Here is an 885240-nt window from a genome sequence, read left to right as displayed (position 1 = left end):
GCCAATCCAAAGCTGTCCGATTTCAGCGATGATTTCGGCGTGGAGAACTTGATCGGCAAGTCGCTGGCCGTCATTTCCGATGCACGAGGACAGGGGCGCTCTAACCCTCATGCGGCGGTCGAAAACATCCTCGCAATCACAGGTGAGGACCCACAGTCCATCAGCCGCAAATACAAATCGCGTTGGAACGGTGTCCTGAGCACGCGTATCATTTTGATGGCGAACACGGTGCCAAAGTTGAAAGACCCTTCTGGCGTGATCGTGTCGCGGTTCATTGTGATAGAGTTCCGCCAGTCATTCTACCTTCATGAGAACACCAATCTCACAGACGAACTGATCGCTGAGTTACCCGGCATCATCAATGTCTGGATCGAAGGGTTGAAGCGTCTGCGAGCGCGCGGGCGCTTTGAGCAGCCAGAATCGGGCCGCGAGTTGCTTGCCCTGATGGACGAGAACACAGGCCCGGTGAAGCGCTTTGTTGATGAAATGTGTGTCGTTGGACCCGACCATGACATCAGCAAGAAGCTGTTCAACATGGAGCTGAACCAGTGGCTACGGGATCACGGGCACTACCCGATGTCCGATGAAACTATCGGCTCCGATCTCTACGCGCTGCAACTTGGCATCAAGCACGTCCGGCATCGACAGGATGGAAAGTTCGTTCCTCACTATGCGGGAGTGACCTTGGCCGAGATGGCGAGCAACGGCGGCAAGCTGACGCCCAATCAAGCAGCGATGCTTGAGAGAGACGCGGGGGTGAGGACCCCTGCCAACATGATTGATCCTGAGATTCCGTTCTAAGGAGTGCTGGGCTGTGCCGGGCGTGCAGCGGTGCTACCCAAAAACTGTTGCTACTAAGCGCTGCCGCGCAAAAAGGAAAAAGTGTCCCTATGCCGTAAGAAGATGGAAGCACTCCCTACACCCCCGGCACGGGGGAAAAGCGCCACCCCTGCTACTTCGGCTGAAAAGCCAGACGATGACGAATTCCGAGGAGAGGCCGCCGTTTTAACTTTCCAGCACCGCTTGATACCTGCCTTGCTGGAACAACAGTTTAAGCAACGGATTTTGTATCCGTGGGTCGCGAAAATAACGCAACAATTACAACCGTATAAAGGTTCCTGTTGCGCGCATGCGGCCCGCAGCCCTAAGCAATACAACGCCAAGCAAGGCGCGAAAACACTTAGCGGATACACAGCAGATCCATGGATGGCCCCGTTTATCCCGTCCCCCGCAAGCTAAAGGCTAGGAGCGGGGTCACAAACGGCACCGAGCTCCTGCCCGGCCTTGACGGGCGCTCCAAGTGGGCGCGCCGGCTGCATGATCTAGTGGCCAACCACGTGCAGGACCTCGGCGGACCAAGGCACGTAACGCAGAGCCAGTTCGCTTTGATCAGGGCCGCCGCCACGACGACCATCATCTTGGAAAAGTGGGAACTTCAGTTCGCCACAGAGGGCACCCTGAGTGTGGCTGACCTACTGGGCTACCAGACGACGCTCAACAGTCTGCGGCGGGTGCTTGAGACGCTTGGCCTCAACCGCGTCGAACCCCCACCCGACACACGGCCAGTCTTGGACATGACCAAGCTCACCGACACCGAACAGCAACGCTTCCGCACCCTGAGCTTCAAGATGGACGAGGTCGGAGTGCACGGCATGGCGGAAGTCCAAGTCAATGAGCTGTACCAGCTCACGGCGAAGGCGAGCGGCAGGGGTGTCGGTCCGTCCGCTACCGACATCACACCTCGCGAACGCCCCTTCCAAGAGATTGACTGGTCAAGAAAATGAAAGACATGCGAGCAGGCGACATCATCAAGTCACGGCGCGGGCACACCTGGATCGTCGGCTGCGTGATCGAGAACGGCGCTCCTCTTGAGCTTGGTCCCGGCCGCCACCTGCTGCTCGTCCGCGACAATGACACCAGCGACGGCACCGAATTGTTGATGACGCTGCGCCCCGAATGCGATCTGCGTCGAGGGCATAAGCGCAACTTCTTTGATCCCGGATACACGTCGGCACGCTACGGGTCCGACAGCAGCGTAACCCTGTTCAAAGAGGACGCGCTCTACGTGGCAGTGCGCGCCCCTGATCCCTGCCACCCGTTCATCGAGCAGATCGAAGGCGGCAAGATGCTCGCAAAAGCGCCAAGCTGGATGGCTGAGCAGTTCGTCACCCTGCAGCGCGATTTCGATGAAGGTCATTCGGAGCATTTGACGGTGCCACGCTGGCAATTCGCGGTTGCTGTCCAGCGCGACCGCGAGGGCAAACCGCCCATCGACCTTTCCGCCGTGGAACAGCGCCTCGCTCGCCCGGAGGAAATCTGATGACCGCACAGCCCGGTGATATCGTCCTGACGGAAAGCGGCTTGCGATGGGTTGTCCTCGAACTGACACCCGGCGAAAACGCTTGGCTCATCCGCCCATCTGACGACGGTCGTTCCACCGGGCTGCTCAAGGGGAGCGGCCTGACTGTGGTGGAGAGCCCATCATTTCAGAATGGCGATCGCTGCACGGTCAATGGGTTTCCTGGCGCTTATCAGGGCACAGAAGATGGCGTCGTCAGCGTGCTTTTGGACGCACGGTCGATGCCGACCAAAAAACCTGGCGTGAACATCGGCCTCGACCCCTCCGTTGCACGCATAAACGTCGGTTGGTTCGTCTTGGAGAACCGCTTCTGATGTCGATGCAGGTTGGCGACATCGTGGACGCGCCGTACAACGGGCGAGCGAGGGTCCGCTGGGTCGTACGCGGGTTCACGGCCGACCGCTATGGCATCGACTGCGCGCAGATGATCCGCAGCTACGGGTCAGGCTACTCCCACTACACGAAACCCCTGGACATCCTGACTCCGGTTTTGAGGCCGGTCTTCAAATCGGGCGAAGCCGTGGTGGTAGGGGGCATGAAGGCCGTATTCATGAGCCGAGACGGCGACAAAGCGCGCGTCATGCTGGCCCCGCAGCGCTGGGTAATCGCGGACAATGAAATCATGGATATCCGCCCGGCAGTGGCCGCATTCAGCTACGTGACCCTCGTCTTAGAAAATCGTTGGAAAGAGCCCGAAGGAGACTGAACATGGCAATCATCAGCAATGGCACTGAACGGAAACTGGAAGTTTCACCGAGCATCGACGAGCGGGCAATCGACCATCACGCCGAAAGGCAGATTGGCAACGCTACGCCCGCGCCTGACCTTGAGCACTTGGCTCTTTCGGGAGCACTGAAGACGGCGCGGGAGGAAGCCCACGCACTGGTCAACCTCGCCAATGCTGTGTTCGCGGACAGGTCGCAGACGCCCGAAGCCGCCGCCATCCAAGTGGCAACCACGGCGCAAAAGGTCGGCGAGAAGGTTGCGGCGCGCATAATCGCAGCCAACGCGAAAGCCGACGCGACGATTGCCGGCATTGAAAAGGCCACGTTTGCTCCGGAAGGGCTGTCTCAGTACGACCAAGAAATCCGTTCTAAACTAGCGACAATGACGCCCGGCGAGCGCACCAAGGAGATCGCCGACGCTTTTGCCACCAACGATATGACTCTTCTTGGTGCAGTACTGCGGGCGCCGCGCCTCCTGACCGGCTTGACCACGATCGAATTGGAAGCCCTTCGACACAGGTTCCGCGAGCAGCATTTCCCGGTCGAGATGCGGCGCTTGGAGCGCTTGAAGAAAATGCGTGCCGCGTCGGACGTTGGCGGCAAGGCCTTCGTGGCTCTTGTGACGCAGGCAAGCGACACAACTTTCGCCAATGGCGCAATCGCAGCACGGTCGAAGCGCGAAAGCGCCGTTGCTGCACATCAACAGGGAGCATGAACCATGGCAGGCAACGCTGAGACGCATACCTACTTCCTCAATGTACAGGGTCAACCCAACGGTCAGTTGCGGTTGCCGCGCCGCATCGCGGCGGATCGCTTGGAGTTGATTCCGAATCCTATCGCGTCGCCTACATCGAGGAGGACGACGGCGCGGGCTACTTCCTGTCCACGCGGACCGCAGACGCCATTCGCGATGCCGAGGCTGAGATTGCGTCGCTCAGCGCGCAGTTGGAAAAGCTCCAGGTCGAGGGACCGGCAAAAGTCGCAGCCGTGAAGCAGCAGATGCGCGACGATGCGGTCAATACAACCCTGCAATCAGCGCTCACAAAAGCCGGAGTGAAGGACGGGCTGCTTGAAGGCGCGATGGCGCTGCTGAAAAAGCAGAATGCGTTCGAGGCGGAGAAGTCTGACGACGGCCGCTATGCCGTGCTCGCTCGGACAAAGTTTGGCCTCGCTGAGGTCGATGCCGTCGTCCAGCAGTTCGTGGAAAGCGACGAGGGAGCAGTTTATCGCGGCAAGCGCGCTGCTCCCCCATCTGGCAGCGCCTTCAGTCAGTTGTCGGGGCAGAAGGAGCAGCGGCACTGACGGTCGTCCCCTTGCCGAAGGCAGCGGTCTTTGCCTTGGGCTTCTTGGGAACGTCCACGCTGTAGTGCATCGTGCCGTCCTTGAGGGCACCGGTAACGGCGACACCCCCGCGCTTCACATCGCCGATGAGCGAGTAAGCTGCCTGTTTGCTAATTGAAAGCTTCTCAGCGATTGCTGCGACGGACACGCCGCCCCCGCGCAGCATTTCCTCGACCTGGCTCTTCTTGGTGGCGGGCTTGGCGGCGGGTGTCGTTTTGCTCTTGCTCATTGCTGTTCTCCTGTCTGGTTGCGTCCTTGTTCGGACGAAAACAGCAGTAGGACAACATTCCTAGTTGGTAGAGCGACTGGCAGTTGCCAGCAAAAAGCTTTCAACTCTCTTCCAAGGTCTTTTCAAGAAAGAAGCCGATTCGACGAGGCTCTTCAGTTTTTGCTTTCGTAGCCACGAGCATAACGTTGACCTGTGAAACGTGCTGGATCAACTCTACGATCTCGCCTCTCGAATTCTTGCAGTGAAACTTGACAAGTTCCATACCCATAAAGCTGACGTTCGAAATGTTAAATGTCTCGCCGCCAAAATTTACCCAGCTCGCGCCGATTTCCTCATCCACGTTCAGCCGTTGTTCGAACGCGATGATAGATTTCACAATATTCTGAATCGTAGATTCAGCTGGGTTACGAACCGTAAGCTCTGGGATCCTGCTGCGAATCATGTCCGGCATTTTTATCTCCAATGGTCAGAACTAATAATCATCCGCTCAAAAGCTGGACTTTGCTAGACCATTGAGGCTGATTTCCACGGCCTTGACAGGGTACGGCACGGGCCGCCCACACAGTTGGGGCGGCACGCATGCTTGTCGCGCTACAGGCGACGGCTTTGGCCGTCCTCAAAGCAAAAGGGCACCCCGTTGCCGGGGTGCCCTTCTGTTCAGAACAGTCGGGTCATGAGTAGGAAGACCGAAGCCCACCTAGGATGCAAATAGCATCCGAACTCAAGTCGGTAGCGAAAGCTACCTCCTGACTGGCTGGCCTCGATTGCGATGAAGGTGCCCACGGCAGCTCCGTTGCGATCGTGTGTGGGGACCCTTGTAGTAGCCGCCACCACACAGTTGGCCATCGTCTTGAGGGTTCGCTCTTTTAAGCTCTAAGGAAACCCACAACCCGTGCGGCTATTTCGTAGTTACGTTGGAAGTGGTGATGCGCAGGATAGGCGTCAAGCCTAGCTTGAAAATAAACGCGTCGCAGTAAGTGGGGCGGCGTGCATGCGCAACGCGGCAGGACGCGCTGCAAAGCTGCGCAGCTATGTGGAAAAGCTGCGCAGCAAAGTGCAAAGGCGGACTAAAACGGGCTGAGGGTGGTGAAGTCCAGAAATCCTATGCCATCGACCAGCTTGAACGGGACGGCTGCCGTTGGTCCATTGAGCTTGCGCTTCACATACGACCGCGTGGTCATGAAGCGTGCTTGGCCGCTGTCATCATTCTGCTCGAGATGATAGACGCCCTTGCCCTCGAAGTCGGATGCGACTGGCTTCAGCGCTAACAAGCCGGGGGTCTCGTTGGCGAGAAGAAGCTGAACCTTCTTGTGTTTGATCGCCACTCCTTTCCATTCGGCAGGCTTCCAAGCCTGCATGAACTCCACAGGGATGGTGACGCGAAGGTCCCTCTCGTTGGACGGGGGCTGGCGCAGTAGCACGTGACCCGCCGGAATGTCGGCGGACGTGCGACTGTTGACCCGTGCCGCTTCGTTTGGAGCGAAGAGGATGTTGAAGCTGGCGGTTTCGATCGTGGAGATGCTTTCAAGAATTGTCATAAGGTCGTTCTCCTAGTTGGCGCGTCGGGGACGAGGACCGCAGCACGACGCACCGCAGCGGACCTGCAGGCTTTGGGCACCTGCTCTTCCGCCCCAGTGTGTCTAAACCGAAGAACTGGAGAACGAGCTTGAAAGCTCGCCATCATCATCAGACTGCGGCCACGGTCCGGAGTCAAGATGGCTTTGTTGCTGACCAACAGATTTTATGCAACATAATATCTCTTGAGACAGGAGATACAGCTATGTCTGTTCGTAAGCGTAAGTGGACCACGTCCAAAGGGGTCCAGAAGGAAGCGTGGTTAGTCGACTATGTGGATCAGCACGGCGAGCGCCGCGCCAAGACCTTCGATAAGAAAAAAGATGCCGATGCCTACGCGTTGAGAGCCGGCTCGGAGGTGCGTGACGGCCTGCATGTCGTGGACAGCACTTCAAAGACGGTCAACGATGTAGGGCAGCTATGGCTGACCCGCGCGCAGAATGACTTGGAGCATGGCACCTACCTCCAATACAAACAGCACCTCAATCTACACATCAAACCGTTCATCGGGAACGAAAAGCTGTCGAGGATGGGGATGCCGCGCATTCGCAAGTACCTCGATGATTTGGCAGCAGGCGATCCAAGCCTACCTGAGGATGATCTGCGCCGCGCACCTCGCTCGCCTGCAATGGTCAGCGCAGTGCGCACCAGCCTCAGTTCCATTTTCTCGGAAGCCAAGGAAAGCGGACACATGGTGCAAAACCCGCTTCAGGGAATGCGCAGCAAGCGCAAGAAGGGCGAAAAGCGGCGCAAGACGAAGCTTCAAGTTGGCGTGGACATTCCCACGTTGGGTGAAATCAACAAACTGATCGCCGCTGCGACTGGCCGCTTCCGCCCGCTGCTGATAACCGCAGTCTTCACCGGCCTGCGCTCATCGGAATTGCGCGGCTTGCGGTGGGCGGATGTGGACCTAGCAAAAAGCAAGCTCACCGTGACGCAGCGCGCCGACAACTTCCATGTCATCGGGATGCCAAAGTCGGAGACGAGCCAGCGCACCATTCCCCTGCCCGCCGTCGTGGTGAACGCGCTCAAGGAATGGAAGCTGCAATGCCCGAAGGGTGAAAAGAAGCTGGATCTCGTTTTCCCGAACACGCTTGGCAACATTGAGGCCCACGGCAACATCATTCGCAGCGGGTTGATCCCGACAATGTTCGCAGCTGGCGTCACTATCGAGACCAGCGAGAAGGACGAGCAGGGGAAGCCTGTCCTGGCGCCCAAGTACACCGGCCTCCATGCCTTCCGCCATTGGTTCGCGTCTTGGTGCTTGAACCGCGAGAAGGATGGAGGACGTGGCTTGCTGCCTGCCCGCGTTCAACAGCTCCTAGGCCATTCAACTATCGGCTTAACGATGGACACCTATGGCCACCTGTTTGAGCACAAAGAGGATAAGGCCGAGCTTGACGACGCTGTGAGTTCCCTGCTTGCGCCCGTTGTGAGCGCAACATAAACGCAACATAGCGACTCAAACCCGTGCAAATGCTCGGATCAACGCAGATTCCTAATCTGTAGGTCACAGGTTCGATTCCGTCGGGATCACCAATTGGTGGCTCAGCCCTACACTGCCGGCCGCCGCCCCATCGCCACGCCACCCATCCGCACCACCGTCACCTTCCGCTCCGCAGCGTATAGCGACCCCAGCGCGTCCTGCGAGACGCCCTCATCCGTGATCACCTCGTCGATCTCGGAAATATCCGAGAGCGTGCAGAAGCCGGGTGCGGTGAATTTGGAGCTGTCGACGAGCAGGATAGTCTTGCGGGCCGACGAGATCATCGCGCGTTTCAGCGAGGCGACTTCCAGCGTTGTCTCCGTCAACAGCGTGCCGGTGACGGCTGAGGCGCCGGTCATGCAGATGTCGGCATGCAGCGTCTTGATGAAGCTCTCGCCCGGCTCGCCGGCGAGGTGCCGATAACCCGGACGCACAGTGCCGCCAGGCAGGATGATGCGCCAGGATTTGATGTCGGCGGCGAAATCGGCGATCTCCAGGCTGTTGGTCACCACGGTCAGCGGCAGGTCGCGTTCGGCGGTGGCGCGCACCGCTTCCATCACGGTCGAGGAACTGTCGAAGATGACGCTGTCGCGCGCGCTGAGGCGCTGCGCCGCCTCGCGGCCGATCGCCACCTTCTCGGCATGCTGCAATTCGGCGTTGACCGTGGTCTCGCGCTCGAAAGTCGCGCGCATCGGCTGCAACAGATGCGCGCCACCATGCGTGCGTTCGAGATAGCCTTTCTCCACCAGATGCTCGAGGTCGCGCCGCACCGTCGACTGCGACCCGGCGATCGTGTCGGCAAGCTCCTGGATCGAGGCCGCGCCGTTGACGCGCAGATGCTCAAGGATGAGCGCCTGGCGCTTGGCGGAAACCATTTCGACGCGTTTGCTGGGCGTATCCATGCTCTATTTTGCTCTGACGGTCGACGGGCCAAATCGAGCAATTCCAGGAAAAGTGTGACCGGTTAAGTTCGGCGACTTCGCCGTAACCCTCCGTTAGGAATTGCGTTAGGACAGGATAACCCCTACCAAATCGTATAGCCGCAATCCACAACCACCACCGTGCCGGTCATGGCGCTGGCCGCATCCGAGGCGAGGAAGAGGATGGGCGCGGCGATTTCGTCCGGTCCGGCGACGCGCCGCATCGGCGTCATATCCATCCAGATCGGCATCAGCGTGTCATCGCTGAAGCCGCCGCGCGACATCACCGTATCGACATAGGTCGGCGCGACGCAGTTGACCCGCACCCCGCGTTCGGCCCATTCGCCGGCGAGCGAGCGCGTCATGTGGTGCACTGCGGCCTTCGCGGCGTTGTAATGCGCCTGGCGCTGCGGCTTGTTGGAGATCAGGCCGGACATCGAGCCGAGCGTCACGATCGCTCCGCGGCCGCGTTCGAGCATCGGTCTCGCGAACTCACGGCAGGACCAGTAGGCGCCATTCAAATCGACATCGACTACCTTCAGCCACACGTCGTCGCTCATCTCTTCGCCGGGCGTGTCAGGCCAGGCAATGCCGGCATTGGCGATCAGGATATCGACCGCGCCATGGCGCTCATTGGCCGCCCGCGCGGCGGCGGCGACCGCCTTGGAATCAGTAACGTCAAGCTGCACCGCATCGACCTCGTAGCCCTTCTGCTTCAGCTCGTCGCGCCCGGCAGTCAGCACCTTGCTGTCGAGATCGGATATGATGACCTTGGCGCCGGCTTCGGCCAGCGCCTCGGCCGTCGACAGGCCGATGCCGCGACCGCCTCCGGTGATGAAAGCCGTTTTTCCGTCGAGGCGGAAGCGTTCGAGATACATCGATTAAGTCCTTCAGGCGTGTTGCAGGTTCGGGCCGGTGGCGGCGTGACGGGTCCGCCCCAGGATGAGCAGACAGCCGGCGGTGAAACTGTCGCCGAGGCCAAGCGTCGTTGCCGGCTTGTCCAGATAGGGAGACGCGCAGGCAACAAAAGTCCAGCGTCCTCGGCGTACCGGCGTTTCAAAAGGCAGCGGATGGAATTCGGCGGACGGTGCGATTGCTATATCTCGTGCCGGCGCACCGATAGCCGCCCTGGCGCTGGCGATCGCGCAGCCCGCCATCAGCGCCAGCTCTTCTTCCCCTGGATCGTTGAGCGTCACGGCGGCCGCCCAGGTGTCGGCATGCACGCACACCCGCTCGAGGCCAAGCCGTTCGCCGAGCGCGATCAGGGCCTCCATCGGATGATGCGCCGACGGGTTCATGGCGAGCAGTTCGGAATGGCTCATGCCGAGCGAAGTGATGGCGCCGGTGGTGTGGGAAAGCAGTTTCTCGACAGCCTGTTGCGATACGTAGCCCGCCAGCTCGAAATGGATTGTCTTGAGACCGGCGGCTTTCCAATCGCGGCCCAGTGCAAAGACATGCCGGCTGGCAGCGCCGACATTTTCCGCCGCTTCATCGTTCAGCCCCGAAAGCAGCCCGGCGGCGGCCGAGGGCGCCAGCCGGCGCGACAAGGCCTCGAACTCCCCGTCATGCTGGATGCCGCGGTCGCGGAAGCGCACGACAACGCGTGAGGAACGGGTCGGCATGACAGCGCCGATTGCGCGGCCGGCGGTGAATTCAAAGATGAAGATCTCGGGAATGTGCGGGCCTGAAGCCTGCACCTTGTCCGCCGGCTTGAGCTCACCCTTGTCGGCCAGGAACACACTCGGCGGTATCTGCCGCAGCATCAAGGCGTGGCGATCCTCGAGCGCGACCAGGGAACGGACGCCCAACTGGCCGAGCACCCACGCCGCTTGCGGCCCGGTCCCACCCAGCGCATAGCGTGGCTGCAGGCGCTCGCGCAGCCATGCCGGGCCTTCCAGCCAGTCGAACCGCACCTCGCCGCCTATGCCGCGCGCGGCGCGCGAAAGCAGCATGGCGGCAAGCCGCGCCGCCTGCGTCTCGGCCGGCGCGTCCAGCAGCGGTTGGATATCGCTCATCTCGACCCGTGCATCGACGCAGGCGCTGATGCCGCACAGGAAAAGGCCGGCCGAGGACAACGCGTCCGCGCCAAGCGGACCTGATTGTGGATCGACCAGCGCTGCATAGCGCTGCGCGACCGATCCGGTGAACCCGTCATACATTCCAGCGCTTCTCCTCGCCTGGCGCGCTGCCAATTGCTATCATTATCTTTCAAATCGTCAATGCGGTTTTCGCCTTTCACCGCCTGAGGCAGAAAGAGGCAATGCTTAAAAGGCCGGCCTCTGATGCAGGCAACGAGCGATCTCTACAAAATTCTCAAATTCCATTCCGCATTCGCGCTTTTTGAGAAAGCCATTATAAAACAGCAAGTTAATACCAAATACCGCTCGCACGTTGGTTGCCATTCGCAATACGATCCCGCCTTAATGCGCGCGCCATCCTTCAAATTAGAGAGTTTAGATAGCTATTGACAGATTATGAGAAATGTCTGCAAATGACCGCAGGCTTGATGCGGCGAAGGCGAGGCGCCCGCCCCAAACCCCCGAAAACAGATCTACCGAGGAAGATTATGGTCACGAGACTGGACAGGAAGCTGGCGAACATCCGCGCGGGCCGTTACACGCGGGCCGATTTCGTCATTGCCGACGCCAAGGACAGCGACGTCGGCGCCGGCGTCACCGCGACCGGCTTCGACTATTCGGTCAGGCCGCCGCGCCGCCGCAGCCGCCAGGAATTCATCGCCCAGATCGAGGCGATCATCAAACAGGACATCGTCGACATCATGCTGGTGTCGCAGTCCAATCTCGAGCTTCTCGACGAGCGCGCCGCTTTCTTCGGCAGCGAGATGAAGCCCGCCATCCGCGGCAATCTGGAAACAATGTGCTGGGGCGCCGTGCGCCATGGCACCTATACGCAGACCGCGTCGGTGCCCTTCCGCGACACCAATCTGGCGCGCGCCATCGCCAACTATCCGACGCATGGCACCGACCTTGCGCTCTACTCGGTCTCGTTCAGCAACGATGTCGGGCTCGATGTCAGCGCCCTGAACGCCTTTGCCGAATTCCGCGCCGAGGCTACCCGCACCGGCTTCAGATATTTCTACGAGGTCTTCAATCCGAGCGTGGATCTCGGCCTTAGCCGCGAGCAGATCGGCGAGTTCGTCAACGACAACATCATCAAGTCGCTGGCCAGCGTGCCGAAGGCCGAGCGGCCGCTGTTCCTGAAGACGGCCTACAACGGGCCGAAAGCCCTGGAGGAGCTTGCAAGCTTCGACAGCGAGCTCATCGTCGGCGTGCTTGGCGGCGGCGCCGGCACCACGCGCGACACGTTGGAACTGGTCGCTCAGTCGGAGCGCTACGGCGCCCGTCTTGCCCTCTTCGGCCGCAAGATCAACCTCGCCGAGGCGCCGCTGCAGCTGATCGTGCTGATGCGGGCCGTTGCCGACGGCACGGTTTCTCCGGAAGAGGCGGTGCGCGCCTACCATGGCGAATTGCAGAAGCTCGGCCTGACCCCGAACCGGCCGCTCGCCGACGACCGGACAATCACTGAGGAGGTGCTGACATCGGCGGCTGCGAAAGCAGCCTGACGCCGGACCAAAGCGCGTGGCGATAGCAGCCACGTCTGACGATCCGGCAACGGGTCGCCACGCCCGCGAGATGGAGGCTCGCGTCGCGCATTATCTGGGAACTAAGAAAGGGAGGAATGTAATGAGAAAAATGCTGTTCTTGGCGACGACCATCCTCGCCACCGCGCTTTATTCCGCTTCAGCCTATGCCGATCAGAAAGAGGTCACCGTCTGGTCGTGGTTCGTGCAGAGCACGATGGAAAAGTCGATCGCGGCCTTCGAAAAGGCCCATCCGGACGTGAAGGTCAAATACACCTATTACAACTATTCGCCTGAATACATCACCGCGCTGAAGGCTGCGGCAGCCTCGGGCAGTCTGCCCGACGTGATCGGCCTGCAACCCGGCTCGCTCACCCAGCAATATCGCGAAAACCTCGAGGCGGTGAACGAGCGCGCTGCCAAGCAGTGGGGCGACAAATGGGCGGACAAGGTCTTCCCCGTCAACCGCAAGCAGATGCTGATGGGCAATCCGAAGGGCGACGAGAATTTCTACATCATCCCGCAGGAATCGCAGGTGCTGTGCATCTGGTACAACCGCAAGATCTTCGAGAAGCTCAATCTTTCGCCGCCGAAGACCTATGCCGACCTGAAGGCGGCGGCCAAGGCGCTGACGGACGGCGGCTATATCCCGATGTTCCAGGGTGCGGCCGACGGCTGGCAAAACGAGAACGTCTTCCTGATGCTCGCCAACCAGTTCTCAGCCGGCATCGTCGACAAGGCGCAGGCCGGCGAGACGCCATGGACGGCGCCGGAGCTGGTCGCCGCCATGAAAGCCTGGAAGGGCCTGTTCGACGACGGCATCTTCCAGCAAGGCGCGCTTGGCGCTCATGCTTATCCGACCGGTGCGCAGCTCTTCGCGCAGGGCAAGGTGGGCATGATGGCGCTGGGCTCATGGTGGATGCAGGAAAGCAAGTTCCCGCCGCCGCTGTCGGAATTCGTCCAGAACATGGACGGCTTCGATTTCTTCTATCTGCCCCCGGTCAAGGACGGAAACCCCGCCAGCCCGCCGGTCGGCGGCATCGACATCGGCTATGGCCTGACCAAGAACGGCGGCAAGAACCCGGAGGCCTGGAGCTTCCTTGCCGAGCTGACCAACGGCGTCGGCCTGCAGGAGGCGCTGAACGACCTCAACGACCTTCCGGCCTTCGACGGCAATTCGCCGAAGGGCGATATCACCGACCATGTGAAGGACATGTCGGCCCGCTTCATGGCCGATTTGCCGAAGGCTGAGAACCAGCGCTTCGCCTCGCCGGCGATCGCCGAGGCGCTCGACAATGCGCTGGCCGGCGTTGCGGCTGGCAGCATCGAGCCGGAAGCAGCCCTGGCCGCCGTCCAAGCGGCGACAGAGAAGGCTCTCGCGGCAAAATAATCCACGACCAACTGCCGGGCGCGGAGACGCGCCCGGACTTTTTCAGTCTTGAGATGGCAAGCATCAATGAGCGCAGAGGCCATGCGAGCCGGAGCCGCCAACGCGGCGGTGAAAGGGCGATCGGCATCGAGAACTTCGACGCTCTACCTCTTTGCGCTGCCGGCAACACTGCTCTTCGTCGTCTTCATCGCCTATCCGATCCTCTGGGTTGCCGAGCAAAGCTTCTACGCCGGCCGGACGGATGGCGGATCGGTCTTTGCCGGCTTCGCCAACTACACCACCATTCTCGCCGATCCGACCTTCTGGATCGTGGTGCGCAACATGCTTCTGTGGGGCGCGATCACCATACCCGTGCAGATGCTGATCGGCGGGCTGCTCGCCTACTTCATCGAGCGCCACACGCACGCCTTGCGCGGCTTCTTCCGCACCATGTTCTTCCTGCCGGTGGTGACGTCGGTCTCGGTCATCAGCCTGGTCTGGGTGCAGATCTACGCCCCCTATTACGGCATCGCCCAGGAATATCTGAAGCATCTCGGCATCGTCATGATGACATCGCCGATCGGCGACCCGAAGACCGCGATCTACGCGCTGATCGTCGTCAACATCTGGCAATGGACCGGGTTTTCGATGCTGATGTACATCGCCGGCATCGCCAACCTGCCGACCGAGGTGCTCGACGCCGCCCGCATCGACGGCGCCAGGGGCTGGCGGCTTGCCGTCCATATCATCGTGCCGATGCTGGCGCCAGCGACGAAATCGCTGCTGCTGCTCGGCGTCATCGGAACGCTGCAGACCTTCCCGATCGTGCATCTGATGACCGGCGGCGGCCCGAACCGCGCCAGCGAGGTCTTCGGCACCTTCATCTTCAAGCAGAGCTTCGTGCTCGGCGACACCGGAAGCGGCGCGGCACTTTCCGTCATCGTGCTGGTCATCGCCCTGGTGCTGTCGCTGATCCAGATCGCGCTGCTCGGCGCCCGCCTGTCGCCGGCGGGGAAGGACGAGTCTTGATGGCGCCGCTCGCCCGCAACCGCATCCGCGGCGTGGTCATCCATGCCATCCTCTTCATCGTGCTCGGCTTCTGGATGGTGCCGCAGGTCTACATGCTGTCGATCGGCCTGCGCACGCCGGCGCAGGCTTTTGACGCGGCGCTCTTCACCTGGCCGGTGACCTTCGACAACTTCGTCACCGTGATCCGCGACAATCCGCTGGGTGGTATTTTCTTGAACAGCCTGATCATCACCGTCGCGACGGTGGCGATCGTGGTCGCCGTCTCATCGCTGTTTGCCTTCGCCTGCGCGATCCTGCGGCTGAAAGGCTCGATGCTGCTCTACGCGACGCTGCTTACCACTCTGATGGTGCCGCTCGCCTCAATGGTGCTGCCTCTTGCCATCCTGCTCAAGAATTTCGGCTGGGTGAACACCTATATCGGCCTCATCCTGCCCTACGCCGCGCTCGGCGTGCCGTTCGCCATGGTCATCCTCAAGGCGTTCATGGAAGACGCGCCGCGCGAGCTTTTCGAGGCTGCGCGGGTGGATGGCTGCAACGCCTGGCAGACTTACTGGCATGTCGCGCTGCCGCTGGTCCGGCCGGCGCTGGTCTTCGTCACCATCTGGCAGTTCATCGTCACCTGGAACGAATTCTTCCTCGCTTTGATCGTGCTGACCAGGAGCGAGATGAAGACGCTCACCATCGTGCCGATGCAGTATTCCGGCCTCTACATGGCCAATCCCGGCGCGCTCTTCGCGATCCTGACGCTGATCGCGCTTCCCTTGATCCTCCTCTATGTGCTGGTGCAGCGCGCCTTCGTGCGCGGCCTGCTGGCCGGCGCGGTGAAAGGCTAGGCCCATGGCGACGCTCATCATCGACAAGGTCACCAAGGCCTTCGGTCACACCACGGTCATCCCGGAACTGTCGCTGACCATCGAGGACGGCGAGTTCTGCGTCTTAGTCGGGCCGTCTGGATGCGGCAAGTCGACTTTGCTGCGCATCATCGCCGGGCTGGAGCCGATCAGCTCGGGCCGCATCCTGGTCGACGGCGTCGACATGAGCGGTGCCGAGCCGCCGGAACGGGGCGTGGCGATGGTGTTCCAGTCCTACGCGCTCTATCCGCATATGAATGTCGACCGCAACATCGGCTTCGGCCTGAAGATCGCCCGCACGCCGTTGGCCGAGATCGTCGAGCGCGTCGGCCGTGCCGCCGAAAAACTGCGGCTCGGCTCGTACCTGAAACGCAAGCCGCGTGAGCTTTCCGGCGGCCAGCGTCAGCGCGTCGCCATCGGCCGCGCCATGACGCGCAAGCCGAAGCTGTTCCTGCTCGACGAGCCGCTGTCCAATCTGGATGCCGCGCTGCGTGTCGGCATGCGCGTCGAGATCGCGCGGCTGAAGGCGGAGCTTGCTTCGACCATGGTCTATGTCACGCACGACCAGGTCGAGGCGATGACGCTCGCCGACCGCATCGTGGTGATGAACGGCGGGCGCATCGAGCAGGTCGGCGCGCCGCTCGACCTTTACCACCGGCCGGCCAATCTCTTCGTCGCCGGCTTCATCGGTTCGCCGGCGATGAATTTCCTGAAGGGCTCGGTCACTTCGGTTCGAAGCAATCTGGCGACGATTCTGCTCAATCTAGGGCTTTCGCTCGAATTGCCCGTTTCCGAGCCCCTGAAGCCCGGAGCCGAGGTAACCATCGGCATCCGGCCGGAACACATCGTGCGGTCCACCGAGGGCGATGCGTTCGTCGTCAAGGCGAGCGTGGTCGAACTTCTGGGCAGCGACACCTTCATCCATGTGCGCGAAGGCGAGGAGAACCTGGTCATCCGCGACAGCAGCGGCCGCATGGCCCGCGCCGGCGATCGCATCGCCATCTCCCTGCCGCCCCACGCCTGCCATCTCTTCAATGAAGCGGGCCAAAGAATTTCCGATGCGGCGGCAGCCACCGAGCTCGCCTGACACCAACTTGAAGACCACTACGAAGAGGAAACCATGACGGATTTTCACGGACGCAACATTCTGGTGACGGGTGGCAGCGGCGGCATTGGCGGCACCACCGTGCGGCATCTGGTCAAGGCCAACGCCAATGTAATCGCCGCCGGTCGCTCGCAAGAGGCGCTCGCGGCAATCGCCAAGGAGACCGGTTGCCGCACGGTGAGCTTCGACCTTGGCTCCGAGGACGATATCCGCGATGCGCTCGAAGGCCTCGATCTTTGGGGGTCGTCAATTGCGGCGGCTTCGGCGGCGAGATCGCGACGCCGATGGACACCGACATTGCCATTTTCGACAAGGTGATCACCGTCAATGCGCGCGGCGCGCTTTTGGTCACCAAATATGCGACGCGGCAGATGGTGGCGCTCGGCAAGGGCGGCGCGATCGTCAACGTCTCCAGCCAGGCGGCGCTGGTCGCGCTTGACGGGCACATTTCCTACGGCTCGTCCAAGGCGGCACTCGAAAACATCACCCGCTGCTCGGCGCTGGAGCTCGGCAAATACAACATACGCGTCAACAGCGTGAACCCGACCGTGGTGATGACACCGATCTCGTCCGGCCACTGGAGCCAGCCGCATGTCGCCGAGCCGTTCCTCAAGCAGATGCCGCTTGGACGCTGGGCGACCGAGGACGAAGTGGCCGGCCCTATCGTGTTCCTGCTCAGCGACGCCGCCTCGATGATCACCGGCATCCATTTGCCGATCGACGGCGGCTACACCTGCCGGTGAGATCGGGCGCATAGCGAGCATTCGAGCGGCCCGCCTGCGCCAGCGGCGGCTCGACCTCGCGGACAGAAGCAATCAGATGCCCCGGCCGGGTCAGCCTGAGACAATTTCGTAGTGAAGTATCTGGGCGTCGCCGAGGGACGATCTGCGTCCAGGCGAGATGACGCCGGCGCCGAAGAGGAGAATATCTTCGCGGCGCACGAATACTTCGTGACCGGGTCCCATCGACACAAATGTGCCCGACGAGCTTCGCTCGACAAGCCGGGCCTTGCCATTCGAGATGGTAAAGGTCGCGTGGTGCCTCGAGACCCAGGGCCGCTGGACGACGATATCGCATTCCGGAGATCGGCCGATGGTCACCAATTCGTTGTTTCGGCAGGATCTCGACTGATCTCCATAGCGGATGACCAGATTGATCTGCCGCGGCGGGGCGGAGCGCCTATCGACAATGGTGCCCCCGCGGGCGACGTGGGTACTGACGGCCCCATCGTCGCTCCTCAGGGTATAGACATCGAAGAGTTCCTGCTTTCCCTTGAAGGCCATTTTGTCGAGGAGCCGCAAGGTACTGCGGCTGCCCGCGGAAAGGGCTTCGAAGAAGCTCTGGCTGATCAGGACCTCCCCAGGGTTGGCCGTAGTGGACAACCTTGCGGTGACGTTGACAACGTCGCCGAACACCGCGCCCCGCGCGCGAATGACCGCCCCGAAATGCAATCCGATACGGGCGCTCAACGCCCCTTCCGTCAGTTGGTGGCTGATTTGGCAGACGGCCCTCAGCGCCGCCTCCGGGCTCTCGAACAGGCTGAGCACGTCATCGCCTTTCGAGTGAATGAAATCGCCGCCGTGCTGGGCGGCGATCTCGCGTATCGCGTCCAACCAACCCGAAACCTGCCGCAGGGCGGCATCGTCTCCTATGCGCTCATAGAGCGGCGTGCTGCCCACGACATCAGCCAAGAGGACTGCTGTTAGAAGTCTTTCCTGATCCATCGATCTCGTATCCGCCGCGAGAACGCAGCGTATATAACATACCAAAGCTGACCTTGGCTTATCTACCTGTGCACCCTGCGCCGGCGCAACGGGGCAAGTGCTTTGGGCGATTATCTCGGACCGACAGGCATCTGCCTTCACTCATCCCGTCAAACAGGTTATCGGCCCTCAAAAATAGCGGCGATAAAGACGTTTCGTTTCCCTAACCCGGGCTGCCCGCCGCCGGATTGGCGAGGACGGCCGCGCGGAACCGGGCGACGAAATCGTCAAGCGCCGGGCGCTCGGCGTCCGAGATCGCCCAGTAGGAGAAGGCGTCGTCGGTCCAGTGCACGAGAAGGAAGCCGCCGGCCGACAGATCGTCCGCCACGGGCATTGACTTGGCCTCGTTCTGGCGCGGCGCCGCCACCAGCGTGATCAGGTGCTCGTGATGGCGGTAGACCAGCGCCGGCATCGGCCGGTCGCCGATCACCTCGACACGGCCACCAAGCAGCGCGAAGCCATCCTTGGCCATGTCGGGCGCCGCCGGCGAGACGCCGATGCGGCCATCGAGCCACGGCTTCACCGTGTGGCGATCCGACGAGACGATGTCGACCGGGGTTGCGGCGAGCAGGCTGCGGCGATGGCCGTTGGCGACGGCGACCGCAAAGCTCTCCGGGGCATTGTCGACCATCAGCCACTGCGTCGCGCCGCTGGCGAGAAACGCCGTCAGCACGATCGAGGCCGCCATCTGGCGCCAGTCGAAAGAGGCGAAGCGGCGCGCGGCGCGTGGCCGCATCTCGATGACTTTGCCCTGTTGTTGCTGTGCTGGCGCTTCCACGGCCTCGGCCTGCGCGGTTTCGGCTTCGTCGGCACCCTTCACCGCGGCAATGGCCGCGATGCGCGCCAGGAAGTCGTCGCTGACGGCGGGACGCTGCACATTGGCGAGCGCGCCACGCAGCGCGACCAGCCGTGCATGCTCGGCGGCAAGGTCCGGATCGGCGGCCATGCGACGCTCGACGGCAAGGGCTGCCGCGGCGTCTAGCTCGCCATCGACAAGGGCGTGGATCATCAGTTTCATATCCTGCGGGTCTTGCGGCAATCCATCCTCACGCGGGCGATTTTCATGCGGGCTCATGGTGACGCCCTCCAAGTTCCGTCATCAACAGACCGCGGGCCCGCGCCAGCCGCGACATCACCGTGCCTTGCGGCACGCCGAGCATGGTGGCGATCTCGCGGTAGCTGAGACCGTTAATGTCACGCAGCACCACCGTCTCGCGAAACGCTTCCGGCAACCCTGCGATCGCGGCCTCTACAGCCGCTGTATTCGCCTTGGCGATCAGCACCGCTTCCGGGCTGTCTGAATTGTCGGGCAGCGGCGAGACATCCTCGAGGTCGGCGAGATCGCCGACGGAGACAACGGCGCGCGGACGGTTGCGCGCCATCCAGGTGTAGGAGGCGTTGCGCACGATTGTCAGCAGCCAGGCGCGGGCGTTGCCGCCGGAAAAGCCGGCAATGCCGGCATGCGCCTTGAGGCAGGCTTCCTGTACCACATCCTCGGCATCGGCCGTGTTGCCGGTCAGCCAACGGGCGAGCGACAGCGCGTCGCCGAGATGCGGCAGCACCACTTCGGCAAAACGCGCGGCCAGGATCTTTTCGCTCAACACCGTTCCACCGTCAGGCGCTCCCGCCAAGGGCTTGCCGCCATCCTCAGATGGCGCTGACCTGTCCCTGCTCGTGCGGGTGAAGATCGCGACTGCAGGCGAAGGCGCCTGCTTCGGGGGAGGTGAAGGCATTGGGGTCACCGGAGTCAAGGGTCTCGGAAGCAAGGGGCGCCTCGAAGAGAACGGCGCATCGCTGGCTGCAATGAGATGCTGGCCGTCATGGACGTAAATCTCGATGGTTGTGATCGGCACGGATCAGGGCCGGCGACGGGGCGGTATGGCACGGAAGAGATGCGCCCAGCTCATGCGCTCCAAAGGACGGCGATGGCTGACGCCCTCGCCCGCTTCGGTCGCAATCCTTTTGTCTTCATGCCGCTTCATGTTGGTCTCCTGCTGCTGCGCGCACATCCGGCGCATGCCCTGAAGACCAGCGGACCAGGCTATTTATTCCCTGCCGTCCGGTTTTTTCGCTCACGCTAATGTGATCGTTTTCATTGGGATTGAGTTCGGCAGTGGCGGCTTTGTTATCCGGCTCACGCCTGGCCGGCGGCCCGCATGATATCGATCCATCCGGCTTTCAGCGGAGGGGACCGTGCCGGATATCAGTTCAGGCAAGCCATTGCCGTGGACGACATTCAGGGTGATTGCGGCCCTTTTGATCGCCACCTTCGTCTATCGGCTTTGCATCCCAGGCGGCGAATATACCAGCCGGGGTGTCGCGATGCTCGACATTGTCTTGAACATCGGACTACTTGTTGGACTCTATGGCACCAAGCGCACGCTCAGCCAGCAAGCGCCCGGCGACGATCGCTGGAAAGTCGGCACGCCGCTCTACTGGGCGGCGCTGATCTCCGGCATCGGCCTGCTGGTGATCCGCTTCACCGGCAGTTCGGCCTGGTGGACCGGGCATCTGATGCAGGGTTAGTTATTCCTTAGCCGGGACCAGGCTGTCCCGGCGCCCATGTCACGCGTGCAAGTCCGGCGCCTTACTGTGCCGTCCAGCCGCCATCCATCGGCAGCGTCGTCCCGGTGATCTGCCTGGCGGCGTCCGAGCACAGGAACAGCGTCAGTGCGGCAAGCTCGTCGACAGTGACGAATTCCTTGGTCGGCTGCGCGGCCAGAAGCACGTCGTGCTTGACCTGCTCCTCGGTCATGCCGCGCGCCTTCATCGTGTCGGGGATCTGCTTCTCGACCAGCGGTGTCCAGACATAGCCGGGCGCGATCGCGTTCACGGTGATGCCGTTCTGCGCCACTTCCAGCGCCACCGTCTTGGTCAGGCCGGCAATGCCGTGCTTGGCAGAGACATAGGCCGACTTGAACGGCGAGGCGACCAGCGCATGCGCCGAAGCGGTGTTGATGATGCGGCCCCACTTGCGGCTCTTCATGCCGGGCACCACCGCCTTGATGGCATAGAAGGCGGCCAAAAGGTTGATGCGGATGATCGCTTCCCACTTGTCGTCGGGAAACTCCTCGATCGGCGCGACATGCTGGATGCCGGCATTGTTGACCAGGATGTCGAGGCTGCCGAAGGCGGCTTCGGCGTCGTGGACCATCGCAGTCACCGCCGCGCCATCCATCATGTTGGCGTCCGAGTAGCGGCACTTGACGCCGAAATCCTTCTCGATGCCGGCCCGCTCCTGCTCGATCGCCGCGGCGTCGCCGAGCCCGTTGATGGTGACATTGGCGCCCTCGGCGGCAAAAGCGCGGGCGATGGCCAGGCCGATGCCGCTGGTCGAGCCGGTGACGAGCGCATTCTTCGAAGACAGGGAACCCATGGGAGATCTCGCGACAGGAGGGAAGGACTATCAAAGGCACATAGTTTGTGCGCCGCAGCATGACAATGCCACAGCCATATGTCGGCGCTATTACAGTCCAGCAAAGGCTTTGCCGGCTTTCGAACGTGCCTGTCGCGGCGCTGACACGGCACTGTCATGCTGCCGTGCAACATATTTGCCAGCGCGTTCGCGCGGGGTCATTTCAAACTTTTTGGGGGCACCGGAATGGAAATCGCCGACGTCGTGAAGCGCGCCTATGCGATGCCGCTCACCAATCCGTCCTTCCCGCCAGGCCCTTATCGCTTCTTCGACCGCGAATACGTCATCATCACCTACCGCACGACGCGCGAAGCCCTTGAGGCCGTGGTGCCGGCGCCGCTCGAAATCGACGAGCCGCTGGTCAAATACGAGTTCATCCGCATGCCGGATTCGACCGGCTTCGGCGACTACACCGAGACCGGCCAGGTCATCCCGGTGCGCTACCGTGGACAGCATGGCGGCTTCGTCCATTCCATGTATCTCGACGACGACGCGCCGATCGCCGGCGGCCGCGAGCTGTGGGGTTTCCCCAAGAAGCTCGCCAGCCCCAAGATCGTGCATGAGGGCGAAGTGGTGGTGGGCACGCTGCACTATGGCAGCGTGCTGTGCGCCACCGGCACGATGGGCTACAAGCACCGCGAGGCCGACCACGACCAGGTGCTGGCCTCACTCGCCGCACCCAATTTCCTGATCAAGATCATCCCGCATGTCGACGGTAGCCCACGCATCTGCGAACTGGTCCGCTACTACCTCACCGACATCACCTTGAAAGAGGCGTGGACGGCGCCGGCCGCGCTCGATCTCAGGCCGCATGTCATGGCCGACGTGGCGAAACTGCCTGTGCTCGACATCGTTTCGGCCGTTCATTTCAAAGCCGATCTGACGCTGGGCCTCGGCGAAGTCGTGCATGATTACCTCGCTGACCACAGCCAATCCGCTGCCGGCGCGACGAAGCTGGAGAAAGTCAGTGCTTGAACGCAACCGCAGCAAGGCAGCCACAGCCACCATCGAGGAAATCACGGCCCAATATGACCGCATCGCGCTGGTGTTCCAGGGCGGCGGCGCGCTTGGCGCTTATCAGGCCGGCGTCTATCAGGCGCTGGCCGACGCCGGTTGCGAGCCGACCTGGCTCTCCGGTGTTTCGATCGGCGCAATCAACGCGTCGATCATCGCCGGCAACGAGCCAAGCCGGCGCCTGCAGCGGCTGGAACAGTTCTGGCTGACGATCTCGGGCCGCAAGATCTGGCCCTATACGCCCGAAGGCGACATCTATCGCGATATCCGCAACCAGACCTCGTCTTTGATGACGATGACGATGGGCCAGCCCGGTTTCTTCAAGCCGCGCAATCCCAATCCCTGGCTCCAATTGTCGGGAGCCGACGGCGCCACCAGCTTCTACGACACGGCCGAGTTGAAGGACACGCTGGAGAGCCTGATCGACTTCGACGTGTTGAACGATGGCAAGAAGCGCCTCAGCGTCGGCGCGGTCAACGTCAGGACCGGCAATTTCGTTTATTTCGACACCGACAAGGTGCGCATCGGGCCGGAGCACATCATGGCCAGCGGCGCGCTGCCGCCCGCCTTTCCGTCGATCCGCATCGAGGGCGAGTATTATTGGGATGGCGGCATCGTTTCCAACACGCCGCTGCAATATCTGCTCGACCAGGAGGAGGACCGCTCCTCGCTGGTGTTCCAGGTCGATCTGTTCAGCGCCCGCGGCGTGCTGCCGCGCGGCATGGCCGACGTGCTGTCGCGCCACAAGGACATCATGTATTCGAGCCGCACGCGGCAGAACACCGACAATTTCGAGCGCATCCATGCGCTGAAGATGAAGCTGCTCGACGCCCTGAAGCGTGTGCCGCCGGAACAGCTCAAGGACGGCGAGAAGGAACTGATCGCCGACTATTCCGACGCCGGCGTCGTCAACATCGTGCACCTGATCTACCAGCACAAAGGCTATGAAGGCCACGCCAAGGACTATGAGTTCTCCGGCACCTCGATGCGCGAGCATTGGGAAATGGGCCAGGAAGACACCGAGCGCACGCTGCGCCATAAGAAATGGCTGATGCTGCCCAAAAATGTCGAGGGCGTCGCCATCCACGACCTGCATCGGGAAGACCCGACCTGAAGGCGAGGCCGTTGCCCGAGCTCACGCGCGACCTCGCTTGCCGCGACGAGCCCCTCGAAGAGGGCCTTGCGCGCCAAAGGATCCTTCGCCGGTTTCGCTCAGATTGACACAGCGCATTTGTGTGTCACTGGCGCTGCCCCGGCATGCGCCTCAAGGAAGCGCACCGCGTGGCTCATTTGATAGAGCCACCTGAGTTCCGCGGCAACTCGGCGAAAATCGCGGCGCAGGCCAACGCTTGGAACCGCCTCCCTGACTCGATCACACTCCGCGGATTGTGAAGCTCTTCTTAACAGCCCATCGACGTTATCTCGAATAGCTGCTTGCGGAAAGCGGGCGTACATCTGACCGCAAGCAAATGCGCTAGGCTCAATGGGTGCCGCCGATGACCGCCGAAGGTGTTTCCCCCGCAATCGTTCCGCCGCGTGACACCTGGCGCGGCCTGCTCTGGTTTGCGCCGCTGACGGCACTGTGGACGCTGTTGATCTACAGTTGGCCGTTGATCCCGGCCAGTGGCCTTCCGACCACAATCCACCAGCTCGCCGCGCACGCGCTTATCGGGCTGGGTTTGTGGCTCGGCCTCCAAGGCACGAGCCTGACGCTAGGTCAGCGCCGCGTGACCTGGTTGGCGGTGATGATCCCGGACACGCTGTGGCTCGCCGTGGCCTGGAGCGCCGCGATCAATGGCGTCTTCCACCCGAACACTACATTACCGATGTTGCCGTTGGCGATCATCGTGCCCGTGATCATCGGCGCGCCGCTGTTGCTGTTCTCTAAGCGGATCGGGCAGGTGCTCGACGCGATGCCGGCAAGCTGGCTCGTCGCGCTTCAACTCTACCGCGTATTCGGCAGTTGGGCGCTCGCAGCCTGGCTGCATGGTGCGCTGCCCGGCATATTCGCAGTGCCGGCGGGCATCGGCGACATGCTGACCGGACTGTTCGCGTTGCCGGCGGCGATCGCGGTGGCGACCAGCACGGCCAGGGGCCGAAGGGCGGCAACGTTCTGGAACATCCTCGGCCTTGCCGACTTCGCGGTCGCGATCACCATGGGCATGATCACCTCGCCCGGTCCATGGCAATTGATCGTTCCTGATGTGCAAAGCATCGGCGCGGGCGAATATCCCGGTGTGCTGACCCCCGCTTTCGTGGTGCCAAGCTCGATCCTGCTGCATTTGTTGTCGCTGCGCCAATTGCGCCGCCTAAACAGGACGAACGTTGCGCAGCGATAAGAGTATGAAGCCGACAAAAGAAACGGCGCCGCTTGCGACGCCGTTTCTTTTAAGGATGTTCCCCGCTCAGAAAACCTGGCGGAAGATGATGAACAGCACGAAAGCGAGCGCGATCGAGCAGGGCAGCGTCAGCACCCAGGCAAGCAGAAGGTTGCGCACGGTCGACCATTGCAGGCCCGAACCGTTGGCCGCCATCGTGCCGGCAACGCCTGACGACAGCACGTGCGTGGTCGACACCGGCAGGCCGAAACGGTCGGCCATGCCGATGGTGATCATCGCCACCAGCTCGGCAGCCGCGCCCTGGCCGTAGGTCAGGTGGCTCTTGCCGATCTTCTCGCCGACGGTGACGACGATACGCTTCCAGCCGACCATGGTGCCGAGCCCCAGCGCCAGCGCGACGGCGACCTTCACCCAGAGCGGGATGAACTTCGTCGCGTTGTCCACCGCCTTGTGATAGTCGGTGACCGCCTTCAAATCGCCGGCCTGCATCGGCAGCAGCTGCTTCTTGTCGATCAGCTTCAACGCTTCGCCGATCAGGTAGATGTCGTTGCGGGCGTTGCTGACCAGGTCGGTCGGCACGTTGTCGACCGAGGCGTAAGGCTGCAACGAAGCGGTCGTGTTGTGGATATAGGTCTGCAGCGCGACGGTCGTCTGGTCGCTCCAGGTCTTGGTGCGCACAGCGTCCTGAACTGCTGCCTTGGCGGCCGTGGCATCGGCAACGGTAACACCGGGCTTCACATATTTGCCGAGCGCGGTCTCGACGCTGACCGAAGCCGCCTTGTAGGCTTCGAGATAGTTGATGTCGGGCGTGCGGTTGAGCGCATAGGCGGTCGGCACCACGCCGATCAGGATCAGCATGATCAGGCCCATGCCCTTCTGACCGTCATTGGAGCCATGCGCGAAGCTGACACCGGTGCAGGTGAAGATGAGCAGCGCGCGGATCCACCATGGCGGCGGCGCGTTGCCCTTCGGCGCCTCATAGAGCGCCGGATTGCGCACCAGGAGCTTCATGGCATAGAGCAGGACGAAGGCGGCGAAGAAGCCGACGATCGGTGAGACCAGCAAGGTGATGCCGACATTGGTCGCCTGTCCCCAGTCGACGCCGCTGGTGGCGCTGCCGGCCGGAGCCATGAACTGGTTGGCGAGGCCGACGCCGATGATCGAGCCGACCATGGTGTGCGAGCTCGAGGCTGGCAGGCCGAGGAACCATGTGCCGAGGTTCCACAGAATGGCGGCGACCAGAAGGGCGAACACCATCGCAAAACCCGAGGACGAGCCGACCTGCAGGATGAGCTCGACCGGAAGCAGCGACAGGATGCCGAACGCCACAGCGCCGCTCGAGGTCAGGACGCCAAGGAAGTTGAAGACGCCCGACCACATGACGGCGAACTCGGCCGGCAGCGACCGTGTGTAGATGACGGTGGCGACCGCGTTGGCGGTGTCGTGGAAGCCATTGACGAATTCAAAGCCCAGCGCGATCAGAAGCGCGATGCCGAGCAGGATCCACGGCACGGTCTTGGCGACCGCGAGGTCGTTGCCGAGCGCGTAGCCGACATAGATAATGCCGACGAGCACCAGCACGCCGAAGGCCGGCAGGAACCATTTGGCACCGCCCGATTGATCCAGGGGATGATCCGGTCTCGGGATCCCCGCCTCACTGGAAACTACGTCCACCATTGTCCCACTCCGTTTGCATTGCAGCAAAGAACCGAAGAGGACGCTATGTCCGTAGGATGAAGCTGGTGTGACGCTCTAAACTGTTTGGCGACCTACCCGGCTATCTTCAGGAGAGAGGCCACCAGGAGCTTGTGCTCGTCCAACGAAAGCACATCGGAATCGAAAAGATTCATGCTGCGCAGTCCCTCGATGGCCAGGAAGCAGACCAGCAGCGATCCGAGAGCGTCCGTCTCTCCCTTCAGCCGTTCGAACAGCTGTCGTTTGAACGCCTTTATCGGGGTCAGGAAATCGGGATCCTCGGCAATAGCCGCGAACATCCACGAGGCCGAGGGTTTCGGTTGCTGGCAATCATCCGCCGACAGCTTGATATAGGCGGCGAGCACATCTCACGGCCGTTCTCCGCAGCGCGTGTTTCGAGTGCCTTCTGGAAGTCTTGCAGGTAGTTCTCGACAAGCCCCTGCATCAGCTTGGCCTTGGTCGGGAAGTTATAGAGTAGGCCGCCCTTCGACACGCCGGCACGGGTCGCGACCGCTTCCAGCGACAGACTCCCCGGCCCCGCCTCGCGCGCCACATCGGCCGCCGCGGCAAGGATTTTGTCGCGCGAATTTGCCTTGCGAGCTCTCATCACGCCTCCCCTTACATTAGCCTATGCGGAATTGACAACACCGTCCAGACGGTACAGTAAAGCGCCCGCCATTTGAAATCGGGACTTATCGTCGATATGTGTCCCGGCGTCGATTGTTTTGCCGGTTGCCGGCTCGAGGGGACTGTCCGTGAAACGCTTTTTCATCATCACCGGATTCTTGCTGTTGCTCGTCTTGGTGTGCGCCGGCATCGTCGGCTTCAACCTGTTTCGCGACAGCGCGATCAAGCAGTTTTTCGCGACCATGAAGCCGCCAGCCGCAACCGTCTCGACCGTGACCGTGAAGCCCTCGCAGTGGACGCCTGGCGTCGAGGCGATCGGCACCGTCAATGCGGTGCACGGCGTCGACCTGACCCTCGAGACGAGCGGCATCGTCAAGGACATCCTCTTCCACGCCAACCAGAAAGTTGCCGCCAACGCGGTGCTGGTGCAACTCGACGATGCCGTGGAAAAGGCCGACCTGGTGGCGCAGAAGGCGCAGGCCGCCTCGGATCAGGCAGCACTCGTCCGCGCGATCGAACTGCAGCGGCGCGGCGTCGGCACCGACGCCACGCTTGACGCGGCGCGGGCTGCGGCGGACGCTTCGGCCGCGCAGGTGAACAAGCTGCAGGCGGTGCTCGACCAGAAGCAATTGTCCGCGCCCTTCAACGGCACGGTGGGTATCCCCAAGATCGATGTCGGTCAGTATCTGGCGCCCGGCAACTCAGTGGTGACCATCCAGGATCTCGACACGATGCGTGTCGACTTCACCGTTCCCGAGCAGCAATTGCCGCTGCTCAAGATCGGCCAGACGGTCAAGCTCGGCGGCAGCCTGGCGGACTTGTCGTTTGCCGGCTCCATTCGCGGCATCGACCCCAGGATCGATCCGGCGAGCCGGCTGGTCTCGATCCGCGGCGAGGTCGCCAATCCGGAAGGCAAGCTGACCCCTGGCCAGTTCGTGCAGATCCGGGTTGAGCTGCCGCAGGAAAACAACGTCATCTCGGTGCCGCAGACAGCGGTGACGACGAGCCTCTATGGCGACTATGTCTTCGTGGTCGAGCCGGCAAAGTCCGCTGAGCGCGCCGCGGCGGCGCCGGCAAAACCGGATGCGCAGAAAGCCGGCGCCGAAAAGCCCGCCACCGATGCTACCAAGCCAGCGACCGATGCCGCCAAGCCCGCCGACGCGACGGCAAAGCCAGCCGACAAGGCCGCCGATGGCGCAAAGCCGGCCGACGCCGCGCAGCAGCCGGCCCTCGTCATCTCGCAGGTGTTCGTGAAGCTTGGCCGACGCAACAATGGCATGGTCGAGATTACACAGGGTCTCAAGGACGGCGACCAGGTGGTCACGGCCGGCCAGAACCGGCTGTTCAACGGCATGTCGGTTGCCGTCGACAACACCGTCGATCCGAGCAAATCGGCGAATAAGCAGGTTCAGCAGCAATGAGCTTTTCCGACCTCTTCATTCGCCGGCCCGTCCTGTCGACGGTGCTGGCCTGTATGATCCTGCTCCTGGGTTTCCAGGGCATCTTCGGCCTGTCGATCCGTCAGTATCCGAAGGTCGATGAGACCGCGATCACCGTTACCACGTCCTATCCGGGCGCCAGCGCCGACCTGATCCAAGGCTTCATCTCCGCCCCGATCGCGCGCGCCGTCGCCTCGACTGAAAACATCGACTACGTCACCTCGTCCAGCCGCCCGTCGACCAGCGTCGTGACGGTGCAGATGAAGCTCGGTTCCAACCCGGACGTGGCGCTCGCCGAAGTGCTGTCCAAGGTCCAGGGCGTGCGCGGCACCTTGCCCCAAGCCACCAAGGACCCGGTGATCGTCAAGGGCACCGGTCAGCAATTCGCGATGATGTACATCTCGATGCAGAATCCGAACATGACGAAGGAGCAGCTCACCGAGTACATCGAGCGCGTCATTCGCCCACGCATCTCCACCGTTGAAGGTGTGGCCGACGTCCAGGTCTTCGGCGCGCAGGAATATTCGATGCGCGTCTGGATCGATCCGATCCGGCTGGCCGCCCGCGGCGCGACCGCTGCGGACGTGCTGACCGCGATCAACAATTCGAACTTCCTGTCGGCGCCTGGCAACACCCAGAACGAATACGTGGTCTCCTCAATCACCGTTCGCTCGACCCTGCAGACACCCGAGGCCTTCGCCCAATTGCCGGTCCGCTCGACCGGCGGTCAGGTGGTGCGGTTGCGCGACGTGGCAAGTGTCGAGCTCGCCGCGGCGAACACTGACACCAGGGTGAGCTTCAATGGCAAGCCCGGCACCTTCCTCGCCATCTTCCCCACGCCCGCGGCCAACCCGCTGACAACGGCGGCAGCGGTCACCAAGCTCGTGCCGCAGATCCAGGAGACGCTGCCCAAAGGCATGACGATCGAGGTCGTCTACGACGCGACCGGGCAGATCAGCGCCTCGATCGACGAGGTGTTCAAGACCATTGCAGAGGCGGTCGCCATCGTCATCGTCGTTATCCTTCTGTTCCTCGGCTCGTTCCGTTCGGTGTTGATGCCGATCGTGACCATCCCGCTGTCGCTCATCGGCGTCTGCTTCCTGTTGTTTGCGGTCGGCTATTCGATCAACCTTCTGTCGCTGCTCGCCATGGTGCTGGCGATCGGCCTTGTCGTCGACGACGCCATCGTGGTGGTGGAGAACATCCACCGCCATATGGAAGAGGATCACATGTCGCCGATGCAGGCGGCATTCAACGGCATGCGCGAGATCGCGACAGCCATCGTCGCCATGACGGTGACACTGGCCGCCGTGTTCGCGCCGCTCGCGTTCACCGGCGGCCTCACCGGCGCGCTGTTCCGCGAATTTGCGGTGACGCTGGCCGGCTCCGTTGTTCTGTCGGGCGTTATCGCCATCACCATCACACCGATGATGTCGGCGCGCCTGCTGAAGCCCGGCCAGCAGGGCCGCTTCCAACGCATCGTCGACGGCACGTTCACGCGTGTCGAGCATCTCTATGAACGGGCGGTCACTGCTTCGCTGAGAAATCGCCCGGTGACGCTGATCATCGTCGTGGCGCTTGTCGCTCTGACCGGCTTCATGTTCACCAAGACCTCGACTGAACTCGCGCCGGAAGAAGACCAGGGCTTCCTGCTCTCGATCGTGACCGCGCCGCGCTATGCGACGTCGGATTACACCGAGACCTATGTCAACCAGATGCTCGGCCTGGTGAAGGACATTCCCGAAACCAGGGCGCAGTTCTCGGCCGTCGCCTTTAGCGGCGCGACCAACGGCGCCTTCGTCGGCTTCGCCTTCAAGGACTGGTCCGAGCGCAAGCGCAGTTCCAAGCAGCTGCAGGCCGATATCCAGGGCCGCCTCGCCAAGGTCGCCGGCGTCGAGGCTTTCGTCTTCGCGCCGCCGACCCTGCCGGGTTCCGGCGGCGGCCTGCCGATCTCCATGGTGGTGCGCTCGACCGGCGATCCCTCCGAGGTTTTCGACCAGGCGGAGAAGATCAAGAACAAGGCTCAGGCCTCCGGCCGCTTCATCGTCGTGCAGAATTCGATGTCCTATGACGCGCCGCAGGTGACGGTGACCATCGATCGCGAGCGCGCCGCGGCGCTCAACCTGCCGATCGCCGACATCGGCGGCACGCTGACATTGCTGGTCGGCGGCGCCGAGGTGGCGCAGTTCGACCGCGATTCCAACAGCTACGACATCATCCCGCAGGTGCCGATCGAATTCCGCGACAATCCCGAGCGGCTCGGTGAGTATTTCGTGCGCAGCGTCGACGGCAAGATGGTCCCGCTATCGGCGGTGGTGAAGATCTCGACCAACGCTTCGCCGGCCGCGATCGAGCAGTTCAACCAGCTGAACTCCGCCACGATCTCGGCCCTGCCGTTACCCGGCGTGACCACCGGCGACGGGCTGAAAGCGCTGGAAGATATCGCCAGGGAGCAGCTTCCTGACACCTTCTTCATCGACTATTCCGGCCAGTCGCGGCAGGAAAAGGAACAGGGCAACACGATCCTGATCGCCTTCGCCGCAGCGATCGTCGTCATCTATCTGGTGCTCGCCGCCCAGTTCGAGAGCTTCCGCGATCCGCTGATCATCATGATGGCGGTGCCGCTGTCGATCTTCGGCGCCATCGTGCCGCTCAACATCGGCCTGGGAACGCTCAACATCTACACCCAGGTCGGTCTGATCACGCTGATCGGCCTGATCACCAAGCACGGCATTCTGCTGGTCGAGTTCGCCAACCAGCAGCGCGAGATCCATGGCATGCGGCGACGCGACGCCATCATCGCTTCGGCCAAGGTGCGCCTGCGGCCGATCCTGATGACGACCGCGGCCATGGCGCTGGGCGTCGTGCCGCTGATCGTTTCCAGCGGCGCGGGCGCCGCGGCGCGCTACTCGATGGGCCTGGTCATCTTCACCGGCATCCTGGTCGGCACCATGTTCACGCTGTTCGTCGTGCCGATGTTCTACACCTTCATCGCCAGCAGGGACCTGCCGCATCTCGCCGAGAAGCCCGATCCGAAGCTGATGCCGGCGCTGCCGGACTGAAGAAGGCGACGAAGCGAAAAACAAAAGAGGCCGGAACGTTCCGGCCTCTTTTGTTGGCGGTAGCCCTCACAGCTTCGGTGCTAAGCAATTCCAGGAAAAGTGTGTAACGGTTTTCCGTCCGGAATTGCGTCGTCTAAAGCTTTGCCGAAGGCGGCAACCTGCCTGCTACTTGACCCAGACCGTCACTTGACGATGACAATGCTGGTGTTGGCGGGGCCGAAGGCCTCGACGAGCTGGTAGAAATCGGCCGCCGCATCTGGATGCAGCCGCACGCAGCCATGCGAAGCAGGCCGTCCAAGGTGATTGACGGCGTAGGTGGCATGCACCGCATAGCCGCCGCTGAAGAAAACGGAATGCGGCATCGGCGCATTGTCGTATTTCTTCGAATACCACATCTCATGCATGCGGGTCGGCTTGAACGACCCGGTCGGCGTGATGTGCCGCCGGTCGCCCGTCGACACCTTCCACGTATAGGTCGGCCGGCCGTCGACCGTGACCTGCATGACCTGCTGCGACAGCGAAACCTTGGCGACGATCTGGTTGGCGTGGGCGGCATTGCTGCCGATGAGCAGTGCCGCACCAGTGAGCGCGGCGGCAGTGATATTGATGAGCTTGCTGGAAATGGCGGTGTTCATGACGGTCCCTCTGTTTTCTGCCGGTGCGTTCCGGCTTCAATTTCGATGGTCGCCTTATCTCGCTCATCCGTTTCAGCTCTATTTCGCTTAACGATCGTTTATGTTTCGAATCTGTTTCCATAAATTCAACCGAAAGAGCCGCCCGAGGCCTCCCGGACTCTTGCCAGATACGCGGCGATCGCGTGATGCACAATCCGCTCCGAGTGAGAACGAAAGTCCATGTCCCTCATATGAAAGGGGAAAATGCAGTTTTCGAAACCAATCTGCAACAAAGCGCGGCGTGCGCGGCATGAAGCGGATACAGGCGGGCGGCAGATTTGACGCAACGGGAACAGACACAGCAAACGAAAATGGACAGCATATCGAACCTTCGCTCCTGGTTCTCAGGATCAGCGTCGCGGCAATCATAATCGGTGGCGCCGGCTCCGTGGCCGGCAATCCGGTGACGACACTGGCGGCGATGACGACCGGCGAGGTTTCGACGCTGCACATGGCTCTGTTCATCGCCACGGTCTGGATCGTCTCCAGCCTGCGCGTCTCCCGGTTGAAGGCCTTCTGGCGGGTCGGCCTTCGATCAATGGGAATGCGCGGCGCCTCCGGCTACTTGCTGCCGAGAGGACCGAAGGCCCGCGCCGCAGCGGGGGCTCCGTGGGCGGCGCGGGCACTTCGGGGATTTCCTGAAGCGCCAGCAGTAAAGCAACTCCTGTCCGGTGTGCTTGAAAATAGAAAAAGGGCGCTTCGCCGTTTCGGTGAAACGCCCTCGTTGAGATTGGGGATCAAGACATGAAGACGAAATTGGCCGCCTCGGTGCTTTCCGCGCTGCTTTACGCCCAAGGTCTGCTCGGCTTTGCCGCGCTGGCGACGGTGCTTCTCAAGGATCGCGCCCATGCCGGCGAGATCGCGATCGGCGCCGACATGCCATCCGGTCCATCGGTCCTGGTGGCACGCTGATCACAAACCGCCGGATCCAGGTGGAAATCAGGCCGAGGATCCGATGAAGAACGATGAAGATCGTCTCGCCGGCCGCACCTCACTCGTTGCGTTGGGTCGGCGGATCGAAACGGTAGCCGGCGCCGCGAATGGTGATGATGGTCTCGGTGTCGAGCTTGCGGCGCAGCCGCACGATGCGGAGTCGATCGAGCGGTCGAAAGCGTCGGCGTTCTCGGCCGGCGCGGCGGCGATGATGTCGTCGCGCGTCAGCACCTTGCGCGGACTGGCCAGGAACAGCCTGAGCAGCGCCACCTGTCCGGGCGACAGCTGGTCCTCCGTCCCGGAGCGATGCATCACCATGGCCGACCGCAGATCGACGGTCGCGTTCTCCAGCACGATCAGTTCCCCGCCAGCCCTGCCGCGTCGCATCATCAGGCCGCCGATGCGCGCGGCAAGCTCGCGCACGTTGAGCGGGCTTTCGACCACATCGGCGGCGCCGAGCTCCAGCGCCAGCACCTTGTCGACGAGATCGCGCGGCCGGCAGATCAGGATGAAATCGGGACCACCCTCGCCACCGGCGCCCTGGCTGCTGTAACGCTTGAGCAGTTCGCGCCCCTCCGCCTGGGTGACGTCGTCGCCGATCACCACGACATCGATGCCGCCGGCCGAAAGCAGAGACTCGGCCTCCCAGGGCTGGCGCGCCTGGCGCACGTCATGCCCACGCCGTTCGAGATGATCGGCAAGATCGCCCGCCACCATATCGGCGACGGACACAAGCGCGATGACGGATCGTGCGGCCATTTTCTCCACCCCGCCACAGACAACTCAAGATGAGTGCTGGACATCATGTTTATACCCAATCTACTTTCCACTGAAAGCGGGAGCGAGCGCGTCGTGAAGACACGTATCATCGTCGTCGAGGACGAGCCGGATCTGAGGAAGCCGTGGCCGAGTATCTCGGCGCCAGCGGCTATGACGTCACCATGGCCGAGAACGCCGTGGCGGCGCGTACTCTGTTCGAGACGCAATCCTTCCACCTCGCCATGCTCGACATCGCCATGCCCGGCGAGGATGGGTTGTCGCTCGGCCGCTGGCTGCGCTCAAAAACGCAGATCGGCATCATCTACGCCACGGCGGCGGGCACCGCACTCGACCGCATCGTCGGGCTGGAGATCGGCGCCGACGACTACATCGTCAAGCCTTATGAACTGCGCGAGGTGCTGGCCCGGGTCCGCAGCGTGCTGCGCCGCGTGCCGCAAGCGACGGCACCGCAAGCGGCCAAGGCCGCGACCGGCGACCGCCGCTTCATGAACTTTGGCGGCTTCCAGGCTGATTTCGACGGCCGCCTGGTCACTGGCGCCAATGGCACGGTCATCGACATGGCAAAGAGCGAGTTCGACGTGCTCGAGGTTTTCCTCACCCGCGCCAACCGGCTTTTGACCAGGGCGGCGATTTCGAGGCGATCGGCTTCGTGGAAGACCCCGAATCGTCGCGCGCGGTCGACATCCGCATCATGCGGCTGAGGAAGAAGATCGAAGCCGATCCGGCCAATCCGAAATTCCTGCGCACTGTGCGCGGCGAAGGCTATATCTTCTCGCTGCCGACAAGCGACAGCAATTGAGCCTGCCGACCGAGGCTCCGAAGGACGGCCGACCATGACTGCTGAGGCAGCACGCACCGACATGCAGGGCTCGCGCCCGGGCGCCGCCGCCATGGCGGCGGTCCATGTCGTGCGCCGCCTGCGTGAAGCCGGCGACTGGCAGCGCGAGATGGACGGCATATTGGAAACCATATGCCGCAAGATGGATTGCCAGCGCGGCATCCTCTTTCGCCTGCGCGAACTGCCGGGCGAAGGCTTCGCCCAATCCGTCGCCTCCTACTGGATCGACCCGGGCTTTGGCGGTGAGCTGGCCTCGCCGACGGTGATCATGCAGTCGATCATCAATTCGGATTCCTTGCTGGAAAGGCTGCAGGAGGACGAGCGCCAGGGCAAGATTTTCGCCGGCCACACGCGTGATCTCGACGGTTTCCTGCGGGCCGATTTCGAGAAGCAGAGCATCAAGTCCTTCCTGTCCGTGTCGGTCTTCACGCATGGCCATCTGTGGGGCACGCTCGCCGTCAACGACTGCGTCGCCGAGCGCCAATGGACCGACGAGGAGGAAGCGACGCTGCACATCATCGCCTTGGCCATCGGCGACGCCATCGAACGCTCGCCCTCCGAGGCGCATGCCAGCGAGGTGATCCGTCGCACCATGCTGCAGGCTTCGCTCGACGCCATCCTCGTCATCGACGAGGCCGGCTCGATCATCGAGTTCAATCCCGCCGCCGAAAAAATGTTCGGCTTCAAGCGCAGCGACATCCTCGGCAAGGACCTGCTCAACACGGTGGTGCCCGTCTACTACCGCAAAGGTTATACGTCCGGCGCGGACTACATGTCGGGCCGCGGCGCGCCGATGGTCGGCCACCGGCTTGAGACGATGACCCAGAACGCGGCCGGTGAAATCTTTCCGATCGAATTGACCGCGACCGAGATGCGCGTTGCCGATCGGCGGCTGATCTTCGGCTCGATCCGCGACCTGCGCGACAAGCTGCATGCCGAGGAAGAGATCAACCGCCAACGCGAGAAGCTGCACCAGAATGAGAAGATGGCGGCGATGGGCTCGCTGCTCGCCGGGGTTTCGCACGAACTCAACAACCCGCTGGCCGTGGTGGTGGCGCAATCGACGCTGTTGCACGAATTCGCCCCCGACCCGCAGACCAAGGTGCGTGCAGAAAAGGTGCGCGCCGCCGCCGAGCGCTGCGGCCGCATCGTCAAGAGCTTCCTATCGATGGTGCGCCTGCATCCGACCGAGCAGGCTGAGACCGACCTCAACCAGGTGATGCGGGCAGCGCTGGAGGTCACCGCCTATGGCGCGCGCTCCAGCGGCATCATCATCGACACCGATTTCGCCGACGGTCCGCTGCTTGCCATGGCCGATGCCGACCATGTCACACAGGTCGCGGCGAATTTCCTCATCAACAGCCAGCATGCGCTTGCCGGGATCACCGACGAACGGTGCATCAAGGTACGCACTTTTCGCGGCGAGCATGGCAACCCGGGTTTCTCGGTCGAGGACAATGGTCCAGGCATTCCCGAGACGATCCGCTCGCGCATTTTCGAATCCTATTTCACCACCAAGCCGGTCGGCGTCGGTACCGGCATCGGCCTGTCGATCTCGAAGTCGATCGTCGAGCGCCACAACGGCAACATCTGGTTCGAGGAGGTGCTGCCGCATGGCGCGCGCTTCATCGTCCAGCTACCGGCGATTGCCGGCGGCGCCGCCAAGGCTGGCGAAAACGCGCCGCGTTCAAGCGGGCTGCGCCATGCGCTGATCATCGACGACGAGCCCGATGTGGCGGGTTCGCTCTCTGACATATTGGAACTGATGGGTTTGAAGTCGCGCGTCGTGGCAAGCTGGACGTCGGCGACCGACGTGCTCACCGGCCATATGCGGCCGGACATCGTCTTTTCCGACCTGCGCATGCCGGGCATCAGTGGCATGTCCGTCTACCGCGAGCTGCTCGCCGAGCGGCCGGCGCTGGCGCAGCGCTTCGTGCTGGTGACCGGCGACTTGATCGGCGCCAAGGCCGAGATCGAGGCGCTGCCGCCGCTGCAGCGCCCGCAGATCCTGGAAAAGCCGTTCTCGACCCTGGACGTCCGCGGCATCCTCTCCGCCATCGCAGACCATGCCGCAGCAGAATCCTGAAACCGGTATCGCCGACGACGGATCTGTCGAGATTCAGGTCAGGCCGAGTCGAGAACGGTGGCTCCCGAGAACCGGAACGGAGCGTACATTCAAGTACGCGAGTACCGGCCTACGCCGGCCGTAGCCTTAGCTACTGCAGCCGCTTCATGAGTGCTTCGGCCGGCGAAGGCCGGAAGCGCGGGGAGCCATCGTTCGCAGGCCGGCCTCACCTGAATATCGACAGGTCCGAAAAAGAGGCTCCCGACCGACTATGCGGCGGGAGCCTGACTTGAGCGCAGGAGGCGCGCTCGGGGGAGGTCGTGAAAACTGTCAAAAAATATTCGGCGTGTTGGTGAGCGGCGCCGCGTTGGCGATCATGCGCACCGCGCGGGCCCTGTGCTGGCCGGACTGCTCGGCAATGACGCGCAGGCAGTCGGCGCTTTCGGCGCCCCAGCTCTGGCCCTTGCAGGCAAAATCGATTTCCGGCTCCGGCAGGCGCGCGGTCTTCAGCGTCGTCGGCGCGCCTTGAACGACATTGGCCGGCGGATTGATCGAAGCGAAAGCCGGGCCGGAGGCCGGCGCAACCAGCATGCCGACAAAAGCACTGGCCCCGATCAGCATGAACATCGCCATCGGATGGTCGCTGGCACGCTGGCGAAGTGCCAGCTTCGGCCGGCGATCATTGCGTTCGGGCCCGTGCGGGCGCTGGTTTGTCTGAGCGGGTTGCACTTTCGCGAACATCGCCGTTCTCTTCGCTATCTTTCTTTTTCCCTTGAACCGAACTTAATCGCGCCAAGTAACAGCCGAATGGTTGAGTACGATCAACCGTGTAACAGGATTGAAACAGCCGTTTTGCGGTGGTTTTCGTCCTGCTTGCGGCCATTCTGCCGTGATTGAGGCCGGTTTATCGGGTTCATATGCTCCGGTTGCGCCGGGCCCGACTGTAAACGACATCACACAGCACATTGATTACGGCTACGCGGACACCGCTTCCGGCACTTGGGTTGCTGAGAACTCAACCTCGTTGCAGGCGCGTTTTCGGTACCAGAATCGCTGTTTTGCGTCCTCGATTAAGACCCGGATTTTCCGTGATTTTCCCGGTCCGGGCGGCTTCCAATTTACCGCCTACGATTTTCCGCATTTCCACAAGCCATTGCATTTCAATATGAAATATGCTTTTATTGAATGATCATTCAACAAAAAGAAGAGCACTCCCATGAACCCGCACCTCCGTGACGTGGCGATCCCGAATGATTGGGACCGGCGGGGTTTGCCGGGGTGGAGTTATCATTCCGACGCCCTGCTCGAGCTCGAGAAGGAATACGTCTTCCGCAATCATTGGCAGATCGCCGGCCACGTCTGCGACGTGCCCAATCCCGGCGACTATCTGACCATGGACGTCGTCGGCGAGCGTGCGCTGATCGTGCGCGGCAAGGACGGCGTCGTGCGCGCTTTCAACAATATGTGCCGTCACCGCGGCAGCCGCGTCGTCGCCGACAGCCGGGGCACCTGCAAGAACGCGCTTGTCTGCCCGTTCCACGGCTGGGTCTACAATCTCGACGGCACGTTGCGCGGTGCGGCCCGTCCGCGCTCCTTCCCCGATCTCGACAAGACCGAGTTCGGCCTGATGCCGCTCGACCTCGAAATCTGGATGGGCTTCATCTTCATCCGTTTCCGCAAAGGCGGCCCGCAGCCGTCGGTGGCCGAGCTGCTGAAGCCGATCGAGGCCGAGATGGCGCACTACAACATCGCCGACATGGTGCCGTCCTGGGGCATCTGGATCCAGAAGTCGCCGGTCAACTGGAAATCGGTGCGCGACGTCGACAATGAAGGCTATCACGTCGCCATGGCGCACCCGGCGCTGCAGGACCTCTATGGCGCGACCTATTTCGACGAGCCCTTCATCAACGGCGTGTCGCGATCCTTCGCCAGCTACAATCCGCATGCCGGCCGACGCTGGAGCGTGCGCGAATATATCAAGCACGCGCCCGACGCCTCGCACCTGCCGGAGCACCTGCGCAAGGCCTGGATCTATTACGGCATCTTCCCCAACAACGCGCTGTCGATCATGCCGGAATCGGTGCAGTTCTATCAGGAGTTCCCGCTATCGACCGGCGAGACGCTGCTGCGCGGCGCGGTCTATCGCTACAAGGACGAGACCAGGGAGCAAGCGGCGGCGCGCTACCTCGCCTACCGCATCGACCGCGACACGATGAACGAGGACGTCCAACTTTCGGTGTGGTCGAACGAATCCATGCTGTCGGAAGCCTTCGAGGGCTTTTACCTTTCCGACCTCGAATATGGCGTGCGCAGCCACCATGACCATCTGCGCAAGCAGCTCCCGGTGCTGAACCTGGAGACGGCGCCCGAGGAGAAGGACATGTGGGGCCTGAACGACGCGCTGCGGTCGAGAGGGTAAGGTTTCTTCCTTCTCCCCGTTCTACGGGGAGAAGGTGCCCGAAGGGCGGATGAGGGGCAGCGCCAGCGCCTCGCGATTGGCTTGCTGTCAACCTCAGAAGACTATCTCCTGACTGAAGCCGCCGTAGCGGAGACCGGTGAGGTTATCGCCTCAAACGGATGAGTTACGAATGCACGGCCAACCGCCAATGTCAGCGCAGCCCCTCATCCGCCCGTTGGGCACCTTCTCCCCGTGAAACGGGGAGAAGGAAAGAGCTAATCACCCCCGCCAGACCCCCTCTTTCCTCAGATCGTCCATCGTCCGCGAAATGCCTTCGCGCAGGATCGCCACCATGTCGTCGACCTGCTCGCGGCTGATGATCAATGGCGGCGACATCACGCACATATTGATCAACGGCCGCACCAGCAGGCCGAGCTCATGGCAATGCGCATCGATGCGCTTGCCGACGTCCTTGTCGAGCTGCAGCGGATCCTTGCTTTCGCGATCGGCGACGCATTCGACGCAACCCATCAGTCCGACGCCACGCACTTCGCCGACCAGCGGCAGTTCTTCCAGCGTCTTCAACTGCGCCTGGAAATAAGGCGCGATCTCGCGGGTGTGCTGAAGCACGCTCTCTTCCAGAAGATCGAGATTCTTCAACGCCACCGCGCAGCCGATCGGGTGGCTAGTGTAGGTCAGGCCATGACCGAAAAGCGCGTCTGGATGGTTGGAACGGCGCAGCTCTTTCAAGAGCCGCTCCGAGATGATGGCGCCGCCGAGCGGGAAATAGCCCGAGGTGACGCCCTTGGCGAAGGTGATCATGTCCGGGTCGATGCCGAACACATCGCCCGAGGCAAAGACGTGGCCTAGCCGCCCGAAGCCGGTGACCACCTCGTCCGAGACATAGAGGATATCGTTCTCGCGGCAGATCTCGCGGATGCGCTTCAGATAGCCGTCCGGCGGCACGATGACGCCGCCGGACGCCTGTACCGGCTCGCCGACAAAGGCGCCGATCCGGTCGGCGCCGACGCGCGCGACGGTGTCGCGGAACTGATCGACCAGGAAATCGGTGAAGGCCTCGATGCTCATGCCTTTTGGGCGCCGGAACGGATCGGGCGAGGACAGCTTGACCACCAGCTCGTCGGCGCCGTCCATCCAGTCGCGGTCGCGCGGCCGGCCATTGAGCGAGGCTGACAGATAGGTCGAGCCGTGATAGGCGCCGCCGCGGCTGAGGATCAGCTTCTTCTCCGGCCGTCCACGCACATTGTTGTAGAACTGCATGAAGCGGAGCGCCGTCTCCACCGCCGACGAGCCGCCGGTGGTGAAGAAGGTGTGGCTGAGGTCGCCCGGAGCGGCATCGGCGATGCGTTTCGCAAGCTCGGCCGACGGCGCATTCATCGTGTACCAGGGCGTGTTGTAGGAAAGCGCCATCGCCTGGTCGTACATGACCTTGGCCAATTCCTCACGGCGATGGCCGACATTGATGCACCACATGCCGGCCGGCCCGTCGATCAGCCGCTTGCCGGAAGCGTCGGTGATATAGATGCCGTCGCCCTCGCCGATCAGCGCTCGCGCCTCGTCGCCGACAGAACCGGCATAGGGCCAGGGCTGGACGAGATGGCGCTTGGCGAGCTCGACCGCGTCGGCATCGCCGGGTTCGAGGATTTCGCCTGCCTTGATCTTGCTTTGAGCCGCCATCTTCGCCTCGTGTCATCGGGTTTCGGGATTTTCCCTGAACTTCAAATGAAGCCGAAGACCCATGAAATCCGGCCTTTGTTCACTTCATTTTGAATGTTCGTTCAATCAATATCGCAGAAATAGCGCTTGATTTCAATCGGCGGATGCGCTCATGATGAAAGAAAGCCGGCAAGCCAGGGAGCGATCGCGCTCCATGCATAAATTGGGAACAGGCAGCCGGCGCGAGCCAATGGGAAGACCGCATGGCGGGACAATCCAAGCCAGCAACTGAAATCACGCCCGGAGCGCTGCAATGACGGCGGCCGCGGAAGGGTCGCCCCCGTTGCATGCAGCGGGAGCCAGACGAAGTCCCCTTCTGCAATCGGAAGCCGTGCAAGGCTTTGCCCTGATCAGTCCCACCTTCGTCTACGCCCTCATTCTTCTTGTCCTGCCGATCCTGGTCGTCATCGCCCATTCCTTCTGGACGCAGGACTATCTCACCATCGACCACACATTCACGCTGGAGAATTACCGGATCGCGCTGACTGAGCCGATCTACCGCGACCTGCTGTGGCGTTCGCTCTACATCTCGCTGACGGTCAGCCTGCTCACCGTGGTCCTCGCCTATCCGATCGCCTATTTCATTTCCTTCCATGGCGGACGCCACAAGAGCCTGTGGCTGTTCCTGATCACCATCCCGTTCTGGACCAGCTATCTGCTGCGCGTCATGTCGTGGAAGGTGATCCTCGGCTACAACGGCGTCTTGAATTCAGGGCTGATGGGCCTCGGCGTCATCGACGAGCCGTCGACGGCGCTGCTCTATAATTCCACCGCGGTCATCATCACGCTGACCCATGCCTGGGCGACCTTCGCCATCCTGCCGATCTTCGTTTCGCTGGAGAAGGTCGACCGCTCGCTGGTCGAGGCGGCGACAGATCTCGGCGACGGGCCGCTGCGCTCCTTCCTGCGCGTGACCCTGCCGCTGTCGGCGCCCGGCGTGATCTCGGCGGCACTGATCGTGATGATCCCGACCGTCGGCGACTATGTCACGCCCAAGCTGGTCGGCGGCAAGGACGGTGTCATGATCGCCAACGCCATCCAGGCGCAATTCGGCAAGGCCTCCAATTGGCCGCTGGGCGCGGCGCTTTCCGTCACCACCATGTTCATCGTCTCGCTGATGGCCGGCGCCACGGTGCTGGTCATGCGCGCCCTGCAGAGGCTGGCGCGATGACGGCGATCAGACGTTTCCTGCCCGGCTGGCTGTCGACCTACGCCGTCCTGTACCTCATCTTCCTCTATCTGCCGGTTATCTTCCTGCCGATCTTCTCGATAAACACGGCAGCGACGCCGAAATTCCCGCTCTCCGGCGTCACCCTTCACTGGTACGAGGATTTGCCGCGCACACCAGCACTCCTCGACGCCGCCTGGAACAGCTTGATCGTCGGCGCTTCCGCCTCGATCCTGTCGACGGTGCTTGGCATTCTCGCCGCCCGTTCGATCACCCGCTACCGCTATCCCGGCCGCCGCTCCATCCACGGGCTGATCATGGCGCCGCTGGTGCTGCCCGAGGTGATCGTCGCCATCTCGATGCTGCTGGTCATGCTGCAGCTGGGCCTGAGCTTGTCGCTTTTCACTGTCGTGCTCGGCCATGTGCTGGTCTGCATTCCCTATTCGATGACGGTGCTGACCTCCGGCTTCGAAGGGTTCGACCGCAGCCTCGAGGAGGCCTCCGCCGACCTCGGCGAGAGCGCCTTCGGCACCTTCCGGCGCGTGACGCTGCCGATGGTCGCGCCGGCCATCATCTCCAGCCTGCTCGTCTGCTTCACCATCTCGCTCGACGAGTTCATCATCGCCTTCTTCCTCACTGGCACGGAGGCGACGCTGCCGATCTACATCTGGGGTCAGCTGCGCTTTGCGGCCAAGCTGCCCGGCGTGCTGGCGCTCGGCACCTTACTGCTCATTGCGTCCTTCGTGTTGATGACAATTGCCGAAATCCTGCGCCGCCGCGCGGCCAGACGCACCCAGAGTGAGGGAGGCCTCTATGCTTGAGCGGGTTCAATCCGATCGCGCCCAATCCGAACGTACAATGATTGAAATCCGCGACGTGACGCGCAGCTACGGCTCGTTCAAGGCGCTGGACAATGCCACGCTCAGCATCCGCGAGGGCGAGTTCTTCTCGCTGCTCGGCCCATCCGGTTGCGGCAAGACCACGCTGCTGCGCATGATCGCCGGCTTCGACAATCCGACCAGCGGCTCCATCCTTGTCGGCGGCCAGGCGATGGACGGCATCCTCGCCAATCGCCGTCCGACCAACATGGTCTTCCAGAGCTACGCGATCTTCCCGCATCTCAATGTCGAACAGAATGTCGCCTATGGGCTGAAGCGCCTGAAGCTGCAAAACGGCGAGGAAAAGCGCAGGGTCGAGGAAGCGTTGGCGCAGGTCTCGCTGACCGGCCTCGGCAAGCGCCGCGCCACCGAGCTCTCCGGCGGCCAGCGCCAGCGTGTGGCGCTCGCTCGCGCCCTGGTCATGCGCCCCAAGGTGCTGCTGCTCGACGAACCGCTCTCGGCGCTCGACAAGAAGCTGCGCGAGCAGATGCAGGTCGAACTGCGCCGCCTGCAGCAGGCGGTCGGCATCACCTTCGTGCTGGTCACGCACGACCAGTATGAGGCGCTGGCGATGTCGGACCGCATCGCGGTGATGTTCGGCGGCCGCATCGCGCAGGTCGCCTCGCCGAAGGAAATCTACCAGCGCCCCGTCAATCGCCAGGTGGCCGACTTCCTTGGCGGCATGAACTTCGTCAAGGCGCAGATCGTCGAGGAGAACGGCGCCTCGCTGGTGCTCGACACGCTGGGCTTCGGCCGCGTCAAGGCCGACAAGCCGCAGGCCTTCGTGCGCAATGGCGCTGCTGCCACGCTCGGCATCCGCCCGGAACGCCTGCGCGTCTTATGGGACAACGCGACGGCGAAGTTCGAAGTCGCCGGCAAGGTGGTCGAACGCCACTATTTCGGCGAGATCACCCATCTGATCGTTGAAATACCCGGGCTGGAAAAACCGCTTTCGGTGACCGAGACCAATGATTTCGGCGCCGACGACATTCCGGTAGGCACGTCGATCCGTCTCGGCTACGACCCCGAAGCGCTGGTCGCGATGGCCGACTGAATCTTTTTCGCCGCGATGCGCCCGGCAACGATAGCGCCTTCGACATAGCCCGGGAAGGACGGCGACACTTCCGACGCCGCAAAATGGATCGGCGGCGCACCGTCGAGGATGGTGCGCTCGGCATAGCGCGCCGTCACATCGACAATGAGATCGCTATAGGCGCCGCCGCTCCAGCGGTCATGCGTCCAGTCGCGGGAATTGAAATCGAGCACGTCGCCTGCTTCGGGGCCGAACGCGTCCACGAGCCTTGCCGTCACTTCCGCCTGCAATGCCGGCTCGCCGAGTGCGTGCCAGCGCAGCGCCAGGGGTCCGCCGACGAAGACGATGACCGCGGCATGGTCAATGTCCTTGCTGGCATCGCAGACAAACAGCCCGGGCAGATCGCGCCACATCACCATGCCGCTGAGGTCCCGCGCACGCCAGAATGGCTTGGCGTAGCGCACCAGGATCTTGATCACCGCGCCGCTTTCCCAGACGGCCAGCGCCTTGGCCAGCGCACCGGGCAAGGCAGGCGCGAAGGCAATCTTCGCCGCGGTCGCCGGCGGTAGCGCGACCAGGACCTCCCGCGCTTCGACGATACCTGCCGTCGTTGTGATACGAACGCCTTGCGGTCCATGTTCGATCCGCGTTGCCGCTTCGTCCAGCCGCAGCCGGCCGCCGAGCTCTCCGGCCAGGTCCTCGGCCAATGACTGCATGGTGTCGCGCAGGAAATACTGCAATTCGAACACCTCGTTGGTGATGCGGCGGTCATTGTCGATCAGGTACCAGAGCGGCACCTTGTCGGCGGCTAGGCACCAGAGCCCTTCGACGAGCGAGCGGAAAGCAGCTTTGGCATCGGCTGCATCATGCAGGCGTTCCAGCCACGCCGCGACGGTCAGTCCGGCAATTGCGGGATCGTCCGGATCGATCCTGTTCATGCGCTCGCGGATCGCCATCGAGGCATGATAGGTGTGTTCTGCCCGCGCCGGCGTCATCTGCGGATGGGTGATGAACTCGCCGTCGATATAAGTCTCGACGAACGCCTTGCCGTGGGCTTTGGCCAGCGCCATCACTTCGGGCATGTCCACGCACAGGAACTGGCCGCCGCTGTCGATGCGTTCGCCAAGGCCGTTGCGGACAGCCTCGACCCTGCCGCCGACCCGGTCGCGCGCTTCGAGCAGCACGAAATCGATACCGACGCGCTGCAATTCAAGCGCGGCGGACAGGCCGGTGAAGCCGGCGCCGACGATTGCAACGTCGGTTTTGTCTATCTTGCTGCTCAATACCCGGCCTTGATCTTCTCGAATTCGGCGATCATCCGTTTCTTGAGGTCTGGCGCCACCGGTTGCTGGAACAGCGTCTTGTCGAGGAACTTGTCGAGATTGTCGAAGCCGCGGTCGACCAGCACCTTGTGATCGAGCGCCGCCATGCCGGCGGCATTGCCATGGCCGTAACCAAAGGTCTTGACCATATAGTCCGACACGCCCGGCGCGTTGACGGCGTTGAGGAAATCATAGGCCTGGTCGGCCTTGCCCGGCGCATCCTTCATCAGCACATAGCCGCATACCCAGGTCGAGATGCCTTCCCTGGTGTCGCGGTTCATCTCGATCGGCATGCCCTGGCCTTTGAGCGTCACATAGGTCTCGTTCCAACCCCAGACTAGATCGACCTCATTGCCGGTGAAGGCCTGGTTGAGGTCGGTGTCGTCGGTCCAGTAGAAGCGCACGTTCTTGTGCACCTCGCGCACGAAGGCGGAGGCCTCTCTGAATTGCTCGTCCGTCATCTTGGTCCAGTCCTTCAGACCAACGACCAGGCTCGCCAGCGCATAGGCGTCGTCGACATTGTCGCCGATGGTAACGCGGCCCTTGAATTTCGGATCGGCGAAGATCTTCAGCGACTGCGCCTCGTCCCTGGTGACCTTGTCGGTGCGATAGAGCAGCGAGGTGTTGCCCCAGTCGAACGGCATGAACCAGGCCTTGCCGTCGGCGGTGGCGGCGAGATCCTTCATCGCCATGATGCCCGGATTGAGATCCTTCCAGCCGGTAATGCGGCTGGTATCGAGCGGCTGCAGCATGCCGGCCTCGCGCCATTTCACCACGCTCTGCGAACAGGGATGCGCGATATCGGCCTTGAAGCCGGCACGCATCTTCTCAAAAGCCTCGTCCTCGTCGCCGAAGAAGGCGAAGGTCGGTTCGGCGCCGTACTTGGCGGCGTAGGCGGGGTGCAAAAGCGGATCCTCGTAACCCGACCAGTCGAAGACGACGAGATCGCCACCGCCCTCGGCGAACATGTGGGCAGTGCCGGCGCCGAGGATAACGGCAGCGGCAAGGGCTAAACGGCAAAGCGTGGATTTCATGGCGCGAGAATTCCCCCCGTCGCAGACATTGCGAAGGAAGTTAGGAGAATTCCCCGACTTTGGCGAGCCCGCCCGCCTTGGTTTGAAGCCAACGCAGACGGGCGCACAAACGACCCTCAATAGCCGGCTTTGATCTTCTCGAACTCGGCGATCATCTTGAGCTTGAGCTCGGACGGCAGCGGCTGCTGGAACAGCGTCTTGTCGACGAATTTCTCGACATTGTCGTAGCCCTTTTCCTTCAGGATCGCCTGGTCGACGCCGGCCATTCCCTTGGCGTTGGCCTGGCCGTAGCCCCAGTTCTTGACCAGCACCTTGGCGACTTCCGGATCGTTGACGGCGTTGAGATAATCATAGGCTTTGTCGACATTGCCCGGCGCGTCCTTGAACAGCACATAGCCGCACACCCAGGTCGAAATGCCCTCGTCGGTATCCTTCTTCGACTTGATCGGCACGCCGGCCGCCTGCGACTGCACGGCCGCGTCGTTCCAGGCCCAGGCGAGATCGACTTCACCTCCGGAGAGCAGCTGCACGATGTCGGTGGTGTCGGTCCAATAGGAGCGGACATTCTTGTGCACCTGGCGCAGGAAGTCGGACGCCTGCTTGAACTGCTCGTCCGTCATCTTGGTCCAGTCCTTGAGCCCGATGGCGAGGCTGGCCAGCGCATAGGCGTCGTCGACATTGTCGCCGATCGACACCCTGCCCTTGTACTTGGGATCGGCGAAGGCCTTCAGCGATTGCACGTCCTTCTCGGCGATTTTGTCGGAGTTGTAGGTAAGCTGCGTGTCACCCCAGTCCCACGGCATGAACCAGGCCTTGCCGTCGGCGGTCGTGGCCAGGTTCTTCATCGCCATGATGCCGGGATTGAGGTCCTTCCAGCCGGCGATCTTCGAGGTGTCGAGCGGTTGCAACAGGCCCGCCTCGCGCCATTTCACAACGCTCTGCGAGCACGGATGGCCAAGGTCGGATTTGAAGCCGGAGCGGACCTTCTCGAACGCCTCGTCTTCGTCGCCGAAGAAGGCGAAGGTGGGTGAATCACCGTTCTTCTCGACATATTTCGGATGGAAGCTCGGATCTTCATAACCCGACCAGTCGAAGATGATCAGGTCTTTGTCGGCGGCAACCGCGAACGCCGCCGCCGAAGCCGCAAGCGCACCGCCGAGCGCCAATGTCAATGTCAGGCGTCTGCCGAATTTCTTCATTTCGTTCCATCCTCTTTTGGTTCTGCCGGTCTTGCTGGCCGGCTGTTGCTAACTGAAGTGCTTCGGAAAGGCGGCGGTCAGAAATGCATTCGCCGCCTGCAGCGCCGTCTCGCGCGTGGTGTCCTCGGTCCCCATCATCAGCCGCAGCCATAGCCCTTCCAGCATGGCCGACAGCGCCAGCGCCATCACCTGCGGATCATAGGCATAGGAGGCGCTTTGCTTGAGCGTCGCGCAGAGGTCGATGAAGACCTGCTGGTAATACGCGTCGCGCGAGCTGCTCAGCGCCTGGTAGGTCGGCCGCGACTTGGCCTCGCCCCAGAAGGCGAGCCAGGCGGCGAGCTTGCGTTTGTTGCAGATCGAACGATCGAAGTCGGCCGCCACCAACGCCTGCAACTGCCTTGCCGGGTCTTCGCCGGCCTTCTGCAAGACAGAGCGCCAATGCGCCGAATATTCATCATACATATGCTGCAGCGTGGCGATCAGCAGCTTTTCCTTGCTCTCGAAATGGAAGTTGACGATGCCGCGCGACAGACCCGCACCGTCGGCGACATCGGCCATCGTCGTTTCCGCGTAGCCACGCTTGGCCAGCGAATCGATCGTTGCCTCGATCAGCTGCAGCTGCCGGACTTCCTTCGAGGCCTTGCGGCCGCGCTTTTCGGCATCGCCCTTGCGCGTCGTTTCGGCAACGTCCCTGGTTGCGGAAGTCTTCATGGGTGTGACGGTCTCCAGCATTGCCGGCTATTCAACCGGCTTCCAACCGCGCAGATGAGTGGGACGGTGCTCGCCACTGTCAAGCACCTTCTGCATTGCCTCCCAGGTCTTGATATTCTTGTCGACATAGGTCGCGCCGACTGCCGCCGCGGCCCGGGCGTAGAGCTCTCCCTTGAGCCGCGCGAGCTCGCCCCGCGCCACGTCGCGGTACCAGGAATTGCGGTCGCGCACGGTGATATCGGCAAAGCCGGCGCGCCGCATCGCCTCGGCATAACGCGCCGGCGACGCCATGGCGAAGGACAGCCCTTCCGCCGCGACATAGGCCTTCATTTCGGGCGATGGTTCGCCGTCATGCGAGATCATCCAGTTCGACGCGGCAAAGACGCCGCCGGGCTTCAGCACGCGGAAGATGTCCGCAAACAGCGCGTCCTTGTCGGGCACATGCAGCCGCGCATCCTTGGAGAAGACGACGTCGAAGGACGCATCATCGAAAGGCAGTGGGCCAGGCGGTGCCTGGACGAAGCGGACGCGGTCCTCGAGACCGTGCCTGGTTGCCCCTCGCCTCGCCGTCTCGATCACCGGCCCTTCGACATCGAAGCCGGTGGCTTGAGCTGCACCGTGCCGCGCCGCCAGATGCAGCGTGATGCCGCCGGCGCCGCAGCCGATATCGAGAACTGTCTTTCCCCCTAGCGAGAGGCCTTCGACGACCCGGTCGACCTCCTCCGGACCGCCCGGCGACAGGTAACCCTCGCCCCACAGCGCCGCGAGGAAGCGGATGGCGGTGTCGTCATATTCCGGTTCGGCGTCAGCCGCTTCGATCATCGGATCTTCACCCCAATACCGATGGTGACCAGTCCAGAAAGGCAGGCAAAGCCTAGCGCATCAATGAGAAAACGCAACACTGTTTGTTGAACATTCATTCAAAATGGCTGGACAAAAAACCGTGATCCGTGCCAAATTCCCCGCATCGGGGAACAAAAGCATCGAGCAATTCCAGGAAAAGTGTGAACCGGTTTTCCGCCCGGAATTGCGTAAAAACAAGAAGGTGGCAGGCTGGATGAAGGTTGAGCGCACATGAAGGCGTGGGATGCGATCGTCATTGGCGGCGGCCATAACGGCCTGGTCAACGCCTGTTACCTGCAGCGCGCCGGGCTCGACGTGCTGGTGGTCGAAAAGAACGAATGGGTCGGCGGCGCCGCCACCAGCCGCGAGCTGACGCCGGGCTTCCTCTATTCCAACTGCTCCTATGTCTGCTCGCTGTTCAGGCCCGAGATCATGCGCGACCTGGAGCTGCCGCGCTTCGGCCTGCAGGTGATATCCTACGAAGGCGGCGCGGTATTCACACGCGACGGCGACTACCTTGCCAACTACCGCGACCACGACGCGCATCGCCGCGAGTTCGCGCGCTTCTCCAAGCACGACGCCGAAGCCTATGACCGCTATTCGCGCGATGTCACCCGCCAGTGCCGTTTCATCCAGCCGCTGCTGATGCGCACCGCGCCGGATCCGACCAGCTTCAAGCCGCGCGACATCGGCGAACTGCTCTATCTCGGCAAGAAATTCGCTAGCCTTTCCGCCGAGGAGATGGCGCTGACCTTGCGCTTCTGGACCATGTCGATTTCGGACTTCCTCGACGAGTATTTCGAGACCGACCTCATCAAGGCGAACTTCGCGCTTTCCGGCATCATCGGCACAGCGCTTGGGCCGATGTCGCCCGGCACAGCCTATGTGCTGCTCCACCACTACATGGGCGAGGTCGATGGCTCGGTCGGCGCCTGGGGCTATGCGCGCGGCGGCATGGGCGCCGTCACCAGGGCGCTGGCCGCATCCTTCAAGGCTAGCGGCGGTACCATCCGCACCGGCGCCGAGGTCGACCATGTGCTGGTCAAGAACGGCAAGGCCAAGGGTGTCGTGCTCGCCGGCGGCGAGGAGATCTACGGCAAGCTCGTCATCTCCAATGCCGACGTCAAGCGCACCTTCCTGAAGCTGGTCGAGGAGAAGGAACTGCCCGACATCTTCCTGCGCAGGGTCAAGAATTTCAAAATCCGCGGCTCGTCCGGCAAGGTCAACATCGCGCTGGACTCGTTGCCGGAATTCCCGGCTTTGCCGAAGGATTCGCCGGTCTATCGCGCCGACATGCATTTCACCGATTCCATCGAACGCATGGAGCGCGCCTATGACGACTGGAAGGCCGGTCGCTGGTCGGCCGATCCCTTCCTCGACATGATGATCCCGACCACGCTCGACCCGACCATGGCGCCGCCGGAAAACACTTCATGAGTTGTTTCGTGCAATACGCGCCGCCCAAGATCGGCGGTCGCGACTGGACCGACGCCGACCGCGACGGCTTTGCTGAAAGCGTGATTGCGCAGATCGCGCAATATTCGCCCGGATTCCGCGACCGGATCGTCCATATGGAGGTGCGTACGCCGCGCGAGATCGAGGCCGAGGTCGGCCTCACCGAAGGCAACATCTTCCAGGGCGAGCTGACCTTCGACCAGTTGCTGTTCAACCGTCCGGTGCCGGGCTACGCGCAATACCGTTCGCCGGTCGGCGGGCTCTATATGTGCGGCTCCTCCACCCATCCCGGCGGTGGCGTCATGGGCGCGCCCGGACGCAACGCCGCCGCCGAGATCCTGCGTGATCTCGCCAAGCCAACCCTGCATATGAGCCCAGCCCATGACGTCATCTGACATGAACTGGGACGCCATCGTCATCGGCGGCGGCCACAACGGCCTCGTCGCCGCCGCCACGCTGGCGAAATCCGGCCGCAAGGTGCTGCTGCTCGAGGCCGGCAGCGATGTCGGCGGGGCAGCGCGGACAGAAGAATTCGCGCCGGGTTTTAAGGTCTCGGCGGTCGCCCATCTGCTCAATCGCCTGCATCCCGATGTGGTGAAGACGCTGGAGCTGGAGCGCCATGGCCTCAAGGTCGAACGCAGCGACTTCGTGCCGTCGGTCGCACTGTCGAAGGACGGTCCTTTGGTGCTGCACGGCGCCTATGGCGAGGTGTTGACCGGAGCAAGCCCGGCGGAGCAATCCGCCTGGAAGGAATTGCGCGCGCAACTGCTGCGCTATGCCGGCATCCTGAAACCGTTTCTGTCGCGCCGGCCGCCGGACCTTGCCGGCCTGTCGCTCGCCGAGATGACCGGTCTCGGCCAGACCGCGCTTGCGCTGAAGCGGCTCGGCAAGGAAGACATGCGCGACTTCCTGCGCGTGCTGTTGATGAATGTCTACGACCTGCTCGACGAGCAGCTTTCGGACAATCGGCTGAAAGGCCTGCTTGCCTTCGACGCGACGCTCGGCTCGCATCTCGGCCCACGCTCGCCGACCTCGCTGCTCGGCCTCTACTATCGGCTGGCCGGCGAGATCGGCGGCCTCGCCGGCGCGCAGGTGCAGCCGAAAGGCGGCATGGGCGCCGTCGTCGCTGCCATCCGGTCGGCGGCGGAAAAGGCCGGCGTGTCGATCCACCAGGCTTCGCCGGTCGCCAAGGTCATCGTCGAAAAGGGCCGCGCCGTCGGCGTCGTCACGCAGAGCGGTGAGACGCTGCGGGCCAAGACCGTTGTCTCGGCCATAAACCCGGCGACCACCATCCTCGATCTGGTCGGGCCGCGCGAGGTCGATACCGGCTTCGTGCGCAAGGTGAAGAACATCCGCATGAAGGGCGATGCGGCCAAGCTCCATCTGGCGCTCGACCGGCCGCCGCAATTTGCCGGCGTCGATGCCGCCGGCCACAAGGGACGCCTCGTCATCGCGCCTTCGCCCGACCATGTCGAGCGCGCTTTCAACCCGTCGAAATACGGCGAGTTCTCGCCGGAGCCGGTGATGGAAATCACGTTGCCCAGCCTCGCCGATCCATCGCTGGCGCCGTCCGGCGCCTGCGTGCTCTCGGCCGTGGTGCAATATGCACCTTATGCACTCAAGCAGGGCTGGACCGCCGGCAAGCCGCAATTCCTCAAGGCAATCATGGCGCAGCTCGAAGCCTATGCCCCAGGCATCGGCGCCACGGTGCGCAATGCCGAGCTTCTGACGCCGGCCGACATCGAGGCGCGCTACCGCATGCCCGGCGGCCATTGGCACCATGGCGAATTGCAGGTCGACCAGATGCTGATATCGCGGCCGGTCTCCGGCTGGTCGGGCTACGACACGCCCCTCGAAGGACTGTTCCTTGCCGGCGCCGGCTCGCATCCGGGCGGCGGCATTTCCGGCGCGCCCGGCCTCAACGCCGCGCGCCGCATCATCGCGATGAGGGCATGAGCATGGCGCAAGCAACCACGAAGAAGCCCGTCATCGCCGAAGTCGACCCGGCGCTCGAAACACGCATCGCGGCGCAGTCCCACTTCCGCACGCTGCGGCTCGGCACGCCTTTCCAGCCGCGCATCGACGCGCTTGGGCTGCAGCAGGATTGGTACAGCTGGGCCGGCTACCGCGCGCCGCATTCGCTGTGGGATGAGGAGCTCGAATATTTCGCCATCCGCAGCCAGGCGGCGCTGTTCGACATCTCGCCGATGACGAAATACCGGATCGAAGGCCCCGACGCCGAGGCCTATCTCGACCGCGTCACCTTGCGCGACGTGACCAAGCTGAAGCCTGGCCGCGTTCACTACACCGCCTGGTGCAACGACGAGGGTTTCGTGCTCGACGACGGCACATTGTTCCGTCTGTCGCCGACGCGCTTCCGTCTCTGCTCGCAGGAGCGGCATCTGCCCTGGCTGCTCGACAGCGCCATTGGCTATCAGGTCAGCGTCGAGGAAGAGACCGAAGCCGTGGCCGGCCTGGCGTTGCAAGGCCCGACCTCCTTCGCCATCCTGCGCGACGCTGGCTTCGCCGGCGTCGAACGGCTGAAGGTCTTCGACCTGACCGAATTCGCGCATGATGGAGGCCCCCATGGAACTGGTAAAGTCACCATCTCGCGCACCGGCTTCACCGGCGATCTCGGCTACGAGCTGTTCGTGCCGGCCGACAAGGCGCTGAGCCTGTGGGACCGGCTGATATCGGCCGGCGAGCTGCGCGGCATCCGCGCCATCGGCTACACGGCGCTGAACCGTGCCCGGCTTGAAGCCGGCTTGATCGTCGCCAATGCCGACTTCACCACCTCCGAGCACGCCATCCGCACCGACCGCCTGCGCATGCCGGACGAGATCGGCCTCGGCTTCATGATCGATCCGCAAAAAGGCCACTTCAACGGCCGCCGCGCCATCCTCGAAGCACGGGCAAAAAGAAGCTCCGGCATGTGCTGGTCGGGCTGGAGATCGAAGGCAACATCCCCGCCGAACATGCGATCGTTTATTACAAGAAGAGCCAGGAGATCGGGCTGGTGAGCGCGGCGATGTGGTCGCCCATGGCCAAGCGCAACATCGCTCTCGCCTCGCTGCGGCGGCCTTATGGCGACACCATCGTCGACGACCTCTGGGTCGAGATTTACGCCATGCGCGAGCTGCAGTATCAGAAGCTGATGAAGCGGGCGAAAGTGGTGCAGCGGCCCTTCATCAAGCTCGACAGGCGCACCGCCAACCCGCCCGCGGATTTCTGACCCATGATCACCGATGCAGAGCGCGATGACACGGAAGCCGCCGAGCAGTGGGAACTGGTCAACACGCCGCTCGGCGAGAAATGGTCCGGCCGCACCCGCTACGCGGCGGCGATGTATTTCTTCAAGCGCGGCGAGATGACTTCAGAAACGCTCGAGGTCTACCGCATCTGCGCCCGGCTCGATGCCGAAAACCCCTTGCCGATCATCCGCGACCGTGGTGTCGGCAAGGAATGGCTGAAGCGCATCGGCTACGCGCAGTGAGCGCGCTTCACCCTATGGTGCGTTCCAGCACGCTCAGCCAGTTGCGATAGGCGATCTTCTCGATCACCGCGCGGCCAAAACCGCGCGCGGCGAGTGCGTCGATAAGCTTCGGCAGGCCGGCGACGTCGCCGATGACAGCCGGGATCATCGCGCCATCGAAATCCGAACCCAGCCCGACGCCATCCTCGCCCAGCGCCTGCAACAGCGAGTCGATGTGGCGCACCATGATGTCGAGGCTGGTGTCGGAATTCATGCGGCCGTCCTCGCGCAGGAAGCCGGTAGCGAAGTTCAGGCCCACCATGCCGCCGGACTCGCGGATCGCACCCAACTGCCAGTCGGTCAGGTTGCGCGAATGACCGCAGATCGCATGCACGTTGGAGTGGGTTGCGACCAGCGGCGCATCGCTCAAGCCTGCGACATCGCGAAAACCCTTCTCGTTGAGATGCGAGAGGTCGATCATGATCCTCAGCTTGTTGCAGGCCTTGACCAGCGCCTTGCCGGCATCGGTGAGGCCAGGACCGGTGTCGGGCGACGAGGGGAAGCGGAACGGCACGCCATGGCCAAAGGCGTTGGACCGGCTCCAGACGATGCCGAGCGAGCGCAGGCCGGCGGCATGCAGCACGTCGAGCATGGCAAGCTCGGGATCGATCGCTTCGACGCCCTCGATATGGAACACGGCGGCGATCGAGCCCTTGGCCATCGCCTCGCGCACATCGCCGGCGCTGCGGCAGACGCTCAGCGCGCCGGCGCGCTCCAGCCGAAACAGGATCGACGCCATGCCGATGGTCGAGGTGATCGCGTCGGCCTGCGGCAGCTCCGGCGGCAAAGGTTCGTTGTCGCTCGGCGCCGGCGGCACGGCGCTGCGCCTCGACTTTTCAACCGGCGGCGGAAAGATCGCGAACATGCCGCCGGCAAAGCCGCCCTTCTTGGCGCGCGGCAGGTCGATATGGCCGCCCGGCGTCCCCTCGATGAACAGCTTTTCGACATCCGTTTCCTTCGACTGGTAGAGGCGAAGGAGCGTGTCGTTGTGGCCGTCGAAAACGGGGATGGGGTCGGTATCGGTCATCAGGGGAGCCATTCAATTCGGTGACAGGCGGGACGAATTCTCGTCCAAGCGAACTGTCAACTTAGGCAAGATGACCGGGCTGCGCAAATGCCAGGCCGGCTCTTTTCCTTCTCCCCTTGTGGGAGAAGGTGGATCGGCGCGCAAGCGCCGAGACGGTTGAGGGGTGTTCCAGCGGAGTGAAACGTTGGCTTTCCCTGGAACACCCTCATCCGTCGCCTTCGGCGACACCTTCTCCCACAAGGGGAGAAGGAAAAGCTATTGCTTCAGCACATCAGCCCATTCCGGATGGCGGCGGAACTGGGCGTTGGCGAAGGGGCAGAGCGGGATGATCTTCTTGCCGGCGGCACGCGCGTCCTCGACCGCGCGGGTGACGAGCCGAAGCCCGGCGCCCTGGCCGCGAAAGACGTCCGGCACCTCGGTGTGATCGATGATCAGCTGGTGCTCGCCGATCTTGGTGAAGGTCATCTCGGCCTCGGCGACGCCTGGCCCGCGCAGCACGTAGCGCCCCTTGGAGCCACGATCTTCGAGTTCGATTTCGGGCAGCTGGTCAGCCATTGTCTTTGCCTCCTTCAGCCGGCGCAAGGGCGAAGAGCCGCCGCGCCGCTTCGATTTCGTTCGGCCGCACCTCGTGCCCGCCATCGTGCCATTCCACTGTGACATCGGCGCCGTCGGCGCGCAAATAGGCTTCGAGCCGCGATGTCAGGTTGGGCGGGCAGATTGGATCGCGCTTGCCCGCCGTGATCAGGATATGGCGGCCGGCGAGACTGCCTTGGACCTCAGGCTCGAACGGGATCAGTGGATGCATCAGCGCCGTGGCGTCGAACAGGTCCGGCTCGGCAAACACCACCGATGCCAGGATGTTGGCGCCGTTGGAATAGCCTAGCCCGAACACCGCCGACGGCCTGGTCGCCTCGACATGCGTCTTGACGAAGCCGGCCATCTTTTCCGTCGCCCGCGCCAGATCGTCCATATCGTAGACACCCTCGCCGGCGCGGCGGAAGAACCGCGCAGCGCCTTGTTCGGACACGTCGCCACGTGGCGACACGATGGTTGCCGTGGGCAGCAGCTCGCGGCCGAAGGTCAGGAGCTGATTTTCGTCGGCCCCGGTGCCATGGAGCACGAACAGCAGCGGGCCACCCGGCGAACCGGGCAGCACTTTGTGGATGTAGGCGTCCCTGCTCATCGGCTCAGCCTTCCAGCTTCTGCAGGTGCTGCTCGAGATAGGGCCGCAGATGCTGGTGCTGCATCGGCAGCTTGAGCGCCTCGCCCAGATGCGCGGTGTCCTCGTCGCGGTTGAAGCCCGGCTCGTTGGTCGACACTTCGAACAGCACGCCGCCCGGCGTGCGGAAATAGATCGCCCAGAAATAGTCGCGATCGATAACCGGCGTCACGCCGTAGCCCGTGTCGATGAGCGCTTTGCGAACTTCGAGCTGCTTGGCGCGATCCTCGACGGCGAAGGCGACATGATGCACCGAGCCGGCGCCGAGATTGGCAAAGCCGGCGCCCGGCAGCGATTCGATGTCGACGACATCGGCGCCGTTGCCGTTCTTGATCGCAAGCCGCCGCGTGTTGCCGGATTTGTCGACTTCCTCATAGCCCATGAACTTCAGCAATTCCTCGGTGGCGCCGCCATCCTTCAGCCTGAGCGAAACCGAGTGGAAGCCGCGGATCGCCTCGTCGCCGGGAACGCCGCCCTTGGCCCAGGGCGCTCTAGCGTTGGCCTTGTCCTCGACCAGCGCGAAACTGTCGCCGTCCGGACCGGTGAAGGCCAGCCGCTTCTCACCAAAGCTTTCGCCGCGGGCAACATTGCCGACGCCTTCGTCGGTGAAGCGCTTTTCCCAATAGCCGAGTGTGCCCTCGGGCACCGAGAATACGGTGGCGCCGACCTCGCCGACCCCGTGACGTCCCTTGGCGATATCGGGGAACGGGAAATAGGTCATCACCGAGCCCGGCGTGCCGAATTCATCGGCATAGTAGAGATGGTAGACGTCCGGCGCGTCGAAATTGACCGTCTTCTTGACCCGGCGCAGGCCGAGTTTTTGGGTGAAGAACTCATTGTTGCCGCGCGCATCGCTGGCCATCGAAGTGACGTGATGCAGCCCCTGGATCTGATTGAGCATGATGGTGCTCCTTCTCTTTGTCTTTATGCGGCCCTCGCCGCTCTCCACGCCAATATGAGGATAGTGACGGCGGCGGCAAAGCGGGCAAACACAGGATGGACTGTACTGTAAAAGTGAACACGTGGGTTAGATTCGTTCACCGTTCGATGACCGAGCTTGCCTTGCAAAACCGGCAATTTTCCGCTCCATCTGCGGCCGCGCATCCACGAGGAGATGACCTTGAACAACCCGCATGGCCGCCCGAATGTTCTCCTCGTCACCTGCGACCAATGGCGCGGCGATTGCCTCTCGGCCGCCGGCCACAAGGTAGTCAAGACGCCGAATGCGGACGCACTTGCCGCCGAGGGCGTGCTGTTTCGCCGCCACTATGGTGGCGCCGCGCCTTGCTCGCCGGCCCGTGCCTGCCTCTATACCGGCCTCTACCAGATGAACAATCGCGTCTGCCGCAACGGCACGCCGCTCGATACCCGCCACGGCAACATCGCGCTGTCCGCCCGCGCGGCAGGCTACGACCCGACCTTGTTCGGCTACACGGACGTCTCCCTCGATCCACGCCTGCTGGCCGACAATGACCCACGCCTGCGCAGCTATGAAGGCGTGCTGCCCGGTTTCACCGTGCGGCAGTCCTTGCCGGAGCATCAAAAACAGTGGCTGTCCTGGCTGCGCGCGCAAGGCATCGACACCAGCGCCGGCAGCCCGGGCATCCACCGTCCGGCCAGCGGGCAAGCCAAGAGCGACGTGACCAACGCGCCGCCGGTCTATTCGAAGGACCAGACGCCGACGGCGTTTCTCGCCGGCGAGTTCATCCGCTGGCTCGGCGAGCAGGAACAAGGCGCGCCCTGGTTCGCGCATATCTCCTTCATCAGCCCGCACCCGCCCTTCATCGTGCCGGAGCCTTACAACACGATGTATCATCCGGCCGACGGTCCAGCGTTCAAACGCGCGGCCGATTGGCAGGCCGAGGCCGCCAGCCATCCCTACCTCGCCTACGATCTGGGGCGGCAGAAAAGGACGAGGTTCGTTCCGGGCATCGAGGGTAAGGTGCGCGACTGGAGCGAGGAAAACTTCCGCCGCATCCGCGCGATCTACTACGGCATGATTTCGGAGGCCGACGCCCAGCTTGGGCGCATCTGGCAGGCGATCAGGGCGGCCGGCGCCTGGGACGACACGGTGGTCGTGCTCACCTCCGACCATGCCGAGATGATGGGCGATCATTTCATGCTCGGCAAAGGCGGCTTCTTCGACGCCAGCTACCACATTCCGCTGATCATCCGCGATCCCAGGCGCAAGGCCACGGCGGGCTCATCCCTTGACCGCTTCTCCGAGGCTGTCGATGTCTTCCCGACCTTGCTCGATCTGATCGGCGCCGGGCCGCAGCCGCATCTCGACGGCAGGTCGCTCACGCCGTGGCTGGATGGAGAGAAGCCAACCGACTGGCGCGACGCCGCGCATTGGGAATTCGACTTCCGTACCGTTGCCAATGGCCAAGCCGAGCGCCATTTCGGCATCGGATCACGGCAATGCAACCTCGCCGTCATCCGCACCGACGATTTCAAATACGTCCATTTCGGCGGTGGCCTGCCACCGCTTCTGTTCGACTTGAAGAAGGATCCTGGTGAGCTGAACAATGTCGCTGGCGATCCGGCCTATCTGCCAACGCGACTGGAATTCGCCGAAAAGCTGCTTGCCTGGCGCGCCGGCCATCTCGACCAGTCGCTGGCATTGGCCGAACTGACGGATGACGGTGTGGTTGGGTATGTGAGTAGGGAGTAGGGGAGTAGGGGAGTAGAAACAAGACAACAGCCCGATGTTTGGCCAGCGACCTACTCCCTACTCCCTACTCCCTTACCGCAGAATCATCCGCTGTTGATCCCGCTTCTGGGCATAGCTGCCCTTGTCGTAAGCAGTCTGCGCCTGCAGCTGCTCCTTGGTGAGATTGGTGTAGAGATATTTCTTGCCATTCTTGTCGGTCATGAATTTTAGCTTATCCATGCCGACTGCCACTTCCTTGGCGCCGACGCCGAGGAAACCGCCGACATTCACGATCACCGCGTCCGGCTTGTTGTCGGGCGTCAGCACGACGTCGCCGATCGAACCGATCTCGGCATTGTTCGCGCCATAGACCGTCGTCCCTTTCAGGTCGTCGCCCCTGATATTGCCTACCGGCATTTCGCTCAGTGTCGACTTGTCGATCGAGGCGGTCTTGGTTTGGTCCGTGGCGGCGGCGCCATTGTCGGCGGCCTGATTTTTGGCCGTTGCAGGCGCCGGCGCCACGGGCTTGGCCTCGGCCGTCGACCGCGCGGGCTGAGCCGGCTTGGCGCCCTTGTCGGCGGTGGTATCCGATGCTGCTACAGCGGGCGTCGTCTTCGCCGGCGTATTGCTCGCGGCTGTCGCCTCAGCCGGCGCCGGGTCATAAGCCTTGCGGTTGAAGTCAGGCTCCGCCTGGAGTTCCTCCTTGGACGTCTCGGCCACCAGCCAGCGATCGCCATTCTTTTCAGCCCATTTCGCCTTGGCGAAATCGTAGGTCACGTTCTTCGTGCCTATGCCGAGGAAGCCGCCGACCCCGATGACCAGCGACTCCGCCTTGCCGTCCTTGGCAAGCACGATGTCCTTCACGTCACCGATCTTCTGGGCATCGTCGGCGGTGCCGTTATAGACCGACTCGCCCATGATGTTGCTGGCGAGATTGCCGTCCGCTTTCTTTACCGGTTCGGCCGGTGCGGCGGCCGGAGCCTGCGTTGTGGTGCCGGGGGCGGGCTGCGTCGCATCCGTCGACTGAGCAGGGGCAGGATCGTACGGCTTGCGGTCGAACGCAGGCTGGGCGGTCAGCTCTTCCTTCGTGGTCTTCGCCACAAGCCAGCGGTCACCGTTCTTCTCGGCCCACTGCAGCTTGGCGTAATCGAAGGCCACATCCTTCGAACCGACGCCCAGAAAGCCGCCGACGCCGATGATCGCCGATTTAGCGTTGCCGCTGGCATCGAAAACGATGTCGTCGACCTTGCCGATGTTTTGGGCATCGTCCGCAGTGCCGTTATAGACGGACTCGCCGATGATGTTTGTCATCAGGGCGCCGTCGGCACGTTTAACGGGCACCGGAGCCGTGGCGGCAGGCGGCTCGGCTGGTGCCGGCGTCGCGGTCTGGGCGAAAGCGCCTGTCGCAAGCAAGGTTGCCAGCGCCGTGGTCGCAAAAAGTGTGCGGATCATGATTATCTCTCCTCGTGCCTGATTCACGCGGCCGTCTCGGCAACCCAACGCGGCGGGCACAGCTGACATGGCCGGTTCGACAGGATCACAACGTCGTGACCGGGGGTTGTTCCGAAGAAGCCGGGGCTACTCGCCGAGATGCGAAATTCCTGACTATTCGCGGAACCTTCATACGCACTCCTCGTTTCAGCCTGCGGCTGAGCGGTATTCTTGTCTCAAAGCCCAAAGGATAGAGAAGACGAGACGGAGTGGGTATGCGGTTTGCTGCGGTGCTGAACCAGGACGGCGGCACGCTGCGTACGATCGATATCGACGCCTTTTCCGAGCAGCTGCGCCAGACGCTGGAAGCGGCCGGACATTCCGTTCACATCGACATCGTCGCCGGTGGTGAGGTTGCGGGGGCGTTGGAAAAGGCGATCGCCAGGCGCAACATCGACGTGGTTCTCGCTGGCGGCGGCGACGGCACGATTTCCACTGCGGCATCGCTTCTGATGAACAAGAAAAAGGCCTTGGCCATATTGCCCGCCGGCACGATGAACCTCTTCGCGCGCGGTCTAGGCATCCCGTTGACGCTGGACGCGGCGGTGAAGTCCTTCGCCGACGGCGAGGTGATTGCGGTCGATATGGCGAGCGCCAACGGCCAGCCATTCGTGCATCAGTTCTCGATCGGCATGCATGCCAGGATGGTCCAGCTGCGCGAGAAAATGGATTTCGGCTCACGCCTGGGCAAGATGCACGCGTCGGTTCGCGCCGCGTGGGCGATGATCAAGAGCCCGACGGCGCTGAGAGTGAGCTTGACTGTCGGCAAGGCCGAGATCGTCACCCGCACGACCGGCATCGGCATCTCCAACAATCTGTTCGGCGAGGGCCACCTGCCTTATGCCGACAACCCCGCGGGCGGCGTGCTCGGCATCTATGTCAGCGTCGCCCGTAAGCGCCATCACCTCGCGCAATTGCTGCTCGACATGCTGCGCGGACGTTGGCGCCAAAGCGCGCATATCGAAGTTCATCAAGCCGATAGGGCGGTGTTGAAAATCCATTCACCGAACAGGCGATTCAGCGCCGTCCTGGATGGCGAACTGATCCGGCTGGAACGCGAGACGACGATAGAAATCCATCCGGGCGCGCTGAACGTGCTTGTCCCGGCAAGCAATGCACAGGCGAAGGCGGCGTGATGCAAGGATCAACCGCCTTGGGTGGACTTCTGCTCGGCAGACGGTGCTTGCGGGACGGTCTGCTGGGTCGTCGGGGACTTGATGAGTTCGCCGTAAATCTCGACTGCGCCCCACGCGATGAAGGCCAGCAGCAGCCCGGCGATGAGTATCCTGAGCGCATGCCAGCCCCAATGCCCCTGCCGGGCTTTGTCTTCAGGTACGATCTTGGTCATTCTTGGCCTCTATACTGCGCGACGGTGGGTGCTTTGCACACGACATGGTCGGGTAACGGGTCCTGTCCGCGAAGGTTCCGGCCGGGGAACGTGACGTTTTGAGGGAACAGTGATCAGCAAGGCGCAAAGACTGCCGGCCGATGTCAGTCGTGTCGTCGAGGATGCGGACCGGCTTGCCGTGCTGCACGGCCTCGATGCCATGGATACGGCGGCCGATCCCGATTTCGACCGCATCACCGCCCTCGCGGCGGCCATCATCGAAGCGCCTGTGGCCTTGGTGACTTTGCTTGATACCGATCGGCAGTGGTTCAAGTCGCGGATCGGCCTCGACGCCAGGGAAACGGCCACCGACATCTCCTTCTGCGCCCATGCCATTGCCGCCGGTGATGATGCCATGGTGGTGACCGACGCGACGCTGGACCCGCGCTTTGTCCGCAATCCGTTGGTGACTGGCCAAGAGCATATCCGTTTCTATGCCGGCGTGCCGATGGTGGTCGCTGGTGCGAGGATCGGCACGCTTTGCGTGCTTGACCGGGAGCCGAGGGCATTCCCGCAGGCTGGCAGGCTCGCGCAGCTGAGGACGCTTGCCGACCTGGCGACGAGCCTGTTCACCCTCAAGGACGCCAACCGCAACGGCGCCATCGCCAAGGCCGAGCTGGCGCGTGAGGAAAAGCGTCGCGCCATCGCGCTCGATGCCGCCTCGCTGGCTAGCTGGGTGTGGGATGTCCGCACCGACATCATAGACTGCGACGTGCTCATGGCCGAGCTTTTCAACCTGCCGCCGTCGAACCGGCTCAAGGCACGCGACATCCTGCGCGCCATCGATCCACGCGATGTCTACCAGACGGAGACGCGCTTTCGCGATGCACTGAGCGGCAGCGACGATTACTTTGGCGAATACCGCGTCAAGGGCCTTGATCCTCCGCGCTGGATCGCCACGCGAGGACGTGTCGTCGAACGCGACAGCGAGGGCAAACCGACCCTGATCTTCGGCGTCAATTACGACATCACCGAGCGCAAGCTGGGAGACGAGCGGCAGCGCCTGCTGCTGCGCGAGCTCAACCACCGCGTCAAGAATACGCTCGCGACCGTGCAGGCGCTGGCGACACAGACAGTGCGCCACGCCCGCCAGCCAAGCGAATTCCTCGAGGCCTTCAGCGCCAGGCTGCAGGCGCTCGGCGCCGCCCACAGCCTGCTCTCCGACCGCGAATGGCGCGGCATCGGCATCAGCGAGCTGGCCCGCATCGAGGTGAAGCTTTTCGAAACCGGCGACAAGCCCCGCATCGCGATTTCAGGCTCCGATCTCCTGCTCTCGCCGGATCAAGCGGTGGGGCTTGGCCTGATTCTGCACGAGCTTGCCAGCAATGCGCTGAAATACGGTTCGCTGACGGCGCCGTCCGGCAAGGTCGATCTCGGCTGGAAGACGCAAGGCCGCAAAGGGACGCGGCGGCTGGTGCTCACCTGGCGCGAAAGCGGCGGGCCACAGGTCGCGCCTCCCGATCGCCACGGCTTCGGCTCGATCCTGATCCGCCGCAGCCTGGCCAAGATCATCGACAGCGAGGTGACGCACGAATTTCGCCCGGGCGGCGTCTTTGCCGAAATATCGATGCCGCTCGAACACGCCTTGAAGTGACGCGCTTTTCTACGCATTTCCGGACGGAGGGTTACGGCGAAGTCGACGAATTTAACCGTTTCACACTTTTCCCGGAATTGCTCTAACGCGTTTCGTCGCGATCCGCCTTAGGCGGCCTGGGTTTGGTATTCTCGCGATAGACGGCGTAAGCGAGCGCCGCCAGCGCCGGCGCGACGAGAACGCCCAGCCCGCCTTTGCTTTTGGCAAGGACCGGAAGCAGGGCAAGCGCCACGGTAACCCCCATTGCCGCCATATCGGCCTGTCGGCGTCGTGCCCGGCGCCTGCTGCGCATGCTGGCCACCAGCTTGTGGATCACGAGGATCAGCCCGGCGATCACCAGGAAACCGATGCCGAAGCCGAGGCTGGTCGCCAACGGTCCGTAGCGCGCAGCCAGCCAGATATAGGCGGCGCCGATGAGGAAGCCGACACCGCACAGCGCGAACAGGGCGGCAAGTCCGTAGAGGATTGCCGTTATGCGCGCTCTTTGCAAAGCTGCCATGGCCTCGCCCGAGGCAAGGCCCGAAATCAGCGAAATCAGCGACCCCATCTCGGATCAGCGTCGGGTAAGAAGCGCGAAAAGGAAACCCACGCCCGCCGCGATCGCCAGTGACGTCACCGGCTTCTCACGCACGCTGGCGATGATCTGCGCCTCGATATCCTCGGCGCTGCCGCGGACATTCTCGAAAGCCGCCTCGCCCTGGGCGCGCAACTGCTCGACGCCCTCGGCCGCCGCGCGACGCGCCGCGCCATAGCCATGCTCGCCGGTCTTGGCGAGTTGCTTGGTGAGCTTCTCGATATCGGCCTTCAATTGCCGGATGTCGGCCTCAAGGTCGGCGGTGGTCGCATCATCAATCGCGGATTTTCCAGCGGCGGTTGCCATTCTCTAACTCCTTGCGTTTGCTTCGATTTCAACGCCGGGCCGATGCCAAGGTTCCGGTGCGCCCGAGTCCATCAGATGCGCCGAGTCTATCCGATGCGCTAAGTCTATCCGATGCGCCAGGTCTAATCGCCTAGATCAGCGGCCTGCGATCCTCGCCCATGCCTTCCCAGCGGGCGAGAGCCTTGAGTCCATCGTAATTGATGACCTCGCAGCCGCCATCGCGCCAGACGATCAGCTTGCGGTCCATCAGCTTGCGGATGGTCTTGTTGGTGTGGACGAGCGAAAGGCCAAGCGTGTCGGCAATGTGCTGCTGCGTGATCGGGACCTGCACCGGCGTCTTGCCGTTGAGGCCGGCGCCGCGGGCGCGGCTGACGATGAAGGCGATGAGGTAGGCGGCGCGCTCCAGCGCCGTGCGGCGGCCGATGCTGAGCAGGTTCTCGTCCAGCATGCGCTCCTCGCGTGACGCCAGCCATGTGATATCGTAGGCGAGCCCGGGATGATTGCGATAGAGCTCGGACAACTGCTCGCGTTCGAACACGCACAGCAGCATCGGCGACAGGGCTTCGACCGAGTGCTGCATCTCGCCCATCAGGCTGCCTTGCAGGCCGATGAGATCGCCAGGCATGGAATAATTGAGGATCTGTCGGCGCCCGTCCGGCAAAAGCTTGTAGCGGAAAGCCCAGCCGGAAAGCACGGTGTAGAGATGAGCGCTATGGCTGCCTTCGACCAGCACCGTCGCGCCCTTGTCGACGGCGAGCTCGCCCTTCTTGAAGGTGCTGACGAACGACAATTCCTGCTTTTCAAACGTACGAAAAGCCGGCAAGGGCCGAAGCGGGCACTTTTCGCAAGGGTATTGACGGGTAGCGACCGAACGTGCGCTTTGGCTGGACATTTCGACCCCTCTTCGAAATCCCTGCCCTTTATGGGCGGACCAAAACGTTCGAGACCGATCCAGGTTCCGCAGGGCATGGAGCCTCATGTCTTTTTTAAATGACACGGCGCCGGATTCCACGCATGAGTGCGGCCCGCCGAGGAGACACCGACAATTGCCAGCATTGCTTGACGGACTGCGCATCCTCGTACTGGAAGACGAATTTCTGATCGCGATGGATGTCGAACAGCTTTGCCGCGAGCATGGCGCCAGCGATGTGACGATCGCGCGCGCGCTCGGCGAGGTCGACGGCAAGGCGCTGTCGTCACGCTTCGACGCGGCAGTTGTCGATCTGATGCTTGGCGGCGTCTCGACATTGGACTTCGCGGCGCGGTTGCGCAGCGAAGCCGTGCCGTTTGTGTTCGCCTCGGGCTACTCGGACTCCGACGAAGTCAAGGCTTCGTTCCCGGATGTTCGGCTGGTGACCAAGCCCTATTCCGGCGACGATCTGGTCGAAGCGGTGGCGGCGGCCTGTGGCCGCACCACCCCGGCCTGACCGGCCGCCCTCAGGCCGCGTTGGACCCGGTGACCTGCGTCGAAATCGCGTCGGGCCCGAATTCATCCTCTCCGGAAATCTTGAGAATCTCCTGCAGCCTGGCGCGCGCCCGGCTGACCCGGCTCTTGATTGTGCCGACCGCGCAGCCGCAGATTTCGGCCGCCTCTTCATAGGAAAAGCCGGACGCGCCGATCAGAATGATGGCTTCGCGCTGATCCTCGGGCAGCTGCTCTAACGCGCCGCGAAAATCCTTGAGGTCGAGCTGGCCGTGTTGTGCGGGGTGAACCGCGAGCCGGGCGGTCATGATGCCGTCGCTGTCCTGCACCTCGCGGCCGCGCTTGCGCATTTGCGAATAGAATTCGTTACGCAGGATGGTGAACAGCCAGGCCTTGAGGTTGGTGCCCGGTTGGAAGCTCTCATGCTTGTCCCAGGCCTTGACCAGCGTCTCCTGGACGAGATCGTCGGCCTTGTCGGCATTTTGCGTCAGCGAAACCGCGAAAGCACGCAGGCTCGGTATCGCGCCGAGCAGCTCGGTCTTGAAGTTCTGCGAGACCGCCGCCATGCCTCAATCCTTTTTCTGGGCAGGTTCGGCCTGTTCCAGCTGGCTGAGCAGCTGAGCGAAACGGTCCGGCACATTGTCCGAGACCAACTCGTCATAATATTGCTTGAGCTTGCGAGCGATTTCCGAATTCGCGCCGAGCGGAGTGCGGTCAGCGATCCGGTGCCTGTTTGCGGCGCCAGCCGTGGTATCTTTTGACATTTCTTTCATAGTCGCCCTAGTTTCCAGCACCCGAACCGCTCTTAAACTCCAAACCATAACACAAGCGGAACCCTCGTCTGGTTGCCCATCCCGAACCCCGAAACGCTCTCCTGCTAATTTAGTTCCACAGCTAGCGGAACTTTTTCTGAAAGCCGGCGTTTGGTTTACAGGGGCTTGCGATCAGTGTGGCCTGTCGATGCAACAACGTCATCTGAGGGAGACGTGAAATGAGTCTATCCGCAACCATCGCTCCGCACCTGCCATTCCTGCGCCGCTTCTCGCGCGCCGTCTCGGGGTCGCAGGAGAGTGGTGACGCGTTGGTCGCCGCGATGCTTGAAGCCATCATCGCCGATGTTGATATTTTCCCCGCAGCCTCCAGTGACCGCATCGCGCTGTATAAGGTTTTCGCCAGGCTATTCACCTCGGTGGCCATCCGCGTGCCGCAGGAACAGGCGCAGACCGCATGGGAACAGCGCGCCGCCGCCAATCTGAATGCGCTCGCGCCGCTGCCGCGGCAGGCTTTCCTGCTGGTTGCAGTCGAAGGCTTCAGTGAGGACGAGGCGGCTGAAATCCTCGATGTTGAGGAAGATGAGTTCTCTGAGTTGCTTTCCCAGGCAAGCAACGAGATTTCCCGCCAGGTCGCGACCGACGTGCTGATCATCGAGGACGAGCCGCTGATTGCCATGGATATCGAGGAGATGGTCGAAAGCCTCGGCCACCGTGTGGTCGGCACGGCGCGCACAATGCCGAGGCGGTGGCTATGTTCGGCAAGACGCGGCCAAAAATGGTTCTGGCCGACATCCAGCTGGCCGACGGCAGTTCGGGCATTGAGGCCGTCAACGAGATCCTGTCCTCGACTCCGGTGCCGGTGATCTTCATCACCGCCTTCCCCGAACGCCTGTTGACGGGCGAGCGACCGGAACCGGCCTTCCTGGTGACCAAACCGTTCAATCCCGACATGGTCAAGGCTCTGATCAGCCAGGCGCTTTTCTTCGATCGACAGGCCAAGGCCGCGGCCTGATCGCTCCGGCCATTCCTCTGAAAAATATCGTGCGAGGCCTTCTGCCTCGCACGATACCATGCGCGCGATACCTGAAAAAGCGTGCTTCCGGGGGTCGTCTTTTTCGGCGAATGGTGGAACAAACGCCACCGAGCCACGTTCTTTTCCGGACAGAAGGAGACGCATCATGCTGTACTGGGCGCTCGTATTTCTCGTTGTCGCGATCATTGCCGGCGCGCTTGGCTTCGGCGGCATAGCTGGTACCTCGGCCGGCATCGCGCAGATATTGTTTTTCATCTTCCTGGCCTTCCTGGTCATTTCGCTGATTGCCGGTCTGTTCAGGAGAGCGTGACCTCGGACGTTGAACACTGGAAGCCGCACCCCTCAAACGGTTTCCAGCCACCGCCGGGCGGTGCCTCAAAGGGCGCCGTCCGGCGGGCCGTTTTAGGGGGCTCGCAATTCCGAGCTGTCGAACCGGGTCAGGAACTTCTTTCGAATAGAGCCGTTCCAGCCTGAGTGCGGGAATTGTTCGATGCGTTCCAAGGCTCCAGAAAAAAAGACGAATCCGACACGCAGGATGGTCACATCGTCCCGGATGGCGAACCCATTGCGCAGGGCGACGTCATCGCAATGCATCCGGCCGAAAGTGGAATGCAAGTCGGGCGCGCCTTGCTTCATGCGCTTCACAACGCTGGAATTTCCGTTCTCTACCAGGACCGGGAGATGAAAACCGTCTGGGCGCGCAACATGCGCGCGCCCTGGGCGGCCGAAACCGCCGACGATAAGGACCTGCTTGCGCCGGCGCAGCTCGAACGCATAAGCGCCGTCAAACGCAAGGTGGTCGAATCCGGCAACGCCGAGCAGCTTGAGCTGAGCATTCCAGGGAGCCATGGCGTGCGCTGGTTCCAGTTATGGGTCGACGCCGATCGCGGCGAGGCGGGAGACGTGCTTGGCGTTGTCACCACGATGGTCGAGACGACCGAGCAGAAGCGCCGCGAGCAGACACTCAAGACCTTGCTGCGCGAAGTCAGCCACCGGTCGAAAAATCTCCTGGCGATCATCCAAAGCATTGCCACCCAGACTGGACGCTATGCGGAAACGCTTGAGGAGTTCCTGGCGCGGTTTCGAGGCCGGCTGCAGTCGCTGGCATCCTCGCAGGATCTCGTCACGTCTTCCAACTGGCGGGGAGCAGCGTTCCAGGAACTCGTATCCGGCCAGGTCGGTCGCTATAGCAGCGACCCGGCGCGCAGCCTGCGGCTTGCCGGCGAAAATCCCTATCTCAATCCCAACGCTGCCTTGCATATCGGTCTGGCGATGCATGAGTTGGCCGTGAACTCCGTGGCCTACGGCGCGCTGTCACAGCCCGACGGCCATGTCGAGGTCAGCGCGAAACTTGAGGCGGATGGTTCGCCCAGTCTCTTGCTGACCTGGACCGAGGCGATCAGCGACGCGCCACGCAAGGAAAAGCGCTTTGGCAGCGTGGCGCTGGAGCGGGTCGTCCCGCTATCGCTGAATGGCTCCGCGACGCTCGAGATTGGCGCAAGCCGTCTGGAGTATCGCCTGTCTGTCCCGCACGGCAATTTCGAGACCGATTGATCGATTGGCAAGCTTTGCCGGTGAAGGCCCTTAACCGGCTGTTCACCATAAAGTCCGATCCTATGTTCCCGGCTGACGACGGTGCGCCGCAAACCCATCCGCGCCCCGCCGCGCGACCTGGGAGACTGAAAATGATGGTTGCCGACATGAACAGGCTGGAGCAGGCTGCCCGCGTCTCGATGAGCGGCTTCCAGGATCCCGAGCCGCCGCCGCCGCCGCGATCATCCTATCTTTCACTTCGTCTGGCCGCGGTGGCGCTTCTTGCGGCCGTGGCGCTGACGGCCGTCTGGCAGCTGTTTTGATACTGCTTATCCGGTGTCGCTACGACTAAAGTCCAGCAGAGGAACTTTTCGCGGGCAGGAACCGTTGTTGGCGGCGAGAGGGCTGCCGCCATGGAACATATCGCTGCACTGCTGTTTGTCGTCGGCTGCTCGAATGCCATGACCGATTGCCGCGAACTCAACGTGCCTGTGAGCGTCTTCGAGACCCGGGAAGCCTGCACGGCCGAAAGACCATTCGCGCTCGGCGACCTGCAAGGTCGCGCGCCCCGTATCGCGGGCGAGTGCCTTGCTGTCGACCCTGCGCTTGACGACGACTACGACCAGATTGTCTGGAACGTGCTGCCGGATGGCATGCTCAAAGCGTCGCTCTAGGTTCCCGGCACGCTGGTCGCCTCGTCGAGCATGCGCCCCGAAAAAGACTATCTTAGTCAACAATAAGATAGGTTGGGCAAGGGCCGCTTTTTCATGCTAAATGGTTGCTGGCACTGCCAAAAGTGAGGACAAAAGTGAGGAGCAATTCTATGCGGAAGATGATCATTGCCATGGTTGCCGTGGTCGCTGTCAGCGGCTGCACCAGCACCGAACAGGATGTCGTCGGCGGCGGTCTGATCGGCGCCGGTGTCGGCGGCCTGGTCGGCGGCAGCAAGGGTGCGCTGATCGGCGCGGCTGTGGGCGCCGGGTCTGGTTTGTTGTACCGCAACGTGCAAACTGGCCGCTGCAAGTATCGCCGCCGTGACGGTACGATCCACTGGGCCCGCTGCAACTGATTTCAGGAAGCGGGAAAGGACTGGAGGCTGGTTGACGGCCCCCAGTCCAAACCATCGACGCTTTCAGCCTGTCAGATGGTTAGCGGGATTTTGATTTCCACTGTCAGCCCGTCGGTCTGAAAATCGCGCTTGATCGTGCCGCGCAATTCGCGCGTGACGTTGAGGTCGATCAGCTTGGTGCCGAAACCGGTCTTGGTCGGCGGCTCAAGGTTTTTCTGCCCTGCCTCGCGCCAGTTGAGCACTAACATGCGCTCCCGTCCCAGGCTCTCGACCCGCCAGTCGACCTTGAGCGCGCCGACGGCGTTACCGGCTTCGCCGTATTTCAGCGCGTTCGTCGCCAGCTCATGGAAGGTTAGTCCGAGTGCCTGCGTCGTCGTCTCGTCGAGAAGCACTTGCGCCCCGGACAATACCCCATCCGGAAGGTCCTTGCCGAACACCTGCCCGAGCTCGATGCGCAGCAGATCGCCCAGGTCCGCTTTCTGCCAGCGCGAGCGCGTCAGCATGTCCTGCGAGGCAGCCATCGCCTGGAGACGCGCCGAGAACGATGCCGAAAACTCCTTCACATCGGTGGCATGGGAAGCTGTCTGTCGCGCGATCGCCAGCACGCGCGTGATCGAATTCTTGATGCGATGTTTCATCTCCTGCAGGATCAGGTCCTTTTCCAGCAGGCTCTTCTCCGTCGCCTCGTGCAGCGCCGATTTTGCGTCATAGGCACGCTCCTGATAGCGCGCCACCAGGGCGATCGTGCCGGCAAGAAGCAGGCCCAGCAGCCCGAGCATCACAGGGATGATGCGCGAGGACGGTGGCTCGAACGCGCTTGTCGGCCTGAACAATAAGGTCCATGACCTGCCTGCCACGACGATATCGCGGCGCGCCAGAAGCTTTGCCCCGATTCGTTCCGCCGGCGGAGCCTCCGACCGGAACAGCAGCTTACCCGCCTCCGGCTTGCCGTCATAAACCTCGACATTGACCGGCAGCAGCGGTGACCGGCTGAGCGCGACCTGGAACAGGTCGCTGGCGCGGAACGCGGCATAAAGAAAGCCGGCGGTCGAGGAACGGCTTGCGTTGATGACGTCAGGCGCGGTCTCCACGTTCAGCCGCACGAAAACCAGGAATCCCGTGAAAGTCTGCGTCACGCCGACGCCCTGGCCAAGCTGGACCAGGCCGCTCGCATGCTGCTGGTCGTCGGCCATTGCCTGTTCGATCGCCGCCCGCCGGACCGGCTCGCTGAACATGTCAAAGCCGAGGATCGACTGGTTGGACGTATCGAGCGGCTCGAACAGCACGATCGGAGTGCGCCACTGCTCGGTGGTGGCGGGAAAGATCGGGTGGGCGGAGCCATGGTCATGCAGGATGTCGCGTTCGACCGCGGCCTCGTCGCCGGTCTTGGCAAGCCTCAGAAAACCGATGCCACGCAGGCCGGCGAAATTGTCATCGATGTCGAGCGCGGTGAAGAAGGCTTTGAACTCGCCGCTAGTGATATCGCCATTGCGGGCGTCGAACAGTGCCTGCGTCGAACGCAGCAGCGACAGATGCAGGTCGATGCGGCTTTCTATGCGGTTGAGCGCGTCGTCGGCGGTGCCCTCGAACTTGATGCGCGCCGCTTCCTGTGTCGCGAAATAGGCAAACCCCGCCATCGTGAGGCTGATCAGCGCGACCGCGATGAACGCGACGATAGGGAAGAATCTTTTCAACAGCCAAGTCCAGAAAGGTCGGACCTTTATGGGCAAGTCCGGCCAACAACACAATGGCGGGGTCAAACCATCGCGGTGCCTGGCCTATCGGCTCACTTAAAAGTAGCCGGCTAACTTATCGCCAAGGCGGCTGTCTTCAGCTCACCAACGCGGCTGCTTCAGCTCGCTGATGCGGCTGTCTTCAGCTCGCTAATGCGGCGATTTTCAGCGCGCCGGGACCAGGAATGGCTCCAGGCGGAACTTTGCCGAGGATGATCATGCCAAGCACCTCGTCCTGAGTGACGTCGCTGGTGCGCGCGGTGCCGACCACCTGGCCGTTCTTCATCACGCAGACCCGGTCGGCGAGCTCGAACACGTCGTGTATGTCGTGGCTGATCAGGAAGATGCCGATGCCGTCGGCCTTGAGCTGCTTGACCAGTTCGCCGACCTGGGCCGTCTCTTGCGGCCCGAGCGCCGCGGTCGGCTCGTCCATGATCAGGATGCGGGCATTGAACAGGATTGCGCGCGCGATCGCCACGGATTGCCGCTGCCCGCCCGACAGCTTCACGACCGGCTCCTTGAAGCGCTGGAAACGCGGGTTGAGCCGGCCCATGACCTTGCGTGCCTCGGCCTCCATGGCGACGTCGTCCAGCGTGCCCCAGGCCGTCATCAGCTCACGCCCCAGGAAGAGGTTGGCGGCGGCATCGACATTGTCGGCCAGCGCCAGCGTCTGGTAGATCGTCTCGACGCCGTATTTCTTGGCGTCACGCGGATTGGAGATCGAAGCCTCCTGGCCGTTGATGAAGATCTGGCCGGCATCGCGTTTATAGGCGCCTGACAGGATCTTGATCAGCGTCGACTTGCCGGCGCCGTTGTGACCGAGCAGAGCCATCACTTCCCCGGGGAAAAGATCGACGGACGCGTCGTCGACGGCGCGGATGCCGCCGAAGGCGATCGAGACGTTGCGCATGTCGACCAGCGGGACGCCTGCGGGAGCGGTTTTTTCAGCCATAGATCGTTCTCCTCCCTAAAATTTATGCTTGAGCATGATCTTGTCCGAAAACCGGCGTCCACTTTTCGGGATCATGCTCAAACCCGCTTGCGGTACATGGTGTCGAGCCACACCGCGATGACCAGCACGGCGCCGACAACGATGCTCTGCAGCGGCGAGTCGACGCCGAGCAGCACCATGCCGGACTGCAGCGATTGCATCAAAAGCGCGCCGAGCATGGCGCCGATGATCGTCCCCGAGCCGCCGGCGAGCGACGTGCCGCCGATGACGGCCGCGGCGATGACCAGCAGCTCGTCGAGCGTTCCAAGCACGTTGGTGGACGAGTTCTGCCGGGCCGACGAGATCGCCGCCGAAATGGTGGCCAGCACGCCCATGATCATGAACACTTTCATGGTGATCCAGCGCGTGTTGATGCCGGCAAGGTTGGCGGCTTCCGGATTGCCGCCGATGGCAAAGACATAGCGGCCGAAACGGGTCCGGTTGCTGACGAAGGTCATGATCAGCCCGACGGCGATCGCCATCAGCACCGGGATCGCGATGCCATGCGCTATGAACAGGCCACCCTCGGGCACGGTGATGTTGTTGGCGGCGGCGTAACGGTTCACGATGCCGATCGGCCAAGGGTAGGAATTGGCGAGCCACACCGCGCCCATGATAACGGCGCAGGTGACCGCGCCGAGCAGCGTCTCGGCCCAGATCGGACGCAGCGGGAAGCGGAAACGCTTGCGCTGCACGCGGCCGTTGAACAGCGCAAACACCACGGCGAGGCAAGCGACGATACCGACGACCCAGCTCCATGTTGCGCCGATCGATCCGGCCGGCCCGCCGCCCATCAGCTGGAATGTGGCATCAAGCGGCGCCACGGTCTGGCCGCTGGTGACCCACCACGCCGCGCCGCGCCAGATCAGCAGGCCGCCGAGTGTGACGATGAAGGCCGGCACTTCGAGATAGGCGATGATGAAACCCTGGAAGGCTCCGATCAGCAGCCCGAGCGCAAGGCCGATGAGCAGCGCCAGGACCCAGATCCACGGGTTGCCGAGTTCGAGCCCGACAAACCGGACCAGGAAATGCACCTGGGCAAAGCCCATGATCATGCCGATCACGCCTTCGGCGGAGCCGACGGACAGGTCGATGTTGCGCATGACGATGACCAGCACCATGCCCGACGCCATGATGGCGACGGCGGATGTCTGCACCGACAGGTTCCACAGATTGCGTGGCGTGAGAAAAGTACGGCTGTCGAAATCGAGCGGATTGACGCCGAGCCGCAGGCTGGAAATGACATGCAGCCCGATCCAGATGATCAAAAGCGCGCCGATCATGCCGAGCATGCGGGTGTCGATCTCGGTCGCCTTGAGGAACCGGGCAAGCACGCCGAGTTCGGAGGCACGCGCCGTGTCCGCCTGGGGGGTAGACGTCGTGTCTGTCATGATTTCCTCCCGCCGGCTTGCCCGTCTGACGCGGATGCCGAAACCGAGCCTAAAAGCTATCCGCGTGAAGCGGAAACACAAATCTTTGAGAAAACGCCGCGGCTTTCGCACCGCGGCGTCAGGATTTGATCGATTGTCGGCAAACTTACTTGCAGGCAGCGACGCTGCCGGCGGCGACGCCCGCGCAGACTTCGTCCTTCTTGATCCAGCCGGCGTCGATGACGACGTTGAGATTGTCCTTGGTGATGGCGACCGGGGTCAGGAACAGCGACTTGACGGTGTTGCCGCCGGGCGTCGTGAAGTCCTTCACACCGGCGATGTCGGTCATCTTCTTGCCGCCGGCCAGTTGCGAGGCGATCTCGGCGGCGTTCTTGCCGAGTTCGCGCGCGTCCTTCCAGACCGACACGGTTTGGGTGCCGAGCGCGATGCGGTTCAGCGCGGCATGGTCGCCGTCCTGACCCGACACCGGCACGGTGCCGGCGAGACCCTGCGCCGTCAGCGCCGCGACGACGCCGCCGGCGGTGCCGTCATTGGCCGCGACGACCGCGTCGACCTTGTTGTCGTTGGCGGTCAGGAACTGTTCCATGTTCTTCTGGGCGTTGGCGGGCAGCCAGCCATCGGTATAGGCTTCGCCGACATTCTTGATCTTGCCGCTGTCGATGGCCGCTTTCAGCACTTCCATCGAGCCCGAGAACAGGAAGTCGGCGTTCGGATCGGAGCCCGAGCCCTTGATGAAGACGTAGTTGCCTTCCGGCTTCGCCTTGAACACTCCGCGAGCCTGCATGCGGCCCACTTCCTTGTTGTCGAAGGTCAGGTAGAAGACGTCCTTGTTCTCGATCAGGCGGTCATAGCCGACGACCGGAATGCCTTCGTCCAGCGCCTTCTGCACCGCCGGGCCAATCGCCGAGGCATCCTGCGCCAGGATGATAAGCGAGTTGGCGCCCTGCGAGATCAGGCTTTCGACGTCGGTCAGCTGCTTGCCCGGATTGGACTGCGCGTCGGCCGAGATATACTTGTCGCCGGCGGCTTCGATCGCTGCCTTCATCGCGGCTTCGTCGGTCTTCCAGCGCTCTTCCTGGAAGTTCGACCACGAAACGCCGATCACCTTGTCCTTCGCCTCAGCGACCGACGCCAGCGTCAGCGACATGGCGACACCCGCCAGAATGGCGGCTGCGAATTTCTTCATGATATCCTCCCTGCGCCGTGCGGCGCGACCAGACTGGCCCGAAGGCCGGCACAAAGGCTCTTTTTTTCGAGCCTCAAAAAAATACTGATCCAGCGACGAGGTGCTGTCAACAGCGATTCTGATGGGATCTGATGGTGCGTGCTAATTTTTTCGAGGCCCGCAATAAATAATGACACGACCTCGGGCTTCTGCCAGTATCCCGGAGGAATTCCAGGAAAAGTGTGAAACGGTTTTCTTGGAATTGCCTAAAAACAAAAAGATGGAGCGTCAACGACGGCCCGTGGCATGATCACAAGGCCGCGATGACCGGGAGGACTAAGGGAACGATGTCGGTCGGGATCCGCCACGACGATCTGCGCCGGCGCAACCGCGCCATGGTGATCTCAGCCGTGCGCAGGGCCGGCCAGCCGTCGCGAACTGAGATCGCCGCCACCACCGGGCTCAGCCACTCCACAATTTCGGCGATCTCCTCCGACCTGATCGGCGAAGGCATTCTGGCCGAGAGCAAGGCCAGCGAAACCGCCTCGCTGAAACGCGGCCGGCCGCAGATCGGCCTGGCGCTGAGCCCCGAGGCGGCGGCCGTGGTGACGGTGGTGCTGTCGCTGAATTTCCTGTCCGTTGCCGTCATCGACTACGCCGGCCATGTCGTTGCCGAGGAACAGCGGCGGGTCGAGACGTTGACCATGCCGCGCGACGAATTGGTCGGCGAATGCGTGGCAATCGTGCGGCGCCGGCTGGAGGATCCCGACCTTGATGTCGGCAGCGTCGCCCGCATCGCCATGGGCATTCAGGGCATCACCGATTCCCATGCCCGCGCCATGCTGTGGTCGCCGATCACGCCGCTGACCGACATTGCCTTTGCCGACATTCTGGAGAAGGAATTCGGCATTCCCGCCACCATGGAAAACGACTGCAACATGATGGCTGTCGCGCTGCAATGGCGCGACCCGGTCCGCTACCGCGACAATTTCATCGCCATCCTTTTATCGCACGGCATCGGCATGGGGCTGGTGCTGAAGGGCGAATTGTTCACCGGCACGCATTCCTCCGGCGGCGAGTTCGGCCACATGATCCATCGTCCCGGCGGCGCGCTCTGCCGCTGCGGCCGACGCGGCTGCGTTGAGGCCTATGCCGGCAACTATGCCATCTGGCGCGCTGCCATGGGATTGAGCGAAGACGCCGAGCCGACCGATGTCGGCGACCCCGAAATGCGGGCGCTCGCGGCAAAGGCCCGGCTCGAGGACGGTCCGGAACGTGAAGCCTACCGGCGCGCCGGCGAGGCGCTGGGCTTCGGCCTCGGCAGCCTGTTCGCGCTGATCGATCCCGCGCCTGTCGCCATGGTCGGCGTCAGTGCCGCCGCTTTCGACCTGATCGAGCCGGCGCTGCGTGAAACAATCGCGCAGACCGCCGGCGGCCAGCACTCCAATTCGATTTCCTTCGACACCGAGCCCAACGAATTGCCGTTGATCCGCGAAGGCTGCGCCATGCGCGCGCTGACCTTCGTCGACCAGGAAATCTTCGCGCCGGGCGTTCAGGCGCGAACAGGTCTTGCCTCGAAGAAGAACGTAGCCTGAATCAGGTCGTACTCAGTCCTCGCGGATCGCGTATCCGGCGCCCCGAATGGTCCTGATGACGTCCGGCATGCGGCCATTGTTGACCGCCTTGCGCAGGCGGCCGACATGCACGTCGACCGTGCGCTCGTCGATATAGATCGTCTCACCCCAGACATTGTCGAGCAGCTGGCTGCGCGAGAACACGCGGCCGGGGTGACGCATCATGAATTCGAGCAGCCGGAATTCGGTCGGCCCGAGCCGGATCTCGCTCTTCTTGCGATAGACCCGGTGCGATTCACGATCGAGCACGATGTCGCCGACCTTGAGCACGCTGGACAGCACTTCCGGCTTGGCGCGCCGCAGCAACGCCTTGACACGGGCCATGAATTCCGGCGTCGAGAACGGCTTGACCAGATAATCGTCGGCGCCGGTGGAGAGGCCCCGCACCCGGTCGCTTTCCTCGCCGCGCGCGGTCAGCATGATGATCGGCAGCCGCTCGGTCTCCGGCCGCATCCGGAGCCGGCGGCAAAGCTCGATGCCGGAAACCGCCGGCACCATCCAGTCGAGGACGAGCAGGTCCGGCACATTCTCTTGCAGGCGGATCTCGGCCTCGTCGCCGCGGCTCACCACCTCGACCTGATAACCTTCGGATTCGAGGTTGTAGCGGAGCAGCACCCCCAGCGGCTCCTCATCCTCCACCACCATGATGCGTGGCGCGATCATTGGGTAACCTTTTCGTCAGGCCGCCGACACCGGCATTGCCGTCTCGTCCTGCTTCGGACGGTTGGCGGGCAATTGCGTGCCGGTCAGGACATAATAAGCGTTTTCGGCGATGTTGGTCACGTGGTCGCCGATACGCTCCAGGTTCTTGGCGCAGAACAAGAGATGCGTGCAAGCGGTGATGTTGCGCGGATCTTCCATCATATAGGTCAGGAGCTCGCGGAACACGGAGGTGTATTTGACGTCGATGCGCTCGTCGTCGTTGCGGAGCTTGGCGAGCGCTGTGGCATCGCCAGCCGTGTATTCCTGGATGACGGCCTGGACCTGGATCAGCACCATCTGCGCCATGCTGTCGATCGAATGCGAGAGATCGCGCGGCGCGGCGCTGACGCCGACCGAGCCGACGCGCTTGGCGATGTTCTTGGCAAGATCGCCGATGCGCTCGAGATCGCCGGCCATGCGGATGGCGCCGACAACGCTGCGCAGGTCGTCGGCCATCGGCTGGCGCTTGGCAATCAGCGTGATCGCGCGGTCGTCCAGTTCGCGCTGCCGCGCGTCCATGATCGCATCGTCGGAAACGACGCGCTGCGCCATCGCGTTATCGGATTCAAGCAGGGCCCTGGTCGAAGCACCGACCATGGTGCCGGCAAGATCGCCCATATCGATGATCAGCCGGCTGATCTGCCTCAGATCCTCGTCAAAGGAAGCGACGGTATGTTCGGCCATGATAATGTCCTCGTATGAACTCAGCCGAAGCGGCCGGTGATGTAGTCCTGCGTGCGCTTCTCACGCGGCGAGGTGAAGATCTTCTCCGTGCGGTCGAACTCGATCAGCTCGCCCAGATACATGAACGCCGTCTGCCGCGACACGCGCGCCGCCTGCTGCATGTTGTGGGTGACGATGACGATGGTGTACTCGGCCTGCAACTCGTCGATCAGTTCCTCGATCTTGGCGGTCGACAGCGGGTCGAGCGCCGAGGCCGGCTCGTCGAGCAGAATGACCTCGGGCTTCACCGCCACCGTGCGGGCGATGCACAGGCGCTGCTGCTGGCCGCCGGAGAGGCTGAGGCCGCTGGCGTTGAGCTTGTCCTTGACCTCATTCCACAGCGCGGCGCGCTTCAGCGCCAGCTCGACGCGGTTGTCCATCTCGGCCTTGCTGATCTTCTCGTACAGCCTGACGCCAAAGGCGATGTTCTCGTAGATCGACATCGGGAACGGCGTCGGCTTCTGGAACACCATGCCGATCTTGGTCCGAAGCAGGTTCAAGTCCTGCGAGCGGTCGAGGATGTTCTTGCCGTCGAGCAGCACCTGCCCTTCCGCGCTTTGCTTCGGGTAGAGCTCGTAGATGCGGTTCAAGACGCGCAGCAGCGTCGACTTCCCACAACCCGACGGGCCGATGAAGGCGGTCACGCTGCGCTCGGGCAGGGACAGGTTGATGTTCTTCAACGCCTTCGACTGGCCATAGTAGAAGTTGAGGTCCTTGACCTCGATCTTGGCCTTCTCGACGGTCGTGTCGACTGCGTTCAGATCGGTGGACAACATCGGTTTCATCTGTCCTCTCTGCGTCCGGTCAGGCTGCGGGCAACAATGCTCAGCGCGAGAACCGTCAGGGTGATTATGAGTGCGCCCGTCCAGGCCAGTTGCTGCCATTCCTCATAGGGGCTCAGCGCGAACTGGAAGATGGTCACCGGCAGGCTGGCCATCGGGGCATTGAGATTGCTCGACCAGAACTGGTTGTTGAGCGCGGTGAAGAGCAGCGGCGCGGTCTCGCCGGAGATGCGCGCGATCGCCAGCAGGATGCCGGTGACGATACCCGACATTGCCGCGCGATAGGCGACCGAGCGGATGACCACCCAGCGCGGCGCGCCGATGGCGGTGCCCGCCTCGCGCAGCGCGTTGGGCACCAGGTTCAGCATGTCCTCGGTGGTGCGCACCACGACAGGGATCACCAGGATCGACAGCGCGACGGCGCCGGCAATCGCCGAGAAGTGGCCCATCGGCCGCACCATCAGCTCGTAGACGAACAGGCCGACGATGATCGAGGGCGCGGACAAAAGGATGTCGTTGATGAAGCGCACCACGGTCGTCAGCTTCGAGAAGCGTCCGTACTCGGCCATGTAGGTGCCGGCCAGAACGCCGATCGGCGTGCCGACGAGAATGCCGATGATGGTCATGACGATGCTGCCATAGATGGCATTGAGCAGGCCGCCGGCATCGCCGGGCGGCGGCGTCATCTCGGTGAACACCGCCAGCGAAAGGCCCGACAGGCCCTTGTAGAGCAGCGCGCCCAGGATCAGCGCCAGCCAGGCGAGACCGATGCCGGCGGCGACGACGCACAGCGTCATCATCACACCATTCTTGCGCTTGCGGCTCTGGTGAAGCGATGCGGCTGTCGACATCGGTCAGGCTCCGGTGCGGGCGTCGATGCGCATCAGCATGTAGCGGGCGATGGCAAGGATGATGAAGGTGATGACGAACAGGATCAGGCCCAGCGCCACCAGCGAGGAGGTGTAGAGGTCTCCGACCGCTTCGGTGAACTCGTTGGCAATGGTCGCCGAGATGGTCGTTGCCGGCGCAAACAGCGAGCTCGAGATGCGGTGCGCATTGCCGATGACGAAGGTGACCGCCATGGTCTCGCCGAGCGCGCGGCCGAGAGCCAGCATGACGCCGCCCATGATGCCGACGCGGGTGTAAGGGATGACGACGCGGCGCGTCACTTCCCAAGTCGTGCAGCCGATACCGTAGGCCGATTCCTTCAGAACCGAAGGCACCGTGTCGAACACGTCCTTGGTGATCGAGGTGATGAAAGGCAGGATCATGATGGCGAGGATCATCGCCGAGGTGAGCAGGCCGATGCCGTACGGCGGCCCGGCAAACAGGTTGTTGAGGCCGGGAACGCCATGGAACAGCCAGATGATGAAAGGCTGCACGGTCGTCTGCAGGAAGGGCGCGAAAACGAACAGGCCCCAGATGCCGTAGATGATCGAGGGAATGCCGGCCAGCAGCTCGACCGCCATGCCGATCGGGCGCCTGAGCGGCCGCGGGCAGAGTTCAGTCAGGAATATCGCAATGCCGATGCCGATCGGCACGGCAATGATGATGGCGATGGCTGAAGTGATGACAGTGCCGTAGATCGGCGCTAGCGCGCCGAATTTCTCAGTGACCGGGTTCCAGGATTCAGTGGTCAGGAAGGAAACGCCGAGCGTCGACAGAGCCGGCCAGGAGCCCGCGATGAGCGAGAATGCGACGCCGCCAAGCAGCACCAAGACCAGTATCGCGGCGGCCTTGGTCAGCGCGCGGAAAATCGCGTCGGTGAGGGCGAAGCGCCTGACCGTGGCATCGCGCGAACTGCGGCCGGCCGTCATGGCTTCCTGGACAGCACTCATGTCAAGTCTGCTCTTTGGCTCGAGGAGAAAAGGAGCGCCGCGAGTGCGGCGCTCCTTCGATGGTTTTACTCGCCGGCGTAGACAGGCTTGCCGCCGGCCTGGATGTCGGCCTTCCACGAGGTCTTGATCAGGTCGACAACGCTGTCGGGGATCGACACATAGTCAAGTGCCTTGGCGGTTTCCTTGCCGTCCTTGTAGGCCCAGGCGAAGAACTTGAGCGCCTCGCCGGTGGCGGCGGCGTCATCCGGGGTCTTATGGATCAGCACCCAGGTCGAGGCGGCGATCGGCCAGGTGGTGTCGCCGGGCTCGTTGGTGATGATGACGTTGAAGTTCTTGGCATTCTTGAAGTCGGCATTCGAAGCAGCCGCGCCAAACGATTCGAGCGACGGCTCGACCACCTTGCCGGCGGCATTCAACATCTTGGTGTAGGAGAGCTTGTTCTGCTTGGCATAGGCGTATTCGACGTAGCCGATGCCGCCGTCGGTCTGCTTGACGGTGTTGGCGACGCCTTCGCTGCCCTTGGCGCCGACGCCCGTCGGCCATTCGACGGCCGTGTCGGAGCCGACCTTGTCCTTCCAGTCAGGCGAGAGCTTCACCAGATAATTGGTGAAGTTGAAGGTGGTGCCCGAGCCGTCCGAGCGGTGGACGACGGCAATCGCGGTCGACGGCAGGGTGAGGGTCGGGTTCAGCGCCTTGATGGCGGCGTCGTCCCAGGTGGTGATGGCGCCGAGATAGATCTGCGCGATCGTCTTGCCATCGAGCACGAGTTCGCCCGGCTTCACGCCCTGGAGGTTGACGATCGGCACGATGCCGCCCATCACCATCGGGAACTGCACGAGGCCGTTCTTTTCGAGGTCGGCGTCGGACATCGGCTTGTCGGTGGCGCCGAAGGTCACGGTCTTGGCGATGACCTGCTTGATGCCGCCGCCGGAACCGATCGACTGGTAGTTGAGCCCGGTGCCGGTGTCCTTCTTGTAGGTGTCGGCCCATTTGGCGAACACCGGATAGATGAAGGTCGAGCCGGCGCCGGAAAGGTCGGCGGCCATAGCCGCGGTGAGCGTAACGGTTGATGCCGCAGCCATTGCAATCGCAACGGCCGCCGAGCGGATGAAGTGTCTCATTTGGCCTGCTCCTGTTCGGAAGATGGTCTCTCGGCACCATTTCTGACGGCGCCCGGGAGGGGCATAACCTTCGATTATAACAGTCGCATGACAGTTTCATGTCAGCCCGGTAACGGCTGGACAGGCCTGTCCGAACAAGCCTTTCGCGACCCTTGGCGGGCGGCGGGAGTTTGTCGCCGGAATCAGCGACTTGTCAGGCTTTTGAAACAAAATTTATCCCGACGGCCTGGTTGCGGCCGCCGGGAAATAAAATCCGGACGAGAGTGCGTTGCCTGAATGCCAGAGCGGATCATGGCATGGCCATCGCCGAAAACAGGTCCGTTGGGGTAGATTTGACGCTGTTTCTTGTTTGGCGGTCGCTGCCCCCGCCCGTAACCGAAGGGCGGAATCAATTGCGACCATTGTCCGGACTTGGCGCATGTTTTGATATGGTGCGATCGCACCATACGTCTACATCAACGTCGAGGACGTCACCGGCCTGTCGAGGCCGATTACAGTCAGCCGGCGTTGCGGCGGATTTCGGCATCCGTGCCCAGCCAGCGCTCGAGCTTTTCGAGCAGGGCCCGCGGGCTGATCGGCTTCGGCAGGTAGTCGTCCATGCCGGCTTCGATACAGCGTTCGCGGTCGCCTTTCAGCGCATGCGCGGTGACGCCGACGATCGGCACATGCGTGCCCATCTCCTCTTCGAGCCGGCGAATGGCGCCCGTCGCCTCCAACCCATTCATTTCCGGCATCGACACATCCATCAGGATCATACGCGGATTGAGCTTGCCGAAGGCATCGAGCGCCTTGCGGCCATTGCCGACGATTTCGAAGCGGTACCCGGTCTCGCCGAGGATCTGCGTGAACACCAGCTGGTTCACCTCATTGTCCTCGGCCACCAGGATGTCGAGCCCGCGCTCGTCACCGGCCGGCCTTGCGCGCGCCCGCGCCGGCGGCGGTTGCAGCATGGCGCGCTCCGAGACTGAGGACCGGGCCGGCGGCGTCGCCGCGCCGGCATCGGCGCTGACGGTCACTGGCGGCTGAACCGCCGCGCTGTGACGGTGGCGCTGGATGGTGGCGACCAGCGTCTCGAGCAGGATGGAGGAGCGCGCCGGCTTGATCAGCTGCGCGTCGATGCCGAGGTCGCGATAGCCGGTGTTGGCGAGCGACTGGTCGACCGAGGTCAGCATGATGATCGGGGTATGCGCCAGCCCCGCAGTATTGCGCACGATGCGCGCCATCTCGGCCCCGGTCATGCCGGGCATCTGATAGTCGAGCACCACGCAATCGACCGGCACGCCATAGGCGGCGGCGGCAATCAGCACCTTCAACCCTTCGGCGCCGCTTTCGGCCGCGCAGGAATCGAACGTCCACGACGCCATCTGCTCGCTCAGGATCGAGCGGTTGACCGCATTGTCGTCGACGATCAGCACGCGCGCGCCGGTGACGTCGACCGGCATGATGCGCTGTCCGCCCTGTTCGGCCTTGGGCAGCGTCACGCTGAACCAGAAGGTCGAGCCTTTGCCCTCGGCGCTGTCGACACCGATCTCGCCTTTCATCAGCTCGACCAGCCGCGAGGTGATGGCGAGGCCAAGCCCGGTGCCTTCGTGGCGTCTTGTCGAAGAGGTATCGACCTGGCTGAACTTCTCGAACACCAGCTTCAGCTTCTCTTCCGGAATGCCGATGCCGGTGTCGGTCACCGAAATGGTGAGCCTGGTGCCCGCGGGGACCCGCTCGCCGGTGATGTCGACCAGGACATGGCCCTCATCGGTGAATTTCACCGCATTGCCGAGCAAATTGGTGACGATCTGCCTTATGCGGCCGACGTCGCCGACGAACTGGCCGTCGAGCCCCGGCTGCACGCGCACGATGAGCTCGAGATCCTTTTCCTTGGCGCGTGTCGACACCAGGGTCGCCACATCCTCGATCGCCTCGGCGAGGTTGAAGGGCGCCGGGTCGAGCACGAGCTGACCGGCGTCGATCTTGGAGAAGTCGAGGATGTCGTTGATGATGGTGAGCAGCGCGTTGCCCGACTTCACGATGATGTCGGTGAATGTCTTCTGCTTCGGGTCGAGCTCGGATTTTGCGAGCAGTTCGGCCATCCCAAGAACCCCGTTCATCGGCGTGCGGATCTCGTGGCTCATATTGGCCAGGAATTCCGACTTGGCCCGGTCGGCGAGAACGGCGCGCTGACGCGCTTCGGAAAGCTCGGCCTCGCGCTGCTTGAGCTCGGTGATGTCGGTGGTCGAGCCAATCAGGTAGAGCGAGCCGTCGGAGGCGATCATCGCGCCTTTGCGCGCGAACTGGTGTCGCACGCTGCCGTCGGGCATCGTCACGGTCTCCTCGATCTCCTGCGTCTCGCCCGTGCGCAGCACCGCAAGGTCACCGGCGACAAAGGCTTCGCCGTCGGCGCCGAAGATCTCGACATCGGTCTTGCCGATCGCCTCTTCCCTGCTGAAGCCGGTGAGGTCGCACCAGCCCTTGTTGACGTAGAATTGCCTGAGATCCGAGCGCTTGGCGTAGATCGACACCGGCACGTTGTCGATGAGGCTGCGGAACACCTCGTTCTCGCTCATGCTTACCTTGAGCGCCTGTTCGCGCGCCTTGACCTCGGTGATGTCGGTGCTGGAGCCGACCAGATGCACCGAGCCGTCGATGGCCACCAGCCGGCTCTTGCGCGTCATCAATTGCCGCACCGTGCCGTCGCGGTTGGTGACGGCTTCCTCGACCTCGCGCCCGGCGCCGGTCGCCACCACCTCGGTGTCGTCGCTGCTGAAGCCGTCGGCCTCGTCGGTGGCGAAAAGCTCGCGATCCGTCTTGCCGATGACGTCTTCCTTGGCAAGGCCGGTCAGCGCGGACCAGGCCTTGTTGACGAATTCGATGCTGAGATCGTCGGCCTTGATGAAAGCAGCCACCGGCAATTCATCCATGACGTGCCGGAACAGGTCGATCTGGCGCATCGAGTCGCGCAACGCCTTCTCGCGCGCCTTGATGCCGGTGATGTCGACGCGCACGCCGATGAACGTGCCGTCGTCGGTGCGCATGTCATAGACCTGATGCCAGCTGCCGTCCGGGTTGACCCGTTCGAAGGTGGCGTTGGGCAGGCAGCTGCGTTTGAGGATGCCATCGGCCCAGCGCGCCGGATCGACAGCATAGAGCTCGTCGAGATCCGGATTGCCGCTCTGGCGGAAATAGCCCGCCGAATTGCCGAATTCGAGCGCTTCGCGAAACGTCCGGCCGGGCTGCCAGACCGCTGCCATGTCCGGCAGCGTGTTCTTCATGTTGCGGTTGGCGTAAACGAACCGGTCGTCGCGGTCGTAAATGATGACGCCCGCCGGCAGCGACTCCAACACGGTGGCGAGGTTCTTGCGCGCATCCTCGGCCTCCATCTCGCGCTGCTTCATGTCGGTAATATCGACATAGGAGACCAACCGCTTACCGCCTGGAAGCGACGCCAGCGAGGCGATAAGCGTGCGGCCGTCACTGCGCGGCAATTGCCTGGAACTGGCCATTCCAACGATGATTTCAGCTTCGCGTTGGGCGATGTGACGTTGCCAGGCCGCCTCGTCGGCGCCGAACGGATCGCTGTCGCGACTGGCCTCCATGAGGTCGCGAAAGCTGCTCCCAGCCGGAGCGCGACCCGGATTGATATTCCAGAACTCGTAGAAGGCGCGATTGATGATCTCAGCACGCAGATTGTCATCGAGAACGATGACGCCGATCGGCATCGAATCGACCATCATGCGAAGATTGCCGAGCGCCTCGGAAGTCCCGTCCGTATCCGCCATCCCTACCCCCAACGCCGACCGCGCGCGGTTCGTCGAGGGAATGTGCCCGACAAGCATTAATGATCCGCTAACCTTAACGATTTGCAACCAGGCGCGGCGGGCGCCGTTGAGTGCAATTCCGGCCCCGGCGCCGGCTGCGGTAATCCGTCCGTTGGCGATCGCGACATCAGGTATTATAAGACCTATCGGGGGTTGCTAATGTTTAGTCGAATCGCGGCTTTTGTCCTGTGTCCGGCGCTGCTTGCAGCGGCAGGCTGCGTGCGCAGCGACGACGGCACGGTGATCGTGCCCAGCCGTATGGACGTCCGGCGGGTGTGGGACAAAACCCCACCGGGCACGGCGTCATCTCGTCAACTGGAATCGGAAGTCTTTCCGCCGCCGCCGCATATGCCGCCTGCGCCGGCGGCCCACAGGCGGTCGGCAACGCCGTCGATGGCCCCGCAACTGTCCGGGGATCCGTCCGAACCGGAAAAGGCGCTTGCCTGCCGCAATGCCGGCGAACAGGGGCGGCGTTTCCGCGTCGTGTGCGACTAAGAAATTCCAGGTCGGATCTGACGCTGTTTTTCGCCAGGAATTGGGTATCAATCGCCCGGGAAGAAAGCGGGACCGACGACACGCATGGTCCGTGCGGCGGCCGGACCGGCTGACGCCTGCCCCCCGGAGGCAGCGGTGACCGTATGCATCCCGGCGGTTTCGGCGCCGGGAATGTAGGAGACTATGCCAAGGTCGGGCCTTGCCGCCGGCAAGGGGATGACGGCGTTTTCCATGTTGGCCGGCGTCACCGTGCGGGCTCTCAGCTCCGCCACGCGCTGGGAGTAGCGCTTGAGATCACAGGCTTTGAATTCGGCGTCGTCGCGATAGCGAAAGGCCGTTGGGAGGTCGGCGTAAGGCTTGCGCGTCTCGACCGCGACCATCTGGTCGGTCTCCAGGCTCGGATCGCTCAGCGTGTAGAGATCGACGCCCGGATCGTCACAGATGTAACGGCAACGATCGACAGTATCCTTGGGATCGCCGCCCTGCGCGAACTGCGAGTTCGGCGCGGGAAAGAAATAGCCATCCGAAAGGCGCACGCAAAACAGCATCGCATTGCTGTCCAGCATCGGCCGCTTTGCCGCCGGCTGCTGCCTGGGCGCCGACTGACAGCCGAGGGAGACATACCGCGCCTGGAGATCGCCACTCGAATTGCCTGAGCCGGCGATCCGGCGCTCAACCTCTGTCCGGTTTCTGGCCAGATCGGCGCAGGCGTTGAAGAAGCCGCCGACAGCGCTGGCGGCGGTGCAGTGACGCTGCCTTTCGATGCCCCGGATCGCGGCAAGCTGGCGCCGCAGCTGTGCAAGCTCGGGGCTCGCCCCGCCACGACCTGCCGACAGCATCTGGCTTCTCAGCGCCGTGCAGGGATCGGCATAGGAACTCTTTGCCAGGGCCGGCATCGCCGCAACCGCCAGGAGCAGAACCATGAGAAGCCGCGAACTTGTCACGAGCGCCACCTCCTTGTCATAGCCTCGTCGGACTCAGCCGCCGGCTAATTGATTTTGTTCTAATGAACAAAAAGATTAGCCGAAAAATTCCCTGTATATCTGGGGTGCTACACCTAATCCGATAAAGCGAATATTACCCTTTCATTTCAAGATTGAGACAGTAGGTGAAAAACCACTTTCGTGATTGCGTGGCCCCGAAGCGCAGGCTCGATCACGAATTGCTGATGAAACCTTTGGTCGCATCGAGCGTTGTTAGCGCTGGTGTAATCAGCACAGCGCAGAGAGACTGAAGATGTCCATTCACTTCACCGTCTCTGGCCTGACCAGGAACCTGATCCATTCGCTTGGGCTGGACCTGGAGTGGGCGCCAAGGCATTTGACGCCCGAACAGAACCTGCTGCTTGAATGCTATCTGGCCGGGCAGATTCCGGAATCGGCCTGGAACGACTACGTGTTCGAGATGCCGGAATTGGAAAAGCATCTCAGCGCACGGCGCGGCCGCGCCTTGACGTGAGCGAGGCCTCGACCGTTCGTTATTTCTTCGGCGAATTGAACTGCAAGGTAAAGACGGTGCCCGCAACGCCCTTCGCCAGGGACGGCGAAAAGCTGACCGGCAGGCAGTCGTTTAAAGCCTTGGTGGCCGCATCGACATAGGCCTTGCGCGCCTTGTCATCGCCATTGACATGAATAGCGGTAGCTTTCGGCGGCCCGATCAGCGTCCCGTCGCGCTTGAAGCTGAAGCTCAGCGTCACCGAGGAATTGTCGGAATTGGCCGGCGGCGTCCAACAGGTCAGCAAGGCAGCGCCGACCTCGTTCATGGTGTTGAGCGTTGCCGCTCCGGCAGGAAAGGACATCGTTAGCAAGACTGCTGCGATCACTGGAAATCTCACTGCTTTCGTCATCGCGTCCTCGTCGCTTTTCTCCCGTCGACCAGAAGTAATGGTAGGACCGCCGACGCGTATGACAATAGGATTTCAGTCGGTTCGGCGACGGCGAAATTCATACTGTCGTGATTGCCGCGCGATGGCTCAGAAAAGCAAAAGGCCGGCGCTGAGCCGACCTTTCCCTTGTCTCGCTTTGGCGCCAGTACATCCGTGGTCGCCGCGAGGACTGGAACCAGTAGACAGGGATTGGGTAAACGAAACCCTAACGGCGGCTTCTCAGGCTTTGGCTTGCGACCTCACATACGCAATGTAGCCGCGCACATCGCCGGCCGGCTCCGCATAGGCCTTGCCGAGTTTCTTCTCGATCGCCGCCACATACTCCTTCGCCCATTTGGGCAGCGCGTAGTCGATGACGGCCAGGAATTCGAGTGTCGACGCCAGGCGTATGTCGGCGATCGACGGGTGCTTGCCGCCGATGAACGGTTTGCCATCCCTGAAGAAGGAGTGGAACACCTCCAGCGGTTCGGCGATCGCCGCCATGGCTGCCTTCTGAGCTTCGGACTTCTTGTCCGGGTGGGCGTCGCTGTGGCCGACCTCGCCGGCATAGTGCGGGAAACCGAGCGCCGGATAGGTGGCTCGAGCGACATAGGGATAGAGCGTGCCGATCAGGTAGAACATGGCGCTGTCGACCATCGCCCGCTTGGCCGGCGCCTTCGGATAGAATTTTTCCAGCCCGTGCTTGTTGGCGAGATACTGCATGATGGCGCAACTTTCCCACAGCACGCCGCGCGGCAGCCCCTTGTCTTCGATCATCGGCGTCAGATGCGCCGGGTTGCGCGCCATATATTCGGGCGAGCGCGTGTGGCCCCAGGCGTCGGTCTCGGCGGCGTCGAAGCCGGCCGCGCGGGCAAACACACGAACGGTCATGTTGTTGACGCTCGGCTTCAGCATGCTGAGCTTCAGCGCCGGCTTTTTCGTGGCCTTGGCCTTCGGCGCCAGCTTTTTGGCCGCAGGCTTTGCCGCAGCTTTCGCTGCTGGCTTTGCGGCAGCTTTCGGCATTGCCTTGGCCGCGGGTTTCTTTGCGCTCTTCACTGTCTTTGCCATTGTCGTCCTCCTTTTGTGGCCGTCAGTATGGATTCTTCGGCGCCCGGTCGTCCGATAAGGTCGCGCGCGAACTCTCGACAAGCGCCTGTATCGCGTCGGCAAGGTGCGCCTCGGCGATGTTGTAGTCGCCGCGCGCGACGCGGATCTTGTGGGCCGCCATCAAGACATCGGCATGGGTAAATCCAGTTGGCGGCTCGAAACGATACGAAGCGAGCTCGATCAGCAGCCCGAGCGGGTCCTCGAAATAGATCGAGTCCATGAAGCCGCGATCCTTGACGCCGCTATGCTTGATGCCGCGCTCGTCGAGCCGCGCGACGGCCTGCAGGAAGGTCACTCGCGACACCGAGAATGCGATGTGATGCACGCAACCCGTATCGGTCGGCGTCCGCCGCTTGACCGCGTCGCGGCTCTCATCGGTGAAGACGGTGATCAGCCGGCCGTCACCCGGGTCGAAATAGAGATGGCTTTCGCTCGCCTTGTCGAGGTTGGGCTGCTCGAAGATGAACGGCATGCCGAGCACGCCTTCCCAGAAATCGATGGAGGTCTGGCGCCCGGCGCCGACCAGCGTGATGTGATGGACGCCCTGCGACTGCAGTTTTTGCACCGATCTCCTCCTCGCCGACCCCTCGCCTTCCGGGGCGAACTGGATCCTGCCACGTCACACCATCGCCGCGTCATGCGCGCGGCAGATGTGCCTGCCGGCTTTTCCCAATCTGTTCCCCAGCGTTCTCAGCGCTGTAACGAGCCCTTTGGAAGGCCTTCGTACCACGATGCTAATGCAATTGGCGGCGACGCGCCAGAAGCGACGCCGGTACAAGGCTGTGAAAGGTCGGCAGCGTCTAAGGCCGCAGGTCTCTGCTACGCAACAGCTCTAAGTTCGGCGTCCGCCAACGTGCCCAGGCCCGCGCATTCGGCGCATGCCATCGTCTGCCCCGGGCAGCCGGCTCGATGCGTTCCTTGCGGGCAGCAATGGCCTTTTGACGCACACCATCTGGAGCAATCGAAAACCTTCCCGCTGCCGTAGCAGTGCGGACACGTCATTTTCACCGAGGTCATTACTTTACCCGACCCAAATCCGCGTTGCGGAAGATGCTATCCCCGCACCGCAAGTAACAGAGATCGCTACGCTTTCAAGCGTCGAGGCCTGACTTAAATTGGGTGTATCGGGTGCACGGATTTGCAAGATTTTCGCTGACGCCGCCGACCCTCGCAATCAACGCGATCCACACGGCGGCTTGCCTGAAAATTGTCGTCGCTACTTGGTGCGCCCAAGGGGAATCGACGAGACGCATTATTTTATCGGCCATTATCGATGCGCAGGACGAACTGTCAGGGGCGCAGTCGTGCCGCTCATGCGTCCCGAAAGCGACAAGCTTCCGCGGCCGTCGATATTCTCCTGGCCAACCTATCACTGGCGCGCCTTCGGCAAGTCATCTGGCATGAATAGCCTGGACACGAGCCGCTTCGGCTTCGGCGTGATTTCTTCGATCCTGACCTTGTGGCCGATCTCTCGCCAGGGCCAGCGCCTTTGAGGAGGCGCCGGAACGATTGTCCCTGGCGGGCAGACCAGCGCCCCCGCCCCAGACCATAGCCGCACCTAGCAATTCCAGGAAAAGTGTGAGCGGTTAAGTTCGGCGACTTCGCCGTAACCCTCCGTCCGGAATTGCGTCAAAACAAAGAGATAGAGCGGTTCGCCGTTTCCGTGAAACGGTGAAAACGCTCTAGCGCTATTCCATCACTTATGGGACTGCTGGAAGCCGGCAACGTCGTACTGGGATACGCTCTTCGGATTCTTGGAGTTCTGCGGCTGGGTGCCTGCGTAATGTGTTCCCGCGTTCCCATCCGGGTTGAAAGCTGAACCCGGGGCAGTGCTAGCGTGGCCTGGCGTGACACTTCCGGTCTGAGGGGTGCCAATCGTTTGGCTTGGCTGACCTGTCGTGCCTGTAACGGTGTGTACGTTAGCGGCCAAGGCCATGCCAGTGGACGCTATGAATAAGCCGGCCATTATTGGCGTGAGGAGATGTTTCATGGTGTTCCTCCTAAAGCATTGGGTTTCAGGAAGGGCGCTCGGGTCTTTGGGAGCACCCGGCTAGCTAACCACAAACGCTTTCGAACCACCCTCTATTCCGAGGATCGCGAATGATCCGTAGCGATTTCATGCGACGTCGACCCCGTGCACGGCGAGGATTGGTCCTTTTGCCCACCGCCGCACGGTACAATGCGGAATAGCCGCCTACCGGCAGCTTATTTGCCGGTTTTTCGATGCTGACTGCTAAATCGTTGAAATTATTGGTACGCCCAAGGGGAATCGAACCCCTGTTCCCGCCGTGAGAGGGCGGTGTCCTGACCGCTAGACGATGGGCGCGCTCAAGAACCGGCTACATAGGCTGGCGGCCGGCAAAAAGCAACTGGGGTTTCGGGTGCTCCAGCCACTTTGCCGAACGGCTGTTGATCAGCCTTGTCGTTTCGGCTCGATCAGATCCCAGAGGTTGCCGTAGAGATCGGCGAACACCGCCACCGTGCCGTAAGGTTCGTGGCGCGGCGCCTCGCGAAATTCGATGCCGTTCGCGAGCATGGCATGATGGTCGCGGGCAAAATCGTCGGTTTCGAGGAAGAGGAAAACGCGGCCGCCGGTCTGGTTGCCGATGCGGCTCACCTGCGCCTCGTCGGATGCCTCGGCGAGCAACAGCCGCGCACCTTGCCCTCCCGCCGGCGTGACCGTCACCCAGCGCTTGCCGCCGCCGAGATCGAAATCGTCGGTCAAGACAAAGCCGAGACGTTTCACATACCAGGCAATCGCCTCGTCATAATTGCCGACAACGAGCGCGACGGTGGCAACGCTGCGGTGCCCGGCAAAGTCGCTCATTTGTTGCGGGCTCATTTGTTGCGTATCGCGAACTGGCCGATCAGACGGCGTTCAGCGATGTCGTAAAGGAAGATCGAACGGCTTCCGTCGGCAAGCTCGGCGTCGATCGACAGGCGGTTGCCGGAGAGCGATTGGCTGACCACCTTGGCGCCGACCGGCAGCACGATGTCGCCGGAAAGCGCCGCGCCGGCAGGAGCCTGGACCTCGCCGGCAGGCGCCACACTGGCGACCGGCGCGTTGCGGGCTTTGTAGACAAGCGCGCCGATCACCACCATAAGGGCGAGAAACAGAAGGCCGAGATTGACGATCATGAAGCGGACGAGCTTCCTGCGTACATTTTCGGCCGCTGGGTCGAGCGGCTTTTCGCCGCCGTCAACAGCTGAGTCTTCTTCGGCGACGGGCCGGGCCATGGCTAAACAATCCGCAACGAGTTTCGATGAGCGCTCATAACGAAGAGACCCCGATATTGATAGAGGACGAATTGGCGGACGAGGAATCGGCTGCCGGCGAGGCCGCCGTGCTGGAAACCGGCCCGGACGCCGCCGGCCAACGCCTCGACCAATGGTTGGCCGCCAAGCTTGGGCCGGAGCTCTCGCGCAGCCGCGTGCAGGCGCTGATCAAGCAGGGCGCCGTCTCCATCGCCGGCAAGGCGGTGCTGGAAGCCAAGCGCAAGCTGGCGGCCGGCGAGCGTGTTTCGGTCGTCGTTCCCGCGCCGGAGCCGGCCGAACCGCGAGGCGAGAACATCCCGCTCGACATCCTGTTCGAGGACGACGAGCTGATCGTTATCAACAAGCCGGCCGGACTGGTCGTGCATCCCGGCGCCGGCAACTGGACCGGCACGCTGGTCAACGCGCTGATCCATCATTGCGGTGCCAGCCTTTCCGGCATCGGCGGCGTCAGGCGTCCCGGCATCGTGCATCGGCTCGATAAGGAAACCAGCGGCGTCATGGTGGTGGCCAAGACCGACCGCGCCCACAAGGCGCTGTCTGAAGCCTTCGCCGACCACGGCCGCACCGGTGACCTGAAGCGCGCCTATCTGGCGCTGGTCTGGGGTATTCCCACCCGGCCGACCGGCACGATCGAAACGTCGCTTGGCCGCGCCGCCGACCGTGTGCGCCGCGCCGTCGTTCCCGAGGGGCGAGACGATGCCCGCCATGCCATCACGCATTTCACGGTCATCGAACGCTTCGGCGAGGCTCAGAGGGAATTCGCCACCGCCAGCCTTGTCGAGTGCCGGCTGGAAACCGGACGCACCCACCAGATCCGCGTCCACATGACCCATATCGGCCATCCTGTCGTCGGCGACCCGGACTATGGCCTGGCCTTCCGCACCAAGGCCAACCGGCTGCCGGAACCCTTGAAAAGCCGGGTCAATGCATTTCCCAGGCAGGCCCTGCATGCCTGGCTCCTTGAATTCCGGCATCCGACCACCCATATAACGATGAGGTTCGAGGCGCCTATACCAAGGGAGATGGAGGAACTCGTCGGCGGCTTCCGCCAGCTCTGAAAAGACCTGCCATCAAGACGCTTCAAACCAGCCTTCAAAAAACCTGACTGGCGTTGTTCACTTACGAGTGACACACTGTTTGGTGTTGAACAATTCCCTGTCTTTTCTGGTTTTGTTCCTATATACACAGGTTGCCGCGGATGAGCCTTTGGCATCCGGGACACATGCCCGCCGCGTTCAGGGGGCATGCATCACTCCAATAGAGAGGGGGCGCTATCATGGCCCAATCATTACCCAGTATCGTTTCCGGTGAAGGCGGTCTCAGCCGTTACCTGGAAGAAATCCGTCGCTTTCCGATGCTTCAGCCGCAGGAAGAGTACATGCTCGCCAAGCGTTATGCCGAGCATGAAGACACCACCGCTGCGCATAAGCTCGTCACCAGCCACCTTCGGCTCGTCGCCAAGATCGCCATGGGCTATCGCGGCTACGGCCTGCCGATCGGCGAAGTGATCTCGGAAGGCAATGTCGGCCTCATGCAGGCCGTCAAGAAATTCGAACCCGAGCGTGGCTTCCGCCTCGCTACCTACGCCATGTGGTGGATCAAGGCCTCGATCCAGGAGTACATCTTGCGCTCGTGGAGCCTGGTCAAGATGGGCACCACCGCCAACCAGAAGCGGCTGTTCTTCAACCTGCGCAAGGTGAAGGGCAAGATCCAGGCTTTGGATGACGGCGACCTCAAGCCCGACCAGATCGCCGAGATCGCCACCCGCCTGAATGTATCCGAGGCCGAAGTGGTGTCGATGAACCGCCGCCTGTCGGGCGACGCTTCGCTTAACGCCCCGATCCGGGCGAGCGAGGGTGAGTCCGGCGAATGGCAGGACTGGCTGGTCGACGACCACGAAAGCCAGGAAGACATGCTCATCGAGCAGGACGAGCTGGAGAACCGGCGCGGCATGCTGTCGGGCGCTCTGTCGGTGCTCAACGATCGCGAGCGGCGCATCTTCGAGGCGCGTCGTCTGGCCGAAGAGCCGCTGACGCTGGAAGAGCTGTCGGCCGAGTTCGACATCAGCCGCGAGCGCGTGCGGCAGATCGAGGTGCGCGCCTTCGAGAAGGTGCAGGACGCGGTCAAGGCCGCGGCCAGGCGCCAGAACCAGGCGCTGCGCACCATCGACGCGCAGCCTGCGGCTTAAGCTTCAAGGCACTACGCAAAACGGCGGCGCCAGCATCTGGCGCCGCCGTTTTTGTTTGCCGAAAACGGCCGAACCAGCCCTTTCTCCCCGTCACTATACGGGGAGAAATGTCCGGTCCACCCTCCGTAGCTGCAGCGCAGCTGCTGCGAAGGACGGGCAGGACAATGAGGGGCAGCGCTGAGGGTGCAAAATTGTCGTTTCGAGAGCCAGCAGTCGCATCCTGAGGAGCGGTGCACTCATCTTCGAACACCGCGCCGCCCCTCATCCGCCCTTCGGGCACCTTCTCCCCGTGAACGGGGAGAAGGAAAGCCTTACGCCGAAGGCTGCTTGGTCTTGCGCAGATACGGCAACACCGTCTCATAGGCGCCGAAACGCTTGATCGCGTCCTCGTTGGAGACGGCGGCGGTGATGATGACGTCTTCGCCCTGCTTCCAATTGGCCGGCGTCGCCACCTGGTGCTTGGCGGTCAATTGGATGGAATCGATGACGCGCAGGATCTCGTCGAAGTTGCGACCGGTGGTCATCGGATAGGTCAGCACCAGCTTGATTTTCTTGTCCGGGCCGATGACATAAACCGAGCGCACCGTGGCGTTGTCGGCCGGCGTGCGGCCCTCGGAGCTTTCGCCGGCACCAGCCGGCAGCATTTCATAGAGCTTGGCGACCTTGAGGTCTTTGTCGCCGATCAGCGGATAGTTCACCGTGTGGCCAGTGGCGGTCTTGATGTCGGCCTGCCACTTGTCATGGCTCGCCACCGGATCGACCGAAATGCCGACGATCTTCACGTTGCGCTTTTTGAACTCGCCCTCGAGGCCGGCCATGGTGCCGAGCTCGGTAGTGCAGACCGGTGTGAAATTCTTCGGATGGCTGAACAGCACCGCCCAGCCGTCGCCGATCCAATCGTGGAAGTTGATCGTGCCTTGCGTGGTCTCTGCCGTGAAATCCGGCGCGACATCGTTGATACGAAGACTCATGACCTGTCCCTACCCTTTTTGAAAATTCCAGCCGCCATACGGCTGACCGGCCACGGAGCCTAGCACCATCAAGGCATCGATAAAACGCTCGGGATGACGGTCATGACCGGCGCGGGGCGAAATTTTTCCGCGATTGCCAGCAATTCGGAACGGGATTTTCCGCTTATAGCGAAACGAAAGCCGGTCAGGCTTTCTTTATCGCCAGCGTCACCGCGAGGTCTTCCATGCGCTGCGCCAGCGCGTCGAGCGCCGTGGTCAGCACGTTGTCGCTCTTGTCGGCCTTGGTCAACGCCTCGTCGCGCGTCTTGCGCAGCGTCAGCACCTCGCTCTCCATGCCCTTGACGCGCTTGGTGAGTTCGGAGAGCTCGTCCATCACCATGATGCCGGCCATCACCGTCAGCCGCTGGTCGCCGATCTCGCCGAAGGAATCCTTCAGATGCGAAACATAGCGATCGAAGCGCTCGGCGAGGTCGATCAGATGCTCTTCCTGGCCTTCGTCGCAGGCCATGCGGTACTGCTTGCCGTCGATGGAGACCGTGACCTGTGCCATTGGCTTACCTGTCCAACACCGCCCGGATGGTTTCCATGGCGGTCACCAGCCGGCGCGAGACTTCCTTGTTGGCGTCTTCCAGTCGCTCGGCGCGCGCTTCGGAATTGTCGAGCTCCTGCGCCAGCCGCGAGCGGTCAGCATTCATGCGCTGCACCTCGGCCTCGGCTTCCGAATAGTCGCGCTCGTGTTCGAGCTTCGCCGCCACGGCGTTTTCCAGGCCTTCCATGGCCTTGCCCAGCCTGGCAATGACTTCCCTGAGGGTCGTTTCCCCGGTCATGGCCTTCGTCCTATGCCCTGCCCATCACCGAATCGCTCGCGTTCAGAACGCGTTATCCTGGAAAGATTAGGCACCGGGTGAAGCGCGCGTCAACAAAGCTCTCGCGGCTGTCCCCCGCTATCGCTAATGTAAAGCGCCCGACAGATAAAAACACGCCATCACAAGCCCGGCAAAAGCCGCCCCGATTTGTTGACTAAAAACCCGTGCCTGCTATGTGTCGCGCAGCCCTTCCCTAGGGTTTTCCCAAGGCCCTCAACCCGATTTTCCCGGAGGAAACATGAGCTCGCGCGAACAACATGACCGGATGGCCAATGCGATCCGTTTTCTCGCCATGGATGCCGTCGAGAAGGCGAACTCCGGCCATCCCGGCCTGCCGATGGGCTGCGCCGACATCGCCACGGTGCTGTTCAGCCAGTTCCTGAAATTCGACGCCAAGGCCCCGCACTGGCCCGACCGCGACCGTTTCATCCTGTCGGCCGGCCACGGCTCGATGCTGCTCTATTCGCTCCTCTACCTGACCGGCTATGAGGACATGACGATCGACCAGATCAAGAATTTCCGCCAGCTCGGCTCGAAGACGGCGGGCCATCCCGAATACGGCCATGCCGCCGGCATCGAGACCACCACCGGTCCGCTCGGCCAGGGTCTTGCCAATTCGGTCGGCTTCGCGCTCGGCGAGCGCATCATGAACGCCGCCTTCGGCAATGACCTCGTCAACCATTACACCTATGTGCTGGCCGGCGACGGCTGCCTGATGGAAGGCGTCTCCCAGGAAGCCATCGCGCTTGCCGGCCATCTCAAGCTCAACAAGCTGATCGTCTTCTGGGACAACAACAACATCTCGATCGACGGTCCGGTTTCGCTCGCCGACAACACCGACCAGGTCGCACGCTTCCAGGCCTCCGGCTGGAACGCCGGCCACATCGACGGCACCGATCCGGAGGCGATCGCCTATGCCATCGAGGCAGCCCGCCATTCCGACAAGCCGACGATGATTGCCTGCAAGACCACGATCGGTTTTGGCGCGCCGACCAAGGCCGGCACCAACAAGGCGCATGGCTCGCCGCTCGGCGCCGACGAAATCGCCGGCGCGCGCAAGTTCTTCAACTGGGACTCCGCGCCGTTCGAAATTCCGGCCGACATTCTTGACGCCTGGCGCGCCATCGGTATGGGCGGCGTGAAGGCCCGCACCGACTGGGAAGGCCGTCTCGCCAAGGCCGAGCCGAAGCTGAAGGCCGAGTTCGAGCGTCGCCTCGCCGGCAAGCTGCCATCCAATTTCGACGCCGTCATCGCCGACTACAAGAAGAAGCTCTCCGCCGACAAGCCGAAGGTCGCCACGCGCAAGTCGTCGGAAATGGCGTTGGAAGTCATCAACGGCGCCGTGCCGGAAACCATCGGCGGCTCGGCCGATCTCACGGGCTCCAACAACACCAAGACCAGCCAGACCAAGAACATCACGCCGGACGATTATGGCCAGCGCTATGTCCATTACGGCATCCGCGAGCATGGCATGGCCGCCGCCATCAACGGTTTGACGCTGCATGGCGGCCTGATCGCCTATGGCGGCACCTTCCTGTGCTTCTCGGACTATGCCCGCCCGTCGATGCGCCTTGCCTCGCTGATGGGCATCCGGTCGATCTTCGTCATGACGCATGACTCGATCGGTCTGGGCGAAGACGGCCCAACCCACCAGCCGGTCGAGCAACTTGCCGCGCTGCGCGCCATCCCCAACCACAATGTCTTCCGTCCGGCCGATGCGGTCGAGACGGCCGAATGCTGGCAGATCGCGCTTGAATCCGAAAAGACCCCGTCGACCCTGGCGCTGACACGCCAGAACCTGCCGACGGTGCGCACCGAGCATTCGGCCAAGAACCTGAGCAGCCAGGGCGCCTATGAGCTGGCCGCGGCAAATGGCGAGGCGGCGGTGACCATCTTCGCCACCGGCTCCGAGGTCGAGATCGCGCTCGCCGCGCGCGAGCTGATCGAAAAGCATGGTCACCCGACCCGCGTCGTCTCGGTGCCCTGCTTCGAGCTGTTCGACCAGCAGAGCGAGGATTACCGCAAGAAGACGATCGGCAACGCCAAGATCAAGGTCGCCATCGAGGCCGGCATCCGCCAGGGCTGGGACCATCTGATCGGCACCGACGGCATCTTCATCGGCATGCACGGCTTCGGCGCCTCCGGCACGATCGAGCAGCTCTACCCGCATTTCGGCATCACCGCCGATGCGACAGCCAAGGCCGTGGAAGCCCGATTGCACGCCAAGTAGGCCTGGGCATGTCGCTTGGCGACATGCCTGAACAAGACGGCTTTGCGGAACCGCGTACGCGGTTCCGCTCTGCTGCACCGCCCTAAAATAAGACGGCGTTGCGGAACCGCTCACGCGGTTCCGCTCTGCTGCACCGCTCTAAAATAAGACGGCGTTGCGGAACCGCTCACGCGGTTCCGCTCTGCTGGACCAACCTAATCGATTTAAATTCGGCCTTCTGCGGCTGGATTCTTGCGCCATCCGCCGCTATTAAGCTGCGAGCCCCATCGCCTTCCAGCTCCCAGGAGAGAACAATGACCGTCAGAGTTGCCATCAACGGATTTGGCCGTATCGGCCGCAACATCCTGCGCGCCATCCATGAATCCGGCCGCAGGGACATCGATGTCGTCGCCGTCAACGATCTCGGCCCGGTCGAGACCAACGCCCACCTGCTGCGCTACGACAGCGTGCATGGTCGCTTCCCGCATGAAGTGAGCGTCGACGGCGACCAGATCACCGTCGGCAAGGAAAAGTTCAAGGTCACCGCGATCAAGGATCCGGCCCAATTGCCATGGAAGGAGCTCGGCGTCGACATCGCGCTCGAATGCACCGGCATCTTCACCGCCCGCGACAAGGCCGCCGCGCACCTGACCGCCGGCGCCAAGCGCGTCATCGTCTCGGCGCCAGCCGAAGGCGCCGACCTCACCGTCGTCTACGGCATCAACCACGACAAGCTGACCAAGGACCATATCGTCATCTCGAATGCGTCCTGCACCACCAACTGCCTGGCGCCGCTGGCGGCGGTGCTGCACGAGACCGTCGGCATCGAAAAAGGCATGATGACGACGATCCATTCCTACACCGGTGACCAGCCGACGCTGGACACCATGCACAAGGACCTCTACCGCGCCCGCGCCGCCGCGCTGTCGCAGATCCCGACCTCGACCGGCGCTGCCAAGGCGATCGGCCTGGTGCTGCCCGACCTCAAGGGCAAGCTCGACGGCATCTCGATCCGCGTGCCGACGCCGAACGTCTCGGTCGTCGACCTGAAGTTCATCGCCAAGCGCTCGACCACGGTCCAGGAAATCAACGAAGCGCTGATCGCCGCTTCGAACGGCAAGCTCAAGGGCGTGCTCTCGGTTACCCATCACCCGAATGTCTCGATCGACTTCAACCACGATCCGCATTCCTCGATCGTGGCGCTCGACCAGACCAAGGTCATGGACGGCAACTTCGTCTCGGTCCTGTCCTGGTACGACAATGAGTGGGGCTTCTCCAACCGCATGGGCGACACCGCCGTTGCCTTCGGCAAGACCATCGCCTGATCGGGCATACTCAGCAGTTCGAAACGCCCGGCTTCCGCCGGGCGTTTTTTATTGGCCGGCTTTGGCCAAAAACCACCCACTTGCCTTGTACTGGTCATGTCTTCGCCCCACTCTTCGGTAAAGCGCAGATGGACGGATTGGAGGGGCAATAGCGGATGGAGCATGCGATCTATCTCGTGACGCTGGTCGGCACGGCGCTCATTGTCGCCGCCGCGTTTTCGAGCCTGATCGCCTTCCGCTTCGGCGCTCCCCTTTTGCTCCTGTTTCTGTGCATCGGCCTTGCCACTGGCGTCGATGGCCTCGGCATCGAGTTCGACAATGCGCGGCTGGCTTATTTTGCCGGCTCACTGGCGCTGGCCGTCATCCTGTTCGATTCCGGTTTCGGCACGCCGCTCAACGCGCTCCGCCAGGCAGCCGGGCCGGCGCTGTCGCTGGCGACTTTCGGCGTCATCCTGACCACCGCCGTATTCGGCGTCGCCGCCTATTGCCTGCTCAATCTCAGCTGGCTGGAATCCTCGTTGCTTGGCGCCGCCGTCGCCTCGACCGACGCGGCGGCGGTGTTTTTCCTGTTGCGCGCCGGCGAGATCAATCTGCGCGAGCGCGTGCGCGCCACCCTGGAGGTTGAATCCGGCACCAATGACCCGATCGCCATCTTCCTGACCATCACTCTGGTCGAGATCATCGCAGCACACGCCAATCCCGAGGCCAATGTGCTGGCCACCAGCCTTTGCTTGGCTTCCTCGCCAATATGGGGCTCGGCGCCGTCGTCGGCGTGCTCGGTGGCCTCGCCATCGTGCGCCTGGTCGAGCGGCTCAACCTCGATCACGGCCTGCTGCCCATTTTCGTGCTGACTTTGTCGCTGATGGTGTTCGCGGCAGCCGGCGCGATCGGCGGCTCGGGCTTCCTCGCCGTCTATCTGGCCGGCCTCGTTGCCGGCAATTCCGACATACGCGCCGTCACCATCCTGAAACGCTTCCAAGACGGCATGTCCTGGCTGGCGCAGATCATCATGTTCCTGATCCTTGGCCTGTTCGCCACGCCGTCGCAGTTTCCGGTGATCCTGGTGCCGGCGATCCTGCTTGGCCTGTTCCTGATCTTCGTGGCGCGGCCGCTCGCCGTCTGGCTCTGCCTGATCCCGTTCCGCCTGCCACGCCCGGAGATAGCCTTTATCTCATGGGTCGGCTTGCGCGGCGCGGTCTCGATCCTGCTGGCCATCACGCCGCTGCTCGGCGGCCTCGAACATGGCCGCCTGATCTTCAACGTCGCCTTCATCATCGTGCTGGTGTCGCTGGTGGTGCAGGGCTGGACGGTCGGCCCGCTGGCGCGCCGTCTTGGCCTCATCGTTCCGGCCCGCCTCGGACCGCTCGACAAGGTCGAGCTTGAATTGCCCGGCTCTGCCCATCACGAGCTGCTTGCCTATCGTGTCGCGCCAGGCAGCCCGGTGGCGCGCGGCGAGCGTATCCCGCGCTGGGCAAGGCCTTCGCTAGTGCTGCGCGACGGCCGCTCGATGCGCTTCCAGGACATGGGTCGGCTCGCCGCCGGCGACCAGGTCTACATCTTCGTGCCCGACCGCTATCCCCGCCTGCTCGATAAGCTGTTCGCCAGCCGCGCCGTGGTCGATCCCGAGGACGCCGACTTCTTCGGCGCCTTCGCCGTCGATCCGGCCCGCTCGGCCGAAGAGCTGGAGGCCGCCTACGCGCCCGGCCTCACCGAGCCTGAACGCAAGCTCAGCGTCGGCGCGCTGGTGACTGAGCGGCTCGGCGGCCACGCCGAATACGCCGATCGCGTGATGATCGGCCCGATCGAGCTGATCGTGCGCGACGTCGACGACAAGGGCAAGATCATTGGTCTCGGCCTGTCCTTCGAGCCGACCGCGCCGGTGGCCCGCGTGCCGGTCTTCCTGAGCGCCGGCGAGATCGGCGACCGGCTCAGTGCCCTCATCCGCAACTGGCGCAAGCCGGCGGAGACGCCAAGGCCTGAGACCGAGATGCATGATGATCCGCTAGCGGAGCCGATTGCGCCAAAGCCGGCCGGCGAAGGCTGAGCGAACACACGCGCATCATTTTTGCGCGTGCGAACAGCACGGGTCTTGCATCGTTGCCGGTGCCGGGTATGGTCCCCGCGATTTTTCTATGGAAAGGGATCAGCGCATGGCCGGCTTCAAGACACTCGACGATATTGGCGCCGTCAGCGGCAAGCGCGTCCTGGTGCGCGTCGACCTCAACGTTCCGGTCGCCGACGGCAAGGTCACCGACGCCACCCGCATCGAACGCATCGCGCCGACCATTGCCGAGCTTTCCGGCAAGGGCGCCAAGGTGATCCTGCTTGCCCATTTCGGCCGACCGAAGGATGGCCCGTCTGCCGAATTCTCGCTGGAGCCGATCGCCAAGGCCACGGCCGACGTGCTTGGCCGCCCGGTCGGCTTTGCGTCCGATTGCGTTGGCGACCCGGCCGAGGATGCCGTTTCCGCCATGAAGGACGGCGACGTCCTGCTTCTGGAGAACACCCGCTTCTACAAGGCCGAGGAAAAGAACGAGCCGGCCTTCACCGAAAAGCTCGCCGCCAATGGCGACATCTATGTCAACGATGCGTTTTCCGCGGCGCATCGGGCGCATGCCTCGACCGAGGGCCTGGCGCGTCACTTGCCGGCCTATGCCGGCCGCACCATGCAGGCCGAGCTCGACGCGCTGGAAAAGGGTCTCGGCAACCCGGCCCGGCCGGTGGTCGCCATCGTCGGCGGCGCCAAGGTGTCGAGCAAGATCGACCTGTTGATGAACCTGGTGAAGAAGGTCGATGCGCTGGTGATCGGCGGCGGCATGGCCAACACCTTCCTTGCCGCGCGCGGCACCGATGTCGGCAAGTCGCTCTGCGAGCATGATCTTGCCGGCACCGCCAAACAGATCATGATCGAAGCGGCCGAAGCCGGCTGCGCCATCATCCTGCCCACCGACGGTGTCGTCGCCAAGGAGTTCAAGGCGGGTGCGGCCAGCCATACCGTCGCCATTGCCGACGTGCCGGCCGACGGCATGATCCTCGATGTCGGCGAGAAGACCGTGCAGAGCGTCAACGACTGGATCGACCGTGCCGCGACATTGGTCTGGAACGGCCCGCTCGGCGCTTTCGAGATCGAGCCCTTCGACCGCGCGACGGTGGCGGCAGCCAGGCACGCGGCGGCCCGCACCAAGGCAGGCAAGCTGGTCTCCGTCGCCGGCGGCGGCGACACGGTGGCCGCGCTCAACCACGCCGGTGTGGCCGACGACTTCACCTATGTCTCGACCGCCGGTGGCGCCTTCCTCGAATGGATGGAAGGCAAGCCGCTGCCAGGCGTCGAGGTGCTGAAGCGGTAAAGAGTGCGAGAACGGACAAGCCAGGTCGGCTTTCCATCGATTCGCGCTTTTCGACGCCATTCCTTTGGCGGTAGAGTTCCGCCAAGCGCGGAACCAACCCCGTCAAGGAGAGCACCAATGAGCGAACGTCTCGAAGATATTGCCGCCGCGATCGTGGCTGGCGGCAGGGGCCTGTTGGCCGCCGATGAAAGCTCCGGCACCATCAAGAAGCGCTTCGACGTCATTGGCGTCGAATCGACCGCCGACAGCCGGCGCGACTACCGAGAGATGATGTTCCGCGCCAAGGACGCGATGACGAAATACATCTCCGGCGTCATCCTCTATGACGAGACGATCCGCCAGAAGGCCGCCGACGGCACGCCGCTGGTCGACATCATCAAGGCTTCCGGTTCCATTCCGGGCATCAAGGTCGACCTCGGCGCCAAGTCGCTGGCCGGTTTTCCCGGCGACACCATCACCGAGGGCCTCGACGGCCTGCGCGAACGATTGACCGACTATTACAAGCTCGGCGCCCGTTTCGCCAAATGGCGCGCGGTGATCGACATCGACACCGACAAGGGCGTGCCCTCGGCCAATTCGATTGCCTCCAACACCCATGCTTTGGCCCGCTATGCCGCGCTTTGCCAGGAGGCCGGCATCGTGCCGATCGTCGAGCCGGAAGTACTGATGGACGGCGCCCATTCGATCGACACCTGCTACGACGTCTCCAAGGCGACGCTGGTCAAGCTTTATGACGAACTTTACGCCGCGCGCGTCGTGCTGGAAGGCTCGATACTGAAGCCGAACATGATCATCTCGGGCAAGAAGTCGGGCAAGACGGACAGCCCGGAGGAAATCGCCGAAAAGACGATCAAACTGTTCCGCCAAGTGGTGCCGTCGGCGGTACCGGGCATTGCTTTCCTGTCAGGCGGCCAGGAGGACGAAGAGGCGACAGCCAACCTCAACGCCATCAACGCCATCGGCCCGCATCCCTGGAAGCTGACCTTCTCCTATGGCCGTGCCTTGCAGGCGGCCCCGCAGAAGGCGTGGAGCGGCAAGGCCTCGAACGTTGCAGCCGGCCAGGCCGCCTTCACCCACCGCGCCCACATGAACCATCTCGCAGCGCTCGGGAAATGGAAACCGGCCCTGGAAAAGGCCGCCTGAAGCCATCGTTCTTCTGGAGCAATTCCAGGAAACGGTGAAACGCTCTGGCTCTAAAAACCCGGGCTTGAGGCCCGGGTTTTGCTTTTGGCCGACGGCATTCCCAATTGAATCATCGAAACGGCGGCGATGATGTCGGATCGCGCCCATGTCGAACGTCCTTGGCAGGAGAGGACAGGAGATGATCATGCATCGCAATGCCGTTGTTTCGCGCGAGGACTGGTTCGAGGCGCACCGAAAGCATCTCGAGCGCGAGAAGGAGCTGACGCGGCTGCGCGACCGCGTTGCCGCCGAGCGGCGGCAATTGCCCTGGTTCAAGCTCCGTAAGGACTATGTCTTCGAGAGCGAGCAGGGTCCGAAGCGCCTCGCCGAGTTGTTTGCCGGCAAGAGCCAGCTCATCGTCTACCATTTCATGATGACGCCGGGCTCCGATCACCGCTGCGAGGGCTGCTCGTTCCTGGCCGACCATATCGATGGCGCCAACCAGCATCTGAAGCACCATGACGTTTCGCTGGTCGTCATCTCACGCGCGCCATTGGCCGAGATCCTGCCCTACAAGCAGCGCATGGGCTGGAAGTTCGACTGGCTGTCGTCCTATGCGTCCGACTTCAACTTCGACCTGCAGGTCTCCTTCACCGACAAGCAGATCGCGGCGGGCGACACCACCTACAATTTCGAGAAGCGTCCGCTGCGCTCGAAGGACCTGCCGGGCACCAGCGTCTTCTATCGCAATGAGTGCGGCGACATCTTCCTCACCTTCCTGTCGCGCGCCCGCGGTGGCGATGCCTTGATCGGCGCTTATCATTATCTCGACATGACGCCGAAGGGCCGCGATGAGACCGGTCCCTATCATGGCCTGATGGACTGGGTTCGCCTCCACGACGAATATCAGGACAAGGGCAAGGATCAGCAGGACTGCTGCGCGTAAACGGCGGGTCGTTCACGCCGGTCCAAACATGCGCTAATGGATTTTGCGACACTCGTACGGAAACGCCATGCAGCGCCTGCTTGCCCTCCTCACCTGGCTCGCCTTCCCGGTCTATGTCTGGCAGGGCCTTGGCGTGCGCCGCCGCACCGGCCGCATGCTGCCGGCGCAAGGCCCGGTCATGCATGAGATCGCCGGCAGGACGCCAGCGGTCTCGTTGCTGGTCCTGGGTGATTCTTCGGCCGCCTCCGTCGGCATCGAGCAATCCGAATATGGGCTTGCCGCGCAGCTCGCCGGGTTGATTGCTGAACGGACCGGCCAAGCCGTGCGCTGGCGCGCCGCCGGCTTCAATTCGGCGACGTCAGGGCAGATCCGCGATTACGTCCTGCCCAATCTGTCGGCCGATCCGTGGACGCATATCGTTCTCGCCATCGGCACCAACGACACCAAGAACTTCCACTCCGTGCCGCGCTTCAAGAAGGACTTCGGCGGCCTGCTCTATGCGCTGCGCGCCAAGTGGCCGGAAGCCCGCGTGGTCTGGTCGCCGGTGCTGGAATTTACCCGTGCGCCGGCAATGCCGCCCTTGCTCGGCAAGATCCTCGAAATCCGCGCCGCCGAGGTGAACAAGATGGGCGTGCGACTTTGCAACGAGCGCGGCGCCGTGCCCGCCCCACGCCTGCCGATCATCAATCCCGAGGCCGGTTTTGCTTCCGACGGCTTCCACGCTTCCGAAGCGGGCTATCGCGCCTGGGCCGGGCATCTGTTGGGGTCTGTGCTTGGCGACGTGCGTTGAGGTATCTCGTACCTCTAGGTCCAATGGCCAAGCACGGCGGCAAGCGAAATCGCTGCCATGGCCAGGATCGCCAGCTTCCAGAAATCGCCACGCCGCTTCAAGCCGGGCCAGCCGATCGGCTTGATGACCTGGATCAGCATGATGCCGATGATGACAAGGGCGAGAAGTTTCGTCATGCCGCCTTTGACCAGCATCGCGGGCGGCTGTCAAAGCGGTTCTCGCGCCGGCCCGGCGAGCAAATGCTCCTGACAGAGCGCCAAGCGCTCCAGGCCCGGCAGGCCCGCCACGCTTTCTCGAACCACCTGCCATCCTCCTGACAGACTGCTGTCAGGAGGGTGTGCGATACTCCTCTCATCAAAGAAGAGGAGCAAGGTCATGAACGGTTCTACCATCCTGCGCAGCGTACAGAATTACGTCGGCAAGATCCGCACGGTGCGCAACGAAATCCGCACCCAGCGTTTTCTCAATACCTTGCCCGCGGACATCCGCAAGGACATCGGCTGGCCGGACCTTTATGATGGCCGCGTGCGCGGGCACTGAAATTTTTCAAGGGCACGACTTGGATAGAGACCAGGTCGGGCCCAGATGTAATGGCGATGGGAAATACCGCGTTTCAGGAAAATTGCCGCCGTTTCCAGCTGCCCTGCTGCAGCCTCCTGACAGTATGTTGTCAGGAGGACTGCGATAATTAGGGCAGCTTCGACGCTGGCGGCGGCAATTTGTGTCCGCCCATGAGAGTGGCTTTCGTATGGTGAAAAGCTGGAACGACAAGCTGAACACGCCAGGTGGCAACGGCATCAAGCCGTCGCCGCGCACGGTCGGCGATGTCGTCGAGGGCCAGCCGATGCTGGTGCCGACGGCGCGGCAGGTCGACGATTTCATCCGCGCCATTCCGGTAGGCGTGGAGATGGACGTCCGTGCGCTGCGGACAGCACTTGCCCTTGAACACGGCGCCGAAGTGACATGTCCGGTCACCATCGGCTATCATCTGCGCACCGTTGCCGAGGCCGCTCATGAGGATTTTGAACGCGGCATGGCATTAAGCGACATCGCGCCGTTCTGGCGTGTCTTGGATGCCGACACGCCGACGACGGGCAAATTGTCCTTCGGTGCCAAATTCGTCGCCGCGCAGCGCAAGCGCGAAGGGCTGAAGCCATAATGCATGTCGCCCAAAAGTGGATACCGGTTTTGGGACCACGACATGCATAGAAATAAAGTCGAGGGAGAAATCGATGCGCCGCGCCGACAGGCTTTTCCAGATCGTACAGCATTTGCGGGGTGGCCGGCTGGTCACCGCGCAGAAGCTGGGGACCTGGCTCGAGGTTTCCGAGCGGACCATTTACCGCGACATTGCCGACCTGCAGTCGACCGGCGTGCCGATCGACGGAGAAGCAGGCGTCGGCTACATGATGAGGGAGGGTTTCGACCTTCCGCCGTTGATGTTTACACGTGACGAGATCGTGGCGCTGGTTGCCGGCGCGCGAATGGTGCGCGCCTTTGGCGGCGCGGCAATGGCAAGGGCCGCCGACGAGGCGCTGGTCAAGATCGGCGCGGTGCTGCCCGATACCGAGAAGGACCGCATCGCCCGCACCGAGATCCACACGCCGATGTGGGTGGTGAGCGACGCCGCGCGGGAAGCCATCGACCTGATCGAGCGTGCCGTCGAAAAGCGCCAGGTGCTGACCATCGACTATTCCGACGAGGCCGGCCGCGGCACCGCGCGCGACATCAGGCCGCTCGGCCTGTGGTTCTGGGGCAAGGTGTGGACGCTGGTCGCCTGGTGCGAGATGCGCGACGATTTCCGCGCCTTCCGCATCGACCGCATCGCCTCGGTGGTCATCGCCGGCCGCATCTTCAAGCCCGAACGGGGCAAGCAGCTCGCCGATTTCTACCGTGCCGTCGAGCGCTCAGAGGATTACGGAATGGCCCCCGACCGCGCCGCGCGGACGTGATACCGGCCTTTCTCCTTCTCCCCTTGTGGGAGAAGGTGGATCGGCGCGCAGCGCCGAGACGGTTGAGGGGTGTTCCAGCGGAATGAGACGTCGGCGTTCCCTGGAGCACCCCTCATCCGTCGCCTGCGGCGCCACCTTCTCCCACAAGGGGAGAAGGTAACAGCGCTCACTCCTCGTCTTCATCCTTGTCCTTCGACTTCAGCGCCGAGAGCTTGGCGAAGACGGCGTTGGCGTCGAGTTCGGCGTCCTCGTCCTTCGGCTTCTCCGGTGCCGGCACCAGCCGCTCGGTCAGCGCCGCCGGCAGCAGCGTATCGCCGACAGGCTGCGCCTGTTCGCGGCCGCGCGAGGCGCGGTTGACTTCGAGGTCGAGGTCGATCTGCGAGGTCAGACCCAGCGTCACCGGATCCATCGGCTGCAGGTTGGCCGAGTTCCAGTGCTTGCGCTCGCGGATCTGCTCGATCGTCGACTTGGTGGTGCCGACCAGCCGCGAAATCTGGGCATCCTTGAGTTCGGGATGGTTGCGCACTAGCCACAGAATGGCATTGGGCCGATCCTGGCGCTTCGAAAGCGGCGTGTAGCGCGGACCCTTGCGCTTGGATTCCGGCACTCGCACCTTGGGGTCCGACAGCTTCAGCCGGTGGTTGGCGTCCTGCTCTGCGCGCGCAATCTCGTCGCGCGTCAGCTGTCCGGTCATGATCGGGTCCATGCCCTTGATGCCTTGCGCGGACTCGCCATCGGCGATCGCCTTCACTTCCAGCGGATGCAACCCGCAGAACTGCGCGATCTGCTCGAACGAGAGCGCGGTGTTGTCGACCAGCCAGACGGCGGTCGCCTTGGGCATCAGCAGACTATTGGCCATTTCAAAAATCCTTCTCGTTCGCCCGCGTTCCCGCGCGGGCGGTGGTTTTAGAGCCACCAAAATGGGAAATTCGCGGCCTGTATAAACGCTCCGTCAGGATTTCGCAATATTTTTGGGCACGGGCCGGAAAATGCATGTCGCCCAAAAGCGCGCGGCGGTTTTGGGGGAACGACATGCCTAAAATAAAGACTTGAAACGCATCGCTCGAAGCTGCTTCGACACGACGCGCTTTTAACCCCTTAGAAAAGACAAAACCCGCTGGACTGGGTCCAGCGGGCTCGAAACCGGAGACAAAGCAAGCGTCTCGACGGCTCTGCTTTGACAGGGCGGCCCGGCCTTACGGTCGGGCTGTCCTTTGGTTAAATCGCCTGGCGGGCGATGCGCTCGATGTCGGCGCGGCTGATGCCGAGGTCGCTGAGCTGGCGAGCATTGAGCTTGTTCAGCTCGCGCACGGTTTCGTTGTACATACGCCAGTTACGGAAAGCGCGGATCGGGTTCATGGTATTCCTCCATTCGGTGGATCAAATCGTTTCGATGGCGCTTAGATAGGCAGTCCTGCCCATGAAATGAACAGACGTCTTTGCATGGCCGCAATGCGTTTTGTGCATTGCAGCATTAAGGCTTCGTTCAGATTGGAACTGGGGACGCGCGCTTAGCCGAGATGTGTTGAGATTCAGGTCAGGCCGCGCCGAGAAGGGCTGATCCCGAGAACCGGCCTACGCCGGCCGTAGCCTTCTTAGGGCGGAGACTCTTACGAGGGCTTCGGCCGGCGAAGGCCGGAAGCGCAGGAAACCACCATTTGCAGGCCGGCTTCACCTGAATATCGACCCCATCCTAGCCGACGTCGAGGACGATCTTGCCGATATGCTCGCCGTCTTCCATCCGCTCATGCGCCCGCCAGGCTTCGGTCAGCGGAAAGATCATGTCCATGACCGGAGCCACCTTGCGCGTGCTGAGCAGCGGCCACACCTGCGCCTCGAGCGCGGCGGCGATCGCCGCCTTGAATTCCACGGTGCGCGGCCGCAGCGTCGACCCGGTGTGGGTGAGGCGCTTGACCATGATCCTGGAGAAATCGGCGCTGGCCACCGCGCCGGCCTGCACGGCGATCTGCACGATGCGCCCTTCCACGGCCGCAGCCTCATAGTTGCGCGCGACATAATCGCCGCCAACCATATCGAGGATGACGTCGGCGCCCTTGCCGCCGGTGGCATCCTTGACCGCGGCGACGAAATCCTGCTCGCGATAATTGATCGCCCGATCGGCGCCGAGCTTCAGGCAGGCGTCGCATTTCTCCTTGCTGCCGGCGGTGGTGATGACATAGGCGCCAAAGGCCGAGGCCAGCTGGATCGCCGTCGTGCCGATGCCTGACGAGCCGCCATGCACAAGCAGCGTCTCGCCCTTCTTCAGGCCGCCGCGCTCGAACACATTGTGCCATACCGTGAAGTAGTTTTCGGGCACAGCCGCAGCTTCTGTATGCGTGAAGCCGGCCGGCAACGGCAGCACGCTGCCGGCATGCACCTTGACATATTCGGCATAGCCGCCGCCCGGCGTCAGCGCGCAGACCCGGTCGCCGATGCGCCAGCGCGAGATCTCGTCGCCGAGCGCTGCCACTTCGCCCGACGCCTCCAGGCCGGGCAGGTCCGAGGCGCCCGGCGGCGGCGGATAGGCGCCCTTGCGCTGCTGCACATCCGGCCGGTTGACGCCTGCCGCGTGCACGCGGATCAGCACCTCGCCGGGACCGGGCACGGGCACATCGCGCATTTCCGCCTTCAACACCCTGGGGCCGCCTGGCTGCGAGATCGCGATGGCCGTCATCTTTTCCGGTAGCTTCTGTCCGCTTGCCATATTTTTCCCGTCTCCTCGTGCCGGTCTTTCACCGGACATTTGCATCGGCGCCCCTGCCGGACCGGTCTAGCGTTTGCCGAAACGCTAGACCACTCCAACTCTGTTCTTACGCAATTCCGGACGGAAAACCGCTACGCACTTTTCCCGGAATTGCTCTATGTATGCTGATCGGCAAGTCAGGCAAATGGCCAAAAAGGAGGAGCGACGATGGCGATCTTCGACGACGAACCCAGGAAAAAGCAGCGTCCGCACGAGATCGGCCAGGATTTGTCGCTGCTCTCCGTCGACGAATTGTCCGAGCGCATTGCAGTCCTGCGCGACGAGATAGCGCGGCTGGAAGCCGAGCGCTCGGCCAAGGGCGCCACCAAGTCCGCCGCGGACGCGCTGTTCCGCCGCGGATAGCCGCGCCGACCTGGAATGCCGCCGCCGAAAAGCCCCAATACGCTTGTCTTCAGACACCTGCGCCCGAACCCGGATCAAGCGATGTTTGCAACCTACCGACCGATCCTCTCGCTGCTGCGCGGCACCGCGTTCCTGCTGGCGGCTTCAGGCCTGCACGGCCTGCTTTTGCCGCTGCGCGGGCAGATCGAGGGTTTTTCGACCGCCTCGCTCGGCCTGATGGGGACGGCCTGGGCCGGTGGCTTCGTTACCGGCTGCTTCTTTGCGCCGCGCCTGGTGCGCCGCGCCGGCCATGTCCGGGCCTTCGGCGCCTTCGCCGCGTCCGGCGCCATCGTGGCGCTGCTCACCGGTCTGATCATCGATGAATATTTCTGGATCGCGTTGCGCGCTTTCACCGGCTTCACCATGGCCGGCGCCTTCATGGTCATCGAGAGCTGGCTGAACGAGAAGGCCACCAATGAGAACCGCGGCACCGTCTTCGGCCTCTATATGATGGTCACTTATGCCTCGATCATGGGCGGCCAGATGATCGTTGCCGGCGGCGATGTCAGGTCGGCCTCGCTGTTCATGATCACCGGCATCCTGTTTTGCCTCTCGCTCATCCCGACCGCCGTATCGACGCAATCGACCCCGAAGCCGCTGCAGGACGTCAAGCTCGACGTCAAAGGCCTCTACGCCAATTCGCCGGTGTCGGCGGTGGCTTGCCTGCTGATCGGCATCGCCAATGGCGCCTGGGGCACGCTGGGCGCGGTCTACGGCGCCCGCATCGGCATTTCGACGGCCGAGATCGCGCTGATGATGAGCCTTGTGGTCGTCGCCGGCGCCGCCATGCAGCTTCCGGCCGGACGGCTTTCCGACACAACCGACCGCCGCTTCGTGCTCGCCGGCGCCGCCTTTGGCGCCGCGCTGGTCGCGATCCTGGTCTTCGTGATTGCGCCTCGCTCGGGCATTTTCGTCATCGTGCTGACGGCCGCCTACGGTGCCTTTGCCTACACGCTCTATTCGATCGCCGTGGCGCACGCCAATGACCACGCGCGGTCTGAGGATTTCGTCAAGGTTTCAGGCGGCTTGTTGCTGCTCTACGGCTTCGGCACGATGATCGGCCCGTTGCTGGCCGCCGCCCTGATGGGATGGGTGCGTCCGGAGGGGCTATTCCTTGCAACCGCGCTCGCCCATCTCAGCCTCGCCGGCTACACGCTGCTGCGCATCCGCGCCCGCGCGCCGGTGCCGATCGAGAATCGCGATGCCTTTAAGACGCAGCCTTCCGAGCGCGCGGTCACGCCCGAAGCCCTGCGGCTCGATCCGCGCAGAAAGGTTGAAACCAATAGTTGAGATTCTGAAGACTTTGCCTCACAAATAAAGGCATGATGTTTTCCGACGCCTTCATGGCGATAGCCGATCCCAACCGGCGCTATCTCTTGGAAGAACTCCGGCGCGGCCCGAAGACGGTGAACGAATTGGCGGCGGGATTGCCTGTGTCACGCCCCGCCGTTTCCCAGCATTTGAAAGTCCTGCTCGACGCCGGCCTGGTCAACGCCAAGGCCGAAGGCACCAGGCGCGTCTACACCGTCAGCACCGCCGGCTTCCTCAGGCTCAACATCTGGCTCGACCAGTTCTGGGAAGTATCGCCCGGAGAATGATCTTGGGGATCTATACCGGTTGCCAGCTTGCGATCGGTACAGCGCCAGTATGTCAGCCCGCTACCAGCGCCTTGCCCAGCATGTCGAGCAGGATGTTCGTTCCGTGTTCGCGCGTTGCCGATGTGTCGTGTCCGTCGAGGAACGCGCCTTGCTCGGTCAGCACCAGCCGCGTGCCGGTGCCTTCCGGTCGCAGCTCCATCGTCGCCAGCGACACCGAGATGCGCGTGTCGCCGAACAGCATGTCATAGCTGTAGACGAGGCGCTCGTTCGGCACGATGTCGAGGTAGGTGGCGGTGTAGGTGTGCAGCGGTCCGTCCTTCGGACCGCCGCTGTTGACCTCCTGGCCGCCGACACGGAAATCCATGCGATAGCTGTCACGCTGTGGATTTGACGGATCGCCAAACCAGCGCCTTTTGGCCTCGGCGTCGGTCAAGGCGAAATAGACCTTGGCCGGCGCCTGCGGATAGACGCGCTCGATGATGAAGGTGGAATGGACGACGGATCGTTCGGTCATTGACTGATTCCTCGTTGGTCAGGTCGACTGCGGTCGCGGGACGAAGGCGCCGTCGCGATAGGTGGCGCCGAAATAGACTTCGACGGTGCGAAGCCTGTCACCTGCGAACAGGTGCAGTTCGGTGTTGCGGAAGGTCTTTCCGTCCAGCGTCTCGCAGCGGTAGAGGACAAAAGCCGCGTCATCCTCCTCGCAGATCCGCTCGATCGCCATCGATCGGAACACCGGGCTTTTCGGCCAGCAGCGCGCGAAATAGGTCGCGCTGTCGATGGCGTCGTCATAAGGGCTGGTGAAGGTGAAATCGTCGGTCAGTATGGCCGCGACGACGTCACGCTTGTTCGTCTGGTAGGCGGCAAAATAGCCACGGATCAGCTCCGCTCTGCTTTTGGCAGGCATGGTCTTTCTCCTTTGCTTCAATGCCCGCGAATATGCGGGCCGGATGGCGTCTTATGCCTCTATGGGCTGGCGCCTTAGTTCGGCGGCCAGATTATCCAATGCGCCACTCAATCCCTCTCGACTGCCGGCGATCATGTCCTTGCCGCCGAGCGCCGTGATCTGGTCTGTCAGCACCAGTCGCGTCGACGGCCCCTCGGCATGGAATTCGACAGTGATCAATGAAACGGAAAGCCTGTGCCATCCTTCGGAGACGACCTCCGTGGTGATGATGCGATGCTCCTCCTGGATATCGAGATAACGCGTCTCGACGCGGTAGATGAGCTTGCCGCGCGGCCCGCACCGGCTTACGTCGAGACCGCCGTTGCGGAAATCCGCTTTGTCGTAGACCAGCTCGACAGCTGGTGACGGCGTGCCCCAGCGGGTGCGCGCCGCCGGATCGGCGAAAGCCTTGAACACCCGCGCCGGTGAAGCGTCATAGACGCGCTCCAGCACGATGGTTGCATGGGTGACGGAACTTTCGGTCATCAGTCTTTCCCTTCATCGGTTTCGGCCAGGAAATCGCCCAGGCGATCGAGCCGGCGCTCCCAGGAGAGCCGCCGCTCGTTGATCCAGTGCTCGGCGGCCTTGAGCGCCTTCGGTTCGATCTGGCAGGTCCGCACCCGGCCGACTTTCTGCGTCCGCACCAGGCCGCTCGCCTCGAGCATGTTGAGATGCTGGACGACCGCAGACAGCGACATCGCCAGCGGCTCGGCCAGCTGGCTGACTGAAGCCGGTCCGCGCGACAACCGCTCCACCATGCTGCGCCGCGCCGGATCGGCGAGCGCCTGGAACATCAGGTCGAGCTGGGCGGGATCGTGCAGCATGGCGCTTTAGCCGTTGTTGTAGGGGAAGAATTTAAAATAGGGCTGCGCCTCCTCGACCACACGCGCAAAGGACGGGCGCGCCAGCAGGCGGTCATGGAAACGCTTCACCGCCGGGAACCTGTCGCCGAAGGGTTCAACCTTGTTGGCGTAGAACAGCGCCGGCGAAGCCGCGCAGTCGGCCATGCTGAAGGCCTCGCCGACCGCCCAGGTTTTCTCCTTCATGTCCCTCTCGATGATGTCATAGGCATTGCGCAGCTGCGCACGCGCCTCCTCGACCCCGAACGGATCGGTCTTGTCCTGCGGCCGCAGCCTGTCGCCGACGATCTTCTGCATCGGCGCCTGCACGTAGAAATCGTAGAAGCGGTCGGCCTGGCGGACCTGCAGGGCAAGATCGATATCGTCGGGAACGAGCGCGATCGGCCCAGGATAATGCGCGGCCAGATACTCGATGACGATGGTCGATTCCAGCACCGTGCGGCCGCGCGCATCGTCGCGCAACGCCGGCATCTTGCCGGTCGGCGATACCTTCAGGAAAGCCGATCGCGACGCCTCGTCGCCGAGATCGACAATGACCGGCTTGAACGGCGTTTCGTTCTCGTAGAACGCAATCAGCGGCTTCCAGCAGAACGAAGCCAATGGGTGGAAATGCAACGTCAGGGACATTTTTAGCTTTCTTTGTCGTCGGGCTTTCGATCAACACTGAAGTAAATACTTAACTATTGCGATACGCTCACCACGTCAAGGACGGCTGTCAGCCATGTACCGCGATGGCTTCAATGATCTGCCGCCAGTCGTCGGGATGCAGCTCGTGACCCCCGCCTTCGACCTTGACCAGCCTGGTGCCGGGAACGGCCCTGGCAAGTGCTTCGCCATGCTCGACCGGGAAGATCGGGTCGGACGTGCCATGGATGACCAGCACTGGCACAGCGAGGTCCTTTACGCCGCGCTTGGGACCGCCTCCCTTCAGCGCGAAATGGTTGGTCGCGCTGACGAACCCGCCTGAGCGCTCATAGTCGGCCTCGATCAACTCCTGTGCCCGGTCCGCATCGAACGGGTGCAAAGTGCTGGCGAGCGCGCGCGCATCCTTGGCCATATAGGCAAGCACCTGGGTCCGATCGGACCAATCGACGTCGCCGCCTTCCGCCGCATGCCGGCCATAGGCCGCGGTCATTCCCGGCAGGCCCGACGTATCGACGCCAAGAGGTGAGCTGGAGATCACGGTGAGCGCAGTGACGCGCGCCGGATATTTGAGCGCAACGGTCTGCGCGATCATCCCGCCCATCGACATGCCGACGACATGCGCCTTGGCGACACCATGGTCGTCGAGCACGCGCACGGCATCGTCCACCATGTCCTCGAATGTGTAGGGCGGCGCGCCGGGCGTGTATTTCGTCGACAGGCCCGTATCGCGATTGTCGTAGCGGATGACGAAGCGGCCGCGCCCGGCGAGCTGCCGGCAGAACGCTTCGGGCCACCAGAGCATCGAGGCCATGGCGCCCATGACCAGCAGGATTGCCGGATTGGTAGAGTCGCCGAACGTCTGCGAAACGATTTCCGGGCGTGGTGCCGACATGGTCGATACTCCTCCAACCAGTTGCGTTTTGCAATCAGTTGCACGATAATCAAACTGATATCATAATGCAACTGGTTTTTTGGAGATGGTCATGAAAACCGAGCACCGGTCCGGCTGCCCGATCAATCTGTCGCTCGAGGTCTTTGGCGACCGCTGGAGCCTGATCATCCTGCGCGACATGATCTTTGGCGGCAGGCGCCATTTCCGCGAGCTGCTCAACGGCTCGATCGAGGGCATCGCCTCCAACATCCTGGCCGACCGGCTGAAGCGGCTGATGGAGCTCGGCATGCTGACCAAGGCCGACGACCCGAGCCACAAGCAGAAGGCGATCTACAGCCTGACCGAGATGGCGATCACGCTGGTGCCGATCATGGCGCATCTCGGCGCCTGGGGGCGCGTCTGGCTGCCGGTTAGCGAGGAGCTTTCGATCCGCGCCGAGCTGCTGGAAAAAGGCGGCCCCGCGCTATGGGAGCAGTTCATGGACGAGCTGCGACACGAGCATCTTGGCTTGCCGCTGAAGACGCCGCCCGGAACGCCAGGCGTACGGCAACAACTGCAGGCGGCTTACCTAGCCGTGGTCGCCAGAAAAGCCGAGGCGGTTGCAGGCTGACGGCGTAAAGGTCGGCACGTCGCAGGATGTGCCCTAGTTTAAGTTTATATCCCGGCTGGCTGACCGCATCGACACCGAAAATCCGGCTAGCACGTCGAACAGCGCGATCACCATCAGCGTGAAGAAGACGGAGTGCGCGGCGCCCTTGACCAACAGGAACTCGACCAGGAAGGCGATGAAGACCAGCGTCGACAACAGATGATCCATGATCGAGGCATTGGTGGTGCGCACCGATTTTGATATCTCGACGAACAGGAAGATCAGCCCGATCAGCACCATCAGGTCGCCGAGCGTCATCGAGAAGACACCGCCCGACATCATGCGGAACGAGAACATCTCGGTCATCCACGGATCGTCGCCACCGCCGAACAGGCCGAGCAGTCCGAGATTGTAGAGGACGAAAGGCACGATCAGCAGCGGGATGGCACCAAACATCTGGGCGTCTCCAATGGGCACCCATTTTGTAGAATGCGGCGCGAGCACGCCGTCAAGATTTTTCGAGTGCTGCGTCGAACACGCTGTAAGACCTAATGAAATAACGATGTCAGCCGGTTGCCCGGCTGATATCGCGCCCTCATGTCCGTGGTGGTACAACCTTTGCCGCTTGACGTCGTCGGCGCGCGGAGGTGGCGATGAGATGCCATCGCGCGCGAGCAGTAGCCAAAAACAAAAAGACCGGCCACAGGCCGGTCCTTCGAAACGTCACAACCGTGGAAGCTTCTCAGCTTTCCTTCGGCTCCAGAACCTGGCGGCCGCGATACATGCCGGTCTTCAGGTCGATGTGATGCGGACGGCGCATTTCGCCGGAATTCTTGTCCTCGACATAGGTCGGGGCCTTGAGAGCGTCGGCCGAGCGGCGCATGCCGCGCTTCGACGGAGAGGTTTTTCTTTTTGGAACGGCCATGGATATGCTCCACTACATGGTCAAAATGCCTCGACAACCCTCGCGAAAGGGCCGCATCGAGGCCATAATCTGAGAAAGTCGGCTGCCTATACACGCCTTGCGCCGTTTTGGCCAGCGCTGGCCGCGAAATTTTTTGAGCCGGCGCCGCTTCGCCCTAATCGAGACAGCCTACATAGGCGCCTGAACGTCCAGCGCGCCGTTCAATCAGTGAGGCCAGACGCCGTAAACCGGGCCCCGGCTTGGCCGGATTGCGCGCGATCGGGTTGGGCAGGCTGACGGCGAGCAGCGCCGCCTGCCGGCGCGACAATTGCTTGGCCGAGATGCCGAAATGATGCTGGGCGGCGGCCTCGATGCCGTAGATGCCCGGTCCCCACTCGGCGATGTTGAGATAGATCTCCATGATGCGGCGCTTCGACATCACCGCGTCGAAATAGACAGCCAAAGGCAGTTCGACCACCTTGCGCACGCTGCCCAGCGGCCGTGACCACAAGAAGAGGTTCTTCACCGTCTGCATGGTGATGGTGGAGGCGCCGCGCGTCGCCTCGCCGGCCAGCGCATCGTCGACCACGCCGCGCAATTCGCCGAGGTCGACGCCGCGATGGAAGCAGAACTGCCCGTCCTCCGACATGATCACCGAATGCGCCAGCACCGGCGCCACGTCGTCGATCGACACCCAGCGCCGGTCGTAGCCGGAGAAGGTCACGAGGTCCTTGATCATCAGCGTCGAGATCGGATGCACGAAGGACGGCAGATAGAGGAAGGTGAGGATGGCCGGAATAGCGGCCAGCACGATTGCAACGACCAGGCAACGCCGGCCGATGCGCTTCAGACCGGCGCGGTTCAGACGCCGCGGCCGCGCCATATCCAGCCCTTCGCTTTCATGTTCGACGATCGGTTCCGACAAGCCGCCCCACCCGTGTCAAGCACCCTTCGGCATAAAGGCGCGCGCTGCTTGCGCAATGTCTGAGTGTCGGCTACCGGTCGCGGCCATGCTGAAAGACGATCAAACCGCCTTCGAAACCGCGCTTTTTGTGCGCGCTGCCGCCGTCGAGGGTGAGCTCAGGCAAATCCTCGAAGCGCGGCCGCTGTCGGGCGAGATCGAACGGCCCAAGCGCCTGATGGCCGCCATGCGCCATGGCGTACTCAACGGCGGCAAGCGGCTGCGCCCGTTCCTGGTGATGGAAAGTGCGACCCTGTTTTCGGCCGATGGCGAGGCCGCACTTCGTGTCGCCGCGGCGCTGGAATGCGTGCATTGCTATTCGCTGATCCACGATGACCTGCCGTCGATGGACAATGACGATCTGCGCCGTGGCCAGCCGACGGTGCACAAGGCCTTTGACGAGGCGACCGCGATCCTGGCCGGCGACGCGCTGCTGACCTTGGCCTTCGACATCCTCGCCGATGAGGCGACGGCACTGCCGGCCGAACGCCGGGCAGCGCTCGTTCTGGCGCTCGCCCGCGCCGCCGGCGCCGGCGGCATGGTCGGCGGTCAAGTGCTCGACATCGAGGCAGAACGCGGGCGGCCTGACGAGACCGGCATCATCCGCCTGCAAGCGATGAAGACCGGCGCGTTGATCCGCTTTGCCTGCGAGGCCGGCGCGATCGTTGCCGGCGCCGCGCCTCCGGATCGCGAAAGGCTGGCCGAGTTCGGCTCGGCGATCGGCCTTGCCTTCCAGCTTGCCGACGACCTGCTCGACCTCACCGCCGACGCCAAGCAGATGGGCAAGGCGACCAACAAGGACGCCGCCGCCGGCAAGGCGACGCTTGCCTCGCTGCACGGCCCCGACTGGGCGCGCGAGCAGCTCCACGGCCTCATCGACCAGGCGCACGCGCTGCTCGACCCCTATGGCGAGCAGGCGGGGATGCTCAAAGCCGCCGCGACATTCGTGGCGACGCGCAACAGCTGAGATCGACGACAGTCGATCCGCCCTCAAAGCCTTGCCTCGGCGAAAATGCGCGACGCCCATTCCAGGAAAGCGCGCAGCCGCGGCGCGAGCTGCCGGTTCTGCGGATAGAGCGCGAACAGCGGCGTCGGAGTTGGCGGGAAATCCCCCAGAACCTCGACCAGCGTTCCGTCCGCCAGATCCTTGTCCAGCCGATAGCGTGGCGCCTGCAGGAGCCCGAAACCCAGGCGCGCCAACGCCACCGCGGTGTCCGAATTGTTGACCCTCACGCGTCCAGGCAGCGTCACCTGATGCACTTTCCCGCCGCCCGTAAATTCCAGCGGCAGGATTTCGCCGGTGCGCGACGAGACGAAACCGACGGCCTGATGACCTTCCAGCGCGTCAGGCGACGCCGGCATCCCATGGCGCTTCAGATAGAGCGGGCTGGCACAGGTGGTTTCGCTCATCGTCGCCAGCCGCCGCATGATCATGCCGCTGTCCTGCGGCTCGCCCGCGCGAATGACGCAATCGACGCCTTCGCGCACCAGGTCGACCAGCCGGTCGCCCTGGCCGATATGCAGATCGACCTGCGGATGGCGTTCGAGGAAGGCCGGCAAATCCGGCAGCAGAAACCGCTGCGTGAGCAGCGGATGCGCGTCGATGCGCAACAGGCCGCGCGGCTCGGCGCTGCGGAACCCAGCCTCTGCATCCTCGACTTCACCGAGGATCGAAAGGCAGCGCTCATAATAGGCCTGCCCGTCTGGCGTCGTGGCGACATGGCGCGTGGTCCGGTCCAGCAGCCGGGTCCCCAGATGATCTTCCAGCTGCTTGATCGCTTCGGTCGCGGTCGAGCGCGGCAGGCCGAGATCGGCCGCCGCCGCGGTGAAATTGCGCCGCTCCACCACGCGCACGAAGAGCCGCATCCTGTCGAGTCGATCCATGACCGATTGTTCGCTTCACCCGAATACTGCTGTCAATAGGCGGCTGATTATCCGGATGAAGCCGTGGCCTATATCCGCTTCACAACAACGAACGGAGATTGATCATGCAGAAGGCCAGAACAGCTATCGTCACAGGCGCATCGAGAGGCATCGGCGCGGCGGTCGCCAAACGCCTCGCCCGGGACGGCATTGCCGTCATCGTCAACTATGCGCGCGGCAAGGATGCCGCAGACGAGGTCATCTCGGCCATCGAAGCCGCCGGCGGCACCGCCATTGCGGTCCAGGCCGACATCGGTGAGCCGTCCGGCATGGCCGCTTTGTTCGATGCGGCCGAAAAGGCTTTCGGCGGCACCGACATCCTCGTCAACAACGCCGGCATGATGAAGCTGTCGCCGATTGCGCAAATGAGCGACGCTGAGTTCGAACGGCAGCTCGCCGTCAATCTCGGCGGACCGTTCCGCGGCATGCGCGAAGCTTCACTGCGCCTGAACGATGGCGGACGGATCATCAACTTTTCTTCAAGTGTCGTAGGCTTCTACCAGCCGACCTATGGCGTCTATGCCGCGACCAAGGCCGGCGTCGAAGCCATGACGCATATCCTGGCCAAGGAACTTGGCCCGCGCCGCATCACGGTCAACACCGTCGCGCCCGGCCCGGTCGATACGGAACTCTTCACCGACGGCAAGAGCGCCGAGCAAATCGAGGCGATAACCAAACTCATTCCGCTCGGCCGCCTTGGCCAGCCCGATGACATCGCCGGACTTGTCGCCTTCCTCGCCGGCCCGGACAGCCAATGGGTCAACGGCCAGGTCATCCGCGCCAATGGCGGCGCGATCTAAAAGCAATTCCAGCAAAAACGCCCAGCGGTTCTGCGACCGGAATTTGCGCAAGAAAAGAGACAGAGGCTATTATGCAGCAGACAATTCTTATCACCGGCGCGTCGAGCGGCTTCGGCGCCATGACGGCTAAGGCGCTCGCACAAGCCGGTCACCGGGCCTACGCCTCGATGCGGGATCCGCAGGCGCGTGGCGGCGCCGCGGCGGCCGAAATCGAAAGGCTGGCCCGCGAGGAGAAGCTGGCGATCAGCGCCATCGCGCTCGACGTCCTGTCGGAACCGTCGATCGAGGCAGCCGTCAAGACCATCCTCGCGGAAGCGGGTAGGATCGACGTCGTCATCCACAATGCCGGCCATATGGTGTTCGGGCCGGTCGAAGCCTTCACGCCGGAGCAACTGGCAGCGCTCTACGACGTCAATGTCGTCGGCACCCAGCGCGTCAACCGTGCGGTGCTTCCGCATATGCGCTCGCTCGGCCAGGCCCTTATGATATGGGTCGGATCGAGCAGCACGCGTGGCGGCACGCCTCCGTTCCTCGCGCCATACTTCGCCGCCAAGGCCGGCATGGATGCGCTGGCGCAGAGCTATGCGCTGGAACTCGCCCGTTTCGGCATCGAGACGACCATCGTGGTGCCGGGCGCATTCACGAAAGGCACGGAGCATTTCGCTCATTCCGGCAAGCCCGCCGACACTGAACGCGCCGACGCCTATTGGTCGGGCCCTTATGCCGGCGTCGACGACAAGGCGCTCAAGGGCCTTTCCGGCCTGGAACCCGCCGATGCCGATCCTTCGGAAGTCGCGCAAGCCATCGTCGATCTCGTCGCGATGCCGCATGGCCGTCGGCCGTTTCGTGTCCATATCGATCCGTCCGATGACGGCTCGACCATCGTCAACGGTGTCGCCGACCGCGTCCGTGCGCAGCTTCTGGAGCGCATCGGCCTCGCCGACCTTCTCCATCCATCCCGATAAGACTCAAGCCGAAAGGAACCCCAAAATGCCCTTTGCCAACTTCAAGACGCCACAGGCCGCCCTCACCAAGGCGCAGAAGGAAGACCTCATCCACAGGACCACGCAGATGTTCGTCGACTATTTCGGCGAGAGCGCGCGTGCTCATTCCATGGTTCTGATCGAGGAAGTCCCTGACGGCGGTTACGGCCGCGCCGACGAAGTCTTCATCCTCCCCGATGCCTATCGGGCCAAGGACGTCGCCTGATTTGAACAGGGCGAGCCGCTTGTCGAGTGGCTCGCCCTTTCGAGCGAACGCAGGACGGTGTGCTGCTTTCGTTCGCGGACACTTCGTCACTACGACGGCGCCAACGAAATCTTAATGTAAATGAAGCGTAATCCCGGCCATTAAAATTGTGCGTATGTGTTGGGGTTGCGCATGCCGGAATACTCGTCCTTTCTCCGGTCGATCCGGATCCGCTACATTTCAGGATTGCTGATCTTCGCGCTGGCTTCGGCCGCCGTGATGTTTGCGCTGAACCGCGTCAACACCTACCGCCACGAGGTCGATGCCCTCAGCGGCAATTTCGTCATCTTTGCCCGTGACCTGCGCAACGCCACCAATTTCGCCGAGACGACCGGGACGGCCTGGCGGGCCGAGACGCGCGATGCGTTGACGATCGCCGCGCGCGGTCATGCCGAACGCCTGACGGGCGAGATCGACACCCTCAACGCGCAACTTGCCGCGATCAGGTCGCGCCTGTCGCGCAACACCGTCAACGAACTCGACTCCGCTTCGGTGAACGGCGACCTGTTCTGGTCGGCGCGGGATATGGTGCGCAACTTCAACCTGATGTCGGTGGCTCAGAAGGTCGACGAATGGAGCTACCGTGAAATCCGCAACCAGAACGACCTCTTCGCCCAACCGGTGCTGGTGCGCGTGCGCACCGCGTTCGACGAAGAGCGCCGCCTCGCCGATGCGTCCAGCGACCGGCTGCTGCTCTGGGCAAGCGGCCTTTTGTTTGCCGTGCTTGCCATCGCCGCGCTGTGGATCTTCCGGCCGATGGAAAAAGCGATCCGCCGCGCCTTTGCCGAAACCGCCGCATCGTTGTTCAAGGCCGAGGCCGCCGACCGCGCCAAGTCCGAATTCCTCGCCAATATGAGCCATGAGATCCGCACGCCGATGAACGGCGTGCTCGGCATGGCCGAGCTGCTGGCCAAGACCGAGCTGACGCCGCGCCAGAAGACATTCACCGATGTCATCGTCAAATCCGGCAACGCGCTCTTGACCATCATCAACGACATCCTCGACTTCTCGAAGATCAACGCCGGCCAGCTGACGCTCGACCCGCACCCCTTCCGCTTGGCGGAAGCCGTCGAGGACGTGGCGACGCTGGTATCGGCGCGTGTCGCCGAAAAGAACCTGGAACTCATCGTGCGCGTCGATCCGCGCCTGCCGGCCTTCATCGTCGGCGATGCCGGCCGCTTCCGCCAGATCGTCACCAACCTGCTCGGCAATGCGGTGAAGTTCACCGAGAAGGGCCATGTGCTGATCGACGTCGGCGGCGATGTCGTCGACGGTGTCGTCCAGCTCAAGGTCCGCGTCGAGGACACCGGCATCGGCATTCCCGCCGAAAAGCTGCAGAACGTGTTCGAGAAATTCGCGCAGGTCGACGGCTCCTCGACCCGCCGTCACGAAGGCACCGGCCTTGGCCTGGCGATCGCGGCCCGCCTTGTCGACCTGATGGGCGGCAAGATCGGTGTCGAGAGCGAGATCGGCCGCGGCTCGGTCTTCTGGTTCGCCGTGCCGCTGCCGGTGGACAAGCAGCAGACGCGAGACGAGTTGGTGCCGGTCGACGTCACCGGCGCCCGCGTGCTGGTCATCGACGACAACCCGGTCAATCGCGAGATCCTGCTGGAGCAGCTCAGAAGCTGGAGCTTCGACTGCGCGGCCGCCGAAAGCGGCGCGGTTGGCCTCGCCTTCCTCGACCGCGCCTGCCAACTCGGCGCCACGGTCGACTGCATCGTCCTCGACTACCAGATGCCCGGCATGAACGGCGCCGATGTCGCGAGAGCCCTCTCCGCCGACAGTCGTTTGGCCGCGATCCCGGTGGTGCTGCTCACCTCGGTCGACCAGGTCGATTTCGGCAGGATGGTGATCGATTTCGGCATCGTCGCGCATTTGACCAAGCCGGCGCGCTCGGCGGTGCTGCTCGGCACCGTGATTTCCGCCATCCAGAAGGCGCGCACGCAGGGCGGCAAGGCGCATTTCGTGCGCGAGCCGGTCGCCCATGCGCCGCAGCCTCCCGCCTTCACCGTCATTCGAGGACCGGCGGTGCCCGTGCCGCCGGCGCCGGAATCGATCGCGGCACCGATCGGCCCCATCGACATCCTGATCGCCGAGGACAATGAGGTGAACCAGTTGGTTTTCGGCCAGATCCTCAACGGCTTCGGCCTCAGCTACCGCATCGCCAGCAACGGCCGCACTGCGGTCGAGATGTACCGCTCGCTGCGCCCGCGCCTGGTGCTGATGGATGTCTCGATGCCGGAGATGAACGGGTATGAGGCGACGCGCGCCATCCGCGCCAGCGAGGAGCAGAGCGGCGCCCACACGCCGATCATCGGCGTCACCGCGCATGCGCTGAAAGGCGACCGCGAAAAATGCATCGAGGCCGGCATGGACGACTATCTGCCGAAGCCGGTCTCGCCCGACCGCCTCGGCGCCAAGATCGGCACCTGGCTCAGCGAAACGGTGACCGCGAAGACGGCTTAGGCAATTCTGGACGGAAAACCGCGTCAAACGGCTGCGTCGAGCCGATAGCGGCGCATCCAGTCCAGGCTGATTGCGTCGGCCAACTTCGCCACGCCGGGCCTGACATCCTCGACGTTCGGCGGTTGCACGCCCAAGGCCCCGCAGATCGATATCAACGTCGCCGCCGGATCGATTGCGAGGCGGTCATAACCGATCCGGAGCGACGTTATGCCTTGCCCAACGAACCACGCATTCCAGGCGTCGTCATAGGCCTCAAGCTCCGCAAACTCGCGCCCGATCCGCTGGAAATCATACTGCGCCTCCTGCGCAGGCGATCAAATGCAGTCGAGCGTCACCGATTGCGCAGCACCACGCAGGCGCCGCCGACGCTGTGCAGCTTGCCGCAGATGCCGTCAGCCTCAGCCCGCGAGTCGGCGCCTATCCTGACCGCGTAGATGCCGCGCCTGCCGATCGGCGTGCGCACGCGGCTGACCACCGGGTCGTGGCTGGCGAGCAGCGCCGGGAAGCGGCTGCGCACCCTGAGCCACTGGCCGATCGCGGCCGAACGGCGGAAATTGCCGGCGATCTGCACGCCCCAGGGCTTGACGTCGATCGAGGCCATGGCGACGGTCTGCGACATGATCACCGGCAACCGGCGGCAGGCGACGGCAAAGCTCGATTTCGGATCGAGCGGCTGGACGGTTCCGGCATAGGAGGTGTCGGAAAACTTGTCGACCGGCTCGCCCATGACGTCGAAGACATAGCTTTCCGTCTCCATCGGCAGGAAGCCGCCGGAATTCAGCCAGCGCGACACCCGGTTTTCACCGGCATTGTAGGCCGCGGCAGCAAGGCCGAGATTGCCGTAGCTTGCCTTCATCTCGGCCAGATATTTCGCCGAGGCGGGGAGAGCCTGTTCGATGTCGAACGAGTTGGCCAGGCCGCGCATCTTGGCCGTGCCCGGCATGAACTGCGCGATGCCTTCGGCGCCCACCGGGCTCACCGCGTTCGGGTCGAAGCGGCTTTCCTTCCAGATCAGCCGGGCGAAAAAATCCTTGGGCAGGCCGTTCTTGCCGGCCTCGGTCTCGATCAGGTCGCAGACGCGGTCGATCAGCCGCTTGGCGGCTGACTTGGACTGTGGCGGATCGGCGAACGCCTGCCCGGCAAAGATCAGCGTACAAAACAGGAGCAGCGTCGTCTTCACGAAACGCTGCATGGGCTCATTCCGCGGCGGCTTTGCCGTGCCCGTAGCGCTGGTCGATATAGTCGGCGACCATCTTTTCGAAATCCCGCGCGATCGAGGGCCCGCGTAGCGTCGCCGCCTTCTTGCCGTCGACGAACACCGGCGCCGTCGGCGTCTCGCCGGTGCCGGGCAGCGATATGCCGATATCGGCATGCTTGGATCTGCCGGGGCCGTTGACGATGCAGCCCATCACCGCGACCTTGAGGTTCTCGACGCCGGGATATTTCTCGCGCCAGACCGGCATGTTCTTGCGCAGGTCGGCCTGGATGTTCTGCGCCAGCTCCTGGAACACTGTGGATGTGGTGCGCCCGCAGCCCGGGCAGGCAGCCACGATCGGCACGAACTGCCGGAAACCCATGGTCTGCAGCAATTCCTGCGACACCTGCACCTCGCGCGTGCGGTCGCCATTCGGCTCCGGCGTCAGCGAGATGCGGATCGTGTCGCCGATGCCTTGCTGCAACAGGATGCCCATGGCGGCGGACGAGGCGACGATGCCCTTGGTGCCCATGCCGGCCTCGGTGAGGCCGAGATGCAGCGCATGGTTGGAGCGCGTGGCAAGCTCGGTATAGACGGCGATCAGATCCTGCACGCCGCTGACCTTGGCCGACAGGATGATCTTCTCGCGGCCGAGCCCGATCTCTTCGGCCATCTCGGCCGACAGGATGGCCGACTGCACGATAGCCTCGCGGGTGACTTCCTGCGCGGTCAGCGGAAAACCCTTGGCCTGGTTCTGGTCCATCAGCCGGGTCAGCAGCTCCTGGTCGAGCGATCCCCAGTTGACGCCGATGCGCACCGGCTTGTCATGCTTGATCGCCATTTCGACGATCGCCGCGAACTGGCGGTCCTTCTTGTCCTTGAAGCCGACATTGCCGGGATTGATGCGGTATTTCGCCAGCGCCTCGGCGCAGGCCGGATGATCGGCCAGAAGTTTGTGGCCGATATAATGGAAATCGCCGACCAGCGGCACGTTGATGCCGAGCCGGGCCAGCCGTTCATGAATACGCGGCACGGCGGCCGCGCTCTCGTCGCGGTCAACCGTGATGCGCACGATCTCGGAGCCGGCGCGGTAAAGTGCCGCGACCTGCGCGACGGTCTGGTCGATGTCGGCCGTGTCGGTGTTGGTCATCGACTGCACGACGACAGGCCCGCCGCCGCCGACCATGACGTCGCCGACCGATACGCCGACCGATGTCCGGCGCGGGAAAGGAGAGGAAAAATATCCGGTCATGCCGGCCGCCTTTTATCTGCAAGGTCCGGGCATGAGGTGGCGGAGCAAAGATGGCTTGTCAATGGCAGGCAACCGTGGGAACCGGCAAATTGCCTGCCCGCGACCGGCAGCCACACCCTCGAGGACCAGCATTGGGCCGGCGGATGCGGGCCAAGTAGTCGGTGGATTCATGTAAAAGAACCACGCCGGTGGCATTTGTGCCACCGGAGGGTCAAGCCGCGGCGGGTGCGGCTATGACGCCTGAAGGAACTTCAGTGCGAGGTCGGTTTCCCTTTCAGCTTTTCAATCTCGTCCTTGAGTGCCAGCTTGCGTCGCTTGAGATTCACGATTTCGAGGTCGTCCACCGATGGATGGTTCATCGCATCGTCGATCTCGCGTTCGATGTCACCGTGTTTCCGCTGCAACTCATCAAGATGGGATGCAAGAGACATGAATGGTTCTCCCTTTCATGGTTTCCTCGATTGCAGCCGTTCGCAGGCGCGTCCACCGCAGGTCGTGTCTGTGACGGCACCATGACAGTCTGCCACCAACCGATCTCGATGTCGAATGCCACGTGGTAGCATTCCACGACAATGTGAAATGTGGTAAGGGCTGCACGCCGGTCTCAACCCGCCGGTCCCGCCCAGACAGCCCGAATGGGCGATGCATGCCAAGACGGTAGATAATGTCCGAACAGGAACAGGCTGAAGTACGCCTAGAATATTCCCGGCTTAAACAGGAACACGCCGATTTCGACGCCGCAATCAACGCGATGATCGCCATGGCCTGTGACCCGCTTCAGATCCAGCGCATGAAGAAGAAAAAGCTGCTGCTCAAGGACCGGCTGTCGGCGCTGGAAGACCGCATCATTCCCGACATCATCGCCTGAGGCGCCGGCGCTTCGACGTTCGCCCTATCCGGCAATCGACAGCCTGGCCGCACGATCGCGCAACAACGCGATCAGCTCGCCCGTCCGCTCTTCGGTCGTGTCGATCGGCACCACCAGGCACATCGTCGCCTCGACTTTTCCGGGTGCCGAAAAGACCGGCGCCGCCAGGCATTTGGTGTAGGCGTCGACCAGTCCCGACGTCACGCAATAGCCGGTGACGCGGGCTCTGCCGATATCGTCGATGAAATCCTCGATATCGAGCTTGCGGCCGTCGGGCAGCACGAGATCGTCATCTGCGATCATCGCTTCGATCCGGCTGCGATCGAGGTCGGCAAGCAGCAGCCGCCCCGACGCCGTCCAGGGCAGCGGGATCTGCAGGCCGGTGGCCGAGCTGATGCGGAACGGCCTGGTCCCGGGGCTCGAATGGATTATGGTGTAGCGGCCGCTCTGCAGCATGCAGAGTTCCGAGGTCTCGCCTGTCTCGCGCGACAGCGTGTCGACCTCCTGGCGGCCGCGCCGCAGCAGATCGTTGCCGCGCATATAGGCCATTCCGTAGAGATAGAGCTTCTTGCCGAAATAGACGCGGTTGCCGTCGCCTTCCATTTCCAAGAGCCCGGCTTCGACCAGTTCGCGCACCAGCGTGTAGGTGGTCGAGCGCGGCGCGTTAAGCCCCTTGGCCAGTTCGCCGATGCCGATGGCGCGCTGGTTGGCATGCAGGAATTCAAGGATCTGCAGAACGCGGTTGAGGCCTTTTTCGCGCGAGGTCGCGGGCTTCTCGCGGTCCGCACCTTCTGCCGGCCATTCGGCCAGTGCTTCGCCATCTTGCATTGTCGATTCCTGATGCTAGTATCTGTCTTGTACAGGATACACACGTCTCTTGTAAGAGACAATCGCAATTTATGACGCGTGTATCGCTGATCGATTGGGGAACATCAACAAAGGAGGTCGCCGTGAACGACACATCCGGCAGACGTGATTTTCTGAAACTGGGAATGGCGGGATTGGCCACCGCCGGCGCGCTCACCGCCGTCAGCGCCGAGAAGGCGGCAGCGCAGGCCGCGTCAGACAGCGTGCTGCGCACCGCGCTCGACCGCGGCAAGCTGATCGTCGGCACCGGCAGCACCAACGCGCCATGGCATTTCGAAAACGATGCCGGCGAGCTGGTCGGCATGGACATCACCATGGGCCGTATCCTCGCCAAGGGCCTGTTCGACGACCCGACCAAGGTCGAGTTCGTGCAGCAGGATCCGGCGCAGCGCATTCCGAACGTGACGACCAACAAGGTCGACATCACCATCCAGTTCATGACCATGACGGCGCAGCGCTCGCAGCTCATTCACTTTTCGCGGCCCTACTATGTCGAAGGTGTCGCGCTGCTGACGCTGCCCGGCTCCGAGAACAAGACCTTCGACAAGCTGTTGGCGAACGGCGCCAGCACCCGTATCTCGATCCTGCAGAATGTCGACGCCGAAAGCTCGGTGCATTTCGCCTTGCCGCAGGCGCAGGTGCTGCAGATCGACACCCAGGCCAACGTGCTGCAGGCGCTGGAATCCAAGCGCGCCGATGCCGCCGCGGTCGATCTGTCGACTGTGCGCTGGCTCGCCTCGCGCAATCCGGACAAGTATTTCGATGCCGGCAAGAGCTGGTACTCGATGCTTTACGGCGCCGCTGTCCGACAGGGCGATCTCGACTGGCTGACCTTCGTCAACCAGACCTTCACCATCGCCATGTTCGGCCATGAGACGGCCCTCTATGACGGCGCCTTCAAGGAATATTTCGGCCAGGAGCCACCGCCGCGCCATCCGGGTTTCCCGGTCATCTGACAAGTCCTCGCCGACAAACAGGCGGAAGACAGCGCCCTTCCGCCTGTTAGTCCTCGACACCGGCGCGCCGGCGACGGATCCTTTATCCGCCACCGCAAGCCATTGAGACGGTACGCATGGGCTATACGCTCAATTTCAACCTGATCTGGCGGCATTTCGACAAGCTGTGGGGTGGGCTGCTGCTCAGCCTCGAGCTTGCCGTGATCTCGATCGCCATCGGCGTCGTCATCGGCCTGGTGCTGGCGGTCTGGTATGTCTCGGCCGGCCGTGTCGTGCGCGGCATCATCGCGGCCTATGTCGAGTTCATCCGCAACGTGCCGCTGATCCTGCTCGTCTATCTCGTCTTCTACGGCCTGCCGACGGTGGTCGATCTTGCCTACAGCGCCCAGACCTCTTTCGTGGCGACGCTCGCGCTCTACAGCGGCGCCTATCTGGTCGAGGTCTTCCGCTCCGGCCTCGAGGCCGTGCCGCGCGGCCAGCTCGACGCCGGCAAGGCGATCGGGCTGACGCCCTGGCAGCGACTGCTGCATGTGCGCCTGCCGACGATGATGCGCATCACGCTGCCGGCGCTCTCCAACACCTTCATCTCGCTGTTCAAGGACACCTCCGTCGCCTCCGTCATCTCGGTGCCGGAGCTGACCTATGGCGCGCAGTGGATCAACTTCAACACCTTCCGCATCGTCGAGGTCTATCTCGTGGTGACCGCGATGTACCTGGTCACCGGCTACGTGCTGCTGTTTGCGCTGAGGCTGGTCGAGCGCTGGTACAGGACGGCGCGCTGAGATGCTTGGCCAGATCGCCTACGCCCTGCCCTTCCTCGCCCAAGGCTTCGCGCTGACGCTTTGGGTGTCCTTCCTGGTCGTCGTGCTGTCGCTGATCGCCGGCATCATTCTTGGCGTCGGCCTCGTCTACGGGCCGGCGCCCATTCGCTGGGCGGTGCGCATCTTCTCGGACACCATCCGCGGCATCCCGATCCTGGTGCTGATCTTCTTCGTCTATTACGGCCTGCCGGCGATAGGCGTGCACCTGCAGTCGTTCTGGGCCGCCGTGCTGGCGCTGACCTTGTTCAAGACGGCGCAGGTCGTCGAATATCTGCGCGGCGCGGTCGGCTCGATACCCAAGGGCCAGTCCGAGGCGGCGATGGCGATCGGCCTGACCTTCCGCCAGCGGCTTGCCTACGTCATCTTCCCGCAGGCCTTCCGCCGCTTCCTGCCGCCTTGGATCAACGGCGTCACCGACGCGGTGAAGGGCAGCGCGCTGGTCTCGCTGCTCGGCATCACCGATTTGATGCAGGCGATCAACCAGGTCATCGGCCGCACCTATGAGGCGATGCCGCTCTATATCCTTGGCGCCTTGATCTATTTCGCCGTCAACTACGCGCTTTCATATGCCAGCCGCAGGCTGGAGCGGCGCTTTGCCTTCATCCGGGACTAGCACGATGGCCACAAGCTCCAACGACAAACCAGCGCTTCTCGATATTGCCGGGGTCTCGAAAGCCTTTGGCGCCGTCGAGGTCCTGCGCTCGGTCAGCCTGACGGTGGCCAAGGGCGAAGTGGTCACCGTCATCGGCCCGTCCGGCAGCGGCAAGACCACGCTTTTGCGCTGCGTCAACTTCCTCGAAAGCTATGACTCAGGCTCGATCCGCATCGACGGCAAGGAGGTCGGTTTTCGCCCCAGTCCTGCCCGCAACTCCGGCACGCGCCAGCGGCGCAGCGAGGGCGACCTGGCCGCGATGCGCGCCGAGACCGGCATGGTCTTCCAGGGTTTCAACCTGTTCCCGCATCTCAGCGCCGCCGGCAACATCATGCTCGGCCTCACCAAGGTGCGCGGCAAGAGCAAAGCCGAGGCGCGCTCGATCGCCGAACATTGGCTCGGCCGTGTCGGCCTCGGCCACAAGGCCGACAGTCTGCCGGCCGAGCTTTCCGGCGGCCAGCAGCAGCGCGTCGGCATTGCCCGCGCGGTGGCCATGGAACCGAAAATCCTGCTGCTCGACGAAATCACCTCGGCGCTCGACCCGGAACTTGTCGGCGAGGTGCTGGCCGTCGTGCGCAGTCTCGCCGAGGACGGCATGACCATGGTGATGGTCACCCATGAAATGGCCTTCGCCCGCGATGCATCGAGCCGCATCGTCTTCATGGCCGATGGCGGCGTCTCGGCCGTCGGGCCGCCGAAGGAGGTTCTCGCCGCCGAGACCACCAACGAACGCCTCCGCACCTTCCTGGCGCGTTTTCGCGCCTCGCATTTCTAGAAAAAGCCGGACGGCTTCCGCCGTCCAAGGAGCACCCTTCCCATGTCGCCTTACATCCGGCTCGCCGAACTCGGCCTGACCCTGCCCGAGCCGCCCACGCCGATTGCCAATTTTGTCACCCATGCCGAGAGCGGCCGGCTGATCTTCCTCTCCGGACAAGGGCCGTTGCGCGCCGACGGCACGCTGTGCACCGGCAAGGTCGGCGACGACGTCACTGTCGAGCAGGCCTACGAGCATGCCCGCCTCACCGGCCTTAATCTGCTTGCCGTCATGCATGCGGCGGCCGGCGACCTTGGCCGCATCGTGCGCGTCGTCAAGCTGCTCGGCTTCGTCAACGCGACGCCGAATTTCAGCGACCACCCCAAGGTGGTCAATGGCTGCTCCGATCTGTTCGCCAACGTCTTCGACAGAATAGGCGGCCACGCGCGCTCGGCGATCGGCGTCGGCTCGCTGCCCGGAAACATCACTGTCGAAATTGAAGCGGTCGTCGAGATCGCGGCCTGACACCAACGGGATTTGCTGCCATGAAAACCTATTCCGATACCGGCTCCAACACCACGATCCGCGAGCGGCTGGGCTTGCGGCCGATCATCAACGTCTCCGGCACGATGACGACGCTCGGCGCCTCGATCATCGTCCCCGAGGCGATCAGCGCCATGGCCGAGATCGCCTCGCAATGGGTGGAGATGGACGATCTGCAGCGCGCCGCGAGCGCGGTGATTGCGCGCCTCACCGGCGGCGAGGCCGGTTTCATCACCGCCTGCTGCGCCTCGGGCATCACCATGGCAATTGCCGGCGCGATGACCGGCACCAACCTTCTGGCGATCGAACGCCTGCCTGACGATACCGAAGGTTTGAAGTCGGAGGTTGTCATCCAGCTCGGCCATATCGTCAATTACGGTGCGCCGATCGACCAGTCGATCCGCGTCGCCGGCGCCAAGGTTATCCCGGCCGGCACCGTCAGCGTCACCCAGGACTATCACGTGCGCGAGGCTATCAACGAACGCACGGCGGCGGCACTTTACGTCGTCGCCCATCACACCGTGCAATACGGTATGCTTTCGCTGGAGGAGTTCTGCGAGATCTGCCACGCCAAAGGCGTGCCGGTGATCGTCGACGCGGCCTCCGAATATGATCTGCGCAGTTTCCTGGCGCGCGGCGCCGATATCGTCGTCTACAGCGGCCACAAATTCCTCTCAGGCCCGACCAGCGGCATCGTCACCGGCCGCAAGGACCTTGTCCGCACCGCCTATCTGCAGAACCGCGGCGTTGCCCGCGCCATGAAGGTCGGCAAGGAGAGCATCGCCGGCACGATGGCGGCGCTCGAAGCGTGGGAGAAGCGCGACCATGCCGGTATCCGCAGGCGCGAGGAAGCGGCACTCGATCTGTGGAAGGATACGCTGCAGGGCATCGCGGGGATCGGCGCCGAGATCATTCCCGACCCGACCAACAATCCGCTCGACCGCCTGCAGGTCTTCGTCCACCCGGAAAGCCGCTTCACCGCCGCTGGCCTCACCGCCGCCCTTGCCGCCGGATCGCCACCCGTCATCGTGCGCAACCACGAGGTCGAGCGCGGCCACTTCTTCCTCGATCCGTGCAATCTGCATCCCGGCGAGGCGGAGATCGTCGCCGAACGGCTGCGCGCCGCGCTGACCGCAAAGGACCGTCCCGCCGACGCCATGAAGGTGGCGCGCAAGGATACGAGCGGGGCGCTACGCTGGCCGGACTAGGCTGCCGTAACGGCGACAATCCTTGCGGCCGGGAGCGAATTCCGCTAAGGCGCGCCTTTGCCGCCCGGGAGCGAACCTTGACCGATCAGCGTGCCGACGTCGCCATCATCATGGGCAGCCAGTCCGACTGGGCGACGATGCGCCAGGCGGCTGAAACGCTGGAGGCGCTTGGCATTCCCCACAGGCGGCTGATCATCTCGGCGCACCGCACGCCCGACCGTCTCTATGATTTCGCCAGGGGCGCCAAGGCTGCCGGCTACAAGGTGATCATCGCCGGCGCCGGCGGCGCGGCACATTTGCCCGGCATGACGGCGGCGATGACGCCGCTGCCCGTCTTCGGCGTTCCGGTCGAATCAAAGGCCCTCTCCGGCCAGGATTCGCTATTGTCCATCGTCCAGATGCCGGCCGGCATCCCGGTCGGCACCCTGGCCATCGGCAAGGCCGGCGCTGCCAACGCAGCCCTTCTCGCCGCCGCGGTGCTGGCGCTCAACGACGACAAATTAGCGGCCCGGCTGGAGGCCTGGCGCGCCGCGCAGACCGCCAAGGTCGCCTTCGAACCGACGGACACGCCGTGAGCCTCGCTCCCGGATCGACGATCGGCATCATCGGCGGCGGCCAGCTCGGCCGCATGCTGGCGATGGCCGCGGCCCGCCTCGGCTGTCGCACCATCATCCTGGAGCCGCAGCCCGACTGCCCGGCAGCACAGGTCGCCAACCGACAGATCGTTGCCGCCTATGACGATCCGGCGGCACTCACCGAGCTTGCCGCCGCCAGCGATGTCGTCACCTACGAATTCGAAAATGTCCCGGTTGCCGCTGCCCAGACGCTCGCCGCAAAAATCCCGGTCTATCCGCCGGCGCGCGCGCTGGACGTGGCGCAGGATCGCGTCACCGAGAAAAGCTTCCTCGCCGGCATCGGCATTCCGACCGCCGAATTCCGCGCCGTCGACAATGACCAGCAACTGACGGCGGCGCTGAAGACATTCAACGGCAGCGGCGTCTTGAAGACCCGCCGCATGGGCTATGACGGCAAGGGCCAGCGTGTCTTCCGCAACATAGAAGCCGGCGGCTTTGCCGGCACCTGCGAGGCGATGGGCAATGTGCCGCTGATCCTGGAATCGCTCGTCGCCTTCGAGCGCGAGATTTCCGTGATCGCCGCGCGCGGCGTCGACGGAAGCATCACCGCCTACGATCCGGCCGAAAACGTGCATCGCGAAGGCATATTGCGCAGCTCGACCCTGCCGGCCGCGATCGGGCCTGAGACAGAAGCAGCCGCCAAGGACGCAGCCTCGAAAATCCTTGCAGCGCTCGACTATGTCGGCGTCATCGGCGTCGAGTTCTTCGTTCTCGCCGACGGTTCGCTTCTGGTCAACGAATTGGCGCCGCGCGTGCACAATTCCGGCCACTGGACGGAGGCTGCCTGCGTCATCTCGCAGTTCGAGCAGCATATTCGTGCCGTCGCCGGCCTGCCGCTCGGTTCGCCGGCGCGCCATTTTGACTGCGTGATGGAAAACCTGATCGGCGACGACATGCTGAAAGTGCCGGCGCTGCTCGCCGAGCCCGATCTGATGCTGCATCTCTACGGCAAGGCCGAGTCGCGCCCCGGCCGCAAGATGGGCCATTTCACGCGGATTCGTCGCCGGAGCTGAGCTCAGGGACTACTGCATATCCTGGTCGTCGTCGCCATCCGAGCTGCCGCAACTCGTATCGCCTTCCTTGCAGTTTGCGCCGGAGGTGAGCTGCTTGGTGCGTTCGTCGGTGAGGCCCGTCAGGCATTGCGACACTTCCATCGGATGGATGGAGCCGCCTTCGCTGCCGGCGGTCGAATAGGTGCATTCGGCGTCGCGGAAGGCGATCCAGGCGCGCTGCGCCGTCTGCAACAGCTTGTTCGAGGTCTGGTCGTTGCGTCTGACAAGGTCCTGATAAGCGGCGTTGAGCTTGGCGTCGGCCGCCTGGTAATCGGCATCGGCGCAGATGTTCATCATCGACTGGCTGTCGTCATTGCGGTTGCACTCCTCTGCAAACGCACCTGAGGCGACAGCCAGAAGGGCCAGGCTGGCGAGCAGAAAGAGACGGCGCATCGGGGATCTCCAGTCGCTTGGGCGTTAAAACACCATCCCAGCCGCCCTTGAGTCGCGCAATGCCGTGCCGCCGGAATGGCGAATATTTGATAAGTCCCGGCCACCTTTGGCATTCAGGCATGCGCATGTGGTTGACACAGGCAAGACTCCTCGTTTATGAGCCACGCAAGTTCAAAGGCGCGCTTTTTTCGGGCGCGCCTTTAAAAATTCGGCCCGGCAAGGGCCCCGACCGAACAGGCAAGACCATGAAGATCAAGAATTCGCTCAAGGCGCTCAAGGCGCGTCACCGCGACAACCAGCTGGTTCGCCGCAAGGGACGCATCTACATCATCAACAAGACCGCTCCGCGCTACAAGGCGCGCCAGGGCTGAGCTTTGCGCGCGGCTTGGTGCATGCCTCCCAAAAGCGCCTGAGCGGTTCTGGGAGAACGATATGCACGGAGAGACCACGCCGCGCTGATGTCGATTGCCGGTTCGCCGGCCCTCTCACGCTAAAATCACTTTGCCGATCCGCCGTCCGGGTTTAGATTCCGGCGATGCGGATTCTTTTTGCATTTTTCACCGCCTTTTTGCTTTCCGGCACAGCTTTGCCCGCGGGCGCGGAAGTGGTGCAAGGCGATCTGCCTCCAGATGCCACGCCTCCCGCTGCGACACCACCGCCGGCGGCCCCGACCAAACAGGGCCGCCTCGACCAGCTCTTCACCGAGTTGAAGCGCGAGCGCAACGAGAAGGCGGCCGAGCGCATTGCCGGCCGCATCTGGAACGAATGGAACCAGTCGGGCAGCGCCTCGATCGACCTGATGATGCAATGGGCGCAAAAGGCGACCCAGGACCAGAAATTCGACGTCGCGCTCGATTTCCTCGACCAGGTCGTGACCTTGCAGCCGGATTATGCCGAAGGCTGGAACCGCCGCGCCACCGTGCATTTCATGATGAAGAACTACGGGAAGTCGATGGCCGACATCGACCGCACCCTGCAGCTCGAGCCGCGCCATTTCGGCGCGCTTTCGGGTCTCGCCCAGATCATGACCGAGACCGGCCACAAACAGTCGGCGCTCGAAGCCTGGCAGAAGGTGCTGGCGATCTATCCAATGATGCGCAGCGCCCAGGACCAGGTGTCGACGCTGTCGGAAGAACTGGCGGGTGAAGGCATTTGAGGGAGTAGGCGGTAGGGATTAGGCAATAGGCTCGGAACTACTCCCCTACTCCCCTACTCCCCTACTCCCCTACTCCCCTACTCCCCTACTCCCCTACTCCCCTACTCCCCTACTCCCCTACTCCCCTGAACCAAACTCCCTCCACGCCTCGTATCTTCCGCATGAACCTGGTCTGCGCCGCGCTGCTCTTCCTCATCGCGCTTGTCTTTGCCCTTGCCGGCGTCACCCGCACCGGCGTCTGGCTGATCGAACGCCGCAATCCGCCTGTCGGTGAATTCGCCGACATCAATGGCGCGCGTATCCACTATGTCCATGTCCCGGCGCCCGCCGGCGCCAAGCTGCCGCCGGTGATCTTCATCCACGGCGCCAGCGCCAATCTGAAGGACCAGATGCTGCCGCTCAGGCCCTGCTCGAAGGCCGCGCCGAGATGCTGTTCCTCGACCGCCCGGGCTTTGGCTGGTCGAGCCGCGGCGACAACGACACGCTGGCGGCGCAAGCCGATACAATTGCCGCCTTGATGGACCATCTTGGCATCGCCAAAGCGATCGTTGTCAGCCATTCCTTTGGCGGCGCGGTCACCACGGCGTTAGCCCGCCGTCACCCTGAAAAGACGCTCGGCCTCGTCTTCCTGTCGCCGGCCAGCCATCCCTGGCCGGGCGGCGCCACCGCCTGGTACTACAAGCTGACCGCCATTCCGGTGATCGGCCAGCTGTTTGCGCAGACGCTGGCCTATCCGGCGGGCATGGCGCAGATCGGCGATGCGACGGCCTGCGTCTTCTCGCCCAACAAAATGCCGGACGGCTATATCGGCAACGCCTCGATCCCGCTCGTGCTGCGCCCCGGCGCTTTCCGGGCCAACGCCATCGATGTCGCCCAGCTCTACGCCTATGCGCGCTCCGCCTCGCCGCGCTACCATGAGATCAAGGCGCCGACCGTCATCATCTCGGGCGATCGCGACAAGATCGTCTACGCCACCGTCCACTCCGTCGGCCTGGAACGCGACATTGCCGGCGCCGAGCTGGTCTGGGTCCACAATCTCGGCCACAAGTCCGACTGGATCGCGTCGGACCTCGTCGTCGGCGCCATCGAAAAAGTCGCCGGCGCACCGGTCGATCTGCAGGCCCTGGCAAAAACCGTGGAAGCACGGATCGCCAGCGACGCCTATAACGACGACAAATGCCCCGACATCAAGGTGCCCGATGCCGAACTCGCGCCTACCTAATGCCGCATGTATGTCTTGAAGCACGGCATCAAGAAAAACCCGGAGAAGCGATGGGCATTGCCGGACCGCATATTCTTCGGTCACGGCGCTTGCGCCATTCTTGCCGGCGCCTTTCTCAAACATCCCCCTCTGGAAGGATTTTACGGCGAACGGATCATTCCCGGCGAGGGCTTTTCCGGAAACCATATCTACGTGACGAATGGTGTGATCGCCTTCGACTACCATGGCTATTCCGCTCGTCAGCGGCTGTTGCGACACCATGGCAAAGGCTGGGCTTCACGCAGCGCCGGATGGCACTGCACGATCACCAGGGTCGATTTCGATCTGCACGATACGGTCGAACTCAACCAGCGAAAGATACTAGGCCCGGATCAGTACCTGCACGACCCCGTTCCTCGCGCGGCCCGGTTTTTGCAACGCATAGACCATGCCCAAGCCGCAGCGAGGGCTTCCAAAATTGCCGCGAGTTGAGACCGGCTAACGACTAGTGCACGTCCGACCCGACATAAGCGATGCGCAGCATATTGGTCGAACCGGGCGTCCGCAGCGGCACGCCTGCCGTGATGATGACGCGGTCGCCCACCTTACCGAAGCCTTCCTCCAGGGCGATGCGGCAGGCCCTGTTGACCATATCATCGAGGTCGGTGGCATCGGGAGATACCACGCAATGCGTGCCCCACAGCAGCGACAACCGGCGCGCCGTGTTGAGGATCGGCGACAACGCGATGATCGGCACCTGCGGGCGTTCGCGCGCTGCGCGCAGGCCGGTGGTCCCGGACGCGGTGTAGGTGATGATCGCCGACAGTTTCAGCGTCTCGGCGATTTCGCGGGCGGCAAGCGAAATGGCATCGGCGCCGGTCGCTTCCGGCTCGGAGCGCTGGGCGTTGATGATGCCGGCATAGGTCGGATCGGTTTCGACCTTGGCGGCGATGCGGTTCATCATCGCGACCGCTTCGACCGGATAGGCGCCGGCGGCGGATTCGGCTGAAAGCATGATCGCGTCCGCACCTTCGAAGACGGCGATGGAAACGTCCGAAACCTCGGCGCGGGTCGGTACCGGCGCGGTGATCATGGATTCCAGCATCTGCGTGGCGACCACCACCGGCTTGCCGGCGCGGCGCGCCGCGCGCGTGATCTGCTTCTGGATTCCGGGCACCGCCTCGAGCGGCATTTCGACGCCGAGGTCGCCGCGCGCCACCATCAGCGCATCGGACAATTCGATGATCTCGGCCAGCCGCGCGACGGCCTGCGGCTTCTCGATCTTGGCCATGATGAGCGCCCGGCCGCGCGCGATCTTGCGTGCTTCGGCCAGATCCTCTGGCCGCTGCACGAAGGACAGCGCCACCCAATCGACGCCGGCGGCAAGCACCGCGTCGAGATCGGCGCGATCCTTTTCGGTCAACGCGCCGACCGGCAGGTCTGTGTCGGGCAGGCTGACGCCCTTCTTGTCGGAAATGCCGCTGCCGGCGACTACGGTGCAGGTGATCGACTTGCCGTCAGCCTTCACCGCCTTGAGCTCAAGCTTGCCGTCGTCGATCAAAAGTCGGTGACCGGCCTCGACCGAGCTCAGGATTTCCGGGTGTGGCAGGTAGACACGCTTCGACGTGCCCGGCTCCGGATTGTCGTCGAGCGTGAAGGTCTGGCCGGCCGTCAGCGCTTCCTTGACATTGGTGAACTTGCCGACCCTGAGCTTCGGCCCCTGCAGGTCGGCGAGGATGCCGATCGGGCGTCCAACGGCTTCCTCGACGGCTCGGATGCGGCCGACCAGCGTGCGCATCAGCTCATGATCGGTATGGCTCATATTGATGCGGAAGACATCGGCGCCGGCTTCGAAAAGCTTTTTCAGCATCTCCTCGGAGGAGGATGCCGGACCGATGGTGGCGAGGATCTTGACCTTGCGGCTGCGTCTCATTGACTGTTTGTTCCCGGGGCGGGGGCGTTTGGCGCGCCTCCCGTTGAGGGCTCGTCGGTCAGCTGGACCATCCAGCTTGCCTGCTCGCCCGTGTCATATTCCTGAAATCCGGCGCGCTGAAAGCCCCGGGCGACGCAATCATTCACGCCGGCGATCTTGAACTCTTTTTCGGCCACGCACATGTTGATCGGGCCGTCCCAGCGCCCGCCGCGCTCGGCGTCTTCTGCATAAAGATAGTAAAACCTTGATGACAGCGGGCCCTCGATCAGCGTCTTGCAGGTCGATCCTTCGATGTGCCACCAGCCCTCGGTGATCCAGCCGGCCTTGGCGCGATAGCCGATGCCGACGCCCACCAGATTTTGCGTCGCGTTGCAAACGCGGAAGTCGGCACGGGCCGGCGAGGTCATGGCGATTGCGCACAATCCCGCGGCGACGAACAGGAACGGCAGCGTGAGGCGCTTGCGCAGCCTGCCGGCTAGACCCATTCCAAAATCCCTCGCGAACCACATTTGCATATCTCGAAGCCCCTTTTCAGCAAACTCCGGTCGCATGTCAACGCGCCGTTTTGTTCAATTCCAATCGATTTAGACGAGCCCGATGCGCGAAATCCTGAGCCGCCCGGGATTTTTTGCAGAAACCTTGGCCAAACAACGGCATTGCGCCAGCGCCCTCTTCGTGGAATGACGATAGCACATCCAAGTGACCAGCCACTTTTCAGCCGATGACCCGATCCACAGTTTTCGCGCCCTTCGACATCGTCGAGGGCGATCGCAAGAAAGGCATCGTGCTTCTGGCGGATCATGCCCGCCGCGATCTGCCTGAGGAATATTCCAGCCTCGGTTTGCCGGCTTCTGAATTCGACCGTCACATCGCCTATGACATCGGCGTCGAGACGGTCACGCGCGAGCTGGCGGCGGCGCTCGACGCACCGGCCTTGCTTGCCGGCTTCTCGCGGCTGCTGATCGATCCCAACCGTGGCGAGGACGACCCGACGCTGATCCGTCAGCTCTATGACGGCACCATCGTGCCGGCAAATTATCCGATGTCGGCGCAGGAGCGCGAGCGGCGGCTCGACCGCTTCTACCGGCCTTATCACGATGCCGTCGGCGCCATGATCGCCTCGGTCGCGCACGCCTCCGGCAAAGCGCCCTTCATCTTCTCGGTGCATTCCTTCACGCCGGTGATGCAGGGTTTGGTGCGCCCCTGGCATGTCGGCGTGCTGTGGGATCTGGACGACCGCGTGGCGCGGCCGCTGATCGACATGCTGGCTGAAGACAACAACCTCGTCGTCGGCGACAACGAGCCCTATGACGGCGCGCTGCGCGGCGACACCATGTTCCGGCACGCCATCGTCAACGGCTACGCCCATGCGCTGATCGAGATCCGCCAGGACCTGATCGCCGACCGCGCCGGCGCTCTCGCCTGGGCGGAGCGCTTGGCGCCGATCGTTGACGCCATCGACCGTCGTGCCGATATACACGAGGTGAAGATATTCGGCTCGCGCACCGGGCCGGTGGAAGGGGCCGTAAGGCCGGGAGTTTCCCGAGATGACCGAACTTACTGACGAACAGAAACGCGATTTCGAGGCAGCCGCCTTCCGCCGTTTGGTCGAGCACCTGCGTGAACGCGGCGACGTCCAGAACATCGACCTGATGAACCTCGCCGGCTTCTGCCGCAACTGCCTGTCCAACTGGTACCGCGAGGCCGCCGAGGCCGAAGGTGTGCCCCTGTCGAAGGACGCGTCGCGCGAGATCATCTACGGCATGCCCTATGCGCAATGGCAGGCGCTCAACCAGACCGAAGCGTCGGAGGCCAAGAAGGCCGAGTTCGAGGCAAGGCGGCCTAAGGATCATTAATGCTGTCGATCGTCTTCGCGGCTTCGTCATGTATGGACGGCCCCTCTTGGGCAAGAGGCAAATAGCGGCGACGACGCAAGTCTGGAGCGGTCATGTATTCGGCCTTTGATGCGGTCGAGTTGTGATGACCGCTGGCCCTCAAGGGTTACGCGGATCGGGTTCCAATCATTCTAGCGCGCTTTGTATCGCGATGACGGAGGCGGAGTGTCCCGACCCAGGTCCTGACCATTTTGCCGTGCGGAGCAAGGAGCGCAGCGACGCGCGTAGACCCTAGAATCCATTCCGTGACGGCTGCCGAAGAATGCTGCGGTCCAGAATAGGATCGCAACGGCGCAACCCGAGGGACGTTCTGCGCCGTAGCGGCGCTCCTAAGTCGCGGCATGGATCCTCGGGTCTGCGCCGCGTCGCTACGCTCCTTGCTCCGCCCGTGGATGACGAAGGGAGAAGCATCTCAGCTAATTTCCAACGGCTGACTCCGCCATGACCGGTGCCGGCCCCATTGCCCCTTTGGTCCAAGTATTTCCCCGCAATCGGTCCTTGACTGCGAATTGAATCGATCTAATTTGCCCGAAAAGCCATTTTGCATAGCGGATTCGAGCCATGAACGCGCCAACAACCATGCAGGCCGCCATCCGCGGCCGCTGGGCCGTCGCCGGCATTTTCCTTGCCAACGGATTTCTGACCGGCAGCTGGGCGCCCCAGATTCCAGTGTTCCTCACCCGGCTCGACATCACCAAATTCACGCTTGGCCTGCTGATCCTTCTGTTCGGCGTCGGCGCGGTCATCTCCATGACCTGGTGCGGCCATCTGACTTCCAGGCACGGCTCGCGCACGGTGACGCGGCTGTTCGGCATCTGCGGCAGCTTCGGCCTGTTGGTCGTGGCGCTGGCGCCCAACGTGCCGCTCGCCGCCATCGCCATGATGCTGTTCGGCGGCGCGATCGGCGGCATGGATGTCGCCATGAACTCCAACGCCGTCGTCGTCGAGCGCCGGCTGTCGCGGGCCATCATGTCGTCCTCGCACGGCTTCTGGAGCCTTGGCGGCTTCGCCGGCGGCGCGATCGGCGGCTATTCGATCCAGAATTACGGCTATCTCACCCATGCCGTCGAAGTGACGGCGGTCGCCTTTGCCGTCATCGCCTTCGCCATTGGCTATCTCATCGCCGAGGACAAACCGCAGGCGGTCGAGCATCAGAAATTCACGCTGCCACGGCACACGATCGTCTACCTGGTCGGCTTGATGGCGCTGCTGACCATGATCTCGGAAGGCGCCGTGCTCGACTGGGCGGCGCTCTATCTGCATCAGGAGCTTCGCGCTGACCTCGCCATGGCAGGCCTCGCCTATGCGGCCTTCTCCGGCGTGATGGCGCTGATGCGCTTCCTCGGCGACGGCGTGCGCAACCGCTTCGGCGCGGTGGCGACGTTGCGCGGCTCGGCGCTGGTCGCCGCCGCCGGCATGCTGATGGCCGGCCTCTCGCCCTCGCCTTATCTTGCCATCGCCGCCTTCGCACTCTGCGGCTTCGGCATCGCCAACATGGTGCCGATCATCTTCTCGGCCGGCGGCAACCAGGAAGGCATGTCGTCGGGTACCGGCATCAGCGTCGTCACCACCATGGGCTATTCCGGCATATTGGTGGCGCCGTCGGCGATCGGCTTCGTCGCCGAGCATTCGAGCTTCGGCCCGATCTTTGTCACCTTGTCGGGTCTGCTTGTCATCGTGTTGCTGATGGCGGGCCTCGCTCACCGCGCCGAATTCGCCCCCGCGCCAGCGCCGGCGGAATAGCGCTTCAGCTCCTCATGCAGGAAATCCGCCACGCGGCGGATCTGCATGCTGGCGCGCACGTCGCGATGCATGGCAAGCCACACCGGCAGATCCGGCAACGGCACGCCGGGCAACAGTTTTTCCAGGCCCGGATCACGGTCGGCCAGCGGCTCCTGGCCGATGCCGATGCCGTTTCCCGTCCGCACCGCTTCCCACAGCACGATCTGGTTGTCGGTCCTGAAGCGGAAATGGCTGCGGCTGACCGGAATGCCAAACGAGGTGAAGCCGCGCAGGATCTCGTCGCTGCGGTCGAAACCGATCAGCGCGTGATCGGCGAGATCGGCGGGCTTGTCCGGCCAGCCGCGCCGCTCAAGATAGGATTTGGTCGCGCACAGGCAGAGCGCAATGTCGGTGACCTTGCGCGCCACCAATTCGTTCTGCGTCGGCCTGACCATGCGGATCGCGATATCGGCATCGCGGCGCATAAGGTTCTCGACCTGGTTGGAGGCGACGAGCTCGACCTCGATGCCAGGCTCTTCCTCGCCGAGCCGCGCCATCATCTGCGGCAGCACAAAGGCGGCGACCACCTCCGAGGCGGCGATGCGCACCGTGCCCTCGATCGCCTCGACCGAACCCAGCGCCAGCAGCGAGAATGCATTCGCCTGCTCGCTGACCGCCCGCCCGCGCTCGTAAAGCGTGCTGCCGGCCTCGGTCAGCTCATAGCCGCGCCGCCCGCGCCGAAACAGCGTGACGCCAAGCGCCACTTCCAGCTCGGCGATATGGCGGCCAAGCGTCGGCTGGCTGGCGGCCAGCCTGCGTGCTGCCCCGAAAGGCTGCCCGTCTCGGCCACCGCGACAAAACTCTTGATCAGGTTCCAGTCGAACTCTTTCATTCATTTTTGAATAACAGAACGCCGATCTCAGTCAATTTCAATTCGTTTGTGAACGCATCAGATTGATGGGGCAAACACAAGCAACGGAGAGAGCAAATGACCAAGATCGCAATTCTGGGCGCCAATGGCCGGCTGGGCCGCGTGGTTGGCAAGGCCTTCATCGACGCCGGCTTCGACGTCCGCGCCGTCACCCGCACCGGCAAGGTTCCGGCCGAACTCAAGGGCGCAACGGCGGTCGCCGGCGACGCGATGGATCGCCAGTCGCTGATCACCGCCACGCAAGGCGTCGACATCGTCTTCAACGGCCTGAACCCGATCTACACCGACTGGGGCAAGTGCATGCCGATGGCCGAGAACGTCATGGCCGCCTGCCACGCCAACAACGCGCTTCATCTCTTCCCCGGCACCGTCTACAATTACGGCTCGCCGATGCCGCGGGTGATCAGCGAGGCGACGCCTTTCCATCCGACCACCGAGAAGGGCCGCATCCGCTGCGCCATGGAGGACCTGTTCCGCCGCGAGGCCGACGCCGGCCGCGTGCGCACCATTATCCTGCGCGCCGGCGATTTCTTCGGCGGCACCGGCTCAGGCTCCTGGTTCGATCTCGTTGTTGCCGCCAAGATGAACAAGGGCGTCTACACCGCGCCCGGCCCGGCCGAACTGGTGCATGAATGGGCTTATCTGCCGGATTTCGCCGTGGCCTTTGTCGGCCTCGCTCGCAACCTCGACAAGCTCGGTGTCTTTGAGGCCATCAACTTCCCCGGCCACGCGATCACCGACCTCGACATCAAGGCTTCGGCCGAGAAGGCGCTGGGCCGCAAGCTGAAGCTCAGCTTCATGCCGTGGTGGGTGCTGCGCGCCGGCAGCCCGTTCGTCGCCATGTGGCGTGAGATCGTCTCGATGTCCTATCTGCGCTTCGAGCCGCACCGGCTGGTGTCGACGCGGCTGGAGGAGGTGATCGGCGAAATCCCGCACACCCCGCTTGATGAGGCCGTGAAGGAAGCGCTGCAGGATATCGGCATCGCCGCGTCGCCGGTCCAGCAAGCCGCGTGATCGCAGAGTTAGAAACCAGCGCCATTGAACCGACAGGGATAACGCAAAAGGCCGCCCGGATTTGCCGGGCGGCCTTTGCGATTGGATTTCAGATCACGCTATTCCGCGGCTTTCGGGAAGGCGGCCGCCGGCTCGGCATCGGCTTCCTCGGGCACTTCGGCCGTCGAGGCCTTGCCGCGTCGGAACAGGCGGCTGAACCAGTTGCGCCTGGCGCCGGGCTTCACCTTGGCGCGGGTGAACACCATCAGCATCGACGGCGTCACCACCAGGGTCAGCAAGGTGGCGAAGGACAGGCCGAAGACGATGGCCGAGGACAGCGAAATCCACCATTGCGTCGACGGCGCGTTGATCGTCGTCTCGTGATGGAAGATTTCGAGACCAAGGCCGAAGGCGATCGGCAGCACGCCGAGGATCGCCGACACCGCCGTCAGCACCACCGGGCGGGCGCGCTCGCGGCAGGTCTGCAGCACGGCATCCAGCTTGTCCCAGCCCTCTTCGCGCAGCCGGTCGTATGTGTCGATGAGCACGATGTTGTTGTTCACCACCACGCCGGCCAGCGCGATGACGCCGATGCCCGACATGACGATGCCGAACGTCTCGCCCGTTATCAGCAGCCCGAGGAACACGCCGACCGTAGCCATGACCACGCAGGACAGCACCAGCCACACGCTAGTGAACTTGTTGAACTGCGCAAGCAGCACGAGGAAGATCAGGAAGAGCGCCGCGCCGAAGGCCTTGCCGAGGAAGGCGCTGGCTTCAGCGCTGTCCTCGTTCGAGCCCGCCAGCTTCCAGCGTATGCCGCTCCCGAGGTCCATGTCGGTGACCGCCTTGGTCACCTCCGCCTGCACCGCCGCCACCTGGGCGCCGGCGCTGACATTGGCCTGCACCACCACGGTGCGGGCGCTGTCGATGCGGTTGAGGATGCCGACGCTCGGCTTCGCCTTGCGGACGACGAAGTTCGAGATCGGCACCGAGCCTTGCGAGGTCTGCACGCGAAGCTCATCCAAGGTCGACAGCGTGCGCCGGTCCTCCGGCAAGCGCAGCCTTATGTCGACCGCCTTGTCGGCCCCGGCAGGCCGGTATTCCGAGAGCTTCAGACCGTTGGTGACGAGCTGCACCACCGTTCCGACAGAGGTCGGGCTGATGCCATATTGCGCCGCCTTGGCGCGATCGACCTCGATCGCCCAGTCGACGCCGGGCGGCGGCAAGCCGTCGGAAATGTCGATGACGCCCGGCACCTTGGCGATGCGCGCCGCCACCTGACGCGCCTTGTCGTCAAGCCCCGCCGGATCGACGGCGGACAGCCTGATCTGGATCGGCTTGCCGGTCGGCGGGCCGGCTTCCGGCACGCGCACCTCGACATCGACGCCGGGAATGCCGGCCATGACGTGGCGCAAATCGTCGAGTATCTGGTTGGCGGACTTGCGCTCGCGCCAGTCGACGAACTCGTACTGGATGTTCCCGACAACATCTTCGGGAACGTCCTGGCCGCCGCCTTGCGTCTTGCCGACGCGCGTATAGACCGACTTCACGCCCGGCCAGCCAAGCAGCCGGTTTTCGGCGACCTTGGTGGCGGCGTCCATTTCGGCCAGCGAAAGATTGCCGCGGGCATGGACATAGAGCAGGCCGTAATCCGGCTCGACGCTGGGGAAGAACTCGACGCCGGCGCCGTATTTCGAATAGGCGAAGCCGACGCCGAACAGCAGCGCGACCGTCAGCAGGATGACGGTGATCGGGAAGCGCACCGCCTGCTTGACCACGGCCATGTACCAGCCGTCGCGGTGATCCTCTTCATGATGCTCCGGCGCCTTGGCGAAGATCGCGCCCAAAGTCGGCGCGAACACCAGCGCATAAAGCATCGAGGCCGACAGCGTCACGATCAGCGTGATCGGCATATATTTCATGAAGTCGCCAATGATGCCGGGCCAGAACAGCAGCGGCGAGAAGGCGGCAATGCGCGTCATCGTCGCCGCGATGACCGGGCCGGCCATGCGCCTGGCCGCGAGCGCGAAGGCATCCGCCTTCGGCATGCCCTCGCTCATGCGACGTTCGGCGAATTCAGTGACGATGATGGCATCGTCGACCAGCATGCCGACGGCCAGGATCAGGCTGAACAGCACGATCATGTTGATCGTGTAGCCCATCATGGCGAGCAGCAGGATGCCCATCAGGAACGATGACGGAATGGCAAGGCCGATGAGCAGCGAAGCGCGTCCCGACAGCGCATAGAGGATGACGACGAAAACCAGGATGACGGCAATCATCACGTGGTTCTGCAGGTCGCCGAGCAGCTGGTTGACGAAGACCGACTTATCCTGCGTGTAGGTGACGTGCATGCCTTCCGGCATCGACTTGATGAAGCCGTCCGACACTTCCCTGACCTTCGCCAGCGTGTCGATCAGATTGGCGCCGATGCGTTTCTTCACTTCGATGGCGATAGCCGGCTTGCCGTCGAGGCGGGTGACCGTCTCGGCGTCCTTGAAGGTCGAGCGTATGGTGGCGATGTCCTTGGCCTGGACCACGGCATTGGGCGTGGCGACCACCGGCAGATTGGCGACATCCTCTGGCGTTTCGATCAGCGACGGCACCTTGACCGCGTATTTGCCTTCCGAGCCTTCGAGGTTGCCGGCCGCCACCAGGCTGTTGGACGAAGCGACGCCCTGGATCACCTGGTCGAGCTGCAGGCCGTAGGACGACAGCTTCACCGGATCGATGACGACTTCGACGAGGTCGTCGCGCGCGCCCTGCAGCGAACCTTCGAGTACGCCCGGCACTTCCTCGATGCGATCGCGCAGCTCACGCGCCGCAGCGGTCAGCATGCGTTCCGGCACGTCGCCCGAAAGCGTGACGACAAGGACCGGGAATTCCGAGATGTTGACTTCGGTGACCACCGGCTCCTCGGCCGCCTGCGGCAGGTCGGCCTTGGCGTCCTGCACCTTGCTGCGCGTATCCTGCAGCGCCGTCGCCAGATGAGTCTGCGGCTGGAACTCGACCAGCACATAGCCGCCGCCCTGGAAGGCGGCCGAACGCATCTCCTTGAGCCCCTTGAGGCTCTTGAGCTTGCTCTCCATGGGCCTCAGCAGCAGGCGCTCGGAATCCTCCGGCGAGATGCCCTGGTAGATCAGGCTGACATACATCATCGGAATCGGAACGTCCGGCTCCGCTTCCTTCGGCGTCGACTGATAGGCGACCCAGCCCGCGACGAGCAGGAACATCAGCGCCGATATGGTGAGACGGGCGTTGTTGATGGCGAGTCCGACGATATCCATGACTTCGGCCTGTTGTTTCTTCGGAGGCTGCGGACTCGCCGGGCAAGGCCGGCGACGGCCAGGTCGTGCTTACTGCGTGCCGGCGGCTTCGCCTATCAGCTTGTTGATGGTCGCCTGGTCGGCCTCGACCGGCTTCACCGGATCGCCTTCCTTCACCATCTCCTGGCCGGCGACGATGATGCGCGCATCATCGGGAATGCCGCCTAGCACCAGGCCGTGTGCGGTGTCGTCGACCAGGTCGATCGGGAAGAAGGCCACCTTGTTGTCCTTGCCGACGGCGCGGATGCCGAGATCGCCCTTGTCACCCAGCGTCACCACAGAGCGCGGCAGCAAAACCGCGTTGGTCGGCTCGGCGCTGAGCGTGATCTCGGCCGTCATGCCGGCCGGGATCGACCCGTCGCCATTGGGGATGGCCACTTCGACACGGAAGGTGCGGGTCTGCGCCGACGCATCGCGGCTGATATAGCGCACCGTGCCGGTGACCTTCTGGTCGTTGACCAGGCGCACATCCGCCTCGTCGCCGATCTTGATGTAGCGCAGGTCGCGCTCGCTGATCTCGCCGCGCGCGATCACCGGATCGAGCTTGAGGATCGTCGCCACCTCGCCGCCCTGCATCACCGAACTGCCGAGCTCCACCGGGATGCGGTCGATAACGCCGTCGAACGGCGCCTTGACCTCGTTGCGGTCGAGCTCCGCCTGCGCGGTATCCAGCTGCGATTGCGCGAGCGTCAGATTGGAGCGGGCGGTGTCGAGCTGCAGCTTCGGCAGATTGCCGGTCTTCATCAGCCGCAGCGACGCGTCCAGCTCCGCCTGACGCTGCGCGACAAGCTGCTTGGCATTGTCGCGCATCGAGATCTTTTCCTCGGCGGCCAACATCAGCACCAGATCGCCGGTCTTGACGCGGTCGCCCTGCTTGACCGGCAGCTTCTCGATGACGCCGTTGACGCGTGTCGCCAGAACGGCCCGCTTGTCGGCCTCGGTCAGCCCGGAAATGCGGATGGCGCGCGCATAGGTCTTGCGCGGCGGCGTCACCACGGCGACGGTGCGCGGCGCTGCTTTCGGCTCAGCCGTCTTCGGCTTGCCAGCTTCCGGCTGCGCCGGTTTGCCAGCGTCGGCGGCCTTGTCGGTAGCAACCGACTTGTCGGCGGCGCTGCCGACCGACGAGAACTCGCCCGTTCCCATCCAGGCCGCGAAGCCGATGAGCACGACAATGGCTGCAAGCTTGTGAAACCTGAATTTCGGCATCGTCATTTTTCCGTTGCTGGCCTGGCGAGCCGGCGCTCCGAACTCTCGGGCGCGCGGCCGATATGGGTGCGCGCAGGGCCTTATTCAATTTGCCGTGATCGGCGAAGCGCCGCTTCTATCCCAAAGTTGCGGCGCAATATAGCCAGAAAAGTTGCGGGATCATTGCGTCACGGAACGCTGCGTTTCGATAATTTTCGGTATTTCGGCCGCTTCACCCGGTTTTTTTGCAGGCGTGTCGAGATATTGCGGCAGTTTCCCCAAGGTCACTGGCAACAGCCGTCAGCATGATGCGAACTTTTACCCATAGACACTTGCAGCGTTGTCATATGACCGCCGTTTGCGTCCGAATATCCCATCGCCAGCAATTATCAGGTGATGAGGTTCAGCAGCCGGAAGATCCGCTCGAATGTCCTGCCATAAGGCGGGCGCAGCAAGACGCCGGCGCTCAGCTTCGACTGGATGAAGATCGGCTTTTCCTTGCTGAAGGTACGGAACCCCCATTCGCCGTGATAGGCGCCGATGCCGCTCTCGCCGACACCGCCGAAAGGCTGGTGTTCCTGCACCAGATGCATCATGCAGTCATTGACCGTGACCCCGCCGGCCACCGTTTCCCGCATCACCCTTTGGCGGTTGCCGCCGTCGCTGCCGAACCAGTAGAGCGCCAGCGGACGCTCGCCCCGGTTCACGTGCTCGATCGCGTCATCGACCGTGCCATATTCGACGATCGGCAGCACCGGCCCGAAGATCTCTTCGCGCATCAGCCGCAAAGTGTCGCCGGCATTGCGGACCAGCACCGGCGCCATCTTGCGGTCGGTAACGCCGAGCTTCTCGTTGGCGGGATTGACCTCGATGACCTCGGCGCCGCTGTCGCGCGCCTCGGCGACCATGTCGCTCAGCCGCCGGTGGTGCCGCTCGCTGACGATCGCCGTGTAGTCGGGATTGTCGCCCAGCCGCGGATAGAGTTTCGCCATGGCGGTGGCGAACTTTGCCGCAATCGCCGCGCCTTGCCCTTGCGGGACCATGAGATAGTCCGGCGCGATGCAGGTCTGGCCAGCGTTGAGCAACTTGCCATAGGCGATGCTGGCAACGGCTGCGTCGAGATCGCAGGACGGGTCGAAGATCGCCGGCGACTTGCCGCCGAGCTCGAGCGTCACCGGCGTCAGATTGGCGGCGGCGGCCAGCGCCACCTGGCGGCCGACAGAAGTCGAGCCGGTGAACAGCAGATGATCGAAAGCCAGCGACACGAATGCCTTGCCGACATCGGCATCGCCCACCACCACGCTCATCTCGTCCGGCGAAAAATGCTCCTCGACCAGACGTGCCAGAAGGTCGGAGAATTTCGGCGTCAGCTCGGACGGCTTGATCAGCACGCGGTTGCCCGCGGCCAAGGCCGCCGTCGCCGGCGCGATGGCGAGCTGGAACGGATAGTTCCACGGCGACACGATGCCGACCACGCCCAGCGGCTGCGGCAGCAGGCGGTTGCGGCCCGGCATGAATGGCAGGCTGGTGGCGACGCGGCGCTCGCGCATCCAGCTGCGCAGATGCGATAGCGCATGCCTGATGCCGGCGCGCACGACGAACAATTCGGCAAGCCGGGTTTCCTGGGCCGCCCGGGCGGAAAAATCGCTGTCGATCGCCGCGCAGATTTCCACCTCATGGCCTTCGGTGAGCGCCAGCAGGCGCTTCAGCCGGTCCTTGCGCACCGCGATGCTGGGAAACGGCTCCTTCTCGAAGGCCCTGCACTGCGCTTCAAATTTGACACCGAGAGTGTTCTGTCTGGTCTGCAGCATCGCCACCTCCCGTTTACGTTCAGGTAAATTACATCGCAGGCAGCGCCGAATCCAGCGGAGTCCAGGGTTCCGTCGGGGAATGGTGCCAAACAATGATCAGACGAGGCCCGAGGGCGTTGAGATTCAGGTCAGGCCGAGTCGAAAATGGCGGTTTCCGAGAACCGGAGCGGAGCGTACTTAAGTACGTGAGCACCGGAAGCGCAGGAAGCCGCCATTTGCAGGCCGGCATCACCTGAATATCAACGCCCTTGGCGGTGGAAGCGGCTGACGCTTGCATAATTCTTGAGCGGGCCTTTCACGCGCCATGCCTCGATCCATTCGTCGCGGCTGCGAAAAATGAAGCGCCCGACATAGTTGTCGCCGCCGCATTGATGATGCACGACCTGCGACGGCCGATCGTCGAGCCGGATGAACAATTCATCGCTGCGAAAGACAAGCACTGAGCTGTCCTTCCTCTCCAGCCTGTAGGCCCGGTTCGCCGGCATCGCCCGCTCACCGATGCGAATTTCGCCCTCCTCCAAAAAGCCACCCTCGGTCAGCGACGCCTCACCGGCGAACGCGCAACTCGCCGAGCCGATATAGTCGCGCACCACACGGCGCACGCGCCAGCGCCCGATCAAGGCGTTCGCAAGCGCTGGCGTTACGGTATGCGGCAACATCGGTGGTTCATTCCGGGCAGACGACGTTGGCGATCTTCATAAACGTCTATTCGGATCGCCGAAAGACTTCGCTGATCGTCTTGATCGATCCCGCGTTCTTCACGCGATATCGACCTCGATATTTTCAATATCCGCGGCGACATCGGAGCAAAGATGTCGGCGCCGAGTTTGCCAAGGCAAAAGGCGGGGAACCAAGGCACCCGCCACGAAGACGTCGCAGACGCCTGATGCCATGACCGGAGCGAAACGCCATAGGGCGTTCCGCTCCGGCTCAATTCAGGCCCGCCGCCGCTCCGCCTCAGGCTTCGCCCGCGCGGCCAGGAATTCTTTCACCCGCCATCCCGGCGCCGGGCCGCGCACCGGCTTGAAGCCGTCATCGAGCTCGCCTGAGAGATCGAGCGTCGCATGATGGCCGACGGCATCGTAATTTTCTTCCAGCCAGTCGCTGGCGGCGCTGCGGCCGAGGTCGCGCAGATAGGTCAGGAAGGCCCATTCGGCGTTGATCTTCGATGACGCCGACAGGTCCTTGAACGCTTCGTCGGCATCGATGCGGTGCATGCGGATGTCGCGGTATTCGTGATGCGGCAGGCGGCCGGCCGCGATCAACTCCTTGACGAAGGCAATCGCCCGGAATTCGCGCAGCAGCCCGGCATTGAAGGTGATCTCGTCGATGCGGTTCTGGATTTCGTTGGCGCTTTTCGGCGTGCCTTCGCGCACCACCGGATTGATCTGCACCAGGAGCACGTCATCGGCCGCCGTCGCCTTGAAGAACGGATAAAGCGCCGGGTTGCCGCCATAGCCGCCGTCCCAATAGGGCACGCCCTTGATTTCGACGGCGCGGAACAGCTGCGGCAGGCAGGCCGACGCCATCACCGTATCGAGGTCGATCTCGCCGTCGGAGAAGACGCGCAACTGTCCGGTCTCGACATTGGTCGCCGAGATGAACAGCTCCATCGATTTGCAGGCATGGACGTTGCCGAAGTCAACCTCCTGCTCGACCACGTCGCGCAGCGGGTTGAGCCCGAGCGGGTTGGCGACATAGGGCGAGAACACCCGCGACATGGTATCGAAAAACATATAGCCTGGCGTGTTCTCGACCGACCAATTGCCCCAGGCGACATCCCACGGCATGCGCTGCACCGGGCTGAAGCGGCCCTTGGCGGCCACGGCGCGCCAGAAATCGTCGAGCTTCTTGCGCGCGCCCTCGACGCCGGCGCGCACGAACCCGTCGGCCAGCGCCACCGCGTTCATGGCGCCGGCGCTGGTGCCCGACACCGCGGCGATCTCAAGCCGCCCATCCTCGAGCAGGCGGTCGAGCACACCCCAGGAGAAGGCGCCATGCGAGCCGCCACCTTGGAGCGCGATATTGATCTTCTTCCTGTCCTCCGCCTTGCCGTTCTTCGTCATGGCGTTCCTGTCGTGTTGATGCGTCGGCTGCCCCTGCGTCACCGAGTTGGAGCTGCTGCCATCCGTTTATGTTGCAGTGCAGCATATAAGGATGGACCAAGGCAAGAACACGAACAAACAAGCGTGATCACATGAAATTTCGTCCATGAAAAACCCCTCCGCTCACACGAACGGAAGGGCTCCATAGAGCTGGCTCTGCAATATCAGGCCACCAAATCCGGCATCGGCCCGACATAGCGCGACTGCGGCCGGATCAGCCGCCCGGTCGCTTGCTGTTCGCGCGCATGGGCGATCCAGCCGGCGACGCGGCCGGCCGCGAACACATTGCTGAAGGCTTGCGGCGGGAAGCCCGCCGCTTCCAGCACCAGAGCGGTATAGAATTCGACATTTGTCTGCAGCGAACGCTGCGGCTTGGCGATCCGCAACACCTCCAGCGCCGTCTGCTCGACCTTTTCGGCAAAGGCCAGCCGGCTGCGGGTCTCGCCCTGGCTGCCGAGTTGCCGCACCACCGCCTTCAACACATCGGCGCGCGGATCGCGCACACGGTAAATACGATGACCGAAGCCCATGATGCGCTTGCCACGCGCGATCTCGTCGCGCAGCCAGCCAGCCGCATCGCCATGCGCCTGGATGGCGTCGAGCATCTCGATCACCGGTCCAGGCGCGCCGCCATGCAGCGGGCCTTTCAGCGCGCCGAGACCGGCGAGGATCGCCGAGGTCAGGCCTGCCTGCGTCGACGCCACCACGCGCGTCGCAAAGGTCGACGCGTTGAGCCCGTGGTCGCAGACCGTCACCAGATAGCTGTCCAGCGCCTTGGCGAGCGCCGGCGATGCTGTGCCGGACAGCATCCGCAGCATATCGCCGGCATGATCGGCCTTGTCGTCGGGAGCGATCGGCGCCTCGCCGCGGCCAAGGCGCAGCAGGGCCGGTGTCAGCACCGCCGGCGCGGCAACCAGCCGCAACGCGTCGGCCAGTGTTTCGCCGTCCGGCAGCATGGCCATGCCGGCGCGCATGCCGCTGTAGATGTCGAGCGGCGCGAACTGGCCGAGCACCGGCTGCAACCGTTCGAACACATCGACGCGCGCCTTGCCGATGGCCCTTTCCAGCTCCGCGTCGTCGGGAAGCTCATCGAAAAAACCATCGAAAAGCAGCCGGACCACCTGGCCATAGCGCCAGCGGCCGGCGAGTTCCATCAGCGAATGGCCTCGGATGGTGAGATGCCCACCCGCGCCATCGACATCGGAAAGCACCGTGTCGGCCGCTACAACATCATCGAGCCCGTTTGCCATGATTGTCTCCTTGACCTTTTGTGCACTGCAATTAATGCTGCACAATCAATGCATCAATCTTGATCAAGACAATCAACGTAAGGCGGCAAATGACGGAATGGCTGACCCGGGAGGAAGCGCTGGCCCGGCTCAATGTCCGGCCGCAGACGCTTTACGCCTATGTCAGCCGCGGCCGCATCGGCATGCAGCCGGATGGAGTCGACCCGCGCCGCAGCCGATACCGCGCCGACGACATCGCAGCGCTTGCCACGCGTCGGGCGCGCGGACGCAGTCCGCAAGCCATCGCCGAAAGCGCCATCGCCTGGGGCGAACCGGCGATCTCGACGTCGATCTCGACGGTGCTGCATGGCCGCCTCGTCTATCGCGGCAGGGACGCCGTGGCGCTTTCAGCGACGGCAACGCTGGAGGAAACCGCCGGCCTGCTATGGGCCACGGATCACGCGGTCTCTTTCGCTTCGCTGACCACCTCTCCTGTTCGCCAAGCCGGCACGCCAACGGCCTTCGCCAGGCTGTCGGCGCTCGCGGCGGAAGGTTGGCCGTCGCTCGGCCGCAGGCCGGCCATGCTGCAGCAGGACGGCGCCTCAGCCACCAGCGCGCTGGCCACAGCGCTTGGCGCTGTGCCGGGCCCGGAACCCGTGCATGAAAGGCTGGCGCGCGGCTGGTCTGTCGGTGCTGCGGGTGGCGAAATGATCCGCAAAGCGCTGGTGCTGCTGGCCGATCACGAACTCAACGCCTCGACCTTCGCCGCGCGCGTCGCCGCGTCCACCGGCGCGCCGGTCGCGGCCTGCCTGCTCGCCGGCCTCGCCACGCTCACCGGCCCACGCCATGGCGGGGCGGGTGCGGCCGCGATCGCGCTGGTCGAGGATGCCGGGCGGCTGGGGCCGGACGAGGCGATCGGCCGCTGGCTGGCGCATGACCGGCCGCTGCCCGGCTTCGGCCACCCGCTCTATCCAGAGGGTGATCCGCGCGCCGACGGCCTGTTCTCCGATTTCAAGATCGATGACGGGCTGTTGCGGCTGCGCGATGCGGTGCTTGCCGCAACCGGCCTGCGCCCGAACATCGACTTCGCACTCGCCGCGCTGACGCTTGGCCTCAAGCTCCCCGCCGATGCGCCGTTCCGCCTGTTCGCGCTCGGCCGCAGCGTCGGCTGGACGGCGCACGCCATCGAGCAGGTGACCAGCAACCGGCTAATCCGGCCGCGGGCACGGTATGATGGGCCTGCCGGGATAGGATGAAGATGAAGACCTCTGAGATTAGCCGAAGCGTCTCTCACGTCGTCATCCTAGGGCGGAGCAAGGAGCGAAGCGACGCGCGCAGTCCCTAGGATCCATGCCGTGACGCTAAGGCGTTAATACGGTTCCAGAATTCTGCGCCGTTGCATTCCAAGGCAAGCGTCACGGCATGGATCCTCGGGTCAAGCCCGAGGATGACGAAGGGATGGGCTTTTCGGCTAATCTCAGACGACAGCGACCGCCAGTAGCGAGGCTGAAAAGCCCTTTACGACATCGTGTCCAGCTTGCGCTGCATGGCCGCGATCTGCGCTTTCAATTCCTGCAGATCGTCGCCGCCCTTCTCGTCCTTCTTCGCCGGCTCGGCCGGCGCAGCGGCGTTGCCGCCCGCGGGCGGGAACGGCGTGAACAGGCGCATGGCGTTCTGGAACATCTCCATGTTGCGGCGCGTCTGCTCTTCCAGCGCCTTCATCGGCGTGGCCATCTTCATCACGTCGATCGGCGACTTGCCGAACGCGCCTTTGAGCTGCTCGCGGAAGCGTTCCTGTTCCTTCGAGAAGGCGATCATCGACTGCTCGAGGAAGCTTGGCACGATCATCTGCATCTGGTCGCCGTAAAAGGCGATGAGCTGGCGCAGGAACGGGATCGGCAGCATGTTCTGCCCATCCTTGTTTTCCAGTTCGAAGATGATCTGCGTCAGCACCGGATGGGTGATGTCGTCGCCGGTCTTGGCATCCTGTACGGTGAATTCCTCGCCCTTCTTGACCATCTCGGCCAGGTCTTCGAGCGTCACATAGGTGCTTGTGCCGGTGTTGTAGAGCCGGCGGTTGGCATACTTCTTGATGACGATCGGGTCGTCTTTCGCGGCCATCCGTATCCTCCCCAGGATACCGGCACGCTGTGGAGTAAGCTGCCGGTAACGTTGCGCCATTTGTCGAGGATATGCGCAAAAGCCCTACAATTCCAAGTGGTTTGTGCAGTGCGGCATCATTTAATGCGGGTTGGCCGGGAGAAAATATGCTGCACGGTCAACATCATGTTACGGCAACCGTTGCCCGCCCTGCTTGCCGCGCATGCCGGCCATGCCCATTTCCGGTTTGACTCAAGGGTTGGAACGGGCAAGAAAGTCCTGAAACGGCCCCAAGAATACGACACCTCGAAGTCTGGAGAAGAAAATGTCCGCTTCCAATGCAATCGTCGTCGCCAGCGCTGCGCGCACGGCCGTCGGCTCCTTCAACGGCGCGTTTGCCGCCACGCCCGCGCATGAGCTCGGCGCCGTCGTCATCAAGGAAGTTTTGTCGCGTGCCGGTGTCGAAGCCGCTGAGGTCGACGAGGTCATCCTCGGCCAGGTGCTGACCGCCGCCCAGGGGCAGAACCCGGCTCGCCAGGCTTCGATCAACGCCGGCCTGCCCAAGGAAACCACTGCATGGAGCCTCAACCAGGTTTGCGGCTCGGGCCTGCGGGCGATCGCGCTCGGCATGCAGCAGATCGCCACCGGAGACGCCAAGGTGATCATCGCCGGCGGCCAGGAATCGATGTCGCTGTCGCCGCACGCCGAGCATCTGCGCGCCGGCGTCAAGATGGGCGACTACAAGATGATCGACACCATGATCAAGGACGGCCTGTGGGATGCCTTCAACGGCTACCATATGGGCAACACCGCAGAAAACGTGGCCCGCCAGTTCCAGATCACCCGCGACACCCAGGACGAGTTCGCGCTCGCCTCGCAGAACAAGGCCGAGGCGGCGCAGAAGGCCGGCAAGTTCAAGGACGAGATCGTCGCCTTCATCATCAAGGGCAAGAAGGGCGACACGATTGTCGACCAGGACGAGTATATCCGCCATGGCGCCACGCTCGACGCCATGACCAAGTTGAAGCCGGCTTTCGACAAGGACGGCACGGTCACCGCCGCCAATGCCTCCGGCATCAATGACGGCGCGGCCGGCGCGCTGCTGATGACCGAGGCCGAGGCCGCCCGCCGCGGCATCACCCCGCTGGTGCGCATCGCTTCCTGGGCGACCGCCGGCGTCGACCCGGCAATCATGGGCACTGGACCTATTCCCGCTTCGAAGCGGGCGCTGGAGAAGGCCGGCTGGTCGGTCAAGGACCTCGACCTCGTCGAAGCCAACGAGGCCTTCGCCGCGCAGGCCTGCGCCGTCAACCAGGGCATGGGCTGGGATCCCTCGATCGTCAACGTCAATGGCGGCGCCATCGCCATCGGCCATCCGATCGGCGCCTCGGGCGCCCGCATCTTCAACACGCTGGTCCATGAAATGCGCCGTCGCGGCGCCAAGAAGGGTCTCGCCACCCTTTGCATCGGTGGCGGCATGGGCGTTGCCATGTGCGTGGAAGCGATCTGAGCCCAGCGAATAGCGAATAGGGAGTAGCGAATAGGGAAGAAAGCGTCGCGCTACGGGACGACAGATCCCTACTCGCTATTCGCTACTCCCCATTCGCTCAGACGATTTAAAGGAGGAACTTCATGACCAAGACAGCAATCGTAACCGGTGGCTCGCGCGGCATCGGTGCGGCGATATCGATCGCCCTGAAGAACGCCGGCTATTCCGTCGCCGCGAACTATGCCGGCAATGACGAGGCCGCGGCCAAATTCAAGGCCGAGACCGGCATCCCGGTCTACAAATGGTCGGTCGCCGACTACGACGCCTGTGCGGCCGGCATCAGCAAGGTCGAGGCCGATCTCGGCCCGGTTTCGGTGCTGGTCAACAATGCCGGCATCACCCGCGACGCCATGTTCCACAAGATCACGCGCGAGCAGTGGAAGGAGGTCATCGACACCAACCTGTCGGGTGTCTTCAACATGACGCATCCGCTGTGGAGCGGCATGCGCGATCGCAAGTTCGGCCGCGTCATCACCATTTCCTCGATCAACGGCCAGAAGGGCCAGGCGGGCCAGGTCAACTACTCGGCCGCCAAGGCTGGCGACATCGGCTTCTCCAAGGCTCTCGCGCAAGAGGGGCTCGCGCGGGCATCACCGTCAATGTCATCTGCCCCGGCTACATCGCCACCGAGATGGTCAAGGCGATCGACGAGAAGGTGCTCAACGAGCGCATCCTTCCACAGATCCCGGTGGGCCGCCTCGGCGAACCCGAAGAGATCGCGCGCTGCGTCGTCTTCCTGGCTTCCGAGGACGCCGGCTTCATCACCGGCTCGACGATCACCGCCAATGGCGGCCAGTATTTCACTTGATGTGTTTTGAACGCGGGCGGCCCCGCCGGGCCGCCTGCTTTTTCGCTCGCCGACGACAGGCGATGCGAGGCGATGCCTCAATTCGGCACGCAAAGGTTAACGGCTGCTCCGCGCTCTGTGCGTAACGCTGTTCGCAAGCTGTGCGTTCTCGGTGCACAAGCTGTGGATAACACCATATGTTGGGGTGAACAAACCGGGAAACTTCAGTGATCGCTGATTCGTCGCCGATTCGTTCCGGCTTTGGTCGAGAAGTTAACGGCGGGAGCCTCGAACGTCACCGAATTCCTTAAAGCCGGTTAGGAAAGATCAATAATTTCATAACCTTGTCGGCTGGGTGCCTATCCGCCGCAATGGTTCACCGGCAAAAGTTAACGGACTCGCGGGCATTGCAGCGTCTCAGCATAAATCAGGCCAGTTTCGCGATTCAGCATGTGGTGAGATCCATCGTCAAAAAATCCACATATAGCCGTGAACAAAACCTGAATCAGAGTGAGTCTGTGATTCGTCGCTGATTCGTTCCAGACTCGTTCCAGCAGTTAACCGCGGTAGATTTTGACCACTCTTCAAGGCTGCGCGATCCGTCGAAAGAACATTCCGCTTTCGCTCGGCGCCTGAAATCCCTATGTGTCGCCTGTCATACGCGGCGGCAGCGCCACGTTTCCGACGAGAGCATGATCCCGAAAAGTGGGAACCGGTTTTTGGAGAAAGATCATGCTCCAGCAATGAAAGCGGCAAAAAGCCTCATTTCCGAGCCGATGAACATCCAGCCGAAACACAGAGAGCCGCTGATCCTTTCAGGCCGCGACGTCACCGCCGTGCTTGGACCGACCAACACCGGCAAGACGCATCTCGCCATCGAGCGCATGGTGGCGCATGAGACCGGCGTCATCGGCCTGCCGCTGCGGCTGCTGGCGCGGGAAGTCTACACGAGAGTCTGCGAAAAGGTCGGCGCCCGCAAAGTGGCGCTGATCACCGGCGAGGAGAAGATCCAGCCTGCCGGCGCGCGATATTCGGTCTGCACCGTCGAGGCGATGCCACGCGAGACCGACGCCGCCTTCGTCGCCATCGACGAGGTGCAGCTTGCCGGCGACCTCGAGCGCGGCCACATCTTCACCGACCGCATCCTCAATCTGCGCGGCCGCCAGGAGACGCTGCTTCTCGGCGCCGCGACCATGCACGGCATCCTGCAGCGGCTCTTGAAGGGCGTGTCGGTGGTGACGCGGCCGCGCCTGTCGCATCTCGCCTATGCCGGCTCGAAGAAGCTGACCCGCCTGCCGCGGCGTACCGCGATCGTCGCCTTCTCGGCCGATGAGGTCTATGCCATCGCCGAGCTGATCCGCCGCCAGCAGGGCGGTGCGGCCGTCGTGCTCGGCGCGCTGTCGCCGCGCACCCGCAACGCCCAGGTGGCGCTGTTCCAGTCGGGCGACGTCGACTATCTCATCGCCACCGACGCCATCGGCATGGGGCTGAACCTCGATCTCGACCACGTCGCCTTCGCCCAGAACCGCAAGTTCGACGGTTACCAGTACCGCAATTTGACCGCGGCCGAGCTCGGCCAGATCGCCGGCCGCGCCGGCCGACATCTGCGCGACGGCACCTTCGGCGTCACCGGCCAGGTCGACCCGCTCGACGAGGATCTGGTCAAGAAGATCGAAGGCCACGACTTCGACCCGGTGAAAGTGCTGCAGTGGCGCACCGCCGCTTTCGATTTTTCCAACCTCGACGCGCTGAAGCGTTCGATCGAAACCAACGCGCCGGTCGAGGGACTGACGCGGGCGCTGCCGGCGGTGGATGCGCAGGCGCTGGAACATCTGTCGCGCGACGAAGCGATCAGGGCTTTGGCCACCGATGCCAAACGCGTGGCGCTGCTTTGGGAAGCCTGCGCCCTGCCGGACTACCGCAAGATCGCGCCGGCACAGCATGCTGACCTTATCGCTTCGATCTATATGGACCTTGCGCGCCATGGCCATGTCGATGAGAATTACATGGCCGAGCAGGTGCGGCGGGCCGACACGACGGACGGCGATATCGACACGCTGTCGCACCGGATCGCGCAGATCCGCACCTGGACTTTCGTCTCCAATCGCCCTGGATGGCTGGCCGATCAGCTACACTGGCAGGAAAAGACGCGCGAAATCGAAGACAGATTGTCGGATGCGCTGCATGAGCGGTTGACGAAACGCTTCGTAGACCGCAGGACTTCCGTCCTCATGCGGCGCCTTAGAGAAAATACCATGCCTGAAGCCGAAATCAGCCCAACCGGAACCGTCCTCGTCGAAGGCCATCATGTCGGCGAGTTGCAGGGGTTCCGCTTCACTGCCGACCAGAGCGCCGGCGGCGAGGACGCCAAGGCCGTGCGCACCGCCGCGCAGAAGGCGCTCGCGGCAGAGTTCGACGCGCGCGCCGAGCGCTTTGCCGCTTGCGCCAATGGCGATCTGGCTTTGGGCTCGGACGGCGTCTTGCGCTGGATCGGCGCGCCGATCGGCACGCTGGTTTCCGCCGACGAGGCGCTGAAGCCTAGGCTGGTGCTTCTGGCCGACGAGCAGCTGACGGGTCCCGCCCGCGACAAGGTCGCGGCGCGCGCCGAGCGTTTCGTCAACTTCCAGATCGAGTCGCTGTTGAAGCCGCTGGTCGATTTGAAGAATGCCGAGCAGCTCGCCGGCATCGCGCGTGGCATCGCCTTCCAGCTGGTCGAGCATTTCGGCCTGATCAACCGCCGCGATATCGCCGAAGAGATGAAGTCGCTTGACCAGGAAGGCCGCGCCGCCTTGCGCCGTCTCGGCGTGCGCTTCGGCGCCTACCATGTCTTCGTCCCGGCGCTGATCAAGCCGGCTCCCGCCGGGCTGGTGACGCTGCTCTGGGCGCTGAAGAACGATGGCAAGGACAAGCCCGGCTTCGGCGACGTGGTGCATGCGCTGGCTTCGGGCCGCACCTCGGTGGTCATCGACCCCGTCTTCGACAAGACTTTCTACAAGCTCGCCGGATACCGCAATCTCGGCCGCCGCGCCGTACGCGTCGACATCCTCGAGCGGCTTGCCGACCTGATCCGCCCGGCGACCAATTGGAAGCCCGGCCTCGGCCAGCGGCCGGACGGCGCTTATGACGGCCAGTCCTTCATGGTGACGCCGCCGATGATGTCGATCCTCGGCGCGACCGCCGACGACATGGAAGAGATCCTGAAGGGTCTTGGCTATCGCGCCGAGCCGAAGCCTCCGGCCGAGGTGAAGGCGAAACTCGACGCGCAGGACAATGCCGCCCGCGAGGCAGCCGCCGCGAAGCTGGCGGCGGAAGAGGCCGCGCGTGCCGCGGCAGCGGCCGAAACCGCGCCTGCTGCCGATGCCGTCACCGAAACGCCTGCCGAAGACACCGATGTCACCGCCGATCCGATTGCGACGGCGGAGCCTGCGGCCGAAGCTGCTCCGGAGCCGACTGTCGAAGCGGATGCCGAACCTGTTGCCGAGGCGGCGGAACCCGCTGCGGATGCGCCGACACTTACAGACCCAGTGGAAACTGTCACAGCAAGCGAAGAAGTCGCCGAAGCTCCCGCCTCGCCCTCGATGGGGGAGGTCGCGGCGCGAAACGACGCGGGTGATGGCACTGACGATGCAGGTCGTGCTGATACCACCGACGCTGGCGCTCCCCGCCCCGGCGCTGCGCGCCGACGCTTCCCACGAGGGGGAAGGTGGAGCGAGCGAGACGCCGGCCGAGGCGGAGGAACCAAAACCGATCCTCCTGTGGCGGCAGGCCCGTTTCGACCATCAGCGGCCGCGCCATCGCCACGACAATCGTCGCGACAATCGCCCGCGCGGCAACCAGCCCGCGCGTGAAGGCCAGCCTGGCGTCGCCAGCGCCCAGCCCGGCGACCAGCCTGCCAATGAAGGCCGCCGCGATGGCGCCGGCAAGCCGCGCTTCGACCGCTCGAAGTTCAAGCCGCGGCCGGAGACCGGCGATCGGCGCGAGAATGGCGAGCGGCGTGAAGGCAGGCCGCAAGGCGAGCGCCCAGATCGTCACGAAGGGGGCCGCCGCGAGGGTCGGCCCGACTGGAAAGGCAAAAGGCAGGACGGCAAAGGCAACGCCCCCGCCGGCAAGCCTGCTTTCCAGAGCAAGCCGCGCGAGGAGCGCCCGCAGCGCTTCGACCCGGATTCGCCTTTCGCAAAGCTCGCCGCCTTGCGCGACCAGCTGAAGAAGTAAGCCCGACCGGTTCCGATGGTTGGAGAAGGCCGCCAGCGCATCGACAAATGGCTGTTCTTCTCGCGCGCCGTGAAATCGCGCTCGCTCGCGGCAAAAATCGTCATTGCCGGCCGGGTTCGCATCAATCGCGACAAAGCAGCGCAGGCCTCGGATCTGGTCAAGCCCGGCGATGTGCTGACCATCACGCTCGAGGGCCGTATCCTGGTCTGGAGAGTCGTGAATTGCGGCACGCGGCGCGGCCCCGCCGATGAGGCGCGTCTGCTCTACGAGGACATGTCGCCAACGCCGACGCCAAAGGGCGAGGCCGTTCGCGACGCGATTCCGGGGTTGCGCGAGGCCGGCAGCGGCCGCCCGACCAAACGGGAGCGCCGGCAAACCGACCGGCTGCTTGGCGATGACTGAGCAATTCCGGGAAAAGTGCGAAGTGTTTACGCTCGCCGTTTCCGCGAAACGATGAAACGCTCTGCACAGGGCGAATCCGACCGTAGGTTGCAAACGGCTGGAATTCCATTTCCGCAACACGACCTTGCCCGCAAGCGCCGCCCTTGCATGCGGCGGGCAAAGGCGTTACCTCACCTGAAAAAGCCGAGCAAATACGGGAAGTCCCGGAGCCTTCGATGACCTATGTCGTGACCGATAATTGCATAAAGTGCAAATATATGGACTGCATCGAGGTCTGTCCGGTTGACTGTTTCTACGAAGGCGAGAACATGCTCGTCATCCATCCCGACGAATGCATCGACTGCGGCGTTTGCGAACCCGAATGTCCGGCTGACGCGATCAAGCCGGATACGGAGTCCGGCCTCGACAAATGGTTGCAGGTCAACTCCGAATATGCCGAGAAATGGCCCAATATCACGGCCAAGAAAGAACCGCCGGCGGACGCCAAGAGTTTCGACGGCGAGACCGGAAAATTCGAGAAATATTTTTCGGCGGAGCCCGGCGAAGGCGACTGATTTACCTGCTGGTTTGGTCAGTCCGACGCAGCGTAACGGCAACGAAACAATTACTGTCTTGACAGGCAGCGATGCCGCTTGGCGTTGGCGAACGCAGCAAAACCTTGATTCTTCCGACTTTTTGTGTTACATCAGACAAACATGCCGGTGACACGACGTCGATTTTTGGCGCTAGCGCCCCAAATCACTGAAAGGTGAGCTTCTTAATCCGGAACCAGAGCGATCTGGGTCAGGCGGGCGCATTCGTGCGGTTCGCCGCGCCCTGCTTTATTCCGGTAGCTCGCCTCTTGTGCGGCTAACGATCGGCACACGCCGGTCACATGAGTTCAGCCGGCGCCGCCATGCCGGTCACACAACCAAGGAGTTCAGGGCGTATGGCAACGATAACCCCGCAGAAGAAGTCCACCGCAGCCCGCCATGGGTTCAAGACCGGCGAGTACATCGTCTATCCGGCGCACGGTGTCGGCCAGATCGTATCGATCGACGAGCAGGAAGTTGCCGGCCACAAGCTGGAGCTGTTCGTCATCGACTTCCAGAAGGACAAGATGCGCCTGAAGGTGCCGGTCGCCAAGGCGACCTCGATCGGCATGCGCAAGCTGTCGGAAGAGGATTACGTCGAGCGTGCGCTGAAGGTCGTGCAGGGCCGCGCCCGCATCAAGCGCACCATGTGGTCGCGCCGCGCCCAGGAATATGACGCCAAGATCAATTCCGGTGACCTGATCTCGATCTCGGAAGTGGTGCGCGACCTCTACCGCGCCGACAACCAGCCGGAGCAGTCCTATTCCGAGCGTCAGCTTTATGAAGCCGCGCTTGACCGCATGGCGCGCGAGATCGCCGCGGTGAACCGGATGTCGGAGACCGAGGCCGTCCGCCTCATCGAGGTCAACCTCAACAAGGGTCCGAAGCGCGGCGCCAAGGCCGACAACGAGGAAGCCGAGCAGGAAGAAGCTGCCTGAGCTTTTTCGCTCATCGAATTACGAAAAACCCGGCCGCGCGCCGGGTTTTTTGTTCTGGTGCCAGTGGCCCGCGTTAAGCTGCTCCGCCAACGTCCTTTTGCGCCCCCTCCTGCCGCAGCGAGGCGATGAAGCGTTTGGTCCGCTCGCGCTCCGGATTGTCGAAGACGACCGAAGCCGGGCCTTTCTCGACGATGACGCCGGCATCGAGAAACACCACCTCCTGGGCGATCTTGGAGGCGAGCCTCAGATCATGCGTGGCCATCACCATGGTCGTGCCTTCGCGGGCGAGCTGGCCGAGCACGTCGACAACCTCCTGCGCCAGTTCCGGATCGAGCGCCGAGGTCGGCTCGTCGCAAAGCAGCACGCGCGGCGATGGCGCCAGCGCCCGGGCGATCGCCACACGCTGCTGCTGGCCGCCGGACAGCGTTGCCGGCCACGCATCGGCCTTATGCGCCATGCCGACCTTTTCGAGCAGCGCCAGCGCCCGCTCGCGCGCCTCGGGCTCAGGCCATCTCAGCACCGTCACCAGCCCTTCCATGACATTCTCGATCGCGGTGCGGTGCGGGAAGAGTTGGAAATTCTGGAACACCATGCCGGTCTGCAGGCGGATGCGCTGGAGGTCTTTCGCCGGCACCTTGCCGCCCGGACGGAACGCAAGCGTTTCGTCGCCGATGCGCAAGCTGCCCGAGGTCGGGATCTCCAGGAGGTTGATACAGCGCAAAAGCGTGCTTTTGCCGCCGCCCGAAGGGCCGACCAAGGCCGTCACGCTGCCTTCGTCGAGACTGACGGTGACGCCTTTCAGCACCAGATTGTCGCCGAAGCGTTTTTCGATGTCGGTGAGGCCGATCATGAATTGGCCTCCAGGAAGCCGCCATAGCGGTTGAGCCTCACCTCCAGCCGCGCCTGCAGCGCCGACAGCACCGAACTCAGGGCCAGGTAGCAGCGCCGCAGCCTCGACATAGAGGATCAGCGGCTCATAGGTGGTGGCGACGATGCGCTGCGCGGCCTGGAACATCTCCGGCACGGTGATGGCCGCCGCGAGCGAGGTATCCTTGACCAGTGATATGAAGGTGTTGGAGAGCGGCGGCACCGCGACGCGCCCCGCTTGCGGGAGAATCGTGCGCCGCATCGCCTGGCTCCAGGTCATGCCGATCGAATAGGAGGCCTCCCATTGCCCTTTCGGCACCGAGCCTATGACGGCGCGGATGATCTCCGAGGTGTAGGCGCCGATGTTGAGCGTGAAGCCGATCAGCGCCGCCGGGAAGGCATCGAGCAGGATGCCGACCGAAGGTAGGCCGTAGAAGATCAGGAAGAGCTGCACCAGAAGCGGTGTGCCGCGGAAGATCCACACATAGAAGCGCGCCACGAGAACCAGTGGTTTCGGGCCGAACAACCGGATCAGCGCCGTCACCAGCCCGGCAATCAGGCCAAGCGCAAAGGACAGCAAGGTCAACGGCACGGTGAAGATCAGCGCCGCCCACAGCAGCGTCGGCAAAGAGTCCAGCATCAATTGCAGCCAATGCGGCACGGACTTCCCTCTCCTTTTCCCGACGCGGCGGCCGCGTCCCACCGGCCACTATCATGCAAAAACCGGCGGGGCGTCAAAGACGACCCGCCGGCAAAACAGAGGCATGGATGGCTTACTTCGAAACGTCCTGGCCGAAATACTTGTCGGCGATCTTCTGATAGGTGCCATCGGCCTTGATGTCGGCCAGTGCCTTGTTGATGGCGGCGACCAGTTCCGGGTCACCCTTGCGCACGATGACGCCGGAATAGTCGGCGTTCTCTTCCTGCGCCGCGATCTTCACATTGGCGTCGGGCTTGTGCTTCTTGAAGTCGAGGAAGGATAGGCTGTCATTGATGGTGGCGTCGGCGCGGCCGGTAAGCAGCAGCTGGATCGACTGGTCGAAGCCATCCGTGCCGACCAACTCGGCGCCGTTCGTCTCGGCGAGCTTGCCGAAGTTGGAGGTCAGCGACTGCGCCGACTTCTTGCCTTTGAGATCGGCGAAGGTCTTGATGTCGGTGTTGTCGCCGCGCACGATCAGCACCGCCTTTGAGGCGATGTAGGGATCGGAGAAATCATACTTGGCCTTGCGGGCGTCGGTGATGCCGACTTCGTTGATGACGGCGTCGTAGCGGTTGGCGTCGAGGCCGGCGATCAGGCCGTCCCATTTGCCCTCCAGGAACTGCACCTTGACCCCGAGCTTGTCGGCGATCGCCTTGGCGATCTCGACGTCGAAACCGACAAGCGCGTTGGATTCGTCGTGATAGGTGAAGGGCGCGTAGGTGCCTTCGGTGCCGACCTTGAGCACGCCGGCCTGCTTGATCTGGTCGAGATTGGCGCCGGCATGACCGGCTGTGACCGCAAGAGCCTGCAGCGTTCCGGCGATGAGAAGCGATTTAAGCCATTTCATTTTTCTGTGATCCCGTTTTGACCGGAGCTCCGGCGCATTGTGAGAAGCGGAAACTGACAGATAGATGATCGCGAAATAAGGAACCAGATTTCAAAAATCGGGCCGGCCAGAAATCTGATTCTCAGAATCACCAGAAAACGGCGACGGGGCCTTTCCCGAGCCGATAACGGAATGTTCCCAGTGGCAACATTTGGACTGCCGGGCGACGGAACCTTCCATGCGCCTGGCACGTTGCAGGGCAAGTTGTAGGGCGCGGCGGCGTCTTTTCAACGGTCTCGACGCAACAATCCGCCGTGAGGAGCCGGCATGATCGAGGACGCGGCAGGACGGACGCTGGTCCGGGCGGCAATGAGGGCCCCTTACCTCGAGCGGGACGAGGAGCATCTCCTGGCAGTGCGCTGGAAGGAAGAGAACGACCAGCACGCGCTGCACAGGATCACCGTTGCCCATATGCGCCTGGTGATTTCCATGGCCTCGAAATTCCGCCACTACGGGCTGCCGCTCGGCGATCTCATCCAGGAAGGCCATGTCGGCCTGCTTGAGGCGGCGGCGCGTTTCGAACCCGCGCGCGAGGTACGTTTCTCGACCTATGCCACCTGGTGGATCCGCGCCTCGATGCAGGACTATATCCTGCGCAACTGGTCGATCGTGCGCGGCGGCACCAGCTCGGCGCAGAAGGCGCTGTTCTTCAACCTGAGGCGCTTGCGGGCGCGACTCGCCAATGGCGCCGAGCCGATATCCAACGCCTCGCTCTACCGTGAGGTCTCGGTCGCGCTCGGCGTGCCGGAGGCCGACGTGGCGATGATGGATTCGCGCCTTTCCTCGCCTGACAGTTCGCTCAACGCGCCATTGGCGGACGAGAATGGCGCGGCTGAGCGAATGGATTTCCTGGTGTCCGATGATCCGCTTCCCGACGAGGTGGTCGGCGAGAGGATCGACGTCCAGCGTCGGGCTGTCTGGCTGAGGAGCGCGCTCGGCGCCCTCAACGCTCGCGAGCTCCGGATCATTGAGGAGCGCAGGCTGAGCGATGACGGCGCCACGCTGGAATCGCTTGGCGAACAGCTCGGCATCTCCAAGGAACGCGTCCGCCAGATCGAGGCACGCGCCATGGAAAAGCTCAAAGTCGCGCTGGTCCGGCAAAATCCGGAATTTTTGGCCCAGGCGGCTTGATTGGCTCAGGCGGCTTGAACCGAGTAGAATTCCTCATGAAGTGCAATATAAGACTTTATTTAAATGTGAATATTTTGTCGATCCGGCGATCTCGTTCTTATATATCGGATTGTGAACTCTTTAACAGACCGGCGCGTGGCAAAAAGCCTTTTTAGGCGAACCATAGACCCATAGCGGATAGGGTTTTGCCATGCTGCGACGCTGCGTGTTCCTCGCTGCCTTGATCTTCTTGAGCTTTACCGCCGTCGAAGCACGCGCCGATCGAAGGGTTGCCCTTGTGATCGGTAATTCCGAGTACCGGGAAATCCCGGCGCTTAAGAATCCGGACAAGGACGCCGAAGGCGTCTCGAACACCTTTCGGCAGGCCGGCTTTGACGTGTTCGTCGCCAAGGACGTGACCAAGCTTCAGTTCGAAGAGACGTTCCGCAACTATCTGGCTGCCGCCGACGGCGCCGATCTCGCCGTCGTCTATTATTCCGGCCACGGCTTTCAGATCGGTGGCGAGAATTTCCTGATTCCGGTCGATGCGTCGTTGAAGGACGCGGCCGACATGGAGGTCCAGGCGATCAAGCTTGACGACGTGCTGCAGCAGTTGCGCTCGAAGTCGAAGATTCAGGTGATCATCCTCGATGCCTGCCGCAACAATCCGTTCCCGCGCAAGGACTATTGGTTGCGCGACCAATTGATCGTCTCCGGCAGCACCGGGCTCGCGCAGGTAACAGGCTCGCAGAATGCGTTGATTGCCTTTGCTACCGGGCCAGGGGCCGTCGCTTATGACGGGTCCGGCAATCTCAGCCCCTTCTCATCCTCCTTTTCCCGCCGCGCGCTGACGCCAAACCAGGAGATCCGCTCCGTCATGGCCGCCGTGCGCCGCGATGTGGTCAAGGCGACCAATGGCAGGCAGGTTCCGTGGGAGAGCTCCTCGCTGATCGACGATGTCGTGCTGATGCGTGAGGTGAGCCAGCCGACGCTGCCGACACCCGACGACGCCCAACCGAAGCAGCCGGCGGCTGAGCGCGGAATTCGCATTGCGGCTGCCGCTTCCGCTATCGAGAACCATGACATCGGCGTCGCGGTTGGCGTCGGCCCTGTTCCGCTGAAACTGGATTTCCCGGCCGAGGATTCCTCGATGAGCCTCGAGCTCGCCAGCTACCCGATAGCCGGAACGCTGTCCCTGCCGGATCGCGTCCTCACGCCGCAATCGACCCTGACGGTCGGTGAAGTCGGCAATCTGCGCTATGAGCCGCAGATCGGCTCGGCAGTTCCCGTCGAGATCGGATTTCAAATCCGCGCCGGTAACGTATCCAAGCAGGCCGCGATGAAGCTGTCGCCGGCTATCGATCCTTGCGACCAGGCAGCTGGCGAGCCGCTCGACCTGCAGGGCGTCGTTCCTGGCCGGTTGGCGAACGAGATCGGCGACGGCGCGATCGAGGCGTGCGAGGCGGCGGTGAAAGCCCATCCCGATGTGACGCGGTTCCGTTACGAACTCGGGCGGGCGCTGCTGGCGGCCGGCAACATCGACGAGGCAAGGAAGGTCATCCAGGAAGCCGCCGACAAGGGCCACGTCCGCGCTGTCTACGAGCTCGGCTACCTTGCCTCCTCGGGAATAGGGGCGCCCGCGGATCTCACGAAAGCGAACGGCTTCTATGGGCAGGCGTCGGACAAAGGCGACCCCTACGCAATGACCGCCCGGGGGCGAGCCTTGTTCGACGGTCTTGGCGTCCAGCGCGATACCGGCAAGGGGCTGGATCTGCTGCTCAAGGCAGCAGCGATGGGGCATATCAATGCCATGAACGATCTGGCGCTGATCTTCAAGGAAGGTCGCAACGGCGTACCCGGCGACCGGGCGCGCGCGCTGGCTTTCCTCAATGCCGGCATCGACAGGCAAGAAGCCTATTCGATGCGCATTCTCGGGCTTTCGCCGCGGCGAAACACCCTGACGGTCGCCGTGTGCAAGCCCAAGGTGGTGACGAAAGTTGTCACCAAGATAAAGGTCGTCCGCACCCCTGCGCCAAAAGCGCCGCCACCCAAGATCACGCCCTCGCTGGCGCCAACCGGGCCATTGCCCTGGCGCGGCACTGACGGCGACCACGATCATCCGCAAGGCAACAACAGCAATGGCTGATTACGCCAGTACCCGCCAGCAGCAACAAACCTAGTGGTGCCGTCGTTGACTTTGCAAAAAACGGTCCGAGGGCAGACGGTGATCGTGGAGGCCTGAAGCGGCGGCGGCCAATAGCGACCCGCTATCCTGCAGGTCCTACTTGTCCGTGACGATCTTGACCTTGTCGCCGGCCGATACGCTGGCACCGGGCGACATCGCGTTGAGCACCCGGAACAGATCAAGCTTGCGGTCGACGCCGACCATCTGGGCGGAGAGCGAGCCCATTGTCTGACCGGCCTGAACGGTGACCACCCTGATATGCAGCGGCTTCAGCGCCGCCTTCTCGGCCGGACTCAGGGTTCGGAAGGAACTGCTGACCGAGCGGGCGACCGGATCGAGCGACGCGCTGGCCGAAGGGGCGGCCGTGAGCAGCCGGTAGACCTGGCCACCGGCGCGGATCACCGCGATGTCGAACTGCCAGCCTTGCGCCGTGGCATGCGCCGTCGCGCCGTCGTTGCCGTTGATCGTCTCCTGGCGCACACTGGCCTCTTCGAGGCCCGCAACCCAGCCGCTGCGGATATAGTCGGTCAGCGACACCGACTTGTCGATCGCCACGCCGTCGAAACGGATGGCGATGTCGCCCGGTCCGGTCGCGGTCACCGCGGCAGCGGTGTTGTCGATGATGAAGCCGTCCGGCACGGTGAACGACACACCAAGGTTGGGGTGCAGGAAGGTCTGGCCGCGCACATAGCCTTCTTCCGGCGTGTCGCCGTAGAGCAGGCCGTCAATGCCGGCAAGGAAGGCGTCGCGGTCGCGCGTGCCGACGCCGGGCGGGCCGAAGTTGCGGGCAAGGCGCTGCGCCAGGTCGATGCGCTGCGGCGTGTTGGGGTGCGTCGCCAGGAAGTCGAGGCTGGCATCGGTGGCGCCGCTGACCGAACGGAAATCGGTATAGGCCGACATCGACTGCAGGAAGCGGCCGGCGGCATAGGGGTCGTAACCGGCCTCGCCGATCGACTTGATGCCGATGGCGTCGGCCTGCAGTTCCTGGTTGCGCGAGAACTGCGCCAGCCTGAGCTTGCCGCGGATGAGTGCTGCTTTGGCGGTCGGGCTGTCGCCAAGCACATCGGAGACCACCTTGGTCGCGAGACCCTCCTCGGCCTCGAGCTGCTGCCGCTGCAGGCCGTGATTGGCGGTGACGTGGCCCATCTCGTGCGCGATGACGGCGGCGAGCTCGGACGAGTCGTTGGCCAAGGCCAGCAGGCCGCGCGTCACATAGAGATAGCCGCCCGGCAGCGCGAAGGCGTTGACGTTGGGCGAGTTGAGGATGGTGATGCGGTAGGTCTGGGTCGGGTTGGCCGACACCACCGTCAGATTGCCGACGACCTTGGCCACCATGCGTTCAAGCCTGGGGTCGGAATATTCGCCGCCATAAGTGGCCAGGATGCGCGGATGCTGCGCCTTGGCCATTTCGGCCAGCTTGGCGTTGGCAACGACATTGTCGACGGTGATCGGCTTGTCGGAAGGCTGGAAGCCGTTCTCCTGCACATCCGGCGGCGTAAACATCTGACAGCTCGCCAGCGCCACGGCGAAGCCGGCCAGCGCGAAGAAACGCGCCAATGGCTTCATCCACACTGTCTCAGCGCCGGTCGGCAGATCGGCATCCTTTCCAAATTCTCGGCAAATCACGGCCAAAGCCGGATCGGCATGGCCGGACCTAGCCACACTCCTCCGGTCAAGGCAAGCAAACGCCTGATCGCCCTTCGCCGGTTTGGCCGTAAATTATGTCCGCTTCCGGGCAATATGTCGTGAACCGGTGCGCTTGCTCTCGTCGCCGATATAGCGCCGGAACGCGGCCGGTCCAGACCGGCCGAAGAAATCGACTGCAGGGCCGATCGCCGCGATCGCGCCGTCATCGAGAAAGGCCATATCCTGGCCGATGCGGCGCGCATCGTCCGGCTGATGCGTGACGAAAAGCACGGTCATTGCGCGCTCGGCATGAATGCCGGCCACGAGATCGAGCATATCGTCGCGCAACGCCGGGCCGAGCGAAGCGAAAGGCTCGTCGAGCAACAGCACCGGCCGGTCGCGCAGCAGCACGCGCGCCAGCGCCACGCGCTGCCGTTCGCCGCCGGAGAGCTCGTGCGGCAACCGCTTCTCCTTGCCGGCGAGGCCGACGCGCGTCAGCGCTTCGGCAACCGCCACGTGGTCGGCATCGCCAAGCCTCAGCGACGGCGAACGGCCGAGCCCGACATTGGCTTCGACCGAAAGATGCGCGAACAGATTGTTCTCCTGGAATACCATCGACACCGGCCGCGCCGAGGGCGCGGTGTTGCCGACATCGTCGCCGCCGATCAGCACCTTGCCCGCTTCCGGCGATTCAAAGCCGGCTATCAAACTGAGCAGTGTCGACTTGCCGGAACCGCTCGGCCCCATGATGGCGGTGATCCTGCCGGCAGCGAATGCGACATCGAAGCGGAACGACGCCTCGCCGTAGCTGAACGCAACGCCGTCCAGCCGCACCGCGAGCCCCTTGTGCGGGGCACTATTGCCGATCGTCGCCGTCATGACTTTCCTCCCGCCCGAGCCGGTCGGCGGCAACCACCAGCATCAGGCAGACGAGCCCGAGCAGCAAGGCAAGCCCTGCGGCGTCGGCGGTTCGGTAGCTGCCCATGCGCGCGAGCAGCAGATAGGGCAAGGTCTGCACGGAATCGCTGCCGAACAGCGCGATCACACCGAGATCGCCGAGCGACAGCGCCATGGCGAAGGCAAATCCGGTTGCCAGCGGCCGCCGCAGCGACGGCCAATCAACGAGGCGCAGCCGGCTCCAGCCGGTAATGCCGAGCGCCAGGCAAAGTCGCTCATGGCGCTCGCTGGCCGCGTCATAGGCGGGGCGGATCGCACGGATGGCAAAGGGCATCGCCATCACCGCATTGACGGCGACGACCATGACCGGGGCGACGGCAAACACGTCCGCCACGTTGCGAAGCGCCAGGAACCAGCCGGCGCCGAGCACGATCGGCGGCACGACCAGCACGAAGCCGGCGCCGGTGTCTGCGGCATGCTCGAGCAGGCTCATGGCGTTGCCGCGACGACGGCGCAAAGCCAATGCCCGCCGCGCGGCGATCAAAGCCATCGACAAGGTGACGGCAAGCAGCGCCGCCGTGAAGGCGAGGCCGGCGCTGGTCAGCGTTGCACGGCGTACTGCCTCATCGCCCGCCAGCCGGCCAAGGTCGGCCTTCAGCCCTGCCAGTACGGTCGCTGCCATCGGCCCGGCGACGAACAGCAAAGCGAGTGCGATGAGGCCGGCGTTAAGCACGGTTTCCATCCGGCCAACGCCAAGATAACGGCGCGGCGCCACCGGCAGATTGGCGTCGCCTACCGTGTTGGCGCCGAGCCGGGCGAGCGCCACCATCACCACGAATGTCAGGCCGATCTGCAGCAGCGTCAGCACCACCGCCCGGGCCGGATCGAAATCGAAACGCAGCGCCTGGTAGATGGCGACCTCCAGCGTCGTCGCGGCCGGCCCGCCGCCCAGCGTCAGCACGATGGTGAAGGAGGTGATGCAAAGCATGAAGACCAGCCCGGCGACGCCAGGCAAAGCGGCACGCAGCGCCGGCCATTCGATCAGCCGGAAGGCCGGCCGCGCGCCCATGCCGAGCTGGCTCGCCAGCCGCCACTGATCGGTCGGAATAGTGCCGAGCGCCTCAAGGAAAAGGCGCGTGGCCAAAGGCAGGTTGAAGAAGACATGCGCGACCAGGATGCCGGAGAGCCCATAGATCCCCGGCCATTCTCCAGCGCCGAGGGTCCCAAGGACGCCGGCAAAATATCCGGCACGGCCATAGAGCGCCAACACACCAAGCGCGGCGACGATGGCTGGCAGCGCCAGCGGCACCGTGAAAAGCTGCAGGATCAGGCGACGTCCCGGGAAATCTGGATGCCGCGACAGGGCGCGCGCCACCAGCAATGCCGGCGCGACCGACAATAGCGTCGACAGCAGGGCTTGCCAGAGCGTGAAGCGGGCGACGCGGAAGAGGTAACCATCGAAGGCCGAGACGGCGCCAGAGAGGTCGTGCGCGCCTTCGAGCAAGAGCCCGGCGAAAGCGCCGCCAATGAGCAAGGCGATGGCCGCAAGCGCGACAACGCCGGCGGTGATGCGGGAGTCAGGACGCTTGGCGGATTGCACGCTGCACCTTGGCGGAATTTACCGAGCGCCGCGTTCCGTCGCGCCCCCTCTGTCCTGCCGGACATCTCCCCCACGAGGGGGAGATCAGCTGTCGCACCGGCTTTCGCCAATCTCCAACGTTGCAATAAGAGGCAGGGCGCCAAAACAGCCAATCTCCCCCTTGTGGGGAGATGTCCGGCAGGACAGAGGGGGGCGCCGTAGAGCGATCATCTTCCGATCATACAGGCAAAGCTACTTGCTCATCACCGCCAGCCACTCATCCACCCAGGCCTTGCGGTTGGCCGCCACCTCCTCCGGGCTGAACAGCAAGGTCTTGGTCGGCTTCACCAGTTTGTCGAAGGCCGGGTTGAGCGGCTTGTCGGTCTTGCCGGCCGGGAACATCCAGTTGGTTTCCGGAATGACGTCCTGGAACTTCGGCCCGGTCATGAAGGCGATGAATTTTTGCGCCAGCGGGTTTTTCGCGCCGGTCGTGGTGATGCCGGCAACTTCGATCTGCAGATACTCGCCTTCCTCGAACGAAGCCGCCTGGTAGCGCTCGGTGTTCTCGGCCACCATGTGGTAAGCCGGCGAGGTCGTGTAGGAGAGCACCATCGGCGCCTCGCCCTTGGTGAACAGGCCGTAGGCTTCGCTCCAGCCCGGCGTCACCGTCAGCACTTTCGTCTTGAGCTTGGCCCAGGCCTCCGGCGCCTTGTCGCCATAGACCGACTTGACCCAGAGCAGCAGGCCCAGCCCCGGCGTCGAGGTGCGCGGATCCTGGATGACGATCTTGTCGGTGCCGGCGCCTTCCACCAGGTCCTTCAGGCTTTTCGGCGGCGTTTTCAGCTTCTGCGTGTCATAGACGACCGCGAAGTACCCGTAGTCGAAGGGCACGAAAACATCGTCGCTCCAGCCGCCCGGAACGTTGCTTGCGGCCACCGCGCCATGCGGCGCGAACAGCCCGCTCGCCTTGGCGTCGGCGGTCAGGTTGGTGTCGAGGCCAAGCACGACATCGGCCTTGGTGCCGGCGCCTTCCAGCTTGACGCGGTTGAGCAGCGCCACGCCGTCGGCAACCGAGACGAATTCGAGATCGCAGCCGCATTCGGCCTCGAATTCCTTCTTCACGGCCGGACCGGGGCCCCAGTCGGCGGTGAAGCTCTCATAGGTATAGACGGTGAGCTTGTCTTTCGCCGCGGCAGGGCACGCCATAAGCGAGACAAGGCCGGTTGCCAGAATAAGATGTGACAGTAGCGAGCGCATCGGCGCCTCCTTCGTTCGAGTGACAAGGAATTGAGGCGTCGGACGGTCCGAAACGTCTAATCCCTCCGCCGGTACAAACCGGATCAGGTTCAGCGGGTTGGCTTTCTGGCCTCTCAGCCGGATCAAGTCCGGCACCCCGTTAGAGCGTTTCGACAGATAGGCCCGGCCGAAGCGGCGCGCAAGCGGAAGTTTGCCGGGCATCTAATGTTCGGATGGCGGCCCTGGAGATGACGTATGGAGCCGCCCGGCTTCCGTTTCACCCGGCGGGCTGGTAAGGGCCACGGCCATGGGCACATTCACCATCCTGCTTGGCGGCGAGCTTATCCGCACACCTCGGCTTGAACGCCAGATCGAAGGCTCGCGCGTCATCGCCGCCGATGCCGGCATCGGCCATGCCCGCATGCTGGGCATCGTGCCGGAATTGTGGGTCGGCGATTTCGATTCGGTGCCGGCCAACCTGCCGGAAAACCTGGCCGCCGTGCCGAAGAGCGTGTTCCCGGCCGAGAAAGACAAGACGGATGGCGAGCTGGCCATCGCCGAAGCGCTGGATCGCGGCGCGACCAGTCTCATTCTCGCCGGCGCCTTCGGCGGCAAGCGGGCCGACCACGCTTTCCTGCATCTGGCGCTTGCCGTGCGCCTGGCTGAGGCGGGCATCACGGTCCTTTTGACCAGCGGCGCCCAGGAAGGCGTTCCCATCCTGCCCGGCAAGGCCGGTTTCGACTACGTCGACGGTACGCTGTTTTCAGTGCTTGGCTTCTCCGACCTGTCCGGCCTGACGGTTACCGGCGCCAAATGGCCGCTCGATCATGTCGAGGTGGCGTTCGGCTCCTCGCTTACTATATCAAACGAGGTCAGAGGCCGGCTCGGCATCGCGCTGGAGCGCGGCAGGGCGCTGCTTCTGGCCCACCCTCATCCCCTCCCAGAAAGCTGATATGGCGCCGCCACTCCTCAATCTCGACGGCATAAAACTGACCTTCGGCGGCGCGCCGCTGCTTGACGGCGCAGCACCTAGTGCCTCCGCCGGCGACAAGATCGCCCTGGTCGGGCGCAACGGTTCCGGCAAATCGACGCTGCTCAAGATCGCCGCCGGCATCATCGAGCCGCAGGACGGCGAAGTGTTCCGCCAGCCTTCCGCGACCGTGCGCTATCTGCCGCAGATGCCCGATATGGACGGCTTCGCAACCGTGCGCGCGTATGTCGAGGCTGGTCTCGGCCCGGCCGACGATCCGCACCGCGCCACCTATCTGATGGAGCATCTCGGCCTCACCGGCGAGGAGCGCCCGAACGATCTTTCCGGCGGCGAGGCGCGGCGCGCCGCCCTTGCCCGCGTCATGGCGCCCGAGCCTGACATCCTGCTCCTCGACGAACCGACCAACCATCTCGACCTCTCGGTCATCGAATGGCTGGAAGAGGAGCTTGCCCGCACATCCTCCGCCGTCATCCTGATCTCGCACGACCGCCGCTTCCTCGAACGCGTCACGCGCGCCACGGTCTGGCTCGACCGTGGCCAGACACGGCGGCTCGACAAGGGCTTTGCCCATTTCGAGGAATGGCGCGACCAGGTGCTGGAAGAGGAAGAGCGCGAGCAGCACAAGCTCGGCCGCCAGATCGTGCGTGAGGAACATTGGCTGCGCTACGGCGTGACGGCCAGGCGCAAGCGCAACATGCGCCGCCTTGGTGAACTCCAGACCATGCGCCAGCGCTTTCGCGGCCATCGCGGCGCCGAAGGCACCGCGACCATGGTGGCGAGTGACGCAGCCGAATCCGGCAAGCTGGTGATCGAAGCCAAAAATATCGAGAAGAGCTTCGGCGACCTGACCGTGGTCAAGGGTTTTTCGACCCGCATCCAGCGCGGCGACCGCGTCGGCCTTGTCGGCCCGAACGGCGCCGGCAAGACGACGCTTCTGAAGATGCTGACCGGTGAGCTGGCGCCCGATGCCGGCACCGTGCGGCTCGGCGTCAATCTGGAGATCGCCACGCTCGACCAGAAGCGCGAAGCCGTCGACCCCGCCGAGACACTCGCGCAATATCTTACCGACGGGCGCGGCGAGAACCTCGTCATCAATGGCGAGCAGCGCCATGTCGTCTCCTACATGAAGGATTTCCTGTTCAAGCCTGAGCAGGCGCGCACGCCGGTGCGCGAGCTCTCCGGCGGCGAACGGGCACGGCTGATCCTGGCGCGCGTGCTGGCCCGGCCGGCGAACCTTTTGGTGCTCGACGAGCCGACCAACGACCTCGACATGGAGACGCTGGAACTGCTGCAGGAACTGGTCGCCGGCTTTGCCGGAACCGTGATCCTGGTCAGCCACGACCGCGATTTCCTCGACCGCACCGTCACCAGCGTGATTGCGCCGGACGGCGGCGGCCGCTGGATCGAATATGCCGGCGGCTATTCCGACATGCTGGCGCAGCGCTGCGGCTCGAAGCTGGAAGATCGCAAGGCAAGAACCAAGGCCGAGGCGGGCGAAGCGACGCCGAAGGCCGAGCAGGCCACGTCAAAAGGGTCGGCGAAGAAGTTCTCGTTCAAGCAGAAATTCGCGTTGGACTCGCTGCCGAAGAAGATCGAAGCGGTGACCGCCTCGATTTCGCGGCTGGAAAACAACATCGCCGACCCGTCCTTCTACGAGCGCGATCCGACATCGTTCCAGAAAACCATCGCCGCCCTCGACAAGGAACGCGCCACGCTGGCAGCCCTCGAGGAAGAGTGGCTGGAGCTGGAAATGCTGCGGGAAGAGATGGAAGGGTAAGGGGCGCCGATCAATCGACAACGATTTGTCGACTGAAGCAACAAACCCACGATATGGCCGACGCGCCTTGGCAGTGAGCCGTGCTTGATTATTGCTCTAGCATACAAATGCGCATATATTATGCGCATATTCCGGAGGCCAATATGCCAAAGATTGCGCTGAATGCAATCCGTCAACCAGCGAACCTTTCGATCGATCTGAACCTCATGCGGGAAGCCAAGGGGCTTGACGTGAATGTCTCGCGCGCCGCTGAGGCCGGCATTGCTGAGGCTGTGGCTGCCGAGAAAACGCGGCTCTGGAAACTGGAGAACCGCGCTACGATAGATGCGTGGAACGACTACGCTGAGCAACACGGCATTCCACTGGAAGAGTACCGGCAGTTCTGATGCCCCGCTATGATGTCTTCGCGGGCCGTGCGGAAGGTAGTTATTTGCTCGACGTCCAATCCGACCTGCTCGACAATTTCAAGACACGGGTAGTTGTCCCGCTTCTGCCGGTCTCAATGGTGCCTCCACCGATGCGAAAACTTCATCCGACCTTCGAGATCAACGGCCGCAGGCTGGTTATGGCAACACACCTGATCGCCACCGCCCCGACGAGCGAATTAGGCGAAAGTCGGCTAAACCTGACGAGGCATCACGACGACATCGTGGCCGCGCTCGACATGCTTTTCCAGGGCTTCTGAACAACGAAATAGCGAACAGCTCGCTATCATCCCGACGTCTTCGCCTGCCACGCCTTCAGCGCTTCATCAAAGACCTTCTCGCCGGGAATGCCCTTTTCCATGGTGAGCAGCGCGCGGCGGCCGGTCTTGTAGACGACCGGCACGTCGATCCAGTCCTGGCCCCTGAGCAGCGTCAGATTGGCATCCTGGTCGGCCTTGGTATCGTTGAGCGCGACGAGGAAGAAGCCGTCGCCGATCTTGGCCGGGAGGCCGATCAGCGGGCTGCCGGCGTCCTGCTCCGAACTCTTCATGGCGATGCGCAGAAGGCCGTCGACGCCGCCGCCGTCGAAGTCTTTCGGCGTCAGGAAGATCATCTCGATGATGTGGCTGGCCGGCAGGGTCTGGTCGGTGTTGCGCCGGATCGTCATGCGCAACTGGATGTTCTTGCCGGGGATCGTTGCCTCGGCGCGGATCGCCGGCTCGGGCGGCAGGTCGCCGCCGGGCGATTCCTGAACCAGCGACCAGACGATGCTGCCAGGCTCCGCCGTGCCCTGCTGGGTGCTGGTGCGCTCCTCATAGAAGATCGCCTTCTGTCCGACCGGCACGGTCGCCTCTGCCGTCGCCGGCGTGGGCGTTGTAGGCGCGGTCCCCGTCGCCGGCGCGGTCGCCGGTGCTGGCGGCGTCGTTGCGGGCGGCGTCGCTGCGGGCGGCGTCGCTGCGGCAGCCGGCGGTGTGGTGGTTCCAGCTGCCGGAGCGCCGGCCGCTGGAGTGGCCGCGGCATCGGTCGCCGGAGGTGTCGCCGCCGGCTGCGTCGCATCGGGCGCTGGCGTCGCCGAGGGCGGCTGCGCACCGGTCGCCGCCGGCGTGGTCGGCGGCCGGGTGGTCAGAGCGGCGACGGATTCACCTTCGCCGATCGTCGCCTGCCCGCCGGCGGGACCCGGATCGCTCTCCTTACCTTCCGACGACAGGCGCTGCGTGAACTTGGTCGTGTCGGCCGCCTCGCCAGTGCCGGACGCGGGCGGCTTGGCCGCCGTCTCGGCCGGCTTTGCCGGAGCCGGCTTGACCAGCGGCTCGGTCGACACCGTCTTGTTGCCGCTGCCGTTGAGGCCAAACAGCGAACCGAACGCATTCTTGTTCAGCCAGATGCCATAGCCGCCGCCGGCCAGCACCAGCAGCGCGACGACGGTAGCGATCAAGCCGCCATAGCTGCGCTTGCGCGGTGCAGGCCGCAGCCGCTGGAAGGTGTCGGCCGCCGGTTGCTCGTCATTGGCAAAGACATCGCCGCCATCATCGGCATCATGCGCGCCCGCGAAGTTGACATCGTCGTCGCGCGGCGACGGCATCGGCGGCGGTGCCGAGGGCGTCTTTTGCCAGGCCGGTTCGGCCTTTGCCGTGCTTTGCCAGTTGGGCTCGACCTTCGCTGCACCTTGCCAGCTGGGTTCGGTCTTCGCCGGACTTGGCCGGGCAGGTTCGGTCCTGGCAGTGCTTTGCCAGCTCGGCTCGGTCCTGGCCGGGGCAGGCGCCGGCCTGAAGGCTTCGGACTTGAAGGGATCCGCCTTGGCGGGCTCGGGTGCGGCGGGTTGCCGGACGTGGCTCGTCTGGTTCTTGTTGCGGTCGATGGAGGAGAAAATATGCTCCAGCTCGGCCAGCGGATCCTCGGCCGGAGCACGTCTGGCATATTCGCGTTCGACGCTCGAAATGGCGTCTTCCAGCGAGCGCTTCTGCTTGCTGACGACATCGGGGGCGAGCGGCGGCGAATACTCGGCGAGCTTCTTTGCCAGCACCGAACGGGCACCGTCATATATCTGCTTGCGCATCTCGAACGGGGGCTCGCCCTTCTTTTCGAGCTGCTTTTTCAGAACACTAACGAAATCTGCCATGCGTCAGGTGACCTGCAATCGTTTTCCCGGGCCCGCCGCAAATCAGCCGTACCGCCGGGAAGGCTTGAGAAACTAATCTTGAAACGGGTCGGTCACAAGTATTGTGTCGTCCCGCTCCGGGCTGGTGGAAAGCAGCGCCACCGGGGCGCCGATGAGCTCTTCGATGTAGCGGACATATTTGACGGCTTGCGCCGGCAGATCGTTCCAGCTCCGGGCGCCGGCCGTCGTGCCCTTCCATCCGTCGAGCGTTTCGTAGATGGGTTCGACGCGCGCCTGCGCGCCCTGGCTCGCCGGCAGATAGTCGATCGTCTCGCCGTCGAGCCTGTAGCCGGTGCAGACCTTGATCTCGTCCAGTCCGTCGAGCACGTCGAGCTTGGTGAGCGCGATGCCCTTGATGCCGTTGACGGCGACCGCCTGGCGCACCAGCACGGCGTCGAACCAGCCGCAGCGGCGCTTGCGCCCGGTGACGACGCCGAATTCATGGCCGCGCGTGCCGAGGAACTCGCCGATCTCGTTCTTCTGCTCGGTCGGGAACGGTCCTTCGCCGACGCGCGTCGTATAGGCCTTGGTGATGCCGAGCACATAGCCGATCGTGCCTGGCCCGACGCCGGAACCGGCCGCCGCCTGGCCAGCCACCGTGTTGGACGAGGTGACGAAGGGATAGGTGCCGTGATCGATGTCGAGCAGCGTGCCTTGCGCGCCCTCGAACAGGATGCGCTCGCCGGCGCGCCGCTTGTCGTCGAGCACTTTCCAGACCCGATCCATGTAAGGCAGGATGTCGACGGCCACCGAGGTCAGCTCCTGCAGGATCGCCTCGTGCGTCGCCTCGGGATGGCCGAGCCCGCGGCGCAGCGCATTGTGGTGCGTAAGCAGCCTGTCGACCTTCAGGGGAAGCGTTTCCAAATCCGCCAAATCCATCACCCGGATCGCGCGCCGGCCCACCTTGTCTTCATAGGCGGGGCCGATGCCGCGGCGGGTCGTGCCAATCTTGGTTCCGGAATTCGAGGCGGCGTCTTCGCGAAATCCGTCCAGCTCCCGGTGCAGCGACAGGATAAGCGCGGTGTTTTCGGCTATTTTCAGGCGCTCGGGCGTCACATTGACGCCTTGGTCCCTGAGCTTCGCCGCTTCCGCGACGAACGCGTGCGGGTCGAAGACCACGCCATTGCCGATGATCGACAGCTTGCCTTCGCGCACCACACCCGAGGGCAACAGCGACAGCTTGTAGACCTTGCCGTCGACGACCAGCGTATGACCGGCATTGTGGCCGCCCTGAAAGCGCACGACCACGTCGGCCCGTTCCGACAGCCAGTCGACGATCTTGCCTTTGCCTTCGTCGCCCCATTGCGAGCCGACGACCACCACATTGGCCATGTTCTTTTCCCTTGAAATGCCGCGTGGGCGGCCTGAACGACAGGCCTCTATAGCGTCAAGTATGGAGCGACGCGACCCCTTCTTTGCCGCCAAAACCTCCCTGGAGCATGATCCCGAAAAGTGGGAGCCGGTTTCCGGAAAAGATCATGCTCCAACCAAGACTGGATCGGGATGGCGATTCAAATGAAACGTCATCCCGATCCAGGCACAACAAATTCCGGGCCTCGCATCATTTACTTGGGTTGATAGGGGCCATAGGCCGGCGGACACCGCAGGACACCCCCGCGTCCGGAATTCCGCCATGCATCGAAGCGCATACCTGTTTCTGCTGCTCACAACCTTGCTGTGGGGCGGCAATTCTGTCGCCGGCAAGCTGGCGGTAGACCATGTTTCGCCGGTGACGCTGGTGTTCCTGCGCTGGGTGCTGGCAGTGGCGATCCTGCTGCCGGTCGGCTGGCCGACGATCCGAAGCGACTGGCCGGTGGTGCGCAGGCACTGGTTCGTGCTGTCGGCGTTGGGCGCCAGCGGCTTCACCCTGTTCAACACCATCTTCTATACCGCGCTCAATTACACGACCGCGATCAACGTCTCGATCGAACAGGCGGCGATGCCGGTCCTGATCATCGTCGCCAACTTCATCTTCTTCCGCCTGCGCGTCAGCTGGGTGCAGATTGCCGGCGTCGTGCTGACCATCGCCGGCGTGATCCTGACCGCCTGTCACGGCGACCCGCGTCGGCTGTTGACGCTGGAGCTCAATTTCGGCGACGCCATCATGCTCGTCGCGGTCGTGCTCTACAGCGGCTATTCGGTCGGGCTGCGTCTGAAGCCGGTGATGCGCTGGCAGAGCCTGATGCTGTGCCTCGCGGTCGCCGCACTCGTCACCTCGCTGCCCTTCTTCCTGTGGGAGCTTGCCGCGGGCAACGTCATCGTGCCCGACGCGCGCGGCTGGGCTGTCATCGTTTACACGGCTATCGGCGCCTCGGTCGTCTCCCAGATAACCTACATCAGGGGCAATGAACTGATCGGCGCCAACCGCGCCGGTCTGTTCATTAATCTGGTGCCGATCTTCGGCACGCTGCTTTCAGTGGTGATCGTCGGCGAGACGTTCCAGCTCTACCAGGGACTTGCCCTGGTGCTGGTGCTTGGAGGCATCGGCCTCGCCGAATACAGCGGCAGGAAGGCAGCCACAACGCGAATCGAGACAAGCGGACACTCTGGTTAGCGTCGGTCAAAACGCCTTAGGCAAGCCAGCTTGTTTCAAAATGCCATTCGCCGTGTGACGAGACTTGATCGTGTGATCGACGGTGACCTTATTCCCTGAACTGGGATCGTGCCATATTTCATGATCCCCTTTACCTGGGCGAAGAAATTGCCAGCCAGCTTGCGACAAAAGCTTTTTCGTTAACAGAGCAAAATTATTCATCTCGAAAGCCCGACGCCGGAAACTGATTCGGCTCGATTCAATGCGAAAAACGATAAAAATAACTTAAGAAGATATTAAATAGCAGCTGATAAAGGTTAACCGCTAGGCAGCTACTGTCTGGTGACTCCGAGCAATCAATTCGATTTCGAACGGCCCCTTATGGTCCTCGCCGAGTAAGTCCGGGACTATCGTCGCCAATCGGCGCTGAAGCGCCTCTATCGTATCGGCCTCTGTCGCCAGACCGATCTTTTCGCGTGACGACGCTACCCAGACTTTGGCTTCGTCATCCCAAAATGCGTCGACGACAATCTTCATCACAAACTCCTCAGAGCGATATTCTACCGTATCCGTTCGTAAACACAAAGGCGCGGGCTGGTCCGCACCTTTCAAATCCTTTGCCGAAGCCCGGGATCAAGCCCCACCCACGTCGAAATGCAACCGCTTGGCCGAGTCGATCGACTTGTGCGCCCGCACCTTTTCCAGCACGGGCTCCGGGAACGGCGCGTCGAGATAGAGCAGCGCGATGGCGTCGCCGCCTGGACGATTGCGGCCGAGCTGGAAGTTGGCGATGTTGACGCCATTCTCGCCGCAGACGGTGCCAAGCAGACCGATGATGCCGGGCGCATCGGCATTGGTGGTGTAGAGCATATGCTGGCCGACTTCGGCGTCTAGGTTGATGCCTTTGATCTGGATGAAGCGCGGCTTGCCGTCCGAGAAGCAGGTGCCGGCGATCGAGCGCGTCATATGCTCGGTCTTGACCGTCAGCTTGATATAGCCGTCGAATACGCCCGACTTGTCGCGCTTGACCTCGGCGACGATGATGCCGCGTTCCTTCACCATGATCGGCGCCGACACCATGTTGACGTCGGCGACCTGCGGCCGGATCAGTCCGGCAAGGGCGGCGCTGATCAGCGCGCGCGTGTTCATCGTCGCGGTCGAGCCGTCGAACAGGATCTCGACCTCGGTGATCGGATCCTCGGTGACCTGGCCGACAAAGGCGCCGAGCACTTCGGCGAGCTTGACGAATGGTTTTAGCCGCGGCGCCTCTTCCGCCGTGATCGACGGCATGTTGATGGCGTTGGAGACCGCGCCCTTGATCAGATAGTCGGCCATCTGCTCGGCGACCTGCAGCGCAACGTTTTCCTGGGCTTCCGCTGTCGAGGCGCCAAGATGCGGTGTCGCCACCACATTCTCCATGCCGAACAGCTCGTTGTTCTCCGCCGGTTCGACCTCGAACACGTCAACGCCGGCGCCGGCGACCTTGCCGCTCTTCAGCGCCGCGACCAGATCGGCCTCGACGACCAGCCCGCCACGCGCGCAATTGATGATGCGCACCCCGTTCTTCATCTTGGCGATCGCCGCCGCGTCGATGATGTTGCGCGTCTTGTCGGTCAGCGGCGTGTGCAGCGTGATGAAGTCCGCGCGGGTGAAAAGCTCGTCGAGTTCCACCTTGTCGACGCCGAGCTCCTCGGCACGCTTGTCCGACAGGAACGGGTCGAAGGCGATGACGTGCATCCTCAAGCCGACGCCGCGCGTCGCGACGATCGAGCCGATGTTGCCGCAGCCGATGACGCCCAGCGTCTTGCCGGTGATCTCGACGCCCATGAAGCGGTTCTTTTCCCATTTGCCGGCATGGGTCGAGGCGTTGGCTTCCGGGATCTGGCGGGCGAGAGCAAAGATCATCGCCACGGCGTGTTCGGCGGTGGTGATCGAATTGCCGAAGGGCGTGTTCATCACGATGATGCCCTTGCGGCTGGCCGCCGGGATATCGACATTGTCGACGCCGATGCCGGCGCGGCCGACGACCTTGAGTTTTGTGGCGGCGTTGATCAGCTTCTCGGTGACCTTGGTCGCCGAGCGGATGGCCAGCCCGTCATACTGGTCGATCACTTCGAGCAGCTTGTCCTTATCCTTGCCGAGATCGGGCAGGTAGTCGACCTCGATGCCGCGATCCTTGAAGATCTGCACGGCGGTGGTGGAGAGTTTATCCGAAACGAGAACGCGGGGCGCCATGGCGGCCTCCTTGAAAAATGGGATTGAGCTGGGAATGGGCGGCCCGCGGGCCGCCACCGAAAATCTCAGGCAGCCGCTTTCAGCGACGCCTTCTGCGCGGCAAAAGCCCAGTCGAGCCAGGGCAGCAGCGCTTCGAGATCCGAGGCCTCGACCGTCGCGCCACACCAGATGCGCAGGCCGGGCGGCGCGTCGCGATAGGAGCCGATGTCGTAGGCGATACCTTCCTTGTCGAGCACCGAGACGATGCCCTTGGCGAAGGCCGCCTGGCCGTCGGCATCGAGCGCCGCGACAGCCGGGTCGGTGAAGGAAAGGCAGACCGAGGTGTTCGAGCGCACCGCAGGATCGGCCGCGAGATGTCCGAGCCACGACGACTTGCCGGCGAAGCGGTCGAGCACGGCGGCGTTGGCGTCCGCACGGGCAATTAGAGCCTCGAGACCGCCGATCGACTTTGCCCAGTTGAGCGCATCGAGATAGTCCTCGACGCACAGCATCGACGGCGTGTTGATGGTCTCGCCCTTGAAGATGCCTTCGATCAGCTTGCCGCCCGAAGTCAGGCGGAAGATCTTGGGTAGCGGCCATGACGGCTTGTAGCTCTCCAGCCGCTCGACGGCGCGGGGCGACAGGATCAGCATGCCATGCGCGCCCTCGCCGCCCAGAACCTTCTGCCAGGAGAAGGTGACGACATCGAGCTTTTCGAAATCGAGCCTTTGCGCGAAAGCGGCCGAAGTCGCGTCGCAGATGGTCAGTCCCTTGCGCTTCGCCGGGATGAAATCGCCGTTCGGCACGCGCACGCCCGATGTGGTGCCGTTCCAGGTGAAGACCACGTCGCGGTCGAAATCGATCTTGGCGAGATCCGGCAATTCACCGTAGCCGGCCTCGATCTTGCGCACATCGGCAAGCTTCAACTGCTTGACCACGTCGGTGACCCAGCCGGAGCCAAAACTTTCCCAGGCGACCATGTCGACGCCGCGTTCGCCGAGCAGCGACCACAGCGCCATCTCGACGGCGCCGGTGTCCGATGCCGGCACGATGCCGATACGGTAGCCGGCGGGAACCTGGAGGATTTCGCGCGTCAGCTCGATCGCCTGTTCGAGCTTGGTCTTGCCGATCTTGGCGCGATGGGAACGGCCGAGCGCGGCATTCTTCAGCGCCTCGACCGACCAGCCGGGGCGTTTTGCGCAGGGACCTGAGGAGAAATTGGGATTCGCCGGACGGAGTCCGGGCTTGGTAAGCGTCGTCATCGTGGTCTATCCTTCCAGATAGTGGCCCCTCGTTGGGGAGGGGTGGCCCACGGACGGCGATATGCGTTCAGGCTTTCGGCGTCAAGAGCAAAGTTTTTGTCGCTGCCGGGATACCGGTGATACCCGATCAAGCTCCCGTGACCTCAGACGCGAACGGCGGACCAAAATCCGCCGTGGTCGTTCCTATGCGATGAGGGCTCTTACCAGAGGTCGTAGCGCAGTCCGACCTTGACCTGATGATAGTCGACACCCTTGTGGATCGACGGCGTGCCGGTGTTGTCGATGGTCGCGAATTTCGCCGAAGGCAGGGACACATATTGGTAGCCGAGATCGATGGCGACGTTCTGGGTGACCTGATAGGCGAAACCGGCGCCCAGCATATAGGCTAGGCTGAACTGCTTCTCGCTCGTGACGGTACCGTTATAAACGCTTGAATTGTAGCAAGTGAAGGTTGTCGTCGTGGTGGAGCCGCCGCCAACAGTGCTCACCGAGTCGGGTTGACAGTTCTTGGCGCCCTGAGCGAGCTTGTAGGTGCTGTAGGCCACGCCGAGGCCGCCGCCCACATAGGGAGTGAAGCCGACATAGGTCCCGAGATCGACGTAGGCGCTGGCCATCACGTCATACGCCTTGTTGCGGGTATAGTCCGACCCGTCGCAGGCCCGGGTGCTCGGGCCGGTAACCTGGCTGGTCACGTTGCCCGATACGTTATCGGTCACCGTCGTCGTCTGGTTGCCTGTGCAGGTGGTGACATATTGGTTATCGAACTTGCTGGTCGGCAGCAGGCCCACATTCAGTTCGCCGCGCAAGTAATCGTTGAAATGGTAGCCCATGCCAACCGACCCGGAGATGGCGCTGACATCAGTGATGACACCAGACGGCGTCTGCGTGAAATCATAGGGCTTGTTGAAAGCGTAACCGACGTCGCCGCGCAGATACCAGCCCGATCCCACTTCGACCGGCTTATAGTCCGGTGCCTGGTCCACATAGACCGGCGGGTCGTAGTCGGCCGCGAGTGCCGGCGTCAGCGGCAGAAGGATTGCGAAAAGCGCGGACGCGATACGCGAAATAAGTGTCATGGTCCCCGGCTCCTGAGAGTGGCACGCCAGTCGCAACGCGAGCACAGCTGCCGTTTCAAGGGCCATTGTTAACCATAGTGGTTAAGTGGCAGTTAAGGATAACAGTCCGTTACCGAATTGATTTCGATCGATATTTGCCAGCCACGCACAAACGAAAACCGCCCGGCTGATGCCGGGCGGTCTTGAATTCAGAACCTGCGAAGCGATTACTTGGTGTAGATCGGTTCCGGCTCCGGCTGGTAGGCCACCGGCGCGGCGCAACCATTGTTGCCGCCGAACTGGTAGCGCAGGCCGCCGCGCACTTCATGGGTGTTGATGCCGCGATCGAAGCCCGGTCCGGAACTGCTGGCATCCCATTCGAACATGCGACCGCCCTGGATATGGCTGAAGCGATAGCCAGCATCGAGGATCACCCTGTCGGTCAGGCAGTAGGAAGCGCCTGCCATGAGGGCGTAGGCAAACCGCCAGTTGGACGAACCGGGGTTGGTCTCGGTGGTGTTCGGATCGTGAACTGTATCCCATTTGACATGCGCGCCGCCGATACCGGCGCCGACATAAGGCGTGATGCCATGCCAGGTGCCGATGTCGACATAGGCATTGGCCAGCAGCAGCAGGGCGCTCATCCTCGACACTTCGGTAGAGGTCGAGATGGCATCCGAGGTGCCGCCGTTGAAGTCCGACTTGAACCAGTAGTCAGCGGTCACGTCCGTGCGGAAATAGTCGTTGATCTTATAGCCGACGCCGCCGCCGAGCGAGAAGCCGCCCTTGAGCTTGCCGAAATCGAAGCTTTTGCTGCCGGGCGTGACCGAGCAGTTACAAGGATCGACGGTGTAGGTCATGTAGTCGATACCGCGCACCGTCGACTTGTGGTAGTCGACATCGCCGCGGATGTACCAGCCCCCGACATCGAGAGGCTGTTCGACGACCGGCGGCGGCGCTTCCTCGACCGGCTCGGGGAGGTCGGCCGCGACCGCGTGGCCGGCCAGCCCCGCAAACAGCACGGCAAGCAATGCCATTCTGGCTCTATTGAACATGGTGTCACCCCTAAGAAGCCTCGGGACGACAGCGCCCGAAGATGATTACCTCGGGTGGATAATGAATCGCAAAGGTTAAAAGCCGTTTAACCGTACTGATTAACCACGAATCTATACAATCTTGGCTAGAAGCCGCGTGTCGTCAGTGGCCAAAACGCAACAAAAAGCCCGCTGAAAAAGGCGGACTCGAATGCTGGAAGAGCCGTGTCGTGGCCGTCTCAGGCGGCGCTGCGGGTTTCCTGTATGATGCCGACGATGTCGTTGACGACCGCCTCGACCAGTTGCGGATCGTCGCCTTCGGCCATGACTCGGATGAGCGGCTCGGTGCCCGAGGGCCGGATGACGAGGCGACCGGCCTTGCCGAGCCGGTTGCGCGCATCCTCGATCGCCGCCTTGACCGGCGCCTCCTCCAGCGGCTTGCCGCCGGAGATGCGGACATTCTTCAACAGCTGCGGCACCGGTTCGAACTTCTTCGACAACTCGCTGACCGGGCGGTTCTGCCGCTTGATGCAGGCCAGCACCTGCAGCGCCGACACCAGGCCGTCGCCGGTGGTCGAGAAATCGGAGAGCACGATGTGGCCCGACTGCTCGCCGCCGACATTCAAGCCATGCGCGCGCATATGTTCCACGACATAGCGGTCGCCGACTTTGGTGCGGTGCAGCTGCAGCTTCATATCGCCGAGGAAGCGCTCGAGGCCGAGATTGGACATCACGGTCGAGACGACACCGCCGCCGGCCAGCCGTCCGCTCTGCTGCCAGGATTCCGCGATCAGCGCCATGATCTGGTCGCCATCGACGATGGCGCCGTTCTCGTCGACGATGACGACACGGTCGGCGTCGCCATCGAGCGCGATGCCGATATCGGCACGCACCTCGTGTACCTTCTTCTGCAGCCCGGCCGGATGGGTCGAGCCGCATTCCTTGTTGATGTTGAAGCCGTTCGGCTCGACGTTGATGGCTATGACCTCGGCGCCCAGTTCCCAAAGCGCTGCCGGGGCCACCTTGTAGGCGGCGCCGTTGGCGCAATCGACGACGATGCGCAGCCCCGAAAGCGACATCGAGCGCGGCAGCGTGCGCTTGGCGAATTCGATGTAGCGGTCATGCACGCCGTCGACGCGCTTGGCGCGGCCAAGCCCGTCGGAATCGGCAAGCGCCAGCTCGATATCTTTGTCGAGCATGCTCTCGATGCGCTCCTCGATCTCGTCGGAGAGCTTGTAGCCATCGGGGCCGAACAGCTTGATGCCGTTGTCGTAATAGGGGTTGTGCGAGGCCGAGATCATCACGCCGATATCGGCGCGCAGCGAGCGCACCAGCATGGCGACAGCCGGTGTCGGAATGGGGCCGAGCAGGAACACGTCCATGCCGGCGGCGCACAGGCCCGCCACCATCGCGTTCTCGATCATGTAGCCGGAAAGCCGCGTGTCCTTGCCGAGCACGACGCGGTGGCGATGGTCGCCGCGCTGGAAGGAAAGACCGGCGGCCATGCCGACGCGCATGGCGATTTCGGCCGTCATCGGAAACTTGTTGGCGCGTCCGCGGATGCCGTCCGTGCCGAAATACTGACCTGCCATACCTGCCATAGTCCCCGTCGGTTTTTCAGCCGTCCGTATTGCCACAATTGGGCCGCATCCGATCATCACATTTCGTGATTGTATATTACCATTCCTTAGAAAATCATTGTCGCGGGCGGTGCAAAGTGACCCGACAGCCTACCACGACCTCACACTCTAGCGGCAATATACCAGCCGGAGCCAGCTTTTTCGCCATTCGATCGAATGGCAAACCTTTGCGGCCTGGCGGACGCCGGCAGTTCATCACCTTTATCGGGAAGCACACACTTTGTTACGATGTCCGCAGCGGAAGCATCTAGCGCAACCGGACATTGAGAGCTATTGATTTGGCATAGGGACACCTATCGGCGGCATACAGGGAGAAAACGCCATGCTTATTCATAGACTTGCCACTTTGACGGGTCTCGCCGTCGCAACCTTGTTCCTGGCGGCGCCAGCCAACGCGCTGACCATGGCCGAGTGCAGCACCAAGTATAATGCCGCCAAGGACGGCGGCACGCTCGCCGGGCAGACCTGGAACCAGTTCCGCAAGGCGCAGTGCGGCACCGACGCAGCCGCGGCGACCACCGCTGCCAAGGCCACAGATACGAAGGCTGCAGCCACGAAGGCGACCGACACCAAGGCCGCCGACACCAAGCCCGCCAAGAAGACGGCCGCCGCCGCTGACGCCGCCGCCAAGGGCCTGACCTCGAAGGAGTGCAGCGCCAAGTACCAGGCGGCGAAGTCTGCCGGCACGCTGAACGGTCAGAAGTGGCAAGACTTCCGCAAGGCCGAGTGCGGCCCCGGCGCCACGGCAGCAGCGGCCACGCCGGCCGCCGCGACGACGACCAAGACCTCGACGGCGGCTGCCGATGGCGGCAAGGGCCTGAGCATGGCCGAGTGCAGCACCAAGTACCAGGCTGCCAAGACGGCGAACATGCTGAAGGGCCAGAAGTGGAACGACTTCCGCAAGGCTGAGTGCGGCGCCAGCGCCGCCGACGACGACACCGTGCCTGCTCCGACGGAAGCCACCTACACCAACGAGCCGGCGAAGCCGTCCGTCGCCGCGCCGAAGGGTGTGAGCTTCCCGAAGGCGATCTCGCCGAAATTCGCGACAGAGACCCCGGCCAAGGGTCGCATGCATACCTGCCTCGAGCAGTACTATGCCAACAAGGACGCCAACACGCTGGGCGGCCTGAAGTGGATCCAGAAGGGCGGCGGCTTCTACAGCCTCTGCAACGCCAAGCTGAAGAGCTGATCGACCTCTGTAGCTGAGGATCAAAGGCCCGCGAACCCACAAGGTTCGCGGGCTTTTTTGTTTGGGTTCGAAGTCATATGCAAGGAAGCGCCGGCGGCGACGCTGCCAATCTCCCCTGGAGGAGAGATGTCCGGCCCACCCTCCGAGGTTGCAGCGCAGCTGCTGCGAAGGACGGGCAGGACAGAGGAGTGCGAAGGATCGCTACTTCGCGGTCGTCATTCTAGGGCGGAGCAAGGAGCGGAGCGACGCGCGAAGACCCTAGAATCCATGCCGTGACGTTAAGGCTTTGCAGCGGTTACAGAATTCTGGACCGCTGCGCCCTCCGGCAACAGTCACGGCATGGATCCTCGGGTCAAGCCCGAGGATGACGAAGAGATGCCGGCGGGACAGCGCCCCCCTCTGCCCTACCCGTCCTTCTCAGCAGCTGCGCTGCCGCTTCGGAGGGTGCACCGGACATCTCCCCACAAGGGGGCGCCCCCCTCTGCCCTGCCGGGCATCTCCCCCACAAGGGGGAGATTGGCCGTCACCTCGGCTTTCGCCAACCACGGATGTGGTGAGCCCAAGATCGAGGGCAGCCCGCAAACAAAAAAACGCCGCGGTCCAAGCCACGGCGTTTCTCGATTGATTCTTTTACCGAGCCTCAGCTCGACGGCTGCGGTTCCATGCCGCCTTCGGGCTCCGGGCCCTTCTTGCGGCGGCCGCCGGTGCCGGCTTTCGGCACGGCCGAGCCGCGGCTGGGCGGGGTGTCGTCGCCGAGGTCGCGGGCTGGCTTGTTGCCGGCGATCAGCTGCTTGATCTCCTCGCCTGACAGCGTCTCGTATTCGAGCAAGCCTTGCGCCAGAGCGATCCATTCCTTTTTCTTCTTGGTCAGGATGGCCTTCGCCGTAGAATAGGCCTCGTCGATCAGCCGGCGCACTTCGGCGTCGATGATCTGCGCCGTCTCTTCCGAGATGTTCTGCGTGCGCGCCACCGAATGGCCAAGGAAGACCTCTTCCTGGTTGTCGCCATAGGCGACGTGCCCGAGCTTGTCGGAGAAGCCCCAGCGCGTGACCATGGCGCGCGCCAGCTTGGTCGCCTGCTCGATGTCGGAAGAAGCGCCCGAGGTGATGTTCTCCTTGCCGAACTTGAACTCCTCGGCGACGCGGCCGCCCATCATGATCGCCAGCCGCGAGACCATGTATTTGTAACTCATCGAATAGCGGTCGCCTTCCGGCAGTTGCATGACCATGCCGAGCGCGCGGCCGCGCGGGATGATGGTGGCTTTGTGCAACGGGTCGGCCGCCGGCACGTTGAGCGCCAGGATGGCGTGACCGGCCTCGTGGTAGGCGGTCAACTCCTTCTCGGCCTGGGTCATGGCCGACGAGCGACGCTCGGCGCCCATCATGATCTTGTCCTTGGCGTCCTCGAATTCGGCCATGGTGACGAGGCGCTTGTTGCGGCGCGCCGCCATCAGCGCGGATTCGTTGACCAGGTTCATCAGGTCGGCGCCGGAGAAGCCCGGCGTGCCGCGCGCGACAACCTTGAGGTCGACATTGGGCGCCAGCGGCACGTTGCGCACATGCACCTTGAGGATCTTCTCACGACCGACGATGTCGGGGTTCGGCACCACGACCTGGCGGTCGAAACGGCCGGGCCTGAGCAGCGCTGGGTCGAGCACGTCGGGCCGGTTGGTGGCGGCGATCAGGATGATGCTCTCGTTGGACTCAAAGCCATCCATCTCGACCAGCAACTGGTTCAGCGTCTGCTCGCGCTCGTCATTGCCGCCGCCGAGGCCGGCGCCGCGATGGCGGCCGACGGCGTCGATTTCGTCGATGAAGATGATGCAGGGCGCGTTCTTCTTGGCCTGGTCGAACATGTCGCGCACACGGGACGCGCCGACGCCGACGAACATCTCGACGAAGTCCGAACCGGAGATGGTGAAGAACGGCACATTGGCTTCGCCGGCGACCGAGCGGGCGAGCAGCGTCTTGCCGGTTCCCGGAGGGCCGACCAGCAGCACGCCGCGCGGGATCTTGCCGCCGAGGCGCTGGAACTTCTGCGGGTCGCGCAGGAATTCGACGATCTCTTCCAGGTCTTCCTTGGCCTCATCGACGCCGGCGACGTCCTGGAAGGTGACGCGTCCATGCGCTTCGGTCAGAAGCTTGGCCTTTGACTTGCCGAAGCCCATGGCGCGGCCGGAGCCCGACTGCATCTGGCGCATGAAGAATATCCACACGCCGAGGATCAGGATCATCGGCAGCCACGAGATCAGATAGCCGAACAGCGAGTTGGAGCCGTCGGTCTCAGGCTTGGCGGTGATGGTGACGTTCTTGTCCTGCAGCCGCGAAACCAGCGACGGATCGCCAGGCGAATAGGTCTGGAAGCCGTTGGCATTGTCGGAATAGGTGCCGAAGATACGGGCGCCGGAGATCGTCACCGTCTTGACCCGGCCCGAGCCGACATCCTGCAGGAACTGCGAATAGGCAATCTCGCTGGTGGCACCGCGCGTCTGCGGCGTCTGGAAAAGGTTGAACAAGGCGATGAGCAGGACCGCTATGATCGCCCAAAGCGCGAGGTTGCGATAATTCGGATTCATCTATTATCCCGTTGGTGTCCGCATGCGGACACACGATGATGGAGGAAGCTTGGGCCTAACATAGGGAGAGCGTCTTCCCTTGCCAAGCAGAACAGCACGTATGGGTTAAGCTTTCGCCCACCCTGCCCCGCCTTCATGGCCACGAAATGGCGGCGCCGGCAGCGGCGGCGCGCCGATGAGGATTGCCACCGCGGCGGCGGGTCTGAGGTCGAAGGACGGCAGGAAGCGGGCGAAGGGGGCCATGGCCGCAGCGATCGAGACGGATCGCAAAGCAGTGGCGCCGCCGGCAAAACCAAGGCATTCGCCGCCCGCCCACAGCGCCGGTTCCACGGCAAGCGCCGCGCGCAGAAGACTTTGCGGAGCAACCTCGTCCAATGCCGCTCGCTTGGCGGCGGCGGAGCCCAGCGGCGCGATCACCAAGCCGTCCGCGTTGTTGCTCAAAGTGATCCGCCGCCGGCCGTCCCAAAGCCAGTTGTCGACCGGTGGAGCAGCAACCGGCAGGTTGCGGGCCTCGCGGCGCAGAAAGATGCCGGTACGGCGGGCATCGACCACAGTCCGCGACAATGTGGCGCGAAGCGGTCCTGACCGCAGGCGGGCAAACAGCACCCGGCAGCGCGCTTCATCGGCAAGGAAGGGCATGCCGCCGATCGTGGCAAGCAGAATACGCAGCGCATAGACGGCCGCCTCGCTGTCTGCGCAATTGGCGAAATCGCCGTCGAGACGGATCAGCCCGGGAGCCGGTGTAGAGGCGATCCTGCCGATCAGCACGGCGGCGCGCTGGCCGATCTCTTCGCGCCCGGCCGCCGCCTCGGCAGCCTTTGCAAGCGCTTCTTCGATACGCCGTTCGCCCTGGTTGCCGGCAAGCGATGCCCGCATGCGCGGCCGCTCGAAACGCGCGTCCGTATTCGTCGGATCCTCGATCCAGCCGACATTGCGTTGCCGCAACGCCTCGCGCAGCGCGGCGCGCCGCATGCCGAGCAGCGGCCGCGCGATCCATGTCCGCCAGTCATAGAGCGTGGCTGGCGCCATGCCGGCGAGGCCTCGGCCGCTGTCGTTCACTCCCTCTTGGCTCACTTCCCCGTCACCAACTTTATTGTCGCGCGACTTGCGCATCAGCACGGTCTCGGCCTGATCGTCGGCGGTGTGGCCGGTCACGATCAGGCCTAGGCCTTCGCTCCGGGCGAGCCCGGCGAGCAGCCGGTAGCGCGCTTCACGCGCCGCGGCCGGCAGGCCACTCGCGGGTTTGCTGCCCGACCACATAAGCGTGCGGTGCGCGATGCCGCGCTCCGCGCAGAGTGCGGCAACGGCGAGCGCTTCGGTGGCGGAGCCGGCCCGCAAATCATGATCGACTGTTACCGCGAGCAGCCTGGCTGCCGGGGCGTTGCGATCCATGTGTTGCTTGAGGAGGAGAAGAAGGGCGGTCGAGTCGCTGCCGCCGGACACGGCCGCAATGGCGCCGCGGGAGAAATCGAAGGTCGTGAAAAGGCGGTCGGTAAGGTCTGGCTCGGTCTCGAGCATCAATCCATGTCGCTTCAGAATTGCCCCGGTTCAGGGACAACGACATGCAGCAGAAAAACTAGCAAGACGCCAGCGCCTTTTCCTGCTTGATCCGTTCCTTGAGCGCGCCGGAAACATCGGGATAGCGCTTGCCGATTTCGCTGAAGGTGGCGCAGGCAACGTCGTTCTGCTTCAGGCCGACCAGCGACACGCCGAGCTTAAGCAGCATGTCGGGCGCCTTCTTGGCCTTCGGATAGTCCTTGCTGGCAGCCAGGAAGATTTCCGCCGCGTCGCGATATTTTTGCTGGCCAAGCAGCGACTCGCCAAGCCAGTAATGCGCGTCCGCTGCCTTTGCGTCCTTGGGGAAGCGGGAGATATGGTCGCGGAACCCCTGCTCGGCGGTGGGATAATCGCCGGACAGGATGAACTGGTAGGAGTTGCGGTAGAGCTCGTCGGGATCGTTGGTCGAGGGCAGTGCCGCGACTTCGGTGCCGCCGGCCTTGCTCTTGGCGCTCTTGGCCGGCGCTTCGCTGGAAGGAGCGCTGGCCGTGGCTGTCGAAGAGCCTGCCGGCGCGCTCGCCTGCGGGTCGGTCTCGGCATTGACGACGTTGCCGTTCTTGTCGACGGTGATGGTGCCGAAATTCTTCGGTGCCGCGCCGGGAATGAGCTTGCCCGGATCGCCGGTCTGCGATTCCACGATGACGTCGCCGACGGTCTTGCCGTCGCCATTCTGGGCGCCGGCATCGGCTGGAGCCTGCGCCTCCGGAGCCTGGGCGACACCGGAATCGGCGCCCGTATCGCCGGCACCAGAATCGCCGGTGCCGGCATCGCCGAGCGTGGTGTTGCCGTTCTGAGGCGTGGCGTCCGATTTCTTCTGCCCGGCAGGCTTGGCGCCCGGCGAACCGCCCTCGAGCTGCTGGAAGCGGAACTCGTTGTCTTCCTGCTGCTTGCGCATCTGTTCCTGCATCTGCAGGATCTGGAAGTTCAGCTCCTCGACCTTGCCGTTCAACTGCCGGAGCTGGTCTTCCAGGCCGGTCACGCCGGCGCCGCCGTCCTGCTGCGCGATCTGCGCCGCTTCCGGTTTCTTCTTGTCGCCGAAAATGCCAAGCGTCGGCAGATGGAAGCTGAATCCGCTGTCGGAGCCCTGGCCGGCGCTGCCCGCCGAAGCGGCAAGGCTTGGGAGGCTTGATACGATGAGCAGCGCAAGCGTGCCGCTCAGGACCGTTCTGAAATGCATTCTATCTCTCGCGGTGGAATGGTGTTGGCCTGATGCGCCTTTCCAAATCAAACACTGGGAGCAAGCGCCCTCGCGCTCATAGCAGGGCGCGAGACTTCGGCCAAATTTTGTTTCGAAGTGTCGCAAATGAAAAAGGCGGCCCTGCGGCCGCCTTTCATGTCCAGTTGTTGTATTTTTGTCGCCTGTAGCGCCGCGCTGAAGCGGTCGCTGCGGCTAAGCCTTAGGAACCGGCTCCCGACAGCGTGGTGACGGCGCGACGGTTCTGCGACCAGCAGGAGATGTCATCGCAAACTGCGACCGGGCGCTCCTTGCCGTAGGAGATAGTCTTCAGGCGACCGGCGGAAACGCCCTTCGACACCAGGAAGTCGCGCGTGGCGGCGGCGCGGCGGGCGCCGAGCGCCAGATTGTACTCACGCGTGCCGCGCTCGTCGGCATGGCCTTCGATGACGATGGCATACTGCTTGTACTGGTTCAGCCACTGCGCCTGGCGGGCCAGCGTGGTCTGCGCGTCGGCGCGGATCGAGGCGGAATCGGTGTCGAAGAAGATGCGGTCGCCGATGTTGACCGTGAAGTCCTGCGCCGAACCGGGCGTCGCGGCGCCCGCGCCGTTGAGGCCGAGGTCGCTGGGGTTGTTCAGGTTCTTCTTCGAGGCGCAACCGGTGATCGCAAGCAATGCGATCAGGGCGATCATCGCCGGGTTGCGGGTAAGTGCTGCGATACGGCCCATGCCGCCTCTCCTTCGCATTTCGAGTGATTTCGTTGATCACCCAGTAACCACGTTTGGGTTAACCGGCATTCAAGAAACACGGTTAATTTTTGGTTGCGAGCCGCCGTCCTCGGCTGGTTTTTCCACGCTCACATTGCGCGCGGACCGTAGGCGGAAATGCGGCCAAAACATGAAGAAAGAGGGAATTGAGGAACTGAGGAACTGAGGAACTGGAGAATTGAAGAACTGGAGAAAGAGGGTCACTTCAGCGACCCTCTGAGGTTCACCAGCATTCCGTAGATCTGGTTGTAGGACCGTTGCCACTCGTCAAGCTGTGTTTTGGAGATGTACTCAAGGTCGAACGCATAGGAGATCCATGTCTCCGCTTCGCTGCACGACCCCATCGCCATTGAAATAAAGCGAGCGAATTCGGCTTTGGAATGGGGCTGCTTGGCAAAACCCTCAGCTAAGTTAGCGCAGATTGCCTTGCTGGAGCGCCGCAACTGATCGGCGAGCGCATATTGCTCGATCTTTGGAAAGACCAGCGTGGCTTTGTGAATTTCAAGAGAAATCACGTAGGCACGCTTATAGACCTCCAGGTCCCTCGCGCGTCCAACGTAGCGTCCCTGCTTATCCATTCCTCAGTTCTTCAATTCTCCAATTCCTCAGTTCCTCCTACTCCAACAAAGGCGACCAAGCCGGGTCCGAAGCATAGTTCGCCGTCGGGATCTGCTGCTCGTTGCGGCCGGTGAGATCGACCGAGATCAGCTTTGGTCCGCCTGCGGAGTCGCGGAAGAACATCAGCACACGGCCGTTCGGCGCCCAGGTCGGACCCTCCTGCTGGAAACCGGAAGACAGGATGCGTTCGCTCGAACCGTCGGTCTTCATGACGCCGATCTGGAACTGGCCTCCACCCTGCTTGGTGAAGGCGATGAGATCGCCGCGCGGCGACCAGACCGGCGTCGAATAGACGCCGTCGCCAAAGGAAATGCGGTGCGGGTTGGAGCCATCGGCTCCCATGACGTAGATCTGGGATCGGCCGCTGCCGCCGCCACGGTCGGAGGTGAAGACGACCTGCGAGCCATCCGGCGAATAGGATGGCGAGGTGTCGATCGCGGTCGAGTCGGTGAGCCGCGTGGTCGAGCGGCTTCTCAGATCCATGGCGAAGATGTTGGAATTGCCGTCGTCGCGCAGCAGGCTCATGATCACTTTCTGGCCGTCCGGCGAGAAGCGCGGCGCAAACGTCATGCCCGGGAAATTGCCGACGAGCTCGCGCTGGCCGGTCTCGATCTGCAGCAGATAAACCTTCGGCTGCCCGCTTTCGTAGGACATATAAGTGATTTCCTGCCGGTTCGGCGAAAAGCGCGGCGTCAGGACGATGGCGCGGCCGTCGGACAGATAGCGCACATTGGCGCCGTCCTGGTCCATGATGGCGAGGCGTTTCTTGCGGGCGTTCTTGGCGCCGGATTCGTCGACGAAGACGACCCGCGTGTCGAAATAACCTTTTTCGCCGGTAATCTTCTCATAGATCGCATCGGCGATGATGTGCGCGACACGGCGTTGATTGGCGTCGTTGGCAAAAAACTGCTCGCCGGCCAGCTGCTGGTTGCCAAAAATATCCCACAGTCGGTACTGGGCGCGGATGCGGCCATCCGCCTCCTTGTTCACGCTGCCGGTCACCAGCGCCTGCGCGTTGATGACTTTCCAGTCTTCAAAACGCGGCGTGGCATCCGGATTCGTGATTTTTTCGACAAAGGCGGCCTTGTCGATCGGCGCGAACAGTCCCGACCGCTTCAGATCGGCTGTGACGATCTCCGATATCTGCGCTCCGAGCCCACCCTGAAAGTCAGGAATGGCGATCGGCATCGGCTCGACATTGCCTTTATTGACGTTGAGCTCGAGGGTCGCCCGAGCAGGCAAGGTGACGACAGCATTTATGCCCATCGCCATCGCGGCGACGATCAGGAGCGGCTTGAGGATGAATTGCATGTATTCTCGCTTCTCTTGCTGATTTCTGGGATGCTCAGGCTAGAGACCAAGCATCGCTCTCGGATCAAAATTGACGCGAATGTCGGACCATATGTCTTGCTTTCCGGCGGGAACCTGCAGCCCGGCGACATCGCATTTCTGCACGGCGCGAACCGCGCTGGCGTCGAACTGGGGGTTGCCGCTGGACTTCTCAACGGTCGGGCGGCCCTCCAGCTTGCCGGAGGCATTCAGGTTGAAACGGATGACCACCGTGAAGTCCTCGGAACCTTCGAGGCCAACCGGAAGCGTCCAGCAACTACCGAGCTGATCTTCCAACGCCCCTTGCTCCGATTTCGACAGTTTCTGGCCTTGGTCCTTCGTGCCGCCGAGCGAGGCCTGCTGGGTCGAGCGCTTGGCGCCGCCGCCGGAAGGTTTCTGCTTATCGAGCAGGGCCGTTATCTCGTCGGCGTTGAACTGCTTCTCGTCCGACTTCGGCTTGGACGAGGCTTCCTTGACCGGCTTGTCGGCGTCCTTGCGATCCGGCGCCTTGGCGCTCTCGGCCTGAGCCGGCTGCGGCTTCGGGCGTGCTTCCGGCGCTGGTGCTGAGTCCGGCAACTTGGCCTCGTCCGTCGGCTGCTCCTGGGAAATCGCCTCAGCGACCGCGTCCGGCTTCACCGTTTCCTTCGGTATAGCGGCTGTCGTGTCTTTCGGCGGTGTCGGCGTCGGGTCCTTGGCCGGGGTCGGCTTTGGATCGGTCTGCTTCACCGGTTCGGGCTTGACCTCTTCCTTTGGCGTCGGCGTCGGCGCGACTTCCGTTGCCGGGATGGGCTTCGGCTTTTCCTGCGGCTTCGGCACATCCTCGACCGCCGGCTTCTCGGTCGGCGTCGGCGCCGGCGGCGGTGCTGCCGTCTTATCGACCGGCTTCGGCTTGGTCTCGTCCGTCACCGGCTTGTCTGTATCGACGGTGTTCTCGCCGACCTTCTGGGCGTTGGGCACGACATCCGGCCGTTTGGTCGGGAGCGGCGCCGGCTTCTCGTGCATCACCGACTTCTTGTCGCCCTGCAGCGTTTGCGCGACCGCCTCCATGGGCACGATATCGACCGCCACCGATTCCGTATCGGCGGCCGGCATGGACGGCGGCGACGACAGCGTGAACAGCCCGAAGGCTAGCGCCACCGTATGCAAGATCACCGATGAGGTAAGACCGGTGCGCATTTGCCGTCTACTGATCCTGTTCTTGCAGCGAGACCAGGCCGATATTTTTGTAACCGGCCGCCGAGATGCGGGCCATGACCTTCATGGCGGTGCCATAGTCGGTCGACTTGTCGCCGCGGATGAAGATGCGTTCGTCATAGCCGGTCTTCGAGATCGCCTGCAGCTTGGCCACCAGCTCTTCGATCGGGATTTCGGTTTCCTGCAGGAAGATTTTGCCGGCCGCGTCGATCGAAACGGTGATCGGTTGGGTGTCGACATTCATCGCCTTGGCCTGAGTGTCCGGCAGGTCGATCGGCACACCGACGGTCAGCAGCGGCGCCGCGACCATGAAGATGATCAACAGCACCAGCATCACGTCGACCATCGGCGTGACGTTGATTTCGGACATCAGGGCATGGTGACGGCCACGCCGCCTGTGGCCGCGCCCGCCTCGCCCCGTGCCGCCTCCGCTTACAGACATCCCCATGATCGTTCCTCAGGCCTTCTGCGCGACTTTTTCATCGATTTGGCGCGAGAGTATGGCGGAGAACTCATCCGCGAACCCCTCCATGCGCATGCCGATCTTGTTCGCGTCCGATGACAGCTTGTTGTAGGCGATGACCGCGGGGATGGCCGCCAGCAGGCCGATCGCGGTCGCCAGCAACGCCTCGGCGATGCCGGGCGCAACCACCGAAAGGCTGGTGTTCTTCGAGGCGGCGATCGCCTGGAACGACGTCATGATACCGATGACGGTGCCGAACAGACCGATGAAGGGTGCGGCCGAGCCGGTGGTGGCGAGGAAGCCGAGGCGCCCCTCCAGCTTCTCCATCTCGCGGGTCAGCGCCAGATCCATCGCCTTGTCGATACGGGTCTGCAGCGCCAGCGCCGATTTCGCGCCCTTTTCAAAACTCTTCTTCCACTCGCGCATGGCGGCGACGAAGATCGCGCCCATGCCGGTGGTCTTGCGGTCGGCGAGCGCGCGATAGAGATCTTCCAGCGACTGCCCCGACCAGAACACCTGCTCGAAGCGGTTGAGCGCCAGCCGCATGCGGCCATAGGCAACCAGCTTGTCGATGATGATCGCCCAGGTCCAGATCGAGGCGCCGAGCAAGCCGATCATGACCAGCTTGACCACCCAGCCGGCCTGCATGAACAGGGCCCAAATCGACAAATGCGCGCCCGGGTCGGCGAGTGGGATATTTTCCATGACTTAAGTCCTTAAGATTTTCCGGGCGTCGCTGGCGGCTGGCCCATGGGCATCCCTTTGGTCCGATCGCGCGAAGCTTTGAAGCTTGCGGAACAACCCCGAATGCACCGTTGTGCGGCCTTTTCGGGGCAAATATTGGTGAAAGGAAGGCGCGAGAATTGCGCCAATCTTCGCCAATTCCTTCATGAACCGTTATGGTTAAGGATGGGTTAGGATGTAGGGCGCGGCGCATTGCCGCGCTTGTACCGGCGGTCAGGGCCTGGAACCGTCCGGTTAATGCGCCGAAGATCGCGGGCGCGGGCGGTATATCAGCTCTTCGCCTTGAGCATGAAGGCTGTGATCCATTCCTTTGGAAAGCGCTTTGGACGCCCGCTTTCGCCGATGATCGCGGCTTCGACCTTCGCCTCGACCAGCACGTCTTGCCCGCGCTTCAATTGCTGCGCCATGAAGATGCGCGCGCCGGAGATGTCGTCGGTGCGCGTGTCGATGGTCAGGATATCGTCCATGCGCGCCGGCGCGCGGAAGTCGATCTCCATGCGCCGCACCACCCAAACGATACGCTCGCCATGCTTGCCCTCGGCCAACTCGGTGTGGTGGACACCGGCGAGCCGCAGGTAATCCGAGCGGCCGCGCTCGAGAAACTCCAGGTAACGGGCGTGGTAGACGACGCCGGAAAAATCGGTGTCGGCATAGTAGACCCGCGCCATCAGGCGATGGCCGAACTCAGTCAGCGCCCCGGAGAGCCCGGCGCTGAGCGCTGCCGATTCACCATGATCGTCCATCGCACTTTCCTTTTTCTGGCCGAACAGGCACCTAACCCGTGGCTTAGGTATTCTGTGCGTGGCACCGTTGGGCGCGATGATCAAGACCTTGATGACGGCGTTGCTGGCGCTTGCCGCTCTTACGCTGCCGACCGGCGCGGCAACGTTCTCGATGAAGCGCGGCCTCAATCTCGACCAGTGGGTAACCTGGCCAGCCGAGGACAAATGGGGCGATCGCCAGGCGATCCTGCCCTATCCGGAGTGGCGCAAATTCCTCAAGGAGGACGATCTCAAGGCGCTGAAGGAAGCAGGCTTCGACTTCCTGCGCATGCCGGTCGATCCCTCGCCCTTTCTCTCCGACCAGACAGCTTCCTTGCGCGACGACCTCTATGCCAGCGTGCTGGACTCGGCGCGCTTGATCAACCGCGCCGGCCTGAAGGTGATCGTCGACCTGCATCTGATCCCGGCCGGCGGCAACCGCAAGATCGGCATGGGGCAGGTGATGGACGACCCTGCGATCTTCGCGGCGTATGTCGAGATGGCGCGCAAGATGGCGCGGACGCTGGCCGAGGAGGATCCGAGGCAGGTTGCGCTCGAAGTGATGAACGAGCCGATTGTCGATTGCGACGATAACGGCACCAGCCTTTGGCCCGAGCGCCAGAAGCAGCTCTTCGCGGCCGCCCGCGCCTCGGCCACAAGGTTGACGCTGATCCTCACCGGCGGCTGTTATTCAAACGCTGCCTCGCTGGCGAAAATCGACCCCAAGGCGATCCCCGACGACAACATCATCTGGGCCTTCCACTCCTACGATCCGTTTCTTTTGACGCATCAGGGCGCGACCTGGGCCGGCGATTTCATTCCGTATGTCACCGGCCTGCCCTACCCGCTGACCGCCGTGCCACGCACCGAGTTGAACGTGGCACTGGATACGATCCGCGACCGCATCAAGGCCGAGGCGCCCTGGGCCAGGCAGAGCGTCCTGCTCGCCTATCTCGACGAGCAGGTGGCGACGATGGACAGCCCCGAGAGGCTGCTCGGCGTGATGGACGAACCGTTCAAGACGGTCGAAGCCTGGGCAAAAGCCAACGGCATCAAGCCGGAAAACATCACGCTCGGCGAGTTCGGCATGATCCGCAAGGAATATGGCAACGGCTTTGTCATGCCGGCCGCGTATCGCGCGGCCTATGTGCGCGACATGATCGCGCGCGCCGAGGCGCATGACTTCTCCTGGTCGGTGTGGAGTTACGGCGGCGCCTTCGGCATTGTCGACGCTTTCGATGGCGAGAAGGCTGAGCCCGACGTGATGGACGTGATCCGCCGACTTCCCCGTTGACCGCCAGCCGTGTTATTTCTCGTCCCCTTGGGGGACGGGATCATGCGCTCGCTGCTTTACACGACCGGGTCTCCTTTCGCGCGCGGCGTTCGTGTCGTGCTCGATGAAATCGGTCTCGACTACGAACGCCAGGAAGAAACGACCACGCCGTCCGCTGCCTCCCGCGCCGAATGGACGCCGGCGTTGCAGGTCCCGACATTCCGGGACGGCGATCTGACGCTGTGGGAAAGTGGCGTAATCGCCGAGTATCTGCTGGCCACCTATCCGCGGCGTGCCGGGCACGAACCGGCGCTGGCGCCTCTGATGTTTCGCGCGGGCTCGGAATGGTCCGACAAGGTCCTCTTCTCCTCGATCCAGACGCTCGGCATCTCGGCAACGACCATCAGCCAGATGCAATGGTCCGGGGTCAGGCATCACGGCAATTCGCATCTGACGCGGTGCGCCGAGCGTATCGGCCATCTGGTGGGGTGGCTGGAGCATCGGATCGACCGGCAAGGCGATGGATTTTTCGGCAAGGCCGTTTCGGTTCAGGACGTTTTCCTGACCTGCCATCTTCGCTTCATCGCCAATCGGCCGCTTGACCTCGATATCAAACTCGATCTTCATCCGAAGATTGGGGCACTTGTAGACAACATGGAAAACCGGCCCAGCTTCCGAAACAATCCGGTGCGCTGGTGGGAGCCTGGCATCACCGGCTACGAAGCTGACGGAAACCCTGTCCGCGCAGCCAGATAGTCACTCGAGCTTGCGGCTAGAGCAATTCCAGGAAAAGTGTGAGCGGTTTTCCGTCCGGAATTGCGTAAAAACAAAGAGTTAGAGCGGTTCGCCGTTTCCGTGAAACGGTGAAACGCTCTGGCGTTAGCCGAGATCGATCTGCAGGATCTCCGGCCGCATGCCGAAGCGCACCGGCGCGATGCTGAAGCCGAGCCCGCCCGACACGATCAGGTTGCGGTCGTTCTCCACGACATGGCCGTAGGCGTAGCGATTGCCATAGGCCGACGGCACCACCGGCGAATAGCCGAACAACCGCACCTGTCCGCCATGCGTGTGGCCCGACAGCGTCAGCGAAACCCGCCAGGGTACTTTCGGAAAAATATCCGGCTCATGCGCAAGCAGGATGATGGGAGCATTGTCGCCGACCTTGGCCAGCGTGCCGTCGAGGTCGTCGAGCCCGGTCATCCCGTAGCGGCCCTTGGCGTGGTCCGGCAGCAGCGCCAGCTGATCGGCAAGCCCGGCTATCCAGAAGCCTTGCCCATCCTTCTCCAGCCGCAAGGCATCGTTCTCGAGCACGCCGATGCCGACGGCTTCGAGCGCCTTGCGCGCCGCTGTCGGCCCGGCACCGGCTTCTTGAGCGAAAATATCATGCCACCAGTCGTGATTGCCGAGGATTGCCTGCACGCCGAGCGGCGCTTTAAGCCCGGACAGCGCGGAAGCCCAATCTTGCGTCGCCACTTGCCCCGTCACCAGACGCATCCCGGCAATATAGTCGCCCAGCAGCACGACCACATCCGGCTGCAGCGCATTGGCGTCCTCGACGAGCGAGGCGATGTGTTCCGGCGTCATCCAGGGCCGGCAGGCATGGATATCGGCCAGTGCCACGACACGCAGCTTGAGCCCTGCCGGCCAGTGCGGCGGCGTCAGCGCGTAGCGTTTCACATGGCTGAGCAGCATCGGCTCGATGCCGACGGCATAGGCGCCGAGCGCTGCCATCGACAGGAACGAGCCGCCCATGAGGCGCAGAAAGCCACGTCTGGTGATCATCGTTCGGCCCAAGCCCCTTGGGATTGCGTCAGGCTCGGCTTAGAGGCGTCAATTGTGCCCTCACCTAGGCCGAGGCGGGCAGATTTTGCGCAGACCTACCTGCGGAGGCGCGGCCGGCGAACAAATCTGCGTTACTCTTCCTGGAACAGGCTGATCTGCTGCTGGGCAAGGTCTTTCGGAGCGTCGAGGCCGAGATGGCGCCAGGCATTGGCGGTGAGCACGCGGCCGCGCGGCGTGCGCTGGATGAAACCCTGCTGGATCAGATAAGGCTCGATGATGTCTTCGATTGCGTCGCGCGGCTCCGAAAGCCCGGCCGCGATCGTCTCGATGCCGACAGGGCCGCCGCCGAAATTGCGGGCGATCATCGACAAATAGCGGCGGTCGAGCGCGTCGAGCCCGAGCCCGTCGACCTCCAGCCTGGTCAATGCCTCGTCGGCAATGCGTTTGTCGACATGGCCGTCGCCGGCAACCGAGGCAAAGTCACGCACGCGCCGCAGCAGGCGGCCGGCGATGCGCGGCGTGCCGCGCGCCCGGCGCGCGATCTCCAGCGCGCCATCGTCGCCGAGCGGCATTTGCAGGATGCGCGCGCCGCGCCGCACGATCTGCTCCAGCTCCTCGACGGTGTAGAAATTGAGCCGCACCGGAATGCCGAACCGGTCGCGCAGCGGATTGGTCAACAGCCCGAGCCGCGTCGTCGCCGCCACCAGCGTGAAGTGGGCGAGGTCGATCTTGACCGAGCGCGCCGCCGGCCCTTCGCCGATGATCAGGTCGAGCTGGAAATCCTCCATGGCAGGATAGAGGATTTCCTCCACCGCCGGATTGAGACGGTGGATTTCATCGATGAAAAGGACGTCGCGCTCCTCCAGATTGGTCAGCAGAGCCGCGAGATCGCCAGCCTTGGCGATGACCGGGCCGGAGGTCGAACGGAAATTGACGCCGAGCTCGCGCGCCATGATCTGCGCCAGCGTCGTCTTGCCGAGGCCGGGCGGACCGACGAACAGCACATGATCGAGCGCCTCGCCGCGACCCTTGGCGGCATCGACGAAAACTTTGAGATTGGCGCGCACCGCCGCCTGGCCGACGAACTCGTCGAGCGACTGCGGCCGCAAGGTCTGATCGGCATCCTCGCCGCGCTTGTCGGGAGCAATGAGACGAGGGGAAAGGCTCATGCGAGCAGCTCCATGCCGGCGATTGATTTGGCGGCACGCTGATCGAACGTAATCGTATGCGAGCACCCTAAATTTCGATTGTGCTCTGCAATCAAAGCGTCAGCAAAATCGACCTGTGGCGCGCTCGATCGTTCGAGCGCCACAACGATAGCATCGAAATCCTCGAACATCAGTGTCTTGATTTTCAGCAATCTTTGGATTGCCGCCTGCATCTGTTCCTTTGGCAACCTGTAACGAGAAATGAGCGACCAGCTGAATTCAACCAGCACCATCAGGCTAACAAAGCCGAGCTTGTCCTCGTTCAGGCTCTTGCCGAAGGCGAGGGCCTTTGCGCGCTGCTCAGCATCGTCGTTCAACACCATTCGAAGCAGAACGTTCGTGTCGATGCCGATCGATGTCACTCGCCGCCCTCTTGCCCACCATATGGCTTGTCCCCTGCCACGTGCCTGCCCACGGCATCTCGAACGGCGACGTCGATTTCTTCGAGAGAAGCGGGGCCGCCGGGAGGATCTCCTAGAAAGCCAGCGAGGTCTTCAAAATCGAGATTGCGCGGCGTTCCGACGAGATGGCCGTCAACGACCGTCCAAGCGATCATATCTCCAGCCTTCAGTGACAACGCTTCCCGAACATCTTTGGGAATGGTCAGCTGTCCTTTCGAGGTCAGATTGGCATACGCACCCATTTTCTTACTTTCCGATAAGTTTCTTACTCTTCATATGATAGTCGGAAATTAAGTTTACAGCAATTACCGCGCCAGTTCCTTCAGGCCGAAGCGGATCAGCTTCGAGGCATCCGCGCCTTCGCCGGCCGTCTTCAGCGCCGCGGAAACCGCGTTGGCGGCGATGTCGCGCGAATAGCCGAGATTGACCAGCGCCGAGACGGCATCGGTGATGGGCGCTGGCGCGACGCCTTCGCCGAGCTCCTGCTTGAGGCCGATCGTGCCGGTGGCGGTGCCGGCATAGGCGGGAGCCTTGGCCTTCAATTCCGTGACGATGCGCTCGGCCACCTTCTTGCCGACGCCCGGCGCTCTGGAGACCATGGCGATGTCGCGCAGCGCGATCGCATTGGCGAGGTCGGCCGGCGCCAGCGTCGACAGGATCGCCAGCGCCACCTTGGCGCCGACGCCCTGCACATTGCTCATCAGCAGGCGAAACCATTCGCGCTCCAGCGCCGACTGGAAGCCGTAGAGCCGGATCATGTCCTCGCGGACATAGGTCTCGATGAACAGCACCACCGCCTCGCCCGGCGACGGTAGCGTGGCCAGCGTGCGCGCCGAGCAATAGGCGACATAGCCGACGCCATGCACGTCGACGACGCAGGAGTCCTCGTCGATCTCGTCCAGCGTGCCCTTCAGCTTGCCGATCATGAGCGTCCCCTCACGCCAGCGCCGCCAGCCGGTAGGCGACGCTCTGACGGTGATGTGCGTGGCAGATGGCGATGGCCAATGCGTCCGCGGCGTCGTCGCCGCTGAAGACCGCTTTCGGCATCAGCACCTTGAGCATCATATGGATCTGCTTCTTTTCGCCATGACCGACGCCGATGACCGCTTTCTTGACGGCATTGGGGGCGTATTCGGCGACCACCAGCCCGGCGCGCGCCGGCACCAGCATGGCGATGCCGCGCGCCTGGCCGAGCTTCAACGTCGCCGTCGCATCCTTGTTGACGAAAGTCTGTTCGACCGCGGCTTCATGCGGCATCTCCTGATGCAGCACTTCGGCCAGCCCGTCATGCAACTGGCAAAGCCTTGTCGCCAGCGACGCCTTGTCGTCCGACCGCACAGTGCCGGACGCGATGAAACGCAACGAATTGCCGAGGCTGTCGATGATGCCCCAGCCGGTGCGCCTCAGGCCCGGATCGATACCGATGATGCGAATCGCTTCCCCCATGCGCCAAGTCTAACCTTGGCGCACAGCGATGCCAGCGAAATGTGAACAAACCAGAAACGAGGGCCCAGAGCCGCCTTGGCTTCTGGATCAAGCAGCCAGTCAGCCGCGAGCGAAGGCTGTATTGAGCAGCGATATCTGATCGGAAACCGGATTGGCGCGGCGAACGGGCGAATGCGTATCGGGCATGGTGCCGCCATAGATCTCTTCGTCCATGCGGCGCACCAGCGACTGCAGGCGCAGTGAGCGGGTCACGAGCTCGAGGAAATCCTTCGGCAACTCGTTCCAGCCGAGCGCCTCGTCATGCGCCGACGCGGTGTCGAGGCGCACCTTGGATTTCTCCGACGCAACCTGGTCCCGGGTCATTTCGCCGGAATTGGCCGCGCGCTGCAGGAGCAGCCAGGACGCGACCTGCATCAGACGGGTGGTCAGCCGCATCGATTCAGCCGCGTAAAGCGTCGCCGCCGTGCGCGACAGTTTCTTGGCCTCGAGCCTGCCCTTGCCGTCGAGATACTCGGCCGCCTGCTCGACCAGGCCCATGCCCTCCTGGTAGAGGGGCTTGAAGGATTGGGAGAAAACCCGGCGCTCCGCCAGTTTGATGGTTTTGGCGATGCCCTTCGAAGGCTCGTTCATCGATATGCCCCTGCACTGCCGCAAGCCGATTCGGCAATACTTACCGATACCGACCGCACCCTAAATGACTGAGGCTTGAAAATGCGCTTCGACGCCCATGAAGGCAAGCGCATGTTTAACAAACGGTTAACGGCGGCGCGGGTCCCCTGTCCCGCCTGGGGACAAAAAAAGAGCCGCGGATAAGGCGGCTCTCAGGAGTTTAACAGGGAGGCGTCAAACAAAGTGGCTCCAACCACTCGGTAAGAATCCAGCAAAACTGGATGCACATAGTAAACGCCTGTAAAGCTTAATGAACCCTTAACGGCGCATGGATTTTTTAATCGAACTGGCCGCCGTTGTATGCCCGCGGGCTCGAACCAATCGCTGACCAAGGGCCAGAAACAGCAACCCGTCCTTCGCGGCATCAAGCGGAAACACTTCCCACGCAAAACCCCGCTCCTCCCAAGCCGCTGCGGATTGGCACTGCCTCAAAAAAACATCCAGGAGCAAACCATGGACTGGTACTCGATCGTCAAATTCCTTCACATCGTCTCGGCCACCCTGTGGGTCGGCGGCGGCTTCGTCCTGTTCCTGCTCTGCGTGCTCGCCGAGCGCGCCGGCAACATCGATGACAAGCTGCAGGCGATACGCGCCAGCGGCCAGCTCGGCGGCAAGTTCTTCGCGCCGCTGTCAATGCTCACGCTGATCTTCGGCCTGCTCATGTGCGGCTTCTGGGTCGGCTTTTCCGAACTGTGGATCGTCATCGGCCTCGTCGGCTACGCCACGACCTTCTCGATCGGCATGTTCATCTTCAAGCCGACCGGCGAGCGCATGGGCGCCATGATCGTCAAGGACGGCGTGACGCCGGCCGTGCTCGGCACGGGCCAGCGCATGATGAACTGGGCGCGCCTCGATTATGCGGTGATGCTGGCGATCATCGCCGACATGGTGCTGAAGCCGACCTTGCATGACATCGGCATTCTCGCCGGCATGGCGATGGTGATCGCACTCGGCGCCGCGCTCGCCTTCGGCGGCAGCCGTCAGCTGGTGCCAAGCGCCGCCTGATAACGGCAGACATGGGCGGCCATGTGCCGCCCACGCTTAGGCGGGTTGAGATTCAGGTCAGGCCGGCATCACCTGAATATCAATACGCCTACATCAGGCCGGCAATGCCGTCCCAGAGCAGTTTGACGGCGACCACCGCAACGGTTGCGTAGGTAAAGGGATAAAAAACCTCCGGCCGCATGCGGCGCACCAGCCAGGCGCCGGCGATGGTGGAGAGCGGCGCCAGCGGCATCAGCACGGCGGAGGCTGTTAGGTTTGCGGTGTCGAACTGGCCGAGCGCGAAATAGGGGATCAGCTTCAGCGCATTGGTCGCGGCAAAGAAGACTGCCGCCGTCCCCGACAGCACTTTCGGGTCGAGCCGGATCGGCAGCGCGTAGACCTGGAAGGGCGGACCGCCGACATGGGCGACGAAGCTGGTGAAGCCGGCGACAATGCCCCAGAAGGCGGCAGCTATGCGGTTCGGCGCCGCCGCATGGTCGGCGCCGTGGCGGAATTGCAGGTAGATCCAGCGGGCGACGAAGATCAGCGCGACCGCGCCGACAATCAGCCGCACCATTTCCTCTGTGACAAGAGCCGCCGTCAGCCAGCCGAGGCCGATGCCGATGACGGCGCCCGGCATCATGTCGACCAGCATCTTGCGGTCGTAGACACCCCACCACGTCCACACCGAAACGATGTCCATCAGGCACAGGATGGGCAGCAGGATCGCGGCCGCCTGCACAGGCGGAATGGCCAGCGCCATCAGCGGCACACCGACGAAGCCGACGGCGCCGCCGAAGCCGCCCTTCGACAGGCCGACGAGGATGACCGCCGGAATGGCGGCGGCATAGAACCACGGATCGCTGAGCAGGCCTGACATTGGGGGGTTTGAAAAAACCTGATATTGGGGAGGGTTTGAAAACCTGACGTTGGGAAGGTTTGAAAAGCAGACGTTGGGAAGGTTCGAAAGGCGGGAGCCGAGCCATAGCGCGCAATGCAGCCGGTGGGATAGTCACGAATGCCGGCATCGGCTATTGCCGGCCCAAATCGGCAAACCGGTCTCACCGCGACGAGGACGCCAGCAGACCGGGTCGCGATCGATGAGGTGTGAAAAAATGAGCGTCATCAGCATTCGCCGTGCCCGCGAAGCCGATATCCCGGCCATTGTCGCAATGCTGGCCGACGACGAGCTCGGCCGCGCCCGCGAGGACGCCGGCACGCCACTGGCGCAGGCCTATCTGGACGCCTTCGCGCAGATCGACGCCGACCCGAACCAGCTGCTGGCGGTGATGACGGATGGTGACGATGTCATCGGCACCTTGCAGATCAGCTTTCTCACCGGCCTGTCGTTGCGCGGCGCCCGGCGCGGACAGATCGAGGCCGTGCGTGTCGCGGCGCATCGGCGCAGCGAAGGGCTCGGGCAGCGCCTGTTCGAATGGGCGATCGAGACGTGCCGCGAGCGCGGTTGCCGGGTCGCCCAGCTGACGACCGACAAGAGCCGGCTCGATGCGCACCGCTTCTATGATCGGCTCGGCTTCAAGGCCAGCCACATCGGCTACAAGCTCAAGCTTTAGGGCAATTCCAGACCTGCGGCCGACCGTTACTATCGCCGCGCCTGGACCAGCAGGAACATCGGCCGCTCGAGCTCTTCGGCCAGTTCCGGCCTGGCGGCGATCTGCGCCTGGGTCGGGCAGAATTCCTCCACATGTCCAATGACGAATCCGGCCTCGATCAGGAGATTCAAGGTTGTCCCGATGGTGCGGTGATGCTTCACCACGCCCTTGGCGAACCAGTCGGTGGAGCGCGGCCCCTCGACGAGATATCGGTCGACGGGCCACGTCTTGCGGCCGGCGGCGTCGATGGACCAGCCCGGATGGGTTGGAGCCATGTAGATCGGGTGCTCCGTCGAGAACACGAAGGTGCCGCCGGGAACCAGCGCTTGGTGGACCGTGCCAAACAACCGCGCGGCATCGCTGACATAGTGCAAGGCGAGCGAACTGTAGGCGAGGTCGAAACGCGCCTTTGGCAGGCTGAGTTCGTCGAGATCGGCGCGATCATAGGTGATCGCGGCGTCGGTGCCTTCGGCGCGGGCCCGCGCAAGCATCTTTTCCGACAGGTCGAGGCCGAGCACGTCCCTGGCTCCATGCGCCCGCGCCCAGCGGCAGAACCAGCCGAACCCGCAGCCGAGATCGACGATGCGCAGGCCACCGACATCCGGCAGCATCGCGCGCAGCGCCGGCCATTCAGGCGCTCCGTCCAGGCCGTCGACCGAACGGTCGAGGCGGCTATAGCCTTCGAAGAAATCGGCTTGGTCGTAGATGTTCTGTGCCATGTGTCTGCCCTGCCGTCACGCCTGCTCCATAGATTGGATGCCATGCGCGTATAGCAACCGGGAGCCGAATATTTGTATTGTCGTCAAAACATCACCCATGCGATGAATGACCCTGCGGAAGGGTGGGCGATAGCGGTGGAAAATGTCTCGTTTCAAGGTCGGCTGTTGCCGCATGAACGCATTTTGTGGAGCGGCACGCCCACGCAGGGATTGCTTCTCTCGAGCCGCGACCTGTTCCTGATCCCTTTCAGCCTGCTTTGGTGCGGCTTCGCGATTTTCTGGACCTACTCCGCAACGAGACAAGGAGCACCGTTGTTCTTTGACGCCTGGGGCGCGATGTTCGTCTGCATCGGGTTCTTCATGGTCTTCGGCAGGTTCATGGTCGATGCATGGCTGAGGCGGCGCATCTATTATGCCGTCACGAATGAACGCATCCTGATCATGCGGCTGGCCCCTTCCGCCAATTTCACGTCGATCGACCTCGACCGCATTCCCGATGTTCAGTTGACAGGCGAAACGGCGACAAGAGGCACTTTACGCTTCGGGGCGGCTGCGTCGGGCTATCCATTCTCCGGATCGTCGAGGATGACCGGATGGTTTCCAGCTCTCGATCCGGTCCCGCAGTTCATCGGCATCCAGGACCCGCGGCGCGTGTTTGACCTTGTCATGAAGACCAGGCGCGACGACACACGTTAAGAACGATCCACGCCGCTGCGCCGGCCCGCCTGTTCAAGCGGACGCCTTTGCTCTATGCCGCAATGCAACCATCTTCGCCCGGCATAGGCGAAAACCGGGATCGAAGGCCAATGAACGAAGCAAATCCGCCCAACCGCTGCCGCATCGTGCTGATCGCGCCGCCGCTTATCCCGGCGGAGCAGATTTGCGCCGCGTTCGAAGGCGGCGACGTCGCCTCGCTGATCCTGCCGGAAAACGGCATGGATGACGCTTCCTTCCAGGCCTTTGCCGAAAGGATCGTGCCGATCGCGCAAGCCGCCGGCATCGCCGTCATCATCGCCGGCGACAGCCGTGTTGCCGGTCGCGTTCAAGCTGACGGCATCCATGTCGAGGCCGGCCGCAAGGAGCTTGCCGAGACGATCGAGCGCCTGCAAGGCAAGATGATGGTCGGCGTCGGCGGCGCCAAGACCCGCGACGACGCGCTCGGGCTCGGCGAGGAGCGGCCCGATTACATGTTCTTCGGCCGCTTCGGCTACGACAACAAACCGGAGCCGCATCACCGCAACCTGTCGCTCGGTGAGTGGTGGGCCGAGATGATTTCGATCCCTTGCATCGTCATGGCCGGATCGGAGCTTGCCTCCGTGGAAACCGTGGCCGCGACCGGAGCCGAGTTCGTGGCGCTGTCCAGCGCTGTCTTTGCCGACGGACGCGACCCACGCGCGGCGGTTGCCGCCGCCAATGCGCTGCTCGACGAAACCGCGCCGCGCTTCGAGGACTGACATGCGTTGGCGTGTCTCTTCCCTGGTTGTTCTGACTGGCCTTGTTGTTCTGACGGGCCTTGTTGTTCTGACGGGCCCGGTTGTTCTGACGGGATTGTTCGCCCATGCCGCGCTTGCGGCCGAGACCGTGCCCGTGCCGCAGCCCCGGCCGGATGCAAGCGCACCAGCCACGCCGGATGCGGCCGCACCGAATACGGCCTCTCCCAGTGCCGTTTCGCCGGACATAAGCTCGCCTGACAAGGGTGCACCCAATCCGAACAGGTTTGGCGCCGACATACACACCGACAAGCCGATCGAAAATACATTGCCGCAGCCGGCCACCATGACGCCCCCGTCGGTGGACGCCGTCAATCCCGACCGCTTCGGCGCCAAGCAGCCGGACGCCGCCTACGGCGCCTTCCAGCGCGGCCTCTACAAGACCGCCTACAACCTCGCCATGCTGCGCGCCAAGAATGGCGATCCGGCGGCCGAGACACTGGTGGCCGAGATCCTGTCGCGCGGGCTCGGCATGCCGCTCAACCCGGCGGAGGCGGCGAAATGGTATGGGCTCGCCGCCGAGCAGGGCGTGCCGGAGGCGCAGTTCCAGTATGCGCTGACGCTGCTCGATGGCCGCTATGTGAGGAAGGACGAAAAGGGCGCCTTTGCGCTGATGCAGGCTGCCGCCGAAGCCGGCAATCGCCTGGCGCAGTTCAACTTCGCGCAATTGCTCGTCCAGCAGGATCCGGGCGATGTCGGCCTTGGCAAGGCCGCGGTCTATTACGAGCGCGCGGCGGCCACCGGCCTTGCCGACGCGCAATATGCGATGGCGCAGCTCTATGCCAATGGCGTCGGCGGCAAGCAGCGCGACGACGCCCAGGCGCGCATCTTTTTGGCGCAGGCCGCAAGGCAGAATTACGACACCGCCCAAATCGATCTCGCCGCCTGGATGATCGAAGGCCGTGGCGGGCCGCGCGACCTGAAGTCGGGTTTTGCCTGGATGAGGCGCGCGGCCGAAGGCGGCAATGTCGCTGCCCAGAACCGCCTCGCCAAGCTCTATATGGGCGGCATCGGCACCGACCCTGATCTGATCCTGGCCGGCGCCTGGTACATCGTCGCCCGCCGCGCGGGGCTCATCGACCCGCAAATGGACGATTTCCTGCAAGGCCTCGACGACGACCAGACCAAGCAGGCGCTGCAGAAGGCAAACCGGCTGCGCTAGACCGGCGGCGGTCATTGTGCGTGATCGAGCACCACCTTGCCGAAGCGCGACCCCACGTTCCCCCTGACTCCGGTTCTCGGCGACCGACGCCTGTCGGCGCGCCTTACCGCCCGCTCGGGCGGCCGTCCCTGCCACTTAGGGCGATTTGTGGTCTTGGAGGCGCCGATGCGCGGCCTGCGCCAGAAAAATCTCATTCGGATCAGTCCAACATGGCCAAGATCAATGGCAACGAAATCCGTCCCGGCTATGTCATCGAGCACGATGGCGGGCTGTGGGTGGCGGTCAAGACCAACACCGTCAAGCCCGGCAAGGGCGGCGCCTACAACCAGGTCGAGCTGAAGAACCTGATCAACGGCACCAAGCTCAACGAGCGCTTCCGCTCGGCCGAAACCGTCGAGCAGATAAGGCTCGACCTGAAGGATTTCTCCTTCCTCTACGAGCAGGACGAGGCGCTGGTGTTCATGGACACCCAAAGCTACGAGCAGCTCGAACTGGCCAAGGAGTTTGTCGGTGAGCGCTCCGCCTTCCTGCAGGACGGCATGATGGTGACGGTCCAGCTTTACGAGGAGCGCCCGATCGGCATTTCGCTGCCCGATTATGTGACGCTGACGATCACCGAAGCCGATCCGGTGGTGAAAGGCCAGACGGCGGCCTCGTCCTACAAGCCGGCGGTGCTGGAGAACGGCATCCGCGTCCTGGTGCCGCCCTTCATCGGTGCCGGCGAGCGCATCATCGTCGACACCAACGAAATCACCTACGTGCGCCGCGCAGACTAACCAAAAGCAGGAAGAAAAAATGGCGCGTTCCGCTCTCCTCAACGTCATGGTCCAGGCCGCGATGAAGGCCGGCCGTTCGCTGTCGCGCGACTTCGGCGAGGTGCAGAACCTGCAGGTCTCGATGAAGGGTCCAGGCGATTATGTCAGCCAGGCCGACCGCAAGGCGGAAGAAATCGTCTTCACCGAGCTTTCCAAGGCGCGACCCGGCTATGCCTTCCTGATGGAAGAGCGCGGCGCCGTCGAAGGCGAGGATGCCCAGCACCGCTGGATCGTCGATCCGCTCGACGGCACCACCAACTTCCTGCACGGCATCCCGATCTTCTCGGTCTCGATCGCGCTGGAGCGCCAGGGCCAGATCGTCGCCGGCGTCATCTATAACCCGGCGATGGACGAACTTTACACCGCCGAGCGCGGCGGCGGCGCCTTCATGAATGACCGCCGGCTGCGCGTTGCCGGCCGCGGCAAGCTCACCGACGCCGTGATCGGTTGCGGCGTGCCGCATCTCGGACGCGGCCAGCACGGCAATTTCCTGATCGAATTGCGCAATGTCATGGCGGAAGTTTCGGGCGTGCGCCGCCTCGGCTCCGCCGCGCTCGGCCTTGCCTATGTCGCCGCCGGCCGCATGGACGGCTTCTGGGAGGTCGGCCTGTCGTCCTGGGACATCGCGGCCGGCATCCTCCTGGTGCGCGAGGCTGGCGGCTTCGTTTCCGACATGGATGGCGGGCAAGGCATGCTCGACAATGGCGAGGTCGTCGCCGGCAACGAAGTCATCCAGCGCGCCCTGCTCAAGACCATCAAGAAGCCGCTGCCGCCTCGCTGACAGCCGGCGCGCGGAAGCGTCCCAGCGCAACCAATGTGCCACAGCGTGCTTTGCGCGTCGAAAGGACGCGCGGCGCCGCAGTCGCAAAACCGCAACGGAATCTTGAAATACTGACCTGTAAAGGCCCAGATTAAGGGCAATGCAGGATTGTCCATGAATCGCGCGCGGCCAGAAACCCGGATCGAAATCCCTTTCGTGGGGCGCTGGCACTATTCGCGCGCCGAGATGATAGCCGACGGCATCGTTCATGCTGTCGGCATCGTGCTGGCGATCGCCGCCGGCTCGGCCTTCCTGGCGCTGGCCGCCTTCCACGTCGGTCCCGGCGAATATGTCGCTGCAGTCTTTTATGTGGTTTCGCTGCTCACCGTGCTGTCGGTGTCGCTGACCTACAATCTGTGGCCGGTGTCGTGGCCGGCGAAATGGATCCTGCGCCGCTTCGACCATGCCGCGATCTATCTGCTGATCGCCGCCACCTACACGCCCTTTCTCGCCCAACTCCACAATTCGCCGCTGGCCTTGCCCATGATCGTCGTCGTGTGGACGGCCGCGGCAATGGGCATCGCCATCAAGATGTTCCTGCCCGGCCGTTACGACCGGCTGGCCATCGTCTTCTACCTCGCCATCGGCTGGAGTGGGGTCGTGCTCGCCGGACCGCTGGTCGAGACACTGCCGACGACGTCCGTCGCGCTGCTCGCTGCCGGCGGCATCGTCTATTCCTGCGGCGTCATCTTCTTCGCCTGGAAGGGCCTGCGCTTTCACAATGCGGTCTGGCACGGCTTCGTCGTGACCGGCGCCGGCTTGCATCTGGCGGCCATGGTCGACTGCCTGGTCGTCAACCGGTTCTGAAGGGCGATATTGCCAAGCGCCATTCATTTTGGTCACAATTCCGTTTAGAGTCGCGACAAATCGTGGCGGCGGCATCGGAAACGGGGCACGGATGGCTTTTCTCAGATCCTTCAGGCGGTCGGACGTCCTGGTCTACGATCCGCACAAGCTGTCGAGCCCGCAGGTCTTCGTCCTCACCATGGTGATCTTCCTGATCATCGTGGCGTTCATCGCCGCCATCCTCACCCGCCAGATCACCACCGCCTTCTCCAGCAATCCGGGCCTCAACGGATTGATCGTCGGTGTGCTGGTGATTGGCATCCTGCTGGCGTTCGTCCAGGTCGGGCGGCTGTTTCGCGAGGTGCGCTGGGTCAATTCCTTCCGCGCCGGTTCGGAGACCACCGAACCGGTCCTGCTGGCGCCGATGAAGGCGATGATCGGCCGCTCGTCCTCGGTGGCGTTCTCGACCTCTTCTATGCGCACGATGCTCGATTCCATCGCCACCCGCCTCGACGAAAGCCGCGACACCTCGCGCTATCTCGTCGGCCTGCTGGTGTTCCTTGGCCTGCTCGGCACCTTCTGGGGCCTGTTGAACACCATTGCCTCGATCCGCGAGACGATCGAGTCGCTCGACCCTGGTACGGGCGATGCCGCCGCCGTGCTCGACGCGTTGAAGCAGGGCCTGTCGGCGCCGCTCGCCGGCATGGGCACCGCGTTTTCGTCCTCGTTGTTCGGTCTCTCCGGCTCGCTGGTGCTCGGCTTCCTCGACCTGCAGGCCGGCCGCGCCCAGACCCGCTTCTACACCGAGCTTGAGAATTGGCTGTCGTCGGTCACCGATCTTTCGTCCGATATCGTCGTTGCCGACACCTCGAAGGCCGAGTCGTCCGAGGACATCCGCCTGCTGTCCGAGCGGCTGCGCAGTCTGCAGGAGAATGGCGGCGGCTCCAATCCGCGCGTCGCCACCGCCATGGCCAATCTGGCCGACGGCATATCGGGGCTGGTCAAGAACATGCGCTCCGAGCAGCAGATCATGCGCGACTGGGTCGAAGCCCAATCGGACGAGCAGAAGGCCATGCGCAACACGCTGGAAAAGATCGCCGACGCCTTGAAGAAGCAAGGGGTCCACTGAGGTGGCGCTGGCGCGTGGGCGGCGCACCGACCGCCGCATCGACTATTGGCCTGGCTTCGTCGACGCGCTGTCGACGCTGCTTCTGGCCATCATGTTCCTGCTCACCGTTTTCGTGCTGGCGCAGTTCCTGCTCGGCCGTGAGCTGTCCGGCAAGGACACTGTGCTCAACCGCCTGAACTCGCAGATCAACGAGCTGACCCAGTTGCTGGCGCTGGAGCGCACGAACAGCCAGGACAAGGAGGATTCACTCGCCAATCTGCAGGCCTCGCTGTCGGCGGCGGAAGCCGAAAAGAGCCGCCTCGAACAATTGCTGGCGCAAGGCGCCGGTGCAGGCGACGCGGCCAACAAGCGCGCCGACGAACTTTCCGGCGAACTCGGCAACCAGCGCCAGATCAGCCAGCAGGCGTTGAGCCAGGTCGAGATCCTCAACCAGCAGATTGCGGCCTTGCGCAAGCAGATCGGCGCGCTTGAGGACGCGCTCAACGTCTCGGAGGAGCGCGACCGCGACTCCAACACCAAGATCGCCGATCTCGGCCGCCGCCTGAACGTAGCGCTGGCGCAACGCGTGCAGGAGCTCAACCGTTACCGCTCCGATTTCTTCGGCCGGCTGCGCGAGATTCTCGCCGACCGCGAGAACATCCGCATCGTCGGCGACCGCTTCGTCTTCCAGTCGGAGGTACTGTTCCCGACCGGCTCCGAAGTGATCAACGATGCCGGCAAGGTCGAGATGAAGAAGCTCGCCGACGCCATCATCGAGTTGCAGAAGGAAATCCCGCCGGAGATCAACTGGGTGCTGCGCGTCGACGGCCACACCGACAACCAGCCGCTGTCGGGCACCGGCCGTTATCGCGACAATTGGGAATTGTCGACGGCGCGATCGACCTCGGTGGTGAAGTTCCTGATCGAAAACGGCGTACCGGCCAACCGCCTCGTCGCCGCCGGCTTCGGCGAGTTCCAGCCGCTCGATCCGGCCGACACCGACGAGGCGCGCAGCAAGAACCGCCGTATTGAACTGAAGCTCACCGAACGGTGATCCATTATCACGCAAAGTCACGCGAAGTTGTTTGCCGGCTCAACTTTAGGGCGCAAAGTGTCGCCGGCAAGGTCTGAAAACATTATCTTTTTTTAATTACACATCGCTTTCTTGGGCTCCTAATTTGCTTGGCAGGGGCTGGGGATCGCCGGCGGTGCCTCCCATCGCGACGCGACGGACCCGGACGGCCCGGAAGGTGGGAAGGCCAAGCGGCGCGGCCGCTTCCTTCCTCGTAGGAGGATGCGCCGCCATGCGCGCTTTAACATCTCTCAAGACTGCAACTCTCGCTGCGGCTCTGATCGCCGCCCCGCTCGCCGGCGCCCATGCCGCCGGACATCACAGGGGCGGCGCGTTGGAAACGTCCGATCCAACCGACATGGCCGGTCCGCATGTGACCGGCCTGATCGAGCAGGTGCAGGGCGTCAATCAGGGCATCACCGAAGCGCGCGACGCAAACAATATTTCGGCCGCTGAAGCACAACGGCTGCATATGCGCGCAGCGCGTATCGGCCAGGCCGCCGAGCACGTCGCGGCGTCGGACGGCGGCAGAATCCCGACCGCGCAATATCATGACCTGCTGCGCCGGCTCGACAATGTCGACCAGCGGCTGATGAACGACACCGGCAGCGGCTTCATGATCGGCGACGGCGCCGACGGTGGAAACTATCCGAATGGCTGAAGCTCTCTTGTCTTGACGCAATTGCGGCTGGAAAACCGCTTTTGCACTTTTCCCAGAACTGCCCCGAATACAGAGGAAGGGACTGGCTGGCGCCCGCGAGGCTTATCTCAAGGGCGCCTTTTTTCTGACTACCAGCCAAGCCAGAGCGCGATGACGGCAAGCACGGCCGGCGCCGTCTGGATGAACAGGATTTTCCGGCCGACGGTTGCCGCGCCGTAGAGGCCGGCAATCGTGACGCAGATGAGAAAGAACATTTTGACCTGGAACCCGGCGGCGCCGAGATAGAGCCCCCAGATCAGGCCGGCGGCGAGAAAGCCGTTATAGAGCCCCTGGTTGGCGGCGAGCACCTTCGAGGCGCTGGCGAATTCCGGCGTCAGCTTGAATGTCTTGTGGCCGCGCGGCGTGTCCCACAGCACCATCTCCAGATAGACGATATAGCAGTGGATCAGGGCCACCAGCCCAACCAGGATATTGCCGATCATTGTCCCCTCCAGCCGCTGTTCCCTGCATTGATCACGCAGCACCACCCTAAGGCAAGACGGCCGGATCGGCTCTGACTGATCGGGGTTGCCAAGCCTGATCGGTTGGTATCTTTTCCGCGCCAGCCAACTCGCAGCTGAGTAAAACTCCATGTCCTTCCAGAAACTCGACGAACTCGGCCACAAGCTTGAAGCGCTGGAGCATGCTTTGGCCATCCTCGGCGCCGACGAGGCGACGCATATGGCGGTCGGCGGCGGCGAGAAGCGCGCCGAAGCGATGTCGTCGCTGGCCGGCATGCTGCACCGCCAGGCAACCGAGCCGCGGATCGGCGACTGGCTATCCGCCGCCGAGGCCGAGCCCCTGAACGAGGAGCAGCAGGCGGCGGTCAGGGAACTGCGCCGGCAATACACCAACCTCACCTGCCTGCCAGCCGAATTCGTCGAACGCCAGACAATAGTGCGCATGCGCTCCGAGCAGCTCTGGCGCGACCTGCGCGCCAAGAACGACTGGACGGGCTTCCTGCCGGCGCTGGAAGGCGTCATCGCGCTGGTGCGTGAGGAAGCAGCGCTTCGCGCCGAGGCGCTCGGCCTCGCTCCTTATGACGCGCTGATGGAACAATATGATCCCGGCAACCGCGCCGCCGACATCACGCCGGTGTTTGACGAGCTGAAGGCTTTCCTCAAGGATTTCCTGCCGCATGCGCTGGCCGTGCAGGATGCAAAATTGGCAAAGCATCCGCTGAAGCCGCTATCGGGCAGCTACGCCATCGACCGGCAGCGTGAGCTTGGCCTTGCCATGATGGCGGCGGTCGGTTTCGATCTCACCCACGGCTCGCTGTCGGTATCGCACCATCCCTTCTGCGGCGGCGTGCCGACAGACGTGCGCATCACCACCCGCTACAAGACTTCCGATTTCCTGTCCGCGCTGATGGGCGTGCTGCACGAGACCGGCCACGCGCTTTACGAGCAGAACCTGCCGAAAGCGTGGTCGCACTGGCCGCTCGGCAAGGCGCGCGGCATGGCCGTGCATGAGAGCCAGAGCCTGTTCGTCGAAAAGCAGATCGGCCGCAATCCGGCCTTCTGGCGCTGGGCGCTGCCTGTGGTCGAAAAGCATCTCGGCGAAGCCTGGTCGCTCACCGACATCCTGCCGCATGTCCATCATGTCGAGCGTGGGCTGATCCGCGTCGATGCCGACGAGGTCACCTATCCGCTGCACGTCATCCTGCGCTACGAACTCGAGCAGCAGCTTGTCTCCGGCCAGTTGGAAGCCGCGGATCTGCCGGAAGCCTGGGACGCCAAGATGCGCGACTATCTCGGTCTTTCGACCATCGACAATCCGGCCGACGGGCCGATGCAGGATGTGCACTGGCCGGGCGCCGCCTTCGGTTATTTTCCCTCCTACACGCTCGGCGCCATGATGGCGGCGCAGCAATGGGCGGCCTTGAGCAGGGAGCATCCGTCCGCAGACACGGATCTCGCCAAGGGCGATTTCACCACCATCAGCGACTGGCGGCGCCGCAAAATCTGGTCGCAAGGCTCACGCTGGTCGACGCCCGAGCTTCTGCAACGCGCCACAGGCGAAAAGCTCAACGCGGCCTATTTCACCGAGCACTTGCGCAAACGCTACGGCGGCTGACGCGGCGCCGCCGACAACGCAAGACACACGGGTTTGGTCTTTACTTTGGCGTGAAAGACTCTGAAAACAGAGCCTCTTTACGTCAGCAGGTTTGAATGTTGGTGGGTGGCAGTCTCCGTGGGGTCGGGTCTTTCCGTTGCCTCGTCGTTTTTTTGGCCGTACTGGCCGGCCTGATCTCTTCGGCAAATGCCGATGAGATCGTCCGCAAGGGGCCGGCTGCGGACTGGATCAAAATCGTCGATATCCCGACGGCCGACCCGGCGCGCGCCGACCAGATCAAGAACGGCATTTCCTGGCTGTTGGCGGACGAGCAGATCATCCACCGCGATCACGGCTACGATGACTATTCGCGCATGGTCTACAAGATCGTCGACCGACCCGGCCTGGACCAGGGCGCGGGCATCGACCTGCAGTTCGATCCGTCGCGCCACAAGGTCACGCTCAACCATCTGCGCATCATCCGCGACGGCCAGGTGCTGGACCGGCTGCAGGACGTGAAGTTCGACATTTTCCGGCAGGAGAAGGACGCCGAAAAGGGCGTCTACGACGGCTGGCTGACCGCCCATATCAACATCGACGACGTGCGCGTCGGCGACGTCATCGACTATGGCGAGACCTACGAGACGACGCCGCTCGTCGGCAAGGACATGTTCTTCTACAGTTTCTCGACCGAGTGGGAAGACCCGGTGGCGCTGATCCGCACCAGCGTCATCTGGCCAGCCGCGCAGCCGCTCGCGATCAAGCCCAGAGGCACCGGGGTCAAGCCGGTGATCTCCGCATCGGGAACGGACTCCGTTTATCTCTGGGAGATCGCCAATCCGAAACCCGTAAAGGTCGAGGAGAATGTGCCGGCGGATTTTGCAAGCTGGGGGTCGATCGATGTTTCGTCGACGGCAAGCTGGCGCGGCGTCGTCGACGCGGTTCAGCCCTATTACAAGCCGGCGGCAACCTTCCCTGCTCCCTTTGCCGCCAAGCTGGACGATATCGCGGCCAAGCATCCGCAGCCGGAGGATCGCATGATCCAGGCGATGCGGCTTGTCCAGGACGAGATCCGTTATGTCAGCCTGTCGATGGGCTCCGGCTCCTACATTCCGCGCAATCCGGCAACGGTCATCCAGAGCGGCTTTGGCGACTGCAAGGACAAGGCGCTGCTGCTGGCCTCGGCGCTTGAGCGGCTGGGCATCCCGGCGCAGGTCGCGCTCGCCGACCTCGACCAGGGGCGGGCGCTGGACCAGCACCTGCCGGCCTTGCGCGACTTCGACCACGCCATCGTCAAGGCAACGATCGGCGCCAAGACCTACTGGCTCGACGCCACCAATTACCTGCAGGGCGGCGACGCCAGCAATTTCTGGCAGCCCAACTATGGCTTTGCCCTGCCGCTGTTCGGCACCGGTGAACTGGAGAAGATGCCGGACCAGGACCTGAGGGCTCCGTCCATCAAGGTCGCCGAGGACTTTTCCTTCCCCGACAAGCCGGACGGCCATCTGACGCTGAGCGTACTTTCGACTTACGAAGGCACCGATGCCGACGGCATGCGCAGCAGGCTCGCCAGCCGGTCGACCACCGAACTTTCGGACGGTTATCTGAAATACTACGCCAAGCGCTATCCGGGGATTGAAAGCGCCGCGAAGCTGGACGTCTTCGACAACCGCGACGGCAACATCATCAATGTGCGGGAAAGCTACACGCTGCCGGCGCAGGCGTTGGTCGCCAACGATCTCGTCAAGAACTTTCCGATCAAGGCCGCCGATCTCGGCACGGACCTGCCGACACCGACCACGGTGGGCCGCGCCGCGCCGGTTTCGCTTGGATCGCCGGTTTACCGCCGTCACACCATTTCGGTGAGCAATTTGAAGGCGCGCTTTTCCGGCGAGGACATGAAGAATGTCGTGACGCCTTATCTCTCGCTGAAATCGTCCTGGAGCAACACGGCGTCAACCTTCGACGTGGAGTGGAATTTTCAGACGCTGGCGAGGGAGGTTCCGGCCAAGGCGATCGGCGACTATCTGAAATCGGTGAAGGACGTCGGCGACAACATCGACTGGAGCTTCAACTTCGCCTACCAGGACCCGCCCGAGGATCCGGCGCCGGTCGCTGAGCCCGACAGGTCCCAGCAACAGCTCATCACCAGCATGCTGCTCTTGTCGCTGTTCGTCGGTGTGCCGCTGTTCATGGTCTACCGCCGCAGCCGGTCATAAAGCAATTCCAGGAAAGTGACGCGACTATTCCGCCGCGCCCCGGAAGGCGCTGGCGCCGGTCTCGAACTGCAGCTTGGCGAGCCGCGCATAGGTGCCGCCCTTGGCGACCAGGCTCTGGTGCGTGCCTTCCTCGACGATACGCCCGCCATCCATGACCAGGATGCGGTCGGCCTTCAGCACGGTCGCCAGCCGGTGGGCGATGACGATGGTGGTGCGGCCGCGCATCAGCCGCTCAAGCGCGGTCTGCACCAGCGTTTCGCTTTCGGCATCGAGCGCCGAGGTCGCCTCGTCGAGCAACAGGATCGGCGCGTCGCGCAGGATGGCGCGGGCGATCGCGACGCGCTGGCGCTGACCACCGGACAGTGTCACGCCACGCTCGCCGACCTGGCTGTCATAGCCCTTATCGAGCTTGAGGATGAACTCGTCGGCAAGCGCGTCCTTGGCCGCCGCTTCGATCTCCGACTTGCTGGCGCCCGGCCGGCCGAAGCCGATGTTGTCGGCGGCGCTTGCCGCGAAGATGGTGACGTCCTGCGGCACGATGGCGATGCGGGCGCGGATCGCCGCCGGATCGGCCTCGCGCAGGTCGACACCGTCGATGACGATGCGCCCGGTCTCCGGGTCATAGAAGCGCAGGATCAACGAAAAGACCGTGCTTTTGCCGGCGCCCGACGGCCCGACGATCGCCACCGTCTCGCCGGGTTTCACCTGGAAGCTCAAGCCATGCACGGCGGCGCGGTCCGGCCGCGCCGGATAGGAAAAGGAGACGTCGTCGAAGCTGATCGCGCCCTTGGCGATGGCCGGCAGCGGCAGCGGATCGGCCGGCGCCTGGATGGTCGGCTCCTCAGCCAGGATCTCGGTCAGCCGCTCGGCGGCGCCCGCCGCCTGCGACAGCTCGCTCCACACCTCCGACAGCGCGCCGAGCGCGCCGGCCGCGAACACCGAATAGAGCAGGAACTGGCTGAGCGTTCCGGCCGAAATCGTGCCGGCAAGCACGTCGCGCGAGCCGAACCACAGCACCGCCACCACCGAGGAAAAGATCATGAAGATGGCGAAGAAGGTCAGGAAGGAACGCGCGAAGACCGACGACCGCGCCGCTTCGAAAGCAGCGTCGACCGCGGCCGTGAAGCGCCCGGTGACCAGTTTCTCATTGGTGAAGGCCTGCAGCGTGCGCACCGCGCCGATCTGCTCGCTGGCATAGGCGGTGGCCTGCGCCAACGTGTCCTGCGCCATGCGCGACTTGCGCCGCACCGAGCGGCCGAAGGCGACCAGCGGCAATACGATCACCGGGATGGCGGCGATCACCAGGCCGGAGAGCTTCGGACTGGTGAAGACCATCATCGCCAGCGCGCCGAGGCCGAGGATGGCGTTGCGCAAGGCGAGCGAGGCGGTGGCGCCGACGGCGGATTTCACCTGCGTGGTGTCGGCGGAAAGCCGCGACACGATCTCGCCCGAATGGGCCTGGTCGAAAAACGCCGGCGACAGCGTCGTGACATGGGCAAAAACGTCGCGGCGGATATCGGCGACGACCCGCTCGCCGAGCGTGATGACGAAATAGTAGCGGCTGGCCGACGCCGCGGCGAGCAACGCCGCCATCGCCACCAGGGCGGCGAAATACTCCGCGATGAAGATGGAGCCCGAGGCCTGGAAGCCGTGATCGATCATGCGCCGCACGGCCATCGGCAGCGCAAGCGTCGTCACCGCCGCCACGATCAGCGAGATGATGGCGCCGATCGCCAGCTTGCGGTAGCGGGTGACATAGGGAAAGAGGTTTCGGAGCGGCCGGATCGAGCGCTTGCGCGCCTCTGGACTGCCACCGATATCCGCCATGAGCGTGTCCTCTGGCCGTCTGACGGTCATGCGCTTCAATATGCGCTTGCCGCGGCCTTGTGATTCAATTCCGGCTGATGTATAGGCTCGCCGACCGTTTTAGAAGCCGTGGCTTTCAATAGCTGCGGCTTCGAGTTTTAAAAAGGGGCGCATCGACGCAGGCCATTGGCCCGTCACCAGGCGCCGGCAAGCCAGGAACTACGACAATGAAGGCCGATATCCATCCCGACTACCACACCATCAAGATCGTCATGACCGACGGCACCGAGTACCAGACGCGCTCGACCTGGGGCAAGGAAGGCGACACGATGAACCTCGACATCGACCCGACCACCCACCCGGCCTGGACCGGCGGCCAGCAGACCCTGCTCGACCGCGGCGGCCGCCTGTCGAAGTTCAAGAAGCGTTTCGAGGGTTTCGGCCTCTAAGCCGGTACGCCCTGCAAGATTTCAAAAACCCGCCCTCGAGGCGGGTTTTTTGTTGGCCGGTTTCGTCCTTCTCCCCGTGAACGGGGAGAAGGTGCCCGAAGGGCGCCGCTCTCTACCCATCCCCCAGCTCCCGAAGCGCCATGCGCTTATAGGCCGCGACAAGCCTGTCGCCTTCCTCGCGATCGACGGAGATCGCCAGCCGCATGACGGCCTCGCCCATCTGCCAGATGAGCAGCGCCGTCGTCTCAAGCGCCACCGGATCGGCATGCGGCCTAAGCCGCTTCAGCACAGCGACCAGGAATTCGGCGTTGGCGCGGCTGTCGGCGAGTTCCAGTTCGCGCAGCGCCTTGTCGGCCTGCGTGCCCGACCATATGTCGCGCATCACCGGCTCGGCCAGGAACAGCCGGTAGTAAATATCGACAAGCTCTGAAAACGCCTGCCGCAGGCCCTCGACGTCGGCGACATTCTTCAGCGTCGAGGAGATGCAGGCCTGGCTTTCGGCCGTGCGGCGCTCGGCAAGCGCCCAGACGATCGCCCGCTTATCCGGAAAGAACTGGTAGAGCGAGCCGATCGAGACGCCGGCTCTCTCGGCCACCTCGCCCATGCGCATGGCGTCGCTGCCCTGCTCGGCAATCAGGGCCGAGGCGGCGGCAAGCATGCGCTCGACCCGCTCGCGGCTGCGTTGCTGGCTCGGCGCCCGGCGCGGCGCGGCGACCTCCTGCTCGGGCTTCCCGGCAACTCCGCCTTCCATGACTTCCTCCGAAAGATTCTCGAAAACCCAGCTTGACTCACAAAATACGAGGGTTTATCACGTTTTGCAAATGTGAGGATTAATCATATTTTAACAATCAAGGAGATCGAGATGACTGACACGACACAAAACCCGATTTTGATCCTGGGCGGCACCGGCAAGACCGGCCGCCGCCTTGCCGAGCGCCTGGCCGCCCGCAACGTCCCGGTGCGGATAGGGTCCCGCTCAGCCGCACCCTCCTTCGACTGGCTGGACAGGAGCACCTGGGACGCGGCGCTGGCCGACGTCGGCGCCGTCTACATCAGCTATTATCCCGACATTGCGGTGCCAGGCGCCGCCGAAACGGTCGGAGCCTTCGCCGAGCTGGCCGTCAGGCACGGCATCAAGCGGCTGGTGCTGCTTTCGGGCCGCGGCGAGACAGAGGCGCAGCGCGCCGAGGAGATGGTCAAGGCCTCGGGCGCCGACTGGACGATCCTGCGCTGCTCCTGGTTCTCCCAGAATTTCAGCGAGGGCTTCCTCGTCGAAAACATTCTCGAAGGCCATGTCGCTTTGCCGGTCGGCAATGTCGGCGAACCCTTCGTCGACGCCGACGACATCGCCGATGTCGCCGAAGCCGTGCTGACCAAGCCCGGCCATGTCGGCCAGCTCTATGAACTCACCGGCCCGCGGCTGCTGAGCTTTGCCGACGCTGTCGCCGAGATCGGCAAGGCCGCCGGCCGCGACATCCGCTACCGGCAGATCTCACATGCCGAATTCACTTCGGCGGTGGCGACGCACAATTTGCCGCCGGAAATCGCCTGGTTGCTCAACGAGCTGTTCACCGAGGTGCTCGACGGCCGCAACGAGAATTTGACTGACGGCGTGCAGCGCGCGCTTGGCCGTCAGCCGAAGGATTTTTCCACCTACGCAACCGAAACCGCCGCTAGCGGCATCTGGAGTAACTGAGATGATCAAGCTCATTCCCACCCTGATCTTCATCGCCGCGATCGGCTCCGGCGTCGTCGGCGGCGTCTTCTTCGCCTTCTCGAACTTCGTCATGCCCGCACTCGCCAGGCTGCCGGCGGCCGGCGGCATCGCCGCCATGAATTCGATCAGCATCACGGTGATCACGCCCACCTTCATGACGGCGCTGTTCGGCACCGGCCTCATCTGCCTGGTGCTCATTGCCGCCGTCCTGATGGGCTGGAGCCAGTCTGGCACGTACTGGATCCTTGCTGGAGCCGTCCTCTATTTCATCGGCAATCCGCTCGTCACCATGGTGTTCAACGTGCCGCTCAACGATGCCCTAGCCGCCGTCGATCCCGCCAGCGCCAACGGCGCTGCCGTATGGACGAACTATCTGAGCGAATGGGTGATGTGGAACCACGTCCGCACCATCACCGCCATCGTGGCGATGGGCTGCTTTATCATGGCATTGATTTGAACAGCGCTCCGCAATGCCAAAGATCCCGCCTCAGGCGGGGTCTTTCTTATGACCCTTACGGTCGGCATGGCCCAGATCGCGGTCCGGATCGATGACGTCACGGACCAGTTGCTTGAGTTTTGCCGCGTCCGGAAAGCCGCCGTCGCGCTTGCGGTCCCAGATAAGCACGTCGTTGCAGGCAATGGTGAAGACGCCGCCGGTGCCCGGCACCAGCGTCACCTCGCCGAGATCGGTGCCGAAGGTCGACAAAAGCTCCTGCGCCATCCAGCCGGCGCGCAACAGCCACTGGCATTGCGTGCAGTAGGTGATGTGGATGCTGGGCAGCGGCTTTTCGCTCATCACGCCGCGCTGAGCTTGGCCATGGTCTCGTCGTCGACCTCGAAATTGGCGTAGACGCTTTGCACGTCATCGTCATCCTCAAGCGTGGCGACCAGCTTCATCAGCGACTGCGCGCGTTCTTCGTCGACGGGCACATTGTTCTGCGGCTGCCAGATCGGCTTTACCGATTCCGCCTCGCCGAGCGACGCTTCGAGCGACTTCGACACCTCGCCGAGGTTTTCGAAGCTGCAGTAGATGGTGTGGCCTTCCTCGTCGGACTCCACATCGTCCGCGCCGGCCTCGATCGCGGCTTCCATCACCTTGTCGGCGCTACCGGCCGAGGCTGGATAGTAGATCTCGCCGACGCGGTTCCACATGAACGACACCGAGCCGGTTTCGCCGAGCGCCCCGCCGGCCTTGGTGAAGGCGGCGCGCACATTGGAGGCCGAACGGTTGCGGTTGTCGGTCAGCGCCTCGACGATCAGCGCCACGCCGCCTGGGCCGTAACCTTCATAGCGCACCGCTTCGTAATTCTCGGCATCGCCCATCGAGGCCTTATTGATGGCGCGCTGGATGTTGTCCTTCGGCATCGACACCGCCTTGGCGTTCTGCACGGCAAGGCGCAGGCGCGGGTTCATCGACACGTCGGGCGTTCCGCTCTTGGCGGCGACGGTGATTTCGCGCGCCAGCTTGGAAAACATTTTCGACCGCACCGCATCCTGGCGGCCCTTGCGGTGCATGATGTTCTTGAACTGTGAATGGCCAGCCATGGCACCCCTGTCGTGTTCGGCTAGAGCGCCCGAAGCAAAGTGACTCCACCTCGCTGTCCGGACGCTCGAATTCAAATTTTCAGAACGTCTCGTCTATGCCTGCGAAGGCATACGGCGCTCTTTGTCGGAATGGCCGGCTTATAGATAAATCGGCTCAATTCGTCCAGCGGGCCGTTCCGGTGGATCGCGAAACCCGCCTGCGTGACTCCCCTACCCCTCGAGGTCGGACTTCAATCGGTCGAGAATGCTGAGCGCATGGCCGGCATACTGGCTGATCCAGCGATCGTGGATCTGCTTGATCGGCAAGGCATTGAGATGGTTCCAGCGCTCGCGCCCCTCGCGCCTCGCCACGACCAGATCGGCATCTTCGAGCACCTTGAGATGCATCATCACGGTGCAGCGGTCCATGTCCGGGAACGCCTCGCAAAGCGCGCCGGTGGTCTGCGGCTGATCCTTCAGGCGATCCAGCAATTCGCGCCGGCGCGGATGCGCCAAGGCCTTGAAAACATGGTCGTCCGCGGTTTGACTTGACATGTTATGTTTATATAACATATGGTTTTGACGAGCAAGGTAAGGAGCTGTGGATATGTCTCTTGGATTCAGGATTTCCGGACGCATCGGCAAACCCGTCGCCGAGGTCTTCGACGCCGTCGTCGACCCGACAAAGCTCAGCGGCTATTTCACCACCATCGGCGGGGCCAGCGCGCCGCTGGTGCCGGGCACCACGGTCACATGGTGGAAGACGGTGCCTGTGGAAGTCCACGAAGTGACCAAAGACAAGCGCATCGTGCTGCGCTGGGACGCTACCGACGCCGATGGCAAGCCCGCCTACAAGACCCGTATCGAGATGAATTTCGAGCCGCTGGAGGACGGCGGCACCTTCGTCACCATCGCCGAGGCCGGCTGGCACGAGGGCGAGGTCGGCCTGAAGAAATCCTACCTCAACTGCGAGGGCTGGTCGCAGATGCTTGCCTGCATGAAGGCCTATCTCGAATACGGCATCAATCTGCGCGACGGCTATTACCGCAGTGAGTTGCTGGGCGAGCCGGCCAACGAGAGCAACGTCTGAGCCCGATATTTTCAAACCTGGTATTTGAAGCAACAGAGGTCGCCGAATGACGAAAGCAACGCCGTTCCTGATGTTCGAGGAAAGGCCGAGGAGGCCATGACCCTCTATTGCGCAACCATTCCCGATAGCCAGGTCCTCGACGCCACGCGCTACGGCTCCGGCGAAGACGGACCCGAAGGAACGCTCAAGCTGGCGCGCGCCTCGATCGGCGGTGTGGAGGTCAGGATCTACAACAGCCCCGTGCGCCACGCCTTCACCTTCACGCCGTCATTCTCGTTCTTCGTCGACTGCTCTTCCGGGGAGGAACTCGAGCGGATCGTCGACGTTCTTGCCAAGGACGGCGGTTTCCTGATGCCGCCCGGCAATTACGGCTTCAGCCGCCGCTTCACCTGGCTCAACGACCGGTTCGGCGTTTCCTGGCAGATCAACCTGCCCTAACCAATTCAAGGAGGATTACGTGGAACTCAAGGAAGCTCCCATCGCCGAAGCTGGCATGCTGATCCGCCGGCCGGCCGCCGAAGTGTTTGAGGCCATCGTCGATCCGGCGGTCACCACGAAGTTCTGGTTCACGCATTCCAGCGGCCGCCTGGACGAAGGCAAGCCGGTCGAGTGGGAGTGGCGCATGTATGGCGTCTCGACCAGGGTCGAGGTCAGCGAAATCGTTCGCAACGAAAAGATCGTCATGCAGTGGAGCGATCCGCCGACAGCGGTCGTCTGGACCTTCACCAAGATGCCTGGCGATACGACCTTTCTCGAAGTTCGCAATTTCGGCTTCGCCGGCTCCGGCGACGAGCAGGTCAACCAGGCGGTCGGCTCGACCGGCGGCTTCTCGCTGGTGCTCGCCGGCGCCAAGGCATGGCTGGAACAGGGCCTCACGCTCGGCCTGATCGGCGACCGCCATCCGAAGGGCATTTCGGTCGAATAGAAGATTAGGTTCGACGCCTTTCCTGCTCCGTCACATAGCGGCGGAGCACCCGGTTGATTTGAGTTTGATAACCACCACCTTCCTCTACGTGCTCTCTGAACCAAGCAAGCACGTCGGCATCAAGCCGAATGGTGACGGGCTGTTTGAGGGGCCGGTAGAGATCTCCCCGGCGAGCGTAGGCCCAGTTCTCCGCTGGCGCCTCTGGAATATCCAAAATATCGATCTGATCGTCAGGCAGATCAGCCAGCTTGGCCAGTTGATCACGCTGATCCCGGTTAAGGTCCTTCCTGCTCATAGCGCCTCCTTTCATGCGGGGTGGCCTTGCGAGCACCAACAATTCTAACACGTTCTTCATCTGCCGCGGTCGGGTATGTGTGAACAACGAGCAGGATCACTTGAGTTCCGATCATACCAATCGCATGCCATCGTTGTTCCCCGTCTTCAAAACGATCAGGTACAATCAGATGGAGCGGATCGTCGAAAACTCTCTGCGCGAGATCAAAGGCGACGCCGTGTTTGGCAAGGTTGCGCCGAGCTTTTTCAGAATCCCACTCGAATCGCATCGCGTTCCATTACATACAAATATGTACGTACAAAGATGTAAAAGTCAAGACATCAATGCCCTTCACCCGACCCCTGTTTCTTACGCCGCCGCGCCAGCATGTTGAGGCCCTCGACCAGCGCCGAAAAGCCCATGGCGGCGTAGATGTAGCCCTTGGGCACATGGTAGCCCATGCCGTCGGCGATCAGCGTCATGCCGATCATCAAAAGGAAGCCGAGCGCCAGCATGACGATGCTCGGGTTCCTGGCGATGAAATTGGCGAGCGGCGTCGCCGCCAGCATCATCACGCTCACCGCCACGATCACCGCGATATACATGATGGCGATCTCGTCGGTCATGCCGACGGCGGTGATGATGGAATCGATCGAGAAGACCAGGTCGAGCAGCAGGATCTGGAAGATCGCGCCGGCAAGCGACATCTGCAGCGTACCGCCCACGATCGAATCCTGATGGTCTTCCGGATCGACCGTGTGATGGATTTCCTTCGTCGCCTTCCAGACCAGGAACAGGCCGCCGGCAATCAGGATCAGGTCGCGCCAGGAGAAGCCGTGGCCCAGCGCCGTGAACACCGGCGCCGTCAGTTGCACGATGACGGAAATGGTGGCGAGCAGCACCAGCCGCATGATCAGCGCCGCCGAGATGCCGAGCCTGCGGGCGCGGGCCCGCTGCGCTTCCGGCAGCTTGTTGGTCAGGATCGAGATGAAGATCAGATTGTCGATGCCGAGCACGATCTCGAGCACCACCAGCGTCAACAATGCGACCCACGCGGTGGGATCGGAAACAAAATAAAAATGCGGCGCCAGAAATTCGACAAGCTGCATGGAGGTCGTTCCCTCTACGATCCAAAGCATGTCGCCCAAAAGTGCGTCGCGGTTTTGGGATCACGACATGCTTAACCAACAAAATCAAAAGCACGTCGCGATGAGACAGTTCGAACGCGGCGCGCTTTTGAAGCAGTTTCGTCGGCCAGTTAGGTACTATACTCCAGCATATCAATGTCACGACCAGAAGGATGGTGCCGTTTCTTCGAGCCGCGGACCGCGACGAAACGGCGCGATTTTCTCCGCCAACCCCGTCCGGTCGGATATGGTGACGCCGACGCCGCACAATGTCGCCGGTCCGTTGGCCGCTTCGAAGCGGCCTTTCGGCACTTTCGACAGGAAGCGGTTGAGCGGCTCTTCCTTGTCCATGCCCAGCGAGGAATCATAGTCGCCGCACATGCCGGCATCCGAAATATAGCCCGTGCCGCCATTGAGGATGTGATGATCAGCAGTCGGCTGGTGCGTGTGCGTGCCGACGACCAGGCTGGCGCGGCCGTCGACGAAATGCGCAAAGCACATTTTTTCCGAAGTCGCCTCGGCATGGAAATCGAAGACCACGGCGTCGGCCTGCTCGCCAAGCGGGCAGGCGGCAAGCTCGCGCTCGCCGGCCTGGAACGGATCGTCAAGCTCGGGATGCATGAAGACGCGGCCCATGACGTTGGCGACCAGCACGCGCGCGCCGTTCCTGGCGATATAGACGCCGGAGCCGCGCCCCGGCGTACCCTTGGGAAAATTGGAAGGGCGCAGGAAACGCTCCTCGCGCGGCGCGAAGATCAATGCCTCGCGCTGGTCCCAGACATGATTGCCGGTGGTGACGACATCGGCGCCGGCGGCGAGCGTCTCGCGAAAGATCTCTTCGGTGATGCCGAAGCCGCCGGCGGCGTTCTCGCCATTGACGACGACGAAATCGAGCTTGAAGTCGGAAATCAGCCCGGGCAGCTGTTCCCACACCGCCGTGCGCCCTGTCTTGCCAACCATGTCGCCGAGGAAAAGAAGTCTCATGCGGCGCTACGCGTACCGAGCGCCCGCGACACCGTTTCCGGCTCCTTGGCGATAACCTGCAAATAGGCCTGCGCAGCCTGGTCCGGCTCTGTTCTTCCTTGCTCCCAGTCTCTGAGCGTACCGAGCGGAATGCGATAGCGGACGGAAAACTCCTCCTGGGTGAGATGCAAAGCGCGGCGTATCACTTTGACCCGCGCAACAGGCACCATATCTGGCCGATCCGTGCTGATTGGCGGATTGGCCTCATCCGCCAAGGCGCCGGCTTCCGCGTCTGCGTCGCTCATGGCGCGCAGGCGGTCCCAATCGGTCTCGGACTTAGTCCCCACGTGCTTGGTCATCATATGCTTTTGCTGGCCTACTGGAATTCCGTAGTATCGATCAGGCGGGCATGAACGTCAAGCTGTGAACCGGCGCAGCCCGCTCTCGGTCAGTATTTCCGAGATGATGACGTCATGGTCCTCGTCCGGCACGCGCTCGACTTCCTGGCAATCGAAGGCGATGCCGATCAGCCTGGGGATTATCCCCTTGGCGGCGAGTTTGGCGATTGCCCGGTCGTAATAGCCTGCGCCGTAGCCGATGCGATGGCCGCGCGCGTCGAAGGCGGCAAGCGGCACCAGCATCATGGTGGGATCAAGCACTTCCGCTTCTTCATGCGGACCGACCGTGCCGAACCCCATCTCGACCATCGGCGCCTCGCGCACCAGCTCGCGAAAGACGATGGTGGTCTTGTCGAGGATCGCCGGCAGGCAGAGCCTTGCGCCGTTTTCGCGCAGTGCAAACATCAGCGGCCGTACATCGACCTCGGAACGCATCGGCCAGAAGCCGGAGACGATCTGGCCTTGCTCGAGCGCGATCTTCTCTTTCGCGGTTTCGGCCATTTCGAGCGCGATCTCCACACGCCAGAAGTCGTCCAGCGCATCGCGGCGCGCCAGCGCATCCTTGCGAAGCTGTTTTTTCAATTCTTTGGAAGAGGTCATGCGCAGACGCTAGAAAAGCTCAGATTTGGATGGCGTTACAGAAGCGACGTTTTCCAGCGCAATTCCAGGAAAAGTGCGCAGCGGTTTTCCGTCCGGAATTGCGTCAAAGCAAAGAGCCTGCGCAAGTCTCCCGAAATCGAGAGAGTGACGATCCACACAACCGGTGGAAAGGTCGATCCCGGGTGCCTACAAAGTAGGTGGGCGCCGTGTGAGAAAACCCACGGGTCTTCCCAGGGACAGCTCCCTAAGGATCGTTAAGGCCCCGGGGAAAAGTGTTTCCTGCCGGGAAGCGCAGACCGCCAAGCCCAATATAGGCCGATGGCCGGCCAAGCGCCAGAGAGGCGGGCATCACCGACAGCGTTATTCGTAGCCTCGACATCTTGGCCTTGCGCGGTCCGGGCAGCCTCCTTACGGTCGCCGCAAAAGGCCAGGAGAAAAAATGCGTTTCGAAGGCACGGCGGCCTATGTCGCCGACAAGGATCTGATGGTCGCGGTCAACGCCGCGATCGCGCTGGAACGGCCCTTGCTGGTCAAGGGCGAGCCCGGCACCGGCAAGACCGAGCTTGCACGCCAGGTGGCGGCAGCGCTCGGCCTCGACCTCATCGAATGGCACGTCAAGTCGACGACGCGGGCGCAGCAGGGCCTTTATGAGTATGATGCCGTCTCGCGGCTGCGCGACAGCCAGCTTGGCGACGACCGCTTCAGCGACATCAAGAACTACATCAAGCGCGGCAAGCTTTGGGACGCCTTCGCCGCGTCGAAAAAGGTCGTGCTTCTGATCGACGAGATCGACAAGGCCGACATCGAATTCCCCAACGACCTGTTGCAGGAACTCGATCGGATGGAGTTCTTCGTCTATGAGACCGGCGAGACGATCAAGGCGGCGCTGAGGCCGATCGTCATCATCACCTCGAACAACGAGAAGGAACTGCCCGACGCTTTCCTGCGCCGCTGCTTCTTCCACTATATCCGCTTCCCCGACATCGACACCCTGCACCGTATCGTCGACGTGCACTATCCCGGCATCAAGCAGAATCTGGTGCGGGCAGCGCTCACCCAGTTCTACGAGATCCGCGACGTGCCGGGGTTGAAGAAGAAGCCGTCGACCTCCGAAGCTTTGGACTGGATCCGCCTGCTGGTTTCCGACGACATTGCGCCGGAAGATTTGCGCGCCGACCCGAAGAACGCGCTGCCCAAGCTGCATGGCGCGCTGTTGAAGAACGAGCAGGACGTGCATCTGTTCGAGCGCCTGGCCTTCATGGCGAGAAGGCAGGGGTAGCGCTTCCCCGGCTGTGGACTGTTGCGGCCAGCCGGCCAGAGAGGCAGCTTCGGCCAGAACCCTTCGGAGGAGATGAAATAAATGTCTGAGATTATTGTCCGTCCGCTCGCGCAGTCCGACCACGCCGACTGGAAGCGCCTGTGGACCGACTACCTGACCTTCTACGAGACCAAGCTGCCGGAAGAGGTCTACGCCGTCACCTGGAAGCGGCTGTTCACGGCAGGCGAGTTCGAGCCGAAGGGTTTTATCGCCACGCTCGACGGCAAAGCGGTCGGCCTCACCCACTATCTCTATCACCGCTCAGGCTGGTCCGAGAAAAACAACTGCTACCTGCAGGACCTGTTTGCCGACCCCGATGTCCGCGGCAAGGGCATCGGCGCGGCTCTGATCAAAGCGGTGCAGGATGAGGCCGGCAAGATTGGCGTCAAGAACGTCTACTGGATGACGCACGAGACCAACGCCACGGCCCGCAAGCTCTACGACCATGTCGCGCGCCGCACGGGCTTCATCGAGTATGACCTGCTGTAGAGACTGATGTTCATCCCCTTCTTCCTCGAACTGAAGGCCGCGCGGGTTCCCGTTTCGCTCAGGGAATATCTGTCGCTGCTGGAGGGGCTGGAGGCCAGGCTGGTCGACTACGACGTCGAGGGTTTTTACTATCTCGCTCGTTGCGCCCTGGTGAAGGACGAGCGCAATATCGACCGTTTCGACCAGGTGTTCGCGCATGTCTTCAAGGGCGTCGAGGCGCTCGGCGGGCCGGACGCCGTCGATGTCGCCAACATTCCCGAGGAATGGCTGCGGCGCCTCGCCGAAAAGCACCTGACCGAGGAAGAGAAGAAACTGGTCGAGGCTCTGGGCGGTTTCGACAGGCTGATGGAGACCTTGAAGCAGCGGCTGGAGGAGCAAAACGGCCGTCACCAGGGCGGCTCGAAATGGATCGGCACCGGCGGCACCTCGCCCTTCAGCGCCTATGGCTACAATCCCGAAGGCGTGCGCATCGGCCAGCATGAGAGCCGCCACCGCCGCGCAGTAAAAGTCTGGGACAAGCGCGAGTTCAAGAATTTCGACGATGCGGTCGAGCTCGGCACCCGCAACATCAAGGTGGCGCTGAAGCGCCTGCGCCGCTGGGTGCGCGAGGGCGCGGAGGAAGAGTTCGACCTGCCCGGCACCATCCACGCCACCGCCGAGCACGGCTATCTCGACGTCAAGACCCGTCCCGAACGGCGCAACGCCGTGAAACTCCTGATGTTCTTCGATGTCGGCGGCTCGATGGACGACCACATCAAAATCGTCGAGGAATTGTTCTCGGCCGCGCGCGCCGAGTTCCGCCAGCTTGAATATTTCTACTTCCACAACTGCCTTTACGAGCGGGTTTGGAAAGACAATCGCCGCCGCCTGGCCGAAACGATCCCGACCTTCGACCTGCTGCACAAATACGGGCCGGACTACAAGGTGATCGTCGTCGGCGACGCCGCGATGAGCCCTTACGAGATCATGCATCCCGGCGGCTCGGTCGAGCACTGGAACCCCGAGGCCGGCAATGTCTGGCTGGCCAGGCTGTTGCAGCAATGGCCGAACGCGATCTGGCTGAACCCGGAAGCCGAGAAGAACTGGCGCTACACGCACTCGACCCAGGTGATCGGCGAAATCTTCGGCGGCCGCATGTTTCCGCTCACGCTGGCCGGGCTGGAAGGCGCGACGAAGCAGCTTTCGAGGAGGCACTAGCTGGGACGGCGTTGGGAAGTGGTGTAACGAATGCCTATGTTGGTGCGAATATCCGGTTGAAACCAATAACGAGCTGCCAAGGCTGAGGAGATCAAATGGACACCCACACCTATCCTGTCACTCGCACCGACGCCGAATGGCGCGCCCGGCTGACGCCGGAGCAGTATGCCGTCATGCGCAATCACGGCACCGAGCGCCCCGGCAGCTGCGCCCTGCTTTACGAGAAGCGCGCCGGCACTTTCTACTGCGTCGGCTGCGACCAGCCGCTGTTCGAATCCAAGCTTAAGTTCGAAAGCGGCACCGGCTGGCCGAGCTTCAACGATCCGGTCCCGGGTTCGATCGAGAACACCGTCGACCGCAGCTACGGCATGGTCCGCACCGAATGCCACTGCGCGCGCTGCGGCAGCCATCTCGGCCACGTCTTCGAGGACGGCCCGCCGCCGACCGGCCTGCGCTACTGCATCAACGGCGTGGCGCTGCGCTTCGCGCCGACGGCCTGACGGGATTTCAAGGAAGGGCGGCTTCGGCCGCCCTTTTTGTGTGTACCCGGCCTTCAGGCAATGACCGTTGCGATCAGCCACAGCGCCGAGCCCAGCATCATCGCTTGGGCTTTGAGGCCGCTGGCATTCTCCGCCGTCCGCCAGACCGCAATGGTGAGGAAGATGTTGTAAGGCACCGGCAGGAAGTGCACCGCGAGCACCAGCCAGAGCGGCAGCTTCAGGCCCAGCAGGACCAGGGCCACTGCCGACGAGGCAATGCTGAGCAAGGTGCCGACAAGCAGCATGTCACGCCAGAACAGCCGGTCGAGCGGTTCCTCGCCCCGCCAGCGTACGCGCCAGAAGCTGCTTTTGTGGTCGATACTCCCTGACGCTTCCTGAGCAGGCTTGTCCATCAATCAGGCCTCGCCTCGCCAAAATGCCGAAGCCTCACCCCTTCGACGTGAGCGCGAAAATCGATGTCGAGGGATGCAGAAATCAGCCGCAAAAAGGTGTACAATTCACAGAACTGTGATCCGCATCGCATTCTGTCTTTTGCATGGCAACATGGAGGGATTCGGAATGGCTGAACACGTCTACAATGTTCTCTTTCTCTGCAACGCCAACTCGGCCCGTTCGATCATGGGCGAAGCCATTCTCAACCGTATCGGCGCTGGCCGCTTCAAGGCCTATTCGGCAGGCGCAAATCCCAAGGGCTCCGTCAACCCCTACGCGCTTCAACTGCTGGAAAGCCTGAGCTACGACACGTCCTTCGCTCGCTCGAAAAGCTGGGACGAATTTTCTAAACCGGGCGCTCCGGAGATGAACTTCGTCTTCACGCTTTGCGACGGCACGGCCAATGAAAGCTGCCCGGTTTGGCCGGGCCATCCGATGACCGCGCTTTGGGCGGTGCCCGATCCCTCCAAGGCCGGCGGCACCGACGCCGAGCAGCATCTCGCCTTCGCAGATGCCTTTCGCATGATGAGCAACCGCATCGGCCTGTTCACGAACCTGCCGATCCACTCGCTCGATCGGATGGCGCTGCAGCAGCATCTGGAAGAGATCGGCAGCGACCAATCGCGAGCCGGTTGACAGCGACGGGCGGCGAAATCGCCAAGCTTTTTACGGCCAGGCTTCTCCCAAGACGTCGATCACCGCTTCTTCGATACGCGAGCATTCCGTCACCAGCCAGTCGGTCATGGCCGGCCAGTTGTCTTCGGCATAGCAGTTCACGTGCCACAGTGAATTGATGCCGAGGCCCTGCGAGCTCTGCTCCGGCTTCAGCTTCAGCCTCGCCTCGATCGCCGGCTGGAACGGCTTCAGCCGTGACCAGGAGTGCGTGGCGCCGAATTTTTCATTGCGCCCGAAAAAGACGCCGACATGGTTCTGCGCCGGCGCGACATACATGGAAAGCACCAGGGCGAAGTCAGGCATTCCGCGCTGCCAGAACCAAGGGCCGCGACGGGCCAGCCTGGCTCTTTCTTCCGGATGCCGCTCGGAAAACAGCGTCCAGAAGCCGCGATGGCGGAACTCCGAGGCCCGGTGGCCGCCGAAGTCGAACTCACTCATGGCCGGTCCCCGGCCACGACGGCTAGACCATGCCGAGCGCGGCCTTGTACAGATCGAGGATGGTCTCCTCCTCCTGGCGCTCGGCCTGATCCTTCTTGCGCAGCCGCACGATGGTGCGGACCGCCTTGGTGTCGAAACCTGTGCCCTTGGCCTCGGCGTAGACGTCCTTGATGTCGTCGGAAATCGTCTTCTTTTCTTCCTCGAGGCGCTCGATGCGCTCGATGATGGCGCGCAGCTGGCCGGCGGCTACAGTCTGGCTGGTCTCGGTGATCTCGTCGGCCATTTTTTCTCTCCGCGTCTTATGGGGTCACGGCGATTCCCGCCGTGCCAAATTGGAGCGGGTTCCCTGCCCGAGCGGGCGCGGCGGGTCAAGCCACTATCGAGCCGTTGTGAACTGCTACTGTCATCCACCCGCCTCGCGCCGCGCGCAGCTTGTTATTTGAACGCGATCAGCAGGTCCTTGGCGTCGATCTGGTCACCGGCCCTGACCAGCACTTCGGCGATCTCGCCGTCGCGCTCGGCATGGAGTGCTGTTTCCATCTTCATAGCCTCGATCGACAACAGCACGTCGCCCGCCTTGACCGCCTGGCCGGACGCTACGGCAAGCGCCGACACCACGCCCGGCATCGGCGCGCCGACATGCGCTTCATTGCCGGGCTCGGCCTTGCGCCGCGCCTTGGCCGCCGACGCGCCATGCGCCCTGTCCGGCACTCTGACGCGACGCGGCTGGCCGTTGAGCTCGAAGAAGACGGTGACCATGCCCTTCTCGTCGACATCGCCGAGCGCCAGGCAGCGCACGACCAGCGTCTTGCCTTTCTCGATGTCCAGGAAAATCTCGTCTTCCGACTTCATGCCGTAGAAATAGGTCGGCGTCGGCAGCACGCTTACCGGCCCGTAGGTTTCCTGCGCGGCGGCAAAGTCGGTGAACACCTTCGGATACATCAGCCAGGAAGCGAACTCATATTCCGAGAGCTTGCGCTCCAGCTTTGCCTCGATGTCCTTGCGGCTGGCCTTGAGGTCGGCCGCTTTCAAAAGCGAGCCCGGCCGCACGGTGATCGGCTTGTCGCCCTTCAGCGCCTTCTTTTGCAGCGCCGCGGGCCAGCCTCCAGGCGATTGGCCGAGATCGCCGCGCAGCATCGACACGACCGAGTCCGGGAAAGCGATGTCCTTGGCCGGGTTCTCGACATCGGCGACGGTGAGATCCTGGCTCACCATCATCAGCGCCATGTCGCCGACAACCTTGGAGGACGGCGTCACCTTGACGATGTCGCCGAACATCAAGTTGACGTCGTGATAGGCCTGCGCCACCTCATGCCAGCGCGTCTCGAGACCGAGCGAGCGGGCCTGCTCCTTGAGATTGGTGAACTGGCCGCCCGGCATCTCATGCAGGTAGACCTCCGAGGCCGGCCCCTTGAGGTCGCTCTCGAAGGCGGCGTACTGGTTGCGCACCGCTTCCCAGTAGAAGGAGATGCGGCGGATCCATTGCGGGTCGAGGCCGGGGTCGCGCTCGGTGCCTTTCAGCGCCTCGACGATCGAGCCGAGGCAAGGCTGCGAGGTGTTGCCGGAGAAGGAATCCATTGCCGCGTCGATGGCGTCGGCGCCGCTTTCCACCGCCGCCAACACGGTGGCCGCCGACAGACCCGACGTGTCATGTGTGTGGAAATGGATCGGCAGGTCGGTCGCTTCGCGAAGCGCCTTGAACAGCACCCGCGCCGCAGCCGGCTTCAACAGGCCGGCCATGTCCTTGACGGCGATGATATGCGCGCCGGCCGCCTCCAGCTCCTTGGCCAGCCCGACATAATATTTGAGGTCGTATTTGGCGCGCGCCGGATCGAGGATGTCGCCGGTGTAGCACATCGCCGCTTCGACCAGCTTGCCCTCGGCGCCGACCGCGTCCATGGCGACGCGCATGTTCTCGACCCAGTTCAGGCAGTCGAAGACGCGGAACAGGTCGACGCCGCCGCTGGCCGCCTGTTTGACGAAATGCTGCACGACATTGTCGGGATAATTGGTGTAGCCGACGCCGTTGGCGCCGCGCAGAAGCATCTGCAGCAGGAGATTGGGCGCGGCTTCGCGCACTTGCGAGAGCCGCTCCCAGGGATCCTCGGTGAGGAAGCGCATGGCGACGTCGAAGGTCGCCCCGCCCCAGCATTCCAGTGACAGGAGCTGCGGCAGCGCCCGCGCATAGGTGCCGGCGATGCCGACAATGTCATGCGTGCGCATGCGCGTGGCAAGCAGCGACTGGTGGCCGTCGCGCATCGTCGTGTCGGTGACCAGCACCTGGCGCTGCCCACGCATCCAGGCGGCGAACTTCTCAGGCCCGAGCGTGTCGAGCCGCTGCTTGCTGCCGTCCGGAACATGGCCGTTGAGGTACGGCACCACCGGCGCAGCCGCATTGGCCTTCGGCATCGGCCGGCCGCGCGTTTCCGGATGGCCGTTGACGCTGACATCGGCCAGGTAGTTGAGCAGCTTGGTGGCGCGGTCCTGCCGCTTCACCTGCTCGAACAGTTCCGGCGTCGTGTCGATGAACCGGGTCGTGTAGGAATTGTCGTGGAAGCGCGGGTGATTGATGATCGCTTCGAGGAAGGTGAGGTTAGTCGCCACGCCTCTGATGCGGAACTCACGCAGCGCCCGGTTCATGCGGGCAATCGCCTCGCCCGGCGTCGGCGCCCAGGCCGTCACCTTCTCCAAGAGCGGATCGTAGAAGCGGGTGATGACGGCGCCGGAATAGGCGGTGCCGCCGTCGAGGCGGATGCCGAAGCCTGCCGCCTCGCGATAGGCGGTGATGCGGCCATAGTCCGGAATGAAATTATGCTCCGGGTCCTCGGTGGTGATGCGGCATTGCAGGGCGTGGCCGTTGAGCCGGATGTCGTTTTGCGCCGGAACGCCGGATTCCTTGGTGCCGATGGCGAAGCCATCAAGGATGTGGATTTGCGCCTTGACGATATCGATGCCGGTAACCTGCTCGGTGACGGTGTGCTCGACCTGGATGCGCGGATTGACCTCGATGAAATAGAACTTGCCGGTGTCGGCGTCCTGCAGGAACTCGACGGTGCCGGCGCCGATATAGCTGGTCTCGCTCGCGATCTTCAGCGCGTAGCCGCAAAGCTCCTGGCGCAACGCCTCGCTTAGATACGGCGCCGGCGCGCGCTCCACGACCTTCTGGTTGCGGCGCTGGATCGAGCAGTCGCGCTCGAACAGATGCACGGCATTGCCGTGCGTGTCGCCAAGCACCTGCACCTCGACATGGCGCGCACGCTCGATCAGCTTCTCGAGATAGACCTCGTCCTTGCCGAAGGCGGCCTTGGCCTCACGCTTGCCTTCCATGACCTCGCGCGCCAGGTCGGCTTCCGCGCGGATGGCGCGCATGCCGCGGCCGCCGCCGCCCCACGAGGCCTTGAGCATCACCGGATAGCCGACCTCGGCGGCAAGCTTCTTCACCGCCTCCATGTCGTCGGGCAGCGGATCGGTGGCCGGCACCACCGGCACGCCGACCTCGATCGCCAGGTTGCGCGCGGCGACCTTGTTGCCCAACCTGCGCATCGTCTCCGGCTTCGGGCCGATAAAGATGATGCCGGCTTCGCCGCAGGCCTCGGCGAATTCCGGGCTCTCCGACAACAGGCCGTAGCCGGGATGGATGGCGTCTGCGCCGGACAGCCTGGCGACGCGGATCACTTCTTCGATCGACAGGTAACTCTCGATCGGCCCCATGTCCTTGGCGAGATGCGGTCCGCGCCCGACCTGGTAGCTCTCGTCGGCCTTGAAGCGATGCAGCGAATATTTATCCTCCTCCGCCCAGATCGCCACAGTTTTGAGGCCGAGCTCGTTGGCCGCGCGAAAGACGCGAATGGCGATTTCGGACCGGTTGGCGACGAGGATCTTCGTGATGGCCAAGGACAGGGCTCCAGCAGCGTAAGGGAAGATGAACCGGCGCAATGATTAACGTGAAAATGCTGCAGTGCAAACAGAATCGAGCGACATCTAAAACGATTTAAGTCCCCTGTTTGCGCCACGGGGATCGTTATTATGCTGTCGATGCCGACGAGACGATCGCAAGCGGTGTTTCCGAGGCAGGCAAGGCTGTCCGAACGCCGGCGCGTAGCGCCAAAGAAAAATGCCCGGCGCAGGCGCCGGGCATTCCGAAAAGTCGACTTCTGTAGCCGGCTTATTTCTCGAAGTAGCTGTACTTGCCGTCGTCGCCCTTCTTCCACTCGTAGATGACGTAGTCAGGACGAGTGATGTCGCCCTTGGCGTCATAGCCGATGTCGCCGATGGCCGTCTTCCAGGTGTTGGCCTTGATCGTCGCGGCAACCTTCTGTGCGTCGTCAGCCGAGCCGGTCTTGGCGATGGCCTGGGCAATGATCTGCACGGCGGCATAGGAGTAGAGCGTGTAGGCTTCCGGCTCGAAGCCGGCGGCGCGGAACTTCTCGACCACCTCCTTGGCGGCCGGATTCTTGCGCGGATCCGGAGCGAAGGTGTTGAGCGTGCCGGCAACGGCGTCGCCCGCGATCGAGGCCAGTTCGTTGGAGACGATGCCGTCGCCCGAGAACAGCGGCGCCTTCAGGCCCTGGTCGGCCGACTGACGGATGATCAGGCCGGCTTCGGTGTGCAGGCCACCCCAGTAGATGAGGGTGACGCCGCTTTCCTTCATCTTGGCGATGAGGGCCGAGAAGTCCTTGTCGCCGACGTTGACGCCTTCATACATCACTTCCGTGATGCCGTTGGCGTTCAGGTTCTTCTTGGTCTCGTCGGCAAGGCCCTGACCGTAAGGCGTCTTGTCGTGGACGATGGCGATCTTGGCGTCCTTGAAGTTCTTGGCGATGTAGTCGCCGGCCACCTTGCCCTGCTGGTCGTCGCGGCCGCAGGTGCGGAAGGTGTTCCACATGCCGCGCTCGGTGAACTTCGGATTTGTCGCGGCCGGCGTGATCTCGAGCATGCCGTTTTCCTGATAGACTTCCGAAGCCGGGATCGAGACGCCCGAATTGAAGTGGCCGTCGACATACTTGACGCCGTCGGCGACGAACTTGTTGGCCACCGAAATGCCCTGCTTGGGATCGGAGACGTCGTCACCGATCTCAAGCTTGAGTTGCTGGCCGTTGACGCCGCCGGCCGCGTTGATGTCGGCGATCGCCTGTTCGGCGCCCTTCTGCAGCTGTGCGCCGAAGGCGGCGTTCGGGCCGGTGATCGGACCGGCGACGCCGATCAGGATATCCGCGGCCCACGCGCTGCCGCTGAACGCGACGAACGCGGTCAGCGCAACGGCGGACAAGAGTGATTTTTTCATTGAAACGCTCCCATTTACGGAGTGGGCGTGGATGACACTTTCATGCGATGCCCACCCTTATCGCAGAAAGCATAGAATGCCGATTTTCAGGCACTTGTCACGCCGATTCATCCCCGAAACGGCGTTAATGGTGAACGTCAACCTTTCGGTTTCCAGCTCAATAAGGAAGCTCTTTCATAGAGCCAATTATACTGTGTCACCATTTGGTTGGTGCGTGTGTATTGATAGCCGACGAAGCCCAATATCATCAGCACAATGGTGTCGATGATGTAGTAGTGCAGCGAAAACATCGTGCCGCCGAACAAGGCATGATGGATAAACCTGATGCCGATGCCGAGGCCGATCATGTAGAAGAACAGCTGCACGTAGCTGCGCCAGGTCTCTGCCGCCGCCTTGCCCGTCATCCAGGCCGCCCAGCCGCCGAGCAGGCAGGTGACGAACAGGAATTGGAAGATATTGGCCTCTTCGTAGAGAATGCCTTGCATGATGGTGACCCTTATCAGTGATGTCCGCCTTCGAGATAGGCGGCGCGCACTTCCGGATTGGCGAGCAGTTCCTTGCCGGTGCCGCTCATCGTCACGTTGCCGTTGACCATGACATAGCCGCGATCGGCGAGTTTCAGCGCGCCGAAGGCGTTCTGCTCGACCAGGAACACGGTCAGCCCCTGCGACTTGTTGAGCTCGCGGATGGCGTCGAAGATCTGCTTGACGATCAGCGGCGCCAGACCCAGCGACGGCTCGTCGAGCAGAAGCAGCTTCGGCCGCGCCATCAGCGCGCGACCGATCGACAGCATCTGCTGCTCGCCGCCCGACAGCGTGCCGCCGCGCTGGCCGATACGCTCCTTCAGCCGCGGGAACAGTGTGAACACCTTCTCGACGTCCTCGTCATAGTGCTTGAGGTTGTCGAGGCTGGCGCCCATCTGCAGGTTTTCCATCACCGTCATGCGCGGGAAGATGCGGCGTCCTTCCGGCGATTGGGCGATGCGCATGCGGGCGATCTCATGCGTCGGCAACTGGGTGATGTCGGTGCCGGCGAAGGTGATGGTGCCGGCACGGGCGCGGGGTGCGCCGAAGATGGTCATCATCAGCGTCGACTTGCCGGCGCCGTTGGCGCCGATCAGCGCCACGATCTCACCCTGGCTGACGGAAACGTCGACGCCGTTCAGCGCCCGGATGTTGCCGTAGAAGGTCTGGACGCCCTTGATATCGAGTAGCGTTGTGCCGGCCATTATTTGCGCCCTCCGCGCGTCGCGGGCTTGGCCGCCACTTCCTTCGCAAGCGCCTTGGCCTGTCCGATCCAGTCTTCGCGCGTGATGCGCCCGTCAAAGGCAAGATAGGCTTCCGCCGCTTCGATATCGGCCTTCTTCCAGGCGGCGATCTGGTCGAAATGGAAGATGCCGTGCTCGTTGAGCTTTTTCTCGTTGACCGGGCCGATGCCTTTGATGCGGATCAGGCTGTCGGCCTTGCCGCCACGCGGGGCATCGAGGCGGTTGGAGATGCCGCCGGTTTTCGCCGCCGCCGACGGTTTGGCCGGCGCTTTGGCAACCGGCTTCTTCTCCGCTTTCGCGACCGGCTTTGCCGGAGCGGGTTCCGCGGCCGGCGGCACGACGGGCACGCTGGCTATGGACGCGGCGCGGGCATCGACCTGAGCCGCCTTCGACGCGCCCTTCGAGACGGTGACGCGCTCACCCTCGTTTGCGTGTTCGGTCGTATCGGAGACCGGTCCCGCCATCATCGAGGCGGAATTGCCCGGGCCATGCGCGGCGTCGGGGCCTGTGTCGAGCTGCTCGATGACATCCTCGTCGCCGACCTCGGTCAGCACCGTCTCGACCTCTTCGTCGTCGACGCCGAGATAGGCGGCGATGACGCGCGGATCGGTGCGCACGGACTGCGGACTGCCGTCGGAGATCTTGCGGCCGTATTCGAGCACGACGACGTGATCGGAAATCTGCATGACCACCGACATGTCATGCTCGATGAGCAGGATCGACGTGCCGATGGCCTTGATGCCCATCAGCAACTCGTTGAGGGCGGCCGATTCCTTCGGATTGAGGCCGGCGGCAGGCTCGTCGAGGCACAGAAGCTCGGGCCCGGTGCACATCGCACGCGCGATTTCCAGACGGCGTTGCGCGCCATAGGGCAGATCGCCGGCCGGATCGTCGGCGCGGTCGACCAGGTCGGCCTTTTCCAGCCAGTGCCTGGCAAGGTCGATCGATTCGGCCGAGGCCTGGCGATAGCTCGGAAAGCCGAACAGGCCGAGGAAGGTATAACCGGAGGCCTTCATCAGCTTGTTGTGCTGGGCAACCAGAAGGTTCTCGAGCAGCGTCATGCCGGAGAACAGACGGATGTTCTGGAAGGTGCGCGCCACCTTGGCGCGCGCCGGGATCTCATGGTTGGGCAGGCGCTCGAGCAGATAGGTCGAGCCGTCCTTCCGGTTCAGGGAGATCATGCCTTCCGACGGCTTGTAGAAGCCGGTGATGCAGTTGAACACCGTCGTCTTGCCGGCGCCGTTGGGGCCGATCAGCGCGGTGATCTCGCCGCGCTTGGCCTGGAAGGACAGGTCGCCGATGGCGACCAGGCCGCCGAACTTCATCGACAGGTGCTCGACCTGCAGGATGAGATCGTTCGTGGAAGCTTGCGTGTTCATCAGCCGTGTCCCTCCTTGGTGAAGGACGCAGAGACCGCTCTTCGCTTCTTAAGGAAGGCCGTCGGTTCTCGACTGCCGACAAAGCCGCGCGGCTTCCACAGCATGACGATGACCATGGCCATGCCGAACAGAAGCATGCGGTAGAGCTCAGGCGTGAAGTCGGGCCCGAACACCGCCTTGAGGAAGTCCAGTTCGCGCAGGATCTCGGTGCCGCCGATCATGACGAGGGCCGCCACCGCAATGCCGCCCAGCGAGCCCATGCCGCCAAGCACGACGATGGCCAGGATAATCGCCGATTCCAGGAAGACGAAGGATTCAGGGCTGACGAAGCCTTGCCTTGCGGCGAAGAAGGAGCCGGCAAAGCCGCCGAACATCGCGCCTGTCGCGAACGCCGTCAGTTTGGTGGTGGTGGTGTTGATGCCAAGCGAACGGCAGGCGATCTCATCCTCGCGCAGCGCTTCCCAGGCGCGGCCGACAGGCAGGCGGCGAAGCCTGACGGTGACGAAGGCGGTGAGCAGGCACAGCAGCAGGATGAGATAGTAGAGGAAGATCTTGTAGTAGGCGCCCGACTGGGCGATGCCGAACACCTTGGCGATATAGTTCGGATCCGAGACGTTGAACGATATCAGGCCGAAGAACGACACCTTCGGAATGCCGGAGATGCCGGCCGAACCGTTGGTCACCTCGCGCCAGTTGATCAGCACGAGGCGGATGATCTCGCCGAAGGCAAGGGTGACGATCGCCAGATAGTCGCCGCGTAGCCTGAGCACCGGAAACCCGAGCATAACGCCCCAAAGCGCAGCCATCGCACCGGCTGCCGGCAAAAGGATCCAGAACGACAGGCCGAAATGCGTGCCAAGCAGGGCATAAGCGTAAGCGCCGACGGCATAGAAGGCGACGTAACCGAGATCGAGCAGGCCGGCGAGCCCGATGACGATGTTGAGCCCCCAGGCCAGCATCACATAGATCAAGATCTGGATGCCGAAATTGTCGACCCATTTCAGCGAGCCCTGGAAGCCGAACAAAAAGACCATTGCCGCCGGGTAGAGGAAGAGGACGACAAGGCCGATCTTGTTGAAGTTGCGGCGCACCAGGCCGGGCTCCACCGCAACGGCCTTGGGCGCCGCGGCCTTTTCAGCCTTCGAGCGTTCCATCGCCGGAACGACAAAGGCGACATAGAGGAAGCGGCCGATCGTGACGGCGGCGACCACGATGGCAAGCAGGCCCCAGCGCTTCACCAGGATCAGTTCGTTGCTGATGTTCTGGTCGGTCCTCAACCCGATGAACAGCACGAACAGGCCGAGCGAGATGAGGCCGGCATAGAGCGCTTCACGCAAAGCGCGTTGGATGGGAGTAGCGACGGCGTCGCGCTCCGGGGACACGGTAACGGCCATGGGCTCAGACCTTTTCAACTTCAGGCCGGCCCAGGATGCCGGAGGGAAGGAAGATCAGCACGATCGCCAGGATCGAGAAGGCGGCGACGTCCTTGTAGTCGATCGAGAAATAGGCCGACCACATGCTCTCGATAAAGCCGATCAGAAGCCCGCCGAGCACGGCGCCGGGCAGCGAGCCGATGCCGCCGAGGACGGCCGCGGTGAACGCTTTGACACCTGGAGTGAAGCCGTCGGAGAACACCACGACGCCGTAATACATCAGGAACAGCGTTCCCGCGACGGCGGCAAGGGCGGCGCCCATGATGAAGGTGATGGAGATGGTGCGGTCGACATCGATGCCGAGCAGCGCGGCCATCTTTCGGTCCTGCTCACAGGCGCGTTGCGCCCGCCCGAGAGCCGTCCTGTTGACCAGGTACCAGAACAGCGCCAGCAGTGCCGCGGTTACGATCACGATGATGATCTGCTTCAGCGAGACGCTGATGCCGTCGATCGTGTAGACCTTGCTGACCATCGGCGGGATCGGCTTGTTGCGCGGCCCTTGCGTGACCTGCACGAAATTGGAGAGCGCGATCGACATGCCGATGGCGGTGATCAGCGGCGCCAGCCGGAACGATCCGCGCAGCGGCCGATAGGCCACCTTTTCGATCGTCCAGTTGTAGAGGCTGGTGAGAAGCATCGCCACGATCATCATGATCAGAAGCGCGATCACGATCGGCACCGAATAGAACAGCGCGCCGAGGATCAGGAAGACGATGAGGGCCGTGAAGGCGCCGACCATGAAGATATCGCCATGGGCGAAATTGATCATGCCGATGATGCCGTAGACCATCGTATAGCCGATCGCGATCAGGCCATAGATCGATCCCAGCGTCAGCCCGTTTATAAGCTGCTGGACGAAGTACTGCATATTTACGCGGCTCCCCTGGAATGTCGCCTTCCCGGACGCATTCCTTTTCGTATTTCCCCTAGTCGTAAAGTTTCGAGCCCGGATTGCAACGTGATTTTTCAATCGCTCTGCGTGGTTTGGAAGCACGCCGTCCGATTGCCCGTTTTTTTCGCGCCCGACCCCTGGACTATCGCGGACCGTAGCATTGGCACAACGCAATGTCTTTGACGATTCAACCTTATGATGAGCCCCCTTTCGAAGAAATCACCGTCAAAATAAGTTGATTGGGAGAATTCTTGCGTGAGCGAGAGCGCTCCGTTTCGGGCCATCCCTCATTCCGTTAGGTCAAGTTTCTGCCAAGTGTGATGACCATGTGACGCAGGTGCGGCCCAGCCGCGGGCCGCCGCGCGGAAATAGGAAAGCGCTGAATCGAGGTTCAGTAAGCGGAGCCGGCTTCCCCATTGAGACTGTGCTTTTCTGTCCCCTTGAGCGGTGGATTAAAGACACTCACCAGCACCATGTCGCCAGCTCTGTCCGCGCGCAGGAAATGGTCGTCATGAGCATCGAGAACATAGATCGTGCCCGGCTCGATCCGATGGACGGCGCCAGCCATGTCCTCGACTTCGCCGCTACCGGAAATGCAGTAGCAGGCCTCCAGATGCTGGCGGTACTGGAGCCGCGATTCGCTGCCGGCTCGCACCACGGTATGGCAGACCGTGAAGCCCATGCCATCGTGCTGCGTCAGCAGCCGATGGCTGGTGCCGTTGCCCCAATCGACGAAGAAGTCAGTTTTTTCGACATCGGCCAACTGTCTGGTGAACATGATATATCTTCCTTATGGGCTGCGCGGAGAGCCTGGGAGGCTCGAATCGATATGGTTTTTGCCGGCTCGGCGCGATATTCTCCGACCCCGAATGCAAGAGATGTCGTAAGGCGGCGCCGAGTTCAAATGACCGATTTTCGCCTGATAGATTAGAAAATTTGACAGATGGACTATCTACCGCTCAATGCCATCCGGGCTTTCGAGGCCGCCGCTCGCCACCTCAGCTTTTCGGCCGCCGGAGAAGAGCTGCACGTGACCCATCCGGCGATCAGCCATCAGATCAGGCGGCTGGAGGAGTGGCTGGGCGTGTCCCTGTTCCACCGCGACGCCCGCAAGGTTCGCTTGACCGATTCCGGGCTGGCCTTGCAGGCCTCGGCGAACGCGGCACTTTCCGATCTGGCGGCCGCCTGCCGTCGCATCCGCAGGAACGCGGCGGTCGCCTCGCTCTCCGTGGGCTGCATCCCCTCGATAGCCAGCCGGTGGCTGGTGCCGCGGCTGTCGGACTTCACAGCCCGTCACCCCGAGATCGCGATCCGTGTCGCCTATGCGAAAGCCGAGGACCGGCTCGATGACGACGACAACGACATCCTGATCACGCTCGGCGCCGATCCCTCCCCGCGGGCTACAAGCCTAAAACTGTTTTCGCGGGTAAGCCGGCCTGCCTGCAGTCCGCACTATCTGGCGCGCCAGGGCCGGCTGGAGACGCCGGCGCAAATAGCGGCGGCGGATCTGTTGCATGACGAGACGCGCCAGGGCTGGCAGGAGTGGTTCGCGAAGGCCGGGATCGGCAAGAGCGATGTCGGCAACGGCCCGGTCTTTGCCGACTTCAACATCCTGGCGACGGCCGTCATCGCCGGCCACGGCGTCGCCCTTTGCCCGATCGAGGTTTTTCGCGAGGAGTTGCGGCGCGGCGACCTGATTGTGCTTTCCGACATTTCGACCGACGACGACAAGGGCTACTTCCTGACCATGTCGGCGCAGCCTTCAGCGGCCGAGGTCACCTTTGCCGACTGGTTCCGCGATCAGGTATCGACGAAAGCGGAGAAGGCCGGCGCCTGAGCTGCGCCGGCACCCGTATCACGTAACGACAAACCCATGCGCGAACGGATCGCGGTCGTCGATGAAGATCGTGTTCAGCCCGGTCATCCGCGCCCAGCCGCCGATCGAGGGAATGATCGCCGGCTTGCCCGCGACGCTGACCTCTTTTTCGACCCTGCCCCTGAACAGCGAGCCGATGATCGATTCATGCACGAAGCTGTCGCCGGCCTTGAGCTTGCCCTTGGCATGGAGCTGCGCCATCCGCGCCGAGGTGCCGGTGCCGCAAGGCGAGCGGTCGATCGCTTTGTCGCCGTAGAAGACGGCGTTGCGCGCATCGGCCTCGGCGTTTCTCGGCTTGCCGGTCCACAGCATATGCGACAGCCGGTTGATGCCCGGGTTCTCCGGATGGACGAACGAGTATTTCTCGTTGAGGCGCTGCCGCACCACCGGGCTCCAGGCGACGAGGTCGCCCGCCGAATAGTCCGCCATGTCCTGGTAATTCTTCTGCGGCTCGACAATGGCGTAGAAATTGCCGCCATAGGCGACATCGACGCTGATCTCGCCGAGCACCGGGCAATCCACCGTCAGGCCTTCGGCGTAGAGGAAGGATGGCACGTTGGTGATGCGCACCTCCTCGACATATTCGCCGACCTGCCTGTATTCGGCGATGACCAGCCCGGCCGGCGTGTCGAGCCTGAGCACGCCCGGCGTCTTCGGCTTGATCAGTCCGTGCTCGATCGCCATCGTGACCGTGCCGATGGTGCCGTGGCCGCACATCGGCAGGCAGCCCGAGGTCTCGATGAAGAGGATCGCGATGTCACAGTCATCGCGCGTCGGCGGGTAAAGGATCGAGCCCGACATCACGTCATGGCCGCGCGGCTCGAACATCAGACCGGTGCGGATCCAGTCATATTCGGCGAGGAAATGCGCGCGCCGCTCCATCATCGTCGAACCTTGAAGCAGCGGCCCGCCGCCGGCGACCAGCCTGACCGGATTGCCGCAGGTGTGGCCGTCGATACAGAAGAAGGATTTTCTGGCCATGATACTCTCTTGATTTTTAAAAACGCTGCGCGCGGAACGGGGTGAGATCGACCGGCGGAGTCTGCCCGAGAACGAGATCGCGGATCAAGCGGCCGGTTGCCGCCGACTGGGTGAGGCCAAGATGGCCATGGCCGAAGGCGTAAAAAACGTTCGGCGCCCTTGCCCGTCCAATAACCGGCAGCGAGTCCGGTAGCGACGGGCGAAACCCCATCCATTCGCGGCCGCCGGAAGGATCAAGCCCCGGCAGGAATCGCCTGGCCTTCTCGAGCATGGCCTTGGATCGGGCGAAGTTCGGCGGCCGCTCGATGCCACCGAGCTCGACCGCACCGCCAACCCGCAACCCGGTTTCGAGCGGCGTGATGACGAAGCCGTGGCCGGAAAAGATCAGCTGCCGCTTCACGTCGAAGGCCGACACCGGCAGCGTCGTGTTGTAGCCGCGTTCCGTTTCGAGCGGGATGCGATCGCCGAGATTTTTGGCCAGCAGATGCGACCAGGCGCCGGCGGCGATGACGAGCTGTTTCGCCTTGCGCCTAGTGCCATCGGCCAGCACGATCTCTGCGCCACTGGCACCGGCTTCGACACGATCAATCCGCGCATGCTCGAAGCGGGCACCAAGCCGTTCAGCATGGGACCAGATCGCCTTGCCCAGCAACTTCGGATCGGCAACCGTTTTCCAACCCGGCACGAAACTGCCCTTGATGAAGCGCGGCGCCAAGCCAGGCTGGAGTGCTGCCATCTCCTCGCCTTCGACATGCCGGAAACCGATGCCGAAACGCTCGCGTTCCCGCCAGCCGGAAAGCGAGCCCTGGAATTCGGCCTCGCTCTCATAGAGTTCGAGCGAGCCGTCCTCGCGCAGCATCGGCCTTGTGCCGGAGCGCTCAAGCAGGCTCATCCATTCGGCTTCGGCAAGCTTCATCATCCCGACCTGAGCGGCCAGGCTCGTCTCATAATGCTTCGACGCGCCCGCGCGCCAGAAACGGATCAGCCAGGGCGAGAGCCTGGGCAGATAGGCAGGAGGGATGCTGAGCGGTCCGAGCGGATCGGCCAACCATTTCGGCAATTGCCTGAGCATACCCTTATGCGCCAGCGGCAGCACGTCGGAGAAGGCGAAGGCGGCGGCGTTGCCGGAGCTCGTCTCCTCGCAAATGCCGGTGCGGTCGAAAACGGTGACGCGGCGCCCGGCTTCGCTGAGGAATATGGCCACGCAGATGCCGATGATGCCGCCACCGATAATGGCGATGTCTTCCCCCTCCCCCGTTCGCCGGGAGAAGGAGCCCGAAGGGCGGATGAGGGGCGGCGCCCCTCCTCGGAATTTTCCTGCACGTCGGTGCTGTCCCTTATTCGGCTGCCACCAGCTTTTCCGCCGATCGAGGAGACGTCTGGAGCGACGGCAGCTGCGGCCGCACCGCCAGCGCATCCCGGATAATCTTCTCGACGGCCTTGCGGCGCTCGCCCGACAATGGCTGACGCGGCATGCGCACGCGGTCATTGGTATCGATTGCCAGCACTTCAGCAAGCTTGATGTTCTGTACCAGATAGGTCGAGACATCGAGATCGAGCAGCGGCCGGAACCAGCGATAGATCGCCAGCGCCTCCTCGCGGCGGCCTTGCTTCATCAACTGGTAGATCGCCACCGTCTCGCGCGGGAAAGCGGTGACCAGCCCCGCCACCCAGCCGATGGCGCCAACCGACAGCGCCTCGAAGGCGAGGTTGTCGACGCCGGTGAAAAGATCGTAGCGGCTGCCGAAGCGATTGATGATCTCGGTCGAGCGGCGGATGTCGTCGGATGATTCCTTGATGGCGACAAAGCGCTGGTCCGACGCCAGTTCCTCCATCATGTCGATGGTGACGTCGACGCGGTAGGCAAGCCGGTTCGAGTAGATCATGATCGGCAGGTCGCCGGCTTCCGCCACGGCGCGCAGCGCCGCGACCGTTTCTTCCGGGTTGGTGTGATAGATCGGACTTGGCACCACCATCAGCCCATCGGCGCCTTCCTTGGCGGCGCGCCGCGCGATGCTCGCCGCCTCGCGCGTTCCGGGCTCGTTGACCGTCAGCAGCACCGGCTTCTTGCCGGCGACTTTCTGCGCGGTCTTCAGCACCTCGATCTTCTCGTCGGGCGACAGCATCGGCCCCTCGCCCAGCGAGCCGCAGACGACGATGCCGTCGCAGCCGGCCTCCATCTGCAGCGCATGGCAGCGCTCCATCTCGGCATGATCGAGGCGGTCGTCGGCCGTAAACTTAGTCGTGACGGCGGGGAAAACTCCGGTCCACATGGCTATCTCTCCGATTGATATATCAGCCGTATATCTATTAAGAGCTGGCTCGTCAACACTGAATCCGCTATGATATATGAAAAATATATCAGGAGCCTGTCATTGATCTCCCCGCTGATATCCGTCGAGGCGAATGCGACCTTCGAGCCCGCCGCGAGCAAGGCCTACCGCGCGCTCGAGCATATGATCGTCACGCTCGAACTGGCGCCCTCGAGCTTCGTCACCGAAGGCGCGCTGATCGACAAGCTTGGCCTCGGCCGCACGCCGGTGCGCGAGGCGATCCAGCGGCTCGCCTGGGAAGGCCTGCTCGATGTGCGGCCGCGCGCCGGCATCGCGGTCGCGCCGCTTCATGCCGGCGACTGGCTGCGGGTGCTGGACGCCAGGCGCGGCATCGAGGTTGTGCTGGCGCGCTCGGCCGCCCGCTTCGTCACCCGCGAGGCCGCCGACATGTTTCACGAGGCAGCGCTAGCGATGCAAAAGGCGGTGATCGCCGGTAACGTGCTTGCCTTCATCCAGGCCGACAAGGCGCTTGACGAGGCGCTCGCGATTGCCGCCGACAATCCGTTCGCGGCGCGCGTGGCGGCGCCCCTTCAGAGCCACAGCCGTCGCTTCTGGTTTCGCTACAAGGCCGACACGGGCCTGGCCGAGTCAGCCGAACATCACGTCGCGCTCATTCGTTCCATCCTCGACGGCGACGAGGAAGCCGCCGCTAAGGACGCCAAGAAATTGATGGCGCTGCTGCGCGGTCATGCCGAGGTCGCCGCGACGCGTTGAGCAGAGCGGTTCGCACCTGCCCGAGGCGTTTCAGCCGCCCGGCTGCCCGACCGCGGTGGCCCGCGTATCTTCCCATCCGTCGCCCGCCGCCAGGATGCAGCTCTGGCCTTTGACGTCGGTCATCAGGATGGTCCAGGTCCCGCCTGGCGAGACGAACACCTCGAAGATAGCGACTTCTCCGGCCACGCCGTAGCCAAGCCGCTTCTCCTCGAATGCCGCTGCCAGCCTCGCGACCAGGTAGTCATGGCCGCCGCAGATCACTTGCGCCCGCGCGGGGAGGACCGACAGTGCGATCACGGCGCCGACCGCCACCAACTTGATCCATCGAAACGAAAAATTGCGTGCCATGGGGGGCACCTCCTTCGCCTTCGCATTCCGGCAAGGAGGCACATTCGGCCGCCTCAGTGTGCCGGAAGGCTCCAGGCCGGATTCGACGTCTTCATCACGTCACTCCTTCTGGTTTCCGGTCTGTTCCAGGGAGATCATGACTCCTGGATTCGATATGGTGAAGCTTCGCCCCCTAAACAAGCGGGTGCCTGCGACGGTGGCGCTTCGCCGGCCTGTTCAGGCGCCCGGCATGGCTGCCGTGATCGAATGGCTGTCCCAGCCTTCGCCGGCGGACAGAATGCAGCTTTGTCCCTTGGTGTCAGAAGCAAGGACCGTCCAACTGCCCTGGTCGGAGACAAAGATCTCGAGCACGACGTTCGGATTGATCAGCCCGCGCCCCGCTTCGGTTTCGTGGAACTTGTCGCCGAGCGCCTTGATCACGTCGGTACGTGGGGCGCATTGCGCCGCCGCATTTGCCTGCGCGGCAGCGCAAGGTACCGCAACCGCAGCAAAGAGCACTGTCGCCATAAGATGTCGTGTCATCTGACACCTCCTCGCGCCAGACGAGAACCCCGGCTGCACCGGCGCTATTCGATTGGCCTGCGATCTTCGCAGGAATAAAGGCTAAGACGGATGGTGGGCTGTTGGTTCCATCACACAGCGATGGAATTATTAGAATGCGCAGATGCTCTCTGAGCGTGCTGCGCCAGGAATCATATTCCTATAGTTGCACTGCGCGACGCTGCGAACCCGCAAAGCGACAAGTTTGATCGCCGCGGCGTTTCTCCGCGCCCATAAAAAGAAAGCGCGGTCCGCACCGCGCTTTCTCGATGGCTCTCGGAGAACCATCGGGCTAGCTCATCGTCGGAATGACGAACTCGGCGCCATCCTTGACGCCTGCCCGCGCGCCCGCAGCCACGAAGTGGCGAGGACGCGCAAACAGGAGACCGGCCGGCTCAGTTCATCGTCGGGATGACGAACTCCGCGCCGTCCTTGATGCCGGACGGCCAGCGCGAGGTGACCGTCTTGGTCTTGGTGTAGAAGCGGAACGCATCCGGGCCGTGCTGGTTGAGATCGCCGAAGGACGACGCCTTCCAGCCGCCGAAAGTGTAGTAGGCGATCGGCACCGGGATCGGCACGTTGATGCCGACCATGCCGACCTGGACACGGGAAGCGAAGTCGCGCGCGGCGTCGCCGTCGCGGGTGAAGATGGCAACGCCGTTGCCCATCTCATGGTCGTTGGCGAGCTTGATCGCGTCCTCGTAACGCGGCGCGCGCACCACCGAGAGCACCGGCCCAAAAATCTCTTCCTTGTAGATGCGCATGTCGGCCGTGACGTTGTCGAACAGGCAGCCGCCCATATAATAGCCGTCCTCATAGCCCTGCATCTTGAAGCCGCGGCCATCGACGACGAGCTTGGCGCCTTCCTTGACGCCGGTGTCGACATAGCCCTTGACCCGCTCCAATGCCTGCGCCGTCACCAGCGGGCCGAAATCGGCGGCGGAATCGGTCGACGGACCGACCTTGAGGCTCTCGACGCGCGGGATAAGCTTTTCCATCAGCCGGTTGGCGGTGTCGTTGCCGACCGGAACGGCAACCGAGATCGCCATGCAGCGCTCGCCCGCCGAGCCGTAGCCGGCGCCGATGAGGGCATCGACCGTCTGGTCCATGTCGGCGTCAGGCATGATGATCATGTGGTTCTTGGCGCCGCCGAAGCACTGCACGCGCTTGCCGGCCGCGGTGCCGCGCGAATAGATGTAATGCGCGATCGGCGTCGAGCCGACGAAGCCGATGGCCTTGATGTCGGGATCGTCGAGGATGGCGTCGACCACGTCCTTGTCGCCGTTGACGACGTTGAGGATACCGGCCGGCAGGCCAGCCTCGAGGAACAGTTCGGCAATGCGGATCGGCACGCCCGGGTCGCGCTCGGACGGCTTCAGGATGAAGGCATTGCCGCAGGCGATCGCCGGGGCGATCTTCCAAAGCGGGATCATTGCCGGAAAGTTGAACGGGGTGATGCCGGCGACGACGCCGAGCGGCTGGCGCATCGAATAGACGTCGATACCCGGGCCGGCGCCGTCGGTGAACTCGCCCTTCATCATATGCGGCGCGCCGATGCAGACTTCGACCACTTCGAGGCCGCGCTGGATGTCGCCCTTGGCGTCGGCGATGGTCTTGCCGTGCTCGCGCGCCAGGATGTCAGCCAGTTCGTCATAGTCGCGGGCGACCAGTTCGAGGAATTTCATCAGCACGCGCACGCGGCGCTGCGGGTTGGTGGCGGCCCATTTCGGCTGCGCCGCCTTGGCGTTTTCGACCGCCGCGCGCAGTTCCGCCTGCGAGGCCAGAGCCACCGTGCCTCGCACGGAGCCGTCCATCGGCTGCATCACATCCTGCTTGCGGCCGCTGGTGCCGGCGACACGCTTGCCGCCGATGAAATGACCGTATTCGATCATGGTTTCTCTCCCTGTTCTGGTGATGGCGCATTGTCCGCCTTTGCCGCGCCGAAGGCAACGCGAGCGAGAACGCAACCGTTGTGCGAAAAATAGACAACGAGAACCATCTGTGCATTAATTGTCGCAAATGATCGATCGCTGAAGGGCCCGTTCCCATGAACTGGGATGACGTCCGCATCTTCCTCGCCGTGGCGCGTGCCGGGCAGATTCTGGCGCGGCAAAACGCCTGGAGCTGAACCATGCCACCGTCTCGCGCCGCATCGCCGCGCTTGAGGAGGCGTTGCGCACGAAACTCTTCCGTCGCCTGACCACAGGCAGCGAACTGACGCCGGCCGGCGAGCGCTTCCTCGACATCGCCGAGCGCATGGAAGGCGACATGATCGCCGCGCGCTCGACCATATCGGGCGAAGGCGACGATGTTTCCGGCACGGTGCGCATCGGCGCGCCTGACGGTTTTGGCGTTGCGTTCCTGGCCAAACGGCTGGGCGAACTGACGGCGCTGCATCGCGAGCTCACCATCCAGCTGGTGCCGGTACCGCGCTCCTTCTCCTTGTCCAGGCGCGAAGCCGATATTGCCATCACCGTCGAGCGGCCGACGGAGGGGCGGCTGGTGGCCGGCAAGCTGGTCGACTACACGCTTGGCCTGTTTGCGTCCCGCGCCTATGTCGAAGCCAACGGCTTGCCGAAAACGCCGGCCGAGCTCGGCCGCCACACGCTGATCGGTTATGTGCCGGACCTGATCGTCAGCCCATCGCTCGACTATGCCGCCGAATTCAGCCCGGATTGGCGCACCAGCTTCGCCATATCCTCGGCGCTCGGCCAGGCCGAAGCGGTTCGCTCGGGCGCCGGCATCGGCATCCTGCACACGTTCGTCGCCCGCTCGATGCCGGAGCTGGTGCCAGTCGACATCGTCGCGCCGATACGCCGCGCCTACTGGCTGGTCTATCACGAATCGGTGCGGCCGCTGCGCCGCGTCCAGATCGTCGCCAGCTTCATCACCAGGGCGGTGGAGCGGGAACGACACCTCTTCCTATAGGGTGCGCCGGCGCGGCAATAACACGGCTAAGCAACAGCCGCCGCCTTTTCCTTGCCATAAAACCGGCCAGTGTGGCATCAGGCTTGGCGCCCGTTAGCCAAGGGGTGGGGAAATCTTTCGGAAAGCTGGCGCGGATAGAGATGCGAGCCGTACTTGCCATTCTGCCGCTGCTTTTATTGTCCGACTGCGCCAACCCTTGGACCAAGGTGCCGGAATCAGAATTGCCGAAGCCGATCCGCTATGCGATGTCGCGGCCCTCGCCTTTCGTGATTGGCAATTATTGCGGACCGGGCACCCGCACCGGCGATCTGTCGGCAAAGCCGGTCAACCGGCTCGACGCCGCATGCCAGGTCCACGACGCCTGCTACATCGCCCGCCGCAACCACTGCGATTGCGACGGCGCACTGGTCGCCTCGGCGCGAAAAATCCGCGACGACAGGACGGCGCCGATGGGGATGCGCGATGAGGCGGAGCTGCTTATCGCCACTTTTGCATTCCCGGTCTGCAAGATCTTCCCACAGGGCTTCATGCCGCCACGCGATCCGGCCCAGCTCAAGGCCATGAACGGGGCGACCGGATGAGCCTGAGATCCGCCGCGACACGGTTCCTGCTCGGCTTGGCGCTGACGGTGCTGGCCGGCTGCGCCGGCATGCCGGGACATTCGGCTTGCGGCTTTTTCCCACACGACGACGGCTGCAGCCGTCCACCGATCTCGGCGGACAGCACCGGCGTACAAATCGCCACAGCACGTTATTTCGCCGGTGGTGGCGACGGCGCCTACGAAAAACAATTCCAGGCGCTGCTTGCCCAGAGCCGTATCGACGCGCTCGACCGCACCAACGGCACCGGCCGCTTCGGCCGCGACTGGCGCGATGTCTATAACAGCGGCTTTCACGCGACCTACCCGGCGCTGCAGCAGCTGGCGAAACCACTCGATAAAACCGAAGTGACACCGGCGACCGGCAAGCCCGGCGAAGGCCATTTCGGCGAGCGCTGGCGCATGTCGCGACAGACGCTTTATCTCGATGCCAGCGCGCGACCGCTCGAAGCCAAGACGTTCAGCTTTTCCGGGCTGGAGGCGCGTTCGGTCGAAATCGTGCTGCGCCAGGCAGGACAGCAGCCCGTCGAGATCGCCGGCGCCTGCAACGGGCCACTCGCGATCCGCGCAGCAGGCGGGTCCAGCACCATCGCCAAGGACGCGGCTTTCCATCTCAGCCTGCCCGCCAGCGAAACATCCGTCAGCCTGTTTCCGGACGAAGCGCTGACCCGCTGCGATCTCAGCATCACCTCACGCCTGGCGCCGGCCGGCACGCCGCTGACGCTGCTGCGCGAAGAAGCCGCCGACCCGTGGATCGCGGCACTGGACAGCCGCTACGACCGCTGCCCGGTGCCCGATCCAACCGGGCTGGACGAGCTCGCCCGCGTCTTTTACGCCAGCCGCTGGCTGTCGCAGACCTGCGCGCTGCCGCTTGGGCACCCAACGCTGTTGCGCAAATCGCGCGACGGCTTCAACGCCAAGGTCGAGGCGCTGCTCGGCAGGACGTTGCCCGACAGCGCCATCGACAAGGCCGATCCCGGATTGCCGCTCGATTTCTCCAACGCCCCGAAGCTCAAGCTGATCTATCTGTCGTCGCTGGAATTCAAGGCGGATTTCTCCGGCCGCATCATGGAGCGGCTGATCCGCCATCACGCGGCCCTGGGCACCAAGGTGCGCATCCTGGTGACCGACGTGCTGGAGCGCGAGAAGGACGACGCCATGCTGCACAGGCTGGCGGCCGAATTCCCCAATGTCGAGTTGCAGGAATATCGCTGGCAGGCCGACCACGGCGCGCCGTTCGACGAGCAGATCTCACAGTTGCACAAGACCCATCACATCAAGATGCTGGCGACGCTGGCCGAAGATCCCGGACGCTCGCGCGTCATCATCGGCGGCCGCAACATCCATGACGGCTTCCTCTTTCATAAGCCGGTCGACCTGACCCGCTATCCGGATCTCGAGCAATACGGCAAGACCGACGGCTTCTCCTTGAACTACTATTCCAACTGGAGCGACTTCGACATAGAGATCGCCGATCAGGCGACGGTCGAAACCTTGGCCGCGCATCTGTCGACCATCTGGCTCCGCGACGCCGACACCAATTTGTCGCGGCCATTCTCAATTCCCGTACGGTCGGGCGGTCATCTCCCGCAAGGCGGGGCCCGGCATTTCGTTTCCGTGCCTTACGAGGACGGGCACGCGCTGGAGAATTACTTCGTCGAGCTGATCGACACTGCCAAGCATCACATCCAGATCGTCAATCCCTATCTCAACCTGACGCCGCCCATCGCCCGGGCGGTCGACCGCGCTTTGGCGCGTGGTGTGAAGATCGACGTCGTCGGCCGCATCGATCTCAAGGGCGATATCGGCGGCCGGTTCCTCACCGCGCTCAACAAGCTGTTCGTCGAGAAATACGGCGATCGTATCAACATCCGCGAGTTCAAGGCGCCGGATGTCGTGCTGCATGCCAAGATCATGATGATCGACGAAAGGCTTGTCGCCATCTCCTCGGTCAACCTCAACAACCGCAGCTTCTTCCACGACAGCGAAAACGGCATGGTCGTGCTCGACCCGGCCTTCTATCGCCGCATGAAGCCGATCTATGACGACTATGTCGCCCATTCGCAGCCCGTCGCCACCAATGTGAGCATCGGCTGGGTCTACCGCCTGCTGTTCAGCGACGCCTGGATCCGCGAGGCGTTTTGAAAACCGCCGCCCGGTAACGCCATCAAATTGGTTTGAGATACCGGTCCGGGCTCAGATCGCGCGCATTGACCTCCGGCACCCGGTTGGAAACGATGTCGGCAAGCACCTTTGCCGAGCCGCAGGCCATCGTCCAGCCAAGCGTGCCATGGCCGGTGTTGAGATAGAGATTGGAAAGCTCGCTCTGGCCAATCAGCGGCGGTCCGTCCGGCGTCATGGGCCGCAAGCCGCACCAGAAGGTCGCCGTCTTGAGGTCGCCGCCACCGGGGAACAGATCGCCGACCGAATGCTCCAGCGTGCGGCGGCGCGATTCATGCAAGCGAAGGTCGTAGCCGGAAATTTCGGCCGTGCCGCCGACCCGGATGCGGTCGCCGAGCCTGGTGATCGCCACCTTGTAGGTCTCGTCCATGACCGTCGAAACCGGCGCCGCCCCGGCCTCGGTGATCGGCACGGTGATCGAATAGCCTTTGACCGGATAGACCGGGATCGGCCGCTTCATCTTGCGCATGAACTGCGGCGAATAGCTGCCCAACGCCATCACATAGGCTTCCGCCGTCCGCGCCCCTTGTCGGTCAGCACGTGGCTGACACGGTTGCGATCCCTGACGACGCGCCGGATAGTCCTGCCGTAATCGAAGGTCACGCCGCGCGCCACGCAAAGCTCGGCCAGCCGGTCGGTGAACATCTTGCAGTCGCCGGTCTCGTCGCCGGGCAGTCTCAGGCCCCCGACGAATTTCTCGCGCACGGCCGCCAGCGCAGGCTCGGCTCCGATGCAGCCGTCGCGATCCAGCAGCTCGTAAGGCACGCCGTATTTTTTCAGCACTTCGACATCGCCGCCGGTGCCGTCGAGCTGCTTCTGTTTGCGGAAAAGCTGCAGCGTGCCCTGGGTCCGTTCGTCATAAGCGATGCCGGTTGTCGCGCGCAGCGCCTTCAGCGTGTCACGGCTGTATTCGGCCAACGGCACCATGCGCGACTTGTTGAGCGCATAGCGTTCCGCCGTGCAGTTGCGCAGCATCTTGAGGAGCCACGTCCACATATGCGGGTCGAAGGCCGGCCGCACCACCAGCGGGCCGTACTTCATCAGCAGCCATTTCACCGCTTTTGTCGGGATGCCGGGGCCGGCCCAGGGCGAGGCGTAGCCGGGCGACACTTCGCCGGCATTGGCGAAGCTGGTCTCCAGCGCCGGTCCCTGCTGGCGATCGAGGACGGTGACCTCGTGACCGGCCTCGGCCAGGAAATAGGCCGTGGTGACACCGATCACGCCGCCGCCCAGCACGATGACTTTCATTCTATGCTCCTCAAAGACCGATCATGCCGCCGAAGGGCCTGGATCGTCCCCTTCTGTCTGCCGGATTTTGCCGCGCCCGCCAAGGGGCCAGTCACCGGTGGGCGCGCTATGGACCAGCGTGAGGACGTGGCGAGATCGTTCGGCGGCGCGATCCTGCGCCGCTCGCAGCGCGGCCTCTGGCTGATAGGCCACATCCTCGAGAAGGACCTCCTCGGCAGGGCCATCGGGCCGCTCGGCCAACGCCGACTGGCCCACTCTCATGCCAAGCAGGCAGAGGCCGCGCCACGTGGCGACCGGCAGGCCGGAGCCGACGGGAGCCGATGTTTCGGCCTGTAGCAGCGTGCGTGTCTGCGATGACCCGCCGCCGGCTCGGAAAGTCACCCGGCTGTTGAGCGTGGCAAGGTCGGACTCGACAGACCCCGTCGCAATGACACGGCTTTCGGCGAGCTTGCGTTCGAGCATCGGCGCTATCGGATCGGCAAACGCGCGACGGCGCATCAGCATCGCCTCGATCACCGCGAAGTCCTTGGCCGTCAGGCGGTAGACGGTCCTGGTCATGGCGCCCTCCGCGATGGCTCGACAGCGCTGATCGTTGCCGAGAGAACCCGGCTGTCGCGGCTGCGCCAGCAGACGGTGCGCCCGGTCCGCGCGCCGATCAGCGCGGTTCCAAGCGGCGTCAGCACCGATATGCGCCTTTCGGCGATGTCGGCCTCCGCCGGATAGACCAGCGTCACCGTCTGAACGCTTCCCTCCGGGTCCTGAAGTGTCACCGTCGAGCCCATCCGCACCACGTCGGCCGGCATTGCCGCCTCGGTGGCGACCCTGGCGCGATCCATCTCGGCAAGCAGGCCCTCGGCCATATCGGGCACGCGGTCGAGAAAGGCCCTGGCGAGACTGGTCAGCCGGTCGTGATCCGCCGCGCTGACAAGGATGGTGTTTCGGGGACGCGATTGCGTTGCTGCATGCATGGCCTACCTCATGTGCCGGCGCATCGGCGAAGCGAATGCGCGCAAGCCGCCACGTCGAAGGCGGCGAACAAAGCCGGGCCGCAAAGGCCGCCGGCTCGATGAAAATGTCTGGAATCAGAAGCCCCGGTTTACGCGGCCGCCGGCATTGGCGGCACGCCGGGGCTACGCTCCCGCGATGGGGCAAACCCTGAAGCAGGTTTTAATATAAGCGAGGTTGCTCATGTCGCGAACCTTGCCGAGAAGCCCCGGCTTGTCAAGCAAAGGCGGCTGTATCAACCGCCGATGTAACGGCGGTGAAAGCGCGCACCCAGGCTGGTCAATATCTCATAGCCGATCGTGCCGGCGTGACCTGCCGCGTCGTCGAGGCTCTGCGAGGGACCGATCAGCTCGACGAGATCGCCCTCACTCAATGTGCCGGCAGGAAGCGCCGAGATGTCGAGGATGATCGAATCCATCGACACGCGGCCGACGAAGGGCAGCCGCACCCCGTCGAACCAGGCGGCCGACGCGGCGCGTCGGTGCCAGCCGTCGCCATAACCGAATGAGATGGTTCCGAGCCGCAGCGGACCCTGCGCATGCAGCGTATGCCCGTAACCGATGCCGGCGCCTTTTTCGACCGCGCGCGTCTGCGCGACCTTGGCCTGAATTTGTATGACCGGCAGCATCGGATTGGGTTCGTGCGGCGTCGGGTTGACGCCATAGAGCGCCGCGCCCGGCCGGGCGAGATCGTAATGGTAGGCCGGTCCGAGAAAGATGGCCGACGAATTGGCAAGCGAGGCCGGCGCCGGCGGCAAAAGCTTGCGCAGCCGCTCGAATTCGAGCCGTTGCGCCTCGTTGGCTGTCTCATGCGGCTCGTCGGCGCGCGCGAGATGGCTGATCACGAAGCGGATGTCGATGCCCTCGAAAGCGCCGGCCTCACCCGCAACCGCCTCGACGTCCGCCGCCGACATGCCGAGCCGCGCCATGCCGCTGTCGACCTGGATGGCGGCCGGCAGGCTGCGGCCAACGGCTTGCGCGGTCTTGCGCCATGCCTTCAGTTGCAGGGCGCTGTTGATGAGCGGGAAAAGCCCGGCCGCCGCCGTATCCGCCTCGGAGCCGGGAGGCAGCCCGTTCAGCACAAAGATGTCGGGACCGGGCCCGATCGCCTTGCGCAGCGCCAAGCCTTCGCCGAGCAGAGCGACGAAGAAGATGTCGCAACCTTCCTGCATCAACGCCGATGCCACCGGTAGGGCGCCGAGGCCGTAGCCATTGGCCTTGAGCACACCGGCGCAGCGGACGCCGGCAAGCCGCGCCTTCAGCCGCCGGTAGTTTTCGCGGATGGCGCCAAGATCGATGGTCAGGATCGCGCCGGCGACGGTCTCGCTCACCGGCTGGCTGCCGGCCCCGTGACAGTCCCGGAGATCGGGCCTGGTGTCGTCGTTCATGGCGACCCCCGTTCAATCAGCCATCAATACGGCGCTGGCGCCCGCACGGCAACGGCAGGTTTTAGCCTGCCAGATGCCGGAAAGCCGCCACGACCTGCTCGTAGACCTTGCGCTTGAATGGAACGACCAGCTCGGGCAGGTCCTGCATCGGTCGCCACGCCCATTGGTCGAATTCGGCCGTGTGGCCGCCGGGCGGCGGATTGATCTGGATTTCGCTTTCCTCGCCCTCGAACCGGTAGGCGAACCATTTCTGCGTCTGGCCGCGATAGCGGCCCTTGAACGCGATGCCGACCAGGTGCGGCGGCAGATCATAGTTGATCCAGTGCGGTGCTTCGGCAAGCAGCGAGACGCTGCGCATGCCGGTTTCCTCGTAAAGCTCCCGCCCGGCGGCCTCGATCGGCTCTTCGCCCTTGTCGATTCCGCCTTGCGGCATCTGCCAGAGTTTCGTGGTGCCGGCAAACTCGCTGTCCGGTTCAGCGATACGATGCCCGACCCAGACGAGGCCGGCTTTGTTGAGGATCATCAGCCCGACGCAGGGGCGGTAGGGCAGCGTTTCGGGATCAATCTTTTTTGTCATCGGTCAGGTCAAGCCGTTTTCGAGTGTTCGCCAGGGAGGCAAATAGCGCTAGCGTTTTTGCGGATCGATGGCGACAGCGGAAATCGGCACAATTTCGATGCCGCGCTTCTTCGCCTCGGCGGTCCAGGAGGTCACCGTGTCGACGGTCAGGTCGAAGGCCGAGCCGATGCCGACCGCCGTGCCCTTAGCGCGCGCCGTCGCCTCGAGGCTGTCGAGCTTCTTCAGGATCTCGCCGCGGTCCTGCGCGGCGTCGATCACCGTGTCGCCGGCCACGAACGGCACGCCGTCCTTCAGCGCCAGGTCGGGCGCCACGCTGCGTGCGGACGAGCCGTCGTCGATATAGGCGAGCCCGCGCTTGCCGAGCTCGGCCATGAACGGCGCCATTGCCGTGGCGTCGGCCGAGAAGCGCGCGCCCATATAGTTCATGACGCCGGTGTAGTTGGTCGTCCGTGACAATGCCCAGTGCAGGCTCTTCAGGTTTTCGTCCGGGCTGGCGGCAACGGTCAGCGTGTTGCGGCCGGGATTGACGTTCGGATAGTCGAACGGCTCGAGCGGCACCTGCATGATGACCTCATGCCCGCCCTGCCTGGCCGCCTGCATCCAGCGGCCGATGCTGTTGCCTTGCGGCGCAAAGGCCAGCGTCACTTCGGCCGGCAGCTTGGCGATCGCGGCTTGCGTACCGGTCTGCGAGACGGCGAGCCCGCCAATGACGATCGCCACGCGCGCGCCGCGCGCGCCGGACCAGGGCCGAGCATAGACGTCGAACGGCCGCCGGCCGTCGACGCCGCGCATCGGCAACGGGCCGGTATCGCTGGCTTCGATCAAAGCCTTGTCCGGGATGTGCGCGACCTTCAGGTTCTGACCCAGCGTCGACGGGTCACGGATGACGATCGCCGCTTTCGGCGGCCCGTCGCCCTCTTCGGTCTGGACGTGGATGATCTGCGGGCCGCTGCTCTTCATCGGCGTTCCGGCCGGTGGCGGCGTCGCCGCCACTGGGGCTGGCGCGGGCGCCGCCGCCATCGGCGCGGGAGCCGCGGTGACGACCTTCGGCGTCGAGACCGCCACGTCTTCCGGTTTGCGGAACGGTTTTTCGCGAAAGGCAATCGCGCCGGAAATACCGATCACGCCAAGCACGGCAACGGCCGCGGCAAGCGTGGTGCCACTGATGCCGCGCGAAGCCGGCCGCTTGGGCTGGAGCTTCTGTCCAAGCGGGCGTTCGATGTCCTTGCCGGTGTCAGCCAACCCGCATCCCCAGGCCCATGATCCAGTCAGACGTCACGGGCAATCCAGAACCCTTGAGCATGATGCCGAAAAGTGTGAAGCGGTTTCGGACGACATCATGCTCCATCTTTTTGATTTGGAACCGGATGATTTCATCCGGCTCCAGGGCCTGGCCGACGCCTGTCCCCGAATCAAACTGCCGGAACCTCACGGTCCCGGCAGCATTGCATTGCTTCGCTCAGCCGGCCAGAGGTCCGGCCAAACCGCCAATTACTGGTTCAGCACGGCCTTGTCCGGGTTCGGCGGGAACGCCGGATCGGTCTTTTGGCCACGCAGCAGCTGTTCGGCGTAGATCAGCTGCAGATCGTCCTTGGGATCCGGCGGCACATAGGCAGCCGAGCCTGAACCAGTCGAACTCTCGTCGGCGCCCTTGATGTGGCCCTTGAGGTCGGACTCGCCGCGCGTCAGGTCGCGGCCCTGCAGGTCCGGCGGCAGCGGCTGGTCGACCTTGATGTCGGGCGTGATGCCCTTGCCCTGGATCGACTTGCCGGACGGCGTGTAATAGAGCGCCGTCGTCAGCCTGAGCGCGCCATTCTCGCCAAGCGGGATGATGGTCTGCACCGAGCCCTTGCCGAAGGACTGCGTGCCGACCACGGTGACGCGGCGCAGATCCTGCAGCGCGCCGGCGACGATTTCCGAAGCGCTGGCCGAGCCGCCATTGATGAGCACGACGATCGGCTTGCCGTTGACATCGTCGACCTGCTTCGGCTTGGCGTCGAAGCGGGTGACGTCCTTCGGGTCGCGGCCACGCGTCGAGACGATCTCGCCGCGCTTCAGGAAGGCATCGGAAACGCTCACCGCCTGGTCGAGCAGGCCGCCCGGATTGAGGCGCAGGTCGAGCACATAGCCCTTCAGCTTGTCGTTCGGCACCTGCTTCTTGATGGTCTCGATGGCGTTTTCGAGATCGTCATAGGTCTTTTCGGTGAAGGAGGTGATCTTCATGTAGCCGATGTCGTTCTCGACCCGGAACTTGACCGCCTTGACCTTGATGATGTCACGCACCACCGTGATCTCGAGCGGCTTGTCGGCGCCTTGGCGCAGGATGGTGAGCTTGATCGGCGTGTTGACCGGTCCGCGCATCTTCTCGACCGCGTCGTTCAAGGTCAGGCCGCGCACCTCTTCACCGTCGATCTTGGCGATATAGTCGCCCGACAGCACACCCGCCTTGGAGGCCGGCGTATCGTCGATCGGGGTGATCACCTTGACCAGGTCGTTTTCCATGGTGACCTCGATGCCGAGGCCGCCGAACTCGCCCTTGGTCTGCACGCGCATGTCCTGCGCCTGTTCGGCGTTCATGTAGGACGAGTGCGGATCGAGCGAGGCGAGCATGCCGTTGATGGCGTTCTCGACCAGCGACTTATCGTCGGGCGGCGTCACATATTGCGCGCGCACGCGCTCGAAGATATCGCCGAAGATAGCCAGTTGCTTGTAGGTCTCGGACCCCGCAGCGTTCGCCGCCGAGCCGGGCGCGCCGTAGACCAGGCTCATTGCCGATGCGCCCATCAGCGCGCCGGCAAACAGAAGCGACAGTTTCCGCATCATTTCACGTCCTTCCAGAGAATCGGTCCGCCCACCATGGGGCAGGATCGACGGGTTTTCCATCCTTGCGGAACTCGACATAGAGTTCCGGCGTCGCATTTCCATTCCGCGAGGCCGAGGTGCTCGCCACCCGGGCCTCTCCCATCGCGCCGATTGGTTCCCCTGCGAGAACCGACTGTCCGGTCGCGACGCTGATTCTGCTCATCCCGGCCAGAACGACATGATACCCGTCGCCGGCATTCAGGATCAAGAGTTGACCATAGGAGCGAAACGGCCCCGCATAAAGCACATTTCCATCCGCCGGCGCTGTGACGATGGCTCCCGATTGTGTCGCAACCATGTCGCCTTGCATGGCCGCGCCATTGCCGTCGTCGGCGCCGAAGCGCAGCTTGACCTTGCCAATCACGGGCAGCGCGATCTGGCCCTGCAGCGCCGAGAACGGGGCCGATGTCGTCAGGCGATTGGCCTCGGGCACCGGCAGCGCGGCAAGCTCTGTGGTCGAGGCCGTCGTGTCGCCAGCGGTCGATTTCTGGTCTCCGGCCTTGAGCTGGTCCGCTGCCTTGCGCGTCTTGTCGGCCTCGAGCGAAGCGATCAGGTCCTTGAGGCTGCTCGCCTTGGCGGCCAGTTGCTGCGAGCGCCGCTGTTCCGCGGCAATCGCCGTTTGCGTATCGGCCTGCAGCTTTTTCTTGGCTTCCAGCAGCATGGTGAGCCGCTTCTTTTCCGCCGTCTGGTCGGTGACCGCGGCGGTCAGCCGGGCGCGTTCGGCCTCGATCGAGGCCGTCACCCTGGTCTGTTCCTTGAGATCGGCCATCAGCCGGTCGGTCTGCTGGCGCAGTTCCGGCACCACGGCGCCGAGCAGGATGGCGCTGCGCACCGATGACAGCGCGTCCTCGGGCTTGACCAGGATCGCCGGCGGCGGGTTGAGCCCCATGCGCTGCAGCGCGCCAAGCACCTCGGCAAGCACGTCGCGCCGCGCCATCAGCGAAGCGCGCAATTTCTGCTCCTCGGCTTTCAGCCCTTCCAGCCTGGCGCCGATATCCTCGATGTCCTGGCCGAGTTTCTGCTCGGTCATTGCCGACTGGATCAGCGCCGCGGTGATCGAGGCGTAATCCTTCCGGACCGAAGCGATGTCGGCGGCAAGCTTGGCCAGCCGTTCTGACGACAAAGTGATTTCCTTGGAGACCTGCTCGTATTCGGCCCGGCTCTGGTCGGGGTCGGGCGCCGTGTCGAGGGTGTTTTCCGCCGCCCGCGCCGGCCCAAGCACCATTGCGGCGGCGACAAGGGTCAGGCCGCAGCGGCTGCGCCAGGCGCGCGTAATCGGATTCCAGCCTTCGGGCATCAGGTCTCTAACCTATCCGCCGCTTCGTTAACGAACCATCAACCATGTTGGAAGCACCCACTCCAGCCGTGATGGTCAGCCTTTGAGGCGAAAATCCGGACATGGACAAGCAATCCCCAGCTTTTGGAGATCGCAAGCGCTTTTCAAGATCGATGATAAGGGTGACCAGACAGGATGGTGGCAATCCGGTAGAGTTGCTCGCCCAGCATCACGCGCACCAGCTGGTGCGGCCAGGTCAAGGCGCCGAACGACAGCACCAGATCGGCCTGTTCGCGCAAGGCTTTGTCGTGGCCGTCGGCGCCGCCGATGGCAATGACCAGCGCCTTGCGGCCGCCGTCGCGCAATTGGCCGACGCGGCCGGCCAGATCTTGCGACGAAAGCGCCTTGCCGCGTTCGTCGAGAAGGATGAGAACGGCGCCGGACTGCAGCTGCACCTGCAGCCGTTGAGCTTCCTCGCGGCGGCGCTCGTCGGCGCTCTGGCCACGGCTTTCAGGGGTCTCGACAATGCCGGAAAACTCCAGCCCGACCGCGGGCCCGCTCTTGGCGAAACGCTCGAAATAGCGGTCGGCGAGTTCCCTCTCGGGGCCGGTCTTCATCCGGCCCACGGCATGAACGGTGATTTTCATCCCTGCCTCGGCGAGCTCTTTAATCCCTGTCGTGACCTGAATGGTTACGACACGGGACAGCGCTCAGTGCAAGGTCTCTTCCTCGAGGTCCGGCGCCTGCCACATCTTTTCGAGATTGTAGAATTCGCGGACCTCTGGGCGGAAGACATGGACGATGATGTCGCCCGAATCGATCAGGACCCAGTCGGCGCCGGACAACCCCTCGACGCGCGCATTGCCGAGACCGGCATCCTTGAGCGCCTTGAGGAGATGATCGGCGACAGCCGAGACATGACGGTGCGACCGGCCCGAGGCGATGACCATATAGTCGCCTAGGCTCGATTTTCCCTGGATGTCGATTGAGACGATGTTTTCGGCCTTGGAGTCTTCCAGACTGGCAAGGACTGTGTCGATGGCAAGGGACACGGCGTCGTTTACGCTGATCCCGGCCGGCGAAGGCATGACGTCAGCCTTCTTCCGCAGTGCTGTTCTCAGTGTGTTTCCTTTCCCAACAAGAACAACCAAATCACCCACCAAATCAGGTGACACCCCTTAGATAGGCAGAGTTCCATTGCACTTTCAAGACGAAGGCTCTCCGGCCCCTGTCAGCGGGTTGGTCCAGAACGCCGTTTGAGGGGCCGAAAAAGGCGGGAACTGATCCCGGACGCATGGGTTATCGGCACACCGACCAACGGGAATCCCGCCATGCCCACCGACCCGCAAACCGCCCTTGTCACCATCCAGGCAGGGATTGCACAGCTTTCCACGCTGATCGTTTCCTATTCCTTCTCGGCCATCGGCGCCGTCATCCTGCTGATTGTCGGCTATCTCGTCGCCGGTCTTGCCGAGCGTTCCATCCGTGCGGGTCTCGGTCATATCCACGGCTTCGATGAAACGCTGCGCCATTTCTTTTCAAAGATCGTTCGCTACGCCATCCTGATCCTGGTGGTCATCATGGTGCTCGGCCAGTTCGGCGTACAGACGGCCTCCATCATTGCGGCCATCGGCGCCATCGGTCTGGCCATCGGCCTGGCGCTGCAGGGCACGCTGCAGAACATCGCCGCCGGCATCATGCTCTTGGCGCTGCGGCCTTTCCGCATCGGCGAATATGTCGAGGTCGGCTCGATCGCCGGGACAATCGAGGAGATCGGCCTGTTCGCCACCAAATTGCGCACCGCGGACGGCGTCTATGTGCTGGCGCCGAACTCGACTCTATGGAACCAGCCGGTGCGCAACTTCACCCGCAACGGCGTTCGCCGCACCGACATTTCCTTGAGCATCGGCTCCTGGAACGACATCGACCGCGCCCAGAAGACGCTGCTTGCCATCGCCAATGCCGAGAAACGCATCAGACGCGAGCCGGCGCCGATCGCCTTCGTCGCCAATCTCGGCGACACGACGGTTTCGCTCACCTTGCGCTACTGGACGGCGGCGGCGGATTTTTTCTCCACCCAGATCGACATGACCAAGCGCGCCAAGCAGGCCTTCGACAGCGAAGGCATCTCGATCCCGTTGCCGCCGCCGGAAGCGCCGTCGCCGGAGGCGCGCAAGCAGTAACCCGATCAGTCGCCGGGCTGGCGCGGCTGGTCGTCCGGCGCGAAGGCAAGCTCTACCGGTAGCGGCGTCTGGGCCGACATCGGCGCGAAATTTCCGGTGGACACGGCGGGAGCCGGCCGCGCGGCCATCACCCGCCAGAGAACGAAGAAGCAGAATGCCGTCGCAATGACGATGCCGACATAAATGAAAGTGGCGGTGCCGAAGACGATGGACAGCGCCGTGACGATGCCCGGCACGACGAAACCCGCAAGCGACCAGGCAAACAGCATCGAGCTCGAAAGCGCCAGCAGCTCGTCCTTGCGGGCGCGGTCGGCGGCATGCGCGCTGGACAGCGCATAGATCGATTCCGCTGCGCCGTCCCAGATCAGGTAGATCACCACCAGGGCCATAAGCGCGCCGCCGTCGAAGAGAATGGCGAGCACGCTGGCAACGGTCGCGAGCGCCGCCGCGCCGGCCAGCACATAACGCCGGTCGGTGCGGTCCGAGAGCCAGCCCAGCGGTATCTGCAGGATCAGCGTGCCGACCGGCATTGCCGACAACAGCAGCGCCACGTCGGCCTGGCTGTAGCCCTTGGCGGTGGCATGGATCGGCGCGAAGCCTGAAACGATCATCGACAGGCCGCCGACGGCCAGCATGCCGGCAACGCCGACCGGCGAGATCCGCCACGCTTGCCGCAGCGCCACGGACGCCGCCTGCGGCGCGGGCGGCTGGGCAAGCCGCGTCATACCGACCGGCAGGATCGACAGCGCGGTGAAGGTGATGCCGATCAGCGATGCCGCGGCTGTGTGGATGTCGATCACGGCAAGCGTCGCATAACCGACGCCAAGCCCGCCGATATAGGCGACATAGAACACCGCCATCACCCGGCCGCGTATGGCGTTGGGCAAGGCGTCGTTCAGCCAGCTCTGCGCGACGATGAACAGACCGCATATGGCAAAGCCGTAAAGCGCTCTGGCCGCGATCCACAGAAGCGGGATCGGCCCGGCCCCGATCGCGGCGTTGGACAGTGCGATCAGTGCCGACAGCACCATGAAGGCGCGCGCATGACCGACCCTTTTGACCAGAGGTCCGGTCAGGATGCAGCCGGCGAGCCCACCGGCGGAAAGCCCGGTGACGATCAGCCCGGCCCAGGTCGGGTCGAAGCCGTCGGCGCCGAGGCGCACCGGGATATAAGCGAACATCAGCCCATTGCCGATCGCAATCAGCGCCATCGAGACGATGACGCTGGCAATGGCGATCAGCGGTGCCGGCTGTTCGGCGCGGCCGCGATCGATCGTGGTCTGGTTCTGCTTCAGCATGCTTGCGGGAGCTTGGCTTACAGGCCGGCGAAAAGCCGCCTCAAAAGCGACATGGCCGGTGTTGCCCTACCGCTTCGCCGCCCGGCGGATCGCGGAAGACGACAGCGACGAGCGCGGGCCGTGGATGAAGGTCCAGGCCGGCGCCTGCATGCGGGCAAGCCGCGGCGCGTCGACCTCGTCGATGCGGGCATAGTCGAAGGTCTTGGCGACGACCGACGACAGGAAGGAAAGTGTGGCGCCCGGACGGTCGATGACGGCGATCGGAAAGGTCAGCACGATCTCGCGCCAGCGCTGCCAGCGATGGAAATCGCGCAAGCTATCCGCGCCCATGATCCAGACGAAGTCGACGCCCGGATTGCGCGCCTTGACCAGCGCCAGCGTATCGGCGGTGTAGCGGACATGCTGCGCCGCCTCGAAAGCGGTGACTTTGATCCTGGGATTCCTGTTGATCTTTTCGGAGAGCGCGATGCGCTCGGCGAGCGGCGCAAGTTCGCGCGCGCTCTTCAAGGGATTGCCGGGCGTCACCATCCACCACAGCTGATCAAGCGCAAGCCGTCTCAGCGCAATCTCGGCCACCAGCGCATGGCCGGCATGCGGCGGGTTGAACGAGCCGCCGAACAGGCCGACCGTCAGGCCCTTGGCGGCATAAGGCATGCGGAGGTATCGGGCGGGGATGGCGGGCTGAAGGGACGAAAGCATGGTGCTAGGCCCCCTCTCTGCCCTGCCGGGCATCTCCCCCTCAAGGGGAGAACAGCAGTTGCGCCGACAGCGCCCAATCTTCAACGTCGGCGATTAGCGAAAGCCAAAGCGACATCCAATCTCCCCCTTGAGGGGAGATGGCCGGCAGGCCAGAGAGGGGGCCTGGGCGCAACCTTCAACCCCTTAAGGCAACAAGCGTCACGGCCTTACCTGCCCCGACCCGCGCACGCGGTATTTGAACGAAGTCAGCTGCTCGACCCCGACCGGACCGCGCGCATGCATCTTGCCGGTGGCGATGCCGATTTCGGCGCCCATGCCGAACTCGCCGCCATCGGCGAATTGCGTCGAGGCGTTGTGCAGCAAGATCGCCGAATCGATCTCATTGAAGAAGCGTTCGACCGCCTTGGCATCCTCGGCGACGATCGCCTCTGTATGGTGCGAGGAGAAGGTCTCGATATGCTCGATCGCGCCAGCGACACCATCGACCAGCTTCACCGCGATGATGGCGTCGAGATATTCGGTCACCCAGTCGGCATCGGTCGCCGGGCAGGCATCGGAGAAGGCCTGCAGCACCTCTTGATCGGCATGGATTTCGCAACCGGCCGCACGCAGCGCCTCGAGGACCGGCACCAGATGCGTGGCAACGACGGCGCGGTCCACCAGCAGCGTCTCGGCCGCGCCGCACACCCGTGCGCCGCATCTTGGCGTTGACGGCGATATTTACCGCCATGTCGAGCTTGGCCGAGCGGTCGACATAGAGATGGCAGATACCTTCGAGATGCGCGAAGACCGGCACCCGCGCCTCGCTCTGCACCCGCCCGACCAGGCTTTTGCCGCCGCGCGGGATAATGACATCGAGATTGCCGGAAAGCCCCTTGAGCATTTCGCCGACGGCGGCGCGGTCGGTGGTCGGCACCAACTGGATGGCATCTTCCGGCAGGCCGGCGGCCTTCAGCCCTTCGACCATGCAGGCATGGATGGCGGCGGATGAATTGAGCAGATCCGAGCCGCCGCGCAAGATCACTGGATTGCCCGCCTTGAGGCAGAGCGCGCCGGCGTCCGCCGTGACGTTAGGCCGGCTTTCATAGATGACGCCGATGACGCCGAGCGACGTGCGCACGCGTTCTATATGCAGGCCATTCGGCCGGTCCCAGGCCGCGATCACGTCGCCGACCGGATCCCTGAGCCCGGCTATTTCACGAATGCCCTCGGCCATCGCCTTGATGCGCGACGGCGTCAATTTCAGCCGGTCCATGAAGGAACCGGACAAACCGGCTTCCTTGCCGTTCGACACGTCGATGGCATTGGCGTCGAGGATCGCCTCCTCGTTGCGCAGGATGGCGTCCGCCATGGCGACAAGCGCGGCGTTTTTGGCCTCGGTGGAAGCGACGGCCAACGGTCGGGCGGCAGCGCGGGCGCGGCGGCCGATATCGGCCATCAGCGCTACGGTGTCTTCGACGGATTTTTCATGCAGCTTCAGCATGGTTCATCCTCAGCTTCGCCTCTTTATTTCACCGCAATTCCAGACGAAAAACCGCTTCACACTTTTCCCGGAATTGCTCTAGTCGTCAGCCAATACTTGGTCGCCAGTCACGCTTACCACAAGATCGTCGCGATGGATCATCGCCGAGCGCGCCTCGTAGCCGAGCACATTTTCGATCTCGACCGTCTTCAGGCCCGCGATCCTTACGGCATCGGCGGCATCGTAGGCAACCAGCCCGCGCGCGATCTCGCGGCCTTCCGGCGACAGGATCGCCACGGTATCGCCGCGCGAAAAGTTGCCGCTGACCAACTTTACGCCCGCCGCCAGCAGCGACTTGCCCGATTTCAGCGCCCCGACGGCGCCGGCATCGACGGTGAGCCGCCCTGCAGGTTCGAGCTGGCCCGCGATCCAGGTCTTGTAGCCCTTCACCGGGTTGGCGCTCGGCTTGAAGAAGGTCGCGCGCTCGCCGCGCTCGATCGCCATCAGCGGCGACAGCCTGGTGCCGGAGGTGATGATCATCGCGGTGCCGGCGGCATTGGCGATCTTGCCGGCATCGAGCTTCGTGCGCATGCCGCCGCGCGACAGCTCGGAAGCGGCCGCCCCTGCCATCGCTTCGATATCGGGCGTGATGCGGTCGACCATCGGAATGAATTTTGCATCCGGATCCTTGGCTGGCGGCGCCGTGTAGAGCCCGTCGATATCGGAGAGCAGCACCAGCAGATCGGCGCCCATCATCGTCGCGACGCGCGCGGCCAGGCGATCATTGTCGCCATAGCGGATTTCGGAGGTCGCCACCGTGTCGTTCTCGTTGATGACCGGCACCGCCTTCATCTTGAGCAGCGTCGAGATCGTCGCGCGCGCGTTGAGATAGCGTCGCCGCTCCTCGGTGTCGCCGAGGGTGAGCAGGATCTGCCCCGATTTCAGCCCGTCCTTGCCGAGCGCGTCCGACCAGGCGCCGGCAAGCGCGATCTGGCCGACAGCGGCTGCAGCCTGGCTTTCCTCGAGCTTCAGCGCCCGCTTGCCGAGGCCGAGAATGGTGCGGCCGAGCGCGATCGCGCCCGAGGACACGACCAGGATTTCGGCCCCGCCATCGGCCAGCACCGCGATGTCGTCGGCAAGCGAGGCCAGCCAGTCGCGCTTCAGGCCACTGCTGCGATCGACAAGCAGCGCCGAGCCGATCTTGACCGTGATGCGCCGGTATTTTGTCAGCGATTGCGCCGTCATCGCTATTGGTTCCAGCGGGTCTCGACCGGCGCCGCAACCCTGTCGCGCGCTTCGCCCACCACGGCCATCAGCGCCCGCAGCACCGCCTCGACGCCCTCGCCGGTGACAGCCGACAAAAGCATCGGGGCCCGGCCGGCGGCGCGCTTCAGCGACGCCGCTTTTTTCTTGCGTTCACCGGCATCGAGGATGTCGATCTGGCTGAGCGCGACGATCTCGACCTTGTCGGTCAGCCCGTTGCCATAGGCATCGAGCTCGGCGCGCACGGTCTTGTAGGCCTTGCCCGGATTTTCTTCCTGCGCCGAGACGAGATGCAGCAACACGCGCGTGCGCTCGACATGGCCAAGGAAACGATCGCCGATGCCGACGCCCTCATGCGCGCCTTCGATCAGGCCTGGAATATCGGCGATGACGAATTCACGCGCGTCGATGCGGGCGACGCCGAGACCGGGATGCAACGTCGTGAACGGATAGTCGGCGATCTTCGGCTTGGCGGCGGTCACCGCCGCCAGGAAGGTGGACTTGCCGGCATTGGGCAGACCGACCAGCCCGGCGTCCGCAATCAGCTTCAGGCGCAGCCAGATGTTCAGCTCCTCGCCCGGCAGGCCGGGATTGGCGCGGCGCGGCGCCTGGTTGGTCGAGGTCTTGAAATGCTGGTTGCCGAAGCCGCCATTGCCACCCTTGGCGAGCAGAAAGCGCTGGCCGACCACGGTCAGGTCGCAGATCAGAGTCTCATTGTCCTCGGCGAAGATCTGCGTGCCGGCCGGCACTTTCAGCGTCACGTCGGCGCCCTTGGCGCCGGTCATGTTGCGGCCCATGCCGTGGGTGCCGGTCTTGGCCTTGAAATGCTGCTGGTAGCGGTAGTCGATCAGCGTGTTCAGCCCGTTGACCGCTTCCACCCAGACATCGCCGCCACGGCCGCCATCGCCGCCATCCGGGCCACCGAACTCGATGAACTTCTCGCGCCGGAACGACACCGAACCGGCGCCGCCGTCGCCGGAGCGAATGTAAACCTTGGCTTGATCGAGGAATTTCATCTGCGTTTCAGGTTTCTGTTAACTGCACTTGCGCGATTGCTCTAAGGCATGTTGAGATTCAGGTCACGCCGAGCCGAAATGGCCATTTGCAGGCCGGCATCACCTGAATCTCGACATGCCTTAAACCAAGGCGGGGCCTAGGGCGAGGCCGATTTGCGACTAAAGCGCCTGATGCCCTTTTGCCGGGGACGCGGTAGCACTGGCGCGGGGCATGACTGAAGGGGCGTGGGAATGAAGGTCGTTTCCTATAACATCCAGTACGGCATCGGGCTCGACGGCAAATACGACGTCGGCCGCATCGCCGATGCGGTGCGCGGCGCCGACGTGATTGCGCTCCAGGAAGTGACCCGCAACAATCCGAGGAACGGCGACCGCGACATGGTGGCCGAGATCGGCGAGGCGCTGCCCGATTATTTTGCCGCTTATGGCAGCAATTTCGAGGTCAACATCGGCGGGCGCGTGGAGAACGGCCGCGCCATCTCGACCAACTTCCAGCTCGGCAACATGGTGCTGTCGAAGACACCCATCCATCTGTCGCGCAATCTCCTTTTGCCGCGCAGCCGCAGCCTCGAGACGATGAATTTCCAGCGCGGCGCGCTCGAGGCGCTGATCGAGACGCCGCTCGGTTTCATCCGCTTCTACTCCACCCATCTCGACCATCGCAGCCCGGTCGAGCGCCAGAACCAGATCCGCTTCCTGCGCCAGCGCCTGTTGAACTACACGCTGGAAGGCGGCGGGCTGTCCGGCATTCCCGAGATCGGCCTGCCGGACCTGCCCTATCCGGAAGCCTTCATCGTCATGGGCGACTTCAACATGCTGCCGGGGTCGCCCGAATATGTCGAGCTTGCCGGCCGCCCCGACCACGAATTCGGCATGCCCTTGACCGCCGATCTCGCCGTCGACGTCGCCCAGCGCCTCGACATTGCCGGTCTCGTCACCTGGGTCGATCCCGACCGCCCCGCCGATGCCAGCCGCCACAAATGCATCGACTACGTTTTCACCAGCGCCTCGCTGGCCAGATCGCTGCAGCGCCTGTGGGCCGACCGCCAGGCGGTTGGCTCCGATCACCTGCCGCTCTGGGCCGAGCTCGGCTGACAAACATTCATCCCGCAGCGTTTTCACGCTCGACGATCGCCATTACGATCGCATCGCGATATTCCCCGTCGATGTAGACGGCATCGCGTTGCACCCCCTCCGTGACAAACCCAACCTTGTCATAAAGCGCGATGGCGCGAGCATTGTCGGAGTGCACGAAAAGCTCGACGCGGACAAAGCCGTCCTTACGCGCCTGCGCCACGGTTGCATTGATCAGTTTCAGTCCGAGGCCATGCCCCCTGTAGGCCGGGATAATGCCCATTCCAAGCGTGCCGCGATGAGCGTGTATGGGCCGGTCATGCCGCGTGATGTCACACCAGCCGACAACCTCGTCCCGAACAATCGCCACATATCCTGGATCACCTCTCTCGAGGCGATCCACTACAAATGCTCTGGCTTGATCCAGCGGCGGCGCCTCAAGGAAGGACAGGTACCTTCGCTCACGCGAAACGATATCGAGCGCGCGATGAAAGCTTTCAATATGCCCAAGCGCTAACGGCACGATTGCGACCGTTTCAATATCAGCGCTGTCCTCAACCATCGGCTTCACCAGCGTCACGCATCAAAAATGCACCCAGTTCCTGAGGCTGGTCCAGGTCTTCCTGTCCAGCCGGTAGCGCTCGACCGGCACCTGGCCGGCGACGATCGAGTTCAGCATGCCCTGGCCGGCATACTGGAAGCCGCACTTGTGGATGACGCGGCGCGAGGCCGGGTTGATCACCCGGGTCGAGGCATGCAGCACCTGGATCGAGGTCTTCTGGAAGGCGAGGTCGACCAGCGCATGCGCGGCCTCCGTCGCATAGCCGCGCTTCCAGTAGGGCTCGCCGATCCAGTAGCCGAGCTCCAGCCCGCGATCGGTAGTGTTGAGCCCCGCGCAGCCGACGAAGGTGCCGGTGCCGGCAAGCGTCAGCGCATAGACGATGCCTGCGCGCCGCGAGGCCGCCATGGCCAGGAAGGCGCGGCCCTCGGCTTCGCCATAGGGATGCGGCATGCGGGCCAGCATCTCGGCGACGTGGCGGTTGTCGGCAAGCGCGACGAGTTGTTCGAGATCGCTGTTGCGCGGAGCGCGCATGACCAGACGCTCGGTGGCGAGCACGGGGCAATCGATCGCGTAACTTTCGTCTTCCGTATCTTCCGCTTCGGCAACCATTTTAGTCCTCCAGGGCAAGAAAATGAAAAAGGAGAGATGGGCGGCCCATCTCTCCTGATCCTTTTCCTGGCCTGGCCAGACACCGGTTCCCGAGATGGGCGCCGGTGTTGTGGTGCGGAACCGGCTACTCCGCTGCTTTGGTAATCGGGTTTACCGACACGTAGGTTCGGCCGTTGGCTTTCTTGTTGAAGGTGACCGCGCCGGCTTCGAGCGCGAAAAGGGTATGGTCGGTGCCCATGCCAACGTTGACGCCCGGATGCCAGGTCGTGCCGCGTTGACGAATGAGGATGTTGCCCGGGATCACGGCTTCGCCGCCGAACTTCTTCACGCCGAGACGCTTGGAGTGCGAATCGCGACCGTTGCGCGACGAACCGCCAGCTTTCTTGTGTGCCATCTAACTAACTCCGATGCGCCTCAAGAGGCGCTTGAATGGTCTTATGAACGCGTTCGCGTTCCGTTTCAAGTCCGATCCGGCGACCTTATCGCCGGTCCGTTTTCTACTTCTTCGCCAGTTCCTTGGCCTGCTCGCGCCAGTCCTTGATCTGGTCGGCGCTGAACGGCATGTGCTCGTCGATCTTGGCGACGTCCTTGTCGCTCAGCTTGGCGAGCTGAGCGAAGGTGACGATGCCCTGTTCGGCGAGATCCTTGGCCGCGACCGGGCCGATGCCCTTGATCACGGTCAGGTCGTCCGGCTCACCCTTCGGCGCCTTGAACAGCGGCGCGGACTTGGTCTCGGCAGCAGCGGCCTCAGTCTTGGCCTCTTCCTTCGGGGCAACCTCGGCCTTGGCTTCCTTCTTGGCCTTGGGCTCCTTCGGAGCAGCCTCGGCCTTCGCCTCGGCGGCGACTTCAGCCTTGGCTTCCGGCTTGGCAGCGGCCTTCTTCGCCGGCTTGGCGCCATCCAGCAGGATCTCGGAGATCCTGACCGTGGTCAAAAGCTGGCGGTGGCCGATCTTGCGGCGCGAATTCTGGCGGCGGCGCTTCTTGAAGGCGATGACGGTGCGGTTCTTGCCCTGCTCGACGACTTCCGCCGTGACCAGAGCCCCATCGACGAACGGTGCGCCGAAGGTGACATTCTCGCCCTCGCCATGCGCGAGCACACTGCCGATCTCGACGATATCGCCGACCTTGGCTTCGACTTTTTCGATCTTCAGGAGATCGTTGGCGGCGACGCGATACTGCTTGCCGCCCGTTTTGATGACTGCGAACATTTTTTGCCTTTCGCTGTTCGGTCGGCCTTGATGAACCGCCTGAGGCGGTTCGGCCGTCTTTTTGTCAGTCTGCGGGTTCAAAAAACAAGCGGCGCGGAGAACCCTCCACGCCGATTGCGGGCCGTCCCTAACCGAAGGTTGCGCCGGAGTCAAGGCGGACAGCCGTTGCCGAGACTGTTATTGGTCGGCTCGGGTCGGCTGTGTCAGCACGCCCGAGCGTTTGCACCCCGGGGGAAATGATGCGTGGCCGGTCCAGGCTCTGCCTGGATTTGGCATTGCTGGCATGGCAGCCCGCGCTGTCGGCGCCGAACCCGGTCGCCGAAAGCGCCCTGGAGAAGTCCGTGACCGCCGCGATGACCGCCAAGGCTGCCCATGATCCGCCGGTGCCGTAGCTCGCGAACGCGGCGATGATTCCGCTGCTTGCGCGGCAAGCCAAATAACTGACGGATTGGCCTTGTAACCTGCCCGTTCAGCCGTTATCTAGTGCGCCGCGCCGGCAACGGCCGACCATGACCTCGCGGAGAGGTGGCAGAGTGGTCGAATGCACCGCACTCGAAATGCGGCATGGGTGCAAGCCCATCGGGGGTTCGAATCCCTCCCTCTCCGCCAGACCTCATCCTTAATCGATTGACATCCAATCGGAATTCTCTAAGGCACCGCGCCATCCCCATGCCCTTCCCCACTACGGAGCGCTGTGCGGCTGGCCCAAGCTCGACCGCACAGCAAAGCACTTCTAACCGAACTTTGAGTTCTCAGGGTCCCATTCGTCAATCAGATCGAAGAGCGGACTGAAATCGAGATAGCGTTCGCGCAGTTTGTCCGCCAGATCGGTGTCACCGCCGTCGGATATGGCGGCCACAATCGCCTCAAGGCTGACAGTGCCAAACGGCAGTGCATCGGCACTTGAGGATGCCAGATGCCTTTTGTAAGCGTCGATCGTCGTTGACATTTCGTGATTGAGTGACGGCGACACAACAACGAAAGCTCCACGATCGAAATGATGACGCTCGTGAACCATCGCAAAGCAGAGTGCGTGCTCGGCGAAAAATTGCCGGAGTGGCGCTTGATGCAGAGCCGTGTTCTCTGGATCAATGAACATCTTCGAGCGGCGTGCCACTTCGAGATGCCGCTCTTTGACGGGAGTTGACGTTCCGGGCCGGCACTCTGAGTACTTGACCTCAACGCCGACGAAGCACGATTTTCCGTCCTCACCTGTATAGGCGATCAGTACGTCCAGGGCTGTATGATCCCCGATATAGGCCTCGTCGCCTCGCCCCGGCGAGGTCTCGAAGTACACCCCATCGACCTGTTTGGCCTTGATCCCGAAGGCTTGCTTCAAAACCTTCTTGGACAGGGCCGCGTCCAATTTCATAGGGCCGAACAGATTGAAGACGAGCGCTGAGCTACTCAGCAGATTTTCCCAGGCGCGCGCTTCGTCGATGAGCGCGCCTCGCTCTCGATACGCGATTTCTCGCCTAGTTAGCTTGGCGATATCGGGCCGAAGGTAGTTGACGCCGGCTCGTGCGGCGGCGGGCTCAAGTCGGCTCCCGAGCAGCCGACAGACTTGCTGGCCATTCGTATAGCTCCCAACACCGAAGCCCCTGCGCGCCCGCCAGACGGATTGGAGCAAGCGCGAACAAGATTGAAAACGGTTATCCAGCGGCTCGTGAACGTCGAACCGCTCAAGCACTTCGCGCGGAGGGATAGGCAGGGTGGCCTTATGATACGGTAGCATTTTTTCTCCTTCTCGCCTTGTGGCGCGGAGGATTCGTCGATGCTCCCAATATGTTCACAGCCGACCAATCAGTTAGGCCAGGGTTATCTCACCTGTGGGGTGGCGATTATATCTGCAAGTGCGATCGTCCGCACGCCAACCCGAACGGAGTTAAGATGAACGATCGTGAGAACGATGATGGTGGTTTCCAGCTTAGCGGCGATGAGCAAGCCTGGGCGGACCTTGAGGCAGGTATTTCCAGTCACGGCAAGAGCTATGGTTCCGATTTTCGGAGTCAGTTGCAGCGCGCAATTTGCGGAGAGAATGAAGACGCACTCCTTGAGGAAGCCCCCGCTGCGAAGCGCGGGAGAAAAGCGCAACGGGAAAGGCGCGAGTTCATAACCCTGGAGCAGTTTTTCGAGCTCTATGACGCAGTTTGCTTCGCCAACTCCAAAGGATGGCTCATGAATGTCGAGTTCACTCTGCAGCCTGGAAATCTTGGAATTGTTGGCGAACGCGAAGCGCTGAGCGCCTTTGGGGTTTGGATGAAGCGCTACCGCGACTGGTGCTCGCAGCGCGCCATTGTGAGCGTATATATCTACGCTTGGGAGCGCCCGCCGGGTACGAGCCTTCATCTGCACATGCAATTTCGTCTGCCGCCTGAACATCAGACTGATTTTGTGAATTGGGCACGTTCGTCGGTTCAGTCGCTGTGCAAACCGGGAGCTTACGCGTCTCACACACAACCGGATATTCAACTTAGACGTACAGCCACTGTAGTAAGCCAATGGGCATGGTTCAGGTATCTGATAAAGGGCTTGTCACCCGCGATATCTCTGCTCGGCGACGGGCCTGCGCAAGCTCTAGTCGATCAAATTCGGGTGCGGACAAAACCTCAGGGCGAAATCACCGGAAAGCGCGTCGGATCTTCTCGTTCCATAGGGTTGAACGCGAGAAATGCAGCGCGGAAGGATGGCACCTTCGTTCCACTAGGCTTTAACGGCGACACCCCAGCTGAGGTGTTTTGGGGCGACGCGTACCTGCAAGGCTGGCTGTCTCGAACCGTGACGCGTTTATTCTGACAATACGGCTGCAGTCAGAAAAAAGACAGACGTAGGCCGGCTCGAACACAGAATCGGTCGGCCTACCACGCTGGAATCACTTGTGAAAATACTGGTCAATTCGGTAAACGGCCCATTTCTCCCCTACAGCACTCTGCGGAGCCTAGGAAGCTGAGGCGTCGCCGCCACGTCGGGCGCGAACTCATGGGGCTTGCCGCGTGCGGCTGCAACCATTCTGATAAAAGCCTCCGAACCCTTTTCCGGGCCGGCTGGCGTCCCACCATCTCGCGTTATCTTGCCACTTGATGGAAAGAAATTCAGGTCTCCAATTTTGAGGTGATGTCCATCATTCAACGTCTCACATGTCAGCTTAACCCTGGAGGCCCACGACAAAACCTGTTCACGTTCTGCTTTGGCCCTTTCTTGGCGTGAAAGCTGACGGCTATCGTGCATTAGATTCCCCTGGCTGATGGATTCCGCGCGCCTGGGCTTGAGTAGTCCGAAGCGAGATGAGGAATTGATATAGAGTGCGATAAGGATAGTGACGGGGAGACTGGATAAGTGGATGAGGCTCCGTGCGGAGACCTTTTAACTATCGCCCCGAGAACCCAGGGTGATAACCCTCCTCCAAAAAGGGCGCGCCACCCATTCACCGATCAGCATCCGCCTCGGGTAACGAGTGCAGCCACTTCATGGCACTTTCGAAAACGACGAGACGACGTTTCCCAACCTTAACGCTACGCAATCGGCCTGAGCTTATTTCCTTGTAGGCGAGGCTCCGTCCAATCCCGGCCCATTCGCAGAATTGCTGCAGTGTCATAGCGCCGCGTTCTGCCTGGCGTGCTTCTTTTAACATGGATAGCCCCGACGTTTCGTTTCACGGCGGCTATAGAGTTGCAGGCCACTCTCGCTAATCCGCGAGAATGGACCCGCCAGCTTGACGGGTGGCCTTTGATCTCTCCAGCATTCCGATCTCGGTCATTCCGGGCGACATTTCCTCAAAAGCTTAAGGCCTGAGAGATGCCGAGTGCTTTGGCGTACAACCCTGCGACAAGCATAACGACATCGCCGACGGGTGCGCGCGAGACAGCGTCAAAAGCAATGTGTCGCTATCGCCACACATCATGTTTTTCGTCATCATGTGTAAATATCTCGGCGCCTCCCACGTATTAACATAATGACCGTCTCCCGATCGAATTGGGCCCCGTCGATAGGTGGCCTTAAAAAGGGCAGGAAACACTGACAGACCGGCGTCAAATGAACATGGCGACGCTTGAAACTGGCAGATGCGACAACTGCCAGCATCTCGCATGGCTGGTGGCATTGGGACTCGGCGCAAGATGCGCCCACCCGGCAAACCGTGGCAGACCTTTGGTCCCCGGAGGCTATGATCCCGCTGGCAGGGAATTCGATCTACCGTGCGTGCCGTCACGGGCTTTCGTGTGCAGGCACCACGAACGCCAGATTCATTCGGACGCAAGGCCGAGGCCGGATTGAAATTCCTCAGCGTCTCAAACGTAGTCCCGGCACAAGTTTCGGGCGGGATGGCTCGCCCCATAGATTCACAACTAGCGTTGAGCAGTTCGAATGAATGACCCCGATTACTTTACCAGCCGGATCGGCATTTTTTGGTTTGTGAGTTGGAAGGCCGACCTTAGGCTTTTGGCGGCATCGTGCCCAGTCAGCGACGGGGAACGATACGGCGACCTGATGACCTACCGCACCGGCCACTACACCACATGGGATAGATGGCGACGGTCCAGAACAGCTCGCCTCGAAAGGGTCATCGCCAACGCCTTCGAATATGAGGAATGGCCACGAGGGCGCGTTTCCTTCAATTTGGAACAGAACAGACCGCTGCTACTTTGCGACACCCAGATAATGAGGAGCGATCTCATTGAGATCGTTTTATCACAATTCAACATATCAAGCCTCAATCTGACCATGGACAAAGACCCGCACTATAAAAGCACAGAAGCCATCGGGGTTTAGCCAAGGGGGCCGCAAAATAGCCTCAAAATCGGGCATTCGACCGTCTGTGGGAGGCGGGAAGGCCGAGCACGACCTAGGAGGCCCGGGAGGCGGAAACGAGTCCTGAGGGCTCTCAATTCTCTCCACCTGAACGGTCACCGTGCCGACGTGGCATATCTATGGATAGTCCGTCCTTTCACAGCCATCCACACGACGATCAGACGACAGATTGCTAAGGACGGCCTATGACCTAACCGCAAACTTGGAAGCGACCAGCCTATTCCAAGGCCGCACTACTGCCCAAACGTGCATTCACCAACAGCAACTCTCTTACCATTGTCGAACAAAGATAAGCTCCGCGCTGACGAATCACCAAGCCACTGTAATTTTACGCTGCCCCATTGTTCATTGAGCACAAATATACCATCGGCAGCTTTAAGTTCGTAGGATAAAGGGTCGAGGAACTTTGCTTTCATTTCGCCCATGTAACCCTTTCCACCAACAAATAACATGTCTTTGTAAGTTTTCCCTCTTTGCAATAGAGGAACCAGAACGGATTGGCATCGCTGAGGGTCCTTAGCACAGACAGCCTCACTGATCGAACCCGGTTCGGCGGGAGTCATGCCAGCGTATAATCTCTTCCCAAAGCCTATCGTTGCAAGGCCGTCTATTTTGCATTGGCTCTTTTCGTCAAAGTCATGAATCCGAAACGGGTTGGAGGCAAAGCCGATCCTAAAATCGATCTCCCGCTCGCTGCGGCCATGGAACAGCGAAATGACGGTTTGCGATTTTCCAGTGGAATAAGCAACAGCATCTTGATCCAGCAACTTAAATCTTGTTGAGTTATATAGCTTCTCAAAATCAGCGATCATTTTTTGGATCTCAGGGCCAGCTATCTCCCAATCCTCCGGCGAGCCACCTGGATGGAAAGTTTCCGTGTATCGAGTTGACAAAACGCAATAGTCAACCGCCACGTCTCCCGAGACACGGGCACGCCCAATTTCAAAATTGTATGGTTTTATCAGGTTTCCAAGGAGAACTTGCGCCGTCTGTTGGCCGCTTATCAACGCATCGGTCTTGCAGGCTTCAAGTTCTTTCAAAAGGTTGATGGGATCACTACGGGGATCCAAAATTTGCGCCGAGGCGCAAGAAAGAAAGACTACAGAAAAACCGGTGGTCAAAGCCATGCGAAGTGCAGACTGATCGTATCTCATCGCTTGTCCTATTGCTTGCGGCTGGCCGGCGGCCAGGTCGTGTCCCCACAGGTGGTGTAGCTCGGCGGTAGTGAAGCCGCTCGCGAGTGCGCCGTTAGTCGCGCTGTAGCGAGCGAGCGGCTTGCGGTGGTCATCGGCGCTTTCCGGTAGGGTTTGGTTGTTGACGCCAACCCAATTCGGAAGGACCACCGATGACCGACGACATGATGAACCTGCGCACGCTCGTGGAGAAGACCCCGGATGCCGATCTCCTGCGCGAGATGATCGGCTTTGCCGCCGAGCGGCTGATGGAAATGGAGGTTGGGGCCGCCACCGGCGCCGCCTATGGCGAGAAGAACCCGTTGCGCACGGCCCAGCGCAACGGCTATCGCGAGCGCGACTGGGAGACGCGCGCCGGCACCGTCGAGCTGCGCATCCCGAAGCTCAGGAAGGGCAGCTATTTCCCCGGTTTCCTCGAACCGCGCCGCATGGCCGAGAAGGCGCTGACCGCCGTCATCCAGGAGGCCTACGTCCAGGGTATCTCGACCCGCTCGGTTGACGACCTGGTCAAGGCCATGGGGATGAGCGGCATTTCGAAGAGCCAGGTCTCGCGGCTGTGCGAGGAGATCGACGGCAAGGTCAAAGCGTTCCTTGAAAGACCCATCGAGGGCGACTGGCCCTATCTGTGGATCGACGCCACCTACCTGAAGGTGCGCCGCGGCGGCCGCATCGTCTCGGTCGCCGTCATCATTGCCGTCGGCGTCAACGCGGACGGCCGGCGCGAGGTGCTGGGCATGGAGATTGGCACCTCGGAGGCCGAGCCGATCTGGACGGAGTTCCTGCGCAAGCTGACCCGCCGCGGCCTGCGCGGCGTCAAGCTCGTCGTCTCCGATGCCCATGAAGGCATCAAGGCGGCCGTCACCAAGGTGCTGTGCGCGACATGGCAGCGCTGCCGCGTCCACTTCATGAGGAACGTGCTGGCCCATGCCGGCAAGAGCGGCCGCAGGGTCGTCTCCGCTTTCATCGCCACCGCCTTCGCCCAGGAAACGCCCGAGGCCGCAAGCGTGCAATGGCGCGCCGTCGCCGACCAGATCCGGCCGAAGGTGCCGAAGTTGGCGACAATCATGGACGACGCCGAGCCCGACGTGCTGGCCTACATGACCTTCCCGAAAGAACACCGCGCCAAGCTGCACTCGACCAATCCGATCGAGCGTCTCAACGGCGAGATCAAGCGGCGCACCGAGGTCGTCGGAATCTTCCCGAACGACGATGCGATCGTGCGTCTGGTCGGCGCAATCCTGCTCGAACAGAACGATGAATGGGCAGTGCAGCGGGCCAGATATATGACTCTGGAAACGATCAGCCAGATGAGCGATGATCCCCTGATCAGCTTGCCAGCCGTGGCGCGCTGATCAGCCCGGCCCATGCCGGAGAGCACGGCGACCAATGCCGTCAGCTACACCACTCCCCGGGACACGATCGGCGGCCAGGTCTGAGTTCGAATCTTGCTACGTCCGACAGCCATATCGAAACACTCAATGGAACAATTTAGTGATGGGTGAACGAGTTCAAATGGCGACAATGACTACCTCCAGGCACCGCACTGGCCAGCGAGGTGGCCCTGCTACCTATTCGGAATTAACAACACCTATTCGGCCGGCAGCCCCACCAATGGCTGGAAACCAAGGTACCAGCGGCCTCCCTTCAGGAAGTTGCCATACCAATTCTCACAGGCCAGACCGCCAACAACGTGGTTATTGTCGTCAAACGTCAGCCCCTTTTCTTCGCCGGCGTACTGCGCATCGAAGAGCTGCGGGTTCGCTTTATACGTCTCTCCTAGGAAGGCTTTTCCCGCTGGCGTCAGCTTCAGGCGGCAGTAGTCAGCAACGAATTGCAGTTCGCCCCCAGCCAATGGGCCGCTCTTGTGTCCAGCAAAGGCCGCCGTGGTAAGAGCAAACGTAAAAAACAGTCCGTACAATGGTCTCATGTTGCTCTCCACTTCCGTGGCCACCCAGCAAATCAAGGTTTGGCCCACCTAGATAATTGCGGCCGACAAGTCATACAAAATCGGCGCGTCCTACCGCCAGAGGTCGGGCTTACAAGGGGCACCGATCGCCGTCTTTGCTCCCTTGAGGGTGAATTTGACCGGAGCGATGTTGGGGACGACTACCAGGACGGAACGGGAGCTACGCAACTGCTTCATAATCTCTTGATACCAAGAGATGCCCGCCCGGTTGTCAGTGGTGATGACACCGCTGTACGGGCTAACCGATTTGGAGCCATCAAAAAGTATTGTAAGCGGACCGCTGATTTCTTGACCACCGATCTTGATCGTGATTCCGGTGCCGCCTGGTTTGGTAGCCCCACGATTACACGCCACCATTATCTCATTGCCTGGACCATGGGTGATAATCGCCTCGTCGAAACCCTGACCGGCACCGGAAACCCAGTGGTCATCATTGCCGAAGGCGAAGGCTTGGCTCGCGGCCAACAACAGCCCCGTGACGCATGGCAGAATACGCATGTCAAAATCCCCCAGAATACGCTGTATATCAGCGACGCTTTCCCGCTCTGTCGGACCAAAAATAGGCCACCAGAAGCAGAAGTACTAGCGAGAACATAAGCTGGACCAACGTAAGAAAAACGCCAAAAATCAGATTGGTTTTAATAACATTCATTCCCAGTGCCGCTGCCCCAAATGTCGCAGCTAAAACGCCTACGAGAACCTCCCCATTGCCGACAGAACCGTGCGCGCTGTGATCAATCCACGCTAGCAAAATTAGGCATATGACCGATAGCGACGAAAGCAGAACGCCACCCATCATGTGGCCTCCGGTTAAGCCGTACCTGCCGCAGAGGCTGATTGTCCATATCAAACTAACAAGAATCGTCGCAATTGTACTGCCCCAATAGGCAACTTTCCAATTCGCGGTGAAGTCGTTCGTAACGCTCACATAGAAAAAATATATTCCAGCGGAGAGTGTTAACATTAGGAATATTGAGCTTATAGTTCCTCCAAATGGAATATGGCCGGCAGATTGCTCCGCATACGCTTCTGAAGATTCTGTGTTGATTGGACCTTGGACCTGATCGGCCATCCTAGTTCCCCTTCTACTCTCATTCCCTGTCAAATACAGCGTCAAGGACCCCACAAACCCTCGATCTAGCCAAGGGTCATGCCCGCCTAAGAGCGCATTTGAAAAGGCTCGGAAGCTGTCTCTACGCGAGAAGCAGCATGATCGAAACAGCACGATACATATTATAGTTGATACCGCCGAGCAACAATATCCGCAACGCAGAGGCGCATGGATATGCGCACGCTCGTTGGGGAGAACTTCGCCGCCTTCGGCGAGAAAAAGGCTTGACTCAGGAGGAGGTCGCCGCGCGCTCCGGCTTTAGCCAGCAATATTTAAGCGGTCTGGAGAAGGGTAAGAGGAACCCCACCGTCATCACCCTTTTCGAGCTTGCACAGGCCATCGGAGTTAGTCACCTTGATTTGCTGAAGCCTCTGGACGAGCAGGGCCAACGATAGGCGCCACTCCCCTCGGGCGATCTGCGCAGACCAGGAAAAGAGCGCCCTTCCGCGACCGAACGATGGCGGTATTCTCTTGTAGATGGCAACCAGGAGCCACAATGCACACTCCAATGCCCAAAGGTGTCCAGCTTTCTTTGGACATACCAAGCCCGGTGAAGGTAGCGCTTGCTGATGCTGTAATTGTTTTCGGCCGTATTGAGCAAGAGCTGGTCGAGATAGCGTGGATATTGAGTGGCGCAGATTTGAAACAACGACTTCAAATTGCCCGCACGCCAACTAAAGATAATTTTGTCGCTATCGTCGAAGCTATCGAAAAGGCGCAGCCTGGTTTAAAGCTTGAGGCGTTAAAGGAGGCCGTTCTTCAACTTGCAAGCGACCGAAACCTCATGGTTCACGGCGCATGGACAATGACCGACGATAGGCCGTGGGTTGTCTGGCATAAATTTGCGGAGGACATCGACAGTGTCGTCGGCGAACATTTTGATCCGGCGCGGTTTGAGAGATTTATGACTAAGAGCCTGAATATATTGGGCATGCTCCGAGAATTCCACGATATCCTTGATGCACAGACCGGGATCAAGGCGACGGCGATCCCACGACGGGGAACGTTGTGAGCGGGGATAATTAAAGATGCGCGCGATCGGGCTGAGTGTAACAATTAGCCTGGCTCTCATCGGCCAAGCTAGCGCTGCCGCATGCCTCGGATATGCCGGTCCTGGTGGCGCATGTTACGCCGGCCCCGGCGGCGGTCTTTATGCTGGCCCGGGAGGCGGTCTTTATGCAGGGCCGGGCGGCGGTCTGTATTCGGGACCAGGGGGAGGCCTCTATTCGGGACCAGGTGGGGGCATGTACTCCGGTCCCGGAGGCGGTTTGTATGCCGGGCCAGGCGGAGGTCTCTACGCCGGCCCCGGCGGCGGCGTTTACGCGGGGCCGCCCTCGGACGACGCCGGGGCCTATCACGGCCCGTTTGGTCCCTGCATCACGGGTGCAGAGGACGACTCTTGGCTAGAGGCAAATTGTCCAAACCGACAATAGACATTGCGCTACATGGAGATCGAAGAACGCAAGTATCCCGGCGAACTAGCCTCCCCGCAGCAGGTTTACGAGCTGGCGGAGGAATACCGCAAGGCAGCGAACCTCCTCCTTCAGCTTGGCCGACCCGGCAAGCCGCTCACACGAGCCCCCTTTAGACTATCGGCAATCCAGGCGATAGAGCTCTATTTGACCGCGCTTTTGCTCCACCGTGGGCACAATCCCAACCAGATACGCAAAATGCAGCACGATCTGTCGGGGCGGACGAAATATGCCATGGAGGCGGGCCTGCACCTTCGCGCGAAAACCTCCAAGCACCTTGAATCCCTCAGTCAGAACCGAGAATATCTAATTACGCGCTACGGCCCTGAACTGGCCGCAACCGCCTCGCAGATAAACCGTCTTACCGCCACCCTTGAAGAGGTGGCGGTAAAGGTCACGGCTTTGATCGGGTTGTATCCCAGATTGCAGCTGGTAGACCCAGCTGCCGCCCGTGAGGTTCAAGGCCAAGATTCGGCGACCTCGTTGTCAGCGGCGACTGCCAAATGAACAACATGATGCAACAGGAATACATCAACAAGGTACGCGGCCTCGTCCCGTGAAATGGGCAACATGTCGGCAGTGATTTCACTATCGATATAGCCTTCGGGGTTCCAAAGGGACCGAGTCAGCTTCTCGTTGGCCGGTTCAATCCGCTCAATAACTCTTTCGAACGCAGCGTTTTGCAGCATCGATAAGCACAGTTCGGTCAGGCCCAGCGACTGGGCAGGGACGCAATAACGGCATGGGTATCCATGACGGTTTTTTCCTTATGGAATGGCGGTCTCTTACCTCAGCACTTTCGGTCGCCGGCCAACGCTGGTTCTTGAAGGGGTGGCTAGTCGAAGCGCCAGGCGCCACCTTATGCTCACATGCGCCGAATCAGGATAGGCCGGAATTCGCCAGATGCAATCCAAAGCGGGATAGACACCCAGGAATGTTCGCAACGAATGACGGTGACCATCCGATGTGTATCGGGGCGTGTTTAATTTGCTCGTTAAGGATTTGCAAAAGCTCCCGGCGAATTCGCGATGCCGCTATTTGCGTCAAAGCGACCTCGGCCCTGTGAACATCATCTCGCTCGTTAGCGACCCTTAACCTTCGCTAGATCGAGGGAGACCGTCGCCTGGGAAACACCGATCAAATTGGCAATCGCAGTTTGCCGAAGTCCTTGCCTATCGAGCTGCTTGACCAGCCGTCGGCGGGCCAATGGAGACATCTCGGACGGTTCGAAGGCCGTCATCTGCCGAAATTGTCCTGTCAGCATCATGGAAGCCGATTGCACACGGCCGTCAGCCCTCTTGACGTGAGCGGAGGCGAACCCGGCTTGGATGGTAAGCTTTACGCTGTCGCGTCGGCCGATGTTAAGATCTTCGAGAAGCGTGGCTACCGCGCTATGGTCGAATTTCTTTGGTTTCAGAATGAGGTTCGGCATCGGCCCCTCCATTGATAAAAATTATAACAATCTTATAAATGAGAACGATGCAGGTCGTCAATGAGAGCCGAGCACCAATCGAAATTTGCTCGAAAGGAGACCCAATTGACCGACGAGGATAGGGAGGCAAAGTGGCAGGCCATGTGCGATATCGTTGCCGACCAAATGAAGGTCTCCACCCGTCCCTATGTGTGCATCCTGGCGGGTGGCGCTCTCGGTGAGGCGACCGAAATAGGCACGGGCACTTTCATTGACAAGGGCGGCATTGAACTTCTCACCTGCGAGCACGTGGCCAGGTTCAATCCTACTGCCTTTTACATCGACGCCGACGGTAGCTCGAAACTTGAACCCGGCACTTGGCGCACGGAGTCCAATCCAAATATGGACGTGGCTCTTTCGCCTGTGCCTGCGAAAGAATGGAGCCAGGTCTCCAGAAGCGCGCAACCGCTATCGATGTCGAAGTTCGCGCTACGCCATGCAACTGTAGAGCACGAGGTTCTATTCTTTCGAGGGGTAGCTGGCGAGAACGCCTATATTAGCAGTTTCGGAGCTGACGCGATTCTTAGCGGATACTGCTCCCAAGAAAAAAATGGCACAGGTGACACAAACATATTCGAGATTATGTGGAGCCCCGCCAATGCTGCGGTGACAGCTGGCACAAGTGATGATGTCCGAACCCGCGTCAAGTACGAGAATCCGGCCGGTTTCAGTGGTTCACTTGTCTGGAACACCCGTTTTGTTGAACTCGGTTGCGACTTCTCAAAATGGAGCCCGAGCGAAGCTGTTGTCACGGGCTTACTGCGCCGCTTTGACATCGTCACTAATACCCTTCTCGCATGGCGAGTGGAGCATTTGCACGGGTGGCTCTGATTGACTGTGCGCAGCGTTCTTTCGAGGGACGGCCTGGGTAAAAATGCTGACTCCATCGGCGTTGCACGCCGGCCGAGATGAGTTGCAGGCCAGTAGGGAGGCAATATGAAAGAACTCATTCAGGCGATCCCCGACGTCGAAGTCCTGCTGGCCTTAGAGCCGGAGGAGCTTGGCGGAAAATTGCTCTTTGTGCTGCGTAGTCGAGGCGGCCAACTTCACCGCGATAATTTGCTAAACGAGTTTCAGACTCCCTTCCATTATTCCGGCGTGCCCCAATACCCGCAGAACCAGCTTGGCCACGTCGACGCCGCCATTACGGAGGCATGGGCATGGCTTGAGGCTCAGGGCTTGCTTGTTCCAGCCTCGGGAATGAATGGTTCGAGTGGATGGCGCCGACTCAGTCGCCGGGCGCAGCGGTTCGCCAGCGAGGCGGAGTTCGCTCGATACGCAGTGTCACGTCGCTTGCCTAAAGAGTATTTGCACCTCCGCATTGCCGACCGGGTGTGGTCAGCGTTTGTTCGTGGGGAGTTCGATGGTGCGGTTTTCCAGGCCATGAAAGGCGTAGAAGTCTATGTCAGGGAAGTTGGTGGCTACGGCGACGAACTCATAGGTGTTCGATTGATGCAGGAGGCCTTCAAACCTGAAGGTGGCAGGCTCACCGACACCAAAGCCGAGGCAGGCGAACGCGTTGCCCGTATGCAACTGTTTTGCGGTGCAATCGGATCCTACAAGAATCCGAATTCGCACCGTGATATAGACATGAACGATCCGGCCGAGGCGATGGAAATCGTCCTGCTCGCCAACCACCTGATGCGCATCGTCGAAGCACGTGCCGACGATTTGCGAAGGGCCGCTGCGCCAGGAAGATAACCGAGCGCAACGCTCGTCCCGGTTAGAACCGGGCGCAACGATCACGCGTCTCCGTGATCACATCGCGCACGCGTTTTGGTACAGACATCACCTTCTCACAGCGGCTCGGCGCGTCTTCGATTTCAGCCCTCCTTAGGCGATCTGGGTCGGATCGCTTCCCTTGCAGGGAGAGCGATTGACTACCGTGTTCCTTCGAACTTTAAGACGTTCACTGTCTTGGGCGTAGAGAGATAATTCGCCCACGCCTGCATCAGCTTGCGCCGTTTCTCAATAGAGTCTGCCCTGCGATAAGCTCTCTCCACAGCGTTGCCTACTTCATGCGCGAGCGCGGCTTCCGCCACCTCACGGGGAAACGCCGTTTTGTCCCCTGCCCAATCGCGGAATGACGACCGGAAGCCGTGAACCGTTACGTCAACTCCCAGGCGCCGCAACAGCATTTCCATCGCAGATGTCGACAGTGGCTGATCTTTCTTCTGCCCAGGAAAGACGTAGTCGGACACCCTCACATCATGTAGACGCTTGATGACCCTCAGGGCGCGGTCGGACAGCGGTACTCGATGTTCCTTCCCTGCCTTCATCCGGGCGCCGGGAATTGTCCAGAGGCCAGCATTCATCTCAATCTCGCCCCATCTCGCGCCGTAAACCTCCCCTGATCGTGCGGCGGTCAAGATGAGGAATTCCAGAGCTCGCGCCGCCATCGCTTCTGCGGATTGTAGTCGCAAAACGAACGCTGGAACGTCATCAAAGGGCATCGCGGTGTGGTGGCCTCGCGTCAGCTTCTTCCTTGCGGGCAGCACATTCTTTAGATGACCGCGCCACAGGGCGGGATTTTCCCCGTCCCGCCAGCCCTTAGTCTTTGCAAAATCCAAGACACGCTCGATGCGCCCTCGCAGCCGAGAAGCCGTCTCCGGCTTAGTCGTCCAGATCGGCTTTAGCACCTGTAAGATCTCCTCAGTGCCAATCGTCGAAACCCTCTTGGAGCGGATAGGCTTGCAATACTCCTCAAGCGTCATTTTCCACTGCGCACGGTGCTTCTCATTCCGCCAAGAGGCCTCCATCGATGCCAAGAACTTATCCGCGCAGTCCCCAAAGGTCGGCTCGACCTCCTTGGCTCGTTCGGCGATGGGGTCACGCCCCTCCGCAACAGCTGCCCGACACTCGCCAGCTTTCGCTCTCGCTTTCGCCAGTGACACCGCTGGGTAGGCGCCCAGGCCCATTTCCCGCCGCTTGCCGCCGGCTGGCGTCCACATGAAGAGCCACGACTTGGTGCCGACGGCAGACACGTTGAGATACAAGCCGCCACCGTCGCTGTGACGGCCGGGGTGCCACTTATCCGACTTAACTTTCACGTCTGTCAGTTTTTGAAGCGAACGGGCCATCATCCCCACTTTCTTCCCCACTTTGCTTCGCGGATAATAGGGAACATTGGCGGACGATGGAAGACACGTGGCGCCAACAGCCCTTTTGACTCTTGGGCTTTTGAGAACGATAAGGAACACCAGAAAACGCTAGTATGGCGGACTCCCTCTCCGCCATCCTGCCTCGCCCTCCGAGTTTGGCAGGACCGACGCGATCCTTCGCGCGAAGCAGGATGCCCTCCAAAGCTTCAGCGCAGCAGGGCGTGAAGCGGCGCACATTCGCGTGACAAAAACAGACTATGGTCGATAATCTCAGAGGATCATCTTGCGGAGGGCCGTTCGACATGCGCTCTGGGCTGAATCCAACGGTGTCCGGTCGGTCCTTGGATTGGCTGTCAGCCGGGCGAACCATGGCGGTTGCCCTTGCGATTGCGTTTTCCGTTGCACCTGCGCAGGCGGCACAGCACCGTTTACCGAGCGGTTATAAATGGGGCCGTTGCCAGCTTGTTGTTGACGGCCAGACCCGCATATCCGGAAGATGCTTCTATCAAATCGAGAAGGGCGGCGATTTTAACATCCAGGGCCCCAAGCAGGTTTTTGCAGGCGTCGACTACCCTGACCCGCATAGCGGGGCAGGTGAAATGTCCAAGGACTACTGGGCCGTTGTCTACAAGGATGGTGATTCCTGGGCAGGCTATTCGAACTCGGAGATTGACGAAACCCACGGCGACGAAAGATGGGACGACCTTCGCCGCGAAGGCGCGTGCTATGTCGGGAAGGACGTCCGGATCTGCCTTTGGCATTAGCCGGCCAGTCGCCCGGTCTGGCTACGAAAGGTTTGACGTTTTCAATCGGCCAACCTGAGCCGACAGCTCAGCCGGCTCTATCGGTTCTTACCCCGCCACATCCTTCTCGCACGCGATCGGATGCGAATAGGTTGCCATGGGAAACGAATGATCCAGAAGCCGCGAAGCGACCGGCCCGGCAGAAAACAGGGCTGCCTTCGCTTCACGAAGAGCGATCGTCGAGCCGCAGTCCGAAGCCATGCTGTTCTACACCAGGCTTAAACCGCGCCGTCCCGTCCGTGCGCCGCAATCGCGGCGACAAAAACCTCGCCGAATTCCTTCAGCTTCGCCGCGCCCACGCCATTCACTTCGGCAAAGGCGTCGAGGTCGCGCGGCTGGCGTTCGGCCATGTCGATCAGGGTGCGGTCGGAGAACACCACATAGGCCGGCACCTGGCGCTCCTTGGCGAGCCGCAGCCGCAGCGCCTTGAGCGCGGCGAGCAGCGAAACATCGACATCGGCCCCGTCAGTGCCGGCGCTCTCACCTGCGCGCTTCCTGCCGCGCGCCAGACGGTCCCGCGTCTCGACGCGATATTCGAAGGCGACTTCCCCGCGACCGAGCGCGCGGCCGCTTTCCGAGATGGTGAGACCGCCATGCCCGTCCGGATCCGGCAGCAGGAATCCACCGGCAACCAATTGCCGGACCAGCGACAGCCAGACCGTCTTGCGGTGGGCGACGCCGGTGCGGAAGCTGGGCAGTTGTTGATGGCCTCGCGCCAGCACCTTCTCGGTCTCGTGGCCGAGCAGGATATCAAGAACGTGCGAGGCGCCGAAACGCTCGCCGCTCTGTGCGACCGCCGCAAGGATGATGCGCGCTTCCGCGGAGCCATCGGCGCGCGGCGCCTGGTCGAGGCAGTTGTCGCAATTGCCGCAGGCTTGAGCCTCCTCGCCGAAATAGCCGAGCAGCACCTGGCGCCGGCATTGCGCCGTCTCGCAATAGCCGATCAGCGTGTCCAGCCTGCGGTGCGCCCGTCGCTTGTGCTCATGTGAGGACTCCTCATCGTCGATGAACATCCGGCGCGTGCGGATATCGCCGGCCCCATAAAGCATATGCGCTTCCGCCGGCCGTCCGTCGCGACCGGCGCGGCCGATCTCCTGGTAATAGGCCTCGAGGCTGCCCGGCAGGTCGGTGTGGAAGACATAGGCGACGTCGGGCTTGTCGATGCCCATGCCGAAGGCGATGGTCGCCACCATGACGACGCCGGACAAGGTCATGAAAGCGTTCTGGTTCGCCTCGCGCGCCTCCTTGCTCATGCCGGCATGGTAGGCGAGCGCCCGCACGCCGTTCTTCTCCAGGAACGCGGCCATCTCCTCCGTCTTCTTGCGCGACAGGCAGTAGACGATGCCGCTCTTGCCGGGGTGCCGCTCGACGAAGCGCAACAACTGGCGCTTGCTGTCCTGCTTGGACTCCATGGCCAGTTTGATATTGGGCCGGTCGAAGCCCAGCACCAAAGTTTCGGCGCGCCCGGCAAACAGCCGCGCCTCGATGTCGCTGCGCGTGGCCTCGTCGGCGGTCGCCGTCAGCGCGATGATCGGCACTTGCGGGAAGATGGCGCTTAGACGCGACAGATCCTCATACTCACGCCGGAACGCCGGGCCCCATTGCGAGATGCAATGCGCCTCGTCGATGGCGATCAGCGTGACCTCCAGCCTTGAGAGCGCTTCGAGCATGCGCTCGGTCATCAGCCGCTCCGGCGCCAGATAGAGCAGCCGTGTCTGCCCGGCCGCCACCCGGCGCCAGGCCGCGACATTGGCGTCCCGGTCGAAGGAGGAATTGATGGTATCGGCGGCAACGCCGGCAAGCCGAAGCGCCGCGACCTGATCCTGCATCAGCGCCACCAGCGGCGAGACGACGATGGTGAGCCCACCCTTGACCAGCGCGGGCACCTGATAGCAGAGCGACTTGCCGGCGCCCGTCGGCATCACCGCCAGCACATGGCGCCCGGCCAGCAGCGCCTCCATGACGTCGGCCTGTCCGGGACGGAAATCGTCGAAGCCGAACACGTCCTTCAGCACGCGCCGTTTGGGATCCTCGGCCCGCAGGCTCGCTGCTTGCGCCGGCATCAGTCGGACACCGCGCGGGAAGCGATTTCTCGCGGGCTGGAGAGGATAGGGAAACTGATCAAGCGTTACTCCGGGTGAGGCTCTGGAGTACCGCAGCGGTCATCCGGCCACAACCGCATCTTGTAAGAAACGAACCGCCCGAACAATTCTTGTCAGCGAAGCTGGATCAACCGATACACTGGATGCGAAATTCCGTCGGCTCGTCTTCCGATCTATGATCCCGGCCAACCGTTGCCAGCCGACGGCCAACGCAGAGGAGCCTTCGCATGGTCGACCCCGCCACGCTCATCACCTACACAGCGGTCGTGTTCGGCTTCGTCTTCATCCCCGGGCCGGCGACGCTGCTCACGGTCGCGCGCGCCACCAGCTCGGGCACCAAGGTCGGCATCGCCACCGGCGCCGGCGTCGCGGCGGGCGACGTGATCCACACCATCATGGCGATTTGTCGGCATTTCGGCCATCATTGCCACCTCGGCGATGCTGTTCAGCATCGTCAAATACATCGGCGCGGCCTATCTCGTTTACCTCGGCATCCGCGCCATTCTGGAAAAGGCGCCGGCCGATCTTGCGGGCAGGGCGCTGTCGATCTCGGCGGGCAAGGCGTTCCGCCAGGCGATCCTGACCGAGGTGCTGAACCCCAAGACCGCTCTGTTCTTCCTCGCCTTCCTGCCGCAATTCGTGCATCCGCAAAACGGTTTCGTAGCGTTGCAACTGATGCTCCTGGGCATCATTTTTGTGGCTCTCGGCCTGTTCAGCACAATTATCTTCGCCGTCAGCGCGGGCGGCCTCGGCGCCTTCCTGCGCCGCAATCCCTCAGTGCTGAAATGGCAGGGCAAGGTAGTCGGCGGCATCTATTGCGCGCTTGGCGTCCGGCTCGCACTGCAGCAACGGTGAGCGGCTCACTCGCAGTCCCCGTTAAATCTATCTTTACTATGTTGCGGCACGTTTGCTCTTCTGCGGCGATGTTTGAGTACCGCGGTGGCGCCTCGAGCAATTCAGGAAAAGTGCTTAGCGGTTTTCCGTCCGGAATTGCGTGAAGCAAAGTGCGCCCAGGCAACAAGCCCGCGCTTCACGGCGCGGGCTTTTTTGCTGGGGGTCGAGAGGGTCAGGCGAGAAAATCGGCTCGGTAAGGCGCGAAACTGTCGACCAGCCGTCCGGCCTCGAGCGCCTTGACGCCGTGGATCAGATTGGACGGCACGATGAAGCTGCCGCCCGTTTCCAGGATTTGCGACCGGCCGTCGATCGTCACCTCGAAACGGCCCTCGGCGACATAGCTTGCCTGCACATGCGGATGCGAATGCAGCGCGCCGACGCCACCCTTCTCGAAGGCGAACTCGACCATCATCAGTTCATTGGTGTGCACCAGCACGCGTTGCCTGTTGCCGTCCGGCGTCGGCTCCCAGGCCTTGGTGCCTGCGTGCGAAAAGATATCGGTCATCGCTTAGCTTCCGTTCGAGATTGCTGCTTATATCACCGCGCCAGCCAGCCGCCGTCGACCGGCATCACCGCGCCATGCATGTAGTCCGAGGCTGCCGCCAGCAGGAACACCGCCGCGTCGCCGACATCGGACGGCCGGCCCCAACGCCCGGCCGGAATGCGCCCGAGGATGGCAGCGCTTCGGTCGGGATCGGCGCGCAGCGCCTCAGTGTTATTGGTCTCGATATAGCCCGGCGCGATGCCGTTGACATTGATGTCCTTCGGCGCCCATTCGCAGGCCAGCAGCCGGGTGAGGCCGAGCACGCCATGTTTCGAGGCGGTGTAGGAGGCGACGCGGATGCCGCCCTGGAAGCTCAGCACCGAGCCGATATTGACGATCTTGCCGCGCCGTCCGGTCTCGGACAGCACGCGCCTGGCAAAACCCTGGCAGAGGCGAAAGACCGTCTTCAAATTGATGTCCATCACCTCGTCCCAGTCGGCCTCCGTCAGGTCGACGGCATCGGCGCGGCGGATGATCCCGGCATTGTTGACCAGCCCGTCGATCGGCCCGCTTGCATCCCAGACGCGCTCGAGCATGACGGCCGCACTTGCCGGATCGCCGAGATCGGCGGCCACCGCCTCGAAGCTGCCGCCGGCGGCAGCCACCTTTGCGCCGTGTCATCCATCGCCGAGCGGCCGACGCCAATGACGGTGCCGCCGGCGCGCGCGACCGACACCGCGATGCCCTGGCCGATGCCCGTGTTGGCGCCGGTGACGAGGATGCGTTTCCCCACAAGGCTGAAGGCGGAGAGATCGCTCACCTGAGCTGATCCATGGTTACCGGGTCGACGTCGGTATAGTCGACATTGTCGCCGGCCATCGCCCAGATGAAAGCGTAGTTGGCCGTGCCGGCGCCCGAATGGATCGACCATCCAGGCGACAGCACGGCTTCCTCGTTGCGCATGACGATGTGGCGCGTCTCGTCCGGTTCGCCCATGAAATGGAAGACGCGCGCGCCTTCCGACAGGTCGAAATAGAGATACGCCTCCATGCGCCGGTCGTGGGTATGGCAAGGCATCGTGTTCCACACCGATCCCGGCGCAAGCTGCGTCATGCCGACGACAAGCTGGCAGGTTTTCACGCCGCCCGCATGGATGAACTGGAAGATCGAACGTTCGTTGCTGGTTGCCTGGCTGCCGAGGTCGAGCCGCTTGGCGTCGCCGATACGGATCAGCTGGCTCGGATAGGTTTGATGCGCCGGCGCGCTCAGCAGATAGAACTTTGCCGGCTTATCCGGATCCGTCGAGGCGAACGACACCTCCTGCGTGCCCATGCCGAGATAGACCATGTCGCGCGCCGCCATCTCATAAGGCAGGCCATCGGCGATGATTGTCCCAGCGCCGCCGATGTTGACGGCGATCAGCTCGCGGCGGTCGAGAAAGGCTTTGGTGCCGGTCGGCTTGATCGCCTCAAGCGGCAGGGCTTTATCCGCCGGCATCACGCCGCCGACGATCATGCGGTCGTAATGCGTGTAGGTCAGGTTGACGAGGCCGGGCTGAAACAAGCCCTCGATATGGAAATGGTGGCGCAGCTCGTCGGTGCCCATGGCTGCCGCGGCACCGGGATCGACGGCAAAGCGCGAGGAGAATTCGATGTGTTTCTGGTCCATGCTGCCCTTGCTCGAATGGTTATTCGGTCGACGCTGCCTGCACCGACTTGGCGTAATAGGCCTGCCGCGCCTGCAGGCGCTCGCGGTAGCGCTGCTGGCTGGCGGTGAGATGCGTGCGCATCGCCTCGCGCGCCGCATTGGCGTCGCCGGCCGAGATCGCGTTCAGGATGACGAGATGCTCGCGCTGCAGGCCACGCTGGTAGTCGTCCGACTGCACGAGCTCGGTCGACCAGGGCGAGGTCACGTCGCAGGGGATGGCGCGGCGCCCGAGCACGTCGAGCATCTCGACATAGAACGGGTTGTTGGTGGCGCTGGCGATCGCCCGATGGAAGGCGAGATCGGCCGGGCCGGTCGGCTGGCTGTCGAGCAACAGGCGCTCGAACTCGAAGAATGCCTCCTGGATCGCCGCCTCCTGCGCGGCGTTGCGACGGATGGCGGCAAGACCGGCCGATTCGATCTCGATCGCCAGGCGGACTTCCAGCACGTTGAGCGCGATCGAATCCTTGCTGCCCATATCGGCGGCCAGAACGCCGAAGGTCGTCGAGAGATGCTCCGTCACGAAGACGCCGGCGCCTTGCCTCGCCTCGACCAGGCCGTCGGCGGCGAGCTTGGCCAGCGCTTCGCGGATGACGGTGCGGCTGACGCCGAAGGTCTCGGTCAGCTGGCCCTCGGTCGGCAGCTTATGGCCAGGCGGGATCTCTCCCGCCTGCAACTGCTTACGGATCGCCGCGACCACGGTTTCCGACAGTTTCGGCTTCCGTTCGACCCTGAGATCCGTTGCGACGTCCGATGCCATGATCACCTCCTGGTGGAACAAGCCCTTTAGTGGAACAGGCTCGGCAGCCACAATGAGATTTCCGGTATGTAGGTGACAAGCATCAGCACCGCGAAGGCGGCGCCATAGAACGGCCAGATCGAGCGCATCGCCGTCCAGATCGGAATACGGCCGATGGCGCAGCTGACGAACAGCACCGCCCCCACCGGCGGCGTGCACAGGCCAATGCCGAGATTGAGGATCAGGATGACGCCGAAATGCACCGGGTCGACGCCATAAGCCATCACCACTGGCAGGAAGATCGGCGTGGTGATGATGATCAGCGGCGACATGTCCATGAAGGTGCCGAGGATGAGCAGCACGATGTTGATCAACAGCAGGATGACCAGCTTGTTGTCCGACACCGACTGCAGGAACGCGACAAGCGCCGCCGGAACCCTGAGATAGGCGAGCAGCCAGCCGAAAGCGGCGGCACAGCCGATGATCATCAGCACCATCGCGGTGGTGCGCACCGCAGCCGTGGTTGCGGCGACGAAGTCGTTCCAGCTCATCGAACGGTAGATGATCAGCGTCACCAGGAAGGCATAGACGATGGCGATGCAGGAGCTTTCGGTGGCGGTGAAGATGCCGGAGCGCACACCGCCGAAGATGATAGCGATCAGGATAAGGCCGGGAATGGCGGCGACCAGCAATTGCAGTGCCCGGCCGAAGCCGGCGAAGGGCTCCGTCGGATAGCCGCGTCGGCTGGCAACCCAATAGGCGGTGATCATCAGCGACAGCGCCAGCAACAAGCCCGGCAAAACGCCGGCGGTGAACAGGTCGGCGATCGAAATGCGGCCGCCGGCCGAGATCGAGTAGATGATCATGTTGTGCGAGGGCGGGATCAAAAGCGCGATGATGGCGCCGATGGAAGTGATGTTGACGGCATAGTCGATGCCATAGCCGCGCGCCTTCATCTGCGGGATCATCAGCCCGCCGACCGCCGAGGCATCGGCCACCGCCGAACCGGAAATGCCGCCGAACATGGTCGATGCCGCGATGTTGACCTGGCCGAGGCCGCCGCGCAGATGCCCGACCAGCGCGCCGGCCAGCGCCACCAGGCGGGCGGCGATGCCGCCGCGCACCATCAGGTCGCCGGCGAAGATGAAGAACGGGATGGCCATCAGCGAAAACACGCTGACGCCGGAGTTGAGCCGCTGGAACACCACCAGCGGCGGCAGGCCCAGCACCAGAACCGTCGCGAAGCTGGCGACGCCAAGGCAGAATGCGATCGGCGTGCCGATGACGAGCAGGAAGACGAAGACGCCGAACAGAACCATCAGGGCCATTAGAGATCCTCCTCGCCCGTGGCGTATTGGTCGGCATCGACGGGCAGGCCGGCAAAGCGTCCGGCCAGCCGCTCCAGCGAAAACAGGCAGACAAGCGCGCCGCCCAGGACGACAGGCAGAAAGCCGACGCCGCCCGGCAGATCGAGCGATGGCATCACCGTGTTCCAGGTCAGCCTGGCAAGCTGGACGCCATAGACGATCATGCCCAAGCCGAAGGCCAGTACGACGATGTCCGAAATGCTGCGCAGCACCGCCTTGGCCGAAGGCGGCAGGAAATAAAGCAGCACGTCGAAACCCAGATGCGTGCGCTCGCGAACGCCGACGGCAGCACCGAGGAAGATGAACCAACCCATCAACAGCACGGCGGAGGATTCGGTCCAGCTTGGCGAGTTGTTCAGGAGATAGCGGGAGAACACCTGCCAGAAGATGATCACCGTCATCAGGGTCAATCCGGCGCCGCTGATCCACAGCGCCAGCCTCGCCAGCTGTGCCAGCAGCCGTTCCGTGCCCAGCCAGAATGCCTTCAAGCCACCCTCCCTCAACGGCGGCGCGGAAGTCCGCGCCGCGCCCGGTCCGCCGGCTTCCATTATTTCGTCGCCTGGATGCGTGCGGCGAGATCCTTCAGCGCCGGCGTCGACAGGTATTTGTCATAGACCGGCTTCATGGCGTCGATCAGCGGCTGCTTGTCGATCTCGCTGACCTTGACACCGGCCTTCTCGACAATGTCGCGCGACTTCTTTTCCTGCGCATCCCACAATTCACGCATCTTGACGACGCTGTCCTTGGCCGCCTGCCGTATGATCGCCTGGTCTTCCGGCGAGAGCTTGTCCCAGCTCGTCTTGGCCATCACCAGCACTTCGGGCACGATCTGGTGCTCGTCCATCGTATAGTGCTTGGCGACCTCGTAATGCTTGGCGGATTCGAAGCTCGGCCAGTTGTTCTCGGCGCCGTCGATGACGCCCGTCTGCAAAGCTGAATAGACTTCGCCATAGGCCATCGGCGTGGCGTTGGCGCCGAGCGCATTGACCATGTCGACAAACACGTCGGACTGGATGACGCGGAACTTCATGCCCTTCATGTCGGCCATCGAGGCGATGTCCTTCTTGGTGTTGTAGAAGGAGCGCGCGCCGGAATCGTAGAAGGCGAGACCAACGAGATCATGCGCCTCGAAGGCCTTGAGTATCTCGTCGCCGATCGGCCCATCCATCACATGACGCATGTGGTCGACCGAGCGGAACATGTAAGGCAGCGACGGCACCGCGGTTTCCGGCACGATGCCGTTGAACGGCCCCATCGAGACGCGATTGAGGTCGATGACGCCGGTCTGCGTCTGCTCGATCGTGTCCTTCTCCTCGCCGAGCTGCGCCGAATGATAGACCTCGACCGAATAGCGGCCGTCGGTGCGCTGTTTGATCAGCTCGCCCATATACTTCACCGCCTCGACCGTCGGATAGCCGTCGGGATGGGTATCGGCCGAACGCAGCACGGTTTCGGCATTGGCGATGCCGACCAGCAACGCGCCGAAGGCGAATGTGGCTGCGGTCAATTTCGAAAAATGCAACATGACTTCCTCCCTTTAAAACCGATGCACCCGGCTCAGAGCCGGTACGCCTTCTTGGCAAGCGTGTAGGCAAGCTCGCGCGCCAGCTCATGCGCCTCCTCCTCCCGCAGGCGATGCTCGGCGACCAGCCGCGCCAGGAACGCGCAGTCGACCCTGCGGGCCACGTCGTGGCGCGCCGGGATCGAAGGAAAGGCGCGCGTGTCGTCGTTGAAGCCGACGGTGTTGTAGAAACCGGCCGTCTCGGTGGTCATCTCGCGGAAACGGCGCATGCCTTCCGGGCTGTCGTAGAACCACCAGGCCGGCCCGAGCTTCAGCGCCGGATAGACGCCGGCGAGCGGCGCTAGCTCGCGCGCATAGCTGGTCTCGTCCAGCGTGAACAGGATGATTGTAAGGTCGCGCTCCAGCCCGACGCAGTCGAGCAGCGGCTTCAACGCCGTCACATAGTCGGTGCGGGTTGGGATATCGAAGCCTTTGTCGCGGCCGAATGTCTGAAAGACAGAAGACGAATGATTGCGCCACGATCCGGGATGGATCTGCATCACCAGTCCATCGTCGCGGCTCATCTTGGCCATTTCGGTCAGCATTTGCGCCCGGAACAGCCGCCGCTCGCGCTCGTCGTCGGAACCACCGCGGATGCGGTTGAACAGTTCCTGGGCCGCCGCATCAGAGAGATTGGCCGTCTCGGCCGTCGGGTGGCCATGGTCGGACGAAGTCGCGCCGAACTCCTTGAAATAGGCGCGGCGTTTGCGATGCGCGTCGAGATAGCCGGCCCATGTCCCGGTATCGCATCCGGTGATGTCGCCGAGACGATCGAGATTGCCGGCAAATCCTTCGAAATCGGGATCGACAACCGCATCGGGCCTGTAGGCGGTGACGACGCGGCCGCTCCAGCCGCTGGCGCGGATCATCCTGTGCCATTTGAGATCGTCGAGCGCACCCTCGGTGGTGGCGATCACCTCGATGTTGAAGCGCTCGAACAGGGCTCGCGGCCGGTAATCGTCACGTTGCAGCAGGGTGGCGATCGTATCGTAATATCGATCCGCCGTGGCCGCATTGAGCGGTTCGTGGATGCCGAACAGGTGCTCGAACACATGGTCAAGCCAAAGCCGTGTCGGCGTGCCCCGGAACAGATAATAATGTTCGGCGAAGCGCCGCCAGATCACCCTGCCGTCGGTCTCCACCGGCGCGCCATCGAGACTTGCTATGCCAAGCTCTTCCAGCCGCACGCCCTGGCTGAACAGCATGCGGAAAATATAGTGGTCCGGCACGATCAGCAGCTGCGCCGGATCCGGAAACGGCTCGTTCTGCGCATACCAGCGCGGATCGGTATGCCCATGCGGACTGACGATCGGCAGGTCTTTTACCCCCGCATAAAGGGTGCGGGCCAGGGATCGGTTTTCCGGCGCAAACAGCAAATCCGGATCGGTCAGTCCAGCCAAACGCTCCTCCCAATTTTGGCCTTATTGGTAGAGGGGTCGGAAATAATGTCAACATACAAAAATTGGATTGTTGTATGATGACTTTTGAATGAAAGGTGAGCATTGTGCCGCATGGCGGCTGAGTGCTACGCCGCTTGCCGCTATCCTTGCCCGGCGCTCGACGGGCGACCTGACCGGAGACGCTTCGCAGCCATGAACAGCCGCTTGTCCAATGCCACGGTCGCCGCCTTGCCGGCCGGCACCGAACTGCCGCGCTACGATCGCCCCGCGATCAGGCCCGGCATCGTCCATCTCGGCGTCGGCGCCTTTCACCGCGCCCATCAGGCGGCCTATGTCGACGCCTGCCTGGCCAACGGCGAAACGGATTGGGGCATCATCGGCGTGTCGCTGCGCAGCGCCGATACGCGCGACGCGCTGGCGCCGCAGGACGGACTTTACACACTGGCGATCAGGGACAGCGCCGGAGAGCGATTGCAGGTCGTCGGATCGATCCTATCGTTGTTGGTTGCGCCGGAAGACCCCGCGGCCGTGCTTGCCGCGCTCACCGATCCAGGCGTCCGTCTCGTCACGCTGACGATCACCGAAAAGGCCTATCTCAGGGCCGCCGACGGCACACTCGACCACGCGCATCCCGACATCGTGCACGATCTGGCAAATCCGGGCTCGCCCAAGACAGCGCATGGCTTTCTCGCCGAGGCGCTGGCGCGCCGCCGCGCCGCCGGCACGCCGCCCTTCACCGTGCTCTGCTGCGACAACCTGCCGGCCAACGGCGCCACGCTGCATCGCCTGCTGATCGAGTTCGCCAGATTGCGCGACGCGCGCGTGGGCGAAACGGATCTCTCGCGCCATATCGCCGACGACGTGGCCTTTCCGTCTTCCATGGTCGACCGCATCGTGCCGGCCACCACCGATGCCGACCGGGCGCGCGTCGCCGCCACGCTCGGCATCGAGGACGCCTGGCCGGTGATGACCGAGCCGTTCTGCCAATGGGTGATCGAGGACCGGTTCCCGGCCGGTCGGCCGGGCTGGGAGAAATTCGGCGTGACCATGGTCGAGGACGTGCGTCCGTTCGAGGACATGAAGCTGCGGCTGCTCAACGGCGCGCATTCGGGCATTGCCTATCTCGGCCTGCTCAGCGGCCATGCCACCGTCGACCGTGCTTTCGCCGATCCGGCAATAAGACAGTTCGTCGACTGGCTATGGGCCGAGGCGATCCCGACGCTGCCGCAGGATGCCGGGCTCGACACATCAGCCTATGCGGCGGAACTCACTGAGCGTTTTTCCAACACCGCGCTCGCTCATCGCACCGCCCAGATCGCCAATGACGGCAGCCAGAAGCTGCCGCAGCGCATCGTCGCCTCGGCCCTTGCCAGGCTGGAGGAAGGATTGCTCCCCGAACACCTTTCCCTGGTTGTCGCCGCCTGGATCGCCGCTTGCGCGGCGCGCGGCTCGACATTGCCGCAAGGCCACTTCACCGACCCGCTCGATGCCGCTCTCGACGACCTGTTCAGCCGCAACCCGGCAACAGCCGAGACGGCGGTCGCCGTGTTCGATCTCGCCGGCTTTGCCAAAGGTCATCCCGCGCGCCAGCAATTGATCGAATTCGTTGCCACCCATCTCGTTCATCTCAGGCAAGGGGGCCCCAAACTTGCCTTCGCCGCGCTCGCTATCGAAGGTACCAAGCCGGTCGAATAGCACCCGGTTAGTTGCCCGCCGACCCGTTCACGACTTGCCGCGCGGCATAGTCGACGCCGTTCGAATTCCAGAACAGCCGCACCGCCTTGCCGACGAGATTCGCGTAAGGCACCGTGCCCATGGCAAAGCGGCTATCGGTGGAATTGTCGCGGTTGTCGCCCAGCATGAAGTACTCGCCGGCCGGCACGACGATCTCGGCCGTGTCGTCGCCGATCGAGCTGACGGGATAGTCGATCACCAGATAGGACACGCCTTCCGGGAGCGTCTCGCGCTGCAGCCGCGCCGAACGTATCTCGTCGGTTGAATAATCGCCCAGATCCTCAAGCTTTACTGGAATGCGATTGATGTAGAGCCGGCCATCTATCATCTGGATCCGCTCGCCAGGCAGGCCGACGACGCGTTTGACATAATCAGTCTCGGGGTCGCTGCGCGGCCTGAACACCACGACGTCGCCGCGTCGCGGCAGGTTGCCGAGCACCCGGCCATCGGTCGGGAGCAGTCCGAAGGAGCGCTGTAGCGGCCATAGCCATAGGCATTTTTTGAAACGAAGAAATAGTCGCCGACCTGCAGCGTCGGCTCCATGCTGCCGGATGGCATCGAGAACGGCTGGAACAGGAAGGTGCGGATCGCGAATGCCGCGCCGTAAGACGAGAGGGCGACAAAGATGAGGACAGACAGGCCGTGCGCATACCACTTGTCCGGCCTGAAACGCCGCGCGAATGGAACAACGATGGCCACCGAGAGAGCGGCCAGGCCGAACCAGGCGAAATTGGCGACCCAGGCAAGGTTCACACTGGGGAAAATCGGAAACCCGGCATAGCCGATGGCGACCGAGGCCAGGCTGATGACAACCAGCCATGTGATCGCCAGGCGGCCGGCGCCGATCCACAAGAACCCGCCGAACGGTCCGCCGAACAGCGCCACAAGCGCTGTCGACCATCTCGATCGTGGATCTGATTTGCCGGACATCCGTTGCCCTCTGACAAAGCCGGCGGGACTGTCTCCCAAACGGAAAACCGGGGCAAACAAAAAAGCGGGGCAAGCCCCGCCTTTTCAATCTCGTGTCAGCGGTCGATCTTACGCCGGCAGCAACGCGGCTTCCAGCGTGGTCAGCTGGCTGAGGAACTGCTCGGCCCGGCTGCGGCTCTCGTCGTCCTTGGCGTCGGCCGCGTCTTCCTTGGCCTCCTGGATGCGACGGGCAAGATCGGCTCGGTCGATGTCGTTGACATGCACCGCCGATTCGGCAAGCAGCGTGCAACCGGATGGCAGGATGTCGGCGAAGCCGCCGAACACGACGTAGCGCTCTTCCGCGCCGCCAGGAGTCTTCACCGTGACGACACCGGGCTTGATCGTGGTCATGACCGGAGCGTGCTTGGCCATCACGGTCATCTCGCCTTCGGCGCCCGGAATAACGACGGACTCGACCTGCTCGGAAACCAGGAGGCGCTCCGGCGAGACCAGTTCGAATTGGAAAGCTTCAGCCATGATCAATCTAGCGAATAGCGAATAGCGAGTAGCGAATAGTCAGAAGACGAATTCGCCGGCCCATATTCCCTATTCGCTACTCCCTATTCGCTATTCGCTTCTTATGCCGCTTCAGCCGCCAGGCGCTGTGCCTTCTCGACCGCCTCGTCGATGCCGCCGACCATGTAGAAGGCGGCTTCCGGCAGGTGATCATAGTCGCCGTTGCAGAGGCCCTTGAAGCCCTTGATGGTGTCGGCCAGATCAACCAGCTTGCCAGGCGCACCGGTGAACACTTCGGCGACGAAGAACGGCTGCGACAGGAAGCGCTCGATCTTGCGGGCGCGAGCCACCGTCTGCTTGTCCTCTTCCGACAGCTCGTCCATGCCCAGGATGGCGATGATGTCCTGCAGCGACTTGTAGCGCTGCAGGATCGACTGCACCTGGCGGGCGACGCCATAATGCTCTTCGCCGACGACCAGCGGGTCGAGCATGCGCGAGGTCGAGTCGAGCGGATCGACGGCCGGGTAGATGCCCTTTTCCGAGATCGCGCGGTTGAGCACGGTCGTCGCATCAAGGTGGGCGAACGAGGTCGCCGGCGCCGGGTCGGTCAAGTCGTCGGCGGGCACGTAGATGGCCTGCACCGAGGTGATCGAACCCTTGGTTGTCGTCGTGATGCGTTCCTGCAGCGCCCCCATGTCGGTGGCCAAAGTCGGCTGATAGCCCACGGCCGACGGGATACGGCCGAGCAGCGCCGACACTTCCGAGCCGGCCTGCGTGAAGCGGAAGATGTTGTCGACGAAGAACAGCACGTCCTGGCCCTGGTCGCGGAAATATTCGGCGACCGTCAGGCCGGTCAGACCGACACGCGCGCGGGCGCCCGGCGGCTCGTTCATCTGGCCATAGACGAGCGCGGCCTTGGAACCTTCGCCGCCGCCCTTCTTGTTGACGCCGGATTCGATGAACTCGTGATAGAGATCGTTGCCTTCGCGGGTGCGCTCGCCGACGCCGGCGAACACCGAGAAGCCGCCATGCGCCTTGGCGACGTTGTTGATCAGCTCCTGGATCAGCACGGTCTTGCCGACGCCGGCGCCGCCGAACAGGCCGATCTTGCCGCCGCGGGCGTAAGGCGCCAGCAGGTCGAGAACCTTGATGCCGGTAACCAGGATCTGCGCTTCCGTCGACTGGTCGATATAGGCTGGAGCCGGCTGGTGGATGGCGCGAATTTCGATACCGTCGACCGGACCGGCCTCGTCGACCGGCTCGCCGATGACGTTAATGATGCGGCCGAGCAGGCCCGGGCCGACCGGCACGGAGATCGGCGAACCGGTATCGAAGACGTCCTGGCCGCGAACCAGGCCTTCGGTCGTGTCCATGGAGATGCAGCGCACGGTGTTCTCGCCGAGGTGCTGGGCAACCTCGAGCACCAGGCGGTTGCCGACATTGGTGGTTTCGAGCGCGTTCAGGATCGCCGGCAGATGATCCTCGAACTGCACGTCGACGACGGCGCCGATGACCTGGCGCACATGGCCGGCAGCGCCGACCCGCTTCGTCGAAACGCTTGCCGACCGCGCCGCGGCGGGCTTGGCCGGAGCGGCCGCTGCCTTCACCGGTGCCGCTGCCTTCTGGGCCGGAGCGGCCTGTGCGGCTGCTGCCGGAGCTTTTGCCGCCGCTGCCGCCTTGGGGGCCGCCGTCTTCGGGGTCGCTGCTTTCGCCATCGTCTTTGCCCTTTTCGTCTTTCTGTTGCTCACGTCACTGCGGGGCTGTACCCCGCGCGGCCGTGCCTAGAGCGCCTCGGCGCCCGAAATGATTTCGATCAGTTCCTTGGTGATCTGCGCCTGCCGCTGGCGGTTGTAAGTGATCGACAGCTTGTTGATCATGTCGCCGGCATTGCGTGTCGCATTGTCCATCGCGCTCATCTTGGCGCCCATCTCGCCGGCTGCGTTTTCAAGCAGCGCGCGGAAGATCTGCACCGCGATGTTGCGCGGGATGAGCTCGGACAGGATCTCGCCCGGTTCCGGCTCATATTCGTAGACGGCATTGCCGCCATTGGTTGCCTCAGGCGCAGTCGAAGCGGCGACGGCAGCCGGGATGATCTGCTGCGCCGTCGGGATCTGGCTGATCACCGACTTGAACTGCGAATAAAACAGCGTGCAGACGTCGAACTCGCCCTGATTGAACAGGTGAATGACCTTGCGCGCGATCGCATCGGCATTGACGAAACCGAGCGTCTTGACCTCACGCAGGTCGACGCGCTCGAGAATCAGCGAACCATAGTCGCGGCGCAGGATATCGAAACCCTTCTTGCCGACGCAGATGATTTTGACCTGCTTGCCGTCGGCCAGAAGCCTGCGGATATGGTCGCGGGCCAGACGCGCGATCTGCGAATTGAAGCCGCCGCACAGGCCGCGCTCGGCGGTGCAGACGATGAGCAGATGCACGTCGTCCCGGCCGGTGCCGGTCATCAGCGCCGGGGCATCGCCGCCGCCGCCGATAGCCTGGGTGATGTTTGCCAGAACCGCGCCCATGCGCTCGGAATAGGGACGCGCCGCTTCCGCCGCTTCCTGCGCGCGACGCAGCTTCGCCGCGGCGACCATCTGCATCGCCTTGGTGATCTTCTGCGTCGCCTTGACCGAGGCGATACGGTTACGAAGGTCTTTTAGTGAAGGCATGCTTCAAACCTGATCCCGTGCGTCCGGCTTCTTCTCAAGCGAAGGTCTTGGCGAAAGCGTCGATCTCGGCCTTGAGCTTGGCGCGCAGATCGTCCGACAGCGCCTTTTCCTTGCGGATGGCGTCGAGAATGTCCTTGCCGGCCGCGCGCATATGCGACAGCAGGCCATGCTCGAACTTGCCGACCTGGTTGATCGCCAGCTTGTCGAGATAGCCGTTGACGCCGGCGAAGATCACGGTGACCTGCTCCTCCACCTTGAGCGGCGAGAATTGCGGCTGCTTCAAGAGTTCGGTCAGGCGTGCGCCGCGGTTGAGCAGGCGCTGCGTGGCGGCGTCGAGGTCGGAGCCGAACTGCGCAAAGGCAGCCATTTCGCGGTACTGCGCGAGCTCGCCCTTGATCGAGCCGGCGACCTGCTTCATCGCCTTGATCTGCGCCGACGAACCGACGCGCGACACCGACAGGCCGACGTTGACCGCCGGGCGAACGCCCTGGAAGAACAGGTTGGTTTCGAGGAAGATCTGGCCGTCAGTGATCGAAATCACGTTGGTTGGGATGTAGGCCGACACGTCGTTGGCCTGCGTCTCGATGATCGGCAGCGCGGTCAGCGAACCGCCGCCCAGATCGTCGTTGAGCTTGGCGGCGCGCTCGAGCAGGCGCGAGTGCAGGTAGAAAACGTCGCCCGGATAGGCTTCGCGGCCCGGCGGGCGGCGCAGCAGCAGCGACATCTGGCGATAAGCCACGGCCTGCTTCGACAGATCGTCATAGCTGATCAGTGCATGCATGCCGTTGTCGCGGAAATATTCGCCCATGGTGGCGCCGGTGAACGGCGCCAGGAACTGCATCGGTGCCGGATCCGAAGCGGTGGCGGCGACGATGATCGAATATTCGAGCGCGCCGCGCTCTTCGAGAACCTTCACGAACTGCGCGACGGTCGAGCGCTTCTGGCCGACGGCGACGTAGACGCAGTAGAGCTTTTCCTTCTCGGGGCCGTTGTCGTGCACCGCCTTCTGGTTGAGCATCGTGTCGAGGATGATGGCGGTCTTGCCGGTCTGACGGTCGCCGATGACCAGCTCGCGCTGGCCGCGTCCGACCGGGATCAGAGCGTCGATGGCCTTGAGGCCGGTCGACATCGGCTCGTTCACCGACTTGCGCGGGATGATGCCGGGCGCCTTGACGTCGACGCGCTTGCGCTCGGTCGCCTTGATCGGGCCCTTGCCGTCGATCGGGTTGCCGAGCGCGTCGACGACGCGGCCGAGCAGGCCCATACCGACAGGCGCGTCGACGATGGCGCCGGTGCGCTTGACGGTGTCGCCTTCCTTGATGTCGCGGTCGGCGCCGAAGATGACGACGCCGACATTGTCGGCTTCGAGGTTGAGCGCCATGCCGCGGATGCCGCCGGGGAATTCGACCATTTCGCCGGCCTGGACATTGTCGAGGCCATAGACGCGGGCGATACCGTCACCGACGGACAGCACCTGTCCGACTTCGGAGACCTCGGCCTCCTTGCCGAAATTCTTGATCTGGTCTTTCAGAATTGCGGAAATTTCCGCGGCGCGGATGTCCATCAGCCGACCTCTTTCAGTGCAAGCTTGAGCGAATTGAGTTTGGTTTTGAGCGACGTATCGATCTGGCGCGAGCCCATCTTGACGATCAGCCCGCCGAGCAGCGACGGATCGACGGTAATCGCGATGGTCACGTCCTTGCCGGCGATGCTCTTCAGCGTCGCCTTGAGTTCGGTCTGCTGCGCGGCCGTCAAATCATGTGCCGAAGTGACCTCGGCGGATGCCTCGCCGCGATGCTCGGCGGCAATCTGGCGGAATGCCTTGATCATGCCAGGCACGGCGAACAGGCGGCGGTTGCGGGCAACGACGCGCAGGAAATTGCCGACCAGGCCGGTGATTCCGGCCTGGTCGGCGATCGCCGCGATCGCCTTCGCCTGCTCCTCGCTGGAGAATACCGGGCTGTTGATCAGGCGGCCGAGATCGGTGCTGCCGTTGAGCATTGCCTCGAAGCCGTTGAGGTCGGCTTCGACCTTGGCAACGGAATTTTCCTGCAGCGCGAGATCAAACAGCGAGCCTGCATAGCGCTCTGCGACAGCTGAGATTGGCGATGACGATTGGGCCACGGACCGTCTTTTCTCTTGTTTGACAGGCCGCAGATTGTTGGCGCGAGCAAAAACTCTGGCTAAATCTTTGACCTTACTGCAATTTTTCCAAGCACGGAGGTGCGGCTTCCGCTATCCCCGGTCGAAAGTCGATTGCCGTCTAGCACAGGCTTTTTAAGACCGCAATGCATCGTCCGGCATGCTTTCCAGGCACTTTTGTCGCATCAGGCTGGAGAGTCCAGCCCGCGCGGCGGATTAGTCAGTGATTCAGGGCAAAAAGCCGAAGGCGAAGGCGAGCGGCAGCGCCGCGAGCGCCAGCTCGACGACGATCGAAACCCAGTTGAAGGGCGTGTTCGCGCCATCCGACATCATCGACAACAGCCGGCCGAAGGCGGTGAACAGCCAGGAGAAGCCAAGCGCCATGTAAAGAAAGGTCTGAGGTCCAAGCAAAATGCAGCACAGGCCGACGCCCAGATAGAAACCCGACATGCGACCGCGCCCTTCTGCGATCGCCGCAGCTTTCTCCGGCCTAGGCTGCAGGCGCAGGATGCGAAAGGCAAGGGCCGGCGCCAGGAACAGGAAAAGGCCGAGCGCCAGGGTGACGACGGCGCTCGACCATGCCAGCCATTCGCCCTGGCTTGCCGGCCACGGAAACGCAAAATCCATCTGTCCCCCCGTCAGGTCTTGTTTTGAATTGCGAGGCATTCTAGCGGAGGAAAAACGCCGCGCCAGATGGTCGCGGACACATTAGACGTTACGCATCAGGACAATGCGAAATCGACCGCGGCCTCGGCATGGATGCGCGTCGTGTCGAACACCGGAATGTCGAAATCGCCCTGCCCGATCAGCATGGTGATCTCGGTGCAGCCCATGATGACGCCGTCCACCCGGTCGTCTCGCCGCATGCGACCGACCTCCCCGACATAGGCCGCATGCGATTCGGCTTTGACGATGCCCTGGCAAAGCTCGTCGTAGATCACCTTGTGCACCATGTCGCGACCGTCCGGGTCGGGCACCACTGGTTCAAGACCGTATTTGTCGGCAAGCCGTCCCTTGTAGAAATCCTGCTCCATGGTGAAGCGCGTGGCGAGCAGCGCCGGGCGCCTGACGCCGGCTTCAACGATAGCACGACCCGTGGCGTCGGCGATGTGGATGAGTGGAATCGATATCGCCGCCTGCACATCGTCGGCCAGCTTGTGCATGGTGTTGGTGCAGATCAGCAGGCCTTCGGCGCCGCCGGCCTCAACCTGCGCGCCGCTTCCACCAGAAGCGCTCCGGCGCCTTGCCAGTCGCCCGCGTGCTGCCGTTCGGCGATCTCGGCGAAATCGAACGACCACAACAAGAGCTTGGCCGAGTGCAGCCCGCCGAGCCGCTCGCGCACGATCTCGTTCAGCAGACGATAATAGATCGCTGTCGATTCCCAGCTCATGCCGCCGATGAGGCCAAGGGTTTTCATGCGCCGATACTCCTTCGGGACTGCTTGCTGGAGCGTTTCACCGTTTTCACGGAAAGGGCGAAACGTTCTAACTCTTTGTTTTTACGCAATTCCGAACGGAAAACCGCTTCACACTTTTCCTGGAGTTGCGCCGCTTATAGGAAGCTCTGCGGGTCAATGTCGACCTGCACCCGCACTGAACCGCGCAGCTTCGGCCCTTCGGCGAGCATCCTTCGGATGAAACCTTGCATGTCGGCGCGCCGCTCGCCCTGGATCAGCAGGCGGAAACGATGACGGCCGCCAAGCAGTGACAGCGGCGCCTCGGCAGGGCCGAGCACGAACAGGTCCGAAGCCTGGGGGCGGCACGCCTCAAGGCGCGCGCATGGCTCTCGGCCTCGCCCCGTGTCGCGGCGCTGATGATGATGCCGGCGAGCCGGCCGAAGGGCGGCAGAGCGGCCCGTTCGCGCTCGGTGATCTCGCGTTCGTAGAAAGCTTCCGAATCGCCGGAGACGATCGCCCGCATCACCGGATGTTCCGGCTGGTAGGTCTGCAGCAGGCCCAAGCTTTTCTTGCCCGTCCTGCCGGCGCGCCCCGTCACCTGGCTGAGCAGTTGGAAGGTGCGCTCGGCGGCGCGCGGATCGCTATTGGCAAGACCGAGGTCCGCATCGACCACGCCGACCAGCGTCATGCCGGGAAAATTGTGGCCCTTGGCGACAAGCTGCGTGCCGATGACGATGTCGGCCTCGCCATTGGCGACGGCTTCGAGTTCAAGCCTGAGCCGGCGCACCCCGCCCAGAAGGTCGGACGAGAGCACGATGGTGCGGGCGTCAGGAAAATGCGCGACCACTTCCTCGGCGATGCGCTCGACGCCTGGACCGCATGCCACGAGATGGTCGAGCGTGCCGCATTCGGGACAGGCTTCGGGCCGCTTTTCGTTGTGACCGCAATGGTGGCAGACGAGTTGGCCGCGAAAGCGATGCTCGACCAGCCAGGCCGAGCAGACAGGGCAGCCGAAACGATGGCCGCAGACCCGGCACAGCGTCAGCGGCGCATAGCCGCGCCGGTTGAGGAAGAGCAGCGACTGCTCCTTTCTCTCCAGCGTGCGCTGCATCTGGTCGATCAGGACCGGCGACAGGAAGCCGCCGCGCGCCGGCGGCGAACGCCGCATGTCGATCGATTTCAGGTCGGGAAGCGCGGCGTCCGCGAAACGCGACGACAGCACCGCCCTGTCGTACCGGCCCTGGCTGGCATTGACCCGGCTTTCGACTGAGGGCGTCGCCGAGGCAAGCACGACCGGAAAGCCGCCAATATGGCCGCGCACCACCGCCATGTCGCGGGCATTGTAGAAGACGCGGTCCTCCTGCTTGTAGGCAGGATCGTGCTCCTCGTCGACGACGATCAGGCCAAGCTTCTTGAACGGCAGGAACAGCGCCGAGCGCGCGCCGGCGACGACGCGCACACCGCCTTCCGCCACCTGGCGCCAGACACGCTCGCGCATTCTCGGCGGCAGGTCGGAATGCCACTCCGCCGGCTTGGCGCCGAACCGGTCCTGGAACCGCTCGAGGAAGGCATGCGTCAGCGCGATTTCCGGCAACAGGATCAGCACCTGCTTGCCCTTGTCGAGCGCCGCCGCCACCGCCTCGAAATAGACTTCCGTCTTGCCCGATCCGGTGACGCCGTCGAGCAAGGTGACGTTGAAGGCATCGCCCGCGATCGCCCAACGCAGTTTCTCAGCCGCAGCCTTCTGGTCCGGCATCAGCTCCGGCGTTGCGTGCGTCGGATCGGGCGCCGCCACCACCGGCCGTGGCGGAATCATCACCGTCTCGAACACGCCCTGCGCGCGCAGCCCGTCGATGACGGTCGAGGACGCGCCCGCGGCATGCGCCAGCCCCGAGCGCGTCCAGGCGAGGCCACCTTCGGCCGTCTCCAGCACGCGCCGTCGCGCGTCGGTCAGTCGGTCCGGCTCGGCCAGCGTGCGCTGCAGGCCTTCGATCCAGGGTTCCGGGTCGAAGGCTTCCGGCGCTCGCAAAAGCATGCGCGCCACCATGCCGGGCGCCGACAGCGTGTACTGCGCGATCCAGTCGACGAAGCGGCGCATGGCCAGGTCGATCGGCGGGCAGTCGAAGACCTGCTCGATCGGCCGTAGTTTCTTGGCATCGACCGCTTCGACCGCACCGTCCCAGACGATACCGGCGACCTGGCGCGGCCCGAGCGGCACGCGCACGATCGAGCCCGGCACCACGCGCATGCCGGCAGGCACCGCATAGGTGTACGGGCGTTCGGCCGGCATCGGCACCAGCACCGGCGCGGCTGCGACAAAGGGCGAATCTTCGATCATCGGGCGTGACCTTGCCCCGACTTTGGTCTAGATCAAAGGGCAACCCCGAATGTGCATTGGCATGCACGTGGAAATCTTCAGGAGACCCCCATGAAATTTTTTGTCGACACCGCTGACATCAAGGACATCAAGGAACTGAACGACCTGGGGCTGCTCGACGGCGTCACCACCAATCCCTCGCTGATCCTGAAATCGGGTGGCAAGATCTCCGAGGTCACCAAGCAGATCTGCGACATCGTCAAAGGCCCGGTTTCGGCCGAAGTCGTCGCCACCGAATACAAGGATATGATGGCCGAGGCCAAGATCCTGGCCAAGATCGCCGACAATGTCTGCATCAAGGTGCCGCTGACGCTGGACGGCCTACGCGCCTGCAAGACGATCCGCACCGAGATGAACCGCATGGTCAATGTCACGCTGTGCTTCTCGGCCAACCAGGCGCTGCTCGCCGCCAAGGCCGGTGCTTCGTTCATCTCGCCCTTTGTCGGCCGCATCGACGACACCGGCTCGGACGGCATGGAACTGATCGCCGAAATCAAGCAGATCTACGACAATTACGACTATCCGACCGAGATCCTGACGGCCTCGGTGCGCACGGTGAACCACGTCAAGCAGGCCGCGCTCATCGGTGCCCATGTCATCACCGCGCCGCCGGCGACGCTGAAGGCGCTGGTCAATCATCCGCTGACCGACAAGGGCCTCGCCGCCTTCCTCGCCGACTGGGCCAAGACCGGCCAGAAGATCAGCTGACATCCTCTCGTCAGAAACAAAAAGGCCGGGTGACCGGCCTTTTTCTTCAGACATCACTGACGTCGAAACTACCCCACCTTTTTGCCGTGCTTGACCAGGTCCTGGGCGATCGCAAGCCGCAAAAAGTCAGCCAACTCGCGCGCTGCGCGGTTCTCGGCATCGATCTGGGCACGGTAGGCCGCATATTCCTGCAGCGGCCGGTCGAAGGACGATGGCACCGAACGTTTGCCGACGGCGATCACCGTGTTGGTCGCGGTGTCACGCAGCACATAATTGGCGGTCAGCGTCACCGTACCCGCGGTCGGTTCGTCTTCCTCGGTCTGGATCTGCACGGTCGCGGCCGATTCGACCAGTTCGGTAACACCGAGATCGAGCACATAGGCCGGCGAGGCCGGCTGGCCTGAGCCCTGGCCGAAGGCGAAGATCAGATTGTTGCGCACCTGTTGCGCGTAGCGGGTGTTGACCGGCTTGATCGAGATCGAGCCAAGCTCCGCGGACGCGCTGAGCTGCGATCCCGTCGACAGCGGCTGGTTGGAATAGAGCGGCCTGACCGTGCAGGCCGAGACCAGCATCAAGGCCGCGACCATGCCGCAAACCGCAAAGCGACCGCGCAGGCGGGCCGCTTCTGACTTCACCGGATCAGGCAACGACATTGACGATCCTCTGCGGCACGATGATCACCTTGCGCGGAGCCTTACCTTCCAGTGCTTTTTGCACGAAGTCGAGAGCCAACACCGCTTTTTCGACGGCACCTTGATCCGCGTCGCGGGCAATTGTCAAATCGCCGCGCTTCTTGCCGTTGACCTGCACCGGCAGCACGATCTCGTTGTCCACGACCAGCGCCGGATCGTAGACCGGCCACGGCCGTTCGGCGACCAGATCGGTCCCGCCCAGCTCATGCCAGCACTCTTCGGCCAGATGCGGCATGACCGGCGCGACCACATGCACCAGGATCTCCACCGCTTCGCGGCAAGCGCCTTTCAGCGCCGCATCGGCCTTGCCCTCGGCAACGTCGTTGAGCGGCGTGGTCAAGGCATTGGCGAGCTCGTAGATGCGGGCGATCGCACGGTTGAAGCCGAGCCTCTCGATGTCCTCGCCGATCGCTTTCAGGATCTTGTGCGCGGCTTTGGAAACAACACCGGCCTCACCGTCCTTCGCCGCTTCCGGCTTGACGCCACCAAGTGTCTCGGCGGCGATCGAGACCAGGCGCCAGACGCGCTGGATGAAGCGATGCGCGCCGGCGGCGCCATCGTCGGTCCATTCGACGTCGCGCTCGGGCGGCGAATCCGACAGCATGAACCAGCGCGCCGTGTCGGCGCCGTAGCCGTCGGTGATGTCTTCCGGGCTCACCGTGTTCTTCTTCGACTTCGACATCTTTTCGAGCGAGCCGATCGCCGCCTCTTCGCCGGTGGCGATTTCGAGGGCGCGGCGCTTACCGCCGCCCGCATCCTCGATCCTGACTTCGCTTGGCGCCAGCCAGCGGCCATTGGTCGACGCCCCGCCGACCCGGTAGGTCTCGTGCACCACCATGCCTTGCGTGAACAGGCCCTTGAACGGCTCGGCGAGGTCCAGATGCCCGGTCTCGCGCATGGCGCGGGTGAAGAAGCGCGAATAGAGCAGGTGCAGGATCGCATGCTCGATGCCGCCGATATACTGATCGACCGCCAGCCATTCATCGGCCGCTTTCGGCTCGGTCGGCTCGTTGGCCCAGGGCGCGGTGAAGCGCGCGAAATACCACGACGAGTCGACGAAGGTGTCCATCGTGTCGGTCTCGCGCCGCGCATCGCGACCGCATTGCGGACATTTGACATGCCGCCAGGTCGGATGCCGGTCGAGCGGATTGCCCGGGCGGTCGAACTCGATGTCGTCGGGCAGCTTGACCGGCAGGTCGGCCTTCGGCACCGGCACGACGCCGCAGGCCTCGCAATGGATCATCGGGATCGGGCAGCCCCAATAGCGCTGGCGCGAGATGCCCCAGTCGCGCAGGCGGAAATTCACCTTGCGCTCCGCCATCGGCCGGCCGCCGATCGTCTTTTCTTCCAGCAGTCTCGCCACTTCGTTGAAGGCCTGCTCGGGCTTCATGCCGTCGAGGAAGCGCGAATTGATCATCACGCCATCGTCGACATAGGCCTCTTCCGTGACCTGGAAAGTCTTTGCGTCGGCGTCTTCCGGCATCACCACCGGGATGACCGGCAGGCCGTATTTGTTGGCGAAGTCGAGGTCGCGCTGATCGCCCGACGGGCAACCGAAAATGGCGCCGGTGCCGTATTCCATCAGCACGAAATTGGCGACATAGACCGGCAGCGTCCAACTGTCATCGAACGGATGGACGACGCGGATGCCGGTGTCGAAGCCTTTCTTCTCGGCCGTCTCAAGCGCCGCCACCGAGGTGCCCATGTGACGGACCTCGTCGATGAATTTGGCCAGCGCGACATTGGCCTCGGCGGCCTTTTTGGCCAGCGGATGGTCGGCGGCGACGGCCATGAACGAGGCGCCGAAAATGGTGTCGGGCCTGGTCGTGTAGACTTCCAGCTCGTGGGCGTCGCCGGCAGGCTTTGCCAGCGGCCAGCGGATCAGCAGCCCTTCCGAGCGGCCGATCCAGTTCTGCTGCATCAGCTTGACCTTTTCCGGCCATTCGCCGAGGCCGTCCAGCGACTCCAGCAGGTCTTGCGCGTAATCGGTGATCTTGAAGAACCACTGCGTCAGCTCGCGCTGCTCGACCAGCGCGCCCGAACGCCAGCCGCGGCCGTCGATGACTTGCTCATTGGCAAGCACCGTCATGTCCTCCGGGTCCCAATTGACCTTCGAGGATTTGCGCGTCACCAGCCCCTTCTCGACGAAGTCGAGGAACAGCATCTGCTGGCGATGATAATAATCGACGTCGCAGGTGGCGAATTCGCGCGCCCAGTCCAGCGACAGGCCCATCATCTTGAGCTGTTCGCGCATGGCGGCGATGTTGGCGTAGGTCCATTCCTTGGGATGGACCTTGTTCTGCATGGCCGCGTTTTCGGCCGGCATGCCGAAGGCGTCCCAGCCCATCGGGTGCAGCACGTTGAAACCCTTGGCACGCTTGTAGCGCGCCACCACGTCGCCCATCGTGTAGTTGCGGGTGTGGCCGATATGGATCTTGCCCGACGGATAGGGGAACATCTCGAGCACGTAGTATTTCGGCTTCGGGTCGTCGTTGCGGGCCTCGAACAGCTTCTTTTCGGCCCAGGCCTTCTGCCATTTGGGCTCTGACGTGCGCGGATTGTATCGTTCAGTTGCCATCGGGTGTTTTTCACTTAAAAGCAGGCACGAGGCGCCGGACAAGGCCGGGCGCCTAAGGAAATGTCGTCGCGGTGTTCACCATGGATTGCCGGACCCGTCAACTGCGACGGCCCGCGTGGACACGAAAACTATAGGCAGGATATAGGCATGACGAGCGCCGTCGAGCAGCTTCACGCGGTCAAGGCGAAGATCGCAAACGCCGAGCGTGAGGCAAAGCGCCTGCCCGGCGCCGTCACGCTGGTCGCCGTGTCGAAGACCTTCGAAGCTGAAGATATTCGCCCGGTGATCGAAGCCGGCCAGCGCATCTTCGGCGAGAACCGCGTGCAGGAAGCGCAGGCGAAGTGGCCGGTGCTGAAGGCGGCTTTTCCCGATATCGAGCTGCATGTGATCGGACCACTGCAATCCAACAAGGCGAAAGAAGCGGTGGCGCTTTTCGATGTCATCGAGACCGTCGACCGCGAGAAGATCGCCGCCGAACTCGCCAGGGAGATTGGCAGGCAGGGCCGGTCACTGAGGCTCTACGTTCAGGTCAACACCGGCTCGGAACCGCAAAAAGCCGGTATCGAGCCGCGCGATGCGGTCGCCTTTGTTGCCCGTTGCAGGGATGTCCATGGCCTCGTCATCGAAGGCCTGATGTGCATTCCGCCGGCCGACGAGAATCCCGGCCCGCATTTCGCGCTGCTCGAAAAGCTTGCCCGCGAGGCCGGCGTCGCAAAACTCTCGATGGGTATGTCCGGTGACTACGAAACAGCGGTCGCCTTCGGCGCCACCAGCGTCAGGGTTGGCTCGGCGATCTTCGGCAGCCGCTGACCCGAGCAATTCCAGGAAAAGTGTGAGCAGTTTTCCGTCCGGAATTGCGTAAAAACAAAGAATTAGAGCGTTTTACCGTTTCCGTGAAACGGTGAAACGCTCTGGGCGCGTCATACCACCGCATTGTCCGATCAGGTCAGCGCGTTAGCTGACGACAAGGAACCGAATGAGTGGCTCTTCTGAGCCAAAGGAGGTCCCCATGACCATCACACCTCACGACCACGACATCGGACACCACCGGCACGTTTTCCACGGGCTGCACGCATGGATTTACTTCGCCATGGCAGGGCTTGCAGCCTGCTATGCACTGTCGGCCTGGATAGGCTTCAGTGGCAGTGGCTATGACGACTACCTGCTCGTCATAGTGACCGGATTCATCGGCATGTCCGTGATGCTGCCGGCCATTGCCGGCCGCGTCTGGCGCCATCATCGAACCGGCAAATCCACTCATGCCACGACCTTCGCCGATTGGATGGAAGGCGAGTTCGACACCGTTGAGCACCCCGTCAAGGCCAGCACGGCAGCGATCGAAATTCTTCTGCCTCTCGCGGCCGTCGCGTTCGGAATGACAGCGTTCGCGATCCTTGCCCTGGTTGAAAGCTGACGCTTACATATCCAGACGAACAATCCCGTTGTTCCAGCGCTTGAAACGAAACGGTCCGTTCCTATTTGCTTTGTGTCGTCACAAATCTCCTGGAGCCGCACCATGCGCTACAATCAACTCGGCAATACCGGCCTGTTCGTTTCCGAACTCTGCCTCGGCACCATGACCTTCGGCGCCGCCGGCCAGAATGCCCAATGGGGCCTGATCGCCAGCCTCGATCAGAAGGGCGTGAACGAGATCGTCGGCCGTTCGATAGCCGCCGGCGTCAACTTCTTCGACACCGCCGACGTCTACTCCGTCGGCCAGTCCGAGCAATTGCTTGGCCAATCGCTGAAGGATCTCGGCGTCAAAAGATCCGACGTCGTCATCGCCACCAAGGTGCATGGAGCGATGGGCAGCGGCCCGAACGAGCGTGGTTCCTCACGCGGCCACATCATGGATTCGGTCGAGGGCAGCCTGGAGCGGCTGCAGCTCGATCATATCGATCTCTACCAGCTGCACGGCACCGATACCGTGACGCCGATCGACGAGACGCTGCGCGCGCTCGACGATCTCGTCGCCAGCGGCAAGGTGCGCTATGTCGGCGTCTCCAACTGGCAGGCCTGGCGCGTCGCCAAGGCGCTCGGCATTGCCGACCGCAAGGGCCACGCTCGCTTTGAAACCATTCAGTCCTACTATTCCATCGCCGGCCGCGACCTCGAGCGCGAGATCGTGCCTTTGATCAATGAGGAGAAGCTCGGCCTGATGGTCTGGTCGCCGATGGCCGGCGGCCTGCTGTCCGGTAAGTACGGCCCCGGCGCGCCCGGCAATGGCGAGGGCCGCCGCGCCGCTTTCAACTTCCCCCGGTCAATGAGGACCGCGCCTGGGCGGCGGTCGCCGTCATGCGCGACATCGCCAAAAAGCACGAAGTCAGCGTCGCCACGGTGGCGCTCGGCTATGTGCTGGCAAAGCCGTTCGTGATGAGCGTCATCATCGGCGCCAGCCGCATGGACCAGCTTGAGCAGAACCTTGCGGCAACGACCGTGAAGCTCGACGCCGACGACCTCGCCAAGCTCGATGAGGTCAGCGCGCTGCCGGCCGAATATCCCGGCTGGATGCTGGAGCGGCAAGGCGCCGGCCGTCGTCCCGCACCATTTGTGCCGAAGGCGTAGTCCTCCTTCGAGACTCAAGACATTGCGAAAGTCGCGTGCCTATCGGTGCGCGGCTTTTTGCTGTCGTTCAGAGCCGGACAGTCTCGGCGAGAAAATCGAGAAAGGCCCGCACCCGCGCGGGCAGATGCTTGCCTTGTCCGACATAGACGGCGTGCGTCGGCTCCTCGTCGCCGGGATTGAAGTCTTCCAGCAGTTGCACCAGTCGGCCGGCGGCGATATCGGGCCCGACATGCCAGCGCGCCAGCCGGGAAATTCCGGCGCCGGCAATCGTCAGCAGACGCATCGCCTCGCCATCGCCGACCATCATGTTGCCGGCGATCGGAACGGTAACCGGAGCGTCGCCAGGGCCGACGAACGGCCAACCGTCGATGTAACGCGCAAAGCCGAAGGCAAGGCGGGTATGATGCTCGAGGTCGGCGGGCGTGCGCGGTGCGCCGCGCGCTTCCAGATAAGTTGGCGCCGCCACCACCACCATACGGCTCTGGCCGAGCTTGCGCGCCACCAGCCGTGATTCGCCGAGCAATCCCGCACGTATGGCGACATCAGCGCGTTCCTTCATCAAATCGATGACGTTGTCGGTCAGCATTGCCTCGACGGAGATCTCGGGATAGCGCTCGAGGAAGCGCGGCAGCAGCGGGATCAGCCGGTGCTGGCCGAACGGCACGTAGCTGTTCACCCGCAGCCAGCCGCGCGGCGCCGCGCCGGCCGCCGCTTCCCGTTCGGCCGCATCCATGTCGGCGATGATACGAACGCCATTGTCGTAGAAAGTGGTGCCTTCCGGCGTCAGCTGCAGCTTGCGTGTCGAGCGGCTGACCAGCCGCGCGCCAAGCCGTGCCTCCAGCCGCGCGATCAGCTTGCTGACGGCCGACGGCGTCATGCGCAGCGCCCGCGCCGCGGCCGAAAAGCTGCCCGCTTCGACGACGCGCACGAACACTTCGATCTCGCCGGAGCGGTTGATGTCGGGTCTGGCCATTCGTGAATCTATTTCACAGATAATATGACTGATGCAAGACTGGTTCACAGGCAAGCTAATCACGATCTTCCCGGTCGTTGCATGATCCCGAACCGAAGGTCAGCGAAAGCAAAAAGCGGGAACCGGTTTTCGGAAAAGGCCATGCTCCAACAAAAATCTAGGGCGCGTGACTGAGCGTCCTTTTCATGATCGGACGGACCAACGCCATGCCTCCTGCTCTCTATGCCCTCACCGCTGGCGCCTTCGGCATCGGCGTTACCGAATTCGTCATCATGGGCCTGCTGCTCGACGTCAGCGCCGATCTCAGCGTCTCGATCTCGGCCGCCGGCCTGCTTATTTCCGGCTACGCGCTGGGCGTCGTCGTCGGGGCGCCGCTGCTTGGCGCGCTCACCGGTCGCCTGCCGCGCAAGACCTTGCTGCTTGCGCTTATGGTGGTCTTCACCGTCGGCAACCTCGCCTCCGCGCTGGCGCCCGATTATTGGACGCTGATGGCCGCGCGGGTGTTGACCGCTTTTGCGCACGCCTCGTTCTTCGGTGTCGGCTCGGTCGTCGCCACCGGGCTGGTCGCGCCCAACAAGAAGGCTTCGGCCATCGCCATGATGTTCACCGGCCTCACCGTGGCCAACATCCTCGGCGTGCCGTTCGGCACCTGGCTCGGCCAGGCGTATGGCTGGCGCTCGACCTTCTGGGCGGTGACATTGGTCGGCGTGACGGCCTTTGCCGTCATCCTTTTTCTGGTGCCGCGCAGCCAGGCGGCGCCCGAGAAGAGCGACCTGCGCGCCGATCTCGCCGTGCTGCGCCGCACGCCGGTCCTGCTTGGCTTCGCCACCACCGTGCTCGGCTTCGCCGGTGTCTTCGCTGTCTTCACCTACATCGCGCCGTTGTTGACTGAGATCAGCGGTTTCAAGGAAGCGGCCGTGTCGCCGATCTTGCTTATCTTCGGCGGCGGCCTCATCGCCGGCAATCTGGTCGGCGGCAAGGTCGCCGACCGCTGGCTGGTGCCGGCCGTTCTCGGCAGCCTCGCGGTGCTGGGACTGGTGCTCGCAACCATGAGCTTCGCCATCCACAGCCAGGTCATGGTCGTGATTTATATCGGCCTGCTCGGTGCTGCCGCCTTCGCCACCGTGGCGCCGCTGCAGATGTGGGTGCTGGAAAAGGCGCAAGGTGCCGGCCAGAGCCTCGCCTCATCCTTCAACATTGCCGCCTTCAACCTCGGCAATGCTTTGGGTGCCTGGCTAGGTGGTGCAGTCATTGCCCATGGCCTTGGCCTGGGCTCCCTGCCCTGGATCGCCGCCTTGCTGCCGCTTGTGGCGCTCGGCGTGGCCGCTATAGCGCTGCGTCTCGATCGCACGCCCGCCCTCGCCACCATCGCCTGTGCCCAGTCGTAAGCATCCCGGCAAATTCGTTTTCGACACGACCAAGGAGCAAAAGATGGACTATCGACCTCTCGGCGCTTCCGGCCTGAAAGTGCCGGCGCTTTCCTTCGGCGCCGGAACCTTCGGCGGCTCCGGCCCGCTGTTCAGCCATTGGGGCAACAGCGACGCGAGCGAAGCGCGCCGTCTCATCGACATCTGCCTGGAGGCTGGCGTCAATCTCTTCGACACGGCGGACGTCTATTCCAACGGCGCTTCGGAAGAGGTGCTGGGCGCGGCGATCAAGGGCCGCCGCGACGCGGTGCTGATCTCGACCAAGACATCGCTGCCGATGGGCGACGGCCCGGCCGATTGGGGCGCGTCGCGCTCGCGGCTGATCAAATCGGTCGACGCGGCGCTGAAACGTCTCGGCACCGATTACATCGACCTTCTGCAGTTGCACGCCTTCGATGCCTCGACGCCGATAGAGGAGGTGCTGTCGACACTCGACGACCTCGTGCGCGCCGGCAAGCTGCGTTATGTCGGCGTGTCGAACTTCTCCGGCTGGCAGGTGATGAAATCGCTCGGCCTGGCCGACAGCCATGGCTACACACGCTATGTCGCGCATCAGGTCTATTACTCGCTGCTCGGGCGCGACTATGAATGGGAACTGATGCCGCTTGGCCTCGATCAGGGCGTCGGCGCGCTGGTGTGGAGCCCGCTGGGTTGGGGTCGCCTGACCGGCAAGATCCGCCGCGGGCAAAAGCTGCCGGAAGGGAGCCGGCTGCACGGCACGGCCGATTTCGGCCCGCCGGTCGCGGACGAACATCTCTACCAGGTCATGGACGCGCTCGACGCGGTGGCGCAGGAAACCGGCAAGACCGTACCGCAGATCGCCATCAACTGGCTCTTGCAGCGGCCGACTGTCTCGTCGGTGATCATCGGCGCTCGCAACGAGGAACAGCTGCGCCAGAACCTCGGTGCGATCGGCTGGGCGCTGACGCCGGACCAGATCAGGACGCTGGACACCGCAAGCGAGGTCACCGCGCCCTATCCGTACTTCCCCTATCGGCGGCAGGAAGGCTTTGCCCGGCTCAATCCACCGGCGGTATGATGATCATCCGGCTCAGGCCGTGCCTTCGCGGCCTGAGCATTCCTGCCACCCTGCAGGACCTATCCCAAGATCGGCCAAAGCGCCGCTGAGCCGCTGCCGATCAAGGCGATGACGACAAGGCAGACGATCCACAGCGCAGGATATTCCCAGCCACCACCCTGATTGGTGAACCAGAAGCCGTTCTTGCCGTGGACGAGCACGATCGTGCCGGCCATCAGCGGGATCAAAAGGATCGCCGCCAGCCTGGTCGCGACGCCAAAGATCAGCCCGAGCCCGCCGGCCGTTTCGGCAGCGATGGCAATCAGCCCGAAATAGCCGGGAACACCTAGCGACTGAAAATAGTCGACCGTGCCCTTGGGCGTGAACACGGCGTATTTGAGATAGGCGTGCGCAAGAAACAATCCGCCGACGCTGAGACGAAGCAGCAGCGCGGCATAGTCGAACGCGGTCATGACCGGTCTCCAGATCGGACGCCGCTCCTGGCCCATTGCCTCGCCGGCTCCGTATCTGAAAAGCTAGTCGACGCAGACGCGCCTGTCTTCGCCAGGGAATGGAAACAGGCTGTCAACAACAACCGGCATTCAGTGCAGCACGAACTCGCCGTCCACTTTGCGCCACTCGTTCGGCGCGATCAGCTTTTGATGCGTATAAGTGATCGAGTGCAGCGGGCCGTCGAGCTTGGCTTTCCAGAACTCGATGAAGCGGATCAGCACCGGGAACTTCGGTGCGAGATCGTAGTCCTGCCAGATGAAGCTCTGCAGCAAATGCGGATGGTCTGGAAAATGATAGAGAATCTTGGCCGTGGTCAGCCCATAGCCTTTGAGCATCAGGTCCATTTCGGCATGGTCGCGCATCGCGGTACCCCTGGTCGGTTCTCCTTTCCTCCCAACGTTGGATTCTGCGCCCAGTTGCTTAACTGTCTATTGATTTTTTCTGATCTCGAGCGGCATTTTCATCGCCAAAACAGCTGGTTAGCAGCGACGAAACGTGAGTGCTGACAGCGCTTTGCACATGTCCTGCGGCATCCCGCCACGCGAATCCAACGTCTAATGTTGCCGTCGGCGCGGAACTGTTAATAATGCCGCCGAATTCGCGGCTGCGTCGCCGTGATCCCTGCCGGTGGTCAAGCCGGCGGCTGGTTCGGGAGGAAAGAGAAGACATGTCCGAGGTGAAGATCCATCGCGTCCAGCCGGCGTGGAAGAAGAACGCGCTGATCGACAACGCCACCTATCTCAAATGGTATGCCGACAGCGTGAAGGATCCGGACAAGTTCTGGGGCAAGCATGGCAAGCGCATCGACTGGTTCAAGCCGTTCAGCAAGGTCAAGAACACCTCCTTCGACGGCAAAGTCTCGATCAAGTGGTTCGAGGACGGGCTGACCAACGTTTCCTACAACTGCATTGACCGGCACCTGAAGAAGCGCGGCAACCAGACCGCCATCATCTGGGAAGGCGACAATCCCTACGACGACAAGAAGATCACCTATAACGAGCTTCATGAGTACGTCTGCCGGCTGGCCAATGTGATGAAGAAGCACGGCGTCAGACGAGGTGACCGCGTGACCATCTACATGCCGATGATCCCGGAAGCCGCTTACGCGATGCTCGCCTGCACGCGCATCGGCGCCATCCATTCGATCGTCTTCGGCGGATTTTCGCCGGACGCGCTGGCCGGCCGCATCGACGACTGCAAGTCGACCTTCGTCATCACCGCCGACGAGGGCCTGCGCGGTGGCAAGCCGATCCCGCTCAAGGAAAACACCGATAAGGCGATCGAGATCGCGGCCAAGGCCGGCACCAAGGTCGAGACCGTGGTGGTCGTGCGCCGCACCGGCGGCAAGATCGGCTGGGTGACAGGGCGCGACGTCTGGTACCACGACGAGATCGCCGCCGTGAAGGCGGACTGCAAGCCGGAGAAGATGAAGGCCGAGGATCCGCTGTTCATCCTCTACACTTCGGGCTCGACTGGCAAGCCCAAGGGCGTGCTGCACACCACCGCCGGCTATCTCGTCTACGCCTCGATGACGCACCAATATGTCTTCGACTACCATGACGGCGACATCTACTGGTGCACCGCCGATGTCGGCTGGGTCACCGGCCACAGCTACATCGTCTATGGACCTTTGGCCAACGGCGCCACCACGCTGATGTTCGAGGGTGTGCCGAACTACCCCTCGCAGTCCCGCTTTTGGGAAGTCATCGACAAGCACAAGGTCAACATTTTCTACACCGCGCCGACGGCGCTGCGCGCGCTGATGGGCGCAGGCAACGACCCGGTGAAGAAGACCTCGCGCAAATCGCTGCGTGTGCTCGGTTCGGTCGGCGAGCCGATCAATCCGGAAGCCTGGGAGTGGTACTTCAACATCGTCGGCAACGGCAAGGTGCCGATCGTCGACACCTGGTGGCAGACCGAGACCGGCGGCATCCTGATCACGCCGCTGCCCGGCGCCACCGACCTCAAGGCCGGCTCCGCGACGCGGCCCTTCTTCGGCGTCAAGCCGCAACTGGTCGACGGCGAAGGCAAGGTGCTGGAGGGCGCCGCCGACGGCAATCTCTGCATCACCGATTCCTGGCCCGGCCAGATGCGCACCGTCTATGGCGACCACGACCGCTTCGTGCAGACCTATTTCTCGACCTACAAGGGCAAGTACTTCACCGGTGACGGCTGCCGCCGCGACGCCGACGGCTATTACTGGATCACCGGCCGCGTCGACGACGTCATCAACGTATCCGGCCACCGCATGGGCACGGCGGAAGTGGAATCGGCGCTGGTCAGTAATGAGAAGGTTTCCGAGGCCGCCGTCGTCGGCTACCCGCACGACATCAAGGGCCAGGGCATCTACAGCTACGTCACCTTGATGAAGGGCGTGGAGCCGAGCGAGGAGTTGCGCAAGGAGCTCATCGCCCATGTCCGCAAGGAGATCGGCGCCATCGCTTCGCCCGACAAGATCCAGTTCGCGCCCGGCCTGCCCAAGACGCGCTCGGGCAAGATCATGCGCCGCATCCTGCGCAAGATCGCCGAGGACGATTTCGGCGCGCTCGGCGATACGTCGACACTGGCCGATCCGGCCGTGGTCGACGACCTCGTCGCCAACCGCCAGAACAAGAAGGGCTGATGGCCGGCGAGCCCGCACTCGGCACCGTCAGCCAGCTCTGGCGTTACCCGGCGAGTTCGCTCGCCGGTGAGCCGCTTAATGCCATATCGATCGGCACGACGACCGTTGACGGCGACCGGCTGTTCGGCCTGGTCGATGCCGACGGCGAGATCGCACGGCCAGATCGCGAAGTTAGATGGCACAAAGTGCCGCTGATCCGCACCCGGCTGACCGAAGATCGCCGGCTCGAAGTGGCGGTGCCCGGTGGCGACTGGCTGTCGGCGCCGGATCCCGAAAGCGACCGCGCCGTTTCCGCCTTCCTTGGCTTTGCGGCCTCGATCCTGCCTTTCGGAAAAGAGAATGCGGCTTCGGACTATACCGGTCCGCTTACGGCCGCGCGCTACACCAAGGCGCCGATCCACCTGCTCACCACCGCCTCGCTGGCCAGATTGAAAACGTTGCATCCCGATGGCGTGCCCGATCCGCGCCGTTTCCGGCCCAACATCCTGGTCGACATGGAACCCGTCGACGGCTCCTTCCCGGAAACCGAATGGATCGGCCGCAAGCTCACGGTCGGCGACCTTCTACTAACCGTCTCGGAGCCTTGCCGCCGCTGCGGCTTCACCATCATCGCCCAGGACGGTTTCGACAACGATCCCGGCATCCTGCGCAATGTGGTGCGCCACAACGACCACAATCTCGGCGTCTACTGCACCGTCGACCGGCCGGCGCGTGTCGAGATCGGCGCACCGATGCGCTTCATTTAGAGCAATTCCAGGAAAAGTGTGAGCGGTTAAGTTCGGCGACTTCGCCGTAACCCTCCGTCCGGAATTGCGTCAAAACAAAGAGTTAGAGCGCTTCGCCGTTTCCGAGAAGCGGTGAAACGCTCTAGACCCCTCGACAGCGAGGCAGGCGAACCGCACACCTTGGAGCTGGCGGTGGCGATAGCCGCCGATCTCACTACCGATACAGATCCGCCCGCGTCGGCGGCAGGCCGCTTGGGCCGCGCGCGCGTTTGGTGGCGACGGTCTGGAAAATCTGCGCCGAAGCACGCTCGAAGGTGACCGAGCATCCGGTGAGATAGAGCAGCCACAGCCGCGCCTTGGCCTCGCCGACTTCGGCGATTGCCTCGTCGAAACGCGCGTGCAGGCGCTCGGCCCACAGGCGGCAGGTGCGCGCGTAGTGTTCGCGCAAATTCTCCACGTCGTAAACAAGGAAGCCGTGCGCCTCGAGATTGCCTGTTGTCATGCCGATCGTGTCGAGCTCGCCGCCGGGAAAGATGTATTTGATCAGCGCCTTGTACTCCGCCCCCTTGCGCAACGTCTTCTTGATGTCGCCCTTGCTGCGCCTGGTGATGGCGTGGTGCAGATAGATGCCGCCTGGTTTCAGCAGGCGATGGACGGTCGAGAAATAGGCCGCGTGGTTGACGAGCCCGAGATGCTCGAACATCCCGATCGACGAGATCTTGTCGAAAGAGCCGGTAAGCTCGGCATAAGATTTGATGTCGATGGTTATGCGGTCTTCCAGGCCTTCGGCACGGATGCGCTCGCGGGCAAGATCGGTCTGCGCTTGCGACAACGAAACGCCATGGCCGACGACGCCGTAATTCTTCGCCGCATGGATGAGCATGGCGCCCCAGCCGCAGCCGATGTCGAGCAGCCTTTCGCCCGGTTTCAGCCGGAGCTTGCGGCAGATATGGTCGAGCTTGTCGAACTGCGCCTGATCGATGCCGTTGGCGAAATCCGTGAAATAGCCGCAGCTGTAGACCATGCGTTCATCGAGGAAGAGGCGGTAGAAGGCATTCGAGATGTCGTAGTGATGCTGGATCGCTTCCTGGCTCGACCCGCTGACATAGGGGTTGCGACCGGAAAGATCGCTGCGCGCGCTCATCTGCTTTCGCGAGAACAGCACAGCCGGCAGATCGCGCAAGATCGCCAGCTTCGGCAAGGATTTGAGCTTCGTCCTGAGCTTGCCTTGCGAGGGCAGTGCGTAGAAATCGAACAGCGTCCCGTCCTCGATGTCGACGGTCTTGGAAATCCACATCTCGATCAGCGTCGAGAACGCCGGCCGACGCACCAACTGCCAGACGATGTCCTGGTCATTGATGGTAAGCACGGGGCCGGCAACCGGACCGATGCGCTCTCCGGTCCACAGGCGGACCGCAAAACCCGGCTTTAGCGTCTCGATCACCGTTCGCACGATGCGAGCGGCCTTTTCGGCTGCCTCCATGCGGATACCTCCCGAATACCAGCAGTCTCCTCACCCCGGAGTGTGCCCGCGCCGACGGCCAATCGCAAGCCGGCCGCCGCGAGCCACGGTCCCTGGCTATTTCAAACCTGCATCTTGTCTTTTGCCGCGACACACCCCATCCTGTGTGCGTGTTCAACAAACTGAAAGGAGGTGATCCGATGTCGAGTGATTTCGTTTTCCATAACGTGAGCTCAGCGGATTGCACTTCCGGGAAGCAGTCTTCCCGTTAAGGCGCGAGACGCGCGGCAGGTAGCCTGAAGGGGCTGTCGCCTGAAGCCGCGTCATGGACGGAAACACGGAAGGCCGCCGGCTTCGTCAAGAAGCGGCGGCCTTTTCCTTTTGAACCATGTCGATCGGTGATTTCTTAGAGCAATTCCAGGAAAAGCGTGAAGTAGTTAAGTTCGGCGACTTCGCCGTAACCCTCCGTCCGGAATTGCGTAAGAGCGAATAGATAGGGCCGCTATTTGGTCACCGTCAGCTTGTCGATGTTGCGCACGATATCCTGGAACGCCTGATCGAGTTCGGCGCCGTTGGCGGCCTGGTAGAAATGCTTGGTGTTTCCGGTGTCCGGAGTGGCGCAGCTCTGCAGTGTCGACTTGGCATTCTTCTCGGTGAGGGCAAAACCGATGGTGAATATCTCGATGCCCTGGTCGCGCATCGCCGAGCATAGCGTCGTCGCGGCGGTGCGTGTCTGCACCTTGCCGGCGTCGTTGTAGACCTGATCCGGATCGGTGGCGTCGAAATACGACAGGTTGAATTCGCCGTCGGTCATCAGGATCGCATATTTGGCGACCTTCTTCGGATCCATCCTGGCCGGCCGCTCCGAAGCCTTCATCACGCCGCCCCAGTTCTCCGACAGCATGTACCACGCCCACTGGACGCCGATATGGCCAGCAGTGCCGCCGGACGCATCAAGGTTCTTGATGACATTGTTCAAAGCCGTAGCATCCGTGGTCAGCGGCTGCACCGTTGCGACCGGGCAAGCTCGTGTGCCGCTCTGCCTGGCGAAATCGGACAGATAGAAATCGCGGTTGACCATGCTAATTTCGGGGCCAGCATCCGAATATTGATAGGCGCCCTTGCGCTCGGTGGCGCAATTGTCCGGGCGCGGCGATGCCGAGACATATTTCGGATCGTCATTGCCCGGCGCCTGCTTGCGCTCGCTGAGCTTGGTTTCGACAAAGACGCTGCTTGCGGCGAGCGAACCGGCATTGACCGAATTGGCATAGGGCACGATTGCCACCCGCACCCGGGGATTGGAGGCATTCTGGCCATCGAGGAAGGAATCGACCGCGTTGCCGGCCGCCGCCCTCAAATCCTTGATCTTCTGGCCGGCCATCGAGCCGGTGACGTCGAGCATCATCGCCACTTCGATCGTCTTGTCGGAATAAAGCGCTGTGGTCGAGCCGGTCACACGCCGCATGCTGTCCGTGCCGAACAGCGGGAAATAGAGGCCGACATCGACATGCACGTCCGCCTGCACGGTGTTGGCTGTCCTGTTGACGATAAGCTTGTCGATGACGATCTGGTTGGCCTGGAGGATGCCGGCCGTGCTGTTGGCGTCGAGGAACGCCTGCACCATTGTCTTGGCGTCTGCTTCCTGGATTACGCCGAGGGTGAGATCGCGTGCCGTTGAGGTCACCGCCGCATCGACGACGCCTTGCAGGCTCGATCTCGCATTGTAGAGCTGCGAGATATTGACCGCGAATCCCACCCCCAGCGCGAGGACCGATGCGGCAGCTCCGAACAGAACCGCGAAATTACCCCCGCGATCCCGGGTAAAGTCGTCCACCCCACGAACGACACCTCTGAACTGCCGCATCCCTTCCGCCTCCACTGTATGCGGCTTCGTGCCGCTCGGTGGATGCGCTGCAGGATTTCGGCCAGACGCGCCGACGGCGGGGCGAGAACAGCCTTAACAGCCCGTTAATTTGTTGTTTTTGTTGGATTTTCGAGAACATGACGGTGAACAGGAAGTAAACAAGAGAGCGGTGGCGGCAGGCCGTTCAGGAATCGCTTACCATAGGCCGCCCCAAGCACTATTCGCGCCATGACGGCGCTTCCCGCTTCGGCACAACCGAGCCTGTCCCGAAGCGGCTCAGCAACGATCATGGACCGGACTGATACAGCGCCCGCGACAGCCCGGACTAGGCCAGCATCCGTGCGCTGGCTGTCCGGTCGATGCCGTGATGCGGCGGGTTGAAACAATTGCCTTCCTGCTCATGGGTCCAGACCTTGAACAAGGCGAGCTGGTGTGGCCCGAAGCTGTGCAGCAGCGGCACGTCGGTGGCGTCGCGGCCGCGCGCAATGACGACGCGACCGATCCTTGGCCGGTTGTGGCGCGGATCGAACGTGTACCATTTGCCGTCGAGGAAGACTTCCATCCAGGCCGAGAAATCCATCGGCGCCGGATCGGCCGGCACGCCGATATCGCCGAGGTAGCCGTTCACATAGCGCGCCGGGATGTTCATGCAGCGGCAAAGCGTGATCGCCAGATGGGCGAAATCGCGGCAGACCCCGACTCGCTCCTCATGCGCCTGCGCTGCCGTGCGAGTGGCGCGGGCATAGCCGTAACCGAAGGAAAGACGGTTGTGCACGTGGTCGACAATCGCTTGCACCCGCGCCCAGCCGGGCGGCAGGTGGCCGAAGAGCTGCCAGGCGAGACCGCCCAAATGATCGGTTTCGCAATAGCGGCTGCCGAGCAGGTAGACCAGCACGTCGTCCGGCAGCTCCGCCACCGGCGTTTCACGCGCCAGCGTGTTGATTTCGTCTGCCTCGCCGCTGTCCTCTATCGCCGCGTCATAGAGGATACGGAAGCTTCCGGCGGGCGCGGTGAAGCGGCGGCAGATGTTGCCGTGACCGTCGCGATAGGCTCGTGTCGGAACCGAAGGTGAGGTCAGCACCCGCGTTTGCCGTTTGATGTCGTTTTGACGGTCGGGATGGATGTCGAGCAGCGAAATGATGGGCGTCGCGGCGACGCAGTCGATGGCGATTTCGTAGCCGAGCCGGATCAGCATCGATTCCCCTTTGATGATTGTTGGTCATTGGATGACTTTGCTCAACGCGACAGGGACGGTGTTGTTCCTGCGCCAAGTCGAAATGCCGCCCTTCCCACATGCCGCCATCGCGGCTACGGTGCGGGCGCGCTCCGCGCCTCCCCGAAAACAGATCCCCTCACCGAAACAGACTCAGGGTACCAGATGTTTCCAGGCAGAAAGTTCGCCGCCTTTCTTTTCGACATGGACGGCACGGTCCTCAACTCGATCGCCGCGGCGGAACGGGTCTGGACGAAGTGGGCTGAGCGCCATGGGCTGGACGTGGCAAGTTTCCTGCCGACGATCCACGGCAAGCGGGCGATCGAGACGATCGGCGGGCTGGGACTGCCGGGCGTCGACGCCGTCGCGGAGGCCACGGCACTGCTCAAGGCCGAGGCGGACGATCTCGAGGGCATCATCCCGATCCCTGGCGCCATGGTGTTCCTCAAGTCGCTGCCGCCGCAGCGCTGGGCCATCGTCACCTCGGCCCCACGCGAGCTGGCGCTGTTGCGCATGCACGCGGCCGGTATCCCGGTTCCCGCCATGATGGTCACAGCCGAGGACGTCACCCATGGCAAGCCTGCGCCGGACTGCTTTCTTTTGGCGGCAAAACGTCTCGGCGCCGATGCCCGCGACTGCCTTGTCTTCGAGGACGCGCCGGCCGGCATCGCGGCTGGCGAGGCTTCGGGCGCTTCGGTGATGGTGATCAGCGCCACGCACGTCCATCCGGTGGTCACGCCGCATCCAACAATCCGCTCCTATGACGAAATCGGCGTTGCTGTCGATAACAAGGGCTGGATGGCGCTCGCGCCGGAGCGCGCCGTCGCTTAGCCTAAAAGTCGGTGGCGAGGCCCTTCACCTCCCAGTCGCCATAGCGGCCGGGCTCTTTACCGCCTCGACCGCCGATCTCCTTCGGCAGTTGGGCTTCCGCCTCACGGTAGAGCTTGCGTCGGGCTTCGGCTTCAGCCAGTGCTCGCTGCGCTTCTGGCGTCAAAAGCTTTTGCGGCTCTCCAGCCGCATCGACGACCTCGGTTTCGCCTGGCTCTTCACTCATGCGATAAGTCCCTGCCGATTGAAACGGACACCGGTATTTCCCATCATATAGCCATGACGCAACCAAGATCGACCCCTATTCATGAGCATCGGAATATCCCGGTCCGATGCTCTAGCCATGACCGGATGAAACGATGAACACGCTTCGCACCGCCATGCTTCTTGCCGCGATGACGGCGCTGTTCATGGGCGTCGGCTACATGATCGGCGGCTCGGGCGGCATGGTGATCGCCCTGTTGTTCGCCGCTGGCATGAACCTGTTCAGCTACTGGAACGCCGACAAGATGGTGCTGTCGATGAACCGCGCCGTCGAGGTGGACGAGAAGAACGCGCCGGAATATTACGCCATCGTACAGGCGCTGGCCAAGCAGGCCGGCCTGCCGATGCCGAGGACCTATCTGATCGACAATCCGCAGCCCAACGCCTTCGCCACCGGCCGCAATCCCGAGAACGCGGCCGTGGCCGCCTCCACCGGATTGCTGGAGCGGCTCAGCCACGAAGAGGTCGCAGCCGTGATGGCGCATGAGCTCGCCCATGTGCAGCATCGCGACACGCTGACCATGACGATCGTCGCGACGCTGGCTGGCGCCATCTCGATGCTCGGCAATTTCGCCTTCTTCTTCGGCGGCAATCGCGACAACAACAATCCGTTCGGTTTTGTCGGGGTGCTCGTGGCGATGATCGTGGCGCCCTTTGCCGCCATGATCGTGCAGATGGCGGTGAGCCGCACCCGCGAGTACGAGGCCGACCGGCGCGGCGCCGAGATCTGCGGCCATCCGCTGTGGCTGGCTTCGGCGCTGAACAAGATCGCGCGTGGCGCCGAACAGATCCCCAATCCCGACGCCGAGCGCAACCCGGCGATGGCGCATCTCTTCATCATCAATCCACTCTCCGGCGAACGCATGGACAGCCTGTTCTCGACCCATCCGAGCACGGAGAACCGCATCGCCGCGCTGCAGGAAATGGCGCGCGAGATGGGCGGCGCGCCACAGCCGTCCCGGCGCCAGGCTTCCGCGCCAACCATCCAGCCCGAGGAGCCATCTGCCGGACCTTGGGGTAACAGGCCTGCTGACGTTGCAACGCCCTCCAAGCCGGAACCGCCAAAACCCAATCCATGGGGCCGCAACCCGACGGGACCACGCAATATCGGGTCCAGAGGTCCGTGGTCGTGACCAGGAATGGCGATATCTCGCTGGCGCAGATGCGTGATCTTTGCGCCATCTACTGGAACCCTATAGGCATACCGATGGCGAACCTGGCGTCGTCGAGCGAACTACGATCCCGCCCGCTTCCAGAGGACGAGTATGATATCTATTTGCTTCATGTCATCCGGCTCGTTAGCGATGGCGCTTCGCCACTGGAAATTGGGGACTATCTAGGCATCGTGGAGAATGAGTACATCGAGATGACCTCTCCCCCAGGAAGCAAGGATGCTTTCGTCAACGCTGTGTTCGAACTAGCCAAGCAAATACCGACAAAATGAAGCCCGTACAAAGCCAGGCTTCAGAGGTTGCCGGCCTTGCCGCGCGCAAGGCCGCGGCGCGCCTGCTGGCCGCCGTCATCGATGCCCGTACCCCGCTCGACGGCCTGACCGACAACGAGCACGGCCATCCGCAGTACAAGGCGCTTGACGGTCGCGACCGCGCGCTGGTGCGCGCCATTCTGGTCACCGCCCTGCGTCATCGCATGACCATTGCCGGCCTGCTGGCCAGGCGGCTGGAAAAGCCGCTGCCGCCCAACGCCACCGCGCTGTCGCATATCCTGCATGTCGCCGCCGCGCAGATCCTGTTCCTCGATGTTCCCGACAGCGCCGCCGTCGACCTTGCCGTGACTCACGCCAAGTCCGATCCGCGCACCGCGCGCTTTTCCGGTCTCGTCAACGGCGTGCTGCGCTCGCTCGCCCGCGCCAAGGAGGCCGAGCTTGCTCCGGCGCTCGCCGCCACCAGCGAGGCGCCGCAGTGGTTTTCCGAACGGCTGGTCGCGGCCTATGGCGCCGACAAGGCCGGCGCCATCCTTGCCGCCCACCGCCATGAGGCGCCGGTCGATTTCAGCGTCAAAACCGATCCGGCACTGTGGGCCGAACGCCTAGGCGGCATCGTGCTGCCGACCGGCACCGTCCGTGTCGAGAAGCTCGCCGCCAACGTCATCGACCTGCCCGGTTTTGCCGACGGCGCCTGGTGGGTGCAGGACGCGGCGGCCAGCCTGCCGGCGCGCCTGTTCGGCGATATAAGGGACCAGCGCGTCGCCGACCTCTGCGCCGCGCCCGGCGGCAAGACAGCGCAGCTTATCCTGGCCGGCGCCAAGGTCACCGCCGTCGACACCTCGAAGAACCGCCTGGCGCGGCTGGCGCAGAATCTCGAACGCCTCGGCCTGAACGCCGAACTGGCACAGACCGACCTGCTGGATTACCGGCCAGCCGAGCTCTTCGATGCCGTGCTGCTCGACGCGCCCTGCTCTTCCACCGGCACGGTGCGCCGCCATCCCGATGTGCCGTGGAGCAAAACCATGGCCGATGTCGAAAAGCTGGCCGCGCTTCAGCGCAGGCTTCTCGACCGCGCCGTCGGCCTTGTCAGGCCCGGCGGCCGCATTGTGTTCTCCAACTGCTCGCTCGATCCGATCGAAGGCGAAGCGCTCTACGGCGCCTTCCTCGCCGGCAACCCTGGCGTGGCCGCCGATCCGATCCGGCCTGGCGAGTTCGCCGGCGTCGATCCGTTCCTGAAGCAGGATGGCACGTTGCGCACCACGCCTGCGGACCTGGACTTGGGGTCGGCTGGCATTTCCGGCCTGGACGGTTTCTTTGCCGCGCGGATGCGGCGGGCTGGCAACTAGGATCTCGTCATTCTATGGCGGAGCAAGGAGCGAAGCGACGCGGCGCAGACCATAGAATCCATTCCGTGACTCCGAAGCCTTGCCGCGATGCCGAATCTGCCCCGCTGCACTTACGATCAAGGTCACGGAATGGATCCTCGGGTCTGCGCTCCGCTTCGCGTCGCTCCGCCCGTGGATGACGACATCAGAGGGGCTTCGGCCCGCGGGCCGGCATCACCTCAACGTCGGAACGCCTTAAAGCATGTCGTCCAGGGACCAATGATGCCCCCAACGGGCATCGATCTCGTCGTCGACATTCTGGTAGCGTATGTCTGTCGACAGCCGGATCAGGCCGTCAAGGCTCTGGTTGGTCGTGGAAGCGTGGATCATATGGGGTGAGTGCAGCACGACATCGCCGGCCTCGTAATCCGCCATCAGCCAACGCGTGTCGAACCGCTCCGCCATCCGCGGCAGGTCCTTCGACACCCAGCCGCCTTCGCTCATGTTGCGATTGTAGGCGCTGATGCGCTCTTCTGGTGTGAGCTGGGCATTATCCCTGGCGAATTGGGCCTCCATGGCGGCGCCGATGGCGTGCGAGCCTTCCAGGTATACCAGTCCGCCCATGTCGATGGACACATCGCCGAGCGGTATCCATGCCGTGACGACGCGGCTGGTGCCGCCGCGCAGATAGACGAGGTCATAATGCGCCGGTGTGGCGACGGCCGTCCCCGGCAAGGTAAAGCGCATGATCTTGCGCTTGTGCAGGTAGGACAGACCGCCGACAAACGCGTCCATGAGACGCGACATCCGCGGTTGCGCGCAAAAGCCCTCATAGGCGGTTGATCGGACCAGCGACATCAGCCGGCGATCGGCAAGCTGGCGATCGAACGTATCGTCGGATGCAATGCCGAGCGACGGATCGGTCCCCGGCTTCAGCAGCCCGCTCTGAGAAAGATGCGAAAGCACCCAGCCGCGAAAATCGACCACATCGCCGCGCGGCAGCAGGCCCTTCAGCCAAACATACCCTTGCTCCGCGTAGAGATGGCGAATGGCCTCGATGCCGACGCAGGGTTGGGTCGGGCTGAGATATCCCAGCCGGTTCGGCGCCGTCGACAGCATCTTGCCGTTGGCTTCCAGCGCGACGGCGGGTTGCGACGATGATTTTACAGCCGATATCGACATTTCACGCACCGGAAAGTTTTCGATTTCGGCAAAGAATGTCTATTGTTACGGCAATTGCCCATGGACAGAAGTAGTCGCCTGGACTTTTCGCTCATGCCGGATCGACAATATGCTCTATACCGCTCACCGCCGGCCGCGATGGCCGGGCTGTCCGTGACGGGGATCGGCCGGCATCGCGTCAGCCAGGTTATCGTCGAACGAAAGCTTCCGGACTTTGCCGCCGTGCTGGTCGAGGAAGGGCAAGGCTGGCTGGAAACGAGGGCAGCAGGCAGGCAGGCGATTGCCGCCCCCAGCCTGTTCTGGCTATTTCCGGGCAAGACGCATTCCTATGGACCCGATGACGCCGGCTGGAGCGAGCGCTGGGCGCTTTTCACGGGCGTCTTGACGCGCGATTTCACGCGCATGCGGCTGATCGCCGAGCAGGCTCCCGTCGTTGCCTTGTCGGACCTTGGCGGCATGCAGCTTCTGTTTGACCGGCTGCATGCGCAACTGTCGCTGGATAGCGCGCTCAGCCAGGCGGAAGCCGCCGCGACGCTGCATGGATTGGTTTTGCATGCCGCCCGGCAAGCGACCGGTCAGAGCGCCAGCGCAACGGGTCGCGATTTTCAGCTGGCGATCGATGCACTGCGCACCCGCGCCGCCGAATCGCTCGACCTCAAGGCATTCGCCGCGGAATTTGCAATGTCGCCGGCGACGCTGCGTCGCAAATTTGCGCAACAGACGGGGCTGTCGCCGAAAGCATTCCAGTTGCGCATCCGGCTCGACCTTGCCAAGCAGCTGCTGGTGGCTTCCGATTCGCCGGTTGAAATCGTGGCGGCGGCGGTCGGCATCCACGACGCCTTTTATTTCTCCCGGCTGTTTCGGGATCGCGAGACATGCTCGCCGAGCGAATTCCGGCGCCGCCACAAGAGAGGCTGAACGACGGCGCAACCGGCGCTCAAGCAAGGGTATGATGCCGGAAAGGCACGACTTTTTCTGGGACGACCGGCCTGGACCAGCGTGAAGCGATTCACTTCGGCGAAATCCGCCTTCGCATAAGTTCTTGAATCATATAAACTTGTCCTTGGGGTAGAGGACGATCAGGAGGGCTTTTGGCACTTGCTGCCGGCAGCACGACGCGTCTATGGACGCTTGTCGCGAAGGAGTTCTGGCGCAAGACGCGCCGGCGTTTGCGCGCCGGGCCCGTCTATCGCTGGCGCTATTCCGGCCGCACGCCCGAACGTGTCCTGATCGCGCCGCCGGATCTCAGGCTCGCCGATCCGCAGATCGCGCTCGAGATCTATTATGGCCGCTATCCGTTGTCCGGCCACCTGGTCGAGACCGGCGGCAGGTCGCCGTTCCAGCTCAACGTGCCCAACCGTGGCTGGCAGAAATCGCTGCACGGCTTTCGCTGGCTGCGCCATATGCGGGCCACCGGCACCGAGCTTGCCGCCGCCAATGCCAGGGCGCTGGTGTCCGACTGGATCGCCATGCACGGCAACCAGATATCGGGTGTCGCCTGGGAGCCGGGCACCACCGCCAAGCGGGTGATCGCCTGGCTGCAGCATTCCTCGGTTGTGCTGCAGGGCGCCGAATTCCCCTTCTATCGGGCTTTCCTCAAATCGCTTGCCGTCCAGATCCGCTATCTCCGTTCGATGGCGCGCGAGATGCCGGATGGCGAGGGCCGACTGCGCGCCCGCATCGCGCTGGCATTCGCCGCGCTGTCCCTGCCGGCGCCGGCATCGGCATTACGCGCCGCGACGCGCAATCTGGCCGAGGAGCTGGAGCATCAGATCCTTCCCGACGGCGGCCACATCTCGCGCAAGCCGATGGCGGTGCTGGAGCTGCTGGCCGACCTTCTGCCGCTGCGCCAGACTTATGCCAACCAGGCCGAGACGCCGCCGCCGGCGCTGATCGGCGCCATCGACCGCATGCTGCCGGCGCTGCGCTTCTTCCGCCACCAGGATGGCAGCCTTGCCCGCTTCAACGGCATGGGCGCCACCATCCATGACCGCATCGCCACCATCATGCGCCACGACGACACCGCCGGCGCGCCGCTGCTGCACGCGCCGCATTCCGGCTATGAGCGCTTGTCGATGGGCGGCGTGACAGTGATTGCCGACACCGGCCTGCCGCCGCCGGTCGACGTCTCCAATGCCGCGCATGCCGGCTGCCTCGCCTTCGAGCTGTCGTCAGGGCGCCAACACTTTATCGTCAATGCCGGCATCGACACTTACGGCGCCGCCGAATTCCGGCCGCTGGCCCGCGCCACCGCCGCGCATTCGACCGCCACGATCAACGACACCTCGTCGGCGCGCTTCAGCCATTCGTTGCGCGTCAGCGACCTGCTCGGATCGCCGCTGATCGGCGGCCCGCAGCATGTGCCCTGCAAGCGCCTCGACCAGAAGGGCGTGCATGGCTTCGTCGCGCGCCACGACGGCTATGCCGCGCAGTTCGGCTTCCTGCACGAGCGGGAGCTGAAGCTGACCAGCAACGGCAACGTGCTTGCCGGCCGCGACCGTTTCCTGCGGCCGGGCGGCGGCGCGATCCGCAACAATGGCCGCGACTTCGTTACCGTCCGCTTCCATGTGCATCCCGACATCACCTTGATGCAGGACGAGCACGACCGGCTGACGCTTGCCGCCGCGCAGGGAGACACCTGGGTGTTCACCTGCGCGGAAGTGGCGCCCGAGGTCGAGGAATCGATCTACTTTGCCGGCCTCGGCGGCCCGCGCCGCAGCCGGCAGATCGTACTGGCCTTCAAGGCCTCGGAGGTTGCCGAGGTTCACTGGCAGCTGACGCGCACCGACATCGCCGGCTATCCGGAAAACAACTGAGTTCCGAACAAATCCGCCTCGAAGCTTGATTTCCGGGGCTTATATGCTAGGGCCGGCCAACACTCTTCCACCAGCTCTGAAAGGCCGCCCGCCCATGGCCGTGCCCACCAAGAACATTCCGGCGCCCGACCTCGTTGCGGTCCGCCGCGCGCTGCTTTCCGTCTTCGACAAGACCGGGCTGATCGATCTGGCCAAGGGGCTTGCCGCGGCTGGCGTCGAGCTGGTCTCGACCGGCGGCACGGCCAAGGCGATCGCCGAGGCCGGCCTGGCGGTGCGCGACGTTTCCGACCTCACCGGCTTTCCCGAGATCATGGACGGCCGGGTGAAGACCTTGCACCCCTCGGTGCATGGCGCGCTGCTCGGCATCCGCGACGATGCCGACCATGCCAAGGCGATGCGCGATCATCACATCAAGCCGATCGACCTCGTGGTCTCCAATCTCTATCCGTTCGAGGAGGTCCGCCGTTCCGGCGCCGATTATGCCGCGATCGTCGAGAACATCGATATCGGCGGTCCGGCGATGATCCGCGCCTCGGCCAAGAACCACGCCTACGTCGCCATCGTCACCGATCCGGCCGACTACGCGTCCGTGCTCAATGCGCTGGAGATGAATCTCGGCTCGCTGTCGCTCGATTTCCGCAAGATGCTGGCCGCCAAGGCGTTTGCCCGCACCGCGACCTATGACGCGGCGATCTCCGGCTGGTTTGCCGAGGCGCTCGACATCGAGCATCCGGCCTGGCGCGCCTTCGGCGGCCGCCTCGACCAGGTGATGCGCTATGGCGAGAACCCGCACCAGAGCGCGGGGTACTATCTGTCGGGCGACAAGCGTCCAGGCGTCGCGACCGCAAGGCAGCTGCAGGGCAAGCAGCTTTCCTACAACAACATCAACGACACCGACGCCGCCTTCGAGCTGGTCGGCGAGTTCGATCCCGCCCGTTCGGCGGCGATCGCCATCATCAAGCACGCCAACCCGTGCGGCGTCGCCGAAGGTGACACGCTCAAGGCAGCCTATGCCAAGGCCTTGGCCTGCGACCCGGTTTCGGCCTTCGGCGGCATTGTCGCCATGAACCGCACCCTCGACGCCGAGTCGGCACAGGAGATCGTAAAAACCTTCACCGAGGTCATCATCGCGCCCGAAGCGACCGAGGAGGCGGCCGCGATCGTCGCCACGAAAAAGAACCTGCGCCTTCTGGTCACCGGCGGACTGCCGGACCCGCGCGCTGCAGGCGCCATCGTGAAGTCCGTCGCCGGCGGCCTGCTCGTGCAGAGCCGCGACAACGCCGTGGTCGACGACCTCGAGCTCAAGGTGGTGACCAAGCGCGCGCCGACGCCGGCCGAACTGGCCGACCTCAAATTCGCCTTCCGCGTCGCCAAGCACGTCAAGTCGAACGCTATCGTCTATGTGAAGGACGGGGCGACGGTCGGCATCGGCGCCGGCCAGATGAGCCGTGTCGATTCCTCGCGTATCGCCGCCCGCAAGGCGCTCGACGCGGCGGAAGCCGCAGGCTTGACCGAACCGCTGACCAAGGGCTCGGTCGTCGCTTCCGACGCCTTCTTCCCCTTCGCCGACGGCCTGCTCTCGGCAATCGAAGCCGGCGCCACCGCGGTGATCCAGCCCGGCGGCTCCATGCGCGACGACGACGTGATCACCGCCGCCGATGCGCATGGCATCGCCATGGTGTTCACGGGCGTAAGGCATTTCAGGCATTAAGTTCTTTTTTCCTTCTCCCACAAGGGGAGAAGGAGAGGCGCTAGCCCTTCGGCTTGTCTGCCGGATAGGGCGTTCCCACCAGGATCGCCATGCCGATGCCGAGGAACAGGATGATCGCCGCCATGCCGAGCCGCGGCGAACCGCTGATCGTGGTGATGGTCGCCACCATGAACGGCGCCAGGAAGCTGGTGGCTCGGCCGGCCAGCGCATAGATGCCGAAATAGCGGCCGGATTCGGCAGCCGTTACGCTGCGCGCCATGTAGGAGCGTGACGAAGCCTGCACCGGGCCGAAGGCAAGCCCGATCAGCAGACCGTAGAGAATGTAGGCCTTCTCGGCCGCGGTGCCGAACAGGCCGCCGGAATCGGCAGTCGACAGCGGGATCAGGCCGAGCAACGTGAAACCTGGTCCGGTCGAGACGACACCGATGGTGGCGACCGACAGCATCACCAGCGCGACCATTACAACGTGCTTCGAGCCGAGCGCGGTATCGAGCCGCGCCGCGATCCAGCAACCGAAGATGGCAACGACGTTGAGGATGATGCCGAACAGGCCGATCTCGGTGATCGACCAATGGAACATGCCGGCCGCGAACGTGCCGCCAAGCGCGAGCAGCGCATTGACGCCGTCCTGATAGATCATGCGAGCCAGCAGGAAGCGCAGGATGCCGCTGCGCTGGCGCACTTCAGCAAGCGTCGACTTCAGTTCGGACAGACCCTCGCGCACCGCCGGCCGGATCGGGATGCCTTTGACGGCGTCGGGCGTGAAGAAGAACATCGGCAGGATGAACAGAAAGTACCAGCCGGCCGACATCGGCCCGGTGAAGCGGGCGTCCTCACCCAGCTTCGGATCCAGCCCGAACAGCGGATCGAGGCCGATGAGCGTCTTGCCGGTTTCCAGATTGCCGGCGAGGAACAGCACGACGAAGATCAGCGCGATCATGCCGCCGAGATAGCCGAGCCCCCAGGCCATGTTGGAGATCCTGCCGATCTCGGCCTTCGGCACCAGCCGCGGCATCATGGAATCGTTGAACACGGTCGAGAATTCAGCCGCCACCGAAGCCAGCGAGAACAGCAGCACGACCAGGAACAGGTTCGAACCGGGCGCCGCGAACCACAGCAGACTGAGACTGGTGATCTTGATCGTCGCGAAGAAGGCGATCCACGGCTTGCGCGGCCCGGTCTGGTCGGCGATCGAGCCGAGCACGGGCGACAGCACCGCGATGACCAGGCCGGCGGCGGCGATGCCGTAGCCCCAGGCCGCCTGGCCGCTGGTCGGGTCGCTCGCCATGCGCGAAACGAAATATGGACCGAAGATGAAGGTGGTGACGACGGTGAAGAAGGCTGCGCCGCCCAGTCGAAGAACATCCAGCCCCAGATGCCGCGCCCCGATGCTCGCTGCACTGTCTCTACCGTCTCTACCGCCACCATGCTGATTCCCCTAGCGCCCGCCCCGCCCAGTCGGGTGCCATGTCTGCATGTTTTCGGGCAGCGATGCAAATGAACAAGCGCCGCCGCTTGCCGCCTTGGATTCCTCACCCCTACGCAGTGGGGGAGAGGAACCAGGCCTTACTCAGATCCCCGTCAGGTCGCTCATCAGGCCCGACGCCACCGACAGCCGCGACACTGTGATGTCGCCGCCTTCGGTCAGCGCCTGCAGCCGCTCGCGGATGCGCGCGACGCGCTCGCCTCCGGCTTCCAGCCAGGCTGCCACCGGATCCGCTGCCTTGGCGTGAGCGGTCAGCGCCGCCACCGCGATGCCGCGCCGCGCGGCGCCGATCGTGTCGGTGGCGCGCGACAGCGCCAGCTGGTCATAATAGTCCGGCGGCATGATCGAGCGTGCTGCCTCCTCGACGCGCGGGATGCGGAAGGCATCGCTGACGGCAAAGAAGGCCTTGGCCGCGTTGACGATGTCGGCGTTGGCCATGCGCGCGGTGAGTGCGACATCCGGGATCAGCTCGGCCACCTCGGTCAGAGCGAGCTTCTCGGCCAGTTTCTCCGGCGCGCCGCCCTTGAACAACCCGTGGCGACGCTCCTCGATGCGCTCGCGCGAGAAGGCCGGCAGCAGCGAGACGAACTTCGGCTCCAGCGTCTTGCGCGCGTCCTGCAATTCGGCGATGCGCTGCGCCAGCGGCGCCGAGCCGGTGTCGTTCTTCAGGTACCAGCCGCTCGTCACGAAGATAAGCCGGCTAATCGACTGATAGAGGTCGATCTGGACCTGCCCGTCGATCTGATTGTCGAGCGCGTCGATCTCCTTGTAGAGCGAAGGCAGCGCGAAGCCGTCCCGCACCACGGCGAAGGTGCGCACGACGTCGGCCACGGTGCGGCCTGTCGCTTCCTGCAGCCGGTTGACGAAGGATGGGCCGCCGCGGTTGACGAGGTCGTTGGCGGTGACGCGCGTGATGATTTCCCGGCGCAGCCTGTGGTCGCGGATCTCGCCGGCGAACTCCTTCGCCATGCGTTCCGGGAAATAGCCCATCAGGTCGCGGTCGAAATGCGGTTCGTCCGGCACGTCGCTGGCAACCATGTCGGAGAACAAGACGATCTTGGCATAGGCAAGCAGCACGCCGAGCTCGGCCCTGGTCAACGGCTCGCCGCGCGCTTCGCGCTCGGCAAGAGCGGCTGGCGAGGGCAACGTCTCGACCGTGCGGTCGAGCAGGCCGCGGGCTTCCAACGCCGTCATGAACCGCGCCTGGTGCGCGATGTCGGCCAGACCGCGCTTGCGCGCCAAGGACAGCGCCAGTGTCTGCTGGTAGTTGTTGGACAGCACCAGCGCGCCGACTTCATCGGTCATTTCAGCCAGCAACTTGTTGCGCGCCGGCCTCGTCAGCGATCCCTTGCGCATGGCCGAGGCCAGCGCGATCTTGATGTTGACCTCGACGTCGGAGCAGTTGACGCCGCCCGAATTGTCGATGGCGTCGGAATTGCAGCGGCCGCCATTCAGGCCGAACTCGATGCGCGCCCGCTGTGTGACGCCGAGATTGGCGCCCTCGCCAATCACCTTGGCGCGTAAATCGAACGCGGTGACGCGGACGGCGTCGTTGGCGCGGTCGCCGACATCCTGGTTGGTTTCGCCCGAACCCCGGACATAGGTGCCGATGCCACCGAACCACAAAAGATCGACCGGCGCCTTGAGGATGGCGTTCATGATCTCGACCGGCGTCGCGGTCGTCTTGGCGAGCCCGATCGCGGCGGCTGCCGCTGCCGGCAGCGTGATCGATTTCTGGTTGCGCGAGACGATGACGCCGCCTTCCGACAGCTTCGACTGGTCATAGTCCTGCCAGGACGAGCGCGGCAGCGCGAACATGCGCACCCGCTCCGCCATCGAGGCCGCCATGTCCGGATCGGGATCGATGAAGATGTCGCGATGGTCGAAAGCAGCGATCAGCTTGGTCTGCGGCGACAACAGCATGCCGTTGCCGAACACGTCGCCCGACATGTCGCCGACGCCGACGACAGTGAAGGGCGAGGTCTGGATGTCGCGGTTGATTTCGCGGAAATGCCGCTTGACCGCTTCCCAGGCGCCCTTGGCGGTGATGCCCATTTTCTTGTGGTCGTAGCCGGCCGAGCCGCCGCTGGCGAAGGCATCGTCCAGCCAGAAGTGATGCTTTTCCGAAATGGCGTTGGCGGTGTCGGAGAAGGTCGCCGTGCCCTTGTCGGCGGCGACGACGAAATAGGGATCGTCCTTGTCGCGCCGCACAATACCTGCCGGCGGAATAACGCCGTCGACGCCGATATTGTCGGTGATCGACAGCAGGCTGGAGACAAAATTCTTGTAGGCCGAGGTGCCGGCTTCGAAGATCGCGTCGCGGCCGGCGCTCATCGGCAGCTTCTTCGGATAGAAGCCACCCTTGGCGCCGACTGGCACGATGACGGCGTTCTTGACCTGCTGCGCCTTGACCAGGCCGAGCACCTCGGTGCGGTAATCCTGGGCGCGGTCCGACCAGCGCAGGCCGCCGCGCGCCACCGGGCCGAAACGCAGATGCACGCCCTCGACTTCCGAACCGTAGACGAAGATCTCGCGCCACGGCCGCGGCGCCGGCAGTCCTTCGACCGCCTGCGAGTCGAGTTTGATTGCCAGCGACTGCCCCTTATCCTTCGTATCGGCAACGAAATGATTGGTGCGCAGCGAGGCTTCGATCAGATTGAGGTAGCGGCGGATGATGGTGTCGTCATCGATGTTGGGCACCTCTTCCAGCGCATCCTTGATCTTAGCCTTGAGGTGCTTGGCAGCGACGACGCCGTCGCCCTCCGCCGTCGGCCCGAGCCGGGCGACGAACAGCGCGTGCAGACCACGCGCGATCTCCGGATAGCGGTTGAGCGCGGCGGCGATGAAATCCTGGCTCTGCGGAATGCCGGCCTGCTGCAAATAGCGGCCATAGGCGCGCAGGATGGTGATCTCGCCGGACCACAGACCGGCGGTCTGGGCAAGCCCGTTATAGCCGTCGTTATCGACGTCGCCGCGCCACACCGACAGGAACGCGTCCGCGAACAGCGCGCCGCCGTCAGTCAGATCGATCGGCTTGCCGTAGCTGTTCTCCAGCTCCATGTCGTGCACGAAGACAGTATCGCCGCCGTCTTCGCCGACCTCGAACGTGCGCTCGCTGATGACGCGGAAGCCGATGTTTTCAAGCACCGGCACGCGCCGCGACAGCGCCACCGGGCTGCCGAAATGGTAGATCTTCAGCGCCGCCTGATGCGGCTTCTGGTCGGCATGGCGATAATAGTCGATGGCGATCGGGTTGGCGGCGTTGATCCCCGCAATACGCCCGGCGTCGGTGAGCGCCACGGCGGCCGAGAAGGAATCGCGGTAGCTTTCGGGGAAGCGCGCCGCGATTGCTTTCAGCGCCGGATCGCTGCCTGCCTGTTCCGCCGCGTCGGAGAGGGCATCCTCCCAGGTGCGGACGATGTCGCGGATCGCCGCTTCGATGGTAGCCTGCTCGACCTTGGGTGTTTTGCCGCCAGAGCGGCCGATGATGAAATGAACGCGCGCCAGCCCGCCCTCGGGGAAGGCCGGATAATAGGCCGACAGCCGGCCTTCGAACACGGTTTTGAGATAGGTGCCGACCTTCTCGCGCACGACGCTGTCATAGCGGTCGCGCGGCACGAAGACGAGGATCGAGACGAAACGGTCGAACTGGTCGACACGCACGAGTGCCCTGACGCGTGGCCGTTCGATCAGGCCAAGAATGGCGACGGCATGCTTGCGCAGGATGGGAATGGGCACCTGGAAAAGCTCGTCGCGCGGATAGCCTTCCAGGATGTTGATCAGCGCCTTGCCGGAATGATCGTGCGGATCGAAGCCGGATTTCGAGATCACGGTCTCGGTCTTGGAGCGCAGGTATGGGATCTTCATCACCGAGCGCGTGTAGGCCGTCGAGGTGAACAGGCCGACGATGCGCAACTCGCCGGCGAGCGCGCCTTTCGAGGTGTAGGTCTTGATGCCGATATAATCGAGATAGATGCGGCGGTGGACCAGCGACTTGGCGTTGGCCTTGGTGACGATCAGCGGCTCCGGCCCGTGCAGGAAGGCACGGATTTCCGGCGTCGTCGTCACGGCTTCGGTGCCGCGTCTGAGCACCAGCACATCCGGATCGGAGAGAATGCCGAGACCGGGCTTTTCGGCGCGCTCCAGATTGCCGCTTTCCTCGCCGCCGACATAGCTGAACTCGCGCATGCCTAGGAAGGTGAAATTGTCGTCGCGCAGCCATTCGAGGAAGGCGATCGCCTCGGCGACGCTCTTCTTGTCGAGCGGCACTGCCGAATAGCGGAATTCAGAAATCGCCTGGTCGAGGCGGGCGAGCATGCGCTTCCAGTCAACGACGGCGGCGCGCACCTGGCTAAGCATCTTGCGCAGCCGCTCGGTGAGATTTGCCGCCTGCTCGACGGTCAGCCGGGGAATATGGACATGGACGACGCTCAATCGGTCATGATCATCGTCCTCCTTGCCGCTGTCGCTAAGCACCTCGACGCCGGACTTGCCATGGCGGACGGTGACGATCGGATGAGTGACCAGCGTCGGCTCACCCGATGTCTCGGTGATTTCGCCGAGAATCGAATCGAACAGGAACGGCATGTTGTCGTTGACGACGGTGATCACCGATACCGGTCTGCCGTTGCAGGCAACGCCTGGATCGGCTTCCACGGCGACGACGCTCTCGCCCTTTTTATGGGCGGCGACCGCCCGGCCGGCGAGCTCGGCGGCGCGTTCGAGGTCGGCCGCGTCATAGACGGCAACGTCTTCGGCCGGCGCGCGGGCAAGCAGGTAGTCGGCAAGCCTTGCGGGTCTCTCCTCCGCCTTGGCGGCGGCGCCGGCTTTTTCTTCGGCTTGGATTTCACGCTGGCCATGACGCTAACTCCCTCCCGTGGCATGCTTTTGCGGCTATGGTAGCCAGATGACCGCTGTTTGGCGACAAAGGTTTGACGGCGCCGCAAGAAAAATCGCGTGACCGGCCGAAGACCGCCATCCGCATGTGCGAGGAGAATGAGACATGACCGGCAAAATCACCGCGCTCGACCTGGTCCAGGCGGAGCTCAGCGAGGCGACCAAGGCCTATTTCGCCAAATGCCAGGAGAAGCTCGGCCTCGTGCCCAATGTGCTCAAAGCCTATGCCTTCGACGAGAAGAAGCTGCGCGCCTTCACCGACATGTACAACGATTTGATGCTGGGCGATTCCGGCCTGTCGAAGCTCGAGCGCGAGATGATCGCCGTGGTGGTGTCCTCGATAAACCACTGCTTCTACTGCCTGACCGCGCATGGCGCGGCCGTGCGCCAGTTGTCGGGCGAGCCGGCGCTGGGCGAGATGATGGTGATGAATTTCCGCGCCGCCGATCTTTCACCGAAGCAGACGGCGATGCTCGAATTCGCAGTCAAGCTGACCGAAGAGCCGGCTAAAATCGTCGAGGCCGACCGAGCAGCCTTGCGCCACGCCGGCTTCTCCGACCGCGACATCTGGGACATCGCCTCGACCTCTGCCTTCTTCAACATGTCCAACCGCGTGGCCGCCGCGATCGACATGCGGCCGAACGCCGAGTACCACACCATGGCCCGATAGGGCCACGCTGCCATCTCCGTCGGTCCTGCGGCCATCCTGCGTTGACAGGTCCATTCGAGCAGCTAGTCTTTTCAGGAAATAAAATTTCCAATGGGTGAACTCGTTCCTGAACCCTCGGATGGGAGCCGTCATGCTGGACCGAATTGCCAGGCCCAAACTCTTTCTCTGCGCCCTCACTCTCATAGCCGGTCTCGCCGCGTCGCCGGCACGGGCCTTCGAGGCGTCGACGGTCTACCAACCCATTTTCGAGACGGCCGCCAGCAAGACGGTAACGCTGACGGGGCATGACCTGACCATCGACCAGGTCATCGACATTGCGCGCCATGGCGCCAAGGTCGAGCTCAGCCCGGAGGCGCTGCAACGCTCAGCCGACGCCTATGGCCTGCTGCTGGAAGGCGCTGCCGAAGGGGTGACGATCTACTGGTTCAACCGCGGCGCCGGTGATCAGCGCGAAACGGTGATCTTTTCCGGCGATCCGACCTCGCCCGAAAACACGAAGCTTCTCCAGGACCAGCAGCTTGCCCGCTTCAAGGGGGGCGTGAACCGCGGCTACGGACCGGAGCTGCAGGAAGAAGCGCTGGTGCGCGCCATCATGGCGATCCGCGCCAACACCATGTCCTACGAGGCGGCGAGCCCGCAGCTGACGCATATGCTTGTCGATATGCTGAACAAGCGCGTGACGCCTGTCGTGCAGTCGCGCGGCACGCTTGGCGAAGGCGATCTGGCGACGCTCGGCAACATCGGCGCCGCCATGGTCGGCGAAGGCGACGCCTATCTCAACGGCGTTCGCATGCCCGCCGCGCAAGCCCTGTCGCAAGCCGGCCTGAAGCCGCTCGAACCTTTCGCCGTCGACCAGGCGGCGCTGATCAGCACCAACGCCTACGCGCAGGCGCAGGCAGTGCTCCTGCTCGAGGATGCTCGAAACCTGCTGGAGTGGACCGACCTCAGCTACGCCATGGGTCTCAACGGCATGAACTCCAGCGTGACGCCGATTTCGGCCCCGGTGCAGTCGATGCGGCCCTATCCCTGGCTGACCTGGGACGCCGCCCGGGTCATGGACATGATCAAGGGCAGCTATCTGTTCGACGAGGATCCTGCCCGCATCATTCAGGATCCGGAAAGCATGCGCGCCTCCAGCCAGCGCCAGGGTTCGGCATGGCAGGCTTGGGCGGATCTGCGCGATTCCGTGCTGCTTTCCATCAATGCCTCGGATCACAACCCGGCTGTGCTGCCCGGCTTGACGCCGCAAAGTTCGCCGGAGCTGAGTACACCGCAATTCATGAAATACTACATCAAGGGCGGCAAGCTGAGTAACGGCAAGTCGGGCTACATCTTCTCCAACGCCAATTGGGACCCCTATCCGATGGCCAACCAGGTCGAGGCTCTGACCAATGCCCTGACCAATCTCGGCGTTGCCGTCGCGCAGCGCATCGAGCGCTTCCGCAACCCCTTCTTCACCGTGGTCAAGCCGGCCGACGTGCTGAAACCCGATGAGCGCAAGGACATACCGGGCTTCGATGGCTATCTGCCGACCGATCTGTGGCAGGAACTGGCCGACCTCGGCGCGCCGGTGACGCCGAACGGCCAGGCCATCGTCGCCACCGTCGAGGATCTCGAGGCGCAGACCCGCATCAAGACGCAGCGCGCCCGCGAGGCGGTGGACGTGTCGTTTCACCTCGTGGCGCAGGACCTGTTGACGGCAAGCTACTGGATGGAGATCCGCAAGGCGCAGAACCCTGAGCGGAAATTCGGCGACGCGCCGACAGCGGCGCTTGCGGCGCTGCGCCAGATCATCCCCTGGCACCAGGCGGCATCGGAACGGCAAAAGCAGCCGCTCGGCATGGTCGCCTATGACTTTATGCAGGAAAATCCGGCCGCGAAATTCTTTCCCGGCGGACCACAGCCGCCGAAGAGTGCGGCCGCCCCAACGGCCGGCGTGCTGCCGAAATGAGCAATTCCAAGAAAAGTGTGAAACGGTCGAGTTCGGCGACTTCGCCGTAGCCCTCCGTCGGGAATTGCGCCAAACAAAAAGGCTTCAGCGTGCGGCGATTGCCGCGGCAGCACCGGCCATCGTGGTGGCGCTGACGCGGTTGGCGATCCTCATGGCGCGCTTGCTCTTCAGGAGCTTGCGCGCCTGCGACGCCGCCAGCACCCAGGCAAGGTCGATGACGACCAGCACGATAGCCATGGTGACCGTCAGCTCGACCCAGCCGACCACGCTCACAGAAGCGAGATCGATGATGGTCGGCAGCAGCGCCAGATAGAACATCATGATCTTCGGGTTGCCCAATGTTACCGCCATGCCGGCGAAGAACAATTTGAGCGGAGAATCCTCGCGCGGCATTTCGCCTTCCCTGGCGTCGACCGGCGCTGTCCACATCTTGAACGCCAGATAGGCGAGATAGGCGACACCCACCCATTTCACGACGACAAAAGCGTAATGGAAGGTCTGCGCCACCACCGCCAGCCCAAACACCGCCAGTGACAGCCAGATGCCTTCGCCGATCCACATCGCGAGCAGGAACGGAAACACATCGCGAAAACCCTTCGAGATCACCCGCGCCACGAGGGCCGCGATAGACGGCCCAGGCGAACCGGCCGCGACGAAGAGGGCGGCGGCGAAGATGAGCAGCGATGTCAGGTGCATGGCGGGGGTCTCTGCGTCAGGGGCTCGATCAACCACAAATACTCGAGAGCTGGGGTTCTGGCAAAGGCAACCCGACACGGGCCATTGGCGCTGGCATACCAAGGCTTGATTCCTCGCCCCCGCAAAGCGGGGGAGAGGTGGCCGCGAAGCGGTCGGAGAGGGGCCAGCGGCGCTGGTGATTTGCGCCAAATTCTTGCGAACGCCGAGACTTCCCCCTCCGTCTCGGCTTCGCCGAGCCACCTCCCCACTCCCGTGGGGCGAGGAACCCAGGCTTGCGAAGTCCCTTGCCGTTTCCGCGTCTCGCAGCTAGAAGGGCCGTCGCGGAACAATTTTCGAGCTTCACTTTGCCTACGTAACCACCGGTCTCGTCAACTCCCCGACACACCTGATGGCGCCGCATCGCGATGCCTGGTTTCATTTTCATGTGTTCCTCTGGGCGGCGGTTCGAGACCGGTTTGGCACTGCTGAACCGCTGTCGCGCGCTTTCCGCCGGCGACACCTGACTTCACAATCCCGCAGCCTACCGCCACGCCGTGTCCATATGGGCATCTCGACATCGCCGGCCTGATGAACTTCCCGATGGGAAGGGCCTACCGGCATGTCTTCTACCTTGCGCATCCATTGGAGGATCGCGCCCGCAATCACACCTCGACCTCTCATCAACTGCAATCGCTGCGGCGCCGTGAAGGCGTATCGCTGCAGCGGGAAATTCCGCATCAATGCCAATGGCAAACGCATCGACGTGTGGTTGATCTACCGCTGCGTCGACTGCGACAATTCCTGGAATTTCGCCATTCTCGAGCGCTGCAGCCGCCGCGACATCGAGCCGGCGCTGCTTGCAGCCCTTGAAAGCAATGATCCTGCGCTGGCGCGGCGCCATGCTTTCGATGTCGTTGCCCTGCGCCACCAAGTGGGGCGCGTCGAGGAGTTCCCCAATGTCGGCGTGCGCAAGCGGGTGCTCGGCGGCATCAGGGAAAGCACGCTAGCCTTGGAGCTCCAGCTTGGGCTGGAAATGCCGACGTCGCTGCGGCTCGATCGGCTGCTTGCCAACGAACTCGGCATCTCGCGCTCGCGGCTTCAGGCGCTGGAAGAGCGGGGATCGCTGATCGTCGAGCCGGAAGGCGCCAGGGCGTTGCGCAAGCCGGTCCGGGATGGGGCGAGGATCGTGATCGACCTTGCCGGCCACCCCGACAGGGAAGAGATCATCCGGACTGCCGGCACGTGATTCGAACCGATGGTCCGGGTTTTCGTACCAGGCATATCCGTATAGCGGACCGGCATCAGGCATCGGCGGCTGCGGCGCGCTCCGACCGGGCGCGCCGCAGCGCGGCAATCAAGGCGGTAAGGGCCGGCGGCATCTGCTTGCGCGACGGGTAGTAGAGGAAATATCCGGGAAAGGGCGGCGTCCAGTCAGCCAGCAACTGGATGAGGCGCCCCGCGGCGATGTAGGCCCGCGCCTGTTCCTGGAGAACATACGCCATGCCGAGCCCATCGAGCGCGGCTTCCAGCATGAGTTCTGGCTCGTTGAAGGTGAGCGAACCAGTGACCTTGATGTCGAGTGAGCGGTCGTCCTGCTCGAATTCCCAGGCATAAGTCTGGCCAGAAGCCATCATCCGATAGTTTACGCAGCGATGCCCTGTCAGGTCCTGCGGTGTTTGAGGAGCGGGGTGCCTGTCGAGGTAGGAGGGCGAAGCGACCACGGCCATCCGCAGCTGCGGGCCGACGCTGACAGCAACCATGTCTTGCTCAAGCTTCTCGCCAAGCCGGATGCCGGCATCAAACCGCTCGGCGATGATGTCGCGAAGCTGGTAGTCGATCAACACCTCCACCTTGGCCTCGGGATGATCCGCCATGAACCCCGGCAAAACGGGGCGAATCACCGTCTCGTAGGCATGGCGCGTGGCCGTAAGCCGCACGGTGCCCGATACAAGGTTGCGTTCGCGGCCCAACTCGTCCAGTGCAACGCCAATCTCGGCAAGCGCGGGATCGAGCGTCAGCAGCAGACGCTCTCCGGCGGCCGTCACCGACACGCTGCGGCTGTTGCGCTGGAGAAGCCGGAACCCGAGGCGCGCCTCGAGCCCCTTGATCGTGTGACTGAGCGCGGAGGTCGAGCGCCGCAGCTCGGCCGCGGCGCGGGTGAAGCTTCGCAGCCGGGCTACAGTGGCAAAGGCCGCCAGATCATCGAGATTGCCCCGGCTCATCATCCCATTCTGCTCAACGGCTCATTTCGATCATAGCGCCTGATCGCATGCTGAACGAAGCCTTAAATTATCGACCGAGGCGGGATCCACACGCCGAATGTATAGGAGATTCCCATGACTGGATTGAACGACAAGGTCGTCCTCATCACCGGAGCGTCGAGCGGCATCGGCGAGGCAACGGCTCGTCACCTTGCCGCGAACGGTGCCCGCGTGGTGATGGGCGCTCGCCGCACCGAGCGTCTCCAGGCGATCGCTGCCGATATCGAGAAGGCTGGCGGCATTGTCCGTTTCCGCAGCCTCGATGTCGCCGATCGCGACGAGATGGAGGCGTTCGCCGCCTTCGCCGTGTCGGAGTTCGGACAAGTCGACGTGCTGGTCAACAATGCCGGCGTGATGCCGCTCTCGCCATTGTCCGCTCTCAAGATCGACGAGTGGAACTGGATGATCGATGTCAACATGCGTGGCGTTCTCCATGGCATAGCGGCGGTGCTGCCGCGGATGGAGGCCCAGGGCCATGGCCACATCGTCAACGTCTCGTCGGTCGGCGGTTTCGTCGTCCAGCCGACGGCCGCCGTCTACGCGGCGACGAAGTTTGCCGTGCGGGCGATCTCCGAGGGGCTGCGCAAGGAAAGCGACAGGATCCGCTGCACCTGCGTCTATCCGGGCGTGGTCAGGTCGGAACTCGCCAACGCGATCAGCGACCCGGTCGCACGCGAGCGAATGCAATCCTACCGCAAGATAGCAATCGCGCCCGATGCGATCGCCCGCGCCATCCAATTCGCGATCGAACAGCCGGCCGACGTCGACGTCAACGAGATCGTGGTGCGCCCGCTCGCGACGCAGGTTTGAGGCGGCCTGTTAAGCCGCGCCCATCACCTTGGTGGCCTTCTCGAAGCGCTTGCGCTCGTTCGGGTCGAGGTAGAGCTTGCGCAGGCGGATGGTCTTCGGCGTCACCTCGACCAGTTCGTCGTCCTGGATCCAGGCCAGCGCGCGCTCCAGCGTCATGCGGATCGGCGGCGTCAGCTTCACCGCCTCGTCCTTGCCTGCGGCGCGGATGTTGGTGAGCTTCTTGCCCTTGAGCACGTTCACTTCGAGATCGTTGTCACGGCTATGGATGCCGATGATCATGCCCTGATAGACCTTGACGCCCGGATCGATGATCATCGGACCACGGTCTTCCAGGTTCCACATGGCGTAGGCGACCGATTCGCCCTGCTCGTTTGAGATCAAAACGCCGTTGGTGCGCCCAGGCAGCTCGCCCTTGTAGGGCTCATAGGCATGGAACAGGCGGTTCATCACCGCGGTGCCGCGCGTGTCGGTCAAAAGTTCCGACTGGTAGCCGATCAGGCCGCGCGTCGGCGCATGGAAGACCAAGCGCTGGCGGTTGCCGCCCGAGGGGCGCAGTTCGACCATCTCGGCCTTGCGTTCCGACATTTTCTGCACGACGACGCCGGCATGCTCCTCGTCGACGTCGATGACGACTTCCTCGACCGGCTCCAGCAGGTCGCCATTCTCGCCCTTCTGCATGACGACGCGCGGACGCGACACGGCGAGCTCAAAACCTTCTCGGCGCATCGTCTCGATCAGCACCGCGAGCTGCAATTCGCCGCGGCCCGAGACGAAGAAGGAATCCTTATCCGGCGATTCCTCGATCTTCAGCGCCACATTGCCTTCGGCCTCGCGCAGCAGCCGGTCGCGGATGACGCGGCTGGTCACCTTGTCGCCCTCGGTACCGGCAAGCGGGCTGTCGTTGACCAGGAACGACATCGTCACCGTCGGCGGATCGATCGGCTGCGCATGCAGCGCCTCGGTCACCGCCAGATCGCAAAATGTATCGGCGACGGTGCCCTTGGACAGGCCGGCGATGGCGACGATGTCGCCCGCCTGGGCTTCCTCGATCGGCTGCCGTTCGAGGCCACGGAAGGCGAGGATTTTCGAGATACGGCCGGTTTCGACCTGGGTGCCGTCATGATGCAGCACCTTGACCGCCTGGTTGGCCTTCAGCGTGCCGCTCTCGATGCGGCCGGTGATGATGCGGCCAAGGAACGGGTTGGCTTCCAGGATGGTGCCGATCATGCGGAACGGGCCGGGATGCACGGTCGGCGCCGGCACATGCTTGATGACGAGGTCGAACAGCGGCGCCAGGCCCTGGTCCTTCGGACCTTCGGGGTTCTCGGAAACCCAGCCGTCGCGGCCCGAACCGTAGAGGATCGGGAAGTCGAGCTGCTCGTCGGTAGCGTCGAGCGCGGCAAAAAGGTCGAACACCTCGTTGACCACCTCGACATGGCGGGCGTCCGGACGGTCGATCTTGTTGATGACGACGATCGGCCGCAGGCCGACCTTGAGTGCCTTGCCGACGACGAACTTGGTCTGCGGCATCGGTCCTTCGGCGGCGTCGACCAGAACGATGGCCGAATCCACCATCGACAGGATACGCTCCACCTCGCCGCCGAAATCGGCGTGTCCGGGCGTGTCGACGATGTTGATGCGGGTGCCATGCCAGTCGACCGAGGTCGCCTTGGCCAGGATGGTGATGCCGCGCTCCTTTTCCAGGTCGTTGGAATCCATGGCGCGCTCGGCGACGCGCTGGTTGTCGCGGAAAGATCCGGATTGCTTCAGGAGCTGGTCGACGAGAGTGGTTTTGCCATGGTCGACGTGCGCGATGATCGCGATATTACGAAGGTTCATTTTATCTGGTCTCGGGAACGTTGCAGGCAGCAGGCCCAAAAGCGCCGCCTTTTTCGGTTGCGCGGCTCATACAGGGTTTTTCGCAAATGCGAAAGGGGAGGCCCTTCCCCAAATAAATGGTCACTGATTCTTAAACGTCTTGGTGTGAAATGATTCTGTTAACCAAGGCGGAACCTTTGAGGGGCCGGGCAGTTCGATGTTCATGACCGATCATATCGCCAGATTGCGTCCGGTTTTCGTCTGGGCATCGCTTGCCATGCTGGTTGCGGCGGGCGCCGCGCAGTCGGCGGCCGTGCTGCGGGAGGCCAATCCGGCGCGCCCCGACGACGCCCGGACCGCCGAACAGATGTTCGCCGACGCCCCTGACGGCGTCGACCCGGTCGTCACCGGCCCGGTCAGCGCCGCCTTCAAGCAGCGCCAGAAGGACGCAGGCTGCGACAACGCAGTCTGGCCGAACATTCCGAGAGCCTGCTACCCGGATTGACCTGAGGCTGCCTAGGCCGACCGCACCGGATCAAGCGTGACCTTGTAGAGTTCGTTGTCGTCGCGATCCATCAGCCGCACCGTGAGCTGCTCGGTGGCGCCTGAAATGTCGACCAGCCCGAAGAACTGCAGGCCGGCCGATGGCGGCAGGTTTTGGCCCTGCTCGGCCGTCGGCGCCTTGATGAACTTCAGCTCCGGCCCGAAAGTCATGTCGAGATCGTTCGGGCCGAACGTGCCGGCATGGATCGGACCGGAGACGAATTCCCAGAACGGATTGAAATCCTGGAACTGCGCCTTGTCGGGGTTGTAGTAATGCGCCGCCGTGTAGTGCACGTCGGCGGTCAGCCACACCGTGTTGGTGATGCCGGCATTCTTGATGAAGCGCAGCACATCGGCGAATTCGAGCTCGCGGCCTTTCGGCGCGCCATTGTCGTTGTTGCTGACGGCCTCGAAGCCGACCTTCTTTGCCGCGTCGTCCCAGACGACGAGGCTGAGCGGCATGTCGGCTGCGATGATCTTCCACGTCGCCTTGGAGTTGGCAAGTTCGCGCTTCAGCCACTTCGACTGCTCCTCGCCGATCATGCGCGACTTCGGCGTCAGCGTTTCCTCCAGATCCGGACCGTTCGGGCCGCGATAGGAGCGCATGTCGAGGAAGAACACGTCGAGCAGCGGCCCATGCGAGATCTTGCGGTAGACGCGGCCCGGCTCCGACGGCTCGTAGCGGATGGTGGTCATTTCGTGGAAGGCGCGCGCCGCCCGCGCGGCCAGCACATGGATCGACTTTTCCTTGTAGCGGTCGTCGGCGGTGAGGTTCTTCGAGTCCGACCAGTTGTTCAGCACCTCATGGTCGTCCCACTGGTAGAAGGTCGGGCAGACGGCGCTGAGGCCCAGCACATGCTTGTCCATCATGTTGTACTTCCACTGGTCGCGGTATTCGTCCAGCGTCTCGGCGACCTTGCGCTTGCCGTCGATGACGACGACGTTCTTCCACTTGCCGCCGCCGGGCAGGTCGACCTCGTCTTTCAGCGCACCGTCGGCATAGATCGTGTCGCCGGAATGCAGGAAGAAGTCCGGCGTGTGCTTGGCGATGGTCGAATAGGTCTTCATGCCGGTTTCGTCGATGCCCCAGCCCTGGCCGGCGGTGTCGCCCGACCAGGCGAAGCGCACATCGCGCTTGGACGACGGCGCGGTGCGGAAGCGGCCGACGATCGGCTCCGAGACGACATTGATGTCGGAGAGGTCGGCCGCCGTCATGCGGTAGAAGATGTCCTGGTCCGAAGCGAGATCGGTGAGCAGACGCTTGACCGTGTAATCGCTGGCCGGCGAGGTATCGAGGCTCGCAAGCCTGGTGGCATTGGTGAAGCTTTCGGTCGTCGACACTTCATACATGACACGCGCTGGACGATCGGTGCGTGTCCAAACCATACCGGAATTGGCATCGACGTCGCCGGACTGCACGCCATGAGTGAAGGCCGGCCGCTGGCTGGCGCGCGAATAATAAGGCACCGCGAGCCCGGAGGCGCCGACAAGGCCGAAGGCGCTCGCCGAAGTGACGAAAGCGCGGCGGGTAAGGGAAAGCTTGTTCATGGCTGTCTCCGGGATCGCATTGAACGGGACCGCCAAGCTCCAGCCTCAATGTTTCAGGCGTGTCTCGGAACCATGAATTTTTGATAACAGTGAACAGGCGCGTGATCTCCCCCTCGAGGGGGAGATGTCGCCGAAGGCGACAGAGGGGGTCGTCTCGCGTGGAGCGCCGACCTCCTTCGCCTGCAATAAAAGGCCGAGCCTGGTCGGACCGACCCCTCTGGCCGCTTTGCGGCCATCTCCCCCTCAAGAGGGGAGATTAGCGCTCAGCAGCCGCGCTCAAGCCACCTGCGGCTCGGGATCGAACACCGGCCTGCTGGTATTGATCAGCAGCGAAATACAGGCCGCCGCAATTCCCGTCATGCCGGCGATCAGGAACGCCAGCTCGTAATTGCCCTGCAGCTCGCGCATCGTGCCGCCGAAGGCCGCGGCCGCCGCCGCGCCGATCTGGTGGCCGGCGACGATCCAGCCGAACACGATCGGCCCGCTGCGGTCGCCGAAGGCTTCATTGGCGAGCCTGAGCGTCGGCGGCACGGTGGCGATCCAGTCGAGCCCGTAGAGCACGGCAAAGATGATCAGGCTGGTCCCCGAAAAGCCGGAATAAGGCAGGTAGATCAACGACAGGCCGCGGATGGCATAGTAGACGCCGAGCAGCTTGCGCGGATCGAAGCGATCGGTGAGCCAGCCGGACAAAGTCGTGCCGATCAGGTCGAAAATGCCCATCAGCGACAGCAACCCGGCCGCCTTTACTTCGGGGATGCCCATGTCGCCGCAGAAGGCGATGAGATGCGTGCCGACCAGGCCGTTGGTGGTGAAGCCGCAGATGAAAAAGGTGGCAAACAGATACCAGAACACCCTCGTGCCGGCGGCGCGGCGCAGCGTGTTCAGCGTATGCGCCAGGAAATTGCCCTGCGATGCCGGCGACACCGGCGGCACGTCATCGGCATCGGCGCCATAGCGCACCAGGCCGATCGAGGCCGGACGCTCGGGCACCAGCAGGAGCACGAACGGTATCAAGGCGGCCGTCGCCACCGCCACTGCAATGGCGACAGGCTTCCAGCCGCCGCTCTGCGCCAGCGAAGCGATCAGCGGCAGGAAGATAAGCATGCCGGTGGCGCTGGAAGCTGACATCAGTCCCATCACCAGGCCGCGATTGGTCTTGAACCAGCGGTTGACGATGGTCGCGCCAAGCACGCTCGCCACCGCGCCCGAGCCGATGCCGGAAAACACGCCCCAGGTCAGGAAGAGATGCCAGGGCTGCGTCATGAACAGGCTGAGCGCGGTCGAGCCCGACATCACCAGCAAAGCGCCGAGCAGCGTGCGGCGCATGCCCACGCGCTCCATCAGCGCCGCGGCGAACGGGCCAGTCAGGCCGTAGAGCAGGATGCCGACGCTGGCGGCCCAGGAGGTCACGTCACGGCGCCAGCCGAAGCTCTCTTCCAGCGGCACCATCATGACCGAGGGGGCAGAGCGCAGCCCGGCCGCGATCAGCAGGCAGAAGAAAATGACGGCGACGACGACAAAGGCGTAGCGCTGGCCAAACGGACGAGACTGAGCTATCATGTTACTGACCGGTACGTTGCAATGAGGTGTCGCCATACATACGTACCGGTCAGTAACATTGTCAAGCGAGTTGTTTGCATGTCATCGGACAAGAAAATTGATGCGTCGTTGAGCGGTGCCCCGGTCCCGAAGGCGGCGGACAAGATTCTGGACGTGGCGTTCGATCTCTTCTATCGCGAAGGCATCAGGGCGATCGGCGTCGACGAGATCGTCAGGCGCGCCGGCGTCACCAAGCCGAGCCTCTATCGCAGCTTCCCGTCCAAGGACGAGCTCGCCGCCTCTTATCTGCGCAAATACGATCTCGAGTTCTGGGAGCGCTTCGACGAGGCTGTCGACGCGCATCCGGGCGATCCGCGCGCGCAGATCATCGCCTTCCTGACACGCGTCGGCAAACGCACGCAGAAACCCGACTATCGCGGCTGCGGCATGACCAACGCCGCGGTCGAATATCCCGAACATGGCCATCCGGCACGCGTCGTCAGCGAGAACAACAAACTGGAATTGCGCCGGCGCCTGCGCGCCATGGCAACCGCGATGGGCGCGCCCGATGCCGACACACTTGGCGACGGCCTGCTGCTCTTGATCGAGGGCGCCTATATCAGCGGCCAGCTCTTCGGCCTGGGCGGACCGGCGGCCGCCGTCGCCCGCAACGCCGACCTGTTGATCGAAGCCAGCTTGAAGAAATAGCAATTGGCGCTACGCTCAAGGCGACTTCGGCCGGAGACGTTCGCCATGCGTGCTCTTCTGATCCCGCTTGCTCTCGCCGGGTTCTGCCAGGCAGCTCATGCCGGCGATATCGCCAGCGCCTACACCGATCTCGACTCGAAGACGGATTGCGTGACCTATGCGCAAGCCGAACAGGGCGACGGCGACTGGGCAAACCTCGTCTGCTCCGGCTATCGTGGCTATCCGGTGCTGATCAACTACGACGATGCGCGCGAATCCGTCTATTACGGCTTTCCCTCCGACGACATGACCGCCGTCTGGGAGAGCTTCTCCGCCTTCAACGGCTCCGGGCGGAAGGTCGAATGGCGCATCGAGACCAAGGGCGACATCGCCGTCCCCTACGCCGCCATCCACCGCCGCTCCGTCAGCAATCCCGAGGACGAGAAAAAGTCGATCGACGTGCTGGTCGTGGCCAAGGTGGCGCAGCCCGAGCAACATGAGGGCTGCACGATCGGCCTGGTTTTGGCCACCGGCAACCCGCAGGCCAACGACCAGGCGCGCAAGCTCGCCGACGAGAAGGCCAAGACTTTCGCCTGCGGCAAAGACAAGCGCGAGGTCATCGGCAGCGTGCCGGACTTCGGCCGGGTGGATAACTGACCAGCCAGCAGGCCCTCGGCAGAACGCCAGTCACCTCGACCGTGAAAGGTCGGCTCGGCCGAGACGGAGCCGCGGGCCTCCAACTCGTTAGGCCAAAGCCGCATCGGGTTCCCATTCGCGAGCTCGCCTAGTAAACCCGTGTCCGATCGCAGATCTCGGAGGGTTCCGCTTGTCCAATTTTGTCAGCGTCGCAAACGACAACGGCGTGGCGGTGGTCACCATCGACAATCCGCCGGTCAACGCGCTGAGTTTCCATGTCCGCAAACCGCTTTATGAGGCGCTTGCCGCGCTGCGCGGCGATCCCGCCGCCAAGGCGATCGTCATCGCCTGTGCCGGGCGGACTTTCGTCGCCGGCGCCGACATCACCGAATTCGGCAAGCCGGTCGAGCAGCCGGAGCTGCGCGCGATCATCGCCTTGCTGGACACGATCGCCAAGCCGACGGTTGCGGCGATCCACGGCACGGCGCTGGGCGGCGGCCTGGAACTGGCGCTCGGCTGCCATTTCCGAGTCGCCGATCAGGGCGCCAAGCTTGGCCTGCCGGAAGTGAAACTCGGGCTGCTGCCGGGTGGTGGCGGCACGGTGCGGCTGCCGCGCCTGGTCGGCGCCGCAAAGGCGCTTGGCATGATCGTTTCCGGAACCCCGATTTCGGCCAGCGAGGCAAAGACGGCCGGTCTTGTCGACGTGGTTTTCGAGAGAGATCTGTTGCCGCAGGCAGTTCGTTTCGCCGGCGAAATGGCGGACCGGGATGAAACATTCGCGCCCGTGCGTGACCGCAATGACCGTCTGGCCGAAACCGATCTTGCCGCTTTCGATGCCCAGGCGGCGGACCTTGCCAGGAAAGCGCGCGGGCTCGAGGCGCCGCTTGCCTGCGCCGAGGCTGTCCGCAACGCGATCATTTTGCCTTTCGACGCGGCGCTGGCCGCCGAGCGCCAGCTCTTCCTGAAACTCGTTTCCGGCGACCAGTCGCGCGCGCAGCGGCATCTGTTCTTTGCCGAGCGCGAGGCGGCGAAGATCCCCGGCAAGGATGTGCAGAAGCGAAGGATTGCCCGCGTCGGCATCATCGGCGCCGGCACGATGGGCGGCGGCATCGCAATGGCTTTCGCCAATGGCGGCTTCCCGGTGACCGTGCTGGAAACCAGCGAGGAGGCGCTGCGGCGCGGACTGGCTATGATCGAGAAGAATTATGCCGTCTCGGTCAGCCGCGGCTCGCTGACGGAGGAAGCCAAGCAGAAGCGGCTCGGCCTGTTCAAGGCCAGCACCGACTATGCCGATCTGGCAGATTGCGACCTGATCGTCGAAGCGGTCTTCGAGGACATGGCGGTCAAGAAAGAAGTGTTCGGCAAGGTCGATGCCGTCGCCAAGCCAGGAGCGATCCTTGCCACCAACACCTCCTATCTCGATGTCAATGAGATCGCCGCCTCGACCGCGCGTCCAGAGGATATGCTGGGCCTGCATTTCTTCTCGCCGGCCAATGTCATGAAGCTCCTGGAGATCGTGCGCGCCGAAAAGACGGCCCCCGATGCGTTGGCGACGGCGACCGATCTTGCCCGCCGCATCGGCAAGGTGCCGGTCGTCGTCGGCGTCTGCCACGGTTTCGTCGGCAACCGCATGCTGGCCGCGCGCAGCGCGGAGAACGAATTCCTGCTGCTCGAAGGCGCCACGCCGGGCCAGGTCGACAAGGTCTTCACCGAGTTCGGCTGGCCTATGGGGCCGTTCCAGATGGGCGATCTCGCCGGCCTCGACATCAGCTGGCGCAATCGCAAGGCGCGCGGCCTGGCGGCGGCGATCGCCGATACGCTCTGCGAGCAAGGCCGCTTCGGCCAGAAGACCGGCCGCGGCTGGTATCGCTATGACGGCGGCGCGCGCGAACCAATTGCCGATCCCGATGTCGAGGCGCTGATCCGCGCCAAGGCGACCGGGCTTGGCGTCGAGAAACGCGAGATCGGCGCGCACGAAATCATCGAGCGCACGCTTTATCCGCTGGTCAACGAAGGCGCGAAAATCCTCGAGGAAGGCATCGCGGCGCGCGCGTCCGATATCGACGTCGTCTGGGTCAACGGCTACGGCTTCCCGATCGGCAAGGGCGGGCCGATGTTCTGGGCAAGGCTTGAAGGGGCAGGCAAGATCGTCGAACGGCTGGAATACTGGCACCGCCAAACCGGCCGGGTTATTTTCGAGTCGGCTCCGCTGTTGAAGCGGTTCGCCGAGACGGGGTCTTGGGAGGGCTAGGGCGGCTAGGCCGCGTTCCTCGCGCCCCCTCTGTCCCGCCAGCCTTCCCGGCTTCCCGCAAAGGCAAGCCAAATTTGACCATGTGGACAAAACTCAGGCATCGTTCCATAGTCCGGGCGTCTGACATTTTGGAACAGCCGGCTCGACACGGCTGTCGAACAGAGGGGCACTTCAATGGAAAACGAACGCAGCAAAATGCCACGCGCGAACCTGTCGCGGCGCAACGTGCTGGAACTTGGCGTGCTTGGGCTCGTCGCTTCCGTCCTGCCGGGCGCGGCCTTTGCCAAGGACAAGAAGGTGAAGGTGGCGGCGATCTTCGCCACGCCGATCGAGGAGCCGTGGGACAACCAGATCCATGTCGCCTTGCTGAAGGCGCAGAAGGAACTCGGCATCGACTACAAATGGTCCGAGAAGGTACAGACCGCCGACTTCAGCCGCGTCATGCGCGAATATGCGCAGGGCGGCTACCAGCTGGTGCTCGGCGACGCCTTCGCCGCCGAGCGTGAATCGCGCCGCACGGCTAAGCAATTCCCGAAAACCGCCTTCCTGTTCGGCTCCGGCGCCGGCCCGGCCGAGCCCAATTTCGGCGTCTTCGACAACTGGATCCACGAGCCGGCCTATCTGTCCGGTATGATCGCCGGAAAAATGTCGAAGTCGGGCACGGTCGGCGCCGTTGCGGCCATGGGCATTCCGGAAGTGAACCGGCTGGTCAACGCCTTCTTTGCCGGCGCCAAGGAGGTCAATCCGAACGTCAAGAAGAAGGTCGCCTTCATCGGCTCCTTCTTCGATCCGCCCAAGGCCAAGGAAGCCGCCGTGGCGCAGATCGATGCCGGCGTCGACGTCATCTATGCCGAGCGTTTCGGCGTCATCGAGGCGGCGGTCGAAAAGAAGATCTACGCCATCTCCAACATGTCCGACCAGTCGAGCCTCGGCCCCGACACCGTCATCACCGGCCCGGTCTGGGACATGTATCCGACCGTCGAGCAGGCGATCAAACTGGTCAAGGCCGGTGTCTTCACCGCGCAGGATTATGGCGACTTCTCGCGCATGGCCAAGGGCGGCTCGTACCTGGCGCCCTTCCACAAATTCGACAAGACGCTGCCCGCGGATGTGAAGGACCTGGTCGAGAAGAAGAAGGCCGAGATCCTGGACGGCAATTTCCGCGTCGACGTCGACGAAAACACGCCGGTTTCGGATTAGAGCCGGCGTTGAGGGGCGGCGCGCGGCCCCCTCTCTGTCCTGCCGGACATCTCCCCTCAAGGGGGAGATCAGATGTCACGGCGGCCTTCGCCAACTTTCAACGTTGAAAAGATCGAGCGCCGTCGACGGAACTGCCAATCTCCCCTTGAGGGGAGATGTCCGGCAGGACAGAGAGGGGGCCTCGCGCCACCCCTGTCAAACAAAGCTAGATCGCAAGGCCAATTGCTATCAGGAGTATCCCTTGGTGACGCCCGCCCCACTCATCGAAATGCGCGGCATCACCAAGATCTTCGGCGCCGTCAAGGCGAACGAGGCTGTCGATCTCAGCGTCGCGCCCGGCGAAATCCTCGGCCTTCTCGGCGAGAACGGCGCCGGTAAGACGACGCTGATGAATGTGCTGTTCGGCGCTTATGCGCCGGACGCCGGCGAAATCCTGGTCGAGGGCAGGCCTGTCGCCATCCACAGTTCCGCCGACGCTTTGGCCGCCGGCATCGGCATGGTGCACCAGCATTTCCATCTGGCGCCGCGCCTTACGGTTCTGGAAAACCTGCTGATCGGCATTCCGGGGAAATCCGGCCGTATCGATCGCGCCGGCGGACTGGCGCGGCTGCAGGAGATCGGCCGCCAGCATGGTTTAAGCCTGGATCCGAACCTGCCGGTTTCGGCACTGTCGGTGGGAGAGCAGCAGCGTCTCGAAATCATTAAGGCGCTGTTTCGCGGCGCCAAGCTTCTGATCCTCGACGAGCCGACCGCGGTGCTGGCGCCGAGCGAGGTCGACGGTCTGTTCGCCGCCCTGCGCTCCATGGCGGCCCAGGGGCTCGGCATCATCTTCATCTCGCATAAGCTGAACGAGGTTCGGGCGCTGACGCATCGCTGCGTGGTGCTGCGCCTCGGCAAGGTCGCCGGCCGCGTCGACGATCCGGCCAACACGACATCGGCTGCAATGGCGGAGCTGATGTGTGGTCACGAAATCGTGCCGCCGACCAGGGGAGCCTCGACCATCGGCGTGGCCGTGCTGACGCTTGACGGCATATCCACCTCCAGCCATGCCGGCACGCCATTGCGCGACGTCTCGCTGTTCGTCCGCTCCGGCGAGATCCTCGGCATTGCCGGTGTTTCCGGCAACGGCCAGCGAGCGCTCGCCGATGTGATCTCCGGCATGCTGGCGCCAAAGGCGGGCACCATGACGATAGCCGGCAAAACGGTAACGCAATTCGCGCCGCGCGAACTGCAGGCGCTCGGTCTCGGCCGCATCCCGGAAGACCGTATGACGACCGGGCTGGTGACCAATCTGCCGCTTGCCGATTCCATGGTGCTGCCACGCATCGGCACCGAAGCCTTCAGCCGCAAGGGGCTGCTCAATCCCGCCGCGATCCGCGCCTTTGCCGAGGCACAGATTAAGGCTTACGACATCCGCTGCCCCGGCCCGATGGTACGCGCCGGCGCTTTATCCGGCGGCAACCTGCAAAAGGCGCTGCTGGCGCGCGAGCTCGCCTTCGATCCGAAGGTCCTCATCGTCTCGCAACCGACGCGTGGCCTCGACATCGGCGCTGCCCGCTTCATCCACGAAAAGTTCCTCGATATGCGCGCCAAGGGTTGCGGCATCATCGTCATCGGCGAGGACCTCGAGGAATTGCTGGTGCTCTGCGACCGCATCGCGGTGATGTATGAAGGCCGCATCGCCGGCACGCTGGACAGCGCGGACGCGACCGTCGTCAGGCTCGGCCTGATGATGACCGGGACCGGGCATGCCGAGGAGGCTGCCTGATGTTCCGGCTCGAAGCCCGCAGCTCCAAGCCCGCCTGGTTCAATCTCGCGCTGCCGCTCATCGCCATCGCCGCGACCCTGGTGTTGTGCAGCGGCCTGATCGCGATCGCCGGCGCCGGCGTTGTCGATGCCTATGGCGTGATGCTGTCGGCCTCGCTCGGCGACAGCTACGCCATCACCGAAACGCTGGTGCGCGCCGCACCCATGATCTTTACCGGCCTGGCCGTGGCGGTCGCCTTCCGCGCGAAATTCTGGAACATCGGCGCCGAAGGCCAGTTGCTGGCCGGCGCGGTGGCAAGCTGCTTTGTCGGCGCCATCCCGATGCCGGGCTATCTCGCCATGCTTTTGATGGCAGTCGCCGGTGCCGCCGCCGGCGCTCTCGTCGCCCTGGTGCCGGCGACGCTGCGCGTCAAATTCAAGGTCGACGATGTGGTGAGCTCGCTGCTCTTGAACTCGGTCATCTATTACGCGCTGATGGCGCTGATCGAAGGACCGTGGAAGGACTCCTTCAGCGGTTATCCGATCTCGCCGCCGATCGAGGATTCGGCCAATTTCCCGGTGCTGATCGAAGGCACCAGGCTGCATCTCGGGGTCATCGTGGCGCTGATCGCCGCGCCTGTTTGCTGGTTCCTGATATCTCGCACCACGCTCGGTTTCCGCATCCGCGTCACCGGTGAGAACCCGGAAGCCGCGCGCTATGGCGGCATCAACGTGCAGCGCGTGCTGCTGTCGACCGCGCTGCTCTCCGGCGCTCTGGCCGGACTTGCCGGCGTCGGCGAAGTAGGCGGCGTGCACTTCCAGGTGATGAGCGACATCTCGCCGGGCTATGGCTATTCCGGCATCGTCGTTGCGATGCTGGCCCGGCTCAATCCGTTCGGCGTGGTGCCGGCGGCGATCTTCCTGGCTGCCGTCATGACCGGCGCCGAGGCGATGTCGCGCGCGACCGGCGTGCCGGCCTTCCTCAGCGACGTCATCCAGGGGACCGCGCTGCTCGCCATGCTGGTGGCGCTGCTCTTCACCGCCTACCGCATCCGCCGCGTGGGGACGTCATCATGAGCGCGGTGTTCGAGCAGATTTTCCAGGTCGGCTTCCTCGCCGCCATCATCCGCATCGCCACGCCTTTGGCCTTCGCTACCCTCGGTGAAATGTTTTCCGAGCGCGCCGGCGTGCTCAATCTGGGCATCGAAGGCATCATGCTGCTCTGCGCCATGGCCGGCTTCACCGCCGCCAGCCTGAGCGGCAGCCTGTGGTTCGGCGTGCTGGTGGCGGTGCTGACCGGCGTGCTGATGGGCGCGCTGCACGCGCTGTTCACGGTGGTGCTGGGCTTGAGCCAGCATGTCTGCGGCATTGGCGTGACGTTGTTCTCGTCGGGGCTGGCCTATTTCCTCTACCGGCTGATCTACGGCCAGCAATCGGTGCCGCCGAGCATCAAGGGATTCGAGACCGTGCCGATCCCGGTTCTTTCAGACATTCCGGTGCTGGGGCCGGCGGTATTCAACCAGTTCGCGCTGGTTTACATGGCCATCATTGCCGTCCCGCTTGCCGCCTTCGTCCTCTACCGCACGCCTTGGGGGCTGTCGGTGCGCATGGTCGGCGAGAACCCACGCGCCGCCGATTCCGCCGGCGTCAGCGTCATTGCCACGCGCTTCCAGGCGCTGATCCTCGGCGGCGCGCTGATGGGGCTGGCCGGCGCGTTTCTCACGATGGCGCAGTTCAACGCCTTCACCTTCGGCGTGGTGTCGGGGCGCGGCTGGGTGGCGATCGCGCTGGTCGTGTTCGGCCGCTGGGACCCGTGGCGCTCGGCAGGGGCGGCACTGCTCTTCGCCTTCGTCGATGCGCTGCAGCTCCGGATGCAGGCGAGCGGTCTCGGGCATATCCCCTACGAAGCGTTCCTGATGCTGCCCTTCATCTTCACCATCGTCGCCATGGCGATCATGTCGCGCAACGCTATCGCGCCATCAGCGCTGCTGAAGCCGTTCCGACGCGAGGAGCGGTAGAGGACTTGGTGTCCTTTCTTCTCCCCGATTGACCCAGGGCAATCGCATATGAGTTTTTACGAAGAGGACCCCCACCCTTAATCCCTCCCCACAAGGGGAGGGAGACTTGGTAGGCGCCGATCTCCGCAAATCGCCTAGGTTCGACGCCAAAAAGGGTGGCGTGCGGCAGCGTTCCCTCCCCCTTGTGGGGAGGGTTAGGGTGGGGGTCCTCTTCGTAAAACCTCATAAGCGATTGCCCTGCCCGATCGACGGGGTAGAGGAAGGGCGCCAAGCTGTCCCTGGGACGAAGAACCTGGAGCTTGGAAAGCCTCACATCGCGGTAAAGCCGTTATCGACGAAGAGATGCGCGCCGTTGACGAAACTGGATCTTTCGCACGTGGGATGGCCAAGGCCGCTCGAACGCCCGGATGTTGGGCCTGGAACCACCGCGATCGGCCGATTTCAGCCATTTTGCGCCTGACGGCCAGCAGACGAAGGGCCGGATTCTTGGCGCCGATCGGGGTACGGAAAACCATAATCGCCCGAAATACGAGAACGTTGTTCCAAAAATCGGCGGAAAATAGCAATCGACAAAGTCTACTAATTTTATAGATTAATGGGCGTGACGGAGGCTCGACCATGACCTACATCCAGAACGCTCAGCGCAAGGGCCAGAGGCTGACCGCCGACCAAAGCTGGAGGCCCGCCTATGGCGGCACCTTCGCCTATCTCGTCTTCGCGCTCGCGTTTGTGTTCACCGGCGCGGTGGTTCTGGGTCTCATTCCCTGACCCATCGGAGCTGAAGGGCTCCGCACCAATAGCAGTCTGAGTTGAGTAATCGGAACTGAAGACCGGCCGCGTGCCGGCGCGCAGTCGCATGTCTGCACATGCATTTTCATTCGAGGGTTTTCGAAGCGGGGTGACCAACGTGATGGAGGCGATGGCAATGCCGATCGAGTTCACGCATGTTCCCGGAAAGTCTGCCGAGGGCAGCTTTTTCTACGATTTCGCCGAGACCGCGACGAAATTGTCGCTGATCGAGGACGCCGGTTTCCGCAAGCTGGTCGTCGACGATCCGGCGGGACTGCTCACCAATATGGATATCGCCGCCCAGACGCTCGACCGCACCGGCTCGCTCGAAGTGGTGCTGACGCATTGGGCCGGCGTGATCGAGCCGACTGTGGCGGCAAGGCAGCTGGCGGCTCTCGATCGCAGCGGCGGCGGCCGCTTGTCGCTTCGCATGCTGAGCGAGCCGCTGGAAGACAGCGACGCTGAGGCGCGGCCGATCGGCCACAGCGTGGTCTGGCAGCGCATCGACGAATATCTGGTGCTGCTCAAACGCTTGTGGTCGAACGACAGGCCTTTCGACCACGAAGGCGCCTTCTACAGCGTCAAGGGCGGGTTCGTGCCGCGCAAGGGTCCGCACGGCGCCGACCTCGCCATCCGCCTTGGCGGCCAGTCCGGCACGGCGCTGAAAGTCGCTGGACGGCATGCCGACATCTTCGAACTCGCCCCAGGCACGCCCGAAGAGACCCGCCGGCTGATCGAGCGCGCGCGCAGCGCCGCCGCCGAGCATGGCCGCGCCGGCAAGCTTCGGTTCGCGCTCCCCGTGCGAATTCGCCCGGAGGGCTGGACAGGCGTCGCCGATCACAAAGCGGTCGAGATCGCCGGACCGCCGGCGCGGATCGCCCTGGCGCTGTTGCCTTATGCAGCACTGGGCATCGAGGAATTCATGGTCGGCGGCATCGACCGCCCGAACGAGATCACCCGCATCGGACACGAGACGATCACACTGGTCTCGAACTCGCTGGCGCGGCGTGAGGCTGAGCTTCCGCAGCCCGCGACATTTGCCGCCGGTTTGCCGCCGGAAGCGCGTCCCGGGACCTGAATCGCCTGACTAGCTGGTGAGCCGCGATAACGCGGAGAGGACGGCTTGCGATTCCGCCAGCGCGCCGAACACGCCGTCCTCGACCGTCACCATATGCAGGGCGGCGTCATGGGCATATTGGTCGCCGCTGGCGCAGGCGTCGGAAATCGTCAGGCATTGGAAATTGCGGTCGCAGGCCTCGCGCAGCGTGGTGTGCACGCACACATCGGTCGTGCAGCCGGTGAACAGGAGATGCGTGATGTCCCGCGCGCGCAGCACCAGCTCGAGATCGGTATAGGTGAAGGCGCTGTTGCAGGTCTTGTCGATGACGACGTCTTCGGGCCTTACCTCGATATCGGCGACGATCTGGAAGCCGGGGCCGGAGCGCAGCAGGACATCGGTGCCGTCCAGGCCCGCGCGCTTGCGGCGCCATGTCTCGTAAGGCGTCATGTCGGCCATGTCGGCGCGGTAGCACTGCCTGGTGTGGACGATGGTGACGCCCGCCGCACGCGCCGCGCCCATCAGCCGGTTCACGGTCGGCAGGATGGCGCGCAGCGGCGAGGGATCGTAGCCCTTCCTGGCGAAATAGCCGTCCGGCGACAGGAAATCCTCCTGCAGGTCGATGGCCAACAGCGCCGTGTGCCTAGGCACCAGCTTGCCATCATAGGGGAAGTCGAACGGTATCGCCTTGATCATCGGTGGCTTGCCCCTGTTCTTGCTGCTTGTGCTCTCCACCATGGTGGCCTGGGAGGCGCGCCGCCGTCCACCGGCAGAACCATCTGGCATCTCGTCGCGCCCAGAACAATCGTGATTTCGACATGCCTCGCGCACATCGCGAAATTTTGTTGATTTAAAAAGTCACCTTTAGAGTTGACTAGTAAAGTCATGTTTCATAGTCAACCGGCATCCGCTCGTGCTCAAGCCTGAAGGCAGCTGCCTTGGAGATGATATTGGTCGCAATGGACGCCGAGAAAGCCTTTCAAGTCGACGCCGTGAGTTTTGCCGTCGGCGAGCGCACATTGCTCGGGCCGCTCTCGCTCGAGTTGCAGCGCTCGCGCGTCTATGGGCTGATCGGCCATAACGGCTCCGGCAAGTCGACGCTGGTCAAGCTCCTGGCGCGGCAGCAGCCGGCAAGCTCCGGCGACATCCGCTTCGCCGAACGCCCGCTGGCGGGCTGGGGCGCGTACGAGCTGGCGCGGGCGCTGGCCTATCTGCCGCAGACGACGCCGGCGGCAACCGGGCTGACCGTGCGCGAGCTGGCGTCGCTCGGCCGATATCCCTGGCATGGCGCCCTCGGCCGCTTCGGGCCGCGGGACAGGCAAGCATGTCGAAGAGGCCCTGGTGCTCACCGACATGACCGGTTTCGCCGACCGGCTGGTGGACGAGCTCTCCGGCGGCGAGCGGCAGCGCGCCTGGCTCGCCATGCTGGTGGCCCAGAATGCCGGCGTCATGCTGCTCGACGAGCCGATCTCCGCCCTCGACATCGCCCATCAGGTCGAGGTGCTGGCGCTGGTCAAGGAGCTCAGCCGCAAGCGCGACCTGTGCGTCGTCGTGGTGCTGCACGACCCCAACATGGCGGCGCGCTACTGCGACGAGCTGATCGCGCTGAAGGAGGGCCGGCTGCTCAGGCGCGGCACGCCCGCCGAGATCATGCAGGGCGACGTGCTCAAGGAGATTTTCGGCATCGAGATGGGCGTGCTGAACCACCCCGTCACCGGCCAGCCCATCGGTTACGTGCAATGATGAAGCGAGGACGAGCCTTGTCCCGGATCGGTCTTTTCGCGGCGCTGGCCGCATCTCTCATTCTTTCGGCCGGTATCGCCGTGGCGCAGGAGCAGCCGCCGGCCCCTGCCACGCAACCGCGCGTTCAACCACCGGCAGCGCCCGCGACCCAGACACCGGCCACACCTGTGGTTGAGGCACCCGCCGGCGCAGCGGCGTCGGGAACCCGGCCGGCTCCGGACGCGGCTGCGAACGAAGACCCTTCCGCCATTTCGCTGACGCTGCCGCACGATCTGTCGCCATGGGGCATGTTCATGGCCGCCGACATCGTCGTGAAGGCGGTGATGGTCGGCCTCGCCTTCGCATCGCTGGTCACCTGGACGATCTGGCTCGCCAAGTCGCCGGAGATCTTCGGCGGCAAGCTCAGAGCCCGCCGTGCCGCCAACGCGATCGGCGACGCCGCGACGTTGATGCAGGCCGGCCGTGCGCTCGGCCACGGCGGCGGTCCGGGCGCGCTTCTGGTGCGGGCGGCCGAGGAAGAGCGCGCGCTTTCAGCCGGCGCGCTCGACCATGCTTCCGGCGACGGCCTGAAGGAGCGCGTCGCTTCGAGACTTTCCCGCATCGAGGCGGCGGCGGCGCGGCGCATGTCGCGCGGAACCGGCCTGCTCGCCACAATCGGCTCGACGGCGCCCTTCGTCGGCCTGTTCGGCACCGTCTGGGGCATCATGAACGCCTTCATCGGCATCTCGCAAGCGCAAACCACCAATCTGGCGGTGGTGGCGCCGGGCATCGCCGAGGCGCTGCTTGCCACCGCCATGGGCCTGGTGGCGGCCATCCCCGCCGTGGTCATCTACAACGTCTTCGCGCGCTCGATAGCCGGCTACAAGCAGGTCCTCGCCGATGCCTCGGCCGGCGTCGAGCGCCTAGTCAGCCGCGATCTCGACTTCCGCGCCGTGCCGCCGGCAGCGGCGCCCGCGGCGGAGTAGACGGCGATGGCAACGCGGATACGCGAAACGGCCGGCGACGATCTCGAGGAAACCCACGACATCAATGTCACGCCGTTCATCGACGTGATCCTGGTGCTGCTGATCATCTTCATGGTCGCGGCGCCGCTGGCGACCGCCGATGTCAATGTCGACCTGCCGGGATCGACGGCAACGCCGGCGCCACGGCCCAAGACACCGCTGTTCCTGACGCTGAAAAGCGACCTGACGCTGGCGATCGGCAATGACAGCGTGCCGCGTCCCGCCTTTGCCGCGGCGCTTGACAGCCACACCAAGGGCGACAAGCAGACGCGCATCTTCCTGCGCGCCGACAAGACGGTCGGCTATGGCGACCTGATGGAGGTGATGAACCTGCTGCGCCACGCCGGCTACCTGAAGGTGGCGCTGGTCGGGCTGGAGACGGCATCGGGCGATGTGACGCCTACGCCCGCCAGCGTCTCGGCGCCGGCTGCGAGCGGAAGCCCGGCCCCATGACTCAAACGATCGCCGCCCTGTCCTCTCAATCCCGCTTCGGCATGCGCGAAGCCGGATTGTGGGCAAGCGCTGCGGCGATCATTCTGGCCGCGCATGTGGCGGTCGCCTATGCGGTGCAGAATCTGAGCTTCACCGACATGACCGACGGCGGGTCGCCACCGGCGTTGACGGTCGACATGGCGCCGCTTGTCAGCGCGCCCCCGGTGCCGGAAGACCCGGCCATGCTGGATGCGATCAGCCCCAACCCGCCCAACGCTGCCGAGGAAACGCCTGTCGATCCGAAACCGGTGGCCGACCCGCCGCCCGATCCTGTCGCCGACGAGGCCGAGCCGGTCACGGATCCGCCGGTCGACCCCGACACGGCCGAGCAGGCCGAGCCGACAGAACAGACATTGACGCTGAGCGAGCAGCAACCGCTGGACGAAGTTGTGCCCGATCCCGTCGAAGCGATCTCGCCCGACGTCGTCGTCCCGCTGCCCGAGCCAAGGCCGGTCGGGGAGGCGAAAGTCGAAAAGCCGGTCGAGGCGAAGAAGAAGCCGGTCGAAAAGCCGAAGCAGCGGCCGAAAAAGGAAAAGGCCCTGCTCCCAAGGCATCGATGACCGCAAGCATCGATGCCTTGGCGCAAGCCAAGGCGGCCGCGCCGAAGTCGACCGGGGCATCCAGAGCCGGCGACAGTTCCAGGTGGAATTCCAGCCTGGCGGCATGGATCGAGCGGCACACGCGTTACCCGAACGCGGCAAGACCGAGGCGCGCGGAAGGCACCGCCAACGTAACCTTCGTGGTCGATGCTTCCGGTTCGGTAGGTTCCGTACGGCTGGCGCGATCCTCGGGAGACGCGGATCTCGACCGGGCGGCCCTTGGTGCCCTGCAGGGCGCGACGGTGCCCGCACCACCGCCCGAGAAAGCCGGGACGCGCGTGACTGCGCCGCTTTATTTCAACTTGCGGGACTGACACCCGGTCGCTCCTTTTGTTATGCCACGATTGGCAATAGGTGCTTGCGGGCTATGGTTTTACCCTGGATTACGCCACGAACCCTCTCGCCCGAAGCCAAATGACCATGCTGACGCGCCGCGCTCTTCTCAAAACAACCAAAGCCGCCGGCCTCGCCGGCATCGGCGCCGCGACCGTCGGCAGGTTGACTGGTTTTGCCGCGCCAAAGCCCGATCCGCTGCTGCTCAAGACCGCCAGCATCGAGGCGCAACTCATGGACGGCGCTGCAACGAAGAACGTGCTGACCTATGGCCAAGCCGGCATGCCGCCGGCGATCCGGATGCGCAAGGGCGTGCCGTTTGCCGCGCAATTGATCAACGGCATCGACGATCCGACGACCATCCACTGGCACGGCATCCGCGTTCCCAATAAAATGGACGGCGTACCGTTCCTGGTGCAGCCCTATGTCTACCAGGGCGATCATTTCGACTACGCCTTCACCCCGCCCGACGCCGGCACCTTCTGGTATCACCCGCATTGCAACACGCTGATCCAGATGGGCCACGGGCTGACCGGCGTGATCGTGGTGGAGAACCCGGACGATCCGGCCTTCGATGCCGAAATGGCGATCAACCTGCGCGACTGGCGGCTTGGCGACGACGGCCAGTTCATCGAGCAGTTCCGGCCGCGCGATGCGGCGAAAACCGGCACCTTCGGCACGGTGCGCACCGCCAACTGGCAGGGCGAGCCGCAATTCGACGCGCCGGCCGGCGGCCTAGTGCGGTTGCGCGCCGCCATCACCGACGTCACCCGCATCTACGCCTTCCGCGTCGACGGCGCCGAAGCGGCGGTCATCGCGCTCGACGGCAATCCGGTGCCGCAACGTTTTGCGCCCGACGCCCTGCTGCTCGGACCTGGACAGCGCCTCGACCTCGCCATCCGCATGCCGGACCAGGAAGGCGCTGTTGTCAGCCTGCGCGATGTGCGGGGAACCAAGCCGAAGATCCTGGCGACGCTGCGCGCGGTCGGAAGCTCGCTCAAGCGCGATATTCGCGACCTCGCGCCGCTGGAGCCGAACCCTGTGGCGGAAGTAGATCTCGGCAGCGCCAGGCGCATTGCGTTGGCGCTCAGCGCCACGGCCGAGAATGTCCCTGCCGACGGCATCTGCGGCTCGCTCGGCTATAGTTTCTGGGCGATCAACAAGGTGCCGTGGCCGGGCGACACGCCCGACCCGACCGCGCCGCTTGCCGAATTGAAGCTTGGCCAGAGCTATGTCATCGACATGGAGAACCTGACGCCGCATTCGCACCCGATCCATCTGCACGGCATGAGTTTCAAGGTGCTGTCGTCCTCGAAGCGCGCGGTCCAGCCGTTCGTCTCCGACACCTATCTCATCCAGCCCGACGAGAAGGTGCAGCTCGGCTTAGTCGCCGACAATCCCGGCGACTGGCTGCTCCATTGCCACATCATCGAACACCAGAAGACCGGCATGACGAGCTATTTCCGGGTGGCGTAACAGCTACCCGCCGATCCGTTTGCGGCTCGCCGCAATGATGGCGTGGCCGATGGCGATGCCGATGAAACCGGCGAGCGCCTTCAGCACGGCGTCGCTGAAACGGGCGTGCCGGCCCGGATCGACGATCTGCAACAGCTCCAGGACACCCGCGACAAGCGCGGCCGCAACCAGGGTTTGCATGAGGCGATCTGGGAAACCAAGGGCAAGCGCCACGCCGAACACGACATAGGCCAGCGCGCGTTCCACATTCGGATCCGCGAAATGCGGCCGCAGGTCGATCGGCGAAAGCGTGGCGATGGTGATCGCCGCAAACAGGATGAGCGCCGCAAAGCGGGAAATCGTGATCATTTCTGCTCTTATAGGCTGTAAGCCGACACAACAGCCAGCGTCCTCACCAAGGCGAAATGGCGCAGGCGGCCATCAAGCGCGGGCAATGCCGAAGCTCACGCCGGCATCAAAACTCTTCGGTTTTTCACCGTTTGACAAAAATCGGCCTGGGAATTCCGCTGGTGGAGCTGAGGAGGATCGAACTCCTGACCTCGTCATTGCGAACGACGCGCTCTCCCAGCTGAGCTACAGCCCCGTCCAGCGGATGGCGCATTTATCGAAGGCAGCGGTTTCCTGTCAAGACGAAACGACCCCGCCATGTTGGCGGTTGCCGGAAAGCCGGGCCTTGCCGGTTTCGCAAGCAATGGCTACATGTCGGCGACAATTTGGAGACCGGCATGATCGCCCTTATTCAGACCATCGTCATGGCGCTTGACCTCTATTGGTGGATCATCATCGCCTCGGCGATCTTTTCCTGGCTCTATGCCTTCAATGTCGTCAACTCGCGCAACCAGTTCGTCGGCACTGTCGGCAACATGCTGTTCCGGCTGACCGAGCCGGCGCTCAAGCCGATCCGCCGTTTCATGCCGGATCTCGGCGGCATCGACATCTCGCCGATCATCCTGCTGCTGATCATCTTCTTCATCCGCCAGTTCCTGCTCACCACGGTGATTTCCTGGGTCGTCTGAGCCCGGCGGATCGATGAGCCAGCCGTTTCGCTTGCGCGAGGACGGCATCGATCTCTTCGTGCGCCTGACCCCGAAAGCGGCGCTCGATAGGATCGACGGCCTGGAGGCGACCGACGATGGGCGCAGCCATCTCAAAGCCCGTGTTCGCGCAGTGCCCGAGAACGGCGCCGCCAACGCGGCGTTGGAACGGCTGCTGGCCAAGACGCTTGCCGTGCCGGCTTCGTCGGTTTCGGTTGTCGCCGGCGGCACGTCGCGGCTGAAGACATTGCGGATATTGGGTGAGCCGGCGACGTTGGTGGGACGCTTCAAGGCATTCTTCGAGTAACCCGAATTTGAGACGTCGGCGGGACAGCGCCCCTCTCTGTCCTGTCGGACATCTCCCCACGAGGGGGAGATCGGCGGTTCGGGCGCCGGCTCTTAATCCCCTAGCGGCAGCCTCGGATCATCCACCTTCAGCGTGTTGACGCTCTGCTTGATGCGCCGCAGATTCTCCAGGACCTTCGGCCCGCGCGATTCCGCCACCGTGGTGGCAATCATGTCGAGGATGGCCAAAGCGCGTAGCGCGACGAAGTCGGCTTGTAGATGTTACCGTCCTCGAAAGGCTGCAGCAGGATCACCGTGTCGGCGGCCTTGGCCAGCGCCGAGTCCGGCGCGGTGATGGCGACGGTGGCGGCGCCATATTGCTGCGCGACCTCGACGGCCTCGATGACCGAGCGCGCATAGCCCGAGACCGAAAAGGCGACCAGCGTCGTCTCCGGCGTCGCGACCGCTGCATACATGCGCTGCAGCTGGCCGTCGGTCTGGGCAAGCGCTGAGAGGCCGAGCCGGAACAGCCGGTTCTGCATCTCGGTCGCCAGCATCGACGAAATGCCGCCGGAGCCGATGCACAGGATATTGCCGGAGCTGGCGATGCGGGCGGCGACGCTCAGCAGCATGCTCATGTCAAGGTTCTCGCTGGCGCGCTTGATGGCGGCGATCGCCGCCTCGGTGATGGCCGAAGCGATGCGCTGCTCGCGCGCATCGCGGCTGAGCGGCTCCGGCGACAGATACTGGCCGCCAATGGCGATCGCCTGCGCCAGATAGAATTTGAAGTCGCGCAAACCCTCGCAGCCGAGGTTGCGGCAGAAGCGGGTCACCGTCGGCTCGCTGACGCCAACGCGCGCGGCAATCTCCGAGATCGCCGCCTTGGAGGCGAAATCGAGATCGGACAGAACGAGGCTGGCCAGCCGGCGATCCGATTTGGTGCCGTCCTGCGACATCAGCTGCAGCCGCGTGATGATGTCGGCCGGCGTCTTCATGCCCGTGTTTTCGTCATCATGCCATTGCCTCACTGGGGTGGGCGTTATAACGGCAGGCCCGTCGCCTTGTCGAACAGATGGATGTTGCGGGGGTCGACCGAGACCGGCAGCAGGTCGCCTGGCCTGACCGGCACCCGGTCGCGGAACACGGCGCGTACCGTATCAGCGCCGATGGCGCCATAGACATGGGTTTCGGAACCGGTCGGCTCGACGACATCCACCTTGAGCGCCATGGCGTCGGCAGCTTCACCAATGACAAAGTGCTCGGGCCGGATGCCGGCCTCGACCGCATTGTCTGCCGGCGCAGCCTTGCCGGCAAGCGCAAGGCGCCCGCCGCCGGCCGACTCGAACCAGCTCTTGTCCGACGCCGACCTGAGGGCCCCGGAGACAAAGCTCATCGACGGCGAGCCGAGGAAACCGGCGACGAACTTGTTGGCCGGCTTGTCGTAAAGCTCCAGCGGCGCCCCGACCTGCTGGATGCGGCCGCGATCCATCACCACGATGCGGTCGGCCATGGTCATCGCTTCGATCTGGTCGTGGGTGACATAGACGATGGTCGATTTCAGCCGCTGGTGCAGCGCCTTGATCTCGGTGCGCATCTGCACGCGCAATTGCGCATCGAGATTGGACAGCGGCTCGTCGAACAGGAACACCGAAGGCTCGCGCACGATGGCGCGGCCCATGGCGACGCGCTGGCGCTGGCCGCCCGACAATTGCCTCGGGTAGCGGTCGAGATAGGAAAACAGGTTGAGCACCCCGGACGCCTTCCTGACCTTGTCGTCGATCGCCGCGCGGTTCTCGCCGCGGATCTTCGGGCCGAAGCCGATATTCTCGGATGCCTTGAGGTGCGGAAACAGCGCATAGGACTGGAACACCATAGCGATGTTGCGCTGCTGCGGCGGCAACTCGTTGGCGCGTACCCCGCCGATCAGCAGATCGCCCGACGTGATCGTCTCCAGCCCCGCCAGCATGCGCAGCAGCGTGGACTTGCCGCAGCCGGACGGCCCGACCAGCACGACGAACTCGCCGCTTTTGATGTCGAGGTTGATGTCCTCGAGGATTTTATGCTGGCCGAAGGATTTCGACAGGTTGCGAAACTGGACATCGGTCATGGTCACGCCCCCAAAATGTCGTCGATGAAAGGCAGGTAGCCGGCTGTCAGCCCGGCGTCCACCGGCACCACCGCGCCAGTTATGCCGGATGCGCGGTCGGAGGCAAGGAAAGCCACGGCTTCGGCCACTTCCAAGGCGTTGACGATGCGGCCGAGCGGATAGAGCCGCTTCAGGCGAGCGAGGATTTCCGGATCCTTGGCCAGGCGATGGTCCCAGGCGGCGGTGCGGATCGAGCCCGGGCACACGACATTGGCGCGCAAGCCGCTGCGGCCGAGCTCGACGGCGACCGACTTGGCGTAGGCGTTGATGCCGGCCTTGGCGGCGGCATAGGCCGGGTTGCCGAAATGCGAAATCGCATTGACCGAGGAGATGAAGACGATGCTGCCGGAGCCTCGCGCCGCCATCGCCTTGATCACCGGGTCGGCGAAAGTCATGACGCCGGTCAGGTTGAGGTCGAGCTCCTGTTCGATCTTGTCCGCCGTCAGCGCTTTCAAGGTCTCGGTGCGCGTCCAGCCGGCATTGTTGATCAGGATGTCGGGGACACCGTCCTTGTCTAGCAAAGCAGGGATCGCCGCCTCGATCGAGGCGCGGTCGAGCAGGTTGAAGACATGGCGCGAGGCGAAATGCGGGCTGGCCAGCGCTTCCGCCGACTGGTCGCAGCCGACGATGCGCGCGCCGCGCTCGGCCATGAGCGCCACGATCGCCGAACCAAGGCCGCCGCCCGCGCCCGTGACGACAACGGTCCTGCCCTCGAACTCGGCTCTCGAAACCACGATGCGCGCTCCTCCACCCCTTCATTTTGTCTGGATAACGCTAGCCAACCAAATGTAAATAAGCAACACGATAAACCGCTTGCATGGCCTCAAATGATGGATAATGTAGGAAAGTCACATAAATCCTGAGCTCATAAGAGTCAGGCGCCAACGTGCATCAATGGGAGACATCAGATGAGCCTTGCGAAATGGACTGTCGGCCTTTTGGCCGGAATGAGCATGCTGGCGTTGGCAGTGCCCGCCGACGCCGGCGAGGTGCGTGTCACCGTCGCCGAATACAGCGCCAAGACCGGCCCCTATTTCGAGGCGGTGAAGAAGGAATTCGAGGCCGCCAACCCGGGCATCACCATCAAATATGAAGTGGTGCCGTGGGATGTGCTCTTGCAGAAGCTGACCACCGACATCAGCGCCGGCACCAATGCGGACCTGTCGATCATCGGCACGCGCTGGCTGATCGATTTCGTGCAGCAGGATGTCGCCGAGCCGCTCGACAGCTACATCAAGCCCGAATTCAAGGACCGCTTCATCGACACCTTCCTGCAACCTTCGATCATGGACGGCAAGACTTACGGCCTGCCGATCGCAGCCTCAGCGCGCGCCATGTACTACAACAAGGAGCTGTTCGAGAAAGCCGGCATCGCCAAGCCGCCGGCGACCTGGACCGAGCTGCAGGAAGACGCGCGCAAGATCAAGGCGGTCGGCGCCTTCGGCTTCGGCTTGCAAGGCAAGGAGATCGAGACCGACGTCTATTACTACTATGCGATGTGGTCGCAGGGCACCGAGATCCTCAACAAGGATGGCACATCGGGCCTGAGCACGCCGGGCGCGCTCGAAGCGGCCAAGCTCTACAAGTCGATGATCGACGAAGGCCTGACGGAACCGGGCGTCACTTCCAACAACCGCGAGGACGTGCAGAACCTGTTCAAGCAGGGCAAGGTCGGCATGATGATCACCGCGCCCTTCCTTTCCAACCAGATCAAGGAAGAAGCGCCGAAGCTGAAATACGGCGTCGCCGCGATTCCCGCCGGCCCGACCGGAGCGCGCGGCACTTATGGCGTCACCGACTCCATCATCATGTTCAAGAACTCCAAGAACAAGGACGAGGCCTGGAAGCTGCTCGACTTCCTGTTCAGCAAGGAGCAGCGCGCCAAGTTCACCCAGGGCGAAGGCTTCCTGCCGGTGAACAAGGAGGAGGCCAAGATGGATTATTACGTCAACAACGCCGATCTCGCCGCCTTCACGGCACTTCTGCCTGACGCCCGCTTCGCGCCGGTCATCCCCGGCTGGGAAGAAGTCGCCCAGATCACGTCGGATGCCATGCAGAAGATCTACCTCGGCGGCGACCCCGAGGCAGGCCTGAAGGACGCCGCCGACAAGGCCAACGCGGTACTCAAGAAGAAATAAGGGCGTATCTCCCTGCGCCCGTGGCGCGCTCCACCCCGTCGGAGCGCGCCACACCTTTCCGGGTTCTAACCGTCGATGCCGGCGCCATTCCAGCTAGGCTCCTTTCCTCTCCTCCGGAGGGGAGAGGTGGCTCGGCGAAGCCGAGACGGAGTGGGGGAACCACCTCGCAACCGCCTCGCGGACATACGAAGGGCACCAGGCGTAAGCATCGCCTCGCCTGCGCTAAAGGGTCGACCCCCACTCCGTCGAGCTTCGCTCGACACCTCTTCCCCGATCGACGGGGAGAGGAAAGAGCCTTCTTCCACGAGGCGGGATTGAGTCAATCTGTTAAGCCAGCGCAATCCAATCTCCACCCGCAACGCGGTACAAAACAGCCGATGCAAAATCGTTTCCTGCCCTATCTGCTGACGCTGCCCAGCCTGCTGCTCGCCGCGGTGGTGATCTTCTGGCCGGTCTGGGACCTGGTGCAGATCTCGACGCATGACGTCAGCCGCTTCGGCCAGTTGCGCGACTTCACCGGCTTCGCCAATTTCACCGAGTTGTTCGCCGATCCGGATTTTGTCGCCGCGCTCTGGCGCACGGGGCTGTGGACAGTGCTCGTGGTCGGCGGCGCGCTGCTCTTGTCGATGCCGGTGGCGATGATCCTCAACATGGATTTCTATGGCCGCGGGATTGCCCGCGTCATCATCATGCTGCCCTGGGCGGTATCGCTGACCATGACGGCGGTGGCCTGGCGCTGGGCGCTCAACGGCGAAAGCGGCATGCTGAATTCGGCGCTGATCGGGCTCGGCCTGATCCACGAGAACATCCAGTGGCTGGCGCGCGCCGAGACCGCCTTTCCGATGCAGGTGCTGATCGGCATCTTGGTGACGGTGCCATTCACCACCACGATCTTCCTCGGCGGCCTGTCGTCGATCCCCGACGATCTTTACGAGGCGGCGGCGCTCGAGGGCGCGACACCGTTCCAGCAGTTCCGCGAGATCACCTTTCCGCTGTTGAAGCCCTTCATCAACATCGCGATCGTGCTCAACACCATCTACGTCTTCAACTCCTTCCCGATCATCTGGGTGATGACGCAGGGCGGGCCGGCCAACTCCACCGACATATTGGTGACGCACCTCTACAAGCTCGCCTTCCGCATCGGCAAACTCGGCGAGGCGTCCGCAGTGTCGCTGGTGATGTTCGCCATCCTGCTTGTCTTCACCATGATCTATGTGCGCCTCGCCATGCGGGAGCAGCGGGCATGACTCCGAAACTCAAACGCACCATCATCGCCTGGCTGCTGCTCGGCCCCCTGATTGTGGTAACGATCTTTCCCTTCGCGGTGATGTTCCTCACCGCGGTCAAGCCGCGCACCGAGGTGCTGACCCCCACCTGGTGGCCGAGCGAATTCCGCTGGTCGAATTTTGCCGACATGTGGGTGGCGACCGGCTTCGGACGCGCGCTGCTCAACTCGCTCTATGTCTCGACGCTGGCGACCATCGGCGCCATCCTGATCTCGGTGCCGGCGGCCTACGCCATGTCGCGCTTTCGCTTCGCCGGCTACGGCGCCTTCCGCCAGTTCCTGCTGATCTCGCAGATGATCTCGCCGATCGTGCTGGTGCTTGGCCTGTTCAGGCTGATGGCCGCCTGGGGGCTGGTCGAATCGACGACCGCGCTCGGCTTCATCTACATGGCCTTCAATGTCGCCTTCACCGTCTGGATGCTGCAGAGCTATTTCGACACCATCCCGCGCGATCTCGAGGAGGCCGCCTGGATGGAAGGCGCCGGACGCTGGCTGACGCTGCGCAAAGTGTTCCTGCCGCTCTGCCTGCCGGCGATCGCCGTCACCGCCATCTTCACCTTCATCAACGCCTGGAACGAATTCGTCGTGGCGCTCACCATGCTGCGCAGCCAGGAGAGCTACACGCTGCCGATCCAGGTCTTCTCGCTGGTCGCCGGCCGCTACACGATCGAATGGCACCATGTCATGGCGGCGACGCTGCTCGCGACATTACCGGTGGCGATCCTGTTCATCTGGCTGCAGCGCTATCTCGTGCGCGGGCTGGCGCTCGGGGCGGTCAAATAGCAATTCCAGGAAAACTGTGCATGCGCATCTTCACCGCCTCACTGGCGACCGAAACCAACACCTTCTCGCCGGTGCCGACCGACCGGGCCTCGTTCGAGATGGCCTTCTATGCCGGGCCGGGCAAGCATCCCGAAACGCCGACGCTGTGCTCTTCGCCGATCGTGGCACTGCGCCGGCGCGCCGCCGCCGAAGGGCTCACCGTCATCGAAGGCACCGCCACCTGGGCCGAGCCAGGCGGCCTGGTGCAGCGGCAGACCTTCGAGGCGCTGCGCGACGAGATCCTCGACCAGCTCAAGGCCGCGCTGCCGGTCGATGCCGTCATCCTCGGTCTGCATGGCGCCATGGTGGCGCAAGGCTATGACGACTGCGAGGGCGATCTGCTGGAACGGGTGCGCCATATCGTCGGGCCTGACGTGGTGATCGCCTCCGAGTTCGATCCGCACAGCCACCTGACGCCGAAGCGCGTCGCCGCCTCAAACATCATGGCCTATTTCCTCGAATTCCCGCACACCGATTTCTACGAACGTGGCGAGCACGTGGTCGAGCTCGGGCTGGCTGCGGCGCGCGGTGACATCAGACCGGTGATCTCGACCTTCGACTGCCGCATGATCCAGGTGCTGCCGACCAGCCGCGAGCCGATGCGCTCCTTCGTCGACAGGATCAAGGCGCTGCACGGCAAGGATGGCGTGCTGTCGATCTCGGTCATCCACGGCTTCATGGCCGCCGACGTGCCGGAGATGGGCACGCGCATCCTGGTCGTCACCGACAACGACAAGGCCAAAGGCGACGCGCTGGCCGAGACGCTCGGGCGTGAGCTCTATGCCTTGCGCGAAAAGACGGCGATGACGATGCTCTCCACCTCCGCCGGCATCGAGCGTGCGCTTGCCGTGCGGGCGGAACGCAAGGACAAACCGGTGGTCATCGCCGACATCTGGGACAATCCCGGCGGCGGCGTGCCGGGCGACGGCACCATCGTGCTGCGCGAACTGCTTCAGCGCGGCATCGACAAGGTCGGCGTGGCGACGATCTGGGACCCCATCGCGGTGACCTTCTGCCTCGCCGCCGGCGAAGGCGCTGTCATCGACCTGCGCTTCGGCGGCAAGGCCGGGCCGCAGGCCGGCGAGCCGATCGATGCGCGCGTCACGGTGCTGAGGACGACCAATGAAGCCTGGCAAAGCTTTGGCCCAAGCCGGGTGACGCTTGGCCCATCGGCGGTGGTGCGCATCGAGGGCACCGAGGTCGATGTTATCCTGAACACCAACCGCACCCAGACCTTCGAGCCGGACATCTTCTCCAACATCGGCATCGATCCGATGAGCAAGGACATCCTGCTGATCAAGTCGACCAACCATTTCTACGCCGGCTTCGAACCGATCGCCGCCGAGATCATCTACGTCGCGGCGCCGAGTTCCTATCCGAGCAATCCGGCGGTGACGGATTACAGGAAGCTGAAGCGGCCGGTGTGGCCTCGGGTTGCGGATCCTTGGCACTGATAATCTCCCCCTCGAGGGGGAGATGTCGCCGAAGGCGACAGAGGGGGGTCGCCTCGCGTAGAGCGCTAACCTCCTTCGCCCCAAAAACGGGGGCGAGTCCGGTCGGACCGACCCCTCTGGCCGCTTTGCGGCCATCTCCCCTCAAGGGGGAGATTAATCGTGCTACACCAGCCCGCGCTTCACCATCATGGCCTCCGGCGAAGGCATCTTGCCGCGGAACGCCGTGTAGAGCTCTTCCGGATCTTTCGAACCGCCGGCGGCATAGATGTTCTTGCGCAGCCGCTCGGCCAACGCCGGGTTGAAGGGGTCTCCGGTCTCCTCGAAGGCCGAGAAGGCGTCGGCGTCGAGCACTTCCGACCACATGTAGGAATAGTAGCCGGCCGAATAGCCGTCGCCGGCAAAGACATGGCCGAAATGCGGGGTGCGGTGACGCATGGCGATGGTGTCGGGCATATGCAGCTTCTCGAGCGTTTCGGCCTCGTAACGAAGCGGCTTTTCCGGTGCATCGGAACGTGCATGATAGGCCATGTCGATCAGCGCCGACGCGGTGAACTCGACCGTGGCGAAGCCGGCACCGAAGGTGCGCGCCGCTAGCATCTTGTCGAGCAACGCCTTCGGCATCGGCTTGCCGGTCTTGACATGCAGCGCATGCTTTTCCAGCACCGCCGGCACTGTCAGCCAATGCTCGTAAAGCTGTGACGGCAGCTCGACGAAATCGCGGCTGACCGATGTGCCCGAAACCGACGGCCAGGTGACGTCGGTCAGCATGCCGTGCAGCGCATGGCCGAATTCGTGGAACAGCGTCTTGGCCTCGTCGACCGACAGCAGTGCGGCCTCGCCGGCCGGCGGCTTGGCGAAATTCATGATGTTGTAGATGACCGGCTTGGCGCCGTCGCCAAGCGTGTAACCGGATTTGAGCGCGCTCATCCAGGCGCCGGAGCGCTTGGACGGCCGCGCGAAATAGTCGGCCAGGAACAGACCACGCTCGCTGCCGTCGGCGTTCTTCACCACGAAGATGCGGGCGTCCGGGTGCCAGGCGGCAATGCCTTTCTTCTCCTCGAATGTGATGCCGAATAGCTTCGTGGCGACGTCGAAACAGGCCTCTATGACGCGCTCCAACTGCAAATATGGCTTCAATTCCGCCTCGTCGAAGGCGAATTTCTCAGCGCGCAGCTTCTCCTGGTAGAAGCGCCAGTCCCAGGCCGCGAATTTCTCGTTGCTGCCGGCTTCCGCCGCCAGCCGCTCCAGCTGCTTCTGGTCTGCGGCGGCCTTTTCCAGCGCCTTTTCCCAGACCGGGTCGAGCAGATCGTGCACGGCCTCCGGCGTCTTCGCCATCGTGTCGTCGAGCTTGAGCGCGGCGAAGGAGCCGTAGCCGAGCAGCTTCGCCTTCTCGGCGCGCAGCTTGAGCATGTCGCGCACGACATCGGTGTTGTCGGAAGCACCGCCATTCTGGCCGCGCATGATGAAGGCGTTGAACGCGACTTCGCGCAGGTCGCGACGCTCGGAAAACGTCGAGAACGGCTCGTAGATCGAGCGCGACAAGGTGACCGCATAGCGGCCCTTCTGTCCACGCATTTCGGCGGCCTCGGCCATGGCGCTCTTCAGGAAATCCGGCAGGCCGGCAAGATCGGCTTCGTCGAGGAACAGCGCCCAGTCGCGCTCGTCGGCCAGCACGTTCTGACCGAATTTGGTGCCGAGCGAGGACAGTTCCTCGTTGATGGTGGCGAGCCGCTTCTTGCCTTCGGCATCGAGCTTGGCGCCGGAGCGGACAAAGCCTTTCCAGGTCTTCTCCAGCACGCGCAGCGCCTCCGCGTCGAGCTGGAGGCTGTCGCGGCGCTGATAGAGATCATCAATGCGGACAAACAGCTTCTCGTTCATCGAAATCGCCGAGAAATGCCGCGACATCTTTGGCGAAATCTCGCGCTCCATGGCCTGGATCGCGTCGTTGGTGTGGGCGCCAGCCCGGCACCAGAAGATCGAGGACACATGGTCGAGCGGCTCACCGGCAAGTTCGAGCGCGGCCAGCGTGTTTTCCATCGTCGGCGCTTCGCTGTTTGCCGCGATCGCATCGATCTCGGCCTCGTGCGCCTTCAGCGCGGCATCGAAGACCGGGCCGAAATCGCCATCGCCGATGCGCGAGAAATCCGGCAGGCCGAGCGGCCCCTGCCAGACGGTGAGCGGATGGGCGGCGAGGTCGACAGTTTTTGAGGATGGCATGGGCTCTTCCGGTGGGATGATTTGGAGGCGGGCTACCCCGGATGTAGGGCGATGCCGCACATCGCGCAACAAGGGTCGCTCCAGGGTTCGCCTCAGAGCATCAAGGGGTAAGGCCGTGGATGACGATCGCGATGGGCGTTTCAGCCAATCGCCAAGCCATGCGACCTGCTCTACCACGCAAACACCAGTAGTCGCTGCAGTCCTGCGCGACCGCTGTCTGGGTGCTGGCGATGATACGGCCGCCGGCGACAATGAAGGTTTCCCGCATCAGCGTGTCGTTTCCGGGGAAGTCGTAGCAGGCGAGCACCGTGGTTTCGCCATTCGCGGTCTTCTCGATGCGATGACGGATCGCGGCGCCCGCAACCGCGCCCTGCCATTCGTCGATCGAAGCGATGAAATCCTGCTTGGTCTGGATGATGCCGATATCGTCGAGCTTCAGGCGCGCATCGTCGGCCAAAAGCTCTGCGAGTTCGCTGCGGTCGGCGACCAGAAGCGCCGAATACCAGCGGTCGATGATGGCGCCGTCATCGGCGCGGACGCCCATGATCGAGGATAGCAGCAGCAGTGCCGCAAGAAGGAACCTCCGCCCGATCCGAACCATCACGCCTCCGTCTTACAGCTGCGGCCGCTCGAAATCGCCGGTCTCCTTGTTCATCACCCAGAGCTCGCCGGTCGAAATGTCGAACCAGGCGCCATGCAGCGAGAGCCGCCCTTTGCCTTCGAGGATGGAAACGCAAGGGAAGGTCCGCAGATTGGCGAGCGAATAGCGGATCGAAATGCGCTCCAGCGCCGTCTGACGTTCCGTTGCCGTCATGAAGGTGCTGGACGAAACTGTTTCGGCCGCCGGCGCGATCAGGCTCATCCATTTGCCGATGAAGTCACCGGGTGAGAGCGGTGTGGAATTGGGGTCGAGCGCTGCGCGGATGCCGCCGCAGCGGCCATGGCCCATCACCACGATGTTCTTGACCTTGAGGCTCTGCACGGCGAATTCGAGCGCGGCAGAGGTCGAGTGGAACTCGCCGTCGGGCTCATAGGGCGGCACCAGATTACCGACATTGCGCAGCACGAAGAGCTCGCCAGGGCCAGCATCGAAAATCGCTTCCGGGGCGGAGCGGGAATCGCAGCAGGCGACGATCATCGTCTCGGGCGCCTGGCCTTCTCGCGCCAGCGAACGGTAACGATCGCTCTCGGAAGGATAACGACCGGTCATGAAGTTGCGATAGCCGTTGAGCAGGTGCTCGGGAAGATGGGGCATTGGTGGCTAGAGCCTTTCCGGAGGTTGGAGGCGGCAGCTCGTTGCGAACGAGAAAGGCTCTAACGGCAAATGCCCATCGCGAGCAATGCCGAATTGCGGATGGCTTGGCGCAATCGCCATGCGGCGGGCACGACCCGATCAAGCCCAGATCGCGACGGGAATGCCAAACCGGTCGGTCAGCGGCGGATCCGGAAACGGTCTTGCCGCACCGCTGACGATTCGGCCGGCAATCAGCATCATGACTGCCGCGTCGAGAAAATCGTCGCTGGCCGCACCTCTTGGCGGTCTCTGGTCGAGAAAGCTCCGCTCATAGCCGTGCCGGCTGAGCAAGGCCTTGCGCTCCTCCATGCCGGCCGGGTTCACCGCGCCCTTGATCTTCTTCGGCAGCGCCATCGCCGTGCCGCCGTTCAGGCGATAGAAAGCCACCTCGGGATGGGATTCGAAGATGCGACCGCGCAGGTCGGGCCGCACAATCAAAAGCTGGTCGATCTCGCGGATCTTCGAAAAAATGCCGAAGGCCTGGATGGAAACACCGCGCGGCGGATCGGACGTGGCCAGGGCCACTTCGCTGGCGCGCCGATGCGCCGCATACCAGGCCTCAAGGGTGGTGAAGTCGCTGGCGTCGGCATAGAGCGCCACGCGCGACGGAATGGCGAAGACGCTCGATTGCCGCGCCCCGAGCAGCGGCCGCACCAGCGCTTCCGGTCCGCGTCCGCCTTTTCGTGAAAAATCCGGCAAGCCGATCGGCATGTCGACGGCGATGGTGGCATCCGGCAAGGCCTCCAGCAGCGTCTGGAAGCTCGGGAAGACCGATACCAAAGGCGCAGCGGCCGGCTCGCGATGCACGGCAATCCAGCCGGCCCTGCAGCCGTCGACGCCAGCCAGTTTCACGCGCGCTTGTCGCGCCCGGATGGAGAAGATGGCGCAACTGCACCATGGCCATCGGATGAGACAGGCTCTGTGCGTCGGTCTCGAGCTGCAATTCGTCGCCGCCGCGCTTTGCCGTGCGCGCCAGGATCTCGAAGACGGTGGCGGTGGTCGACTGCAGCGCCTTGACCGGCGGCTGGCCAGACAGGATGCGCGCCAGATAGACGGCGGCCGTCAGATCGCCAAGCCCGTTTGGCGGCTTGTCGATCAAGCGGTGCTCGGCAAGCAGAGCCTGGCTGCCGTCGAGCAGGAAATTGGCGATGCTGCCATTCATCATCGGCGGCGCGGAGGTGACCAGCATGGTCGAGGGTCCCGCGTGCAAGGCTGCCGCCGTAACCGATTTGATGTCGGGCAGCGGCGCACCCGCCATCCATTCGAGCTCGTAGCGGTTCGGCGTGGCGATATCGGCGATCGGCATCAGCCTGTCGCGCAACGCAACAGCTGTCGCTTCCGGCACGTAGAGCCCGCCGGAATCGCCCATCACCGGGTCGCAGATGTAAATCGCATCCGGCGTCTTCGCCTTGACGGCAGCGACGAGCGAGGCGACCGCCTCGGCTTGTCCGGCCTCGCCGAGATAGCCTGACAACACGGCCCGGACCTCGCCCAGCCAGGGCGCGCGCTCGAGGTCGACCATCAGCGCCTTGAACTGGTCGAGCGGCGGCACGATGCGTGTGGCACGGCTGTGGCCCGGATGCCAGGGCAGGATGACGGTTGGCACCGCCCAGACCGGGAAGCCCAGAGTCTCAAGCGCGAAGACCGCGGCGCGGTTGCCGACCGAGCCGCGGGCGACATGGCTTGAGATGACGATGACCGCGCGCGGCGCGTCGGCTTTTTCTGCGTTCATTAAATCTGAATCCCAGAGCGTTTTACCGTTTCGGGGAAATGGAGAACCGCCCTATCTCCTTGTTTGACGCAATTCACGGAAACCGTTTCACACTTTTCCCAGAATTGCTCTAGCCGCCACGAGTGGCGGCATACACCAGCCAGACCAACAGCCCAATGGCGATGATGAAGCCAAGCGTTCGGCCAACGCGGGTTCCCCAATATTCGATCGGGTCAGCGCGATAGGCGTCCGCCGCCGTCATACGATCGCGCGCATCCTTCGCCGCCCGCACCACGAACGGGGTACCGCCTGGCGCCGTCTCACGCGCCACGCGTTCGAGGATGCGGCGCGATTCCTCTCGTCGTCCTGGCGCTCCGCCATGGCAATTGCCCTTTCGCAGCGAGAGCTTAGCCTGTTCATAGACCCATTCACAGGGGGCTTGCCGCGGGATCAGCCCGCAGCGGCGGCGTGTCATCGCGGGGTGATTTTCTTGCGCGCGGATTGTGGTAATGCTTCGCATGCAACTTCCCCAGAGGACCAATCATGATTGCCGAGCGCCTCTCACCACCCTCCACCTTCCGCGGCCTGCCCGCCTTCCTGATGATGATTTTCGTGCTGCCGCTGCTTGCCGGCTGCGGCTACAACACCATCCCGACCGCGGAAGAAAACGCCAAGGCGGCCTGGAGCGAAGTGCTCAACCAGTACCAGCGCCGCGCCGATTTGATCCCGAACCTGGTCGAGACGGTCAAAGGCTACGCATCGCATGAGAAGGACACGCTCGACGCCGTGGTCCAGGCGCGCGCCAAGGCGACGCAGATCACGGTGACGCCCGATACGTTGAAGGATCCCGAGGCGCTGAAGAAGTTCCAGGATGCCCAGGCCGGGCTGACCAGCGCGCTGTCGCGGCTGATCGCCGTGTCGGAAGCCTATCCCGACCTCAAGGCCAACCAGAATTTCCTGGCGCTGCAGGCGCAGCTCGAAGGCACCGAGAACCGCATCGCGGTCGCCCGTCGCGACTACATCCAAGCGGTCAGGGACTATAATCTGACGCTGAGGACCTTCCCGTCCGTGATCTGGGCGACCTTGTGGTTCCGCGGCAACGAGCCATTCGCCAACTTCACCGTCGAAGAAGACAAGCTGCAGGTGCCGAAGGTCGATTTCGGCACGACCACCAAGCAGGGCGGGTGAGCGCTTCGGCAGTCGTCGGACACAACCCCGCGAAAAGACGGACCGCTGGCGTGCAAACACCCCCTCTGTCCTGCCGGACATCTCCCCCTCAAGGGGGAGGTCAGCGGTTTTGCCGGTTTCGCCAATCTCCAATGCCGCAGAAGATACGCGGCGGACGATGTCGGCCAATCTCCCCCTTGAGGAGGGTGAGGAGAGGTCCGCGCAGCGGACGGAAAGCCAATTGCTTGGCTTTCCGAATGACGAACGCCCGGAGCGACAGCGAAGGGCCGGGTCCGGCAGGACAGAGGGGGGCGCCTCGCACCTACCTCTCTTTTCTTGGCATTCTAGTCGGCCTTCTCCTCCTTCCCCTCGCCGCCCTCGCCGCCGACCTCCCCGCTCTTACCGGCCGCGTCGTCGACAATGCCGGCATCATCGACGCCGGCACCAAAGCCGCGCTGACGCAAAAGCTCGCCGACTTCGAGACCAAGGGTTCCGACCAGATCGTCGTCGCCACGATCCCCAGCCTCGACGGCGAGGAGATCGAGCCTTACGCCAATCGGTTGTTCCGCTTCTGGAAGCTCGGCCAGGCCAAGGAAAACAATGGCGTGCTGCTGCTGGTCGTGCCCAACGACCGCAAGATGCGCATCGAGGTGGGCTACGGTCTGGAAGGCGCGCTGACCGACCTGCACACCAAGCTGATCATCGAAAACGACATGGTGCCGGCTTTCCGCGTCGGCGACTTTTCCGGCGGCATCTCGAAGGCCGTCGACGACATGATCATGGTGCTCGAGGGTAATCCTGAGGAGCTGGAAGCGCGCGGCAAGCGCAACGAGCAGGCGCCGTTCAATTCCGACAATCTGTTCTTCGCCGTTTTCATCAGCATCTGGTTGCTGATCGTCTTCGGCAGCATCGCGTTCACCGTGCTGCCACCGATCTTCGGCCAGAAGATCGGCCCCGGCCGCTACCGCTGGCTTGGCATGACTTTCGAGCCGAGCCGGCGATCATCCTCCAGCGGCGGAGGCTGGTCTTCGGGTGGCGGAGGCTGGTCTTCCGGAGGCGGCGGTGGTGGGTTTTCCGGCGGCGGCGGCTCGTCCGGGGGCGGCGGCTCTTCGGGAAGCTGGTGAGAGAAATGGCGACACGACCGATCAGCCCGCAGGACCATGAGCGCATCGCCGAGGCGATCCGTACGGCCGAGTTGAAGACCGACGGCGAAATCTACTGCGTCGTCGCGCATTCCAGCGACGGCTATTTCTTCCCGGCCGCCTTCACGACGACGCTCGGCCTGTTTGTCGCCAGCCTCGCCGTCGCCTATGGCCTGGAAGCGTGGTGGCTGACCATCCGGCTGCCGCATTTCGTGCTGGCGCAGTTGCTTGCGCTGGTGTCCATCCTCGTCTTGCTGTGGCTGCTGCCGGCCTTGCGCATTCACTTCGTGCCAAAGCGGCAGCGCTACCAGGCGGCACACGCCAATGCGATGAAGCAGTTCCTCGCCCGCAACGTCCATCGCACGCAGGCGCGCACCGGCGTGCTGGTCTTCGTCTCGATTGCCGAACGCTATGCCGAGGTAGTGGCCGACGCGGGCATCAACGCCAAAGTCGATCAGCATGTCTGGGACGGCGTGGTGCGCGACCTGACGAAACATGCCGGTGACGACCAGCTGGCTAATGGTTTTGTGAAGGCGATCGAGGCGGTCGGCGCGGTGCTCGCCGAGCATTTCCCGGTCACCGCCGGCGACACCAACGAGCTCGACGATCACCTCGTCGAAATCTGACCTGGCCTGTCCGCGGCGGCGCGTCTTTCGCCTGTGCGAAATCGCCGGCCGGACGCAGCGGACTCTTTGCAAGTCGGCGACGCGGGTTTATGGTTAACCAATCATGAACACGCTGACCATCGACATCCGCAAAGCCGAACCTCGCGACGCGAGCGCCATTGCCGAAGTGCATCAGGAAGCGTGGCGCGGCGCCTATTCGGGCATCATCCCGCACCGCACGCTGACCTCCATGATCAATCGCCGCGGCGTCGACTGGTGGGCGAACGCGATTCGCCGCGCCGCCACCGTGCTGGTGGTCGAGATCGGCGGCACCGTCGCCGGCTATGCCACGATCGGCAAGAATCGCGCCCGCGAGCTCAGGCAGCAGGGCGAGATCTACGAGCTTTATCTGCGCCCTGAGTATCAGGGCATCGGGCTCGGCAGCCGGCTGTTTAAGGCTGCCAAGGCGCGCCTTGCCGACCATGGCCTGCGCGGTATGGTGGTATGGGCGCTCGAAGACAACCAGAACGCTCTGGCCTTCTACGCCGGCAATGGCGGCCGCGACGTTGCCGAAGGCGTCGAGGTCTTCGAGCAGAAGGCCCTGAAGAAGGTGGCCTTCGTCTGGGAATGACGAACGTCAGCTAGATTGCAGACCATCACAAACTGTGCGTTTCCATTAGCGCTCCGCACTATTCGACGCATTGCACCATGACGCGTCCCCCGCTATCGGTCTTGCAATCGAGAGAGGGATTTTAGCCATGCGCATCGAAGCCATTCCCACCGGAAAGAACCCGCCCGACGACGTCAACGTCATCATCGAGGTGCCGATCGGCGGCGAGCCGATCAAGTATGAGATGGACAAGGAGGCCGGCACGCTGTTCGTCGACCGCTTCCTGCACACCTCGATGCGCTATCCCGGCAATTACGGCTTCGTGCCGCACACGCTGTCTGGCGATGGCGACCCGATCGACGTTCTGGTCTGCAACACGCGCGCGCTGGTGCCGGGCTGTGTCATCAATGTGCGGCCGATCGGCGTCTTGATCATGGAAGACAACGCCGGCCAGGATGAGAAGATCATCGCCGTGCCGTCACCCAAGCTGACGCTGCGCTACGAAAATGTCACCGAATACACGCAGCTGCCCGACATCACGCGTCAGCAGGTGCAGCACTTCTTCGAGCACTACAAGGATCTCGAACCCGGCAAATGGGTCAAGATCGAGGGCTGGCACGATTCCAAATATGCCAAGAAGATGATCCTCGACGCGATCGCACGCGCCAAGGCGGCCAAGTAAGGCTCTTTCTCGCAATTCCGGAGGGAGGGTTACGGCGACGTCGCCGAACTTAACCGCTTCACTTTTCCTGGAATTGCTTACCGAGCAGCCTTTTCGCCACCGGCCGCCGTTATCACGCCGACGATGATCAGCCCGGTGAGCAGCAACCGCACGCCGGCGCTGACGCCGAACGTGTTGAGCATGGTGAGCAGGAGCACCAGGAACAGGCCGGCGCCCCAGACTCCGGGAACATTGGCCTTGCCGCCGGCGACCGAGGTGCCGCCGATGACGACGACCGCGATCGAGGCAAGCAGGTATTCGTTGCCGATATCGACATTGGCGCCGCGGAAATAGCCGGCAAGCAGTGCCCCGTCGATGCCGCCCAGCGCGCCGCACAGCGTGTAGGTGAGGAAGCGGACACGGCCGACATTGACGCCGGCAAGCCAGGCGGCGCGGATGTTCTGGCCTATCGCCAGCACCGAGCGGCCATAGATCATGCGCTGCAGCGCCAGTGCCGCGCCGATGGTGAACAGCACCGTCAGCATCGCCAGCACCGGGATGCCGAGCACCTGCCAGTTGGTGAAGTCGGCGAAGCCGGGCGGCGGCTTGATCTGCAGGCCGCGCCCATAGCTGATGTCGACCGACTGGATGATGAAACTCGCCGACAGCGTCGCGATGATCGGTGGGATGCGCAGTGCCCAAATCAGCAGATAGTTGATGGCGCCGATCGCGGCGCCGCAGGCGAGCGCCGCAAGCAGCCCGACGACGATCATGGCGTCGCTGCCGCCCATGACTTTCATCGCCACCGCGCTCGCCAGCCCGATATTGGCCGGCAGCGACAGGTCGACATTGCCTGGTCCGAGCGTGATGACGAACATCTGGCCGACGCCGACGATGACGGTGAAGACCGCCAGCGAAAGCGCTGCCGTGATCATGCCGCCGCCGCCGTAGCCGCCGGTGAAGGCAATTGTTGCCAACCAAACGAGCAGCGCGCCGACGAAGGACCAGATCCAGGGTTTTTCGAACACCGACCGCAGCGAAGCCATGCTCATTTCTCCCTGCGGCTGATCAGCACCCGCGCGGCCAGCACGATGATCAGGATCGCGCCATTGGCGGCAACCTGCCAGTCGGGCGGGATGTGCATGAAGGTGAGCAATGGCGAGGCGGCCAAAGCCAGCGTCAGCGCGCCGAGGACGGCGCCGATCGGCGACACGCGGCCGCCGACAAATTCGCCGCCGCCCAGTATGACGCCGGCTATCGAAAGCAGCGTATAGCCATTGCCGATATTGGCGTCGGCCGACGTGGTGATGCCGATCAGCGCCATGCCCGACAACACGCCGAACAGGCCGGTAAGCGCGAACAGCGTGGTTTTGGCCCTCAGCAACGACCAGCCGGCGCGCCTGAGCGCTGCCGCATTGCCGCCGGAGCCGCGCAGGATGACGCCATAGGAGGTCCGCATCAGGCCGAAATGAACGACGACGGCAATGATCAACGCCGCGAGGATCGGGAACGGGATATAGGGCGGCTTGAAGGACATGATCGCAAGCAGCCAGTCAGGCGCCTTGCCGCCGGGTTTCGGCAGGACGAGAATGGCAAGCCCCTGCCAGACGAAGCTCATGCCGAGCGTGACCACGATCGACGGCAGGTTGCGCAGATGGATCAGCGCGCCGAGCAGCGCATAGACGCCGATGGAGCCCAGCAGCACCGCGATGCCGATGAGCGGCGCGTCCCGCAGCCATGTCGCGGTCACACAGCCGACGAAGCCGACAAAAGTGCCGATCGACAAATCGAGCTCATTGCCGGCGATGACGAACATCTGCGCGATCGTCGCCAATGCGATCGGGATCGCTAGGTTGAGCATCAGGTTGAAGCCGAAATAGCTGATGGCGCGCGGGTTGAGCCAGGCAATCGCCATCAGCACGAGAGCCAGCGACAAAGCCGGCAAAAGGCTGCGCAGCATGCGCGCCCTGGCGGCACCACCGCGTGCCGAGGATGTCGGAGCTGTACCTGGAGCCATCGCGGTCATCTCAGGCCGCGTCACCGAACGAGGACTGGATGATCTTTTCCTCCGTCAGTTCGTCGCGCCTGAGGTTGGCGACGATGCGGCCGTTCTTGAACACATAGACATGATCGCAATTGTCGAGCTCTTCCGTTTCGGTGGTGTACCAGAGGAAGGTGCGGCCCTTGGCGGCCTCCTCGCGTACCAGATAGTAGACTTCGAGCTTGGTGCCGATGTCGACGCCGCGCATCGGGTCGTCCATCAGCACGATCTGCGCGTCCGAGCCGAGCGCGCGGGCAAACAGCGCCTTCTGCTGGTTGCCGCCGGATAGCGAATAGATGTTGTTGTTCATGTCCGGCGTGCGGATGCCGATCTTGGACTTCCAGGTTTCGGCCAGCTCGGCCTCGCGCTGCGGCGAGATCAGCAGACCATTGCGCAAGCGGGCCAGCGAGCGGATGCCGATATTCTGCGCGATCGACCACTGCGCGAAGATGCCGTCGGCCTGGCGATCGCCAGCAACCAGCGCCACCGGCGCCGTGACCTCGATGCCGGTCTTGGCCCGGGAGGCGGCTGAGAAGATGGCCAGCAGCAGATCGGTCTGACCGTGGCCGGCGAGCCCGGCAAGGCCGATGATCTCGCCGGCGCGGGCGACCAGTTCCTTGCCGTCCTGCTGGCGCGCCGGGCGCGCCTTGACCCGCAGCGCGCCAGCCTCGGCCTTGCGGGCTTGCGTTGCGGTTTTCCGATGGCCTTCCGCGCCGCCCATGGCGGCGACCAGCTTGTCGCGATCGAAAGCATTTGCCGCGTCGGCCGCGACCACCTTGCCGTCGCGCATCGCCACGATGCGGTCGGCATTCTGCAGAACTTCGCCCAGCACATGCGAGATCAGGATGCAGCTGCCGCCGGAAGCAACGAAGCGGCGGACAAAGGCGAGAAGCTGCCCCGCCGTATGCGCGTCCAGTGACGACGTCGGCTCATCGAGGATGACCAGATGCAACGGCTCACTGGTCAGCGTGAAGGCACGCGCCACCTCGACCATCTGCCTTCGGCCGATCGACAGGTCGCCGGCAATGTCGTCGGCGGAAATGCCGTGGTCGGGGAAGATCTCATCGAGCTTCGCCCGGATGAGGCTAGCCGCCTTGCGCTGCCAGCCGAAGCCGGTCAACGCGGAATGATTGATGCGGGTGTTCTCGGCGACGCTGAGGTTGGGGCAAAGCGACAGCTCCTGGAAAACGCAGCGAATGCCCAGCTTGAGCGCGCGCGCCACCGAATATTCGGTTTCCGCATTGCCGCGCACGGCGATCTGCCCGCCATCCGGCCGCAGCGTGCCCGCCACCATGTGCATCAGCGTCGACTTGCCGGCGCCGTTATGGCCGACCAGCCCGACACATTCGCCGGCGCCGACATGGAAATCGACGCCGTTTAGTGCCCGAACGGCGCCGAAATGCTTCTCGGCGCCGTTCAGTCTGATGATGTCAGCGTTCCCTGCGGGCATGCTCAACGATATCCGGTTGGCGATGCGGGCGGCAACGGGTCCGCCATCACTTGATATTGGTTTTGATGGCCGCGATGGCTTCTTCCTGCGTGTATTCGTGCGTGGCGACGCCACCCTCCTTGATCTTCGGCAGGGCTGCCTCGAAATCGTCCTGGGTGAAGGCCAGATACGGCACCAGAAGATCGTGCGGAATATCCTTGCGGCCGTCCAGCACCTGCTGCGCCACCCAGAAAGCGAGCGTCGACACGCCGGGCGCTATAGAGGCCGACCAGGTCTTGTAGCCGTCCTTCTCTTTCTGCTCCTTCCACCACTTCAGCTCGTCCTGCCGGTTACCCATGATGATGGTCGGGCGCGGCTTGTTGGCGGCGGCGAAGGCTTGCGCGGCGCCATAGCCGTCACCGCCCTGGTCGACGATGCCGACTACATCGGGCAGCGACGGCAGGATGGTCGCGACCGCCTTCTGCGCCGTCGTCTGGTCCCAGTCGCCGGTCACCGAGCCGACGATCTTGAACTCGGGATGGGCGGCGACGCCTTCGAGAATACCGGCATGGATGGCATCGTCGATCGAGGTGCCGGCCAGCCCGCGGATTTCGAGCAGATTGCCGCCCTTGGGTTGGAACTTGGCCATCTGCTCGACTTCCTGCTTGCCCATGTCCTTGAAGTCGACGACGACACGGTAGGCGCATGGCTCGGTGACGATGCCGTCGAAGGAGACGACGGTGATGCCGGCGTCGCAGGCCTGCTTGATGGCGCCGTTGAGCGCGTCCGGCGAGGCGGCATTGATGACGATGGCGTCATAGCCCTGCAGGATCAGGTTCTGCACCTGCGCCGCCTGCGTCGGCACTTCCTTGTCGGCGGTGGTGAAAATGTCGGCCGCGCCGACCACCTTGTCGTCGACCGCTTTCTTGGTGACGATGCCGTAGCTGTCGAGCATCGCCTGGCGCCACGAATTGCCGGCGTAGTTGTTGGAGAAGGCGATCTTCTTGCCGCTGGTGTCGGCGAGCGCGGTGCCTGAGGCCAGCATAGCCGCCAACGCACCCAGAACGAGCAGTTTCTTCATATGATTTCCTCCCGAAGTTGCTAGTTTTGCCTGATGATCGTTACATGCAGTCCCTGTTTTTTATCTATTGTCAGACAAATTCAGACGAACCGCAAGCTGTCAACTGCAAAGCCCTCAGGCCCTTCGATCAACTTGCGGTGCGATGATTGAAAAAGCCGCCGGCACATGGTCTAGGAGCACGACAGGAGGCCAATTGATGGCAGTAACGCCGACCGTTGCCAAAGGCGCGCCCGGAATACCGGCGCGCTGGACGTCAAGCGCCAAGAGTGGCATCGGCACCGCGTTTTCAGCCAAGAGCCCGCTCTGGTTCACGATCAGTCACGGCATCTTGAACGAGATCTACTATCCGCGTCTCGACGCCGCCTGCACGCGCGACATGGAACTGATCGTCACTGGCTCCGATGATTATTTCTCGGAAGAAAAGCGCGACGCCGCGCACACCATCGTGCCCTTCGAGGACGGCGTGCCGGGTTACGGCTTGACCAATACCGCGACAGACGGCGCCTACCGCATCGAAAAGCGCATCATTACGGATCCGAAACGGCCTGTCCTGCTGCAGGAGATTGCATTCGTTGCGCTGAAAGGTTCGACGGCCGACTACCATGTCTACGCGCTGCTTGCGCCGCACCTCGTCAACGCCGGCATGGGCAACACGGCCTGGGCCGGCGAATACAAGGGCCAGCGCATGCTTTTCGCCACGGGACGCGGTGTCTCCATGGCGCTGGTCTCTTCGCTGCCCTGGAAAACCTGTTCGGCCGGTTACGTCGGCTTTTCCGACGGCTGGCAGCAATTGCAGAACGGCGGCGCGCTCGATCCTTCATGCCAGCGGGCCGAAGACGGCAATGTCGCATTGACCGGTGAGATCGGCTTCTCGGCCGGAAAGACCACAGCCTTGCTGGCGCTTGGCTTCAGCGCTTCGCCGCAAGAGGCCGCCGACCTGGCGCTGGCCAGTCTTAAGCAGGGCTTCGACGCTGCTGCCGAGATCTATGCCGGGAACTGGCGGACATTCCAGGCCGGGCTTGAGAAGCTCGACCGCCACACCGCTTCCGGGCTGAACACCTATCGTGTGAGCACGGCGGTTCTGGCTTCGCATCTCTCGGTCGCGAGACCGGGTGCTGCCGTTGCCAGCCTGTCGATACCCTGGGGCTTCAACAAGGGCGACGACGATCTCGGCGGCTACCATCTGGTCTGGCCGCGTGACCTGGTCGAGACCGCAGGCGGGTTCCTCGCCGCCGGCGACAGCAGGCAGGCGCTGCAGATCCTGACCTATCTGCGCTCGATCCAGCAGCCCGACGGCCACTGGCCGCAGAATGTCTGGTCGGACGGCACCGCCTATTGGCCGGGCATCCAGATGGATGAATGCGCCTTTCCGCTGCTTTTGGCCGATGCCCTGCGCCGCGCCGGCCATCTGCCGCGCGCCAGGCTTGCCGATTTCCTCGCCATGATCGAAAGCGCGGCCTCCTATGTCGTGCGCAACGGCCCCGTCACCGGCGAGGACCGCTGGGAGGAGGACGCCGGCTACAGCCCGTTCACGCTGGCCGTCGAGATCGCCGCGCTGCTTGCCGCCGCCGACATGCTGGATGTCTTCGGAAAGAATGAGCCGGCAAACTACCTGCGCGAAACGGCCGATTGCTGGAACGACCAGGTCGAGCGCTGGACCTATGTGACGGGCACTGATGTCTGCATCGAGACGGGCGTCGAGGGTTACTATGTCCGCATCGCGCCGCCGGATGATGCCGGTGCCGCCGCGCCGAAGGACGGCTTCGTGCCGATCAAGAACCGGCCGCCAGGCGACACCGACAGACCGGCCGAAGCCATCATCAGCCCCGACGCGTTGGCCCTGGTTCGCTTTGGCCTCAGGGCGGCCGACGATGCGCGCATCGTCAATACCGTCAAGGCTATCGATGCTCTTTTGCGCTGCGACCTGCCGCAAGGCCCGGTCTGGTACCGCTACACCGGCGACGGCTATGGCGAGCACGAGGACGGCACGCCTTTCGACGGCACCGGCCAGGGACGCCCTTGGCCCCTACTCACCGGCGAGCGGGCGCATTACGAGCTGGCTGCCGGCCGCAAGGACAGAGCCGCCGAGCTTCTCGAAACCTTCGAGCGCTCGGCAGGCATCGGCGGCCTGTTGCCGGAGCAGGTCTGGGACGCCGCTGATATGCCCAACCGGGAACTGTGGCTGGGCAAGCCGTCCGGCAGCGCCATGCCGCTGGTCTGGGCGCATGCCGAGCACATCAAGCTGTTGCGTTCGCTGCGCGACGGCGCGGTCTTCGACATGCCGCCGCAAGGTGTCGAGCGCTACATCAAGGGCAAGACAAGCTCGCCGCTCAGGATATGGCGCTTCAACAACAAGATCCGCTCGGTTCCCGCCGGCAAGGTTTTGCGCGTCGAGCTTTCGGCGCCCGGCGTCGTCCATTGGAGCAGCGACAATTGGCTGACCATCCAGGACCACAAGACCCGGGAAAATGCTTTCGGCGTGCATCTGGTCGACTTGCCGGTCGCCGGATTGGAGGCGGGAAGCACCATCGTCTTCACTTTTTCTGGCCCGATGCGATGCGTTGGGAGAATGTCGACTTCAGCGTCGGCATTGACGCATCATGATCACACGAGCACGGCCAATAGTTTCTTCTTTCCTCAAGCAATCGGGATGAAACCATGCAGATCGGAATGATGGGATTGGGCAGGATGGGCGCCAACATGGTGCGGCGCCTGATGCGCGACGGCCATGAATGCGTCGTCTACGACATCAACTCGGCAAGCGTCGCCGGTATGGTCAAGGATGGCGCCGTGGGTGCTGCCTCGCTCGAGGAGTTCGTCGGCAAGCTGGCGAAACCGCGTTGCGCCTGGCTGATGCTGCCGGCGGCGATCACCGGCAAGATCGTCGACCAGATCGCGGCGCTGATGGAGCCGGGCGACATCATCATCGACGGCGGCAATTCCTATTACCACGACGCCGTCGACCAGGCGGCGAAGCTCGCGGTCAAGGGCATCAATTTCGTCGATGTCGGCACCAGTGGCGGCGTCTGGGGGCTGGAGCGCGGCTACTGCCTGATGATCGGCGGTCCGGATGACGCCGTGAAGCATCTCGATACGGTCTTCGCCACGCTTGCCCCTGGCCCGGACACCGGAACCAATCCCTCCAAGGCGGACGGCACGGCGGCCTTCGGCTATCTGCATTGCGGGCCGAGCGGTGCCGGCCATTTCGTCAAGATGGTGCATAACGGCATCGAATACGGTGTCATGGCCGCCTATGCCGAAGGCATGAACATCCTGAAGTCGGCCAATGCCGGCAAACGCAATCGCACCGCCGACGCCGAGACCAGCCCGCTCGAAAATCCGCAATACTACCAGTTCGATGTCGACCTGCCGCAGGTGGCCGAGGTCTGGCGCCATGGCAGCGTCATCGGCTCCTGGCTGCTCGACCTCACCGCCGGCGCGCTGAAGAGCGATCCAGGCCTGGCGAATTTCGGCGGCCGTGTTTCGGATTCCGGCGAAGGCCGCTGGACGCTGAAGGCGGCGATCGACACCGGCGTCCCGGCGCCGGTGCTGTCCTCGGCGCTGTTCGACCGCTTCTCCTCGCAAGGCGAATCGCAATTCGCCGACAAGCTCTTGTCCGCCATGCGCTACGCGTTCGGCGGCCATCTCGAAAAGCCGAAGACCGGCGCGTGAGGGGAGAGCGGCATGAGCCAGGAGAGGTCCGACACGCTGGTGCTTTTCGGGGCGACCGGCGACCTTGCGCACAAGAAAATATTCCCGGCGCTCTACCAGATGGTCGCCAAGGGGACGCTGACCGAGCCGGTGATCGGCGTCGCCTTCGAGCCCTGGGACCTTGCCAAGCTGGCCGATCGCGCCCGCGACGGCATCGTCACCGCGCTGGGCGCGGTCGACGACAAGGTCTTCGGCAAGTTCACCTCGCTGCTGCGCTATGTCAGCGGCGATTATCGCGACGGCGCCACCTTCGAGAAATTGAAGACGGTGCTGGGCTCGGCGCAGCGGCCGCTGCATTACATGGCCGTACCGCCGACCATATTCGAGACGGTCGTGCAAGGGCTGGAGCAGTCCGGGACCGCGCATGGCGCGCGGCTGATGGTGGAAAAGCCGTTCGGCCACGATCTGCAATCGGCGCGCTGGCTGAATCGCGTCTTGCATCTGGTGTTCGACGAGCAGTCGATCTTTCGCATCGACCACTATCTCGGCAAGGAAGCGATCCAGAACCTGCTCTATTTCCGCTTCGCCAACGCCTTCCTCGAGCCGATCTGGAATCGCAATTTCGTCGAGAGCGTGCAGATCACCATGGCCGAGGATTTCGGCGTCGAAGGGCGCGGTAAATTCTATGACGATGTCGGCTGCATTCGCGACGTCATCGAGAACCATCTTCTCAACATCCTGCTTCTGCTCGCCATGGAGCCGCCGATTGGCCGTTCGGCCGACGATCTGATCGACGAGAAGGTGCAGGTGCTGCGCGCCATCCGCACGCTGACCAAGGACGACGTCGTGCGCGGCCAGTTCGACGGCTACCTTGCCGAGCCGGGCGTCAGGCCCAATTCGCCGGTCGAGACCTTTGCAGCGGTGCGCTTCTTCGTCGACACATGGCGCTGGCGGGACGTGCCCTTCTTCATCCGCGCCGGCAAGAACCTGCCGGTGCATGCGACCGAAGTGATCGTGCGGCTGAAGCGGCCTCCGCTCGATGTCTTCGATCCGATCAAGCCGGCCGACGCTAACTACGTCCGCTTCCGCATCGATCCGCAGGTGGCGATCTCGATCGGCGCCCAGCGCAAGAGAGCCGGCGACGACATGGTCGGCGAGCAAGTCGAACTGACCGCGCTCGACGACACCAAGAACGACATGCCGCCTTACGAGCGGCTGATCGGCGATGCTATGAACGGCAACGGCCAGTTGTTCACCCGCCAGGACGCGGCGGAACTGGCTTGGCGCATCGTCGGCCCGGTGCTGGGCGACACCACGCCACCGGCGACCTATGCGCCCAAGACCTGGGGACCGGCCGATGCGATGAAAGGCTTCGGCCCGCCCGACGGCTGGATCAATCCGACGAAATAATTCAAAGGGGGAACAGCATGGCAAAGGCGGCAAAACCGGCTGCGGCGACCACCGACCCGATCGTGCTGACGATCGATGTCGGCGGCTCGCATGTGAAGATCCTGACCAGCGCCGGCGGCGAAATGCGCCGGGTCGATTCGGGGCCGAGCCTGACACCGCAGCAGGTGGTTGCCTCTGTGACCAAGCTGGCCGAAGGGCTAGACTATGAGGTGATCTCGATGGGCTATCCGGGCCCGGTGCGGGACAACAAACCCTCGCTCGATCCCTTCAACCTGGGAAAGGGCTGGAACGGCTTTGATTTCACCGCTGCCTTCGGCAAGCCGGTGAAGCTCGTCAACGATGCGCTGATGCAGGCGATCGGCAGCTATGACGGCGGCCGCATGCTCTTCCTCGGCCTCGGCACGGGACTGGGTGCTGCGATGGTCATCAACAATGTCGGCCAGCCGATGGAACTGGCCCACCTTCCTTACAAAAAGGGCGAGAGCTTCGAGGACTATGTCGGCGAACGCGGCCTGGTAAAGCGCGGGAAGAAAAAGTGGCGCAGATACGTTTTCGACGTTGTCGACAGGCTTCGCGCCGCCTTGCAGCCGGACTATGTCGTCATCGGCGGCGGAAACGTCGATAAGCTTGACGAATTGCCTGAGAAATCCAGGCGCGGCGACAACACTCGTGCGTTCGAGGGTGGATTTCGACTTTGGCGCGACAAGGCGCTGATCATCTGATATTGTTACAATTCAGTATAATTGTTCAAAATAGCGTGTAACTGCGCGACGAATCGTTGCTTTGTGCAGATTTGCCGACTAGGAATTCGCTGGCCAGCGGCACCATGCGCCTTTGCGGATGCGCAAACGAGGAGCGTTGCGCTTTAAGGTTACAACCCCGCGAAGGCCGAGTTGTCTTTGCGGCCATAGGGACACAACAAGGAGGGATGACGTGGACGAGGACACCACAGCCAGGGAAGAAGCCGATCTGCTCGAGCTTACAGCACACATAGTTTCGGCTTATGTGGCGAAGAACCGCCTGCCCGTTTCGGGTCTGGGCGAGCTTATCGCCAGCGTCGCATCCTCGATCGGCGGACTGACCCAGCCGCAAGAGCCCGCGGCGCCTCCGCCCGTTCCCGCCGTCAACCCCAAGCGCTCGGTGACGCCGGACTACATTATCTGCCTCGAGGACGGCAAGAAGTTCAAATCGCTGAAGCGCCATATCGGCGTGCATTTCAACCTGACTCCCGAGGCTTACCGCGCCAAATGGGGCCTGCCGGCCGACTATCCGATGGTCGCTCCCAACTACGCGGCCTCGCGCTCGCTGCTGGCCAAGTCGATCGGCCTCGGCCGCAAAGCCGAACCGGAGCCGGTGAAGCCCGCCAAGGGCAGGAAGGCCAAGGCGACCGCCTGAGAAAGCCCGCCCCTGCACCAATCGTTTGAGGAAGCCTGCCGGCAAATCCGCCTTGGCAGGCTTCCTGCTTTTGTGGCTTGGATAAACGGGCATTTGGGGGAGCAGCGATGAACTACGCCAGGATGGTGATCGAGAAAGAGGCGCCGGAGGAGTACGGCTACGACCGCATCCGCTATAACCTGTCCGAAAGCTCGATCGCCGACCAGAAGCTCTCCGACATCGGCCTGGCGCTGCCCGACCTCACCCTGCTTTACGGCGAACATCGTGGCGACAAGGAGTTGCGGGGGCTGATCGCGGCGCAAGATAGGGGTCTCTCCGTTGACGACGTGCTGGTGACCGCGGGCGCTGCCGGCGCCTTGTTCATCATTTCCACCGCGCTGCTCTCGGCCAGCGACCATCTGGTGGTCGTGCGGCCCAACTACGCCACCAACATCGAGACGCCCAAGGCGATCGGCTGCGCCGTCTCCTATGTCGACCTCGATTTCGACCAGGCTTTCGCTGAGGCGGTAACTTCCTCGTGCAACCAGCCGGAAAGTCTAAAATCCCTTGATCCAAACTCGATTTTAAAGCATATGCCGCGCGAACTTTGTTAAGTTTCGTTGGCCGGAACAGCGCCCATTCGGGAAGTGCCCCGCTGGCCAATATTTTCGCAACGGGGCCTTATCTCCATGACCGCAGAACGAATATCGCCGGAGCAGCGTTATGCTGCATTCCGCCATCGTTCCTTCCTGAGCTATTGGACGGCGCGCTTCCTCACAACCTTCGCCACCATGATCGTGTCCGTCGCGGTCGGCTGGCAGATCTACGACCTGACGCGAGACCCTTTCGATCTCGGCATCGTCGGCATCGTCCAGTTCCTGCCTTCGTTGCTGCTGGTGCTGGTCACCGGCGTCGTTGCCGACCGTTTCGGCCGTCGCCTGATCATGGCGCTGTCGACCGTCATTGAGGCAGGCTGCGCGCTCGTTCTGCTGTACCTCGCGCTGCGTGGCCTTGTCAGTCCGCTGCCGATCTTCGTCGTGTTGGCGCTGTTCGGCATGGCGCGCGCCTTTTTCGGACCGGCCTCGTCCTCGCTGTTCGCCAATCTGGTGCCCCCGGAAGATTTCGGCAATGCGATTGCCTGGAACTCGTCGGCCTGGCAGACGGCGACGATCATCGGCCCGGTCGCCGGCGGCCTGCTCTACGGCGTCTCGGCTGAGATCGCTTACGCCGTTGCCGCCCTGCTGATGCTGATTGCCGCTTTGCTGATCTTCACCATCCCGAAGCCGGCGCAGCAGAGCGCCACCGACAAGCCGACCATGGAAACGCTGTTTGCCGGCTTCCGCTATATCTGGGGCGAGAAGATCGTGCTCGGCGCCATCTCGCTCGATTTGTTCGCCGTGCTTCTGTCCGGCGCCTCGGCATTGCTGCCGGTCTATGCCCGCGACATCCTGCAGCTTGGCCCCTGGGGTCTCGGCCTGCTGCGCTCGGCGCCCGGCGTCGGCGCCATCTGCGTCGCGGTCTGGCTCGCCGGGCACCCGCTTCGCGACAATGCCGGCAAGATCATGCTGGGTTTCGTGGCGGCGTTCGGCGCCTTCACCGTGCTGTTCGGCCTGTCGACCATCACCTGGCTGTCGATCGCAGCACTTGCCTTCCTCGGCGCCACCGACATGTTCAGCGTCTACATCCGCGAGACGCTGATCCAGCTGTGGACGCCGGACGAGGTGCGCGGCCGCGTCAACGCCGTCAACCAGGTCTTTGTCGGCGCCTCCAACGAAGTCGGCGAATTCCGCGCCGGCACGATGGCGGCGCTGATCGGCACCGTGCCGGCTGTGGTGATCGGCGGCATCGGCGCCATAGCCGTCGCGGGGTTATGGGCCTGGCTGTTCCCGGCGCTACGCCAAGTGCGGCATTTGAACAGCCGGGACTGATTTGAGCGGTGGGCCTAGGCCGCTGGGTTCGACGCTCGGGCCAATCAGCTCGCGCCGACAGCGGCTGATGTTGGGCCTTCATCTGGTTGTCACGATGATCGAGCAGATTGCCCGGTGCCGATTGGGGTAGAATGCATCGGCGCACTCCCAAGACCTCCAGCTAGCCCGGGATGCCGCCCGGGCATCTTTTATGTCGGGTCTAATTTCGCCTGGATGGAACTGACGGCCTTCACGATGGCGTCGGCGGCTTGCCCATCAAGCGCGATATCCAGCAATCCTTCCGTTGTCTGGATAAAGAGATGCCAAGCGTCCCCTTGTCATCCTCGACCGTACCGGCATGGATTCTGTCGGCACAAACGGCCGCGCCTTATCCTTGCGTTTCATTGTCCACGCTGCACGCCTCCGGGGCGGGACAATCACAACCAGCCAGTCAGCCTTCTCGATCGGGATCGGGAGGCTCTCCGTTGTCTGCATTAGAGTCGCGCCAGCCAGAACGCCGCGCTCCGAAAGGGCTGATCTTAGTAACCGGGAGTAGGCGCTTGTACTCCGCTGCAAACTGGAGGGGCGACGTTGTCCGCCGCCCTCGCTTGGTTAGAAGATAAAGTCTGAATCGGTCATGTGAGTTGCCGCCGTCTCGCCTACCGCAACGTTGAGGTCGATTGTGCCGGCGTCGTCGCTGAAGCCGATAATGAGCCCGCTGCTGCCGGTGTCGACCTTCACCACCGCTCCTTCGGCGGATATGTTGTGTGCGTGAAGATAGTCGAGAGCTGCCTGAGACGAGACGAAAGTTCCGCTGCTGCCGGGAGCGTCGTTAACGATCAATCCGACGTGCTGAGAGTCGGTTAGACGGATTATATCCTCGCCGTGCTTGAACCCCTGGATGGTGTCCTGCACGGTCGCCGATGATTCACCCGAGAAGAAGACGAAGGTGTCTCGGGCGCCATCCCCGGTAGTGACACCGTTGTTCGCCGACATCCAGTCCGCACCCGAGCCGCCGTAGATAATGTCAGCGCCGCTACCACCGTAGATGGTGTCGTTCTGGTCTCCACCCAATATGGTGTCATTGCCGGCGTCGCCGTATAGGGTGTTGGTACCGCCGCTACCTCCTATTATGTCATCACCGGCACCGCCATGGATGGTGTCGTTGCCGCCGGTGATGGTCGTGGCGGCGTCATCACCAAATAGCGAATCGTTGCCAGCGCCACCGTCAAGATAATCGTCACCGGCGTTACCATACATCGTGTCGTTGCCGGCACCGCCGTACAGCGTGTCGTTCCCGTCACCGGGAGTGTGATCTAGACCATCACTCGGGCGGATCCCGCTGCCGCCGTAGATAAGGTCGTCCCCTGCGCCGCCGTGAATCACGTCGCTGCCGATACCGCCCCGGATCGTGTCGTTGTCAGCGCCGCCGTCGATTGTGTCGTTGCCTCCGCCACCGTCGATCAAATCGTTGCCGGTACCGCCGCTGATAGTGTCGTTCCCGAGGTAGCCGGTTATGGCGTCGTTGCCGGCATCGCCGTACAGGAAATTATCCTTGCCGGATGGCAGCGACATGTCGTCACCGTAGATGATGTCGTCCCCGGCCCCACCGTGAATGGTGTCGATGCTGTTGATGTCAAAGCCGGTGTGATCGCCGTAGAGGGTGTCGTTGCCATCCCCACCATTGATGATGTCGGTTCCCTCGCTGCCTTGGATGGTGTCGTTCCCGGCCCCGCCGTTGAAGGTTCCGCCCTCGCGGCCGGCGGTGATGGTGTCGTCCCCATCACCGCCATTGGCGGTGTCGTGACCGGGGGAAAAGTGGGCTTGGGTGTCATCGCTGCAAGTGATGGTGTCGTCACCTGCTCCACCATTCAAGATATCGTCGCCGTCACCGCCTCTGAGAACATCGTTGCCGTCGCCACCGTTTATGGTGTCGTTGCCGGCGCCGCCGAAGAGAATATCGTCCCCTGCTCCGCCGGTGATGAAGTCGTTGCCGTCATCGCCGGTGAGGAAGTCGGGGCCGGCACCGCCGTGCAGGAAATCGTTGCCAAGCCCCCGGAAAAATGATTGCCGAGATCGTCACCGATCATTCTGTCGGAGAAGTTCGAACCTGTGTAGACCTCGTGTACGTGAAGTCGGTCGTCACCGCGTTCCCGCCGGCGAAGTAACTGGCCTCGTCGGTGACTGTCGCGCTCGGCGGGACGTTCTCTTCGAATTGGACCGTGTGTGTGTCAGATTCAAATCGACACTGGCGCTCGACAGTGAGAAATCCGGACCTACGGATACTAAGACTGGCTTTTTGGCCATGGTATTCACCTCCATACTGTGCACACAATTGTGCGTGTTGTGGCGATACACTGCATAAAACTGTTTCTGTGTTCTTGGTCCTCCCTCGTTGTGAGAAGGGTAGGCACGGAGCCGTCGAAATTCTTATTTCTCGCGCAATGATCGGCGGATGTTTTGCGTGAGCGGTTCGGCGAGATAAGCCAGGACCGTGCGAGTGCCGGTCCTAATCATGGCTTCGCTCGACATGCCGGGCAGCAGCTTGCGACCGTCGAGCTTTGCTAATTCGCTCTTGTTGATGACCACTGTCGCGGAGAAGTAGGGAGCGTTGGTACGCTCATCCACCAACCGGTCGGCCGACACCGTTTCCACCACTCCGTCGAGCTGCGGCAGGTTGTATTTGGCGAAGGCAGGGAAGCTGACATGCGCGGTCTGGCCAGGGGCGATCGTCTCAACGTCCTCAGGCTTGACCATAGTCTCGATTACCAGCTTCTCGCCGAGAGGCACGATCGTCATCAGCGTGTCACCGGGTTTCACCACTCCGCCCGCCGTGTGAACTTTCACGTCCATTACGATTCCGTCGACCGGGGCGGTGATGTCGGTGCGCTTGAGGACATCCCCGGCCGCGCGCGCTTGCTGTCGGAAGTCGAACAGCTCCGCCTCGACCTTGCTCAATTCGTCAACGGATTCGTTCAATTGTTGCGTTGTGAGATTGAGGATTTGCATGTCGATTTCGGCGATGGAGCTGCGGGCGCGGGCAATCGACGCGACATTCGTGGCACGTTCTCCCTCGGTCTGTCGTTGTTGTTGGGTGAGCGTCAAGTGACGTTCGCGGGTGGTGAGCCCCTTGCTGAGCAACGCCTCGAGGTCTTTGTTCTCGTTTTCAAATGTCACGATCTGCTTATCCTCAGTTGCGATAAGCTGTTGCAATCCGGCAATTTGCTCGGCGATCTGTTGACCGCGTTTGTCGAGGATTTCCTTCTCGTCTTTCCGGTTACGGTGCTTCGCGTTGAAGACGTCACGTTGAGTGGCCACCGCGTCCTTGACGGCCGGGTCCGGGTTGTCGAGCAATGCTTGGTCGAACTCGATTGTGTCCTTACCGTCGCGTTCGGCCCGGAGACGGGCGACGAGTGCCTCGCGAGTGGCGATCTTGTTTTGGATCGAGTCAAGTTGAGCTTTGGCTTGCGTGTTGTCGAGGCGGATGAGGACTTTGCCTCTCTTGACGATATCGCCGTTGACGGCGTCCAATTCGGCGATAATGCCGCCCTCGAGGTGCTGGATGAGTTTGCGGTCACCGTCAACCTTGACCACCCCGGTCGTCACTGCGGCGCTGTCGAGCGGTGCCAAGGCCGCCCACCCGCCCGCCACGCCGAAGAACAGGAACATAATGGAGAAACCGGTGTACGTGACGGCTCTGAGACGGAGCGGTTGCAATGCCGGCGCGGATCGGAGCGGCACGGGCAGAGAGACAATGTTCAAATCTTTGTCTCTTGAGCTTGTGCGGGTCATGACTTGACTGCCGTAATGTGATTGGCGTTCGGCAACTGGGCCACTCTCTTGGCGCGGGCGGCGAGTTCGTTGAAGACTGTGTCACGCGCCCCGAACAATTCTTGTCTGCCCCGGTCGAGGACCAGCACCTTGTCGACTTTCTCCATGATACCCGGGCGGTGTGCGATCAGGATGATTGTGGTGCCCGTCGCCTTGACCGCGCCGATCGCGGCTATCAGGGCGTCTTCGCCCTCGCGGTCGAGGTTGGAGTTCGGTTCGTCCAGGATGATGACTGCAGGATCGCCGTAAAGTGCTCGCGCCAGCCCGATTCGTTGACGTTGTCCGCCTGACAGCGATGCGCCTGAGTCCCCGACTTGAGTTTCGTAGCCTTTCGGCAGGCCCTTGATCAATTCGTGAACGCCCGCCACTTGCGCGGCCTCGACCACGTTGTTGAACACTGCTGGGCTGAGCATCGTGAAGCGAGCGATGTTCTCGGCGATTGTGCCGGCGAACAACTCGATATCCTGTGGCAAATAACCGACGTGTCGACCACGGTCCTCAGCGGCCCACTCGGCGACGTCCATACCATCGAGCAAAGCGCGACCGGCTGATGGGCGCCAAGCGCCGGTGAGAGCACGTGCCAGACTTGTCTTACCGGATGCGCTCGGGCCGATCAGTGCCATCACTTCGCCGGCCTTGAGTTGGAAACTCACGCCTTTCAACACAGGCTCCCCACCACCTTGCCGGGCGAGGACGATACTCTCTGCCTCAAGCCTTCCTTGTGGGCGCGGCAATGACAACCCCGCTTTGGCCTCGGGTCGCTGGCCGAGAAAGGCGGTGAGACGCCTGTAAGCGGCGCGTGCCCCGAGTGTCGCCTTCCACGTGGTGATCGCTTGCTCCACCGGGGCCAACGCGCGACCCATCAGGATTGAGGATGAGATCATTACGCCGGGAGAGGCCTCGTTTTGCAGCACCAGGTAAGAGCCGAGGCCGAGGACGGCCATTTGCAAGGTCATCCGCCAGAAACGCGCGGCAGACGCGATGGCACTGGCGCGGTTGCCGGCTGCGGTTTGTCCGGTGCTCGCCTCATCTTGCTGTTCTTGCCATCTGGCTAGCAATGGCCGCAGCATACCCATGGCCTGGACGACCTCGGCGTTGCGGACTGCCGAGTCAGCTTGGGTGAATGCCCTCGCCTGTGCGTTGCCGGCCTCTGTAAGCGCCTTGCGGGCAGCAAGTTCGTTGAGCAAGGCCAGCGCAAACAACACACCGCCCCCGGCCAGCGCCAACCAACCGAGCCATGGGTGCATGAAGAAAATGGCGATGAAGAAGATTGGTGACCACGGCGCGTCGAGGATCGGGTAGATGCTCGGGCTGGTGAAGAAACTCCGCACTTGATCGAGATCGCGGAGAGGCCGCGTGCTGCCTTGACCTGGTGCGGCGGCCGACTGCTCTACTGACGCGGTCAACAAGACTGGGGCCAGCCTCGAGTTCATCCAGGCGCCTACGGTTGACAGCAGGCGGGCGCGTACTATTTCGAGCCCTGCCATTGTCAGGATCGCCGCGCCGGCCATTAACGACAACGCTGTTAAAGTTTCCACGCTGTGGCTGGATAGCACCCGGTGGTAGACTTGGAGCATGTAGAACGAGCTGGTGAGCATCAGTATATTGATGCCGCCGCTGAAACAGATAAGCGGCGTTATGGCGCGTTTGGCCTCTTTCATCACTGCCTGCAGGGCAGGAGGCTGTTTGTTGCTTATTTGCATGACGGCGACCGCGTCCGTTCTCGCGCGCCGCACGCTATCTTGCTTTTTGACCTCTGAAATCCATCAAAGGAATGATGCGGCGACACAAGAGCGGCTCGCGTTTAGCGAGGCGTTCGGGATGTAATTGCCTTTGAGCAGCCGGGTTTTACTCTATTCCACGGCAGGCTTGCCGAAGATCAAACTCAAAAACTCGCTCAGCCAGCGCTTGAGATGCATGTCCCAGATCAGCCGGCCGCCGAGATGGTCGCGGCCGGGTTGCGCTCCGGGCAGTTCGAAGCGATGCGCGCCGCGCACCACCCAGCGCTGCATCATCACCCGGGTCAGCTCGCCGTGGAACTGGATGCCCCAGGCATTGTCGCCATAGCGGAAAGCTTGGTTGGGATAGGTCTCGGCCGTCGCCAGCAGTGTCGCTTCCTTCGGCAGCGAAAAACCCTCGCGATGGAACTGGTAGACCATCTCCGGCCAGTGCATCAGCTTCTTGCCGGCCTCGGTCGGTTTCAGCGGATACCAGCCGATTTCGACCAGCCCCTCGCCATGCCCTTCGACCTTGCTGCCGAGATGATTGGCAAGCATCTGCGCGCCAAGGCAGATGCCGAGGAACGGCCGGTTCTCCTTGAGCGGGATTTTCAGCCAGTCGGTCTCACGGCGCACGAATTCCTCGTCATCATTGGCGCTCATCGGCCCGCCGAACACGACCACGCCGGCATGATCGTCCAGCGTTGAGGGCAAATCGTCGCCGAGCGGCGGTCGGCGGATGTCGAGATCGAAACCGTCTTCCAGAAGCATATGGCCGACACGGCCGGGGCTCGAATTCTCCTGGTGCAGCACGATCAGGATTTTCGGTCTCGGCCTTGGTGTCGATGCCATGGAGAAAGCAAGGCCCTTATTCGTCGCTCGATTTGCCGCGTGCGCCAGGCACTTCGGCCGCCGCCTTGCGGCGCGCCTCGACGCGGTCATGCCGCTCGACGCCGATCAGTTCGGCGACGCGCCAGACCGTGTTGTCCTCAAGCTCGTGCAATTCGCCATCGGCATAGACGATCTCCCACATCAACCCGATGAACGCCTTGCGCGCCTCGGCGTCGAGATGGCGCTTGAGCACGCTGGTGAAAGCGTAGAGGTCGATCGCTTCATTGTCGGCGCGCTCACCGGCCGCCGCCAGCGCGTCGAGCTCCGCTCCGCTCACCGAATAGGTCTGGCCAAGGATTTCCTTGAACCGTTCCCACTCGACGTCCTGGCGCACGCCGTCGGCGTTCATGACATGGTAGAGCAGCGCCGACGCCGCGACGCGCGGATCGTCGGCGCTTGGCTTGGCCTCGCCGCCCGGCAGATCCCTCAGGAATGAAAGCACGCGTTCGAACATCGATGTTTTTTCCCTGCCCACTAAATCCGGCCTCAGAACAAACGAAACCGGCGCGGTGATTTTTCCGCCTCGTCTTCCGGCGCGACACCGGGATCGTCCGGCAGTCGGGTCAATTCCTCGGCCGGCCCGACCGGTTCGGCATCTGTGGGCACCGCCGCGAAGGCGGCCGCCGTGACCGGACTGACCGGATCGCCACCGGCTGAGCTTGCCGGTTCGTCCGGCCTGTCAGCGGAAACGGAGTGATCGTCTGCGTCGACGACGCTCTCCTTGGCCAGCTGCGCCGGCGCGGCAATCGCTGCGGCCGGCCTGTCCTCGAGGCTGTCGATCAACTGTCCCAGCCGCTCCATCGGCGCGCGCCAGGTGAAGGCGTCGAGCCTGCCGGTCACCGGCGACACCGGCGCCCAGCGTTCCGAGACGACGCCGTCGGCGACCCAGGCCGGATCGCGCGGCGCGCGCACCGCTTTGGACAAAAGCTGCCGCACCTTGCCCTGGTCGCCGGATTCGGCTTCCTCGATATCGGCCAGCAGCAGATAGGCGCCCTCGCGGCGGTCCATGCGGATCGCGGCCTCGGCCTCGCGCCGAGCAGTCGCGAAATCCTGCGCGTCGAGCGCGGCGCGCGCCACGGCCATCGACGATTCCGCGTGGTTCTTCTTCAAATCCTGCAGTTTTTTTGCCCGGTTGAGGCGATCCAACACGGCATCGCCCGGCCTTGCATGCGTGTAGAGCTCGGCGACGTCCGGATGCGGTTCGGCCTTCCAGGCCGTCTCCAGGATCCTGGAGCCCTTGCGCACATCGTTTTGTCGGAAAACCATGTCGGCCGCGATGACCGCCGCCGGCGTGAAATCGGGCGCCAGCTTGTTGGCTTCGAGTGCTGCCGTGCGCGCGCCGTTCGGGTCGCTGTCGACCAGCGCCTGCGCCTTGGCGGTGAGCAGCACCGCGCGGCGGCGGTTGGCGGCATCGCGCTCGATCTGCCGGGTCGATTTTTGCGTTTCGACCAGCTTCAGCGCGCCGTCCCAGTCGCCGCGCTCGGTCAATTCCTCAAGCGTCGATTCCGCTGCCCAGGCAAGCTGCGGCGCGGCCGCCGCGGCGCGGCCGGCGTAGTGGCGCGCGGCGTTACGGTCGCCAAGGCGCTCGGCCTCGAGATAGAGCCCGCGCAGGCCGAGCAGCCGCAGTTCGGGATCGTCGAGCATGCGCTCGAATTTCTCGCGCGCCCCTTCATGGTCGCCTTCGAGCAGCGAGGCCTGCGCATCGAGCAGGTTGATCAGCGGCTCCTGGTCGGAGCTGATCAGCTTTGCCGCTTCCTTGGTCTTCTTGCGCGCCAGCGCGCCGTCCCCGGCGCCGGCCGCGATCATGCCGGTCGACAACGCCTGGTAGCCGCGGTCGCGGCGGCGTACCCGGAAATAGCGCGAGATGGTGTAGGGGCTGTTCCATAGCGACTTGACCAGCCACCACAGGATCATCACCGCGGCGACCACTGCAACGATCACTACTGCCGCCACCATCAGGCTGATCTGATACTGGTAGCCGTTGAAGGTGACCAGCATCTCGCCCGGACGATCGGCCAGCCAGGCAAAGCCCAGCCCGAGCGCAAAGACGACGGCGAGGAAGACGAGGATGCGGATCATCTGGCCACCTTCACGTCTTCATCGCGCTGGCAATCAAGGAATCGATCTGCTTTTCGACCTCGATACGCGCCTTTAGTTTGCCGGCAAAATCGGCGCCGGCGGCCTTCACGGCATCCGGCAGCGTATCGTACTCGGTGAGTGCCTTGGCGTAGTTGCCCTGGTTGACCGCGACCTCCATGCGCGCCACGGTTTCGGGCGCGCCCTTACCTTCGACGGCGCCGACGGGCCGCACCTTGACAAGCGATTCGGCGCTCGACACCAGGCTTTGGAAGAAGCCGGCATTCTGGTCGACCGGCGTTGCCGCCTCGACCATGGCGTTGGCGGCGGCTTCCATTTCCGAAGCTATGACCGCACGGGCGGCGACGCCCTTTTCGGCATAGGGACGCAGCGCCGCTATTTCGGGCGCGTTCGGCGCGATTGCGGCGAAAGTCTCGAGTTCCGTCGCGAACGGCGCCCCGCGGTCGAGCGCCGCCTTCAATGCCGAGGCGCCGATGGCCAAGGCGATCTTCGGCTGCGAGGCCTGCGCCTCGACCTTGCCGGAGAGCTGCGACACCGACTGCTCGATCGCCGCGACCCGGCCGTCCTCGGCCTTGGCGGCGGCGCCGGCCGATTTCATCTGAGCGTCGAGGCTGGCGATCTTTTCGTTGAGCGGGCCGAGATCGACAGGCGCGGCATTGCCGGACTTTTGCAGAGCGGCGACAGTCGTCTCGATCTGACCGAGCTTGTCATTCAGCGCCTTCAGCGCCGTGCCGTCACCGCCGGCCTGTCCTGCGGTGGATTTCAGCGCCGCGATGTCTGCCTTGACCTGTTCCAGCGCCGACGAAAGGCCATCGACCTTGGCGGAGGCCCCGGTGCCGCTGCTTTCCTTCAGCGCCGCGACCTCGCTCTTCAACGAAGCGATCTCGCCATTGACGCCGTCGAGCGATCCAGCGCCCGATCCCGGCGCGCCGAGCAGGCCGACGGCCTGCAGCAGGCCGGCGCCGGCCAGCGCGATCACGCCGCCGACGACGCCGGCGGCCATGACGTTCACACCGGCTCTGCGTGACGGCTGCACGCGATCAGCGCTCTTCGTCTCGCTTGCCTTGGATGCCGAGGCGCTGGCCGATGCCGCGGCCGACGAGGCATCCTGGAAATCATAATCCGAGCTTGTGGCACTGCTCCTGGATGTATCCGAACTCTTGGGCCTATCCGATGAAGCCGGCGAGCCGCCGGGATAGGGCGCTTCCGCCTCGCCCTTGCCGCTGGCTTCGGACTTATTGGATCCCGCCTGCCCTGCATCGGTGTGTTCCCATGGCTCGATGTCGGCCTGCTCGGCATGGATCGGTTCTTCCGGAACATCCGGCTGCGACGCAACCGCGGCTTCCTCCGCCTTTGCCTCGTCCGTCGGCGCATTGGCGGCCTCGGCTTTGGCGGCATCCTCGTCGGTGATTCGCGAAACGGCGCCGGGCTCGAGTTCGATGGTCACCGGCTCGCGCCGGCTCTTCGAATGTCGCATCTTCGGCGTCTTGACCATGCGTGGGCTCCACGAACTGGCTTGGGGATGGTTCAATGGGTCTATGGGATGCTCTAGCACATCACCAAGCGGTGAAAAGGGGCGGTGTGATGACGCGGCTCAGCGCGGCGCCGACAAAAGCTGGAGAAGTGCTTCTTCGTGCGGTTGCGGCGCAATCGCGATATTGCACTCGCCGACCGCGTCGAGCGGCGCGGCGACCCGCGCTGAAAGCGACAAAAATACTGTAGTTTCAAAGAGATGGCTGAGCGCCGGCCGACTGATCAGTTTGGCGAGCGCTGCCGTCGCCTTGGCCGAATAGAGCAGCACGGCCTCGACCGGCTGGTTTGACAACCGCGCCAGCACATCAGCGTCGTCATAGTCGAGTTCGACCGTATCATAGGTCTCGATCGCATCGACGCGCACGCCGGCCGCCGCCAGCCGCGCCTCGAAGGCCGGGAACCGCACGCGACCGCAGAGATAGACCATCGCCTTGCCGGCTAAATCGACGGCGATTGCATCGGCCAGCGCCACCGCATCGCCCGGACCTTCGCTGACGGATGAAAACCCGGCCGCGCGGCAAGCTTCCGCTGTCCTTTTCCCGACCGCATGGCAAGGCAGCGCGGCAAGCGCCGCGATCAGTGCCTTGGGCGCATGGCGCACCGCATTGGCGCTGGTAACGGCAACCGCAACAGCATTGCCCGGGTTGGCTTCGACGGTGAGAGCCACCGTCTGCGTCAGCGGCAGCAAGATCGGTTGAAATCCGCTGGCTTCGAGCAGCCCGGCCGTGCGCGAGGCGCCCGGTTCCGGCCTTGTCACCAGGACGCGGGCCATGTCAGGCCCAGCCGTCGAAGAATGCCGGACCGGCCTTGGCGCGGACAATTCGCGCGGCTTCCGTGCCGATATCGGCGGCATCGTGTGGCCGGCCGTCCAACCGGACCTCATGCCATTGCGTGCCGTCCGGCGAAATGATCAGCCCGGCAAAGGACAATTTTTCGCCGGAGACCATCGCATAGCCGGCGATCGGTGTGCGGCAGGAACCGTCGAGCGCGGCGAGAAAAGCGCGTTCGCAGGCGAGCGCCTGGCCGGTCGGCACGTGATGGATAGCCTCGAGCATCTTCTCGACGTCGCGGTCGCCGATGCGGGTTTCGATGCCGATCGCGCCTTGTCCCGGCGCTGGCGGAAAATCCTCCAGCGGCATCAGGTCGGTGACGACGTCTTCGAGACCGAGCCGCTTCAGGCCGGCATAGGCAAGGATAGTGCCGCTGGCGATGCCTTCATCCAGCTTGCGCAATCTCGTCTGCACATTGCCGCGAAACATCACCACGTCGAGGTCCGGCCGCATGCGGCGGATCAGCGCCTGGCGCCTAAGCGACGACGACCCGACCTTGGCGCCTTGCGGCAGGTCGGCGATCCGCTTCGCCGCCTTGCCGATGAAGGCGTCGCGCGCGTCCTCGCGCGGCAGGAAGGCGGAAAGCTCCAGCCCGTCCGGCAGCACCGTCGGCATGTCCTTGGACGAATGCACGGCGATATCGATGCGGCGTTCCAGCAGCGCTTCCTCGATTTCCTTGGTGAACAGGCCCTTGCCGCCGGCTTCCGACAGTGGTCGGTCCTGGATGCGGTCGCCGCTGGTCGAGATGACCATCACCTCGAATGCCTGCTCGGGCAGGCCGTGCGCCTGCATCAGCCGCGCTTGCGTCTCATGCGCCTGAGCCAGCGCCAGCGGGCTGCCGCGTGTTCCGATTTTCAAAGTTTGCATGGCGCGCGGTCCGTGATAACCCCCGAGGCAGTTTCGAGGTCTGCCGGGCCTTGTCCTATCTAGGAAAGACCGATCACACAATCTTCGAGGACAGCGACCAATTGATCCGCGTTCTGGGCATTGAAACGAGCTGCGATGAGACGGCGGCCAGCGTGGTGGCGCTGGACGGCGACGCCGCGCCCGAAATCCTGTCCAATGTGGTGCTTTCGCAGATCGAGGAGCATGCCGCCTTTGGCGGCGTCGTGCCCGAGATCGCCGCGCGCGCCCATGTGGAGGCGCTCGATGGCATCGTCGAGGCCGCGCTTGCCGATTCCAAGATATCCCTCGATGAGGTCGACGCCATCGCCGCGACGGCGGGGCCGGGCCTGGTCGGCGGGTTGATCGTCGGCCTGATGACGGCCAAGGCCATCGCCGCCGCCGCCAACAAGCCGCTGATCGCCATCAACCACCTCGAGGGCCACGCGTTGACCGCGCGGCTGACCAACGGCCTCGACTTTCCCTACCTGCTGCTGCTCGTCTCCGGCGGCCACACCCAGATCGTCGCCGTGCGCGGCGTCGGCGATTATCAGCGCTGGGCAACCACCATCGACGATGCGCTGGGCGAAGCCTTCGACAAGACCGCGAAGATGCTTGGCCTGCCCTACCCCGGCGGCCCGAATGTCGAGAAGGCGGCAGTCAGCGGCGATGCCCGCCGCTTTGCCTTCCCGCGTCCGATGAAAGGTTCGGCGCAGCCGGATTTCTCGTTCTCCGGCCTGAAGACGGCCGTGCGCCAGGCGGCGACCGCGATTGCGCCGTTGAGTGACCAGGACGTCGCCGACATCTGCGCCTCCTTCCAGGCGGCGGTGGCGGACGCGCTGGGCGATCGCGTGGCGCGTGCGCTCAACCGCTTCCGCCAGGAATTTCCAGACGCGAAGAAGCCCGCGCTGGTCGTCGCCGGCGGCGTTGCCGCCAACCGCACGATCAAGGCGACGCTCGAAGCGCTTTGCTCCGGGGCCGGCTTCGCCTTCGTCGCCCCGCCGCAAAAGCTCTGCACCGACAACGCCGCGATGATCGCCTGGGCCGGCATCGAGCGGCTGCGCGCCGGCATCGCCGACGAGAACACCGCCGACTTCGTGCCGCGTTCACGCTGGCCGCTCGACAGCATTTCCACACCTCTGGTCGGCTCGGGCCGGCGCGGTGCCAAAGCATGAGCAGCAAGCGAACGGAAAAAGGCTGGCGCGTTGGCGTGCTTGGCGGCGGCGCCTGGGGCACCGCGCTGGCACTCGCCATGCTGCGCGCCGGCCATTCCGTGCGGCTCTATGCGCGCGATGAGGAAACAATTGCCGCCATCCGCCGCGGCGAAAACCCGCGCTATTTGCCCGGCGTCAGAATCGAAGCCGGCATTGTCGCAACCAGCGACATTGGCGCGGCGCTCGACGGTGTCGACTGCGTGCTGGCGGTGACGCCGGCGCAGTCGTTGCGCGCGGTGCTTGCTCAAGCGGCCGGCCATGTTCCTGGAGGCGTGCCGCTGGTGCTGTGCGCCAAGGGCATCGAGCGCGACACAGGCGCGCTGTTATCCTCCATCGTCGAAGAAAGCCTGCCTCGCAATCCGGTCGCGGCACTCTCGGGCCCAAGCTTTGCCAGCGACGTCGCGCGTGGCCTGCCGACGGCGGTCGTGGTGGCGGCCCGCGAGGCGGAGCTGGCGACCGACCTTGCCGCCCGCTTCTCGGCCAAAAACCTGCGCTGCTATTCCAGCGACGACCTGATCGGTGTCGAGATCGGCGGCGCGCTGAAGAACGTCTTTGCCATCGCCGCCGGCGCTGTGACCGGCGCCGGGCTCGGCGCCAGCGCCCAGGCCGCCATGGTGACGCGCGGCTTCGTCGAACTGCGCCGCATCGGCGCCGCTTTCGGCGCCAAGCCGGAGACGCTGATGGGCCTTTCCGGGCTCGGTGACCTGTTGCTCACCTGCTCGTCGTCACAGTCACGCAATTTTGCCTATGGCCTGGCGCTCGGCCAAGGTAAGGGGCTCACCGGCCTGCCCCTGGCCGAAGGCGTGCCAACGGCCGGTATCGCTGCCCGCATCGCCGTAGAGCGCGGCGTCGAAGCGCCGATCATTGCCGCCGTCGCCGCCATCCTCGACGGCAAGGTGACCATCGGCCAGGCCGTCACGGCGCTGATGACGCGGCCGCTCAAAACCGAAACCGACATCTGAACCAGCGGAGTTGAAAAGATGCTGTTTGCGTTGATTTGCAAGGACAAGCCGGGCAGCCCGCAGCTGCGGATCGACACGCGGCCCGCCCATGCAGCGTTCCTGGAAGGCCTGATCGGCGAAGGCAGGCTTGCCTTTGCAGGTCCCTTCCTCGGCGTCGACGGCAAGCCGGACGGCAGTCTGGTGATGATCGAGGCGCCGGACATGGCCGGAGCTCAAGCCCTGGCTGCCGCCGATCCCTATGCCAAGGCCGGATTGTTCGAAAGCGTCGAAATCCGCGCATGGAACTGGGTGTTCCAGAAGCCCGCCGGCGCATGACCGTTTGCGGCTTGCCGCTCATGCACCCTCTCGCCGCAGCGACGGGGACAGGCTAAGGAGAGCGACGACGATGACGCCGTGCGTGGCGATCCGATAATGGCGATGGGATAACTGAGATGAACTACTGGCTGTTCAAGTCCGAACCCTCGGTCTTTTCCTTCGAGGCGCTGAAGGCCAAGGGCAAGGCCGGCACGCAGTGGGACGGCGTACGCAATTACGCCGCCCGCAACAACATGAAGGCGATGCAGATCGGCGATCTCGGCTTCTTCTACCATTCCAATGAAGGGCTCGACATTGTCGGCATCGCCGAAGTATGCGCGCTTGCCCATCCCGACACCACCACCGACGATCCACGCTGGGAATGCGTCGACATCCGCGCCTTCAAGGACGTGCCTAAGCCGGTGACGCTGGAAGAGGTCAAGGCCAATCCGAAGCTCGCCGAAATGGCGCTGGTGCGGCTTGGCAGGCTTTCCGTGCAGCCGGTGACCCCGGCCGAATGGAAAGAGGTCTGCCGCATGGTCGAGCTCAACCCGGCGCCGTGACCAGGCTGACCCCGGACACGGCAAGAAAATTCATCCTCGACAACACGGCGCTGATGGCGCCGCCACATGTGCCGGAAGTGTTTTTGCACCTCGCCGACGAGGCGCATGACCTTTGGCTGCGCACCGAGGAAGAGCTGGCCGAGATCGGCCTGCCGCCGCCTTTCTGGGCCTTTGCCTGGGCCGGCGGCCAAGGCGTTGCCCGCTATGTGCTCGACCATCCGGAGATCGTGCGGGGAAAAAGCGTGCTCGACTTTGCCTCCGGTTCAGGTCTGGTCGCGATCGCGGCTGCCAAGGCCGGCGCGGCGGAGGTGATCGCGGCCGATATCGATCCGTTCTGCGAGACGGCAATCGCCCTCAACCTGGAAGCCAACCGCGTGAAGGCGTCTTTCCAGGGCAGGGACCGCGTCGGCACGAATGAAGGCTGGGACGTCGTGCTCGCCGGCGATGTCTTTTACGACAAGGCTTTCGCCGACAGGCTGATGCCATGGTTCACCACGCTGACGACACGCGGCGCCGACATCCTCGTTGGCGATCCCGGCCGCGCCTATCTGCCCAAGGCCGGACTGCAATCGCTCGCCGTCTACCAGGTGCCGGTGACGCGCGTGCTGGAAGACGCGGAGGTCAAGCGCACGACGGTGTGGCGTGTAATGCATGTCGCGCAAAAGTGACCTCGGTTTTGCGACAACGACATGCATCAAGCAAAAGCCCCGCCGCTTGACGCCGCCGCCGAACAGGGATTCCATCGGCCGTTGAACAGGCGTGCCGTTGCTCAGCACCGCTGCGCATCCATCCGACACGCATTCAGGGGGTTTCATGGATTTTTCGGTGGTGAATTGGCTGGCGGTGATTGTCGCCGCCGTCGTCGCGTGGCTGTTTGGCGCCGTCTGGTACATCGCGTTGAGCAAGCCCTGGATGAAGGCGGCCAAAATCGATGCGGCAAACAAGAAGCCCTCCATTGCTCCATTCATCATCAGCTTCGTTGCCGAGGTGGTCATGGCGTTCGTTCTCACCCTGGTGGTCGGCGCGATGACCGGCGGCGAGCCAAACCCGCTTGCCGGCGTGATCTTCGGCTTCGTGCTCTGGCTGGGCTTCGTCGCCACCACGGTTTCGGCGAACCACCGCTATCAGGGCTTCGGCTGGGACCTGACGCTGATCGATGCCGGCCATTGGCTGGGCGTGCTGCTGATCATCGGCGCCATTATCGGCTGGTTCGGGGCGCCGGCCGCGCCAGCAGGCTGATACTCAAGTCGGCGTTTTCGCCACCTCGTCCAGCAACCACTCGCGAAAGGCGATGATGCGCGCATCGTCTTTCATCGCCTGTGGGTAAACCAGGAAATAGGCAAAGTCCGCCGCGACCCTGATGCCGAGCTCGAAGGGCCGCACCAGACGCCCTTGCGAGAGATCGGTTGCAACCATGGCAAAATCGGCCAGCGCCACGGCATTGCCGTCGAGCGCGGCTTGGGTGGCGTCGGTCGACGACCCGAAGACGAGCGTGCGGCTGTCGTCGAAATCCTCGACGCCGGCCGCCTGCATCCACATGCGCCAGTTCGGCCATGTCACGCCCTGCCGCGACCATTCGATATGCGCCAGCGTGTGGTGGAAGAGGTCGCGCGGTTCCTTGAGTGGCGGGCCGGAGGCGAGCAGCGCCGGGCTGCAGACCGGAATGATGATGTTTTCGAACAGCCTGTGCGCGACAAGCCCCGGATATCTGCCGGTGCCGAAGCGGATGCCGACATCGACGTCGTCGAGATCGAAGTCCCTGACATCGTAGCTGATGTCGAAGCGCAGCTCGATGCCGGGCTTGTGTTTGTGGAAATCGTCGACGCGGCGCATCAGCCACTTCGTCGCGAACTGTGCATCGAGCGTCACCTTCAAGAGAGCCGTGCCGCGCGTCATCTTGCGCGCCCGGCTGACGGCGCGGTTGAGCAGGTCGAGCGCGTCGACCGTGGCTTCGAGCAGCACGTGGCCGGCTTCCGTCAGCCGGATGGTCCGGCTGGTGCGGGTGAACAACACCAGGTCGAGTTGATCCTCGATTTCCTTGATCTGATGGCTGACCGCTGCCGGCGTCAGGCCGAGTTCATCGGCGGCGCGCGTGAAGTTGAGATGTCGCGCCGCCGCCTCGAAGGTCCGCAGCGCACGCGTCCCGGGCAGCAGCTTGGACATTCTATCTCCAAATTAAACTTGACAATCTGAAAAGAACTACTCGTTTCCTGTTTGTTTTTCAATCCGTCATGATGGCTGCAATCGAAACACCATCAAACCGGATTTGATATCCGGAGAAGCCGGAAAGCACCATGTCCGAGATCGTTCTGAAGTCTCACACCCCCTGAAATCACTTGTACCGCACTGGCTGCGGGCTACCTTCGATTGGCTCCGTCAGGCCAGCGTCGCCGCCCGGCTTCCGCTCGAGTCGGTCGACGATCTCTCCGACCGCCAGCTGCGCGACATCGGCGCAGAGCGCCACGATATCGCCAAGGCAATGGACCGGGAGCTTCGCGAGATCGGGCTTCTGGGCACGGGCTGGCAGCAGCGGAAATGGTAAGGCAGTAGGGCAGTACGGCAATAAGGCAGTATGTTGAGAATGGGCCCTGGAGATATCTTCCTACTGCCCTACTGCCCTACTGCCCTACTGCCCTACTGCCCTACTGCCCTACTGCCCTACTGCCCTACTGCCCTACTGCCCTACTGCCCTACTGCCTATCTCACCACCTTCACCATCGTCCTGTCCGACAACAACGGAAGCAGCCGTGCCATGGTGCGCGCAGTCACCGCCACGCAGCCCTGGGTAGGCGTGAAGCCTGGACGCGCCAGGTGGAAGAAGATCGCGCTGCCACGCCCGCGCCGGCGCGGCGCGATGTTCCAGTCGAGCACCAGGCAGACATCGTAGAGGCGGTCGTCGCGCTTCATCCGCTCGTGGCTGGCGCCATAAGGGATCTTCACCGGACGGTTGTAGTTGCGGTCATCCGGCACCTCGCACCAGCCGAGATCCGGGCCGATCGGCGCCATGGCAAGCCGCGTCCGGCGGCCGCCTGGAGAATGATCCCCGCGAAAATAGCCTGACAGGATGCGCATCGACGCCAAGGGCGTCGCGCCATCCCCTTCATGCTTGTTGGCGGTGATGCCGCTGCGCCCCAAGGCGCAGGGAAACACCGTTTTGCCGGCTTGCAGGAACCCCTGCGCGGGGTTGCCGGGTCTTGCCCGCACCACCAAAACGCGCAGGCCTTTTGGCAAAAATGCGCCTGCCGCATTGCGCGCGCGTTTTTTCTTGTATGATTGTGTCACGGAACAAATCACTGTGATCGGCTGTTGCGCCGGTGAGCTTCCGCATAAATGGGGGGAGGTCAACTGAATATTCTTTTTAAAACAACGGATTGATCCATGACATCACGCACCATTCTGATCGTTGACGACGACGACGACCTGCGCGCCACTCTCGTCGAGCAGTTAGCCCTTTACGAAGAATTCGACGTCCAGCAGGAATCCACTGCCGCCAAAGGCGTCGCCGCGGCGCGCAGCGGCGTTGTCGACCTGCTCATCATGGATGTCGGGCTGCCCGACATGGATGGCCGCGAGGCGGTGAAGATACTGCGCAAGGGCGGTTACAAGGCGCCGATCATCATGCTGACCGGCCACGACACCGATTCCGACACGATTCTCGGACTCGAGGCCGGCGCCAACGACTATGTGACCAAGCCGTTCCGCTTCGCGGTGCTGCTTGCGCGCATCCGCGCCCAGCTGCGCCAGCATGAGCAGAGCGAGGACGCCACCTTCTCGGTCGGCCCCTATACCTTCAAGCCGAGCCAGAAGCTGCTGATCGACCCGCGCGGCGCCAAGGTGCGGCTCACCGAAAAGGAAGCCTCCATCATCAAGTACCTCTATCGCGCAGACCAAAAGGTGGTGACGCGCGACGTGCTGCTGGAAGAGGTCTGGGGCTACAATTCCGGTGTCACCACGCACACGTTGGAAACCCATGTCTACAGGCTGCGCCAGAAGATCGAGCGTGATCCTTCCAATGCCGAAATTCTTGTGACAGAAAGCGGCGGCTACAAGCTGGTTCCTTAAACATTCATGATCTAGAGCAATCCTAGGAAAAGTGTGAAGCGGTTTTCCGGCCAGAATTGCGGCAAAACAAATGTTGGCGGTCGGGCGGGACCGCTTCGGGTTCGATCCTGGTGCTGGAGGGTGATGGATCGGCTCGGTGGATGCCTCGCACGAAATGCGCGGGCTGTAAGTGTTGGAGCGAAACAGCGCGTCCCCAAGGACGCGCCGCTCCAAAGGAGGGACTGGACTGACCGCTCGGGGACACAGCTAGGATGGCGCTGGATGACGACATCCGCATCCTGTCCAGCGTGAAGCTTTTTCAAGGCTTTACGCAGGAACAGCTGCGCCTGCTCGCGTTCGGCGCCGAGGCCACCTTCCTGCAGGCCGAGCGCAAGCTTTACCGCGAGGACGACGAGGCCGATTCGGCCTATATCGTGGTCAACGGCCTGATCGCGCTCTATCGCGAACAGGATGGCGAGCGCATCCCGATCGGCACCGCAGGCCCCGGATCGATGCTGAGCGAGCTCGCTCTGATTGCCGACACCAGGCGCCTGACCAGCGCCTCGGCGGCTGCCGATTCGGAAGTGATCCGGTTGAGCCGCAAAATGTTTCGCCGCATCCTGGAGGAATATCCGGACCTCGCGGTGCAGCTGCACGCGCGCATCCTGGAAGAGTTCCAGCAGATGATCGCCCGCATCGAGGAACTGGCGCCGCGCTTTACGGGCTAATCCAGCTCAAATCGCGCAATCACCGGCACATGGTCCGATGGCTTGTCCCAGCCCCGCGCGGCCTGCAGGATCTCGTAGCCGGTGAAATTCGGCACCAGATTGGCGGATGACCAGACATGGTCGAGCCGGCGGCCACGCCCCGAAGCCTCCCAGTCCTTGGCGCGATAGCTCCACCAAGTGTAGAGCTTCTGCTCGGCCGGCACGTTGAGCCGCATCAGGTCGACCCAGCCGCCGGCCTTGCGCATCGCCTCGAAATTCTCCGTCTCGACCGGCGTATGGCTGACGACGTTGAGCAATTGCTTGTGCGACCAGACGTCGTGCTCCTGCGGCGCGATGTTCAAATCGCCGACCAGGATCGACGAGGACAGTTCGTCCTGGCTTGCTGGCATGCCGTTCATCTCGGCGACGAAATCGAGCTTGTGCCGGAATTTTCGGTTGATCTGAGGATCCGGCTCATCGCCGCCGGCCGGGACATAGAAATTATGCACCAGGATCGATCTGTTGCCGGCCTGCACCTTGACCGACAGATGCCGGCTGTCTTCGATCTCGCAAAAACGCCGCTTCTCGACCAGCTCGATCGGCCGGCGCGCGACGGTGGCGACGCCGTGATAGCCCTTCTGGCCATGGAACAGGATGTGCTCGTAGCCGGCCTTGCGGAAGGCCTTTTCCGGAAACAGCTCGTCCGGCACCTTGGTTTCCTGCAGGCACAGCACATCCGGCGCGTGCTCGTCCAGCAGCCGCTCGACGATCGGCATGCGCAGGCGCACGGAGTTGATGTTCCAGGTGGCGATGGTGAAAGGCATGCGGCGGGTCCGAAAGAAGGTCGCCGATCTACTGCCAGCCGCGCGTCAGAAAGACAAGCTGGCGAAAACCATCGAGGTCAGCGCCGCCGACGCCGGCAAGGTTGTCCGGGACTACGAAAACTCACCTGGTTTTCGTGTTCATCTCGCGGTTCGCCGTATAGTCGATGGCGAATGTATCGGCCGGGAAGCTGACGCCTTCCTTGGTGTTGAAGATCATCACCGTCGTGTCTTTCCCTTGAGCGTCGGTGATCGTCCACTGGCGCAGGTCATAGGTCTTCGGATCGAACATCATGGTGATCATCGCGTTGCCGAACACCGACTTGTCGGAGAGCTTGATGGTGGTGAGATCGTCCTCTTCCTTGATTGCCTTCACGCGTCCGCCGGAGAGATCGATGCGGTCGTCGAGGAGCAATTTGAGCGGCGTCTTCGACAGCGGATAAAGATCGGACGTGTTGAGCTTCTTATTGAGGATGACGACCGACTTGCCATCGGAAATGACGCGGAAATTCGAGGAGCCGTCATAGTTGAAGCGGATCTTGCCCGGGCGCTCGAGGAAGAATTTGCCGCCGGTCTGCTCGCCTTTCGGCCCGAACTGCACGAACTCGCCGCTCATCGACTTCACTGAGGAGAAATGGTCGGCGATCTTCTGCGCTGCCGGCGGCACGGCGGCCTGCGCGGCGGCCACAAGCTGGTATCCGGGTACGAGATTGAGAGCGGCAACTCCGCCAAGCATCAAGCCAAAACCAAGCACCTGGCGGCGGGTAAGGGCAAATTCTGTCTGGGTCTTCATGCCGGTCACTTCCTGTGATTCGTGTCGTGGCAGTATCTGGGCTCCCAGTAGGGCTTAAGTTTGGCGGCCGCGCGACAGCCCATCCGCATGAACGTATCCGTCGATTTCAGGTTGCGTGAAGCCGGCAGCCATTAGCGGCCAGCCTAGAACTTGTCGTCTTCCGTCGGCACCAGGATTTCACGTTTTCCCGCATGGTTGGCCGGGCCGACGATGCCTTCCTTCTCCATTTTCTCGATGATCGAGGCGGCGCGGTTGTAACCGATGCCGAGCCGGCGCTGGATGTAGCTGGTCGAGGCCTTGCCGTCGCGCAGCACCACGGCCACCGCCTGGTCGTAGGGATCGTCGGAATCGTCGAAATTACCGCCGCCACCGCCGCCCGAACCGCCCTTCGCCGACGGGCCGTCGTCGTCATCTTCGTCGTCGTCCTCGGTGATGGCGTCGAGATATTCCGGCACGCCCTGCAGCTTGAGATGCCCGACCACCTTCTCGACCTCGTCATCGGAGACGAACGGGCCGTGCACGCGCTGGATGCGCCCGCCGCCGGCCATGTAGAGCATGTCGCCCATGCCGAGCAGCTGCTCGGCGCCCTGTTCGCCCAGGATGGTGCGGCTGTCGATCTTCGACGTCACCTGGAAGGAGATGCGGGTCGGGAAATTGGCCTTGATGGTGCCGGTGATGACGTCGACCGACGGACGTTGCGTGGCCATGATGACATGGATGCCGGCCGCGCGCGCCATCTGCGCCAGGCGCTGCACGGCGCCTTCGATGTCCTTGCCGGCCACCATCATCAGGTCGGCCATCTCGTCGATGATGACGACGATATAGGGCATCGGCTCGAGATCGAGATCCTCGGTCTCGTAGATCGCCTCGCCGGTCTGGCGGTCGAAGCCGGTCTGCACCGTGCGCGAGATTTTTTCGCCCTTCTTCTCGGCCAGTTGCACCCGCGCATTGAAACCGTCGATGTTGCGCACGCCGACCTTGGACATCTTGCGGTAGCGGTCTTCCATCTCGCGCACCGTCCACTTCAGCGCCACCACCGCCTTCTTCGGATCGGTGACCACCGGCGTCAGAAGGTGAGGAATGCCGTCATAGACGGAGAGTTCGAGCATTTTCGGATCGATCATGATCAGCCGGCATTCCTGCGGCGTCAGCCGGTAGAGCAGCGACAGGATCATGGTGTTGATGGCGACCGACTTGCCCGAGCCGGTGGTGCCGGCGACCAGCACGTGCGGCATCTTGGCGATGTCGACGATGACGGCTTCGCCATTGATGCTTTTGCCGAGCGCCAGCGCCAGCTTCAACTTGGTGGTCTCGAAGTCGCGGCTTGCCATGATTTCGCGCAGGTAGACGGTTTCGCGCTTGGCGTTCGGCAGTTCGATGCCGATGGCGTTGCGGCCGGGCACGACGGCGACGCGGCAGGCGATCGCGCTCATCGAGCGGGCGATGTCGTCGGAAAGGCCGATGACGCGCGACGATTTGATGCCAGGCGCCGGCTCCAGCTCGTAGAGGGTGACCACCGGACCGGGGCGCACCGCGATGATCTCGCCCTTGACGCCGAAATCCTCCAGCACGCCTTCGAGCAGCCGGGCGTTCTGCTCCAGCGCATCCTTCGACAGGCTTGCGTCCTTGGCGACGTTTTTCGGCTCGGACAGGAAATGCAGCGACGGCATCTCGAACGTGTCCGAGCCGATCAGCGAGGTCTGCGCCTCGCGCTGGACGCGGGCGCCGGGCACCGGGCGCGCCGCCGGCGCCTCGACGCGGGTCGCGGCATCGGAGCGGAACTGCTGCACCTTGGCGTTCGACGCGGCACGGCGCGGCGCGGGTCCTCGTCATCGAAGGCGTCAAGGCCGGTATCGTCCTGGTCGTCGAAGATATCCTGGTCGTCCGGATCGACGGACACGCTGCGGTCGTTGACCATCGCGGCGAAGAATTCCGGCTCGACGCGGGCGCGGCCGCCCCGGCTCATCCGCGCTTCGGCATACTCGGCCGATTCGACCCGCTCGGCGGCACGTCGCCAGGCGCTTGCCTTCGGCTCCATCTGAGGCTCGAACTCGTCGCGCTCCCGTTTGCGGCGCGCGGCGCGGCGATGCATCCAGGCGCGCAACGACAGCCACCAATGGGTGATGGCGCCGAGCGCCAGGATCCCTTCGTCGCCTTCGTCCTCGTCCTCGTCGAACAGCATCTCATCCTGTTCGCGCGGATCGGGCGCAGCAGTACGCTCCATGACGGCAAAGCCATTCTTGCGCGCAATCAACGCCGAACCGTAGGCGAACAACCACAAGGTGGGCGCGGCGAGAATGACCGCGATGATGCTGGCGAACAGTCCCTTCGGATAGCCGCCGACGGCAATGCCGGGGATCTTCAGCACCATGTCGCCGAACACGCCGCCAAGGCCGGTCGGCAGCGGCCAGGTGTTGGGCGGCGTCACGCAGCCAACGATGGACGCGGCAAGCAAGGCAAAGCCGAACCAGGCGAGCCCACGCTTCGGCAGCCTGTCGACGCCGCGCGCGGTGAAAAGCAGAAAGCCCCAGACAACCGCCGGCACCAACCCGGCAACGGCGGCGAGGCCAAAGAACTGCATGGCAAGGTCGGAGAATACCGCGCCGGCATAGCCCATGGCGTTGGTGACGACGTTGCTGGTGGCGTGCGAGAAGCTCGGGTCGGCAACGTTCCATGTTGCCAGCGCGGCGACGCCGAAAGCCGTGAACACGAACAGCCCGGCCCCTACCAGCCGCCCGACCTGGCGCCGCGCGAATGCCTGGAGACCGTTCCCCGTGCCGGTCAGCGCGAGCGGTGCTGAAGCGCCTGAACGCATGCCTCTTCCCCGTTGAGTCGTTGCCTGGCCGGGCGCATGGCGCACCCCGGCAGATTCGAACATCAGACTATCGGGGGGAAGGTTAAGGCCGCATTAACCATGGCCATTTACCGCTGCACCGCGGACACGAAGATGGCGGACCGTTGGCCCGCCATCTTTCATTTGAAACGCCGAAACGATCAGGCCCGTCCGGACCCGACCTTGAGCATCACTTGTTGGCGCCGCCATACGCCATCAGGTTGGCGCAGAATTCGGCGTGTGGCTTGCTCATCGCCGCGTCCTGGCACTCCTTCATCATCATGTCCTGCTTGTCCTTCGGCATTGAAGCCCAGGCAGCCTTGAAGTCGGCTTCGGGCTTCATGGTCTTCATGCTGGAATCGGTGAAGAACGGCGCCATGTTGGTAGGTTCGTCGAGGGCGCCGGCAAATGCAACGCCGCCGACCATGGAAAGAGCGAGCGCCCCGAGACAGATATTCTTGAAATTCATGAGAAAATTCCTTCCCTGTGTTTAACATATGCGCGTCAGAACGACGATCGCCTCCACAGTTCGGGACCAAGGCGGTCGATGTTTCCCCGAAAATCTTCTTCACGCGAACGTGATTGCCGATATCCCGGCACAGACAGGGCGATTCTTCCAAAAAGAAGCCGCGGAATGGCTTCCAGGCCTAAAGACGTGAGCGCCTTTTCAAGGCGCCGCACGACGGGATATTGGAGTTCAGTCCGAGTAGGGATCCGGACCAGGCAGGGCAGGATCCGCCGGGTCCCGTCAGCCGGGACTGCCTTACGGCGCCACTTCGCCATGCTGGAGATGTCGAGGACCTCGCCCTCTTCCTTGGTCGACGGACGTAGGCCGAATAAGCGCGGCTTCGCACCCAGGCTTGCCCAACGAAGCAATGGCGGGCATTCTTCCGAAGCAGGCAGCGTCTTACTTGTTGGCGCCACCCAGGGCGTGCACGTTCGCGCAGAACTCGGCGTGCGGCTTGCTCATCGCCGCGTCGTTGCATTCCTTCATCATGGCGTCCTGCTTATCCTTCGGCATGGCCATGAAGGCTGCCTTGAATTCTTCCATTGGCTTCATGGTCTTCATGCTGGAATCCGTAAAGAACGGAGACATGTCGTTCGGATCGTCAAGAGCGCCGGCAAATGCAACGCCGCCGACCATGGAAAGAGCGAGTGCCCCGAGGCAGATATTCTTGAAATTCACGAGAAAATTCCTTCCCTGTGTTTGACATATGCGCGTCAGAACGACGATCGCCTCCACAGTTCGGGGTCAAAGCGGTCGATGTTTCCTCAAAAATCTTCCTCACGCGAACGTGATTGCTGATATCCCGGCACCGACAGAACGATCGTACCAAAGAACGGCGGTCCGGACTCGATCCGGGCCGCTCATTCAGCCGACAATCTGCCGTAAAAAAGAGGCCCGGAATGGCTTCCGGGCCGCCCGCTTGCTGACAAAAAAGAGGCCCGGAATGGCTTCCGGGCCTCAAGGCGTGAGCCTCTTGCGAGAGCGTCACGACGGGATCTTGGGAGGAAATCTTAGTAGGAAATCTGGGCCGGCGGGAGGAGGATCCGCCGGCCCTTGGCCAGGGCAATTCCAGGAAAAGTGTGAACGGTTTTCCGTCCGGAATTGCGTCAAGCCAGATAGCCGCCTTACGGCACCACCTCGCCGTGCTGGGAGATGTCGAGGCCTTCGACCTCTTCCTGGGTCGTCGGACGCAAGCCAACCAGCGCCTTGACGATGTAGAGGATCACGAAGGTGGCGATCGCCGTCCACAGGATGGTGAAGGCGATACCATAGAGCTGCTTGCCGACCGAAGCGTCCTTACCGAGCGCATTGATCGCCGGATCGGCGAGCGCGCCGGTGAGCAAGGCGCCGACGATGCCGCCGATGCCATGCACGCCGAAGGCGTCGAGCGAGTCGTCATAGCCGAGCGCATGCTTCAGCTTGACCGCCGAGAGGTAGCAAATGACGCCTGCAAGAATGCCGACGATGAAGGCGCCGGTCGGGTTGACGAAGCCGGAAGCCGGCGTCACGGCGACGAGGCCGGCGACAGCACCCGAGATGATGCCGAGTACCGAAGGCTTCTTGGCGACGATCCATTCGGCGAACATCCAGGCCAAGGCCGCGGCTGCGGTGGCAACCTGCGTGTTCATCATCGCGGCACCGGCAAGACCGTCCGCAGCGAGTTCCGAACCGGCGTTGAAGCCGAACCAGCCGACCCACAGCAGCGAAGCGCCGATGACCGAATAGACCAGGTTGTGCGGCGCCATGTTGGTGGTGCCGTAACCTTCGCGCTTGCCAAGGACCAGCGCGCAGACGAGGCCCGCGACACCGGCGTTGATGTGGACGACCGTGCCTCCGGCGAAGTCGAGAACGCCGGCCGAGCCGAGGAAGCCGCCACCCCACACCCAGTGCGCGATCGGCGCATAGACGAACACCAGCCACAGGCCCATGAAGAGGAGCAACGCCGAGAATTTCATGCGCTCGGCAAAGGCGCCCACAATCAGCGCCGGCGTGATGATGGCGAACGTCATCTGGAACATCGAGAAGACGAATTCAGGAATGTTCGACACGCCCGGCAGCCATAGCGTCGAGACGGTGATGCCGTGGTGGAAGAGCCTCGAGAAGCCGCCGATATAAGCATTCAGCCCGGGGGAATCATTGGTCGTGAAGGCCAGCGAATAACCGATGATGAACCACAGCACCGTCACCAGGCAGGTGATGGCGAAGCTCTGCATGATAGTGGCGAGCACGTTCTTCTTGCGCACCATGCCGCCGTAAAACAGCGCCAGGCCCGGGATGGTCATCATCAGCACCAGCGCCGTGGAGGTCAGCATCCAGGCGGTGTTGCCAGTGTCGAGCACGGGTGCTGGCGTGGCCGGCGCCGCGGCGGTAGCGGCCGGAGCGGCTGTCTGCGCGAAGGCAGCGACAGTGCTTAGCGCTACCAGAGCGAGCGAAGCGGCCGCGCGCCCTGTCGTCTTCAAGGTGGAAGGAATAGTCATTGAACTCTCCGTTGAATTGGTGTTCGCCGCTTTAGAGCGCGTCGCTGTCTGTTTCGCCGGTACGGATGCGCACCGCCTGGTCGATGCCGAAGACGAAGATCTTGCCGTCGCCGATCTGGCCGGTCTTGGCGGCTGCGGTGATGGCTTCGACGGCCTTGTCGACAGTGTCGCCACTGACAGCCACTTCGATCTTGATCTTCGGCAGGAAGCTCACCGCGTATTCGGCGCCGCGATAGATTTCCGTATGCCCCTTCTGACGCCCGTAGCCTTTGACTTCGGTGACGGTCAGGCCCTGGATGCCGACGGCGGTGAGCGCTTCGCGCACCTCGTCGAGCTTGAACGGCTTGATGATTGCCATCACGATTTTCATAAGGTTTCACCCTTTGCTGTTGCGGTCCCCCGCGTTTGCACGACTTCGCCGCCCCCTGAGAGCCGGAGAGTGCTCATCAGGATTCAAGCTCCGTGCCAGTTGCCGAAACAGGGCGTTAACCTGTTGTAAACAAAGGGGATGACCGACCCGTGCACGATTTTCATGCGCGAGCACAGGGCAGCAATTGATTAAGAAATAGGCAGAATCCGGGAAATGCCTGTTTAGTGGGCTCAGATTCGAAGCCGACTCATCGCTTCAGGCGGATAAGCCCTTCCTGGGCGACCGATGCGATCAGCGTTCCGTCGCGCGCGAACAGCGAGCCGCGGGTAAAGCCGCGCGAGCCCTGCGTCGACGGGCTGTCCTGCGTGTAAAGGATCCAGTCGTCCAGCGAATGGCTGCGGTGGAACCACATCGCATGGTCGAGGCTTGCCGCCTGGATGTCGCGGTCGAAGATGGCGCGGCCATGCGCGAAGGTCGAGGTGTCGAGCAGTGTCATGTCGGAGAGATAGGCAAGCACGGCCGCCTGGATGGCACGGTCTTCCGGCACCGGGCCGGTGGTGCGGATCCAGATGTTCTGCTCGGGCTCCAGCTTCTCGCGGCTTGTATAGTGCTTCAGCATCACCGGCTTCATCTCGATCGGCCGGTCGCGCTCCCAATAGCGCTTTATGCCTTCCGGCACCGCTTCGCCGAATTTGCCGAGCAGTTCGCGCTGCGAAAGGAGCGTATCCGGCGCCGGCACGTCGCGCGGCATCGGGAACTGATGCTCCAGGCCAACTTCGTCCTGCTGGAACGACGCTTCCAGCGAAAAGATCGCCTGGCCATGCTGGATCGCCACCACCCGCCGCGTCGTGAAGGAGCCGCCGTCGCGGATGCGGTCGACCTCGTAGACGATCGGCAGCTTGGTGTCGCCGGGGCGCATGAAGTAACCGTGCAGCGAATGCACATGACGCTCCGGCTCGACCGTGCGCTGCGCGGCGACCAGCGCCTGGGCGATGGTCTGGCCGCCGAACACGCGCTGCCAATCGAGCTTGGGGCTGCGACCACGATACAGATTGTGTTCGAGCTGCTCGAGGTCGAGAATGTCGAGAAGCTCGTCCATCGCCGCGGTCATGTTTGAAATCCCTCAAAGATGTGCCATGGCCGGTTTCGGACAGGACGCGCGGGCAGTCAAGGCTGTAACGTCAGCCGGCCGAAGCCGCGAAAGGATGATGCCATGGTCGACCGCAAGGACAACGGAGCAAGCGAGACATCCCTCAATGTGCTGATTGCCGGCGCCGGCTATGTCGGTCTTACCGCGGCCGTATCGCTGAAACAGGCGCGTCCCGGCCTCGCCATTGCCATTGTCGACGCCGCGCCGGCCGGTGTCTGGCAGAAGGACGGCCGCGCCTCGGCGATCGCGGCCGCGGCCTGCCGCATGCTGGAGCAGCTTGGCGTCTGGGACGAGATCGCGCCCGAAGCGCAGGCGATCACCGAGATGATCATCACCGACTCGCGTACCGCCGATCCGGTGCGTCCGGTGTTCTTGACCTTCGATGGCGAGGTCGCACCCGGCGAGCCTTTCGCCCACATGGTCGCCAACCGTGACCTCAACGGCGCGCTGCGCCGGCGCGCCGAAAAACTCGGCATAGACATCATCGAGGGCATGGCGGTCAGCGGTTTCGACACCAATGGCGCGGGCGTTACCGTGCATCTCGCCGATGGCGCGACGCTGAAGGCGCGGCTGCTGGTCGCCGCCGATGGCGTCAATTCGAAATTGCGCGATATGGCCGGCATCAAAACCGTCAAGTGGGAATACGGCCAGTCCGGCATCGTCTGCACCGTCGCGCATGAGCGCCCGCACAATGGCCGCGCCGAGGAGCATTTCCTGCCCGCCGGGCCTTTCGCCACGCTGCCGCTGAAGCCCAGCAAGGACGGCACCAACCGCTCGTCGCTCGTCTGGGTCGAACGCGCCGAGGACGCCCGGAAGCTCGTCGAAGGCGACGACTTCGTCTTCGAGCACGAGCTAGAGCAGCGTTTTGGGCTGAAGCTGGGTGAAATCCGCGTCGTCGATAAACCCCGCGCGTGGCCACTTGGCCTGACGCTCGCCCGCGCCTTCGTCGCGCCGCGCATCGCGCTCGCCGGCGACGCCGCGCATGGCATCCATCCAATCGCCGGCCAGGGCCTCAACCTCGGCTTCAAGGATGTCGCCGCTTTGGCCGAAGTCGTGGTCGAGGCCGACCGTCTGGGCCAGGATATCGGCGCGCTCGATGTGCTGGAGCGCTACCAGCAATGGCGCCGCTTCGACACGCTGCAGATGGGCATCACGACAGATGTGCTGAACCGTCTGTTTTCCAACGACATCAACCCTTTGCGCGCCGTGCGCGACATCGGCCTCGGCCTCGTCGAGCGCATGCCCAGGCTGAAGGAGTTCTTCATCCGCCAGGCTTCGGGGCTTTCCAGCGATACACCAAGGCTGTTGAAGGGTGAGGCGATCTAGCGCTTCCTGGCGGCGCCGTGCCCTCTCGCTTCGTCATCCTCGGGCTTGACCCGAGGATCCATGCCGTGACCTTGATCGTGGAGCGGAGCAAAATTCGTAACCGTCATAAAGCTTTAGCGTCACGGCGTGGATCCTAGGATCTGCGCGCGTCGCTTCGCTCCTTGCTTCGCCCTAGGATGACGACACGAGGAGCGTTTCGGTCGATTCTAGTTCACCTCGAACCCGAGCTTCTGCCGCAACCTCAGCACGCGCTGGTCCGCGATCTTGAGGCTTTCGCCGCCGCCTTGCGCGACCCGGTTCAGCATCTGCAGCAAGTCCTCCCGCTCATGCGGATCCAGCCGCTCGCGCAGGAACGGCGCCAGCTTGTCGATGACGATCGTCGTGTCGTCGATCTGGGCTGCCGCCCATTTGGCGTAGACGACGGCCTCGTCGGTCTTCTTCGGGTTTTCGGCAATCTGCGAGATCACCTCGCGGATGACTTTCTCGCGCGGCGGCAGGACCGGACCTTGCTCCGAAACGATCGCGGTGATCAGCGTCGCCGCGGCCACCACCGGATCGTCGATCGCCGTCAATGGCGAGAGCGCTGCTTGCTTGCGCAGCTTTTTGCGGCGGATGTTTCCCTGGACGCGGCCGACGACGTCGGCAACTTCGCGCGCCGCCTCGTTCATGGCCTTCATGCGGTACCACCAGAGCGCCGCCGCGCCCAGCACGCCGAGGATAGCAATCAGAAAAGGCATGCGGACATCCCCCGAAATCGCGACGACGATAGGAGAACTCCGACTTTGCTTCAACACGCAAGAATTGCAGCCGGTGAAGAAAAAACAGAAGCGTTCCCTTCAGGTATTTTCGCATGGTCGATGCCATGATCAGGAAGAGCGCCGTCTCCATCCGGACCCGGCCATGCAGCACCATTACGACAGGCGTCATCACGCCTATTGCGGCCTCGCCGATACGCTGCGATCTTTGCGGGCCGAACAGACTGCCGGACCGGCCTAGTGACCAGACAGAACACCGCAATGACCCAACGGCTCGACGGCGACTACGACTACATCATCGTCGGCGCAGGCACTGCCGGCTGCGTGCTGGCGAACCGCCTGAGCGAGGATCCGGCAACGCGCGTGCTGCTGCTCGAGGCCGGCGGCAGCGACAATTACCACTGGGTGCACATCCCGGTCGGTTATCTCTATTGCATCGGCAATCCGCGCACCGACTGGATGATGAAGACCGCGCCCGAAGCCGGCCTCAACGGCCGCTCACTGGTCTATCCGCGCGGCAAGGTGCTGGGCGGCTGCACCTCGGTCAACGGCATGATCTACATGCGCGGCCAGGCGGCGGATTATGACGGCTGGCGGCAGATGGGCAATGTCGGCTGGGGCTGGGACGACGTGCTGCCCTATTTCCTCAAATCCGAGGACCATTATGCCGGCAAGACCAAGCTGCATGGTTCCGGCGGCGAATGGAAAGTGGCGCGGCAACGCCTGTCCTGGCCGATCCTCAACAAGGTGCAGGAGGCAGCCAAGGAATTCGGCATCATGCCGCGCGCGGATTTCAATGACGGCGACAATGAGGGTTCGGGTTTCTTCGAAGTGAACCAGAGCAACGGCGTGCGCTGGAACACGGCCAAGGCATTCCTGCGCCCGGCGCTGCGGCGGCCGAACCTTAGGCTGGTCGTCAACGCGCATGTCGAGAAGGTGCTGTTCGAGGGCAAGCGCGCAGCCGGCATACGCTACCTCCTGGGCGGCGAAGCCATCGAGGCAAAGGCCGGAAGCGAGGTGCTGCTGACGGCCGGCTCGATCAATACGCCGAAACTGCTCGAACTTTCCGGTGTCGGCCAGCCGGACCGCCTCGCCGCGCTCGGCATCGATGTCGTCCACGCCAGCCCCGATGTCGGTGAGAACCTGCAGGACCATCTGCAGATCCGCACTGTCTACAAAGTGTCGTCGGCGCTGACGCTCAATACGCTGGCCAACAGCCTGGCCGGCAAGGCGCGGATCGCGCTGCAATATGCCTTTGCCCGGTCGGGGCCGATGTCGATGGCGCCGAGCCAGTTCGGCATGTTCAGCAAATCCGATCCGTCGTTGGCGACGCCGGACCTGGAATACCACGTGCAGCCACTGTCGACCGACCGGCTTGGCGACCCGCTGCATCCGTTCCCGGCGATCACCATGTCGGTCTGCAATCTGCGGCCCGACAGCGTCGGCTCCGTCCATGCAACGACGCGTGACCTGGCCGAGCAGCCGGAAATCCGGCTGAACTATCTCTCCACGGTCCGCGACCGCGAGATCGCGCTGCGCTCGGTGCGCCAGGCGCGTAACATCATGACCGCCAGGGCGCTTGCCGGCTTCCAGCCGCAGGAGATCCTGCCTGGTCTCGCCCACCAGTCCGACGACGATTTGCTGCACCAGATCGGCGCGATCGCGACGACGATCTTCCACCCGGTCGGCACCTGCCGCATGGGTATCGACAACCGCGCCGTCGTCAGTCCAGACCTGCGTGTGACCGGTGTCGAGGGGCTGCGTGTCATCGACGCCTCGATCATGCCGCGCATCGTCTCCGGCAACACTGCTTCGCCGGTGGTGATGATCGCCGAGAAGGCGGCGGACATGATCCGCCGCCCTGCGTGAGCCTGCCGACGCGCAGTCGGCGAAGTGCTGCTTCCTTCGACCGTCTATGACCCCGGTACGTCGTAGATGGCCCTGACCTCGACCGTGCCGAGCTCGGCCAGCGGAATATCGGCGGCAATTTTCAACGCCTCGTCGAGATCCGCTGCCTCGATCATGACGAAGCCGAGCAGTTGCTCCTTGGTTTCGGCGAACGGCCCGTCGGTGACCAGTGCCTTGCCCCTGCGCCGCCGCAGCGATTTCGAGGTCTTCACCGATTGTAGCGCCTGCGCGATGATCAGCTTGCCCTGGCCCTCCAGTGACCGGTTGTGGGCCAGGGAATCGGCGTCGAGCTTCGCCCCGCGTTCCGGGGTCAGCGCGTAAAGGTCCTTTTCCTCGCCATAAACCAGCAGCACATATTTCATTTGAAGCTCCCTTCCTGTGATGAACCATAAGAGGCGATGACGAGCGTGTCAGCCTTGCGCGCGGCGTGGTCGAGAATACATGCGCCCATGCCGATGACGGCGACGGCCACAAGCAGCCGGCCGAAACCGGATGCCGGCGGATCGAGCCAGAGATCTTGCCGCCGGGCGATTGGCCGCTTCCAGAGCGTGAAAAGCAGATTGTCCATTTCGAACCTCCATCCGGCCGCGAAAATCCGTGGCCGCCCGCAGGACGATCCGGTCGACAAGAAGTCGACATTTTGCACACGCATTTTTCTTCGAGATTTTTTTGCACGCGCCGAAGACGCTGGCGCGGTCGCTTCATGGATGGTCTTCCGCCCGGCCCGCGCTATAGTTCCGGAGAACGCTGGCGTCCCGCTGGCGCAAACCCCGGCACTCAAGGAGGAACTTCATGGACCGCACCGCAAACGCCGTCTGGAAAGGCAATCTGAAGGAAGGCAAGGGCACGATCGACACGCAGAGCGGGACGCTCAAGGGCACGCCCTATTCGTTCAAGGCTCGTTTCGAGGACGAGAGCGGCAAGTCCGGCACCAATCCCGAAGAGTTGATCGCGGCAGCCCATGCCGGCTGCTACGCCATGCAGCTCTCGCACTTCCTCGCCGAAAACGGCACGCCGGCCGCCGAGCTCGACGCCAAGGCGGTGGTGACCCTGGTGCCTGGCACCGGCATCACCGGCAGCGCCCTCACGCTGGTCGGCAAAGTGCCGGGCATCGACGCGGCGAAGTTCAAGGAACTGGCCGAGAAGGCCAAGGCGGAGTGTCCGGTATCGAAGGCGCTCGGCGCGATCAAGGTGTCGCTGGACGCGAAGCTGGGGTGATTGGCGTTTCTGCTTGAGAGGCAGCGATCCTTCGCCCCCTCTCTGCCCTGCCGGGCATCTCCCCCTCAAGGGGGAGATCAGATGTCACGCCGGGTTTCGCCAATCTCCGAGGTTGTAGGGGAAGCGCCAGCGCTGGAGCTGCCAATCTCCCCCTTGAGGGGGAGATGTCCGGCAGGACAGAGAGGGGGGCCTCGCACCAACGTTCTGGTGAGCTAAGCGCCCAGCGCGTCGATCCGAGCCCGCAACGCCGCGACCTCTTCCTCCAGCGCGCTGACCCGCGCCTCGAGGTCTGAGCCGGGCACGACCGGCGCACTGCGTTGCGCCGATAGCGCCGCAACGTCCACCGGGCCAGCGAGGAGGTGGACATAGCGGTCCTCGCGCTGGCCTGGCCCGCGCGGGATTTCCTGGACCAGCGGCGGCCGGCGGCCGATCAGCATATCGAGTTCACCGCGCAGGTCCTCGATCGACGAAAACCGCGCCATGCGCTCAGCGCGCGCCAACAGCTCATGCGCCGTCTGCGGCCCGCGCAACAGGAGCAGGCCGAGCACCGCGTTCTGCGGCGTGGTCAGCGAGAAGCGCTGCGCCATCTGATGCTCGTAGCGCTCGACGCGCGAGCCGAACATCTGCCGGACCAGCCCCTTCTGCTCAAGCAGCTTCAGTGCCCGGTGCACCTCCGTCTGTTCCAACGCCATGACAGGCTCACGCGCCGTCTTCTGGTTGGCGGCGGCGAGTGCGGCATTCAGCGTCAGCGGATAAACATCCGGCGTCAGCTCCTTCTTCTCGATCAGGCAGCCGAGCACGCGAGCTTCGACGGCGGAGAGGATGGGAAGGTCGGTCATTGGATCGCAATCCTTTCTGGGACTGGCGGGACAGCGCCCCCTCTGTCCTGCCGGACATCTCCCCACATGGGGAGATCGGCAGCTTCGCCGACAGCGCTTCATCCTTCAACCTTGGAGATTGGCGAAAGCCGCGACAGCGGCCAATCTCCCCCTCGTGGGGGAGATGTCCGGCAGGACAGAGGGGGGCGCGAAGGATCGCTGCGTTGGGATTGCTGCAAGCGAACCCGTCGCTGCCTAAACCCGCCGCTCCACCATCATCTTCTTGATCTCCGCGATCGCCTTGGCCGGGTTCAGCCCCTTCGGACAGGTCTGCGCGCAGTTCATGATGGTGTGGCAGCGGTAGAGCCGGAACGGATCTTCGAGATTGTCGAGCCGCTCGCCTGTCGCCTCGTCGCGGCTGTCGATCAGCCAGCGATAGGCCTGCAGCAGCGTCGCCGGGCCAAGGTAGCGGTCGCCGTTCCACCAGTAGCTCGGGCACGATGTCGAGCAGCAGGCGCACAGGATGCATTCATAGAGCCCGTCGAGCTTCTCGCGGTCCTCATGGCTTTGCAGCCATTCCTTAGCCGGCTGCGGCGAGACCGTCTTCAACCAGGGTTCGATCGAGGCGTGCTGGGCGTAGAAATTGGTGAGGTCGGGCACCAGGTCCTTGATCACCGGCATATGCGGCAGCGGGTAGATCTTCACGGCACCTGAAATGTCGTCACAGCCCTTGGTGCAGGCCAGCGTATTCGAGCCGTCGATGTTCATGGCGCAGGAGCCGCAGATGCCTTCGCGGCAGGAGCGGCGCAGCGTCAGTGTCGGGTCGATCTTGTTCTTGATCCACAACAGCGCATCGAGAACCATCGGCCCGCAATCGTCCATGTCGACGAAATAGGTATCCATGCGCGGGTTCTCGTCATCGTCTGGCGACCAGCGGTAGATGCGGTATTCGCGCAGGTTGGTGGCGCCTTCCGGCTTCGGCCAGGTCTTGCCCTGCTGGACCTTCGAATTCCTGGGGAGCGTGAGTTCGACCATTACCTGCGGTCCTTTCGGATGACGAGCTTCAGCCCGGACCAGATTTCGTTCACGGCGGCGACCTTGACGTCGACCAGGTCGCGCTTCAGCGCCTCGGCGCGGATCACGTGCTCGGTGATGTCGGTGGGCACTTTCGAGGCCTTTTTCGGCCAAGACACCCAGACCATGCCGTCGCGCTTGATCGCCGTCTCGATGCCGGCAAGGCTGTCCTCGATCTCGGCGCGCTGCCGAGTGAAGGCGTGCACGGCATCGTATTTGCGATCGCCCGAGATCGCCGACCAGTTGGACAGCCGATCGACGCTGGCAAACTCGACTGCCTCCGCCAGTTCATCGAGTTCCGGCGGCAGCGCGATGAAAGCGGCAACCATGCCGTCCTTCAGGCCAAGCTTGGCCTGAAGCGGCGTGCCGGAATATCCTGAGGCCGCCGGCGCCATCGTCAGTACACCCGGGCCTTGGGCGCGATCTTGGCGAGGCTGATGCCGCCGTCCTTTTCCGCCACCAGTGGTTCGGTGTGCACCGGACGGTAGGAAAGCGTCACCTTGCCGTCCTCGCTGAGCCTGGCCAGCGTATGCTTGCGCCAGGTGACGTCGTCGCGCTTGTCGAAATCTTCCCGCGCGTGCGCGCCGCGGCTCTCCTTGCGCGCTTCGGCGCCGTAGACCGTGGTGATGGCGTTGGCCATCAGGTTTTCCAGTTCCAGCGTTTCGACGAGGTCGGAGTTCCAGATCATCGAACGGTCGGTGACCTTGAGATCCTTCAGCTCATGCCAGATTTCCGAGATGCGCTTGCAGCCCTTCTCCAGCGATTCCTGGGTGCGGAAAACTGCAGCGTCTTCCTGCATCGCCTTCTGCATCTTCTCGCGCAACACCGCCGTCGGCGTCGAGCCGTTGGCGTGGCGAAGCGTGTCGAAACGGTCCATGATCTTTTCGACCGAGGCTTCGTTGGGCGAAGGGATCGCGGAAGCGCGGTCGATGACCTGGCCGGCGCGGATTGCGGCCGCGCGGCCGAACACGACAAGGTCGATCAGCGAATTGGAGCCCAGCCGGTTGGCGCCATGCACGGAAGCACAGCCCGCCTCGCCCACCGCCATCAGCCCCGGCGACACGCGGTCGGGGCGCATCGTCGGGTTGAGCACCTCGCCCCAGTAATTGGTCGGCACGCCGCCCATATTGTAGTGCACCGTCGGCAGCACCGGGATCGGCTCCTTGGTGAGGTCGACGCCGGCAAAGATCTTGGCCGATTCCGAAATGCCGGGCAGCCGCTCATGCAGCACCGCCGGATCGAGGTGGTCGAGATGCAGGAAGATGTGGTCCTTGTTCTTGCCGACGCCGCGGCCTTCGCGGATCTCCAGCGTCATGCAGCGCGAGACGACGTCGCGCGAGGCGAGGTCCTTGGCCGACGGCGCGTAACGCTCCATGAAGCGCTCGCCCTCGGAGTTGACGAGATAGCCGCCCTCGCCGCGCGCGCCTTCGGTGATCAGGCAGCCGGCGCCGTAGATGCCGGTCGGGTGGAACTGGACGAACTCCATGTCCTGCAGCGGCAGGCCGGCGCGCGCGGCCATGCCTCCGCCGTCGCCGGTGCAGGTATGCGCCGAAGTGGCGGAGAAATAGGCGCGGCCGTAGCCGCCGGTCGCCAGCACCACCGTCTTGGCGGAGAAGCGGTGGATGGTGCCATCGTCGAGGTTCCAGGCGACAACGCCGGTGCAGGTGCCGTCCGGCTCCATGATCAGGTCGAGCGCGAAATACTCGATGAAGAACTGCGCGTTGTTCTTCAGCGACTGGCCGTAGAGCGTGTGCAGGATGGCGTGGCCGGTGCGGTCGGCGGCGGCGCAGGTCCGCTGCACCGGCGGGCCGTCGCCATAGTTCATCATATGGCCGCCGAACGGCCGCTGGTAGATCTTGCCTTCCTCGGTGCGCGAAAACGGCACGCCGTAATGCTCGAGCTCGTAGACCGCGGCCGGCGCTTCGCGCACCATGTATTCCATGGCGTCGACGTCGCCGAGCCAGTCCGAGCCCTTGACGGTGTCGTACATGTGCCACTGCCAGGAATCAGGCCCCATGTTGGACAGCGAGGCGGCGATGCCGCCTTGCGCTGCCACCGTATGCGAGCGCGTCGGGAAGACCTTGGTGATGCAGGCGGTGCGCAGCCCCTGCTCGGCCATGCCGAGCGTGGCGCGCAAGCCGGCGCCGCCGGCGCCGACGATCACCACGTCGAATTTGTGGTCGACAAAAGTATAGGCGTCCTTGGCCAAGGCTTCAGCCTCCGAATGCAAGTTTGAGCAGCGCGAACAGCGAAGCGACGCCGACCACCACGCAGAAAAATGTGTTGAGTGCGAGCGTCAGCAGCTTCGGGCCTTCGCTGGTCACGTAATCCTCGATGATGACCTGCATGCCGATGCGCATGTGATAGAGGCCGGAAATCAGCACCAGCGCCAGCACCAGCGCCACGAACGGATTGGCGAGCGCTGCCCGCACCTCCGCATAGCTATGGCCGTTGATTGCGATGAGGAAGCCGACGAAGAACAGCAGCAGCGGGATGTTGGCGATCGCCGTCAGCCGCTGGCGCCAGAAATGCAGCGTGCCCTCGCGCGCCGAGCCCAGGCCGCGCACCTTGCTCAGCGGCGTGCGCATATCGTTGTTGGAGCCGCTCATGCCAGGCCTCCGCGCGCCATATAGCCGGCGATCCAGATCAGAAGTGTAAGCAGAACCGAGCCAACGAGCGTCGCCCAGGCGATCTTGGTGGCGGTGTGTTTTTCCAGCCCGGCGCCGGTGTCCCAGATGAGATGGCGTACCCCGCCCAGCATGTGATGCATCAGCGCCCAGGTGTAGCCGAAAAGAACCAGCCGGCCGAGCCAGCTGCCGAACGCCCAGTTCACCCAGTCGAACGCGCCCTGCGAGGTCGAAGCCGCGATCAGCCAGGCGGCGACCAGGAGCGTGCCGAAATAAAGCGCGCCGCCGGTGATGCGATGGACGATCGACATCGTCATGGTGATCGGCGGGCGGTAGATCGTCAGATGCGGCGAGAGCGGCCGTTCACGTCTGGCAATTGCGCGGGTGGCTGGTGATTTGCTCATGGCTGCCCCAGTTCGGCGTCCTGGATACCGCTACCGAAAAGCGGCGTTTGCCGCTCTCATATGGCTCCGGACAGCCGGTTTCTAATGCTCTTTTTGCACCGCGTCAAAGCCGGAAAATCGTTTTGGAAAAGTCATTTAGTCTGACAAATCGAGGGCTCCGCGCTTCAATCGATTAGCGATTGTTTCGAAGCCGGCGCAGCGTCGCTGCAGTGCGGTATGTGCGCCAGGACCGGCGCCTAGTGCGCTTATCTCTTGCAGGTCTGAGGCGTCGAACCCCTCTTCATCACCAGCGCTTCGCGGCCGTCGATCACGATTGCGTCATGCGTCGTCGCTTCCTGATAACGGCTGTTCTGGTTGGCGGGCGATGCCGCGAACTCCTCGGTCGTGCCGTCGGGCCTCACCACGCGCAGTGCGCCGCCCAGGTTCTGGATGGTGATCGTGCCGCCATTGCCGCATCGGTAGGTGGCCATGCCGACACTGGAGCGCGGCGCGGTAAGGTCGGTGATGGTCTTGGTTGGCGGTGCGGCGGGCGCTGCCGCTGCCGAAGGCGTTGGGGGCCCCGCGGGCGCGGTGGACGGTTGGGCCGGAGCAGATGACACTGTGGGCGCTACGGTATTCGCCTTCGGCGCGTCGTTCTGCGGCACACAGGCGGCGGCTGCCAGAAGCAGCGGGATTGTGATCGACATCCGAACCGTGCGGCCTAAAATCATACGCTGTCCCTTTTCGTGTGCGGCACGCCAGCCATGCGGCTCGCCAAGATCAAGTTCACCAGTGAATAAGCCACTTGCGCCCGGCCAACGCCGGGGTGGACGCCGTAGACCGCATCCGCCCGCAAAATTAACCATGTTTGTTAAGTCCAGGCCCGAAGGCCGTCCCGGCTCTTAACAAAGGTTAAGAAAAGGTTAATTTCTGATTCGAACCGCAGTCCAGGCGCGATCTCGCGTCGACCAAGGGAGAGCGACATGCGTTTGAATTCAATGCGGACGAGCGTGGTCGCCGCGACGCTGGCGGTGCTTGCTGCTGCAATCGCCGCGCCGGCTGAGGCCGGTTTGCGTCACCACGACCGCGTCTATGCGGACTCCTTCGGCAATCTCGTCATCGACAGCGCCGCCGGCTACAAGCGCATCATCGTCGGCGAAGGCAGGCTGGCCAAAAAGCTTTCCGAATTCACCAGCGCCGGCCAGCCCGCCGTGGTCTATGACAGTGAGGAGGATGCCGGCGCGCCGGGATGCTATCAGCCGCCGGTGTTGGTGAAGGGCCGCTCCTATATGTACGGGCTTTCCGACGGCGAGATGCCGAACCTCAGTCCTTGCCGCTGAAGCAACTCCTGGAAAGGTACGACGCGCATTTCCGTCTGGAATTGCGTGAGGATTGCCTCAGCCGGCCGCGAGCGGCTCGGCAACGAACACGGTTTCAGGCCTTTCATAGGACAGGCGGACGCTGTCGCGGCCGTTCTTCTTGGCCTTGTAAAGCGCCTCATCGGCACGCCGCATCATCGGCAGCAGCCCTTCCTTGCCGGTGCGGGCGGCGACGCCGAAGCTCGCGGTCACGCGAATGCCTGCCGGCAGGCCGTCGACGGCGCCGGCCGAATAGAAGCTGCGGATCGCCTCTGCGAACAGCCGTGCCGCAGCCAAATCGCTGAGCGGCAGCAACACGGCAAACTCTTCACCGCCGATGCGGCCAGCCGCCCCGCGCGCGCCCGTGGCGGCGCGCAGCTTGGCGGCGAAGTCGGCAATAACGCGATCACCGGCTTCATGCCCGTGCTGGTCGTTCAGCGCCTTGAAATGATCGAGGTCGGCAAGCACCAGCGCAACCGGAAATCCAGCCTTGTCGCATTGCTCGAGCAAGCGCGCGGCGCGTTCCTCGAAGCCACGACGATTTAGGATACCTGACAGGGGATCGGTGTAGGTTTCGGCCTTCAGCGTTTTCACGACGTCGAGCGCCGCCGCCGAAAACAGGCAGAGCGCGATCAGGAGCGACAGCAGCGCATGCGACAGCAGTGCGGTCGTCCAGTAGGACGAACCGTAAAAACCGTCATAGCTGGGGAACGGCCCATGCGCGATGACGACGATCAAGGTACGGGCGGTGAAGTTCAGTCCGGAAAGCAGCGCCAGAACGAACAGGATATTTTCGGTCGGCCCGTTGTTGCGCACCACTCTGAGTTCGGCGGCGACCAGCAGGCTGAGGCCGCCAAAGGCGAAATTCGTGCCGAGCACCCGCCAGGTGAGATCCGGCTGAACGAACATGAACCACGAGAAGGCGGCGAGCCCGGCGCCGGTCATGACGGCGATGCCGACATAGGGAACGCGCCGGCCGTAGCGGGCCACGATCGCTGCGGAAAGACAGCAGGCGGCAATGGTGAAGCAGATGTTGGAGATGAGCTTGGTCATCGCCACGCCGACAGGAAGCGTGAAATACTGGAACAGAAAACCCGGCGCCGACAAGCAGTAGCTTACGGCCAATGCCGCGAGATACGGGCGGTGGCGCTGATAGGACCACAGCACCGCGAACGCAGCGCCAAGCGCCAGCGCTATCGTCGGATTGAGCAGCGCAATAAGCAGACCGGTATCCAAAGGACTGCGACTTTCCCCAACTTACCCAAGGGGAGATACTAGTGCGCAAGCCCAAACAAGCGGTTAAGCGCCGACGGACGCGTTGCAAATACAAGCGGAACCGGCTCAGGCAAACAGCGTTCTCCGAGCACACAGGAGACAATGCAGATGGCCGATACCGTGACGTTGACCGATCACGACGAAATCCGCTCCTGGGCGGCCGCGCGCGCCGGGTTTCCAGCAATTGTCGACGTGTCGCCGGAGACCGGGACGCAAGCCATGCTGCGCCTGGTCTTCGGCCAGCAGGCTTATGAGGACGAGGACAGACCGGAGCGCCCGCCCAATGCGGGCGGCTACGATCTCGTCGAATGGGACGAGTGGTTCAAGATCTTCAACGAGCGCAAGCTGGCGCTGGTCGTTGCCGCCGATGAGCCCGGCCGGCGGGAAGAGTTCCATCAGTTCATCCGAAGGGAAGAGAAATAAATTCCTTGGCGCGCAGAAATTTCCAATGGCCGGATATGTTTGCGTCGGCCCATCGCATACGTTGGAGATTGACCGAAACGCCCATCGCGATCGTCATCCACGGGCGGAGCAAGGAGCGAAGCGACGCGCGCAGACCCGAGGATCCATGCCGTGAAATACGAGCGTTGCAACGGCGCAGAATTCTGCTCCGTTGCACCCTTCGATCAAGGTCACGGAATGGATCCCAGGGTCTCCGCGACGGAGCTTACGCTCCTGCTTCGCCCTGGGATGACGAGGTTCGGAAGGCTTCAGCCAGCCCCCAGCGCTTGCGCTGATTTCCGGCCTCCTGCGTTCGAGGCTGACGCGTTATTTCCAGTCGCGGATGTCGACGAAATGGCCGGCGATCGCCGCCGCCGCCGCCATCGCCGGCGACACCAGATGCGTGCGGCCCTTGAAACCCTGCCGTCCCTCAAAATTGCGGTTCGAGGTCGAGGCGCAGCGCTCATGCGGCTTCAGCCGGTCGTCATTCATGGCGAGGCACATCGAGCAACCCGGCTCGCGCCAGTCGAAGCCGGCGGCGAGGAATATCTTGTCGAGACCCTCGGCTTCCGCCTGCTCCTTGACCAGGCCGGAACCCGGCACGATCATGGCGTTGACGCGCGGATTGACGGTCTTGCCCTCGACCACCTTGGCGGCGGCGCGCAGGTCCTCGATGCGGCCATTGGTGCAGGAGCCGATGAAGACGCGGTCGAGTTCGATGTCGGTGATCCGGGTTCCCGGCGTCAGCCCCATATAGTCGAGCGCGCGGATTTTCGACGTCCGCTTGTTCTCGTCGGTGATCTCTTCCGGGTTGGGAACGACGCCCTGCACCGAGACGACGTCCTCGGGCGACGAGCCCCAGGAGACGATCGGCGGCAGTTTTTGCGCGTCGAGCACGACCACCTTGTCGAAATGCGCGCCTTCATCGGACTGCAGCGTCTTCCAATAGGCCAGTGCCGCATCCCAGGCGGCGCCCTTCGGCGCCCGCGGCTTGTCCTTGACATAGGCGAAGGTCGTCTCGTCCGGCGCGATCAGGCCGGCGCGCGCGCCGCCCTCGATCGACATGTTGCAGATCGTCATGCGGCCTTCCATCGACAGCGCGCGGATGGCCTCGCCGGCATATTCGATGACGTAGCCGGTGCCGCCGGCGGTGCCGATCTCGCCGATGATGGCAAGGATGATGTCCTTGGCGGTGACGCCTTCCGGCAATTGCCCGTCGACTCGCACCAGCATGTTTTTGGCCTTGCGCTGGATCAGCGTCTGCGTGGCCAGCACATGCTCGACTTCCGACGTGCCGATGCCGTGCGCCAACGCGCCGAAGGCGCCATGCGTCGAAGTATGGCTGTCGCCGCAGACGATGGTCATGCCGGGCAGGGTGAAGCCCTGCTCCGGCCCGATGATGTGGACGATGCCCTGGCGGATATCGTTCTCGGAATAATATTCGATGCCGAAATCCTTGGCGTTCTTGGCCAGCGCCTCGACCTGGATGCGGCTTTCCTCGTTCTTGATGCCGAACTTGCGTTCGGGCGAGGTCGGCACGTTGTGGTCGACGACGGCCAGCGTCTTTTCCGGATGCCGGACCTTTCGGCCGCTTATGCGCAGGCCCTCGAAGGCCTGCGGGCTGGTGACCTCGTGCACGAGGTGGCGGTCGATATAGAGCAGGCAGGTGCCGTCGTCCTGGCGGTCGACCGTGTGCTCGTCGAAGATCTTGTCGTAGAGGGTGCGCGGTGCGCTCATGTGCGTAAATCCGTCGATATGAGAATAGGAAGAGAAAACGCCGGCAATCCGGCGCAACGACTGCGATCAGTCGGCTCAGCTAAGTCGGCTGGTGAGCGCGCCGCAAACGCGCGCGGAGAAACGCGACGGCAGGCGCTTTCTGTCCTGCAGCACGAAACCTTTATAGGCCGGATCGCTGAAAAGCTTTTCCATGGCGGGGTAGATAGCAATGTTTTGGGTTTTCGGCAATTGCGGCATGGCGGTGCGCGACTTGGTTCCTCGCCCTCACTTCCACAGCTTCAGGAGGAGAGGAAGGGCACAAAGGTTGGCGAACTGGCGCCTTTCCTCTCCCCTCGGGCGAGGAAGGAGCCAAGATCGGAGGGGTTGCCGCTCACATCACCTCAAAGACAAACGTTTTCACCAGCGCCTCCGGATCGCCTATCGCATAGCAGCGGAACCACGGGCTTTGCTCGACCAGGCGCCATTTCCCCGCTTGCTCCAGCTCGTCGAACACGGCCTGGAACCCGCCACTCTCGAAAACCTGGTCGCGCACGGTGAAGATGGCGTGGCCGCCGGCTTTCGTGATGCGCACAAGCTCATGCAGGCCGGAAGCCGGCGCATGGCCGATGGTGAAGACGCCGGTCGAGAAGAAGGCTCGGAAATGCCTGTCGGGCCAGGGCAGCGGGCCGCCAAGCATCGCTTTCTTCAACTCGCTATAGGCCTGACGGCTGCCGGCGATCTCGAGCATGTCGTCGGAAAGGTCGAGGCCGGCAATGTCGCCATAACCCAGCGCCTTCAGCGATGGGCCTGACAGGCCGGTGCCGCAGCCGGCGTCAAGCAGCGGGCCTTCACCGACGGGCACATGCCGCGCCACCCAGGCGGTGATGAGGAAAGGCAGGAGATAGCCCAGCGAGGCGGTCTCGCTGTCATAGGTCGCGGCCCATTCGGCATAGGCCTTGGCCAGACCCTCCGGCGTATCCGCCGAATACACGGAATCCAGCGCCGCGTTGGCCTTGTCGAAATTCATGGGGCTCGTCCTCCGCAGCATCAAGCCGAAGGATCGTAGCGCGGACTTTGCCGGCCGGCTATTCCTGATGCTGCCGGCGCAGCCGCTGTTCCAGCGCCCGCAGTGCCAATGACAGGCTGACGGTCAGGATGAGGTAGATATAGGCGACGATCGAATAGGTCTCGAAGAAGCGAAACGAGCCGGCGGCGTAGACCTTGCCCATCTGGGTGATGTCGGCGACGCCGAGCACCGAGACCAGCGAGGAATCCTTGACCATGGCGACGAAGTCGTTGCCGAGCGGCGGCAGGATCATGCGGATCGCCTGCGGGAAGACGATCAGCCGGAACCGCTGCACGCGTGACAGGCCAAGCGCCTTGGCGGCTTCGACCTGGCCCTTCTCCACCGACTGGATGCCGGCGCGGAACACTTCTGAGATGAAAGCCGAATAGCCGATCGTCAAAGCCATGATGGCGCGCCATAAGAGCGACACGTCGCGCACCAGCAATTCGCCGATCAGACCCGCGCCCTGCAGCGGCGCGGTCAGCGCGTTCCAGGCCGCGACGAAGGCCGGGGCGCCGGCAAAGGCGATCCAGAACAACAGCACCAGGATCGGCACGCCGCGAATGATCTCGACATAGAAGCGCGCGACCTGGCGCAGCCACTGCGAGCCCGACAACGCCATCAGCGCAATGCCTAGCCCGAGCACCGACGCCAGCGCGAAGGCGACCGCGGTGACGAAGATGGTGATGAAGATGCCCTTGGCGACGGTGGCGAAGACCTGGGCGTAGAGATCGCTGGATGCAATGAACAGGGCGGCGGCCAATGCGAGGAAGGCCGCGGCGGCGAGCCACCAGGGGAATTCGGGTTTGGAGGTGGATGCGGGCATCAGGCGGTGGCGCCTGAAAGGAAGTCGCGAGTATGGCGCCAAGGCCCCCTCTCTGGCCTGCCGGCCATCTCCCCTCAAGGGGGGAGATCAGCTGTCGCGACGGCTTTCTCCTATCAACAACGTCGAATGAAAGGTACCGGCGGTGGAACTGCCAATCTCCCCCTTGAGGGCGAGATGCCCGGTCCACCCTCCGAAGCTGCAGCGCAGCTGCTGCGAAGGACGGGCAGGGCAGAGAGGGGGGCCTGGGCGCAATGTCAGCGCAATTTCGCGCAACAAGACGAGCTCACTGCCCCATCTTGTAATCAAGGAACCACTTCTTGTTGAGCTTGTCGAACGTCCCGTCGGCCTTGAGCGAGGCGATGGCCGCGTTGACCGGCTTCACCAGGTCCGAGCCCTTCGGGAAGATGAAACCGAAATCCTCGGTGCCGAGCGGTCCGCCGATCAGCTTCAGCTTGCCTCCGGAGGCATCGACATAGCCCTTGCCGGCGGTTCCGTCGGTGAGCACGACGTCGACGTCGCCCGTCTTCAGCGCCTGCACAGTCGCGCCGAAGGTCTCGAACAGTTTTATGCGCGGGTTCTGTTCATTGCCGTCGAGCACGCTGTAGACGGCGGTGTAGAAAGGCGTCGTGCCAGCTTGAGCGCCGACCAGTCCGTCCTTGAAGGCGCCGAAGGTCTTGGCGTCGGTGAAGCGGTTTTCGTCGCCGCGCACCAGCATGAACTGCTCCGAACGCATATAGGGGTCGGAGAAATCCACCTTCTCCTTGCGGTCGTCCTTGATGGTGATGCCGGTCATGCCGATGTTGTACTGGTTGTCGGAAACCGCCTGGATCATCGCGTCCCAGGACGTGTTCTGGTACTCGACCTTGAAGTTCAGCCGCTTGGCGATCTCGTCCATCGCGTCATATTCCCAGCCGATCTGCTTGCCCGTCTTCTTGTCGATGAACTGCAGCGGCGGATAAGCGTTTTCGGTTACCACTACTACCTTCTTGCCGCCGAGATCGGGCAGCGTGTCGGCCCAGGCAGTGACGGGCGCGAGAAGACAGGCCAGCAGGCCGGCCAGCAACAGTTTCGACTTGGTCATGATAAAAGCTCCAGGATGAAAAAGCCCTAGTATAGAGCTTGGCCCCACATCAAAATCCGAGCGCGACTTTAGACATCCGCGGACGCCTTGCAAAGCCGGCCCGGTGCTCAACGCTATGCGAAAGCGGATTTCAATGCCTTCGGCCGATGCGGTTCTAGAACGCACCGCCGTCGTCACTTATCCGGGATCGCGCGGCGGCAAACTAGGCTTCTCACGGGCATAAGAGAACCCGTCAAACGACGGGTCAGGACGTTGACGCCGAGTCACGCAACTTGGCGACAAAACCGGTCAAAGTCCGGTGCAGCGACTTCAGTTCGTCCGCCTCCAGCGGCATGGCGCAGGCGAGCGCCGTCTGCACGTCCTTCATGCTGGCGCGCAGCGCCTCGCCCTTGGCGGTCGGCTCGACCAGCACCCGTCGCTCGTCGGCGCTGTCGCGCCGGCGCGTGACGAGACCGCCGGCTTCCATGCGCTTGAGCAGCGGCGTCAGCGTCGCCGAATCCAGCCCCAGCGCCTCGCCGAGTTCGCCGATCGTGCTCGGCGAACGCTGCCAGAGCGACAGCATCGTCAGATATTGCGGATAGGTGAGACCGAGCGGCTCGAGCAGCGGACGATAGAGCCTTGTCATCAAGCCGCTCGCCGAATAAAGCGCGAAGCAGAGCTGCTGGTCGAGGCGCGGAACGGCAAAAGCCCCGGCATCTTGCGGCGCCGGGACTTCCTTGGTTCTCGTTTGGATTTTTGTCGTCATGCAGCCTTTACCGAAAGCGCCACATCGACATTGCCCCTGATGGCGTTCGAATAGGGGCAGATCTTGTGCGCTTCCGATACAAGCGCTTCCGCCGCCGCCTGATCAAGGCCTTTCGTTTCGGCGGCCAGCGCGACGCCGAGCTTGAAACCCTCGCCATTGGGCAGCAAATTGACCGTGGAGGTCACCGACGCATCTGCCAGCGCCAGCTTCTGCTTGCGCGCGACGAAGCGGATGGCGCTTTCGAAGCAGGCGGCATAGCCGATCGCGAAAAGCTGCTCCGGATTGGTGGCGCCGCCCGGCCCGCCAAGCTCCTTCGGCATGGCGAGATCGACCTTGAGCAGACCGTCGCTGGTTTCGCCATGGCCGGCGCGGCCGCCGGTGACGTGGGCCTGTGCGGTGTAGAGTGCGGGCATTTCATTTCTCCATTTAATTTGTACACGATTAGTTAGTACACAAGATAAATCGAGTCAACCATCTTTCCCGTTGAATGGGCCGCAAACGAAAAAAGGCGGCCGGAGCCGCCTTTTCAGAAAAGCATGCTGCTTGAAATCTTATTCGGCCGGGGTCGCCTCAGCTGCCTTGGCTGCCTCCTCGGCGGCCTTCTTCTCGGCGGCTTCCTTGGCTGCCGTCTCGGCGGCCAGCGCCTGCACGGCGGCGACCTTCTCGGCCTCGATGCGGGCCTTCTCGGCGTTCAGCGCGTCGCGCTCCTCGTCGTTCAGCTTGCGGGCGCGCACGCCGGTGTTTTCCGAAATACGGGCCGACTTGCCGCGACGGTCGCGCAGGTAATAGAGCTTGGCGCGGCGCACCTTGCCGCGGCGCACGATCTCGACGCCTTCGACCATCGGCGAGTAGACCGGGAAAACGCGCTCGACGCCTTCGCCATAGGAAATCTTGCGGACGGTGAAATTCTCCTGGAAGCCGGAGCCGGCGCGGGCGATGACGACGCCCTCATAGGCCTGGACGCGGGTGCGGGTACCTTCGGTGACGCGCACCTGGACGCGCACGGTGTCGCCGGGCTGGAATTCGGGCAGCTTGCGCTTGGCTTCGATCTTGGCGGCCTGTTCGGCCTCGAGCTGACGGATGAGATCCATCTCAAAAATCCACTTCTTGTTCTTCCGACAGTCAGAGCGTCCTGCGCTCGCTTTGCAGTTCCTATGACCGCTCGGCTATGCCCTCAGTCGAGACATCGGGCAGGGACGACTACACCGCATTTGTTGACGGGTCCGAAAGATTATTCTTCCGGTTCGGGCGGGCACATACAGCCATTTTGCCGCTTTGTCACGCCTTTGACGTGTTTTTTTGCGCTCGATGGCACCACCATAATCCGGCCGTGCCGGGTTGCGCGACGCCCGCGCGCTTTCTAAAGCCGGAAAACATGTGTTTTCTGCAACGGCAATCCTCATGACTATATTCGACGCGGCCTTGCTCTTTTTGGCGGGTTTTGTTTCAGGCGCGGTCAACGCCGTCGCCGGCGGCGGCACCTTCGTCACCTTTGGCGCCATGACCTTGGTCGGCGTGCCGCCGATCGTCGCCAACGCCACCTCCTCGGTGACGCAGTTTCCGGGCTATATCACCTCGACGCTCGCCTATCGCGACGACATCAGGCATTTCTGGCGCCAGGCGCTGCTTTTGTGCGTGATCTCGGCCTTCGGCGCGCTGGCCGGCTCGCTCATCCTGCTCGCGCTCTCCAATCCGTCTTTCCGCGCGCTGGTGCCGTGGTTGCTGATCGCAGCAACCGCGCTGTTCGCCGCCGGCCCATGGCTGAAGCCTGCGCCCAAGCCCGGTGCCGAAGCCACGGTCGGCACGATCGCCGGATCGCTGGCGCAGTTCGTGACAGCCATCTATGGCGGCTTCTTCGGCGCCGGCATGGGCGTGATGATGCTGGCCACCCTCGGTCTGACGCAGACCGGCGACTACCACCGGCTGAACGCGCTGAAGAACATGCTGGCCGTGGTCATCGCGGCCATCGCCATCCTGGTCTTCGTCTGGGGCGGTGTCGTCGCCTGGCCGCAGGCGATCATCATGATCCCCGGCGGCGCGCTCGGTGGCTACGCCGGCGTCTGGATCGCCAAGCGCGTGCCGCAAGGCGTCGTGCGCGGCTTCGTTGTCGCCGTCGGCCTGTTTTTGGCCTTTTATTATTTCACCAAGAGCTGATCGCCGAGCAAATCCGGTCGCCGTTCCCGCGTCAGCTTCTCGGCCTCCGCGTGGCGCCATTCGGCTATTTTCTTATGGTTGCCGGAGATCAGCACGTCCGGGATCGACCTGCCCTCGAACTCCTGCGGCCGCGTATAATGCGGATGTTCGAGCAGGCCGTTCTCGAAACTTTCTTCCTCGCCCGAGACGGCATTGCCCATGACGCCGGGCAGGAGCCGCACCACCGCGTCGAGCAGCACCAAGGCCGCCGGCTCGCCGCCCGACAGGATGAAATCGCCGATCGAGACCTCCTCCAGGCCACGCGCCTCGATCAGCCGCTGGTCGACTCCTTCGAAGCGGCCGCAGAGAATGACGGCGCCCGGCCCGGCAGCGAGATCGCGCACGCGCGCCTGTGTCAGCGGTTTGCCGCGTGGGCTCATCAGCAGCCTAGGGCGCTCGTCGCCCGGCGGCGAAGCGTGGTCGATGGCTTTGGCCAGCACGTCGGCGCGCATCACCATGCCGGCGCCGCCGCCGGCCGGCGTGTCGTCGACGTTGCGGTGTTTATCGGTGGCGAAATCGCGGATCTGGATCGCTTCGAGCGACCAAGTGCCGGCCTCCAACGCGCGGCCGGCCAGCGACAGGCCGAGCGCACCCGGAAACATCTCAGGATAGAGCGTCAGCACCGAAGCGGCGAAGCTCACCGGTTGCCCCCGGCATCCTTCGGCCCGCGCGGCCGGCCTTTCGGGTCAAAATCTTCCTCGCGTGGCGCATGCCCATCTTCATCCTCGACCAGACCAGCCGCCAGCGGATCGATGCGGACGAAGCCTTCGGCGATCGACACGTCTGGAACCGCTGCCTGCGTGAACGGGATCAGCACCCCTTTGCGGCCGCCAAGCGTGACATCCAGAATGTCGCCGCCACCGAAATTGTGCACGGCGACGACCTTGCCGACAGCACCCGTGTCGTCGCGGACCTCCAGGCCGACAAGGTCGGCATGGTAAAATTCATCTTCCTCGCCGTCGTCGGGCAGCATCGAACGGTCAACGAACAGTTCGGTACCGGCGAGCGCCTCGGCCGCATTGCGATCGCCGACGCCCTTGAAGCGCACCACGACAACGCTGTTGGCGGGCCTTATGTCGATGATCTGGAAGGCACGGCCGTCCTTGGTGTAGAGCGGCCCGTAATCGGCCAGCGCCAGCGGATCGCCGGTGAAGGTTTTCACCCGCAGTTCGCCCTTGATGCCGTGGGCGGCGCCGATCACGGCCATCTGTACGGGGTTCTGGGGCTTGGACATAGCGGCTCTTCCTTTGCCCTGCTCTAACCCCGCGCGACGACCATTTCAATGATCGCGCTCTTCACCGCTTCCTAACCAGCCTGCCGGACAATGGCGCCATGCAGGAATTCCTCATCCCGGCGAAACCCGACCTCCAGACGGCGCGCGAAGCCTGGCTGAAGATGCTAGCGCGCGAACGCCGGCTGTCGCCAGAGACGGTCGAAGCCTATGAGCGCGACACACGCCAATTCCTGCATTTTCTGACCGGACATAATGGTGGCCCGCCCGGTATTTCCGACATCGCAGACCTGCGCCCGGCCGATCTGCGCGGCTTCCTCGCTGCCCGGCGCAATGGCGGCGCCGGCGCCCGCACGCTGGGACGCGGACTGGCCGGCATCCGCTCGCTGCTGCGCTTTCTCGAACGGCGCGGCCTGGTCAACGCAGCGGGCGCGGCAGCGCTGCGCGCGCCGCGTCAACCGAAATCGCTGCCCAAGCCGCTGACGGCGGCCGACGCCAGACAGGTCGTGGCGGTCGAAGGCCAACTGGCCGAAGAGCCTTGGATCGCCGCCCGCAATGCCGCGGTGCTGACGCTGCTTTATGGCTCCGGCCTGCGCATTTCGGAAGCGCTTGGCCTGACCGGCGCCGATCTTGCCACCGAGGCCGACACTGTGCTGCGCGTCGCCGGCAAGGGCGGCAAGACGCGGCTGGTGCCGGTGCTGCCGGTGGCCCACAAAGCGGTCGTCGAATACAGACGGCTCTGCCCCTACCATATCGATGCCAAAGGCCTGCTCTTCCGCGGCGCGCGTGGCGGCCCGCTCAACCCTGCCATCGTCCAGCGCGAGATGGTCAGGCTGCGCTCGGCGCTCAACCTGCCGGAGACGGCGACGCCGCACGCCCTGCGCCATTCCTTCGCCACGCACCTGCTCGGCCGCGGCGGCGACCTGCGCACCATTCAGGAATTGCTCGGCCATGCCAGCCTGTCGACCACCCAGATCTATACCGGCGTCGACACGGCAAGGCTGCTTGAGATTTATGAGCAGGCGCATCCAAGGGCTTAGACGCTAGCAACGCCACACAATTGGCGATGCCGCCCCAAGCCTTCGTCATCCACGGGCGGAGCAGGAGCGAAGCTCCGTCGCGAAGACCCGAGGATCCATTCCGTGACTTTGGGCGAATGGCGCATCGGAGCAGAATTCTGGACCGTGGCGGCGCGTGGACGTCGCGGCATGGATCCTCGGGTCTGCGCCGCGTCGCTACGCTCCTTGCTCCGCCCGTGGATGACGAAGTGACGGGCGTTTCCACTAACCGCTGGGCAATAGCCGCTTGGGACAATTTCATTTCCCCAATTAACCATTTTGCCGCTTTTGCTCGCTATGACGATCCTCATGAAACGCGTCATCGCCATCGCCGACCGCGCGGCCCTCGTCTCGTTGAAGCTGCTCGCAGCGCTCAACCTGCTGTTCTTACTGTCGTTCGTTGCCGTCCTGCTGCTCGCCGGCCGGGTGCATGCCGAAGCCGTTTGCAGCGGCGCCGATATGCTGGCGGCGCTGCAAAAGAGCGATCCCGCCGCCTTCGAAAAGGTCGAGGCGGAAGCCGCCGCCGTGCCGAACGGCAAGGGCTTGCTGTGGAAACTGGAGAAGCCCGGCGAGACGCCGTCCTATCTCTTCGGCACCATGCATATGACCGACACGCGTGTCACCACGCTGCCGCCGGCGGCCAAGCAGGCCTATGACGGCGCCGGCACCATCATCATCGAAACCACCGACGTGCTCGACAAGACCAAGATGATGGCGGCCCTGATGAAGGAGCCGGACCTGATGATGTTCACCGACAGCACCACGCTGTCGTCGCTGCTCTCGCCGCAGGACGTCGCGGTGATGGACAAGGGTCTCGACGCGCGCGGCATCCCGCCGGCGACGGTCGCCAAGATGAAACCATGGATTTTGTCGGCCATGCTGGCGCTGCCAGCGTGCGAGCTGGCGCGCCAGACCGTTGGCGGGCGGGTGCTCGACGACAAACTTGCCACCGACGCAAAGGCTTCCGGCAAAACCGTCGAAGGGCTGGAGACAGCCGCCGACCAGTTGCGCGCCATGGCGTCGCTGCCGCTCAGCTTTCACATGAAAGGGCTGGTCGAGACCTTGAAGCTCGGCGACAAAGTCAACGACGTCAACGAAACCATGATCATCCTCTACCAGCGCGGCGAGATCGGCATGATCGAGCCGCTGTTCAAGGCCGCCATTCCCGGTGAGGCTGATGACTACGTCGAATTCGACCAGACCATGATCGTCAGCCGCAACAAGGTGATGGCCGAGCATGCCGGGCCGATCCTTGCCAAAGGCAATGTCTTCATGGCGGTCGGCGCCATGCATCTGCCCGGACCCGAAGGGCTTGTCGAAGATTTTCGCAAGGCAGGGTATAGTGTTACCGCTGTCAACTGAGTCGCCTGGCGGCTGACGGGCTCGAAAATACCGGTTTTTCAGTGTTTTCCGTCCGTCCGCGTGAAACCGATTACGGGATCAGCGCGTTGATGCCAGTTATTTTGATGCCTTTCATTCCAAGGAGGACACGTTTCATGGCGAACCCGAACGACCCCTTCACCTCTCCGAGCACACCGCCCTCATCGAGTGGCGGTGGCGGCAGCGGATGGCTGATCGCCCTAGTTGTCATTATCCTGGCCATTGTTGCGTACTATGTCTTTGGCAGAAGCGGCGGCGAGCATGCTCCGGCCCCCGCTGAGCCGCCGGCAGCCAGCACACCGGCCCCAGCGCCTGCGCCCGCGATGAAGCCCGCGGAACCGGCGCCTGCACCGGCCCCCGCGCCTGCACCGGCCCCCGCGCCAGCCCCGGCTCCGGCGCCCGCTCCGGCCCCTGCACCCGCGCCGGCACCTGCACCGGCCCCTGCGCCGGCTCAGTAAACGAACGGCATTGAACGACGAACGGCCCGCCGAAAGGCGGGCCGTTCGTCTTTGGGGCGCTGTCCCCAGTGTCCAACTCAACATCAAGGAAAACCGGGGCACGCTTTTCCTGGAATTGCTCTATCTCTTTGTTTTTACGCAATTCCGGACGGAGGGTTACGGCGAAGTCGCCGAACTTAACCGCTCACACTTTTCCTGGCGCAGGATTGGCCTGCTCCACAGGCCAGGGCAGCCGATGGCGCAGTTCTTCGACCAGAACCCGCTCATTCTCCGAGTAGTCGATCGGAACGACGACGAGATGCACGCCACCGCCGGCAAAGGCCTGCTCAAGTGTCGGCTTGAGGTCGGCGATAGCGCTTACCCTGGTTCCCCTGGCGCCGTAGGCTTCGGCATATTTGACAAAGTCGGGATTGCCGAAGGTCATGCCGAAATCGGGAAAATCGTCGACCGCCTGCTTCCAGCGGATCATGCCAAAGGCATGGTCCTCAATGATCAGAACCACGAGGTTGAGCTTCAACCTGACGGCGGTTTCCAGCTCCTGGCTGTTCATCATGAAGCCGCCATCGCCGCAGACCGCCATGACGCGGCGTTGGGGAAAGAGCATCGCCGCCATCATCGCCGACGGCAGGCCGGCGCCCATCGTGGCCAGCGCATTGTCGAGCAGCAGCGTGTTGGCGACGCGAGTGCGGTAATTGCGCGCGAACCAGATCTTGTACATGCCATTGTCGAGCGCCAGGATGCCGTCGGCCGGCATCACCGCGCGCACGTCGTGAACCAGGCGTTGCGGCGTGAAGCGATCCTCGGTGTCGCGCGCAGCGATGCGGCTCAATATCCCCCGCGCAGCGGCAGCAATGCCTGAGCGTTGGGAATGTTGCCCTGCAGGCGGTCGGCCAGCAGCCTGAGCGATGCGCCGATATCGCCGATCACTTCGGTCTGCGGGAAATAGACCTGTTCGACATTGGCCGGCTGGTAGCCGACATGGATGACTTGCGGCCCGTCGGCGCCCATGATGAAGGGCGGCTTCTCGATGGTGTCGTGGCCAATTGTGATGATGAGGTCGGCCCGTTCGATCGCCTCATGCACATAGTCGCGCTCGGAGAGTGCTGCCGTGCCCATATAGAGCTCGGTTCCCCCGGGCACCGTGCCCTTGCCCATCTGGGTGGTGAAATAGGGGATACCGGTTCGCAGAACGAACTGGGCGAGGTCCGAGGTCGAGCGCGGCCGCGAGGCGGCGGCGCCCATCATCGCCAGCGGACGCTTCGCCTCGATGATCATCCGAGCGGCGCGGTCGAGTGCAAGCGGGCTGGCCGGCGCAAGTTCGACCGGATGCGGCGGAATCAGCGCCACCGCTTCGCATTCTTCCGCCGCAATGTCTTCGGGCAGCTCCAGAAGCACCGGTCCCGGACGCTCCTCCGCCGCCACGCGAAAGGCCTTCGCACCACGCCCGGGATCATCCTGGGCGAAACGATCTGACGCGAGAGCTTGGTCAGGGCTTCATCGCCGCGACGACGTCGACGATCTGGAACCGGGCCTGCCTGGACGACCTGATGCCCTTCTGCCCGGTGATCATGACCATCGGCATGGCGCCGAGCAGCGCATAGGCCGCGCCTGTCGTCAGGTTCAAGGCGCCGGGGCCGAGTGTGGTGATGCAGACCCCGGGTCTACCGGTGAGCCGGCCGTGGGTAGCAGCCATGAAAGCCGCCGCCTGTTCGTGGCGGGTCAGGATCAGCTCGATCGAGGATTTACGAATGGATTCGACGACGTCGAGATTCTCTTCGCCCGGTATGCCGAAGATACGATCCACGCCCTCATTCTCGAGAGCAGCGACAAGCAGATCAGAACCTTTGGACACGAGGTATCTCCTAGACGAACGGCGCCAGCCGGGCCGTACCGAACGCTGATGCGTGCGTAACGCTAGATATGGATCGGCTTGAAGAACGTCGCCAGAGCCGCTTCCTTCACCGCTTCCGACATCGTCGGATGGGCGTGGGTGGTGCGGGCGAGATCTTCCGACGAGCCGCCGAATTCCATCAGCACCGCCGCTTCGTGGATCATCTCGCCGGCGCCGAAGCCGACGATGTGCACGCCGAGCACGCGGTCACTGGCCTTGTCGGCGAGGATCTTCACGAAACCATCGGTGTGCAGCATGGCGCGCGCACGGCCATTGGCGCTGAACGGGAACTTGCCGACCTTGTAGTCGATGCCGGCCTTCTTCAGCTCCTCCTCGGTCTTGCCGACCGAGGCGATTTCCGGACTGGTGTAGACGACGCTCGGGATAACGTCATAATTCACATGACCGGCTTGGCCGGCAATGGTCTCGGCGACCGCGACACCTTCGTCCTCGGCCTTGTGCGCCAGCATCGGTCCGGCGATGACATCGCCGATGGCGTAGATGCCAGGCACATTGGTCTTCAAATGCCCATCGGTCTTGACCCGGCCGCGCTCGTCGACCTCGACGCCCGCTTCCTTCAGCCCGAGGCTGTCGGCGTAGGGGCGGCGTCCCGTGGCGACCAGCACCACATCGGCCTCGATCGTCTCGGCGGCGCCGCCCTTGACCGGCTCGAAAGTGATGGTGGCGCCCTTCTTGGCCTTGGCGACGCCGGTGACCTTGGCGCCGAGCTTGAACTCGAAGCCCTGCTTGGAGAGCAGCCGCTGGAACTGTTTCGACACCTCGCCATCCATGCCGCCGAGGATGGTGTCGAGGAATTCGACCACCGTGACCTTGGCGCCGAGCCGCGCCCAGACCGAGCCGAGCTCCAGACCGATGACGCCACCGCCGACGACCACCAGGCGCTCCGGCACCTTGGTCAATGACAGCGCGCCGGTCGACGACACGATCACCTTCTCGTCGAAATCGACTTTGACGCCCGGAATGCCGGCGATATCGGAGCCCGTGGCGATGACGATGTTTTTGGTTTCGATCTCCTCGACCTTGCCGTCCTCGCCGGTCACCGAAACCTTGCCGGCGCCGACCACCTTGCCGGTGCCGCGGAAAGACTCGATCTTGTTCTTCTTGAACAGGAAGGCGACGCCGTTGACGTTGGAGGCCACCGTCGTATCCTTATGCGTCATCATCTTCTTCAAATTGAGCTTTGGCGCGGCGACCTCGATGCCGAGCGTATCGAAGGCGTGGCCCGCCTCGGCGAACATTTCGGAGGCGTAAAGCAGCGCTTTCGACGGAATGCAGCCGATGTTGAGGCAGGTGCCGCCGAACGTGGCGTTCTTCTCGACCACCGCCGTCTTCAGGCCGAGCTGCGCCGCCTTGATGGCGCAGACATAGCCGCCCGGTCCCGATCCGATGATAACGACGTCATAAGCCATGATGGTGTCCTTTTTATCTGGCCTTCAGCGGCCGCCACCCAGTTCCAAATTCGCGCCCACGGCGTAGGACGCTTCGTCCGACAAAAGCCACAGGACAGCATTGGCGATTTCTTCCGTCTTTCCCGGGCGCTGCAGGGGGATGATCCCACGCAGCCTTTCGGCGCGGCCGGGCTGGCCGCCAGACGCATGAATTTCGGTGTCGATGATCCCCGGACTGACGGCATTGACCCTCACGCCTTCCCCGGCCACCTCGCGCGCCAGCCCAATGGTGAAGGTGTCGATGGCGCCCTTCGAGGCGGCGTAGTCGACATACTCGCCTGGTCCGCCCAGCCGGGCCGCGATCGAGGAGATGTTGACGATGGCGCCGCCCTTGCCACCGTGCCGCGTCGACATGCGTTTCACCGCTTCGCGTGCGCAGAGAAAAGAGCCGACGACGTTGATGCGCATCATGCGCTCGACCCGCGCGGCGCTCATTTCGTCGACGCGCGCTCTGGCATCGACTATGCCGGCATTGTTGACGAAGGCATCGAGCCTGCCATAGGCGCTGTCGACCGCCTCGAACATCGCCACGACATCCGCCTCGTTGCCGACGTCGCCTTTCACCGCGAAGGCGTCGCCGCCGCCGGCCTTGAGCTCGGCGACCAGCGCCTCGGCGGCGACCTGATTGGAGGCATAATTGATGGCCACCCGATAGCCGGCCCGGCTGGCCTGCCGGCAGATGGCGGCGCCGATGCCGCGGCTGCCGCCGGTAACCAGAAGCACTTTCTTGTCCATGCTCATTCCTGGCATCCCTTCAGAACAAAGACGTCCCACGGCACTTTGGAGAAGCCGGCGGGACCATATGCGGTCGACATTTCAAGCGACGGCCCGAGGTCGGGAAAGATCAGGTTTTTCGGCGCGTCGACGCCTTCGGCCGGCAGCAACCCGGCAACACCCTTTTCATCGGCGCTGTAGATGACGCCCTGCCAAAGTGTGCAGGCGGCAAGCTCGTCCCCGGAGACGTCGCCGGTCGGACATTTGTACATCAGCGAGCCGTGCGGCCGCCCCGTGGAGCCCTCGGTCCACATGGCGATGCCGTCGAGCACGACATTGTTGTCGAGGATCATGCGGAAGGTGTTGGTGATCGTCGCCGACGTGCCGGTCGGCGTGAAATCGATCTCGGCGCCGCTCCGCGGCTCGCCATAGACCGCGAGCTGGATCGGGCAGGCGGCATGGGCGGCTGAAATCATGGCTGTGAGAACCAGCGACCCGGCCGCAAATCCGATCATGGGCAAGGTGACGTCGGCCATCAGTTCGCCTGGTTGCTCCCGCGGCCATCTGCGTTTTCGAGCACCTCGAAGTCGGTCATCAAAAGCAGTGGCTGGCCGGCCGCGTCCAATCCCCAAAACGATGCATAGATTCCGTCACCCCAGCCGCTCGAGAAAATCGCTATGTTGATCGGATTACCGGGGACCGGATGGTGCATGACGAAGCGATCCTGGTTGGGCGCGAACTCGGCCGCCAGCACGTCATCATAATAATTCTGGTGGGGCTCAAGCTTGTCCCGTTGTTCCGACATCAACGCCATTGCCGCCGTGTCCATAAACGAACCGAGGCCGACATCGACTGGATATCCAAATACCTGCTCGCCTTTCAAGATCGATGCATCCTGGTCGGGCAAGGTTGCAAGTTCCCAGCGAAACGGCGTGCCGGGCCGAAAACGCAGGACCGCTGCGGCAACACGGCCTTGCGCCTCGAGCAGCGAAACCGGGTATCGCCCCGATTTGACCTTGCGGCTTAACGCTGGCCAATCGGTTCCGGTCGTCAGCGGATCGCAGGCGATGATTTCGCCTGTCGGCAAATCCAGCTCGCCGATCACCGTGACGGTTATCTCTCTTTCCGCCCTTTGAGCTTCGCTCAGAAGGAAGAGGCCGAGATTGCTGCTCGCTTGCGCCGGATCCCATGCCGATGACACCGCGAGGGTGGGGCTAGCGGTCGAAGGCCCACGTCGAAAAGTCCGTATCGCACGGCCGAGCCTGAACCCTAACTCTTCCAGCCAGCCGCTCATCGCGGATCAGCTCCGCCCGATCACAGATCGAGCACCAGCCGCTCGGGATCCTCGAGGCTTTCCTTGACGCGCACCAGGAAGGTCACGGCTTCCTTGCCGTCGACGATGCGGTGATCGTAGCTCAGCGCCAGATACATCATCGGCCGGATCACGATCTGGCCGCCGACCACCACCGGCCGGTCCTGGATCTTGTGCATGCCGAGGATGCCGGACTGCGGCGCATTGAGGATCGGCGTCGACATCAGCGAGCCGTAAACACCGCCATTGGAAATCGTGAACGTGCCGCCCTGCATGTCGGCGACGGAGAGCTTGCCGTCGCGCGCGGCGATGCCCAGCCGGCCGATCTCCTTCTCGATCTCGGCGATGGACATCTGGTCGGCATCGCGCACCACCGGCACGACGAGACCCTTTTCGGTGCCGACGGCGACGCCGATATGGGCATAGTTCTTGAAGATGATGTCAGTGGCGTCGATCTCGGCGTTGACCGAGGGGATTTCCTTCAGCGCGTGCGTCACCGCCTTGGTGAAGAAGCCCATGAAGCCGAGCTTCACGCCATGCTTCTTCTCGAACACGTCCTTGTACTTGGACCGCAGCGCCATCACCGCGCTCATATCCACCTCGTTGAAGGTGGTGAGCATGGCGGCGGTCGACTGCGCTTCCTTCAGCCGGCGCGCAATCGTCTGGCGCAGCTTGGTCATGCGCACGCGCTCTTCGCGGGATGCATCGTCCCCGGATGACGGCGCGCGAGCCACGACGGGGGCCGGCGCCGGAGCCGCCTTCGGCGTCTCCGCCGGCTGCGACGGGGCGCCCCTGGCGATGGCGTCGAGCACGTCGCCCTTCAGCACCTGGCCGCGCTTGCCGGAACCCGACAGCTGGTCGACGGCAAGATTGTTTTCGGCGATCAGCTTGGCCGCGGCCGGCGCCGGCGGCATGGTGCGCGGCTCGATCGGACCGGCATCGCCGGCAATCTTGGCGGTTTCAGCCGCCGCTTGCTTGGTGGTGTGCGCTGCGTCGGGGCTGGAAGCCTGCGCGACGGCTTGCGGCTTGGCTGCCGCAACTGCGGTTGCCCCATCCGCCGAAATCGAGCCGAGCAGCGCGCCGACCGCCACTGTCTCGCCTTCCTTGACGGTGATCTCGGCCAGCGTCCCGGCGCCCTGCGCTGGCACCTCCACCGTCACCTTGTCGGTTTCGAGCTCGACCAGCGGCTCGTCGGCGGCGATCGCGTCGCCGACCTTCTTGAACCACTTGCCGACGGTCGCTTCGGTGACGGATTCGCCCAGAGTGGGGACGCGGATTTCGGTAGCCATTGTGCCTGTCCGTTCTCTTCTCTTCTTGAGGTCTGTTCGTCCGGTCTATTCGCCCAGCGCGTCGTCGAGCAACGCGGCGAGCTGGCTGAGATGCTTCGACATCAAGCCCGTCGCCGGCGAGGCCGAGGCCGGCCGTCCCGTGTAGCGCACCCGCTGATGCTTGGCGTCGATATGCGCCAGCACCCATTCCAGATAAGGGTCGATGAACGACCAGGCGCCCATGTTCTTGGGCTCCTCCTGGCACCACACCATCTCGGCATTGCGGAAGCGTGACAGCTCGGTGATCAGCGCCTTGGCCGGGAACGGATAGAGCTGTTCGACGCGCAACAAATAGATGTCGTTGATGCCGCGCTTCTCGCGCTCCTCGTAGAGGTCGTAATAGACCTTGCCCGAGCACAGCACGACGCGGCGGATCTTGGAATCCTTGACCAGCTTGATCGCCTGGTTCGGCAACAGCTGCGCGTCGTCCCACAACAGCCGGTGGAACGAGCTTTCGCCCGACATTTCCGGCAGCGTCGACACCGCCCGCTTGTGGCGCAGCAGCGACTTCGGCGTCATCAGGATCAGCGGCTTGCGGAAGTCGCGCTTCAATTGCCGGCGAAGGATGTGGAAATAGTTAGCCGGCGTCGTGACGTTGGCGACCTGCATGTTGTCCTCGGCGCAGAGCTGCAGGAAGCGCTCCAGCCTGGCCGAGGAATGCTCAGGCCCCTGGCCCTCATAGCCATGCGGCAACAGGCAGACGAGACCCGACATTCTGAGCCACTTGCGCTCGCCCGACGAGATGAACTGGTCGAACACCACTTGCGCGCCGTTGGCGAAATCGCCGAACTGCGCTTCCCACAATGTCAGCGCCTTCGGTTCGGCGAGGCTGTAGCCATATTCGAAACCGAGCACCGCCTCTTCCGACAGCATCGAGTTGATGACTTCGTAGCCGGCTTGCGCCGCCGAGAGATTGTTGAGCGGGATGTAGCGGGTCTCGTCGTTCTGGTCGTAGAGCACCGAATGGCGCTGCGAGAAGGTGCCGCGTTCGGAATCCTGGCCGGAGAGCCGGATCGGGTTGCCGTCGAGCAAGATGGCGCCGAAGGCCAGCGCCTCGGCCGTCGACCAGTCGATGCCTTCGCCGGATTCGATCGCCTGGCGGCGGTTCTCGAGGAAGCGCAGGATCGTCTTGTGCGCCTCGAAATCCTTCGGCACCTCGGTCAGCTTCTTGCCGATTTCCTTCAGCGTGCGCACCGGCACGGCGGTCTTGCCGCGCCGCTGTTCGTCCTGGTTGTCGGCGGTGCGCAGGCCTGACCACGCGCCGTCCAGCCAGTCGGCCTTGTTCGGCTTGTAATGCTGGCCGACTTCCCACTCGGCTTCCAGATGCGCGCGCCAGTCGGCCCGCATCTTGTCGACCTCGGCCTGGGTGAAGTGGCCTTCGGCGATCAGGCGGTCGGCATAGACCTGCACGACCGTCTTATGCGTGCGGATGTTGCGATACATGATCGGCTGGGTGAAGGACGGCTCGTCACCCTCATTGTGGCCGAAGCGGCGATAGCAGAACATGTCCACCACCACCGGCTTGTGGAACTTCATGCGGAATTCGGTCGCCACCTTGGCGGCATGCACCACCGCTTCCGGATCGTCGCCGTTCACATGGAAGATCGGCGCCTCGATCATCTTGGCCACATCCGACGGATAGGGCGAAGAGCGCGAGAAGCGCGGATTGGTGGTGAAACCGATCTGGTTGTTGATGATGAAATGCAGCGTGCCGGCGACGCGATGGCCGCGCAGGCCGGAGAGCCCGAGGATTTCGGCGATCACGCCCTGGCCGGCAAAGGCAGCATCGCCATGCAGCAACAGCGGCATGACCTTGGCGCGCTCCGACAGCGGCACGACCTCGCCGCGCTCGCGGCCGGAAAGCTGGTCCTGCTTGGCGCGTGCCTTGCCCATCACCACCGGATCGACGATCTCCAGATGCGAGGGGTTGGCGGTCAGCGACAGATGCACCTTGTTGCCGTCGAACTCGCGGTCCGACGAGGCGCCGAGATGGTACTTGACGTCACCCGAGCCTTCGACCTCGTCGGGAGCGGCGGAGCCGCCCTTGAACTCGTGGAAGATGGCGCGATGCGGTTTGGCCATCACCTGGGAGAGCACGTTGAGGCGGCCGCGATGGGCCATGCCGAGCACGATCTCCTTGAGGCCGAGTTGGCCACCGCGCTTGACGATCTGCTCGAGCGCCGGGATCAGCGACTCGCTGCCGTCAAGGCCGAAGCGCTTGGTGCCCTTGTACTTGACGTCGATGAACTGCTCGAAGCCCTCGGCCTCGACCAGCTTCTGCATGATCGCCTTCTTGCCGGTCGCGGTGAAGGTGATTTCCTTGTCGGCGCCTTCGATGCGGGCCTGGATCCAGGCTTTCTCTTCCGGGTCGGAGATGTGCATGAACTCGACGCCGAGCGTCGAGCAATAGGTGCGGGTCAGGATCTCCAGCATCTGCCGTATGGTGCCGAATTCGAGCCCCAGCACATTGTCGAGGAAGATCGGCCGGTCATAGTCGGCTGATGTGAAGCCGTAATTCTCCGGCGACAGCTCGTTATAGTCTTCGAGCGGCTTGGCGATGCCGAGGGGATCCAGATTGGCGTGCAGGTGGCCGCGCATACGATAAGCGCGGATCATCATGATGGCGCGCACCGAATCGCGCGTCGCCTGATGCACGTCGGCATCGGACAGGACCACGCCGTTGGTGACCGCCTTGTCCTTGACCTTCTTCTCGATCGTCTTTTCGACCAGGCCCCAATTGCCGTCGAGCGCCGAGACCAACTCGCCATTGGCCTGCAGCGGCCAGGAAGGCTTTGCCCAGGAGGCGCCCTTGGCATTCTTGCGAACGTCGCCCGCATCGTCTTTCAGCGCCGCGAAGAAATCCTGCCACTCGGGATCGACCGAGGCCGGATCGTCCTCATAGGCAGCGTAGAGCGCGTCGATATAATCGGCATTGCCGCCATAGAGGAAAGAGGTGAGCGAGAATTGGTCGTTGGCCTGATCTTGTCGTGCCATTTTTTGTCTGCGGAGCCCGGCTCCGTCTCCTGTTTTTGGAGGGGAGTAGGGCAGTAGGGGGTAAGGCAGTAGGGAAAGCAGCCGCGCTAGCCCCGTTCTTCCTGTTCCCCTACTGCCATACTGCCCTACTCCTTACTGCCTTAACCCTTGATCGCTTCAACCAGCGTCGTGCCGAGACGCGCCGGCGACGGCGATACCTTGATGCCGGCCGATTCCATCGCCGCGATCTTGTCTTCCGCGCCGCCCTTGCCGCCCGAGATCACCGCGCCCGCATGGCCCATGGTGCGGCCAGCCGGCGCGGTGCGCCCGGCGATGAAGCCCGCCATTGGTTTCTTGCGGCCGCGCTTGGCCTCGTCCTTCAGGAACTGCGCGGCGTCTTCCTCGGCCGAGCCGCCGATCTCGCCGATCATGATGATCGACTTGGTCTCGTCGTCGGCAAGGAACATCTCGAGCACATCGATGAACTCGGTGCCCTTGACCGGGTCGCCGCCGATGCCCACCGCCGTGGTCTGGCCGAGGCCGACATTGGTGGTCTGGAAGACTGCCTCATAGGTAAGCGTTCCTGAGCGCGAAACAACGCCGACCGAACCCTTGCGGAAGATGTTGCCGGGCATGATGCCGATCTTGCATTCGTCGGGCGTCAGCACGCCCGGGCAGTTCGGTCCGATCAGCCGCGAGGTCGAGCGGTCGAGCCGCGCCTTGACCTTGACCATGTCCATCACCGGGATGCCTTCGGTGATGCAGACGATAAGCGGGATCTCCGCCTCGATCGCTTCCAGGATGGCTTCACCGGCGCCCGCCGGCGGCACATAGATGACGGAGGCATTGGCGCCGGTCTTGGCCTTGCCCTCGGCGACGGTGGCAAAGATCGGCAGGCTCTCGCCCTTCGAGCCGGTCCAGGTCTCGCCGCCCTTCTTGGGGTGGATGCCGCCCACCATCTTGGTGCCGTGATAGGCCAAAGCCTGTTCGGTGTGGAACGTGCCGGTCTTGCCGGTCAGGCCCTGCACCAGAACCTTGGTGTTCTTGTCGATGAGAATGGACATGAGTGGGAACGCCTCTGAATTCAGCGATTACAAGAAAGGATTGACGGCCCGGACCGAGCCATAAACCTGGTTGTGGTTGAGATCTTCGGTGTAGAAAATCGGCGCGCCGAGTCGTTCCGCTGCCGCGAGCAATGCTGCGTCATAATATTTAAGTTGATAGCGGCGCGCGAGACGAAGCCCCGCGATGACATAGGCTTGGTCGACCGCGACAAACGGCAGCGCGCCGAGAAACACCAGCCACTGGTCGACCACCGCGTCGGCAGAGACTGATTTGCGTCTTGCAACGTTTGCGAATTCGGCCAAGATCTGACCGGAGACGCCGAAGACAGTCTCCAGCACAAGCCTTTGCGCGATATCGTGTCGGCGAGGATCACTTGTCCTCTCCGAAGCCGCGTACAGCAGGACGTTCGAGTCGAGAAAGCATTCTATCTTCTCGTTCGGCATAGATCTCGTCCCGATTCCATTTGTACGCGGGCCCAAGGTCGAGCGGAGTTTCGGCCATCAGCTTACGCATACCTTCCCGCGCCCAGGCAATCCGGTCTTCCTGCTCAACTTCATGCGCGAGCAGTGAACGAATGAGGGCGTTGAGCGTGGTCTTGCGACGTTCGGCGAGAGCTCTCGCCTTTTCAAGCAGAGCCGCGTCCATGGCCAGGGTGACGTTCTTCATTGTGCGTCTCCACATAAATACACAGGCATAATATGTGTGATTATGTGTAATCTTTCAATCGTCTTAGCCACGGTCTCCATCGGTCAGCCTTCCCCGATCCCGGAAGGTTGAACGCGCCGGTAGAGCCCGCTCACCATGTCTTGCCAGGCATCGCTTCCGGCAGGCTTGAATTGAAGTTTCATGCGGTAGGTATCGGCGTCTTCGAAAATATACGTCACGCGCGCGGCGCCGCGTGGCGACGACCGCTCCAGGACCAGCTCGCTGCCGTTCCACGCGCCCGTGGCCGGTGATGCGGGCACGACGCCCATTGAATCGAACTGATGCATGGTGACGACGTGGTTCTGCTGGTCGAAGCCGAACACATTGTGCGAACCGAAGGAAATCGTGCCATCGCGGCGCTGGCGATAGCGCTGCACCACGAACAGACCGCCGAACTCAGCCTCAGCCAGCACGTCCGCGGTCGCCGGGCCGCCATCAGCCCATTGCGTGTCCGCCACCTCTTCCTCGCCACGCCATGCGCCGACCAGCGCCTGCAGGCGCTGGTGATCGGCGGACAGCGAGGAGAAGGAGGCAGCGTTCATGAATCAGAGCCGCTTCAGGTCGGAGACGGTGAGGTCACTCCGGGCATTGCCGGTGTTCAAGGTCGTTGCCGGCTCGAACATCAGCACCACGGGCTCTGAAGTCAGCGAACGCGGCCGGTGCTCGACGCCGCGCGGCACGACGATGAAATCGCCCTCGCCGAGCTCGACCGGACCGTCGCGGAAATCGATGGCGATCCGCCCGCGCAGGACGAGGAAGGCTTCGTCTTCGTTGTCATGCGCGTGCCAGTCGAACGCCTCGCCGAACTTGGCGACCTTGGCCTGGCTGTCATTGACGTCGCCGGCGATATGCGGATCGAAGACCTTGGTGATCTTCGCGTCCGCCGCCTCGACCAAGTTTATCTTGCGCGGAGGCATCCGCTCAACCCTTAACCGCCGCCACAATCTTCTTGGCCGCGTCGTCGAGATCGTCGGCCGAGACGACATTCAGGCCGCTCTCGTTGATGATCTTCTTGCCGAGCTCGGCATTGGTGCCTTCCAGGCGCACCACCAGCGGCACTTTCAGGCCGACTTCCTTGACCGCCGCGATGACGCCCTCGGCGATGATGTCGCACTTCATGATGCCGCCGAAGATGTTGATCAGGATGCCTTTGACCGCGGGATCCTTGGTGATGATCTTGAACGCCGCCGTGACCTTCTCCTTCGACGCGCCGCCGCCGACATCGAGGAAGTTAGCCGGCTCTGCACCATAGAGCTTGATGATGTCCATCGTTGCCATGGCGAGGCCGGCGCCGTTGACCATGCAGCCGATATTGCCGTCGAGCGCGACATAAGCGAGGTCGTATTTTGACGCCTCGATTTCCTTCTCGTCCTCTTCCGTCGTGTCGCGCAGTTCAACCACGTCCGGGTGACGGAACAGCGCGTTGTTGTCGAACGACACTTTCGCGTCGAGCACGCGCAGATGGCCGTCCTTCATGACGATCAGCGGATTGACCTCGAGCAGGCTCATATCCTTCTCGACGAACGCCTTGTAAAGGATCGGAAACAGCGCGCCACCATCCTTGGCCGCGTCGCCGTCGAGCTTGAGCGCCGCGTTGATCTTCTTGATGTCATCCGCCGTGACACCCTTTTCCGGGTCGATGGCGACGGTGACGATCTTCTCCGGCGTGTCATGCGCGACCGTCTCGATGTCCATGCCGCCCTCGGTCGAGACGACGAAGGCGATGCGGCCGACTGAGCGGTCGACCAGGATCGACAGATAAAGCTCGCGCTCGATGTCGGCGCCGTCTTCGATATAGAGGCGGTTGACCTGCTTGCCGGCCGGACCGGTCTGCTTGGTGACCAGCGTGTGGCCGAGCATCTCGTTGGTGTTGGCGACGACTTCGGCCGCCGACTTCGCCAGGCGCACGCCGCCCTTGGCATCGGGGCCGAGCTCCTTGAACTTGCCCTTGCCGCGGCCGCCGGCATGGATCTGGCTCTTCACCACATAAAGCGGGCCGGGCAGCGCCTTGGCGGCAGCTTCCGCCTCGCTCGCCTTGAACACCGGAACGCCGCTTGCTACCGGCGCGCCGAACGACTTCAGCAGCGCCTTGGCCTGATATTCATGGATGTTCATACGCTTGGTCTCCGAGGACGGTTACTTGCCGGCGAGATTACTTGGCAGCGAGATGCGGGGCGATCTTGGTGCAGGCTTCGGTCAGGCCCTGAACGGCGGCCACCGAACTATCGAACATCTTCTGCTCGGCCTTCGACAGGTCGATCTCGATGACGCGCTCGACACCGCCGGCGCCGATCACCACGGGAACGCCGACATAGGTGCCCTTGACGCCATACTGGCCCGAGAGGTGCGCCGCGCAGGGCAGCACGCGCTTCTTGTCCTTGAGATAGGCTTCCGCCATCGAGATCGCCGAAGCGGCCGGCGCGTAATAGGCCGAGCCGGTCTTCAACAGGCCGACGATCTCGGCGCCACCATCGCGGGTGCGCTGCACGATCTTGTCGAGCTTCTCCTTCGAGGTCCAACCCATCTTGACGAGATCGGGCAGCGGAATGCCGGCCACCGTCGAATAGCGGATCATCGGCACCATCGAATCGCCATGGCCGCCGAGCACGAAAGCGGTGACGTCCTCGACCGAGACCTTGAACTCTTCCGCCAGGAAATAGCGGAAACGCGAAGAGTCGAGCACGCCGGCCATGCCGACGACATGGCTGGTCGGCAAGCCGGAAAACTTCTGCAGCGCCCACACCATGGCGTCGAGCGGATTGGTGATGCAGATGACGAAGGCCTTGGGCGCGTACTTTTTCAAACCCGCGCCGACCTGTTCCATGACCTTGAGGTTGATGCCCAGAAGATCGTCGCGGCTCATGCCCGGCTTGCGCGGCACACCGGCGGTGACGATGCACACATCCGCGCCCTCGATCCCGGCATAGTCGTTGACGCCGGTGAGCCTGGAGTCGAACCCGTCGACCGGCGAAGACTGCGCGATGTCGAGACCCTTGCCCTGCGGAATGCCCTCGGCGATATCGAACAGCACCACGTCGCCGAGATCCTTGAGGCCGATCATATGGGCGAGCGTGCCGCCGATCATGCCCGAGCCGATGAGCGCTATCTTGTTGCGTGCCATGTGAGGATGTTTTCCCTTTGTCTGTGACGATGCCTGGAATTCTGCAGGCTGGATGACGGGGCCGGGGAGGCCTAAAAGGATGCAGGAAACCGCGAGATTTCGCCGCACGCAATAGCTCCGCCTGCCAAAAAATTCAAACGATTATTTTGAGCCTAGCATTTTCAATCGGTTAGATGCTTCGGGATTTACGTAAACGTCAAAGTTTGTGAGCCGACTGAGGAGAATTTACACAATGAACGTCGAAATCAGAAGGCTTCATCCCGGCAATGACGCCCTTGTGATGCAGGTGGCGAAAGAGGTGTGCCGCGGCTGGACCGTTGGCTCGTGAGCCCGCTGTGGTTGACGGCGCACTGAGATTCAGGTCAGGCCGAGTCGAAAATGGTGGGCTCCGAGAACCGGAGCGGAGCGTACTGAAGTACGTGAGCACCGGAAGCGCAGGAGGCCGCCATTTGCAGGCCGGTCTCACCTGAATATCAGTGCGCCGCCAGTGCCTTTTCGATCTGTGGCAGAAGCTGATCCCGCGCCGAGTCCGGCGTCAGCGGCCCGACATGCTTGTAGGCGATCTTGCCGTCCTTGCCGATGACGAAGGTTTCCGGCACGCCATAGACGCCCCAGTCGATCGCCGTGCGTCCGGCCGGGTCGACACCGATCGCCTCGAACGGATTGCCGAGGTCGCCGAGGAACCGGCGGGCATTCGCCGGCTGGTCCTTGTAGTTCAACGCCGCCATGCCGAAGCGCTTGTCCTGGGAGAGGCCAAGCAGCACCGGATGCTCTTCGCGGCACGGCGCGCACCAGGACGCGAAAACATTGACCAGCGTCACCTTGCCGGTGAAGTTTTTGGAATCGAGCCCCGGCAGATCGGTGCCTTCGAGCGGCGGCAAACTGGTCCGCGGCGCCGGCAGGCCGATCAGGGCCGAGGGGATTTCGGCAGCGTCGCGGCCGGACAAAAGCTGCGACAGAAACAGCCCGGCCAGCCCCAGGAACACCAGCAACGGCAAAAGCACGAACAGGCGGCGACGCGGCGCCGGCGCTTTGGTTTCGAGGCTCATGGCTTCGTCGCCCCCGTCTTGTCGGAGCGCCGCCGCACACCGGCGGCTTCCAGCGCCGCGAGCTCGCGCTTGCGCGCCCGCTGGTCGAGCAGGATCCAGCCGATCAACCCGGCCAGCACGATGGCCGTGATGGCATAGGCGGCGGTGACGAAGAGAGCGTGTGCGCTCATCCCTGCCGCTCCCTGACCATATCTTCCAAGCCTGCCATACCGGTCCGCTCGATCATGCCATCCCCTTAACGCCGCGCCGCGTCTCCCGCAATTCGTCGCGGTGCCGCATGATCAAAACGATCGGCGGGCATCAATCCGTCCCATGGCGCAGCGCCAGGGCCGCCGCCAGCGGCCCGAGCACGGCAAGAAACAAGGTCAGAGCGGCCAGAATGAGGAAAGGCTGCAGGAAAGGCGCCGGGTTGGCAACGGCGCCGTAGCTCGCCGAGACACCGAAAATCAGCACCGGGATGGTCAGCGGCAGCACCAGCACCGAGATCAGCAGCCCGCCGCGCGGCAGCGCGACAGCAACCGCCGCACCAGCTGCACCTATGAAGGTAATCGCCGGCGTGCCGACGAGAAGGGTGAGCGCCGTCGCGCCGATGCCAAGCGGCTCCATGTTCATGAACAGGCCGAGCAGAGGCGCGGCCACCACCAGCGGCAGCACGCTACCCGTCCAATGCGCCAGGCACTTCGTCAGCACGGTCAGCGCCAAAATATGACTGTCGTTGTTCAGCACAAGCAGATCGAGCGAACCGTCCTCGCGGTCGGCCTGGAACAGGCGGTCAAGCCCGAGCAGGCAGGCGAGCAAGGCGGCGATCCACAGAATTGCCGGCCCAATGCGCGACAAAAGGTTGAGGTCGGGCCCGACGCCGAACGGGATGGTGACGATGACGGCGAGGAAGAAGATGACGCCGGTCAGAGCGCCGCCGCCAGCGCGGATGGAAAGGCGGATATCGCGCAGGAAGAGGGACCACATTATGAGGTGATCCCTTTGGAAGGTCTGCGTTCCTTCGCGCCCCCCTCTGCCCTACCGGGCATCTCCCCCACGAGGGGGGAGATCAGCTGTCGCCGACGATTTCGCCAATCACCAGCGTCGCACGGGCGAGCGGGGCGCCGATGCTGCCAATCTCCCCCTTGTGGGGGAGATGTCCGGCAGGACAGAGGGGGGCGCCGTAGAGCGCCTGCATCAACTGGCCACTCCCATCCTCAATTCCTTCGCGCCCCCAACCCCAGCGGCAGATGCGTCGCCGCCACCACAATTCCTCCGTCGCGAAGATGCCCCCGCATCAACCCCGCAAACCGCTCTTCCGACGCTTTGTCCAACCCCGCCGTCGGTTCGTCCAGCAGCCAGACCGGCCGCCGGCTGACCAAAAGCTTGGCGATCGACGCCCGCCGCCTTTGCCCTGTCGACAGATAGCCGAAAGGCAAATGCCCAAGCCCGCCCAGCCCGACCGTCTCCAGCGCCTCATCAACACTCAGCGCCGGCTCGCCCTGGAAGGCGCGCCAGAAAGCCAGATTCTCCTCCACGCTCAGCGCCGGCTTCATCGCATTGAGGTGGCCGAGATAATGTGAAGCCGAAGCCACCGTCGGAAATTTTTCGCCGCCGCCTTCGATCTGCACGCGGCCGCGCGCCACCGGCAGCAGACCGGCGATAACCCTCAGCAGCGTCGATTTTCCGGTGCCGTTCGGGCCGGTGACGACCAGCGCCTCACCCTTGCCGAGCGCAAAGCCTATGCCGGAGAAGACCAACTCGCCGCCGCGTTCGCCGCCTAGATTTTCGGCGATCAGCCGCATTCCTGCCCGTCCCGAAAGCATCGCTTTGCGATCACCGCCGCATCGCACAAATTTGCCTGTCGCCTGTCTAGAACTATTCCAGGAAATTCTCTATATGCGGTTCATCCGTGCCAGCGGTCGGCGCGGGAACAGAATTTGCGCCGAACCAGCGCACGCGCCGCCTTGAACGGCTCGGGTTGCTTGGGAACGGACAGCGGAAATGGCCGTACCCGCACCTTTGCGCGTGATTGCATGCCATCGGCGTCCGTTCCCTTTCAGGCTGAACAGACAAGGACGGATCGCACGTGTCAAAATCCCTCGACAGTTTCAATTGCCGCCGCACCCTGACCGTGGGTGGCGTGGACTATGTTTATTTCAACCTCGTCGAGGCCGAGAAGAACGGCCTCACCGGTATCGCCCAGCTGCCCTATTCGATGAAGGTGCTGCTGGAGAACCTGCTGCGCAACGAAGACGGCCGCTCGGTCACCAAGGAATCGATCCAGGCCGTTGCCGGCTGGCTGACCGACAAGGGCACCGCCGGCGTCGAGATCGCCTATCGCCCGGCCCGCGTGCTGATGCAGGATTTCACCGGCGTGCCGGCCGTGGTCGATCTTGCCGCCATGCGCGACGGCATCAAGGCGCTGGGCGGCGATCCGGAAAAGATCAATCCGCTGGTGCCGGTCGACCTCGTCATCGACCACTCGGTGATCGTCGACGAATTCGGCACGCCGATGGCCTTCGCCCGCAATGTCGAGCTCGAATATGAGCGCAACGAGGAGCGCTACAAGTTCCTGAAATGGGGCCAGCAGGCTTTTCGCAACTTCCGCGTCGTGCCGCCCGGCACCGGCATCTGCCACCAGGTCAATCTCGAATATCTGGGCCAGGTCGTGTGGACCAACACCGAGGATGGCGAAACGACCGCCTATCCCGACACCTGCGTCGGCACCGATCCGCACACCACCATGATCAACGGTCTCGGCGTGCTCGGCTGGGGCGTCGGCGGCATCGAGGCCGAGGCGGCCATGCTCGGCCAGCCGGTCTCCATGCTGTTGCCGGAAGTGATCGGCTTCCGCCTCACCGGCAAGCTGAAGGAAGGCGTCACCGCCACCGATCTCGTGCTCACCGTCACCCAGATGCTGCGCAAGAAGGGCGTCGTCGGCAAATTCGTCGAGTTCTTTGGCCCCGGCCTTTCCAACATGACACTGGCCGACCGCGCCACCATCGGCAACATGGCGCCCGAATATGGCGCGACCTGCGGCTTCTTCCCGGTCGACGGCGAAACCATCCGGTACCTGACAATGTCCGGTCGCGAGGAAAGCCGCATCGCGCTCGTCGAAGCCTATTCGAAGGTGCAAGGCATGTGGCGCGATGCCAGCTCGACCGACCCGGTCTTCACCGATCTGCTCGAGCTCGACCTCGGCGACGTCGTGCCGTCGATGGCGGGCCCGAAGCGTCCCGAAGGCCGCGTGCCGCTGGAAGGCATTCCGGCCGGCTTCGCCAAGGCGATGGAGACGGAATACAAGAAGGCCGCCGAGATTTCGAAGCGCTATGCCGTCGAAGGCACTGACTATGATCTCGGCCATGGCGATGTCGTCATTGCCGCCATCACGTCCTGCACCAACACCTCGAACCCGAGCGTGCTGATCGGCGCCGGCCTGCTTGCCCGCAACGCCAATCGGCTTGGCCTGAAGCAGAAGCCGTGGGTGAAAACGTCGCTCGCGCCGGGCAGCCAGGTGGTGGCCGAGTATCTCGAAAAGTCGGGCCTGCAGAAGGAGCTCGACCAGATCGGCTTCAACCTGGTCGGCTTCGGCTGCACCACCTGCATCGGCAATTCCGGCCCGTTGCCGGCGCCGATCTCCAGGACCATCAACGACAAAGGCTTGATTGCCGCCGCGGTGCTCTCCGGCAACCGCAACTTCGAAGGCCGCGTCTCGCCGGACGTGCAGGCGAACTACCTCGCCTCGCCGCCGCTGGTGGTCGCGCATGCGCTGGCCGGCACGGTCACCAAGGACCTGACCACTGAGCCGCTCGGCGAGGACAGGAACGGCAACCCGGTCTACCTCAAGGACATCTGGCCGAGCTCGGCCGAGATCCAGGAGTTCATCGAAAAGAACGTTACGCGCGAGTTGTTCGCCCGCAAATATGCCGACGTTTTCAAGGGCGACGCATACTGGCAAGGCGTCAAGGCGCCGGAAGGCCAGACCTATGCCTGGGACGATCACTCGACCTATGTGCAGAACCCGCCCTATTTCGCCGGCATGGGCCGCTCGTTCGGCAAGGTCGGCGACATCAAGGGCGCGCGCGTGCTCGGCCTGTTCGGCGACAAGATCACCACCGACCACATCTCGCCGGCGGGTTCGATCAAGGCGGCCTCGCCGGCCGGCAAGTACCTCACCGAACACGGCGTCGGCGTCGCCGACTTCAACCAGTACGGCACGCGGCGCGGCAACCATGAGGTGATGATGCGCGGCACCTTCGCCAACATCCGCATCCGCAACCACATGCTGGGCGAGAACGGCCGCGAAGGCGGCTACACGATCCACTATCCCTCGAAGGAGGAGATGTCGATCTACGACGCCGCCATGGAGTATAAGAAGGAAGGCGTGCCGCTGGTGATCTTCGCCGGCGTCGAATATGGCAACGGCTCGTCGCGCGACTGGGCGGCCAAGGGCACGAACCTGCTTGGTGTCCGCGCCGTCATTGCCCAGTCCTTCGAGCGCATCCATCGCTCCAACCTGGTCGGCATGGGCGTCATCCCCTTCGTCTTCGAGGACGGCACCTCCTGGGCCACGCTGAACCTCAAGGGCGACGAAACGGTCGAGATCGACGGCCTGGAAGCGATCAAGCCGCGCCAGAAGATGGTAGCCAAGGTCACCTACGGCGACGGCACGGTGAAGAACGTGCCGATCATCTGCCGCATCGATACGCTGGACGAGCTCGACTACTTCAAGAACGGCGGCATCTTGCAGTACGTGCTGCGCGATCTGGCAGCGTAACAAGGGAATAAGGCAGTAGGGCAGTAAGGCAGTAAGGGAGTAGGGCAAGGAAGCAGGCTCCCTACTGCCCTACTGCCCTACTGCCCTACTGCCCTACTGCCCTACTGCCCTACTGCCCTACTGCCTACCTACCCCAGTCCATGCCGAGGAAACGACGCAGGTTCAACGGCGTACAGGCAAGCGCAAAGCCGGCGATCGGCAGGATGTCGGCCCGGATCGTCAATCTGGTCGCGAAGGTGTGTAACGGCGTCAGGCCGATGCCGATCGCCACCACCCACCATGCCAGGACCTCGGCGAAGCCACCGGCCTTGTGCCGCCGCACCTGCGAGACGCACCACAATCCGGCGGCAATGAAAGCAAGATTGGCGAAGCATTAGCCGGCTTCGCCCAAAGTCCAGGCCCGGTCCGCTTGCAATAGAGATCGACAGGGGGTCAGGAGAGTTTGCCACATGGTGATGATGCCGCCGCCGAATCGAACCAGGACGTGAAATGCAGTGACCTCTCCTATTGCCGCCTTACCTGCGGTTGCAATGACAAAATTTCACTGCAACGTGACTTCCCGTTGACCGTCGCTTCTGCCACATATTTTGGCAACCAGAACAAGGCCGGCGTCACCGGCGGGAATTGGAAAGTCATGATATCTCCCGGACCGTTGCGGCTTGCGGCCTTTGCGCTGGTCCTTTCGGCATTCGCCGGCACGGCGCTGGCAGCCGAGCCTGAAACATCGAACGGCGACAAGCCACAGCCCGAAAAGACCGCGGTCGACAGACCGCTGGGCGTGGTCGAGCTTTTCACCAGCCAGGGCTGCAGTTCCTGCCCGCCGGCCGACGAATTCTTCGCCGAGCTCGCCAGCAAGGACAACATCGTCGCGCTCGCCTATCACGTCAATTACTGGGACTATCTTGGCTGGCAGGATACGCTGAGCAACAAGGAGAACACCGAGCGGCAGTATGACTATATGCGCGCCTTCAACAGCCGCTCCGTCTACACGCCGCAGGCCGTCATCAACGGCCGCAATCATGTCAACGGCGCCAGCCGCAAGGAAGTCGATGGCGCGCTGGCGCGGCTCGACAGGATCGGCGAGGGCATGCGCGTCGGCATCAAGGTCAGCCGCACTAGCGATCGCGTCATGATCGACGCCGGCGACGCCGGCGACGGTCCAAGCGATGCCCACGTGGTGATCGTCTATTTCGATCCGCCGCAGACGATCAGCATCGGCCAGGGCGAGAACAGCGGCCGCAGCATGACCTATTGGAACGCCGTCTCCGACATTCAGACCGCCGGCATGTGGCACGGCAAGGCGCAGCGCTACGAGCTGCCGATGACCGAGATCGCCAAGAGGGCCGGCTGCGCGGTGCTTTTGCAGTCGGTCGGCAAGGACGGCATGCCCGGGCCGATCCTCGGCGCGGCATTCATTCGCAAGCCCGAGCCCCTTTGACGCTTCGTCGCTTTAAAGCTTCGTCATCCTATGGCGAAGCAAGGAGCGAAGCGACGCGGCGCAGACCATAGGATCCATGCCGTGACCTACGCGTCATGCAACGGCGCAAATCTTGGCATCAGAGTGCCAGCCTGAGCGGCCTCTTTTCTGCGTCGTATCCGTTCTACGCAAACGTCACGGCATGGATCCTAGGGTCTGCGCGCCGCTTTGCGGCACTCCGCCCTAGGATGACGAAAGCTAAGTAATAAAAAAACCGGCGTCAGCTTGCTTCTGACGCCGGTCATTTAGGTTTTGGGATCGTCGCACCTGATTTTTCCAAGGAAAAACCGAGGTTGGTTCGATCCGACGCTGACCCGTGGGCGGGGGGCTTGGGGTTTACGAGCCGGTGCCGGACCGAACCGTCTCAGGCAACGCCGGTAAATTCGTCGGACATTGGGGCATGAGCGCGGATAATTTGTGGCGAGATTGTGGCGGAACATCACCAATTCCAACATGCGTTTTGCAAATGTGACTGGACCTTTGCGAAACAGCGCGACCCTGGCTTGCTTAGCCGGCCCTTGCAATTCAGGCGTGAAAGCGCGAACCTTCGGCTTGCGCACGATTCAATCGAAGGATTGAGGCATGACCGATCACGGCGGCGGGACGGAGGATGGGGAAGCATCCGGAATATTGATCCCGTTGCACGAGGCGAGGCGCGAGCGCTTCGATCAACCGGTGCGTTTCGACCGACGCGAGCTCGACCAGATCCTGAGGCTTTACGGGCGTATGGTGGCGGCCAATGAATGGCGCGACTATGCCATCGACCATCTTGCTGATCGCGCTGTCTTTTCCGTCTTCCGCCGGGCCAGCGAAGTGCCGCTTTTTCAGATCGTCAAGGACCCAAAACTCGCGCGCCGCCAAGGCGCCTTCGCCGTCATCGCCGCCGGCGGACGCATCCTCAAGCGCGGCCAGGAACTCGGCCGCGTGCTTGGTGTTTTCGATGCCAAGCTCAAGGTGGTCCAGGCCTGATTCTGGAGAACTGAAGAGTTGAAGAACTGGGGAATTGAAGAACTGAGGAACAGAGGAAAAAGGCGATCGACGCCTGATCTAGGCGCAGTTTCTTTTTCCTTATTCTTCAGTTCCTCAGTTCCTCAGTTCCTCAGTTCTTCTTCTTCAGTTCTTCAATTCCCCACGAAACTTTCGCTCCGGCAGCGAATCAGGATCGGGCGGCAGCTCCTTGCCGCCATTCAACGGCAATTGCATGAACACCGTATCCAGCCAGCGTCCGTGCTTGAAGCCGGATCCTTCCAGCCGCCCGGCATGACGAAAGCCGAGCTTTTCGTGGAGGCGCACCGAGGCGCTATCCGCATGGCCGTCGCCGATGACCGCTATGATCTGGCGGAACCCCGCCACGCGCGCCGCTTCGATCAGCGCTCGCATCAACAGCAGGCCGACGCCTTGCCCCTTGGCCTCCGGCGCCACATAGACCGAATCCTCGACGATGAAGCGGTAGGCGGGCCGCGGCCGGAAGGGACCGGCATAGGCGTAGCCGAGCAGAACGCCATTCTTCTCGGCGATCAGATAAGGAAAGCCACCGGCCGTTAAGCTGCCGAATCGGTTGCCCATTTCGCTGCGGTCGGGCGGCTCGAGTTCGTAGCTTGCGGTGCCGTTGCGCACCGCATCGGCATAGATTTCCGTGATCCGGTCGAGGTCGGCCGACGCTGCAGCTCTGATCGAAATATTGCTCATAATTTGTGCAAGTTGTTTCCCTGCCTCGATTACAGCAAAGGCCCATGCAAAGGAAAGGGCGGCCATTGGGCCGCCCTTTCTGAAGTCTATGGTCCAGTCAGGCCTGGATTGCGCCTTAGCGGCGCTGGCCCATGAACTGTAGCAGGAACATGAACAGGTTGATGAAGTCGAGGTAGAGCCTCAACGCGCCCATGATCGCCTTGCGGCCGGCGACGTCGGACTGGTCGCCCTCATAATACATCTCCTTGATGGCCTGCGTGTCGTAAGCGGTCAGGCCGGCGAAGATCAGCACGCCGATCGCCGAGATGGCGAAGCCGAGCGCCGACGATTGCAGGAAGATGTTGATCAGCATCGCGACCAGTAGGCCGATCACGCCCATGACCAGGAACGAGCCGAACGCCGACAAGTCGCGCTTGGTCGTGTAGCCATAGAGCGACAGGCCGCCGAAGGCCGCGGCCGTGGCGAAGAAGGTCTGGGTAATGCTGGTGCCGGTGTAGACGAGGAAGATCGTCGACAGCGACAGGCCGACCAGGCCGGCATAGACCCAGAACGTCGTCTGCGCCGCAGCCACGCTCATCGACTGGATCCTGAACGACAGGAACATCACGGCGGCGAGCGGAGCCAGGATGACGACCCAGCGGAACGCGCTTGCATAGATGAGCTGGCCGAAGGCGGTCAACTGACCGTCGCCGGTGACGGCGAACTGGAAGGCGCCGAAGGCGGCAAGGCCGGTGATGAGCAGGCCAAGCCCCATAAGGTTATAGACTTTGATCATATAGGCGCGCAGGCCCTGATCGATATCGACGCGCGCGCCGGTGGCGGCGGTCTGGAAGTTGCGGATGGGATCAGCCATTGGAAATCCTCTTTTGCTTCTGCCCCGTCGGTGACGGGTCTTTTGGGGTTACCCGTTCAGACCGGGCGCCGCTGGCGGGGCTCCAGCATGCCTAGCGCGGAATATGATGGTTCTTGGCGTCAAGAACAAGACGGTAACGAGGCGTAACGCTTTGTGAGAAGGCAAAAAAGCCGGTTTCCGGCCGCTTGGCGTGGCTTTCTTACAAAGATTTAACCAGACCGCCGGCTTGGCCACCCGCTTGGCGCCCCGGCCGCTCAGAGATTGCGCAGCACCGGCGCCGCCTTGTGGCCAAGCACGCGCCAGGTGCCGGCAAGACCGATGCCGACCGTGACGACAAGCGAGGCCAGGATCGTCGCCACCGCCACTTCCGGCATGAAATGCGACGGCAGCGTCATGATATGCGCCACCACGAACCATGCCGCGACACCTCCGGCGGCCAGCGCGAACAGCGCCGTGGCAAGGCCGATCAGCATATATTCCAGCGAGAAGGCCGCGATCAGCGTCCGGCGTGTCGCCCCCAGCGTCTTCAGCACCACCGCGTCATGGATGCGCGCCCGGTTGCCGGCGGCCAAAGCGCCGGAAAGCACCAGCACCGAGGCGATCAAAGCCACGCCGGCGGCGGCGCGGATCGCGGTGCCGAGCTGCTCGACCAGCCGGTTGACGATGTCGAGCGCGTCCTTGACGCGGACCGTCGTGACCGCTGGAAAGGCGCGCGTCACGGCATTGAGCAGACGCGCGTCGGCGGCGGTTGTAGCGTTTTTGTCGGTCAGCGTCGCCAGCCAGCCATGCGGCGCGCCGGCAAAGGTGTTGGGCGAGAACACCATGACGAAATTGATGCCCATCGTCTCCCACTGCACCTGGCGGAAATTGGCGATCTTCGCGGTCACGTTGCGGCCGAGCACATTGACGGTGACGGTGTCGCCAAGCTTCAGCCCGATCGCCTTGCCTTCCTCCGCCGAGAACGACACCAGCGGCGCGCCGGAATAATTGTCCGGCCACCATGCGCCTTCGGTCAGCGTGGCGTTTTCGGGCTGCCTGGCGTCATAGGTCAGTCCGCGGTCGCCGCGCAGCACCCAGGCACCGTCGGCGGGGATCTTCATCTTGGCGACATCGACGCCGTTGAGCGCCATGATGCGACCGCGCAGCATCGGCACCTTGACCAGCGTTCCGGCCGGCGACTCCTTGCCGACCAGCGCGGCAAAGGCGTCGACATCGGTGCTCTGGATATCGACGAAGAAGAAGTTCGGCGCCCGCTCCGGCAGGCTGCCCGAAATCTGCCGCCGCAGATTCCCGTCGATCAGCGCCAGTGTGACCAGAAGCGTCAGCCCGAGCCCGAGCGACAGCACCACCGAGGGCGTCAGCGCGCCGGGACGGTGGATGTTGCCGAGCGCCAACCTGAGCGGAACCGAGCGCACGCGTGGGCTGCGGCGTGCCAGCCATTGCACCAGAAGCGCCACCAGGCGCAGCACGAGGAAGGCAAAGACCGTCGCGCCGACGAAGATCGAAGCGATGCGCTGGTCGCCGGCGGAGAAAATGGCGAGCGCTCCAAGCAGCAGCACGATCGCCAGAGCGGCGCCGGCATAGGGCAGGCGCGGCAAGCCGCGGCTCTCAAAACCCATCTCGCGAAACAGCGCTGTCGCCGGCACGTCGCGGGCGCGGCCGAGCGGCAAAGCGCGAAGGCCAGCGTCACCAGCAGGCCGAACAGCGCCGCCATTCCCAGCGCGCCAGGATAGAAGCCGCCTTGAGCCGGCACCGGGATGACCGACTGCAGCAGCGCGCTCGCCACGAACGGCATGGCGGCACCCAGGATCAGGCCGAGCACGATGCCGAGGCCGGCGATCAAGAGTATCTGCACGAGATAGACGGTGAAGACGAAGCCGCCCGAGGCGCCGAGGCTCTTGAAGGTGGCGATGACGCCGCGCTTGCCGTCGAGATAGGCGCGCACCGCATTGGCGACGCCGACGCCGCCGACCACCAGCGCCGTCAGCCCGACCAGCGTCAGGAATTGCGAGAAACGCTCGATGTTGGCGGAGAGCGCCGGCGCCGCATTGCTGCGCGTGCGGATCGACCAGCCGGCCTGCGGGAAATCCTTGGCGGCCTGATCCTGGATTTGCTTGATCCGCGCCTCGGATGTGCCGTCAGGCAGCCGAACCTTGTAAGCGTTCTCGACCAGGCTGCCGGGCTGCACCAGGCCGGACGCCGCAAGCCCGTCGTCCGAAATCATCAGCCTTGGCGCAAACCCGAAACCGTCGGACACCGCATCCGGCTCGCCGATCAACCTGGCGCGCAGCTCGAAGGTGGCGCTGCCCATTTTCAGCCGGTCGCCGATGTGGAGATTGAGCCGGTCGAACAACAGATCAGGCGCCGCGGCGCCGAACACGCCGGACCGCTCACCGAACAACTTGTCCCTGGGCAGCGCCGGATCGGTTTCGAGCGCGCCGTAAAGCGGATAGGCATCGTCCACCGCCTTGGCTTCGACCAGCGCCTGGTCAGAACCGTCCTCGAGCCGCGCCATCGAGCGCATACCGGAATTGAGCGACACCGCGCCGAGGCTTTTCAGGAAGCCGAGCTCGGCGTCGGAAGCGCTGCGCTGGTTGATCTGGAAACGCAGGTCGCCGCCGAGCAGCGTCTGGCCCTGATCGGCGACGCCGGCGGTAATCGCCTGTGCCACCGAATTGACGCCGCCGATCGCCGCGACGCCAAGCGCGATACAGGCAAGGAAGATCAGGAAGCCGGACAAGCCGCCGCGCATCTCGCGCAGCGAGAAGCGGATGGCGAGCTTCAATGTCCGCATCAGGCCAGCACCTTCACAGGCTTCGGCGCGTCCTCGATCCGGCCTGAGCGCATCGACACCTGGCGGGCGCAGCGCGCGGCAAGCGCCGGATCATGCGTGACCAGCACCAGCGTCATGCCGCGCTCGGCCGCCTTGGCGAACAGAAGGTCGGCGATCTGCCGTCCCGTCGCCTGGTCGAGATTGCCGGTCGGCTCGTCGGCGATGAGGATGCGCGGCGAGGGCGCCAGCGCCCGCGCGATCGCCACGCGCTGCTGCTCGCCGCCGGAAAGCTCGCCCGGATAGTGCGTCACACGGTCGCTGAGGCCGACCGCGGCAAGTTCTCGCGCCGCCACGCCGAACGGATCGGCATGACCCGCAAGCTCGAGCGGCACCGCGACATTTTCGAGCGCCGTCATGTTGGGGATGAGATGGAAGGACTGGAAGACGATGCCAATGTTTCGGCCACGAAACGAAGCGATCTGGTCCTCGCTTTTGCCGTTAAGCAGCTCGCCAGCGATTCGGACCGTACCCGAATCGACCCGTTCCAAACCCGCCAGAACCATGAGCAGAGTGGACTTGCCGGAGCCCGAGGGACCGACAATGCCGGTGGCTTCGCCGGCGGCGACATCGAGACTGACGCCTGTCAGCACGTGAACGGAGGAAGCGCCCTCGCCGAGCGTCAGCGATACATCCCTCAGCGCGATGACGGCTTCTGTCACAATGAAAGCGTCCTATATGTGGAAAAAGGAGACGGGCCTTCAGTCTCCCTTGGGATTGTTCAGGTCATATGGGGCTCGCCGCATGGCTTTCAAACACCGATTTGCCGCAGCCCGTATTTTCGCGACCCTCGTCCTTTTCCTAAGCGTTTGCGGCGTCATGTCGTCGGCGCGTGCCGGGACCTTCACCATCGTCGGCTTCGGCGACAGCCTGATGGCGGGCTTCAGCCTCGGGCCGGGCCAAGGTTTCACCGACAGGCTGCAGGCCGCGCTCAAAGCGAAAGGCCATGACGTCAGCGTCGCCAATGCCGGCGTTTCCGGCGACACCACGAGCGGCGGCCTGGCGCGGCTCGACTGGTCGGTGCCGGACGGCACCAGGCTGGTCATCCTCGAGCTCGGCGCCAACGACATGCTGCGCGGCGTTTCGCCCGACATCCCCAAAAAGAACCTCGACGCCATGCTGGCCAAGCTGAAGGCCCGCAACATCCCCGTGCTGCTCGCCGGCATGCGCGCCGCGCCGAATCTCGGCCCCGACTACCAGAGGGCCTTCGACGCGATCTATCCGCGTCTCGCGGCGAAATATGCCGTTCCGCTCTATCCGTTCTTTCTCGACGGCGTCGCTGGTCACCCGGATTTGCAGATCGAGGACGGCCTGCACCCCAATCCCCGTGGTGTCGACGTGATGGTCGAGCGCATCCTGCCAACCGTCGAGAAGGCGATCGCCGACAATGGCGGCGCGTCATGAGGGGGCGACCCGTCATGAGGCCGAAACATCACAGTTTCCCCTGGGGAAACCTTGTGGACAACAAACCGCTTGCCCCGCGCGAATATCGATGATTCGCTAGGGACAAGAGTTCGATTCGAGGACAGGAGGCTTCCCATGCCACGTCTTTTTCACCGCCCTCGAAATTCCCCGTGACGCTGCTCTTTCGTTGTCTCTGCTCCGTGGCGGGTTGCCCGGAGCGCGCTGGATCGACGTCGAGAACTACCATATGACGCTGCGCTTCTTCGGCGATATCGAAGGCCATGTGGCTGACGAAATCGCCAATGCGCTCGACCGGGTGGATCGCCCCTCCTTCCAGCTGACGCTGTCGGGTGTCGGCGCCTTTGGCGGGAAAAAGCCGCATGCGGTATGGGCCGGCGTTGCTCCTTCGCCTGATCTTGTAGCGCTGCAAGGCGAGATCGACCGCATCTGCCAGCGGCTGGGGCTGCCCGCCGATGCCCGCAAATTCTCACCGCATGTGACGCTCGCACGGCTGCGCAACGGCAGCCCGCTCGACGTCGCGCAATATCTGTCGGCGCGTGGTAATTTTTCCGCGCTGCCCTTCCGAGTCGGTCGCTTCGTGTTGATGTCGTCACGCGATTCGGTTGGCGGCGGGCCTTATATCGTCGAGGAGGCCTGGCCGCTGGTCGGCGCCGATGCGCTGGCTTCGAGCCGCTTCGCCAGCGCCTCCGACGCCTCGCGAATCATGCGATAGACCGAAGCGAAGGCTTGCTGGTCGTCATAATAGGGATCCGGCACATCGCGGGCGTTGCCGGTGGCAAAATCCAGATAGAGATGGACGCTGTCGCGCGCGGCCGGCGGCGCCAGCGCCTTGAGGTCGCGCACATTGGCCCGGTCCATGCCGAGGATCAGGTCGAAGCGTGAAAAATCCTCCGGCAGCACTTTGCGCGCCCTTTGCCCGGAAATGTCGACGCCATGTTCGGCAGCGACCGAGATCGAGCGCCGGTCGGGCTGCTCGCCGCTGTGCCAGCCGCCGGTCCCAGCCGAATCGATCACGATATTCTGGTCTTTTCCGCGCTCCGCCAGCACGGCGCGAAACACGCCCTCGGCCAGCGGCGAGCGGCAGATGTTGCCAAGGCAGACGAACAGAATGGATTTTATGGGCTTGGCGCTCATCGATCCGGCGGATCTAATCTTGCTTTCATGCATTTCGTCTTCCCAAACCGCCGCGCACTTTTGGGCGACATGCATTATGGTGCAGGCCAATTTCGAATAGCATAGGGAACGCATATGAATAGGGACAAACTGAGCAAGGAGGCGGTCGGCGCGGCTTTGGCGGAACTCGAAGGCTGGTCGCTGGCCGCCGACGGCGTCTCCATCAAGCGTAGCTTCGTCTTCAAGAATTTTTCCGAGGCCTTTGCCTTCATGACGCGCGTGGCTCTGGCCGCCGAGAAGATGGATCATCACCCCGACTGGTCGAATGTCTACAAGACCGTCGACGTGACGCTGAACACGCACGACGCCGGCGGCGTAACCGCGCTCGACGTCGAACTGGCGAAGCGGATGAACCGCTATTTCGGCTGACCTTTCCGATAGGGTCGGATTCCGATTTTCCGGCCGACCGCCGGCCAACTCTTGTAGCGGGCTCGCCCTTTCACCACATTTTCCCGCAATGGCCGCCGTGCAAGGACACGCGCGGCCAAGGAGATGTGAATGGCGCAAGGACCTGGCTTTGATTTCTTTGGCTTTGGCGACAAGCTCGCCAGCGAAAGGGAAGTGCGTGAGAAATTCTGGCGCACCGCCAAGAAGGCGGCCCGGCAGATCCCGTTCATGGACGAGGTCGTCGCCGCCTATTATTGCGCGACGGACAAGGACACGCCGTTGCGCGCCAAGGCGATCCTGCTCGGCGCGCTCGGCTACTTCGTCCTGCCGTTCGATTTCATCCCCGATTTCGTCGTCGGCTTCGGCTTCACCGACGATCTCGCGGTGCTGACCGCCGCAATCACCGCCGTCAGCGCCCATATCACGCCCGCGCACAGGCAGGCCGCCAAGGACGCCTTGGCCGATAAGAGCTGACCACCGCCCGGAAAACCCGCACCATGAGACCGTGCAACCACGCACGCGAAAAGACAAACTCTTGCCGTTTTCGTGGCCTCCAAGTTCGCCGGGACATCGCGCCAGCCGCTTTCAACGGCGGTGGCGCGAATGGCGGCGGTTTCCTGGGGTGACATCCTTTTCTTGAGGAAAATTCACCGTTTGGTAACCCTGATTAAATCAAAATGAAGCGACGGCAGGACGCCATGCGGCCCGCCTCCGCACCATGTGGAATACGGGAAGAACGATGCGCGGATTGATAGCTATAGTTTCCAGCCTGGTCCTGGCGGCCTCGGCAGCGCCGGCCTTGGCGCAGCAGGCGACCAAGATCGGCCAGCACAATGCCTGGGGCACCTACAGCTATCAGTCGCAGGCCGGTAAGGTCTGCTACGTGCTGACCGTGCCGACCGACAAGCAACCGCCGACGCTCGACCACGGCGACATGTTCTTCTTCGTCAGCCAGCGTCCTGGACAGCAGGTCTCCTACGAACCGCAATTCATCGCCGGCTACAATTTCCAGGAAGGCTCCAAGGCGACCGTCACCATCGACAAGAAGACGTTCTCGATGTTCACCCGCGGCAAGTCCGCCTGGGTCGAGAACGCCGCGGAAGAGCCGGTGCTGATCGCCGCCATGAAAACCGGCACCGACATGAAGGTGCAGGCAAAGTCCGGTCGCGGCAATCCCACCTCTTACGTCTTTTCGCTGAAGGGCATCTCGGCCGCGCTGTCTTCCATCGCCAAGTGTAAATAGGCCGGCAGAGGGTTATCGATTTGTCGGCCGAGGCGATCGATGCCGCGATTCTCGGCGTCGCGATGACGCGCTGGCAGAAGACGGCCATGATCATCGTCAAATCGCTGGAGAACCTTCGGGACTCGAAGGTCGAGGCCTCCTACGACGACATCGCGGAACGCATTTATGCCCTCGCCTCGCAAGGTCGGCTTGAAGGCCAAGGCGATCTTACCCTATGGCGTCATAGCGAAGTTCGCCTGCCTGGTTGATATTCCGGCAACAACCGCGGACAGTCCGATACAACTCGTCGACAATCGCCCGCTCGTGGTGCGATGCGCGGAACGGCCCGCTTCCCGACTGGCAAAAGCGCGCCATATCCCTGTGAAGGTCGCTTCGGTGGGGCGAAGCGACTTGGGCCGTGCGTTGTCGCCAAGGTCGAACCATGCTTCAGCAACATGTGAAAACCCGGTCCGCTCTGGATCTCTACGAGCCGATCGATGTCCTTAAGCCCGTCGCTCCCGATCTCTGGATCGTGGACGGTCCACGGATAGGCTTCGGCGTCGGACCGGTAGAGTTTCCTTTCACCACCCGCATGACGGTCATGCGCCTCGGCAACGGCGACTTGATCCTCCATTCGCCCGTTGCGCTTACCCCCGCACTGCGGTCGGCGATCGAACTTCTGGGGCCGATCCGCTTCCTGGTTGCTCCGAACTCCCTTCACTACTGGTGGCTGCCCGACTGGAAGGCCGTTTTGCCCGATGCGGAAGTTTTGGCGGTGCGCGGCCTGCAGGAACGGGCGAAGCGGCCGATTGAAGTAGACCGGCTGTTGATAGGTCGCGGCTCGCCATGGCCCGGCGAAATCGACCTGTTGGTCGTGCGCGGCGATGTCCTGACCGAGGCCGTCCTTTTTCACCGCGCTTCGAAAACGCTGATCCTCACGGATCTGATCGAGAACTTTGAGCCGAAACGGATACACAGCTGGTTCCTCAAGCTGCTCATAACGCTCGCCGGCGCCTCCGACCCGGATGGCAAGGCGCCTATCGACATGCGGTTGAGCTTCTTTCGCCGCCGCAGGGCTTTGCGGCTGGCGGTTCATCAGATGCTCTCCTGGCAGCCGGAACGCGTCATAATCGCGCATGGCCGCTGGTACGAGAAAAATGGCACTGCCGAACTTCGCCGCGCGTTCCGATGGGTGCTGTGAGCGTCAGTTCTCGAAACGGCTACGCCTTGATGGTTTCGCTCGTCTCGGCTCGGCGCCGCCGGATCGCCTCGGCGATGAACACCCGCGACAGCGCGTGGTAGAGGGGCTCGTGCGAGATCAGCCGCGCCGTGCCGTAGCCGAGCACGGCCGCGCACATCAGCGCGATGACATTGTCATGGTTGCCGGTCATTTCGAGGATGATGACGAAGGCCGTCATCGGCGCCTGCACCACGCCGGCGAAATAGCCGGCCATGCCGAGCAGCGCCGCCGTGCCGGTCGCCGTGCCGAAGACCAGACCGAGCGTGCTGCCGAGACCGGCGCCCACCGCCAGCGACGGCGCGAAGATGCCGCCCGGGATGCCCGACACCATCGACAACAGGCCGGCCGCGAATTTTTCGACGAAGAACAAAGCCGGCAGCGGCGCGCCTTCGATGGCGCCGCGCGCCTGGGTGTAACCGGTGCCGAAGGTGAGGCCGCCCGAAGCGATGCCGATCACCGCGACCAGCAGCCCGCAAATCGCCGCCACGACCAGCGCGCGCGGCAGCGGCTGCAGCGCGTTCCAGCGCCGGATGCGTCGCCCGATCTTGAGCGCCGCGAGCGAGAACAGCGCGCCGACACCGCCGCCGATGATGCCGCAGGCAAGCACCAGCGGCCAGTCGCTGGCAAACGCCACCGTGTCCTTGGCGACGCCGAAATAGGTGTAGTTGCCGATCAGGCCGAGCGAGGCGAGGCCAGCCAGGATCACCGCGGTCAGCACCAGGCCGTTGGTCCGCGATTCGTAAGCGCGGCCCATCTCCTCGATAGCAAAGACGATACCGGCGAGCGGCGTGTTGAAGGCGGCGGCGATGCCGGCGGCCGAGCCGGCCAGGATCAGGCCGCGCGCCTGCGCCATGCCGCCCCAGCGCGCCGCCTGCAGCATCACCGAGGCGCCGACCTGCACGGTCGGGCCTTCGCGGCCGATGGAGGCGCCACAGAACAAGCCGATGATGGTCAGCGCGATCTTGCCCACGACCAGCCTGAGCGACAGGATGTGGCTGCGGTCCTCGTCGTCGCGCAGATGCCGCGCCGCGATCGCCTGCGGGATGCCGCTGCCTTGCGAACCAGGAAAGAAAGCATGCGCCAGCCAGGCGCACAGCACGAAGCCGAGCGGCGTCATCACCAGCGGCAGATAGAAGCGCCAGCCGCCTGCACTGCCGGTCACCGTATGGAACAAGGCCTGTGCCTGATCGGCGAGCAGCGCAAACAGCACGCTGATCAACCCGATCGATATGGCGCCGGCCCAGAAGACCAGCCGCGGCTGCCAGACGCGACGCGAAACCCACATCGCCTGTGAGCGCCGCAGCATCGGGTGTTTTCGCGATATGCCGGCCATGTCGATCCTCGTGATGGAGGCCCAGCCCTATCACAGGCTGGGGGTCGATCAAGACTGCGAGGTCAGGCGCGGTTCGCGCATATGCTCTGGATTGTCCCGCCGACCCTGTGCCGGCGGGAATGTCAAGCGAGACGGGCTTGAGCCTCACATGGCCATTTTTTCACATTCGGCCTGGGCCTTCTTGGTCGACGTATCGATCATGTAGGCTTTGCCCTTGGCGTCGGTCATCATCATCATGCAATGCTTGATCGGCTTGGCCATCTTCATCATCTCGGCGCCCATCTTGGCATCGGGCATCATGGTTCCCATATGGCCGTCGGGCATGATCGCGGTCACTTGCCCGCCTTTCATCATGGTCATGCTGCCCATCGTATCCTCGGCCAAGGCCTGCGAAGCGGAAAGGCCGATGAAACCGGCTATAAGTACGAACTTGATCGAGTGCATCCAAACAACTCCCATTTGTGCAGGGGCATAGTCGCCCCTTTTCAGGTTCGCGGACGCGCTTCGAGAGGTTACGTCAACACGAATATGTGATCGATTTGCCGGCGACGGTCCACGTCTGCCCCTCACGGGCGGCAGCTGGGGTCAAAATTTATTGACCGCCGTTCCAGTAGAATTGGCTGCCGCTTCCCCCTAATGCCAGAGATGAGCGTCGGCAGGTGAAACCACCGTCACCGCGCGGACGCCGGTCATCACAACCGCCTGCATAATGGAATTGGCCAGACCTTTGGAACAGCTTTTGTTCGCGACCGAGCGTGATCCGCGTCTGAAGCTGATCATCCCCTCGATCGTCGCCATCGCCTTCCTGATGGAGCAGCTCGATTCCACTATCCTGACCACCGCCATCCCCTCCATCGCGCAAAGCCTCGGCACCACGCCGGTCCGGCTCAATCTTGCGGTCACCACCTATATCCTGACCTTGGCCGTGTTCATTCCGGTCAGCGGCTGGTTCGCCGACCGGTTCGGCGCGCGAAAAATCTTCGCGCTGGCGCTTTTTACCTTCACCCTGGGCTCTGTCCTGTGCGGCGTGGCGGACAGTGTCGGGATGCTTTTGGCCATGCGCGGGCTGCAGGGTTTGGGCGGCGCCATGATGACGCCGGTCGGCCGGTTGATCCTGTTGCGCAGCTTTCCGCGCAGCGGCCTGATCACCGCCATGACCTACATGACCCTGCCGGCCATCGTCGGACCCGTCATCGGGCCGCTGCTCGGCGGCCTCTTGACCACCTATGCCTCCTGGCGCTGGATCTTTTATGTCAACGTGCCGTTCGGCCTTATCGGGATTTTCGCCGCCCTGCGCTTTGTCGACGATTTCCACGACGAGGCAGTTCAGCCTTTCGACTTCGCCGGTTTCCTGATGGTGGGGGCAGGCGCGGCACTGCTGCAGTTCGGCCTGGAGAATATCGGCCGTCCGACCATTTCGTCGCTGGCGACCGTTCTGGTGCTGGCCGCTTCCGTCCTGTTCCTGCTGGCCTTCGGTCGTTATGCGCGCCGCGTCGCAGCACCTGCCGTCGACCTGACGCTGTTTCGATATCGCTCCTTCTGGGTCGGCACGCTGGCCGGTGGCCTCTGTCGCGTCGGCCTCAACGGCGCGCCCTTTCTGCTTCCGTTGATGCTGCAGGTGGGCTTCGGCATGAGCCCGATCACCTCGGGGTCCCTGACCTTCGTCGGCACGTTCGGCGCCTTGCTGATCCGGCCGCTCTTGTCGTCGTTCCTTCGCCGCTTCGGCTTCAATGCGGTGCTGACCGGCAGCGCGCTTCTCGGCGCCGCCGCCGTGGCCGGCTTTGCCTTGCTGCGGGCCGACACGCCGCACTGGATCATCGGGGTTTATGTCTTCCTGTTCGGCATCATCCGGTCGGCCCAGTTCATGACCTCCAACACTTTGTCCTACGCCGACCTTCCGGGCGAGAAGCTCAGCCGCGCCACCAGCCTCGGCGGCGTGTTGCAGCAGCTCAGCGTTTCGCTCGGCGTCTCGATCGCCGCCATGGTGCTGAGCCTGGTGTCCGGCCAGGCGCAGGCGCCGACGGCCGACCAGTTCCACTGGACCTTCCTGCTGACGGCCGTTGTTCCGCTGCTTCCCATTCCGGGCTTCTTCTTCCTGCGCGCCGAGGACGGCGTCCAGGTCAGCGGCTACCGCCGACGGACGGAGGCCGCGACTGACGCCACGCCTTGATGCCTGTCGCCCAGAAGTGCGCGGCGGTTCCGGGACAACGACATGCATCGAACAAAGCCCAGGCATGACTCCGGAGCCAAGCTGTGCTATGCGCCGCGCTTCCCAAGTCTCGCGGCTTGTCCGGCGGATGCTGAAATCGGCCGCAAATCGCTTATATTGGCGCCACCATGACCGTTTCGCTTGATCTTACCGCCGAAGGCGCCCGTGACGCCTTTCGCGCCCGCGCAACCGAGAAGCCGTCGCTGATCGGCTTGACGCGCGCCGAGCTCGGCGAGGCACTCGTCGCGTCCGGTATCGTGCCAGAGCGCCAGGCAAAGATGCGCGCCCAGCAGCTCTGGCACTGGATGTATGTGCGCGGCGTTTCCGATTTCGCCGGCATGTTCAACATTTCCAAGGATCTGCGCGCCGAGCTGGACAAGCATTTCACCGTCGCCCGCCCCGAGATCGTCGAGGAGCAGATTTCCGCCGACGGCACGCGCAAATGGCTGTTCCGCTTCCCGCCGCGCGGCGCCGGCCGCCCGGTCGAGATCGAGACCGTCTACATCCCAGAGGAAGGCCGCGGCACGCTCTGCATCTCCTCGCAGGTCGGCTGCACGCTGACCTGCTCGTTTTGCCACACCGGCACGCAGAAGCTGGTGCGCAACCTCACCGCCGAGGAAATCCTGGCGCAATTGCTGACCGCGCGCGACCGCCTGGGCGACTTCCCCGACCGCGACACGCCCGACGGCGCCATCGTACCGGCCGAAGGGCGCAAAGTCTCCAACGTCGTCATGATGGGCATGGGCGAGCCGCTCTACAATTTCGAGGCGGTGAAGAAGGCGCTTTTGATCGCTTCCGACGGCGACGGGCTTTCCTTGTCCAAGCGCCGCATCACGCTGTCGACCTCGGGCGTCGTGCCGGAAATCCTGCGCACCGGCGAGGAGATCGGCGTCATGCTGGCGATCTCGCTGCACGCCACCAACGACGATCTGCGCGATCTTCTGGTGCCGATCAACAAGAAGTATCCGCTCAAGGAGCTGATCGCCGCCTGCCGCGCCTATCCGGGCCTGTCGAACGCCAAGCGCATCACCTTCGAATATGTGATGCTGAAGGACGTCAACGATTCCATCGAGGACGCCAAGGGCCTGATCAAGCTGCTCAAGGGCATTCCGGCCAAGATCAACCTGATCCCGTTCAACCCCTGGCCCGGCACCAACTACCAGTGCTCCGACTGGGAGACGATCGAGAAGTTCGCCGACTATATCAACAATGCCGGCTACGCTTCGCCGATCCGCACCCCGCGTGGCCGCGACATCCTCGCCGCCTGCGGTCAGCTCAAGTCGGAATCGGAGCGCATGCGCAAGGTCGACCGCCTGGCGCTCGAAGCCATGATGATCGCGGGGCACGGCGAGGCATGAGGGCGGGATATGCCCTGGGCCGGCTTCGCGGCCCAACCCGATCGATGATCTCGCGTTGGACGGAAATCTGTATAAAGCTTCCGACCAATTCCAGGTGATCCGGTCGAGTCATTGATGACCCCGCTTTTCTTCCTCCACAATGCGAAGGCTGGCGGCACATCGATCAAACAAATGTTTGAAAATTTGTATCCGCGCGATGCCATCGCACCGCTGATAGAAAATACGCCACGGCAATACCGGGATATCGCTAGAAACTACTCTCGTTTCAAAGGGTATAAATTCTATGCTGGGCACTATGGATATTGCCTCTTCGAAGCGGTGGGTGACGGGCATGCACTGGTAACGAACTTTCGCAACCCGGTTTCGCGGATCCTTTCTCTTTATGATTTTTGGCGAAACAACGTTTCGGAGGACCATGTTGGATCGATGCCGGAGGTCGATGCGGCGCCGGTGAAAGAGGCCAAGGCCAAGTCTTTTTCGGACTTTATCCGAAGCGACAATCCGAGCTTGCGACTCTATATCGACAACACGCATTATCGCCAGATATTGGACACTTGGTGTGTCGATCGTACGCCGTCTCTGCTGGGCTTGGTGAAAGTGCTCAAGCGCATCATTGGCATGAAATGGTTCTTCGTCACCGAGTTTCCGGGGCTTTCCCAGGTCGCCCTGAAGCAGGCATTTCCCGAAATCGGACTCTCGGCTATCCCGATTGCAAACGAATCGAATGACAAGAAACCTGAAGACAGTTTATCCGGCGAGGACGTAAGCTATCTGATCAGAAGAAATGGCATGGATTTCACCATCTATGCCTTTGCGGTCGTCCTGCTGATTTGGCGAATTCGCCGTCCCTCTCGATGATACGCCCGGAACAAAGGCCGTCCGGTGGGCGGAGGTTTCCTGCCGGGCGCAAATCCAGCCGCGCTGAAGGACGCGACTTGGCATGACCCGGTTTGTCGCCTATTTCGTCCGCTTCGCCGTCATTCTCGTCGGCTATGTCGTGGCCTCGCTGGCGGCGAGCGCCTTCCTTAATATCCTGTTCCTGGCCTATCTCGGCTACACGCCCGAACATGCGGAGCCGACGGTGACCGCCTCACTGTATTTCTCCGTGCCTTTCGTGGCGCTGTTTGTCGCCTATTTCGCTTTCATGCCGGCAACCGTCGTCATCCTCGTCGCCGAAGTGCTCGATCGCCGCGACTGGTTGTTTTATGCGCTGGCCGGCGCCGTGGTCGCAGGCCTCTTCCTCGGCTTCGCGCACGAGGCCGGCGATGCCAATTTCGATGTCACTGAGACCAATGCCAGATTGGCAGTGCTCGGCAGCGGCATGATCGGCGGGATTTTCTACTGGCTTTCCGCCGGCCGCTGGGCCGGCAGCTGGCGCCGCGCGCCATCGCCTGGTCCGGAAACGTGATCGCCTACTTCGCCTGCGCCGTCAGTATTTTGAGCGCGAAGGCCGAGAACACGCCGGCAAACAGATAGTCGACCACGCGTGTGACGCGTGGGCTGGCCTTCATCGCGGCCGAGAACTTCTCGGCCGCCAGCACCATCGGCGCCGTCACCGGGATCGACAGCACGACGAACATCACGCCGAGGAAGAACAGCTTGCCCGAGGCGTTCGGGTCGTGCGCGGAGACGAATTGCGGCAGGAACGTCATGAAGAACAGGATGATCTTCGGGTTGAGCAGGTTGACGCCGAGCCCCGCGACCCAGCTGCGCAACAGCGAGATCTGCGGCCCCGTCTTCTTCTCCGGCGAGAAGGCCGACCCTTTGGTCACCGCCTGCCAGGCCAGGAACACCAGATAACCGGCGCCGAAGATCTTCAAGACGAGGAACGCCATCGGCGAAGCGACGATCAGCGCCGAGATGCCGACCACCACCAGCGTGGTGTGGATCAGCGTGCCGCAGAGCGCGCCGGCCAGGGAAGCGAAGCCGGTGGCGCGGCCCTGGCTCAGCGTGCGCGAGACGAACAGCGTCATGTCGGGTCCCGGCGTGATCGCCAGGATCACCGTGGCGATGGCGAACTGGACAAGCGTCGAAGTGTCGGGAATGAAGGACATCGGTCGCACCGCGAAAGAGGATTGGCGCAACCTATAATGCAGCCGCGAAGCCCGCGCCAGCAAACCGACTGGCGCGACCCCATGGTCGGTAGCGCCGGCTGGATCAGCGTTGGTCCCTTGCGCTGCCTGGAAACGCCGTGATACCTCGCCCGCGAAACTTTCCCCGCGGAACCGCCAAAAATGTCCAAGTTCAAAAACATCAAGAAAGTCGTGCTCTCCTATTCTGGAGGTCTCGACACCTCCATCATCCTGAAATGGCTGCAGACCGAGCTCGGCGCCGAGATCGTCACCTTCACCGCCGATCTCGGCCAGGGCGAAGAGCTGGAACCGGCGCGCAAGAAGGCCGAGATGATGGGCGTCAAGGACATCCGCATCGTCGACGTGCGCGAGGAATTCGTCGCCGACTTCGTCTTCCCGATGTTTCGCGCCAATGCCGTCTATGAAGGCACCTATCTGCTCGGCACCTCGATCGCGCGGCCGCTGATCTCCAAGCATCTGGTCGAGATTGCAAGGAGACCGGCGCCGACGCCATCGCCCATGGCGCCACCGGCAAGGGCAACGACCAGGTCCGCTTCGAGCTTTCGGCCTATGCGCTGAACCCCGACATCAAGATCATCGCGCCGTGGCGCGACTGGTCGTTCAAGTCGCGCACCGACCTTCTCAACTTCGCCGAGCAACACCAGATCCCGGTGCCGAAGGACAAGCGCGGCGACGCGCCGTTCTCGGTCGACGCCAATCTTCTGCACTCCTCTTCCGAGGGCAAGGTACTTGAGGATCCGTGGAACGAGCCGCCGGAATTCGTCCACCAGCGCACCGTCTCGCCAATGGATGCGCCCGATGTCGTCACCGAGATCGAGATCGAGTTCCTGAAAGGCGATCCCGTAGCGCTGAACGGCAAGAAGCTGTCGCCGGCAACCATGTTGGCCGCGCTCAACGACCTTGGCCGCGACAATGGCATCGGTCGTCTCGACCTGGTCGAGAACCGTTTTGTCGGCATGAAATCGCGCGGCGTCTATGAAACGCCCGGCGGCGCGATCCTGATCGTCGCCCATCGGGCAATCGAATCGATCACCCTCGACCGCGGCGCGGCCCATCTCAAGGACGAGTTCATGCCGCGCTACGCCGAGCTGATCTATAACGGCTTCTGGTTCTCGCCCGAGCGCGTGATGCTTCAGGCGATGATCGACAAGAGCCAGGACGACGTCGAAGGCACCGTCCGGCTGAAGCTCTATAAGGGCAATGTCATCGTCACCGGCCGCAAGTCGAAGAAGACGCTTTATTCAGATGCGTTGGTCACTTTCGAGGATGATCGTGGCGCCTACGACCAGAAGGACGCAGAGGGGTTCATTCGTCTTAATGGGTTGCGGCTGCGGACGCTAGCCGCGCGCAATCGCAAACACTGATCTCTGCCAGTAGCAGCATCGATCAAAGGACCCGGCGGAAACGCCGGGTTTTTATTTCATTTCTCTAATATAGCGAAAGTTTTCGCCCGACGCGAATTTCCATTGACCCAATTATCGCGTCATCTATTTTTCGCTCTGGGATGGAGGGCTTGAACTTGAAGAATAGAATTCTCTTGCTGGTGGCGGCAGCCGCGTTTGCAGTCGGGTGCCAGGCGGCGTCGGCCGTCACGAAGCAAGCAGGCTCGGAAATGGACAAATGCATAGCCTCGGCTCGTGTCTGGGACATAACGTTCAAGCACGAACTCGCCTCCTTCATGGGCGAGCCGCTGGACCGTGTGCCTGCACTCTTCTGCCAGCGCATTTTCGAAGCCGTGCGCACCGGGCGCATCAGCTTCTCGGATGTAAACGCCATTCAGCTCAACCAGCCGACCGAAATCTGGAAGGTCATCAAGGGCAACTCAAGGGGATCGAATGCCGCGCGTGGCTCGACGCGGCGGGCACCCAAATACCGCAGCTGCACAGGCATTGACGGTGCCTTCCAGGTTCCCGCTTCCAAGAAATGCCCGTTAAGCGGCTACGCGCATGATGGGTATTGATCCTACCCGGTGACAAAAAAGCCCGGCGCATGGCCGGGCTTTTCGTTGAACGGAATTCCCGATCAGTTGGCGTCGATCGCCTCGCCGATGCGCGCGATGGCCTGCTGATAGACGCTTGCCGAGTTCCAGCCGGCGATGGCGCCCATATTGGCTTCATAGCTCGCGCCGGCCTGCCAGCCATGCGCCTTGAGGTAATTGGCGGTGGAAGCGAGCGCCGTATTCCTGTCGCGCAGGTTTCTGCTGCCGACGCCGTATTTCATGACGTTTCCGGGCAGGAACTGGGTGTGGCCGATCTCGCCATGCATGGCGCCGACCGACGAGGCGCTCAACGCCCCGCTGTCGACCAGCTTCAGCGCAGCGATGGCATGCGGCTTGAAATAATCAGGGCGGCGGCAATCATAGGCCAGCGTCAGGATCGCCGACACCGTGTTCTGGTTGCCCATCGAAGCGCCGAAGCCGGTTTCCATGCCCCAGATGGCGAGCAGCACGCCCGGCGGGACGCCATAAGTGCGCTCGATATTGGCGAACATTGCCGCGTTCGCCTTCTTCATCGCACGGCCCCTGGAAATGATCGCTGACGCGCCGCGGCGCTGCATGAAGCTTTCCACCGAGCCGCTGAAGGCTTTGTGGATGGCGCGGTCGGCGGAAATCGTCCTTGTCGCGTAGGTGGCGCCCGCCAGTGCGGACAAGCCCCTTTGGCCGACACCGTTGGCCTTGGCCTCCGTGGCGAAATCCTGCTTCCAGGCGTCGAAGCCGGCGCCGTTCTTGCCGCAACTGGCGGCGGCTTCAGCGCCCGTCGCCAGCGCCAGCGTCGCCACCAATGCGGCCGCGAAAATCCTTCCCTTGGCAAAAAATGCCATGCTGCTCTCTCCTGATTGCCTGAATCACGTCCCGGTTGCGAATTTGCCAGCGAAACGTCTGGTTGTCACCGCCCCCACGGGGGAGGCTGGCCGACACTGGCGAAAGACAGGCAATTTGCCTACGATCAAGGGCTAACTGTGGCGGGCCTGCCTCATGAAAACCGTCGATGTCGCGATCATTGGCGCTTATCCGATGCGCTGGACCGGCTCGCGGTTGCCCTGCTTACCGCGAAATACCATCGGAACGCCCGGCGCCGGCCGGCGTTTGGACGAGGCTACGCTCATTGCCCGCCCCTGCATGTTGAAAACAAGATGAAGCTCTTCGACTGCCCAAACTGCGGCCACCGTCTTTATTTCGAGAACGCGCAGTGCCTGAATTGCTCCAGCTTGGTGCTCTACGACCCGGACAAGGCGCGGTTCCTGCTCTCCGGCACCGATGGTGTGTTTGCATGCGCGAACGCCGACGAATGCGCCTGCAATTGGCGGGCCGAGCCGGAGCATAGCTTCTGCCGTGCCTGCGCGCTCAATCAGCTGATCCCGGATCTGTCGATCGACGGCAATCGGCGGCGTTGGATCCGCGTCGAGGCGGCGAAGAAACGCGCCATCTATTCGCTGCTCGCCTTCGGCCTGCCGGTGGCGCCCAAGGCCAATCCCGGCGACGAGATCGGCCTTGCCTTCGACTTCCTCGCCGATCCGATCGGTGGCGGCCCGGGCGGCGAGCGCATCCTGACCGGGCATGACAACGGCCTGATCACGCTCAACGTCGCCGAGGCGGATTCGGCCGAGCGCGAACGGCGGCGCGTGGAAATGGGGGAGAACTACCGCACCTTGCTCGGCCATTTCCGCCACGAGCTCGGCCATTATTACTGGGACCGCCTGATCCGCGACGATCCGGAACGCCTTTCGGCCTTCCGCGCGCTGTTCGGTGATGAACGGGCTGACTATGAGCAGGCGTTGAAGGCCTACTACGCCAATGGCGCGCCGCCGGACTGGCAGCGGCGCCATATCTCCGCCTATGCGACGTCGCATCCATGGGAAGACTGGGCCGAGACCTGGGCGCACCATCTGCACATCACCGACACGCTGGAGATGGTGCATGCGCTGAACTTTTCGCTTGGACGGCTGGAGACGGTGGACGCCGAGGCTCTGCCGCGCGGCGATACCGGCGGGCGCCTGCAACCGGCGCCTGACGATCCCGATCTGGCGCCGGAGCCATTCGAAACGATCCTCGCGCGCTGGCTGGTGTTGTCGGAAGCGTCCAATTCGATCAACAGATGCATGGGTCTGCCGGACCTTTACCCGTTTGTGATCTCAGAGGTGACGGCGCAGAAATTGACCTTCGTGCACGATCTTTTGACCGGCACGCCGAAAGAGCCTGGAACAATTCGTGAGCAGGCGGCGGCTCTTTAGCCGGAACGCATGGACCGTGGTTTCGTTTCCGAGCCCGAGGGAGCGTTGAAACGGAGAGAAACCATGAAACCCGTATTGTTGCCGGCTTTGACCGGCGCTCTGCTCGCCATGTCCGGGGCGGCTCTTGCCGAAACCCCGGTTTCCGCAGTGACGGACCTCAATGTCCGCGCCGGGCCAGGCCCGCAATATCCGGTCATCGGCGTGATCGCCGCCGGACAGTCGGCCACGCTCAGCGGCTGTATCGAAAACAGCAAATGGTGCACCATCGCCGAAGCTGGTGGAAAAGGCTGGGTCTATTCGGACTACGTCACCGCCGACTTCGGTGGCAGCCGCGTGATCGTCACCCGCCGCCCGGCTGATGCCGGCATCGCGGTCGTGGCGCCGCCCGCCGACGATGTCTATGGCAACGACAACTACACCGGCGCCATCGTCTCCGGCGACGATGCCGACACCATGGAATCGATCGGAAGACCGCCGGCCGAGGTCGACACCTATGTCACCACCCACCGGGTCGATCCGGTCTATCTCGACGGCGAGGTGGTGACAGGCGCCACTTTGCCCGACACGGTCGAACTGCGCGAAATCCCTGACTACCGGTACCGTTATGTCTATGTGAACAACCAGCCGGCGCTGGTCGATCCGGGCACGCGCCGCATCGTCTATGTGATGCGCTGATCGCGCTCCGATCACCTCTATACGGCCGCCTCGATGGCGGCCGTCTTTGTTCGCGGCGCATGGCGGCCTCGCCTTGCGGTAATTGGGTGGTAACTGTGATCACCTAGACCGATGTGATTGAGAGCATTCGGCAGGGGATCCGCGTGACGATCGACAACACCGCCTTCGAGCGTTACCGCCGCTCGCCCAACGCAAAGACCAATTTGCTCCGTCTGCTTTTCGGAACGGCCATCATCATAGCCTTCTGGATGGCCGCGACGGCGCTTGTGCTGTTTGCCGGAACCTATGCCTACATCGTCTGGCGTCTCGGCCCGTCGACCGGGCAGTACATGCAGGATTTCCTGGCATCGCCCGTCGGCATTCTGAGCGCGCTGACCTCCTTCGCCGGCATCTGGATCGGCCTGTGGGTGGCGATGCGCTTCGTGCATGGCGAACCGCTGTCGGCGCTTTTCGGCGTCACGCGCCGCATTGCGGGCGGCGATTTCATCAAGGGCCTGATCGCGGTGCTGATCACGTCGCTGTTTTCGGAAGTGCTGCTCTATTGGCTGCAGCCGGAGATCGCGCGCGGGCCGATCGCCTTGTCGTCCTGGCTGCTCTTCCTGATACCGATCGTGCTGCTCACCTTCCTGCAGACGTCATCGGAAGAAATGCTGTTTCGCGGCTACCTGCCGCGCGCGCTCGCCCATCGCTTCAGGAGCCCGCTGATCTGGGCGGTGCTGCCGCTGCTTCTGTTCACCTCGCTGCACTGGAGCTCGGCCTCGACGGCGGCCATCAATGCCTGTGTACTGGTCTCGATCGGCACATTTGCCTTGCTCCTGATGCTGCTGGTCTATGTCACCGGCAATCTCGGCGCCGGTTTGGGCGCCCATCTCGGCAACAATCTGACCGGCTTCCTGCTGATCTCGCACCAGGAAGGCTACAATGGCTTCGCCCTGCTCAACGCCAAGCCGCTGGAAGGCCCGGGCTGGACCAACTGGGACGCCGCCCTGATCGCTGCCATCGGCATCGTCAGCACCTTGCTGACCATGCTGTTGTTGTTGCATCGGCGTTCGCCGCTCAGGGTTGGAACGGACAAGTAAGGCCTGGGCTGATCGCTCTCGAAATCGCGGCGTGTTGATCTGGATTCCGGCGGAAGTCTTGACTCCGCAGCCGATTTCCTGTCTAGAGCCGCTGAATTCCGCGACGAGTATACCTTCGCGAAAGCCGACCAGGACGCCGATGCCTCATCGAGGCCAAGTGCTGTAAAGAGATCCTGGAGGCCAACACCCGGCAGCGCGATGCGCCCCCGGGTGCTTTTTGGTTTTGGTTTGCTTTTGCTTGGACACTCGGCGCGAACGCATTACCTCTCGGGCACCATCCGGGTGCCAGGGAAAAGGAAACAGAATGTTTGAATCGCTACAGGAACGTCTTGGTTCGATCCTGAACGGCCTGACCGGTCGCGGCGCGCTGTCGGAGGCGGATGTCTCGGCGGCGTTGCGCGAGGTGCGCCGTGCGCTGCTCGAGGCGGACGTGGCGCTGGAAGTGGTGCGTTCGTTCACCGACAAGGTGCGCGAAAAGGCGGTCGGCGCCGCAGTGCTCAAGTCGATCAAGCCCGGACAGATGGTCGTCAAGATCGTCCATGACGAACTGGTCGACATGCTGGGCGCCGAAGGCGTCGCCATCGACCTCAATGCGCCGGCCCCGGTCGTCGTCATGATGGTCGGCCTGCAGGGCTCCGGCAAGACGACGACTTCGGCAAAGATCGCCAAGCGGCTGACCGAGCGGCAGAACAAGAAGGTCTTGATGGCCTCGCTCGACACGCGGCGGCCCGCTGCACAGGAGCAGCTGCGCCAGCTCGGCGAGCAGGTCAAGGTGGCGACGCTGCCGATCATTGCCGGCCAGAATCCTGTCGACATCGCCAAGCGGGCCGTCCAGGCGGCCAAGCTCGGCGGCCACGACGTCGTCATCCTCGACACCGCCGGCCGCACCCATATCGACGAGCCGCTGATGGTCGAGATGGCCGACATCAAGAAGGTGTCGTCGCCACACGAGATCCTGCTGGTCGCGGATTCGCTGACCGGCCAGGATGCCGTCAATCTGGCGAAGAGTTTTGACGAACGCGTCGGCATCACCGGCCTTGTGCTTACCCGCATGGACGGCGACGGCCGCGGCGGCGCCGCGCTTTCGATGCGCGCCGTCACCGGCAAGCCGATCAAGCTGATCGGCACCGGCGAAAAGATGGACGGGCTGGAGGAATTCCACCCCAAGCGCATCGCCGACCGCATCCTCGGCATGGGCGACATCGTCAGCCTGGTCGAAAAGGCCGCCGAGACCATCGACGCCGAGCAGGCGGCGGCGATGGCCAGGAAGATGCAGTCTGGCAAGTTCGACCTGAACGACCTCGCCCAGCAGCTTCAGCAGATGTCGAAAATGGGCGGCATGGGCGGCATCATGGGCATGATGCCCGGCATGGGCAAGATGAAGGACCAGATGGCCGCCGCCGGTCTCGACGACAAGATGTTCGGCCGCCAGCTCGCCATCATCTCCTCGATGACCAAGGCCGAGCGCGCCAACCCCGACATGCTCAAGCATTCGCGCAAGAAGCGCATCGCCGCCGGCTCCGGCACCGACGCCGCCGAAATCAACAAGCTCCTGAAGATGCATCGCGGCATGGCCGACATGATGAAGGCGATGGGCGGCAAGGGCAAAGGCGGCGGCCTCATGCGCGGCATGATGGGCGGCCTGGCCTCCAAGATGGGCCTCGGCGGCATGATGCCGGGTGGAATGGGTGGCATGCCCGATCTGTCGAAGATGGACCCCAAGCAGCTCGAAGCCTTGCAGAAGCAGGCGCAGGCCGCCGGTCTCGGCGGCATGAAGGGCTTGCCCGCACCCGGCGGCGGTGGCCTGCCCGGCCTGCCTGGCGGCATGAAACTTCCGGGGCTTCCCGGCCTGGGTGGCGGCGGACTGCCCGGCCTTGGCAAGAAGAAGTGAGAATACGGATGAACGAAGACAAGGACATCGCCGACGCCCGCACCATCCTGGCCGGCTACCGCGCCTCGATCGACAACATCGATGCCGCCCTCATCCATATGCTGGCCGAGCGTTTTCGCTGCACCAAGGCGGTCGGTGTTTTGAAGGCCGAGCATGGCCTGCCGCCGGCCGACCCGGCGCGCGAGCAGCAGCAGATCGCCCGCCTTCGCCAGCTGGCCAAGGACGCGCATCTCGACCCGGATTTCGCGGAGAAATTTCTCAACTTCGTCGTCCGCGAAGTCATCCGTCACCACGAACAGATCGCCGCTGCCAACGGCGTGACGAAAACCGGCTGAAAAGTGCATGTCGCCCAAAAGTGCTCAGCGGTTTTGGGACAACGACATGCACAAACAAAAGTAGCCGACCAACCCTATCAACGAAATCAGAGCTTTTAGGAGAAAAGAAATGGCACTGAAGATCAGACTGGCCCGCGCGGGCTCGAAGAAGCGTCCCTACTACCACGTCGTCGTTGCCGACGCCCGTTCGCCGCGCGACGGCCGTTTCATCGAGTCGCTCGGCTCGTGGAACCCGCTGCTGCCCAAGGACGGCGAGCGCGTCAAGGTTGACGCCGACCGCGTCAAGCATTGGCTGTCGCATGGCGCCCAGCCGACCGACCGCGTGCTGCGCTTCCTCGACGAGGCCGGCCTTGCCAAGCGCGACGCCCGCTCCAACCCGAAGAAGGCCGAGCCGGGCAAGAAGGCGCAGGAACGCGCCGCCCTTTTGAAGAAGGCGCAGGACGATGCCGCCGCCGCTGTCGCGGCTGCGTCCGCCGCGCCGGCCGAGGCGGAAGCCGCGACTGCAGAGTAAGTATTGCTTCATCGCATCGACAAAACGGCGGGTCTATGCCCGCCGTTTTGCTATTGTCCATGGCGCGTTCGAGCGGATGAAGGATGGGCTATAGGCTTCAGGAGCACGAAAAACGGCGGGTCCATGCCCGCCGCTGTCTTTATCCATCCGTTTAGCCGTAACTCATCAGTAGCCGGACGGGCAGCGTGCTATGTAGGTGCGTCCATAACGGTCGCGATAACGGCACTGGCCGCTTTCGCTGGCATGGCCGATCAGCGCGCCGGCGACCGCGCCGACCGCGCCGCCGACAACCGCGCCTTGCACCGGATCGCCCGCCACCGCAGCGCCGACCGCGGCGCCACCCAGGCCGCCGACGGCGGCGCCCTTTTCCGTTTGCGAGCACGCGCCGAGCGCGGTCGCCAGAACAAGAATGGTAATCGCTTTCTTCATTTGTAAAATTCCTCTCACGCGGGTCGCCATCCTCGCCGCCATGGCCTTAACTCGTGGGCGGCTGATTTGATCCGCGGGAGAATGAATATTGGCCGGCTTAGTGCCGGTCGCGCTTCCCGGCGCATGCAATCAAGATTTTGAATTTGTTAGCTTTTGCTGCTCCGTGGCGCGTTTCAGATTGGCCAGGCCGGCCTCGAAATCCTTGCCGATAAGGGTGTCGAAATTCATGACCAGGCCCATCAGCTTGGCGATGAATGGCCTTGCGCCACGCATCGCCCAGGTCACGGTCGTGGCCCCGCCGGATGGGTCAAGGGAAAAATCCACGTTGTTGTTGGCCCTGAACGGCTTCTCGAAGTCGAGCTTCAGCGAGACGAGCGAAGACGGCACCGACTTGCTGATTTCCATGCGGCCGACGCCGGCCTTGGAATTGCCTTTCCAGGCATAGACCGCGCCCTTGCCGCTTTCGGCGCCGGAAAGCGTGCGCTTCATGCCGGGGTCGAGCTTTTCGAAGGGCGACCATTCCGGCCAATGCCTGAAGTCGTTGATCAGCGGAAAGATCGCTTCCGCCGGCGCGTTGATGCTGGTCGAGCGGCTGACGACGAAATCGTTGGGCCGCGTGGCCGCATAGACGAGCACGGCGAGGATGATGACGACGACAATGAGGACAATGGCAAACATCTTGTTTCTCCCTCATGCTTGCCGGCTGAACGGAATCAGCGCCCGTACTTTCGGATCGCGCAGATAAAGCCCGCCCCACAGGATGATGCCAAGATAGACCCCGAACAGCGTGTGCGAGAAGAGCGGATTGCCAATGCGTATATGCGTGGCGATGGCGCCGCCCATATAGCCGGTGAGCAGGATAGCGCCGAGCACCGAAGTGCGCGGCAGCGCGTAGAGCGCCGTCGAGACCAACCCGATGACGCCGAGCAGCCGCGCCGTGCCGACATCGGCCGGCCAGCCGATCTGCGCCATGGTTTCAGTGACGACGCCAAGCGGCGGCAGTTTGATGACGCCGTCGAAGATCATGAACAGGACGACGATGGCGCTAAGCACGCGCCCGGTCCACAAAGCGCCCTTCGATGCGGGCGCGGTTTCGGAAATACTCATGGTGCTCCCTCTGTTTGGTTCGCCGGCTGGCTAATGCCGGCTTCGAACCAAGGACGGGCGACCGCGCCGCGATCCTACACGGCCGGACTTATTTCGTCCGCACCGCTTCGCGTCGTGCTGTTGACGTTTTCAAGCGGGCTGTTGAACGTAGCGCCAAACACATCCCAAGGGACCAGACATGAGCGGCGAGACAGACCTGCAAAAGCTGCTGGCATCGATGACGCCGCACCTGTTCCCGGAAATCTATGTCTTCGCAACGTTGCCGTCCGGCAGGACTTTTCCGGACGGGCCGGAACCCGTCATGCACTTCAGCGAACGCGAGGGCACCACGCTGATCTTGCCAGAGGACCAGGCGAAAGCCGCCGGTCTTGCCGGCACCTTCCGCTGCCGGATGATCACGCTCGACATCCACTCTTCGCTGGAAGCGGTCGGCTTCCTTGCCGCTATCACGACCCGTCTGGCGGCGGCCGGCATGGGCGTCAATCCGGTCTCGGCTTTCTATCACGACCACCTGTTCGTGCCGGCCGAGCGGGCCGAGGAGGCGATGGCCATCCTGCGGCAGCTGACGGCGGAGAGCGGTCAGCGGTGCAGCACGTAGAGAATGTCCGGCAGGCCTTCCTCATTTGCGGAGCCGTCGCCGAAGCTTTCGGCGCGAAAACCGTGGCGTTCGTAGAACCGGCGCGCGCCACTATTGGCTTGGAAGCAATGCAGCTTGATGAGGGGCATCCCGGCGGTGGCGCGGGCAAGCAGCCGGCTGCCGATCGCCTGGCCGGTCCAGGCCGGATCAAGATAGAGCTGCTCGACCCATTCGCCGCTGACGGCGATGAAGCCGATGATTGCCCCGCCGGCTTCGGCGACGGTCACCTGCTGGCGAGGCAGTATGACATCGCGGATGAAGAACAGGTCTTCCTCCGGTGTGTGCAGGGCCGGCATCCAGCCGAAAGCATTGAGTGACGCGCGCATCATCTCGGCGATGGCGGTTGCGTCGGAACCGGTGGCCGGACGTAGGGTGATTTCAGGAAAACTCGACATGCCTGCGCTGCCCCTCATCCGCCCTTCGGGCACCTTCTCCCCGTAAACGGGAGAAGGAAGAGGCGCCCCGGCCGAAGGCCGAGCCCGCGACTGCGGGCCGCCGGTCGTCCGGCGCCCTCGCGGAGGGCCAGCGGCGCAAGCGGCGGTGCGGCCCGTGAGCGAAAGCCGAATAGCCCGCAGGCCGAGCCCGCGACCGCGGGCCGCCGGTCGTCCAGCGCCCTCGCGCAGGGCCAGCCGCGCAGCGGCGGTGCGGCCCGTGAGCGAGAACAAACCAGCCGTCAGGCCGCCTTCTTCTTCGGCTGGATCAGGCCGCGCTCGACCAGCAGCTCGGCGATCTGCACGGCGTTGAGCGCTGCGCCCTTGCGCAGATTGTCGGAGACGACCCACATCGACAGGCCGTTGTCGACCGTCGAATCCTCGCGGATGCGCGAGATGAAGGTGGCGTCCTCGCCGGCCGATTCCAGCGGCGTGATATAGCCGCCGTCCTCGCGCTTATCGAGCACCTGGCACCCGGGCGCCTCGCGCAGGATATCGCGCGCCTCGTCGGCGGTGATCGGCTTCTCGAACTCGATGTTGACCGCTTCGGAATGGCCGATGAACACTGGGACGCGCACGCAGGTCGCCGTCAGCTTGATCTTGGGATCGAGCATCTTCTTGGTCTCGGCGACCATCTTCCACTCTTCCTTGGTGAAGCCGTCGTCGAGGAAGACGTCGATATGCGGGATGACATTGAAGGCGATGCGCTTGGTGAACTTCTTGACATCGACGCCGTCGGCGACGAACACCGCGCGCGTCTGCGTGAACAGCTCATCCATGCCTTCCTTGCCGGCGCCGGATACCGATTGATACGTGGCAACGACGACGCGCTTGATGGTGGCGAAATCATGCAGCGGCTTCAGCGCCACGACGAGCTGCGCGGTCGAGCAGTTCGGGTTGGCGATGATGTTCTTGCGCGTGAACAGCGAGATCGCGTCCGGGTTCACTTCCGGCACGATCAGCGGCACGTCCTGGTCGTAACGGAAAGCCGACGAATTATCGATGACGACGCAGCCCTGCTTGCCGATCCTGGGCGACCATTCCTTGGAGACGTTGCCGCCGGCCGACATGATGCAGATGTCGGTGTCGGAAAAATCATACTGGTCGAGCGTCCTGACCTTCAGCGTGCGGTCGCCGAAAGACACTTCCGTGCCCTGGCTGCGCCGCGAGGCGAGCGCCACGACTTCGCTTACCGGAAAGCCGCGCTCTTCCAGTATGTTGAGCATTTCCCGGCCCACATTGCCCGTGGCGCCGACGACTGCAACCTTGAAACTCATCTGATATCTCCTGTCCCTCTCCGCTTGGTTTTTGGAGAAAACCCGCTGGCCTATGCGGGTTTCGTCCCCCGGGCCGGACCCGGGAGAGGGTGGTTAGGCCAAGGGAATCACACCGTTTTGGTGGTGGTTTTGGAGGTTTTCTCGGCCAAGAATGGGGTTTTGCTGGAACGGACGGACGCGTCTGAGCGCCCAGCCCAATGCGTTACATTGTGGCTGGGGGCGTCGAATGCAAGAAGAGCCATCAAAAGGCCGCGCATCGAAGACAATCCCGTTCGATGCGGGCTTTTACGCGGTTTGCGGCAGGAGTCAATTGCGGCGGCTCTCCCTTCTCCCCTTGTGGGAGAAGGTGGCGCCGAAGGCGACGGATGAGGGGTGCTCCACGGAAAGCCAGCGTCTCACTCCGCTGGAACACCCCTCATCCGTCTCGGCGCTGCGCGCCGACCCACCTTCTCCCACAAGGGGAGAAGGGAAAGGCGGCGTTGCCTGCTCTGTACAATAGTGGCCGCAGGAAGTAGGAACGTCCAAATTTCGTTTGGCTGGCGCAGTGTCGGCCTGTGCTCCGTGACGAGCCCCTGAATTCCGAAAGAGTGAGATGTCTAACTTCGAAGGTATCGTTCCTGCGCTGGCAGAGGCGCTGGAAAAGCGCGGCTATGTCGCGCTGACGCCGGTGCAGAAGGCGGTGCTGGAACTCGGCCAAGCCGACGCGCTGGTCTCGGCGCAGACCGGCTCCGGCAAGACCGTTGCCTTCGGCCTTGCGCTGGCGCCGACATTGCTGGAAGGCGCCGAGCGCTTTGGCCAGGCTGGTACGCCTTTGGCATTGGCCGTGGCGCCGACGCGCGAGCTCGCCTTGCAGGTGACGCGCGAGCTGCAATGGCTCTACGAAATGACAGGTGCAACCGTCGCCTCCTGCGTCGGCGGCATGGACATGCGCACCGAACGTCGCGCGCTGGAGCGCGGCGCGCATATCGTCGTCGGCACGCCTGGACGTTTGCGCGACCACATCACGCGCGGCGCGCTCGACATGTCGGCGCTGAAGGCCGTGGTGCTGGACGAGGCCGACGAGATGCTCGATCTGGGTTTTCGCGAAGACCTCGAATTCATCCTCGATGCAGCACCCGTTGGACGCCGCACGCTGATGTTTTCGGCCACCGTGCCGCGTTCCATCGCCACGCTGGCGCAGGGTTACCAGCGCGATGCCGTGCGGATCTCGGCCGGCGGCGAGGAAAAGCAGCATCTCGACATCGAATACCGGGCGTTGAATGTCGCCCAGGCCGACCGCGAAAACGCCATCATCAACGTGCTGCGCTACTACGAAGCCGGCAACGCGCTGGTGTTCTGTAACACGCGCGCCGCGGTCAACCACCTGACGGCGCGCTTCAACAACCGCAATTTCTCCGTCGTGGCGCTGTCGGGCGAGCTCAGCCAGAACGAACGCAGCCATGCGCTGCAGGCGATGCGCGACGGCCGCGCCAAGGTCTGCATCGCCACCGACGTGGCGGCGCGCGGTATCGACCTGCCCAATCTCGAGCTGGTGATCCACGCCGACCTGCCGACCAACCCGGAAACGCTGCTGCATCGCAGCGGCCGCACCGGACGCGCCGGGCGCAAGGGCGTCAGCGCGCTGATCGTGCCGGGCAGCGCCCGCCGGCGCACCGAGCGGCTGCTGCAGAATGCCGGGCTGAAAGCGACCTGGGCCAGCCCGCCCTCGGCCGACGACGTGATCCGGCGCGACGACGAGCGCATCCTGGCCGATCCGGCTTTCAACGAGCCGGTGACCGATGACGAGCGCGGCTTCATCGACGCGCTTCTTGCCAAGCATGGCGCCGAGCAGGTGGCGGCCGCGTTCGTGCGCCAGTGCCGCGCCAGCCGCTCGGCGCCCGAGGACCTGATGGATGTCGCGCCCTTCACGCCGTCGCGTGAAAGACCGGCGGGCGAAAACTTCGCGCGCCGTGACGAGGCGCCGAGCCGGCGCGACGATTTCGGCGACAGTGTCTGGTTCTCGCTGTCGGTCGGCCGCCGGCAGAACGCCGAGCCGCGCTGGCTGATCCCGATGATGTGCCGCACCGGAAACATCTCCAAGCGCGAGATCGGCGCCATCAAGATGCAACCGGAAGAAACCTTCGTGCAGATCGCGGCCGACTGGGCCGACCGGTTCCTGGCGGCGATCGGCCCCGACTGTAAATTGCAGGGCAACATCGCGGTGAAGCGGCTGGACGGCACGCCGGACCTGTCGCGCGCCGGCTATCAGCCGCCGGCGCCGGACAAGAAGCCGCATCGCGGCAAGGCGCCGTTCGATCCGAATGCGCCAAAGCGCAAATTCGAAAACCGCCCCTCGGCATCTGCCGACCAGCGCCCCGCCGCGGCGCATGAGGCAAAGCCATGGGCGAAAAAGCCGGGCAAGCCGAAATTCGACAGCAGCGGCCCGCCGAAGCACAAGAAAGCGAAGAAGCGCCCTTCCTGAAGACCTGGAGACGGCCCTTCTGACCGGATTGGTGGTCGCCTGCGATGTGGCGATACCGTCGACCCTCGGCCTATAGGCGCGCTTGCTTTTTGCCCAGGCTCCCACCGCCCTGAGTGTCGAGTAAAAAGGCATAGGAACAATGGGTTGGCGCCGGGGCGGGCTCATCAAAAGATTCCGCTTGCATTTTAATCCGCGCACAGATAGTCTGCGCACAGATCAAATGGTTGATCGAGCAAGGACGGAGCCGAGACAATGTGGACCAACGAATACACCGCAATTTCGTCTCTTCCCGCGCAAGCCATCTGGAATGCGCTTAAGGCATTGCATGAAGGCCGTCTCACCTATGAGGGGTCAGACACCTTCGTGCTGCATGGCCCCTTCGCCAAGGGCACCCGCGTCTCGGTGACGCCGGTCGAGCAGGACACGTTCGAATCGACCATCGTCGACCTTGTCGATAACGTCACCTATGCTGACGAGACCTCGTTCGGCGATACGAAACTGCTGTTCCGGCATACGCTGGTGCCGGTCGAGGGCGGCACGCAGGTGACGCATCGTCTGGAAATTTCCGGCCCTTCGGCTGCCGAGGTCGGACCCGAGCTCGGGCCGCAGATCAGCGGCGATTTCGACGTCTCGATGGCAAAATTGTTCGAGCAGGCAAAGGAGTTTGCGAACGGTGGCTGACGAGCTGAACACCCGCTTCAAGCGCGGACCTTCGGAGAGCCCCGGATTGCTGTTGTGGCGAACCACCATGCGCTGGCAGCGTGTCATGACGGCGGCTTTGGCGCCGCTCGACCTGACGCATGTTCAGTTCGTGCTGCTGGCCTCGGCGATGTGGCTCGGCCGCAATGGCGAGCCGCCCAACCAGGTGCAGCTCGCCGCCCAGGCCGGCACCGAGGTCAAGATGACTTCGGACGTCGTCGCCAGGCTCGAGGCGAAAGGGCTGATCGCGCGGGAGACCGATCCGCGCGACACCCGCGCCAAGGTGACCCGCATCACAGCGGCCGGGACGGCTGCGGTGCAGCGCGCCATCGTTGCGGTCGAAGCGGCGGACGCCGCCTTTTTCGAGCCGGTCGATGAGGCGCAACTCGTCGGCCTGCTACAGTCGCTGGCCGGCGAGGTTCGCTGAGGCCGTTAAGCCAGGAATTTGGCGATGATGGCGTCGCCCATCTCGGTGGTACCGACTTCCTTCATGCCGGCCGAGAAGATGTCCTTGGTGCGCAGGCCGTCGTCGAGCACGGCGGCGACTGCCGCTTCGAGCTTGTCAGCCTCGGCCACCATGCCGAAGGAGTAGCGCAGGCACATGGCGAAGGACGCGATCATGGCGATCGGGTTGGCGATGCCTTGGCCGGCGATGTCGGGCGCCGAGCCGTGCACCGGCTCATAGAGCGCCTTGCGCTTCTTGGTCTTCACGTCCGGCGCGCCGAGCGAGGCGGACGGCAGCATGCCGATCGAGCCGGTGAGCATGGCGGCGATATCCGAGAGCATGTCGCCGAACAGATTGTCGGTGACGATGACGTCGAACTGTTTTGGCCAGCGCACCAGCTGCATGCCGCCGGCGTCCGCCAGCATATGGTCGAGCTTGACGTCCGAGTAGCGCGCGTTGTGGGTCTGGGTCACGACCTCGTTCCACAGCACGCCCGACTTCATGACGTTGCGCTTTTCCATCGAGGTGACATGGTTCTTGCGCGTCCGCGCCAGTTCGAAGGCGACGCCCGAAATGCGCTCGATCTCGAACGTGTCGTAGACCTGCGTGTCGATGCCGCGCTTCTGGCCGTTGCCGAGATCGATGATCTGCTTCGGCTCGCCGAAATAGACGCCGCCGGTGAGCTCGCGCACGATCAATATGTCGAGCCCTTCGACCACATCTTGCTTGAGCGAGGACGATGCCGCCAGCGCCGGATAGCAGATCGCCGGGCGCAGATTGGCGAACAGCTCCATGTCCTTGCGCAGCCGCAGCAGGCCGGCTTCGGGGCGCACCTCGTAAGGCACCTTGTCCCATTTCGGCCCGCCGACGGCGCCGAACAGCACCGCATCGGCGGCAACAGCCTTTTCCATGTCGGCATCCGAGATCGCCGCGCCATGCGCGTCATAGGCGCAGCCGCCGACCAGCCCTTCATCCGTGGCAAAGCCACTGCCGAGCTTGGCGTTCATGGCAGCGATCAGCTTCTTGACCTCGGCCATGGCCTCGGGGCCGATGCCGTCGCCGGCGAGCAGGAAGAGATGTTTCGAAGCCATGGAGAACCGTCCCGATACTTGTTTGGAGAAACCGCGGCCTTGCTAAACGCCAAGCGCTTGCGGCGCAAGGGGCTGGGCAATGCTGTGACGCTCTCGGACCTTGCAGGTCTTGGGTTGCTCTCCCCGCCAAAGGCCTACGCTCAGCACACGTCTTCTGTAATTGGCGTGACTGATCGGCCCGAGGCTTGATTGCCATGTGGTTCCCCCAATCCGTCGCTGCTTCGCAGCGCCACCTTCCCCTCCGGAGGGAAAGGAAGGGAGCGTTACTGGACGAGCGTCGACGGCAAAAAGCTTGGCGCTTTTCCTCTACCCCGTCGATCGGGGAGAGGTGGCTCGGCGAAGCCGAGACGGAGTGGGGGTCGACCAGCGCAGCGTTAGACAAAGCATGCGCCAACCTGCCATGCACGCTATCGCCAAAGACCAGCCGCTTGGAAATGTGTGCATGCGGTGGCGCCAAAGGTGGGGGCGAGGAACTGGAGACTGCAATCACCGATGCGAGAGGATGTTGACCAGGCGGCCAAAGGGATCGCGCACATCGAAGCGCCGCACGCCCCAGGGCTCATCGGCCGGGCCGTATTCGATGACAAAGCCCGCAGCCTTCAAGCCTTCGAGCGCCGCGTCGACATCGTCGACTTCGATCGACAGGTCAGGCACCGGCGTGCCCGATCCGCCTTGCGCCATGAAGCTGACCTGCACCTGCATCCGTTCCTCGGAACCGCAGGTGACGATCCAGCCCTGATCCATCAGCACGTCGAGGCCAAGCACGTCCTGGTAGAAGCGTTTCGCCGCCGCCGCATTCTTTGTCTCGATATTGGCTACGATGCGCCTGACCGTCATGGCCTTGGCCTCAACGTCCCGAGGCCGAGCGCCTGAGAGCGGTGACCTCGATCTCGATCTTCATCTCCGGCTTGTTGAGCTGGCACACGATCATCGTCGCCGCCGGGCGGATGTCGCCGAACGTCTCGCCGAGGATCGGGAAAACCACGTCAACATAGGCCTGGTCGGTGATATAATAATGCGCCCGCACCACGTCGGCCATCTCGAAGCCGCCGTCGTCCAGGGCTTTTGCGATGGTGGCGAGGCAGTTGCGCGTCTGCGCCTCGACCGTCCCCGGCATGGTCATCGTGGCATAGTCGTAGCCGGTCGTTCCGGATACGAAACACCAATCGCCCTGCACCACGGCGCGAGAATAGCCGGCAGTCTTTTCGAAGGGCGAACCGGTGGAGATGAGCTTGCGCATGAGCGGCCTTTTTGGGTTGATCGGCATGCATTTAGCAGGAGAAGTGGGCTCGGTCGTGGGCCAAGCCGAACGGATTATTGTCACCTAGGCAACCGCAACATTGGAGATTGGCCGGAACCTCTTTCACTTCGTCATTCCAGGGCGGAGCAAGGAGCGAAGCGACGCGCGCAGACCCTGGAATCCATGCCGTTACATCGAACAGCCGCCAGCGGTGCTGAATTCTGCTCGGATGCACTCTAGGGCAACCGTCACGGCATGGATCCTCGGGTCTGCGCGCCGCTGCGCGTCGCTCCGCCCGTGGATGACGAAGTCGCGAGGCCCGTCATGCGGAAACGCTAATTCCCCGATCCCTGCGCGTCGTCATACGCCTTCTTGATGTCGGCGGGCCAGTCCTTCACCGGCGGCCAGGCTTGCGGCTCGCCATTGTCGCCGCGGCGGGCGAAGTAGACCTCATGCTTGCCGGGGTCGACGGCCATGAAGCCGTCATTGCCACCGCAATCATGCGGCACGCAGCCGGTGGCGTAGAAGGCGCCGGACGCGGTCTTTTCGGTGCCGCCGCCGACCAGCAGGCTGGTCGCCATATCCGGCATGTCCTTGCCGAGCAGCGCCTGGCCGGCCTTGTAGACGGCCTCGTTGTGGAAGGCATCGATGATGTTGTCGTATTTCGACGGATCGACATCCTTCCAGTCGGTGCCGGGTTCGGGCGTGTAGGTAAGCTCGCCCGAGGTCGTCAGTCCCTCCTTGGGCGACCATTGCAGCGCCGGCTTGGAATCGCCGGGCAGCAGATAGGGCACGAAATAGATGGCGTCTTCGGAGATGGCGGCCGGCGGCGCGCCGCATTCATCCTGCTCGACCGTCGTTGCCTGAATCTCGCCGCCTTGCGGCTTCCACACGATCACCTTGGCCGGACCGCACTGGTTGCCGCCATCGCCGACATCGACCAGCGCCACATTGACGTCGCCGATCTTGACGATCTTGTCGAAAAAGACGTCGTAGTTGCTGGCCAGCTGCTTGCCGTCATAGGACAGCACCTTCTCGCCGTCTTGCTCTGGCTGCGTGATGGTGAGCTGGCCGCCCTCGAAGGGGATCGGTGCTTGGCTGTTATCGGCGGCCAGGGCCGCATTGGCGGTGCTCGACGGGTCGGCGCCGCTGGACGGATCCTCCGCCGGCACGAGCACCTTGTCGGTCTGTGCATGCGCGCCGGCCACCGGCATCAGAACCCACGCCAACGCGCAAGCGCCGGCCAGAAGCGAGCGTGTCATGACTGTCCCTCCATTCAGTCGCAACGAACCCGGCCGCTGGCGGCCGGGCTCATCAACTTAGAGCTTCAGGCGCTCAGGCCCAGGGGCGCAGCTCGGCGTTCTTCTTCTCGAAGGAAGCGATCTCGCCGGCCTTCTCCATGGTGAGGCCGATGTCGTCGAGGCCGTTCAAGAGGCAATGACGTTTGAAGTCGTCGAGGTCGAACGTCACCACGCCGCCATCCGGCCCGCGGATCTCCTTGGCCTCGAGATCGACCGAAACCGTCGCATTCGAGCCGCGCGAGGCGTCGTCCATCAGCTTTTCCAGATCTTCAGGGCTGACGGTGATCGGCAGGATGCCGTTCTTGAAGCAGTTGTTGTAGAAAATGTCGGCGAACGAGGTCGAGATCACGCAACGGATGCCGAAATCGAGCAGCGCCCATGGCGCGTGCTCGCGGCTCGAGCCGCAGCCGAAATTGTCGCCGGCGACCAGGATCTGCGCCTTGCGATAGGCCGGCTTGTTGAGCACGAAATCCGGGTTTTCCGAGCCGTCGTCGTTGTAGCGCATCTCGGCGAAAAGGCCGGTGCCAAGCCCGGTGCGCTTGATCGTCTTGAGATAATCCTTCGGGATGATCATGTCGGTGTCGACATTGATGATCGGCATCGGCGCGGCGACGCCGGTGAGCTTGGTGAACTTGTCCATGGCTTTTGCCCGTCTTCTTTGGGTTGCGGGGGTGGCTTTCGCCCGGTTTACACAAAGGTGCGGGCAAATAAAAGGCGGCTGTTCCGGCTCGTGCTTGTGCCATCGCACACAAGATCGGCATCGGCCGCTTCCAAAACGGCGGGTGATCATGCACCCTTCCACCATGACGGCGCCCTCAAAGATCCTCTATGCCAGCGAGCCCGACCTCGACGTCGCCGAATTCCGCCGCGTGCTGGTCGAGTCCACGCTGGGCGAGGTGCGTCCTATCGAGGACGCGGCGCGTTTGAAGGCGATGCTTGCCAATGCCGATCTGGTGCTGACGGCGCGGCTCGACATCGAAGGCAAGCCGCTGATCGGCGTTGCCCGCGCCATCACCGACTTTGCCTGGGTCTGCTATATTTCGGACCTTGCCGTGTCCCAATCGGCGCAGGGGCTCGGTATCGGCAAGGGCCTGATGGGCGCCGCGCGCCGCGAACTCGGCCCGAACGTCGCCATCAGCCTGATTTCCATGCCCGACGCCGTCGGCTTCTATGAACGCATCGGCATGAAGCGCATGACCGACGCCTTCTGGTTCGGCCGCAAACGCTGACATCCTTTTCGTGATCGCATCGCGCCCCACAGGCGGCGGCGAATATCTCACCACTTGACATGCAACCAAATGGTTGCATATTAGAGCTATGAGCATGGATGCTGTCTTTCGCGCCTTGGCCGACCCTACTCGCCGGCAACTGCTGGACAGCCTCCATGCCAGGAACGGGCAGACGCTGAATGCGCTGTGCGAACGGATGGACATGACACGCCAGGCGGTGACCAAGCACCTGGCGATCCTCGAAGAGGCAAGCCTCGTCACCACCATCCGCAAGGGCAGGGAGAAGGAGCACTACCTCAACCCCGTTCCGATCAACGAGATCGCCGAGCGCTGGATCGGCAAGTTCGAACGAGGGCGGCTTGCCGCCCTCAGCGACCTGAAGCAACGCCTTGAAAGGGAAAAGCCGTGAGCGAGAACAGCTTCGTCTATGTCACCTACATCCGCACAACGCCCAAAAAACTCTGGACGGCATTGACCGATCCGGAATTCAACAGGCAATTCTTCCTCTGCTCCCATCAGGAGAGCGACTGGAAGGTTGGCTCCAGCTGGAAGCTGGTTTTCCCGGACGGCAGCATTGCCGATACGGGCGAGATCCTGGAGATCGATCCGCCAAAACGCCTCGTCATCAAATGGCGTAACGAATGGCTGCCCGAAGTAAAGGAGGACGGTTACACACGCTGCACCTTTGCCGTCGAACAGGATGGCGAATTGACGAAACTCACCGTCACCCACGAAGCCGATGGCCCGCACCGGCTGATCGCGAACGTCGCCAAGGGCTGGCCGCTGGTGCTGGCGAGCCTCAAGAGCCTGATTGAAACCGGAAAAGGTTTCGAGCGCCCGCCGTCAAGGGTTAATGCATGTCGCCCCAGAAGTGGGCAGCGGTTCTGGGGCAACGACATGCATCAAAGAAAATGCCTCGTTTCGACAGCGAAACAACTTTGGGAGATTGCCATGATGCTCCGGCACGCCTGGCCGCAAGCCATGGCCAATGGCGAAACCGCCATGGCCTCGGCCGAAATTCCTGCCGCGCCGGATGAGGTCTTCGCGGCGCTGGTCACCGAGGAACTTGAGCGCTGGTGGGGCTCAGCCGACACGTACCGGATGACCGGCTGGAGCGCCGATGTCGGCGTCGGCGGCCGCTGGAGCGTTATCGTGGAAACCGCCGACGGCAGGCGTCTGCCCGCCAGCGGAGAATTTCGCGAAATCGAGATGCCGCGCCGGATCGTACAAACGCGCAGATATGACTGGGACCATCCGACGCTCGGCCGCAAAGAAACGACGGTTGCTTATCTGTTGGAGCCGGCCGCTGGCGGCACCCGGCTTACCGTCTGCCATGGCGGCTTCGCCGGCCTTGCGGATGCAGCCGCGGAGCATGCCGATGGCTGGGCGCGGGTGCTTGGGTGGCTGCAGGGATATTTTAGCGCAAGGAGGCGGGCGGCGTAGCGCCTTTCCTTCCCCCTTGTGGGGGAAGGTGGATCGGCGCTTTTGCGCCGAGACGGATGAGGGTGTGCCAGCGGAGTGAGGCGTTGGCGTTCCCTGGAACATCCCTCATCCGGCCGAGCTTCGCTCGTCCACCTTCTCCCGCAAGGGGAGAAGGAAAAGGCGCTCCTCAAATCACATTCAGCTCCCGGAACGCTCGGCCTTCCGCCACACGGCTGTACCCGAACGCCGTGCAGTCCACCGTCCGGTAACCGCCATGCACGACGAGCTCGGCGATCGACTTGCCGACCGCCGGCGCCTGCTGCAGGCCGTGGCCGGAAAAGCCGTTGGCGAACAGAAAATTTTCGACCTCCGGATGCGGCCCGATCACCGCGTTCTGGTCGAGCGTGTTGTAGTCGTAATGGCCGACCCAGGCGCGCGTCGGCTTGATCGCTTCGAAGGCCGGGATGCGGGTGGCGAGCACCGGCCAGATGACCTCCTCGAACAGCGGCCAGTTGACCTCGAAATCCTTCGGATCGGGTGCATGATCGCCCTCCTCCGGCTCGGCGCCGCCGGTGAGGTAGACCGAGCCCTCCGGCCGCACATAAATGCCGGAGGGATCGACCAGCAGCGGCATGTCGGCGAATTTGTCGCGCGCCTCGAAGACGAAGACATTGCGCTTGCGCGGCTCGACCGGCAGCGCCAGCCCGGCCAAAGCCGCGACCTTGCCGGCGTTCGGCCCGGCGGCGTTGACGACGACGCCGGCTTCCAGCGTCTCGCCATTGTCGAGGGAAACGCCCGTGACGCGGCTGTCCTGGCGCGCGATGCCGGTGACCGAAGCGGTGATGAAGTCGATCCTCTTGTCGCGCAGCGCCTTGCGGAACAGCGTCAGCATCGCATGCGCGTCGAACCAGCCCTCGCCTGTGCGGCCATAAGCGCCGGCCGAAATTCCTTCGGTCGATATCCAGGCGAAGCGCTTGGCGAGCTGGTCGGCGTCCTCCAGCAGGATATCGGCGCCCTCGGCGACCTGCGTCTCGTGATTGGCCTTGAGGATCGGCAGCCCGGCCTCGCCGGCGAGGATCAGATAGCCGCCCTCGCGAAAACCGATATCGGCATCGGTGCCGAACGTCTCCTTCAGCCGCCGGAACAGCTTCAGCGTGAACTGCGACAGCCGGATGTTCTCAGGGATCGAGAATTGCTGGCGGATCGAGGCCAGGGACAAGGTCGTCGCCGCATGGGAGAATTGCGGATCGCGCTCGATCAGCGCGATGGAGCCGCCAAAACCCTCCTCGCGCAGGTAATAGGCGACGCAGGATCCGACGATGGCTCCGCCGATGATGACGATGTCGTAGCGCACGCTTTTGGCTCTCCGGCTCCAGGGCATGACCCCGAGGCTGGGCTCACACTCAAATCAATGCAGGCAGGTTGATCTCGAAGCGCGTGCCGCGCTCGGAGTCAACCAGCCTGATCGTGCCATCATGCGCTTTCAGGAGGGCCAGCACGATGCCGAGGCCCATGCCGGTGCCGCCGGTCTCGCGCCTTGTGGTGAAGAACGGCTCGAAGATTTTGGTGCGGTTGGCGGCCGAGATGCCGTCGCCGTCGTCGCCGACATGGATCGCCACCCTGTCGCCGGCGCCCGCAGCGCCGATTGAGACGCGTTTCGCGCCATGCCGCGCCGAATTGTCGATGAGGTTGGCAAGCACGATGCCGAGATTCTCGCCGGAGATGCCGAGGCCGATCTCGCCGCCGGTCTCTTTTTGCAGCTCCAGCCTGGTGTCGACCGGCAGCAAGGTGAGCGCGGCATTGAGGCTCGTGCTCTCGCCGCTCGGCGCCAGGTTTTCGGCGCGCGCCAGGTCGAGCAGCCGGCGCACCAGGAGATTGAGCCGGCCGGCGTCGGTGACGATGTTGTTGGAAAAGCGCCGCCGCTCGGCCTCGTCCATGGCGCCGCCGGAATCGCGCAGCAGCTCGGCCGCGCCCTGGATCGCCGTCAGCGGCGATTTCAATTCATGCGAGACATGGGTGGCAAAAGTCTGGATGCTGTCGGAGCGCGCCTGCAGCTTGGTCGCCATGTCGAGGAACGCGGCCGACAGCTCCGCCATTTCGCGCGTGCCATGATGGGCGAGCGGCCTGATCGCCTCGCGATCGCCGGCGGCGATGCGCTTGGTCCGATCGATCAGCGCGTAGATCGGCCGGCTGACGGTGCGGATGAACACCAGCCCGATCAGCAACGTGCCGCCGACGATGGCGATCGCCGCCAAGGTCACCTTGCCGCGCTCGCCATAGAGATGCTTGACGATGTTGTTCGGTGTCCGCGACAGGTACACGACACCCGCAACCCTGCCGTCGATCTCAACCGGCAGGGCGACGAAGACGCGCACCTTGGTGCCGCGGCTCACGGAATAGAGCGGTGGCGTCGGCTGGTCGGGGATGCGTAGCCTGAGCTCGCTGGCATAGACGCCGGTAAGCGCGGTGCGCACCTCCTCGACCTCGGCCAAGGACTGGCCGACTTCGCCGCCGCCGGCAATCACCACGCCATGCGGATCGAGCAGGCGGAAGCCGGCAAGCGTCGTTTTCTGCGTCTCGTCCAGGATAAGGTCGAGCCGCGCGCCGATGGCGGCGAAGGCCGGATCGGCGGTGGCGGGAAGCGCCGCTGGCCGCGATGGCAGGACAGTGTCGGAGGCGAGATCGAGCTGCGGCTCGATCGGCTCGTAGGGGTAGTTGTTGTCCCTTGAAGGATCCGCCGAGATCGGCGCCCCCAAGCGTTCAGGCGCAATGCCAGCCGCGCGCACCGCGTCGGCATAGACGGCGGCAACGACGGCGCCTTGCGCGATCAGTTCGCCCTCGGTCTGGCGGATCAGCTGGTTCTCATAGAGCCGGAAGAAGAACAGCCCGACCAGCGGCAGCGCCATCACCACGATCAGGATGGCGACGACGATGGTGGCAAGCCGCGGCCGCCATCGCTCCTTGCTCAACCACCGCATCGGCCGAGCCGGAAACCGACGCCGTGCACGGTCTCGACCGCATCGAGACAGCCGACCGCCGCCAGCTTGGCGCGCAGGTTGCGGATATGGCTGTCGACCGTGCGCTCGGAGACGTGGATGTTGGACGCATAGGCGTTGGCCATCACCGCGTCGCGGCCAAGCACATGCAGCGGGCGCGCAAGGAAACCTTTGAGGATGGCGAATTCGATCGCTGTCAGGACAAGCGGCTTATCCTCGAAATGCGCTGCGTGGCTGGCCGGGACAAGCATCAGCTTGCCATGCGCGAATTGCTGGTCGTCTTCTTCCGCGACCGGCGCCGGACGCGCGCGGCGCAGAATGACGTTGACGCGGGCGACCAGCTCGCGCGGGCTGAACGGTTTCGTCACATAGTCGTCGCCGCCCATTTCGAGCCCGAGGATGCGGTCGATCTCCTCATCGCGCGCGGACAGGAACAGCACCGGCACGTCGGATTTCTGCCTGAGACGCCGGCAGACCTCCAGCCCGTCCATCTCCGGCATGCCGATATCGAGCACGATGAGATCGGGCGCGCGGCGCTCGACCGCCTGCAGCGCGGCGGCGCCGTCGGCCACGGCAGCCGTCTTCATGCCGGCCTTTTCCAGCGCGAAGCAGATGATCTCGCGGATATGCGGGTCGTCGTCGGCGACGAGGATCTGATGCGGCATGGTCTAGCGGTCCGGCGTGGAGGGTATGGCGGGTTGCAAGCGTTGCTGTGCTGGAGGAAGCACGAGCGGACCTCTTTTGTCGAGAAGCTTGGCCAACCGCCAGCCGCGAAAGCTCCAGGCGCGCCACTGCTTCTGTTCGGCGATATAGTCGTCGGCCATCTGCAGGTCGACCACCCAGGTGGTCGGATGTCCTGTTTGATGCATGTAATAGCGGTCCAGCGCCGGCAGGGCGACAGCGCCGAACGAGCGCAGATACTCCGCATCGAGAGCGGTGCCGGATCCAGTCATTTCGTAGGAATGGTCGACATTGAAGTTGGCGATCAGCGCGGCGAAGTTGATAAAACAGCAGGCATAAAGCGTCGCCGATAACGTCAGAAGATTGGCGGAAAGCAGCCATTCGCTGGATTTCCGCAGCGCGATGCGGGCGATGATGAGCGCCAGACCCGCCGCCACCAGCCCCATCCAGATGAAGGCGGCGATGCGCAGATAGGTCAGTGCATACGTGCCCACATACAGGTCCAGCCGCAACATCGAGGAGACGACCAGCACGATGTTCTGCGCCACCCAGAGATAGACTAGCCGGCGGATGAGCGGATCGGCGGAGGTCGCGCTGCCGGGTTTCAGCGCCGCCAGCACGAAGCCGGCGGCAAGCAGCGCGGTGACGATCAGCGGATAAGCGCCGCGATGCGCATAGGCGGCATAGGTCAGCCCGTCGGGCAGGGCGACGCCGCCCCAGAGATAGGTAACGTCGAGCACGGTCTGCAGCGCAAACAGCGCGTTGAAGACGATCAGCGCGCGCAGGATCGCGGCCTTGCCGAACAGGATGTCTTCGGTGGCTGTTTTTGCTGGTCCTACGGGTGCAGCCCGCAGGACACGCCTGAACCGGGAGACGAAGCGCGGCAGGCGAGGGCGCAGGAAGGCCCAGACGCCGGCTAGAAAAAGCAGCCAGAAGACAAGCCTCGCCACCTCGATTCGTTCGAGCAGCGCATAAAGGTCGATCAGCGACAGCCAATGTTCGATGATCGGATTGGCGGCGCCGAACAAAGCGAGGAAGACGACGCCAAGCGTCAGCGGCATCACCCAGACGACAATGGCCGCGAGCCGGAACCGCCGCTGTCCGAGCTCGCGCGCGGCCTTGCGCCAGCGGAAGAAATCGCGCCCGAAGCGGAAGGGTGCTGCGAGCAGGAACAGGAAAAGCTGGTTCGCGATGCGGGCCAACCCGGCGCGCAGCCGCCCGGCGATCGACAAGGCGAACACCGCCGACGCCACGATGGCGACCAGCACCGACAGCGGGCTGACATTGTCGACAAGCGGCAGCAGCGCGGCAAACAGCGCCAGCGGCTTGAACCAGACCCGCGCGTTGCTGAGCGCGGCCGGATGCATGGCGACGACGGCGGCGGCGAGCACGACGGCAAAGATGAAAACGGTGATGCCGACGGGCTGGCCGTAGAAAAGGAAATCGGCCAGCGCCACCAGCAGCACGCTGGCACTGATGCGGCGGCAATAGCTTGGGGTGAGCGATATGTTCATCGTCGGCGCCGGCATGGTCATCGTCATCGCCGCGCTTTCCTGGCTGTTGCCGTGCGGCCACCACATGCCGGCCGCGATCTGGGAGCGAAGGGCAGCACCGTCGCCGTGAAGTGCTGTCTTTGCGGCTCGACGAGCCACCAGCCTTCGTTGCGCAGTCGGCGCGGCAGGGACCAGCGGGATTTGCGATGTGTTTCCATGAGGCTGGTTTCGCCCGCTGGCGCGGTGAGCGCGCGGCGGATCGGCTGAGATTCTCAGCAATGATTTGCAGATTTGGTGCAGGGACAGCGTCTTTCTCCCCGTTTACGGGGAGAAATGCCCGGCAGGGCAATGAGGGGCGGCGCCGGCCTCGGAAATTGGCGCACTTGCCTCACCCGATCTCACCCGGCATAGATCGACCATGACCGTTGACCCCTACCGCCCGCGCCGCTCGGTGCTTTACGTGCCGGCCGCCAATGACAAGGCGCTCGCCAAGATCGCCTCCTTGGCCTGCGATGCCGTCATCATCGACCTCGAGGACGGCATCTTGCCCGCCGACAAGGCGGCCGCCCGCGACAAACTCGCCGGCATCCTCGCCGCGCGGCCAAAACGGCGCTGCGAGATGCTGGTGCGCATCAACGCGCTGTCGACGGAATGGGGCGCGGACGACCTTCTCGCCGCGAGCAAGGCCGGGGCCGACGGCATCCTGTTGCCCAAGGTCGCGACGCCGCGCGACATCCTCGAGGCGGGCGACGTGCTCGACGACAATTTCGCGCCGGACAGCGTGAAGCTATGGGCGATGATCGAGACGCCCAAGGCGCTGCTCAACATCGGCGCTATCGCCGAGCTCGGGCGCGATCCGGCTTCACGACTCGCTTGTTTCGTTGCCGGAACGAATGATCTGGCGAAAGCCACCGGCACGCTGGTCACGCCCGACCGCCGCTATCTCATGCCCTGGCTGATGCAGCTCGTGCTCGCCGCCCGCGCCGGCGGCCTCGACGTGATCGACGGCGTCGCCAATGATTTTCGCGACCTCGATGCCTTTGCCCGCGAATGCGCTGAAGGCGCGGCCATGGGTTTCGACGGCAAGTCGGTGATCCACCCCGCGCAGATCGAGCCGGCGAACCGAGCCTTCGCGCCTTCGCCGCAAGCGCTTGACCGAGCCCGCGCCATCAGGGATGCGTTCGCGCGGCCCGAAAATGCCGGCAAGGGTGTGATCGCGATGGACGGCCGCATGGTCGAGCGGCTGCATCTGGCCGAGGCCGAGAAACTTCTGGCGAAGGCCGCAATCATCGGCGCATGATGCACGCGCGGGTTAAGGATTAAGACAATGAAACTCTACCGCTTCCTCACCGGCCCTGACGACGCCACCTTCTGCCACAAGGTGACCGCGGCGCTGAACAAGGGCTGGCACCTGTTTGGCTCACCGACCTACGGTTTCGACCAGGAAAGCAGGTCGATGCGCTGCGGCCAGGCGGTTGTGAAGGACGTTGAGGGTCAGGAATACAGCGTCGATACCAAGCTTAGCGACTGGTAGAGCAAACGCATAGAGATTGCTTCGAAATTCGCTCCGGCGAGTCATATGGTGGTGGTTTCGAGAACCGGAGCGGAGCGGACGTTTGGGTCCGTGAGCACCGGAAGCGCAGAAAGCGCCGCCAGATGGCCGCCGGAGTAGAATTTCCAGCAGTCTCAGCTCGCCGCTGCCTGCTCCGCGGCCTCCTCGATCCGCTCCATGTCGTCGTCCGACAAGCCGAAATGGTGGCCGATCTCGTGGATCAGCACATGGGTGACGATGTCGCCCAGCGTCTCCTCGTTCTCGGCCCAGTAGTCGAGTATGGCGCGGCGGTAGAGCGTGACGCGGTTAGGCCCTTCGCCGGTCTGCGGATTCCAGCGTTCGGCAATGCCGCGACCCTCGAACAGGCCGAGCAGGTCGAACGGCGTCTCCAGCGACAGGTCGTCCATGATCTCGTCGGTCGGGAAATCGGCGATCAGGATGACGATCTCGCCGGTGAGCTTGCGGAATTCTTCCGGCAGATGGGCGTAGGTCTCCAGCGCCAGCAGCTCCAGCTCGTCGATCGACGGCGAGAGCTGGTCGTGCCAGGTGCGTGTCTTGTAGATGCGGGCCATAAAATTTCCTTTGATCCCGGCATATAGGCTTTCGCACGGGTCGAGGCAAATGAACCAACGCCAGGCCTGCTCCAAGGATAAACCCGCAAGGAATAAATTCCTTCTGAGTCTGCTTGACTCTTTGGATCACCTCTGGAATCTATAGGAACATAACAGGAACAATTGCTGTCGGAAGTGAACGTCATGGCGATGAGCGCCGTGGCGCGGGACACTGTTTTTGCCCTGCGCCGCCAGATCGCGAAGATCGAAGGAACGCTGCCCGAGCGCCTGCAGGCGCCGGCGCCTGGCGATGCCGTTGGCTGCGACCTCACTGTCGTCCGGCACGGTCTTGCAGTGGCCGCGCAGGATGCCTTCCTGCACACCGGCATCGAACGCCTCGACACCGCTCTTGGCGGCGGCCTGCCCAAGGCGGCGCTCAGCGAAATCCATGGCCTGGAGACCCGCGATGCCGGAGCCGTCGCCGGTTTCGCCTTGTCGCTCGCCAGCCTCATCCGCAAGGAAAAACCGGGCCTGCCGCTGCTGTGGATCGGCACCGCCGAAATCTTCCACGAGGCCGGCTTTCCTTACGCCAGGGGGCTTCATGCCCTCTTCGGCATCGCCCCGGAGCAATTGCTGTTTTCCGAGGCGCCGAAACTGCTCGACGCGTTGTGGATCGCCGAGGAGGCGGCCCGCATGACGGCCTTCGCCGCCGTCATCCTCGAGATCCGCGGCAGCCCGCAGCGGCTCGACCTCACCGCCACGCGGCGGCTGCACGCGCGCGCCCAGAATGCCGGTCGTCCCGTGCTTTTGCTGCGCCAGGCCGGCGAGGCCGATCCCACCGCAGCGCCGGTGCGGCTCATCGTTTCGGCCGCACCGGCGGCAGAGCGCGAGACGGTCGCCGGGCCGCTCGCCGGCTCGATCGGCCGCCCGGCCTTCACCGTCGCTATTGGCAAGAGCCGCACGGCCTTGCCTGGACAATTCACACTGGAGTGGAACCCAAATGAGCACGCTTTCGCAGAAAGAAGCGCCGAGAAAGAGCGGGCAAAGAATCCTGTCGCTGTGGTTTCCGCACCTGCCCGCGGAGCGGATCCTGCGGCAGCGTCTGGGGCGGTCCTGGCGTTCCCGGCCGTCGCATCATTTGCCACTGGTGATCAGCCATCGCGACAGCAACGCCCAGCGCATAGCAGCCCTCGACGAGCGGGCTGAGGCGCTCAAATTGAAGCGCGGCATGGGCATTGCCGATGCGCGCGCCATGCACCCCACGATCGATGTGGTGGAAGCCGACACGGAAGCCGACCGCCGCCTGCTCGAGGGCCTGGCCGACTGGTGCGACCGCTACACGCCGCTGGTGGCGATCGACGGCGAAGACGGGCTGTTCCTCGACGTCACCGGCTGCACGCATCTGTTCGGCGGCGAGCCCGCCATGCAGGAGGAAATTCTCACCCGCTTCTTCCAGCAGGGTTTCGATGTCCGCGCCGGCCTCGCCTCGACCCCGGGCGCCGCCTGGGCGGCGGCGCGCTTCTACGGCGACCGCATCGTAGCCGGCGGCGAGGAGGAGGCGCTTCTGGCGCCGCTGCCTTTGTCGGCGCTGCGCATCGCGCCGGAAACACGCGTCAGCCTCGAAAGCGTCGGCCTGCGCACCGCCGGCGCGGTGATGGCGGCCCCGCGCGCACCGCTTGCCCGCCGCTTCGGCGCCACTTTGCTTCTGCGCCTCGACCAGGCGCTCGGCCGCCTCGACGAGGCCGTGTCGCCGCGCCTGCCCGTGGCGCCCCTGTCGGTCGAGCGTCATCTTGCCGAACCGATCGTGCTCACCGACGAGATCGAGCGCCTGGTGGGCCGGCTTGCCACCGCCCTGAAGAGCGACCTCGAACGGCGCGGCGAGGGCGCAAGAGCGCTTGCCCTGTTCCTCTTCCGGGTCGACGGCGCCGTCAGCCGCATCGCCGTCGGCACCTCGCGCCCGATGCGCGAGCCACAGCTGATCAAGAGACTGTTCCACGAGCGGCTGGCAGCACTTGAGCAGACCATCGATGCCGGCTTCGGCTTCGACCTCGTGCGGCTTTCCGTGCTGTCGGTCGCCGCCTTCGACATGCTGCAGGGCGACCTTGCCGGCGAAGCGAGCGACGATGATGCCGACATCGCAATGTTCGCCGACCGCATCCGCGCCCGTTTGGGCGAGACGGCCGTGCTGAAACCGATCGTCGTCGAAAGCCATCTGCCGGAGCGTGCCGTTACCACGGTGCCTTTTTCGAGGCGCCGCAACGGCGCGCGCCGGCGCGACAGTCCGATCGGGCGGCGCCGCCGATGACCATCTATCCGCCGGAGCGGCCGGTGCGCCTGTTCCGCTCGCCCGAGCCGATCGAAGTGCCGGCGACCGAGATCCCCGAAGGCCCGCCGATGAACTTCCGCTGGCGGCGCGCGCTCTATCGCGTCGCCCGCGCCGAGGGCCCCGAACGCATCGCCGCCGAATGGTGGCGGCAGATGCCCGGCGAGGAAGACGCGCCGACCCGCGACTATTACCGCATCGAAGACAGCGAGGGGCGTCGCTACTGGCTCTACCGCCAGGGCCTTTATAGCGCCGCGCAAGCCGCGCCGCGCTGGTTCATGCATGGAGTGTTCGCATGAACGCCCTGACCGTCATCCCCTATGCCGAGTTCGGCATCAGTTCGAATTTCTTTCCTGCGCGGCGCCTCGAAGCCGGAGGAACTGGTGGTGACGGCCAAGTTCCACGGCTTTTCCGCGATCGGGCTCACCGACAGGAACACCGTTGCCGGCGTCGTGCGCGCCTGGCAGCAGGCCAAGGTCGAGAAGATGCCCTATCATCCTGGATGCCGCCTGGTGTTCGGCGACGGCACGCCGGATGTCCTTGCCTATCCACGCGACCGCCAGGGCTGGGGGCACCTCTGCCGCATGCTGACCCAGGCCAATCTGCGCGACGAGACCGAGAAGGGCGCGACGCTGCTTGACCTCGACGATCTCCTCGAATGGGGTGATCGGATGTCGTTGGCGATCCTGCCCAACCTGTCGGCAGGCGCGGAAAGCAGTCTGTCGCTCATTAGCCGGCTCAAGGATCGTTTCGGCGCGGCGCTTCGTCTTGCCGTGGCGCCGGACTATGCCGGCAATGACCGCTTCCGCATCGAGCAGGCGGCGGCGATGGCCGAGCGCGCCGGTGTCCCGCTGATGGCGACCAACGACGTGCTCTACCATGCCGCCGAGCGCCGGCCGCTGCAGGATGTGCTAACCGCGATCCGCCTCAACACGCCGGTTTCCGACGTCGGGCTGGAGCTGGCCGCGAATGCCGAGCGTCATTTGAAGCCGCCGCTGGAGATGGCCCGCCTGTTTCGCCGCCACCCGGAGGCGCTGGCGCAGACGCTACGCTTTGCCGACGAGCTGAGTTTCTCGCTCAGCGATCTCGAATACAATTATCCGGACGAGCCGACCGAATCCGGCCTCGGCCCACAGGCCGAGCTCGAACGCCTGGCGCGCGAAGGCGCCGTGAGGCGTTATCCGGCCGGTATCCCCGAGGATGTGCTGAAGCGGATCGACAGCGAGCTCGCCTTGATCGAGCGCCTGAACTACGCGCGCTATTTCCTCACCGTCCACGACATCGTCAAATTCGCCCGCAGCCAGGACATCCTTTGCCAGGGTCGCGGCTCGGCCGCCAATTCGATCATCTGCTTTTGCATCGGCATCACCGAGGTCGGACCGGAACGTATCGACACGCTGTTCGAGCGCTTCATTTCCGAGGAGCGCAACGAGCCGCCGGACATCGATGTCGACTTCGAGCATGAGCGGCGCGATGAGGTCATCGCTTACATCTACGACAAATACAGCGCCAAGCGCACCGCGCTTGCGGCCGCAGTCATCAGCTATCGCGGCCGCTCGGCGTTGCGCGAGGTGGCCAAGGCCATGGGCCTGTCGGAAGACGTCCGCAGCGCGCTGTCGAGCGCCATCTGGGGCTGGTCGACCTCCGAGCTCGGCGAGAAAGAGGCCAATGCCGGCGGCCTCGACCGCACCGATCCGCTGTCGCGCCAGGTGCTGGAGCGCGCCAACGAGATCATGGGTTTTCCCCGCCATCTTTCCCAGCATGTCGGCGGCTTCGTCATCACCCGCGACCGGCTCGACGAGGTCGTGCCCATCGTCAAGACGGCGATGGAGGAGCGCAAGATGGTCGAATGGGATAAGGACGATCTCGACGCGGTGAAGATCCTGAAGGTCGACGTGCTGGCGCTCGGCATGCTGACCTGCCTGAAGCGCGCTTTCCACTTGCTCACGCATCATTATCCGAAGGCGCGCGATCCGTTCGGTCGGCCTTACGTGCTCGCCACCCTCCCGGAGGAGGACAGGCGCGTCTACGCCATGATCCAAAGGGCCGACACGCTCGGCGTCTTCCAGATCGAGTCGCGGGCGCAGATGTCGATGCTGCCGCGCCTCAAGCCGGCAAACTTCTATGACCTCGTCATCGAGGTCGCGATCGTGCGGCCAGGTCCGATCCAGGGCGACATGGTGCATCCCTATCTGCGTCGCCGGCAGGGCAAGGAGGCGATCAATTACCCCAGCCGGGACCTGGAGAAGATTCTGGGCAAGACGCTGGGCGTGCCGCTGTTCCAGGAACAGGCGATGAAGATCGCCATTGTCGCCGGCGGCTTCAGGCCGGGCGAGGCCGACGAGCTGCGCCGCGCCATGGCGACCTTCAAGCGCACCGGCACGATCGGCAATTACCGCCAGCGCATGATCGAGGGGATGGTCAAAAATAACTACGAGAAGGATTTTGCCGAGCGCTGCTTCAAGCAGATCGAGGGTTTTGGCGAATATGGTTTTCCCGAAAGCCATGCCGCATCCTTCGCGCTGCTGGTCTACGCCTCCTGCTGGTTCAAGACCTTTTACCCGGACGTCTTCTGCGCCGCGATCCTGAATGCCCAGCCGATGGGTTTCTACCAGCCGGCCCAGCTCGTCCGCGACGCCCGCGACCATGGCGTCGAGGTGCGCGAGGTCGACATCAATCATTCGCTCTGGGACTGCACGCTGGAGGAAACCGCCTTCGATCAGCATCGCATCCTCGAACGTCATGCCTCGATGCGCAGCGTCATCGCGACGGCGTATGCCGTCCGCCTTGGCTTCCGCCAGATCAAGGGCCTGTCCGAGGAGCGCATGGAAGCCGTCGTCGCCCGGCGCGGCGACGGCTATCGTTCGGTCCGGGATGTCTGGCTGCGTTCAGGCCTCGATGTCGGCGAGATCGAGAAGCTGGCGCAGGCAGACGCCTTCCGCTCGATCGGCCTCGATCGCCGCGCCGCGCTCTGGGAAGTACGCGCGCTGGATGGCAAAAGTGCCGCCGAAAAGCTGCCGCTGTTCGACCAGCCTTCGCTGCGCTTGCGCGAGCTGGAGCCGGAAACCAAGCTGCCGAAAATGCCGCTCGGCGAGCATGTCGTGCACGACTACCGCTCGCTCGGCCTGTCGCTGAAGGAGCATCCCGTCGCTTTCCTGCGCGAGCGGCTGGACCGCGCCGGCATCACCCCCAATGCCCACCTGCCGTCGGTCCGCGACGGCCGCCGGGTTTCGGTGGCCGGGTTGGTGCTGGTGCGCCAGCGTCCAGGCAAGGGCAACGCCATATTCGTCACGCTCGAGGATGAAAAGTCGATCGCCAATGTCATCATCTGGCCACGCGTCTTCGACCGCTTCCGTTCGGTGGTGATGGGCGCGCGCTTCATCCGCGTCACCGGCAAATTGCAGCATGAATCCGATGTCATCCACATCGTCGCCGACAGGATAGAGGATTTGACCCCCTGGCTGAGCGTGCTCCTTCATGAAGCCGCGCCCACCATCGAGCATCGGCCCGGCGAAACGCGACCCGATCGATCCGCCGACCCGGGCCGTGGCCTGCCTGTCGAGCAAGATGTTGCGACGCTATCCAGCGAGGCGCGGCAGGTCATGCCCAAGGGACGCAATTTCCAGTAAGCTGGGCTGATCACATTCATGTGATCAGCTTCATATTCGCATCGCCCGGCCTGTGCTGAATTGCGAGCGTCAGTGGATGGCTGCGCCATGCCACTCCTGCTTCAGCGCAATTCCGCAAATGTCGCGAAGAACGCTATGGGCGCGGCGGCGCCAGCATGTCCTCGGCCGAGATTGCGCGCGCCTCCGAGGGCAGCATGACCGGAATGCCGTCGCGCACCGGATAGGCGAGCTTCGCCACCCGCGAAATCAACTCGCCGCGCTCGGCGTCCCAGGTCAGCGGTCCCTTGGTCAGCGGACAGGCGAGCAGTTCCAGAAGCTTCGGGTCGACCGTCGCCTTGCGCCCGTCACGTCCATCCGCCACCATCACGCATCTCCTTTGTCCAACTGTGGCCAGGTGTGTTGAGATTCAGGTCAGGCCGCGCCGAAAATGGTGGATTCCTAGAACCGGAGCGGAGCGTACTTTTCGTACGTGAGCACCGGAAGCGCAGGAAACTGCCATTTGCAGGCCGGTCTCGCCTGAATATCAATACACCTACTGCAAGCTCGACCCAAAATCCTCATTCTCGCGCGCCAGCGTCATTTCGGTGATCGCAATCAGCGTCTCGGCTCGTGCCTTGAGGTCCGGCGCTTCCAGCAGCGCCTGTTTTTCAGCGGGCCCATAAGGCGCCATCATCGACAGCGCATTGACCAGCATGCCGTTTTCGGCACGGCTGACGCTCTCCCAGTCGGCCTCGAGCTCGTTGGCCTGCAGATAGGCACGAAACGCTTTCAAGAGCGCTGGACGGTCGACATCCGCGCCGGCCTGCTCCTCTTCGAGATCGGTGAGGAAGGGCGCCATCCGGCATTGCCGGAACGGCGTCTTGACCGTCAGTTCCTGCCCGATGCGGAACCGGCACACGCCCTGCAGCGAGATCAGGTAGCGGCCGTCGCCGGTCTCGGCCAGCGAAATGATGCGGCCGGCGCAGCCGACGCTGCAGAGCTCGGGCTCGCCATCTTCGCGCAACGCGCCGTCGAGGCTGGGCTGGATCATGCCGATCAGCCGCGAGCCGCCCATCACCTCGTCGATCATCTGCAGATAGCGCGGCTCGAAAACGTTGAGCGGCATGCGCCCGCCGGGCAAAAGCAGCGCGCCGGCAAGCGGGAACACAGGGATCGCCGAAGGCAGATCCTTCGCAAGCCGGTAGCGTGCGTTCCCTACCCGCACCTGGACCTCCAAACCGTCTGCTGCAAATGCATCAAGCTACGATCTCCTCCATAGCGTTTCACGGAAACACGCGAGCCGCACTTTCCTGGAATTGCTCTCGCGTCCGGCCTGATCTTTACCGGCAAGCGCAGCGGTTCCCCGCTCTATCTGGCGCTGGCGCCGCGCTGCTCAAGCCTGCCGGCCATGACAGCCGGCAAAAAAAATATTAAGCGAACAGCAGCGACGACAGTTTGCGCCGTGCCGCAAGCGTGGCCTCGTCGGTCATTCCCCAGGCCTCGAAGAATTTCAAAAGCTGCGCCCGGGCGCCGTCTTCATTCCAGGCCCGGTCGGCTTTGATGATCGCCAGCAAATTGTCGGCGGCCTCATGCCGCTCGCCGCGCGCATTCTGGATCATCGCCAGATCGAAGCGCGCCTGATGGTCGGCTGGGTTGGCGGCAAGCCGGCGCTCGAACTCGGCCGGATTGCCGAGCGTGGCCGCTTCTGCCGCAAGCGTCATCTTGGTGCGTAGCGCGGCAAGCGCTGGGGCATCCTTCTTGTCCTCCGGCGCACGCGCCAGCATCGTCTCGGCGCCTTCCGCGTCGCCGGCTTCGAACAGGATCTCGCCCAGGCCGGCGATCGCCTCGATCGTTTCCGGCGCCTGTTCCAGCACCGCGTCATAGATGTCGGCGGCGGTCTGGATGTCGCCGGCCGTCCGTGCCTCGGCGGCGGCCGCGAGTGCGTCGGCGATCTGCGGCGCGCCGCCGCCCTTGCCGCCGACCTTGTCGAGGAACTGCGTGATCTGGCTTTCGGGGATAGCACCCATGAAGCCGTCGACCGGCTGGCCATCCTTGAAGGCGATGACCGCGGGAATGGACTGGATGCCGAGTTGGCCGGCGATCGAGGGATGGTCGTCGATGTTCATCTTGACCAGCTTGACCTTGCCGCCGGCTGCCTTGACCGCCTTTTCGAGCTGCGGCGTCAGCTGCTTGCACGGGCCGCACCAGGGCGCCCAGAAGTCGACCAGAACCGGCTGGCGGCGCGATTCCTGGATGACGTCGGCGGCAAAGGCGGCGGTCGTCGTATCCTTGATCAGCTCGGCAGCCGCCGGCGCTTCGGCCAGCGCGACCTTGGCGCGGTCGCCGCCGCCATACTGGACGGATTGGGTGTATTGGCCCGAAGCGTTGCCAAAAGAGCTGCTGAACGGATTGTTGTCACTCATGGTGTCGCCCTTATCGGTCGCGTCTTCGGATGCAGAGCGCGACTTCGTCGCTGTGCTGATTTCGGTTTCGCCCTCCATGTGGCGATCAAGCCGAGACTTTCAAGATAACAGCATCGTGGCCGGTTGCCTCGACGAATTTGATGAGGTCGGCCGCCGCGATCGAGGTCGTCGCCTCATTGGTGAGCGGATGGCCGTTGATGACGGCGTGATCCATCAACTCCTGGTCGAGCACCGCTTTGACCTTCGCGCCTTCGTCGTTGATCAGGCCGAAAACGGTGACCGCGCCGGGAATGACGCCGAGCAGCTCCATCAGCATTTCCGGCTTGCCGAAGGAGACCCGGCCGGAAGCGCCGATCAGATGGTGGATCTGCTTGAGGTCGACCACCGCTTCCTCGCCGACGGTGACGAGAAAATAATTGTCCTTCTTGTCCTTGAGGAACAGGTTCTTGGTGTGGCCGCCCGGAATCTCGCCGCGCAGCGCCTGCGAATCGGCGACCGTGTAGAGCGGCGGGTGCCTGACCGTCGAGACGGGAATGCCGAGGTCGGCAAGAAAGGCATTGAGCTCGGCTTCGGTCTTCGGCATCGGTCCTCACAATCATCGGCAAGTCTCGATGCCGTTTACGGCCAAGGGCGCCATTCCGGCAAGTCCGCAACGAACGCACCGGCGAGATTCCGGCGGCTTTGGACCCGGCCGTCAGGCAGACGTCGGCTGCGGCCAAAAAGACCGTCATTTCCCTGTTGCAATCGCGGCGCTCTTCGGCCATATAGGCCCGGCTTGCGGCCCAAGGCCGTGCGAGCGGGTGTAGCTCAGGGGTAGAGCACAACCTTGCCAAGGTTGGGGTCGAGCGTTCGAATCGCTTCACCCGCTCCAGTTTCCTTCAGGAAATTAAGCAGATATGAAAAAAGGCCGGATCGATCCGGCCTTTTTTCATATCTGCGCCTGCCATAAGCGCCTGGTGACTTTCTCGATATTTTCTCAATCGGTAACCCTCGGGAACGGTCCCTCTCAGCGAAGCTTAACCTGGGCTGACACGAGGAGCACCGATCAGCCGGCGCCGGCCAGGCCGAGGCGCCACTCTTCGCTAGCATCCTCGCCTTTGGACCGCTGAAAGAAATCTTGAAAAGGAGGATCTGTTGGCGTCGGCTGCGATCACGCTGTCCATCGACTGTTCAAACTCGGCCAACATCCTTTGCAGTAGCAGTTCGAGTCCACTGTCGGGACCGTGCATCCTGTCGAGAACTTGATCGTAGTTCTGGAGCGTGTCGGCAACAATTTCGGGGATATCTTCATATCGGCACCAGATCACGTATTCATGATAAGGGATGTGCGTTCGCAACGGCACATCTTCGCTCACAATGAGGCACCCCTGCGATAAAGCCGGCAGAATTCTGAATTCTTCGATCGAGTGGTGATGCCACGTCTGATGCGGATTTACGACAATCTTTGCGCTTTGGTACAGCGATCGCAGGCTAGGCAGATCGTAAATGCCCTGGACGTTTCTGTACCCTTGAAAAGCATCCAGCTTTTCAATCAACCTCGCCCGCCTCGGCTCCTCCGTGTTAATGATGTTGGTCAGAACGTCGATACTGCGGTCACCGACGTTTGAGTAGTCGAACGGGATCGAGGGGCAGTAGACGATCCGGTCACAAGTCTGGTCCGAAAACTTGCCACTGGATTTTATATTGACGACGTTAGGCACATTATATTCGAGGATCACATCCGCGCGCCTGAATTTCCGTTCCTTGTCAACTCTCACGAAGTACTTTTCGTCGCCGCCGAAGATGGATGGCACGACACCTTGAGGGCAAGAGGGCCGCACCCCGCGACCGCCCGGGAGCACGAGGTTGTGCTCGTCTTGCAAAAAGATGCGCAAATTCGAGCGGGGCTCACCGCGTTTGGTGAAATAGCTCTGCACAACCGGCAAATTGGTCATGAGATTGTGGGCATTTATGTATTGCATGCAGCGACTTGCGAACAAACCCAGGCAACTGTCAAGTGTTTGGAGCTGCCACATCCGGCCAATCGATATCTATGTAGACGGCATCCAGTTCGTCCTCATCGGCAGCAGGAACCATGAGGTCTGAAAGCGCTTTTTCTCGACTGAAGCACGCCTACACCTGCCATCCAACTGCAATGCCAATAGCCATCATGGTAGCAGCATCTATCATCACCCATTCGCCCGATTGAGTTTTCCGGTCGATGCTTTCGAGCGCGCTATCATTTTCGAAAAGCGACACAGACCCGGTGAATAGGATGACCCGAGCGGCGCGCTTCACCAAAGCAGAACTTGCCAATCCGGCGAAGCTTTGGCCGTCGCCGGCAAGCTCGACAAAGCCTAAATTTCAAGAGTGCGTCGGCCTGATCCTCGGCGACGCGCACGCCGGTCGGATGCATAAACCACACAAAGCCGCCCTGGTTCGCCTCTTCCTTGCAAAGGACCGCGCCCCGGCCCTCAGGCTGTCCAAGAGCTCACGGAGCATCGCCGGGAGCTTGCTCTCGTCTAGCCTCGAAGTCTGCTTCAGCTCAATCTTTTGAGCAGGCGCAGATAGAAGCGTTCGGCTAGGCTCAAAGCGAAATCCTCTCGCTCAACCTTGTTGCGGAAAAACCGTTCGACGCGGGCATTGACCTGGCTGTGCAGTTTCCGCTGGTTCGAAGTGACGAAAGACGCTTTCGTGTGATGATAGAGCGCGCCGTCGAGATGATACTGTCCGCGCCTTCCGCGAAAAGCCGGAGTCGGTGTGTCCCATCCTAGCGTGCAGTCGAGCCGGCCAAGCTGAAGCCCGATGAGGCGACCGGTGTCGGCACCCGCTTCACTAAAATTAAGTTTGCTAAGCAGGGGGACCGGAAGCACCATGAAACATGGATGAGACAGCCCATATTTCGACGAATCCCGCGCCACGATCGCGTCATGATCAGCCAGAATCGTGTCAATCCTGTCGATCCAATCGGCAGTGATGGGAAAACAATCGGAATCAAGCACGATGACGTGGGTTGTCGCATAATCCAGCTGCATGCAGCGGTTCAGGGCGGCGGGATGATCGTGGCCGAGAAGGGCGATTTGCGCGCCGTCCTCGGGAAACGACAGAACTTCAGGATGCCCAGGCAGGGCAGCAAGCCGGCGCGCGACCTCGGGTCTGCGATCCTGATCGACGATGCGCATGGCCTCAATCGATCCGGGCCGCGACATCGACGCGACATGAGCAGCCATTTGCTCGATCCAGAATAGATCCCCGAAATGCGCCGAGATCAGGGTAAAGCTGTTCCGTTCATGCAACATGCCGCGATCTCTACGCAATTGCCCTCTTTTCCTCAATGGCCTCGCTGGCCGTTCGGAGGTCCTGCAGTGGACCGGGCACTGTTATGCACGAGCTGCCATTACCCCAGCCGAGCCTTCGTCGTCCGCGGCGTCGCCAGCAGCAGGCTCGTCTCGCTCCCCGTGATCCCGGGGATCAGCCTTATCCTTCGCAGCACGGCGTCGAAATCGGTGAGCGTTGCGGTGCCGAGCTCGACCACTAGGTCCCAGCGGCCGTTGGTGGTGTGGATGGTCGAGACTTCGGCGAGGCCGCCGAGAGCGCGCACCACGCGGTCCGCGGCATGGCCTTCGATCTCGATCATCATCATGCCACGGATGCGTTGATCGACCGCGTCGGCGCGCAGCACCACTGTGTAGCCGATGATCTCGCCGGATTTCTGCAGCCGCTCCATGCGCGCCCTGACCGTGGCGCGCGAGACGCCGAGATCGACCGCCAGATCCGACACGCTGCGCCGCGCGTCGTGGCGCAGAAGCGTGACCAGTCTTTCGTCGAGCGCGTCCATGATCATCCATATCGATCAGAGTTGGTGCTCGAAATGGTAAACCAGTCTTCTCGAAATGCCAATTTCGCCTGTTCAAATCGTCGAGACAGGATGGTTCACTGCGGCATCAATTTCCACCTTCGCCAGCGCTTCGGCTTGCTGGCAAAGTTCCGGAAGGGATACCATGAATGTCTTCGATCACTGGCCGCTGCTGAAACTCTGAGAGACATTGATGCCATCGGCCTCGATGGTTAGTGTCTCTTCCAATTCCGAGTCTTTTGATTCTACGGAACGTGTAAAACCGACCAGTTGTGCGCCAGGGTCGCCCGGAGACGCCGGCTTCTCATTTAGATTGTTGATGAAATTAAAAGAATTCGTAGCGATCCAAAATTGTTTGTCGGGCCTAACGTTTCCCCACATATTCTTGTTCTTGACGCGTTTGCTCACCTTATATTCGTTAGTTTCCGCGTAGTACCAAAATTCAGTCAAATGAAGTGCACTATCGAATTGGTCGCACCCTCCATTTGGGTTCAGCACGAGCCAACCTCGGGAAATGTACGACTCATCGTACCCTGGCTGAGCATACGCCATCGCAAAGTAAACAGTCTGGGGAAAATTGTTGCAGATTTTGATGGCCGCCTCGGCTCGTTCAGCGCACGCAGCCAAGAGCAAAGACAGTAGAATCGATCTGAAAAAGGCGGCCATCACTGTACCCCCAATAGGACGGACCTATTTGAATAAAATCCGGCCATTTCATCTGCGAGTCAATAATCCTGAAGAGCTACCCGCCAGCACCGATCGGCCGGCTTCCAGCATGCAGTCGACCATTGCCTGAAAGCCGTGGCGCGCGCGACGCCGAGGTCGACCGCGAGATCGGAGACGTTGCGCCGCGCATCGTGACGCCGTGGCGTCACCAGAGTCTTTCGTCGAGTGCGTCCATGACTGTCCATTTCGATCAAAATCGATGCCCGAAATGATAAATCATTCTTCTCGAAATGCCAATTTCGCCTGTTCAAACCGCCGGGGCACGATGGTTTACTGCGGCCATCAATTTTCAAAGGGCGAAAAGAATCATGCGCTGCAGGATCGTTGGCGCGCCGGTGCAGGACGGCGCGGGCAGGATGGGATGCGAGATGGGGCCGAGCGCCTTGCGCACGGCGGGCTTGATCTCGGTGCTTTCGGAACTCGGCCATGAGGTCGAGGACTGGGGCACGGTGGAGAAGGCAGCAGTGCGCGCCGTCGTCCACGGCAATCTGGCGCTGAAGGCGCTGTCCGAGATTTCGGCCTGGACGGCGGCGATCGCCGAAACCGCTTACGCCGCCGCCGGTGACGCCATGCCGATCTTCCTTGGCGGCGACCATTCGATATCCGCCGGCACGGTGTCCGGCGTGGCGCAGCGCGCCGCCGAGCGCGGCCGGCCGCTCTTCGTGCTGTGGCTCGACGCGCATCCGGACTTCCATACGCTCGACACCACCGCCAGCGGCAATCTGCACGGCGTGCCGCTCGCCTATGCCAGCGGCCGCCCCGGTTTCAACGGCTATTTCCCGGATCTGGCGGTGCCTGTCGATCCCGCCCGTATCTGCACTATTGGCCTGCGCAGCGTCGACCCGGCCGAACGCCGGGCGCTGAACGAAGCGGGCGTCACCGTGCACGACATGCGCGCCGTCGATGAGCATGGCATCGCGCCGCTGCTGCGCGCCTTCCTCGCCCGCGTCGAGAAGGAGAACGGCCTGCTGCATGTCAGCCTCGATGTCGATTTCCTCGACCCCTCGATCGCGCCGGCGGTCGGCACCACCGTGCCCGGCGGCGCCACTTTTCGTGAGGCGCATCTGGTGATGGAGATGCTGTCCGACAGCGGTCTGGTCTCCAGCCTCGACCTCGTCGAGCTGAACCCGTTCCTCGACGAGCGCGGCCGCACCGCCACCCTGATGGTCGACCTCACCGCCAGCCTGATGGGCCGCCGCATCATGGATCGCCCGACCCGCAGCCACTCCGGAACCATCTGATCATGAGCCAGCCGTCCCGCCTTGCCATCGTCCCCTTCGTCAGCGTCGATCATATGATGAAGCTGGTGCTGACGATCGGCGTCGAGCGCTTCTTGACCGAGCTCGCCGGCTACATCGAGGAAGACTTCCGCCGCTGGGAGCTGTTCGACAAGACGCCGCGCATCGCCTCGCACAGCCATGACGGCGTCATCGAGCTGATGCCGACCAGCGACGGCAAGATGTACGGCTTCAAATATGTCAACGGCCATCCGAAGAACATGCGCGAGGGGCGCCAGACCGTGACCGCTTTCGGCGTGCTCGCCGATGTCGGCTCCGGCTATCCGATGCTGCTCAGCGAAATGACGATCCTGACCGCGCTGCGCACCGCCGCCACCTCGGCGCTGGCGGCGAAATACCTGGCGCCCAAGGGCTCGCGCGCCATGGCCATCATCGGCAACGGCGCCCAGTCCGAGTTCCAGGCTATCGCCTTCAAGGCGCTTGCCGGCATCGACCGGCTGCGGCTCTACGACATCGACCGCTCCGCTTCGGAAAAATGCGCCCGCAATCTCGCCGGCAAAGGCTTTGACATCACCATCTGCCAGACCGGACAGGATGCCGTCGAAGGCGTCGACATCATCACCACCGTGACGGCCGACAAGCAGTACGCCACCATCCTGACCGACAACATGGTCGGCTCGGGCGTCCACATCAACGCCGTCGGCGGCGATTGCCCGGGGAAGACCGAGCTGCACCGCGACATCCTCCTGCGCTCCGACATATTCGTCGAGTTTCCGCCGCAGACGCGCATCGAGGGCGAGATCCAGCAGCTCGACGCCGACCACCCGGTGACCGAGCTGTGGCAGGTGATCTCCGGCCAGGCGCTGGGCCGCAAGGCGCCTGAGCAGATCACGCTGTTTGATTCCGTCGGCTTCGCCACCGAGGATTTTTCCGCGCTGCGCTATGTCCGCGACCAGCTCAAGGCCACCGGGCTCTATGAAGAGCTCGACCTGCTCGCCGACCCCGACGAGCCGCGCGACCTGTTCGGCATGCTGCTGCGGGCAGGTTTGCAGCCGGCGGCTTGAGGTAATCCCCCCTTGGGGGCAGGGCGATCGCATATGAGTTTTTACGAAGAGGACCCCCGCCCTAACCCTCCCCAAGGGGAGGGAACGCTGCCGCATGCCATCCTTTTTGGTGCCGAAACGTCGACAGTTTGCGGAAATGAGCGCCTACCAAGTCTCCCTCCCCCTTGTGGGGAGGGGTTAGGGGTGGGGGTCCTCTTCGTAAAAACTCATGCGGTTGCCCTGCCCTCGAGGGGGAGATTAGGCGCCTACTGCCGCAAAGCCGCGCAGCTTTCCCGCTCGACCAGCACCGGCGCCAGCACCTCGCGGCGCGACGGCGCCGCCGGCTCGCCGAGGCGTTCGAGCAGAAGGCTCACCGCCCGCGTGCCGATTTTTTCGACCGGCTGCGCGATCGTCGTCAGCGGCGGCCATGTCGTGACGGCATAGGGGATGTCGTCGAAGCCGATCATCGAGAGATCGTCCGGCACCCGCAGGCCGCGCGAGCGCAGCATCGTCAGCGCGCCCATTGCCATCAGATCGTTGCAGGCAAACAACGCCGTGATGTCGGGCGCCTGCGCCATCAGCCGCTCCATCGCCGTGCGGCCGCCGGCGAAATGATAGTCGGAATCGACCACCGCCGATCCCGGCAGTTCGAGACCGGCCTCGTCGAGCGCCCGCGCGAAGCCGCGCAGACGGGCCGGACTGGAGCTCGAATCGCGCGGGCCGCCGATGACGCCGATCTTTTGGTGGCCGAGCCCGACCAGATGGCGGCCGGCGAGATAGCCGCCATGATCGTGGTCGACCAGAACCGTGTCGACGTTGACCGACTGGATCTCACGGTCGAGCAGCACCGCCGGCACGTTGGGCAGGAGGCGCGAGAAGACCCGCGCGTGGTCGGACGAACCGGCGAAGATCAGCCCGTCGATCTGCTTGGCCATCAGCACCGAGAGATAGCGCTCTTCCTTTTCGGCATTGCCGTCGGAGTTGCACAGGATCACCGTGTAGCCGGCAACAAAGCCGGCATCCTCGATCTGGCGCGCGACGCTGGCGAAGAACGGGTTGGAATTGTCGGGAAGCAGCAGGCCGATGGTCTTGGTCTCGCCGCGCCGCAGACTGCGCGCCACCGAGTTCGGACTGTAGCGCAAGGCGGTGATCGCGGCGCGCACACGCTCTGCCGTCTCCGGCTCGACATGGCGCGTGCGGTTCATCACATGCGAGACGGTTGCGACCGAGACGCCTGCATGGCGCGCGACATCGGCAATTGTGGTCATGGGTCCGGGTTCCCGCGTCTCCGTTGAGCGATATGCATTAGCGTATTTTTCGCAACAGCCGCTCCCGATATGCGTCGAGGATGACGGCGAGCACGATGACAAGGCCGATCACGATCGGTTTGAAGTTGTCGCCGACGCCGAGCAGCTGCAGGCCGGTCGAGAGCACCTGCAGGATGCAGGCGCCGACCAGCGTGCCGATGATCGAGCCCTTGCCGCCGCTGAGGCTGGTGCCGCCGATGATGACGGCGGCGATCGCGTTGAGCTCATAGCCGACGCCGGCGATCGGGCTGCCGATGTTGAGGCGCAACAGATAGACCATCGCCGCGATGCCGGCCGTCAGCCCACTGATGGTAAAGGCGGCGACCTTGTAGAAATCCGGATTGTGGCCGGAGAGCCGCACCGCCTCGTCATTGGTGCCGACGGCGAAGATCATGCGGCCGAAGACGGTGAAGCGCAGCACGAACCAGCCGGCCGCGATGACCAGCACCGCGACCAGGAAGATCGACGGCAGGAAGCCGCCGATGATGAGGTTGCCGAAATCGACGAAGCTCTGCGGCAGGCCGGTGATGGTCGAATTGTCGCTGACCACGCGGGCAGCGCCCGCCGCCATGTTGAGCATGCCGAGCGTGACGATGAAGGACGGTATCTTCCAGCGCGTCGAGATCCAGCCGTTGAGGAAGCCGCAGACGGCACCCGTCGCCATGCAGGCAAGCAGCGCCAGCGTGATGGCGACGGCCGGCGACAGGTTCTCGTCGATCATCACGGTGGCGCCGACCACGGTGCACAGCGCCAGCACCGAGCCGACCGAAAGGTCGATGCCGCTGGTCAGGATGACGAAGGTCATGCCGGCGGCCAGCACCGTGTTGATGGCGATCTGCACGAAGATCTTCAGCGCATTGCCCGGTGTGGCGAAGTAGGGCGCGGTTGCCGAGAAGAACACGGTGATCAGCACCAGCGCCAAGAGCACGCCGGCATCGCGGACCAGGAAGCGCAGGAATTTTGCCCGCCCCGGGGAAACGGGCGCCGCCACGACGGATTCGGACGTCTCGCTCATGGTCGCACATACTCCTGATAGGCGAGCGACAGGATGCGCTCCTGGTCGAATTCGGCGCGCGGCACCTCGCCGACGATCTTGTTCCTGGAAAAGACGATGATGCGGTGGCACATGCCCATCAGCTCGGGCAGGTCGGACGACACCATGATGATGCCCTTCTTCGCCGCCGCCAGCATCCAGAGCAGCTGGTAGATCTCCCGCCGCGCGCCGATGTCGACGCCGCGCGTCGGCTCGTCGAGGATCAGCGTCGAGGTGCCGCGGAACAGCCATTTGGCCAGCACCACCTTCTGCTGGTTGCCGCCCGAAAGATTGCGCACCGCCTGCTCGATCGAGCTTGCCTTGACACGCAGCTGCCCAACCAGATCGTCGGCGGCGGCGGCTTCGGCCCGGCGGTTGAGCAATCCGTGGCGCGAAACCTTGTCGAGATCGGTGATGGTGATGTTCTTGTCGACCGGCATGTCGAGCAGCAACCCTTGCCCCTTGCGATCCTCGGTGAGCAGGCTGAGGCCATGCCGCACCGCGTCCTTGGGCGCGGTGATCGCCACCGGCTTGCCGTCGATCTCGATGACGCCGTCGAGCTTCGGGTCGGCGCCGAACAGCGCGCGCATGGCTTCGGTTCGGCCGCTGCCGACCAGCCCGGCGACGCCAAGGATCTCACCGTGGCGGACGGCAAAGGAAATGTGAGGCGTCTCGGTGCTGCGCTTCAGATTGGCGACGCTGAGCGCGATCGTGCCCGGCACGATCTTGTCGTCGAAGCCATATTCGTCGGCAATGTCGCGGCCGATCATCATACGGACCAGGTCGGGCACAGTCAGCCCCTGCAGGTCGCGCGTCGCCACCAGCCTGCCGTTGCGCAGCACCGTCACCCGGTTGCCGATCTCGAACACCTCATGCAGCCGGTGCGAGATGTAGATGATGGTGACACCCCGGGCCTTCAGCCGCTTGATGATGGAAAACAGCCGCTCGATCTCGGGCGGCGTCAGCGTCGCCGTCGGCTCGTCGAGGACCAGCAGCTTGCTGTCATAGCTCAGCGCCTTGGCGATCTCGACCAACTGCATCTGCGCGACGCCAAGGGCCTCGACGCGGGTGCGCGGATCGATGTCGAGGCCGACTTCCTTGAGCAGCGCTAGGGCGCGGCTGTTGAGCGCCTTGCCGTCGACGATGCCGAAGGCACGGCGCGGCAGGTTCTCCAGCATCAAATTCTCGGCGATGCTGAGATAGGGCAACAGGTTGAGCTCCTGGTGCACGATGCGGATGCCGGAGAGCTGCGCGTCATGCGGCGTCTTCGGCTGGTAAGGCTGGCCGTTGAAGGCGATCGAGCCCGAGTCAGGCTGGTAGATGCCGGCCAGAAGCTTGATCAGCGTCGACTTGCCGGCGCCGTTCTCGCCCAGGATGATGTGGGTTTCGCCACGCGCGATCGCCAGCGAGACGTCGCTGAGCGCGACGGCGCCGGGAAAGATCTTTCCGACCCCTTCAAGGGAGAGAATCACATCCATGGGCAGAAGAATCCTAAACCGCGCTCTCAAGCAATTCCAGGAACAGTGCGCAGCGGTTTTCCGTCCGGAATTGCGTAAAAATAAATAGTTAGAGCCCGCGATAGCGGCGTCGGCGCATCGTCACCGCCGCCGGAACTGCCGGCGGCGGTGATGACAAAGGCGAAGCGATGGCGCACCAGAGGGAGTACTGGCGGCCGCACTTGCCTCAAGCGGTGATCAGCTTGATGTCGGTCTTGACCCAGCCGGTGAATTTCTCGCCGGCAAGTTCGCGCAGGCCGTAATCGATGCCCATGGCCGCCATCTGCGCGCCATACTGCTCGACGGTGGCGAGCATCTTGCCTTCCTTCAGCAGCTTGCCGACGGCCGGGATGTTGTCGAAGCCGACGACCTTGATCTGGCCCGACTTGCCGGCCGCGTCGATCGCCTTGACGACGCCGAGCGCCATCGAATCGTTGGCGGCCATGACGCCCTGGATGTCGGGATGCTGGGTGAGGAAGTTGGTCATCAGCGTGTTGGCTTCCTCGGTCTCCCAATGCGCCGTCTTGGAATCGAGCAGGTCAAGGCCGTTTTCCTTGACCGCGTCGTCGAAGCCGAGCTTGCGCTCCTTGGCATTGTCGGCCTCGGGATTGCCTTCGAGGATGACGACCTTGCCGCCCTTGCCCAGCGCCTTGCCGAGCGCATCGCCGGCGAGCTTGGCGCCGGCGCGGTTGTCCGGGCCGAAGAAAGCGAGATCGATACCGGCCTTCTTCTTGGCTTCCGTGTCGAGCGACACGTCGATGTTGATGACCTTGATGCCCGCCTTCAGCGCCTTGGCGATCGGCGTCACCATGGCCTTCGAATCGGCCGGTGCCACCACAATGATGTTGTAGTTCTGGGTGATGAAGTTCTCGATCGCGTCGACCTGGGCGGCGAAGTCACGCTCGTCCTTCATGCCGACGGCGGCGAAATCGAACTTGTCCTTGTTCTTGGCGGCATAGTCCTCGGCGCCGGCCTGCATCTGCTTGAAGAACTCGTTGGCCAGCGATTTCATGACCAGGCCGACCTTCGGCTTGTCGGCGGCGAAAACCGGGCCGATCGGCAAAGCGAGCGCGCCGGCCGCCAGCGCGCTGGTCTTCAGGAATTTGCGGCGCGAGAACGAACCCAGGCCGAGCAGTTGGGTATTTGAAACCTTGCTCATGCTTTCCTCCACTTGTTGAGCCGTAACCGATTACGTAACCGATTACGCGTCAAAGTAGAGCCTGCACTCGGCACGTGTCAATATCGCCGAAAAACAGGTGACATCAGCACAGATCGCGCTCGCCTGGTTGCTGGCGCGCAAACCCTGGATCGTTCCGATCCCCGGGACGACGAAGCTCAATCGACTTGAGGAAAACATCGGTTCCGCCGCCGTTGTGCTGACGCAGGACGATCTCCGCACCATCGAGGATTCCTCTCGGCGATTGCCGTGCAGGGCGAGCGTTACTCCCGCAGCAGGCGGCAAGGATCGATCGCTGAGGCGACGGCAGGTCTACAAACAGGCGATCCCGGCCGGCTCCTTTACCCGCGCGGTCGCCTTCATGAGCCAGCCGGAAGCGGTCGACATCAATGAGATCCTCCACCGGCCGACCGCGCAGGTTTATTGATCGCCGTGACGGATAGGCGTCACCGCCAGCCCATGGCTGGCGCGACATGCTTCAGGATCGTCTCGATGACATGGGCGTTGTAGTCGACGCCGAGCTGGTTGGGCACGGTGAGCAGCAGCGTGTCGGCCTCGGCGATCGCCTGGTCTTCCTTCAGTTCCTCGACCAACTTGTCCGGCTCGGCGGCATAAGTGCGGCCGAACACGGCGCGCTTCTCCGGCTCGATATAGCCAAAATGGTCCTGGCCCTCGCTGCCGCCGAAATAGGCGCGGTCCATGTCGTTGACCAAGGCAAAGATGCTGCGGCTGACCGACACGCGCGGCTCCCTGGCATGGCCGGCTTCCTTCCAGGCGGCACGGTAGGCGCGGATTTGCTCGGCCTGCTGGATGTGCAGCGGCTCGCCGCTCTCGTCGAACTTCAAGGTCGAGCTCTGCAAATTCATGCCGAGCTTGGCCGCCCATACGGCGGTGGCGTTGGTCGCCGCGCCCCACCAGATCCGCTCGCGCAGCCCTTCCGAGAACGGCTCGAGCCGGAGCAGGCCGGGCGGATTGGGAAACATCGGCCGCGGGTTGGGCTGGGCGAAGCCTTCGCCACGCAGCAGGTCGAGGAAAATCTCCGAGTGCCGGCGCGCCATGTCGGCGTCGCTCTTGCCCTCTTCCGGCACAAAGCCGAAATAGCGCCAGCCGTCGATCACCTGCTCGGGCGAGCCACGGCTGATGCCGAGCTGCAGCCGGCCGCCGGCGATGAGATCGGCCGCACCGGCATCCTCGGCCATGTAAAGCGGGTTCTCATAGCGCATGTCGATGACGGCGGTGCCGAGCTCGATACGCCTGGTCTTGGCGCCGGCCGCGGCCAGCAACGGGAAGGGCGAGGCGAGCTGCCGGGCGAAATGGTGGACACGGTAATAGGCGCCGTCGGCGCCGAGTTCCTCGGCCGCGACCGCAAGCTCGATCGACTGCAGCAGTGCATCTGCGCCCGAGCGCGTGCCCGATTGCGGCGAGGGCGTCCAATGCCCGAACGACAAAAATCCGATCTTCTTCATGGCTCCATTCCGGTATCGAGCGGCCTGATGAGCCGATCAAACTCTTTTGTTGCTTCAGCAATATCAGGAAAAGCTATAACGGTTTTCCGCTTTGGAATTGCGTAAAGCAGATAGCCAGAGCTGTGCCGCAATTCAACGGAAGCCCAATGAACGATCTGTCACCCATTCTCGCATCCATGACCGCTTCGTTTCTGGCGTCCTTCGTCGAAGTGGTTGAGGCCTTCACCATCGTTCTTGCCGTCGGCGTGACGCGCGGCTGGCGTCCGGCGCTGGGCGGGGCCGCCATTGCGCTCGCTGTCCTGGCGGCGCTGGTGCTGGCGTTCGGACCGCTGCTGGCGCTGGTCCCCATCACTGTCCTGCAATTCGTGGTCGGCGTGCTTTTGATCCTGTTCGGTATGCGCTGGCTGCGCAAGGCGATCCTGCGCAGCGTCGGCGTGATCGCGCTGCATGACGAGGAGCAGGCCTTTTCCAAGGAGACCGCCGCGTTGCAGCGGCAGGCCAACGACCACCGCGCCGACTATCTGGCCGCTGTGGCGTCGTTCAAGGCGGTGCTGCTCGAGGGTGTCGAAGTGGTGTTCATCGTCATTGCCGTCGGCGCTGCGCACGGCCAGACGCTTTATGCCGGCTTCGGCGCGCTGGCTGCCTTCGTGCTGGTGATGATGATCGGCCTCGCCGTGCACCGGCCATTGGCGCGTGTGCCTGAGAATGCGCTGAAATTCGTCGTCGGACTGATGCTGACCAGTTTCGGCGTGTTCTGGACCGGCGAAGGCCTTGGCGCCGATTGGCCAGGAAAGGACCTCGCCCTGCTTGGCATATTCGCAGTCGTGGCGCTTGCGTCCTTTGCCATCGTGCGCTGGCTGCGCGAACCCACTCCAGCGGAAGGTATCACGCGATGAATGTCATCCGCCTCATCCTGAAAGAGCTCGTCGGCATGTTCGTCGATGACGGCAATCTGGCACTGCTGGCGCTGATCCTGATTGCGCTCATCACCGCGGCGGTAAAGTTTCTGGCGCTGCCGCCGCTGATCGGCGGCTTGCTGCTTCTGGTCGGCTGCCTGGCAATTCTTCTGGAGAGCGTACGCAGGGCTGCGCGCGGCAGGGCACGCTGATCAGCGTTCATTCCGTGAAATCAGCGCAAACGCTGGAGATTTCGCGGAAGCCTCTCAACCTCGCGGATGGGCGTTTCTGACAATCTCGGACGCGTGCCGCCCACCAGCAAACATAGCCGACGGGGGTCAATTCCGTGCTTGGAAACTAGTAAACGGTGAAAAGCGTCGGCAATGCGCCGCTGACGCGGAAATACTCGACCGTCTCGATGACCGGGAACAGCGCCAGGAAATAGAGCCCGTCGCGGAACGTGCTCTTCAGCGCTCTGGTCGAAAACAGCCACTGCTCCTCGTCGCGATAAAGCAGCGGGTTCGGCCAGAAGCCCGGCGTGCGTTCGGCATAGGCCGCGTAGGCCGCGCCGAACTTGCCGGCCAGGAACTCGGCCTCCTTGCGCGCGGTGAACCGGAAGACAAGGTAGCTCGCCAGGCCGAGCATCGCGGCCGCCAGCCCCGAGCCGAACATCAGCCCGATGCCAGCCGCGCCGACGGTTGAAAAGAAATAGAGCGGGTTGCGGGTCATCGAGAACGGGCCTGAGACGATCAGCTCGTCATTCTTCCTGCCGCCGACGAACAGGATGCTCCAAAGCCGGCCGAGGAAACAGGCAAACACCATCAGCAGCCCGATCGTTTCGACGATTTCGTGACCGTCCGACCCTTCGGCCAGCGCCGGCCTGCTGAACAGGAGCAGGATGATGGAAAGCACGGCCGCCACCTGCACGACGATCAGGCGCTTGTGCTGGTCAAACGCTTTCGGCGCCGATTTGAGGGACGTGTAAACCATTCTTTCTCACCGCTCCGGCGCCGATGGCGCCAGGCTCCTCTAGCGCTTCCGTCGCGCGATGACGAGACCCGGCGGATTTTTTTAGCCGATCTTACGAATTTGTAACTTCCCGGACAGGCTGCCGTGAAGTCGCCTGTCTAGCCTGACTTGTCGCCGCCAGATGCAATTTGAGGCGGTTCGATTGGACGCCAAAACCCGGCCCTCAACGTCAGGATTACAATCATGAACAGATTTGCCCTTGCTTTCGCCTTTGCCGCTGCCGCCATCACCGCTCCGCTTGGCTGCGCCCTTGCCGCCCCGGTGCCTTGCGAAACCGCGCTGAAGGATCTGCGCGCCGCTGAAGCCAAGGCGACGCTCAACGATGCCGACAAGAACAAGGTCTCCGAACTGGAGACGAAAGGCATCGAGCGCTGCAACGCCGACGACGACAAGCGCGCCGACGACTTCTTCGCCCAGGGCATGAAGATCTTCGGCAAGTAATCCGTGCCTCCGCATCGAATGGGCATCGCCCCAAAAAGGACATCGTCATGACCTCATACACCGACAATCCCCTCAACCGGGTCCCGGATGTGACCGTCGATTTCTGGCTGATCAAGCTCATGGCGGTGACCATGGGCGAGACGGCGGCCGACTACCTCGCCGTCAATCTCGGTCTCGGCCTAACCGCCACGTCGCTGATCATGACTGGCGTTCTTATCGTCGCGCTTGTGCTGCAGTTCGTGCAAAAACGTTACGTGCCCTGGGCTTACTGGCTTGCTGTCGTCCTGATCAGCATCGTCGGTACTTTGGTCACCGACAACCTCGTCGACAATTTCGGCGTACGGCTTGAGACCACGACGATCGTGTTCTCCGTGGTTCTAGCGCTGACCTTCCTGGCCTGGTACGCGAGCGAAAGGACCTTGTCGATCCACACCATCTTCACCACGCGACGCGAGATCTTCTACTGGCTGGCGATCCTGTTCACCTTCTCGCTCGGCACTGCCGCCGGAGACCTGGTCGCCGAGCGCTTCGACATGGGCTATCTCAGCACCGGCCTGATCTTCGGCGGCGTGATCGCGGTGATCGCTCTCGCCTATTTCTTCCTCGGCCTGAATGGCATTCTCGCCTTCTGGCTTGCCTATATCCTCACCCGGCCGCTTGGCGCTTCATTCGGCGATCTGCTGTCGCAGCCGGTGGAGTATGGCGGATTGGGCTTCGGCACCACCTTCACCAGCCTGATTTTCCTCGGCTGCATTGTGGCAATCGTGCTTTACATGACGCTGCGAGGCTCGTTCGACGAGGAGGAGGAGCTTGTCGTTCGCTAGAGCAATTCAAGGAAAAGTGTGAAACGGTTAAGTTCGGCGACTTCGCCGTAACCTTCCGTCCGGAATTGCGCCGGAACAAAAAAGTTAGAACGCAAGCCGGCCAAGAAAAAGCCGCAGCCGGCGCTACCATGCCGGCCGCGGCTGAAACAGCAAGGAGCGGGGACGACAAAGGGCGATGCGACTTCTGCTGGTTGAGGACGATCCGAGAACCGCCGACTATATCGTCAGGGGGCTGGCCGAGGCCGGCCATGTCTGCGATTTGCTGCGCGACGGCCATGACGGTCTCTTCGCCGCGACCCGCAACGCTTATGACGTGATCGTCGCCGACCGCATGCTGCCGGGCCTCGACGGCTTGTCGATGATCAAGGCGGTGCGTGCGGCGGGCGTGCGCACGCCGGCGATCTTCCTGACATCGATCGGTGGCGTCGACGATCGGGTCGAAGGCCTGGAGGCGGGCGGCGACGACTATCTCGTCAAGCCCTTCGCTTTTTCCGAGTTGCTGGCCCGCATCCACGCGCTCGGCCGGCGGCCGGCGACGCAGGAACAGAAGACGAGCCTGCGTGTCGCCGACCTTGAAATGGATCTCATCCAGCGGCGCGTGACCAGGCAAGGCCAGGCGATCGACCTGCAGCCGCGCGAATTCAGCCTGCTCGAGGTGCTGATGCGCGGCGAGGGCCGCGTCATCACCCGCACCATGCTTCTGGAGCGCGTCTGGGATTTTCATTTCGATCCCAAGACGAGTGTGGTCGAAACGCATATCAGCCGGCTGCGCACCAAGGTGGACAAGCCCTTCGAAGTTCCGCTCATCCACACTGTTCGCAACACCGGCTACAGTCTGCATGCGCCGGGCTGACGATCCACGCTCGATCGCATCTCGCACGTCCGACCGGCTGTCCGTATATAGGTGATATGTCGGTGTTGGACTCTGCAAAGCAATGGGCGCGTAGGATCAAGCGCGACGTCGTGGCGCTGTGGCTCGCCGCACGCGACCCTCGCATCCCCTGGTACGCGAAGGCGACCGCCGGAATGGTCGCGGCCTATGCCCTCAGCCCAATCGATCTCATTCCGGATTTCATCCCGATTGTCGGCTATCTGGATGACCTTTTGATCGTCCCGCTCGGCATCCTGCTTGCGGTCAAGCTGGTGCCGGCCGGCCTCATGCAGGAGTTTCGCGACGAGGCCACGCGCCGCGCCAAGCCGGTCAGCAAGGCGGGGGTGATCTTCATGGTCGCGGTCTGGATAGCGGCGGCGCTGGCGCTGCTGTGGCTGTTCTGGCCGATGTCTGCTTAGAGCAATGAACGGGGCACGCTCCAGCCTGCTGCGCAGCACGCCGTTCAGGCTGGCGCTTACCTTCGCCTTCCTGTTCCTGCTGGCCTTTATCCTGTCCGGCGCGATCGTCTATCAATTGATGAGCGCCGAACTGACCAAACGGCTCGATCAATCGATCAAGGAGACCTACTCCCTCATCGCCGCGACCTATGCCGAAAGCGACGAGGAGGATCTCGTCGCTACCGTCAGGGATCATGCGCAGTTCAGCCAGGACACCGACCAGATCTTTTCCCTCACGGATCATAGCGGCAAGCATCTGGCTGGAGATTTCACGGCCGCAGGCTTGCCGGACGGCTTTTCCATGTTTGCCGCCACCTTGCCCGGTGTGCCGCATGGCACCGAGTATCGCGCCTATTCGGGCACGGTCGGCGGCAACAATTTGACGGTCGCCTTTTCGCTCTCGGAAACCGAGGCACTCGAGACCATCGCCTTGATGAGCTTCGGCTGGGCGACGCTCTTCATCACCGGCCTTGCCCTCGCCGGCGGCGCCGTGCTCGCCTCGCGGGTCCAGCGACGCCTCGACGCCATCGCCGCCACCATGGTCGACGTCTCGCATGGCCGGCTCGAGGCGCGCATCCCGTTGATCGGCAATGGCGACGACATCGATGCGGTCTCCGGCCAGGTCAATGCCGCGCTTGATCGACTGTCGGCGCTGGTCGACGGCATGCGCGAGGTCAGCGCCAACATCGCCCATGATTTGAAGACGCCGCTCAACCGTTTGCAGATGATCTTGGAGTCCGCTGCCGATAGAACGGCATCGGGCAACGATGTCGAGGCCGAGTTGGCGGACGCCCGCGCCGAAAGCCAGCAGATCAACGATACCTTCGACGCCTTGCTGCGCATCGCCCAGATCGAGGCCGGCGCGCGCAAGGCCCGCTTCGTCGACCTCGATGTCGGCCCGGTGATTGAAACCATCGGAGAGGTCTATGGCGATGTCGCCGAAGATGACGGCAAGTCCCTGCTCACAAAGATCATTCCGGGTGCGAAATGGTACATCCATGGCGACCGCGACCTGTTGATGCAGATGCTTGCCAACCTGGTCGAGAACGCGCTCAGGCACTGTCCGCCGGGTACCACTATTGAGCTGTCGCTGACCCGGCAAGGCGATCGTGTTCTGGTAACGGTCGGCGACAATGGCCCGGGCATTCCCGCCGAGGAGCGCGAGAACGTGTTCCGGCGGCTTTATCGGCTGGACTCCAGCCGCACGACGCCTGGCAGCGGCCTTGGCCTGAGCTTGGTCAAGGCCGTGGCGGATCTGCACGGCGCCACGATCAAGCTGGAGGACCGCAATCCCGGCCTGGCAGTGATGGTCAATTTCCCGGCGACCAGATCGCCCGGAAGCTGAAAAATTACCAATCCGTATGGATGACGCGACGTGGCCGTAAGCTTGATGCGGTATGCTGGACAGACTGCCGTTGAAACCGGAGGTTGCCAGACATGATCACCCTTCGTCAAAAAACCGGCCGACTGTTGTCGGCTTTGGCGCTCGTCGCGTGCCTTGCCTGTCCCGGACCGGGCATCGTTCCGGCGTCCGCGGCCGAAAAAGCGGTTCCTGCGGAAAAGAACCCGCCTGGCGATATTCCCGATACGCAGGTCTTCATCGACTATGCGTCCCCGGAAGGCTTCACCATGAAGGTGCCGGAAGGCTGGGCAAGGTCCGATCGTGCCGACGGGGCAAGCTTCATCGACAAGCTCGACGGCGTCGTCGTCTCGGTGGCTAAGGCGGACGCTCTGCCGACTGTAGAAAGCGCCAAGGCGGATTATGTTTCGAAACTGGACGCGATGGGGCGGGCCGTGCGGGTGACAGCAGTCAAGCAGGTCAAGCTGCCCGCCGGTGAGGCGATTCGTATTGTCTATACATCCAACTCCGAACCCAACGCCGTGACCAACAGGCAAGTGCGTCTGGAAAACGAGCGCTATCTCTTTTTCAAGGACGGCAAGCTCGTCACACTGGAGCTCTACGCGCCCAAGGGCGCCGACAACGTCGATCAATGGCAGCTGATGTCCAATTCGTTCCGATGGAAGTGACATGCACGCGCTGGAAGCGCACGAGCTCTACCGGTTCTTCCACACAGGCGACGACGAGACCGCCGCGCTGCGTGGCATCAGCTTTCATCTGTCGGCGGGCGAGATCGTTGCCCTGGTGGGCCCGTCCGGCAGCGGCAAGTCCACGCTTTTGTCTTGCGTCACCGGGTTGGACGAGCCGGACGGCGGCCATGTCGAGGTGGCCGGCAGGCGCCTGACGCGTCGGTCGGAAACCGAGCGGACCCGCATCCGCGCCGCCAATTTCGGCATCCTTCCGCAGTCCGGGAACCTGTTTGGCCATCTCAGCGTGGAACAGAACCTGCGCCTGCAGATGCAGCTGGCTGGTAAGCCGAATGAGAGCCGAATTGGCGCGCTTCTGGAAAGCGTCGATCTTCAGCATCGTGCCCAGGCCTTTCCCACAGAACTCTCCGGCGGCGAGACGGCGCGGGCCGGCCTTGCCGTGGCGCTCGCTGCCGATCCGCCGATCCTGGTTGCCGACGAGCCGACCGCCGAAGTCGACCGCGACACTGAACTCCGGCTGATCGCGCATTTCGAGGCGCGGCGCCGGGCCGGGTTGGCGACGCTGCTCGCCACCCACAGCCGGGCGCTTGCGCACAAGGCGGACCGCATCATCGGCTTGAAAGACGGGAGGATAGACGATGAGTGACACGCTTGTCGTCGGCAAGCGCCTGGGCCGCGACTTCCAGCGCGGGGTTGCCGCGCTTCGCGACGTCCATTGCAGGATCGCTTCCGATGCGCGGATCGCTGTGGTCGGGCCGTCTGGCAGCGGCAAGACCACTTTGCTGCATATACTTGGTGGGCTGGACAAACCGACGTCCGGCGCCGTCGAATGGCCCGGGCTCGGCCCCTTCGAGGAGCTGAGGCCGCGCCATATCGGCCTCGTGTTCCAGACGTCCAGCCTGTTCCCCGCGCTCACCGTCGCCCAGAATGTTGGCCTGCCGATGATGTTGGCCGGTGACCCCGCCTCCGCCGAAGCGGCCGCCGCCGCTTTGCTGGACTTGTTTGGCTTCGGCGACCTTCGCGACAAACTGCCGGAGGAATTGTCCGGTGGACAATCGCAACGCGTCGCGATGGCGCGTGCCCTCGTCATGAAGCCGAAACTGGTCCTGGCCGACGAGCCGACCGGACAGCTCGACAGCATTACCGCGCAGTTCTTTTTCGACACCGTCCTGGAGCAGCTGGAAGGCACGGGCACCGCTCTGGTCGTGGCGACACATGACGAAGCGGTAGCTGCCCGGATGGCGACCAGATGGACGATGGATCACGGCCGGCTCGTCTCCGAATGGCCCAGACAGGACGCTGCATGATGATGCTTCTGTGGCTGCGCGGCGTTCTCACCCGCCGCTTCCCGCGTGTCGTTGGCGCCGCGGCGGGCGTCGCGGTGACCGTCGCGCTCCTGACGGCCATGGTCCTTTTCCTCGCCAATGCCAGCGCCTCGATGACGGCCCGCGCGGTCAGCGCCGTCCCGGTCGACTGGCAGGTTCAGGTGATTTCCGGCGCCGATCCGGAAGCGATCGGCAGGGCGATCGCCGAAGCAGCGCCCGTCGAGGCCGCTCACTGGGTTCGCTATGCCGACGCGGCGGGTTTCGAAGCCTTGGCGGGCGGCACGACGCAGACAACCGGGCCAGGGCAGGTCATCGCTCTGGGCGAAGGTTATTCCAAGGACTTTCCAGCGGAAATCCGCCTGCTTTCCGGCAGCGCCGATGGCGTCCTGGTCGCCCAGCAGACGGCGGCCAACCTTCACGTCCGCCCTGGCGACACGGTGTCGATCAAACGTATCGGCTTGCCAATGGCGGAGGTCACAATCGCCGGTGTCGTCGATCTCCCCGATGCTGATTCGCTGTTTCAGGCGGTTGGCTTGCCTGCCCAGGCCGCACCGCAGGCGCCTCCGGACAACGTGCTCGTGCTTCCCTGGCGGGATTGGCAGCAGTTGTTCTCCCCGCAGGCGGGACAGCGCCCGGATACGGTCCGGCTGCAATGGCACGCGCGGCTGGCCCACAAGGCCCTGCCATCCAACCCTGTTCAGGCTTATCTCTCCGTCACCGGTGCGGCGCGCAATTTGGAGGCGAGGACCGCCGGCCAGGCTTTGGTTGCCGACAATCTCGGTTCCCGCCTCGCGGCCGTCCGCGAGGATGCGCTTTATGCTTCCGTGCTGTTCCTGTTCCTCGGGCTGCCCGGCGCGGCGCTGGCCATCGCGCTCACCTATGCCGTAACCTCGTCCGGCGGGCAACGCCGGCGAACGGAGCAGGCGCTGCTTCGCATCCGCGGTGCCACGACCGGGACGATCCTGTCGTTTTCAGCCGCCGAGGCAGCGGTCTCCGCCACCGCCGGAACTGCGTTCGGCATGGGCGGAGCCTGGCTTTTCAGCCCTGTTTCCGCACTCGACCGGTACACGGCCCTTCGTGATCCGGCCCTGCTTCTCGTCGCGCTGCTCGGCTTACTGCTGGGGTTCGCCGCTTTCCTGCTTCCGGCCTGGCGCGACGCGCGCTGGACCACCGTCGACGTGGCGCGGCACACGGTCACGCGAGCCAGGGCGCCGCTTTGGCAGCGCTTCTGGCTGGATCTGCTGCTGCTTGCCGGCGCCGGTCTCTTCTTCTGGTTGTCGGCCAGCACCGGCTACCAGATCGTGCTGGCGCCCGAAGGCGTCGCGGCGACTTCTGTCGATTACAAGGCCTTCATCGCTCCCGCATTGCTCTGGATGGGCATGATGATGCTGACCATGCGGCTGTCGAGCACGATCATCGCACGCAATGGGAGACCGATGCGCGCCGTTCTCTCTCCGGTGGCCGGCCCTTTGGCGCCGGTCGTGGCGGCCGCCCTGTCCCGGCAGTCCGAGCGCCTGACGGCCGGCATCGTCATGACCGCGCTGGCTGTCTCCTTCGCCGTCTCGACCGCGATCTTCAACACCACCTACAACGCCCAGGCGCGCGTCGACGCGGAGCTGACGAATGGATCCGACGTCACGATCTTCGGAACCTCGGACAAGCCAGCCGGCGCACATCTGGCGGCATTGACCACGCTGACGGATGCGGTCGCGGTCGAGCCGATGCAGCATCGTTTTGCCTATGTGGGCGCCGATCTGCAGGACCTCTACGGAATCGATCCCGGACGCATCGGCCGCGCCACGAGCCTTTCCGACGCCTATTTCAGCGGCGCCGGCGCGGCAGCCATCCTCGGCCAGTTGGCTGCAACGCCCGATGGCGTCCTGGTGTCCGAGGAAACCGTCCAGGACTTCCAGCTTCAGCAGGGCGACACGATCAACCTGCGGCTCGTCGATGCAAGGGACCACCAATACCATCCGGTGGCCTTCAAATTCATCGGCGTCGCGCGCGAATTCCCGACCGCGCCGAAAGATTCCTTTCTTGTCGCCAATGCCGCCTACGTCGCCCGCATGACAGGGTCGGACGCGTCCGAATATGTTCTGATGCGGGCGCGGGGGAGTCCTGCCGCGCTTGCCCGGCAGGCCTCTTCGGTGCTTGCCGTCGACCCCGCGCTGAAGGTCAGCGATATCGGCCAGGCCGCGCAACTCATCGGATCGAGCCTGACCGCCATCGACCTAGACGGGCTGACAAGGATCGAGCTTGGGTTTTCCGTGTTGATGGCGGCCGCCGCCGCCGGGCTGATGCTGGCCCTGGGATTCGCCGAGCGGCGCCGCCCCTTCGCGATCCTCGGTGCGATAGGCGCCAAGCCGGCGCAGCTGGCCGCCTTTCTCTGGAGCGAAGGCCTCGTCATCATTGTCGGCGGCCTGGTCTTCGGCCTCATCTCGGGAACACTGACCGCGTGGATGCTGGTGAAGCTGCTGACCGGCGTCTTCGATCCGCCGCCGGAAGCGTTGTCGGTGCCATGGCTCTATCTGGTGATGGTGCTTGGCCTCGTCGTTGCATCAGTTGCCGCCGCCGTTCGGTCCGCCAGGCAGTCCTCCGGGCTCGTCGCCGAGCAATTGCGTGACCTATGACGCTCACAGCGCGCTTACGCATTTGTAAGGCTGCGGCCAACCTGCTGAAAACTTCCGGTCCTAAGTTTGGCTTCGCTTCATCCTGGCTCCGGGGTTCTTGATCCGGCAGGGCTGGGCCGCTCCGGATTGAAGCCGCCCTGGGCAACCGCCCTCGGCAGAGAGAAAGGAACTGAACGATGAAAAAATCCGTCATCACAGCTGCAATGATAATCGCAATCGCATCCGCCAGCGTCGCCTACGCGAAGGCGACGACCGGCACCATCGCCAGCATCGACAAGAAAGGCGATTCTATCACGCTCTCCGACGGCAAGACATTCTCCCTGCCGGAAGGCATTGAAGCCGAGACGCTGAAAGTTGGCGAGAAGGTGATGGTCACCTATTCGACGAAGGCCGGCAAACTGGCGGCCTCGAGCATCCAGCCGGCCAAGTAGGCCGGTTTTCTTCCCTGGACTTGCGGCGGGGCTGGTCAAGCCACGGCCCCGCCGGCGGAACCCTTCTACAATATCCCGGTGATCAGGCTGTCGATCCGGGTGTCTTCCCGATAGGCGAGACGGACCAGGAAAGCCGCGAAGAAGGCCGTCGCGGCGCCGCCAAGGGCGTCGCTTACATAGTGGGTTCCGAGATATATACGCGACAGGGAGATCACCAGCGCTGCGGCAAGGAACAGGAGACCACGCTGGCGCAGCCCGCAAATCAGGAAGGCCGCCGCTATGGCGAAGCTGGCGGTGGAATGATCGGACGGAAACGAGAAATCGGCGGTGCGATCGATGATGAGATGCGAGACATGGGCGTCGTAGGGGCGAACCCGCTGGATAAACAATAGAATAAGCTGATTGATCGCAAGCCCGAGCAGGAAGGACAAGCCGGCTGCGACGGCGACGTGGCGGGTGTGCCGGTCGGCGCTGGGTATCCACCACTGAAGCACCACAGCGAGCACGAAAACCGGCACGCCGATCGTTGAAGCACCTCTCATGATCGGATCGAGCGCCGGGGACTGGCCTGCCCAGGTGTTTATCCATGCGGTCAGGGCCGCGTCGATCTGGTACATTCGGAGCTCCGTGAGGACTGTAGGGGAAGTGTGCTGGAGCATGATCTCGAAAAGTGGGAACCGGAGAAGATCATGCTCCAACAAAGAGTTAGATCAGGATGGCAATTCAACGAAACGTCATCCTGATGCAGGGCAATTCCAGGAAAAGTGCGCAGCGGTTTTCAGTCCGGAATTGCGTAAAGACAGAAAGTTGGAGCAGGTCGGCGATTCTTATCAAACGTTGAACTGCTCTAGCGCACCCGCCAGGTGATCGCGGAGTTGGTCACATAGTTCCAGGCCGAGCCGACCGCTGCAGCCGCCAGGCCAGCCACCCACCAGCGCGAGGCGTTGGTGTAGAGCAGGCTCGACACCCCGACGCCAGCCACCACGCCGAAGCTGCATAAGGCCGCGAACAGGCCGAACCCGGTCAGGAAGCGCCAGCCACGCCGGCGAAGGTCGCGGTAGGTGAAGACGTTGTTCAGCGTGTAGTTGAATGCCATCGCCGTAAACATCGCGGCGGTCTGGGCCGCGGCAAACGGCAGGCCGCGCGCCAGCAAGGCATGCAGCGCCGTCAGGTGCACGCCAACCCCGGCGAAACCAACCAGGCCGAAGGCCAGGAAGCGGGTCGAGATCAGATCGCCGGAAGCCTTTGCGACCAGCAGGCCGGCATATTCGAACACCACCATGGCATCGAGCTTGCTCTGCCCATGCAGCCGCGGAGCGAAAACGTAAGGAATTTCCTGGATGCGCAGGCCGGGCGACGACGCGACGATGTCCAGTAGGATCTTGAATCCCTGGCGAGACAGATGCGGCGCGACAGTGTCCACAATGTCCCGGCGCAGCATGAAAAAGCCGCTCATCGGATCGCGGATCGGCGTCTTGAGCAGCCATTGGGCAAGCCGCGTCGCCAGCATGCTGCCGTTCGACCGAAGCCGCGTCAGGCCGCTTTCCGCCCTACTGTCGTCCTGGTAGCGGCTGGCGACAACCATGTCGGCCTGGCCGCCGCGCATGATCTCCAACATGGCCGGAAGGCAGGTTTCATCGTGCTGAAGATCGCCGTCCATAACCGCCACGACCGGCGCCGAGCTCGACAATATCCCTTCGAGGCAGGCGCCGGCGAGGCCACGACGGGCTATGCGCCTGATGCCGCGGACCCGGTGGTCGCGCACGGCTATGCCGCGAATGGCAAGGATGGTGCCGTCCTTGGAATCGTCGTCGACGAAGACAACCTCCCATTCGACACCAGCCAGCACCTTGTGCAGCCGCGCCACCAGGAGCTCGATATTGGCGTGCTCGTTCAAGGTCGGAACCACGACCGTCAGTTCGGCGCTATCGCGATATCCGTGGCTCGCTTGGCTGATGTCGGATTGCAGGTGATAAAGCGGCTGGTTCATGGCAGGTGAGCCGCCTGAGGCAACGGATTTTGACCTTCGGAGCTTGATGGCCGCGTGCCCGAACGTTTGATCGGCACGATTACGATGTCGAAGACCGGGTAGCCGGCAATCCGCTGCGTGATGTATCGCGACGGACCGGTTGTCGCGAACAGGCCTTCGAGATGGTCGCGATAGCCTTTCTCGCTGGCGGCCTCGTCGGCGGAATTCAGGGCTCCCACGAAGAAGCCAGCGCCACGGTCGTCAAGCCTCGCATCGTCGATGAACTGGAAATGGCGCGGATCGCCCGGCAGCACCTCGATCGGTACGTCTGGGCCGAGTGCGACGGATATGCGCGCAGCCTGCATCCAGTTCGACGCCACGACATAACTGCCGGGATCCCTGAGCTGGCTGACCTCGATCCTGCGCGACAGCGCCGTCCAGTCGACGATCTGCCAGTTGACGTCGAATTTGGGTGCGCGGCTGAAGAAGAGACGCGTGAAAGCGCCGGTGGTCGCCTGCACGGCGAACCCGGTTATCAGCAACGGCACGACGATGGCGGCAATGGCAAAGGATGCGCTGAGCAAAGCCGGTTTGCGCTGCGAAAACCGGGCGCACCACTGGCCGACAAGCGGAAAGGCAAAGAGAAAGCCGCTCATCGACCAGTGCGGCAGCGAATGGGCGCCGATCAAGGCCGCCATGTCGAAGAAGGCCACCGGCAATGCCGCGATCAGCACGAAGAAACGGTCGGCGGGCGAGGCTTCGGGCCTGGCGCCGCTCCACAGGCAGCCCATGGCCACCAGCCAGATCGGCGGCCAGACATAGGCCGCCTGACCAAGCAGGGTGAGCGCGAGGTTTGCCGGATGCAGGAAATGGCCCTCGATGGCCAGACCCCGGCCGGACTGGAACGCCAGTGAGATCCAGCCATGGCGCATGTTCCACAGCACGACCGGTATCAGGCCGAGCGCGGCGACAGCCCCGGCCAGCCAAGGTCCCGGCGTCCGCAATTGGGCGCGGCCGGCTTTTGTCAGCACCAGGACGAGCAGAGCCGAGACGCAAAACAGGCCGGCCTGATATTTCGACATCAGCGCCAGGCCAAGCGCCAGGCCGGCCCCGATCCAGCGCGGCAGGGCGTGTTGCTTCTCCCCGCCCAGAAGCATCGGCGCGGCCAGCCAGGCGCTGGCCAGCAGAAAGAAATCCAGCGGTCCGTCGGGAACCACGAAGTGTCCGGCCGAGATCAGGAAGAACGGCGCCACGCTGTACCAGGCCACGGCCCAGAATGCGGCAACGGCGCCATAGGCTTTCCGGGTCAGGTCGAACAGCAACAGCGCCGACAGCGATCCGAGCAGGACGTAGGGAAGCCTGGCGGCGAAGCGGCATTCGCATCCGCTGATGTCGACCATCAGCCGGGCGAGCGCAAACCCAAGAGGAGGATGATCGAAATAGGACAGCGAATGGCTGCGCGACACAACGACGGCGTAGGCTTCGTCGATCGACAGCGGGATGACCGAGGCAAGTCCGATCCGCAGCAACAGGAAAGCGGCGATCACAAACGCCGCCTGATAAACCGGCGCCTCCCAGAGATCTTCCGCCGCATATCCCGAAGCCGGCGTCGCGGGGAGGCCCGGGTCTGAACAGCCTGCATGACCGTCACCGGACCACCATGGCGATGGGCAGGGCGACCCTGCCCTGGCGAAGAGGATCACCTGGACGCAACATCTGAGAAGCCACCCCTCGAACACGACAGGCTTTCGGCTTGGACGGGATGTTAGCCGCAGCGGTTCGGGGACGACTTTGCTCTCTCAACCATACTGGCGGATTGCCGGGTTCTTACAAATCGGTAAGCGGAGGGCGATCGATGACAACGGCAAACGCGGTCGACACAGGCCCTGTCGAGACGACGACTACTTGATCCCCACCGTACCCCGGCGAAAATCCGAAGGCGACATCCCTGCCAGTTTGCGAAACGATTTGTTGAACGCGCTGAGCGAGCCAAAACCCGATTCCATGGCGACCGTCAGCACATTGGCGCCCTCATGCATCAGCAGCGCCTGGGCGTAGCTCAGCCGCAGCAGGTTGACATACTCGTTGAGCGTCATGCCGGTCGATTTCTTGAACAGGCTCATGGCGTATTTCGGGTGGATGTCGGCGGCGCAGGCGATGTTCACGCAGTCGATGTCATAGAGAAAATTCCCGGCGATGAAATCGCACATGCGTCCGACATTGCGCGAGGACTGCTGGTCCAAGGCATTGCCCGCGCCCTGTCCCGCAGTGGTGTCCGGCACCAGCCGGTAGGGATCGAAACGCACCCGCTCCAGCCGCAGCAGCAACTCGTTGACGGCATGCTGCGCCTTGGCTGCGTCGCCCGAGCGTCCGTATTCGTTCCAGCGTTTGAAATTGTCGTTGTCGGACTGGTCCGTGGCGTTGGTCACCAGCGTCGCGCCGGTCATCAGCCGGTGCCGGACATCGGCCGGCAGATGCAGCCGGAAGAAATGCACCAATGGCAAATGCGCGCCGGCATAGACCGCGTCATCGGTGAGATCGTCCATCTGGTGCGGCAGCCCACCCCAGAACAGGCACATCTCGCCCGCCGACAGCGAGATCTCGTGCTCGGCCATGCGGTAATGCACGCGGCCTTGCACGATGAAGTTGACCTCGACCTGGGCGTGCCAGTGCGGCTTCAGCATCACCAGCGGATGATTGTGGAACATCTGCATGGCGAACGGCAGGCCTTCGACGCTGCTGGCGCCTGGCTGGTAGAACGGCCGCTGCGACATCTTACTTTCCGCCAACTTCTTATTCCCTTTGACGGGGACAAGCCTTCCGCGCCGCCTAGTCTAGGCACGCTCACAGTGAGAGAGCAAATGAAATGGGAGGATTTCAATGCGCACGACACTGACTTGCGCCGCGCTTCTGCTTGCCCTGGGCTCCGGCCCGGCCCTGGCGCAGTCCGGCGAAATCACGATCTGGAGTTGGAATATCGCCGCCTCGTCGCTGAAGGCGACCGTCGCGGGCTTCAACAAGCAATATCCCGACATCAAGGTCACGGTCCAGGACCTCGGCAACCAGCCGACCTATGACAAATCGATCGCCGGCTGCGCCGCCGGCGGCGTCGGCCTGCCAGACATCGTCACCATCGAAAATGGCGAGGCCGAGAACTACTGGAGCCAGTTTCCCGACTGCTTCGTCGACCTGCACACGCTGGGCTACAGCACCGACGACCAGAAAAAATATCCCGACTTCAAGCGCACCGAGCTCGAGGTCGGCGACAAGGCCTATGCGATGCCGTGGGATTCCGGTCCGGTCGCCGTCTTCTACCGCCGCGATTTCTACGAGAAGGCCGGCGTCGATCCCACTTCGATCAAGACCTGGGACGATTTTATCGCCGCCGGCAAGAAGATCCAGGCCGCCAATCCAGGCGTGTCGATGACCAACGCCGATTTCAATGGCGACACCGAATTCTTCCGCATGATCTCCAACGAGCAGGGCTGCGCCTATTTCGCCGAGGACGGCCAGTCGATCACGGTCAACCAGCCCAAATGCGTCGACGCCTTGACCAAGGTCAAGGCGATGAAGGACGCGGGTATCATTTCATCGGCCGACTGGTCGACCAAGATCACCAACAACACCGCCGGCACAGTCGCCACCCAGGTCTATGGCGGCTGGTATGAAGGCACCATCCGCACCGAATCGCCGAAGGAGAGCGGCAAGTGGGGTGTCTATCTGATGCCGAGCCTTACCGCCGACGGCCCGCGCGCCGCCAATCTCGGCGGCTCGTCGCTCGCCATCACCTCGGCCTCGAAGAACAAGGAAGCCGCCTACGCCTATCTGAAATACACGCTGGGAACGAATGAGGGCCAGATCACCATGCTGAAGGATTTCGGCCTGGTGCCGTCGCTGATCTCGGCGCTCGACGATCCTTACGCTTCGCAAGGCCTGCCCTATTGGGGCGACCAGGCGATCTGGAAAGACATTCTGGCAACCTTGCCGAAGGTCGTGCCGAGCCGCGGCACGCAGTTCCAGAGCGACGCCGAGATCATCCTGCGCGCCGTGCAGACCAAATATTTGGCCAGCGGCTATCCCGACGCCAAGGCCGCGCTCGACGACGCCGCCAAGCAGATCGCCGCCGCGACCGGCCTGCCGATCAAGTGAGCAGATCTTCCTTCTCCCCTTGTGGGAGAAGGTGGATCGGCGCGTTTGCGCCGAGACGGATGAGGGGTGTTCCAGCGGAGTGAGACGTTGGCGTTTCCTGGAACACCCCTCATCCGGCCGCTTCGCGGCCACCTTCTCCCACAAGGGGAGAAGGCAAGACAGGGCGGCGCCGACATCGACAATTGACGCCGGCTAACCGTAGCCTGATACCAACTCGCACGTGACAAAGGAGGAGGACGATGCGCACCCGAAACGCCACCGCGTATCGCTTCCTCACGCCTTATCTTTTGATCTTCGCCATCTTCTGGATCTGGCCGATCATCTCTTCGTTCCTGATCTCCTTCCAGGCGACGCGCACCGTGCCGTGGCGCTTTGCACCTGCCTTCAACTGGGGACGGCTGATCGGCGATCCGGCCTTCTACAACGCGCTCGAGAACACGCTGCTCATCCTCGTCATCCAGGTGCCGGTGATGATTGCGCTGGCCATTGTGATGGCGGTGCTTTTGAATTCGCCGCTCTTGAAGGCGCGCGGCCTTTACCGCTTTGCCTTCTTCGCCCCGGTCGTGGTCGGCGAAGTGGCCTATTCGGCTGTCTTCCGGCTGATGTTCAGCCTCGATTTCGGCATCGTCAACAAGCTGCTCGACAGCGTCGGCCTGCCCAAGATCGACTGGTTCTCCAACGTCACGCCGGCGATGGCGGTCATCATGATCGCGGTGACCTGGCGCTGGGCCGGCTACAACGCCATCATCCTGCTCGCCGGCCTGCAATCCATTCCCGACGACGTCTATGAGGCGGCGACGCTCGACCGCGTCAGCAAGCTCAAGCAGTTCTTCTACATCACCCTGCCGCTGTTGAAGCCGGTCATCGTCTTTTGCGCCGTGCTGTCGATCATCGGCACCATGCAGCTGTTCACCGAACCGTTCCTGATCACCGAGCGCGGCGGTCCCGGCGGCGGCACCGAGACGCTGGGTCTGCTGCTCTACCGGCAGGGCTTCCGCTCGCTCAATTTCGGCTATGCCTCGGCGGTCGCCTACACCATGGCGGGGCTGGCCATCGCCATCACGCTGGTGCAGCTCTGGCTGACAAGAGAGCCGAAATGAGAGGGGAGCCGAAATGAGCTCGCTTTCGCAAGCAAGGCTCGGCCGCAGCATCCTGTTGCACCTCTTCCTGACACCGCTGGCGTTGATCTGGCTGTTCCCGTTGTGGATGATGGTGGTGTTCTCCACCATGCCCGACAACGGCATCTTCAGTCCCGGCATCGAGCTGTTGCCGCATGACGGCTTCCTCGACAATTTCAACAATCTGCAGCGCGACACCAATTTCGTCGGCGCCATCGGCATCTCGGTCTGCGTGGCGGTGACCTACACGGTCTTGTCGGTGCTGCTCACCTCGATGGCCGGCTGGGCGCTGGCGCGCTACGAATTCCATGGCAAGGGCATCGTGGTGGCGATCATCCTCGGCACCATCACGCTGCCCTACGCGGTGGTGCTGATCCCGCAATTCATCATGGTGGCGCGCGATTTCCAGCTCGCCAACACCTGGATCGCGCTGATCGTACCGCCGCTGTTCAATTCGCTGGGCGTGCTTTTCATGCGCCAGGCTTTTTCGATGATGCCGGCCGAGCTGTTCGACGCCGCACGCGTCGAAGGCGTCAAGGAATGGCGCATCTTCCTGTTCGTCGCGCTGCCTTTGGCGCGGCCGATGCTGGCGGCCCTGGCCATCATCCTCTTCCTCGCCTCGTGGAACAATTATCTCTGGCCGCTGCTGATCAACAGCCAGCCCGGCGCGATGACGGCGCCGGTGGCGCTCGGCACGCTGATCGGCCTGACCAAGGTCTCCTGGGGCGGCATCATGGCCGGCGCGGTCATGCTGACCTTGCCGATGCTTGTCGTCTTCGTGCTGTTGCAGCGCCATTTCATTGCCGGCATCGCCGCCGGCGCGGTCAAATAGGATTAGAAGCGCGATGGCAGCCGTCACCCTCACCAATGTCGTCAAACGCTTCGGTATCCTCGAAGTCGTCCATGGCGCCGACATCGACATCGCCGATGGCGAATTCGTCGTCTTCGTCGGCCCGTCCGGCTGCGGCAAGTCGACTTTGCTCCGGATGGTCGCCGGGCTGGAGGACATCAGCGGCGGCGAGATCGCCATCGGCGGCAAGCTGGTGAATGATGTCGAGCCGGCCGATCGCGGCATCGCCATGGTGTTCCAGTCCTACGCGCTCTATCCGCACATGACGGTGGAACAGAATCTCAGCTTCGGGCTCCGCATGAACGGCAACCCGAAGGCCGACACCGATCGCCGGGTCAAGCGCGCCGCCGAGATCCTGCGCATCGACGAATTGATGCAGCGGCGGCCGAAGCAATTGTCCGGCGGCCAGCGCCAGCGCGTCGCTATCGGCCGCGCCATCGTGCGCGAGCCCCAGGTCTTCCTGTTCGATGAGCCGCTGTCCAACCTCGACGCGGAGCTCAGGGTCCAGATGCGGGTCGAGATCTCGCGCCTGCACAAGGAGCTCGGCACCACCATGATCTATGTGACGCACGACCAGACCGAGGCGATGACGCTGGCCGACCGAATCGTCGTGCTGAAAGCTGGCAATGTCGAGCAGATCGGCGCGCCGCTCGACCTCTATGACGACCCGGCCAATCGTTTCGTAGCAGGCTTCATCGGTTCGCCGAAGATGAATTTTCTGGCCGCGAAAGTCGTCGAGACGTCGAACAGCGCCGCGATCATCGAGCTTGCCAATCATGGCGGCGTTCGATTGCGCAAGCCGCTTTCAAAAGCCTTTCCTGTCGTCGGCGCCGAGGTCGTGCTCGGCGTTCGGCCGGAGCATTTCAGCGAGAAAGGCGAGGGCGACTGCGACATCGCGATCAAGGCCGACGTCGCCGAGCATCTCGGCTCGGTGAGCTACGTCTACGCCAATGCCGGGCCCGAGGAGCTGATCATCGAGCGCGAGGCCTCGCGCCAGCGCGCCAGCGGCGATCACTTCACCGTCTCGATCAAGGCGGAACGTTCGCTGTTGTTCGATAAAGCGGGCGCGCGCATCCGCTGACTTTCTTTTCCGCCCGATCCCCAAGGCGCGGCGGCGACCCAGGAGTATTGAAAGATGACATCCAAGCAAAAAATCCGCTGGGGCATTCTCGGGCCCGGCAGCATCGCCAAATCCTTTGCCGGCGGCGTGGCGCAATCGCGCACCGGCACGCTCGAGGCGCTCGGCGCACGCAACCCCGGTAAACCGGGGCTTGCCGAGACGTTTCCGGGCGCCCGCATCCTCGACGGCTACGAAGCGCTGCTCGCCGACAGCCAAGTCGATGCCGTCTATATCGCGATCCCGCATCCCGGCCATGCCGAATGGGCGATCAAAGCGGCGGAAGCCGGCAAGCATGTACTGTGCGAAAAGCCATTGGCGCTGACCGCTTTCGAGGCCGACGCCATGATGCATGCGGCGCGCAAGGCCGGCACCTTTCTCGGCGAAGCCTTCATGTACCGCCTGCATCCACAGACGGTGCAACTGGTCGAGCTGATCCGCTCGGGCGTCATCGGCGAAATCCGCCTGATCAAATCGAGCTTCGGCTTCGCCATGCCGGGCTTCATGCCCGAGCACAGGCTCTACGCCAACGACCTTGCCGGCGGCGGCATCCTCGACGTCGGCGGCTATCCGGTATCGATGGTTCGGCTGATCGCGGGCGCCGCGGCGGGACAGCCGTTCCTCGAGCCGGACAAGGTGGTCGGTGCCGCGCATCTCGGCCAGTCCGGGGTCGACGAATGGGCATCGGCGCTGCTCCATTTCCCCGGCGGCATCGTCGCCGAAGTCTCCTGCAGCATCTCGCTCAACCAGGACAATGTGCTGCGTATCCTCGGCACCAAGGGCAGCATCGAGGTGCCGGATTTCTGGTTCGCTGGTGGCAACCGCGATGTCGGGCCGGGTCGGATCGAGGTGATCCGGTCCGGCGGCGCGCGCGAGGTGATCGTCCTCGACGAGACCCGCCATCTTTATTCCTTCGAGGTCGACGCCGCCGGCGACGCAATCCTCGCTGGTGGCCAGGAATTCGCCTGGCCCGGCATGTCCTGGGCCGACAGCCTCGGCACGCTGCGCGTGCTCGACAAGTGGCGCGCTGCGGTCGGGCTGGAATATGAGATCGAGAAGCCGGCTAAGCGCGTCAACACCCTCTCTGGGCGGCCGCTGCGCACCGGCGGCAGCGCCATCGGCAAGCGCGACATTCCGAGCCTGCCGGGTCCCGTGTCGCGGCTGGCGCTCGGCTTCGAGGATTTCCGCACCTTCTCCTCGGGCGCGATCCTGCTCGACGCCTATTTCGAGGCCGGCGGCAATCTGTTCGACACCGGCTATGTCTATGGCGCCGGCTACACCGAGGCATTGCTTGGGCAATGGCTCAGGAATCGCGGCGTGCGCGAGCAATCGGTCATCATCGCCAAGGGCGCGCACTCGCCGCTCTGCTATCCCGACGTGATCGGCAAGCAGCTCGCCCAGTCGCTCGACCGGCTGCAGACCGACCATGTCGACATCTATTTCATGCATCGCGACAATCCGGACGTGCCGGTCGGCGAGTTCGTCGACGCCATGGACGCGGAGGCCAAGGCCGGCCGCATCCGCGGCCTGTTCGGCGGCTCCAACTGGACGATGGAGCGCATGGATGCGGCGATTGCCTATGCCGGGAAGAACGGCAAGCAGAAGCCCGGCGCGCTCTCCAACAATTTCTCGCTGGCCGAGATGCTGGAGCCGATCTGGGCCGGCTGCATCACCTCGTCGACCGACGACTGGAAAGCCTGGCTGGCCAAGCGGCAGATGCCGAACTTCGCCTGGTCGAGCCAGGGTCGCGGCTTCTTCACCGACCGCGCCGGCCGCGAACGGACCGACAATGAGGAGCTGGTGCGCGTCTGGTACTCGGAGAAGAACTTCGGCCGCCGCGACCGGGCGATCGAACTGGCAAGGCGTCTCGGCAAAAGCCCGATCCATGTCGCGCTGGCCTATGTGCTGGCGCAGCCCTTCCCGTCGGTCCCGCTGATCGGCCCACGCACGCTGGACGAGCTGGAGGATAGTTTGAAAGCGCTGGATATTACGCTCTCGCCGGAGGATGTGGCGTGGCTGGATGATGGGCCGGAGCCGAGAAAGGCGCACGCCTGATCTCCCCCTCGAGGGGGAGATGTCGCCGAAGGCGACAGAGGGGGTCGCCGCGCGTGGAGCGCTAACTCTTCATCGACGGCAAGAGGGTCGCATCCGGTCGAACCGACCTCTCTGCCCTGCCGGACATCTCCCCCTCAAGGGGGAGATTGGCGCCTCACCGATCCACCCGCGTCGACAAGATGATCGACGACAATGTCCGCTCGACACCATCCATCGCCCCAATCTTGTCGAGCAATGCATCGAGATCCCTGATCGATGGCGCGTCGACGATGACGATCATGTCGAAATTGCCGCTCACCGAATGCACCGTGCGCACCGGCGGCATCGCTTCCAGGCTGCGCACTACCTTGTCGGCGAGTTTCGGCGTGACGGTGAGCAGCACATGCGCCTTGACCAGGCCCTGCTCATAGTCGGGCGCCAGGCTGACCCCATAGCCAGCGATGACCCCGCGCTGCTCCAGCCGCTCGATCCGGCTCTGCACCGTGGTGCGCGACACGCCGAGCTGGCGCGCGAGCTCCGCGGTTGAGGCGCGGGCGTTGGCGCGCAGCAAAGTGAGCAGGGCTTGTTCGGCATCGCTGATCATTTCGACGAAACCTGTCGGCTAATCGCTCAGTTTATGGTTACGTTTCGCACAGTTCCACGCTTCCTTTCGACAGGCAAGCTGCGATGATCTCCGCTGAAGCGGTTTTCCGTCCGGATTGCGTAACTCGAAATGCCAGGGGTATTGACCATGAAGAACATTGTTGTTGTCGGCGCCGGCAAGATCGGCTCGACCATCGCCGAAATGCTTAATGCCACGGGCGACTACCACGTCACGCTTGTCGACCGCTCGGCGGCTCAGCTTGCCGCCGCCGAAGTGCCGGCCGGCGTCGCGACGCGGGAACTCGACATCGCCGCTGCCGGTGCACTCGAAGAAGTCCTGGCCGGCAAATTCGCCGTGCTGAGCGCCGCCCCTTTCCACCTCACCACGCGCATCGCCGAGGCCGCGGCCGCTACGGGCGTGCATTATCTCGACCTCACCGAGGATGTCGTCTCGACCCGCCGCGTCAAGGAATTGGCGCGTGAGGCCAAGAGCGCCTTCATTCCGCAATGCGGCCTGGCGCCTGGCTTCATTTCGATTGTCGCCAACGACCTCGCCAGCCGCTTCGACACGCTGGAAAGCGTGCGCATGCGCGTCGGCGCGCTGCCGCAATATCCGTCCAACGCGCTCAACTACAACCTCACCTGGAGCACCGACGGCGTCATCAACGAATATTGCGAACCCTGCGAGGCGATCGTCGAGGGCGAGCTGATCGAAGTGCCGCCGCTGGAGGAGCGCGAGGAATTCTCGCTCGACGGCGTCACCTATGAGGCGTTCAACACCTCCGGCGGGCTCGGCACCCTGGCCGAGACGCTCAAGGGCAAGGTGCGCACGCTGAACTACCGCACCATCCGCTACCCCGGCCACGCCGCGATCATGAAGGCGCTGCTCAACGATCTTGGGCTTCGTCACCGCCGCGACGTGCTGAAGGACATTTTCGAGAGCGCGCTGCCGGCAACGCTCCAGGACGTGGTCATCGTCTTCGTCACCGTGTCGGGCCGTCGCAACGGCCGCCTGCTGCAGGAGACCTACGCCAACAAAATCTATTCGCAGCGCGTCGGTGCGGTGGTGCGCAGCGCCATCCAGATCACCACCGCATCCGGCATCTGCGCCGTGCTCGATATGCTGGCCGATGGCTCGCTGCCGGCGAAGGGCTTTGTCCGCCAAGAGGACATCGCGCTCGACACCTTCCTCGCCAACCGCTTCGGCCGCGCCTATGCGCAGCACGAGATGGTGAGCCGGCTCGCGAGCTGAGGAGTCTTGACGCTCGCGCCCTTCCTCTCCCTTCTTGTGGGACAAGGGGGAGCCGACCGGTGGTGGGTTCGCGCCCTTCCTCTCCCCGTCGATCGGGGAGAGGTGTCGAGCGAAGCTCGACGGAGTGGGGGTCGACCGGCGCCGGCGTTATTTAAAGCCGGGGCGATGCCTCGCCTAGGTTGAGGCCCGGTGAGCCGCCAGCGGCAGCGCGTTTGAGGACCGGCTTCCCCCACTCCGTCGCTGCTTCGCAGCGCCACCTCCCCTCCGGAGGGTAGTGTGCTGAGAGTTCTGCAAATTCGCTGAGAGGGGGCGGTCATGGCAGGCTGGTGATTGTTCACGTCACCGATTCCCGCGAAGGAACGCCACCATGACCAAGATTGAAAGTAAGACCGCCAGCGCTGCCGTCAAAGACATTCTGCTTTCGAACCCGGATGGACTGCACGAAGTGATCCGCGCGGTGATGCAGGAGGTGCTCGAGGCCGAGATGGACGAGGCGCTTGGTGCTTCGAAAAGCGAACGCACGCCGGAGCGGCTGGGCTACCGCTCGGGCTACTATGGCCGCACCCTTGTCACGCGTGTCGGCAAGCTTGAGCTGCGGGTTCCGCAGGACCGCTCGGGGCGCTTCTCGACCGAATTGTTCGAGCGCTACCAGCGTTCGGAGCGAGCCTTGGTGGCGACGCTGGCCGAGATGTATGTGCAGGGTGTGTCGACCAGGAAGGTGAAGGCGATCACCGAGGAGCTGTGCGGTCATGCGTTTTCGGCCTCGTCGATCTCGGCCATCAACAAGCGGCTGGACGAGAGCCTCGCTGCCTTTGCCAGGCGCCCCCTTCAAGAGCCGTTCCCTTACCTCATCCTCGACGCGCGCTATGAGAAGGTGCGTGAAGCCGGCGTCGTCATGAGCCAGGCGGTGCTGATCGCTGTCGGCATCGACTGGGACGGAAGGCGCCAGATCCTGGCTGTGGAGATGGCCAATCGCGAGAGCCGTTCGGCCTGGAAAGACTTTCTCGTCTCGCTGAAGGCGCGCGGCCTCAAGGGTGTCGAGCTGGTCGTCTCCGACGACCATGCCGGCCTCGTGGCGGCGATCGGTGAGGTGATCCCGGAAGCGGCATGGCAACGCTGCTACGTCCACTTCCTCAGGAACGCGCTCGATCATCTGCCGCGCAAGCACGGCGACGACTGTCTGCAGGAACTGCGCTGGCTCTACGACCGGCGCGATCTCGCTGAGGCCAAGGCCGATCTCGCCGCATGGCTCGCCAAATGGTCGCCTCGTTATCCGCGCCTGACAGGCTGGGCCGAGGATGCCATCGAACAGACCCTGACCTTCTTCAGGCTGCCGAGACAGCACCACAAGCATCTCAAGTCCACCAACATGCTCGAACGGCTCAACGAGGAAATCCGCCGGCGCACCTATGTCGTGCGCATCTTCCCCAACGCCGAAAGCTGCCTGCGCCTCGTCAGGGCCTTGGCTGTCGAGACCAACGAAAACTGGATGGAGGCCAACCGCTACATCAACATGGACGACCTGCGCGAGCACAAGAAGCTCGCTCTGCGCCAAGCCGCATGACCAGCATCGTGGCCGCCCCAATTTGCAGAACTTGACGCACACAACCCTCCGGAGGAGAGGAAAAGAGCCCCAGTGGATAGGTTCGCGCCGTCCCTATCCTCCTGCGAGAGTAAAACCTCTAAATATGCAGCGCGTGGCCTAGCGCCTTGAGCGCTGCTTCCTGGAACGCTTCGCCCTGGGTCGGATGCGCGTGGATGGTGCCGGCGATATCCTCCAGCCGCGCGCCCATCTCCAGCGCCAGGCCGAAGGCTGCCGCCAGCTCCGACACGCCCTGGCCGACCGCCTGGATGCCGAGCACCAGATGATTGTCCGCGCGTGCCACAACCCGCACGAACCCATCCTCGCCCTGTTTGGTCATTGCGCGGCCATTGGCGGCGAACGGAAACTGGCCGATCTTGATCTCGCCACCCAGCGCCTTCGCCTCTTCCGGCGTGAGACCGGCGGTGACCAGCTCCGGATCGGTGAAGCAGATTGCCGGGATGGCGCGTTTGTCCCAGCTGCGTTTGTGGCCGGCGACGATCTCCGCCACCATCTCGCCTTGCGCCATCGCGCGATGCGCCAGCATGGGTTCGCCGGTGACATCGCCGATGGCATGGATGCCGCGCATCGAGGTGCGGCACAGGTCGTCGATGCGGATGAATTTGCCGACCCTGTCGAGATCGATCTGCTCGAGGCCCCAGCCTTCGGTGAGCGGCTTACGGCCCACCGTGACCAGGATCCTGTCGGCGGTGACCTTGGCGTTCTTACCGTCAGCCGTCTCGACCAGCAGCGCGTCGCCCTTGGTGGATACTCCCGTGGCCTTGGCGCCAGTCATCACCTCGACGCCGAGCTCGCCAAGCCGTTTCAGCACCGGCCGGGTGAGATCGGCGTCGTACTGCGCCAGCACACGCGGCAGGGCTTCGACTATCGCGACCTTGCCGCCCATCTTGGCGAAGGCCATGCCGAGCTCCAGCCCGATATAGCCGCCACCGACGACGGCAAGCCTCTTCGGCACCTCGCTCAGCGCCAGCGCCTCGGTCGATGAGATCACCGGACCGCCAAACGGCAGGAACGGCAATTCCACCGGCGCCGAGCCGGTGGCGATCACCACGATCTCGGCGCGGATGACCTGCGTGCCGGTTTCGGTCTCGACCGCGACCGTCTTGCCGTCGCGGAACGTCGCCCAGCCCTGCACGGTCTTGACCTTGGCTTTCTTCAAGAGCCCGGCGACGCCACCGGTCAGCCGGCTAACGATACCGTCCTTCCAGGCGACCGTCCGCGCCAGATCGAGCGTCGGCGCCCCGACCTTGATGCCGAGCGGATCCTTGCCGCTGGCCATATGCGCGACCTTGTCAAACTCTTCGGCCGCATGGATCAGCGCCTTGGACGGGATGCAGCCGACATTGAGACAGGTGCCGCCCGGCTTGCCGACCTCGACGATCACCGTGTCGATGCCGAGCTGGCCGGCGCGGATGGCGCACACATAACCGCCAGGACCCGCGCCGATGACGAGCAGCTTGCAGGAGATTTCTTTCATAGCAGCTGTCCTTTCGGCGAGGGCCGGCGCGCGCCTTCCCTTCTCCCCTTGTGGGAGAAGGTGGATCGGCGCGTCAGCGCCGAGACGGATGAGGGGTGTTCCAGCGGAGTGAGACGTCGGCGTTCCCTGGAACACCCATCATCCGTCGCCTTCGGCGACACCTTCTCCCACAAGGGGAGAAGGGGGAGCCCACATCCTAGCGCAGCAACGTTCGCCTTCAACACCATCCCCATCAGTCCACGAAGATCAGCGCCGGCGTTTCCAGCAGCGCCTTGATGCGCTGTATGAACACCGCCGCATCCCAGCCGTCGATGACGCGATGGTCGAAGCTCGACGACAGGTTCATCATCTTGCGCGGGATGAACTGCGTGCCGTCCCACACCGGCCGCACCATCATCTTGTTGACGCCGATAATCGCCACTTCCGGATAGTTGATGACCGGCGTCGTCGCCACGCCGCCCATGGCGCCGAGCGAGGTGATGGTGATGGTCGAGCCGGAGAGCTCCTCGCGCGTCGCCGTGCCGGATTTCGCCGCGTCGGCGAGCCGATTGACCTCGGCCGCACTCTCCCATAGGTCGCGCGCTTCGGCATGCTTGACCACCGGCACGACCAGCCCGTTGGGCGTCTGTGCGGCAATGCCGATATGGATGCCTTCGTGCTGATGGATGATGCCGGCCTCGTCGTCGAACAGCGCGTTGAGGTTGGGTTGGTCGGCGATCGCCTTGACCATCGCCCGCATCAGGAACGGCAGCAGCGTCAGCTTCGGCCTCTCCGCGCCGCTCCTGGCGGCGCGCTTTTCCTTGTTGAGCGCCGCGCGCAGATCTTCCAGCGCGGTGACGTCGATCTCCTCGACATAGGTGATGTGCGGGATGCGCGACTTCGCGATCGTCATCTTCTCGGCGATCTTGCGCCGCAACCCGACGACCTTGATGTCTTCGATCCCATCCTTGGGAGCAAGGCCCGGTGCACGGGCCACTTGCGGGCCGCGCGCCAGGAAGGCGTCGATGTCGTCATGGCCGATGCGCCCCGCCGGACCGCTGCCCGCGACCTGGCGCAGATCGATGCCAGCCTCCTTGGCGCGCTGCCGGACGGCAGGCGAGGCCAGTGGCTTTTCACCCTCGGTGCGCGGCACGCCGGAGGGTCCAGGCGTGGCGCGATTCGTTTTGACGCCATCCTCGGGCATGTTCACGCCGTCATCCTCGGGCTTGTTCACGCCGTCATCCTCGGGCTTGTTCACGCCGTCATCCTCGGGCTTGTCCCGAGGATCTGCCGGCCTGGAAGGATGCGACGTCGCCAATCCTGAGGAGCGGTGGATCCTCGGGACAAGCCCGAGGATGACGGCGGTGTTTCTTGGCCGGACTGGACGGTAGGGCGAGAGCCGCCGCCCACCCCAGCGGTGGTGGTCTTCTCGCCGCTCTCATCGGCGCCAGCCTTCACATTGCCCTCGCCCGCCACTTTCAGCCGCACGATCGGCGAACCGATCGCCACTGTGTCGCCGATCTCGGCGCCCAGCCACAGGATCTCGCCATCGACCGGCGAAGGGATTTCGACGGTCGCCTTGTCGGTCATCACGGCGGCCAGCACCGCATCCTCGCGCACTAGGTCGCCGACCTTGACGTGCCATTCGACCAGCTCGGCCTCGGCGACGCCTTCGCCGACATCGGGCAGCTTGATGATGTGCTCGCCCATGTGTCAGGCCTCCATCGTTTCGATAAGCGCGCGACCGACGCGGGCGGGGCCGGGGAAATAATCCCACTCCTGCGCGTGCGGGTAGGGCGTATCCCAGCCCGCGACCCGCGCCACCGGCGCCTCCAGATGGTAGAAGCAGTTTTCCTGCACCAGCGAAACCAGCTCGGCGCCGAAGCCGGAGGTGAGCGTCGCCTCATGCACGACGACGCAGCGCCCGGTCTTTTTCACCGAGGTGACGATGGCGTCGAGGTCGAGCGGCAGCAGCGTCCGAAGGTCGATGATCTCGGCATCGATGCCGGTCTCCGCCGCCGCGGCTTCTGCGACATAGACCATCGTGCCATAGGCGAGCACCGTGACCGCCGAACCGGACCTGCGGATCACCGCCTTGCCGAGCGGGATCGAGTAGTGGCCGTCGGCGACTTCGCCGAGCTCATGTTTCGACCATGGCGTTATCGGCCGGTCGTGATGGCCATCGAACGGACCATTGTAGAGCCGCTTCGGCTCGAGGAAGATCACCGGATCGGGATCCTCGATCGCGGCGATCAAGAGCCCCTTGGCATCATGCGGATTGGACGGCACCACGGTCTTGAGGCCCGACACATGGGTGAACAGCGCTTCCGGGCTCTGGCTGTGCGTCTGGCCACCGAAGATGCCGCCGCCGGTCGGCATGCGCACCACGATCGGGCAGGTGAAATCGCCGTTCGAGCGGTAGCGCAGCCGCGCCGCCTCCTGCGTCAGCTGATCGTAGGCCGGGTACATGTAGTCGGCAAACTGGATCTCGACACAGGGCTTCAGTCCGTAAGCCGCCATGCCGATGGCGGAGCCGACGATGCCGGATTCGTTGATCGGCGCGTCAAAGCAGCGGCTGCGGCCATATTTAGCCTGCAGGCCTTGCGTGGCGCGGAAAACGCCGCCGAAGAAGCCGACATCCTCGCCATAGACGACGACCCGTTCGTCGCGCCCCATGGCGACATCCATGGCGTCGCGGATCGCCTCGATCATGGTCTTTCTCGGCATGGTCAGACCCCCGCCTGCTGGCGCTGGCGCCTGAGATGCGGCGGCATTTCTTCGTAGAGCCCTTCGAACATCTCGCGGGTCGACGGCTTGCCGCCGGCATGCAGCGTGCCGTGGCTTTCGGCCTCCTTCTGCGCCGCGATCACCGTTTCCAGGATTTCCGCTTCCGCCTGGGTGTGGCGTTCTTCCGACCAGGCGCCCTTCAGGATGAGGTGGTTCTTCAGCCGGATGACCGGATCGCCGAGCGGCCAGGCATCCGATTCCGCCTTGGGCCGGTAGGCCGATGGATCGTCCGAGCTCGAATGGGCGCCGGCGCGGTAGGTGACATATTCGACCAGCGTCGGCCCGAGATTGGCCCGCGCCCTTGTCGCTGCCCATTTGGCCACGGCATGAACGGCGAGATAGTCATTGCCGTCGACGCGCAGCGCCGGAATGCCGAAGCCAAGGCCACGCGCTGCAAACGTGCCGGAGCCGCCACGCGCAATGCCCTGGAATGTAGAGATCGCCCACTGGTTGTTGACGACGTTGAGGACGACCGGCGCCTTGTAGGTCGAGGCAAAGACCAGCGCCGAATGGAAATCGGATTCCGCCGTCGAGCCGTCGCCGATCCAGGCCGCGGCGATGCGCGAATCGTTGGAGATCGCCGAGGCCATCGCCCAGCCGACCGCCTGGATGTATTGCGTCGCCAGATTGCCGGAGATCGAGAAGAAGCCGTGCTCCTTCGACGAATACATGATCGGCAGCTGCCGGCCCTTCAGCGGGTCGGCCTCGTTGGAGTAGATCTGGTTCATCATCGTGACCATCGGATAGCCGTCGGCGATCAGCAGGCCGGCTTGTCGATAGGTCGGGAAATTCATGTCGCCCGGGTTGAGCGCCTTGCGGAAGGCGCAGCTCACCGCCTCTTCGCCCAGATGCTGCATGTAGAAGGAGGTCTTGCCCTGGCGCTGCGCCATCTGCATGCGCGCATCGAAGGTGCGCAGCGTCATCATGTGGCGCAGGCCTTCGAGCAGCTCTTCGTCACTGAGCAGCCCAGCCCACGGGCCGACCGCCTCGCCGGCGCGGTTCAGCACGCGGATGATCGAGAAGGCCATGTCGCGGATGGTGCGCGGATCGACATCGATCTCGGGACGCGGCACCGAGCCGGCCTTGGGGATGGGCACATTCGAAAAGTCAGGCGTTCCGCCAGGCCGGACCTCGGGCTCCGGCACATGGAAGCGCAATAGTCCAGCATCGGCCATGACCTTCATCCTCCAATGTCGCCGGTGCGATATTTGCACATCCGCGCCGCCAATTCATCGGGCCAGATGGCGAGCCGGTCATTCGCTCTCGCGAGGCGAATGCGGCACGCGGCGACAAGATGCAGATATGGCGGCGAAATTTCTTGTCGATGTTTCGGAGCCGCGCGCAATTAGGCGAATGCCGGCGGGGTTTTGGGCGCAAGAGGCGGTAAACCGGCGACTGACTGTTGATGTCGGCGCTGCCCCGGTTCTTTCTCGCCTCCAAGGGGAGAAATGCCAGTAGGGCAATGAGCAGGGCAATGAGGGGCGGCGGCGCGGCCTATGCAAGCAAAGGCCGCGCCTCAGTTCGGCGTGATCGCCCGAAGAGCTCGACGGATGCTGAAGGCGAGATCGACAGCGTCGCGCCCGGAGCGCCGAGGCGACGCTCCGGGATCTGTTCACGTGAGGCCAGGTCAGTCCAGCTCGCCGCGTTCCTTCATTCCCTGCGCGACCTGCCGGAGAAATTCGAGGACTTCCGGATCGAACGAGAGGGACTCAGAGCTCGCCTGCGCCTCGGCCAGCGTTTTGGCATACGCGTTGCGCATAAGCTCTTGCTCAGCCTGAGGGGTCGAGCGCCTGATGCCGGCGGTGCGGGATCGCATACGCCGAATGAGCTCTTTGGCGGCTTCCGAATTGACGTCGCCCGCCTCTTTCAGCCGGCTGGCCTCCGCCATGATGGCCTCCAGCGCAGCCTTATGGGCATCGTCGCTATACTCTTTCTTGATCGCGTCAAAGGTGCGGCTGGCTTGCCCAGTAGGGTCCTGTTCCGCGATCACAGCTTCGAACCTTGCGAGGAATTTCTTTTCATCGGTGGATTGTTGCACGAGAGTCTCCTTGGTGAGGATTGCCAACTCGTCCAAAGAAAGGTCTCTTCCCTCATCAATCTGACATAACGCCACCTCTATGAGGGCGATTGCTCGCCTGATCTTGTCTTGTTGGGACTCCAGGGTTTCGCGCTGCAGTCGCAAGACATCCCGAAGCCGGGCGTGGCTCCCGACAAGCGTCTTGATCGATTTGAGGGACAGGCCGAGATCACGAAGCACTATGATCTGGTGCAGGCGGGCGATTTGAGTGGGGCCGTATAGGCGCCACCTCGATTCAGCGCGGTGAGGGATAACGAGCCCCTCCCGCTCATAGACCCTGAGCGCCTTGGTGCTGACGCCGAGTCGCCGAGCTGTCTCCCCGGGACCGAGCCATTGCTCCTTTTCGCCGACCATACCCGACTTTCCGTTTCGGACCCTCACTCTGTAAGGGCGGCCCCAGGGTCCGATGCAAGAGCTCGTCGGCCGGTTCGTCCGCGCCGACCGCTGATGTCCGCTCACCCGACGCCGTGGAGGTATGCCGCTCGCGGGTTTTTTTCGCAGCCCGCGACGTCAGCGTACCAGATGGCCATCGAACGCCTAACTGTCGAAACTCCGGTTCACCCCATCCTCAGCCCATGCTAACTCAGCCCGCATGGCACAAAAGAAAGGATACGAGGTCGATTCGTGGCTCGCGCGGCCGGACCCTTCTATGGGAATCGTCCTGCTCTACGGCCCCGACCGCGGCCTCGTCGCCGAGCGGGCGAAAACCTTCGCTACGAAAACCGGCCTGCCGCTCGATGATCCCTTCACGGTGGTGAAGCTCGACGGCGCGGAGGTCGACCGCGACCAGGGCCGCCTGCTCGACGAGGCGCGCACCGTGCCGATGTTTTCCGACCGGCGGCTGCTTTGGGTGCGCAACGCCAGCGGGCAGAAGGCGCTGGCCGACGACATCAAGGCGCTGACCACGGAACCCGCGCGCGACGCGATTATCCTCATCGAAGCCGGCGACCTGAAGAAAGGCACGGGCCTCAGGGCCATTGTCGAGGCCGCCGGCAACGCCATTGCCTTGCCTTGCTACGCCGACGAAGCGCGCGACCTCGATACGGTGATCGATGACGAATTGCGCAAGGCCGGCATGTCGATGACGTTGGACGCCCGCCAGGCGCTGCGCCGCAATCTCGGCGGCGACCGGCTGGCCTCGCGCGGCGAGATCGAAAAGCTGGTGCTTTACGCGCATGGCCGCAAGGAGATCGGCATCGACGACGTCAATGCGATGTCTGGCGATGTCTCCGGCGCTTCCTTCGACGATGCGGTCGACGCCATGCTCGACGGCAAGGTCGGCGACTTCGACGTCGCTTTCAACCGCCACTGCCAGTCAGGCGGCCACCCTTTCGTGATCCTGTCATCGGCGATGCGGCAATTGCAGGCGATCCAGGCGATGCGCGGCCAGATGGAGACCGGCGGCCGCAACGCCGCCTCGGTCGTCGCCGGCGCCCGGCCGCCGGTCTTCTTCACACGCCGCAAGCTGGTGGAAAAGGCGCTGGAACGCTGGAATATCGACGCCCTCGGCCGCGCGCTAGGTCGGCTGCAGACGGCCGTGCTGCAGACGCGCAAACGGCCTGATTTGTCGGAGGCGCTGGCAAGGCAGGCGCTGCTCGGCATCGCGATCGAGAGCGCCAGGCTGGGGCAGCGGTAGCTGCCTACCATTGGTCAATTCATCATCATTCCGTCCATCGCCTGGAAGGTTGGCAGCGCCTGCGGAAAGACCAACACCGCCGCGCCGTAAAGGAGCAGGGCGACACCCGACAGCCTGGCTATCCCCTCTCCTGACGGGAAAGTCTTTTCCGCGAAGATCAGCAAGGTGACCACCGCCATCGCGGCGATGTTCATGATCCCGAGCGGAAAAAGAGCGAGAAACAACAGCCAGCAGCAGCCCAGGCAAAAGGCCCCATGCTCCAGGCCCATGCGCACCGCGCCCCAGCGGCCATCGCGCCAGGAGGTCAGGATGAACCCGATGGGCGTGCGGCATTTGGCCAGACACAGATCTTTCAGCGGCGAGAGCTGATAGGCACCCGCAACGACCAGCAGCGCGCCGCCGATGCGCGCCGCCGTCGCCGCAGACAATCCCACATGCCGGTCAAGCATCTCCGCACCGGCCGCGCCGGCAAACGCGAGAACACCCATCCCACCCCAAACCGCCATGTAGCCGGCCACGAACACCCAGGTCGAGACAAAGGTCTCGCCACGTCCCTGTTTGCCGGCTTGCACCTGGTGAAACGTCAGGATCATGGGCGCAGCCGTCGGAAACATCATGGCAATCATCATGATGATCCAGATGGCGAGAAACAGCGGCGCCGTCATGCCCATGGTTGGCGAATACATTTCCGTGCGCATGTTCGCATCCATGCCGAGCCGCTGCCAGACAAGCACGGACCACGCCACCGCGGCGACCGCGACCAGCAGCGCGAGGATGACGTTTCGCTGCAACGTCAACGTCATGAGCGAGTCCCGTTCCCGGCCAGGCGCTACTGCTGGCCGGACCAATTGATCGGAGCGTAGTGCCCGTTTCTACGGGAATTGTCCCAACTCATGCCATGGTCGCTGAAGGTGCTGCCTTCCGCCCCCATCGCCAGGCCGAGCCAGTCGGGGTTGACGGGATGGCCGGTGGCCGCCCACATCTGCCCGTCCTCGCGCATTGTCGGCAGCGGTTCGACCGCGACCTGCATGATGCCCGCAATCTCCGCTGATCGTTTCTTGCCGTCGATCCGGTAGTCTATCGGCACCTTCTTGGCTCCGAGGTTCGTGCCGATCATGGGTGCCAGCACCGCCATCGGACCGCCAGCGGCGCCGGTGAAGATCGCGCCCAGCGCCTCCGTCTGCTCCTCGTCAGCCTTTTCGTCGATATAGGCGGCAGCCGTCCAATTGCCGTCCGCCATCGGACCTGGCGTATGAGCAACCAACGCAACATTGAGGCCATCCAATCGAACGCCCCCATAATTGCCCGCATCGATATGAAAGATCAGGGCAACGTCGCAAACGCCTTGCGTTGGCTTCGATGTCAGCTGCGCATTCGTGGACATCAGGCACGGACACACGACGTCGCAGCTACAGTTCTCGAAATAGTTTCCGGATAATCGCCAACTGACTGCCATTTGCACCTCCCACTTTGCGTCGGGCGCGTCGGCGTATCGCTTTGGCGAGGTGCTGCCGTTTCACTTGCAGGAACGGCAAAGGCCCTCACCGCGACTGTCGGCACGCTAGGGCACGTAATTTAAGCCATACCTAATATAGGTTACGCCGTTGCCCGGCACAGTCAAGCTGCAGGCGCCGACGGACGCTGCTATGCCAGCGTATCAGTACTCGGCAGCCCGGTGGGTCCCGCGCTTCCGTAACGAAAAGGGCCGGCACGCTGCCAGCCCCTCGTTTATCACCGATATATCAGGCGTATCCAAGCTTAAGCTAAAACCTCATATACCAGCCGAATACCGTTACGCCCCGCAAACCTATCGCTCATCCTTCAACCGCCGGCAGATCTCGTCGAGCTGCTCAAGCGAGCGATAGGCTACCCGCAACGTGCCGCCCTTGCCCTTGTGGTCGATGGTCACCATCATGCCGATCGTGTTCGTCACAAGCTTCTCGAGTGCCAGCGTATCGGCATCTTTCTCCGGCGCGCTTGGCGCTGGTTTGGTCTTGGCCGGTGTCGGCCCGGCAGGCATCTGCGCCAGCGCTTCGGCCTGGCGCACCGAAAGCCCCTCCTCGACGATCCGCTTGGCAAGCCCGGCCGGGTCCTCGGCCGTCACCAGCGTGCGCGCATGGCCGGCCGACAGCGCCCCGTCGACCAGCATGTCATGGATGACATTGGGCAGCTTCAACAATCTGAGCGTGTTGGCGACATGGCTGCGGCTCTTGCCGATCACCTGGCCGAGATCAGCCTGGGTGTAGCCATGCTCGTCGATCAGCTGCTGGTAGCCATGCGCTTCTTCGACCGGGTTGAGGTCGGCGCGCTGGACGTTCTCGATGATCGCCAGCTCCAGCGCGGTGCGGTCGTTGACGTCGCGCACGATCAGCGGGATCTCGGTCAGTCCGGCGCGCTGCGCCGCCCGCCAGCGCCGCTCACCGGCAATGATCTCGTAGCGCCCAGGTTGCGATGGCGACGGCCGCGCCACCACGGGCTGCACCACGCCGTGCTCGCGGATCGACTGGGCGAGATCGGTCAACTCGGCGTCGCCGAAATGCCGGCGCGGATTCTTCGGATTGGGGCTGACGAACTCGATCGGCACCTTGCCGTCCGCGGCCACCGCTGCGTTCGGCTTTTCCGGTGCGGCTGGGCGGTCGATCTCGCCGATCAGCGCTGCCAGGCCACGGCCAAGTCTTTTTCGTGATTGGTCTTCACTCATTAGATTATCCAGATCGTTTCGGAATCGAATCGGCTAACTAACCAAGGGCTGAAAACTCAAGCCGCGCGCAGCTTGCGCTCGCGGCGGATGACTTCCGAGGCAAGCTGCAGATAAGCCTGGCTGCCCGAGCACTTCAGATCGTAAAGGATCGCCGGCTTGCCATAGGATGGCGCCTCGGACACCCGCACATTGCGAGGAATGATCGTCTCATAAACCTTGTCACCCATATGCGTGCGCACGTCCTGCACCACCTGGTTGGCGAGGTTGTTGCGGCCGTCATACATGGTGAGCACGATGCCCTGTATCGTGAGATCCGGGTTGATCGTGCGGCGAACCTGCTCGACGGTTTCGAGCAATTGGCTGAGACCTTCGAGCGCGAAGAACTCGCATTGCAGCGGCACGAGAACGGAATCGGCTGCCGCCATTGAATTCAAAGTCAAAAGGTTGAGCGAGGGCGGGCAGTCGATCAGCACATAGCCGAACGGCGCCGCGCGCTCGGTCGCGGCGCGCAGCGCGTTTCGCAATTTGAGCACCCGGTCGGGCGCCGACGCGATCTCCATTTCGATGCCGAGCAGGTCGAGCGTCGAGGGAATGATCGACAGCCCTGGCACGGCCGTCGGCACGGCGGCGGCCTCCAGGTCGAGCTCGCCCGTCAGCACATCATAGGACGAGGTGGTGCGATCCTTGCGGTCGATGCCGAGGCCGGTGCTGGCATTGCCTTGCGGGTCGAGGTCGACGATCAGCACGCGCTCGCCGATCGCGGCCAGCGCCGTCGCCAGATTGATCGCCGTCGTCGTCTTGCCGACGCCGCCTTTTTGATTGGCAACTGTGATGATACGCGGTCCAGTTTTCATGGGTCTATGCCACTGATTCATTGCAGGTTCGCCGGGCGCAATTCGCTGATTTCCAGGATGACGCCATGGGCGTCCGTCATGCTTGGATGTTCTACCAGATCGAAGGCCCAGCGGTGAGCGCTTTCTTCCACTTCGGCGCGATAATCCCGGCCTTTGTGGAAAAGCGCGGTGCGCCTTTGGTCAGCCAGGGCGCCGACAGATCGAGCAGGGCGGGAAGCGCGGCAAGCGCTCGCGAGGTGACGATTTGCGGTTCGGAAACAAGAGCATAGCTATCATCGATACGCCGCGCTATGACACGCGCCGGCAAGTCGAACTGGCCGATGACGGATTGCAGGAACGAGGCTTTCTTGCGGTTGCTCTCGACCAGATCGATCGTCGCGCCGGCCCTCTCTGAAAGCAGGAAACCCAGCACAAGGCCGGGAAAACCGCCACCGGATCCGAGATCGACCCAACGCGTCACATCAGGGGCGATTCGCGCAAGCTGCGCGCTGTCCAGAATATGGCGGCGCCAGACATCGTCCAGCGTCGACGGCGCCGCCAGGTTGATGCTGCGATTCCATTTCAGGAACAGATGTTCGAACGCCTGCAAGCGTTCGAATGTTTCACGTGAAACTGGTCCTGCGGCCTTCTGCAGGTCACCCCAGGCATCAACGCTCACGCGACATTCCTTCGCGCGGCCAACTCGACATTGCGGACATGCGCAACGATGATCGCCAGCGCCGCCGGCGTCATGCCTTCCATGCGCTGCGCATCGGCGATGGAGCGTGGCTGCCGGCTCTTCATCTTCTGCTTCAGCTCGTTCGAGAGGCCGGGAACCTCCGAGAAGTCGATGGCGTCCGGGATAAGTCGCGACTCTTCATGCCTGATCTGCGCGACATCGGCCTGCTGGCGGTCGAGATAGACCGAATATTTCGCTTCCGTTTCAAGCCGCTCGAAAGTCGTAGCGTCGACCGTCGCGAAGCGTGGCTCGACACGGGTCAACCAGGCCATGTCGACGCCGGGATGCGCCAGCAGCTCATAGGCCGAGCGGCGCACGCCATCCTTGTTGATCTCCAGGCCGTGCCGCGCCGCTTCGTTCGGCGTGAAGGTAACGGATTTCGCCAGCGTCCGCGCTTGCTCAAGCCTGCTGTTGACGTCATCGTAACGCTGCAGGCGCCGCGGCGAGGCGATCCCGAGTTTCGCCGCCAGCGGCGTCAAACGTTCGTCCGCATTGTCGGCGCGCAGCGAAAGCCGGAATTCGGCGCGTGAGGTGAACATGCGATAAGGCTCGACGATGCCGCGGCTGGTGAGATCGTCGACCATCACGCCGATATAGGCTTCGGTGCGGCTGAGCACGATCTGGTCATTGCCGGATGCTTTGCGCGCGGCGTTGAGGCCGGCGAGCAGACCTTGCGCGCCGGCCTCTTCATAGCCCGTCGTGCCATTGATCTGCCCGGCCAGGAAAAGACCAGCGACCCGCTTGGTTTCCAACGTGGTCAGCAACTCGCGCGGGTCGACATGGTCGTATTCGATGGCGTAGCCGGGTTGCAGCATCGTCGCCTTTTCCAGCCCGGGAATGGTCTTCAGAATGTCGAGCTGCACATCCTCCGGCAGCGACGTCGAGATGCCGTTCGGATAGACGGTATCGTCGTCGAGCCCTTCGGGCTCGAGGAAAATCTGATGGCCTTCGCGGTCGCCGAACTTGACGATCTTGTCCTCGATCGACGGGCAATAGCGCGGCCCGACACCCTCGATCGAACCGGAATACATCGCCGAGCGGCCAAGATTGGCGCGGATCAGCTCATGCGTCGCCGGCATGGTGCGGGTGATGCCGCAATTGATCTGCGGATTGACGATTGCGTCGGTCATCAGGGAAAACGGCACCGGATCCTCGTCGGCCGCTTGGCTCTCCAGCGACGCCCAGTCGATCGTGCGGCCGTCGAGGCGAGGGGGTGTCCCGGTCTTCAACCGGCCGAGCGTGAAGCCGGCGCGGTTCATGGTCGCCGACAGACCCAGGCTCGCCTGCTCGTTCATGCGGCCGGCGACGATTTTCCTTTCGCCGATATGGATCAGCCCGCGCAGGAAGGTGCCGGTGGTCAGCACCACCGCGCCGCAGGTCAGGCGGCGATCGCCGGAGACAAGGACGGCCGCGACCTTCCCATCCACAATCGCGAAATCCAGAACCTCGCCCTCGACGACGTCGAGATTGGCCTGTTCGCTGATCGCGGCTTGCATGGCCAAGCGGTAGAGCTTGCGGTCAGCCTGGGTGCGCGGCCCACGCACGGCGGGGCCTTTGCGGCGGTTGAGCAGGCGAAACTGGATGCCAGCGGCGTCGGCGACGCGCCCCATCAGTCCATCCATGGCGTCGATCTCGCGCACCAGATGTCCCTTGCCGAGGCCGCCGATCGCCGGGTTGCAGGACATAACGCCGATCGTGTCGAAGCGTAGCGTCACCAGGGCGGTCCTAGCGCCGGCGCGCGCGGCTGCACTTGCCGCTTCGCACCCGGCATGGCCGCCGCCCACCACCACCACATCATAGTGATTGGTCATTTTCCATGAATCCGCTTTGAGAGGTTGCCCGACACATGTCCCTGCCGTCGCGCGCTGTCAAGCATCGGTCGCCGTTTCACGTGAAACAAAGCCCCTCCGGACGGACGGCCCGGGTGTTTCACGTGAGTCAGCGGCTCATGGCTGTTTCACGTGAATCACTTGCCAATGCAGAACTGCGAAAAGATGACATCGAGCAGATCTTCAACATCGACCGCGCCGACGATCCGCCCCAGCCGATCCGCGGCCAGACGCAATTCTTCGGCCCGGAGCTCCTGGCTTCGACCCGCAGAAGCCGCGGTCAGGAACTCTTTCGCCTGGTTCAACAGCTCGACGTGACGCAACCTCGATGGCAGGACATCCGCGGCGTCACCGATGGCATCGGCGGCGCGCCGTCCGATCTCTTGCAGCAACTCTGCCAGGCCCGTCCCCACTTTGGATGAGATCGCCAGATCATAGGTGGCAGTACTCACGGGCTTGAGGTCAACCTTCGTCCCAACCCGCAGCACCTGGGCGCCTTCCGGGATGTCTCCGACGGGCAGGGGGTCAGTCATGTCTTCCAGCAACAACACAAGGTCCGCACGGGCGGCTTTGGCCAGCGCACGCTCGATGCCGATGGCTTCGACCTTCCCGGTTGTTTCGCGCAAACCAGCCGTGTCGACGACGCGAACGCGCATTCCGTTGAGGTCGAGAACGACTTCAAGCAGGTCACGGGTGGTGCCCGGCTCATCGGTGACGATAGCCGCCTCGCGCTGGGCAAGCGCATTGAACAGGCTGGACTTGCCGGCATTGGGCGCGCCAAGGATAACCACCTCAAAGCCGTCACGGATGATCTCGGCAGCCTTGTAGCCATCGACATGACGCTCGATCTCGCCGATCAAGGCCGCCACGTCCGACCAGACCGCATCCGAAACGGAACCTGGCACATCGTCTTCATCGGCGAAGTCGATCTCCGCCTCGATCATCGCCCGGGCATGGATCAGCCGCCGGCGCCAGCTCGAATAGAGCTCGCTCTGCGCGCCTTCGGCGTTGCGCACGGCAAAGCGGCGCTGCGCCTCGGTCTCGGCGTTGACGAGATCAGCCAGCGCCTCGGTCTCGACCAGATCGAGCTTGCCGTTGAGAAAGGCGCGGCGCGTGAACTCGCCGGGCTCGGCATGCCGGACGCCGTCAAACCCGGCGACCGTTTCTAGCATCTTTGCTGCGACTGCCCGGCTGCCATGGACCTGAAACTCGGCGACATCCTCGCCGGTGAAGCTGCCCGGCGCGGGAAAGAACAGGGCGAGGCCGTGGTCGATGAGCGAGCCATCATCCGCCTTGAACCTCCGCAAGTTGGTAAACCGATCCTTAACAGACCCGGCCACCGTTTCGACCACGAATCGAGTTCGTGGCCCGGAAACCCGGATCACCGCAATGCCCGCAGGCAGGCGACCGCTTGAAAGCGCTACAATCGTGTCCCGTGAAACCATTGCCGGACCTGCCGAACCGCCCTAGCCTTCGCCCTTGTCAAAACCGTCAAACCCGAGCCGCCAATCGTGACCTTGCCCGCCCGAAACCTGCTTGCCGAAGAGGCCAGCCCCTATCTGCAGCAGCACAGCGACAATCCCGTGCATTGGCGGGCGTGGTCCTCGGCGTCCCTTGCCGAGGCCAAGCAGCTCGGCCGGCCGATCCTGCTCTCCATCGGCTATGCCGCCTGCCACTGGTGCCATGTCATGGCGCATGAGAGCTTTGAGAACGACACCGTCGCCGCCGTCATGAACCGGCTCTATGTGAATATCAAGGTCGATCGCGAGGAGCGCCCGGACATCGACCAGATCTACATGGCGGCACTTCACGCCATGGGTGAGCAGGGTGGCTGGCCGCTGACAATGTTTTTGACCCCCGAAGGCAAGCCTTTCTGGGGCGGCACCTATTTCCCGCGCGAGGCGCGCTATGGCCGGCCGGGCTTTGTCCAGGTGCTTGAAGCCGTCGACAAGGCCTGGCGGGAAAAGCAGCAGAGCCTCAGCGAAAGCGCCGACGGACTGACCGCCCATGTCGAGCAGCGGCTGGCCGGCGCGAAGGGCAAGGCGATCCTCGAGCGCGACGCGCTTGCCGATCTGGCCGGCCGCATCGACGGCATGATCGACCGCGATCTCGGCGGCTTGCGCGGCGCGCCGAAATTCCCCAATGCGCCTTTCATGCACACGCTGTGGCTCTCCTGGCTTCGCGACGGCCAGGCCACGCATCGCGACGCCGTGCTGGTCAGCCTGGAAAAGATGCTGGCCGGCGGCATCTACGACCATGTCGGCGGTGGCCTGTCGCGCTATTCGACCGACGCCGAATGGCTGGTGCCGCATTTCGAAAAGATGCTCTACGACAATGCCCAGCTCATCCGCTTGTGCAATTGGGCCTATGCCGCGACAGGCAACGACTTGTTCCGGGTACGAGATCGAAGAAACCATCGCCTGGCTGTTGCGCGAGATGCGGGTCGACGGCGGCGCCTTCGCCGCCAGTCTCGACGCCGACAGCGACGGCGAGGAGGGGCTTTTCTACACCTGGAGCAAGGACGAGGTGCAAGCCGCACTGGGCGACGATGCCGCGACCTTCTTCCGCTACTTCGAGCTCGCCACGCCGCATGGTTGGGAGGGCAAACCAATCATTCGCCAGAGTGAAGCGCAACAGAACCAAGGCATCGCCGACCGCAGCCCGCTCAAGCCGCTTAAAGAGAGATTGCTTGCCGTGCGCGGAAAACGGGTGAGGCCGGGCCGCGACGGCAAGGCGCTCACCGATTGGAACGGGCTGATGATCGCGGCGCTGGCCGAGGCAGGCCGTTCGCTTGGACGGCATGATTGGATCGACGCCGCGGCAAAAGCCTTCGCCCATATTGTCGGCGCCAGCGACAATGGCCGCCTGCCGCACTCCATGCTTGGCGCGAAAAACTTTTCCCGGCGCTGTCGAACGACTATGCCGCGATGACCAACGCCGCGATCGGCCTGTTCGAGGCCACCGGCCATCCAGCCTATTCAGAGCAAGCCGGGCGGTTCATCGCTGAGTTCGATCGCTGGCACCAGGACAGCGACAAGACCGGCTACTGGCTGACCGCATCTGACAGCGGCGACGTTCCGATCCGCATCCGCGGCGATGTCGACGAGGCAATTCCCTCAGCCACCAGCCAGATCGTCGAGGCGCTGGTGCGGTTGTCTTCACTCACGGGCGGTCTCGATCTGGGGGAAAAGCCTGGACAACCGCCGAACATGCCATGGGCCGCGCCGCGCAATTGGCCTATGGCCAGGCCGGCATCGTCAATGCCTGCGCGTTGGCGCTTGAACCGCTAAAGCTCGTACTGGTCGATTCACCGGAGAATCCAAGCCTCGTTCCCGTTGCGAATCGGAATCCGGACCCGCGTCGGGTCGATATCGTCGTGCCGATCGGTACGGAGACGAATCGACCATTGTTGCCGGGCGGAGTGCTGCCATCGACCGACAAGGCGGGCGCCTGGCTCTGCACCGGCCAGGTGTGTCTGCCGGTGGTGACGGATGCCAGCGAGTTGGAGAAGCTGTTGCGACGGTAGTGCCTTTACCCTCCCCCTTGTGGGGAGGGTCGGCGCACGATCGCAGCGAAGCGTAGATCGTGAGACGGGGTGGGGGTTCAGGCGAAAGAGTCTTTTTGACCCCCACCCCGCCCCGCTTCGCGGATCGACCCTCCCCACAAGGGGGAGGGTAGCCAATCAGGTATTCATCGAATCGAAGAAATCCGCGTTGGTCTTGGTCTGTTTGAGCTTGTCGATGAGGAACTCGATCGCGTCGGTCGTTCCCATCGGCGCCAGGATGCGGCGCAGCACGAAAATCTTCTGCAGGTCCGCTTTCGGAACCAGAAGATCTTCCTTGCGGGTGCCGGACTTGAGGATATCCATCGCCGGATAGATGCGCTTGTCGGCCACCTTGCGGTCGAGCTGGATTTCGCAGTTGCCGGTGCCCTTGAACTCTTCGAAGATGACTTCGTCCATGCGGCTGCCGGTATCGATCAGCGCGGTCGCGATGATGGTGAGCGAGCCGCCTTCCTCGATGTTGCGGGCAGCGCCGAAGAAACGCTTCGGGCGCTGCAGCGCGTTGGCATCGACACCGCCGGTCAGCACCTTGCCGGATGACGGCACGACGGTGTTGTAGGCGCGGCCGAGGCGCGTGATGGAATCGAGCAGGATGACGACGTCGCGGCCATGTTCGACCAGGCGCTTGGCCTTTTCGATCACCATTTCGGCCACCTGCACGTGACGAACGGCCGGCTCGTCGAAGGTCGAGGAGATGACCTCACCCTTCACCGAGCGCTGCATGTCGGTCACTTCCTCGGGACGCTCGTCGATCAGCAGTACGATCAGGTAGCATTCCGGATGATTGGCTGTGATCGAGTGGGCGATGTTCTGCATCAGCACCGTCTTACCGGTACGCGGCTGCGCGTTGATCAAGGCGCGCTGTCCCTTGCCGATCGGCGCGACCAGGTCGATCACGCGCGGCGAGATGTCCTTGCTGGTCGAATTGTCGACCTCCATCTTCAACCGCTTGGTCGGATAGAGCGGCGTCAGATTGTCGAAATGGATCTTGTGCCGGATTTTTTCCGGGTCGTCGAAATTGATCGTGTTGACCTTGAGCAACGCGAAATAGCGCTCGCCCTCTTTCGGGCTGCGGATCGGCCCTTCGACCGTATCGCCGGTCTTCAGCGAAAAGCGCCGGATTTGCGATGGCGAAATATAGATGTCGTCGGGACCCGGAAGGTAATTGGCGTTGGCCGAGCGCAGGAAGCCGAAGCCGTCCTGCAGCACTTCGACCACGCCGTCGCCGATGATTTCAATGTCCTGAGCGGCGAGCTTCTTCAGGATTGCGAACATCAGCTCCTGCTTGCGCATGACGCTGGCGTTCTCCACCTCGAGCGATTCGGCATAAGCGATCAGCTCGGGCGGCTTCTTGTTCTTGAACTCAGTGAGTTTCATTTCTTGCATTAGATAGACTCTGGGTAAGCTTTGGGGAGGAATATCGGCTGGATGCGACAAATGCCGGGCGCGGCCGAAAGCGATAAAAGGGGCGGCGCATGGCGGAAAGGAAGACCCGTCTTGTATCGTCGGTCGTCTGAAAGAGCAAGCCGCCTTTTGCCGGGCTTTTTCTGGGTCGGCGAAACCTTAGAACGGCTTCACGATGACCAGGATGACGATGCCGATCATCAGCAATGTGGGGATCTCGTTGACGATCCGCCAGTGCCGCGCCGGTTTTTCGTTCTTGTCCTCGGCGAATTTCCGTACCGCGCCCGCCAGATAGCCATGCAGGCCCGACAAAATCAGCACCAGCCCGATCTTGGCGTGCAGCCAACCGCCCCCAAAATGAAAAATCTTCCAGGCCATCCATAGACCGAATACCCAGCTGACGATCATCGCCGGATTGATGATCCCGCGCAGCAGCCGGCGCTCCATCACCTTGAACGTCTCTGACTGCACCGAGCCTTTCTCGGCATCGACGTGATAGACGAAGAGCCGCGGCAGATAGAGCATGCCCGCCATCCAGGAGATCACGGCAATGACATGGATGGCCTTCGCCCATGGATAGAAGCTCTCGGGCGCCGCAAGGAAGAGCAGGGCGGTCAGCACCACCAGAGCGCCGATGCCGATCGCCATGCGCTTCATGGCCTGGCCGGTGCTGTTCGCGTTGCTCGTCTCGGTCATCGGTGGCTCCTCACCTGTTTCACCATCGCCTCGACATGCGCGACCGGCGTTTCCGGCGTGATGCCGTGGCCGAGATTGAAGATCAGCGACCCACCACCCAAGCTTCGCAGAATAGCATCGACGCCGTCCGCCAGCGCCTTGCCGCCGGCAACCAGCCGCAGCGGATCGAGATTGCCTTGCACCGCGCCTTCGGCCTGCAGCGCCTCTGCCATCGACAGCGGCACCGTCCAGTCGAGACCGAGACCGGTGATGCCGGTCTTCCTCCTGTAGTCGCGATAGCGGTCGCCGGCGCCCTTCGGGAAGCCGATCACCGGAACGTCCGGGTAGACCGCTTTCACCTGGCGCACGATCTCGGCAACGGGCCCGACGCAGAAGGCTTCAAAGCAAGCGTCGTCGAGCACGCCCGACCAGGAGTCAAAGATCTGCACCACATCGGCGCCGGCCTCGATCTGGCGGATGAGATAGGCAGCCGAATGATCGGCCAATATCTTCAGGAGCCGTGCGAAGGCCTCGGGCTCGCGATAGGCGAAAAGCCGGGCCGGGCTCTGATCCGGCGTCCCGTGGCCGGCGATCATATAGGTCGCCACCGTCCAGGGCGCGCCGCAAAAGCCGATCAGCGTCGTCTCGCCAGGCAACTTTGCCCGCAGCCGGCGCACCGTCTCGTAGACCGGTTCGAGATTCACGTGAAACGTTTCGCCGCTAAGGTCCGCAATCTCGCTCGCCGCGATCGGCTTCAAGATCGGCCCGCGGCCTTCCTCGAAGCGAACCTCGCGGCCCAGCGCATGCGGGACGACCAGAATATCGGAGAACAGGATCGAGGCATCGAAGCCGAAGCGCTCGATCGGCTGCAGCGTCACTTCGACGGCAAGGTCCGGGCTATAGCAGAGGTCGAGGAAGGATCCGGCTCGCTTTCTGGTCTCGCGATATTCCGGAAGATAGCGGCCTGCCTGACGCATCATCCAGAGCGGCGGCGGTGAAGCCGTCGCGCCCTTTAGGACGTCCAGCATGATGCGTTTTCCTGGCATTCAGCGCTGTCCTCTCCAGCCGTCTCTTTAAAACAAATATTTATTCTAAATGAGTCTTCTGGTTCTAAGAGTCTGTTGGTTGTGGTGGTTGTGACCTGTCCCGTCTGCCGCCTCGAAAGGCCAGTCAGCATATTGTCGCGCACTCGCATTCGCAAACTGGAGGGATCTGGGGACGATCCGGATTCGCGCTTTCGAGTCAATGTCTTGGCATCCAGCCATCGAGCCTCGGCATGTGGATGATTTCGGCCAAGAAAGATTGATCCCCGCTTTTGTCCCCAGCGCCCCGATAAAGCCGACAGCAGAGCGAATTGTGGACAACCCGCCATCTGATACAGTCGCTCCGAACGGCCAGGCTTCTTCATCCCGCCTTGTCCACAATTGCCCACAGTCTGGACCCAACCCCTGTGAACAAACCGCAAAGCTTCTTCCACCTGCATCTGATTTCCGACGCCACCGGCGAGACGCTGCTGGCGGCTGGTCGCGCCGCGTCCGCGCAATACAAGGATGCGCGCGCCATCGAGCACATCTATCCGCTGATCCGCACCGAAAAGCAGGTCGCCAAGGTCTTCGAGGATATCGAGGAAGAGCCCGGCATCATTCTTTATACCGTCGTCGACCAGAAACTGGCGCGCGGCATCGACGAGCGCTGCGCTACCATGGGCCTGCCTTGCGTCTCGGTGCTGGAGCCGGTGCTGACGGTTTTCCAGTCCTATCTCGGCACGCCGGCCGGTCGCCGCGTCGGCGCCCAGCACGTGCTCGACGCGGAATATTTTCGCCGCATTGATGCCTTGAACTTCACCATGGAGCACGATGACGGCCAGCTGCCGGCCAACATGGACGACGCCGACATCGTGCTGATCGGCATCTCGCGGACTTCGAAGACGCCGACCAGCATCTATCTCGCCAACCGTGGCATCAAGACCGCCAACATCCCGATCGTGCTCGGCGTGCCGTTGCCGGAAAGCCTGGTCGAGGCCAAGAAGCCGCTCGTTGTCGGTCTCATCGCCACGGCCGAGCGCATTTCGCATGTCCGGCAAAACCGCATCCTCGGCAACAGCAGCAGCTTTGTCCCGAACGACTATGTCGATCGCGCCGCGATCAACGAGGAGCTCGCCTATGCGCGCCAGCTCTGCACCCGCCACGGCTGGCCGATGATCGATGTCAGCCGCCGCTCGATCGAGGAAACGGCGGCGGCCATCGTTGCCCTGCGCGGCAAGAACAGATAATTGCCGCGCTGAACCGGGAGCGCTGCGGCGCGAAAGACCATGGCCGAAAAAATCATCCTCGCTTCGGGCAGTCCTTACCGCAAGGCAATGCTCGTCGATGCCGGTCTCGACATCGAAGCGGTGCCGGCCGAAGTGGATGAGCGCGCGCTCGAGGCCCCGCTGACGGACAGTGGCGTCTCGCCGGAAGACGTCGCTTCGATCCTGGCCGAGGCCAAGGCCATTGAGGTCAGCGAGCGAAAGCCAGGCGCGCTGGTTCTGGGTTGCGACCAGACGCTGTCGCTTGGCGACGAGGTCTTTCACAAACCCGCCGATATGGAAGGCGCCCGCCGCCATTTGCTCGCGCTGTCCGGCAAGACGCATCAATTGAACAGCGCCGCCGTGCTGTGCCGCAACGGCGAGGTTCTTTGGCGCCATGTCGGCATCGCCAGTCTCGCCATGCGCAAGCTCGACCCGGCCTTCATCGGCCGCCATCTGGCACGCATCGGCGCCAAGGCGCTCTCCAGCGTCGGCGCCTACCAGATCGAGGGCGAAGGCATCCAGCTGTTCGACAAGATAGAGGGCGACTATTTCACCATCGTCGGCCTGCCGCTGCTGCCGGTGCTGAAGGAACTGCGCGCCCTGGGAGCGATCGATGGCTGAGAACAAGGCCTTCGTCACCGGACATCCGATCGCGCATTCGCGCTCGCCGAAGATCCACGGGCATTGGCTGGCAAAATACGGCATCGACGGCAGCTACCAGGCGATCGACGTCCGGCCGCAGGATTTTGCGTCGTTCTTGAAATCGCTGGGTGCAAACGGCTATCGCGGCGGCAATGTCACCATTCCGCACAAGGAAGCCGCGTTTGCCCTGGTCGAGCGCCGCGACGAGGCGGCCGAAGCGATCGGCGCGGTCAACACGCTGTGGTTCGAGGATGGCGTGTTGTGGGGCGGCAATAGCGACGGTCTCGGCTTCGCCGGCAATCTCGACGACTACGCGCCGGGCTGGGCGGACAATGGCGCCGCGGTCGTGCTGGGCGCCGGCGGCGCCTCGCGCGCGGTCATCCATGCGCTGAAACAGCGCGGCATAAGAGACATCCGCATCGTCAACCGCACGCTGGCAAGAGCCCAGGAACTTGCCGAACGGTTCGGCGCCGGGGTTTCAGCGCATGGCGCCGAGGCGCTCAGCGCGTTGCTTGCCGATGCCGGTCTCCTGATCAACACCACCGCGCTCGGCATGCATGGCAATGAGGGTCTTGCCGCCGATCCGGCAGGCCTGCCCGGCCACGCCATCGTCACCGACATCGTCTACGTGCCGCTGGAAACGCCATTGCTCGCGGCCGCCAAGGCGCGGGGCCTGAAAACGGTCGATGGTCTGGGCATGCTGCTGCACCAGGCGGTGCCCGGCTTCGAACGCTGGTTCGGCAGGAAGCCTGAGGTCAGCGCCGATCTGCGGCGCATGATTATTGCCGATATCGAGGGCCATTGATGATCGTGCTTGGCCTCACCGGATCGATCGGCATGGGCAAGTCGGCCACGGCAGGGATGTTCGCCGAGGCGGGCGTGCCGGTGCATGATTCCGACGAGACGGTGCATCGTCTCTATTCCGGCAAGGCCGTACCTTTGGTCGAGGCGGCCTTCCCCGGCACGACGCAAGCGGGCGTCGTCGATCGGGTGAAGCTGGCGGCAAAGGTGCTTGCCGACCCGGCGGCGCTGAAAACACTCGAGGCAATCGTCCATCCGCTGGTGCGCGCCGACGCCGACGCGTTTCTGGCCAGGCATCGCGAGGCTGGCGCGCCGCTCGCCGTCCTCGACATACCATTGCTTTTCGAAACAGGCGGTCGCAACCGTGTCGACAAGGTCGTGGTCGTCACGGCAGCGCCCGACATCCAGCGCGCCCGGGTCTTGGCCCGTCCGGGAATGAGCGAAGAGAAGTTCGCCGCGATCCTGGCCAAGCAGGTGCCGGATGCTGAAAAGCGCCGTCAGGCCGATTTTATCATCGACACCGGGCATGGCTTCGAGGCGGCGCGCGAGGCGGTCGGAGCAATCATTGCCGAGTTGGCAGGGGATAAGCGCGGAACGCCTCGCTCCTGACGCTTGCTGTCAGCAGCGCCCATTGCCATTTCTTGCCGAAACACGATGCTGTGCCATGCAGGGAAAAATGATTCGAAATGCGTGAGATCATCTTCGACACCGAAACCACCGGCCTCGACATGCGCGACGACCGCATCATCGAGCTTGGCGGCGTCGAGTTGGTCAATCGCTTTCCGACCGGCCGCACCTTCCACAAATTCATCAACCCTCAAGGCCGCGCCATCCATGCGGAAGCGCAAGCCGTGCACGGCATCAGCGCCGCCGACCTCGTCGGCAAGCCGACCTTCGCCGAGATCGCGCAGGAATGGCTGGAGTTCACCGATGGCGCCAAGCTGATCGCGCACAATGCGACCTTCGACATCGGCTTCCTCAACATCGAGTTCAGCCGGCTCGACCGGCCGGCGGTCGATATCGGCCGCGTGGTCGATACGCTGGCGCTGGCGCGCCGCAAGCATCCGATGGGCCCGAACTCGCTCGACGCGCTCTGCCGGCGCTACGGCATCGACAACACCCGCCGCACCAAGCACGGCGCGCTGCTCGATTCCGAATTGCTGGCCGAAGTCTATATCGAGCTCATCGGCGGCAAGCAGGCGGCGCTGGTGCTCGAGGCCGTTGCCGTGCAGATGAACGGCTCCGGCGAGGTCGCCGACATCGACATCTCGATCGGCGCCAGGCCGATCGCCTTGCCGCCGCGGCTCAGCGAAGCCGATCGCGCGGCGCATGCCGGCCTTGTCTCGACGCTGGGTGAAAAGGCGCTGTGGCTGAAGGTGGCGGCCGCGGGTTGAGCGCCTTTGGCGCCCACCTACGCGGTTAACCGAAACCGCTCGCGACTTCGTCATCCTCGGGCTTGACCCGAGGATCCATGCCGTGACCGCTGTCGTAGGGCGCAACGGCGCAGAATTCTGTAACCGCTGCAACGCCTTAGCGTAACGGCATGGATCCTAGGGTCTGCGCGCGTCGCTTCGCTCCTTGCTTCGCCCTAGGATGACGACCGACCTATCATCGCGGCAAATCGCGAAGGCCGAGACAACAAAAAAGCCCGGCGCGAGGCCGGGCTTTCGTAGGAGCGAACTTAACTCTCAGCTCACCTGGACCTTGCTCGCCGCCTGGTCCTCGGCCATGCGCTGCTGGAACATCTGCGCGAAATCGATCGGGTCGAGCATCAGCGGCGGGAAGCCGCCGTTGCGGGTGGCGTCGGCAATGATCTGGCGCGCGAAGGGGAACAGAAGCCGCGGGCATTCGATGAACAGGATCGGCAGCATATGCTCCTGCGGGAAGCCGCCGATGGCAAAGACGCCGCCATAGACCAGCTCGACGTTGAACAGCACTTCCTGGTCGAAGGAAGCCTTGGCGTTCAAGGTCAGGTTAACGTCGAACTGCTTGTCCGAAAGCGGGTTGGCGTTGACGTTGACATTGATGGCGATGCCGGGCGCCTTGTCGCGGCCGCGCAGCGAATTCGGTGCGCCGGGGCTTTCGAAGGACAGGTCCTTCACATACTGGGCCAGCACATTGAGCGAAGGTTGGGTCTGGGTGCCGTTGCCGTTGGCGGCGCCCGGCGCGGCGTCATCATTGCTGGCCATGAGCCTTTAGTCCTTTTGCTGGGCAGCATTGCTGACCGGATTGGAATCGGGGGGTTCGCTACCATGGTCGGCAGGACAAGACAAGTTTTGCCGCCTTCATCGGCCAGCAGGTGCAGGGCTAGTTGCTCGACACGGGGATTTCGAAAACTTGCCGTTGTCGGTGGCAGGATTTTCGCCGTTCATTTCCGTGAAGTCGGCGCTACGCTGGGATTGGCTGAGCCTCCCCAACCTCGTCATCCCTGGGCGGAGCAGCCGCGAAGCGGCGTCGCGGAGACCCTGGGATCCATTCCGTGACCTTGATCAAAGAACGCAACGGAGCAGAATTCCGCACCGCGGTAGCGCTCGGAAGTCACGGAATGGATCCTCGGGTCTGCGCGCGTCGCTGCGCTCCTTGCTCCGCCCGTGGATGACGAGGGTTGGGCCGTTTCGGCCAATCCCCAAGGCCCGCCACTTGCCAAAGCAAACGACCGGTCGAAATCCAGTCCGGCGCCTTAATCGTTCTTCAGCCGCCGCCATGGCGAATTGTGATCCGGCCGGTTCGGATAATCGTCGCGCGAATAGTCGTTGTCGTCGAGGTCGATGACCTTGTCGCGCCGGCGGGCCGAAAAGCCGCCGCCGAAGCTGGTCACCGTGATGATGCGGCTCTTGAGCGCCCGCCAGGCGAGATCGCGCACCGGCGGCAGCAGCAAAAGAAGGGCGAAAATATCGGTGATGAAACCCGGGATGATGAGCAGGATCGCCGCCAGCACGATCATCGCGCCATGCGCGAGCGAACGGCTGGGATCGCGCCCGGCGTCCATTTCGGCCCGCACCCGCGCCATCACGCCAAAACCCTGGTGCCTGAGCAGCAGGCTGCCGGCGACGCTGGAAAGGATAACCAGCCCGACCGTCGCCAAAGCGCCAATTTCGCGGCCGACAATGACGAAACCGGCTATTTCCAGCAGTGGCAGCAGGAGCAGGAACAGCGGGATGAACGAAATGCGCAAGTCTTGACCGGTCGCTTTCTTCTTTTGCGGCCTCGCGGGACTATCGCCGCTGGCCTCGGTGCCCTTAGATAGGTATGGCTGCCTTTGATTTGAATGATTGCGCCTGCCGTTCTATATGCTTTGGATGTTGAACGCTATGCGACCGGCGCCCCGGTGAGGGTCATGCCGGTCCGGCCAGGACAGGGATCGAGTTGGCGGACAATATGGGTTTCTTCGACTTCGGCACGATTTTCTTCTTGATTGCGGCGGTTGTGATCTTTTTCCAGCTGCGCAACGTGCTTGGACGTCGCACCGGCAACGAGCGGCCGCCCTTCGATCCCTATTCGGCAAGCCGCACGCGCGAGCAGGAGGCGGCACAGAGTGCTGAAAATGTCGTGTCGCTGCCGCGCAAGCGGCTGCCCGGCGAAACGGCGGCCGAGGCCTATGCCACGATCGATGCCTTCGCCAAGCCCGACACCGATCTCAACAAGGGCCTGCGCACGATCAAGGACAATGATGCGTCTTTCGAGCCCAAGGGCTTCGTCGACGGCGCCAAGCAGGCCTATGAGATGATCGTCATGGCCTATGCCGATGGCGACCGCAAGACGCTGAAAAACCTGCTGTCGCGCGAAGTCTATGACGGCTTTGTCGCCGCGATTGGCGAGCGCGAGGCGAAATCGGAAAAGATCCAGTCGTCCTTTGTCGGCATCGACAAGGCCGATATCGTCGCCGCCGAAATGAAGGGCTCCGAGGCGCATATCACGCTGCGCATCGTCTCCGAGCTGATCTCGGCGACCCGCGACAAGGCCGGCGCCGTCATCGACGGCGACCCGGAGACGGTGGCCGAGGTCAAGGATGTCTGGACCTTCGCCCGCGACGCCCGCTCGCGCGATCCGAACTGGAAGCTCGTCGCCACCGAAGAAGAAGACTAATGAGAGCATGATGCCGAAAAGTGTGAAGCGGTTTTCGGACGACATCATGCTCTTTCTCCTTGATTTAGAGGCGGATTCAGATTTCAGGTCGAAGAGACCTGAAATCATCCGGCTCTAGGCGGCGAGGCTCAGTCGTGCCGCTTGCTTCCGCATTCAGCGAAAAATCCTTTGACGACTTGCCCGACTGGCGAGACGACGACCACCTAGGCGCCTTTACGGCCTTTCGCCACTCGGCCTTCCATGTCCTGACCAAGCCATACCGAACCGGCGCCCTGGGCGTCGGCTTCGATGCTTTTGCCGGCGCCTATGCCGAGGCGCGCGCTGTTTCGGAACCGAATCGGTGCGAGGCGCGGGCTTTCTTCGAGCGGCATTTCGTTCCGATGCTGGTCAAGGCAGAGAATGGCGCGGGTCTCGTCACCGGCTTCTACGAACCTGAGGTCGAGGCCTCGCCGGTTAGAACAGAGCGGTTTGTCGTGCCGCTGCTGTCGCGGCCGGCCGATTTGATCGACATCGACGACGCCAACCGGCCGGCCGGCATGGATCCCTATCTGGCTTTCGCGCGTGAGACATCGGCGGGACCGGTCGAGTATTTCGACCGCGGCGCGATCGAGCGCGGCGCGCTTGACGGTCGGGGCCAGGAGATTGCCTGGCTGGCCGAGAAGGTCGATGCCTTCTTCGTCCATGTCCAGGGCGCGGCGCGCCTGAAGATGATCGACGGCAGGCTCAGCCGCGTCACCTATGCCGCCAAATCCGGCCAGCGTTTCACCGGTCCCGGCAAAATTTTAAGCGATCTCGGCGAGATCCCGCTCGATAAAGTGACGATGCAGTCGATCCGTGCCTGGTTCAAGGCGCATCCGCAGCGCATCGACGAGATCCTCTGGCAGAACCGCTCCTACATCTTCTTCCGCGAAGCGCCGGTCGAGGATGCCTCGCTTGGCCCGATCGCCGCCGCCAAAGTGCCATTGACGCCGGGGCGGTCGGTGGCTGTCGACCGGCTGCTGCACACCTTCGGCACACCCTTTTACATCGACGCGCCGACGCTCACCGCTTTCGACCAGAAACCGTTCCGGCGGCTGATGATCGCGCAGGACACCGGCTCGGCCATCACCGGGCCGGCGCGCGGCGATCTCTTCGCCGGCTCCGGCGACGCCGCCGGCGAGATTGCCGGCGTGGTGCGCAATGCCGCCGATTTCTACGCGCTGGTGCCGCGCGCGCTGCTTGACGGAAGGCGCCGATGAGCCGCCGTGACGACAAGCTCAGCGAAGACGATCGCATCCTGTGGAATCTCATCGCGCGTACGGCGCGGCCGCTCAAAGGCAGGACCGCGGTGGAAATCCCCGACATCATCGAGCCGAAGCCCGAGCCGGCGGCCGCTCCAGTCAATGGCGCCCCGACCGCTGCCGCAAAGCCCAAGACGCAGCATGTCTCGCATGTGCTCGACGACCAGACGCTCAACAAGCTGAAGAAAGGCCGGCTGCCGCTCGAAGGCCGCGTCGACCTGCATGGCATGACGCAGGACGAGGCCTATTCGCTGCTGCTAACCTTCCTGCATCGGGCGCATGCCGGCGGCATCCGCTATGTGCTGATCATCACCGGCAAGGGCTCGTCGTCGGGCGGCGACGGCATCTTGCGCCGTGCCGTGCCGGCCTGGCTGTCGACGCCGGCCTTTCGTCATCTGGTCTCCAGCCACGACCATGCCGCCCGCAACCATGGCGGCTCCGGCGCGCTCTATGTGCGGCTGAGGCGGACACGGTCATGAGGACGCCTAGAGCAATTCCAGGAAAAGTGCGTAGCGGTTTTCCGTCTGGAATAGCGTCAAAACAAAGAGATGGGGCGGTTCGCCGCTTCCGCGAAGCGGTGAACCGTTCCAGATGACGCCGTTCGGCGAAAAATTGCGCGCTCTGCGCGCCGAACGTCGCGTCAGCCAGAAGGCGATGGCGCAGGCCATCGGCGTCAGCGCCGCCTATCTTTCGGCGCTCGAGCACGGCCGCCGCGGCGCGCCGACCTGGACGCTGATCCAGAAGATCATCGGTTATTTCAACATCATCTGGGATGATGCGGAGGATCTCGCCCGCCTCGCCGAGAGCTCGCACCCAAGGGTGCGGATCGACACGTCCGGCCTGTCACCGGCAGCGACGGAGCTGGCCAACCTGCTGGCCGAGAGCATCGAAAAGCTCGACGAGGCCGAGTTACGGAAAATAACCGCGTCGGTTAGGACTGCGCTCGGACGGCGGATGTAGCCCATCCGCCGCGTCGCGAGTGCCCCGCTGGCGCTTGCGTTCGCTTCATTTTGAAGGCGTACGCCGCAGATAGTCTCTGTCAAATCAGAACTTGCCGGCTCCGTTGGTATTGCTGCCCCGGCCGCCCTTGTCGCCATGGCCCTGACGACCGTTGCCGCCGCCCAGGCAATCCGAACCGCCGGCGGTGCAGCAGCGACCGGCCCACAGATCATGAAGGTTGGTCTTGGCGCAAGACACAGTCTGGTCGGCCAGAGCCGATCCGGTCAGGGCCGATACCGCGACAGCGGCGAGGAAGGTATTTCGCAAAAAAGCAGTCATTTGAATTCTCCATGGTTGGGTTTCTTGTCCACGGCTGTGTGTCGCAGACCGCGAGAAAATGGTTCATGGAGTTTCACAAAAATCGTCGTGTCGGCCGGTTTTGGCTCTTGAGCTCCCACTTCCGTCACGATGCGGACGTGCAGGACCGGAGGGTCTCTCTTAACCTTCGGATGTGGGAAAGATGCCGCGAGGGCCTCGGCCTCTGCCATGACGAAGCAACGGCCGGTCGCTTCGGAAAGCTTACTGCACCGATCCGACCAGCACCGCCTGGTCTTCGCGGATCGATACCCAGCGCCCGGTGTTGTCGATCGCCTGCCGCTTGAGGAAGCGGTAGCCGGTGGCGTCCCAGACTTTGACCTTGTCGGTCAGATTGTCGAGGACGTAATCGCCCTTGTCGGTGCGCACCGTCAAAACCGAATGGCCTTCGCCGTCGGGCTTGCGCACGACGGTGATCAGAAGGTCGGCGAGCGAAATCCCCATGCGCGAAAGCTGGCGGCGCTTTTCGAGCACATAGTCCTCGCAATCGCCGTAGCCATCGTCCGGATAGGCCCAGACTTCGTCCTTGCCGTAATGATCGAGATCGCTCATCGGCTTGACGGCGGCATTGACCCTGGCGCTCACATTGATCAGCTTGCGCAAGAAACCGTCGGTCATCCTGGCCGGCGCCAGATTGGCCGGACGGATGTTGCATTCGCTTGGATGCAACTTGCAGAAATCATAATGTCCGATCGGCTGCGAGGTCAGCCCGCCGGTGACCATCGCGCCCGCTGCCCAGGCCGGCACGGCCCAGTGGGCTGAGATCGTCAGCCCTGCAACCGCGCATAAGCGCAGTATTCGCGTCATCGCTGAGGAAGTCATTGTCCCCGCCGCCCTGTTTGTTAACAAAACGTTAAAAGGGATTTACACTCCGTGTCAATTAGCGATGACGGCTAGTTGGCGTCATGGTTACCTGCGCGATCCCGACCGCGGCACTTTCGCAACAGAGGCGATCGCACAATGCAGCAAGGCCGCGCAATGGCGGCCGGCGGCTACGCTTTTGTCCAGCTCAGCTCCTGGCGGAACGGACCAGCTTCGGCTTCGCGGCCACCCGATGCTGACGGCCATAGCTGGAAATGAAGTCGGCGATACGCGGCACGATTTCCGAGCGGAAGCGCGAGCCGTTGAAGACACCGTAGTGACCGACGGCAGGCTGCATGTAATGCGCATGCCTGTCGGCCGGGATGTTGACGCAGAGATCATGCGCGGCCTGGGTCTGGCCGAGGCCGGAAATATCGTCGTTCTCGCCTTCGATGGTGAGCAGCGCCACGTTGCGGATCGCCTTCGGATCGACCGGCTCGCCGCGATGCATCATCTCGCCCTTGGGCAGGGCGTGGCGCACGAACACCGTATCGACCGTCTGCAGGTAGAATTCAGCGGTCAGGTCCATGACCGCCAGATATTCGTCGTAAAAGTCGCGATGCTTCTCGGCATTGTCGCCGTCATGCTTCACAAGGTGCATGAAGAAATCCTTGTGGGCGATGATGTGGCGGTCGAGGTTCATGCTCATGAAGCCCGACAGCTGCAGGAAGCCGGGATAGACCTCGCGGCCGAAGCCCGGCACCGGCCAGGGCGCCCGCATCACGACATTGTCGCGGAACCAGTCGATGCCCTTTTCCTTGGCCAGAAGATTGACCGCGGTCGGGTTGCGCCGCGTGTCGACCGGACCGCCCATCAGCGTCATGGTCGAGGGCACGAAAGGATCGCTGCGCTTTTCCATCAGCGCCACCGCCGCCAGCACCGGCACCGAAGGCTGGCACACCGCCATGACATGGGTGTCGGGGCCAAGCGCATGGAACATCTCGATGACGTAGTCGATATAGTCGTCGAGATCGAAGCTGCCCTGCGACAGTGGCACCATACGGGCGTCGACCCAGTCGGTGATATGCACGTCGGCGTAAGGCAGCATCGCTTCCACCGTGCCGCGCAGCAGCGTCGCGTAGTGGCCAGACATCGGCGCCACGATCAAAAGCTTGGGGTCAGGCTTGCGGCCCGCCGGCACCGAACGCTCGAAGCGGATCAGATTGCAGAATGGCTTCGACCATACGGTCTTTTCGCTGACATCGACGCTCTTCCAGTCGACCACGGTCTTGTCGAGGCCGAATTGCGGCTTGCCGTAGCGGCGCGTCGTTCGCTCGAACAGTTCCGCGGTCGCCGCCACCGAGCGGCCGAGGGCTGTGTGCGAAATCGGGTTGAGCGGGTTGGAGTAGAACAATCGAACCGCATCGGCATAGAGGCGCGCGGGCTGCAGCGCCGCATGGTTCAATTCGTAAAGCTGGTAGAACATCAAGAACCCCGCTGCTGCCCGACCACCGAAGGGACGACGGGCAGCGCCGAGCCTTGAATGTCTCGCAGTGAGGTTAACAGCATATTGTTGCGATGCAATACGTCAACTGGCGTGACGAATGCACCTTTGGTCCAACCTGTTGAAAATCGGCCTTGGGCGCCAGAGCCGGCTCAATGTGCGCTGCCGAAATGTGAAGGATATGTGTCCGGCCCCTCTTGCCGGACACTTCACAAACTAGATCCGCGCCATGCAGACGGCGGTCTGGCCTGAACCGATGAAACCCAGCTGGCCCGCGGCGCCGCGGGAGAGGTCGAGCACGCGTCCCCTCACGAACGGTCCGCGATCGTTGATGCGCACGATAACGCTACGGCCATTGCCCTTGTTGGTGACTCTGAGCTTAGTGCCGAACGGCAGAGTGCGATGAGCGGCGGTCATTGCCGAGGGGTTCATGCGTTCCCCTGAGGCGGTTCTGGAATGCAGCGCATACCAGGAAGCGCGGCCGCATTGCGCGGCGGCGGAGGAGGCGGACGAAGCTCCGGCCATCAGGCCAGCCGCGATCGTTACCGCGACAAGCGCGGTCTGGTTGGTTTTCTTCATGCTTTGGGGATGGCTCCGTTACAGATAGGCCCCGCCGTATGTGCCGAATGAGGCAGGAAATGCGGCGGGTATCTGGCGGTTCCATGGCAACGGCACACGTTTCGCTACGCAGCGAAACAGTTTGTCATGATATTTCTTGTACCGAACAGGCGTATTCTCGATGAACATCCGGCCGATTCCGGGGATATCTTGCGCAAGATCGGTCATCAAGATTCAAGTAGAAAGAAGCGGAACTGCGTCGCTTCCTTCAGCTCCTTTGGTGCGTGCCCGCTGCCGTTCAGGATCGACTTTCAAAGAGGGGTTGGCCGATGCGTTTGATCAGGATTGTGCTGGCGCTGATTGTACTTGGCATCGGCGCGCTGTGGTCGCTGCAGGGCATCGGGCTCGTCCAGGGCAGCTTCATGACCGGACAGCGACAATGGCTCTATATCGGGCTCGTCACCATGCTGATCGGCATCGTCGGGCTCCGCTGGGCGAGCCGCTCGCGCGTTTGAGCGCCGACGGAGCGCTATCCCTTCTCCCCTTGCGGGAGAAGGTGTCGCCGAAGGCGACGGATGAGGGGTGTTCCAGGGAACGCCGACGTCTCACTCCGCTGGAACACCCCTCATCCGTCTCGGCGCTGCGCGCCGATCCACCTTCTCCCACAAGGGGAGAAGGGGGTGCTGTCCCGCCTGCCTCAGGCTGCCTTGGCGACCGGCTTGGCCGATTTGACGTGCGTAACGCTGCGGCGTCCGTCGACGCTCACCGGCACATCGCCGTCGACGGTGGCGCGGCGCACGATGCGCTGCTCGCTGCCATAATCGTTCACCGCGTAATGCTGCGTGGCCCGGTTGTCCCAGATGGCGACGTCGCCGGCCTGCCACCGCCAGCGCACCGTGTTCTCAGGCGCGGTCACATAAGTCTGGAACAATTCGTAGAGCTTTGAGGAGTCGCTCTTCGACAGGCCGACAAAACGCTGCACGAAATTGCCGAGCAGCAGCGAGCGCTCCCCGGTTTCCGGATGAACGCGCACGACCGGATGCTCGGTTTCGTAGACGGTCGAGGTGAAGACTTCCTCGAAATGCTTCCGTTCCTCGGCCGAAGCGCGGGGACGGACGGCGGCGTAGTCGTAGACATTGCTGTGGATGGCCCAGAGGTTCTCCGCCAGGAGCTTGAGCGGATCCGGCAGGCTTTCATAGGCGGCATGCGTGTTGGACCAGATTGTATCGCCGCCGGCCGCCGGAATGACGACGCCGCGCAGCACGGAGAATTTCGGATAGGCATCCACGAAAGTGACGTCCGTGTGCCACTGGTCGGCGCGGCCGCCGCCACGGCTCGAATCCAGGTTGAGGATCGAAGCGGTGCCGGCGATCGGCCCTTGCGTCGGATGCGGCACAAGATCGCCCAGGCGCCGCGCGAACAGCTCGTGCTCGGAATCGTCGAGATGCTGCTGGCCACGGAAGAAAACCACCTTGTGCTTCAAAAGCACCTGGTTGATCGATTGGATGGTGGCGTCCGACAGGTTTCCATCGAGGCGAATGCCCCGGATCTCCGCTCCGACGCGGGCGGTGAGCGGGATGACTTCAATCGCGGAAATGGCGTCGTTGGCTGCTGTTGGGTCACTCATGGAAATCTCCTCGTTTCTGTTGGGAAGGCAAGGGCCGGGCGATCACTGGGACCAGTACTGCCAGGCCCAGTAGAAACTCTCGTCGCGCGGCGGCAGGCGATCGCGCTCGCCGGCAGGCGGGACTGGCGTCGGCGTTTTCGGGTCGTCCGTTGACCGGCTGTCGCTCTGTGGGAGGCGCAAAAGCCAGCTGCCGACATGGGCGAACAGCACGGCGGTGGAATGGGTCATGTTTTTCTCCTTCGCTCCGTTCAATCCCGCCCCGCCCAGGGCACCAGACCCCAGTGAAATCCGATTGCCTTTCTATCGTCTGTTAATTCTATCGGGTTTGTAGAGTTAAATCCTTCCAACCAAGCGGGCTTTGTTGGAAAAGTGTCGCTCGGTAGCGACGGCAAAAGCGCAAAGGCGGTCGCGCGGGTATTTCGCGGAGCAGCCTTCGATCACCTTGGCGATTGGCGGGGCTGTCTATTCGGTCGTCATCCAAGGGCGAAGCAGGAGCGCAGCGACGCGCGCAGACCCTAGAATCCATGCCGTGACATGGAGGCGACGCAACGGCGCAGAACTGTCCGGTGTGTTGGGGTCTTCATTCTGCCCCGTAGTGCCTATCATAGATGTAACGGCATGGGTCCTAGGGTCTGCGCGACGCTACGCGTCGCTTCGCCCTAGGATGACCGCGCTGTGTGGCCCTTCCGTGAAGGCCCTCGGCGAACGAGAAATCCTCCTGTCATCCCGTCTGAGCGAGATCCATGCTTCAAATGGCGGGCGAATTGGAAACCGGGTTTCGTGTGTGGATCGGTTAGTATAGTAATCTTATCAACATTGGGAGTGAGAGAACGATGCGCGACCTATTGAAGACCGTTCCGGCGATCGTTCGCGGCCCCAGGCCGCCGGCGGCGGTCGCCGCGCGCTGACCGCTCCGTTAGCTTTTCGGCTCGCAACCATGGTTGGACGCGGCAACTCCATCATCATTGTCGGCGGCGGCGCCAGCGGTGTCGTGCTCGCCGCGCATCTGTTGAAGTCGGCCAATCCGGATCTGCGCGTCACGCTGATCGAAAAGCGGCCGCATTTCGGCCAGGGCATGGCCTATTCGACACTGCTCTCGGCGCATGTGCTCAACGTCCACGCCTCCGGCATGAGCGCCTACGCCGACGACCCGGGCAATTTCGCCCGCTGGCTGCTGGAACGCGGCTTTGCCAAACCCGACCAGGGCCCTTTCTATGCGCCGCGCAGCCTCTATGCCCGCTATCTGCAGGACCTGCTCGACGAGCTCGAGGAACGTGAGCGCGAGAGCGGCCGGTTGCGGCTAATCCGAGAGGAGAGCCTGTCGATCTCGCCGACGTCGGCGGGCGTCGAGGTGGCGCTCGCTAATGGAACAAGCGTCGTCGGCCATCTGGCGGTGCTCGCCACCGGTCATGACGAACAGCCCGGCGCCTTCCAGGGCCAGGCCATCCGCATGGGTTCCGAGGGCGACAGCGCGCTCGAACCCGAAGCGCCGGTTCTGCTTCTGGGCACTGGCCTCAGCATGGTCGACGCCTTCCTGTCGCTGGAACAGCGCGGTCATCGCGGAGCGATCGTAGCTGTTTCGCGACGTGGGCTGCTGCCGTCGCCGCACCGCAAGGGCAATCCGATCAAGCTCGACGTCGCCGACATCCCGCTCGGCACGCAACTTTCCTATTTCGTCGGCTGGTTCCGCAACCTGATCCGCGAGACGCAGAAGGCCGGCGGCGACTGGCGCGACGTGGTCGATGGTTTGCGGCCCTTCAACCAGACGATCTGGCAGAACTGGCCGTCCTCGGCCAAGCGCCGCTTCGTCGAGCACACCAAGGCCTGGTGGGATATCCACCGCCACCGCATGGCGCCGGAAGTCTATGCGCGGGTCACCGAAGCGGTCCGGTCGGGCCGCATCCGGCTCGTCGCCGGTCGGGTCGTGGACGTTACGCCGAACGACGGCTTCGTCGTAAAGATCCAGCCGCGCGGCACGCAGGACATAGAGACCCTCGATGTCGCGCGCATCTATGACTGCATGGGCATTGCCCGCGACATATCGAGGACGTCGAATGGCGTCGTGCGCTCGCTGGTCGAGCGCTCGCTGGCGCGGCCCGACCCGCTGCGCCTCGGCCTCGACGTCACTGCCAGATGCGAGCTGATCGCGGCCGACGGCACGGTGTCGTCAAAACTGCTCGCCGTCGGTCCGCTGACGCGCGGCACCTTCTTCGAGATCGACGCCATCCCCGACATCCGCGTGCAATGCGCCAAGCTGAGCAAGCTTCTTTTAGGCTAGCCACCCAGCGCTTCGCAGACGACACGGGCAGTCTCGGCGCCCGAAAAATTCTGCTGTCCGGTGATCAGGTTGCCGTCGCGTACGGCAAAGCCGCGCCACAGGCCGGCCTGGATGTAGTTGGCGCCGATCGCTTTGAGCTCGTCCTCGATGCGCCACGGCATCAGATGCTTGCCGCGTTCCAGCGCGCCCATCTCCCAGGTGGCGTTGTCGGCGAAATCCTCCTCGACATTGGCAAAGCCGGTCACCGTCTTGCCGGCGGCAAGCAGCGACCCGTCGGCGCGCCTGGCATAGCGCAGGATGGCGGTACCGTGGCAGAGCGCGGCCGCCACCTTGCCGGCCTCGTGGAAGGCGACGAATGTCTGCTGCAGGCCGGTGGCGCGCTCATAGGTGAACATCGGCGACTGGCCGCCGGCGACGACGATGGCGTCGAAGCGCGCGACATCGATCTCCGAGACCGGCCTTGTCTCGTCGACCAGGGCTTGAAGTTTCGGGTTCGAGATGAAGCCGCGCGAAATGAGGTCGGTTTCCGAATAGCCCGAAGCGTCGCGCGGGTCGCTCAGCGCGTCGGCCTCGCATTTGCCGCCATCGGGCGAAAAGATCTCGACCTGATAGCCGCGTTCGGTGAAGGCGAACCAGGGATGGGTAAGCTCGCTGCACCAGAAGCCGACCGGCCATCCGGTCGTCGTCGAGACCGCCGGATTGGCGATGACGATTGCCACCCGCTTCGGGCTGTGCGCATTGACCGGATTGGGGTCCCGAACACTCATCTCGCTCTCCTCCTGATGAAACGCTGCCCGACAAGGTCGTGCTCTTCAACCCCGCCAGATGGCGGGGCAATTTCGCTTCCCGATCGTCCGGCGCTTGCCTAGGATCGGTGCATGACACAACGCGGTAGACTGTATGGCTGCCCGGTCGAGTTCGCGCTCGACGCGCTGGGCGGCAAGTGGAAGACGGTGATCCTGGCCAGGATCAAGCAAGGGCCGCTGCGCTATTCCGAGCTGCGCCGGCTGATCCCCTCGCTGTCCGATAAGATGCTGACGCAACGCCTGGCGGATCTGGTCGAGATCGGCTTCGTCGCGCTGGAGACATCGCCCGACGGCAAGGCGCGCTACGCCTTGACCTCGCGCGGTCACGATATCGCCGCCGCGCTGCAGGCGCTCTACGACTGGGGCGATGTGCATGGCCGCGCCGAGGGTGTCCGCTTCCGTACCGACATCGAGGCGGCGGCTTAGCTCAACGGGCATCAGTAAGAGCGCCGCGAAAGCCCGCGACATCGGTGACGATGGCTTCGCCAAGAAAACGCAGCGTCGCCATCGAGCGGTCGCGCGCCTCTTTGTTGCCGAAGCCGCAGGCGTCCTCGATCACGACTGCCGCGAAGCCATTGTCGGTTGCCTGCCGCGTCGTCGGCTCGATGCCGATCTCCATGGCGATGCCGGCGAGCGCCACCGCGCGCACGCCGCAATCGCGCAGCGCAAAGCCGAGCGCGGTGGAATCGAAAGCCGACATGGTCAGCTTGTCGAACACTGCTTCATCCGCGCGCGGCGCGAGCTCGGGCACGATCTGTGTCGCGTCGGCGTCGCGCGGGAACCAGGGCTGCACCGCGTCAGGACTGTCCAGGCGCTGCCAGGCCATCGCCGTGCGCAACTGCGAGGCACCCATCCAGGCCTTCGGCAGCGACAGATGGCGCGTGAACGCCACCCGCATGCCGGCCGAGCGTGCCGCCTCAAGCACGACGCCGATGCGGTCGACGATCGCCGCCGCGCCCTCGACCTGGTGGCAGATGCCGACTTGCATGTCGTAGACCACCAGCGCCATGCGGCGCGGATCGCACCACTCCGCGAGTGTCGTCGGGATTTCGATCCCGTCGCTGGAGCTGATCATGCCGCCGTCCGATCCCAGGGTTTGGCGATGTCGACGGCCGGGTCGAACAGGAACTCGAGCGGCAATGGCGCGTCGAAGGCGATGAAATGCCATTCGAGCAGGCCGGCCTTGGACAGCGGGAAATCGTCGGTGTAGCGCTTCGCATCCTCGACGCTATCGAGCTCGAAGACGATGATGACACCACCGACATCGGCGCGCGCATAGTTCTCGCGCACGATGCCCGCCTTCCACAGCCGCCAGACATTGGAGACCTCGTCGGGCAGATAGGGCCGCAACTCATCGAGCGTGACGCCGGGCTTGAAATTGTCATAGGCCAGAATCTTCATCGACCGTTCCTTGGCAATTGCTGTTCGCCCCGCACCCCGTTCGGCTAGCATGACGGAATCGGCACCGGCAACGAACGACATGGTGCGTTCGGGGCAGCTGCTAATCTCCCCCTCGAGGGGGAGATGTCGCCGAAGGCGACAGAGGGGGTCGCCGCGCGTGAAACGCCAGCCTCCTTCTGTATCAGGTAAGGCCGAGCCCGGTCGAACCGACCCCCTCTGCCTGCCGGCCATCTCCCCTCGAGGGGGAGATTACGCACTCCTGAAATTCCATTCCTCGCCTGGCCACCGGATTGGTACGATCTATCTTCTTTCCGGGAGCAAAGGCCTGGAAAAGACAATCCGCGAACCCGGAATCGCATCATGCGCAAGATTGCCGGACCCGCGTCCACGGAGCAACCAGATGAGCGAGCAGACAAAAGCAGCGCCTGACGGCGCCGACACCAATCTGTCGAGGCTGCGCCCGCCTTACGGCTCGGTGCTCGACCTGATCGGCCAGACGCCGGTCGTCGAGCTGACCAAGTTCGACACCGGCAAATGCCGCCTGTTCATCAAGCTCGAAAGCCAGAACCCCGGTGGCTCGATCAAGGACCGCATCGCGCTGTCGATGATCGCCGCGGCCGAGAAATCGGGCGCGCTGAAGCGTGGCGGCACAATCGTCGAAGCCACCGCCGGCAACACCGGCCTTGGCCTCGCCCAGGTCGGCATTCCGAAGGGCTACCGCATCATCCTGGTCGTGCCCGACAAGATGTCGCGCGAAAAGATCCAGCACCTGCGCGCTCTGGGCGCCGAGGTGCGCATGACACGCTCCGACGTCGGCAAGGGCCATCCCGAATATTACCAGGACATGGCGCAGAAGCTCGCCGCCGAGCTGCCCGGCGCCTTTTATGCCAACCAGTTCGCCAACCCGGCCAACCCGCTGGCGCATGAGACGACGACCGGACCTGAAATCTTCCAGCAGCTCAACGGCGACGTCGACGCGGTGGTGGTCGGCGTCGGCTCCGGCGGCACGCTCACCGGGCTCGGCCGCTACTTTGCCAAGGTCTCGCTCAAGACCGAGATGGTGCTGGCCGATCCGGTCGGCTCGGTGCTGGCGCCGCTGATCAAGACCGGCAGGATGGAAGAGGCAGGCAGCTGGACCGTCGAGGGCATCGGCGAGGATTTCGTGCCGCCCAATGCCGACCTGTCGCTGGTCAAAAAGGCCTACTCGATCCCAGACAAGCAGAGCATGCTGGCGGTGCGCGACCTGTTGTCGAAGGAAGGCATCCTCGCCGGCTCGTCCTCGGGCACGCTGCTGTCGGCGGCGCTCCGCTATTGCCGCGAGCAGACCAGCGCGAAGCGCGTCGTCACTTTCGTCTGCGACAGCGGCAACAAATATCTGTCGAAAGTCTTCGATGATATCTGGCTGGCCGAGCAGGGTCTCGCCGACCAGCAACAGCATGGCGATTTGCGCGACCTCGTCATGCGTTCGCCGCGCACCGGTGACATCGTGACCGTCGGCCCGGACGAAAGCCTGCTCAACGCCTATGGCCGCATGCGCCGCTCCGATGTTTCGCAGCTGCCGGTGCTGGACGACGGCAAGCTGATCGGCATCGTCGACGAGAGCGACATCCTGGCCAAGGTCGATGGCCCTTATGACGGCCGCTGGGATCGCTTCAACGGCCCGGTGCGCACGGCGATGACGTCGAACCTGCACACGCTGCAGGCCAACCAGACGCTCGATGCGCTGCTGCCCGTCTTCGACCGCAACGAGGTCGCCATCGTCTTCGATGGCGAGGAATTCGTCGGTCTGATAACCCGTATCGACCTGATCAACCATTTGAGGCGTCGTGCAAAATGACTAACGGCAAGAACCGCCTGGCCTTTTCGACCCGCACCATCCATGGCGGCCAGAGCCACGACCCGCTGACCGGGGCGGTGATGGTGCCGATCTACGCCACCTCAACCTATGGCCAGCAGTCGCCCGGCGTGCACAAGGGTTTTGAGTACGCCCGCAGCCAGAACCCGACGCGTTTTGCCTTCGAGCGGGCCGTCGCCGATCTCGAAAGCGGCTCGGCCGCCTTCGCTTTCGCCTCCGGCCTAGCGGCCATCGGCACCGTGCTCGAACTGCTCGACTCGGGCGCCCACATCGTCGCCACCGATGATATCTATGGCGGCTCGTTCCGGCTGATGGAGCGGGTGCGCAAGCGCTCGGCCGGCTTGCAGGTGAGCTTCGCCGACTTCACCGACCTTGCCGCCGTCGAGGCGGCGATCCGGCCGGACACCAAGCTGCTCTGGGTCGAGACGCCGACCAACCCGCTGCTGCGCATCGTCGATCTCGAAGCGGTCGCGGCACTTGCCAAACGCAAGGGGCTGCTGACGGTCGCCGACAACACCTTCTGCAGCCCCTACATCCAGCGGCCGCTGGAACTCGGCATCGACATCGTCGTGCATTCGACGACGAAATATCTCAACGGCCATTCCGACATGGTCGGCGGTGTCGCGGTGGTCGGCGACAACAAGGATCTCGCCGCCCAGCTGAAATTCCTGCAGAACGCCATCGGCGCCATTTCCGGCCCGTTCGACAGTTTTCTCGCGTTGCGCGGCATCAAGACCCTGGCGCTGAGGATGGAGCGCCACTCCGCCAACGGCCTCAAAATAGCGCAATGGCTGGAAGCGCGAAAAGATGTGCGCCGCGTCCTCTATCCCGGCCTTGCCAGCCACCCGCAGCACTCCATCGCCGTCCAGCAGATGCATGCCTTCGGCGGCATGATCTCGGTCGACCTCAACCGCGACCTTGCCGGCACCAAGCGCTTCCTCGAACGCACGCAGCTCTTCACGCTGGCCGAGAGCCTGGGCGGCGTCGAAAGCCTGATCGAGCACCCGGCGCTGATGACGCACGGCTCGATCCCAGCGGAGAAGCGCGCCGCCATCGGCATCACCGATTCGCTGGTGCGGCTGTCCTGCGGCATCGAGGACGGCGATGACCTGATCGCGGATCTGGAGCAGGCGTTGAGGCTGTGAGCGACCTCGCCAAGGCACCCTAGGCGGCGTTCGAGCGCATCTGCCTTTCCACATACGTCTCGACCAAGAACATCACCACGGCCCCGGCAGTGTTTACGGCAAGGCTTGCATGACGTGCGGACGGTTTGACCGACAGGCGTCCGCCTCGCCCATGAGAATCTGAGAGCCGATTGCGGAGAGTGCCTATACCATTCACAAGGTTCATCGCGCCACCCAAAATGGCTTTGATTGGCTCCTCGCTATGCTGGTCCGGTGCGAGATTGAGAGCCTTCGCAGCCATCTGATAGAGCTTCGGCAAGTCTTCCTTGTCCGTGTAACAGATCGAACACTCATCGAGGATACGCTTGCACACGGTCTCCAGCAAAGTCCGAGCAATCGTAATGGCTCCTTCTGGATCCGACGATCGCCTCGCCAAGGCTTTGTTCCAAACTGCGTGAACTCCTTCCGCATCGAATGTTTCCAACGCCTCTGAAACGAGTTTATCACCGGGAGCCGAACCCTTGCCTTCCAGATGATCCATAAGGGGCGTAAACCCCGCCGATATGATTTGTCGGCGTTCGGCATAGGTGCCAGCTTGATGCTTTATCCAACCCCAGAAAGAAGTCAGATTCCTGTGGGTCCGAACGAATGGAGGTAGCAAGGGCTTGAACTCTTCATTTTGCACGAATTCACGCCGCAGGTATTCGTAGATGTCATTCTGTGAAGACCCGCCGGTTGCGCAATCGATCAGGATAGCTTCAACCATGGCAGCGCGCTCCGTCACAATCGAAGGTAGCTCAGTCTCATCTATCGCCATTTCCAACTCCGGGCGCCATCGACTCACCCCCCGGCATTCTACCAGATGATTTATCCTGATCGCTTCTTGTTCATATGAAGGCGTGCAGCTTCCTCCAAAGCGCTTCCCCAAGCTTTCAGATTTGCTGCCGCTCTATCAGGTATCTTGCCCATCAGTCCCTTCGCTGCTGCTTCTGCCTGTCGGCAAAAAAGCTTGGTACAGCGAAGTGGGAAACCTCGGCTATCATTAAAGTCAAAACCAAGCTTGATGAGGATGACTACCGCTTCATCGTCGGTGCTCTCTCCCGTCCTGTAGTTTTCTTCATGTTTATAAAATTCGTGATCGATGTCCCATCGTTCTTGCGATGCTTCATGCAAATCACTGTAATGGGCCGGAAACGCGAACTTCGTTTCGTCAATCGTGATGCCAAATGTGCTCTTTGAAACCTCGTTGATCTCTTCTTCGAGCGCAGGCGAGAGTTCGCTTCGTCCTGTGGTGTAGAGGAGCAGTTTTCGTTCAATCACCTCGAATCCCGGCAAGTCCAGGATTCTTATCGGCGCCGTTGGCATGGTAGTTTCTGGCTTGGCGTTGGCCGTCAATTTCAGCCACTCGGCATGTCGTTTCTTCATATGGGCTAACCTAAGAAAGAATCGAGCTTGCCCGATATTATGCGCTGCTGGTGAGGAACAAAACATGAATATGCTGCTATCCCCGTAATTCATCTACACTGCAGCGATGCGGGCCTAAAAATCGACGAGGCCGCTGGACCACAGGTCCAGTCTTTGCAAATCTAGATTCCCCTCTAAACTACCCCCAACTTGCGATCCCCGGAGGCGTCATGCGCGTGATCGTGTTGGGTGGCGGCGTGGTCGGCGTCACCACCGCCTATCAGTTGCAGAAGGACGGGCACGAGGTCGTCATCCTCGAGCGCCAGCCCCAGGTCGCAGCCGAGACCAGCTGGGGCAATGCCGGCATGATCGCGCCGGGGCATTCCTTCGTCTGGTCGTCACCCCGGGCGCCAATGATCCTGTTGAAATCGCTGGTGCTGAAGGACCAGGCCCTGCGCTTCAAGCTGTCGGCCGATCCCAGGCTCTACAGCTGGTCGTGGCTGTTCCTGATGGAGTGCACGGCGGAAAAAGCGCGGCGCAACACGCTGCTCAAGCATCGGCTTGCCGTCTATTCGCAGTCCGTGCTGCACGAGGTCATTGCCGACGAGCAGATCGACTACGACCGCAACGATCGCGGCATCCTCTATTTCTATCGCAGCCAGCAGGCGCTCGACAAAGGCGTCGAGCATATGCGGCTATTGGAATCCGACGGTCAGCTGATCAAGGTGCTCGACCGCGACGCGATCGTCGCGCTCGACCCATCCTTGGCCGCCGCGAAGGACAAAATCGCCGGCGGCATCCATTGCCCGACCGACGAGACCGGCGACCCGGCGAAGTTCACGAGGGCGCTTGCCGCGAAGGTCGTCGAGCGCGGCGGCGATATCCGCACCGGCACCACCATCACCGGCATCGAGACCTCCGGCGACGGCATTGCCCAGGTGATGACCGACAAGGGCGCGGTCAAGGGCGATGCCTATGTGCTGGCGCTCGGCTCCTACAGCCCGCTGATCGCGAAAACCATCGGGCTCAGCCTGCCGATCTATCCGGTCAAGGGCTATTCGCTGACTATTCCGATCGGCAACCGGCCGCTGCCGCCGACCATTGCGGCCATCGACGAGCACAATCTGGTCGCCGTCTCGCGCTTCGGCGACCGCCTGCGCGTCACCGCTACGGCCGAGTTCGCCGGCTACGACACCAGCCACAAGCCGGCCGACTTCGCCTTCATGAAAGGCGTTACCGAGGAGCTTTACCCGGAAGGCGCCGACTACGACCGCGCCGAGATGTGGGCGGGCCTGCGGCCGATGACGCCGAACAATCTGCCCGAGTTCGGCCAGCGGCGCCTGCGCAACCTCTACCTCAATACCGGGCACGGCCATATCGGCTGGACCATGTCGCATGGCTCGGCCCGCATCACCGCCGACTTGATCGCCGGCCGCAAACCGGCGATCTCGATGGATGGCCTTTTGGACTGAGAGCGTGATCCAGAAGGATCGACAAGAAAGGGAAACGCCATGTCTGCCGGACTCGCCGCCTCTGTCTCAGTTTCCGAACCGGTGGACCTCGGCGTGCTGCCGTCCGAGATCGATGGCGGGCTCGCCTCGCGCGCTGCGATCGGCCTGGCGATCCTCGCCACCGACCAGACGCTGGAGCATGAATTCCGCGCCCTGGTGCGTATCCCGGGCGTCGCCTTCTACGAGGCCCGGCTCTTCAACGACAACGACATCACGCCCGACACGCTGCGCGCCATCGGCCCGCGCATCGCGCCGACGGTCGACTTGATCCTGCCCAGCATCCCGCTCGACGTAGTCGGTTTCGGCTGCACCTCGGCGACCATGACGCTCGGCGAGGAAGCGGTGTTCGCCGAGATCCGCAAGGCGCGGCCGGGTGTTGCCTGCACCACGCCGGTCACCGGCGCTTTGGCCGCTTTCAAGGCGCTCGGCGCCCGGGGTATCGGCCTGTTGACCCCTTACGCACCCGAGATCAACCAGGGCCTGGTCCGCTATTTCACCGGCCGCGGCCTCGACATCGCGGCCGTCGCCACCTTCGACCGGCGCGACGACCGCGAGGCCGCCCGCATCTCGCTGGCCTCGATCGAGGCCGCCGCCGAGCGGATGGCGAAAGTGCCCGGCGTCGACGCGATCTTCATCTCTTGCACCAGCCTGCGCGTCGCGGAAGCCGTGGCCGCACTTGAGCAGCGCATCGGCATTCCCGTCACCTCTTCCAACCACGCCATGGCGTGGCACTGCCTGCGGCTGGCCGGCATCGATGATGTCGTGCCCGCCGGCGGCCGGCTGTTTGCTTTGTCGGCCGTGTAGGCGGCTGGGTTCCTCGACACCGGGATTTTGAAAGGTCGCCGTTTGTCGAGGGGCTTTCGCCGTTTCGTTAAATCGGCGCAAACGCCGGAGATTGGTGGAAGCCTCTCAACCTCGTCATCCACGGGCGGAGCGACGCGAAGCGGCGCGCAGACCGAGGATCCATTCCGTGACCTTGACCGAGGAATGCAGCGGAGCAAAATTCTGCACCGTTGCAATGCCTCGACGTCACGGAATGGATCCTATGGTCTGTGCGCTTCGCTTCGCTCCTTGCTCCGCCATAGGATGACGATCGCGATGGGCGTTTCGGCGCCCCACAAAGTGAGGGAGAGGTGGAGCGGCGTGCAGCGTCGAGACGGAGCGGGGGCCAGCGCTGACCTACGCGGTTGGCCTACAGCAACCAGAGACGTCACGTCACTTGCTCTCCCAGGGCAGCCGGGCATTCATGAGCTTGGACAGTTTCTCGTTGGGTTTGGCTGGCGCATCGAGCCGCGCCACGAACTCTGCATAGACCTCCAGCGGAACCTCAATCCGGTTCTCGAGTGTCTGCCCGAAGCGATGCTCGTCTGTGCGAGCGTTTTTCATGATCTCACCATAGCAGATCGTAGCGCGTTAACAGAATCGGAAAAGGTTGTTTAACGCTTGGCCTCTATGTCCCGCCCCCGGGGAGGCGCAGACAGAGCGAGCATGATGAACGACGAAAAGCGAAACGAATGGCGCGCCATCTTCTACGTGCAGGCCCGCGTCGCCATCCTGTTTGTGCCGGTTGTCGTCAGCCTGCTGATCATCGGCGCGCTCGCCGGCAACGGCCGCGATCCCAATGCCGTCGACCGCACCGTTACCGGTTCGGTGCGGTAACCCGACGCCGGCTGGCGGCAGGCCCGCGTCTGCCCCTCAAACGAACTTCGGGATCGGGCCGTTCTGCGGCGTCGTATCCCCCTCGAGGTCGACGAACACCTCGTCGACAAAGCACCAGGCCCAGCCCTCCGGTGGGTCGTAACCTTCGATGATCGGATGCTTTGTGGCGTGAAAATGCTTGGTGGCGTGGCGGTTGGGCGAGTCGTCGCAGCAGCCGACATGGCCGCAGGTGCGGCAGAGCCTCAGATGCACCCACCAGGATCCGCTCTTCAGGCATTCTTCGCAGCCGAGCGCGCTCGGCGTGACCTTCTTGATGTCCTTGGTGTGGCTGCATTCGTCCATCGCGGTTCTCCTGGAAATTGCTCTAAGCGGCGCTGCCGCTGTTCTGCGCCAGATATGCATGCAGCGCCGCGACCACCTGGGCGCCTTCGCCGACGGCGGCCGCAACGCGTTTAACCGAGCCGCAGCGGACATCGCCGATGGCGAAGACGCCGCTCCGGCTGGTCTCCATCGGCCCATGTCCCGGGGTCGTATCCGGCCCGGTGCGGACAAAGCCCTTGGGATCGAGCGCGACGTTGCAATTGGCCAGCCAGTCGGTGTTCGGGTCGGCGCCGATGAACAGGAAGAGGTGACGGATCGACCGCGTCGTCACCTGCCCGGTCACCCGGTTGCGCCAGCGCAACTGGTCGAGATTGCCGTCCTGGCCTTCCAGCGCCTCGATCTCGGTCTCGGTCACCACCTCGATATTCGGCTGCGCTTCGATGCGCTCGACAAGGTAGCGCGACATGGTGGCGTTGAGGCTGTCACGGCGCGCCAGCAGCGTCACCTTGCGCACCTGGCTCGCCAGATAGACGGCCGCCTGTCCGGCCGAATTGCCGGCGCCGACCAGCGCCACCTCCTGGCCCTGGCAAAGCCGCGCCTCGATCGGCGAGGCCCAGTAATGCACTGAGGTGCCCTCGAACTGCGCCAAATTGGCGACATCGAGCCGGCGGTAGCGCGCGCCGCTGGCGATCACCACCGTGCGCGTGCGCACGCTCTCGCCGTCGCCGATGGCAAGCCTGTAGCGGGCGCCGGATGTATCCTCGGCGGCGCCGAGCAATTTGGCCTCGTCGGGGATCACCATCTCGACGCCGAACTTCTGCGCCTGGTTGTAGGCGCGCGCCATCAGCGCCATGCCGGTGATCCCGGTCGGGAAGCCGAGATAGTTCTCGATGCGCGCCGAGGCGCCTGCCTGTCCGCCGAAGGCGCGGCAGTCGAGCACGATGGTCGACAGGCCTTCGGAGGCGGCATAGACCGCCGCCGCCAGCCCCGCCGGCCCGGCGCCGACGATCGCCACGTCATAGACCTTGTCGGCATCGACCGGCCGCAGCAGGCCGACGCAGCGGGCGAGCTCGGTTTCGCCGGGATTGTGCATCAGCTTGCCGTTCGGGCAGAGCACGATCGGCAGATGGTGCGGATCGACATGGAAACGCTCGATCAGCGTCTTGGCGCAAGGGTCGGTCTCGGAATCGAGCGCCCGGTGCGGCAGGCCGCTGCGGCGTAAGAATCCTTGCAGCCGCAGCACGTCGCCATTGCCTGGAGGGCCGATGATGATCGGTCCGCTGATGCCGCTTTCAAGAGGCCGACGCGGCGCAGGATCAGCGCCCGCATGACGCGTTCGCCGAGATTGGCTTCCTGCACCATCAGGTCGCGCAGCCGCTGCGAGGGGATGACGATGGCCTCGACCGGTTCTATCGCCGAAGCATTGACCAGCGACGGCCGGTTCGACAATTGCGCCAGCTCGCCGATGAAATTGCCGGCGCCGTAGGTGATGATCGCCTCGCTGAGGCCAAGCCCGGCCTGGGTGATGTCGACCTTGCCCGACAGGATAACGATCAGCCCCGGCGAAACCGTGCCGGCGGTGACCATGTGCTCGCCGGCCGCATAGGCGCGCGCGTCGCCGAACCGGCGCATGCGCTCGATATCCGCATCGGCGAGGATCGGGAACATCTGGTCGTGGCGGTTGGCGATGGTGGGACTGACGGTCGGGGCCATGTCGCGACCGTAGCGCCGAGGTCGCTGTGTTTGAAGCGCTTTGTTCGGGAACTGGCCGCAAGGGGAGGTTTGGCGTTTTTCCACGCTTTCCCGCCATGCCGCATTTGCTACAGTGGAACGCTGTGCTCAAAACTGGGCCTCGGCGCTGAAACGACTAACCCGGTGGGTGGATGCCCCAGTTCAATCTGGCTTTCTATTGCTACCCGAAGAAGGAGGCGATCGATGATTTTCGCCGCGCAGCCGCGTTGATCCAGGCGCGTGCGCCGGACATCAAGGTCAGCGTGCTGTCGACGGCCTCGCCGCTGACAAAACTGCTCACGCCGGCGCTGGCCCGCAGGCCGACCCTGTCCGTCGAGATGGATCGGGTGAAATGGCTGAAGCCGCTGCGCGGGACCCGGCTCGTCCATCAGCGCATGAGCAAGATCGCCGAGCTGTCGGCTTTCGACGCCGCGGGACTTCCCGTCCCCAGATGGACCGAGATCGTGCCGGAGACAAAGCTCGACCCGGCGATGTGGGGGCCGTATGTGGTGGTAAAACCCTCGCGCGGCAGGCGTGGCGCTTTCGTGCGCATCGCCAAGACCGGACGGGTGCGCTACACCGCCCCTGAGGACCACCCGGACGACCACCTGGGCAGGCGCGCGGCGATGATTGCCCAGCAATATGTCCATACCGGTCCATGGCCGACGGCATACCGCGTCCTCACCTATCTCCGCCGGCCTCTGGCCGCCATCCGCTATGAGGGCCGGCGCGACCTCAACCCGCTCGATCATGCGGCTGGTTTCCGCTCGGCCCCGGGGGCCTCCATCGTCGCCTCGGCCAAGGGCTGCACGATCACGCTGACGGCGGAGCAGGATGTCCTGGACCTTGCCGTCCGCACCCACGCCGTCTTCCCGACCATTCCCTCGCTCGGCGTCGACATCCTGCGCGACGCCGCGACCGGCAAACTGTTCCTCATCGAAATCAATCCGGTCGGTGACAGCTGGATGCTGTGCGGTCCGGCTGGACGCAACATACAGAGCCAGTTCGGCCTCGATTTCTATGAGCAGTTCGGCGCGCTCGATATCATCGCCGAGGCATCGATCGAAGCCACCCGTTCGCTGGCGACCTGACGGGCTTCATTGCCTTGGAAAATATGGTCTGCGGCTGAAGCAATCCCGTTGGTAGTCGGGATAGATGGTGCCCAGAAGAGGCGAGACAGGGGCAGTATCGAACCGCCTGCCGATCCGGCGCAAAGCCTTACGTGCCAAGGGATTGAGGTGTCTTAGCGTCTCCGGGGGTCCGGGTTGGGGTGGACCTCCAAGATGGCTGATCGGTGGACCTCGGTCAAGCCTGCCCTCGCATCTCCTCAACGTACCACTGGAGGGCCTGCCACGGGTCATCGTCGAGCAACCTTACCGCCTCTGCATAGGCCTCGCCCTCGCCGCAGTATTCCTTGACGCGCTCAACGTGGCTCTTGATCCACTCGGCCACGTCCGCTTCAAGGGTGCTGTAGTCGATGCTCCTCATTGGTCCCTCTCCTCTGGTCGTCTCGCCCGCCCGGCGTGACTGAGGATCGGATAGCGGGCAGCCGCCAAACTCGTCAAATCAAATAAATTCAATGCATTAGCGGAACTGCTCCGCTGGAGGAGACGTCTCCCCAGTGGGGGTGATTTCTGCCCACTGAAGGACCGCCCCTCGACGCACCTCTTGGGGCGATGCATCGAGGGTGGTCAGGGTCTCAGTCGCTGCTGTACGCGGAACCGTTCTTCCGGGCGGCAGCTATCGCTTGGGCATGGCCATGGAAGACGTGCCACTCACCCTTTGCCGCAGCCCTGCGCAGCGCCGGGAAGTCAGCCTCGTCGACATGCTCAAAGTACGTCGCAAGCGTCAGCCCATGCTGCCGAAGCACGTTGCGGTCCAGATGCTGCTCGAAAGCAACCATGACCACAGCCGCCTCAACCTCTTCGATGCCGAAGGCTTCACCGGTCGGTATCTCTCCGGTCTCGACGTAGGCGTCCACAATGAATTGTTGTTGGGCCTCGCTGTGGGTGTCTCTGAAGCGGTCAAGGCTCTGGTCGGCCATACGCACAAACTCGGCATGCTGCTTCTCTTCCTTCTCATCGTCGATCTCGATCTCATCTTCCCCGGCGGGCAACTCAGGGGCCGAAGCCCCCTCGTCACTCTCGGCCCCCGAGGCTACCCGAAAGACTTCGGCGCGGCGTAACCGCGTGCCGCCAGCCCGTCGACCACAGCCTTGTTGAACTCGGCCTGTGTGATCTGCCCGACCTCGGCCATGTCCCTGGCTTGGGCGTAGCTGACCTCGATACCGCCGAGAACCCTGACCGTGGTCTTCTCGACCTCAGCCATGGGCGGGACAACCCCGACCTCCTGAGACCGGATCGCCCCTTGGGTCTTCACACCCATGCGCTGAGCCTGAAGCTGGGCATTGTTCCGAACAGAAAGCTCGACGGCGCGCGCAATCTCTTCCTGCTTTGCTCGCTCCGTCGCCTCGGCGGCAAGCGCGTCGTGCTTGGCCCTGTCAGCTTCGGCCTGTGCAGCCTGAGCCCGCATCATGGCCTGCCCGAGGGCGGTCTGGTCGGTCTGGTACTTGTTCGGGTTGTCGATGTAGTCGGTCATTTCGTTTCGTTCCTTCATTGTTGGTGTGAACCCCCGGAGCGGCATTGCTCCGAGGCTTGGTCTGCTTGGGATGGTAGGGTGGTGGTGATGGACGCGGTCAGCGACGAGGCGTGAACCCATAGGTGGCCATCTGGGGGCCTTCAGGACGCGCGCTAGGGGTTGCTGGCGTAGATGGTTCGGAAAGGCCGCCGCTGCCTCCGGCGGACTCTGTACGGGGCGCTGTGGGTCTCATCGACACCTCAGCAAGTCGCCTTCCCCACGCAACGGCATCCAACTCTGGATAACCATAGACTTCGAAGCATCGCGCTACCGCCGCGTTGAAGCTGGTCGTCCACGTGATGCCGATCCCTTCAAGGCGCTTGTCGAGTTCGTAGGTGGTCTGCCAGTCGTCGGCCTTGATCCAATCGACCAAAGCAAGGGCCGCTTCCCGCGTCGGGTAGGTCGCGACCCAATCCCGCCGCCTGATCTCGTCCCACCTCATGCCCGGTGACCCTTAGAGGTCATCCGGCCCATACGGTAGAGATACGCGATGGGTGATCCCTCGGGGTTCTCGACATCATCGACCGCGAACGAGTCGAGGGTTCCCATCGTGACGAGCCGGTCTATGGTCTGGTGATACTCCCTGACCTGTTCAGGGCTCATCGCGCGCCACTCTGCTTTGCGCGGCTGGACTACGATTGGCTCCGCTGTCTTTCGTCTCAGGTTCCTTCTCTCATGTGCTGCCTTCAGTGACTTCGTTCGGCGCATCTTCGCGCGCTGTGGAAGGGCCTCGTCGGGGATCACCCGCTGACCCGGTATGTGGTCGAGCGTCAGCCGCTCTCGGCCTCCCCGCTCGGCTCTGTCGTCGAGGTCGAGCTTATGCCGCTTGCTTCGCCGCTCTTCGTCCTGGCGGACCTTGGCTGCGAGCCGCTTGCCCTCAACCATCTGGTCCCAGTCGTCTGCGGTGTAGCTCTCGTTGTCGGTCGACGTCATCACCAGATGCACGACCTGTATGGGCGTAAGGCGACGGGCTTCGGCCACGGTGTCAAGGATTGCCCATAGCGACGGGAGGTAGGTCTGGTCGCCGGCTGCGTTCCTTGGCCCCTGCCACGGGGCAACCGGGCTGCTCTTCTGGTACATCGGTCGCCCATCTGGGTGCCGATCGAGGTATTGCGCCATGAACGCCGCGACGGCCTCATGGGTGACGTAGTTATCAACGTGGTCGTTCGGGTCCCATCTGGGCGACCTCAGCGTGACCAACGCTTTCTCATCTGGGCTCATCGTCTCCTTTCGTGCCTCTGAAATGGAAAGAGCGCCCCGGCTGGAACGCTCTGCCTCCCTAAAGTAGGGAGCGTAGTGATTAGGGAGGTCAGGCCTCAGAACTCGTCGTTGTCGACCTCAATGGCCGTTCTGTCATCCTCGCTCAGATGCTCCCTGAGGTACCCGTAGACCTCGGGCAGCTTCCGTCCGAAATAGCTCGCCAATGCCATGGCGGCGACCTCGGGGTTCAGCGCCAGCTTGGTCGAGAACTTCTTGGTCAGTTCATCGGCATATCTATCAGCGAGTTGTTCCATCCACTGCTCCCTTTCGTGGTTGTCTCTGGTGCAAACGAGGTCATGGCCATTGGCCGCAAGACGAGCCCTGAACCACGACACATAGTCCACCGCCTGTTCCCCTAAGGTCTTCTTAGCGCGTCTCATGATGGTCACCTGAGCCGGCGAAATGCCGGACGCTCTGGCCACCTTCGCAATGCTATGCCGGTCGATCAGCACTAGCCGCCACGCGAAGTTCTGACGGTCGGTGTTGTCCATCGGCAGCTTGGCCTTGGAGTTGGCCTCCCCAGCCGCCAGAACGGCCTCTTCAGGGGTCCCCTCGAAATACCTGACGGGAATGGGTTGGACCCATTGAGCGGCCCCGTAGGCTTCCATGCGGTGGTGGCCGTCGATCAGGACGAACCTTGATCCGACCATCAAGACGGTCACCGCGTCGAGGGCTCCAACTGCTTTGATTGCCTTGACCAGTTCCGACACATGCCGCTCGCTGATCCCGCCTCTCGGCTGGAACAACGCGGGCATTGTCTCGATGTCCTGTAGGTGCAGCTCCGGGGGACCTGTGACTGCCCCTGTGAACTGCTCTGTCAATTCCTGGAGGTCATCTCCAGCACTCATTCTCGCTCCTTCTGTTGTGGTCGTCGGCCCACCTGTCCACCGGGAAAGACACGGATAGGCAGACACGCGCCGGGACATTTCTAAGCTCGCACCTCACCAAGACCGACCAACCCAAACGCGCAGCGAGAACGCTTTGCGGCGACACCTTCGAGCGCCCCCGGAAGCAGCAACGAGGGTGCCTGTCGGGTCTGCTCAGGATGGTCGGTCTGGGAGAAGAGCGTTGCGCAGTGCTAGTGGTATGGTTTGTCGCCTGCGTAGGCTCAAGTGCGCTTACCATGACGGGCCGTTGCCCAGTGCTAGTAGGATGGTCAATCGCCTCGGCAGTGCTAGTAGGTGGGGAAATCACCTGCATAGCTAGTGGGGGTTATGCCCTGCGTAGGTCCAAGTGGGATATGAAGTCGCCTTCGTAGACCCGCCTTCCTACCTAGTGGTGTCCCTTGTCGCCTCCGTAGCTCTAGTGGTGGCCTTAAGCTCCAGTGAGGACCTTCTGGACCGCTGAAGGTGAACACCCGGCCTCCTTGGCGATCTGCCTCACAGACCGTCCCTCGGCCTTCAGGGCCTTGATCCGATCATGGTCGAGCGTCACGGGCCTGCCGGTCTTCCACAGCTCGCCTTGGGCCTCTGCCTTGGCCTTCGCCTTGGCAATGCCTTCCATCTGGCGTTCCTTCCGAAGAGCGGTCTCAAACTCGGCGATGCTGGCGAGGATGCCGAACACCAGCTTGCCTGTCCGGGTGGTCGTGTCCAGTGAGGCGTCGTCTAGCACCTTGAAGCCGACCGCCTTCATGTCGAGGTCCTTGACGATCTGGTGAAGGTGCGCCGCTGAGCGGGCCAAGCGGTCCACTTTGGTCACCACGAACAAATCACCCTCGCGGGCAAACTCCAGCGCCTTCTCAAGCTCTGGTCGCGTCTCGTCCAAGCCCGACCGCTTCTCGCTGAAGACCTTCTCGGCCCCGGCAGCCGCAAGCTTCGCAAGCTGGGTGTCGAGGTCTTGGCCGGTGGTGCTGACGCGGGCATATCCGATGATCATGGTGTTCACTTTCCTCTAAGAGCGTTGGTGGACGACACTTAGTGGACGATTAGTGTACATGTCAAGCGGCATGTTCACGAACGTATAGGTTTGTGCACAGCGCGTTCCAAGTGGCGGCAGACGCGCGGAGCTAAAGACCGAACAAGCGTGGCCTGAGAGCGAGACCTAGGCGCACATGGTGCCGGCGCGCGGCGTCGTCCCTCACTTGCATGCGAATTTCAGCAAGAGCGGCGCGCGCTCGAACCATGTCGACGCGGGTTTGAATGAGAGTGTGGCGAAGCACGCCAGATAGGACGATGTGGACGCATGGGTCGTCAATCATGGATCACCCTACACGGTTTGCCAGACAAAACCATCTCGCGCCAAGCGTGGCGACAAAGGGGGCAGGGGGGACAGCGCGCAGGCCTGTTATCCGATCACCCGCGCGAAGATTTTTCCGAAACATTTCCCGACCTCTCGCGGTAAGCTGACGCTGAGCGAACGGGGGCCACCATGCCGAACTTCTTCTTTCCGTGTATCGGAATAACCAAGGGTCCGCTCATCGAAGACACTGCCGCGAGCCCCCCTTACCTGCTGAAACGTAAGTGGGAGACCACCACCTTTGACATTGCAACGCTTGCCGCCAAGCACAGCCTTAACTTCTCTTGGCACCTGATGGACGCGTTCCTGTCCCACGTTAACTATGAGTTGGTGGTGATGGCCGGTGATCGCACTCAGGCCTGTGAGCAAGCAGACCTATGTCAGGCGATGCTATACGTCGATGGCGCTTCCCCGTTCATCATGGCGTTGGTCTGTACGCATTCGGTCAACGAATACTCGGGCATTAACTCCCGTGACAGCATCTCCGGCGGGGCCAAGCTCCCAGAGGAACTGCGCGTCGGCCTGACCAGCAACGATGGCAAGGTCGAGGCGTGGCTGCACCAACCTGCCTTGGCATGTCTCACGCTACCCGACGGACGCATACCAGACGGTGGGGCAGCGGGGGCAATGAACGCCGCCTCCCTTTGGCCAAGTCTGGAGAAGAAGCAGCCCCGTCTGAAGACCGCTCGGGTGGCCCTTCAGACGGCGCCAATGATCATGCACAGGGGATCGTCGCTCCTCCACATCTGGCAGGGCATAGAGGCCTTGTTCCCCGATGTCCGGACCGAACTCTCGTTCCGGCTAGCCCTGCTGATAGCACAGCTTGCGAAGGACATAACGCCGCGCCGAGAGACCTATCAGCGGTCCCGCAAGAGCTACGACCAGCGATCAAAAGCGGCCCACGGCGGGGAACTTCAGAACGGCCCCGAAACTTGGGTGGAGGGGTGGAACCTCCTATGCCTGTGCATGAAGGCGATCATGGCCCGTGGTGGTCTTCCCGACGAACAAGACCTGATCGGCGAAGCTCTCACCTGATCGAAGGTGGGTTTGATGGTTCGCCCTCGCTGGTGGGCTAGGGTCCCCGAAGGGCCTGTGTCACCGACAGAGGGTCCGGGTTGCCTCGCTCAAGGCGTCTCTACGTTCCATCATCGGTCATATCTGCGGGTTTTGTGACCCAGACCTTGTTCCCCTGATCGGAGAGTGGCCCTCAAACATTTGCAGACCGTCAGCCTACCAGAGCCTTCGGCACATTTCGACCTTAACCCGGCCCCCGTTAGAGACACCTCAAGCAGCTGGTACAGCCTGCCTTGAGAGTGGGGGCTTCAAAAAAGTTTCCAACACGGAAACTCTCCCTTCTGCCCCCTCGGATGAGGGCTCCCCGACATGTGGTGAGAGTCGCGTCCTGCGTCAAGCCGCCGCATCAAGTTTTGCCCAGCGCCTTCCGCAGCGCTTTCGTTGCCACCTCAAGCCGGGCCTCGGGTCCACCGTAGGCCTCACTCACAGCCCCTGACGAGTGCCCAAGGATCATGTTCTGCACTGCTTCAGGCACGTCAGCCCTGACCAGCCTGTCCTTAAGCGTGTGCCTCAACGAATGCACCGTGACCTTCGGATCAGACACCACCTTGCGGACATGCTTCATGAGAACCTGTGAGGCCGCCGTAGCGCCACCCTCACGGGCGTAGGTCGGGAACAATAGGGTTCGATCTCCCGCCGCCTCGTGGGCTTCCTGAGCGGCCTTTAGCGCATCCTCGACCAGCGGCACCCGGCGCACACTTCCGGCGTTCTTCAAGCGCCTGTGCGGGTGAAACCTCAAGTCGAGGTAGGTGGACTCTCCGTCAAGGTGAACGTCCTCGACCATGAGTCCTGTGACCTCGGCCAGCCGGCAGCCGGTCTGCTCCAGCATTCGCCAGATGCGCTGAAGGTCTTCCGAAGCGTGACCCAAGACCCTCGCCCGTGCGGCCTTGAGTTGCCCTTCGGTGAACGGCTTGCGGTCCTCTTTGGCCAGCGTCTCCCTTTTGACCTCCAGCCCATTGAATGGATTGACCGCGCCCCGGAGGTCTAACTCCTTGATGGCATGGGTGATGATCGCCCGGAGGTCGTTCAGATACCGATGGACCGTGGCGGGGGACATGTCACCATCAGCCAGCATGTGGTCCCTGACCTCTCTGGCGTCGGTCCGGGTCAGCGATCTGATCTGCGGATCACCACGGCTCAGGGCCTTCTCGACATGGCCCTTCACTCGCTCGACACGTTGCCGCTTCTTGGTCTCATCCGGTGTCCCCTCGACCTTGTCCTTGAGGTAGAGCTTGACGGCATCTGCAAGCGTTGGCTCGGGTTTCCTGTCGGGGACCACCAGGGCGCGATAGAGGTCGCCCTGCCCAGTCTCCTCCAGATGGTCGGCCAAGGCATCAGCCGCCTCGTCACTCATCGGCCCCAAGGCGTTCCACTCAGCCACGTGTCGAGTAGCCCACTGGTAGCGCTCAAGCTCGGTCTTCTGCCCGGGCTGTTTGGGTTGGCCCTTCATCGCCCCCTTCAGCTCGGCCTCAGCCTGCTTGTGCACCTTGTCGTAATGTCGCAGCACCTCGGCAGGCGTTCTGCCCAACGGGAGGATGATCTCGGTCTTTCCGAGCGCCTGCCTCAGGAAGGCCGGAACTTTGCGCCGGTAGCGATAGTGCTTCTTGCCTGAGGGCTGTTGGACGTAGGGCAGATCGATCTGCATAGACGGTGGTCCTCCGGGGGGCCTCTTGGGTGGACCTCCGGGGACGCTCAACGCCTTAGTTTCCTTGGATTTCACGCGTTTGCGTGAGGTAGATGGTGCCCAGAAGAGGACTCGAACCTCCACTCCTTGCGGAACACGGACCTGAACCGTGCGCGTCTACCAATTCCGCCATCTGGGCTGGTGCGGGCTCATGTAAGCGGGGGAACGAAGCCTGTCAACGCGCTTTTTTCAAAGGCCGCTTGCCCGTCGGCTTAGTTTCCGAGCGCTGGTGCCGTCCCTCACTGCCTGCCGGCATCCTCTCCCCGTAAACGGGGCGAGGGACTCTGTCCTCAGCCTTCCAGCACCTCTTTCGAGGCCACGGTGGAATCGGCGTTGAGCTTGTAGATCACCGGCACGCCGGTGCCGAGTTCGAGCTTGACGATCTCCTCGCCACTCTTGCCGTCCAGCGCCATGATCAGCGCGCGCAGCGAATTGCCGTGGGCGGCGACCAGCACGGTCTCGCCGCGCAGCACATGCGGCTGCACCTCGTGCAGGTAATAGGGCCACACGCGCGCGCCGGTGTCCTTCAGGCTTTCGCCGCCGGGCGGCGCGATGTCATAGGAGCGGCGCCAGATATGCACCTGCTCCTCGCCCCATTTCTGGCGCGCGTCATCCTTGTTGAGGCCGGAGAGGTCGCCATAGTCGCGCTCGTTGAGCGCCTGGTCGCGGATGGTCCTCAGGTCACTCTGGCCGACTACGTCGAGAATGTGCTGGCAGGTCTCTTGCGCCCGCTTCAGCGCGGAGGTGTAGGCGATGTCGAATTTCAGGCCGAGCGCCTTGAGTTTTGCGCCGGCGGCAAGCGCTTCTGCATTGCCTTGCTCGGTCAGGTCGACATCGCGCCAGCCGGTGAACAGGTTCTTCAGGTTCCATTCGCTCTGGCCGTGGCGCACGAGCACGAGAGTTCCCGACATGTTTGCTCCTTGGTTCGGATTTTTGGATACTCAGCTCAGGCCGAGCACATCCCGCATTGAGTAAAGTCCGGGCTTTTTCGCGCGCGCCCAGAGCGCCGCTTTTACCGCGCCGCGAGCGAAGATCGCGCGGTCCTCGGCATGGTGGGAAAGCGTGATGCGCTCGCCGGTGCCGGCCAGGATCACGGAGTGATCGCCGACCACCGAGCCGCCGCGCAAGGTGGCAAAGCCGATCGAGCCCGTCTTGCGCACGCCGGTATGGCCGTCGCGCACGCGCACGCTGTTGTCGGAAAGATCGATGCCGCGCCCCTTGGCCGCCGCATCGCCGAGCAGCAGCGCCGTGCCGGACGGCGCGTCGACCTTGTGCCGGTGGTGCATTTCCAGGATCTCGATATCGAAATCGTCGGCGTCGAGCGCCCGCGCCGCCTGCTCGACCAGCACCGCCAAAAGGTTGACTCCAAGGCTCATATTGCCGGATTTGACGATCGTCGCGTGGCGCGCGGCGGCCGCGATCCTGGCATTGTCGTCGGCCGAGCAGCCGGTGGTGCCGATGATATGGACAATGCGCGCCTGCGCGGCATAGCCGGCGAATTCGACGCTTGCAGCCGGCACGGTGAAATCCAGCACGCCGTCGGCCTTGGCGAAGGCCGGCAGCGGGTCGTCGACGATCGGCACATTGATGATGCCGATGCCGGCGAGCTCGCCGGCATCCTTGCCGATATAGGGCGAGCCGGCCCGCTCGACGGCGCCGGCGACGCGTGCGCCAGGCATGGTGTGGATGGCGCGGATCAGGGTCTGGCCCATGCGGCCGGCCGCGCCCACCACCACCAGGCCCATATCGCCGGCTTCGCTCATGCCTTTCTCCCGACTGCCTTCTTCGCGCGCTGCGGAGTTTGGATTGGCTTGCTGTCGTCGACAAGCCCCAACCCCTTTTTGCCCTGGATCCGGTGGAAGCGGGCATAGATGCTGTGCGGGTCGGCCATCAGCGAGGCATGGGTGCCTTCCTCGACCAGCCGTCCCTCTTCCAGCACGATGATATTGTCGGCGTTGACCACGGTCGACAGCCGGTGCGCGATGACGATCGTCGTGCGCCCTTCCATGACATGGGTCAGCGCCTCCTGGACGCGCGCCTCCGCCTCGTTGTCGAGCGCGGAAGTCGCTTCGTCGAGCAGCAGGATCGGCGCGTGGCGCACGATGGCCCGCGCAATCGACACGCGTTGGCGCTGGCCGCCGGAAAGCGTCGAGCCGCCTTCGCCGACCGGCGTGTCATAGCCTTGCGGCTGCTGGCGGATGAAATCGTCGGCGGCGGCTTGTTTTGCCGCCTGCTCGATCTCGGCATCGGTGGCCGAGAGCCGGCCGTAGCGAATGTTGTCGCGGATCGTGCCTTCGAACAGATAAGGCGCCTGCGAGACATAGGCGATCGAGCCGCGCAGCGACCGCTTCGTCACCTTGGAGATGTCCTGGCCGTCGATTTCGATGCTGCCCTTGTCAACGTCGTAAAAGCGCTGCAGCAGGGCCACCATGGTCGACTTGCCGGCGCCCGAAGCACCGACGACCGCCGTGACCTTGCCGGCGGCGGCGGTGAAGCTCAGGTCCCTGAGCACCGGCATGTCGGCGCTGTAGCCGAACGTCACGTTGTCGAAGCGCACCTCGCCTGTGGTGATCCTGGCCTCGACGGCATCGGGCACATCGCTCTGCTTCGGCTCGAGGTCGAGCAGCTCGTAGATCATGCGCGCATTGACCAGCGCGCGTTCCATCGTGACCTGCATGCGGGCCAGCCGCCGTGCCGGATCATAGGCGAGGATCAGCGCGGTGATAAACGAGAAGACCGACCCAGGCGGCTGGCCTAGCACCAGCGCCCGGTAGCCGGAATAGGCGACGACCGCGGTGACGGCTAGGCCGGCGAGCATGTCGGAAATAGGCGCCAGCCGCTCCGAGACGCGGGCGATCTTGTTGCTGCGCTGCTCGGCCGTGTCGGCCATGATGCCGATGCGACGCGCCAGTTCGTCCTCCATGGTGAAGGCCTTGACGATGGCGATGCCTTGCGTGGCCTCCTGGACCGATCCGCTCAGCCGCGAGTTGATCAGCACGGATTCCCGGTTGATCTTGCGCACCCGACGGGTGATGTAGACGACGGCCCAGATCAGCGGCGGCCCGATCAGCAGCGAACTGAGCGACAGCAAGGGATCCTGATAGATCATGAGGCCGAGGAGGCCGATGAGTGTCACGGCGTCGCGGGTGATCGAAATCAACGTCAACGACAAAAGATCGCGGATGCCGCTGACATTCTCGTCCAGCTGCGCCGCCAATCGGCCGGAGCGTGTGCGTTGAAGAAATTGACGCCGAGCTTCATCAGATGGTCGAAAGTGCGCTTCTGATAGCGAGCAATCAGATTGTTGCCGATCCTGGCCAGAACCACCGCCTGGCCGTAACCAGCAAAGCCGCGCACGATGAAGGCGCCCATGATGCCGGCGCAGATCCATCCCACCGAGCCGCCGCTCCGTTCGTAGAAGATCTGGTTGACCATCGGCGACATGATCCAGGCCGAGAAAGCGGTCGCGCCCGAAACCAGCAGCGAGCAGACGATGACGATCGCATAGGACCCACGATGGTCACGGCCGTTCTCGGCGATAATGCGCCGAAGCACGGCGGTGACTTCGCCGGGTCGGGCTTTCAGTTTTTTTGGGGTTTGAAAGGTCAAATCAGGAGTGCTTTGTGGTTTCTCACGGGGACGGGGAGGCTGCAAATTCGGCACTCCTCTTAGCGCCCCGGCTCCGGCTTGCCTATGGCGAAACTTCGTCGCGGCCCCGGATTGCGGGCCAAAACCGGGCCTCGGCCGCGCTTATGCCCGCCAGTGGCGTCCCGCCGTCTGCACGCCGAACAGCGAAGGCGTCCTGGCATAGGCGGCAAGCCCGAGCAGCGCCGCCAGCGGGTGGGTGATGACATAGACCGGCATTTCGCGCATCAGCGCGCTGTGCGGCGCCTTGTCCTCGAAAGCGGCGCGGAAATTCCCGGATTTCAGCGCCGGCACGATCTTTTGCGCGATGCCGCCGGTGAGGAAGACGCCGCCACGGCTCTTGAACACCAGCGCCAGATCGCCCGCGGTGCGGCCGAGGCAGGTGACGAACAGCTCCAGCGCCTCTTGCGCCACCACATCGGATTGGGAGAGCGCCGCGGCCGTGACCTGGGCCGGGGTCGTGAACGGCGCCGGCTTGCCGTCGGCCGTGGCGACGGCGCGGTAGACATTGACCAGCCCGCGGCCGCACAGGATCTGCTCACCCGAGATGCGGCCTTCGAGTTTCTCGATATGCGGAAACACTTCGAAATCGCGCGGCGTGCGCGGGCCGATGTCCATATGCCCGCCCTCGCCGGGCACTGGTATCCAGTGGTGCAGCGCATAGATCAGCCCGGCGACCCCAAGGCCGGTTCCCGGACCGAGAACGACCCGGCTCGCATTCGGCTCCGGCGTGCCGCCGCCGATCTTTTCCATATGCTCTTCGCCGAGCGCCACGACCGCCAGCGCCTGCGCCTCGAAATCGTTGAGCACCACAACTTCGTTCAAGCCCAGAGTGGCAAACATCTGCTTGGGCTTCACCACCCAGGGGCAGTTGGTGAGCGGGATCTCGTCGCCATCGACCGGCCCGGCGATCGCCAGCACCGTCGAATTCGGCTGGATCGACGAGCGGTCGAGCACCGCTGCCTGGATCGCCTCGTCGATGGTGGAGAAATTGGCCGTCTGCACTATGTGCGGCTCGGTTGGCTCCGAATTGGCGTCGAGCACGATCGAGAAGCGCGCATTGGTGCCGCCGATGTCGCCGATCAGGACCGGAAACCGCAGCCCCGTTTCATCTTCGCCTGCCATGCTCTTGATCGTCCTCGTTGCGGCGCCACTGCGTCGTTTCAATCGATTGACTAGCGCATGACCCCAAAAAGGGGAAGCCCGCTAGCGTGTCAGTTGCCTGGTCGTGGACGCGGCACCGGAATGCCGATCTTTGGCGTTGGCGCAAAGGCGCTGGCCGCCGCCGGCAGTGACGCGTTGCCGCTGGAGATCGTCTCCGCAGGCGCGTCTGTCGCCGGTTCGGCGACGGCGATCGCGGCGGCGCTGCCGCCATGGTAGGTCACCGCCTCCAACGACGGCGCATCCGGCGCGTTGAGCACGTCCTGGCACTGTTTCGGCAAATTGGCCATGGTCATCAGGTCGCGCGCCTTAGGCGCATCCGGGTTCTGGTTCGGTCGCCACGGCTCTTCGGTGAACCACCAGGCAAGCGGCTTGCCGCAGCCATCGTCGTCCAGCGTCGCCTCCTGTGCCTTGCAGAAGGGCGAGCCCGGCTGGCAGCCGATGCGCATGTGGAAGTGATAGTCATGGCCCCAGAACGGCCGGATCTTGCGCAGCCAGGAGCGGTCGCCGGTAACCGTGTCGCAGAGCTTCTTCTTGATGCCGGGATTGACCAGGATGCGCTCGACCTCCGGATAGCTCGCCGCGCGCTTGAGCAGCTTTGTGTGCTGCGGCGTCCATAGCGCGTCCTTCACCAGATGCGTCTTTTCGTCGACCATCAGCGTGGCGCTCATCGTCTCGCGCTGCGCTGTGGTCAGCGGCTGCTTTGGCATCGGTGTCAGCCAGATGTCGGCGTCGAGGCCGATCTGGTGCGAGGCGTGGCCGGTCGTCATCGGCCCGCCGCGCGGCTGCGCGACATCGCCGATCAACAGGCCCGGCCAGCCGTCGGCGGCCGCGTCGCGCGACAATTTCTCGATCAGCGCGATCATCGCCGGATGGCCCCAGCGGCGGTTGCGCGAGGGGCGCATCACTTCCCAGGTCGGCCCCTCCATCGGCAGCGCCACGCCGCCGGTGAAGCAGCCTTTCGAATAGAAGCCGAAGGATTGCGCCGGCGCCACGGCGGGCAGTTTTCTCGCGCCGAACAGGTCTTTTGCCCGCGGTTCGGCCGAAATGGCGGCTGCCGCCAGCGCGGCCATCGTGACCAGCGCCAGCGCGGCGGTCAGGAACGGTTTGCGCTCAGGCAAAGATCGCAAATTCATCAGGCTGGGACCCCTCCAGTCTATTCGCAGCAAGGTCAGATGCGCTCGATCAGGCGCGAGATCATACCATGTCCTGCGGCTTGCTTCGATCAGGAGCCTTTCATCGCGCTGCGCGGCTCGCCGTCCCGCCAGTTGCCGTCAGCCCACATTCGGTCCAGCGCCTCCCGATAATTCGGGTACTGGAAACGATAGCCGGCGGCCTTGACGGCTGCATTGGCGACGCGCTTGTTCTCGCCATAGAAGGACCGCGCCATGGGCGAAAGTTGGGCGGTCTCGAAGGCAATTTCCGGCGGCGGTTCCACGCCCATCAGCCCGGCCGCATAGGCGACGACATCCTGCGGCGGCGCCGGCTCGTCGTCGGTGACGTTGAAGATGCCGCCGATATTGCTGCCGATAAGCTTCCACAGCGCACCGGCGATGTCGTCGCAATGGATGCGGTTGAACACCTGGCCGGGCTTGACCAGCCGCCGCGCCGTGCCCTCCTCGATATTGACCAGCGCGTTGCGGCCCGGACCGTAAATGCCGGACAGCCGCAGCACTGCCACCGGCTTTCCGGTAGCCTGGCCAAGCTTGAGCCATTCCTGTTCGGCTGCAACCCGCATCACCGAGCGCTTCGACACCGGCTTGCACTCGGCTTTTTCGTCCACCCAGGCGCCGCCATGGTCGCCATAGACACCGACGGTGGAGAGATAGCCGATCCATTGAAGCGCCGGCATCCTTGCCCCGATGGCTTCACCGGCAGCGTTGAGCACCGGATCGCCGGCCTCATCCGGCGCGACCGAAATGACGAGATGCGTGGTTCTTGCCAGTGCGTCCTCGACCTCGCTGGTTATGGCCCCGTCGAAAAGCAGGGGTTCGATCCCGGCCGACGTCAGGGCGTCGAATTTTTCCAGCGAGCGCGTGGTCCCAAGAACTGGGGAGCCCCGCTGGTTGGCGCGCGAAAACGCCTTGCCGGAATAGCCGGCGCCGAAAATGAAAACCTGCATGTCGCTCCTCAATGAACCTCGGCCGCCTCCGACTGCGCCGACAACCATTCTTCGCGCACCGTTGCGTCGTCCTCGGCTTCCGCAGCCGAGGCGGCAAGGTCGCCAAATTCGCGATCCGAGAGCAGCCGCGACAGGGCCCAGATTGCCGCACCCCGCACCAACGGCGCGGCATCGCCAAGTAGTCCGCGCACTATGCCGACCAGTGCGGCATCGCCCGAATTGCCGGCCGCGATCAGCACGTTGCGGATGAAGCGATCGCGACCGATGCGCTTGACCGGCGAGCCTGAGAAGAAAGCGCGGAACGCCGCGTCGTCGAGGGTGAGCAACTCCGATAACGCCGGTTCGCGCAGATCGTCGCGCGCCGCAAGCTTGGCTTCGGAGGCGGCTCTGGCGAATTTGTTCCACGGGCAGGCGGCCAGGCAATCGTCGCAGCCATAGATGCGGTTGCCGATCTTTGCGCGGAACTCGCGCGGGATCGGCCCCTTGTTCTCGATGGTCAGGTAGGAGATGCAGCGTCGCGCATCGAGCCGGTAAGGCGCCGGAAAGGCGTCGGTAGGACAGGCGTCGAGGCAGGCGCGGCAGGTGCCGCAATGATCGATCTCCGGCTTGTCGGGTTCGAGCTCGGCCGTGGTGAAAATAGTGCCGAGGAACAGCCATGAGCCATGCGCGCGGCTGACCAGATTGGTGTGCTTGCCCTGCCAGCCGAGGCCTGCCGCTTCCGCCAACGGCTTTTCCATCACCGGCGCCGTGTCGACGAACACTTTCACGTCGCCGCCGGCGCGCGCGACGATCTTGCCGGCGATCTCCTTCAGCCGGCCCTTCATCACCTCGTGATAGTCGCGATTCCGGGCATAGACCGAGATCGCGCCGCGATCGCGGCTTGCCTGCAACGCGCGTGGATCATGATCCGGCCCGTAATTCATCGCCAGCACGATGATCGAGCGCACCTCCGGCCAAAGCGTCGACGGTTCGCTGCGTCGCGCGAGCGTCTCGGCGATCCAGTCCATCGAACCATGGAAGCCGTCGGCGACGAATTCGGCGAGCCTGGCCGGCGCCAGCGGGATCGCGTCCGGCGTGGTGACGGCGACCGCATCGAAGCCGGCGCGGCGCGCTTCGGCGTCGACCAGCGCGCGCAGGCGGGTTTGCTCAGAAGTCGAGGTCCGCATAATGCGATACCGGCGACAGGCCGCGCACCCGGTCGGAGAGCAGCGGCCTGAACGATGGCCGCGATTTCACGCGCGTGTACCATTCGCGCGCGGCGGTGTGGTCGCGCCAGTCGATCTCGCCGAGATAATCGAGCACCGAAAGCGTTGCCGCCGCCGCGAGATCGGCATAGGTCACCTTGTTGCCGGCCAGCCAATGGCGCGTGCCGGCCAGCCAGTTGGTGTATTTCATATGCTGGCGGACGTTGGCGCGCGCGGCGCGGATCGCCGCCGAGTCGGGCGAGCCGCCGCCCGCCGTCTCCGGCATCACCGGCTTCAAGACGCGCTCGCGCACCAGATGGCGGGTGACCTCGCTTTCGGCCTTGTTGAGATACCAGTCGGTCAGCCGGCGGATTTCGGCGCGCTGCATCGGATCCTCGGCGAAAAGCCGCTTGTCGCGCTTCAAGACGCCGCGCGTTTCGTCCAGATATTCCGCGATCACCATGGCGCCGACGATTGGCACGTCGCCCTCGGCCAGCAGGATCGGCAGCGTCCCGGCCGGGTTCAGCGCCAGGAATTCCTTGCGCCGCGTCCACGGCTTTTCCTCGATCAGGGCCAGCTCCTCGCCATACTCGCCGAAGGCGAGGCGGACGAACCGGCAGGTGGCGAACATCGGATGATGGAAAAGCGTCAGCATGGTTCCGCGATGATAGGGCGCACTGGCAAATCGCCGGCCACGCCGGTAAGTCTTGGCCGCCCGATTCCAGGGGCTGTCATGGGTGTTGCGACCTATAGGGGCACTTCCGCCCCATGACAAGCAAGGCCGTTCCTTGGAGCATATGTCGTCCGAAAACCGCTTCACACTTTTCGGCATCAAGCTCTAGCCGTCACCAACATCAGAGGTTGCCATGGAAAGCCAGACCATCGTCGAAGCGCTGCTGCTTGGGTTGCTGGAGGGCCTGACCGAGTTCATCCCGGTGTCCTCGACCGGCCATATCCTGCTTGCCGGCCATTTCCTCGGCTTTCACTCCACCGGCAAGGCCTTCGAGATCCTGATCCAGCTCGGCGCTATCCTGGCGATCCTCAGCGTGTATTTCAGCCGGCTCTGGCAGATGCTGATCAAGCTGCCCAGCGACCCGCAAACCCGGCATTTCGTCATCGGCATCCTGATCGCTTTCCTGCCGGCGGCGGTGATCGGCGCGCTGGCGCATGATTTCATCAAGACCGTCCTGTTCGAATCACCACGGCTGATTTGCATCATGCTGATCATCGGCGGCATGGTGCTGCTGGTCGTCGACCGCATCAATTTCAAGCCGGTGCATCACGACATCGAGCGCTTCCCGACCAGCCTTTATCTGAAGGTCGGCCTGTTCCAGTGCCTGTCGTTGATCCCCGGCACCTCGCGCTCCGGCTCAACCATCGTCGGCGCGCTGCTGATGGGCGTCGACAAGCGCGCGGCGGCGGAATTCTCCTTCTTTCTCGCCATGCCCACCATGGTCGGCGCCTTCGCCTTCGACCTCTTCAAGAACCGCAACGTGCTGACCTCGGCCGACCTGCCGATCATCGCCATCGGCTTCATCGCCGCCTTCGTCACCGCGCTGTTCGTGGTGCGCTTCCTGCTCGATTATGTCTCGAAGAACGGCTATTCGCTGTTCGGCTGGTGGCGGCTGGTGGTGGGAATTGCCGGGTTGGTGGCACTGATGGTCTGGGGATGAGCTTCAAAACATTACGTCGAGTTCCTTCGCGCCCCCCTCTGTCCTGCCGGACATCTCCCCCACGAGGGGGAGATTAGCAGCTTCTGTGGCGACGCTTTTCCTTCAGCGTTGGCGATTAGCGAAAGCGCGGGCGACATCTGATCTCCCCCTCGTGGGGGAGATGGCCGGCAGGCCAGAGGGGGCGCTGTCCCGCCAATGCCTCATAAGAGGGGCAGGCCTAATTCCGCCCATAAAATGCGTTCTCGACATGCACCGGCCAGCGCCAGGGCAGCACCGCCACCATGTCGAAACGCATTGAAAGCTTCATAGTCCGGCTGCCGCGACAGCCAGATATCCGCGGCGCCCTCGATGCGCCGCTCCGAGCCGTGCGCGATTGCCTCCATCGCTTCCATCAGCGTGCGGCGTGCCTTGACCTCGACGAACAGCACGAGGTCACCGCGCCGGGCGATCAGGTCGATCTCGCCGAGCTTAGTGCGGTGGCGGCGAGCGAGAATGCGGTAGCCCTTCAGCATCAGCGCCAACGCCGCCAGCCACTCGCCGCGATGGCCGCGCCGATAGGCCTGCCGGCGGTGAAGGGCCTGACGCTTAGTCGCCACCCCCGCCTCCGTCGGCTTTTCCTTGTTTGACCATGATCTTTTCCGAAAACCGGCTTCCACTTTTCGGGATCATGGTCTGTCCCTGAGCTCGAGCAGCCGCCGGTAAAGCGCCTGCTTCTGGCCGCCGGTCATCTTTGCCGCCTCCGCCGCCGCTTTCGACGCCGGCATCTCCGCGGCGAGCGACAAGAGCAGGCGGTCGATGTCGGCTGGTTCATCGACCTTGGCGTTGGCCGGGCCGACGCAGATGACAATCTCGCCCTTCGGCGTGTCGGCGGCGGCATAGTGGCCGGCGAGTTCGGCAAGGGTGCCGATCCGCATTTCCTCGAAGGCCTTGGTCAGCTCGCGGCCGATCGCGGCTTTGCGCTCGCCGCCCAGCACTTGCACCATGGCGCCGAGCGTCTCGGCCAGCCGTCTTGGCGATTCGAAGAAGATCAGCGTTGCCGGCACCGCCCTGAATGTCTCGAGCTTGGTCAGCCGCTGCCCGGTCTTCACCGGCAGAAAACCGGCAAACAGGAAGGCGTCGGATGGCAGGCCCGAGGCGGTCAGCGCCGCGAGCGGCGCGGACGGTCCGGGGATCGGCACGACGCGTATACCCCGGTCCTGCGCCTCGCCGACCAACCGAAAGCCGGGATCGGAGATCAGCGGCGTGCCGGCGTCCGAGACCAACGCCACGCTCCGCCCGCCCGCCAGCGCTTCGATCAGCTTAGGCCCGGCCTCGTCGGCATTGTGCTCGTGATAGGAGGTGGTGCGCCGGCGGATGCCGTAGCGTTCGAGCAGCACGCGCGAGACGCGTGTGTCCTCGCAGGCGACAATGTCGGCGCTGGCCAGCGTTTCCAGCGCGCGCAGCGTGATATCGGCAAGATTGCCGATCGGCGTCGCCACCAGATAGAGCGCCGGCGCCAGCGGCCGCGCGGCGATCTCCGTCTGCCCGATCACATAGCTGCGTTTGTCGCCGGTCACCAAATGCCCTCATATCCCGCCTTGTTTGGCATGGCTCACGCCTCGTTGCAAAATGTGAGGTCGATCACAGGGAACTCGCCTTGCCTTTGCCACAGTGGGGAACGAAACCGGCATCAGCGAATTTCATCCCTGATTCCCCGGAGGAGGCAGGACTGCACGATGCCCAATCGCTTCGATATCTTTATCAGCCGGCTTGAAACCAAAAGCGCCCGCGAGGACATTCCCCCACATCCGATTGCCGCTGAACACAGCGCGCGCCGCGACAAGGCCGATCTGAAGCCGGTCCGCCATGGCGAGGCGCATAGTGAGAAGAACCGCGGCAAGCATAGCCACAAGCACGACGCCTAGAGCAATTAGCGACCTGGGCGCCGGCGCGCTTCGTCATCCCAGGGCGGAGCAAGGAGCGGAGCGACGCGGCGCGCTGGGGAACGCCGCACTTCAGAGATACCTTCCAACCCTCATTTCCAGCAACCGCACCAGTTCCGGATCCATGAATTCGTAGTTGTCCGGGATGTCGAGGCAGACGACCCGTGCCCGCTTCAGGCTTGCCTTGAACTTCTTCTGCAGCTTGTTGCGATGCGCCTTTTCCATGACGAAGATGATGTCGGCCCAGGCGACCAGCTCATGCGTCAGCGGGCTGTCGGCGTCGTGATTGGTGCCGGCCGATTCGACCTCGATATCGTGGCGCTTGGAAAACACCTGCTCGGCCGTCGGGCTGCGCAAACGGTTCTGGCTGCAGACGAACAGGACGTTCTTCAAGAGGTTACCTTGCCAGATCCGCCACCACGGCATCGAGCACGATCATGCCTGCCGACGTTGCGCGCAGCCTGGCATTGCCGACCGGCGCCACCAGCCCCTCGTCCTGCAGCACGGCGAGCCGATCCGTCGACAGGCTGCGGCCGGCAAACGCTTCGTAGCGCTGGAGGTCGATGCCTTCGGCAAGCCTCAGTCCCATCAGCAGGAACTCGTCCGCTTCCTCCGAACGCGTCAGGATCTCACCGCCGGTGACGCCATGTCCCTTGGCCTCGACCAGATTGGCCCAGGTCTCCGGCATCCTCTCGGCAATGGTCACCGTGCGGCGTCCGTTCTCGACGAAGCGGCCATGCGCGCCCGGTCCGACGCCGACATATTCGCCATAGCGCCAGTAGGTCAGATTGTGCCGGCTCTCGGCGCCTGGACGGGCGTGATTGGAAATCTCATAGGCCGGCAGGCCGTGCGCCGCGGTCACTTCCTGCGTCAGCGCATAGAGATCGGCGGCATGGTCGTTGTCGGGAATGATGAATTTCTTTGCCGCATGCAGCGCGTGGAACGGCGTGCCTTCCTCGATGGTGAGCTGGTAGAGCGACAGATGGTCGACGGCATGGCCGATCGCCTGTTCCAGCTCCGAAGCCCAAACTTCAGGCGTCTGGCCCGGCCGCGCATAGATCAGGTCGAAGGAGAGGCGAGGAAATATGTCGCGCGCGAGTCTGATGGCATGCAGCGCCTCCTCGACATTGTGCAGCCGGCCGAGGAAACGCAAATCCTTGTCGTTCAGCGCCTGCACGCCGAGCGAGACGCGGTTGACGCCGGCGGCGCGATAGCCGCGGAAACGCTCCGCCTCCACCGAGGACGGGTTGGCTTCCAGCGTCACCTCGATGCCGGCGGGCACCGTCCAGTTCTTCGCCACGGCTTCCAGCACCGCCGCCACCGTTTCCGGCTTCATCAGCGACGGCGTGCCGCCGCCGAGGAAGATGCTGGTCACCTCGCGCGGCCCGGTGCGGTCGCGCATGGTCGCCAATTCCGTTTCGAAAGCGCGCGCGAAACGTTCCTGGTCGACCGGCTGATGGCGGACATGGCTGTTGAAGTCGCAATAGGGGCATTTGGCCGCGCAGAACGGCCAATGGATGTAGACGCCGAAGCCGGGGCTGCGATCGAGCTGCATCGTCTGGCCGATCCCGATCATGTCGAACCGAGCCGCCCCAGATTAAGTCTGGCCTGCGCAAACTTCTGGAACGCGCGGGCGCGGTGCGACAGCGCCGTCGCTTGTCCGGGCTTCCAGCCATGTTTCTCTTCGGCGCTCATTTCGCCGAAGGTTTTGTCGAAACCATTGGGCAAAAACACCGGATCATAGCCGAAGCCGAGCGTGCCGCGCGGCGGCCACACCAGCGTGCCTTCGGCCTCGCCGCGATAATATTCGGCCTCGCCGTCCGGAAACGCCAGGCAGACGACCGCCACGAAGCGGCCGGTGCGTTCCGAGGGCTCGGTGGCGCCAACGTCCTTTAGCGCCGTTTCCGTCTTCTGCATCGCCATGCCGAAATCGCGTGAGCCGTCCGGCTTCTCGGCCCAGTTGGCGGTGTAGACGCCGGGCGCCCCGTCGAGCGCGTCGACACAGAGGCCGGAATCGTCCGATAGTGCCGGCAGGCCGGTCGCCTTGGCCGCCGCGAAGGCCTTGATATAGGCGTTCTCCTCGAAGGTCGTGCCGGTCTCGTCGGGTTCCGGCAGCCCGTACTCCTTGGCCGATTTCGCCTCGAAGCCGAACGGCGCCATCAGGTCGGCGAACTCGCGCAGCTTGCCGTCATTGTGGCTGGCGACGACGATCTTTTGTCCGTTCAGCGCATGCATCAGAGGCCCCAGATCCTTGGTTCGGCGAATTCGATCGAATTGCCCGACGGGTCGCGGATATAGATCGAGCGCCCGCCCTGCGGCCATTCGAAATCGCTTTCGATGGCGATATTATTCCGCGCCAGATGCTCGCGCCATTCGTCGATTTCGTCGGCGCCCGCGGCAAAGCACAGATGACCCTCGCCGGCCGTGCCATGCGGCGGCACCTTCAGCCTGGCGTCCGGTGCCGGCGGGATTTTAGTCGCCTCGGCGTTGAACAGGAGCAGGACGCCGCTGCCGCAGCGGAAGAAGACATGCCGGCCTTCGACCTTGCCCAAGGATTCAAGGCCGAGGATGTCGCGGTAGAAGGTCTCGGCTTCAGTTAGGTCGGTAACGTAGAGAGCGGATTCCAAAATTGCAGAGGGAGTCACGAGGCGCCCCCCTCTGCCCTACCGGGCATCCCCCCTCTGAGGGGGAGATTGGCAGCTTCGCCGCCGCCGCGCACCCTGCAACGTTCGCGATTGGCGAAATCCGGCGTGACATCCAATCTCCCCCTTGAGGGGGAGATGGCCGGCAGGCCAGAGAGGGGGCCTAGGCTCGGCATTCGAAACCCTACGCCACCGCCATCTGCTGCAAGCTCACCAGCCGCGAAATGCCTTTCTTGGCCAGCGCCATCAGCGCCGCAAACTGCTCCTCCGAAAAGGCTCGCCCTCGGCGGTGCCCTGGATCTCGACGATGCCGCCCTTGCCGGTCATGACGAAATTGGCGTCGGTGCCGGCCGAGGAATCCTCGAGATAGTCGAGGTCGATGACCGGCTGGCCGTCATGGATGCCGCAGGAAATCGCCGCGACATGGTCCTTCAGCACCTTGGCGACACTGGTCATCTGGCGCGCTTCCATCCAGCGCAGGCAATCGTAGAGCGCCACCCAGCCGCCGGTGATCGAGGCCGTGCGGGTGCCGCCATCGGCCTGGATGACGTCGCAGTCGACGGTGATCTGCTGTTCGCCCAGCGCCTGCAGATCGACAACGGCGCGCAACGAACGGCCGATCAGCCGCTGGATCTCCAGCGTGCGGCCGCCCTGCTTGCCGGCGGAGGCTTCGCGCCGCATGCGCTCGCCGGTCGAGCGCGGCAGCATGCCGTATTCCGCAGTCACCCAGCCCTTGCCGGAATTGCGCATCCAGGCCGGTACCTTTTCCTCCAGGCTCGCCGTGCACAACACATGCGTGTCGCCGAATTTCACCAGGCAGGAGCCCTCGGCATGCTTGGAGACGCCGCGCTCGAAGGAGATGGCGCGCATTTCGTCGGCTTGGCGTTTGGAGGGGCGCATTCGGCCTGCTTTCTTCTCGTTTTTCGGAATCGTGGCCGGCTTGTAGACGCATGCGGCGCGGCCCGCAAAGGAAAAGAAGGTCGCAAGGGTAAGGGCGACGCAAAGGAAAACCGCCGGGTTGCGCCATGCTGGCTTAAGTCTATATCCTTCTATAGGAGGTTTTTCGCCGGAATGAACAAACCAGTCGATCCGACGTCGCAAGTCCCCGGGTTGCAGTCGCCTGTGCTTCAGTCGCTCGACATGCGTTCGCGCGACATCTTCCGGCGGATTGTCGATTCTTATCTGCGCGACGGCGAGCCGGTCGGCTCGCGCAGCCTGTCGCGCATCATGCCCTCTTCGCTGTCGCCGGCCACCATCCGCAACGTGATGAGCGACCTCGAGCATCTTGGCCTCATCTACGCGCCGCATATTTCGGCCGGCCGCCTGCCGACCCAGACCGGCCTGCGTTTCTTCGTCGATGCCTTCATGGAGCTTGGCGATCTTTCCGACGAAGAACGCCGTACCATCGAGGCGCAGGTGCGCGCCTCAGGCTCCGGCGCGACGCTGGAGCACATGCTGACCGAAGCCAGCCAGATGCTCTCCGGCATGTCGCGCGGCGCCGGCCTCGTGCTTGCGTCCAAGAACGAGGTGGCGCTGAAGCATATCGAATTCATCCAGCTCGAACCCACCAAGGCGCTTGCGGTCATGGTGTCGCAAAACGGCGATGTCGAGAACCGCGTCGTCGATCTGCCGGCCGGCATAACCGTCTCGCAACTGCATGAAGCATCCAATTTCCTCAACGCCCACATCCGCGGCCGCACTTTGGCCGAGGCGCGCATCGAGATCGCCCGCATCAAGGACGAGACCAGGGCGGCGCTCGATACGCTGTCGCAGGATCTGGTCGAGAAAGGCCTTGCGGTATGGGCGGGCGCCGACAGCGGCCTGCCGGCGCGCCTCATCGTGCGCGGCCGCGCCAACCTCCTCGAAAACGTCACGGCCCAGGCCGATCTCGAATTGCTACGTCATCTGTTCGAGGATCTGGAAACGCAGGACGGCTTGCTGCAGCTGCTCGACCTTGCCGAGGAAGGCCCCGGCGTGCGCATCTTCATCGGTTCGGAGAACAAGCTGTTTTCGCTATCAGGCTCATCCCTGGTCGTCGCGCCCTATCGCGACAAGGATGCCCGCGTCATCGGCGCGCTAGGCGTCATCGGTCCGACGCGGCTGAATTATGCCCGCATCGTGCCGATGGTCGACTATACTGCCCAGCTGATCTCTCGAATGCTGAGATAGGTCCGGAAGCGGGGATCCCGCAAGGAGGTGTGCGATGGCGTTGGAATCGTTTAAGGCCCAGATCAGCCTGCTGCTCGAGGAAATGGTCAACCAGCCCGCGGACGAGCACGAGATCCAGGAGCAGCTGCGCGAAAAGCTCCGTGAGTTGCGGGCCATGGGCCTGCCGCTGCCGGATGATCTGGTGGCGTTGGAAAAGCGGCTCGACGATGATCTGGATGTCGAAGAGAGCTGAACCCACATCCACTTGCTTGCGCTTTCTTTTTGGGAATGCCGAACCAATATCGGATGTTAGGTGGCTTCCGACTGCCACGACGGAGGACAGCATGTTGAGGACCGCCATCCTCGCCAGCCTTGCCCTGCTTCTCGCCACCAGCGCCTTCGCGCAGCAGGCCGATCAGCCGCTGCTCACCGGCGAAAAGGCCTTCGGCAACTGGAAGAGTGATCGCCCGGGCGTGCGGCGCCTCATCAAGCCGGAGGACCTGCAGAAGCCGTATGTCACGGACACCGCGTCTAGCGGCAGCGATGTCACCGATCGCCCGGAAGGAGCCAAGCCGATCTTGCCGCCCGGCTTTTCGGCCGAGCTCATTGCGTCCGGCATTGACAACCCGCGCGTCGTGCGCGTGGCGCCGAATGGCGACCTCTTCGTCGCCGACAGTCGGGCCAACCAGATCCGCGTCTATCGCCTCGCCGAGGGTAGCGCCAAGCCCGCCGAGGAAGCGGTCTTCGCCAAGGGCCTCACCCGGCCTTACGGCATCGCCTTTTATCCGCCGGGCGACAAGCCGCAATGGGTCTATGTCGCCAACAGCAACAGCGTCGTGCGCTTTGCCTATCGCGACGGCGATCTTGAAGCATCCGGCAAGCCGCAGACCGTGGTCGCAGATATCCCGGCCAAGCACCACTGGACCCGCGACGTCGCCTTCTCGCCGGACGGCAAGACGCTCTATCTGTCGGTCGGCTCCGGTTCCAACGTCGCCGAGGATATGAGCGCCAGGCCGAAGGGCGGTCTCGGCAAATGGGCGAAGTCCGAGCCGCTGGGTGCTGCCTGGGGTTCCGAAGAGGGCCGGGCCGATGTGCTCGCCTGCGACCCCGGCGGCAAGAACCGCAGGGTTGTCGCCACCGGCCTGCGCAACTGCGCCGGCATGACCGTGCAGCCAACCACCGGCGCGCTCTGGTGCGTCGTCAACGAACGTGACGAGCTCGGCGACAACATACCTTTCGAATACGCCACGACCGTCAAGGACGGCGCCTTCTACGGCTGGCCCTGGTACTATATCGGCTCCAACGAGGATCCGCGCCACAAGGACGCCCGGCCCGATCTCGCCGGCAAGGTCACCGTCCCGGACGTGCTGATCCAGGCCCATTCCGCGCCGCTCAACATCGTCTTCTATGACGGCGGCAATTTCCCGGCCGAATACAAGGGCGACGCCTTCGTCGCGCTGCACGGTTCTTGGAATCGCGGCGTCCGCACCGGTTACAAGGTGGTGCGGCTGAAATTCAAAAACGGCAAGCCGACCGGCGAGTACGAGGATTTTGCCACCGGCTTCGTCATCTCCGATGACGAGGTCTGGGGCCGGCCGGTGGGTCTCGCCGTGGCGAAGGATGGCGCGCTGATCCTCACTGAGGACGGCAACGGCACCATCTGGCGCATCACCCATGGCGGTGGCCAGTCCTGACACTCGCCACTCGAATGAGTCCGCCTCAGAGAGCTGAGCCGCTCAAATCCGCATGCGCGAGCTTCTTCTTTGCAATGTCCGCCCAATATGTATGTCGCGCTGACTTACGCTTTGGTTCGACCGCGAACGACGGAGGAGAGAGCATGACACGGATCGCCGGCCTTGCAGCTGCTGCCCTGCTGGTCGCCACCAGTGCCTTCGCGCAGCAGGCCGGCCAGCCTCTGCTCACCGGCGAGAAAGCCTTCGGCGACTGGAAGAACGATCACCCGGGCGTACGGCGCCTTATCAAGCCTGGCGATCTGCAAAAACCCTATGTCACGGCTAGCGCATCCAACAGCCCAGGTCTTGGCGATCGTCCCGAAGGCGCCAAGCCCAAGCTTCCGCCCGGCTTTTCGGCCGAGCTTATCGCGTCTGGCATCGACAGCCCGCGCGTGGTCCGGGTAGCGCCCAATGGCGACCTCTTCGTCGCCGACAGCGGGGCGGACCAGGTCCGCGTCTATCGCGTCGCCGAAGGCAGCGCCAGGCCCGCCGAGGAAGCGGTCTTCGCCAAAGGCCTCAACCGTCCCTACGGCATCGCCTTCTACCCGCCTGGCGACAAGCCGCAATGGGTCTATGTCGCCAACAGCGACAGCGTCGTGCGCTTTGCCTATCGGGACGGCGACATGCAGGCGTCCGGCAAGCCGCAAACCTTGGTCGACAAGATCCCAGCCGGTGGTCACTGGACCCGGGACATAGCCTTCTCGCTGGACGGCAAAACGCTCTATCTGTCCGTGGGCTCCGATTCCAACGTCGCCGAGGATATGAGCGCCACGCCCGAGGGCGGCATCGAGGACTGGGTGAAATCGCGACCGCTTGGCGCCGCCTGGGGCTCAGAAGAAGGCCGGGCCGATGTACTGGCCTTCGACCCCGACGGCAACAACCGCAGGATCGTCGCCGCCGGCCTGCGCAACTGCGCGGGCATGACCGTGCAGCCAGCCACCGGCGCGCTCTGGTGCGTCGTCAACGAGCGCGACGAGCTTGGCGACGACATCCCCTTCGAGTACGCCACCACCGTCAAGGACGGCGCCTTCTACGGCTGGCCCTGGTATTACATCGGCTCCAACGAGGACCCACGCCACAAGGATGCCCGCCCCGATCTTGCCGGCAAGGTCACCATTCCGGACGTGCTGCTGCAGGCGCATTCGGCGCCGCTCAACATCGCCTTCTATGAAGGCGGCAATTTCCCGGCCGAATACAAGGGCGACGCCTTCGTCGCGCTGCACGGCTCGTGGAATCGCGGCGTGCGCACCGGTTACAAGGTGGTGCGGCTGAAATTCAAAAACGGCAAGCCGACCGGCGAGTACGAGGATTTCGCCACCGGCTTCGTCATCTCCGACGATGCAGTCTGGGGCCGGCCGGTGGGCGTCGCTGTGGCCAAGGACGGCGCGTTGATCGTCACCGAGGACGGCAACGGGACCATCTGGCGGATCACTCATAGCGGGGGAAAGTCATGAGCCCGGTGAGAGCATCAAGGTGGTAGTTTGCTATCTGGTGCAATTGAATCCGAACCCAGGGAATTCATTCCCGGCTGGTTCCGTGCGACAAGGGCGTCCTGATTTTGGACCCTGACCATGACCCTTACCGGATTTCTCGCTTATAGCGCCGCGCTCGGCGTTGCCGCCGCCATTCCAGGCCCGGGCGTCACTGCGCTCGTCGCCCGCGCGCTCGGCTCGGGCTTCCGCTCGTCGCTGGCCATGTCGTTCGGCCTGATGCTCGGCGACCTCACCTATCTTACAGCCGTGGTGCTCGGCCTTGCCTTCGTCGCCCAGACTTTCGGCATGGTCTTCCTTGCCATCAAATGGGCCGGCGTCGCCTATCTCGCTTTCCTTGCCTGGCGGTTCTGGACCAGCGGCATCACGCCGGAAAACATCGAGGCGCGGAAGGCCAAGGGCGGGTTGGTGTCGAGCCTCATCGCCGGGCTGACGGTCACGCTCGGCAACCCCAAGACGATGATCTTCTATCTCGCCATCACGCCGACCATCGTCGACCTGAAGACGATCACGCTGGCCGACTACGCCATCCTCGCCGTGCTCACGGTCATCGTGCTGTTCGTGGTGCTGGTGCCTTATCTGGCGCTGGCCGCCAAGGCGCGCTGGTTCCTGAAATCGCCGCGCGCGCTGAAAATTCTCAACCGCACCGCCGCCGGCTTCATGATGGGTGCGGCCGCGGCGATCGCGGCCCGGCAATAGGCGCCTGTCTCAACTGGTCTTGATTTCAGCCAAACCATTCCCGAAATCAGCCGGGCCGGAAAATGCATTTCCAGCCTGGGAGGGTTTTGAGCAACCGGCCCACTCGGATATTTTCGGTCGCCGGCCTATCTTGCACGGTTGAAAGCCCTATTCTGTTTGACAATTGCCTTTGCCTTGGGAGCGAACCAAATGAACAAGCCCGTCTCTTCCGCGCGCGTGCCCGGCCGCGGCCGCGTCTTCAATTCGATCACCGAGACGATTGGCGACACGCCGCTGGTCAGGCTGGACAAGTTCGCCAAGGAAAAGGGCATCGTCGCCAACCTGATGGCCAAGCTCGAATTCTTCAACCCGATCGCCTCGGTCAAGGACCGTATCGGCGTCGCCATGATCGAGGCGCTGGAGGCGGCCGGCAAGATCGCACCCGGCAAGACGACGCTGATCGAGCCGACCTCCGGCAACACCGGCATCGCGCTTGCCTTCGCCGCCGCCGCCAAGGGCTACAAGCTGATCCTCACCATGCCGGAAACCATGTCGGTCGAGCGCCGCAAGATGCTGGCGCTGCTCGGCGCCGAGCTGGTGCTGACCGAAGGTCCGAAAGGCATGAAGGGCGCGATCGCCAAGGCCGATGAGCTTGCCGCCACGCTGCCGAACGCCATCATCCCGCAGCAATTCGAGAACCCGGCCAATCCGGAAATTCATCGGACCACCACGGCCGAGGAAATCTGGAACGACACCAATGGCGGGGTCGACATCTTCGTCGCCGGTATCGGCACCGGCGGCACCATCACCGGCGTCGGCCAAGTGCTGAAGAGCCGCAAGCCCTCGGTCCATGTCGTGGCCGTCGAGCCGGAAGCTTCGCCGGTGCTTTCCGGCGGCCAACCCGGTCCGCACAAGATCCAGGGCATCGGCGCCGGCTTCGCGCCGAAAATCCTCGACACCTCTGTCTACGACGAGATCGTCAGGGTCTCCAACGAGGATTCAGTCGCCAATGCCCGCCTCGTCGCCCGCCTCGAAGGCGTGCCGGTCGGCATCTCGTCGGGTGCGGCACTGCAGGCGGCGATCGTCGTCGGCTCGCGGCCGGAGAACAAGGGCAAGAACCTTGTCGTCGTCATCCCGTCCTTCGCCGAACGCTATCTATCGACCATTCTGTTCGACGGACTGGGCGCCTGAACACGCTGGACTGCTGAAAAGCCCGGGCTGGCTTCCGCCGGCCGCTTGAGCAAGCCCAGCTTTCCGGCTCATATCGCCGCCGGCCCGCCTGGTTCGGGCCGGGGAGGATTTCATGTACAAGCTCTACACCCGCCCGGGCAGCGGCGGCTTCGTCGTCGAGGCAGCACTTGCCATGGCCGGCGCGCCTTTCGAGCAGATCGACGTGCCGAAGAAGGATGTGCCCGATCCGGCCTTTCTCGCCATCAGCCCGCTGAACCAGGTGCCGGTGCTGACGCTGCCCAACGGTCATTCGCTGACCGAATCGGCCGCGATCTGCATCCTGCTCGCCGAGCTTCACCCGCAAGCCGGATTGGCGCCGGAAGCCGGCTCCGCCGCCCGCGCGGATTTCCTGCGCTGGATGGCCTTCATGTCATCGATGCTCTACCCGGCGATCCTGAGGCTCTACTATGCCCACCGCTACACCGCCGATGCCGGCAGTCTGCAAGCGGTCAAGGATGCCGCGATCGCCGAGATGGATCGCGGCTTTGCCATCGTCGACAAGGCGCTCGCCGGTCGCGACTGGCTGGCCGGCGGCACACTGTCGCTGGCCGACATCTATCTGGTCATGTTGGTGGCTTGGCATCCCGACATCCAGCGAGCCCGCGCGGAATGGCCGAATATCGAGCGCCTGTGGCGCGGGCTGCGCCAGCTTGAGCTAATGCGCAGGCTCAACGCTTCGCATGAGATGTGGCCTGAAAACTGAACTTCAGTTCCGCGTCAGCTTGGCCCGCTGGGCCTGCAGGAACCGGCGCACGGCATCATCGCGCTCGAGGCCGATCGCCCGGTCGTAGGCTTCGGCCGCTTTCGCGGTCGTGCCGAGCCTGGCCAGCAGATCCGCGCGGGCGGCCCAATAGGGCTGATAGTCCTGCAGCCGTTTGTCGTCACCCAGCACATAGAGCGCCGCCAGTCCTGCCGGCGTGCCCTCGGTTTCGGCGATCGCCACCGCGCGATTGATGGCCACCACCGGCGAGCCGGCCACTGTCATCAGCGCATCGTAAAGCTGGCGGATCGCCGCCCAGTCGGTGCGGCCGCGGCGCCGCCGAACCGTATGGGCGGATTGCACGGCCGCCTCCAATTGGTAGCGGCCGATGATCCGCTTTTCCGCGGCTTGGCCGAGCAAGGCTTCGGCTTCGTCGATCAGGCCATCATCCCAAAGTGCTGTATCCTGTTCGGCGAGCGGCACGAAGTCGCCTTCCGGGCTGCGCCTGGCTGCGCGGCGCGCCTCGGCAAACAGCATCAGCGCCAGAAGCCCGAGCGCCTCGGGCTCGTCCGGCATCAGCGAGGCGACCAGCCGTCCCAGCCAGATGCCTTCGGCGGCGAGGTTGCGCCGCCGGGTCTCGGTGCCGGTCGGATCCGACCAGCCTTCCGCGAAGGTCGCATAGATCGCTTCCAGCACGGCATCCAGCCTTTCGCCGAGCTCGGCCTGCTCCGGCACGCGAAACGGAATGCCGGTCTCACGGATGCGACTCTTGGCCCGCACCAGCCGCTGGCCCATCGTCGCCGGCGAAACCAGGAAAGCCGAGGCGATTGCCGCGGCATCGAAGCCAAGAATGGTCTGCAACATCAGCGGTGCACGCACGCCGGCGTCGATTGCCGGGTGGGCGCAGGCAAACATCAGCCGCAGTCTTTCGTCAGGCAGCTCCTCGCCGTTCATGCCCGCCTCCACTTCCTCGGCAATCAGCTTCAGATGATCGCGGGCCGCCTCGCTGGTCAGCCGCCGTCGCACGGCATCCACGTCGCGCCGCCGCGCCACCGCCAGCAGCCAGGCCTCCGGCTGCGCCGGCACACCGGTTCGCGGCCAGCGCTCGAGCGCGGCGGCGAAGGCATCGGCCAGCGCATCCTCGGCGCCGGCAACGTCGCGCGTGCGCGCGGCGAGCCAGGCGACCAGCTTGCCGTAGCTCCGGCGGGCGGCTGCTTCAGCCGCCGCCCGCGCGATCTCCGAACGATCGTCCATCACACAGTCACTTCGCGGTTGCGTACTCGGCCATTTCCCAGATCGGCCGTAACTCGACCGTGCCGACGCTGGCCGCCGGACAGCGCGCCGCCCATTCGATGGCGGTGTCGAGATCGGCCGCCTCGATCATGTAGAAGCCGGCGAGCTGCTCCTTGGTGTCGGCATAGGGGCCGTCGAGCACATTGGTCTTGCCGTTGTTTATCCGGACTTGGGTGGTGGCTTGCGTCGGCTTCAGCCGGTCGCCCGCCAGCCAGACGCCCGATGTCTTCAGCGCCTCGGTGTAGGCGCCATAAGCCGCGCTGATCTGATAGGTCGTCTCGATCGGCACGGACGCCATGGCGTTTTCGTCGGCATAGATCAGAAGCATGTATCGCATGGTGGTTCTCCCGTTTTCGAAGGCCGCATCGTCGCGGGCCGAGCTAAAGTCGTGCGGCCTCGGCCGATTTCGACAGGCTCGCAAAAAATTTCCTCCCGCACCGCGACAAACGCAAGGACAAGTCTTCACTCCGCCATGGCGGCTTCCTGCCTGGAGGCATGGCTGGGGGCCGGCTCCAGCCAGCCACGATAACGCACGATCAAACCAGTCAGCGGGTGCGAGATCTCGACATGGAAACGGAAGCGATCGTTCTCAACCGTCTCGTAGGATGATGAGCGCGGACAAAGCCACATCGGCAGCGGCAGGCCGAGAAAACTCCAGCGACGCAGCACAAGCGAAAGGCGATTGTCGCCGGCGACCAATGCCATGGCGAAGCACAGTGGCCCGAAGCGCTCGACAAGCAGCCGCTCCGCGCGCCCGCGCCCGGCAAACTGGCGGCTGGAAAAGCTGTGCGCGCCGAAGCGTCGCGTCCAGGTTTCGCCATCCTTGTCGATGTCGAAGCGGACTTTTACCGGTGTATCGGCCTGTGCTGGCGGAAACCCGACCAGCCAGGCGGCAAGCCGGCTAAGCATGCCGCCGCCGCGTTCGACGCTGGCACGTCCCTCCGCAAAGGCCGTGCCCTCATGCATGGCGCGGATCTGGGCCGGAAGGCGGGGCCATGCATCGCCAAGCAGCCGCGGGTAGAGCGCCTTCCCTCGTCGGCGCGGTCATCCCGGAAGCCGGTGTGGATCGTTTTTGAGGCAAACAGCGCTTCATAATCCTCAAGCTCAAGGTCGCGCACCGCCGCCCGCGCGCCCGGGGCGGGCATCCTGCCGTCGACCGCCTTGCGGATGATCGCCTCGACCGCCATGGCCGGGATCAGTGGCCCGTCGCTGCCTTCGGCCAGGAGGTGCCAGGATCGCCGGCTCGGGCTGCCGGCCTTGTCCGCGCCTTCGGCCGCGACGAACATGCCGCCGCGATGCTCGCCCCAGGCGAGCCGGTTGCTCGCCCAATGCATCAGCGGCGCCAGCGGCGTGAGCGAGCGGACCAGACCGGCGCGAACCAGCCACGCCAGCCCGATCAGCGACCGGTGCAGCACCTCCGGTACCGGACCGGCGCCCATCCAGATCGTCTTCGCCTCCGGCCACAGCGTCGCCAGCGCGCGCAGGTCCGGCACGTCGACCAGCGAGAACAGCGTGTTCCTGACCGGCACATGCCCCGGCGGTGCGATCGTGTAGCGCATCTGCTCGGTGAGCGGCCGGCCCTCGGCCAGCTTTCCGTTGCGTGTCAGTTGCACGGGCTGGCCGCAATAGCTTGCAATGGCGCGGATGACGTTTTCGCCGACACCGGCGAAAGGCGACGGCGCGATGCCGCCGCGAATGCTGTCGATCCGGACCATGTCGGACGACAGACGCCGCACCGCCGCCGCCGTCAGCACCGGGAAGCTCGACACGCCGCAGAGCACGAAGATGCCGGCCTGCTTTGCCGGCTGATCGAACGCGGCGACGCCGGCGACGAAGTCCGAGCCATCGGCAAGGTCGAGATAGGGAACGTGCGCGGCGATACAGGCTTCGATCAACCGGTAACGCCCCTCGCCATAGGCCTGGAATGGGCCGCTGGCGTCGACGACGATAGCGGGCTGCAAGGCGGCAAGCTGGCCGCCAAGATCGCCGTCGCGGTCGAACACTGTCGGCATGAGCTGGGCCTTGGCATGAGCCCTGGCCCGGCAAAAAGCCCCTGCCTTGTCGAGCGAACGGCCGGCAACGAGCAGGATCAGGCGTGGCTCGTTCAGCAGGAGATCGACGATGCGCCCACCGAAAATACCGTAGCCGCCGACGATCAAAAGCTTCATCAGGCCCCTTCCTCTTTGCTACGCAATTCCGGACGGAAAACCGTTTCACACTTTTCCTGGAATTGCTCTAGCCGACCAGCCGCTGCCGCAATTCGGCGGAAGGGATCTCGCAACTGGCCTTCTTGCCGAACAGCGCGTAGCGGTTTTTGGCGACACGGTCGTAAAGCCAGTCGCGCAGCGGGCGCGGCAGAACGAGCAGCACCTTTGCCGCGCGCCACGGCCGGCCAAGCTTGGCCATGACGGCGACGAAACTGTCCAGACGCGTGAAGGCGGCGCCGTCGATGATGGCGAGGTTGCTGTCGTAATCGTCGGTCGGCAGGCCGTGCTGGCGAAACAGCGCCTCGCCGAACGGCGACTGCGCGGTGGCGAAGCGGAAGCTTTTCTCGCGATCGAGCCGGACGATCAGCTGGATGAAGCCCGAGCAGAACACGCAGACGCCGTCGAAAACGACCAGCGGCTTGCTGGCGTCATAGCTTTGACGCGGGAGAAGCGGACGATTTTGGTCGGGCAGGTCGGTCATGTCGGCCCCGGCTGCTTCGTGTCTTTAGAACACTAAGCCAGCCGGCGGCGGCGTCAAAGTCGCGGCGTTGTCGCACGCCAGCCATAGGCCAGCGCGGGGCGCTCGGAGCGATAGGTCGTGCTGCGCTGGTCGGCGACCGGCCGGCAGATTCTGCCAATGTGACGGCTAGAGCGGGTCATGATCAAAGCGGGTTGCCGCGACGCGCGCAGGCCGGGCCCGGGCCGCGCATATAATAACGCTCCGGCCGATAGGTTGGCGCGACGAATTCGCGGATGGCGGCGGCATAGCCGGCAATGTGGTTCCAGAAGTTCATTTTACCTGTCCCTGTCCCGTTTTCGGATGTCCCTTCCGAATTGTCCGGGAGCATAGCGTCGAGGCGTGAATAGTCGGTGAACGTGATGTTAATTTCTGGTCCGAAAGTCGTTGCATCGTGGCCGGAATGCGGCTGATTCGGGGTCTTTCGGTGCCTTTTGTCGCGTTTGCGCATGATGTGCTTTTTGCATCACATATGTTTCGCGTTAATGTCGCTTGGGTGCGCTTCTGTTTCACCTTCGCCCCGGTGATGCGAAATTTCATTGCTTCGACGCCAAAGGCCCGGTCAGCCTCTTCCGGAACCCAAGCGAGCGCTGCCCGTTGCGGTAGGATCGCATCGCGCAGGAGTTTGCCATGGCACCGCGGCCCGCCTGGAAGGGCTATCTGAAATTGTCGCTGGTCACCTGCGCCATCGAGCTGACCAATGTCGTCACCCACACCGAGAAAGTCTCGTTCCGCATCCTCAACCGCAAGACCGGCAACACCGTCAAACGCATCTATGTCGATGCCGAGACCGGCAAGCCGCTGGAGGAGGGCGAGGAAATCAAGGGCTACGAGGTCAGCGACGGCGATTTCGTTCATGTCGAGGAGGACGAGATCGAAGCGGTGCAGATCGAGATCCTCGCACACGATGAGTCTCGACGGTTTCGTCGAGAAGTCCTCGATCGAGCAGATCTATCTCGACACGCCCTATTACGTTTCGCCGGCGGACAAGGTCTCTGAGGAAGCCTTCGCCGTCATCCGCGATGCGATGTCGAAGAAGAAGATGGCAGGGCTTGCCCGCATCGTGCTCTACAGCCGGGAGCGGCCGGTGGTGATCGAGCCGCTGGGCAAGGGCATGGTGCTGACGACGCTGCGCTACGACAATACCGTGCGTCAGCCGGACACTGTCTTCGGCGAGATCAAGGCGGCCAAGACCGACGACGAGATGATCGATCTCGCCGAGCACATCATCGACAGGAAGAAGACGAAATTCGATCCGTCGAAATTCGACGACCGCTACGAGGATGCGCTGCTCGAGCTGATCCGCGCCAAGAAGGCCGGCAGGAAGGCGCCCAAGGCCAAGGCGCCGCCGAAACCGTCCAATGTCGTCAACCTGTTCGACGCGCTGAAGAAGAGCCTCAACGCGGATGGCGGCGGCAAAGCCGGCAAATCTTCAGCCAAGGCGCCGGCCAGGCGAGCCAAGGCCAAGGCCGCGCCCAAGCGCAAATCCGCATAGGAGCGCGGCAACATGGCTGGTCTCGAGCAATATCACGCCAAGCGCGATTTCAAGAAAACCGCCGAGCCGGCGGGCAAGGTCGCGCGGGGCAACAGGACCGCTGGCATCTTCGTCGTCCAGAAGCATGCCGCCACCCGCCTCCATTATGACTTTCGGCTCGAACATGATGGCGTCTTGTGGAGCTGGGCGGTAACGCGCGGCCCGAGCCTCGACCCGCACGAAAAGCGGCTGGCGGTGCATGTCGAGGATCATCCGGTCGACTACGCCTCTTTCGAGGGCACCATTCCGAAAGGTCAGTATGGCGGCGGTGCCGTGCTGGTCTGGGATGAGGGCAAATGGATTCCTGATGGCGATCCCGCCAAGGCGATGAAGAAGGGCCATATCAACTTCGAGCTCGAAGGCCACAAGCTCAACGGCCGCTGGCACCTGGTGCGGTTGAAGCCGCGCCCGGGCGAAAAGCGCGACAATTGGCTGCTGATCAAATCCGACGATGCCGCCGCCCGCCCCGGCGAGGACGTTCTTGAAGATCAACCGAAATCGGTGAAGTCGGGACTGACGATCGAGGAGGTCGGCGAGGGCAAGGCGGCCAAGGGGCAGAAGCCGAAAGTCTGGCATTCCAACAAGCCGGCCGCTGGCAAGGCCAAGGCCGCGCAGGCCAAACGCCTTGAGTTCATCGAGCCGCAACTGGCGATCTTGGAGAAGAATACGCCCACGGGCGACGACTGGCTGCATGAGGTGAAGTTCGACGGCTACCGCATGCAGGCGCAGATTGCCGGCAGCGAGCTCAAGCTGCTGACGCGCGCCGGCCTCGACTGGACCGAGAAATTCGACGGCCCGGTGACGGCGGCGCTTGCCGGGCTGAAATGCCGCGACGCCATCATTGACGGCGAGGTCGTGGTGCTGGCCGACAGCGGCGTGTCGTCTTTTGCCTTGCTGCAGGCCGATCTCTCGGCCCGCCGCACCGACCGTTTCATCTACTACGCCTTCGACTTGATGCGGCTCAACGGACAGGATCTGCGCGGCGAGCCTTTGGTCGAGCGCAAGCAGGCTCTGGCCGAATTGCTCGGTGGACAGGCGCAGGATTCGGCACTGCGCTTCAGCGATCATTTTCACGAGCCAGGCAAAATCATGCTGCAGCATGTCTGCCGCATGGGCCTGGAAGGCGTCGTGTCGAAACGCGCCGACGCGCCGTACCGCAGCGGGCGCGGGCTAAGCTGGGTCAAATCGAAATGCACGCTGCGCCAGGAATTCGTCATCGGCGGCTACCTGCCGTCCGACAAGACCGGGCGCGGCCTGCGCTCGCTTCTGGTCGGGTACAACGAGGGCGGCAAGCTGCGCTATGCCGGCCGCGTCGGCACCGGTTTTTCCGGCAAGGTGGCGACGGACCTTAAGAAGAAGCTCGATGCTCTCGAGGCCAAGGCCTCGTCCTTCTCGGAAGCGGTGCCGAAGGGCAAGGGCCTGACCTGGGTCAAACCCGAACTTGTCGGCGAAGTGGAGTTCCGCAGCTGGACATCCGACCGTATAATCCGCCATGCCTCGTTCCAGGGGTTGCGCGAAGACAAGCCGGCGGAGGAAGTCGTGCAGGAAAAGCCGAAGAAGGCCGAAACCGAAGCGAAGGCGGGCGGCAAGGCCGCGCCAAAAACCTCGGCTGGAACGGCAAAGACCTCGATAAAGCTCTCGCATCCCGACAAGCTGCTATGGCCCGACGAGAAGGTCTCGAAGCAGGATCTGCTCGACCACTACGCGCTGGTCTGGCCGCGCATGGAGCAATTCGTCGTCAACCGGCCGCTCAGCCTGGTACGGGCCCCGGACGGCATCCACGGCCAGCGCTTCTTCCAGAAACATGCCTCGCCCGGCATGAGCGACAAGATTCTTCGGATGAAGGATCCGGACGGCGGTGAGGAAATCCTTTTCATCAAGGATTTCGACGGGCTTGCCGCACTTGTCCAGTATGGCGTGGTCGAGGTCCACATCTGGGGTTGCACCATCGATGCGCTGGAACAGCCGGACCAGATCATCTTCGACCTCGACCCGGACGAAGGCGTCGACGTGGAGGCGGTGCGCGCGGCGGCGTTCGACATTCATAAGCAGCTTGACGAGTTGTCGCTGCCCAACCTGGTCAAGACCTCGGGCGGCAAGGGCTATCACGTGCTGGTGCCGCTGAAACCCTCGGCGGAGTGGGACGCGGTCAAGGACTTTGCCCATGATTTTGCCCGCGCGCTGGAGCAGGCCGCGCCAGACCGTTACACAGCGACGCTGTCGAAGAAGGCGCGCACGGGCAAGATCTTCGTCGACTATCTGCGCAATGGACGCGGCTCGACGACGGTGGCGCCCTATTCTTCGCGCGCCAAGAAGGGCGCCACGGTGTCGATGCCGGTGACCTGGCCCGAGCTTGAAAAAGGTATCGCGCCCAACGCTTTCCCGATCGGCGATGCCTCCACGCTGGCGCAGTTGAAGAAGCCCGATCCGTGGAAGGATTTCTTCAAGCTGGGCAAGCCGCTGAAGCGCGGCTGAACCAGCGGGCCTTAGAGCAATTCCAGGAAAAGTGCGTAGCGGTTTTCCGTCCGGAATTGCGTAAAAATAAGGACTTAGAGCGGTTCGGCGATTCCGTGACACGCGGAGCCGCTCTAGGCGAGAAACACTTTCTCGAATTCCTGCTTGCCTTTGGGCGAAAACACCACGGCGCGGCTGTCCTTCTCGCGCCGCGCCCATTTCTCGGCGATGATCTTGTCGAGAATGGCGGCGCCCAGCGTTCCAGCCAGATGCGAACGCCGCACGCTCCAGTCGAGGCAGGCGCGGCATACCGGCCGCCTCGCCTTGCCGTCGATCTCGATGCCGAGCGCGGTGAAATGCGAAGCGCCTGAAGGCGCCAGCCGGATCGCATTGTCCTCGCGCAGCAAGAGCTTCTTGTCGAACAGCCGGTCGAGCATGGCGACAGCCTGCTCGCCGGCGAGATGGTCGTAACAGACGCGCGCCACGCGCATGGCGGCGTCGCGCGGACCGGGCCGCACGCGCTTGGGGCCGACCGCTTCGGCGACACCGATGATCGCCTCGATCATGCCCGCTACCTGCGCGCTGGCGAGGCCGTAATAGCGATGCCTGCCCTGGCTCGCCAGCGTCAGCAGGCCGCCCTCCATCAGCTTGGACAAATGCGAGGAGGCGGTGGGCAGCGACACGCCGGCTTCCAGCGCCAGCTCCGATGCCGTCAGCGCCGTGCCGCCCATCATCGCGTTGAGCATGTTGGCGCGGGCCGGATCGCCAACCAGGCTGGCGATGCGGGCAATGTCTGGTCCTTCACGCATAGTTCGATCCTTGTCGAAGCATTCTCGTCAGAAGAGCACTAATCTCGATTCAGCTCAAGGAGCCGAGGGCAACGCTCCTGACACGGAACTGCCTAGCACAATGACGCAAGCGATGTTTCGACCGCGGTCGAACCATGCTTGCGGCAAAACCCAACAAGGAGACAGAAATGACCATCACCTGCTTCATCCGCTACGAGATCGATCCGTTCGGCAAGGCCGCCTTCGAGCAGTATGCGCGCGCCTGGGGCCAGGCAATCCCGCGTTGCGGCGCCGACCTGATCGGCTATTTCGGGCCGCATGAAGGCTCGGCCACCACCGCCTATGCCGCCTATAACATCGAGAGCCTTGCCGCCTATGAAGCCTACCGTGCCCGGCTTGCCGCGGATCCGGCCGGCAAGGCAAACTACGAGTTCGCGCGTCGCGAGAAATTCATCCTCAAGGAAGACCGCATCTTCCTGAAGCTGGTGTCCGGGCCGCATGGGCCGCGACAGCTGTTTCAGACCGATGTCATGGTCAAGGAAAGGATCGAGGCATGATCGCAGTCATCTTCGAGGTCGAGCCGGCCGAGGGCAAGCGCGATGCCTATCTCGGCATCGCCGCGGAGCTTCGGCCGCTGCTCGACGGCATCGACGGCTTCATCTCGATCGAGCGCTTCCAGAGCCTCGTCGACCCGAAGCGGGTGCTCTCGCTGTCATTCTGGCGCGACGAGGAAGCGGTGAAAGCCTGGCGTAACACCAAGGAGCATCGCCAGGCGCAGAAGGCCGGACGCGGCGGCATCTTTGCCGGCTACCGGCTGCGCATCGCCCATGTCGTGCGCGACTACGGGCTGACGGAAAGGGCCGAAGCGCCGCAGGACAGCCGCGCGGTGAATGGCTAGGCATTGCCGATCAGCACGCCCGCGCCGAACACCAGCGCGCCGCCGAGCACCACCTGGAAGGCGGCGCGCCAGAACGGGGTCTGCATGTAGCGGTTCTGGACGAAGGCGATGGCCCAGAGCTCGAAGAACACCACCACCGCGGCCACGGCCGTCGCTGTCCAGAATTGCGGGATGAGATAGGGCAGCGCGTGGCCGAGCCCGCCCAGAGATGTCATCAGGCCGACCGTCAGTCCGCGCTTTATCGGCGAGCCGCGGCCCGACAATTTGCCGTCATCGGAAGCAACTTCGGTGAACCCCATCGAAATGCCGGCGCCGATCGAGGCGGCAAGTCCGACCAGCAGCGTCTGCCAGGTGTCATGCGTGGCAAAGGCGGCGGCGAAGATCGGCGCCAGCGTCGACACCGACCCGTCCATCAATCCGGCCAGTCCCGGTTGCACATAGGTGAGGATGAACTGGCGCTGTTCGGCCGTCGCCTCCTCGACCTTGACCGTGCCCGGCACATGTTCCTGCTCCAGTTGATGCGCCGAACTCTCATGGCTCTGCTCGGCCACCGCCAGATCGTCGAGCAGCTTGCGGGTCGAAGCGTCGGTGGTCCGCTTAGCCGCCTCGACATAGAAGCGATAGGCCTGTTGCTCCATCGCCTCGGCCTGGCGTCGCACATGCTCGATGCCGAGCGGCCTCACCAGCCAGTCGGGCTTGCGCTCGAAATAGCCCCTCACATGCTCGCGCCGCAGCAATGGGATGCGCTCGCCGAAGCGCCTGCGATAAAGCTCGATGAGCGAGTCGCGATGGCCATCCTCTTCCTCGGCCATCGCCTCGAATAGCTTGGCCGATTGTGGAAAGTCATCCGCGAGGCCATCGGCGTAGGCGCGGTAGATGCGCCCGTCATCCTCTTCGGACGAGATTGCCAGCGCCAGGATCTCCTGCTCCGAGAGCGAATCGAAGGAGCGACGGCCGAAGCCGAAAACACGGGAAAGCATGATGGTATCACTCTAGTTTAGAATTGTTCTAAACTAGGATTTCAGCGGCCGGACGTCAATTGCAGGTCAGGCGGATTGCTCATGAAAGGTTGATCCAGCGCCTCTTCATTATTGCCGAATGTTTGCCTATATAGATGGCAACAGCCAAAATCGAAGGAAATCACGGGATGACGGACAAGAAGCACCCGCACGCATTCGACGCGAAACCCGTTCTCGATCTCATCGCCAGCATCGAGGCCGACCTGCAGCGCCTGAAGGGTCTGGTCGAGGAGCAGGTCGAAAAGTTCGATCCAGCCAACCCGCACAACAAGACGCCGGAAGGCAAGCTGACCGAGGAGGGCGTCGAGTGCTGCTACCGCATGTTCGACGAGGGCAAGTCGCGTTATTCGGTCGCCCAGCAGATGAAGATATCCTTCGCCGCCGCGACGCATCGCTTCAACAATTGGCGCAAGCTGGGCGGCAGCAAAAGGACAACCACGCTGCTGGGGTGAGGAGCGGTCCCGCGCAGCGGACCAACGCCCATTTTTGGCTGTCGCACGACGAACGCCGAAGCAGAGAAACTTAGCCAACCGCCAATTTGGGTGCTGCCCCTCATTGCCCTGCCGGGCATTTCTCCCCGTAAACGGGAGAAAGAGGCTGGCGGCGACGTCGCCACCTTTATTGCGACTTTGGCGATTGACGAAATCACCGATGACAGCCCCTTCTCCCCGTGAACGGCAGGGCTGTCCGGGGAAAGTTTTGAGTGAATCGAAATGCCGCATGTGCATGCCCCGTAAAACGGGGTTTGTCCGTCTTTTCTCTGGTTGTCGAGACTCAGAAAAGGAACGGGGCATGCGCTTTGCACCTAGCATCTTCGGGCAGCTTCTTGAAGCCGTCGATCGCCGTCAATTCCAGGCAATTGTGGATCGCCACGACGGGGATGCCTACGACAAATCGTTCAGGAGCTGGGATCATCTGGTGGTGCTGATCTATGCCCAGTTCTGCGGCAGCAGCGGTCTGCGCGGCCTGGAGGCCGGCTGGAACGCCAACCGCCAGCACCATTACCACCTGGGCAGCGGTCCGCTGATGCGTTCGACCTTGTCGGACGCCAACAGACGGCGTCCGGTCGCCATCTTTGCCGAGGCCTTCAGCCTTGTGGCGGGCCTGCTCGACCGACAGACGCGGCAAGAGGGCCAAGACATGCTGCGGCTGATCGACTCGACCCCCATTCCACTCGGCAAGCTGTGCGACTGGGCCAAGTCGAACGGCCGCATCCGCGGCATGAAGGTGCATGTCGTCTATGACCCGAAGGCCGACCATCCGCGCGTCCTCGACATCACCGACGCCAACGTCAACGACGCCCAGATCGGCCGCCGGATCACCATCGAACCCGCGGCGACCTATGTGTTCGACAAGGGCTATTGCCACTATGGCTGGTGGACGGCGATCGCCGAGGCCGGGTCGGTCTTCGTGACGCGGCCCAAGACCAACATGGGGCTGGCGCAGGTGTGCAATCGCCCCATAGCCGAGCCGCAGGGCGACGGCTTCCTGGTCCTGGAAGACAGTGAGGTGAGCCTGGTCAGCAAGGGCGTTTGCAAGCTGCCGATGCGCCTGCGGCGCCTGCGCATTCAGCGCGAGCAGGGCGACACCATCATGCTTTTGACCAACGACCTGGAGCGCTCCGCAGTCGAGATCGGGCAGCTCTACAAAGGCCGCTGGCAAATCGAGCTTCTGTTCCGCTGGATCAAGCAGCACCTCAATATCCGCAAGTTCCTGGGCAATAACGCCAATGCAATCCGCCTGCAGCTCTTCGCGGCAATGATGGCCTATGCACTGCTGCGCATCGTCGCGCGCACCCGCTGCGTCGCCATTCCAATCCTGAGGTTCACAGAGATGGTCGCCCAATACTTGTTCGGGCGGCGAAAAATACACGCCATCGACAAGCCGCCGCCGGTCAATCCGAGCCGACCAAGAGACCGATCCTCCCCCAATCAGATGGCCTTCATATATGAATAACTTTCCCCGGACAGCCCTGCGTGAACGGGGAGAAGATGGCGGCAGCCAGATGAGGGGCGGCGCCAGCGGTGGCTATAATTTGCCAACCTTGTAACCATCACATTTTTTCGTTGGCGTGCCGCCTCGGTTTCCGTGCAGCATTGGCTACCGATTTCTGTGAGGGCTTAAAACCATGACCGCCTTGCCCGGCATTTCCGATATCCGTGCCGCAGCCGACCGGCTAGCCGGCCTCATCGTCGAGACGCCATTGATCGAATCCCCCGAGCTCAACAAACGCCATGGCGGCCGCATCCTGTTCAAGCCGGAGACCTTGCAGCGCACCGGCTCCTTCAAGATCCGCGGCGCCTATAACAAATTGTCGTCGCTGAGCGAGGAGGAGCGCAGCCGTGGCGTCGTCGCTTTCTCCTCCGGCAACCATGCGCAGGGCGTGGCGGCCTCAGCCGCCATCTTCGGCGTCAAGGCGGTCATCGCCATGCCCGCCGACGCGCCGGCGCTGAAGATCGGCAATGTCCGCAAAATGGGCGCCGAGGTGGTGCCGTTCGACCGTTTCAAGGACGACCGCATGACGGTCGTTCGCCCCTATATGGAGAAGGGCATGGCGCTGGTACCGCCCTTCGACGACCCAGCCATCATCGCCGGCCAGGGCACGATCGGACTGGAGTTGATGAAGCAAGCCAGCGCGCTCGGCGTAACGCTCGATGCCGTGGTCGTCCCATGCGGCGGCGGCGGGCTGAGCAGCGGCATTTCCGTTGCGGTCAAGGACGCCTCGCCGAGCACCGCCGTCTGGGCGGTCGAGCCCGAGCATTTCGATGACACCCGCCGTTCGCTGGCCAAGGGCGAGCGGGTCTCGAACGAACCGGGCTACACCTCGATCTGCGACGCCATCCTCACAGCCGAGCCCGGCTTGATCACCTTCGAGATCAATCGCCGCAACCTTGCCGGCGCCATTGCCGTCTCCGACGCCGCGGTCGCCCAGGCGATGCGCGACGCCATGGCTCATCTCAAGCTGGTGGTCGAGCCAGGCGGCTGCGTGGCGCTGGCCGCGCTGTCGTCCAGCGAGATCGACCTCGCCGGCAAATGCGTCGCCGTGGTGCTGTCCGGCGGCAATGTCGATTTCGGCACCTATGCCGGGATCATGGCGGCGGCGTAGATTTTCGGGAGAGGCGGTGCCGGAGGCCGGAAGCGCCGCGTTCCTTCGCGCCCCCTCTGTCCCGCCGACATTTAAAGATTCTAAAACAGAGCCTCAATCCAGCGTTCGCCTGAATCGCACCAGCGCCACCCCGGCAAACAGCGCCACGAAGGCGACCAGCCAGCCGATTTCGGTCGCCACCGCCGGCAGTTCCGCGCCCTTCAGCATGACGGCGCGGGTGATGCGCAGGAAATGCGTCAGCGGGAAAATCTCGCCCAGCGTCTGCGCCCAGCCCGGCATGCCGCGATAGGGGAACATGAAGCCCGACAGCATGATCGAGGGCAGGAAGAAGAAGAAGGTGAGCTGCAAAGCCTGCATCTGCGTGCGCGCGATTGTCGAGATCGTGTAGCCGAGCAGCACCAGCGCCAGCACGAACACCAGCACGGCGGACAGAAGCAGCGACATCGACCCGGTGAAGGGGATGGCGAACAAAAGCTTCGACGCCGCCAGCACGACAAGCACCTGCACCGCGCCGACCGCCAGATAAGGCAGCACCTTGCCCATCATGATCTCGAGCGGGCTCGACGGCATGGCCAGAAGGTTTTCCATCGTGCCGCGCTCGGTCTCGCGCGTCAGCGCGATCGAGGTCATCATCACCATGGTCATCTGCAGGATGACGCCGAGCAGGCCGGGCACGATGTTGTATTGCGAGATGCCTTCCGGATTGTAGCGGCGATGCACGACGACATCGAGCTGGCCGCGCGCCGCTTCCTTGGCGGCTTCCTGCGTGCCTTGCGCCCGAAGCAGCGCTTGGCTCGCCACGGTGCTCAGCGTCGAGATGGCGCCGCTGGCCACAGCCGGATCGGTGGCGTCGGCCTCGATCAGTATCTGCGGATTGTCGCCGCGCTCCACCCGCCGTGCGAAATCGGCCGGGATGGTGACGACGAAGGCGACATCGCCGTGCTCCATCAGGAACTCGGCGTCGGCCGCGCTCGCGGCCACATGGTCGAAGCGGTAGTAGCCGGTCGTCTGCAGCGCCGAGACCATGGCGCGCGTGTAAGGGTCGCTGCTGGTCGCAACCAGTGCGGCCGGCAGGCTCTTCGGATCGTTGTTGATCGCGTAGCCGAACAGCACCAGCTGGATCAGCGGCACGCCCAGCATCATGGCGAAGGTGATGCGGTCGCGCCGCATCTGGATGAATTCCTTGATCAGGAGCGCACCGAGCCGGGCGAAGGAGAACACCGCGTTCATGCCATATTGTCCTTCGAGCCGGACATGAACTGGATGAACACATCCTCGAGGCTGGTCTCGCCGGGCCGCACGGTGACGCCCTTGTGCTCCTTCTCGATGTCGGCAAGCGCCTTTTCCAGCGCCGCCTTGTCGGAGCCCACGACATGCAGCGTGGCGCCGAACGGCGCCACCTGGTCGACGCCGGAACGGCCTTGCAGCGCCTCGGCGACCTGGTCCAGACGCGGCCCCTGCAGCACGAAGGTGGTCAATCCGGCGTTCTTGACCACCTCGTCCACCGTGCCGGTGGCGAGCATCTTGCCGTAGGAGATGTAGCTGATGCGGTGGCAACGCTCGGCCTCGTCCATGTAGTGCGTGGAGACCAGCACGGTCAGGCCGCCACTCGCCAGCCGGTGGATTTCGTCCCAGAACTCGCGCCGCGCCTTCGGGTCGACGCCGGCGGTCGGCTCGTCGAGCAAGAGCAGCTTCGGCTTGTGCATGATGCAGGCCGCCAGCGCCAGCCGCTGCTTCCAGCCGCCGGAAAGCGTGCCGGCCAGCTGGTTGCGGCGCGTCGCAAGCCCCAATTCCTCCAGCGTGCGCGATACATAGTCCTCGACCGGTTTCAGCCGGTAGAGCCGCGCCACGAATTCGAGGTTCTCACCGATCGTCAGATCCTCGTAGAACGAGAATTTCTGCGTCATGTAGCCGACTTCGCGCTTGATCTTGAGCGCGTCGCTGCGGATGTCGAAGCCGAGCACCGTGCCGTCGCCCTCGTCCGGCGTCAAAAGCCCGCACATGATGCGGATGGTCGTTGTCTTGCCCGAGCCGTTCGGCCCGAGGAAGCCGACGATCTCGCCTTCGGCCACCGTCATCGTCACATGGTCGACAACCGTCTTGTCGCCAAAGCGCTTGACCAGGCCATGAACGTCGATGGCGTTCATTTTCCGAGGTCCGCCAGATCGACATCGACAATCTGCCCGGGCTGCAGCGGGCCGGCATTGCCTTCCGGTCGCGCCTCGACCAGATAGACCAGCTTTTGCCGGGCCTCGAGCGAATAGATCACCGGCGGCGTGAATTCCGGATCGGGTGAGACATAACTGACGCGCGCCTTCAGATCCGTCCCGCACCCGTCGCAACGGACGGCAAGCAGCGTGCCGACCTTGACCGACGAAAAAGCCGTTTCCGGTATATAGACGCTGAGCTTCACCGCGCCGTCGGGCAGCATCGAAATCACCGGCGCGGTCGGCCCGGCGGTGTCGCCGGGATTGCGGATGACGTCGTTGACGCGGCCGGGCGAGGCCGCCGTCAGCACCCGCTTCGACAACCGCCATTGCGCCTGTCTCAGTTCGGATTGCGCTTGCTTGACCTGGTTCTCGGCGGCCTTGATCGTCTCGGATCGCGCCGGCAGGTTGCCGACCGCGAGATTGGCTTCGGCCTGGCCGACCTGGGCATTGGCCGTCTCCAGCGAGGCCGACGCCGTATCGTAATCAGCCTGCGTGCCGGTGCCGCGTTTGTAGAGATCGCTGGCGCGGTCATATTTGCGCTTGGCGTCGGCGGCTTGGGCCTTGGCCATATCGACCTCCGCCTTCAGCACCGCGATTTCTTCTGGACGCTTGCCCACCTGCAGGTCGGCAAGCTGTGCCTGCGCCTGCGCCAGTGCGGCCTCAGCCTGCGCCACGGCGATCTCGGCGTCGGCGTTTTCCAGCGTTGCCACCGAGGCGCCGGTCTCGACGCGGTCGCCGCGCTTGACCGTCACCGTCTCGACCTGCGCCACCTCGATCGGCGCCAGGAGCACATATTCGCCTTCGACATAGCCGACAGCGAGCGGCGCGGTCGGCGCGCAGGCGCCGAACAGCTGCGCCGCCAGCGGCAACGAACAGAAGAAACTCATGACTTGCCCTCCTTGCCGGCGGCCGGTTGGCGCGCCGCCAGCATGGCTTTCAAATTGCCGGTTGCCACAGCCACCACCTTGGCGGCCTCGTCCTTGCCGATCTCGCGCCAGCCCATCCTGCGCAGAACGGCTTCGCGGCCGATGCGGAAATAGATGACCTGGCCGATCATGGTGAAAACAGTGAGCTTGGTGGCCTCGCTTTCGGCCGGCTCGCCGGTTGCCTGCTCCCAGACCTGGCACAGCCGCCGGTGCGTCGGCTCGAACACGCCGGCATAGATGCGGTCGAGCGCCGCGGTCGGATGCGAGAGCTCGCGAAGTACGAATTGTACGATCTCGCCGGCCTGCGGGCTTGCCACGATGAAGCTCACCATCCCTTCCAGCACGGCAAAGAGCTGCGCCCGGGCTGCTTCCTGGCTCGCGGGCGCGGCCGGCTGGGTGGTAGCGCCGAGCACCGGGCCTGCGATGGCCTGGATGGTCTCGACAATGTGGTCGGCGGCCGCCGCGCGCAGGCCTTCCTTGCCGCCGAAATGATAGGCGATCGAGCCGATATTGGCTTTCGCTTCCGCAGCGATCTCGCGCGTCGAGGTGCCGTCGAAACCTTGCCGCCCAAACAGCTTGAGCGCAGCCGCCACCAGCGCCGCGCGCGTCTGCTCGGCGGGAGAGGCCTCCTGGCGGGGTATTTTATCGTTTGGCGATTTGATCATTGCTAATGTATTAATCAATCGATTGATTAAAGTCAAATCATAAAGTCAAATCATTTCGAGCCCGGCTTGCCTTCTCGATCCGCGCGCGCTTTATTGCGCGGCCATGGGCAAGGAAGTCGAGCGTAAGTTCCTGGTCTCCAGTTCCGCCTGGCGCGGTCTGGTCGAAGCGGAGATTCGTATCCGCCAGTTCTATGTCGCCGCCCAACCCGGGCGCACGGTGCGGGTGCGCATCAGCGATGGACAGTCCGCCCGGTTGACGCTCAAATTCGGCGAAAGGGCGCGCGAGCGCGACGAATTCGAATATTCCATCCCGCTTGCCGAGGCCGAGGAACTGAAGGCGTTCGCGCTGGGACGTGTCATCGAGAAGACACGCCACCATGTTAGACACCGCGGCTATCTCTATGAAGTCGATGTGTTCGGCGCAAAGCTCGCGGGCCTGGTGATCGCGGAACTCGAGACGCCGGACGACGTTCCTGACGAAATGCTGCCCGACTGGCTCGGTCACGAGGTCACCGGCGAGTCGAAGTTCTACAACGCGTCGCTGGCCCTCGGGGGATTCCGGAGATCGCCGCATGAGCTTCCGCATAGATCCGCGCTTGCCGCTGACCGGCGAGGTCAGGCGCATATTGGCCGACGAGATCGGCAAGGCGGTCGCTCATCTCGAGACGGCGCGCGAGAAGCCGGAGCAGGGTCTGCACAAGTGCCGCAAGCGGCTGAAAAGCGTGCGTGCCTTGCTACGCCTGGTTCGTTCCGGTGACGAACCGTTCTGCCAGACCGAGAACGAGTGCTACAAGCAGGTCTCGGCGCTGCTCGCTGGGCCGCGCGAGGCGACCGCGCTGATCGAGACCATCGATCGCCTGGCCGACGCTTTTCCGGAGCAGTCCGCCGGCGGCGGGCTTGATCCGGTGCGCGAGCGGTTGCTGATGCGCCAGCATGAACTGCATGCCGGCCCAGGCCTCGACGCCGCCATAAATGCCGCCATCGCCGCCTGCCAGGAGGGCCTGGAGCGTGTCGACAGGCTGGCGCTGTCCGACCAGCCGGAGCAGGCCGCCGACATATTGGCCGACGGCGCCCGCACCACCTTGCGGCGGGCGAAGAAAGCGCTGGACAAGGCCGAGTCACGCGGCGAGGCCGATGATTTTCACGACCTGCGCAAGGCGGCCAAGACCCACTCGATGCATCTGTCGCTGCTCGGGCGCCTGTGGCCGACGCCGATCAAGGCGCGCCGCAAGGCGGTCGACAAGCTCGGCGAAGAGCTCGGCGAGTTGCATGACGTGTTCGTCATGCGCGCGCTGCTCAATGCCGATGGCGAACAGCTCGGCCCGGCCGATGAGACCAAGCTGCTACGCAAGCTTTTGAAGCGCTCGGAAAAGAGCCTGATCAAAATCTGCCTCGCCGAGGCCGCCGACCTGTTCGGCGACAGCCCCAAGCGCTCGGCCAGGAAACTAGCGCGCAAGGCGCGCGACGATCTCGCGGCTTCCCAGGAAGAAGCCAACGTCGCCTGATCGGGGCTGCTAAGTCTCGGTTTGTTTCTCCGCAGTTCCGGACGGAAAACCGCTACGCACTTTTCCTGGAATTGCTTTAGTCTGAGAGGGCTTTGGCGTCTCGCTCTCTTTGAGAGTGGGGTATCCGATTTCAACGCAGACGGCGTCCACTATCTTCGCGCCCATCGCGTTCGCCCAGTTGTCGGATCGCAGAATGGCGACGGATGTCTCAATCTCGGCGGCGGCGCGATCCTTTCGGCCAGCGCGAGAATGTGCCAAGGCTCGGAAGGCGGCATTCAGGCAGCGATTGAAATCGTTGGACTCGTCGGCCTCGGCGAGAACATCCAGCGCCTCCTCGTGGCGGCCTAATCGTGCGAGCGCCGCGCCACGTGTTCCTTTCAGCGTGCGGAGTTTCGGGGCCATGGCCACGGCCTTCTCCGTCAGGCGGTCTAGCAATGCATCGAGACAAGAGGGCGGCGGAGCAGGGTTGGCGAGGATTTTCGTGGCGGCGGCGTCGATGAGGAGAAGTCGCTCGCTTGCGGACGTCGTGTGGGTCAGCTCATCTTCGAGCGCTGTAATGTCCTCGTCCGTCAGGTCAGGTTTGAATACATAGAAAGCAACACGATCCGACTGACCCGTGGGGTGCCACGGCGGATCATCCGGGCTCATATACGGCCGCAAGCGGTTCAGATAGTGCTGCCGGAGCACCTCGAACGGGTCGCGACCTCGGATAATTTTCCACAAGGCCAGCATATCGTTGGGCAGTCGCTGGCCGTAGACCTTGGAACGATACGGAAGAATGTTGCCTATGACCATTATCATCTGAACTATAACGGCCGGCGCCAAGATAGTGCCTGCAAGTTCTATGTCGTGACAGATAGTCATTGCGCCGCTCAGAACACCCAACCAGACGATGTCCATCATCGGCCCTGCGGCCACAAAAAACAGGTTAGCGAGCTTCGAAAAGGATAATTGAGGAAACGTTCTTGCCCAGCCTCCTAGCGGGATAGTCCCTACGTGGACCTCAATTCTCAGCAGGCGGGTGTGGAGTGTTGTTGGTCCCAAGCCGAGACGAATTTCTCTTATTTGCAGTTTTGCCAGATGTCCGGCGAGGGCATGAGAAGACTCATGTAGGATCAGGCTTATCCAGGCGCCAATGAATGCGGAGGCAGCGACAAGGAGGGGCAAGAGCAAGGTCTTTCAGGAATGAGGGTGGCCGGAGGTATTGCGAATCGTATCGGTATGATTGAGCGCAATCCGCCCATACGCCAGAAGATCTTGCACCAACCGCCACCGCTTTCGCCATCGCCGACGCTGGAGCGCGACTTCGACCTAAGAGAGGTGCATTGAGACGCCGAGGCCGTCGTGCCTTCGGCCGGGCAATCGCTATGCCGGCATACGCGGCCTGTCCGCCCGCGCACCCGCATCGCGCGGGTGCGGTCCGATCGGCATGATTGCCGGGAATGGCGTCGCGCCGAAGGCAAAGGTCCATTTGTAGCCGACGAGCTGCTCTTCGGGCGTGGTGTGCTGGTCGTGATGGGCAAGCAGCTTGACGCGCTCGGCGAGCTCTTCCGCCTCGCGCTTCACCATCTCGGCCGTTTGCGGCCGCATCCGCCTGGAGAAGCTGACGAAGGTTGCTTCCTGCTCCAGATGGCCGATTGCCCAGCCGATGAAATTCTTGTTGGTCATTTCGAAATGCGGCTTCAGCGGCCCTTCGAAATCCCACTGGATCGGTGTCTCGATCAGCAGCCTTGCCGACAGGCCGCGCCCGAGCGCGATCAGCCCGAGCTCTTCGAGGTCGCGCAGATAAAGGAACATCGAGGCCTCGCTCAGGCCTTGCGAGCGCATGATGCCTTCGGGCGTGAATTTCTCGGACAGCATGACGAAGATGAACAGCAGCGCCGGCCGCGCCGCCAGCCTGCGCTCGATGTCCGGCCCGACGCGATTGGCCGGGCCCGGGCCGCGGTTCATCGCGCCCAGTACGTTTTCCAGCTCGACCTCGGCCGCGGCGCAGATCTCCATCAGCCGGTCGAGCTTGCAGTTCTGCTCATGGAAGATGCGTTTCACGGTTGGCTCGGAAACGCCCATGCGCTCGGCCAGCATGCGATAGGTCAGGCCTTTCGTCTTCAGCGTCCGTTTCAGCGCCTCGAAGATCGGACCGTTCATGGAATGCGCCTCATATGCGTGATTTCGTATCGGTATTCGATACTAGCGCGAAGACGACTTCCAGAAAAGTATCGAAAAAACTAGCTCTCCGTCATCACCACAGGAGAGCACCATGAAAACCCTCATCGCTTCGACCATCTTCGCCACCATTGCCGCAATGTCGGCCGCCCAAGCCGGCGAGGTCTGGCGCGCCGGCGGCTTCGAGCAGCCGGAATCGGCGCTTGTCGATACTGCCAACAACCGCATCGTCGTCTCCAACATTGTCGGCAATCCCGGCGACGTGGACGGCAATGGCTATCTCTCGCTGCTGTCGATGGACGGCAAGATCATCACCCGCCACTGGGTGGGCGGCATGGATGCGCCAAAAGGCATGGCGATCGCCAATGGCAAGCTCTATGCCGCCGACATCACCAAGGTCCGCGTCGTCGATCTGGCCAGCGGCAAGCTGGTCTCGACCATCGAGGTGCCGGGCGCCGCCTTCCTCAACGACATGACGCAGGACGGCGCCGGCAATGTCTATGTCAGCGACATGCTGGCCGACAGCATCTACCGGATCGACGGCGACAGACCGGAACTGTTCGTCAAGGATGCGCTGCTCGCCTCGCCCAACGGCGTCTTCGCCGACGGCGGCAGGCTGATCGTCGCTTCCTGGGGCAAGGGCATCAACAAGACCGATTTCAGTACGGCGGAGCCCGGCGGCCTGCTGTCGGTCGACCTCGCCACCAAGGCGATTACGCCGCTGCCCGGCGCGCAGAAATTTGCCGACCTCGACGGCGTCATCGCCATTGGCGACACCATCTATGCCACCGCCTACATGACCGGCACGCTTTACAGCTATCATGATGGCGGCGCGCCGCAGGTGGTCGCCACCTTCAAGCCGGGCAGCGCCGATATCGGCACCGACGGCAAGCGCATCTTCGTGCCGTTGATGGGCGAAGGCGAGATCGCGGCGCTCAGTCTCGATTAAGGACAGGCGCCTCCAGACGGGGCTCCAGAGAGCTCCGCTCGCGATTGGACCGCCATATCAGGCCGGCTGCCATCTGGTTTCGCCGTTCGCTCCAGAGTATCCGGCCGTGATGAGCGAAGCCGTGAAGACATCCAGCCTGAGCGGCGCCCCGACGATCCCCGTGCTGGTCTGCGCACTGGCGATCTGCCTGCTGTCGGGGATGGATGCGGCGATGAAGTCGTTGGTCATCGCCATAGGCATCTACAACACGTTGTTGTGGCGCAGCATGGTCGCGACCGTGGTTGCGGGCGCGGCCTGGTCGACGGGGCCACGCTCTTGGCCACATGTTTCGGTGCTGCGGCTGCATGCGCTGCGCGCCGCGGTGGTGGGCATGGTCCTGGTCTCATTCTTCTGGGGTCTGGCCAGGCTGCCGCTCGCAGAGGCGATCGGGCTCAGCTTCATTGCGCCGCTGTTTGCCCTTTTCCTCGCCGCGCTGCTGTTGGGTGAGCGCATCCGGCGGCAGGCTGTATGGGCCTCGCTAGCCGGCCTCGCCGGCGTCGCCATCATCCTGGCCGGCCAGTTTGGACGCGAAAGCTATTCGCATGACGCCTTGCTCGGCACCGCGGCGGTGCTCGTATCGACGGTGTTCTACGGCTACAATCTGATCCTTGGCCGGCAGCAGGCGCTGTTGGCCAAGCCGGTCGAGATCATGTTGTTCCAGAACCTTTGCGTCGCGATTGTCCTGGCTGTCGCCGCACCCTGGTTTGCCGTGGCACTTCCGGGCAATCTCTGGCTTCCCCTGGCCGGCGTGGCGATGCTGTCGCTTGCCGGCCAATTCCTGATGAGCTGGTCCTACGCCCGCGCCGAAGCGCAATATCTGATCCCGACGGAATACTCGGCTTTCATCTGGGCGATCGGGCTCGGCTGGTTTTTCTTCGGCGAGACGGTGGCCTGGACCACGCTGGCGGGGGCATGCCTGATCGTCGCCGGTTGCCTGATCGCCGCGCGCACCAATCCGAAGCTGGCCGAGCCGATCGAAGCGGCGGTGTGAGCCCGCGGCCGCCTTACGCGGTCTGCGGTTTCCCGTTCAACTGCGCCCGGGCGTCAAGCGGCCGCTGGTGATCACCTTCGCTCGCTTCCATACGCTGGATGGTCGGAAGCGAAACCCCGGTCATTCACTGTCGGCCATCATTTTGCGCCGCTGCAAAAGCCGCGCGACCAGCCAGCACAGCATGGCCCAGGCGAAGCCGGCGCACCAGCCGGCAAGCACATCCGAGGGCCAGTGAACGCCGAGATAGACGCGGCTGGTGCCGACCAGCAGCGTTATCAGCACAGCCAGGCAAAGCACGAAGATCTTCGTCGTGCGTCCCGGCAGGAAGCGCGCGGCCAAGCTGCCGAGCGTCAGATAGGTCACCGCCGATAGCATGGCGTGGCCGCTCGGGAACGACAGCGACGTCTCATTGACCAGATGCGAGACGAGATCGGGCCGCGGTCGATCGACCTCGAGCTTGAGCAGGCTGGACAGCACTTGCCCGCCTGCCACCGCAACGAACATGAACAGCGCCGTCGCGGGGCTGCGGATCAACATGAGATAAATGATCGTCGCGGTCGTGATCAGCACCAGCACCGCCGAGCTGCCGAGCGCGGTGACGTCGCGAACAGCACCCTGCAGCCAAAGCGGGCCGATGGGGCTGTCCGGCTGCCCGGCATGACGGAAGGCGAGCAGGATTTCAGTGTCGAAAGCATGTGGCGTCGTCGCGCGAGCGGCCTCCGTCAATTCGACGAATCCCCACATCCCGCCAGCAATCACCAGCCCCGCCAGAAGCACCGGGAATTCCAGCCGGTTGAGAAACATGTCGAGGATGGATTTCATTAGGGGCCCTGATTCGCTTTGACGCATTTCCGACCGCTTCACACTTTTCTCGGATTGTTTCAGAGCCTCTGCATATAGGGCCCGAGCGTGATCAGCGCGACGGCACCGATTGCCAAGACCACGCCTGTCGCCTGAACGGCGTTGAGCCGCTCACCGAAGAAGACCAGCGCCACGACATTGACCGAGACAAGCTGGATCACTGCCGACAGGCTGAACGACACCGACATGCCGAACTCGCGCACCAGCCGCAGCATGATCAAATTGCCGGCGCTATAGAGCGCCAGCGTCAGCAGGATCTTGCCGAGGCTCGGCTCCAGCCCCCATTGCTTGGCGGCCATCGCCGCGAGCAGGAAGATCACGGTCGACATGCCGAGTTGCGCCAGTCCCCAGAAACTCATTTTTCATCCCCTGTCGGAGCGGCCATCGCCGCTTGCCGCAGCCCTTGTTTCCGAAGCGCGCCAAGCCGTCAAGCTGACGGCGGCCGACAAGGCGCGCTCACAAAGGACCGAAGCCCGAGGTCGCAAAAGACGCCACGGCAACCATGGTCGAGCACTTTGGATCGCAAGCCGCGGTGGCAGGTCGAGCGGCGCCTTGGTCAGCCGGCAAAACAATTCCCACCATCGATCACGGCAATGTCACGAAAATGTGATCGATGGCTTGTAGGGGTCGAAGAGTCAAACTCCAGCCACCCGAGAGCCAGAGGAGCAGCCGAATGTCCGTGACCCCTGAAACCCGCTTCCGCACCAGCCAGCTCGAGGAGAATGACGGGCCGCCCGTCAACCCGAGCGACAACCGCACCATGGGCGAGATCATCGCCGCGCGCTTCTCGCGCCGTGGCTTCCTCATGGGCTCGCTGGCCGTCTCGGCCATTGCCGCCACCGTCAGCCCACTGGCGCTGATCGCCGCTGATGAGGCGCGCGCCACCGAGGCCTCGGCCTTCAAATTCGATGAGCTCGAGGCCGGCATCGACGACAGGCACCATGTCGCGCCGGGCTATGACGCCGACGTGCTGTTGCGCTGGGGCGATCCGCTGTTCGCCGACTCGCCGGAGTTCGACCCGACCAAACAGTCGGCGGCGGCCCAGGCCAGGCAGTTCGGCTACAACAACGACTATGTCGGTTATATCCTGATCGACGGCTCGGCCGAGCATGGGCTGCTGGTGGTCAACCACGAATACACCAACCCGCATCTGATGTTTCCGGGCATCGTCAAGGTTGTCGAGAAGGATGGGAAGAAGAAGGCCGAGGTCGCACCGCTCTCGAAGGAGCAAGTCGATGTCGAGATGGCCGCGCATGGCGGCACCATCGTCGAGATCCGCAAGGACGCCGGCAAATGGCAGGTGGTGCGCGACGGCAAGCTCAACCGCCGCATCATGTCGACCACCGAGATGGCGTTGTCGGGTCCGGTTGCCGGCCATGACCGCGTCAAGACCAATGCCGATCCGTCCGGCGCCAAGGTCATCGGCACGATGAACAACTGCGCCGGCGGCGTCACGCCGTGGGGCACCTATGTGATGGCCGAGGAGAACATCCACGGCTATTTCTCCGGCGAGCTGCCGGAGGGCCACAAGGAAGCCGCCAACTACAAGCGCCTTGGCATTCCGGAAGGCGCCTATGAATGGGGCGCGCATTACGACCGCTTCAACCTGGCCAGGGAGCCGAACGAACCGAACCGGTTCGGCTGGATCGTCGAAGTCGATGTCAACGACCCGACCTCGACGCCGCGCAAGCGCACCGCCATGGGCCGCTTCAAGCATGAGGGCGCCGAATCGATCGTCGCTAAGGACGGCCGCGTCGTCTTCTATCTCGGTGACGACGAGCGCTTCGACTATGTCTATAAATTCGTCACCAGGGGCGCGTTCAACCCCAACGACCGCACGGCCAACATGAACCTGCTCGATGAGGGCACGCTGCATGTGGCGAAGTTCGCCGAGGACGGCTCGGTCGAGTGGATGCCGATCGTGTTCGGGCAGGGTCCGTTGACAGCCGCGAACGGCTTTGCTGACCAGGCCGACGTGCTGATCGAGACGCGGCGCGCCGCCGACCTGCTCGGCGCCACCAAGATGGACCGGCCGGAAGACATCCAGCCCAATGCCGGCAACGGCAAGGTCTATGTCATGCTGACCAACAATTCGAAGCGCAAGGCCGAGCAGGTCGACGCCGCAAATCCGCGCGCGGACAATGCCTTCGGCCACATCATCGAGATCGTCGAGGATGGCGGCGACTTCACTGCCGCCAAGGGCAAGTGGGAAGTGCTCTTGAAGTGCGGCGATCCTTCCGTCGCCGATGTCGGCGCCACCTTCTCGACCGCGACGACGGCCAATGGCTGGTTCGGCATGCCGGACAATTGCGCGGTCGATTCCGCCGGGCGGCTGTGGGTTGCCACCGACGGTCAAGGCCCGAAGGCCACCGGCCGCACCGACGGCCTGTGGGCGGTTGACACGGAGGGTGCTGCGCGGGCGACGTCAAAACTGTTCTTCCGCGTGCCGATCGGCGCCGAAATGTGCGGCCCGCTGTTTACGCCGGACGACCAGACCGCCTTCGTTGCCGTCCAGCATCCGGGCGACGGCGGCGAGGATTGGGAAGGTTTTGAGCGCCCGTCCTACTACGAGGACCTGTCGACCCGCTGGCCCGACTTCAAGCCGGACATGCCGGTACGGCCGTCGGTCGTCGCCATCACCAAACAGGGCGGCGGCAAGATCGCGGTGTGATGCATTAAGACCTTGAGGACGTTGGGGTTGAGCGCGTGCGTCCCCGACGTCCTCAACCCAGGGCGAAACAGGAGCGAAGCTCCGTCGCCGAGACTCTCTGCGGCGCGTCGCTGCGCTCCTTGCTCCGCCCGTGGATGACGAAGCGAAGCGTTTCACCCCGCCCGCTGGACCACGGCGATGTTCATCGCGCTGCGCAACCGGAAACCGATGGATTCGTACAAGCCTGTCGCCGCGACATTGCTGGCATAGGCGTGCAGATAAGGGATCTCGCCGCGCGCCGTGATGCGGTTCGCCACGAACAGCGACAAGAGCCTGCCAAGGCCGCCGCCGCGAAAATCCGGATGCGAGCACACGCCGCTCAGTTCCGAATAGCCGGGTTGTTTCATGCGCTCGCCGGCCATCGCGGCCAGCCTGCCGTCGATCTTGACGCCCCAGAAATCACCGAGGCTCAAGGCTTCGAGTGTGAACGGGCCTGGTTTGGTGAGCGAGGCAAGAGCAAGCATCTCGGCCGCATCCCGCCGTGTCAGATGTTCGATGCGCGGATCGGACACGGCCTGCAGCGGCTGCTCGGCGATCATCTGCACGGCGTCGGCGGTCGACACCGCGATAAGCTCGGCTGGCAGGGCAATTGCATCGGCCTGGGCCAGAATGACGGTCTCGCCGGCAGGAACGAGCCGTCCAAGCGCATGCAGGCTCTCAGGGTCCTCGGCGGCGGTGGCGGCAAACGGAATGATCGTGGGCCGGTAGCGACGGGCAAGGCCGTCACCCTCCGCGAAGACCTTCTGCCGCGTGTCGAGCGCGCTCCAGACGGGGCGGTCGAGAACGTGTTTCATGGCGTGGCGATCCTTTCGGCGCGGCGGTCGAGCGGCGTCGCAGCCAGACGGTCCTCGATGGTGGAGAGTTGGCTAAGAAGCGGCCCGGAAAGATCGGCGCACAGATCCGCGACGGCGTTCTCTATGCGCGGCCAGACCCCGTGCTTCGCGTCATCGACCAGCCGACATCCGGCCTGAGAGAGCGAGACGATCCGGCGCCGCTGGTCGTCGTTCGACGGACTGACCTCGACCAGTCCCAGTTCGGACAGCAGCGCGACACTGCGCGTCACGCCAGGCTGGGCAATGCCAAGCGACTGCGCCAACTCGCCGACCGGCAGCGGCCCGAGCCGGTCGAGCGCGGCGAGCAATGGATATTGGCTGGACTGGATTCTGATATCCAGGCCGTCGAGCACGCGTTGCGTGTCGGCCTGCAATTGCTCGCCTATGCGTTTCAGCCTGCTGCCGAGGCAGAGGAAACCGAGCGATCGTAAGATGTCTTCCATGAATACACCTGCATAATAACCATAACTTGATATATAACATTATATGAGAAAATCAAGCTGCGGTGACGAAGGCAGCGACCGCTAGCAGATCACGCCAGCCGGTCACCGATATTTGCCCTTCAATCGCCACCGATTGCATCCTATATCGCGCTGGCGCGACGCGACCGGCATCGGTCGCGCCGGCGATTCGCGGCCTTTTCGCCGCAAGTATTCACTTCTCGGCACGCGGAGCTCATGGCGCCCCTGCGCATCTATTTCGACAGGCTTCTTGAGGCTGCGGCGGCCAAGGTTCCGCGGCGCGCGTTGAGCGACGCCGAACGGCTGGAACTGGTGCGCCGTCACGGCGATTTCTCGCTCGCCTATTCCACGGCCGCCCAGCAGAAATTGTCCTATTTCAGCGACGGCGACGGCTACATCGCCTTCGGCACCAAGATGAGCCATCATTTCGCGCTGGGCGATCCGGTGGCCGATCCGGCGGATCGGCCGGCCTATATCAAGCGTTTCGTCGAAGCCGCCGGCGGCCCCTGGTTCGTCCAGGTCGGCGCTGACACGGCCAAAGTGCTGGCCGGGCTCGGCTATCAGGTCAATCGTCTTGGCGTCGACACCAGTCTGCATCTGCCGGCGCATGATTTTTCCGGCAAGCGTAACGAGACCGTGCGCTATTCCGAACGCTGGTTGACGAAGAAGGGTTTTGTCCTTTCGGAGGATCGGGGCGACGCCCTGCTCGACGAGATCAGGCAGCTTTCAGCCGACTGGCGCAGCGAGCGCATCGTCAAGCGCTGGGAGATGGATTTCCTCAATCGTCGCTTTGCCGACCAGCTCGGCCCCGACATGCGCCGCTTCCTCCTGCACAGCCCGGACGGCAGGCTGCTCGCCATCCTCGATTTCGACCCGCTGTTCCGCGACGGCAAGGTGATCGGCTACACCACCTCGTTCAAGCGCAAGCAGGTCGATGCCACACCGCATGCCGAAATCGGCCTGACCAAGTTCGCCGTCGACCGCTTTCGCGAGGAAGGCGTTCCCCTGGTCACGCTCGGCCTGTCGCCGCTGCTCGACATCGAGCCCAGCGGCTTTGCCGAATCGGGTTTTTGGCGCGGCGCCTTCCAGCGCGCTTACAACTCGCCCTGGGTCAACCGCTCGCGCTTCAACCTGCAGGGCCAGGCGGCCTTCAAGCGCCGCTTCCACGGCGTCGAGCAGCCGACCTACATCGCCTTCCGCAAAGGGACTTTTGTCGAGATGCTCGGCCTGCTGCGCCTGATGAAGGCGATCTGAGTTTGATGTCCTGATTTTCGGCAGTCGATATCTACGGACATCCGACGATGCGGCGATCCGAAGTGCGCGGTAGCGGCAGCATCTCGCAGCGCTAGGCCACACTGCAAAACCAAAGGCTTGGACGGTCAGTTGCGCAGCCGGTAACCGGTCTTGAAGATCCAGGCGACGATGCCGATGCAGATGGCCAGGAACACCAGCGTCATGCCGAGGCTGACGCCGACCGAGACATCGGCCCTGCCGTAGAAGCTCCAGCGGAACCCGCTGATCAGGTAGACGACCGGGTTGAACAGCGTGATCGTCTTCCAGATGCCGGGCAGCATATGGATCGAATAAAAGCTGCCGCCAAGGAAGGTCAGCGGCGTGACGATCAACAGCGGCACCAGCTGCAGCTGCTCGAAGGTCTTCGCCCAGATGCCGATGATGAAGCCGAACAGGCTGAAGGTCACCGCCGTCAGCACCAGGAAGGCGATCATCCACAACGGGTGCTCGATCCTCAGCGGCACGAAAAGTGCTGACGTGCCCAGGATGATCAGGCCGAGCATGATCGACTTGGTCGCGGCGCCGCCGACATAGGCGATGATGATCTCCAGATAAGAGACCGGCGCCGACAAAAGCTCGTAGATCGAGCCGACGAATTTCGGGAAATAGATGGCGAAGGACGCATTCGAGATCGACTGCGTCAACAGCGACAGCATGATCAGCCCGGGCACGATGAAAGCGCCGTAGGGAATGCCGTCGATCTCGTTGATGCGCGAGCCGATGGCCGAGCCGAAGACGACGAAATAGAGCGATGTCGAGATGACCGGCGAGATGATGCTCTGCAGCACGGTGCGGAAGGCACGCGCCATTTCCACCCGGTAGATTGCCCATACTGCACGAAAATTGGGGGCCGCGCGCAGGTTCATGGCTCTTGCCTCAAAAGATTGACGAAGATCTCTTCGAGCGAGCTGTTCTTGGTGTCGAGATCGCGGAACTGGATGCCGGCTGCCTCGAGGTCGCGGATCAACGAGGCAACGCCCGGCCGATCGCTCTGGTTGTCATAGGTGTAGGTGAGCTGGTTGCCGTCGCCCGACAATTCGAGCGCATAGTGCGACAACCCGTCGGGTATGGCGGCAAGCGGCGCGCGCAATTCCAGCTTCATCTGCTTGCGGCCAAGCTTGCGCATCAACTCGGCCTTGCCCTCGACCAGGATGATCTCGCCCTTGTTGATGACGCCGACCCGGTCGGCCATCGCCTCGGCCTCTTCGATATAATGCGTGGTCAGGATGATGGTGACGCCATCCTCGCGCAGCCGGCGCACCATCGCCCACATGTCCTGGCGCAATTCGACATCGACGCCGGCGGTCGGCTCGTCGAGGAACAGCACGCGCGGCTCATGCGACAGCGCCTTGGCGATCATCAGCCGGCGCTTCATGCCGCCCGACAGGGTAATCGCCTTGGAATCCTTCTTGTCCCACAGCGAGAGATCACGCAGCACTTTTTCGACGAAGGCCGGGTTGGGCGCCTTGCCGAACAGGCCGCGGCTGTAGTTGACCGTCGCCCAGACGCTTTCGAAGGCGTCGATGGTCAGCTCCTGCGGCACCAGCCCGATCAGGGCGCGGGCGGCGCGGTAATCCTTGCCGATATCATGGCCATCGACGGTGACGCTCCCCGAGGAACGGTTGACGATGCCGCAGACGATCGAGATCAGCGTCGTCTTGCCGGCGCCGTTCGGACCGAGCAGCGCGAAGATCTCGCCGCGCTCGATGTCGAGATTTATTTCCTTCAGCGCCTTGAAGCCGGTGGCATAGGTTTTCGTGACACCGGAGATCGAGATGATGGATGACATGCTGAAATACGGCCGGCTGGAAAAGGTGACTTGATATAGGTCGGATGTCGTTCCATGCAAACCGGAAATCGATGCTCCTCCTGACAGCTCTGGACAGTGACCCGGCCCGGCTGTCTCAATCCAGCGTGAAAACTGTCCGCCGCGCGCTGTCGTCCTCGGCCCACGCCCGCTCGACATCGGCCAGCGGGGCGGGGCATGGCTCCGGCGATCAGCAGGCGCGCGGCGCTCTTGCACCAGAACTGGGACGAGGTCGAGGAACTGGTCAGGCTGATGCGCAAATTCGCGGACGCGTTTGCCGACCTGCCAGCTGCTGGCAATGGCACCTGACCGGAAATCTCTGTCGCCGATATTGTTCGCCGGCTTCATTTCTTGGTGCTGTCACGCTGGAGAGTGACAACCTGTCCAATGTGACAACGCGCCTCGCGTGGCGCCGCGCCGCTTTGACCGATGCGCGCTTGAGGCATATCCTCAAAGAATAACAGCAGCCGGAGCCGACCATGGACCCGCTCATTCTGTCGCGTATCCAGTTCGGCGCGAATATTTCGTTCCACATACTGTTTCCGGCAATCACCATTGCACTCGGCTGGGTGCTGCTGTTCTTCAAGCTTCGCTACAACGCCACTGGCGACTCCGCCTGGATGCGCGCCTACTTCACCTGGGTGAAGATTTTCGCGCTCTCTTTCGCCATGGGCGTGGTGTCGGGCGTCACCATGAGCTTCCAGTTCGGCACCAACTGGCCGGGCTATATGGAAACCGTCGGCAACATCGCCGGCCCGCTGCTGGCCTACGAGATCCTCACCGCCTTCTTCCTCGAGGCGGCCTTCCTCGGCATCATGCTGTTCGGCTTTCGCCGCGTCTCCAACCGCATCCACACTTTGGCCACCGTGCTGGTGGCGGGCGGCACGACGGTCTCCGCCTTCTGGATCATCGCGCTGAACTCCTGGATGCAGACGCCGGCCGGCTTCGTGATGATCGACGGCAAGGCGCATGCCGTCGATTGGTGGGCGATCGTCTTCAACCCCTCCATGCCTTACCGTCTCGTGCACATGCTTCTGGCCTCGGGGCTGACGGTCTCGTTCCTGATCGCCGGCCTGTCGGCGCTGCGCTACCTCAACGGCGACCGTTCGGAATCGATGTGGAAGGCGTTGCGCACCGGCGTCTTCACCGCCGCCATCCTGATCCCGATCCAGATCTTTGCCGGCGACCAGCATGGCCTCAACACACTGGAACACCAGCCGCAGAAGATCGCGGCCATGGAGGCGAACTGGAACACCGGCCCCAACGTGCCGCTGGTGCTGTTCGCCATTCCCGACGAGGCAACCAGGGAAAACAAGTTCGAGATCGCCATCCCCGACGGCGCCAGCCTGGTGCTGCGCCACTCGACCAGCGGCGTCGTGCCGGGCTTGAACGACTATCCCGGCCTCCATCCGCCGGTCTTCCCGGTGTTCTGGGGTTTCCGCGTCATGGTCGGCACCGGCATCCTGATGCTGATCGTTTCGTGGTCGGCGGCATATTTCCTCAAGCGCCGCCACAGCCTGCCGAAACCGCTGGCGCTGATCATGGTGCCGATGGCGCTGTCCGGCTGGCTGGCGACTTTAGCCGGCTGGTACACCACCGAGATCGGCCGCCAGCCCTGGCTGGTCACGGGCGTCCTGAAGACCGCCGACGCCGTCGGCCCCGTCGCCGGCAGCCATGTCGCGCTGACGCTGGCCGTCTATCTCATCCTCTATGTGCTGCTTCTGTTCGCTTATCTCGGCGTTCTGGTGCATCTGGCGTTGAAGGCCGCCAAGGATGGCGACGCCTCGCCGCTGCCCGGCGTCATGAACGCTGCACTGTCGCAACCGGCGGCCCAGGAATAGGGGAGCGAGTGACATGAGCTTCGACTGGCCAACCGCCCTGCCTTTGATCTTCGCCGGCCTGATGGGCCTCGCCATCCTGATCTATGTCGTGCTCGACGGTTTCGACCTCGGCATCGGCATCCTGTTCAGCGTTGCCGAGGATGCCGAGCAGGACACGATGATCGCCGCGATCGGCCCGTTCTGGGACGCCAACGAAACCTGGCTGGTGCTGGCGGTTGGACTTCTGCTCGTCGCTTTCCCGATGGCGCATGGCGTCATCCTGACCGCGCTTTATCTGCCGGTCTTCGTGCTCTTGGTCGGGCTGATCCTGCGCGGCGTCGCCTTCGACTTCCGCGCCAAGGTGCCGGCCGGTAGGAAGCACCGCTGGAACCGCATCTTCTTCCTTGGCTCCGCCATCGCCTCGCTGTCGCAGGGCTATATGCTCGGCGTCTATGTGCTCGGCCTCGATGTCGGCCTCGGCGGCATCGCCTTCGGCGCGCTGGTGGCGCTCTGCCTGTCGGCCGCCTATGCCGCGATGGGCGCCGCCTGGCTGATCTACAAGACCGAGGGCGAATTGCAGAAGAAGGCCGTGCTCTGGCTGCGCACGGCCTTGGTGCTGACCGCGCTCGGCATGGGCGCGGTGTCGCTGGCAACGCCCTTCGCCAGCCCGCGCATCTTCGCCAAATGGTTCGTCTGGCCGCAGATGCTCTATCTGTCGCCGTTGCCGATCCTGTCGGCGCTTCTGTTCGTATGGCTGTGGCGGCAGACTTTCCATCTGCCGAAGCCCGACGACCGCCACGCCATCAGGCCGTTCCTGACCTTGGCCGCCATCTTCACGCTCGGCTTTGCCGGGCTTGCCTGGTCGTTCTATCCCTATGTCGTGCCCGACAGATTGACGATCTGGCAGGCCGCCTCGGCACCCGAAAGCCTGGCCGTGATTCTGATCGGCGTTGTCGTCGTGCTGCCGATCATCATCTTCTATTCCTTCTACGCCTACCGGGTGTTTGGCGGCAAGGCGACGGACCTGACGTATGATTGAGAGCTGATCTCCCCCTTGAGGGGGAGATGGCCGGCAGGCCAGAGGGGGTCGGTCCGACCGGACTCGGCCTTGCAACAGCGTAGGGGAGGCCGGCGCTTCACGCGAGAGGACCCCCTCTGTCGCCTTCGGCGACATCTCCCCTCGAGGGGGAGATTAGGGCCGCGGTCAGCTCTTGCTGGAGGCCAGCACCAGCACCGGCTTTTCGCTGTAGAGCTGTGGGAACAGCGACTTCAAATTCTCGACCTTCGGCAGGTCGTTGTAGACGATATAGGGATAGGTCGGGTTCAGCGTCAGGAAATCCTGATGGTAGTCCTCGGCCGGATAGAAGGTCTTGCCGGTTTCGAGCGTGGTGACGATGGGCTTTGAAAACACCTTGGCCTTGCCGAGCTGGGCGATGTAGCTCTCGGCAATCTTCTTCTGCGTGTCGTTCTCGGCAAAGATCGTCGAGCGGTATTGCGTGCCGGAGTCCGGGCCCTGGTAGTTGAGCTGCGTCGGATTGTGGGCGACCGAGAAATACACCTGCAAGAGCTGGCCATAGGTCACCTTGGACGGATCGTAGGTGATCTCGACGGATTCGGCATGGCCGGTGCGGCCGCTGCCGACCACTTCGTAGACGGCGTTTTCGGCGCTGCCGCCGGTATAGCCCGAAACCGCCTTGCTGACGCCCTTGACGTGCTGGAACACGCCTTGCACGCCCCAGAAGCAGCCGCCGGCAAACACGGCTTTCTCGGTGCCGCTCGACGCTTTCTCGTCCATCGCCGGCGGCGGGATCACCACCGCGTCCTCGGCCGAGCGCGCCGGGGTCTGCCACAAGGCGGCCGCCGCCACCGCCGCAAAGCCGAGCGCGGCCAGCGCGCCGCGGGTAAAGAACGGCCGTGTCTTTTCTATACCGGTCATGTTCCGATCTCCTGTTGTTGTTGCATTATATACGATGCAAGCCGCAATGAGGTTCTCACTTTGATGTGCGGCGGCACCCTGTCGGCGTTGGCGCTCCCCTCATCCGGCCGCTTCGCGGCCACCTTCTCCCCGATGGGGAGAAGAGACTTGCGCCGGCACTGACGATCTCCTCTCCCCACCCGGGGAGAGGTCAGCCGAGCGCAGCGGAGGCTGGGTGAGGGGCCGTCGCAGGCTTACCTTACTGAGCAGTTGTGTCCGCCGGCTTCATGGCGTCGGTTGCCGGCTTCATGGCATCCGTCGCAGGCTTCATGGCGTCGGTTGCCGGCTTCATCGCCTGGGTGCTCATCGCATCGGGCTTCATGGCATCGGCCGGCTTCATCGCATCCGTGGCCGGCTTCATGGCGTCTGTCGCCATCGCATTGGCGGGCTTCATCGCGGTGTCGTCGGCGCGGGCGCCGGCAACGAAGACGGCGGCCGAAAGCGCGAAGGCGAGCGCCGGCAGGGTCAGGTACTTGGTCATGGTAGTCTCCTTGGGTATGGCGCGCGCAAGCGGGCCTTGGTGAAGCGTTGCCGCTCTCATGCGGCCCCGCGCGAAAAGAAAGAAAATCAGTTGGCGGCGGCGGCCAGGATCGGCCCGCCCCCGGGCTCTGCACCAGCACCGCGGTGCTGAAGCCGCCGGAGGCCGTCGGCAGCGGCAGCGTCGTGGCTTGGCCGTTCCAGCTGCCGAGCCTGGTGAGCGAATGGACGACATTGGCGTGTGGCAGCGTGCGCCCGGTGTTTTCGCCGCGCGCCACCGGCACTTCGACGACGCCTTTGTTGTAGCGCACCAGCCAGACATCGGCCTTTCCGCCCGGCGCCTTGCCGGCGCCGATGCTGACCTTGCCGCTGGCAAGCGCCACATCCGGCCCTTGCGCGGCGCCGCTCCTGGCGATCAGTTTCTGGATCTCTCCGGGCGCCGCACCCACGGCGTCGTGGCTGCCATTCACCACCACTTGCGGCGTGAACGGCCCGTCATGGCCGAGCGGCGGCTCATAGGTCACCTGGCGCTGGGTGAATTCCTTACGCCCGAACGTGTCCTTCCAGCCGAGATAGTCCCAGTAGGTGACGTTGAACGACAGCGCCAGCACGCCGGGCTGGTCCTTGACCTTGATCAGATTGGCATTGGCCGGCGGGCAGGACGAGCAGCCCTGGCTGGTGAACAGCTCGACCACGGTGAGCGGTTGGGCGGATGCCGAGCCTGCCCCGGCGGCCAGTACGAGAAGCGTGGCGCCGGCAAGCAGAGCCTTGCCGAGCATTGTCGTGGATCCGGTCATGGGAAGCAGCCTCCGTTGCGGGGTCATGCTCCCATTTCGCCGCCTCGGAGGTGTTCGTTACAGCTTCACCGGTTTGTGATGTCGGAGATTGGCGAAGCCGGTCGCGACGTCCAATCTCCCCCTCGTGGGCAGGGCGATCGTATATGAGTTTTTACGAAGAGGACCCCCACCCTAACCCTCCCCACAAGGGGAGGGAACGCTGCCGCATACCATCCTTTTGGTGCCGAAACGTCGACTGTTTGCGGAAATGAGCGCTTACCAAGTCCCCCTCCCCCTTGTGGGGAGGGTTAGGGGTGGGGGTCCTCTTCGTAAAAACTCATGCGGTCGCCTGCCCTCAAGGGGGAGATCAGCCGCCCCTACTGCGTCAGCACCGTCTCCGACGGCCGCTGGTTGTAGTTGCACTTGCCTTGCACCGTGTAGAAGAAGTCGGCTTCGTTGACGGACTCCGGCACAGCCGAGCCGCCGTCTTCCCACGCCTGGTAGCCGGTCTGGCCGCAGGGCACGGAGGTGAATATGTTGACAGTCTGGCCGGTCGCGACTTCCGGCATGTTGGTCGAACTCGTGCCGATAAAGAGCCTGTTGGAAGTGGTCGGATCGTTCGACTTGAGCGCTGTCGGGTTGCCCGACGGCACGTCCATTTCGAGATAGAGCTGGTCCATCTGGCTGACGTCGATCACCGCGCCCGCGCCGTTCGCCGGATAGAACGTGTCGACGCAGTAATAGGTCGTGCCGTACTGGTCGGTCTGGATGACCGCGCCGGCCGGCAGGCTTTTCTGCAGGCTCTTCAGCGTGCCGGTTGTGCAAACCTGCTTCTGCACCAAGGTGGAGGTGGTGCCGTTGATGGTGCTCACGGTGGTGGTGCCATAACCTTTCGGATCGCCATAGCCGTTGTAGGAATAGCTGATCGTCATCAGCTTGTTGGCGGTGGTCGAGCCGAACTGGGTGCCCCAGAGCGTCATGGTCTTGGCCCAGTAGCCCGACACTTTCGTCACCTTGAACGTCGTCTGCACCAGCGCCGGCGTCTTGCGCACCGAGGAGGCGACGCCGACCTGCACCGAATTGATTCTGGCGATTTGCATGAAATTGGTCGGCATCGAATAGGTGGCGGTCGCGGTGAAGGTCGCGGTGCCGTCGGCGGCGACGTTGACGCTGGTCAGCGTCGCCGTTCCGCCCTTGCCGGAGTCGATGTTTGCATCATAAGCCTGCTGCAGCGCCGTCTGGCGGTCGCCCAGGCTTGTCGTGGTTGGTAAGGTGGTGATCGAGAGGATCGCGGCGTCGAGCGCGTTTTGCATGTCGGAGCGGGTCGTCACCGCCGAGGTGTAGTCGACGGAAAAGCCCACTGCGAGCAGCAGCGGGATCGTCAGCAGCACCATCATCGGCATCATCGAGCCGTTGCGGCTCGCAAAAAACGCTTCGCCAGCCCGGCTACCCCGATCGGGCTCAACTTTCTGGCAGTACTCATCTCAGGCCTTCGCTCTCACGGCAGTGCGCCGGTCTATCATTCGGTGGCGAAGGATGCGCTAAAGGGGTGGATGAAAGTTTAAGCAGTTTTGAATATTACGAGGAGGGCGCTTCTTCCTTCTCCCCTTGCGGGAGAAGGTGGATCGGCGCGCCAGCGCCGAGACGGTTGAGGGGTGTTCCAGCGAAGTGAGACGCTGGCTTTCCCTGGAGCACCCCTCATCCGTCGCCTGCGGCGACACCTTCTCCCACAAGGGAGAAGGAAAAGCCCCGCCGCTTGCCCCTCAACCCTGCCCCTGCTAAAGCGCGCCGCATGACCACCCCGCTCGACCACATCCGCAATTTCTCCATTGTCGCCCATATCGACCATGGCAAATCCACGCTTGCCGACCGGCTGATCCAGTCCACCGGCGGACTCGAGGCGCGTGACATGAAGGAGCAGGTGCTGGACTCGATGGACATCGAGCGCGAGCGCGGCATCACCATCAAGGCGCAGACGGTGCGGCTGAAATACCGGGCCAACAATGGCGAGGATTATATCCTCAACCTCATCGACACGCCCGGACATGTCGACTTCGCCTATGAAGTGTCGCGTTCGCTCGCCGCTTGCGAGGGCTCGCTGCTGGTCGTCGACGCGTCGCAGGGCGTCGAGGCGCAGACTTTGGCCAATGTCTACCAGGCCATCGACAACAACCACGAGATCGTCGTGGTGCTGAACAAGGTCGACCTTCCCGCCGCCGAGCCCGAGCGCATCCGCGAGCAGGTCGAGGAGGTGATCGGCATCGACGCCTCCAACGCCGTGCTGATCTCGGCCAAGACTGGCCTCGGCATTCCCGACGTGCTTGAGGCGATCGTCAACGATTTGCCGCCGCCGCGCGAGGGCGACATCAAGGCGCCGCTGAAGGCGATGCTGGTCGACTCCTGGTACGACGCCTATCTCGGCGTCATCGTCCTGGTGCGCATCATCGATGGCGTGCTGAAGAAGGGCCAGACCATCCGCATGATGGGCACCGGCGCGAAATACCTCGTCGAGCGTACGGGCGTGTTCACACCGGCCCGCATCAATGTCGACGAGCTCGGCCCCGGCGAGTTCGGCTTCTTCACCGGCTCGATCAAGGAAGTGGCCGACACCCGCGTCGGCGACACCATCACCGAGGACAAGCGCCAGACCGCGCACGCATTGCCCGGCTTCAAGCCGGCGCAGCCGGTGGTGTTCTGCGGCCTGTTCCCGGTCGACGCCGCCGATTTCGAGGACCTGCGCGCCGCCGTCGGCAAATTGCGCCTCAACGACGCTTCGTTCTCCTATGAAATGGAAACCAGTGCAGCGCTCGGCTTCGGCTATCGCTGCGGCTTCCTCGGCCTGCTGCATCTGGAAATCATCCAGGAGCGGCTGGAGCGCGAGTTCAACCTCGACCTGATCGCCACGGCGCCCTCGGTCGTCTACCGGCTGCTGTTGAATGACGGCACGGTCAAGGAACTGCACAACCCGGCCGACATGCCCGACGTGGTCAAGATCGCGGCCATCGAGGAACCGTGGATCCGCGCCACCATCCTCACGCCTGACGAGTATCTCGGCGGCATCCTGAAACTCTGCCAGGACCGGCGCGGCATCCAATCTGATCTTTCTTACGTAGGCAAACGCGCCATGCTGACCTACGACCTGCCGCTCAACGAGGTCGTCTTCGACTTCTACGACCGGCTGAAGTCGATCTCCAAAGGCTACGCCTCGTTCGACTATCACCTGACCGACTATCGCGAGGGCGACCTGGTGAAAATGTCGATCCTGGTCAATGAGGAGCCGGTCGACGCGCTATCCATGCTGGTCCACCGCACGGCAGCCGAAAAGCGCGGCCGCCAGATGTGCGAGAAGCTCAAGGAGCTGATCCCGCACCACCTCTTCAAGATCCCGATCCAGGCCGCCATCGGCGGCAAGGTCATCGCCCGCGAAACCATCTCGGCGCTGAGGAAAGACGTCACCGCCAAATGCTACGGCGGCGACGTGACCCGCAAGCGCAAGCTGCTCGACAAGCAGAAAGAAGGCAAGAAGCGGATGAGGCAGTTTGGGAAGGTCGATATTCCGCAGGAAGCGTTTATCCAGGCGCTGAAGATGGGCGATTGAGTGGCTGCGACCATTTAATCCCGAAGGGTTGAGGATATTTAGCCGAGGCAACTTGGGTGCTGGGGTAGCGGCTACGCCGCTCGCGCCCAAACGACAAATTCCTCAACTGGTTCCGACCTTTGGCGCAAGAAAGAGTTTGCCTGCCGCCTTCCATCGGCGGCTGAACCTGCAGACTTTACCGTTTGAGTCTGCCACCCAGCACCCGCAAGAGAGGACATTATGATTTCTCGCGGGCTGGCCCGTCTATCGGCAATCCCGCCGAAACGGATCACAAGGCGGGCGCCATCTTGACTTGTGGCTCTTCCATTTTTCCAAACTTTCCCGAGGTCGCTTGCGAAAATCTCCGGGCTGTTGTGACTCACTTGGCCGCCATTTCCATAATCTACGTGGGATTGGCCTCCTAAAAACCAGCTCCTTAGCCATTGGTCGGGTAGGTAGGTTCGCATACCATAGTAAGGAGGAGAAGTAATTATCCAAGAAAATACCTTCTCCGAGATCGAAAATGTCGTTTCGACTCGACTATCTCCTAGATATGTCGTTCCCGAAGACTTCAGTCGCGTCGAGTAATACCTTATCGATCGGCGCTTTATTACGTCAATGGTGTCAACGTGAGGAGGCATCATTTCCCTAGCACTCCAATATTTTACTGCGTATGACGGTTTTGGCGCATAGGTTCGTGGGCTCTGGTTGGAAAAGTAGCTGGGAATAGTTTTTTGACGGGGGCCATGTAGCGCCCCGAGTAAGATGCCTCTCAGCGCGATACGAGCAGGAGTGGTACAGTCCTTCAGGAGAGCCGTACGGAATTTGCACAAATCCACCAGTGTTTCATTGTGAAAAGCCCATCTCCAAAATTCGCCTTGGGGGACCTCGCCGGTCTCAATGTTGGCCAAAATGGCGACAGCTTCTGCGACGATCTCGACTGGGTGAGGGTCTATGAGTTTTGCAGCAGTAATTGCAGCCGCTACCGGACTCGAATCGATTCCGACAGAGGCGAGCCCCATGAGCCGAGCGGCATAGTTGGTCGTACCCCGCCCGCAAAAGGGATCCAGCACCAAGTCGCCTGCAACTGCTCGCGACAATACAGAAAGCGGGAAAGCTAGAGGAAACATGGTGAAGTAGGGACAAATTCCATTGAGCGCTGTCTGAGTGCGATCGAAAACGGTCAAGGCTTCATGTCCTCTTACGAACCCACGTTTTTCCGGTCCCGGAGTGCTTGTAACTATCCCATTTACCGTGGCCAAATACCTCGTCCAGTGCGCGTGGCACAAGGTCGTAGGCAAGTTGATCTCGGTCATCGAGAGTGCTTGGCAACCCTTCCTTTAGGGCTGCAATGACTCCCCCATGGCATTCCCTGGTCACCTTGAAGCCAGTCCATCGTCTTCTTATTTTGTCTCAGGTGCTGGATTGCCTGTGATTCGACGGTCACTTTCGCATCGACAGTCGGGCGTTTCACAGCCTCGTCAAAAAGATCATCGCCTGATGCCTGCGCTTTGGGCGCCGCTGCGGATGCCCTCATCGGCGATACAATTGTATCGAAAAGGGTCCGTGCGAAGGTCTTCCCTTCTGGGGCGTCATAGGTTGGATCACGTACGGCGTACAGACGTTCGAACGATTCTGCCCGGAAGCTAATTGGATACGGTTTGCCGCCCACCGAACTCCAGAAGACTCCTTGGCCGGGAATGGGCTCATTTAGTAATGAACTTAGAAGGTCGTCGCTGAAATGAGCATTGGCTCGTTTCAATGAACCCAAGTCGGCAGCCGACAACAAGTGAAAGAGAAACCAGTTGTCGCCTTGACTAAGAATCTCAACTGGGATGCTCCCGGGCTGTTGGGTGATCAGAAGCGCGCCAAGATCATACTTCCGACCCTCCTTGACCCAGGCGACATAAGGCTCCGATGCCGACGCGTTCTCATTCAATACGGACTGCGCTTCTTCCACAACCGCAATTGTGGGTATCGTCTTTGGATCAGCCGCGGTGAACTCCTGTTGATTTCGATCAAAAATCCTACGCAGGATCAGGCCGGATAATATGAGGGACTGCCCGCCGCGCATTTGCGACACGTCAATCACACATAGCTTCCCTTGAGACAGCGCCTGGATGAGCATGTCCATCAAGGTCGTGTCCCCACAGGTGGTGTAGCTCGGCGGTAGTGAAGCCGCTCGCGAGTGCGCCGTTAGTCGCGCTGTAGCGAGCGAGCGGCTTGCGGTGGTCATCGGCGCTTTCCGGTAGGGTTTGGTTGTTGACGCCAACCCAATTCGGAAGGACCACCGATGACCGACGACATGATGAACCTGCGCACGCTCGTGGAGAAGACCCCGGATGCCGATCTCCTGCGCGAGATGATCGGCTTTGCCGCCGAGCGGCTGATGGAAATGGAGGTTGGGGCCGCCACCGGCGCCGCCTATGGCGAGAAGAACCCGTTGCGCACGGCCCAGCGCAACGGCTATCGCGAGCGCGACTGGGAGACGCGCGCCGGCACCGTCGAGCTGCGCATCCCGAAGCTCAGGAAGGGCAGCTATTTCCCCGGTTTCCTCGAACCGCGCCGCATGGCCGAGAAGGCGCTGACCGCCGTCATCCAGGAGGCCTACGTCCAGGGTATCTCGACCCGCTCGGTTGACGACCTGGTCAAGGCCATGGGGATGAGCGGCATTTCGAAGAGCCAGGTCTCGCGGCTGTGCGAGGAGATCGACGGCAAGGTCAAAGCGTTCCTTGAAAGACCCATCGAGGGCGACTGGCCCTATCTGTGGATCGACGCCACCTACCTGAAGGTGCGCCGCGGCGGCCGCATCGTCTCGGTCGCCGTCATCATTGCCGTCGGCGTCAACGCGGACGGCCGGCGCGAGGTGCTGGGCATGGAGATTGGCACCTCGGAGGCCGAGCCGATCTGGACGGAGTTCCTGCGCAAGCTGACCCGCCGCGGCCTGCGCGGCGTCAAGCTCGTCGTCTCCGATGCCCATGAAGGCATCAAGGCGGCCGTCACCAAGGTGCTGTGCGCGACATGGCAGCGCTGCCGCGTCCACTTCATGAGGAACGTGCTGGCCCATGCCGGCAAGAGCGGCCGCAGGGTCGTCTCCGCTTTCATCGCCACCGCCTTCGCCCAGGAAACGCCCGAGGCCGCAAGCGTGCAATGGCGCGCCGTCGCCGACCAGATCCGGCCGAAGGTGCCGAAGTTGGCGACAATCATGGACGACGCCGAGCCCGACGTGCTGGCCTACATGACCTTCCCGAAAGAACACCGCGCCAAGCTGCACTCGACCAATCCGATCGAGCGTCTCAACGGCGAGATCAAGCGGCGCACCGAGGTCGTCGGAATCTTCCCGAACGACGATGCGATCGTGCGTCTGGTCGGCGCAATCCTGCTCGAACAGAACGATGAATGGGCAGTGCAGCGGGCCAGATATATGACTCTGGAAACGATCAGCCAGATGAGCGATGATCCCCTGATCAGCTTGCCAGCCGTGGCGCGCTGATCAGCCCGGCCCATGCCGGAGAGCACGGCGACCAATGCCGTCAGCTACACCACTCCCCGGGACACGATCTCCATCAATTGGCTGCTTCTATCGTGAAGCAGTCGCACAATGGCTGTCATGTTTCCACGAGCAGCCAGTGCCTCTGGCTCTTGTTGGCCAGTTAAGTCCAGTAAATGCTGAACATCCTGCAGGGGAGTGCCGTTCCCGTGCTGATCGATGAGGTCGACGAGTTCCTCCCATTTTGCTTGAGACAGCCCGCGCAGCTTTCGGACATTCTGCTGGTCTTGTCTTTCAGGGCTGAGTGCGATTGCAATAACGTCGCCGGGTCGAAGCCGGCGAATGTCCAGCTTAATTCCTCCCGCTACAAAGGATTGATAGAAAGGACTTGGGCTTTTGCGATCAGTGAACACGACGAGTTTGTCCTCCAGCGCGGGGACATCGCAGAGCCCTGGACGATTTTTGTCATCAGGCCAAAAATATTCGCCGTCAGGATCAAAAATGACCGTACCAACGGGCACCAGTTTGTCGCCACGCTTCGCGACCGTGGGGGTCTCCTCATATAGTTTAGAGAACAAAAGCTTGTTCAAATTGGATTTTCCGAAACCAGCCCTTGCGAATATAAAGCTACGGCGAGATATCAATGATTGAACAGAAAATTTGACGCAAACTTCAGGTTGAAGGATTTGCATCCAGTCTTCTTTAGGAGTTGTATTATTTGAGCCATAGTAGACGTATTCCCCAAACGCCAAATGGCCAATCGAGGCGCCATCAATGTTGTGGCCTGCCACCTCTCGAAGAACCTCTGGGGAAGGAAAGGCAACCTTGCTACCCACGTGGGGGAGCCTTCTGTGTGAAGCAACAAATGTTAGACCTTGGCCATTCTTGCGGATGATTCCGAGCACGCGGATATTCACACGATATTTAAGATACTGTTCGCGTAAGTCCTCTGGAATCGGTCTTTCTTCTCGAACCGCGCGAATATTAAATTCCTCACCAGAGCCGAATGACAGCTTCCCCTCTGAGGAAAAGGAGGCGATACGACCCATAACGGCTTCATCCGGCGTTTCGAGCTGCACAAGTACAAAGTGCCCATGCATCGGGATATTCTGAAAGTCGTTTCGGTAAGGCAGCACCAAGTCGGCGTGAAATTCCAGCCCGCCTTGCTGAAAGCCACGAAAAATTCCAACTACTTTGTCACTAGGGAATAGATCCATAAAAAGTCCTAGCTATATCGCTTTTGAGCGGGATCTGCGTCCTGAAGCTGAAAAATATCCAACTTCTCTGCTTGAGTACCAAGGCTCTTCCGAATGCCTTCATAGATAACGTCCTGCAGTATGTCGAAGTCAAAGTCTACGAGAGCTGCGTTCTCGTGGGCTTTCTGAAGGCATCTAGGGTAGCTCGTTACGGGAAAACCATTGATCGCATCCGCTAACATTGAGCCAATTATTGTTTGAGCGTCAGGGACTTGCGGCTGGAATATGTCGATCGGCCATATGGGGTCACGACTTTGCATTCCGAATTTGACGAGAAACATCTTCCCACCGACATACTTATTGGCCTCTCCGCCCCGGTTTGCCTCTTCGTCTCCACGGGCAAACTCCGACCAGATATAGGCGCGCTCTTCGATGTCGCGTGGGACCTCCACGTAGGCCGGATAGCTCACTTGCATGACGTCTTCGAGTGCCATAGCTAACCGGTATCGCGTCAAGACTTTGCTGTGTTTCGCTACTCCCGCCAGATAGATCTTACGCTTACTGCGATCCCACTGCGACCGAATGCGGTTTCCAATCTGCTGTAAAAGGCGGGTGAAAAGATCGCCGGTAAAAACCTTGCTCCGCAGCAAGCCATCGCAAATGATCAGCGTGTCGGTTCCAAAGTCCTTTTTCAGCAGGGCAAACAAGGTCGCCCACTCAACCAATTCACGATAGACTTGAACCCAACTAGGCGAAACGGGCTGGCCATCCTCATTAGAGCGAATCATATGAGAGAGTTGCGGCAACGTCGCAACGTTAAGGGCGGCCATCATCTCGCCGAGAGCGGTTTTTGGAGCGCCTGACTTTTCAAGGTGGCGCGAGGTCAAGCTTGAGACTGGCGTTGTGGGAGATACAGCTTCCAAACAGTATTCGTTGTTGCTGCTGTCTACTACCCGAATAAGCTGTACGAGGAACGGATCGAACTGCAATTGATTGTTTCCACCGTCAGTGGCCACCAATGATATCGACGTGGTGGATCGCGGTTGGATGCGTTTGACGCTTGACTTCAGAGGTCGGATCTCTTCGCGAAGGGAACTCAAGACGTCTCGATCGGCACTAATGCAATCTGCAATAGCGTTCTTGAGTTCCTGCTGACTCGCTGGATCAAGCATTTCTGTGCGAATCCCCCGTGCAGATAATATTCGAGTGGTGATAGGAGGCAAGGTTAAACTTAGTTCAGATTAGGGTCCCTCTTTGATTCTTGTAAGAAGCTCTCCCCCTTCTCCCGCAACTGGGACTAACGCAAGATACTTGTGCGCTGTTCGCGGCTCCCTTCCCCGTCGCTGAACCGTCGCCAGACGCTTTCGGAGGTGACAGCGTCGGCTTGTGCCGTGCCACAACTGCGCGAAATAAATTCAAAGCGCGCTCCGGACCGTTCCGGGGCGGGCTTTTGCTGCGCGACGGCCAGACGGTTTGTTCATCGCGCACCGCTTGGAGAACCTTCCATCCTGAACTATCGTTGAGCCCGCTTGGGGAGACATCAAATGCGCACCACATCAGACACCGTCGCCTCTCTCGGCCTTGCCATCGGCGGCGTCTTCGGCATGGCCGGCACTTTCGTCGCCAGCGCTCCGCTGCGCGAAACGCTCTGGACCATCGACGGCGCGGCGCTTGTGGTCGCCACCGCGCTGCTCACCATGAGATACCAGCGGCTGGGCAACGACTGCGTCGCGGCGGGCTTCCTCACCTTCCTCGCCGGCGAGACGCTGCTGATGGCCGGCAATGCGGCCGGCTTGCAGGCCAGCGTGCCCTCCTATGTCGGCGGCATCACGCTTTGGGCGGCCGCACTGGTCATGGTCAGCGCGCCGAAGACTTTTGTCTTGTGGATGCGGCTCACCGCGCTCGTCGCCGCCGTGCTGTTTGTCGTCTCGGCCGTCATGATCCTCTGGGGCGCGCCGCTGTTGCCCACCTCGGCGCCGCTGCCCGCTGCCGGCTATCCGTTCCTGGTGCTGACCTTCCTCGGCTGGATCTGGACACTGCTGAAATCCGAGCGCTGAATCCGAAGGCGATGTCCGCGCCGCTCGAAATCCGCAACAGCTCGTCGGGAAAGATCTTCCCGGCGCTCGGGCCGTTCCTGGTCGGCGGCATTTTCGGTTTCGGCGCGCTGCAGGGCGTGGCTTCGGGGACGGATGGCGGGCATGTGCTGTGGATCGCGCTGCTCAGCAGCGCTTGCCTGGGCCTCGGCGCCTTCATCGCGCGCGGTGCTTTCGATACGTCGGTCAAGGTCGTGCTCGACGGCCAGGGTTTTCGGGATCGCCGCGCCGGCGACGTGCTGGTGCCGTGGAGCAAGGTGAAAAGCGTGTGGCTCGTCTCAGGCAAGGGCGGCGCGATGCTCAATTTCGAGCTCACCGAGGAGCCGCCAGACGCGATCAAATTTTCCGCCGCCAACGCCTTCGGCATCATGCCCTTCGGCAAAACCACCGTGCACATGGAAATCTCCTCGCTCGACGTGCGCGGCCAGGACATGCTGGATGCGGTGAAGGAATTCGCGCCGCATGTGGTGAGACGCTAATCTCCCCCTCGAGGGGGAGATGTCGCCAAGGGCGACAGAGGGGGTCGGTCCGACCGGGCTCGGCCTCCTGCGGCGGATGAAGGCTGGCGCTCCACGCGCAAGGACCCCCTCTGACCGCTTCGCGGCCATCTCCCCCTCGAGGGGCAGGGCTGTCCGGGGAAAGTTATTCATATATGAAGGCCATCTGATTGGGGGAGGATCGGTCTCTTGGTCGGCTCGGATTGACCGGCGGCGGCTTGTCGATGGCGTGTATTTTTCGCCGCCCGAACAAGTATTGGGCGACCATCTCTGTGAACCTCAGGATTGGAATGGCGACGCAGCGGGTGCGCGCGACGATGCGCAGCAGTGCATAGGCCATCATTGCCGCGAAGAGCTGCAGGCGGATTGCATTGGCGTTATTGCCCAGGAACTTGCGGATATTGAGGTGCTGCTTGATCCAGCGGAACAGAAGCTCGATTTGCCAGCGGCCTTTGTAGAGCTGCCCGATCTCGACTGCGGAGCGCTCCAGGTCGTTGGTCAAAAGCATGATGGTGTCGCCCTGCTCGCGCTGAATGCGCAGGCGCCGCAGGCGCATCGGCAGCTTGCAAACGCCCTTGCTGACCAGGCTCACCTCACTGTCTTCCAGGACCAGGAAGCCGTCGCCCTGCGGCTCGGCTATGGGGCGATTGCACACCTGCGCCAGCCCCATGTTGGTCTTGGGCCGCGTCACGAAGACCGACCCGGCCTCGGCGATCGCCGTCCACCAGCCATAGTGGCAATAGCCCTTGTCGAACACATAGGTCGCCGCGGGTTCGATGGTGATCCGGCGGCCGATCTGGGCGTCGTTGACGTTGGCGTCGGTGATGTCGAGGACGCGCGGATGGTCGGCCTTCGGGTCATAGACGACATGCACCTTCATGCCGCGGATGCGGCCGTTCGACTTGGCCCAGTCGCACAGCTTGCCGAGTGGAATGGGGGTCGAGTCGATCAGCCGCAGCATGTCTTGGCCCTCTTGCCGCGTCTGTCGGTCGAGCAGGCCCGCCACAAGGCTGAAGGCCTCGGCAAAGATGGCGACCGGACGCCGTCTGTTGGCGTCCGACAAGGTCGAACGCATCAGCGGACCGCTGCCCAGGTGGTAATGGTGCTGGCGGTTGGCGTTCCAGCCGGCCTCCAGGCCGCGCAGACCGCTGCTGCCGCAGAACTGGGCATAGATCAGCACCACCAGATGATCCCAGCTCCTGAACGATTTGTCGTAGGCATCCCCGTCGTGGCGATCCACAATTGCCTGGAATTGACGGCGATCGACGGCTTCAAGAAGCTGCCCGAAGATGCTAGGTGCAAAGCGCATGCCCCGTTCCTTTTCTGAGTCTCGACAACCAGAGAAAAGACGGACAAACCCCGTTTTACGGGGCATGCACATGCGGCATTTCGATTCACTCAAAACTTTCCCCGGACAGCCCTGCTCGAGGGGGAGATTACCGGCGCCGCCCGTGCTCTACTCTCCCCGGAACCCCGCCATGATCTCGCCTCACCCTCGCCGCCCTCCTCATCGCCACGCCGGCCGCCGCCACCGACATGGCGTTCTTCGTCAAGAATCTGCGCGCGCAAGGCGTCGCGGTGGAGCTGTTCAGCCGCGACAGCGACCGGGTCTGGCCGGGCGGCGACAAGGTCTTCTTCATCCGGCCGAAGGCGCAGAAATCGGTGCCGATCTCGTGCACGCCGGGCGAGCGCATCTGCTGGGGCGCCTGGGTCGACGGCAACGACAAGCTCTCCGCCGGCGTCGGCCCCGACAACGACCAGCCTTGCGACAATTGCTGCTTCATCTGCACCGAGCACTCGACCGAGACGATCGACCTGGTGGAGTAGGGGGCATGGTGCTGCTGATCTCCCCCTCGAGGGGGAGATGTCGCCGAAGGCGACAGAGGGGGTCGGTCCGACTAGGCTCGACCTCCTGCTGCGGACGAACGCCGGCGCTTCACGCGCAACGACCCCCTCTGACCGCTTCGCGGCCATCTCCCCCTCAAGGGGGAGATTTGGCGCCACCTCTCCAAATTCAGTCAGGGACAGCCATCCTCCACCCCTTTTGGCGACTCGCCGTCCCGTGCCATCATTCCACCATCGGCCGTGGGGGCCGATTCTACCTCGGGGGTTGTCATGTTTTTCACCGTCGCGCGCCGCGTTGCCGTAGCACTTTCGCTTGCCGTTCTCCTGGCGCCCGCCGCTCACGCCGGCGACGTCACCTTCCAGATCAAGAACAACCACCCCAACGCCATGCGCCTCGAGCTCTACAGCCAGGACCGCGACTATGTCTGGCCGGGCGGCGGCAAGGATTTCTATCTCGACGACGGCGAGACCAAGCAGCTGCCGATCTCCTGCAACGACGGCGAGAAGATCTGCTACGGCGCCTGGGTCGACGGCGACGAGAGCACCTATTGGGGCGTCGGCCCCAACAACAAGCAAACCTGCGAAGACTGCTGCTACACCTGCAGCGGCGGCCAGACCGAAGAGATCGATCTGGCGGAGTGACGGGGCGCCTAATCTCCCCCTCGAGGGGGAGATGTCGCCGAAGGCGACAGAGGGGGTCGGTCCGACTGGGCTCGGCCTCCTGCGGCGGATGAAGGCTGGCGCTTCACGCGCAAGGACCCCTCTGACCGCTTCGCGGCCATCTCCCCCTCGAGGGGGAGAGTCCATCCTCCAGGCCAGCTTGACGCCCTTCTCACCGTCGCCCAAGCTTTGCCTCACCCCACCACGAGGAGAGCTCCATGGCAGGCACGGTCGAAGGCGAAAAGATCGACATTTCTTTCAACGGCAAGCGTTGCATCCATTCGCGCAATTGCGTGCTCGGCAACCCGCATGTCTTCGTGCCCAATGCTCCGGGCGAGTGGATCCACCCGGAAGCGGCCACGCCTGAGCAGGTCGTGGCGCTGGCCGAAAACTGCCCGTCCGGCGCCATCGGCTACACCAGGAAGGATGGCGGGCCGCAGGAGAAGCCGCCGGTGGTCAACACCGTGCGGCTGCGCGAGAACGGGCCGCTGGCCGTGCATGCCGAGATCGTGCTCGGCGACGAGACCTTCTTCCGCGCCACGCTGTGCCGCTGCGGCCTGTCGCAGAACAAGCCGTTCTGCGACAACAGCCACATCAAGGCGGGTTTTATCGCCACCGGCGAGCCGCCGCTGAAGGACACGCCGGCGCTGGAAGTGCGGGACGGGCCGCTGAAGGTGACGCCCACCACCAACGGGCCGCTGAAGGTCGAAGGCAATGCCGAGATCGTCACCGGCACGGGGCATACGATCAGCCGCACGACGAAGGTTTTCCTCTGCCGCTGCGGCCATTCGGCGAACAAGCCGTTTTGCGATGGGTCGCATAAGCGGGTGGGGTTTGTGGGCTAATCGCAGAGGTTGGCGCGAGGCCCCCTCTCTGCCCTGCCGGGCATCTCCCCCTCAAGGGGGGAGATTGGCAGCTTGGATGCAGGCGCCCTCTTTGCAACATTGGTGATTGGCGAAGGCAGTGATGACATCTGATCTCCCCCCATGAGGGGGAGATGTCCGGCAGGACAGAGAGGGGGGCCTCGCGCCGACGCCTCCGCAAAACCCTCCACCGCACCACCCTTGGCCCATCTCTCCCGGCTTTATCCATCGGTCCGTATCCGCTAAGGGCTTCGCAACACAGCTACGACCGGACCTTTCCATGACCGCTAAGCCCACCCCCTCTTTCTCGGTATCGACACCGGCGGCACCTATACCGACGCCGTGTTGTGGTCGGAGGCGGGCGGCCCTAAAGGCAAGGTGCTGGCCAAGGCCAAGGCGCTGACCACGCGTCACGATCTCGCCGTCGGCATTTCCGGCGCGGTCGATGCGGTGCTGGAGAAATCCGGCACCGACCCGAAGGCCATAAAGCTCGTCTCGATGTCGACAACGCTTGCCACCAACGCGCTGGTCGAGGGCCAGGGCGGGCGCGTGGCGTTGGTCATGATCGGCTTTTCCGAGGCCGACCTTGCCCGCGACGGGCTGAAGACCGCGCTCGGCACCGATCCGGTGGTGTTCTGCCTCGGCGGGCATGATGTCCACGGCAATGCGGCCAAGCTCGACCTCTCCGGCCTCGAGGCGGCGCTGCCGGAGCTTGGGCGTTCGGTGTCGGGCTTTGCCGTCTGCGCTTATTTCGCCACCCGCAACCCGGCGCATGAGCTCGCGGCCCGCGACCTCATCCGCGACAAGACCGGACTGCCGGTCACCGCCAGCCATGAATTGTCGGCCAAGCTCGGCGGCCCGCGCCGCGCGCTGACGACTTTGCTCAATGCCCGGCTGATCTCGATGATCGACCGGCTGGTCGCGGCAACCGAAGGCTTCCTCGAAGCGCGCGGCATCGGCGCGCCCTTGATGGTGGTGCGCGGCGACGGCGCGCTGGTCTCGGCCGCCTTTGCCCGCCAACGGCCGATCGAGACGATCCTGTCAGGCCCGGCCGCCAGCCTGGTCGGCGCCCGCCACATGACGGGCTTGGACGACGCCATGGTGTCGGACATCGGCGGCACCACGACCGACGTCGCCGTGCTCGACCAGGGTCGGCCGCGCCTCGATCCGGAAGGCGCCACCGTCGGCGGCTTTCGCACCATGGTCGAGGCGGTCGCCATGCGCACCTTCGGCTTGGGTGGTGACTCGGAAGTGGCGCTGGAAGAGGGCGCGCTCAACCCGCAGATCCTGCTCGGACCGCCCCGCCTGGTGCCGCTGGCGCTGGCCGGCATGATGCATGGCGAGGCGGTGACCGCCGAACTCGACCGGCAATTGCGCGCGCCCAATCCCGGCCGCATGGACGGGCGCTTTGCCGTGCGCACCGGCGTGCCGGACAGGCTCGCCGCCGGGCTGACCCCGCCAGAGGCAAAGCTCTACGAGGCGATCGGCGCGGTGCCACTGGCGCTCGACAGGCTGCTCAGCTCCAACGCGCAGAACGCCACGCTGAACCGGCTGGTATCGCGGGGTCTCGTCCACATCTCGGGCTTCACGCCGTCCGACGCTGCCCATGTCGTCGGCAAACAGGCCAATTGGGACGCCGCCGCCGCGCGCCTCGGCGCCGAGCTGTTTTCCCGCCGCCGCGACGGCCGCGGCCAAAACATCGCCGCCTCCCCCGAGGCGATTTCCGAGCGCGTGCTGGTCACGCTGACGCGCTGGTCGGCCGAATACATCCTCGAAACCGCCTTCGCCGAGGACGGGCTCGATGGTGCGGCGACCGTCGCCCATGCGCTGGTGCAGCGCGCCGTCGATGCCCATCCCGGCATCGCCCGCTTCACCGTGGCGCTCGACCGTCCGGTCATCGGCCTCGGCGCCTCGGCGCCGCTGCATTATGCAGGCCTGCCGCCGCTGATCGGCAATGGCTGCGTGGTGCCGGAGGACACCGACGTCGCCAACGCGCTCGGCGCCGTCGTCGGCCAGGTGCGCGTCTCGGCCGAAGCCCGGGTCAGCCAGCCGAAGGAAGGATTGTTCCGGCTGGCGTCGGGACAAACGGTGCGCGACTTCACCGACGAAGCAAAGGCGATCGCCGCGGCTGAAGCCGATGTGCGGGCGATCGTGGCGGAGCGCGCCAAGGACGCCGGCACCGACAATGCCGAGATCGATGTCTCCACCGAGTTCAAGGTTTCGACCGTCGAAAGCCAGCGCATGTTCATCGAGGCGCATGTGGTTGCGGTGGCGTCCGGGAGGCCGCGGATTGCGGTGTGAGGCACCTTCTTCTCCCCTTGTGGGAGAAGGTGTCGCCGCAGGCGACGGATGAGGGGTGCTCCAGGAAAGCCAACGTCTCACTCCGCTGGAACACCCTCATCCGTCTCGGCGCTTGCGCGCCGATCCACCTTCTCCCACAAGGGGAGAAGGGAAAGCTGGCCATCCTACACCCTAAGCCGAATTGACCCTTGCCCCCCAAACATGCCAAAGGCCCGGCCAAAGCCTACCATCTGGAGAAAACCCTGATGACCGACCGCATCGAGATCGCCGGGTTGCGGATTGCCCGCGAGCTGCATGATTTCGTGGCGAACGAAGCCGTGCTCGGCACCGGCATCGACGCGGAACAATTCTGGACCGGCTTTTCGGCCATCGTCCACGACCTCGCGCCGAAGAACCGCGCCCTGCTCGCCAAGCGCGACGCGATGCAGGAAAAGCTCGATGCCTGGTATCGCGCCAACGGCGCGCCGATCGACATGGAAACCTACAAGAATTTCCTGAAGGAGATCGGCTACCTGGTGCCGGAAGGCCCGGCCTTCAACGTCTCGACCGTCAATGTCGACCCGGAGATCGCCGTCGTCGCCGGACCGCAGCTGGTGGTTCCGGTGATGAATGCGCGCTATGCGCTCAACGCCGCCAATGCGCGCTGGGGTTCGCTCTATGACGCGCTTTACGGCACCGACGCCATTCCCGAGACCGGCGGCGCCGAAAAGGGCAAGGGCTTCAACCCGGCGCGCGGCGCCAAGGTCATCGCCTGGGCCAAGGATTTCCTCGACCTATCGGCGCCGCTGACCTCCGGCAAATGGGCCGGTGTCAACGGGCTCACGGTGGCCAATGGCGCGCTGAAGCTGGGCGAGGGCGCCGGGACCACGACGCTGGCCGACCCAAAACAGTTCGCCGGCTATCGCGGCGATGCCGCCAATCCGGAAGCCGTGCTCCTGGTCCGGAACGGCCTGCATATCGAAATCGTCATCGACCGCGCCAACCAGATCGGCAAGACCGATCCGGCCGGCATCGCCGATGTCATCCTGGAATCGGCCTTGACCACTATCCAGGACTGCGAGGATTCCGTCGCCGCGGTGGATGCCGAGGACAAGGTCGTCGTCTACCGCAACTGGCTCGGCCTGATGAAAGGCGATCTGGCGGAGGAGATCACCAAGGGCGGCAAGACCTTCACCCGCACGCTCCACCCCGACCGCCGCTACACGGCGCCGAATGGCGGCCAGCTCTTGCTGCCGGGACGCTCGCTGATGCTGGTGCGCAATGTCGGCCACCTGATGACCAACCCGGCAATCACCGACCGCGACGGTCATGAGGTGCCGGAAGGCATCATGGATGCAGCACTGACCGCGCTGATCGCGCTGCATGACGTCGGCGAAAACGGTCGGCGCGCCAATTCCCGCGCCGGCTCAATGTATGTGGTGAAGCCGAAGATGCATGGGCCCGAGGAAGTCGCCTTCGCCGTCGAGATTTTCGACCGCGTCGAGGCCTTGCTCGGCATGCCGAAGAACACCATCAAGATGGGCATCATGGATGAGGAGCGGCGCACCACCGTCAACCTCAAGGAAGCGATCCGCGCGGCGCGGGAGCGCGTGGTGTTCATCAACACCGGCTTCCTCGACCGTACAGGCGACGAGATCCACACCTCGATGGAAGCCGGCCCGATGATCCGCAAGGGCGACATGAAGCAGGCCGCCTGGATTTCCGCCTATGAGGCCTGGAATGTCGACACCGGCTTGGAATGCGGGCTGGCCGGCCATGCCCAGATCGGCAAGGGCATGTGGGCGATGCCTGACCTGATGGCGGCGATGCTGGTTGAGAAGATCGCGCATCCCAAGGCCGGCGCCAACACCGCCTGGGTGCCCTCGCCGACGGCGGCGACGCTGCACGCCACGCACTACCACAAGGTCGATGTGCATGCTGTGCAGGCGGCGCTGAAGAGCCGGCCGAAGGCCAGGCTCGACGACATCCTGTCGGTGCCGGTCGCGGTGCGGCCGAACTGGACGCCGGACGAGATCCAGCGCGAGCTCGACAATAATGCGCAAGGCATACTGGGCTACGTCGTGCGCTGGATCGACCAGGGCGTCGGCTGTTCCAAAGTGCCCGACATCAACGATGTCGGCCTGATGGAGGACCGCGCCACGCTGCGCATTTCCTCGCAGCACATCGCCAACTGGCTGCGCCACAAAGTGTGCTCGGAAATCCAGGTGCGCGATTCGCTGCAGCGCATGGCGGCCATCGTCGACCGCCAGAATGTCGGCGACCCGCTCTACCGCCCGATGGCGCCGGACTTCGACAATTCCATCGCCTTCCAGGCCGCCTGCGACCTGGTGTTCAAGGGCACGAGCCAGCCCAACGGCTATACCGAGCCGGTGCTGCACGCGCGGAGGTTGGAGCTGAAGGCCAGCTGAGCGTCGTCCCTCCCCCTTGAGGGGAGGGTGGCCCGAAGGGCCGGGTGGGGTCGCCTGTGAGAGACTCGACCTTTTCAGTCGAGCACTGCGGCAAATGAAACTATTCGCGGGCTGAGATGGAGTCGGCGCACTTCGCGCAGGACCCCCACCCGGCCCTTCGGGCCACCCTCCCCTCAAGGGGAGGGGGACGTCCCGCGAATCTCAATTCAGCCCCAGCGTGCCTTTCAGCTTCGACAGGTCCTCGGCCAGCGCCGTCACCGGGCCGGCCAGCGCCTTGCGGTCGGCGTCGGACAGCTTGTCATAGGTCTCGTAACCGTCGGCCGTCTTGTACTTGGCAAGGATGCCGTCGACGGTGGCGAAATTGTCGTTGACGGTCTTGATCAGCGCCGGGTCTTCCTTCGACACCAGCGGTTCGACCAGCGCCACGATCTTCTGCGCGCCGTCGATATTGGCCTGGAAGTCCCAGAGATCGGTGTGGCTGTAGCGGTCTTCCTCGCCGGAGATCTTGGACGAGGCGACTTCCTCGAGCAGGCCGGCGGCGCCGTCGACCGCCTTGTCCGGCGGCACGGTAAGACCGGCGACGCGCTTCTGCAGGTCGAGGATGTCGGCATTGAGCTTGTCGGCGAGCGGGCCGAGACCCTCCGTCGTGTTCTGGCTGAAGAGTGTTATTCGATGCGGTGGAAGCCATAGAAGTCGGCCGACTTCTCCTTCTGCTCATGGTCGTCGGCGCGCGAATCGATGGCGCCGTCGAGGTCGGAGAACAGCTCGGCGATCGGCTCGATCGTCTCGTAGTTCACGCGGGCCGGCGCATAGAGCGCCTTGGCCTTGGCAAGGTCGCCGGCCTTGACCGCGTCGGTGAAGACCTTGGTGTCCTTGACCAGCGTGTCGATCTTGCCCTGCACATAGATCTTGTAGTCGGCGATCGGCTGCACGAGGTCGAGCGGAGAGACGGCAGCAAAGGCCGGCGCGACCGACAGCGCGACCAGCGACGCGGCGATGGGATAGCGAAGTTTCATGGGATGTCCTCTCTGCTTTTTCGGCGGGCGACTTGGTCAGGTGTGGGTGCTGGAAGATGCGGCCGCCTCGAGCAGGGCGCGGCCGAGATAGTCGTTTTCGTCGCTCACGCCGGGCAGGGCGAAGAAATAGCCACCGCCGAACGGCTTGATGTATTCTTCCAGCGGCTCGCCGCTGAGGCGCGTCTGGACGGCGATGAAGCCGTGTTCGAGATCGGCCTGATAGGCGATGAACAACAGGCCCATATCCATCTGGTTGGCCTTGCTGACGCCGTTCGAATAGTTGAACGGGCGGCGCAGGATCCGGTGCTCCATGGCCTCGGCGGTGCGCGGATTGGCAAGGCGGATATGCGCGTCGAGCGGTGTGGTCTTGCCGTGCGGGTCGCCGGCATAGTTGGGGACATCAGCCTCGGTGGCGCCGTCGAAGGGCGCGCCGCTCGCCTTGTTGCGGCCGATGATGGACTGCTGTTCCTGCAGCGGCGTGCGGTCCCAGCGTTCGACGAAATTCCGTATAAGGCGCACCGCCTGATAGGAGCCACCGGCCGTCCAGCCCGGTTCGTCGACGCCCGGCTGCACCCAGACGATCTGCTTCATCAATTCGGCGTCGGTGGAATCCGGATTGGCCGAGCCATCGCGGAAGCCGAGGAAGTTGCGCGCGCTTTCCTTCGGCTTGCCGGGGCTCGGCGGCCGCACCGGCACCGAGCCTTCCTGCTTCCAGCGCAACAGCAGCGAATCCGGCGTGTTCTTCACGATGTCGCGCAGCGCGTGGATGTTGGTGTCGGGCGTGTTCGAGCAGAATTGCAGCAACAGGTCGCCATGGCAGAACTCCTCCTGCAGGGCGTCGTTGGAAAACGAGGTCATGCGCGAGAGCCGTCTCGGCTTTTCCGGCTGCAGGCCGAAGCGCTCGTCGAACAGCGAGGCGCCGAGCGAGGTGGTGATCGTCAGATTGTCGGGCGCCACCACCGGACCGAGAATGCCGGAATCGGCAGCGGGAAATTTCGGATCGAGCGAAGGCGGCGTGCCGCCCTGCATCAGAAAACCGGTGCGTTCGGTCAGCGTCTTGAACAGCCGCTCGAGGCCGGTGCGGTTCTGCGCCAGCACGTCGAAAGAGGCGACGAGGCCGGCGGCGGGCCGTGGCGTGACGATGCCCGGCTGGTGCTCGCCATAAAAGGGTTGCCGCTGGCGGACGCTGTCGCTCTCCGGCGCATCGGTCACGCTCGTGTTGCCGGTGGCGGCCGACACCAGCTGCGGTGTCAGCGCGCCGGCCACCGCGCCGAGCAGCAGCGAACGGCGCGTGGCATTGGGCAGGATCGGCTTTTCCTTGGTCGTCATTGGCTGAGGTCCATCGTCTCACGCAGTCGGGAAAGATCGGCGGCGAGTGCCGTCGCCGCCTTGCCGAGCTCGGTCCTCGCCGGATCGGCAAGCGCCTCGGCGCCTTCCGCACGGTGGGCCGCGATCATCTTGTCGAGCGCGGCAAAATCCATGTCGATCGAAGCCACGATCTCAGGCTCGGGCTTGGCGGCCACCGGCCGCAGCAGGTCGTACACTTTTCGCGCGCCGGCGATCGTTGCGTCGAACGACGACAGGTCCGCATGGGCATAAGGGCTATCGCCGAATCCAGGGCCGGCGGCTGCGACGCGTTCCAGCATCGCCGCTGCCCCGCCAGCCATGCTGTCCGGCATGATGCGCAGGTCGTGGATGCGCGCCTTGAGCGCCGTCGCGTCGCTGGCGAGCTTGTCAGCGGCCGGCGCCAGACCGTCGAGATTGCCCTGGCTGAACAGCCCGTATTCAAGGCGATGCAGTCCGCCAAAGCCGGGATCGGCCTCGCGCTGGCCGAAGGCATCGGCGCGGACATCGATCGCCGCGTCCAGGTCCGAGAACAGCGGTGACACAGGTGCGATACGGGCATAAGCGGTTTGCGCCGGCAGATAGGCGGCCTTCGCGGCGACCAGGTCCCCCGATTTCACCGCGCTGGCGAAAGCGTCGGCTGCATTGACGAAGCCGTCTGTCTGGCTCGCCAGGAACACTTTGTATTCGGCCAGCGCGCCGATGAAGGCCGTGAGGTTCGGTTTCGCGGCCGGTCCGGCATTGGCCGCCGCCAGCACATGCAGTTTGCCGCGCGGATTGGAGAGCAGACCGCAGGTGATGGCGTAGTCGCCGGGCTCGAGCCGTGTCGCCAGCTCCTGCGTGAAGCCAGGCGCAATGTTTTCGCGCTCCTCCAGCACCATCACGCCGTCGAGGATTTCCCACTCCACGGCGCGGTCCGAACGGTTGGCGATCTGGAAGCTGTGTCGCCCTGCCGAAACCGTGAGCTCGTTGGGCTCGCAGGCCTGGCCGGTGATCGTCACGATAATCGAGGCGGCAGCAATGTGGCGGCCTTTCTGTGCAACGAGCGTGGCGTAGTAGAAGGCGGCCGCGGCCGCGATCAACAACAGCAATGACGCGACGAAGCCGATGCGCACAGCTGTGCGCGGCAAGGCTTGCGGTTGCGTGGATGCGCTCATGCTGCTGGCCGCTCCGATGGCTTGCTCCGGACGTCGGCCCGCCGGTCAGCCAGGAACAGCCACAGCGACGGCAGCAGGAACCCGAGATAGACGATGACCTCGCTCACCGTCGGTGCGTCGATGTAACCGAAAATGCCGGAGAGCATCGAGCCGAGCGGGCTATCCATCGGCAGCACACCGCTGGCGTCGAACACGATCGTCTGCAAGTGGTTCCACAGGCCGGCCTCGTGCAGGGCATTGACCGAATTGGCGAGCAGGCCTGCGGCGACGATGAGGATGAAGGCGCCGGTCCAGCGGAAGAAGCGTCTGAGGTTGAGATGCACGCTGCCGGCATAGACGCCGTAGCCGACGAAGCCTGCCAGCACCACGCCGGCAAGTGCTGCGAGCGGCGCATAGGCGTTGGCCTGCTGAAAGGCGGCGAGGAGAAAAAGACCGATTCCACGCCTTCGCGCGCCACGGCCAGGAACACCATGGCGATCAGCCCGAAGCCTTTATGGCTCGGCGTGGCGAGGGCGGCTTCGATGGAATCCTGCAGCTCGGCCTTGATCGAGCGAGCCGCCTTGCCCATCCAGAACACCATCGAGGTCAGCACGCAGACCGCGACGAGGCCGATGATGGCCTCGAACAGCTCCTGCGCCTTCTGCGGAAATTCGACCGCCGCAAGCTGCAGGATGGCGCCGACGCCGAGCGAGAACGCGAGCGCCAGGAAGATGCCGATCCAAACCACCGGTATCCAGGCGCCGCGCCCCGTGCGGTCCAGGTAGCTGGCGATGATGCCGACGATGAGCGCCGCCTCGACACCCTCGCGAAACATGATCAGAAACGGTACCAGCATTTTTAGTCGAGCCGCGCCGGGAGGTGATCGCGCCTGCTTGAAGGGCTGCCTTCAAGGCAAGCCGAAAACCTGTCTAAAGATGTCATCTTTTAAGATTAGCCAATGCGCAAGCACAAGCGAGCGCCGATCACATAAACGAGAAGTCGAGGTGATCGGCAATCGGCCTTGGAAGTCTTGACGATTTTCCGTCTACCTACTAGTTGGTAGACAGATAAAACGAGAGACTCCATCATGCTTGAACAAATGAACGATCAGAGCCGCGCCCCGTCATCAAACGCCCTATCTTTAGGCGCCTGGCTCAAAACCTATTATTATCTGCGGTTTGCCGTATCGGCGGCCTGGGTTGTGGCGGCTTCCACCGTCGCGAAAAGCAGCCCACCGCTCGCAGCAATCATGCTGGTTGCCTACCCCGCATGGGACGCGCTCGCCAATTACGTCGACGCCCGGCGCACCGGCGGGCTCGGCCGCAATAAGTCGCAGTTGCTCAATTTCGTCGTCAGCATCATTGCCGCGATTGCAATTGCCATCGCGCTTGGCCACAGCATGAACGCGGTGCTCTCGGTCTATGGCGTCTGGGCCGTTGTCTCCGGCGCGCTTCAGCTCCTGACCGCGGCGCGGCGCTGGAAGACCAACGGGGCTCAATGGGCGATGATCCTGAGCGGCGCCCAATCGGCGCTGGCAGGTCTCTTCTTCGTAAAGATGGCCGGCGGCACTGAGATCATTGGCATCGCCAATGTTGCGCCCTATGCCGCGTTTGGCGCCTTCTACTTCCTCGTGTCCGCGATATGGCTGTCGGTCAGCGATGCCCTCCGCAAGTCGCCGCGGGTCGCAAGCTAGAGCCGGGAAAAGTGTGAATGGTTGGGCTCGGCGCTTCGCCGCAGTCTCCGCCCGGAATTGCGTCGAAACAAGACCTGGAGCGGTTCACTGTTTCCGTCAAACAGTGAACCGCTCCAGGTATCGATGAAGCCCTCTGCCGGAAGCAAATTATGAGCAAGCCTTCGAACACTGCCGATGACATCCTGGCCGCCGCGCGAAGCTTCATCGTCGCCGGCGGCTACAACGGCTTCAGCTATGCCGATATCGCCGAAGTGATCGGCATCCGCAAGGCCAGCATCCATCACCATTTCCCCAGCAAGGTCGACCTCGTGCAGACCCTGCTCAAGCGCTATCTCGACGACGCTGTCACGGGCTTAGGAGAACTTGCGCGCAATGTCCCCGAGCCGCCTGAGCTGCTTCGAGCCTACGCCGGCATCTGGGCCCGTTGCATAGAGGACGCGAGCGTGCCGTTCTGCGTCTGCGCGCAGCTTGCCAGCGAGCTTCCGGCCCTTCCGCTGGAAATTGCCGTGGGAGTCCGGGCGTATTTTCAGTTTCTTTCGGGATGGCTGACCGGCGTCATCGAGCGAGGCGCTGAACAGGGGACACTGACGATATCGGCTGCACCGCGCGTGGAAGCGGAAGCCTTCATGGCGACCGTGCACGGCGCGATGCTTTCGACGCGGGCTTACGGCGATGTCTTGACCTTCGCCATGATCCTGACGCCGACGCTTCAGAAGCTGATCCCCGCGACCGATTGACGACGAAAGAAGGACCAGCTCTGAGCAATGGGTCTGGCGCAGTTGGCCCTACTACGCCGCCTGCGCCATCCACTCCGCGCTCATCCGATAGGAGATCGCCTCGGCCAGATGGATACGGCCGACTGTCTCGCTGGCGTCTTTGAGCAGCGTCAGGCCGGCCGTATCCGGCCTGGCGATCGCCTCGATGATCGACGGCGGGCAATGCGCTTTGGTGATGGCGGCGCTATGCCAGCTCTTGTGAATACTCTGGACTTCGAACGCTGTCCTGCTGGTACGTGTCGAAGAACTTGCGCGACGTGAGGCCCGGCCTGGTCGTGGCCGGCATCGTCTCGCATCGCCGCTCGCACCGCCGCAAGTGTCGGATTTACAGGTCAGATGAATGTTCTGATCTTCGATCGCGGCCGACCAGAGCGCGTCCTGATAGGGTTCGCGCGGCTCAGTATCTGCGGATGTCCACCGAGCAGCAGACTACTCCATTGAAAACCGGAGGGATGAACACCGCCGGCGACAGCAATATCTTTTCCGCTTGGCACCCGCTCGGCTAAGGTGCGACGGACGCAAGATGGGACCTGGAAACTGCGGGGGAATTCAGTATGCGGACTGGCTGCGCAATCTTGATCGGGTTTCTGATTACCACCCCCGCTGCCGCTGAAGACGCGCGATGCCCAAAGGGACCCGCGCCTGTCCAATTGGAGGACATCGAGGCCGCGCCCGATTGCCTCGCGGCCCACAAGCTGCATCAAGCCTGCGCCTGGGGATCGAGCGGTGACGAATTTATGTCGGAAGCCGTGATCGACAAATGCAAGGCGGGATTTTTCGATCAACTGACCCGCAAGCAAAGGCGCCGATATGAAAAGCGCCTCGAAGCATGCGGCGAACGCTATCCTGTCACCCAGGATGGCGGGTCAATCCAGATATACCTGTCGTCCATGTGTGACGAGGATCTCGCTGCAACCTATTTCAAAGCCGCAAACAATGGGCGAATTGCGGGGACGCCGCGCTGGAAGATACCCAATGTACCCGAGTGAACGGATGATCCGTTTCGGGGACGCTGGCCATCCGAGATCTGAGATTCCGGCGGACTTTTGACCCTGGGATCATCACGCGCCGTTTAATTAGCCACAATGTCAAAACACGCGGCCCGCCGCCTGAATATCGGGCTTTGGGCTCGATGCCGACCTTGCTTGAACTCCGTAGTCAGTATTTGATGCCGCTCCGATGGCTCAGGAAAAATCGCTAATGCTGGGGATTGGACGTGGCAATCTTTGAAATGCTGACTCCAGCCGAGCAGGCCAGACAACTCTCCAATCCCGAGGGGGCCATAGGCCTCGCCGTCGCCGATTGGCTCAACGAGAACAATAAGCAAGCGAGCGCGAGAAACGTCGCGGCTCTTGGCGTGGAAGCCGGCGACCGCGTGCTCGAAATTGGGTTTGGCAACGGCCGTGCGGCGCCCGAGGTCATCGCCCAGGCCGCGGGTGTCCGCTACTCGGGCATCGACATTTCGCCGACGATGGTTGCAGAAGCTTCCGCCTTCAACGCCGCCCTAGTCGCGACGGGCAGGACCAGCTTCCAGTTGGGATCGGCGGAGTGCATGCCGTTCGCCGATCACGTCTTCGATCGCGTCTTCTCCGTCGGCGTCATTCATTTTTGGAAAGATCCGGCAGCCTCTCTCGTAGAGGTACGCCGGACTCTGCGCTTCGGTGGTACGATGCGGATGACCTGCCTAGCCTCGCAGGAAGCGCCCAACTTCGCTCAAGCCGAATATGGCTTTCACCTACGTGACGTCGCTGAGTGGGATGCACTCTGTCGCGCTGCTGGTTTTACGGATGTTCATGCTGATATGTTCAGCTCCCAGCAGACTACCGGCAGCGGCGCGCCTACAAAACGTTATGCGATCACTGTGATGGCACGCGCCTAAGTTTGCCGGCGTACCATTTTCGCTCTGGAGCGGCACGTCGGAAGTGTACGGCGCGCACTCCGAGGCGCGCGGATCAAAGACAGCTTCTGGCGGCGTGCACCGTGCCGGGGGACGAAGCCCGCACCAGCGCCGGTCTCAGCTGATGACGGCGCAACAGTATCCATCCGGCCAGCATTGCGGTGCTTGGGGCGCAGGGCAGACTTTTCTTTATAATCGCTCATGCTAATTTAGCGTTGGATGCCGGTCGGGGGGTGAGGGACGTCCATGAGGGGATATTTCGGGACCGAACTCCAGCAGCGCCTGCAGCGACGAGCGGATGAGCTTGCCGGCACGGTCGTCAACGCTCCCGGGCTCTGCAATGCCGGTCGAATGATCTCCACGGACGACGTCGATCGCGTCGGGCTTGAGGCTTGTATCGCGATGCTGGAGGCGGACGGAGGCTTCGGTTTTCGCCTCGTGCATGAAGACCGCACGGCGGCAATGTCCGCTCACTTGAGGCCCGGGGACATCGCCTGGATTGGTGGGATACGTTCATGGGTTCCGCCGATGATGTCCTGGCTGTGTCGAAACGGATCGTTGCGCAAGGCCCGCCCGAGGGGCTCAATCACATTGATCTGTCAGGCAACCCGTCAGAGGCTTGCCTTGAGCGCGTGCAGTCCTTTCTTGCCGAGAATGGCTTGGCGCCGTTCTCACGGTCGACCCTCGCAGGCGAAACGGTCAACGGGCGAACTTTGGCGCTTGTAGACGGGCACGGGGATCTCGTCGCCACGTCATTTGTCTATATGCCACACAATTCCTTCAGTCCGTTCCGCACCTACGCTTGGGGCGGTCTGGCCGCGGTTTCGCCAGCCCACAGGGGCAAGTCGCTTGGCAGCTACATCAATGCCTGCGCCGCCGTCACGGCATTCGAGCAACTCGCGGCGACTGTCTTTTACGAACAGGTCGCCACGACCAATGTTCCATCGAGACGGATGGTCGAAGCATGCGGCCTGGCCCTACACCCCTATCTAAAGAGCGGGCTTGCTTCGACCGGGGCGGAAAAGTTTACGCGATGACAGTGGCTGGCCTGCCGCAAATGGAGAAAGTTGCATTTCGATCTCTCGGGGCGTGGGTGCCGGCTTCGGGCGTGACAGCACCTGCGTGCCGCAGAAGTGATTGGCGATGGCGGTCTGGCCGCGGTGTCAGAATGTCGAAATCGGTGCCAGCCCAGGCAGCTTCCGGCCCTTCACGCCGCCTGCGCCATCCGCTCCGCGCTCATCCGGTAGGAGATCGCTTCGGCCAGATGGATACGGCCGACCGTCTCGCTGGCGTCGAGGTCGGCGAGCGTGCGCGCCACTTTCAGCACGCGGTGATAGGCCCGCGCGGAGAAACCGAGCTTCTCGCTGGCATCCTTGAGCAGCGTCAGCCCGGCCGTATCGGGCCTGGCGATCTCTTCGATGATCGACGGCGGGCAATGCGCGTTGGTGGTGGCCGCGGCGCCGAGCTTATCCAGCCGTTCGCGCTGCATCGCGCGGGCCCGCGCCACGCGTTGCGCCACCGCTGCGCTGGTCTCGGCCTTGTCCGGCCGGATCAGGTCGCTCGCCGAAACCGCCGGCACTTCGATGCGAAGGTCGATGCGGTCGAGCAGCGGGCCGGAGATGCGCGCCTGATAATCGGTGCGGCAGCGGTCGCCGCGCAGGCAGCGGTAGCCGGGTTCGCCCGACATGCCGCAGCGGCACGGGTTCATCGCCGCCACCAGCTGGATGCGCGCCGGGTAGGTGACGCGGTGGTTGGCGCGCGCGATCATGCAGTCACCGGTTTCCAGCGGCTGGCGCAGCGCGTCCAGCGTCTGCGGCGCGAATTCCGGTATTATGGAGCAAACTCACCAAATATGATGATGTTTGTCGCTAAATGCGCCTACACTAAGGGGCCATAAACGCCTTGAGTATGGCGACGAACGAGCCGGGATTGATGTTGTTGTTCTCGGCCATGTAGTAGGCCATGTTGTCGAGAACGTCCTTGTCGTACGGGCGGGCTGCCTGCTCATAAACCTGGCAGCACCGAAACGCTAAGTCGAAGGCCATGACGTAATTCGAATAATTGTCCCACCAGACGACGAAGTTATCCCAGTGTTGCGCATCATCGTAGCTTACGCCCACGTTGTCGAAGTTTCGCAGCCGCTCCGCTTCGTCCCCCCATTCGACAGAAACGATAGGTGAGGCCTTGTATAGGGCGTGCAGAAGTGCCCCGGCGCGCTTGTAGTGATCGGGATTCTTGGAGTGGAGAGCTACCCTATAGGACTGGAGGCTGAGCTGGTACGTGTCGAATGCGAGATTGATTAGATCTCGGCTCACAGCTACGGACGAGCCGCTTGCCTTGTAGGCGGCAGGCCAGCCCGTTGCATAGTACCCTTCGACGAACTCGACAAAGAAGTCGCGGTCGTCAAGCTCTTCAAATCGAGTAAACTCAACCATCGTTTTGCGCCCTAAAGGAATCAAAGGGCACAAAAAAGCCCCCGCGTGAGACAGGGGCTTCTATACGGGTTTTATTTGCTCGGAAAGCTTATTTTTGGGCGAAAAACGCTTTCATCACAACAGCTTCAGCGCTGAAGGTGTCTTCAAAACGCAAAACCGGCTGCTTGAGGCCGTTGTTAGGGCATGCACGGACGACCTTATCGCCCGCGCTCGTTGCGGTCTGATTGTCAGTTCGGGTCATGTCACTCTCCCAACGGTCGTCATTCATCGTCGTTTAAACGCATCGCGTGTCCATAAGTTGCAACCGCCCAAATATTGCTGCACTGCAACAAATTCAAGATCGAGTCGCAAAAAATTTACAAGCACGAGTCACGCCCTCAGTCAATAGCTGATGGGCATTAATAGGACCCTAACAGACTCGCAACGGGTTCGCCTAGGGGTAGAAGGAAATTTCTTTCGAATGAGTTTGAGGCGGGGATAATGGTGCGTCGCACAATTCTCTGCGGATGTGGCAGGGCCAAAACGCTCCCGCGCAACGGCCTACGTTTCAAGGCTGACTTGGCGAACGCCGATCACATCCATGCACATCATAAAAAACGCTGCCGTGAAACTGCCCCGGCTTATCTTGTTGGCTAGGTTGCGCTCGCTGTCGTGCGCACCGCGATCCTTCAGTTTCTCGGCAAGGGCGGCATACGTTATTCCCCGGCGCTTAAGCTCGCCTTTCAGTATGTTTTTGGCCTGTTCCTCGTAATGGGCCGTGGGGGAGTTGTCCGCCATCATCGTTTCTCCTGAAAAAACCTCATAAACGATGATATACACCCTTGCATACGCTGTTTCAATATCCTATATCCGATGCACAACATCATCGGATTTGATATGTCTCAGCATTTCCTCCTCTCCCCCGCCGCCAAGACCCTCTCGCTGGTCAAGGTCATGCGCATGTCCGACACGGAAGCCCGGACGGCTTTCCGCAAGATACGATGGTCGCAAACGGATGGCGAGCCGGTTTGCCCGGTCTGCGGTTGCCTCGATTGCTACGATCTCAAGACCCGCCAGGTTTACAAATGCAGTGCTTGCTATAAGCAATTCAGCATCACCTCCGGCACGATCTTCGCCAGCCGGAAGCTGGCCGTGCGCGACATTCTCGCCGCGATTGCCGTCTTCATAAACGGCGCCAAGGGCTATAGCGCCCTTCAACTCTCCCGCGACCTCTCCGTTGATTACAAAACGGCTTTCGTGATGCTCCACAAGGTCCGCGAAGCGATAGAGCTTGCTCGCGACGAAGGCGCGCTGTCAGGGAACGTAGCCGTGGATGGTGCCTATTTCGGCGGCTACGTGAAGCCCGCAAACAATCGCGCCGACCGTAAGGACCGTCGCCTTGCCGCCAACCAGACCGGCAAGCGCCAGTCGGTGATTGTTGCCCGTGAAACCGATGGCCGCACCATCACCCATGTAGCCGCGACCGAAGCCGCTGGCGCTGCGTTCGTAGCCGCCAACGTCAAGCACGGCTCAACCGTCCACGCCGACGAGGCTTCGCATTGGGATAAGCTGGCGGCCTACTTCCCGATAAAGCGCATCAACCATCAGGAAGCCTATTCCAAGGATGGCGCTTGCACGAACGCAGCCGAGAGCTTTTTCTCGCGCATCCGCCGTGCCGAGATCGGCATTCATCATCGCATCGCTGGCGATTATCTCGGTTCCTATGCCGCCGAGATGGCATGGCGTGAAGACAACCGTCGCAAAGCCAACGGCACTCAGTACGCGATGGTTGTCAGCGCAGTCGGTGTAGCGCCGAAGTCGGAAAGGCTCTGCGGATACTGGCAGCGCCGCAAGGCTTAATGCTGGTCGCCCTCATCAAAACCAAGAACCTTATTGGCAGCGCGACGCTGCAGCCTCCTGATGAAAAGCTTCAAGTGATCTTCCAAATCCTCGAAACTCTCCCCCGAAAGGTTTTCGGGGAAAGTGATAGTCACGTCCCCTTCGTCCAATGCGATAACTTCCTGCCGCGTCCCCGGCCTAAGCGGCGATACGTCGATCATCTCCGTAGATCGTCGCTGAATCGGACGTGACGGCTCTGGAGCCTGCATAGTCTCATCCTCCATAGGGGTTGGCGAGTGAGGGTAGCCCTTCTCTTGTAGGGTCGCAAGCGTGATCGTGGCAAGATAGGTCTTTGCCGCCTTCGCTGCGGCGTCCGGCGAATAGCCCCGTTTAGCGAGCCAATAGCGAAGATTGCTATCGCTGGGCGGCGTCGGAAATTCCTTTGCAATTTCCCGGAAAAGGCTTGGCTGCAATGCCATCCGGCGTAGCGCCTCAACCCTGTCTAGGAATCCTCCGGGGCCATTAACGCGGTGATCGCGTCCTCAGTGATTCGGATCTCGTCGCCAGCGCCATCGACAAGACCGTAAGCGCGCAAAGCCCCGATCTTTCCTAACGCGGGGCCGCTTAGGCTTTCGTGCCCCAAGTGCGCCGCCAGCGCCGATTTGGATACCTTGTTTCGACCGTCCCGGTCATAGACCTTCCGCGCCAGGATCAGCGCACCGGCCAAATCGACCACGGGGTAATTAGGACTGCGAACGTTCGCCATCGAAGCGATCTCCTCTATCTGTTCGATTATTCTCACGGGCAGATAGAATAATCAATAGAAGAAACCTGTCGGCTAACTCAGAACGCTCTTGTCAAGCGAGCCGTTTTCAATATGCTCCGAGCCGCCGGGAGAGAACCCCGGCGATTCGAAGCATTGGAGATGCGATGGAACCCATATGACCGCTTCCTGGGCTGATGAGGTCTCGAACACCTGATCAGTTTCCAGCAGCCGCCGCTGGGCGGTAGGTGCCGGGCGCGAATGCCCGGTGCCACTCTGGTCCGGAAATGGTTCCGGACCGCAAACCGTGGCCGAATATCGGCACACATGAACGCGTAGACAATGATTCATCTTCGAATCGGCGTCAATCGATATTCGGTCGCTACCCTTTCACGAAAGGAAAGGCAATGAACGACCGTAAGGTAACGCCGGATATGGTTCCGGTGATCAAGTTGGCCCGTCACCTCCACGTACCGTATTCGTGGATTTCGGGTTACTATCCCGGCCTCAACTTTGGCCGGATTGCTGATGTGATGGCGGGGAAGCTGTTCCCTGAAATCCCGCCGGCGGCAGAACTCCCCGCCGACTTCCCCTTGCCGGGATCGATGGCGGCCTAAGCGAAGGAATAGAGGGGCGGCCTACTGGTCGCCCCTTTTCAGTTGCCAGAGCTTGTAGGGGCCGAACATGTCGTGATCGTCGGTCCAGCCGCATTCCTCGATAAGCCCTTGGATGACGCACACCTTGATGCAAGCGCCGATGCGTTTCCTTATCGTGGTGACGGTCGCCTCGTCGGCAGCAAGGCCCCGGTCCGCAACCCATAGCTCGGTAATCTGGCGCGACGTGAGCGGCGCGGTAGCCTCCCGCATGGTGTTGAGTACAAAACGCTTTACGGTGCCTTTCACGGCCCGGTGCTTGGTGACGTACTCTTTCAGCGGTGACGTGTCGGCGTTGGGATCAAAGAGCCTTATAGCCGCGTCCAGATGGTCTATATCGACCGTCAGTTTTTTGATCTCGGCGCGGTACTGGTCACGCAGGGCGGTTAGCTCGGCGTGCTTGGCGACAAGGCCGGCAACCGTGTTCGGTCTATCGTATTCGGCAATCTTCATCATGCATCATGGCTATCACATCGTAAACGATGATGCAAACATCATATTTGGTGAGTTTGCTCCATAATACCGGCGAATTCGGGGAATTCGTCGAGGAAGAGAACACCATGATGGGCGAGCGACACCTCGCCCGGTCGTGCGCGTATGCCGCCGCCGACCATCGCCGCCATCGAGGCCGAATGGTGCGGCGCGCGGAACGGCCGCCGGTCGGTGAGCTTGCCTTCGCCGAGCTCTCCGGCGACAGAGGCGATCATCGAGACCTCCAGCAGCTCCTTCGGCGCCAGCGGCGGCAGGATCGAGGGCAGGCGCTGCGCCAGCATCGACTTGCCGGCGCCGGGCGGGCCGACCATCAGCAGGTTGTGGCCGCCGGCCGCCGCGACTTCCAGCGCCCGCCTGGCGCTCTCCTGGCCCTTGATGTCGGCGAGGTCCGGCAGGTCGCGCGCCGCGACCTGGATGCCCGCCTCCGGCCGCGACAGCACCTGCGTGCCACGAAAATGGTTGGCGATGGCAATCAGGCTGCGCGGCGCGAGAATGTCGAAGTCCTTGCCCGCCCAGGCCGCTTCCGGCCCGCAGTCGAAGGGGCAGATCAGGCCCTTGCCTTCGGCATTGGCGCCGATCGCCGCCGGCAGCGCGCCAGCGACAGCCGCGGTCATGCCGTCGAGCGAGAGTTCGCCAAGCACGACATAGCCGGCCAGCATATCGCCCGGAATGGCGCCAAGGGCCGCCATCAGGCCGAGCGCGATCGGCAGGTCGTAATGGCTGCCTTCCTTGGGCAGGTCTGCCGGCGCGAGGTTCACCGTGACCTTCTTCGACGGCATCGACAGGCCGGACGCATGCAGCGCCGCCTGCACGCGCTCGCGGCTTTCCGCAACCGCCTTGTCCGGCAGACCGACGATCTGCATGCCGACCTTGCCGGGCGCGATCATCACCTGGACATCGACCGGCACAGCCTCGATGCCCTGGAAAGCGACCGTGCGAACCCGCGCCACCATGTTTGCTCTGCCCCCGGATACCGGCCCTTTCACGGTCTGCGACCAGCCCGCGAACGACATTACACCAGACAACCACAGATTTGTGGCTTAGGCAAGAACATTACGGGAACACACGAGTCGTCGAAGCAACAGCAGGGAATGCGATCGGCGTCGGCGAGATTGAGTTGGCTGAGAAAGGATCGCGACATGCATCGAAGCGAGGCTTGAAGCACGTCCCTGTGTCCGCTTCAGCACAATGTGCTCTAAAGGCCATATTTTAGCGACAGCTTATAATCGGCTGCAAAATGGGGTATGAATCCCCAGCGGTTCCGACAGTCGCAACGTCAGGCTCCGCGACAGGGAGGATGACATGGCCGATGGTGGCATGAACGTCTCGAAACTTGCATCCAAATCTCACGACAACCCGGATGAGGTTCGCTCGCCGGACAAGACACGCGTCGAAGTGGTACGGCTTCCCGGATTCACGCTCGGACGGCTCAACATGGAGCCGGGATGGAAATGGTCAGAATGCGTGAAGCCGGTCGTCAAGACCGATAGCTGTCAGGTATCGCATGTCGGCTACGTGGTTTCCGGCACCATCACCATCAGAATGGATGACGGAACCAGCAAGACGTTCACGCAGGGCACGTCCTACACGATTCCGCCCGGCCACGACGCCTGGGTGGAAGGCAACGAACGCTTCGTCTGTATCGAGGTGATGAGCGCCGAGCAGTACGCCAAGCCGTCTTAGAGCAATTTCCGGAACAATGCGTAGCGGTCTTCCGCCAGGAATTGTGTTAAAACAAGGAGATGGAGCGGCTCACCGTTTCGGTGAGGCGCTCTAGGCGGCAGACCTGCTATCGCGTTTTGTGCTCGACGCAGTCCCAGAACAAGCTGGCGATATCCGCGCCGCCGAAGCGCTGCACCTCGCGCACGCCGGTCGGCGAGGTGACGTTGATCTCGGTCATGTAGTCACCGATCACATCGATGCCGACCAGGATGAAGCCGCGCTCTTTCAGGGCCGGGCCGATACGGGCGCAGATCTCGCGCTCGCGCTCGGTCAGATCGGTCTTCTCGGCGCGGCCGCCGACATGCATGTTGGAGCGGGAATCGTGGTCGGCCGGCACGCGGTTGATGGCGCCGACCGGCTCGCCGTCGATCAGGATGATGCGCTTGTCGCCCTTGCGCACGTCCTTCAGGTAGCGCTGCACGATATAGGGCTCGCGCGACAGCTGGCCGAACATTTCAAGCAGCGAGGCGAGGTTGCGGTCGTCCTCCTTGAGATGGAAGATACCGGCGCCGCCATTGCCGTAGAGCGGCTTGACGATGATATCGCCGAACGCCTTGCGGAAGGCGGCGACCTCCTGAGGGTCCTTGGTGATCAGCGTCTCCGGCATCAGGTCGGGAAACTCGGTGACGAAGATCTTTTCCGGGCTGTTGCGCACCCAGGCCGGGTCGTTGACCACCAGCGTCTTCGGATGGATGCGCTCCAATATGTGCGTGGTGGTGATGTAGTTCATGTCGAAGGGCGGATCCTGGCGAAGCAGGATCACATCCATTTCCGACAGGTCGGTGCGCACCTTCTCGCCCAATGAGAAATGGCTGCCCTTCTCGTCGCGCACCTGCATTTCCTCGACGCGCGCGAACACCTTGCCGCCCAGCATCGACAGCCGGTCGGGCGTGTAGTGGAAAAGCTTGTGGCCGCGCCGCTGCGCCTCCAGCGACAGTGCGAAGGTGGTGTCGCCGGCGATCGACACGGTGGAGATATGGTCCATCTGGACGGCAATCTTAAGCGGCATTTGCGGTCTCCGGCGATCCTGTGTGCCGTCGATATACGGAACTCCGCGGCGTCTGCCAATCGCGACATTTTGAAGATTGGTGCCGGTCCGCTGCAACCTCCTAAACCATGAGTTGGAGACAAGATGATGTTGCGCGTCATCGTTTTCTTAAGTCTTGCCGTGCAACGGTGACCGTGGAGTGCCGCTGGCCGGACGACGCCGGACGGAAGTCATCGATGGAACGAAAACCATGAATGCCGTCACCGCCATCCGCACTGCCGCGGCCGAGGAGCTTGAGCTCACCATCCTCATGCCGTGCCTCAACGAGGCCGAGACGCTGGCGACCTGTATCCGCAAGGCCAAGGCCTTTCTCGACAAAGCGCGCATCGCCGGTGAGGTGCTGATCGCCGACAATGGCAGCACCGACGGCTCGCAGCAGATCGCGGCCGAAAACGGCGCCCGTGTCGTCCCGGTGCCGCAGAAAGGCTATGGCGCGGCACTGCTCGGCGGCATCAACGCCGCCGGCGGCCGCTACATCATCATGGGCGATGCGGACGACAGCTATGATTTCGGCGCGCTCGAGGCCTTCGTCTCGCGCCTGCGCGACGGCGCGGATCTGGTCATGGGCAACCGTTTCCAAGGTGGTATCGAGCCTGGCGCCATGCCTGTCCTCCATCGCTATCTGGGTAATCCGGTGCTGAGCTTCATCGGCCGCCTGTTCTTTCGCATCAAGACGGGCGACTTCCACTGCGGCCTGCGCGGCTTCAACGCCGAGCGTATCAGGGCGCTCGACCTGCAGACGAGCGGCATGGAATTCGCCAGCGAGATGGTGGTTCGCAGCGCCCTTGCCGACCTCCGCATCGAGGAGGTCCCAACCACGCTCAAGCCCGATGGCCGCAGCCGCGCGCCGCATCTGCGGACCTGGCGGGATGGCTGGCGTCATCTGAAATTCCTGCTGGTGCACAACCCGCGCTGGATGTTCTTCATCCCCGGCATGGCATTGCTCAGCCTTGGCGCATTGCTGGTGACGCTGCTGTTGCTGGGACCTCTGCAGGTGATCGACAGTTTGTCGCTCGACATCAACACATTCGTCGCCGCCTGCTTCATGGTCGTCGTCGGCGTCCAGCTCATCACGTTCGGCGCCATTTCGCGTTATTACGCCGAGATAACCGGCATCCTGCCGCGCAACAAACGATCGGACTGGCTGGCCAGCACGCTCAGCACCGACCGCCTCGCCGGCAATGCCGGCATCTGCTTCGCCGGCGGCGCGCTGTTTTTCGGCTACGCGCTGTGGTGTTGGGCGAGCCGTGGCTTCGGTCCTTTGCAGGATCCCGAAATTCCACGCATCGTCGTGCTGGGTCTCAGCCTGATCGTTATTTCACTGCAATCGTTCTTTTCGGCCTTCTTGCTAGGTGTTCTGGAGATCCCGGTAAAGCGGCTGAAAGCAGCCCAGGCCGGCCGGCCGGCCGGGACCGTCGTATCTGCCGAAAAATGAACGGGCTTGCGCGAAAATTCGCCGCGGCGCGATTTGTCCGGTTCGCCGTGGTCGGCATTGGCGCGGCGCTCCTGTTTTTCGTGTTGTCGTGGGCCCTAGTTTCGGCCGGCTTGCCGCCGTTTACCGGCAGCGTCATTGCCTATCTGCTGGCGTTCGTCATGGCCTACTCGGCACAGCGCAGCTGGGCGTTCGGGGGACGGCACGGCCATGGCCGCGCCTTGCCGCGCTATCTCGCCACCCAACTGGTCTGCGCGCTGTTTGCGGGTCTGTCCGCCCATGTCGCGGTGTCGATATTTTCTGCGCCACCGCTGGTCATGTCAGCCATCATCACGCTCGCAGCGGGTGCGGCAAGCTATGTGCTTTCATCGGTCTGGGTGTTTCGCGACGTTCAGAAAGCCGCTTGAAGCTTCGATCGCCGTCAGGCGCTTATCGAAGCGCCGCGACGAAGTGCAGGCCCCTGTCGAACAAAAGGTTCGCCGGGAACGGATAAAGCGCCAGGTTTTCGCGCCAGGCCTGGGCCTTGAGCCCCACCTGATCGAAAATCGCGTTCCATTCCCGCTTGGACAGATAGTTGTAGGGCAGCCTTACGTCGTGGCCCCTGTTTCCCACCCAGTCCATGAACCTGAGCGTGCTGTAGGCCAAGGGCACGTCGCGCAGATGATCCTTGATGACGACGCCCTTGCGGGCGACCCTGGCGGCCTCGGCGACAAGATGGCCGGGATTGTCGGTATGGTGGAGAACGTCGACGATGGTCACCCAGTCGAACGATCCGGAAGCCGCCGGTATCGTCGTGCCGTCGAAAATCTCCACGGGAATGGCTGTGCGTGGACGGAGAAAAACATCGATCCCGCGAAAATTCAGCCCTGGTTTCCGATCCATCACCGCCTTGGCGAGCGAACCGTCGCCGCAGCCGAGGTCGAGAACGGTGCCCTCGGCGCCCAGCACGGCGCCGATATGTTCGGAGAGAACCCGGATGCGGCGTTGAAACACGGCCCGGTCGTGTGCCGCGTTCAGTATCTTTTTCTCGATCGCCATGACACTCATACCCGGCTCCGAACTGGCTATTCATTTTCTGGTCTGGGAACATATTTGTGATTGGCAAACAAAGCGTTTCGCCAACTGGAGGGGCCTTTCGCAAGGCCGGCTTAAGGTTTGCGCAGTGAGTTGGCGCTAGGGTTTCGCCTCACGAGAGCGCAACCAAGGCCGTCCCGTGACCTCCGTCGATGCCAACATGTCCGAACCGGCCAAGCCACGCCCGTCGTGGCGCAACGACCTTGCGCTGGCGCTTATCGCCGCGCTGGTGTTTGTTGCTCTCGGCGCTTACAGCGGATTTCCCGAGCTGACCGATGCCGGCGGCGACAATGACAATTTGCTGCGTCTGGTCGAGGTTCGCAACCTGCTGGCCGGCCAGGGTTGGTTCGACCTGCATCAGTACAGAATGGGGCTCGAAGGCGGTTTCGTCATGCACTGGTCGCGGCTGGTCGACGCGCCGCTCGCCGCCATCATTCTCGTGGCCTCGGCGCTCACCGGCAGCATGGCTGTGGCCGAGGCCATAGCCCAAGTGCTTTGGCCGGCGCTGCTGCTTTGTCTGGCTGTGTTCTTCACCGCCCGCGCCGCGCGCGCTTTCGCCGGCGCGGGCGCCGTACTGCCGGCTGTGATCATCTCGGCTGCCGGGCTGCATTTCATCGGCATCTTTTCGCCCGGTGCGCTTGATCATCACAATGTTCAGCTGACGCTGACCATGGCCAGCCTCGCTTTGCTGCTGGAGGCGCCAGCGCATCGGATGGCGGCGCTGTTTTCCGGCCTCTGTGCCGCGCTGACACTCGCCGTCGGCATGGAAACCGTTCCCTATGTCGCGACCCTCGGTGTCGGCGTGGCACTGCTGTTCATCGCCGACGCGGGCAGTGAACGCGCGATCGCTCGCGACTTCGGCCTCGGCTTCGCCGGAGTCTCGGCCCTCGTCTTCGTCACTACCATTCCCGCGTCCGCCTGGGGCGAAGCTCAATGCGATGCCTTCTCGGTCACGCAATTCGCTGTCGCGGCCATCGCCGGGTTCGGGCTTGCGGCTGTCGCCTCGATCGACGCCACCAGCCGCAGCCGGCAGCGGCGTCTGCTGTCGCTTGGCCTGCTTGGCGCCCTGCTGGTGGCGGTCGTTGTGGTGCTGTTCCCGCAATGCCTGGCGGCGCCCTACGCAAATGTCGATCAGCGTCTGAAAGACCTCTGGCTCGACCACATCGATGAAGTCCAGTCCTTGTTCTCGCTTCTCGTCAACCAGCCTGCCGGCGTGGCGGCGCGCTATGCGACGCCGGTCGTGGCGATTGTGCTGATGGCGCTGCGGCTCGGCCGTGGCGGCTGGCGGCGCGAGGACAGCCTGGTCGGCGCGCTACTGGTCGTCGCCTTCGCCGTCGGCGCCTGGCAGGTGCGTGGCACGACATTCAGTGTCGGCCTTGCCGTGATCCCGCTGTCGGCATGGGTCGCGAAATGGCGCGCACGGGCCGAAATCAGTTCCTCTTTCGGCGTGACGCTGCGCCTCGTCGCGGTCTGGTTGCTCTCGTTCAATCCGGTCTGGACAGGTGTTGCGGCGGCCGCCTCGGTGGCCTTCGAAAAAGGCACGGCTGTCGCCGATGGCGACGACACCGACGGCGCCTGCCTGAAAATGGCGACCTTTGCGCCGCTTGGGCGCATGCCCGACACCACCGTGCTGACGCTCTCCAATCTTGGAGCGCCGATCCTGGCCTATACCGGCCACCGCGTCTTCGCCGGCCCCTACCATCGCAACCTCGCCGGCGTCCTTCTGGCATTCGACACCTTCCTGGGCTCGACCGACGCCGCGCGGCGAACCGTCGAAGCGCACCATGTCGGCCTCGTCGCCATCTGCCGTGGCAACGCCGAGACCTCGACGCTGACCCAGACTGCGCCGAATGGGTTTCTTGCCGATCTGATCCGCGGCCGCGTTCCGGACTGGCTCGAACCGGTTGTCGACACCAAGGGCAACCCAATCGAGCTCTTCCGCGTCAGGCAGGCTGGCTAAAAGCAATTCCAGGAAAAGTGCGAAGCGGTTTTCCGTCCGGAATTGCGTGGGTAAAAACCCAATTCCAGGAAAAGTGCGAAGCGGTTTTCCGTCCGGAATTGCGTGGGTAAAAACCCAATTCCTGGAAAAGTGCGAAGCGGTTTTTCGGCCGGAATGGAGCAGTGGAATTTCCAAGGTAACTGTCAGCTGCATACATTAGAAGTTGCGTATAATTGAATATTAACGGCGATCTGCCATCGTGACCAAAGCTGGAACGCCTCTACCGGACGTACAGCTGCTTCCGACCATAGAAAAATCGATTTTCCGATACTTTTCCTAAACGCTTTGCTGCCAGTCTGACCGCAAATACCGACATCAGACAGGGACATGATGCAAACGACGTTTGGCACTGGGCAGCCAGGCAAGGAAAATACGGATCTGGCCTTCACCGATTCGTTGACCGGACTTGGCAACCATCGTCGCTTCTTCGACAAGGTCGATCGCCTGATCAGCGATCGCGCCGACGATCCCGCGCCCTTCACGGTCGGCATCCTCGACCTCGACGGCTTCAAGCCGATCAACGACCTCTTCGGCCACAAGGCCGGCGATGACATCCTGATCCAGGTCGCCATGCGGCTGCGCGCCTCGATGGATGGCCACTCCACCGTCTGCCGCATCGGCGCCGACGAGTTCGCGTTCCTTTACCCCATGGTGTTTTCGGAAGAGCAGGCGGCCGAGAAGTCGCGCATGCTGATCGAGATCCTGTCGGCGCCTTACGACGTCGGCGAGCGTACCGCCAGGCTCTCCGCCTCGGTCGGCTGCTCGTTGTTTTATTCCGGTGACGAAACCACCGAGATACTCATCAACAAGGCCGAAACCGCGCTCTACCACGCCAAGCGTTCGGGCCGCGGCCGCGTCGTCGTCTACACCCGCGAGATGGAGGAAGCCGCCAAGCGCGTCACCCGCATCGAGCAGGCACTGCGCCGCGCCGTCTCGGCCGGCGAGGTCGAGCCGCATTTCCAGCCTATCGTCGATTTGAACAGCCGCCGCACCATCGGCTTCGAGACGTTGGCGCGCTGGACCGACCGCGATCTCGGCGCCGTGCCGCCGAGCGTCTTCATCCCGATCGCCGAGGAACGCGGCATCATCGGACCGCTGTCGCAGCTGGTGCTGCGCAAGGCCACCGAAGCGGCGCGCAGCTGGCCGAAGGAACTGTTCCTGTCCTTCAACCTGTCGCCTTCGCAACTCGTCGACCAGAACACCGGCCTGCACATATTGGCGATCCTCGACCGCACCGGCTTCGATCCGCGCCGGCTGGAGATCGAGATCACCGAGACCGGCCTGATGAACGATCCGGCCTCGGCCGAGAAGATCGTCGAGGATCTGCGCCGCGTCGGCATCCGCGTCTCGCTCGATGATTTCGGCACTGGACAGTCATCGCTCGGCCGCCTGCGCGAATTCCATTTCGACAAGCTGAAGATCGACCGCGCCTTCGTTTCCTCCATCCTCGACGACCGGCCGTCGGAACACATCATCCGCGCCATCCTGGCCATGTGCGAGGGGCTCGGCATGGATGTCGTCGCCGAAGGCATCGAGGATGAGGCGCAGGCCGATCGTCTGGTCCAGTTCGGCTGCGCCGGCGGGCAGGGCTATCTGTTCGGCAAGCCGGTCGATGCCGACGCCACGCTCGGCTATCTGCGCGATTCCTATCGCGGCGCGCTGCACGCCAAGGCGATTTGACCGCTCTCTCCAGGCTCAAATGATCTGCCGGCGCCGCTTTGGCGGCGCCGATCATTTGTCAGACATAATGTCGGGAATCCGGCGTTTCTCCCCTTGCCCTCGCGCTTTGTCTGGATAGGATGCGCGCCGACCAAGGCAGGGAGAAAGAAAAGATGATGCCATCGGCGCGTTTTGCCGACCTCGACGGCGCCTCGGTGCTTATCACTGGCGGCGGTTCCGGCATCGGCGCCGCGTTGACGGAAGGCTTTCTGCGCCAGGGCGCCAAGGTCGCTTTCATCGACATCGCCGACAAGGCCAGCAGCGCGCTTGCCGACCGCCTCGAAAAAGAGCTCGGCCGGCGTCCGCTCTACCTCAAGGCCGATCTTCGCGACATCGAGGCACTGCGTGCTGCTGTCGCCAAGGCGGCGGAAGTGCATGGCGACGTCACCGTGCTCATCAACAATGCCGCGCTCGACGACCGCCACGCCGTGGAAGACGTTACGGTCGAGTACTGGGACAACAGCCTGGCGATCAATTTGCGGCCGCATTTCTTCACCGCGCAGGCCGTGGCGCCCGGCATGAAGCGCGCCGGCGGCGGCTCGATCATCAACTTCACCTCCACCTCTTATCTGATCAACCACCCCGACATGCCGGCCTATACCGCCGCCAAGGCAGGTATCCTCGGCCTCACAAAAGGCCTTGCAGGCAAACTCGGCGCCGACCGTATCCGCGTCAACGCGGTCGCGCCCGGCTGGGTCATCACCGACCGCCAGCGCAAGCTCTGGGTGACCGACCAGGGACTTGCCGCCCATGTCGCCAAGCAGTGCATCAAGGATGTCATGCAAGCCGACGATATGGTGGGCACGGTGCTGTTCCTGGCGTCGGACGCCTCGCGCATGCTCACCGCCCAGATGCTGATCGTCGACGGAGGCTTCCTGTGAGCGCGGCGCCTGCGGTAGCCGCGCTCGACTGGGGCACGACGCGGCTCAGGGCCTGGTTGCTTGACGGCACCGGCAAGGTGCTGGCCGAGCGTCGCGGCGATGACGGGCTGATCACCGCGCGCGAAAAAGGATTTTCGAACGTGCTGGAAGGCCATTTGGCCGCCATGGTCGCGCCGGACACGCTGCCGGTCATCGTCTGCGGCATGGCCGGCTCCCGCCAGGGCTGGATCGAGGCGCCGTATGTCACCGTGCCGGCGCCCATCAGCGCGATCCTGCGCGGCGCCGCCCGCATCGAAGGCTCGAGCCGCGACATCCGCATCGTGCCGGGCCTCGCCCAGCGTCTTGCCGACGCGCCGGATGTCATGCGCGGCGAGGAAACCCAGCTCGCCGGCGCCGGTTTGCCGGCTAACGGGCGACATCTCGTCTGCATGCCGGGCACGCATTCCAAATGGGTCGTCGTCGATGACGGCGCGGTCGAAGGTTTCGGCACCTGGCCGACCGGCGAACTGTTCTCGGTGCTGTCAGCGCATTCGATCTTGAAGCATTCGCTCGGCGAACATCCGGCGCCTGTCGCGGCGGACAGTCCGTTTTTCCGGCAGTGGTGTCAGCGAGCGCTGGGCGAAGGTGGCGATGTGACCTCAAAGCTGTTTGCCATCCGCGCCGCCGGGCTGCTGCAGGATTTGCAACCGGATGAGGCGGCCGCCTGCCTGTCCGGGCTTCTGATCGGCGGCGAGATTGCCTCGGCCAGACGTCGCTATGGCGCAAGCGAGGCGCCGGTGGTGCTGATCGCTTCGGGCGCGCTGGCGACACTTTACGGCGCAGCGCTCGCCCTTGCCGGCCTTGCTTTCCGCACCGTCGACGCCGATGAAGCGGTGCGCGCCGGCCTCGTCGAGGCCGCGCGCGAGAACGGCATGATTGGAGCCTCGGCATGACGCAGACTGCACCTTTCCCGAAATTGAAGCGCGGCCTGGTCGCGATCCTGCGCGGCTTGAAGCCGACGGAAGCGATCTCGATCGGCCAGGCGCTGTTCGACGCCGGCATCGAGGCCATCGAGGTGCCGCTCAATTCGCCGGAACCGTTTTCCTCGATCGCCAGGATCGTCGAGGTTCTTCCCAAGACCGCGCTTGTCGGCGCCGGCACGGTGCTGACGGCGGCCGATGTCGACGCCTTGCACAAGGCCGGCGGACGCCTGCTGGTCAGCCCCAACATCGACGCCGAGGTGATGGGCCGAGCGATGCATCATGGCATGGTCACCATGCCCGGCGTCTTCACGCCCACGGAGGCGTTCCAGGCGATCCGGCTTGGCGCGTCGGCGCTGAAATTCTTCCCGGCAAGCGTACTCGGATCGAGCGGCATCGCGGCCATTCGCGCCGTGCTGCCGGCAACGACACTGATCGGCGCGGTGGGCGGCGTCTCCGACAAGGACTTTGCCGGCTACAAGGCGGTCGGCGTCAGCGTCTTCGGCCTGGGGTCGAGCCTTTACAAGCCAGGCGCGACGGTCGAGGACGTCAGCCAGCGCGCCCGCGCCGCCGTCGCCGCCTGGGATGAAGCTTTCGGAGGACAGTGATGGACGGCGTTTCGGTTTTTTCCGACCATATCTGCGAACTCGGCGAGGGGCCGAGCTACGACCCGGGCACCGACACGCTGTTCTGGTTCGACATCGTCAACGGCAAGCTCCTGGAAAAGCCGCTCGCCGGCGCGCTGAAGGTGCATGACCTCGGCGTCATGGCCAGCGCCATCGCCGTTATCGACGACAAGCGCCAGCTGATCGCCACCGAGCAAGGCTTGGCTGTCCGCGACGCCGCAACCGGCAAACTGACGCTGCACACGCCGATCGAGGCCGACAATCCGCTCACCCGCTCCAATGACTCCCGCGTTCATCCGTGCGGCGCCTTCTGGACCGGCACGATGGGCAAGGGCGAGCAGAAGGGCGCCGGCTCGATCTACTGGTTCTTCAAGGGCGAATTGCGCCGGCTGTTTTCGGACATCACCGTCTCGAACTCGATCTGTTTTTCCGAGGATGGGGCGATCGCCTATTACACCGACACGGCGACCGGCCTCCTGATGCGGACGGCCTGCGATCCGGCGACGGGGCTGCCGATTGGTGAGCCGAAGGTGTTCGTCGATCACCGCTCGTCGAAGGGCTATGTCGACGGCTCGGTCGTCGACCGCGACGGCGTGCTGTGGAACGCCGTCTGGGGCGGCAGGGCGGTCAAGGCCTATGCGCCCGACGGCACGCTGCTGCGCGAGATCGCAATGCCGGTGACGCAAGCCTCCTGCCCGGCCTTCGTCGGCCGGAAGGGCGACCGTCTGGCGGTGACCTCGGCGTGGAAGGACAAGGACGAAAAGCAGCGCGCCCTCGACCCGCAGGCCGGCATGACCTTCCTGCTCGATATCCCGGTCAAAGGCCGCTTCGAGCCGCGCGTGCTGATCGCCTGAGCTGTCGCGCAACCGCCCGGCCCGGTCGGTTTCCCGCAAGCCGATAGCCACGGCCGTGCGATTGTAGCGGCTGATTCCGGAGCATTCGATGCCGCACAACACGCCGACGCTGGTCCTTGTCTACGAGCCGGAAAAGGCCTGTTTCGAACGGCTGGTGGCCGACGGCTATCCGACGGATCGCGCTTTGGAAATCTCGTCCTATCTGGCGCAGTCGACTGACCTTGCACCGGAGTTCAGCCGGCTTGCCGTAGCCTGCGAAAAGCGCGGCGTCGCTTTCAAATCCGTCGAACTGGACGATGCCGCGTCGATATTGGCTAAAGCCGATCCGGAAACGACGCTGATCTGGACGCTGACCGATGGCATCGCCTATTTCCGTGGCGGCGCGGCACCCGCGCTGGCGCGGCTGAATGGGCTGCGCACCATCGGCGCCGACGATGCGCTGTTTGCGCTCTGCCAGGACAAGCTCCGCTCCGGCGCCGTGCTCGGCGCGCTTGGCCTGCCGGCGCCGCAGGCGGGCCTGGCGCGCAATGGCCAATGGCTGATCGAGCCGCCGGCCTCGGCTGCCGGCTGGTTCGTCAAGCCCAACCGTCTCGGCGCCAAGATCGGCATCTGGCCGGATTCGCGCATCAGCGGTCTTGGCCACGCGCTGGAGCTTAGCCGGCGCGTCTTTTCCCATTATCGCGACGATGTCGTCGTTCAGCCCTATGTCGCGGGCCGCAACGTGCGTGCCAGTTTCCTCGGGCTCAGGCCGGACACCGGCATCGAGGCTTTGGGTATCTTCTTTGTCGATTCCGGCGATGATTTTCAGACCATGGCCGACTCGATGGCGCTCTATGGCGACACCGGTCAGGCGGCGAAGGATGCGGGCACCTATGTCGAGCCGGAACTTGAGCCGGTCGCCGCCAGCCAACCGAACGCTGACCGCAAGATCCGCACCATTGCGCAAAAGCTGATGAGCGGCCTTGGCCTGAGGGACGTCTTTTCCATCGATTTCAGGGTCGAGGCCGACGATACCGTCCATCTCATCGAGTTCGAGGTCTGCCCCGGCCTGCCCTGTTTCGATTTCCGCGACTATTGCCGCAAACAATGGGGCATGAGCCTTGCGGATGCGATGGCCGAGACCGCCGCCAATCGCCTGCTTGCCCCCCGCAGGCTTGCGCCGCAATAGCCGCGCCTTGGCCGTGCGGGCATGAGACCCGAGTCGAGGCAGTCGGCGACGTTCACGGGGTTGTGCAGAGGGCGAACCAAGGGGGCGCCGGGTCTGGCCACATTTTCAACACAAACTCCAGCGCAGTTGTGTTATACCGTTACACCGCGACCCCGACCTCACCCACCCATGGTCCAAGGAGATCAAAGGATGCGCCCTCTCCCTTCCTGGCAGCACTGCTCGTCGCAGCGCCGCTTCTGACCGGTACTGTTGCCCGGGCTGAAGACAAGCTGAATATCGTGGCGGCGGAGAATTTCTACGGCGATCTCGCCCGCCAGATCGGCGGCAGTCATGTCGCGGTGACCAGCATCCTGTCCAATCCCGACGATGATCCGCATCTCTTCGAGACCAGCCCGTCGACGGCTCGCACCATCGCCGATGCCAAGATCATCATTTACAACGGCGCCGACTACGATCCATGGATGGACAAGTTGCTATCGGCCTCTACCAAGCCGGACCGGACCACCATCGTGGCCGCCGACCTGATCGGCAAGAAGTCGGGCGACAATCCGCATCTTTGGTACAATCCGGCGACGCTTCCTGCAATCGCCAAGGCGCTCACCGCCGAGCTGTCGAAGCGCGATCCCGCCAATGCCGCGCATTACGAGGCAAATCTGAAGAAATTCCAGTCGTCGCTGGACGTCATCGACAAGGAAATCGCCGACGTCAAGAAAACCTACGCGGGGACGGAGGTGACTGCCACCGAGCCGGTGTTCGGCTACATGGCGGAAGCCCTTGGCCTCAAGATGCTGAACTACGACTTCCAGGTGGCGCTGATGAACGACGCGGAGCCAAGCGCCACGCAGGTGGCGGCGTTCGAGAACAGTCTGAAGGATGGTACGGCCAAGATCCTGTTCTACAATTCGCAGGTGACGGACGAGGCGACGACAAGGCTGCTCGACATCGCCAAGCAGAACAAGGTCACCATCATCGGCGTCACCGAGACAGAGCCGGCCGGCCAGACCCTCCAGACGTGGTTTGGCAGCCAACTCGACGCGGTGCAGAAGGCGCTCGCAGCCCGCACGCAATGAGCGCTGTCACATTCGACCAGGTTACGTTGACCTATGGGGGACGCCGGGTTCTTTCCGACGTCTCCTTTTCCGTTCCGCAAGGCGCCTTTGTCGGTCTTCTCGGCGCCAACGGCGCCGGCAAGACAACGATGCTGCGCGCAATTCTTGGCCTGATAAAGCCATCGGGCGGGGCCATCTCGGTGCTCGGCCGGCCGCCGACACGCGGCAATCCAGCGATTGGCTACATGCCGCAAGCGCGGCGCGCCCTGACCCATATGGGTATCAGTGGCCTCGACTTCGTGCTCACCGCCGCCGGCGGGCATCGCTGGGGTTGGCCAGTGGCTTCCATTGCCGAGAAGGAGGCCGCCTGGAAGGCGCTGGAAGAGGTCGGCGCGACCGACCTCGCCCGCCGCCCGCTGGCCGAACTTTCCGGCGGTGAGCGCCAGCGCATCCTGATTGCGCAGTCGCTGATCGGCGATCCGCGACTGCTATTGCTCGACGAGCCGCTGATCAGCCTCGACGCCGCGCACCAGCGCGCCATCATCGAGCTGGTGCACGAAGTCGGCCAGCGGCTTGGCATCGCGGTGCTGTTCTGCTCGCACGAGATCAACCCGTTGCTGCGCGCCGTCGATCGTGTGCTCTATCTCGGCAACGGCCAGGCCGCGATCGGCGGTGTCGACGAGGTCATCAACGGGCCGGTGCTGTCGAAACTCTATGGCACGCATATAAATGTGGTGCGGGTCGCCGGGCGGATCTTCGTCATGGCCGACGACGTCGAACTGGAAAGCGGGGCGCATGTCCACGATCTTTGACTATGAATTCATGCGCAATGCCTTCTATGCCTGCACGATCGTCGGCATCGTCGCCGGCGCGGTCGGCTATTTCCTCGTGCTGAGGGGTCAGACCTTCGCCGGCCACGCGCTGGCCCATGTCGGCTTTCCCGGCGCCACCGGCGCCGGACTGATCGGCCTGACGCCGTTTTTCGGTCTGACCATGTTCACCATAATCGCCGGCGTCGGCATCGGCCTGCTTGGCGAGCGCGCCCATCGCGACGTCGCCATCGGCATCGTGTTGACGCTGTCGCTCGGCCTTGGCCTTTTGTTCCTGCATTTCTATACCGCCTTCGCCTCGCAGGCGACGAATGTGCTGTTCGGCAACGTGCTCGGCATCAGCATCCGCACTGTCGTCGTGCTTGCCATACTGGCCGTAATTATCCTTGCCGCGCTGGTGCTGATTGCCCGGCCGCTGCTGTTCGCCAGCTTGCAGCCGGAACTCGCCGAAGCCAGAGGCGTGCCGCTCAACCTGGTGTCGACGCTGTTCATGATTATCGTCGCCGTCGCCACGGCGGAAGCGGTGCAGATCGTCGGCGTGCTGCTTGTCTTCGCGCTGATGGTAGCTCCGGCCGCGACCGCGCTTCGGCTGACGCGAGGCGTGCTCGCCGGCATCGGGGTTTCGATCGCGCTTGCCGTCGCCATTGCCTGGGTCAGCCTGTCGCTCGCCTTCCTCACCGACTGGCCGACAAGCTTCTGGATTACGGCATTGGGCGCCGCGGCCTATCTGCTAAGCGGCATGGCGCAACGCTCGCTGGCCAATGACTGAACTCACCAGGAACCAGAAGCTGGTGCTGGAGGCCATCTCCCAAGCCGGCAGGCCGGTCAGCGCCTATGACATACTCGACGATATCAGGCCGCATGGTATCCGCTCACCGATACAGGTCTACCGGGCGATCAAGAAACTCATCGACGATGGCAGCGTCCACAAGATCGAGAGTCTCAATGCATTCGTGCTGTGCGTCGGTCCGCACGCCCATGGCCGGGGAACAGCGATCCTGGCGATCTGCGAACGATGCGGCCGGGTCACCGAGTTCAGCGACGATGTCGTCGATCTGCGGCTGGCAGAGTGGGCGAGACGGAAAAATTTCCAAATCGGGCGGGCAAGTCTCGAATTCAGCGGACTATGCGCCGATTGCCTTGCCGGGCCGGCTGCGGTTCCTTGAAAATGACCTCGGGATTCTTCACGGAAGGAAGGGCCGTGCAGCGTTCCGCGAACGGTCGCCTTGCCGATTGACGCCTGGAAACGGTGGTTCAAACCGGTTTGCGCCGCCTTCGGTCAAAGGTGGCGGCGGGGGCAGTGGCGCAAGCACCGGAGGCTTGGCGGCAATTGCCGCTCCTCCAAGAAGAAGGCCAATCGCAATCAGCCAGCTGCCAAGGATGCGCGCGGCGATCGGAAACCAGCCATGCCAGAAGGCGTGCCCGCTGAGACCAATGGCAGCCAGGATCCACAAGGCGATAAGAGTGGCGATCATCGAAATTGCGGGATCATGCAAAGTGGGGTCGGTCAGCGTTGTGGCGACACCGAGCATGGCGCCGATCAACATGGCGGCAACGGGAAAAATCCATAGTCTTGCGCGCGCAGGCAGGATCAACGGCAGGCCGGCCGCAAGCGCCGAAACTGGCCCGGTCAGATAGAGATGCGTCGTCACGCCGGGGATGTCCGCCATGAGCGCGAGATACCAATCCCGAAAGACAATACCGAGCACGACGCCCAGGAGAAATGTTGCCAGTGCGACAACGACGTGGCGTCCGCGCGCCAGAGCAACCGCCACACCCAGTCCGGCAAGAGGCATGATCCGTTCCGCGGAAAGGCCGTTGTTGAGGATCCACCATTCCGTCACGGACCGGTCGGCTCGCGTCTTCAATACGAGAGCGCAGATCGCGGCAACCCCGACGAACGCCAGCAGCGGGCCGGACCAGCGCAGAGCCCCGGAGGTTTTTCGCTCGGTGCTTTTCTCAAGCGACAAGGAAATAGACGCCTCCAATCGCGATCAGCCCGCCCAGCGCTTGCGACAGCCGCCCGCCAAACGGCTTGCCCAGAACAAGCCCGACCCCGATGCCAAGAAGATGGATCAAGCCGGTGGCAATGACAAACCCGATCGCGTAGTCGGCCGGGTCAGCTGCGTTCGGCAGCTCCGCGCCATGGGCATGTCCATGGCAGATCGCAAACACAGCAATCAACAGCAAGGCAATCCATTCCGCCGGTCGCCAGGCGCATGCGATGGCAAGCCCCAGCGCGACGATGGAAAGTGCGATGCCGATTTCGACGCCGGGCAGTGGTATCCCGGCAATGCCGGCGATGCCGCCGAGAACCATGATCAGCGGGAATGCGACGGGCAGCGTCCATATTGATCGCCCGCCGATCTGGGCGCCCCACAAGCCGACGGCGAACATCGCCAGAAAGTGATCGAGACCAGTCAACGGATGTTCGAATCCGCTGCCAAATCCTCCCGATCCAGAGTGAATTATATGAGCTTGGACTGCCGTTGGCGTAGATATAAAAGCAAGACCGACGGCCAAATGATAGCCGAAGCGACTTGCCGGTCCAAAGGTGTCGCTACGGCCCCTTTGCCACCGCCTGCTCTCCTGACAGCCGATCAAACCACTCATGACCAAATCATTGCGGACAGAACTCCATGGATGGTGGGCAATGGATGGTTGGCACGCTATCTTCCTGGTCAGGTCCCCTCGACCAACACGATCTCGCCGTCAGCCACCTTCTGGCGGATGGCGACCGCGCGCTGGTATTCCGGCGAATGGTAGCAGTCATGCGCCGCGGCGAGCGATTCGAACTCGATGATGACATTGCGGGCGCGCCCAGGCCCTTCCGCCTTTTCATGCTCGCCACCGCGTGCCAGAAACTTCGCGCCGAAGCGCTCGAAGGCGGGCTTGGCGGCGGCGACATAGTCCTTGTAGCCCTCGGCATCGCACACATCGACGCGAGCGATCCAATATCCCTTTGGCATTCTTTTTCTCCTGCTTGTGTGGCCCGAACGAGAACCGGGACTTAGAGCGTTTCACCGTTCAACGGAAACGGTGAAACGCTCTAAGTCTTTGTTTTAACGCAATTCCGGGTGGAGGGTTACGGCGAAGTCGCCGAACTTAACCGCTCACACTTTTCCTGAAATTGCTCTAGGCGGACTGCATTTCGGCCAGGATCGCCTCCGCTGCGGCACGCCGGTCCGGCGCGGCCACGACGGGGCGGCCGACGACGAGATGGCTGGAGCCGTTACGGATCGCCTGGCCGGGCGCCACCACGCGCTTTTGGTCGCCATGATCGCTGCCGGTCGGCCGTATTCCCGGCGTGACCACCGCCATGTCAGGTCCGACGATGCGGCGCACCGCTTCCGCTTCCTCGGCTGAACAGACAACGCCGCCCATGCCGGCATGCAGCGCCTGTTCGGCGCGCCTCAGCACCAGCGTGTGCGGATCATATTCATAGCCGGCGTCGATCATGTCCTGCTCGTCCATCGACGTCAGCACACTGACCGCAAGCAGGCAGAGATCGCTGCCTTTGGCAGACTCCACCGCGGCCCGCATCGCCTTGGGATAGGCGTGGATGGTCAGCATGGTCATGCCCATGCGCACGATGTTCTCGACGCCCTTGGCCACCGTGTGGTCGATGTCGAGCAGCTTCATGTCGAGAAAAACTTTGGTCCCGCCGCTGGCAAGCTCGCGGGCGAAGTCGAGCCCGCTGGCGAAGGCGAGCTGGTAGCCGATCTTGTAGAAGGAGACGACGCCTTCGAGCTCGCGCACCGCCTGCTCGGCTTCCTTCAGCGTCGGCACGTCGAGACCAACGATCAACCTGTCGCGCATCGACTTGGCGCGCATCTCCGGCGGCCGGTTCATGCGCCGATCCTGGTCGACTTCATGCGCGAGGTTTCGATTAGCGTGCGGCATAGATGCTCCATCGATTTGGCCAGTCGTTCGTCCCTGAAATGTCCGCCGTCGTCAAAGGCATTGCCGCCTTCCGGCACCGAGCATTCCGGCGTCACCACCTCCATCTGGCAGCGCACCAGCACCGCGCGCAGATGGTTGATGCAGCGTATGCCGGCGAAAGCTCCGTTGGAAGATGAGCAGAGGCCGGCGACCTTGCCGTTGAGCGGCCTGAATGATCGGCTCCCATCCAGGCGCACGCGGCTTACCCAGTCGATCGTGTTCTTGAGCAGCGGCGGGATCGAGCCATTGTATTCGGGTGTCGCGATCAGCAGCCCGTCATGGGCGGCGATCATCCGGCCGAGCTTGACCGCATTTTCCGGGACGCCTTTTTCCTTTTCCAGGTCCTCGTCAAGGATCGGCAGCGGATAGTCACTGAGCGAGATGCGCGTCACCTCCGCGCCCCGCATGGCGAGTTCCTTCTGCGCCACGTCCGCGGTCTTGCCGCTGAAGGCGCCGCTGCGCACCGAGCCGGCGAAGATCAGGATTTTCGGGATCACTGCCATCGGCCACCCTTGTTACGGGACAGGTACAGCCAAGGGGCGTTCAAATCAACGGCTGGATAGGGGAGTAGGGGAGTAAGGGAGTAGGGGAGTAGGGCAGTAGGGCAGTAGGGCAGTAGGGCAGTAGGGGTATTCAGGGCATGGAGCTTTTCCATTCCTTTTCCCTACTCCCCTACTCCCCTACTGCCCTACTGCCTCCCTATTCCCCTCTCAATCTAATGCGCCGCGCGCCGATAGATCCACAGCTGCGTCGGCGGGATGTTGCGGAAGATGAAATCGAAATGCTCGACCGTATAGTCGCCGCGGCCGGCCGGGATCGGCGACAGCGGCCCATAGGTCAATTGCACGATCGGCCGCCCGGCGGGGATGCGGTCGAGCAGGCTTTCGACATAGGCGATGCGCTGGGCGACCGGGAAATTGAGCAGCGGCACGCCGGAGACGACCGAATCGAACACCATGTCGCGCTTCTCGCCGAGCGTGGCGTTGAGATTGAAGGCATCGCCCTCGATGACATTGACGCCGGGATAGAGGCCGCGCAGGTGGCGCACGAAATCCGTTGAATACTCGACCGCGTAGAGATTTTCCGGCTTCACGCCCTGGGCGAGGATGGCGCGGGTGATGACACCGGTGCCGGGGCCTACTTCAAGCACCGGAAGGCCCGACCGTGGGTTGACGATGGAGGCCATCTTGCGGGCGGTGATGGAACTGGTCGGAACGATCGAGCCGACCGTCTTTGGCTTGTCGATCCAGCCTTTGAAGAACTTCAGCTCGTCGTCGAACTTTTCCGCCAGCGCTTTGCGCAATCCGGGACCACGTGCCATCGCGAGCTCTCCTCAATGCTGCGCCCCGACCCGCTACTTAGCAGCTACCTGGGACAAGGCAAGGCGTCGACCTGGCATAAGATGTTGATGACGCTCGGGAAGCGCCCGTTCCGATGCCGGCCGCAAGATAGAAATACCGCAATCAGCGCTCGCCGAACGACTCGAAAAAGTCCTTCATGCGGGCGAAAAAGCCGCTCGACTGGGGCGAGTTGTCCTTCGAGGACAGCTGCTCGAACTCTTCCAGCAGCTCGCGCTGGCGGCGCGTCAGGTTCTGCGGCGTCTCGACCGCGGTCTGGATGTAGAGGTCGCCGACATTGGGCTGGCGCAAAACCGGCATGCCCTTGCCCTTCAGCCGGAACTGGCGGCCGTTCTGCGTGCCCTCGGTCACCTTCACCTTGGTCTGCGTGCCGTCGAGCGTGGTCACCTCGAACGACCCGCCCAGGGCTGCGGTCGTCATCGAGATCGGCACCTTGCAGTAAAGATCGGCGCCGTCGCGCTGGAAGAACTCGTGCGGCTTGACCGCCAGGAAGATGTAGAGATCGCCGGACGGGCCACCGCGCAGGCCGGCCTCACCCTCATTGGCAAGCCGGATGCGGGTGCCATCCTCGATGCCGGCCGGGATGTTGACCGACAGCGAGCGCTCCTCGGTGACGCGGCCCTGTCCGGCGCATTTCGGGCAAGGGTCCTTGATCGTCTGGCCGCGGCCCTGGCATTGCGGGCAGGTGCGTTCGATCGAGAAGAAGCCTTGCGTCGCACGCACCTTGCCATGGCCATGGCACATCGAGCAGGTCACCGGCTGCGTACCGGGCTTGGCGCCGCTGCCGGAGCATTCCGAGCAAGAGATGGAGGCCGGCACATGGATCTGCGCCGTCTTGCCGGCAAAGGCTTCCTCGAGCGTGATTTCCATATTGTAGCGCAGGTCGGCGCCGCGCTCGCGGCCGCCGGACGAACGGCGCTGGCGGCCGCCCATCATGTCGCCGAAAATATCCTCGAAGATATCGGCGAAGCCGCCGGCGCCAAAGCCGTGGGCTGCGCCATTCATGCCGCCCTGTTCGAAGGCGGCGTGGCCGAAACGGTCGTAGGCGGCGCGCTTCTGCGGGTCCTTCAGCGTCTCGTAAGCTTCGTTGATTTCCTTGAACTTATGCTCGCAGGCATTGTCGCCGGGGTTGCGGTCTGGATGGAACTGCATGGCGAGCTTGCGGAAAGCGCTCTTGAGTTCCTTCTCGTCGGCGCCTTTTTGCACGCCCAGCGTTTCGTAGAAATCAGCTTTCATTTTTTCCCGCTGTCCGGATGCTCAATGTCTTCAAGCATTGTTGGCGTCGTTTGCCGGCACTGGTTCGATTTAGGAGCGATGTTGTCCGGATACTAGTGGCGAGCCGAACTTGCCGCGTGTTTTTCCGTCACTTTTTTGGCTAAGGTTGCAAAAAAGCCCGGCCTTGCGCCGGGCTTTTCGCATTATGTCGCCGTCAGCCGGCTCAGGCCGACTTCTTCTTGTCGTCGTCTTCGTCGATTTCCTCGAAGTCGGCGTCGACCACGTCCGAATCCTTGGCGGCGTCCGCCTTGGCGTCGGCTTCGGCCGCTTCCTTCTGCGAGGCCTCGTACATGGCCTGGCCAAGCTTCATCGAAGCTTCGGCGAGCGACTGCGACTTGGCCTCGATATCGGCCGCGTCGTCGCCCTCGGTTGCGGTCTTCAGCGCGGCGATGGCGTCGGCGATCGCGGTGCGGTCAGCCTCCGAGACCTTGTCGCCATAGTCCTTCAGCGACTTCTCGGACGAATGCACCAGCGCCTCGGCTTGGTTACGGGCCTCGACGAGGGCACGGCGCTTCTTGTCCGTCTCGGCATTGGCCTCGGCGTCCTTCACCATCTTCTCGATGTCGGCGTCCGAAAGGCCACCCGAGGCCTGGATGCGGATCTGGTGCTCCTTGCCGGTGCCCTTGTCCTTGGCCGAGACGTTGACGATGCCGTTGGCGTCGATGTCGAAGGTGACCTCGATCTGCGGCACGCCGCGCGGCGCCGGCGGGATACCGACCAGGTCGAACTGGCCGAGCATCTTGTTGTCGGCCGCCATCTCGCGCTCGCCCTGGAAGACGCGGATGGTCACCGCGCTCTGCGAGTCCTCGGCGGTCGAGAACACCTGGCTCTTCTTGGTCGGGATCGTCGTGTTGCGCTCGATCAGCCTGGTGAACACGCCACCCAGCGTCTCGATGCCGAGCGACAGCGGCGTCACGTCGAGCAACAGCACGTCCTTGACGTCGCCCTGCAGCACGCCGGCCTGGATGGCGGCGCCGAGAGCGACAACTTCATCCGGGTTGACGCCCTTGTGCGGCTCCTTGCCGAAGAACTGCTTCACGATCTCCTGGATCTTGGGCATGCGGGTCATGCCGCCAACCAGGACCACTTCGTCGATCTCGGCTGCCTTGAGGCCGGCATCCTTGAGCGCTGCCTTGCAGGGCTCGATCGTGCGCTGGACAAGGTCGTCGACCAGGCTCTCGAACTTGGCCCGGGTCAGCTTCATCGTCAGGTGCTTCGGCCCAGTGGCGTCGGCGGTGATGAAGGGCAGGTTGATCTCGGTCTGCGTCGTCGACGACAGCTCGATCTTGGCCTTCTCGGCCGCTTCCTTCAGACGCTGCAGGGCGAGCTTGTCGTTCTTCAGGTCGATGCCCTGTTCCTTCTTGAACTCGGCCGCCAGATACTCGACCAGGCGCATGTCGAAGTCCTCGCCGCCGAGGAAGGTGTCGCCATTGGTCGACTTCACCTCGAAGACGCCATCGCCGATTTCGAGCACGGAGATGTCGAAGGTGCCGCCGCCAAGGTCATAGACGGCGATGGTCTTGCCTTCCTTCTTCTCAAGGCCGTAGGCAAGTGCCGCCGCCGTCGGCTCGTTGATGATGCGCAGCACTTCGAGGCCGGCGATCTTGCCGGCGTCCTTGGTCGCCTGGCGCTGGGCGTCGTTGAAATAGGCCGGAACGGTGATAACCGCCTTCTCCACCTTTTCGCCGAGATAGGCTTCCGCCGTTTCCTTCATCTTCTGCAGGATCATGGCCGAGATCTGGCTGGGCGAAAGCTTCTTGCCGCCGGCCTCGACCCAGGCGTCGCCATTGTCGCCCTTGACGATCTTGTAGGGGACAAGCTTCTTGTCCTTCTCCGTCACCGGATCGTCATAGCGGCGGCCGATCAGGCGCTTGACCGCGAAGATGGTGTTTTCTGGATTGGTGACCGCTTGGCGCTTGGCCGGCTGGCCGACGAGACGTTCGCCGTCGCCACTGATGGCGACAATGGAAGGCGTCGTGCGCGCGCCTTCCGCATTCTCGATCACCTTGGGATCCTTGCCATCCATGATGGCGATGCAGGAATTTGTGGTGCCGAGATCGATACCGATTACTTTTGCCATTGTTCTGGTCTCTCCTCTAAGCAGGCTCTCAGGACCCTGAAAAGGCGTTCCGACGAAAGCCCCTGTTCACTAGAAATACCGCCACGCTCCCCGCTTTTCGGGGGCGGACGGCTTGGCGCGTATATAAGAACAGGCAGCACGGGGCGCAAGCATTCTGCGCAACCTGTCCGCGATGCCTGTTCACTGTGGGGAAAACGCCTAAAATTGCGCATATCGCAGCCGGTTTACCGCCCGGAACGGCCGGATTTGCCGAATCCGGCCCCGGCAAAAACGTCGCAGCCACCCGGATCAAGGCCTGAACGCCTGCGCGCAAAGCGCCTGGAGCCTCGGAAAAATGTGCGTTCCGCCCGCTATGACCTGTGTTCCTTGGGCAAGCACGGTCTGCGGGTTGGCCTTAAGAACCATGCCGCCGGCTTCCTCGACCAGCAGCATGCCGGCCAGGCAATCCCAGGCGTTCATGTGCTCTTCGACATAGCCGAGCAGCCGGCCGGCGGCGGCATAGGCAAGCATCAGCGCGCCGGACGCGTTGCGGTAGAAGACGCCGCCTTCGGCCATGATGTTGCTGATCAGCACCGCGACATGCTCCGTCGATGCCCGGTTCGAAAGCCCGGTGCCGACCGAACCTTCGGAAAGTGAGCCGCCGCCGCTCGCCCGGATCGGCTTGCCATTGACGAAGGCGCCGCCGCCCAGGCGTCCGTAGAAAGTCTCGCCGGTCGACGGCTCGTGGATGACGCCGACCACCGTCTCGCCATCCCTGGCGCAGGCAATCACCACACACCAGGCCGGAATGGCGCGCACGAAATTGGCGGTGCCGTCGATCGGGTCGATCACCCAGACATGACCGGTCTTGCCGGTAACCGCCGCATGCTCCTCGCCGACAATGCCGTCATCCGGGTAGGCTTGTCCAATCGCCGCGCGGATGAACAGCTCGACCTCGCGGTCGCCGTCGGAGACCAGGTCCTGATGGCCCTTGCTCTCGATGGTCAGATTGTCGAGGTCGCGAAAATATTTCAGTCCGAGCTCGCCAGCGCGCCGTGCCAGGTCGATGGCGAAATGCATGCGGTCGTCGAGATCATGGGTCACGGACAAGGCTCGCGTCAGAGTAATTCCAGGAAAAGTGCGAAGCGGCTTTCCGCCAGGAATTGCATTAAAGGAGGACGCGTGCCTTTAGCAGAGGAAGATGTCGGACAAAAGCTGCCGCTGTCAGGCGGCCTGCGACAGTGATTTGTGGACGTCGGCCAGAATCTCGAAGGAGCGCAGCCGCGCCGTATGGTCGAAGATCTGCGCCGTCACCATCAACTCGTCAGCGCCGGTGCGGCGCACGAAGGCGTCGATGCCCTGGCGCACCGTTTCGGGCGATCCGACAACGGCGCAGGACAGCGCTTGAGAGAGCATGGTCTTCGCCATCGGATCGAGGTCGCGGCCGTAGTCTTCGACCGGCGGCGGCAATTGGCCGGGCCGGCCACTGCGCAAATTGACGAAAGCCTGCTGCAGGGAGGTGAACAACAGCTTTGCCTCGGCATCGGTCGGAGCGGCAAAGACGTTGAGGCCGAGCATGACATGCGGCTTGTCGAGCTGCGCGGAGGGCTGGAAGCGCGTGCGGTAGACCTCCAGCGCATGATCGAGCTCGGCCGGCGCGAAATGCGAGGCAAAGGCATAGGGCAGGCCAAGCAGCGCCGCGAGCTGCGCGCCGTAAAGGCTGGAGCCGAGGATCCAGACCGGTACCTGCTGGCCTTCGCCGGGCACGGCGCGGATGCGCTGGCCGTCCTCGGCCGGCTGGAAATAGCCCATCAGCTCGACCACGTCCTGCGGGAAATTGTCGGTGGACTCCAGGTTGCGGCGCAGCGCCCGCGCGGTCAGCATGTCGGTGCCCGGCGCGCGGCCGAGGCCGAGGTCGATGCGTCCGGGGAAAAGTGCGGCCAGCGTGCCGAACTGCTCGGCGATGACCAGCGGCGCGTGGTTGGGCAGCATGACGCCGCCGGCGCCGACGCGGATCGTCTTGGTGCCGCCGGCGACATGGGCAATCACTACGGACGTCGCCGCGCTCGCAATGCCCGGCATGTTGTGGTGTTCGGCCAGCCAGTAGCGCGAAAAACCCAGCCGCTCGGCGTGGCGGGCAAGGTCGAGCGAATTGGCAAGCGATTGCGAAGCGGTGCTGCCTTGGGTGATCGGCGACAGGTCAAGGACCGAAAGGGCTGTCATGATCAAGTCTCCACGATGTGTTTTTCGCGCAGCTTCGCCTCGAAGGCGGCGCGGTCCGGAATGAGGATGGCGAGCTGCTTTTCCAGCACGTCGGCGAGTTCGGTCGCGGTGGCGATTTCGTGCTGCTCGCTGCGGCCGCCTATGTGGTGGATCGACAGCCGGTTGTTGCGCAGCGCGTAGCGTTTGTCGGGCAAGGCGCGGGCGGCGACCAGCGTCGAAAGAAAATGCGAACTCGGATGCGTCGACAGGAAATGGCTGGCGACCCGGTAATCGACCTCGTAGGCCTCTTGCAGGTCGAAGCGGTAGAGCGTGCGCCAACTATCACCGATATTGGTACCGCCGATATTGGCTTGCAGACGAAAATCATCCTGCGCGCCGACGATGCGGAAAGCTTCGTGCGGCGTCTGCTGTTCGAGGTCTGGCTGCAGAAGCAGCGGCGCCGTCAGCGTCAGTCCGCCGAAGCCGACATCGGCGATCCAGCTGCGACCTTCAAGCTCGATGCGCAGCAGCATGTGGCTGCGCGCGGTGATGGCGTCGTCCGGCTGGCCCCAGAGCACACGCGCCGCAAGGCCGCTTACGCTGAAACCCAGCGCCCTCAGCGCATGCATGAGGATCAGATTATGCTCGAAGCAATAGCCGCCGCGGCCCTGGCCAAAAACCTTGTCCTGCAGCGAAGCGACATCGAGCCCGACCGAAACACCCGTCAGCGCATCGATGTTCTCGAACGGGATCGCCCGCGGATGGATGGCGTGCAATGCCTGCAGCGTTGCAAGCGAGGCATCCCTCGGCCCGCTATGGCCGATGCGGGCGAAATAGGCATCGAGATCGAATTCATTCATCAAGGGCGGGCCCGGCGTGACCGGTCCGATATAGGCATGCGCCATGGCCACCGCAAACAGGCGACCGGACATCGCGTTGGGCCAGACGAAAGCAATTCCAGGAAAAGTGTGAAGCGGTTTTCCGTCCGGAATTGAGTCAACAGAAGATAGAGCATTCCGCCGTTCGGTGAAACGGCGGAATGTTCTAAGTAGCAGTCTTATGGTTTTGCTCGCCCGTCTCGTCGTCGACGGCGAAGCTCTGCTGCGCCGCAAGGAAATTGCCGACATGGCTCAAGCCGTCGAAGTGATCGCAGAACACCTTGACCACCACCAGCAGCGGCACCGCCATGAGCGCGCCGACGAAGCCCCACAGCCATGACCAGAAGGCGATGGCGATGAAGATCGCCACCGCATTGATCTCGAGGCGCCGGCCGACCACCATCGGCGTCACGAACTGGCCCTCGACGATGTCGCATAAAAGCACGAAGGCCGGCGCCAGAAGCGCGTAGGAGATCGTATCGAAGCTGATCAGGGCGATAATCGTGACGAGCAGGATGGTTATCAGCGCGCCGACATAGGGCAGGAAGTTGAGCAGCGCGGCGGCAGCGCCCCAGACCAGCGGATTGGGCATGCCGAGCCCCCATAGCCCGAGCCCGATCACCGTGCCGAGACCCGCATTGATGAGCGCGACGGTAAGCAGATAGTGCGAGATCTCGCGCTCGACGTCATAGACGACGCGCAACGCCCGCTTCTTCTGCGTAAGGCTGGTGAAGGACTGGACGATCTTCTCATAAAACAGCGTGCCTGAAGCAAGCAGGAACAGCGACAGCACAAAGACGATGGTGATCGATGTGCCGGCCTCCAGAATGTTGCCGGCGGCTGTCGACAGAATGCCCGATGGCGCCACCGCGACCTTCTGCATGCCCGGTTCCTGGGCGGTCTCGGTCAGCCCTTCCAGCTGATGGGCAACATCCATGATTTTGGTGAGCGGCCGCTGAAAATGCGCCAGCCGTTCGGTGAGCTGCTGGCCGATCGACGACGTGTTGTTGATGAGGTCGATGATCGGCCCGCTGAGCAGGTAGCCCGCGCTGGCGAAGACGAAGACCGACAGCAGGACCAGCAATGTCGCGGAAACCACTTCCGGAATCCCGCGTTTGCGCAAAAGGCGCACGATGGGGGTCAGCGTCAGCGCCAGCAGGAAGGCCAGGATCACCGGCATGAAGAAGTCGCGCGCGAGATAAAGCGCGGCGATCGTCATCAGGATGAAGATGCCGATCAGCAGCGAGCGCACCAGCCGCATGTCCGCCCAGGCGCGCACGCGCGGGTCGGGGCTTTCGACGGTCACGCCTGGCGCGATCGGTTCGGCTTTCATGGGCACCCCTCGAGCCGACGTCCCTCCACGCGGCAATTGCCTGCACAAACGCGCAGTTAAGGCCGGAGGTTCCATGAGCCGGCTATCGGAGACGCTCGCTGAACGGGTCTTTCGGAAACCGCTCGAAATTTCAGCCGTGTCTTCGAAATATTACATGGCATGTAATTGAGGCGATGCCTTCAGCGGGTCTAACACATGCGGACTTTCGCGATGCCAGCAAGGAAAGCGTCCGCTTAACACTGCTTTTGCAACGCGAAGGATGCACGCGATCAGAAATCGATCTTAGAAAGGACGTTACAATGCCGAGATTCAACCTTCAGACGATCGAATCGGCGCCGGAGAAATCCAAGGCAACATTGAAAGCATTGGAAGAGAGATTTGGCTTCCTGCCGAATGTCATGGCGACGATGGCGAACAATCCGGTGCTTCTCAATGGGTTTGCCGCCACCTTTGGCAGCTTCCACGGCGGCAGCCTCGACGAGATCGAAAAGCAGGTCCTGCTGCTGACGAATGCGGTCACCCTCAAATGCCCCTGGACCGTTGCCGCCCATTCGACATTTGCCATCGAAGACGGCATTGCCGAAAGCGAAGTCCACGCGATCCGTGAAGGCCGGTTGCCGAGAGATCCGAAATATGCGGCACTCTCGGCGCTGACCAAGGCGCTGCTCGAGAAGAGGGGAAATGTGAGCGATGCCGACATCGATGCGTTTACGTCGGCGGGCTATTCAAAGGCCCAGATCCTGGAAGTCGTGACCGGTGTCGGCATTTCCACCATGGCGGCGACCACCACCAACATGGCCGGCACGCCGATCGAGCAACGCTTCCAGCCTCAGGCGTGGGCCGCGGCGGCCTGACACTCAATCGACATCGCACGGACCGGCCATCCGTGCGGTGTCGGCACTAAGGGTCGCCATGTATGGTGCCGTTGTTGCGAGGACATGATTTATGAAATCGCCGGTTCTCAAGTCCAGCACGGCGCCGAATCTGGGTGTGCTCCTGCGCTACTGGCGTGATTTGCGCGGCAGAAGCCAACTCGATCTATCCTTCGATGCCGGCATTTCGCAAAAGCAGATCAGCTTCGTCGAAAGCGGCCGCAGCGTTCCAGGCCGCCAGACCTTGATGGCCATCGCCCAGGCGCTCGATATCCCCTTGCGCGACCGCAATGCGTTGCTTTTGGCGGCAGGCTACGCACCGATGTTTTCCGAGAATGCGTGGGACTCCGTGGAAATGACGGCCGTGACCAATGCGCTGAACCGTATGTTGCGCCAGCACGAACCCTTTCCGGCCCTGGTCATGGATCGCTATTGGAACGTGCTCATGACCAACCAATCCACGCCGCGCTTCTTTGGTCGGTTCATCGATATGCAAGCCCGCCAGGGGCCGCGCAACATGCTGCACCTGATGTTCGACCCTCAGGGCATGCGACCGTTCATCGCCAATTGGCACGATGTGGCGAGGAGCTTGTTCGAGCGCGTCTATCGCGAATCCATCGGCCGCGTCGTCGACCGGAAGACCAAGGACTTGCTGGCGGAGTTGCTCGCCTATCCGGACGTGAAAAGCGAATGGAAGAACCCTGTGGCGATCGGCTTCATGCCCGCCATCCCAATTGGTTTCATCAAGGACGACCGGGTCCTCAACTACTTCTCGATGGTCACCACCGTTGGTACCCCCCAAACCGTCGCCGCGCAGGAACTGCGCATCGAGTGCCTGTTCCCGGCGGACGAGGCGACCGAGGCCCATCATGCCGAGATGATGGGGATAACGGGCTGACGTAAAACGGCGCTGCCCGCTCTCTTTATGCGGCCGGCGCGGCTATTTGCGCCTTGGCCATCTCCTTGCGCACGATCGGCGCCACCTTGGTGCCGTAGAGCTCGATCGCCTTCATGATCTTGGCATGCGGCATCGTCCCGATCGCCATCTGCAACAGGAAGCGGTCATTGTTGAAGATCTTGTGCTGGGCGACGATCTTTTCCGCCACAGCTTCAGGATTGCCGACGAACAGCGCGCCGTTCGGGCCGCGCGACTGGTCAAAATGCGCCCGCGACGTAGGACCCCAACCGCGCTCGCGACCGATGCGGTTCATCACTTCGGCCTGCGGTCCGTAGAAATCGTCGGCCGCCTGCTCGGTCGTTTCGGCGATGAAGCCATGCACGTTGATGCTGGTGGCGAGCGAGGCAGTATCTGTGCCGGCCCGCTTTGCCGCCTCGCGATAGATATCGAACAAAGGCGCGAAGCGCGCCGGCTCGCCGCCGATGATGGCCAAAGCCAGCGGCAGGCCGAGCACCCCGGCGCGGGCCGCGGATTGCGGCGTTCCGCCGATCGCGATCCAGATCGGCAGCTTCTCCTGGAATGGGCGCGGATATACGCCGCGGCCGTTGATCGGCGCGCGCAGCTTGCCCTGCCACGTCACCTTCACCTGATCGCGGATGGCCAAGAGCAGCTCGAGCTTTTCGGCGAACAGCTCGTCATAGTCTTCGAGATTGTAGCCGAACAGCGGAAAGGATTCGATGAAGGAGCCGCGCCCGGCCATGATCTCGGCGCGGCCGTTGGAGAGCAGATCGAGCGTCGCGAACTGCTGGAAGACGCGCACCGGGTCGTCGGAGGAAAGCACGGTGACCGCGCTGGTGAGCCTGATGTTCTTGGTCCGCTCGGCCGCCGCCGCCAACGCCACCGCCGGCGTCGACGCGGCATAGTCGGGGCGGTGATGCTCCCCAAGGCCGAAGACGTCGAGGCCGACCTGGTCGGCCAGTTCGATCTCCTCGATCAGGTTGCGCAGCCGTTCATGCGGGCCGACAGCGCCGGGGCCCGATTCGGGGCTGACATCGGCGAAAGTGTAGAGACCGAGTTCCATTGTTGTCTTCCTGAAATATCTCTGGCGTATCAATCGGCGCTAGAGGTAGCGATCGCCCGGCTTCGCCGCCAGAGGCGCGATCTGTGAACGGTGCATCGCCTCGCAACGTAGCCTTGCGGCAACAGCGCAGATTTTCATGGCTGGCATACCGTTTTGGCGCTTGAACTCGCCGCTTTCGCGCGTATGTAAGCGTCGCGAATAGACTGCAAGGAAGTGGACTTGGCTATCTACAGGGAAAAAGACATTTTCGAGCGGCGCAATGCCGCGAACGAGGCAAAGAAGGCGCTTCTGGAGCGCTTCAAGGCAAAGCCGGCGGCGGATGATCCCGCCGTTCAGGCCAAGCAGGCCGAACGCAAGGCGATTCTCGAGGCCCGCGCGATCCGCGAGGCCGAGAAGGCAAGGCTGAAGCAGGAAAAGCTGGCGCGCGAAGCCGTTGAAAGGGCCGAGCGCGAAGCTGCTGCAGAAGCAGCGCGTGTCGCTGCCGAAGAGGCGGCGCAGGCCGAGGCGAAGATCCGGGAAGCCGAAGAGACCGAGCGCATTGCGCGCCTCCTCTCCGACGAAGCCGAACGCAAAGCCAAGCGCGACGCGCGTTATGCGGCGCGCAAGGCGCGCACCGGCAGGGCGCCTCCGGGCTTCTCGGCCCGCTAACAGCCGGGTTTCGTTTGAATACTGTTCAGGGTCGCCCAAAGCGGCCCTGAACGCGTTTGTCTTGTGTCAGGCGACGAGCTTCAGCCCGACAATGCCGCAGACGATCAGGCCGATGCAGGCGAACCGCACCGCGGTCGCCGGTTCGCCCAGCAGCCAGATGCCGAGCATGGCGGTGCCGACGGTGCCGATGCCGGTCCACACGGCATAAGCGGTGCCGACGGGCAGCGTCTTCAGCGCCAGGCCGAGCAGGCCAAGGCTGATGACCATCGAGACGACCGTAAGCACGGTCGGCAGCGGTTTCGAGAAGCCGTCCGTATATTTGAGGCCGATCGCCCAGCCGATCTCGAACAGGCCGGCAAAGGAAAGAAAAATCCAGGACATCGCAAACTCCGTCGCTCCAGCATCGGTTCAGATGCTCGATGGGGGCGGGTCGTCCCGGCCGGTTTTGGGGAAGCGAGGTCGTCCTCGCCCTCGTGATATAGGGTGCCTTGTCCCCGATCAACAAAACACCGGCAGCATTCTCATGCCGCCGGTTTGAAACAAAAAGCCGGGTCGGCCTCAGTCGGCCTTTTACTTTTCCTTGATGCGCATCGCCTTGACCGGCGGCGCCTTGAGTGCCGGGGCCGCGGCGGGCTTCTTGGCATCCTTCTTCGGCTTGCGGGCTTCCTTGCCCGCCTTCATCGCACCTTTAGCCATGATTCGCTCCTTCGAACTGTGGGCAGGCAGAGTGAAACAAGAGAAGAGCAAGACTGCAAGAGGCTGTGCGCGTTTGCGAAGCCCGCTAGCCGGCTGTCAACCAGTTTTCCGCGACAAGACCATATTCGAGGCCTGAGCCTCGGACCTTGGAGCATCTGGAGCATTGCCGGTGGAGCTTCGGCCGGCGGGCCGCTAAGCTCGATGCATCGGTCGAGATCGGGAGATCGAATGGCAGGCCATAGCGGATCGAAAAGGGTGATCTATGTCGCGCTCGCCGGCAATCTCGCGATCGCGTTGACCAAATTCGCCGCGGCCTTCTTCACCGGCAGCTCCGCCATGCTGTCGGAAGGCGTGCATTCGCTGGTCGACACCGGCAATGGCGGGCTCCTGCTTTACGGCATGCATCGCGCCGGGCGCCCAGCCGATCGCACGCATCCGCTCGGCCATGGCCGCGAGCTCTATTTCTGGAGCTTCATCGTGGCGCTGCTGGTGTTCGCGCTGGGCGCCGGCGTATCGTTCTACGAAGGCGTCATCCACATCATGGCGCCCGAACCGGTCGTCAACGCCAAGGTCAATTACATCGTGCTTGGCCTATCCTTCCTGTTCGAGGGCAGTTCGTGGCTGGTGGCGCTAAAGGAGTTCCGCCAGCAAAAGGGTAACGAGGGCTGGCTGCAGGCCGTGCAATCGAGCAAGGATCCGAGCGTTTACACCGTGCTGTTCGAAGACAGCGCGGCGCTGCTCGGCCTCATCGTCGCCTTCGCCGGCATATCGGCGGCGCAAGTGCTGGACATGCCGGAACTCGACGGTCTCGGTTCGATCGGCATCGCCATCATCCTCGGCGCGACCGCTATCTTCCTGGCTCGTGAAAGCAAGGGCCTGCTCATAGGCGAACCGGCTTCACCGGAGGTGCAAAAGAAGGCCCTGGCGATCGCGCAGGCAGACCCTGCCGTGCAGCGGGCCAACGGCGTCCTGACCGTCCATCTCGGACCACGACAGATCGTCGCGGGCCTCAGCATCGAGTTCGAGGACCATCTGACGGCGCCGGAGATCGAAGCCTGTGTCGAACGACTGGAGGCTCGCCTGAAGAAGGAGATGCCGGAAATCACCAGGCTGTTCGTCAAGCCGCAGACGACTGGCACATGGCAGCAGCGGCGCAAGGCTATCGCCGACGCCTCGGAGGAGGGATAGTCTGTAGGCAGCCAGTTTGGAGGAGGAAAGCCGATGAAGATCGACGGCGGATGCCATTGCGGCGCCATAGCCTATGAAGCGGAGGTCGATCCCGAGAAGACTTCCATTTGCCATTGCACGGATTGCCAGCAACTGACAGGCACCGCGTTCCGGGTGACGGTTCCGGCGCCGGAAAGCGACTATCGGATCACCCGGGGTGCGCCCAAAGTCTACATCAAGACCGGCTCCTCAGGCGCCAAGCGCGCGCAGGGTTTTTGCGGCGAATGCGGTTCGCACCTCTACGCCACCTCGGTCGGCGATGGCCCGAAAATCTACGGCATCAGGGTCGGCACGGCGCGCCAGCGCGAGGAACTGGTCCCAAGAAAACAGGTTTGGCATCGTTCGGCATTGCATTGGCTGCCGGAGTTTGAAGGCATCACCACTGTCGAGGGGCAGTAGCTCAGTCGTCGCCTTCGACAACCCGCAGCCGCAACTGGCCGGTCTTGGAATCGGCCACGCGCACGCCGGCCTCGACCTTGGCTGGCGCCCCTTGCGAGGGCTCGGCTTCGCCTTCGGCAAACTCCAGCGCCTCGATCTTCTGGCCGCGCTTGGTCACCTTCGACGTCGAAACGAGGATGTCGTCGATGTCCTTGGCCGACTGGGTAAAATGCGTCTGCAGCCGGCGCACGCGTTCGTCGACACGCGCCACGTCCTCCATCAGCCGGATCACCTCGCCCTGGATCAGATGCGCCTGCTCGCGCATGCGGGCGTCCTTCAGGATCGACTGGATGACCTGGATCGACAGCATCAGCAGCGACGGCGAGACGATGACGACACGAACGCGGTGCGCCTTCTGCACCACCGCCTCGAAATTCTCGTGGATCTCGGCAAACACCGATTCCGACGGCACGAACATGAACGCCGTGTCCTGCGTCTCGCCCCGGATCAGGTATTTTTCGGCGATATCGCGAATATGCACTTCGATATCGCGGCGGAAGGCCTGCGCCGCCACCTTCTGCATATCGGCGCCCTCGGCGGCGCGGATGGCGTTCCACGCCTCCAGCGGGAACTTGGCGTCGATGGCGAGCATCGGCGTGCCGTTCGGCATGCGCACCAGGCAGTCCGGCCGGCTGCCGTTCGACAGGCTTGCCTGGAATTCGTAGGCGCCATGCGGCAGCCCATCGGCGATGATCGCCTCCATGCGCGACTGGCCGAAGGCGCCGCGCGTCTGCTTGTTGGAGAGGATCGCCTGCAATTGCACGACCTGGCCGGCGAGTGACTGGATGTTGCCCTGCGCGGTGTCGATTACCGCCAGACGCTCCTGCAGCTTGGCCAGGCTCTCATGCGTCGACTTGGTCTGTTCGGTCATGGTCTGGCCGATCCTGCCGGTCATGGCGTCGAGCCGCTGTCCGAGCGATTGCGTCAGCTCGGCCTGCCTGGCGCCGAACACCTCGGCGATAGCGCCCATGCGGCCCTGCATCTCGGCCTGGCTTTGCAGGATATCGGCCATCCTTGCCTCGGTGTCGCGGGCGTGGTCGGCCGCTTCCGCCGCAGCAATCGTGCGCGCCTTGGCCGCGCGCCACAGGGCCGCGACGAGCGCCAGGACCAGCGCAAGCAGCAGCAGCGCACCGAAACCAAACACCTGGCCAAGCATGATCGTGGTGGCGCCAAGCCGCGCGATCGGCTCCGAAAGGATGGGCGTCATGTCATTCATGGCGGCAGCATAGCCGATTCGGCTCGCCGGCACAGATCAAAACGTGAACGGCGCACAAATGCCCCCGTTGACGCTTTTCCAGCGAGGTCTTAGGTGAGACGCCATGTCGATTAAGCCGCTCATCATTCTTCCCGATCCCATCCTGCGCCAGCTTTCCAAACCGGTGGAGCGCGTCGATAGCGATTTGCGCAAGCTCGCCGACGACATGCTGGAGACCATGTATGACGCGCCGGGCATCGGTCTTGCAGCGATCCAGATCGGCGAGCCGCGGCGCCTCTTGGTCATCGACCTAGCCAAGGAAGGCGAGCCGCCGGCGCCGCATGTCTTCATCAATCCGGAAGTCCTGCAAAGCTCCGACCAGCGCTCGGTCTATGAGGAAGGTTGCCTGTCGATCCCTGATTATTATGCCGAGGTCGAGCGCCCCGCCTCCGTGCGGGTGAAGTACCTCGACCGTGACGGCAAGCTGCAGGAGATCGAGGCGGAAGGGCTGATGGCGACCTGCCTGCAGCACGAGATCGACCATCTCAACGGCGTGCTGTTCATCGACCACATTTCCAAGCTCAAGCGCGACATGGTGGTCAAGAAGTTCAAGAAGCTCGCCAAGGACAAGGCGCCGGGCAAGATGGTGGGCTAAAGCCGTTCGGTCGGCCAGCGCTCCTGAAACCCGAGATTTCAAGACAGGACCGCAGGACACGCCATGCCGCTTCGCGTCATCTTCATGGGCACGCCCGACTTTTCCGTGCCGACCTTGCGCGCCATCGTGGCGGCCGGCCATGAGATCGTAGCCGTCTACACCCAGCCGCCGCGCGCCGCCGGCCGGCGCGGGCTGGAACTGACGCCTTCCCCGGTACAGCGCGAAGCGGAGCGGCTGGGCATCGAAGTGCGGACGCCGACGTCGCTGAAGGGCGAAGCCGAGCAGCAGGCCTTTACCGCCTTGCGGGCCGATGTCGCCGTGGTCGTCGCCTACGGTTTGCTGCTGCCGAAAGCCGTTCTGGACGCGCCCAGGCTGGGATGCCTCAACGGCCATGCCTCGCTTTTGCCACGCTGGCGTGGTGCTGCTCCCATCCAGCGCGCCATCATGGCCGGCGATGCTGAGACCGGCATGATGGTCATGCGCATGGAAGAAGGTTTGGACACCGGTCCGGTGGCTTTGGTTGAAAGATGCGCCATCGCACCCGATATCACCGCCGGTGAGTTGCATGACCGCCTGATGGCGATAGGCGCTTCGCTGATGGCGGAAGCGCTCGCGCAGTTGGGGATAAATTGTCTGACATTTACCCAACAGGCAACGGCGGGGGTGACCTATGCGCGAAAGATCGATAAATCGGAAACGCGCGTAGACTGGACGCGGCCTTCTGGCGAAGTCCATAACCACATTCGCGGCCTCTCGCCCTTTCCGGGCGCGTGGTGCGAGGTCGAAATTGGCGGCCGCATGGAGCGGCTGAAACTGCTTCGCTCGACGCTTTCGGATGGCGTCGGCGAGTCGGGAGGAATTCTCGATGACCGGCTGACGGTCGCCTGCGGGGCAGGCGCGGTTCGGCTGGTCGAAGTTCAACGGGCGGGCGGAAAGCCCGCCGCCGCGCAGGAGTTTCTGCGCGGGGCCAAGATCGAAAAAGGAATGAAACTCACATGAGCATGATGTCGATACGCGCGGCAACGCCGCGGGATCGCGAGGCGATCCGCTTCGTCGAGGAGCATGCCTTCGGCCAGCAGGCGGAAGCCGGCCTGGTCGATGCCCTTATCAATGGCGGCGACGCCGTCGTCGAACTGGTTGCCGAAGAAGACGGCCAGGTCGTCGGCCACATCCTGTTTTCCAGGCTGTTCGTGCAGAATGGCAGCCAGCGCTTCGCAGCCGTCGCACTGGCGCCGTTGGCGGTCGAGCCGTCCTTCCATGGCACCGGCATCGGCGGCGCGCTGATCCGCGAGGCGCATGTCCGCCTCAAGGAAGCCGGCGAGGCGCTGGCCGTGGTGCTGGGCGACCCGGTCTATTACGGCCGCTTCGGCTACACCCACGCCCGCGCCGAAAAGTTCGAAAGCGCGTATCAGGGTGTCGCGCTGCAGGCGCTCGCCTGGGGCGATGCGCCCGAGACCGGCAAGCTGGTCTACGCTTCGGCCTTCACCGCGCTCGCTGCCTAGGCGAGCGCGAAAGCCCAGCTGGCATGCCGCGTTTTCGTCTCGATATCGAATATGACGGCAGCCAGTTCGCCGGCTGGCAGCATCAGGCCGACCAACCGTCGGTGCAGCAGGCGATCGAGCAGGCGATAGAAAAATTCTGCGGCCAAGCGGTGCGGCTGCGTGCCGCCGGCCGCACTGATGCCGGCGTGCACGCCACAGCCCAGGTCGCGCATGTCGACCTCGCCAAGGACTGGCCGGGCGACAAGGTGCGCGATGCCGTCAATGCCCATCTGCATGCGGCCGGCGCGCGCGTCGCGATCCTCAAGGCCGCGATCGTCGCCGACGGCTTCGACGCGCGCTTTTCCGCCACCGGCCGCCATTATCTCTACCGCATCCTCAACCGCCGCGCGCCTTCGGCGCTGGAAAAGGGCAAGGTCTGGTGGGTGCCGAAGCGCCTCGACGCCGAGGCCATGCACGAGGCGGCGAAGGTGCTGCTTGGCCGGCACGATTTTACGACGTTCCGCTCAACGCAATGCCAGGCCGAAAGCCCGGTCCGCACGCTGGCCCAGCTCGATGTCAGCCGCGTCGGCGATCTCATTGAGGTCCGCACCTCGGCGCGCTCCTTCCTGCACAATCAGGTGCGCTCGATGGTAGGTTCCCTGAGGCGCGTCGGCGATGGCTCGTGGAATGCGGCCGACCTCAAGGCGGCTTTGGAAGCGCGGAATCGCGCCGCCTGCGGCCAGGTGGCGCCGCCCGACGGGCTGTTTCTGGTGGGGGTGGACTATGCCGAGAGATCCACCGGCACCTCTGACGATACCGTCAGCTAGCTCGTCATGCCATCCGGCAAGTTGACGCCGAGGAGCATCCGCAGTCCAAAGAAAACCAGCAATGAAACAACGAACATGCCGACGAAAACGGCGGTGCCTACAGCCGCGCCTTTGCCGATCGACGCATTGGTCATGCGCCATGTCAGCACCAAAGACAGCCCAAACAACAGATAAGAGATCAGATTGATGATGTCGTCCATCGGCGGCAAGAAGAGTCTGATCAACGCCAATGGGAGCATGATCCAGGCAATAATTGCCGAGGCCCAGTTGGAAGCAACGACATAGTGGACGAAGCGGTCGCCCACGCCTGCGTGCCGCGCGACCAGCGCGAGCGCTACCAAAGGCAAAACCCAGGAGCCGATGTCGATGGTCGCCAATCGCACCAGCAAACCGAAGCGGCCGGCGAAAGCGTTCGGGTCGCCGATCTCATTGGCCAGTTCCACCCAGCCGACGATCAGCGCCGGCGCCGCGACCACGATGGCGAAGAAGGAATTCCAGAAGCCGTCGGCTGAAAGGTCGAGCAGGCGCAAACCGTCGCTCTTGCCGAACATCAGCCGCCAGGCGCCGACCAGCGAGGCATAGGTTTCATCACCTGACAGCATGGGTTATGCCAGATCCTGTGCGAACCAGTCTTCGACGAAGCGTTCGTAAATGCGCGTCAGTGTCTCGAGATCAGCCAGTGCCACGCGCTCATCGACCATATGCATGGTCTTGCCGACCAGCCCGAACTCGACCACCGGGCAATAATCCTTGATGAAGCGGGCGTCGGAGGTGCCGCCGGAGGTCGAAAGCGCCGGCGTCTTGCCGATCGTGGATGCAATCGAGCTCTTCAGCGTGTCGATCAGCTTGTCGTCCTGGGTCAGGAAGACATGGCTCGGCCGGTCGCGCCAGACAAGCTCGTACTCCACCGCCGTCTTCTTGCCCGGCCGGTATTTCTTGCGCCTCGCGGCCTGGTCGAGGCGGTTGTGGATCTCGGCCTGCACCGTTTCGGCCGTCCAGGTGTCGTTGAAGCGGATGTTGAAGGTGGCGGTCGCCTTGGCCGGGATGACATTGGTCGCCGGGTTGCCGACGTCGATCGACGTCACTTCCAGATTGGTGGCCTGGAAATCCTTCGTCCCCTTGTCGAACACCGGATGGAGCAACGCATCGACCAGGGTGATCAATCCGCGCACCGGATTGTCGGCAAGCTGCGGATAGGCGGCATGTCCCTGGCGGCCATGGACAATGACGCTGCCCGACAGCGAGCCGCGCCGGCCGATCTTGATCATGTCGCCGAGCGCATCGGGATTGGTCGGTTCGCCGACGATCGACGCATCCCACTTCTCGCCCTTGGCTGCCGCCCATTCGAGCAGCTTGGTGGTGCCGTTGATCGCCGGCCCTTCCTCATCGCCGGTGATCAGCAGCGAAACCGAGCCTTTCGGACCGCCATTCTTCGCGACATGCCGCGCCACCGCGGCGATGAAGCAGGCGATGCCGCCCTTCATGTCGACGGCGCCGCGGCCATACATCTGGCCATCGGCGATCTCGGCTGCGAAGGGCGGATGCGTCCAGGCCGCTTCGTCGCCGACCGGCACGACATCGGTGTGTCCGGCAAACATCAGATGCGGGCCGTTGCCCGAGCGCCGCGCGTAGAGGTTTTCGATGTCCGGCGTGCCGTCTTCGGAGAAAACCGGGCGCTCGACCGCGAAGCCGAGCGGCTTCAGCATACCCTCCAGCGCGCCAAGCGCGCCGCCCTCGGCGGGCGTCACGGACGGGCAGCGGATCAGGGCGGCAAGGTTTGCGGCGGGATCGGTTGGCAATGTCATGGGCAAAGCGATAGTCGAAAGCGTTTGACCTGTCACGGTGGCAGATGGTCCCCGACCATGTCGCCGACAATATGGTTTCATGGCGTATGATGCATGTCGCCCAGAAGTGTGCAGCGGGTTCTGGGAGAACGACATGCGTTAGGGCAAGTCGCCAGCCAAGTAAGTAAGGGTAATCGTATGGCCGACGAGGCAAAGACGATCGCGATTGCCGGCGCCGGCAGCATCGGCTGCTATGTCGGCGGCTGCCTGGCGCTGGCCGGACGCGAGGTGGTCTTCCTCGGCCGCGGCCACATTCTCGAGACGATGCGCAAGGACGGACTTCGCGTCAGCGATCTCGACGGGCTCGATCGCCGCATCGGCGCACAGGCGATCACGCTCACCGACGATCCGCCGACAGCGTTGCGCGAGGCGGACATCATCCTGGTGACGGTCAAAAGCGGCGGAACCGACGAAATGGCGCAGTTGATCGCCTCGCATGGGCGGGCCGATGCCATTGTGATCAGCCTGCAGAACGGCGTCGACAATGCCGACAAACTGCGCGCCGGCCTTTCCGGCCGACGGGTGCTGACCGGCATGGTGCTGTTCAACGTCATCCAGTCGCCGGACGGCGAGGTGCCGTTTCGCGTCCATCGCGCCAGCCAGGGCGAGGTGATGATCGATGACGGTGTGGCGGGCCTCGTCAATCTGCTCAATGTCGAAGGGCTTGCCGTCGAAGAGCGCACCGACATGAAGGCGGTGCAGTGGAGCAAGCTGCTGATGAACCTCAACAACGCGCTGGTGGCGCTGTCCGACCTGCCGCTGGCAAAGCAGCTCGCCGAGCGAAGCTGGCGCGTCATTCTGGCCGCCCAGATCGACGAGGCGCTTGCCGTGATGAAGGCGTCCGGCATCAAGCCTGCCCGCATCACCGGCCTGCCGCCGTCGCTGCTGCCCAAGGTACTGCGGTTGCCGGACTGGCTGTTTGGAGTTCTGGCGCGGCGCATGCTGGCGATCGATCCGCGGGCGCGGGCCTCGATGTGGGACGATCTCAAGCGCGGCCGCCCGACCGAGATCGACGAACTGCAGGGCGCGGTGCTGCGCCTGGCAAGGCAGACAGGCACGCCAACGCCGACCATCGAACGCGTCATCGCGCTGGTGCGTCAGGCGGAAGCGGAAAAGCGTGGGCCGCCGGGCCTCACGCCGCAAGACTTCAGCGCCGTTCCTCGATCAGCGTGATCTTCTGCCAGATCTTGCGCGACAGGTTGGAGCTCAAATTCTCGATGTCGTTGACGCCATCGATGACGACATCGTCATTGACCGATTGCGCAAACAGCGCGGCGATCTTGCCGGTGATCGACAGCATCTCCGAGCAATAGTCGAGATAGCGCGCAAGATCGGCGGCATTGGTGATGCGCCGCGGCGACTGCGAGGTCGGTTTGAAGTCGGCCGACAGCGTTGCCGGATCCTTGGTCAGCTGATGCATGTCGATGACATGGATCAGCGAGCGCAGCCCGTGCAGCTGGCGGAACACTTTCTTGCGCTTGATGCGTTCCTCGGTGCGGACCAGCGCCAGAAAGCCGAGCACGGCCAGGATGACGGTGTTGATCGTCGCCTCGATGCCTTGCATCGACTGGACGGCGTCGTCGGCGCCCGAAATGCGGTCGAGCGGCAGGATCGTGCCGACGAACAGGAACACGGCGACGCCGGCGATGAAGGCGGCGATGATGGCGCCGCGCAGCCACCAGATCGGCGCTTCCAAGTCCTTGGCCGCCTTGGCAAGGTCACGCGACAGCGACACCAGCTCCACTGCCACGCCACGCAGGCCGGCTTCGGGAAAACGCTCGCCGATCCGCCCTTCCAGCCTTTCGGCCGTCTCGATGATCAGTTGCGGATCGAGCGTGCGGTAGCGCATCGTGACCCGATCTTAGCCATCGGCTGGCGCATTGCTACGCCTGCCATACTGGTTCGGCCCGGGATCGCTGCGGAAACAGGCGAGAACCAGCAGCACCAGCGGCGTGAAGATCAGGGAAAGCAGTGCGTAGTAGGTCGGCTTGCCGAAGTCGTGGAATCGCTTTGCCGCCAGCGCGAAGGATGGCCACCAGGTCAACAGCACGACGAAAACCAGAATCTGCGCCCAGCCGCGGTCGGCCGAGCTGCCCGGTTCGGCCAGCGTAAAATGATAGAGCGGAAGCCCTTGCGCGATCACAAGCAAAAGGCAGGCAAGGAAATAGGCGCTTGGGGCGAGCCGCCCCGAGAGGCCGAAGAAGAGCCATAGAAGTTGCGGTTTGTCGGACAATCGGTTCAGCCCGATCAATCGCGCAGCAATTCGTTGATCGACGTCTTGGAGCGGGTCTTGGCATCGACGCGCTTGACGATGACGGCGCAGTAGAGGCCGGGGCCGGGCTCGTTGTTGGGAAAATTCTTGCCCGGCAGCGAGCCGGCGACGACGACCGAATTGGGCGGCACTTCGCCGTAGAAAATCTCGCCGGTGGCACGGTCGACGATCTTGGTCGACTGGCCGATGAAGACACCCATGCCGAGCACCGAGCCTTCGCGCACGATGCAGCCTTCGACCACCTCGGAGCGCGCACCGATGAAGCAATTGTCCTCGATGATGGTCGGGCCGGCCTGCATCGGTTCCAGCACGCCGCCGATACCGACGCCGCCGGACAGATGCACATTCTTGCCGATCTGCGCGCAGGAGCCGACCGAAGCCCAGGTGTCGACCATGGTGCCGGTATCGACATAGGCGCCGACATTGACGAAGGACGGCATCAGCACCGCGCCCGGCGCGACATAGGCCGACCGGCGCACGATCGAGGATGGCACGGCGCGGAAGCCGGCCTTCTCGAAGTCGACGGCGCTCCAACCGTCGAACTTCGACGGCACCTTGTCCCACCAGACCGCCTGTCCCGGACCGCCCTTGATGATTTCCATCGGGTTCAGCCTGAAGGAGAGCAGCACCGCCTTCTTAAGCCATTGGTTGACGTGCCACTTGCCGTCGTCCTGCCGTTCGGCGACGCGCACCGTGCCACGGTCGAGCAGGTCGAGCGCCGACTGGATGGCGTCGCGCGATTCGCCGCGAGTCGCGGTCGAAATCGTATCGCGTTCCTCGAAGGCCTTTTCGATGGTCTTTTCGAGGCTCGACAAATCGGGCTCCGACATGAAATTGCTCCATTACAAAGCTGTTAAGGGCTGCGCCTTAACCTGTTTTGAAATCGCGCGGACCCTATGTGAAGGCTTGGATAGGGTCAATCGCGGTTGCGTCACGGGGCGGCGCAGTTAAGGGAATTAGGACGGGTGGATCGAATGACTCCCATGGAAAAGGCGGGCTGGACGCCACTGCCGCATTCAGACGAGGATCTGGAGCGTGCAAAAAGCGTGCCCGACACGCCGCAGACGCGCGCCGACACTTACCGGTTGGCGTGGAACGATTCGGATTTCATGACGCGGCGCGAGCTGCGCCCGGTGCGCCTGCAGCTCGAACTGTTGAAGCCCGAGATGATCCTGGCCGAGCGCGGCATCCACTCCACGGTCATCCTGTTCGGCGGCGCCAGGCTGCCCGAGCCGGGCGGCGAGGCTTGGGCGGCGAAGAACGAGACGCAGAAGAAGAACCTCGAGGCCAACAGCAAATATTATGAGGAGGCGCGCAAATTCGCCCGTCTCTGCTCACAGCAGTCGGCGACCTCCTATTACCGCGAATTCGTCGTCGTCACTGGCGGCGGCCCCGGCGTGATGGAAGCTGGCAACCGCGGCGCCGACGATGTCGGTGCGCCGTCGATCGGTCTGAACATCGTGCTGCCGCACGAGCAGGCGCCCAACGCCTATGTGACGCCGGAGCTGTGCTTCAACTTTCACTATTTCGCGATCCGCAAGATGCACTTCGTCATGCGCGCCAAGGCCGTCGCGGTGTTTCCGGGCGGCTTCGGCACCATGGACGAGTTCTTCGAGACGCTGACCCTGATCCAGACCGGCCGCATGGAGCGTGTGCCGGTGATCCTGTTCGGCGAGGCGTTCTGGCAAAGGGCGATCGATCTCGATTTTCTCGCCGAGCAGGGCACGATCTCGCCCGGCGACCAGGACATCATCGATTTCGTCGACACCGCCGAGGAAGCCTGGGACATCATCCGCCGGTTTTATGAATTGGGGGAGTAAGGGAGTAGGGGAGTAGGGGAGTAGGGAATAAGAAAACAAAGCGGTTGCATCATCAATGCTTTCCAGACCATTCCCCCTACTCCCCTACGACTATCCCCGTGAGAAACCCCGCAAGATCGTCCGTGACGAAATCGACGTCGTCCTCATTCGTCGGGTCGCGCTCCCAGATCTCGGAGAAAGTCGGTTCGAAATTGCGCGGCACCACCAGCACGGTCGTCATGCCGAGCGATTTCGGCACCGAAAGATTGCGCGCCAGATCCTCGAACATCACCGCGTTGTGGCCGGTGACTGAGTGCAGCGCGGCGAACCGTTCATAGGTCTGGCGCGCCGGCTTGGGGTTGAGCCCCGCCGCCACGATGTCGAAGATGGCGTCGAAATGCTCGAGTATGCCGAGCTGTCGCGCCGTGCGCTCGGCATGCCTGCGGTCGCCATTGGTGAAGATGAACTTGCGGCCGGGAAGCTGACGGATGGCGGCGCCGAGCAGCGGATCGGGCACCAGCCAGGAATAGTCTATGTCGTGCACCTTCTCGAGAAAATCGTCGGGATCGATGCCGTGGCGCGTCATCAGCCCGTTCAGCGTCGTGCCGTATTCCAGGTAGAGTTCCTTTTGCAGCTTGCGCGCATCCTCGCGCGACAAAGTCAGCAGCTCGCCGACATAAGCGGTCATCTTCACGTCGATCTGCGCGAACAGATTCGAGTGATGCGGGTAGAGCGTGTTGTCGAGGTCGAAGACCCAGTCCGTGACATGGGCGAAGCGAGCGGGATCTGGCGTCGTGGTCATGGCCTCTTATGACACGCCGGCGCAGACTTTATCCACAACTTCTGCGGGTCACGAAGTGTGAAAATGGCGTCTCAGATCAAATTTTAGACGTCTCGGAAAGGTCGCCTTCAGCGCTTGCTGGCACAGAAGCAGTCCGTTGGGAGCAAGCGATGAGTGGCATAATTTTGAAGTCCGCGGCCGTGGCCTTTGCTTCGGTCGCCATCTCGCTTTTGTTGACGCTCATTGTGGTCCCGGCAATGGGCTTTCCCATCAGCCGCATCGTCTGGCTGACATCGACCCTTTGCCCGCTGATGCTTGCCTGGGTCGCCAGCGCCGGCACCTTCTGGCAAAGCGACCGGCTGAAGAATGCGCATCGCGACCTCGCCCGCGCTCACGCCCAGCTTGCCGCCGCCCACAGGCGTCTGTCGGAGAAGGCGAGCCGCGACGACATGACGGGCATGCTCAACCGCGAGACCTTCTTCGCCTCGCTTGACGGCTCGCGCCGAAAGTCCGACCGCGGAGCGCTGCTTATCATCGACGCCGACCACTTCAAGACGGTCAACGACAATTTCGGCCACCTGACCGGTGACGACGCCTTGCTCTTGATCGCGCGCGCTATCGAGCGCGGCGTGCGCGGCGGCGACGTGCTCGGCCGCATCGGCGGCGAGGAGTTCGCGGCCTTCCTGATCGGCGCCACCGAGCCGGAAGCGAGACGTGTCGCCGAGCGCATCCGCCGCGAAGTCGAGCTGATCCGGTTCCGTCCCGTCGATGAGCGCCTGGTGCCGCTCACCGTTTCGATCGGCGGCATCACTTGTAGCGAGAGCGCCACCGTCTCGGAGCTGATGCGCGCGGCCGACCGCAGGCTTTATGAAGCAAAGCATCGCGGCCGCAACCTCTCGATCCTCGATCGCGATATCCCGGAAGCAGCCTGACATAGGCAATATCTCGCCATGGCCCGCGGGCGTTAGCAAAGTCCTAACCATGTCCATATTCAACCGGGCTAAACTTACCCGTGTAATGGGGTTTTCATCTAGGTTTGGCATGGAATTGGCGTCCTCGGCGGTACGTGTGCCGTTCAGGGAATCGCATGCGTGGATCGAAGCCCCATCGAAAGACGTGTCATGAGCCGTATCATAAAGAAAATGTCGCGCCGCACGCTCGCGCAGGCGCTTATCGCGCTGCCTATTCTGTCGCTCTTCCGCAACCAGCCGGCCATTGTCGACCCCAATGAGATCGTCGAGGTCAATGGCTGGATCCTGAGGCGGAGTGACCTCGCATGATCTTCGACAGTTACGAAGCCTACAAGCAGGCCGGCTTCAAGCCAAAGGCTTGCATTCTCGGTTCCGGCCCGGCTGGCACCACGATCGCCAGAAAGCTCGGTGCCGCGGGCATTCCGGTGATCGTGCTCGAGGCCGGCTCGCGCGAATTCAACGACGAATCGCAGGATTTCTACCGCGGCAAGACGGTCGGCGATTTCTATTTCGATCTCGACATCACCAGGCTGCGCTTCATGGGCGGCTCGTCCAACCACTGGGCCGGCTGGTGCCGTGTGCTCGACAAGCAGGATTTCGAGCCCAAGGCCTGGGCGCCGGACACCGGCTGGCCGATCAGCCGCGCCGACATCGAGCCCTATCTCGGCGAAGTCCACGACATATTGAGCTCCCGGATTTCCGCCCCGATGTGCCGGTTTCGGACGACATTCGCTGGGTCCAGCTGATCAAGAGCCCGGCGGTGCGCTTCGGCGAGAAATATGCCGACGAGCTCGACGCGAGCAAGAACATCGCCGTCGTGCTCAACACCTATGCGACCGAGCTCGCCGGCGACGGCAAGCGCGTCACCGGCGCGAAGCTGTGGTCGAACGGCCAGGACGCCGGCACCTTCACGGCCGACTATTTCGTCACCTGCACCGGCGGGCTGGAGAACTCCAGGCTGCTCCTGTGGTCGAACCAGCGCTCGAACGGTGGCGTGGTGCCGAATGCCACCGCACTTGGCCGCTACTGGATGGAGCATCCGACCTTCGAAGGCGGCAACGCCATTCTCGCCAACTACTCGGAGTTCGAAGTCGATGCCTCCAACGAAGCGTTCTTCTCGCCGACGCTCGCGGCGATGAAACGCTTGCAGATCATGAACTTCGGCATCCGCCTGATCGAGACGCCCTATCCGAACGTCAAGCGGCTGATCGCCGATCTCGCCTGCACGGCGCCGGACATGGCTGAGTGGATGTCCTCGAAGCTCGACCAGAATCTGCGTTGCGCGGCCCAGCTCTACGTTGCCTGGGAGCAGGCGCCGCTCGCCACCAACCAGATCGAGCTGTCGACGACCGATGTCGACCATGCCGGCGTGCCGCGCATCGAGCTGCACTGGAAGAAGTCGCCGCTCGAACACCGCACCTTGCTCGAAGGACTGAGGCTGCTCGGCACCACCATGGCGCAGAAGAATCTCGGCCGCGTGCGCATCGCCGACTGGATCAGCAACGGCGACGATTACCCGACCAATGACGAGACGGCCGGCCATCACCATATGGGCGGTACCCGCATGGGCACCGACATCACCAAGAGCGTCGTCGACGCCAATTGCAAGGTGCACGGCATGGACAATCTCTATGTCGGCGGCTCGTCGGTGTTCTGCACGTCCGGCCAGTGCAATCCGACGACGACCATCACCGCGCTTGCCTGCCGCTTGGGCGATCATCTGAGCAAAGTTATCGCCGTCTGACGCCAGCACTTCACCTCGCGCCGCCCTGCCGGGGCCTCGCCTGCAGAAGTCCGGCGTCAACGCTATCCGGCAAACGTGGGTGACTTGGCCCCGATATCGATGCCGTGGCCATGGCATCCCGCGGCAAGAGGACAACCATCTTCGCTTTGTTGTCCGGCCAGTGAGGCTTTCCGGCCAACAGGAATACGATGGCGAGGCAGCACGCTGCCAGGATGACGGCACATAGGTTTGCGATGATCTTGCCAAGCTGCACGCGCGTCTCCCGGGAACATCCGAACACCCGCCAATGTTCGATGTAGCGGGTGTTCGGTTAACCGGCGAATGAAGGGACTCATATTCGCCTGTCTGATGCCAAATGGGATAACAGGCCTTATGTTTCAGCCTAGGGACCAATGCGCTGCGACATCCGACTTCGGTCGCAAAATTGCGGGGTCGGGGACGAACCCGCCGCTATGGGCAAGCCGGGCTCAGAAGCCGAAGATGGCGATGCGCAGCAGCACGGCCGTGGCCGCCAGCGAAACCAGCAGGATGCCTAAGCCGATCGGCGAGCCCCAGCCATACCATTCCATCGCCAGCTTGGCGTAGTTGTACTCTTCGGCCGGGGTCAGCGGGGCGCAGGTCTGGGTATCGAACATTCTTATTCTCCGTGTTGGCGGCGGCATTTGGGTCTTGCCAAGAAGGCCGGGGCGGCCGCATATTATTGATGTCGTCTTAATGTTAGACAAAATGATAGTTAGATGATCGAAATAAAATCGTCAAGTATGAATCGTGCGGAAATGGATGCGGCCATCGGGCTCGCCATCATGCGCTGGCAGGATGCGACGCAGTCCTATGACGAGGCCGTGGGGGCCAAGGTCGGCCTGGGCACGGCCGAGCGGCTGTGCCTCGGCCTTTTGCAGACCGGCCCGCAATCGGCGGGTGCGATCGCGATCGCCACCGGCTTGACGCCGGCGGCGGTGACGTCGCTGATCGACAGGCTCGAGGCACGCGGCATGCTGACACGCACCCGCAGCCTGGAAGACAGGCGCAAGGTCGTCATCGAGCAAACCGAAACCACCAGGAAGTTCGCCGAGCGCTATTACGGCCCGATCGCCCGCGAAGGGCAAAAAGTGCTGGCCGGCTTCAGCGATGCCGAGCTGGCCACCGTGTTGCGTTTCGTGACCGCCGCCCTCGAGCTGCAGAATGAGCAACTGGCGCGGCTCAAGGCCGAACCCGTGGACGCCGGCTGACGGCCAAAGCGGCTGTCGAGGGCTTGTCCGGACATGTTCAAAGCGGCTCAGCTGCCTGTCCGGCAGCTGAACCGCTCATAAAGTCGGTTGAGCGATAACCGGCCTTATACGGTGGCCGGATCGAGCGCGGGCTGGCCCTTGAACCGCGCAACGATGCCGGCGAGGTCGGCGCTGCCGAAGGCGTCGCGCAGCGCGTCGAAGGACGGCAGTACGAAATAGGCGCGCTGGAACTTGTCGATCTCATAGCCGGTGCGCATCACTGTCTCGAGCTCGAATGGCACATGATGCGCGTCGTTGCCGTCGACCGCGAACTGCAGCTCGGTGAAGGACGACATCAGCCCGGCGCCGAACGCTTTCAGCGGCTGGCCGGGTTCCTGGATCAGGCCGTACTCGGCGCTGTACCAGTAGAGCCGGGTGATCATCTCATCGCCGCCGAGCGCGATCACGTCCTCGGCCTTCTGGCCATACATCTGCATGAAATCGGCGAACACCGGCTGGGTCAGGATCGGCACATGGCCGAAGAAGTCGTGGAACATGTCCGGCTCGACGATGTAGTCGAGCTCCTGGCGCGTCCGCAACCAGTTGGTGACGGGGAAGCGGCGGTTGGCGAGATGATCGAAGAACGGCCCGGCCGGGATCAGGCCGGGCACCGCGACGATCTCCCAGCCGGTCAGCTTGGTGAGCTTCTCGCTCACCGCGTCGAAGTCCGGGATCCGGTCGAGCAGGCCGAGCGATGCAACGCCATCGAGATAGGAGCGGTGCGCCAGCTTCTGTGTCAGCCTGGTCTGGCGGTCGCAGAGCGTGCGCCACACCGCCTGCTCCTCGGATGAGTAATTGTATTCTTGAGCCACCGTGAAATCGCTGCGGCAGACCGAATAGTCGCCGCGCAGCCCTTGCGCCGCGCAGTCGCGGGCGTAGTCGGCAACGCTCATCGTCATCATTTCCTCCTCAAGATCGTGATCCTCGGATCGTGAAGGGGAACTTAGCGGCTCCTGACGAGGCAAATCAGCCTTGTTTCTGGCTTGTCAGTCGATTTTGAGGTAAAGACACTCTTTATAACGATGGATCGAGAAAATATGCCTCAATTCGACGAATTCGAGATCAAGATGCTCGACATCCTGCAGCGCGATGGACGCAAGCCCGTGTCCGAATTGGCGCAGGAGATCGGCCTGTCGACCACGCCATGCGCGCGCCGCTTCGACGCGCTCCAGGAAACCGGCATCATCAAGGGCTTTGCCGCAGTGCTCAGCCGTCGCGCCGTCGGCCTCACCGTCGAGGTCTTCATCCAGGTCCGGCTGGTGAGCCACAGCGACGGCTCGCCGGAAAGCTTCATTGCCGCCGTGCAACGCATGGACGAGGTCTCGTCCTGCTGGACGATGACCGGCGACCACGATTTCCTGCTGCATGTCCTGGTGCCGTCGGTGGATGACCTCAACGCCTTCGTCATGCACCGGTTGATGCGGCTACCCGGCGTGCGCGACGTCCACACCCAGCTCGTGCTGCAGAACATCAAGGGGCCCGGTCACGTCCCGCTGGCGCATTTGAAGCGGTAGGGCGATTCCGGCGCTCGGATCGGAAATCTCCGGGAAAGCTGCTTGGAAACTGCGCAATCGCGCCAAGGCGGCTTCACCTCCGGCAAATACCACCGGTGGACCAGTTTGGAGGTCCGCCATGAACATCGTGCTGATCAATCCGCCGCACACCGCCATCGGCAGCCGTGTGCCGGACGACCATCTGCCGCCGCTCGGTTTGCTGGCGATCGGCGGCCCGCTGATCGATTCCGGCCATGGCGTGCGGCTGGTCGATGCCGAGTTCGGGCCGATGCCGCTCACCACACTCGTCGAGGATGCCCTGAGCAGTGATCCGGACTTCGTCCTGATCGGCCATTCCGGCTCGACCTCGGCGCATCCGACCGCGCTCAGCATCGCCCGGATGGTCAAGGCACGTGCGCCAGGCGTCATCGTCATCTATGGCGGCGTCTTCCCGACCTATCATTGGCGCGACATCCTCGCCGAGACGAACGTCTTCGACTTCATCGTGCGCGGCGAGGGCGAGGCGACCGTGACGGCGATGGTCGAGGCCATCGAGATGCGCCAGCCGGTGGCAAGCGTCGCCGGCATCGCTTATCGCGACGACCTCGGCCGTCCCGCCGCGACGCAAGCTGCGATGACAATTGGCGATCTCGACGCTTACCGCGTCGGCTGGGAGCTGATCGACCATCGCCGCTACAGTTATTGGGGCGGCAAGCGGGCGGTCGTCATGCAGTTTTCGCGCGGCTGCCCGCATTTGTGCAACTATTGCGGCCAGCGTGGCTTCTGGACTCGATGGCGCCATCGCGACCCGGTCAAGTTCGCCAGGAGATCGCCTGGCTGCACCGTGAGCACGGCGTCGAGCTGATCAACCTCGCCGACGAGAACCCGACCTCCTCGAAGAAGGCCTGGCGCGCCTTTCTCGACGCATTGATCGCCGAGAATGTGCCGGTGCTGATCGTCGGCTCGACCCGCGCCGACGACATCGTGCGCGATGCCGATATCCTCGATCTCTACCGCAAGGCCGGTGTCATCCGCTGGCTGCTCGGCATGGAGAACACCGACGAGGAAACGCTGTCGCTGATCCGCAAGGGCGGTAGCACGAAATCCGACCGCGAGGCGATCCGGCTGCTCCGGCGGCACGGCATCCTGTCGATGGCGACCTGGGTCGCCGGCTTCGAGGACGAAACCCTGCGCGATCTCTGGCGCGGCTTCCGCCAGCTTATCGCCTATGACCCCGACCAGATCCAGGCGCTCTATGTCACGCCGCATCGCTGGGCGCCGTTCTTCCGCATCGCCCGCGACCGCAAGGTGATCCAGAAGGATGTGCGGCTTTGGGATTACAAGCACCAGGTGATGCACATGACGAGGCTGAAGCCGTGGGTGCTGTTCTTCGCGGTCAAGCTCATCGAAGTCGCTGTGCAATCCAGGCCGAAGGCGCTGGCGCGCGTCCTGTTTCACCCCGATCCCGAGCAGCGCCATTCGATGCGCTGGTACACCAAGATGGGCCGCCGCGTCTGGTTCCGCGAGATCTGGGGTTTTCTGGTCGCCGATCGCCGCGTGACGGACGGACCGACGCTCGCCGAATTCTGGGGCGCGCCGCAGGACGCGGAGGAGGAATCGATGACCGTCAGGCTGCCATCCCGCAGACCGGCTCTGCCGATTGTCGAAGTCCGGGTCGAGCCGGAAGCAAAAAGATTAGCCGGCTAGTAAAGCTCTACGGAACGATCAGCGTGCCGGCGCCGTGCTCGGTGAAAAGCTCGAGCAGCACCGAATGCGGCGTCTTGCCGTTGAGGATGACGACGCCTTCGACGCCGCGCTCGATCGCCTCGATGCAGGTCTCGACCTTGGGGATCATGCCGCCCGACACGGTGCCGTCCTTGATCAGCGCCTTGGCTTCGGCGACCGTCAGCTCGTCGATCAGCTTCTTGTTCTTGTCGAGCACGCCGGGCACGTCGGTGAGGAAGAGCAGGCGCGTCGCCTGGCAGGCGCCGGCAATGGCGCCGGCAAAGGTGTCCGCATTGATGTTGTAGGTGTGGCCGTCGCGGCCGGGCGCCACCGGCGCCAGCACCGGGATCATCTCCGAGCTCGCCAGAAGGTCGAGCAGCGTGCGGTCGACTTCGACCGGCTCGCCGACAAAGCCGAGATCCAGCACCCGCTCGATGTTGGAATCCGGGTCGATCATCGTCTTGCGCGCCTTTTCGGCGAACACCATGTTGCCGTCCTTGCCGCACAGCCCGATCGCCCACTCGCCCTCGGCGTTGATCAGCGCGACGATCTCCTTGTTGATCGAGCCGGCCAGCACCATCTCGACGATCTCGACCGTCTTCTGGTCGGTGACGCGCAGACCACCCTCGAATTTGGACTCGATGCCCATCTTCGCAAGCATCGCGCCGATCTGCGGCCCGCCGCCATGCACGACGATCGGGTTGACGCCGGACTGCTTCAAAAGCGCGATGTCGCGGGCGAAGGCCTTGCCGAGCTCATGGTCGCCCATGGCATGGCCGCCATATTTCACCACCACCGTCTTGTTCTCGTAGCGCTGCATATAGGGCAGCGCCCTGGAAAGCAGCGCGGCCTGCATTTCGGCGGTGGCGGCGATGTCCGTCATCGGTGTCGATCCCAGCTGAAGCATGCTTCCCGAAAGTGGTAGCCGGTTTCGGGATGAGGACATGCTTAAATCGGCGGCTAAAGCGTGAATGGCGGGGTCTTAGCGGGAATTGCCGCAGGCCGCAAACGGCTTTGCGGTCACAATGATGAAATCTGACCGACTGTTCTAGGCCGGCACCTTGAGCGGCGCGCGGCGCCCCAGCCATCCGGAAATCTTCTCCATCTGCGCGGCGAACGACAGCAGCGTCTCCTCGTCGCCGGGTCGGCCTGCGGCCTGGATGCCGAGCGGCAGGCCGGCGGCCGTGACATGCACCGGCAGCGCGATTGAGGGCTGGCCGCTGACATTCTGGATCGCCGGCCACGGCGTGAACCACAGGCTCTTGTCCATCAGCTGGCCGAACAGCGCCTTGATCTTGAGCAGGCCGGTGAGATGCAATTTGTCGAGCAGGCTCTCGATCAGCTCGTCCGCGCCCTTCGGGTCCATCGAGCCGCAGGCCAGCGGCGGATGCGCGATGATCGGCATCAGCACCGCGTCGTAGCGCGCGGTCTCCGCAATCAGTTGGCGTGCCGTGGCATGGAGCCGGTGCAGCCCGTCATAGACCTCGCCGGCCGAGAGCATTTCGCCGAGGCGGCCGAGCACGCGCGTCGCGCGCTCGACCTCGCCGGTGACCGGTCGCCCGAGGCGTTGCGCCTCGCCGCGCATCGTGCCGGCGACGGCCGAGCCGACCGTCTTGCAGAAATCGGCGAAGAAGTCGCGGCCGATAAAGGGCAGGTCGATCTCTTCCACGCTGTGGCCACCCTCGCGCGCCAGCGCCACCGCCGTGTCGAGCGCGGCAATCGTTTCGTCCGAGATCGGCAGGCCGAGCGGCGATTTGCGGTAGACGGCAAGGTTGAGCTTGCCGGGGTCGCGTGCCGCGGCCGCTGCGAACGTGCCCTGCGGCGCGCGTGCCGCATAAGGCGACAGCGGGTCGGCGCCATGGGTAAGGTCGAGCAGCAGCGCCGTGTCGCGCACCGAGCGGCTGACGGCATGGTCGACGACCATGCCGTACCAGCTCTCGCTGATCAGCGGCGTCAGCGGCACGCGGCCGCGCGAGGTCTTCAAACCCACCAGCCCGCTGCAGGCCGAAGGCACGCGGATCGAGCCGCCGCCGTCGGACGCATGCGCGGCCGGCACGACGCCCGCCGCGACAAGGGCAGCCGCGCCGCCGGACGAGCCGCCGGTCGTGTGGCCGGTGTTCCACGGGCTGCGCGTGATGCCGAAGCGGGCGGACTCCGTCATCAGCCGCAACCCGTGCTCGGGCGTCGTGCTGGTAGCAATCGGAATGAGCCCCGCGTCGAGATAGCGCTCGACCATCACCGAGTTGAAATCGGCCGAGAAAGGCGCAATACGGCTGCCGCCATGGATCGGCACGCCCTTGATACCGATGCCGAGATCCTTCAGCGCGAACGGCACGCCGGCCAGCGGCAGCTGGCGGTCCACCGTCCTGGCTCGGGCTCGCGCCGCTTCGTAAAGTGGCGTCGCTATGGCGTTGATGTCGGGCCGTGTCGCCTCGGCGCGCGCAATCGCAGCGTCGACCAGCTCTTCGGGCGAGATTTCGTTTCGATGCACGAGATCGGCAAGACCGGTCGCATCCTGTTCCCAAAGCACGCGCTCGACCGACATCGCCGTTCCCTCTTTTTCAAAGGCTAGAGCAATTCCAGGAAAAGTGTGAGCGGTTTTCTGTCCGGAATTGCGCAAGAAAAAGTTAGAGCGCTTCGCCGTTTTCGGCGAAACGCTCCAACGGCGGCCGGTTTGCTTTGGCAACGCCAATAAAGGCCGCCCAAACCGCTTCGCATCTCGGTGATGACCTTTCGTGGACAACGTCCGCAGGTCGGTTGCAAATGGATCACAATCTTCTAATTTGCCTCCATGGCGCCGCAGGACATCAGCAAGCTGATCGTCCGGACTTCGATGAAGGACCGGGCCGCGTTCGATCTGCTCTATAGGCAGACCAGCTCGAAACTTTTTGGCGTCTGCCTTCGTGTATTGAAGGACCGAGGAGATGCGGAAGAAGCGCTGCAGGAGGTCTTCGTCAAAGTCTGGACGAAGGCGGATCGTTTCGCGGTTTCCGATCTGAGCCCGATTTCCTGGCTGGTGGCCATTGCACGCAACCATGCGATTGATCGCATTCGGGTGCGGCGCAATCCTTCTGCCAACATCGATGCAGCCCTCGACGTCGCCGATCCGGCGCCGGGACCCGAGGCCATGGCTGTGGCGGGCGGCGAGACCGAACGCATCTACCACTGCCTCGACGAACTGGAGAAAGACCGGGCGGCGGCCGTCCGGGGCGCCTATCTGAACGGCGAAAGCTATGCCGAGCTGGCGGAACGTCACAACGTGCCGCTGAACACGATGCGGACTTGGCTGCGGCGAAGCCTGCTGAAACTTAGAGAATGTCTGGAAAGATGACGCTGGCAGAGGACAACGGACCGGAACGTGGAGGCGACGACCTGCTCGCCGCCGAATACGTTCTCGGCGTTCTGGCAGCCGACGAGCGCCAGATCGCTTCCCGCCGCATCGCCACCGAAACGGCCTTTGCCGGTCTGGTCGATGGCTGGGAGGTCCACTTCGCACCGATGGCGTCCGCTTATGCCGCCGTCGAGCCGCCGGCGTCCGTGAAGGTGGCGATCGACCGCCGGCTGTTTGCATCCTCTGCCGCCACATCCGCCGCGCCGCGCGCCGGCATGTGGTCGAGCCTGGCCTTCTGGCGCGGCCTTGCCGCCGCCGCGATTGCCGCTTTGGCCGTCTATGTCGCTTTGCCTTATCTCAACCCGCCGGCGCCGCAGGCCGAGACCAGGCTGGTCGCCTCGCTCGCCGCCGACAACAGCAATGTCAAATACCTCGCCGTCTATGACGCGGCCCGTCACGAGGTCGGCCTGTCGCTGGTCTCCGGCGATCGTGGCGCCGGCAAGGATTTCGAACTCTGGATGATCGAAGGCAAGAATGCGCCTGTATCGATGGGCGTCATCCCGGCCGGCCAGACCGCGCGCATCGCCGTCACACCCGCTGTCCAGCAGAAGCTCGCGCAAGGCGCCGTGCTTGCCGTCAGCCTCGAGCCGACCGGCGGTTCGCCGACCGGCCAGCCGACCGGCCCAGTCGTTGCCGCGGGCGACCTGAAGGGCATCTGATCCTTCATCAGGAAGTATACTGAAAGTCTAATATAGTTCCATCCTCCGATAGGCGTCGGAGGATGGAATTTTGCCGTCTTAGAAAACGGCGATATGAAATTGATCCGAGAATAAAAAAACTTAGCAAGTTTGCGAAACTAAGTTTTGTCAGAGCCGTATCTACTCGCATTCCCAAGCACGGGAAAATTCACCGAAGGAGACTGACTTTATGCGTAAACTCGCTACCCTTTTGCTCGCCACCACGATCAGTTTTTCCGCGCTGGGCGCCGTTGCCTATGCCGATAACCCGATGGTCGGCGGCGCCGCCATGTATGCCAACAAGAACATCGTCGAAAACGCCGTCAATTCGAAGGATCACACGACGCTGGTCGCCGCCGTCAAGGCTGCCGGCCTCGTCGACACGCTGCAGGACCCGGCCCTTTCACGGTCTTCGCGCCGACCAACGAGGCCTTTGCGGCACTTCCAGCCGGCACCGTCGACACGCTGCTCAAGCCCGAAAACAAGGACAAGCTGGTCAAGATCCTGACCTGCCATGTCATCGCCGCCAAGGCGATGGCTGCCGATGTCATGGCAATGGCCAAGGCCGATGGCGGCACCCACAAGGTGAAGACCGCCGGCGGCTGCGAGCTGTCGCTCAAGGCTGACGGCGGCAAGGTCACCGTGACCGACGAAAACGGCAATGTCGCCAACGTGCCCATCGCCGATGTCGAGCAGTCGAACGGCGTGATCCATGTCATCGACAAGGTTCTGCTGCCGAAGATGTAACCAACGCGACGGGCCGGCCCGAACCGACCGACCGAAAATTCAAATATCTCGCATCCAACACACCAAGGAGACTGACACCATGCGTAAATTCGCCACCCTTCTGCTCGCCTCCGCGATCGGCCTTTCCGCGCTTGGCGCTACTGCCTACGCCAATCCAAGAGTCGGCGGCGCACCGATGTATGCCAAGAAGAACATCATCGAGAACGCCGTCAATTCGAAGGACCACACCACGCTGGTCGCCGCCGTCAAGGCCGCCGGCCTGGTCGACACGCTGCAGGGCGCGGGCCCCTTCACGGTCTTTGCGCCGACCAATGAAGCCTTTGCCGCGCTGCCGCCGGGTACCGTCGACACGCTGCTCAAGCCCGAGAACAAGGACAAGCTGGTCAAGATCCTGACCTGTCATGTCGTCGCCGCCCAGGCGATGGCCGCCGACGTCGCCAAGATGGCCAAGGCCGATGGCGGTGCGCATACCGTCAAGACGGTCGGCGGCTGCGAGCTGACGCTGAAGTCCAAGGGCGGCAAGGTCACCGTGACCGACGAGAACGGCAATGTCGCGCATGTCACCATCCCCGACGTTCGCCAGTCGAACGGCGTCATCCACGTCATCGACAAGGTTCTCTTGCCGAAGATGTAACAAAGCGGGCCCGGCCGGCGAAGAATAGGTCGAACCGCGCCGGCCGCAAAGATCCGCGTGATCCGGCAAGAGTGTGCTCCGCGTTGTCCTGGAAAGGCGATGCGGAGCATCATTGTGAGCAGTTCCAGGAGAAGTGTGCAGCGGTTCTCCGTATGGAATTGCGTCAGGATAACAGGCAGCGTCACCGGCTTTTGATTTTCAGGTGGCGCCGCGATCTGGCACAAATGTGCAGGAGGAAAAGGCCATGAACCGTCGTGATATTCTCTGGAGCGGGGCCGCCGCCGCCGCTCTGATTGTCGGATCCGGGGCGCTTCTGCGCACGGGTGGGCCGAATCCGGCTTCGGCCGCCGAGACCTTTGAGGTCACCAAGACCGACGCCGAGTGGCACGCCATCCTTTCCGACGCCGCCTTCGACGTGTTGCGCAAGGAAGGCACCGAATATCCGGGCACCAGCCCGCTGCTCAACGAGCACCGCAAGGGTGTGTTCGCCTGCGCCGGCTGCGACCTGCCGGTCTACGCGTCCGAGACCAAGTTCGATTCCGGCACCGGCTGGCCAAGCTTCTACCAGGAGATTGCCAATTCCATCGGCAAGACCGTGGACCGCTCGCTCGGCATGACGCGCACAGAAGTGCATTGCCGCCGCTGCGGTGGCCATCTCGGTCATGTCTTCGACGATGGTCCGCCGCCGACCGGCCTGCGCCACTGCATCAATGGCGTGGCGCTGAGCTTCAAGCCGGCCTCCGCCTGAGATAGCACTTCGGCTGACGGCAAAATCTGTTCGATCTTTAAAAGAATGACCCCGGAAATCGTGATGATTTCCGGGGTCACGCGTGAGGATGCCAGGCGGGGGTTCCGGCTCCTCAATGGCCTCCGCCGCCGCCCTGCTGGGCCGGCTTGTTGATGAACAGCACGAAGAAACCGAGCGAGGCGAACAGCACCGTCAGCAGCATGAACACGTCCATGAAGGACAGCAGCGCCGCCTGTTGCTGGACGATGCCCGACAGTTTCGAGATCGCGGCGCTCGTGGCATCGAGCCCGGCGGTCTGCTCGAAATCGAGCGTCATGTTCTGCAGCTTGGTCTGCGCGGCGGCACTGCCCCACTGCACATGCTCGGCCAGTCGAGCGTAGTGGAAGGCGTTGCGGTTGATCAGCACCGTGTTGATCAGCGCAAGGCCGACGGCGCCGCCGAGGTTGCGGGTCAGGTTGAACAGGCCCGACGCATTCTTCAGCCGGTCCGGCGGCAAAGTGCCGAGCGCGATGTTGTTGATCGGCACCATGCACAGCATCATCGAACAGCCGCGCAGGATCTGCGGGATCAGCAGCTCATAGAAATCCCAGTCGGCGGTCAGATGCGTCATCCACCAGGTACCGGTGGCAAAGCCGAAGAAGCCGATCATCATCATCAGCCGCAAATCCATCTTGCTGGACAGGAAGCCGGAGATTGGCGCGGTGACGAACATCGCCAGGCCGCTGACGAACAGCGCTTCGCCGATCATCATCGAATCGTAGCCGCGGATGCGTCCCAGGAACACCGGATAAAGATAGGTGAGGCCGTACAGGCCGATGCCGATGACGAAAGAGAACAGCGAGCCGAAGGCGAAATTGACGTTGGTGAAGGCCTTGAGATCGACGATCGGTTCCTCTGCGGTGAACACGCGCCAGAAGAATATGACCGCGCCGATGGTCATGATGACGGCGCAGGCGAACACCGCCGGCTCCTGCAGCCAGTCGTGGTTCGGGCCTTCCTCCAGCACATATTCCATGCAGCCGAGGAAGGCGGCCATGCCGATCAGGCCCCACCAGTCGAATTTGCTGAACAGCTTGAGGTTCGGCTTGTCGAAATCGATCAGCGACCAGGCCGCGGTCGCCACCAATATGCCCGGCACGACATTGATCAGGAACAGCCAATGCCATGAGAAAGCGTGGCTGATATAGCCGCCGACCGTCGGGCCGATGGTCGGCGCCAGCGTCGCCACCAGACCGATCATCGGCGAGACGACGGCGCGGCGCGACGGCGGGAAGATGGTGAAGGCTGCCGCGAAGACACTGGGGATCATGCCGCCGCCGATGAAACCCTGGATGGCGCGGTAGACGATCATCTGGTCGATGTTGGTGGCGGTCGCGGCAAGCGCGCTGGCCGCGGTGAAGCCGGCGGCGGCGATGGTGAACAGCACCCGCGTCGACAGCATCCGGCTGAGGAAACCCGACAGCGGGATCATCACAACTTCGGCGATCAGATAGGCGGTCTGCACCCACGGAATTTCATCCGAGCTGGCGCTGAGACCCGCCTGGATCTCGGCCAGCGAGGCCGAGACGATCTGGATGTCGAGGATCGCCATGAACATGCCGAACACCATCGCCAGGAACGCGATGACGCGCCGCGTCGAGATGGTGTCAGGGACTGCCGGCCTTGCCGGCGGCGCTCCTGCTGTCAGGGTTGCGGTTGCCATATCATGGCCTCCCTAGAGCAATTCCAGGAACACGGGTTTCCGTTCGGAATTGCATCGAAACAAAGACTGGCGGGCTGGACGGTTCGGTGCTCGACAGGCCCCCGAACCGTCCCCCCAAAAGTGCTTAGTTGGTCGTGCTGGCGGGCGCGGTGCGGCTGTCGACGGCGACGACGACGCTGAGGCCGGCGCGCAGCTTGCCGGTCTTCAGGACATCGGCCGGCACGTCGATGCGCACGGGCACCCGCTGCACCACCTTGGTGAAGTTGCCGGTGGCGTTTTCCGGCGGCAGCAGCGAGAACACCGCACCTGACGCCGGCGCCAGCGACGAGACGGTGCCTTCGAAGGTCTGGCCATTGATGGCATCGACCGTGATGCGCACCTTCTCGCCAGGCACCATCCGGCCAAGCTGCGTCTCCTTGAAGTTGCCGACGATGTAGAGCTTGTCCATCGGCACGACGACGGCGAGCTTCTGGCCGGGGCTGACGAGGTCGCCCTGCTCGACCGAGCGGTTGCCGACGACGCCGTCATAAGGCGCCTTGAGCACGGTGAAGGCGAGGTCGCGCGCTGCCTTGTCGCGGGTCAGCTGCAATGAAGCGAGCGTCGAGGCCGATTCCACGCGCTGGGCTTCCAGCACGCCGATATTGGCCTGCGCCGCGGCGATCTGCGCATCGGCGCCGACCAGCGCCGCGTTGGCCTGGTCGAGCGCGGTCTGAGCGTCGTCGAGCTGCGCCTGCGTGCCGACATGGGTCTTGACCAGCTGTGCCGCGCGCACCTGGGCACGCCCCGCGTTGGCGGCGGCTGCCTGGTCGGCAACCTTCGAGGCCTGGGCCTGTTGCAGCGAAGCCTGGGCTGCCTTGGTCTGCGCGTCGATGCGGTCGAGCGTCTTGGCCAGCGTGGCGATCTGTGCCTCGGCCTGGGCAACGGCGATCTTGTAGTCGCCGTTGTCGATGACGAACAGCGGATCGCCGGCCTTTACCTGCTGGTTCTCGCTCACCAGGACCTTGTCGATGTAGCCCGAGATCTTGGGCGACACGAACGACGTGTCGGCCTGGACATAAGCGTCGTCGGTGGAGATCATGAAGCGGCCGTCGGTCCAATAGTCATAGCCATACCAGGCACCGGCGCCGAGCAGCGCGACGCCGATGATCGGCAACAGGAATGAGCGCACCGAGCGCTTCTTCTTGGCCGGCGCTTCGGCGGCAGGCGCCTGGACCGGAGTGACGGGCTGCGTGGGGGCTTCCGGAGCTTCGGTCGACGGTTGGACCTTGGCGTTGGGAAACGTGCGGACTTCAGCGGTGGCGGGCGCGTTCGAGGACATGATGATCTCTCTGGATTGTCAGTCAGACTGAACCGTTCGGTTCGAATTGGACGTTGACATAGCGTAGGAAGAGGCCCATATCAAGAGGAAATCGAACCGAGCGGTTCGAAATATTTTGCGAGGTGTGACTTTAATGGTCGAAACGACAGCGGAAAGCGATCTGCTCGACCTGCGCAAGGGCCGACCGGCGGCCGGGCAGGATCCTGTAAAGCGGGCCCAGATCATCGAGGGCGCGCGCCGCGTCTTCATAGACAAGGGCTTCGAAGCCGCGTCGATGAACGACATAACGCGCGAGGCCGGCGTCTCCAAGGGCACCATCTACGTCTATTTCGAGAACAAGGAAGAACTCTTCGAGGCGCTCATCGAGGAAGAGCGCGGCAGCATCTTCAAGAACATGTATGAGGTACTCGATCACTTCGAGGACCTGCGCAAGACACTGGTGAAATTCGGCACCGTGCTTTCGGTCAAGATCACCTCGGCCAGGGTCATCCAGGCGCAGCGCACGGTCGTTGGCGCCTCCGACAGAATCCCCGAGCTTGGCGCGCGCTTCTACGAACGCGGTCCCAAGCGCGGCCACGACAATGTCATGGTCTTCCTCAATGGAGCCGTTGAACGCGGTCTCCTGAAGATCGACGACGTCGATCTCGCCGCCTATCAGTTCACCGAGCTTTGTCTCGCCGGCCTTTTCCGGCAGTGCATCTTCTCCTATCGCACCAAGGCCCCAGGCCAGGCTGAGATCGAGCATATCGTGCGGTCGGGTGTCGATGTGTTCCTCAAGGCCTACGGCACCGAGAAGCTTTTCGCCGAGGAACGGGCGTCGGAATCGGCCTGACCATCCCAAGCGGGTGCCCCTTTGGCGGGCGGAGCTCGCGACAGCAGACATGGATGCACCCGCGCGGACCGGAAGGTTCGTGATGCGTATCGGCAGCTCGAACGGAGCTGTGGGTTGCTTCGACACCAGGTAAATCTTTTCCGATCAAATCTGACCGTGGACGACCTCCTCACGGGCTTTCGGAAGGACCTGTTAACCATCGCTTTCTATGTCTCGGGACACGTGCAATCGGCGAGTCTCGAGTATGACATCCATGCGTTTCCCCCGTGCCAATCTTCCCGGTGCCTCGGCCTACGATAGCGACGACAATCATCATCCGCAGGACGTTGGGCGCCACGACACGGGCGCGCAGCCGCAAGCGGCGCAAATTGTCCCGTTGCGCGCCGTGCCCGTCGCCGGATCGAACGCCGTCCGCGATGAATCGTCCGATTCGACCGACGGCGGATTCAACCGTCCGACTTTCCAGAACTATTTCTTTCTCGCGCCGAACGTGCGTTTCACGCGCACGCCCGATTCCGACGCCGTAAAGCGCCCTGCGCCGCAGACGGAGGCCGCTCTACCGCCGAAACCAAATTCCGCGGCGACGCCTGTCAGATCCGCGCCGCCGGCTCCTGTGAAGACTAACCCAACTCGGCCAGTTACCCCCTCTGTCGCCACTGTTCACACGACGACCGCCGCGCCGCCGCCTGCTGTTGCCGCTCCGGCGCCGAAGCCGCGCCCGACCGGACTGCGCTGGTCCTATCTTTCCGATCACGCGTTCTTCGAATTCGGCATGCCTTTCCTGGCCGAACGTCTGGCACGGGCGCGCCAGAACGAAGCCGCACAGCTGTCTGGCGGTTCAGCGCCGCCGCGCGTCATGTCCGCGCCGGCGCATCCAACGCCGCAGCCAAGCCAACCCCGCCCCGCTCTGATGAGCGACGCGACATCGTTTTACCGCGTCATCGAATGGCGCTCGAACGCGACGCTCGCCAGCGCGGCCGCGATTCCGGCTCCCGTTGCCGCCCCGGCCGTCGCGCCCGCTTCGGCAGCGCTGGCGCCGGGTTCCGAGGCGAGGAGCCTCCGGACCGCCAAACCCTCGCTGCCCGTTGCCGGCAAGATCGTGCCCGCGGCCGTTGCGGCCGGTTACGAGCTTCCGTCCGAGGACCTTTTGCAGGTGCCGCCGGAAGGCCAGGGCTTCTACATGTCGCAGGAGCGGATGGAGCAGAACGCCGACCTGCTCGAAAGCGTGCTGGAGGATTTCGGCGTCAAGGGCGAAATCATCCACGTCCGTCCGGGCCCGGTCGTCACGCTCTATGAGTTCGAGCCGGCGCCGGGCGTGAAGTCCAGCCGCGTCATCGGATTGGCCGACGACATCGCCCGCTCGATGTCGGCCGTCTCGGCGCGCGTCGCCGTGGTGCCGGGCCGCAACGTCATCGGCATCGAGCTGCCCAACGAAACGCGCGAGACCGTCTATTTCCGCGAGCTGATCGGCTCGGCCGGCTTCCGCAACACGTCCTGCAAGCTCGCGCTCGGCCTTGGCAAGACCATCGGCGGCGAACCGGTCATCGCCGAACTCGCCAAGATGCCGCATCTTCTGGTCGCGGGCACCACCGGCTCGGGCAAGTCGGTCGCCATCAACACCATGATCCTGTCGCTGCTCTACCGGATGAAGCCGGAGGAGTGCCGCCTCATCATGGTCGATCCCAAGATGTTGGAACTGTCAGTCTATGACGGCATCCCGCATCTGCTCACCCCGGTCGTCACTGATTCCAAGAAGGCGGTGACGGCGCTGAAATGGGCGGTGCGCGAGATGGAGGAGCGCTACCGCAAGATGGCGCGGCTGGGCGTGCGCAACATCGACGGCTACAACCAGCGCGCCGCAAGCGCCCGCGACAAGGGCGAAACCGTGGCCATGCAGGTGCAGGTCGGCTTCGAGAAGGGCACCGGCGAGCCGCTGTTCGAGGAGCGCGAAATCGATCTGACGCCGATGCCGTACATCGTCATCATCGTCGACGAGATGGCCGACCTGATGATGGTGGCCGGCAAGGAGATCGAAGGCGCCATCCAGCGCCTCGCCCAAATGGCGCGCGCCGCCGGCATCCACCTGATCATGGCAACGCAGCGCCCCTCGGTCGATGTCATCACCGGCACCATCAAAGCCAATTTCCCGACACGCATTTCTTTCCAGGTCACCTCCAAGATCGACAGCCGCACCATCCTCGGCGAACAGGGCGCCGAGCAGCTGCTCGGCCAGGGCGATATGCTGCATATGGTCGGCGGCGGGCGTATCGCGCGCGTGCATGGCCCCTTCGTGTCCGACCTCGAGGTCGAGCAGGTCGTGGCGCATCTCAAGGCGCAAGGCCGTCCCGAATATCTCGACACCGTCACCGCCGATGAGGATGAGGGCGAGGAAGCCGACGACACCGGCCCGGTCTTCGACAAGACCGCGATCGCCGAGGACGATGGCGATGCCCTCTACGAGGAAGCTATCAAGGTCGTCAAACGCGACAAGAAATGCTCGACCTCCTACATCCAGCGCCGGCTTGGCGTCGGCTACAACCGTGCCGCCTCGCTGGTCGAGCGCATGGAGAAGGAAGGGCTGGTCGGCACGCCCAACCATGTCGGCAAGCGCGAGATACTCACTGGACGTCGCGATCGCGAGCCGGAACGCGAGGAGATAGACTGAGAGGCGTCAGCCGCCGTTTGCCACCAGCACGATCGCGGCCCGCAACTCGTCGAGACCTTCGGCTTTTTCCGAGGATGTCGCCAATACGATCGGAAAAGCAGCTGGCCGCTTCTTGATCTTGGCCAGCGTCTCTTCGATCAGTTTCGGCACGCCGGCGGCCTTGATCTTGTCGGTCTTGGTCAGCACCACCTGGTAGGACACCGCCGCCTTGTCGAGCAGCGACAGCACTTCCTCGTCCTTGGCCTTGATGCCGTGGCGGGCGTCGATCAGCACATAGACGCGCTTCAGCGTCACGCGCCCCTGCAGGTACTCGAAGATCAGCTTGGTCCACTCATCGACCTTCTCCTTCGGCGCGCTGGCGTAGCCGTAGCCGGGCATGTCGACCAGCGCCATCGGCGGCAGGTCGGCGCCCTCGCCTGAAAAGCCGTCCGGCACGAAATAGTTGAGCTCCTGCGTGCGTCCCGGCGTGTTGGAGGTGCGCGCAAGCCCCTTCTGGTTGACCAGCGCGTTGATCAGCGACGACTTGCCGACATTGGAGCGGCCGGCAAAGGCGATCTCTGGCGGTCCTTCCGGCGGCAGGAATTTCATCGACGGCACGCCGCGGATGAATATCCACGCGTGGGTGAAAAGCTCGGAGCTGATCACGGTTGTGTTTGGCGCGTTCAAACCGCGGCCTCCAGTCTGGCAATGTCGGCGCCACGGATGGCGTTGAGGTTGCGGCTGATCTTGTCCACCGGCCAGTCCCACCAGGCCGCCTTGAGCAGGCGCCGCACTGTGAAGTCGTCGAAGCGCATTTTTACCACCTTGGCCGGATTGCCGGCAAAGATCGCATAGGGCGGCACATCGTGCGTGACAACCGATTTCGCGGCGATGATGGCGCCGTGGCCGATCTTCACGCCCGGCATGATCACCGCATCCATGCCGATCCACACATCGTTGCCGACGATCGTGTCGCCGCGAATCTCCTTCGACCAGGTCTGAGGGTCAAAACCTTCCTCCCAGCCATGGCCGAAAATATTGAACGGATAGGTCGAGAAGCCGGACATGGCATGGTTGGCGCCGTTCATGATGAAGCGCGCGCCTTCCGCGATGGCGCAGAACTTGCCGATGATCAGCCTGTCGCCGATGAAGGGGTAGTGATGCAGGACGCATTTCTCGGCGAATGCGTCCGGGCCGTCGGGATCGTCATAGTAGGTGAAGTCGCCGATCTCGATGTTCGGCGCCTTCACCAGTCCTTTCAGGAAACCGATGCGCGGATGCATCGCAACCGGGTGCTTGATATTGGGATTGGGTCCGGTCATCACGGTCCCTCCATGATTGCAGGCGCGTCCCGGCGCAGCCGGCGACGTCGACATCCGATCAAACTAACGTGATCCGGCTATAGCACAAAGCGCTCAATGGCTGCCGCGGCAGATCACGATTGGGTTGGAAAGAGCGCTGTCGAAACCGCTGCCCTGGTAGACCTGGACATTCGATGCTCCCGGCGGCAGCGAGAAGCTGCCCTCGACGATTTTCTGGTCTCCGGTCGTCGTGTGCAGAGCCCAGCTGAAGGTGCAGAATTGCGCCGGCGCCTTGGGTTGCACGTGGCTGCAGTTGAGCTGCGCGCCCCCTAGCATCGCCGCCCCGCCGCAGCTGACCGCGTCCTTGGCAGCGGCTGGAAAAGCGCACCCGACAAGGGTGGCGATAAGGGTGATTTTGAGTCCGTACATCGTCTTGTCTTGCTCGCCGATAGCTCGAGCCAACGTTGCCGTGGCCCATGCGAAATTTTTACCAAGCGCCTTAGTCGGTCTTGCGCGCCGCGTCCAGCAGGATTATGTGCATGGTGATAATAAGCATGCTCACGAAAAGTTGTCGCCGACTCGATATCCTCCCATGTCCATCTCACTCACCATCAGCTTCGTGCTGCACGACGTCGCGCGTCCGTTCGAAAAGCGCTTGATCAATTCCAATCTGCTCGAGGCCCGCGCCCAGCCGGTCCTCGACCGGGAGAAAGTCCATGTCTGAATCAACCTCAACCAGAAAGCCCGCCGCCGAGGACAATGCCGGCGACAGAGTAAGCGACCAGGTCATCCGCCTGGACAGCCAGCGCGAGCAAAGGCGCGGCCCCAACCCGCCCATCGAAGACGATGAGCTGGAAGCGCTCGTGGCTCCCGAGCCGGCGGCCCTTGAAGCCCCCTCGGCGCAGCCCAAGCCGGCCTCGGTCACCGTGGCGCCGCCGGCTCCCGTCAAGCCGCGTCGCAGCCTGACGCGGCCGATATTGTTCGCACTGCTTCCGGTCGCGCTGGTGGCCGGCGGCTACTATTACGTTGTCGGCGGTCAGGTCATGAGCACCGACAATGCCTATATCCAGGCGCAGTCGCTTGGCGTCTCCACCGACGTCTCCGGCACCGTCGACGAGATCGACGTGCATGACAACGAGGTGGTCAAGAAGGGCCAGGTGCTGTTCCGGCTGCGGCCGGCCTCCTTCCAGACCGCGCTTGCGGGCGCTCAGGCGCAGCTCGGCACGGTGCGCAACCAGGTGCTGACCCTGCAGGCGAGCTACCAGCAGTCGCTGGCATCGATCGATCAGGCGCAGGCCGACATTCCTTATTACGAGGCCGCTTTCCAGCGTCAGCAGGACCTGCTCAAGACCTCGACCGCCTCCAAGGCGACCTTCGACAGCGCCCAGCACGATCTCGTCGCCGCGCGCCAGAAGGTGATCGTCGCCAAGGCACAGGCACAGTCCATGCTCGCTCAGCTCGGCGGCGATGCCAGCCAGCCGGTCGAGAAGAACCCCTTCTACCTGCAGGCCCAGTCGGCGGTGGACGATGCGCAGCGCAACCTCAACGACTCGGTTGTCAAGGCGCCGTTCGACGGCATCGTCACCAATGTCGACGCGCTGCAGGTCGGCAAATATCTGCCGGCCTCGCAGCCGGCCTTCAGCCTGGTGTCGTCGACCGATATCTGGATCGCGGCCGAGCCGAAGGAGACCGAGCTCACCTATGTCCGGCCCGGGCAGAAGGCGACGATCAGCATCGACGGCTATCCGGGGGAGGTCTGGCACGGCACCGTCGGCTCGATCAGCCCCGCTTCGTCGTCCAGCTTCTCCCTGCTGCCGGCGCAGAACACCAGCGGCAACTGGGTCAAGGTCGTGCAGCGCATCCCGATGCGGGTGACGATCGACGATCCCCAGGGCAAGCCGCCACTGCGCGGCGGCATGAGCGCCGTGGTCGATATCGACACCGGCCATGCGCGTGGCCTGCCTGACGTCATCACCGGTCTCTTCAAGCATTCCGGAACAAAGTCATGACAACGGCTTCCGCGACAGGCGCGCCCGTGATCGCCAATCGCGGCGCCATCACCACCTGCGTCATCCTGGCGGTCATCATGCAGGCGCTGGACACCACCATCGCCAATGTCGCGCTGCCCTATATCCAAGGCAGCGTCTCGGCGAGCGCCGACCAGATCAACTGGGTGCTCACCTCCTACATCGTCGCTGCCGCCGTGATGACGCCGCCTTCGGGCTACCTTGCCAACCGCTTCGGCCGCAAGCGCATCCTTCTGGTGGCGATCACCGGCTTCGTCGTCGCCTCGGTGCTGTGCGGCTTTGCCCAATCGCTGCCGCAGATCGTCGGCTTCCGCCTGCTGCAGGGCCTGTTCGGCGCCGCCCTTGTGCCGCTGTCGCAGAGCATCCTGCTCGATATCTACAGCGTCGAGGAACGCGGCTCGGCCATGGCGCTGTTCGGCGTCTCGGTGATGGTCGGGCCGGTGCTCGGCCCGGTCATCGGCGGCTGGCTCACCGAGAACGTCTCCTGGCGCTGGGTTTTCTACATCAACGTGCCGATCGGCGCGCTGGCCTTTTTTGGCGTGTCGATGTTCGTCCAGGAAACCAAGCTCGATCTCAAGGCCAAGCTCGACTGGCTGGGCTTCGGCATGCTCAGCGTCTCCATTGGCGCGCTGCAGATGTTCCTCGACCGCGGCGAGCAGCTCAACTGGTTCTCGTCGGCGGAGATCGTCGTCGAGGCGCTGGTCTGCGCGTCGGCCTTCTACATCTTCATCGTCCACACCTTCACCGCCCGCAACACCTTCGTGAATCCCAGGCTGTTCCTCGACCGGAATTTCGCCGTCGGGATGATCTTCATCTTCATCATCGGCATCACCTATCTCGCCTCGCTGGCGCTGATGACGCCCTATCTGCAGACGCTGATGGGCTATCCGGTGGTGACGGCCGGCATCGTCATGGGCCCGCGCGGTCTCGGCACCATGGCTTGCATGTTCCTCGTCGGCCGCCTGGTCGGCAAGGTCGACACGCGCTGGCTGCTGTTCATCGGCCTCGCCATCACGGCTTGGGCGATGTACGACATGACCGGCTGGACGCCCGCTGTCTCGCAATGGACGATCATCAGCACCGGCTTCATCCAGGGCGCCGGCCTGGGCTTCCTGTTCGTGCCGCTGACCACCATCACCTTCGCCACGCTGGCGCCGGAGCGGCGCTCGGAGGGCACGGGCCTCTACAATCTGTCGCGTAACATCGGGTCCAGCGTCGGCATCTCGGTGGTCTCGGCGCTTTTGACGCAGAACGTGCAGGTCAATCACGCCAACATCTCCGCCTATGTGACGCCCTTCAACCAGGCGTTCAGCGATCCGGCGATAGCGCAGGCGATGAACCCCTATACGGCCGCCGGCCGCGCCGCGCTCGACGGGCTGGTCACGCTTCAGGCTACGATCATCAGCTATGTCGACGACTTCAAGCTGATGATGATCCTGTCGCTCGCGGCCATCCCGCTGGTGCTGTTGCTGCGCAAGCCCGGCACGCCGGCCAAGGTCGATCACAGCGCCGTCATGGAATGAGCCGTCGCACGGCTCGGCCATCCGGCCATCGATCTCGGCTCAATCGTCGACAGGCTGGCGCCTCCGTCGCCGACGTTGGAGATTGGCCGAACCCCGCGACGTCGTCATACTCGGGCTTGACCCGAGTATTCATGCCGTGACCTTTGCCGAAGGGTGCAACGGTGCAGCAATTCTGAAACGCAGCAACGCCTTGGCGTAACGGCATGGATTCCAGGGTCTGCGCGCGTCGCTTCGCTCCTTGCTCCGCCCTGGAATGACGACCGGGAATATGGCCACGGCCAATCACGAAGATTGGCGACTGCTCACCCGGCCTGATCAACAAAAACCCGGCCAAGCCGGGTTTTGTATTCGAAAAGATTGGGGGCGCCGGCTATTCCGCCGGCGATGGTTTCTTGCGGAACAGCGCCGTCAGATTGTCCCATAGTTCGATCTTGGCGCCCTGGCGCTTCATGATCACGCCCTGCTGCAGGATCGACAGCGTGTTGTTCCAGGCCCAGTAGATGACGAGGCCGGCCGGGAAGCTGCCCATCATGAAGGTGAAGATAACCGGCATCCAGGTGAAGATCGCGGCCTGCGTCGGGTCCGGCGGCGTCGGGTTCATGCGCATCTGCAGGAACATTGTGATGCCCATGACCACCGCCCAGGCGCCCATATGCGGCAGGAAGGCGGGCGGCGCGAACGGTATCAGGCCGAACAGGTTGAAGACCGAGGTCGGATCGGGCGCCGCAAGGTCGTGGATCCAGCCGAAGAACGGCGCGTGCCGCATCTCGATGGTGATGTAGAGCACCTTGTAGAGCGAGAAGAACACCGGAATCTGCAGCGCCACCGGCCAGCAGCCGGCGAGCGGATTGATCTTCTCGGTCTTGTAGAGCTCCATCATCGCCTGCTGCTGCTTCATCTTGTCGTCCGCGTATTTCTCGCGGATTTCGGTCATCTTCGGCTGCACCTTCTTCATGTTCGCCATCGAGGCGTATGATTTGTTGGCGAGCGGGAAGAAGATGGCCTTGACGATGACGGTGGTGGCGAGGATCGCCAGGCCGAAATTGCCGAAGAATTTGTAGAGCGTGTCGATCAGCCAGAACATCGGCTTGGTGATGAAATAGAACCAGCCCCAGTCGATCAGAAGATTGAACTGGCGAATGTGACGGTCGGCCTCATAAGCGTTGATCTTGGCGACTTCCTTCGCACCAGCGAATATGTCGGACTGGATCGTAGTCGACTGCCCAGGCGCGATTGTAATCGGGTCGGATAGGAAGTCGGACTGATAGCTGTGGGCGTGAGGTCCGCCGGTGAACTCGAAATAGGAGTATTTCGGCTGAAACGGCTGCTTGCCCGAAGGCACCAAGGTCACAGCCCAGTACTTGTCGGTGATGCCAAGCCAGCCATCGGTCGATTTGCCCGGTTTGTATTCCTTTGCCTTTTCGATCGCCGCGTATTTGTATTCCTCCAGGCCTTCGGTCCCAGTCACGCCGATAAGGCCCTCATGAAGGACATACGTGCTCGCGACCGGCGGCTTGTCGAAACGGGTGACACGACCGTAGTTCGACAGTGTCACAGGTGCCGCGCCGCCGTTCTGGATCATGTCGGAAACGGTGAACATATACTGGCTATCGACAGAGAAGGTGCGCTTGAAGGTCAAGCCCTTGTCATTGGTGAAAGTCAGTGTCACGGGAGTCGACGGGGTCAATGCCGCATTGCCATCAGCCTGCCATGCCGTGTCGGGGCCCGGCATCTGACCCATGTCCGGCGTGCCGGAAAAGCCAATCTCGGCGAAATAACCGTTCGCCAGCGACGCCGGGTTGAGCAATTCGATCTCAGGCGATTCTTTGTCGACCGTCTCGGTGTAGTGCTTAAGCTTGAGGTCGTCGAGCCGCGCGCCGGTGAGATTGATCGAGCCTTCAAGGCTCGGCGTGTCGATCTTGACGCGCTTGGTCTGGCCAATGGCCTCTTCGCGGCTCTTCGCGGTAGAGGTTCCGCTGCCAGGCGCGGTCGGAATGGTGCCGGAAGCCGGGGCCGGCGCTCCGGCGGCGCCCGGGTTGGTCCCTTGCGCCTCCTTCTTCTGCGCTTCGACGCGCTGCTGCTCGATGCGGGCCTGCTCGCGCTGGGCTTCGCTGTGCGGCAACACGTAAAAATATTGCCAGAGCGCCAGTATCAACACCGACAGCGCGATGGTGATGAAGAAATTACGGTTGTTTTCCATCGAAGCCCTTGGCCTATCGTGTTCCGCGCAATCGGCGGGAAAGCTCGGCCTTCAATTGGCCAAACGGAGTGGCAAGCACGTCTTCGCGCCCGACGATGACATAGTCATTTCCGGGCGCCATGTCATCGGCGGCATGGACGCGCACCGCTTCCCTGAGCCGCCGCCTGACGCGGTTGCGCACCACGGCGTTGCCGACCTTCTTGGTAACGGTATAGCCGACGCGTGGCGCAAGGTCGTCGCCGCGATCGAGAACCTCAACGAGAAAAAGCCGTCCGCGGCGTTTTTCACCGCCGCGCACAGCCAGGAATTCCGCGCGTTTCAGAAGCCGCCCGGGAGCTGGTCCCTTTGGCTTGCCGGTTGCGGGCAACGATCTCGTCTTCCGTTCAGGCGCTGAGCCGCTTGCGGCCGCGGTTGCGGCGAGCTGCGACGACGCCGCGACCACCCTTGGTGGCCATGCGGGCACGGAAACCGTGCCGGCGCTTGCGGACGAGTTTAGACGGTTGGTAGGTACGCTTCATTTGTTTTAATACCGCGGGGTGCGGCCCTTCTTGATTCTGTCACACTGTAACAGGAGCTTTGCCGGGCCGGCTTAGGCGCGATCGAAACCGCGCCGGGACGAATGGCCCGAGCGTGAGCGGGCTTATAGAAAGAAGGCTTTTGGAAGTCAATCCAGGTACGCCCAGGGGCATTTTTTGCTGGACCAAGGTTGAAATTGGCAAAAAAGCCATAAATCGCTTAATCTTGGCCGATCAAGGCTTCGTGAAGACCGCGTTATGACGAGTGAAGCTCTGCCCATGGATGAAAAGGCACGGTCAGCGGCGGCGAATTCGTCCCGCCGGGTACCGCTGTCGCGTGGCCTGTCGACCAAGCTTCTGCTGCTCACCATCGTCTTCGTTCTGCTCGCCGAAATCCTGATCTTCCTGCCCTGGATCGCCAGCTATCGGGTGAACTGGTTGAAAGAACGGCTGAGCACCGCCGCCGCAGTCTCGATCGTGCTTTTGCAGGGCGAGCCCAACTCACTGTCGCATGCCGCCCAGAACGATGTGCTGATCGCTATCGGCGCCAAGGCGATCGCGGTGCGCGATGGCGGCGTCTCGCGGTTGCTCGTCGTCTCGGATATGCCGCCGCAGGTCGACGAGCACATCGACATCGCCGATGTCGGGCTGGTCAACGGCATGACCGGCGCGCTCGATACCTTGTTCTTCGGCGGCAAGCGCATGCTGCGTGTCTTCGGCCCGGTCGGCGACAGCGACAAGGAGTTCGAACTGATCATGCCGGACTACCGTCTGCGCGACGCCATGCTCAGATATTCGCGCAATGTCGCTTTCGTCTCGCTGCTGATCTCGCTGTTCACCGCCATGCTCGTCTATGCGGCGATCGACCTGATCATGATCGGTCCGATCCGCTCGATGACGCGCTCGATCCTGTCCTTCTCGGAGGCGCCGGACGACCCGAACCGCGTCATCTGTCCGACGGAGCGCGCCGACGAGATCGGTGTCGCCGAGCGCGAGTTGGCGCAGATGCAGGACCGGCTGCAGAAGATGCTCTCGGAGCAGAAGCACCTCGCCGATCTTGGCCTGGCGGTGTCGAAGATCAATCACGACATGCGCAACATCCTTGCCTCCGCGCAACTGATGTCGGACCGCCTGCGCCAGGTCAGGGATCCAACCGTGCAAGCCTTCGCGCCGAAGCTGCTGCGCGCGCTCGACCGGGCCGTCTCCTATTCCGAAGGCGTGCTGCACTACGGCCGCACGCAGGAGCCGGCGCCGTCGCGCCGGCGGCTCAGGCTGCGCCAGTTGGTCGACGATGTGCATGGCCTGCTCGACATCGAGGAAGGCATCGAGTTCATCAACGCCGTCGAGCTCGCCTTCGAGGTCGACGCCGATTCCGACCATCTCTTCCGCGTCCTCACAAATCTCTGCCGCAACGCGGTGCAGGCGATGGCCGCCGACACGGAGAGCGCGGTGGTGCGTAGGCTGGCGGTCGCCGCCGAGCGGCAAGGCAGCGTCAGCCGCATCACCGTCACCGACACCGGTCCCGGCCTGCCGCCCAAGGCGCGCGAGAACCTGTTCGCCGCCTTCCGCGGTTCGGCGCGCAGCGGCGGCACCGGCCTCGGCCTGGCGATCGCGCATGAACTGATCCGCGCCCATGGCGGCACGGTGGAGTTGGTCGAATCGATCGGCGGCCGCACGGTCTTTGCCGTCACCATCCCCGACCAGCCGGTGCGGCTCGACCAAGCGCGCAACGGCCTGCGCCGCCCGGCTTGAGCTGAATCTCGGCTGGCCCTGATCCTCAGGCGACAAAACTTTGCCGGATCGGCTTGCATTTCGGAAAATCAGTCGTTAGGGAACACGTCTCGTCGCGGCCGGTCGCCAGGATCGGATCGCGGGGCTTGTGTCACACACGGCCTGTTGCGCGCCCGTAGCTCAGCTGGATAGAGCACCAGACTACGAATCTGGGGGTCAGGAGTTCGAGATCTCTTCGGGCGCGCCAAAATCGTCGATACCCTCCGCAATACTCTATAGCCGCCGGGCGTACGTCCTTGTATCTGATAGAGGTGCGGCCCACGCGGAAACAGCGGCGTTCGGCGGCGGAAAAGTTCTAATCGCTTCAGGTGGAATGGCGGAATGTGCGAGTTCCGGAGAGTTCGGCCGCGGTAGGTCTCGCGACCTCAGCTGAGGGCCCTCATCCATGTCGAGAAGGCTTCGATGACATGCGCCCGCGGACTATGCGCCATCGAGACGAGATAAAATCCATAACCGGGCAGGGAGAGTGGATGGGCCTTCACGAGTAGCCCGCTCCTCAATTCATTGCTGATGACCAGGTCACTGCAGATCGCAACCCCTTGTCCGCCGACAACGGCGTCAATCGCGTGCAGTTCCTCGCGGAAGCTCAGGTCCCAGACCTTTTCGCGGGGGTTGAAATCGGGATCGATCGACCGCGCGACCGCCAGCCATTTCTGCCACGACGGCGCGTCCGGATCGCGGTTCATCCAGTCATAGTGGATCAGCGGAAGACGCAGGAGATCCGCAGCCCGCGTGATCGGGCCATGGCGCTCCAGCAGATAGGGGCTGCAAACTAGAACATATGCATCCCGAAACACCTCATGCGCCACAAAATCGAGTGGCGGCTTTCGTGCGTAACGGATCGCAAGGTCCGCAGCGCCCGCTCTCAGATCGAGGACGGCATCCGTACCGATGATATCCAAGGGGACAGCGGGGTTTGCTTCGCGCCATTTGGGCAGTTGCGGGACCAGCCATTTGCTGGCGAATGCGTTCGGGCTCGTCACACGCAGCGGCGCTTGCACATCCTCTTCTGGCAACAACGCCACCGCCGCAACCAGCGCATCGAAGCCATTGCGCAACGCCGGATAGAGCCGAGCACCTGCGCTCGTCAGAAGCAAGGGTCGCGGGCGGCGCTGGAATAGCTTGACGCCGCAGGCCTCCTCCAACTGCCGAATCTGGTGGCTGATTGCCGTCGGAGTGACGCCGAGCTCCTTTGCGGCAACCCCGAAACTTTGATGTCGGGCAGCAGCCTCGAAGGCGTGGAGAGCGCGAAGCGGCGGAAGCTTCCTCATCCTGACTTTCTAGATGAGATTTTCTCATCCGGCACGTGAATTCTTCGATTTTGAAACGGCTTGGCACTTCATGAGATGATGGCATGGGCATTCATTGCCGGGAGCAAATCGGATGGAGCGGCGCCGCGACCTCATGAGCAAATCGCATTTCGAACCTCGGCCTACCCCACGGCTACGGCTCAAGGGCAACGTGGTTGTTGAGGGGGATTCCGGTTACGACGAGGCGCGCAGGGTCTGGAATGGCGCCATCGACAAGCGGCCGGCGATGATCGCCTACTGCACGGACGCCGAGGATGTGGTTGAGGCCGTGACGTTCGCGAGAATCCGCGCGCTCCCGGTAGCCGTTCGCAGCGGAGGCCACAATGTCGCTGGCCTGTCGGTCTGTGACGGGGGCATGGTCATCGACCTGTCGCGCATGAAACGCATCGATGTCGATCTGGTCCGTCGGACCGCGCGCGCGGAGGCAGGCCTCAACCTGGGCGAATTCGATCGTGCCACGCAGGCGCATGGCCTGGCGACCACCATGGGCGTCAACAGCGATACCGGCATCGCCGGGCTCACGCTGGGCGGCGGCTTCGGCAAGCTCGGGCGAAAATACGGGCTGACCTGCGACAACTTGATTGCCGCCGAAGTGGTGACAGCCGAGGGAAAGATATTAAGGGCCAGCGCGAGCGAACACCCCGACCTGTTCTGGGGGTAAGAGGCGGCGGCGGCAATTTTGGCATCGTGACGGCGTTCGAATACCAGTTGCATGCGATCGGCAGGTCCCTGTTCGTCGCGTCGGCGCTTCATCCTTACGATCAGGCGCGCGAAGCCATGCAGTTCTATGATGAATTCGCCCGCGGCGCACCGGATGAGGCGGACGTCGACGCAGCCCTCGTGACCCTGCCGTCGGGCGACCGGTTTTTCAGCATCTCGGGCTGCTATGTAGGACCGCACGACGAGGGTGAGCGGGCCCTTGCACCAATCGCGAAATTTGGCTCGCCCGTTGAGACTCGCCTCGCGACAGTTCCCTATCTCGACATTCAGTCGGGTGGCGATGCCCTGTTTCCGCGCGGCCGCCGCTACTATTGGAAGGCGCAGTTCCTGCGGGAGATCAGTGCCGGCGCGATCGACACGCTGCTCGACGCCTATGCGAGAGCGCCCAACACCTCGTCCCTGCTGGTTTTCCAGCATGTCGGCGGCGCAATTGCGCGGGTTCCGGTAACGGACTCGCCCTATGCAAACCGCGATGCGGCGTTCGACTGCTTTCCGATCGGAATCTGGGACGATCCGGCCGATGACGACGCCAACATGCGTTGGGCTCGCGATCTGTGGGGTGCCGTCAGGCCTTATTCGAGCGGGGGCGTCTATGCCAACAACCTGGGGGATGAGGGCGAGGACCGGGTGCGCGACGCTTATGGCGTGAACTATGCGCGGTTGGCCGCGCTCAAGACCAAATACGATCCGAACAATTTCTTCCGTCGGAACCAGAATATCAAGCCGATGGGATAGTTCGCGACATCGGAGAAAATCCAAATGCGAAGCCGCTGGACGATTCTGGCCGTCCTGTTCGTCGCTCGTGCCGCCATCGCGTTTCAGTTTCAGAGCGTCGCGGCCGTCGCGCCCCAGCTGTGCCAGAGCCTGGGCACGAGCCTGGCCGGTATCGGTGTTCTGATCGGGCTCTATTTTGTGCCAGGCGCCATGCTTGCCTTGCCCGGCGGCGCGTTCGGCCGACGCTATGGCGACAAGGGCACGGTCCTTGCCGGGATGCTGATGATGCTGGCCGGCGAACTGTTGATGGCTGCATCGCCGTTATGGAGCATGCAGATCGCGGGCCGACTGATCGCGGGCATCGGCGGTGTTCTCCTGAACGTTCTGATGACCAAGATGGTCGCGGACTGGTTCACCGGTCGGGAGATCGCCACCGCGATGGCCATTTTCATCAACTCGTGGCCGGCTGGCATCGCAATCTCCCTGATGCTGTTGCCGGCAATCGGAGCGACGTTCGGGCTACATGCCGTCAACCTTGCGGTCGCAGGGCTGATCCTGATCGGCCTCTCCCTCATCGCTTTGGTCTATCGCGCGCCGGATGTATCCGTTGTGATCGAAGGAGAGAGCGGCAAGCTGAGCGCCGGTACGATCTGCGCCGTGATGGTCGCTGGCTTGATCTGGTGCCTCTACAATATCGGCTTTGCGATGATCTTCAGTTTCGGCCCATCGATGCTCGTTGAGCGAGGCTGGTCCAATGCAGCAGCTGGATCAACCATCAGCATTGTGCTCTGGCTCGCCGTGCTTTCGGTTCCGTTCGGCGGCTTCCTCGCCGATCGGACCAAGCGCGGCGAGGCCATTCTCGCGACAGGCTGCATTGCCTTCGCGCTTCTGACGTTTCTCCTGTCGCGCAGCGGCGCGGTGCTTCCCGTCGTCGTTGCTCTTGGAATCCTTTGCGGCTTGCCCGCAGGTGCGATCGTGAGCCTGCCGGCGCGCGTGCTCGAGCAGAAGATGCGGCCGATCGGGATGGGGCTATTCTATACTGTCTATTACGCCGGCATGCTGGCCGGGCCGGCGATCGGTGGAGGACTCGCCACGTCGATCGGCTCCGCGAGCGCCGCGCTAGACTTCGGCGCCGCCGCACTCATGGCTTGCCCGGTCGTCCTGTGGCTGTTTCGCCATATCGTTGTCGGCCAATATCGGCCGGCCATTTCGCCGACCTGAAGGCGCGGGATGGAAGTCCTGCGAGGTCACGCCTTGGCCGCCGTTCTTTTCGGCTATGGAGTAGACATAGCTCCCATCATCGCCCGGCGCGGCGCGCCATTTCTGCCGAATGCCTCATGGCTCTCTTCTCGCGATCAAGCTTCAACGCGGCCCACATCCGCTCGCTCTCGTGCCTACGGCCGCGAAAGCGCGGCTGACACCGGTGGTGAGCCCTCACTAGAAGCGCCATCCAAAAATCAATTGCGAAACAAATCAGCGGGGTCTAGCCTGAAACCGATTGCATAATGCAATCGGACGCGCGGATCTATCATGTGAGGGAATGGGCATGGCGAAGCTTGTCTTCGGAATGAACCAGTCGCTGGACGGCTACGTTGATCACATGGCGTTTGGGCCAAGTCCCACGCTGTTCCGCCATTTCATCGAGGAGGCCGAGGCGCAGGCGGGCAGCCTCTACGGTCGCCGGATGTATGAGATCATGCGCTACTGGGACGACGATCATCCTGAATGGGATGCGGAGAAACAAGCCTACGCGACGGCGTGGCGGAACCAGCCGAAATGGGTCGTCTCCCGATCGTTGAAGACTGTCGGACCCAATGCCCGGCTCGTCGAGGACGATCTCGAGAGCGCGATCCGCAAGCTGAAGGCCGAGCGCGATGGCGAGATCGAAGTAGCCGGCCCGGACCTGGCGCGAACTCTCACCGCGCTTGGCTTGATCGATGAGTATCGGATCTACCTGCACCCCGTGGTGCTCGGTCACGGCAAGCCCTATTTCGCCGGACCCCGGCCACCGCTCCGCCTCGTCGCGAACGACCGGATCGGCGAAGACGTGCTCAGGTTGACCTACGTTCCAGCGTAATTCGCGCCCCGCTTCGCGCCCTCATTCGATATCGTCCGGCGGCCTCTCCTCTTTGGAGACGCCTGTGTATTGACATATATGCCAAATGCTTATATGTATTCTGCACATTACATATGGGCACACCAATGACCGAGACCGACTCCCTCAAGAAATATGACCCCAGCGCCCTCCAGCGCCCGTCGGTCACGGTCGACCTTGTCTTGTTGGGCATCCGCGAAGGTCGTGCAGCCGTGCTGCTGGTCAAGCGCGACCAACTTCCGCATGCGGGCCGCTGGGCGCTGCCTGGCGGCTTCGTCGGCATCGACGAATCCCTCGACGATGCTGCCGTACGGGTGCTGCGTGAAAAGGCCGGAATGGCGCATGCTCATCTTGAGCAACTCTACACGTTCGGCGCCGTCGACCGCGATCCGCGCATGCGCATCGTCAGCGTCGCCTATCTGGCGCTGCTCACCGAGCAGGCCTTCGAGGCGGCGTTGAGCGCGATGCCGGCGCTGCTGCCGGCCGCGATCCACGTGCCTTGGGCCGGCGAGGCCGGCGGGCCGGTCAAGCTGCTGTCGCCGGACAACGAAAAACTGACCCTTGCCTTCGACCATGCCGACATCGTGGCGACGGCGATGCTCAGGCTGCGCGGCAAGCTCGACTATTCCGACGTCGCCTTCGCCCTGCTGCCCGAGCTTTTCACGCTGAGGCAGCTGCAGGATGTGCACGAGGCCGTCCTCGGCACTGTGCTCAACAAACCGGCCTTCCGCCGGCGCCAGCTCGACAAGGGCTGGCTGGCGCCAACCGGCGCCCATGAAGCGGGCGCCGCCTATCGCCCGGCCGAGCTTTATCGCTTCCAACGTCCCGTGACCAATTGAGGAGAGACCAACCATGGCCACCATCCGCAATTTCGGCTTCGTCGCTCAGCTCCGCAGCGAGGCAAGCAGCCACATCATCCGTTATCGCAACGGCAGCGCCAGGCAGAGCGGCCGCGGCCTGGTCTTCTGGTTCATGCCCGAAACCGCCAGCATCGCCGAGCTGCCGATGGACGACCGCGAGATGACGTTGTTCGTCAAAGGCCGCAGCCAGGATTTCCAGACCGTCGCCGTGCAGGGCACCATCGGCTGGCACGTCGTCGACCCCGCGCGACTGGCCGAGCGTGTCAATTTCAGCATCGACTTGCGCAGTGGTAAACTGCGCGGCGAGCCGATCGAGCGCATCCAGGCCCGCATCGCCGGCATCGCCAACCAGGTGGTGCAGCAATATCTCGGCCAAGCGCCGGTGCGCGCGCTTCTCGATGCCGGCCCGGCGCCGTTGCGCGAGCGGCTGCAGGCGGTGGTCGCGGCCGACCCGGCGCTGACCGAAATCGGTGTCGCCGCGGTCGACGTGCGGCTCACCAATCTGGCGCCGACCAGCGAGCTCGAGCGCGCATTGCAGACGCCGACCTTCGAGGCCCTGCAGCAGAAGGCCGACGAGGCGACCTTCCAGCGCCGCGCTTTGGCCGTCGACAAGGAGCGCGCCATTGCCGAGAACGAGCTCGCCAACAAGACCGAGCTGGCGCGGCGCGAAAAACTGCTCATCGCCGAAGAGGCCGAGAACGCCCGCAACCGCGCCACCGGCGTCGCCGAGGCGCAGCAGATCGAGGCGGGCGCCGAGGCCGAGCGCATCCGCACGGTCGAGGGCGCCAACGCGGAAGCGGAACGGCAGCGCATCGCCATCTACCGCGACCTGCCGCCGGCGATCCTGCTTGGCCTCGCCGCCCAGCAGCTCGCCGGCAAGCTGGACAGAATAGAGCATCTCAATGTGACGCCCGATCTGCTGGCGACCGTGCTCGGCGAGTTCCGCAAGGGGCCGGCCGTGATCGAGGCGCGCTAGAGCATGATCCCGAAAAGTGGGAACCGGTTTTCGGAAAAGATCATGCTCCAACAAGAATTCTGAGGGGACGACCATGGCCGCCAACCGACCGCGCGCGGTCTTCGTGACGCGCGAGACCGACTATGAGCTCCTCATCGCGCATCACGCCACGCGCGGTCAGGCGCGCTTCTTCCTCGAGACGCGCGGCCAGCGCCTGGAAGACGTCGAGGCCAGGCACGACCGCTTCCAGGCCGTGCTCGGCGCGGCCCGCGGCTCGGTGCCGGCCGACTGGCGCCAGACCCTGGTGACGCGCGCCGACCTCGACCGCTTCCTGTTCGCGCCCGACGATGTCGTCGTCGCCGTCGGGCAGGACGGGCTGGTCGCCAATGTCGCCAAATATCTCAACGGCCAGCCAGTGTTTGGCGTCAATCCGGCGCCGGACCTCTACGACGGCGTGCTGGTGCGGGTCGGCATCGGCCGGCTGGCCAAGCTGCTCGCCGCCAGTGCCGCCGGCGATGTCCAGATGGAATCGCGGACCATGGTCCAGGCCGAGCTCGAAGCCGGCGAGATGCTGCTGGCGTTGAACGAGATCTTCGTCGGCCATCGCAGCCACCAGTCGGCCCGTTACCGGATCGAGGCGGAGGGCAAGGCGGAAGACCATGCCTCCAGCGGCCTCATCGTCGCCTCCGGCACCGGCGCGACCGGCTGGGCGCGCTCGATCATGGAAGCGACGCATCTCGAACTGTCGCTCGGCCGCGAGGAGCATGCGGTGGGTTTCTGGGTCCGCGAGCCGTTCCCGAGCGTCGCCACCGCCACCAGTTTGCGAGCGGGAAAAATCACCGAAAGCCCGCTCACCATCACCTCGCGCATGAACGACGGCGGCGTCATCTTCGCCGACGGCATCGAACAGGATTTCATTGCCTTCGACTGGGGCCGCCAGGTGCGGCTGGCGCCGGCATCAAGGGCGCTGCGGCTGGTTGTCGATCCGTAGGGCCCGTCCATCTTGCAGGCGTGCCGAGGCGATGAAAACTCGATTCGCGCGCACCATCCCACTGGCGCACATTCAATCCTCCCGCGCCACGTAGGCCAGCGCCAGGATCCTTGGGGCGACGGTGAAGCGCACCGTAAACCTGCGACCGGGTAACGTGACTGCTTCGCCCGATCCGAGATCGACGGCGATGTCCTCGAAGCCCAGCACGCGGCCGTCGAGCGGGAAAGACGCCTTGTAGGTCGCCTCCTTGGCCGCGAACAGGATGCGACCGCCCATGCCGGGGTCGAGATCGCCCAACCGGTCCCGCAGGGTGCTCACCACCGGCCAGAGCTCCGCGGGCAAAGGCAAGACGGGCTCGATGTCGACCCCGACACTTCTCAGCGCGTCGGATCGCGCGGCGACGGCAACGGCCAACTCTTCGTCATGCGCGATGGAACCGACAATGGCTGGCGGCCAGACCGGTTCTCCCAAGCGGCCGCGCAACACCGCGCGGTTCAGGGACCCCAAACGCTTGAGCAAATCATGCGCGATGCAGCGGCCGGCTCCGCTCGCGGCGCGCGCCCTGCGATGGCGTGCAGTGACGGAAGCGTTTTCCGCCGGCAGGAGGAATTGCTCGTCTCCGGCAAGGATGCGACGGCAGCCGCCAATGAGGCCGGGCGGCGAGAGGCTGGTCAATGCCCGCTCGACGTCCGTTGGCGTGCCTCCCGGCCGCGCGGTCAACGCGTTACCCGCCCAGTTCGAGCAGGGCGATCATCTCGCCGTCCTCGTCCAATCCCTGTTCGACGAAACCGAAGCCGGCATAGAGACGGCGCGCCGCCTCATTTTCAGGCTCGTAGCAGATCGAGACGCGGCGAATGTGGCCGAGCAGATCAATCTCCTCCAGCGCCTTGGCGACAGCGGCATGGCCTAGGCCCTTTCCCTGTTCCCGGCGGTCGATCATGAAACGATAGATGATTGCCTCATCATCGCCGTTGGGCGCGCTGTACATCAGAAATCCGACGATGCGCCCGCCGGCGACAATGGCGCGGGCGATGGCCTCGTCGTCGTTCCTGGCCTCAGCTAGCGACTCGGCGTTGGAGGCGACGAAGCCCTGTTGCTCCGGCAACAGTTCAAGCGCCAGTGTCGCCGGCCGGTTCGCCTTGCCGATAGGCTCCAGGGTAACCGGCTCGCCGCGCATGCCGGCCAGGGCTGTCACGGAATCATCATCGCGCGGGCATCGATCGGCGTCACGACGCCATAGAGATTCGCCGGATTGCCGCGCCAGACGGTGTTCGGCTCGATGACCTCGCCTTTCATTACGAAGCAGTCGAGATCCGCCACCGATCCCTCGCCCATCACCACCGCGTAGTGAACGAAGGAGGACGGGGCGAGCGTGCAGCCGTTGCCAATGCGGATGTAGTCGGACTTGAACGCGCCTTCCTCCAGCGAGTGCGGCTGGATCACGCAGCCCTCGTTCAGGGTCACGTCGTCGCCGATCTCCACCAGCGACCGCTCGGTGATGATGCTGCCGCCATCATAGAGGCGCAGCCCCACTTTGACGCCCAGCATGCGCAGGATGATCGGCCGGAACGGGGTGCCGGTGAACAGGCCCATGATCGGTGAATCCGATAGTTTCCAGTGCCGTTCGTGCCGCCAGAAGACCGGGTCGTAGATTGTCGCCATGCGCGGCTTCAGCCGGCGGAAGCCGAGGCTGACCCGCTCAAGGAAGATGTAGAACGGAACACCGATCGCCGTGGTCAGCATCACCGCCACGAAAAGTGCCGTCGCCCCCCATTCGGTATAGTAGTTGAGGGCGCGGTCCCAGATGGCGAGCGTCAGGAAAAGGATCAGCCACTGCGCGGCCACGAACATCACCGCGGTTATGAGATTGTGCAGGTTCTTCAGCGGCAGGCGACGGTTGCGCTCCTTGTCGGAGATCAGTCCGAGAAGCTCCTTGTCGCGATTGACCATGCGCGGGATTTCGAAGGGCGGCGAACCCAGAAGCCCGACATTCTCGCGCATGGGGCCGTCCACCGGAACGTGGACCTTGGTTCCGAGCAGGCAGTTGTCGCCGACGCGGGAACCCGGTGAATAGATGATGTTGTTGCCGAAGAAGTTGCGCTCGCCGACCCGGGTATGCTCGAGGCGGAAGGAGTTGGCCGACTTCTGCATGTTGACCATGAACAGGCCGTCGGACACCATCGTATGCGAGCCGATCTCGGTGAGCTGCGGATTTTCATGCCGCTGGTTGGTGCCGAAATTCGACCCCGTCTGATCCACCTTGTTCAACTTCCAGCCGATCGCGCGCATGTAGTAGACGATGGCCGAGCTGTCGCCGAACAGCACGTTCAGCAGCCGTACGTTGCTGATCAGCTCCAGCATCGTTTGCAGCCAGTAGTGGAACCCGTAGAGCGAATAGTTCCGGCCCGGCTTCAGCATGAGGTTGAACAGCCGCGGCACGATGGCCGCCAGCAGTACTCCGCCGATGATGAACCCGGCCACCGTGACCGTCGTGCCGATCGCCACGACGCCGATGGTTTCATCGTAGTCGTCACCGACATTCTCCCAGTAGCTATGGAACAGAAGCGGGAACGGTGTGACTATGGCGAACAGGATGAAGAGCTGGATCGTCTCGTAGATAACCCGGCGCACGCGCGATAGCGGCACATTAGGGACCCTGCAATAGTCCGCCTCGGTCGGGATCGCCGGCGATCCGTGCCACCGCTCGCCGGCCGGGATCGACTGCCCGCGATGCAGCGACGATGCATGGCCGAGCTGGGAGCCGTCTCCCATCCGGGTGTCGATGTCGAGCGTCGATCCAACGCCGACAAAGGCGTCGTTGCCGATGTCGACGGGCCCGGTATGGATGTAGCCCGCCTGCGCGCGGAAACCGAGGATCGACGAATCCTTGCGCAGGATCGAGTTGTCGCCGATGGCGATCAGGTCGGTGCAAACCGGAACGGCTCTGCACTCGACGACCGTGCGATTGCCGAGCCGCGCGCCGAGCAGGCGCAGATACAGGCTGTAGAGCGGACTGCCGCGGAACAGCACGACCGGAGCGCTGCGGACGAGCGTCTTGACGATCCAGAAGCGATAGTAACGCCAACCCCAGATCGGAAAGCTTTCGGCCTTCCAGCGGCCGACCAGCAGCCATTTAGCGGCGATGGCAAAGCCGCTCAATCCAAAGAACGCGCCGGCGGACAGAAGAACGCAACGCAGATAGAGAGACGCGGGGTCGTCCAGGGCGTCATAGACCCAATTGAGGCCGCCATTGACCGCCCATAGCGCGAGATAGCTGCAGGCCGCATAGAACAGCAATTGGCCGAAGCCCGTGGCCCAAATGGCGAGGTTGGAGGCCCGATGCGTCAATATGGGCTCGCTCGCGGCGATTGCGGCTATCTGAGACGACCTCAGGTACTCGGCGAGCTTCGCAATCGTCGGGTGCAGGTAGATGTCGCGCATTGAAGTCGTCGACCAGGCCGTGCGCGAGCGGATGCGCGCGCAGAACCGCGCCATCAACAAGGAATTCGCGCCAAGATCGTCGAAGAAGTGATCCTCGATCGAGATATCCTCGAACTTCAGCACGTCTTGCAGCGTGTCGACGAGGAACTTCTCGTCCTCGTTGCGTGGGTCGATCATCGCATGGCCGGCGGCGACGCGGGCGCTCGTCGGCTTCGGAAGTTTCCGCAAATCGACCTTGTTGGAAACGGTCATCGGGATCGCGGGCAGCTGCTCCAGATAGGCCGGAACCATGTAGTCGGGCAGCCGCCGTTTGAGCTCCTGCACCAGCACGGTGCGATCGACGCCGTCGCTGCCGCTCCTGGGGCGTAATAGGCGACCAGCTCCGTGCGCTCGGGCTCGATCTCCCATGTCGTCACTGCCGCCTGCGCGATGCCCGGCTGATCCAGTAGCACGGCCTCGATCTCGCCAAGCTCGATGCGGTAGCCGCGGATCTTCACCTGCGTGTCGATGCGGCCGTGATATTCGATATCGCCCTTGTCGTTGATGCGGCCAAGGTCGCCGGTCCGATAGATGCGGCCGCCGGGGTTGTTGGGCAGGCCGATGAAATCCTTGATGAACCGCTGTTCGGTGAGTTCCGGCCGGTTGAGGTAGCCGACCGCCACGCCCATGCCGCCGATGCAGACCTCGCCCAACTGGTCGCCCGTCAGAACTTCCGGCCTTTCGGGGTCGAGAATGGCTATCGAATAGGTGGGCAGCGGCTTGCCGATCGTCACCGGCTCATCCGGGGCCAGCAAGGCCATCGTCGCAGTGACCGTCGCTTCGGTCGGCCCGTAGGTATTGAGAATCTTGCGGCCTTGCCTTGCCCAGCGCGCAACGAGCTTCTGCGAGCAGGCCTCGCCTCCGACCAGGATCGCGCGCAGGCTTGGCGCGTCGCTCTCGATCGACGACAGCAGCGTCGGACTGCACGCCATGCAGGTGATATGGTGCTCGCGCAGGAAGGCGGCCAGTTCCTCGCCAACCAGCGGTTGCTGGCCAGGCGCCGGCACGACGGTCGCGCCGGCGGCGAACGGCACCCAGATCTCCTCCGAGGAGAAGTCGAAGGCGATGGTCATGCCTTGGTACACGCGGTCGTCAGGCTGATAGCCGTAGGACGCCGCCGCGACGCGGATGAAGTTGCAGAAACTCTGATGGCTGATGACCACGCCCTTCGGCTTGCCGGTGGTGCCAGAGGTGTAGAGGATGTAGCAGGTTTGGTCCTGGGCGCCATCCGGCAGCGGCGCGGTTTCGGGCTGGAGCGCGATTTCGGACTCCGCAGAATCGATCGAGATATGCGGAACGGGCAGGCGCGCCACGCGCGCCGCGTAGCCCGAAACACTGATCACCATCGTGATGATGGCGTCCTCTATGATCATGATCATGCGATCTTCGGGGAACGCTGTGGCGAGCGGAACGAAAGCGGCGCCTGCCTTCATCACCGCAAGTATGGCGATGTAGGTTTCGGCGGAACGATCCAGGAGCAGGCCGATCCTGTCGCCCGGCTTCACGCCGCGCTCGATCAGAAGATGCGCGAACTGGTTGGCGCGGCTGTTCAGCTCGCGGTACGACCACGGCCGGCCGCCGGAGATGACCGCGGGCGTGGCGTCGAAGCGATTGGCCAGGTCGACGAAGAACCGGTCGAGCCGCTCATGGGGCTCGCCCTTCTGGATGAAATCGGGGCCGATAATAACCTGGTCGCGAGCCGGGGCTGCGGTCGCTGCTTTGGCCTGGCGGGAATTCTGCTTGGTGGGCTTGGTGGCTTCATTGAGAGACATTGGGAACCTCGCGGGCTCGTATCTGCCCGCAATACATGATTGCTGAAAAGACATAAACAATCGAAGTCTTACCACGCGCCTTCTGCGCGGCAGGTGAAATGATCATGCCGCAGCGTGTCAGACTGGGAGCTGGCCGACTTCAAGCGGCCTATGCTGCTGCTCTGATGGCCGATCCATGGCGACCGTGCCTCTTCACGATTATTTGATATGGGCCTTAAACGGCGATGGCGCGGATATCGGCATTGTCGAGGCAGTAAGCCGCATAGCGGAAATCGCGGATGGCCGTGACCTCGTCGCCCCGCCAGCCTATCAGCATGAAGCCGCGAACCGCGTCGTCTGCCCGCGGGTTGCGGATCAGGATCGCCGGCCGGCCGTCGACGAAGCCGAGCGACAGCGCCCAGTCGCTGGCGCGGTCATAATTGCCGAAATAGGTCGAGGCCTCTCTTGCCGTTGAGCCGGAGGCGGTTGACGACCTCGAGCTGGATATCCTCGGCGATCAGCGCCCTGACGGCGTCGAAGTCGCGCGCGTTGAAGAGATCGACGTAGCAGCGCAGGCGGCGCTCTTCCTCCGGATCGAGCTTCGGCATGGCGACGTCGTCGGGTGCTTCTGCCAGCGCCTTCAATTCGGCGCGGCCGCGATGCAGCGCCGCCTTGGTCGCTGCCAACGTCGCGCCCGTCACCGCGCAGGTTTCGCCAAGGCTGAGGCCAAGCACGTCGGTCAAAATCACGGCGCTGCGCTGCGCCAGCGTAAGCTGCATGAAAGCGCGAAGGCTCGCGGCAGCCGCAAGCCTGGCTTCCGCGCTGGCGGAAAAATCCTCTATCGCCGTCATGTCGGCCTCGGTCGTTCGGGAACGTTCGCGCTGGCGGCGGCGCAGATGATCCTGCGCCGCATTGTGCGCGATGCGATAAAGCCACTGCTCGGGGCGCTCGACCAGGGCGCCGTCGTCATGCGCGGCAAGCGCCTTCACGACAGCCTCCTGGACGATGTCCTCGCCCTCGATCGCCGAACCGGCCATGCGGGCGGCATAGCGGTGCAATTTCGGGCGCAGGTCGACCAGCATCGCTTCAAGCGCCGAGCGGTCGAAATGGGTTGTGCTCATCGTTGCCGTTCTCGCGTCGCCGGCATGGCTTTAGAGGAAATCATGCCTTTCAAGCCGGAAGGATTTCGCCGGCGCTGGTCAGCATATGATAGTCGCCGATAATCTTCGCCTGCGACCGCGCAAGCGGCGTCGAGCGCCGCTCGGCATGATCGGCTCGAAAGCCTTGAAAGCCTCGAGCCCGGTCAGCGCCGAACTGTCCTCGTCGAAGCCGACAAGGTGGATGAACTCGCCATTGTCCAGCTCAAGCACCAGATAGCGCAGGGATTGCGGCTTCGTTTCCTCAAGCGCCTCGAACACTTTCGCCACCAGCGTCCGGTTCTCGGCGATTGCCATGTCCTTCACGCCGTAGCGGATCAGATTGTAGGTCATTGTCGTCTCCTTCGATCGGTCTGCGAAGGAAAGACGATCCGGCTCGGCGAAAAGATTCTCGCCGATCTGCGAGATCTTTCCGCCGACACGGATCGTCTTTCGCACGTGAGGCCGTATCCGCGGCCGTGATGAGGAGAGACATCATGCATATCCAGTTTGCCGAACTGCCGGTGTTCGACCAGGACCGCGCCAAGGCGTTTTACATCGATAAGCTCCGATGCCAGGCGATCACCGACCAGCCGATGGGCGACGGCGGTTGGCGTTGGGTCGAGCTGGCTTTCCCTTTGGCGGTCACCAATTTGCATTTCATCAGGCGTCCCGACGATACGCCGAGCGCGGAGCCGGTCCTGGTTCTGGTCGACGACGATGTCGAAGGCACGGTTGCGGCGCTTAAGGCGCGCGGCGTCGAGATCGTCACCGAGCCGCAGGAAGCACCTTGGCAGCCTGGCCGCACCGTCGCCGAATTCCGCGACAGCGAAGGCAACCGCATGGTGCTGGCCAGCCGGTAGCCACCGGCATGGAGCCCAGGCGCCGGCTACCGGCGGCGTCGAGCACAAGGGGTTCTCGGCCTTGTTTGATCAGCCAGCCGCGCTCATCGCGTCGATCAGGGAAACGATCGTGTCGTCTGCCGCCGTTTGCGGTTGCATCCGGCCGCTGGCCAGTTCGACTGAGAGTCTGCACAAGGCGGAGTTGACGGGCGTCGCCATGCCATGCAGCCGCCCGAGAAGGACGATCTCGCCATTGAGGAAGTCCGTTTCGAGAGAGCCGGTTCCCCGCACGATGCTCTGCAGCGTCGAGGAACCGACCCGAGCGCGCCCCGGTACGGCGCTGATGGTCAATTCTTCGCGCGCCATCGCGTCGGTCTTGTCCCAACCTATCCCGGCGGCGGCCAGCACGGCCTCGGCCTCGGCGCGCGCCCTGGCATACCATTTCTGCTGAAGCTGGGTTTCCCCAAGAGCGGCGTCGATAATGTTGCGAAGGTTGGCAAGCAGCTTGCGATATTTGCTGCTCATCACATTGTCCCTGCGGTCGACGATGAAGCCCGATGCGCTGAGAACCCCGCACAGTTTCTCGACCGTGTCGTCGGTTCCGGAGGGATAGCGGCCGATGTCGAAGGCGCCGATCTTGGGCGCGAAATAGGCCGCGACCTTGCCTGGCGTGTCGTAGTCGGCCGGCAACATAACGGTCGCGCCGTAGACGTTGGCGAAGAAACGCAAGGCGAGCGCCTCGTTGGCAACGCCGTTCTGGAAGCAGAACACCGGCTGCCCCGCCACGCCGGCGGCATTGAGCCGCTGCAGCGCGCCGAGCGTATCGGGGCTCTTCATCGTCAACAGCACGATATCGTCCGGTGTGAAAGAGATCTCGGCCGGATCGGCGTGCACGGGAAAGCGTGCGGTCCTAGTGCCTTGCGGGGTGGAAAGCGACAGGCCGGACGCGCGAATAGCGTCGAGTTGCCTGCCGCGTGCAATGCCGGCGACCGTGTAGCCGGAAAAACTCAGCTGGGCCGCGATGGCGCCGCCGACCGCGCCGATGCCATAGACGATGATACGCATGTCATTCTCATTGCGATTGGAGTTCAGTCAGGACGAGTTCGGCGGACAAAGCCGACCAAAAAAGGGCCGGCCGTGTTGGCTTTGACGCCGGTGAGCATCCTACGCGCCTCGTTCACGCAATCGTGGCCGCCGCCGCTCGTCCGGCGCTGCGGCCGGAAAAGATGCAGCCGCCGAGGAATGTGCCTTCCAGCGCCGCGTAGCCATGCACGCCGCCGCCGCCGAAACCGGCGACCTCGCCCACCGCGTAGAGCCCCGGCACCGGCTGTCCGGCGGCGTCGAGCACGCGGCTGTCGAGGTCGGTCTGCAGGCCGCCCAGCGTCTTGCGGGTCAGGATGTTGAGCCGCACCGCGATCAGCGGGCCGTTTGCCGGATCGAGCATCTTGTGCGGCTTTGCCGTACGGATCAGCCTGTCGCCGAGATAGGCGCGCGCGCCGCGCAGCGCGGTGACCTGCATGTCTTTCGAGAAGGGATTGTCGAGCTGCAGGTCGCGGGCGCGGATCTCGCGCTCGACTTGGCCCACTTCCAACAAAGGCTCAGCGCCGGCCAGCGCGTTCATGCGGGCGACGAGCTTCGAAAGGTCGGCCTCGACGATGAAGTCCTCGCCCTTTTCCATGAAGGCTTTCACCGGGCCTGGAATGCCGCTCGTCGCGCGGCCCAGCACCTGGCGCCAGCTCTTGTTCGTCAGGTCCGGATTCTGCTCGGAGCCCGACAGCGCGAACTCCTTCTGGATGATTTTCCTGGTCAGGATGAACCAGGAATAGTCGAAACCGGTAGCCATGATGTGGCTGAGCGTGCCCAGCGTATCGAAGCCTGGATAGAGCGGCACCGGCAGCCGCTTGCCGCGCGCGTCGAGCCAGATTGAGGACGGCCCGGGCAGGATGCGGATCGCATGGTCGGTCCAGATCGGCGCCCAGTTCTTGATGCCCTCGACATAGTGCCACATGCGGTCGCGATTGATGATCGAACCGCCGGCAGCCTCGGTGATCCCCAGCATGCGTCCGTCGACATGGTCCGGCACGCCGGTGATCATGCGCTTGGGCGCAGTTCCCAGCCGCTCGGGCCAGTTCGTGCGCACCAGCTCGTGATTGGCGCCGATGCCGCCGGAGGCGACGATGACGGCTTGCGCATGGAGCTCGAAATCGCCGGCCGCGTTGCGTGAACTCTTGCGGCCACGCTCGACGCCGCTCGCCTCAAGCACATCGCCGCGCACGCCGGTGACGGTGTTGCCGCTGCGGATGATCTCGTTGACCCGGTAGCGGAACTTGAACTGGATCAGGCCGCGTTTTTGCGCCTCGCGCACCCGCAGCACAAACGGTTCGAGAACGCCGGGGCCGGTGCCCCAGGTGATATGAAAACGCGGCACCGAATTGCCGTGGCCGATGGCATTGCCGCCACCGCGTTCGGCCCAGCCGACGACGGGAAAGAATTTCATACCGCGCTCGATCAGCCAGGAGCGCTTCTCGCCGGCGGCAAAGCCGACATAGGCCTCGGCCCATTTGCGCGGCCAGAAATCCTCCGGACGGTCGAAGGCGGCGGTGCCCATCCAATCCTCGAGAGCCAGCTCATACGAATCGCGGATGCGCATGCGCCGCTGCTCCGGCGAATTGACCAGGAAAATACCGCCGAACGACCAGAAGGCCTGGCCGCCCAGCGACTGCTCCGGTTCCTGGTCGACGATGATGATCTTCTTGCCGGCCTCCGCCAGTTCGGCGGCCGCAACCAGCCCGGCAAGGCCAGCGCCGACAACAATCACGTCCGCATCGTCAGCCATGGTTCCTCCCAGGATTAGCCGGCTATTTAATGCAAAAAGGGTCAGACGTTCTCCCAGCCGTCTTTCTCGCCGGCGCGGAAGATGGCGTCGATGACCTTCTGGTTGAGCACCGATTCTTCCAGCGTGAAGACGCGGTCCTTGCCGCCAAGTGCTGCGCGCACGAAGGTCTCGCATTCAAGCCGGTATTGCTGCGTGCCAGGGAAGCGGAACACCTGCGCTTCGGTGTGGTTCTGATTGTGCAGTTCGATGCGGTGATGCTCGTAGAGCCCGGCATTGAACGGGCCAAAGACCTCGATGAAACCCTTCTCGCCATGGAACACCATCACCTGGCGCGCTGCCATCTGCGTCGACAGATAGAAGGACAGCTCGAAGTCGCCGAAATCGGCGCGGATCGAGGAATAGATGTCGGTGCCGAAGGTCTTGTCGCGCTCGATCGTCGCCTGCACGCGCAACGGCTCCTTGCCGGTCGAAAAACGCGTCGACACCGTCGGATAGACGCCGATATCGGGCAGCGCGCCGCCGCCGAGATCGAGCTGGTTGCGCATGTTCTTGGGGTCGACATTGTAATAGGAAAACGCGCCCTGCACATGGCGCAGCCGGCCGATAGCGCCGCTGGCGATGAGGTCGCGCACCTTGATCCACTGCGGGTGGTAGACGACCATGAAGGCCTCGCAGACCAGCACTTTCTTTTCGTCGCGCAGCTTGATCAGCGGCAGGATGTCCTTGGCGTCGAGCGCCAGCGGCTTCTCGACCAGCACATGTTTTCCGGCCTCGATCGCCTTCGCCGTCCACTCGACATGCTGCGACGTCGGCAGCGGAATGTAGACGCCGTCAATGTCCTTCGAGGCGAGCAACTCCTCATAGGAGCCAAAGGCATGGCGGGCGCCGAAACGCTCGCCCAGCGCCTTGGCCTTCGACAGGTCGCGGCTGACGATTGCCTGCAGGACGCCGTTTTCCGACTCCACGATCGCCGGCAAAAGCTGCTCGCGGCCGATCTTGGCCGTCGACAAAACACCCCATCGGAACATCACGCTTCTCCCTATCGATTACATCGATGGAGGTGTGCCCGAAATCGATGGAAAAGCCAATCACAGACACGGCGTGCCACTCCACGCCTTCGTCATCCTCGGGCTTGACCCGAGGATCCATGGCGTGACCTCGGCCGAAGCAGCCAACAGTGCAGAATCCTGGAGCGCTGCAACGCTTCACCGTCACGGCATGGATTCCAGGGTCTCCGCGACGGAGCTTCGCTCCTGCTCCGCCCTGGAATGACGAACCTCCAGGGATGCGTGAAACTAACCCCGCCTCCCCATCAACATCATGATCCGTGTGGCGGATTGGGGTGGGCCTCCCAACAAAGGGGGCGGGCTCACACACTCACCTTGAAGAAATCCACGAACGCCCTCAGTGCCGGCCGCATCTGGCGGCGGCTCGGATAATAGACGAAGAAGCCGTCGAAGGGCGGGCACCAGTCCTCCAGCACGCGGATCAGCCGTCCATCCGCCAGCGGCGCCTTCACATAGTCCTCGAAGACGAAGGCCAGCCCTGCGCCGTCGACCGCTGCCTGGGCGATCAGATGGTCCTCGTCGAGGATCAGCGGCCCTTCGACCGCGATCTCGATCTCTTCGCCGTTCTTTTCGAATTCCCAGCGGTAGAGGATACCGCTGGAAAAGCGGAAGCGGATGCAGCGGTGGCCGGCGAGCTCGCGCGGATGATTTGGCTCGGGCATGGCGGCAAAATAGGCCGGCGCGCCGACCACCGCGCCGCGGATGTCGGGCCCGATGCGCACCGCGATCATGTCGCGCTGCAGGCTTTCGCCGAGCCGCACGCCGGCATCGAAGCCGCCTTCGACCACGTCGGTGAAACGGTCCTCGATGACGATCTCCAGCACGATCTCGGGATAGGCCGCGGCAAACGCCCCGAGGCGTGGCGTCAGCACCAGATGCGCGGCGGTGCGTGGCACGCTGAGCCTGAGATTGCCGGCCGGCCGGTCGCGCGCCTCGACCGCCGTCTCCAGCGCGAGGTCGATCTCGGAAAGTGCTGGACGCAGCCGCTCCAGAAGCTGCGCGCCTTCCTCAGTCGGGGCGACGCTGCGTGTGCTGCGCGCGAGCAGACGCACGCCGAGCCGCGCTTCGAGGCTCGATACCGCGTGGCTCACCGCCGACGGCGCGATGCCAAGCTCGCGCGCGGCGCCGCGAAAGCTGGCGCATTGGGCGACGGTGGCGAGCACGGCGAGTTGAGAAAGGTTCGTTCGATCATTTGATCTATATTCTAGAACAAGCCGTGCAACATAGATAGAATTATCGAACGGCCAGCAAGTCGCTATCTCCTTCTCATCGCAACAAGGAGATGCGTCATGAAAACCCGCAAATTAGGAACTGAACTCGAAGTCTTCCCGGTCGGCCTCGGCTGCATGGGCATGAGCTTCGGCTATGGCGGCCAGCCGGAAGCCGAGGCCATCGCCACTTTGCGCCGCGCCGTCGAAATCGGCGTGACCTTCTTCGACACAGCTGAGGTCTATGGCCCTTACGAGAACGAGATCCTGCTCGGCAAGGCGCTGAAGCCGCTGCGTGACAAAGTGACGATCGCCACCAAATTCGGCTTCAAGATCTCAGAGGAGGGCTCAGGCACCGACCGCATGGTCGGCGTCGACAGCCGGCCCGAACACGTCAAGGCGGTGGCCGAAGCCTCGCTGAAGCGGTTGAACACCGACGTCATCGACCTCTACTACCAGCACCGGGTCGACCCGAACGTGCCGATCGAGGACACGGTCGGCGCCATGGCCGAGCTGGTGCGCGAGGGCAAGGTGCGGGCCCTGGGCCTGTCGGAAGTGAGCGGCGCGACCCTGCGTCGGGCACATGCCGTGCATCCGATCGCCGCCGTACAGAGCGAATATTCGCTGTGGAGCCGCGATCCGGAGGACGAGGTGTTTGACGTCTGCCGCGAGCTCGGCATCGGCTTCGTCTCTTACAGCCCGCTCGGCCGTGGCTTGCTCACCGGCACCATCGCCAAGCCCGAAGCTTTGAGCGACAACGACTGGCGCCGCACCCTGCCGCGCTTCCAAGCCGACGCCATGGCGGCCAACAACGCCGTCATCGCGCTGCTGGAAAAGATGGCGGGTGAAAAGGGCGTGACATCGGCACAGCTGGCGCTCGCCTGGGTGCTGCACCAAGGCGATTTCATCGTGCCGATCCCCGGCGCAAGGAAAATCAGGCACCTGGAGCAGAACACGGCGGCGGCGGACATTGAACTCAGCACGGCCGAAGTGGCGGCAATCGGCGATGCGCTGTCGCCCGACAAGGTGGCCGGCAAGCGCTATACGGAGGAGCTGCTGGCGCTGGTGGATGGGTGAGCGGATGGGGCGCTTCGGCGCCCCTCCCGTTGTGAGGCCTGTGCGAGGCGCCCCCCTCTGTCCTGCCGGACATCTCCCCCACGAGGGGGAGATTGGATGTCACTTCGGCCTTCGCCAATCGTCGACGTCGCAGAAAGAGCGCCGGCGATGAAGCCGCTAATCTCCCCCAAGTGGGGGAGATGCCCGGCAGGGCAGAGGGGGGCGCCTCGCGCAGACACCTCTACCATTCCACCACCTCAATCTCCGGCCAGCACTCCTGCGCCCTTCTCCCCTTCGCCTCATGCGTCCGTTGATTATCCAGCGCTCGGTTCGGCACGATGCGGAACGAAAAGATGTCATCGAGCCCGAACGGCGCCACCAACTCCAACGCTCCGTCGCGGCCGTACCGCACCCCAACCGCATGGGTCTTGGAGGCAAAATAGCTGACGGATTGACTTGAGCTTGTGTAGCGCGGGCATTCCTGCCCGAATTTCACCGGATACCACAGATGCACCCGCGCCTGGTTGCGCACCTCGACCGGCAGCGCCAGCCCTCGAAATGCTGCGCTGCCTGGCGAATGACTGCGTCCTCGGCCGCATAGGACAGGTCGCTGTCATCGAAATAGAACAGGTCGACATCCTTGATGCCGTATCCCGGCGGCTTGCCGGTCAGATGGTTCCAGACGCTGTTATAGAGCGCGCCGGATACCACCAGCCAGTCCGGTAGCGCGAGCTGGCGCACCCGCGCCAGCGTGCCGGCGAGCAGAGGGTCGGCCGCGACGATGCCGAGAAACGCCGCGCGCTGCTCGTCGAAGGAAAGGCCGGAATAGCGGAGGTGGTCCATCGCCCATTTGGAGGGCGATTCGCCTCAGGTCCGCAATGCCTTAAGCGCGCAGCACGCCGCCCGTTTGCTTGTTGACGTTCTCGACGATGCGCTTTGCGAGCGCCTCGAAATCCTCGTCGGTCAGCGTCTTTTCGACCGGCTGTATCGACACTTCGATGGCGATCGACTTCTTGGCCTCGCCCAGCGACGCGCCTTCGAAGACGTCGAACACCGAGACGCCGGTGACGAGCTTCTTGTCGGCGGCTAAAGCTGCCCGCACCAGCGTGCCGGCCTCGACTCCTCTGTCGACGACGAAAGCAAAGTCGCGCTTCACCGCCTGGAACGGCGAGAGCTCCAGCTTCGGCTTGGTTTTCGTCGGCTTGGCCTTCGGCTCCGGCACGGCGTCGACATAGACCTCGAAGCCGCAGAGCGGGCCGGAGACATCGAGCACTTCCAGCGTCTTCGGATGGAACTCGCCGAAGGTGCCGAGCACGGTCTTCGGGCCGAGCTTGATCGTGCCGGAGCGTCCAGGATGATACCAGGCCGGGCCACCGGGCTCGATCTGCAGCCGGTCGACCGGTGCGCCGCAGGCTTCGAGCGCCGCGATCGCGTCGGCTTTGGCATCGAACACGCCGGCCGGACCGGCATTGCCGGCCCAACTGCGGCCCGAACCGTCGAGCTTGGCGGTGCCGCGCCGCACGCCGGCGGCAACGCGCCGCTGCTCTTCGGGCGCGGCGCCCTCATAGGTGCCCGAAACCTCGAACAGCGCCACGTCGCCGATGCCGCGGTCTGCATTGCGCTGGGCAGCACTGATCAGGCCGGGCAGCAGCGAGGGCCGCATGTCGGACATGTCGGCGGCGATCGGGTTGGCGAGCTTGAGCGCGGTCTGGCCGCCGCCGAACAATTCGGCATGCCTGGCCGGGATGAACGACCAGGTGACCGCCTCCATCATGCCGCGCACGGCCAGCGCGCGCTTGGCCGTGCGGGTGCGCACCTGCAGAGTGGTCAGGATCTTGCCGTTGACCGCGTCATGCGTTGTCAGCGGCTGCGGTGCGATGTTGTCGACGCCATGGATGCGCATGACCTCCTCGACGAGGTCGGCCTTGCCATCGACATCCGGCCGCCAGGACGGCACCGCCACATCGACAACGTCGCCGGTGCCCTGCGGCTCGAAGCCGAGCCGGGTCAGGATATCGAGCGCTTCCGCCTTCGGCACCTCGATGCCGGTCAGCCGCTTCACTTCCGACAGCGGGAAGGAGACGATCTTCGCCTTGTGGCCGGCATAGCCGGCGACCTCTATCTCGGAAGGCGTGCCGCCGCAGAAATCGAGCACCAGCCTGGTCGCGAGCTCGATGCCCGGCACCATGAATTCGGGGTCGACGCCGCGCTCGAAGCGGTAGCGCGCATCGGTGATGATGCCGAGCGTGCGGCCGGTGCGGGCCGTTGTAATCGGATCCCACAGCGCCGATTCGATCAGCACGTCGGTCGTCTTCTCGTCGCAACCGGAATGCTCGCCGCCCATGACGCCGGCGATCGATTCGACGCCATTGTCGTCAGCGATCACGCACATTTCCGGCGTCAGCGTGTATTCGCGGCCGTCAAGCGCCTGTACCTTCTCGCCGTCCCTGGCGCGGCGCACGACAAGGTTGCCGGCGACCTTGGCGGCGTCGAACACATGCAGCGGCCTGCCGCGGTCGAAGGTGACATAGTTGGTGATGTCGACCAGCGCGGTGATCGGGCGCAAGCCGATGGCGATCAGCCGCTGCTGCAGCCATTTCGGCGACGGGCCGTTTTTCACGCCTTTCACCAGCCTGAGCGCGAAGCCGGGGCAAAGCTCTGGCGCCTCGATCGTGACGTTGACCGGACACATGCCGGTGCCGGCATGCGGCATGATCGCGCCGCCGGTCAGCCGGCCGAGGCCGCTCGCCGCCAGATCGCGCGCGATGCCGTAGACGCTGGTCGCGTCGGGGCGGTTGGGCGTCAGGTTGATCTCGATCACCGGATCGTCGAGATGCGCGTAAGTCGCGAAACTGGTGCCGACAGGCGCGTCTTCGGGCAGATCGATAATGCCGTTGTGCTCGTCGGAGATTTCCAGCTCGCGCTCCGAGCACATCATGCCATGGCTTTCGACGCCGCGGATCTTGCCGACCGAGAGCGTCACGTCGATGCCGGGCACGTAGGTGCCGGGCGCCGCGAAGGCGCCGACCAGGCCCGCGCGGGCGTTCGGCGCGCCGCACACCACCTGGACCGGCGGCTTGCCGTTGCCGGTGTCGACGGTCAGAACCCGCAGCCGGTCGGCGTCAGGGTGCTGCACAGCGGTCAGCACCTTGGCGATGACGAAAGGTTTCAGGCCGGCCTTGTCGTCGACATGCTCGACTTCGAGGCCGATCGCGGTCAGCCGCTCGACGATCTCCGCAAGCGAGGCGTCGGTCTCGAGATGGTCCTTGAGCCAGGAGAGGGTGAATTTCATCACTGTGTTCCGTTTTGTTTGTGCCCGTCCGGCCTTTGCGCATCGGGCCGGCGCACGCTTGTCTTCAAATGGCGCGGCAGGTCGTCGGGCATATGCAGGAAGGGTAGCTGCTCGCGTACATAGGCATGCATGGTCGGCCGGAAATAGGCTGGCATGTCCATGGCGCCGAGCATGAAATAGATATGGTCTTCCAGCCGCTCATCGACATAGGCGATCGGCGAACCGCAAATGCCGCAGAACGAACGCGTCACCGGCCCGTTCTCGTACATCTTCAGCGCCTTGCCGGTGAAAGTCACCTGGTCGGCCATGAAGCCGACAAAGGCCGACACCGGCGCGCCCGTGGCGCGCCGGCAATCGCCGCAATGGCAATAGCTGATATGGTGCGGCTCTGCCGAAGCCTCGAACCGCACGGCGCCGCAACGGCAGCCGCCGGTGTGGGGCGCCGTCATGCGGACAGGCCTCCGAACAGCGTCGGCAGGTCGAGCGGCCGGAAGCCGTAATGCGACAGCCAGCGCACATCCGCGTCGAAGAAGGCGCGCAGGTCCGGCATGCCGTATTTCAGCATGGCGATGCGGTCGATGCCCATGCCCCAGGCAAAGCCCTGATATTCGTCCGGATCGAGCCCGCCGGCGCGCAGCACATTGGGGTGCACCATGCCGCAGCCCAGGATCTCCATCCAGTCGGAGCCTTCGCCGAAGCGCACTTCGCCCGGACGCGAGCGGTCGCACTGGATGTCGACCTCGAGGCTCGGCTCCGTGAACGGGAAGTAGGACGGCCGGAAGCGCATCTTGACCTGCGGCACCTCGAAGAAGGCCTTGCAGAACTCTTCCAGCACCCACTTCATGTTGGCGACATTGGCCGACTTGTCGATCACCAGGCCCTCGACCTGATGGAACATCGGCGAGTGCGTGGCATCCGAATCCTGCCGGTAGGTCTTGCCGGGGATGACGATGCGGATCGGCGGCTTCTGCTTTTCCATGGTGCGGATCTGCACGGGCGAGGTGTGCGTGCGCAACAGCTTGCGCTCGCCCTTCTCGTCCGGCTGGAAGAAGAAGGTGTCGTGCATTTCGCGCGCCGGATGCCCCTCGGGGAAATTCAGCGCCGTGAAGTTGTAATAGTCGGTCTCGATATCGGGACCTTCGGCGATGGCGAAGCCGAGGTCACCGAAGATCGCCGCGATCTCGTCGATCACCTGGCTGATCGGATGGATGCGGCCGCGTTCGGCCGGCGACTGGCGCACCGGCAGCGTGACGTCGACTTTTTCGGCCGCCAGCCTGGCAGTGATCGCCACGTCCTTCAGCTCCGCCTTGCGTGCGGTGAGCGCTTCAGTGACCCGGTTCTTCAGGCCATTGATCGCAGGCCCCTTCACCTGCCGGTCCTCGGCGCTCATGGCGCCAAGCGTCTTCAGCATTTCGGAGACCGAGCCTTTCTTGCCCAGCGCCGCAACGCGTACCGCTTCGATGGCGGCTTCATCCGAGGCCGCCGCGATGTCGGCGAGCAATGAACCTTCAAGGGCTTCAAGATTTCCAGCGGTGGCGTTCACAGTGAAACTCTTCGATCGGGCAACCGGCACCATGCGGTGTGTTGCCATTTTGGTTACATCAGGGGCCAAAAAGAACCCGCGCCAGCCGAGCCAGCGCGGGTTCCCCAAATCAGTAGTAAAAATGCTTGGGAAGCGCTGGCTTAGGCGACAGCGCTCTCAAAAGCATTCGGCGTGGTGTTCTTCAGGTATTCGAGCGCGACCTTGGCCTTGGCGACCAGGGCGGCGAAAGCCTGCGGCTCATGGATGGCCATGTCGGACAGGATCTTGCGATCGATCTCGATGCCGGCCTTGTTGAGGCCGTCGATGAAGCGGCCATAGGTCAGGCCGTGCTCGTGGGTCGCCGCGTTGATGCGCTGGATCCACAGCGCGCGGAACGAGCGCTTGCGGTTCTTGCGGTCGCGATAGGCGTATTGCAGCGACTTTTCCACCGCCTGCTTGGCGATGCGGATGGTGTTCTTGCGGCGGCCGTAGAAGCCCTTGGCGGCTTTCAGGACCTTCTTGTGCTTGGCGTGCGAGGTGACGCCTCTCTTTACGCGTGCCATGTCATGATCTCCTTAAAAGCAATTCCAGGAAAAGTGTGTTGCGGTTTTCCGTTCGGAATTGCGTAAAACAAATTCGTGTTCCGACCGAATGCTCAAAGGCCGTTCGGCAGAAAATTCTTAATGACCTTCTTGCCATCCGGTTCAGCCAGAACCATCGTGCCGCGGGCATTTCGAATGAACTTGTTGGAACGCTTGATCATGCCGTGACGCTTGCCGGCCGCAGCCGACAGAACTTTACCCGTACCTGTGATCTTGAACCGCTTCTTGGCGGCCGACTTGGTCTTCATCTTGGGCATTTTGCTACTCCGTATTGGTGGCGCACAATCGCGCTTCTTGTTCGCTTCGGGCGGACCAAAAGCCCGAAAAGCAAATGAAACCGCCACGGCATGCCCTGCCGGGCGGTTTTTTGGAACGCGGTCCTATAGATCAAACGGCGTCCGGGCGCAACACCCTCATGTCCGCGAAACGCTTAGGGGCTTATGGGTCATCTCCATATCCAGCGATCATTTCTTCCGCCTTTTACGCTCGACCCACTCGTTGAAATATTGCTCTTCGCTGACGCCTGCCTTTCGTGCGCGCCGTCGCATGCTCTTCAATGCGCTTCGTGTAGGCGCGTCAACGCCGGTCTGGTTTTTGAAGTTGGCTGACGCCATGGCAACCAGGGCAAGTCCGATCACGATAAGTATAACTGCGCCCAAAGCTCCCCCTTGTTTCACCCTCCAACGGCAGGAAAGATGCCGGAACGTCGATGTTGGCGCAAGGCCAGATAGAAGCGAGATTGCATCGCCGCTTCCTTTTGGTAGATTGCAGCCATGGGGCGGATTTTGCTTTTTTGGATGCTTGGCATCCTTTCATTGGCGGCAGTCGCTAGTCCGCTGATCGCAATCTACGTGGCATCTCAGGGCGAATGGCCCGGAGCGGCAATGTTCGCATTCTTCAGCGTGGCGGCAATGGCGGTTGCGCGGAAGGCCTATAGAGATCAGCCTTGGCGGGTCGATCGGCGTGGTTGAGGTCAAAGTTTCCTTCTTCGCAACCGACCCCGGGCAGTTCATTGCAGGAGCGCATCGCTATTTAAGCGCAGCCCGAGTATTGCGGTATGCGGAAGATGCCGAGCCGATCACCGACTTGTTGAAAGCGCCAGTGCTCCATCTTGTCGCGCATGGCATGGAGCTGCTGTTCAAGTATCCCATTCTCCGCGGCGGCGTATCACAAGCGAAAGTTACGAAAGAATTCGGTCACGATCTCCATAAGCTTTGGCTCGACCACAGAAACGAAAATCTTCGCCTCCATGCGGGCATTGCGGCCAGAGAGGCATGGGAGGAGGCTCGGGCAAGCGGGCTCTGGCCAAACGATGATTTCTCGCTCGACCCCTATGAAGTTCTGCAAAAGGCTTTGATCAACCTGAGTTACCTGCACGGCCGCAGCAGTTCCTATGCGCTTCGCTACACGATTCCTGGTCTAATCCTGGCGCCACGGCCGGGCCTTCTGATAGACGCTTTTGGCCAGATCGCCGAGAGCACCGCGAAGAGCCCGTCGTATCTCGATTAGGCTTCTCTAAATCCATCTGGAGCTTGGAATGAATTCGCTGCCAATCGGAGCCCCCACCCAAGAGCGGATCTTTGAAAGTGTTGGGCGTGCACTGTCCCGGTGGGAATGGATCGAAGGTCACGTGGCGGTACTGTTCTCGCGCTTGATCGGCCAGAAGGCGAGTGGCTATGCTGCAGCAAGGGCTTTCGGCACCCTCTATTCCGTGAATTCGAAGCGCCTCATGATTGCTGCTGCAGCAGAGGTGTTCTTTCTGCAGCATAGCGCCCCAGAGACCCAGGCCAAGCTCGCGGCCTGGCTTGGTCAGTATCAAACGGCGAGCGCCTCGCGAAACCAGATTGCTCATGGAATCGTCCAGACCTATGCGCCAGGCGGTTATGCCCTTTTCCCAAACTGGAGCGCCACAAAGAGTCGAAAGATAAAGGGCATAGCCCTCGAAAGAACCGAGGCGAACTATGTCTATTCATCGCACGAAATCGACGCCATCACGCAAAAATTTGCCCAGCTATATGAGCCTCTGATGGAGATAATTACAGAAGTGATGTCCGCCGGAACCTTGCCGCCACTACCGATGTAACAGGTATCGATAAAGCCAATTATCGCTGCACCATCCCTGTGGTCAGACTGTTAAAAAATACCGAAAGCTACGACTTGTGGTTGTTCTAGCGATCAACGTCTAGGGCGCCGTGAACCATACCGGCAGCATGCCGGTCAGCTGCGCGCCGTCGATCAGTTCAAAGGCCGGCAGCGCGATCAGGAACACCAGCCCATCGAGCAGCGTGTTCAGCAAAAGGCGCGGCTTGAAGCTGCCGGTGTCGCCTTCTTCATAGAGCGAGAGCCTGGGGAAGAAGCGCGGCACTTTCGCCAGATAGGCTTTGTAAGGGGCCCCCAGCGCTTCCTTGAGGTATTTCTCCTCGCGCAGGATCACGATGTGGAAAGCGCCGGCGCAAAGCACAGCAAACAGGATAATGCCGCTGAATGAGCCGATCTGGGCGCCGACGCCGGCGGCGGCGACGGTGGAGAACAGATAAAGCGGGTTGCGGGTGATCGAATAAGGCCCGCCGGTGACCACTTCGGAGGATTTGCGGCCGCCGATATAGAGCGTCGACCACAGCCGGCCGACGATACCGAGGAAGATCAGCAGCACCCCGAACATCTCGATCGATTCATGCACCGGTGTGTCGGGCGGGAAGCTCGACTGGCCGAAGAGCAGTGCGCAAAACAGCACCGCCACCAGCACCGCGAGCACGATCCGGCGCATATGCTGGTAGCCGCCCAGCCCTTGCAACGGGTTGGCGGGTGGGACCTTCACTTCATCGACCATGGCCAATCCGATTGTCGCGTTTTGCTCGCGATCGGGAAGCCCGATCGTCGAGGTTGCCGGCGATCGGATTGAAAACAGGCGCCCCGCCGATCGTCGGGACGCAGTGCCCGGCAATTCGGGCGGATTTTAGAGCGAATGCAATGGGGGCTGGCAGCTCGCGAAACCGTGATGGACGCGACGCGTTGACGACCGCGCCTCAGCGCGGCGCCAGCACCATCATCATCTGGCGGCCTTCGAGCTTGGGCTCGGCCTCGACCTTGGCGATCGTCGCCGTTTCCTCGCGCACTTTGTTCAGAAGCTGCATGCCGAGCTCCATATGCGCCATCTCGCGGCCACGGAAGCGCAGCGTCAACTTGACCTTGTCGCCTTCCTCGAAGAAGCGCCGCACGGCCTTCATCTTGGTTTCGTAGTCATGGTCGTCGATGTTCGGGCGCATCTTGATCTCTTTGATCTCGATGACCTTCTGGTTCTTGCGCGCTTCGGCCGCCTTCTTCTGGTTGGCGTATTTCAGCTTGCCGAGATCGAGGATCTTGACGACCGGCGGCACCGCATTGGGCGATATCTCGACAAGATCGAGCCCGGCCTCTTCGGCCAGCAGCAATGCGTCGTTGATGGAAACATCGCCGCGGTTCTGGCCTTCGGCGTCGATGAGCTGGACCCGGGGAACCCGGATGTCTCGGTTGGAGCGCGGGCCGTCTTTGGTGGGCGCCGCTGCTTTAAAAGGTCTGCGAATGGTCGTGGTCTCCTTGGCCGTTTCGTTCAGGGTTCAGTAAATTCAAATCGCTGGACGCGCCTATGTGGTGAGCGCGGGGCGTGAGTCAATAGCATAGGCTTTGCGGAAAATCACCTGCCCGCTTGCTCTTACTTGTGCCAAGCAAAGAAACGCCGCGAGCACTTTTCGTTGAACCACGGCCTGTGCCAAAAGACCGGTGGGAAAGGACAAGCTCATGGCCGCCAGCGCGCCGGTTTTCATCGATGTGGACGGATCGAGCATCGCCGTCAGGCAGACGCCCGGCGCAGCCCCTGGTGTCGTCTGGTTGGGCGGCTACAAGTCCGACATGCTGGGCACGAAGGCTGAGACGCTTGCCGTCTGGACCGGTAGCGAAGGCCGTGCCTATCTGCGCCACGACTATTCCGGCCATGGCGAGTCGGGTGGCGACTTCGCCGACGGCACCATTTCGACATGGCTGGCGCAAAGCCTGGCCGTCTTTCGTCGTTTCTCCAAGGGCAAGCAGATCCTGGTCGGCTCCTCGATGGGGGCCTGGATTGCGCTGCGCATGGTGCAGGAATTGCGCAAGGCCGGCGAGGATCGCGTCGCCGGCCTGGTGTTGCTCGCGCCGGCGCCGGACTTTACGGTGGAATTGATCGAGCCGGTGCTGACCGACGCGCAGCGCCGCGACCTCACGGAAAAGGGCTTCTTCGCCGAGCCGTCCGACTATTCCGACCAACCTTACATCTACACCCGGGCGTTGATCGAAGACGGCCGGGCGAACCGGGTGATGGCCGGGCCAATCGACACCCATTGCCCTGTGCATATCCTGCAAGGTCTCGCCGATCCGGATGTGCCGTCCGGCCATGCGCTGAAGCTGGCGGCGCTTTTGCCGGCCGACGACGTCACGCTTTCGTTGATCCCCGACGGCGATCATCGTTTGTCGCGGCCCGAGGATCTCGACATGCTCAAGCGCGCGGTCGGCGACATGATCAGCCGGGTCGCCTGAGCAATGCGCGTTTCCATTCCGATATCCGCCTTCGTCGCCGCGATTGTCGGTTTCGGCAGCACGCTTGCCATCGTCATTGCCGCCGCAAAGGCCGTTGGCGCGACGCAGATCGAGACCGCAAGCGGCGTGACGGCAATCTGCCTGGCCATGGCCATCGAATGCCTGTGGCTGTCCTGGCGCACGAAAATGCCGGTTATCACCGCCTGGTCGACGCCCGGCATGGCGCTGGTTGCCGCCTCCAGCGGCTTCACCATGCCGGAGGCGATCGGCGCCTTCATCGTCACCGGCATCCTTTTGCTCGCCACCGGCCTGTTCAAGCCTTTGACTAGGCTGATGGCGCGGATACCGGCTTCCGTCGCCTCCGGCATGCTGGCCGGCATCGTCGTCACCTTCGCCATCAATGCGGTCAAAACCGTTCCAGCCGATCCCTGGCTCATTTTGCCGCTGATCGCGGCCTTTTTCATCATTCGCCTGGTTAATCCGTCGCTGTCGGTGCTGGCGGTCCTGGTCGGCGGCGGCCTCGCCGCTTTTCTCACCGGCCGTGTCGGCAGCCTGCCGGCGCCGGAACTCTCGACGCTGACGCTGATTGCGCCGCAATTCACGATCTCGGCCGTCATCGGCCTGGCGGTCCCGCTCTACCTCGTCACCATGGCCTCGCAGAACCTCTCGGGCCTCGCCGTGCTGCGCGCGGCTGGCTACGACCCGGAACCCGGACCGCTGATCGGCGTCACCGGCCTGTTTTCGCTGCTGTCGGCGCCGTTCGGCGCCGGGACCACCAATCTGGCGGCGATCTCGGCGGCGATCTGCACCGGCCCGGACGTGCATCCCGATCCCGCCGAGCGATGGAAGACGGGTCCGTTCTATGCGCTGGCCTACCTGGTCTTCGCCATCTTCGGCGCTTCGCTGGTCGCGATCTTCGCCGTCCTGCCGCAGAGCCTGATTGCGCTGGTCGCCGGACTGGCACTGATGGCGTCGCTCGCCAATGCTCTTGCCATTGCGCTCAGGGACGAGGGCGAGCGCATGCCCGCCACCGTCACCTTCGCCGTCACGGCTTCCGGCCTCACGCTGTTCGGCGTCGGCGCGGCTTTCTGGGGCCTAGTCGCCGGCATGGCCTTGCTTTTCCTCGACAGGCTCAAAAAGCGATAATCATTTCAGGCGCTTCGCCGGTTTTGACCGGTTTTGGCTTGAATCGCCGATTTGGTCTTCCCATTTCGATTCCACGCAGCCGCTCTGGCTGTCTCCAACGGAAGGACTGGGAGAAAATGAACACAAGTGCATTGATCCGTCCGGCCTGGACGCCGGCCACCATCGCGCTGATGGTCATCGGCTTCATGGTGTTCTGGCCGCTCGGCTTCGCCATGCTCGCCTACATCATCTGGGGCGACCGGCTCGACGGCTTCAAGCGTGATGTCAATCGCGCCACCGACGGCATCTTCGCCGGCTGCCGCCGCGGCTCCGACAAGGCGGCCCGCTGGGGCCACGGCTCGGCCCGCACGGGTAACGTCGCCTTCGACGACTGGCGCGAGAAGGAACTCGAGCGCCTGGCCGAGGAACGCCGCAAGCTGGACGAGATGCTGACCGAGTTCGACGACTATGCTCGCGAACTGCGCCGCGCCAAGGACCAGGACGAGTTCGACCGCTTCATGGCGAACCGCAACAAGTCGACCGCGCCGACCACCACCGGCTCGACCGACAAGACTGCCCCCAAGCGCGGCAAGGGCACGAACCTGCTCGACGACTGAAACCCTCGCGACAAGGTCTCAGGATGATACAACGGCGTCGCGTGAGCGGCGCCGTTTCTTTTTTGTTCTCTTTCTGCCTCCGCTCCCACTGGTCGTTTTTCTCGAATCGCGTATCGTCCGGCCATGACCCTCGGCTTCTTTCGCAACCTGACCAAGCCAAAACCCACGCCTGTGGTCGAGCGCGAGCATTGCGTTGCCGGTCGCACGTTGCCGCTCAAGATCGTCGAAAGCGCCAGGGCGCGACGGCTGACGCTGCGCATCGATTCCGGCGGCCAGGGCCTGCGCATCACCGTGCCGCCCGGCCTGCGCCGCGGCGAAGTGGAGAAATTCCTCGACCGTCACCAGGACTGGCTGGAGCAGCGTCTGGCCAAGGTGCCGACGCGGCCGCAAGTAAGGCCGGGCATAAAAATCCCGATCCGCGGCGTGCCGCACCGCATCGTTCATGAGCCGGCAAAGCGCGGCACCGTCACGGTCTCGCGCGATGAGCGCGGGCCGCTCTTGATCGTCCATGGCGAACGCATCCATCTGCCGCGCCGCATCGCCGACTATTTGAAGCGCGAGGCCAAGAAGGAAATCGAGAAGCTGGTCGTCAAGCACACCGAGGCGATCGGCAAGCGCGCCAAGGCGATAAGGTATAAGGATACCTCCAGCCGCTGGGGGTCATGCACCTCGGAGGGCAACCTCTCTTTCTCGTGGCGCATCATGATGGCGCCGCAACCGGTGATCAATTACCTCGTCGCGCATGAGGTGGCGCATCTGAAAGAGATGAACCACGGCCCGAAATTCTGGAAGCTGTGCGAAAAGCTCTGCCCCGACACCGACCGCTGCAAGGATTGGCTGAAGCGCAACGGGGGAGCGTTGCAGGCGATCGTGTTTGAGTAGGAATGGTGAAGGTGGGCGTTTGGCGACCACTTAATCGTCATTCGCCGCATTCAACTCTTCCGGCCGCAGCCCTTCATCGCCATGGTGCGGCCACGGCAAAAAATTCCGATCGAACGCATCGCTGCCGAAATAATCCAGCGCCCGGTGCGCCTCGGCGCCGTTGAATGCGGCCTTGTCCATCAGATGCACGATCACCTCGCGCGCCTGCGCGATCTTTTGCCTGAGTTCGGCGACGGTCTGGTCGGCCATGCTTTGTCTCCCGCCATACTATATTAGGAACCTAGCGCGTCCCATGCCCATGGCAACAGCATGCTTTTCCTCGACTCTTTTGCCATTTCGTGCCAATCCCGCCCCATGACGCTCGACATCAAGATCTGCGGATTGAAGACCGACGCCGCGATGGCTGCCGCCCTTGCCGGCGGCGCCAGCCATGTCGGCTTTATCTTCTTTGCCCGGAGTCCGCGCTATGTCGAGCCGGCCGAGGCCGGCCGCCTGCGCGAAATGGCGCGTGGCAAGGCCCTGGCGGTTGCCGTCACCGTCGATGCCGGCGATGCCTTCCTGGACGAGATCGTCGCCAGGATGCAGCCGGATATGCTGCAATTGCATGGTTCCGAGACGCCTGAACGGGTGGCGGTACTCAAGGCTCGCTACGGCCTGCCGGTGATGAAGGTGTTTTCCGTCAGCGCGGCTGCCGACCTCGAGCGGATAAAGCCGTTCGTCGGCATCGCCGATCGGTTCATGTTCGACGCCAAGCCGCCGAAAGGATCGCAACTGCCGGGCGGCAACGGCGTCGCCTTCGACTGGCGCATCCTTGCCGGCCTTGACGCCGGCGTCGATTACATGCTTTCCGGAGGGCTCAACGCCGCCAATATCGGCGACGCCCTGAGACTGGCCAATCCGCCCGGAATAGACGTTTCGTCGGGCGTGGAAGGCGCTCCGGGCGTCAAGGATCCGGCGCTGATCGAGCAGTTTTTCCGGGCCGTCAGGGCCGCGCGCGACGACCGCGCCGCCTGAGACAAGCTCAAGCCAACACCTAGGAGATCGGCGATGAACAAGCCGGCGACACCCAATTCCTTCCGCACAGGACCCGACGAACAGGGCATGTTCGGCATTTTCGGCGGTCGTTTCGTTGCCGAAACGCTGATGCCGCTGATCCTCGATCTCGAGCGGCACTGGAACGAGGTCAAGGACGATCCGGAGTTCAAGGCCGAGCTGCAGAACCTCTCCACCCATTATGCAGGGCGGCCCTCAAAGCTTTATTTCGCGGAGGGCCTGACTAGGCATCTTCGTGAGGTTTCCTCGGCGAAGGGCCTCGGGGGCGGCGCCAAGGTCTACTTCAAGCGCGAGGACCTGAACCACACCGGCTCGCACAAGATCAACAATTGTCTCGGCCAGATCCTGCTGGCCAAGCGCATGGGTAAGAAGCGCATCATCGCCGAGACCGGCGCCGGCCAGCACGGCGTTGCGGCCGCCACCGTCGCGGCGCGCTTCGGCTATCCTTGCGTCGTCTACATGGGCGCCACCGATGTTGCCCGCCAGAGCCCCAACGTCTTCCGCATGAAACTGCTCGGCGCTGAAGTGCGGCCGGTCACCGCCGGCCACGGCACGCTGAAGGACGCCATGAACGAGGCCCTGCGTGACTGGGTGACCAATGTCGAGGACACCTATTACCTTATCGGCACGGCCGCTGGGCCGCATCCCTATCCGGAACTGGTGCGCGACTTCCAGTCGGTCATCGGCACCGAAGCCCGCGCGCAGATGCTGGAGCAGGAAGGCCGGCTGCCCGATGTCATCATCGCCGCTGTCGGCGGCGGCTCCAACGCCATCGGCCTGTTCCACCCCTTCCTCGACGACAAGGATGTGCGCATCATCGGCATCGAGGCTGGCGGGCGCGGCCTTGACGGTGTCGAGCATTGCGCCTCGATGAATGCCGGCAAACCTGGCGTGCTGCACGGCAACCGCACCTATCTCCTGCAGAACGCCGATGGCCAGATCCTCGACGGCCACTCGATTTCGGCCGGTCTCGATTATCCGGGCGTCGGTCCCGAGCATTCCTGGCTGCGCGACTCGGGCCGCGTCGAATATGTGCCGATCCTCGACGACGAGGCGCTGGAGGCCTTCCAGCTGACCACCCGCGTCGAAGGCATCATCCCGGCGCTGGAATCGGCGCATGCCATCGCGCATGCGGTGAAGATCGCGCCGAAGATGGACAAGGACCAGATCGTCATCGTCAATCTGTCCGGCCGTGGCGACAAGGACGTGCACACGGTGGCCAAGATGCTGGGCATGGAGATCTGACAATGACGACCCGCATCGACCGCCGCATGGCGAAGCTCAAATCCGAGGGCCGTCCGGCCTTGGTCACTTATTTCATGAGCGGCGACCCGGACTACGAGACCGCCTTGTCGATCATGAAGGCGCTGCCCAAGGCAGGCGCGGACATCATCGAAATGGGGATGCCGTTTTCCGATCCGATGGCCGATGGTCCGGCGATCCAGGCAGCGGGCCTGCGCGCGCTGAAGGGGGGCCAGACGCTGGTCAAGACGCTGAAGACGGCGGCTGATTTCCGCGCCACCGACAATGACACGCCGATCGTGCTGATGGGCTACTACAACCCGATCTACATCTACGGCGTCGACCGCTTCCTCAAGGATGCGATCGCCAGCGGTATTGATGGGCTGATCGTCGTCGACCTGCCGCCGGAGATGGATGAGGAGCTCTGCATCCCGGCATTGAAGGCCGGCATCAACTTCATCCGCCTGGCGACGCCGACCACCGACGACAAGCGCCTGCCCAAGGTGCTGCAGAACACGTCGGGCTTTGTCTACTACGTGTCGATGACCGGCATCACCGGCTCGGCCCTGGCCGACACCGGCAAGGTTGCCGCAGCGGTCAAGCGCATCAAGGGCCACACCGAGCTGCCGGTCTGCGTCGGCTTCGGCGTCAAGACCGCCGAGCAGGCGCGCATTATCGGCGCTTCGGCCGACGGCGTCGTGGTCGGCACGGCAATCGTCAACGCGGTCGCCAATGTGCTGGGACCCAAGGGCGAGAAGACGGCCGATCCGGCCGAAGCCGTCGCCACTTTGGTCGCCGGCCTTGCCCAGGGCGTCCGCTCCGCCCGTCTTGCCGCCGCCGAATAGCCCGACTATGTGTTCACAACGCAATTCCAGCCGGAAAACCGCCACAGACTTTTCCTGAATTGCTTGAAGTCTCTTCCAGGACAGGAGCCGAAGCCATGAACTGGATCACCAATTACGTCCGCCCGAAGATCAATTCGATGCTCGGCCGGCGCGCCGACATGCCGGAAAACCTCTGGATCAAGGATCCCGAGACCGGCGAGATGATCTTCCACAAGGATCTCGAATCCAACCAGTTCGTCATCCCGGCCTCCGGCCACCACATGAAGATCTCGGCCAAGGAGCGGTTGAGATATTTCCTCGACGACGGCAAATATGAGCAGCTCGAAAACCCCAAGGTCGTCCAGGATCCGCTGAAGTTCCGCGACGAGAAGCGCTACACCGACCGCCTGAAGGACGCCAAGGCCAAGACGGGCCTCGAGGACGCCATCGTCAATGCCCTCGGCACCATCGACGGCCTGCCGGTCGTCGTCACCGTGCAGGATTTCGCCTTCATGGGCGGCTCGCTCGGCATGGCAGCGGGCGACGCCATCGTGCACGCCTTCGAGGTCGCGCTGCAGCGCAAGCGGCCGCTGATCCTGTTTGCCGCTTCCGGCGGCGCCCGCATGCAGGAAGGCATTCTCTCGCTGATGCAGCTGCCGCGCACCACGATCGGCGTCGACCGGCTGAAGGAAGCCGGCTTGCCTTACATCGTCGTGCTGACCAACCCGACGACCGGCGGCGTCACTGCGTCCTACGCCATGCTGGGCGACGTCCACATCGCCGAGCCCGGCGCGCTGATCGGTTTTGCCGGTCCGCGCGTCATCGAGCAGACCATCCGCGAAAAACTGCCCGACGGCTTCCAGCGCGCCGAATATCTGATGGAACACGGCATGGTCGACATGGTCGTCTCGCGTCTTGAGCTGCGCCAGACCATCGCACGGCTGTTGAAGATGCTGCTCAAGCTGCCGGAAGCCGAGAAGCCGCTCGAACCGGAAATCCTGCCGCAGGTCGTCGCCAGCGCGGAAACGCGGCCGCACGCCTGACGCGACATCCCTGGTCGCGGCCGTTATTGCACTTGGTCCTGTGTGCTGTAGCCTCTGATTTGCGCATGGGCTTTTCCGAGACCGATTCCCGGTTTCGGGTGATGCCCCAATGCAGTTCCAGAAAGCGCGAAGCGGTTCTCCGTCGGGAATTGCGTTCAAACAAAAAGATTTCGTCATGACAACGCTCGCCGCCGATCGTGAAATCGAACATCTGATGACGCTGCATCCGAAAGGTTTCGACCTTTCGCTGGATCGCATCACGCGGTTGCTCGAGCGCCTCGGCAACCCGCAGGACCGGTTGCCGCCGGTCATGCATATCGCCGGCACCAACGGCAAGGGTTCCTGCGCGGCCTTTTCGCGGGCATTGCTCGAGGCCGCCGGTCACCTTGTCCATGTCCACACCTCGCCGCATCTGGTGAACTGGCATGAGCGCTATCGCCTTGCAGCCGATGGCGGCGGCCGGCTGGTCGACGATGATGTCTTCGCCGAAGCCATCAGCCGCGTCGCCGAGGCCAATGGCGGCCAGAAGATTACCGTTTTTGAAATCCTCACCGCCGTCACCTTCATCCTGTTTTCCGAGCATCCGGCGGAAGCCGCGATCATCGAGGTCGGCCTCGGCGGTCGCTTCGACGCCACCAATGTCATTTCCCGGCCGGCGGTCTCGGTGATCATGCCGGTGTCGATGGATCACGAGGCCTATCTTGGCGACCGCGTCGAGCTGATCGCCGCCGAGAAGGCCGGCATCATGAAGCGCGGCTGCCCGGTGGTGATTGGCGCCCAGGAGAGCGAAACGGCGCTGCAGGTGCTGATCGACACCGCCGAGCGGCTGGATTGCCCGACCGTCGTCTACGGCCAGGATTTCCTCGCCTTTGAGGAAAACGGCCGCATGGTCTATCAGGACCAGGACGGTTTGATGGACCTGCCGCCGCCGCGCCTGCCCGGACGTCACCAGTTCGCCAATGCCGCCGCGGCGATCGCCGCCGTCAAGGCAGCGGGCTTCGAGATCGGCAACCGCGCCGCCGAAAAGGCCATGGCTACTGTCGCCTGGCCGGCGCGCATGCAGAAGCTGACCCAGGGCAAGCTTGTCGACCTGGCGCCGAAGGGCGCCGAGATCTGGCTGGACGGCGGTCACAATCCGGGCGCCGGCATCGTCATCGCCGAGGCGCTGGCCGAGCAGGAGGAAAAGAACCCAAGGCCGCTGATCCTGATCTCCGGCATGATCAACACCAAGGACCAGACCGGCTATTTCAGGGCCTTCAAAGGCCTTGCCCGGCATGTCTATACGGTGCCGGTCGGCAACAGCGAGTCCGGCGTGCCCAATGACGAGCTGGCGTTGCGCGCCGCGGAGGCCGGCCTGTCGGCCGAGCCGGTCAGCTCGGTCGCCAATGCGTTGATGCTTTTGCGCGACTCATGGGACGGCCCGGCGCCGCGCATCCTGATCGGCGGCTCGCTCTATTTCGCCGGCGCGGTGCTGGCCGAAAACGGCACGCCGCCAACCTGAGCACCTTAGAGCGGTTCACCGTTTCACGGAAACGGCGATGCGCTCTATCTCTTTGTTTTTGACGCAATTCCGGACGGAAAACCGCTACACACTTTTCCTGGAATTGCTCTAGACCGCGCCGCGAGGAGCCAGACATGATCAAGGTCAAGCAGCTTGCCCATGTCTGCATCTTCGCGCGGGACCTTGAAGCGACACGCGGCTTCTACCGCGATGTGCTCGGTCTGGACACGCGGTTCAATTTCCTGCGCGACGGCAGGATCTTCGGCTTCTATCTCCATTGCGGCGGACGCAGCCATGTCGAGGTGTTCGAGAAGGCTGAGGCCAGCTATGGCGAGCGCAACCAGATCAATCACTTTTGCCTGGAGGTGGAGGATATCGAGGCGGCCGTCGCCCATATCCGGTCGAAGGGCGTTGCGGTTACCGCGAAGAAGCTCGCCTGCGACGACACCTGGCAGGCCTGGACCACGGACCCCAACGGCGTGAAGATCGAGCTGTTCGAATACACCGCCAAAAGTGCGCAGTTCACCGGTGGCGATCGCGTTGCCGACTGGTGATGACTTCCAGTTGAGCGTTATTTCAGCTCGATCTCGATGAAAGCATATTCGCCGTCGTTGGCGTTGATGACGTCGTGCTCGACGCCTTCCTTGCGGAAATAGGGTGCGCCTTGCTTCATTTCCGCGAAGGATTCGCCATCCTTGGTCAGAAGCTTCACCTTGCCGTCCATCAGCGGCACGACGACATAGTCGTGGCCGTGACGGTGCCATCCGGTGTTGGCGCCGGGGGCGAAGCGGTATTCGGTGACGATGACGCGCTCATTGTCGACGTGAACTGTGGCCTTGGCTGTTCCGGTCATGGCGTTCTCCTTTTTTGTAGAAGAGGAGATGGAGAGCCGCAACGTCAGGGCCAGAGCGCCGTCAGCGATGGCGCCAAAGAAAAAGCCCGGCGCGATGGCCGGGCTCGTTCTTGAACTTTTTGGATTGGCTCAGGCGAGGTTGCCATTGATCCAGTGCGACAGGGCGGTCTTCGGCGCAGCACCCACCTTCATGTCGGCCAGCTCGCCGCCCTTGAAGATCATCAACGTCGGGATCGAGCGCACGCCAAACTGCGCGGCAAGCTCGGGATTCTCGTCGATGTTGAGCTTGGCGATCTTGACCTTGGCGCCCAACTCATTGGCGATTTCTTCCAGCGACGGGCCGATCATCTTGCACGGACCGCACCACTCCGCCCAGAAATCCACCACGACCGGCTCCTTGGCGTTGAGCACATCGGCCTGGAAGTTGCTCTTGTCGACCTTGACGGTGGCCATGCTGAAATCCTTTCGAAAACTCGGGTTGCACCAAATGTGGTGGTTCCGGTGGCGATCTTCAAGCAGTTCTTGTGTCACGCTCGTGTGAGTCGGGCAAGGGCGTCGTCCATGGCCGCCGCGGGCAATTCGATCAGGCGCGGCGCCTCGGTGAACAGCAGCGCCGCCGTCACCTCACGTCCCGGATAAAGCGGCTGGAGCAGGGCGCGATAGAGCGCCAGCTGCAGCATATAGGCCGGCGGTACCTCCGCCAGGTTCGCCGGTGCCGGCCGGTTGGTCTTGTAGTCGACGATCGATACTTTTTCCGGCGTGACCGCCAGCCGGTCGATCTTGCCGGAGATCGAGCGCAGCCTGCCCTTGACCTCGAGGCTGCCCATGACCGCGACCTCCGCGCGGGATGAAGGCGAAAACAGTGTATCAAAGCGGCTGTCGGAAAGGATTGAAAGCACGGCCGCTCGCGCCTTGTCGCGCTCTCGCTCCGGCCAGTCGGCGCCCGCGCGCGCCAGATAGCGCTCCGCCGCGCCCTGCCTTTCCTCTTCTGCGACGCCGGGCAGCATCTGCAGCAGCTTGTGCAGGGCCAGTCCGCGTATCACCGCAAAGCCGGGCTCGGCCTCGGTGTCGAGAACCGGAGAGCGCGTATCCGGCATTGCCTCGTTCGCTTCGTCGATCAGCGCCGAGGCGCCGGACGGCGATAGCGGCCTTGGCAGTTCCTCATCAGGCGGCAGCGGCCGGAACAGGCCGTCCGGCAGGGGCAGTGAGTGCTCGATCGGGCTCTCCGCCGCGCCCGCCGCAAGCGCCACCGGCGGCAGCTTCGTCATATGGAAGCGATGCACGCCTATGTCGGCCGTCGCCGGGTGCCGGCGTTCCGTGCTTTCCGGTGCACCGCTTAGCGCGCGGCTGACGATCGAATGCCAGGTACCGGTGCTCGGCTGCCGCTTGCCATGATAGCCGCAGACGATCAGCCGGTCCTCGGCGCGCGTCATGCCGACATAGAGCAGCCGCCGGTATTCGTCGTCGGCAAGCTCGCGTGCCCGGATCGAGGCCGTCCGCGAAACGTCATTGGCAACATCGCTGGCCGAGCGCCACAGATAGCCCTTGCCCCGCCACTGGGCGCCGGAGCTTTCAAACGGCATCAGCCGTGGCAGATGCTGGTCGCTGAACGGCGCCGAACCACCATCGACCAGGAAGACCACGGGCGCCTCCAGGCCCTTGGCGGCATGCACGGTCATCACCCGCACCTCGTCGCGCGTCTGGTCCATCTCTCGCTTGATCTCGGGACCGGCATTCTCCAGCGTCGACAGGAAGGATTCCAGCCCCGGCAGCCCGGTGCGCTCCTCGGCAAGGCAGAAGCTCAGGAATTCGTCGAGGATGTCGCCCGCTTCCGGCCCGAGCCGCGCCGTCATCTTGCGGCGCAATCCATCGCGCGCCAGCAGCCCGGCATAGAACTCGAACACCGGTTTGAAGGCGGCCTCGTTCGTCCAAGCGTCGAGCCGGCCAACGACGGCGACCAAGGCCTCGTCTCCAGCCGCATGTTGGTGGAGCGAGGCGATCAGCGACAGGCCTTTCGGCCGCGCGCCGGCGAGCGCCAGCAGCGTCTCTTCGGAGACGTCGAAGATCGGGCTGCGCAACACGGCGGCGAGCGAAAGGTCGTCTTCCGGCTGGATCAGGAAATGGCCAAGCGCGATCAGGTCTTGCACGGCGATATGGCCGGGCAGGCTCAGCCTGTCGGCGCCCGCAACCGGGATCTGCCGGTTCTTGAGGCTGCGCGACAGCGCATGGACGAAACGGTCACGCTTGCGCACCAGGACGAGAATGTCGCCGGCTGTCAGCCTGCGGCCTTTGCCTTCGATGACCTCGCCATTGCGCAGCCAGTTCTGGATGGTCGTCGCGACATGTTCGGCCACGCGCACGGCGGGCGCGCTGGCGTGGTTGACCGGCAAGGTCCAGTCATCCGGCTCCTCGACCGCATCAGTGCCGACCGAAGGCCACACTTCGACATAGCCAGGCGCGTCATTGCGGATCGCCTTGTGGCTGAGCGGATCGGGATCGTGACTGATGCCGCGTCGCACCCCAGGCTCGGCGAAGACGCGGTCGACGGCGGCAAGCACATCGTCGCTCGACCGGAACGACCAGGTGAGCTTGAGATTGGCGAAGGGCGCCTCCGCGTCGCGCACGCGCCCGGCAAACAACAGCCGGCTGTCGGCAAAGGAATCGGGCGCCGCGCCTTGGAAGGAGTAGATCGACTGTTTCTCGTCGCCGACGGCAAACACCGTGCGCCTGACCGCCTCGCGCTGGCCAAGCCCGACAAAGAATTCCTCGGTCAGCTTCTTCACCACTTCCCACTGGTCGGGGCTGGTGTCCTGCGCCTCGTCGAGCAGGATGTGGTCGATGCCCTGGTCGAGCTTGTATTGCACCCACGGCCCGGCATCCGGCCGCGACAGCAGGCTGACCGTGCGGGTGATGAGATCGTTGAAGTCGAGGAAGCCGCGCCCACGCTTCAACTGCTCGTAGCGCGTGATCAGCCATCCGGCGACGGTGAGGGCCGCAGTCGTGCCTTCGATCATGCGAAACAGCGCCAGCCGCTCCGAGACGTCGAGGATCGCTTTGGCTGCAGTCAGATAGCGCTCGGGTAAGTCAGGCAGCCGGTCGACCAGCGCCTTCTTGAAGATTTTCGGGGGATCGTACGGGTCGCCGTCAGCCTTGAGAAAGGCTTTGGCAAGCAAGCGCAGCCGCCGAATGGGATCGAGTTCGGCAAAGGCGTTTTGCGCGTAAGGCAGAACATTGTTCAAAACCGTGCGTGCATCGGTAGCATCCGCGGCGCGGGCAAATTCCGCGTACTGGCCTGGCGAAAAACCCGGCAGCGGCCAGGTCGAGGCCGCGATGTCATCGGCAGTCTGTCCAGGCCGGAAGCCGAACTCGGCGAACAGCGGCCGGAAATCCTGTCCCTTGCCCAGCCTGGCGATGAAGTCGCGCAGTTCGTCTCGCTTGCGCACGATCTCGGCAAGCAGCGTGTCGAGGCCGAACTCGCCGCCGCGCTCCAGCACGATTGCGAAGGCTTCCGCCAACCCCGCGACACCGGCGCCGGCGCCCGAAATGTCGCGGCGGGCATCGCCGAACAGCGAGGCCTCCATCTGCGGGTCGAGCATTTCGAAATGCGCCGGGATGTTGGCTTCGAGCGGGAACTGGTGCAGCACCGATTCGCAGAAGGCATGGATGGTCTGGATTTTCAGGCCGCCCGGCGTTTCCAGCGCTTCCGCAAACAGCCGTCGCGCGCGCCGCATCGTATAGCGGTCGGCACCTCGCCCATCGAGTGCCGCGATCCGCCCGCCAAGCTCCGCATCGGGCAACGTCGTCCATTCCGACAAGGTCGAAAACACGCGGTTCGACATGTTGGCGGCGGCCGCGCGCGTATAGGTCAGGCACAGGATCTTCGACGGGTCGGTGCCATTGAGCAGCAGCCGGATGACGCGCTGCGCCAGCACATGCGTCTTGCCCGAGCCGGCATTGGCCGAGACCCAGGCCGAGTTCCGCGGGTCGGAGGCGCGCGCCTGGCTGACGGCGGTATCGGAGGGTATCGGATATTTCACCCGTCCACCTCGTCCTCGCTGGCGCCGCCGGCCGACCATTCCAGCACGCGCGCCAGATGGTCGTAGTCGCCATCGGCGTCGCCCTCGCGGAACGGCAGCGCCCGCGACAGATAGCCGGTTGTCGGGTCGGCATAGTGGAACAGCAGCCGCTCCAGCCGCGCCCAGGCTTCCTCCGACAGATCGTTGGCGGTACGGGGCTTGCGGTTGTATTCGAGGATCGATTCCTCGAACACCTCGCCATTCGGCTTCAGCCGCACGAAGGCCAGCTGCGAGGGCTCGCGGATGCCGAGTTCCTTGAAGGCGCCGCGCCTGAGCAAAGCGCCTTCGAGCGCCAACTGCGGCGACAGCAGCGTATGCGCCTGCGCCTTGGAAGGCGAGGAGCCGGTCTTGTAGTCGAGGATATCGGCCATGCCGCCGGCCAGCAGATCGACGCGATCGGCATAGCCGGACAGCGTCACGCCAGTACGGCCGACGACGGTTTTTTCGGCGCGTTCCTCGGCATGGCGCCGGGCGACCGCGTCGGCGCGCGTATGCTCCCATTCGATGATGTTGCCAGCCAGCTTTTCGAAACGCGGCCACCACACCGCCTCGATATCGGGGGAAGTGCCGCGTCGGCAAAGCAGACCCGTCCGGCTTCGACAAGGGCGGCCAGCGCGCCTGGCGCGCGCGGGTCTTCCACCCGTCGCGAAAACAGATGCAGGATTTCATGGAACAGCGTGCCGCGCTCGGCAGCACCCGGATCGCGGATCAATTGCTCGAGCGGCGTCAGGCCGAGGATGCGCCGAGCGTAGATCGCATAGGGGTCGCGGCGCAGCGTTTCGATCTCGGTAACCGAGAAATGCTGCGGGCGCAGGCCGAGCGGCGGCTTCGGTTGCGGGCGCGCGGCAAAGTCCTTCTTCTCACCGGCATCGAGCGCGCGCGCCCAGCCAAGCAGCGTATCGCCGCGACGGCCGAGCATTGTGGCCTGCTCCGTGCCGATAAAGGTCAGAATGCGCTGCAGCCAGCGCGACGGCACCGCCGGCGCGTCGCCGGATCGCGCCGCGCGCGTCAGCACGACCTGCTTCGCGCCCATCGCCATCTGAAAATCATGCGCGGCAAGACCGATGCGCCGCTCCGGCGGTTCAAGGTCGATGCCGGTCTTCATCAGCCGCGACATGAAGCGGTCGCTCTCGGGCTTGCGGGGCCACACACCCTCGTTGAGGCCGCCGATGACCAGCGTGTCGACACTCTGCAGCCGGGCTTCGAGTGCGCCCCAGATGGCGATGTTGCGGTCGGTGCCTTGCGCCGGTTTCACCGTCTCCGGCGCGATCAGCGCCTCCATCACGTCAGGCCATTCGCTCGCGGGCAAGGTGAAAGGCGAGGACGCGGCCACCAGACCGCGCAACAGCTCGGCAAGCTTTTCGCCCGCGTCGCCCGCGTAAAGCGCCGTCACGCTGCCGTCGGCCGCGCGGCCCAGAGCCTCGAGCGCCCCGACACTGGCACGCGTCAGCGTCGCGATATCGACATTGTTCTCGACACGCATCGCCGTAAGCGCGGATAGCGCACCGGTAAGACGGCTAAGCATGTCCCGTGCCTGCTCGATCGAGCGTACGCTCAGCCGTGAAAACCAGAAGGGTTGACGGCTGTCGCCGCTTAGCCCGGCCAGCCGGGCCTCGAACAACTGATCGAGCGAGGCGATATCGGGCCGGCCGGTGCCGCCGCGCAGCGCCACCAGCTCGACGAGCTCAGCCGCCTTGCGGACAGTCTGGCGATCGAGACCGAGCCCAAGCAGAGGGTGCTTGAGCAGCGAGAGCAGTCCGACCGGATCGCCGGGCCGAAACGCGGCCTGCAGCGCCAGCCTGAGCAGGGCGGCCGCCGGCGTGTTGGCGAGCGGCGCGCCGCCGGAATCGTCCGCGACGACGCCGAAACGCAGGAGCTCGGCCGAGACCCGCCGCGCCAGCGCGCGGTCGCCGGTGACAAGTGCGGCTCGCTTGCCTGGGATTTCCGCGGCGCGCTTCAGCACGATGGCGATCGCGGCCGCCTCATCGCGCTCATTCGCCGCTTCCACCAGCGTCACACCGGCCAGCGCCTGCTCGATGTCGCCGGCCGAAAAACGCGACCGCGTCTGCGTCCACAACTCGGTCGTCTCAGCCGGCCGCAGCGCCTCGCCGACAAGTGCCGCGCGCAACGCAAGCGGCCTTGCCGCCTCGCCGATCTCTTCGACATCGCGGCGCGGAATGCCGATGCCGCCGATCAGCTTGGCGAGGCCGTATTGCGGGTGGCCGAGCGTCGCCGGACGAGCGCCGGGCGCGGAGATCGCGGCGAAGGAGGCATCGTCGAGCTCGCGGTCGAGGCCGGGCAGCACCACGGCGCCGTTGGGCAGGGCGGCTATGACACCCAGCAGTTCGGCGGTGGCGGGAATCGAGCCGGTCGAGCCGGCGGCGATCACCGGTCCCGTGGGCGGATTGCGCTTCAACCGCCCGGCTTCCAGGCGGATCAGCGCGCTGCGGTGCGCGGCCGGGTTGGAGCGGCTGCGCTCCTTGAGCAACTCCGGCCAGTTTTCGGTGACGATGCCGAGGAAATCGAGCGTCACCTGCCACCAGCCGGCGAGATTGCCGGTGACCAGTGTCGCGAGCTTCGCCCAATCCGTGCCTTCGGTCTCGATCTCGTCCATCAGCCGGGCAAGATCGCGCGCCAGCCAGATGGCGTCGGCGGCCGAGGTCGGCACCACGAATTCCTCGTTGAAGCGCTCCCGGACATGCGCCGGCAGGCTTTCTTTCCAGGCGCGCACCAGCGGCGCCAGCAACAGCAGTCGCTCCTGCGCGGCGATCGGTGGTGCAAGCTCGATAGCCGGTGCCGCCTCGGCATCGAAAGCCGTTTCATCCTCGTCGAACTCGCCAAGCGGCCGCACCGTCGGCAGGATGGCCGAGCGCCTGCCAAGCAGGTCGACGAAAACGCCGCGCAGGGCGCGCGCCGCGCGCCGGGTCGGCACATAGATGGTGGCGTCGGCCAGCCCCAGCGGGTCGCCGTCGAAGCGAAAGCCAGGGACCAGGCGGCCGTCCAGAAGCGCCCCGGCCAGCGTCGGCAGGAACGGCGCTCCGGATGGGATGGAAAAGACGCGGCCCGCGCCGCTCATATCGCATTAGATCGCCGTGCGCCCGTTTGGGCGCACAAAGGACGATCTAACCCTTGAATCTACGCATCGTGCTTTCCGAAAATCGAACCCGATTTTCGGGCCGATGCGGTAGCGAGGGCGCCGGCCACGGCCGCTTCAGCGGCGGGGATCGCGTCCGGTGTGCCGACGGTGATCCAGCGTCCATCCATCTTCATGCCGAACAGACGCCCAGTGGCAATCGCTCTGTCGAAATAGACGTTGAGCGAATGCGAGCCCGCCGAGGCATCCTTGAAGATACGCGGATGGATGATTGAAGCACCCGCATAGATCAAGCCGGCCGGATCGCCTTTCGAACGCCGCAGCGCGCCGTCCGGCGCGACCAGGAAGTCGGTGCCGACGCAGTGTCCGGTCGCTGAGTCGAGATCGGTAAGCATCAGCAGAATATCCATTCTGGCAGCGTCCCATGCAAGGGCAAGGCGTTCCAGGCTGGGCGCGCCGCTATCGATCCAGAAGGTGTCGGCGTTGATGATGTAGAAGGGCTCGTCGCCCAGAAGCGGCAGCGCCTTGACGATGCCGCCCGCCGATTCCAGCAAGGCCTCGCGCTCGTCGGAAATGACGATCTTCGGTGCTTTGCGGCCGGCGACATGGGCGATGATCTGCTCCGGCAGGTAATGGACGTTGACGATGGCCCTGGCGACGCCCGCAGCCTCCAGGCTGTCCAGCCCCCAGTCGAGCAAGGTCTTGCCGGCGATCCTCACCAGCGGCTTGGGCATGGTGTCGGTGATCGGCCGCATGCGCTTGCCAAGCCCGGCCGCCAGCACCATCGCTGTCGTCGGCTTCATGGCGCGCGTTCCTCGAGCAGCCCGTGGGCCATGTAGAAATCCTTCAGGCCGGCAAGCGCCGGATGCGCCAGCGCCCGCCTCAGATAGTCGCGGATGCGCGGCAGATGCTTCAGATAGTAGGGCTTGCCGTCGCGCTTTTCGAGCCGCACGAAAATGCCGAGGATCTTCGAATTGCGCTGCGCCGCCATGATCGCATAGGCCTCGGCGAAGCGTGCCTCGTCGAACGCGCCGGCGGCATGCCGCGCCGCGACATAGGCAGCGACGGTCCGCCGTTCGATGTCGGACGAGACCGTGACGCGCGCGTCCATCGCAAGCGAAGCGACGTCATAGGCGGCCGGGCCGATCAACGCGTCCTGCACGTCGACGATGCCGAGCCGGTCGAGGCCGGAGCGCTCGCCGCGCCAGATGATGTTGGGCGAATGGAAATCACGCAGCATCAGCGTGTATTCGCTGCCCGCGAGCCGGTCGAGCACCGCATTCCATTGCCTGTGACAGCCGGCGCGCAATTCGTCGCTTGCCGGTTTGCCGGTGATCATCGGCACATACCAGTCGACCAGGAGATCGGCTTCGATCAGCATCGCCTCGCGGTCGAAGGGCGGCACGTCGTGAAAAACGCCGGGCGCCGCCTCCATGTGTTCGGGCCAGGATTTGCCGTGCATCATGGCGAGCAGTTCGGCGGCCGCCGCGTAGCGTTCGGCGATTGGTTGCCCATCGCCGCCCAGAAACCCTTCCGAGCCGAGATGTTCGAGCAGCAGGAAACCCTGGTCGAGATCCTGCGCATGGATCACCGGCACGCTGACGCCGGCGGCAAGCAGCGCCCGGTCGATGGCGGCGAAAGCGGTGACGGACTGCGCCGTATGGGCAATCACCGCATAGGGCTTGCCGTCGCGCACCGGCGGCCCGAGCACCAGGCGTGGTGAGTTCATCAGCACGCTCGGGGCGTGACCGGCAATGGCGACGATCTCATAGGAGCGGGCCGACGCATCGCCGACAAAATGCCGGCGGCTGGCCTCGCCCCAGCCGGCGGCGGCCAGAAAGTCGCGCATGGCCAGCGACCGTGCAATACGATCGAATGCGGCTCCTTGCGCCGAAATCCTTGCAAGCCGACCGCCGCCTTGCTCGGAAAGGTCGACCCAAAGCGCGCCTTCGGGCAAGCGGTCCCCGGCGCGTTCGGGCCATTCGATGAGCGCGCCACCTTGCAACAGCGCATCGTCGAGGCCGAGTTCGTCGAGCTCGTCGGGCGAGGACAATCGATAGAGGTCAAAATGGCTGACCGGAATGCGGGTGTCGTAGCTCTGCACCAGCGTGAAAGTCGGGCTAGGCACTTCGAGGCCAGCGTCATCGGCCAGCGCGCGGATCAGGGCGCGCGCCAGCGTCGACTTGCCGGCGCCGAGATCGCCCTTGAGCGCAATCGCATCGCCGGCGCGCAACGCCATGGCCAGGTCTTCGCCAAGCCTTGCCGTCGCCGCCTCGTCGGCAAGAAAACGCTCCAGGGTCGTTCCGGTCATGCAGCCCGCTACTCGGCCGCGTCGCGGATGCCCGCCGGCGTATCGGGAATGCCCGAGGGTGTGTCGGGGAACGTGCAGATGACCGTCGTGCCTTGGTCCGTGCCGGTCTCGATCCGCACGCTGCCGCCATGCAGTTCGACGAAGCTCTTGACGATCGAAAGCCCCAGCCCGGCGCCGCGCCGGCGGCCGCCATTGGTGCGCGGCTCGAAGCGGCGGAACACGGATTCCAGCACGTCCGGAGGCATGCCGGGTCCGTCGTCATGGACCGCGAATTCGACGGCATTGGCGAGCCGGCGGCAGGTGAGCGTGATCGTGCTCGCCTCCGGCGCGTAGTTCGCCGCGTTGCTCAACAGATTATAGAGGATCTGCCGGACGCGGGTCTCGTCGCCGTGGAAGCTCTTCGGCGCTTCCGCCGCATCGATCTCGAGCTTGATCCGATGCTCGTCCAATCGGTCGGCGACCAGTTCGGCTGCCGCGGCGATGGTCCGGTCGACGCTCATTTCGGAAATGTCGAGCTGCATGATGCCGGCATCGACCGTCGCCAAATCGAGGATGTCGTTGACGATGGTGAGCAGCACCGAGGATGACGAGCCGACATGTTCGACATATTCGCGCTGCTTCGGGCTCAGCGGGCCGGTCGCAGGCAGCGACAACAGCTCGGTGAAGCCGATAATGTTCGTCAGCGGCGAGCGCAGCTCATAGGAGACATGCTGCACGAATTCGTTCTTGAGCTGGTCGGATTTCTCCAGCGCCTCGTTCCTGTCCTTCAGTGCCCGCTCGACATTGACGGTATCGGTGATGTCGACGAAGGTGATCATAACCTGCCCGTTGGGCAGGTGGATCACCGCATAGCTCAGCACGTTGCCGTTCATCAATTCGGTCTGGCCGCGGCGGTCGCGGCGTTCGTCGTCGAAGCCGGTTACGGCGGCGACGAAGCCGCCCCACGGGCTGTCCGCGGCGCGCTGGTCGCAGAGGTCGCGGATGACCGAGACATGGACGTTCTGCTTGACGATTTCGACCGTCAGCCCCCACAGCGTGACGAAGGCTGGATTGGACAGGCGCAGTTTGCCGTCCGGGCCGAACACGACCACGCCCTCGGCAAGATTGTCCAGCGTCTCGCCCTGGACGCGCACGGCGGTCTGGTAGCGGCTTTCGAGATCCATCTTCTCGGTCAGGTTCTCGAAAACCCAGGTGACGCCGCCCTTGGGCTGCGGGTTTGCCACCACGCGGATCGTCTTGCGATCCGGCAGGTGCCACCAGTGTTCCTGCGGTTCGACGGCGCGATAGGCCTCGAGCAGGGTTTCCTTCCAGCGGCGCCATTCCGGCTGTTCGGCGATCTTGCCTTCGCTGCGCAACCGGTCGAGCAGCAATGTATTGGAGGGCGCGCTGAGCAGGAAGCCGCTGTCGAGGTTCCACAGTTTCTGGAACGCCTGGTTGAAGAAGCGCAGCTTCTCGTCGGTGTCGAAGATCGCCACCGCCGTGTTCAATTGGTCGAGCGTGTCGGCATGGCTTCGCACTGTACGCTCATATTCGGCGCGGATCGTCTCGGTCGCGCTGGTGTCGCTGGCCAGCCCGGCGGAGCCGTCGGCGCCGGCGAAATCGGTGACCACGAACATGCGGCGGTCACCTTCGATAACGGTGGAAAGCGTCTGTTCGAAGACGGCGCGCGACCTGTGCTGCTCGGCGATCTGCTCGCGCGCCTGGCCACCGAGGAACTCCTTGGCTTCGCGCACGGCCGTCGCCGCGTTTTCCGCTTCCACGGCTTCAGCATAGGCGCGGTTGACCCATTGCAGCCGTCCATCCGCCGCGCGCAGCCATGCCGGCATCTTGAGTGCATCGAGCAGGCCGAGCATTGTCTCGTAATCGGCGCCGAGCCGCTGGTTCTCGATCTTCAGCCTGGCCTGGCTGCGCAGCGTCTCCGACAGCGAGATGAAGCGGACCAGCACATGCGCGGCGCTCTTGCGACCATGCACTTCGAGCGGCATGCCGGCCTGTGTTTCGATGACAAGGTCGAAGGCCTTCGCCTGCTCGCGCAAGGCGGCGATCGCATGTTCCAACGCCGCCGCAGAGCGTGGCATCAGCCAGCGGCCGAACGCCAGGAAAGCGGACCTGTCGTCGGGCGCGCCGCTTTCAAGCGGCAGGCTGCCGATCAGTTCCGGTTTCTTGTTGTCGGCTGTCCAGACGACCACGCGCTGGTCGCGCAGGTTGAGCAGGGCTTCGGAGCGCTGCAGCGCCGCGTTGACGTCGGCTATGCGGGCCCTGAGCTGCAAATTCTGCGAGGCGGTGCGCGCGCGCTCGCGGATCAGGAAGATGGCCGAGACAAGCGCCGCGCCCATGACGCCGACGAACACGGCGAGCTGCATGACTTCGACGGTGCTGACCGCCGGCGCCGCCTTTTGGGCGATGCCGGTTTCGGCATGCGCCGCGAAGGCCAGCAGCGGGCCGGCAAGCGCGGACGTCGCAACAAGCAAGCCTGTGCGACCACCGGCGCGCCATCGAAGACCGCCGCCTCTCGCCGCGGAGCCGGCCGTGGTCGAATCTTTATGGCCGCCGGAAACGGCCTTTCCCGCGCTTGGCGGGTAATCGCCCGGCATGTCTTGGTCCTCTTCGCCGCCTGAATGCAAGACCGCCCTGAATGCGTCCCCGGTCCTTGATGTCCCCGGACCGCGAATCACAACAATAACGCTTGCCGGAATCGGCGTGAAGAATCATTCGGCGCAAAAATAAAGCCGGGCGCAATGTCAACGCCCGGCTTCAATATGTTGTGGATATTTGAGGTTTGGTTAATAGCGGTAGTGTTCGGGCTTGTACGGACCCTGTGGCGTCACGCCAATATAGGAGGCCTGCTCGCCCGACAGCTCGGTCAACTTGGCGCCAAGCTTGTCGAGATGCAGCCGCGCAACCTTCTCATCGAGGTGCTTGGGCAGCACGTAGACCTGGTTCTCGTACTGGCCGGGCTTGGTGTAGAGCTCGATCTGCGCCAGCACCTGATTGGTGAACGAGGCCGACATGACGAAGCTCGGATGCCCGGTGGCGTTGCCGAGGTTGAGCAGGCGGCCTTCCGACAAAAGGATCATCCGCTTGCCGTCCGGGAAGGTGATCATGTCGACCTGCGGCTTGACGTTGATCCACTTGAGATTGCGCAGCGACGCCACCTGGATCTCGTTGTCGAAGTGGCCGATGTTGCCGACGATCACCATGTCCTTCATCGAGCGCATGTGGTCGAGGGTGACGACATCCTTGTTGCCGGTGGTGGTGATGACGATGTCGGCCGTGGGGGCTGCGTCTTCCAGCGTGACGACCTCAAAACCGTCCATCGCCGCCTGCAGCGCGCAGATCGGGTCGACCTCGGTGACCTTGACGCGGGCGCCGGCGCCCTTGAGCGAAGCCGACGAGCCCTTGCCGACGTCGCCATAGCCGCAAACGACCGCGACTTTGCCGGCCATCATGGTGTCGGTGCCGCGGCGGATGCCGTCGACCAGCGATTCCTTGCAGCCATACTTGTTGTCGAACTTCGACTTGGTGACGGAATCGTTGACGTTGATCGCCGGGAACGGCAGCAGGCCCTTCTTCTGCAGCTGGTAGAGGCGGTTGACGCCGGTGGTCGTCTCCTCGGTGACGCCGCGGATCGCTTCCTTCTGCTTGGTGAAGAAGCCGGGCGAAGCCTTCAGGCGCTTCTTGACCTGGGCGTAGAAGTACTCTTCTTCCTCGCTCTGCGGGTTGGACAGAACATCCTCGCCGGCCTCGGCGCGGGCGCCGATCAAAATGTACATGGTGGCGTCGCCGCCATCGTCGAGGATCATGTTGGAAAGGCCGCCATCGGCCCACTGGAAGATCTGGTCGGTGTAGTTCCAGTAGTCCTCGAGGTTCTCGCCCTTGATGGCGAACACGGGAATGCCGGCTTCGGCGATGGCCGCCGCCGCATGGTCCTGCGTCGAGAAGATGTTGCAGGATGCCCAGCGAATGTCGGCGCCCAGCACCTTCAGCGTCTCGATCAGCACCGCCGTCTGGATCGTCATGTGCAGCGAACCGGTGATGCGCGCGCCCTTGAGCGGCTTCTTGTCGCCGAATTCCTCGCGGCAGGCCATCAGGCCCGGCATTTCGGTTTCGGCGATCTCGATTTCCTTGCGGCCCCAGCCGGCAAGCGAGATGTCGGCGACCACATAGTCCTTGCTACCCGTCATGGCAGTGCTCCGGTGTGATTTGTCTCAAAAGCGCGCCGGCGCCGGGGTGGCGCATGGAAGGGCGCGAATTGCCGGCCTGACTAGCAGATCGGCCGCCAGACGACAATGGGATATAAAGAAATCTTTATGCGCGCATGTCTTCTGGAGGTGCATGTCGCCCAAAAGTGTGCAGCGGTTTTGGGATCACGACATGCACAAGCAAAAAGCCTGTCGCCCAAAAGTGCGCAGCGGTTTTGGGATTACGACATGCACCAAACAAAAAATTTAGATTTCCTCGCCGAAGCGCGAGGCGACCAGCTGCTCCAGCGCGTCCATTGCCTGGACGGCTTCCGGACCGGTGGCCATGACACGGATCGAGTAGCCGGGGCTCGCCGCCAGCATCATCAATCCCATGATCGAGGTGCCGCCGACTTTCACGCCGTCTTTCTCGACATGGATGGTGGCGTTGAAACCGCTGGCGACCTGGACGAACTTGGCCGAGGCGCGCGCATGCAGGCCGCGCTGATTGACGATCGGGAACTCCCGCACGATCTTGTCCTTCGCGGTGGCAGTCATTTGCTGCTCAGGAGCTGGCTGGCAACGTTGATGTATTTGCGGCCCGCCGCCTGCGCCTCGTCGAGCGCCGCGGCCATGTTGTCGCCCTTGCGGACCGACGACAGCTTGATCAGCATCGGCAGGTTCATGCCGGCAATGACTTCGGTGCGGCCGGATTCCATCACCGATATGGCAAGATTGGACGGCGTGCCGCCGAACATGTCGGTCAGCACGATGACACCGGTTCCGGTGTCGACACGCGCAACCGCGTCGACAATGTCGGCCCGACGCTGCTCCATGTCGTCGTCGGCGCCGATCGCCACGGTTTCGAAGTTGTCTTGCGGCCCGACGACATGCTCTACGGCATGCCGGAACTCGGTGGCGAGTTGACCGTGCGTCACGAGCACGAGTCCGATCATTCTCTGGTGGCTCCCGTCATCGCCGCTTCACAGGCGTATCTTATGTTCGCCAGCCATTCCAGGCGGCGGGAGCGCTATCTTGTCGACGCGCGGCCGGTTGACAAGCCCAAAATTGCGGCGGCTTGGGCCATTTTGACGCATCGCAGCAAAAAATCCGGACCGGATCATGAAAAAGGCGCGATGGAAAACCGCGCCATGAGCATCGGCAGCGCGGCGGCGACATTTTGCCGGACCGCATCGATGCTGGGCAGCCGGCAGCCGGCGATCGTCTCGAAGGATTCGTCCTGCAGGCGCGCCATCCGGGTGGGTTCGACAAGCCGCACGACCAGATCGACCACACCGTACCGTTCGAACGCCAGCGGTCGCGGTCCGATGCCGCGCACCTCGACGAGGCCGGCGATTGTTCCAGGCGCTTCGCACACCAGCCGGCCGTCATAAGCGGTTGCAAACAGCTGATCGTCGGCAATCAGCCGGGAAAACTGGCCGCGCGCGCGGCAATGATCGATCAGCGCCAGCGCCAAAGTCGTCTTGCCCGAACCCGATGGCCCGGTGATCAGCACGCCGCGATCGCCGATCAGCAGCGCCGTGCCATGGATATTCAGGGGCTTTGCGGCTGGCATGTCTGTAATGGATCAGCCCTCGGCCGGCAGCGTCACCACGAAACGCGCGCCCTTGATTTCGCCGGGCTTGGTGCCGGGGATGTTCTCGGCCGTCAGCGTGCCGCCATGCGCCTCGACGATCTGGCGGCTGATCGACAGCCCAAGGCCCGAATTCTGACCGAACGCCTCGCCGGCCGGCCGGTCGGTGTAGAAGCGCTCGAAGATGCGGTCGATCTTCTCGGCCCGGATGCCCGGCCCGTTGTCGTCGACGGTGACGATGTTGAACTTGCCTGCGCGGGCCAATGAGATCGCTATGTGGCCATGGTCATCGGGCACGAAGGAGCGTGCATTCTCGATCAGGTTGGTGATGACCTGCCCGATGCGCAGATCGTGCCCGACGACAAAAAAGCCTTTGCTGCTTGCCGAAAGCTTGGCCGCCTTGAACTCGATCTCCACCGCTTTCTTGTTGCGCGTGGCCTCGCCCGATACGGCGACTAGGTCGGTGATGAACTTCTTCAGGTCGACGGTCCCGGCGTCATCGCGCGCCAGCTCGGCATCGAGCCTGGAGGCGTCGGAGATGTCGGTGATCAGCCGGTCGAGCCGCCTCACGTCATGCTGGATGATTTCCATCAGACGCGCGCGAGACGTGTCATTTTTCGCTAGTGGCAGCGTCTCCACCGCGCTGCGCAACGAGGTCAGCGGGTTCTTCAACTCGTGCGAGACGTCGGCCGCGAAGCTTTCGATCGCCTCGATTCTCGCGTAGAGCGCATTCGTCATGTCGCGCACGGCGATCGACAAATTGCCGATCTCGTCCTGGCGGTCGGAGAAATCCGGGATTTCCTCGCGGCTCTTGACGCCGCGCCGCACCCTGACGGCGGCGGCGGAAAGCCGACGCAGCGGATTGGCGATGGTCGACGCCAGCAGCATCGACAGGATGGCGGTAACCAAAGCCGCGACACCGAACACGCGCAGGATCGCCTTGCGCTCGGCTGCGACGATCTTGTCGATGTCGCCGCCTTCGGTGGACAGCATCAAGACGCCGAGCACGGCGCGGAAGCGCTGGATCGGCACCGCGACGGAGACGATCTGCTCGCCCTGCTCGCTGACCCGCACGATGGTCGACGGGCTGCCGGTCAGCGCCTTGACCACTTCAGGGAAGGCCGCGCCATTGCCGCCGGGCTGCTCGTGATAGACGGGCAGGTCCTTGTTGCGGAAGAAGTCGAAGATGAATTTCTCGACCCGTTCCACGAGGTCGGGCTGCTCGTCCTCGACCGGCGGCAGGTCGTAGCGCAGGATCTGGCCGCGCGAATAGAGATGGCGCGAATCGAGCAGCAGGTTCGCGTCGCGGTCATAGATGCGGGCACGCGTGCGCGTCGGCGAAATCAGGCGCCGCAGCACCGGCGCGACGCGCTCCGGATTGATCGGGAAGTCGAGATTGTCGAGCTGGTCGGAGCCCGGTCCAAGGCTTTCGCCGGCCTGCAGCTCGAGCAGCTTTTCCGGATCGATGCTGATCGAATCGGTCTCGACCGTCGCCGAAGCGGCGATCGCACCGGCAATGATCTCGCCCTGCGTCATCAGGCTTTCGACGCGCGCGTCGATCAGCCCATCGCGAAAAGTGTTGAGATAAAGGATGCCGGTGACCAGCACAGCGAGGCCAGCCATGTTGAGGAACAGGATGCGCCGCGTCAGGCTGGAGAAGATGTGATGGCCGAGAAACCGGCGCATCGGCACCGTGATCCTCGACACGAAGGCGGGCATGATCCGCGACGGGCGCCTTGCCGCGCCCGCTCGCCTGCTTCGTTCTACTTCCACTGCCATCGACTAGCAGCTCCCGGTCCGTTCCCGTGCATGTCGTCGCCCCTATGCACTGTTGGGGCGATCTGGATCAACTCATGCTTCGCGGAACCGGTAGCCGACTCCGTAAAGGGTTTCGATCATCTCGAAGTCGTCGTCGACGGCCTTGAACTTCTTGCGCAGCCGCTTGATGTGGCTGTCGATGGTGCGGTCGTCGACATAGACCTGTTCATCATAGGCCGAATCCATCAGCGCATCACGGCTTTTTACCACGCCGGGGCGCTGCGCCAACGAATGCAGGATGAGGAATTCCGTCACCGTCAGCGTCACCGGCTCGCCCTTCCAGGTGCAGGTGTGGCGCTCCTGGTCCATCACCAGCTGGCCGCGTTCGAGCGAGCGGGCTTGCTGGCTGGGCGCCTTGGCGGCGGCCTCGCGGGCGCTGGTGCGGCGCAGCACGGCGCGCACGCGCTCGACCAGCAAACGCTGCGAGAACGGTTTGCGGATGAAATCGTCGGCGCCCATCTTGAGGCCGAATAGCTCGTCGATCTCGTCGTCCTTGGAGGTCAGGAAGATCACCGGCAGGTCGGACTTCTGTCGCATCCGGCGCAACAGCTCCATGCCGTCCATGCGCGGCATCTTGATGTCGAGGATGGCAAGGTTCGGCGGCCGCGCCGCGAGGCCTTCCAGCGCCGAGGCGCCATCCGTATAGGTTTCGACGCGGTAGCCCTCGGATTCGAGCGCGATCGACACCGAAGTCAGAATATTGCGGTCGTCGTCGACAAGCGCGATTGTTGCCATTTCAAGCGGCTCCCTCATGAGCTGTCCCTTCTGTCGTCGAGAAGGGGCTTTTGCAGGACAAATTGGGTACAAAATGTGGCATAGGCCCCGTCCGAAGTCACGGACCGCCTGCCGCTACACACCATCGCACCCGACTCGGGATTGGACGAACCAACCCTGCCAATCCTTTGGGCAACCTCTGTGATTTTTTGCACATATAAACGATTTAAACAACTTTCAAATTTTTTAAATCGATTAAAGATTTGATATCATTCGGCTTTTCTGGTTCTGAACCGGACAGCCCCTTCGCGGGTGCCGGGAAATCCCGGTCGAGATGCGGCCAAATCCAGAGAGGAAATTTGATGTCGGAAGCCGGCAAACGCAACCCCGACTGCGCAATTGACGCGATCGGCCTGAAAACCACAGGCGCGGTTCGCTACAATTTCGGCGCCGCCGAACTCTATGAGGAAGCGATCCGGCGCGGCGAAGCAAGGCTGACGGCGCATGGCGCGCTGGTCGCCGAAACCGGCCAGCACACCGGCCGCTCGCCGAAGGACAAGTTCGTCGTGCGCGACGAAGGCACCGAACGCCACGTCTGGTGGGACAACAACAAGGCGATCTCGCCGGCTCAGTTCGAGACGCTGCTGGCGGATTTCAAGGCCCATGCGGCCGACAAGGATCTCTATGTGCAGGATCTCGTCGGCGGCGCCGACGCCGATCTTCGGCTGCCGACGCGCGTCGTCGCCGAATTCGCCTGGCATTCGCTGTTCATCCGTAACCTTCTGATCCGCCCGCAAGCAGCCGAGCTCGAGCATTTCGTGCCGGAAATGACGATCGTCGACCTGCCGTCCTTCCGCGCCGATCCCGCCCGCCACGGCACCCGCACCGAAACCGTGATCGCCGTCGACCTGATCCGCAAAATAGTGCTGATCGGCGGCACGTCCTATGCCGGCGAAATGAAGAAGTCGGTGTTCACGATGCTGAACTACCTGTTGCCGGCAAAGGCTGTGATGCCGATGCATTGCTCCGCCAATGAGGGTCCTGCCGGGGATGCCGCGGTCTTCTTTGGCCTGTCCGGCACCGGCAAGACGACGTTGTCCGCGGATCCATCGCGCACGCTGATCGGCGACGATGAGCATGGCTGGGGTCCGCACGGCATCTTCAACTTCGAAGGCGGCTGCTACGCCAAGACGATCCGGCTTTCGGCCGAAGCGGAGCCGGAGATATTCGCCACCACGCAGCGCTTCGGCACCGTGCTGGAGAACGTCGTGCTCGACGCCGGCCGCACGCCGGATTTCAACGACGGCAGCCTGACCGAGAACACGCGCTGCGCCTATCCGCTGGACTTCATCCCCAACGCCTCGCGGACCGGTCGCGCCGGCCATCCGAAGAACATCATCATGTTGACGGCCGACGCCTTCGGCGTGATGCCGCCGATCGCCAGGTTGACGCCGGCGCAGGCCATGTATCATTTCCTTTCAGGCTACACGGCGAAGGTCGCCGGCACCGAAAAGGGTGTCACCGAGCCCGAGGCGACTTTCTCGACCTGCTTCGGCGCGCCCTTCATGCCGCGTCATCCCTCCGAATACGGCAATCTGCTGCGAGAGCTGATCGCCGAGCACAAGGTCGACTGCTGGCTGGTCAACACCGGCTGGACCGGTGGCGCCTATGGCACTGGACGCCGGATGCCGATCAAGGTGACGCGCGCTTTGCTGAGCTCTGCGCTCGACGGCTCCCTGAACAGCGCCGAATTCCGCACCGATGCCAATTTCGGCTTCGAGGTGCCGGTAGCCGTTCCAGGCGTCGACAGCGCCATTCTCGATCCGCGCTCGACCTGGGCCGACAAGGCCGGCTATGACCGCCAGGCCGCGAAACTGGTCAACATGTTCGCCACCAATTTCGAGAAGTTCGAGGCGCATGTCGACGCGGCCATCATGGGCGCCGCGCCGCGCCTGCAGGAAGCGGCCGAATAGCGGCCGCTACCGAAGCTCCTTCCTCCAGAGGCCCGGCTCGCGCTGGGCCTTTTCTTTTTGCCACTGTCGCGTCATGAGTGCTGAATGCCCAGCGACGACGACATCATCATATCAGGCGAAGCAATTATCCGCCCCGGCGACCTGCATGAGGATTTCATCCGCTCGTCAGGCCCAGGCGGCCAGAACGTCAACAAGGTCGCAACAGCAGTGCAACTGCGTTTCGACGCGGCAAACGCAGACGGCCTGTCCGAGCGTGTGCGGGCGCGCGCCCTGAAACTTGCCGGCCAGCGCGCCACCAAGGACGGCGTCATCGTCATCGAGGCCGGGCGCTTCCGCACGCAGGAGCAGAACCGGGCCGATGCGCGGGCGCGGCTGACGGCCCTGGTCGCCAAGGCGGCCGAACCGCCGCCGCCGCCGCGCAAGAAAACCAGGCCTTCCAAGGGCGCTGTGGAGCGTCGCCTCAAGACCAAGGCCGGACGCTCGACCGTGAAGAAGTTACGCGGCCGGGTCGACAATGATTGAAATCAGTCCGCAAAACCGCTTTCGTGCATAGTCATACGAAAACAAAGCGTTAGAACGGCCTAGCGGGGCTGCCGAAGGCCTCTTCGTCTCCAGCCGTCGGCGAAGCGCCATCGACGGCTTCCAATTCAGGGTTGCAGGTGGCAAGCTCAGCCTCCCTGCAACAGCGAGGAGACCAGCAATGGGTATGTTCGATTTCGTCAAGGGCGTCGGAAAGAAGCTCGGTATCGGTGGCGATGATGCGCCGCCAACCGCCGATACGCTGAAGAGGGAGCTCGATTCGCACAAGCTGGGGACCGACGGCGTCGACGTCGTCGTCCAAGGCGACACCGCGGTGCTGAAGGGCACCGTCAAGGATCAATCGATCTTCGAGAAGGCGGTGATTGCCGTCGGCAACACGCTCGGCGTCTCCAAAGTCCAGGCCGACGAACTGCAAGTCGCGCCCCAGGCCGGTCAGGCGGCCGCGCCGGCCAAGGAGCCGACATTCTACACGGTACAGAAGGGCGACAACCTCTGGAAGATCGCCGAAAAGAGCTATGGCAAGGGCCAGGGCGCCAAGAACAATATCATCTTCGAGGCCAACCGGCCGATGCTGACGCATCCCGACAAGATCTATCCAGGCCAGGTCCTACGCATTCCTGCCATCACCTGACTGGCGCCCAATCTGAACTGGCAATTGACTTGCACAGGAGCGGCGGCTTTCGGGTCGCCGTTTTCTTTGGCAATGGCATGCTGATGCCAGGCTGACTTAAAGAGAGAACCGATGCTCGTTCTGCCCAAAGGCGTTCGCCACATGCCGGGCTATATCTCGCGCCCCGCCCAGGAAGCGCTGGTCGAGGAGATCAGGCGCGTCGTGCAGGCGGCGCCGCTCTATGTGCCTTCCATGCCGCGCACCGGCAAGGAGATGAGCGTGCGCATGACCAATTGCGGCACGCTTGGCTGGGTGACCGACAAGGAGCGCGGCTACCGCTATCAGCCAACGCATCCCACGACGGGCGAGCCCTGGCCGCCGATCCCCGAAGCGTTGCTGGATCTGTGGCGCGCGGTTTCGGCCTATCCGCATCCGCCGGAAGCCTGCCTCGTCAACTTCTACGCGGCGGATGCCAAAATGGGCCTGCACCAGGACCGCGATGAGCAGGAATTCGCCGCCCCCGTCGTGTCGGTGTCGCTGGGCGACGACTGCCTGTTTCGTGTCGGCCAGAACACGCGCGACGGCGGCACGAAATCGTTCCGGTTGAAGAGCGGCGACGTCGTCGTGCTTGGCGGCGAGGGGCGCCTGAGCTTCCACGGCGTCGATCGCATCTATCCCGCGACGTCGGCGCTCCTGAAGAACGGCGGGCGCATCAACCTGACGCTGCGTCGGGTGACGGTGCCGCAGCCATCCTGAAGCCCTTGACGGTCGCTCGTCACAGTTTCCTGAGCGCCACTTCCTCGACCAGATGGTTGGCGCCCTTGCGCAGGATGAGGTCGGCGCGCGCCCTGGTCGGCAGGATGTTCTCGCGCAGATTCTTCAGATTGATGTTGGCCCACAGCCCCTCGGCGATGGCCCGCGCGGCATCTTCCGAAAGCTGCGAATAGCGGTGGAAGAAGGAGTCCGGATTGCGGAAGGCGGTCTCGCGCAACCGCATGAAGCGGGCAATATACCAGTGGTGGATCAGCTTTTCGTCGGCATCGATATAGATGGCGAAGTCGAAGAAGTCCGACAGGAACGGCACGATCTTGCCGTCCCTCGGCAGCTTGCCCGGCTGCAGCACGTTGATGCCCTCGAAGATCAGGATGTCGGGACGGTCGATGGTGACGAACTCGCCCGGAATGACGTCGTAGGTCAGGTGTGAATAGACCGGCGCCGTGACGCTGCTTTGCGCCGACTTCATGCCGGACAGGAACCTCAGCAGCGCGCCGACGTCGTAGCTTTCGGGAAAGCCCTTGCGCTCCATCAGGTTCTCGCGGCGCAGGATCTCGTTAGGCAGCAGGAAACCGTCGGTGGTGATGAGATCGACTTTCGGGCTCGACGGCCAGCGCGCAAGAAGCTCCTTCAGCACGCGCGCCGTGGTCGACTTGCCGACCGCGACCGAACCGGCAATGCCGATGATGAAGGGCGTCTTGACCACATCCTGCGCGTTGAAAAACGCCTGCCGCTGCCGAAACAGCAATTGGCTTGCCTCGACATGGGCCGAAAGCAGCCGCGACAGCGACAGGTAGATGCGCTTGACCTCTTCGAGATCGACCGGGTCGTTGAGCGAGCGCAGCCGGTTGATCTCGTCCTCGGTCAGCGTCAGCGGCGTGTCGGCGCGGAAGTTCGACCACTGCTCGGCCGAGAAGAAACGATAAGGGGAATATTTCTCGGTCGGAGCGAGCTGATCCATCGCTTTACCTGCCCTCCTAGAGCATGATGCCGAAAAATGTGGAGCGGTTTTCGGGCGACGTCATGCTCTATCCGTTTCTTGCGATCAGCCCTTCGGCCGCGACGCTTTCTCGGCAATCCCCGAGCGACCGGTGCGGCCCTCGAGTTCCTTCAGCACGTCCTGCAGCGGAATGCCCGCGATGCCGAGGACGACCAGCCAATGATATAGAAGATCGGCACTTTCCGAAACGAGGGCTTTCTTGTCGCCTTTGATCGCGGCAATGACCGTCTCGACGGCCTCTTCGCCGAGCTTCTGCGCCGCCTTGTCCATGCCCTTGGCGAACAGCTTCGCCGTCCACGAGTCAGCATCGCCGGAATGGGCGCGCTGATCGATGATCTGTTCCAGTTCGGCGAGCGAAAAGTCTGCCATAACAGTCATCTATCTGTTTGTTTAAGCATGATCTTTTCCGAAAACTGGGTCCCACTTTTCGGGATCATGCTTTAAGCCTGATGCATGGCCGAGTCCAGCCGCATCGGCAGACCCGCTTTGGCCATATGCGCCTTTGCCTGCGCAATCGTGTAGGTGCCGAAATGGAAGATCGACGCCGCAAGCACGGCGCCCGCATGGCCGTCGCGGATGCCTTCGACGAGGTGATCAAGAGTGCCGACGCCGCCGGAAGCGATCACCGGCACGCGCACCGCGTCGGCGATGGCGCGGGTGAGCGCGATGTCATAGCCGGCCTTGGTGCCGTCGCGATCCATCGAGGTCAAAAGAATTTCGCCGGCGCCGCGATCGACCATGCGCCGGGCAAAGTCGACGGCGTCGATGCCGGTCTTCTCGCGCCCGCCATGGGTGAAGATCTCCCAGCGGTCGGTCTCACTGGGCGCCGACACTTTCTTGGCGTCGATCGCAACCACGATGCATTGGTTGCCGAATTTGTCGGCGGCCTCGGCGACAAAGTCAGGGTTCTTCACCGCCGCCGTGTTGATCGACACCTTGTCGGCGCCGGCCAGAAGCAGCTTACGGATATCCGCCACCTGGCGCACGCCGCCGCCGACGGTGAGCGGCATGAAACATTGCTCGGCCGTGCGGGCAACGACATCGAAGATCGTCTCGCGATTGTCCGACGAAGCGGTGATGTCGAGGAAGCAGAGCTCGTCGGCGCCGGCCGCGTCATAGGCCTTGGCCGCCTCGACCGGGTCGCCGGCATCGATGAGATCGACGAAGTTGACGCCCTTGACCACGCGGCCGTTCTTGACATCGAGGCAAGGGATGACGCGGGCCTTCAGCATCACTTGCCTTCCAGGGTCGAAAGCAGGTCGACCACCAGCTCGCCGACCAGCGGCGGCACATCGCCCTTGGGGTCGAAGGCCGGATCGTAGGCCGAGATGGTAAGCCCGGCAATCGAAAGCGGCCCGGCGAGGCCGCACATCGCCATGCGCACCTGTTCGGGCGCCGGACCGCCCGGCGTGGTGTAGCGGTTGGCCTGCAGTTTCTCGGGGTCGTGGACGTCGAGGTCGACATGCATGTGCACCCGCTTGGCGCCGTCGGCTTTCAGCCTTTGCACCGCACTCTTCCAGTCCGGGCACTCGGTCCGGATGACCGGCAATTTCTCCAGCAGCTCCCTCTCGGCCGTGTCCAGGTCGCGTGCGTTGACGAGCACGCAACGCGCGGCATCGACGGCCTTGAAGCCGGGGATATGCGCTGCAATGGATCGCCAGCACAGGCCAAGCACGGTCGCCAGCGCCATGCCGTCGAGAAAGCCCGTGGTGGTGGTCTCAGGCGTGTTGAGATCGCCATGCTGGTCGGCCCAGATGATGGCATCGGCGCCTTCGCCGGCCACCGCGCCGGCGGCGGTCAGGCAATTGCCGGCCAGAACGATCGGAAACCGCTTGTTGTCCAGCGCGATGCGGACCTCACCCGAAACGGCGTTGCAGACCGCAAAGCCGGTGCCGATCTCGCGCTCCTGCTCGTCCTCGACCACCTTGCCGATGTCGTGCACCTCGACGTCGTGGCCGGCGAGCTTCAGCGCCTCGGCCAGCCCGCCGGAGATCAGCGCGTCGGGGCCCTGGCCGCAGCCGCCATGAAAATGGCCGCTGTCATAGGAGGCCAGGATGATCGAGATGTTCACGGTCTTGCCTCCGCCGTTTCGCCGCGCAGGATCGCCAGCGCCTCGGCCGGGTCAATGCGCCCGTCATAAAGCGCCCTACCAGAGATAGCGCCCTCGAGTTTTTTGGCATCGGGCATGGTCATGCGCACGATATCGGCGATCGACGCGAGCCCGCCGGACGCGATCACGGGGATCGACACCGCCTCGGCGAGGTCGATGGTCGAATCCCAGTTGATGCCGGTCAGCACGCCGTCGCGGTCGATGTCGGTGTAGACGATTGCCGCCACGCCGGCGCCCTCGAATTTCTTCGCCAGTTCGACGACGCCGAGCTCGGAGGCTTCCGCCCAGCCTTCGACCGCGACCTTGCCGCCCTTGGCGTCGATGCCGACGGCGACCTTACCCGGGAAGGCCTTGCAGGCTTGCTTCACCAGCTCCGGCTCGCGCACAGCGACCGTGCCCAGGATGACGCGCGCCAGGCCGCGATCCAGCCAGTCCTCGATCTGCGGCAGCGTGCGGATGCCGCCGCCAAGCTGCACCGGGTTCTTCGTCGCCTTGAGAATGGCGCCGACCGCGGCCGAATTGACGCTCTGGCCCTTGAAGGCGCCGTTGAGGTCGACGACGTGCAGCCATTCGAAGCCCTGGTCCTCGAAGGCTTTCGCCTGGGCGGCCGGGTCATCGTTGTAGATGGTGGCGGTGGCCATGTCGCCATGCTTCAGGCGCACGCATTTACCGTCCTTGAGATCGATTGCCGGAAACAGGATCACGGTCAGGCGCCCTTCTTGCTCATGTCTCAGGGCCTCCAGCGCAGGAAGTTGGTGATCAGCGCCAGGCCGAGCGTCTGGCTTTTTTCCGGATGGAACTGCGTGCCGGCAAGGTTGTCGCGGACAACGGAGGCGGTCACCGGACCGCCATAGTCGGTCGTCGCCAGCACTTCCGTGGGGTTTTTGGCGTCCAAATGATAGGAATGGACGAAATAGGCATGCAGCCCTTTCGGGCCGGTCTCGATGCCGGAAAACAGCGGGTGCTTGCGCACAAGCTCGACCGTGTTCCAGCCGATCTGCGGGATTTTCAGCGCCGGATCGGAGGGTTGGATTTCCTTGACGTCGCCGGCGATCCAGCCGAGCCCGTTGGTGATCGTCTTTTCCAGCCCGCGCTCGGACATCAATTGCATGCCGACGCAGATGCCGAGGAAGGGCCGGCCCTTGGCAAGCGCGACCTCCTCGACAGCTTCCCACATGCCGGCAACAGCGTGTAGGCCGTCCGCGCAATCGGCATAAGCGCCGACGCCCGGCAGCACGATGCGATCGGCGCCGCGCACCCGTTCCGCGTCGGCGGTGAGCTCGATCGTTGCGGCAATGCCGGCCTCGTGCGCGGCGCGCTCGAAGGCCTTGGTGGCCGAGCGCAGATTGCCCGAGCCGTAATCGATGATCGCTACCCGCATCTTAAGGCCGTCCCGGCGTGTGGGTCAGACCCAGCGCCATGCCGGTCTGGGCAGTGCGCGCCAGCGACGCGTCGGGCACGATGCGCGGCAGCGGCGCCGGTTCGTCGCCATCTCCTTCGACCTCAAGGGCATGGCGTATTTCGGCATCGCCGGGATTGTTGGCCTCGACAACGCCCCATTCGCGCCAGCCGCGACGGCGCAGCGCCGAAATCCGCAGGCCCTGGCCTTCGAAGCCGACATAGAGCGAGACGAGCAGCGACAACATCGACCCTGCCCATTCCAGCCCCAGTCTCTGGCCGAGCACCGACAGGACCGCCATGGTGACGAAAGTGAGCGCGGCCTCGATCCACAGGCGGTTCCAGGCAAGCCAAAGCGGCGCGACCAGGAGACCGAGCCAGGTGAAGCCGTCGCGCACGAAGGCTGTCTCCTCGGTTTTCGCGCTGCCTGCCGGCGGCTCCATCACGACATAGATGGCCATAGGGCTATCCTTTCAGGGATCCCTTGGTGGAAGGCACCGCGTCCGGCTGGCGCGGATCGGGTTCCAGCGCCGCGCGCAAGGCCCGCGCCACCGCCTTGAAACAGGTTTCGGCGATGTGGTGGTTGTTGGCGCCGTAGTGGTTGGTGACATGCAGCGTGATGGCGGCATTCTGCGCCAGCGCCTGGAAGAACTCGCGCACCAGCTCGGTGTCGAACGTGCCGACCTTCGGCGACGAGAATAAAACATTCCAGACCAGGAAGGGTCGGCCCGAAACGTCGATCGCCGCCCTGGTCAGGGTCTCGTCCATGGCGAGGTCGATCGAGGCGTAGCGCATGATGCCGCGCCGCTCGCCCAGCGCCTTGCTCAGCGCCTGGCCGATCGCGATGCCGGTATCCTCGACCGTGTGATGGTCGTCGATGTGCAGATCGCCCTTGGCTTTCACCGTCATGTCGATCAGCGAATGCCGCGACAACTGGTCGAGCATATGGTCGAAGAAGCCGACACCCGTCGAAATGTCGGATTTGCCGGTGCCGTCGACATGAACCGAGACGGCGATCTCGGTTTCCTTGGTCTTGCGGCTGACGTCGGCGGAACGCGGCATCGCTCTGTCCTTGCTGCCTTGCCCAGGGGCTTGGGCTTGAAAACGAAAGCCTTCTATCAGCATGATCCGGCGATTGCCAGTTGCCAATCCGGTCGCTATCGGGCGGTTTGCAATCACTTGCCCTATGCATACATATGGTCGATCAAAGTCACTCGTACCGCGCCAATCGCCTTTTCAAGGGATAGCGCGCATCGGAGCCCGTAAATGCCGAATGAACTTTCCATGCACGCCACGACCATCGTCACCGTGCGCAAGGGCAACAAGGTCGTGATCGCCGGCGACGGCCAGGTCAGCCTTGGCCAGACCATCATGAAGGGCAACGCCCGCAAGGTGCGCCGCATCGGCAAGGGCGGCAGCGTCATTGCCGGTTTCGCCGGCGCCACCGCCGATGCCTTCACCTTGTTGGAACGCCTCGAAGCCAAGCTGGAACAGTATCCGGACCAGTTGACGCGCGCTTGCGTCGAGCTCGCCAAGGATTGGCGCACCGACCGTTATCTGCGCCGCCTGGAAGCGATGATGCTGGTCGCCGACAAGTCGGTGTCGCTGGCGCTGACCGGCAATGGCGACGTGCTGGAGCCGGAAGATGGCGTCATGGCCATCGGCTCCGGCGGCAATTATGCGCTGGCCGCGGCCCGCGCGCTGATGGACACCGACAAGGATGCCGAGGAGATCGCCCGCAAGGCGATGCAGATCGCGTCCGACATCTGCGTCTACACCAACAACAATTTCGTCGTCGAAACGCTCGACGCCGCCTGAGGCAGCCGACCATGATCCCAAAAAGTGGGAACCGGCTTTTGGATGAAATCATGGTCAACCAGGAAAATAGCTACGATTTCCGGCCGGTCACCACAAAAGACCTGCCGTTGATCGCCGGCTGGCTGAGAGAGCCGCATGTGGCGCAATGGTGGGACGATCCGGAAAAGGAGATCGCCGAAATCCGCGAGCATATGGACTCGGTTTCGGTAGAGCCGCTGATCGTCGAACTCGACGGCAGGCCGATCGCCTATCTGCAGAGCTATGATCCGCATATGGAAGACGATCATCCTTATGCCGACCAGCCCTTCGGCACGCTCGGCATCGATCTTTCGATCGGTCCGCCGGAGCTCGTCGGCGTCGGCCATGGCTCGGCCATCGTGCGCCAGTTCGTCGACGAGCTTTTGAGGAAGGCGCGCCGCGCGTCATCATCGATCCGCATCCAGACAATGCCCGCGCCATCCGTGCCTATGAGAAGGCCGGCTTCAGGCCGATCGGGCGCAGGAAATCCGAATATGGGGACGTCGTGCTGATGGCCGTCGACGCGGTCGAGGATGACGAGGGGGAGTGAGCGCATGACCGCAGAGAACAGGACACTGTCGGCCTATGAAGACAGCTGGCGCATGGGCCTGCTGTTCGTGCTGGCGCTGGTTATCGTCCAGGCCGCCGTGCTCTATCTCATGGGCCATCCGCCGATCTGCACCTGCGGCTACGTCAAGCTCTGGCATGGCGTGGTGAACAGTTCGGAGAATTCCCAGCACATCGCCGACTGGTACACGTTCTCGCATATCATCCACGGCTTCCTGTTCTATGCGCTGGCGCGGTTCCTGTTCCCGCGTTCGCCGATCGGGCTGAGGCTGGCCTTCGCCGTCCTCATTGAGGGCGGCTGGGAGTTGCTGGAAAATAGTCCCTTCATCATCGACCGTTACCGCGCCGGCACCATATCGCTCAACTATTACGGCGATTCGATCATCAACTCGGTGTCCGACACGCTGTTCATGGCGCTGGGATTTGTGATGGCCAGAAAGCTACCTATATGGGTGATCGTGGCCTTGGCGCTCATCTTCGAGCTCGGCACGGGCTACCTCATCCGGGACAATCTGACGCTCAACGTGATCATGCTGCTGCATCCGTTCGAGTCCATCAAGCAGTGGCAAAGTGGAATTTGAGTCTTATGAGCACCTTTTCTCCCCGTGAAATCGTTTCGGAACTCGACCGCTTCATCATCGGCCAGAAGGATGCCAAGCGCGCCGTGGCGATCGCCTTGCGCAACCGCTGGCGCCGCCAGCAGCTGGAAGGCCAGATGCGCGAAGAGGTGATGCCGAAGAACATCCTGATGATCGGCCCGACCGGCGTCGGCAAGACCGAGATCTCGCGCCGCCTGGCGCGGCTTGCCGGCGCGCCCTTCGTCAAGGTCGAGGCAACCAAGTTCACCGAGGTCGGCTATGTCGGCCGTGACGTCGAGCAGATCATCCGCGACCTCGTCGAGATCGCCATCGGCTTGACGCGCGAGAAAATGCGCGAGGACGTCGGCGCGCGTGCCCAGATCAACGCCGAGGAGCGCGTATTGGAAGCGCTGGTCGGCAAGACGGCGAGCCCTGCCACGCGCGATAGTTTCCGCAAGAAGCTGCGCGACGGCGAGCTCGACGACAAGGAGATCGAGATCGAAGTGGCCGACACCGGCACCGGCGGCATGCCCAGCTTCGACATTCCGGGCATGCCTGGCGGCAATGTCGGCGTGCTCAACCTCAACGACATGCTGTCGAAGGCGATGGGCGGTCGCAAGACCAAGGCCCGCAAGACGACGGTGCGCGATTCCTACGCGCTGCTCATCAGCGACGAGTCCGACAAGCTGCTCGACCAGGACGAGGTGGTGCGCAGGGCGCTGGAATCGGCCGAAAATGACGGCATCGTCTTCCTCGACGAGATCGACAAGATCGCCGCCAGGAGCGACATTTCGGGCGGTCCTTCTCGCGAAGGCGTGCAGCGCGACCTGCTGCCGCTGGTCGAAGGCACGACGGTCGCGACCAAGTATGGGTCGGTGAAAACCGACCATATCCTGTTCATCGCGTCCGGCGCGTTCCATGTGTCCAAGCCGTCCGACCTTTTGCCGGAGCTGCAGGGCCGCCTGCCGATCCGCGTCGAATTGCGGGCGCTAGAAAAGTCGGATTTCGTGCGCATCCTCACCGAGACCGAGGCGAGCCTGATCAAGCAATACATAGCGCTGATGAAGACCGAAGGCGTCGAGCTGACCTTCACCGACGACGCCATCGATTCGCTCGCCGGCATCGCCGTCGATCTCAACGCCAGCGTCGAGAATATCGGCGCCAGGCGCCTTCAGACGGTGATGGAGCGGGTGCTGGACGAGATTTCCTATGACGCGCCGGACCGCAATGGCACCGCCGTCACCATCGATGCCGCCTATGTGGAAAAGCATGTCGGCGACCTGTCGCGCAACACCGACCTGTCGCGTTTCATCCTCTGACCGCAGGGACAGGCGCGCTTTGGAGCATGATAGTGTGAAGCGGTTTTCGGACGACATCATGCTCTATCTCTTAGATTTAGAGCCGGATTCAGATTTCAGGTCGATTCCACCTGAAATCATCCGGCTCCAGGCCGACAAGAGTTTGCCCGGAGTGCAATCTGTGGCCAAAGGGCCCATTGGGCTACTAATCTTGTTGTCGACTGTGAAACATCGCTCAGTCCTGCGCCACAATCCCTGTATGTTTCTGCCTGATCAGGTCTTTGCTCACGACCAGGCAGGCATTTGAATGGGCAACCCGAACCGCTCGAACCAGGCAGTCTTCGACAAGATCGCCAGCCATCTGTTGACCCAAATGGAGCCGGCCTGTGATTTCGCCCCCGACGGCGAAATCGTCGATGTCTATTGGGCGGGTGACGGCAAGAAGAGCGCTGTCGGCGCGCTGATCCCGGCCGACAAATACGTTCTGGGCATGGAAAGAGACTCGGTCGAGGGCGTCCTACGCAAGCTCGGCCTGTTCCCGGGTGTCGACATCGAGCTTCTGCGCGAGCTTGAGCGGATCCATGACAGGATACTTCCCGACGAGTGGAAGACGGCGCTGCGCCAGACCGCGCAGGAATATGGCCTGCGCACGGCGTTTTGAGTGAAAACAATCGCCCACATGTTCCGGCGCCGATTTGCGCAACAGTCCGGCAACAGAAACCTGCGTGTGTGGCCAGACGGTATCATCCGTTAAGCTTTCGTCATGCCGGGCGATGGGGTTGCTCTCGACTCGACCAGGAGCTTTACCTAGTTTGCGCGGCAATATCTTCAGAGCATGATCCCGAAAAGTGGGAACCGGTTTTCGGAAAAGATCATGCTTCAACAAAGAATTAGATCAGGATGGCGATTCAACGAAATCGTCATCCTGATCTGGGCGGCGGCGCATGAAAAAACTGATTTTCCTTATTCTCGGCATTGCCTTGGCGGCGGCGGTGGCAACGGCAGATGCCGCAACCGTGGTGCCGTCCGGCAACCGCAACAGCGTGCAGCCCGACATTCCCGGCGCTTCCAGCCGGCGCACCCAGGCCACCAACACCACCTTCCAGGCCAAATACCGCAAGGTCTATGCGCTGTTGCAGAACGATGCCGATCTGCGTGGCAAGATCAGGAAGGCGGCCGCCGCCTATGGCATCGATCCGATGCATATCGTCGGCGCCATCGTCGGCGAGCACACCTATAATGTCGATGCCTATGACCGCCTGCAGACCTATTACGTCAAGGCGATCTCCTATCTGTCGAGCAAGCTTTCCTTCGCCTATCATGGCGAGGACGTCTCGGATTTCATCCAGCGGCCGGAATTCAAGAAATGCGCCGGCATGAGCGACAGCTATGATGTGGGGAGTGCCGAGAGCAGGTGTGGAACCATGCCTTCCGCGGCAAGACCGTGGGCGGCGAGGATTTCCCCGATGACCGCTTCGGCGCCACCTTCTTCCAGCCTTACTATGCCGGCCAGACTTTTGGCCTTGGCCAGCTGAACCCGCTGACGGCGCTGCAGATGAGCGACCTCGTGCACAAGGTCTCCGGCCTGCCCGAGCTCGACGTCGGCGATCCCAACGCGGTCTACAAGACCATCATGGATCCGGACCTGACGCTGCCTTATGTGGCCGCGACGATCAAAAAGTCGATCGACGCCTATAAGAGCATTGCCGGCTTCGACATCTCGAACAATCCCGGGCTTACCGCCACGCTCTACAATGTCGGCAATCCGGAGCAGCGCGCCTATGCGCTGAAGGCCGAGAACGACAAGCGCCGCGCCGCCGGCGAACCGGTGAAGCTGCCGGAGGAGAATTATTACGGCTGGCTGGTCAACGACAAGCTCGACGAGCTGAAGGCGCTTTTCTAGTCCAGCTTTACGGCGGGTCGTCTTCAACTTCGGCGAGCTCGGCCAGACGCGCGGCGCTGATCTCCGTGTCGCTCTTGTCGAAAATGATGATGCCGATAGCGGCGCCGCTCCGCAGCGCCTCGATGCGCCGAAAGGCATCTTTCGCCGTAGCGAAGTCCTCCCTGATCTGAGCGAGGGAAAGGCCGTAGAGGATCGAATAAGGCATCGCTGGTCCCCCCGAGCAAAGCGGTCCAGTTTAGCACAGTTTAAGCCGCGAGCAGCGACTTCAATTTGACGGCCTGCGATCCAAGCGCGTCCGGCGCCGGGCTTGCCCGTTTGGCGATCAGCATTTCCGCCAGGCGGATATCGCGCGCCACCGCATTGCCCGGGCCGATGCCGCTCGCCGCCACCAAACGGCCGTCTCCGGCCAGATGGAACAGGATGAAAGCGCCGTCGTCGAGATCGCGCCGAACGGTCGAGCTTCCTTCATCCGAAAGCCCCGCGATCTGCAGCGTCAGTCCATATTGATCCGACCAGAACCACGGCACGGCGGCATGCATCTCATCTGCGCCCAGCATGTTGCGGGCGGCGAGCGCGCCTTGTTCCTGCGCGTTGCGCCAGGCTTCGAGCCGCACGCGCCGTCCGCCATAGATCGCCAACGGGAACGAACAGCAGTCGCCGGCGGCGAAGATGTCCGGATCTTGGGTTTGCAGCCGGTCGTCGACGGCGATGCCATTGTCGATCGCTAGCCCGGCTTCGGCGGCAAGCGCGGTCACCGGCACGGCGCCGATGCCGATCACCGCAAGGTCGGCAGCCACGTCTTGCCCGTCGGCAAGCGTGATGCGAACGAGCGCGCCATCATCGGTGATCGCCGCGATCCCTTGCCCGGTGAGCATAGTCACGCCCTCAGCCTCATGCGCCTTGCGGACGATCGCGGCAATCTCCGCAGGCACGCCGCGCGTCAGAATGCGTGGCTGCGCCTCGATGACGGTGACCGTCGCACCGAGCCTGCGCGCCGCGGCGGCA

At 63.3% G+C, this 885240-nt stretch carries 858 protein-coding genes, 6 tRNA genes, 1 other RNA gene, 55 pseudogenes and 1 riboswitch (2 of these 921 only partly in view); of the genes and pseudogenes, 411 read left to right on the top strand and 509 right to left on the bottom strand.

Features of this window, described 5'->3' with window-relative positions:
* From ACVDG8_RS23200 to ACVDG8_RS23170, 7 genes are all read left to right on the top strand, one after another.
* Window positions 1-801, top strand: the 3' portion of a protein-coding gene (locus ACVDG8_RS23200) for a phage/plasmid primase, P4 family (RefSeq protein ID WP_447256798.1). Its footprint begins 1464 nt before the window's first position; the window shows 801 of its 2265 coding nt (coding positions 1465-2265); the start codon falls outside the window, past its left edge; its stop codon occupies window positions 799-801.
* A 401-nt stretch (window positions 802-1202) separates the two neighbouring features.
* Window positions 1203-1784, top strand: a complete 582-nt coding sequence (locus tag ACVDG8_RS23195) for a hypothetical protein (protein WP_447256797.1) — start codon at window positions 1203-1205, stop codon at window positions 1782-1784.
* Complete coding sequence (locus tag ACVDG8_RS23190; RefSeq protein WP_447256796.1) at window positions 1781-2320, top strand: hypothetical protein; 540 nt, start codon at window positions 1781-1783, stop codon at window positions 2318-2320. Before ACVDG8_RS23195 ends, ACVDG8_RS23190 begins: the two co-directional genes overlap by 4 nt.
* Window positions 2320-2673 carry a hypothetical protein gene (locus ACVDG8_RS23185; RefSeq protein WP_447256795.1) on the top strand — a complete coding sequence of 118 codons (354 nt, stop codon included), beginning with the start codon at window positions 2320-2322 and terminating at the stop codon, window positions 2671-2673. Before ACVDG8_RS23190 ends, ACVDG8_RS23185 begins: the two co-directional genes overlap by 1 nt.
* Window positions 2673-3065, top strand: coding sequence for a hypothetical protein (locus ACVDG8_RS23180; RefSeq protein ID WP_447256794.1), 393 nt, complete (start codon window positions 2673-2675; stop codon window positions 3063-3065). Before ACVDG8_RS23185 ends, ACVDG8_RS23180 begins: the two co-directional genes overlap by 1 nt.
* Window positions 3066-3067: 2 nt before the next feature.
* The gene (locus ACVDG8_RS23175) at window positions 3068-3799 is read left to right on the top strand and encodes a hypothetical protein (protein WP_447256793.1); all 732 of its coding nucleotides are present in this window, start codon (window positions 3068-3070) and stop codon (window positions 3797-3799) included.
* A 230-nt stretch (window positions 3800-4029) separates the two neighbouring features.
* Entirely contained in the window at window positions 4030-4386 is a 357-nt protein-coding gene (locus ACVDG8_RS23170; RefSeq protein WP_455707231.1) for a hypothetical protein, read from the top strand.
* Here ACVDG8_RS23170 and ACVDG8_RS23165 read toward each other — a convergent pair.
* The 3 genes from ACVDG8_RS23165 to ACVDG8_RS23155 all read right to left on the bottom strand — a co-directional run bounded on the left by ACVDG8_RS23165 (window position 4349) and on the right by ACVDG8_RS23155 (window position 6192).
* Window positions 4349-4654 (bottom strand): hypothetical protein, encoded by a 306-nt coding sequence (locus ACVDG8_RS23165; protein WP_447256791.1) that lies wholly within the window; start codon window positions 4652-4654, stop codon window positions 4349-4351. The genes ACVDG8_RS23170 and ACVDG8_RS23165 overlap by 38 nt on opposite strands.
* Window positions 4655-4754: 100 nt before the next feature.
* Window positions 4755-5105, bottom strand: coding sequence for a DUF6173 family protein (locus tag ACVDG8_RS23160; RefSeq protein WP_447256790.1), 351 nt, complete (start codon window positions 5103-5105; stop codon window positions 4755-4757).
* Between the two features lie 616 nt (window positions 5106-5721).
* A complete protein-coding gene (locus ACVDG8_RS23155) occupies window positions 5722-6192 on the bottom strand; it encodes a hypothetical protein (protein WP_447256789.1) in 471 nt (156 codons plus the stop codon).
* A 242-nt stretch (window positions 6193-6434) separates the two neighbouring features.
* Here ACVDG8_RS23155 and ACVDG8_RS23150 point away from each other — a divergent pair, with 242 nt between their 5' ends.
* Window positions 6435-7676, top strand: a complete 1242-nt coding sequence (locus tag ACVDG8_RS23150) for a tyrosine-type recombinase/integrase (RefSeq protein WP_447256788.1) — start codon at window positions 6435-6437, stop codon at window positions 7674-7676.
* A gap of 107 nt (window positions 7677-7783) precedes the next feature.
* Here the strand turns inward: ACVDG8_RS23150 and ACVDG8_RS23145 are convergent, their stop codons facing one another.
* The 3 genes from ACVDG8_RS23145 to ACVDG8_RS23135 form a co-directional block, all read right to left on the bottom strand.
* The gene (locus ACVDG8_RS23145) at window positions 7784-8617 is read right to left on the bottom strand and encodes a DeoR/GlpR family DNA-binding transcription regulator (RefSeq protein WP_447256787.1); all 834 of its coding nucleotides are present in this window, start codon (window positions 8615-8617) and stop codon (window positions 7784-7786) included.
* Between the two features lie 122 nt (window positions 8618-8739).
* Complete coding sequence (locus tag ACVDG8_RS23140; protein ID WP_447256786.1) at window positions 8740-9513, bottom strand: SDR family NAD(P)-dependent oxidoreductase; 774 nt, start codon at window positions 9511-9513, stop codon at window positions 8740-8742.
* 12 nt (window positions 9514-9525) lie between these two features.
* Window positions 9526-10794: an ADP-dependent glucokinase/phosphofructokinase gene (locus ACVDG8_RS23135; RefSeq protein WP_447256785.1), complete on the bottom strand. Its 1269-nt coding sequence runs from the start codon at window positions 10792-10794 to the stop codon at window positions 9526-9528.
* Window positions 10795-11201: 407 nt separating this feature from the next.
* Between ACVDG8_RS23135 and ACVDG8_RS23130 the strand changes: the two genes are divergently transcribed.
* From ACVDG8_RS23130 to ACVDG8_RS23100, 7 genes are all read left to right on the top strand, one after another.
* Window positions 11202-12218 carry a hypothetical protein gene (locus tag ACVDG8_RS23130; RefSeq protein WP_447256784.1) on the top strand — a complete coding sequence of 339 codons (1017 nt, stop codon included), beginning with the start codon at window positions 11202-11204 and terminating at the stop codon, window positions 12216-12218.
* 121 nt (window positions 12219-12339) lie between these two features.
* Window positions 12340-13626 carry an ABC transporter substrate-binding protein gene (locus ACVDG8_RS23125; RefSeq protein ID WP_447256783.1) on the top strand — a complete coding sequence of 429 codons (1287 nt, stop codon included), beginning with the start codon at window positions 12340-12342 and terminating at the stop codon, window positions 13624-13626.
* A gap of 66 nt (window positions 13627-13692) precedes the next feature.
* Window positions 13693-14634: a carbohydrate ABC transporter permease gene (locus tag ACVDG8_RS23120; protein WP_447256782.1), complete on the top strand. Its 942-nt coding sequence runs from the start codon at window positions 13693-13695 to the stop codon at window positions 14632-14634.
* Window positions 14634-15467 (top strand): carbohydrate ABC transporter permease, encoded by an 834-nt coding sequence (locus ACVDG8_RS23115; RefSeq protein WP_447256781.1) that lies wholly within the window; start codon window positions 14634-14636, stop codon window positions 15465-15467. Before ACVDG8_RS23120 ends, ACVDG8_RS23115 begins: the two co-directional genes overlap by 1 nt.
* Window positions 15468-15471: 4 nt before the next feature.
* Window positions 15472-16572, top strand: coding sequence for an ABC transporter ATP-binding protein (locus tag ACVDG8_RS23110; RefSeq protein ID WP_447256780.1), 1101 nt, complete (start codon window positions 15472-15474; stop codon window positions 16570-16572).
* A 33-nt stretch (window positions 16573-16605) separates the two neighbouring features.
* The gene (locus ACVDG8_RS23105; protein ID WP_455707230.1) at window positions 16606-16908 is read left to right on the top strand and encodes an SDR family NAD(P)-dependent oxidoreductase; all 303 of its coding nucleotides are present in this window, start codon (window positions 16606-16608) and stop codon (window positions 16906-16908) included.
* On the top strand, window positions 16875-17333 hold the full coding sequence (locus ACVDG8_RS23100; protein ID WP_455707229.1) for an SDR family oxidoreductase: 459 nt from the start codon (window positions 16875-16877) through the stop codon (window positions 17331-17333). The genes ACVDG8_RS23105 and ACVDG8_RS23100 overlap by 34 nt, the downstream gene beginning before the upstream one ends.
* A gap of 90 nt (window positions 17334-17423) precedes the next feature.
* Here the strand turns inward: ACVDG8_RS23100 and ACVDG8_RS23095 are convergent, their stop codons facing one another.
* From ACVDG8_RS23095 to ACVDG8_RS23085, 3 genes are all read right to left on the bottom strand, one after another.
* The gene (locus tag ACVDG8_RS23095) at window positions 17424-18314 is read right to left on the bottom strand and encodes an adenylate/guanylate cyclase domain-containing protein (RefSeq protein WP_447256778.1); all 891 of its coding nucleotides are present in this window, start codon (window positions 18312-18314) and stop codon (window positions 17424-17426) included.
* 202 nt (window positions 18315-18516) lie between these two features.
* A complete protein-coding gene (locus tag ACVDG8_RS23090; RefSeq protein ID WP_447256777.1) occupies window positions 18517-19428 on the bottom strand; it encodes an anti-sigma factor family protein in 912 nt (303 codons plus the stop codon).
* Window positions 19415-19954 carry a sigma-70 family RNA polymerase sigma factor gene (locus tag ACVDG8_RS23085; RefSeq protein WP_447256776.1) on the bottom strand — a complete coding sequence of 180 codons (540 nt, stop codon included), beginning with the start codon at window positions 19952-19954 and terminating at the stop codon, window positions 19415-19417. The genes ACVDG8_RS23090 and ACVDG8_RS23085 overlap by 14 nt, the downstream gene beginning before the upstream one ends.
* Window positions 19955-20546: 592 nt before the next feature.
* Here ACVDG8_RS23085 and ACVDG8_RS23080 point away from each other — a divergent pair.
* A complete protein-coding gene (locus ACVDG8_RS23080) occupies window positions 20547-20879 on the top strand; it encodes a hypothetical protein (protein ID WP_447256774.1) in 333 nt (110 codons plus the stop codon).
* 61 nt (window positions 20880-20940) lie between these two features.
* On the opposite strand, the gene ACVDG8_RS23075 is transcribed toward ACVDG8_RS23080, so the two are convergent.
* Window positions 20941-21729 (bottom strand): 3-hydroxybutyrate dehydrogenase, encoded by a 789-nt coding sequence (locus ACVDG8_RS23075; RefSeq protein WP_447256773.1) that lies wholly within the window; start codon window positions 21727-21729, stop codon window positions 20941-20943.
* A 225-nt stretch (window positions 21730-21954) separates the two neighbouring features.
* Here ACVDG8_RS23075 and ACVDG8_RS23070 point away from each other — a divergent pair, with 225 nt between their 5' ends.
* From ACVDG8_RS23070 to ACVDG8_RS23060, 3 genes are all read left to right on the top strand, one after another.
* Window positions 21955-22743 (top strand): acetoacetate decarboxylase, encoded by a 789-nt coding sequence (locus ACVDG8_RS23070; protein ID WP_447256772.1) that lies wholly within the window; start codon window positions 21955-21957, stop codon window positions 22741-22743.
* On the top strand, window positions 22736-23896 hold the full coding sequence (locus tag ACVDG8_RS23065; RefSeq protein WP_447256771.1) for a patatin-like phospholipase family protein: 1161 nt from the start codon (window positions 22736-22738) through the stop codon (window positions 23894-23896). Before ACVDG8_RS23070 ends, ACVDG8_RS23065 begins: the two co-directional genes overlap by 8 nt.
* Window positions 23897-24278: 382 nt before the next feature.
* Window positions 24279-25121 (top strand): MFS transporter, encoded by an 843-nt coding sequence (locus ACVDG8_RS23060; RefSeq protein WP_447256770.1) that lies wholly within the window; start codon window positions 24279-24281, stop codon window positions 25119-25121.
* Between the two features lie 66 nt (window positions 25122-25187).
* Here ACVDG8_RS23060 and ACVDG8_RS23055 read toward each other — a convergent pair whose 3' ends face one another.
* Window positions 25188-26798, bottom strand: coding sequence for an inorganic phosphate transporter (locus ACVDG8_RS23055; protein WP_447256769.1), 1611 nt, complete (start codon window positions 26796-26798; stop codon window positions 25188-25190).
* A 92-nt stretch (window positions 26799-26890) separates the two neighbouring features.
* Window positions 26891-27423, bottom strand: a pseudogene (locus ACVDG8_RS23050) (TetR family transcriptional regulator).
* Window positions 27424-27571: 148 nt separating this feature from the next.
* On the opposite strand from ACVDG8_RS23050, the gene ACVDG8_RS23045 reads away from it, so the two are divergent.
* Window positions 27572-28864: an efflux RND transporter periplasmic adaptor subunit gene (locus ACVDG8_RS23045; RefSeq protein WP_447256768.1), complete on the top strand. Its 1293-nt coding sequence runs from the start codon at window positions 27572-27574 to the stop codon at window positions 28862-28864.
* Window positions 28861-31944: an efflux RND transporter permease subunit gene (locus ACVDG8_RS23040; protein WP_447256767.1), complete on the top strand. Its 3084-nt coding sequence runs from the start codon at window positions 28861-28863 to the stop codon at window positions 31942-31944. Before ACVDG8_RS23045 ends, ACVDG8_RS23040 begins: the two co-directional genes overlap by 4 nt.
* Before the next feature lie 182 nt (window positions 31945-32126).
* Here ACVDG8_RS23040 and ACVDG8_RS23035 read toward each other — a convergent pair whose 3' ends face one another.
* Window positions 32127-32579: a L,D-transpeptidase gene (locus tag ACVDG8_RS23035; RefSeq protein ID WP_447256766.1), complete on the bottom strand. Its 453-nt coding sequence runs from the start codon at window positions 32577-32579 to the stop codon at window positions 32127-32129.
* A gap of 100 nt (window positions 32580-32679) precedes the next feature.
* Between ACVDG8_RS23035 and ACVDG8_RS23030 the strand changes: the two genes are divergently transcribed.
* Together ACVDG8_RS23030 and ACVDG8_RS23025 are read left to right on the top strand one after the other, a co-directional pair.
* On the top strand, window positions 32680-33366 hold the full coding sequence (locus tag ACVDG8_RS23030; RefSeq protein WP_455707228.1) for a hypothetical protein: 687 nt from the start codon (window positions 32680-32682) through the stop codon (window positions 33364-33366).
* On the top strand, window positions 33363-33530 hold the full coding sequence (locus ACVDG8_RS23025) for a hypothetical protein (RefSeq protein WP_447256764.1): 168 nt from the start codon (window positions 33363-33365) through the stop codon (window positions 33528-33530). Before ACVDG8_RS23030 ends, ACVDG8_RS23025 begins: the two co-directional genes overlap by 4 nt.
* Window positions 33531-33609: 79 nt before the next feature.
* Here ACVDG8_RS23025 and ACVDG8_RS23020 read toward each other — a convergent pair.
* Window positions 33610-34310: pseudogene (locus ACVDG8_RS23020) on the bottom strand (response regulator transcription factor).
* A gap of 45 nt (window positions 34311-34355) precedes the next feature.
* Here ACVDG8_RS23020 and ACVDG8_RS23015 point away from each other — a divergent pair.
* Together ACVDG8_RS23015 and ACVDG8_RS23010 are read left to right on the top strand one after the other, a co-directional pair.
* Window positions 34356-35130 (top strand): annotated as a pseudogene (locus tag ACVDG8_RS23015) (response regulator transcription factor).
* A 34-nt stretch (window positions 35131-35164) separates the two neighbouring features.
* A complete protein-coding gene (locus ACVDG8_RS23010) occupies window positions 35165-37255 on the top strand; it encodes an ATP-binding protein (protein WP_447256761.1) in 2091 nt (696 codons plus the stop codon).
* A gap of 309 nt (window positions 37256-37564) precedes the next feature.
* On the opposite strand, the gene ACVDG8_RS23005 is transcribed toward ACVDG8_RS23010, so the two are convergent.
* Window positions 37565-37975 carry a hypothetical protein gene (locus tag ACVDG8_RS23005; protein ID WP_447256760.1) on the bottom strand — a complete coding sequence of 137 codons (411 nt, stop codon included), beginning with the start codon at window positions 37973-37975 and terminating at the stop codon, window positions 37565-37567.
* 70 nt (window positions 37976-38045) lie between these two features.
* Between ACVDG8_RS23005 and ACVDG8_RS23000 the strand changes: the two genes are divergently transcribed.
* A complete protein-coding gene (locus ACVDG8_RS23000) occupies window positions 38046-38423 on the top strand; it encodes a hypothetical protein (protein ID WP_447256759.1) in 378 nt (125 codons plus the stop codon).
* 27 nt (window positions 38424-38450) lie between these two features.
* A complete protein-coding gene (locus tag ACVDG8_RS22995; RefSeq protein WP_447256758.1) occupies window positions 38451-39653 on the top strand; it encodes an aromatic ring-hydroxylating oxygenase subunit alpha in 1203 nt (400 codons plus the stop codon).
* A gap of 258 nt (window positions 39654-39911) precedes the next feature.
* Here the strand turns inward: ACVDG8_RS22995 and ACVDG8_RS22990 are convergent, their stop codons facing one another.
* Entirely contained in the window at window positions 39912-41330 is a 1419-nt protein-coding gene (locus ACVDG8_RS22990) for an aminotransferase (RefSeq protein WP_447256757.1), read from the bottom strand.
* Between the two features lie 292 nt (window positions 41331-41622).
* Here ACVDG8_RS22990 and ACVDG8_RS22985 point away from each other — a divergent pair, with 292 nt between their 5' ends.
* The 3 genes from ACVDG8_RS22985 to ACVDG8_RS22975 are packed head-to-tail and all read left to right on the top strand — an operon-like array spanning window position 41623 to window position 44469.
* Window positions 41623-42540 (top strand): ABC transporter permease, encoded by a 918-nt coding sequence (locus tag ACVDG8_RS22985; protein WP_447256756.1) that lies wholly within the window; start codon window positions 41623-41625, stop codon window positions 42538-42540.
* A complete protein-coding gene (locus tag ACVDG8_RS22980) occupies window positions 42537-43358 on the top strand; it encodes an ABC transporter permease (RefSeq protein WP_447256755.1) in 822 nt (273 codons plus the stop codon). Before ACVDG8_RS22985 ends, ACVDG8_RS22980 begins: the two co-directional genes overlap by 4 nt.
* Before the next feature lie 37 nt (window positions 43359-43395).
* A complete protein-coding gene (locus tag ACVDG8_RS22975) occupies window positions 43396-44469 on the top strand; it encodes an ABC transporter ATP-binding protein (protein WP_455707227.1) in 1074 nt (357 codons plus the stop codon).
* Here ACVDG8_RS22975 and ACVDG8_RS22970 read toward each other — a convergent pair.
* The 5 genes from ACVDG8_RS22970 to ACVDG8_RS22950 form a co-directional block, all read right to left on the bottom strand.
* Window positions 44433-45731 carry a flavin monoamine oxidase family protein gene (locus tag ACVDG8_RS22970; protein ID WP_447256753.1) on the bottom strand — a complete coding sequence of 433 codons (1299 nt, stop codon included), beginning with the start codon at window positions 45729-45731 and terminating at the stop codon, window positions 44433-44435. The two genes, ACVDG8_RS22975 and ACVDG8_RS22970, sit on opposite strands and share 37 nt — an antisense overlap.
* A complete protein-coding gene (locus ACVDG8_RS22965) occupies window positions 45728-46804 on the bottom strand; it encodes an extracellular solute-binding protein (protein ID WP_447256752.1) in 1077 nt (358 codons plus the stop codon). Before ACVDG8_RS22965 ends, ACVDG8_RS22970 begins: the two co-directional genes overlap by 4 nt.
* A 116-nt stretch (window positions 46805-46920) precedes the next feature.
* Window positions 46921-48003: an ABC transporter substrate-binding protein gene (locus ACVDG8_RS22960; RefSeq protein WP_447256751.1), complete on the bottom strand. Its 1083-nt coding sequence runs from the start codon at window positions 48001-48003 to the stop codon at window positions 46921-46923.
* 48 nt (window positions 48004-48051) lie between these two features.
* The gene (gene betI / locus ACVDG8_RS22955) at window positions 48052-48735 is read right to left on the bottom strand and encodes a transcriptional regulator BetI (RefSeq protein WP_447256750.1); all 684 of its coding nucleotides are present in this window, start codon (window positions 48733-48735) and stop codon (window positions 48052-48054) included.
* A 6-nt stretch (window positions 48736-48741) separates the two neighbouring features.
* On the bottom strand, window positions 48742-49536 hold the full coding sequence (locus ACVDG8_RS22950; RefSeq protein ID WP_447256749.1) for a methyltransferase domain-containing protein: 795 nt from the start codon (window positions 49534-49536) through the stop codon (window positions 48742-48744).
* A 121-nt stretch (window positions 49537-49657) separates the two neighbouring features.
* Here ACVDG8_RS22950 and ACVDG8_RS22945 point away from each other — a divergent pair, with 121 nt between their 5' ends.
* From ACVDG8_RS22945 to ACVDG8_RS22925, 5 genes and pseudogenes are all read left to right on the top strand, one after another.
* On the top strand, window positions 49658-49792 hold the full coding sequence (locus tag ACVDG8_RS22945) for a hypothetical protein (protein WP_447256748.1): 135 nt from the start codon (window positions 49658-49660) through the stop codon (window positions 49790-49792).
* Window positions 49789-51407 (top strand): annotated as a pseudogene (locus ACVDG8_RS22940) (phytoene desaturase family protein). Before ACVDG8_RS22945 ends, ACVDG8_RS22940 begins: the two are co-directional and overlap by 4 nt.
* Window positions 51394-52968 carry a phytoene desaturase family protein gene (locus tag ACVDG8_RS22935; RefSeq protein ID WP_447256746.1) on the top strand — a complete coding sequence of 525 codons (1575 nt, stop codon included), beginning with the start codon at window positions 51394-51396 and terminating at the stop codon, window positions 52966-52968. The pseudogene ACVDG8_RS22940 and the gene ACVDG8_RS22935 overlap by 14 nt, the downstream one beginning before the upstream one ends.
* Before the next feature lie 2 nt (window positions 52969-52970).
* Window positions 52971-54244: pseudogene (locus ACVDG8_RS22930) on the top strand (aminomethyltransferase family protein).
* 3 nt (window positions 54245-54247) lie between these two features.
* Window positions 54248-54505, top strand: a complete 258-nt coding sequence (locus tag ACVDG8_RS22925; protein WP_447256745.1) for a hypothetical protein — start codon at window positions 54248-54250, stop codon at window positions 54503-54505.
* 7 nt (window positions 54506-54512) lie between these two features.
* On the opposite strand, the gene ACVDG8_RS22920 is transcribed toward ACVDG8_RS22925, so the two are convergent.
* The 4 genes from ACVDG8_RS22920 to ACVDG8_RS22905 all read right to left on the bottom strand — a co-directional run bounded on the left by ACVDG8_RS22920 (window position 54513) and on the right by ACVDG8_RS22905 (window position 57691).
* Complete coding sequence (locus ACVDG8_RS22920) at window positions 54513-55571, bottom strand: dipeptidase (RefSeq protein WP_447256744.1); 1059 nt, start codon at window positions 55569-55571, stop codon at window positions 54513-54515.
* A gap of 255 nt (window positions 55572-55826) precedes the next feature.
* Window positions 55827-56126, bottom strand: coding sequence for a GNAT family N-acetyltransferase (locus tag ACVDG8_RS22915; RefSeq protein WP_447256743.1), 300 nt, complete (start codon window positions 56124-56126; stop codon window positions 55827-55829).
* Window positions 56119-56754: an alpha/beta hydrolase gene (locus ACVDG8_RS22910; RefSeq protein ID WP_447256742.1), complete on the bottom strand. Its 636-nt coding sequence runs from the start codon at window positions 56752-56754 to the stop codon at window positions 56119-56121. The genes ACVDG8_RS22915 and ACVDG8_RS22910 overlap by 8 nt, the downstream gene beginning before the upstream one ends.
* A gap of 4 nt (window positions 56755-56758) precedes the next feature.
* Window positions 56759-57691 carry a VOC family protein gene (locus ACVDG8_RS22905; RefSeq protein ID WP_447256741.1) on the bottom strand — a complete coding sequence of 311 codons (933 nt, stop codon included), beginning with the start codon at window positions 57689-57691 and terminating at the stop codon, window positions 56759-56761.
* 213 nt (window positions 57692-57904) lie between these two features.
* On the opposite strand from ACVDG8_RS22905, the gene ACVDG8_RS22900 reads away from it, so the two are divergent.
* Complete coding sequence (locus tag ACVDG8_RS22900) at window positions 57905-59464, top strand: alkaline phosphatase family protein (protein WP_447256740.1); 1560 nt, start codon at window positions 57905-57907, stop codon at window positions 59462-59464.
* 72 nt (window positions 59465-59536) lie between these two features.
* On the opposite strand, the gene ACVDG8_RS22895 is transcribed toward ACVDG8_RS22900, so the two are convergent.
* Window positions 59537-60895: a PRC-barrel domain-containing protein gene (locus ACVDG8_RS22895; protein WP_447256739.1), complete on the bottom strand. Its 1359-nt coding sequence runs from the start codon at window positions 60893-60895 to the stop codon at window positions 59537-59539.
* A gap of 254 nt (window positions 60896-61149) precedes the next feature.
* On the opposite strand from ACVDG8_RS22895, the gene ACVDG8_RS22890 reads away from it, so the two are divergent.
* Window positions 61150-62070: a diacylglycerol/lipid kinase family protein gene (locus ACVDG8_RS22890; protein WP_447256738.1), complete on the top strand. Its 921-nt coding sequence runs from the start codon at window positions 61150-61152 to the stop codon at window positions 62068-62070.
* A gap of 8 nt (window positions 62071-62078) precedes the next feature.
* Here the strand turns inward: ACVDG8_RS22890 and ACVDG8_RS22885 are convergent, their stop codons facing one another.
* Window positions 62079-62282 carry a hypothetical protein gene (locus tag ACVDG8_RS22885; protein ID WP_447256737.1) on the bottom strand — a complete coding sequence of 68 codons (204 nt, stop codon included), beginning with the start codon at window positions 62280-62282 and terminating at the stop codon, window positions 62079-62081.
* 109 nt (window positions 62283-62391) lie between these two features.
* Between ACVDG8_RS22885 and ACVDG8_RS22880 the strand changes: the two genes are divergently transcribed.
* Window positions 62392-63915 (top strand): sensor histidine kinase, encoded by a 1524-nt coding sequence (locus tag ACVDG8_RS22880; protein ID WP_447256736.1) that lies wholly within the window; start codon window positions 62392-62394, stop codon window positions 63913-63915.
* Window positions 63916-63997: 82 nt separating this feature from the next.
* Here the strand turns inward: ACVDG8_RS22880 and ACVDG8_RS22875 are convergent, their stop codons facing one another.
* The 3 genes from ACVDG8_RS22875 to ACVDG8_RS22865 all read right to left on the bottom strand — a co-directional run bounded on the left by ACVDG8_RS22875 (window position 63998) and on the right by ACVDG8_RS22865 (window position 65687).
* On the bottom strand, window positions 63998-64462 hold the full coding sequence (locus tag ACVDG8_RS22875) for a hypothetical protein (protein WP_447256735.1): 465 nt from the start codon (window positions 64460-64462) through the stop codon (window positions 63998-64000).
* Window positions 64463-64468: 6 nt separating this feature from the next.
* Window positions 64469-64795 carry a DUF883 family protein gene (locus ACVDG8_RS22870; RefSeq protein WP_447256734.1) on the bottom strand — a complete coding sequence of 109 codons (327 nt, stop codon included), beginning with the start codon at window positions 64793-64795 and terminating at the stop codon, window positions 64469-64471.
* A gap of 130 nt (window positions 64796-64925) precedes the next feature.
* The gene (locus ACVDG8_RS22865; RefSeq protein WP_447256733.1) at window positions 64926-65687 is read right to left on the bottom strand and encodes a Crp/Fnr family transcriptional regulator; all 762 of its coding nucleotides are present in this window, start codon (window positions 65685-65687) and stop codon (window positions 64926-64928) included.
* A gap of 154 nt (window positions 65688-65841) precedes the next feature.
* On the opposite strand from ACVDG8_RS22865, the gene ACVDG8_RS22860 reads away from it, so the two are divergent.
* Window positions 65842-66222 (top strand): response regulator, encoded by a 381-nt coding sequence (locus ACVDG8_RS22860; protein ID WP_447256732.1) that lies wholly within the window; start codon window positions 65842-65844, stop codon window positions 66220-66222.
* Between the two features lie 10 nt (window positions 66223-66232).
* Here ACVDG8_RS22860 and ACVDG8_RS22855 read toward each other — a convergent pair whose 3' ends face one another.
* Window positions 66233-66784, bottom strand: a complete 552-nt coding sequence (locus ACVDG8_RS22855; protein ID WP_447256731.1) for an RNA polymerase sigma factor — start codon at window positions 66782-66784, stop codon at window positions 66233-66235.
* Between the two features lie 3 nt (window positions 66785-66787).
* Window positions 66788-66982 (bottom strand): NepR family anti-sigma factor, encoded by a 195-nt coding sequence (locus ACVDG8_RS22850; protein WP_455707854.1) that lies wholly within the window; start codon window positions 66980-66982, stop codon window positions 66788-66790.
* Between the two features lie 227 nt (window positions 66983-67209).
* Here ACVDG8_RS22850 and ACVDG8_RS22845 point away from each other — a divergent pair.
* A pseudogene (locus tag ACVDG8_RS22845) lies at window positions 67210-68003 on the top strand (response regulator).
* A gap of 166 nt (window positions 68004-68169) precedes the next feature.
* Entirely contained in the window at window positions 68170-68334 is a 165-nt protein-coding gene (locus tag ACVDG8_RS22840) for a DUF1328 domain-containing protein (protein WP_018429836.1), read from the top strand.
* Between the two features lie 92 nt (window positions 68335-68426).
* On the opposite strand, the gene ACVDG8_RS22835 is transcribed toward ACVDG8_RS22840, so the two are convergent.
* Window positions 68427-68669 (bottom strand): hypothetical protein, encoded by a 243-nt coding sequence (locus tag ACVDG8_RS22835; RefSeq protein WP_447257455.1) that lies wholly within the window; start codon window positions 68667-68669, stop codon window positions 68427-68429.
* Here ACVDG8_RS22835 and ACVDG8_RS22830 point away from each other — a divergent pair.
* The 4 genes from ACVDG8_RS22830 (at window position 68613) to ACVDG8_RS22815 (ending at window position 70626) form a co-directional block, all read left to right on the top strand.
* Window positions 68613-69578, top strand: coding sequence for a sensor histidine kinase (locus ACVDG8_RS22830; protein WP_447257418.1), 966 nt, complete (start codon window positions 68613-68615; stop codon window positions 69576-69578). The genes ACVDG8_RS22835 and ACVDG8_RS22830 overlap by 57 nt on opposite strands.
* A gap of 131 nt (window positions 69579-69709) precedes the next feature.
* Entirely contained in the window at window positions 69710-69880 is a 171-nt protein-coding gene (locus tag ACVDG8_RS22825; RefSeq protein WP_447256729.1) for a hypothetical protein, read from the top strand.
* Window positions 69881-69970: 90 nt separating this feature from the next.
* The gene (locus tag ACVDG8_RS22820) at window positions 69971-70231 is read left to right on the top strand and encodes a hypothetical protein (protein ID WP_447256728.1); all 261 of its coding nucleotides are present in this window, start codon (window positions 69971-69973) and stop codon (window positions 70229-70231) included.
* A 149-nt stretch (window positions 70232-70380) separates the two neighbouring features.
* Entirely contained in the window at window positions 70381-70626 is a 246-nt protein-coding gene (locus tag ACVDG8_RS22815) for a YMGG-like glycine zipper-containing protein (protein ID WP_447256727.1), read from the top strand.
* Window positions 70627-70697: 71 nt separating this feature from the next.
* On the opposite strand, the gene ACVDG8_RS22810 is transcribed toward ACVDG8_RS22815, so the two are convergent.
* From ACVDG8_RS22810 to xylF, 4 genes are all read right to left on the bottom strand, one after another.
* Window positions 70698-72320, bottom strand: coding sequence for a CHASE domain-containing protein (locus tag ACVDG8_RS22810; protein WP_447256726.1), 1623 nt, complete (start codon window positions 72318-72320; stop codon window positions 70698-70700).
* 181 nt (window positions 72321-72501) lie between these two features.
* A complete protein-coding gene (locus tag ACVDG8_RS22805; protein WP_447256725.1) occupies window positions 72502-73311 on the bottom strand; it encodes an ATP-binding cassette domain-containing protein in 810 nt (269 codons plus the stop codon).
* A 77-nt stretch (window positions 73312-73388) separates the two neighbouring features.
* Window positions 73389-74741, bottom strand: coding sequence for a sugar ABC transporter permease (locus ACVDG8_RS22800; RefSeq protein ID WP_447256724.1), 1353 nt, complete (start codon window positions 74739-74741; stop codon window positions 73389-73391).
* 145 nt (window positions 74742-74886) lie between these two features.
* Window positions 74887-75927 (bottom strand): D-xylose ABC transporter substrate-binding protein, encoded by a 1041-nt coding sequence (gene xylF / locus ACVDG8_RS22795; RefSeq protein WP_447256723.1) that lies wholly within the window; start codon window positions 75925-75927, stop codon window positions 74887-74889.
* Between the two features lie 326 nt (window positions 75928-76253).
* Between xylF and ACVDG8_RS22790 the strand changes: the two genes are divergently transcribed.
* The gene (locus tag ACVDG8_RS22790) at window positions 76254-77501 is read left to right on the top strand and encodes an ROK family protein (RefSeq protein ID WP_447256722.1); all 1248 of its coding nucleotides are present in this window, start codon (window positions 76254-76256) and stop codon (window positions 77499-77501) included.
* 12 nt (window positions 77502-77513) lie between these two features.
* Here ACVDG8_RS22790 and phoB read toward each other — a convergent pair whose 3' ends face one another.
* The 7 genes from phoB to ACVDG8_RS22755 form a co-directional block, all read right to left on the bottom strand.
* Entirely contained in the window at window positions 77514-78203 is a 690-nt protein-coding gene (gene phoB / locus ACVDG8_RS22785) for a phosphate regulon transcriptional regulator PhoB (RefSeq protein WP_447256721.1), read from the bottom strand.
* A 15-nt stretch (window positions 78204-78218) separates the two neighbouring features.
* The gene (phoU, locus tag ACVDG8_RS22780; RefSeq protein ID WP_447256720.1) at window positions 78219-78926 is read right to left on the bottom strand and encodes a phosphate signaling complex protein PhoU; all 708 of its coding nucleotides are present in this window, start codon (window positions 78924-78926) and stop codon (window positions 78219-78221) included.
* Between the two features lie 20 nt (window positions 78927-78946).
* Window positions 78947-79750, bottom strand: coding sequence for a phosphate ABC transporter ATP-binding protein PstB (gene pstB, locus ACVDG8_RS22775; RefSeq protein WP_371013805.1), 804 nt, complete (start codon window positions 79748-79750; stop codon window positions 78947-78949).
* The gene (gene pstA, locus ACVDG8_RS22770; RefSeq protein WP_447256719.1) at window positions 79747-80598 is read right to left on the bottom strand and encodes a phosphate ABC transporter permease PstA; all 852 of its coding nucleotides are present in this window, start codon (window positions 80596-80598) and stop codon (window positions 79747-79749) included. Before pstA ends, pstB begins: the two co-directional genes overlap by 4 nt.
* Before the next feature lie 3 nt (window positions 80599-80601).
* A complete protein-coding gene (gene pstC / locus ACVDG8_RS22765; protein ID WP_447256718.1) occupies window positions 80602-81585 on the bottom strand; it encodes a phosphate ABC transporter permease subunit PstC in 984 nt (327 codons plus the stop codon).
* 65 nt (window positions 81586-81650) lie between these two features.
* A complete protein-coding gene (gene pstS, locus ACVDG8_RS22760; RefSeq protein WP_447256717.1) occupies window positions 81651-82706 on the bottom strand; it encodes a phosphate ABC transporter substrate-binding protein PstS in 1056 nt (351 codons plus the stop codon).
* A gap of 497 nt (window positions 82707-83203) precedes the next feature.
* Window positions 83204-86488, bottom strand: a complete 3285-nt coding sequence (locus ACVDG8_RS22755; RefSeq protein WP_447257417.1) for a response regulator — start codon at window positions 86486-86488, stop codon at window positions 83204-83206.
* A 246-nt stretch (window positions 86489-86734) separates the two neighbouring features.
* Here ACVDG8_RS22755 and ACVDG8_RS22750 point away from each other — a divergent pair, with 246 nt between their 5' ends.
* Window positions 86735-87010, top strand: a complete 276-nt coding sequence (locus ACVDG8_RS22750; RefSeq protein ID WP_455707226.1) for a hypothetical protein — start codon at window positions 86735-86737, stop codon at window positions 87008-87010.
* Window positions 87011-87057: 47 nt separating this feature from the next.
* On the opposite strand, the gene ACVDG8_RS22745 is transcribed toward ACVDG8_RS22750, so the two are convergent.
* Window positions 87058-87954: a DUF2865 domain-containing protein gene (locus tag ACVDG8_RS22745; protein WP_447256715.1), complete on the bottom strand. Its 897-nt coding sequence runs from the start codon at window positions 87952-87954 to the stop codon at window positions 87058-87060.
* Between the two features lie 292 nt (window positions 87955-88246).
* On the opposite strand from ACVDG8_RS22745, the gene ACVDG8_RS22740 reads away from it, so the two are divergent.
* Window positions 88247-88468 (top strand): hypothetical protein, encoded by a 222-nt coding sequence (locus ACVDG8_RS22740; protein WP_447256714.1) that lies wholly within the window; start codon window positions 88247-88249, stop codon window positions 88466-88468.
* Between the two features lie 19 nt (window positions 88469-88487).
* Here ACVDG8_RS22740 and ACVDG8_RS22735 read toward each other — a convergent pair whose 3' ends face one another.
* The 6 genes from ACVDG8_RS22735 to ACVDG8_RS22710 all read right to left on the bottom strand — a co-directional run bounded on the left by ACVDG8_RS22735 (window position 88488) and on the right by ACVDG8_RS22710 (window position 93218).
* The gene (locus ACVDG8_RS22735; RefSeq protein WP_447256713.1) at window positions 88488-88808 is read right to left on the bottom strand and encodes a hypothetical protein; all 321 of its coding nucleotides are present in this window, start codon (window positions 88806-88808) and stop codon (window positions 88488-88490) included.
* A gap of 306 nt (window positions 88809-89114) precedes the next feature.
* Window positions 89115-89942, bottom strand: a complete 828-nt coding sequence (locus ACVDG8_RS22730) for a glutathione S-transferase family protein (RefSeq protein WP_447256712.1) — start codon at window positions 89940-89942, stop codon at window positions 89115-89117.
* Window positions 89943-89964: 22 nt separating this feature from the next.
* A complete protein-coding gene (locus tag ACVDG8_RS22725; protein ID WP_447256711.1) occupies window positions 89965-90546 on the bottom strand; it encodes a VOC family protein in 582 nt (193 codons plus the stop codon).
* Window positions 90547-92232: 1686 nt separating this feature from the next.
* A tRNA-Glu gene (locus ACVDG8_RS22720) sits at window positions 92233-92307 on the bottom strand.
* An 87-nt stretch (window positions 92308-92394) separates the two neighbouring features.
* Window positions 92395-92808 carry a VOC family protein gene (locus ACVDG8_RS22715; protein WP_447257416.1) on the bottom strand — a complete coding sequence of 138 codons (414 nt, stop codon included), beginning with the start codon at window positions 92806-92808 and terminating at the stop codon, window positions 92395-92397.
* A gap of 11 nt (window positions 92809-92819) precedes the next feature.
* Window positions 92820-93218, bottom strand: coding sequence for a fimbrial protein (locus ACVDG8_RS22710; RefSeq protein WP_447256709.1), 399 nt, complete (start codon window positions 93216-93218; stop codon window positions 92820-92822).
* Window positions 93219-93244: 26 nt separating this feature from the next.
* Here ACVDG8_RS22710 and ACVDG8_RS22705 point away from each other — a divergent pair, with 26 nt between their 5' ends.
* Window positions 93245-94315, top strand: a complete 1071-nt coding sequence (locus ACVDG8_RS22705; RefSeq protein ID WP_447256708.1) for an RluA family pseudouridine synthase — start codon at window positions 93245-93247, stop codon at window positions 94313-94315.
* 218 nt (window positions 94316-94533) lie between these two features.
* Window positions 94534-95445 (top strand): RNA polymerase sigma factor RpoH, encoded by a 912-nt coding sequence (gene rpoH, locus ACVDG8_RS22700; protein ID WP_371013792.1) that lies wholly within the window; start codon window positions 94534-94536, stop codon window positions 95443-95445.
* A gap of 311 nt (window positions 95446-95756) precedes the next feature.
* Here rpoH and ACVDG8_RS22695 read toward each other — a convergent pair whose 3' ends face one another.
* The 3 genes from ACVDG8_RS22695 to ACVDG8_RS22685 form a co-directional block, all read right to left on the bottom strand.
* A complete protein-coding gene (locus ACVDG8_RS22695) occupies window positions 95757-96416 on the bottom strand; it encodes a peroxiredoxin (protein WP_447256707.1) in 660 nt (219 codons plus the stop codon).
* Window positions 96417-96600: 184 nt separating this feature from the next.
* Window positions 96601-96966: a cell division protein ZapA gene (locus ACVDG8_RS22690; protein WP_447256706.1), complete on the bottom strand. Its 366-nt coding sequence runs from the start codon at window positions 96964-96966 to the stop codon at window positions 96601-96603.
* 4 nt (window positions 96967-96970) lie between these two features.
* Entirely contained in the window at window positions 96971-97243 is a 273-nt protein-coding gene (locus ACVDG8_RS22685) for a DUF4164 domain-containing protein (protein WP_140682218.1), read from the bottom strand.
* A gap of 277 nt (window positions 97244-97520) precedes the next feature.
* On the opposite strand from ACVDG8_RS22685, the gene tkt reads away from it, so the two are divergent.
* The 7 genes and pseudogenes from tkt (at window position 97521) to ACVDG8_RS22650 (ending at window position 107021) form a co-directional block, all read left to right on the top strand.
* The gene (gene tkt, locus ACVDG8_RS22680; protein WP_447256705.1) at window positions 97521-99512 is read left to right on the top strand and encodes a transketolase; all 1992 of its coding nucleotides are present in this window, start codon (window positions 97521-97523) and stop codon (window positions 99510-99512) included.
* A gap of 293 nt (window positions 99513-99805) precedes the next feature.
* Window positions 99806-100816 carry a type I glyceraldehyde-3-phosphate dehydrogenase gene (gene gap / locus ACVDG8_RS22675; RefSeq protein ID WP_447256704.1) on the top strand — a complete coding sequence of 337 codons (1011 nt, stop codon included), beginning with the start codon at window positions 99806-99808 and terminating at the stop codon, window positions 100814-100816.
* A 155-nt stretch (window positions 100817-100971) separates the two neighbouring features.
* Window positions 100972-102860 (top strand): annotated as a pseudogene (locus ACVDG8_RS22670) (potassium/proton antiporter).
* A gap of 106 nt (window positions 102861-102966) precedes the next feature.
* The gene (locus ACVDG8_RS22665) at window positions 102967-104163 is read left to right on the top strand and encodes a phosphoglycerate kinase (protein ID WP_447256702.1); all 1197 of its coding nucleotides are present in this window, start codon (window positions 102967-102969) and stop codon (window positions 104161-104163) included.
* A gap of 117 nt (window positions 104164-104280) precedes the next feature.
* Window positions 104281-105306 (top strand): class I fructose-bisphosphate aldolase, encoded by a 1026-nt coding sequence (locus ACVDG8_RS22660; protein ID WP_447256701.1) that lies wholly within the window; start codon window positions 104281-104283, stop codon window positions 105304-105306.
* 184 nt (window positions 105307-105490) lie between these two features.
* Complete coding sequence (locus ACVDG8_RS22655; protein ID WP_447256700.1) at window positions 105491-106231, top strand: DUF899 domain-containing protein; 741 nt, start codon at window positions 105491-105493, stop codon at window positions 106229-106231.
* A gap of 67 nt (window positions 106232-106298) precedes the next feature.
* Window positions 106299-107021 carry an SGNH/GDSL hydrolase family protein gene (locus ACVDG8_RS22650; RefSeq protein WP_447256699.1) on the top strand — a complete coding sequence of 241 codons (723 nt, stop codon included), beginning with the start codon at window positions 106299-106301 and terminating at the stop codon, window positions 107019-107021.
* Window positions 107022-107035: 14 nt separating this feature from the next.
* Here the strand turns inward: ACVDG8_RS22650 and ACVDG8_RS22645 are convergent, their stop codons facing one another.
* On the bottom strand, window positions 107036-107197 hold the full coding sequence (locus ACVDG8_RS22645; protein ID WP_447256698.1) for a hypothetical protein: 162 nt from the start codon (window positions 107195-107197) through the stop codon (window positions 107036-107038).
* A 199-nt stretch (window positions 107198-107396) separates the two neighbouring features.
* Between ACVDG8_RS22645 and ACVDG8_RS22640 the strand changes: the two genes are divergently transcribed.
* The 3 genes from ACVDG8_RS22640 (at window position 107397) to ACVDG8_RS22630 (ending at window position 108973) form a co-directional block, all read left to right on the top strand.
* Entirely contained in the window at window positions 107397-107561 is a 165-nt protein-coding gene (locus tag ACVDG8_RS22640; RefSeq protein WP_447256697.1) for a hypothetical protein, read from the top strand.
* 208 nt (window positions 107562-107769) lie between these two features.
* On the top strand, window positions 107770-108180 hold the full coding sequence (locus tag ACVDG8_RS22635) for a hypothetical protein (RefSeq protein WP_447256696.1): 411 nt from the start codon (window positions 107770-107772) through the stop codon (window positions 108178-108180).
* Between the two features lie 73 nt (window positions 108181-108253).
* Window positions 108254-108973 (top strand): helix-turn-helix transcriptional regulator, encoded by a 720-nt coding sequence (locus tag ACVDG8_RS22630; RefSeq protein WP_027166621.1) that lies wholly within the window; start codon window positions 108254-108256, stop codon window positions 108971-108973.
* A 166-nt stretch (window positions 108974-109139) separates the two neighbouring features.
* On the opposite strand, the gene ACVDG8_RS22625 is transcribed toward ACVDG8_RS22630, so the two are convergent.
* From ACVDG8_RS22625 to ACVDG8_RS22615, 3 genes are all read right to left on the bottom strand, one after another.
* Window positions 109140-109832 (bottom strand): DUF1013 domain-containing protein, encoded by a 693-nt coding sequence (locus tag ACVDG8_RS22625; RefSeq protein ID WP_447256695.1) that lies wholly within the window; start codon window positions 109830-109832, stop codon window positions 109140-109142.
* A gap of 359 nt (window positions 109833-110191) precedes the next feature.
* Window positions 110192-110332: a DUF1127 domain-containing protein gene (locus tag ACVDG8_RS22620; RefSeq protein WP_447256694.1), complete on the bottom strand. Its 141-nt coding sequence runs from the start codon at window positions 110330-110332 to the stop codon at window positions 110192-110194.
* A gap of 334 nt (window positions 110333-110666) precedes the next feature.
* Window positions 110667-111677 (bottom strand): NAD(P)H-quinone oxidoreductase, encoded by a 1011-nt coding sequence (locus ACVDG8_RS22615; RefSeq protein ID WP_447256693.1) that lies wholly within the window; start codon window positions 111675-111677, stop codon window positions 110667-110669.
* A 207-nt stretch (window positions 111678-111884) separates the two neighbouring features.
* Here ACVDG8_RS22615 and ACVDG8_RS22610 point away from each other — a divergent pair, with 207 nt between their 5' ends.
* The 3 genes from ACVDG8_RS22610 to ACVDG8_RS22600 all read left to right on the top strand — a co-directional run bounded on the left by ACVDG8_RS22610 (window position 111885) and on the right by ACVDG8_RS22600 (window position 113716).
* Window positions 111885-112079, top strand: a complete 195-nt coding sequence (locus ACVDG8_RS22610; protein ID WP_447256692.1) for a DUF1192 domain-containing protein — start codon at window positions 111885-111887, stop codon at window positions 112077-112079.
* An 81-nt stretch (window positions 112080-112160) separates the two neighbouring features.
* Window positions 112161-113408 (top strand): MFS transporter, encoded by a 1248-nt coding sequence (locus tag ACVDG8_RS22605; protein WP_447256691.1) that lies wholly within the window; start codon window positions 112161-112163, stop codon window positions 113406-113408.
* 32 nt (window positions 113409-113440) lie between these two features.
* Complete coding sequence (locus tag ACVDG8_RS22600; RefSeq protein ID WP_371013195.1) at window positions 113441-113716, top strand: ArsR/SmtB family transcription factor; 276 nt, start codon at window positions 113441-113443, stop codon at window positions 113714-113716.
* A 52-nt stretch (window positions 113717-113768) separates the two neighbouring features.
* On the opposite strand, the gene ACVDG8_RS22595 is transcribed toward ACVDG8_RS22600, so the two are convergent.
* The 6 genes from ACVDG8_RS22595 to ACVDG8_RS22570 form a co-directional block, all read right to left on the bottom strand.
* Complete coding sequence (locus tag ACVDG8_RS22595) at window positions 113769-114230, bottom strand: SRPBCC family protein (protein WP_447256690.1); 462 nt, start codon at window positions 114228-114230, stop codon at window positions 113769-113771.
* Between the two features lie 18 nt (window positions 114231-114248).
* The gene (locus tag ACVDG8_RS22590; RefSeq protein WP_447256689.1) at window positions 114249-114623 is read right to left on the bottom strand and encodes a nuclear transport factor 2 family protein; all 375 of its coding nucleotides are present in this window, start codon (window positions 114621-114623) and stop codon (window positions 114249-114251) included.
* A 51-nt stretch (window positions 114624-114674) separates the two neighbouring features.
* Window positions 114675-115148, bottom strand: a complete 474-nt coding sequence (locus ACVDG8_RS22585) for an SRPBCC family protein (protein ID WP_447256688.1) — start codon at window positions 115146-115148, stop codon at window positions 114675-114677.
* Window positions 115148-115486 carry an ArsR/SmtB family transcription factor gene (locus ACVDG8_RS22580; RefSeq protein ID WP_447256687.1) on the bottom strand — a complete coding sequence of 113 codons (339 nt, stop codon included), beginning with the start codon at window positions 115484-115486 and terminating at the stop codon, window positions 115148-115150. Before ACVDG8_RS22580 ends, ACVDG8_RS22585 begins: the two co-directional genes overlap by 1 nt.
* Window positions 115487-115492: 6 nt before the next feature.
* On the bottom strand, window positions 115493-116149 hold the full coding sequence (locus ACVDG8_RS22575; protein ID WP_447256686.1) for a glutathione S-transferase family protein: 657 nt from the start codon (window positions 116147-116149) through the stop codon (window positions 115493-115495).
* Window positions 116150-116237: 88 nt separating this feature from the next.
* Window positions 116238-117059 carry an alpha/beta fold hydrolase gene (locus tag ACVDG8_RS22570; protein ID WP_447256685.1) on the bottom strand — a complete coding sequence of 274 codons (822 nt, stop codon included), beginning with the start codon at window positions 117057-117059 and terminating at the stop codon, window positions 116238-116240.
* A gap of 91 nt (window positions 117060-117150) precedes the next feature.
* On the opposite strand from ACVDG8_RS22570, the gene ACVDG8_RS22565 reads away from it, so the two are divergent.
* The gene (locus ACVDG8_RS22565; protein ID WP_447256684.1) at window positions 117151-117669 is read left to right on the top strand and encodes a winged helix-turn-helix transcriptional regulator; all 519 of its coding nucleotides are present in this window, start codon (window positions 117151-117153) and stop codon (window positions 117667-117669) included.
* Between the two features lie 33 nt (window positions 117670-117702).
* Here ACVDG8_RS22565 and ACVDG8_RS22560 read toward each other — a convergent pair whose 3' ends face one another.
* From ACVDG8_RS22560 to ACVDG8_RS22550, 3 genes are all read right to left on the bottom strand, one after another.
* Window positions 117703-118104, bottom strand: coding sequence for a hypothetical protein (locus tag ACVDG8_RS22560; RefSeq protein ID WP_447256683.1), 402 nt, complete (start codon window positions 118102-118104; stop codon window positions 117703-117705).
* Window positions 118105-118390: 286 nt separating this feature from the next.
* Window positions 118391-118573, bottom strand: coding sequence for a 50S ribosomal protein L32 (rpmF, locus tag ACVDG8_RS22555; protein WP_006203806.1), 183 nt, complete (start codon window positions 118571-118573; stop codon window positions 118391-118393).
* Between the two features lie 154 nt (window positions 118574-118727).
* Window positions 118728-119435: a biosynthetic peptidoglycan transglycosylase gene (locus ACVDG8_RS22550; protein ID WP_447257414.1), complete on the bottom strand. Its 708-nt coding sequence runs from the start codon at window positions 119433-119435 to the stop codon at window positions 118728-118730.
* A 127-nt stretch (window positions 119436-119562) separates the two neighbouring features.
* Here ACVDG8_RS22550 and ACVDG8_RS22545 point away from each other — a divergent pair, with 127 nt between their 5' ends.
* The gene (locus ACVDG8_RS22545; RefSeq protein WP_447256682.1) at window positions 119563-120480 is read left to right on the top strand and encodes a polyprenyl synthetase family protein; all 918 of its coding nucleotides are present in this window, start codon (window positions 119563-119565) and stop codon (window positions 120478-120480) included.
* Between the two features lie 23 nt (window positions 120481-120503).
* On the opposite strand, the gene ACVDG8_RS22540 is transcribed toward ACVDG8_RS22545, so the two are convergent.
* Entirely contained in the window at window positions 120504-121397 is an 894-nt protein-coding gene (locus ACVDG8_RS22540) for a LysR family transcriptional regulator (RefSeq protein ID WP_447256681.1), read from the bottom strand.
* A 104-nt stretch (window positions 121398-121501) separates the two neighbouring features.
* Here ACVDG8_RS22540 and ACVDG8_RS22535 point away from each other — a divergent pair, with 104 nt between their 5' ends.
* From ACVDG8_RS22535 to ACVDG8_RS22520, 4 genes are all read left to right on the top strand, one after another.
* Entirely contained in the window at window positions 121502-122236 is a 735-nt protein-coding gene (locus tag ACVDG8_RS22535; protein WP_447256680.1) for an SDR family oxidoreductase, read from the top strand.
* A gap of 68 nt (window positions 122237-122304) precedes the next feature.
* Window positions 122305-123201, top strand: a complete 897-nt coding sequence (locus ACVDG8_RS22530) for an SDR family oxidoreductase (protein ID WP_447257413.1) — start codon at window positions 122305-122307, stop codon at window positions 123199-123201.
* 25 nt (window positions 123202-123226) lie between these two features.
* The gene (locus tag ACVDG8_RS22525) at window positions 123227-123445 is read left to right on the top strand and encodes a tautomerase family protein (protein WP_447256679.1); all 219 of its coding nucleotides are present in this window, start codon (window positions 123227-123229) and stop codon (window positions 123443-123445) included.
* A 171-nt stretch (window positions 123446-123616) separates the two neighbouring features.
* Entirely contained in the window at window positions 123617-125950 is a 2334-nt protein-coding gene (locus tag ACVDG8_RS22520) for a response regulator (protein WP_447256678.1), read from the top strand.
* A 23-nt stretch (window positions 125951-125973) separates the two neighbouring features.
* Here ACVDG8_RS22520 and ACVDG8_RS22515 read toward each other — a convergent pair whose 3' ends face one another.
* From ACVDG8_RS22515 to ACVDG8_RS22500, 4 genes are all read right to left on the bottom strand, one after another.
* Window positions 125974-126228, bottom strand: a complete 255-nt coding sequence (locus ACVDG8_RS22515) for a Stf0 family sulfotransferase (protein WP_455707853.1) — start codon at window positions 126226-126228, stop codon at window positions 125974-125976.
* Window positions 126229-126281: 53 nt separating this feature from the next.
* The gene (locus ACVDG8_RS22510; RefSeq protein WP_447256677.1) at window positions 126282-127142 is read right to left on the bottom strand and encodes a transglycosylase SLT domain-containing protein; all 861 of its coding nucleotides are present in this window, start codon (window positions 127140-127142) and stop codon (window positions 126282-126284) included.
* A gap of 4 nt (window positions 127143-127146) precedes the next feature.
* The gene (gene ispG / locus ACVDG8_RS22505; RefSeq protein WP_455707225.1) at window positions 127147-128397 is read right to left on the bottom strand and encodes a flavodoxin-dependent (E)-4-hydroxy-3-methylbut-2-enyl-diphosphate synthase; all 1251 of its coding nucleotides are present in this window, start codon (window positions 128395-128397) and stop codon (window positions 127147-127149) included.
* A 251-nt stretch (window positions 128398-128648) separates the two neighbouring features.
* Window positions 128649-128828 carry a YdcH family protein gene (locus tag ACVDG8_RS22500; RefSeq protein ID WP_447256675.1) on the bottom strand — a complete coding sequence of 60 codons (180 nt, stop codon included), beginning with the start codon at window positions 128826-128828 and terminating at the stop codon, window positions 128649-128651.
* Window positions 128829-129061: 233 nt separating this feature from the next.
* On the opposite strand from ACVDG8_RS22500, the gene ACVDG8_RS22495 reads away from it, so the two are divergent.
* Window positions 129062-129265, top strand: a complete 204-nt coding sequence (locus tag ACVDG8_RS22495) for a YdcH family protein (protein WP_447256674.1) — start codon at window positions 129062-129064, stop codon at window positions 129263-129265.
* Window positions 129266-129289: 24 nt separating this feature from the next.
* On the opposite strand, the gene ACVDG8_RS22490 is transcribed toward ACVDG8_RS22495, so the two are convergent.
* Window positions 129290-130093: an IclR family transcriptional regulator gene (locus ACVDG8_RS22490; protein WP_447256673.1), complete on the bottom strand. Its 804-nt coding sequence runs from the start codon at window positions 130091-130093 to the stop codon at window positions 129290-129292.
* Between the two features lie 164 nt (window positions 130094-130257).
* On the opposite strand from ACVDG8_RS22490, the gene ACVDG8_RS22485 reads away from it, so the two are divergent.
* From ACVDG8_RS22485 to ACVDG8_RS22450, 8 genes are all read left to right on the top strand, one after another.
* On the top strand, window positions 130258-131088 hold the full coding sequence (locus ACVDG8_RS22485) for a transporter substrate-binding domain-containing protein (protein WP_447257412.1): 831 nt from the start codon (window positions 130258-130260) through the stop codon (window positions 131086-131088).
* A 116-nt stretch (window positions 131089-131204) separates the two neighbouring features.
* Entirely contained in the window at window positions 131205-131870 is a 666-nt protein-coding gene (locus tag ACVDG8_RS22480) for an amino acid ABC transporter permease (RefSeq protein ID WP_447256672.1), read from the top strand.
* Between the two features lies 1 nt (window position 131871).
* A complete protein-coding gene (locus ACVDG8_RS22475) occupies window positions 131872-132522 on the top strand; it encodes an amino acid ABC transporter permease (protein WP_447256671.1) in 651 nt (216 codons plus the stop codon).
* 4 nt (window positions 132523-132526) lie between these two features.
* Window positions 132527-133336, top strand: a complete 810-nt coding sequence (locus ACVDG8_RS22470) for an amino acid ABC transporter ATP-binding protein (protein ID WP_447256670.1) — start codon at window positions 132527-132529, stop codon at window positions 133334-133336.
* Window positions 133337-133378: 42 nt separating this feature from the next.
* On the top strand, window positions 133379-133840 hold the full coding sequence (locus ACVDG8_RS22465; RefSeq protein ID WP_447256669.1) for a RidA family protein: 462 nt from the start codon (window positions 133379-133381) through the stop codon (window positions 133838-133840).
* A gap of 20 nt (window positions 133841-133860) precedes the next feature.
* Entirely contained in the window at window positions 133861-135066 is a 1206-nt protein-coding gene (locus tag ACVDG8_RS22460; RefSeq protein ID WP_447256668.1) for an aminotransferase class V-fold PLP-dependent enzyme, read from the top strand.
* A gap of 77 nt (window positions 135067-135143) precedes the next feature.
* Window positions 135144-135641 (top strand): 5-(carboxyamino)imidazole ribonucleotide mutase, encoded by a 498-nt coding sequence (purE, locus tag ACVDG8_RS22455; RefSeq protein ID WP_447256667.1) that lies wholly within the window; start codon window positions 135144-135146, stop codon window positions 135639-135641.
* Window positions 135638-136714 (top strand): 5-(carboxyamino)imidazole ribonucleotide synthase, encoded by a 1077-nt coding sequence (locus ACVDG8_RS22450; RefSeq protein ID WP_447256666.1) that lies wholly within the window; start codon window positions 135638-135640, stop codon window positions 136712-136714. Before purE ends, ACVDG8_RS22450 begins: the two co-directional genes overlap by 4 nt.
* A gap of 9 nt (window positions 136715-136723) precedes the next feature.
* Here ACVDG8_RS22450 and ACVDG8_RS22445 read toward each other — a convergent pair whose 3' ends face one another.
* A complete protein-coding gene (locus ACVDG8_RS22445) occupies window positions 136724-137146 on the bottom strand; it encodes a lysozyme inhibitor LprI family protein (protein WP_447256665.1) in 423 nt (140 codons plus the stop codon).
* A gap of 245 nt (window positions 137147-137391) precedes the next feature.
* On the opposite strand from ACVDG8_RS22445, the gene ykgO reads away from it, so the two are divergent.
* From ykgO to ACVDG8_RS22425, 4 genes and pseudogenes are all read left to right on the top strand, one after another.
* Entirely contained in the window at window positions 137392-137517 is a 126-nt protein-coding gene (ykgO, locus tag ACVDG8_RS22440; RefSeq protein ID WP_006203764.1) for a type B 50S ribosomal protein L36, read from the top strand.
* Window positions 137518-137681: 164 nt separating this feature from the next.
* A complete protein-coding gene (locus ACVDG8_RS22435) occupies window positions 137682-138302 on the top strand; it encodes a tetratricopeptide repeat protein (protein ID WP_447256664.1) in 621 nt (206 codons plus the stop codon).
* A gap of 161 nt (window positions 138303-138463) precedes the next feature.
* Window positions 138464-139524 (top strand): annotated as a pseudogene (locus ACVDG8_RS22430) (alpha/beta fold hydrolase).
* 6 nt (window positions 139525-139530) lie between these two features.
* On the top strand, window positions 139531-139995 hold the full coding sequence (locus ACVDG8_RS22425) for a hypothetical protein (protein WP_447256662.1): 465 nt from the start codon (window positions 139531-139533) through the stop codon (window positions 139993-139995).
* A 13-nt stretch (window positions 139996-140008) separates the two neighbouring features.
* Here the strand turns inward: ACVDG8_RS22425 and pyk are convergent, their stop codons facing one another.
* A complete protein-coding gene (gene pyk, locus ACVDG8_RS22420) occupies window positions 140009-141436 on the bottom strand; it encodes a pyruvate kinase (protein ID WP_447256661.1) in 1428 nt (475 codons plus the stop codon).
* Window positions 141433-141987: a DUF1036 domain-containing protein gene (locus tag ACVDG8_RS22415; protein WP_447256660.1), complete on the bottom strand. Its 555-nt coding sequence runs from the start codon at window positions 141985-141987 to the stop codon at window positions 141433-141435. The genes pyk and ACVDG8_RS22415 overlap by 4 nt, the downstream gene beginning before the upstream one ends.
* 170 nt (window positions 141988-142157) lie before the next feature.
* Between ACVDG8_RS22415 and ACVDG8_RS22410 the strand changes: the two genes are divergently transcribed.
* The 3 genes from ACVDG8_RS22410 to ACVDG8_RS22400 all read left to right on the top strand — a co-directional run bounded on the left by ACVDG8_RS22410 (window position 142158) and on the right by ACVDG8_RS22400 (window position 145074).
* The gene (locus ACVDG8_RS22410) at window positions 142158-143000 is read left to right on the top strand and encodes an N-formylglutamate amidohydrolase (protein WP_455707224.1); all 843 of its coding nucleotides are present in this window, start codon (window positions 142158-142160) and stop codon (window positions 142998-143000) included.
* Entirely contained in the window at window positions 142984-143292 is a 309-nt protein-coding gene (locus ACVDG8_RS22405; RefSeq protein ID WP_447256658.1) for a DUF1244 domain-containing protein, read from the top strand. The genes ACVDG8_RS22410 and ACVDG8_RS22405 overlap by 17 nt, the downstream gene beginning before the upstream one ends.
* Before the next feature lie 600 nt (window positions 143293-143892).
* Window positions 143893-145074 (top strand): MFS transporter, encoded by a 1182-nt coding sequence (locus ACVDG8_RS22400; protein WP_447256657.1) that lies wholly within the window; start codon window positions 143893-143895, stop codon window positions 145072-145074.
* On the opposite strand, the pseudogene ACVDG8_RS22395 reads toward ACVDG8_RS22400, so the two are convergent.
* Window positions 145032-145945, bottom strand: a pseudogene (locus ACVDG8_RS22395) (LysR family transcriptional regulator). The gene ACVDG8_RS22400 and the pseudogene ACVDG8_RS22395 overlap by 43 nt on opposite strands.
* 96 nt (window positions 145946-146041) lie before the next feature.
* Here ACVDG8_RS22395 and ACVDG8_RS22390 point away from each other — a divergent pair.
* Complete coding sequence (locus ACVDG8_RS22390) at window positions 146042-146998, top strand: SDR family oxidoreductase (RefSeq protein ID WP_447256655.1); 957 nt, start codon at window positions 146042-146044, stop codon at window positions 146996-146998.
* A gap of 98 nt (window positions 146999-147096) precedes the next feature.
* On the opposite strand, the gene ACVDG8_RS22385 is transcribed toward ACVDG8_RS22390, so the two are convergent.
* The 6 genes from ACVDG8_RS22385 to ACVDG8_RS22360 all read right to left on the bottom strand — a co-directional run bounded on the left by ACVDG8_RS22385 (window position 147097) and on the right by ACVDG8_RS22360 (window position 156657).
* Window positions 147097-150267: an efflux RND transporter permease subunit gene (locus ACVDG8_RS22385; RefSeq protein ID WP_455707223.1), complete on the bottom strand. Its 3171-nt coding sequence runs from the start codon at window positions 150265-150267 to the stop codon at window positions 147097-147099.
* A gap of 69 nt (window positions 150268-150336) precedes the next feature.
* Window positions 150337-151512 (bottom strand): efflux RND transporter periplasmic adaptor subunit, encoded by a 1176-nt coding sequence (locus tag ACVDG8_RS22380; RefSeq protein ID WP_447256653.1) that lies wholly within the window; start codon window positions 151510-151512, stop codon window positions 150337-150339.
* A gap of 368 nt (window positions 151513-151880) precedes the next feature.
* Window positions 151881-153302, bottom strand: a complete 1422-nt coding sequence (locus ACVDG8_RS22375; protein ID WP_447256652.1) for a coniferyl aldehyde dehydrogenase — start codon at window positions 153300-153302, stop codon at window positions 151881-151883.
* 239 nt (window positions 153303-153541) lie between these two features.
* On the bottom strand, window positions 153542-153961 hold the full coding sequence (locus tag ACVDG8_RS22370; RefSeq protein WP_447256651.1) for a DUF6314 family protein: 420 nt from the start codon (window positions 153959-153961) through the stop codon (window positions 153542-153544).
* 276 nt (window positions 153962-154237) lie between these two features.
* Complete coding sequence (locus ACVDG8_RS22365) at window positions 154238-155368, bottom strand: patatin-like phospholipase family protein (protein WP_447256650.1); 1131 nt, start codon at window positions 155366-155368, stop codon at window positions 154238-154240.
* A gap of 203 nt (window positions 155369-155571) precedes the next feature.
* Window positions 155572-156657 (bottom strand): citrate synthase/methylcitrate synthase, encoded by a 1086-nt coding sequence (locus ACVDG8_RS22360; protein WP_447256649.1) that lies wholly within the window; start codon window positions 156655-156657, stop codon window positions 155572-155574.
* Window positions 156658-156746: 89 nt separating this feature from the next.
* On the opposite strand from ACVDG8_RS22360, the gene ACVDG8_RS22355 reads away from it, so the two are divergent.
* Entirely contained in the window at window positions 156747-157892 is a 1146-nt protein-coding gene (locus ACVDG8_RS22355) for a citrate/2-methylcitrate synthase (protein WP_447256648.1), read from the top strand.
* Window positions 157893-158154: 262 nt separating this feature from the next.
* Here ACVDG8_RS22355 and phaR read toward each other — a convergent pair whose 3' ends face one another.
* Window positions 158155-158757, bottom strand: a complete 603-nt coding sequence (gene phaR, locus ACVDG8_RS22350; protein WP_447256647.1) for a polyhydroxyalkanoate synthesis repressor PhaR — start codon at window positions 158755-158757, stop codon at window positions 158155-158157.
* A 304-nt stretch (window positions 158758-159061) separates the two neighbouring features.
* Here phaR and ACVDG8_RS22345 point away from each other — a divergent pair, with 304 nt between their 5' ends.
* The 6 genes and pseudogenes from ACVDG8_RS22345 to ACVDG8_RS22320 all read left to right on the top strand — a co-directional run bounded on the left by ACVDG8_RS22345 (window position 159062) and on the right by ACVDG8_RS22320 (window position 167196).
* On the top strand, window positions 159062-160246 hold the full coding sequence (locus ACVDG8_RS22345; RefSeq protein WP_447256646.1) for an acetyl-CoA C-acetyltransferase: 1185 nt from the start codon (window positions 159062-159064) through the stop codon (window positions 160244-160246).
* A gap of 122 nt (window positions 160247-160368) precedes the next feature.
* A pseudogene (gene phbB, locus ACVDG8_RS22340) lies at window positions 160369-161093 on the top strand (acetoacetyl-CoA reductase).
* A 755-nt stretch (window positions 161094-161848) separates the two neighbouring features.
* Window positions 161849-164920, top strand: a complete 3072-nt coding sequence (locus tag ACVDG8_RS22335; RefSeq protein ID WP_455707852.1) for a helicase-related protein — start codon at window positions 161849-161851, stop codon at window positions 164918-164920.
* A gap of 379 nt (window positions 164921-165299) precedes the next feature.
* The gene (locus ACVDG8_RS22330; RefSeq protein WP_447256645.1) at window positions 165300-165686 is read left to right on the top strand and encodes an RNA-binding S4 domain-containing protein; all 387 of its coding nucleotides are present in this window, start codon (window positions 165300-165302) and stop codon (window positions 165684-165686) included.
* A gap of 215 nt (window positions 165687-165901) precedes the next feature.
* Window positions 165902-166240, top strand: a complete 339-nt coding sequence (gene fdxA / locus ACVDG8_RS22325; protein ID WP_447256644.1) for a ferredoxin FdxA — start codon at window positions 165902-165904, stop codon at window positions 166238-166240.
* Window positions 166241-166614: 374 nt separating this feature from the next.
* Window positions 166615-167196, top strand: coding sequence for a CarD family transcriptional regulator (locus ACVDG8_RS22320; protein ID WP_371013248.1), 582 nt, complete (start codon window positions 166615-166617; stop codon window positions 167194-167196).
* Window positions 167197-167269: 73 nt separating this feature from the next.
* On the opposite strand, the gene ACVDG8_RS22315 is transcribed toward ACVDG8_RS22320, so the two are convergent.
* The 3 genes and pseudogenes from ACVDG8_RS22315 to ACVDG8_RS22305 form a co-directional block, all read right to left on the bottom strand.
* Window positions 167270-168046, bottom strand: a complete 777-nt coding sequence (locus ACVDG8_RS22315; RefSeq protein WP_447256643.1) for an amino acid ABC transporter ATP-binding protein — start codon at window positions 168044-168046, stop codon at window positions 167270-167272.
* Window positions 168043-168724, bottom strand: a pseudogene (locus ACVDG8_RS22310) (ABC transporter permease subunit). The gene ACVDG8_RS22315 and the pseudogene ACVDG8_RS22310 overlap by 4 nt, the downstream one beginning before the upstream one ends.
* Before the next feature lie 112 nt (window positions 168725-168836).
* Window positions 168837-169610, bottom strand: a complete 774-nt coding sequence (locus ACVDG8_RS22305; RefSeq protein ID WP_447256641.1) for an amino acid ABC transporter substrate-binding protein — start codon at window positions 169608-169610, stop codon at window positions 168837-168839.
* Between the two features lie 306 nt (window positions 169611-169916).
* Between ACVDG8_RS22305 and ACVDG8_RS22300 the strand changes: the two genes are divergently transcribed.
* Both ACVDG8_RS22300 and ACVDG8_RS22295 read left to right on the top strand, forming a co-directional pair.
* Window positions 169917-170780 carry an RNA polymerase factor sigma-32 gene (locus ACVDG8_RS22300; RefSeq protein ID WP_447256640.1) on the top strand — a complete coding sequence of 288 codons (864 nt, stop codon included), beginning with the start codon at window positions 169917-169919 and terminating at the stop codon, window positions 170778-170780.
* 190 nt (window positions 170781-170970) lie between these two features.
* Window positions 170971-172905 carry a caspase family protein gene (locus tag ACVDG8_RS22295; RefSeq protein WP_455707222.1) on the top strand — a complete coding sequence of 645 codons (1935 nt, stop codon included), beginning with the start codon at window positions 170971-170973 and terminating at the stop codon, window positions 172903-172905.
* A gap of 135 nt (window positions 172906-173040) precedes the next feature.
* Here the strand turns inward: ACVDG8_RS22295 and ACVDG8_RS22290 are convergent, their stop codons facing one another.
* From ACVDG8_RS22290 to thiB, 4 genes are all read right to left on the bottom strand, one after another.
* Window positions 173041-174510 carry a M48 family metalloprotease gene (locus tag ACVDG8_RS22290; RefSeq protein ID WP_447256638.1) on the bottom strand — a complete coding sequence of 490 codons (1470 nt, stop codon included), beginning with the start codon at window positions 174508-174510 and terminating at the stop codon, window positions 173041-173043.
* Window positions 174511-174663: 153 nt separating this feature from the next.
* The gene (gene thiQ / locus ACVDG8_RS22285) at window positions 174664-175449 is read right to left on the bottom strand and encodes a thiamine ABC transporter ATP-binding protein (protein WP_447256637.1); all 786 of its coding nucleotides are present in this window, start codon (window positions 175447-175449) and stop codon (window positions 174664-174666) included.
* Window positions 175427-177067, bottom strand: coding sequence for a thiamine/thiamine pyrophosphate ABC transporter permease (thiP, locus tag ACVDG8_RS22280; RefSeq protein WP_455707221.1), 1641 nt, complete (start codon window positions 177065-177067; stop codon window positions 175427-175429). The genes thiQ and thiP overlap by 23 nt, the downstream gene beginning before the upstream one ends.
* Before the next feature lie 231 nt (window positions 177068-177298).
* Window positions 177299-178303 carry a thiamine ABC transporter substrate binding subunit gene (gene thiB / locus ACVDG8_RS22275; RefSeq protein WP_447256635.1) on the bottom strand — a complete coding sequence of 335 codons (1005 nt, stop codon included), beginning with the start codon at window positions 178301-178303 and terminating at the stop codon, window positions 177299-177301.
* Window positions 178304-178346: 43 nt separating this feature from the next.
* A riboswitch (TPP riboswitch) is annotated at window positions 178347-178452 on the bottom strand.
* 137 nt (window positions 178453-178589) lie between these two features.
* On the opposite strand from thiB, the gene ACVDG8_RS22270 reads away from it, so the two are divergent.
* The 4 genes from ACVDG8_RS22270 (at window position 178590) to ACVDG8_RS22255 (ending at window position 181735) form a co-directional block, all read left to right on the top strand.
* Entirely contained in the window at window positions 178590-179234 is a 645-nt protein-coding gene (locus ACVDG8_RS22270) for a thiamine diphosphokinase (protein WP_447256634.1), read from the top strand.
* Between the two features lies 1 nt (window position 179235).
* Window positions 179236-181050, top strand: coding sequence for an ABC-F family ATP-binding cassette domain-containing protein (locus ACVDG8_RS22265; RefSeq protein WP_455707220.1), 1815 nt, complete (start codon window positions 179236-179238; stop codon window positions 181048-181050).
* Window positions 181051-181193: 143 nt separating this feature from the next.
* The gene (locus ACVDG8_RS22260; RefSeq protein WP_455707219.1) at window positions 181194-181436 is read left to right on the top strand and encodes a type II toxin-antitoxin system CcdA family antitoxin; all 243 of its coding nucleotides are present in this window, start codon (window positions 181194-181196) and stop codon (window positions 181434-181436) included.
* Window positions 181436-181735, top strand: coding sequence for a CcdB family protein (locus tag ACVDG8_RS22255; protein ID WP_447256631.1), 300 nt, complete (start codon window positions 181436-181438; stop codon window positions 181733-181735). Before ACVDG8_RS22260 ends, ACVDG8_RS22255 begins: the two co-directional genes overlap by 1 nt.
* Before the next feature lie 26 nt (window positions 181736-181761).
* Here ACVDG8_RS22255 and ACVDG8_RS22250 read toward each other — a convergent pair whose 3' ends face one another.
* Together ACVDG8_RS22250 and ACVDG8_RS22245 are read right to left on the bottom strand one after the other, a co-directional pair.
* A complete protein-coding gene (locus ACVDG8_RS22250; RefSeq protein WP_447256630.1) occupies window positions 181762-183594 on the bottom strand; it encodes a hypothetical protein in 1833 nt (610 codons plus the stop codon).
* 72 nt (window positions 183595-183666) lie between these two features.
* A complete protein-coding gene (locus ACVDG8_RS22245) occupies window positions 183667-184965 on the bottom strand; it encodes an adenylosuccinate synthase (protein WP_447256629.1) in 1299 nt (432 codons plus the stop codon).
* 301 nt (window positions 184966-185266) lie between these two features.
* Between ACVDG8_RS22245 and ACVDG8_RS22240 the strand changes: the two genes are divergently transcribed.
* Entirely contained in the window at window positions 185267-186187 is a 921-nt protein-coding gene (locus ACVDG8_RS22240; protein ID WP_447256628.1) for a DMT family transporter, read from the top strand.
* 6 nt (window positions 186188-186193) lie between these two features.
* Here the strand turns inward: ACVDG8_RS22240 and ACVDG8_RS22235 are convergent, their stop codons facing one another.
* From ACVDG8_RS22235 to glmM, 7 genes are all read right to left on the bottom strand, one after another.
* A complete protein-coding gene (locus tag ACVDG8_RS22235) occupies window positions 186194-186388 on the bottom strand; it encodes a type II toxin-antitoxin system HicA family toxin (RefSeq protein ID WP_447256627.1) in 195 nt (64 codons plus the stop codon).
* Between the two features lie 102 nt (window positions 186389-186490).
* Window positions 186491-186703: a DUF1902 domain-containing protein gene (locus tag ACVDG8_RS22230; RefSeq protein WP_447256626.1), complete on the bottom strand. Its 213-nt coding sequence runs from the start codon at window positions 186701-186703 to the stop codon at window positions 186491-186493.
* A gap of 96 nt (window positions 186704-186799) precedes the next feature.
* Window positions 186800-188401: a phosphoglycerate dehydrogenase gene (serA, locus tag ACVDG8_RS22225; protein ID WP_447256625.1), complete on the bottom strand. Its 1602-nt coding sequence runs from the start codon at window positions 188399-188401 to the stop codon at window positions 186800-186802.
* A gap of 65 nt (window positions 188402-188466) precedes the next feature.
* Window positions 188467-189642, bottom strand: a complete 1176-nt coding sequence (locus tag ACVDG8_RS22220) for a phosphoserine transaminase (protein WP_447256624.1) — start codon at window positions 189640-189642, stop codon at window positions 188467-188469.
* 200 nt (window positions 189643-189842) lie between these two features.
* Window positions 189843-190718, bottom strand: coding sequence for an outer membrane protein (locus tag ACVDG8_RS22215; RefSeq protein ID WP_447256623.1), 876 nt, complete (start codon window positions 190716-190718; stop codon window positions 189843-189845).
* 206 nt (window positions 190719-190924) lie between these two features.
* On the bottom strand, window positions 190925-191752 hold the full coding sequence (locus ACVDG8_RS22210) for an outer membrane protein (RefSeq protein ID WP_447256622.1): 828 nt from the start codon (window positions 191750-191752) through the stop codon (window positions 190925-190927).
* A gap of 218 nt (window positions 191753-191970) precedes the next feature.
* Window positions 191971-193323, bottom strand: coding sequence for a phosphoglucosamine mutase (gene glmM / locus ACVDG8_RS22205; protein ID WP_371013268.1), 1353 nt, complete (start codon window positions 193321-193323; stop codon window positions 191971-191973).
* Between the two features lie 370 nt (window positions 193324-193693).
* Between glmM and ACVDG8_RS22200 the strand changes: the two genes are divergently transcribed.
* Window positions 193694-194560 carry a hypothetical protein gene (locus ACVDG8_RS22200; RefSeq protein ID WP_447256621.1) on the top strand — a complete coding sequence of 289 codons (867 nt, stop codon included), beginning with the start codon at window positions 193694-193696 and terminating at the stop codon, window positions 194558-194560.
* 640 nt (window positions 194561-195200) lie between these two features.
* On the opposite strand, the gene ftsH is transcribed toward ACVDG8_RS22200, so the two are convergent.
* The 10 genes from ftsH to ybgC form a co-directional block, all read right to left on the bottom strand.
* Window positions 195201-197135: an ATP-dependent zinc metalloprotease FtsH gene (gene ftsH, locus ACVDG8_RS22195; protein ID WP_447256620.1), complete on the bottom strand. Its 1935-nt coding sequence runs from the start codon at window positions 197133-197135 to the stop codon at window positions 195201-195203.
* Window positions 197136-197240: 105 nt separating this feature from the next.
* Window positions 197241-198653, bottom strand: a complete 1413-nt coding sequence (tilS, locus tag ACVDG8_RS22190; RefSeq protein WP_455707218.1) for a tRNA lysidine(34) synthetase TilS — start codon at window positions 198651-198653, stop codon at window positions 197241-197243.
* 58 nt (window positions 198654-198711) lie between these two features.
* Entirely contained in the window at window positions 198712-199869 is a 1158-nt protein-coding gene (ybgF, locus tag ACVDG8_RS22185) for a tol-pal system protein YbgF (protein ID WP_455707217.1), read from the bottom strand.
* A gap of 220 nt (window positions 199870-200089) precedes the next feature.
* Complete coding sequence (pal, locus tag ACVDG8_RS22180) at window positions 200090-200596, bottom strand: peptidoglycan-associated lipoprotein Pal (protein WP_447256617.1); 507 nt, start codon at window positions 200594-200596, stop codon at window positions 200090-200092.
* A 239-nt stretch (window positions 200597-200835) separates the two neighbouring features.
* Window positions 200836-201213 (bottom strand): four helix bundle protein, encoded by a 378-nt coding sequence (locus ACVDG8_RS22175; protein ID WP_447256616.1) that lies wholly within the window; start codon window positions 201211-201213, stop codon window positions 200836-200838.
* A 37-nt stretch (window positions 201214-201250) separates the two neighbouring features.
* A complete protein-coding gene (tolB, locus tag ACVDG8_RS22170) occupies window positions 201251-202564 on the bottom strand; it encodes a Tol-Pal system beta propeller repeat protein TolB (RefSeq protein ID WP_447256615.1) in 1314 nt (437 codons plus the stop codon).
* Between the two features lie 39 nt (window positions 202565-202603).
* Window positions 202604-203758 (bottom strand): TonB family protein, encoded by a 1155-nt coding sequence (locus ACVDG8_RS22165; RefSeq protein WP_447256614.1) that lies wholly within the window; start codon window positions 203756-203758, stop codon window positions 202604-202606.
* Between the two features lie 7 nt (window positions 203759-203765).
* Window positions 203766-204224, bottom strand: a complete 459-nt coding sequence (tolR, locus tag ACVDG8_RS22160) for a protein TolR (protein WP_447256613.1) — start codon at window positions 204222-204224, stop codon at window positions 203766-203768.
* A gap of 9 nt (window positions 204225-204233) precedes the next feature.
* Window positions 204234-204944 carry a protein TolQ gene (gene tolQ / locus ACVDG8_RS22155; protein WP_447256612.1) on the bottom strand — a complete coding sequence of 237 codons (711 nt, stop codon included), beginning with the start codon at window positions 204942-204944 and terminating at the stop codon, window positions 204234-204236.
* Between the two features lie 308 nt (window positions 204945-205252).
* The gene (ybgC, locus tag ACVDG8_RS22150) at window positions 205253-205726 is read right to left on the bottom strand and encodes a tol-pal system-associated acyl-CoA thioesterase (RefSeq protein WP_447256611.1); all 474 of its coding nucleotides are present in this window, start codon (window positions 205724-205726) and stop codon (window positions 205253-205255) included.
* A gap of 58 nt (window positions 205727-205784) precedes the next feature.
* Between ybgC and ACVDG8_RS22145 the strand changes: the two genes are divergently transcribed.
* Both ACVDG8_RS22145 and ACVDG8_RS22140 read left to right on the top strand, forming a co-directional pair.
* A complete protein-coding gene (locus ACVDG8_RS22145; protein WP_447256610.1) occupies window positions 205785-207038 on the top strand; it encodes a glycoside hydrolase family 5 protein in 1254 nt (417 codons plus the stop codon).
* Between the two features lie 42 nt (window positions 207039-207080).
* Window positions 207081-207773, top strand: coding sequence for a glutathione S-transferase family protein (locus ACVDG8_RS22140; protein WP_447256609.1), 693 nt, complete (start codon window positions 207081-207083; stop codon window positions 207771-207773).
* A 123-nt stretch (window positions 207774-207896) separates the two neighbouring features.
* Here the strand turns inward: ACVDG8_RS22140 and ACVDG8_RS22135 are convergent, their stop codons facing one another.
* The 7 genes from ACVDG8_RS22135 to rcdA all read right to left on the bottom strand — a co-directional run bounded on the left by ACVDG8_RS22135 (window position 207897) and on the right by rcdA (window position 212484).
* Window positions 207897-208799, bottom strand: a complete 903-nt coding sequence (locus ACVDG8_RS22135) for a metallophosphoesterase (protein WP_447256608.1) — start codon at window positions 208797-208799, stop codon at window positions 207897-207899.
* Window positions 208800-208930: 131 nt separating this feature from the next.
* Window positions 208931-209968, bottom strand: a complete 1038-nt coding sequence (ruvB, locus tag ACVDG8_RS22130) for a Holliday junction branch migration DNA helicase RuvB (protein ID WP_447256607.1) — start codon at window positions 209966-209968, stop codon at window positions 208931-208933.
* Window positions 209965-210369: a PIN domain-containing protein gene (locus ACVDG8_RS22125; RefSeq protein WP_447256606.1), complete on the bottom strand. Its 405-nt coding sequence runs from the start codon at window positions 210367-210369 to the stop codon at window positions 209965-209967. Before ACVDG8_RS22125 ends, ruvB begins: the two co-directional genes overlap by 4 nt.
* Window positions 210366-210650: an AbrB/MazE/SpoVT family DNA-binding domain-containing protein gene (locus tag ACVDG8_RS22120; RefSeq protein ID WP_447256605.1), complete on the bottom strand. Its 285-nt coding sequence runs from the start codon at window positions 210648-210650 to the stop codon at window positions 210366-210368. The genes ACVDG8_RS22125 and ACVDG8_RS22120 overlap by 4 nt, the downstream gene beginning before the upstream one ends.
* A gap of 63 nt (window positions 210651-210713) precedes the next feature.
* Entirely contained in the window at window positions 210714-211334 is a 621-nt protein-coding gene (ruvA, locus tag ACVDG8_RS22115; RefSeq protein ID WP_447256604.1) for a Holliday junction branch migration protein RuvA, read from the bottom strand.
* 10 nt (window positions 211335-211344) lie between these two features.
* Window positions 211345-211854 (bottom strand): crossover junction endodeoxyribonuclease RuvC, encoded by a 510-nt coding sequence (ruvC, locus tag ACVDG8_RS22110; RefSeq protein WP_447256603.1) that lies wholly within the window; start codon window positions 211852-211854, stop codon window positions 211345-211347.
* A 99-nt stretch (window positions 211855-211953) separates the two neighbouring features.
* Window positions 211954-212484: a protease adaptor protein RcdA gene (rcdA, locus tag ACVDG8_RS22105; RefSeq protein WP_447256602.1), complete on the bottom strand. Its 531-nt coding sequence runs from the start codon at window positions 212482-212484 to the stop codon at window positions 211954-211956.
* Between the two features lie 492 nt (window positions 212485-212976).
* On the opposite strand from rcdA, the gene ACVDG8_RS22100 reads away from it, so the two are divergent.
* Window positions 212977-213528, top strand: coding sequence for a DUF2269 family protein (locus tag ACVDG8_RS22100; RefSeq protein ID WP_447256601.1), 552 nt, complete (start codon window positions 212977-212979; stop codon window positions 213526-213528).
* An 88-nt stretch (window positions 213529-213616) separates the two neighbouring features.
* Here ACVDG8_RS22100 and ACVDG8_RS22095 read toward each other — a convergent pair whose 3' ends face one another.
* Window positions 213617-214387, bottom strand: a complete 771-nt coding sequence (locus ACVDG8_RS22095) for a sulfite exporter TauE/SafE family protein (RefSeq protein ID WP_447256600.1) — start codon at window positions 214385-214387, stop codon at window positions 213617-213619.
* A 235-nt stretch (window positions 214388-214622) separates the two neighbouring features.
* Here ACVDG8_RS22095 and ACVDG8_RS22090 point away from each other — a divergent pair, with 235 nt between their 5' ends.
* Window positions 214623-215081, top strand: a complete 459-nt coding sequence (locus ACVDG8_RS22090) for an N-acetyltransferase family protein (RefSeq protein ID WP_447256599.1) — start codon at window positions 214623-214625, stop codon at window positions 215079-215081.
* A 29-nt stretch (window positions 215082-215110) separates the two neighbouring features.
* On the opposite strand, the gene ACVDG8_RS22085 is transcribed toward ACVDG8_RS22090, so the two are convergent.
* Window positions 215111-215839 (bottom strand): class I SAM-dependent methyltransferase, encoded by a 729-nt coding sequence (locus tag ACVDG8_RS22085; RefSeq protein ID WP_447256598.1) that lies wholly within the window; start codon window positions 215837-215839, stop codon window positions 215111-215113.
* Window positions 215840-216151: 312 nt separating this feature from the next.
* On the opposite strand from ACVDG8_RS22085, the gene ACVDG8_RS22080 reads away from it, so the two are divergent.
* From ACVDG8_RS22080 to ACVDG8_RS22040, 9 genes are all read left to right on the top strand, one after another.
* Window positions 216152-216535: a hypothetical protein gene (locus ACVDG8_RS22080; RefSeq protein ID WP_447256597.1), complete on the top strand. Its 384-nt coding sequence runs from the start codon at window positions 216152-216154 to the stop codon at window positions 216533-216535.
* Between the two features lie 110 nt (window positions 216536-216645).
* Window positions 216646-217293 carry a thiamine phosphate synthase gene (locus ACVDG8_RS22075; protein ID WP_447256596.1) on the top strand — a complete coding sequence of 216 codons (648 nt, stop codon included), beginning with the start codon at window positions 216646-216648 and terminating at the stop codon, window positions 217291-217293.
* 1 nt (window position 217294) lies between these two features.
* Window positions 217295-218491: a tetratricopeptide repeat protein gene (locus ACVDG8_RS22070; protein ID WP_447256595.1), complete on the top strand. Its 1197-nt coding sequence runs from the start codon at window positions 217295-217297 to the stop codon at window positions 218489-218491.
* 209 nt (window positions 218492-218700) lie between these two features.
* The gene (gene efp, locus ACVDG8_RS22065; RefSeq protein WP_447256594.1) at window positions 218701-219267 is read left to right on the top strand and encodes an elongation factor P; all 567 of its coding nucleotides are present in this window, start codon (window positions 218701-218703) and stop codon (window positions 219265-219267) included.
* 19 nt (window positions 219268-219286) lie between these two features.
* Window positions 219287-220087: an inositol monophosphatase family protein gene (locus ACVDG8_RS22060; protein WP_447256593.1), complete on the top strand. Its 801-nt coding sequence runs from the start codon at window positions 219287-219289 to the stop codon at window positions 220085-220087.
* Window positions 220088-220240: 153 nt separating this feature from the next.
* On the top strand, window positions 220241-220933 hold the full coding sequence (trhA, locus tag ACVDG8_RS22055) for a PAQR family membrane homeostasis protein TrhA (RefSeq protein ID WP_447256592.1): 693 nt from the start codon (window positions 220241-220243) through the stop codon (window positions 220931-220933).
* A gap of 91 nt (window positions 220934-221024) precedes the next feature.
* Window positions 221025-222041 (top strand): MotA/TolQ/ExbB proton channel family protein, encoded by a 1017-nt coding sequence (locus ACVDG8_RS22050; protein ID WP_447256591.1) that lies wholly within the window; start codon window positions 221025-221027, stop codon window positions 222039-222041.
* A 1-nt stretch (window position 222042) separates the two neighbouring features.
* On the top strand, window positions 222043-223074 hold the full coding sequence (locus ACVDG8_RS22045) for a peptidoglycan -binding protein (protein ID WP_447256590.1): 1032 nt from the start codon (window positions 222043-222045) through the stop codon (window positions 223072-223074).
* A gap of 250 nt (window positions 223075-223324) precedes the next feature.
* The gene (locus ACVDG8_RS22040) at window positions 223325-223753 is read left to right on the top strand and encodes a hypothetical protein (protein WP_447256589.1); all 429 of its coding nucleotides are present in this window, start codon (window positions 223325-223327) and stop codon (window positions 223751-223753) included.
* Window positions 223754-223881: 128 nt separating this feature from the next.
* Here the strand turns inward: ACVDG8_RS22040 and ACVDG8_RS22035 are convergent, their stop codons facing one another.
* Window positions 223882-224235: a DUF1304 domain-containing protein gene (locus tag ACVDG8_RS22035; protein ID WP_447256588.1), complete on the bottom strand. Its 354-nt coding sequence runs from the start codon at window positions 224233-224235 to the stop codon at window positions 223882-223884.
* A gap of 148 nt (window positions 224236-224383) precedes the next feature.
* Here ACVDG8_RS22035 and ACVDG8_RS22030 point away from each other — a divergent pair, with 148 nt between their 5' ends.
* Both ACVDG8_RS22030 and ACVDG8_RS22025 read left to right on the top strand, forming a co-directional pair.
* Window positions 224384-225868 carry a carboxypeptidase M32 gene (locus ACVDG8_RS22030; protein ID WP_447256587.1) on the top strand — a complete coding sequence of 495 codons (1485 nt, stop codon included), beginning with the start codon at window positions 224384-224386 and terminating at the stop codon, window positions 225866-225868.
* Window positions 225869-226020: 152 nt separating this feature from the next.
* Window positions 226021-228066: a DUF3857 domain-containing transglutaminase family protein gene (locus ACVDG8_RS22025; protein ID WP_447256586.1), complete on the top strand. Its 2046-nt coding sequence runs from the start codon at window positions 226021-226023 to the stop codon at window positions 228064-228066.
* Between the two features lie 24 nt (window positions 228067-228090).
* On the opposite strand, the gene ACVDG8_RS22020 is transcribed toward ACVDG8_RS22025, so the two are convergent.
* Window positions 228091-229893, bottom strand: coding sequence for an ABC transporter transmembrane domain-containing protein (locus tag ACVDG8_RS22020; RefSeq protein ID WP_447256585.1), 1803 nt, complete (start codon window positions 229891-229893; stop codon window positions 228091-228093).
* A 206-nt stretch (window positions 229894-230099) separates the two neighbouring features.
* On the opposite strand from ACVDG8_RS22020, the gene rpmE reads away from it, so the two are divergent.
* On the top strand, window positions 230100-230321 hold the full coding sequence (gene rpmE / locus ACVDG8_RS22015) for a 50S ribosomal protein L31 (RefSeq protein WP_371013309.1): 222 nt from the start codon (window positions 230100-230102) through the stop codon (window positions 230319-230321).
* A 112-nt stretch (window positions 230322-230433) separates the two neighbouring features.
* On the opposite strand, the gene ACVDG8_RS22010 is transcribed toward rpmE, so the two are convergent.
* On the bottom strand, window positions 230434-231072 hold the full coding sequence (locus ACVDG8_RS22010; RefSeq protein WP_447256584.1) for a TetR/AcrR family transcriptional regulator: 639 nt from the start codon (window positions 231070-231072) through the stop codon (window positions 230434-230436).
* Window positions 231073-231183: 111 nt separating this feature from the next.
* On the opposite strand from ACVDG8_RS22010, the gene ACVDG8_RS22005 reads away from it, so the two are divergent.
* Both ACVDG8_RS22005 and ACVDG8_RS22000 read left to right on the top strand, forming a co-directional pair.
* The gene (locus tag ACVDG8_RS22005) at window positions 231184-232017 is read left to right on the top strand and encodes an NAD(P)H-binding protein (protein WP_447256583.1); all 834 of its coding nucleotides are present in this window, start codon (window positions 231184-231186) and stop codon (window positions 232015-232017) included.
* A gap of 1 nt (window position 232018) precedes the next feature.
* The gene (locus tag ACVDG8_RS22000) at window positions 232019-232495 is read left to right on the top strand and encodes an anthrone oxygenase family protein (protein WP_447256582.1); all 477 of its coding nucleotides are present in this window, start codon (window positions 232019-232021) and stop codon (window positions 232493-232495) included.
* Between the two features lie 30 nt (window positions 232496-232525).
* On the opposite strand, the gene ACVDG8_RS21995 is transcribed toward ACVDG8_RS22000, so the two are convergent.
* The 3 genes from ACVDG8_RS21995 to ACVDG8_RS21985 all read right to left on the bottom strand — a co-directional run bounded on the left by ACVDG8_RS21995 (window position 232526) and on the right by ACVDG8_RS21985 (window position 234117).
* Complete coding sequence (locus ACVDG8_RS21995; RefSeq protein ID WP_447256581.1) at window positions 232526-232834, bottom strand: SelT/SelW/SelH family protein; 309 nt, start codon at window positions 232832-232834, stop codon at window positions 232526-232528.
* The gene (locus ACVDG8_RS21990) at window positions 232834-233583 is read right to left on the bottom strand and encodes a YebC/PmpR family DNA-binding transcriptional regulator (RefSeq protein ID WP_447256580.1); all 750 of its coding nucleotides are present in this window, start codon (window positions 233581-233583) and stop codon (window positions 232834-232836) included. Before ACVDG8_RS21990 ends, ACVDG8_RS21995 begins: the two co-directional genes overlap by 1 nt.
* A gap of 210 nt (window positions 233584-233793) precedes the next feature.
* The gene (locus tag ACVDG8_RS21985) at window positions 233794-234117 is read right to left on the bottom strand and encodes an ArsR/SmtB family transcription factor (protein WP_447256579.1); all 324 of its coding nucleotides are present in this window, start codon (window positions 234115-234117) and stop codon (window positions 233794-233796) included.
* A 52-nt stretch (window positions 234118-234169) separates the two neighbouring features.
* On the opposite strand from ACVDG8_RS21985, the gene ACVDG8_RS21980 reads away from it, so the two are divergent.
* The 3 genes from ACVDG8_RS21980 (at window position 234170) to ACVDG8_RS21970 (ending at window position 235577) form a co-directional block, all read left to right on the top strand.
* A complete protein-coding gene (locus ACVDG8_RS21980) occupies window positions 234170-234652 on the top strand; it encodes an SRPBCC domain-containing protein (protein ID WP_447256578.1) in 483 nt (160 codons plus the stop codon).
* A gap of 96 nt (window positions 234653-234748) precedes the next feature.
* Entirely contained in the window at window positions 234749-235090 is a 342-nt protein-coding gene (locus ACVDG8_RS21975) for a VOC family protein (RefSeq protein WP_455707216.1), read from the top strand.
* A 19-nt stretch (window positions 235091-235109) separates the two neighbouring features.
* Window positions 235110-235577: an SRPBCC family protein gene (locus ACVDG8_RS21970; protein WP_447256576.1), complete on the top strand. Its 468-nt coding sequence runs from the start codon at window positions 235110-235112 to the stop codon at window positions 235575-235577.
* A gap of 4 nt (window positions 235578-235581) precedes the next feature.
* On the opposite strand, the gene ACVDG8_RS21965 is transcribed toward ACVDG8_RS21970, so the two are convergent.
* From ACVDG8_RS21965 to ssrS, 7 genes are all read right to left on the bottom strand, one after another.
* Complete coding sequence (locus ACVDG8_RS21965) at window positions 235582-235872, bottom strand: BrnA antitoxin family protein (RefSeq protein WP_447256575.1); 291 nt, start codon at window positions 235870-235872, stop codon at window positions 235582-235584.
* On the bottom strand, window positions 235853-236140 hold the full coding sequence (locus tag ACVDG8_RS21960; protein ID WP_447256574.1) for a BrnT family toxin: 288 nt from the start codon (window positions 236138-236140) through the stop codon (window positions 235853-235855). The genes ACVDG8_RS21965 and ACVDG8_RS21960 overlap by 20 nt, the downstream gene beginning before the upstream one ends.
* Before the next feature lie 52 nt (window positions 236141-236192).
* A complete protein-coding gene (locus ACVDG8_RS21955; protein WP_447256573.1) occupies window positions 236193-236960 on the bottom strand; it encodes a TerC family protein in 768 nt (255 codons plus the stop codon).
* Window positions 236961-237137: 177 nt separating this feature from the next.
* Window positions 237138-237962, bottom strand: a complete 825-nt coding sequence (locus tag ACVDG8_RS21950; RefSeq protein ID WP_447256572.1) for a TIGR00282 family metallophosphoesterase — start codon at window positions 237960-237962, stop codon at window positions 237138-237140.
* The gene (locus ACVDG8_RS21945) at window positions 237959-238303 is read right to left on the bottom strand and encodes a helix-turn-helix domain-containing protein (RefSeq protein WP_447256571.1); all 345 of its coding nucleotides are present in this window, start codon (window positions 238301-238303) and stop codon (window positions 237959-237961) included. The genes ACVDG8_RS21950 and ACVDG8_RS21945 overlap by 4 nt, the downstream gene beginning before the upstream one ends.
* Window positions 238304-238357: 54 nt before the next feature.
* A complete protein-coding gene (locus ACVDG8_RS21940; protein ID WP_447256570.1) occupies window positions 238358-238939 on the bottom strand; it encodes a 5-formyltetrahydrofolate cyclo-ligase in 582 nt (193 codons plus the stop codon).
* A 145-nt stretch (window positions 238940-239084) separates the two neighbouring features.
* Window positions 239085-239240: non-coding RNA, 6S RNA (ssrS, locus tag ACVDG8_RS21935), on the bottom strand.
* 138 nt (window positions 239241-239378) lie between these two features.
* Here ssrS and ACVDG8_RS21930 point away from each other — a divergent pair.
* The 4 genes from ACVDG8_RS21930 (at window position 239379) to msrB (ACVDG8_RS21915) (ending at window position 242443) form a co-directional block, all read left to right on the top strand.
* Window positions 239379-240218, top strand: a complete 840-nt coding sequence (locus tag ACVDG8_RS21930; RefSeq protein WP_447256569.1) for an AAA family ATPase — start codon at window positions 239379-239381, stop codon at window positions 240216-240218.
* Window positions 240219-240299: 81 nt separating this feature from the next.
* Window positions 240300-240746, top strand: coding sequence for an N-acetyltransferase family protein (locus ACVDG8_RS21925; protein ID WP_447256568.1), 447 nt, complete (start codon window positions 240300-240302; stop codon window positions 240744-240746).
* A 6-nt stretch (window positions 240747-240752) separates the two neighbouring features.
* Window positions 240753-241943: a vWA domain-containing protein gene (locus ACVDG8_RS21920; RefSeq protein WP_447256567.1), complete on the top strand. Its 1191-nt coding sequence runs from the start codon at window positions 240753-240755 to the stop codon at window positions 241941-241943.
* A 95-nt stretch (window positions 241944-242038) separates the two neighbouring features.
* Window positions 242039-242443: a peptide-methionine (R)-S-oxide reductase MsrB gene (gene msrB / locus ACVDG8_RS21915; protein WP_447256566.1), complete on the top strand. Its 405-nt coding sequence runs from the start codon at window positions 242039-242041 to the stop codon at window positions 242441-242443.
* 53 nt (window positions 242444-242496) lie between these two features.
* Here msrB (ACVDG8_RS21915) and ACVDG8_RS21910 read toward each other — a convergent pair whose 3' ends face one another.
* Window positions 242497-242835 (bottom strand): hypothetical protein, encoded by a 339-nt coding sequence (locus tag ACVDG8_RS21910; RefSeq protein ID WP_447256565.1) that lies wholly within the window; start codon window positions 242833-242835, stop codon window positions 242497-242499.
* Window positions 242836-243001: 166 nt separating this feature from the next.
* Here ACVDG8_RS21910 and ACVDG8_RS21905 point away from each other — a divergent pair, with 166 nt between their 5' ends.
* On the top strand, window positions 243002-243511 hold the full coding sequence (locus tag ACVDG8_RS21905; protein WP_447257410.1) for an arsenate reductase ArsC: 510 nt from the start codon (window positions 243002-243004) through the stop codon (window positions 243509-243511).
* Between the two features lie 30 nt (window positions 243512-243541).
* Here ACVDG8_RS21905 and ACVDG8_RS21900 read toward each other — a convergent pair whose 3' ends face one another.
* The 10 genes from ACVDG8_RS21900 to ACVDG8_RS21855 form a co-directional block, all read right to left on the bottom strand.
* On the bottom strand, window positions 243542-243988 hold the full coding sequence (locus ACVDG8_RS21900) for a hypothetical protein (protein WP_447256564.1): 447 nt from the start codon (window positions 243986-243988) through the stop codon (window positions 243542-243544).
* A gap of 22 nt (window positions 243989-244010) precedes the next feature.
* On the bottom strand, window positions 244011-244271 hold the full coding sequence (locus ACVDG8_RS21895; RefSeq protein ID WP_027166762.1) for a DUF2312 domain-containing protein: 261 nt from the start codon (window positions 244269-244271) through the stop codon (window positions 244011-244013).
* Between the two features lie 152 nt (window positions 244272-244423).
* The gene (gene pyc / locus ACVDG8_RS21890; RefSeq protein ID WP_455707215.1) at window positions 244424-247882 is read right to left on the bottom strand and encodes a pyruvate carboxylase; all 3459 of its coding nucleotides are present in this window, start codon (window positions 247880-247882) and stop codon (window positions 244424-244426) included.
* 271 nt (window positions 247883-248153) lie between these two features.
* Window positions 248154-249272 carry a branched-chain amino acid ABC transporter substrate-binding protein gene (locus ACVDG8_RS21885; RefSeq protein WP_447256563.1) on the bottom strand — a complete coding sequence of 373 codons (1119 nt, stop codon included), beginning with the start codon at window positions 249270-249272 and terminating at the stop codon, window positions 248154-248156.
* A 137-nt stretch (window positions 249273-249409) separates the two neighbouring features.
* On the bottom strand, window positions 249410-249757 hold the full coding sequence (locus ACVDG8_RS21880) for a DUF6867 family protein (RefSeq protein WP_447256562.1): 348 nt from the start codon (window positions 249755-249757) through the stop codon (window positions 249410-249412).
* A gap of 14 nt (window positions 249758-249771) precedes the next feature.
* Window positions 249772-250500, bottom strand: a complete 729-nt coding sequence (locus tag ACVDG8_RS21875; RefSeq protein WP_447256561.1) for an ABC transporter ATP-binding protein — start codon at window positions 250498-250500, stop codon at window positions 249772-249774.
* Window positions 250500-251918 carry an ATP-binding cassette domain-containing protein gene (locus ACVDG8_RS21870; RefSeq protein ID WP_455707214.1) on the bottom strand — a complete coding sequence of 473 codons (1419 nt, stop codon included), beginning with the start codon at window positions 251916-251918 and terminating at the stop codon, window positions 250500-250502. Before ACVDG8_RS21870 ends, ACVDG8_RS21875 begins: the two co-directional genes overlap by 1 nt.
* On the bottom strand, window positions 251918-253312 hold the full coding sequence (gene livM, locus ACVDG8_RS21865; RefSeq protein ID WP_447256559.1) for a high-affinity branched-chain amino acid ABC transporter permease LivM: 1395 nt from the start codon (window positions 253310-253312) through the stop codon (window positions 251918-251920). Before livM ends, ACVDG8_RS21870 begins: the two co-directional genes overlap by 1 nt.
* Window positions 253313-253316: 4 nt before the next feature.
* Entirely contained in the window at window positions 253317-254219 is a 903-nt protein-coding gene (locus ACVDG8_RS21860; protein ID WP_447256558.1) for a branched-chain amino acid ABC transporter permease, read from the bottom strand.
* A 415-nt stretch (window positions 254220-254634) separates the two neighbouring features.
* Window positions 254635-255021: an ectoine synthase gene (locus ACVDG8_RS21855; protein ID WP_447256557.1), complete on the bottom strand. Its 387-nt coding sequence runs from the start codon at window positions 255019-255021 to the stop codon at window positions 254635-254637.
* A gap of 165 nt (window positions 255022-255186) precedes the next feature.
* Here ACVDG8_RS21855 and ACVDG8_RS21850 point away from each other — a divergent pair, with 165 nt between their 5' ends.
* Window positions 255187-256080: a LysR substrate-binding domain-containing protein gene (locus ACVDG8_RS21850; protein WP_447256556.1), complete on the top strand. Its 894-nt coding sequence runs from the start codon at window positions 255187-255189 to the stop codon at window positions 256078-256080.
* Between the two features lie 18 nt (window positions 256081-256098).
* Here the strand turns inward: ACVDG8_RS21850 and ACVDG8_RS21845 are convergent, their stop codons facing one another.
* The 3 genes from ACVDG8_RS21845 to ACVDG8_RS21835 all read right to left on the bottom strand — a co-directional run bounded on the left by ACVDG8_RS21845 (window position 256099) and on the right by ACVDG8_RS21835 (window position 259373).
* Window positions 256099-257100: a 4-hydroxyproline epimerase gene (locus tag ACVDG8_RS21845; protein WP_447256555.1), complete on the bottom strand. Its 1002-nt coding sequence runs from the start codon at window positions 257098-257100 to the stop codon at window positions 256099-256101.
* Window positions 257101-257116: 16 nt separating this feature from the next.
* Window positions 257117-258304: an NAD(P)/FAD-dependent oxidoreductase gene (locus ACVDG8_RS21840; RefSeq protein WP_447256554.1), complete on the bottom strand. Its 1188-nt coding sequence runs from the start codon at window positions 258302-258304 to the stop codon at window positions 257117-257119.
* A 133-nt stretch (window positions 258305-258437) separates the two neighbouring features.
* Window positions 258438-259373, bottom strand: a complete 936-nt coding sequence (locus tag ACVDG8_RS21835; RefSeq protein WP_447256553.1) for a dihydrodipicolinate synthase family protein — start codon at window positions 259371-259373, stop codon at window positions 258438-258440.
* A gap of 183 nt (window positions 259374-259556) precedes the next feature.
* Between ACVDG8_RS21835 and ACVDG8_RS21830 the strand changes: the two genes are divergently transcribed.
* Window positions 259557-260147: a GntR family transcriptional regulator gene (locus ACVDG8_RS21830; RefSeq protein WP_455707851.1), complete on the top strand. Its 591-nt coding sequence runs from the start codon at window positions 259557-259559 to the stop codon at window positions 260145-260147.
* Window positions 260148-260177: 30 nt separating this feature from the next.
* Here ACVDG8_RS21830 and ACVDG8_RS21825 read toward each other — a convergent pair whose 3' ends face one another.
* The 3 genes from ACVDG8_RS21825 to ACVDG8_RS21815 form a co-directional block, all read right to left on the bottom strand.
* On the bottom strand, window positions 260178-260495 hold the full coding sequence (locus ACVDG8_RS21825; protein WP_447256551.1) for a hypothetical protein: 318 nt from the start codon (window positions 260493-260495) through the stop codon (window positions 260178-260180).
* A 216-nt stretch (window positions 260496-260711) separates the two neighbouring features.
* Window positions 260712-261017, bottom strand: a complete 306-nt coding sequence (locus ACVDG8_RS21820) for a hypothetical protein (RefSeq protein ID WP_447256550.1) — start codon at window positions 261015-261017, stop codon at window positions 260712-260714.
* 413 nt (window positions 261018-261430) lie between these two features.
* The gene (locus ACVDG8_RS21815; protein WP_447256549.1) at window positions 261431-262927 is read right to left on the bottom strand and encodes a CoA-acylating methylmalonate-semialdehyde dehydrogenase; all 1497 of its coding nucleotides are present in this window, start codon (window positions 262925-262927) and stop codon (window positions 261431-261433) included.
* A 155-nt stretch (window positions 262928-263082) separates the two neighbouring features.
* Between ACVDG8_RS21815 and ACVDG8_RS21810 the strand changes: the two are divergent.
* From ACVDG8_RS21810 to ACVDG8_RS21800, 3 genes and pseudogenes are all read left to right on the top strand, one after another.
* Window positions 263083-263963: pseudogene (locus ACVDG8_RS21810) on the top strand (LysR family transcriptional regulator).
* A gap of 140 nt (window positions 263964-264103) precedes the next feature.
* Window positions 264104-264544, top strand: a complete 441-nt coding sequence (locus tag ACVDG8_RS21805; RefSeq protein WP_447256547.1) for a hypothetical protein — start codon at window positions 264104-264106, stop codon at window positions 264542-264544.
* Window positions 264541-266706, top strand: a complete 2166-nt coding sequence (locus ACVDG8_RS21800) for a phospholipase D-like domain-containing protein (RefSeq protein ID WP_447256546.1) — start codon at window positions 264541-264543, stop codon at window positions 266704-266706. The genes ACVDG8_RS21805 and ACVDG8_RS21800 overlap by 4 nt, the downstream gene beginning before the upstream one ends.
* A 22-nt stretch (window positions 266707-266728) precedes the next feature.
* Here the strand turns inward: ACVDG8_RS21800 and ACVDG8_RS21795 are convergent.
* The 10 genes and pseudogenes from ACVDG8_RS21795 to rsfS all read right to left on the bottom strand — a co-directional run bounded on the left by ACVDG8_RS21795 (window position 266729) and on the right by rsfS (window position 276185).
* Window positions 266729-267990: pseudogene (locus tag ACVDG8_RS21795) on the bottom strand (D-amino acid dehydrogenase).
* A 21-nt stretch (window positions 267991-268011) separates the two neighbouring features.
* Window positions 268012-268548: a nucleoside-diphosphate kinase gene (locus ACVDG8_RS21790; protein WP_455707213.1), complete on the bottom strand. Its 537-nt coding sequence runs from the start codon at window positions 268546-268548 to the stop codon at window positions 268012-268014.
* Window positions 268545-268958, bottom strand: coding sequence for a nucleoside diphosphate kinase regulator (gene rnk / locus ACVDG8_RS21785; RefSeq protein ID WP_455707212.1), 414 nt, complete (start codon window positions 268956-268958; stop codon window positions 268545-268547). Before rnk ends, ACVDG8_RS21790 begins: the two co-directional genes overlap by 4 nt.
* Window positions 268959-269230: 272 nt before the next feature.
* A complete protein-coding gene (alr, locus tag ACVDG8_RS21780) occupies window positions 269231-270382 on the bottom strand; it encodes an alanine racemase (RefSeq protein ID WP_455707211.1) in 1152 nt (383 codons plus the stop codon).
* Window positions 270383-270443: 61 nt separating this feature from the next.
* Window positions 270444-270959 (bottom strand): RNA pyrophosphohydrolase, encoded by a 516-nt coding sequence (locus ACVDG8_RS21775; RefSeq protein WP_447256544.1) that lies wholly within the window; start codon window positions 270957-270959, stop codon window positions 270444-270446.
* A 48-nt stretch (window positions 270960-271007) separates the two neighbouring features.
* On the bottom strand, window positions 271008-272201 hold the full coding sequence (locus ACVDG8_RS21770) for a divergent polysaccharide deacetylase family protein (protein WP_447256543.1): 1194 nt from the start codon (window positions 272199-272201) through the stop codon (window positions 271008-271010).
* A gap of 249 nt (window positions 272202-272450) precedes the next feature.
* Complete coding sequence (locus ACVDG8_RS21765) at window positions 272451-273782, bottom strand: S41 family peptidase (protein WP_447256542.1); 1332 nt, start codon at window positions 273780-273782, stop codon at window positions 272451-272453.
* Between the two features lies 1 nt (window position 273783).
* Entirely contained in the window at window positions 273784-275118 is a 1335-nt protein-coding gene (locus ACVDG8_RS21760) for a murein hydrolase activator EnvC family protein (RefSeq protein ID WP_447256541.1), read from the bottom strand.
* A 143-nt stretch (window positions 275119-275261) separates the two neighbouring features.
* On the bottom strand, window positions 275262-275744 hold the full coding sequence (rlmH, locus tag ACVDG8_RS21755) for a 23S rRNA (pseudouridine(1915)-N(3))-methyltransferase RlmH (RefSeq protein WP_447256540.1): 483 nt from the start codon (window positions 275742-275744) through the stop codon (window positions 275262-275264).
* A gap of 63 nt (window positions 275745-275807) precedes the next feature.
* The gene (gene rsfS / locus ACVDG8_RS21750; protein WP_371013376.1) at window positions 275808-276185 is read right to left on the bottom strand and encodes a ribosome silencing factor; all 378 of its coding nucleotides are present in this window, start codon (window positions 276183-276185) and stop codon (window positions 275808-275810) included.
* Between the two features lie 243 nt (window positions 276186-276428).
* On the opposite strand from rsfS, the gene ACVDG8_RS21745 reads away from it, so the two are divergent.
* Window positions 276429-277280, top strand: a complete 852-nt coding sequence (locus tag ACVDG8_RS21745; RefSeq protein ID WP_447256539.1) for a mechanosensitive ion channel family protein — start codon at window positions 276429-276431, stop codon at window positions 277278-277280.
* Window positions 277281-277285: 5 nt separating this feature from the next.
* Here the strand turns inward: ACVDG8_RS21745 and ACVDG8_RS21740 are convergent, their stop codons facing one another.
* The 5 genes and pseudogenes from ACVDG8_RS21740 to obgE all read right to left on the bottom strand — a co-directional run bounded on the left by ACVDG8_RS21740 (window position 277286) and on the right by obgE (window position 283018).
* A complete protein-coding gene (locus ACVDG8_RS21740; protein ID WP_447256538.1) occupies window positions 277286-278578 on the bottom strand; it encodes an MFS transporter in 1293 nt (430 codons plus the stop codon).
* Between the two features lie 66 nt (window positions 278579-278644).
* Entirely contained in the window at window positions 278645-279232 is a 588-nt protein-coding gene (locus ACVDG8_RS21735) for a nicotinate-nucleotide adenylyltransferase (protein WP_447256537.1), read from the bottom strand.
* A gap of 243 nt (window positions 279233-279475) precedes the next feature.
* Window positions 279476-280760: pseudogene (locus ACVDG8_RS21730) on the bottom strand (glutamate-5-semialdehyde dehydrogenase).
* 78 nt (window positions 280761-280838) lie between these two features.
* Window positions 280839-281984: a glutamate 5-kinase gene (proB, locus tag ACVDG8_RS21725; RefSeq protein WP_447256535.1), complete on the bottom strand. Its 1146-nt coding sequence runs from the start codon at window positions 281982-281984 to the stop codon at window positions 280839-280841.
* A 2-nt stretch (window positions 281985-281986) separates the two neighbouring features.
* The gene (obgE, locus tag ACVDG8_RS21720; RefSeq protein WP_447256534.1) at window positions 281987-283018 is read right to left on the bottom strand and encodes a GTPase ObgE; all 1032 of its coding nucleotides are present in this window, start codon (window positions 283016-283018) and stop codon (window positions 281987-281989) included.
* A gap of 231 nt (window positions 283019-283249) precedes the next feature.
* Here obgE and ACVDG8_RS21715 point away from each other — a divergent pair, with 231 nt between their 5' ends.
* Complete coding sequence (locus tag ACVDG8_RS21715; protein WP_447256533.1) at window positions 283250-284113, top strand: endonuclease/exonuclease/phosphatase family protein; 864 nt, start codon at window positions 283250-283252, stop codon at window positions 284111-284113.
* Between the two features lie 7 nt (window positions 284114-284120).
* On the opposite strand, the gene ACVDG8_RS21710 is transcribed toward ACVDG8_RS21715, so the two are convergent.
* The 4 genes from ACVDG8_RS21710 to rplU all read right to left on the bottom strand — a co-directional run bounded on the left by ACVDG8_RS21710 (window position 284121) and on the right by rplU (window position 286471).
* Complete coding sequence (locus ACVDG8_RS21710) at window positions 284121-284654, bottom strand: GNAT family N-acetyltransferase (RefSeq protein WP_447256532.1); 534 nt, start codon at window positions 284652-284654, stop codon at window positions 284121-284123.
* Window positions 284655-284675: 21 nt separating this feature from the next.
* Window positions 284676-285263, bottom strand: a complete 588-nt coding sequence (locus tag ACVDG8_RS21705) for a GNAT family N-acetyltransferase (protein WP_455707210.1) — start codon at window positions 285261-285263, stop codon at window positions 284676-284678.
* Window positions 285264-285387: 124 nt separating this feature from the next.
* Window positions 285388-285657: a 50S ribosomal protein L27 gene (gene rpmA, locus ACVDG8_RS21700; protein ID WP_455707209.1), complete on the bottom strand. Its 270-nt coding sequence runs from the start codon at window positions 285655-285657 to the stop codon at window positions 285388-285390.
* 103 nt (window positions 285658-285760) lie between these two features.
* Window positions 285761-286471 carry a 50S ribosomal protein L21 gene (rplU, locus tag ACVDG8_RS21695; RefSeq protein ID WP_447256529.1) on the bottom strand — a complete coding sequence of 237 codons (711 nt, stop codon included), beginning with the start codon at window positions 286469-286471 and terminating at the stop codon, window positions 285761-285763.
* Window positions 286472-286990: 519 nt separating this feature from the next.
* Between rplU and ACVDG8_RS21690 the strand changes: the two genes are divergently transcribed.
* Window positions 286991-287080, top strand: a tRNA-Ser gene (locus tag ACVDG8_RS21690).
* 124 nt (window positions 287081-287204) lie between these two features.
* On the opposite strand, the gene ACVDG8_RS21685 is transcribed toward ACVDG8_RS21690, so the two are convergent.
* Window positions 287205-288206 carry a PGN_0703 family putative restriction endonuclease gene (locus ACVDG8_RS21685; protein WP_447256528.1) on the bottom strand — a complete coding sequence of 334 codons (1002 nt, stop codon included), beginning with the start codon at window positions 288204-288206 and terminating at the stop codon, window positions 287205-287207.
* Between the two features lie 155 nt (window positions 288207-288361).
* Between ACVDG8_RS21685 and ACVDG8_RS21680 the strand changes: the two genes are divergently transcribed.
* Both ACVDG8_RS21680 and ACVDG8_RS21675 read left to right on the top strand, forming a co-directional pair.
* Window positions 288362-289267: a hypothetical protein gene (locus ACVDG8_RS21680; protein ID WP_447256527.1), complete on the top strand. Its 906-nt coding sequence runs from the start codon at window positions 288362-288364 to the stop codon at window positions 289265-289267.
* Between the two features lie 1566 nt (window positions 289268-290833).
* Window positions 290834-291238, top strand: coding sequence for a hypothetical protein (locus tag ACVDG8_RS21675; protein WP_447256526.1), 405 nt, complete (start codon window positions 290834-290836; stop codon window positions 291236-291238).
* Between the two features lie 272 nt (window positions 291239-291510).
* Here the strand turns inward: ACVDG8_RS21675 and ACVDG8_RS21670 are convergent, their stop codons facing one another.
* Complete coding sequence (locus tag ACVDG8_RS21670; protein ID WP_455707208.1) at window positions 291511-292620, bottom strand: hypothetical protein; 1110 nt, start codon at window positions 292618-292620, stop codon at window positions 291511-291513.
* Between the two features lie 2 nt (window positions 292621-292622).
* Between ACVDG8_RS21670 and ACVDG8_RS21665 the strand changes: the two genes are divergently transcribed.
* Window positions 292623-293822, top strand: coding sequence for an IS256 family transposase (locus ACVDG8_RS21665; protein ID WP_023780675.1), 1200 nt, complete (start codon window positions 292623-292625; stop codon window positions 293820-293822).
* Window positions 293823-294058: 236 nt separating this feature from the next.
* On the opposite strand, the gene ACVDG8_RS21660 is transcribed toward ACVDG8_RS21665, so the two are convergent.
* The 3 genes from ACVDG8_RS21660 to ACVDG8_RS21650 all read right to left on the bottom strand — a co-directional run bounded on the left by ACVDG8_RS21660 (window position 294059) and on the right by ACVDG8_RS21650 (window position 295508).
* Window positions 294059-294397, bottom strand: a complete 339-nt coding sequence (locus ACVDG8_RS21660; RefSeq protein WP_447256524.1) for a hypothetical protein — start codon at window positions 294395-294397, stop codon at window positions 294059-294061.
* 90 nt (window positions 294398-294487) lie between these two features.
* Entirely contained in the window at window positions 294488-294934 is a 447-nt protein-coding gene (locus tag ACVDG8_RS21655; RefSeq protein WP_447256523.1) for a hypothetical protein, read from the bottom strand.
* A gap of 28 nt (window positions 294935-294962) precedes the next feature.
* A complete protein-coding gene (locus ACVDG8_RS21650; RefSeq protein ID WP_447256522.1) occupies window positions 294963-295508 on the bottom strand; it encodes a hypothetical protein in 546 nt (181 codons plus the stop codon).
* A 207-nt stretch (window positions 295509-295715) separates the two neighbouring features.
* On the opposite strand from ACVDG8_RS21650, the pseudogene ACVDG8_RS21645 reads away from it, so the two are divergent.
* From ACVDG8_RS21645 to ACVDG8_RS21635, 3 genes and pseudogenes are all read left to right on the top strand, one after another.
* Window positions 295716-295942: pseudogene (locus ACVDG8_RS21645) on the top strand (helix-turn-helix domain-containing protein).
* 113 nt (window positions 295943-296055) lie between these two features.
* Entirely contained in the window at window positions 296056-296559 is a 504-nt protein-coding gene (locus ACVDG8_RS21640) for a hypothetical protein (protein WP_447256520.1), read from the top strand.
* 433 nt (window positions 296560-296992) lie between these two features.
* On the top strand, window positions 296993-297526 hold the full coding sequence (locus tag ACVDG8_RS21635) for a hypothetical protein (protein WP_447256519.1): 534 nt from the start codon (window positions 296993-296995) through the stop codon (window positions 297524-297526).
* A gap of 574 nt (window positions 297527-298100) precedes the next feature.
* Here the strand turns inward: ACVDG8_RS21635 and ACVDG8_RS21630 are convergent.
* A complete protein-coding gene (locus tag ACVDG8_RS21630) occupies window positions 298101-298451 on the bottom strand; it encodes a hypothetical protein (protein ID WP_447256518.1) in 351 nt (116 codons plus the stop codon).
* A 105-nt stretch (window positions 298452-298556) separates the two neighbouring features.
* On the opposite strand from ACVDG8_RS21630, the gene ACVDG8_RS21625 reads away from it, so the two are divergent.
* Complete coding sequence (locus ACVDG8_RS21625) at window positions 298557-299321, top strand: hypothetical protein (RefSeq protein ID WP_447256517.1); 765 nt, start codon at window positions 298557-298559, stop codon at window positions 299319-299321.
* A 105-nt stretch (window positions 299322-299426) separates the two neighbouring features.
* Window positions 299427-300191 (top strand): TIGR02391 family protein, encoded by a 765-nt coding sequence (locus ACVDG8_RS21620; RefSeq protein ID WP_447256516.1) that lies wholly within the window; start codon window positions 299427-299429, stop codon window positions 300189-300191.
* A gap of 179 nt (window positions 300192-300370) precedes the next feature.
* Here the strand turns inward: ACVDG8_RS21620 and ACVDG8_RS21615 are convergent, their stop codons facing one another.
* Complete coding sequence (locus ACVDG8_RS21615) at window positions 300371-301573, bottom strand: tyrosine-type recombinase/integrase (RefSeq protein WP_447256515.1); 1203 nt, start codon at window positions 301571-301573, stop codon at window positions 300371-300373.
* Window positions 301574-301959: 386 nt separating this feature from the next.
* On the opposite strand from ACVDG8_RS21615, the gene ACVDG8_RS21610 reads away from it, so the two are divergent.
* Window positions 301960-302355: a hypothetical protein gene (locus ACVDG8_RS21610; protein ID WP_447256514.1), complete on the top strand. Its 396-nt coding sequence runs from the start codon at window positions 301960-301962 to the stop codon at window positions 302353-302355.
* 257 nt (window positions 302356-302612) lie between these two features.
* Here ACVDG8_RS21610 and recQ read toward each other — a convergent pair whose 3' ends face one another.
* The gene (gene recQ, locus ACVDG8_RS21605; RefSeq protein WP_447256513.1) at window positions 302613-304457 is read right to left on the bottom strand and encodes a DNA helicase RecQ; all 1845 of its coding nucleotides are present in this window, start codon (window positions 304455-304457) and stop codon (window positions 302613-302615) included.
* Window positions 304458-304723: 266 nt separating this feature from the next.
* Here recQ and ACVDG8_RS21600 point away from each other — a divergent pair.
* Window positions 304724-305351 (top strand): annotated as a pseudogene (locus tag ACVDG8_RS21600) (LysE family translocator).
* Window positions 305352-305562: 211 nt separating this feature from the next.
* Here ACVDG8_RS21600 and ACVDG8_RS21595 read toward each other — a convergent pair.
* From ACVDG8_RS21595 to uxaC, 8 genes and pseudogenes are all read right to left on the bottom strand, one after another.
* Window positions 305563-305895: a cupin domain-containing protein gene (locus ACVDG8_RS21595; RefSeq protein ID WP_447256512.1), complete on the bottom strand. Its 333-nt coding sequence runs from the start codon at window positions 305893-305895 to the stop codon at window positions 305563-305565.
* Window positions 305896-305927: 32 nt separating this feature from the next.
* Window positions 305928-306694, bottom strand: a pseudogene (gene kduD, locus ACVDG8_RS21590) (2-dehydro-3-deoxy-D-gluconate 5-dehydrogenase KduD).
* Window positions 306691-307542: a 5-dehydro-4-deoxy-D-glucuronate isomerase gene (gene kduI, locus ACVDG8_RS21585; RefSeq protein WP_447256510.1), complete on the bottom strand. Its 852-nt coding sequence runs from the start codon at window positions 307540-307542 to the stop codon at window positions 306691-306693. Before kduI ends, kduD begins: the two are co-directional and overlap by 4 nt.
* A gap of 19 nt (window positions 307543-307561) precedes the next feature.
* Window positions 307562-308338 carry a FadR/GntR family transcriptional regulator gene (locus tag ACVDG8_RS21580; protein ID WP_447256509.1) on the bottom strand — a complete coding sequence of 259 codons (777 nt, stop codon included), beginning with the start codon at window positions 308336-308338 and terminating at the stop codon, window positions 307562-307564.
* Between the two features lie 26 nt (window positions 308339-308364).
* Entirely contained in the window at window positions 308365-309645 is a 1281-nt protein-coding gene (locus ACVDG8_RS21575; RefSeq protein ID WP_447256508.1) for a TRAP transporter large permease, read from the bottom strand.
* Complete coding sequence (locus tag ACVDG8_RS21570; protein ID WP_447256507.1) at window positions 309645-310172, bottom strand: TRAP transporter small permease; 528 nt, start codon at window positions 310170-310172, stop codon at window positions 309645-309647. Before ACVDG8_RS21570 ends, ACVDG8_RS21575 begins: the two co-directional genes overlap by 1 nt.
* Before the next feature lie 59 nt (window positions 310173-310231).
* Window positions 310232-311209: a TRAP transporter substrate-binding protein gene (locus ACVDG8_RS21565; RefSeq protein WP_447256506.1), complete on the bottom strand. Its 978-nt coding sequence runs from the start codon at window positions 311207-311209 to the stop codon at window positions 310232-310234.
* Between the two features lie 32 nt (window positions 311210-311241).
* On the bottom strand, window positions 311242-312645 hold the full coding sequence (gene uxaC / locus ACVDG8_RS21560; protein ID WP_447256505.1) for a glucuronate isomerase: 1404 nt from the start codon (window positions 312643-312645) through the stop codon (window positions 311242-311244).
* Window positions 312646-312837: 192 nt separating this feature from the next.
* Between uxaC and ACVDG8_RS21555 the strand changes: the two genes are divergently transcribed.
* Window positions 312838-314340 (top strand): mannitol dehydrogenase family protein, encoded by a 1503-nt coding sequence (locus ACVDG8_RS21555; RefSeq protein ID WP_447256504.1) that lies wholly within the window; start codon window positions 312838-312840, stop codon window positions 314338-314340.
* Between the two features lie 7 nt (window positions 314341-314347).
* Here ACVDG8_RS21555 and lepB read toward each other — a convergent pair whose 3' ends face one another.
* The 10 genes and pseudogenes from lepB to ACVDG8_RS21505 all read right to left on the bottom strand — a co-directional run bounded on the left by lepB (window position 314348) and on the right by ACVDG8_RS21505 (window position 324349).
* The gene (lepB, locus tag ACVDG8_RS21550; protein WP_455707207.1) at window positions 314348-314782 is read right to left on the bottom strand and encodes a signal peptidase I; all 435 of its coding nucleotides are present in this window, start codon (window positions 314780-314782) and stop codon (window positions 314348-314350) included.
* On the bottom strand, window positions 314704-315264 hold the full coding sequence (locus ACVDG8_RS21545; RefSeq protein ID WP_455707206.1) for a S26 family signal peptidase: 561 nt from the start codon (window positions 315262-315264) through the stop codon (window positions 314704-314706). Before ACVDG8_RS21545 ends, lepB begins: the two co-directional genes overlap by 79 nt.
* Window positions 315265-315417: 153 nt before the next feature.
* Window positions 315418-315825 (bottom strand): F0F1 ATP synthase subunit epsilon, encoded by a 408-nt coding sequence (locus tag ACVDG8_RS21540; protein WP_447256502.1) that lies wholly within the window; start codon window positions 315823-315825, stop codon window positions 315418-315420.
* A gap of 101 nt (window positions 315826-315926) precedes the next feature.
* Window positions 315927-317519 carry a F0F1 ATP synthase subunit beta gene (gene atpD, locus ACVDG8_RS21535; protein WP_447256501.1) on the bottom strand — a complete coding sequence of 531 codons (1593 nt, stop codon included), beginning with the start codon at window positions 317517-317519 and terminating at the stop codon, window positions 315927-315929.
* A gap of 66 nt (window positions 317520-317585) precedes the next feature.
* Window positions 317586-318473, bottom strand: a complete 888-nt coding sequence (locus ACVDG8_RS21530) for a F0F1 ATP synthase subunit gamma (RefSeq protein WP_447256500.1) — start codon at window positions 318471-318473, stop codon at window positions 317586-317588.
* 34 nt (window positions 318474-318507) lie between these two features.
* Window positions 318508-320037 (bottom strand): F0F1 ATP synthase subunit alpha, encoded by a 1530-nt coding sequence (gene atpA / locus ACVDG8_RS21525; protein WP_447256499.1) that lies wholly within the window; start codon window positions 320035-320037, stop codon window positions 318508-318510.
* Window positions 320037-320597 (bottom strand): F0F1 ATP synthase subunit delta, encoded by a 561-nt coding sequence (locus tag ACVDG8_RS21520; protein ID WP_447256498.1) that lies wholly within the window; start codon window positions 320595-320597, stop codon window positions 320037-320039. The genes atpA and ACVDG8_RS21520 overlap by 1 nt, the downstream gene beginning before the upstream one ends.
* Window positions 320598-320843: 246 nt before the next feature.
* Complete coding sequence (locus ACVDG8_RS21515) at window positions 320844-321242, bottom strand: AGROH133_08824 family phage infection protein (RefSeq protein WP_447256497.1); 399 nt, start codon at window positions 321240-321242, stop codon at window positions 320844-320846.
* A 95-nt stretch (window positions 321243-321337) separates the two neighbouring features.
* Window positions 321338-322032, bottom strand: a pseudogene (locus tag ACVDG8_RS21510) (aspartate/glutamate racemase family protein).
* A gap of 134 nt (window positions 322033-322166) precedes the next feature.
* A pseudogene (locus tag ACVDG8_RS21505) lies at window positions 322167-324349 on the bottom strand (primosomal protein N').
* A 90-nt stretch (window positions 324350-324439) separates the two neighbouring features.
* Between ACVDG8_RS21505 and fsa the strand changes: the two are divergent.
* On the top strand, window positions 324440-325096 hold the full coding sequence (gene fsa / locus ACVDG8_RS21500) for a fructose-6-phosphate aldolase (RefSeq protein WP_447256494.1): 657 nt from the start codon (window positions 324440-324442) through the stop codon (window positions 325094-325096).
* 68 nt (window positions 325097-325164) lie between these two features.
* Here the strand turns inward: fsa and lptE are convergent, their stop codons facing one another.
* Both lptE and leuS read right to left on the bottom strand, forming a co-directional pair.
* Window positions 325165-325749 (bottom strand): LPS assembly lipoprotein LptE, encoded by a 585-nt coding sequence (gene lptE, locus ACVDG8_RS21495; RefSeq protein ID WP_447256493.1) that lies wholly within the window; start codon window positions 325747-325749, stop codon window positions 325165-325167.
* Window positions 325736-328366 (bottom strand): leucine--tRNA ligase, encoded by a 2631-nt coding sequence (gene leuS, locus ACVDG8_RS21490; RefSeq protein ID WP_455707205.1) that lies wholly within the window; start codon window positions 328364-328366, stop codon window positions 325736-325738. Before leuS ends, lptE begins: the two co-directional genes overlap by 14 nt.
* Window positions 328367-328513: 147 nt before the next feature.
* Here leuS and ACVDG8_RS21485 point away from each other — a divergent pair, with 147 nt between their 5' ends.
* The 3 genes and pseudogenes from ACVDG8_RS21485 (at window position 328514) to ACVDG8_RS21475 (ending at window position 330931) form a co-directional block, all read left to right on the top strand.
* Complete coding sequence (locus ACVDG8_RS21485) at window positions 328514-329176, top strand: YggS family pyridoxal phosphate-dependent enzyme (RefSeq protein ID WP_447256491.1); 663 nt, start codon at window positions 328514-328516, stop codon at window positions 329174-329176.
* 199 nt (window positions 329177-329375) lie between these two features.
* Window positions 329376-329780 carry a hypothetical protein gene (locus tag ACVDG8_RS21480; RefSeq protein ID WP_447256490.1) on the top strand — a complete coding sequence of 135 codons (405 nt, stop codon included), beginning with the start codon at window positions 329376-329378 and terminating at the stop codon, window positions 329778-329780.
* Window positions 329781-329882: 102 nt separating this feature from the next.
* Window positions 329883-330931: pseudogene (locus tag ACVDG8_RS21475) on the top strand (aldo/keto reductase).
* 67 nt (window positions 330932-330998) lie between these two features.
* On the opposite strand, the gene ACVDG8_RS21470 reads toward ACVDG8_RS21475, so the two are convergent.
* Complete coding sequence (locus tag ACVDG8_RS21470) at window positions 330999-331904, bottom strand: LysR family transcriptional regulator (RefSeq protein ID WP_447256488.1); 906 nt, start codon at window positions 331902-331904, stop codon at window positions 330999-331001.
* A gap of 206 nt (window positions 331905-332110) precedes the next feature.
* Here ACVDG8_RS21470 and ACVDG8_RS21465 point away from each other — a divergent pair, with 206 nt between their 5' ends.
* Both ACVDG8_RS21465 and ACVDG8_RS21460 read left to right on the top strand, forming a co-directional pair.
* The gene (locus ACVDG8_RS21465) at window positions 332111-333292 is read left to right on the top strand and encodes an MFS transporter (protein ID WP_447257407.1); all 1182 of its coding nucleotides are present in this window, start codon (window positions 332111-332113) and stop codon (window positions 333290-333292) included.
* A 43-nt stretch (window positions 333293-333335) separates the two neighbouring features.
* Entirely contained in the window at window positions 333336-334370 is a 1035-nt protein-coding gene (locus ACVDG8_RS21460; RefSeq protein ID WP_447256487.1) for an aldo/keto reductase, read from the top strand.
* Between the two features lie 59 nt (window positions 334371-334429).
* On the opposite strand, the gene ACVDG8_RS21455 is transcribed toward ACVDG8_RS21460, so the two are convergent.
* Both ACVDG8_RS21455 and ACVDG8_RS21450 read right to left on the bottom strand, forming a co-directional pair.
* Window positions 334430-334822: a DoxX family protein gene (locus ACVDG8_RS21455; protein ID WP_447256486.1), complete on the bottom strand. Its 393-nt coding sequence runs from the start codon at window positions 334820-334822 to the stop codon at window positions 334430-334432.
* 129 nt (window positions 334823-334951) lie between these two features.
* On the bottom strand, window positions 334952-335224 hold the full coding sequence (locus ACVDG8_RS21450) for an usg protein (RefSeq protein ID WP_447256485.1): 273 nt from the start codon (window positions 335222-335224) through the stop codon (window positions 334952-334954).
* 305 nt (window positions 335225-335529) lie between these two features.
* On the opposite strand from ACVDG8_RS21450, the gene acs reads away from it, so the two are divergent.
* Window positions 335530-337485 (top strand): acetate--CoA ligase, encoded by a 1956-nt coding sequence (gene acs / locus ACVDG8_RS21445; protein ID WP_447256484.1) that lies wholly within the window; start codon window positions 335530-335532, stop codon window positions 337483-337485.
* Window positions 337485-338231 (top strand): MOSC domain-containing protein, encoded by a 747-nt coding sequence (locus ACVDG8_RS21440; RefSeq protein ID WP_447256483.1) that lies wholly within the window; start codon window positions 337485-337487, stop codon window positions 338229-338231. The genes acs and ACVDG8_RS21440 overlap by 1 nt, the downstream gene beginning before the upstream one ends.
* 193 nt (window positions 338232-338424) lie before the next feature.
* Here ACVDG8_RS21440 and ACVDG8_RS21435 read toward each other — a convergent pair whose 3' ends face one another.
* The 3 genes from ACVDG8_RS21435 to ACVDG8_RS21425 form a co-directional block, all read right to left on the bottom strand.
* Window positions 338425-339693 carry a class I SAM-dependent methyltransferase gene (locus ACVDG8_RS21435; protein WP_447256482.1) on the bottom strand — a complete coding sequence of 423 codons (1269 nt, stop codon included), beginning with the start codon at window positions 339691-339693 and terminating at the stop codon, window positions 338425-338427.
* 481 nt (window positions 339694-340174) lie between these two features.
* Window positions 340175-341536: a pilus assembly protein TadG-related protein gene (locus ACVDG8_RS21430; protein ID WP_447256481.1), complete on the bottom strand. Its 1362-nt coding sequence runs from the start codon at window positions 341534-341536 to the stop codon at window positions 340175-340177.
* Window positions 341537-341861: 325 nt separating this feature from the next.
* A complete protein-coding gene (locus tag ACVDG8_RS21425; RefSeq protein WP_447256480.1) occupies window positions 341862-342731 on the bottom strand; it encodes a transglutaminase-like domain-containing protein in 870 nt (289 codons plus the stop codon).
* A gap of 183 nt (window positions 342732-342914) precedes the next feature.
* Between ACVDG8_RS21425 and ACVDG8_RS21420 the strand changes: the two genes are divergently transcribed.
* Window positions 342915-343580 carry an HAD-IA family hydrolase gene (locus ACVDG8_RS21420; protein ID WP_447256479.1) on the top strand — a complete coding sequence of 222 codons (666 nt, stop codon included), beginning with the start codon at window positions 342915-342917 and terminating at the stop codon, window positions 343578-343580.
* 1 nt (window position 343581) lies between these two features.
* Here ACVDG8_RS21420 and ACVDG8_RS21415 read toward each other — a convergent pair whose 3' ends face one another.
* Window positions 343582-343803 (bottom strand): DUF1674 domain-containing protein, encoded by a 222-nt coding sequence (locus ACVDG8_RS21415; RefSeq protein WP_447256478.1) that lies wholly within the window; start codon window positions 343801-343803, stop codon window positions 343582-343584.
* A 133-nt stretch (window positions 343804-343936) separates the two neighbouring features.
* On the opposite strand from ACVDG8_RS21415, the gene htpX reads away from it, so the two are divergent.
* The 3 genes from htpX to ACVDG8_RS21400 are packed head-to-tail and all read left to right on the top strand — an operon-like array spanning window position 343937 to window position 346631.
* On the top strand, window positions 343937-344974 hold the full coding sequence (htpX, locus tag ACVDG8_RS21410) for a zinc metalloprotease HtpX (protein WP_447256477.1): 1038 nt from the start codon (window positions 343937-343939) through the stop codon (window positions 344972-344974).
* The gene (locus ACVDG8_RS21405; protein ID WP_447256476.1) at window positions 344971-345285 is read left to right on the top strand and encodes a hypothetical protein; all 315 of its coding nucleotides are present in this window, start codon (window positions 344971-344973) and stop codon (window positions 345283-345285) included. Before htpX ends, ACVDG8_RS21405 begins: the two co-directional genes overlap by 4 nt.
* The gene (locus ACVDG8_RS21400; protein WP_447256475.1) at window positions 345282-346631 is read left to right on the top strand and encodes an RsmB/NOP family class I SAM-dependent RNA methyltransferase; all 1350 of its coding nucleotides are present in this window, start codon (window positions 345282-345284) and stop codon (window positions 346629-346631) included. The genes ACVDG8_RS21405 and ACVDG8_RS21400 overlap by 4 nt, the downstream gene beginning before the upstream one ends.
* A 234-nt stretch (window positions 346632-346865) precedes the next feature.
* Here ACVDG8_RS21400 and ACVDG8_RS21395 read toward each other — a convergent pair whose 3' ends face one another.
* Window positions 346866-347792, bottom strand: coding sequence for a phytanoyl-CoA dioxygenase family protein (locus tag ACVDG8_RS21395; RefSeq protein ID WP_447256474.1), 927 nt, complete (start codon window positions 347790-347792; stop codon window positions 346866-346868).
* Window positions 347793-347885: 93 nt separating this feature from the next.
* Here ACVDG8_RS21395 and ACVDG8_RS21390 point away from each other — a divergent pair, with 93 nt between their 5' ends.
* The 3 genes from ACVDG8_RS21390 to purH all read left to right on the top strand — a co-directional run bounded on the left by ACVDG8_RS21390 (window position 347886) and on the right by purH (window position 352319).
* Window positions 347886-348710, top strand: coding sequence for an AraC family transcriptional regulator (locus tag ACVDG8_RS21390; protein WP_447256473.1), 825 nt, complete (start codon window positions 347886-347888; stop codon window positions 348708-348710).
* Window positions 348711-348883: 173 nt separating this feature from the next.
* Complete coding sequence (locus ACVDG8_RS21385; RefSeq protein ID WP_455707204.1) at window positions 348884-350608, top strand: heparinase II/III family protein; 1725 nt, start codon at window positions 348884-348886, stop codon at window positions 350606-350608.
* 94 nt (window positions 350609-350702) lie between these two features.
* Complete coding sequence (gene purH, locus ACVDG8_RS21380; RefSeq protein ID WP_447256471.1) at window positions 350703-352319, top strand: bifunctional phosphoribosylaminoimidazolecarboxamide formyltransferase/IMP cyclohydrolase; 1617 nt, start codon at window positions 350703-350705, stop codon at window positions 352317-352319.
* 40 nt (window positions 352320-352359) lie between these two features.
* On the opposite strand, the pseudogene ACVDG8_RS21375 reads toward purH, so the two are convergent.
* Together ACVDG8_RS21375 and ACVDG8_RS21370 are read right to left on the bottom strand one after the other, a co-directional pair.
* Window positions 352360-353747, bottom strand: a pseudogene (locus ACVDG8_RS21375) (MFS transporter).
* 142 nt (window positions 353748-353889) lie between these two features.
* Complete coding sequence (locus ACVDG8_RS21370) at window positions 353890-358581, bottom strand: NAD-glutamate dehydrogenase (RefSeq protein ID WP_447257406.1); 4692 nt, start codon at window positions 358579-358581, stop codon at window positions 353890-353892.
* Between ACVDG8_RS21370 and ACVDG8_RS21365 the strand changes: the two genes are divergently transcribed.
* From ACVDG8_RS21365 to ACVDG8_RS21355, 3 genes are all read left to right on the top strand, one after another.
* Complete coding sequence (locus ACVDG8_RS21365; RefSeq protein WP_447256469.1) at window positions 358486-358707, top strand: hypothetical protein; 222 nt, start codon at window positions 358486-358488, stop codon at window positions 358705-358707. The two genes, ACVDG8_RS21370 and ACVDG8_RS21365, sit on opposite strands and share 96 nt — an antisense overlap.
* Before the next feature lie 100 nt (window positions 358708-358807).
* Window positions 358808-359371 carry a peroxidase-related enzyme gene (locus ACVDG8_RS21360; RefSeq protein ID WP_447256468.1) on the top strand — a complete coding sequence of 188 codons (564 nt, stop codon included), beginning with the start codon at window positions 358808-358810 and terminating at the stop codon, window positions 359369-359371.
* A 130-nt stretch (window positions 359372-359501) separates the two neighbouring features.
* Window positions 359502-361322 (top strand): aromatic amino acid ammonia-lyase, encoded by a 1821-nt coding sequence (locus ACVDG8_RS21355; protein ID WP_447256467.1) that lies wholly within the window; start codon window positions 359502-359504, stop codon window positions 361320-361322.
* An 84-nt stretch (window positions 361323-361406) separates the two neighbouring features.
* On the opposite strand, the gene ACVDG8_RS21350 is transcribed toward ACVDG8_RS21355, so the two are convergent.
* A complete protein-coding gene (locus ACVDG8_RS21350) occupies window positions 361407-362018 on the bottom strand; it encodes a LysE family translocator (RefSeq protein WP_447256466.1) in 612 nt (203 codons plus the stop codon).
* Window positions 362019-362616: 598 nt separating this feature from the next.
* Here ACVDG8_RS21350 and ACVDG8_RS21345 point away from each other — a divergent pair.
* Complete coding sequence (locus ACVDG8_RS21345; protein ID WP_447256465.1) at window positions 362617-363243, top strand: DUF1062 domain-containing protein; 627 nt, start codon at window positions 362617-362619, stop codon at window positions 363241-363243.
* A 55-nt stretch (window positions 363244-363298) separates the two neighbouring features.
* Here ACVDG8_RS21345 and ACVDG8_RS21340 read toward each other — a convergent pair whose 3' ends face one another.
* Window positions 363299-364222 carry a LysR family transcriptional regulator gene (locus ACVDG8_RS21340; RefSeq protein ID WP_447256464.1) on the bottom strand — a complete coding sequence of 308 codons (924 nt, stop codon included), beginning with the start codon at window positions 364220-364222 and terminating at the stop codon, window positions 363299-363301.
* A gap of 111 nt (window positions 364223-364333) precedes the next feature.
* Between ACVDG8_RS21340 and ACVDG8_RS21335 the strand changes: the two genes are divergently transcribed.
* Window positions 364334-365068 (top strand): SDR family oxidoreductase, encoded by a 735-nt coding sequence (locus tag ACVDG8_RS21335; protein ID WP_447256463.1) that lies wholly within the window; start codon window positions 364334-364336, stop codon window positions 365066-365068.
* A 9-nt stretch (window positions 365069-365077) separates the two neighbouring features.
* On the opposite strand, the gene typA is transcribed toward ACVDG8_RS21335, so the two are convergent.
* On the bottom strand, window positions 365078-366907 hold the full coding sequence (typA, locus tag ACVDG8_RS21330) for a translational GTPase TypA (protein ID WP_447256462.1): 1830 nt from the start codon (window positions 366905-366907) through the stop codon (window positions 365078-365080).
* Between the two features lie 196 nt (window positions 366908-367103).
* Here typA and ACVDG8_RS21325 point away from each other — a divergent pair, with 196 nt between their 5' ends.
* Window positions 367104-367391 (top strand): hypothetical protein, encoded by a 288-nt coding sequence (locus ACVDG8_RS21325; RefSeq protein ID WP_447256461.1) that lies wholly within the window; start codon window positions 367104-367106, stop codon window positions 367389-367391.
* A gap of 11 nt (window positions 367392-367402) precedes the next feature.
* Here ACVDG8_RS21325 and ACVDG8_RS21320 read toward each other — a convergent pair whose 3' ends face one another.
* Window positions 367403-368977, bottom strand: coding sequence for an alkaline phosphatase D family protein (locus ACVDG8_RS21320; RefSeq protein ID WP_447256460.1), 1575 nt, complete (start codon window positions 368975-368977; stop codon window positions 367403-367405).
* A 276-nt stretch (window positions 368978-369253) separates the two neighbouring features.
* Window positions 369254-370537, bottom strand: coding sequence for an MFS transporter (locus ACVDG8_RS21315; protein ID WP_447256459.1), 1284 nt, complete (start codon window positions 370535-370537; stop codon window positions 369254-369256).
* 78 nt (window positions 370538-370615) lie between these two features.
* Between ACVDG8_RS21315 and ACVDG8_RS21310 the strand changes: the two genes are divergently transcribed.
* From ACVDG8_RS21310 to ACVDG8_RS21270, 9 genes are all read left to right on the top strand, one after another.
* Window positions 370616-371224, top strand: a complete 609-nt coding sequence (locus ACVDG8_RS21310; protein WP_447256458.1) for a TetR/AcrR family transcriptional regulator — start codon at window positions 370616-370618, stop codon at window positions 371222-371224.
* Between the two features lie 45 nt (window positions 371225-371269).
* Window positions 371270-371860, top strand: a complete 591-nt coding sequence (locus ACVDG8_RS21305; RefSeq protein ID WP_447256457.1) for a hypothetical protein — start codon at window positions 371270-371272, stop codon at window positions 371858-371860.
* Window positions 371861-372029: 169 nt separating this feature from the next.
* Window positions 372030-374090: a 3-hydroxyacyl-CoA dehydrogenase NAD-binding domain-containing protein gene (locus ACVDG8_RS21300; protein WP_447256456.1), complete on the top strand. Its 2061-nt coding sequence runs from the start codon at window positions 372030-372032 to the stop codon at window positions 374088-374090.
* Between the two features lie 195 nt (window positions 374091-374285).
* On the top strand, window positions 374286-375290 hold the full coding sequence (locus ACVDG8_RS21295) for a BMP family protein (RefSeq protein WP_447256455.1): 1005 nt from the start codon (window positions 374286-374288) through the stop codon (window positions 375288-375290).
* Between the two features lie 268 nt (window positions 375291-375558).
* The gene (locus ACVDG8_RS21290) at window positions 375559-377058 is read left to right on the top strand and encodes an ABC transporter ATP-binding protein (RefSeq protein ID WP_447257405.1); all 1500 of its coding nucleotides are present in this window, start codon (window positions 375559-375561) and stop codon (window positions 377056-377058) included.
* Window positions 377058-378113, top strand: a complete 1056-nt coding sequence (locus tag ACVDG8_RS21285) for an ABC transporter permease (RefSeq protein ID WP_447256454.1) — start codon at window positions 377058-377060, stop codon at window positions 378111-378113. Before ACVDG8_RS21290 ends, ACVDG8_RS21285 begins: the two co-directional genes overlap by 1 nt.
* Window positions 378110-379054, top strand: coding sequence for an ABC transporter permease (locus tag ACVDG8_RS21280; RefSeq protein WP_447256453.1), 945 nt, complete (start codon window positions 378110-378112; stop codon window positions 379052-379054). The genes ACVDG8_RS21285 and ACVDG8_RS21280 overlap by 4 nt, the downstream gene beginning before the upstream one ends.
* Window positions 379055-379672: 618 nt before the next feature.
* Window positions 379673-379822 carry a hypothetical protein gene (locus ACVDG8_RS21275; protein WP_371011633.1) on the top strand — a complete coding sequence of 50 codons (150 nt, stop codon included), beginning with the start codon at window positions 379673-379675 and terminating at the stop codon, window positions 379820-379822.
* 157 nt (window positions 379823-379979) lie between these two features.
* Window positions 379980-380921: an LLM class flavin-dependent oxidoreductase gene (locus tag ACVDG8_RS21270; RefSeq protein WP_447257404.1), complete on the top strand. Its 942-nt coding sequence runs from the start codon at window positions 379980-379982 to the stop codon at window positions 380919-380921.
* A 9-nt stretch (window positions 380922-380930) separates the two neighbouring features.
* Here the strand turns inward: ACVDG8_RS21270 and ACVDG8_RS21265 are convergent, their stop codons facing one another.
* Both ACVDG8_RS21265 and ACVDG8_RS21260 read right to left on the bottom strand, forming a co-directional pair.
* Window positions 380931-381596 (bottom strand): cysteine hydrolase family protein, encoded by a 666-nt coding sequence (locus ACVDG8_RS21265; protein ID WP_447257403.1) that lies wholly within the window; start codon window positions 381594-381596, stop codon window positions 380931-380933.
* Between the two features lie 221 nt (window positions 381597-381817).
* The gene (locus ACVDG8_RS21260; protein ID WP_447257454.1) at window positions 381818-381979 is read right to left on the bottom strand and encodes a hypothetical protein; all 162 of its coding nucleotides are present in this window, start codon (window positions 381977-381979) and stop codon (window positions 381818-381820) included.
* Between ACVDG8_RS21260 and ACVDG8_RS21255 the strand changes: the two are divergent.
* The 6 genes and pseudogenes from ACVDG8_RS21255 (at window position 381920) to ACVDG8_RS21230 (ending at window position 386547) form a co-directional block, all read left to right on the top strand.
* A pseudogene (locus ACVDG8_RS21255) lies at window positions 381920-382643 on the top strand (ATP-binding cassette domain-containing protein). The gene ACVDG8_RS21260 and the pseudogene ACVDG8_RS21255 overlap by 60 nt on opposite strands.
* A gap of 17 nt (window positions 382644-382660) precedes the next feature.
* Complete coding sequence (gene exbB / locus ACVDG8_RS21250) at window positions 382661-383608, top strand: tonB-system energizer ExbB (RefSeq protein ID WP_447256452.1); 948 nt, start codon at window positions 382661-382663, stop codon at window positions 383606-383608.
* Window positions 383609-383614: 6 nt separating this feature from the next.
* Window positions 383615-384100: a TonB system transport protein ExbD gene (gene exbD, locus ACVDG8_RS21245; protein WP_447256451.1), complete on the top strand. Its 486-nt coding sequence runs from the start codon at window positions 383615-383617 to the stop codon at window positions 384098-384100.
* Complete coding sequence (locus ACVDG8_RS21240; protein WP_455707203.1) at window positions 384097-384699, top strand: hypothetical protein; 603 nt, start codon at window positions 384097-384099, stop codon at window positions 384697-384699. Before exbD ends, ACVDG8_RS21240 begins: the two co-directional genes overlap by 4 nt.
* Window positions 384696-385052, top strand: coding sequence for an energy transducer TonB family protein (locus tag ACVDG8_RS21235; protein WP_455707202.1), 357 nt, complete (start codon window positions 384696-384698; stop codon window positions 385050-385052). Before ACVDG8_RS21240 ends, ACVDG8_RS21235 begins: the two co-directional genes overlap by 4 nt.
* 100 nt (window positions 385053-385152) lie before the next feature.
* Window positions 385153-386547: a multicopper oxidase family protein gene (locus ACVDG8_RS21230; protein ID WP_447256449.1), complete on the top strand. Its 1395-nt coding sequence runs from the start codon at window positions 385153-385155 to the stop codon at window positions 386545-386547.
* Window positions 386548-386550: 3 nt separating this feature from the next.
* Here the strand turns inward: ACVDG8_RS21230 and ACVDG8_RS21225 are convergent, their stop codons facing one another.
* Both ACVDG8_RS21225 and ACVDG8_RS21220 read right to left on the bottom strand, forming a co-directional pair.
* Complete coding sequence (locus ACVDG8_RS21225) at window positions 386551-386895, bottom strand: VanZ family protein (protein ID WP_455707201.1); 345 nt, start codon at window positions 386893-386895, stop codon at window positions 386551-386553.
* 159 nt (window positions 386896-387054) lie between these two features.
* Window positions 387055-387130: transfer RNA gene (locus tag ACVDG8_RS21220), tRNA-Ala, on the bottom strand.
* Window positions 387131-387272: 142 nt separating this feature from the next.
* Here ACVDG8_RS21220 and ACVDG8_RS21215 point away from each other — a divergent pair.
* Both ACVDG8_RS21215 and ACVDG8_RS21210 read left to right on the top strand, forming a co-directional pair.
* Entirely contained in the window at window positions 387273-387563 is a 291-nt protein-coding gene (locus ACVDG8_RS21215; protein WP_447256447.1) for a YggT family protein, read from the top strand.
* A 13-nt stretch (window positions 387564-387576) separates the two neighbouring features.
* Window positions 387577-387888, top strand: coding sequence for a DUF167 family protein (locus ACVDG8_RS21210; protein ID WP_447256446.1), 312 nt, complete (start codon window positions 387577-387579; stop codon window positions 387886-387888).
* A gap of 92 nt (window positions 387889-387980) precedes the next feature.
* Here the strand turns inward: ACVDG8_RS21210 and ACVDG8_RS21205 are convergent.
* The 3 genes and pseudogenes from ACVDG8_RS21205 to ACVDG8_RS21195 form a co-directional block, all read right to left on the bottom strand.
* A pseudogene (locus tag ACVDG8_RS21205) lies at window positions 387981-388861 on the bottom strand (MurR/RpiR family transcriptional regulator).
* Window positions 388862-388905: 44 nt separating this feature from the next.
* Window positions 388906-389973, bottom strand: coding sequence for an ABC transporter ATP-binding protein (locus tag ACVDG8_RS21200; RefSeq protein WP_447256444.1), 1068 nt, complete (start codon window positions 389971-389973; stop codon window positions 388906-388908).
* Window positions 389974-389975: 2 nt separating this feature from the next.
* The gene (locus tag ACVDG8_RS21195; protein ID WP_447256443.1) at window positions 389976-390746 is read right to left on the bottom strand and encodes an SDR family NAD(P)-dependent oxidoreductase; all 771 of its coding nucleotides are present in this window, start codon (window positions 390744-390746) and stop codon (window positions 389976-389978) included.
* A gap of 174 nt (window positions 390747-390920) precedes the next feature.
* On the opposite strand from ACVDG8_RS21195, the gene ACVDG8_RS21190 reads away from it, so the two are divergent.
* The 4 genes from ACVDG8_RS21190 (at window position 390921) to ACVDG8_RS21175 (ending at window position 395711) form a co-directional block, all read left to right on the top strand.
* Window positions 390921-392150 (top strand): ABC transporter substrate-binding protein, encoded by a 1230-nt coding sequence (locus ACVDG8_RS21190; RefSeq protein ID WP_447256442.1) that lies wholly within the window; start codon window positions 390921-390923, stop codon window positions 392148-392150.
* A 377-nt stretch (window positions 392151-392527) separates the two neighbouring features.
* Entirely contained in the window at window positions 392528-393397 is an 870-nt protein-coding gene (locus ACVDG8_RS21185) for a carbohydrate ABC transporter permease (RefSeq protein WP_447256441.1), read from the top strand.
* Window positions 393394-394218 (top strand): carbohydrate ABC transporter permease, encoded by an 825-nt coding sequence (locus ACVDG8_RS21180; protein ID WP_447256440.1) that lies wholly within the window; start codon window positions 393394-393396, stop codon window positions 394216-394218. The genes ACVDG8_RS21185 and ACVDG8_RS21180 overlap by 4 nt, the downstream gene beginning before the upstream one ends.
* 20 nt (window positions 394219-394238) lie before the next feature.
* Window positions 394239-395711, top strand: coding sequence for a M81 family metallopeptidase (locus ACVDG8_RS21175; protein ID WP_447256439.1), 1473 nt, complete (start codon window positions 394239-394241; stop codon window positions 395709-395711).
* Window positions 395712-395873: 162 nt separating this feature from the next.
* On the opposite strand, the gene ACVDG8_RS21170 is transcribed toward ACVDG8_RS21175, so the two are convergent.
* From ACVDG8_RS21170 to ACVDG8_RS21145, 6 genes and pseudogenes are all read right to left on the bottom strand, one after another.
* Window positions 395874-397928: a M3 family metallopeptidase gene (locus ACVDG8_RS21170; protein ID WP_447256438.1), complete on the bottom strand. Its 2055-nt coding sequence runs from the start codon at window positions 397926-397928 to the stop codon at window positions 395874-395876.
* A 100-nt stretch (window positions 397929-398028) separates the two neighbouring features.
* Window positions 398029-398529, bottom strand: coding sequence for a nuclear transport factor 2 family protein (locus tag ACVDG8_RS21165; RefSeq protein ID WP_447256437.1), 501 nt, complete (start codon window positions 398527-398529; stop codon window positions 398029-398031).
* A gap of 12 nt (window positions 398530-398541) precedes the next feature.
* On the bottom strand, window positions 398542-399183 hold the full coding sequence (locus tag ACVDG8_RS21160; RefSeq protein ID WP_447256436.1) for a carbonic anhydrase: 642 nt from the start codon (window positions 399181-399183) through the stop codon (window positions 398542-398544).
* 138 nt (window positions 399184-399321) lie between these two features.
* A complete protein-coding gene (locus tag ACVDG8_RS21155; protein ID WP_447256435.1) occupies window positions 399322-400074 on the bottom strand; it encodes a DUF429 domain-containing protein in 753 nt (250 codons plus the stop codon).
* Window positions 400071-400954 (bottom strand): annotated as a pseudogene (gene pdxY / locus ACVDG8_RS21150) (pyridoxal kinase PdxY). Before pdxY ends, ACVDG8_RS21155 begins: the two are co-directional and overlap by 4 nt.
* 109 nt (window positions 400955-401063) lie before the next feature.
* Window positions 401064-401408, bottom strand: a complete 345-nt coding sequence (locus ACVDG8_RS21145) for a hypothetical protein (protein WP_455707200.1) — start codon at window positions 401406-401408, stop codon at window positions 401064-401066.
* A gap of 68 nt (window positions 401409-401476) precedes the next feature.
* Here ACVDG8_RS21145 and ACVDG8_RS21140 point away from each other — a divergent pair, with 68 nt between their 5' ends.
* The 5 genes from ACVDG8_RS21140 to ppa all read left to right on the top strand — a co-directional run bounded on the left by ACVDG8_RS21140 (window position 401477) and on the right by ppa (window position 405139).
* The gene (locus ACVDG8_RS21140; RefSeq protein ID WP_447256432.1) at window positions 401477-402121 is read left to right on the top strand and encodes a LemA family protein; all 645 of its coding nucleotides are present in this window, start codon (window positions 401477-401479) and stop codon (window positions 402119-402121) included.
* A gap of 236 nt (window positions 402122-402357) precedes the next feature.
* Window positions 402358-403224 carry a TPM domain-containing protein gene (locus ACVDG8_RS21135; RefSeq protein ID WP_447256431.1) on the top strand — a complete coding sequence of 289 codons (867 nt, stop codon included), beginning with the start codon at window positions 402358-402360 and terminating at the stop codon, window positions 403222-403224.
* 5 nt (window positions 403225-403229) lie between these two features.
* Window positions 403230-403868 carry a TPM domain-containing protein gene (locus ACVDG8_RS21130; protein WP_447256430.1) on the top strand — a complete coding sequence of 213 codons (639 nt, stop codon included), beginning with the start codon at window positions 403230-403232 and terminating at the stop codon, window positions 403866-403868.
* A 103-nt stretch (window positions 403869-403971) separates the two neighbouring features.
* Window positions 403972-404478 (top strand): GNAT family N-acetyltransferase, encoded by a 507-nt coding sequence (locus tag ACVDG8_RS21125; protein ID WP_371011604.1) that lies wholly within the window; start codon window positions 403972-403974, stop codon window positions 404476-404478.
* Window positions 404479-404605: 127 nt separating this feature from the next.
* A complete protein-coding gene (gene ppa, locus ACVDG8_RS21120) occupies window positions 404606-405139 on the top strand; it encodes an inorganic diphosphatase (protein ID WP_447256429.1) in 534 nt (177 codons plus the stop codon).
* A gap of 77 nt (window positions 405140-405216) precedes the next feature.
* Here the strand turns inward: ppa and ACVDG8_RS21115 are convergent, their stop codons facing one another.
* From ACVDG8_RS21115 to ACVDG8_RS21100, 4 genes are read right to left on the bottom strand one after another with little or no spacing between them, the layout of a single operon-like run.
* Window positions 405217-406164, bottom strand: coding sequence for an ABC transporter permease (locus ACVDG8_RS21115; protein ID WP_447256428.1), 948 nt, complete (start codon window positions 406162-406164; stop codon window positions 405217-405219).
* Window positions 406165-406166: 2 nt separating this feature from the next.
* Window positions 406167-407135: an ABC transporter permease gene (locus tag ACVDG8_RS21110; RefSeq protein ID WP_447256427.1), complete on the bottom strand. Its 969-nt coding sequence runs from the start codon at window positions 407133-407135 to the stop codon at window positions 406167-406169.
* 10 nt (window positions 407136-407145) lie between these two features.
* On the bottom strand, window positions 407146-408609 hold the full coding sequence (locus ACVDG8_RS21105) for a sugar ABC transporter ATP-binding protein (RefSeq protein ID WP_447256426.1): 1464 nt from the start codon (window positions 408607-408609) through the stop codon (window positions 407146-407148).
* A 46-nt stretch (window positions 408610-408655) separates the two neighbouring features.
* Window positions 408656-409669: a substrate-binding domain-containing protein gene (locus ACVDG8_RS21100; protein WP_447256425.1), complete on the bottom strand. Its 1014-nt coding sequence runs from the start codon at window positions 409667-409669 to the stop codon at window positions 408656-408658.
* A 196-nt stretch (window positions 409670-409865) separates the two neighbouring features.
* Here ACVDG8_RS21100 and ACVDG8_RS21095 point away from each other — a divergent pair.
* The 7 genes and pseudogenes from ACVDG8_RS21095 to ACVDG8_RS21065 all read left to right on the top strand — a co-directional run bounded on the left by ACVDG8_RS21095 (window position 409866) and on the right by ACVDG8_RS21065 (window position 418032).
* Window positions 409866-412273 (top strand): annotated as a pseudogene (locus ACVDG8_RS21095) (glucan 1,4-alpha-glucosidase).
* Window positions 412274-412327: 54 nt separating this feature from the next.
* Complete coding sequence (gene gnd, locus ACVDG8_RS21090; RefSeq protein ID WP_447256423.1) at window positions 412328-413341, top strand: phosphogluconate dehydrogenase (NAD(+)-dependent, decarboxylating); 1014 nt, start codon at window positions 412328-412330, stop codon at window positions 413339-413341.
* Between the two features lie 12 nt (window positions 413342-413353).
* Complete coding sequence (gene zwf / locus ACVDG8_RS21085) at window positions 413354-414730, top strand: glucose-6-phosphate dehydrogenase (protein WP_447256422.1); 1377 nt, start codon at window positions 413354-413356, stop codon at window positions 414728-414730.
* Between the two features lie 17 nt (window positions 414731-414747).
* Window positions 414748-415452, top strand: a complete 705-nt coding sequence (locus tag ACVDG8_RS21080; protein WP_447256421.1) for an ROK family protein — start codon at window positions 414748-414750, stop codon at window positions 415450-415452.
* 211 nt (window positions 415453-415663) lie between these two features.
* Window positions 415664-416125 carry a MucR family transcriptional regulator gene (locus ACVDG8_RS21075; RefSeq protein WP_447256420.1) on the top strand — a complete coding sequence of 154 codons (462 nt, stop codon included), beginning with the start codon at window positions 415664-415666 and terminating at the stop codon, window positions 416123-416125.
* A gap of 107 nt (window positions 416126-416232) precedes the next feature.
* Window positions 416233-416718: a hypothetical protein gene (locus tag ACVDG8_RS21070; protein WP_447256419.1), complete on the top strand. Its 486-nt coding sequence runs from the start codon at window positions 416233-416235 to the stop codon at window positions 416716-416718.
* Between the two features lie 75 nt (window positions 416719-416793).
* Window positions 416794-418032, top strand: a complete 1239-nt coding sequence (locus tag ACVDG8_RS21065) for an MFS transporter (RefSeq protein ID WP_447256418.1) — start codon at window positions 416794-416796, stop codon at window positions 418030-418032.
* A 591-nt stretch (window positions 418033-418623) separates the two neighbouring features.
* Here the strand turns inward: ACVDG8_RS21065 and ACVDG8_RS21060 are convergent.
* The 10 genes and pseudogenes from ACVDG8_RS21060 to hemC form a co-directional block, all read right to left on the bottom strand.
* Entirely contained in the window at window positions 418624-419886 is a 1263-nt protein-coding gene (locus ACVDG8_RS21060; protein WP_455707199.1) for a calcium-binding protein, read from the bottom strand.
* A 21-nt stretch (window positions 419887-419907) separates the two neighbouring features.
* Window positions 419908-420048: pseudogene (locus ACVDG8_RS21055) on the bottom strand (calcium-binding protein); the annotation flags it as partial.
* 393 nt (window positions 420049-420441) lie between these two features.
* A complete protein-coding gene (locus ACVDG8_RS21050) occupies window positions 420442-421803 on the bottom strand; it encodes an HlyD family type I secretion periplasmic adaptor subunit (protein ID WP_447256416.1) in 1362 nt (453 codons plus the stop codon).
* A complete protein-coding gene (locus ACVDG8_RS21045) occupies window positions 421800-423545 on the bottom strand; it encodes a type I secretion system permease/ATPase (RefSeq protein WP_447256415.1) in 1746 nt (581 codons plus the stop codon). Before ACVDG8_RS21045 ends, ACVDG8_RS21050 begins: the two co-directional genes overlap by 4 nt.
* Before the next feature lie 150 nt (window positions 423546-423695).
* Window positions 423696-424412, bottom strand: coding sequence for a glutamine amidotransferase (locus ACVDG8_RS21040; RefSeq protein ID WP_447256414.1), 717 nt, complete (start codon window positions 424410-424412; stop codon window positions 423696-423698).
* A gap of 16 nt (window positions 424413-424428) precedes the next feature.
* Complete coding sequence (locus ACVDG8_RS21035; protein ID WP_447256413.1) at window positions 424429-424905, bottom strand: tellurite resistance TerB family protein; 477 nt, start codon at window positions 424903-424905, stop codon at window positions 424429-424431.
* A gap of 32 nt (window positions 424906-424937) precedes the next feature.
* Window positions 424938-426530, bottom strand: a complete 1593-nt coding sequence (locus ACVDG8_RS21030) for a heme biosynthesis HemY N-terminal domain-containing protein (protein ID WP_447256412.1) — start codon at window positions 426528-426530, stop codon at window positions 424938-424940.
* 10 nt (window positions 426531-426540) lie between these two features.
* Window positions 426541-428043: a COG4223 family protein gene (locus tag ACVDG8_RS21025; RefSeq protein WP_447256411.1), complete on the bottom strand. Its 1503-nt coding sequence runs from the start codon at window positions 428041-428043 to the stop codon at window positions 426541-426543.
* A 99-nt stretch (window positions 428044-428142) separates the two neighbouring features.
* Window positions 428143-428853 (bottom strand): uroporphyrinogen-III synthase, encoded by a 711-nt coding sequence (locus ACVDG8_RS21020; RefSeq protein WP_447256410.1) that lies wholly within the window; start codon window positions 428851-428853, stop codon window positions 428143-428145.
* A gap of 1 nt (window position 428854) precedes the next feature.
* Entirely contained in the window at window positions 428855-429778 is a 924-nt protein-coding gene (gene hemC / locus ACVDG8_RS21015; protein ID WP_447256409.1) for a hydroxymethylbilane synthase, read from the bottom strand.
* Between the two features lie 104 nt (window positions 429779-429882).
* Between hemC and tsaD the strand changes: the two genes are divergently transcribed.
* The 6 genes from tsaD to ACVDG8_RS20985 all read left to right on the top strand — a co-directional run bounded on the left by tsaD (window position 429883) and on the right by ACVDG8_RS20985 (window position 434065).
* On the top strand, window positions 429883-430968 hold the full coding sequence (gene tsaD, locus ACVDG8_RS21010; RefSeq protein WP_447257402.1) for a tRNA (adenosine(37)-N6)-threonylcarbamoyltransferase complex transferase subunit TsaD: 1086 nt from the start codon (window positions 429883-429885) through the stop codon (window positions 430966-430968).
* Window positions 430965-431969, top strand: a complete 1005-nt coding sequence (locus ACVDG8_RS21005) for an NAD(P)H-dependent glycerol-3-phosphate dehydrogenase (RefSeq protein WP_447256408.1) — start codon at window positions 430965-430967, stop codon at window positions 431967-431969. Before tsaD ends, ACVDG8_RS21005 begins: the two co-directional genes overlap by 4 nt.
* 18 nt (window positions 431970-431987) lie before the next feature.
* Window positions 431988-432284, top strand: coding sequence for a YciI-like protein (locus tag ACVDG8_RS21000; RefSeq protein WP_447256407.1), 297 nt, complete (start codon window positions 431988-431990; stop codon window positions 432282-432284).
* A gap of 116 nt (window positions 432285-432400) precedes the next feature.
* Window positions 432401-432826, top strand: coding sequence for an EVE domain-containing protein (locus ACVDG8_RS20995; protein WP_447256406.1), 426 nt, complete (start codon window positions 432401-432403; stop codon window positions 432824-432826).
* The gene (locus tag ACVDG8_RS20990; RefSeq protein WP_447256405.1) at window positions 432781-433494 is read left to right on the top strand and encodes a class I SAM-dependent methyltransferase; all 714 of its coding nucleotides are present in this window, start codon (window positions 432781-432783) and stop codon (window positions 433492-433494) included. The genes ACVDG8_RS20995 and ACVDG8_RS20990 overlap by 46 nt, the downstream gene beginning before the upstream one ends.
* 145 nt (window positions 433495-433639) lie before the next feature.
* Entirely contained in the window at window positions 433640-434065 is a 426-nt protein-coding gene (locus tag ACVDG8_RS20985; protein WP_447256404.1) for a DUF1761 domain-containing protein, read from the top strand.
* A 3-nt stretch (window positions 434066-434068) separates the two neighbouring features.
* Here ACVDG8_RS20985 and gcvA read toward each other — a convergent pair whose 3' ends face one another.
* The gene (gene gcvA / locus ACVDG8_RS20980) at window positions 434069-434989 is read right to left on the bottom strand and encodes a transcriptional regulator GcvA (protein ID WP_447256403.1); all 921 of its coding nucleotides are present in this window, start codon (window positions 434987-434989) and stop codon (window positions 434069-434071) included.
* Between the two features lie 103 nt (window positions 434990-435092).
* On the opposite strand from gcvA, the gene ACVDG8_RS20975 reads away from it, so the two are divergent.
* A complete protein-coding gene (locus ACVDG8_RS20975; protein ID WP_455707198.1) occupies window positions 435093-435368 on the top strand; it encodes a hypothetical protein in 276 nt (91 codons plus the stop codon).
* Window positions 435369-435523: 155 nt separating this feature from the next.
* Here the strand turns inward: ACVDG8_RS20975 and ACVDG8_RS20970 are convergent, their stop codons facing one another.
* Entirely contained in the window at window positions 435524-436057 is a 534-nt protein-coding gene (locus tag ACVDG8_RS20970) for a L,D-transpeptidase family protein (RefSeq protein WP_447256401.1), read from the bottom strand.
* 147 nt (window positions 436058-436204) lie between these two features.
* Between ACVDG8_RS20970 and ACVDG8_RS20965 the strand changes: the two genes are divergently transcribed.
* Together ACVDG8_RS20965 and ACVDG8_RS20960 are read left to right on the top strand one after the other, a co-directional pair.
* Window positions 436205-436888 (top strand): response regulator transcription factor, encoded by a 684-nt coding sequence (locus ACVDG8_RS20965; protein ID WP_112128661.1) that lies wholly within the window; start codon window positions 436205-436207, stop codon window positions 436886-436888.
* A 251-nt stretch (window positions 436889-437139) separates the two neighbouring features.
* Complete coding sequence (locus ACVDG8_RS20960; protein WP_447256400.1) at window positions 437140-437595, top strand: cyclic nucleotide-binding domain-containing protein; 456 nt, start codon at window positions 437140-437142, stop codon at window positions 437593-437595.
* On the opposite strand, the gene xth is transcribed toward ACVDG8_RS20960, so the two are convergent.
* The 8 genes and pseudogenes from xth to tesB all read right to left on the bottom strand — a co-directional run bounded on the left by xth (window position 437592) and on the right by tesB (window position 446487).
* Window positions 437592-438398, bottom strand: a complete 807-nt coding sequence (gene xth / locus ACVDG8_RS20955) for an exodeoxyribonuclease III (protein WP_447256399.1) — start codon at window positions 438396-438398, stop codon at window positions 437592-437594. The two genes, ACVDG8_RS20960 and xth, sit on opposite strands and share 4 nt — an antisense overlap.
* Window positions 438399-438519: 121 nt before the next feature.
* The gene (locus ACVDG8_RS20950; protein ID WP_447256398.1) at window positions 438520-439188 is read right to left on the bottom strand and encodes an outer-membrane lipoprotein carrier protein LolA; all 669 of its coding nucleotides are present in this window, start codon (window positions 439186-439188) and stop codon (window positions 438520-438522) included.
* Between the two features lie 143 nt (window positions 439189-439331).
* Window positions 439332-442003: pseudogene (locus ACVDG8_RS20945) on the bottom strand (DNA translocase FtsK).
* A gap of 208 nt (window positions 442004-442211) precedes the next feature.
* Window positions 442212-442490 carry a hypothetical protein gene (locus tag ACVDG8_RS20940; protein ID WP_447256396.1) on the bottom strand — a complete coding sequence of 93 codons (279 nt, stop codon included), beginning with the start codon at window positions 442488-442490 and terminating at the stop codon, window positions 442212-442214.
* Window positions 442491-442928: 438 nt separating this feature from the next.
* Window positions 442929-443207 carry a hypothetical protein gene (locus tag ACVDG8_RS20935; RefSeq protein ID WP_447257401.1) on the bottom strand — a complete coding sequence of 93 codons (279 nt, stop codon included), beginning with the start codon at window positions 443205-443207 and terminating at the stop codon, window positions 442929-442931.
* 446 nt (window positions 443208-443653) lie between these two features.
* On the bottom strand, window positions 443654-444988 hold the full coding sequence (locus tag ACVDG8_RS20930) for an ammonium transporter (RefSeq protein ID WP_447257400.1): 1335 nt from the start codon (window positions 444986-444988) through the stop codon (window positions 443654-443656).
* 49 nt (window positions 444989-445037) lie between these two features.
* The gene (locus ACVDG8_RS20925) at window positions 445038-445376 is read right to left on the bottom strand and encodes a P-II family nitrogen regulator (RefSeq protein WP_447256395.1); all 339 of its coding nucleotides are present in this window, start codon (window positions 445374-445376) and stop codon (window positions 445038-445040) included.
* A 247-nt stretch (window positions 445377-445623) separates the two neighbouring features.
* The gene (tesB, locus tag ACVDG8_RS20920; RefSeq protein ID WP_447256394.1) at window positions 445624-446487 is read right to left on the bottom strand and encodes an acyl-CoA thioesterase II; all 864 of its coding nucleotides are present in this window, start codon (window positions 446485-446487) and stop codon (window positions 445624-445626) included.
* Between the two features lie 102 nt (window positions 446488-446589).
* Here tesB and ACVDG8_RS20915 point away from each other — a divergent pair, with 102 nt between their 5' ends.
* Window positions 446590-447852: a ubiquinone biosynthesis hydroxylase gene (locus ACVDG8_RS20915; RefSeq protein ID WP_455707197.1), complete on the top strand. Its 1263-nt coding sequence runs from the start codon at window positions 446590-446592 to the stop codon at window positions 447850-447852.
* Between the two features lie 206 nt (window positions 447853-448058).
* Here ACVDG8_RS20915 and ACVDG8_RS20910 read toward each other — a convergent pair whose 3' ends face one another.
* Window positions 448059-448589, bottom strand: a complete 531-nt coding sequence (locus ACVDG8_RS20910; protein ID WP_447256392.1) for a hypothetical protein — start codon at window positions 448587-448589, stop codon at window positions 448059-448061.
* A 279-nt stretch (window positions 448590-448868) separates the two neighbouring features.
* Between ACVDG8_RS20910 and ACVDG8_RS20905 the strand changes: the two genes are divergently transcribed.
* Window positions 448869-450476 (top strand): GMC family oxidoreductase, encoded by a 1608-nt coding sequence (locus ACVDG8_RS20905; RefSeq protein WP_447256391.1) that lies wholly within the window; start codon window positions 448869-448871, stop codon window positions 450474-450476.
* A 44-nt stretch (window positions 450477-450520) separates the two neighbouring features.
* Here the strand turns inward: ACVDG8_RS20905 and ACVDG8_RS20900 are convergent, their stop codons facing one another.
* Complete coding sequence (locus ACVDG8_RS20900; protein WP_447256390.1) at window positions 450521-450877, bottom strand: YciI family protein; 357 nt, start codon at window positions 450875-450877, stop codon at window positions 450521-450523.
* On the bottom strand, window positions 450874-451083 hold the full coding sequence (locus ACVDG8_RS20895; protein WP_447256389.1) for a hypothetical protein: 210 nt from the start codon (window positions 451081-451083) through the stop codon (window positions 450874-450876). The genes ACVDG8_RS20900 and ACVDG8_RS20895 overlap by 4 nt, the downstream gene beginning before the upstream one ends.
* A 224-nt stretch (window positions 451084-451307) precedes the next feature.
* Here ACVDG8_RS20895 and ACVDG8_RS20890 point away from each other — a divergent pair, with 224 nt between their 5' ends.
* On the top strand, window positions 451308-451733 hold the full coding sequence (locus ACVDG8_RS20890; RefSeq protein WP_447256388.1) for an OsmC family protein: 426 nt from the start codon (window positions 451308-451310) through the stop codon (window positions 451731-451733).
* Between the two features lie 212 nt (window positions 451734-451945).
* Here ACVDG8_RS20890 and ACVDG8_RS20885 read toward each other — a convergent pair whose 3' ends face one another.
* The 7 genes from ACVDG8_RS20885 to ACVDG8_RS20855 form a co-directional block, all read right to left on the bottom strand.
* The gene (locus ACVDG8_RS20885) at window positions 451946-452572 is read right to left on the bottom strand and encodes a YceH family protein (protein ID WP_447256387.1); all 627 of its coding nucleotides are present in this window, start codon (window positions 452570-452572) and stop codon (window positions 451946-451948) included.
* Between the two features lie 234 nt (window positions 452573-452806).
* A complete protein-coding gene (locus ACVDG8_RS20880; RefSeq protein WP_447256386.1) occupies window positions 452807-453586 on the bottom strand; it encodes a succinate dehydrogenase iron-sulfur subunit in 780 nt (259 codons plus the stop codon).
* Complete coding sequence (locus tag ACVDG8_RS20875; protein WP_447256385.1) at window positions 453586-454020, bottom strand: DUF3052 domain-containing protein; 435 nt, start codon at window positions 454018-454020, stop codon at window positions 453586-453588. The genes ACVDG8_RS20880 and ACVDG8_RS20875 overlap by 1 nt, the downstream gene beginning before the upstream one ends.
* Before the next feature lie 2 nt (window positions 454021-454022).
* Window positions 454023-455855 (bottom strand): succinate dehydrogenase flavoprotein subunit, encoded by a 1833-nt coding sequence (gene sdhA, locus ACVDG8_RS20870; RefSeq protein WP_455707196.1) that lies wholly within the window; start codon window positions 455853-455855, stop codon window positions 454023-454025.
* Window positions 455839-456234: a succinate dehydrogenase, hydrophobic membrane anchor protein gene (sdhD, locus tag ACVDG8_RS20865; protein ID WP_447256383.1), complete on the bottom strand. Its 396-nt coding sequence runs from the start codon at window positions 456232-456234 to the stop codon at window positions 455839-455841. Before sdhD ends, sdhA begins: the two co-directional genes overlap by 17 nt.
* A complete protein-coding gene (gene sdhC / locus ACVDG8_RS20860) occupies window positions 456231-456656 on the bottom strand; it encodes a succinate dehydrogenase, cytochrome b556 subunit (protein ID WP_447256382.1) in 426 nt (141 codons plus the stop codon). Before sdhC ends, sdhD begins: the two co-directional genes overlap by 4 nt.
* 245 nt (window positions 456657-456901) lie before the next feature.
* A complete protein-coding gene (locus ACVDG8_RS20855; RefSeq protein WP_447256381.1) occupies window positions 456902-457366 on the bottom strand; it encodes a hypothetical protein in 465 nt (154 codons plus the stop codon).
* 252 nt (window positions 457367-457618) lie between these two features.
* Here ACVDG8_RS20855 and ACVDG8_RS20850 point away from each other — a divergent pair, with 252 nt between their 5' ends.
* On the top strand, window positions 457619-457975 hold the full coding sequence (locus tag ACVDG8_RS20850) for a hypothetical protein (RefSeq protein WP_447256380.1): 357 nt from the start codon (window positions 457619-457621) through the stop codon (window positions 457973-457975).
* 57 nt (window positions 457976-458032) lie between these two features.
* Here the strand turns inward: ACVDG8_RS20850 and ACVDG8_RS20845 are convergent, their stop codons facing one another.
* Window positions 458033-459229 (bottom strand): diguanylate cyclase, encoded by a 1197-nt coding sequence (locus ACVDG8_RS20845; protein WP_447256379.1) that lies wholly within the window; start codon window positions 459227-459229, stop codon window positions 458033-458035.
* A 147-nt stretch (window positions 459230-459376) separates the two neighbouring features.
* Here ACVDG8_RS20845 and ACVDG8_RS20840 point away from each other — a divergent pair, with 147 nt between their 5' ends.
* Complete coding sequence (locus tag ACVDG8_RS20840) at window positions 459377-459691, top strand: hypothetical protein (protein ID WP_447256378.1); 315 nt, start codon at window positions 459377-459379, stop codon at window positions 459689-459691.
* Window positions 459692-460036: 345 nt separating this feature from the next.
* Here ACVDG8_RS20840 and leuC read toward each other — a convergent pair whose 3' ends face one another.
* The 8 genes from leuC to rplS all read right to left on the bottom strand — a co-directional run bounded on the left by leuC (window position 460037) and on the right by rplS (window position 466234).
* Complete coding sequence (gene leuC / locus ACVDG8_RS20835) at window positions 460037-461446, bottom strand: 3-isopropylmalate dehydratase large subunit (RefSeq protein WP_447256377.1); 1410 nt, start codon at window positions 461444-461446, stop codon at window positions 460037-460039.
* A gap of 75 nt (window positions 461447-461521) precedes the next feature.
* Entirely contained in the window at window positions 461522-461683 is a 162-nt protein-coding gene (locus tag ACVDG8_RS20830; RefSeq protein WP_447257453.1) for a hypothetical protein, read from the bottom strand.
* 133 nt (window positions 461684-461816) lie between these two features.
* Window positions 461817-462452, bottom strand: a complete 636-nt coding sequence (locus tag ACVDG8_RS20825) for a class I SAM-dependent DNA methyltransferase (RefSeq protein ID WP_447256376.1) — start codon at window positions 462450-462452, stop codon at window positions 461817-461819.
* A 58-nt stretch (window positions 462453-462510) separates the two neighbouring features.
* Window positions 462511-463317, bottom strand: coding sequence for an amino acid ABC transporter permease (locus ACVDG8_RS20820; RefSeq protein ID WP_447256375.1), 807 nt, complete (start codon window positions 463315-463317; stop codon window positions 462511-462513).
* Window positions 463318-463600: 283 nt separating this feature from the next.
* Window positions 463601-464398, bottom strand: coding sequence for a transporter substrate-binding domain-containing protein (locus ACVDG8_RS20815; protein WP_455707195.1), 798 nt, complete (start codon window positions 464396-464398; stop codon window positions 463601-463603).
* 244 nt (window positions 464399-464642) lie between these two features.
* Window positions 464643-465143 (bottom strand): MarR family winged helix-turn-helix transcriptional regulator, encoded by a 501-nt coding sequence (locus ACVDG8_RS20810; protein WP_447256373.1) that lies wholly within the window; start codon window positions 465141-465143, stop codon window positions 464643-464645.
* Window positions 465140-465556, bottom strand: a complete 417-nt coding sequence (locus ACVDG8_RS20805; protein ID WP_447256372.1) for an organic hydroperoxide resistance protein — start codon at window positions 465554-465556, stop codon at window positions 465140-465142. The genes ACVDG8_RS20810 and ACVDG8_RS20805 overlap by 4 nt, the downstream gene beginning before the upstream one ends.
* A gap of 138 nt (window positions 465557-465694) precedes the next feature.
* Window positions 465695-466234, bottom strand: coding sequence for a 50S ribosomal protein L19 (gene rplS, locus ACVDG8_RS20800; RefSeq protein WP_447256371.1), 540 nt, complete (start codon window positions 466232-466234; stop codon window positions 465695-465697).
* 310 nt (window positions 466235-466544) lie between these two features.
* Between rplS and ACVDG8_RS20795 the strand changes: the two genes are divergently transcribed.
* Entirely contained in the window at window positions 466545-467297 is a 753-nt protein-coding gene (locus tag ACVDG8_RS20795) for a sulfite exporter TauE/SafE family protein (protein ID WP_447256370.1), read from the top strand.
* Here ACVDG8_RS20795 and trmD read toward each other — a convergent pair.
* Window positions 467279-467977 carry a tRNA (guanosine(37)-N1)-methyltransferase TrmD gene (trmD, locus tag ACVDG8_RS20790; RefSeq protein WP_447256369.1) on the bottom strand — a complete coding sequence of 233 codons (699 nt, stop codon included), beginning with the start codon at window positions 467975-467977 and terminating at the stop codon, window positions 467279-467281. The two genes, ACVDG8_RS20795 and trmD, sit on opposite strands and share 19 nt — an antisense overlap.
* Window positions 467974-468570, bottom strand: coding sequence for a ribosome maturation factor RimM (gene rimM, locus ACVDG8_RS20785; protein WP_447256368.1), 597 nt, complete (start codon window positions 468568-468570; stop codon window positions 467974-467976). The genes trmD and rimM overlap by 4 nt, the downstream gene beginning before the upstream one ends.
* Window positions 468571-468668: 98 nt before the next feature.
* On the opposite strand from rimM, the gene ACVDG8_RS20780 reads away from it, so the two are divergent.
* Both ACVDG8_RS20780 and ACVDG8_RS20775 read left to right on the top strand, forming a co-directional pair.
* Window positions 468669-469607, top strand: a complete 939-nt coding sequence (locus ACVDG8_RS20780; RefSeq protein WP_447256367.1) for a tyrosine recombinase XerC — start codon at window positions 468669-468671, stop codon at window positions 469605-469607.
* Window positions 469608-469934: 327 nt separating this feature from the next.
* Complete coding sequence (locus tag ACVDG8_RS20775) at window positions 469935-470987, top strand: TraB/GumN family protein (RefSeq protein ID WP_447256366.1); 1053 nt, start codon at window positions 469935-469937, stop codon at window positions 470985-470987.
* Window positions 470988-471647: 660 nt separating this feature from the next.
* On the opposite strand, the pseudogene ACVDG8_RS20770 reads toward ACVDG8_RS20775, so the two are convergent.
* The 19 genes and pseudogenes from ACVDG8_RS20770 to ccmA all read right to left on the bottom strand — a co-directional run bounded on the left by ACVDG8_RS20770 (window position 471648) and on the right by ccmA (window position 488874).
* Window positions 471648-473315, bottom strand: a pseudogene (locus tag ACVDG8_RS20770) (acetolactate synthase large subunit).
* A 62-nt stretch (window positions 473316-473377) separates the two neighbouring features.
* The gene (gene lpdA, locus ACVDG8_RS20765; RefSeq protein WP_447256364.1) at window positions 473378-474784 is read right to left on the bottom strand and encodes a dihydrolipoyl dehydrogenase; all 1407 of its coding nucleotides are present in this window, start codon (window positions 474782-474784) and stop codon (window positions 473378-473380) included.
* Between the two features lie 24 nt (window positions 474785-474808).
* Window positions 474809-475564 carry an SDR family oxidoreductase gene (locus ACVDG8_RS20760; RefSeq protein ID WP_447256363.1) on the bottom strand — a complete coding sequence of 252 codons (756 nt, stop codon included), beginning with the start codon at window positions 475562-475564 and terminating at the stop codon, window positions 474809-474811.
* Window positions 475561-476052, bottom strand: a complete 492-nt coding sequence (locus ACVDG8_RS20755; protein WP_447257399.1) for a hypothetical protein — start codon at window positions 476050-476052, stop codon at window positions 475561-475563. The genes ACVDG8_RS20760 and ACVDG8_RS20755 overlap by 4 nt, the downstream gene beginning before the upstream one ends.
* Before the next feature lie 20 nt (window positions 476053-476072).
* Window positions 476073-476831: a DUF4241 domain-containing protein gene (locus ACVDG8_RS20750; protein ID WP_447256362.1), complete on the bottom strand. Its 759-nt coding sequence runs from the start codon at window positions 476829-476831 to the stop codon at window positions 476073-476075.
* A 20-nt stretch (window positions 476832-476851) separates the two neighbouring features.
* On the bottom strand, window positions 476852-478138 hold the full coding sequence (odhB, locus tag ACVDG8_RS20745; RefSeq protein WP_447256361.1) for a 2-oxoglutarate dehydrogenase complex dihydrolipoyllysine-residue succinyltransferase: 1287 nt from the start codon (window positions 478136-478138) through the stop codon (window positions 476852-476854).
* A gap of 45 nt (window positions 478139-478183) precedes the next feature.
* A complete protein-coding gene (locus ACVDG8_RS20740) occupies window positions 478184-481171 on the bottom strand; it encodes a 2-oxoglutarate dehydrogenase E1 component (RefSeq protein WP_447256360.1) in 2988 nt (995 codons plus the stop codon).
* 140 nt (window positions 481172-481311) lie between these two features.
* Window positions 481312-482214: a succinate--CoA ligase subunit alpha gene (sucD, locus tag ACVDG8_RS20735; RefSeq protein ID WP_447256359.1), complete on the bottom strand. Its 903-nt coding sequence runs from the start codon at window positions 482212-482214 to the stop codon at window positions 481312-481314.
* 27 nt (window positions 482215-482241) lie between these two features.
* A complete protein-coding gene (locus ACVDG8_RS20730) occupies window positions 482242-482658 on the bottom strand; it encodes a PIN domain-containing protein (RefSeq protein ID WP_447256358.1) in 417 nt (138 codons plus the stop codon).
* Complete coding sequence (locus ACVDG8_RS20725; RefSeq protein WP_447256357.1) at window positions 482585-482881, bottom strand: hypothetical protein; 297 nt, start codon at window positions 482879-482881, stop codon at window positions 482585-482587. Before ACVDG8_RS20725 ends, ACVDG8_RS20730 begins: the two co-directional genes overlap by 74 nt.
* An 83-nt stretch (window positions 482882-482964) precedes the next feature.
* Window positions 482965-483462 carry a DUF1579 family protein gene (locus tag ACVDG8_RS20720; RefSeq protein WP_447256356.1) on the bottom strand — a complete coding sequence of 166 codons (498 nt, stop codon included), beginning with the start codon at window positions 483460-483462 and terminating at the stop codon, window positions 482965-482967.
* 3 nt (window positions 483463-483465) lie between these two features.
* Window positions 483466-483837 carry a cupin domain-containing protein gene (locus tag ACVDG8_RS20715; RefSeq protein ID WP_447256355.1) on the bottom strand — a complete coding sequence of 124 codons (372 nt, stop codon included), beginning with the start codon at window positions 483835-483837 and terminating at the stop codon, window positions 483466-483468.
* A 4-nt stretch (window positions 483838-483841) separates the two neighbouring features.
* A complete protein-coding gene (sucC, locus tag ACVDG8_RS20710; RefSeq protein WP_447256354.1) occupies window positions 483842-485035 on the bottom strand; it encodes an ADP-forming succinate--CoA ligase subunit beta in 1194 nt (397 codons plus the stop codon).
* Window positions 485036-485072: 37 nt separating this feature from the next.
* Window positions 485073-486041: a malate dehydrogenase gene (mdh, locus tag ACVDG8_RS20705; protein ID WP_447256353.1), complete on the bottom strand. Its 969-nt coding sequence runs from the start codon at window positions 486039-486041 to the stop codon at window positions 485073-485075.
* A 473-nt stretch (window positions 486042-486514) separates the two neighbouring features.
* Complete coding sequence (locus ACVDG8_RS20700; RefSeq protein WP_447256352.1) at window positions 486515-487090, bottom strand: DsbE family thiol:disulfide interchange protein; 576 nt, start codon at window positions 487088-487090, stop codon at window positions 486515-486517.
* Entirely contained in the window at window positions 487087-487260 is a 174-nt protein-coding gene (gene ccmD / locus ACVDG8_RS20695) for a heme exporter protein CcmD (RefSeq protein ID WP_447256351.1), read from the bottom strand. Before ccmD ends, ACVDG8_RS20700 begins: the two co-directional genes overlap by 4 nt.
* Window positions 487261-487390: 130 nt before the next feature.
* Window positions 487391-488056 (bottom strand): heme exporter protein CcmB, encoded by a 666-nt coding sequence (gene ccmB / locus ACVDG8_RS20690; RefSeq protein WP_447256350.1) that lies wholly within the window; start codon window positions 488054-488056, stop codon window positions 487391-487393.
* Between the two features lie 82 nt (window positions 488057-488138).
* Window positions 488139-488267, bottom strand: coding sequence for a hypothetical protein (locus ACVDG8_RS20685; RefSeq protein ID WP_455707194.1), 129 nt, complete (start codon window positions 488265-488267; stop codon window positions 488139-488141).
* Window positions 488267-488874 (bottom strand): annotated as a pseudogene (ccmA, locus tag ACVDG8_RS20680) (heme ABC exporter ATP-binding protein CcmA). The gene ACVDG8_RS20685 and the pseudogene ccmA overlap by 1 nt, the downstream one beginning before the upstream one ends.
* A 284-nt stretch (window positions 488875-489158) precedes the next feature.
* Here ccmA and acnA point away from each other — a divergent pair.
* Window positions 489159-491849 (top strand): aconitate hydratase AcnA, encoded by a 2691-nt coding sequence (acnA, locus tag ACVDG8_RS20675; protein WP_455707193.1) that lies wholly within the window; start codon window positions 489159-489161, stop codon window positions 491847-491849.
* Window positions 491850-491973: 124 nt separating this feature from the next.
* Here the strand turns inward: acnA and ACVDG8_RS20670 are convergent, their stop codons facing one another.
* Window positions 491974-492171, bottom strand: coding sequence for a hypothetical protein (locus tag ACVDG8_RS20670; protein WP_455707192.1), 198 nt, complete (start codon window positions 492169-492171; stop codon window positions 491974-491976).
* Between the two features lie 312 nt (window positions 492172-492483).
* Here ACVDG8_RS20670 and ACVDG8_RS20665 point away from each other — a divergent pair, with 312 nt between their 5' ends.
* Complete coding sequence (locus ACVDG8_RS20665) at window positions 492484-493287, top strand: DUF1223 domain-containing protein (RefSeq protein ID WP_447257398.1); 804 nt, start codon at window positions 492484-492486, stop codon at window positions 493285-493287.
* Window positions 493288-493908: 621 nt separating this feature from the next.
* The gene (locus tag ACVDG8_RS20660; protein WP_447256346.1) at window positions 493909-494295 is read left to right on the top strand and encodes a DUF2794 domain-containing protein; all 387 of its coding nucleotides are present in this window, start codon (window positions 493909-493911) and stop codon (window positions 494293-494295) included.
* A gap of 144 nt (window positions 494296-494439) precedes the next feature.
* On the opposite strand, the gene ACVDG8_RS20655 is transcribed toward ACVDG8_RS20660, so the two are convergent.
* The 4 genes and pseudogenes from ACVDG8_RS20655 to ACVDG8_RS20640 all read right to left on the bottom strand — a co-directional run bounded on the left by ACVDG8_RS20655 (window position 494440) and on the right by ACVDG8_RS20640 (window position 499360).
* Complete coding sequence (locus ACVDG8_RS20655; RefSeq protein WP_447256345.1) at window positions 494440-495015, bottom strand: N-acetyltransferase family protein; 576 nt, start codon at window positions 495013-495015, stop codon at window positions 494440-494442.
* Between the two features lie 115 nt (window positions 495016-495130).
* The gene (locus ACVDG8_RS20650) at window positions 495131-495868 is read right to left on the bottom strand and encodes a Bax inhibitor-1/YccA family protein (RefSeq protein ID WP_447256344.1); all 738 of its coding nucleotides are present in this window, start codon (window positions 495866-495868) and stop codon (window positions 495131-495133) included.
* Window positions 495869-496122: 254 nt separating this feature from the next.
* Window positions 496123-498662, bottom strand: a pseudogene (locus tag ACVDG8_RS20645) (ABC transporter permease).
* On the bottom strand, window positions 498662-499360 hold the full coding sequence (locus tag ACVDG8_RS20640) for an ABC transporter ATP-binding protein (RefSeq protein WP_447256342.1): 699 nt from the start codon (window positions 499358-499360) through the stop codon (window positions 498662-498664). The pseudogene ACVDG8_RS20645 and the gene ACVDG8_RS20640 overlap by 1 nt, the downstream one beginning before the upstream one ends.
* Before the next feature lie 82 nt (window positions 499361-499442).
* Here ACVDG8_RS20640 and ACVDG8_RS20635 point away from each other — a divergent pair, with 82 nt between their 5' ends.
* Entirely contained in the window at window positions 499443-500102 is a 660-nt protein-coding gene (locus ACVDG8_RS20635; RefSeq protein ID WP_447256341.1) for an arylesterase, read from the top strand.
* A 135-nt stretch (window positions 500103-500237) separates the two neighbouring features.
* A pseudogene (thpR, locus tag ACVDG8_RS20630) lies at window positions 500238-500835 on the top strand (RNA 2',3'-cyclic phosphodiesterase).
* Here the strand turns inward: thpR and ACVDG8_RS20625 are convergent.
* On the bottom strand, window positions 500739-501257 hold the full coding sequence (locus ACVDG8_RS20625) for a low molecular weight protein-tyrosine-phosphatase (protein WP_447257397.1): 519 nt from the start codon (window positions 501255-501257) through the stop codon (window positions 500739-500741). The pseudogene thpR and the gene ACVDG8_RS20625 overlap by 97 nt on opposite strands.
* Window positions 501258-501371: 114 nt before the next feature.
* Here ACVDG8_RS20625 and ACVDG8_RS20620 point away from each other — a divergent pair, with 114 nt between their 5' ends.
* The 5 genes from ACVDG8_RS20620 to ACVDG8_RS20600 all read left to right on the top strand — a co-directional run bounded on the left by ACVDG8_RS20620 (window position 501372) and on the right by ACVDG8_RS20600 (window position 504106).
* Entirely contained in the window at window positions 501372-501665 is a 294-nt protein-coding gene (locus ACVDG8_RS20620; RefSeq protein ID WP_447256339.1) for a 4a-hydroxytetrahydrobiopterin dehydratase, read from the top strand.
* Window positions 501666-501794: 129 nt separating this feature from the next.
* Window positions 501795-502157: a YkvA family protein gene (locus tag ACVDG8_RS20615; protein WP_447256338.1), complete on the top strand. Its 363-nt coding sequence runs from the start codon at window positions 501795-501797 to the stop codon at window positions 502155-502157.
* 265 nt (window positions 502158-502422) lie between these two features.
* Window positions 502423-502926 (top strand): invasion associated locus B family protein, encoded by a 504-nt coding sequence (locus tag ACVDG8_RS20610; protein ID WP_447256337.1) that lies wholly within the window; start codon window positions 502423-502425, stop codon window positions 502924-502926.
* Window positions 502927-502946: 20 nt separating this feature from the next.
* Complete coding sequence (locus ACVDG8_RS20605) at window positions 502947-503174, top strand: hypothetical protein (protein ID WP_447256336.1); 228 nt, start codon at window positions 502947-502949, stop codon at window positions 503172-503174.
* A 173-nt stretch (window positions 503175-503347) separates the two neighbouring features.
* Window positions 503348-504106, top strand: a complete 759-nt coding sequence (locus ACVDG8_RS20600) for a DUF4336 domain-containing protein (RefSeq protein ID WP_447256335.1) — start codon at window positions 503348-503350, stop codon at window positions 504104-504106.
* Between the two features lie 19 nt (window positions 504107-504125).
* Here ACVDG8_RS20600 and ACVDG8_RS20595 read toward each other — a convergent pair whose 3' ends face one another.
* Entirely contained in the window at window positions 504126-505478 is a 1353-nt protein-coding gene (locus tag ACVDG8_RS20595; RefSeq protein WP_447256334.1) for a chloride channel protein, read from the bottom strand.
* A gap of 144 nt (window positions 505479-505622) precedes the next feature.
* Window positions 505623-505922: a hypothetical protein gene (locus tag ACVDG8_RS20590; protein ID WP_371011505.1), complete on the bottom strand. Its 300-nt coding sequence runs from the start codon at window positions 505920-505922 to the stop codon at window positions 505623-505625.
* Between the two features lie 265 nt (window positions 505923-506187).
* On the opposite strand from ACVDG8_RS20590, the gene ACVDG8_RS20585 reads away from it, so the two are divergent.
* The 4 genes from ACVDG8_RS20585 (at window position 506188) to ACVDG8_RS20570 (ending at window position 510453) form a co-directional block, all read left to right on the top strand.
* Window positions 506188-507648 (top strand): DHA2 family efflux MFS transporter permease subunit, encoded by a 1461-nt coding sequence (locus ACVDG8_RS20585; RefSeq protein ID WP_447256333.1) that lies wholly within the window; start codon window positions 506188-506190, stop codon window positions 507646-507648.
* Between the two features lie 167 nt (window positions 507649-507815).
* Entirely contained in the window at window positions 507816-509045 is a 1230-nt protein-coding gene (rlmN, locus tag ACVDG8_RS20580) for a 23S rRNA (adenine(2503)-C(2))-methyltransferase RlmN (RefSeq protein WP_447256332.1), read from the top strand.
* Between the two features lie 114 nt (window positions 509046-509159).
* A complete protein-coding gene (locus tag ACVDG8_RS20575; RefSeq protein WP_447256331.1) occupies window positions 509160-509903 on the top strand; it encodes a hypothetical protein in 744 nt (247 codons plus the stop codon).
* Window positions 509904-509985: 82 nt separating this feature from the next.
* Window positions 509986-510453 (top strand): hypothetical protein, encoded by a 468-nt coding sequence (locus tag ACVDG8_RS20570; protein WP_447256330.1) that lies wholly within the window; start codon window positions 509986-509988, stop codon window positions 510451-510453.
* Between the two features lie 4 nt (window positions 510454-510457).
* On the opposite strand, the gene ACVDG8_RS20565 is transcribed toward ACVDG8_RS20570, so the two are convergent.
* Window positions 510458-511099, bottom strand: a complete 642-nt coding sequence (locus ACVDG8_RS20565) for a LysE family translocator (RefSeq protein ID WP_447256329.1) — start codon at window positions 511097-511099, stop codon at window positions 510458-510460.
* A gap of 180 nt (window positions 511100-511279) precedes the next feature.
* On the opposite strand from ACVDG8_RS20565, the pseudogene ACVDG8_RS20560 reads away from it, so the two are divergent.
* Both ACVDG8_RS20560 and ACVDG8_RS20555 read left to right on the top strand, forming a co-directional pair.
* A pseudogene (locus ACVDG8_RS20560) lies at window positions 511280-512502 on the top strand (argininosuccinate synthase).
* A 179-nt stretch (window positions 512503-512681) separates the two neighbouring features.
* Window positions 512682-513098: a hypothetical protein gene (locus tag ACVDG8_RS20555; RefSeq protein ID WP_447257396.1), complete on the top strand. Its 417-nt coding sequence runs from the start codon at window positions 512682-512684 to the stop codon at window positions 513096-513098.
* Between the two features lie 62 nt (window positions 513099-513160).
* Here ACVDG8_RS20555 and ACVDG8_RS20550 read toward each other — a convergent pair whose 3' ends face one another.
* Window positions 513161-513958 (bottom strand): lytic murein transglycosylase, encoded by a 798-nt coding sequence (locus ACVDG8_RS20550; RefSeq protein WP_447256327.1) that lies wholly within the window; start codon window positions 513956-513958, stop codon window positions 513161-513163.
* Between the two features lie 312 nt (window positions 513959-514270).
* Here ACVDG8_RS20550 and ACVDG8_RS20545 point away from each other — a divergent pair, with 312 nt between their 5' ends.
* From ACVDG8_RS20545 to rpsP, 6 genes are all read left to right on the top strand, one after another.
* Window positions 514271-515368, top strand: a complete 1098-nt coding sequence (locus tag ACVDG8_RS20545; protein WP_447256326.1) for a zinc-binding metallopeptidase family protein — start codon at window positions 514271-514273, stop codon at window positions 515366-515368.
* 63 nt (window positions 515369-515431) lie between these two features.
* Window positions 515432-516043, top strand: a complete 612-nt coding sequence (locus tag ACVDG8_RS20540) for a DUF1236 domain-containing protein (protein ID WP_447256325.1) — start codon at window positions 515432-515434, stop codon at window positions 516041-516043.
* A 143-nt stretch (window positions 516044-516186) separates the two neighbouring features.
* Window positions 516187-517122, top strand: a complete 936-nt coding sequence (locus ACVDG8_RS20535) for a CPBP family glutamic-type intramembrane protease (protein ID WP_447256324.1) — start codon at window positions 516187-516189, stop codon at window positions 517120-517122.
* Window positions 517123-517426: 304 nt separating this feature from the next.
* Window positions 517427-519013, top strand: coding sequence for a signal recognition particle protein (gene ffh / locus ACVDG8_RS20530; protein WP_447256323.1), 1587 nt, complete (start codon window positions 517427-517429; stop codon window positions 519011-519013).
* A gap of 8 nt (window positions 519014-519021) precedes the next feature.
* A complete protein-coding gene (locus ACVDG8_RS20525) occupies window positions 519022-519348 on the top strand; it encodes a chorismate mutase (RefSeq protein ID WP_371011493.1) in 327 nt (108 codons plus the stop codon).
* A 109-nt stretch (window positions 519349-519457) separates the two neighbouring features.
* Window positions 519458-519859, top strand: coding sequence for a 30S ribosomal protein S16 (gene rpsP, locus ACVDG8_RS20520; protein WP_447256322.1), 402 nt, complete (start codon window positions 519458-519460; stop codon window positions 519857-519859).
* A gap of 165 nt (window positions 519860-520024) precedes the next feature.
* On the opposite strand, the gene ACVDG8_RS20515 is transcribed toward rpsP, so the two are convergent.
* The 3 genes from ACVDG8_RS20515 to ACVDG8_RS20505 all read right to left on the bottom strand — a co-directional run bounded on the left by ACVDG8_RS20515 (window position 520025) and on the right by ACVDG8_RS20505 (window position 521395).
* Window positions 520025-520288, bottom strand: coding sequence for a YMGG-like glycine zipper-containing protein (locus ACVDG8_RS20515; protein WP_447256321.1), 264 nt, complete (start codon window positions 520286-520288; stop codon window positions 520025-520027).
* A gap of 129 nt (window positions 520289-520417) precedes the next feature.
* On the bottom strand, window positions 520418-520966 hold the full coding sequence (locus ACVDG8_RS20510) for an SRPBCC family protein (protein ID WP_447256320.1): 549 nt from the start codon (window positions 520964-520966) through the stop codon (window positions 520418-520420).
* A gap of 12 nt (window positions 520967-520978) precedes the next feature.
* Window positions 520979-521395, bottom strand: a complete 417-nt coding sequence (locus tag ACVDG8_RS20505; RefSeq protein ID WP_447256319.1) for a DoxX family protein — start codon at window positions 521393-521395, stop codon at window positions 520979-520981.
* A 178-nt stretch (window positions 521396-521573) separates the two neighbouring features.
* On the opposite strand from ACVDG8_RS20505, the gene ACVDG8_RS20500 reads away from it, so the two are divergent.
* Window positions 521574-521993 (top strand): ACT domain-containing protein, encoded by a 420-nt coding sequence (locus ACVDG8_RS20500; protein ID WP_447256318.1) that lies wholly within the window; start codon window positions 521574-521576, stop codon window positions 521991-521993.
* Here ACVDG8_RS20500 and ACVDG8_RS20495 read toward each other — a convergent pair.
* Window positions 521975-522427 (bottom strand): N-acetyltransferase family protein, encoded by a 453-nt coding sequence (locus tag ACVDG8_RS20495; protein ID WP_447256317.1) that lies wholly within the window; start codon window positions 522425-522427, stop codon window positions 521975-521977. The two genes, ACVDG8_RS20500 and ACVDG8_RS20495, sit on opposite strands and share 19 nt — an antisense overlap.
* 278 nt (window positions 522428-522705) lie before the next feature.
* Complete coding sequence (locus tag ACVDG8_RS20490; protein WP_447256316.1) at window positions 522706-523740, bottom strand: aspartate-semialdehyde dehydrogenase; 1035 nt, start codon at window positions 523738-523740, stop codon at window positions 522706-522708.
* Window positions 523741-524332: 592 nt separating this feature from the next.
* Here ACVDG8_RS20490 and ACVDG8_RS20485 point away from each other — a divergent pair.
* From ACVDG8_RS20485 to ACVDG8_RS20475, 3 genes are all read left to right on the top strand, one after another.
* Window positions 524333-526201: a DEAD/DEAH box helicase gene (locus ACVDG8_RS20485; RefSeq protein WP_447256315.1), complete on the top strand. Its 1869-nt coding sequence runs from the start codon at window positions 524333-524335 to the stop codon at window positions 526199-526201.
* A gap of 252 nt (window positions 526202-526453) precedes the next feature.
* Window positions 526454-526882, top strand: coding sequence for a polyketide cyclase (locus ACVDG8_RS20480; protein WP_447256314.1), 429 nt, complete (start codon window positions 526454-526456; stop codon window positions 526880-526882).
* Entirely contained in the window at window positions 526875-527327 is a 453-nt protein-coding gene (locus tag ACVDG8_RS20475) for a MarR family winged helix-turn-helix transcriptional regulator (protein ID WP_447256313.1), read from the top strand. Before ACVDG8_RS20480 ends, ACVDG8_RS20475 begins: the two co-directional genes overlap by 8 nt.
* A gap of 5 nt (window positions 527328-527332) precedes the next feature.
* On the opposite strand, the gene leuB is transcribed toward ACVDG8_RS20475, so the two are convergent.
* The 5 genes from leuB to leuD all read right to left on the bottom strand — a co-directional run bounded on the left by leuB (window position 527333) and on the right by leuD (window position 531617).
* Window positions 527333-528436, bottom strand: a complete 1104-nt coding sequence (leuB, locus tag ACVDG8_RS20470) for a 3-isopropylmalate dehydrogenase (RefSeq protein ID WP_447256312.1) — start codon at window positions 528434-528436, stop codon at window positions 527333-527335.
* A gap of 486 nt (window positions 528437-528922) precedes the next feature.
* Window positions 528923-529273 (bottom strand): VOC family protein, encoded by a 351-nt coding sequence (locus ACVDG8_RS20465; RefSeq protein WP_447256311.1) that lies wholly within the window; start codon window positions 529271-529273, stop codon window positions 528923-528925.
* Between the two features lie 10 nt (window positions 529274-529283).
* A complete protein-coding gene (locus ACVDG8_RS20460; RefSeq protein WP_447256310.1) occupies window positions 529284-529676 on the bottom strand; it encodes a RidA family protein in 393 nt (130 codons plus the stop codon).
* Between the two features lie 335 nt (window positions 529677-530011).
* Window positions 530012-530938 carry a hypothetical protein gene (locus ACVDG8_RS20455; RefSeq protein WP_447256309.1) on the bottom strand — a complete coding sequence of 309 codons (927 nt, stop codon included), beginning with the start codon at window positions 530936-530938 and terminating at the stop codon, window positions 530012-530014.
* A 73-nt stretch (window positions 530939-531011) separates the two neighbouring features.
* Window positions 531012-531617: a 3-isopropylmalate dehydratase small subunit gene (gene leuD, locus ACVDG8_RS20450; RefSeq protein WP_447256308.1), complete on the bottom strand. Its 606-nt coding sequence runs from the start codon at window positions 531615-531617 to the stop codon at window positions 531012-531014.
* 163 nt (window positions 531618-531780) lie between these two features.
* Here leuD and ACVDG8_RS20445 point away from each other — a divergent pair, with 163 nt between their 5' ends.
* The 4 genes and pseudogenes from ACVDG8_RS20445 to ACVDG8_RS20430 all read left to right on the top strand — a co-directional run bounded on the left by ACVDG8_RS20445 (window position 531781) and on the right by ACVDG8_RS20430 (window position 533649).
* Complete coding sequence (locus ACVDG8_RS20445) at window positions 531781-532206, top strand: GNAT family N-acetyltransferase (RefSeq protein WP_447256307.1); 426 nt, start codon at window positions 531781-531783, stop codon at window positions 532204-532206.
* 94 nt (window positions 532207-532300) lie between these two features.
* Window positions 532301-532615, top strand: a complete 315-nt coding sequence (locus ACVDG8_RS20440) for an ArsR/SmtB family transcription factor (protein WP_447256306.1) — start codon at window positions 532301-532303, stop codon at window positions 532613-532615.
* Window positions 532612-533055 (top strand): annotated as a pseudogene (locus ACVDG8_RS20435) (SRPBCC family protein); the annotation flags it as partial. The gene ACVDG8_RS20440 and the pseudogene ACVDG8_RS20435, both read left to right, overlap by 4 nt.
* A gap of 48 nt (window positions 533056-533103) precedes the next feature.
* Window positions 533104-533649: an SRPBCC family protein gene (locus ACVDG8_RS20430; RefSeq protein ID WP_455707850.1), complete on the top strand. Its 546-nt coding sequence runs from the start codon at window positions 533104-533106 to the stop codon at window positions 533647-533649.
* 166 nt (window positions 533650-533815) lie between these two features.
* Here ACVDG8_RS20430 and ACVDG8_RS20425 read toward each other — a convergent pair whose 3' ends face one another.
* From ACVDG8_RS20425 to ACVDG8_RS20410, 4 genes are read right to left on the bottom strand one after another with little or no spacing between them, the layout of a single operon-like run.
* Window positions 533816-534982, bottom strand: coding sequence for an NAD(P)/FAD-dependent oxidoreductase (locus ACVDG8_RS20425; RefSeq protein ID WP_447256303.1), 1167 nt, complete (start codon window positions 534980-534982; stop codon window positions 533816-533818).
* Window positions 534983-535031: 49 nt separating this feature from the next.
* The gene (locus ACVDG8_RS20420) at window positions 535032-536534 is read right to left on the bottom strand and encodes an ATP-binding protein (RefSeq protein ID WP_447257395.1); all 1503 of its coding nucleotides are present in this window, start codon (window positions 536532-536534) and stop codon (window positions 535032-535034) included.
* A 59-nt stretch (window positions 536535-536593) separates the two neighbouring features.
* The gene (locus ACVDG8_RS20415) at window positions 536594-537289 is read right to left on the bottom strand and encodes a response regulator (protein ID WP_447256302.1); all 696 of its coding nucleotides are present in this window, start codon (window positions 537287-537289) and stop codon (window positions 536594-536596) included.
* Window positions 537290-537292: 3 nt separating this feature from the next.
* Window positions 537293-538819, bottom strand: coding sequence for a DUF4153 domain-containing protein (locus ACVDG8_RS20410; RefSeq protein WP_447257394.1), 1527 nt, complete (start codon window positions 538817-538819; stop codon window positions 537293-537295).
* Window positions 538820-539216: 397 nt separating this feature from the next.
* Between ACVDG8_RS20410 and ACVDG8_RS20405 the strand changes: the two genes are divergently transcribed.
* Window positions 539217-540098: an HpcH/HpaI aldolase/citrate lyase family protein gene (locus ACVDG8_RS20405; protein ID WP_447256301.1), complete on the top strand. Its 882-nt coding sequence runs from the start codon at window positions 539217-539219 to the stop codon at window positions 540096-540098.
* A 27-nt stretch (window positions 540099-540125) separates the two neighbouring features.
* Window positions 540126-540332, top strand: a complete 207-nt coding sequence (locus ACVDG8_RS20400) for a DUF1737 domain-containing protein (protein WP_447256300.1) — start codon at window positions 540126-540128, stop codon at window positions 540330-540332.
* Window positions 540333-540484: 152 nt separating this feature from the next.
* Here ACVDG8_RS20400 and ACVDG8_RS20395 read toward each other — a convergent pair whose 3' ends face one another.
* A complete protein-coding gene (locus ACVDG8_RS20395; RefSeq protein WP_447256299.1) occupies window positions 540485-540922 on the bottom strand; it encodes a metallopeptidase family protein in 438 nt (145 codons plus the stop codon).
* 183 nt (window positions 540923-541105) lie between these two features.
* On the opposite strand from ACVDG8_RS20395, the gene ACVDG8_RS20390 reads away from it, so the two are divergent.
* From ACVDG8_RS20390 to ACVDG8_RS20380, 3 genes and pseudogenes are all read left to right on the top strand, one after another.
* Window positions 541106-542107, top strand: coding sequence for an ImuA family protein (locus ACVDG8_RS20390; protein ID WP_447256298.1), 1002 nt, complete (start codon window positions 541106-541108; stop codon window positions 542105-542107).
* Window positions 542049-543523 (top strand): annotated as a pseudogene (locus ACVDG8_RS20385) (DUF6504 family protein). Before ACVDG8_RS20390 ends, ACVDG8_RS20385 begins: the two are co-directional and overlap by 59 nt.
* Window positions 543520-546853: pseudogene (locus tag ACVDG8_RS20380) on the top strand (error-prone DNA polymerase). The pseudogenes ACVDG8_RS20385 and ACVDG8_RS20380 overlap by 4 nt, the downstream one beginning before the upstream one ends.
* A gap of 133 nt (window positions 546854-546986) precedes the next feature.
* Here ACVDG8_RS20380 and ACVDG8_RS20375 read toward each other — a convergent pair.
* The 4 genes from ACVDG8_RS20375 to ACVDG8_RS20360 form a co-directional block, all read right to left on the bottom strand.
* On the bottom strand, window positions 546987-547217 hold the full coding sequence (locus tag ACVDG8_RS20375) for a Trm112 family protein (protein ID WP_447256295.1): 231 nt from the start codon (window positions 547215-547217) through the stop codon (window positions 546987-546989).
* Between the two features lie 168 nt (window positions 547218-547385).
* Window positions 547386-548057 carry an LON peptidase substrate-binding domain-containing protein gene (locus tag ACVDG8_RS20370; protein ID WP_447256294.1) on the bottom strand — a complete coding sequence of 224 codons (672 nt, stop codon included), beginning with the start codon at window positions 548055-548057 and terminating at the stop codon, window positions 547386-547388.
* A 205-nt stretch (window positions 548058-548262) separates the two neighbouring features.
* Entirely contained in the window at window positions 548263-549255 is a 993-nt protein-coding gene (gene trxA / locus ACVDG8_RS20365; protein ID WP_447256293.1) for a thioredoxin, read from the bottom strand.
* A gap of 85 nt (window positions 549256-549340) precedes the next feature.
* On the bottom strand, window positions 549341-549838 hold the full coding sequence (locus ACVDG8_RS20360) for a prolyl-tRNA synthetase associated domain-containing protein (protein WP_447256292.1): 498 nt from the start codon (window positions 549836-549838) through the stop codon (window positions 549341-549343).
* 213 nt (window positions 549839-550051) lie between these two features.
* On the opposite strand from ACVDG8_RS20360, the gene ACVDG8_RS20355 reads away from it, so the two are divergent.
* Window positions 550052-550126 (top strand) — tRNA-Gly (locus tag ACVDG8_RS20355).
* Window positions 550127-550337: 211 nt separating this feature from the next.
* Here ACVDG8_RS20355 and ACVDG8_RS20350 read toward each other — a convergent pair.
* From ACVDG8_RS20350 to ACVDG8_RS20330, 5 genes are all read right to left on the bottom strand, one after another.
* Window positions 550338-551189 (bottom strand): hypothetical protein, encoded by an 852-nt coding sequence (locus ACVDG8_RS20350; protein ID WP_447256291.1) that lies wholly within the window; start codon window positions 551187-551189, stop codon window positions 550338-550340.
* A gap of 585 nt (window positions 551190-551774) precedes the next feature.
* Complete coding sequence (locus ACVDG8_RS20345; RefSeq protein ID WP_447256290.1) at window positions 551775-552533, bottom strand: hypothetical protein; 759 nt, start codon at window positions 552531-552533, stop codon at window positions 551775-551777.
* Window positions 552534-552631: 98 nt separating this feature from the next.
* A complete protein-coding gene (locus ACVDG8_RS20340; RefSeq protein ID WP_447256289.1) occupies window positions 552632-553072 on the bottom strand; it encodes an Lrp/AsnC family transcriptional regulator in 441 nt (146 codons plus the stop codon).
* Between the two features lie 177 nt (window positions 553073-553249).
* Window positions 553250-553756: a DUF1036 domain-containing protein gene (locus ACVDG8_RS20335; RefSeq protein WP_447256288.1), complete on the bottom strand. Its 507-nt coding sequence runs from the start codon at window positions 553754-553756 to the stop codon at window positions 553250-553252.
* Window positions 553757-553815: 59 nt separating this feature from the next.
* On the bottom strand, window positions 553816-553965 hold the full coding sequence (locus ACVDG8_RS20330; protein ID WP_447256287.1) for a hypothetical protein: 150 nt from the start codon (window positions 553963-553965) through the stop codon (window positions 553816-553818).
* 159 nt (window positions 553966-554124) lie between these two features.
* Here ACVDG8_RS20330 and rocF point away from each other — a divergent pair, with 159 nt between their 5' ends.
* Both rocF and ACVDG8_RS20320 read left to right on the top strand, forming a co-directional pair.
* Entirely contained in the window at window positions 554125-555057 is a 933-nt protein-coding gene (gene rocF, locus ACVDG8_RS20325; RefSeq protein WP_447256286.1) for an arginase, read from the top strand.
* 2 nt (window positions 555058-555059) lie between these two features.
* Window positions 555060-556118, top strand: a complete 1059-nt coding sequence (locus tag ACVDG8_RS20320) for an ornithine cyclodeaminase (protein WP_447256285.1) — start codon at window positions 555060-555062, stop codon at window positions 556116-556118.
* Between the two features lie 245 nt (window positions 556119-556363).
* On the opposite strand, the gene ACVDG8_RS20315 is transcribed toward ACVDG8_RS20320, so the two are convergent.
* The 4 genes from ACVDG8_RS20315 to ACVDG8_RS20300 all read right to left on the bottom strand — a co-directional run bounded on the left by ACVDG8_RS20315 (window position 556364) and on the right by ACVDG8_RS20300 (window position 561092).
* A complete protein-coding gene (locus tag ACVDG8_RS20315) occupies window positions 556364-557365 on the bottom strand; it encodes a LacI family DNA-binding transcriptional regulator (RefSeq protein ID WP_447256284.1) in 1002 nt (333 codons plus the stop codon).
* A 37-nt stretch (window positions 557366-557402) separates the two neighbouring features.
* The gene (locus ACVDG8_RS20310) at window positions 557403-558419 is read right to left on the bottom strand and encodes an ABC transporter permease (protein ID WP_447256283.1); all 1017 of its coding nucleotides are present in this window, start codon (window positions 558417-558419) and stop codon (window positions 557403-557405) included.
* Window positions 558416-559915 carry a sugar ABC transporter ATP-binding protein gene (locus tag ACVDG8_RS20305; RefSeq protein ID WP_447256282.1) on the bottom strand — a complete coding sequence of 500 codons (1500 nt, stop codon included), beginning with the start codon at window positions 559913-559915 and terminating at the stop codon, window positions 558416-558418. The genes ACVDG8_RS20310 and ACVDG8_RS20305 overlap by 4 nt, the downstream gene beginning before the upstream one ends.
* Before the next feature lie 205 nt (window positions 559916-560120).
* Window positions 560121-561092, bottom strand: coding sequence for a substrate-binding domain-containing protein (locus ACVDG8_RS20300; protein WP_447256281.1), 972 nt, complete (start codon window positions 561090-561092; stop codon window positions 560121-560123).
* 85 nt (window positions 561093-561177) lie between these two features.
* On the opposite strand from ACVDG8_RS20300, the pseudogene ACVDG8_RS20295 reads away from it, so the two are divergent.
* Window positions 561178-561409, top strand: a pseudogene (locus ACVDG8_RS20295) (aldo/keto reductase); the annotation flags it as partial.
* A 147-nt stretch (window positions 561410-561556) separates the two neighbouring features.
* Here the strand turns inward: ACVDG8_RS20295 and ACVDG8_RS20290 are convergent.
* Window positions 561557-562576 (bottom strand): LLM class flavin-dependent oxidoreductase, encoded by a 1020-nt coding sequence (locus ACVDG8_RS20290; RefSeq protein WP_447256280.1) that lies wholly within the window; start codon window positions 562574-562576, stop codon window positions 561557-561559.
* A 146-nt stretch (window positions 562577-562722) separates the two neighbouring features.
* Between ACVDG8_RS20290 and ACVDG8_RS20285 the strand changes: the two genes are divergently transcribed.
* Both ACVDG8_RS20285 and ACVDG8_RS20280 read left to right on the top strand, forming a co-directional pair.
* The gene (locus ACVDG8_RS20285; RefSeq protein ID WP_447256279.1) at window positions 562723-563472 is read left to right on the top strand and encodes a COG4280 domain-containing protein; all 750 of its coding nucleotides are present in this window, start codon (window positions 562723-562725) and stop codon (window positions 563470-563472) included.
* Window positions 563469-563684: a hypothetical protein gene (locus tag ACVDG8_RS20280; protein ID WP_447256278.1), complete on the top strand. Its 216-nt coding sequence runs from the start codon at window positions 563469-563471 to the stop codon at window positions 563682-563684. Before ACVDG8_RS20285 ends, ACVDG8_RS20280 begins: the two co-directional genes overlap by 4 nt.
* 145 nt (window positions 563685-563829) lie before the next feature.
* Here the strand turns inward: ACVDG8_RS20280 and ACVDG8_RS20275 are convergent, their stop codons facing one another.
* On the bottom strand, window positions 563830-564462 hold the full coding sequence (locus ACVDG8_RS20275; protein ID WP_447256277.1) for a methyltransferase family protein: 633 nt from the start codon (window positions 564460-564462) through the stop codon (window positions 563830-563832).
* Window positions 564463-564684: 222 nt separating this feature from the next.
* On the opposite strand from ACVDG8_RS20275, the gene ACVDG8_RS20270 reads away from it, so the two are divergent.
* From ACVDG8_RS20270 to ACVDG8_RS20225, 10 genes are all read left to right on the top strand, one after another.
* Window positions 564685-564942, top strand: coding sequence for a hypothetical protein (locus ACVDG8_RS20270; protein WP_447256276.1), 258 nt, complete (start codon window positions 564685-564687; stop codon window positions 564940-564942).
* Window positions 564943-564989: 47 nt separating this feature from the next.
* On the top strand, window positions 564990-565766 hold the full coding sequence (locus ACVDG8_RS20265) for a COG4705 family protein (RefSeq protein WP_447256275.1): 777 nt from the start codon (window positions 564990-564992) through the stop codon (window positions 565764-565766).
* A 175-nt stretch (window positions 565767-565941) separates the two neighbouring features.
* The gene (locus tag ACVDG8_RS20260; RefSeq protein ID WP_447256274.1) at window positions 565942-566619 is read left to right on the top strand and encodes a winged helix-turn-helix domain-containing protein; all 678 of its coding nucleotides are present in this window, start codon (window positions 565942-565944) and stop codon (window positions 566617-566619) included.
* A gap of 56 nt (window positions 566620-566675) precedes the next feature.
* Complete coding sequence (locus ACVDG8_RS20255; RefSeq protein WP_447256273.1) at window positions 566676-567056, top strand: YkvA family protein; 381 nt, start codon at window positions 566676-566678, stop codon at window positions 567054-567056.
* Window positions 567057-567060: 4 nt separating this feature from the next.
* Window positions 567061-568440, top strand: coding sequence for a sensor histidine kinase (locus ACVDG8_RS20250; RefSeq protein WP_447256272.1), 1380 nt, complete (start codon window positions 567061-567063; stop codon window positions 568438-568440).
* Between the two features lie 92 nt (window positions 568441-568532).
* Window positions 568533-569123, top strand: a complete 591-nt coding sequence (locus ACVDG8_RS20245) for a hypothetical protein (RefSeq protein ID WP_447256271.1) — start codon at window positions 568533-568535, stop codon at window positions 569121-569123.
* A 1-nt stretch (window position 569124) separates the two neighbouring features.
* Window positions 569125-569787, top strand: a complete 663-nt coding sequence (locus ACVDG8_RS20240) for an ABC transporter ATP-binding protein (RefSeq protein ID WP_447256270.1) — start codon at window positions 569125-569127, stop codon at window positions 569785-569787.
* Window positions 569780-570448, top strand: a complete 669-nt coding sequence (locus tag ACVDG8_RS20235; protein ID WP_447256269.1) for an ABC transporter ATP-binding protein — start codon at window positions 569780-569782, stop codon at window positions 570446-570448. The genes ACVDG8_RS20240 and ACVDG8_RS20235 overlap by 8 nt, the downstream gene beginning before the upstream one ends.
* Window positions 570445-573096, top strand: a complete 2652-nt coding sequence (locus ACVDG8_RS20230) for an FtsX-like permease family protein (protein ID WP_447256268.1) — start codon at window positions 570445-570447, stop codon at window positions 573094-573096. Before ACVDG8_RS20235 ends, ACVDG8_RS20230 begins: the two co-directional genes overlap by 4 nt.
* A gap of 176 nt (window positions 573097-573272) precedes the next feature.
* Window positions 573273-573527 carry a DUF1344 domain-containing protein gene (locus ACVDG8_RS20225; RefSeq protein ID WP_447256267.1) on the top strand — a complete coding sequence of 85 codons (255 nt, stop codon included), beginning with the start codon at window positions 573273-573275 and terminating at the stop codon, window positions 573525-573527.
* Between the two features lie 65 nt (window positions 573528-573592).
* Here ACVDG8_RS20225 and ACVDG8_RS20220 read toward each other — a convergent pair whose 3' ends face one another.
* The 4 genes from ACVDG8_RS20220 to ACVDG8_RS20205 form a co-directional block, all read right to left on the bottom strand.
* Window positions 573593-574144, bottom strand: a complete 552-nt coding sequence (locus ACVDG8_RS20220) for a phosphatase PAP2 family protein (protein WP_447256266.1) — start codon at window positions 574142-574144, stop codon at window positions 573593-573595.
* A gap of 230 nt (window positions 574145-574374) precedes the next feature.
* Window positions 574375-575517: a glycosyltransferase gene (locus ACVDG8_RS20215; RefSeq protein WP_447256265.1), complete on the bottom strand. Its 1143-nt coding sequence runs from the start codon at window positions 575515-575517 to the stop codon at window positions 574375-574377.
* Window positions 575514-577043, bottom strand: coding sequence for a glycosyltransferase family 39 protein (locus ACVDG8_RS20210; RefSeq protein WP_455707191.1), 1530 nt, complete (start codon window positions 577041-577043; stop codon window positions 575514-575516). Before ACVDG8_RS20210 ends, ACVDG8_RS20215 begins: the two co-directional genes overlap by 4 nt.
* A 354-nt stretch (window positions 577044-577397) precedes the next feature.
* A complete protein-coding gene (locus tag ACVDG8_RS20205; RefSeq protein WP_447256263.1) occupies window positions 577398-578270 on the bottom strand; it encodes a helix-turn-helix domain-containing protein in 873 nt (290 codons plus the stop codon).
* Window positions 578271-578376: 106 nt separating this feature from the next.
* Here ACVDG8_RS20205 and ACVDG8_RS20200 point away from each other — a divergent pair, with 106 nt between their 5' ends.
* The 5 genes from ACVDG8_RS20200 (at window position 578377) to ACVDG8_RS20180 (ending at window position 584785) form a co-directional block, all read left to right on the top strand.
* Window positions 578377-579645 (top strand): ABC transporter substrate-binding protein, encoded by a 1269-nt coding sequence (locus ACVDG8_RS20200; protein WP_447256262.1) that lies wholly within the window; start codon window positions 578377-578379, stop codon window positions 579643-579645.
* 239 nt (window positions 579646-579884) lie between these two features.
* Entirely contained in the window at window positions 579885-580745 is an 861-nt protein-coding gene (locus ACVDG8_RS20195; protein ID WP_447256261.1) for a carbohydrate ABC transporter permease, read from the top strand.
* Between the two features lie 13 nt (window positions 580746-580758).
* Window positions 580759-581595, top strand: coding sequence for a carbohydrate ABC transporter permease (locus ACVDG8_RS20190; RefSeq protein WP_447256260.1), 837 nt, complete (start codon window positions 580759-580761; stop codon window positions 581593-581595).
* A 13-nt stretch (window positions 581596-581608) separates the two neighbouring features.
* Window positions 581609-582694, top strand: a complete 1086-nt coding sequence (locus tag ACVDG8_RS20185) for an ABC transporter ATP-binding protein (protein ID WP_447256259.1) — start codon at window positions 581609-581611, stop codon at window positions 582692-582694.
* A gap of 54 nt (window positions 582695-582748) precedes the next feature.
* Complete coding sequence (locus ACVDG8_RS20180; RefSeq protein WP_447256258.1) at window positions 582749-584785, top strand: aldo/keto reductase; 2037 nt, start codon at window positions 582749-582751, stop codon at window positions 584783-584785.
* Window positions 584786-584939: 154 nt separating this feature from the next.
* Here ACVDG8_RS20180 and ACVDG8_RS20175 read toward each other — a convergent pair whose 3' ends face one another.
* A complete protein-coding gene (locus ACVDG8_RS20175; RefSeq protein ID WP_447256257.1) occupies window positions 584940-585368 on the bottom strand; it encodes an Lrp/AsnC family transcriptional regulator in 429 nt (142 codons plus the stop codon).
* A 147-nt stretch (window positions 585369-585515) separates the two neighbouring features.
* On the opposite strand from ACVDG8_RS20175, the gene ACVDG8_RS20170 reads away from it, so the two are divergent.
* Together ACVDG8_RS20170 and ACVDG8_RS20165 are read left to right on the top strand one after the other, a co-directional pair.
* On the top strand, window positions 585516-586619 hold the full coding sequence (locus tag ACVDG8_RS20170) for a saccharopine dehydrogenase C-terminal domain-containing protein (protein WP_447256256.1): 1104 nt from the start codon (window positions 585516-585518) through the stop codon (window positions 586617-586619).
* 367 nt (window positions 586620-586986) lie between these two features.
* On the top strand, window positions 586987-588183 hold the full coding sequence (locus ACVDG8_RS20165; RefSeq protein ID WP_447253601.1) for an IS256 family transposase: 1197 nt from the start codon (window positions 586987-586989) through the stop codon (window positions 588181-588183).
* Between the two features lie 118 nt (window positions 588184-588301).
* Here ACVDG8_RS20165 and lpdA (ACVDG8_RS20160) read toward each other — a convergent pair whose 3' ends face one another.
* The 5 genes and pseudogenes from lpdA (ACVDG8_RS20160) to ACVDG8_RS20140 form a co-directional block, all read right to left on the bottom strand.
* A complete protein-coding gene (gene lpdA / locus ACVDG8_RS20160) occupies window positions 588302-589699 on the bottom strand; it encodes a dihydrolipoyl dehydrogenase (RefSeq protein WP_447256255.1) in 1398 nt (465 codons plus the stop codon).
* A gap of 232 nt (window positions 589700-589931) precedes the next feature.
* A pseudogene (locus ACVDG8_RS20155) lies at window positions 589932-591388 on the bottom strand (dihydrolipoamide acetyltransferase family protein).
* Between the two features lie 3 nt (window positions 591389-591391).
* Entirely contained in the window at window positions 591392-592405 is a 1014-nt protein-coding gene (locus ACVDG8_RS20150) for an alpha-ketoacid dehydrogenase subunit beta (protein WP_447256253.1), read from the bottom strand.
* A 2-nt stretch (window positions 592406-592407) separates the two neighbouring features.
* Window positions 592408-593640 (bottom strand): thiamine pyrophosphate-dependent enzyme, encoded by a 1233-nt coding sequence (locus ACVDG8_RS20145; RefSeq protein ID WP_447256252.1) that lies wholly within the window; start codon window positions 593638-593640, stop codon window positions 592408-592410.
* Between the two features lie 452 nt (window positions 593641-594092).
* Entirely contained in the window at window positions 594093-594896 is an 804-nt protein-coding gene (locus ACVDG8_RS20140) for a MerR family transcriptional regulator (protein ID WP_447256251.1), read from the bottom strand.
* A gap of 238 nt (window positions 594897-595134) precedes the next feature.
* On the opposite strand from ACVDG8_RS20140, the gene holA reads away from it, so the two are divergent.
* Window positions 595135-596178 (top strand): DNA polymerase III subunit delta, encoded by a 1044-nt coding sequence (holA, locus tag ACVDG8_RS20135; RefSeq protein WP_447256250.1) that lies wholly within the window; start codon window positions 595135-595137, stop codon window positions 596176-596178.
* A 14-nt stretch (window positions 596179-596192) separates the two neighbouring features.
* On the opposite strand, the gene ACVDG8_RS20130 is transcribed toward holA, so the two are convergent.
* The 7 genes and pseudogenes from ACVDG8_RS20130 to mnmE all read right to left on the bottom strand — a co-directional run bounded on the left by ACVDG8_RS20130 (window position 596193) and on the right by mnmE (window position 603725).
* The gene (locus ACVDG8_RS20130; protein ID WP_455707190.1) at window positions 596193-596981 is read right to left on the bottom strand and encodes a DUF2182 domain-containing protein; all 789 of its coding nucleotides are present in this window, start codon (window positions 596979-596981) and stop codon (window positions 596193-596195) included.
* 26 nt (window positions 596982-597007) lie between these two features.
* Entirely contained in the window at window positions 597008-597634 is a 627-nt protein-coding gene (locus ACVDG8_RS20125; RefSeq protein WP_447257393.1) for a DUF1326 domain-containing protein, read from the bottom strand.
* Between the two features lie 351 nt (window positions 597635-597985).
* On the bottom strand, window positions 597986-598879 hold the full coding sequence (locus ACVDG8_RS20120; RefSeq protein ID WP_447256248.1) for a ParB/RepB/Spo0J family partition protein: 894 nt from the start codon (window positions 598877-598879) through the stop codon (window positions 597986-597988).
* 56 nt (window positions 598880-598935) lie between these two features.
* Window positions 598936-599733 (bottom strand): ParA family protein, encoded by a 798-nt coding sequence (locus tag ACVDG8_RS20115; RefSeq protein WP_447256247.1) that lies wholly within the window; start codon window positions 599731-599733, stop codon window positions 598936-598938.
* A 17-nt stretch (window positions 599734-599750) separates the two neighbouring features.
* Window positions 599751-600391, bottom strand: a pseudogene (rsmG, locus tag ACVDG8_RS20110) (16S rRNA (guanine(527)-N(7))-methyltransferase RsmG).
* Window positions 600388-602262 carry a tRNA uridine-5-carboxymethylaminomethyl(34) synthesis enzyme MnmG gene (gene mnmG / locus ACVDG8_RS20105; protein ID WP_447256245.1) on the bottom strand — a complete coding sequence of 625 codons (1875 nt, stop codon included), beginning with the start codon at window positions 602260-602262 and terminating at the stop codon, window positions 600388-600390. The pseudogene rsmG and the gene mnmG overlap by 4 nt, the downstream one beginning before the upstream one ends.
* A 155-nt stretch (window positions 602263-602417) precedes the next feature.
* Window positions 602418-603725, bottom strand: coding sequence for a tRNA uridine-5-carboxymethylaminomethyl(34) synthesis GTPase MnmE (mnmE, locus tag ACVDG8_RS20100; RefSeq protein WP_447256244.1), 1308 nt, complete (start codon window positions 603723-603725; stop codon window positions 602418-602420).
* A 66-nt stretch (window positions 603726-603791) separates the two neighbouring features.
* On the opposite strand from mnmE, the pseudogene ACVDG8_RS20095 reads away from it, so the two are divergent.
* Window positions 603792-605806, top strand: a pseudogene (locus tag ACVDG8_RS20095) (thioredoxin domain-containing protein).
* Between the two features lie 156 nt (window positions 605807-605962).
* On the opposite strand, the gene rho reads toward ACVDG8_RS20095, so the two are convergent.
* The 3 genes from rho to hemE form a co-directional block, all read right to left on the bottom strand.
* Window positions 605963-607228: a transcription termination factor Rho gene (rho, locus tag ACVDG8_RS20090; RefSeq protein WP_447256242.1), complete on the bottom strand. Its 1266-nt coding sequence runs from the start codon at window positions 607226-607228 to the stop codon at window positions 605963-605965.
* A gap of 177 nt (window positions 607229-607405) precedes the next feature.
* Complete coding sequence (hemJ, locus tag ACVDG8_RS20085) at window positions 607406-607942, bottom strand: protoporphyrinogen oxidase HemJ (RefSeq protein WP_447256241.1); 537 nt, start codon at window positions 607940-607942, stop codon at window positions 607406-607408.
* Window positions 607939-608967, bottom strand: coding sequence for a uroporphyrinogen decarboxylase (hemE, locus tag ACVDG8_RS20080; protein WP_447256240.1), 1029 nt, complete (start codon window positions 608965-608967; stop codon window positions 607939-607941). Before hemE ends, hemJ begins: the two co-directional genes overlap by 4 nt.
* Window positions 608968-609371: 404 nt before the next feature.
* On the opposite strand from hemE, the gene ACVDG8_RS20075 reads away from it, so the two are divergent.
* The 5 genes from ACVDG8_RS20075 (at window position 609372) to dnaQ (ending at window position 613048) form a co-directional block, all read left to right on the top strand.
* Window positions 609372-610193, top strand: a complete 822-nt coding sequence (locus ACVDG8_RS20075) for a pyruvate, water dikinase regulatory protein (protein WP_447256239.1) — start codon at window positions 609372-609374, stop codon at window positions 610191-610193.
* A 39-nt stretch (window positions 610194-610232) separates the two neighbouring features.
* Entirely contained in the window at window positions 610233-610832 is a 600-nt protein-coding gene (locus ACVDG8_RS20070; RefSeq protein ID WP_447256238.1) for a Maf-like protein, read from the top strand.
* Window positions 610825-611658 carry a shikimate dehydrogenase gene (locus ACVDG8_RS20065; protein ID WP_447256237.1) on the top strand — a complete coding sequence of 278 codons (834 nt, stop codon included), beginning with the start codon at window positions 610825-610827 and terminating at the stop codon, window positions 611656-611658. The genes ACVDG8_RS20070 and ACVDG8_RS20065 overlap by 8 nt, the downstream gene beginning before the upstream one ends.
* A complete protein-coding gene (gene coaE / locus ACVDG8_RS20060) occupies window positions 611658-612263 on the top strand; it encodes a dephospho-CoA kinase (RefSeq protein ID WP_447256236.1) in 606 nt (201 codons plus the stop codon). The genes ACVDG8_RS20065 and coaE overlap by 1 nt, the downstream gene beginning before the upstream one ends.
* A gap of 77 nt (window positions 612264-612340) precedes the next feature.
* Entirely contained in the window at window positions 612341-613048 is a 708-nt protein-coding gene (gene dnaQ, locus ACVDG8_RS20055) for a DNA polymerase III subunit epsilon (RefSeq protein ID WP_447256235.1), read from the top strand.
* 294 nt (window positions 613049-613342) lie between these two features.
* On the opposite strand, the gene secB is transcribed toward dnaQ, so the two are convergent.
* Together secB and ACVDG8_RS20045 are read right to left on the bottom strand one after the other, a co-directional pair.
* Window positions 613343-613843 carry a protein-export chaperone SecB gene (gene secB, locus ACVDG8_RS20050; RefSeq protein ID WP_447256234.1) on the bottom strand — a complete coding sequence of 167 codons (501 nt, stop codon included), beginning with the start codon at window positions 613841-613843 and terminating at the stop codon, window positions 613343-613345.
* A gap of 491 nt (window positions 613844-614334) precedes the next feature.
* Window positions 614335-614829: an FxsA family protein gene (locus ACVDG8_RS20045; protein ID WP_447256233.1), complete on the bottom strand. Its 495-nt coding sequence runs from the start codon at window positions 614827-614829 to the stop codon at window positions 614335-614337.
* 203 nt (window positions 614830-615032) lie between these two features.
* Between ACVDG8_RS20045 and ACVDG8_RS20040 the strand changes: the two genes are divergently transcribed.
* The 4 genes from ACVDG8_RS20040 to ACVDG8_RS20025 all read left to right on the top strand — a co-directional run bounded on the left by ACVDG8_RS20040 (window position 615033) and on the right by ACVDG8_RS20025 (window position 617980).
* Window positions 615033-615740 (top strand): Tim44/TimA family putative adaptor protein, encoded by a 708-nt coding sequence (locus ACVDG8_RS20040; protein ID WP_447257392.1) that lies wholly within the window; start codon window positions 615033-615035, stop codon window positions 615738-615740.
* Between the two features lie 134 nt (window positions 615741-615874).
* Complete coding sequence (gene mltA / locus ACVDG8_RS20035; RefSeq protein ID WP_447256232.1) at window positions 615875-616978, top strand: murein transglycosylase A; 1104 nt, start codon at window positions 615875-615877, stop codon at window positions 616976-616978.
* A complete protein-coding gene (locus ACVDG8_RS20030; protein WP_447256231.1) occupies window positions 616975-617499 on the top strand; it encodes a Smr/MutS family protein in 525 nt (174 codons plus the stop codon). Before mltA ends, ACVDG8_RS20030 begins: the two co-directional genes overlap by 4 nt.
* A 112-nt stretch (window positions 617500-617611) precedes the next feature.
* Window positions 617612-617980 carry a helix-turn-helix domain-containing protein gene (locus ACVDG8_RS20025; RefSeq protein WP_447256230.1) on the top strand — a complete coding sequence of 123 codons (369 nt, stop codon included), beginning with the start codon at window positions 617612-617614 and terminating at the stop codon, window positions 617978-617980.
* Window positions 617981-618064: 84 nt separating this feature from the next.
* On the opposite strand, the gene ACVDG8_RS20020 is transcribed toward ACVDG8_RS20025, so the two are convergent.
* The 5 genes from ACVDG8_RS20020 to ACVDG8_RS20000 form a co-directional block, all read right to left on the bottom strand.
* Entirely contained in the window at window positions 618065-618298 is a 234-nt protein-coding gene (locus ACVDG8_RS20020) for a hypothetical protein (RefSeq protein WP_447256229.1), read from the bottom strand.
* 240 nt (window positions 618299-618538) lie between these two features.
* Window positions 618539-619156, bottom strand: a complete 618-nt coding sequence (locus ACVDG8_RS20015) for a transglutaminase-like cysteine peptidase (RefSeq protein WP_447256228.1) — start codon at window positions 619154-619156, stop codon at window positions 618539-618541.
* Between the two features lie 187 nt (window positions 619157-619343).
* Complete coding sequence (locus ACVDG8_RS20010; protein ID WP_447256227.1) at window positions 619344-620621, bottom strand: polyhydroxyalkanoate depolymerase; 1278 nt, start codon at window positions 620619-620621, stop codon at window positions 619344-619346.
* 234 nt (window positions 620622-620855) lie between these two features.
* The gene (locus ACVDG8_RS20005) at window positions 620856-621218 is read right to left on the bottom strand and encodes a septal ring lytic transglycosylase RlpA family protein (protein ID WP_447256226.1); all 363 of its coding nucleotides are present in this window, start codon (window positions 621216-621218) and stop codon (window positions 620856-620858) included.
* 18 nt (window positions 621219-621236) lie between these two features.
* On the bottom strand, window positions 621237-621425 hold the full coding sequence (locus tag ACVDG8_RS20000) for a hypothetical protein (protein ID WP_447256225.1): 189 nt from the start codon (window positions 621423-621425) through the stop codon (window positions 621237-621239).
* A 101-nt stretch (window positions 621426-621526) separates the two neighbouring features.
* On the opposite strand from ACVDG8_RS20000, the gene ACVDG8_RS19995 reads away from it, so the two are divergent.
* A complete protein-coding gene (locus tag ACVDG8_RS19995; protein WP_447256224.1) occupies window positions 621527-621712 on the top strand; it encodes a hypothetical protein in 186 nt (61 codons plus the stop codon).
* Window positions 621713-621894: 182 nt separating this feature from the next.
* Here ACVDG8_RS19995 and ACVDG8_RS19990 read toward each other — a convergent pair whose 3' ends face one another.
* Complete coding sequence (locus ACVDG8_RS19990; RefSeq protein ID WP_447256223.1) at window positions 621895-622824, bottom strand: TauD/TfdA dioxygenase family protein; 930 nt, start codon at window positions 622822-622824, stop codon at window positions 621895-621897.
* A gap of 42 nt (window positions 622825-622866) precedes the next feature.
* Complete coding sequence (locus ACVDG8_RS19985; RefSeq protein ID WP_447256222.1) at window positions 622867-623052, bottom strand: hypothetical protein; 186 nt, start codon at window positions 623050-623052, stop codon at window positions 622867-622869.
* Window positions 623053-623761: 709 nt separating this feature from the next.
* On the opposite strand from ACVDG8_RS19985, the gene ACVDG8_RS19980 reads away from it, so the two are divergent.
* Window positions 623762-625102 (top strand): FAD/NAD(P)-binding protein, encoded by a 1341-nt coding sequence (locus ACVDG8_RS19980; protein WP_447256221.1) that lies wholly within the window; start codon window positions 623762-623764, stop codon window positions 625100-625102.
* Here ACVDG8_RS19980 and ACVDG8_RS19975 read toward each other — a convergent pair.
* Window positions 625099-625869 carry a type 1 glutamine amidotransferase domain-containing protein gene (locus ACVDG8_RS19975; protein ID WP_447256220.1) on the bottom strand — a complete coding sequence of 257 codons (771 nt, stop codon included), beginning with the start codon at window positions 625867-625869 and terminating at the stop codon, window positions 625099-625101. The genes ACVDG8_RS19980 and ACVDG8_RS19975 overlap by 4 nt on opposite strands.
* Window positions 625870-625980: 111 nt before the next feature.
* Between ACVDG8_RS19975 and ACVDG8_RS19970 the strand changes: the two genes are divergently transcribed.
* Complete coding sequence (locus tag ACVDG8_RS19970) at window positions 625981-626334, top strand: winged helix-turn-helix transcriptional regulator (RefSeq protein WP_447256219.1); 354 nt, start codon at window positions 625981-625983, stop codon at window positions 626332-626334.
* 1 nt (window position 626335) lies between these two features.
* On the opposite strand, the gene ACVDG8_RS19965 is transcribed toward ACVDG8_RS19970, so the two are convergent.
* On the bottom strand, window positions 626336-626983 hold the full coding sequence (locus tag ACVDG8_RS19965; protein ID WP_447256218.1) for a cysteine hydrolase: 648 nt from the start codon (window positions 626981-626983) through the stop codon (window positions 626336-626338).
* Complete coding sequence (locus ACVDG8_RS19960) at window positions 626980-627309, bottom strand: hypothetical protein (RefSeq protein ID WP_447256217.1); 330 nt, start codon at window positions 627307-627309, stop codon at window positions 626980-626982. Before ACVDG8_RS19960 ends, ACVDG8_RS19965 begins: the two co-directional genes overlap by 4 nt.
* Before the next feature lie 400 nt (window positions 627310-627709).
* On the opposite strand from ACVDG8_RS19960, the gene ACVDG8_RS19955 reads away from it, so the two are divergent.
* Both ACVDG8_RS19955 and ACVDG8_RS19950 read left to right on the top strand, forming a co-directional pair.
* Window positions 627710-629146, top strand: a complete 1437-nt coding sequence (locus ACVDG8_RS19955; RefSeq protein WP_447256216.1) for a pyridoxal-phosphate dependent enzyme — start codon at window positions 627710-627712, stop codon at window positions 629144-629146.
* Entirely contained in the window at window positions 629143-630309 is a 1167-nt protein-coding gene (locus ACVDG8_RS19950) for a cystathionine gamma-synthase (RefSeq protein WP_447256215.1), read from the top strand. Before ACVDG8_RS19955 ends, ACVDG8_RS19950 begins: the two co-directional genes overlap by 4 nt.
* 19 nt (window positions 630310-630328) lie before the next feature.
* Here the strand turns inward: ACVDG8_RS19950 and ACVDG8_RS19945 are convergent, their stop codons facing one another.
* Together ACVDG8_RS19945 and ACVDG8_RS19940 are read right to left on the bottom strand one after the other, a co-directional pair.
* Window positions 630329-631105 (bottom strand): abortive infection family protein, encoded by a 777-nt coding sequence (locus tag ACVDG8_RS19945; protein ID WP_447256214.1) that lies wholly within the window; start codon window positions 631103-631105, stop codon window positions 630329-630331.
* 50 nt (window positions 631106-631155) lie between these two features.
* Window positions 631156-631713: a hypothetical protein gene (locus tag ACVDG8_RS19940; RefSeq protein WP_447256213.1), complete on the bottom strand. Its 558-nt coding sequence runs from the start codon at window positions 631711-631713 to the stop codon at window positions 631156-631158.
* Between the two features lie 209 nt (window positions 631714-631922).
* Here ACVDG8_RS19940 and ACVDG8_RS19935 point away from each other — a divergent pair, with 209 nt between their 5' ends.
* Together ACVDG8_RS19935 and ACVDG8_RS19930 are read left to right on the top strand one after the other, a co-directional pair.
* Window positions 631923-633164: a D-amino acid dehydrogenase gene (locus ACVDG8_RS19935; RefSeq protein WP_447256212.1), complete on the top strand. Its 1242-nt coding sequence runs from the start codon at window positions 631923-631925 to the stop codon at window positions 633162-633164.
* A gap of 39 nt (window positions 633165-633203) precedes the next feature.
* Window positions 633204-634007 carry a maleate cis-trans isomerase family protein gene (locus ACVDG8_RS19930; RefSeq protein WP_447256211.1) on the top strand — a complete coding sequence of 268 codons (804 nt, stop codon included), beginning with the start codon at window positions 633204-633206 and terminating at the stop codon, window positions 634005-634007.
* A gap of 411 nt (window positions 634008-634418) precedes the next feature.
* Here ACVDG8_RS19930 and ACVDG8_RS19925 read toward each other — a convergent pair whose 3' ends face one another.
* Window positions 634419-634589 (bottom strand): type II toxin -antitoxin system TacA 1-like antitoxin, encoded by a 171-nt coding sequence (locus ACVDG8_RS19925; protein WP_447256210.1) that lies wholly within the window; start codon window positions 634587-634589, stop codon window positions 634419-634421.
* 102 nt (window positions 634590-634691) lie between these two features.
* Here ACVDG8_RS19925 and ACVDG8_RS19920 point away from each other — a divergent pair, with 102 nt between their 5' ends.
* On the top strand, window positions 634692-634862 hold the full coding sequence (locus ACVDG8_RS19920) for a hypothetical protein (RefSeq protein ID WP_447256209.1): 171 nt from the start codon (window positions 634692-634694) through the stop codon (window positions 634860-634862).
* A 36-nt stretch (window positions 634863-634898) separates the two neighbouring features.
* Here the strand turns inward: ACVDG8_RS19920 and ACVDG8_RS19915 are convergent, their stop codons facing one another.
* From ACVDG8_RS19915 to ACVDG8_RS19905, 3 genes are read right to left on the bottom strand one after another with little or no spacing between them, the layout of a single operon-like run.
* Window positions 634899-635204, bottom strand: a complete 306-nt coding sequence (locus tag ACVDG8_RS19915; protein ID WP_447256208.1) for a UBP-type zinc finger domain-containing protein — start codon at window positions 635202-635204, stop codon at window positions 634899-634901.
* 22 nt (window positions 635205-635226) lie between these two features.
* Window positions 635227-636426, bottom strand: a complete 1200-nt coding sequence (locus ACVDG8_RS19910; RefSeq protein WP_455707189.1) for an NAD(P)/FAD-dependent oxidoreductase — start codon at window positions 636424-636426, stop codon at window positions 635227-635229.
* Entirely contained in the window at window positions 636339-636896 is a 558-nt protein-coding gene (locus tag ACVDG8_RS19905; protein WP_455707188.1) for a Crp/Fnr family transcriptional regulator, read from the bottom strand. Before ACVDG8_RS19905 ends, ACVDG8_RS19910 begins: the two co-directional genes overlap by 88 nt.
* A 170-nt stretch (window positions 636897-637066) precedes the next feature.
* On the opposite strand from ACVDG8_RS19905, the gene ACVDG8_RS19900 reads away from it, so the two are divergent.
* Window positions 637067-638005, top strand: coding sequence for a hypothetical protein (locus tag ACVDG8_RS19900; RefSeq protein WP_447256206.1), 939 nt, complete (start codon window positions 637067-637069; stop codon window positions 638003-638005).
* Between the two features lie 214 nt (window positions 638006-638219).
* Here the strand turns inward: ACVDG8_RS19900 and ACVDG8_RS19895 are convergent, their stop codons facing one another.
* From ACVDG8_RS19895 to ACVDG8_RS19870, 6 genes are all read right to left on the bottom strand, one after another.
* Window positions 638220-638402 carry a hypothetical protein gene (locus tag ACVDG8_RS19895; protein WP_447256205.1) on the bottom strand — a complete coding sequence of 61 codons (183 nt, stop codon included), beginning with the start codon at window positions 638400-638402 and terminating at the stop codon, window positions 638220-638222.
* A 211-nt stretch (window positions 638403-638613) separates the two neighbouring features.
* Window positions 638614-639030 (bottom strand): hypothetical protein, encoded by a 417-nt coding sequence (locus tag ACVDG8_RS19890; RefSeq protein WP_447256204.1) that lies wholly within the window; start codon window positions 639028-639030, stop codon window positions 638614-638616.
* Window positions 639031-639071: 41 nt separating this feature from the next.
* Window positions 639072-639512 carry a hypothetical protein gene (locus ACVDG8_RS19885; RefSeq protein WP_127331314.1) on the bottom strand — a complete coding sequence of 147 codons (441 nt, stop codon included), beginning with the start codon at window positions 639510-639512 and terminating at the stop codon, window positions 639072-639074.
* A gap of 477 nt (window positions 639513-639989) precedes the next feature.
* Window positions 639990-640772 (bottom strand): hypothetical protein, encoded by a 783-nt coding sequence (locus ACVDG8_RS19880; protein ID WP_447256203.1) that lies wholly within the window; start codon window positions 640770-640772, stop codon window positions 639990-639992.
* A 95-nt stretch (window positions 640773-640867) separates the two neighbouring features.
* Complete coding sequence (locus tag ACVDG8_RS19875) at window positions 640868-641659, bottom strand: ParB/RepB/Spo0J family partition protein (RefSeq protein ID WP_447256202.1); 792 nt, start codon at window positions 641657-641659, stop codon at window positions 640868-640870.
* Window positions 641660-642125: 466 nt separating this feature from the next.
* Complete coding sequence (locus tag ACVDG8_RS19870) at window positions 642126-642686, bottom strand: recombinase family protein (protein WP_447256201.1); 561 nt, start codon at window positions 642684-642686, stop codon at window positions 642126-642128.
* Window positions 642687-643178: 492 nt separating this feature from the next.
* Here ACVDG8_RS19870 and ACVDG8_RS19865 point away from each other — a divergent pair, with 492 nt between their 5' ends.
* On the top strand, window positions 643179-644081 hold the full coding sequence (locus ACVDG8_RS19865) for a hypothetical protein (protein WP_447256200.1): 903 nt from the start codon (window positions 643179-643181) through the stop codon (window positions 644079-644081).
* Window positions 644082-644466: 385 nt separating this feature from the next.
* Here the strand turns inward: ACVDG8_RS19865 and ACVDG8_RS19860 are convergent, their stop codons facing one another.
* The 10 genes and pseudogenes from ACVDG8_RS19860 to ACVDG8_RS19815 form a co-directional block, all read right to left on the bottom strand.
* Complete coding sequence (locus tag ACVDG8_RS19860; RefSeq protein WP_127331324.1) at window positions 644467-645765, bottom strand: tyrosine-type recombinase/integrase; 1299 nt, start codon at window positions 645763-645765, stop codon at window positions 644467-644469.
* A 93-nt stretch (window positions 645766-645858) separates the two neighbouring features.
* Window positions 645859-645943: transfer RNA gene (locus ACVDG8_RS19855), tRNA-Leu, on the bottom strand.
* 151 nt (window positions 645944-646094) lie between these two features.
* Window positions 646095-646715 (bottom strand): 2,3-bisphosphoglycerate-dependent phosphoglycerate mutase, encoded by a 621-nt coding sequence (locus ACVDG8_RS19850; RefSeq protein ID WP_447256199.1) that lies wholly within the window; start codon window positions 646713-646715, stop codon window positions 646095-646097.
* Between the two features lie 30 nt (window positions 646716-646745).
* Window positions 646746-647567 (bottom strand): 4-hydroxy-tetrahydrodipicolinate reductase, encoded by an 822-nt coding sequence (gene dapB, locus ACVDG8_RS19845; RefSeq protein WP_447256198.1) that lies wholly within the window; start codon window positions 647565-647567, stop codon window positions 646746-646748.
* A pseudogene (locus ACVDG8_RS19840) lies at window positions 647564-649413 on the bottom strand (ABC transporter ATP-binding protein). The gene dapB and the pseudogene ACVDG8_RS19840 overlap by 4 nt, the downstream one beginning before the upstream one ends.
* A 141-nt stretch (window positions 649414-649554) precedes the next feature.
* Window positions 649555-650574 (bottom strand): glucokinase, encoded by a 1020-nt coding sequence (locus tag ACVDG8_RS19835; RefSeq protein ID WP_455707187.1) that lies wholly within the window; start codon window positions 650572-650574, stop codon window positions 649555-649557.
* Window positions 650575-650663: 89 nt separating this feature from the next.
* Window positions 650664-651746 (bottom strand): penicillin-insensitive murein endopeptidase, encoded by a 1083-nt coding sequence (mepA, locus tag ACVDG8_RS19830; protein WP_447256197.1) that lies wholly within the window; start codon window positions 651744-651746, stop codon window positions 650664-650666.
* A gap of 89 nt (window positions 651747-651835) precedes the next feature.
* Complete coding sequence (locus ACVDG8_RS19825) at window positions 651836-652732, bottom strand: SDR family oxidoreductase (RefSeq protein WP_447256196.1); 897 nt, start codon at window positions 652730-652732, stop codon at window positions 651836-651838.
* 8 nt (window positions 652733-652740) lie between these two features.
* On the bottom strand, window positions 652741-653898 hold the full coding sequence (queG, locus tag ACVDG8_RS19820) for a tRNA epoxyqueuosine(34) reductase QueG (RefSeq protein WP_447256195.1): 1158 nt from the start codon (window positions 653896-653898) through the stop codon (window positions 652741-652743).
* Entirely contained in the window at window positions 653879-654571 is a 693-nt protein-coding gene (locus ACVDG8_RS19815) for a glutathione S-transferase family protein (RefSeq protein WP_447256194.1), read from the bottom strand. Before ACVDG8_RS19815 ends, queG begins: the two co-directional genes overlap by 20 nt.
* Before the next feature lie 211 nt (window positions 654572-654782).
* Here ACVDG8_RS19815 and ACVDG8_RS19810 point away from each other — a divergent pair, with 211 nt between their 5' ends.
* Complete coding sequence (locus tag ACVDG8_RS19810; protein ID WP_447256193.1) at window positions 654783-655589, top strand: undecaprenyl-diphosphate phosphatase; 807 nt, start codon at window positions 654783-654785, stop codon at window positions 655587-655589.
* Between the two features lie 217 nt (window positions 655590-655806).
* Here the strand turns inward: ACVDG8_RS19810 and ACVDG8_RS19805 are convergent.
* Both ACVDG8_RS19805 and rsmI read right to left on the bottom strand, forming a co-directional pair.
* Window positions 655807-656185 (bottom strand): annotated as a pseudogene (locus ACVDG8_RS19805) (YraN family protein).
* Window positions 656186-656254: 69 nt separating this feature from the next.
* A complete protein-coding gene (gene rsmI, locus ACVDG8_RS19800) occupies window positions 656255-657145 on the bottom strand; it encodes a 16S rRNA (cytidine(1402)-2'-O)-methyltransferase (protein ID WP_447256192.1) in 891 nt (296 codons plus the stop codon).
* 159 nt (window positions 657146-657304) lie between these two features.
* Between rsmI and ACVDG8_RS19795 the strand changes: the two genes are divergently transcribed.
* A complete protein-coding gene (locus tag ACVDG8_RS19795; protein WP_447256191.1) occupies window positions 657305-657493 on the top strand; it encodes a hypothetical protein in 189 nt (62 codons plus the stop codon).
* A gap of 90 nt (window positions 657494-657583) precedes the next feature.
* Here the strand turns inward: ACVDG8_RS19795 and ACVDG8_RS19790 are convergent, their stop codons facing one another.
* From ACVDG8_RS19790 to rph, 5 genes and pseudogenes are all read right to left on the bottom strand, one after another.
* A complete protein-coding gene (locus tag ACVDG8_RS19790) occupies window positions 657584-657904 on the bottom strand; it encodes a low molecular weight protein tyrosine phosphatase family protein (RefSeq protein ID WP_447256190.1) in 321 nt (106 codons plus the stop codon).
* Window positions 657905-657908: 4 nt separating this feature from the next.
* On the bottom strand, window positions 657909-659087 hold the full coding sequence (hemW, locus tag ACVDG8_RS19785; protein WP_447256189.1) for a radical SAM family heme chaperone HemW: 1179 nt from the start codon (window positions 659085-659087) through the stop codon (window positions 657909-657911).
* Window positions 659084-659746 (bottom strand): RdgB/HAM1 family non-canonical purine NTP pyrophosphatase, encoded by a 663-nt coding sequence (gene rdgB, locus ACVDG8_RS19780; RefSeq protein ID WP_447256188.1) that lies wholly within the window; start codon window positions 659744-659746, stop codon window positions 659084-659086. The genes hemW and rdgB overlap by 4 nt, the downstream gene beginning before the upstream one ends.
* Complete coding sequence (locus ACVDG8_RS19775) at window positions 659746-660156, bottom strand: VOC family protein (protein WP_447256187.1); 411 nt, start codon at window positions 660154-660156, stop codon at window positions 659746-659748. The genes rdgB and ACVDG8_RS19775 overlap by 1 nt, the downstream gene beginning before the upstream one ends.
* A gap of 181 nt (window positions 660157-660337) precedes the next feature.
* Window positions 660338-661053: pseudogene (gene rph / locus ACVDG8_RS19770) on the bottom strand (ribonuclease PH).
* Between the two features lie 171 nt (window positions 661054-661224).
* Between rph and hrcA the strand changes: the two are divergent.
* The 7 genes from hrcA (at window position 661225) to ACVDG8_RS19735 (ending at window position 668135) form a co-directional block, all read left to right on the top strand.
* Complete coding sequence (hrcA, locus tag ACVDG8_RS19765) at window positions 661225-662322, top strand: heat-inducible transcriptional repressor HrcA (protein ID WP_447256185.1); 1098 nt, start codon at window positions 661225-661227, stop codon at window positions 662320-662322.
* A gap of 34 nt (window positions 662323-662356) precedes the next feature.
* Window positions 662357-662554, top strand: a complete 198-nt coding sequence (locus ACVDG8_RS19760; protein WP_447256184.1) for a hypothetical protein — start codon at window positions 662357-662359, stop codon at window positions 662552-662554.
* 91 nt (window positions 662555-662645) lie between these two features.
* Window positions 662646-663995, top strand: a complete 1350-nt coding sequence (locus tag ACVDG8_RS19755) for a PQQ-dependent sugar dehydrogenase (protein ID WP_447256183.1) — start codon at window positions 662646-662648, stop codon at window positions 663993-663995.
* A 143-nt stretch (window positions 663996-664138) separates the two neighbouring features.
* On the top strand, window positions 664139-665488 hold the full coding sequence (locus ACVDG8_RS19750; RefSeq protein ID WP_447256182.1) for a PQQ-dependent sugar dehydrogenase: 1350 nt from the start codon (window positions 664139-664141) through the stop codon (window positions 665486-665488).
* A gap of 117 nt (window positions 665489-665605) precedes the next feature.
* Entirely contained in the window at window positions 665606-666223 is a 618-nt protein-coding gene (locus ACVDG8_RS19745) for a LysE family translocator (protein ID WP_447256181.1), read from the top strand.
* 189 nt (window positions 666224-666412) lie between these two features.
* Window positions 666413-667393 (top strand): cysteine synthase A, encoded by a 981-nt coding sequence (cysK, locus tag ACVDG8_RS19740; RefSeq protein ID WP_447256180.1) that lies wholly within the window; start codon window positions 666413-666415, stop codon window positions 667391-667393.
* Between the two features lie 112 nt (window positions 667394-667505).
* A complete protein-coding gene (locus ACVDG8_RS19735; protein WP_447256179.1) occupies window positions 667506-668135 on the top strand; it encodes a glutathione S-transferase family protein in 630 nt (209 codons plus the stop codon).
* Window positions 668136-668138: 3 nt separating this feature from the next.
* Here the strand turns inward: ACVDG8_RS19735 and ACVDG8_RS19730 are convergent, their stop codons facing one another.
* The 5 genes from ACVDG8_RS19730 to ACVDG8_RS19710 form a co-directional block, all read right to left on the bottom strand.
* Window positions 668139-669386: an RNA polymerase sigma factor gene (locus ACVDG8_RS19730; protein ID WP_447256178.1), complete on the bottom strand. Its 1248-nt coding sequence runs from the start codon at window positions 669384-669386 to the stop codon at window positions 668139-668141.
* Window positions 669387-669393: 7 nt separating this feature from the next.
* On the bottom strand, window positions 669394-669762 hold the full coding sequence (locus ACVDG8_RS19725) for a YciI family protein (RefSeq protein ID WP_447256177.1): 369 nt from the start codon (window positions 669760-669762) through the stop codon (window positions 669394-669396).
* Between the two features lie 125 nt (window positions 669763-669887).
* Window positions 669888-670391 (bottom strand): DUF4166 domain-containing protein, encoded by a 504-nt coding sequence (locus ACVDG8_RS19720; protein WP_455707186.1) that lies wholly within the window; start codon window positions 670389-670391, stop codon window positions 669888-669890.
* A 1269-nt stretch (window positions 670392-671660) separates the two neighbouring features.
* Entirely contained in the window at window positions 671661-672113 is a 453-nt protein-coding gene (locus ACVDG8_RS19715; RefSeq protein ID WP_447256175.1) for a thiol-disulfide oxidoreductase DCC family protein, read from the bottom strand.
* A 181-nt stretch (window positions 672114-672294) separates the two neighbouring features.
* Complete coding sequence (locus tag ACVDG8_RS19710) at window positions 672295-672600, bottom strand: hypothetical protein (protein ID WP_447257452.1); 306 nt, start codon at window positions 672598-672600, stop codon at window positions 672295-672297.
* 179 nt (window positions 672601-672779) lie between these two features.
* Here ACVDG8_RS19710 and ku point away from each other — a divergent pair.
* Window positions 672780-673644, top strand: a pseudogene (ku, locus tag ACVDG8_RS19705) (non-homologous end joining protein Ku).
* Window positions 673645-673656: 12 nt separating this feature from the next.
* Window positions 673657-676158: a DNA ligase D gene (gene ligD, locus ACVDG8_RS19700; RefSeq protein WP_447256173.1), complete on the top strand. Its 2502-nt coding sequence runs from the start codon at window positions 673657-673659 to the stop codon at window positions 676156-676158.
* A 113-nt stretch (window positions 676159-676271) separates the two neighbouring features.
* On the opposite strand, the gene ACVDG8_RS19695 is transcribed toward ligD, so the two are convergent.
* Window positions 676272-676946 carry an ArsR/SmtB family transcription factor gene (locus tag ACVDG8_RS19695; protein WP_447256172.1) on the bottom strand — a complete coding sequence of 225 codons (675 nt, stop codon included), beginning with the start codon at window positions 676944-676946 and terminating at the stop codon, window positions 676272-676274.
* Between the two features lie 167 nt (window positions 676947-677113).
* Between ACVDG8_RS19695 and ACVDG8_RS19690 the strand changes: the two genes are divergently transcribed.
* Together ACVDG8_RS19690 and ACVDG8_RS19685 are read left to right on the top strand one after the other, a co-directional pair.
* Window positions 677114-677482, top strand: coding sequence for an NIPSNAP family protein (locus tag ACVDG8_RS19690; RefSeq protein ID WP_447256171.1), 369 nt, complete (start codon window positions 677114-677116; stop codon window positions 677480-677482).
* Entirely contained in the window at window positions 677479-677823 is a 345-nt protein-coding gene (locus ACVDG8_RS19685; RefSeq protein ID WP_447256170.1) for an antibiotic biosynthesis monooxygenase family protein, read from the top strand. The genes ACVDG8_RS19690 and ACVDG8_RS19685 overlap by 4 nt, the downstream gene beginning before the upstream one ends.
* Here the strand turns inward: ACVDG8_RS19685 and mbfA are convergent.
* A complete protein-coding gene (mbfA, locus tag ACVDG8_RS19680; protein ID WP_447256169.1) occupies window positions 677820-678803 on the bottom strand; it encodes an iron exporter MbfA in 984 nt (327 codons plus the stop codon). The genes ACVDG8_RS19685 and mbfA overlap by 4 nt on opposite strands.
* Before the next feature lie 167 nt (window positions 678804-678970).
* Here mbfA and ACVDG8_RS19675 point away from each other — a divergent pair, with 167 nt between their 5' ends.
* From ACVDG8_RS19675 to ACVDG8_RS19665, 3 genes are all read left to right on the top strand, one after another.
* Complete coding sequence (locus ACVDG8_RS19675) at window positions 678971-679294, top strand: hypothetical protein (RefSeq protein ID WP_447256168.1); 324 nt, start codon at window positions 678971-678973, stop codon at window positions 679292-679294.
* Window positions 679295-679634: 340 nt separating this feature from the next.
* The gene (locus ACVDG8_RS19670; RefSeq protein ID WP_447253600.1) at window positions 679635-680798 is read left to right on the top strand and encodes an IS4 family transposase; all 1164 of its coding nucleotides are present in this window, start codon (window positions 679635-679637) and stop codon (window positions 680796-680798) included.
* Window positions 680799-680970: 172 nt separating this feature from the next.
* The gene (locus ACVDG8_RS19665; protein WP_447256167.1) at window positions 680971-681948 is read left to right on the top strand and encodes a threonine/serine dehydratase; all 978 of its coding nucleotides are present in this window, start codon (window positions 680971-680973) and stop codon (window positions 681946-681948) included.
* A 93-nt stretch (window positions 681949-682041) separates the two neighbouring features.
* Here ACVDG8_RS19665 and ACVDG8_RS19660 read toward each other — a convergent pair whose 3' ends face one another.
* Genes ACVDG8_RS19660 through ACVDG8_RS19645 form a run of 4 tightly spaced genes read right to left on the bottom strand, consistent with a single transcriptional unit; the run spans window position 682042 to window position 685749 of the window.
* Complete coding sequence (locus tag ACVDG8_RS19660) at window positions 682042-683178, bottom strand: ABC transporter permease (protein ID WP_447256166.1); 1137 nt, start codon at window positions 683176-683178, stop codon at window positions 682042-682044.
* Window positions 683175-684095 carry an ABC transporter ATP-binding protein gene (locus ACVDG8_RS19655; protein ID WP_447256165.1) on the bottom strand — a complete coding sequence of 307 codons (921 nt, stop codon included), beginning with the start codon at window positions 684093-684095 and terminating at the stop codon, window positions 683175-683177. The genes ACVDG8_RS19660 and ACVDG8_RS19655 overlap by 4 nt, the downstream gene beginning before the upstream one ends.
* Entirely contained in the window at window positions 684092-685045 is a 954-nt protein-coding gene (locus ACVDG8_RS19650; RefSeq protein ID WP_447256164.1) for an HlyD family secretion protein, read from the bottom strand. The genes ACVDG8_RS19655 and ACVDG8_RS19650 overlap by 4 nt, the downstream gene beginning before the upstream one ends.
* Window positions 685042-685749, bottom strand: coding sequence for a CerR family C-terminal domain-containing protein (locus ACVDG8_RS19645; protein WP_447256163.1), 708 nt, complete (start codon window positions 685747-685749; stop codon window positions 685042-685044). Before ACVDG8_RS19645 ends, ACVDG8_RS19650 begins: the two co-directional genes overlap by 4 nt.
* Window positions 685750-685852: 103 nt before the next feature.
* Here ACVDG8_RS19645 and ACVDG8_RS19640 point away from each other — a divergent pair.
* Together ACVDG8_RS19640 and ACVDG8_RS19635 are read left to right on the top strand one after the other, a co-directional pair.
* Window positions 685853-686325: pseudogene (locus ACVDG8_RS19640) on the top strand (CYTH domain-containing protein).
* Window positions 686322-687254: a CHAD domain-containing protein gene (locus ACVDG8_RS19635; protein WP_447256162.1), complete on the top strand. Its 933-nt coding sequence runs from the start codon at window positions 686322-686324 to the stop codon at window positions 687252-687254. Before ACVDG8_RS19640 ends, ACVDG8_RS19635 begins: the two are co-directional and overlap by 4 nt.
* A gap of 9 nt (window positions 687255-687263) precedes the next feature.
* Here the strand turns inward: ACVDG8_RS19635 and ACVDG8_RS19630 are convergent, their stop codons facing one another.
* Together ACVDG8_RS19630 and ACVDG8_RS19625 are read right to left on the bottom strand one after the other, a co-directional pair.
* Window positions 687264-688427 carry a site-2 protease family protein gene (locus ACVDG8_RS19630; protein ID WP_455707185.1) on the bottom strand — a complete coding sequence of 388 codons (1164 nt, stop codon included), beginning with the start codon at window positions 688425-688427 and terminating at the stop codon, window positions 687264-687266.
* A gap of 192 nt (window positions 688428-688619) precedes the next feature.
* Window positions 688620-689399 carry a helix-turn-helix domain-containing protein gene (locus tag ACVDG8_RS19625; protein WP_447256160.1) on the bottom strand — a complete coding sequence of 260 codons (780 nt, stop codon included), beginning with the start codon at window positions 689397-689399 and terminating at the stop codon, window positions 688620-688622.
* Between the two features lie 112 nt (window positions 689400-689511).
* On the opposite strand from ACVDG8_RS19625, the gene ACVDG8_RS19620 reads away from it, so the two are divergent.
* Window positions 689512-690366 (top strand): SMP-30/gluconolactonase/LRE family protein, encoded by an 855-nt coding sequence (locus tag ACVDG8_RS19620; protein ID WP_447256159.1) that lies wholly within the window; start codon window positions 689512-689514, stop codon window positions 690364-690366.
* Between the two features lie 109 nt (window positions 690367-690475).
* Window positions 690476-691396 carry a DMT family transporter gene (locus ACVDG8_RS19615; protein WP_447256158.1) on the top strand — a complete coding sequence of 307 codons (921 nt, stop codon included), beginning with the start codon at window positions 690476-690478 and terminating at the stop codon, window positions 691394-691396.
* Between the two features lie 120 nt (window positions 691397-691516).
* Here the strand turns inward: ACVDG8_RS19615 and ACVDG8_RS19610 are convergent, their stop codons facing one another.
* A complete protein-coding gene (locus ACVDG8_RS19610; protein WP_447256157.1) occupies window positions 691517-692218 on the bottom strand; it encodes a phosphatase PAP2 family protein in 702 nt (233 codons plus the stop codon).
* 59 nt (window positions 692219-692277) lie between these two features.
* Window positions 692278-692616 carry a hypothetical protein gene (locus tag ACVDG8_RS19605; RefSeq protein ID WP_447256156.1) on the bottom strand — a complete coding sequence of 113 codons (339 nt, stop codon included), beginning with the start codon at window positions 692614-692616 and terminating at the stop codon, window positions 692278-692280.
* A gap of 314 nt (window positions 692617-692930) precedes the next feature.
* Between ACVDG8_RS19605 and ACVDG8_RS19600 the strand changes: the two genes are divergently transcribed.
* Complete coding sequence (locus tag ACVDG8_RS19600; protein ID WP_447256155.1) at window positions 692931-694928, top strand: PhoX family protein; 1998 nt, start codon at window positions 692931-692933, stop codon at window positions 694926-694928.
* 152 nt (window positions 694929-695080) lie between these two features.
* Here ACVDG8_RS19600 and ACVDG8_RS19595 read toward each other — a convergent pair whose 3' ends face one another.
* Window positions 695081-695761, bottom strand: a complete 681-nt coding sequence (locus tag ACVDG8_RS19595; protein WP_455707184.1) for a GNAT family N-acetyltransferase — start codon at window positions 695759-695761, stop codon at window positions 695081-695083.
* A complete protein-coding gene (locus ACVDG8_RS19590; protein WP_447256154.1) occupies window positions 695758-696243 on the bottom strand; it encodes a MarR family winged helix-turn-helix transcriptional regulator in 486 nt (161 codons plus the stop codon). Before ACVDG8_RS19590 ends, ACVDG8_RS19595 begins: the two co-directional genes overlap by 4 nt.
* 234 nt (window positions 696244-696477) lie before the next feature.
* Between ACVDG8_RS19590 and ACVDG8_RS19585 the strand changes: the two genes are divergently transcribed.
* Window positions 696478-697515, top strand: coding sequence for a phosphatidylglycerol lysyltransferase domain-containing protein (locus ACVDG8_RS19585; RefSeq protein ID WP_447256153.1), 1038 nt, complete (start codon window positions 696478-696480; stop codon window positions 697513-697515).
* Window positions 697516-697640: 125 nt separating this feature from the next.
* On the opposite strand, the gene ACVDG8_RS19580 is transcribed toward ACVDG8_RS19585, so the two are convergent.
* Entirely contained in the window at window positions 697641-698420 is a 780-nt protein-coding gene (locus ACVDG8_RS19580; RefSeq protein WP_447256152.1) for an ABC transporter permease, read from the bottom strand.
* Window positions 698417-699343 carry an ABC transporter ATP-binding protein gene (locus ACVDG8_RS19575; protein WP_447256151.1) on the bottom strand — a complete coding sequence of 309 codons (927 nt, stop codon included), beginning with the start codon at window positions 699341-699343 and terminating at the stop codon, window positions 698417-698419. The genes ACVDG8_RS19580 and ACVDG8_RS19575 overlap by 4 nt, the downstream gene beginning before the upstream one ends.
* A gap of 195 nt (window positions 699344-699538) precedes the next feature.
* On the opposite strand from ACVDG8_RS19575, the gene ACVDG8_RS19570 reads away from it, so the two are divergent.
* The 3 genes from ACVDG8_RS19570 (at window position 699539) to ACVDG8_RS19560 (ending at window position 702220) form a co-directional block, all read left to right on the top strand.
* Window positions 699539-699670, top strand: coding sequence for a hypothetical protein (locus ACVDG8_RS19570; RefSeq protein WP_447256150.1), 132 nt, complete (start codon window positions 699539-699541; stop codon window positions 699668-699670).
* 170 nt (window positions 699671-699840) lie between these two features.
* Window positions 699841-701202 (top strand): cytochrome ubiquinol oxidase subunit I, encoded by a 1362-nt coding sequence (locus ACVDG8_RS19565; RefSeq protein ID WP_447256149.1) that lies wholly within the window; start codon window positions 699841-699843, stop codon window positions 701200-701202.
* Window positions 701203-701215: 13 nt separating this feature from the next.
* Window positions 701216-702220, top strand: a complete 1005-nt coding sequence (locus tag ACVDG8_RS19560) for a cytochrome d ubiquinol oxidase subunit II (protein WP_447256148.1) — start codon at window positions 701216-701218, stop codon at window positions 702218-702220.
* Between the two features lie 165 nt (window positions 702221-702385).
* Here the strand turns inward: ACVDG8_RS19560 and msrA are convergent, their stop codons facing one another.
* The 4 genes and pseudogenes from msrA to ACVDG8_RS19540 form a co-directional block, all read right to left on the bottom strand.
* Complete coding sequence (msrA, locus tag ACVDG8_RS19555; RefSeq protein ID WP_447256147.1) at window positions 702386-703117, bottom strand: peptide-methionine (S)-S-oxide reductase MsrA; 732 nt, start codon at window positions 703115-703117, stop codon at window positions 702386-702388.
* A 238-nt stretch (window positions 703118-703355) separates the two neighbouring features.
* Window positions 703356-703637: a hypothetical protein gene (locus ACVDG8_RS19550; RefSeq protein WP_447256146.1), complete on the bottom strand. Its 282-nt coding sequence runs from the start codon at window positions 703635-703637 to the stop codon at window positions 703356-703358.
* Between the two features lie 86 nt (window positions 703638-703723).
* Window positions 703724-704430, bottom strand: a pseudogene (locus ACVDG8_RS19545) (DUF1223 domain-containing protein).
* 356 nt (window positions 704431-704786) lie between these two features.
* Window positions 704787-705815 (bottom strand): TadE/TadG family type IV pilus assembly protein, encoded by a 1029-nt coding sequence (locus ACVDG8_RS19540; protein ID WP_455707183.1) that lies wholly within the window; start codon window positions 705813-705815, stop codon window positions 704787-704789.
* A 386-nt stretch (window positions 705816-706201) separates the two neighbouring features.
* Here ACVDG8_RS19540 and lepA point away from each other — a divergent pair, with 386 nt between their 5' ends.
* The gene (gene lepA, locus ACVDG8_RS19535; RefSeq protein WP_447256143.1) at window positions 706202-708007 is read left to right on the top strand and encodes a translation elongation factor 4; all 1806 of its coding nucleotides are present in this window, start codon (window positions 706202-706204) and stop codon (window positions 708005-708007) included.
* 71 nt (window positions 708008-708078) lie between these two features.
* Here lepA and ACVDG8_RS19530 read toward each other — a convergent pair whose 3' ends face one another.
* Window positions 708079-709116, bottom strand: coding sequence for a DNA methyltransferase (locus ACVDG8_RS19530; RefSeq protein WP_447257391.1), 1038 nt, complete (start codon window positions 709114-709116; stop codon window positions 708079-708081).
* Between the two features lie 182 nt (window positions 709117-709298).
* On the bottom strand, window positions 709299-710120 hold the full coding sequence (locus tag ACVDG8_RS19525) for an ATP-binding protein (RefSeq protein WP_455707182.1): 822 nt from the start codon (window positions 710118-710120) through the stop codon (window positions 709299-709301).
* Window positions 710121-710279: 159 nt separating this feature from the next.
* Here ACVDG8_RS19525 and ACVDG8_RS19520 point away from each other — a divergent pair, with 159 nt between their 5' ends.
* Window positions 710280-711479: an IS256 family transposase gene (locus tag ACVDG8_RS19520; protein ID WP_023780675.1), complete on the top strand. Its 1200-nt coding sequence runs from the start codon at window positions 710280-710282 to the stop codon at window positions 711477-711479.
* Window positions 711480-711523: 44 nt separating this feature from the next.
* Here the strand turns inward: ACVDG8_RS19520 and ACVDG8_RS19515 are convergent, their stop codons facing one another.
* Together ACVDG8_RS19515 and ACVDG8_RS19510 are read right to left on the bottom strand one after the other, a co-directional pair.
* Window positions 711524-712693, bottom strand: coding sequence for a helicase HerA domain-containing protein (locus ACVDG8_RS19515; protein WP_447256141.1), 1170 nt, complete (start codon window positions 712691-712693; stop codon window positions 711524-711526).
* An 8-nt stretch (window positions 712694-712701) separates the two neighbouring features.
* Window positions 712702-713688, bottom strand: coding sequence for a hypothetical protein (locus tag ACVDG8_RS19510; protein ID WP_455707181.1), 987 nt, complete (start codon window positions 713686-713688; stop codon window positions 712702-712704).
* Window positions 713689-714216: 528 nt separating this feature from the next.
* Here ACVDG8_RS19510 and ACVDG8_RS19505 point away from each other — a divergent pair.
* Window positions 714217-714729 carry a hypothetical protein gene (locus ACVDG8_RS19505; RefSeq protein WP_447256139.1) on the top strand — a complete coding sequence of 171 codons (513 nt, stop codon included), beginning with the start codon at window positions 714217-714219 and terminating at the stop codon, window positions 714727-714729.
* 11 nt (window positions 714730-714740) lie between these two features.
* Window positions 714741-715244, top strand: a complete 504-nt coding sequence (locus ACVDG8_RS19500) for a hypothetical protein (RefSeq protein ID WP_447256138.1) — start codon at window positions 714741-714743, stop codon at window positions 715242-715244.
* Window positions 715245-715407: 163 nt separating this feature from the next.
* Here ACVDG8_RS19500 and ACVDG8_RS19495 read toward each other — a convergent pair whose 3' ends face one another.
* Window positions 715408-716571 (bottom strand): IS4 family transposase, encoded by a 1164-nt coding sequence (locus ACVDG8_RS19495; RefSeq protein WP_447253600.1) that lies wholly within the window; start codon window positions 716569-716571, stop codon window positions 715408-715410.
* 227 nt (window positions 716572-716798) lie between these two features.
* On the opposite strand from ACVDG8_RS19495, the gene ACVDG8_RS19490 reads away from it, so the two are divergent.
* The 5 genes from ACVDG8_RS19490 (at window position 716799) to ACVDG8_RS19470 (ending at window position 723339) form a co-directional block, all read left to right on the top strand.
* Entirely contained in the window at window positions 716799-717089 is a 291-nt protein-coding gene (locus ACVDG8_RS19490) for a hypothetical protein (RefSeq protein ID WP_455707180.1), read from the top strand.
* Between the two features lie 288 nt (window positions 717090-717377).
* Entirely contained in the window at window positions 717378-717749 is a 372-nt protein-coding gene (locus tag ACVDG8_RS19485; protein ID WP_447256136.1) for a hypothetical protein, read from the top strand.
* Window positions 717750-717985: 236 nt separating this feature from the next.
* Window positions 717986-718612, top strand: a complete 627-nt coding sequence (locus tag ACVDG8_RS19480; protein WP_447256135.1) for a CDGSH iron-sulfur domain-containing protein — start codon at window positions 717986-717988, stop codon at window positions 718610-718612.
* Between the two features lie 360 nt (window positions 718613-718972).
* A complete protein-coding gene (locus ACVDG8_RS19475; protein ID WP_455707179.1) occupies window positions 718973-720931 on the top strand; it encodes a hydantoinase/oxoprolinase family protein in 1959 nt (652 codons plus the stop codon).
* 245 nt (window positions 720932-721176) lie between these two features.
* The gene (locus ACVDG8_RS19470; protein WP_447256134.1) at window positions 721177-723339 is read left to right on the top strand and encodes a malate synthase G; all 2163 of its coding nucleotides are present in this window, start codon (window positions 721177-721179) and stop codon (window positions 723337-723339) included.
* A 201-nt stretch (window positions 723340-723540) separates the two neighbouring features.
* On the opposite strand, the gene ACVDG8_RS19465 is transcribed toward ACVDG8_RS19470, so the two are convergent.
* From ACVDG8_RS19465 to efeU, 5 genes and pseudogenes are all read right to left on the bottom strand, one after another.
* On the bottom strand, window positions 723541-723942 hold the full coding sequence (locus tag ACVDG8_RS19465; protein WP_455707849.1) for an imelysin family protein: 402 nt from the start codon (window positions 723940-723942) through the stop codon (window positions 723541-723543).
* Between the two features lie 62 nt (window positions 723943-724004).
* Window positions 724005-724355 carry an imelysin family protein gene (locus ACVDG8_RS19460; RefSeq protein WP_455707178.1) on the bottom strand — a complete coding sequence of 117 codons (351 nt, stop codon included), beginning with the start codon at window positions 724353-724355 and terminating at the stop codon, window positions 724005-724007.
* Window positions 724356-724391: 36 nt separating this feature from the next.
* Window positions 724392-725684: an iron uptake transporter deferrochelatase/peroxidase subunit gene (gene efeB / locus ACVDG8_RS19455; RefSeq protein ID WP_447256132.1), complete on the bottom strand. Its 1293-nt coding sequence runs from the start codon at window positions 725682-725684 to the stop codon at window positions 724392-724394.
* The gene (gene efeO / locus ACVDG8_RS19450; RefSeq protein ID WP_447256131.1) at window positions 725681-726856 is read right to left on the bottom strand and encodes an iron uptake system protein EfeO; all 1176 of its coding nucleotides are present in this window, start codon (window positions 726854-726856) and stop codon (window positions 725681-725683) included. Before efeO ends, efeB begins: the two co-directional genes overlap by 4 nt.
* Window positions 726853-727691 (bottom strand): annotated as a pseudogene (efeU, locus tag ACVDG8_RS19445) (iron uptake transporter permease EfeU). Before efeU ends, efeO begins: the two are co-directional and overlap by 4 nt.
* A gap of 243 nt (window positions 727692-727934) precedes the next feature.
* Between efeU and ACVDG8_RS19440 the strand changes: the two are divergent.
* The 5 genes from ACVDG8_RS19440 (at window position 727935) to ACVDG8_RS19420 (ending at window position 732238) form a co-directional block, all read left to right on the top strand.
* Entirely contained in the window at window positions 727935-728528 is a 594-nt protein-coding gene (locus ACVDG8_RS19440; protein WP_447257389.1) for a DUF308 domain-containing protein, read from the top strand.
* Window positions 728529-728677: 149 nt separating this feature from the next.
* Window positions 728678-729265 (top strand): TetR/AcrR family transcriptional regulator, encoded by a 588-nt coding sequence (locus ACVDG8_RS19435; RefSeq protein ID WP_447256130.1) that lies wholly within the window; start codon window positions 728678-728680, stop codon window positions 729263-729265.
* 689 nt (window positions 729266-729954) lie between these two features.
* Window positions 729955-730293, top strand: a complete 339-nt coding sequence (locus ACVDG8_RS19430) for a hypothetical protein (protein WP_447256129.1) — start codon at window positions 729955-729957, stop codon at window positions 730291-730293.
* A gap of 227 nt (window positions 730294-730520) precedes the next feature.
* Entirely contained in the window at window positions 730521-731183 is a 663-nt protein-coding gene (locus ACVDG8_RS19425) for a class I SAM-dependent methyltransferase (RefSeq protein WP_447256128.1), read from the top strand.
* A gap of 533 nt (window positions 731184-731716) precedes the next feature.
* Window positions 731717-732238, top strand: coding sequence for a hypothetical protein (locus ACVDG8_RS19420; protein ID WP_455707177.1), 522 nt, complete (start codon window positions 731717-731719; stop codon window positions 732236-732238).
* A 170-nt stretch (window positions 732239-732408) separates the two neighbouring features.
* Here ACVDG8_RS19420 and ACVDG8_RS19415 read toward each other — a convergent pair.
* The 4 genes and pseudogenes from ACVDG8_RS19415 to ACVDG8_RS19400 form a co-directional block, all read right to left on the bottom strand.
* Window positions 732409-733029: pseudogene (locus ACVDG8_RS19415) on the bottom strand (ATP-binding protein); the annotation flags it as partial.
* A gap of 55 nt (window positions 733030-733084) precedes the next feature.
* Window positions 733085-733636 (bottom strand): hypothetical protein, encoded by a 552-nt coding sequence (locus ACVDG8_RS19410; protein WP_455707176.1) that lies wholly within the window; start codon window positions 733634-733636, stop codon window positions 733085-733087.
* A gap of 88 nt (window positions 733637-733724) precedes the next feature.
* Window positions 733725-733877 carry a hypothetical protein gene (locus ACVDG8_RS19405; RefSeq protein ID WP_447256125.1) on the bottom strand — a complete coding sequence of 51 codons (153 nt, stop codon included), beginning with the start codon at window positions 733875-733877 and terminating at the stop codon, window positions 733725-733727.
* 299 nt (window positions 733878-734176) lie between these two features.
* Window positions 734177-734416: a DUF6471 domain-containing protein gene (locus tag ACVDG8_RS19400; protein ID WP_447256124.1), complete on the bottom strand. Its 240-nt coding sequence runs from the start codon at window positions 734414-734416 to the stop codon at window positions 734177-734179.
* A gap of 96 nt (window positions 734417-734512) precedes the next feature.
* Between ACVDG8_RS19400 and ACVDG8_RS19395 the strand changes: the two genes are divergently transcribed.
* Window positions 734513-735475, top strand: coding sequence for an IS1595 family transposase (locus ACVDG8_RS19395; protein WP_447257388.1), 963 nt, complete (start codon window positions 734513-734515; stop codon window positions 735473-735475).
* Here ACVDG8_RS19395 and ACVDG8_RS19390 read toward each other — a convergent pair.
* Window positions 735472-735933 (bottom strand): hypothetical protein, encoded by a 462-nt coding sequence (locus tag ACVDG8_RS19390; RefSeq protein WP_455707175.1) that lies wholly within the window; start codon window positions 735931-735933, stop codon window positions 735472-735474. The two genes, ACVDG8_RS19395 and ACVDG8_RS19390, sit on opposite strands and share 4 nt — an antisense overlap.
* A gap of 23 nt (window positions 735934-735956) precedes the next feature.
* Complete coding sequence (locus tag ACVDG8_RS19385) at window positions 735957-736220, bottom strand: hypothetical protein (protein WP_455707174.1); 264 nt, start codon at window positions 736218-736220, stop codon at window positions 735957-735959.
* A gap of 404 nt (window positions 736221-736624) precedes the next feature.
* On the opposite strand from ACVDG8_RS19385, the gene ACVDG8_RS19380 reads away from it, so the two are divergent.
* Window positions 736625-736834 carry a hypothetical protein gene (locus ACVDG8_RS19380; protein ID WP_447256122.1) on the top strand — a complete coding sequence of 70 codons (210 nt, stop codon included), beginning with the start codon at window positions 736625-736627 and terminating at the stop codon, window positions 736832-736834.
* Between the two features lie 21 nt (window positions 736835-736855).
* Here ACVDG8_RS19380 and ACVDG8_RS19375 read toward each other — a convergent pair whose 3' ends face one another.
* Entirely contained in the window at window positions 736856-737326 is a 471-nt protein-coding gene (locus ACVDG8_RS19375) for a hypothetical protein (RefSeq protein ID WP_447256121.1), read from the bottom strand.
* 68 nt (window positions 737327-737394) lie between these two features.
* Window positions 737395-738315, bottom strand: a pseudogene (locus tag ACVDG8_RS19370) (YifB family Mg chelatase-like AAA ATPase); the annotation flags it as partial.
* A gap of 349 nt (window positions 738316-738664) precedes the next feature.
* On the opposite strand from ACVDG8_RS19370, the gene ACVDG8_RS19365 reads away from it, so the two are divergent.
* On the top strand, window positions 738665-739045 hold the full coding sequence (locus tag ACVDG8_RS19365; RefSeq protein WP_447256120.1) for a cupin domain-containing protein: 381 nt from the start codon (window positions 738665-738667) through the stop codon (window positions 739043-739045).
* A 106-nt stretch (window positions 739046-739151) separates the two neighbouring features.
* Here ACVDG8_RS19365 and gshB read toward each other — a convergent pair whose 3' ends face one another.
* On the bottom strand, window positions 739152-740093 hold the full coding sequence (gshB, locus tag ACVDG8_RS19360; RefSeq protein ID WP_447256119.1) for a glutathione synthase: 942 nt from the start codon (window positions 740091-740093) through the stop codon (window positions 739152-739154).
* Between the two features lie 229 nt (window positions 740094-740322).
* Between gshB and ACVDG8_RS19355 the strand changes: the two genes are divergently transcribed.
* Window positions 740323-741567: a glycosyltransferase family 2 protein gene (locus tag ACVDG8_RS19355; protein ID WP_447256118.1), complete on the top strand. Its 1245-nt coding sequence runs from the start codon at window positions 740323-740325 to the stop codon at window positions 741565-741567.
* Entirely contained in the window at window positions 741564-741971 is a 408-nt protein-coding gene (locus ACVDG8_RS19350) for a GtrA family protein (RefSeq protein ID WP_455707173.1), read from the top strand. The genes ACVDG8_RS19355 and ACVDG8_RS19350 overlap by 4 nt, the downstream gene beginning before the upstream one ends.
* A gap of 22 nt (window positions 741972-741993) precedes the next feature.
* On the opposite strand, the gene ACVDG8_RS19345 is transcribed toward ACVDG8_RS19350, so the two are convergent.
* Complete coding sequence (locus ACVDG8_RS19345; protein WP_447256116.1) at window positions 741994-742611, bottom strand: class I SAM-dependent methyltransferase; 618 nt, start codon at window positions 742609-742611, stop codon at window positions 741994-741996.
* Window positions 742612-742777: 166 nt separating this feature from the next.
* Here ACVDG8_RS19345 and ACVDG8_RS19340 point away from each other — a divergent pair, with 166 nt between their 5' ends.
* The 11 genes from ACVDG8_RS19340 to ACVDG8_RS19290 all read left to right on the top strand — a co-directional run bounded on the left by ACVDG8_RS19340 (window position 742778) and on the right by ACVDG8_RS19290 (window position 753889).
* On the top strand, window positions 742778-744598 hold the full coding sequence (locus tag ACVDG8_RS19340) for a GtrA family protein (RefSeq protein WP_447256115.1): 1821 nt from the start codon (window positions 742778-742780) through the stop codon (window positions 744596-744598).
* Between the two features lie 369 nt (window positions 744599-744967).
* Complete coding sequence (locus tag ACVDG8_RS19335) at window positions 744968-746317, top strand: putative bifunctional diguanylate cyclase/phosphodiesterase (protein ID WP_447257387.1); 1350 nt, start codon at window positions 744968-744970, stop codon at window positions 746315-746317.
* 152 nt (window positions 746318-746469) lie between these two features.
* Window positions 746470-747237 (top strand): SDR family NAD(P)-dependent oxidoreductase, encoded by a 768-nt coding sequence (locus ACVDG8_RS19330; RefSeq protein WP_447256114.1) that lies wholly within the window; start codon window positions 746470-746472, stop codon window positions 747235-747237.
* Complete coding sequence (locus tag ACVDG8_RS19325; protein ID WP_447256113.1) at window positions 747234-748169, top strand: 2-dehydro-3-deoxygalactonokinase; 936 nt, start codon at window positions 747234-747236, stop codon at window positions 748167-748169. The genes ACVDG8_RS19330 and ACVDG8_RS19325 overlap by 4 nt, the downstream gene beginning before the upstream one ends.
* Entirely contained in the window at window positions 748166-748804 is a 639-nt protein-coding gene (locus tag ACVDG8_RS19320) for a 2-dehydro-3-deoxy-6-phosphogalactonate aldolase (RefSeq protein WP_447256112.1), read from the top strand. Before ACVDG8_RS19325 ends, ACVDG8_RS19320 begins: the two co-directional genes overlap by 4 nt.
* Entirely contained in the window at window positions 748804-749676 is an 873-nt protein-coding gene (locus ACVDG8_RS19315) for an SMP-30/gluconolactonase/LRE family protein (protein WP_447256111.1), read from the top strand. Before ACVDG8_RS19320 ends, ACVDG8_RS19315 begins: the two co-directional genes overlap by 1 nt.
* Window positions 749677-749764: 88 nt before the next feature.
* Complete coding sequence (locus tag ACVDG8_RS19310) at window positions 749765-750844, top strand: D-alanine:D-lactate ligase-like protein (protein WP_447256110.1); 1080 nt, start codon at window positions 749765-749767, stop codon at window positions 750842-750844.
* Window positions 750845-751122: 278 nt separating this feature from the next.
* Complete coding sequence (locus ACVDG8_RS19305) at window positions 751123-751914, top strand: metal ABC transporter solute-binding protein, Zn/Mn family (RefSeq protein WP_455707172.1); 792 nt, start codon at window positions 751123-751125, stop codon at window positions 751912-751914.
* Window positions 751911-752705: a metal ABC transporter ATP-binding protein gene (locus ACVDG8_RS19300; protein ID WP_447256108.1), complete on the top strand. Its 795-nt coding sequence runs from the start codon at window positions 751911-751913 to the stop codon at window positions 752703-752705. The genes ACVDG8_RS19305 and ACVDG8_RS19300 overlap by 4 nt, the downstream gene beginning before the upstream one ends.
* Window positions 752689-753492 (top strand): metal ABC transporter permease, encoded by an 804-nt coding sequence (locus tag ACVDG8_RS19295; protein WP_447256107.1) that lies wholly within the window; start codon window positions 752689-752691, stop codon window positions 753490-753492. Before ACVDG8_RS19300 ends, ACVDG8_RS19295 begins: the two co-directional genes overlap by 17 nt.
* On the top strand, window positions 753485-753889 hold the full coding sequence (locus ACVDG8_RS19290) for a Fur family transcriptional regulator (RefSeq protein ID WP_447256106.1): 405 nt from the start codon (window positions 753485-753487) through the stop codon (window positions 753887-753889). The genes ACVDG8_RS19295 and ACVDG8_RS19290 overlap by 8 nt, the downstream gene beginning before the upstream one ends.
* Window positions 753890-753907: 18 nt before the next feature.
* On the opposite strand, the gene ACVDG8_RS19285 is transcribed toward ACVDG8_RS19290, so the two are convergent.
* The 12 genes from ACVDG8_RS19285 to ACVDG8_RS19230 all read right to left on the bottom strand — a co-directional run bounded on the left by ACVDG8_RS19285 (window position 753908) and on the right by ACVDG8_RS19230 (window position 765770).
* Window positions 753908-754693 carry a hypothetical protein gene (locus tag ACVDG8_RS19285; protein ID WP_447256105.1) on the bottom strand — a complete coding sequence of 262 codons (786 nt, stop codon included), beginning with the start codon at window positions 754691-754693 and terminating at the stop codon, window positions 753908-753910.
* Window positions 754683-755336: a HupE/UreJ family protein gene (locus ACVDG8_RS19280; protein ID WP_447256104.1), complete on the bottom strand. Its 654-nt coding sequence runs from the start codon at window positions 755334-755336 to the stop codon at window positions 754683-754685. Before ACVDG8_RS19280 ends, ACVDG8_RS19285 begins: the two co-directional genes overlap by 11 nt.
* A gap of 68 nt (window positions 755337-755404) precedes the next feature.
* Window positions 755405-755692 (bottom strand): DUF1330 domain-containing protein, encoded by a 288-nt coding sequence (locus ACVDG8_RS19275; protein ID WP_447256103.1) that lies wholly within the window; start codon window positions 755690-755692, stop codon window positions 755405-755407.
* A gap of 166 nt (window positions 755693-755858) precedes the next feature.
* Entirely contained in the window at window positions 755859-756557 is a 699-nt protein-coding gene (gene pyrF / locus ACVDG8_RS19270) for an orotidine-5'-phosphate decarboxylase (RefSeq protein WP_447257386.1), read from the bottom strand.
* Window positions 756558-756571: 14 nt separating this feature from the next.
* A complete protein-coding gene (locus ACVDG8_RS19265) occupies window positions 756572-757168 on the bottom strand; it encodes an NADPH-dependent FMN reductase (RefSeq protein ID WP_447256102.1) in 597 nt (198 codons plus the stop codon).
* A 212-nt stretch (window positions 757169-757380) separates the two neighbouring features.
* On the bottom strand, window positions 757381-757986 hold the full coding sequence (pmtA, locus tag ACVDG8_RS19260; protein ID WP_447256101.1) for a phospholipid N-methyltransferase PmtA: 606 nt from the start codon (window positions 757984-757986) through the stop codon (window positions 757381-757383).
* A 142-nt stretch (window positions 757987-758128) separates the two neighbouring features.
* Complete coding sequence (gene dnaJ / locus ACVDG8_RS19255) at window positions 758129-759259, bottom strand: molecular chaperone DnaJ (RefSeq protein WP_447256100.1); 1131 nt, start codon at window positions 759257-759259, stop codon at window positions 758129-758131.
* 202 nt (window positions 759260-759461) lie between these two features.
* Entirely contained in the window at window positions 759462-761378 is a 1917-nt protein-coding gene (gene dnaK / locus ACVDG8_RS19250; RefSeq protein ID WP_455707171.1) for a molecular chaperone DnaK, read from the bottom strand.
* A gap of 288 nt (window positions 761379-761666) precedes the next feature.
* Entirely contained in the window at window positions 761667-762461 is a 795-nt protein-coding gene (locus tag ACVDG8_RS19245; protein ID WP_447256098.1) for an inositol monophosphatase family protein, read from the bottom strand.
* A gap of 120 nt (window positions 762462-762581) precedes the next feature.
* The gene (locus ACVDG8_RS19240) at window positions 762582-763580 is read right to left on the bottom strand and encodes an LLM class flavin-dependent oxidoreductase (protein WP_447256097.1); all 999 of its coding nucleotides are present in this window, start codon (window positions 763578-763580) and stop codon (window positions 762582-762584) included.
* Between the two features lie 2 nt (window positions 763581-763582).
* Window positions 763583-764491, bottom strand: a complete 909-nt coding sequence (locus ACVDG8_RS19235; RefSeq protein ID WP_447256096.1) for an arylamine N-acetyltransferase family protein — start codon at window positions 764489-764491, stop codon at window positions 763583-763585.
* A gap of 112 nt (window positions 764492-764603) precedes the next feature.
* The gene (locus tag ACVDG8_RS19230; protein ID WP_447256095.1) at window positions 764604-765770 is read right to left on the bottom strand and encodes an AI-2E family transporter; all 1167 of its coding nucleotides are present in this window, start codon (window positions 765768-765770) and stop codon (window positions 764604-764606) included.
* A gap of 299 nt (window positions 765771-766069) precedes the next feature.
* On the opposite strand from ACVDG8_RS19230, the gene ACVDG8_RS19225 reads away from it, so the two are divergent.
* Both ACVDG8_RS19225 and ACVDG8_RS19220 read left to right on the top strand, forming a co-directional pair.
* Window positions 766070-766624, top strand: coding sequence for a carboxymuconolactone decarboxylase family protein (locus ACVDG8_RS19225; protein ID WP_447256094.1), 555 nt, complete (start codon window positions 766070-766072; stop codon window positions 766622-766624).
* Between the two features lie 91 nt (window positions 766625-766715).
* The gene (locus tag ACVDG8_RS19220; protein ID WP_447256093.1) at window positions 766716-767540 is read left to right on the top strand and encodes a helix-turn-helix domain-containing protein; all 825 of its coding nucleotides are present in this window, start codon (window positions 766716-766718) and stop codon (window positions 767538-767540) included.
* Between the two features lie 25 nt (window positions 767541-767565).
* Here the strand turns inward: ACVDG8_RS19220 and ACVDG8_RS19215 are convergent, their stop codons facing one another.
* Window positions 767566-768621, bottom strand: a complete 1056-nt coding sequence (locus ACVDG8_RS19215) for an LLM class flavin-dependent oxidoreductase (RefSeq protein WP_447256092.1) — start codon at window positions 768619-768621, stop codon at window positions 767566-767568.
* A gap of 219 nt (window positions 768622-768840) precedes the next feature.
* Here ACVDG8_RS19215 and ACVDG8_RS19210 point away from each other — a divergent pair, with 219 nt between their 5' ends.
* Complete coding sequence (locus tag ACVDG8_RS19210; protein WP_447256091.1) at window positions 768841-769269, top strand: DUF6481 family protein; 429 nt, start codon at window positions 768841-768843, stop codon at window positions 769267-769269.
* A 66-nt stretch (window positions 769270-769335) separates the two neighbouring features.
* Here the strand turns inward: ACVDG8_RS19210 and sugE are convergent, their stop codons facing one another.
* Window positions 769336-769650 (bottom strand): quaternary ammonium compound efflux SMR transporter SugE, encoded by a 315-nt coding sequence (gene sugE, locus ACVDG8_RS19205; RefSeq protein WP_447256090.1) that lies wholly within the window; start codon window positions 769648-769650, stop codon window positions 769336-769338.
* A 189-nt stretch (window positions 769651-769839) separates the two neighbouring features.
* A complete protein-coding gene (locus tag ACVDG8_RS19200; protein WP_081294138.1) occupies window positions 769840-769965 on the bottom strand; it encodes a hypothetical protein in 126 nt (41 codons plus the stop codon).
* A 228-nt stretch (window positions 769966-770193) separates the two neighbouring features.
* Between ACVDG8_RS19200 and ACVDG8_RS19195 the strand changes: the two genes are divergently transcribed.
* Together ACVDG8_RS19195 and ACVDG8_RS19190 are read left to right on the top strand one after the other, a co-directional pair.
* Window positions 770194-771153: a cation diffusion facilitator family transporter gene (locus ACVDG8_RS19195; protein ID WP_455707170.1), complete on the top strand. Its 960-nt coding sequence runs from the start codon at window positions 770194-770196 to the stop codon at window positions 771151-771153.
* Window positions 771154-771186: 33 nt separating this feature from the next.
* A complete protein-coding gene (locus tag ACVDG8_RS19190; RefSeq protein WP_447256089.1) occupies window positions 771187-771591 on the top strand; it encodes a GFA family protein in 405 nt (134 codons plus the stop codon).
* Between the two features lies 1 nt (window position 771592).
* Here the strand turns inward: ACVDG8_RS19190 and ACVDG8_RS19185 are convergent, their stop codons facing one another.
* Window positions 771593-772846 carry a DNA recombination protein RmuC gene (locus tag ACVDG8_RS19185; RefSeq protein WP_447256088.1) on the bottom strand — a complete coding sequence of 418 codons (1254 nt, stop codon included), beginning with the start codon at window positions 772844-772846 and terminating at the stop codon, window positions 771593-771595.
* Window positions 772847-772949: 103 nt separating this feature from the next.
* Between ACVDG8_RS19185 and def the strand changes: the two genes are divergently transcribed.
* The 4 genes from def to truA all read left to right on the top strand — a co-directional run bounded on the left by def (window position 772950) and on the right by truA (window position 775788).
* Window positions 772950-773480 (top strand): peptide deformylase, encoded by a 531-nt coding sequence (gene def / locus ACVDG8_RS19180; protein WP_447256087.1) that lies wholly within the window; start codon window positions 772950-772952, stop codon window positions 773478-773480.
* A gap of 63 nt (window positions 773481-773543) precedes the next feature.
* Window positions 773544-774479, top strand: a complete 936-nt coding sequence (fmt, locus tag ACVDG8_RS19175; protein WP_447256086.1) for a methionyl-tRNA formyltransferase — start codon at window positions 773544-773546, stop codon at window positions 774477-774479.
* On the top strand, window positions 774476-774982 hold the full coding sequence (locus ACVDG8_RS19170) for a GNAT family N-acetyltransferase (protein WP_447256085.1): 507 nt from the start codon (window positions 774476-774478) through the stop codon (window positions 774980-774982). Before fmt ends, ACVDG8_RS19170 begins: the two co-directional genes overlap by 4 nt.
* Window positions 774983-775005: 23 nt before the next feature.
* The gene (truA, locus tag ACVDG8_RS19165; protein ID WP_447256084.1) at window positions 775006-775788 is read left to right on the top strand and encodes a tRNA pseudouridine(38-40) synthase TruA; all 783 of its coding nucleotides are present in this window, start codon (window positions 775006-775008) and stop codon (window positions 775786-775788) included.
* Here the strand turns inward: truA and ACVDG8_RS19160 are convergent.
* Both ACVDG8_RS19160 and dapE read right to left on the bottom strand, forming a co-directional pair.
* A complete protein-coding gene (locus ACVDG8_RS19160; protein WP_447256083.1) occupies window positions 775785-776390 on the bottom strand; it encodes a transporter in 606 nt (201 codons plus the stop codon). The two genes, truA and ACVDG8_RS19160, sit on opposite strands and share 4 nt — an antisense overlap.
* 3 nt (window positions 776391-776393) lie before the next feature.
* Complete coding sequence (gene dapE / locus ACVDG8_RS19155) at window positions 776394-777593, bottom strand: succinyl-diaminopimelate desuccinylase (RefSeq protein WP_447256082.1); 1200 nt, start codon at window positions 777591-777593, stop codon at window positions 776394-776396.
* 177 nt (window positions 777594-777770) lie between these two features.
* Here dapE and ACVDG8_RS19150 point away from each other — a divergent pair, with 177 nt between their 5' ends.
* The gene (locus ACVDG8_RS19150; RefSeq protein WP_447256081.1) at window positions 777771-778805 is read left to right on the top strand and encodes a 2-dehydropantoate 2-reductase; all 1035 of its coding nucleotides are present in this window, start codon (window positions 777771-777773) and stop codon (window positions 778803-778805) included.
* Here ACVDG8_RS19150 and ACVDG8_RS19145 read toward each other — a convergent pair.
* The 3 genes from ACVDG8_RS19145 to dapD are packed head-to-tail and all read right to left on the bottom strand — an operon-like array spanning window position 778780 to window position 780734.
* The gene (locus tag ACVDG8_RS19145; protein WP_447256080.1) at window positions 778780-779481 is read right to left on the bottom strand and encodes a hypothetical protein; all 702 of its coding nucleotides are present in this window, start codon (window positions 779479-779481) and stop codon (window positions 778780-778782) included. The genes ACVDG8_RS19150 and ACVDG8_RS19145 overlap by 26 nt on opposite strands.
* Before the next feature lie 12 nt (window positions 779482-779493).
* Window positions 779494-779865 (bottom strand): DUF805 domain-containing protein, encoded by a 372-nt coding sequence (locus tag ACVDG8_RS19140; RefSeq protein ID WP_447256079.1) that lies wholly within the window; start codon window positions 779863-779865, stop codon window positions 779494-779496.
* 14 nt (window positions 779866-779879) lie between these two features.
* Window positions 779880-780734, bottom strand: a complete 855-nt coding sequence (gene dapD / locus ACVDG8_RS19135) for a 2,3,4,5-tetrahydropyridine-2,6-dicarboxylate N-succinyltransferase (RefSeq protein ID WP_447256078.1) — start codon at window positions 780732-780734, stop codon at window positions 779880-779882.
* A gap of 144 nt (window positions 780735-780878) precedes the next feature.
* Between dapD and ACVDG8_RS19130 the strand changes: the two genes are divergently transcribed.
* Window positions 780879-781724, top strand: a complete 846-nt coding sequence (locus tag ACVDG8_RS19130) for an LOG family protein (RefSeq protein ID WP_447256077.1) — start codon at window positions 780879-780881, stop codon at window positions 781722-781724.
* 76 nt (window positions 781725-781800) lie between these two features.
* Here the strand turns inward: ACVDG8_RS19130 and ACVDG8_RS19125 are convergent, their stop codons facing one another.
* On the bottom strand, window positions 781801-782505 hold the full coding sequence (locus tag ACVDG8_RS19125) for a pyrimidine 5'-nucleotidase (RefSeq protein ID WP_447256076.1): 705 nt from the start codon (window positions 782503-782505) through the stop codon (window positions 781801-781803).
* A 149-nt stretch (window positions 782506-782654) separates the two neighbouring features.
* On the opposite strand from ACVDG8_RS19125, the gene ACVDG8_RS19120 reads away from it, so the two are divergent.
* The 3 genes and pseudogenes from ACVDG8_RS19120 to ACVDG8_RS19110 all read left to right on the top strand — a co-directional run bounded on the left by ACVDG8_RS19120 (window position 782655) and on the right by ACVDG8_RS19110 (window position 785199).
* The gene (locus tag ACVDG8_RS19120; protein ID WP_447256075.1) at window positions 782655-783416 is read left to right on the top strand and encodes a GGDEF domain-containing protein; all 762 of its coding nucleotides are present in this window, start codon (window positions 782655-782657) and stop codon (window positions 783414-783416) included.
* A 189-nt stretch (window positions 783417-783605) separates the two neighbouring features.
* Entirely contained in the window at window positions 783606-783764 is a 159-nt protein-coding gene (locus ACVDG8_RS19115; protein ID WP_447256074.1) for a hypothetical protein, read from the top strand.
* Window positions 783761-785199, top strand: a pseudogene (locus ACVDG8_RS19110) (GMC oxidoreductase). Before ACVDG8_RS19115 ends, ACVDG8_RS19110 begins: the two are co-directional and overlap by 4 nt.
* A 467-nt stretch (window positions 785200-785666) precedes the next feature.
* Here the strand turns inward: ACVDG8_RS19110 and ACVDG8_RS19105 are convergent.
* Window positions 785667-785834, bottom strand: coding sequence for a hypothetical protein (locus tag ACVDG8_RS19105; protein ID WP_447256072.1), 168 nt, complete (start codon window positions 785832-785834; stop codon window positions 785667-785669).
* Between the two features lie 141 nt (window positions 785835-785975).
* On the opposite strand from ACVDG8_RS19105, the gene ACVDG8_RS19100 reads away from it, so the two are divergent.
* The gene (locus tag ACVDG8_RS19100) at window positions 785976-786428 is read left to right on the top strand and encodes a MarR family winged helix-turn-helix transcriptional regulator (RefSeq protein ID WP_447256071.1); all 453 of its coding nucleotides are present in this window, start codon (window positions 785976-785978) and stop codon (window positions 786426-786428) included.
* Window positions 786429-786532: 104 nt separating this feature from the next.
* On the opposite strand, the gene phhA is transcribed toward ACVDG8_RS19100, so the two are convergent.
* Complete coding sequence (gene phhA / locus ACVDG8_RS19095; protein WP_447256070.1) at window positions 786533-787369, bottom strand: phenylalanine 4-monooxygenase; 837 nt, start codon at window positions 787367-787369, stop codon at window positions 786533-786535.
* Window positions 787370-787504: 135 nt separating this feature from the next.
* Here phhA and ACVDG8_RS19090 point away from each other — a divergent pair, with 135 nt between their 5' ends.
* Together ACVDG8_RS19090 and bchE are read left to right on the top strand one after the other, a co-directional pair.
* Window positions 787505-787981: an Lrp/AsnC family transcriptional regulator gene (locus tag ACVDG8_RS19090; protein ID WP_447256069.1), complete on the top strand. Its 477-nt coding sequence runs from the start codon at window positions 787505-787507 to the stop codon at window positions 787979-787981.
* A gap of 118 nt (window positions 787982-788099) precedes the next feature.
* Window positions 788100-789667: pseudogene (gene bchE / locus ACVDG8_RS19085) on the top strand (magnesium-protoporphyrin IX monomethyl ester anaerobic oxidative cyclase).
* A gap of 7 nt (window positions 789668-789674) precedes the next feature.
* Here the strand turns inward: bchE and argB are convergent.
* Both argB and ACVDG8_RS19075 read right to left on the bottom strand, forming a co-directional pair.
* Window positions 789675-790568, bottom strand: a complete 894-nt coding sequence (argB, locus tag ACVDG8_RS19080) for an acetylglutamate kinase (protein WP_447256067.1) — start codon at window positions 790566-790568, stop codon at window positions 789675-789677.
* A 165-nt stretch (window positions 790569-790733) separates the two neighbouring features.
* The gene (locus tag ACVDG8_RS19075) at window positions 790734-792230 is read right to left on the bottom strand and encodes an amidase (protein WP_447256066.1); all 1497 of its coding nucleotides are present in this window, start codon (window positions 792228-792230) and stop codon (window positions 790734-790736) included.
* Between the two features lie 246 nt (window positions 792231-792476).
* Between ACVDG8_RS19075 and ACVDG8_RS19070 the strand changes: the two genes are divergently transcribed.
* The 5 genes and pseudogenes from ACVDG8_RS19070 (at window position 792477) to msrB (ACVDG8_RS19050) (ending at window position 795882) form a co-directional block, all read left to right on the top strand.
* A complete protein-coding gene (locus ACVDG8_RS19070; RefSeq protein ID WP_447256065.1) occupies window positions 792477-793016 on the top strand; it encodes a sigma-70 family RNA polymerase sigma factor in 540 nt (179 codons plus the stop codon).
* Window positions 793013-793735 (top strand): anti-sigma factor, encoded by a 723-nt coding sequence (locus ACVDG8_RS19065; RefSeq protein WP_447257385.1) that lies wholly within the window; start codon window positions 793013-793015, stop codon window positions 793733-793735. The genes ACVDG8_RS19070 and ACVDG8_RS19065 overlap by 4 nt, the downstream gene beginning before the upstream one ends.
* A gap of 208 nt (window positions 793736-793943) precedes the next feature.
* Window positions 793944-794500 (top strand): annotated as a pseudogene (locus ACVDG8_RS19060) (fasciclin domain-containing protein).
* 79 nt (window positions 794501-794579) lie between these two features.
* Window positions 794580-795134: a fasciclin domain-containing protein gene (locus tag ACVDG8_RS19055; protein WP_447256063.1), complete on the top strand. Its 555-nt coding sequence runs from the start codon at window positions 794580-794582 to the stop codon at window positions 795132-795134.
* 244 nt (window positions 795135-795378) lie between these two features.
* Window positions 795379-795882, top strand: coding sequence for a peptide-methionine (R)-S-oxide reductase MsrB (gene msrB, locus ACVDG8_RS19050; protein WP_447256062.1), 504 nt, complete (start codon window positions 795379-795381; stop codon window positions 795880-795882).
* 112 nt (window positions 795883-795994) lie between these two features.
* Here msrB (ACVDG8_RS19050) and ACVDG8_RS19045 read toward each other — a convergent pair whose 3' ends face one another.
* Together ACVDG8_RS19045 and ACVDG8_RS19040 are read right to left on the bottom strand one after the other, a co-directional pair.
* A complete protein-coding gene (locus tag ACVDG8_RS19045) occupies window positions 795995-797584 on the bottom strand; it encodes a DHA2 family efflux MFS transporter permease subunit (protein WP_455707169.1) in 1590 nt (529 codons plus the stop codon).
* Window positions 797585-797708: 124 nt separating this feature from the next.
* Window positions 797709-798902, bottom strand: coding sequence for an HlyD family secretion protein (locus ACVDG8_RS19040; RefSeq protein ID WP_447256060.1), 1194 nt, complete (start codon window positions 798900-798902; stop codon window positions 797709-797711).
* 133 nt (window positions 798903-799035) lie between these two features.
* Between ACVDG8_RS19040 and ACVDG8_RS19035 the strand changes: the two genes are divergently transcribed.
* Together ACVDG8_RS19035 and ACVDG8_RS19030 are read left to right on the top strand one after the other, a co-directional pair.
* Complete coding sequence (locus ACVDG8_RS19035; protein ID WP_447256059.1) at window positions 799036-799734, top strand: TetR/AcrR family transcriptional regulator; 699 nt, start codon at window positions 799036-799038, stop codon at window positions 799732-799734.
* 253 nt (window positions 799735-799987) lie between these two features.
* Window positions 799988-802399, top strand: a complete 2412-nt coding sequence (locus ACVDG8_RS19030) for a DNA translocase FtsK (protein WP_447256058.1) — start codon at window positions 799988-799990, stop codon at window positions 802397-802399.
* A gap of 6 nt (window positions 802400-802405) precedes the next feature.
* Here the strand turns inward: ACVDG8_RS19030 and yihA are convergent, their stop codons facing one another.
* The 3 genes from yihA to ACVDG8_RS19015 all read right to left on the bottom strand — a co-directional run bounded on the left by yihA (window position 802406) and on the right by ACVDG8_RS19015 (window position 804108).
* Window positions 802406-803065: a ribosome biogenesis GTP-binding protein YihA/YsxC gene (yihA, locus tag ACVDG8_RS19025; protein WP_447256057.1), complete on the bottom strand. Its 660-nt coding sequence runs from the start codon at window positions 803063-803065 to the stop codon at window positions 802406-802408.
* Complete coding sequence (locus ACVDG8_RS19020; RefSeq protein WP_447256056.1) at window positions 803062-803700, bottom strand: CatB-related O-acetyltransferase; 639 nt, start codon at window positions 803698-803700, stop codon at window positions 803062-803064. Before ACVDG8_RS19020 ends, yihA begins: the two co-directional genes overlap by 4 nt.
* Before the next feature lie 93 nt (window positions 803701-803793).
* The gene (locus ACVDG8_RS19015; RefSeq protein WP_447256055.1) at window positions 803794-804108 is read right to left on the bottom strand and encodes a hypothetical protein; all 315 of its coding nucleotides are present in this window, start codon (window positions 804106-804108) and stop codon (window positions 803794-803796) included.
* Window positions 804109-804271: 163 nt separating this feature from the next.
* Between ACVDG8_RS19015 and ACVDG8_RS19010 the strand changes: the two genes are divergently transcribed.
* The 3 genes from ACVDG8_RS19010 to ACVDG8_RS19000 are packed head-to-tail and all read left to right on the top strand — an operon-like array spanning window position 804272 to window position 807229.
* Window positions 804272-804403 carry a hypothetical protein gene (locus ACVDG8_RS19010; RefSeq protein ID WP_447256054.1) on the top strand — a complete coding sequence of 44 codons (132 nt, stop codon included), beginning with the start codon at window positions 804272-804274 and terminating at the stop codon, window positions 804401-804403.
* The gene (locus ACVDG8_RS19005; RefSeq protein ID WP_447256053.1) at window positions 804396-805688 is read left to right on the top strand and encodes an HlyD family secretion protein; all 1293 of its coding nucleotides are present in this window, start codon (window positions 804396-804398) and stop codon (window positions 805686-805688) included. Before ACVDG8_RS19010 ends, ACVDG8_RS19005 begins: the two co-directional genes overlap by 8 nt.
* Window positions 805685-807229 (top strand): DHA2 family efflux MFS transporter permease subunit, encoded by a 1545-nt coding sequence (locus ACVDG8_RS19000; protein WP_447256052.1) that lies wholly within the window; start codon window positions 805685-805687, stop codon window positions 807227-807229. Before ACVDG8_RS19005 ends, ACVDG8_RS19000 begins: the two co-directional genes overlap by 4 nt.
* Before the next feature lie 370 nt (window positions 807230-807599).
* Here ACVDG8_RS19000 and yidC read toward each other — a convergent pair whose 3' ends face one another.
* Genes yidC through rpmH form a run of 3 tightly spaced genes read right to left on the bottom strand, consistent with a single transcriptional unit; the run spans window position 807600 to window position 809947 of the window.
* Complete coding sequence (gene yidC / locus ACVDG8_RS18995; protein WP_447256051.1) at window positions 807600-809429, bottom strand: membrane protein insertase YidC; 1830 nt, start codon at window positions 809427-809429, stop codon at window positions 807600-807602.
* 13 nt (window positions 809430-809442) lie between these two features.
* The gene (gene rnpA / locus ACVDG8_RS18990; protein WP_447256050.1) at window positions 809443-809796 is read right to left on the bottom strand and encodes a ribonuclease P protein component; all 354 of its coding nucleotides are present in this window, start codon (window positions 809794-809796) and stop codon (window positions 809443-809445) included.
* Between the two features lie 16 nt (window positions 809797-809812).
* Window positions 809813-809947 (bottom strand): 50S ribosomal protein L34, encoded by a 135-nt coding sequence (gene rpmH / locus ACVDG8_RS18985; protein WP_008833937.1) that lies wholly within the window; start codon window positions 809945-809947, stop codon window positions 809813-809815.
* 276 nt (window positions 809948-810223) lie between these two features.
* Here rpmH and ACVDG8_RS18980 point away from each other — a divergent pair, with 276 nt between their 5' ends.
* Both ACVDG8_RS18980 and ACVDG8_RS18975 read left to right on the top strand, forming a co-directional pair.
* On the top strand, window positions 810224-811696 hold the full coding sequence (locus tag ACVDG8_RS18980; protein ID WP_447256049.1) for an ATP-binding protein: 1473 nt from the start codon (window positions 810224-810226) through the stop codon (window positions 811694-811696).
* 148 nt (window positions 811697-811844) lie between these two features.
* A tRNA-Arg gene (locus ACVDG8_RS18975) sits at window positions 811845-811922 on the top strand.
* A 178-nt stretch (window positions 811923-812100) separates the two neighbouring features.
* Here ACVDG8_RS18975 and ACVDG8_RS18970 read toward each other — a convergent pair.
* The gene (locus ACVDG8_RS18970) at window positions 812101-813006 is read right to left on the bottom strand and encodes a LysR substrate-binding domain-containing protein (protein WP_447256048.1); all 906 of its coding nucleotides are present in this window, start codon (window positions 813004-813006) and stop codon (window positions 812101-812103) included.
* 112 nt (window positions 813007-813118) lie between these two features.
* Here ACVDG8_RS18970 and ACVDG8_RS18965 point away from each other — a divergent pair, with 112 nt between their 5' ends.
* From ACVDG8_RS18965 to ACVDG8_RS18935, 7 genes are all read left to right on the top strand, one after another.
* A complete protein-coding gene (locus tag ACVDG8_RS18965; RefSeq protein WP_455707168.1) occupies window positions 813119-813706 on the top strand; it encodes an FAD-binding oxidoreductase in 588 nt (195 codons plus the stop codon).
* A 26-nt stretch (window positions 813707-813732) separates the two neighbouring features.
* Window positions 813733-814500, top strand: a complete 768-nt coding sequence (locus ACVDG8_RS18960) for a BBE domain-containing protein (RefSeq protein WP_455707167.1) — start codon at window positions 813733-813735, stop codon at window positions 814498-814500.
* 24 nt (window positions 814501-814524) lie between these two features.
* Complete coding sequence (locus ACVDG8_RS18955; protein ID WP_447256046.1) at window positions 814525-815700, top strand: MFS transporter; 1176 nt, start codon at window positions 814525-814527, stop codon at window positions 815698-815700.
* 325 nt (window positions 815701-816025) lie between these two features.
* Window positions 816026-816556: a dihydrofolate reductase family protein gene (locus ACVDG8_RS18950; protein WP_447256045.1), complete on the top strand. Its 531-nt coding sequence runs from the start codon at window positions 816026-816028 to the stop codon at window positions 816554-816556.
* Window positions 816557-816681: 125 nt separating this feature from the next.
* On the top strand, window positions 816682-817413 hold the full coding sequence (locus tag ACVDG8_RS18945) for an NUDIX hydrolase (protein WP_447256044.1): 732 nt from the start codon (window positions 816682-816684) through the stop codon (window positions 817411-817413).
* Between the two features lie 13 nt (window positions 817414-817426).
* Window positions 817427-818410, top strand: coding sequence for an SPFH domain-containing protein (locus tag ACVDG8_RS18940; protein ID WP_447256043.1), 984 nt, complete (start codon window positions 817427-817429; stop codon window positions 818408-818410).
* A gap of 73 nt (window positions 818411-818483) precedes the next feature.
* Window positions 818484-819380, top strand: coding sequence for a hypothetical protein (locus ACVDG8_RS18935; protein ID WP_447256042.1), 897 nt, complete (start codon window positions 818484-818486; stop codon window positions 819378-819380).
* A gap of 72 nt (window positions 819381-819452) precedes the next feature.
* Here the strand turns inward: ACVDG8_RS18935 and ACVDG8_RS18930 are convergent, their stop codons facing one another.
* The 6 genes from ACVDG8_RS18930 to ACVDG8_RS18905 all read right to left on the bottom strand — a co-directional run bounded on the left by ACVDG8_RS18930 (window position 819453) and on the right by ACVDG8_RS18905 (window position 826101).
* The gene (locus ACVDG8_RS18930) at window positions 819453-820055 is read right to left on the bottom strand and encodes a 4'-phosphopantetheinyl transferase family protein (RefSeq protein WP_447256041.1); all 603 of its coding nucleotides are present in this window, start codon (window positions 820053-820055) and stop codon (window positions 819453-819455) included.
* A 49-nt stretch (window positions 820056-820104) separates the two neighbouring features.
* Window positions 820105-820575, bottom strand: a complete 471-nt coding sequence (locus ACVDG8_RS18925) for a GNAT family N-acetyltransferase (protein WP_447256040.1) — start codon at window positions 820573-820575, stop codon at window positions 820105-820107.
* Complete coding sequence (locus ACVDG8_RS18920; protein WP_455707166.1) at window positions 820572-823151, bottom strand: Pls/PosA family non-ribosomal peptide synthetase; 2580 nt, start codon at window positions 823149-823151, stop codon at window positions 820572-820574. The genes ACVDG8_RS18925 and ACVDG8_RS18920 overlap by 4 nt, the downstream gene beginning before the upstream one ends.
* On the bottom strand, window positions 823070-824632 hold the full coding sequence (locus ACVDG8_RS18915; protein WP_455707165.1) for an amino acid adenylation domain-containing protein: 1563 nt from the start codon (window positions 824630-824632) through the stop codon (window positions 823070-823072). The genes ACVDG8_RS18920 and ACVDG8_RS18915 overlap by 82 nt, the downstream gene beginning before the upstream one ends.
* Before the next feature lie 413 nt (window positions 824633-825045).
* A complete protein-coding gene (locus ACVDG8_RS18910) occupies window positions 825046-825732 on the bottom strand; it encodes an RNA polymerase sigma factor (protein WP_455707164.1) in 687 nt (228 codons plus the stop codon).
* Window positions 825733-825810: 78 nt separating this feature from the next.
* Complete coding sequence (locus ACVDG8_RS18905) at window positions 825811-826101, bottom strand: hypothetical protein (protein WP_455707163.1); 291 nt, start codon at window positions 826099-826101, stop codon at window positions 825811-825813.
* 143 nt (window positions 826102-826244) lie between these two features.
* Between ACVDG8_RS18905 and ACVDG8_RS18900 the strand changes: the two genes are divergently transcribed.
* A complete protein-coding gene (locus ACVDG8_RS18900) occupies window positions 826245-826610 on the top strand; it encodes a VOC family protein (RefSeq protein ID WP_447256035.1) in 366 nt (121 codons plus the stop codon).
* Between the two features lie 69 nt (window positions 826611-826679).
* On the opposite strand, the gene ACVDG8_RS18895 is transcribed toward ACVDG8_RS18900, so the two are convergent.
* The 4 genes from ACVDG8_RS18895 to ACVDG8_RS18880 all read right to left on the bottom strand — a co-directional run bounded on the left by ACVDG8_RS18895 (window position 826680) and on the right by ACVDG8_RS18880 (window position 831655).
* The gene (locus ACVDG8_RS18895) at window positions 826680-827654 is read right to left on the bottom strand and encodes a ketopantoate reductase family protein (RefSeq protein WP_447256034.1); all 975 of its coding nucleotides are present in this window, start codon (window positions 827652-827654) and stop codon (window positions 826680-826682) included.
* Window positions 827655-827766: 112 nt separating this feature from the next.
* Window positions 827767-829425: an FAD-binding dehydrogenase gene (locus tag ACVDG8_RS18890; RefSeq protein WP_447256033.1), complete on the bottom strand. Its 1659-nt coding sequence runs from the start codon at window positions 829423-829425 to the stop codon at window positions 827767-827769.
* A gap of 41 nt (window positions 829426-829466) precedes the next feature.
* Window positions 829467-830453 (bottom strand): Gfo/Idh/MocA family protein, encoded by a 987-nt coding sequence (locus ACVDG8_RS18885; protein WP_447256032.1) that lies wholly within the window; start codon window positions 830451-830453, stop codon window positions 829467-829469.
* A gap of 341 nt (window positions 830454-830794) precedes the next feature.
* Complete coding sequence (locus tag ACVDG8_RS18880; RefSeq protein ID WP_455707162.1) at window positions 830795-831655, bottom strand: LysR family transcriptional regulator; 861 nt, start codon at window positions 831653-831655, stop codon at window positions 830795-830797.
* Window positions 831656-831781: 126 nt separating this feature from the next.
* On the opposite strand from ACVDG8_RS18880, the gene ACVDG8_RS18875 reads away from it, so the two are divergent.
* Window positions 831782-832777: an aldo/keto reductase gene (locus ACVDG8_RS18875; protein ID WP_447256031.1), complete on the top strand. Its 996-nt coding sequence runs from the start codon at window positions 831782-831784 to the stop codon at window positions 832775-832777.
* A gap of 220 nt (window positions 832778-832997) precedes the next feature.
* Here the strand turns inward: ACVDG8_RS18875 and ACVDG8_RS18870 are convergent.
* The 6 genes and pseudogenes from ACVDG8_RS18870 to rpmI all read right to left on the bottom strand — a co-directional run bounded on the left by ACVDG8_RS18870 (window position 832998) and on the right by rpmI (window position 838429).
* Window positions 832998-833599: pseudogene (locus tag ACVDG8_RS18870) on the bottom strand (nucleotidyltransferase family protein).
* 40 nt (window positions 833600-833639) lie between these two features.
* Window positions 833640-836048 (bottom strand): phenylalanine--tRNA ligase subunit beta, encoded by a 2409-nt coding sequence (gene pheT / locus ACVDG8_RS18865; protein WP_447256029.1) that lies wholly within the window; start codon window positions 836046-836048, stop codon window positions 833640-833642.
* Window positions 836048-836497, bottom strand: a complete 450-nt coding sequence (locus ACVDG8_RS18860) for a GFA family protein (protein WP_447256028.1) — start codon at window positions 836495-836497, stop codon at window positions 836048-836050. The genes pheT and ACVDG8_RS18860 overlap by 1 nt, the downstream gene beginning before the upstream one ends.
* A complete protein-coding gene (pheS, locus tag ACVDG8_RS18855; protein ID WP_455707848.1) occupies window positions 836494-837624 on the bottom strand; it encodes a phenylalanine--tRNA ligase subunit alpha in 1131 nt (376 codons plus the stop codon). The genes ACVDG8_RS18860 and pheS overlap by 4 nt, the downstream gene beginning before the upstream one ends.
* Before the next feature lie 107 nt (window positions 837625-837731).
* On the bottom strand, window positions 837732-838133 hold the full coding sequence (gene rplT, locus ACVDG8_RS18850; protein ID WP_006201247.1) for a 50S ribosomal protein L20: 402 nt from the start codon (window positions 838131-838133) through the stop codon (window positions 837732-837734).
* A gap of 92 nt (window positions 838134-838225) precedes the next feature.
* A complete protein-coding gene (gene rpmI / locus ACVDG8_RS18845) occupies window positions 838226-838429 on the bottom strand; it encodes a 50S ribosomal protein L35 (RefSeq protein ID WP_006201248.1) in 204 nt (67 codons plus the stop codon).
* Window positions 838430-839135: 706 nt separating this feature from the next.
* Between rpmI and ACVDG8_RS18840 the strand changes: the two genes are divergently transcribed.
* Window positions 839136-839681 carry a hypothetical protein gene (locus ACVDG8_RS18840; protein ID WP_447256026.1) on the top strand — a complete coding sequence of 182 codons (546 nt, stop codon included), beginning with the start codon at window positions 839136-839138 and terminating at the stop codon, window positions 839679-839681.
* Between the two features lie 28 nt (window positions 839682-839709).
* Window positions 839710-840255: a hypothetical protein gene (locus tag ACVDG8_RS18835; protein ID WP_447256025.1), complete on the top strand. Its 546-nt coding sequence runs from the start codon at window positions 839710-839712 to the stop codon at window positions 840253-840255.
* A 99-nt stretch (window positions 840256-840354) separates the two neighbouring features.
* Here ACVDG8_RS18835 and ACVDG8_RS18830 read toward each other — a convergent pair whose 3' ends face one another.
* Entirely contained in the window at window positions 840355-841002 is a 648-nt protein-coding gene (locus ACVDG8_RS18830) for a methyltransferase family protein (RefSeq protein WP_447256024.1), read from the bottom strand.
* 196 nt (window positions 841003-841198) lie between these two features.
* A complete protein-coding gene (infC, locus tag ACVDG8_RS18825) occupies window positions 841199-841735 on the bottom strand; it encodes a translation initiation factor IF-3 (protein ID WP_447257383.1) in 537 nt (178 codons plus the stop codon).
* 214 nt (window positions 841736-841949) lie between these two features.
* Between infC and ACVDG8_RS18820 the strand changes: the two genes are divergently transcribed.
* The 4 genes from ACVDG8_RS18820 (at window position 841950) to ACVDG8_RS18805 (ending at window position 845344) form a co-directional block, all read left to right on the top strand.
* Window positions 841950-842720: an alpha/beta hydrolase gene (locus tag ACVDG8_RS18820; protein ID WP_447256023.1), complete on the top strand. Its 771-nt coding sequence runs from the start codon at window positions 841950-841952 to the stop codon at window positions 842718-842720.
* Window positions 842721-842723: 3 nt separating this feature from the next.
* Entirely contained in the window at window positions 842724-843866 is a 1143-nt protein-coding gene (locus tag ACVDG8_RS18815; protein ID WP_447256022.1) for a benzoate/H(+) symporter BenE family transporter, read from the top strand.
* 116 nt (window positions 843867-843982) lie between these two features.
* Window positions 843983-844462: a DUF2852 domain-containing protein gene (locus ACVDG8_RS18810; protein ID WP_447256021.1), complete on the top strand. Its 480-nt coding sequence runs from the start codon at window positions 843983-843985 to the stop codon at window positions 844460-844462.
* A gap of 123 nt (window positions 844463-844585) precedes the next feature.
* A complete protein-coding gene (locus tag ACVDG8_RS18805; RefSeq protein WP_447256020.1) occupies window positions 844586-845344 on the top strand; it encodes a M48 family metallopeptidase in 759 nt (252 codons plus the stop codon).
* A gap of 30 nt (window positions 845345-845374) precedes the next feature.
* Here ACVDG8_RS18805 and ACVDG8_RS18800 read toward each other — a convergent pair whose 3' ends face one another.
* Window positions 845375-845593, bottom strand: a complete 219-nt coding sequence (locus ACVDG8_RS18800) for a hypothetical protein (RefSeq protein ID WP_447256019.1) — start codon at window positions 845591-845593, stop codon at window positions 845375-845377.
* Window positions 845594-845698: 105 nt separating this feature from the next.
* Between ACVDG8_RS18800 and ACVDG8_RS18795 the strand changes: the two genes are divergently transcribed.
* The 6 genes from ACVDG8_RS18795 to ACVDG8_RS18770 all read left to right on the top strand — a co-directional run bounded on the left by ACVDG8_RS18795 (window position 845699) and on the right by ACVDG8_RS18770 (window position 851561).
* Complete coding sequence (locus ACVDG8_RS18795) at window positions 845699-846358, top strand: phosphoribosylanthranilate isomerase (protein WP_447256018.1); 660 nt, start codon at window positions 845699-845701, stop codon at window positions 846356-846358.
* Window positions 846359-846391: 33 nt separating this feature from the next.
* A complete protein-coding gene (gene trpB, locus ACVDG8_RS18790) occupies window positions 846392-847642 on the top strand; it encodes a tryptophan synthase subunit beta (RefSeq protein WP_447256017.1) in 1251 nt (416 codons plus the stop codon).
* Window positions 847643-847644: 2 nt separating this feature from the next.
* Window positions 847645-848484 (top strand): tryptophan synthase subunit alpha, encoded by an 840-nt coding sequence (gene trpA, locus ACVDG8_RS18785; RefSeq protein ID WP_447256016.1) that lies wholly within the window; start codon window positions 847645-847647, stop codon window positions 848482-848484.
* Between the two features lie 95 nt (window positions 848485-848579).
* Window positions 848580-849506, top strand: coding sequence for an acetyl-CoA carboxylase, carboxyltransferase subunit beta (gene accD / locus ACVDG8_RS18780; protein WP_447256015.1), 927 nt, complete (start codon window positions 848580-848582; stop codon window positions 849504-849506).
* Window positions 849507-849681: 175 nt separating this feature from the next.
* A complete protein-coding gene (locus ACVDG8_RS18775; RefSeq protein WP_447256014.1) occupies window positions 849682-851007 on the top strand; it encodes a bifunctional folylpolyglutamate synthase/dihydrofolate synthase in 1326 nt (441 codons plus the stop codon).
* 134 nt (window positions 851008-851141) lie between these two features.
* Complete coding sequence (locus tag ACVDG8_RS18770; RefSeq protein ID WP_447256013.1) at window positions 851142-851561, top strand: VOC family protein; 420 nt, start codon at window positions 851142-851144, stop codon at window positions 851559-851561.
* Between the two features lie 17 nt (window positions 851562-851578).
* Here the strand turns inward: ACVDG8_RS18770 and ACVDG8_RS18765 are convergent, their stop codons facing one another.
* From ACVDG8_RS18765 to ACVDG8_RS18705, 13 genes and pseudogenes are all read right to left on the bottom strand, one after another.
* On the bottom strand, window positions 851579-851860 hold the full coding sequence (locus tag ACVDG8_RS18765) for a cupin domain-containing protein (RefSeq protein WP_447256012.1): 282 nt from the start codon (window positions 851858-851860) through the stop codon (window positions 851579-851581).
* 129 nt (window positions 851861-851989) lie between these two features.
* Window positions 851990-852313, bottom strand: coding sequence for a thioredoxin (trxA, locus tag ACVDG8_RS18760; RefSeq protein ID WP_447256011.1), 324 nt, complete (start codon window positions 852311-852313; stop codon window positions 851990-851992).
* Window positions 852314-852387: 74 nt separating this feature from the next.
* Complete coding sequence (gene addA / locus ACVDG8_RS18755) at window positions 852388-855936, bottom strand: double-strand break repair helicase AddA (protein ID WP_455707161.1); 3549 nt, start codon at window positions 855934-855936, stop codon at window positions 852388-852390.
* Window positions 855894-859012: pseudogene (gene addB, locus ACVDG8_RS18750) on the bottom strand (double-strand break repair protein AddB). Before addB ends, addA begins: the two are co-directional and overlap by 43 nt.
* A 59-nt stretch (window positions 859013-859071) precedes the next feature.
* Window positions 859072-859833, bottom strand: coding sequence for a nucleotidyltransferase family protein (locus tag ACVDG8_RS18745; RefSeq protein ID WP_447256008.1), 762 nt, complete (start codon window positions 859831-859833; stop codon window positions 859072-859074).
* Window positions 859830-861341 carry a tRNA (adenosine(37)-N6)-threonylcarbamoyltransferase complex ATPase subunit type 1 TsaE gene (tsaE, locus tag ACVDG8_RS18740; RefSeq protein ID WP_447256007.1) on the bottom strand — a complete coding sequence of 504 codons (1512 nt, stop codon included), beginning with the start codon at window positions 861339-861341 and terminating at the stop codon, window positions 859830-859832. The genes ACVDG8_RS18745 and tsaE overlap by 4 nt, the downstream gene beginning before the upstream one ends.
* 8 nt (window positions 861342-861349) lie before the next feature.
* Entirely contained in the window at window positions 861350-863935 is a 2586-nt protein-coding gene (locus tag ACVDG8_RS18735) for an ATP-binding protein (protein ID WP_447256006.1), read from the bottom strand.
* A 189-nt stretch (window positions 863936-864124) separates the two neighbouring features.
* The gene (gene ahcY, locus ACVDG8_RS18730) at window positions 864125-865525 is read right to left on the bottom strand and encodes an adenosylhomocysteinase (RefSeq protein WP_447256005.1); all 1401 of its coding nucleotides are present in this window, start codon (window positions 865523-865525) and stop codon (window positions 864125-864127) included.
* A gap of 264 nt (window positions 865526-865789) precedes the next feature.
* Complete coding sequence (locus ACVDG8_RS18725) at window positions 865790-866080, bottom strand: HPr family phosphocarrier protein (RefSeq protein WP_455707160.1); 291 nt, start codon at window positions 866078-866080, stop codon at window positions 865790-865792.
* On the bottom strand, window positions 866077-866478 hold the full coding sequence (locus ACVDG8_RS18720; protein WP_371008602.1) for a PTS sugar transporter subunit IIA: 402 nt from the start codon (window positions 866476-866478) through the stop codon (window positions 866077-866079). The genes ACVDG8_RS18725 and ACVDG8_RS18720 overlap by 4 nt, the downstream gene beginning before the upstream one ends.
* Before the next feature lie 164 nt (window positions 866479-866642).
* Window positions 866643-867098 (bottom strand): HPr kinase/phosphorylase, encoded by a 456-nt coding sequence (locus tag ACVDG8_RS18715; RefSeq protein WP_447256003.1) that lies wholly within the window; start codon window positions 867096-867098, stop codon window positions 866643-866645.
* Window positions 867099-867110: 12 nt separating this feature from the next.
* Window positions 867111-868895: a stimulus-sensing domain-containing protein gene (locus ACVDG8_RS18710; RefSeq protein ID WP_447256002.1), complete on the bottom strand. Its 1785-nt coding sequence runs from the start codon at window positions 868893-868895 to the stop codon at window positions 867111-867113.
* A gap of 72 nt (window positions 868896-868967) precedes the next feature.
* The gene (locus tag ACVDG8_RS18705) at window positions 868968-869669 is read right to left on the bottom strand and encodes a response regulator transcription factor (protein ID WP_006201274.1); all 702 of its coding nucleotides are present in this window, start codon (window positions 869667-869669) and stop codon (window positions 868968-868970) included.
* Window positions 869670-870010: 341 nt separating this feature from the next.
* Between ACVDG8_RS18705 and ACVDG8_RS18700 the strand changes: the two genes are divergently transcribed.
* The 4 genes from ACVDG8_RS18700 (at window position 870011) to ACVDG8_RS18685 (ending at window position 873527) form a co-directional block, all read left to right on the top strand.
* The gene (locus ACVDG8_RS18700; RefSeq protein WP_447256001.1) at window positions 870011-871621 is read left to right on the top strand and encodes a phosphoenolpyruvate carboxykinase; all 1611 of its coding nucleotides are present in this window, start codon (window positions 870011-870013) and stop codon (window positions 871619-871621) included.
* Window positions 871622-871705: 84 nt separating this feature from the next.
* Window positions 871706-872143, top strand: a complete 438-nt coding sequence (arfB, locus tag ACVDG8_RS18695) for an alternative ribosome rescue aminoacyl-tRNA hydrolase ArfB (protein ID WP_447256000.1) — start codon at window positions 871706-871708, stop codon at window positions 872141-872143.
* A gap of 178 nt (window positions 872144-872321) precedes the next feature.
* Window positions 872322-872792: a peptidoglycan-binding protein LysM gene (lysM, locus tag ACVDG8_RS18690; protein WP_447255999.1), complete on the top strand. Its 471-nt coding sequence runs from the start codon at window positions 872322-872324 to the stop codon at window positions 872790-872792.
* 111 nt (window positions 872793-872903) lie between these two features.
* The gene (locus tag ACVDG8_RS18685; RefSeq protein WP_447255998.1) at window positions 872904-873527 is read left to right on the top strand and encodes an alpha-ketoglutarate-dependent dioxygenase AlkB family protein; all 624 of its coding nucleotides are present in this window, start codon (window positions 872904-872906) and stop codon (window positions 873525-873527) included.
* 19 nt (window positions 873528-873546) lie between these two features.
* On the opposite strand, the gene coaA is transcribed toward ACVDG8_RS18685, so the two are convergent.
* The 8 genes from coaA to hisB form a co-directional block, all read right to left on the bottom strand.
* The gene (gene coaA, locus ACVDG8_RS18680; protein WP_447255997.1) at window positions 873547-874506 is read right to left on the bottom strand and encodes a type I pantothenate kinase; all 960 of its coding nucleotides are present in this window, start codon (window positions 874504-874506) and stop codon (window positions 873547-873549) included.
* Between the two features lie 84 nt (window positions 874507-874590).
* Window positions 874591-874914, bottom strand: a complete 324-nt coding sequence (locus ACVDG8_RS18675) for a phosphoribosyl-ATP diphosphatase (RefSeq protein WP_447255996.1) — start codon at window positions 874912-874914, stop codon at window positions 874591-874593.
* Between the two features lie 71 nt (window positions 874915-874985).
* Window positions 874986-875780, bottom strand: a complete 795-nt coding sequence (gene hisF / locus ACVDG8_RS18670) for an imidazole glycerol phosphate synthase subunit HisF (protein WP_455707159.1) — start codon at window positions 875778-875780, stop codon at window positions 874986-874988.
* Window positions 875777-876616 carry an arginase family protein gene (locus ACVDG8_RS18665; protein ID WP_447255995.1) on the bottom strand — a complete coding sequence of 280 codons (840 nt, stop codon included), beginning with the start codon at window positions 876614-876616 and terminating at the stop codon, window positions 875777-875779. The genes hisF and ACVDG8_RS18665 overlap by 4 nt, the downstream gene beginning before the upstream one ends.
* Window positions 876613-877359, bottom strand: a complete 747-nt coding sequence (gene hisA / locus ACVDG8_RS18660) for a 1-(5-phosphoribosyl)-5-[(5-phosphoribosylamino)methylideneamino]imidazole-4-carboxamide isomerase (protein WP_447255994.1) — start codon at window positions 877357-877359, stop codon at window positions 876613-876615. Before hisA ends, ACVDG8_RS18665 begins: the two co-directional genes overlap by 4 nt.
* 26 nt (window positions 877360-877385) lie before the next feature.
* Window positions 877386-878036 (bottom strand): imidazole glycerol phosphate synthase subunit HisH, encoded by a 651-nt coding sequence (hisH, locus tag ACVDG8_RS18655; RefSeq protein ID WP_447255993.1) that lies wholly within the window; start codon window positions 878034-878036, stop codon window positions 877386-877388.
* Window position 878037: 1 nt separating this feature from the next.
* Entirely contained in the window at window positions 878038-878514 is a 477-nt protein-coding gene (locus ACVDG8_RS18650; protein WP_447255992.1) for a DUF2628 domain-containing protein, read from the bottom strand.
* Window positions 878515-878518: 4 nt separating this feature from the next.
* A complete protein-coding gene (hisB, locus tag ACVDG8_RS18645; protein WP_447255991.1) occupies window positions 878519-879115 on the bottom strand; it encodes an imidazoleglycerol-phosphate dehydratase HisB in 597 nt (198 codons plus the stop codon).
* Between the two features lie 204 nt (window positions 879116-879319).
* Between hisB and hslV the strand changes: the two genes are divergently transcribed.
* From hslV to ACVDG8_RS18615, 6 genes and pseudogenes are all read left to right on the top strand, one after another.
* Window positions 879320-879871, top strand: a complete 552-nt coding sequence (hslV, locus tag ACVDG8_RS18640; RefSeq protein WP_447255990.1) for an ATP-dependent protease subunit HslV — start codon at window positions 879320-879322, stop codon at window positions 879869-879871.
* A gap of 50 nt (window positions 879872-879921) precedes the next feature.
* Window positions 879922-880439: pseudogene (locus ACVDG8_RS18635) on the top strand (GNAT family N-acetyltransferase).
* A gap of 4 nt (window positions 880440-880443) precedes the next feature.
* A complete protein-coding gene (locus tag ACVDG8_RS18630; RefSeq protein ID WP_447255988.1) occupies window positions 880444-881037 on the top strand; it encodes a DUF2585 domain-containing protein in 594 nt (197 codons plus the stop codon).
* A gap of 5 nt (window positions 881038-881042) precedes the next feature.
* Window positions 881043-882353: an ATP-dependent protease ATPase subunit HslU gene (gene hslU / locus ACVDG8_RS18625; protein ID WP_447255987.1), complete on the top strand. Its 1311-nt coding sequence runs from the start codon at window positions 881043-881045 to the stop codon at window positions 882351-882353.
* A gap of 286 nt (window positions 882354-882639) precedes the next feature.
* The gene (locus ACVDG8_RS18620) at window positions 882640-882993 is read left to right on the top strand and encodes a hypothetical protein (RefSeq protein WP_447255986.1); all 354 of its coding nucleotides are present in this window, start codon (window positions 882640-882642) and stop codon (window positions 882991-882993) included.
* 283 nt (window positions 882994-883276) lie between these two features.
* Window positions 883277-884235: pseudogene (locus tag ACVDG8_RS18615) on the top strand (DUF1402 family protein).
* A gap of 7 nt (window positions 884236-884242) precedes the next feature.
* Here ACVDG8_RS18615 and ACVDG8_RS18610 read toward each other — a convergent pair.
* Together ACVDG8_RS18610 and ACVDG8_RS18605 are read right to left on the bottom strand one after the other, a co-directional pair.
* On the bottom strand, window positions 884243-884440 hold the full coding sequence (locus ACVDG8_RS18610) for a hypothetical protein (protein WP_447255984.1): 198 nt from the start codon (window positions 884438-884440) through the stop codon (window positions 884243-884245).
* Between the two features lie 40 nt (window positions 884441-884480).
* Window positions 884481-885240 carry the 3' portion of an NAD(P)/FAD-dependent oxidoreductase gene (locus ACVDG8_RS18605; protein WP_447255983.1) on the bottom strand. 476 nt of this gene lie beyond the right edge of the window, so the window shows 760 of its 1236 coding nt (coding positions 477-1236); the start codon falls outside the window, past its right edge; the stop codon is at window positions 884481-884483.

Source organism: Mesorhizobium sp. ORM8.1, assembly GCF_053005525.2.
Note: the sequence above shows the minus strand (reverse complement) of the source record. Positions and strands in the feature narration are given on the sequence as shown.

Bases quoted from the DNA above. Each gene is read 5' to 3' on its own strand.
- ACVDG8_RS23195 (WP_447256797.1), top strand. From the start codon at position 1,203: ATGGATGGCCCCGTTTATCCCGTCCCCCGCAAGCTAAAGGCTAGGAGC.
- ACVDG8_RS23190 (WP_447256796.1), top strand. From the start codon at position 1,781: ATGAAAGACATGCGAGCAGGCGACATCATCAAGTCACGGCGCGGGCAC.
- ACVDG8_RS23185 (WP_447256795.1), top strand. From the start codon at position 2,320: ATGACCGCACAGCCCGGTGATATCGTCCTGACGGAAAGCGGCTTGCGA.
- ACVDG8_RS23180 (WP_447256794.1), top strand. From the start codon at position 2,673: ATGTCGATGCAGGTTGGCGACATCGTGGACGCGCCGTACAACGGGCGA.
- ACVDG8_RS23175 (WP_447256793.1), top strand. From the start codon at position 3,068: ATGGCAATCATCAGCAATGGCACTGAACGGAAACTGGAAGTTTCACCG.
- ACVDG8_RS23165 (WP_447256791.1), bottom strand. From the start codon at position 4,654: ATGAGCAAGAGCAAAACGACACCCGCCGCCAAGCCCGCCACCAAGAAG.
- ACVDG8_RS23160 (WP_447256790.1), bottom strand. From the start codon at position 5,105: ATGCCGGACATGATTCGCAGCAGGATCCCAGAGCTTACGGTTCGTAAC.
- ACVDG8_RS23155 (WP_447256789.1), bottom strand. From the start codon at position 6,192: ATGACAATTCTTGAAAGCATCTCCACGATCGAAACCGCCAGCTTCAAC.
- ACVDG8_RS23150 (WP_447256788.1), top strand. From the start codon at position 6,435: ATGTCTGTTCGTAAGCGTAAGTGGACCACGTCCAAAGGGGTCCAGAAG.
- ACVDG8_RS23145 (WP_447256787.1), bottom strand. From the start codon at position 8,617: ATGGATACGCCCAGCAAACGCGTCGAAATGGTTTCCGCCAAGCGCCAG.
- ACVDG8_RS23140 (WP_447256786.1), bottom strand. From the start codon at position 9,513: ATGTATCTCGAACGCTTCCGCCTCGACGGAAAAACGGCTTTCATCACC.
- ACVDG8_RS23135 (WP_447256785.1), bottom strand. From the start codon at position 10,794: ATGTATGACGGGTTCACCGGATCGGTCGCGCAGCGCTATGCAGCGCTG.
- ACVDG8_RS23130 (WP_447256784.1), top strand. From the start codon at position 11,202: ATGGTCACGAGACTGGACAGGAAGCTGGCGAACATCCGCGCGGGCCGT.
- ACVDG8_RS23125 (WP_447256783.1), top strand. From the start codon at position 12,340: ATGAGAAAAATGCTGTTCTTGGCGACGACCATCCTCGCCACCGCGCTT.
- ACVDG8_RS23120 (WP_447256782.1), top strand. From the start codon at position 13,693: ATGAGCGCAGAGGCCATGCGAGCCGGAGCCGCCAACGCGGCGGTGAAA.
- ACVDG8_RS23115 (WP_447256781.1), top strand. From the start codon at position 14,634: ATGGCGCCGCTCGCCCGCAACCGCATCCGCGGCGTGGTCATCCATGCC.
- ACVDG8_RS23110 (WP_447256780.1), top strand. From the start codon at position 15,472: ATGGCGACGCTCATCATCGACAAGGTCACCAAGGCCTTCGGTCACACC.
- ACVDG8_RS23105 (WP_455707230.1), top strand. From the start codon at position 16,606: ATGACGGATTTTCACGGACGCAACATTCTGGTGACGGGTGGCAGCGGC.
- ACVDG8_RS23100 (WP_455707229.1), top strand. From the start codon at position 16,875: ATGGACACCGACATTGCCATTTTCGACAAGGTGATCACCGTCAATGCG.
- ACVDG8_RS23095 (WP_447256778.1), bottom strand. From the start codon at position 18,314: ATGGATCAGGAAAGACTTCTAACAGCAGTCCTCTTGGCTGATGTCGTG.
- ACVDG8_RS23090 (WP_447256777.1), bottom strand. From the start codon at position 19,428: ATGAGCCCGCATGAAAATCGCCCGCGTGAGGATGGATTGCCGCAAGAC.
- ACVDG8_RS23075 (WP_447256773.1), bottom strand. From the start codon at position 21,729: ATGGGTTCCCTGTCTTCGAAGAATGCGCTCGTCACCGGCTCGACCAGC.
- ACVDG8_RS23070 (WP_447256772.1), top strand. From the start codon at position 21,955: ATGGAAATCGCCGACGTCGTGAAGCGCGCCTATGCGATGCCGCTCACC.
- ACVDG8_RS23060 (WP_447256770.1), top strand. From the start codon at position 24,279: ATGACCGCCGAAGGTGTTTCCCCCGCAATCGTTCCGCCGCGTGACACC.
- ACVDG8_RS23055 (WP_447256769.1), bottom strand. From the start codon at position 26,798: ATGGTGGACGTAGTTTCCAGTGAGGCGGGGATCCCGAGACCGGATCAT.
- ACVDG8_RS23040 (WP_447256767.1), top strand. From the start codon at position 28,861: ATGAGCTTTTCCGACCTCTTCATTCGCCGGCCCGTCCTGTCGACGGTG.
- ACVDG8_RS23035 (WP_447256766.1), bottom strand. From the start codon at position 32,579: ATGAACACCGCCATTTCCAGCAAGCTCATCAATATCACTGCCGCCGCG.
- ACVDG8_RS23030 (WP_455707228.1), top strand. From the start codon at position 32,680: ATGTTTCGAATCTGTTTCCATAAATTCAACCGAAAGAGCCGCCCGAGG.
- ACVDG8_RS23025 (WP_447256764.1), top strand. From the start codon at position 33,363: ATGAAGACGAAATTGGCCGCCTCGGTGCTTTCCGCGCTGCTTTACGCC.
- ACVDG8_RS23010 (WP_447256761.1), top strand. From the start codon at position 35,165: ATGACTGCTGAGGCAGCACGCACCGACATGCAGGGCTCGCGCCCGGGC.
- ACVDG8_RS23005 (WP_447256760.1), bottom strand. From the start codon at position 37,975: ATGTTCGCGAAAGTGCAACCCGCTCAGACAAACCAGCGCCCGCACGGG.
- ACVDG8_RS22995 (WP_447256758.1), top strand. From the start codon at position 38,451: ATGAACCCGCACCTCCGTGACGTGGCGATCCCGAATGATTGGGACCGG.
- ACVDG8_RS22990 (WP_447256757.1), bottom strand. From the start codon at position 41,330: ATGGCGGCTCAAAGCAAGATCAAGGCAGGCGAAATCCTCGAACCCGGC.
- ACVDG8_RS22985 (WP_447256756.1), top strand. From the start codon at position 41,623: ATGACGGCGGCCGCGGAAGGGTCGCCCCCGTTGCATGCAGCGGGAGCC.
- ACVDG8_RS22980 (WP_447256755.1), top strand. From the start codon at position 42,537: ATGACGGCGATCAGACGTTTCCTGCCCGGCTGGCTGTCGACCTACGCC.
- ACVDG8_RS22975 (WP_455707227.1), top strand. From the start codon at position 43,396: ATGATTGAAATCCGCGACGTGACGCGCAGCTACGGCTCGTTCAAGGCG.
- ACVDG8_RS22965 (WP_447256752.1), bottom strand. From the start codon at position 46,804: ATGAAATCCACGCTTTGCCGTTTAGCCCTTGCCGCTGCCGTTATCCTC.
- ACVDG8_RS22960 (WP_447256751.1), bottom strand. From the start codon at position 48,003: ATGAAGAAATTCGGCAGACGCCTGACATTGACATTGGCGCTCGGCGGT.
- betI (WP_447256750.1), bottom strand. From the start codon at position 48,735: ATGCTGGAGACCGTCACACCCATGAAGACTTCCGCAACCAGGGACGTT.
- ACVDG8_RS22950 (WP_447256749.1), bottom strand. From the start codon at position 49,536: ATGATCGAAGCGGCTGACGCCGAACCGGAATATGACGACACCGCCATC.
- ACVDG8_RS22935 (WP_447256746.1), top strand. From the start codon at position 51,394: ATGACGTCATCTGACATGAACTGGGACGCCATCGTCATCGGCGGCGGC.
- ACVDG8_RS22925 (WP_447256745.1), top strand. From the start codon at position 54,248: ATGATCACCGATGCAGAGCGCGATGACACGGAAGCCGCCGAGCAGTGG.
- ACVDG8_RS22920 (WP_447256744.1), bottom strand. From the start codon at position 55,571: ATGACCGATACCGACCCCATCCCCGTTTTCGACGGCCACAACGACACG.
- ACVDG8_RS22915 (WP_447256743.1), bottom strand. From the start codon at position 56,126: ATGGCTGACCAGCTGCCCGAAATCGAACTCGAAGATCGTGGCTCCAAG.
- ACVDG8_RS22910 (WP_447256742.1), bottom strand. From the start codon at position 56,754: ATGAGCAGGGACGCCTACATCCACAAAGTGCTGCCCGGTTCGCCGGGT.
- ACVDG8_RS22905 (WP_447256741.1), bottom strand. From the start codon at position 57,691: ATGCTCAATCAGATCCAGGGGCTGCATCACGTCACTTCGATGGCCAGC.
- ACVDG8_RS22900 (WP_447256740.1), top strand. From the start codon at position 57,905: ATGACCTTGAACAACCCGCATGGCCGCCCGAATGTTCTCCTCGTCACC.
- ACVDG8_RS22895 (WP_447256739.1), bottom strand. From the start codon at position 60,895: ATGATCCGCACACTTTTTGCGACCACGGCGCTGGCAACCTTGCTTGCG.
- ACVDG8_RS22890 (WP_447256738.1), top strand. From the start codon at position 61,150: ATGCGGTTTGCTGCGGTGCTGAACCAGGACGGCGGCACGCTGCGTACG.
- ACVDG8_RS22885 (WP_447256737.1), bottom strand. From the start codon at position 62,282: ATGACCAAGATCGTACCTGAAGACAAAGCCCGGCAGGGGCATTGGGGC.
- ACVDG8_RS22875 (WP_447256735.1), bottom strand. From the start codon at position 64,462: ATGGGGTCGCTGATTTCGCTGATTTCGGGCCTTGCCTCGGGCGAGGCC.
- ACVDG8_RS22870 (WP_447256734.1), bottom strand. From the start codon at position 64,795: ATGGCAACCGCCGCTGGAAAATCCGCGATTGATGATGCGACCACCGCC.
- ACVDG8_RS22865 (WP_447256733.1), bottom strand. From the start codon at position 65,687: ATGTCCAGCCAAAGCGCACGTTCGGTCGCTACCCGTCAATACCCTTGC.
- ACVDG8_RS22855 (WP_447256731.1), bottom strand. From the start codon at position 66,784: ATGGCGGCGGTCTCGCAGAACTTCAAGACCGAGCTGCTCGGCGCGATA.
- ACVDG8_RS22850 (WP_455707854.1), bottom strand. From the start codon at position 66,982: ATGTCAAAAGATACCACGGCTGGCGCCGCAAACAGGCACCGGATCGCT.
- ACVDG8_RS22840 (WP_018429836.1), top strand. From the start codon at position 68,170: ATGCTGTACTGGGCGCTCGTATTTCTCGTTGTCGCGATCATTGCCGGC.
- ACVDG8_RS22830 (WP_447257418.1), top strand. From the start codon at position 68,613: ATGCATCCGGCCGAAAGTGGAATGCAAGTCGGGCGCGCCTTGCTTCAT.
- ACVDG8_RS22825 (WP_447256729.1), top strand. From the start codon at position 69,710: ATGATGGTTGCCGACATGAACAGGCTGGAGCAGGCTGCCCGCGTCTCG.
- ACVDG8_RS22820 (WP_447256728.1), top strand. From the start codon at position 69,971: ATGGAACATATCGCTGCACTGCTGTTTGTCGTCGGCTGCTCGAATGCC.
- ACVDG8_RS22815 (WP_447256727.1), top strand. From the start codon at position 70,381: ATGCGGAAGATGATCATTGCCATGGTTGCCGTGGTCGCTGTCAGCGGC.
- ACVDG8_RS22805 (WP_447256725.1), bottom strand. From the start codon at position 73,311: ATGGCTGAAAAAACCGCTCCCGCAGGCGTCCCGCTGGTCGACATGCGC.
- ACVDG8_RS22800 (WP_447256724.1), bottom strand. From the start codon at position 74,741: ATGACAGACACGACGTCTACCCCCCAGGCGGACACGGCGCGTGCCTCC.
- xylF (WP_447256723.1), bottom strand. From the start codon at position 75,927: ATGAAGAAATTCGCAGCCGCCATTCTGGCGGGTGTCGCCATGTCGCTG.
- ACVDG8_RS22790 (WP_447256722.1), top strand. From the start codon at position 76,254: ATGTCGGTCGGGATCCGCCACGACGATCTGCGCCGGCGCAACCGCGCC.
- phoB (WP_447256721.1), bottom strand. From the start codon at position 78,203: ATGATCGCGCCACGCATCATGGTGGTGGAGGATGAGGAGCCGCTGGGG.
- phoU (WP_447256720.1), bottom strand. From the start codon at position 78,926: ATGGCCGAACATACCGTCGCTTCCTTTGACGAGGATCTGAGGCAGATC.
- pstB (WP_371013805.1), bottom strand. From the start codon at position 79,750: ATGAAACCGATGTTGTCCACCGATCTGAACGCAGTCGACACGACCGTC.
- pstA (WP_447256719.1), bottom strand. From the start codon at position 80,598: ATGTCGACAGCCGCATCGCTTCACCAGAGCCGCAAGCGCAAGAATGGT.
- pstC (WP_447256718.1), bottom strand. From the start codon at position 81,585: ATGAGTGCTGTCCAGGAAGCCATGACGGCCGGCCGCAGTTCGCGCGAT.
- pstS (WP_447256717.1), bottom strand. From the start codon at position 82,706: ATGAGACACTTCATCCGCTCGGCGGCCGTTGCGATTGCAATGGCTGCG.
- ACVDG8_RS22740 (WP_447256714.1), top strand. From the start codon at position 88,247: ATGTCCATTCACTTCACCGTCTCTGGCCTGACCAGGAACCTGATCCAT.
- ACVDG8_RS22735 (WP_447256713.1), bottom strand. From the start codon at position 88,808: ATGTCCTTTCCTGCCGGAGCGGCAACGCTCAACACCATGAACGAGGTC.
- ACVDG8_RS22730 (WP_447256712.1), bottom strand. From the start codon at position 89,942: ATGGCAAAGACAGTGAAGAGCGCAAAGAAACCCGCGGCCAAGGCAATG.
- ACVDG8_RS22715 (WP_447257416.1), bottom strand. From the start codon at position 92,808: ATGAGCGACTTTGCCGGGCACCGCAGCGTTGCCACCGTCGCGCTCGTT.
- ACVDG8_RS22710 (WP_447256709.1), bottom strand. From the start codon at position 93,218: ATGGCCCGGCCCGTCGCCGAAGAAGACTCAGCTGTTGACGGCGGCGAA.
- ACVDG8_RS22705 (WP_447256708.1), top strand. From the start codon at position 93,245: ATGAGCGCTCATAACGAAGAGACCCCGATATTGATAGAGGACGAATTG.
- rpoH (WP_371013792.1), top strand. From the start codon at position 94,534: ATGGCCCAATCATTACCCAGTATCGTTTCCGGTGAAGGCGGTCTCAGC.
- ACVDG8_RS22695 (WP_447256707.1), bottom strand. From the start codon at position 96,416: ATGAGTCTTCGTATCAACGATGTCGCGCCGGATTTCACGGCAGAGACC.
- ACVDG8_RS22690 (WP_447256706.1), bottom strand. From the start codon at position 96,966: ATGGCACAGGTCACGGTCTCCATCGACGGCAAGCAGTACCGCATGGCC.
- ACVDG8_RS22685 (WP_140682218.1), bottom strand. From the start codon at position 97,243: ATGACCGGGGAAACGACCCTCAGGGAAGTCATTGCCAGGCTGGGCAAG.
- tkt (WP_447256705.1), top strand. From the start codon at position 97,521: ATGAGCTCGCGCGAACAACATGACCGGATGGCCAATGCGATCCGTTTT.
- gap (WP_447256704.1), top strand. From the start codon at position 99,806: ATGACCGTCAGAGTTGCCATCAACGGATTTGGCCGTATCGGCCGCAAC.
- ACVDG8_RS22665 (WP_447256702.1), top strand. From the start codon at position 102,967: ATGGCCGGCTTCAAGACACTCGACGATATTGGCGCCGTCAGCGGCAAG.
- ACVDG8_RS22660 (WP_447256701.1), top strand. From the start codon at position 104,281: ATGAGCGAACGTCTCGAAGATATTGCCGCCGCGATCGTGGCTGGCGGC.
- ACVDG8_RS22655 (WP_447256700.1), top strand. From the start codon at position 105,491: ATGCATCGCAATGCCGTTGTTTCGCGCGAGGACTGGTTCGAGGCGCAC.
- ACVDG8_RS22650 (WP_447256699.1), top strand. From the start codon at position 106,299: ATGCAGCGCCTGCTTGCCCTCCTCACCTGGCTCGCCTTCCCGGTCTAT.
- ACVDG8_RS22645 (WP_447256698.1), bottom strand. From the start codon at position 107,197: ATGACGAAACTTCTCGCCCTTGTCATCATCGGCATCATGCTGATCCAG.
- ACVDG8_RS22640 (WP_447256697.1), top strand. From the start codon at position 107,397: ATGAACGGTTCTACCATCCTGCGCAGCGTACAGAATTACGTCGGCAAG.
- ACVDG8_RS22635 (WP_447256696.1), top strand. From the start codon at position 107,770: ATGGTGAAAAGCTGGAACGACAAGCTGAACACGCCAGGTGGCAACGGC.
- ACVDG8_RS22630 (WP_027166621.1), top strand. From the start codon at position 108,254: ATGCGCCGCGCCGACAGGCTTTTCCAGATCGTACAGCATTTGCGGGGT.
- ACVDG8_RS22625 (WP_447256695.1), bottom strand. From the start codon at position 109,832: ATGGCCAATAGTCTGCTGATGCCCAAGGCGACCGCCGTCTGGCTGGTC.
- ACVDG8_RS22620 (WP_447256694.1), bottom strand. From the start codon at position 110,332: ATGAACCCGATCCGCGCTTTCCGTAACTGGCGTATGTACAACGAAACC.
- ACVDG8_RS22615 (WP_447256693.1), bottom strand. From the start codon at position 111,677: ATGGCAAGCGGACAGAAGCTACCGGAAAAGATGACGGCCATCGCGATC.
- ACVDG8_RS22610 (WP_447256692.1), top strand. From the start codon at position 111,885: ATGGCGATCTTCGACGACGAACCCAGGAAAAAGCAGCGTCCGCACGAG.
- ACVDG8_RS22605 (WP_447256691.1), top strand. From the start codon at position 112,161: ATGTTTGCAACCTACCGACCGATCCTCTCGCTGCTGCGCGGCACCGCG.
- ACVDG8_RS22600 (WP_371013195.1), top strand. From the start codon at position 113,441: ATGATGTTTTCCGACGCCTTCATGGCGATAGCCGATCCCAACCGGCGC.
- ACVDG8_RS22595 (WP_447256690.1), bottom strand. From the start codon at position 114,230: ATGACCGAACGATCCGTCGTCCATTCCACCTTCATCATCGAGCGCGTC.
- ACVDG8_RS22590 (WP_447256689.1), bottom strand. From the start codon at position 114,623: ATGCCTGCCAAAAGCAGAGCGGAGCTGATCCGTGGCTATTTTGCCGCC.
- ACVDG8_RS22585 (WP_447256688.1), bottom strand. From the start codon at position 115,148: ATGACCGAAAGTTCCGTCACCCATGCAACCATCGTGCTGGAGCGCGTC.
- ACVDG8_RS22580 (WP_447256687.1), bottom strand. From the start codon at position 115,486: ATGCTGCACGATCCCGCCCAGCTCGACCTGATGTTCCAGGCGCTCGCC.
- ACVDG8_RS22575 (WP_447256686.1), bottom strand. From the start codon at position 116,149: ATGTCCCTGACGTTGCATTTCCACCCATTGGCTTCGTTCTGCTGGAAG.
- ACVDG8_RS22570 (WP_447256685.1), bottom strand. From the start codon at position 117,059: ATGTCGGCACCACGCCCGGAAATCGTTTCGCAGACGTTCGGCGACTCT.
- ACVDG8_RS22565 (WP_447256684.1), top strand. From the start codon at position 117,151: ATGAAAACCGAGCACCGGTCCGGCTGCCCGATCAATCTGTCGCTCGAG.
- ACVDG8_RS22560 (WP_447256683.1), bottom strand. From the start codon at position 118,104: ATGTTTGGTGCCATCCCGCTGCTGATCGTGCCTTTCGTCCTCTACAAT.
- rpmF (WP_006203806.1), bottom strand. From the start codon at position 118,573: ATGGCCGTTCCAAAAAGAAAAACCTCTCCGTCGAAGCGCGGCATGCGC.
- ACVDG8_RS22550 (WP_447257414.1), bottom strand. From the start codon at position 119,435: ATGGCGCGGCCGCGGCGTCTGAACCGCGCCGGTCTGAAGCGCATCGGC.
- ACVDG8_RS22545 (WP_447256682.1), top strand. From the start codon at position 119,563: ATGCTGAAAGACGATCAAACCGCCTTCGAAACCGCGCTTTTTGTGCGC.
- ACVDG8_RS22540 (WP_447256681.1), bottom strand. From the start codon at position 121,397: ATGGATCGACTCGACAGGATGCGGCTCTTCGTGCGCGTGGTGGAGCGG.
- ACVDG8_RS22535 (WP_447256680.1), top strand. From the start codon at position 121,502: ATGCAGAAGGCCAGAACAGCTATCGTCACAGGCGCATCGAGAGGCATC.
- ACVDG8_RS22525 (WP_447256679.1), top strand. From the start codon at position 123,227: ATGCCCTTTGCCAACTTCAAGACGCCACAGGCCGCCCTCACCAAGGCG.
- ACVDG8_RS22520 (WP_447256678.1), top strand. From the start codon at position 123,617: ATGCCGGAATACTCGTCCTTTCTCCGGTCGATCCGGATCCGCTACATT.
- ACVDG8_RS22510 (WP_447256677.1), bottom strand. From the start codon at position 127,142: ATGCAGCGTTTCGTGAAGACGACGCTGCTCCTGTTTTGTACGCTGATC.
- ispG (WP_455707225.1), bottom strand. From the start codon at position 128,397: ATGACCGGATATTTTTCCTCTCCTTTCCCGCGCCGGACATCGGTCGGC.
- ACVDG8_RS22500 (WP_447256675.1), bottom strand. From the start codon at position 128,828: ATGTCTCTTGCATCCCATCTTGATGAGTTGCAGCGGAAACACGGTGAC.
- ACVDG8_RS22495 (WP_447256674.1), top strand. From the start codon at position 129,062: ATGTCCGAACAGGAACAGGCTGAAGTACGCCTAGAATATTCCCGGCTT.
- ACVDG8_RS22490 (WP_447256673.1), bottom strand. From the start codon at position 130,093: ATGCAAGATGGCGAAGCACTGGCCGAATGGCCGGCAGAAGGTGCGGAC.
- ACVDG8_RS22485 (WP_447257412.1), top strand. From the start codon at position 130,258: ATGGCGGGATTGGCCACCGCCGGCGCGCTCACCGCCGTCAGCGCCGAG.
- ACVDG8_RS22480 (WP_447256672.1), top strand. From the start codon at position 131,205: ATGGGCTATACGCTCAATTTCAACCTGATCTGGCGGCATTTCGACAAG.
- ACVDG8_RS22475 (WP_447256671.1), top strand. From the start codon at position 131,872: ATGCTTGGCCAGATCGCCTACGCCCTGCCCTTCCTCGCCCAAGGCTTC.
- ACVDG8_RS22470 (WP_447256670.1), top strand. From the start codon at position 132,527: ATGGCCACAAGCTCCAACGACAAACCAGCGCTTCTCGATATTGCCGGG.
- ACVDG8_RS22465 (WP_447256669.1), top strand. From the start codon at position 133,379: ATGTCGCCTTACATCCGGCTCGCCGAACTCGGCCTGACCCTGCCCGAG.
- ACVDG8_RS22460 (WP_447256668.1), top strand. From the start codon at position 133,861: ATGAAAACCTATTCCGATACCGGCTCCAACACCACGATCCGCGAGCGG.
- ACVDG8_RS22445 (WP_447256665.1), bottom strand. From the start codon at position 137,146: ATGCGCCGTCTCTTTCTGCTCGCCAGCCTGGCCCTTCTGGCTGTCGCC.
- ykgO (WP_006203764.1), top strand. From the start codon at position 137,392: ATGAAGATCAAGAATTCGCTCAAGGCGCTCAAGGCGCGTCACCGCGAC.
- ACVDG8_RS22435 (WP_447256664.1), top strand. From the start codon at position 137,682: ATGCGGATTCTTTTTGCATTTTTCACCGCCTTTTTGCTTTCCGGCACA.
- ACVDG8_RS22425 (WP_447256662.1), top strand. From the start codon at position 139,531: ATGTATGTCTTGAAGCACGGCATCAAGAAAAACCCGGAGAAGCGATGG.
- pyk (WP_447256661.1), bottom strand. From the start codon at position 141,436: ATGAGACGCAGCCGCAAGGTCAAGATCCTCGCCACCATCGGTCCGGCA.
- ACVDG8_RS22415 (WP_447256660.1), bottom strand. From the start codon at position 141,987: ATGCGACCGGAGTTTGCTGAAAAGGGGCTTCGAGATATGCAAATGTGG.
- ACVDG8_RS22410 (WP_455707224.1), top strand. From the start codon at position 142,158: ATGACCCGATCCACAGTTTTCGCGCCCTTCGACATCGTCGAGGGCGAT.
- ACVDG8_RS22405 (WP_447256658.1), top strand. From the start codon at position 142,984: ATGACCGAACTTACTGACGAACAGAAACGCGATTTCGAGGCAGCCGCC.
- ACVDG8_RS22400 (WP_447256657.1), top strand. From the start codon at position 143,893: ATGAACGCGCCAACAACCATGCAGGCCGCCATCCGCGGCCGCTGGGCC.
- ACVDG8_RS22390 (WP_447256655.1), top strand. From the start codon at position 146,042: ATGACCAAGATCGCAATTCTGGGCGCCAATGGCCGGCTGGGCCGCGTG.
- ACVDG8_RS22385 (WP_455707223.1), bottom strand. From the start codon at position 150,267: ATGGATATCGTCGGACTCGCCATCAACAACGCCCGTCTCACCATATCG.
- ACVDG8_RS22380 (WP_447256653.1), bottom strand. From the start codon at position 151,512: ATGCCGAAATTCAGGTTTCACAAGCTTGCAGCCATTGTCGTGCTCATC.
- ACVDG8_RS22375 (WP_447256652.1), bottom strand. From the start codon at position 153,302: ATGCTGCAGACCAGACAGAACACTCTCGGTGTCAAATTTGAAGCGCAG.
- ACVDG8_RS22370 (WP_447256651.1), bottom strand. From the start codon at position 153,961: ATGTTGCCGCATACCGTAACGCCAGCGCTTGCGAACGCCTTGATCGGG.
- ACVDG8_RS22365 (WP_447256650.1), bottom strand. From the start codon at position 155,368: ATGACGAAGAACGGCAAGGCGGAGGACAGGAAGAAGATCAATATCGCG.
- ACVDG8_RS22360 (WP_447256649.1), bottom strand. From the start codon at position 156,657: ATGGCAAACGGGCTCGATGATGTTGTAGCGGCCGACACGGTGCTTTCC.
- ACVDG8_RS22355 (WP_447256648.1), top strand. From the start codon at position 156,747: ATGACGGAATGGCTGACCCGGGAGGAAGCGCTGGCCCGGCTCAATGTC.
- phaR (WP_447256647.1), bottom strand. From the start codon at position 158,757: ATGGCCGCGAAAGACGACCCGATCGTCATCAAGAAGTATGCCAACCGC.
- ACVDG8_RS22345 (WP_447256646.1), top strand. From the start codon at position 159,062: ATGTCCGCTTCCAATGCAATCGTCGTCGCCAGCGCTGCGCGCACGGCC.
- ACVDG8_RS22335 (WP_455707852.1), top strand. From the start codon at position 161,849: ATGAACATCCAGCCGAAACACAGAGAGCCGCTGATCCTTTCAGGCCGC.
- ACVDG8_RS22330 (WP_447256645.1), top strand. From the start codon at position 165,300: ATGGTTGGAGAAGGCCGCCAGCGCATCGACAAATGGCTGTTCTTCTCG.
- fdxA (WP_447256644.1), top strand. From the start codon at position 165,902: ATGACCTATGTCGTGACCGATAATTGCATAAAGTGCAAATATATGGAC.
- ACVDG8_RS22320 (WP_371013248.1), top strand. From the start codon at position 166,615: ATGGCAACGATAACCCCGCAGAAGAAGTCCACCGCAGCCCGCCATGGG.
- ACVDG8_RS22315 (WP_447256643.1), bottom strand. From the start codon at position 168,046: ATGATCGGCCTCACCGACATCGAAAAACGCTTCGGCGACAATCTGGTG.
- ACVDG8_RS22305 (WP_447256641.1), bottom strand. From the start codon at position 169,610: ATGAAATGGCTTAAATCGCTTCTCATCGCCGGAACGCTGCAGGCTCTT.
- ACVDG8_RS22300 (WP_447256640.1), top strand. From the start codon at position 169,917: ATGATCGAGGACGCGGCAGGACGGACGCTGGTCCGGGCGGCAATGAGG.
- ACVDG8_RS22295 (WP_455707222.1), top strand. From the start codon at position 170,971: ATGCTGCGACGCTGCGTGTTCCTCGCTGCCTTGATCTTCTTGAGCTTT.
- ACVDG8_RS22290 (WP_447256638.1), bottom strand. From the start codon at position 174,510: ATGAAGCCATTGGCGCGTTTCTTCGCGCTGGCCGGCTTCGCCGTGGCG.
- thiQ (WP_447256637.1), bottom strand. From the start codon at position 175,449: ATGACGGCGACGATCGGCAATAGTGCCCCGCACAAGGGGCTCGCGGTG.
- thiB (WP_447256635.1), bottom strand. From the start codon at position 178,303: ATGCGCTCGCTACTGTCACATCTTATTCTGGCAACCGGCCTTGTCTCG.
- ACVDG8_RS22270 (WP_447256634.1), top strand. From the start codon at position 178,590: ATGGGCACATTCACCATCCTGCTTGGCGGCGAGCTTATCCGCACACCT.
- ACVDG8_RS22265 (WP_455707220.1), top strand. From the start codon at position 179,236: ATGGCGCCGCCACTCCTCAATCTCGACGGCATAAAACTGACCTTCGGC.
- ACVDG8_RS22260 (WP_455707219.1), top strand. From the start codon at position 181,194: ATGCCAAAGATTGCGCTGAATGCAATCCGTCAACCAGCGAACCTTTCG.
- ACVDG8_RS22255 (WP_447256631.1), top strand. From the start codon at position 181,436: ATGCCCCGCTATGATGTCTTCGCGGGCCGTGCGGAAGGTAGTTATTTG.
- ACVDG8_RS22250 (WP_447256630.1), bottom strand. From the start codon at position 183,594: ATGGCAGATTTCGTTAGTGTTCTGAAAAAGCAGCTCGAAAAGAAGGGC.
- ACVDG8_RS22245 (WP_447256629.1), bottom strand. From the start codon at position 184,965: ATGGCCAATGTGGTGGTCGTCGGCTCGCAATGGGGCGACGAAGGCAAA.
- ACVDG8_RS22240 (WP_447256628.1), top strand. From the start codon at position 185,267: ATGCATCGAAGCGCATACCTGTTTCTGCTGCTCACAACCTTGCTGTGG.
- ACVDG8_RS22235 (WP_447256627.1), bottom strand. From the start codon at position 186,388: ATGAATAATTTTGCTCTGTTAACGAAAAAGCTTTTGTCGCAAGCTGGC.
- ACVDG8_RS22230 (WP_447256626.1), bottom strand. From the start codon at position 186,703: ATGAAGATTGTCGTCGACGCATTTTGGGATGACGAAGCCAAAGTCTGG.
- serA (WP_447256625.1), bottom strand. From the start codon at position 188,401: ATGGCGCCCCGCGTTCTCGTTTCGGATAAACTCTCCACCACCGCCGTG.
- ACVDG8_RS22220 (WP_447256624.1), bottom strand. From the start codon at position 189,642: ATGACGACGCTTACCAAGCCCGGACTCCGTCCGGCGAATCCCAATTTC.
- ACVDG8_RS22215 (WP_447256623.1), bottom strand. From the start codon at position 190,718: ATGACACTTATTTCGCGTATCGCGTCCGCGCTTTTCGCAATCCTTCTG.
- ACVDG8_RS22210 (WP_447256622.1), bottom strand. From the start codon at position 191,752: ATGTTCAATAGAGCCAGAATGGCATTGCTTGCCGTGCTGTTTGCGGGG.
- glmM (WP_371013268.1), bottom strand. From the start codon at position 193,323: ATGGCAGGTCAGTATTTCGGCACGGACGGCATCCGCGGACGCGCCAAC.
- ACVDG8_RS22200 (WP_447256621.1), top strand. From the start codon at position 193,694: ATGCTTATTCATAGACTTGCCACTTTGACGGGTCTCGCCGTCGCAACC.
- ftsH (WP_447256620.1), bottom strand. From the start codon at position 197,135: ATGAATCCGAATTATCGCAACCTCGCGCTTTGGGCGATCATAGCGGTC.
- tilS (WP_455707218.1), bottom strand. From the start codon at position 198,653: ATGCTCGAGACCGAGCCAGACCTTACCGACCGCCTTTTCACGACCTTC.
- ybgF (WP_455707217.1), bottom strand. From the start codon at position 199,869: ATGCATTTCAGAACGGTCCTGAGCGGCACGCTTGCGCTGCTCATCGTA.
- pal (WP_447256617.1), bottom strand. From the start codon at position 200,596: ATGGGCCGTATCGCAGCACTTACCCGCAACCCGGCGATGATCGCCCTG.
- ACVDG8_RS22175 (WP_447256616.1), bottom strand. From the start codon at position 201,213: ATGGATAAGCAGGGACGCTACGTTGGACGCGCGAGGGACCTGGAGGTC.
- tolB (WP_447256615.1), bottom strand. From the start codon at position 202,564: ATGCAATTCATCCTCAAGCCGCTCCTGATCGTCGCCGCGATGGCGATG.
- ACVDG8_RS22165 (WP_447256614.1), bottom strand. From the start codon at position 203,758: ATGCGCACCGGTCTTACCTCATCGGTGATCTTGCATACGGTGGCGCTA.
- tolR (WP_447256613.1), bottom strand. From the start codon at position 204,224: ATGGGGATGTCTGTAAGCGGAGGCGGCACGGGGCGAGGCGGGCGCGGC.
- tolQ (WP_447256612.1), bottom strand. From the start codon at position 204,944: ATGGAAAATATCCCACTCGCCGACCCGGGCGCGCATTTGTCGATTTGG.
- ybgC (WP_447256611.1), bottom strand. From the start codon at position 205,726: ATGGACGATCATGGTGAATCGGCAGCGCTCAGCGCCGGGCTCTCCGGG.
- ACVDG8_RS22140 (WP_447256609.1), top strand. From the start codon at position 207,081: ATGCGCTCGCTGCTTTACACGACCGGGTCTCCTTTCGCGCGCGGCGTT.
- ACVDG8_RS22135 (WP_447256608.1), bottom strand. From the start codon at position 208,799: ATGATCACCAGACGTGGCTTTCTGCGCCTCATGGGCGGCTCGTTCCTG.
- ruvB (WP_447256607.1), bottom strand. From the start codon at position 209,968: ATGAGCCTTTCCCCTCGTCTCATTGCTCCCGACAAGCGCGGCGAGGAT.
- ACVDG8_RS22120 (WP_447256605.1), bottom strand. From the start codon at position 210,650: ATGGGTGCGTATGCCAATCTGACCTCGAAAGGACAGCTGACCATTCCC.
- ruvA (WP_447256604.1), bottom strand. From the start codon at position 211,334: ATGATCGGCAAGCTGAAGGGCACGCTGGACGAGATCGACGAGGACTCC.
- ruvC (WP_447256603.1), bottom strand. From the start codon at position 211,854: ATGGGGGAAGCGATTCGCATCATCGGTATCGATCCGGGCCTGAGGCGC.
- rcdA (WP_447256602.1), bottom strand. From the start codon at position 212,484: ATGAACGAGCCTTCGAAGGGCATCGCCAAAACCATCAAACTGGCGGAG.
- ACVDG8_RS22100 (WP_447256601.1), top strand. From the start codon at position 212,977: ATGGACTGGTACTCGATCGTCAAATTCCTTCACATCGTCTCGGCCACC.
- ACVDG8_RS22095 (WP_447256600.1), bottom strand. From the start codon at position 214,387: ATGTCAGGCCTGCTCAGCGATCCGTGGTTCTATGCCGCCGCCATTCCG.
- ACVDG8_RS22090 (WP_447256599.1), top strand. From the start codon at position 214,623: ATGAGCGTCATCAGCATTCGCCGTGCCCGCGAAGCCGATATCCCGGCC.
- ACVDG8_RS22085 (WP_447256598.1), bottom strand. From the start codon at position 215,839: ATGGCACAGAACATCTACGACCAAGCCGATTTCTTCGAAGGCTATAGC.
- ACVDG8_RS22075 (WP_447256596.1), top strand. From the start codon at position 216,646: ATGAACGAAGCAAATCCGCCCAACCGCTGCCGCATCGTGCTGATCGCG.
- ACVDG8_RS22070 (WP_447256595.1), top strand. From the start codon at position 217,295: ATGCGTTGGCGTGTCTCTTCCCTGGTTGTTCTGACTGGCCTTGTTGTT.
- efp (WP_447256594.1), top strand. From the start codon at position 218,701: ATGGCCAAGATCAATGGCAACGAAATCCGTCCCGGCTATGTCATCGAG.
- ACVDG8_RS22060 (WP_447256593.1), top strand. From the start codon at position 219,287: ATGGCGCGTTCCGCTCTCCTCAACGTCATGGTCCAGGCCGCGATGAAG.
- trhA (WP_447256592.1), top strand. From the start codon at position 220,241: ATGAATCGCGCGCGGCCAGAAACCCGGATCGAAATCCCTTTCGTGGGG.
- ACVDG8_RS22050 (WP_447256591.1), top strand. From the start codon at position 221,025: ATGGCTTTTCTCAGATCCTTCAGGCGGTCGGACGTCCTGGTCTACGAT.
- ACVDG8_RS22040 (WP_447256589.1), top strand. From the start codon at position 223,325: ATGCGCGCTTTAACATCTCTCAAGACTGCAACTCTCGCTGCGGCTCTG.
- ACVDG8_RS22035 (WP_447256588.1), bottom strand. From the start codon at position 224,235: ATGATCGGCAATATCCTGGTTGGGCTGGTGGCCCTGATCCACTGCTAT.
- ACVDG8_RS22030 (WP_447256587.1), top strand. From the start codon at position 224,384: ATGTCCTTCCAGAAACTCGACGAACTCGGCCACAAGCTTGAAGCGCTG.
- ACVDG8_RS22020 (WP_447256585.1), bottom strand. From the start codon at position 229,893: ATGGCGGATATCGGTGGCAGTCCAGAGGCGCGCAAGCGCTCGATCCGG.
- rpmE (WP_371013309.1), top strand. From the start codon at position 230,100: ATGAAGGCCGATATCCATCCCGACTACCACACCATCAAGATCGTCATG.
- ACVDG8_RS22010 (WP_447256584.1), bottom strand. From the start codon at position 231,072: ATGGAAGGCGGAGTTGCCGGGAAGCCCGAGCAGGAGGTCGCCGCGCCG.
- ACVDG8_RS22005 (WP_447256583.1), top strand. From the start codon at position 231,184: ATGACTGACACGACACAAAACCCGATTTTGATCCTGGGCGGCACCGGC.
- ACVDG8_RS22000 (WP_447256582.1), top strand. From the start codon at position 232,019: ATGATCAAGCTCATTCCCACCCTGATCTTCATCGCCGCGATCGGCTCC.
- ACVDG8_RS21995 (WP_447256581.1), bottom strand. From the start codon at position 232,834: ATGAGCGAAAAGCCGCTGCCCAGCATCCACATCACCTACTGCACGCAA.
- ACVDG8_RS21990 (WP_447256580.1), bottom strand. From the start codon at position 233,583: ATGGCTGGCCATTCACAGTTCAAGAACATCATGCACCGCAAGGGCCGC.
- ACVDG8_RS21985 (WP_447256579.1), bottom strand. From the start codon at position 234,117: ATGTCAAGTCAAACCGCGGACGACCATGTTTTCAAGGCCTTGGCGCAT.
- ACVDG8_RS21980 (WP_447256578.1), top strand. From the start codon at position 234,170: ATGTCTCTTGGATTCAGGATTTCCGGACGCATCGGCAAACCCGTCGCC.
- ACVDG8_RS21975 (WP_455707216.1), top strand. From the start codon at position 234,749: ATGACCCTCTATTGCGCAACCATTCCCGATAGCCAGGTCCTCGACGCC.
- ACVDG8_RS21965 (WP_447256575.1), bottom strand. From the start codon at position 235,872: ATGAGCAGGAAGGACCTTAACCGGGATCAGCGTGATCAACTGGCCAAG.
- ACVDG8_RS21960 (WP_447256574.1), bottom strand. From the start codon at position 236,140: ATGCGATTCGAGTGGGATTCTGAAAAAGCTCGGCGCAACCTTGCCAAA.
- ACVDG8_RS21955 (WP_447256573.1), bottom strand. From the start codon at position 236,960: ATGCAGCTTGTCGAATTTCTGGCGCCGCATTTTTATTTTGTTTCCGAT.
- ACVDG8_RS21950 (WP_447256572.1), bottom strand. From the start codon at position 237,962: ATGAGACTTCTTTTCCTCGGCGACATGGTTGGCAAGACAGGGCGCACG.
- ACVDG8_RS21945 (WP_447256571.1), bottom strand. From the start codon at position 238,303: ATGATGACCAAGCACGTGGGGACTAAGTCCGAGACCGATTGGGACCGC.
- ACVDG8_RS21940 (WP_447256570.1), bottom strand. From the start codon at position 238,939: ATGACCTCTTCCAAAGAATTGAAAAAACAGCTTCGCAAGGATGCGCTG.
- ACVDG8_RS21930 (WP_447256569.1), top strand. From the start codon at position 239,379: ATGCGTTTCGAAGGCACGGCGGCCTATGTCGCCGACAAGGATCTGATG.
- ACVDG8_RS21925 (WP_447256568.1), top strand. From the start codon at position 240,300: ATGTCTGAGATTATTGTCCGTCCGCTCGCGCAGTCCGACCACGCCGAC.
- ACVDG8_RS21920 (WP_447256567.1), top strand. From the start codon at position 240,753: ATGTTCATCCCCTTCTTCCTCGAACTGAAGGCCGCGCGGGTTCCCGTT.
- msrB (WP_447256566.1), top strand. From the start codon at position 242,039: ATGGACACCCACACCTATCCTGTCACTCGCACCGACGCCGAATGGCGC.
- ACVDG8_RS21910 (WP_447256565.1), bottom strand. From the start codon at position 242,835: ATGGACAAGCCTGCTCAGGAAGCGTCAGGGAGTATCGACCACAAAAGC.
- ACVDG8_RS21905 (WP_447257410.1), top strand. From the start codon at position 243,002: ATGGCTGAACACGTCTACAATGTTCTCTTTCTCTGCAACGCCAACTCG.
- ACVDG8_RS21900 (WP_447256564.1), bottom strand. From the start codon at position 243,988: ATGAGTGAGTTCGACTTCGGCGGCCACCGGGCCTCGGAGTTCCGCCAT.
- ACVDG8_RS21895 (WP_027166762.1), bottom strand. From the start codon at position 244,271: ATGGCCGACGAGATCACCGAGACCAGCCAGACTGTAGCCGCCGGCCAG.
- ACVDG8_RS21885 (WP_447256563.1), bottom strand. From the start codon at position 249,272: ATGAAAAAATCACTCTTGTCCGCCGTTGCGCTGACCGCGTTCGTCGCG.
- ACVDG8_RS21880 (WP_447256562.1), bottom strand. From the start codon at position 249,757: ATGCAAGGCATTCTCTACGAAGAGGCCAATATCTTCCAATTCCTGTTC.
- ACVDG8_RS21875 (WP_447256561.1), bottom strand. From the start codon at position 250,500: ATGGCCGGCACAACGCTACTCGATATCAAGGGCGTCCAGACCTTCTAC.
- ACVDG8_RS21870 (WP_455707214.1), bottom strand. From the start codon at position 251,918: ATGAACACGCAAGCTTCCACGAACGATCTCATCCTGCAGGTCGAGCAC.
- livM (WP_447256559.1), bottom strand. From the start codon at position 253,312: ATGGCCGTTACCGTGTCCCCGGAGCGCGACGCCGTCGCTACTCCCATC.
- ACVDG8_RS21860 (WP_447256558.1), bottom strand. From the start codon at position 254,219: ATGCAGTACTTCGTCCAGCAGCTTATAAACGGGCTGACGCTGGGATCG.
- ACVDG8_RS21855 (WP_447256557.1), bottom strand. From the start codon at position 255,021: ATGTTCACCAGACAGTTGGCCGATGTCGAAAAAACTGACTTCTTCGTC.
- ACVDG8_RS21850 (WP_447256556.1), top strand. From the start codon at position 255,187: ATGGACTATCTACCGCTCAATGCCATCCGGGCTTTCGAGGCCGCCGCT.
- ACVDG8_RS21845 (WP_447256555.1), bottom strand. From the start codon at position 257,100: ATGGCCAGAAAATCCTTCTTCTGTATCGACGGCCACACCTGCGGCAAT.
- ACVDG8_RS21835 (WP_447256553.1), bottom strand. From the start codon at position 259,373: ATGTGGACCGGAGTTTTCCCCGCCGTCACGACTAAGTTTACGGCCGAC.
- ACVDG8_RS21830 (WP_455707851.1), top strand. From the start codon at position 259,557: ATGATCGTCACGCTCGAACTGGCGCCCTCGAGCTTCGTCACCGAAGGC.
- ACVDG8_RS21825 (WP_447256551.1), bottom strand. From the start codon at position 260,495: ATGGCACGCAATTTTTCGTTTCGATGGATCAAGTTGGTGGCGGTCGGC.
- ACVDG8_RS21820 (WP_447256550.1), bottom strand. From the start codon at position 261,017: ATGACACGACATCTTATGGCGACAGTGCTCTTTGCTGCGGTTGCGGTA.
- ACVDG8_RS21815 (WP_447256549.1), bottom strand. From the start codon at position 262,927: ATGATCGAATACGGTCATTTCATCGGCGGCAAGCGTGTCGCCGGCACC.
- ACVDG8_RS21805 (WP_447256547.1), top strand. From the start codon at position 264,104: ATGCGAGCCGTACTTGCCATTCTGCCGCTGCTTTTATTGTCCGACTGC.
- ACVDG8_RS21800 (WP_447256546.1), top strand. From the start codon at position 264,541: ATGAGCCTGAGATCCGCCGCGACACGGTTCCTGCTCGGCTTGGCGCTG.
- ACVDG8_RS21790 (WP_455707213.1), bottom strand. From the start codon at position 268,548: ATGACCAGGACCGTCTACCGCCTGACGGCCAAGGACTTCGCGGTGATC.
- rnk (WP_455707212.1), bottom strand. From the start codon at position 268,958: ATGCATGCAGCAACGCAATCGCGTCCCCGAAACACCATCCTTGTCAGC.
- alr (WP_455707211.1), bottom strand. From the start codon at position 270,382: ATGAACGACGACACCAGGCCCGATCTCCGGGACTGTCACGGGGCCGGC.
- ACVDG8_RS21775 (WP_447256544.1), bottom strand. From the start codon at position 270,959: ATGACAAAAAAGATTGATCCCGAAACGCTGCCCTACCGCCCCTGCGTC.
- ACVDG8_RS21765 (WP_447256542.1), bottom strand. From the start codon at position 273,782: ATGATGCGGAAACTGTCGCTTCTGTTTGCCGGCGCGCTGATGGGCGCA.
- ACVDG8_RS21760 (WP_447256541.1), bottom strand. From the start codon at position 275,118: ATGCCCGAAGGCTGGAATCCGATTACGCGCGCCTGGCGCAGCCGCTGC.
- rlmH (WP_447256540.1), bottom strand. From the start codon at position 275,744: ATGAAAATCACCGTTCATGCCGTGGGCCGGATGAAGACCGGCCCCGAG.
- rsfS (WP_371013376.1), bottom strand. From the start codon at position 276,185: ATGCCTTCGCCGGCCGGGATCAGCGTAAACGACGCCGTGTCCCTTGCC.
- ACVDG8_RS21745 (WP_447256539.1), top strand. From the start codon at position 276,429: ATGCCCACCGACCCGCAAACCGCCCTTGTCACCATCCAGGCAGGGATT.
- ACVDG8_RS21740 (WP_447256538.1), bottom strand. From the start codon at position 278,578: ATGCTGAAGCAGAACCAGACCACGATCGATCGCGGCCGCGCCGAACAG.
- ACVDG8_RS21735 (WP_447256537.1), bottom strand. From the start codon at position 279,232: ATGCCTTATGCCGCCAAGGGCCTGACGGTCGGCCTGTTCGGCGGCTCG.
- proB (WP_447256535.1), bottom strand. From the start codon at position 281,984: ATGACGGCGCAATCGCTGACAAAATACCGGCGCATCACGGTCAAGATC.
- obgE (WP_447256534.1), bottom strand. From the start codon at position 283,018: ATGAAATTCCTCGATCAAGCCAAGGTTTACATTCGCTCCGGCGACGGC.
- ACVDG8_RS21715 (WP_447256533.1), top strand. From the start codon at position 283,250: ATGAAGGTCGTTTCCTATAACATCCAGTACGGCATCGGGCTCGACGGC.
- ACVDG8_RS21710 (WP_447256532.1), bottom strand. From the start codon at position 284,654: ATGGTTGAGGACAGCGCTGATATTGAAACGGTCGCAATCGTGCCGTTA.
- ACVDG8_RS21705 (WP_455707210.1), bottom strand. From the start codon at position 285,263: ATGGTTGCCGAAGCGGAAGATACGGAAGACGAAAGTTACGCGATCGAT.
- rpmA (WP_455707209.1), bottom strand. From the start codon at position 285,657: ATGGCACACAAGAAAGCTGGCGGTTCGTCGCGCAACGGTCGCGATTCG.
- rplU (WP_447256529.1), bottom strand. From the start codon at position 286,471: ATGTTCGCAGTCATCAAAACGGGCGGCAAGCAGTATCGCGTCGCCGCC.
- ACVDG8_RS21685 (WP_447256528.1), bottom strand. From the start codon at position 288,206: ATGCTACCGTATCATAAGGCCACCCTGCCTATCCCTCCGCGCGAAGTG.
- ACVDG8_RS21680 (WP_447256527.1), top strand. From the start codon at position 288,362: ATGAACGATCGTGAGAACGATGATGGTGGTTTCCAGCTTAGCGGCGAT.
- ACVDG8_RS21675 (WP_447256526.1), top strand. From the start codon at position 290,834: ATGAATGACCCCGATTACTTTACCAGCCGGATCGGCATTTTTTGGTTT.
- ACVDG8_RS21665 (WP_023780675.1), top strand. From the start codon at position 292,623: ATGACCGACGACATGATGAACCTGCGCACGCTCGTGGAGAAGACCCCG.
- ACVDG8_RS21660 (WP_447256524.1), bottom strand. From the start codon at position 294,397: ATGAGACCATTGTACGGACTGTTTTTTACGTTTGCTCTTACCACGGCG.
- ACVDG8_RS21655 (WP_447256523.1), bottom strand. From the start codon at position 294,934: ATGCGTATTCTGCCATGCGTCACGGGGCTGTTGTTGGCCGCGAGCCAA.
- ACVDG8_RS21650 (WP_447256522.1), bottom strand. From the start codon at position 295,508: ATGGCCGATCAGGTCCAAGGTCCAATCAACACAGAATCTTCAGAAGCG.
- ACVDG8_RS21640 (WP_447256520.1), top strand. From the start codon at position 296,056: ATGCCCAAAGGTGTCCAGCTTTCTTTGGACATACCAAGCCCGGTGAAG.
- ACVDG8_RS21635 (WP_447256519.1), top strand. From the start codon at position 296,993: ATGGAGATCGAAGAACGCAAGTATCCCGGCGAACTAGCCTCCCCGCAG.
- ACVDG8_RS21630 (WP_447256518.1), bottom strand. From the start codon at position 298,451: ATGCCGAACCTCATTCTGAAACCAAAGAAATTCGACCATAGCGCGGTA.
- ACVDG8_RS21620 (WP_447256516.1), top strand. From the start codon at position 299,427: ATGAAAGAACTCATTCAGGCGATCCCCGACGTCGAAGTCCTGCTGGCC.
- ACVDG8_RS21615 (WP_447256515.1), bottom strand. From the start codon at position 301,573: ATGATGGCCCGTTCGCTTCAAAAACTGACAGACGTGAAAGTTAAGTCG.
- ACVDG8_RS21610 (WP_447256514.1), top strand. From the start codon at position 301,960: ATGGCGGTTGCCCTTGCGATTGCGTTTTCCGTTGCACCTGCGCAGGCG.
- recQ (WP_447256513.1), bottom strand. From the start codon at position 304,457: ATGCCGGCGCAAGCAGCGAGCCTGCGGGCCGAGGATCCCAAACGGCGC.
- ACVDG8_RS21595 (WP_447256512.1), bottom strand. From the start codon at position 305,895: ATGACCGATATCTTTTCGCACGCAGGCACCAAGGCCTGGGAGCCGACG.
- kduI (WP_447256510.1), bottom strand. From the start codon at position 307,542: ATGGACCAGAAACACATCGAATTCTCCTCGCGCTTTGCCGTCGATCCC.
- ACVDG8_RS21580 (WP_447256509.1), bottom strand. From the start codon at position 308,338: ATGGCATCGGACGTCGCAACGGATCTCAGGGTCGAACGGAAGCCGAAA.
- ACVDG8_RS21575 (WP_447256508.1), bottom strand. From the start codon at position 309,645: ATGGCCCTGATGGTTCTGTTCGGCGTCTTCGTCTTCCTGCTCGTCATC.
- ACVDG8_RS21565 (WP_447256506.1), bottom strand. From the start codon at position 311,209: ATGTTGCATTTTTCGAAATTGACCGCAGCCACATTCGCCTTCGGCGCG.
- ACVDG8_RS21555 (WP_447256504.1), top strand. From the start codon at position 312,838: ATGAACAGCCGCTTGTCCAATGCCACGGTCGCCGCCTTGCCGGCCGGC.
- ACVDG8_RS21540 (WP_447256502.1), bottom strand. From the start codon at position 315,825: ATGGCTGAAGCTTTCCAATTCGAACTGGTCTCGCCGGAGCGCCTCCTG.
- atpD (WP_447256501.1), bottom strand. From the start codon at position 317,519: ATGGCGAAAGCAGCGACCCCGAAGACGGCGGCCCCCAAGGCGGCAGCG.
- ACVDG8_RS21530 (WP_447256500.1), bottom strand. From the start codon at position 318,473: ATGCCTTCACTAAAAGACCTTCGTAACCGTATCGCCTCGGTCAAGGCG.
- atpA (WP_447256499.1), bottom strand. From the start codon at position 320,037: ATGGACATCCGCGCCGCGGAAATTTCCGCAATTCTGAAAGACCAGATC.
- ACVDG8_RS21515 (WP_447256497.1), bottom strand. From the start codon at position 321,242: ATGGATTTTGCGTTTCCGTGGCCGGCAAGCCAGGGCGAATGGCTGGCA.
- fsa (WP_447256494.1), top strand. From the start codon at position 324,440: ATGAAATTTTTTGTCGACACCGCTGACATCAAGGACATCAAGGAACTG.
- lptE (WP_447256493.1), bottom strand. From the start codon at position 325,749: ATGTCGTTGCCTGATCCGGTGAAGTCAGAAGCGGCCCGCCTGCGCGGT.
- leuS (WP_455707205.1), bottom strand. From the start codon at position 328,366: ATGGCAACTGAACGATACAATCCGCGCACGTCAGAGCCCAAATGGCAG.
- ACVDG8_RS21485 (WP_447256491.1), top strand. From the start codon at position 328,514: ATGACGAGCGCCGTCGAGCAGCTTCACGCGGTCAAGGCGAAGATCGCA.
- ACVDG8_RS21480 (WP_447256490.1), top strand. From the start codon at position 329,376: ATGACCATCACACCTCACGACCACGACATCGGACACCACCGGCACGTT.
- ACVDG8_RS21470 (WP_447256488.1), bottom strand. From the start codon at position 331,904: ATGGCCAGACCCGACATCAACCGCTCCGGCGAGATCGAAGTGTTCGTG.
- ACVDG8_RS21465 (WP_447257407.1), top strand. From the start codon at position 332,111: ATGCCTCCTGCTCTCTATGCCCTCACCGCTGGCGCCTTCGGCATCGGC.
- ACVDG8_RS21460 (WP_447256487.1), top strand. From the start codon at position 333,336: ATGGACTATCGACCTCTCGGCGCTTCCGGCCTGAAAGTGCCGGCGCTT.
- ACVDG8_RS21455 (WP_447256486.1), bottom strand. From the start codon at position 334,822: ATGACCGCGTTCGACTATGCCGCGCTGCTGCTTCGTCTCAGCGTCGGC.
- ACVDG8_RS21450 (WP_447256485.1), bottom strand. From the start codon at position 335,224: ATGCGCGACCATGCCGAAATGGACCTGATGCTCAAAGGCTATGGGCTG.
- acs (WP_447256484.1), top strand. From the start codon at position 335,530: ATGTCCGAGGTGAAGATCCATCGCGTCCAGCCGGCGTGGAAGAAGAAC.
- ACVDG8_RS21440 (WP_447256483.1), top strand. From the start codon at position 337,485: ATGGCCGGCGAGCCCGCACTCGGCACCGTCAGCCAGCTCTGGCGTTAC.
- ACVDG8_RS21435 (WP_447256482.1), bottom strand. From the start codon at position 339,693: ATGGAGGCAGCCGAAAAGGCCGCTCGCATCGTGCGAACGGTGATCGAG.
- ACVDG8_RS21430 (WP_447256481.1), bottom strand. From the start codon at position 341,536: ATGCGGCAGTTCAGAGGTGTCGTTCGTGGGGTGGACGACTTTACCCGG.
- ACVDG8_RS21425 (WP_447256480.1), bottom strand. From the start codon at position 342,731: ATGCTGATCCGGCTCGGCTACGAAATCGCCATCGACTGCGTCGCCGCG.
- ACVDG8_RS21420 (WP_447256479.1), top strand. From the start codon at position 342,915: ATGTTTCCAGGCAGAAAGTTCGCCGCCTTTCTTTTCGACATGGACGGC.
- ACVDG8_RS21415 (WP_447256478.1), bottom strand. From the start codon at position 343,803: ATGAGTGAAGAGCCAGGCGAAACCGAGGTCGTCGATGCGGCTGGAGAG.
- htpX (WP_447256477.1), top strand. From the start codon at position 343,937: ATGAACACGCTTCGCACCGCCATGCTTCTTGCCGCGATGACGGCGCTG.
- ACVDG8_RS21400 (WP_447256475.1), top strand. From the start codon at position 345,282: ATGAAGCCCGTACAAAGCCAGGCTTCAGAGGTTGCCGGCCTTGCCGCG.
- ACVDG8_RS21395 (WP_447256474.1), bottom strand. From the start codon at position 347,792: ATGTCGATATCGGCTGTAAAATCATCGTCGCAACCCGCCGTCGCGCTG.
- ACVDG8_RS21390 (WP_447256473.1), top strand. From the start codon at position 347,886: ATGCCGGATCGACAATATGCTCTATACCGCTCACCGCCGGCCGCGATG.
- purH (WP_447256471.1), top strand. From the start codon at position 350,703: ATGGCCGTGCCCACCAAGAACATTCCGGCGCCCGACCTCGTTGCGGTC.
- ACVDG8_RS21365 (WP_447256469.1), top strand. From the start codon at position 358,486: ATGGGCGGCGACCGCCCGGCCGGCGAGCTCGGCGGCGCGTTCGAGGTC.
- ACVDG8_RS21360 (WP_447256468.1), top strand. From the start codon at position 358,808: ATGACCGGCAAAATCACCGCGCTCGACCTGGTCCAGGCGGAGCTCAGC.
- ACVDG8_RS21355 (WP_447256467.1), top strand. From the start codon at position 359,502: ATGCTGGACCGAATTGCCAGGCCCAAACTCTTTCTCTGCGCCCTCACT.
- ACVDG8_RS21350 (WP_447256466.1), bottom strand. From the start codon at position 362,018: ATGCACCTGACATCGCTGCTCATCTTCGCCGCCGCCCTCTTCGTCGCG.
- ACVDG8_RS21345 (WP_447256465.1), top strand. From the start codon at position 362,617: ATGTCTTCTACCTTGCGCATCCATTGGAGGATCGCGCCCGCAATCACA.
- ACVDG8_RS21340 (WP_447256464.1), bottom strand. From the start codon at position 364,222: ATGATGAGCCGGGGCAATCTCGATGATCTGGCGGCCTTTGCCACTGTA.
- ACVDG8_RS21335 (WP_447256463.1), top strand. From the start codon at position 364,334: ATGACTGGATTGAACGACAAGGTCGTCCTCATCACCGGAGCGTCGAGC.
- typA (WP_447256462.1), bottom strand. From the start codon at position 366,907: ATGAACCTTCGTAATATCGCGATCATCGCGCACGTCGACCATGGCAAA.
- ACVDG8_RS21325 (WP_447256461.1), top strand. From the start codon at position 367,104: ATGTTCATGACCGATCATATCGCCAGATTGCGTCCGGTTTTCGTCTGG.
- ACVDG8_RS21320 (WP_447256460.1), bottom strand. From the start codon at position 368,977: ATGAACAAGCTTTCCCTTACCCGCCGCGCTTTCGTCACTTCGGCGAGC.
- ACVDG8_RS21315 (WP_447256459.1), bottom strand. From the start codon at position 370,537: ATGATAGCTCAGTCTCGTCCGTTTGGCCAGCGCTACGCCTTTGTCGTC.
- ACVDG8_RS21310 (WP_447256458.1), top strand. From the start codon at position 370,616: ATGTCATCGGACAAGAAAATTGATGCGTCGTTGAGCGGTGCCCCGGTC.
- ACVDG8_RS21305 (WP_447256457.1), top strand. From the start codon at position 371,270: ATGCGTGCTCTTCTGATCCCGCTTGCTCTCGCCGGGTTCTGCCAGGCA.
- ACVDG8_RS21295 (WP_447256455.1), top strand. From the start codon at position 374,286: ATGCCACGCGCGAACCTGTCGCGGCGCAACGTGCTGGAACTTGGCGTG.
- ACVDG8_RS21290 (WP_447257405.1), top strand. From the start codon at position 375,559: ATGCGCGGCATCACCAAGATCTTCGGCGCCGTCAAGGCGAACGAGGCT.
- ACVDG8_RS21285 (WP_447256454.1), top strand. From the start codon at position 377,058: ATGTTCCGGCTCGAAGCCCGCAGCTCCAAGCCCGCCTGGTTCAATCTC.
- ACVDG8_RS21280 (WP_447256453.1), top strand. From the start codon at position 378,110: ATGAGCGCGGTGTTCGAGCAGATTTTCCAGGTCGGCTTCCTCGCCGCC.
- ACVDG8_RS21275 (WP_371011633.1), top strand. From the start codon at position 379,673: ATGACCTACATCCAGAACGCTCAGCGCAAGGGCCAGAGGCTGACCGCC.
- ACVDG8_RS21270 (WP_447257404.1), top strand. From the start codon at position 379,980: ATGCCGATCGAGTTCACGCATGTTCCCGGAAAGTCTGCCGAGGGCAGC.
- ACVDG8_RS21265 (WP_447257403.1), bottom strand. From the start codon at position 381,596: ATGATCAAGGCGATACCGTTCGACTTCCCCTATGATGGCAAGCTGGTG.
- ACVDG8_RS21260 (WP_447257454.1), bottom strand. From the start codon at position 381,979: ATGGCCGATCAGCCCATAGACGCGCGAGCGCTGCAACTCGAGCGAGAG.
- exbD (WP_447256451.1), top strand. From the start codon at position 383,615: ATGGCAACGCGGATACGCGAAACGGCCGGCGACGATCTCGAGGAAACC.
- ACVDG8_RS21240 (WP_455707203.1), top strand. From the start codon at position 384,097: ATGACTCAAACGATCGCCGCCCTGTCCTCTCAATCCCGCTTCGGCATG.
- ACVDG8_RS21235 (WP_455707202.1), top strand. From the start codon at position 384,696: ATGACCGCAAGCATCGATGCCTTGGCGCAAGCCAAGGCGGCCGCGCCG.
- ACVDG8_RS21230 (WP_447256449.1), top strand. From the start codon at position 385,153: ATGACCATGCTGACGCGCCGCGCTCTTCTCAAAACAACCAAAGCCGCC.
- ACVDG8_RS21225 (WP_455707201.1), bottom strand. From the start codon at position 386,895: ATGATCACGATTTCCCGCTTTGCGGCGCTCATCCTGTTTGCGGCGATC.
- ACVDG8_RS21215 (WP_447256447.1), top strand. From the start codon at position 387,273: ATGATCGCCCTTATTCAGACCATCGTCATGGCGCTTGACCTCTATTGG.
- ACVDG8_RS21210 (WP_447256446.1), top strand. From the start codon at position 387,577: ATGAGCCAGCCGTTTCGCTTGCGCGAGGACGGCATCGATCTCTTCGTG.
- ACVDG8_RS21200 (WP_447256444.1), bottom strand. From the start codon at position 389,973: ATGACCGATGTCCAGTTTCGCAACCTGTCGAAATCCTTCGGCCAGCAT.
- ACVDG8_RS21190 (WP_447256442.1), top strand. From the start codon at position 390,921: ATGAGCCTTGCGAAATGGACTGTCGGCCTTTTGGCCGGAATGAGCATG.
- ACVDG8_RS21185 (WP_447256441.1), top strand. From the start codon at position 392,528: ATGCAAAATCGTTTCCTGCCCTATCTGCTGACGCTGCCCAGCCTGCTG.
- ACVDG8_RS21180 (WP_447256440.1), top strand. From the start codon at position 393,394: ATGACTCCGAAACTCAAACGCACCATCATCGCCTGGCTGCTGCTCGGC.
- ACVDG8_RS21175 (WP_447256439.1), top strand. From the start codon at position 394,239: ATGCGCATCTTCACCGCCTCACTGGCGACCGAAACCAACACCTTCTCG.
- ACVDG8_RS21170 (WP_447256438.1), bottom strand. From the start codon at position 397,928: ATGCCATCCTCAAAAACTGTCGACCTCGCCGCCCATCCGCTCACCGTC.
- ACVDG8_RS21165 (WP_447256437.1), bottom strand. From the start codon at position 398,529: ATGGTTCGGATCGGGCGGAGGTTCCTTCTTGCGGCACTGCTGCTGCTA.
- ACVDG8_RS21160 (WP_447256436.1), bottom strand. From the start codon at position 399,183: ATGCCCCATCTTCCCGAGCACCTGCTCAACGGCTATCGCAACTTCATG.
- ACVDG8_RS21145 (WP_455707200.1), bottom strand. From the start codon at position 401,408: ATGACACGCCGCCGCTGCGGGCTGATCCCGCGGCAAGCCCCCTGTGAA.
- ACVDG8_RS21140 (WP_447256432.1), top strand. From the start codon at position 401,477: ATGATTGCCGAGCGCCTCTCACCACCCTCCACCTTCCGCGGCCTGCCC.
- ACVDG8_RS21135 (WP_447256431.1), top strand. From the start codon at position 402,358: ATGACGAACGCCCGGAGCGACAGCGAAGGGCCGGGTCCGGCAGGACAG.
- ACVDG8_RS21130 (WP_447256430.1), top strand. From the start codon at position 403,230: ATGGCGACACGACCGATCAGCCCGCAGGACCATGAGCGCATCGCCGAG.
- ACVDG8_RS21125 (WP_371011604.1), top strand. From the start codon at position 403,972: ATGAACACGCTGACCATCGACATCCGCAAAGCCGAACCTCGCGACGCG.
- ppa (WP_447256429.1), top strand. From the start codon at position 404,606: ATGCGCATCGAAGCCATTCCCACCGGAAAGAACCCGCCCGACGACGTC.
- ACVDG8_RS21115 (WP_447256428.1), bottom strand. From the start codon at position 406,164: ATGGCTTCGCTGCGGTCGGTGTTCGAAAAACCCTGGATCTGGTCCTTC.
- ACVDG8_RS21110 (WP_447256427.1), bottom strand. From the start codon at position 407,135: ATGGCTCCAGGTACAGCTCCGACATCCTCGGCACGCGGTGGTGCCGCC.
- ACVDG8_RS21105 (WP_447256426.1), bottom strand. From the start codon at position 408,609: ATGCCCGCAGGGAACGCTGACATCATCAGACTGAACGGCGCCGAGAAG.
- ACVDG8_RS21100 (WP_447256425.1), bottom strand. From the start codon at position 409,669: ATGAAGAAACTGCTCGTTCTGGGTGCGTTGGCGGCTATGCTGGCCTCA.
- gnd (WP_447256423.1), top strand. From the start codon at position 412,328: ATGCAGATCGGAATGATGGGATTGGGCAGGATGGGCGCCAACATGGTG.
- zwf (WP_447256422.1), top strand. From the start codon at position 413,354: ATGAGCCAGGAGAGGTCCGACACGCTGGTGCTTTTCGGGGCGACCGGC.
- ACVDG8_RS21080 (WP_447256421.1), top strand. From the start codon at position 414,748: ATGGCAAAGGCGGCAAAACCGGCTGCGGCGACCACCGACCCGATCGTG.
- ACVDG8_RS21070 (WP_447256419.1), top strand. From the start codon at position 416,233: ATGAACTACGCCAGGATGGTGATCGAGAAAGAGGCGCCGGAGGAGTAC.
- ACVDG8_RS21065 (WP_447256418.1), top strand. From the start codon at position 416,794: ATGACCGCAGAACGAATATCGCCGGAGCAGCGTTATGCTGCATTCCGC.
- ACVDG8_RS21050 (WP_447256416.1), bottom strand. From the start codon at position 421,803: ATGACCCGCACAAGCTCAAGAGACAAAGATTTGAACATTGTCTCTCTG.
- ACVDG8_RS21045 (WP_447256415.1), bottom strand. From the start codon at position 423,545: ATGCAAATAAGCAACAAACAGCCTCCTGCCCTGCAGGCAGTGATGAAA.
- ACVDG8_RS21040 (WP_447256414.1), bottom strand. From the start codon at position 424,412: ATGGCATCGACACCAAGGCCGAGACCGAAAATCCTGATCGTGCTGCAC.
- ACVDG8_RS21035 (WP_447256413.1), bottom strand. From the start codon at position 424,905: ATGTTCGAACGCGTGCTTTCATTCCTGAGGGATCTGCCGGGCGGCGAG.
- ACVDG8_RS21030 (WP_447256412.1), bottom strand. From the start codon at position 426,530: ATGATCCGCATCCTCGTCTTCCTCGCCGTCGTCTTTGCGCTCGGGCTG.
- ACVDG8_RS21025 (WP_447256411.1), bottom strand. From the start codon at position 428,043: ATGGTCAAGACGCCGAAGATGCGACATTCGAAGAGCCGGCGCGAGCCG.
- ACVDG8_RS21020 (WP_447256410.1), bottom strand. From the start codon at position 428,853: ATGGCCCGCGTCCTGGTGACAAGGCCGGAACCGGGCGCCTCGCGCACG.
- hemC (WP_447256409.1), bottom strand. From the start codon at position 429,778: ATGCAAACTTTGAAAATCGGAACACGCGGCAGCCCGCTGGCGCTGGCT.
- ACVDG8_RS21005 (WP_447256408.1), top strand. From the start codon at position 430,965: ATGAGCAGCAAGCGAACGGAAAAAGGCTGGCGCGTTGGCGTGCTTGGC.
- ACVDG8_RS21000 (WP_447256407.1), top strand. From the start codon at position 431,988: ATGCTGTTTGCGTTGATTTGCAAGGACAAGCCGGGCAGCCCGCAGCTG.
- ACVDG8_RS20995 (WP_447256406.1), top strand. From the start codon at position 432,401: ATGAACTACTGGCTGTTCAAGTCCGAACCCTCGGTCTTTTCCTTCGAG.
- ACVDG8_RS20990 (WP_447256405.1), top strand. From the start codon at position 432,781: ATGGAAAGAGGTCTGCCGCATGGTCGAGCTCAACCCGGCGCCGTGACC.
- ACVDG8_RS20985 (WP_447256404.1), top strand. From the start codon at position 433,640: ATGGATTTTTCGGTGGTGAATTGGCTGGCGGTGATTGTCGCCGCCGTC.
- gcvA (WP_447256403.1), bottom strand. From the start codon at position 434,989: ATGTCCAAGCTGCTGCCCGGGACGCGTGCGCTGCGGACCTTCGAGGCG.
- ACVDG8_RS20965 (WP_112128661.1), top strand. From the start codon at position 436,205: ATGACATCACGCACCATTCTGATCGTTGACGACGACGACGACCTGCGC.
- ACVDG8_RS20960 (WP_447256400.1), top strand. From the start codon at position 437,140: ATGGCGCTGGATGACGACATCCGCATCCTGTCCAGCGTGAAGCTTTTT.
- xth (WP_447256399.1), bottom strand. From the start codon at position 438,398: ATGCCTTTCACCATCGCCACCTGGAACATCAACTCCGTGCGCCTGCGC.
- ACVDG8_RS20950 (WP_447256398.1), bottom strand. From the start codon at position 439,188: ATGAAGACCCAGACAGAATTTGCCCTTACCCGCCGCCAGGTGCTTGGT.
- ACVDG8_RS20940 (WP_447256396.1), bottom strand. From the start codon at position 442,490: ATGAATTTCAAGAATATCTGTCTCGGGGCGCTCGCTCTTTCCATGGTC.
- ACVDG8_RS20925 (WP_447256395.1), bottom strand. From the start codon at position 445,376: ATGAAAATCGTGATGGCAATCATCAAGCCGTTCAAGCTCGACGAGGTG.
- tesB (WP_447256394.1), bottom strand. From the start codon at position 446,487: ATGACCGCGGCGATGGACGAGCTTCTCGACATTCTCGACCTCGAGCAG.
- ACVDG8_RS20915 (WP_455707197.1), top strand. From the start codon at position 446,590: ATGGTCGACCGCAAGGACAACGGAGCAAGCGAGACATCCCTCAATGTG.
- ACVDG8_RS20910 (WP_447256392.1), bottom strand. From the start codon at position 448,589: ATGCCTTTTCTGATTGCTATCCTCGGCGTGCTGGGCGCGGCGGCGCTC.
- ACVDG8_RS20905 (WP_447256391.1), top strand. From the start codon at position 448,869: ATGACCCAACGGCTCGACGGCGACTACGACTACATCATCGTCGGCGCA.
- ACVDG8_RS20900 (WP_447256390.1), bottom strand. From the start codon at position 450,877: ATGAAATATGTGCTGCTGGTTTATGGCGAGGAAAAGGACCTTTACGCG.
- ACVDG8_RS20895 (WP_447256389.1), bottom strand. From the start codon at position 451,083: ATGGACAATCTGCTTTTCACGCTCTGGAAGCGGCCAATCGCCCGGCGG.
- ACVDG8_RS20890 (WP_447256388.1), top strand. From the start codon at position 451,308: ATGGACCGCACCGCAAACGCCGTCTGGAAAGGCAATCTGAAGGAAGGC.
- ACVDG8_RS20885 (WP_447256387.1), bottom strand. From the start codon at position 452,572: ATGACCGACCTTCCCATCCTCTCCGCCGTCGAAGCTCGCGTGCTCGGC.
- ACVDG8_RS20880 (WP_447256386.1), bottom strand. From the start codon at position 453,586: ATGGTCGAACTCACGCTCCCCAGGAATTCGAAGGTCCAGCAGGGCAAG.
- ACVDG8_RS20875 (WP_447256385.1), bottom strand. From the start codon at position 454,020: ATGGCGCCGGCGGCCTCAGGATATTCCGGCACGCCGCTTCAGGCCAAG.
- sdhD (WP_447256383.1), bottom strand. From the start codon at position 456,234: ATGAGCGGCTCCAACAACGATATGCGCACGCCGCTGAGCAAGGTGCGC.
- sdhC (WP_447256382.1), bottom strand. From the start codon at position 456,656: ATGAGCAAATCACCAGCCACCCGCGCAATTGCCAGACGTGAACGGCCG.
- ACVDG8_RS20855 (WP_447256381.1), bottom strand. From the start codon at position 457,366: ATGATTTTAGGCCGCACGGTTCGGATGTCGATCACAATCCCGCTGCTT.
- ACVDG8_RS20850 (WP_447256380.1), top strand. From the start codon at position 457,619: ATGCGTTTGAATTCAATGCGGACGAGCGTGGTCGCCGCGACGCTGGCG.
- ACVDG8_RS20840 (WP_447256378.1), top strand. From the start codon at position 459,377: ATGGCCGATACCGTGACGTTGACCGATCACGACGAAATCCGCTCCTGG.
- leuC (WP_447256377.1), bottom strand. From the start codon at position 461,446: ATGAGCGCACCGCGCACCCTCTACGACAAGATCTTCGACGAGCACACG.
- ACVDG8_RS20830 (WP_447257453.1), bottom strand. From the start codon at position 461,683: ATGCCGCAATTGCCGAAAACCCAAAACATTGCTATCTACCCCGCCATG.
- ACVDG8_RS20825 (WP_447256376.1), bottom strand. From the start codon at position 462,452: ATGAATTTCGACAAGGCCAACGCGGCGCTGGATTCCGTGTATTCGGCG.
- ACVDG8_RS20820 (WP_447256375.1), bottom strand. From the start codon at position 463,317: ATGCCCGCATCCACCTCCAAACCCGAATTCCCCTGGTGGCTCGCCGCC.
- ACVDG8_RS20815 (WP_455707195.1), bottom strand. From the start codon at position 464,398: ATGACCAAGTCGAAACTGTTGCTGGCCGGCCTGCTGGCCTGTCTTCTC.
- ACVDG8_RS20810 (WP_447256373.1), bottom strand. From the start codon at position 465,143: ATGACGACAAAAATCCAAACGAGAACCAAGGAAGTCCCGGCGCCGCAA.
- ACVDG8_RS20805 (WP_447256372.1), bottom strand. From the start codon at position 465,556: ATGCCCGCACTCTACACCGCACAGGCCCACGTCACCGGCGGCCGCGCC.
- rplS (WP_447256371.1), bottom strand. From the start codon at position 466,234: ATGGATCTCATCCGTCAGCTCGAGGCCGAACAGGCCGCCAAGATCGAA.
- ACVDG8_RS20795 (WP_447256370.1), top strand. From the start codon at position 466,545: ATGACTATATTCGACGCGGCCTTGCTCTTTTTGGCGGGTTTTGTTTCA.
- rimM (WP_447256368.1), bottom strand. From the start codon at position 468,570: ATGTCCAAGCCCCAGAACCCCGTACAGATGGCCGTGATCGGCGCCGCC.
- ACVDG8_RS20780 (WP_447256367.1), top strand. From the start codon at position 468,669: ATGCAGGAATTCCTCATCCCGGCGAAACCCGACCTCCAGACGGCGCGC.
- ACVDG8_RS20775 (WP_447256366.1), top strand. From the start codon at position 469,935: ATGAAACGCGTCATCGCCATCGCCGACCGCGCGGCCCTCGTCTCGTTG.
- lpdA (WP_447256364.1), bottom strand. From the start codon at position 474,784: ATGGCTTATGACGTCGTTATCATCGGATCGGGACCGGGCGGCTATGTC.
- ACVDG8_RS20760 (WP_447256363.1), bottom strand. From the start codon at position 475,564: ATGAGCATGGACAAGAAAGTGCTTCTGGTTACCGGCGGCAGCCGCGGC.
- ACVDG8_RS20755 (WP_447257399.1), bottom strand. From the start codon at position 476,052: ATGATCGGATTTGCGGCCGGGTCGCTGGTTCTCACAGCCATGATTTCA.
- ACVDG8_RS20750 (WP_447256362.1), bottom strand. From the start codon at position 476,831: ATGAGCGGCTGGCTGGAAGAGTTAGGGTTCAGGCTCGGCCGTGCGATA.
- odhB (WP_447256361.1), bottom strand. From the start codon at position 478,138: ATGGCTACCGAAATCCGCGTCCCCACTCTGGGCGAATCCGTCACCGAA.
- ACVDG8_RS20740 (WP_447256360.1), bottom strand. From the start codon at position 481,171: ATGGCACGACAAGATCAGGCCAACGACCAATTCTCGCTCACCTCTTTC.
- sucD (WP_447256359.1), bottom strand. From the start codon at position 482,214: ATGTCCATTCTCATCGACAAGAACACCAAGGTTCTGGTGCAGGGCCTG.
- ACVDG8_RS20730 (WP_447256358.1), bottom strand. From the start codon at position 482,658: ATGCCGAACGAGAAGATAGAATGCTTTCTCGACTCGAACGTCCTGCTG.
- ACVDG8_RS20725 (WP_447256357.1), bottom strand. From the start codon at position 482,881: ATGAAGAACGTCACCCTGGCCATGGACGCGGCTCTGCTTGAAAAGGCG.
- ACVDG8_RS20720 (WP_447256356.1), bottom strand. From the start codon at position 483,462: ATGAACGCTGCCTCCTTCTCCTCGCTGTCCGCCGATCACCAGCGCCTG.
- ACVDG8_RS20715 (WP_447256355.1), bottom strand. From the start codon at position 483,837: ATGCCTCCGCGCAAGATAAACTTGGTCGAGGCGGCGGACGCGAAGATC.
- sucC (WP_447256354.1), bottom strand. From the start codon at position 485,035: ATGAACATCCATGAATATCAGGCCAAGGCGCTGCTGAAGTCGTTCGGC.
- mdh (WP_447256353.1), bottom strand. From the start codon at position 486,041: ATGGCACGCAACAAGATAGCGCTCATCGGCTCGGGCATGATCGGCGGC.
- ACVDG8_RS20700 (WP_447256352.1), bottom strand. From the start codon at position 487,090: ATGAGCCTCGAAACCAAAGCGCCGGCGCCGCGTCGCCGCCTGTTCGTG.
- ccmD (WP_447256351.1), bottom strand. From the start codon at position 487,260: ATGAGCGCACACGCTCTCTTCGTCACCGCCGCCTATGCCATCACGGCC.
- ccmB (WP_447256350.1), bottom strand. From the start codon at position 488,056: ATGTGGTCCCTCTTCCTGCGCGATATCCGCCTTTCCATCCGCGCTGGC.
- ACVDG8_RS20685 (WP_455707194.1), bottom strand. From the start codon at position 488,267: ATGCAGGCGCTCTACGGCGCCCCCCTCTGTCCTGCCGGACATCTCCCC.
- ACVDG8_RS20665 (WP_447257398.1), top strand. From the start codon at position 492,484: ATGATATCTCCCGGACCGTTGCGGCTTGCGGCCTTTGCGCTGGTCCTT.
- ACVDG8_RS20660 (WP_447256346.1), top strand. From the start codon at position 493,909: ATGACCGATCACGGCGGCGGGACGGAGGATGGGGAAGCATCCGGAATA.
- ACVDG8_RS20655 (WP_447256345.1), bottom strand. From the start codon at position 495,015: ATGAGCAATATTTCGATCAGAGCTGCAGCGTCGGCCGACCTCGACCGG.
- ACVDG8_RS20650 (WP_447256344.1), bottom strand. From the start codon at position 495,868: ATGGCTGATCCCATCCGCAACTTCCAGACCGCCGCCACCGGCGCGCGC.
- ACVDG8_RS20635 (WP_447256341.1), top strand. From the start codon at position 499,443: ATGGCTTTCAAACACCGATTTGCCGCAGCCCGTATTTTCGCGACCCTC.
- ACVDG8_RS20625 (WP_447257397.1), bottom strand. From the start codon at position 501,257: ATGAGCGCCAAGCCCATAAAATCCATTCTGTTCGTCTGCCTTGGCAAC.
- ACVDG8_RS20620 (WP_447256339.1), top strand. From the start codon at position 501,372: ATGAATAGGGACAAACTGAGCAAGGAGGCGGTCGGCGCGGCTTTGGCG.
- ACVDG8_RS20615 (WP_447256338.1), top strand. From the start codon at position 501,795: ATGGCGCAAGGACCTGGCTTTGATTTCTTTGGCTTTGGCGACAAGCTC.
- ACVDG8_RS20610 (WP_447256337.1), top strand. From the start codon at position 502,423: ATGCGCGGATTGATAGCTATAGTTTCCAGCCTGGTCCTGGCGGCCTCG.
- ACVDG8_RS20600 (WP_447256335.1), top strand. From the start codon at position 503,348: ATGCTTCAGCAACATGTGAAAACCCGGTCCGCTCTGGATCTCTACGAG.
- ACVDG8_RS20595 (WP_447256334.1), bottom strand. From the start codon at position 505,478: ATGGCCGGCATATCGCGAAAACACCCGATGCTGCGGCGCTCACAGGCG.
- ACVDG8_RS20590 (WP_371011505.1), bottom strand. From the start codon at position 505,922: ATGCACTCGATCAAGTTCGTACTTATAGCCGGTTTCATCGGCCTTTCC.
- ACVDG8_RS20585 (WP_447256333.1), top strand. From the start codon at position 506,188: ATGGAATTGGCCAGACCTTTGGAACAGCTTTTGTTCGCGACCGAGCGT.
- rlmN (WP_447256332.1), top strand. From the start codon at position 507,816: ATGACCGTTTCGCTTGATCTTACCGCCGAAGGCGCCCGTGACGCCTTT.
- ACVDG8_RS20575 (WP_447256331.1), top strand. From the start codon at position 509,160: ATGACCCCGCTTTTCTTCCTCCACAATGCGAAGGCTGGCGGCACATCG.
- ACVDG8_RS20570 (WP_447256330.1), top strand. From the start codon at position 509,986: ATGACCCGGTTTGTCGCCTATTTCGTCCGCTTCGCCGTCATTCTCGTC.
- ACVDG8_RS20565 (WP_447256329.1), bottom strand. From the start codon at position 511,099: ATGTCCTTCATTCCCGACACTTCGACGCTTGTCCAGTTCGCCATCGCC.
- ACVDG8_RS20550 (WP_447256327.1), bottom strand. From the start codon at position 513,958: ATGGCATTTTTTGCCAAGGGAAGGATTTTCGCGGCCGCATTGGTGGCG.
- ACVDG8_RS20545 (WP_447256326.1), top strand. From the start codon at position 514,271: ATGAAGCTCTTCGACTGCCCAAACTGCGGCCACCGTCTTTATTTCGAG.
- ACVDG8_RS20540 (WP_447256325.1), top strand. From the start codon at position 515,432: ATGAAACCCGTATTGTTGCCGGCTTTGACCGGCGCTCTGCTCGCCATG.
- ffh (WP_447256323.1), top strand. From the start codon at position 517,427: ATGTTTGAATCGCTACAGGAACGTCTTGGTTCGATCCTGAACGGCCTG.
- ACVDG8_RS20525 (WP_371011493.1), top strand. From the start codon at position 519,022: ATGAACGAAGACAAGGACATCGCCGACGCCCGCACCATCCTGGCCGGC.
- rpsP (WP_447256322.1), top strand. From the start codon at position 519,458: ATGGCACTGAAGATCAGACTGGCCCGCGCGGGCTCGAAGAAGCGTCCC.
- ACVDG8_RS20515 (WP_447256321.1), bottom strand. From the start codon at position 520,288: ATGAAGAAAGCGATTACCATTCTTGTTCTGGCGACCGCGCTCGGCGCG.
- ACVDG8_RS20510 (WP_447256320.1), bottom strand. From the start codon at position 520,966: ATGTTTGCCATTGTCCTCATTGTCGTCGTCATCATCCTCGCCGTGCTC.
- ACVDG8_RS20505 (WP_447256319.1), bottom strand. From the start codon at position 521,395: ATGAGTATTTCCGAAACCGCGCCCGCATCGAAGGGCGCTTTGTGGACC.
- ACVDG8_RS20500 (WP_447256318.1), top strand. From the start codon at position 521,574: ATGAGCGGCGAGACAGACCTGCAAAAGCTGCTGGCATCGATGACGCCG.
- ACVDG8_RS20495 (WP_447256317.1), bottom strand. From the start codon at position 522,427: ATGTCGAGTTTTCCTGAAATCACCCTACGTCCGGCCACCGGTTCCGAC.
- ACVDG8_RS20490 (WP_447256316.1), bottom strand. From the start codon at position 523,740: ATGAGTTTCAAGGTTGCAGTCGTCGGCGCCACGGGCAATGTGGGCCGG.
- ACVDG8_RS20485 (WP_447256315.1), top strand. From the start codon at position 524,333: ATGTCTAACTTCGAAGGTATCGTTCCTGCGCTGGCAGAGGCGCTGGAA.
- ACVDG8_RS20480 (WP_447256314.1), top strand. From the start codon at position 526,454: ATGTGGACCAACGAATACACCGCAATTTCGTCTCTTCCCGCGCAAGCC.
- leuB (WP_447256312.1), bottom strand. From the start codon at position 528,436: ATGGCTTCGAAACATCTCTTCCTGCTCGCCGGCGACGGCATCGGCCCC.
- ACVDG8_RS20465 (WP_447256311.1), bottom strand. From the start codon at position 529,273: ATGACGGTCAGGCGCATCGTAGCCAATATCGAGACAAAGAATGCGGCG.
- ACVDG8_RS20460 (WP_447256310.1), bottom strand. From the start codon at position 529,676: ATGCGCAAGCTCATCTCCACCGGTTCGCCCTTCGAAAAGACTGCCGGC.
- ACVDG8_RS20455 (WP_447256309.1), bottom strand. From the start codon at position 530,938: ATGACACGCTCGCTTCTGGCCGGCGCTTGCGCGTTGGCGTGGGTTCTG.
- leuD (WP_447256308.1), bottom strand. From the start codon at position 531,617: ATGGACAAGTTCACCAAGCTCACCGGCGTCGCCGCGCCGATGCCGATC.
- ACVDG8_RS20445 (WP_447256307.1), top strand. From the start codon at position 531,781: ATGACGGCGCCCTCAAAGATCCTCTATGCCAGCGAGCCCGACCTCGAC.
- ACVDG8_RS20440 (WP_447256306.1), top strand. From the start codon at position 532,301: ATGGATGCTGTCTTTCGCGCCTTGGCCGACCCTACTCGCCGGCAACTG.
- ACVDG8_RS20430 (WP_455707850.1), top strand. From the start codon at position 533,104: ATGCATCAAAGAAAATGCCTCGTTTCGACAGCGAAACAACTTTGGGAG.
- ACVDG8_RS20420 (WP_447257395.1), bottom strand. From the start codon at position 536,534: ATGGCGCTGCCGCTGGTCGGGCTGTTCTTCTTCCGGCTCTATGAGAAC.
- ACVDG8_RS20415 (WP_447256302.1), bottom strand. From the start codon at position 537,289: ATGCCGCATCAGATCCTCGTCGCCGACGACGACCCGCATATCCGCGAG.
- ACVDG8_RS20410 (WP_447257394.1), bottom strand. From the start codon at position 538,819: ATGAACATATCGCTCACCCCAAGCTATTGCCGCCGCATCAGTGCCAGC.
- ACVDG8_RS20405 (WP_447256301.1), top strand. From the start codon at position 539,217: ATGACCGTTGACCCCTACCGCCCGCGCCGCTCGGTGCTTTACGTGCCG.
- ACVDG8_RS20400 (WP_447256300.1), top strand. From the start codon at position 540,126: ATGAAACTCTACCGCTTCCTCACCGGCCCTGACGACGCCACCTTCTGC.
- ACVDG8_RS20395 (WP_447256299.1), bottom strand. From the start codon at position 540,922: ATGGCCCGCATCTACAAGACACGCACCTGGCACGACCAGCTCTCGCCG.
- ACVDG8_RS20390 (WP_447256298.1), top strand. From the start codon at position 541,106: ATGGCGATGAGCGCCGTGGCGCGGGACACTGTTTTTGCCCTGCGCCGC.
- ACVDG8_RS20375 (WP_447256295.1), bottom strand. From the start codon at position 547,217: ATGGTGGCGGATGGACGTGACGGGCGCAAGGCGACGGTCGACCCGAAG.
- trxA (WP_447256293.1), bottom strand. From the start codon at position 549,255: ATGAGTGACAACAATCCGTTCAGCAGCTCTTTTGGCAACGCTTCGGGC.
- ACVDG8_RS20360 (WP_447256292.1), bottom strand. From the start codon at position 549,838: ATGCCGAAGACCGAAGCCGAGCTCAATGCCTTTCTTGCCGACCTCGGC.
- ACVDG8_RS20350 (WP_447256291.1), bottom strand. From the start codon at position 551,189: ATGACCAATTTGCCGGTTGTGCAGAGCTATTTCACCAAACGCGGTGAG.
- ACVDG8_RS20345 (WP_447256290.1), bottom strand. From the start codon at position 552,533: ATGTTGCATGAACGGAACAGCTTTACCCTGATCTCGGCGCATTTCGGG.
- ACVDG8_RS20340 (WP_447256289.1), bottom strand. From the start codon at position 553,072: ATGGACGCGCTCGACGAAAGACTGGTCACGCTTCTGCGCCACGACGCG.
- ACVDG8_RS20335 (WP_447256288.1), bottom strand. From the start codon at position 553,756: ATGGCCGCCTTTTTCAGATCGATTCTACTGTCTTTGCTCTTGGCTGCG.
- rocF (WP_447256286.1), top strand. From the start codon at position 554,125: ATGCGCTGCAGGATCGTTGGCGCGCCGGTGCAGGACGGCGCGGGCAGG.
- ACVDG8_RS20320 (WP_447256285.1), top strand. From the start codon at position 555,060: ATGAGCCAGCCGTCCCGCCTTGCCATCGTCCCCTTCGTCAGCGTCGAT.
- ACVDG8_RS20315 (WP_447256284.1), bottom strand. From the start codon at position 557,365: ATGACCACAATTGCCGATGTCGCGCGCCATGCAGGCGTCTCGGTCGCA.
- ACVDG8_RS20310 (WP_447256283.1), bottom strand. From the start codon at position 558,419: ATGAGCGAGACGTCCGAATCCGTCGTGGCGGCGCCCGTTTCCCCGGGG.
- ACVDG8_RS20305 (WP_447256282.1), bottom strand. From the start codon at position 559,915: ATGGATGTGATTCTCTCCCTTGAAGGGGTCGGAAAGATCTTTCCCGGC.
- ACVDG8_RS20300 (WP_447256281.1), bottom strand. From the start codon at position 561,092: ATGAGCAAGGTTTCAAATACCCAACTGCTCGGCCTGGGTTCGTTCTCG.
- ACVDG8_RS20290 (WP_447256280.1), bottom strand. From the start codon at position 562,576: ATGAAGAAGATCGGATTTTTGTCGTTCGGGCATTGGACGCCCTCGCCG.
- ACVDG8_RS20285 (WP_447256279.1), top strand. From the start codon at position 562,723: ATGAACGATCTGTCACCCATTCTCGCATCCATGACCGCTTCGTTTCTG.
- ACVDG8_RS20280 (WP_447256278.1), top strand. From the start codon at position 563,469: ATGAATGTCATCCGCCTCATCCTGAAAGAGCTCGTCGGCATGTTCGTC.
- ACVDG8_RS20275 (WP_447256277.1), bottom strand. From the start codon at position 564,462: ATGGTTTACACGTCCCTCAAATCGGCGCCGAAAGCGTTTGACCAGCAC.
- ACVDG8_RS20270 (WP_447256276.1), top strand. From the start codon at position 564,685: ATGAACAGATTTGCCCTTGCTTTCGCCTTTGCCGCTGCCGCCATCACC.
- ACVDG8_RS20265 (WP_447256275.1), top strand. From the start codon at position 564,990: ATGACCTCATACACCGACAATCCCCTCAACCGGGTCCCGGATGTGACC.
- ACVDG8_RS20260 (WP_447256274.1), top strand. From the start codon at position 565,942: ATGCGACTTCTGCTGGTTGAGGACGATCCGAGAACCGCCGACTATATC.
- ACVDG8_RS20255 (WP_447256273.1), top strand. From the start codon at position 566,676: ATGTCGGTGTTGGACTCTGCAAAGCAATGGGCGCGTAGGATCAAGCGC.
- ACVDG8_RS20250 (WP_447256272.1), top strand. From the start codon at position 567,061: ATGAACGGGGCACGCTCCAGCCTGCTGCGCAGCACGCCGTTCAGGCTG.
- ACVDG8_RS20245 (WP_447256271.1), top strand. From the start codon at position 568,533: ATGATCACCCTTCGTCAAAAAACCGGCCGACTGTTGTCGGCTTTGGCG.
- ACVDG8_RS20240 (WP_447256270.1), top strand. From the start codon at position 569,125: ATGCACGCGCTGGAAGCGCACGAGCTCTACCGGTTCTTCCACACAGGC.
- ACVDG8_RS20235 (WP_447256269.1), top strand. From the start codon at position 569,780: ATGAGTGACACGCTTGTCGTCGGCAAGCGCCTGGGCCGCGACTTCCAG.
- ACVDG8_RS20230 (WP_447256268.1), top strand. From the start codon at position 570,445: ATGATGATGCTTCTGTGGCTGCGCGGCGTTCTCACCCGCCGCTTCCCG.
- ACVDG8_RS20225 (WP_447256267.1), top strand. From the start codon at position 573,273: ATGAAAAAATCCGTCATCACAGCTGCAATGATAATCGCAATCGCATCC.
- ACVDG8_RS20220 (WP_447256266.1), bottom strand. From the start codon at position 574,144: ATGTACCAGATCGACGCGGCCCTGACCGCATGGATAAACACCTGGGCA.
- ACVDG8_RS20215 (WP_447256265.1), bottom strand. From the start codon at position 575,517: ATGAACCAGCCGCTTTATCACCTGCAATCCGACATCAGCCAAGCGAGC.
- ACVDG8_RS20205 (WP_447256263.1), bottom strand. From the start codon at position 578,270: ATGTCGCAGCGGCCGTTCTACCAGCCAGGCGCCAGCAGCGTCGAAGGC.
- ACVDG8_RS20200 (WP_447256262.1), top strand. From the start codon at position 578,377: ATGCGCACGACACTGACTTGCGCCGCGCTTCTGCTTGCCCTGGGCTCC.
- ACVDG8_RS20195 (WP_447256261.1), top strand. From the start codon at position 579,885: ATGCGCACCCGAAACGCCACCGCGTATCGCTTCCTCACGCCTTATCTT.
- ACVDG8_RS20190 (WP_447256260.1), top strand. From the start codon at position 580,759: ATGAGCTCGCTTTCGCAAGCAAGGCTCGGCCGCAGCATCCTGTTGCAC.
- ACVDG8_RS20185 (WP_447256259.1), top strand. From the start codon at position 581,609: ATGGCAGCCGTCACCCTCACCAATGTCGTCAAACGCTTCGGTATCCTC.
- ACVDG8_RS20180 (WP_447256258.1), top strand. From the start codon at position 582,749: ATGACATCCAAGCAAAAAATCCGCTGGGGCATTCTCGGGCCCGGCAGC.
- ACVDG8_RS20175 (WP_447256257.1), bottom strand. From the start codon at position 585,368: ATGATCAGCGATGCCGAACAAGCCCTGCTCACTTTGCTGCGCGCCAAC.
- ACVDG8_RS20170 (WP_447256256.1), top strand. From the start codon at position 585,516: ATGAAGAACATTGTTGTTGTCGGCGCCGGCAAGATCGGCTCGACCATC.
- ACVDG8_RS20165 (WP_447253601.1), top strand. From the start codon at position 586,987: ATGACCAAGATTGAAAGTAAGACCGCCAGCGCTGCCGTCAAAGACATT.
- lpdA (WP_447256255.1), bottom strand. From the start codon at position 589,699: ATGAAAGAAATCTCCTGCAAGCTGCTCGTCATCGGCGCGGGTCCTGGC.
- ACVDG8_RS20150 (WP_447256253.1), bottom strand. From the start codon at position 592,405: ATGCCGAGAAAGACCATGATCGAGGCGATCCGCGACGCCATGGATGTC.
- ACVDG8_RS20145 (WP_447256252.1), bottom strand. From the start codon at position 593,640: ATGGCCGATGCTGGACTATTGCGCTTCCATGTGCCGGAGCCCGAGGTC.
- ACVDG8_RS20140 (WP_447256251.1), bottom strand. From the start codon at position 594,896: ATGGTCGGCGAAAAGGAGCAATGGCTCGGTCCCGGGGAGACAGCTCGG.
- holA (WP_447256250.1), top strand. From the start codon at position 595,135: ATGGCACAAAAGAAAGGATACGAGGTCGATTCGTGGCTCGCGCGGCCG.
- ACVDG8_RS20130 (WP_455707190.1), bottom strand. From the start codon at position 596,981: ATGACGTTGACGTTGCAGCGAAACGTCATCCTCGCGCTGCTGGTCGCG.
- ACVDG8_RS20125 (WP_447257393.1), bottom strand. From the start codon at position 597,634: ATGGCAGTCAGTTGGCGATTATCCGGAAACTATTTCGAGAACTGTAGC.
- ACVDG8_RS20120 (WP_447256248.1), bottom strand. From the start codon at position 598,879: ATGAGTGAAGACCAATCACGAAAAAGACTTGGCCGTGGCCTGGCAGCG.
- ACVDG8_RS20115 (WP_447256247.1), bottom strand. From the start codon at position 599,733: ATGAAAACTGGACCGCGTATCATCACAGTTGCCAATCAAAAAGGCGGC.
- mnmG (WP_447256245.1), bottom strand. From the start codon at position 602,262: ATGACCAATCACTATGATGTGGTGGTGGTGGGCGGCGGCCATGCCGGG.
- mnmE (WP_447256244.1), bottom strand. From the start codon at position 603,725: ATGGTTTCACGGGACACGATTGTAGCGCTTTCAAGCGGTCGCCTGCCT.
- rho (WP_447256242.1), bottom strand. From the start codon at position 607,228: ATGCAAGAAATGAAACTCACTGAGTTCAAGAACAAGAAGCCGCCCGAG.
- hemJ (WP_447256241.1), bottom strand. From the start codon at position 607,942: ATGACCGAGACGAGCAACGCGAACAGCACCGGCCAGGCCATGAAGCGC.
- hemE (WP_447256240.1), bottom strand. From the start codon at position 608,967: ATGCCAGGAAAACGCATCATGCTGGACGTCCTAAAGGGCGCGACGGCT.
- ACVDG8_RS20070 (WP_447256238.1), top strand. From the start codon at position 610,233: ATGGCCGAAAAAATCATCCTCGCTTCGGGCAGTCCTTACCGCAAGGCA.
- ACVDG8_RS20065 (WP_447256237.1), top strand. From the start codon at position 610,825: ATGGCTGAGAACAAGGCCTTCGTCACCGGACATCCGATCGCGCATTCG.
- coaE (WP_447256236.1), top strand. From the start codon at position 611,658: ATGATCGTGCTTGGCCTCACCGGATCGATCGGCATGGGCAAGTCGGCC.
- dnaQ (WP_447256235.1), top strand. From the start codon at position 612,341: ATGCGTGAGATCATCTTCGACACCGAAACCACCGGCCTCGACATGCGC.
- secB (WP_447256234.1), bottom strand. From the start codon at position 613,843: ATGGCCAGCAATGATGACGCCGCGCCGGGCGCCGCCAACGGCAACGGC.
- ACVDG8_RS20040 (WP_447257392.1), top strand. From the start codon at position 615,033: ATGGGTTTCTTCGACTTCGGCACGATTTTCTTCTTGATTGCGGCGGTT.
- ACVDG8_RS20030 (WP_447256231.1), top strand. From the start codon at position 616,975: ATGAGCCGCCGTGACGACAAGCTCAGCGAAGACGATCGCATCCTGTGG.
- ACVDG8_RS20025 (WP_447256230.1), top strand. From the start codon at position 617,612: ATGACGCCGTTCGGCGAAAAATTGCGCGCTCTGCGCGCCGAACGTCGC.
- ACVDG8_RS20020 (WP_447256229.1), bottom strand. From the start codon at position 618,298: ATGACTGCTTTTTTGCGAAATACCTTCCTCGCCGCTGTCGCGGTATCG.
- ACVDG8_RS20015 (WP_447256228.1), bottom strand. From the start codon at position 619,156: ATGACTTCCTCAGCGATGACGCGAATACTGCGCTTATGCGCGGTTGCA.
- ACVDG8_RS20010 (WP_447256227.1), bottom strand. From the start codon at position 620,621: ATGTTCTACCAGCTTTACGAATTGAACCATGCGGCGCTGCAGCCCGCG.
- ACVDG8_RS20005 (WP_447256226.1), bottom strand. From the start codon at position 621,218: ATGAAGAAAACCAACCAGACCGCGCTTGTCGCGGTAACGATCGCGGCT.
- ACVDG8_RS20000 (WP_447256225.1), bottom strand. From the start codon at position 621,425: ATGACCGATCTTGCGCAAGATATCCCCGGAATCGGCCGGATGTTCATC.
- ACVDG8_RS19995 (WP_447256224.1), top strand. From the start codon at position 621,527: ATGCGTTTGATCAGGATTGTGCTGGCGCTGATTGTACTTGGCATCGGC.
- ACVDG8_RS19990 (WP_447256223.1), bottom strand. From the start codon at position 622,824: ATGAGTGACCCAACAGCAGCCAACGACGCCATTTCCGCGATTGAAGTC.
- ACVDG8_RS19985 (WP_447256222.1), bottom strand. From the start codon at position 623,052: ATGACCCATTCCACCGCCGTGCTGTTCGCCCATGTCGGCAGCTGGCTT.
- ACVDG8_RS19980 (WP_447256221.1), top strand. From the start codon at position 623,762: ATGGTTGGACGCGGCAACTCCATCATCATTGTCGGCGGCGGCGCCAGC.
- ACVDG8_RS19975 (WP_447256220.1), bottom strand. From the start codon at position 625,869: ATGAGTGTTCGGGACCCCAATCCGGTCAATGCGCACAGCCCGAAGCGG.
- ACVDG8_RS19970 (WP_447256219.1), top strand. From the start codon at position 625,981: ATGACACAACGCGGTAGACTGTATGGCTGCCCGGTCGAGTTCGCGCTC.
- ACVDG8_RS19965 (WP_447256218.1), bottom strand. From the start codon at position 626,983: ATGATCAGCTCCAGCGACGGGATCGAAATCCCGACGACACTCGCGGAG.
- ACVDG8_RS19960 (WP_447256217.1), bottom strand. From the start codon at position 627,309: ATGAAGATTCTGGCCTATGACAATTTCAAGCCCGGCGTCACGCTCGAT.
- ACVDG8_RS19955 (WP_447256216.1), top strand. From the start codon at position 627,710: ATGAGCGAGCAGACAAAAGCAGCGCCTGACGGCGCCGACACCAATCTG.
- ACVDG8_RS19950 (WP_447256215.1), top strand. From the start codon at position 629,143: ATGACTAACGGCAAGAACCGCCTGGCCTTTTCGACCCGCACCATCCAT.
- ACVDG8_RS19945 (WP_447256214.1), bottom strand. From the start codon at position 631,105: ATGGCGATAGATGAGACTGAGCTACCTTCGATTGTGACGGAGCGCGCT.
- ACVDG8_RS19940 (WP_447256213.1), bottom strand. From the start codon at position 631,713: ATGAAGAAACGACATGCCGAGTGGCTGAAATTGACGGCCAACGCCAAG.
- ACVDG8_RS19935 (WP_447256212.1), top strand. From the start codon at position 631,923: ATGCGCGTGATCGTGTTGGGTGGCGGCGTGGTCGGCGTCACCACCGCC.
- ACVDG8_RS19930 (WP_447256211.1), top strand. From the start codon at position 633,204: ATGTCTGCCGGACTCGCCGCCTCTGTCTCAGTTTCCGAACCGGTGGAC.
- ACVDG8_RS19925 (WP_447256210.1), bottom strand. From the start codon at position 634,589: ATGAAAAACGCTCGCACAGACGAGCATCGCTTCGGGCAGACACTCGAG.
- ACVDG8_RS19920 (WP_447256209.1), top strand. From the start codon at position 634,692: ATGATGAACGACGAAAAGCGAAACGAATGGCGCGCCATCTTCTACGTG.
- ACVDG8_RS19915 (WP_447256208.1), bottom strand. From the start codon at position 635,204: ATGGACGAATGCAGCCACACCAAGGACATCAAGAAGGTCACGCCGAGC.
- ACVDG8_RS19905 (WP_455707188.1), bottom strand. From the start codon at position 636,896: ATGGCCCCGACCGTCAGTCCCACCATCGCCAACCGCCACGACCAGATG.
- ACVDG8_RS19900 (WP_447256206.1), top strand. From the start codon at position 637,067: ATGCCCCAGTTCAATCTGGCTTTCTATTGCTACCCGAAGAAGGAGGCG.
- ACVDG8_RS19895 (WP_447256205.1), bottom strand. From the start codon at position 638,402: ATGAGGAGCATCGACTACAGCACCCTTGAAGCGGACGTGGCCGAGTGG.
- ACVDG8_RS19885 (WP_127331314.1), bottom strand. From the start codon at position 639,512: ATGACCGACTACATCGACAACCCGAACAAGTACCAGACCGACCAGACC.
- ACVDG8_RS19880 (WP_447256203.1), bottom strand. From the start codon at position 640,772: ATGAGCCCAGATGAGAAAGCGTTGGTCACGCTGAGGTCGCCCAGATGG.
- ACVDG8_RS19875 (WP_447256202.1), bottom strand. From the start codon at position 641,659: ATGAGTGCTGGAGATGACCTCCAGGAATTGACAGAGCAGTTCACAGGG.
- ACVDG8_RS19870 (WP_447256201.1), bottom strand. From the start codon at position 642,686: ATGATCATCGGATATGCCCGCGTCAGCACCACCGGCCAAGACCTCGAC.
- ACVDG8_RS19865 (WP_447256200.1), top strand. From the start codon at position 643,179: ATGCCGAACTTCTTCTTTCCGTGTATCGGAATAACCAAGGGTCCGCTC.
- ACVDG8_RS19860 (WP_127331324.1), bottom strand. From the start codon at position 645,765: ATGCAGATCGATCTGCCCTACGTCCAACAGCCCTCAGGCAAGAAGCAC.
- ACVDG8_RS19850 (WP_447256199.1), bottom strand. From the start codon at position 646,715: ATGTCGGGAACTCTCGTGCTCGTGCGCCACGGCCAGAGCGAATGGAAC.
- dapB (WP_447256198.1), bottom strand. From the start codon at position 647,567: ATGAGCGAAGCCGGCGATATGGGCCTGGTGGTGGTGGGCGCGGCCGGC.
- ACVDG8_RS19835 (WP_455707187.1), bottom strand. From the start codon at position 650,574: ATGGCAGGCGAAGATGAAACGGGGCTGCGGTTTCCGGTCCTGATCGGC.
- mepA (WP_447256197.1), bottom strand. From the start codon at position 651,746: ATGAATTTGCGATCTTTGCCTGAGCGCAAACCGTTCCTGACCGCCGCG.
- ACVDG8_RS19825 (WP_447256196.1), bottom strand. From the start codon at position 652,732: ATGCAGGTTTTCATTTTCGGCGCCGGCTATTCCGGCAAGGCGTTTTCG.
- queG (WP_447256195.1), bottom strand. From the start codon at position 653,898: ATGCGGACCTCGACTTCTGAGCAAACCCGCCTGCGCGCGCTGGTCGAC.
- ACVDG8_RS19815 (WP_447256194.1), bottom strand. From the start codon at position 654,571: ATGCTGACGCTTTTCCATCATCCGATGTTCGCCACCTGCCGGTTCGTC.
- ACVDG8_RS19810 (WP_447256193.1), top strand. From the start codon at position 654,783: ATGGAAAGCCAGACCATCGTCGAAGCGCTGCTGCTTGGGTTGCTGGAG.
- ACVDG8_RS19795 (WP_447256191.1), top strand. From the start codon at position 657,305: ATGCCCAATCGCTTCGATATCTTTATCAGCCGGCTTGAAACCAAAAGC.
- hemW (WP_447256189.1), bottom strand. From the start codon at position 659,087: ATGATCGGGATCGGCCAGACGATGCAGCTCGATCGCAGCCCCGGCTTC.
- rdgB (WP_447256188.1), bottom strand. From the start codon at position 659,746: ATGCATGCGCTGAACGGACAAAAGATCGTCGTCGCCAGCCACAATGAC.
- hrcA (WP_447256185.1), top strand. From the start codon at position 661,225: ATGAACAAACCAGTCGATCCGACGTCGCAAGTCCCCGGGTTGCAGTCG.
- ACVDG8_RS19760 (WP_447256184.1), top strand. From the start codon at position 662,357: ATGGCGTTGGAATCGTTTAAGGCCCAGATCAGCCTGCTGCTCGAGGAA.
- ACVDG8_RS19755 (WP_447256183.1), top strand. From the start codon at position 662,646: ATGTTGAGGACCGCCATCCTCGCCAGCCTTGCCCTGCTTCTCGCCACC.
- ACVDG8_RS19750 (WP_447256182.1), top strand. From the start codon at position 664,139: ATGACACGGATCGCCGGCCTTGCAGCTGCTGCCCTGCTGGTCGCCACC.
- ACVDG8_RS19745 (WP_447256181.1), top strand. From the start codon at position 665,606: ATGACCCTTACCGGATTTCTCGCTTATAGCGCCGCGCTCGGCGTTGCC.
- cysK (WP_447256180.1), top strand. From the start codon at position 666,413: ATGAACAAGCCCGTCTCTTCCGCGCGCGTGCCCGGCCGCGGCCGCGTC.
- ACVDG8_RS19735 (WP_447256179.1), top strand. From the start codon at position 667,506: ATGTACAAGCTCTACACCCGCCCGGGCAGCGGCGGCTTCGTCGTCGAG.
- ACVDG8_RS19730 (WP_447256178.1), bottom strand. From the start codon at position 669,386: ATGGACGATCGTTCGGAGATCGCGCGGGCGGCGGCTGAAGCAGCCGCC.
- ACVDG8_RS19725 (WP_447256177.1), bottom strand. From the start codon at position 669,762: ATGCGATACATGCTTCTGATCTATGCCGACGAAAACGCCATGGCGTCC.
- ACVDG8_RS19720 (WP_455707186.1), bottom strand. From the start codon at position 670,391: ATGCATGAGGGCACGGCCTTTGCGGAGGGACGTGCCAGCGTCGAACGC.
- ACVDG8_RS19715 (WP_447256175.1), bottom strand. From the start codon at position 672,113: ATGACCGACCTGCCCGACCAAAATCGTCCGCTTCTCCCGCGTCAAAGC.
- ACVDG8_RS19710 (WP_447257452.1), bottom strand. From the start codon at position 672,600: ATGCGCAAACGCGACAAAAGGCACCGAAAGACCCCGAATCAGCCGCAT.
- ligD (WP_447256173.1), top strand. From the start codon at position 673,657: ATGGCTGGTCTCGAGCAATATCACGCCAAGCGCGATTTCAAGAAAACC.
- ACVDG8_RS19695 (WP_447256172.1), bottom strand. From the start codon at position 676,946: ATGCGTGAAGGACCAGACATTGCCCGCATCGCCAGCCTGGTTGGCGAT.
- ACVDG8_RS19690 (WP_447256171.1), top strand. From the start codon at position 677,114: ATGACCATCACCTGCTTCATCCGCTACGAGATCGATCCGTTCGGCAAG.
- ACVDG8_RS19685 (WP_447256170.1), top strand. From the start codon at position 677,479: ATGATCGCAGTCATCTTCGAGGTCGAGCCGGCCGAGGGCAAGCGCGAT.
- mbfA (WP_447256169.1), bottom strand. From the start codon at position 678,803: ATGCTTTCCCGTGTTTTCGGCTTCGGCCGTCGCTCCTTCGATTCGCTC.
- ACVDG8_RS19675 (WP_447256168.1), top strand. From the start codon at position 678,971: ATGACGGACAAGAAGCACCCGCACGCATTCGACGCGAAACCCGTTCTC.
- ACVDG8_RS19670 (WP_447253600.1), top strand. From the start codon at position 679,635: ATGCGCTTTGCACCTAGCATCTTCGGGCAGCTTCTTGAAGCCGTCGAT.
- ACVDG8_RS19665 (WP_447256167.1), top strand. From the start codon at position 680,971: ATGACCGCCTTGCCCGGCATTTCCGATATCCGTGCCGCAGCCGACCGG.
- ACVDG8_RS19660 (WP_447256166.1), bottom strand. From the start codon at position 683,178: ATGAACGCGGTGTTCTCCTTCGCCCGGCTCGGTGCGCTCCTGATCAAG.
- ACVDG8_RS19655 (WP_447256165.1), bottom strand. From the start codon at position 684,095: ATGAACGCCATCGACGTTCATGGCCTGGTCAAGCGCTTTGGCGACAAG.
- ACVDG8_RS19650 (WP_447256164.1), bottom strand. From the start codon at position 685,045: ATGAGTTTCTTCTGTTCGTTGCCGCTGGCGGCGCAGCTGTTCGGCGCC.
- ACVDG8_RS19645 (WP_447256163.1), bottom strand. From the start codon at position 685,749: ATGATCAAATCGCCAAACGATAAAATACCCCGCCAGGAGGCCTCTCCC.
- ACVDG8_RS19635 (WP_447256162.1), top strand. From the start codon at position 686,322: ATGAGCTTCCGCATAGATCCGCGCTTGCCGCTGACCGGCGAGGTCAGG.
- ACVDG8_RS19625 (WP_447256160.1), bottom strand. From the start codon at position 689,399: ATGAACGGTCCGATCTTCGAGGCGCTGAAACGGACGCTGAAGACGAAA.
- ACVDG8_RS19620 (WP_447256159.1), top strand. From the start codon at position 689,512: ATGAAAACCCTCATCGCTTCGACCATCTTCGCCACCATTGCCGCAATG.
- ACVDG8_RS19615 (WP_447256158.1), top strand. From the start codon at position 690,476: ATGAGCGAAGCCGTGAAGACATCCAGCCTGAGCGGCGCCCCGACGATC.
- ACVDG8_RS19610 (WP_447256157.1), bottom strand. From the start codon at position 692,218: ATGAAATCCATCCTCGACATGTTTCTCAACCGGCTGGAATTCCCGGTG.
- ACVDG8_RS19605 (WP_447256156.1), bottom strand. From the start codon at position 692,616: ATGAGTTTCTGGGGACTGGCGCAACTCGGCATGTCGACCGTGATCTTC.
- ACVDG8_RS19600 (WP_447256155.1), top strand. From the start codon at position 692,931: ATGTCCGTGACCCCTGAAACCCGCTTCCGCACCAGCCAGCTCGAGGAG.
- ACVDG8_RS19595 (WP_455707184.1), bottom strand. From the start codon at position 695,761: ATGAAACACGTTCTCGACCGCCCCGTCTGGAGCGCGCTCGACACGCGG.
- ACVDG8_RS19590 (WP_447256154.1), bottom strand. From the start codon at position 696,243: ATGGAAGACATCTTACGATCGCTCGGTTTCCTCTGCCTCGGCAGCAGG.
- ACVDG8_RS19585 (WP_447256153.1), top strand. From the start codon at position 696,478: ATGGCGCCCCTGCGCATCTATTTCGACAGGCTTCTTGAGGCTGCGGCG.
- ACVDG8_RS19580 (WP_447256152.1), bottom strand. From the start codon at position 698,420: ATGAACCTGCGCGCGGCCCCCAATTTTCGTGCAGTATGGGCAATCTAC.
- ACVDG8_RS19575 (WP_447256151.1), bottom strand. From the start codon at position 699,343: ATGTCATCCATCATCTCGATCTCCGGTGTCACGAAAACCTATGCCACC.
- ACVDG8_RS19570 (WP_447256150.1), top strand. From the start codon at position 699,539: ATGGCTCCGGCGATCAGCAGGCGCGCGGCGCTCTTGCACCAGAACTGG.
- ACVDG8_RS19565 (WP_447256149.1), top strand. From the start codon at position 699,841: ATGGACCCGCTCATTCTGTCGCGTATCCAGTTCGGCGCGAATATTTCG.
- ACVDG8_RS19560 (WP_447256148.1), top strand. From the start codon at position 701,216: ATGAGCTTCGACTGGCCAACCGCCCTGCCTTTGATCTTCGCCGGCCTG.
- msrA (WP_447256147.1), bottom strand. From the start codon at position 703,117: ATGACCGGTATAGAAAAGACACGGCCGTTCTTTACCCGCGGCGCGCTG.
- ACVDG8_RS19550 (WP_447256146.1), bottom strand. From the start codon at position 703,637: ATGACCAAGTACCTGACCCTGCCGGCGCTCGCCTTCGCGCTTTCGGCC.
- ACVDG8_RS19540 (WP_455707183.1), bottom strand. From the start codon at position 705,815: ATGATGCCGATGATGGTGCTGCTGACGATCCCGCTGCTGCTCGCAGTG.
- lepA (WP_447256143.1), top strand. From the start codon at position 706,202: ATGACCACCCCGCTCGACCACATCCGCAATTTCTCCATTGTCGCCCAT.
- ACVDG8_RS19530 (WP_447257391.1), bottom strand. From the start codon at position 709,116: ATGTTTCCTCTAGCTTTCCCGCTTTCTGTATTGTCGCGAGCAGTTGCA.
- ACVDG8_RS19525 (WP_455707182.1), bottom strand. From the start codon at position 710,120: ATGGACATGCTCATCCAGGCGCTGTCTCAAGGGAAGCTATGTGTGATT.
- ACVDG8_RS19520 (WP_023780675.1), top strand. From the start codon at position 710,280: ATGACCGACGACATGATGAACCTGCGCACGCTCGTGGAGAAGACCCCG.
- ACVDG8_RS19515 (WP_447256141.1), bottom strand. From the start codon at position 712,693: ATGGATCTATTCCCTAGTGACAAAGTAGTTGGAATTTTTCGTGGCTTT.
- ACVDG8_RS19505 (WP_447256139.1), top strand. From the start codon at position 714,217: ATGCGCACCACATCAGACACCGTCGCCTCTCTCGGCCTTGCCATCGGC.
- ACVDG8_RS19500 (WP_447256138.1), top strand. From the start codon at position 714,741: ATGTCCGCGCCGCTCGAAATCCGCAACAGCTCGTCGGGAAAGATCTTC.
- ACVDG8_RS19495 (WP_447253600.1), bottom strand. From the start codon at position 716,571: ATGCGCTTTGCACCTAGCATCTTCGGGCAGCTTCTTGAAGCCGTCGAT.
- ACVDG8_RS19490 (WP_455707180.1), top strand. From the start codon at position 716,799: ATGGCGTTCTTCGTCAAGAATCTGCGCGCGCAAGGCGTCGCGGTGGAG.
- ACVDG8_RS19485 (WP_447256136.1), top strand. From the start codon at position 717,378: ATGTTTTTCACCGTCGCGCGCCGCGTTGCCGTAGCACTTTCGCTTGCC.
- ACVDG8_RS19480 (WP_447256135.1), top strand. From the start codon at position 717,986: ATGGCAGGCACGGTCGAAGGCGAAAAGATCGACATTTCTTTCAACGGC.
- ACVDG8_RS19470 (WP_447256134.1), top strand. From the start codon at position 721,177: ATGACCGACCGCATCGAGATCGCCGGGTTGCGGATTGCCCGCGAGCTG.
- ACVDG8_RS19460 (WP_455707178.1), bottom strand. From the start codon at position 724,355: ATGAAACTTCGCTATCCCATCGCCGCGTCGCTGGTCGCGCTGTCGGTC.
- efeB (WP_447256132.1), bottom strand. From the start codon at position 725,684: ATGACGACCAAGGAAAAGCCGATCCTGCCCAATGCCACGCGCCGTTCG.
- efeO (WP_447256131.1), bottom strand. From the start codon at position 726,856: ATGAGCGCATCCACGCAACCGCAAGCCTTGCCGCGCACAGCTGTGCGC.
- ACVDG8_RS19440 (WP_447257389.1), top strand. From the start codon at position 727,935: ATGAACGATCAGAGCCGCGCCCCGTCATCAAACGCCCTATCTTTAGGC.
- ACVDG8_RS19435 (WP_447256130.1), top strand. From the start codon at position 728,678: ATGAGCAAGCCTTCGAACACTGCCGATGACATCCTGGCCGCCGCGCGA.
- ACVDG8_RS19420 (WP_455707177.1), top strand. From the start codon at position 731,717: ATGGGTTCCGCCGATGATGTCCTGGCTGTGTCGAAACGGATCGTTGCG.
- ACVDG8_RS19410 (WP_455707176.1), bottom strand. From the start codon at position 733,636: ATGGTTGAGTTTACTCGATTTGAAGAGCTTGACGACCGCGACTTCTTT.
- ACVDG8_RS19405 (WP_447256125.1), bottom strand. From the start codon at position 733,877: ATGACCCGAACTGACAATCAGACCGCAACGAGCGCGGGCGATAAGGTC.
- ACVDG8_RS19400 (WP_447256124.1), bottom strand. From the start codon at position 734,416: ATGATGGCGGACAACTCCCCCACGGCCCATTACGAGGAACAGGCCAAA.
- ACVDG8_RS19395 (WP_447257388.1), top strand. From the start codon at position 734,513: ATGTCTCAGCATTTCCTCCTCTCCCCCGCCGCCAAGACCCTCTCGCTG.
- ACVDG8_RS19390 (WP_455707175.1), bottom strand. From the start codon at position 735,933: ATGGCATTGCAGCCAAGCCTTTTCCGGGAAATTGCAAAGGAATTTCCG.
- ACVDG8_RS19385 (WP_455707174.1), bottom strand. From the start codon at position 736,220: ATGGCGAACGTTCGCAGTCCTAATTACCCCGTGGTCGATTTGGCCGGT.
- ACVDG8_RS19380 (WP_447256122.1), top strand. From the start codon at position 736,625: ATGAACGACCGTAAGGTAACGCCGGATATGGTTCCGGTGATCAAGTTG.
- ACVDG8_RS19375 (WP_447256121.1), bottom strand. From the start codon at position 737,326: ATGATGAAGATTGCCGAATACGATAGACCGAACACGGTTGCCGGCCTT.
- ACVDG8_RS19365 (WP_447256120.1), top strand. From the start codon at position 738,665: ATGGCCGATGGTGGCATGAACGTCTCGAAACTTGCATCCAAATCTCAC.
- gshB (WP_447256119.1), bottom strand. From the start codon at position 740,093: ATGCCGCTTAAGATTGCCGTCCAGATGGACCATATCTCCACCGTGTCG.
- ACVDG8_RS19355 (WP_447256118.1), top strand. From the start codon at position 740,323: ATGAATGCCGTCACCGCCATCCGCACTGCCGCGGCCGAGGAGCTTGAG.
- ACVDG8_RS19350 (WP_455707173.1), top strand. From the start codon at position 741,564: ATGAACGGGCTTGCGCGAAAATTCGCCGCGGCGCGATTTGTCCGGTTC.
- ACVDG8_RS19345 (WP_447256116.1), bottom strand. From the start codon at position 742,611: ATGAGTGTCATGGCGATCGAGAAAAAGATACTGAACGCGGCACACGAC.
- ACVDG8_RS19335 (WP_447257387.1), top strand. From the start codon at position 744,968: ATGCAAACGACGTTTGGCACTGGGCAGCCAGGCAAGGAAAATACGGAT.
- ACVDG8_RS19330 (WP_447256114.1), top strand. From the start codon at position 746,470: ATGATGCCATCGGCGCGTTTTGCCGACCTCGACGGCGCCTCGGTGCTT.
- ACVDG8_RS19320 (WP_447256112.1), top strand. From the start codon at position 748,166: ATGACGCAGACTGCACCTTTCCCGAAATTGAAGCGCGGCCTGGTCGCG.
- ACVDG8_RS19315 (WP_447256111.1), top strand. From the start codon at position 748,804: ATGGACGGCGTTTCGGTTTTTTCCGACCATATCTGCGAACTCGGCGAG.
- ACVDG8_RS19310 (WP_447256110.1), top strand. From the start codon at position 749,765: ATGCCGCACAACACGCCGACGCTGGTCCTTGTCTACGAGCCGGAAAAG.
- ACVDG8_RS19300 (WP_447256108.1), top strand. From the start codon at position 751,911: ATGAGCGCTGTCACATTCGACCAGGTTACGTTGACCTATGGGGGACGC.
- ACVDG8_RS19295 (WP_447256107.1), top strand. From the start codon at position 752,689: ATGTCCACGATCTTTGACTATGAATTCATGCGCAATGCCTTCTATGCC.
- ACVDG8_RS19290 (WP_447256106.1), top strand. From the start codon at position 753,485: ATGACTGAACTCACCAGGAACCAGAAGCTGGTGCTGGAGGCCATCTCC.
- ACVDG8_RS19280 (WP_447256104.1), bottom strand. From the start codon at position 755,336: ATGAGTGGTTTGATCGGCTGTCAGGAGAGCAGGCGGTGGCAAAGGGGC.
- ACVDG8_RS19275 (WP_447256103.1), bottom strand. From the start codon at position 755,692: ATGCCAAAGGGATATTGGATCGCTCGCGTCGATGTGTGCGATGCCGAG.
- pyrF (WP_447257386.1), bottom strand. From the start codon at position 756,557: ATGCGCGCCAAGTCGATGCGCGACAGGTTGATCGTTGGTCTCGACGTG.
- ACVDG8_RS19265 (WP_447256102.1), bottom strand. From the start codon at position 757,168: ATGGCAGTGATCCCGAAAATCCTGATCTTCGCCGGCTCGGTGCGCAGC.
- pmtA (WP_447256101.1), bottom strand. From the start codon at position 757,986: ATGGCACGTGGTCCCGGATTGCGCAAAGCGCTGGCGGAAAAGTTCGAC.
- dnaJ (WP_447256100.1), bottom strand. From the start codon at position 759,259: ATGAAAGCTGATTTCTACGAAACGCTGGGCGTGCAAAAAGGCGCCGAC.
- dnaK (WP_455707171.1), bottom strand. From the start codon at position 761,378: ATGGCAAAAGTAATCGGTATCGATCTCGGCACCACAAATTCCTGCATC.
- ACVDG8_RS19240 (WP_447256097.1), bottom strand. From the start codon at position 763,580: ATGACAGCCCTTTCGGTCCTTGACCTGTCGCCGATCACCCAAGGCAGC.
- ACVDG8_RS19235 (WP_447256096.1), bottom strand. From the start codon at position 764,491: ATGTCCGGTCGCCTGTTTGCGGTGGCCATGGCGCATGCCTATATCGGA.
- ACVDG8_RS19230 (WP_447256095.1), bottom strand. From the start codon at position 765,770: ATGAAAGCCGAACCGATCGCGCCAGGCGTGACCGTCGAAAGCCCCGAC.
- ACVDG8_RS19225 (WP_447256094.1), top strand. From the start codon at position 766,070: ATGCCGAGATTCAACCTTCAGACGATCGAATCGGCGCCGGAGAAATCC.
- ACVDG8_RS19220 (WP_447256093.1), top strand. From the start codon at position 766,716: ATGAAATCGCCGGTTCTCAAGTCCAGCACGGCGCCGAATCTGGGTGTG.
- ACVDG8_RS19215 (WP_447256092.1), bottom strand. From the start codon at position 768,621: ATGGAACTCGGTCTCTACACTTTCGCCGATGTCAGCCCCGAATCGGGC.
- sugE (WP_447256090.1), bottom strand. From the start codon at position 769,650: ATGTCCTGGATTTTTCTTTCCTTTGCCGGCCTGTTCGAGATCGGCTGG.
- ACVDG8_RS19200 (WP_081294138.1), bottom strand. From the start codon at position 769,965: ATGGCTAAAGGTGCGATGAAGGCGGGCAAGGAAGCCCGCAAGCCGAAG.
- ACVDG8_RS19195 (WP_455707170.1), top strand. From the start codon at position 770,194: ATGGCAGGCCATAGCGGATCGAAAAGGGTGATCTATGTCGCGCTCGCC.
- ACVDG8_RS19190 (WP_447256089.1), top strand. From the start codon at position 771,187: ATGAAGATCGACGGCGGATGCCATTGCGGCGCCATAGCCTATGAAGCG.
- ACVDG8_RS19185 (WP_447256088.1), bottom strand. From the start codon at position 772,846: ATGAATGACATGACGCCCATCCTTTCGGAGCCGATCGCGCGGCTTGGC.
- def (WP_447256087.1), top strand. From the start codon at position 772,950: ATGTCGATTAAGCCGCTCATCATTCTTCCCGATCCCATCCTGCGCCAG.
- fmt (WP_447256086.1), top strand. From the start codon at position 773,544: ATGCCGCTTCGCGTCATCTTCATGGGCACGCCCGACTTTTCCGTGCCG.
- ACVDG8_RS19170 (WP_447256085.1), top strand. From the start codon at position 774,476: ATGAGCATGATGTCGATACGCGCGGCAACGCCGCGGGATCGCGAGGCG.
- truA (WP_447256084.1), top strand. From the start codon at position 775,006: ATGCCGCGTTTTCGTCTCGATATCGAATATGACGGCAGCCAGTTCGCC.
- ACVDG8_RS19160 (WP_447256083.1), bottom strand. From the start codon at position 776,390: ATGCTGTCAGGTGATGAAACCTATGCCTCGCTGGTCGGCGCCTGGCGG.
- dapE (WP_447256082.1), bottom strand. From the start codon at position 777,593: ATGACATTGCCAACCGATCCCGCCGCAAACCTTGCCGCCCTGATCCGC.
- ACVDG8_RS19150 (WP_447256081.1), top strand. From the start codon at position 777,771: ATGGCCGACGAGGCAAAGACGATCGCGATTGCCGGCGCCGGCAGCATC.
- ACVDG8_RS19145 (WP_447256080.1), bottom strand. From the start codon at position 779,481: ATGCGCTACCGCACGCTCGATCCGCAACTGATCATCGAGACGGCCGAA.
- dapD (WP_447256078.1), bottom strand. From the start codon at position 780,734: ATGTCGGAGCCCGATTTGTCGAGCCTCGAAAAGACCATCGAAAAGGCC.
- ACVDG8_RS19130 (WP_447256077.1), top strand. From the start codon at position 780,879: ATGACTCCCATGGAAAAGGCGGGCTGGACGCCACTGCCGCATTCAGAC.
- ACVDG8_RS19125 (WP_447256076.1), bottom strand. From the start codon at position 782,505: ATGACCACGACGCCAGATCCCGCTCGCTTCGCCCATGTCACGGACTGG.
- ACVDG8_RS19120 (WP_447256075.1), top strand. From the start codon at position 782,655: ATGAGTGGCATAATTTTGAAGTCCGCGGCCGTGGCCTTTGCTTCGGTC.
- ACVDG8_RS19115 (WP_447256074.1), top strand. From the start codon at position 783,606: ATGAGCCGTATCATAAAGAAAATGTCGCGCCGCACGCTCGCGCAGGCG.
- ACVDG8_RS19105 (WP_447256072.1), bottom strand. From the start codon at position 785,834: ATGTTCGATACCCAGACCTGCGCCCCGCTGACCCCGGCCGAAGAGTAC.
- ACVDG8_RS19100 (WP_447256071.1), top strand. From the start codon at position 785,976: ATGGATGCGGCCATCGGGCTCGCCATCATGCGCTGGCAGGATGCGACG.
- phhA (WP_447256070.1), bottom strand. From the start codon at position 787,369: ATGATGACGATGAGCGTTGCCGACTACGCCCGCGACTGCGCGGCGCAA.
- ACVDG8_RS19090 (WP_447256069.1), top strand. From the start codon at position 787,505: ATGCCTCAATTCGACGAATTCGAGATCAAGATGCTCGACATCCTGCAG.
- argB (WP_447256067.1), bottom strand. From the start codon at position 790,568: ATGACGGACATCGCCGCCACCGCCGAAATGCAGGCCGCGCTGCTTTCC.
- ACVDG8_RS19075 (WP_447256066.1), bottom strand. From the start codon at position 792,230: ATGTCGGTCGAGCGCGTGCTTTGGGAACAGGATGCGACCGGTCTTGCC.
- ACVDG8_RS19070 (WP_447256065.1), top strand. From the start codon at position 792,477: ATGGCGCCGCAGGACATCAGCAAGCTGATCGTCCGGACTTCGATGAAG.
- ACVDG8_RS19065 (WP_447257385.1), top strand. From the start codon at position 793,013: ATGACGCTGGCAGAGGACAACGGACCGGAACGTGGAGGCGACGACCTG.
- ACVDG8_RS19055 (WP_447256063.1), top strand. From the start codon at position 794,580: ATGCGTAAATTCGCCACCCTTCTGCTCGCCTCCGCGATCGGCCTTTCC.
- msrB (WP_447256062.1), top strand. From the start codon at position 795,379: ATGAACCGTCGTGATATTCTCTGGAGCGGGGCCGCCGCCGCCGCTCTG.
- ACVDG8_RS19045 (WP_455707169.1), bottom strand. From the start codon at position 797,584: ATGGCAACCGCAACCCTGACAGCAGGAGCGCCGCCGGCAAGGCCGGCA.
- ACVDG8_RS19040 (WP_447256060.1), bottom strand. From the start codon at position 798,902: ATGTCCTCGAACGCGCCCGCCACCGCTGAAGTCCGCACGTTTCCCAAC.
- ACVDG8_RS19035 (WP_447256059.1), top strand. From the start codon at position 799,036: ATGGTCGAAACGACAGCGGAAAGCGATCTGCTCGACCTGCGCAAGGGC.
- ACVDG8_RS19030 (WP_447256058.1), top strand. From the start codon at position 799,988: ATGCGTTTCCCCCGTGCCAATCTTCCCGGTGCCTCGGCCTACGATAGC.
- ACVDG8_RS19020 (WP_447256056.1), bottom strand. From the start codon at position 803,700: ATGACCGGACCCAATCCCAATATCAAGCACCCGGTTGCGATGCATCCG.
- ACVDG8_RS19015 (WP_447256055.1), bottom strand. From the start codon at position 804,108: ATGTACGGACTCAAAATCACCCTTATCGCCACCCTTGTCGGGTGCGCT.
- ACVDG8_RS19010 (WP_447256054.1), top strand. From the start codon at position 804,272: ATGTCCATCTCACTCACCATCAGCTTCGTGCTGCACGACGTCGCGCGT.
- ACVDG8_RS19005 (WP_447256053.1), top strand. From the start codon at position 804,396: ATGTCTGAATCAACCTCAACCAGAAAGCCCGCCGCCGAGGACAATGCC.
- ACVDG8_RS19000 (WP_447256052.1), top strand. From the start codon at position 805,685: ATGACAACGGCTTCCGCGACAGGCGCGCCCGTGATCGCCAATCGCGGC.
- yidC (WP_447256051.1), bottom strand. From the start codon at position 809,429: ATGGAAAACAACCGTAATTTCTTCATCACCATCGCGCTGTCGGTGTTG.
- rpmH (WP_008833937.1), bottom strand. From the start codon at position 809,947: ATGAAGCGTACCTACCAACCGTCTAAACTCGTCCGCAAGCGCCGGCAC.
- ACVDG8_RS18980 (WP_447256049.1), top strand. From the start codon at position 810,224: ATGGATGAAAAGGCACGGTCAGCGGCGGCGAATTCGTCCCGCCGGGTA.
- ACVDG8_RS18970 (WP_447256048.1), bottom strand. From the start codon at position 813,006: ATGAGGAAGCTTCCGCCGCTTCGCGCTCTCCACGCCTTCGAGGCTGCT.
- ACVDG8_RS18965 (WP_455707168.1), top strand. From the start codon at position 813,119: ATGGAGCGGCGCCGCGACCTCATGAGCAAATCGCATTTCGAACCTCGG.
- ACVDG8_RS18955 (WP_447256046.1), top strand. From the start codon at position 814,525: ATGCGAAGCCGCTGGACGATTCTGGCCGTCCTGTTCGTCGCTCGTGCC.
- ACVDG8_RS18950 (WP_447256045.1), top strand. From the start codon at position 816,026: ATGGCGAAGCTTGTCTTCGGAATGAACCAGTCGCTGGACGGCTACGTT.
- ACVDG8_RS18945 (WP_447256044.1), top strand. From the start codon at position 816,682: ATGACCGAGACCGACTCCCTCAAGAAATATGACCCCAGCGCCCTCCAG.
- ACVDG8_RS18940 (WP_447256043.1), top strand. From the start codon at position 817,427: ATGGCCACCATCCGCAATTTCGGCTTCGTCGCTCAGCTCCGCAGCGAG.
- ACVDG8_RS18935 (WP_447256042.1), top strand. From the start codon at position 818,484: ATGGCCGCCAACCGACCGCGCGCGGTCTTCGTGACGCGCGAGACCGAC.
- ACVDG8_RS18915 (WP_455707165.1), bottom strand. From the start codon at position 824,632: ATGTCTCTCAATGAAGCCACCAAGCCCACCAAGCAGAATTCCCGCCAG.
- ACVDG8_RS18910 (WP_455707164.1), bottom strand. From the start codon at position 825,732: ATGAGCACAACCCATTTCGACCGCTCGGCGCTTGAAGCGATGCTGGTC.
- ACVDG8_RS18905 (WP_455707163.1), bottom strand. From the start codon at position 826,101: ATGACCTACAATCTGATCCGCTACGGCGTGAAGGACATGGCAATCGCC.
- ACVDG8_RS18900 (WP_447256035.1), top strand. From the start codon at position 826,245: ATGCATATCCAGTTTGCCGAACTGCCGGTGTTCGACCAGGACCGCGCC.
- ACVDG8_RS18895 (WP_447256034.1), bottom strand. From the start codon at position 827,654: ATGCGTATCATCGTCTATGGCATCGGCGCGGTCGGCGGCGCCATCGCG.
- ACVDG8_RS18890 (WP_447256033.1), bottom strand. From the start codon at position 829,425: ATGGCTGACGATGCGGACGTGATTGTTGTCGGCGCTGGCCTTGCCGGG.
- ACVDG8_RS18885 (WP_447256032.1), bottom strand. From the start codon at position 830,453: ATGTTCCGATGGGGTGTTTTGTCGACGGCCAAGATCGGCCGCGAGCAG.
- ACVDG8_RS18875 (WP_447256031.1), top strand. From the start codon at position 831,782: ATGAAAACCCGCAAATTAGGAACTGAACTCGAAGTCTTCCCGGTCGGC.
- pheT (WP_447256029.1), bottom strand. From the start codon at position 836,048: ATGAAATTCACCCTCTCCTGGCTCAAGGACCATCTCGAGACCGACGCC.
- ACVDG8_RS18860 (WP_447256028.1), bottom strand. From the start codon at position 836,497: ATGACGGCGCCCCACACCGGCGGCTGCCGTTGCGGCGCCGTGCGGTTC.
- pheS (WP_455707848.1), bottom strand. From the start codon at position 837,624: ATGGTGCCGGTTGCCCGATCGAAGAGTTTCACTGTGAACGCCACCGCT.
- rplT (WP_006201247.1), bottom strand. From the start codon at position 838,133: ATGGCACGCGTAAAGAGAGGCGTCACCTCGCACGCCAAGCACAAGAAG.
- rpmI (WP_006201248.1), bottom strand. From the start codon at position 838,429: ATGCCCAAGATGAAGACCAAGTCGGCCGCCAAGAAGCGGTTCAAGATC.
- ACVDG8_RS18835 (WP_447256025.1), top strand. From the start codon at position 839,710: ATGAATTCGCTGCCAATCGGAGCCCCCACCCAAGAGCGGATCTTTGAA.
- ACVDG8_RS18830 (WP_447256024.1), bottom strand. From the start codon at position 841,002: ATGGTCGATGAAGTGAAGGTCCCACCCGCCAACCCGTTGCAAGGGCTG.
- ACVDG8_RS18820 (WP_447256023.1), top strand. From the start codon at position 841,950: ATGGCCGCCAGCGCGCCGGTTTTCATCGATGTGGACGGATCGAGCATC.
- ACVDG8_RS18815 (WP_447256022.1), top strand. From the start codon at position 842,724: ATGCGCGTTTCCATTCCGATATCCGCCTTCGTCGCCGCGATTGTCGGT.
- ACVDG8_RS18810 (WP_447256021.1), top strand. From the start codon at position 843,983: ATGAACACAAGTGCATTGATCCGTCCGGCCTGGACGCCGGCCACCATC.
- ACVDG8_RS18805 (WP_447256020.1), top strand. From the start codon at position 844,586: ATGACCCTCGGCTTCTTTCGCAACCTGACCAAGCCAAAACCCACGCCT.
- ACVDG8_RS18800 (WP_447256019.1), bottom strand. From the start codon at position 845,593: ATGGCCGACCAGACCGTCGCCGAACTCAGGCAAAAGATCGCGCAGGCG.
- ACVDG8_RS18795 (WP_447256018.1), top strand. From the start codon at position 845,699: ATGACGCTCGACATCAAGATCTGCGGATTGAAGACCGACGCCGCGATG.
- trpB (WP_447256017.1), top strand. From the start codon at position 846,392: ATGAACAAGCCGGCGACACCCAATTCCTTCCGCACAGGACCCGACGAA.
- trpA (WP_447256016.1), top strand. From the start codon at position 847,645: ATGACGACCCGCATCGACCGCCGCATGGCGAAGCTCAAATCCGAGGGC.
- accD (WP_447256015.1), top strand. From the start codon at position 848,580: ATGAACTGGATCACCAATTACGTCCGCCCGAAGATCAATTCGATGCTC.
- ACVDG8_RS18775 (WP_447256014.1), top strand. From the start codon at position 849,682: ATGACAACGCTCGCCGCCGATCGTGAAATCGAACATCTGATGACGCTG.
- ACVDG8_RS18770 (WP_447256013.1), top strand. From the start codon at position 851,142: ATGATCAAGGTCAAGCAGCTTGCCCATGTCTGCATCTTCGCGCGGGAC.
- ACVDG8_RS18765 (WP_447256012.1), bottom strand. From the start codon at position 851,860: ATGACCGGAACAGCCAAGGCCACAGTTCACGTCGACAATGAGCGCGTC.
- trxA (WP_447256011.1), bottom strand. From the start codon at position 852,313: ATGGCCACCGTCAAGGTCGACAAGAGCAACTTCCAGGCCGATGTGCTC.
- addA (WP_455707161.1), bottom strand. From the start codon at position 855,936: ATGGTCGGCCGGCGGCGCCAGCGAGGACGAGGTGGACGGGTGAAATAT.
- ACVDG8_RS18745 (WP_447256008.1), bottom strand. From the start codon at position 859,833: ATGAAGCCGACGACAGCGATGGTGCTGGCGGCCGGGCTTGGCAAGCGC.
- tsaE (WP_447256007.1), bottom strand. From the start codon at position 861,341: ATGACCGGAACGACCCTGGAGCGTTTTCTTGCCGACGAGGCGGCGACG.
- ACVDG8_RS18735 (WP_447256006.1), bottom strand. From the start codon at position 863,935: ATGCCGGGCGATTACCCGCCAAGCGCGGGAAAGGCCGTTTCCGGCGGC.
- ahcY (WP_447256005.1), bottom strand. From the start codon at position 865,525: ATGACGGGTAGCAAGGACTATGTGGTCGCCGACATCTCGCTTGCCGGC.
- ACVDG8_RS18725 (WP_455707160.1), bottom strand. From the start codon at position 866,080: ATGACTGCCACCGCGAAGGACAAGATCGTGCGGGAGTTCCCGATCGTC.
- ACVDG8_RS18720 (WP_371008602.1), bottom strand. From the start codon at position 866,478: ATGATCGGACTCGTGCTCGTGACGCACGGTCAACTCGCCACCGAGTTC.
- ACVDG8_RS18715 (WP_447256003.1), bottom strand. From the start codon at position 867,098: ATGCCAGCCGCAAAGCCCCTGAATATCCATGGCACGGCGCTGCTGATC.
- ACVDG8_RS18710 (WP_447256002.1), bottom strand. From the start codon at position 868,895: ATGGCAGTGGAAGTAGAACGAAGCAGGCGAGCGGGCGCGGCAAGGCGC.
- ACVDG8_RS18705 (WP_006201274.1), bottom strand. From the start codon at position 869,669: ATGGCAACAATCGCGCTTGTCGACGACGACCGCAATATTCTGACTTCG.
- ACVDG8_RS18700 (WP_447256001.1), top strand. From the start codon at position 870,011: ATGTCGGAAGCCGGCAAACGCAACCCCGACTGCGCAATTGACGCGATC.
- arfB (WP_447256000.1), top strand. From the start codon at position 871,706: ATGCCCAGCGACGACGACATCATCATATCAGGCGAAGCAATTATCCGC.
- lysM (WP_447255999.1), top strand. From the start codon at position 872,322: ATGGGTATGTTCGATTTCGTCAAGGGCGTCGGAAAGAAGCTCGGTATC.
- ACVDG8_RS18685 (WP_447255998.1), top strand. From the start codon at position 872,904: ATGCTCGTTCTGCCCAAAGGCGTTCGCCACATGCCGGGCTATATCTCG.
- coaA (WP_447255997.1), bottom strand. From the start codon at position 874,506: ATGGATCAGCTCGCTCCGACCGAGAAATATTCCCCTTATCGTTTCTTC.
- ACVDG8_RS18675 (WP_447255996.1), bottom strand. From the start codon at position 874,914: ATGGCAGACTTTTCGCTCGCCGAACTGGAACAGATCATCGATCAGCGC.
- hisH (WP_447255993.1), bottom strand. From the start codon at position 878,036: ATGCGGGTAGCGATCATCGATTACGGCTCGGGCAATCTGCGCTCGGCC.
- ACVDG8_RS18650 (WP_447255992.1), bottom strand. From the start codon at position 878,514: ATGGCCATCTATGTCGTGATGGAGCCGCCGGCAGGCAGCGCGAAAACC.
- hisB (WP_447255991.1), bottom strand. From the start codon at position 879,115: ATGCCGCGTTCCGCCGACGTCAGCCGCAAGACCAAGGAAACCGAGATC.
- hslV (WP_447255990.1), top strand. From the start codon at position 879,320: ATGCCGAATGAACTTTCCATGCACGCCACGACCATCGTCACCGTGCGC.
- ACVDG8_RS18630 (WP_447255988.1), top strand. From the start codon at position 880,444: ATGACCGCAGAGAACAGGACACTGTCGGCCTATGAAGACAGCTGGCGC.
- hslU (WP_447255987.1), top strand. From the start codon at position 881,043: ATGAGCACCTTTTCTCCCCGTGAAATCGTTTCGGAACTCGACCGCTTC.
- ACVDG8_RS18620 (WP_447255986.1), top strand. From the start codon at position 882,640: ATGGGCAACCCGAACCGCTCGAACCAGGCAGTCTTCGACAAGATCGCC.
- ACVDG8_RS18610 (WP_447255984.1), bottom strand. From the start codon at position 884,440: ATGCCTTATTCGATCCTCTACGGCCTTTCCCTCGCTCAGATCAGGGAG.